This is a genomic window from Burkholderia cenocepacia, from assembly GCF_900446215.1.
GTDB lineage: Bacteria > Pseudomonadota > Gammaproteobacteria > Burkholderiales > Burkholderiaceae > Burkholderia > Burkholderia cenocepacia.
The window spans coordinates 113745-1036490 of record NZ_UAQZ01000001.1; the positions used below are offsets into that span (position 1 = coordinate 113745).

General features: G+C 67.3%; 827 protein-coding genes, 16 tRNA genes, 3 rRNA genes, 1 other RNA gene and 8 pseudogenes (2 of these 855 running past the window's edge). 335 read left to right on the plus strand and 520 right to left on the minus strand.

Going from position 1 to position 922746, the window contains the following annotated elements; genetic code table 11:
- The 12 genes and pseudogenes from DTA15_RS00470 to DTA15_RS00525 form a co-directional block, all read right to left on the minus strand.
- Positions 1-396: the 5' end (the start) of an ABC transporter ATP-binding protein gene (locus tag DTA15_RS00470; RefSeq protein ID WP_006491093.1), read on the minus strand. It extends 1239 nt beyond the left edge of the window; the window shows 396 of its 1635 coding nt (coding positions 1-396); its start codon is at positions 394-396; the stop codon falls past the left edge of the window.
- Positions 396-1499: an ABC transporter permease gene (locus DTA15_RS00475; protein WP_006491079.1), complete on the minus strand. Its 1104-nt coding sequence runs from the start codon at positions 1497-1499 to the stop codon at positions 396-398. The genes DTA15_RS00470 and DTA15_RS00475 overlap by 1 nt, the downstream gene beginning before the upstream one ends.
- Positions 1453-2505: a microcin C ABC transporter permease YejB gene (locus tag DTA15_RS00480; protein WP_012492634.1), complete on the minus strand. Its 1053-nt coding sequence runs from the start codon at positions 2503-2505 to the stop codon at positions 1453-1455. Before DTA15_RS00480 ends, DTA15_RS00475 begins: the two co-directional genes overlap by 47 nt.
- Positions 2506-2517: 12 nt before the next feature.
- Positions 2518-4392, minus strand: a complete 1875-nt coding sequence (locus tag DTA15_RS00485; RefSeq protein WP_012492635.1) for an extracellular solute-binding protein — start codon at positions 4390-4392, stop codon at positions 2518-2520.
- A gap of 240 nt (positions 4393-4632) precedes the next feature.
- Positions 4633-7458: pseudogene (locus DTA15_RS00490) on the minus strand (TonB-dependent receptor).
- 351 nt (positions 7459-7809) lie between these two features.
- A complete protein-coding gene (locus DTA15_RS00495) occupies positions 7810-8385 on the minus strand; it encodes a helix-turn-helix domain-containing protein (protein ID WP_006491080.1) in 576 nt (191 codons plus the stop codon).
- Positions 8386-8687: 302 nt separating this feature from the next.
- Positions 8688-9878: a tetratricopeptide repeat protein gene (locus DTA15_RS00500; RefSeq protein ID WP_012492636.1), complete on the minus strand. Its 1191-nt coding sequence runs from the start codon at positions 9876-9878 to the stop codon at positions 8688-8690.
- Positions 9879-9893: 15 nt separating this feature from the next.
- The gene (locus DTA15_RS00505; RefSeq protein ID WP_006491083.1) at positions 9894-10325 is read right to left on the minus strand and encodes an ExbD/TolR family protein; all 432 of its coding nucleotides are present in this window, start codon (positions 10323-10325) and stop codon (positions 9894-9896) included.
- Positions 10326-10423: 98 nt separating this feature from the next.
- Positions 10424-10846, minus strand: a complete 423-nt coding sequence (locus tag DTA15_RS00510; protein ID WP_006491085.1) for an ExbD/TolR family protein — start codon at positions 10844-10846, stop codon at positions 10424-10426.
- A gap of 20 nt (positions 10847-10866) precedes the next feature.
- Positions 10867-11772: a MotA/TolQ/ExbB proton channel family protein gene (locus tag DTA15_RS00515; RefSeq protein ID WP_006497223.1), complete on the minus strand. Its 906-nt coding sequence runs from the start codon at positions 11770-11772 to the stop codon at positions 10867-10869.
- Positions 11773-11858: 86 nt separating this feature from the next.
- On the minus strand, positions 11859-12560 hold the full coding sequence (locus DTA15_RS00520) for an energy transducer TonB (RefSeq protein WP_006481523.1): 702 nt from the start codon (positions 12558-12560) through the stop codon (positions 11859-11861).
- An 851-nt stretch (positions 12561-13411) separates the two neighbouring features.
- The gene (locus tag DTA15_RS00525) at positions 13412-13900 is read right to left on the minus strand and encodes an aminoacyl-tRNA deacylase (RefSeq protein WP_006475975.1); all 489 of its coding nucleotides are present in this window, start codon (positions 13898-13900) and stop codon (positions 13412-13414) included.
- Positions 13901-14357: 457 nt separating this feature from the next.
- Between DTA15_RS00525 and DTA15_RS00530 the strand changes: the two genes are divergently transcribed.
- Positions 14358-14651 (plus strand): YciI-like protein, encoded by a 294-nt coding sequence (locus DTA15_RS00530; RefSeq protein ID WP_006481522.1) that lies wholly within the window; start codon positions 14358-14360, stop codon positions 14649-14651.
- 7 nt (positions 14652-14658) lie between these two features.
- Here DTA15_RS00530 and corA read toward each other — a convergent pair whose 3' ends face one another.
- Positions 14659-15636 carry a magnesium/cobalt transporter CorA gene (gene corA / locus DTA15_RS00535; protein ID WP_006475972.1) on the minus strand — a complete coding sequence of 326 codons (978 nt, stop codon included), beginning with the start codon at positions 15634-15636 and terminating at the stop codon, positions 14659-14661.
- A 110-nt stretch (positions 15637-15746) separates the two neighbouring features.
- On the opposite strand from corA, the gene cydX reads away from it, so the two are divergent.
- Both cydX and DTA15_RS00545 read left to right on the plus strand, forming a co-directional pair.
- Positions 15747-15983 carry a cytochrome bd-I oxidase subunit CydX gene (cydX, locus tag DTA15_RS39515; protein WP_500976567.1) on the plus strand — a complete coding sequence of 79 codons (237 nt, stop codon included), beginning with the start codon at positions 15747-15749 and terminating at the stop codon, positions 15981-15983.
- On the plus strand, positions 15980-16597 hold the full coding sequence (locus tag DTA15_RS00545; RefSeq protein ID WP_006481525.1) for a P-loop nucleotide/nucleoside kinase family protein: 618 nt from the start codon (positions 15980-15982) through the stop codon (positions 16595-16597). The genes cydX and DTA15_RS00545 overlap by 4 nt, the downstream gene beginning before the upstream one ends.
- Before the next feature lie 117 nt (positions 16598-16714).
- On the opposite strand, the gene DTA15_RS00550 is transcribed toward DTA15_RS00545, so the two are convergent.
- Complete coding sequence (locus DTA15_RS00550) at positions 16715-17815, minus strand: saccharopine dehydrogenase family protein (protein WP_006481527.1); 1101 nt, start codon at positions 17813-17815, stop codon at positions 16715-16717.
- A gap of 497 nt (positions 17816-18312) precedes the next feature.
- The gene (locus DTA15_RS00555) at positions 18313-18777 is read right to left on the minus strand and encodes an Lrp/AsnC family transcriptional regulator (RefSeq protein ID WP_006481526.1); all 465 of its coding nucleotides are present in this window, start codon (positions 18775-18777) and stop codon (positions 18313-18315) included.
- Positions 18778-19027: 250 nt separating this feature from the next.
- On the opposite strand from DTA15_RS00555, the gene DTA15_RS00560 reads away from it, so the two are divergent.
- Both DTA15_RS00560 and DTA15_RS00565 read left to right on the plus strand, forming a co-directional pair.
- Entirely contained in the window at positions 19028-19591 is a 564-nt protein-coding gene (locus DTA15_RS00560) for a Spy/CpxP family protein refolding chaperone (RefSeq protein WP_006493179.1), read from the plus strand.
- 135 nt (positions 19592-19726) lie between these two features.
- Positions 19727-20158, plus strand: coding sequence for a PGDYG domain-containing protein (locus DTA15_RS00565; RefSeq protein ID WP_006491182.1), 432 nt, complete (start codon positions 19727-19729; stop codon positions 20156-20158).
- A gap of 33 nt (positions 20159-20191) precedes the next feature.
- Here DTA15_RS00565 and DTA15_RS00570 read toward each other — a convergent pair whose 3' ends face one another.
- The 8 genes from DTA15_RS00570 to DTA15_RS00605 all read right to left on the minus strand — a co-directional run bounded on the left by DTA15_RS00570 (position 20192) and on the right by DTA15_RS00605 (position 27994).
- Positions 20192-20554, minus strand: coding sequence for a DUF3022 domain-containing protein (locus DTA15_RS00570; RefSeq protein ID WP_006491177.1), 363 nt, complete (start codon positions 20552-20554; stop codon positions 20192-20194).
- A gap of 13 nt (positions 20555-20567) precedes the next feature.
- A complete protein-coding gene (locus DTA15_RS00575) occupies positions 20568-21356 on the minus strand; it encodes a YhfC family intramembrane metalloprotease (protein ID WP_006491183.1) in 789 nt (262 codons plus the stop codon).
- 55 nt (positions 21357-21411) lie between these two features.
- Positions 21412-22455, minus strand: coding sequence for a LacI family DNA-binding transcriptional regulator (locus DTA15_RS00580; RefSeq protein WP_006491185.1), 1044 nt, complete (start codon positions 22453-22455; stop codon positions 21412-21414).
- Positions 22456-22787: 332 nt separating this feature from the next.
- Complete coding sequence (locus DTA15_RS00585; protein ID WP_006491176.1) at positions 22788-23753, minus strand: bifunctional glyoxylate/hydroxypyruvate reductase B; 966 nt, start codon at positions 23751-23753, stop codon at positions 22788-22790.
- 4 nt (positions 23754-23757) lie between these two features.
- The gene (locus DTA15_RS00590; protein WP_006493476.1) at positions 23758-25038 is read right to left on the minus strand and encodes an MFS transporter; all 1281 of its coding nucleotides are present in this window, start codon (positions 25036-25038) and stop codon (positions 23758-23760) included.
- A 115-nt stretch (positions 25039-25153) separates the two neighbouring features.
- Positions 25154-26146: a sugar kinase gene (locus DTA15_RS00595; RefSeq protein WP_006491178.1), complete on the minus strand. Its 993-nt coding sequence runs from the start codon at positions 26144-26146 to the stop codon at positions 25154-25156.
- A gap of 28 nt (positions 26147-26174) precedes the next feature.
- Complete coding sequence (locus tag DTA15_RS00600; protein ID WP_006491175.1) at positions 26175-26939, minus strand: sugar phosphate isomerase/epimerase family protein; 765 nt, start codon at positions 26937-26939, stop codon at positions 26175-26177.
- Between the two features lie 161 nt (positions 26940-27100).
- Positions 27101-27994 carry a LysR family transcriptional regulator gene (locus DTA15_RS00605; protein ID WP_006491186.1) on the minus strand — a complete coding sequence of 298 codons (894 nt, stop codon included), beginning with the start codon at positions 27992-27994 and terminating at the stop codon, positions 27101-27103.
- A gap of 112 nt (positions 27995-28106) precedes the next feature.
- Between DTA15_RS00605 and DTA15_RS00610 the strand changes: the two genes are divergently transcribed.
- Complete coding sequence (locus DTA15_RS00610) at positions 28107-29183, plus strand: YeiH family protein (protein ID WP_012492639.1); 1077 nt, start codon at positions 28107-28109, stop codon at positions 29181-29183.
- A 103-nt stretch (positions 29184-29286) separates the two neighbouring features.
- A complete protein-coding gene (locus tag DTA15_RS00620; RefSeq protein WP_006491181.1) occupies positions 29287-31020 on the plus strand; it encodes a ClcB-like voltage-gated chloride channel protein in 1734 nt (577 codons plus the stop codon).
- 36 nt (positions 31021-31056) lie between these two features.
- Here the strand turns inward: DTA15_RS00620 and DTA15_RS00625 are convergent, their stop codons facing one another.
- A complete protein-coding gene (locus DTA15_RS00625; RefSeq protein WP_006491184.1) occupies positions 31057-31677 on the minus strand; it encodes a TetR/AcrR family transcriptional regulator in 621 nt (206 codons plus the stop codon).
- 189 nt (positions 31678-31866) lie between these two features.
- On the opposite strand from DTA15_RS00625, the gene DTA15_RS00630 reads away from it, so the two are divergent.
- The 4 genes from DTA15_RS00630 to DTA15_RS00645 all read left to right on the plus strand — a co-directional run bounded on the left by DTA15_RS00630 (position 31867) and on the right by DTA15_RS00645 (position 38840).
- Positions 31867-32976: an efflux RND transporter periplasmic adaptor subunit gene (locus DTA15_RS00630; RefSeq protein ID WP_006493475.1), complete on the plus strand. Its 1110-nt coding sequence runs from the start codon at positions 31867-31869 to the stop codon at positions 32974-32976.
- Positions 32973-36119 (plus strand): efflux RND transporter permease subunit, encoded by a 3147-nt coding sequence (locus DTA15_RS00635; RefSeq protein ID WP_006489712.1) that lies wholly within the window; start codon positions 32973-32975, stop codon positions 36117-36119. The genes DTA15_RS00630 and DTA15_RS00635 overlap by 4 nt, the downstream gene beginning before the upstream one ends.
- Positions 36120-36121: 2 nt before the next feature.
- The gene (locus DTA15_RS00640) at positions 36122-37687 is read left to right on the plus strand and encodes an efflux transporter outer membrane subunit (RefSeq protein ID WP_012492641.1); all 1566 of its coding nucleotides are present in this window, start codon (positions 36122-36124) and stop codon (positions 37685-37687) included.
- Between the two features lie 124 nt (positions 37688-37811).
- Positions 37812-38840 carry a MerR family transcriptional regulator gene (locus DTA15_RS00645; protein ID WP_006488148.1) on the plus strand — a complete coding sequence of 343 codons (1029 nt, stop codon included), beginning with the start codon at positions 37812-37814 and terminating at the stop codon, positions 38838-38840.
- A 48-nt stretch (positions 38841-38888) separates the two neighbouring features.
- Here the strand turns inward: DTA15_RS00645 and DTA15_RS00650 are convergent, their stop codons facing one another.
- From DTA15_RS00650 to DTA15_RS00665, 4 genes are all read right to left on the minus strand, one after another.
- The gene (locus DTA15_RS00650; protein ID WP_227743221.1) at positions 38889-39491 is read right to left on the minus strand and encodes a hypothetical protein; all 603 of its coding nucleotides are present in this window, start codon (positions 39489-39491) and stop codon (positions 38889-38891) included.
- Positions 39492-39561: 70 nt separating this feature from the next.
- Positions 39562-39786, minus strand: coding sequence for a helix-turn-helix domain-containing protein (locus DTA15_RS00655; RefSeq protein WP_006488139.1), 225 nt, complete (start codon positions 39784-39786; stop codon positions 39562-39564).
- A gap of 8 nt (positions 39787-39794) precedes the next feature.
- Entirely contained in the window at positions 39795-40355 is a 561-nt protein-coding gene (locus DTA15_RS00660; RefSeq protein WP_006488126.1) for a DUF2975 domain-containing protein, read from the minus strand.
- A 230-nt stretch (positions 40356-40585) separates the two neighbouring features.
- Positions 40586-41968, minus strand: coding sequence for a sigma-54 interaction domain-containing protein (locus tag DTA15_RS00665; RefSeq protein ID WP_006488122.1), 1383 nt, complete (start codon positions 41966-41968; stop codon positions 40586-40588).
- A gap of 253 nt (positions 41969-42221) precedes the next feature.
- Between DTA15_RS00665 and DTA15_RS00670 the strand changes: the two genes are divergently transcribed.
- The 3 genes from DTA15_RS00670 to DTA15_RS00680 are packed head-to-tail and all read left to right on the plus strand — an operon-like array spanning position 42222 to position 45630.
- Positions 42222-43106, plus strand: coding sequence for an MBL fold metallo-hydrolase (locus tag DTA15_RS00670; RefSeq protein WP_006488157.1), 885 nt, complete (start codon positions 42222-42224; stop codon positions 43104-43106).
- 28 nt (positions 43107-43134) lie between these two features.
- Positions 43135-44805, plus strand: a complete 1671-nt coding sequence (locus DTA15_RS00675; RefSeq protein WP_006488155.1) for a bifunctional protein tyrosine phosphatase family protein/NAD(P)/FAD-dependent oxidoreductase — start codon at positions 43135-43137, stop codon at positions 44803-44805.
- Between the two features lie 18 nt (positions 44806-44823).
- Positions 44824-45630: a sulfite exporter TauE/SafE family protein gene (locus DTA15_RS00680; protein ID WP_006488114.1), complete on the plus strand. Its 807-nt coding sequence runs from the start codon at positions 44824-44826 to the stop codon at positions 45628-45630.
- Positions 45631-45722: 92 nt separating this feature from the next.
- Here the strand turns inward: DTA15_RS00680 and DTA15_RS00685 are convergent, their stop codons facing one another.
- From DTA15_RS00685 to DTA15_RS00700, 4 genes are all read right to left on the minus strand, one after another.
- Positions 45723-46544, minus strand: a complete 822-nt coding sequence (locus DTA15_RS00685; protein WP_006488141.1) for an ABC transporter permease subunit — start codon at positions 46542-46544, stop codon at positions 45723-45725.
- Positions 46541-47467 (minus strand): ABC transporter permease subunit, encoded by a 927-nt coding sequence (locus DTA15_RS00690; RefSeq protein WP_006488137.1) that lies wholly within the window; start codon positions 47465-47467, stop codon positions 46541-46543. Before DTA15_RS00690 ends, DTA15_RS00685 begins: the two co-directional genes overlap by 4 nt.
- On the minus strand, positions 47464-48624 hold the full coding sequence (locus DTA15_RS00695; RefSeq protein WP_006488129.1) for an ABC transporter ATP-binding protein: 1161 nt from the start codon (positions 48622-48624) through the stop codon (positions 47464-47466). The genes DTA15_RS00690 and DTA15_RS00695 overlap by 4 nt, the downstream gene beginning before the upstream one ends.
- Before the next feature lie 86 nt (positions 48625-48710).
- Entirely contained in the window at positions 48711-49805 is a 1095-nt protein-coding gene (locus DTA15_RS00700) for a polyamine ABC transporter substrate-binding protein (protein ID WP_006497200.1), read from the minus strand.
- Between the two features lie 419 nt (positions 49806-50224).
- On the opposite strand from DTA15_RS00700, the gene DTA15_RS00705 reads away from it, so the two are divergent.
- The 4 genes from DTA15_RS00705 to DTA15_RS00720 all read left to right on the plus strand — a co-directional run bounded on the left by DTA15_RS00705 (position 50225) and on the right by DTA15_RS00720 (position 55024).
- The gene (locus tag DTA15_RS00705; RefSeq protein WP_006493160.1) at positions 50225-50428 is read left to right on the plus strand and encodes a DUF1289 domain-containing protein; all 204 of its coding nucleotides are present in this window, start codon (positions 50225-50227) and stop codon (positions 50426-50428) included.
- A gap of 590 nt (positions 50429-51018) precedes the next feature.
- A complete protein-coding gene (locus DTA15_RS00710; protein WP_006488135.1) occupies positions 51019-51699 on the plus strand; it encodes a DUF1120 domain-containing protein in 681 nt (226 codons plus the stop codon).
- 114 nt (positions 51700-51813) lie between these two features.
- The gene (locus DTA15_RS00715; RefSeq protein ID WP_006488154.1) at positions 51814-52551 is read left to right on the plus strand and encodes a fimbria/pilus chaperone family protein; all 738 of its coding nucleotides are present in this window, start codon (positions 51814-51816) and stop codon (positions 52549-52551) included.
- Positions 52552-52579: 28 nt separating this feature from the next.
- A complete protein-coding gene (locus DTA15_RS00720) occupies positions 52580-55024 on the plus strand; it encodes a fimbria/pilus outer membrane usher protein (protein WP_006488118.1) in 2445 nt (814 codons plus the stop codon).
- 60 nt (positions 55025-55084) lie between these two features.
- Here DTA15_RS00720 and DTA15_RS00725 read toward each other — a convergent pair whose 3' ends face one another.
- The 3 genes from DTA15_RS00725 to DTA15_RS00735 all read right to left on the minus strand — a co-directional run bounded on the left by DTA15_RS00725 (position 55085) and on the right by DTA15_RS00735 (position 58539).
- Positions 55085-55723, minus strand: coding sequence for an OmpW/AlkL family protein (locus DTA15_RS00725; protein ID WP_006488120.1), 639 nt, complete (start codon positions 55721-55723; stop codon positions 55085-55087).
- Positions 55724-55788: 65 nt separating this feature from the next.
- Entirely contained in the window at positions 55789-56979 is a 1191-nt protein-coding gene (locus DTA15_RS00730; protein WP_006488150.1) for an NAD(P)H-dependent flavin oxidoreductase, read from the minus strand.
- A 123-nt stretch (positions 56980-57102) separates the two neighbouring features.
- Positions 57103-58539, minus strand: coding sequence for an aldehyde dehydrogenase family protein (locus DTA15_RS00735; RefSeq protein ID WP_006488133.1), 1437 nt, complete (start codon positions 58537-58539; stop codon positions 57103-57105).
- A 284-nt stretch (positions 58540-58823) separates the two neighbouring features.
- Here DTA15_RS00735 and DTA15_RS00740 point away from each other — a divergent pair, with 284 nt between their 5' ends.
- The gene (locus DTA15_RS00740; RefSeq protein ID WP_006488152.1) at positions 58824-59189 is read left to right on the plus strand and encodes a hypothetical protein; all 366 of its coding nucleotides are present in this window, start codon (positions 58824-58826) and stop codon (positions 59187-59189) included.
- Between the two features lie 145 nt (positions 59190-59334).
- Here DTA15_RS00740 and DTA15_RS00745 read toward each other — a convergent pair whose 3' ends face one another.
- Positions 59335-59823 (minus strand): YjjA family protein, encoded by a 489-nt coding sequence (locus DTA15_RS00745; RefSeq protein WP_006493163.1) that lies wholly within the window; start codon positions 59821-59823, stop codon positions 59335-59337.
- Between the two features lie 239 nt (positions 59824-60062).
- On the opposite strand from DTA15_RS00745, the gene DTA15_RS00750 reads away from it, so the two are divergent.
- Both DTA15_RS00750 and DTA15_RS00755 read left to right on the plus strand, forming a co-directional pair.
- The gene (locus DTA15_RS00750; RefSeq protein WP_006485230.1) at positions 60063-60626 is read left to right on the plus strand and encodes a hypothetical protein; all 564 of its coding nucleotides are present in this window, start codon (positions 60063-60065) and stop codon (positions 60624-60626) included.
- Positions 60627-60642: 16 nt separating this feature from the next.
- Positions 60643-61239, plus strand: a complete 597-nt coding sequence (locus DTA15_RS00755; protein ID WP_006485231.1) for a polysaccharide deacetylase family protein — start codon at positions 60643-60645, stop codon at positions 61237-61239.
- On the opposite strand, the gene DTA15_RS00760 is transcribed toward DTA15_RS00755, so the two are convergent.
- Positions 61236-62204: a phosphotransferase gene (locus DTA15_RS00760; protein ID WP_021033352.1), complete on the minus strand. Its 969-nt coding sequence runs from the start codon at positions 62202-62204 to the stop codon at positions 61236-61238. The genes DTA15_RS00755 and DTA15_RS00760 overlap by 4 nt on opposite strands.
- A gap of 25 nt (positions 62205-62229) precedes the next feature.
- Here DTA15_RS00760 and DTA15_RS00765 point away from each other — a divergent pair, with 25 nt between their 5' ends.
- Complete coding sequence (locus DTA15_RS00765; RefSeq protein ID WP_012492647.1) at positions 62230-62919, plus strand: cephalosporin hydroxylase family protein; 690 nt, start codon at positions 62230-62232, stop codon at positions 62917-62919.
- On the opposite strand, the gene DTA15_RS00770 is transcribed toward DTA15_RS00765, so the two are convergent.
- The 6 genes from DTA15_RS00770 to DTA15_RS00795 all read right to left on the minus strand — a co-directional run bounded on the left by DTA15_RS00770 (position 62876) and on the right by DTA15_RS00795 (position 69612).
- On the minus strand, positions 62876-64084 hold the full coding sequence (locus tag DTA15_RS00770) for a glycosyltransferase (RefSeq protein WP_006484271.1): 1209 nt from the start codon (positions 64082-64084) through the stop codon (positions 62876-62878). The two genes, DTA15_RS00765 and DTA15_RS00770, sit on opposite strands and share 44 nt — an antisense overlap.
- 7 nt (positions 64085-64091) lie before the next feature.
- Positions 64092-65162 carry an asparagine synthase-related protein gene (locus DTA15_RS00775; RefSeq protein WP_006491799.1) on the minus strand — a complete coding sequence of 357 codons (1071 nt, stop codon included), beginning with the start codon at positions 65160-65162 and terminating at the stop codon, positions 64092-64094.
- The gene (locus DTA15_RS00780) at positions 65159-66037 is read right to left on the minus strand and encodes a GTP 3',8-cyclase MoaA family protein (RefSeq protein WP_006485247.1); all 879 of its coding nucleotides are present in this window, start codon (positions 66035-66037) and stop codon (positions 65159-65161) included. The genes DTA15_RS00775 and DTA15_RS00780 overlap by 4 nt, the downstream gene beginning before the upstream one ends.
- A gap of 1 nt (position 66038) precedes the next feature.
- Complete coding sequence (locus DTA15_RS00785; RefSeq protein WP_006485259.1) at positions 66039-67037, minus strand: phosphotransferase enzyme family protein; 999 nt, start codon at positions 67035-67037, stop codon at positions 66039-66041.
- Positions 67038-67787: an FkbM family methyltransferase gene (locus DTA15_RS00790; protein ID WP_006485254.1), complete on the minus strand. Its 750-nt coding sequence runs from the start codon at positions 67785-67787 to the stop codon at positions 67038-67040.
- Between the two features lie 232 nt (positions 67788-68019).
- Positions 68020-69612, minus strand: a complete 1593-nt coding sequence (locus DTA15_RS00795) for an ABC-F family ATPase (RefSeq protein WP_006485248.1) — start codon at positions 69610-69612, stop codon at positions 68020-68022.
- Between the two features lie 168 nt (positions 69613-69780).
- Here DTA15_RS00795 and DTA15_RS00800 point away from each other — a divergent pair, with 168 nt between their 5' ends.
- Positions 69781-70233 carry a lipocalin-like domain-containing protein gene (locus DTA15_RS00800; RefSeq protein WP_006485264.1) on the plus strand — a complete coding sequence of 151 codons (453 nt, stop codon included), beginning with the start codon at positions 69781-69783 and terminating at the stop codon, positions 70231-70233.
- A 93-nt stretch (positions 70234-70326) separates the two neighbouring features.
- On the opposite strand, the gene DTA15_RS00805 is transcribed toward DTA15_RS00800, so the two are convergent.
- Entirely contained in the window at positions 70327-72639 is a 2313-nt protein-coding gene (locus tag DTA15_RS00805; protein WP_006485251.1) for an AsmA family protein, read from the minus strand.
- Positions 72640-72791: 152 nt separating this feature from the next.
- On the opposite strand from DTA15_RS00805, the gene DTA15_RS00810 reads away from it, so the two are divergent.
- On the plus strand, positions 72792-73493 hold the full coding sequence (locus DTA15_RS00810; protein ID WP_006485269.1) for an ABC transporter ATP-binding protein: 702 nt from the start codon (positions 72792-72794) through the stop codon (positions 73491-73493).
- Positions 73490-74293: an ABC transporter permease gene (locus tag DTA15_RS00815; protein ID WP_006485250.1), complete on the plus strand. Its 804-nt coding sequence runs from the start codon at positions 73490-73492 to the stop codon at positions 74291-74293. The genes DTA15_RS00810 and DTA15_RS00815 overlap by 4 nt, the downstream gene beginning before the upstream one ends.
- 36 nt (positions 74294-74329) lie before the next feature.
- Here DTA15_RS00815 and DTA15_RS00820 read toward each other — a convergent pair whose 3' ends face one another.
- The 3 genes from DTA15_RS00820 to DTA15_RS00830 all read right to left on the minus strand — a co-directional run bounded on the left by DTA15_RS00820 (position 74330) and on the right by DTA15_RS00830 (position 76753).
- Entirely contained in the window at positions 74330-74803 is a 474-nt protein-coding gene (locus DTA15_RS00820; RefSeq protein ID WP_012492648.1) for a PliI family lysozyme inhibitor of I-type lysozyme, read from the minus strand.
- 223 nt (positions 74804-75026) lie between these two features.
- Positions 75027-75578, minus strand: coding sequence for a DUF6013 family protein (locus DTA15_RS00825; RefSeq protein WP_034178470.1), 552 nt, complete (start codon positions 75576-75578; stop codon positions 75027-75029).
- A gap of 158 nt (positions 75579-75736) precedes the next feature.
- Positions 75737-76753, minus strand: coding sequence for a zinc-binding alcohol dehydrogenase family protein (locus DTA15_RS00830; RefSeq protein ID WP_006485272.1), 1017 nt, complete (start codon positions 76751-76753; stop codon positions 75737-75739).
- A 124-nt stretch (positions 76754-76877) separates the two neighbouring features.
- Between DTA15_RS00830 and DTA15_RS00835 the strand changes: the two genes are divergently transcribed.
- Together DTA15_RS00835 and serB are read left to right on the plus strand one after the other, a co-directional pair.
- Positions 76878-77816 carry a LysR family transcriptional regulator gene (locus DTA15_RS00835; protein WP_006485262.1) on the plus strand — a complete coding sequence of 313 codons (939 nt, stop codon included), beginning with the start codon at positions 76878-76880 and terminating at the stop codon, positions 77814-77816.
- 166 nt (positions 77817-77982) lie between these two features.
- Complete coding sequence (gene serB, locus DTA15_RS00840; protein ID WP_012492650.1) at positions 77983-78828, plus strand: phosphoserine phosphatase SerB; 846 nt, start codon at positions 77983-77985, stop codon at positions 78826-78828.
- Positions 78829-78915: 87 nt separating this feature from the next.
- Here the strand turns inward: serB and DTA15_RS00845 are convergent, their stop codons facing one another.
- From DTA15_RS00845 to rimO, 4 genes are all read right to left on the minus strand, one after another.
- Entirely contained in the window at positions 78916-80097 is a 1182-nt protein-coding gene (locus DTA15_RS00845) for a cystathionine beta-lyase (protein ID WP_006485263.1), read from the minus strand.
- 113 nt (positions 80098-80210) lie between these two features.
- The gene (locus DTA15_RS00850) at positions 80211-80750 is read right to left on the minus strand and encodes a hypothetical protein (RefSeq protein ID WP_006485258.1); all 540 of its coding nucleotides are present in this window, start codon (positions 80748-80750) and stop codon (positions 80211-80213) included.
- 118 nt (positions 80751-80868) lie between these two features.
- Complete coding sequence (locus DTA15_RS00855; RefSeq protein WP_006485268.1) at positions 80869-81795, minus strand: sugar kinase; 927 nt, start codon at positions 81793-81795, stop codon at positions 80869-80871.
- 3 nt (positions 81796-81798) lie between these two features.
- Entirely contained in the window at positions 81799-83160 is a 1362-nt protein-coding gene (gene rimO, locus DTA15_RS00860; RefSeq protein WP_006485253.1) for a 30S ribosomal protein S12 methylthiotransferase RimO, read from the minus strand.
- A gap of 564 nt (positions 83161-83724) precedes the next feature.
- Between rimO and DTA15_RS00865 the strand changes: the two genes are divergently transcribed.
- Entirely contained in the window at positions 83725-83985 is a 261-nt protein-coding gene (locus DTA15_RS00865; protein WP_006485271.1) for a transporter suffix domain-containing protein, read from the plus strand.
- Between the two features lie 144 nt (positions 83986-84129).
- Positions 84130-84384: a hypothetical protein gene (locus tag DTA15_RS00870; RefSeq protein ID WP_012328614.1), complete on the plus strand. Its 255-nt coding sequence runs from the start codon at positions 84130-84132 to the stop codon at positions 84382-84384.
- A gap of 84 nt (positions 84385-84468) precedes the next feature.
- On the opposite strand, the gene DTA15_RS00875 is transcribed toward DTA15_RS00870, so the two are convergent.
- The 8 genes from DTA15_RS00875 to DTA15_RS00910 form a co-directional block, all read right to left on the minus strand.
- The gene (locus tag DTA15_RS00875; protein ID WP_227743220.1) at positions 84469-85077 is read right to left on the minus strand and encodes a dihydrofolate reductase family protein; all 609 of its coding nucleotides are present in this window, start codon (positions 85075-85077) and stop codon (positions 84469-84471) included.
- A 40-nt stretch (positions 85078-85117) separates the two neighbouring features.
- Positions 85118-85252 carry a hypothetical protein gene (locus DTA15_RS00880; RefSeq protein WP_006485266.1) on the minus strand — a complete coding sequence of 45 codons (135 nt, stop codon included), beginning with the start codon at positions 85250-85252 and terminating at the stop codon, positions 85118-85120.
- 406 nt (positions 85253-85658) lie between these two features.
- The gene (phaR, locus tag DTA15_RS00885; RefSeq protein ID WP_006485265.1) at positions 85659-86225 is read right to left on the minus strand and encodes a polyhydroxyalkanoate synthesis repressor PhaR; all 567 of its coding nucleotides are present in this window, start codon (positions 86223-86225) and stop codon (positions 85659-85661) included.
- Positions 86226-86344: 119 nt separating this feature from the next.
- The gene (locus DTA15_RS00890) at positions 86345-87085 is read right to left on the minus strand and encodes a 3-ketoacyl-ACP reductase (protein ID WP_006491801.1); all 741 of its coding nucleotides are present in this window, start codon (positions 87083-87085) and stop codon (positions 86345-86347) included.
- 121 nt (positions 87086-87206) lie between these two features.
- Positions 87207-88388, minus strand: a complete 1182-nt coding sequence (locus tag DTA15_RS00895) for an acetyl-CoA C-acetyltransferase (RefSeq protein ID WP_006485256.1) — start codon at positions 88386-88388, stop codon at positions 87207-87209.
- A 99-nt stretch (positions 88389-88487) separates the two neighbouring features.
- Positions 88488-90353 (minus strand): class I poly(R)-hydroxyalkanoic acid synthase, encoded by a 1866-nt coding sequence (phaC, locus tag DTA15_RS00900; RefSeq protein WP_006485252.1) that lies wholly within the window; start codon positions 90351-90353, stop codon positions 88488-88490.
- Between the two features lie 360 nt (positions 90354-90713).
- A complete protein-coding gene (pgeF, locus tag DTA15_RS00905) occupies positions 90714-91553 on the minus strand; it encodes a peptidoglycan editing factor PgeF (RefSeq protein ID WP_012492651.1) in 840 nt (279 codons plus the stop codon).
- A 6-nt stretch (positions 91554-91559) separates the two neighbouring features.
- A complete protein-coding gene (locus DTA15_RS00910; RefSeq protein ID WP_034178468.1) occupies positions 91560-92771 on the minus strand; it encodes an RluA family pseudouridine synthase in 1212 nt (403 codons plus the stop codon).
- 41 nt (positions 92772-92812) lie between these two features.
- Here DTA15_RS00910 and DTA15_RS00915 point away from each other — a divergent pair, with 41 nt between their 5' ends.
- On the plus strand, positions 92813-93637 hold the full coding sequence (locus tag DTA15_RS00915; RefSeq protein ID WP_006484415.1) for an outer membrane protein assembly factor BamD: 825 nt from the start codon (positions 92813-92815) through the stop codon (positions 93635-93637).
- A gap of 122 nt (positions 93638-93759) precedes the next feature.
- On the opposite strand, the gene yoaA is transcribed toward DTA15_RS00915, so the two are convergent.
- From yoaA to DTA15_RS00930, 3 genes are all read right to left on the minus strand, one after another.
- Positions 93760-96009 carry a DNA repair helicase YoaA gene (gene yoaA / locus DTA15_RS00920; protein WP_006493492.1) on the minus strand — a complete coding sequence of 750 codons (2250 nt, stop codon included), beginning with the start codon at positions 96007-96009 and terminating at the stop codon, positions 93760-93762.
- A 55-nt stretch (positions 96010-96064) separates the two neighbouring features.
- Positions 96065-96280: an HP1242/YdcH family protein gene (locus DTA15_RS00925; protein WP_006478692.1), complete on the minus strand. Its 216-nt coding sequence runs from the start codon at positions 96278-96280 to the stop codon at positions 96065-96067.
- A 76-nt stretch (positions 96281-96356) separates the two neighbouring features.
- On the minus strand, positions 96357-97109 hold the full coding sequence (locus tag DTA15_RS00930) for a hypothetical protein (protein ID WP_006485898.1): 753 nt from the start codon (positions 97107-97109) through the stop codon (positions 96357-96359).
- A gap of 164 nt (positions 97110-97273) precedes the next feature.
- Between DTA15_RS00930 and DTA15_RS00935 the strand changes: the two genes are divergently transcribed.
- On the plus strand, positions 97274-99598 hold the full coding sequence (locus DTA15_RS00935; RefSeq protein ID WP_006485902.1) for a Tex family protein: 2325 nt from the start codon (positions 97274-97276) through the stop codon (positions 99596-99598).
- Between the two features lie 108 nt (positions 99599-99706).
- Here DTA15_RS00935 and DTA15_RS00940 read toward each other — a convergent pair whose 3' ends face one another.
- From DTA15_RS00940 to ndk, 17 genes are all read right to left on the minus strand, one after another.
- Positions 99707-101623, minus strand: coding sequence for a potassium transporter Kup (locus DTA15_RS00940; RefSeq protein ID WP_006485906.1), 1917 nt, complete (start codon positions 101621-101623; stop codon positions 99707-99709).
- A 274-nt stretch (positions 101624-101897) separates the two neighbouring features.
- Positions 101898-102494 carry a phosphoribosyltransferase gene (locus DTA15_RS00950; protein ID WP_006485899.1) on the minus strand — a complete coding sequence of 199 codons (597 nt, stop codon included), beginning with the start codon at positions 102492-102494 and terminating at the stop codon, positions 101898-101900.
- Between the two features lie 7 nt (positions 102495-102501).
- The gene (locus DTA15_RS00955) at positions 102502-103848 is read right to left on the minus strand and encodes an adenylosuccinate synthase (RefSeq protein WP_006485901.1); all 1347 of its coding nucleotides are present in this window, start codon (positions 103846-103848) and stop codon (positions 102502-102504) included.
- A 113-nt stretch (positions 103849-103961) separates the two neighbouring features.
- Positions 103962-105110 carry an ATP phosphoribosyltransferase regulatory subunit gene (locus tag DTA15_RS00960; RefSeq protein WP_006485900.1) on the minus strand — a complete coding sequence of 383 codons (1149 nt, stop codon included), beginning with the start codon at positions 105108-105110 and terminating at the stop codon, positions 103962-103964.
- 113 nt (positions 105111-105223) lie between these two features.
- On the minus strand, positions 105224-105415 hold the full coding sequence (locus DTA15_RS00965; RefSeq protein WP_006478685.1) for a DUF2065 domain-containing protein: 192 nt from the start codon (positions 105413-105415) through the stop codon (positions 105224-105226).
- Positions 105416-105451: 36 nt separating this feature from the next.
- On the minus strand, positions 105452-106351 hold the full coding sequence (gene hflC, locus DTA15_RS00970) for a protease modulator HflC (RefSeq protein WP_006485903.1): 900 nt from the start codon (positions 106349-106351) through the stop codon (positions 105452-105454).
- A gap of 15 nt (positions 106352-106366) precedes the next feature.
- The gene (gene hflK, locus DTA15_RS00975) at positions 106367-107713 is read right to left on the minus strand and encodes an FtsH protease activity modulator HflK (RefSeq protein ID WP_006493684.1); all 1347 of its coding nucleotides are present in this window, start codon (positions 107711-107713) and stop codon (positions 106367-106369) included.
- A 47-nt stretch (positions 107714-107760) separates the two neighbouring features.
- Positions 107761-108933, minus strand: a complete 1173-nt coding sequence (hflX, locus tag DTA15_RS00980) for a GTPase HflX (RefSeq protein WP_006483315.1) — start codon at positions 108931-108933, stop codon at positions 107761-107763.
- 72 nt (positions 108934-109005) lie between these two features.
- Positions 109006-109245 carry an RNA chaperone Hfq gene (gene hfq / locus DTA15_RS00985; RefSeq protein ID WP_006399927.1) on the minus strand — a complete coding sequence of 80 codons (240 nt, stop codon included), beginning with the start codon at positions 109243-109245 and terminating at the stop codon, positions 109006-109008.
- 141 nt (positions 109246-109386) lie between these two features.
- Positions 109387-110724, minus strand: a complete 1338-nt coding sequence (gene der, locus DTA15_RS00990) for a ribosome biogenesis GTPase Der (RefSeq protein ID WP_012492655.1) — start codon at positions 110722-110724, stop codon at positions 109387-109389.
- 246 nt (positions 110725-110970) lie between these two features.
- Positions 110971-112116 (minus strand): outer membrane protein assembly factor BamB, encoded by a 1146-nt coding sequence (gene bamB / locus DTA15_RS00995; protein WP_006483316.1) that lies wholly within the window; start codon positions 112114-112116, stop codon positions 110971-110973.
- 41 nt (positions 112117-112157) lie between these two features.
- Positions 112158-112787, minus strand: a complete 630-nt coding sequence (locus tag DTA15_RS01000) for a tetratricopeptide repeat protein (RefSeq protein ID WP_006478678.1) — start codon at positions 112785-112787, stop codon at positions 112158-112160.
- Positions 112788-112842: 55 nt separating this feature from the next.
- Positions 112843-114183, minus strand: a complete 1341-nt coding sequence (gene hisS, locus DTA15_RS01005) for a histidine--tRNA ligase (protein WP_006483311.1) — start codon at positions 114181-114183, stop codon at positions 112843-112845.
- A gap of 20 nt (positions 114184-114203) precedes the next feature.
- Positions 114204-115508 (minus strand): flavodoxin-dependent (E)-4-hydroxy-3-methylbut-2-enyl-diphosphate synthase, encoded by a 1305-nt coding sequence (gene ispG, locus DTA15_RS01010; protein ID WP_006483314.1) that lies wholly within the window; start codon positions 115506-115508, stop codon positions 114204-114206.
- Positions 115509-115620: 112 nt separating this feature from the next.
- Positions 115621-116637: a helix-turn-helix domain-containing protein gene (locus tag DTA15_RS01015; RefSeq protein WP_012492656.1), complete on the minus strand. Its 1017-nt coding sequence runs from the start codon at positions 116635-116637 to the stop codon at positions 115621-115623.
- Positions 116638-116800: 163 nt separating this feature from the next.
- Entirely contained in the window at positions 116801-117940 is a 1140-nt protein-coding gene (rlmN, locus tag DTA15_RS01020) for a dual-specificity RNA methyltransferase RlmN (protein ID WP_006484457.1), read from the minus strand.
- A gap of 55 nt (positions 117941-117995) precedes the next feature.
- Positions 117996-118421, minus strand: coding sequence for a nucleoside-diphosphate kinase (gene ndk / locus DTA15_RS01025; RefSeq protein WP_006478674.1), 426 nt, complete (start codon positions 118419-118421; stop codon positions 117996-117998).
- A 249-nt stretch (positions 118422-118670) separates the two neighbouring features.
- On the opposite strand from ndk, the gene DTA15_RS01030 reads away from it, so the two are divergent.
- A complete protein-coding gene (locus DTA15_RS01030) occupies positions 118671-119369 on the plus strand; it encodes a Bax inhibitor-1/YccA family protein (protein ID WP_006484459.1) in 699 nt (232 codons plus the stop codon).
- 63 nt (positions 119370-119432) lie between these two features.
- Here DTA15_RS01030 and rlmD read toward each other — a convergent pair whose 3' ends face one another.
- The gene (gene rlmD / locus DTA15_RS01035; protein WP_369718879.1) at positions 119433-120833 is read right to left on the minus strand and encodes a 23S rRNA (uracil(1939)-C(5))-methyltransferase RlmD; all 1401 of its coding nucleotides are present in this window, start codon (positions 120831-120833) and stop codon (positions 119433-119435) included.
- A 227-nt stretch (positions 120834-121060) separates the two neighbouring features.
- Between rlmD and DTA15_RS01040 the strand changes: the two genes are divergently transcribed.
- Positions 121061-121915, plus strand: a complete 855-nt coding sequence (locus DTA15_RS01040; protein WP_006484455.1) for an endonuclease/exonuclease/phosphatase family protein — start codon at positions 121061-121063, stop codon at positions 121913-121915.
- A 30-nt stretch (positions 121916-121945) separates the two neighbouring features.
- On the opposite strand, the gene DTA15_RS01045 is transcribed toward DTA15_RS01040, so the two are convergent.
- The 10 genes from DTA15_RS01045 to ffs form a co-directional block, all read right to left on the minus strand.
- A complete protein-coding gene (locus tag DTA15_RS01045; RefSeq protein WP_006484453.1) occupies positions 121946-122722 on the minus strand; it encodes a 3'-5' exonuclease in 777 nt (258 codons plus the stop codon).
- A 3-nt stretch (positions 122723-122725) separates the two neighbouring features.
- Entirely contained in the window at positions 122726-123814 is a 1089-nt protein-coding gene (gene rpoS, locus DTA15_RS01050) for an RNA polymerase sigma factor RpoS (protein ID WP_006484452.1), read from the minus strand.
- Positions 123815-123825: 11 nt separating this feature from the next.
- On the minus strand, positions 123826-124716 hold the full coding sequence (locus DTA15_RS01055; protein ID WP_034195698.1) for a peptidoglycan DD-metalloendopeptidase family protein: 891 nt from the start codon (positions 124714-124716) through the stop codon (positions 123826-123828).
- 5 nt (positions 124717-124721) lie between these two features.
- Positions 124722-125654 (minus strand): protein-L-isoaspartate(D-aspartate) O-methyltransferase, encoded by a 933-nt coding sequence (locus DTA15_RS01060; protein ID WP_006482129.1) that lies wholly within the window; start codon positions 125652-125654, stop codon positions 124722-124724.
- On the minus strand, positions 125651-126412 hold the full coding sequence (surE, locus tag DTA15_RS01065; protein ID WP_006482126.1) for a 5'/3'-nucleotidase SurE: 762 nt from the start codon (positions 126410-126412) through the stop codon (positions 125651-125653). Before surE ends, DTA15_RS01060 begins: the two co-directional genes overlap by 4 nt.
- A 221-nt stretch (positions 126413-126633) precedes the next feature.
- The gene (locus tag DTA15_RS01070; protein ID WP_006482127.1) at positions 126634-127839 is read right to left on the minus strand and encodes a CaiB/BaiF CoA transferase family protein; all 1206 of its coding nucleotides are present in this window, start codon (positions 127837-127839) and stop codon (positions 126634-126636) included.
- A 48-nt stretch (positions 127840-127887) separates the two neighbouring features.
- Positions 127888-128484, minus strand: a complete 597-nt coding sequence (gene recR, locus DTA15_RS01075; protein WP_006478665.1) for a recombination mediator RecR — start codon at positions 128482-128484, stop codon at positions 127888-127890.
- 31 nt (positions 128485-128515) lie between these two features.
- The gene (locus DTA15_RS01080) at positions 128516-128842 is read right to left on the minus strand and encodes a YbaB/EbfC family nucleoid-associated protein (protein WP_006482124.1); all 327 of its coding nucleotides are present in this window, start codon (positions 128840-128842) and stop codon (positions 128516-128518) included.
- A 95-nt stretch (positions 128843-128937) separates the two neighbouring features.
- Positions 128938-131301, minus strand: coding sequence for a DNA polymerase III subunit gamma/tau (locus tag DTA15_RS01085; RefSeq protein WP_012492658.1), 2364 nt, complete (start codon positions 131299-131301; stop codon positions 128938-128940).
- Between the two features lie 127 nt (positions 131302-131428).
- An RNA gene (gene ffs / locus DTA15_RS01090) (signal recognition particle sRNA small type) lies at positions 131429-131527 on the minus strand.
- 391 nt (positions 131528-131918) lie between these two features.
- On the opposite strand from ffs, the gene trxA reads away from it, so the two are divergent.
- From trxA to DTA15_RS01130, 8 genes are all read left to right on the plus strand, one after another.
- Positions 131919-132245: a thioredoxin TrxA gene (gene trxA, locus DTA15_RS01095; protein WP_006402348.1), complete on the plus strand. Its 327-nt coding sequence runs from the start codon at positions 131919-131921 to the stop codon at positions 132243-132245.
- A gap of 195 nt (positions 132246-132440) precedes the next feature.
- Positions 132441-133703, plus strand: coding sequence for a transcription termination factor Rho (gene rho / locus DTA15_RS01100; RefSeq protein WP_006478662.1), 1263 nt, complete (start codon positions 132441-132443; stop codon positions 133701-133703).
- A gap of 129 nt (positions 133704-133832) precedes the next feature.
- Positions 133833-134333 (plus strand): MerR family transcriptional regulator, encoded by a 501-nt coding sequence (locus DTA15_RS01105; protein ID WP_006485074.1) that lies wholly within the window; start codon positions 133833-133835, stop codon positions 134331-134333.
- Entirely contained in the window at positions 134330-135886 is a 1557-nt protein-coding gene (locus DTA15_RS01110) for an MFS transporter (RefSeq protein ID WP_006485079.1), read from the plus strand. Before DTA15_RS01105 ends, DTA15_RS01110 begins: the two co-directional genes overlap by 4 nt.
- 38 nt (positions 135887-135924) lie before the next feature.
- Positions 135925-136758, plus strand: a complete 834-nt coding sequence (locus tag DTA15_RS01115; RefSeq protein ID WP_006485076.1) for a M90 family metallopeptidase — start codon at positions 135925-135927, stop codon at positions 136756-136758.
- A 156-nt stretch (positions 136759-136914) separates the two neighbouring features.
- Positions 136915-137175 (plus strand): type B 50S ribosomal protein L31, encoded by a 261-nt coding sequence (locus tag DTA15_RS01120; RefSeq protein ID WP_006485080.1) that lies wholly within the window; start codon positions 136915-136917, stop codon positions 137173-137175.
- A 130-nt stretch (positions 137176-137305) separates the two neighbouring features.
- A complete protein-coding gene (locus DTA15_RS01125) occupies positions 137306-139138 on the plus strand; it encodes an ArnT family glycosyltransferase (RefSeq protein WP_006485070.1) in 1833 nt (610 codons plus the stop codon).
- Between the two features lie 2 nt (positions 139139-139140).
- Positions 139141-140496, plus strand: coding sequence for an MATE family efflux transporter (locus DTA15_RS01130; protein ID WP_006485071.1), 1356 nt, complete (start codon positions 139141-139143; stop codon positions 140494-140496).
- Between the two features lie 4 nt (positions 140497-140500).
- Here the strand turns inward: DTA15_RS01130 and lipA are convergent, their stop codons facing one another.
- The 6 genes from lipA to DTA15_RS01160 all read right to left on the minus strand — a co-directional run bounded on the left by lipA (position 140501) and on the right by DTA15_RS01160 (position 146603).
- Positions 140501-141466, minus strand: a complete 966-nt coding sequence (gene lipA / locus DTA15_RS01135; RefSeq protein WP_006485081.1) for a lipoyl synthase — start codon at positions 141464-141466, stop codon at positions 140501-140503.
- Between the two features lie 2 nt (positions 141467-141468).
- Positions 141469-142584, minus strand: coding sequence for an acetoin dehydrogenase dihydrolipoyllysine-residue acetyltransferase subunit (locus DTA15_RS01140; protein ID WP_006485078.1), 1116 nt, complete (start codon positions 142582-142584; stop codon positions 141469-141471).
- Between the two features lie 4 nt (positions 142585-142588).
- On the minus strand, positions 142589-143593 hold the full coding sequence (locus DTA15_RS01145) for an alpha-ketoacid dehydrogenase subunit beta (protein WP_006485069.1): 1005 nt from the start codon (positions 143591-143593) through the stop codon (positions 142589-142591).
- Positions 143594-143647: 54 nt separating this feature from the next.
- Complete coding sequence (locus tag DTA15_RS01150; protein WP_006485077.1) at positions 143648-144631, minus strand: thiamine pyrophosphate-dependent dehydrogenase E1 component subunit alpha; 984 nt, start codon at positions 144629-144631, stop codon at positions 143648-143650.
- A gap of 77 nt (positions 144632-144708) precedes the next feature.
- Positions 144709-145485, minus strand: a complete 777-nt coding sequence (locus DTA15_RS01155; protein WP_006485075.1) for an SDR family NAD(P)-dependent oxidoreductase — start codon at positions 145483-145485, stop codon at positions 144709-144711.
- Between the two features lie 59 nt (positions 145486-145544).
- Entirely contained in the window at positions 145545-146603 is a 1059-nt protein-coding gene (locus DTA15_RS01160; protein ID WP_006485073.1) for an ATP-NAD kinase family protein, read from the minus strand.
- 536 nt (positions 146604-147139) lie between these two features.
- On the opposite strand from DTA15_RS01160, the gene DTA15_RS01165 reads away from it, so the two are divergent.
- On the plus strand, positions 147140-149059 hold the full coding sequence (locus DTA15_RS01165) for a sigma-54-dependent Fis family transcriptional regulator (RefSeq protein ID WP_012492664.1): 1920 nt from the start codon (positions 147140-147142) through the stop codon (positions 149057-149059).
- 19 nt (positions 149060-149078) lie between these two features.
- On the opposite strand, the gene DTA15_RS01170 is transcribed toward DTA15_RS01165, so the two are convergent.
- On the minus strand, positions 149079-149513 hold the full coding sequence (locus tag DTA15_RS01170) for a carboxymuconolactone decarboxylase family protein (protein WP_006484056.1): 435 nt from the start codon (positions 149511-149513) through the stop codon (positions 149079-149081).
- Positions 149497-149958, minus strand: coding sequence for a MerR family transcriptional regulator (locus DTA15_RS01175; protein WP_006484054.1), 462 nt, complete (start codon positions 149956-149958; stop codon positions 149497-149499). Before DTA15_RS01175 ends, DTA15_RS01170 begins: the two co-directional genes overlap by 17 nt.
- A 287-nt stretch (positions 149959-150245) precedes the next feature.
- Here DTA15_RS01175 and DTA15_RS01180 point away from each other — a divergent pair, with 287 nt between their 5' ends.
- Positions 150246-150854: a ComEA family DNA-binding protein gene (locus DTA15_RS01180; RefSeq protein ID WP_006484057.1), complete on the plus strand. Its 609-nt coding sequence runs from the start codon at positions 150246-150248 to the stop codon at positions 150852-150854.
- An 88-nt stretch (positions 150855-150942) separates the two neighbouring features.
- On the plus strand, positions 150943-151374 hold the full coding sequence (locus DTA15_RS01185) for a YidB family protein (RefSeq protein ID WP_006484058.1): 432 nt from the start codon (positions 150943-150945) through the stop codon (positions 151372-151374).
- A 129-nt stretch (positions 151375-151503) separates the two neighbouring features.
- Here the strand turns inward: DTA15_RS01185 and clpB are convergent, their stop codons facing one another.
- Together clpB and DTA15_RS01195 are read right to left on the minus strand one after the other, a co-directional pair.
- Positions 151504-154101 carry an ATP-dependent chaperone ClpB gene (gene clpB, locus DTA15_RS01190; RefSeq protein WP_006484060.1) on the minus strand — a complete coding sequence of 866 codons (2598 nt, stop codon included), beginning with the start codon at positions 154099-154101 and terminating at the stop codon, positions 151504-151506.
- A gap of 145 nt (positions 154102-154246) precedes the next feature.
- Positions 154247-154765, minus strand: coding sequence for an Rrf2 family transcriptional regulator (locus tag DTA15_RS01195; protein ID WP_006484059.1), 519 nt, complete (start codon positions 154763-154765; stop codon positions 154247-154249).
- Between the two features lie 253 nt (positions 154766-155018).
- On the opposite strand from DTA15_RS01195, the gene DTA15_RS01200 reads away from it, so the two are divergent.
- Complete coding sequence (locus DTA15_RS01200; RefSeq protein ID WP_006496390.1) at positions 155019-155579, plus strand: group III truncated hemoglobin; 561 nt, start codon at positions 155019-155021, stop codon at positions 155577-155579.
- 62 nt (positions 155580-155641) lie between these two features.
- Here DTA15_RS01200 and DTA15_RS01205 read toward each other — a convergent pair whose 3' ends face one another.
- From DTA15_RS01205 to DTA15_RS01230, 6 genes are all read right to left on the minus strand, one after another.
- The gene (locus DTA15_RS01205) at positions 155642-156118 is read right to left on the minus strand and encodes a molybdenum cofactor biosynthesis protein MoaE (protein ID WP_006482862.1); all 477 of its coding nucleotides are present in this window, start codon (positions 156116-156118) and stop codon (positions 155642-155644) included.
- Positions 156119-156128: 10 nt separating this feature from the next.
- Entirely contained in the window at positions 156129-156386 is a 258-nt protein-coding gene (gene moaD / locus DTA15_RS01210) for a molybdopterin converting factor subunit 1 (protein ID WP_006482857.1), read from the minus strand.
- Between the two features lie 19 nt (positions 156387-156405).
- Positions 156406-157653, minus strand: coding sequence for a molybdopterin molybdotransferase MoeA (locus DTA15_RS01215; RefSeq protein WP_012492667.1), 1248 nt, complete (start codon positions 157651-157653; stop codon positions 156406-156408).
- Between the two features lie 247 nt (positions 157654-157900).
- Positions 157901-159352: a threonine synthase gene (gene thrC, locus DTA15_RS01220; RefSeq protein WP_006482856.1), complete on the minus strand. Its 1452-nt coding sequence runs from the start codon at positions 159350-159352 to the stop codon at positions 157901-157903.
- A 12-nt stretch (positions 159353-159364) separates the two neighbouring features.
- Positions 159365-160693, minus strand: a complete 1329-nt coding sequence (locus DTA15_RS01225) for a homoserine dehydrogenase (RefSeq protein ID WP_006482858.1) — start codon at positions 160691-160693, stop codon at positions 159365-159367.
- Between the two features lie 53 nt (positions 160694-160746).
- Positions 160747-161985, minus strand: coding sequence for a pyridoxal phosphate-dependent aminotransferase (locus tag DTA15_RS01230; RefSeq protein ID WP_006482871.1), 1239 nt, complete (start codon positions 161983-161985; stop codon positions 160747-160749).
- A gap of 316 nt (positions 161986-162301) precedes the next feature.
- On the opposite strand from DTA15_RS01230, the gene DTA15_RS01235 reads away from it, so the two are divergent.
- The 9 genes from DTA15_RS01235 (at position 162302) to DTA15_RS01275 (ending at position 170665) form a co-directional block, all read left to right on the plus strand.
- A complete protein-coding gene (locus DTA15_RS01235; RefSeq protein ID WP_006482859.1) occupies positions 162302-162676 on the plus strand; it encodes an Mth938-like domain-containing protein in 375 nt (124 codons plus the stop codon).
- Between the two features lie 123 nt (positions 162677-162799).
- Positions 162800-164476 (plus strand): glycosyltransferase family 39 protein, encoded by a 1677-nt coding sequence (locus DTA15_RS01240; RefSeq protein ID WP_006482861.1) that lies wholly within the window; start codon positions 162800-162802, stop codon positions 164474-164476.
- 13 nt (positions 164477-164489) lie between these two features.
- The gene (locus DTA15_RS01245; protein ID WP_006482863.1) at positions 164490-164861 is read left to right on the plus strand and encodes an EamA family transporter; all 372 of its coding nucleotides are present in this window, start codon (positions 164490-164492) and stop codon (positions 164859-164861) included.
- Positions 164862-164991: 130 nt separating this feature from the next.
- Positions 164992-166143 carry a DegT/DnrJ/EryC1/StrS family aminotransferase gene (locus DTA15_RS01250; RefSeq protein ID WP_006482866.1) on the plus strand — a complete coding sequence of 384 codons (1152 nt, stop codon included), beginning with the start codon at positions 164992-164994 and terminating at the stop codon, positions 166141-166143.
- Between the two features lie 6 nt (positions 166144-166149).
- Entirely contained in the window at positions 166150-167187 is a 1038-nt protein-coding gene (locus tag DTA15_RS01255) for a glycosyltransferase (protein ID WP_006482860.1), read from the plus strand.
- The gene (locus DTA15_RS01260; RefSeq protein WP_006482868.1) at positions 167184-168131 is read left to right on the plus strand and encodes a formyltransferase; all 948 of its coding nucleotides are present in this window, start codon (positions 167184-167186) and stop codon (positions 168129-168131) included. The genes DTA15_RS01255 and DTA15_RS01260 overlap by 4 nt, the downstream gene beginning before the upstream one ends.
- Entirely contained in the window at positions 168128-169183 is a 1056-nt protein-coding gene (locus tag DTA15_RS01265; RefSeq protein WP_006482864.1) for a bifunctional UDP-4-keto-pentose/UDP-xylose synthase, read from the plus strand. The genes DTA15_RS01260 and DTA15_RS01265 overlap by 4 nt, the downstream gene beginning before the upstream one ends.
- Before the next feature lie 13 nt (positions 169184-169196).
- Positions 169197-170093 (plus strand): polysaccharide deacetylase family protein, encoded by an 897-nt coding sequence (locus DTA15_RS01270; protein ID WP_006482870.1) that lies wholly within the window; start codon positions 169197-169199, stop codon positions 170091-170093.
- A 110-nt stretch (positions 170094-170203) separates the two neighbouring features.
- Complete coding sequence (locus DTA15_RS01275) at positions 170204-170665, plus strand: peroxiredoxin (protein ID WP_006482867.1); 462 nt, start codon at positions 170204-170206, stop codon at positions 170663-170665.
- A gap of 198 nt (positions 170666-170863) precedes the next feature.
- On the opposite strand, the pseudogene DTA15_RS38915 reads toward DTA15_RS01275, so the two are convergent.
- Positions 170864-171105: pseudogene (locus DTA15_RS38915) on the minus strand (hypothetical protein); the annotation flags it as partial.
- On the opposite strand from DTA15_RS38915, the gene DTA15_RS01285 reads away from it, so the two are divergent.
- Complete coding sequence (locus DTA15_RS01285) at positions 171001-172803, plus strand: PhoH family protein (protein WP_034178519.1); 1803 nt, start codon at positions 171001-171003, stop codon at positions 172801-172803. The pseudogene DTA15_RS38915 and the gene DTA15_RS01285 overlap by 105 nt on opposite strands.
- A 236-nt stretch (positions 172804-173039) precedes the next feature.
- Positions 173040-174125, plus strand: a complete 1086-nt coding sequence (locus DTA15_RS01290; RefSeq protein WP_006486246.1) for an NlpC/P60 family protein — start codon at positions 173040-173042, stop codon at positions 174123-174125.
- 149 nt (positions 174126-174274) lie between these two features.
- Here the strand turns inward: DTA15_RS01290 and DTA15_RS01295 are convergent, their stop codons facing one another.
- The 10 genes from DTA15_RS01295 to DTA15_RS01340 form a co-directional block, all read right to left on the minus strand.
- Positions 174275-175285 carry an inorganic phosphate transporter gene (locus DTA15_RS01295; protein WP_006486254.1) on the minus strand — a complete coding sequence of 337 codons (1011 nt, stop codon included), beginning with the start codon at positions 175283-175285 and terminating at the stop codon, positions 174275-174277.
- Between the two features lie 10 nt (positions 175286-175295).
- Positions 175296-175922: a DUF47 domain-containing protein gene (locus DTA15_RS01300; protein ID WP_006486252.1), complete on the minus strand. Its 627-nt coding sequence runs from the start codon at positions 175920-175922 to the stop codon at positions 175296-175298.
- A gap of 138 nt (positions 175923-176060) precedes the next feature.
- Entirely contained in the window at positions 176061-177443 is a 1383-nt protein-coding gene (locus tag DTA15_RS01305) for a replicative DNA helicase (RefSeq protein ID WP_006486249.1), read from the minus strand.
- A gap of 140 nt (positions 177444-177583) precedes the next feature.
- On the minus strand, positions 177584-178036 hold the full coding sequence (gene rplI / locus DTA15_RS01310) for a 50S ribosomal protein L9 (RefSeq protein ID WP_006486256.1): 453 nt from the start codon (positions 178034-178036) through the stop codon (positions 177584-177586).
- A gap of 27 nt (positions 178037-178063) precedes the next feature.
- A complete protein-coding gene (gene rpsR, locus DTA15_RS01315) occupies positions 178064-178339 on the minus strand; it encodes a 30S ribosomal protein S18 (RefSeq protein WP_006486248.1) in 276 nt (91 codons plus the stop codon).
- Between the two features lie 4 nt (positions 178340-178343).
- A complete protein-coding gene (gene priB / locus DTA15_RS01320; protein WP_006486250.1) occupies positions 178344-178643 on the minus strand; it encodes a primosomal replication protein N in 300 nt (99 codons plus the stop codon).
- Between the two features lie 40 nt (positions 178644-178683).
- Positions 178684-179058, minus strand: coding sequence for a 30S ribosomal protein S6 (rpsF, locus tag DTA15_RS01325; protein ID WP_006486255.1), 375 nt, complete (start codon positions 179056-179058; stop codon positions 178684-178686).
- A 230-nt stretch (positions 179059-179288) separates the two neighbouring features.
- Complete coding sequence (locus DTA15_RS01330; protein WP_012492669.1) at positions 179289-180185, minus strand: anti-sigma factor family protein; 897 nt, start codon at positions 180183-180185, stop codon at positions 179289-179291.
- Positions 180175-180816 carry an RNA polymerase sigma factor gene (locus DTA15_RS01335; RefSeq protein ID WP_012492670.1) on the minus strand — a complete coding sequence of 214 codons (642 nt, stop codon included), beginning with the start codon at positions 180814-180816 and terminating at the stop codon, positions 180175-180177. Before DTA15_RS01335 ends, DTA15_RS01330 begins: the two co-directional genes overlap by 11 nt.
- A gap of 167 nt (positions 180817-180983) precedes the next feature.
- Complete coding sequence (locus DTA15_RS01340) at positions 180984-181895, minus strand: LysR family transcriptional regulator (RefSeq protein WP_006485955.1); 912 nt, start codon at positions 181893-181895, stop codon at positions 180984-180986.
- A 171-nt stretch (positions 181896-182066) separates the two neighbouring features.
- Between DTA15_RS01340 and gcl the strand changes: the two genes are divergently transcribed.
- The 4 genes from gcl (at position 182067) to lysM (ending at position 186560) form a co-directional block, all read left to right on the plus strand.
- On the plus strand, positions 182067-183842 hold the full coding sequence (gcl, locus tag DTA15_RS01345; protein ID WP_006485953.1) for a glyoxylate carboligase: 1776 nt from the start codon (positions 182067-182069) through the stop codon (positions 183840-183842).
- Positions 183843-183885: 43 nt separating this feature from the next.
- On the plus strand, positions 183886-184695 hold the full coding sequence (gene hyi / locus DTA15_RS01350) for a hydroxypyruvate isomerase (RefSeq protein ID WP_006485952.1): 810 nt from the start codon (positions 183886-183888) through the stop codon (positions 184693-184695).
- Positions 184696-184736: 41 nt separating this feature from the next.
- On the plus strand, positions 184737-185630 hold the full coding sequence (locus DTA15_RS01355) for a 2-hydroxy-3-oxopropionate reductase (protein ID WP_006485940.1): 894 nt from the start codon (positions 184737-184739) through the stop codon (positions 185628-185630).
- Positions 185631-186089: 459 nt separating this feature from the next.
- A complete protein-coding gene (gene lysM / locus DTA15_RS01360; protein ID WP_006478617.1) occupies positions 186090-186560 on the plus strand; it encodes a peptidoglycan-binding protein LysM in 471 nt (156 codons plus the stop codon).
- 91 nt (positions 186561-186651) lie between these two features.
- Here the strand turns inward: lysM and DTA15_RS01365 are convergent, their stop codons facing one another.
- Entirely contained in the window at positions 186652-187674 is a 1023-nt protein-coding gene (locus tag DTA15_RS01365; protein ID WP_006485946.1) for an asparaginase, read from the minus strand.
- A gap of 271 nt (positions 187675-187945) precedes the next feature.
- Between DTA15_RS01365 and DTA15_RS01370 the strand changes: the two genes are divergently transcribed.
- From DTA15_RS01370 to DTA15_RS01380, 3 genes are all read left to right on the plus strand, one after another.
- Complete coding sequence (locus tag DTA15_RS01370) at positions 187946-188236, plus strand: PsiF family protein (RefSeq protein ID WP_011549641.1); 291 nt, start codon at positions 187946-187948, stop codon at positions 188234-188236.
- Positions 188237-188495: 259 nt separating this feature from the next.
- On the plus strand, positions 188496-188945 hold the full coding sequence (locus DTA15_RS01375; protein WP_006485938.1) for a membrane protein: 450 nt from the start codon (positions 188496-188498) through the stop codon (positions 188943-188945).
- A 249-nt stretch (positions 188946-189194) separates the two neighbouring features.
- The gene (locus DTA15_RS01380; protein ID WP_006496373.1) at positions 189195-189782 is read left to right on the plus strand and encodes a BPSL1445 family SYLF domain-containing lipoprotein; all 588 of its coding nucleotides are present in this window, start codon (positions 189195-189197) and stop codon (positions 189780-189782) included.
- 130 nt (positions 189783-189912) lie between these two features.
- Here DTA15_RS01380 and DTA15_RS01385 read toward each other — a convergent pair whose 3' ends face one another.
- The 9 genes from DTA15_RS01385 to mltG form a co-directional block, all read right to left on the minus strand.
- Positions 189913-190977, minus strand: a complete 1065-nt coding sequence (locus DTA15_RS01385; RefSeq protein ID WP_006485945.1) for a glycosyltransferase family 4 protein — start codon at positions 190975-190977, stop codon at positions 189913-189915.
- 284 nt (positions 190978-191261) lie between these two features.
- Positions 191262-192437 carry an AAA family ATPase gene (locus tag DTA15_RS01390; RefSeq protein ID WP_006485944.1) on the minus strand — a complete coding sequence of 392 codons (1176 nt, stop codon included), beginning with the start codon at positions 192435-192437 and terminating at the stop codon, positions 191262-191264.
- Between the two features lie 43 nt (positions 192438-192480).
- Positions 192481-193653: a mechanosensitive ion channel family protein gene (locus DTA15_RS01395; protein WP_006485950.1), complete on the minus strand. Its 1173-nt coding sequence runs from the start codon at positions 193651-193653 to the stop codon at positions 192481-192483.
- A gap of 89 nt (positions 193654-193742) precedes the next feature.
- Positions 193743-194099, minus strand: coding sequence for a Rap1a/Tai family immunity protein (locus tag DTA15_RS01400; protein ID WP_006485939.1), 357 nt, complete (start codon positions 194097-194099; stop codon positions 193743-193745).
- A gap of 118 nt (positions 194100-194217) precedes the next feature.
- Positions 194218-194928, minus strand: a complete 711-nt coding sequence (locus tag DTA15_RS01405; RefSeq protein ID WP_006485954.1) for an ankyrin repeat domain-containing protein — start codon at positions 194926-194928, stop codon at positions 194218-194220.
- Between the two features lie 43 nt (positions 194929-194971).
- The gene (locus DTA15_RS01410) at positions 194972-195751 is read right to left on the minus strand and encodes a TatD family hydrolase (protein ID WP_006485949.1); all 780 of its coding nucleotides are present in this window, start codon (positions 195749-195751) and stop codon (positions 194972-194974) included.
- Positions 195752-195892: 141 nt separating this feature from the next.
- Positions 195893-196921, minus strand: a complete 1029-nt coding sequence (locus DTA15_RS01415; RefSeq protein ID WP_006493729.1) for a DNA polymerase III subunit delta' — start codon at positions 196919-196921, stop codon at positions 195893-195895.
- A gap of 18 nt (positions 196922-196939) precedes the next feature.
- On the minus strand, positions 196940-197560 hold the full coding sequence (gene tmk / locus DTA15_RS01420; RefSeq protein WP_006483888.1) for a dTMP kinase: 621 nt from the start codon (positions 197558-197560) through the stop codon (positions 196940-196942).
- The gene (gene mltG, locus DTA15_RS01425) at positions 197560-198579 is read right to left on the minus strand and encodes an endolytic transglycosylase MltG (RefSeq protein WP_006483897.1); all 1020 of its coding nucleotides are present in this window, start codon (positions 198577-198579) and stop codon (positions 197560-197562) included. The genes tmk and mltG overlap by 1 nt, the downstream gene beginning before the upstream one ends.
- A 77-nt stretch (positions 198580-198656) precedes the next feature.
- Here mltG and ygfZ point away from each other — a divergent pair, with 77 nt between their 5' ends.
- Both ygfZ and DTA15_RS01435 read left to right on the plus strand, forming a co-directional pair.
- The gene (gene ygfZ / locus DTA15_RS01430; RefSeq protein WP_006483910.1) at positions 198657-199691 is read left to right on the plus strand and encodes a CAF17-like 4Fe-4S cluster assembly/insertion protein YgfZ; all 1035 of its coding nucleotides are present in this window, start codon (positions 198657-198659) and stop codon (positions 199689-199691) included.
- Between the two features lie 76 nt (positions 199692-199767).
- The gene (locus tag DTA15_RS01435; protein WP_006483912.1) at positions 199768-200613 is read left to right on the plus strand and encodes an NRDE family protein; all 846 of its coding nucleotides are present in this window, start codon (positions 199768-199770) and stop codon (positions 200611-200613) included.
- A 16-nt stretch (positions 200614-200629) separates the two neighbouring features.
- Here DTA15_RS01435 and DTA15_RS01440 read toward each other — a convergent pair whose 3' ends face one another.
- The 6 genes from DTA15_RS01440 to DTA15_RS01465 all read right to left on the minus strand — a co-directional run bounded on the left by DTA15_RS01440 (position 200630) and on the right by DTA15_RS01465 (position 204863).
- Entirely contained in the window at positions 200630-201076 is a 447-nt protein-coding gene (locus tag DTA15_RS01440) for a GNAT family N-acetyltransferase (protein WP_006483905.1), read from the minus strand.
- Between the two features lie 40 nt (positions 201077-201116).
- On the minus strand, positions 201117-202076 hold the full coding sequence (locus DTA15_RS01445) for an alpha/beta hydrolase (protein ID WP_006483909.1): 960 nt from the start codon (positions 202074-202076) through the stop codon (positions 201117-201119).
- Between the two features lie 173 nt (positions 202077-202249).
- Positions 202250-202729: a PaaI family thioesterase gene (locus tag DTA15_RS01450; protein WP_006483907.1), complete on the minus strand. Its 480-nt coding sequence runs from the start codon at positions 202727-202729 to the stop codon at positions 202250-202252.
- On the minus strand, positions 202726-203040 hold the full coding sequence (locus DTA15_RS01455; protein ID WP_006483902.1) for a Dabb family protein: 315 nt from the start codon (positions 203038-203040) through the stop codon (positions 202726-202728). The genes DTA15_RS01450 and DTA15_RS01455 overlap by 4 nt, the downstream gene beginning before the upstream one ends.
- A 560-nt stretch (positions 203041-203600) precedes the next feature.
- Positions 203601-204335, minus strand: coding sequence for a chymotrypsin family serine protease (locus tag DTA15_RS01460; RefSeq protein WP_049021673.1), 735 nt, complete (start codon positions 204333-204335; stop codon positions 203601-203603).
- A 132-nt stretch (positions 204336-204467) separates the two neighbouring features.
- Positions 204468-204863 carry a RidA family protein gene (locus DTA15_RS01465; protein WP_006483900.1) on the minus strand — a complete coding sequence of 132 codons (396 nt, stop codon included), beginning with the start codon at positions 204861-204863 and terminating at the stop codon, positions 204468-204470.
- 703 nt (positions 204864-205566) lie between these two features.
- Between DTA15_RS01465 and DTA15_RS01470 the strand changes: the two genes are divergently transcribed.
- Positions 205567-207708: a glucosidase family protein gene (locus DTA15_RS01470; RefSeq protein ID WP_006483892.1), complete on the plus strand. Its 2142-nt coding sequence runs from the start codon at positions 205567-205569 to the stop codon at positions 207706-207708.
- Between the two features lie 91 nt (positions 207709-207799).
- Here DTA15_RS01470 and DTA15_RS01475 read toward each other — a convergent pair whose 3' ends face one another.
- The 5 genes from DTA15_RS01475 to DTA15_RS01495 form a co-directional block, all read right to left on the minus strand.
- On the minus strand, positions 207800-209200 hold the full coding sequence (locus tag DTA15_RS01475) for a sensor domain-containing diguanylate cyclase (protein WP_006483889.1): 1401 nt from the start codon (positions 209198-209200) through the stop codon (positions 207800-207802).
- Between the two features lie 262 nt (positions 209201-209462).
- A complete protein-coding gene (locus DTA15_RS01480; RefSeq protein WP_006483911.1) occupies positions 209463-210641 on the minus strand; it encodes an acetyl-CoA C-acyltransferase in 1179 nt (392 codons plus the stop codon).
- 50 nt (positions 210642-210691) lie between these two features.
- Positions 210692-211324: a bifunctional nicotinamidase/pyrazinamidase gene (pncA, locus tag DTA15_RS01485; protein WP_006483895.1), complete on the minus strand. Its 633-nt coding sequence runs from the start codon at positions 211322-211324 to the stop codon at positions 210692-210694.
- A gap of 44 nt (positions 211325-211368) precedes the next feature.
- Positions 211369-213453 carry a 3-hydroxyacyl-CoA dehydrogenase NAD-binding domain-containing protein gene (locus tag DTA15_RS01490; RefSeq protein ID WP_006483901.1) on the minus strand — a complete coding sequence of 695 codons (2085 nt, stop codon included), beginning with the start codon at positions 213451-213453 and terminating at the stop codon, positions 211369-211371.
- A gap of 257 nt (positions 213454-213710) precedes the next feature.
- On the minus strand, positions 213711-215354 hold the full coding sequence (locus tag DTA15_RS01495; RefSeq protein ID WP_006483894.1) for a 3-(methylthio)propionyl-CoA ligase: 1644 nt from the start codon (positions 215352-215354) through the stop codon (positions 213711-213713).
- A gap of 178 nt (positions 215355-215532) precedes the next feature.
- Here DTA15_RS01495 and DTA15_RS01500 point away from each other — a divergent pair, with 178 nt between their 5' ends.
- The 5 genes from DTA15_RS01500 (at position 215533) to DTA15_RS01520 (ending at position 219348) form a co-directional block, all read left to right on the plus strand.
- Positions 215533-217101: a protein adenylyltransferase SelO gene (locus DTA15_RS01500; protein WP_006483899.1), complete on the plus strand. Its 1569-nt coding sequence runs from the start codon at positions 215533-215535 to the stop codon at positions 217099-217101.
- Between the two features lie 44 nt (positions 217102-217145).
- Positions 217146-217577, plus strand: coding sequence for a peptide-methionine (R)-S-oxide reductase MsrB (gene msrB / locus DTA15_RS01505; RefSeq protein WP_006483891.1), 432 nt, complete (start codon positions 217146-217148; stop codon positions 217575-217577).
- Positions 217578-217706: 129 nt separating this feature from the next.
- The gene (locus DTA15_RS01510) at positions 217707-218237 is read left to right on the plus strand and encodes a septation protein A (RefSeq protein WP_006483893.1); all 531 of its coding nucleotides are present in this window, start codon (positions 217707-217709) and stop codon (positions 218235-218237) included.
- Position 218238: 1 nt separating this feature from the next.
- On the plus strand, positions 218239-218547 hold the full coding sequence (locus tag DTA15_RS01515) for a BolA family protein (protein ID WP_006483904.1): 309 nt from the start codon (positions 218239-218241) through the stop codon (positions 218545-218547).
- Between the two features lie 18 nt (positions 218548-218565).
- Entirely contained in the window at positions 218566-219348 is a 783-nt protein-coding gene (locus tag DTA15_RS01520) for a peptidylprolyl isomerase (RefSeq protein ID WP_006483903.1), read from the plus strand.
- A 172-nt stretch (positions 219349-219520) separates the two neighbouring features.
- Here DTA15_RS01520 and DTA15_RS01525 read toward each other — a convergent pair whose 3' ends face one another.
- Positions 219521-220066, minus strand: coding sequence for a GNAT family N-acetyltransferase (locus DTA15_RS01525; RefSeq protein ID WP_006491849.1), 546 nt, complete (start codon positions 220064-220066; stop codon positions 219521-219523).
- A 5-nt stretch (positions 220067-220071) separates the two neighbouring features.
- Positions 220072-224136 (minus strand): phosphoribosylformylglycinamidine synthase, encoded by a 4065-nt coding sequence (gene purL / locus DTA15_RS01530; protein ID WP_006483906.1) that lies wholly within the window; start codon positions 224134-224136, stop codon positions 220072-220074.
- A gap of 328 nt (positions 224137-224464) precedes the next feature.
- On the opposite strand from purL, the gene DTA15_RS01535 reads away from it, so the two are divergent.
- The 3 genes from DTA15_RS01535 (at position 224465) to pgi (ending at position 229097) form a co-directional block, all read left to right on the plus strand.
- The gene (locus DTA15_RS01535) at positions 224465-225766 is read left to right on the plus strand and encodes an FAD-dependent oxidoreductase (protein WP_006492783.1); all 1302 of its coding nucleotides are present in this window, start codon (positions 224465-224467) and stop codon (positions 225764-225766) included.
- A 52-nt stretch (positions 225767-225818) separates the two neighbouring features.
- Positions 225819-227363 (plus strand): NAD(P)H-hydrate dehydratase, encoded by a 1545-nt coding sequence (locus DTA15_RS01540; protein WP_012492676.1) that lies wholly within the window; start codon positions 225819-225821, stop codon positions 227361-227363.
- A gap of 111 nt (positions 227364-227474) precedes the next feature.
- The gene (gene pgi / locus DTA15_RS01545; RefSeq protein ID WP_006489351.1) at positions 227475-229097 is read left to right on the plus strand and encodes a glucose-6-phosphate isomerase; all 1623 of its coding nucleotides are present in this window, start codon (positions 227475-227477) and stop codon (positions 229095-229097) included.
- Between the two features lie 68 nt (positions 229098-229165).
- Here pgi and DTA15_RS01550 read toward each other — a convergent pair whose 3' ends face one another.
- Positions 229166-229879: an ABC transporter ATP-binding protein gene (locus DTA15_RS01550; RefSeq protein WP_006489333.1), complete on the minus strand. Its 714-nt coding sequence runs from the start codon at positions 229877-229879 to the stop codon at positions 229166-229168.
- Between DTA15_RS01550 and DTA15_RS01555 the strand changes: the two genes are divergently transcribed.
- On the plus strand, positions 229878-230546 hold the full coding sequence (locus tag DTA15_RS01555) for an arylesterase (RefSeq protein WP_006489343.1): 669 nt from the start codon (positions 229878-229880) through the stop codon (positions 230544-230546). The two genes, DTA15_RS01550 and DTA15_RS01555, sit on opposite strands and share 2 nt — an antisense overlap.
- Positions 230547-230620: 74 nt before the next feature.
- On the opposite strand, the gene DTA15_RS01560 is transcribed toward DTA15_RS01555, so the two are convergent.
- From DTA15_RS01560 to tig, 7 genes are all read right to left on the minus strand, one after another.
- On the minus strand, positions 230621-232555 hold the full coding sequence (locus DTA15_RS01560; RefSeq protein ID WP_006489347.1) for a SurA N-terminal domain-containing protein: 1935 nt from the start codon (positions 232553-232555) through the stop codon (positions 230621-230623).
- A gap of 402 nt (positions 232556-232957) precedes the next feature.
- Positions 232958-233034, minus strand: a tRNA-Asp gene (locus DTA15_RS01565).
- A gap of 23 nt (positions 233035-233057) precedes the next feature.
- A tRNA-Val gene (locus DTA15_RS01570) sits at positions 233058-233133 on the minus strand.
- 206 nt (positions 233134-233339) lie between these two features.
- Positions 233340-235763, minus strand: coding sequence for an endopeptidase La (gene lon / locus DTA15_RS01575; RefSeq protein ID WP_006489349.1), 2424 nt, complete (start codon positions 235761-235763; stop codon positions 233340-233342).
- A gap of 197 nt (positions 235764-235960) precedes the next feature.
- Positions 235961-237232: an ATP-dependent Clp protease ATP-binding subunit ClpX gene (gene clpX / locus DTA15_RS01580; RefSeq protein ID WP_006489345.1), complete on the minus strand. Its 1272-nt coding sequence runs from the start codon at positions 237230-237232 to the stop codon at positions 235961-235963.
- Between the two features lie 163 nt (positions 237233-237395).
- Complete coding sequence (gene clpP, locus DTA15_RS01585) at positions 237396-238049, minus strand: ATP-dependent Clp endopeptidase proteolytic subunit ClpP (RefSeq protein ID WP_006496351.1); 654 nt, start codon at positions 238047-238049, stop codon at positions 237396-237398.
- 140 nt (positions 238050-238189) lie between these two features.
- Positions 238190-239536 carry a trigger factor gene (gene tig, locus DTA15_RS01590; protein WP_006489335.1) on the minus strand — a complete coding sequence of 449 codons (1347 nt, stop codon included), beginning with the start codon at positions 239534-239536 and terminating at the stop codon, positions 238190-238192.
- A gap of 391 nt (positions 239537-239927) precedes the next feature.
- Between tig and DTA15_RS01595 the strand changes: the two genes are divergently transcribed.
- Positions 239928-241073: a glycerate kinase gene (locus DTA15_RS01595; RefSeq protein ID WP_006493210.1), complete on the plus strand. Its 1146-nt coding sequence runs from the start codon at positions 239928-239930 to the stop codon at positions 241071-241073.
- A gap of 62 nt (positions 241074-241135) precedes the next feature.
- A complete protein-coding gene (locus tag DTA15_RS01600) occupies positions 241136-241585 on the plus strand; it encodes a MarR family winged helix-turn-helix transcriptional regulator (protein WP_006478574.1) in 450 nt (149 codons plus the stop codon).
- A gap of 190 nt (positions 241586-241775) precedes the next feature.
- Here the strand turns inward: DTA15_RS01600 and DTA15_RS01605 are convergent, their stop codons facing one another.
- Positions 241776-242774, minus strand: coding sequence for a 2-dehydropantoate 2-reductase (locus tag DTA15_RS01605; protein ID WP_006487983.1), 999 nt, complete (start codon positions 242772-242774; stop codon positions 241776-241778).
- Positions 242775-242881: 107 nt separating this feature from the next.
- Positions 242882-244027, minus strand: coding sequence for a helix-turn-helix transcriptional regulator (locus DTA15_RS01610; protein ID WP_006487985.1), 1146 nt, complete (start codon positions 244025-244027; stop codon positions 242882-242884).
- 132 nt (positions 244028-244159) lie between these two features.
- On the opposite strand from DTA15_RS01610, the gene DTA15_RS01615 reads away from it, so the two are divergent.
- From DTA15_RS01615 to DTA15_RS01635, 5 genes are all read left to right on the plus strand, one after another.
- The gene (locus tag DTA15_RS01615) at positions 244160-244333 is read left to right on the plus strand and encodes a hypothetical protein (RefSeq protein ID WP_006496346.1); all 174 of its coding nucleotides are present in this window, start codon (positions 244160-244162) and stop codon (positions 244331-244333) included.
- On the plus strand, positions 244330-245376 hold the full coding sequence (locus DTA15_RS01620) for a porin (RefSeq protein ID WP_006488024.1): 1047 nt from the start codon (positions 244330-244332) through the stop codon (positions 245374-245376). The genes DTA15_RS01615 and DTA15_RS01620 overlap by 4 nt, the downstream gene beginning before the upstream one ends.
- Before the next feature lie 21 nt (positions 245377-245397).
- Positions 245398-246606: an MFS transporter gene (locus DTA15_RS01625; protein WP_006487993.1), complete on the plus strand. Its 1209-nt coding sequence runs from the start codon at positions 245398-245400 to the stop codon at positions 246604-246606.
- A 14-nt stretch (positions 246607-246620) separates the two neighbouring features.
- Positions 246621-247730 (plus strand): class II histone deacetylase, encoded by a 1110-nt coding sequence (locus DTA15_RS01630; protein ID WP_006488011.1) that lies wholly within the window; start codon positions 246621-246623, stop codon positions 247728-247730.
- Positions 247731-247841: 111 nt separating this feature from the next.
- Entirely contained in the window at positions 247842-248072 is a 231-nt protein-coding gene (locus DTA15_RS01635) for a hypothetical protein (protein ID WP_006487995.1), read from the plus strand.
- A gap of 107 nt (positions 248073-248179) precedes the next feature.
- Here DTA15_RS01635 and DTA15_RS01640 read toward each other — a convergent pair whose 3' ends face one another.
- Positions 248180-248473 (minus strand): hypothetical protein, encoded by a 294-nt coding sequence (locus DTA15_RS01640; protein WP_006488005.1) that lies wholly within the window; start codon positions 248471-248473, stop codon positions 248180-248182.
- Between the two features lie 191 nt (positions 248474-248664).
- Positions 248665-248751, minus strand: a tRNA-Leu gene (locus tag DTA15_RS01645).
- Positions 248752-248986: 235 nt separating this feature from the next.
- On the opposite strand from DTA15_RS01645, the gene hpnD reads away from it, so the two are divergent.
- Complete coding sequence (gene hpnD, locus DTA15_RS01650; protein WP_006488013.1) at positions 248987-249820, plus strand: presqualene diphosphate synthase HpnD; 834 nt, start codon at positions 248987-248989, stop codon at positions 249818-249820.
- A gap of 10 nt (positions 249821-249830) precedes the next feature.
- On the opposite strand, the gene DTA15_RS01655 is transcribed toward hpnD, so the two are convergent.
- The 3 genes from DTA15_RS01655 to DTA15_RS01665 form a co-directional block, all read right to left on the minus strand.
- Positions 249831-251051: a DUF1501 domain-containing protein gene (locus DTA15_RS01655; protein ID WP_006487989.1), complete on the minus strand. Its 1221-nt coding sequence runs from the start codon at positions 251049-251051 to the stop codon at positions 249831-249833.
- Positions 251052-251118: 67 nt separating this feature from the next.
- Positions 251119-252621 (minus strand): DUF1800 domain-containing protein, encoded by a 1503-nt coding sequence (locus tag DTA15_RS01660; protein WP_012492680.1) that lies wholly within the window; start codon positions 252619-252621, stop codon positions 251119-251121.
- Between the two features lie 134 nt (positions 252622-252755).
- Positions 252756-253034 carry a hypothetical protein gene (locus DTA15_RS01665; protein ID WP_012492681.1) on the minus strand — a complete coding sequence of 93 codons (279 nt, stop codon included), beginning with the start codon at positions 253032-253034 and terminating at the stop codon, positions 252756-252758.
- Positions 253035-253292: 258 nt separating this feature from the next.
- Between DTA15_RS01665 and ompR the strand changes: the two genes are divergently transcribed.
- The 4 genes from ompR to DTA15_RS01690 all read left to right on the plus strand — a co-directional run bounded on the left by ompR (position 253293) and on the right by DTA15_RS01690 (position 256772).
- Positions 253293-254027 (plus strand): osmolarity response regulator transcription factor OmpR, encoded by a 735-nt coding sequence (gene ompR, locus DTA15_RS01675; protein ID WP_006478565.1) that lies wholly within the window; start codon positions 253293-253295, stop codon positions 254025-254027.
- 41 nt (positions 254028-254068) lie between these two features.
- Positions 254069-255430 carry an ATP-binding protein gene (locus tag DTA15_RS01680; RefSeq protein WP_006488007.1) on the plus strand — a complete coding sequence of 454 codons (1362 nt, stop codon included), beginning with the start codon at positions 254069-254071 and terminating at the stop codon, positions 255428-255430.
- Between the two features lie 189 nt (positions 255431-255619).
- Positions 255620-256168, plus strand: a complete 549-nt coding sequence (locus DTA15_RS01685; protein ID WP_006478563.1) for a peroxiredoxin — start codon at positions 255620-255622, stop codon at positions 256166-256168.
- Between the two features lie 76 nt (positions 256169-256244).
- Complete coding sequence (locus tag DTA15_RS01690) at positions 256245-256772, plus strand: carboxymuconolactone decarboxylase family protein (RefSeq protein ID WP_006478562.1); 528 nt, start codon at positions 256245-256247, stop codon at positions 256770-256772.
- Between the two features lie 125 nt (positions 256773-256897).
- On the opposite strand, the gene ispF is transcribed toward DTA15_RS01690, so the two are convergent.
- Positions 256898-257383 carry a 2-C-methyl-D-erythritol 2,4-cyclodiphosphate synthase gene (gene ispF / locus DTA15_RS01695; protein ID WP_006488015.1) on the minus strand — a complete coding sequence of 162 codons (486 nt, stop codon included), beginning with the start codon at positions 257381-257383 and terminating at the stop codon, positions 256898-256900.
- A gap of 28 nt (positions 257384-257411) precedes the next feature.
- Complete coding sequence (ispD, locus tag DTA15_RS01700; protein ID WP_006488019.1) at positions 257412-258122, minus strand: 2-C-methyl-D-erythritol 4-phosphate cytidylyltransferase; 711 nt, start codon at positions 258120-258122, stop codon at positions 257412-257414.
- 107 nt (positions 258123-258229) lie between these two features.
- Between ispD and mfd the strand changes: the two genes are divergently transcribed.
- From mfd to DTA15_RS01720, 4 genes are all read left to right on the plus strand, one after another.
- Positions 258230-261700, plus strand: a complete 3471-nt coding sequence (mfd, locus tag DTA15_RS01705) for a transcription-repair coupling factor (protein ID WP_006487997.1) — start codon at positions 258230-258232, stop codon at positions 261698-261700.
- A gap of 104 nt (positions 261701-261804) precedes the next feature.
- Entirely contained in the window at positions 261805-263025 is a 1221-nt protein-coding gene (gene argE / locus DTA15_RS01710; RefSeq protein ID WP_006488001.1) for an acetylornithine deacetylase, read from the plus strand.
- Between the two features lie 60 nt (positions 263026-263085).
- Complete coding sequence (locus tag DTA15_RS01715; RefSeq protein ID WP_006488009.1) at positions 263086-264105, plus strand: threonine/serine dehydratase family protein; 1020 nt, start codon at positions 263086-263088, stop codon at positions 264103-264105.
- Between the two features lie 144 nt (positions 264106-264249).
- Positions 264250-264684 (plus strand): DUF3574 domain-containing protein, encoded by a 435-nt coding sequence (locus DTA15_RS01720; protein WP_006487979.1) that lies wholly within the window; start codon positions 264250-264252, stop codon positions 264682-264684.
- A gap of 84 nt (positions 264685-264768) precedes the next feature.
- On the opposite strand, the gene DTA15_RS01725 is transcribed toward DTA15_RS01720, so the two are convergent.
- Complete coding sequence (locus tag DTA15_RS01725; protein WP_006488026.1) at positions 264769-267291, minus strand: penicillin-binding protein 1A; 2523 nt, start codon at positions 267289-267291, stop codon at positions 264769-264771.
- Positions 267292-267734: 443 nt separating this feature from the next.
- Between DTA15_RS01725 and DTA15_RS01730 the strand changes: the two genes are divergently transcribed.
- The 4 genes from DTA15_RS01730 to DTA15_RS01745 all read left to right on the plus strand — a co-directional run bounded on the left by DTA15_RS01730 (position 267735) and on the right by DTA15_RS01745 (position 271139).
- On the plus strand, positions 267735-268415 hold the full coding sequence (locus DTA15_RS01730) for a PspA/IM30 family protein (protein ID WP_006487987.1): 681 nt from the start codon (positions 267735-267737) through the stop codon (positions 268413-268415).
- A gap of 95 nt (positions 268416-268510) precedes the next feature.
- A complete protein-coding gene (locus DTA15_RS01735) occupies positions 268511-269689 on the plus strand; it encodes a tetratricopeptide repeat protein (RefSeq protein ID WP_006487999.1) in 1179 nt (392 codons plus the stop codon).
- 238 nt (positions 269690-269927) lie between these two features.
- Complete coding sequence (mscL, locus tag DTA15_RS01740; protein ID WP_006487991.1) at positions 269928-270359, plus strand: large conductance mechanosensitive channel protein MscL; 432 nt, start codon at positions 269928-269930, stop codon at positions 270357-270359.
- A gap of 333 nt (positions 270360-270692) precedes the next feature.
- Entirely contained in the window at positions 270693-271139 is a 447-nt protein-coding gene (locus tag DTA15_RS01745) for a hypothetical protein (protein WP_006488003.1), read from the plus strand.
- A gap of 66 nt (positions 271140-271205) precedes the next feature.
- On the opposite strand, the gene DTA15_RS01750 is transcribed toward DTA15_RS01745, so the two are convergent.
- Positions 271206-272099, minus strand: coding sequence for an NAD(P)-dependent oxidoreductase (locus tag DTA15_RS01750; RefSeq protein ID WP_006493213.1), 894 nt, complete (start codon positions 272097-272099; stop codon positions 271206-271208).
- 134 nt (positions 272100-272233) lie between these two features.
- Here DTA15_RS01750 and DTA15_RS01755 point away from each other — a divergent pair, with 134 nt between their 5' ends.
- Together DTA15_RS01755 and DTA15_RS01760 are read left to right on the plus strand one after the other, a co-directional pair.
- Entirely contained in the window at positions 272234-272443 is a 210-nt protein-coding gene (locus DTA15_RS01755; protein ID WP_006493215.1) for a dodecin, read from the plus strand.
- A 221-nt stretch (positions 272444-272664) separates the two neighbouring features.
- Positions 272665-273594, plus strand: a complete 930-nt coding sequence (locus DTA15_RS01760) for a LysR substrate-binding domain-containing protein (protein ID WP_006490213.1) — start codon at positions 272665-272667, stop codon at positions 273592-273594.
- A 95-nt stretch (positions 273595-273689) separates the two neighbouring features.
- Here the strand turns inward: DTA15_RS01760 and DTA15_RS01765 are convergent, their stop codons facing one another.
- On the minus strand, positions 273690-275102 hold the full coding sequence (locus tag DTA15_RS01765) for an 8-oxoguanine deaminase (RefSeq protein WP_006490193.1): 1413 nt from the start codon (positions 275100-275102) through the stop codon (positions 273690-273692).
- A gap of 507 nt (positions 275103-275609) precedes the next feature.
- Here DTA15_RS01765 and uraH point away from each other — a divergent pair.
- A complete protein-coding gene (gene uraH, locus DTA15_RS01775) occupies positions 275610-275963 on the plus strand; it encodes a hydroxyisourate hydrolase (protein WP_006490200.1) in 354 nt (117 codons plus the stop codon).
- A gap of 51 nt (positions 275964-276014) precedes the next feature.
- Positions 276015-277208: a urate hydroxylase PuuD gene (locus tag DTA15_RS01780; protein ID WP_006490217.1), complete on the plus strand. Its 1194-nt coding sequence runs from the start codon at positions 276015-276017 to the stop codon at positions 277206-277208.
- A gap of 102 nt (positions 277209-277310) precedes the next feature.
- On the opposite strand, the gene DTA15_RS01785 is transcribed toward DTA15_RS01780, so the two are convergent.
- Together DTA15_RS01785 and DTA15_RS01790 are read right to left on the minus strand one after the other, a co-directional pair.
- Positions 277311-277721 (minus strand): ACT domain-containing protein, encoded by a 411-nt coding sequence (locus DTA15_RS01785; RefSeq protein WP_006490233.1) that lies wholly within the window; start codon positions 277719-277721, stop codon positions 277311-277313.
- Positions 277722-277781: 60 nt separating this feature from the next.
- Complete coding sequence (locus DTA15_RS01790; RefSeq protein WP_006490229.1) at positions 277782-278702, minus strand: LysR substrate-binding domain-containing protein; 921 nt, start codon at positions 278700-278702, stop codon at positions 277782-277784.
- Between the two features lie 134 nt (positions 278703-278836).
- Between DTA15_RS01790 and DTA15_RS01795 the strand changes: the two genes are divergently transcribed.
- The gene (locus tag DTA15_RS01795) at positions 278837-279652 is read left to right on the plus strand and encodes an aminotransferase class IV family protein (RefSeq protein ID WP_012492683.1); all 816 of its coding nucleotides are present in this window, start codon (positions 278837-278839) and stop codon (positions 279650-279652) included.
- Between the two features lie 33 nt (positions 279653-279685).
- Here the strand turns inward: DTA15_RS01795 and DTA15_RS01800 are convergent, their stop codons facing one another.
- Complete coding sequence (locus tag DTA15_RS01800; protein WP_006490208.1) at positions 279686-280090, minus strand: RidA family protein; 405 nt, start codon at positions 280088-280090, stop codon at positions 279686-279688.
- Between the two features lie 150 nt (positions 280091-280240).
- On the opposite strand from DTA15_RS01800, the gene DTA15_RS01805 reads away from it, so the two are divergent.
- Complete coding sequence (locus tag DTA15_RS01805) at positions 280241-281206, plus strand: LysR family transcriptional regulator (protein WP_006490214.1); 966 nt, start codon at positions 280241-280243, stop codon at positions 281204-281206.
- A gap of 81 nt (positions 281207-281287) precedes the next feature.
- Here the strand turns inward: DTA15_RS01805 and DTA15_RS01810 are convergent, their stop codons facing one another.
- The 11 genes from DTA15_RS01810 to DTA15_RS01860 form a co-directional block, all read right to left on the minus strand.
- On the minus strand, positions 281288-281800 hold the full coding sequence (locus DTA15_RS01810; protein ID WP_006490209.1) for an ureidoglycolate lyase: 513 nt from the start codon (positions 281798-281800) through the stop codon (positions 281288-281290).
- Positions 281797-282810, minus strand: coding sequence for an allantoicase (gene alc, locus DTA15_RS01815; RefSeq protein ID WP_006490198.1), 1014 nt, complete (start codon positions 282808-282810; stop codon positions 281797-281799). Before alc ends, DTA15_RS01810 begins: the two co-directional genes overlap by 4 nt.
- A 62-nt stretch (positions 282811-282872) precedes the next feature.
- A complete protein-coding gene (gene uraD, locus DTA15_RS01820) occupies positions 282873-283394 on the minus strand; it encodes a 2-oxo-4-hydroxy-4-carboxy-5-ureidoimidazoline decarboxylase (RefSeq protein ID WP_006490235.1) in 522 nt (173 codons plus the stop codon).
- A complete protein-coding gene (gene puuE, locus DTA15_RS01825; protein WP_006490231.1) occupies positions 283391-284344 on the minus strand; it encodes an allantoinase PuuE in 954 nt (317 codons plus the stop codon). Before puuE ends, uraD begins: the two co-directional genes overlap by 4 nt.
- Positions 284345-284504: 160 nt before the next feature.
- The gene (locus DTA15_RS01830; RefSeq protein ID WP_006490202.1) at positions 284505-285296 is read right to left on the minus strand and encodes an aspartate/glutamate racemase family protein; all 792 of its coding nucleotides are present in this window, start codon (positions 285294-285296) and stop codon (positions 284505-284507) included.
- A gap of 10 nt (positions 285297-285306) precedes the next feature.
- Entirely contained in the window at positions 285307-286791 is a 1485-nt protein-coding gene (locus DTA15_RS01835; RefSeq protein WP_006490228.1) for an NCS1 family nucleobase:cation symporter-1, read from the minus strand.
- A 149-nt stretch (positions 286792-286940) separates the two neighbouring features.
- A complete protein-coding gene (locus DTA15_RS01840; RefSeq protein ID WP_006490206.1) occupies positions 286941-287645 on the minus strand; it encodes a GntR family transcriptional regulator in 705 nt (234 codons plus the stop codon).
- Positions 287646-287953: 308 nt separating this feature from the next.
- Entirely contained in the window at positions 287954-288892 is a 939-nt protein-coding gene (ldcA, locus tag DTA15_RS01845) for a muramoyltetrapeptide carboxypeptidase (protein WP_006490211.1), read from the minus strand.
- 101 nt (positions 288893-288993) lie between these two features.
- Positions 288994-289590, minus strand: coding sequence for a tRNA adenosine(34) deaminase TadA (tadA, locus tag DTA15_RS01850; RefSeq protein WP_006490196.1), 597 nt, complete (start codon positions 289588-289590; stop codon positions 288994-288996).
- Positions 289587-289988 carry a DnaJ family domain-containing protein gene (locus DTA15_RS01855; protein WP_006490221.1) on the minus strand — a complete coding sequence of 134 codons (402 nt, stop codon included), beginning with the start codon at positions 289986-289988 and terminating at the stop codon, positions 289587-289589. The genes tadA and DTA15_RS01855 overlap by 4 nt, the downstream gene beginning before the upstream one ends.
- A gap of 300 nt (positions 289989-290288) precedes the next feature.
- Positions 290289-291521 carry an MFS transporter gene (locus tag DTA15_RS01860; RefSeq protein ID WP_034195696.1) on the minus strand — a complete coding sequence of 411 codons (1233 nt, stop codon included), beginning with the start codon at positions 291519-291521 and terminating at the stop codon, positions 290289-290291.
- Positions 291522-291837: 316 nt separating this feature from the next.
- On the opposite strand from DTA15_RS01860, the gene DTA15_RS01865 reads away from it, so the two are divergent.
- From DTA15_RS01865 to DTA15_RS01915, 11 genes are all read left to right on the plus strand, one after another.
- On the plus strand, positions 291838-292608 hold the full coding sequence (locus DTA15_RS01865) for a GntR family transcriptional regulator (protein WP_006490849.1): 771 nt from the start codon (positions 291838-291840) through the stop codon (positions 292606-292608).
- Positions 292605-294344, plus strand: a complete 1740-nt coding sequence (locus tag DTA15_RS01870; RefSeq protein ID WP_006490842.1) for a fumarate reductase/succinate dehydrogenase flavoprotein subunit — start codon at positions 292605-292607, stop codon at positions 294342-294344. The genes DTA15_RS01865 and DTA15_RS01870 overlap by 4 nt, the downstream gene beginning before the upstream one ends.
- 11 nt (positions 294345-294355) lie before the next feature.
- Entirely contained in the window at positions 294356-294601 is a 246-nt protein-coding gene (locus DTA15_RS01875) for a 4Fe-4S dicluster domain-containing protein (protein WP_006490846.1), read from the plus strand.
- A 50-nt stretch (positions 294602-294651) separates the two neighbouring features.
- Positions 294652-296076: an ABC transporter substrate-binding protein gene (locus DTA15_RS01880; RefSeq protein WP_012492686.1), complete on the plus strand. Its 1425-nt coding sequence runs from the start codon at positions 294652-294654 to the stop codon at positions 296074-296076.
- A 44-nt stretch (positions 296077-296120) separates the two neighbouring features.
- Positions 296121-296996, plus strand: coding sequence for an ABC transporter permease (locus DTA15_RS01885; RefSeq protein ID WP_006490847.1), 876 nt, complete (start codon positions 296121-296123; stop codon positions 296994-296996).
- Entirely contained in the window at positions 296993-297781 is a 789-nt protein-coding gene (locus DTA15_RS01890) for an ABC transporter ATP-binding protein (RefSeq protein WP_006490845.1), read from the plus strand. The genes DTA15_RS01885 and DTA15_RS01890 overlap by 4 nt, the downstream gene beginning before the upstream one ends.
- A gap of 37 nt (positions 297782-297818) precedes the next feature.
- Positions 297819-298814: a HEAT repeat domain-containing protein gene (locus DTA15_RS01895; RefSeq protein ID WP_006493146.1), complete on the plus strand. Its 996-nt coding sequence runs from the start codon at positions 297819-297821 to the stop codon at positions 298812-298814.
- Positions 298811-299089 (plus strand): gamma-butyrobetaine hydroxylase-like domain-containing protein, encoded by a 279-nt coding sequence (locus tag DTA15_RS01900; RefSeq protein WP_006484790.1) that lies wholly within the window; start codon positions 298811-298813, stop codon positions 299087-299089. The genes DTA15_RS01895 and DTA15_RS01900 overlap by 4 nt, the downstream gene beginning before the upstream one ends.
- Positions 299043-300080 carry an NAD(P)-dependent oxidoreductase gene (locus tag DTA15_RS01905; RefSeq protein ID WP_373925247.1) on the plus strand — a complete coding sequence of 346 codons (1038 nt, stop codon included), beginning with the start codon at positions 299043-299045 and terminating at the stop codon, positions 300078-300080. The genes DTA15_RS01900 and DTA15_RS01905 overlap by 47 nt, the downstream gene beginning before the upstream one ends.
- 49 nt (positions 300081-300129) lie before the next feature.
- The gene (locus DTA15_RS01910) at positions 300130-300618 is read left to right on the plus strand and encodes an NUDIX hydrolase (RefSeq protein ID WP_012492687.1); all 489 of its coding nucleotides are present in this window, start codon (positions 300130-300132) and stop codon (positions 300616-300618) included.
- A gap of 96 nt (positions 300619-300714) precedes the next feature.
- A complete protein-coding gene (locus tag DTA15_RS01915) occupies positions 300715-301164 on the plus strand; it encodes an acetyltransferase (RefSeq protein WP_006484785.1) in 450 nt (149 codons plus the stop codon).
- A gap of 80 nt (positions 301165-301244) precedes the next feature.
- Here the strand turns inward: DTA15_RS01915 and DTA15_RS01920 are convergent, their stop codons facing one another.
- Complete coding sequence (locus tag DTA15_RS01920; protein WP_043033175.1) at positions 301245-301868, minus strand: 2'-5' RNA ligase family protein; 624 nt, start codon at positions 301866-301868, stop codon at positions 301245-301247.
- A gap of 118 nt (positions 301869-301986) precedes the next feature.
- Between DTA15_RS01920 and DTA15_RS01925 the strand changes: the two genes are divergently transcribed.
- On the plus strand, positions 301987-302604 hold the full coding sequence (locus tag DTA15_RS01925) for a 3'-5' exonuclease (protein WP_006484792.1): 618 nt from the start codon (positions 301987-301989) through the stop codon (positions 302602-302604).
- A gap of 208 nt (positions 302605-302812) precedes the next feature.
- Here DTA15_RS01925 and guaA read toward each other — a convergent pair whose 3' ends face one another.
- The 5 genes from guaA to DTA15_RS01950 form a co-directional block, all read right to left on the minus strand.
- Entirely contained in the window at positions 302813-304432 is a 1620-nt protein-coding gene (gene guaA, locus DTA15_RS01930; RefSeq protein WP_006484787.1) for a glutamine-hydrolyzing GMP synthase, read from the minus strand.
- Positions 304433-304539: 107 nt separating this feature from the next.
- On the minus strand, positions 304540-305148 hold the full coding sequence (locus tag DTA15_RS01935) for a hypothetical protein (RefSeq protein ID WP_012492688.1): 609 nt from the start codon (positions 305146-305148) through the stop codon (positions 304540-304542).
- A gap of 6 nt (positions 305149-305154) precedes the next feature.
- On the minus strand, positions 305155-306615 hold the full coding sequence (gene guaB, locus DTA15_RS01940; RefSeq protein WP_006488752.1) for an IMP dehydrogenase: 1461 nt from the start codon (positions 306613-306615) through the stop codon (positions 305155-305157).
- Positions 306616-306895: 280 nt separating this feature from the next.
- The gene (locus DTA15_RS01945; RefSeq protein WP_006493234.1) at positions 306896-307705 is read right to left on the minus strand and encodes a DUF2182 domain-containing protein; all 810 of its coding nucleotides are present in this window, start codon (positions 307703-307705) and stop codon (positions 306896-306898) included.
- A gap of 28 nt (positions 307706-307733) precedes the next feature.
- The gene (locus DTA15_RS01950; protein ID WP_006484794.1) at positions 307734-308498 is read right to left on the minus strand and encodes a DUF899 domain-containing protein; all 765 of its coding nucleotides are present in this window, start codon (positions 308496-308498) and stop codon (positions 307734-307736) included.
- 114 nt (positions 308499-308612) lie between these two features.
- Here DTA15_RS01950 and DTA15_RS01955 point away from each other — a divergent pair.
- From DTA15_RS01955 to DTA15_RS01965, 3 genes and pseudogenes are all read left to right on the plus strand, one after another.
- A pseudogene (locus DTA15_RS01955) lies at positions 308613-309831 on the plus strand (helix-turn-helix domain-containing protein).
- Between the two features lie 31 nt (positions 309832-309862).
- On the plus strand, positions 309863-310549 hold the full coding sequence (locus tag DTA15_RS01960; RefSeq protein WP_034178530.1) for a Vgb family protein: 687 nt from the start codon (positions 309863-309865) through the stop codon (positions 310547-310549).
- A gap of 121 nt (positions 310550-310670) precedes the next feature.
- Positions 310671-311636, plus strand: a complete 966-nt coding sequence (locus tag DTA15_RS01965; RefSeq protein ID WP_006483819.1) for a DMT family transporter — start codon at positions 310671-310673, stop codon at positions 311634-311636.
- Positions 311637-311678: 42 nt separating this feature from the next.
- Here DTA15_RS01965 and DTA15_RS01970 read toward each other — a convergent pair whose 3' ends face one another.
- Positions 311679-312002 carry an RnfH family protein gene (locus tag DTA15_RS01970; RefSeq protein ID WP_006478513.1) on the minus strand — a complete coding sequence of 108 codons (324 nt, stop codon included), beginning with the start codon at positions 312000-312002 and terminating at the stop codon, positions 311679-311681.
- A 4-nt stretch (positions 312003-312006) separates the two neighbouring features.
- Complete coding sequence (locus DTA15_RS01975; protein ID WP_006483809.1) at positions 312007-312444, minus strand: type II toxin-antitoxin system RatA family toxin; 438 nt, start codon at positions 312442-312444, stop codon at positions 312007-312009.
- Positions 312445-312543: 99 nt separating this feature from the next.
- On the opposite strand from DTA15_RS01975, the gene smpB reads away from it, so the two are divergent.
- Positions 312544-312990, plus strand: coding sequence for an SsrA-binding protein SmpB (gene smpB / locus DTA15_RS01980; RefSeq protein WP_006478511.1), 447 nt, complete (start codon positions 312544-312546; stop codon positions 312988-312990).
- A gap of 152 nt (positions 312991-313142) precedes the next feature.
- Here smpB and DTA15_RS01985 read toward each other — a convergent pair whose 3' ends face one another.
- The 3 genes from DTA15_RS01985 to ppsA form a co-directional block, all read right to left on the minus strand.
- A complete protein-coding gene (locus DTA15_RS01985; RefSeq protein WP_006483815.1) occupies positions 313143-314078 on the minus strand; it encodes an SPFH domain-containing protein in 936 nt (311 codons plus the stop codon).
- A gap of 33 nt (positions 314079-314111) precedes the next feature.
- Entirely contained in the window at positions 314112-314546 is a 435-nt protein-coding gene (locus tag DTA15_RS01990; protein WP_034178529.1) for an NfeD family protein, read from the minus strand.
- Positions 314547-314756: 210 nt separating this feature from the next.
- The gene (ppsA, locus tag DTA15_RS01995) at positions 314757-317159 is read right to left on the minus strand and encodes a phosphoenolpyruvate synthase (protein WP_006483823.1); all 2403 of its coding nucleotides are present in this window, start codon (positions 317157-317159) and stop codon (positions 314757-314759) included.
- A gap of 375 nt (positions 317160-317534) precedes the next feature.
- Here ppsA and ppsR point away from each other — a divergent pair, with 375 nt between their 5' ends.
- The gene (gene ppsR, locus DTA15_RS02005; RefSeq protein WP_006483812.1) at positions 317535-318350 is read left to right on the plus strand and encodes a posphoenolpyruvate synthetase regulatory kinase/phosphorylase PpsR; all 816 of its coding nucleotides are present in this window, start codon (positions 317535-317537) and stop codon (positions 318348-318350) included.
- Positions 318351-318447: 97 nt separating this feature from the next.
- Here ppsR and DTA15_RS02010 read toward each other — a convergent pair whose 3' ends face one another.
- The 16 genes from DTA15_RS02010 to rpsB form a co-directional block, all read right to left on the minus strand.
- On the minus strand, positions 318448-319230 hold the full coding sequence (locus DTA15_RS02010) for a TrmH family RNA methyltransferase (RefSeq protein ID WP_006483816.1): 783 nt from the start codon (positions 319228-319230) through the stop codon (positions 318448-318450).
- Positions 319227-319871 (minus strand): ribonuclease HII, encoded by a 645-nt coding sequence (gene rnhB / locus DTA15_RS02015; protein ID WP_006483830.1) that lies wholly within the window; start codon positions 319869-319871, stop codon positions 319227-319229. The genes DTA15_RS02010 and rnhB overlap by 4 nt, the downstream gene beginning before the upstream one ends.
- Positions 319868-321037, minus strand: a complete 1170-nt coding sequence (gene lpxB / locus DTA15_RS02020) for a lipid-A-disaccharide synthase (protein WP_006483810.1) — start codon at positions 321035-321037, stop codon at positions 319868-319870. The genes rnhB and lpxB overlap by 4 nt, the downstream gene beginning before the upstream one ends.
- 3 nt (positions 321038-321040) lie before the next feature.
- Positions 321041-321829 carry an acyl-ACP--UDP-N-acetylglucosamine O-acyltransferase gene (gene lpxA, locus DTA15_RS02025; protein WP_006483825.1) on the minus strand — a complete coding sequence of 263 codons (789 nt, stop codon included), beginning with the start codon at positions 321827-321829 and terminating at the stop codon, positions 321041-321043.
- 67 nt (positions 321830-321896) lie between these two features.
- On the minus strand, positions 321897-322364 hold the full coding sequence (gene fabZ / locus DTA15_RS02030; protein ID WP_006483820.1) for a 3-hydroxyacyl-ACP dehydratase FabZ: 468 nt from the start codon (positions 322362-322364) through the stop codon (positions 321897-321899).
- Positions 322365-322493: 129 nt separating this feature from the next.
- Complete coding sequence (gene lpxD / locus DTA15_RS02035; protein WP_006483817.1) at positions 322494-323573, minus strand: UDP-3-O-(3-hydroxymyristoyl)glucosamine N-acyltransferase; 1080 nt, start codon at positions 323571-323573, stop codon at positions 322494-322496.
- Positions 323574-323589: 16 nt separating this feature from the next.
- Positions 323590-324087 carry an OmpH/Skp family outer membrane protein gene (locus tag DTA15_RS02040; RefSeq protein WP_006495557.1) on the minus strand — a complete coding sequence of 166 codons (498 nt, stop codon included), beginning with the start codon at positions 324085-324087 and terminating at the stop codon, positions 323590-323592.
- Positions 324088-324151: 64 nt separating this feature from the next.
- The gene (gene bamA / locus DTA15_RS02045; protein WP_006493237.1) at positions 324152-326461 is read right to left on the minus strand and encodes an outer membrane protein assembly factor BamA; all 2310 of its coding nucleotides are present in this window, start codon (positions 326459-326461) and stop codon (positions 324152-324154) included.
- Positions 326462-326522: 61 nt separating this feature from the next.
- Positions 326523-327893, minus strand: coding sequence for an RIP metalloprotease RseP (gene rseP, locus DTA15_RS02050; protein ID WP_006483829.1), 1371 nt, complete (start codon positions 327891-327893; stop codon positions 326523-326525).
- Positions 327894-327904: 11 nt separating this feature from the next.
- Positions 327905-329101 carry a 1-deoxy-D-xylulose-5-phosphate reductoisomerase gene (locus DTA15_RS02055; protein WP_006483824.1) on the minus strand — a complete coding sequence of 399 codons (1197 nt, stop codon included), beginning with the start codon at positions 329099-329101 and terminating at the stop codon, positions 327905-327907.
- A 15-nt stretch (positions 329102-329116) separates the two neighbouring features.
- The gene (locus DTA15_RS02060) at positions 329117-329938 is read right to left on the minus strand and encodes a phosphatidate cytidylyltransferase (protein ID WP_006483814.1); all 822 of its coding nucleotides are present in this window, start codon (positions 329936-329938) and stop codon (positions 329117-329119) included.
- On the minus strand, positions 329932-330714 hold the full coding sequence (gene uppS / locus DTA15_RS02065) for a polyprenyl diphosphate synthase (RefSeq protein ID WP_006478494.1): 783 nt from the start codon (positions 330712-330714) through the stop codon (positions 329932-329934). The genes DTA15_RS02060 and uppS overlap by 7 nt, the downstream gene beginning before the upstream one ends.
- Before the next feature lie 49 nt (positions 330715-330763).
- A complete protein-coding gene (gene frr, locus DTA15_RS02070) occupies positions 330764-331324 on the minus strand; it encodes a ribosome recycling factor (protein WP_006483822.1) in 561 nt (186 codons plus the stop codon).
- Between the two features lie 104 nt (positions 331325-331428).
- Positions 331429-332142 (minus strand): UMP kinase, encoded by a 714-nt coding sequence (gene pyrH / locus DTA15_RS02075; RefSeq protein ID WP_006402648.1) that lies wholly within the window; start codon positions 332140-332142, stop codon positions 331429-331431.
- 156 nt (positions 332143-332298) lie between these two features.
- On the minus strand, positions 332299-333180 hold the full coding sequence (gene tsf, locus DTA15_RS02080) for a translation elongation factor Ts (RefSeq protein ID WP_006483826.1): 882 nt from the start codon (positions 333178-333180) through the stop codon (positions 332299-332301).
- A gap of 162 nt (positions 333181-333342) precedes the next feature.
- Positions 333343-334083: a 30S ribosomal protein S2 gene (gene rpsB / locus DTA15_RS02085; RefSeq protein ID WP_006483818.1), complete on the minus strand. Its 741-nt coding sequence runs from the start codon at positions 334081-334083 to the stop codon at positions 333343-333345.
- Positions 334084-334460: 377 nt separating this feature from the next.
- Between rpsB and map the strand changes: the two genes are divergently transcribed.
- Genes map through DTA15_RS02100 form a run of 3 tightly spaced genes read left to right on the plus strand, consistent with a single transcriptional unit; the run spans position 334461 to position 339795 of the window.
- Positions 334461-335276: a type I methionyl aminopeptidase gene (map, locus tag DTA15_RS02090; RefSeq protein WP_006483813.1), complete on the plus strand. Its 816-nt coding sequence runs from the start codon at positions 334461-334463 to the stop codon at positions 335274-335276.
- 48 nt (positions 335277-335324) lie between these two features.
- Positions 335325-337901: a [protein-PII] uridylyltransferase gene (locus DTA15_RS02095; RefSeq protein ID WP_006483828.1), complete on the plus strand. Its 2577-nt coding sequence runs from the start codon at positions 335325-335327 to the stop codon at positions 337899-337901.
- A 16-nt stretch (positions 337902-337917) separates the two neighbouring features.
- Entirely contained in the window at positions 337918-339795 is a 1878-nt protein-coding gene (locus DTA15_RS02100) for a pseudouridine synthase (RefSeq protein ID WP_012492690.1), read from the plus strand.
- 78 nt (positions 339796-339873) lie between these two features.
- On the opposite strand, the gene def is transcribed toward DTA15_RS02100, so the two are convergent.
- The 5 genes from def to DTA15_RS02125 all read right to left on the minus strand — a co-directional run bounded on the left by def (position 339874) and on the right by DTA15_RS02125 (position 348598).
- A complete protein-coding gene (def, locus tag DTA15_RS02105) occupies positions 339874-340407 on the minus strand; it encodes a peptide deformylase (protein WP_006484650.1) in 534 nt (177 codons plus the stop codon).
- Positions 340404-342479, minus strand: coding sequence for an NAD-dependent DNA ligase LigA (ligA, locus tag DTA15_RS02110; RefSeq protein WP_006484653.1), 2076 nt, complete (start codon positions 342477-342479; stop codon positions 340404-340406). Before ligA ends, def begins: the two co-directional genes overlap by 4 nt.
- 166 nt (positions 342480-342645) lie before the next feature.
- Positions 342646-343920, minus strand: a complete 1275-nt coding sequence (locus DTA15_RS02115) for a cell division protein ZipA C-terminal FtsZ-binding domain-containing protein (protein ID WP_006498677.1) — start codon at positions 343918-343920, stop codon at positions 342646-342648.
- 85 nt (positions 343921-344005) lie between these two features.
- Entirely contained in the window at positions 344006-347518 is a 3513-nt protein-coding gene (smc, locus tag DTA15_RS02120; protein WP_006488233.1) for a chromosome segregation protein SMC, read from the minus strand.
- Positions 347519-347656: 138 nt separating this feature from the next.
- Positions 347657-348598, minus strand: a complete 942-nt coding sequence (locus tag DTA15_RS02125) for a DMT family transporter (protein WP_006488241.1) — start codon at positions 348596-348598, stop codon at positions 347657-347659.
- Between the two features lie 159 nt (positions 348599-348757).
- Here DTA15_RS02125 and dapC point away from each other — a divergent pair, with 159 nt between their 5' ends.
- From dapC to cls, 6 genes are all read left to right on the plus strand, one after another.
- Positions 348758-349990 (plus strand): succinyldiaminopimelate transaminase, encoded by a 1233-nt coding sequence (gene dapC / locus DTA15_RS02130; protein ID WP_006488235.1) that lies wholly within the window; start codon positions 348758-348760, stop codon positions 349988-349990.
- Between the two features lie 45 nt (positions 349991-350035).
- Positions 350036-350863, plus strand: a complete 828-nt coding sequence (gene dapD / locus DTA15_RS02135) for a 2,3,4,5-tetrahydropyridine-2,6-dicarboxylate N-succinyltransferase (protein ID WP_006478479.1) — start codon at positions 350036-350038, stop codon at positions 350861-350863.
- Positions 350863-351231: an ArsC family reductase gene (locus DTA15_RS02140; protein WP_006488257.1), complete on the plus strand. Its 369-nt coding sequence runs from the start codon at positions 350863-350865 to the stop codon at positions 351229-351231. The genes dapD and DTA15_RS02140 overlap by 1 nt, the downstream gene beginning before the upstream one ends.
- An 83-nt stretch (positions 351232-351314) precedes the next feature.
- A complete protein-coding gene (gene dapE, locus DTA15_RS02145) occupies positions 351315-352454 on the plus strand; it encodes a succinyl-diaminopimelate desuccinylase (protein WP_006493370.1) in 1140 nt (379 codons plus the stop codon).
- 11 nt (positions 352455-352465) lie between these two features.
- On the plus strand, positions 352466-353374 hold the full coding sequence (prmB, locus tag DTA15_RS02150) for a 50S ribosomal protein L3 N(5)-glutamine methyltransferase (protein WP_006488226.1): 909 nt from the start codon (positions 352466-352468) through the stop codon (positions 353372-353374).
- Between the two features lie 132 nt (positions 353375-353506).
- Complete coding sequence (gene cls / locus DTA15_RS02155) at positions 353507-354946, plus strand: cardiolipin synthase (protein ID WP_006488239.1); 1440 nt, start codon at positions 353507-353509, stop codon at positions 354944-354946.
- A 58-nt stretch (positions 354947-355004) separates the two neighbouring features.
- Here the strand turns inward: cls and DTA15_RS02160 are convergent, their stop codons facing one another.
- Positions 355005-355484 (minus strand): glutathione peroxidase, encoded by a 480-nt coding sequence (locus DTA15_RS02160; protein WP_006488245.1) that lies wholly within the window; start codon positions 355482-355484, stop codon positions 355005-355007.
- Positions 355485-355620: 136 nt separating this feature from the next.
- Here DTA15_RS02160 and DTA15_RS02165 point away from each other — a divergent pair, with 136 nt between their 5' ends.
- A complete protein-coding gene (locus DTA15_RS02165) occupies positions 355621-357552 on the plus strand; it encodes an ATP-binding cassette domain-containing protein (protein WP_006488237.1) in 1932 nt (643 codons plus the stop codon).
- A 190-nt stretch (positions 357553-357742) separates the two neighbouring features.
- Here DTA15_RS02165 and DTA15_RS02170 read toward each other — a convergent pair whose 3' ends face one another.
- The 3 genes from DTA15_RS02170 to alr form a co-directional block, all read right to left on the minus strand.
- Positions 357743-358009: a DUF2866 domain-containing protein gene (locus tag DTA15_RS02170; protein ID WP_006488228.1), complete on the minus strand. Its 267-nt coding sequence runs from the start codon at positions 358007-358009 to the stop codon at positions 357743-357745.
- Between the two features lie 149 nt (positions 358010-358158).
- Entirely contained in the window at positions 358159-359535 is a 1377-nt protein-coding gene (radA, locus tag DTA15_RS02175; RefSeq protein ID WP_006488230.1) for a DNA repair protein RadA, read from the minus strand.
- 11 nt (positions 359536-359546) lie between these two features.
- Complete coding sequence (gene alr, locus DTA15_RS02180) at positions 359547-360617, minus strand: alanine racemase (RefSeq protein ID WP_006488243.1); 1071 nt, start codon at positions 360615-360617, stop codon at positions 359547-359549.
- Positions 360618-360835: 218 nt separating this feature from the next.
- Between alr and lplT the strand changes: the two genes are divergently transcribed.
- Both lplT and thiD read left to right on the plus strand, forming a co-directional pair.
- Entirely contained in the window at positions 360836-362143 is a 1308-nt protein-coding gene (gene lplT / locus DTA15_RS02185; RefSeq protein WP_006488251.1) for a lysophospholipid transporter LplT, read from the plus strand.
- A gap of 58 nt (positions 362144-362201) precedes the next feature.
- The gene (thiD, locus tag DTA15_RS02190) at positions 362202-363011 is read left to right on the plus strand and encodes a bifunctional hydroxymethylpyrimidine kinase/phosphomethylpyrimidine kinase (protein WP_006488249.1); all 810 of its coding nucleotides are present in this window, start codon (positions 362202-362204) and stop codon (positions 363009-363011) included.
- An 18-nt stretch (positions 363012-363029) separates the two neighbouring features.
- Here the strand turns inward: thiD and DTA15_RS02195 are convergent, their stop codons facing one another.
- The 4 genes from DTA15_RS02195 to tsaB are packed head-to-tail and all read right to left on the minus strand — an operon-like array spanning position 363030 to position 366274.
- Positions 363030-363995 (minus strand): DUF1853 family protein, encoded by a 966-nt coding sequence (locus tag DTA15_RS02195; RefSeq protein ID WP_006493369.1) that lies wholly within the window; start codon positions 363993-363995, stop codon positions 363030-363032.
- The gene (locus DTA15_RS02200; RefSeq protein WP_012492692.1) at positions 363992-365023 is read right to left on the minus strand and encodes a uracil-DNA glycosylase; all 1032 of its coding nucleotides are present in this window, start codon (positions 365021-365023) and stop codon (positions 363992-363994) included. The genes DTA15_RS02195 and DTA15_RS02200 overlap by 4 nt, the downstream gene beginning before the upstream one ends.
- Positions 365010-365510 carry a ribosomal protein S18-alanine N-acetyltransferase gene (gene rimI / locus DTA15_RS02205; RefSeq protein WP_006486170.1) on the minus strand — a complete coding sequence of 167 codons (501 nt, stop codon included), beginning with the start codon at positions 365508-365510 and terminating at the stop codon, positions 365010-365012. The genes DTA15_RS02200 and rimI overlap by 14 nt, the downstream gene beginning before the upstream one ends.
- Positions 365507-366274, minus strand: a complete 768-nt coding sequence (gene tsaB / locus DTA15_RS02210) for a tRNA (adenosine(37)-N6)-threonylcarbamoyltransferase complex dimerization subunit type 1 TsaB (protein WP_006486168.1) — start codon at positions 366272-366274, stop codon at positions 365507-365509. The genes rimI and tsaB overlap by 4 nt, the downstream gene beginning before the upstream one ends.
- A gap of 147 nt (positions 366275-366421) precedes the next feature.
- Here tsaB and DTA15_RS02215 point away from each other — a divergent pair, with 147 nt between their 5' ends.
- The 3 genes from DTA15_RS02215 to aceA all read left to right on the plus strand — a co-directional run bounded on the left by DTA15_RS02215 (position 366422) and on the right by aceA (position 370291).
- Positions 366422-366691, plus strand: a complete 270-nt coding sequence (locus DTA15_RS02215) for an acyl-CoA-binding protein (protein ID WP_006478462.1) — start codon at positions 366422-366424, stop codon at positions 366689-366691.
- Between the two features lie 357 nt (positions 366692-367048).
- A complete protein-coding gene (locus DTA15_RS02220) occupies positions 367049-368593 on the plus strand; it encodes a DEAD/DEAH box helicase (RefSeq protein WP_006491421.1) in 1545 nt (514 codons plus the stop codon).
- 390 nt (positions 368594-368983) lie between these two features.
- Positions 368984-370291: an isocitrate lyase gene (gene aceA, locus DTA15_RS02225; RefSeq protein ID WP_006481952.1), complete on the plus strand. Its 1308-nt coding sequence runs from the start codon at positions 368984-368986 to the stop codon at positions 370289-370291.
- 211 nt (positions 370292-370502) lie between these two features.
- Here aceA and DTA15_RS02230 read toward each other — a convergent pair whose 3' ends face one another.
- Entirely contained in the window at positions 370503-370937 is a 435-nt protein-coding gene (locus tag DTA15_RS02230; RefSeq protein WP_006481942.1) for a universal stress protein, read from the minus strand.
- A 165-nt stretch (positions 370938-371102) separates the two neighbouring features.
- Positions 371103-372008, minus strand: a complete 906-nt coding sequence (locus DTA15_RS02235) for a LysR family transcriptional regulator (RefSeq protein ID WP_006481938.1) — start codon at positions 372006-372008, stop codon at positions 371103-371105.
- Positions 372009-372162: 154 nt separating this feature from the next.
- Here DTA15_RS02235 and DTA15_RS02240 point away from each other — a divergent pair, with 154 nt between their 5' ends.
- Positions 372163-372924, plus strand: coding sequence for a haloacid dehalogenase type II (locus tag DTA15_RS02240; RefSeq protein ID WP_006481945.1), 762 nt, complete (start codon positions 372163-372165; stop codon positions 372922-372924).
- Between the two features lie 65 nt (positions 372925-372989).
- On the plus strand, positions 372990-374582 hold the full coding sequence (gene aceB, locus DTA15_RS02245) for a malate synthase A (protein ID WP_006481940.1): 1593 nt from the start codon (positions 372990-372992) through the stop codon (positions 374580-374582).
- A gap of 132 nt (positions 374583-374714) precedes the next feature.
- Here the strand turns inward: aceB and DTA15_RS02250 are convergent, their stop codons facing one another.
- On the minus strand, positions 374715-375128 hold the full coding sequence (locus DTA15_RS02250; RefSeq protein WP_006481949.1) for a gamma-glutamylcyclotransferase family protein: 414 nt from the start codon (positions 375126-375128) through the stop codon (positions 374715-374717).
- A 267-nt stretch (positions 375129-375395) separates the two neighbouring features.
- On the opposite strand from DTA15_RS02250, the gene DTA15_RS02255 reads away from it, so the two are divergent.
- Positions 375396-376280, plus strand: coding sequence for an AraC family transcriptional regulator (locus DTA15_RS02255; protein ID WP_006481946.1), 885 nt, complete (start codon positions 375396-375398; stop codon positions 376278-376280).
- Between the two features lie 25 nt (positions 376281-376305).
- On the opposite strand, the gene DTA15_RS02260 is transcribed toward DTA15_RS02255, so the two are convergent.
- The 9 genes from DTA15_RS02260 to gltX form a co-directional block, all read right to left on the minus strand.
- A complete protein-coding gene (locus DTA15_RS02260; protein WP_006481948.1) occupies positions 376306-376770 on the minus strand; it encodes a GNAT family N-acetyltransferase in 465 nt (154 codons plus the stop codon).
- Between the two features lie 357 nt (positions 376771-377127).
- Positions 377128-377204, minus strand: a tRNA-Asp gene (locus DTA15_RS02265).
- A 73-nt stretch (positions 377205-377277) separates the two neighbouring features.
- Positions 377278-377353 (minus strand) — tRNA-Glu (locus tag DTA15_RS02270).
- Between the two features lie 65 nt (positions 377354-377418).
- Positions 377419-377495 (minus strand) — tRNA-Asp (locus DTA15_RS02275).
- Between the two features lie 79 nt (positions 377496-377574).
- Positions 377575-377650, minus strand: a tRNA-Glu gene (locus DTA15_RS02280).
- A 63-nt stretch (positions 377651-377713) separates the two neighbouring features.
- A tRNA-Asp gene (locus DTA15_RS02285) sits at positions 377714-377790 on the minus strand.
- 78 nt (positions 377791-377868) lie between these two features.
- Positions 377869-377944 (minus strand) — tRNA-Glu (locus DTA15_RS02290).
- Positions 377945-378081: 137 nt separating this feature from the next.
- A tRNA-Ala gene (locus DTA15_RS02295) sits at positions 378082-378157 on the minus strand.
- Positions 378158-378285: 128 nt separating this feature from the next.
- The gene (gene gltX, locus DTA15_RS02300) at positions 378286-379695 is read right to left on the minus strand and encodes a glutamate--tRNA ligase (RefSeq protein ID WP_006481951.1); all 1410 of its coding nucleotides are present in this window, start codon (positions 379693-379695) and stop codon (positions 378286-378288) included.
- Positions 379696-379974: 279 nt separating this feature from the next.
- Between gltX and DTA15_RS02305 the strand changes: the two genes are divergently transcribed.
- A complete protein-coding gene (locus DTA15_RS02305) occupies positions 379975-380892 on the plus strand; it encodes a patatin-like phospholipase family protein (protein ID WP_006481941.1) in 918 nt (305 codons plus the stop codon).
- Positions 380893-381033: 141 nt separating this feature from the next.
- Here DTA15_RS02305 and DTA15_RS02310 read toward each other — a convergent pair whose 3' ends face one another.
- The 6 genes from DTA15_RS02310 to DTA15_RS02335 all read right to left on the minus strand — a co-directional run bounded on the left by DTA15_RS02310 (position 381034) and on the right by DTA15_RS02335 (position 388069).
- Complete coding sequence (locus DTA15_RS02310) at positions 381034-381708, minus strand: C40 family peptidase (RefSeq protein ID WP_006481953.1); 675 nt, start codon at positions 381706-381708, stop codon at positions 381034-381036.
- 128 nt (positions 381709-381836) lie between these two features.
- Positions 381837-383459, minus strand: coding sequence for an ABC transporter ATP-binding protein (locus DTA15_RS02315; protein WP_006481947.1), 1623 nt, complete (start codon positions 383457-383459; stop codon positions 381837-381839).
- Entirely contained in the window at positions 383456-384553 is a 1098-nt protein-coding gene (locus DTA15_RS02320) for an ABC transporter permease (RefSeq protein ID WP_006481943.1), read from the minus strand. Before DTA15_RS02320 ends, DTA15_RS02315 begins: the two co-directional genes overlap by 4 nt.
- A gap of 48 nt (positions 384554-384601) precedes the next feature.
- Positions 384602-385645, minus strand: coding sequence for a microcin C ABC transporter permease YejB (locus tag DTA15_RS02325; RefSeq protein ID WP_006481944.1), 1044 nt, complete (start codon positions 385643-385645; stop codon positions 384602-384604).
- A gap of 52 nt (positions 385646-385697) precedes the next feature.
- The gene (locus DTA15_RS02330; protein WP_020979758.1) at positions 385698-387572 is read right to left on the minus strand and encodes an extracellular solute-binding protein; all 1875 of its coding nucleotides are present in this window, start codon (positions 387570-387572) and stop codon (positions 385698-385700) included.
- Positions 387573-387712: 140 nt separating this feature from the next.
- Positions 387713-388069, minus strand: coding sequence for a hypothetical protein (locus DTA15_RS02335; RefSeq protein ID WP_012328786.1), 357 nt, complete (start codon positions 388067-388069; stop codon positions 387713-387715).
- Between the two features lie 294 nt (positions 388070-388363).
- Between DTA15_RS02335 and DTA15_RS02340 the strand changes: the two genes are divergently transcribed.
- The 4 genes from DTA15_RS02340 (at position 388364) to DTA15_RS02355 (ending at position 394523) form a co-directional block, all read left to right on the plus strand.
- Positions 388364-391582 (plus strand): efflux RND transporter permease subunit, encoded by a 3219-nt coding sequence (locus DTA15_RS02340; protein WP_006490792.1) that lies wholly within the window; start codon positions 388364-388366, stop codon positions 391580-391582.
- Positions 391572-392747, plus strand: a complete 1176-nt coding sequence (locus DTA15_RS02345) for an efflux RND transporter periplasmic adaptor subunit (protein WP_006490793.1) — start codon at positions 391572-391574, stop codon at positions 392745-392747. Before DTA15_RS02340 ends, DTA15_RS02345 begins: the two co-directional genes overlap by 11 nt.
- Complete coding sequence (locus DTA15_RS02350) at positions 392740-394155, plus strand: efflux transporter outer membrane subunit (RefSeq protein WP_006491652.1); 1416 nt, start codon at positions 392740-392742, stop codon at positions 394153-394155. Before DTA15_RS02345 ends, DTA15_RS02350 begins: the two co-directional genes overlap by 8 nt.
- Positions 394156-394265: 110 nt before the next feature.
- Positions 394266-394523, plus strand: a complete 258-nt coding sequence (locus DTA15_RS02355; protein WP_006483980.1) for a DUF4148 domain-containing protein — start codon at positions 394266-394268, stop codon at positions 394521-394523.
- An 82-nt stretch (positions 394524-394605) separates the two neighbouring features.
- Here the strand turns inward: DTA15_RS02355 and DTA15_RS02360 are convergent, their stop codons facing one another.
- Genes DTA15_RS02360 through DTA15_RS02370 form a run of 3 tightly spaced genes read right to left on the minus strand, consistent with a single transcriptional unit; the run spans position 394606 to position 397368 of the window.
- Positions 394606-395271, minus strand: coding sequence for a response regulator transcription factor (locus DTA15_RS02360; RefSeq protein WP_006483996.1), 666 nt, complete (start codon positions 395269-395271; stop codon positions 394606-394608).
- Positions 395272-395290: 19 nt separating this feature from the next.
- Complete coding sequence (locus DTA15_RS02365) at positions 395291-396682, minus strand: sensor histidine kinase (RefSeq protein ID WP_006484004.1); 1392 nt, start codon at positions 396680-396682, stop codon at positions 395291-395293.
- 11 nt (positions 396683-396693) lie between these two features.
- The gene (locus DTA15_RS02370; RefSeq protein WP_006483985.1) at positions 396694-397368 is read right to left on the minus strand and encodes a response regulator transcription factor; all 675 of its coding nucleotides are present in this window, start codon (positions 397366-397368) and stop codon (positions 396694-396696) included.
- Positions 397369-397585: 217 nt separating this feature from the next.
- Between DTA15_RS02370 and DTA15_RS02375 the strand changes: the two genes are divergently transcribed.
- The gene (locus DTA15_RS02375; RefSeq protein ID WP_012492696.1) at positions 397586-397885 is read left to right on the plus strand and encodes a DUF4148 domain-containing protein; all 300 of its coding nucleotides are present in this window, start codon (positions 397586-397588) and stop codon (positions 397883-397885) included.
- A 108-nt stretch (positions 397886-397993) separates the two neighbouring features.
- Here the strand turns inward: DTA15_RS02375 and cyoD are convergent, their stop codons facing one another.
- The 5 genes from cyoD to DTA15_RS02400 form a co-directional block, all read right to left on the minus strand.
- The gene (gene cyoD, locus DTA15_RS02380; RefSeq protein ID WP_006478441.1) at positions 397994-398326 is read right to left on the minus strand and encodes a cytochrome o ubiquinol oxidase subunit IV; all 333 of its coding nucleotides are present in this window, start codon (positions 398324-398326) and stop codon (positions 397994-397996) included.
- The gene (gene cyoC, locus DTA15_RS02385; protein ID WP_006483998.1) at positions 398327-398935 is read right to left on the minus strand and encodes a cytochrome o ubiquinol oxidase subunit III; all 609 of its coding nucleotides are present in this window, start codon (positions 398933-398935) and stop codon (positions 398327-398329) included. It abuts the gene before it with no gap.
- Positions 398935-400941: a cytochrome o ubiquinol oxidase subunit I gene (gene cyoB, locus DTA15_RS02390; protein ID WP_006483983.1), complete on the minus strand. Its 2007-nt coding sequence runs from the start codon at positions 400939-400941 to the stop codon at positions 398935-398937. Before cyoB ends, cyoC begins: the two co-directional genes overlap by 1 nt.
- Positions 400942-400944: 3 nt before the next feature.
- Positions 400945-401832, minus strand: a complete 888-nt coding sequence (cyoA, locus tag DTA15_RS02395) for a ubiquinol oxidase subunit II (RefSeq protein WP_012492697.1) — start codon at positions 401830-401832, stop codon at positions 400945-400947.
- Between the two features lie 273 nt (positions 401833-402105).
- Positions 402106-403635 (minus strand): complex I subunit 4 family protein, encoded by a 1530-nt coding sequence (locus DTA15_RS02400; RefSeq protein WP_006483984.1) that lies wholly within the window; start codon positions 403633-403635, stop codon positions 402106-402108.
- 464 nt (positions 403636-404099) lie between these two features.
- Between DTA15_RS02400 and DTA15_RS38920 the strand changes: the two are divergent.
- Positions 404100-404414 (plus strand): annotated as a pseudogene (locus DTA15_RS38920) (DUF932 domain-containing protein); the annotation flags it as partial.
- A gap of 248 nt (positions 404415-404662) precedes the next feature.
- Here DTA15_RS38920 and DTA15_RS02410 read toward each other — a convergent pair.
- Together DTA15_RS02410 and DTA15_RS02415 are read right to left on the minus strand one after the other, a co-directional pair.
- A tRNA-Ser gene (locus tag DTA15_RS02410) sits at positions 404663-404756 on the minus strand.
- A gap of 110 nt (positions 404757-404866) precedes the next feature.
- Entirely contained in the window at positions 404867-406120 is a 1254-nt protein-coding gene (locus DTA15_RS02415; protein ID WP_012492698.1) for an aspartate kinase, read from the minus strand.
- On the opposite strand from DTA15_RS02415, the pseudogene DTA15_RS39505 reads away from it, so the two are divergent.
- A pseudogene (locus DTA15_RS39505) lies at positions 406103-406340 on the plus strand (hypothetical protein); the annotation flags it as partial. The gene DTA15_RS02415 and the pseudogene DTA15_RS39505 overlap by 18 nt on opposite strands.
- Positions 406341-406462: 122 nt before the next feature.
- Here the strand turns inward: DTA15_RS39505 and tilS are convergent.
- From tilS to cysS, 4 genes are all read right to left on the minus strand, one after another.
- The gene (gene tilS, locus DTA15_RS02420) at positions 406463-407884 is read right to left on the minus strand and encodes a tRNA lysidine(34) synthetase TilS (protein WP_006484002.1); all 1422 of its coding nucleotides are present in this window, start codon (positions 407882-407884) and stop codon (positions 406463-406465) included.
- A 46-nt stretch (positions 407885-407930) separates the two neighbouring features.
- On the minus strand, positions 407931-408902 hold the full coding sequence (locus DTA15_RS02425) for an acetyl-CoA carboxylase carboxyltransferase subunit alpha (protein WP_006478433.1): 972 nt from the start codon (positions 408900-408902) through the stop codon (positions 407931-407933).
- Between the two features lie 103 nt (positions 408903-409005).
- Entirely contained in the window at positions 409006-409833 is an 828-nt protein-coding gene (locus tag DTA15_RS02430) for a DNA-3-methyladenine glycosylase family protein (protein WP_006484005.1), read from the minus strand.
- A gap of 43 nt (positions 409834-409876) precedes the next feature.
- A complete protein-coding gene (gene cysS, locus DTA15_RS02435; RefSeq protein ID WP_006484007.1) occupies positions 409877-411274 on the minus strand; it encodes a cysteine--tRNA ligase in 1398 nt (465 codons plus the stop codon).
- Between the two features lie 234 nt (positions 411275-411508).
- Between cysS and DTA15_RS02445 the strand changes: the two genes are divergently transcribed.
- The 4 genes from DTA15_RS02445 (at position 411509) to DTA15_RS02460 (ending at position 414254) form a co-directional block, all read left to right on the plus strand.
- Complete coding sequence (locus DTA15_RS02445; RefSeq protein ID WP_012492699.1) at positions 411509-412231, plus strand: tetratricopeptide repeat protein; 723 nt, start codon at positions 411509-411511, stop codon at positions 412229-412231.
- Positions 412232-412270: 39 nt separating this feature from the next.
- Positions 412271-412846 carry a peptidylprolyl isomerase gene (locus DTA15_RS02450; protein WP_006484003.1) on the plus strand — a complete coding sequence of 192 codons (576 nt, stop codon included), beginning with the start codon at positions 412271-412273 and terminating at the stop codon, positions 412844-412846.
- 88 nt (positions 412847-412934) lie between these two features.
- Complete coding sequence (locus tag DTA15_RS02455) at positions 412935-413426, plus strand: peptidylprolyl isomerase (protein ID WP_006483987.1); 492 nt, start codon at positions 412935-412937, stop codon at positions 413424-413426.
- Positions 413427-413453: 27 nt separating this feature from the next.
- Positions 413454-414254: a UDP-2,3-diacylglucosamine diphosphatase gene (locus tag DTA15_RS02460; RefSeq protein WP_006483982.1), complete on the plus strand. Its 801-nt coding sequence runs from the start codon at positions 413454-413456 to the stop codon at positions 414252-414254.
- Between the two features lie 58 nt (positions 414255-414312).
- Here DTA15_RS02460 and cysE read toward each other — a convergent pair whose 3' ends face one another.
- Positions 414313-415086, minus strand: a complete 774-nt coding sequence (gene cysE / locus DTA15_RS02465) for a serine O-acetyltransferase (protein WP_012492700.1) — start codon at positions 415084-415086, stop codon at positions 414313-414315.
- Positions 415087-415381: 295 nt separating this feature from the next.
- Positions 415382-416206 carry an RNA methyltransferase gene (locus DTA15_RS02470; RefSeq protein WP_006483995.1) on the minus strand — a complete coding sequence of 275 codons (825 nt, stop codon included), beginning with the start codon at positions 416204-416206 and terminating at the stop codon, positions 415382-415384.
- Positions 416207-416488: 282 nt separating this feature from the next.
- Between DTA15_RS02470 and DTA15_RS02475 the strand changes: the two genes are divergently transcribed.
- Entirely contained in the window at positions 416489-417292 is an 804-nt protein-coding gene (locus tag DTA15_RS02475; RefSeq protein WP_006493635.1) for an inositol monophosphatase family protein, read from the plus strand.
- A 307-nt stretch (positions 417293-417599) separates the two neighbouring features.
- Positions 417600-419222, plus strand: coding sequence for an NAD(P)/FAD-dependent oxidoreductase (locus DTA15_RS02480; protein WP_006483988.1), 1623 nt, complete (start codon positions 417600-417602; stop codon positions 419220-419222).
- 122 nt (positions 419223-419344) lie between these two features.
- Here the strand turns inward: DTA15_RS02480 and DTA15_RS02485 are convergent, their stop codons facing one another.
- Positions 419345-419671 (minus strand): EthD family reductase, encoded by a 327-nt coding sequence (locus DTA15_RS02485; RefSeq protein WP_006484001.1) that lies wholly within the window; start codon positions 419669-419671, stop codon positions 419345-419347.
- 356 nt (positions 419672-420027) lie between these two features.
- On the opposite strand from DTA15_RS02485, the gene mutS reads away from it, so the two are divergent.
- Both mutS and DTA15_RS02500 read left to right on the plus strand, forming a co-directional pair.
- Complete coding sequence (gene mutS / locus DTA15_RS02495) at positions 420028-422685, plus strand: DNA mismatch repair protein MutS (RefSeq protein WP_006493636.1); 2658 nt, start codon at positions 420028-420030, stop codon at positions 422683-422685.
- A 4-nt stretch (positions 422686-422689) separates the two neighbouring features.
- Positions 422690-423937: a hypothetical protein gene (locus DTA15_RS02500; protein ID WP_006493631.1), complete on the plus strand. Its 1248-nt coding sequence runs from the start codon at positions 422690-422692 to the stop codon at positions 423935-423937.
- Here the strand turns inward: DTA15_RS02500 and DTA15_RS02505 are convergent.
- Positions 423917-424459 carry an FKBP-type peptidyl-prolyl cis-trans isomerase gene (locus DTA15_RS02505; RefSeq protein WP_006487062.1) on the minus strand — a complete coding sequence of 181 codons (543 nt, stop codon included), beginning with the start codon at positions 424457-424459 and terminating at the stop codon, positions 423917-423919. The genes DTA15_RS02500 and DTA15_RS02505 overlap by 21 nt on opposite strands.
- Before the next feature lie 32 nt (positions 424460-424491).
- Here DTA15_RS02505 and DTA15_RS02510 point away from each other — a divergent pair, with 32 nt between their 5' ends.
- Together DTA15_RS02510 and DTA15_RS39410 are read left to right on the plus strand one after the other, a co-directional pair.
- On the plus strand, positions 424492-425712 hold the full coding sequence (locus DTA15_RS02510; RefSeq protein ID WP_006487051.1) for a cupin domain-containing protein: 1221 nt from the start codon (positions 424492-424494) through the stop codon (positions 425710-425712).
- A gap of 56 nt (positions 425713-425768) precedes the next feature.
- Positions 425769-426015: pseudogene (locus DTA15_RS39410) on the plus strand (hypothetical protein).
- Here DTA15_RS39410 and DTA15_RS38480 read toward each other — a convergent pair.
- From DTA15_RS38480 to DTA15_RS02570, 11 genes are all read right to left on the minus strand, one after another.
- Positions 426016-426219, minus strand: a complete 204-nt coding sequence (locus tag DTA15_RS38480; protein WP_006487056.1) for a hypothetical protein — start codon at positions 426217-426219, stop codon at positions 426016-426018.
- Positions 426220-426320: 101 nt separating this feature from the next.
- Positions 426321-427097 (minus strand): MBL fold metallo-hydrolase, encoded by a 777-nt coding sequence (locus tag DTA15_RS02525; protein WP_006487060.1) that lies wholly within the window; start codon positions 427095-427097, stop codon positions 426321-426323.
- Between the two features lie 4 nt (positions 427098-427101).
- Positions 427102-428247 carry an NlpB/DapX family lipoprotein gene (gene bamC, locus DTA15_RS02530; RefSeq protein ID WP_006487057.1) on the minus strand — a complete coding sequence of 382 codons (1146 nt, stop codon included), beginning with the start codon at positions 428245-428247 and terminating at the stop codon, positions 427102-427104.
- 111 nt (positions 428248-428358) lie between these two features.
- Positions 428359-429261 (minus strand): 4-hydroxy-tetrahydrodipicolinate synthase, encoded by a 903-nt coding sequence (dapA, locus tag DTA15_RS02535; protein WP_006487058.1) that lies wholly within the window; start codon positions 429259-429261, stop codon positions 428359-428361.
- A 46-nt stretch (positions 429262-429307) separates the two neighbouring features.
- Positions 429308-429910 carry a class I SAM-dependent methyltransferase gene (locus tag DTA15_RS02540; RefSeq protein WP_012492702.1) on the minus strand — a complete coding sequence of 201 codons (603 nt, stop codon included), beginning with the start codon at positions 429908-429910 and terminating at the stop codon, positions 429308-429310.
- A gap of 8 nt (positions 429911-429918) precedes the next feature.
- The gene (locus DTA15_RS02545) at positions 429919-431121 is read right to left on the minus strand and encodes a tryptophan--tRNA ligase (protein WP_006487046.1); all 1203 of its coding nucleotides are present in this window, start codon (positions 431119-431121) and stop codon (positions 429919-429921) included.
- An 8-nt stretch (positions 431122-431129) separates the two neighbouring features.
- On the minus strand, positions 431130-431792 hold the full coding sequence (locus tag DTA15_RS02550) for a site-2 protease family protein (protein WP_006487048.1): 663 nt from the start codon (positions 431790-431792) through the stop codon (positions 431130-431132).
- A gap of 47 nt (positions 431793-431839) precedes the next feature.
- The gene (locus DTA15_RS02555) at positions 431840-432472 is read right to left on the minus strand and encodes an L-threonylcarbamoyladenylate synthase (RefSeq protein ID WP_006487045.1); all 633 of its coding nucleotides are present in this window, start codon (positions 432470-432472) and stop codon (positions 431840-431842) included.
- A gap of 69 nt (positions 432473-432541) precedes the next feature.
- On the minus strand, positions 432542-433372 hold the full coding sequence (locus DTA15_RS02560; RefSeq protein WP_034178618.1) for a 3',5'-nucleoside bisphosphate phosphatase: 831 nt from the start codon (positions 433370-433372) through the stop codon (positions 432542-432544).
- An 81-nt stretch (positions 433373-433453) separates the two neighbouring features.
- Positions 433454-434344 carry an alpha/beta fold hydrolase gene (locus DTA15_RS02565; protein ID WP_020979779.1) on the minus strand — a complete coding sequence of 297 codons (891 nt, stop codon included), beginning with the start codon at positions 434342-434344 and terminating at the stop codon, positions 433454-433456.
- 177 nt (positions 434345-434521) lie between these two features.
- Complete coding sequence (locus tag DTA15_RS02570) at positions 434522-435379, minus strand: ferritin-like domain-containing protein (RefSeq protein ID WP_012492704.1); 858 nt, start codon at positions 435377-435379, stop codon at positions 434522-434524.
- A gap of 143 nt (positions 435380-435522) precedes the next feature.
- Between DTA15_RS02570 and DTA15_RS02575 the strand changes: the two genes are divergently transcribed.
- From DTA15_RS02575 to DTA15_RS02585, 3 genes are all read left to right on the plus strand, one after another.
- Positions 435523-436047: a gamma carbonic anhydrase family protein gene (locus DTA15_RS02575; RefSeq protein WP_006478410.1), complete on the plus strand. Its 525-nt coding sequence runs from the start codon at positions 435523-435525 to the stop codon at positions 436045-436047.
- Positions 436048-436072: 25 nt separating this feature from the next.
- Positions 436073-437023, plus strand: coding sequence for an Hsp33 family molecular chaperone HslO (gene hslO / locus DTA15_RS02580; protein WP_006485303.1), 951 nt, complete (start codon positions 436073-436075; stop codon positions 437021-437023).
- 137 nt (positions 437024-437160) lie between these two features.
- Positions 437161-437526, plus strand: coding sequence for a hypothetical protein (locus tag DTA15_RS02585; RefSeq protein WP_012492705.1), 366 nt, complete (start codon positions 437161-437163; stop codon positions 437524-437526).
- Positions 437527-437618: 92 nt separating this feature from the next.
- Here the strand turns inward: DTA15_RS02585 and ftsB are convergent, their stop codons facing one another.
- The 9 genes from ftsB to DTA15_RS02640 form a co-directional block, all read right to left on the minus strand.
- Positions 437619-438044, minus strand: coding sequence for a cell division protein FtsB (gene ftsB / locus DTA15_RS02590; protein WP_006485304.1), 426 nt, complete (start codon positions 438042-438044; stop codon positions 437619-437621).
- A gap of 81 nt (positions 438045-438125) precedes the next feature.
- Positions 438126-439409, minus strand: coding sequence for a phosphopyruvate hydratase (gene eno, locus DTA15_RS02595; RefSeq protein WP_006478406.1), 1284 nt, complete (start codon positions 439407-439409; stop codon positions 438126-438128).
- A 106-nt stretch (positions 439410-439515) separates the two neighbouring features.
- On the minus strand, positions 439516-440370 hold the full coding sequence (kdsA, locus tag DTA15_RS02600; RefSeq protein WP_006485302.1) for a 3-deoxy-8-phosphooctulonate synthase: 855 nt from the start codon (positions 440368-440370) through the stop codon (positions 439516-439518).
- Complete coding sequence (pyrG, locus tag DTA15_RS02605; RefSeq protein WP_006478404.1) at positions 440367-442025, minus strand: CTP synthase; 1659 nt, start codon at positions 442023-442025, stop codon at positions 440367-440369. The genes kdsA and pyrG overlap by 4 nt, the downstream gene beginning before the upstream one ends.
- 179 nt (positions 442026-442204) lie before the next feature.
- The gene (locus tag DTA15_RS02615; RefSeq protein ID WP_006493957.1) at positions 442205-443050 is read right to left on the minus strand and encodes an alpha/beta fold hydrolase; all 846 of its coding nucleotides are present in this window, start codon (positions 443048-443050) and stop codon (positions 442205-442207) included.
- A 281-nt stretch (positions 443051-443331) separates the two neighbouring features.
- Complete coding sequence (locus DTA15_RS02625) at positions 443332-445812, minus strand: DNA internalization-related competence protein ComEC/Rec2 (RefSeq protein ID WP_020979772.1); 2481 nt, start codon at positions 445810-445812, stop codon at positions 443332-443334.
- Between the two features lie 56 nt (positions 445813-445868).
- The gene (locus DTA15_RS02630; RefSeq protein WP_006482996.1) at positions 445869-446657 is read right to left on the minus strand and encodes a TatD family hydrolase; all 789 of its coding nucleotides are present in this window, start codon (positions 446655-446657) and stop codon (positions 445869-445871) included.
- A 67-nt stretch (positions 446658-446724) separates the two neighbouring features.
- Positions 446725-447483, minus strand: coding sequence for a lipoprotein-releasing ABC transporter ATP-binding protein LolD (gene lolD, locus DTA15_RS02635; protein ID WP_077175848.1), 759 nt, complete (start codon positions 447481-447483; stop codon positions 446725-446727).
- Complete coding sequence (locus DTA15_RS02640; RefSeq protein WP_006483000.1) at positions 447476-448729, minus strand: lipoprotein-releasing ABC transporter permease subunit; 1254 nt, start codon at positions 448727-448729, stop codon at positions 447476-447478. The genes lolD and DTA15_RS02640 overlap by 8 nt, the downstream gene beginning before the upstream one ends.
- A 149-nt stretch (positions 448730-448878) precedes the next feature.
- Between DTA15_RS02640 and DTA15_RS02645 the strand changes: the two genes are divergently transcribed.
- The 5 genes from DTA15_RS02645 (at position 448879) to DTA15_RS02665 (ending at position 455601) form a co-directional block, all read left to right on the plus strand.
- Positions 448879-449955, plus strand: coding sequence for a hypothetical protein (locus DTA15_RS02645; RefSeq protein WP_012492707.1), 1077 nt, complete (start codon positions 448879-448881; stop codon positions 449953-449955).
- 14 nt (positions 449956-449969) lie between these two features.
- Positions 449970-451667 carry a single-stranded-DNA-specific exonuclease RecJ gene (recJ, locus tag DTA15_RS02650; RefSeq protein ID WP_006485976.1) on the plus strand — a complete coding sequence of 566 codons (1698 nt, stop codon included), beginning with the start codon at positions 449970-449972 and terminating at the stop codon, positions 451665-451667.
- Between the two features lie 153 nt (positions 451668-451820).
- A protein-coding gene (gene prfB, locus DTA15_RS02655) for a peptide chain release factor 2 (protein ID WP_012492708.1) occupies positions 451821-452925 on the plus strand; the annotation gives its coding sequence in 2 pieces (ribosomal slippage) (positions 451821-451901 and positions 451903-452925; 1104 coding nt in all).
- A 73-nt stretch (positions 452926-452998) separates the two neighbouring features.
- Entirely contained in the window at positions 452999-454525 is a 1527-nt protein-coding gene (gene lysS / locus DTA15_RS02660; protein WP_006485977.1) for a lysine--tRNA ligase, read from the plus strand.
- A 347-nt stretch (positions 454526-454872) separates the two neighbouring features.
- Positions 454873-455601 (plus strand): glycine zipper 2TM domain-containing protein, encoded by a 729-nt coding sequence (locus DTA15_RS02665; RefSeq protein WP_020979787.1) that lies wholly within the window; start codon positions 454873-454875, stop codon positions 455599-455601.
- 142 nt (positions 455602-455743) lie between these two features.
- On the opposite strand, the gene iscX is transcribed toward DTA15_RS02665, so the two are convergent.
- The 12 genes from iscX to DTA15_RS02725 all read right to left on the minus strand — a co-directional run bounded on the left by iscX (position 455744) and on the right by DTA15_RS02725 (position 464866).
- Positions 455744-455953 carry a Fe-S cluster assembly protein IscX gene (iscX, locus tag DTA15_RS02670; protein ID WP_006478393.1) on the minus strand — a complete coding sequence of 70 codons (210 nt, stop codon included), beginning with the start codon at positions 455951-455953 and terminating at the stop codon, positions 455744-455746.
- Between the two features lie 19 nt (positions 455954-455972).
- Positions 455973-456314 carry an ISC system 2Fe-2S type ferredoxin gene (gene fdx, locus DTA15_RS02675; RefSeq protein ID WP_006478392.1) on the minus strand — a complete coding sequence of 114 codons (342 nt, stop codon included), beginning with the start codon at positions 456312-456314 and terminating at the stop codon, positions 455973-455975.
- A gap of 88 nt (positions 456315-456402) precedes the next feature.
- Positions 456403-458271 (minus strand): Fe-S protein assembly chaperone HscA, encoded by a 1869-nt coding sequence (gene hscA, locus DTA15_RS02680; protein WP_006481972.1) that lies wholly within the window; start codon positions 458269-458271, stop codon positions 456403-456405.
- 54 nt (positions 458272-458325) lie between these two features.
- On the minus strand, positions 458326-458853 hold the full coding sequence (gene hscB / locus DTA15_RS02685) for a Fe-S protein assembly co-chaperone HscB (RefSeq protein ID WP_006491598.1): 528 nt from the start codon (positions 458851-458853) through the stop codon (positions 458326-458328).
- Positions 458854-458949: 96 nt separating this feature from the next.
- Positions 458950-459273, minus strand: coding sequence for an iron-sulfur cluster assembly protein IscA (gene iscA / locus DTA15_RS02690; protein WP_012492710.1), 324 nt, complete (start codon positions 459271-459273; stop codon positions 458950-458952).
- A gap of 65 nt (positions 459274-459338) precedes the next feature.
- Positions 459339-459746 (minus strand): Fe-S cluster assembly scaffold IscU, encoded by a 408-nt coding sequence (gene iscU / locus DTA15_RS02695; protein WP_006481982.1) that lies wholly within the window; start codon positions 459744-459746, stop codon positions 459339-459341.
- Positions 459747-459813: 67 nt separating this feature from the next.
- A complete protein-coding gene (locus tag DTA15_RS02700) occupies positions 459814-461037 on the minus strand; it encodes an IscS subfamily cysteine desulfurase (protein WP_006481979.1) in 1224 nt (407 codons plus the stop codon).
- Positions 461038-461102: 65 nt separating this feature from the next.
- Entirely contained in the window at positions 461103-461642 is a 540-nt protein-coding gene (gene iscR / locus DTA15_RS02705) for a Fe-S cluster assembly transcriptional regulator IscR (RefSeq protein ID WP_006481969.1), read from the minus strand.
- Positions 461643-461756: 114 nt separating this feature from the next.
- Entirely contained in the window at positions 461757-462239 is a 483-nt protein-coding gene (locus tag DTA15_RS02710; RefSeq protein WP_006481978.1) for a low molecular weight protein-tyrosine-phosphatase, read from the minus strand.
- 101 nt (positions 462240-462340) lie between these two features.
- Positions 462341-462568, minus strand: coding sequence for a hypothetical protein (locus tag DTA15_RS02715; RefSeq protein ID WP_006481968.1), 228 nt, complete (start codon positions 462566-462568; stop codon positions 462341-462343).
- Positions 462569-462696: 128 nt separating this feature from the next.
- Positions 462697-464109, minus strand: coding sequence for a lactate utilization protein B (locus DTA15_RS02720; RefSeq protein WP_006481975.1), 1413 nt, complete (start codon positions 464107-464109; stop codon positions 462697-462699).
- A gap of 34 nt (positions 464110-464143) precedes the next feature.
- Positions 464144-464866 carry a (Fe-S)-binding protein gene (locus tag DTA15_RS02725; protein ID WP_006481974.1) on the minus strand — a complete coding sequence of 241 codons (723 nt, stop codon included), beginning with the start codon at positions 464864-464866 and terminating at the stop codon, positions 464144-464146.
- 183 nt (positions 464867-465049) lie between these two features.
- Here DTA15_RS02725 and DTA15_RS02735 point away from each other — a divergent pair, with 183 nt between their 5' ends.
- Positions 465050-465859 carry an IclR family transcriptional regulator gene (locus DTA15_RS02735; protein WP_006478384.1) on the plus strand — a complete coding sequence of 270 codons (810 nt, stop codon included), beginning with the start codon at positions 465050-465052 and terminating at the stop codon, positions 465857-465859.
- A gap of 113 nt (positions 465860-465972) precedes the next feature.
- Here the strand turns inward: DTA15_RS02735 and pbpG are convergent, their stop codons facing one another.
- Together pbpG and DTA15_RS38925 are read right to left on the minus strand one after the other, a co-directional pair.
- Positions 465973-467139 carry a D-alanyl-D-alanine endopeptidase gene (pbpG, locus tag DTA15_RS02740; protein WP_006481981.1) on the minus strand — a complete coding sequence of 389 codons (1167 nt, stop codon included), beginning with the start codon at positions 467137-467139 and terminating at the stop codon, positions 465973-465975.
- A 232-nt stretch (positions 467140-467371) separates the two neighbouring features.
- Positions 467372-467506, minus strand: a complete 135-nt coding sequence (locus DTA15_RS38925) for a hypothetical protein (protein ID WP_006481977.1) — start codon at positions 467504-467506, stop codon at positions 467372-467374.
- A gap of 287 nt (positions 467507-467793) precedes the next feature.
- On the opposite strand from DTA15_RS38925, the gene DTA15_RS02745 reads away from it, so the two are divergent.
- Positions 467794-468360, plus strand: coding sequence for a phasin family protein (locus tag DTA15_RS02745; protein WP_006481973.1), 567 nt, complete (start codon positions 467794-467796; stop codon positions 468358-468360).
- Between the two features lie 198 nt (positions 468361-468558).
- Here the strand turns inward: DTA15_RS02745 and lpdA are convergent, their stop codons facing one another.
- The 3 genes from lpdA to aceE all read right to left on the minus strand — a co-directional run bounded on the left by lpdA (position 468559) and on the right by aceE (position 475014).
- Positions 468559-470328, minus strand: a complete 1770-nt coding sequence (gene lpdA / locus DTA15_RS02750) for a dihydrolipoyl dehydrogenase (protein WP_006481971.1) — start codon at positions 470326-470328, stop codon at positions 468559-468561.
- A gap of 277 nt (positions 470329-470605) precedes the next feature.
- Positions 470606-472249: a dihydrolipoyllysine-residue acetyltransferase gene (gene aceF / locus DTA15_RS02760; protein WP_012492711.1), complete on the minus strand. Its 1644-nt coding sequence runs from the start codon at positions 472247-472249 to the stop codon at positions 470606-470608.
- A 68-nt stretch (positions 472250-472317) separates the two neighbouring features.
- Complete coding sequence (gene aceE, locus DTA15_RS02765; RefSeq protein ID WP_006482558.1) at positions 472318-475014, minus strand: pyruvate dehydrogenase (acetyl-transferring), homodimeric type; 2697 nt, start codon at positions 475012-475014, stop codon at positions 472318-472320.
- Between the two features lie 273 nt (positions 475015-475287).
- Between aceE and fixL the strand changes: the two genes are divergently transcribed.
- The 4 genes from fixL to DTA15_RS02785 all read left to right on the plus strand — a co-directional run bounded on the left by fixL (position 475288) and on the right by DTA15_RS02785 (position 481874).
- The gene (fixL, locus tag DTA15_RS02770; protein ID WP_012492712.1) at positions 475288-477804 is read left to right on the plus strand and encodes an oxygen sensor histidine kinase FixL; all 2517 of its coding nucleotides are present in this window, start codon (positions 475288-475290) and stop codon (positions 477802-477804) included.
- Positions 477801-478439: an oxygen response regulator transcription factor FixJ gene (gene fixJ, locus DTA15_RS02775; protein WP_006482544.1), complete on the plus strand. Its 639-nt coding sequence runs from the start codon at positions 477801-477803 to the stop codon at positions 478437-478439. The genes fixL and fixJ overlap by 4 nt, the downstream gene beginning before the upstream one ends.
- A 242-nt stretch (positions 478440-478681) precedes the next feature.
- Positions 478682-479542, plus strand: a complete 861-nt coding sequence (gene folD / locus DTA15_RS02780) for a bifunctional methylenetetrahydrofolate dehydrogenase/methenyltetrahydrofolate cyclohydrolase FolD (RefSeq protein ID WP_006482550.1) — start codon at positions 478682-478684, stop codon at positions 479540-479542.
- 244 nt (positions 479543-479786) lie between these two features.
- The gene (locus DTA15_RS02785) at positions 479787-481874 is read left to right on the plus strand and encodes a M3 family metallopeptidase (RefSeq protein ID WP_006482545.1); all 2088 of its coding nucleotides are present in this window, start codon (positions 479787-479789) and stop codon (positions 481872-481874) included.
- Between the two features lie 59 nt (positions 481875-481933).
- Here DTA15_RS02785 and dinB read toward each other — a convergent pair whose 3' ends face one another.
- On the minus strand, positions 481934-483109 hold the full coding sequence (gene dinB / locus DTA15_RS02790) for a DNA polymerase IV (RefSeq protein WP_006482551.1): 1176 nt from the start codon (positions 483107-483109) through the stop codon (positions 481934-481936).
- A 151-nt stretch (positions 483110-483260) separates the two neighbouring features.
- Between dinB and DTA15_RS02795 the strand changes: the two genes are divergently transcribed.
- Positions 483261-483953, plus strand: coding sequence for an aspartate/glutamate racemase family protein (locus tag DTA15_RS02795; RefSeq protein ID WP_006482553.1), 693 nt, complete (start codon positions 483261-483263; stop codon positions 483951-483953).
- Positions 483954-484250: 297 nt separating this feature from the next.
- Complete coding sequence (locus DTA15_RS02805; protein ID WP_006482556.1) at positions 484251-484430, plus strand: hypothetical protein; 180 nt, start codon at positions 484251-484253, stop codon at positions 484428-484430.
- A 31-nt stretch (positions 484431-484461) separates the two neighbouring features.
- On the opposite strand, the gene DTA15_RS02810 is transcribed toward DTA15_RS02805, so the two are convergent.
- From DTA15_RS02810 to tnpA, 3 genes are read right to left on the minus strand one after another with little or no spacing between them, the layout of a single operon-like run.
- A complete protein-coding gene (locus DTA15_RS02810; protein ID WP_006482547.1) occupies positions 484462-486033 on the minus strand; it encodes an IS66-like element ISBcen14 family transposase in 1572 nt (523 codons plus the stop codon).
- A 51-nt stretch (positions 486034-486084) separates the two neighbouring features.
- On the minus strand, positions 486085-486432 hold the full coding sequence (gene tnpB, locus DTA15_RS02815) for an IS66 family insertion sequence element accessory protein TnpB (protein ID WP_006481825.1): 348 nt from the start codon (positions 486430-486432) through the stop codon (positions 486085-486087).
- Positions 486429-486815, minus strand: coding sequence for an IS66-like element accessory protein TnpA (tnpA, locus tag DTA15_RS02820; RefSeq protein WP_006481758.1), 387 nt, complete (start codon positions 486813-486815; stop codon positions 486429-486431). Before tnpA ends, tnpB begins: the two co-directional genes overlap by 4 nt.
- Positions 486816-486873: 58 nt before the next feature.
- On the opposite strand from tnpA, the gene DTA15_RS02830 reads away from it, so the two are divergent.
- Positions 486874-487578, plus strand: a complete 705-nt coding sequence (locus tag DTA15_RS02830) for a DUF3472 domain-containing protein (protein ID WP_006482555.1) — start codon at positions 486874-486876, stop codon at positions 487576-487578.
- 97 nt (positions 487579-487675) lie between these two features.
- On the opposite strand, the gene DTA15_RS02835 is transcribed toward DTA15_RS02830, so the two are convergent.
- Positions 487676-487752 (minus strand) — tRNA-Met (locus tag DTA15_RS02835).
- A gap of 184 nt (positions 487753-487936) precedes the next feature.
- Here DTA15_RS02835 and xth point away from each other — a divergent pair.
- Positions 487937-488713: an exodeoxyribonuclease III gene (gene xth / locus DTA15_RS02840; protein WP_006482552.1), complete on the plus strand. Its 777-nt coding sequence runs from the start codon at positions 487937-487939 to the stop codon at positions 488711-488713.
- Positions 488714-488732: 19 nt separating this feature from the next.
- Here xth and DTA15_RS02845 read toward each other — a convergent pair whose 3' ends face one another.
- The 4 genes from DTA15_RS02845 to glnA form a co-directional block, all read right to left on the minus strand.
- Complete coding sequence (locus DTA15_RS02845) at positions 488733-490841, minus strand: prolyl oligopeptidase family serine peptidase (protein ID WP_006482548.1); 2109 nt, start codon at positions 490839-490841, stop codon at positions 488733-488735.
- 88 nt (positions 490842-490929) lie between these two features.
- Positions 490930-492456 carry a nitrogen regulation protein NR(I) gene (gene ntrC / locus DTA15_RS02850; protein ID WP_012492714.1) on the minus strand — a complete coding sequence of 509 codons (1527 nt, stop codon included), beginning with the start codon at positions 492454-492456 and terminating at the stop codon, positions 490930-490932.
- Between the two features lie 37 nt (positions 492457-492493).
- Positions 492494-493636, minus strand: coding sequence for a nitrogen regulation protein NR(II) (glnL, locus tag DTA15_RS02855; protein ID WP_006482511.1), 1143 nt, complete (start codon positions 493634-493636; stop codon positions 492494-492496).
- A gap of 161 nt (positions 493637-493797) precedes the next feature.
- Positions 493798-495213: a type I glutamate--ammonia ligase gene (gene glnA / locus DTA15_RS02860; RefSeq protein ID WP_006482510.1), complete on the minus strand. Its 1416-nt coding sequence runs from the start codon at positions 495211-495213 to the stop codon at positions 493798-493800.
- A gap of 406 nt (positions 495214-495619) precedes the next feature.
- Between glnA and DTA15_RS02865 the strand changes: the two genes are divergently transcribed.
- A complete protein-coding gene (locus DTA15_RS02865) occupies positions 495620-496087 on the plus strand; it encodes a rhodanese-like domain-containing protein (protein ID WP_006482512.1) in 468 nt (155 codons plus the stop codon).
- A 116-nt stretch (positions 496088-496203) separates the two neighbouring features.
- On the opposite strand, the gene DTA15_RS02870 is transcribed toward DTA15_RS02865, so the two are convergent.
- The 5 genes from DTA15_RS02870 to hrpA all read right to left on the minus strand — a co-directional run bounded on the left by DTA15_RS02870 (position 496204) and on the right by hrpA (position 504338).
- Entirely contained in the window at positions 496204-497019 is an 816-nt protein-coding gene (locus DTA15_RS02870) for a competence/damage-inducible protein A (protein WP_006482515.1), read from the minus strand.
- Positions 497016-497843, minus strand: a complete 828-nt coding sequence (locus DTA15_RS02875; protein WP_006478362.1) for an EI24 domain-containing protein — start codon at positions 497841-497843, stop codon at positions 497016-497018. Before DTA15_RS02875 ends, DTA15_RS02870 begins: the two co-directional genes overlap by 4 nt.
- A gap of 116 nt (positions 497844-497959) precedes the next feature.
- Positions 497960-498934: a sterol desaturase family protein gene (locus DTA15_RS02880; protein WP_006482516.1), complete on the minus strand. Its 975-nt coding sequence runs from the start codon at positions 498932-498934 to the stop codon at positions 497960-497962.
- Between the two features lie 16 nt (positions 498935-498950).
- Positions 498951-499940, minus strand: a complete 990-nt coding sequence (locus DTA15_RS02885; protein ID WP_006482513.1) for a YVTN family beta-propeller repeat protein — start codon at positions 499938-499940, stop codon at positions 498951-498953.
- A gap of 189 nt (positions 499941-500129) precedes the next feature.
- Entirely contained in the window at positions 500130-504338 is a 4209-nt protein-coding gene (gene hrpA, locus DTA15_RS02890) for an ATP-dependent RNA helicase HrpA (RefSeq protein ID WP_012492715.1), read from the minus strand.
- A 23-nt stretch (positions 504339-504361) separates the two neighbouring features.
- Here hrpA and argA point away from each other — a divergent pair, with 23 nt between their 5' ends.
- Positions 504362-505741, plus strand: coding sequence for an amino-acid N-acetyltransferase (gene argA / locus DTA15_RS02895; RefSeq protein ID WP_006485509.1), 1380 nt, complete (start codon positions 504362-504364; stop codon positions 505739-505741).
- Between the two features lie 53 nt (positions 505742-505794).
- Complete coding sequence (locus tag DTA15_RS02900) at positions 505795-506070, plus strand: oxidative damage protection protein (RefSeq protein WP_006478357.1); 276 nt, start codon at positions 505795-505797, stop codon at positions 506068-506070.
- Between the two features lie 261 nt (positions 506071-506331).
- On the opposite strand, the gene DTA15_RS02905 is transcribed toward DTA15_RS02900, so the two are convergent.
- The 3 genes from DTA15_RS02905 to DTA15_RS02915 all read right to left on the minus strand — a co-directional run bounded on the left by DTA15_RS02905 (position 506332) and on the right by DTA15_RS02915 (position 510793).
- The gene (locus DTA15_RS02905; protein ID WP_006485508.1) at positions 506332-507744 is read right to left on the minus strand and encodes an MFS transporter; all 1413 of its coding nucleotides are present in this window, start codon (positions 507742-507744) and stop codon (positions 506332-506334) included.
- Positions 507745-507833: 89 nt separating this feature from the next.
- Positions 507834-509045 carry a CaiB/BaiF CoA transferase family protein gene (locus DTA15_RS02910; protein ID WP_006493710.1) on the minus strand — a complete coding sequence of 404 codons (1212 nt, stop codon included), beginning with the start codon at positions 509043-509045 and terminating at the stop codon, positions 507834-507836.
- Entirely contained in the window at positions 509042-510793 is a 1752-nt protein-coding gene (locus DTA15_RS02915) for an acyl-CoA dehydrogenase family protein (protein WP_006488068.1), read from the minus strand. The genes DTA15_RS02910 and DTA15_RS02915 overlap by 4 nt, the downstream gene beginning before the upstream one ends.
- 173 nt (positions 510794-510966) lie before the next feature.
- Between DTA15_RS02915 and DTA15_RS02920 the strand changes: the two genes are divergently transcribed.
- Together DTA15_RS02920 and DTA15_RS02925 are read left to right on the plus strand one after the other, a co-directional pair.
- Positions 510967-511869: a LysR family transcriptional regulator gene (locus tag DTA15_RS02920; RefSeq protein WP_006488085.1), complete on the plus strand. Its 903-nt coding sequence runs from the start codon at positions 510967-510969 to the stop codon at positions 511867-511869.
- A 98-nt stretch (positions 511870-511967) separates the two neighbouring features.
- Positions 511968-512042, plus strand: a tRNA-Val gene (locus DTA15_RS02925).
- Between the two features lie 118 nt (positions 512043-512160).
- On the opposite strand, the gene DTA15_RS02930 is transcribed toward DTA15_RS02925, so the two are convergent.
- The 10 genes from DTA15_RS02930 to hutH all read right to left on the minus strand — a co-directional run bounded on the left by DTA15_RS02930 (position 512161) and on the right by hutH (position 524685).
- Complete coding sequence (locus DTA15_RS02930) at positions 512161-513555, minus strand: aspartate aminotransferase family protein (RefSeq protein WP_006488081.1); 1395 nt, start codon at positions 513553-513555, stop codon at positions 512161-512163.
- Between the two features lie 28 nt (positions 513556-513583).
- On the minus strand, positions 513584-514921 hold the full coding sequence (locus tag DTA15_RS02935) for a glutamine synthetase family protein (RefSeq protein ID WP_006488076.1): 1338 nt from the start codon (positions 514919-514921) through the stop codon (positions 513584-513586).
- 12 nt (positions 514922-514933) lie between these two features.
- Positions 514934-515740, minus strand: coding sequence for a gamma-glutamyl-gamma-aminobutyrate hydrolase family protein (locus tag DTA15_RS02940; protein ID WP_006488099.1), 807 nt, complete (start codon positions 515738-515740; stop codon positions 514934-514936).
- Between the two features lie 721 nt (positions 515741-516461).
- Positions 516462-517259, minus strand: a complete 798-nt coding sequence (hutG, locus tag DTA15_RS02950; RefSeq protein WP_006488072.1) for an N-formylglutamate deformylase — start codon at positions 517257-517259, stop codon at positions 516462-516464.
- A 59-nt stretch (positions 517260-517318) separates the two neighbouring features.
- On the minus strand, positions 517319-518695 hold the full coding sequence (locus DTA15_RS02955) for a formimidoylglutamate deiminase (RefSeq protein WP_006488097.1): 1377 nt from the start codon (positions 518693-518695) through the stop codon (positions 517319-517321).
- Positions 518696-518891: 196 nt separating this feature from the next.
- Positions 518892-520115 carry an imidazolonepropionase gene (gene hutI / locus DTA15_RS02960; RefSeq protein WP_006488078.1) on the minus strand — a complete coding sequence of 408 codons (1224 nt, stop codon included), beginning with the start codon at positions 520113-520115 and terminating at the stop codon, positions 518892-518894.
- Positions 520116-520119: 4 nt separating this feature from the next.
- Positions 520120-520731 (minus strand): HutD/Ves family protein, encoded by a 612-nt coding sequence (locus DTA15_RS02965; protein ID WP_006488093.1) that lies wholly within the window; start codon positions 520729-520731, stop codon positions 520120-520122.
- 2 nt (positions 520732-520733) lie between these two features.
- Positions 520734-522422: a urocanate hydratase gene (gene hutU / locus DTA15_RS02970; RefSeq protein WP_006488101.1), complete on the minus strand. Its 1689-nt coding sequence runs from the start codon at positions 522420-522422 to the stop codon at positions 520734-520736.
- 39 nt (positions 522423-522461) lie between these two features.
- A complete protein-coding gene (gene hutC, locus DTA15_RS02975; RefSeq protein WP_006488107.1) occupies positions 522462-523157 on the minus strand; it encodes a histidine utilization transcriptional repressor HutC in 696 nt (231 codons plus the stop codon).
- Positions 523158-523161: 4 nt separating this feature from the next.
- Entirely contained in the window at positions 523162-524685 is a 1524-nt protein-coding gene (gene hutH, locus DTA15_RS02980; RefSeq protein ID WP_006488089.1) for a histidine ammonia-lyase, read from the minus strand.
- A gap of 213 nt (positions 524686-524898) precedes the next feature.
- On the opposite strand from hutH, the gene DTA15_RS02985 reads away from it, so the two are divergent.
- Entirely contained in the window at positions 524899-525819 is a 921-nt protein-coding gene (locus DTA15_RS02985) for a glutamate/aspartate ABC transporter substrate-binding protein (RefSeq protein ID WP_006488095.1), read from the plus strand.
- Positions 525820-525840: 21 nt separating this feature from the next.
- Here the strand turns inward: DTA15_RS02985 and DTA15_RS02990 are convergent, their stop codons facing one another.
- Together DTA15_RS02990 and DTA15_RS02995 are read right to left on the minus strand one after the other, a co-directional pair.
- Complete coding sequence (locus tag DTA15_RS02990) at positions 525841-526596, minus strand: 4'-phosphopantetheinyl transferase family protein (RefSeq protein WP_006488091.1); 756 nt, start codon at positions 526594-526596, stop codon at positions 525841-525843.
- 127 nt (positions 526597-526723) lie between these two features.
- Positions 526724-527767, minus strand: a complete 1044-nt coding sequence (locus DTA15_RS02995; protein ID WP_006488087.1) for an alpha/beta hydrolase family protein — start codon at positions 527765-527767, stop codon at positions 526724-526726.
- A gap of 233 nt (positions 527768-528000) precedes the next feature.
- Between DTA15_RS02995 and DTA15_RS03000 the strand changes: the two genes are divergently transcribed.
- The 3 genes from DTA15_RS03000 (at position 528001) to DTA15_RS38930 (ending at position 530447) form a co-directional block, all read left to right on the plus strand.
- Complete coding sequence (locus DTA15_RS03000; RefSeq protein ID WP_006488103.1) at positions 528001-528942, plus strand: LysR substrate-binding domain-containing protein; 942 nt, start codon at positions 528001-528003, stop codon at positions 528940-528942.
- Between the two features lie 159 nt (positions 528943-529101).
- On the plus strand, positions 529102-530334 hold the full coding sequence (locus DTA15_RS03005; protein ID WP_006488083.1) for an MFS transporter: 1233 nt from the start codon (positions 529102-529104) through the stop codon (positions 530332-530334).
- Positions 530325-530447, plus strand: a complete 123-nt coding sequence (locus tag DTA15_RS38930; protein ID WP_006488066.1) for a hypothetical protein — start codon at positions 530325-530327, stop codon at positions 530445-530447. Before DTA15_RS03005 ends, DTA15_RS38930 begins: the two co-directional genes overlap by 10 nt.
- A gap of 22 nt (positions 530448-530469) precedes the next feature.
- Here the strand turns inward: DTA15_RS38930 and DTA15_RS03010 are convergent, their stop codons facing one another.
- Positions 530470-531948, minus strand: a complete 1479-nt coding sequence (locus tag DTA15_RS03010; protein WP_020979781.1) for a cryptochrome/photolyase family protein — start codon at positions 531946-531948, stop codon at positions 530470-530472.
- 326 nt (positions 531949-532274) lie between these two features.
- On the opposite strand from DTA15_RS03010, the gene DTA15_RS03015 reads away from it, so the two are divergent.
- Both DTA15_RS03015 and DTA15_RS03020 read left to right on the plus strand, forming a co-directional pair.
- A complete protein-coding gene (locus tag DTA15_RS03015) occupies positions 532275-532754 on the plus strand; it encodes an SRPBCC domain-containing protein (RefSeq protein ID WP_006486060.1) in 480 nt (159 codons plus the stop codon).
- A gap of 13 nt (positions 532755-532767) precedes the next feature.
- Positions 532768-533220: a nuclear transport factor 2 family protein gene (locus tag DTA15_RS03020; protein WP_006486058.1), complete on the plus strand. Its 453-nt coding sequence runs from the start codon at positions 532768-532770 to the stop codon at positions 533218-533220.
- A 74-nt stretch (positions 533221-533294) separates the two neighbouring features.
- Here the strand turns inward: DTA15_RS03020 and DTA15_RS03025 are convergent, their stop codons facing one another.
- The 4 genes from DTA15_RS03025 to DTA15_RS03040 are packed head-to-tail and all read right to left on the minus strand — an operon-like array spanning position 533295 to position 537425.
- The gene (locus DTA15_RS03025) at positions 533295-534275 is read right to left on the minus strand and encodes a hypothetical protein (protein ID WP_006486066.1); all 981 of its coding nucleotides are present in this window, start codon (positions 534273-534275) and stop codon (positions 533295-533297) included.
- Between the two features lie 17 nt (positions 534276-534292).
- Positions 534293-535084 (minus strand): SDR family oxidoreductase, encoded by a 792-nt coding sequence (locus DTA15_RS03030; RefSeq protein ID WP_006486063.1) that lies wholly within the window; start codon positions 535082-535084, stop codon positions 534293-534295.
- Positions 535085-535125: 41 nt separating this feature from the next.
- Entirely contained in the window at positions 535126-536319 is a 1194-nt protein-coding gene (locus DTA15_RS03035; RefSeq protein WP_006486067.1) for a sulfotransferase family protein, read from the minus strand.
- On the minus strand, positions 536316-537425 hold the full coding sequence (locus DTA15_RS03040; RefSeq protein ID WP_006486054.1) for a DUF1214 domain-containing protein: 1110 nt from the start codon (positions 537423-537425) through the stop codon (positions 536316-536318). Before DTA15_RS03040 ends, DTA15_RS03035 begins: the two co-directional genes overlap by 4 nt.
- A gap of 214 nt (positions 537426-537639) precedes the next feature.
- On the opposite strand from DTA15_RS03040, the gene cysD reads away from it, so the two are divergent.
- The 5 genes from cysD (at position 537640) to DTA15_RS03070 (ending at position 544361) form a co-directional block, all read left to right on the plus strand.
- On the plus strand, positions 537640-538536 hold the full coding sequence (gene cysD / locus DTA15_RS03045; RefSeq protein WP_006486056.1) for a sulfate adenylyltransferase subunit CysD: 897 nt from the start codon (positions 537640-537642) through the stop codon (positions 538534-538536).
- On the plus strand, positions 538536-540434 hold the full coding sequence (cysN, locus tag DTA15_RS03050; RefSeq protein ID WP_006486064.1) for a sulfate adenylyltransferase subunit CysN: 1899 nt from the start codon (positions 538536-538538) through the stop codon (positions 540432-540434). The genes cysD and cysN overlap by 1 nt, the downstream gene beginning before the upstream one ends.
- A gap of 106 nt (positions 540435-540540) precedes the next feature.
- Entirely contained in the window at positions 540541-541728 is a 1188-nt protein-coding gene (locus DTA15_RS03055; RefSeq protein ID WP_006486068.1) for a helix-turn-helix transcriptional regulator, read from the plus strand.
- 232 nt (positions 541729-541960) lie between these two features.
- Entirely contained in the window at positions 541961-543328 is a 1368-nt protein-coding gene (locus tag DTA15_RS03065) for an MFS transporter (protein WP_006486057.1), read from the plus strand.
- Positions 543315-544361, plus strand: coding sequence for a lactonase family protein (locus tag DTA15_RS03070; RefSeq protein WP_006486055.1), 1047 nt, complete (start codon positions 543315-543317; stop codon positions 544359-544361). The genes DTA15_RS03065 and DTA15_RS03070 overlap by 14 nt, the downstream gene beginning before the upstream one ends.
- A 66-nt stretch (positions 544362-544427) precedes the next feature.
- Here DTA15_RS03070 and DTA15_RS03075 read toward each other — a convergent pair whose 3' ends face one another.
- The gene (locus tag DTA15_RS03075; protein WP_006486061.1) at positions 544428-545465 is read right to left on the minus strand and encodes an AraC family transcriptional regulator; all 1038 of its coding nucleotides are present in this window, start codon (positions 545463-545465) and stop codon (positions 544428-544430) included.
- A 226-nt stretch (positions 545466-545691) separates the two neighbouring features.
- Here DTA15_RS03075 and DTA15_RS03080 point away from each other — a divergent pair, with 226 nt between their 5' ends.
- A complete protein-coding gene (locus DTA15_RS03080) occupies positions 545692-546801 on the plus strand; it encodes a fatty acid desaturase (protein WP_006486053.1) in 1110 nt (369 codons plus the stop codon).
- Between the two features lie 29 nt (positions 546802-546830).
- On the opposite strand, the gene DTA15_RS03085 is transcribed toward DTA15_RS03080, so the two are convergent.
- The 12 genes from DTA15_RS03085 to DTA15_RS03140 form a co-directional block, all read right to left on the minus strand.
- Entirely contained in the window at positions 546831-547451 is a 621-nt protein-coding gene (locus tag DTA15_RS03085; protein ID WP_006486065.1) for an HAD family hydrolase, read from the minus strand.
- A 123-nt stretch (positions 547452-547574) separates the two neighbouring features.
- Positions 547575-548447, minus strand: a complete 873-nt coding sequence (locus DTA15_RS03090; RefSeq protein ID WP_012492720.1) for a hypothetical protein — start codon at positions 548445-548447, stop codon at positions 547575-547577.
- Positions 548448-548498: 51 nt separating this feature from the next.
- Positions 548499-549155, minus strand: coding sequence for a TerD family protein (locus DTA15_RS03095; protein WP_006482759.1), 657 nt, complete (start codon positions 549153-549155; stop codon positions 548499-548501).
- 99 nt (positions 549156-549254) lie between these two features.
- A complete protein-coding gene (locus DTA15_RS03100) occupies positions 549255-550271 on the minus strand; it encodes a DUF475 domain-containing protein (protein WP_006482747.1) in 1017 nt (338 codons plus the stop codon).
- Between the two features lie 43 nt (positions 550272-550314).
- Complete coding sequence (locus DTA15_RS03105) at positions 550315-551055, minus strand: VWA domain-containing protein (RefSeq protein ID WP_006482762.1); 741 nt, start codon at positions 551053-551055, stop codon at positions 550315-550317.
- Positions 551056-551075: 20 nt separating this feature from the next.
- Positions 551076-552173, minus strand: coding sequence for a toxic anion resistance protein (locus tag DTA15_RS03110; RefSeq protein ID WP_006482744.1), 1098 nt, complete (start codon positions 552171-552173; stop codon positions 551076-551078).
- Between the two features lie 345 nt (positions 552174-552518).
- A complete protein-coding gene (locus DTA15_RS03115; protein ID WP_006482742.1) occupies positions 552519-553880 on the minus strand; it encodes a hypothetical protein in 1362 nt (453 codons plus the stop codon).
- Positions 553881-553902: 22 nt separating this feature from the next.
- Complete coding sequence (locus DTA15_RS03120; protein ID WP_006482760.1) at positions 553903-554166, minus strand: PAAR domain-containing protein; 264 nt, start codon at positions 554164-554166, stop codon at positions 553903-553905.
- Positions 554167-554175: 9 nt separating this feature from the next.
- The gene (locus DTA15_RS03125; protein ID WP_012492724.1) at positions 554176-555510 is read right to left on the minus strand and encodes a hypothetical protein; all 1335 of its coding nucleotides are present in this window, start codon (positions 555508-555510) and stop codon (positions 554176-554178) included.
- Positions 555511-555556: 46 nt separating this feature from the next.
- Entirely contained in the window at positions 555557-555820 is a 264-nt protein-coding gene (locus DTA15_RS03130) for a PAAR domain-containing protein (RefSeq protein ID WP_006482760.1), read from the minus strand.
- A gap of 9 nt (positions 555821-555829) precedes the next feature.
- A complete protein-coding gene (locus tag DTA15_RS03135; RefSeq protein WP_012492725.1) occupies positions 555830-557311 on the minus strand; it encodes a hypothetical protein in 1482 nt (493 codons plus the stop codon).
- Positions 557308-559569, minus strand: a complete 2262-nt coding sequence (locus tag DTA15_RS03140; RefSeq protein WP_006482740.1) for a T6SS effector phospholipase Tle3 domain-containing protein — start codon at positions 559567-559569, stop codon at positions 557308-557310. The genes DTA15_RS03135 and DTA15_RS03140 overlap by 4 nt, the downstream gene beginning before the upstream one ends.
- A gap of 142 nt (positions 559570-559711) precedes the next feature.
- On the opposite strand from DTA15_RS03140, the gene DTA15_RS03145 reads away from it, so the two are divergent.
- Entirely contained in the window at positions 559712-560971 is a 1260-nt protein-coding gene (locus tag DTA15_RS03145) for an IS256-like element IS1356 family transposase (RefSeq protein WP_006482764.1), read from the plus strand.
- On the opposite strand, the gene DTA15_RS03150 is transcribed toward DTA15_RS03145, so the two are convergent.
- Together DTA15_RS03150 and DTA15_RS03155 are read right to left on the minus strand one after the other, a co-directional pair.
- A complete protein-coding gene (locus tag DTA15_RS03150) occupies positions 560941-563733 on the minus strand; it encodes a type VI secretion system Vgr family protein (RefSeq protein ID WP_006482745.1) in 2793 nt (930 codons plus the stop codon). The two genes, DTA15_RS03145 and DTA15_RS03150, sit on opposite strands and share 31 nt — an antisense overlap.
- 417 nt (positions 563734-564150) lie before the next feature.
- Positions 564151-564780 (minus strand): LysE family translocator, encoded by a 630-nt coding sequence (locus tag DTA15_RS03155; protein ID WP_006482752.1) that lies wholly within the window; start codon positions 564778-564780, stop codon positions 564151-564153.
- 347 nt (positions 564781-565127) lie between these two features.
- Here DTA15_RS03155 and DTA15_RS03160 point away from each other — a divergent pair, with 347 nt between their 5' ends.
- On the plus strand, positions 565128-567308 hold the full coding sequence (locus DTA15_RS03160; RefSeq protein ID WP_006482765.1) for a TonB-dependent receptor: 2181 nt from the start codon (positions 565128-565130) through the stop codon (positions 567306-567308).
- Between the two features lie 57 nt (positions 567309-567365).
- Positions 567366-567456, plus strand: a tRNA-Ser gene (locus tag DTA15_RS03165).
- A gap of 75 nt (positions 567457-567531) precedes the next feature.
- Here the strand turns inward: DTA15_RS03165 and DTA15_RS03170 are convergent.
- From DTA15_RS03170 to acs, 3 genes are all read right to left on the minus strand, one after another.
- Positions 567532-569547, minus strand: a complete 2016-nt coding sequence (locus DTA15_RS03170) for a sodium:solute symporter family protein (RefSeq protein ID WP_006482756.1) — start codon at positions 569545-569547, stop codon at positions 567532-567534.
- Positions 569548-569550: 3 nt separating this feature from the next.
- Positions 569551-569895, minus strand: coding sequence for a DUF4212 domain-containing protein (locus DTA15_RS03175; protein WP_006482758.1), 345 nt, complete (start codon positions 569893-569895; stop codon positions 569551-569553).
- An 83-nt stretch (positions 569896-569978) separates the two neighbouring features.
- Positions 569979-571961 (minus strand): acetate--CoA ligase, encoded by a 1983-nt coding sequence (gene acs, locus DTA15_RS03180; protein WP_006482763.1) that lies wholly within the window; start codon positions 571959-571961, stop codon positions 569979-569981.
- A gap of 319 nt (positions 571962-572280) precedes the next feature.
- Here acs and DTA15_RS03190 point away from each other — a divergent pair, with 319 nt between their 5' ends.
- The 9 genes from DTA15_RS03190 to DTA15_RS03230 all read left to right on the plus strand — a co-directional run bounded on the left by DTA15_RS03190 (position 572281) and on the right by DTA15_RS03230 (position 579568).
- On the plus strand, positions 572281-573189 hold the full coding sequence (locus DTA15_RS03190) for a DMT family transporter (protein ID WP_006482741.1): 909 nt from the start codon (positions 572281-572283) through the stop codon (positions 573187-573189).
- Between the two features lie 112 nt (positions 573190-573301).
- Positions 573302-573886, plus strand: a complete 585-nt coding sequence (locus DTA15_RS03195) for a TIGR00645 family protein (protein ID WP_012492727.1) — start codon at positions 573302-573304, stop codon at positions 573884-573886.
- A 44-nt stretch (positions 573887-573930) separates the two neighbouring features.
- A complete protein-coding gene (locus DTA15_RS03200; RefSeq protein ID WP_006482750.1) occupies positions 573931-575454 on the plus strand; it encodes a fumarate hydratase in 1524 nt (507 codons plus the stop codon).
- Between the two features lie 194 nt (positions 575455-575648).
- On the plus strand, positions 575649-576125 hold the full coding sequence (bfr, locus tag DTA15_RS03205) for a bacterioferritin (protein ID WP_006482753.1): 477 nt from the start codon (positions 575649-575651) through the stop codon (positions 576123-576125).
- A gap of 34 nt (positions 576126-576159) precedes the next feature.
- A complete protein-coding gene (gene murI, locus DTA15_RS03210) occupies positions 576160-577017 on the plus strand; it encodes a glutamate racemase (RefSeq protein WP_006482751.1) in 858 nt (285 codons plus the stop codon).
- A gap of 152 nt (positions 577018-577169) precedes the next feature.
- Positions 577170-577406 carry a (2Fe-2S)-binding protein gene (locus tag DTA15_RS03215; protein WP_006482749.1) on the plus strand — a complete coding sequence of 79 codons (237 nt, stop codon included), beginning with the start codon at positions 577170-577172 and terminating at the stop codon, positions 577404-577406.
- A gap of 218 nt (positions 577407-577624) precedes the next feature.
- Positions 577625-578356, plus strand: coding sequence for an energy transducer TonB (locus DTA15_RS03220; protein ID WP_012492728.1), 732 nt, complete (start codon positions 577625-577627; stop codon positions 578354-578356).
- Positions 578357-578391: 35 nt separating this feature from the next.
- A complete protein-coding gene (locus DTA15_RS03225) occupies positions 578392-579126 on the plus strand; it encodes a MotA/TolQ/ExbB proton channel family protein (RefSeq protein WP_006483875.1) in 735 nt (244 codons plus the stop codon).
- A gap of 13 nt (positions 579127-579139) precedes the next feature.
- Positions 579140-579568 carry an ExbD/TolR family protein gene (locus DTA15_RS03230; protein WP_006478310.1) on the plus strand — a complete coding sequence of 143 codons (429 nt, stop codon included), beginning with the start codon at positions 579140-579142 and terminating at the stop codon, positions 579566-579568.
- A gap of 405 nt (positions 579569-579973) precedes the next feature.
- Here the strand turns inward: DTA15_RS03230 and DTA15_RS03235 are convergent, their stop codons facing one another.
- A complete protein-coding gene (locus DTA15_RS03235; protein WP_006483884.1) occupies positions 579974-580948 on the minus strand; it encodes a LysR family transcriptional regulator in 975 nt (324 codons plus the stop codon).
- A gap of 121 nt (positions 580949-581069) precedes the next feature.
- Here DTA15_RS03235 and DTA15_RS03240 point away from each other — a divergent pair, with 121 nt between their 5' ends.
- The 3 genes from DTA15_RS03240 to hemP all read left to right on the plus strand — a co-directional run bounded on the left by DTA15_RS03240 (position 581070) and on the right by hemP (position 582909).
- Positions 581070-581942 (plus strand): pirin family protein, encoded by an 873-nt coding sequence (locus DTA15_RS03240; RefSeq protein ID WP_006493391.1) that lies wholly within the window; start codon positions 581070-581072, stop codon positions 581940-581942.
- Positions 581943-582040: 98 nt separating this feature from the next.
- Positions 582041-582523 carry an SRPBCC family protein gene (locus DTA15_RS03245; RefSeq protein ID WP_006483882.1) on the plus strand — a complete coding sequence of 161 codons (483 nt, stop codon included), beginning with the start codon at positions 582041-582043 and terminating at the stop codon, positions 582521-582523.
- Positions 582524-582663: 140 nt separating this feature from the next.
- Complete coding sequence (gene hemP, locus DTA15_RS03250) at positions 582664-582909, plus strand: hemin uptake protein HemP (protein WP_006483877.1); 246 nt, start codon at positions 582664-582666, stop codon at positions 582907-582909.
- A 276-nt stretch (positions 582910-583185) separates the two neighbouring features.
- On the opposite strand, the gene DTA15_RS03260 is transcribed toward hemP, so the two are convergent.
- From DTA15_RS03260 to uvrB, 5 genes are all read right to left on the minus strand, one after another.
- Positions 583186-584583 carry a 4Fe-4S binding protein gene (locus tag DTA15_RS03260; protein ID WP_006483874.1) on the minus strand — a complete coding sequence of 466 codons (1398 nt, stop codon included), beginning with the start codon at positions 584581-584583 and terminating at the stop codon, positions 583186-583188.
- Positions 584580-585422, minus strand: a complete 843-nt coding sequence (locus tag DTA15_RS03265; RefSeq protein ID WP_006483868.1) for an FTR1 family iron permease — start codon at positions 585420-585422, stop codon at positions 584580-584582. Before DTA15_RS03265 ends, DTA15_RS03260 begins: the two co-directional genes overlap by 4 nt.
- Before the next feature lie 58 nt (positions 585423-585480).
- A complete protein-coding gene (locus DTA15_RS03270; RefSeq protein WP_006483872.1) occupies positions 585481-585813 on the minus strand; it encodes a cupredoxin domain-containing protein in 333 nt (110 codons plus the stop codon).
- Positions 585814-585868: 55 nt separating this feature from the next.
- Positions 585869-586420 (minus strand): iron transporter, encoded by a 552-nt coding sequence (locus tag DTA15_RS03275; protein WP_006483880.1) that lies wholly within the window; start codon positions 586418-586420, stop codon positions 585869-585871.
- Positions 586421-586647: 227 nt separating this feature from the next.
- A complete protein-coding gene (gene uvrB, locus DTA15_RS03280; RefSeq protein ID WP_006483873.1) occupies positions 586648-588738 on the minus strand; it encodes an excinuclease ABC subunit UvrB in 2091 nt (696 codons plus the stop codon).
- A gap of 258 nt (positions 588739-588996) precedes the next feature.
- On the opposite strand from uvrB, the gene DTA15_RS03290 reads away from it, so the two are divergent.
- The gene (locus DTA15_RS03290) at positions 588997-590196 is read left to right on the plus strand and encodes an amino acid aminotransferase (RefSeq protein ID WP_006483879.1); all 1200 of its coding nucleotides are present in this window, start codon (positions 588997-588999) and stop codon (positions 590194-590196) included.
- Between the two features lie 118 nt (positions 590197-590314).
- Here the strand turns inward: DTA15_RS03290 and DTA15_RS03295 are convergent, their stop codons facing one another.
- Positions 590315-591103 carry a 3-hydroxybutyrate dehydrogenase gene (locus tag DTA15_RS03295; protein ID WP_006483876.1) on the minus strand — a complete coding sequence of 263 codons (789 nt, stop codon included), beginning with the start codon at positions 591101-591103 and terminating at the stop codon, positions 590315-590317.
- A 165-nt stretch (positions 591104-591268) separates the two neighbouring features.
- On the opposite strand from DTA15_RS03295, the gene DTA15_RS03300 reads away from it, so the two are divergent.
- Together DTA15_RS03300 and DTA15_RS03305 are read left to right on the plus strand one after the other, a co-directional pair.
- Complete coding sequence (locus DTA15_RS03300) at positions 591269-592240, plus strand: potassium channel beta subunit family protein (RefSeq protein ID WP_006483886.1); 972 nt, start codon at positions 591269-591271, stop codon at positions 592238-592240.
- Positions 592241-592341: 101 nt separating this feature from the next.
- Positions 592342-593187 (plus strand): 23S rRNA (adenine(2030)-N(6))-methyltransferase RlmJ, encoded by an 846-nt coding sequence (locus tag DTA15_RS03305; RefSeq protein WP_006483870.1) that lies wholly within the window; start codon positions 592342-592344, stop codon positions 593185-593187.
- Between the two features lie 15 nt (positions 593188-593202).
- Here DTA15_RS03305 and DTA15_RS03310 read toward each other — a convergent pair whose 3' ends face one another.
- From DTA15_RS03310 to cueR, 3 genes are all read right to left on the minus strand, one after another.
- Positions 593203-593571, minus strand: a complete 369-nt coding sequence (locus DTA15_RS03310) for a hypothetical protein (RefSeq protein ID WP_006483871.1) — start codon at positions 593569-593571, stop codon at positions 593203-593205.
- 113 nt (positions 593572-593684) lie between these two features.
- Entirely contained in the window at positions 593685-593831 is a 147-nt protein-coding gene (locus DTA15_RS03315) for a DUF3563 family protein (RefSeq protein ID WP_006478295.1), read from the minus strand.
- Positions 593832-594046: 215 nt separating this feature from the next.
- On the minus strand, positions 594047-594451 hold the full coding sequence (cueR, locus tag DTA15_RS03320) for a Cu(I)-responsive transcriptional regulator (RefSeq protein WP_006483878.1): 405 nt from the start codon (positions 594449-594451) through the stop codon (positions 594047-594049).
- A gap of 200 nt (positions 594452-594651) precedes the next feature.
- Between cueR and DTA15_RS03330 the strand changes: the two genes are divergently transcribed.
- Positions 594652-595772 (plus strand): IS3-like element IS407 family transposase gene (locus DTA15_RS03330; RefSeq protein ID WP_102896096.1). Its coding sequence is split into 2 segments (ribosomal slippage): positions 594652-594910 and positions 594910-595772, totalling 1122 coding nucleotides; the frame shifts between segments, so codons are not numbered across the junction.
- A gap of 151 nt (positions 595773-595923) precedes the next feature.
- Here the strand turns inward: DTA15_RS03330 and rrf are convergent.
- From rrf to phnS, 12 genes are all read right to left on the minus strand, one after another.
- Positions 595924-596036, minus strand: a 5S ribosomal RNA gene (rrf, locus tag DTA15_RS03335).
- A gap of 155 nt (positions 596037-596191) precedes the next feature.
- Positions 596192-599071: ribosomal RNA gene (locus DTA15_RS03340) — 23S ribosomal RNA — on the minus strand.
- Between the two features lie 276 nt (positions 599072-599347).
- A tRNA-Ala gene (locus DTA15_RS03350) sits at positions 599348-599423 on the minus strand.
- A gap of 38 nt (positions 599424-599461) precedes the next feature.
- Positions 599462-599538: transfer RNA gene (locus DTA15_RS03355), tRNA-Ile, on the minus strand.
- Positions 599539-599601: 63 nt separating this feature from the next.
- Positions 599602-601134: ribosomal RNA gene (locus tag DTA15_RS03360) — 16S ribosomal RNA — on the minus strand.
- The 16S, 23S and 5S rRNA genes sit together here with 2 tRNA genes alongside, the layout of an rRNA operon.
- Before the next feature lie 506 nt (positions 601135-601640).
- Entirely contained in the window at positions 601641-602195 is a 555-nt protein-coding gene (locus tag DTA15_RS03365; RefSeq protein ID WP_006489482.1) for a phosphonate degradation HD-domain oxygenase, read from the minus strand.
- Between the two features lie 4 nt (positions 602196-602199).
- Complete coding sequence (phnY, locus tag DTA15_RS03370) at positions 602200-603654, minus strand: phosphonoacetaldehyde dehydrogenase (protein ID WP_006493412.1); 1455 nt, start codon at positions 603652-603654, stop codon at positions 602200-602202.
- The gene (gene phnA / locus DTA15_RS03375; protein ID WP_006489490.1) at positions 603651-604961 is read right to left on the minus strand and encodes a phosphonoacetate hydrolase; all 1311 of its coding nucleotides are present in this window, start codon (positions 604959-604961) and stop codon (positions 603651-603653) included. The genes phnY and phnA overlap by 4 nt, the downstream gene beginning before the upstream one ends.
- Complete coding sequence (phnV, locus tag DTA15_RS03380) at positions 604958-605818, minus strand: 2-aminoethylphosphonate ABC transport system, membrane component PhnV (protein WP_006489484.1); 861 nt, start codon at positions 605816-605818, stop codon at positions 604958-604960. Before phnV ends, phnA begins: the two co-directional genes overlap by 4 nt.
- A complete protein-coding gene (phnU, locus tag DTA15_RS03385; protein ID WP_006489467.1) occupies positions 605808-606728 on the minus strand; it encodes a 2-aminoethylphosphonate ABC transporter permease subunit in 921 nt (306 codons plus the stop codon). Before phnU ends, phnV begins: the two co-directional genes overlap by 11 nt.
- A complete protein-coding gene (gene phnT / locus DTA15_RS03390) occupies positions 606706-607809 on the minus strand; it encodes a 2-aminoethylphosphonate ABC transport system ATP-binding subunit PhnT (protein WP_006494272.1) in 1104 nt (367 codons plus the stop codon). Before phnT ends, phnU begins: the two co-directional genes overlap by 23 nt.
- 34 nt (positions 607810-607843) lie before the next feature.
- On the minus strand, positions 607844-608935 hold the full coding sequence (phnS, locus tag DTA15_RS03395) for a 2-aminoethylphosphonate ABC transporter substrate-binding protein (RefSeq protein ID WP_006489475.1): 1092 nt from the start codon (positions 608933-608935) through the stop codon (positions 607844-607846).
- Positions 608936-609196: 261 nt separating this feature from the next.
- Between phnS and DTA15_RS03400 the strand changes: the two genes are divergently transcribed.
- Complete coding sequence (locus DTA15_RS03400) at positions 609197-610306, plus strand: 2-aminoethylphosphonate--pyruvate transaminase (RefSeq protein ID WP_006489488.1); 1110 nt, start codon at positions 609197-609199, stop codon at positions 610304-610306.
- Between the two features lie 97 nt (positions 610307-610403).
- On the opposite strand, the gene DTA15_RS03405 is transcribed toward DTA15_RS03400, so the two are convergent.
- From DTA15_RS03405 to aroQ, 3 genes are read right to left on the minus strand one after another with little or no spacing between them, the layout of a single operon-like run.
- Entirely contained in the window at positions 610404-611747 is a 1344-nt protein-coding gene (locus DTA15_RS03405; protein ID WP_006489486.1) for an MFS transporter, read from the minus strand.
- 38 nt (positions 611748-611785) lie between these two features.
- Positions 611786-612640, minus strand: a complete 855-nt coding sequence (locus DTA15_RS03410) for a shikimate dehydrogenase (RefSeq protein WP_006489465.1) — start codon at positions 612638-612640, stop codon at positions 611786-611788.
- Positions 612637-613092, minus strand: coding sequence for a type II 3-dehydroquinate dehydratase (gene aroQ / locus DTA15_RS03415; protein ID WP_006489476.1), 456 nt, complete (start codon positions 613090-613092; stop codon positions 612637-612639). The genes DTA15_RS03410 and aroQ overlap by 4 nt, the downstream gene beginning before the upstream one ends.
- A gap of 257 nt (positions 613093-613349) precedes the next feature.
- Here aroQ and DTA15_RS03420 point away from each other — a divergent pair, with 257 nt between their 5' ends.
- Both DTA15_RS03420 and DTA15_RS03425 read left to right on the plus strand, forming a co-directional pair.
- Entirely contained in the window at positions 613350-615242 is a 1893-nt protein-coding gene (locus DTA15_RS03420; protein WP_006489478.1) for a bifunctional sugar phosphate isomerase/epimerase/4-hydroxyphenylpyruvate dioxygenase family protein, read from the plus strand.
- Between the two features lie 287 nt (positions 615243-615529).
- Complete coding sequence (locus DTA15_RS03425) at positions 615530-615793, plus strand: hypothetical protein (protein WP_006489463.1); 264 nt, start codon at positions 615530-615532, stop codon at positions 615791-615793.
- Positions 615794-615871: 78 nt separating this feature from the next.
- Here DTA15_RS03425 and DTA15_RS03430 read toward each other — a convergent pair whose 3' ends face one another.
- Entirely contained in the window at positions 615872-616666 is a 795-nt protein-coding gene (locus tag DTA15_RS03430; RefSeq protein ID WP_006489480.1) for an AraC family transcriptional regulator, read from the minus strand.
- Positions 616667-617246: 580 nt separating this feature from the next.
- On the opposite strand from DTA15_RS03430, the gene DTA15_RS03440 reads away from it, so the two are divergent.
- Positions 617247-618425, plus strand: coding sequence for a branched-chain amino acid ABC transporter substrate-binding protein (locus DTA15_RS03440; RefSeq protein WP_006489492.1), 1179 nt, complete (start codon positions 617247-617249; stop codon positions 618423-618425).
- Between the two features lie 312 nt (positions 618426-618737).
- On the plus strand, positions 618738-620048 hold the full coding sequence (locus DTA15_RS03445; RefSeq protein ID WP_006494264.1) for an MFS transporter: 1311 nt from the start codon (positions 618738-618740) through the stop codon (positions 620046-620048).
- Between the two features lie 113 nt (positions 620049-620161).
- Here the strand turns inward: DTA15_RS03445 and DTA15_RS03450 are convergent, their stop codons facing one another.
- The 4 genes from DTA15_RS03450 to garD form a co-directional block, all read right to left on the minus strand.
- Entirely contained in the window at positions 620162-620599 is a 438-nt protein-coding gene (locus DTA15_RS03450; RefSeq protein ID WP_006491342.1) for a DoxX family protein, read from the minus strand.
- A gap of 163 nt (positions 620600-620762) precedes the next feature.
- Positions 620763-621218 carry an RbsD/FucU family protein gene (locus DTA15_RS03455; RefSeq protein WP_006491332.1) on the minus strand — a complete coding sequence of 152 codons (456 nt, stop codon included), beginning with the start codon at positions 621216-621218 and terminating at the stop codon, positions 620763-620765.
- A 79-nt stretch (positions 621219-621297) separates the two neighbouring features.
- Positions 621298-621690: a nuclear transport factor 2 family protein gene (locus DTA15_RS03460; protein ID WP_006491341.1), complete on the minus strand. Its 393-nt coding sequence runs from the start codon at positions 621688-621690 to the stop codon at positions 621298-621300.
- A 182-nt stretch (positions 621691-621872) separates the two neighbouring features.
- Positions 621873-623417 (minus strand): galactarate dehydratase, encoded by a 1545-nt coding sequence (garD, locus tag DTA15_RS03465; RefSeq protein WP_006491327.1) that lies wholly within the window; start codon positions 623415-623417, stop codon positions 621873-621875.
- Positions 623418-623646: 229 nt separating this feature from the next.
- Here garD and kdgD point away from each other — a divergent pair, with 229 nt between their 5' ends.
- The gene (gene kdgD, locus DTA15_RS03470) at positions 623647-624561 is read left to right on the plus strand and encodes a 5-dehydro-4-deoxyglucarate dehydratase (protein ID WP_006491348.1); all 915 of its coding nucleotides are present in this window, start codon (positions 623647-623649) and stop codon (positions 624559-624561) included.
- Between the two features lie 87 nt (positions 624562-624648).
- On the opposite strand, the gene DTA15_RS03475 is transcribed toward kdgD, so the two are convergent.
- Together DTA15_RS03475 and DTA15_RS03480 are read right to left on the minus strand one after the other, a co-directional pair.
- Positions 624649-625203, minus strand: coding sequence for a hypothetical protein (locus tag DTA15_RS03475; RefSeq protein WP_006491340.1), 555 nt, complete (start codon positions 625201-625203; stop codon positions 624649-624651).
- A gap of 192 nt (positions 625204-625395) precedes the next feature.
- Positions 625396-626973 carry an aldehyde dehydrogenase (NADP(+)) gene (locus tag DTA15_RS03480; protein ID WP_006491335.1) on the minus strand — a complete coding sequence of 526 codons (1578 nt, stop codon included), beginning with the start codon at positions 626971-626973 and terminating at the stop codon, positions 625396-625398.
- Between the two features lie 247 nt (positions 626974-627220).
- Between DTA15_RS03480 and DTA15_RS03485 the strand changes: the two genes are divergently transcribed.
- The gene (locus DTA15_RS03485) at positions 627221-628597 is read left to right on the plus strand and encodes an MFS transporter (protein ID WP_006491336.1); all 1377 of its coding nucleotides are present in this window, start codon (positions 627221-627223) and stop codon (positions 628595-628597) included.
- 66 nt (positions 628598-628663) lie between these two features.
- Here DTA15_RS03485 and DTA15_RS03490 read toward each other — a convergent pair whose 3' ends face one another.
- Together DTA15_RS03490 and DTA15_RS03495 are read right to left on the minus strand one after the other, a co-directional pair.
- Positions 628664-629389, minus strand: a complete 726-nt coding sequence (locus DTA15_RS03490) for a site-2 protease family protein (protein WP_006491334.1) — start codon at positions 629387-629389, stop codon at positions 628664-628666.
- Positions 629386-630339 carry a DUF2167 domain-containing protein gene (locus DTA15_RS03495; protein ID WP_006491337.1) on the minus strand — a complete coding sequence of 318 codons (954 nt, stop codon included), beginning with the start codon at positions 630337-630339 and terminating at the stop codon, positions 629386-629388. The genes DTA15_RS03490 and DTA15_RS03495 overlap by 4 nt, the downstream gene beginning before the upstream one ends.
- 196 nt (positions 630340-630535) lie before the next feature.
- Between DTA15_RS03495 and DTA15_RS03500 the strand changes: the two genes are divergently transcribed.
- Positions 630536-631384, plus strand: a complete 849-nt coding sequence (locus DTA15_RS03500; protein ID WP_006491328.1) for a helix-turn-helix domain-containing protein — start codon at positions 630536-630538, stop codon at positions 631382-631384.
- 30 nt (positions 631385-631414) lie between these two features.
- Here DTA15_RS03500 and DTA15_RS03505 read toward each other — a convergent pair whose 3' ends face one another.
- On the minus strand, positions 631415-632041 hold the full coding sequence (locus tag DTA15_RS03505) for a LysE family translocator (RefSeq protein ID WP_006491345.1): 627 nt from the start codon (positions 632039-632041) through the stop codon (positions 631415-631417).
- Between the two features lie 168 nt (positions 632042-632209).
- Between DTA15_RS03505 and DTA15_RS03510 the strand changes: the two genes are divergently transcribed.
- Positions 632210-632674: an Lrp/AsnC family transcriptional regulator gene (locus DTA15_RS03510; protein ID WP_006491333.1), complete on the plus strand. Its 465-nt coding sequence runs from the start codon at positions 632210-632212 to the stop codon at positions 632672-632674.
- Here DTA15_RS03510 and DTA15_RS03515 read toward each other — a convergent pair.
- The 11 genes from DTA15_RS03515 to DTA15_RS03565 all read right to left on the minus strand — a co-directional run bounded on the left by DTA15_RS03515 (position 632671) and on the right by DTA15_RS03565 (position 643743).
- Positions 632671-634041, minus strand: coding sequence for a dihydroorotase (locus DTA15_RS03515; RefSeq protein WP_006491330.1), 1371 nt, complete (start codon positions 634039-634041; stop codon positions 632671-632673). The genes DTA15_RS03510 and DTA15_RS03515 overlap by 4 nt on opposite strands.
- A gap of 3 nt (positions 634042-634044) precedes the next feature.
- Positions 634045-634605 carry a gamma carbonic anhydrase family protein gene (locus DTA15_RS03520; protein WP_006491343.1) on the minus strand — a complete coding sequence of 187 codons (561 nt, stop codon included), beginning with the start codon at positions 634603-634605 and terminating at the stop codon, positions 634045-634047.
- Complete coding sequence (locus DTA15_RS03525) at positions 634605-635183, minus strand: 6-pyruvoyl trahydropterin synthase family protein (protein WP_006491331.1); 579 nt, start codon at positions 635181-635183, stop codon at positions 634605-634607. Before DTA15_RS03525 ends, DTA15_RS03520 begins: the two co-directional genes overlap by 1 nt.
- Positions 635177-636097 carry a GTP cyclohydrolase FolE2 gene (folE2, locus tag DTA15_RS03530; protein ID WP_006491344.1) on the minus strand — a complete coding sequence of 307 codons (921 nt, stop codon included), beginning with the start codon at positions 636095-636097 and terminating at the stop codon, positions 635177-635179. Before folE2 ends, DTA15_RS03525 begins: the two co-directional genes overlap by 7 nt.
- A 60-nt stretch (positions 636098-636157) precedes the next feature.
- Positions 636158-637366 carry a zinc metallochaperone GTPase ZigA gene (gene zigA, locus DTA15_RS03535; protein ID WP_012493574.1) on the minus strand — a complete coding sequence of 403 codons (1209 nt, stop codon included), beginning with the start codon at positions 637364-637366 and terminating at the stop codon, positions 636158-636160.
- A 166-nt stretch (positions 637367-637532) separates the two neighbouring features.
- Positions 637533-638744, minus strand: coding sequence for an acyl-CoA dehydrogenase family protein (locus tag DTA15_RS03540; RefSeq protein WP_006491349.1), 1212 nt, complete (start codon positions 638742-638744; stop codon positions 637533-637535).
- Positions 638741-639583, minus strand: coding sequence for a hypothetical protein (locus DTA15_RS03545; RefSeq protein ID WP_006491346.1), 843 nt, complete (start codon positions 639581-639583; stop codon positions 638741-638743). Before DTA15_RS03545 ends, DTA15_RS03540 begins: the two co-directional genes overlap by 4 nt.
- Before the next feature lie 54 nt (positions 639584-639637).
- Positions 639638-640294 (minus strand): methionine ABC transporter permease, encoded by a 657-nt coding sequence (locus DTA15_RS03550; protein WP_006491339.1) that lies wholly within the window; start codon positions 640292-640294, stop codon positions 639638-639640.
- Positions 640287-641471, minus strand: coding sequence for a methionine ABC transporter ATP-binding protein (locus DTA15_RS03555; protein WP_012493575.1), 1185 nt, complete (start codon positions 641469-641471; stop codon positions 640287-640289). The genes DTA15_RS03550 and DTA15_RS03555 overlap by 8 nt, the downstream gene beginning before the upstream one ends.
- Before the next feature lie 18 nt (positions 641472-641489).
- Positions 641490-642902 carry an LLM class flavin-dependent oxidoreductase gene (locus DTA15_RS03560; RefSeq protein WP_006493142.1) on the minus strand — a complete coding sequence of 471 codons (1413 nt, stop codon included), beginning with the start codon at positions 642900-642902 and terminating at the stop codon, positions 641490-641492.
- 10 nt (positions 642903-642912) lie between these two features.
- On the minus strand, positions 642913-643743 hold the full coding sequence (locus DTA15_RS03565) for a MetQ/NlpA family ABC transporter substrate-binding protein (protein ID WP_006493141.1): 831 nt from the start codon (positions 643741-643743) through the stop codon (positions 642913-642915).
- A gap of 442 nt (positions 643744-644185) precedes the next feature.
- Between DTA15_RS03565 and DTA15_RS03570 the strand changes: the two genes are divergently transcribed.
- From DTA15_RS03570 to DTA15_RS03590, 5 genes are all read left to right on the plus strand, one after another.
- Positions 644186-645550: a 2-hydroxycarboxylate transporter family protein gene (locus DTA15_RS03570; protein WP_006481998.1), complete on the plus strand. Its 1365-nt coding sequence runs from the start codon at positions 644186-644188 to the stop codon at positions 645548-645550.
- Positions 645551-645670: 120 nt separating this feature from the next.
- Complete coding sequence (locus DTA15_RS03575) at positions 645671-647584, plus strand: sensor histidine kinase (protein ID WP_012493577.1); 1914 nt, start codon at positions 645671-645673, stop codon at positions 647582-647584.
- Complete coding sequence (locus DTA15_RS03580; protein WP_006484474.1) at positions 647574-648935, plus strand: sigma-54-dependent transcriptional regulator; 1362 nt, start codon at positions 647574-647576, stop codon at positions 648933-648935. Before DTA15_RS03575 ends, DTA15_RS03580 begins: the two co-directional genes overlap by 11 nt.
- A 25-nt stretch (positions 648936-648960) precedes the next feature.
- Positions 648961-649290: a DUF3579 domain-containing protein gene (locus DTA15_RS03585; protein ID WP_006484473.1), complete on the plus strand. Its 330-nt coding sequence runs from the start codon at positions 648961-648963 to the stop codon at positions 649288-649290.
- Positions 649291-649528: 238 nt separating this feature from the next.
- Positions 649529-650380, plus strand: a complete 852-nt coding sequence (locus tag DTA15_RS03590; protein ID WP_006484487.1) for an alpha/beta fold hydrolase — start codon at positions 649529-649531, stop codon at positions 650378-650380.
- Positions 650381-650491: 111 nt separating this feature from the next.
- Here DTA15_RS03590 and DTA15_RS03595 read toward each other — a convergent pair whose 3' ends face one another.
- On the minus strand, positions 650492-650932 hold the full coding sequence (locus DTA15_RS03595; RefSeq protein WP_006484477.1) for a PACE efflux transporter: 441 nt from the start codon (positions 650930-650932) through the stop codon (positions 650492-650494).
- 101 nt (positions 650933-651033) lie between these two features.
- Between DTA15_RS03595 and DTA15_RS03600 the strand changes: the two genes are divergently transcribed.
- Both DTA15_RS03600 and DTA15_RS03605 read left to right on the plus strand, forming a co-directional pair.
- Positions 651034-651924, plus strand: coding sequence for a LysR family transcriptional regulator (locus DTA15_RS03600; protein ID WP_006484483.1), 891 nt, complete (start codon positions 651034-651036; stop codon positions 651922-651924).
- A gap of 143 nt (positions 651925-652067) precedes the next feature.
- Complete coding sequence (locus DTA15_RS03605) at positions 652068-653003, plus strand: helix-turn-helix transcriptional regulator (protein WP_006484498.1); 936 nt, start codon at positions 652068-652070, stop codon at positions 653001-653003.
- Here the strand turns inward: DTA15_RS03605 and DTA15_RS03610 are convergent.
- The 5 genes from DTA15_RS03610 to DTA15_RS03630 form a co-directional block, all read right to left on the minus strand.
- Positions 652966-654486, minus strand: a complete 1521-nt coding sequence (locus tag DTA15_RS03610; RefSeq protein ID WP_006484485.1) for a hypothetical protein — start codon at positions 654484-654486, stop codon at positions 652966-652968. The genes DTA15_RS03605 and DTA15_RS03610 overlap by 38 nt on opposite strands.
- Positions 654487-654502: 16 nt before the next feature.
- Complete coding sequence (locus DTA15_RS03615; RefSeq protein ID WP_006484496.1) at positions 654503-655837, minus strand: DUF6765 family protein; 1335 nt, start codon at positions 655835-655837, stop codon at positions 654503-654505.
- On the minus strand, positions 655837-657471 hold the full coding sequence (locus DTA15_RS03620) for an LVIVD repeat-containing protein (RefSeq protein ID WP_006484478.1): 1635 nt from the start codon (positions 657469-657471) through the stop codon (positions 655837-655839). Before DTA15_RS03620 ends, DTA15_RS03615 begins: the two co-directional genes overlap by 1 nt.
- 46 nt (positions 657472-657517) lie before the next feature.
- Positions 657518-657931 carry a hypothetical protein gene (locus DTA15_RS03625; protein WP_006484488.1) on the minus strand — a complete coding sequence of 138 codons (414 nt, stop codon included), beginning with the start codon at positions 657929-657931 and terminating at the stop codon, positions 657518-657520.
- A gap of 293 nt (positions 657932-658224) precedes the next feature.
- Positions 658225-659193 carry a LysR family transcriptional regulator gene (locus DTA15_RS03630; RefSeq protein ID WP_006484475.1) on the minus strand — a complete coding sequence of 323 codons (969 nt, stop codon included), beginning with the start codon at positions 659191-659193 and terminating at the stop codon, positions 658225-658227.
- Between the two features lie 161 nt (positions 659194-659354).
- On the opposite strand from DTA15_RS03630, the gene DTA15_RS03635 reads away from it, so the two are divergent.
- Entirely contained in the window at positions 659355-660659 is a 1305-nt protein-coding gene (locus DTA15_RS03635) for an MFS transporter (protein ID WP_006484476.1), read from the plus strand.
- Between the two features lie 72 nt (positions 660660-660731).
- Positions 660732-662225, plus strand: coding sequence for a M81 family metallopeptidase (locus DTA15_RS03640; RefSeq protein WP_006484490.1), 1494 nt, complete (start codon positions 660732-660734; stop codon positions 662223-662225).
- A gap of 257 nt (positions 662226-662482) precedes the next feature.
- On the opposite strand, the gene DTA15_RS03645 is transcribed toward DTA15_RS03640, so the two are convergent.
- Entirely contained in the window at positions 662483-662896 is a 414-nt protein-coding gene (locus DTA15_RS03645) for a hypothetical protein (protein WP_012493579.1), read from the minus strand.
- A gap of 408 nt (positions 662897-663304) precedes the next feature.
- Positions 663305-663751, minus strand: coding sequence for a VOC family protein (locus DTA15_RS03650; protein WP_006484486.1), 447 nt, complete (start codon positions 663749-663751; stop codon positions 663305-663307).
- Positions 663752-663867: 116 nt separating this feature from the next.
- On the opposite strand from DTA15_RS03650, the gene DTA15_RS03655 reads away from it, so the two are divergent.
- Positions 663868-664458, plus strand: coding sequence for a TetR/AcrR family transcriptional regulator (locus tag DTA15_RS03655; protein ID WP_012493580.1), 591 nt, complete (start codon positions 663868-663870; stop codon positions 664456-664458).
- A 188-nt stretch (positions 664459-664646) separates the two neighbouring features.
- Here DTA15_RS03655 and opcM read toward each other — a convergent pair whose 3' ends face one another.
- From opcM to DTA15_RS03675, 4 genes are read right to left on the minus strand one after another with little or no spacing between them, the layout of a single operon-like run.
- Positions 664647-666188 (minus strand): multidrug efflux transporter outer membrane subunit OpcM, encoded by a 1542-nt coding sequence (gene opcM, locus DTA15_RS03660; protein WP_006484479.1) that lies wholly within the window; start codon positions 666186-666188, stop codon positions 664647-664649.
- 10 nt (positions 666189-666198) lie between these two features.
- Positions 666199-669399, minus strand: a complete 3201-nt coding sequence (gene ceoB, locus DTA15_RS03665) for a multidrug efflux RND transporter permease subunit CeoB (RefSeq protein WP_006484500.1) — start codon at positions 669397-669399, stop codon at positions 666199-666201.
- A 45-nt stretch (positions 669400-669444) separates the two neighbouring features.
- Entirely contained in the window at positions 669445-670662 is a 1218-nt protein-coding gene (gene ceoA, locus DTA15_RS03670) for a multidrug efflux RND transporter periplasmic adaptor subunit CeoA (RefSeq protein ID WP_006484484.1), read from the minus strand.
- 32 nt (positions 670663-670694) lie between these two features.
- Positions 670695-671555 carry an alpha/beta hydrolase gene (locus DTA15_RS03675; RefSeq protein WP_006484499.1) on the minus strand — a complete coding sequence of 287 codons (861 nt, stop codon included), beginning with the start codon at positions 671553-671555 and terminating at the stop codon, positions 670695-670697.
- A 174-nt stretch (positions 671556-671729) separates the two neighbouring features.
- Between DTA15_RS03675 and ceoR the strand changes: the two genes are divergently transcribed.
- The gene (ceoR, locus tag DTA15_RS03680; protein WP_006484497.1) at positions 671730-672734 is read left to right on the plus strand and encodes a putative multidrug efflux transcriptional regulator CeoR; all 1005 of its coding nucleotides are present in this window, start codon (positions 671730-671732) and stop codon (positions 672732-672734) included.
- Positions 672735-673150: 416 nt separating this feature from the next.
- A complete protein-coding gene (locus tag DTA15_RS03685) occupies positions 673151-673444 on the plus strand; it encodes a DUF4148 domain-containing protein (protein ID WP_006491979.1) in 294 nt (97 codons plus the stop codon).
- Between the two features lie 218 nt (positions 673445-673662).
- On the opposite strand, the gene DTA15_RS03690 is transcribed toward DTA15_RS03685, so the two are convergent.
- The 3 genes from DTA15_RS03690 to selD all read right to left on the minus strand — a co-directional run bounded on the left by DTA15_RS03690 (position 673663) and on the right by selD (position 676712).
- Positions 673663-674742, minus strand: a complete 1080-nt coding sequence (locus DTA15_RS03690) for a purine-nucleoside phosphorylase (RefSeq protein WP_006484480.1) — start codon at positions 674740-674742, stop codon at positions 673663-673665.
- 230 nt (positions 674743-674972) lie between these two features.
- Entirely contained in the window at positions 674973-675566 is a 594-nt protein-coding gene (locus DTA15_RS03695) for a LysE family translocator (RefSeq protein WP_006484492.1), read from the minus strand.
- Positions 675567-675647: 81 nt separating this feature from the next.
- Positions 675648-676712 carry a selenide, water dikinase SelD gene (gene selD / locus DTA15_RS03700; protein ID WP_006484482.1) on the minus strand — a complete coding sequence of 355 codons (1065 nt, stop codon included), beginning with the start codon at positions 676710-676712 and terminating at the stop codon, positions 675648-675650.
- A 115-nt stretch (positions 676713-676827) separates the two neighbouring features.
- On the opposite strand from selD, the gene DTA15_RS03705 reads away from it, so the two are divergent.
- Complete coding sequence (locus DTA15_RS03705) at positions 676828-677664, plus strand: EamA family transporter (RefSeq protein ID WP_006484481.1); 837 nt, start codon at positions 676828-676830, stop codon at positions 677662-677664.
- Positions 677665-677824: 160 nt separating this feature from the next.
- Here the strand turns inward: DTA15_RS03705 and pdxR are convergent, their stop codons facing one another.
- Positions 677825-679333, minus strand: coding sequence for a MocR-like pyridoxine biosynthesis transcription factor PdxR (gene pdxR, locus DTA15_RS03710; RefSeq protein WP_006491984.1), 1509 nt, complete (start codon positions 679331-679333; stop codon positions 677825-677827).
- 126 nt (positions 679334-679459) lie between these two features.
- Between pdxR and DTA15_RS03715 the strand changes: the two genes are divergently transcribed.
- Together DTA15_RS03715 and gabD are read left to right on the plus strand one after the other, a co-directional pair.
- On the plus strand, positions 679460-680743 hold the full coding sequence (locus DTA15_RS03715) for a 4-aminobutyrate--2-oxoglutarate transaminase (RefSeq protein WP_006483657.1): 1284 nt from the start codon (positions 679460-679462) through the stop codon (positions 680741-680743).
- A 90-nt stretch (positions 680744-680833) separates the two neighbouring features.
- Entirely contained in the window at positions 680834-682303 is a 1470-nt protein-coding gene (gene gabD, locus DTA15_RS03720; RefSeq protein ID WP_012493582.1) for an NADP-dependent succinate-semialdehyde dehydrogenase, read from the plus strand.
- A 116-nt stretch (positions 682304-682419) separates the two neighbouring features.
- On the opposite strand, the gene DTA15_RS03725 is transcribed toward gabD, so the two are convergent.
- Together DTA15_RS03725 and DTA15_RS03730 are read right to left on the minus strand one after the other, a co-directional pair.
- Positions 682420-683964 carry a methyl-accepting chemotaxis protein gene (locus DTA15_RS03725; protein ID WP_006494226.1) on the minus strand — a complete coding sequence of 515 codons (1545 nt, stop codon included), beginning with the start codon at positions 683962-683964 and terminating at the stop codon, positions 682420-682422.
- Positions 683965-684375: 411 nt separating this feature from the next.
- Positions 684376-685920: a methyl-accepting chemotaxis protein gene (locus tag DTA15_RS03730; RefSeq protein WP_012493584.1), complete on the minus strand. Its 1545-nt coding sequence runs from the start codon at positions 685918-685920 to the stop codon at positions 684376-684378.
- 311 nt (positions 685921-686231) lie between these two features.
- Here DTA15_RS03730 and DTA15_RS03735 point away from each other — a divergent pair, with 311 nt between their 5' ends.
- From DTA15_RS03735 to DTA15_RS03745, 3 genes are all read left to right on the plus strand, one after another.
- Positions 686232-687089 (plus strand): class I SAM-dependent methyltransferase, encoded by an 858-nt coding sequence (locus DTA15_RS03735; protein WP_006493383.1) that lies wholly within the window; start codon positions 686232-686234, stop codon positions 687087-687089.
- A complete protein-coding gene (locus DTA15_RS03740) occupies positions 687086-687646 on the plus strand; it encodes a GNAT family N-acetyltransferase (RefSeq protein ID WP_006482619.1) in 561 nt (186 codons plus the stop codon). Before DTA15_RS03735 ends, DTA15_RS03740 begins: the two co-directional genes overlap by 4 nt.
- 122 nt (positions 687647-687768) lie before the next feature.
- A complete protein-coding gene (locus DTA15_RS03745) occupies positions 687769-688248 on the plus strand; it encodes a 2-thiouracil desulfurase family protein (protein ID WP_425127181.1) in 480 nt (159 codons plus the stop codon).
- 111 nt (positions 688249-688359) lie between these two features.
- On the opposite strand, the gene pcaF is transcribed toward DTA15_RS03745, so the two are convergent.
- Positions 688360-689562 (minus strand): 3-oxoadipyl-CoA thiolase, encoded by a 1203-nt coding sequence (gene pcaF, locus DTA15_RS03750; protein WP_006482586.1) that lies wholly within the window; start codon positions 689560-689562, stop codon positions 688360-688362.
- 227 nt (positions 689563-689789) lie between these two features.
- Between pcaF and DTA15_RS03755 the strand changes: the two genes are divergently transcribed.
- On the plus strand, positions 689790-690578 hold the full coding sequence (locus DTA15_RS03755) for an IclR family transcriptional regulator (RefSeq protein WP_006482577.1): 789 nt from the start codon (positions 689790-689792) through the stop codon (positions 690576-690578).
- A gap of 211 nt (positions 690579-690789) precedes the next feature.
- On the opposite strand, the gene DTA15_RS03760 is transcribed toward DTA15_RS03755, so the two are convergent.
- Together DTA15_RS03760 and DTA15_RS03765 are read right to left on the minus strand one after the other, a co-directional pair.
- The gene (locus tag DTA15_RS03760; protein WP_006482613.1) at positions 690790-691905 is read right to left on the minus strand and encodes a succinylglutamate desuccinylase/aspartoacylase family protein; all 1116 of its coding nucleotides are present in this window, start codon (positions 691903-691905) and stop codon (positions 690790-690792) included.
- Between the two features lie 55 nt (positions 691906-691960).
- Positions 691961-692734, minus strand: coding sequence for a transporter substrate-binding domain-containing protein (locus DTA15_RS03765; protein ID WP_006482624.1), 774 nt, complete (start codon positions 692732-692734; stop codon positions 691961-691963).
- 136 nt (positions 692735-692870) lie between these two features.
- Here DTA15_RS03765 and DTA15_RS03770 point away from each other — a divergent pair, with 136 nt between their 5' ends.
- Positions 692871-693791: a LysR family transcriptional regulator gene (locus DTA15_RS03770; protein WP_006482592.1), complete on the plus strand. Its 921-nt coding sequence runs from the start codon at positions 692871-692873 to the stop codon at positions 693789-693791.
- 41 nt (positions 693792-693832) lie between these two features.
- Here the strand turns inward: DTA15_RS03770 and DTA15_RS03775 are convergent, their stop codons facing one another.
- From DTA15_RS03775 to DTA15_RS03785, 3 genes are all read right to left on the minus strand, one after another.
- The gene (locus tag DTA15_RS03775; RefSeq protein ID WP_006482620.1) at positions 693833-695164 is read right to left on the minus strand and encodes an MFS transporter; all 1332 of its coding nucleotides are present in this window, start codon (positions 695162-695164) and stop codon (positions 693833-693835) included.
- 56 nt (positions 695165-695220) lie between these two features.
- Positions 695221-696411, minus strand: a complete 1191-nt coding sequence (locus DTA15_RS03780; protein WP_006482607.1) for a M20 aminoacylase family protein — start codon at positions 696409-696411, stop codon at positions 695221-695223.
- Positions 696412-696650: 239 nt separating this feature from the next.
- A complete protein-coding gene (locus DTA15_RS03785) occupies positions 696651-697559 on the minus strand; it encodes a LysR family transcriptional regulator (RefSeq protein ID WP_006493382.1) in 909 nt (302 codons plus the stop codon).
- Positions 697560-697680: 121 nt separating this feature from the next.
- On the opposite strand from DTA15_RS03785, the gene DTA15_RS03790 reads away from it, so the two are divergent.
- From DTA15_RS03790 to DTA15_RS03800, 3 genes are all read left to right on the plus strand, one after another.
- Positions 697681-698394, plus strand: coding sequence for a type 1 glutamine amidotransferase domain-containing protein (locus tag DTA15_RS03790; RefSeq protein WP_006482622.1), 714 nt, complete (start codon positions 697681-697683; stop codon positions 698392-698394).
- Between the two features lie 9 nt (positions 698395-698403).
- Positions 698404-699258: a type 1 glutamine amidotransferase domain-containing protein gene (locus tag DTA15_RS03795; protein WP_006482608.1), complete on the plus strand. Its 855-nt coding sequence runs from the start codon at positions 698404-698406 to the stop codon at positions 699256-699258.
- Between the two features lie 61 nt (positions 699259-699319).
- The gene (locus DTA15_RS03800) at positions 699320-700114 is read left to right on the plus strand and encodes an SDR family NAD(P)-dependent oxidoreductase (protein ID WP_006482610.1); all 795 of its coding nucleotides are present in this window, start codon (positions 699320-699322) and stop codon (positions 700112-700114) included.
- 191 nt (positions 700115-700305) lie between these two features.
- Here the strand turns inward: DTA15_RS03800 and DTA15_RS03805 are convergent, their stop codons facing one another.
- The 10 genes from DTA15_RS03805 to DTA15_RS03850 all read right to left on the minus strand — a co-directional run bounded on the left by DTA15_RS03805 (position 700306) and on the right by DTA15_RS03850 (position 711419).
- Positions 700306-701238, minus strand: coding sequence for an amidohydrolase family protein (locus DTA15_RS03805; protein WP_006482584.1), 933 nt, complete (start codon positions 701236-701238; stop codon positions 700306-700308).
- 2 nt (positions 701239-701240) lie between these two features.
- A complete protein-coding gene (locus DTA15_RS03810) occupies positions 701241-702563 on the minus strand; it encodes an MFS transporter (protein ID WP_006482588.1) in 1323 nt (440 codons plus the stop codon).
- Positions 702564-702574: 11 nt separating this feature from the next.
- Complete coding sequence (locus DTA15_RS03815) at positions 702575-703813, minus strand: MFS transporter (protein ID WP_006482572.1); 1239 nt, start codon at positions 703811-703813, stop codon at positions 702575-702577.
- Positions 703810-705090: an MFS transporter gene (locus DTA15_RS03820; protein WP_006482621.1), complete on the minus strand. Its 1281-nt coding sequence runs from the start codon at positions 705088-705090 to the stop codon at positions 703810-703812. The genes DTA15_RS03815 and DTA15_RS03820 overlap by 4 nt, the downstream gene beginning before the upstream one ends.
- A complete protein-coding gene (locus tag DTA15_RS03825; RefSeq protein ID WP_006482578.1) occupies positions 705087-706133 on the minus strand; it encodes an amidohydrolase family protein in 1047 nt (348 codons plus the stop codon). The genes DTA15_RS03820 and DTA15_RS03825 overlap by 4 nt, the downstream gene beginning before the upstream one ends.
- 10 nt (positions 706134-706143) lie before the next feature.
- Positions 706144-707295 carry a porin gene (locus tag DTA15_RS03830; protein WP_006482579.1) on the minus strand — a complete coding sequence of 384 codons (1152 nt, stop codon included), beginning with the start codon at positions 707293-707295 and terminating at the stop codon, positions 706144-706146.
- Positions 707296-707344: 49 nt separating this feature from the next.
- A complete protein-coding gene (locus DTA15_RS03835; protein ID WP_006482580.1) occupies positions 707345-708724 on the minus strand; it encodes an MFS transporter in 1380 nt (459 codons plus the stop codon).
- Positions 708725-708810: 86 nt separating this feature from the next.
- Positions 708811-709752 (minus strand): SMP-30/gluconolactonase/LRE family protein, encoded by a 942-nt coding sequence (locus tag DTA15_RS03840; protein WP_006482598.1) that lies wholly within the window; start codon positions 709750-709752, stop codon positions 708811-708813.
- 21 nt (positions 709753-709773) lie between these two features.
- On the minus strand, positions 709774-710721 hold the full coding sequence (locus DTA15_RS03845; RefSeq protein WP_006482587.1) for an NAD(P)-dependent oxidoreductase: 948 nt from the start codon (positions 710719-710721) through the stop codon (positions 709774-709776).
- Positions 710721-711419 carry an RraA family protein gene (locus DTA15_RS03850; protein WP_006482575.1) on the minus strand — a complete coding sequence of 233 codons (699 nt, stop codon included), beginning with the start codon at positions 711417-711419 and terminating at the stop codon, positions 710721-710723. Before DTA15_RS03850 ends, DTA15_RS03845 begins: the two co-directional genes overlap by 1 nt.
- Before the next feature lie 165 nt (positions 711420-711584).
- On the opposite strand from DTA15_RS03850, the gene DTA15_RS03855 reads away from it, so the two are divergent.
- The gene (locus tag DTA15_RS03855; RefSeq protein WP_006482615.1) at positions 711585-712295 is read left to right on the plus strand and encodes an IclR family transcriptional regulator; all 711 of its coding nucleotides are present in this window, start codon (positions 711585-711587) and stop codon (positions 712293-712295) included.
- A 17-nt stretch (positions 712296-712312) separates the two neighbouring features.
- Here DTA15_RS03855 and DTA15_RS38935 read toward each other — a convergent pair.
- The 3 genes and pseudogenes from DTA15_RS38935 to DTA15_RS03870 all read right to left on the minus strand — a co-directional run.
- Positions 712313-712451: pseudogene (locus DTA15_RS38935) on the minus strand (short-chain dehydrogenase/reductase); the annotation flags it as partial.
- A gap of 78 nt (positions 712452-712529) precedes the next feature.
- Positions 712530-713864 carry an MFS transporter gene (locus DTA15_RS03865; RefSeq protein ID WP_006482599.1) on the minus strand — a complete coding sequence of 445 codons (1335 nt, stop codon included), beginning with the start codon at positions 713862-713864 and terminating at the stop codon, positions 712530-712532.
- Between the two features lie 66 nt (positions 713865-713930).
- Complete coding sequence (locus tag DTA15_RS03870; protein ID WP_006482617.1) at positions 713931-716276, minus strand: cytochrome P450/oxidoreductase; 2346 nt, start codon at positions 716274-716276, stop codon at positions 713931-713933.
- Positions 716277-716389: 113 nt separating this feature from the next.
- On the opposite strand from DTA15_RS03870, the gene DTA15_RS03875 reads away from it, so the two are divergent.
- The 4 genes from DTA15_RS03875 to DTA15_RS03890 all read left to right on the plus strand — a co-directional run bounded on the left by DTA15_RS03875 (position 716390) and on the right by DTA15_RS03890 (position 719574).
- Positions 716390-717205: an IclR family transcriptional regulator gene (locus DTA15_RS03875; RefSeq protein WP_006482582.1), complete on the plus strand. Its 816-nt coding sequence runs from the start codon at positions 716390-716392 to the stop codon at positions 717203-717205.
- Positions 717206-717294: 89 nt separating this feature from the next.
- Positions 717295-717933 (plus strand): acrylate utilization transcriptional regulator AcuR, encoded by a 639-nt coding sequence (acuR, locus tag DTA15_RS03880; protein ID WP_006482603.1) that lies wholly within the window; start codon positions 717295-717297, stop codon positions 717931-717933.
- Between the two features lie 45 nt (positions 717934-717978).
- On the plus strand, positions 717979-718962 hold the full coding sequence (gene acuI / locus DTA15_RS03885) for an acrylyl-CoA reductase (NADPH) (RefSeq protein ID WP_006482573.1): 984 nt from the start codon (positions 717979-717981) through the stop codon (positions 718960-718962).
- Between the two features lie 33 nt (positions 718963-718995).
- Complete coding sequence (locus tag DTA15_RS03890; RefSeq protein ID WP_006482604.1) at positions 718996-719574, plus strand: peroxidase-related enzyme; 579 nt, start codon at positions 718996-718998, stop codon at positions 719572-719574.
- 118 nt (positions 719575-719692) lie between these two features.
- Here the strand turns inward: DTA15_RS03890 and DTA15_RS03895 are convergent, their stop codons facing one another.
- Positions 719693-721036, minus strand: a complete 1344-nt coding sequence (locus DTA15_RS03895; protein ID WP_006482601.1) for a serine hydrolase domain-containing protein — start codon at positions 721034-721036, stop codon at positions 719693-719695.
- A gap of 236 nt (positions 721037-721272) precedes the next feature.
- On the opposite strand from DTA15_RS03895, the gene DTA15_RS03900 reads away from it, so the two are divergent.
- Positions 721273-722184, plus strand: a complete 912-nt coding sequence (locus DTA15_RS03900; protein WP_006482585.1) for a LysR family transcriptional regulator — start codon at positions 721273-721275, stop codon at positions 722182-722184.
- A 28-nt stretch (positions 722185-722212) separates the two neighbouring features.
- Here DTA15_RS03900 and DTA15_RS03905 read toward each other — a convergent pair whose 3' ends face one another.
- The gene (locus DTA15_RS03905) at positions 722213-723088 is read right to left on the minus strand and encodes an SDR family NAD(P)-dependent oxidoreductase (protein WP_006482581.1); all 876 of its coding nucleotides are present in this window, start codon (positions 723086-723088) and stop codon (positions 722213-722215) included.
- A gap of 153 nt (positions 723089-723241) precedes the next feature.
- The gene (locus tag DTA15_RS03910; protein ID WP_006482593.1) at positions 723242-723820 is read right to left on the minus strand and encodes a TetR/AcrR family transcriptional regulator; all 579 of its coding nucleotides are present in this window, start codon (positions 723818-723820) and stop codon (positions 723242-723244) included.
- A 202-nt stretch (positions 723821-724022) separates the two neighbouring features.
- Between DTA15_RS03910 and zwf the strand changes: the two genes are divergently transcribed.
- The gene (gene zwf / locus DTA15_RS03915) at positions 724023-725498 is read left to right on the plus strand and encodes a glucose-6-phosphate dehydrogenase (RefSeq protein ID WP_006482600.1); all 1476 of its coding nucleotides are present in this window, start codon (positions 724023-724025) and stop codon (positions 725496-725498) included.
- A gap of 69 nt (positions 725499-725567) precedes the next feature.
- Here the strand turns inward: zwf and DTA15_RS03920 are convergent, their stop codons facing one another.
- Entirely contained in the window at positions 725568-726509 is a 942-nt protein-coding gene (locus tag DTA15_RS03920) for a LysR family transcriptional regulator (RefSeq protein WP_006482606.1), read from the minus strand.
- Positions 726510-726610: 101 nt separating this feature from the next.
- Between DTA15_RS03920 and DTA15_RS03925 the strand changes: the two genes are divergently transcribed.
- The 4 genes from DTA15_RS03925 (at position 726611) to dkgB (ending at position 730091) form a co-directional block, all read left to right on the plus strand.
- On the plus strand, positions 726611-727813 hold the full coding sequence (locus tag DTA15_RS03925) for an MFS transporter (protein ID WP_006482611.1): 1203 nt from the start codon (positions 726611-726613) through the stop codon (positions 727811-727813).
- A 29-nt stretch (positions 727814-727842) separates the two neighbouring features.
- Positions 727843-728166: a MoaF-related domain-containing protein gene (locus tag DTA15_RS03930; protein ID WP_006482596.1), complete on the plus strand. Its 324-nt coding sequence runs from the start codon at positions 727843-727845 to the stop codon at positions 728164-728166.
- Positions 728167-728182: 16 nt separating this feature from the next.
- The gene (locus tag DTA15_RS03935) at positions 728183-729133 is read left to right on the plus strand and encodes an LLM class oxidoreductase (protein WP_006482591.1); all 951 of its coding nucleotides are present in this window, start codon (positions 728183-728185) and stop codon (positions 729131-729133) included.
- Positions 729134-729284: 151 nt separating this feature from the next.
- Positions 729285-730091: a 2,5-didehydrogluconate reductase DkgB gene (dkgB, locus tag DTA15_RS03940; protein ID WP_034178340.1), complete on the plus strand. Its 807-nt coding sequence runs from the start codon at positions 729285-729287 to the stop codon at positions 730089-730091.
- A 16-nt stretch (positions 730092-730107) separates the two neighbouring features.
- On the opposite strand, the gene DTA15_RS03945 is transcribed toward dkgB, so the two are convergent.
- Positions 730108-731073 (minus strand): IS110-like element ISBcen8 family transposase, encoded by a 966-nt coding sequence (locus DTA15_RS03945; protein WP_006476181.1) that lies wholly within the window; start codon positions 731071-731073, stop codon positions 730108-730110.
- Positions 731074-731340: 267 nt separating this feature from the next.
- On the opposite strand from DTA15_RS03945, the gene DTA15_RS03950 reads away from it, so the two are divergent.
- The 3 genes from DTA15_RS03950 to DTA15_RS03960 all read left to right on the plus strand — a co-directional run bounded on the left by DTA15_RS03950 (position 731341) and on the right by DTA15_RS03960 (position 734093).
- Positions 731341-732456 carry an alkene reductase gene (locus tag DTA15_RS03950; RefSeq protein WP_006482589.1) on the plus strand — a complete coding sequence of 372 codons (1116 nt, stop codon included), beginning with the start codon at positions 731341-731343 and terminating at the stop codon, positions 732454-732456.
- A 19-nt stretch (positions 732457-732475) separates the two neighbouring features.
- Complete coding sequence (locus tag DTA15_RS03955; RefSeq protein ID WP_006482595.1) at positions 732476-733438, plus strand: cyclase family protein; 963 nt, start codon at positions 732476-732478, stop codon at positions 733436-733438.
- A 136-nt stretch (positions 733439-733574) separates the two neighbouring features.
- Complete coding sequence (locus DTA15_RS03960; protein WP_012493588.1) at positions 733575-734093, plus strand: DUF3455 domain-containing protein; 519 nt, start codon at positions 733575-733577, stop codon at positions 734091-734093.
- A 122-nt stretch (positions 734094-734215) separates the two neighbouring features.
- On the opposite strand, the gene DTA15_RS03965 is transcribed toward DTA15_RS03960, so the two are convergent.
- Positions 734216-734881: an O-methyltransferase gene (locus tag DTA15_RS03965; RefSeq protein ID WP_006482616.1), complete on the minus strand. Its 666-nt coding sequence runs from the start codon at positions 734879-734881 to the stop codon at positions 734216-734218.
- Between the two features lie 48 nt (positions 734882-734929).
- Here DTA15_RS03965 and DTA15_RS03970 point away from each other — a divergent pair, with 48 nt between their 5' ends.
- From DTA15_RS03970 to DTA15_RS03980, 3 genes are all read left to right on the plus strand, one after another.
- Positions 734930-735607 (plus strand): TetR/AcrR family transcriptional regulator, encoded by a 678-nt coding sequence (locus DTA15_RS03970; RefSeq protein ID WP_006482583.1) that lies wholly within the window; start codon positions 734930-734932, stop codon positions 735605-735607.
- Between the two features lie 530 nt (positions 735608-736137).
- A complete protein-coding gene (locus DTA15_RS03975) occupies positions 736138-737526 on the plus strand; it encodes an NCS2 family permease (protein WP_006494183.1) in 1389 nt (462 codons plus the stop codon).
- Between the two features lie 213 nt (positions 737527-737739).
- A complete protein-coding gene (locus DTA15_RS03980; RefSeq protein WP_006482602.1) occupies positions 737740-738333 on the plus strand; it encodes a hypothetical protein in 594 nt (197 codons plus the stop codon).
- Positions 738334-738342: 9 nt separating this feature from the next.
- Here DTA15_RS03980 and DTA15_RS03985 read toward each other — a convergent pair whose 3' ends face one another.
- Entirely contained in the window at positions 738343-738744 is a 402-nt protein-coding gene (locus tag DTA15_RS03985) for a CopD family protein (protein WP_006482605.1), read from the minus strand.
- Positions 738741-739049, minus strand: coding sequence for a DUF3817 domain-containing protein (locus DTA15_RS03990; RefSeq protein ID WP_006482618.1), 309 nt, complete (start codon positions 739047-739049; stop codon positions 738741-738743). Before DTA15_RS03990 ends, DTA15_RS03985 begins: the two co-directional genes overlap by 4 nt.
- A 106-nt stretch (positions 739050-739155) precedes the next feature.
- On the opposite strand from DTA15_RS03990, the gene DTA15_RS03995 reads away from it, so the two are divergent.
- The 4 genes from DTA15_RS03995 (at position 739156) to DTA15_RS04010 (ending at position 743441) form a co-directional block, all read left to right on the plus strand.
- Positions 739156-740103, plus strand: coding sequence for a GlxA family transcriptional regulator (locus tag DTA15_RS03995; protein WP_006491810.1), 948 nt, complete (start codon positions 739156-739158; stop codon positions 740101-740103).
- A 66-nt stretch (positions 740104-740169) separates the two neighbouring features.
- On the plus strand, positions 740170-741090 hold the full coding sequence (locus DTA15_RS04000) for a LysR substrate-binding domain-containing protein (RefSeq protein ID WP_006489204.1): 921 nt from the start codon (positions 740170-740172) through the stop codon (positions 741088-741090).
- 226 nt (positions 741091-741316) lie between these two features.
- On the plus strand, positions 741317-742099 hold the full coding sequence (locus tag DTA15_RS04005; protein ID WP_006489206.1) for an ABC transporter substrate-binding protein: 783 nt from the start codon (positions 741317-741319) through the stop codon (positions 742097-742099).
- 226 nt (positions 742100-742325) lie between these two features.
- Positions 742326-743441, plus strand: coding sequence for a succinylglutamate desuccinylase/aspartoacylase family protein (locus DTA15_RS04010; RefSeq protein ID WP_006489202.1), 1116 nt, complete (start codon positions 742326-742328; stop codon positions 743439-743441).
- A gap of 154 nt (positions 743442-743595) precedes the next feature.
- Here the strand turns inward: DTA15_RS04010 and DTA15_RS04015 are convergent, their stop codons facing one another.
- Positions 743596-744402, minus strand: a complete 807-nt coding sequence (locus DTA15_RS04015; RefSeq protein ID WP_006489221.1) for a MetQ/NlpA family ABC transporter substrate-binding protein — start codon at positions 744400-744402, stop codon at positions 743596-743598.
- Positions 744403-744995: 593 nt separating this feature from the next.
- On the opposite strand from DTA15_RS04015, the pseudogene DTA15_RS04025 reads away from it, so the two are divergent.
- The 9 genes and pseudogenes from DTA15_RS04025 to DTA15_RS04065 all read left to right on the plus strand — a co-directional run bounded on the left by DTA15_RS04025 (position 744996) and on the right by DTA15_RS04065 (position 754047).
- Positions 744996-746147: pseudogene (locus tag DTA15_RS04025) on the plus strand (porin).
- Positions 746148-746365: 218 nt separating this feature from the next.
- Positions 746366-746626 (plus strand): DUF2866 domain-containing protein, encoded by a 261-nt coding sequence (locus DTA15_RS04030; RefSeq protein ID WP_011548992.1) that lies wholly within the window; start codon positions 746366-746368, stop codon positions 746624-746626.
- A 124-nt stretch (positions 746627-746750) separates the two neighbouring features.
- The gene (locus tag DTA15_RS04035; RefSeq protein ID WP_012493589.1) at positions 746751-747134 is read left to right on the plus strand and encodes a DUF6232 family protein; all 384 of its coding nucleotides are present in this window, start codon (positions 746751-746753) and stop codon (positions 747132-747134) included.
- A 187-nt stretch (positions 747135-747321) separates the two neighbouring features.
- On the plus strand, positions 747322-747549 hold the full coding sequence (locus tag DTA15_RS04040) for a hypothetical protein (protein WP_006489213.1): 228 nt from the start codon (positions 747322-747324) through the stop codon (positions 747547-747549).
- Between the two features lie 224 nt (positions 747550-747773).
- Entirely contained in the window at positions 747774-750047 is a 2274-nt protein-coding gene (locus DTA15_RS04045; RefSeq protein ID WP_006489211.1) for a TonB-dependent hemoglobin/transferrin/lactoferrin family receptor, read from the plus strand.
- Positions 750048-750096: 49 nt separating this feature from the next.
- On the plus strand, positions 750097-751188 hold the full coding sequence (locus tag DTA15_RS04050) for a hemin-degrading factor (protein WP_006491808.1): 1092 nt from the start codon (positions 750097-750099) through the stop codon (positions 751186-751188).
- On the plus strand, positions 751185-752102 hold the full coding sequence (locus tag DTA15_RS04055; protein WP_012493590.1) for a heme/hemin ABC transporter substrate-binding protein: 918 nt from the start codon (positions 751185-751187) through the stop codon (positions 752100-752102). The genes DTA15_RS04050 and DTA15_RS04055 overlap by 4 nt, the downstream gene beginning before the upstream one ends.
- A 15-nt stretch (positions 752103-752117) precedes the next feature.
- Positions 752118-753206 (plus strand): FecCD family ABC transporter permease, encoded by a 1089-nt coding sequence (locus DTA15_RS04060; RefSeq protein WP_012493591.1) that lies wholly within the window; start codon positions 752118-752120, stop codon positions 753204-753206.
- A 19-nt stretch (positions 753207-753225) separates the two neighbouring features.
- A complete protein-coding gene (locus DTA15_RS04065; RefSeq protein ID WP_006485871.1) occupies positions 753226-754047 on the plus strand; it encodes a heme ABC transporter ATP-binding protein in 822 nt (273 codons plus the stop codon).
- Between the two features lie 52 nt (positions 754048-754099).
- Here the strand turns inward: DTA15_RS04065 and DTA15_RS04070 are convergent, their stop codons facing one another.
- Positions 754100-754711, minus strand: coding sequence for a trimeric intracellular cation channel family protein (locus DTA15_RS04070; RefSeq protein ID WP_006485872.1), 612 nt, complete (start codon positions 754709-754711; stop codon positions 754100-754102).
- Between the two features lie 8 nt (positions 754712-754719).
- Positions 754720-756849, minus strand: coding sequence for a penicillin-binding protein 1A (locus DTA15_RS04075; RefSeq protein ID WP_006491648.1), 2130 nt, complete (start codon positions 756847-756849; stop codon positions 754720-754722).
- A gap of 244 nt (positions 756850-757093) precedes the next feature.
- Here DTA15_RS04075 and DTA15_RS04080 point away from each other — a divergent pair, with 244 nt between their 5' ends.
- On the plus strand, positions 757094-757888 hold the full coding sequence (locus tag DTA15_RS04080) for an aminoglycoside phosphotransferase family protein (protein WP_006487079.1): 795 nt from the start codon (positions 757094-757096) through the stop codon (positions 757886-757888).
- Between the two features lie 154 nt (positions 757889-758042).
- On the plus strand, positions 758043-758555 hold the full coding sequence (locus DTA15_RS04085) for a chloramphenicol phosphotransferase CPT family protein (RefSeq protein ID WP_012493593.1): 513 nt from the start codon (positions 758043-758045) through the stop codon (positions 758553-758555).
- A gap of 335 nt (positions 758556-758890) precedes the next feature.
- On the opposite strand, the gene DTA15_RS04090 is transcribed toward DTA15_RS04085, so the two are convergent.
- From DTA15_RS04090 to DTA15_RS04115, 7 genes are all read right to left on the minus strand, one after another.
- Positions 758891-759124 (minus strand): hypothetical protein, encoded by a 234-nt coding sequence (locus DTA15_RS04090; RefSeq protein ID WP_006487081.1) that lies wholly within the window; start codon positions 759122-759124, stop codon positions 758891-758893.
- Between the two features lie 329 nt (positions 759125-759453).
- Positions 759454-760814 (minus strand): IS3-like element ISBcen9 family transposase gene (locus DTA15_RS04095; RefSeq protein WP_085964362.1). Its coding sequence is split into 2 segments (ribosomal slippage): positions 759454-760349 and positions 760349-760814, totalling 1362 coding nucleotides; the frame shifts between segments, so codons are not numbered across the junction.
- Between the two features lie 85 nt (positions 760815-760899).
- Positions 760900-761736 carry a bifunctional allantoicase/(S)-ureidoglycine aminohydrolase gene (locus DTA15_RS04100; protein WP_006487082.1) on the minus strand — a complete coding sequence of 279 codons (837 nt, stop codon included), beginning with the start codon at positions 761734-761736 and terminating at the stop codon, positions 760900-760902.
- 841 nt (positions 761737-762577) lie between these two features.
- Entirely contained in the window at positions 762578-763015 is a 438-nt protein-coding gene (locus DTA15_RS04105; protein WP_006496212.1) for a hypothetical protein, read from the minus strand.
- A 377-nt stretch (positions 763016-763392) separates the two neighbouring features.
- Positions 763393-764052, minus strand: a complete 660-nt coding sequence (locus DTA15_RS04110; RefSeq protein ID WP_006485759.1) for a methyltransferase family protein — start codon at positions 764050-764052, stop codon at positions 763393-763395.
- Positions 764053-764215: 163 nt separating this feature from the next.
- A complete protein-coding gene (locus DTA15_RS38485) occupies positions 764216-764386 on the minus strand; it encodes a hypothetical protein (protein ID WP_006485756.1) in 171 nt (56 codons plus the stop codon).
- A 253-nt stretch (positions 764387-764639) separates the two neighbouring features.
- Complete coding sequence (locus DTA15_RS04115) at positions 764640-765059, minus strand: HIT family protein (protein ID WP_006485763.1); 420 nt, start codon at positions 765057-765059, stop codon at positions 764640-764642.
- A gap of 242 nt (positions 765060-765301) precedes the next feature.
- Here DTA15_RS04115 and DTA15_RS04120 point away from each other — a divergent pair, with 242 nt between their 5' ends.
- Positions 765302-766723, plus strand: a complete 1422-nt coding sequence (locus tag DTA15_RS04120; RefSeq protein WP_006485765.1) for a serine hydrolase domain-containing protein — start codon at positions 765302-765304, stop codon at positions 766721-766723.
- A gap of 78 nt (positions 766724-766801) precedes the next feature.
- On the opposite strand, the gene DTA15_RS04125 is transcribed toward DTA15_RS04120, so the two are convergent.
- The 6 genes from DTA15_RS04125 to DTA15_RS04150 all read right to left on the minus strand — a co-directional run bounded on the left by DTA15_RS04125 (position 766802) and on the right by DTA15_RS04150 (position 772365).
- Positions 766802-767425: a glutathione S-transferase family protein gene (locus DTA15_RS04125; protein ID WP_006485757.1), complete on the minus strand. Its 624-nt coding sequence runs from the start codon at positions 767423-767425 to the stop codon at positions 766802-766804.
- Between the two features lie 72 nt (positions 767426-767497).
- Positions 767498-768997 (minus strand): TIGR01777 family oxidoreductase, encoded by a 1500-nt coding sequence (locus DTA15_RS04130; protein WP_006485764.1) that lies wholly within the window; start codon positions 768995-768997, stop codon positions 767498-767500.
- Positions 768994-769863, minus strand: a complete 870-nt coding sequence (locus DTA15_RS04135) for a thiol-disulfide oxidoreductase DCC family protein (RefSeq protein WP_041494538.1) — start codon at positions 769861-769863, stop codon at positions 768994-768996. The genes DTA15_RS04130 and DTA15_RS04135 overlap by 4 nt, the downstream gene beginning before the upstream one ends.
- 93 nt (positions 769864-769956) lie before the next feature.
- Positions 769957-770427, minus strand: a complete 471-nt coding sequence (locus DTA15_RS04140) for a DUF2269 family protein (protein WP_006485758.1) — start codon at positions 770425-770427, stop codon at positions 769957-769959.
- Positions 770424-771743, minus strand: coding sequence for an SDR family oxidoreductase (locus DTA15_RS04145; RefSeq protein WP_006491856.1), 1320 nt, complete (start codon positions 771741-771743; stop codon positions 770424-770426). The genes DTA15_RS04140 and DTA15_RS04145 overlap by 4 nt, the downstream gene beginning before the upstream one ends.
- Before the next feature lie 88 nt (positions 771744-771831).
- The gene (locus DTA15_RS04150) at positions 771832-772365 is read right to left on the minus strand and encodes a GbsR/MarR family transcriptional regulator (protein WP_006480371.1); all 534 of its coding nucleotides are present in this window, start codon (positions 772363-772365) and stop codon (positions 771832-771834) included.
- Positions 772366-772532: 167 nt separating this feature from the next.
- Here DTA15_RS04150 and fabV point away from each other — a divergent pair, with 167 nt between their 5' ends.
- Positions 772533-773735, plus strand: a complete 1203-nt coding sequence (fabV, locus tag DTA15_RS04155) for an enoyl-ACP reductase FabV (protein WP_006483953.1) — start codon at positions 772533-772535, stop codon at positions 773733-773735.
- Positions 773736-773795: 60 nt separating this feature from the next.
- Here fabV and DTA15_RS04160 read toward each other — a convergent pair whose 3' ends face one another.
- Positions 773796-774500, minus strand: coding sequence for an SDR family oxidoreductase (locus DTA15_RS04160; protein WP_012493598.1), 705 nt, complete (start codon positions 774498-774500; stop codon positions 773796-773798).
- Positions 774501-774815: 315 nt separating this feature from the next.
- Between DTA15_RS04160 and DTA15_RS04165 the strand changes: the two genes are divergently transcribed.
- Entirely contained in the window at positions 774816-775400 is a 585-nt protein-coding gene (locus tag DTA15_RS04165) for a TetR/AcrR family transcriptional regulator (RefSeq protein ID WP_006483950.1), read from the plus strand.
- Positions 775401-775439: 39 nt separating this feature from the next.
- Here DTA15_RS04165 and DTA15_RS04170 read toward each other — a convergent pair whose 3' ends face one another.
- Positions 775440-776018, minus strand: a complete 579-nt coding sequence (locus DTA15_RS04170) for a hypothetical protein (protein WP_006491855.1) — start codon at positions 776016-776018, stop codon at positions 775440-775442.
- 162 nt (positions 776019-776180) lie between these two features.
- The gene (locus tag DTA15_RS04175; RefSeq protein WP_006488807.1) at positions 776181-776711 is read right to left on the minus strand and encodes a GNAT family N-acetyltransferase; all 531 of its coding nucleotides are present in this window, start codon (positions 776709-776711) and stop codon (positions 776181-776183) included.
- A 204-nt stretch (positions 776712-776915) separates the two neighbouring features.
- Here DTA15_RS04175 and DTA15_RS04180 point away from each other — a divergent pair, with 204 nt between their 5' ends.
- The 3 genes from DTA15_RS04180 to DTA15_RS04190 all read left to right on the plus strand — a co-directional run bounded on the left by DTA15_RS04180 (position 776916) and on the right by DTA15_RS04190 (position 778334).
- On the plus strand, positions 776916-777281 hold the full coding sequence (locus tag DTA15_RS04180; RefSeq protein ID WP_006488804.1) for an ArsR/SmtB family transcription factor: 366 nt from the start codon (positions 776916-776918) through the stop codon (positions 777279-777281).
- A complete protein-coding gene (locus DTA15_RS04185; RefSeq protein WP_006488809.1) occupies positions 777253-777738 on the plus strand; it encodes an SRPBCC family protein in 486 nt (161 codons plus the stop codon). Before DTA15_RS04180 ends, DTA15_RS04185 begins: the two co-directional genes overlap by 29 nt.
- 119 nt (positions 777739-777857) lie before the next feature.
- Positions 777858-778334, plus strand: a complete 477-nt coding sequence (locus DTA15_RS04190) for an SRPBCC family protein (RefSeq protein ID WP_006488803.1) — start codon at positions 777858-777860, stop codon at positions 778332-778334.
- Between the two features lie 15 nt (positions 778335-778349).
- On the opposite strand, the gene DTA15_RS04195 is transcribed toward DTA15_RS04190, so the two are convergent.
- The 4 genes from DTA15_RS04195 to DTA15_RS04210 form a co-directional block, all read right to left on the minus strand.
- The gene (locus tag DTA15_RS04195; RefSeq protein WP_006488802.1) at positions 778350-779465 is read right to left on the minus strand and encodes an amidohydrolase family protein; all 1116 of its coding nucleotides are present in this window, start codon (positions 779463-779465) and stop codon (positions 778350-778352) included.
- A 1-nt stretch (position 779466) separates the two neighbouring features.
- Positions 779467-780774: an MFS transporter gene (locus DTA15_RS04200; RefSeq protein WP_006488806.1), complete on the minus strand. Its 1308-nt coding sequence runs from the start codon at positions 780772-780774 to the stop codon at positions 779467-779469.
- Between the two features lie 82 nt (positions 780775-780856).
- Complete coding sequence (locus DTA15_RS04205) at positions 780857-782149, minus strand: CaiB/BaiF CoA transferase family protein (RefSeq protein ID WP_012493599.1); 1293 nt, start codon at positions 782147-782149, stop codon at positions 780857-780859.
- Positions 782146-783132, minus strand: coding sequence for a hydroxymethylglutaryl-CoA lyase (locus DTA15_RS04210; protein WP_006490809.1), 987 nt, complete (start codon positions 783130-783132; stop codon positions 782146-782148). Before DTA15_RS04210 ends, DTA15_RS04205 begins: the two co-directional genes overlap by 4 nt.
- Positions 783133-783304: 172 nt before the next feature.
- Here DTA15_RS04210 and DTA15_RS04215 point away from each other — a divergent pair, with 172 nt between their 5' ends.
- Both DTA15_RS04215 and DTA15_RS04220 read left to right on the plus strand, forming a co-directional pair.
- Complete coding sequence (locus DTA15_RS04215) at positions 783305-784123, plus strand: IclR family transcriptional regulator (RefSeq protein WP_006490799.1); 819 nt, start codon at positions 783305-783307, stop codon at positions 784121-784123.
- 146 nt (positions 784124-784269) lie between these two features.
- Positions 784270-784908 (plus strand): 2-hydroxychromene-2-carboxylate isomerase, encoded by a 639-nt coding sequence (locus DTA15_RS04220; protein WP_006490810.1) that lies wholly within the window; start codon positions 784270-784272, stop codon positions 784906-784908.
- A gap of 30 nt (positions 784909-784938) precedes the next feature.
- On the opposite strand, the gene DTA15_RS04225 is transcribed toward DTA15_RS04220, so the two are convergent.
- Complete coding sequence (locus DTA15_RS04225; RefSeq protein WP_012493600.1) at positions 784939-785922, minus strand: LysR family transcriptional regulator; 984 nt, start codon at positions 785920-785922, stop codon at positions 784939-784941.
- 101 nt (positions 785923-786023) lie between these two features.
- Here DTA15_RS04225 and DTA15_RS04230 point away from each other — a divergent pair, with 101 nt between their 5' ends.
- A complete protein-coding gene (locus tag DTA15_RS04230) occupies positions 786024-787256 on the plus strand; it encodes an MFS transporter (protein ID WP_012493601.1) in 1233 nt (410 codons plus the stop codon).
- Between the two features lie 427 nt (positions 787257-787683).
- A complete protein-coding gene (locus tag DTA15_RS04235; RefSeq protein ID WP_006490805.1) occupies positions 787684-788376 on the plus strand; it encodes a phosphatase PAP2 family protein in 693 nt (230 codons plus the stop codon).
- A 99-nt stretch (positions 788377-788475) separates the two neighbouring features.
- Here DTA15_RS04235 and DTA15_RS04240 read toward each other — a convergent pair whose 3' ends face one another.
- Both DTA15_RS04240 and DTA15_RS04245 read right to left on the minus strand, forming a co-directional pair.
- Complete coding sequence (locus DTA15_RS04240) at positions 788476-789135, minus strand: glutathione S-transferase family protein (protein ID WP_006490804.1); 660 nt, start codon at positions 789133-789135, stop codon at positions 788476-788478.
- Positions 789136-789260: 125 nt separating this feature from the next.
- Positions 789261-790331, minus strand: a complete 1071-nt coding sequence (locus tag DTA15_RS04245) for an MBL fold metallo-hydrolase (protein ID WP_006490807.1) — start codon at positions 790329-790331, stop codon at positions 789261-789263.
- Positions 790332-790611: 280 nt separating this feature from the next.
- Here DTA15_RS04245 and DTA15_RS04250 point away from each other — a divergent pair, with 280 nt between their 5' ends.
- Positions 790612-791517 (plus strand): HTH-type transcriptional regulator ArgP, encoded by a 906-nt coding sequence (locus tag DTA15_RS04250; protein WP_006490811.1) that lies wholly within the window; start codon positions 790612-790614, stop codon positions 791515-791517.
- A 163-nt stretch (positions 791518-791680) separates the two neighbouring features.
- The gene (locus DTA15_RS04255) at positions 791681-791893 is read left to right on the plus strand and encodes a DUF1059 domain-containing protein (protein WP_006480352.1); all 213 of its coding nucleotides are present in this window, start codon (positions 791681-791683) and stop codon (positions 791891-791893) included.
- Positions 791894-791997: 104 nt separating this feature from the next.
- Here the strand turns inward: DTA15_RS04255 and ltaE are convergent, their stop codons facing one another.
- From ltaE to DTA15_RS04270, 3 genes are all read right to left on the minus strand, one after another.
- Positions 791998-793011, minus strand: a complete 1014-nt coding sequence (gene ltaE, locus DTA15_RS04260; RefSeq protein ID WP_006490800.1) for a low-specificity L-threonine aldolase — start codon at positions 793009-793011, stop codon at positions 791998-792000.
- Positions 793012-793128: 117 nt separating this feature from the next.
- Positions 793129-793680: a YMGG-like glycine zipper-containing protein gene (locus DTA15_RS04265; RefSeq protein WP_012493603.1), complete on the minus strand. Its 552-nt coding sequence runs from the start codon at positions 793678-793680 to the stop codon at positions 793129-793131.
- 13 nt (positions 793681-793693) lie between these two features.
- Positions 793694-794017: a hypothetical protein gene (locus DTA15_RS04270; protein WP_006487960.1), complete on the minus strand. Its 324-nt coding sequence runs from the start codon at positions 794015-794017 to the stop codon at positions 793694-793696.
- A gap of 469 nt (positions 794018-794486) precedes the next feature.
- Between DTA15_RS04270 and DTA15_RS04275 the strand changes: the two genes are divergently transcribed.
- From DTA15_RS04275 to DTA15_RS04285, 3 genes are read left to right on the plus strand one after another with little or no spacing between them, the layout of a single operon-like run.
- A complete protein-coding gene (locus DTA15_RS04275; RefSeq protein WP_006487971.1) occupies positions 794487-795899 on the plus strand; it encodes a cytochrome ubiquinol oxidase subunit I in 1413 nt (470 codons plus the stop codon).
- Between the two features lie 29 nt (positions 795900-795928).
- Entirely contained in the window at positions 795929-796936 is a 1008-nt protein-coding gene (gene cydB / locus DTA15_RS04280; RefSeq protein ID WP_006487969.1) for a cytochrome d ubiquinol oxidase subunit II, read from the plus strand.
- Entirely contained in the window at positions 796908-797087 is a 180-nt protein-coding gene (locus tag DTA15_RS04285; RefSeq protein ID WP_012493604.1) for a hypothetical protein, read from the plus strand. The genes cydB and DTA15_RS04285 overlap by 29 nt, the downstream gene beginning before the upstream one ends.
- Positions 797088-797282: 195 nt before the next feature.
- Here the strand turns inward: DTA15_RS04285 and DTA15_RS04290 are convergent, their stop codons facing one another.
- Together DTA15_RS04290 and DTA15_RS04295 are read right to left on the minus strand one after the other, a co-directional pair.
- Positions 797283-797477, minus strand: coding sequence for a YqaE/Pmp3 family membrane protein (locus DTA15_RS04290; RefSeq protein ID WP_006487958.1), 195 nt, complete (start codon positions 797475-797477; stop codon positions 797283-797285).
- A 179-nt stretch (positions 797478-797656) separates the two neighbouring features.
- Complete coding sequence (locus DTA15_RS04295) at positions 797657-799333, minus strand: alkaline phosphatase family protein (protein ID WP_006487965.1); 1677 nt, start codon at positions 799331-799333, stop codon at positions 797657-797659.
- Positions 799334-799584: 251 nt separating this feature from the next.
- Between DTA15_RS04295 and DTA15_RS04300 the strand changes: the two genes are divergently transcribed.
- On the plus strand, positions 799585-799806 hold the full coding sequence (locus tag DTA15_RS04300; RefSeq protein ID WP_034178311.1) for a hypothetical protein: 222 nt from the start codon (positions 799585-799587) through the stop codon (positions 799804-799806).
- Positions 799807-799874: 68 nt separating this feature from the next.
- Here DTA15_RS04300 and DTA15_RS04305 read toward each other — a convergent pair whose 3' ends face one another.
- Positions 799875-803699, minus strand: coding sequence for a DUF748 domain-containing protein (locus DTA15_RS04305; RefSeq protein WP_012493607.1), 3825 nt, complete (start codon positions 803697-803699; stop codon positions 799875-799877).
- A 151-nt stretch (positions 803700-803850) separates the two neighbouring features.
- Entirely contained in the window at positions 803851-805287 is a 1437-nt protein-coding gene (locus tag DTA15_RS04310; RefSeq protein WP_006486342.1) for a DUF1254 domain-containing protein, read from the minus strand.
- 447 nt (positions 805288-805734) lie between these two features.
- On the opposite strand from DTA15_RS04310, the gene DTA15_RS04320 reads away from it, so the two are divergent.
- Positions 805735-806058: a type II toxin-antitoxin system HicB family antitoxin gene (locus DTA15_RS04320; RefSeq protein WP_006486343.1), complete on the plus strand. Its 324-nt coding sequence runs from the start codon at positions 805735-805737 to the stop codon at positions 806056-806058.
- 189 nt (positions 806059-806247) lie between these two features.
- Entirely contained in the window at positions 806248-809310 is a 3063-nt protein-coding gene (locus tag DTA15_RS04325) for a heavy metal translocating P-type ATPase (protein WP_006491390.1), read from the plus strand.
- A 134-nt stretch (positions 809311-809444) separates the two neighbouring features.
- Here the strand turns inward: DTA15_RS04325 and DTA15_RS04330 are convergent, their stop codons facing one another.
- The 4 genes from DTA15_RS04330 to DTA15_RS04340 all read right to left on the minus strand — a co-directional run bounded on the left by DTA15_RS04330 (position 809445) and on the right by DTA15_RS04340 (position 812548).
- Entirely contained in the window at positions 809445-809924 is a 480-nt protein-coding gene (locus tag DTA15_RS04330) for a GNAT family N-acetyltransferase (protein ID WP_006481655.1), read from the minus strand.
- 158 nt (positions 809925-810082) lie between these two features.
- The gene (locus DTA15_RS38490; RefSeq protein WP_006481665.1) at positions 810083-810238 is read right to left on the minus strand and encodes a hypothetical protein; all 156 of its coding nucleotides are present in this window, start codon (positions 810236-810238) and stop codon (positions 810083-810085) included.
- Between the two features lie 175 nt (positions 810239-810413).
- A complete protein-coding gene (locus DTA15_RS04335; RefSeq protein WP_020979597.1) occupies positions 810414-811757 on the minus strand; it encodes a hypothetical protein in 1344 nt (447 codons plus the stop codon).
- Between the two features lie 92 nt (positions 811758-811849).
- Positions 811850-812548 (minus strand): MgtC/SapB family protein, encoded by a 699-nt coding sequence (locus DTA15_RS04340; RefSeq protein WP_006481660.1) that lies wholly within the window; start codon positions 812546-812548, stop codon positions 811850-811852.
- Positions 812549-812663: 115 nt separating this feature from the next.
- Between DTA15_RS04340 and DTA15_RS04345 the strand changes: the two genes are divergently transcribed.
- Positions 812664-813773, plus strand: a complete 1110-nt coding sequence (locus DTA15_RS04345; RefSeq protein WP_012493609.1) for an AGE family epimerase/isomerase — start codon at positions 812664-812666, stop codon at positions 813771-813773.
- On the opposite strand, the gene DTA15_RS04350 is transcribed toward DTA15_RS04345, so the two are convergent.
- Positions 813746-815365: a methyl-accepting chemotaxis protein gene (locus tag DTA15_RS04350; RefSeq protein ID WP_006481657.1), complete on the minus strand. Its 1620-nt coding sequence runs from the start codon at positions 815363-815365 to the stop codon at positions 813746-813748. The two genes, DTA15_RS04345 and DTA15_RS04350, sit on opposite strands and share 28 nt — an antisense overlap.
- Positions 815366-815646: 281 nt before the next feature.
- Here DTA15_RS04350 and DTA15_RS04355 point away from each other — a divergent pair, with 281 nt between their 5' ends.
- Entirely contained in the window at positions 815647-816090 is a 444-nt protein-coding gene (locus DTA15_RS04355; RefSeq protein WP_006480333.1) for a PaaI family thioesterase, read from the plus strand.
- Between the two features lie 58 nt (positions 816091-816148).
- On the opposite strand, the gene DTA15_RS04360 is transcribed toward DTA15_RS04355, so the two are convergent.
- Both DTA15_RS04360 and DTA15_RS04365 read right to left on the minus strand, forming a co-directional pair.
- A complete protein-coding gene (locus DTA15_RS04360; RefSeq protein ID WP_006481654.1) occupies positions 816149-817201 on the minus strand; it encodes a CaiB/BaiF CoA transferase family protein in 1053 nt (350 codons plus the stop codon).
- 125 nt (positions 817202-817326) lie between these two features.
- A complete protein-coding gene (locus DTA15_RS04365; protein WP_012493610.1) occupies positions 817327-818076 on the minus strand; it encodes an IclR family transcriptional regulator in 750 nt (249 codons plus the stop codon).
- 134 nt (positions 818077-818210) lie between these two features.
- Between DTA15_RS04365 and DTA15_RS04370 the strand changes: the two genes are divergently transcribed.
- From DTA15_RS04370 to DTA15_RS04400, 7 genes are all read left to right on the plus strand, one after another.
- Positions 818211-818993 carry a crotonase/enoyl-CoA hydratase family protein gene (locus DTA15_RS04370; protein WP_006481671.1) on the plus strand — a complete coding sequence of 261 codons (783 nt, stop codon included), beginning with the start codon at positions 818211-818213 and terminating at the stop codon, positions 818991-818993.
- Positions 818994-819073: 80 nt separating this feature from the next.
- The gene (locus DTA15_RS04375) at positions 819074-820294 is read left to right on the plus strand and encodes a CaiB/BaiF CoA transferase family protein (protein WP_006481673.1); all 1221 of its coding nucleotides are present in this window, start codon (positions 819074-819076) and stop codon (positions 820292-820294) included.
- The gene (locus DTA15_RS04380) at positions 820291-821088 is read left to right on the plus strand and encodes an enoyl-CoA hydratase/isomerase family protein (protein WP_006481661.1); all 798 of its coding nucleotides are present in this window, start codon (positions 820291-820293) and stop codon (positions 821086-821088) included. Before DTA15_RS04375 ends, DTA15_RS04380 begins: the two co-directional genes overlap by 4 nt.
- A gap of 81 nt (positions 821089-821169) precedes the next feature.
- Positions 821170-822222 carry a porin gene (locus DTA15_RS04385; protein ID WP_006481652.1) on the plus strand — a complete coding sequence of 351 codons (1053 nt, stop codon included), beginning with the start codon at positions 821170-821172 and terminating at the stop codon, positions 822220-822222.
- Between the two features lie 10 nt (positions 822223-822232).
- Positions 822233-823555: an MFS transporter gene (locus DTA15_RS04390; protein WP_006481669.1), complete on the plus strand. Its 1323-nt coding sequence runs from the start codon at positions 822233-822235 to the stop codon at positions 823553-823555.
- 38 nt (positions 823556-823593) lie between these two features.
- Positions 823594-824748, plus strand: a complete 1155-nt coding sequence (locus DTA15_RS04395; RefSeq protein WP_006481666.1) for an acyl-CoA dehydrogenase family protein — start codon at positions 823594-823596, stop codon at positions 824746-824748.
- Positions 824749-824786: 38 nt separating this feature from the next.
- Complete coding sequence (locus DTA15_RS04400) at positions 824787-825725, plus strand: alpha/beta hydrolase (protein WP_006481650.1); 939 nt, start codon at positions 824787-824789, stop codon at positions 825723-825725.
- A gap of 58 nt (positions 825726-825783) precedes the next feature.
- Here the strand turns inward: DTA15_RS04400 and prpF are convergent, their stop codons facing one another.
- From prpF to prpB, 4 genes are all read right to left on the minus strand, one after another.
- A complete protein-coding gene (gene prpF, locus DTA15_RS04405) occupies positions 825784-826974 on the minus strand; it encodes a 2-methylaconitate cis-trans isomerase PrpF (protein ID WP_006481659.1) in 1191 nt (396 codons plus the stop codon).
- Positions 826975-826998: 24 nt separating this feature from the next.
- Positions 826999-829593 (minus strand): Fe/S-dependent 2-methylisocitrate dehydratase AcnD, encoded by a 2595-nt coding sequence (acnD, locus tag DTA15_RS04410; RefSeq protein WP_006481668.1) that lies wholly within the window; start codon positions 829591-829593, stop codon positions 826999-827001.
- 85 nt (positions 829594-829678) lie between these two features.
- Complete coding sequence (gene prpC, locus DTA15_RS04415) at positions 829679-830851, minus strand: bifunctional 2-methylcitrate synthase/citrate synthase (protein ID WP_006491569.1); 1173 nt, start codon at positions 830849-830851, stop codon at positions 829679-829681.
- A 40-nt stretch (positions 830852-830891) separates the two neighbouring features.
- Positions 830892-831785 carry a methylisocitrate lyase gene (prpB, locus tag DTA15_RS04420; protein WP_006481649.1) on the minus strand — a complete coding sequence of 298 codons (894 nt, stop codon included), beginning with the start codon at positions 831783-831785 and terminating at the stop codon, positions 830892-830894.
- Between the two features lie 170 nt (positions 831786-831955).
- On the opposite strand from prpB, the gene prpR reads away from it, so the two are divergent.
- The gene (gene prpR / locus DTA15_RS04425; protein ID WP_006481672.1) at positions 831956-833944 is read left to right on the plus strand and encodes a propionate catabolism operon regulatory protein PrpR; all 1989 of its coding nucleotides are present in this window, start codon (positions 831956-831958) and stop codon (positions 833942-833944) included.
- Positions 833945-833959: 15 nt separating this feature from the next.
- On the opposite strand, the gene DTA15_RS04430 is transcribed toward prpR, so the two are convergent.
- A complete protein-coding gene (locus DTA15_RS04430) occupies positions 833960-834589 on the minus strand; it encodes a CGNR zinc finger domain-containing protein (RefSeq protein ID WP_006481670.1) in 630 nt (209 codons plus the stop codon).
- 123 nt (positions 834590-834712) lie between these two features.
- On the opposite strand from DTA15_RS04430, the gene DTA15_RS38940 reads away from it, so the two are divergent.
- Together DTA15_RS38940 and DTA15_RS04435 are read left to right on the plus strand one after the other, a co-directional pair.
- Positions 834713-834838, plus strand: coding sequence for a hypothetical protein (locus DTA15_RS38940; protein WP_006494357.1), 126 nt, complete (start codon positions 834713-834715; stop codon positions 834836-834838).
- Positions 834839-834867: 29 nt separating this feature from the next.
- On the plus strand, positions 834868-835251 hold the full coding sequence (locus DTA15_RS04435; RefSeq protein WP_006481651.1) for a VOC family protein: 384 nt from the start codon (positions 834868-834870) through the stop codon (positions 835249-835251).
- 187 nt (positions 835252-835438) lie between these two features.
- Here the strand turns inward: DTA15_RS04435 and DTA15_RS04440 are convergent, their stop codons facing one another.
- A complete protein-coding gene (locus DTA15_RS04440; protein ID WP_006481667.1) occupies positions 835439-836287 on the minus strand; it encodes an ureidoglycolate lyase in 849 nt (282 codons plus the stop codon).
- Positions 836288-836943: 656 nt separating this feature from the next.
- On the opposite strand from DTA15_RS04440, the gene DTA15_RS04450 reads away from it, so the two are divergent.
- Both DTA15_RS04450 and DTA15_RS04455 read left to right on the plus strand, forming a co-directional pair.
- Positions 836944-837765 (plus strand): IclR family transcriptional regulator, encoded by an 822-nt coding sequence (locus tag DTA15_RS04450; RefSeq protein WP_006490143.1) that lies wholly within the window; start codon positions 836944-836946, stop codon positions 837763-837765.
- 176 nt (positions 837766-837941) lie between these two features.
- A complete protein-coding gene (locus DTA15_RS04455; RefSeq protein WP_034178622.1) occupies positions 837942-838493 on the plus strand; it encodes a hypothetical protein in 552 nt (183 codons plus the stop codon).
- Positions 838494-839148: 655 nt separating this feature from the next.
- On the opposite strand, the gene DTA15_RS04460 is transcribed toward DTA15_RS04455, so the two are convergent.
- The 6 genes from DTA15_RS04460 to DTA15_RS04485 all read right to left on the minus strand — a co-directional run bounded on the left by DTA15_RS04460 (position 839149) and on the right by DTA15_RS04485 (position 846326).
- Entirely contained in the window at positions 839149-841506 is a 2358-nt protein-coding gene (locus tag DTA15_RS04460; protein ID WP_006490150.1) for a GNAT family N-acetyltransferase, read from the minus strand.
- A gap of 581 nt (positions 841507-842087) precedes the next feature.
- The gene (locus DTA15_RS04465) at positions 842088-842393 is read right to left on the minus strand and encodes an H-NS histone family protein (protein ID WP_006490176.1); all 306 of its coding nucleotides are present in this window, start codon (positions 842391-842393) and stop codon (positions 842088-842090) included.
- A gap of 103 nt (positions 842394-842496) precedes the next feature.
- Positions 842497-842769: a hypothetical protein gene (locus DTA15_RS04470; protein ID WP_012493616.1), complete on the minus strand. Its 273-nt coding sequence runs from the start codon at positions 842767-842769 to the stop codon at positions 842497-842499.
- Between the two features lie 61 nt (positions 842770-842830).
- Entirely contained in the window at positions 842831-843358 is a 528-nt protein-coding gene (locus DTA15_RS04475; RefSeq protein ID WP_006490158.1) for a BON domain-containing protein, read from the minus strand.
- A gap of 286 nt (positions 843359-843644) precedes the next feature.
- On the minus strand, positions 843645-844664 hold the full coding sequence (locus DTA15_RS04480; RefSeq protein WP_012493617.1) for an IS110-like element ISBcen5 family transposase: 1020 nt from the start codon (positions 844662-844664) through the stop codon (positions 843645-843647).
- Positions 844665-844838: 174 nt separating this feature from the next.
- Positions 844839-846326 carry a sigma-54 interaction domain-containing protein gene (locus DTA15_RS04485; protein ID WP_006490161.1) on the minus strand — a complete coding sequence of 496 codons (1488 nt, stop codon included), beginning with the start codon at positions 846324-846326 and terminating at the stop codon, positions 844839-844841.
- Between the two features lie 316 nt (positions 846327-846642).
- On the opposite strand from DTA15_RS04485, the gene DTA15_RS04490 reads away from it, so the two are divergent.
- Together DTA15_RS04490 and DTA15_RS04495 are read left to right on the plus strand one after the other, a co-directional pair.
- The gene (locus DTA15_RS04490) at positions 846643-848046 is read left to right on the plus strand and encodes a GntP family permease (RefSeq protein WP_006490148.1); all 1404 of its coding nucleotides are present in this window, start codon (positions 846643-846645) and stop codon (positions 848044-848046) included.
- A 345-nt stretch (positions 848047-848391) separates the two neighbouring features.
- On the plus strand, positions 848392-848643 hold the full coding sequence (locus tag DTA15_RS04495; RefSeq protein WP_006490126.1) for a DUF4148 domain-containing protein: 252 nt from the start codon (positions 848392-848394) through the stop codon (positions 848641-848643).
- Positions 848644-848682: 39 nt separating this feature from the next.
- Here DTA15_RS04495 and DTA15_RS04500 read toward each other — a convergent pair whose 3' ends face one another.
- Together DTA15_RS04500 and DTA15_RS04505 are read right to left on the minus strand one after the other, a co-directional pair.
- The gene (locus DTA15_RS04500) at positions 848683-850278 is read right to left on the minus strand and encodes a thioredoxin family protein (RefSeq protein WP_012493618.1); all 1596 of its coding nucleotides are present in this window, start codon (positions 850276-850278) and stop codon (positions 848683-848685) included.
- A gap of 259 nt (positions 850279-850537) precedes the next feature.
- Complete coding sequence (locus DTA15_RS04505) at positions 850538-851038, minus strand: GNAT family N-acetyltransferase (RefSeq protein ID WP_006490146.1); 501 nt, start codon at positions 851036-851038, stop codon at positions 850538-850540.
- A 580-nt stretch (positions 851039-851618) separates the two neighbouring features.
- Here DTA15_RS04505 and DTA15_RS04515 point away from each other — a divergent pair.
- The 3 genes from DTA15_RS04515 to DTA15_RS04525 all read left to right on the plus strand — a co-directional run bounded on the left by DTA15_RS04515 (position 851619) and on the right by DTA15_RS04525 (position 855651).
- Positions 851619-853958: a phosphocholine-specific phospholipase C gene (locus DTA15_RS04515; protein WP_006490133.1), complete on the plus strand. Its 2340-nt coding sequence runs from the start codon at positions 851619-851621 to the stop codon at positions 853956-853958.
- 276 nt (positions 853959-854234) lie between these two features.
- The gene (locus DTA15_RS04520; protein ID WP_012493620.1) at positions 854235-854504 is read left to right on the plus strand and encodes a hypothetical protein; all 270 of its coding nucleotides are present in this window, start codon (positions 854235-854237) and stop codon (positions 854502-854504) included.
- 154 nt (positions 854505-854658) lie between these two features.
- On the plus strand, positions 854659-855651 hold the full coding sequence (locus DTA15_RS04525) for a DedA family protein/thiosulfate sulfurtransferase GlpE (RefSeq protein WP_006490157.1): 993 nt from the start codon (positions 854659-854661) through the stop codon (positions 855649-855651).
- Between the two features lie 61 nt (positions 855652-855712).
- Here DTA15_RS04525 and DTA15_RS04530 read toward each other — a convergent pair whose 3' ends face one another.
- From DTA15_RS04530 to DTA15_RS04565, 7 genes are all read right to left on the minus strand, one after another.
- A complete protein-coding gene (locus DTA15_RS04530; RefSeq protein ID WP_034178623.1) occupies positions 855713-857179 on the minus strand; it encodes an OprD family porin in 1467 nt (488 codons plus the stop codon).
- A 165-nt stretch (positions 857180-857344) separates the two neighbouring features.
- Entirely contained in the window at positions 857345-858364 is a 1020-nt protein-coding gene (locus DTA15_RS04535) for an ABC transporter ATP-binding protein (protein ID WP_006490168.1), read from the minus strand.
- Positions 858361-859353 (minus strand): ABC transporter ATP-binding protein, encoded by a 993-nt coding sequence (locus DTA15_RS04540; RefSeq protein ID WP_006490178.1) that lies wholly within the window; start codon positions 859351-859353, stop codon positions 858361-858363. The genes DTA15_RS04535 and DTA15_RS04540 overlap by 4 nt, the downstream gene beginning before the upstream one ends.
- Before the next feature lie 2 nt (positions 859354-859355).
- The gene (locus tag DTA15_RS04545; RefSeq protein ID WP_006490122.1) at positions 859356-860258 is read right to left on the minus strand and encodes an ABC transporter permease; all 903 of its coding nucleotides are present in this window, start codon (positions 860256-860258) and stop codon (positions 859356-859358) included.
- A 3-nt stretch (positions 860259-860261) separates the two neighbouring features.
- Positions 860262-861200 (minus strand): ABC transporter permease subunit, encoded by a 939-nt coding sequence (locus tag DTA15_RS04550; RefSeq protein ID WP_006490137.1) that lies wholly within the window; start codon positions 861198-861200, stop codon positions 860262-860264.
- A gap of 11 nt (positions 861201-861211) precedes the next feature.
- A complete protein-coding gene (locus DTA15_RS04555; RefSeq protein WP_012493623.1) occupies positions 861212-862825 on the minus strand; it encodes a peptide ABC transporter substrate-binding protein in 1614 nt (537 codons plus the stop codon).
- A 179-nt stretch (positions 862826-863004) separates the two neighbouring features.
- Positions 863005-863583 (minus strand): cupin domain-containing protein, encoded by a 579-nt coding sequence (locus tag DTA15_RS04565; RefSeq protein ID WP_006490124.1) that lies wholly within the window; start codon positions 863581-863583, stop codon positions 863005-863007.
- Between the two features lie 496 nt (positions 863584-864079).
- Between DTA15_RS04565 and DTA15_RS04575 the strand changes: the two genes are divergently transcribed.
- Positions 864080-865600, plus strand: a complete 1521-nt coding sequence (locus DTA15_RS04575; RefSeq protein ID WP_006490183.1) for a peptide MFS transporter — start codon at positions 864080-864082, stop codon at positions 865598-865600.
- A 120-nt stretch (positions 865601-865720) separates the two neighbouring features.
- Positions 865721-865927 (plus strand): hypothetical protein, encoded by a 207-nt coding sequence (locus tag DTA15_RS04580; protein WP_006490170.1) that lies wholly within the window; start codon positions 865721-865723, stop codon positions 865925-865927.
- Positions 865928-865969: 42 nt separating this feature from the next.
- On the opposite strand, the gene DTA15_RS04585 is transcribed toward DTA15_RS04580, so the two are convergent.
- The 3 genes from DTA15_RS04585 to DTA15_RS04595 form a co-directional block, all read right to left on the minus strand.
- Positions 865970-867094 (minus strand): OpgC domain-containing protein, encoded by a 1125-nt coding sequence (locus DTA15_RS04585; protein ID WP_006490174.1) that lies wholly within the window; start codon positions 867092-867094, stop codon positions 865970-865972.
- Between the two features lie 408 nt (positions 867095-867502).
- A complete protein-coding gene (gene rarD, locus DTA15_RS04590) occupies positions 867503-868402 on the minus strand; it encodes an EamA family transporter RarD (RefSeq protein WP_012493625.1) in 900 nt (299 codons plus the stop codon).
- Between the two features lie 16 nt (positions 868403-868418).
- Positions 868419-868715, minus strand: a complete 297-nt coding sequence (locus DTA15_RS04595) for an acylphosphatase (RefSeq protein WP_006480292.1) — start codon at positions 868713-868715, stop codon at positions 868419-868421.
- 152 nt (positions 868716-868867) lie between these two features.
- Here DTA15_RS04595 and hpnA point away from each other — a divergent pair, with 152 nt between their 5' ends.
- Both hpnA and DTA15_RS04605 read left to right on the plus strand, forming a co-directional pair.
- The gene (hpnA, locus tag DTA15_RS04600) at positions 868868-869875 is read left to right on the plus strand and encodes a hopanoid-associated sugar epimerase (RefSeq protein WP_006483842.1); all 1008 of its coding nucleotides are present in this window, start codon (positions 868868-868870) and stop codon (positions 869873-869875) included.
- Between the two features lie 108 nt (positions 869876-869983).
- The gene (locus tag DTA15_RS04605; RefSeq protein ID WP_012493626.1) at positions 869984-871399 is read left to right on the plus strand and encodes a hypothetical protein; all 1416 of its coding nucleotides are present in this window, start codon (positions 869984-869986) and stop codon (positions 871397-871399) included.
- Positions 871400-871507: 108 nt separating this feature from the next.
- On the opposite strand, the gene DTA15_RS04610 is transcribed toward DTA15_RS04605, so the two are convergent.
- Positions 871508-872695 carry a glycosyltransferase gene (locus tag DTA15_RS04610; protein ID WP_012493627.1) on the minus strand — a complete coding sequence of 396 codons (1188 nt, stop codon included), beginning with the start codon at positions 872693-872695 and terminating at the stop codon, positions 871508-871510.
- A gap of 402 nt (positions 872696-873097) precedes the next feature.
- On the opposite strand from DTA15_RS04610, the gene ispH reads away from it, so the two are divergent.
- Together ispH and hpnH are read left to right on the plus strand one after the other, a co-directional pair.
- Positions 873098-874039: a 4-hydroxy-3-methylbut-2-enyl diphosphate reductase gene (ispH, locus tag DTA15_RS04620; protein ID WP_006485062.1), complete on the plus strand. Its 942-nt coding sequence runs from the start codon at positions 873098-873100 to the stop codon at positions 874037-874039.
- A gap of 12 nt (positions 874040-874051) precedes the next feature.
- Positions 874052-875212, plus strand: coding sequence for an adenosyl-hopene transferase HpnH (gene hpnH / locus DTA15_RS04625; protein ID WP_006480287.1), 1161 nt, complete (start codon positions 874052-874054; stop codon positions 875210-875212).
- Between the two features lie 157 nt (positions 875213-875369).
- On the opposite strand, the gene DTA15_RS04630 is transcribed toward hpnH, so the two are convergent.
- The 3 genes from DTA15_RS04630 to DTA15_RS04645 form a co-directional block, all read right to left on the minus strand.
- Positions 875370-875630 carry a hypothetical protein gene (locus DTA15_RS04630; RefSeq protein WP_006485063.1) on the minus strand — a complete coding sequence of 87 codons (261 nt, stop codon included), beginning with the start codon at positions 875628-875630 and terminating at the stop codon, positions 875370-875372.
- 166 nt (positions 875631-875796) lie between these two features.
- Positions 875797-876276, minus strand: coding sequence for a hypothetical protein (locus DTA15_RS04635; RefSeq protein ID WP_006485040.1), 480 nt, complete (start codon positions 876274-876276; stop codon positions 875797-875799).
- A 223-nt stretch (positions 876277-876499) separates the two neighbouring features.
- The gene (locus DTA15_RS04645; protein WP_006485009.1) at positions 876500-876877 is read right to left on the minus strand and encodes a hypothetical protein; all 378 of its coding nucleotides are present in this window, start codon (positions 876875-876877) and stop codon (positions 876500-876502) included.
- A 489-nt stretch (positions 876878-877366) separates the two neighbouring features.
- On the opposite strand from DTA15_RS04645, the gene DTA15_RS04650 reads away from it, so the two are divergent.
- Positions 877367-877720 (plus strand): DOPA 4,5-dioxygenase family protein, encoded by a 354-nt coding sequence (locus DTA15_RS04650; RefSeq protein WP_006485027.1) that lies wholly within the window; start codon positions 877367-877369, stop codon positions 877718-877720.
- A gap of 118 nt (positions 877721-877838) precedes the next feature.
- Complete coding sequence (locus DTA15_RS04655) at positions 877839-878264, plus strand: nuclear transport factor 2 family protein (protein WP_006485036.1); 426 nt, start codon at positions 877839-877841, stop codon at positions 878262-878264.
- Positions 878265-878324: 60 nt separating this feature from the next.
- Here DTA15_RS04655 and trhA read toward each other — a convergent pair whose 3' ends face one another.
- The 3 genes from trhA to DTA15_RS04670 all read right to left on the minus strand — a co-directional run bounded on the left by trhA (position 878325) and on the right by DTA15_RS04670 (position 881451).
- Entirely contained in the window at positions 878325-878945 is a 621-nt protein-coding gene (trhA, locus tag DTA15_RS04660; RefSeq protein ID WP_006485015.1) for a PAQR family membrane homeostasis protein TrhA, read from the minus strand.
- Between the two features lie 208 nt (positions 878946-879153).
- The gene (locus DTA15_RS04665) at positions 879154-879360 is read right to left on the minus strand and encodes a YbdD/YjiX family protein (protein ID WP_006480280.1); all 207 of its coding nucleotides are present in this window, start codon (positions 879358-879360) and stop codon (positions 879154-879156) included.
- Between the two features lie 12 nt (positions 879361-879372).
- Positions 879373-881451 carry a carbon starvation CstA family protein gene (locus DTA15_RS04670; protein WP_006485014.1) on the minus strand — a complete coding sequence of 693 codons (2079 nt, stop codon included), beginning with the start codon at positions 881449-881451 and terminating at the stop codon, positions 879373-879375.
- A gap of 268 nt (positions 881452-881719) precedes the next feature.
- On the opposite strand from DTA15_RS04670, the gene dapF reads away from it, so the two are divergent.
- From dapF to DTA15_RS04710, 8 genes are all read left to right on the plus strand, one after another.
- Positions 881720-882532 (plus strand): diaminopimelate epimerase, encoded by an 813-nt coding sequence (dapF, locus tag DTA15_RS04675; RefSeq protein ID WP_006485041.1) that lies wholly within the window; start codon positions 881720-881722, stop codon positions 882530-882532.
- Positions 882529-883413 carry an RNA polymerase sigma-70 factor gene (locus DTA15_RS04680; protein WP_006485031.1) on the plus strand — a complete coding sequence of 295 codons (885 nt, stop codon included), beginning with the start codon at positions 882529-882531 and terminating at the stop codon, positions 883411-883413. Before dapF ends, DTA15_RS04680 begins: the two co-directional genes overlap by 4 nt.
- A gap of 194 nt (positions 883414-883607) precedes the next feature.
- Positions 883608-884087: a carboxymuconolactone decarboxylase family protein gene (locus DTA15_RS04685; protein ID WP_006485066.1), complete on the plus strand. Its 480-nt coding sequence runs from the start codon at positions 883608-883610 to the stop codon at positions 884085-884087.
- A gap of 76 nt (positions 884088-884163) precedes the next feature.
- Entirely contained in the window at positions 884164-884568 is a 405-nt protein-coding gene (locus DTA15_RS04690; RefSeq protein WP_006485044.1) for a cupin domain-containing protein, read from the plus strand.
- Between the two features lie 111 nt (positions 884569-884679).
- Positions 884680-885684 carry a LysR family transcriptional regulator gene (locus DTA15_RS04695; RefSeq protein WP_006485021.1) on the plus strand — a complete coding sequence of 335 codons (1005 nt, stop codon included), beginning with the start codon at positions 884680-884682 and terminating at the stop codon, positions 885682-885684.
- Positions 885685-885889: 205 nt separating this feature from the next.
- Positions 885890-886645 (plus strand): SDR family oxidoreductase, encoded by a 756-nt coding sequence (locus tag DTA15_RS04700; protein ID WP_012493629.1) that lies wholly within the window; start codon positions 885890-885892, stop codon positions 886643-886645.
- A gap of 25 nt (positions 886646-886670) precedes the next feature.
- Positions 886671-887186: an Ohr family peroxiredoxin gene (locus DTA15_RS04705; protein ID WP_006485024.1), complete on the plus strand. Its 516-nt coding sequence runs from the start codon at positions 886671-886673 to the stop codon at positions 887184-887186.
- A 40-nt stretch (positions 887187-887226) separates the two neighbouring features.
- Complete coding sequence (locus tag DTA15_RS04710) at positions 887227-887979, plus strand: SDR family NAD(P)-dependent oxidoreductase (protein WP_006485028.1); 753 nt, start codon at positions 887227-887229, stop codon at positions 887977-887979.
- 56 nt (positions 887980-888035) lie between these two features.
- Here DTA15_RS04710 and DTA15_RS04715 read toward each other — a convergent pair whose 3' ends face one another.
- Entirely contained in the window at positions 888036-888464 is a 429-nt protein-coding gene (locus DTA15_RS04715; protein WP_006485034.1) for a PRC-barrel domain-containing protein, read from the minus strand.
- Between the two features lie 297 nt (positions 888465-888761).
- The gene (cblR, locus tag DTA15_RS04720) at positions 888762-889478 is read right to left on the minus strand and encodes a cable pilus system response regulator transcription factor CblR (RefSeq protein ID WP_012493630.1); all 717 of its coding nucleotides are present in this window, start codon (positions 889476-889478) and stop codon (positions 888762-888764) included.
- A 380-nt stretch (positions 889479-889858) separates the two neighbouring features.
- Here cblR and cblT point away from each other — a divergent pair, with 380 nt between their 5' ends.
- On the plus strand, positions 889859-892393 hold the full coding sequence (gene cblT, locus DTA15_RS04725) for a cable pilus system hybrid histidine kinase CblT (protein WP_006485030.1): 2535 nt from the start codon (positions 889859-889861) through the stop codon (positions 892391-892393).
- Positions 892394-892432: 39 nt separating this feature from the next.
- On the opposite strand, the gene cblS is transcribed toward cblT, so the two are convergent.
- The 7 genes from cblS to DTA15_RS04760 all read right to left on the minus strand — a co-directional run bounded on the left by cblS (position 892433) and on the right by DTA15_RS04760 (position 903273).
- Positions 892433-894586 (minus strand): cable pilus system hybrid histidine kinase CblS, encoded by a 2154-nt coding sequence (cblS, locus tag DTA15_RS04730; protein WP_006485049.1) that lies wholly within the window; start codon positions 894584-894586, stop codon positions 892433-892435.
- 56 nt (positions 894587-894642) lie between these two features.
- Entirely contained in the window at positions 894643-895806 is a 1164-nt protein-coding gene (gene cblD / locus DTA15_RS04735; protein WP_006485017.1) for a cable pilus minor pilin CblD, read from the minus strand.
- A gap of 75 nt (positions 895807-895881) precedes the next feature.
- Entirely contained in the window at positions 895882-898584 is a 2703-nt protein-coding gene (gene cblC, locus DTA15_RS04740; RefSeq protein WP_006485012.1) for a cable pilus usher protein CblC, read from the minus strand.
- A gap of 85 nt (positions 898585-898669) precedes the next feature.
- Complete coding sequence (gene cblA / locus DTA15_RS04745) at positions 898670-899170, minus strand: cable pilus major pilin CblA (protein WP_006485048.1); 501 nt, start codon at positions 899168-899170, stop codon at positions 898670-898672.
- A 3-nt stretch (positions 899171-899173) separates the two neighbouring features.
- Positions 899174-899995: a cable pilus chaperone CblB gene (cblB, locus tag DTA15_RS04750; RefSeq protein ID WP_006485025.1), complete on the minus strand. Its 822-nt coding sequence runs from the start codon at positions 899993-899995 to the stop codon at positions 899174-899176.
- Between the two features lie 638 nt (positions 899996-900633).
- The gene (locus tag DTA15_RS04755; RefSeq protein ID WP_006485052.1) at positions 900634-901764 is read right to left on the minus strand and encodes a 3-deoxy-7-phosphoheptulonate synthase; all 1131 of its coding nucleotides are present in this window, start codon (positions 901762-901764) and stop codon (positions 900634-900636) included.
- A 192-nt stretch (positions 901765-901956) separates the two neighbouring features.
- Positions 901957-903273: a lipase family protein gene (locus tag DTA15_RS04760; protein ID WP_012493632.1), complete on the minus strand. Its 1317-nt coding sequence runs from the start codon at positions 903271-903273 to the stop codon at positions 901957-901959.
- A 403-nt stretch (positions 903274-903676) separates the two neighbouring features.
- On the opposite strand from DTA15_RS04760, the gene DTA15_RS04765 reads away from it, so the two are divergent.
- Positions 903677-904231, plus strand: a complete 555-nt coding sequence (locus tag DTA15_RS04765; RefSeq protein WP_006485023.1) for a hypothetical protein — start codon at positions 903677-903679, stop codon at positions 904229-904231.
- Between the two features lie 55 nt (positions 904232-904286).
- Positions 904287-905552 carry a hypothetical protein gene (locus DTA15_RS04770; protein WP_006485053.1) on the plus strand — a complete coding sequence of 422 codons (1266 nt, stop codon included), beginning with the start codon at positions 904287-904289 and terminating at the stop codon, positions 905550-905552.
- A 43-nt stretch (positions 905553-905595) separates the two neighbouring features.
- On the opposite strand, the gene DTA15_RS04775 is transcribed toward DTA15_RS04770, so the two are convergent.
- Positions 905596-906306 carry a YceH family protein gene (locus DTA15_RS04775; RefSeq protein ID WP_012493633.1) on the minus strand — a complete coding sequence of 237 codons (711 nt, stop codon included), beginning with the start codon at positions 906304-906306 and terminating at the stop codon, positions 905596-905598.
- Positions 906307-906712: 406 nt separating this feature from the next.
- On the opposite strand from DTA15_RS04775, the gene DTA15_RS04780 reads away from it, so the two are divergent.
- Complete coding sequence (locus tag DTA15_RS04780; protein WP_020979491.1) at positions 906713-907474, plus strand: SDR family oxidoreductase; 762 nt, start codon at positions 906713-906715, stop codon at positions 907472-907474.
- Positions 907475-907491: 17 nt separating this feature from the next.
- Here the strand turns inward: DTA15_RS04780 and DTA15_RS04785 are convergent, their stop codons facing one another.
- The 3 genes from DTA15_RS04785 to DTA15_RS04795 are packed head-to-tail and all read right to left on the minus strand — an operon-like array spanning position 907492 to position 909922.
- Positions 907492-908196, minus strand: coding sequence for an MOSC domain-containing protein (locus DTA15_RS04785; protein WP_006485065.1), 705 nt, complete (start codon positions 908194-908196; stop codon positions 907492-907494).
- Positions 908193-909089: a dihydrodipicolinate synthase family protein gene (locus DTA15_RS04790; RefSeq protein WP_012493634.1), complete on the minus strand. Its 897-nt coding sequence runs from the start codon at positions 909087-909089 to the stop codon at positions 908193-908195. The genes DTA15_RS04785 and DTA15_RS04790 overlap by 4 nt, the downstream gene beginning before the upstream one ends.
- 50 nt (positions 909090-909139) lie before the next feature.
- On the minus strand, positions 909140-909922 hold the full coding sequence (locus DTA15_RS04795) for an aldolase (RefSeq protein ID WP_006485038.1): 783 nt from the start codon (positions 909920-909922) through the stop codon (positions 909140-909142).
- 134 nt (positions 909923-910056) lie between these two features.
- Here DTA15_RS04795 and DTA15_RS04800 point away from each other — a divergent pair, with 134 nt between their 5' ends.
- Together DTA15_RS04800 and hutC (DTA15_RS04805) are read left to right on the plus strand one after the other, a co-directional pair.
- On the plus strand, positions 910057-910599 hold the full coding sequence (locus DTA15_RS04800) for a helix-turn-helix domain-containing protein (protein WP_006485051.1): 543 nt from the start codon (positions 910057-910059) through the stop codon (positions 910597-910599).
- Positions 910600-910630: 31 nt separating this feature from the next.
- Complete coding sequence (gene hutC / locus DTA15_RS04805) at positions 910631-911368, plus strand: histidine utilization transcriptional repressor HutC (protein WP_006485039.1); 738 nt, start codon at positions 910631-910633, stop codon at positions 911366-911368.
- A 77-nt stretch (positions 911369-911445) separates the two neighbouring features.
- Here hutC (DTA15_RS04805) and DTA15_RS04810 read toward each other — a convergent pair whose 3' ends face one another.
- Both DTA15_RS04810 and DTA15_RS04815 read right to left on the minus strand, forming a co-directional pair.
- Positions 911446-912294, minus strand: coding sequence for a phytanoyl-CoA dioxygenase family protein (locus tag DTA15_RS04810; RefSeq protein WP_006485056.1), 849 nt, complete (start codon positions 912292-912294; stop codon positions 911446-911448).
- A gap of 31 nt (positions 912295-912325) precedes the next feature.
- The gene (locus tag DTA15_RS04815) at positions 912326-913129 is read right to left on the minus strand and encodes an ABC transporter substrate-binding protein (protein ID WP_006485061.1); all 804 of its coding nucleotides are present in this window, start codon (positions 913127-913129) and stop codon (positions 912326-912328) included.
- Between the two features lie 524 nt (positions 913130-913653).
- On the opposite strand from DTA15_RS04815, the gene DTA15_RS04820 reads away from it, so the two are divergent.
- A complete protein-coding gene (locus tag DTA15_RS04820) occupies positions 913654-914517 on the plus strand; it encodes a LysR family transcriptional regulator (protein WP_006485037.1) in 864 nt (287 codons plus the stop codon).
- A gap of 63 nt (positions 914518-914580) precedes the next feature.
- On the opposite strand, the gene DTA15_RS04825 is transcribed toward DTA15_RS04820, so the two are convergent.
- The 3 genes from DTA15_RS04825 to DTA15_RS04835 all read right to left on the minus strand — a co-directional run bounded on the left by DTA15_RS04825 (position 914581) and on the right by DTA15_RS04835 (position 917562).
- Complete coding sequence (locus DTA15_RS04825; RefSeq protein WP_034178492.1) at positions 914581-915054, minus strand: nuclear transport factor 2 family protein; 474 nt, start codon at positions 915052-915054, stop codon at positions 914581-914583.
- A gap of 56 nt (positions 915055-915110) precedes the next feature.
- Positions 915111-916295 (minus strand): amidohydrolase family protein, encoded by a 1185-nt coding sequence (locus DTA15_RS04830; protein WP_006485045.1) that lies wholly within the window; start codon positions 916293-916295, stop codon positions 915111-915113.
- Positions 916296-916362: 67 nt separating this feature from the next.
- Positions 916363-917562, minus strand: coding sequence for an amidohydrolase family protein (locus tag DTA15_RS04835; protein ID WP_006485033.1), 1200 nt, complete (start codon positions 917560-917562; stop codon positions 916363-916365).
- A gap of 453 nt (positions 917563-918015) precedes the next feature.
- On the opposite strand from DTA15_RS04835, the gene DTA15_RS04845 reads away from it, so the two are divergent.
- Positions 918016-918624, plus strand: a complete 609-nt coding sequence (locus DTA15_RS04845) for an outer membrane lipoprotein (RefSeq protein WP_006485016.1) — start codon at positions 918016-918018, stop codon at positions 918622-918624.
- Positions 918625-918837: 213 nt separating this feature from the next.
- A complete protein-coding gene (locus tag DTA15_RS04850) occupies positions 918838-919347 on the plus strand; it encodes a GNAT family N-acetyltransferase (protein ID WP_006485055.1) in 510 nt (169 codons plus the stop codon).
- 72 nt (positions 919348-919419) lie between these two features.
- On the opposite strand, the gene DTA15_RS04855 is transcribed toward DTA15_RS04850, so the two are convergent.
- Positions 919420-921417 (minus strand): glycoside hydrolase family 28 protein, encoded by a 1998-nt coding sequence (locus DTA15_RS04855; protein ID WP_006485020.1) that lies wholly within the window; start codon positions 921415-921417, stop codon positions 919420-919422.
- A 364-nt stretch (positions 921418-921781) separates the two neighbouring features.
- Here DTA15_RS04855 and DTA15_RS04860 point away from each other — a divergent pair, with 364 nt between their 5' ends.
- Positions 921782-922746: the 5' portion of an aspartate aminotransferase family protein gene (locus DTA15_RS04860; RefSeq protein WP_006485067.1), read on the plus strand. Its footprint extends 394 nt past the window's final position; only the first 965 of its 1359 coding nucleotides appear in the window; it begins with the start codon at positions 921782-921784; the stop codon falls past the right edge of the window.

The following is a 922746-nucleotide window of genomic DNA, read 5'->3' on the forward strand; positions in this document are numbered from 1 at the left end:
CCGCAGCAGCGCGATCCCCCGCTCCCGCGCATCGCCCGGCCGCAGCCCCTCGTGCAGCCGCAGGCTCTCGGCGATCTGCTTGCCGATCGTATACAGCGGATTCAGCGCCGTCATCGGTTCCTGGAACACCATCGCGATGTCGGCGCCGCGAATCCCGCGCATCTGCCGTTCGGTCTTCGCGAGCAGGTCCTCACCGTCGAACAGCATCCGTCCCGACAGCGTCGCCTGCTGCGCGAGGCGCAGGATCGACAGCGCCGTCACGCTCTTGCCCGACCCCGATTCGCCGACGAGCGCCACCCGCTCGCCGCGGCCGACCGACAGGCTCAGGTCCTGCACGGCCGCCTTCGTACCGAAGCGCGCCGAAAACCCGTCGATCTGAAGCAACGCATTCGCCATCATCGCTCCCCGCCGAATGCCGAGCCGCGCGAGCGCGTGTCGAGTGCGTTGCGCAGCGCGTCGCCCATGAAGGTCAGCAGCAGCAGCGTGATGACGAGCGCCGCGAACGCGGAGATCGAGATCCACCACGCGTCGAGGTAGTTCTTGCCTTCCTGCAGCAGTTCGCCGAGGCTCGGCGTTGGCGGCTGCACGCCGAGGCCAAGGAAGTCGAGGCTCGTCAGCGACAAGATCGCCGCGCTCATCCGGAACGGCAGGAACGTGATCACCGGCGTCAGGCTGTTCGGCAGCACGTGCCGCCACATGATCTGCCAGTTCGACAGCCCCATCGTGCGTGCGGCCTTCACGTAGTCGAGCGCGCGGTTGCGCAGGAACTCCGCGCGCACGTAATCAGACAGCACGAGCCAGCCGAACATCGACAGCAAGATGAACAGCAACCACAGCGAAGGCGTGAAGATCGATGCGAAGATGATCAACAGGTACAGGTCCGGCAACGCACTCCAGATCTCGATCAGGCGCTGCCCGATCAGGTCGGTGCGGCCGCCGTAGAAGCCCTGCAGCGCGCCGGTCAGCACGCCGACCAGCACCCCTGACACGGTCAGCGCGAACGCCATCAGCACCGACAGCCGGAACCCGTACAGCAGTCGCGCGAACACGTCCCGCCCGAACTGGTCGGTGCCGAGCCAGTTGCTCGCCGACGGCGGCGCGGGATACGGCCGCGATGCGAAATAGTCGATCGTGTCGTAGCGGTAGCGATTCGGCGGATAGATCGCGAAATTGCCGCTTGCCTCGATCTTCGCGCGAATGTACGGGTCGAGATAGTTGGTCTTCGCCGGAAAGTCGCCGCCGAACTCGGTCTCCGGATAGTCCTTCACAATCGGAAAGTAATAGTGCCCGTCGTAGCGCACGAGCAGCGGCCGATCGTTGGACAGACCGTCGGCACACAGGCTGAGCACGAACAGCGTCGCGAAGATCGCGAGGCTTGCATAGCCGAGCGGCTGCGCACGAAAGCGCTGCCACGTGCGCCGCCACGGCGACGGCGACGGCGCGCACGCTGGATCAGTGGTCCAGGCGGCTGAACTGGATACGGGGGTCGACGAGGACATAGCAGATATCCGCGATAAGCTTGGTCAGCAGACCGATCAGGGTGAACAGGAACAGCGAGCCGAGCACGACCGGATAGTCGCGGCGGATCACCGAGTCGTACGACAGTTGCCCCATCCCGTCGAGCGAGAACAGCGTCTCGATCAGCAGGTTGCCGTTCAGGAATGCCCCGACGAACGCGGCCGGCAACCCGGTGAGCAGCGGGATCGCCGCATTGCGCAGCACGTGCTTCCACAGCACGTCGCGCTCCAGCGCCCCTTTCGCGCGCGCGGTCAGCACGTATTGCCGGCCGATTTCGTCGAGGAACGTGTTCTTCGTCAGGATCGTGACGATCGCGAAATTGCCGATCACCGACGCGGTGACCGGCATCACCATGTGCCACAGATAGTCGAGCGTCTGGCCGATCAGCGTCAGGTCGTCGAAGTTGTCCGACGTGAGCCCGCGCATTGGGAATACCTGCCAGAACGTGCCGCCGCCGAACAGCATCAGCAGCAGCACGCCGAGCACGAAGCCCGGCACGGCGTAGCCGGTCAGCACCAGCACGCTCGTCACGGTGTCGAACCGCGAACCGTTGCGCACCGCCTTCGCGATGCCGAGCGGCACCGACACGAGATACGTGAGGATCACCGTCCAAAGCCCGAGCGTGATCGACACCGGCAGCTTCGAGCGGATTACCGCCCACACGCTGCGGTGCGCGAAGTAGGACTGGCCGAGGTCGAACGTCGCATAGCTTTTCAGCATCAGCACGTAGCGTTCGAGCGGCGGCTTGTCGAAGCCGAACTGCTTGCGGATCTGCTCGATCTGCTGCGGGTCGACACCCTGGCTGCCGTGGTAGCCGCCCCCACCTCCGCTCGCCTCCCCGCCGCGTGTGCTGCCGTGGCGCAATTGCGCGAGCACCTGCTCGACCGGGCCGCCCGGCACGAACTGCGTGACGGCGAACGTGATCGTCACGACGCCGATCAGCGTCGGGACCATCAACAGCAGGCGCCTGAGTATGTATGCCAGCATGGTTGTTCTCCGTCAGGCCGCCGGAGCGGGTTGGACCGCCGGCCGCTTCCCGTACCAGTAGTCGACGATCCAGTCCTCGTACTGATAGGAAGCCGGCACGACCGCCGGATGGCCGAGCGTCGTCTTGTACGCGATCCGCGCGTTCGGCATGTAGTACTGCGGGACCAGTACGTACAGGTTGATCAGCACGCGATCAAGGGCGTGCGTGGCCGTCTCGAGATCGTCGAGCGTATTCGCCGCGAGCGCCGCGCGGATCAGCGCATCGACGGCCTTCGACTTCACGCCCGGATAGTTCTCCGAGCCGGGCTGCGACGCGGCCTCGCTGCCGAAACGGCGTGTCAGCTCCGCGCCGGGGATCGTCACCGGCGGGTAGATATACGTCGTCATGTCGTACTCGAAATTGTCGAGCCGCTTCTGGTAGAGCGCACTGTCGATCTCGTGCAGGTACGCATGGATGCCGAGCGTCGCGAGCGCTTGCGTGTACGGCAGGATCAGGCGATCCATGCCGGGCTGGTCGTCGATGATCTCGATCGTCATCGGCGTGCCGTTCGCGTCGCGCAGCGCGCCGTCGCGATAGTGCCAGCCGGCCTGCGCGAGCAAGTCGCGCGCTTGCCTGAGGTTCGCGCGCAGCGAGCCCGGCGGCAGCGTCGACGGCTGCTTGACCATCGGCCCGAACACCTCCGGCGGCAGCGTCGAGCGGTACGGTTCGAGCAGCGCGAGCTCCTTCGCGCTCGGCATGCCGGACGCGGCGAACGGGCTCGCGTCCCAGAAGCTGTTGGTGCGGCGGTACTGCCCGTAGAACATCATCCGGCTCATCCAGTCGAAGTCGAACGCCAGCGCGAGCGCATGCCGCACGCGCACGTCCTGGAACATCGGTTTGCGCAGGTTCATCAGGAAGCCCTGCATCTGCGCGGGGCCGTCCGGGAATTCCCCCTTCTTCAGCATGCCGTTGCTGAAATTCTTGCCGACGTACTTGCGCGCCCACTGCGTCGAGCTGTACTCCATCCGCGCGTCGACATCGCCGGCCTTGAACGCCTCGAGCGCCGTGTACTGGTCGAGGTACAGCTTGAACGACACGCGCGCGAAACGGAACATCCCGCGCCGCGACGGCAGATTCGCGGCCCAGTAGTGCGGGTTGCGCACGTACGTGATCTGCTTGTCGTTCCTGCGCTGCTCGATCAGGTACGCGCCGCTCGCGATCGGCGGCTCGTTCGCGATCTGGTCGAACGCCGGCCGCGTACCGTCCGCGCGCTGCCCCCACTTCGGCGAGAACACCGGCAGGTCGCCTGCGATCAGCGCGGCGTCGCGCTCCGCGTGCTTGAATTCGAAGCGGATCGTGTGGCTGTCGACGACCACTGCGCGCTTGATGATCGAGAACTGCGCGTTGTAGAGCGGCGATACCTGCGGGCTCGTCAGCGTATCGAACGAATACTTGACGTCAGCCGCGGTGATTGCGTCGCCGTTCGAAAAGCGCGCGGCCGGATTGATGTGGAACGTGGCCGAGAGCCCGTCGGGCGCCACCTCGACGTCGTCGGCGATCAGCGCGTATTCGGACGCGAGTTCATCCCAGCTGCGCTGCATCAGCGTGTCGAACATCAGGTTCTTGATGTCCGGCGCGGGCGAGCCGCGGGTCAGAAACGGGTTCAGCGAGTCGTAGCTCTGTGCTTCGTCGTAGTTTTCGAAGTTGAGCGTGCCGTCATTCGGCGCGTCGGGATCGGCATAATCGAAATGCGTAAAATTGGCCAGGTACTTGGGCTGGTCGTATTGCGCGATCGCCGACACCGCGAGCGCCGCACGTGGCATGGCGCTACCCGACACGAGCAGCACGGCGCACGCGAACAGCGCCGCGCGCGGCACGCCTGCCCATCGCCATTTCAACAGTTTCATGGTCGGTCTGTCCGAAAGCGTGCGGGCGCGATGCCTGCCCGCGGTAGATTCCTGTGCAGGATGCCGGGTGCCACCTGCATCCCACTGGTTGTTCGTGCTGGAAACGATCCTGCAAACTGCATCGCCGCATGTCCCGGTTGAGGGCCGCCGTGGCGCCAGGCGAAAAAGGGCCGCTCCAAAAAATGGGGAGGTGGACGTGGAGCGGCCGGTCTAAAACCTGTCAGCGCATCGCAATCGCCATCAGAACTTGTAGGTCGCGCCCACCTGCGCGAATCGACCGACATACGTGTACAGCGACGTGTCGTAGCCCGTTTGGTAGCTCGCGTTCATATAAACCGGGTCGAACGGCGGCGCACGATTGAAGATGTTGTCGATGCCCGCGTAGATCGTCCAGTGCTTGAAGCCGGTGTAGCTGACCATCAGGTTGAACTGACTGTACGAAGCCACGCTGTCCTGCATGTTCGGATATTGGCCCGGCGACAGGATGGCCTGGCTGTACGGCCCCGTGAACATCCACGTCAACGTCGCGTTCCATTGGTTGTGGTAGTTCCAGTTCAGACTCGTGTTGCCCTTCCAGCGCGGGAAACTGCCGCCGAACGGCTCGTTCAGCGACCCGTTGTTGCCCGCGAAGTCGGTCGACTCTCCGCCCACCGGCATCTTGAAGTGCTACACGTAGGCCCAGTCACCCGACAGCGTGAAAGTGCCGATCTTGGTCGACACCGATTGGCGGAAGGTGGTCTCGAAGCCATCCGTATCGAGCGACGAGAGGTTCATATATGGCAGCAGCACATATGCGATCGTGCCGTTCGGGTTACGGATCACCTTCGACGGATCATTCTGGTCGATCACCGTCTGGATGTCTTCCGTGCCAATCACGTTGTCGATGTGGATCTTGTACCAGTCGAAGCCGAAATCGGTATTGCGGGTGGGCGACAGCTGGAAGCCGATGTTGTAGTTCTTGGTCCGCTCCGGCTGCAGCTTGCTGTTACCGGTCTGCACTTCCTCAACGAGGTTGTATGCGTTCGGGTTGTTAGGATCGTTCGAATCGACCGCGCCCTGCGCGCCGTAGGTCCTCGACGAGGTATTTTCGATCAGCGTCGGTGCGCGGAAGCCACGGTTGTACGAACCGTACATCGTCAGCTCGCGGATCGGCTGGAAGCGCAACGCGAAGCGCGGCGAGAACGCTCCGCCGAAGTCACTGTAGTGGTCGTAGCGCCCCGACTGGCTGAACGTCAAGTTCTTCAGGATAGGAATGTCGATCTGGTAGTAGACCGCCGCGACGTTGCGCTCGCCGTTGACCGATTGCAGCGACGGCTGGATGAGCGTGCCGTTCGCGTAGTCCGCGCCCGTACCGATGTACTGGCTCTGGTGCGTGAATTGCGTACCGAGACCCAGGCCGACGTTGCCCGTGGGCAACGTAAACAGGTTCGGCGTAGACAGCGTCGCGTCGACAGCGTCGAGCTTCGTGATGGCCTGTGTCGACGTGCTTCCGTACAACCCGTTCAACCCGTTCGGGGTCGACGATGGATCGGCGAAGTTGAACACGCCGTTCTGGACAATATTTTCCAGTGCGGCCGCGTTGATCAGGTTCGAATAATTGTTCGAAACCGTGTTCTGCGAATGCGTGTAGGACGCTGTCCAATCCCAATCACCCACGCGTGGCGTGCTGAACGAGCCTTTCACACCCGTCGCGGCACGCCAGAAGTTGGAGCTCGTATGCACGGCCTGCGTGGCCGGGAATGCGTAGACCAGCTTGGCCGGCACGCCAAACGGGTTATACGGGTTGCTGCCCGGCACCAGGTTCGAAATCGGGGTGAGACCGCCCGTCGCCGGATCATAGGTCTGCGTGCTGTTGCCGAGGCGGCCGACGAAGTTGTTCGTGACCGTCGTATTGTTGCTTTCCCAGAGATCGGCGAACGCCTGCATCGCGTCGGTGATCTTGAAGTCGGCATGCACCTTCGCGCTCAGGCGTTCAGTCCACGGCGACAGCGACGATGCGTACGCGGTGTTGTTTGCGCAGACCGTGCCGGGACCGTTGACCTGCGCAACCGAGGTGCCCGGCACGGCCTGGCCTCCGTTCGGACACGGGCTCAGCGGCACCTTCGCGCCGGTGGCCGGATTGCGCCAGTACGATACGCTCTGGTTCGACAGGCCGCCCGGGAAATTGGAGAAGTTCTGGTTCTGCGTCGTGTCGCGATCGGCGATCGAGATGCCGTTCGACTTGTAGTAGCTAAGCGCGGCGGTCACGTTGAAACGGTCGGCGTTCAGGTCGCCGAAGCCGCCCAGGATGCTGAACTTCGTCGTGCCCTGGCCGCCTTCGCCGTTCGTCGCACCACCGTAGCTGCCCCCCAATTCGAGACCCTGAAAATTTTTCTTCGTGATGATGTTCACCACGCCCGCGATTGCGTCGGAACCATACTGAGACACCGCGCCTGTCTTGACAATTTCGATACGGTCGATGATGTTGAGCGGCAGCGTGTTCAGGTCGAAGAACTGATCGCTGCCATTCACTGCGAACGCATACGGCGACACCCGCATGCCGTCGATCAGCACCAGCGTGTATTTCTCGCTAAGACCGCGCAGCGCGATACCTGCGCCGCCCGGTGCGAAGCTGTTCGTCGAACCTTCGCTCCAGCTACTTGCCGAGTTCGCCGAGGTGCTGCGCAGGTAGTCAGCGACGCTGGTCTGACCGCTGTTCTCGATGTCCTTGCTCGTGACGGTCTGAACCTGGTTGAAGCCCACCTTGTCGGCCTGCCGGATCAGCGAACCCGTCACTTCGAACCGCTTGATCTGCGTGACCTTGCCCTGTCCGTTGGCGCCGGGCGCGGCAGGCGTCGCCTCGGCTGCCGCACCGGATGCCGAGGCACCCGTGGCAGCGACAGCGCGCGCCGCACCGTCCGCCTGTGCAACGGTCATCGGGGCGCCGTTCGCGACCGCATCCGCAATCGATGTGGCGCCCGGCGCCGGCTGGCTCTGGGCGAACGCCGGCGGCACCAGCGCGGCCGTCAGCGCCAGTTCCGCCCAGACCATCCTCTTGATGGCCAACGCCAAAACTCTCTGCTTCATCTTCTTCCCTCTCGCTCGTAGTAAGACCCCGTCTGCTGCGCGCCGGTACCTTGTGAATTCCTTGCGTGTCCTGGGTTCCCGTGTAACGGAACCCGCGATAGCCACTCTTCCGACTGCCATGACTCGAACGGATCGGCCTCGGGTCACCCGTGCCACTCGGCATCACCGTCTTTCCATATTTAATTCGTCATACTTACTACATGTAATGAACGCACTTTCTGCTGCTTCCGATTCGATGGATGACGAGTCCAGCCCTGCGGCAACGAAACTGTTCGCGCGACGTACTATGTGCTGCCGTCCATCGGCCGGGTAATTCTCTGGCATCGCGGCGTGCGGTATCTGCCGCCTCCGCTAGAACAGCCTCGGCGTGCCGACCCAGACGATCACCGCCTCTTCATCGGCCGTGTTGTGCCATGCATGCGGCGTCGTCGATTCGTAGTGCGCGGTATCGCCCTCGTTCAGCGTGAACGTGCAATCCTCGAGCGTCAGTGCGACTTGCCCGCGCATCACATAAACGAACTCCTCGCCCGCGTGTGTCGTTATCTCGGACGGCGACTGCCCCGTCGGCATCCTGACGAGAATCGCGTCGAGCTTGCGACCATCCACCAGGTTCGTCAGCCTGGCGAACAGGCTGGCCGAGTTCGCGAACTGGAAGTACTGCATCGCGTTCCTGCGGCACACCGAACGCGCTTCCGTCGGCGTGTCGATGAAGTACTGCATCGTCACGCCCAGCGCTTGCGCGATCCGGACCAGTGACGTGATCGACGGCGTCGCGCGCCCACGCTCTACCTGAGACAGGAACGGCTTCGAAATGCCCGCGATCCCGGCCGTCTCGTCAAGCGTGAGCTTCAGGCGCTGGCGCAGCGCCCGGATCTTGTTGCCTAGCGATACGGCGACCAGAACCGACTCATCAGGGGGCACAGTCATGGAAGTGCGGAGCCTCGCAGTCGAAACCGGTTTGATGTCGGCGATCCTTGGCCGATGCGATGACGCGACCGGCACGACGTGATACCCGGCCGCGCACTGCCGCTGCGTGCAGCCGGCGCGCGGTGCGGCTCGGTGCCGCCGCCCCATGGCCGGACGACCTTTGCATATTTCATTCGGTTTACTAATTAACAAAATTGCCCCTCTTTCTCTTCATGCCTGACCGTCAAGCACTTGTATTTCCGCCGCGTCACGCTGCTTGTCGATCGCGTGCGCGTCACACGCCGTCGCGCTCTTGCGTTGCGCTACCGCGACGCGACGACCATCCAGAGCTTCGCCAGATCCCCCGATCCGTCGGCGCCTTTCACCGTCCGCAGCACCTGGACCGCATGCGCCTTCTGGCCCGCCACGTAGTACGCCTCGCCGAGCCGCAGCTGCGCCACATCGGGATGCTCGAGCCCGCCCTTCGCGATCACCTGCTCCATCATCGACAGTCCCTGCGCCGCGTGGCCCGCGAACACCAGATTCATGCCGGCGTCGATCGGCGCCACCGGATCGGCAGCGTCCGCGCCCGACTGCGCGCGCTTGTCGGCCAGCGCCCGCAGTCGTTTCTCTCGGTCCGCCTGCGCATCCTTGCCCAGCACGCCGGACGCGAACCCCTGGTCGATTACCTGCCTGCCTTCGGCCGGCGTGCCCGCCACCAGCGCGAGCTGCGTCATCTCCATATAGGCGTCGGCCGTCGTCAGCGCGCCCGTCGCCCTGCGCAACCGGTAGATGTCGAGGTCGAGCGACGACAGGTAACCGGGACTGCCGCGAATCGCCGAGACCATTTCCTCCCAGTACGCGGGGCTCGGGTGATAAGCCACCAGCATGGCGAGCGCGCTGCGATAGGCGCGGGCATCCTTGCTCTTTTGCGCGCAGGTCGCCAGCATCTGCAACCGCCCTTCGTCCGGTGCGCGGCCGGCCTTCACCTGTGCGTCCGCGCTTGCCTTCAACTGGCTCACGACCTGGCCGCAATCGTTCGACAGGTAATACGACTGCGTAAGCAGCGTGCGCATTTCCGGGTCCGTGCCGCCCGCCTTCAGGTAGCGCTGCGCGACGCGGATCGCCTGCGGATAGTTCTTCTGCTGGAAGTAGATTCCCGCGAGCGCCGCCGTCGTCCGCTGCTCGTCCTCGCCCGACAGGCGCCCCGAGTTCAGGACGGTTTCGTAGGCCTGCGCGGCCACGCCGGTATCGCCGGCCGCCATCGCCGCCGCGCCGCGCGTCGCCTCCACCATGTAGGTTTCATACGGCGTGCGATTGGGCACGGCGGCCGCCTGCGCGATCTTGCCGAGCGCGTCGCGATACTTGTGGGCGCGATACAGGTCCTGCGCCGCCGCCAGCGGCTTCGCCACATCGGGCCGCAACGCGTCGGCCGCCCACGCCGGTCGGCCGAGCGCGCAGGCCGCACCGAGCGCCGTCAGCGCCACCATCCGTTTCCATCGTCGCTGGTTCATCGGTTGGTCTGCCCGTCATTGCATGAACTGCTCGTTGCCGACCAGGCCGATCTTCGTCGCGCCCACGCGCTGCGCGGACGCCAGGACGGCGGCCACGTCCTTGTACGGCGCCAGCTTGTTCGGCCGCAGATGGATCTCCGCCTGCACGGGCTCGTGCGCGACTTCCGTCAGCTTCGCCTCGAGTGCCGCGCGATCCGGCACCGGAGCGCCGTCCCACGTCGTCGTGCCGTCGAAGTCGATATCGATCTGCACGACTTCCGGCGGTGCGGTGGGTGGCGGCGGGTTCCCCACCGGCAGGTCCATCTTCACCGAATGCATCTGGATCGGGATCGTGATGATCAGCATGATCAGCAGCACCAGCATCACGTCGATCAGCGGCGTGGTGTTGATGTCGACCATCACGTCCGGCTCGCTGCTGCTCCCGCCCGAAGGCACGTTCATTCCCATCATCTGCTCCTGTCGATCTGAGTTAGCGCTTTAGTGCTTACTCAGATCCCTGCTCCACCATCAATCAGAACCGGCGCGTGTGCCGCTCCCATGCGCCGCTAACCACCACGCACCGGCGGTTCCGTGATGAACGACACCTTCGCGATACCCGCCCGCTCGCACATCGTGATGACCCGGCCGATGAACTCGTAGCGCGTGTTCTGGTCGCCCCGCACGTGCACGCTCGGCTGTGGCTTCTGCTGCGACACACCTTTCAGCTTCGCGAGCAACGTCGATGCGTCCACCAATTGCTCACCCCAGAAGAAATCGCCGTCGCGGTTCACCGCGATCTCGACGCTCTTTGGCGTGGTCTGCAGCGGCTGCACGACCTCCTTCGGCAACTGCAGCTGGATCGTGTGCGTGACGACCGGAATCGTGATCAGGAAGATGATCAGCAACACCAGCATCACGTCGACGAGCGGCGTCGTGTTGATGTTCGCGATCACCTCGTCGCTTTCGTCCTGTCCGACGTTCATGCCCATCGCGCGCCTCCGTCAGCCGGTCAGTTCACGAGCGACGCGGCGGGCGACGGCACGCGAGCGGGACGCTTGCTGCCGGCCAGCAGCACGGTATGCAGCTGGGCGCCGAAGTTGCGGACCCGCTCCATCACCGACTTGTTGCGCCGGACCAGGAAGTTGTAGCCGAGTACGGCCGGCACCGCGACCGCCAGGCCGATCGCCGTCATGATGAGCGCCTCGCCCACCGGGCCCGCGACCTTGTCGATCGACGCCTGGCCCGCGATCCCGATCGCCGTCAGCGCGTGATAGATCCCCCAGACCGTGCCGAACAGCCCGACGAACGGCGCGGTCGAGCCGACCGTCGCGAGGAACGCGAGCCCGTCCTGCATGCGGTTCGACACGTTCGTGATCGAGCGCTCGACGGACACGTCGATCCACGTGTTGCGGTCCACGGCTTCGAGCAGCGCCTCGTCGTGATGCTCGCCCGCCTCGATCGCCGTTTCTGCGATGAAGCGGAACGGCGACGCCTCGTCGAGCAGCTTCGCGCCCTCGGCCAGCGACGGCGCGCTCCAGAGCTGCGCGTCGGCGAGTTTCGCACGGCGGTTCGCGCGCAACTGTTCGACGAACTTCGTGATCATGATGTACCAGCTGCCCATCGACATGATCACGAGCAGGATCAGCACGAAGCGCGCGACGAAGTCGCCGTTCTTCCAGAGCGCGCCGAGCCCATACGGATTCTCGACCGCTTCGGTCGTGGCCGGCGCCGGCGGTGGGGCCGGCTCGGCGGCAGCGGGCGCCTGCGTCGGCGCCGCGGCCGGCGTCGACGCGTCGGATGTCGCCGCGGTTCCGCTTGCTTGCGCGTAAGTGAGTTGCGGTGCAACGAGCCCGTCGATTGCGGCGACGGACATCAACAGGCTTGCCGCCAGCGCGGCCAGAGAACGCTTCGTCATACCCCACTCCAATTCTTTCGTTGAACTTACTATTTAGGTTCAAGCCGGTTTTCACCGGTCCGGCTCCCGCCGGACCGCCCACTGCATCAATTCAGGTTGAACGAGAACGGCACCTGCACCCGTACCGCCTGGCCTTGCGCCACGCATTTGAACCGCTTCACGGTGTTGTAGGCCGCACGATCGAGCACGGGGTCGGCCGACTGGGCCACGCGTTCGTTCGTGATGTTTCCTTCCGCATCCACGACGAACTCGATCGTCACGTCACCCGTGATGTTGTTTTCCTGCGCTTCCTTCGGGTACTGCATCGACGCGCGCATCGAGTCCGAATTCGGGCAGACGACACCCACTTCGTGACTGACCGGCTTGGCCGGCGCGGGCGGGGCGACGACCGGCGCCTGTACGGCCGGCGCGGACGGCACCGGTGCCGACTGGTGCGTGATGGTCGCCTGCTGCGGCGGTGCCTGCACCGGCACTTCGGGCGGCGGCACGAACGGCGGCGGCGGCGGCGCGAACTTCGGCGGCGGAAGCTTGACGACCGGCATCGGCGGGGGCGGCGGCGGCTTCACCGGCTCGATGATGCGGGTTTCGATCGGATGCTGGATCACCTGCACGACTTTGGTCGCGAGGCCATTGAGCAATGCGTAGATCAGCACTGCATGCAACAGGAGGACGACTGCGATGCCGCCGAAACGGCGCACCGGATTCTGCTGCTTCTTGCCGAATTCCCGCGGACGGCCCAGCGTGGCCAGTCCGCTGTTCGAAGCAACCAGATGCTCTTCGACTTTCATGCCCACTATCCTTCCCCCAAGCGAATCGCCCAGTTTCGCGATGATGGCCGGCTCCGGAACCGGGTCGGTTCCGTCTCCGTCTCACCCCGAAATTTCATTTTTAATTCAATTGGCAATCCGAATTGAAAACATCGACTTCGGATACCGATTTATTCAATTTCAAGGAATCGTTTCAACCGCAACGGGATAGCCGCCCTATCCGGCGTCCATCCGCACCAGCGTGGTCAGGCAATTGCCAGTCGCGTCGACACAGGCACATTTCTCGTATGACGATTGGATCTTCGTTACACGCTGATGTCAGCCAGGCCGTTCGTCTTGGGTGCAGAAGATAGCAAGGAAAAAATCCGGGCGTCAAACTTTATTTGATACTTGAATACAAAGTTTGGAGGCCTCACTCGAATAACGAGTTAGTAAACTTCGCCAATCATTTCCCATTAATTCAGTAATTTTTTTGTATGGTTATCGCACTAATTCAGTGCTTATCCAAAATAATCACCAATTTAGTGCCAGCACACCGAATCGGTGCACTCCGGAATGAGCAATGCCGGATGCGCTTCATTGTCCGATGCATGAATTGAAGCCGATTGACCGTTTTCATGCAGGCGGGTCCTGTTCAGGCGGCATCCGTACGGTCGATCTTCGTTACTTTTAATAGGATTGCAAATCAATATATGGAAACATTCGCTAACTATTCAATTCTCACGATGATCTGCACAACGAACGTATCATCCGGCGACGGATAAAGCTGGGGGCACGGGAGCCCGCCCCTCTTCACGCACGGGCATCGCCACCTCACCGAGCCCGGTGGGAAAATGCCCGCGCATGCTTCATCGACACACGACCCGCATCGCTCAGGACAACATCATCCCCTGCATCCGGTGCGAGAAATGCGCGCGCTCGGCCGTCTCCATCAGCATCAGGAATTCGTCCTGCATCATGTGAATCAGCGCTTGATGGTCGCCGGCCTCGAAATAGACTTCCGGCTGCTGCGCGAGGTGTTCCTCGAGAAACGTCTTCATCCCGTACGCCATGCAGACCGGCGGCAGCGCGCCCATGTCGCAATCCTTGAACAATTCGCGCAACTCGACCTCCCGGGCGAGCACGAGATGGCGCCCCGTCTTCACCCAGAGATCCGACAGGCGCACGGCGTGCGTCGTCGGCAATACAGCCGCGACGTAGCCTTCGGCGTCCTCGAGAAGCACGGTTTTCGCGAGGCGATCGCCGGGAATATGCGCGGCGGCGGCCGTCTCCATGCTCGTATGACTATAGGGGTGGTACACGACTTCGTACCGCGATGACTTCTGGCGCAGGCAATCCTGCAGGGTGGCTGAGACCGGCATGGCGCACCTCGTCTGGGCGAATCGGACGAAAAGGGCGAACGGCGTTCGCTCCCGGTTCGTTCAGCATAGGTCGCATTCCGGGCCAATGGAAATGCCCTCGTGCAGCGCCCGCCCACATGGCCCGGCTCGCTTTCAAGGCCTTCGTCCGCCCTCGCCGGCATGCGGAATCCGGCCCCGGAATACGCTTGGCCGACCCTCATTTCTGCAGGCAGATTTCAGGCAGTGCGAAGGAAAAATGCGGTCGTGCCCGCCAATTTGCCCAGGTTGAGAAACTTGACCGTTAGTTGCGTTTTAAGAAGGACATCGGGATACCGCCCGGAATGCGTCGTTCAAAAAACGAACCCGCGAATGCCCGTCGTCACAACCGGCAAACCCACGCCGCCCACGGCTTTCCCGCTGCCCTATACTGATCCCGCCGCTCACCCTCCCGCGGCAGAAACCGACTCCTGGAGCGATCATGCATTACCAGTTGATCTACGAACTCGTCGACGATTACCTGTCGCGGCGCGAACCGTTCCGCGCCCAGCATCTCGCGCTCGCGCAAGCGGCGACCGAGCGCGGCGAACTGGTGCTCGCCGGTGCGCTGGCGGACCCGGCCGACCAGGCCGTGCTCGTGTTCGAAGGCGATTCGCCGGAAGCGGCCGAATCGTTCGCGCGCGCCGATCCGTACGTGCAGAACGGCCTCGTGAAATCGTGGCGCGTGCGGCCGTGGCGCGTCGTGATCGGCAAGCACGCGCCGCGTCCGGCCTGAAGCCGGACTACAGCCACCCCGCCCGCTTGAAACGCCACCACAGCGCGAGGTCGGCGATGGCCATCACCGCGATGCAGCCGTAGAACCCGTATTTCAGGTGCAGCTCGGGCATGTTCGCGAAGTTCATCCCGTAGATGCCGGCGATCATCGTCGGTATCGCGAACAGCGCGGCGAACGAGCCAAGCCGCTTGGTCACCTCGTTCTCCGCGAGCGAAATCATCCCGAGGTTGACCTGGATCGCCGTGACGACCATCTCGCGACGCCCTTCGATCGTCTTCACGATCCGCTGCAGATGGTCGTACACGTCGCGGAAGTAAGCCGCCATCCCGCTGCAGACCTGCGGCACGCGCCCGCCGGTGAGCTTCGCGAGCGGCTCCATCAGCGGCGCCGTGTGCTGGTACAGCAGCACGAGCCGGCGCTTCAGCGAATAGAGATCCTCGATGATCGCGCGCGACGACGCCGGCGTCGCCTTCGCGAAGATGCGGTCCTCGAGTTCCTCGAGTTCCGCTCCGAGCGTTTCGAGGATCGGGAAATACCGGTCGACGACCTGGTCCATCAACGCGTAGAACACGAACGCCGAACCCTCCCGCAACAAGTGCGGCTCGCGCTCGCAACGCTTGCGCACGTCGCGGAAATCGTGCTCGGTATGGTTGCGGATCGACAGCACGTAATTCGGGCCGACGAATACGTTCAATTCGCCGACCTTGAATTCGTCGTCCTCGTCGAGTTCGACCGTGTGAAGCACCGCGAACAGCGAATCGCCGTATTCCTCGATCTTCGGCCGCTGATGGCCCTTGCGGGCATCCTCGAGCGCCAGTTCGTGCAAGCCGAACTCCTCGCCCATCAGGTCGATTTCCTCGGGCGTCGGGTCCTTCAGCGCGACCCACACGAAGCATTCGGGCTTCGACACGTAATCGCTGATGGCGTCGATGTCGATATCGGCCAGCTTGCGGCCGTCCTGGTAAGCAGCACAGTTGATCAGCATGGTATTCGTGACGTTGCGGTTTGCGCATCAGTTTACCGGTTTGCTGCACGAACGGCCCGGCTTGCGCGGCACGCCGATATTGGTCATGATCGGGCTGCGTGCGCCGCAGCATGCGCGTCGACGCGCTTCCACAGGCCCGCCGGGCCTGCGTTGCGCGATGCACAACGGCCGTGCGGCCCAATCGTCAAGGAGACAGACCTATGTGGTATTTCTCGTGGATACTCGGCATCGGCGTGGCGCTCGGCTTCGGCATCATCAACGCGATGTGGCTGGAAGCGGAAGTATTCTCGCGCGGCGACAAGCGCAGCGATACGTCGGGCCAGCGGTCGGGGAGCCGGTATTCGTGACGCATCTGGTGTTTTTCTGCGGTCACGCCGGCACCGGCAAGACCACGCTCGCGAAGCGGCTCATCGGGCCGCTGATGCGCGCGACCGGCGAGGCGTTCTGCCTGCTCGACAAGGACACGCTGTACGGCCGCTACAGCGCGGCCGCGATGGGCGCGCTCACGGACGATCCGAACGATCGCGACAGCCCGCTCTATTTGAAACATCTTCGCGATCCCGAATACCAGGGGCTGCTCGACACGGCGCGCGAAAATCTCTCGCTCGGCATCGGCGCGATCGTCGTCGGCCCGCTGTCGCGTGAAGTGCGCGACCGGCGCATCCTGGATCGCGCGTGGCTCGGCATCGCACCGGACGTCACGCTGACGGTCGTCTGGGTCCATACGTCGGAAGACGTCGCGCACCAGCGGATCGTCGCGCGCGCCAATCCGAACGATGCGTACAAGCTCGCGCACTGGGACGAATACCGGCAGCGCCGCTTCGTGCCGACCGGCCACGAATGCGACGGCATCGTGATGTTCGACAACACCGCGCCGTCGGACGCGGACGTCGACGCACTGCTGTACCGCATCGTGCCGCCGCCGCAACCGGCGACGATCGTCCCGCCGCTGCCGGCCTGATCGCGCCGCCCGGCACCCTTTCCCTTCCCGCAAAAAACAACGCCGGAAGCGTTGCTGCGCTCCCGGCGTCGTACGGCCCTCGTGCCAGAGGCTGGCGGAATGGTCTGGCAACCGCGGTCAGGCAACCGCGTGCACGCGCTCCATCGTGCCGCCGTCGTACAGCTTGCCGAAGCGGTTCGACAGGAACGCCTTCAGCGACACCTTCTCTTGCGGGATGAAACCGCTCTGCGGCAGCTTCTTTTCGCGGAACAGATCCAGCACCGCGCACATCGCGCCGGCCGTCGTGATCTGGATCGCGCTCATGTGCATCCCGCACACGTCCTTCGCGAAGATCTTGCGGGTGAACACGTCCTGCACCAGCTGGCCGTCCTTCACGCCCGTCACCGTGACGAACACGAGCACGACGTCCTGCTTGGTCGACGGCACCGCGCGGCGCATGATCGACTTCAGCGTGTCGCGATCGGTCGACAGGCGCAGGTCTTCCAGCAGGAACTGAACGAGCTCGCGGTGACCCGGGTAGCGCACCGACTTGTAGTCGAGCGTCTCGACCTTGCCCGACAGCGTTTCGCACAGCGTGCCGAGGCCGCCCGACGTGTTGAACGCTTCGTATTCGGTGCCGTCGAGCGAGAAGTGCTCGAGGCCTTCGAGCGGCTGCACCCACTGCTTGCGGCCGTCGCGGATCGCTTCGCACGGCTGGCAGTACTCGTTGATCAGGCCGTCGACGCTCCACGTCAGGTTGTACTTCAGCGCGTTGGTCGGATACTCGGGCAGCGCGCCGACGCGCATCTTCACGTCGCGCACTTCGCTGAAGCCGTTCACGAGCTCGTGCGCGGCGATGCCGATGAAGCCCGGCGCGAGGCCGCACTGCGGCATGAACGCGCGGTCGGAGCCGTCGGCCAGTTCGCGGATCGCGTGGGTCGCACGCACGTCTTCGGTCAGGTCGAAGTAGTGAACGCCGGCAGCCTTCGCGGCGGCGGCCACGTTGACCGCGAGGTAGTAAGGCAGCGCGTTGACGAGCGCATCGAAGCCCTTCACTGCTTCGCGAATCGCATTCGCGTCGGCCGAATCGACCCGTTGCGTCGCGATGCCTTCGCGCGACAGCTTCGCGAGCGCATCCGCATCGCGGTCGAACGCGACGACTTCGTAGTCGCCCGTTTCGCGCAGCATGTGAGCAATGGTGTGGCCGATCAGACCTGCGCCGACAATGGCGATTTTCATGCGCTTATCTCCTGATGATGGGTTTGATGTTGGTGTACGGCGTCGAGCCATGAACACAGTTTAGGGACGCTCAAAATCAGTTCCAAGACGAAGAATGATGCGAAACGACCGATAGTTTCGACGCTATGACGACATATTTGGTCGAAACGACCAAATCATCTAAAAATCGTGTAGCGACGCGATCGCAAACCGGCCGTTGGCGGTTGCATATTGCAAGGATGAAGACGCGGACACAACGCGTGACATCGGGCGCACGAACGGCCCGTGCGTCCGATGCGGCACGTCGGTCGAAGCGGAATACGAACGGAGATTCGGGAGAGACGCGCGCGATGCGCGAAGGGTCGACCACGGTCGCCCGTGCCGATCATGAAGTACAGCAAAGGCCAATACGCATGCGAGCGGACGGGTACCCGACGTCAAGCCGCGCATCCGTGACGCAACGCGCCCCGCGCGATGCAGGGACTTGCGCCGTCATGCGCGGCGACGCGCGCAACAGGTCAGCCGCCGATCGTCCCGCGATCGATCTTGCGCGACAGGATGATCGACGTCGTCGTGCGCTCGACGCCTTCGAGCGTGCCGATCTGGTCAAGCAGGTCGTTGAGCCGCTCCGGCGAGTCGGCGCGCAGCCACGCAACGTAGTCGTACTCGCCGCTCACCGCGCACAGCAACTGGACTTCCGGCATCCGGTCGAGCTTGCGCAAGACGTCCTTGCCGAACTTCGGCGTGAGGATGATGCCGACGTACGCATAGATGCTCGCGTCGAGCACGTCCTGCCCGAGTCGCACGCTGTATCCGGCGATCACGTTGGTGCGTTCGAGCCGCGCGATGCGTGCGACGACCGTCGTGCGCGCCACGTCGAGCTGGCGTGCGAGATCGGCGACGCTGGCGCGCGCATCGGCTTGCAGCAGCGCGACGAGTTGCCGGTCGAGATCGTCGAGTTGGTCGAGGCGGGGTGGACGCATGACGCTGGGCCGGCACGCGATGCGCCGGCGGAGTGGAAAGTGACGCGATGATAGCGCCGAACGCCGGCGCACCCAACCGGCATCGCCCGGCGGCGAACCTTTCAATTTCGATTCGTATCGGATGTAAGCAAGTGTCGCATTCCCTGCCGCGCTGCATGCAACGTGCTACTAATAGCGGGCGACGCGAGCGGCGCGCTGGCGGCAATGGCCGCCGCGCCCGCTCGCCAGACACCACCTCGGAGAGCCCACCATGAAGAAAATCTCGCTCACCCTCGCTACGCTCGTCGTTGCAGCCAGCGCATTCGCGCAAACCCCGGCGCAGCCGCAAGCGAGCGCCCAGGCGCCGGCCACGACGGCCGCCACGCCCGCCGCGGCGTCGGCCCCGAGTGCCGAGCAGCGCGCGGCACGCCACGAAGCGCGCATCGAGCAGCGCATCAAGTACCTGCACGATCAATTGAAGATCACGTCGGCGCAGGAGCCGCAATGGAAGACGTTCGCCGACACGATGCGCGACAACGGCGCAACGATGGGCCGCCTCTACAGCGAACGGATGGCCAAGCACGACGTGTCCGCGCTCGACGACATGAAACAGTACGCGGAACTGTCGCAGGCGAACGCCGACGGCGCGAAGAAGCTCGCCGACGCGTTCGCGCCGCTCTACGAGAGCTTCCCGGCCGAGCAGAAGGCGCTGGCCGACACGACGTTCCGCAGCTGGCTGCACCACGGCGGCGAGCACCGCGGCAAGGGCAAGACGAAGGGCAAGGAAGGCAAGGCCGCCGCCGCGCCGGCCGCGAGCGCACCCGCGCAGCCCTGACGCCCTCCCCACCGGCGCCGTGCCGGCCCGCCCGGGCCGAACGGCGCCGCGTCGCGATCGGCGACCGGTGCGCCACACGGCGCGCCGAATTCGGGATAAGCTCCCGGCTTTCCCGCTTTCCCGCCCTTCCCCGCCATGCTCGAACTCAAGCAACTCGATCTGCGTACCGATCCGCAGGCCCGTCGCGTCGTCAAGGACGAAACCGTCGCCGTGTCGTTCGCGGACGCCGACGGCGAACTGATGAGCCTCGAAGGCCCGAACCGCTATGTCGCGGGCGACGCGTTGATCACCGGCTCGACCGGCGACCGCTGGGTCGTATCGCGCGCGCGCTTCGACGCCAAATACCTGCCCGCCGATCCGGCGCTCGCGCACGGCACGCCGGGCGCCTATCGCAACCGGCCGGCCGTCGTGCTCGCGCGGCGGATGGACGAACCGTTTACGATCGCCCGCTCGGAAAACGGCGACACGCTGCGCGGCGTCGCCGGCGACTGGGTCATGCAATACGCGCCCGGCGACTACGGCGTCGTGCAGGCGCAGCGCTTCGCGCAGGTCTACCGCGACGCGTAATACACTGCGCCGGCACGAGGCCGGCGCGGTCGCTCACGCAAAGTCTTCGTCGAGTTCGAGTTCCGCGTCGCGCTCGACGGCCTCGCCGGCCGCGTGCCGCTCCTCGAGCGAACCCAGCATCGCTTCCGTATACGCATGCAGCACCGCATGGCTGCGCGCGCGCTGCATCGGCTTGAGCGCCAGGTAGCGCGCGAGCGCGGCCGGCACGATCCGGATGTCGAGCGTCATCCGCTTCGGCGTTGCGCCGAACCGCATCGCCAGCCACTGCACGGACAGGAATCGCCCGCGCGCGTCGCTGTTTTCGACAAAGCGCGTCTGCTCCGGAAAGAGATCGCAGATCACGCGCGCGAGCGCGTCGAATTCCGCGCTCTGGCATTCGATCAGATAGTCGTCCATTGCGTCTTCCCCGTCATGCCGCCGCGCGCGACGGCCGGCACGTCTTCACCAGCACGATCACCAGGATCGCGGCCAGCGCGAAATACGCGGCCTCGACCCACGCGGCCGGCAGCACGCGCACCTGGTACAGCAGCGTCGGCGTCGCCGCGAGCGCATGCAGCACGATCGCAAGCGGCAACACGGCCAGTCGGCCGGCACGCACGCCGCGCCACACCAGCACCGACAACGCCAGTTGCACCGCGAACGCCGCGCAGCGTTCGAGCAGCAACAGCAGGATCGACTGGGCCGACAGCGTCGCGAGCATCATGTGCAGCCGCACCACGGTGTCGACCGGCAGGTCCGACAACTGCGTCTCGAGCTGGCCGCGGCTCGCGAGCCACGCGAGATACGACCACTGGCCCCACACGAGCACGCCGACGAACCACGCTTCGGCGCCGCCATGGCCGATTCCGTAGCCGATCCCGCGGCCATCGCCGGCCGATGCGCCATAGCGACGGTTCAGGACGCGCATCCCGAGATAGCGGCCGACTTCCTCGAATACGGCGGTCGCGAGCGCGCTGTACGCGACGAACGCGAGCGGCTGCGTCAGCCAGCCGTCCTCGGGCGTGCGGCTCAGCACGAGCCCGTGGAACGCGCGCTCGAGAATCATCGCGAACAGCGTGAAGACGGCGACACCGACGATCGTGTCGCGGCGGTTGAGCGCAAGCGGCTTGCGCAGGATGCGGTAGAGGGCGAGCGGCAGCAGCGCGATGATCAGCGTGGCGGCGATCAGCGCCGCCAGCGTGACGGGAGCGACAGTCATGGAGTTCCTTGGTTCGAAGCAGCGCGCCTGAAGCGCCGCGTGCCCCGAATGATACTCAGCTTGCGGTCGACGCGCGTGCAATCAGCTCGCCGGGCAGCATCGCGACGCGCACGTCGCCCGCCGCGCCGTCGATCCGCTCGTGCACGAATTCGACGGCCTTGTAGCCGATTTCGTAGGTCGGCTGACGGATCGTCGTGATGCCGATCAGCTCGGCCCATTCCGGGTCGTCGATCGACAGCAGCGCCGCCTTCTGTTGCCACGCGGCGCCGAAGCGCGCGCGCAGGTGGCGCGCGATCGCCAGCGCGACCGGCGCATTCGCGGCGAACAGCGCCGCGCGCACGCCGCGCCGGGCCGCGTCGTCGACGCGGGCATCGACGTCGGCGAGGGCCGCCGCGGCCGCGTCGGGTTCGTTCAGGTCGAGCACGACCGTCGGCGGCACCGCCAGCCCGCGCGCGGCCAGCGCCGCGCGGAACGCGGCCTCGCGCACGCGCCGCGAGCTGACCTGCTCGAACGGTTGCACGACGAAGTGGATCGCGTCGAAACCGCGCTCGACCAGGTGCGCGAGCGCCGTCTCGATCGCGTCGGTGTTGTCGAGACCGATCAGGTCGGCCTCGAAGCCCTCGACTGTGCGGTCGACGAGCACGGCCGGAATGCCCGCGCCGCGCAGCGGCCGCAGCACGTCTTCCTCGGCGCCGAGCGCGTTGACGATCAGCCCTTCGACGCGGTAAGTCGTGAGCAACTGCAGGAAGCGGCGCTCCATCTCGACTTCGTTCGCCGCGTGACAGATGAGCGGCATGTAGCCGAGCGCATGGCACGCGGCCTCGACGCCCTGCAGCACTTCGACGGTGTAAGGATTGGTCAGGTCGGCCGCGAGCATGCCGAGCAGCCGGTTGCGGCCGCGCTTGAGCCCGCGCGCCATCTGGTTCGGCCGGTAGTTGAGCCGCGCGATGGCCGCCTCGATCCGCTGGCGCAGATCGACGGACAGCACATGCGTCTCGCCGTTCAGGTAGCGCGAAACGCTGGTCTTGCCCGTGCCGGCCTCGCGCGCGACGTCGCTGATCGTCGCCGGACGCGTCGTGGAAGGTTGCGAATCGGTCACTGTCGTGCCTCGCGACGTACGATCCGCGCCGCTTCGTGAGCAGACGGACCTTTGTTGTTGGAAACGTAAGCCAACCGGCGGCCTTCCCTGTCCCGGCGCGTCGGCGCCTGCGCTGGCCCGGTGCTGCGCGGTCGATCAGCGCCCGCCCATCGCGTGCTACAGCAGTCGGCCGCACCGGACCTGGCGCGGATGCCCGCCGCGCGACGCCGCCGGCCGCGTGGCCGGTCGTCGATGCGACGAGAGCGGGCGATCATAACGCAGCCAGCCCTCCGGCACCAAGATCATCGACTCTAACGGCGCCGGCCCCCTGCCGGCCCGTTGCCGGACGCGGTTCAGGCGTGCGCCAGCGCATCCGGATTGACGAGATTCGTGCACAGCGTGCCGGCCAGCGCGCCGACCAGGTTTTCCGCGGCGCAGCGCGCCATCGCATGGCGCGTCTCGTGCGTCGCCGAGCCGATATGCGGCAGCGCGACGACGTTCTTCATCTGCAGCAACGGCGAATCGGCCGGCAGCGGCTCCTTCTCGAACACGTCGAGCCCCGCGGCGCGGATCGTCCCCGCGCGCAGCGCGTCGACCAGCGCGGCTTCGTCGACGACGGGCCCGCGCGATGCGTTGATCAGGATCGCGCTGCGCTTCATCTTCGCGAATTCGGGTGCGCCGATCAGGTGGCGCGTATCGGGCGACAGCGGCACCTGCAGGCACACGAAATCCGACTGCGCGAGCAGCGCGTCGAGCGTCACGCGCCGTGCGCCGTACTGCGTTTCGGCCTCGGCATGCGCGGACCGGTTCGCGTACAGCACCTGCATCCGGAAACCGAGCGCCGCGCGGCGCGCGACCGCGCCGCCGATCCGCCCGAGCCCGACGATGCCGAGCGTCTTGCCCTGCACGTCGGTGCCGTACAGGTCCGGACCGATGCTGCGATGCCAGTTGCCGGCCTTCACCCATTCGGCCAGTTCGACCACGCGCCGCGCGGAGGCCAGGATCAGCGAAAACACCGTATCGGCCGTCGACTCGGTCAGCACGTCGGGCGTATGCGCGAGCACGATGCCGCGCCGCGTGAAATCGGCGACGTCGAAGTTGTCGTAGCCGACCGAGATCGTCGACCACGCCTTCAGCCGCGGCGCCCGATCGAGCATCTGCGGCGTGACCTTCAGGCTCGCGCCGATCGCGCCGTCCGCGTCGCCGAGCGCGGCGGCGAGCGCGTCGGCGCCGTCGGCCTGCGCGACGTCCGCATGCTCGCGCAGGTACGCGAGAACGTCATCGGGCAGCGGCTTGTACGCGACGATACGGGGCTTCATCGTTTCATTTTCCTTGCAGCGGCGCGGCGAGCGGATGCGCATCGCGCGCCTGGGGTTTGACGGACAGCGTGAGGATCACCGCGGCGACGAGCGCGGCGCTCATGAATGCATACGACGCGACGGGCGACCCGGTCGCACCGTTCAGGTAGCCGACGAAGTACGAACCGACGAACGAGCCGAGCGCGCCCATGCTGTTGATCAGCGCCATCGCGCCGCCGGCGACGTTCTTCGGCAGCAGTTCCGGCACGATCGCGAAGAACGGGCCGTACGGCGCATACATCGCGGCGCCCGCGACGACCAGCAGCGCGTACGAAATCCAGAAATGCGACGAACCGAGCGCATACGACGCGGCGAACGCGGCCGCGCCGACCAGCAGGAACGGCCACACGAAACCGCGGCGCGAGCCGACCTTGTCGGACGCCCACGACGCGGCGAGCATCGCGATCGTCGCCGCGAGGTACGGCAGCGCGGACAGCCAGCCGGTCGCGACCATCCCGAGGTCGGAACCGTTCTTCACGATCGACGGCAGCCACAGCACGAAGCCGTACACGCCGATGCTCCAGCAGAAATATTGCGCGCACAGCTTGATCACGGCCGGCGAACGGAACGCCTCGCCATAGTTGCGCACCGGCTTGATCGCCGCCTGCTCGGCCGCGAGCGCGGCGTCGAGGTCGCGCTTTTCCTGCGCGCTGAGCCACGGCGAATCGGCCGGCTTGTCCTGCACGAGGCACCACCAGCACACGGCCCAGATGACGGCCGGCACGCCTTCGGCGATGAACATGTGACGCCAGCCGAACTCGTGCACGAGATAACCCGACACGATCGACATCCACAGCACGGTGACCGGGTTGCCGAGGATCAGGAACGTGTTCGCCCGCGAGCGCTCGTTCTTCGTGAACCAGTTGCTGATGTAGATCAGCATCGCCGGCATCACGGCCGCCTCGACGACGCCGAGCACGAAGCGGATCGCCATCAGCGACGGGATGTTGCTGACCACGCCGGTCAGGGCCGCGCACGCGCCCCACAGCACGAGGCTGACGAACACGAGCTTCTTCACGCTGCGGCGTTCCGCGTAGATCGCGCCGGGAATCTGGAAGAAGAAGTAGCCGAGGAAGAACAGCGCGCCGATCAGCGACGACAGGCCCTTGCTGATCCCGAGATCCTGGTTGATGCCGGCCGCCGCCGCGAACCCGTAGTTCGCGCGGTCGAGGTAAGCGAGGCTGTACGTGATGAAGACGATCGGCATGATCGTCCACCACCGGCGCGCTGCGAGATTGGCTGCCATGAGAGTGTCTCCGTATATGGACCGGAGTGGGCGCACTGGCGCCGGCCCGGCCTCGAACAAAATGACTGTGCGTCGCGCACGAAATGGATCCGCGGATTGTGCCGTGTCCGGCCTCTCATTGCGCGGTGACGGTTTCCTCTAAGCGATCGGCGCGATTGCTGACGTTTTCGAGCCGGTCGAGCGCGTCGCGCGTCGGCAGTCCTTCCGAATCGCCGATCACCTGGATCGCGAGCGCGCCGATCCGGTTGCCCCGCGCGACCGCCTGCTCGATGCCGCGCCCTTCGAGCAGCGCGCTGACCACGCCGACCGCGAAGCCGTCGCCGGCGCCGACCGTATCGACGACCCGCTCGACGCGCTCGCCGGCGACCGTGCCCTCGCGGCCGTCGGCCGTGCGGAAATACGCGCCCTGCTCGCCGAGCTTGATCACGACGCCGCGCGCGCCCTGCGCGAGATAGAAGCCCGCGATGTCGGCCGGCGTGTCGTGCCCGGTGAGTTGCCGCCCTTCGGCGAGGCCCGGCAGCACCCAGTCGGCGAGCGTCGCGAGCGCGTTCAGCGTCTTCGCCATCACGTCGGCGGACGGCCACAACGTCGGGCGCAGGTTCGGGTCGAACGAAATCGTCTTGCCGGCCGCCCGCATCTCGCGCGCGAGCTGGAACGCGAGTTCGCACGAGGTCGCGGAGATCGCCGGCGCGACGCCCGTCAGATGCAGGTGGCGCGCGCCGAGCACGTAGTCGGCCACGTAGTCGTCGCACGACAGGTGGCTCGCCGCCGAGCCCTTGCGGAAGTATTCGACGGTCGGGTCGCTGCCGTCGTCGTTGCGCGACTTCAGCTGGAAACCGGTCGGGTAACGCGGGTCGACGGTCACGCACGACGCGTCGATGCCCTCGCGCGCCAGCGTGTCGAGCACGTAGCGGCCGAACGAATCGCGGCCGACCCGGCTCATCCAGCCGACCCGGAAGCCGAGCCGCGACAGGCCGATCGCGACATTCAGGTCGGCGCCGGCGATCCGCTTCGCGAATTGCCCGGCGTGCGCGAGGTGGCCCGGCTCCGTCGCGACGAACATCGCCATCGCTTCGCCGTAGGTCACGACATCGAGTGCTGCTTTCATGACTGAACTCCTCAGGATCCTGCTGCCGTCACGCGGTCGCGAGCCACGCGACGCGCCGGCAGGCATCGCCGGCCAGGTCGGCCGCGTCGAACGGAAACTCGATGCCGCGCGGCGCATGCTGCGGCAGCGCCGCGAGCACGCCGGTCACGAGCGGATCGTTCGGCGCCGGCGCGGCGGCGAAACGACGCGCGCCCTCGCCTTCGATGGCCTTGCAATGAATGTATTCCACATGCGGCGCGAGCACCTGCGCGCAGTCGAGCGGCGCTTCGCCGCGCCACTGCCAGTTGCCGATGTCGAACGTCATGCCGAGCGCGTCGGGCATGCCGGCGTCGGCCAGCGCGTCGAACAGCCCGCGGAACTGCGCGAACGCGCCGCCGACCTCGAGCTGGCCGTTCTCGACCACCACGCGGGCCCGCGCGCCGCGCGACAGCGCGACGATTTCGGCCGCGTGCGCGTCGCCGGCGAAGCCGCCGAGCTGGAATTTGACGAAGCGCGCGCCGAGCGCGTCGGCTTGCGCGAGCGCGTCGCGCAATGCGTCTGCGTCGAGCGCACCGGTGTCCGTATACAGCGAGTCCGGTGTCGAATAGACCGACCACAGCCCGTGGCCGCTGATCAGCGCGCCGAGCGCGGCCAGCGCGCCGGGCGCCGTGTCGTCGTCCGACGCGAACAGTTCACGCCGCACCTCGAAACCGGTCGCACCGGATGCCGCCACGGTCGCGATGAATGCACTGTGGCTCTCCTGGCGCACCCGGTCCATCCCGAATGCGCTCGCCACGATCACGATGTCTGCCATTTTGCCCTTTTTAAACCGGAATGGAACCGGTTCCATTTGCTTGAGACGGATGGTGCGCTTCGCGTCAGGCCCACGCCATAGAGGAAATCCCTAAGACCGCGCACCGCGCGAATCCGCGCCGCACGGCGCGCAACGCCCGTTCCCGGCGCGGCGTCGGCCGTCTACGCGAGATCCTGCGCGAGACTCATTTCGAGGAATTGCGCGGCGACCCGCGACGGGGCGCCGCCATGCGGCACGAGAATGGAGAAATGCCGCGTGAGCGGCGCGGGCGCGAGCGAGCGCAGCACGAGCGCCGCATCCTGGTGACGCAGCGACATCGCGGACACGAAGCCGACGCCCATCCCCGCGCGCACGGCCTCCTTCACGGCCTCGACCCCGGCGATCTCGAACGCGACGCGCATCGGCGCGCCGCCATGCGCGAACGCGCGCTCGACGAGTTGCCGCACCGCGGAGCCCGCCTCGCGCAGCACGAGCGGATGCGCGGCCAGCGCGTCGAGCGTCACGCCCGCGTCGTAGCCGGACGCCGCGAGCGGATGGCCGGCCGGCACGATCGCGACGATCTCGTCCTCGTGCCACGCGTGCACGGCGGTGCCCGGCGGCAGCGCCTCGCCGGGCGGCCCTTCGATCAGCGCGATGTCAAGCGACGGCAGCGCCGCGACCACGTCGGCCGTATTGCCGCTCATCGTCTGGATCGACACGCGCGGCGCGCGCGGCTGGAACGCCGCGATCAGGTACGGCAGCAGATAGCTCGCGGGCGTCGTGCTCGCGCCGATCCGCAGCGTGCCGGCTTCCAGTCCGCGCACCGCATCGCGAAACGCACGCGCCTGCGCGAACGTGTCGCGCTGCGCCTTCGCGTACTGCGCGAGTTGCTCGCCGACCGGCGTCAGGCGGATGCCGCGGCCGTCGCGCTGGTACAGCGGCTCGCCGAATTCGTCCTGCAGCAGCCGCAACTGGCCCGACACGGCCGGCTGCGACAGGTGCAGCGCCACGGCGGCGTGGCTGATGTTCAGATGCTCGGCGACGGCGGCGAACGTTATCAGTTGATCCGGGGTCATGGGGATAAATTATCGGCTTTCCGGATAGTTTACGTCACAAATCACAATTTTTCATATCGATATAACAAAATTAGGATTGCAGCATCGCAACACGCTCCATCACGGTGCTTCCATGTCCACTGCTCCGACTCCCCATCTCAGCCATGCCGCGCCGTCGATGCGCGGCCAGTTGAACGGCGTGCTGTTCGTCGCGCTGTTCGCCGCCGCCATCACGAGCCTGTCCCAGCTTCCCGCGATCGCGGGACTCGGCCTGTCGCCGCTCATCGTCGGCATCGTCGCCGGTGCGCTGTACGGCAACGGCCTGCGCGACGGCATGCCGGCCAGCTGGGCGGCCGGCGTCAATTTCTCCGCACGCAAGCTGCTGCGCATCGCGGTCGCGTTCTTCGGCTTGCGCGTGAGCCTGCAGGAAATCGCGCAGGTCGGGCTGCCGGGCCTCACGGTCTCGGTGCTGGTCGTCGTCAGCACGCTCGTGATCGGCACCTGGGCCGGCATGAAGCTGATGAAGCTCGACCGCGACGCCGCGCTGCTGACCGCCGCCGGCAGCGCGATCTGCGGCGCGGCCGCCGTGCTCGCGTTCGAGTCGACGCTGCAGTCGAAGCCGCACCAGAGCGCGATGGCCGTAGGCAGCGTCGTGCTGTTCGGCACGCTGTCGATGTTCCTGTATCCGCTCGCCTATCACGCCGGGCTGCTGAACCTCGATCCGGCCGGCCTCGGCCTGTTCTTCGGCGGCACGATCCACGAAGTCGCGCAGGTGGTCGGCGCGGCGAGCGACATCAGCCCGGAGGTCGCGCACGTCGCGACGATCGTGAAGATGACGCGCGTGATGCTGCTGGTCCCGGTGCTGCTCGCGCTCGGCTGGTGGCTCGCCCGCTCGGCCCGCGCGGGTCACGACGCGGCCGGCGGCGCGCAAGGCAAGCGCAAGGTGGCGGTGCCGTGGTTCGCGCTCGGCTTCCTCGGCTTCGTGATCGTCAATTCGCTGAACGTGCTGCCCACGGACGTCACGCATACGCTGAACGTGCTCGACACCTTCGCGCTCACGATGGCCATGACCGCGCTCGGCATCGAGACCCGCGTCGCGCAGATCCGCGCGGCCGGCCCGCGGGCGCTGATGACCGGCCTGATCCTGTACGTGTGGCTGATCGCCGGCGGCTACGGGATCACCTGGGCCGTGCAGCACTGGCTTGGCTGAGCCGCATGTCCGTGACGGTTCGCGCGCCGCGCCCGCCGGGGAGGTCCCGCGGGCGCGGCGCAGTGCTATGCTTCGCGTCGTTTTCCATCGCCCCCTTTCAGCCGTGCTCTCGTTCCTGCTGAAGCTGCGCACTCGCGCCCAAACGCTGTTCCGCCTGTCGGACGCCCATACGATGCTGATCTGGTCGGCCATCGTCGGCGTCGGCGGCGCCTTTGCCACGATGGCGTTCCGCGAAGGCATCGACCTGATGCAGCGCCTGATCTCGGGGCACAGCGGCAGCTTCGTGCAGATGGCGAAGAGCCTGCCGTGGTACGTGCGGTTCTGGATGCCGGCCGCGGGCGGTTTCCTCGCCGGCTGCGTGCTGCTGCTTGCGACGCGCGGCGACAAGCAGGCCGCCAAGACCGACTACATGGAATCGGTCGCGCTCGGCAACGGCGTCGTGCCGGTGCGGCAGAGCCTGTGGCGCAGCGTGTCATCGCTGCTGACGATCGGCAGCGGCGGCTCGATCGGCCGCGAAGGCCCGATGGTGCAGCTCGCGGCGCTCGCCGCGTCGCTCGTCGGCCGCTTCGCGCACTTCGACCCGCCGCGCCTGCGCCTGCTGGTCGCGTGCGGCGCGGCGGCCGGTATCACGTCCGCGTACAACGCGCCGATCGCCGGCGCCTTTTTCGTGTCGGAGATCGTGCTCGGCACGATCGCGATGGAAAGCTTCGGGCCGATGGTGGTCGCGTCGGTCGTCGCGAACATCGTGATGCGCGAATTCGCCGGCTACCGGCCGCCGTACGAAATGCCGGTGTTTCCGGCCGTGACCGGCCCCGAGGTGCTGCTGTTCGTCGTGCTCGGCGCGCTGTGCGGGGTGCTCGCGCCGCAGTTCCTGCACCTGCTCGACGCGTCGAAGACGCAGTTCAAGCGGCTGCCGGTGCCGTTGCCCGTGCGGCTCGCGCTCGGCGGCCTCGTCGTCGGGGTGATCTCGGTGTGGATTCCGGACGTGTGGGGCAACGGCTACAGCGTCGTGAACCACATCCTCCATGCGCCGTGGACCTGGCAAGCGCTCGTCGCGGTCCTCGTGTTCAAGGTGATCGCGACCGCCGCGACCGCCGGCTCGGGCGCGATCGGCGGCGTGTTCACGCCGACGCTGTTCGTCGGCGCCGTGTTCGGCTCGCTATTCGGGCTCGCGATGGACGCGCTGTGGCCCGGCCATACGTCCGCGTATTTCGCGTACGCGATCGTCGGGATGGGCGCGTTCATGGCGGGCGCCACGCAGGCGCCGCTGATGGCGATCCTGATGATCTTCGAGATGACGCTGAGCTATCAGGTCGTGCTGCCGCTGCTGGTGTCGTGCGTGTTCGCGTATTTCGTCGCGCGCGCGACCGGCACGACGTCGATGTACGAAATCACGCAGCACCACTACCAGGACGCGCAGGAGCGACAGCGGCTGCGCACCACGCAGATGCGCGAGCTGATCCAGCCCGCGCAGACGGTCGTGCCGCTCACCGCGAGCGTCGCCGACATGACCCGCGTGTTTCTCGAATATCCGGTGAAGTACCTGTACGTGACCGACGACGCCGGGCGCTTCCGCGGCGCGGTCGCGCTGAAGGACATCACGTCGGACCTGCTCGACAAGCGCGACACGACCGACAAGACGGCCGCGCACTACGCGCACACGCCGTTTCCGCTGCTCACGCCGGACATGCCGCTCGCGACCGCGCTCGAACGCTTCATGGCGTTCCAGGGCGAACGCCTGCCGGTGATCGAAAGCGAAGCCGAGCCGACGCTCGCGGGCGTCGTCTACAAGACGTCGCTGCTCGACGCGTACCGGCGGATGACCGGCGAACGCTGACGCGCGCCGCCAAACCGCCCGCCCCGCCCGCGCCGGTCAGTCCGGCGCACGCCCCAGCACGACCCGTGCGAAGAACCCCGCGAGCACCGATTCGGCCACGTCGGCCGACACGTGCTGCGGATCGGCCGTGTAATACGACTGCACGCCGTCGCACAGGCACATCAACCCGAACGCGAGCGTGTCGGCCGGCAACAGCAGCGGCGTACCCGCGCGCTCGGCGAAGCGCTGGATGAATTCGGCCATCTGCACGCGCTTGCCGTGCAGGAACTGGTTGAAGCGCACGCGGAACTTCGCGTCGCGCGCCGCCTGCAGCTTCGCCTCGCCCCACAGCAGCGAGTACTCGTCGTCGCGAAACAGCGTCCGGTAATACGCGAGCGCCATCGATTCCATCTGCTCGCGCGTGCCGCCGCCTTCGAAAATCACCTCGAAGTCGGCCCGCACCGCCGCGTGATCGCGCTCCAGCAGCTCCAGCAACAAATCGGACTTGCTGCGGAAGTTCGAGTAGAACGCGCCACGCGTATAGCCGGCCGCCGCGGCAATGTCCTCGACGCTCGCGGCCACATAGCCTTTCTTCATAAAGATGCGATGCGCGGCTTTCAGCAGACGTTCGCGCGTCTGGTCCCTGCTCTGCTCACGAGTTAAGCGCTGTGGTTTCATGGCGCGCAGTCTAGCATCCTTTCCCTTTCGGATTCATTTTTGCATTCAGATACAGGTATGTATTAGAATCCGCCACAGTTTCTCAAAATGTTGTCCGTCTGTCCGCGTGCGCCGATGCCGGCGCCGTTCTGGGGCAAGCGCCCGCCGCGCTTGCCGGCCTCGTTCCGCTCCACCTCACCTGGGGGTTTCGTGAATCGCTCCGGTTCCCGCGCCGCGCTGCTGATCGGCGCCGCGCTCGTCCTTGCCGCCTGTCATCCAAAAGAATCCGCGCCGCCCGCCCCGCGCCCCGTCGTCGCGCTGCCCGCGCGGGCCGACACCGCCGCGGCCGCGCGCACGTTGCCCGGCGACATCCAGCCGCGCTACGCGACTCCGCTGTCGTTCCGCATCGCCGGCAAGATCATCGAGCGCCGGGTGCGGCTCGGCGATACGGTGAAAGTCGGCCAGGTCGTCGCGCTGCTCGATCCGTCCGACGTCGAGAAGAACGCCGCGAGTGCGCAGGCGCAACTCGATGCCGCGACGCACAGCCTCGCGTTCGCGAAGCAGCAGCTCGACCGCGATCGCGCGCAAGCCCGCGAAAACCTGATCGCGACCGCGCAGCTCGAACAGACGCAGAACAGCTACACGTCGGCGCTCGCGCAGCGCGACCAGGCGCAGCAGCAGCTCGCGCTCGCGAAGAACCAGCTCCGCTACGCGACGCTCGCCGCCGACCATGCGGGCACCATCACCGCCGAACAGGCCGATACCGGCCAGAACGTGTCGGCGGGCCAGCCGGTCTACCAGCTCGCGTGGTCGGGCGACGTCGATGTGGTCAGCGACGTGCCCGAAGCCGCGCTCGCGTCGCTCGCACCCGGCCACACGGCCAGCGTCACGCTGCCGTCGCTGCCGGGCCGCCAGTTCGCCGCGAAGGTGCGCGAAATCGCGCCGGCCGCCGATCCGCAAAGCCGCACCTACCGCGTGAAGCTCACGCTCGGCACGCCTGATCCGGCGATCCGGCTCGGGATGACCGCGGACGTCGCGTTCGACGGCGCACCGGTCGCCGGCGACGCGCAGCCGATCACGCTGCCCGCGACCGCGCTGTTCCACGACGGCGCGCAACCGGCCGTGTGGGTCGTACGCACGAAGGACGACACGCTCGAGTTGCGCCGCGTCGACGTCGCGCGCTTCAACGAGCGCACCGTTACCGTGTCGCATGGGTTGCAGCCGGGCGAGCGCGTCGTGCTGCAGGGCGTGCATACGGTCAGCGCAGGCGAAAAGGTGCGCGCGATCGCGCCGCTGCATCCGGAGGACTTCGCATCGTGAGCGTCTCCCACGAAGAAGGCCGCTTCAACCTGTCCGCATGGGCGCTGCGCCACCAGGCGCTGGTCGTCTACCTGATCGCGCTCGCGACGCTCGCGGGCATCCTCGCCTATACGCGGCTCGCGCAATCCGAAGACCCGCCGTTCACGTTCCGCGTGATGGTGATCCGGACCTTCTGGCCCGGCGCGAGCGCGCGGCAGGTGCAGGAACAGGTGACCGACCGGATCGGCCGCAAGCTGCAGGAAACGCCGGCCATCGACTTCCTGCGCAGCTATTCGCGTCCCGGCGAATCGCTGATTTTCTTCACGATGAAGGATTCGGCGCCCGTGAAGGACGTGCCCGACACCTGGTACCAGATCCGCAAGAAGGTGGGCGACATCGGCTACACGCTGCCGCCCGGCGTGCAGGGCCCGTTCTTCAACGACGAATTCGGCGACGTCTACACCAACATCTGGACGCTCGAGGGCGACGGCTTCACGCCCGCGCAACTGCACGACTACGCGGACCAGTTGCGCACCGTGCTGCTGCGCGTGCCGGGCGTCGGCAAGGTCGACTATTTCGGCGACCCCGACCAGCGGATCTTCATCGAGGTCAACAACGCGCAGCTCACGCGCCTCGGCATCTCGCCGCAGCAGCTCGGGCAGGCGATCAACGCGCAGAACGACATCTCGTCGACCGGCGTGCTGACGACCGCCGACGATCGCGTGTTCGTGCGGCCGAGCGGCCAGTTCGACAACGTCGCCGCGATCGCCGACACGCTGATCCGCATCAACGGCCGCACGTTCCGGCTCGGCGATCTCGCGACCGTGAAACGCGGCTACGACGATCCGCAGGTTACACAGATGCGAACGAACGGCCATGCCGTGCTCGGCATCGGCGTGACGATGCAGCCGGGCGGCGACGTGATCCGGCTCGGCAAGGCGCTCGACGCCGAATCGAAGGACTTGCAGGCGCAACTGCCGGCCGGCCTGAAGCTGACGCTGGTGTCGAGCATGCCGCACGCGGTCGCGCATTCGGTCGACGACTTCCTCGAAGCCGTCGCCGAAGCGGTCGCGATCGTGCTGGTGGTGAGCCTCGTGTCGCTCGGGCTGCGTACCGGGATGGTCGTCGTGATCTCGATTCCGGTCGTGCTCGCGGTCACCGCGCTGTTCATGTACCTGTTCGACATCGGGTTGCACAAGGTGTCGCTCGGCACGCTCGTGCTGGCGCTCGGACTGCTCGTCGACGACGCGATCATCGCGGTCGAGATGATGGCCGTGAAGCTCGAACAGGGCTACAGCCGCGCGCGCGCCGCCGCGTTCGCGTACACCAGCACCGCGTTCCCGATGCTGACGGGCACGCTCGTCACGGTGTCGGGCTTCCTGCCGATCGCGCTCGCGAAATCGAGCACCGGCGAATACACGCGCTCGATCTTCGAGGTGTCGGCGATCGCGCTGATCGCATCGTGGTTCGCGGCCGTCGTGCTGATCCCGCTGCTGGGCTATCACATGCTGCCCGAGCGCAAGCGCCACGCGCACGAGGCGCACCTGCCCGACGATCACGAGCACGACATCTACGACACCCGCTTCTACCGGCGGCTGCGCGGCTGGATCGACTGGTGCATCGAGCGGCGCTTCGTCGTGCTGCTGATCACGGGCGCGCTGTTCGTCGCCGCGCTGATGGGCTTCTCGCTGGTGCCGCAGCAGTTCTTCCCGAGCTCCGACCGGCCCGAGCTGCTGGTCGACCTGCGGCTGCCCGAAGGTGCGTCGTTCGCGGCGACGCTGCGCGAGACGGAGCGCCTGGAAAAAGTGATCGACAAGCGTCCCGAGATCGACCATGCGGTGAACTTCGTCGGCAGCGGCGCGCCGCGCTTCTACCTGCCGCTCGACCAGCAGTTGCAACTGCCGAACTTCGCGCAGTTCGTGATCACCGCGAAATCGGTCGAGGATCGCGAGAAGCTCGCGACCTGGCTCGAAACCACGCTGCGCGACACGTTCCCGGCCGTGCGCTGGCGCCTGTCGCGGCTCGAGAACGGCCCGCCGGTCGGCTATCCGGTGCAGTTCCGCGTGAGCGGCGACAGCATCGCGACGGTCCGCTCGATCGCCGAGAAGGTCGCGGCGACGATGCGCGGCGATGCGCGCACGGTCAACGTGCAGTTCGACTGGGACGAACCGGCCGAACGCTCGGTGCGCTTCGCGCTCGACCAGAAGAAGGCGCGCGAGCTGAACGTCACGTCGCAGGACGTGTCGAGCTTCCTCGCGATGACGCTGTCCGGCACGACGGTCACGCAGTATCGCGAGCGCGACAAGCTGATCGCCGTCGACCTGCGCGCGCCGCGGGCCGACCGCGTCGATCCGGCGAAACTCGCGGGCCTCGCGCTGCCGACGCCGAACGGCCCCGTGCCGCTCGGCTCCCTCGGCCGCTTCACGCCGACGCTCGAATACGGCGTCGTGTGGGAGCGCGACCGCCAGCCGACCATCACCGTGCAGTCGGACGTGCGCGCCGGCGCGCAGGGCATCGACGTCACGCATGCGGTCGACGCGAAGCTGAATGCGCTGCGCGCGCAGCTGCCGGTCGGCTATCAGATCAACATCGGCGGCTCGGTCGAGGAAAGCGCGAAGGCGCAGAAGTCGATCAACGCGCAGATGCCGCTGATGGCGATCGCCGTGTTCACGCTGCTGATGATCCAGCTGCAGAGCTTCTCGCGCGTGCTGATGGTCGTGCTGACCGCGCCGCTCGGGCTGATCGGCGTGGTCGCGACGCTGCTGCTGTTCGGCCAGCCGTTCGGCTTCGTCGCGATGCTCGGCGTGATCGCGATGTTCGGGATCATCATGCGCAACTCGGTGATCCTGGTCGACCAGATCGAGCAGGACATCGCGGTCGGCCACGGTCGCGTCGACGCGATCATCGGCGCGACCGTGCGGCGCTTCCGGCCGATCACGCTCACGGCCGCGGCCGCGGTGCTCGCGCTGATCCCGCTGCTGCGCTCGAACTTCTTCGGGCCGATGGCGACCGCGCTGATGGGCGGCATCACGAGCGCGACCGTGCTGACACTGTTCTACCTGCCTGCGCTGTACGCGACGTGGTTCCGCGTGAAGCGCGACGAACGCGACCCGCAGGACGGCCCGCCGCCAGGCGGCACGCCTGCCGCGCCGTCGGGAGCCTGACCATGGATCGATCGATGACCCTGAAAACGAAAGCCGCGCGCGCGCTCGCGCTGGCGAGCATCGCCGCCCCGCTCGCGGGCTGCGCATGGTTCGCGCCGAGCGGCGAGCCGCCCGCGATGCCGGCGCCCGCGCACTACGGCGCCGCGCCGCAAGTCCAGCAGACCGTGTCCGCGCACGGCGTCGCGCAGCAGTTCGAGGTCGGCGCGCAGCCGGTGCCGGACTGGTGGAAACAGTACCGTTCCGACGCGCTGAACGCGCTCGTCGACGAAGGGCTGCGCAACAGCCCGACGCTGAGCGCGGCGTCGCATTCGCTGGATGCCGCGCGCGAACAGTTGCGCGGGCAGATCGGCAGCTCGATGCTGCCGTCGATCGACGCGGGCGGCCAGGCCACGCGCCAGCGCGCGCTCGGCGTGCCGATTCCCGCGCTCGGCGCGCCGACGCTGCTGTACGACACGTTCGTCGGGCAATTGCAGGCGAGCTATACGGTCGACCTGTTCGGCGTGTCGCGCTTCGCGAACCGCGCGCTCGCGAAACGCGTCGACGTCAGCGCGTTCCAGCTCGAATCCGCGCGGCGCGCGCTGGCCGCGAACATCGTCACCGCGTCGATCACCGTGTCGGTGCTCAATGCGCAGATCGACACGACCAAGCGGCTCGTCGCGCTCGCGAACGACCAGGCGCACGACGCCGAGCGCCGCCACGCGCTCGGTTCGGCCTCGCGCGGCGACGCGCTGAACGCCCGGCAAAGCGCCGACACGTTCGCGGCGAGCCTGCCCGCGCTGCGCCAGCAGCGCGACTCGGCCCGCCATGCGCTCGCGGTGCTGGTCGGCCGCACGCCCGACCGGCCGCCGGCCGATCTCGCGCTCACCGATCTGCACCTGCCCGAGCAGGTGCCCGTCGTCGTGCCGTCGGACCTGCTGCGAAGCCGCCCGGACATCCAGGCCGCCGACGCGGGGCTGAAGGCCGCCGCCGCCGAAGTGGGCCTCGCGACCGCGCAGATGTTTCCGCAACTGTCGCTGTCGGCGGCGATGGGCAAAGGCGGCTTCAGCTGGCCGACGATGCTGTCGGGCGCCGGCGCGATCTGGAACGTCGGCGCGTCGCTGAGCCAGCCGATCTTTCACGGCGGCGCGCTGCTCGCCCAGCGCCGCGCGGCGAAGGCGACCTACGAGGCCGCGGTCGACCAGTACAAGCAGGCGGTGCTCGGCGCGTTCCAGAACGTCGCCGATTCGCTCGCGGCGCTCGAGCACGACGCGGAGGCGCTCGATGCGTCGTCGCGCGCCGCGCTGTCCGCGCGGGGCGCGTACGACGACGCGGCGGCTCGCGTGCGGCTCGGCGCGCTGCCGCCGTCGGCCGCGCGCGCGAGCGAGTTGCAGTACCGCAATGCGCGGCTCGACGAGATTCGGGCGACCGGCGCCCGGTTCGCGGATACCGCGCGGCTGTACCAGGCGATGGGCACGCCGCCGGCCGACACCGGCGACAAGTCCGCTGAAACCGGCCACGCGGCCGGCGACGGCACGGCCGACACGCAGGCACGCGCCGCCACGCCCGCAGCCGCCCCTTCGGCGCAATAACCGGCCCCTTCGATCGGACGCGCGTACGGATTCCCGACACGCGCGTCCGATCGCCGATCTTCCGCTTGACCCTCACGTAGCGTAACGTTCGAGACTCCAGTGTGCGCACCGAACGGAGGAACGAATGCGGCTGAAAGTGGGAGAACTGGCGAAACGCAGCGGGCTGACCGTCCGCACGCTTCATCACTATCACGCAATCGGCCTGCTGACGCCTTCGGCGCGCGCCGACAACGGCTACCGGCTGTACGACCGCGACGACATCGCCCGGCTCCACCAGATCCAGGCCCTGCGTCGCTTCGGACTGTCGCTCGCCGAAATCGGCGACTACCTGAACCGGCCCGGCACCCCGCTCGTCGATGTCGTCGCGAAGCAGATCGCGTCGCTCGACCGCCAGCTCGCGCAAACCGCGCAGCTGCGCGAACGGCTCGTGAGCCTGCATGCGCAGCTCACGGCGGGCACCGAGCCGGAACTGGCCGATTGGCTCACCACACTGGAGTTGATGACCGTGTACGACAAATATTTTTCCGAGGAAGAACTCGCGCGCCTGCCGATGTACCAGAAGAGCCAGGCGGGCGACGCGGAATGGATCGCGCTCGTTGCCGACGTGCGTGCGCTGCACGAGGCGGGCGTGCCCGCCGAGGACGAGCGCGTCCGTGCGCTCGCCGCGCGCTGGATGGCGCTGCTGGTGCGCGACACGAACAACGATCCGCGCTTGCTCGCGAAGCTGAACCTGATGCACGAGCACGAACCGTCGATGCAGTCGAAGATCGGCATTTCGACCGCGTTGCGCGACTATGTGCTGCGGGCTTCGTCGGAAACGAAGATGCGGCTCTTCGAGAAATACCTCACGCCGGACGAGATCCGCTTCATGCGCGCGCACTACGCCGAACGCGCGATGGAATGGCCGCAGCTGATGGCCGACGTGCGCGACGCGATCGATGCGGGCACGCGGCCCGATTCGCCGCACGGCCGCGCGCTTGCGCAGCGCTGGCTCGAGCTGTTCTGCAGCTACGCGGGCCACGATCCGGCCACGCATGCGAAATTCCGCCACGCGCTGATGAACGAGCCGGCGCTGACGAAGGATTCGTGGACCGACGACACGCTGCTCGGTTTCGTGCGCGAAGCGATGGCGCAGCTGGCGCCGGCGCGCTGATCGCATGATTCGCATGGGCGGCACATGGATTCCCGTATGCCGCCCGTTTCACCATTGGCAGCCGGTATCGCGAACCGCGTCCAGCGCGAGCATCGGCAACGCGAGCAGGCCTGCACCCGCGTACGCATGCCGGCAATCGGCACGACGCGCGCCCGATATCCCGTCGGCCAGCTGTGCATCGACGGTGCGACGACGCGGCGCCGCGCCGCCCGACGATGCGCCCAACGCGCCGACCGCCGCCTGCGCCGGACTGCGCGCCGCGCGTTGCCGTGCACCGATCGCGTCCAGATCGCGACGCCAGTCGAGATCGGCGCTTGCAGCGGGGGCCGGACGGCCATCGTGTGCGGCCGCGCTTGGGCCGGCGCGGGTTTCGCTTGGCCTGCGCGACGTACCCGGCGCATCCGGAAACGAACGCGCCGCCCTACGCGCATCCGCCACCGCCGCGGAACGTTTCGCCGATTGTCCGGTGCCGCGCCTGCCCGGGCTCGGGCCGGCCCGCCCGGTCTCGCGTGCGATCACCTCGGGCGCCGGTCGCGCGGGAATCCACTCGACACGCAGCGCGATCCGCGGCTTCTCGCCGGTGTTCGGGCCGGCCGGCCGCGGCGCCCATTGCAGCACGAACCATCCGGCCACGTGGATCGATACGGACACCGCGACGGCCAGCGCAACCACGCGCGACCGACGGCGCCCGCCCGCATCGACACGCCGCGTGCGCGCTGCGTCAGTCGGGCTCGCCGCCGCCGTCATCGCTGAACGCGAGCAGGTCGCCCGGCTGGCAGTCGAGATAACGGCAGATCGCCTCGAGCGTCGCGAAGCGGATGCCCTTGACCTTCCCCTGCTTGAGCAGCGACAGATTCTGTTCGGTGATGCCGACGGCTGCCGCCAGATCCTTCGAGCGGACCTTGCGCGTCGCGAGCATCACGTCGAGCTTGACTACGATCGTCATCGCGCGCCTCAGACGAATTGCCGATGCTCGGCGTCGAGCTCGCTCGCCTGCCGGAGAATGTGCGCGATGACCGCAATGCACGCGGCGGTGAACAACGCGACCACGTACGGCAGGGTGAAACCGACGCTGACCACCCGATGGCCGACCGGTTCGCGCAGCGTCGCCCACACGCTCAGCAGCGGCTCGCACAGCAGGCTCAGCACCACCCACAGGCCGATCGCCCGCCCCGTCTTGCCGAGGTGACCAGCCGCCTGTGCGGAGAAATAGTCGCGCCGCGCATAGGTGCGGAACAGCGCGCGCAGATGCCGCAGGCCGTTTGCAAGCGCGACGAGCGGCACGCTCGACAGCACGATGCCGACCGCCTTCTGCCACCACGGGAACGCGGCGACATCCACATGCAGGTTGGAGAGCACCGAATCCGTGAGGCCGAAGACGAAGCCGGGCCCCGAGGCCGCGCTCAGCGACGGAAACAGCCAGCACGCGGCGTTGAGCACCAGCATGCAGAAGATGAATCCCAGCGTGACGGTGGCCATCCGCTGGCTAATACGGGCGATGCGATCGGAATGCATGACGTGTCCTCGACGACGAATGAACGAGCGTCGATTGTACGTCGATAATTATCGTAAAACGATAATTAATTGTTGTTCCGTTGTGATTTTTTATCGCGAAGCGTGTTTGACTCGTACCGCCCCGCCCGTATCGCGCGCAACGGACCGAGCGTCGGCCCGGTCGTAGCGCACCGTCCAGTCGGGGTGGGGCAAGGCCGCGTGCCGCTGCCCGCCGCGCGCGACCTGCCCGTTCAGCGCTCGCGCGTGCCGAGGCCGAGCGCCTTCATCCGCCGGTACAGCGTCCGTTCGCTCAATCCGAGCTGCTCGGCCAGCGCCTTGCGCGTGCCGGCGAACGTGCGCGCAATACGGACCAGCTCCGCATCCGACACGCCGCGCGCGTCCGCCGCCTGCGCCTGCGGCGCCGCCGCTGCCGCGACGAGCTCGGCCGGCAGATGCTCGACGCGGATCGTCCCGTCATCGGCGAACAGGCACGCGCGTTCCAGCACGTTGCGCAGCTCGCGGATGTTGCCGGGCCATGCATATGCGTCGAGGCACGCACGGGCGCGCTCGGTCAGCACGAACGGCCGCGCATGTGCGTCGCCCGCGTTGCCGCGCGCGTTCGCGATCCGCCGCAGGATCGATTCGGCCAGCAGCGCGACGTCGCCCCGCCGTTCGCGCAGTGCCGGCAGCGGAATCGGAAACGCGTTGATCCGGTAATAGAGGTCCTGCCGGAACCGGCCGTCGTCGATCATCTCGCGCAGCGGCTTGTGCGTGGCCGCGACGAGCCGGAAATCGGCGCGCAGCGCCTCGACCCCGCCGACGCGCCGGAACGTGCCCGATTCGATCAGCCGCAGCAGCTTCACCTGCATCGGCAACGGCACGTCGCCGATCTCGTCGAGAAACAGCGTGCCGCCCTGCGCGGTTTCGACGAGGCCCGGCTTGCGCTGGTTCGCGCCCGTGAACGCGCCCTTCTCGTAGCCGAACAGCTCGCTCTCGAACAGCGTCTCGACGATCCCGGAGCAATCGACGACGACGAACGGCCCCATCGCGCGATCGCTCGCCTCGTGCAGCGCGCGTGCGAACAGCTCCTTGCCGGTGCCCGATTCGCCGAGCAGCAGCACCGGCAGCGTCGACGGCGCGACGCGCTGCAGCGCGCCGAGCGCCGCGTTGAACGCGTCCGCGCCGCCGACGAGCCCTTCCGCGCTCGGCTGCGCGGACGCGCTGCGCACCGTCGTCAGCCGCTCCACGTACGCGATCACGTCGCCGTCCGCGTCGAAGATCGGCCGCAGCTCGACGTCGACGTGTTCGGGGCCGCGCGGCGTGTGATGGATGTGCAGCACGCGGTTCAGCCCGCGCAACTCGAGCGCCTGCTTCATCGGGCAATGCTCGCCGGCCTGGTCGCACGGCACGTCATAGTGATGCGACACCTGGAAGCAATGCCGGCCGACGTGCTCGACGCCGGCTACACCGAACTGGCGCCGGTACGCATCGTTCGCCGCGAGGATGCGGTAGTCGGGATCGACCACGATCATCGGCTGCGGGTCCTGCTCGAGATACGCGACGAGCGCGCGGACGTCCGGCATCGCGTCGCGGCGCGGTGCGGGAACGATCGGAATGGTGTCGTGCGGAGGCATGCGGAAGCTCGCTCGGCGAAGGGATGCCCGGACGGACTGCCAGGCTGACCGCCAATTCTGCCACGACACTGCCAGTTATGGCAGTCCTGGTCTGCCACCAGATGCCGCCGTTTCGTCCACCGGGCCGCCACCGCGCCGAAAAACCGAGCCGAATCAAGTCCCTGCCACATCGGCCGGCGCCGCGCGGCCGGCTGGCACGCTTCTTGAGGTAAAGATCGCGATTGCAGATGCAGAACCCGATCGAGGACACCCCGTGAGCAACGCCCCCGCCCTGTCGGTCGAAGGCTTTTTCGACCCGGCCACCCACACCGTCAGCTATCTCCTGCTCGATACGGCGAGCCGCGCGTGCGCGCTGATCGACAGCGTGCTCGACTACGATCCGAAATCCGGCCGCACGCGCACCGCCAACGCCGACCGGCTGATCGCGCGCGTCGCCGAACTCGGCGCGACCGTGCACTGGCTGCTGGAGACGCACGTGCATGCCGACCATCTGTCGGCCGCGCCGTACCTGAAAGCACAGGTCGGCGGCCAGATCGCGATCGGTTCGCACGTGCGCCGCGTGCAGCACGTGTTCGGCACGCTGTTCAACGCGGGGCCGGGCTTCGCGCAAGACGGTCGCCAGTTCGACCGGCTCGTCGACGACGGCGACACGCTCGCGCTCGGCGCCCTGACGATCCGCGCGCTGCACACGCCGGGCCACACGCCCGCCTGCATGACCTACTGCGTCGACGACGCGACGCAGCGCGCGGCGTTCGTCGGCGACACGCTGTTCATGCCCGACTACGGCACCGCGCGCTGCGACTTCCCCGGCGGCGACGCGCGCACGCTGTACCGCTCGATCGCACGCGTGCTCGCGCTGCCGCCCGACACGCGCCTGTATCTGTGCCACGACTACCAGCCGGGCGGGCGCGACGTGCAGTTCGTGACGACCGTCGCCGAGCAGCGCCGCGCGAACGTGCACGTGAAGGACGGCGTGAGCGAGGACGATTTCGTCGCGATGCGCACCGCGCGCGACGCGACGCTCGACATGCCCGTGCTGATGCTGCCGTCGGTGCAGGTCAACATGCGCGCCGGCCACCTGCCCGAGCCCGAGAACAACGGCGTGCGCTATCTGAAGATTCCGCTCGACGCGATCTGAGCGCCCGCACCCCACCGAGAACTCCGACATGACCAACATCCGCAAGCTGACCGACGCGCTGTCGGTCTCGCCGCAGATCGCGGCGGCCGACCTGCCCGCGCTTCACGCGGTGGGCATCCGCGCGATCATCTGCAACCGGCCCGACGGCGAAGGCGCCGACCAGCCGACCGTCACCGAGATCCGCGCGGCCGCCGCGCCGCTCGGCATCGACGTGCATTACCTGCCCGTCGATACCGGCAAGGTGACCGACGACCAGGCCGCGCAATTCGGCGCGCTGGTCGCGTCGCTCGACGGGCCCGTGCTCGCGTACTGCCGCAGCGGCACGCGCTCGGCCACGCTGTGGGCGCTGTCGCAGGCGGGGCTGCGCCCACTGGACGACCTCGTCGCCACCGCCGGCGCGGCCGGCTACGACCTGAGCGCCCTTGCATCGCGTATCGCGCAGGACAGCCGCCAGAGCACGCCCGCCGTGGACGCACGGCACGACATCGTGATCGTCGGCGCGGGTGCCGCCGGCATCGCGGTCGCGTCGAGCCTGCTCGCGCGCGACGCGTCGCTCGACATCGCGGTGATCGATCCCGCCGACGTCCACTATTACCAGCCCGGCTGGACGATGGTCGGCGCGGGCGTGTTCCAGCCCGGGACCACCGCGCGGCCGATGACCGATGTGCTGCCGCGCGGCGTGCAGCGCATCCGCGCCGCGGTCGCGGGCTTCGAGCCCGACGCGCACGCGGTCGTGCTCGACGGCTGCCGGCGCATCGGCTATCGCAAGCTCGTCGTGTGCCCGGGGCTCAAGCTCGACTGGCACGCGATCGACGGCCTCGCCGACACGCTCGGCCGCAACGGCGTCACGTCGAACTACCGCTACGATCTCGCGCCGTACACGTGGGAACTCGTGCGCGCGTTCCGCGGCGGCAATGCGCTGTTCACGCAGCCGCCGATGCCGATCAAGTGCGCGGGCGCGCCGCAAAAGGCGATGTACCTGTCGTGCGATCACTGGCGGCGCACGGGGCGCCTCGACGCCGCGAACGTCGAATTCCTGAATGCGGGTGGCGCGCTGTTCGGCGTCGCCGACTACGTACCCGCGCTGATGGAGTACGTGAAAAGCTACGACATCGCGCTGTCGTTCGGCCACAACCTCGTCGCGATCGACGGGCCCGCGCGCCGCGCGACGTTCTCGCGCGCGCTGCCGGACGGCGGCAAGGAAACCGTCGAGCGGTCGTTCGACATGATCCACGTGGTGCCGCCGCAGAAGGCGCCCGACTTCGTGCGCGCGAGCCCGCTCGCCGACGCGGCCGGCTGGATCGACGTCGATCCGGCGACGCTGCGGCACAAGCAGTTTGCCGACATCTATGCGCTCGGCGACGTCACCAACACGACCAATGCGAAAACCGCCGCGGCCGCCCGCAAGCAGGCGCCCGTCGTCGCGCACAATCTGCTCGCGTCGCTCGGCCGCGCGCATGGCGACGCCGCCTACGACGGCTACGGCTCGTGCCCGCTCACCGTCGAGCGCGGCAAGATCGTGCTCGCCGAATTCCTGTACGGCGGCAAGGTCGCGCCGACCTTCCCCGCCTGGCTGATCGACGGCAAGCGCCCGTCGCGGCTCGCGTGGCTGCTCAAGGAGCGCGTGCTGCCGCCGCTCTACTGGAAGGCGATGCTCAAGGGCCGCGAATGGCTCGCGAAGCCCGCGATCGCAGGTTGACCGGAGCGCGATGACGTCATGCTGATTTCCCTCGTACTCGGCGGCTTCGTGGGCGCCGTGCTCGGCCTGACCGGCGCCGGCGGCGGCATTCTCGCGGTGCCCGCGCTCGTCGTCGGGATGAGCTGGCCGATGCAGCAGGCCACGCCCGTCGCGCTCGTCGCGGTGGCCGGCAGCGCCGCGCTCGGCGCGCTCGAAGGCTTTCGCCGCGGGCTCGTGCGCTACCGCGCGGCGCTGCTGATGGCCGTGGCCGGCGTGCCGCTGACCACCCTCGGCGTGCGGCTCGCGCACGTGCTGCCGCAGCGCCTGCTGCTCACGCTGTTCGCGCTGACGATGCTGGTCGTCGCCGGCCGCCTGCTGCGACAGGCGCTGCGGCGGGTCGCGGCGGATGCCGACGCGTCACCGCTGTGCGTCGGCCGCATCAACCCCGACACCGGCCGGCTCGTGTGGTCGTGGCCCGTGGGCATCGCGCTGGCATCGACCGGCGCGGTCACCGGCCTGATGACGGGGTTGCTCGGCGTCGGCGGCGGCTTCGTGATCGTGCCGATGCTGCGCAAGTTCACGAACGTGTCGATGCACGGGGTGGTCGCGACGTCGCTGATGGTGATCGCGCTGGTCGGCACGGGCGGCGTGCTCGCGACGCTCGTGTCCGGCACGCGCGCGCCGCTCGACGTAACGCTGTGGTTCACCGTCGCGACCGCGCTCGGCATGGCCGCCGGCCGCGGCGCGTCGCGCCACCTCGCCGCGCGGCACGTGCAGGCCGGCTTCGCGGCCGTGCTCGTGTGCGTCGCGCTCGGGCTGCTGGCCAAGGCTGCGTTCGGCGGATAAACCCAGGCGACGTCACGCGCCGCCAAAACGAAACGCCCGGGCCGACTCGTCGTCGGCACCGGGCGTTTTTCATGACGGCCGCAATCGGCGCGTCAGGCCGCGAACCCCGCCAGCCGCTTGCGTTCCTGGCGCAGCATCACGAAGTTCGCGATCACGACGCCGGCCGTCACCGCGATGATGAACAGCGTCGCGAGCGCGTTCATCTCCGGGTTCAGCCCGAGGCGCACGCGCGAGAACACGACGAGCGGCAACGTCGTCGAGCCGGGGCCCGACAGGAACGCCGACAGCACGAGGTCGTCGATCGACAGCGTGAACGACAGCAGCCAGCCGGCGATCAGCGCCTGCGAGATCAGCGGCAGCGTGATCGTGAAGAACACCTTCAGCGGCGTCGCGCCGAGATCGAGCGCGGCCTCTTCCAGCGACGGGTTCAGCTCGCGCACGCGCGACTGCACGATGATCGCGACGTACGAGATGCACAGCATCACGTGGCCGAGCCAGATCGTGAACACGCCGCGCTCGGCCGGCCAGCCGATCCACTTCGCGAGCTCGATGAACAGCAGCAGCAGCGAGATCCCCTGGATCACCTCGGGGATCACGAGCGGCGCGTTGATCATCCCGCTGAACAGCGCGAAGCCGCGAAAGCGCCCCATCCGCGCGAGCACGAAGCCGGCCCATGTGCCGATGAACACCGATGCGAACGCGGTCAGCACGCCGATCTTCAGCGACAGCCACGCGGCCGTCAGCAGCTCGTCGTCCTCGGCGAGCGCCGCGTACCAGCGGAACGAGAAGCCCGACCACACGGTGACGAGCTTCGACTCGTTGAACGAATAGACGATCAGGCTGATGATCGGGACGTACAGGAACGCAAAGCCGACGAACAGCGCCGCGAACTGCAGGTAGCGATTCGGCTTCATCGACGCCCCCCCTGTTCCTTCGCCTGGAAGTGCTGGAACATCGCCATCGGCACGAGCAGCAGCAACACCATCGCACAGGTCACGGCCGACGCCATCGGCCAGTCCGCGTTGTTGAAGAACTCGTTCCACATCACGCGGCCGATCATCAGCGTATTCGCGCCGCCAAGCAGCTCCGGAATCACGTATTCGCCGACCGCCGGGATGAACACCAGCAGGCAACCCGCGATGATCCCGTTCTTCGACAGCGGCAGCGTGATCTGCACGAACGCCTTCCACGGTTTCGCGCCGAGGTCGTACGCGGCTTCGAGCAGGCGCAGGTCCATCTTCACGAGGTGCGCGTAGAGCGGCATCACGAGGAACGGCAGGTACGAATACACCATCCCGATGTATACGGCGTAGTTGGTGCGGTACAGCTCGATCGGCGTATGCGTGAGCCCGATCCACATCAGGAAGTTGTTCAGCAGGCCGTTGTTCTTCAGGATGCCGATCCACGCATACACGCGGATCAGGAACGACGTCCAGAACGGCAGCATCACGCCCATCATCAGCAGGTTGCGGGTGGCCGGGTTCGAGCGCGCGATGTAGTACGCCATCGGATAGCCGAGCAGCAGGCACAGCAGCGTCGTGATCGCGGCGACCCACACCGAGTTCACGTAGGTCGCGAAATACAGGCTGTCCGTGAACAGGAACGCGTAGTGCGACAGGTTCAGCGCGATGTGCACGACGCCGTCCGCGTACGACGCAAGCTCCGTATACGGCGGGATGCCGAGCTGCAGCTCCGCGAAGCTGATCTTCACGACCAGCACGAACGGCACGAGGAAGAACAGCACGAGCCACGTGAACGGCCCGGCGACGACCGCCGTCGCGCCCGTCAGGTTGAAGCGCCGCACCGGCCACTCGAGCAGGGACTTGAACGCGTTCATGACGTCAGCACCACGCCGGCGGTCGCGCTCCAGCGCACGTAGATCTCGTCGCCGAGCGCCGGCGTGTCGAGTTCCGAAATCGCGAGGCTCGACACGTTCGCGATCACCGTCTTGCCGCCATCGAGCTTCACGTGATACAGCGAATAGCCGCCCATGTACGCGACGTTGCTGATCCGGCCGCGCGCCCAGTTGAACGCGCCTTCGGGCGGCTTGCGCGTGAGCGCGATCCGCTCGGGGCGCACCGACACCGTGACCGGCATCCCGAGCGGGCCGGAGATGCCATGGCTCACGTACAGCCGACTCGGCAGTTCCGGCGATTCGATGTACACGTGATCGGGTTCGTCCTCGACCGTCACGCCGTCGAACAGGTTCGTCGAGCCGATGAATTCGGCCGAGAAGCGGCTGTTCGGGTATTCGTACACTTCGTTCGGCGAGCCGATCTGCACGATCTGGCCTTCGCTCATCACCGCGAGGCGGTTCGCCATCGTCATCGCCTCTTCCTGATCGTGCGTGACCATGATGCAGGTGACGCCGACCTTGTTCAGGATGTTGACGAGCTCGATCTGCGTGCGCTGGCGGATCTGCTTGTCGAGCGCGGACATCGGCTCGTCGAGCAGCAGCAGCTTCGGGCGCTTGACCAGCGAACGCGCGAGCGCGACGCGCTGCTGCTGGCCGCCGGAGAGTTGATGCGGCTTGCGCTTCGCATACTTGCCCATCTGCACGAGTTCGAGCGCGGACGCGACGCGCGCCTTCAGCTCGGCCTTCGGCGTGCCTTCCTGCTTCAGCCCGAACGCGACGTTCGACTCGACCGACATGTGCGGGAACAGCGCATACGACTGGAACATCATGTTCACGGGCCGCTTGTACGGCGGCATCTGCGCGAGGTCCTCGCCGTCGATCAGGATCTTGCCCGACGTGACCGTCTCGAGGCCCGCGAGCATCCGCAGCAACGTCGACTTGCCGCAGCCCGAGCTGCCGAGCAGCGCGAACAGCTCGCCCTGGCGCACGGTCAGGTTGACGCTGCGCACGGCTTCGGTGTCGCCGAATTTCTTGACGACGTCGACGATCTGGACAAAGTTCTCGGCGCGCGCATCGGCGCCGGAGGAGGAAACGGAGAACGGCGCGCCCGCGACCGGCGCGCCCGACTGGCTATTCATGATGTGCTGCTTCTCTCCTGCGTTAGACGAACAAAGCCCCCGGGGGCACCAGGGGCTTCATGACTGCTGATTCACTTCGGCTCGCGTCAGCGGCCCGACTTCAGCTCGGTCCACAGACGCGTCTGCAGACGCTGGATTTCAGGCGGCAGCGGCTTGAGCAGGAACAGCGTCTTCACGACGTCGGCCGGCGGGTAGACGGCCGGGTCGTTCGCGACGTCGGGCCGCACGTACTTGCGTGCCTCGGCATTGGCGCTCGGGTAGTACACCGCGTTGGTGATCGCCGCGTGCACCTTCGGATCCTCGATGTAGTTGATCCACTGCAGCGCGGCTTCCTTGTTCTTCGCATCCTTCGGGATCGCCATCACGTCGAACCACACCGGCGCGCCGCCCTTCGGAATGTAGTACTCGACCTTGTACGGCTTCTTCGCCTCGATCGCGCGATGCTTCGCGATCACGACGTCGCCCGACCAGCCGAACGCGAAGCAGATGTCGCCGCCGACCAGGTCGTTGATGTAGCCCGACGAGTTGAATTGCGTGATGTACGGACGGATCTTCTTCAGCACGTCCATCGCGGCCTTGTAGTCGGCCGGGTTCGTGCTCATCGGATCCTTGCCGATGTAGTGCAGCGTCGCCGCGAACATCTGGTCGGGCGCGTCGAGCACCGACACGCCGCAGGTCTTCAGCTTCGCGAGGTTTTCCGGCTTGAACAGGATGTCCCAGTTGTCGAGCGGCACCTTGCCGAGCGCCTGCTGCGCCTTCGTCAGGTTGTATGCGAGGCCGGTCGTACCGTACGCCCAGGGCACCGAGTACTTGTTGCCCGGGTCCGCGCCGGCGACGAGCGCCATCAGTTGCGGATCGAGGTACTTGAGGTTCGGCAGCTTCGACTTGTCGAGCGGCGCGAAGATGCCGGCGGCGATCTGCTTGCCCGCGTAGTTGCTGGTCGGCACGACGATGTCGTAGCCCGAGCTGCCGGTCAGCAGCTTCGCCTGCAGCGTGTCGTCGCTGTCGTAGTTGTCGTAGCGGACCTTGACGCCCGTCTGCTTCTCGAAGTTCGGGATCGTGTCCTTCGCAATGTAGTCCGACCAGTTATAGACATTGAGCTGCGTATCCTTCGCCGCTGCCGCCGATGCACCCACGCACAGCGCGAGCGCTGCGAACCGGCCCACTACCTTTGCTTTCATCCCGTTCTCCCTCCGGCCGGACGCACTGCCCGGCTGCCGTCTGCCTCGTCATGGCGGCGCATTCGGGCGCGCCGCCCCTCGAAAACCCCGAAAACTACCATCATTCGCGCCCCGTCACAAAAAAATCATGCCGGTGTCGCGCAAACGGAACAGATTACCGCCGCCGGCCCGTCGGGCCGCCCGCGCGGCGGGGCGTTCCGGGGGAATTCTATCGGGTAATCGACGGCTGTCCACCCGGAAAAACGGACAGCGGCGAACCCGCGTTCGCATGCCCGGCGTGCCCGCCCGGCGCCCGCAGGCAACGCCCGGCCGTACTGTCCCGCTGCCGCGCCGGGACAGCATGCCGGCGCGAGCGTCCGGCCGGGCCGCCGCGATGCATTAAAATGGCGGCTGACGATTCAACTGCGCGAACCCTCCCGATGGCCTCCAATCTTCACGACCTCCCCGACAGCCCCTGCATCGGCGTGTGCTCGACGCTCTTCGACGAAGTCTGCAAGGGCTGCGGCCGCACGGCCGCCGAAGTGTCGAACTGGGTGTTCCTGAGCGACGACGAAAAGCGCGCGGTGTGGGAACGCATCACGCGCGAAGGCACCGCGATGCGCTTCCAGTACGACAAGCTGTAAAGCGTCCCGCGTCGGCGCAGGCCGACGCGATGCGAACGATCGGGCAGCGCCGTCCGCTCACACGCCGCTCGCTCGGCCCCCGGCCGACTTCATCCGGCCAGCCTCCCTGCCCGCCTTCGCTGTTACACCGCCGCGCACCGACGCGACGCCTTCCCTCTCTCCCCGCTCTTCCCGCTGCCGACGTACGCGATGGCCGCAATGACGTCACGCGTCCGCCGTCCCGAGCCGCCAATGCCGACCGCTCGGTGCGAACCGTTGGGCACTTCGTTCGTCAACATCGTCGGCGCACGCCGATTCCATATCGCTTCATCGTCGCCGAAGTTTAAAAATATCTGATCTGACATTCTTAACAATTAAAACACCGGTTTTCCGCGCGAGAATCGAATTCCCTTCCCGACCAAAACCAGAAATCTCATAAAAAATATCCTCGAAAATTTGTACAAGTCCGATTTCTTTTCGGAAATCGAGTTGATAAATTTCCTCCGCTCATCGGAAATAACCGCGAGCAAGTTTCATTTCATTAATCCAGACAAACCCGGATCGCCGAATCCATTTTCGGCATTCCGGATTGCCACCAGGAATACGTCCAGATGAAATTCGTTAAGATGACGAACCAGGCCTCGCGCCTCGTGATTGCAGGCCTGCTCGCATGGGGCACCACCGCGGCTTTCGCCGACACGTTCGACGTCAAGGTCACCGGCACGGTGAAGCCCGGCGCGTGCACGCCGACGCTGGCCGGCGGCGGCACGTTCGATTACGGGCTGATCGGCTCGGCCCAACTCAGCCCGACCGCGCCCACGCTGCTCGCGATCCTGTCGGATTCGATCACGATCACCTGCGACGCCGCCGCGCGCGTCGCATTGACGGCGCAGGATAATCGCGCCGGCACCGGCGCCCTTTCCGGCAATATCAATTTCTTCGGCATGTCGAAATCGGATAATGTTCAATTCGGCCTCGGCACGGCCAGCGGCAAGAATATCGGCGGCTTTGCATTCCGTTTCCGGAAGAATTCGTTCCAGGCCGACGGCGCGGCCGTCGATTCGATTTATTCGAGCACCAAGGGCACCACCTGGACGGCTTCCGACGGCGTGGTCGACAACACCGGCGGCTACGAGTCGTGGGCCAAGAAAGGCCAGACCGTGCCGGTCGCGGCGAAGGTGTTCTCCGGCACGCTCGACGTGCAGGCCGCGATCGACAAGACGTCGAATCTCGACCTCAGCCAGGAAATCAATCTCGACGGCCTCGCCACCGTGTCCCTCGTGTACCTGTAATGCCGGTACGCGTCGTGCCATTGATTGACTCGATCGCCTGACAGGCGTCGACCGCGCCGCCGCTTCGCGAAGCGGCGGCGCGACACACGCTTGCGCCAACTGCCAGCCGGTTCCATGACCCTCCCAGCCCTCCATTTCCCGCGGTTTTTCCCGCTCGCCCTGCTCGCCGGTTGCCTGCTCGGCCCGGCCGCCGTTCACGCGATGGGCGTCGTGCCCGAAACGTCGGTCGTGATCGTCGACGAAGCCGACGGCGAAGGCACGATCTCGGTCAAGAACACCGACGATCACCCGACGCTGCTGCATACGACGATCGAACCGATTCCCGAAGACGACGCCGTGCTCGTGGTCGTGACCCCGCCGATCGCGCGAGTCGAAGGCGGTGCGGTGCAGCTCGTCCGGTTCGTCCTCGCCAGCGACGCACCGCTCGCCACGCAGCGCCTCGCCCGCGCGTCGTTCTCGGGCATTCCGCCGCAGCGTCCGGGCCGCAACGAGATCCGGACGATCATCCGCCAGAACCTGCCCGTGCTGATCCAGCCGCGCGATCTCGCGCGCAACGACGCACCGTGGACGTTGTTGAAGTGGTCGGTCGAAGGCGGCGAACTGGTCGTGCGCAACGACAGTCGCTACGTGGTACGCCTCGAACAGAAAGTGCAGCTGCTTCCGACCCGGCAGATCGTGTCGCTGCCGGCGCCGTACGTGCTGGCCGGGCAAACCCGCCGGATCGCGCTCGCCGAGCGTCCCGCAACGCTCGAACAGGTACGAATCTTCCCGGCCACCGTCTATGGCTACTCGGTCGATCACTACGACGCGGCGCTCGCGCCCCGTGCGGCCGATGCGGCCTCGCACCGGTAGACCGCACGGCATCGTTTTCGGACCGTCCATGTCGCGCACCGCTCATCGCCGAAACGCACTGCTCGCGCTCGGGCTGTACGTCGGCGCGGGCAGCGCGCCGTGCGCCGCGCCGGCCGGCCCCGCACACCCGTCGACCGACGCGCTCGAATTCGACGCAGGCGCGTTGCGCGAGCACGGTATCGACGCCACGACCAGCCGCTATTTCGCGCACGCACCGCGCTTCATGCCGGGTCTCTCGGCCGTCCGGCTGACGGTCAACGGCCGGCGCGCCGGCCGTGCCGATGCGCGTTTCGACACCGACGGCAACCTGTGCGTCACGCCCGAGCTGTTGCGTGCGGCCGGCCTCATCGCGCCCGACACGTTCCGCGACGCGACCGCCTGCCACGATTACCGGCGCGCGTATCCGCAGGCGATCGTCACGTTGCGCCCGGCCGACGGCGCGATCGATTTCGTCGTACCGGCCGACGCCCTCGATACGCGCCCGCGCACGCCGGATACGTTCGCACGCGGCGGTCTCGCCGGCCTGGTCAACTACGACGTGCTTGCGATGACGACACGCAATCAGGCCGGCACGTCGCAGTACTGGCAGGCCTCGACCGAGGCCGGATTCAACGCATCGGACTGGATCGTGCGCAGCAGCCAGATCGTCACATCGGTGGACGGCCGCGTGGGCGTCGAGCATCAGGCGGCTTACGCGCAGCGCACCTTCGCCGCGCGCGGCACGACGCTGCAGGCCGGGCAGATCGTTCCGCAATCGACGCTGTTCACGGTGGGCCGGATGTTCGGCGTGCAGGCGTTTCCCGACGAAGCGCTGGCCGCCGCGCCCGGCGCCGCTGCCCGGGTGACCGGGATCGCCCGGACGCAGGCACGCGTGGAGGTGCGCCAGCTCGGCGTGCTGATCCACGCGTCGCAGGTGCCGCCCGGACCGTTTTCGCTGGGCGACCTGCCGCTCGTCAGCGGCGCCGCGGATCTCGACGTGACGGTGGTCGAGGCAACCGGCGGCGTTCAGCACTTCGTCGTGCCGGGCGCGTCGCTGCCCGGCGCCGGGCTCGCGGCGGCGCAAGGGCTGGCGATCGCCGTCGGCCGCCTGCAGAACGACGGATACGCGCAAGCGCCGTGGCTCGCGACCGCCACGCGCGGCTGGCAGATCCGGCAGCGTGCGCGGCTGAGCGCCGGCATCCTCGCGTCGTCGCCGTTGCAGTCGGGCGCCGCGCGCGTCGAATTCGCGCCGCTTGCCGGGCTCGGTGCGGCCGTCGGCATCGACGTCAGCCGCACCGCCGCCCGACGCGGCACCCAGGCCCGCATCGCATTGGCGAACACGCTCGACACGGCGCTGCGCGCCAGTCTGTCGTTCGTGCGACGCACGCCCGGATACCGGGAGCTGACCGACGCCGTCCGGTCGCTGGACGCCTTCACGCCACCCTCGCATACCCAGTTCGCGACCACACTCGGCTGGCACGATCGCGCACTCGGCGCGCTGTCGTTCGACTACACGCGCGTCGGGCTGTTCGACGGCCCCGCGCTGCAGCGCGTGTCCGGCACGTGGACGCGTCCGTTCGGACGCGCATCGGTCGCGCTGAACGTGAACCGCACGCTCGGCAGCCGCGGCGCGGGCGGCACCCAGGTCTACGTGAACATGAGCGTGCCGATCGGCCGTCGCAACGTCGGCACCTATGCGAACCTCGACGGCCATGCGGTGCGTTCCGGCGCACGCTACGCCGACACGTTCGGCCGTACCGGCCACTACAGCGTCGCGGCCGACTACGACACCGCGAGCCGGTCGCCGTCGATCCGCGCGAGCGTCAGCGCGACGCCGAACCATGCGCGCGCCACCGTCAACGTGGGCGTGTTCGGCGCCGGCCGCTCGATGCTCAGCGTCAACCTGCGCGGCGCGCTCGCGTGGATCGATGGCGCCGGCATGCTGTCGCCGTATGCGATTCGCGACACGTTCGCGCTCGCGCGCGTCGGCGAACAGCCGGGCATCGAACTCGCGACGCCGTCCGGCCCGGTCTGGACCGATCGGCGCGGCCGGGCCGTCATCGCGTCGCTGCCCGCATACGCGCAAACCTTCATCCGGATCAGGACGAAAGACCTGCCGCGCAATATCGATCTGAAGAACGGCATGCAGACCGTCGAAGCAGGTCGCGGCTCGGTGAGCCGTGTCGAATTCGCCGTCGAGACGACGCGGCGCGTGTTGCTGACCGTGACGCAAGCGAACGGCGCGGCGTTGCCGGTGCTGTCGACCGTCATCGACGACGACGACCGGTTCGTGACCGTATCCGCGAGCGCGGGCAAGCTGCTGCTCGCGGGCGCGCAGTTGAGCATGCCGCTGCGCGTCGTGCTGCCGGACGGCCAGCACTGTCGGCTGACGATCGCACTGCCGGACCGGCCGCCCGTCACGACGCGCTACTACGAGCGGGCCGACGCGCGCTGCGAGCCGGAACCCGATACCGCCCGCGACGCCCGCACATAAAAAAAGCGGCATGCCGACCGCCATGCCGCCAACCCCAACTCTGTTCTTGTTCCGTCGCGTCTAGAACTTCATCCCGACGCCCACGCCGACGATCAGCGGATCGATGTGCAGCGTGCCGATGCCCTTGTCGCCCAGCGTCGCATCGGTGCTCATCCAGATCTTCTTCACGTCGACGTTCATGAACACCTTCTTCGTCAACTGCACGTCCACGCCGAACTGCAGCGCGGGGCCGAAGCTGCTCTTGTTGATCGACACGCCCTCACCGCCGACGTTGAGCCCGTTGTTGTAGAAATACGTGTAGTTCAACCCGGCGCCGACGTACGGGCGCACCTTGCCCGCATGGTTGAAGTGATACTGCAGCAGCAGTGTCGGCGGCAGCACGCCCACGCCGCCGAGATTGCCGAGACTCGACGTCAACTGATGCCGCGACGTGCCGAGGATCAGCTCGACGCCGAGGTAGTCGCGGATCATGTACGTGAAGTCGAGCTCGGGCACGATCGCGTTGTTCACGCCCGTGTTGATCGCGCCGAGCGTGTCGCTCGCGCGCTCGTTCGGCTGGATGCTGATCGCGCGAAGCCGAACCAGTACGTCACCCTGATGGATGCCGTCGCCCGGCGACGCCGCGTGCGACAGCGACGGCATCGCGATGGTGGCCGCGACGGCGGCAGCGGTGACACAAGTTCGAATCGTTTTATGCATGGTACGGACCCCCAAAGAATGGTTTCCATTCTCCCTGTAGGGTCTTTTCGTCATCTTGATATTGGTCAAGCCAGCGTAAACGTGGGACGGTTTGCCGCAGGCTCGGTCGCACTGCCCGTCAGCAGCAGGTCGAGCAGATCGCGCACGCTGCGGATCGCGCGGCCGAACGGCAACGCCTCCCGGCCGCGGAAGAACAGACCGTTCGCGACATCGCCGCGCAACGCGGCCGCGAGCCGCGTATCGATGCAGAAGTGGCCGAATTTCTCGATGCCGTCACGCAGGCCGCATACGCTCAGGCATTCGAGCGCGGTCGGGCAGCGCTGCTTCAGCGCGCCGAGCTTGGTGCGAATGCGTGTCTCGTTGCGCAGGTAACGATCGAGCCACGGCGTCTTCACCGCGCGTGCCGGCAGCCCCGTCACGCTGACGAATTCGACGATGTCGTCAGGCGTCGCATCGGCGAGCACGCGCTTGAAATGCGGATGCGCATCGCCTTCCTCGGTCACCGCGAACGGCGTCCCGACCTGCACGCCGTCCGCGCCAGCCGCGAACGCCGCGCGCACCGTATCGTGACTGTTGATCCCGCCGGCCACGATCAGCGGGATCGTGTCGCGGGCGATGCCGAGCGACGCCATCACCTGCGCGGTCTCGTCGAGCACGCGCGCGAAATCGAAACGGGCGTCGTGCATGTCGTCGATCTGCGTGACGCCGAGGTGGCCGCCCGCGTGCGCCGGATGCTCGATCACGATCGCGTCGGGCAGGCGCCCCTTCTTCATCCACTTCTTCAGCACCAGCGCGATCCCGCGGCTGTCCGACAGGATCGGGATCAGCGCGATGTCGTGCCCGTGCGTGAGGTCGGGCAAGTCGAGCGGCAGACCCGCGCCCATCACGATCGCGTCGGCGCCCTCGTCGCACGCGACCCGCACGTAGTCCGCATGCGCGCTCACCGCCTTCATCACGTTGACCGCGATCATCCCGCGCCCTTCGCTGTACGTTTTCGCGAGACGGATCTCGCGCGCGAGCGCGTCGAGGTTCGCCGCTTCGAGCGTCGCGCGATCGGGTTGCGCGCGGCAACGCTCGAGCAAATCCGCGTGATGGTGGCGCAGGTCGATGCTCGCGATCGTGCCGACCGCGCCTTCGCGCGCGACGCTGCCCGCCAGCCGGTGCGCGGAGATGCCGACGCCCATGCCGCCCTGCACGACGGGCAGCAAGGTGCGGCCGCGAATCGTCAGCGGCGGAAAGGAAGTGCGTACGGTCATCTGAAACCTCGTCGGAACATCGGAACCGCGATGATCGACGATCCACCGCCGCGCACCTTGACGGCCGTCAATAAAAAAACGGCACGCGAACGTGCCGTCTCCGGTTCGGGCCGCGCGCGGCGCTCAGGCCGGCTTGGCCGGCTTCAACTGCATCGACTTGTATTCGAGATACTCTTCGAGCCCGTACACGCCGTTCTCGCGGCCGTGCCCGGACTGCTTGAAGCCGCCGAACGGCGCGGCGCCGTTCCACGTGCCGCCGTTGATGTCGACCTGCCCGGTGCGGATGCGGCGCGCAACGCGCATCGCGCGTTCGTCGCTGCCGGCCCACACCGCGCCGCCGAGCCCGTACGGCGAATCGTTCGCGATCCGCACGGCTTCGTCTTCATCGCGATACGTGATGATCGACAGCACCGGCCCGAAGATCTCTTCCTGCGCGATCGTCGATTTCGGATCGACGCGGCCGAACACGGTCGGCTTCACGAAGAAGCCCTTCGCGAGCCCTTCCGGCAACCCGGTGCCGCCCGTCACGAGTTCCGCGCCTTCGTCGATCCCGCGCTGGATGTAGGCCTGCACGCGCTGCTGCTGCACGGCCGACGCCAGCGCGCCGAGGCGCGTCGCCTCCTGCCGCGGGTCGCCCGCGACGTACGTTTCGGCCACGGCCTTCGCGATCTCGCGCGCTTCGTCGTAGCGAGCTTCCGGCACCAGCATCCGCGTATGCGCGGAGCAGGTCTGGCCGGCGTTCAGGTAGCACGCGTTGACGGTGCCCTTCACCGCCGTCGCGAAATCGGCGTCGTCGAGGATCACCGATGCCGACTTGCCGCCGAGCTCCAGCGCGACGCGCTTGACGCCCGCGGCCGCCAGTTCGGCCACGCGCTTGCCCGCGCGCGTCGAGCCGGTGAACGACACCATGTCGACGTCCGGGTCGGTCGCCAACACCTCGCCGACGACCGGGCCATACCCGCACACGAGGTTGAACACGCCGGCCGGCAGCCCGGCCTCGTGGATCGCTTCGGCGAGCATGAACGCGTTGAGCGGCGCGACTTCGGACGGCTTCAGCACCACCGTGCAGCCGGCCGCGAGCGCCGGCGCGACCTTCAGCGTGATCTGGTTGAGCGGGTAGTTCCACGGCGTGATCGCCGCGACGACGCCGACCGGCTCGCGCACCACCAGCGAATTGCCGACCCGGGCCTCGAATTCGAACGATTCGGCGAGCTTCGCGTACGCCTTCCAGTTGTAGATCGGGCCGCCGACCTGGATCGCGCGCGACAGCTTGATCGGCATGCCGACTTCGCCGGTGATCGACTGCGCGAGTTCCTCGCTGCGCGCCTGCAGATGCTCGACGATCTTGCGCAGATAACCCGCGCGCGTCGCGGCCGGCGTGGCCGCCCACGCGTCGAAGGCCGCGCGCGCCGCGCGGATCGCGTCCTGTGCGTCGGACGCGACGCCCTCGGGAATCCGGCCGATCACGGCTTCGGTGCCCGAGTCGATCACGTCGATCGTGCCGGTGCCGGCCGGTTTGCGCCATGCGCCGTCGATGTAGAACTGGTCGTAGATTTTCATCGTGTTCCGCCTCCAGGGAAGCCGCCATTCTAGCGAGCGTTTCGGTGACGGGTGTGACGAATGACAGCGATTCGAAAGGACCGGCGCCCCGTCGCCCCGTCGCCCCGTCGCGCCGGTGCTCCGCCGCCCGCCGCACACGGCCGGCGCGGCATCCGTCGGGTCGCCGCCACGTCAGCATCCGCCCGGATGCGCGGCCGGGCCCGCATCGTGCTATGTTTTTAATATCGGCATCGGCCCGTTGCGGCCGGCGCCGCCCGGAATCGACGCACTTCGTGAGCGCTGCCATGTCCGACGCATCCCATACCCTCGGCTCGCAAGACCGCCTGGAGCTGCTTTGCTGGCTCACCTGCGGCAACCTCGGCGCGTTTTACCTCAACGAATCATGGCCGGACGCCGCGTTCCAGGTGCAGGCCGCGCACCGCTGGCTCGACCGCCATCACCGCCAAGCCGACTGGCTGTCGGTCGCCAGGCTCGCGGCGCTCGCGCAGGATATCGCGAAGCGGCATGCGGGGTTCGTCGACGCGTCGTGGGCGCGCGACGCGGTCGAGGAAATCGTCGATACCGACGATCTCGACTATCGGGCCAAACTCGTGCAATGGGTGTACGAAGACTGCTGCAAGGCGCTCGCGGACAAGCGGCTGGCGGATTGAGCCGCGCGGACCGCGCCCGGGCCGCGGCATCGCCTGACGGGATACGCGCTGTTCGCCGTGACGAACGTCACGGCCTGAATGACTGCCGGGGCACGGCGCATGTGCGCCGCCCCGGCGCCGGCACGCGCAACGCGTGCCGATGCGTTTACAGCAGCGACTTGGCCTGCGTGAGCACCTTGTCGCAGATCTGCTTGGTCACCTGCTGCTTCAGGCCGCCGCCGCTCAGGTCGAGCTTGCTGCCGTTGCCTGCGTCGAGAATCCCGCTCGCACCGCTCGTATAGCCACTGTCGGACGACGCGGACGCGTTGCCGCCGAGCTTGCCGATCAGCGCGTCCTTCACCGACGCCGCGCCGCCGCCGGTCGCGCCGCCGAGATAGTTGTTCTGGATGCAGAACTGCAGCAGGCCCGCGACGTTGCCCGTGCTGCCCGGCATCAGCGACGCACCGCCGCCGCCCGTCAGCGCGCCGCCGAGGCCGCCGAGGTTGCCGAGCGCCCCGCCCGCGCTGCCGCCGGAATCACCGCCCCCGCCGACCTGTTTCAGGACGTCGCCCAGTTGCGCGTGGGCGACCGAAAACGGCGCGAGCAATCCGATCAGCGCGCCGGCAACGGTCGCGCGGTAAAGACGTGCATTCATGTAAAGCCTCCCGGTTGTGATTGCGTGAGTACCGCGAATCGCATCCAAGGATACTCAATCGACCGTGGCATGACAGCCTTCGACGCCGCGTGAAACGTCAGGCATCGTGATATCGCGGCGATTTGACAATGCTTGACGGGCGTTTCCGTGTCGCAGGCCCGCGCGAAGCGTCATAGAATCGTCGTCGGCCGCCTGACCGCTGCGATCCGACATCCACCTCGAACATGAATGACCCTCGCGTGGCGCTTGCCCATCGATTTTTGCTGATCGCCGGCGCATCGGCCGCACTCATGGCCGGCGCCGGTGCCACCGATGTCGCCGCTGCGGCGCCCGTAGCCACGACGGCTTCGGCCTGCACGTCGCCTTCGTTCGACCGTTATCCGGCACCGGCCGCCGCCCGTGCGCCGCGCAAGCCGGCTGCCACGCCTCGGCTCACCAGCAAGGAAGCGCGCCTGTACCGCACTGTCATTCGCGACGAATTCGCGCAACCGGCCAATTTTGCCGGTCACTACCGCGTCGCGATCTGGGGTTGCGGAACGGATTGCCGAAATTTCGCGATCGTCGACAAGGACACGGGCGCGACGTACACGATGCCCGGCGTGAAATCCATCTCGGGCGTGATGGGCAATGACGACGAACGTGTCGACTTCCGTGCCGGCAGCACGCTGCTGATCGTCGCCGGCTGCTTCAACGATGCGTGCGACGACGGCTACGCGAAAGCGGCCCGGTTCTTCTACGAATGGACCGGCTCGCGGCTGCGTCCGGTCGGCCGGTGTCCGCTGGCCATCGAGCCGGTTCAATAAGCGGCCCGGGCCAGCCATGACGACCATTCACCTCAGTTTCGACGACGGCCCCGGCCCCTCGACGCCTGCGCTGCTCGACGTGCTGCACGACGCATCGTGCACGGCGACCTTCTTCGTGCTCGGCAAGCATCTCGCGGGCGCGCTCGACGTCGCAACGAGAATCGCGCGCGACGGCCACCGGCTCGGTAACCATACGTATTCGCACGCGAAACCGGGCGCGCTCGCCGACGCCGCGCTGATCGACGAGATCGACACGACCGACGCGCTGATTCGCGACGTGTACCGTCGCGCCGGCCTTGCCGCGCCGGACACGATCCCGCTGCGCCTTCCATACGGGTTGATGCCGCAGGACGGTCGCGCGGCCGTGCTCGCGCGCGCGCAACGCGAACACACGGGCTGGACCGCGATACTGGACGACTGGCAACGGCCGGCGCCGTCGCCGCACGCGCTGTTCGACGCGATGTGCGCGCATGCCGATGCCTGCGCGGCGCAGCATCGCGACGTGCTGTTCTGCCTGCACGACGGATCGCGGCACGGCGACGCGCGGCCCCACACGGTCGAAGCGGTGCGGCTGTTCCTGAACCGGCAGCGCGCTGCCGCCACGCCCCGTTAGCCCGCGGGCACCGCCCCATCCAGCAACTGCCGCCAGCCGCCGAGAAATCCGATGCCGGGCCCGGGCATCCACAACCCGCGCTGCGCGGCTTCGAGATGGATCAGCGTCTGGTCCGCGCAGAACAGCGTCGTCAGCGCGTCGTAGTGGTCGCGCAGCCAAGCCGGCGCCGCATCCGGGCGCGTCGCCGCATAAGCGTCGAGACTGGCCCCCCATCGCCCGCGGTCGAACACGAAGCCATCGTCCCGGTCCGCATCGCGCGACAGCGCGAACGACGCAAAGGCCGCCTCGAGCCATGGCGCGCCCTGGCCCACGTCGTCAAAATCCAGCACGCCGTTCACCGCGTTGCCGACGTACAGCAGGTTGCCCGCGTGATAGTCGCCGTGCAGCCAATGCGCCGGCCCCGTCAGCCACGCCGCCGCCGCGTCGAGATGCGCGCCGATCCGGCGGATCACCGTGTCGTAGGCATCGTTCAAATCGCCCGGCAGCGACAGCATCGCGCGCGCCGCGACGCGCGCATGCCGCGCGGACAGCCACGCCAGCGGCGCCGCTTCGCTCGCGGGTATCGCGGCCAGTGCCGTATGCAGATGCGCGAGCGTGCGCATCGCATCGGTCGCCCCCGCGTGCGGGTCGTCCGGCAGGCCGGGACGGCCGTCGATATGCTCGAACAGATGCAGCCAGCGTCCGTCGGGCAGCCGCACGCCGGTTCGCGCGTCGACGGTCGGCTGCAGCCGCGGCAGCGCGGGCAGCCGCGGCGCCGTCGTGCGTGCCGCGCCGAGACGGCCGAGGATCGACGCCTCGCGCTGCATCTGCCCGAGCGGCTTGCCGGCCCACGACACGCGCAGCACCGCGCGCCCCGCATCGCCCTCGACGAGATACGTTTTGTTAGTATGGCCCGACGCCAGCGCCTGCAGGCGCGCCGGCCCGATGTTCCAGTACCGGTGAAGCCACGGTTCCAGCGTTTTCACGTCACTCCTACTCGTTGCATTGACCATGTCAGAGCGTCCTTCGGCCCGCATGCGGGACATCAACATCGAATGGCTGACGCGCGCCGCCGAATTCGGCCACCTGTTCCAGACCCACTGGCTCGGCGAGCGCTTCTTCCATCTGCCCGGCGACATGCTCGCGCTGCAGGAACTGATCTGGCGCGAGCGCCCCGACTGCATCGTTCAGACCGGCATCGCGGCGGGCGGCGGCGTGGTGTTCACCGCGTCGATGCTGGAACTCGCGGGCAATCACGGCCGCGTCGTCGCAATCGAGCCGCGCCTGCGCGACGAGGTCCGCCAGCGCCTGCAATCGCACCGCCTCGCCGATCGCATGGTGCTGATCGAAGGCGAATCGTGCGCGCCCGACACGCTTGCATCGGTACGTACGCAAATCGACGACGGCGCGCGCGTGATGGCGATCCTCGATCTCACGCATACGCACGCGCACGTGCTGCGCGAACTCGAATGCTATGCGCCATTCGTGACGCGCGGCTGCTACGCGATCGTGATGGACACCATCATGGAGTATCTGCCCGAGTCGATGTTCGACGGCAAGCCGTACGGCCGCGGCAACAACCCGGCCACGGCCACACGCGAATTCCTCGCCCGCGACGATCGCTTCGAAGTCGACCACGACATCGAGGACCGCGTGCTCATGACGCTGTCGCCAGGCGGGTTCCTGAAGCGAGTGCGCTGATCAAGCGGGCCGCTTGCGCGGAGCCGTCGCGCGCCGCATAGCTGTCGCGGATCCGCGCCGCGTGTTCGCGCAACGGTCCGGCGCGTAACAGGCGTTCGAGCGCATCGGTAATGTCCGCGACACCCGCCTGCTGCAGATCGAGCACGCAGCCCGCACCGGCCCGCTCGACGAAGTGCGCCGAATGGAACTGGTCGTTGCAGAACGGCGACAGCAGCATCGGCACGCCGCACGCGAGCGACTCCATCACCGAATTCGCGCCGCCGTGGCTGACGAACGCGTGCGTGCGCCGCAGCAGCGCCAGTTGCGGCGCGTAACGTACCGCGATCACGCGTGCGTCACCGGCCGGCAGCAGATCCGAATCGACCAGTTCACCCACCGACAGCACCAGTTGCGCGGACGTCGCGCGCGTCGCGTCGATCACCTTCGCGAACAGGTCCGGATGGTAGTAAAGCTGGCTGCCGAGCGACATGTAGACGAGCGGCCGATCCGCGTCGAGGCGCGCCCACGGGAACGCCGTCTCGTCGCCGCGCGGGCCCGACGGCATCGCAGGGCCGACCAGTTCGACACCCGCGGGCGGCGCACCGACCAGCGCGTCGGTCGTGAACGCGAGCGTCAGGTGCGGCGACAGCACGTCGCAGCCGCGAAAGCGTGCGTCGAGGCCGTAGCGCGCGAACAGGCGCGTGCGTTCCGGTGCGAGCCATCGCACCGTGCGCAGCAGCTCCGAATCGAGATCGTCCGGCAGCACCGGATTCAGCGAATTCGACATCGACACCCACGGCAGCCCTTCCAGTTCCGCGGCAATCGCCGCCGCATAGAGCAGCGGATCGATCACGACCACGTCGGGCTGCCATTCGCGCAGCACCGCGCGGATGCCGTCCACCTGCGCGGGCGCGAGGTCGATCAGCAGCGTGCGGATCCAGTGCCGCAGCCAGTCGGCGTCGCGAATGTTCGCGGCGAAGCTTGCGCCGCGCGACAGGTCGTGGCGCTCGGGCGTCTCGCGCGGCCCGACGAACGCGAAACCGCCGGCGCCGTCGAGCTGGTCGCTGATGTCGGCCGGCGCATAGAACGCGACGTCGCAACCGGCGGCGCGCAGATGCTGGGCCGGGCCGATGCACGGATTGACGTGGCCCTTCTCGGGCACCACGCAGAACAGGATGCGTTTCATGAACGGCTCAGGTGGGGCGATGCACGGCATCGGGATGAAGGCGATCGAGATGATCGAGGATCAGGGTCAGCGTCGTCCACAGCACGCGTTCGGTATCCGTCTGCAAAGCGGGCGCGGCCACGCCGAGCGTGTCGGCCAGCGCATGCGTGCGGTCGCGATCGAGCAGCGTCGCGAGATCCATCGCCGGCGCGAGCCGCCCGCGCTTGGGACCGTGCACGAGACGGTCCGGCAGGTTCAGGCGCGCCCCGAGATCGCGCAGGCACTGCTTGTTCGGATCGGGCGCGATGCTCGTCAGATGCGCGACGACGGCGGCATCGACGAACGGCGGATGCAGATCCACCGACGCGGCGTCGAACAATGCGTGACACAGCGGCAGATAGTTGGCCGACCGGTCGCGGCGCAATACCTGATCCGCACCGTCGCCGGTTATCGCGACCTCGACGCCGTCCGCTGCCATCGCCTCGGCCAGCAGCAGCTTCGCGACCGGATGCAGGTTGAACATCGGCTCCTCGACCGCATGGGTCGTTCTCGGCAGCGCCGCGATGAAATCGGCCTCGGTCGCGCGCACGATCTTCACGTTCGCCTGCATCTGCGTGGCGAGTTCGAGCGCCGCGTCGCGTTCGCAGTAATCGGGCATGTCGGTCACGAGGATGTAGGCCGTCACGTGCCGCAATGCGCCGAGCTCGCGCAGCAACGCGAGCAGCAGCGCCGAATCGAGCCCGCCGCTCAGCGCCAGCGCGACCCGCTTGCCGCTGTCGAGCGCGCGCTGCAGCGACGCGCGCAGCGCGGTGCCCAGATCGGCGGGCTGCGGCCGCTCGGGCGCCGGCTGCACCGTCAGCCCCTGCGGCGACCGGATCAGTGCATGGCCGGGCGGCACCGCGAGCACGTCGCGCAGCACGGTGCGGCCGACGAGGCGCTCGCCGCTCAGGTAGCCCGCGATGGCGGCCGCGTCCGGCGCGCCGGCCGGTTGTTGCCCCGACGCCCGCAATACGGCGCGGATACCCGACGCCGACACGCCGCTGCGCGGATGGTAGTGCAGACGATCGAAACCGAACGGGTCGCGCGTGCCGACGATCATGGATAACGAGCCTTCAAGGTGTCCACTTCAATGCGTTTGAGGATGCGATGCGGCGCCACCGGCGCGCTGCCGCCCTGACAATGCAGGCACGCTTCGAGCGGCGTCTCGCGTTGCAGATAGGCGAGCATCGCGTCGAGCATGCCCGCATCGTCGCGCAGCGGCAGGCCATCGGCCTGAAAATCCTTCTCGCCCTGGTACAGCGTATGGAAATGCGCGGGGCGCGTGCACGTGTAGAACATGCCGTCGCGAATCATATGGCAGCGCTCGCGAATCCAGCAATCGTGATACAGGCGCTGGGCTTCGTCGCGATCCGTGCCCGGCTGGGCGCGGTTCATCGTCGTGAACACGTCCTGCACCTTCCAGTTCAGGCGCACGTCGAAGCGCGCGGCCTGGCGCTCGACATGCGCGACCAGGTCGGCGGAAAGCGCGGGCTTCGGATAGCGCGAGATCGTCAGCGCATCCACCGCTTGCCAGAACGCGTCGGGCATCTCGCCGAGTTTCAGGCCGTTGGTCGTGACCGAGATCACGGGCGCGATGCCGGTCGCGCGTACGCGCTCGATCATTTCGACGAGCGCCGGATGCAGCAACGGCTCGCCGCCGACCAGCTTGAACATGCGCGGGCGCAACACCTTCGCGGCCTTGCGCAGATCGGCTTCGATCGATGCGGGGCTCGCGTACCACTCGGGCAACAGCGGCGACAGCGAGCAGCATTCCGCGCAGGTCAGGTTGCAGTGATCGACGATATGCGCTTCCAGCGAGCGCGTCTGCACGCGCCCGTCCTCGACGCGGTAATCGCGATCCAGCGGCGGCGGAAACACGTGTTGCCGCTCGCCGGAGCGCGGCGGATTCGGGATCTGGTTCGGATTCGCACTCACATCAGCTTCCTGCTTCCACGCAACGGGAAAAGAAATCGATCAGATGGCCACGCGCGTCCACCATCGCGGACGCCATCGTCACCGCGCCGTTCAGGTGCGACGCGAAACGCGACGGATCGTCGAGCCAGCCTTGCACGATCCACAGCTTGAGCGCGTGCTGCACGCACGCGGCATCGACCGCCCACGCGATGTGCGCCGGGTTCACCGGCCGCACCCGCTGGTAAGCACGCACGAATGCTTGCGCGAGGTGCGGCGCTTCCAGCGGCAAATGATTCAGGCAGCGCACCAGCTCGTATTCGCGCGGCGCGCCGATCGACGCTTCCCAGTCGACGATCAGCGGCGGCAGCGTGCCCGTGAACAGATAGTTGAACTGGTTGTAGTCGTTGTGGATCGGGTGCTGAGAATCGTCGGCCGGAAACGCTTCGATGCTGCCCGGATAGTAGCGGTCGAGCATGCGCAGCGCGAGATCGACGTAGCGGCGCAGGTTCGTCGCGTCGGCGGCGTTCGCATCGGCTCGATCGAGTGCATCCAGCAGGTTCCGGCGTACCGCATCCGCGTCGATCGACGTCAGTCGCGCACGGATCGTATCGAGCGACGGCAGATGCAGTCGTTCGAGGCTCACGTGCAACGCGGCCAGACTCGCGCCGAGCGCATCCCATTCGGCTGGCGAGAACGTATCGTAGGTCTTGAATTGCCCGGCTTCCCAGCGCGTCAGCATCGCGTGCGCATGTTGCCCTGACCACAGCGATGCGCCGGACGTCGTGCGCTCGAGCGTCTGCACATGAAAACGGAGGTCGTCATGCGTTTCCAGATGCGCGAGCACGGCGGTTTCCTTGACTGCGCGCGCATGGTGTTCGAGCGCATAGAGTTTCACTGCCACGCCCGCGCCGCCGCTGGTCGGCAGATGCCACACCCGTTCGCTCACTTGCGTCGGCGGCCCGCCGCGACCGAGGTCGTACGCGCCGCGAATCTCGTCGAAGGTGACGGCGAGCGAATCCATTCAGATGTGCTCGGCCGGCCCGTGCCGATACGGATGACCGGTCAGGAACGTGTTGTGTCCGACGTAGCGCAGCTTGTACATCGCCGGCCGGAACAACACCGACGGATCGTTGTTCGCGATGCCGAGCAGCGGGTACAGGTCGTGTCGCACGAAGAATGCGTTGTTGCCCATGTCGTCGCAACAGACGAGTTCATAGCCTTTATCGCGGCCGAGATGCACGAGCGATTCGAGGCTCGCGCCGTAATAGGTCGAGCCGTCCCATTCGTGGTCCGGATTGAAGCACATGACCCACCGCTCGGGCGGCGTGTAGTACGGGTTGTATTCGATCACGACGATGCGCGGCTCAAACGCTTGCAGCCCGCGCCACACCCAGTAATCGTTGCCGTCGATGTCGATCGACAGCAGGTCGAAGTCGGCCGGTACGTTCGCGTCGGTGAGCAGTCGGTCGACCGTGTCGGGCTGGACGCGATCGTGATGCAGGCGGACGCGCTCCACGCCCGCGTAGTGGGCGGTGAGCTTGCCGAACCGGTATGCGCTGCCTTCCACGAGTACGCCGGCCCAATCGTGTTCACGCAGCAACCGCGCCGTGTTGCTGTTGCGCAGGCCGTCGCTCGCGCCGATATCGACACAGAAACGGTTGGTCGGCGCGATCCGCTCCATCAGGCGCGCCAGGATGCCCTCCTCGGTGCCCTGCGCGTACAGGCTGGGCGCAAGGCCGGACAGATCGAGCGGGCGAGGATGGTCCTGCATCGAGGGCGGCTCCGGGGTGAAATGGGGAATGATGGGGCGTTGGGTGGGTAATTTACCTGAAGTCGATTACGCGGAGGAAACTCGGATGCACGATGCGGTCGCGTTTTACCGCAGTGGATATGAAAAAACCCGCATCGACATTACTGTCGATGCGGGCTTGTAGCGGTTCCGGCGATTCGCTCCGTGCGGTAGGCCTAACGTGCTCCCACGACCGGAGAAAACCTCAGGACACTTACTCCTGCCCCTGACTCGTCAGGAACTCCTCGTAATTCCCGCCGAAGTCGAACAGCGTGCCATCCGTCTTCACTTCGATGATCCGGTTCGCCAGCCCGCTCACGAACTCACGGTCGTGCGACACGAAAATCAGCGTGCCTTCGAACTGCTCGAGCGCGATCTGCAGCGACTCGATCGATTCCATGTCCATGTGGTTGGTCGGCTCGTCCATCAGCAGCACGTTGTGGCGGCCGAGCATCAGCTTGCCCCAGATCATGCGGCCCTTCTCGCCGCCCGACAGCACCTTCACCGACTTCTTGATGTCGTCCGACGAGAACAGCAGGCGGCCCAGCGTGCCGCGCACCATCGTTTCGTCGTCGCCGTCCTTGCGGTACTGGTCGATCCAGTCCATCAGCGTGATGTCGTTCGGGAACTCCTCGTACGTGTCCTGCGGCATGTAGCCGACGTTCGCGTTCTCCGACCACTTCACCGTGCCGTGATCGAGCGGCAGCGCGCCGAGCAGCGAGCGCAGCAGCGTCGTCTTGCCCGCGCCGTTCTCGCCGATGATCGCGATGCGCTCGCCCGGCTGCACCGACAGGTTGAAGTTCTGGAAGATCGTGCGCTCGTACTTCTTCGTGATCTCTTCGGCGACCACCGCGACGTTGTGCAGCTTCTTCTCGAACTCGAAGCGGATGAACGGGTTCTGGCGCGACGACGGCTTGAATTCCTCGATCTTGATCTTGTCGATCTGCTTCGCGCGGCTGGTGGCCTGGCGCGCCTTCGACTTGTTCGCCGAGAAGCGGCGCACGAAGTCCTGCAGTTCGGCCACGCGCTCCTTCGCACGCGCGTTCGCCGCAGCCTGACGCTCGCGCGCCTGGGCCGACGCGAGCATGTAGTCGTCGTAGTTGCCCGGCCAGACCTTCAGCGTGCCGAAATCCATGTCGGCCATGTGCGTGCACACCGAGTTCAGGAAGTGACGATCGTGCGAGATGATGATCATCGTCGAGTTGTACTCGTTGAGCGTGTGCTCGAGCCAACGGATCGAGTTGATGTCGAGGTTGTTGGTCGGTTCGTCGAGCAGCAGCACGTCCGGCTTCGAGAACAGCGCCTGCGCGAGCAGCACGCGCAGCTTCCAGCCCGGCGCGACGTCGGCCATCGTGCCGTTGTGGAACTTCTCCTCGATGCCGATGCCGAGCAGCAGCGCGCCCGCGCGCGCTTCGGCGTCGTAGCCGCCGTATTCGGCGAACTTGCCCTCGAGCTCGGCCGCGTGCATGTAGTCGTCGTCGGTGGCTTCCGGGTTCGCGTAGATCGCGTCACGCTCGGTCATCGCGGCCCACATCTCGGTGTGGCCCATCATCACGACGTCGAGCACGCGCACGTCTTCGTACGCGAACTGGTCCTGGCGCAGCTTGCCCAGGCGGACGTTCGGCTCCAGCGCGACGTTGCCGGCGCTCGGCTCGAGGTCGCCGCCGAGGATCTTCATGAAGGTCGACTTGCCACAGCCGTTCGCGCCGATCAGACCGTAGCGGTTGCCCTCGCCGAATTTGACCGAGATATTCTCGAACAAGGGCTTCGGCCCGAATTGCATCGTGATGTTGGCAGTAGAAAGCACGGCAGGTCCCGTTAAGAGAGAAATCGACGGAAAACCGTGTATTTTAGCAGGTGTCGGAGAAACTGCCGACCGCACCGTCCCGGCGGCGTATTCCCGGCCTCAGGCCCGGCGCCGGCGGCCCGTCAATACGACGGCACGCGCTGCACCGCCGTCTCACCGGAATCCCGCATGCTCGCCAGCCAGCTTCGCGAACAACTCGTCGGCGCATGGCGCCTCGTGTCCTACGAAATCCGCCCACGCGACGGCAGCACCGTCACCTATCCGCTCGGCCGCGACGCGCGCGGCTGGATCCTGTACACGCCCGACGGCTACATGTCCGCGCAGCTGATGGCGGCCGGCCGCCCGCCCTACGCGGACGGCGACCTGCAGGGCGGCAGCGTCGAGGAGCGCGCGGCCGCGGCGCGCGGCTACATCGCGTATTCAGGCCCCTTTAATGTCGACGACGACGGCATGTTGACCCATGAAATGGACGTCAGCCTGTATCCGAACTGGATCGGTAACGTCCAGCAGCGTGTCGTCAGCCTGGACGGCAACCGGCTGCAGCTCAGCACGGCCAGACCGGTTCGGATCGACGGCCGGGAGGTCGAGCCGGTGATCGTCTGGGCACGCGCCGGCCGCTGAGCGTGCCTGGGGCGCAGCACGGCCGCCGCGCGGCCGGCCGCGGCCATGATACCGATGCCGCACCGTGGCGCATGCCGCTCCCGCGGCTGCGCGTCACTTGCCGGCCTTCTTGGCCGCTTGCTGCGCCGCCTTCGCCTTCATCTGCCCGAACAGTTCGGAGCACGGCACGTCGCGGTTGTTGCTCGGCGCGATCAGCGGGATCAGCGCCGCGAACGGGTTGATCAGCCCGAGGCCGACCATCGCGCCGGCGCGCAGGGCAAGCGCGCCCGCATCGACGCCGACCTTCGGGTTCTTGAACGTGCCCTTCGCATACAACGGCGAGCGCAGCGAGAAGATCCGGAAGCCCTTCGTGTGCGGATGGATCTTCAGGTCGAGCGATTCGTCGCGCAGGTTGATCGGGCCGTCGACGTTGATGAGCGCATCGTCGGTATCGAGCGCGAACACCTTCGGGTCGAGCATGCCGTCGGTCGCCGCGAAATCGATCGCCGCGCAGTTGATGTTGACGTCGCGGTTGCCGAACAGCTTCTCGTAGACCACGTTCGCAACGTTCAACCCCGCGGCCTCCATCAGCAAGCGGCTGATGCGGCCGTTGGTGATGAGCGCCTTCACTTCGCCGGTCGACGTCGCCGCGAGCGCGGCCGGCGAATTGCCCGTTGCCGACAGCGACGCGTCGCCGTTGATTTCGCCGAGCGCCGTCTGCATCACCTTCTGCGTCGGGAACAGCTGCTTGAGCTTCAGATGCCGCGCGGCCAGCGTGAAGCGGCCCTTGAGCGGCGTGCGGCTGCCGTCGAGATGCGCGTTGGTCGCGAGCGTGCCGCCCGCGACGCCGAACTGCAGCGGCTCGAGCGACAGCACGCCGTCCTGCAGCAGGATGTGCGTGTACAGGTTGGTGATCGGCAACTGCGGGCTCTTGATCAGCTTGCGGCCGGTGAACTTCACGTCCGCGTCGATCGCGCTCCAGCGTTCGGTACGGAACGTCGCCACCGGCAGCACGCGGTCGGGCGGCTGACGCGTCGTGTCGCCGCGCTTGGCCTTGCTCGCGGCCGTATCGGCGCCGATCACCGGTGCGAGATCGGAGAACTGCAGCAGGTTCGACACGAGTTCGCCCGACAGCTTCGGACGCGGTTCGCGCTGCGCCCAGGTGAGCGTGCCGCCGAGATCGCTGCCGCCGACGCGACCGTTGAAGTTCTCGTAGCGGAAGGTGCTCGCATGCGGCTTGAAGTTGCCGATCAAGCGCCCTTCGGTCGCGTACGGCGGCGTATCGGGCAGCGTGATGCCGGTGAGCTGGTAAAGGTGCGACATCGACGTGCCCTGCAGCCACAGCCGCAAGTCGAGCGCGGCGAGATGCATCGGGTCGGTCAGCGTGCCGACGATCGCGAGCCGCGTATCGCCGGCCTTCACGTCGGCCTGCAGCGGGAACGGCCGCGACGTATCCTGGATCGCGAGCACGCCGCCGACCTTGCCGGTACCGTTGATCGGCACGTTCTTGTAGCGGCCGTCGACCTTCAGCCCGAATGCATAGGTCGGACCGGACGGTTTCGCGGGCGCCGCGGCCCCGCTCGCGCCGGACGCGGCAGTCGCCGTCGATGCGGAACGCGCGGACGCGGCGGACGCACCCGACGCAGCCGACGCACCCGATGAACCCGCCGAACCGGCAGCAGCCGAAGCAGCCGACGCCCCCGACGACGCAGCCGCGCTCGGAGCCGACGCGCTCGACGCGGCCTGCGCATCGGCCTTCGCACCCAGTTGCGCGGCGCCGTGCTTGCCGACGCGCTGCGCCGACGCCGCACGCGACGTCTGCTCCTGCTCCTTCAGCACGTCGCCGAGCGGGATCGGCTGGCCGAGCGTATCGATCGCGATGGTCAGGTCGGCCTTCGTGATCGCGTCGCGATACGTGACGGTGCCCTTCGCGAACCCGAAGCTGTCGAGCCGCACCTTCCACCGCGAAGGCTGCGACGATTGCTTGAACTGGAAGGTCCACGTATTGGTGCCGTCCGCGCGCCGCTCGAGATCGACGGCAGGATTCACGACGTCGATCGACGGGATGACGATTTCATGTGCCAGCAGCGGCAGGATCGCGAGATCGAAGTGCGCGGCATCGAGCGTGACGAACTTGGGCGCCTTCGCCCAGTCGGGATTGCCGATCTCGAGCTGGGTGGCCGAGAAGCTCGGCCAGGGCACCCATGCGCGCCAGCCGGTCTCGCCATCGGGGCGACGCCAGCCGACCTTGAGGTCGCCGTTGATCGCGAACGGGCGGCCGAGTGCGGCACTCACCTGTTCGTTGACCCACGGTTTCGCCCGGTTCCAGTCGAACGTGAAGAGAAAAACGCCGGCCGCCGCGATCAGCACCGCGACGATACCGACGATCCATGCAGCCGATTTGCCGATGGCTCGGGTTAGCGTCATGGCGGTTCCGTTGTTGTTCTGAAGCGTTGCCGCACGATGCCGGGCCGCTTGCGTGGACGAACGGCGCACGACAACTGCGGCTTTTCAATCGGTATTATGACGCACGACGTGGCGGCCTTTCGGCGCCATTAACGCTTTTTTTCATTTGTGACATGACCTCCCCCACCGGCCTCATCGATGCGCGGCACATCACGCGGCGCGACGCCAGCAGCGGCAAGACCTTGCTGGCCCCGACCGATTTCAGTCTCGCCTCGGGATCGCGAATTGCTATCACGGGACCGTCCGGGTCGGGCAAGAGCGTGCTGCTGCGCGCGCTCGCGCTGCTCGATCCGCTCGATGGCGGCCAGCTCCTGTGGCGTGGCCGCCGGATCCGGCGCGGTGCGATTCCGCGCTACCGGCGCAGCGTCGCCTATGTCCGCCAGCGCCCCGCGCAGATGGACGGCACCGTCGAGTCGCAATTGCGCTATCCGTATTCGCTCGCGATCTATCGCGACGTCGCGTTCGATCGCGCGCGCGCCGAAGCGCTCGCCGCGCAGGCCGGTCGCGGCGCCGACTTTCTCGACAAACGCGCGAGCGACCTGTCCGGCGGCGAAGCGCAGATTACCGCGCTGCTGCGCGTGCTGCAGCTCGATCCCGACGTGCTGCTGCTCGACGAGCCGACCTCCGCGCTCGACCCCGAGTCGGCACGCGCGATCGAAGCGCTCGTCGGCGCGTGGTTCGACGCGGCGCCCGATGCGCGGGCCTACATGTGGATCTCGCACGATCCCGCGCAGGCCGCGCGGATCGGCACGATGCGGCTCGTGATGCAGGCCGGCGTGCTGCACGCGGCCAACCCGACGGAGGCTGCGCAATGAGCCCGGCACTGCAGGACCTGAGCCTCGTCGACGTCGGCATCGCGGCCGCGCTCGTCGCGGTCAACGGCGCGATCTCGGCGGCGCTGTCGCTCGGCCTCGGCCGCAAGCTCGCGCTCGCGGCCGTGCGCACCGTCGTGCAGTTGCTCGCGATCGGCTACGTGCTCGGCTGGGTGTTCGGCCATCCGCACTGGTACGTCGTGCTGCCGCTCACCGCGCTGATGACGCTGATCGCCGGTTTCGCCGGTGCGGGGCGCGGCAAGCGCACGTACCGCGGCCAGCGCCTCGACAGCATCGCATCGATCTGGTTCAGCAGCTGGTTCGTCGCGGCGGTCGGGCTGTTCGTCGTGATCCGCATCCATCCGTGGTTCGCGCCGCAATACGCGATCCCGATCCTCGGGATGATCCTCGGCAATACGCTGACGGGCGTATCGCTCGGCGTCGAGCGAATGATGGAAGAGCTCACCGCGCGCCGCGATCGCGTCGAAACCGCGCTCGCGCTCGGTGCGACGCGCTGGGAAGCCGCGCAGGACGCCGCGCGCCAGGCCGTGCGCGCGGGCATGCTGCCGACGCTGAACCAGATGGCGGTGGTCGGCGTCGTGAGCCTGCCGGGGATGATGACGGGCCAGGTGCTGGCCGGCCAGTCGCCGCTGCAGGCCGTGCGCTACCAGATCGTGATCATGTTCCTAATCGCCGCGGCGTCCGCGCTCGGCACGGTCGGCGCGGTGCTGATGACCTATCGCCGGCTGTTCTCGGCCGATCACCGCTTTCTCGCATCGCGACTCGAAGAGCGCACGCATTGACGCGTCGCTGCAGCGCGCGAGGCGCGGCCAGCGCGGTCAATGCGTGCTGCGTCGCTTGCCGATCGCCTGCCGGAGTGCGGCCGAGATATCCACATCGGGCGCGAGCCCGTCGACCGAAGCGATCAGTCGCACCGCGCGCGACGTCGTCACATACGCCTGCGCGCCGACATAGCCGCCGCTGCCGGCCGAGCGCGTGGTCACGACGAGCGCCTGCGGCGCGCGGGCGCCGAGGTCGGCCGTGTACGCATCGACGATCGTGCCGTCGCGCGCATGCAGCGTGCCCGTCACGTAATCGTCGGTATCGAAGCCCGGGGCGGCATGCGCGGTCGAATACACGCGCACCGCGTAGCTGCCGGTCGAGCACGGTTCGAGTGCGCCGCTCGATATCACCGCCACCTGCTGCCGCGACGGCAGCTCGACCTTCTTCACGAAACCGCATTCGTCGGCCGCGTGAGCGTGCGCGGCAACGAACGCAATGGCAGACAGCAGCGCGTGCATTCGAAGTTTCATCGGGAAATAGTGACCGGAAGGAGAGGATGCGGGCGAGCATAACGTGACATCCACATGACGTCACGCCTCGCCATTGCACGATCGCGGCACCGTTCCGCGAAGCAGGCGGCCAAACGCATGGCGACGACGGCACGGCACGACCCGCTCGCGTGCGGCCCTGCTCGCTCCGCCATCGAACCGGTTGCGCGCGCACCGACAGAAATGCCGGCCCGCGCGTGCCCGCTCAATGCTTGATCGACACCGTCACCTTGGTACCGTCGCTCATCGTCACGGACTTCGACCCGCCGTTGGTCGAGATCGACACCCACTTCACCTGGCTCACCGACACGACATCGGGGCACTGCAGCGACTTGCCGCCGGCCGTCACGCTGCGCGTGCCCTTCGGCGCGGCCGCCTGGAAGCTCAACTGCACGTTGGCGACGCCCTTCGCATCGACCGACGGCGCGAGCCGCACCTGGGTCTGCCGCACCATCGCGCCGTTCGCGTCGCGCGGCAGGTTGTCGGCGTTCGGGCAGCCGTCCGGCATCGCGACCGCGCCGCTCGGCGGCACCGACTTCCAGTTGAAGTCGTCCGTCTCGCCCGAACGGATCTTGCGGGTCTCCTGCGTATTGCCGAAGGTCTTCGAGTCGACCTTGACGGTGTATTCGAGCTGTCCCGTACCGCCGCCCTTCAGGCTGCCCTTGACCGGCGGCGCCGCGAATACGCTCGCGCTGACGCACGCCGCCGCGAACACGACCGACCACGATGCGGCGACTGACAAGCTGCGTTGGCTCATGCTGACCTCCTTGTAATGCGGCGGCACGCGCGTGCCGCGCGGTTTTCGATGCATGATGCGTTGCCAGTCTACCGCCAAGCGCGTTGCAATGCGCCGCAAACGCATCGGGTGTTACCCCGCTTGCGTTCGCGGCGCCGCAACCTTACGCGCGCTGCCGCTCAGAAGCCGCTCAGCACGAGCTTGCCGATCGCGCGTCCGGCCTCGAGCATCCGGTGCGCGCGCCGCACGTTCTCGGCATTGATCGTGCCGAGCTGTTCGCCGAGCGTCGTACGCAGCGTGCCGCCATCGACGAGCCGCGCGACTTCGCCGAGGATCCGGTGCTGCTCGATCATGTCCGGCGTCTCGAACATCGCCCGCGTGAACATGAATTCCCAGTGAAACGCGGCGCTCTTCGCCTTCAGCAATTCGACCGGCACGGGCTTCCCGTTCTCGACGATCGTGCAGATGCCGCCCTGCGGCCGAATGACTTCCGCCGCGGCCGGGAAATGATGGTCGGTATCGTTGAGGATCAGCACGTAGTCGACGCTCGGATGGCCGGCCTCGCGCAACTGCGCCGGCAGGTCGCCGAAATGGTCGACCACCGCATCCGCACCGAGCGAGCGCACCCAGTCGGCCGACGCCGGCCGCGACGCGGTCGCGATCACGTGCAGCTTGCCGAGCGTCTTCGCGAGCTGGATCGCGATCGAGCCCACGCCGCCCGCGCCGCCGATGATCAGCACCGACTTGCCGGCGTCCGCGCCCTGCGGCGACACGCGCAACCGGTCGAACAGCGCTTCCCACGCGGTGAGCGCGGTGAGCGGCAGCGCGGCCGCCGCCGCGAAATCGAGCGTGCGCGGCTTCAGCGCGGCGATCCGTTCGTCGACCGCGTGGAATTCGCTGTTCGCGCCGGGCCGCGTGATGCTGCCCGCGTAGAACACTTCGTCGCCGGGCCGGAACAGCGTGACGTCGGCGCCGACCGCGACGACCGTGCCGGCCGCGTCCCAGCCGAGCACGCGCGGCGTCTCCTCGACCTGCGGCTTCGGCGCCCGCACCTTGGTGTCGACCGGGTTCACGGAAATCGCCTCGACCTTCACGAGCAGATCGCGCGGGCCCGGCACGGGTTGTGGCAGTTCGACGTCGAGCAACGCTTGCGGGTCGTCGATCGGCAGATAACGGGTGAGTCCAACGGCTTTCATCTCGATACTCCTTTCAGGGAATCCGGCAGGCTGCGGCGCAACCTCCATGCGTGCCATCGTAGGCAACCCGATCCTTCGAGAAAACCGCTATATTTCCTGAAACATTTTCAGGAATTTCAGAATAATGACGTCCGATCCGATTCCAGCGCCCGACAAGCCGCTCGACCTGCTCGACGTTGCGCTGTTCGTCCGCGCGGCGCTGCTGTCGAACGTCAGCGCGGCCGGGCGCGAATTCGGCGTGTCGGCCGCCGTTGCCAGCGCACGCATCGCGCAGCTCGAACGCCAGCTCGGCGCCCGGCTGCTGCACCGCACCACGCGCCGCATCAGCCTCACGCAGGACGGCGAAGTCTTCATGGCGCGCGCCGACGCGCTGCTGGCGGCCGCCGACGCCGCACGCGCGTCGGTGGGTCGCGGCCGCAGCGAGCCGTACGGGCGCTTGAAGGTGTCGATGTCGTCGTCGTTCGGCCGCCAGCACGTCGCGCCGGTGATTCCGGCGTTCCTGCGCCGCTACCCGTCCGTGTCGCTCGATCTGCGGCTGTCCGACGAGATCGTCGACCTGGTCGACGACGGCTACGACGTCGCGATCCGCCTCGGCGCGCTGAAGGATTCGACGCTCGTCGCGCGCAAGCTCGCCACGAACCGCCGCGTGCTGTGCTGCTCGCCCGCCTATCTCGCCGAACGCGGCACGCCGCGCCATCCGGCCGACCTGACGCAGCACGAGTGCGTGATCCTCGGCGACCAGCGCGACTGGTCGTTCGCGACGCCGCAGGGGCCGCTCACGGTGCGGGTCGGCGGCCGGCTGGTGGCGAGCAACGGCGAGGCGATCCGTGAAGCGCTCGTCGACGGCTTCGGGATCGCGATCAAGTCGACCTGGGACGTCGGCCCGCTGCTCGCGAGCGGCGCGCTCGTCAGCGTGCTCGACGACTATCCGTTCGCGGAAGACGTCGCGATCTGGGCCGTCTATCCGAGCCGCGCGCACGTGCCGCTGAAAACGCTCGCGTTCATCGCGTTCCTGGCCGAGCATTTCGGCGATCCGCCGTACTGGGATCGCGCGAACGGGTGACCCCGCTGCCGCGCACGGTTTCGTGCCGGCCCCGGCCGCCATGCGCGGCCAACCGGCTACAATGGCGCGTTCGCGACGCAATGGCCCGCCGCCGCACCGGGCCCGCGCTCGCAGGCGGCCGCCCGTGGGCCGCGCACGTCATTCATTCGTCTCCCAACCACTCGTCATGACCCACAATCTCGTCATCCAGAGTCTTGCGCCGCTGTCGGACGCCCATCACAAACCGCTGCTCGCGCTGTCGCGCGGCACCCGCATCGTGCAGACCGACGATCACGCGCTGCGCATCGAAAACGCGAGCCCGGCGCAGCGCCTCGACATCGACGCGTACTGCGGCACGCATGCGCTCGACTTCGGCTTCGTCGAGGCCGGCCGCACGCTCGGCGATTTCGGGCTCGCCGTGATGGACATGGATTCGACGCTGATCACGATCGAATGCATCGACGAAATCGCCGATTTCTGCGGGCTGAAAACGCAGGTCGCGGAGATCACCGAAGCGTCGATGCGCGGCGAGATCCGCGACTTCAACGAAAGCCTCACGCGCCGCGTCGCGCTGCTGGCCGGACTCGACGCGCACGCGCTCGAGCGCGTGTACGAAGAACGGCTGCAACTGTCACCGGGCGCCGAGACGATGCTGGCCGGCGTGAAGGCCGCCGGCATGAAGACGCTGCTCGTGTCGGGCGGCTTCACGTTCTTCACCGAGCGGCTGAAGGCCCGCCTCGGCCTCGACTACGCACATGCGAACACGCTCGAGATCGTCGACGGCAAGCTCACCGGCAAGGTGCTCGGCGAGATCGTCAACGCCGACGTGAAAGCCCGCCTGCTGCGCGAGACGTGCGCGTCGCTCGGCCTCGAACCGCACCGCGCGATCGCGATGGGCGACGGCTCGAACGACCTGAAGATGATGGCCGAAGCCGGGCTGTCGGTCGCGTTCCACGCGAAGCCCGTCGTGCGCGATGCGGCGACGGTCGCGTTCGACCATGTCGGCCTCGACGGGCTGCTGCGACTGTTCTGATTTCGCGGCACCGTCAATGAAAAACGCCGGCGCGACAGAGCATCGCGCCGGCGTTTCGTTTTTGTGCCGGACGTGGCCGCCCTGCGATCAACCCAGTGCGGCCTGCATCGCACGCTCAATGTCCGCGCGCAGATCGCCTTCGTCTTCCAGACCGACGTAGAAACGCACCAGCGTGCCGCGATGCGGCCAGTCCGGACGCATCGACGCGACGTCGTAAGGCATCGCGAGGCTGCACGCGCCGCCCCAGCTCCAGCCGATCGCGAACAGCTCGAGCGACTCGACGAAACGGTCGACCTGCTCCGCGCTGTAGCGTTCGTCGAACACCACCGAGAACAGCCCGCCCGCGCCCGTGAAATCGCGCATGAACGACGCGTGCCCCGGGCAGTCGGCGATCTGCGGATGCAGCACCGTCGCAATCTCCGGCCGCGCCTTCAGCCATTGCGCGAGCGCGAGCGCGCTCTTGCTGTGCGCGTCGAAGCGCACCTGCATGCTCGGCAGGCTGCGCAGCACGAGCGAGCAATCGTCGACCGACACGCCGATCCCGCAGCGCATCCGTGCGAGCTTCAGCTTCGCATGCAGCTCCGCGTTCGCGGTGATCGTCGCCCCCATCAGCACGTCGCTGCCGCCCGACTGGTACTTGGTCAGCGCCTGCACCGAAATGTCCACGCCGTGCTCGAACGGCTTGAACGCGAGGCCCGCCGAAAAGGTGTTGTCGATCGCGGTGACGATGCCGCGCGCCTGCGCGGCCGCCGTGATCGCCTGCACGTCGGGCACTTCCATCGTCACCGAGCCGGGCGCCTCGATCCAGATCAGCCGCGTGTTCGGCTGGACCAGCTCGGCAATGCCGGCGCCGATCAGCGGATCGTAGAAGCGCGCGGTGATGCCGAAGTCCTTCGCGAGCCAGTTGCCGAAATCGGCGTTCGGGCCGTACACGTTATGCGGAATCAGCACGTCGTCGCCCGCTTTCACGATCCCGAAGTAGACGTTCATGATCGCCGCGAGGCCCGACGGCTGCAGCAGCGCGTGCGTGCCGCCCTCGATCTCGGCGAGCCGCTGCGCGAGCGCGAGTGACGTCGGCGTCGCGTGCAGCCCGTAGCGCCACTGGTTATCGTTGTGCCAGACCAGCGCGCGCATCGTCGCGAGATCGGGGAACACGACCGTCGACGCGCGCGCAACCGGCGGCACGAACGAACGGAAGCCTTCCGGAATGACGTCGTCGGGTTGAACGATGCGGGTTTGCAGCGCGCGCTTGGGAGTGGATGCAGTCATGACGGGGAGCCGGGCACGAGGCCGTTCGGTTGCGGAATATGTCGTTAGAGTAGCCAAAATCGGCGCGCTTGGCCCGGTACAATGCGCGCCGCGCACACCGAGCCAGCGCGTGCTCAGTCGTCGGTACGCAGGTTGACGACGCCGCCTACCGTCTCGATTTCGTGCACGCGACCGTCGCGCACCTGCAGCGCCGCGCGCTTGCCCGGCGCCAGGCGCAGCACGACCGGCTGCGGGTCCGATTCGTCCGAGTTCATCCGGTCGGCCTTCAGGTCGCCCGTCGCGTCGAAGCGGCCGATCCACACGCCGGTGATGTTGGTGCCGTCGTTCGATTCCTCGATCTCCAGCGTATCGCCGTCGCGGTCGCCCGCGAGCAGCACGACCTCGCCCGTGTCGGCGAACTGGTATTCGCCGTGCACGCCTTCCTCGTCCGTCTTCGGGCCGAGATGCACGACGATCGGCCGGTCGCCGAGCGTGCCTTCGTAGCGCGGCAGGCGGGCGAACTCGGGATTCGGTTTCAGCGGCCGCGCCGGCGCCGGTTCATCCTGCTGCACGCCCGGCGCGACTGCCTGCGCGGCGACGCTCCCCGGCATCGCGATACCTGCGACCAGCGCGCCGGCGACGAGCGCCCGTTGCCATTCCGAATATCGACCCACGTTGTGTTGCTCCTTGCTTCAGATTCGCCCGACATCGCGGACGGCACCGGGTCGAAACCCGGTTCCTGCGTGACCGCGCAAGCCTGCGCGGCAAATGCGCCGGCCTGCGCGTGTCGCGTCAGCCCTGCATCAGGCGTTCCACCGCATCGCGACGCGGAATCGGCGCGACCGCGCCGTAACCGGTCGTCGACAGCGCCGCCGCCGCGTTCGCATAACGCGCGGCCGCGAACGGATCGTCGCCCGCGACGATCCGCGCGACGAATGCGCCGCCGAAGCAGTCGCCCGCACCGGTCGCGTCGACGGCCTCGACCGCGAAGCCCGGCACGACGCGCCGCTCGTTCGGCGTCGCGACATACGCGCCTTCCTTGCCGAGTTTCAGCGCGACGACCTGCGGCCCGTGTTCGAGCATCGCGTCGACGATCGCGTCGCGATCGTTCGCGCCCGTGAGCGCCGTGACGTCGTCCCAGCTCGGCAGGCAGATGTCGGTCTGGCGCAGCGCCTCGCGCATCACCGCGCGAGCGCGCGGCAGCGGCCACAGCTTCAGGCGCAGGTTCGTGTCGAAGCTGACCTTCGCGCCGTGGCGACGCGCATGGTCGATCGCCGCGAACGCCGCATCGCACGCGGCCGTGCTGATCGCAAGACTGATCCCCGACAGGTGCACGGCCTTCGCGGCCGCCAGCGCGTCGAGCGGCAAGTCGCCTGTCGCATAGCGGCTCGCAGCCGATCCCGCGCGCAGATAGTCGAACTGGTGGCCGTCGGCGCCGTGCGTGACGAAATACACGCCGGTCGGCGCCGCGCGGTCGATTCGCACGTACGTCGTGTCGACCTGCTCCGACGCCCACATGTCGGCGAGCAGGCGGCCGAACGGATCGTCGCCGATCGCCGACACGAAGCCCGTCGATGCACCCTGGCGCGCCGCCGCGATGCAGAAGTTCGACGTGTCGCCGCCGAAGCCCTGCAGGAATTCAGGGCGTCCCGGCTGCGACTGGTTGAATTCGATCATCGCCTCGCCGAGCGCGAGGATCTCCGGAAATACCGCGGCCATCGCTTACACCTCGCCCCACAGATCGTGGCCGTCGGCGCCCGTGATCTTCACGGACACGAAATCGCCGACCTTGTAGCGCTTCGATGCCTTCGCCGCCGGCTCGACGTAGACGACACCGTCGATCTCCGGCGCATCGGCTGCCGTACGGCCGATGCCGCCTTCCTCGCCGACTTCGTCGATCAGCACCTTGAGCGTCTTGCCGACCTTGCGCTGCATGCGGTGCGCCGACACTTCCTCGGCGACTTCCATGAAGCGTGCACGGCGTTCCTCGCGCACCTCGTCCGGCAGCGCGCCGTCCAGGTCGTTCGCGGTCGCGCCTTCGACCGGCGAATACGCGAAACAGCCGACGCGATCGAGTTCCGCTTCGCGGACGAAGTCGAGCAGCGTCTCGAACTGTTCTTCCGTCTCGCCGGGGAAACCCGCGATGAACGTGCTGCGGATCGTCAGGTCCGGGCAGATCTCGCGCCATTTCTGCACGCGCTCGAGCACCTTCTCCGCGTTCGCGGGGCGCTTCATGCGCTTCAGCACCTCGGGGTGCGCGTGCTGGAACGGCACGTCGAGATACGGCAGTACGTGGCCCTTGAACGGACCTTCCGCCATCAGCGGAATCACTTCGTCGACGCTCGGATACGGATACACGTAGTGCAGACGCACCCACGCACCGTACTGCGCGGCGAGTTCGCCGAGCGCGGCGACCAGGTCGGTCATGCGCGTCTTGATCGGCTTGCCGTTCCAGAAGCCCGTGCGGTACTTCACGTCGACGCCGTACGCGCTCGTGTCCTGCGAGATCACGAGCAGTTCCTTCACGCCCGACTTGAACAGGTTCTCGGCTTCCAGCATCACTTCGGCGACCGGGCGCGACACGAGGTCGCCGCGCATCGACGGGATGATGCAGAACGTGCAACGGTGATTGCAGCCTTCGGAGATCTTCAGGTATGCGTAGTGACGCGGCGTGAGCTTGATGCCGGCCGCAGGGACGAGGTCGACGAACGGATCGTGCGGCTTCGGCAGGTGCGAATGCACGGCCTGCATCACTTCGCCCACCGCGTGCGGGCCGGTGACCGCGAGCACCTTCGGGTGGACTTCCTCGATCAGGTTCGAGCCGCTCGCGCTCGACTTCGCGCCGAGGCAGCCGGTGACGATCACCTTGCCGTTCTCGGTCAGCGCCTCGCCGATCGCGTCGAGGCTTTCCTGCACGGCTTCGTCGATGAAGCCGCAGGTGTTCACGACGACGAGGTCGGCGCCGTCGTAGGTGCCGGAGATTTCATAACCTTCGGCGCGCAGTTGCGTGATGATTTGTTCGGAATCGACGAGCGCTTTCGGGCAGCCGAGGGATACGAACCCTACTTTGGGGGATTGGGACATCTGGAGTGTGGGGGCGTGGCAGCAAAAGCGTGAGTTTACAGGGATTTAGGGGTGGCGAGGCAAAATGAGCGACCGGGAAAGATCGTCGCGTGCCGGATTGGCTGAAGCGCCACATCGGCAGTGCCGGACGGTGCGATCGACACATGCGGGTGCCTTCTGCTCGGCAACGGGTATCGCCATGCGGTTTCGAAGCTGCGCTGCAGAAAAAACAGGGCCAAGGTGCGGTTTTTCGTTGCGCCGCCCGAGCACGGTCCATACCGAGCCACCCCCGATGTACGCCGGCAGCCCGCGACAACGGTATGCCGCCGCGCCGCCTTCCTGGCCAAGCTTGCCGCTCGCGTCCCGACTCCTGTGCGTCGGACGCGCATGTTTCCGCTCGTCCGGCGATCGAAATTGACGCCGCGCAGCATCTCGCCTCATAATGAGACGAATTACTCCGTTTATTAATTTTCGCGCAGCGAACCGAAGCATCTGCCAGCAGCGAGATGACCGCCCGGCGGGACTTCCGGTCGCGCAACGCCCGCGCAAACAAACCCTGCTCGATCCCCGTCAGAAGGACATGCGATGCCCCAATCGAAATCGAACATCAGAAAGAAAACCGGCCTGGCCCTACTGGGCGTCGTGCTGTTGTACTGGATCGCGGTGCCGATCCTTCCGTTTACGTCCATCCCGAACAAGGCGTTCGTGATCCCGGCGCTGGTCGTGATCGGCGAGATCGTGTTCGTGGCCGCCGTCGCGCTGCTGGGAAAGGAATACTGGGCCCAAATAAAAGGATGGGTGACTCGGCGCTTCTGCAGGAAAAACGCGAGCGGCATCGGGAAGTAACGCTCTGTCGCCGGCGGCCGGCGGTCTGGGAAGACATGCCACGCGGTCGGTCAAGCCCATCGCACGAGAATCGGCATGGACTCGCGAAGCCGCTATGCGAAAATCGCGGCATCCGCTCTCTTCAATCGACCCAACGGGGCTCGCATGACTACCCACCTCACGATCGAATTCACCGAACACGCCGCAGAAGCCATCGGCGAACAGACCAGTACCAGCTTTTCCTACGATCAGGGCGCCCATGTCCCGCAACCGGGCGACTTCGTCGAACTCGAAAACTCCCGGCAGACGTTTCTGGTGATCGGCCGCGTGTTCTCGCTGAAGGCCAACTACAGCGCCGTCAAGCTCGTGCTCGACCTGCCGCCGTCGGACGACGATCAGGATTTCGGCCCGGCGCACTGAGTCACGACGAAACGCGTCACGCCAGTCAAAGCCAACGCGCATGCAACGCCGGCCGCGGCGCTGCATGCGTCACCGCCATACGCGTCACTCCTGCGTGACGGGCACATACATGGCCTGCATCAGCCCGCTCGGCAACCGCTTCGTATCGTCGAGCCGCAGCACCGTTTGCGGCAGGTCAGCACCGAACAGCGGAATCCCCGTGCCGAGCACGATCGGCACCCAGCTCAGCGTGATGCGATCGACGACGCCGGCCTTGAGGCCTTCTCGCACGGTCAAGCCGCCGTCCAGATAAACGTGACGATGGCCTTGCTTCGCCAGCTGCTCGAGCAGCGCCGCAAGCGTGCCGTCGAACGGTTCTTCGCCGTGGCGCGACGCCAGTTCGCGGCGCGTCATGACGACCATCCGCTTGCCGGCATACGGCCACGGGTCGAAGTTGATCACCGTGTCGTACGTATTGCGCCCCATCACGATCACGTCGATGTCGTTCATGAGCGCCGTGTAACCGGTGTCATCCGGCGAATCCGATGAAAACGGCTCCAGCCATGACAGATCGCCATTGTCGCCGGCGATGAATCCATCGAGACTGAGCGCGAGAAACACACTGACGCGAGGGCGCATACGAAGCATCCTTTCATGAATGCAAGGATGGCGAGTATAGCGGCGATCCGCGTACCCTGCCGCTGCTTGCGCCACGTCGACAGAGCGGCGTCGCTCGGCTCGATCGCCGGCCGGATCACGCTTCCATGGTCGCCTTCGCCGCCAAGCGACCGAGCCACGGCGCCAGAATCACGCCGGGGTGCGCGACCACCGCATACACGCCTGCGACGCCGGGCAGAAAGCCATTGAGCGGCACGCCGTCGCTCGTCATCGGACGAAGCGCCGACCTCGCGGACAACGGCGCGAGTGTCGCCCGCCCCGCATCGGCGCGGCATCGTACCGCTCGCCGTGCGCGGGAACCGCTCGCGCGTTTCGCGCCTCGCCGTGCAGCGCCGCTTATGGTACGACAGGCGAGCACGAGCCCACACAATCAGGCGCGGCGCGTCCCGGCTTTCGTTCGTATGGACTGGATCTCGATCGACTGGACAACGGCGATGCCCGCGCAGACGAAGCACGGGCATTCGATGCCGACGATCCTGGACGACCGTCGGCGATTTTTTCCGCAGGCGGCAGCCGCGCATCGTCGTGCCCGAATGCACGACCGCGAGCGGCCGCCCTGCTTCGCGGCGCCGACGTCCGACGGCTCGCGCCGCCGCGGCCGGCCTGCCGCGAAACCGTTACTTCTTTTCGGGCTCCGATGCGCCCGGCTGCTTGAACGGGAACGTGCTGAACATCGACTTCGCCTGGTTCTGCATCTGTTCCTGCATCTGCACGAACATGTTCTTCGACTGCTCGATGTAGCTCGTCATCATCCCTTGCATCATCGGCGCCTGCATGTTCATGAACTGCGACCAGACTTCCGGATTCATCGCGTTACCTTCGTAGAGGTTCTTCGATTGATCCGCGAGCTTGTTCTGGATGTCGATGAATGCCTGGATGTTCTTTTCCAGGTACGTGCCCATCATGCCCTGCATCGCATGACCGTAGAAACGGATGATCTGCGACAGCATCGACGACGAGAACATCGGCACGCCACCGCTTTCCTCTTCGAGGATGATCTGCAGGAGAATGCTGCGCGTCAGGTCTTCGTTGGATTTCGCATCGACGACCTTGAAATCCTCCTGCTCGAGCACGAGCTGCTTCACGTCGGTCAGCGTAATGTACGTGCTTGTCTCGGTATCGTAGAGCCGGCGGTTCGGGTACTTCTTGATGAGCCGTTCGGCCGTCTTCTTTGTAGTAGTCATGTAACGCCTTTGAGTGCAGCGTAGCGCAAGTGACGAATCCCCGCCGCCCGAATCCGGGAGGCGGGGGCCTTCGGAAAACGCCCGGCTGCGCGGCCACCCGGCCCGCGCAGCCAGGACGCTCAGCCCATGTGCAGGCCGCCGTTCAGCGAGAAGTCGGCGCCCGTCGCGAAGCCGGAATCGTTCGACGCGAGCCACGCGACGATCGAGCCGATTTCCTCGGGGCCGCCGAGACGCCGCACCGGGATCGTCGCAACGATCTTCTCGAGCACGTCGGGGCGGATCGCCTTCACCATGTCGGTGCCGATGTAGCCCGGCGACACGGTGTTGACCGTCACGCCCTTCGTCGCGACTTCCTGCGCGAGCGACATCGTGAAGCCGTGAATGCCGGCCTTCGCGGTCGAGTAGTTCGTCTGGCCGAATTGCCCCTTCTGGCCGTTCACCGACGAAATGTTGATGATGCGGCCCCAGCCACGTTCGACCATCCCGTCGATCACCTGCTTCGTGACGTTGAACAGGCTCGTCAGGTTGGTGTCGATCACGGCGGTCCAGTCTTCATGCGTCATCTTGCGGAACACGACGTCGCGCGTGATGCCCGCGTTGTTGACCAGCACGTCGATCTCGCCGACTTCGGCCTTGACCTTGTCGAACGCTTCCTTGGTCGAGTCCCAGTCGCCGACGTTGCCTTCCGACGCGATGAAGTCGTACCCGAGCGCCTTCTGGTCCTCGAGCCATTTCACCCGGCGCGGCGAGTTCGGGCCACAACCTGCGACCACCTTGAAGCCGTCTTTCGACAGACGCTGGCAGATGCTGGTGCCGATGCCGCCCATCCCGCCCGTTACGTACGCAATTCGCTGAGACATAAATCTCACTCCATTTTTTGGTTTCGAGAGCTGCCGGAGGCCCCCTCTGACTTCACGTGACGCCGGCCGAAGCCGCAATCGGCCGGCGCACGGATTCGGTACGCCGGTGACGAACGGCCGGTTACGGACGCTCGACCGCGAGCGCGACGCCCATCCCGCCGCCGATGCACAGCGACGCCAGCCCGCGCTTCGCGTCGCGCTTGACCATCTCGTGCAGCAGCGTCACCAGGATCCGGCAGCCCGACGCGCCGATCGGGTGGCCGATCGCGATCGCCCCGCCGTTCACGTTCACCTTCGACGTGTCCCAGCCCATCTGCTTGTGCACCGCCAGCGCCTGCGCCGCGAACGCCTCGTTGATTTCCATCAGGTCCAGGTCGCCCGGCGTCCAGCCCGCGCGCTCCAGCGCACGGCGCGACGCCGGCACCGGGCCCATGCCCATCACGCTCGGGTCCACGCCCGCGTTCGCATACGCCTTGATCCGCGCCAGCGGCGTCAGGCCCAAGGCGGCTGCCTTCTGCGCCGACATCACCAGCACCGCCGCCGCCCCATCGTTCAGCCCCGACGCGTTCGCCGCCGTCACCGAGCCGTCCTTCGCGAACGCCGGCTTCAGCCCCGCCAGCGACTCCGCCGTCACGCCGTGACGCACGAACTCGTCGGTCGCGAACTGCAGCGGCTCGCCCTTGCGTTGCGGAATCGACACCGGCACGATCTCGTCGTTGAAACGCCCGGCCTTCTGCGCGGCTTCCGCCTTGTTCTGCGACAGCGCCGCGAACGCGTCCTGCTCTTCGCGCGTGATCCCGTATTCCTTCGCGACGTTCTCCGCCGTGATCCCCATGTGGTACTGGTTGTACACGTCCCACAGCCCGTCGACGATCATCGTGTCGACCAGCTTCGCGTCGCCCATCCGGAACCCGTCACGCGAGCCCGGCAGCACGTGCGGCGACGCGCTCATGTTCTCCTGGCCACCCGCGATCACGATCTCCGCGTCGCCCGCGACGATCGCGTTCGCCGCCAGCATCACGGCCTTCAGGCCCGAGCCGCACACCTTGTTGATCGTCATCCCCGGCACGGCGTTCGGCAGCCCCGCCTTGATCAGCGACTGCCGCGCCGGGTTCTGCCCGGAGCCGGCCGTCAGCACCTGGCCCATGATCACTTCGCTGACCTGCTCGGGCTTCACGCCCGCACGCTCCAGCACTGCGCGGATCACCGTCGCGCCCAGTTCGGGCGCCGCAACCTTCGCCAGCGAGCCGCCGAATTTGCCGACCGCGGTCCGCGCGGCCGATACGATCACTACATCCGTCATTTCCCTTTCCTCCAGGCCCGCACGACACGGCGCGTCGTTACCGGCCCTGTTAAAAAAACTGCGGTGCACCGGACAGCGTGCGCCGCTGTCCGGTTTTCGTCAATCGCGCTGCAACACGTAGCGCCCGGGCGCCGGCTCGATCACCGGGAATTGCGCGGAACCCGGCTGGGCCGGCGGCGCGACCTTGCGACCGCCGTACGCGTCGAGCCACTCGACCCACGTCGTCCACCAGCTTCCCGGCTGCTCGGTCGCCGCGGCAAACCAGTCGTCCGCGGATTCGGGCAGGTCGCCCTCGTTGACCCAGTAGCTGCGTTTCTTCTTCGCCGGCGGATTGATCACGCCCGCGATGTGTCCCGACGCGCCGAGCACGAACTTCAGCGGGCCCGACAGGATCGACGTCGATGCGTAGGCCGTCTGCCACGGCACGATGTGATCCTCGCGCGAACCGTAGATGAAGGTCGGCACGTCGATCAGCGACAGGTCGACCGATTCGCCGCACACGGTCAGCGCACCCGGCTCGCGCAGCTTGTTTTCCAGATAGGTATGGCGCAGATACCACGCGTACATCGGGCCCGGCAGGCTCGTCGAATCGCTGTTCCAGTACAGCAGGTCGAACGGCGCGGGCGTGCGGCCCTTCAGGTAGTTGTCGACGACGTAGTTCCACACGAGATCGTTCGGCCGCAGGAACGAGAACGTGTTCGCGAACTCGACGCCGCGCATCAGCCCCGGCTGCGCACCGTTCTTGCCGCCGATGGTCTGCTCGCGCATCTGCACGTGCGCCTCGTCGACGAACACGTCGAGGATGCCCGTATCGGTGAAGTCGAGCATCGCGGTGAGCAGCGTCATCGACGCGGCCGGATGTTCGCCACGCGCGGCGAGCACCGCGAGCGCGGTCGCGAGCATCGTGCCGCCGACGCAGAAGCCGAGCGTGTTGATCTGCTCGCGGCCGCTGATCTGCTGCACCGCGTCGATCGCCGCGAGCAGCCCTTCGTTCATGTAGTCGTCCCACGTCTTGTGCGCGACCGATGCATCCGCGTTGCGCCACGACACGAGGAACACCTGATGACCGTTCGACAGCGCGTGCGCGACGAGCGAATTCTCCGGCTGCAGGTCGAGGATGTAGAACTTGTTGATGCACGGCGGGACGATCAGCAACGGCCGCTCGAACACCTTGTCCGTCTTCGGCGTGTACTGGATCAGCTGGATCAGGTCGTTCTCGTACACGACCGAGCCTTCGGTACATCCGAGGTTCTTGCCGACCACGAACTGCGATTCGTCGGTCTGCGAAATCTTGCCGCGCTGCAGGTCGCCGAGCAGGTTCATCATCCCCTGCCGCAGGCTTTCGCCCTGCGTCTCGAGGATCGATTTCTGTGCGTCGGGATTGAGTGCGAGGAAGTTGCTCGGCGCGGCGGCGGCCGTCCATTGCTGGACCGTGAAACGGATGCGCTCACGCGTCTTCGGATCGGTCTGAAGCGCGTCGGCCAGCTCCTGCAGATAGCGCGCGTTGAGCAGATACCAGGCGGCCGCGAACGCATGCGCGGGGGACGCCTTCCATGCGTCGCCGCTGAAGCGGCGGTCCTTCAGCTCCGGCGACTCGAGCTTCGCGGCGGCCGCCTGCTGCATCAGCGTCATGCAATCGCGTGCGTAGTCGGCCTGCAATGCCTGGAGCCGTTCGGGCGGAATCGCGGCAACCGGCAGCTTCAGCCCCGCGAACGGCGACGCCATCGCGCCGAAGTCGGGCATCGACGGCATCTGGAACGGAAACGACGTCGGGAACTGGAATGTCGCGAACGGATTGACGGAGGCCGATGCCGTCGCGGCGCGCGCCGGATCTGCAAAACCGCGCCACGCGTTCAACCACGACTCGAACATCTGCTGCATCGGCTGGGCGGCCGGATCGAAACCGGTGCTGCCCGCGGAAGTGCCCGCATGCGCGGACGTCGACGAATTTTTCGATGCTGTCATTACCTGCCTTACCGGTGATTCGTGAGCGTCAATCGTGAAATCCTGCTCGCGCGCGGCGTGCCGGCTGCGAGCCGGGCCGTCATGCTCTGGAGAGGCGTCTCCAGATTCTGCCGCAGTGCGGTATTTTTATCATTATCGTTTTCCCCATGTGAAGCGCCCCGTCAAACCACTGAACATTTCGGCACGGAGATAATCCGCGCACAACAGACGGGACAAGGGTTCCGGCGAAACATAAAACATTTTGTTTAGCTTGACGTCGGGATTTTTCATTCAGTCGCGCATGCAACGCCGTATTGCCGCCTCAATATCGAGATAACTCGATTTCGCGGCGCAACAAAGCCGGCGCGCATGCGCATGCAATCAATCGGCCAGCCAGATTGCCGCGGCCATGCGCCCCGTCACGCGGTCGCGCCGGTACGAATAGAAGCGCGCACGCTCGGCGACCGTGCACGCCGTCCCGCCGCTCACGTGCGCCACACCCGCACGCGCGAGTCGCAGGCGCGCGAGCGCGTAGAGGTCGGCCAGGAACTTGCCGGGCGCGCCGTCGATCGCGACGAACGCATGACGGGTTTCATCATGCTCCGACTGCGGAGCCGTGTCGAGAAACGCATCGCGCACATCGGCGCCGACCTCGAACGCCTGCGGGCCGATCGCCGGACCGAGATACGCATGCAGCGCGTCCGTCGCGCCGCCCGCAAGCGCCGCGACGCGCGCCGCCGTCTGCTCGACGATGCCGGCCGCGAGCCCGCGCCAGCCCGCATGCGCGGCGCCGACCGCGCGGCCCTGCGCGTCGCACAGCAGCACGGGCAGGCAATCGGCCACCATCACCACGCAGACGGCGCCTGCCTGATCGGTCACGCTCGCGTCGGCTTGCACCGGCGCCGTGGCACCAGGCGCGGCGGCGATCACCGCGTCCGCCTGCACGATCTGCGCGCCGTGAACCTGCTCGAGCCATGCGGCGCCCGACTGGCCAGCGAGGGCCAGCACGCGCGCGCGGTTGGCGGCGACATGGCCGGGATCGTCACCGGTATGCAGGCCGAGATTCATCCCGCCCGGCAGCGCGGCGCCGTCCTGCCAGCGCCCGTACGGGCCTTCGCTCACACCGCCGTCGCGGGTCGTGATCAGCGCGCGCACGCGCGGCGACACCTGCCAGTCGGGCCGCACGCAGTCCTGCCACGTCAACGGCGCCAGGTTCGTCATCGGCACTCACTCCTCCTCATCGTCGTCCAGATACGGCTCGTCGTCGTGATACTCGCCGCCGAAATCGTCATCGTCGTAGACACCGTCGTCGTCGTCGAATTCCTCGTCGCCCTGCCCGAAGCCGAGCGCGGCGACCAGTGCGTTCATGTCGTCCGGCAGCGGGCAGCGCCACTGCATCGCCTTGCCCGTGACCGGATGCACGAGGCCGAGCCGCCACGCATGCAGCGCCTGTCGCGCGAACCCGTCCGGCAGCGGCGTGACCGAGCGCTTGCCGCGCGCGCGCCCGTAGACCGGATCGCCGAGCAGCGGATGTCCGGCATGCGCGCAATGCACACGGATCTGGTGCGTACGGCCGGTTTCGAGATCGCACTGAATCGCCGAAACCGGCTGACGTTGCCACAGGCATGTGTCAACCGTGCGGAAATGCGTGCGCGCGGGCTTGCCCGACGCGCCGGTGACGACGGCCATGCGCGTGCGCTCGCGCGGATCGCGGCCGATCGGCGCGTCGATCGTGCCCGCCTCGGGCATCGTGCCCCACACCAGCGCGAAATAGCGGCGCTTCACCGTGCGGGCCTGCAGCTGGCGCACGAGGTCCGTCTGCGCGGCCAGCGTGCGGGCGACCACCATCAGGCCGGAGGTTTCCTTGTCGAGCCGGTGGACGATCCCCGCGCGCGGCAGGCCGGCCGCCGCGTCGCCGTAGCGATGCAGGAGGCCGTTGAGGATCGTGCCGCTCCAGTTGCCGGCGGCCGGATGCACGACGAGGCCGGCCGGCTTGTTGATGACGACGAGCGCGTCGTCCTCGTAAATCACGTCGAGCGGCACGGGCTCCGGCGTGAACGCGAGTTGCTCGGGCAGCAGATCGGGCACGAGCGCGATCTTCGCGCCGAGCGGCACCGGCTGGCGGATCTTCGCCGGCGCGCCGTCGACGAGCACGCGCTGCGCCTCGATCCAGCTCTGCAGGCGGCTGCGCGAGAATTCGGGGAACAGTTGGGCAAGCGCCTTGTCGAGCCGTTCGCCGGCGAGCGACAGCGGCACTTCGACGATACGCGGCGCGTCATCGCCCGCCACGGACGGCACGACGGGCGGCTGCATCGCGTCGCCGGCCAGATCGTCATCGAGGGAATCCCCCGAGGCAGCGTCGGCGGGCCGATCGCTTGGGCTATAATCTTCGCGATTTGGTGTGCCCGGCTGGGCATTCTGCGAACTTGAACGGGTCATTTAGACTGGGTCACCGAGACTTGAAGCTAGGACATGCGAGCATGATGAATTCGACCAAACGCACGGCCAGAACCGTCGCCGCCCGGGCTGCGGCGGTAGCGGCCGCGGCCCTCATCGCCGGCTGCCACGGCTTGCCGCAGAAGCAGGACGAGACGGCTACCTGGTCGAACAACAAATTATACTCAGAGGCCCAGGACGCACTGTCCGGCGGCGACTGGGGCAAGTGCGCGAAATATTTCGAATCGCTGCAAGGCCGCGATCCGTTCGGCCATTTCGCACAGCAGGCGCAGATCAACGTCGCGTACTGCAACTGGAAGGACAACGAACCGGCAGCCGCCGACCAGGCCGTCGACCGCTTCATCCAGCTCCACCCGGATCATCCGGATATCCCGTACGCGTACTACCTGAAGGGGATGATCCACTTCAACGACGATCTCGGCCTGTTCGGGCGCTTCTCCGGCCAGGACATGAGCGAACGCGATCCGCAGGCGCTGCGCGAATCGTACGATGCGTTCAAGGTCGTCGTCGATCGCTTCCCGAAGAGCAAGTACGCGCCCGACGCGGCCGCACGGATGCGCTACATCGTCAACGCGCTCGCGTCGCACGAAGTGCACGCGGCCGACTACTACTACCGTCGTGGCGCGTATGTCGCGGCCATCAACCGCGCCCAGCTCGCGATCAAGGACTACAAGGGCGCGCCGGCGATCGAGGATGCGCTGCACATCATGATCCTGTCGTACGGCAAGCTGAACCAGCCGGAACTCGCCGAGGACACCAAGCGCGTGCTCGCGGGCACGTTCCCCGACAGCCCGTATGTGACGGGCCATTCGCGCCCCGGTGCGAAGAAGTCGTGGTGGCAGTTCTGAAGCACGGCGCGATGTAACATCCGTTGTGCACACAAAAAACCCGGCCATCGAGCCGGGTTTTTTTATTGGCGCCGCATGCAAGCGGCACCGGGACAATCAAGCGACAAGTGCCGCGCGCGCGATCAAGCGCGCTTGTCCGAGCGGTGCTCGTCGAAGAAATCCTGCACGACCGCGATCTCGCGCGTGCGCTTGAACGGCGGCAGGCTTTGCCAGATCCGGCGCCCGTACGGCTTGTCGACGAGTCGCGTGTCGCAGATCATCAGCACGCCGCGATCCGTCTCCGCACGAATCAGCCGGCCCGCGCCCTGCTTCAGCGTGATCACGGCCTGCGGCAGCTGATGCACCGCGAACGGGCTCAGCCCCTTCTTCGTCAACGCATCGAGCCGCGCGGCCAGCACCGGATCGTCCGGCGGCGCGAACGGCAGCTTGTCGATCACGACCAGCGACAACGCATCGCCGCGCACGTCGACGCCCTCCCAGAAACTCTGGCTACCGACCAGGATCGCATTGCCGTACGCGCGGAAGCGGTCGAGCAGCTCGGTACGGCTTGCGTCGCCCTGCACGAGCAGCGGCGTGTTCCAGCCGCGCGCCTCGATCACGTCGCGCAGCTTCGAGGCGATCCGGTCGACCGCGCGCAGCGTCGTGCACAGCATGAACACGCCACCGCCGGACGCCTCGATCGCCGGCAACGCGGCATCGAAGACGGCATCGGTAAACGCCGGCGAAGACGGTTGCGGCAGGTTGCGCGGCACGTACAGCAACCCCTGCGACTGGTAATCGAACGGGCTGGCGAGCGTCATCGAACGACGCGAGCTGAGGCCCATCTGCGCCGCGTAGTGCGTGAAATCGCCGCGCACCGACAACGTGGCCGACGTGAACACCCACGCACGCGGCACACCCGCACGCTGCTTCGCGAAAATCGGCGCGACCGACAGCGGCGTTTCGTGCAGTTGCACGGTATGCGCGAACACCTCGACCCAGCGCACCTTCTCGTTCGGATCGCCGTCAGTGGCCGCGTTGTCGCCCGCCACGGCCGCATCGGCCCGCGCGGCCGCTTCCGCCGCGCCGGGCGCGACCCAGCCGGCCAGCAGGTCCTGCAGCTCGCGGGCGCGCCGCAGACACGCGCCGAGCGATTCCGCACGCTCGGCCTGGCTCGCGAGTGCCGACGCGAGCGCATCGAGCGCAGCGTCGAGCGCATCGAGCGCACCGAACATCGGGTGATCGTCGCCGAGCTGCGCGAGCGACATGCGCACGATCTGGTCGTTCGCGAACGCGAGACGCAAGTCGCGCGCCGCGCGCTCGAGATCGCCGCCGAGCTTCACCCACTCGACCGCGTCGCGTGCATGGCTCAGGCCTTCGGCCACCGTGTCGCGCGCGAGCTCGAGGATCTGCGTCGTCGACAGCGTCTCGCCGAAGAACAGCGTCGCCGTCTCCGGCAGCTGATGCGCTTCGTCGAAGATGATCGTGTTCGCGTTCGGCAGCAACTCGGCCATCCCCGTGTCGCGCAGCATGATGTCCGCGAAGAACAGGTGATGGTTGACGACGACGATGTCAGCCTGCTGGGCCTCGCGCCGCGCCTGCATCACGAAGCATTCCTTGTAGTGCGGGCATTCCTGGCCGAGGCAGTTGTCGCGCGTCGACGTGACCATCGACCACACGGGCGCGTTTTCCGGCACGCTTGCGAGTTCGGCCTTGTCGCCGCTCTTCGTGATCTTCGCGAAGCGGACGATTTCCTGCAGATAGGCCGTGTCCTGCCGCGACGGCAGCCGGCCGTTGTCGGCCGTGCGTTGCAGGTAGTAGTGGCACAGATAGTTGGCGCGGCCCTTGAGCATCGCGACCGACACCGGCACCGCGAGCGCGTTGCGCACGGTCGGGATGTCACGCTGGAACAGCTGGTCCTGCAGGTGCTTCGTGCCGGTCGACACGATCACCTTGCCGCCCCACAGCATCGCGGGCACCAGATACGCGTAGGTCTTGCCGGTACCCGTGCCGGCTTCGACGATCAGCGTGTTGTCGCCCGCGTCGTTGTCCGATTCGGCTGCCGCGGCATCGTCCGCAGCCGGCCCGGCCGTCTTGTCGCCGTCGCCGAGACGGCGTGCCGGCCGCTTGCGGGTTTCGAAGATCTCGGGTTCGGGCATCCGGCGCGCGGACGCTTCCATCGCGGACGCGACCGCGCGCGCCATCTCGATCTGCGACGTACGCGGCCGATAACCGTCGAGCGCGCGCGCCAGCAACCCGCCTTCGCCGAAGATCGTGTCGAGCTCGTCGACACGCTTGCGGCTCAGCTCGAAAGTGCCTTCGGGCGCACGAACGCGCCCGGCGGACGTCGTGTCACGCCGGGCATCGGGGGTGGCTTCAAGCGGTGAATTCAAGGCAAGCGTTCCTGTGTCCAGCGCCCGGGCGGCGCCGGCGCTTGCCAGGCCGCGCTCAGGCGCGCTTATCCGGTTCGAGCTGCGATTGCAGCAAAATGATTTTGTCCTTGGCCGCCAGCTTTTCCTTCTTCAGCCGGTGCAGCGTGATGTCGTCGATGTCGGAGTGTCCTTCCTTCAGCTCGATCTCCCGAGCGAGCTGCTGGTGCTGCTCCTGCAATGCAGCCAAACGGTTGTGCAATTCCTGCTGCTGTTCCGTGTGACGGTTTTGCATAGTTGCCTCCTCATCGAAGCAGCGCGACGGCCGGCGTGCCGACGCGCCCGAGACTGATCCCGATCAATTCAACACGTTACTGCCCCTGCTGCTGTTGCTGCTTGGCCTTCTCGGCCGCTTCCTGCTGACGCCGCTCGACATCGGCCTTGTGCTGCGCGGCTTCCTTCTGCTTCTGCTCGTAGCGCGTGGCGTTGTCCGCCCGTTCCTGCGCCTTCTGCGCCGCCTGCTGGTGCGCCTGGTCGAGCTTGCGCTGGAAATCCGCCTGCTTCTGGTCGTATGCCTGCTTGCTCGCCGCGCGTTGCGGTCCTTCCGCGCCGCGCTGCGCCTGTTTCAGTGCATTCTGCTCCTGCTTGTCGCGGAATGCAGCCGCGTTCGCCGCTTCGTTCGCCGCCCGCTGCGGCGCTTCCGCCGCGTTCCGGGCCTGCTTCAGCGCCTGCTGCTGGTCGCGCTGCTGCGCGCGCACCGCACGCTGCTCGTCGTTGAGCGCGAGCTGCTCCTGGCGAATGCTCGCCCGTTCCTCGCGCATCTGGTCGCGCGCCTTGCCGAGACAGTGATTGACGAAGAACTTGCTGTAACAATCGTGCTCCGCCACCGCATAACGATAATCGTTTTCCGCGGAGCGTTGATTGAGCACTTTTTGACGGGCGTCGAAATCCGGGACGGCGGAGGCGGCAACGGGCGCGGACGCGACGGCGTCCGGCGCGCTGGCGTCAGCGGCCTGCGCGAATGCGCCGGAAGGCCCGGCAGACAAAGCCGCGGCGAGCGCTGCGCCGAGCGCGACGAGAGAAATGCGGGAAGTTGGCAACGTCGTAGGAAAGCTGCGGGACATGTGTCAAATTCTATCACCCCCGGCTGGACGCTCCGCCATTTATGGCAAAATGCCCCGCTTCATTCATCCGCGGCCTCTGGCCCGTCGGGCCCGCCGGGCAGCCCGCCGCTCCGGGCCTGCCGGCCCGCGCCGCGATTTCAGCAGGCAGACAGACCATCCACGACATGACGGAAACCGTAGCACTCAAGATCGTACAGCGCATCGCCACCGAACTGTCCGTCCAGCCGCGCCAGGTCGCGGCGGCCGTGCAACTCCTCGACGAAGGCTCGACCGTTCCGTTCATTGCCCGGTACCGCAAGGAAGTGACCGGCAACCTGGACGACACGCAGCTGCGCCAGCTCGAGGAACGCCTCCTGTACCTGCGCGAGCTCGAGGATCGCCGCGCCACGATCCTGTCGAGCATCGACGAACAAGGCAAGCTGACCGACGAGCTGCGTGCCGCGATCGACGCGGCCGACAGCAAGCAGGTGCTCGAAGACCTTTATCTGCCGTACAAGCCGAAGCGCCGCACGCGTGCGCAGATCGCCCGCGAAGCCGGCCTCGAACCGCTCGCGCAGGCGCTGCTCGCGAACCCGCTGCTCGACCCGCAGGCCGAGGCGGCCGCGTACGTCGACGCCGACAAGGGCGTCGCCGACGTGAAGGCCGCGCTCGACGGCGCGCGCGACATTCTGTCCGAACAGTTCGGCGAGACGGCGGAGCTGCTCGGCAAGCTGCGCGACTACCTGCACAACCAGGGCGTCGTGTCGTCGGCCGTCGTCGAGGGCAAGGAAAACGAGGAAGGCGAGAAATTCCGCGACTATTACGACTACGCGGAAACCATCAAGACCGTGCCGTCGCACCGCGCGCTCGCGCTGTTCCGCGGCCGCAACGCCGGCGTGCTGACGATCAAGCTCGGTCTGGGCGAAGAGCTCGACGCGCAAGTGCCGCATCCCGGCGAGGCGATGATCGCGCGCCATTTCGGCATCGCGAACCAGAATCGCCCGGCCGACAAATGGCTGTCCGACGTCTGCCGCTGGTGCTGGCGCGTGAAGGTGCAGCCGCATATCGAAAACGAACTGCTCACGCAGTTGCGCGAAACGGCCGAAACCGAAGCGATCCGCGTGTTCGCGCGCAACCTGAACGACCTGCTGCTGGCCGCGCCGGCCGGCCCGAAGGCCGTGATCGGCCTCGACCCCGGCCTGCGCACCGGCGTGAAGGTCGCGGTCGTCGACCGCACCGGCAAGGTGCTCGCGACCGACACGATCTACCCGCACGAGCCGCGCCGCGACTGGGACGGTTCGATCGCGAAACTCGCGCGCATCGCCGCGCAGACGCAGGCCGAACTGATCAGCATCGGCAACGGCACCGCGTCGCGTGAAACCGACAAGCTCGCGAGCGAACTGATCGCGAAACATCCGGAGCTGCGCCTGCAGAAGATCGTCGTGTCGGAAGCCGGCGCGTCGGTCTACTCGGCGTCCGAGCTCGCCGCGAAGGAATTCCCGGAACTCGACGTATCGCTGCGCGGCGCCGTGTCGATCGCCCGCCGCCTGCAGGACCCGCTTGCCGAACTCGTGAAGATCGAGCCGAAGGCGATCGGCGTCGGTCAGTACCAGCACGACGTGAACCAGCGCGAACTCGCCCGCTCGCTCGACGCGGTCGTCGAGGATTGCGTGAACGCGGTCGGCGTCGACGCGAACACCGCGTCGGCCCCGCTGCTCGCCCGTGTGTCGGGCCTGAACGCGACGCTCGCGCGCAACATCGTCGACTATCGCGATGCGAACGGCCCGTTCCCGTCGCGCGAGCACCTGCGCAAGGTGCCGCGCCTCGGCGACAAGACCTTCGAGCAGGCCGCCGGCTTCCTGCGCATCAACGGCGGCGAGAACCCGCTCGACCGCTCGTCGGTGCACCCGGAAGCGTATCCGGTCGTCGAACGGATACTCGCGAAGATCAACAAGCGCATCGACGACGTGCTCGGAAACCGCGAAGCGCTGTCCGGCCTGTCGCCGATGGAATTTGTTGACGAACGTTTCGGCCTGCCGACCGTACGCGACATCCTGGCCGAACTGGAAAAGCCGGGTCGCGATCCGCGTCCGGAATTCAAGACGGCCACGTTCCGCGAAGGCGTCGAGAAGGTCTCGGATCTCGTACCGGGCATGACGCTGGAAGGCGTCGTGACGAACGTCGCCGCGTTCGGCGCGTTCGTGGATATCGGCGTGCACCAGGACGGCCTCGTCCACGTGTCCGCGATGTCGACGAAATTCATCAAGGACCCGCACGAGGTCGTGAAGGCCGGCCAGGTCGTCAAGGTGAAGGTGCTCGACGTCGACGTGAAGCGCCAGCGCATTGCGCTGACGATGCGCCTCGACGACGACGCGGCAGCGCCCGGCATGTCGTCGCGCGGCGGCCAGGATCGCGGCAACGCAGGGCGCGGCGCCGCCCGCCCGCAGCGTTCGCGCGAGCCGGAGCCGGCCGGCGCGATGGCCGCGGCGTTCGCGAAGCTCAAGCGCTGAACAAGCGAATAGACCCGCCGTCGCCGTACGAAAAAGCCCGCCGAAAGGCGGGCTTTTTCATTATCCGGGTACCTATGACGCGGCCGGACGGCCCGCGCGCCGGGCCCGTCAGATCTCGATCTTCGTCCCGAGCTCGACGACGCGGTTCGCCGGAATCGCGAAGAAATCGGTCGGCTTCGCGGCGTTCTGGTGCATCCATGCGAACACCCGCTCGCGCCAGATCGACATCCCTGGCAGATGCGTCGGCACGACCGTTTCGCGCGCGAGGAAGAACGACGTGTCCATCAGCTCGAACGTCATGTCGTGCGTGCGGCCGAATTCCTCGAGCACGGCCTTCACGTCCGGCGTCTCGTTGAAGCCGTACTCGGCCTTGACGATGTACAGCCCGCCGCCCGCATCGCGCGCGCTCTGGCGCTTGTCGTCGCGCACGTACGGAATGTCGCGCGTGACGAACGTCAGGAAAATGGTCCGTTCGTGCAGCACCTTGTTGTGCTTCAGGTTGTGCAGCAGGCTGACGGGCACGAGCTTGTCGTTGCCGGTCAGGTAGATCGCGGTGCCCGACACGCGATGCGGCGGATGGGCGAGCAGGCCCTGCAGGAACGGCTCCAGCGGAATACCGTCGGCCGCCGTGCGCTCCTTGACGATGTGACGCCCCTTGTACCAGGTCATCAGCAGGAAGAACAGCAACGCGCCGATACCGAGCGGCAGCCAGCCGCCCTGCGCGACCTTCAGCAGGTTCGCGCCGAAAAAGCCGAGGTCGATCGCGAGGAACACCGCGATGATCGCGCCGACCAGCAGCCGGTTCCAGTTCCACACCTTCACCATCACGACGCACGCGAGCACGGTCGTGATCACCATCGTCGCCGTCACCGCGATGCCGTACGCGGCCGCGAGATTGTCCGAGCTCTTGAAGCCGACGACGATACAGAGGATCACGGCCAGCAGCAGCCAGTTCACGACCGGCACGTAGATCTGGCCGATCGCGAGCTCGGACGTATGCAGCACCTTCATGCGCGGCACGTAGCCGAGCTGGATCGCCTGCGACGTCAGCGAATACGCGCCCGAGATCACGGCCTGGGACGCGATCACGGTCGCGACCGTCGACAGCACGACGAGCGGCAGCAGCCCCCATTCGGGCGCCAGCAGGAAGAACGGGTTTTCGATCGCTTTCGGGTTCTGGATCAGCAGCGCGCCCTGCCCGAAGTAGTTCAGCACGAGCGACGGCATCACGAGCCCGTACGCGGCGTACCGGATCGGCTTGGCACCGAAGTGGCCCATGTCCGCGTAGAGCGCTTCCGCGCCGGTCAGCACCAGCACGACCGAGCCGAGCACGACGTAGGCCTGCAGCAGGTGGTCGGCCATGAACGATGCCGCGTAATACGGATTGATTGCCGCGATGATGCCCGGCACGCGAACGATGTGGTACACGCCGAGCGCCGCGATCACGACGAACCACAGCACCATGATCGGGCCGAACAGCTTGCCGACCAGCGCGGTACCGTGCCGCTGGATCCAGAACAGCGCGATCAGGATCACGATCGTGATCGGCAACACGAGATGGGACAGGTGCGGCGTCGCGATCTCGAGACCTTCGACGGCCGACATCACGGAAATCGCCGGCGTGATCACCGCGTCCCCGTAGAACATGCAGGCGCCGAATATCCCGAGCGCCATCAGCGCGCCCGCGACCCGGGTCTTGGAGTCGAGCGGGCGCAGCGACAGCGCCATCAGCGCGAGCACGCCGCCCTCGCCGTTGTTGTCCGCCCGCATCACGAACAGCAGGTACTTGACGCCGACCACCAGGATGATCGCCCAGAACAGCAGCGAGATCACGCCGAGAATCGAGCCTTCGGTCAGCGGAATGCCGTGCGCGGGGCTGAACGCCTCCTTGAGCGAATACAGCGGGCTGGTGCCGATGTCGCCGAACACGACGCCGATGGCTGCTATCGCTAGCGCCCGCATCGAGTGTTGTTGCGTCGAATGCGGCGCGTGTGCGGCGTCGGTCGCGTGAGTCGTGTCGTTCATATGAAGCGTAATAATCGGGTCCGGGTCGGACAAAACGAGCGCTATTCTACTCGCGCCCCCGTGAAACGCCGTCCTGCCGTGTTGCCGTGGAACCACGTGATCCACGCCGCGCATGCAATCCGGCGCGACCTGTGGCAGGGCTGCCATCATAGCCGGGGCCGCGCCGCCTGCCTATCGGGTCCGCCGCACACGCCGCCCGGCGCCACCCGCGCGCCAATGAAAAACGGCGCCGCAAGCGGCGCCGTACAAGGCTTTCCTTCGATCGGCCGGACGCTTACGCGCCCGAACCGTCGCGCTGTGCGCGACCGCGCTTGATCCACGCCTCGAGGTTGTGCGGACGAACCGTGTCCCACTCCTCGAACGGCTGATGAATCCACGGATTCGTCGGCAGGAACTGCGTGTGATAGTCGGGCTTGACCTTCGAGCACCCCTTGTACCAGAGCACGGCCGAACGCACGGCCGTCACGGACGGATAGCGTTCCTTCAGGTGCTCCTGCACGCGTGCGAGCGTGACGCCGGAATCGACGAGATCGTCGACCAGCAGGACGTTGCCCGCCAGGTTGCCGCGCGTCATCGTGATGTACTGCGCGATGTCGAGCTCGCCCTGCTCGGTGCCGGCTGCTTCCCGGTACGAGCTCGTCGCGAGGATCGCGAGCGGCACGTCGTAGATGCGCGACAGCTGGTCGCCGACGCGCAGGCCGCCGCGCGCGAGGCACAGGATCTGGTCGAACTTCCAGCCCGAGGCGTGCACCTGGAGCGCGAGCAGCTCGATCAGCCGGTGATACTCGTCCCAGCCTACCCACAGGTTCTTGTCGTCGTTGCGCGGATCGGTCATCAAGTCTGCCGCCGTCATCGTGATTTGCTGCGTCATCTGGGAATTACACCTTGAACGGATGGCGGAGCAGGATCGTTTCGTCGCGGTCCGGGCCCGTCGACACCATGTCGACCGGCACGCCAGCCACTTCCTGGACACGGGACAGGTATGCCTGTGCATTCACCGGCAGCGCGTCCCACGTCTTGATGCCGACCGTGCTTTCCTTCCAGCCGGAGAACGTTTCGTACACGGGCTCGCAACGCGCGACGTCGACCGCGCCACGCGGCAGGATGTCCACGTCCTTGCCGTCGACCTTGTAGCCGACGCACAGCTTGACTTCGTCGAGGCCGTCGAGCACGTCGAGCTTCGTCATGCACAGGCCCGACACGCCGTTGATCTGGATCGAACGGCGCAGCGCAGCCGCGTCGAGCCAGCCGGTGCGGCGCGGACGGCCCGTGACCGAACCGAATTCCTTGCCGACGTTCGCGAGCGTGACGCCGACCTGGTCCTGGCGCTGCGGGTTGTCCGCATCGTACAGCTCGCTCGGGAACGGGCCCGAGCCGACGCGTGTGCAATACGCCTTCGTGATGCCGAGGATGTAGTTGAGCTTCTGCGGACCGACGCCCGCGCCTGCCGACGCCGCACCCGCGACGCAGTTGCTCGACGTGACGAACGGATAGGTGCCGTGGTCGATGTCGAGCAGCGTGCCTTGCGCGCCTTCGAACAGCAGGTTCTGGCCCGCGTTGTTCGCGTCGTACAGGCGGCGCGACACGTCGGCCACCATCGGCTTCAGGCGGTCGGCATAGCCGAGCATCGTGTCGAGCGTGGCCTGGAAGTCGACGGCCGCACCGCCCAGATACTGGGTCAGCACGAAGTTGTGGTAATCGAGATTTTCGCGCAGGCGATCGGCGAAGGTCTTCGCGTCGAACAGGTCCTGCACGCGCAGCGCGCGGCGGCCGACCTTGTCTTCGTACGCGGGGCCGATGCCGCGGCCCGTCGTGCCGATCTTGCCCACGCCCTTGCGCGCTTCGCGCGCCTGGTCGATCGCGATGTGGTACGGCAGGATCAGCGTCGTGGCTTCGGAGATGAACAGACGGTCGCGTACGTTCACGCCGGCCTCTTCGAGCTCGCCGATTTCCTTGAACAGTGCTTCGGGGGACAGAACGACGCCGTTGCCGATGTAGCAGGCGACGCCTTCACGCATGATGCCCGACGGAATGAGGCGCAAGATCGTTTTCTTGCCGCCGATGATGAGGGTGTGGCCGGCGTTGTGACCGCCCTGGAAACGCACGACGCCTTGAGCGTGGTCCGTCAGCCAGTCGACGATCTTGCCCTTGCCTTCATCACCCCATTGCGTTCCCACGACGACGACATTGCGCCCGGGAGTCACGTTCACTGCGCTGGCAGACATGTTGATTCGTTAGCTGGTTAAAAACGTATTCTACCTATGTTCGCGGGCGATTCCGAATTTTTCCGTTTCGCTTCAACGATATGCACGCCGAAGCGCAGCCCGCGAACGCCTGTTTATCGGGGTTCGACCACCCATGCGCCGTTGCGCTCGACGAGCGAACGATCGCAGGCGAATTCGTCGAGCACGTGGTCGTGGCCCGGCAGCGCCTGGATCACGACCTCGCCCGCATCGCGCAGCGCCGCGACCGCCGCGCCGAGCGCGTCGTCCTGCGCCCACGGCGCGAGAATCGCGGTGCCGCGCGCCTCGACCGGCGAAATCCGCGCGAGTTCGCGCAGGTCGAGCGAAAAGCCGGTTGCCGGGCGGGCCCGGCCATAGGCCTGCCCCACGTGGTCGTAACGACCGCCGCGCGCGATCGCGTTCGGCACGCCGTCGATGTAGGCGCTGAACATCGCGCCGCTGTGATACGCGTAACCGCGCAAATCGGCGAGATCGATCGCGACTTCGACGCCCTTCGGCTGCGACGCAAGCTGCGCGAGATCGTCGAGCGCCCGCGTGATTTCGGGCAGCACCGGCAGGCGCGTGCGCGCCTCGGCGAGCACGCTCGCGTCGCCGTAAAGGTTCGGCAGCGCACGCAGCGCGGCGCGCGTATCGGCGCCGAGATCGTCGGTCAGCTCGTTCAGCAGCGGCACGTCCTTGCCCGACAGCGCGTCGTACAGCGACTCGCCGCGCTCCGCGGCCTGCGCGTCGCGCGCCAGCAGCGCCGCGAGCACGCCCGCGTGACCGAGGTCGAGGCGGATCCGCGACAGGCCCGCGAGATGCAGCGCGTCGAGCATCAGCTGCTGGATCTCGAGATCGGCTTCCAGCCCGGCGTGGCCGTAGATTTCCGCGCCGATCTGGATCTGTTCGCGCGTCGCGTGCAGCCCGCGCGGACGCGTATGCATCACGTGGCCCGCATAGCAGAGGCGCGTCACGCCCTGACGGTTCAACAGGTGCGCGTCGATCCGCGCGACCTGCGGCGTGATGTCCGCGCGCAGGCCGAGCGTCCGGCCCGACAACTGGTCGACCAGCTTGAAGGTGCGCAGGCGCAGATCGGCGCCCCCGCTCGTCAGCAGCGACTCGAGATACTCGAGCAGCGGCGGCATCACCATTTCGTAGCCGTACGAACGGAAGCGGTCGAGCAGCCTGCGGCGCAGCTCCTCGATCTTGCGCGCTTCCGACGGCAGCACGTCGGCGATATTCTCGGGAAGTAACCAGGTCGACATCGGTACGGTCCTACGACGGGAAACGGCGCGCGACACGCGCGCCGCGAGTTGAATCGGAACTTCGAAATCGGGCGGAACGAACGGCGGATGCGCCGTCCGGATCGGGGCTCCGGTCAGGTCGCGAGCAGCAGCAGCACGAGCCCGAGCACCATCACGATCAGCCCGCCGATCCGGATATGATGCGGCGGCCGCTCGGCTATTCTACGAAACGTGTCGCGCCAGGCGACGGGAAACACGAAGGGGAACGCCCCCTCGATGATCAGCATCAGCGCTACTGCGAGCAACAACGAGCCAGCCAGGTCCATGCGAGCGACGGCGCCGCTCGACGCGGCGCCCCAAGGTCAATGTTTGCGGGGAGCAGGCGCCGCCGGTGCGGCGCCGCCCGTCGGGCTGCGCATGAAGCGGAAGAACTCGCTGTCGGGATCGACGACGATGATGTCGTTGCGCTTGAACGTATTCCGGTAGGCCTGCAGGCTCGCGTAGAACTGATAGAACTGCGGATCGCGGCCGAACGCGTCTGCGGCGATCGTCGCGGCCTTCGCATCGCCCTCGCCCTTGATCGTCTGCGCGGACTTGTACGCGTTCGCGAGCACGGCCTGCTGCTCGCGTTCGGCGTCGGCCTTGATCTGCTCGACGTCGGCCGCGCCTTGCGCGCGCACTTGCGCCGCCTGATCGCGCAACGCACCGATCATCCGTTGATAGACGGCATCCGTCTGCGCGGCCGGCAGGTCGACGCGCGTCAGCTGGACGTCGACCACGTCGACGCCGAAACCGGTCGCATTCGCCTTCGTCGCATCGCGCGCCGCATCGGCGATCGCACGTTGACCGCCGAGGGCATCGTCGAGCGCCCGCTTGCCGAATGCGTCGCCGAGCGCGCTCTTCAGCGCGCCGGACAGCCGTTCGGCCGCCGCCGCCGGGTCGCCGCCCGTCGCCGTGAAATATTTCATCGGATCGCTGATCCGGTACTTCACCGCATACGCGACGAGCAGGTCGTGCTTGTCTTCGGTTGCCAGTTGCAGCGGATCGGACGACTCGAGCGACTGCAGGCGCGTGTCGATCAGCGTGGCCGTCTGCAGCGGCGGCGGCAGCTTGAAGTGGACGCCGGGGCCCGCGAGCTCGGGCTGCGTGCCGTCGCGGCCCGACAACACGGCCGCATGGCGCGGATCGACGGTGAGGACCGTCGACGATGCCGCGAAGGCGACGATCACGATTGCGACGACGAGCGCAATGATTCGGTTCATGTTCTGCGCTCCCCGTTACTTCGTATCGTCTTCACGCGACCGGCTGCGAAACGCTTCGCGCGATCGCAGCACGTCGACGCCCGACGCGGTGGCGGCCGGTGCGGCGCTCGCCGGCGCGGCAGCGGCTGCCGACGGCACGGTTGCCGCCGGTGCGGACGCCGCATCGGCGGCGGATGCGCCGGTCGACGCCGCGGCGTTTTGCCGCCCCTGCTCGACGAGCTTGTCGAGCGGCAGATACACGACGCTGTTGCCGCCCTTGTTGCCGACGAATACCTTCGTCGCGTTCGAATAGATTTCCTGCATCGTCTCGAGGTACATCCGCTCGCGGATGACCGCCGGCGCCTTCGAGTACTGCGCGTAGACCTGCTTGAAGCGGTCCGCGTCGCCTTCGGCTTCGGTGACCACGCGGTCGGCATACGCCTTCGCTTCGTCGACGAGCTTCGCCGCATCGCCCTGCGCCTTCGGCAGCAGGTCGCTCGCATACGCCTGCGCGGCGCGCTTCGCGGCCTCGCGCTCGTCGCGCGCCTTCGCGACTTCGGCGTACGCGGCCTGGGTCTGGTCGGGCGCCGCGACGCTCTGCATCGTGACGGCCGTGACCTCGAGCCCCGACTGGTAGCGGTCGAGATCGCGCTGAATCGCGGTGGACAGCTGCTCGCGCAGCGCATCGCGGTCCTGGTTCAGCATGTCGGCCGCGCTGCGCGTGCCGACGATCGCGCGCACCGCGGCCTGCGCGGCCTGCGACACGCTGCGCTCGGGATCGACGCTGCGGAACAGGTAATCGGTGGCGGAACGAATCCGGTACTGGACGATGAAGCGCACGTCGACGATGTCGGCATCGCGCGTCAGCATCGCGGCTTCTTTCACGTTCGCGAGACGCACGACGTTGTTGCGGCCGATCTCGATCGAACGGACCTGCGACGTGTCGACGATCTCGTGCGATGCGAACGGATACGGCGCGCGCCAGTGCACGCCCTGGCCGACCGTGCCCGACAGCTTGCCGAGCTGCAGCACGACGCCCGTCTGGCCTTCCTGCACGACGAACAGCCCGCTGCCCGCATACACCGCGACCAGCACGCCGATCACGATGCCGACGCCGACCCGTGCGGCCCGGCCGTTGTCGGGACGGAAGCCGTTGCCGCCCTTGCCGCCGAACAGGCCGCTCAGGCGCCGGTTGAAGTTGCGCCACATCTCGTCGAGATCGGGCGGACCGTCGCCGTCGCCGCCTTGCGGACGCTTCGATTCGTTCGCGCGGGGGCGGGATCCGTCCTTGCCATTGCCTTCGCCGCGTCCCCAGCGGGGATCGTTGATCGACAGCAAGGCGCGCATCCGCCGCCAGGTACTCCGCTCGTTGTATTCGTTCACCAGAGTTTGTTCACCAGATTAGACGCCGGCGAACCGGCCGGGACCGGTTAGCGCCCGTGTTCGGAAATCGTGTGGTCTTCGTGCGGTTCAGCGGACGTGCCATCGAGCGCGTCGGGTAACGTCGCGCTGGAAAGGTGTTCCGCGGAGGCGATTTCGGCGATGGCGGCACGCAACGTATCGAGACCCTGACCGGTGCGCGCGCTCAAAAAGACGCGCGAAATATTACCATACTCGTCCCGCTCGACCGCGTCGCCGCGGGCCGCCAGCTCGGGCACGGCGTCGATCTTGTTGAAGACCAGCACCTGCCGGATCGTGTCCGCGCCGATCTCGTGCAGCACGCCGTTGACCTGCTCGATCTGCTCGAGCCGGACCGCGCTCGACGCATCGACCACATGCAGCAGCAGATCCGCATGGATCGTTTCCTCGAGGGTCGCGCGAAACGCCGCGACGAGCTGGTGAGGCAGCTCGCGGATGAACCCGACCGTATCGGACACGACGATCTGCCCGACCTCGTCGCCGAGGTACACGCGCCGCGACGTCGTATCGAGCGTCGCGAACAGCTGGTCGGCCGCGTAGGCCTGCGCTTTCGTCAGCGCATTGAACAGCGTCGACTTGCCCGCGTTCGTATAGCCGACGAGCGACACCGACATCGTGCCGCTGCGCGCGCGCTGCCGGCGCTGCGTGCTGTGCTGGCGACGCAGCCGGTCGAGCCGCGACTTCAGCATCTTGATGCGTTCGCCGATCAGCCGGCGGTCGGTTTCGAGCTGGGTTTCACCCGGGCCGCGCAGGCCGATACCGCCCTTTTGCCGCTCCAGGTGGGTCCACGCGCGAATCAGCCGGGTCGACAGGTATTGAAGCTGCGCGAGCTCGACCTGCAGCTTGCCTTCGTGGCTGCGGGCACGCTGCGCGAAGATGTCGAGGATGAGGCTCGTGCGATCGACCACGCGCCTGTTAAGTGCCTGCTCCAGATTGCGTTGCTGGGCGGGCGCCAAGGCGTGGTTGAAGATGACGATTTCGACGTTGTGCGCATCGCAGGCGAGCCGCAATTCTTCGGCTTTGCCGCTGCCGATGAACATCTTGGCATCGGGACTGGCGCGTCGACCCGTGAGGGTGACGGCGGGACGGGCCCCCGCACTGGAGGCGAGAAGACTGAGTTCTTCGAGACTGGCTTCGAAATCGGTCTTGCCGAAATCGATGCCGACGAGCGCTGCGTTGATCAAATTATCGGGTGTCAAGATAAGGCGGCTGGCATCGGTCGCTCGCGGCGACCGGATGCCGGCCGCTGCGATAGGTTAGGACGAGGCTTCCGCGTCCGGGTGGAAATTCACCGGGCGCGCCGGCACGACCGTCGAGATGGCGTGCTTGTAAACCATCTGGGTCACCGTATTACGGAGCAACACGACGTACTGGTCGAACGATTCAATGTTCCCTTGAAGCTTGATGCCGTTGACGAGGTAAATCGAAACGGGAACGTGCTCTTTGCGCAGTGCGTTCAAAAACGGGTCTTGTAACAATTGCCCTTTGTTGCTCATGGCGTACTCCATCTTTTTTTGCAGGTTGATCTGGATTGGCGGCGAAGAAAAAGAGATCCGGCGCCAATCGCTACACTATAGCTGATTTTGCCTGCCCCGCCCGGGCGTAGGCCATGCGGCCTAGCCCTTGCGGGACGTGCTTCAGCCCTTGTCCGCGTACGGGTTGTTCGACGAACGGAACTCTATGCGCAATGGAGTCCCGGTCAGCGAGAAAGTTTCGCGGAACCGGTTTTCGAGGTAGCGCTTGTAGGTTTCCGTCACCGCGTCGAGCGCGTTGCCGTGGATCACGATGATCGGCGGATTCTGGCCGCCCTGGTGCGCGTAGCGCAGTTTCGGACGCACCGGGCCGCGACGGCGCGGCTGCTGGAATTCGACCGCCTCGATCAGCGCGCGGGTGAGCTTCGGCGTCGGCAGCTTCGACATCGCGGCCGCGTAGGCATCGTCGACCGAGCGCATCAGCGCGCCGATGCCCGTCTTCTTCGCGGCCGAAATGAAATGCGATTTCGCGAAGTCGAGGAATTTCAGCTTGCGGGTCAAATCCGCTTTCGCGCGGTCGCGCGCGTGGTCGTCGAAGCCGTCCCACTTGTTCACGCCGATCACGAGCGCGCGGCCCTGCTCGACGACGAAGCCGGCGATGTGCGCGTCCTGGTCGGAAATGTCCTGCTGCGCATCCAGCAGAAGAATGACGACGTTCGCGTCGGAGATCGACTGCAGCGTCTTCACGACCGAGAACTTCTCGATCGCCTCGAACACCTTGCCGCGGCGCCGCAGGCCGGCCGTGTCGATCAGCGTGTATTTCTTGCCGTTACGCTCGAAGTCGACGTAGATCGAATCGCGCGTCGTGCCCGGCATGTCGAACGCGATCACACGGTCTTCGCCGATCAGCGCGTTGACGAGCGTCGACTTGCCGACGTTCGGACGGCCGACGATCGCGATCTTGATGCCGCGCGACGGATCATCCTCCTCCGCTTCCTCGGGCTGGCCGGCGTACGCGACTTCGAGCGCCTCGTTGATCATGTCGGTCACGCCGTCGCCATGCGCGGCCGAGATCGCGCGCGGATCGCCGAGCCCGAGCTCGTAGAAGTCGGTCGCGACCGCCGTGTACTTCATCCCCTCGGCCTTGTTGACGACCAGGAAGATCGGCCGGCCGGTCTTGCGCAGGTAGTCGGCGATCGACTTGTCCTGCGGCGCGAGTCCGTTACGGCCGTCGACGATGAACACGACGACGTCGGCCTCCTCGACGGCCTGCCGCGTCTGGCGCGCCATTTCGTGCAGGATGCCGTCCTTCGCGACGGGTTCGAAGCCGCCCGTATCGACGACCAGGTAAGGCCGTTCGCCGACGCGCCCTTCGCCGTAATGGCGATCGCGCGTCAGGCCCGGCAAGTCGGCGACCAGCGCATCGCGCGAGCGCGTGAGCCGGTTGAACAGCGTGGATTTCCCCACATTGGGGCGCCCAACGAGGGCAATGACCGGTTTCATCTGTGTTTTCTACGGTGAAGCGCAGCAGCGGGAGGCCCGCTGCTGCGGGCGGCTGCGCTGAATGAAAATATCACGAATTCGCGCCGCGCCGGATGCGCGCGCCCGGCGCGCGCGCGCGCCGTCGTCTTTCGTCTCGAACTGCCTTTCAAATACCGAGCGGCCGGGAACGCCGGCCGCCTTCAAGTCGCGCGGCCGCGGCGCGCGGGACCTGCCCGCCGCGCCACGGCCACGCCTGTTTCGTGCGCGTCAGCGCGGACGGAACCCGTACAGGCCACCGTCCTTCGTCTGCACGACGAGCGTATTGCCCGCGAGGACCGGCGCCGCCGTGATCGCGCTGCCGTCGGTCTTCATCCGCGCGATGAAGCTGCCATCCTCGCGCGACAGGAAGTGCACGAAGCCCTTGTAATCGCCCATCACGACCGCGTGCCCGAGCAGGTACGGCACGCCGACGTCACGGCTCTTCAGCTTGTCGTTGCGCCAGAGCTGGTTGCCCGTGGCCGCGTCGTACGCGGTGACGACCGACCAGTCGTCGCCGCCGGCGACCACCGAATCGTCCTGCGCGAGGCCGCTGCGGCTCGAGAACGGCTTTTCCCACAGTGGCCGGCCCGAGTTCGCATCGAAGCAACCGAGCTGACCCTGGAACGTCACTGCGCAGGTTTCCGCGCCCACGAGCGTCGGCGGACCGCTGACGTCGTTGATGCGCTCGACCTCGGTCACGCCCTTCGGGAACGACACCGGGGTCTGCCAGAACGGCTCGCCCGTCTGCAGGTTGATCGCGACGAGACCACCGCCCGGGAAGCCCGCGAGCACGGCCGCGTCGCCCGCAAACGTCATGCCCGCCGACACGCGCAGGTTCAGCGGCACCGCACGATTGCGGTAGTTCCACTTCTGCTCGCCCGTCTGCGCGTTGAACGCGATCACCTGGCCGTCGATCGTGCGGACGACCACGAGGCCGTTGCCGACGAGCGGCGGCGAGAAGATCTCGCCCTGCACGCTGGTCTTCCACAGCTGCTTGCCGTCCGGGCCCAGCACGAACACGCCGCCCTTCAACGCACCGACCGCGGTCAGGTTGCCGTCGCTGCCGACTCCGGCCGACAGGTCCGAACCGACCTTCGAGCGCCACAGCGTCTGGCCCGTCTTCGCGTCGATCTTCTCGACCGAACCGTTTTCGCCCGCCGCATAGACGGCGTCGCCCACGGCCACCGGCGAGAACAGGTAGCGCCCGCCCTTGCCGACGCTCGCCTTCCAGACCTGTTGCACGTCCATGACGGGCTTGAACTCGGTGAGCGGCGTCGGCACGCGGCGCGCGTCCTTCGACGACGAGCAAGCCGCCAAAGCGAGGACAGCCGCCGCGCAGGCAACGGGCACAGCGTAACGTTTCAGCAAATTCATCGGTTAGCGAAGCAGAGTTAAGAGGTTGAGGGGACCGGAATTCAGCCGCCGAGCGCGTCCAGCTTGAACTGCACGAGCTGGCGCGCGGACTGGTCGTCCTTCGACAGGCCGTCGAGCGCGAGCTTGTAAGCGGCGCGCGCGTCGTCGGTCTTGCCTTGCGCGGCAAGCAGATCGCCGCGCCGATCGGCCACGAGGCCCTTGAATGCATCGACCGGCGTACCCGACAGCAGCGCGAGGCCCGCGTCGTACGCCTTCTCGTCGAGCAGCAGCGACGCGAGACGCAGCTTCGCGATCTGCTTGTACTCGTCGTCCTTGGCGTGATCGACGGCCCATTGCAGCTGTGCCTTCGCGCCGGCCGCGTCGCCGGCCGCATACAGCGTCTTCGCGGCCGCGAGCGCCGTCATCTGCGCATACGGCGTACTGCCGAACTTGTCTTCCATGTCGGCAGCCGCGCGGGCCATCGTTGCCTTGTCGTTCGCGGCGGCAGCCTTCTGGACCTGCTCGTACAGCCCGGACGCCTCGGCAGCCTGACGGCGCTGCCAGTAGTTCCAGCCGTTGAAACCGGCCGCGACGACGAGCGCCGCGAGCACGATCCACGTGGTGAGGTTGCCCCAGCGGGCCCACCACGCCTTCAGACTTTCAATCGATTCTTGTTCGTCGTGATAACTCATCGGCGAGCGATTCCTTCCTGTTCAGGCTTTTCTTGTCGAGCGGATGCCAGCGCGATCAGTCGTCGCCGTCTTCGGCGGATGCAACCATCGCATTGATTAGGAATTCGGTCAAGCTTTCGACCGGTACGGTCTGCTGAACGTTCTTTTCCCCTTCCGCACCCGCGCCGCGCAACGCTTTCACGCCCACCGTGCCGTTCGCGACCTCTTCTTCGCCGAAGATCACCGCGAACGCGGCGCCGCTTGCGTCGGCCCGCTTCATCTGCGACTTGAAGCTCGCCGGCGCGCCGTCGGCGCTGCAGTGGAAGATCACGTCGAGGCCCGTGTCGCGCAGACGCTCGGCCGCGATGAACGCCTGTTCGCGCGCGGTTTCGCCCTGGTGCACGACGTACACGTCGACGCCTTCCTGCTCGGGCGCGAGATCCTCTTCCTTCAGCAGCTCGAGGATGCGCTCGATGCCCATCGCCCAGCCGCACGCGGCGGTCGGCTTGCCGCCGAGCTGCTCGATCAGCGGATCGTAGCGGCCGCCGGCCGCGACCGTGCCCTGCGCGCCAAGCTTGTCGGTCACCCACTCGAACACGGTCAGGTTGTAGTAATCGAGCCCGCGCACGAGACGCGGGTTGATCTTGAACGGAATGTTGTTCGCGAGCAGCAGGCGCTGCAGCCCTTCGAAGTGCGCGCGCGATTCGTCGCCGAGGAAGTCGATCAGCTTCGGTGCGTTCTGCGCGATGTCCTGCAGTGCCGGATTCTTCGTGTCGAGCACGCGCAGCGGGTTCGTATACAGGCGACGCTTCGCGTCCTCGTCGAGCACGTCGGCGAACTGCTCGAGGTACTTGATCAGTTCGACGCGGTGCGCGGCGCGCTCTTCGGCGAGGCCGAGCGAGTTGATCTCGAGCTTGATGCCGGTCAGGCCGAGGTCGTCCCACAGGCGCTGGCACATCATGATGATCTCGGCATCCGCATCGGGACCCGCGAAGCCGAGCGCCTCGACGCCGACCTGGTGGAACTGCCGATAGCGGCCGCGCTGCGGACGCTCGTGACGGAACATCGGGCCGATGTACCACAGGCGCTTCGGGCCGTCGTACAGCATGTTGTGCTCGATCGACGCACGCACGACGGCCGCGGTGTTTTCCGGGCGCATCGTCAGGTTCTCGCCGTTCAGCGCGTCGGTGAAGCTGTACATCTCCTTCTCGACGATGTCGGTGACTTCGCCGATGCCGCGCGTGAAGAGCTGCGTATGTTCGACGATCGGCGTGCGGATGTTCTGGTAGCCGTACGCGCGCAGCAGCGATTTCACGGTAGCTTCGAAGAATTCCCACAGGCCGGCATCCTGCGGAAGGATGTCGTTCATGCCCTTGACGCCGGTGAGCTTCTCGATCTTGCGTTTCTGTTCAGTCATCGTTCGTGTGTGTGGACGAATTAGTTCAGGGCCTCGGTGCGGCCGTAATTGCGTGCGACGTAGTCGCTGACGATCTGCTGGAATTCCTCGGCGATCCGCTCGCCGCGCAGCGTCTTGACCTTCTCGCCGTCGATGAAGACGGGTGCGGCCGGGTTCTCGCCCGAACCCGGCAGGCTGATGCCGATGTTCGCGTGCTTCGATTCGCCCGGGCCGTTGACGATGCAGCCCATCACCGCGACGTTCATCTTCTCGACGCCCGGATATTCCTTGCGCCAGACCGGCATCTGCTCGCGCAGGTAGGTCTGGATCTGCATCGCGAGTTCCTGGAACAGCGTGCTCGTCGTACGGCCGCAGCCCGGGCACGCGATCACCATCGGCGCGAACGAGCGCAGGCCCATCGTCTGGAGGATTTCCTGGCCGACGATCACTTCGCCCGTGCGCGACGCGCCCGGTTCCGGCGTCAGCGAGATGCGGATCGTGTCGCCGATCCCTTCCTGCAGCAGCACGCCGAGCGCCGCCGTCGACGCGACGATGCCCTTCGAACCCATGCCGGCCTCGGTCAGTCCGAGGTGCAGCGCGAAGCCGCAGCGGCGGCCGAGTTCGCGGTACACGGCGATCAGGTCCTGCACGCCGCTGACCTTGCACGACAGCACGATGCGGTCACGGCCCAGGCCGAGCTCCACCGCGCGTTCGGCCGAGCCGATCGCCGACTGGATCAGCGCCTCGTACATCACGCTCTGCGCGTCCCACGGCTGCGCCCGCGCGCCGTTCTCGTCCATCATGCGCGCGAGCAGGTCCTGGTCGAGACTGCCCCAGTTCACGCCGATCCGCACCGGCTTGTCGTACTTCGCCGCGGCCTCGATCATCTGCGCGAACTGCGTGTCGCGCTTCGCGCCCTGACCGACGTTGCCGGGGTTGATCCGGTACTTCGACAGCGATTCCGCGCAGCCCGGGTAGTCGCGCAGCAGCAGGTGGCCGTTGTAGTGGAAATCGCCGACGAGCGGCACGGTCACGCCCATCCGGTCGAGCTGCTCGCGAATCGCCGGCACGGCGGCCGCGGCTTCGGGCGTGTTGACCGTGATGCGCACCAGTTCGGAGCCCGCATTCGCGAGTTCCTTGATCTGGATCGCCGTGCCGATCGCGTCGGCCGTGTCGGTATTCGTCATCGACTGCACGCGCACCGGCGCGTCGCCGCCGATCGTCACGAGTTGCCCGCCCCAGCGGACATCCACCGCATGCGATACGCGGCGCGGCTGATGCCCGCCGAACACCGGCTCGGTTGAACAAATCTGACTGCTGCGTGGGGATTGAGCTTCGGATTGCATCGATAGATCCATTTACGCGGAATGCGCCGCGACGCGGCGCATGAATTGAAAAAGCGCCGTGCCCTCACGGCCTGCCGAGATCGACGACAGGCCTTCGCCACGGCGCTTGACGTCAGGGCAACGTGAACCGCGCCACGTTACCCCGCGCTGCCGAATATTTTGCCGGATCGACCGGTTTTCCGTCGAACGCAACCGCGTCGAGGCCGGCCTTGTTGCCGATCGTGACCTTGAACGGCCCGTCACCGGCCACCTGCTTCGTTTCGCCGGCGCGCACCAGCGCCGAGAACAGCTCCTTGCCGTTCTTGTCGCGCACGCTGAACCAGCAATCCTGCTTGACCTTCAGTTCGACCATCGACTGACCGGCCGCCACCACGACGCTGGCCGGCTGGGCCGGCGCGGCCGTGCTTGCCGCCGCCGTGGCCGCCACGGGCTGCGACGCAGCGGCAGTCGCGACCGGCGCCGCGGGCGCCGGAACAGCCGACGCGATCGCCTGCGCCGGGGCAGCCGATGCAGCAGCCGGGGCCGGAACCGCATTCGTCACCGCGCCCGACGCGGCGTTCGTGGCCGCTTCTTCAGCAGCCGACGATGCCGTCGCCGCGCTCGCGGCCGACGCATGCTCGGCGTCGCCGCCCTTGAAGCGTGCGAGCAGGCTCGACGAATCGCCGCCAGTGTGCCACATCAGTACGGCGACCACCGCGACGATGACGATCCCCGTCCCCCACAGCCACGGATGGTGACGCGACGAGCCGCCGAGCGGAATCGACACGCGGCCGCGCGGCAGATCCGTGCCCGACGACGCCGGCATCGACAGGTCGACTTCCGGCACCCCGCGCTCGCGGCGCAGCGCCTGCGCGAACGGTTCCGGATCGACGCCGAGCATCTTCGCATAGCTGCGCACGACCCCGAGCGCGAACGTCACGCCGGGCAAATGGCTGATGTCGCCGGCCTCGAGCGCCCGGAGCTTTTGCGGTGCGACCTTGAGTCGCGCCGACACGTCGTCGACCGACCAGCCCTTCGTCTCCCGAAGCTGCGCCAGCCGGCTGCCGACCGCCGCCAGCGATTCCAGTCCCGCCGGTGCCGGCTTCGCGGCATTCGTCTCTGCGCCGTTAGACGGCTGCGGCTCACTCATCCTTGTCCTCGCGTCGATTCTTCTTCACTGGCGGCCGCCGCCGACTCCCGCCGGCCGGCACCCGCAACTGTTCATACCCTGCGCGGCGCCGAGGCGCCGCGACCGATCGCTATTCGCGTGTTGCACCGCCAAAGGGTTCGGGCACCCCGGCCAGGTGCCCCCGTCAAACTGCCCGAACTTCGATGATTTTTCCTGCTGCGCCCGTTCGTTCCGCGAGGCGCGTGCGATCCTTCACCGCGCCGGCCAGCTGCCCGCACGCGGCGTCGATGTCGTCGCCGCGCGTCTTGCGCACGGTCGTGACGACACCCGCGTCGATGAGAACCTGCGCGAAGCGCTTGATCTGCTCCGGCTTCGAGCGGATGAGGCCCGATTCCGGAAACGGATTGAACGGGATCAGGTTGAACTTGCACGGCACGTCGCGCGTGACGGCCAGCAGTTCGCGCGCATGCGCTTCGGTGTCGTTGACGCCGTCGAGCATGCAGTATTCGAAAGTGATGAAGTCGCGCGGCGCGACCTTGAGATAACGCTGGCACGCGGCCATCAGCTCGCGAAGCGGGTACTTCTTGTTGAGCGGCACCAGCTCGTCGCGCAGCGCATCGTTCGGCGCGTGCAGCGAAACGGCCAGCGCGACCGGCAACTCGGCGCCGAGGCGGTCCATCATCGGCACCACGCCGGACGTCGACAGCGTGACGCGGCGGCGCGACAGGCCGTACGCGTTGTCGTCGAGCATCAGTCGCATCGCGGGGACGACCGCGCTGTAATTCAGGAGCGGCTCGCCCATGCCCATCATCACCACGTTGGTGACGACCCGTTCGGCCTTGCCGTTCGGGCCGGGCGCGCGGCCCAGCGACGCGCGCAATGCAAATTCGGCCATCCGGAGCTGGCCGATGATTTCAGCTGTCGACAGGTTGCGGGAGAAACCCTGCTTGCCCGTCGAACAGAAGCGGCAGTTCACCGCGCACCCGGCCTGCGACGACACGCACAGCGTGCCGCGCGTCTCTTCCGGGATGAACACGGTTTCGACCGCATTGCCGTTTCCGACGTCGATCAGCCACTTGCGCGTGCCGTCGGTGGAAACGTGATCGCTGGCGATCTCCGGCATCACGATCGACGCGCGGCCCTTGAGTTTTTCCCTCAGGGACTTCGCGAGATCGGTCATGCCGTCGAAATCGCCGGCGTTGTACTGGTGGATCCAGCGCTGCAATTGCTTGGCGCGGAACGGCTTCTCGCCCAGGCTGCCGCAGTACGCGACAAGACCCTCGGCATCGAAGTCGAGAAGATTGACGGAAGTTTCGCTCGTCATGATGTGCTGCCTTGCCGCGTGCGCTGAATCCTGCCTACTTGCTGTCAGCCAGGGCTTAACGCGAGTAAACGTTCATTTCCGGGAAGAAGAACGCGATTTCGACCGCTGCCGTTTCCGCAGCGTCCGAGCCGTGGACGGCGTTCGCGTCGATGCTGTCGGCGAAGTCGGCGCGGATCGTGCCCTTTTCCGCCTTCTTCGGATCCGTTGCGCCCATCAGGTCGCGGTTCTTCAGGATCGCGCCTTCACCTTCCAGAACCTGGATCATCACCGGGCCCGAGATCATGAAGTCGACGAGGTCCTTGAAGAACGGACGCGCTGCGTGAACTGCATAGAACTTCTCTGCGTCAGCACGCGACAGGTGTGCCATGCGCGATGCGACGATCTTCAGGCCGGCGCCTTCGAAACGGCTGTAGATCTGGCCGATCACGTTCTTTGCCACCGCATCCGGCTTGATGATCGACAGGGTGCGCTCGATTGCCATAAAAACTCCAAAAAATTAAGAAGTTACAGGTTCAAATGAATCCGCTATTGTAGCACGATCCCGTGTATCATTGCGATTGAACCCTTACACGAATGAAAGGTTCAGAATCCATATGTTTTGTGCCGCCGGGCCATTGAAACCTCCCGGCACGGAACGTATCTTAGCCATAGCTGCCCCGGTTTGCTGCGCCGCACATCGCGCGCGCCGAACCGGCCCCGGACGCCCACGCGTTCAATGTTAGGAGAAACCATGAACGACTATCCGTACAATTTCGGCCGCGGCGGTTCCGTCAGCACCGCCGAGGTTCGCAACCGCGTGCTGCGGAACACGTACTGGCTGCTCGCGCTGTCGATGGTGCCGACCGTGCTGGGCGCCTGGGTCGGCGTCGCGACGGGCTTCTCGCTATTCGCGGCCACGAGCCCGATGATGAGCCTGCTCGCGTTCTTCGCGATCGCGTTCGGCTTCATGTTCGCGATCGAGCGGACGAAAAACAGCGCGGCCGGCGTGTTCGTGCTGCTGGGCTTCACGTTCTTCATGGGCCTGATGCTGTCGCGGCTGCTGAGCTTCATCCTCGGCTTCTCGAACGGCCCGTCGCTGATCATGCTCGCGTTCGGCGGCACCGGCATCATCTTCGCCACGATGGCGACGATCGCCACCGTCAGCAAGCGCGACTTCTCCGGGCTCGGCAAGTGGCTGTTCATGGGCGTGATCGTGATCCTGCTCGCGTCGGTCGCGAACATCTTCCTGCAACTGCCGGCGCTGATGCTCACCGTATCGGTGCTCGCGATCGCGATTTTCTCGGCGTACATGCTGTTCGACGTCCAGCGCGTCGTGAACGGCGGCGAGACGAACTACATCTCGGCCACGCTCGCGATCTACCTCGACCTGTACAACGTGTTCACGAACCTGCTCGCGCTGCTCGGCATCTTCGGCGGCAACCGCAACTGACGTTCGCTGCGCACCACGAAAAAACCGGCCCGCGGGCCGGTTTTTTTACGTCCGCCGCCCGGCTCAATCGCGCTCGAACAGCGCGATCGATTCGACGTGCGACGTATTCGGGAACATGTTCACGACACCGGCGCCCTTCAGCCGGTAGCCGGCCTCGTGCACGAGCAGGCCTGCATCGCGCGCGAGCGTCGACGGGTTGCACGACACGTACACGATGCGCTTCGGCAGCGGACCTTCGCCGCTCTGCGCGATCTCGGCCAGCGCCTTCGACACCGCGAGCGCGCCTTCGCGCGGCGGGTCGATCAGGAACTTGTCGAATGCGCCGAGCGCGCGGAGGTCGTCGCCGGTCACTTCGAACAGGTTCCGGCACGCGAACGTCGTATGGCCGTCGACCCCGTTCTCGCGTGCGTTCGCCAGCGCGCGCGTGGTCAGCGTGTCGCTGCCCTCGATGCCCATCACTTCGCGCGACAGCCGCGCGAGCGGCAGCGTGAAGTTGCCGATCCCGCAGAACAGGTCGAGCACGCGATCGTCGCGCGACGGCGCGAGCAGGCGCAGCGCGCGGCCCACCAGCACGCGGTTGATCTGGTGATTGACCTGCGTGAAGTCGGTCGGCTTGAACGGCATGCGGATGCCGAATTCCGGCAGCGTGTAGTCGAGCGACACGTCGAGCGGATAGAACGGCGTCACCGTGTCCGGCCCCTTCGGCTGCAACCAGAACTGCACGTTGTGCTCGTCCGCGAACGCGCGCAGCAGCGCTTCGTCGTCCGCATTGATCGGCTCCAGCACGCGCAGCACGAGCGCGGTGACGGTCGAGCCGACCGCGAGTTCGATCTGCGGCATCCGGTCGCGAATCGACAGTCCCTCGACGAGCCGGCGCAGCGGCACGAGCATCGCCGACACGTGCGGCGGCAGCACTTCGCAGCTCGTCATGTCGGCGACGTAGCTGCTCTTCTTCTCGTGGAACCCGACCAGCACGCCGCCCTTCTTCGCGACGTTGCGCACGGTCAGGCGCGCCCGGTAGCGGTAGCCCCACGACGGGCCGTGGATCGGCGCGAACATCGTTTCCGCGCGCAGCTTCGCGAGATGCCACAGGTTGTCTTCGAGCACGCGTTGCTTGACCGCCACCTGCGCGCGCATGTCGAGATGCTGCATTGAGCAGCCGCCGCAGGTGCCGAAGAATTTGCACTTCGGCTGCGTGCGCAATACGCTCGGGCGCAGAATGTCGACGACCGTCGCCTGCTCGTAGCTCGGCTTGCGGCGGTAGCTCGAATAAGTCACGCGCTCGCCCGGCAGCGCGCCTTCGACGAAGATCACCTTGCCCGGCCCGCCGTCCTCGGTCACCGTGCGGCCGACACCGCGCGCTTCCATGTCGAGCGATTCGATCTCGAGAACCGGGGCGGGCCCGGGCGCGACGGGCGCATTTTTCGATTTGCGCGCAGAAGTGGGGACGGCTTCGGACACCAGCTTTTCCTGACAAACGTTGAAGAAGGCGAGATTGTAGACGACGAAAGCCTCCGTCGCGCGCTTTGGATGAGGCAGGCGTCGAACTTGCGCACGGACAGCCCGTGGCGCGACCGGGCGGCCATGCAATGCGGCTGCGGGATGCGCCTGCGGCAATGCCCGGCCGCAAATCAGCCGGGGCAACGCCCGAGGCCCAAGGCCCGACATTTCGCCCGACAGGAGATTCGACCATGCGATTGATCGACTGGAACATCCAATGGGGTCGGGACGCGGACGGCGTCGTCGATCTTCCCCGCACCGTCGCGGCCATTCGCGAGCTCGGCGATTTCGACGTGCTGTGCCTGCAGGAAGTCACGCGCGGCTTCGACGCACTGCCCGGCCGGCCGGGCCCCGACCAGTTCGGCGAACTCGCCGCGCTGCTGCCCGGCTATACGGTCGTCGACGCGATCGGCGCCGACCTGCCGGCCATCCGGCCGGGCGCACCGCGCCGCCAGTTCGGCAACGCCATCGCGACAAGGCTGCCGGTCGGGCGCGTGCTGCGCCAGTCGCTGCCGTGGCCGGCCGACGCCGGCGCGCCGTCGATGCCGCGCGTCGCGCTCGACATCGAGTTGCAGGCGCCGTTCGGGCCGTTGCGCGTGGTCACCACGCATCTGGAGTATTACTCGGCGCGCCAGCGGCTCGCGCAGGTCGACGCGCTGCGCGACCGGCATCGCGAGGCCTGTGCGCACGCGACCCACCCGGCCCGCGCCGAAACCGCCGAGGGGCCGTTCAGCGCGACCGGACAGCCACGCGATGCGATCGTCTGCGGCGATTTCAACAGTGCATTCGGCAGCGACGCATACCGGCGCTTCCTGGCGCCGCTTGCCGACGCGCCGGATTTCATCGACGCGTGGGTTGCGCGGCACCCCGGCCGCACGCCGCCGCCGACGGCCGGCGTCTACGATACGGTGCAATGGTCGGACGGGCCGCTCGCGTGCGATTTCGTGTTCGTGACCGACACGCTGTTGCCGCGCGTCACCCGCTGCGAGATCGACGGTAACGTGCGCGCGTCCGATCACCAGCCGGTGCTGCTCGACCTCGGCTGATCGGGCTGGCCGCGGCGCGGCCTGTCCGCGCTACGCGTCGAAGCCGGCCAGGTATTCGACCCAGTGTGGCGCCGGTTCCAGCGCAAGCGCGTTCTTCACGAGCAGGATCTCGTCCGCGTACTCGCTCGGCGTCAGGCCGCCGCGCATCAACTGGAACCGGCAATACAGCAGGTAGGTATTGACGACGTCGGTTTCGCAGTAGTTGCGGATTTCCTCGATTCGCCCGTCCTGGAACGCCGGCCATACCTGGCTGCCGTCCATCCCGAGCTTGCCCGGAAAGCCGCACAGCTTCGCGAGCGCGTCGAGCGGCGCATTGGCGCGCGCCTGATACATCGCGAGCACGTCCATCAGGTCGGTATGCCGCGAGTGATAGCGCGAGATGTAGTTGTTCCACTTGAACTCGCGGTCGTCCTCGCCGAGATCCCAGTAGCGGGTGGCGGGAATGCCGTGCACGAGCGCGCGGTAATGGAGCACCGGCAGATCGAAGCCACCGCCGTTCCACGACACGAGCTGCGGCGTGTATTTCTCGATTACGCGGTAGAACGACTGGATCAGCGTGGCTTCGTTGTCCTGCGGCGTGCCGAGCGAGCGCACGCGAAAACCGTTGTTGTCGCGGAACACGCACGAAATCGCCGCGATCCGCTGCAGGTGATGCGGCAGGAAATCACTGCCGGTCTTCTCGCGGCGTGCGGCGAATGCATGCTCGGCCACCGCGGCATCGTCGAGCGTCGCGGGCAGGTCTTCCAGACGGCGAATGCCGTCGACATCGGGAATCGTCTCGATGTCAAAAACGAGAATCGGAGTCATCAGTTACAGAACGGCGTCCTTGCGCACGCCGTTGGAGGCAAAGAACCGCTTGAGGCGCACCAGCGCTTCCTGCTGGATCTGCCGCACGCGCTCGCGCGTGAGCCCCATCTCGTCGGCGAGCTCCTCGAGCGTCGCCGGTTCGATGTGGTTCAGGCCGAAGCGGCGCTCGATCACGTGCCGGTGCTTGTCGGACAGCCGCGACAGCCACGCGCGCGTCAGCGTTTCGAGCTCGCGGTGCTGCACCTCGGCGTCGGGCGACTGGCTCTGGTCGTCGGGCAGCAGGTCGAGCAGGCTGCTCGCGGGATCGAGGTCGAGCGGCGCGTCGAGCGACGCCGTGTGTTCGTTGAGCGCGAGGATATCGGTGACTTCCTCGGCGGTCTTGCCGGTGAGATAGGCGATGTCGTCGATGCTGGCTTCGCGGCGTTCGGCCGCCTCGCCCGTCGACATCGAATTCTTTTCGAGGTGGCGCTTCGCGCGCAGCACCTGGTTCAGTTCGCGGATCACGTGCACGGGCAGGCGCACCGTGCGGGCCTGGTTCATGATCGCCCGCTCGATGCTCTGCCGGATCCACCACGTCGCGTAGGTCGAGAAGCGAAAACCGCGCGTCGGGTCGAATTTCTCGATCGCGTGCATCAGGCCGAGGTTGCCTTCCTCGATCAGGTCGAGCAGCGGCACGCCGCGGTTCAGGTACCCCTTCGCGATACTGACGACGAGACGCAGGTTGCGCTCGATCATCACCTGCCGCGCCTCGAATTCGCCGGCCTTCGCAAGACGCGAATAGCGCTGCTCTTCCTCGACGGTCAGCAGCGGCTTCACGCTGATGCGGTTCAGGTAATGCTGGATCGTGTCGGCCGTGAGTTCGGCCTGCAGCAGCGTGCGGAAATCGTCGACGTCGGGTGCGGCTTCCTGACGGCCTTCGCGCTCGTCGTCGCCACCTTCGGCCTCGGCGTCGCGTGCCTCGAGATCACGTTCGTTTTCCGCGACGTCGTCTTCGTCGTCCGTCGAAGCACCCACTCGCCCCACCGATGCTTGCGTGGCACGACTGATCTTCTCAGACTCGGCTTGCGGCTCGTGGCGCTTCGATTTCGGCATGGTCGTCTCGGTTATTGAGGCGGCAAATACTTCAGCGGATCGACAGGCTTACCCTGCCGGCGAACCTCGAAATGCAGCATCACGCGGTCGGCATCGCTGTTACCCATCTCGGCGATCTTCTGCCCCTTCGTTACCGCGTCCCCCTCTTTTACCATCAAAGCGCGATTGTGTGCATACGCCGTGAGGTAAGTTGCATCGTGCTTGATGATAATGAGGTTGCCGTAACCACGCAGACCGTTGCCGGAGTAAACGACGCGGCCGTCCGCCGCCGCCTTCACGGCCTCGCCGGCCGTCCCGCCGATATTGACACCCTTGTTCTTCGCGTCGTCGAACCCGTTCAGCACGGGGCCGCGCGCGGGCCACGCGAACGTCACGGGGCCGCTCGGCGCCGCGGCCGTATCGCTCGACCCGGTTGCCGCAGCCGGCGGCGTGGCGGCCAGCGCCGACGACGTGCCGGCAGCCGGCGCGGCCGGACCGCTGCTCAGCGGCGCCGTCGCGACCGCGCCACCGACGATCGGCGCGGCGGCCGGCGCACCCGCGACCGCGGCGCCGCCCGGCGGCGCCACGCGCAGCAGCTGGTCGACTTCGATCTGGTTCGGGTTCGCCAGGTTGTTCCACGACGCGATGTCGCGATAGTTCTGCCCGTTCTCGAGCGCAATCCGGTACAGCGTGTCGCCCGGCTTCACACGATAGAAGCCAGGCGGCGGCGGGCCGAGCGGCACCGCGGGCTGCGCGGTGGCGGTCGTGCCGAGCGACCCGGAGCGGTCGACGACGGGCGCGTTGTCGAGCCGCGTCGCACAGGCGGCCAGTAGCGTGGAGAACGCAGCCACACAGATCGCGCGCTGGGCGAGCGTGAGCGGTTCCCGGGATCGGTTGTTTTGCATCGCGCGCAACATACTCATCGGTTTCAAATCACTCCGGATTTTAAAGGGACAAAGAAAACGCGATCAAGCCGGGACTCTCGCCATTGCGCGTGCGCGACGCGCTCGACGAGCGTGAGCACCTGGTGCTGCCCGCTCTGCGCGCCGACCGGCGCGACGAGCCGCCCGCCGATCGCGAGCTGCTCGAGCAGCGCCTGCGGCACGTCGAGCCCCGCCGCCGCGATCACGATCGCGTCGAACGGGGCCGCGGACGGCAGGCCGACACGCCCGTCGCCATAGTGCAGACGGATGTTCGGCACGCGCAGCGGCCGCAGGTTCAGCTTCGCGCGCTCATACAGCGGCTTGATGCGTTCAATCGAATACACGTCGCGTGCCACGTGGCTCAGCACGGCGGCCTGATAGCCGCAGCCCGTGCCGATCTCGAGCACGCGCTCGAGTGTGCGGCCGGCCATCGCGAGCTCGATCATGCGCGCGACGACCGACGGCTTTGAAATGGTTTGCTGATGGCCGATCGGCAGCGCCGAATCCTCGTAGGCCTGCGTCGCGAGCCCCGGATCTACGAACAGGTGGCGCGGCACCGCGGCCATCGCGTCCAGCACGCGCGTATCGGTCACGCCGTTCGCGCGCAGGCGTTCGACCATCCGCTCGCGCACACGTTCCGACGTGAGGGCGAACGCGCCGGCCGGCGCGATCGTGGGCGCAGCCGGCTTCGGCAGCGCTGGCTTGAGCACGGTCGGCTTCGGCGCGGTCGCCGGTTTCGCGGCGCCGATACCCGGCAGCGGCGCCCGCACGGCGGCCGGCTTCACCGCAACCGGTTTCAGCACGGCTGCGGGTTTGTCGGCGGCCTTCGGCACCGCGCCCGCCGCCTGGCGTTCACCGGCCCGACCGTCCGACTTGCGTGGCGCTCGCTTGAGATCTTCGAGCGCGAGCGGGAACCGCTTCGCGCGCTCGCCGCTCATGAAGCCCGCCCTCCGGCGCGCACCCATTCGCGCGTCGCGGGCAGCATCTGCGTATGCGTGAGATCGAGCTGCAGCGGCGTGATCGACACGAAACCGTTTGCGACGGCGTGAAAATCGGTGCCCTCGCTGGCGTCCAGCGCGTCGCCCGCGGCACCGATCCAGTAGATCGGCTCGCCGCGCGGGTCGGTCTGGCGGATCACCGGCTGCGACGGATGACGCTTGCCGAGGCGCGTAACCTTCCAGCCCTTCAGCTCGTCGTACGGCAGGTTCGGAATATTGACGTTCAACAGCGGGTTGCCCGGCAGCGGGTGCGCGAGGTAATGCGCGACGATTTCCGCGGCGACGCGCGCGGCGTCCGGCAGCTGGGCCCAGCCCTTGTCGACCAGCGAGAACGCAATCGCCGGCACACCGAACATGATGCCCTCGGTGGCGGCTGCAACTGTCCCCGAATAGAGCGTGTCTTCGCCCATGTTCTGGCCGTTGTTGATGCCGGATACGACGATGTCGGGCCTCTCATCGGCCATCCCCGTCAGCGCGACGTGCACCGAATCGGTCGGCGTGCCGTTCACGTAGAAGAAACCCGTACCCGCTGCGCGCTGCACCGACAGCGGCCGCGACAACGTGAGGGAGTTCGACGCGCCGCTGCAGTTCTGCTCGGGCGCGATCACCGTGAGCTCGGCCAGCGGCTGCAGCGCTTCGCTGAGCGCGGCGAGACCGGGGGCGAGATAGCCGTCGTCGTTGCTGAGTAGGATTCGCATCCGGCGATTGTAACCGAGGAAAGATGGCGCGAGAGCGACAGTCCGGCGGCCGCGGACGGGTGGGTAGACGCATGGGCGCACGATGCGCCGCCGCATCGTGCGGCGGCATTCCATGCGCCGGGGAAAACACCGGGTCGCCGGGGTTTTTCGCCCCGACGAACGACTCGTCGGAAAAGGCGTCCGTCGGGCGGCCCGGTGCAAGGCGCCAGGCCGCGGGGCACTCAGATCGCGCCCGCCTCGCGCAGCGCGGCAATCGCCTGCGCGTCGTAGCCGAGGCCGCGCAGCACCTCGTCGGTGTGCTCGCCGAGCTCGGGCCCGAGCCAGCGCGTTTCGCCCGGCGTGTCCGACAGCTTCGGCGTGATGTTCGGCAGCGGAATGTCGGTGCCGTCGGCCAGCTTGAAACGCTGGATCATCTGGCGCGCGACGAACTGCGGATCGGTGAACATGTCGGCGGCGCTGTAGATGCGCCCGGCCGGCACGTCGGCCGCATTCAGCACGGCGAGCGCCTCTTCGATCGTGCGCGGCGCGAGCCACGCGGCGATCGCGTCGTCGATTTCCTGCGTGCGCGGCACGCGCCCGTCGTTTTGCGCGAGCGCGGGATCGTCGGCGAGGTCGTCGCGCTCGATCGCCTTCATCAGCCGCTTGAAGATCGGATCGCTGTTGCCGCCGATCACGATGCTGCCGTCGCGGCATGCATACGTATTCGACGGCACGATACCCGGCAGCGACGCGCCGGTGCGCTCGCGCACCATCCCGTACACGCCGTACTCGGGCACCACGCTTTCCATCATGTTGAAGACGGCTTCATACAGTGCAACGTCGACCACCTGCCCCGCGCCGCCGTTGACCTTGCGGTGATGGAGCGCCATCAGCGCGCCGATCACGCCGTGCAGCGCGGCGATCGAGTCGCCGATCGAGATGCCGATGCGCGGCGGCGGCAGATCCGGATAGCCGGTGATGTGGCGCAGCCCGCCCATCGATTCGGCGATCGCGCCGAAGCCGGGCCGGTCGCGGTACGGGCCCGTCTGCCCGTAGCCGGACAGGCGCACCATCACGAGGCCCGGATTGTCGGCCGACAGCACGTCGTAGCCGAGCCCGAGCTTTTCGAGCAGGCCCGGGCGGAAGTTCTCGATCACGATGTCGGCCTCGCTTGCGAGCTGCCGCGCGATCGCCTTGCCGGCGTCGGCCTTCAGGTTCAGCGTGACCGATTTCTTGTTGCGCGCCTGCACGGACCACCACAGCGACGTGCCGCCCTGCTCCGGATGGAGCTTGCGCCACTTGCGCAGCGGGTCGCCGCCGTTCGGATCCTCGATCTTGATCACTTCCGCGCCGAATTCGGCGAACAGCCGCGACGCGAACGGCCCCGCGATCAGCGTTCCGAATTCGAGCACTTTGACGCCCGCGAGCGGGCCCTGGCTGGTGCTCATGTGTCTCCCTGGCATGAGGAACGGCGCCGCCCGCAGGCGGCGCCCGGCTTACATCGTGCGGCGGTCGAGCATCGCGCGGGCGATGGTGCCCGCGTCGACGTACTCGAGCTCGCCGCCCACCGGCACGCCGCGCGCGAGGCGCGTGACCGCCAGCCCGCGCGCCTTGAGCGTCTGGCCGAGGTAGTGGGCGGTGGCTTCGCCTTCGTTCGTGAAGTTGGTCGCGAGCACGACTTCCTTGACGACGCCGTCGGACGCGCGCCGCACGAGGCGGTCGAAATGGATTTCCTTCGGGCCGATCCCGTCGAGCGGGCTCAGTCGCCCCATCAGCACGAAATACAACCCGCGGTAGGTCATCGTCTGCTCGAGCATGATCTGGTCGGCAGGCGTCTCGACGACGCACAGCAGCGTCGGATCACGCTCCTCGTCGCTGCAGACCTCGCAGATCTGCGCTTCGGTGAACGTGTTGCACTTCTCGCAGTGCTGCAGGTGCTCGGTCGCGAACAGCAGCGACCGGCCGAGCCGCTCCGCGCCCTCACGGTCGTGCTGCATCAGGTGAACCGCCATGCGCTGCGCGGATTTCGGCCCGACGCCGGGCAGCACGCGCAACGCTTCGACGAGGGCGGACAGGGCGGACGGCTGTTTCATACGGCGGCAAACAGTGGCAAGGACGCCGCGTTCAGAACGGCAGCTTGAAGCCCGGGGGCAGCGGCAGGCCCGACGTCATGCCGCTCATCTTTTCCTGCGACGTGGCTTCGGCCTTGCGCACCGCGTCGTTGAACGCAGCGGCGACGAGATCCTCGAGCATGTCCTTGTCGTCCGCGAGCAGGCTCGGGTCGATCGACACGCGGCGCACTTCGTTGCGGCACGTCATCGTCACCTTGACGAGGCCGGCGCCCGACTGCCCTTCGACTTCGATGAGCGCAAGCTGCTCCTGCATCTTCTTCATGTTTTCCTGCATTTGCTGCGCTTGCTTCATCAGTCCGGCGAGGTTGCCTTTCAACATGGGAATACTCCTTCTTGATCGTGTGAAAACCGGCACGCGGCGCGTGCCGGCCAATGTGTGCGGGGCGTGATTGTGCCTGTCGCGGGGCGCTCAGTTCAATGCAGCGTCGGCGGCGCGCCGTCCGGCGCCGAATCGGCGAGCGGGCGCACCGACCCTTCGACGATGCGTGCACCGAACTCGCGCACGAGCTGCTGGACGAACGGATCGCCGTGAATCTCCTGCTCGGCTTCGCGCTGGCGCGCCGCGCGCGCGGCCGCATCGAGCGCCGCCGCAGTGCGCCGCGCGGGCCCGACCTCGACGGTCACCTCGACCGGCTTGCCGAGCGCATCGGCCAGTGCGGCCTTCAGCTTCGCCACCTGTGCGGCGTCCGCATACTGCGGCACCGGCACGGACAATTTCAATGCGGTTGCGTCGACGGCCGTCAGCTCGCTGTTGAACGCGAGCTGGTACGCGACACCCTTCAGCGGCAACCGCGCGGCCAGCGCCGGCCATTCGCCGTCGAAACCGATCGGATCGAGCGCGATCGCGGGCGGCAGCGGACGCGTGTCGATCGGCGCGGCCGGACGCGCGTCCGCCGGCTTCGGCGTCACGCGCACGTCGTCGGGACCGCTGTCGAACACCGGCACGAAGCCGTCGTCGGACCCGCCGAACATTTCGTCGGCGCTGAGCGGCACGTAGTCGTCGGGCGGGATGTCTTCCCACGGCGGCGACGGCTGGCGCGAATCGGCTGCTTGCGGCGCACGGGCGGCAGCACGCGGCGTCGGCACCTGGACGGCCGGACGCGGCGCGACCGGCTTTTCAGCAGCCGGCTGGGCCGCAGCCGGCTTGGCGGCAGCGCCTGCGCGCCCGCGGTCCGACGACACGCGCATCCCCGCATTGCGCAGCACGTCGAGTGCGGCGGCGGCACCGCCCGCGCGCGCCGCCGGCCGTGCGGCGGCCGGCTCGGGCGATGCGACGCGCGGCGCCGGTTCCGCCTGCGGAGCCGGTTCGTCGTTTCGCTGCACGACGGCAACGGCGGGCGGCTCAGGTTCCTTGCGCGCGGGAGGCGGCGTGTCGCCGGCGGGCGCTGCCTTCGTTTCCGGCTGAGGAGGCTCGACAGCTTGCACGTCAGCCGCGACCGGTTCCGGCGCTGCTTCTGCCGGTGACTGAACGGCAGCCGGCTTGGCGGTCGGCCGTTCGGCTTCATCGCTCGATTGCACCGGCGCCGAACGGGCGACCGGCGCAGCCGGCGTCGCGGCTGGCGGGCGCGCTGCGCTTGCCGGCGCGGCCGATACCGGCTTCGCCGCGGCAGCGGCCGGTGCCGCCGTAGCACGCGGGGCCGGCACCGCACGCGGCGGCACGGACGGCTGACCGCCCGGTGCGCTGCCGGCGCCGACGGCCGGCTCGAACGCGAGCATCCGCAGCAGCGTCATCGTGAAACCGGCGTATTCGTCCGGCGCCAGGCCGAGTTCGGCGCGCCCGACCGTCGCGATCTGATAGAACAACTGCACCTGCTCGGGGCTCAGCGTCTCAGCAAACCGGCGCAGGTCGGCCGCTTCCGGCCATTCGTCGAGCACCGAGCCCGGCGCGAACTGCGCCCACGCGATCCGGTGCAGCAGGCTCGCGAGATCCTGCAGCGCGGTCGAGAACGACAGGCTGCGCAGCGACATCTCGTCGGCAATCGCGAGGATTTCCGGGCCGTTGCCGGCCGCGAGCGCGTCGAGCAGGCGCACCATGTAGGTCTGGTCGAGCGCGCCGAGCATGCCCGACACCGCCGACTCGGTCACCTCGTTCGCCGAATAGGCGATCGCCTGGTCGGTCAGCGACAGCGCGTCGCGCATGCTGCCCTGCGCGGCCCGCGCGAGCAGGCGCAGCGCCTGCGGCTCGAACGTGATCCGTTCTTCGCCGAGGATCCGCTCGAGATGCGACACGATGTGCCCGGCCGGCATCTGCTTCAGGTTGAACTGCAGACAGCGCGACAGCACGGTGACGGGGATTTTCTGCGGATCGGTCGTCGCGAGGATGAACTTGACGTGCGGCGGCGGCTCTTCCAGCGTCTTCAGCATCGCGTTGAACGCGTGATTCGTCAGCATGTGCACTTCGTCGATCATGTAGACCTTGAAGCGCGCATCGACGGGCGCGTACACCGCGCGCTCGAGCAGCGCGGCCATTTCGTCGACGCCGCGGTTGCTCGCCGCGTCCATCTCGACGTAATCGACGAAACGACCCTCGTCGATCTCGCGACACGCGCGACACACGCCGCACGGCTGCGACGTGACGCCGGTTTCACAGTTGAGCGCCTTCGCGAAGATCCGCGACAGCGTCGTCTTGCCGACACCGCGGGTTCCGGTAAACAGATAGGCGTGATGGAGACGCCCGCCGTCGAGCGCGTGCGTGAGCGCCCTGACGACGTGCTCCTGGCCGACGAGCGAAGCGAAATCCTTCGGACGCCACTTGCGTGCGAGAACTTGATAGGTCATCGGGAAATTGTATCAGTAACGCTGCGTCGCGCCGACACGCGAAACGGTGCGGAACACGGGCAAGGTGGAGGTCGAACGGAGTGTGACGCAGAAATAAAAAACGCCCTGCGAACGGGGCGAGAAGGAAGGTGACGAGCCCAACCCTCGGCACTGGCGGAAAACGATTGTGGCTGCTTCGTTCCCGACCTGACCAGGTTCACCGCCCCACCATGCGAGGAGGCCCGTCACGGCATATTCTATCACCGCTTCCGGACGAATGCGACCGTTTGTTCGCATCAAAGCGAATATCGCCGGGCAAACCCGCGCATCGCCCGTTCGCGCGCACCGCATGCGGCCCACCCCCTTGTAATTTGCGGACCGGCCTCCACCTGCGTGGCACGACGGTCGAACGTCGCGTCGTACCCCTACTCGCGTAGCGGCTACTATCGCCGCCCGCAGCAGATAGCAATTTAGGCTAATATGACGCCCGAACGACCCGCGAGCCGCGGCATGCAGCGCTTACGCCCCCTCCCTTCCGGAAGGCGGAGTGACCTGCCGCAGCGGCCGGCAGCCTACGGCGGCCGGTACGCCGCAACGCGCAAGCAGGCAGTCCCCGAACCGTAAGAGGTATTGACCCAATGAGCGAACAGATCAAACACATCAGCGACGCATCGTTCGAACAGGACGTCGTCAAGTCCGACAAGCCCGTCCTCGTCGATTTCTGGGCCGAATGGTGCGGCCCGTGCAAGATGATCGCCCCGATCCTCGACGAAGTCGCGAAGGACTACGGCGACAAGCTGCAGATCGCGAAGATCAACGTCGACGACAACCAGGCCACGCCCGCGAAGTTCGGCGTGCGCGGCATCCCGACGCTGATCCTGTTCAAGAACGGCGCGGCCGCCGCGCAGAAGGTCGGCGCGCTGTCGAAGTCGCAGCTCACCGCCTTCCTGGACAGCCACCTGTAATACCGGCAGTTCCACGGACGTGTTGTCAGTCGGCAACACGTCCGTCGTCAAGCCGCCGATCGCTCGCTCAAGCGCGAATCGGCCTATGCTAGAATTAAAAAACGTCGACAAGACGCATTTAAGTCTCTGAGCGCCTCCGCTCGCCCTCCTCCCTTATTTTCTTTCGTCGCTTCTCCTCCCTGGCGGGTTCTCCGTATGCATTTATCCGAGCTCAAGTCTCTGCACGTGTCCGAACTGATCGAAATGGCCAACGGCCTGGAGATCGAAAACGCGAACCGCCTGCGCAAGCAGGAGTTGATGTTTGCCATTCTCAAAAAGCGCGCCAAGACGGGAGAGACGATCTTCGGCGACGGTACGCTCGAAGTGCTGCCGGACGGCTTCGGCTTCCTGCGCTCGCCGGAAATGTCGTACCTCGCGAGCACCGACGACATCTACATCAGCCCGTCGCAGATCCGCCGCTTCAACCTGCACACCGGCGACACCATCGAAGGTGAAGTCCGCACGCCGAAGGACGGCGAGCGCTACTTCGCGCTGGTGAAGGTCGACAAAGTCAACGGGCAGCCGCCCGAGGCCTCGAAACACAAGATCATGTTCGAGAACCTCACGCCGCTGCACCCGAACAAGCCGCTGTCGCTCGAACGCGAAATGCGCGGCGAGGAAAACGTCACGGGCCGCATCATCGACATGATCGCGCCGATCGGCAAGGGCCAGCGCGGCCTGCTCGTCGCGTCGCCGAAGTCCGGCAAGACCGTGATGCTCCAGCACATCGCGCATGCGATCAAGCAGAACCACCCGGACGTGATCCTGTTCGTGCTGCTGATCGACGAGCGCCCGGAAGAAGTGACCGAAATGCAGCGCTCGGTCGCCGGCGAAGTGATCGCGTCGACGTTCGACGAACCGGCCACGCGCCACGTGCAGGTCGCCGAAATGGTGATCGAGAAGGCCAAGCGCCTCGTCGAAATGAAGCACGACGTCGTGATTCTGCTCGACTCGATCACGCGTCTCGCGCGTGCGTACAACACCGTGATCCCGGCATCGGGCAAGGTGCTGACGGGCGGTGTCGACGCGAACGCGCTGCAGCGTCCGAAGCGCTTCTTCGGCGCGGCGCGCAACATCGAGGAAGGCGGCTCGCTGACGATCATCGGCACCGCGCTGATCGAAACCGGCAGCCGCATGGACGACGTGATCTACGAAGAGTTCAAGGGCACCGGCAACATGGAAGTGCACCTCGAGCGCCGTCTCGCGGAAAAGCGCGTGTATCCGTCGATCAACCTGAACAAGTCGGGCACGCGTCGCGAGGAAATGCTGATCAAGCCCGAGATCCTTCAGAAGATCTGGGTGCTGCGCAAGTTCATCCACGACATGGACGAAGTCGAGGCAATGGAATTCCTGCTCGACAAGATCCGCCAGACGAAGAGCAACTCCGAGTTCTTCGACCTGATGCGCCGCGGCGGCTGATCGCCCCCGCCCCGCGACACGGCCGCCCGCGCATCCTGCCCGGCGGCCGTTTTTTCGGCCCCAACCTGAACGTGAACGTACAGGTTGATCTATAATCGCGTCATTGCCCCGCCGAATCCCCGATACCCGATGCCGACCGACGCCTCCACCCCGCTATTGACCGTCAGCGACGCCGCGTCGCGGCTCGGCGTCACGCCGCGCACGCTCAAATATTACGAAGAGCGCGGCCTCGTCACGCCGTCGCGCAGCGAAGGCCGCTACCGTCTCTACGACGAAGCCGACCTCGAGCGTTTCGCGCGCATCCTGCGGCTGCGCGCGCTCGGCTTCTCGCTGCACGGCATCACCGAAATGCTGAAGCGTCCGCTGGAAGAAACGGGCGACGGCCGGCGCCGCTATTCGGATGCGTCGCTGCGCGACATCCGCGCCGGCCTCGCCGAGCAGATCGACACGCTCGACCGGCGAATCGCGGCCGTCCAGCGCGAACTGAAGGAAGCCGTCGCGCTACGCAAGGAGTTGCAGCACGACATCGACTACGTCGAGCGGCGCCTCGCCGGTGAAAACGCCGATGAACTGATCGCGCAGCGGCGGGCCGAAATCGGCGCGCGGCGCGCCCGCAAGGACCGCGAATGAACGCCGTGCCGGGCCGGCCGCCGCTATGGAGCCGCGCGAACCTGCGCGCGGACCTGTTTCCATGGGCGCTCGCGCTCGTCACCGGCATCGACTACTTCGACAACGCCGTCTTCTCGTTCTTCGCGAGCTACATCGCGGGCGGCATCAACGCGTCGCCCGACGAACTCGTGTGGTCGTCGAGCGCCTACGCGGTCACGGCCGTGCTCGGTATCCTGCAGCAGCAATGGTGGGTCGACCGGCTCGGCCATCGCCGCTACGTCGCGGGCTGCATGCTGATGTTCTCGCTCGGCGCGATCGCGGCGGCGCTGGCCGACACGTCGCTGGAGCTCGCGTTCGCGCGCGGCTTCCAGGGCTATTTCATCGGCCCGATGATGGGCGCGTGCCGGATCCTGATCCAGATCAGCTTCAAGCCGCAGGAGCGGCCGCCCGCGACACGCGCGTTCCTGATCATGATCCTGCTCGGCAGCGCGCTCGCGCCGATCGTCGGCGGGCTGCTGGTCGCGCATTCGACGTGGCGCGCCCTGTTCGCGTGCACGGCGCCGGCCGGCATCGCGTTCGCCATCCTCGCGTTGCTCACGCTGCCCGATTCGGGCCGCACGCCGGACGACGAACGCGGCTCCGGACACTTCTGGCCGTACGTCGTGTTCGCGCTCGCGCAAGGGGCGCTGCAGATCGTGCTGCAGCAGGTGCATTACCAGCTCTACAGCGGCTCGCCGATGCTGATCATGCTGACGTTTGCCGGGCTCGGCGCGCTCGCGTGGTTCGCGTATCACCAGTGGAACCATCCGACGCCGCTCGTGCGGCTGCATGCGTTCCGCGAGCGCACTTTTCAGGTCGGGCTGCTGCTCTACATGTTCTATTACTACGAGACGACGGGCTTCAGTTACCTGACGTCGCGATTTCTCGAGGGCGGGCTCGGCTATCCGGTCGAGAATGCCGGGCGCCTGGTCGGCACGATGTCGCTGATCTCCGCCACCGCGCTGTTCGCGTACCTGCGCTACGCGAAATTCGTCACGCACAAGAAGTGGTTCGTCGTGCCCGGGTTCGCGATCGCCGTCACGGCCGCGCTGTGGATGACGCGGATGACGCCGCAGGTCGGCGAAGCCGCGCTGATCGTCCCGCTGCTGCTGCGCGGATTGCTGCTGCTGTTCATCGTGCTGCCGGTCGCGAACCTCACGTTCCGGATCTTCGCGATCGACGAATACACGCACGGCTACCGGCTGAAGAACATCGTGCGGCAACTGACGATCTCGTTCGCGACGTCGTCGGTGATCATCGTCGAGCAGCATCGCGTCGCCGTGCACCAGACGCGGCTCGTCGAGCGCGCGAACCTGTTCGACCCGCTGTTCCAGCAGACCGTCGACGCGCTGACGCGCAGCTACGCGGCAGCCGGCCACGCGCTGAACGACGCGCATGGCCTCGCGATCGCGTCGATCGCGCGAATGGTCGCGCAACAGGCGTCGTTCCTCGCGTCGCTCGACGGCTTTTACTTCCTCGCGGGCGTGGCGCTCGTCGGCGGCCTCTTCGCGGCATGGCAAAAACAGATCGATTGAGTTAAAAGACAGGCTTTGGATTTTCGTCCGCAGCCTCCATGCTTTCGAAACTGACCCGCTGGTTCGACGACCGCCGCCGCGACCGCGCGCTGCGCAGCCATCCGATTCCCGATTCGCTGTGGCAGGAAACCGTCGAACGCCTGCCGTTCCTCGCCGCCCTGCCGCCCGACGCGCTCGGGCGGCTGCGCGAGCTGACGAGCCTGTTCGTCGCGAAAAAATCGTTTTCGACCGCGCACGGGCTCGAACTGACCGACGCGATGATCGTCGCGATCGCCGCGCAGGCCTGCCTGCCGGTGCTGAATCTGGACCTGTCGCTGTACGACGGCTGGGTCGGCGTCGTCGTGTACCCGGGCGAATTCGTGATCCGCAAGACCGTGCAGGACGAGGACGGCGTCGTCCACGAAGTCGAGCAGGATGCGAGCGGCGAGGCCTGGGAAGGCGGCCCGGTGATCCTGTCGTGGGAAGACGCGCAGATGACGGACGGCCGGGACGCGTACAACGTCGTGATCCACGAGTTCGCGCACAAGATCGACATGGTCAACGGCGCGGCCGACGGCTATCCGCCCCTGTTTCGCCGCTGGCATGCGCCGCACCTCGACGCGCAGGCGTGGGCCGACGTGTTCGAACATGCGTACGACCAGTTCTGCGCGCGCGTCGACGCGGTGCCGGATCGCGCATGGGCGCGCTTCGAGCGGGATTCGCTGATCGATCCCTATGCGGCCGATCACCCGTCGGAATTCTTCGCGGTATGCAGCGAGGCGCTGTTCGTGCGACCGAAAGCGTTCGAGTCCGAATTTCCGGAGCTGTACCGGCTCCTCGCGCGCTACTACCGACAGGATCCGGCCGGCACCGGCGCGCTCGACGCACCGTGAAAATTATTCGTCAACCGTCTGATTTTCTGGCATAATCGCCGTTTTTCGACCTTAGGCAAGTGGCTCGCGCCGGGCTTGACGTCAGCCGAATCGCTCCATCGGGGCGGCTCGACACGGCAAGCGGCGGGTTGGCTACCGCTATCACCAAGGAAAATCATGAAACCTGGCATTCACCCGGACTACCGCGAAGTCGTCTTCCAAGACATGTCGAACGGCTTCAAGTTCATCACGCGCTCGACGATCCAGACGCGCGAAAACATCGAACTCGACGGCAAGACCTACCCGCTCGCCAAGATCGAAGTGTCGTCGGAATCGCACTCGTTCTACACGGGTCAGCAAAAGATCATGGACACGGCAGGCCGTGTCGAGAAGTTCAAGAACAAGTTCGGCGTACGCGCCAACGGCAAGGCGAAGTAAGCTTCGCACCGTATCCGGTGGTTGCAACGTACCGGTATCGCACAAAAGGGCAGCCCAGGCTGCCCTTTTTTGTCTCTGCTCGCCCGGCGCCCGGGCAACGACCTGACGCACAACAGCGGGCGCGACTACAATGCCGGATGCTCGAAACCGGCTCGACCGCGCGCAACCGCGCTGGCCGCCCGCCCATAACAAATCGCTCATCTGCATGAAGCCTGTCGTCCGTCTCACCGCCTCCGCCACGCGTGCGCTGCCGCGCTGGCTGCTGCTCACGCTCTGCCTCGTCTACGCGGCGTTCGGCCTGTTCGGCCGCGACCCGTGGAAAAACGAGGACGCGGCAGGCTTCGGCGTGATGTGGACGATGGCCAAGGGCGGCTGGCACGACTGGCTGCTGCCGAACCTGGTCGGCAAGTTCATCACGACCGACGGGCCGCTCGGCTACTGGCTCGGCGCGCTGTCGATCCGCGGCCTCGGCCCGTGGGTCGACGCGAGCAACGCGTCGCGCGTCGCGACCGGCGTGCTGTTCTGCGTCGCGTGCGCGTTCGTCTGGTATGCGGCCTACCTGCTCGGCCGGCGCGCCGAGGTCCAACCATTCAAGTACGCGTTCGGCGGCGAGCCCGAGCCGCGCGACTACGGCCGCACGCTCGCGGACGGTGCGCTGCTGGTGCTCGTCGCCTGCTTCGGCCTCGCGGAACGCGGGCACGAAACGACGCCGCAGCTCGCGCAGTTCGCGTGGATCGCGATGCTCGTGTACGGGATCGTGCGCGGCATCGACAAGCCGCTGCAGGGCGCCCTGTGGTGGGGCCTCGCGATCGGCCTCGTCGCGCTGTCCGGCAACCCGGTGCTGGTCGTCGCGCTGCTCGCGGGCACGGCCGCGCTGTGGCTCGTCACGCCCGAGATGCGCAACCTGCACCTGCCGCTGCTCGGCGTGCCGCTCGCGGCCGCGATCTTCGCGCTGTGGCCGCTCGCCGCCATCGTCGCGGCGCCCGACGACGCCGCGTGGTTCTTCAACCAGTGGATCCACGGCAGCCTGATGCGCTTTTCGGGCCCGCCGACGGCCGTGCTCGGCTATGCGGCGAAAAACCTGCCGCTGTTCACGTGGCCCGCGTGGCCGCTCGCGATCTGGGCGTGGTGGAGCTGGGCCGGCATGCGCCGTCGCGCGCACATCGCGATTCCGCTGTCGGTCGCCGTACCGCTCGTCGCGCTCGTGATCCTGCAAAGCCAGCAGTCGAACCGCATGTACATGCTGCTGCTGCCGCCGCTCGCGGTGCTCGCGACGTTCGCGCTGCCGACCCTCAAGCGCGGCGCGATCAACGCGATCGACTGGTTCGCGGTGCTGAGCTTCACGATCCTCGGCACCTTCGTGTGGCTCGTGTGGCTCGCGTCGCTCACCGGCTTCCCGCATCCGCTCGCGCGCAACCTCGCGCGCCTCGTGCCCGGCTACGAGCCGCATTTCAAGATCCTGTCGTTCATCTGCGCGGTGATCGTCACCGTGTGCTGGTGCTTCCTCGTGCGCTGGCGTGTGTCGCGCCAGCCGAAGGTGCTGTGGCGCAGCGTCGTGCTGTCGAGCGCGGGCACCACGTTGATGTGGGTGCTGCTGATGACGCTGTGGCTGCCGATCGTCAACTACGGCCGGACCTATCGCGATGTCGCGCAACAGATCGCCGTGCACCTGCCGTCCGACTACGAGTGCATCTCGCCCGTGCGGCTCGGCGACGCGCAGATCGCGACCTTCGCGTACTTCGGCGACATGCACTTCGATTTCTCCGGCGACTGCGACGTGATCCTGCGCCAGGACCGCGCCGACTTCGGCGAGCCGAGCGCGATGTCGCAATACGTGTGGCGTCTCGTCTGGGAAGGCCGGCGCGTCGCCGACCGCGACGAGCGCTTCCGCCTGTACGAGCGCATCGAACGGCCGAAAGCGCCCGTCAAGCGGCGTCCGCCGCGCCGCCCGACGGCCGATTGACGATGCTCGGCGACATCCGCCGGATCGTCGGTCTCGCGTGGCCGGTGCTGGTCGGCCAGCTCGCGATCATCGCGTTCGGCGTGATCGACACCGCGATGGTCGGCCGCTACTCGGCCGTCGATCTCGCCGCGCTCGGGCTCGGCTCGTCGATCTACGTATCGATCTACATCGGCCTGACGGGCATCCTGTCCGCGCTGCAGCCGATCACCGGGCAACTGTACGGCGCGCGGCGCTATGCGGAGATCGGCGAGGAAGTGCGCCAGGCGCTGTGGCTCGCGCTGCTGCTCGCGATTCCCGGCTTCCTGCTGTTGCATTTTCCCGAGCCGCTGCTGCGCGTCGCGCATGCGCCCGCCGCGCTGCACGATCGCACCGTCGACTACCTGCGCATCCTGTCGTACGGGCTGCCCGCCAGCCTCGTATTCCGCATCTACAACGCGCTGACCAACGCGGCCGGCAAGCCGCGGCTCGCGATGATCCTGCAGATCGGCGCGCTGCTGCTCAAGTTCCCGCTGAACGTGTGGTTCATCTTCGGCGGCTTCGGCGTACCGCCGCTCGGTGGCCCCGGCTGCGGGCTGGCCAGCACGCTGATCAACTGGGCGCTCGCGCTGATCGGCTACACGCTGCTCGCAAAGCTCGACGTGTTCGCGCCGCTCGCGATCTTCTCGCGCTTCTGCTGGCCCGTCTGGGAACGCCAGAAGGCGATCCTGAAGCTCGGCGTGCCGATGGGCCTGTCGTACCTGATCGAGGTCACGTCGTACACGTGCATGGCGCTGTTCATCGCGCAGTTCGGCACGACGACGCTCGCCGGCCACCAGATCGCCGGCAACATCGGCGCCGTGCTGTACATGACGCCGCTGTCGATCGGCGTGGCGGCGTCGACGCTGGTCGCGCGCGCGCTCGGCGCCGGACGCGCCGAGGAAGCCCGGCTGCTCGGCCGACACAGCGTGATCTTCGCGTGCGGCGTGGCGGCCGCCTACGGCCTGCTCGTGTTCGCGCTGCGCCCGCTCATCATCGGCGGCTACACGCCGAACCCCGCCGTCGCCGCGGCCGCGATGCCGCTCGTCGCGATCGTCGCGTGTTATCACGTGTTCGATGCGCTGCAGGTCACGTCGGCGTTCGTGCTGCGCGCGTACAAGGTGGCGGTCGTGCCGACCGTGATCTATGCGGTCGCGCTGTGGGGCGTCGGACTCAGCGGCGGCTACGTGCTCGGCTTCGACGTCGGCGGCATCGCGCCCGCATGGCTGACCGGCGCGCGCGGCTTCTGGTTCGCGAACACGGTCAGCCTGATGCTGGCGGGCGCGGGGCTCGTGCTGTACCTGCGCCGCATCGGTCGCGCGCACGCCACCGCGGCTGCGTGATGCGCTACGCGTCCTCCAGCACGTCGGCCGCGTGATATGACGAGCGCACGAGCGGGCCGGCGACGACTTCCCTGAAACCGAGCGCAAGCGCCTCGTCGTGCCACGCGGCGAACGCTTCCGGACTCACGTAGCGCCGCACCGGCAAATGATGCGCGGACGGCGCGAGATACTGGCCGAGCGTCAGCACGTCGACCTCGTGCGCGCGCAGGTCGCGCAGCGTGTCGCGCACCTCGTCGTCGCGCTCGCCCAACCCGAGCATCAACCCCGATTTCGTCACGAGCGTCGGCCGCGCGGCCTTCGCCTGCGCGAGCAGCTCGAGCGAGCCGCGATAGTCGGCGCCCGGCCGCGCCGCCCGGTACAGCGACGGCACCGTCTCGATGTTGTGGTTGAACACGTCGGGCCACGCCGACGACAGCGCGTCGAGCGCGCGGGCCGCGCGGCCGCGAAAGTCCGGCGTCAGCACCTCGACCCCGATGCCCGGCACGCTCGCGCGCACCGCCGCGATGCATGCGGCGAAATGCGCGGCGCCGCCGTCGCGCAGATCGTCGCGGTCGACCGACGTGATCACGACGTAGCGCAACCCGAGCGCCGCGGCCGCGTCGGCCAGCCGCGCCGGCTCGTCGGGATCGAGCGGTTCGGGACGGCCGTGCGCGACATCGCAGAACGGGCAACGCCGCGTACACAGCCCGCCCATGATCATGAAGGTCGCGGTGCGCTGCGCGAAGCATTCGCCGATGTTCGGACACATTGCCTCCTCGCAGACGGAATGCAGCCGATGCTCGCGCAGCACGGCGGCCATGTCGGCCACCGCCGCGCTCATCATCGGCCGCGCGCGCAGCCACGGCGGCTTCGGCAGTGCCGTGCCGGCCGCGGGCTCGACGCGCACCGGAATGCGCGCGAGCTTGTCGCGACTTCTGGCGCCGGGCTGGCCGAGCGCCGTGAGGCTGGGTCGTTCGAGCGCGGCGGCCATCGTCAGTCTCCGAGGAACGCGACGATCAGGCGGTTCACATCGGCGGCCGCCTCCATCTGCACCATGTGCCCGCTGCCGGCGATCACCTCGGCACGCACGCCGTCCGGCAAACCCTGCGCATGCTGCGCGGGAATCACCTCGTCGCGCTCACCCCAGATCACCAGCGTGCGCGGCGCAAGCGTCGCGAGCCGGTCGCGGAACACGCGCCGCTGTGCGGCGCCGTCGAACGCGGCATCCGCGATCTTCTCCAGTGCGGCCTGCACGCCTTCGAGCCGCTTGTACTTGACGAGATCCTCGACGAGCTGCCGCGTGACCAGCGCGTGGTCCGCGAACAGCGCGCCGAGGTGCGGCTTCAGCGTGTTGCGGCTGTTGCCGGCGACGAAGCCGTCGATGTACGCGCGATTGATGTCGGTGCCAAGCCCCGCGCTCGCGATCAGCGTGAGCGACGCGACGCATTGCGGCGCGCGCTCGGCCACCGTCATCGCGACCGCGCCGCCCATCGAATGGCCGATCAGGTGCGCGCGCTCGATGTGCTGCGCATCGAGCAGCGCGAGCACCGCGTCGGCCAGTTCGTCGAGGCTGCCGTTCTCGACCGCCTTGCCCGATTCGCCGTGGCCCGGCAGATCGAGCGCCCACACCGGCCGGTGCGCGGCGAGCTCCGCGTGATTGAACAGCCAGTTGTTCAGGTCGCCGCCGAAGCCGTGGATCAGCACGGCCGGCGTGCCCGAACCGTCGCCCAGCTTCAGGAAGCGGATCGTGCGTCCGCCGATCTGCGCCTTCTCGGGCTGCGGGCCGGCCGCCTCGTCGGACGCCGCGCTCGGCACGAAATCGCGCTGGAAGTCGGCGATCGCCGCGTCGATGTCGGCATCGCTTGCATCGGCCGCCGCGACCACACCGAGCAGCGCGCCGACCGGCAGCGTCTCGCCCTCCTGCGCGACCTGCCGGCGCAGCGTGCCGTCGAACGCGCATTCGACGCCCGACGAGATCTTGTCGGTCTCGACGTCGAGCACCTCGTCGCCCTTCGTCACGCGCTCGCCGACTGCCTTCAGCCAGCCGTTGACCTGCCCCTGCTCCATCGACAGCCCCCACTTGGGCATCGTGATCATGTGAATCGACATCGTGTCAGCTCCTCGTCTTCAGGACCGCCTGCGCAATCGCATCGGCGGACGGGATATACAGGTCTTCCAGCACGCCGGCGAACGGCGCGGGCGTATGCGGCGCGGTGACGAGCTCGATCGGCGCCTTCAGCGACCGGAATGCGCGCTGCGCGACAAGCGCGGCGATGTCGGTCGCGATCGAGCAGCGCGGATTCGCTTCGTCGACGACCACCACGCGCCCGGTACGCTCGGCGCTGTCGAGGATCGTTTCCTCGTCGAGCGGCGACGTCGTGCGCAGGTCGATCACCTCGCACTGGATGCCGTCCTTCGCGAGCTTGGCGGCCGCGTCCATCGCGAGATGCACCATCCGGCCGTACGTGACGATCGTCGCGTCGTCGCCGTCGCGCATCACGTTCGCCTCGCCGAACGGAATCGCATAGGATTCCTCCGGGACGTCGCCCTCGCGCGTGTAGAGCAGCTTGTGTTCGAGGAAGATCACGGGATCGTTGTCGCGGATCGCCTGGATCAGGAGCCCCTTCGCGTCGTACGGCGTCGACGGGCACACGACCTTCAGCCCCGGAATGTGCGTGAACAACGACGTGAGCATCTGCGAGTGCTGCGCGGCCGCGCGCAGACCGGCGCCGTACATCGCGCGGATCACGACCGGCGTCACGGCCTTGCCGCCGAACATGTAGCGGAATTTCGCGGCCTGGTTGAAGATCTGGTCGAAGCACACACCCATGAAATCGATGAACATCAGTTCCGCGACCGGCCGCATCCCGCACGCGGCCGCGCCGACCGCCGCACCGATGTAGCCGCCCTCCGACAGCGGCGTATCGAGCACGCGGCCCGGAAACTTGTGGAACAGCCCCTTCGTCACGCCGAGCACGCCGCCCCATGCGTCGTCCTCGCCCGGCGCGCCCGCGCCGCCCGCGTTGTCCTCGCCCATCACGATCACGCTGTCGTCGCGCGCCATTTCCTGCGCGAGCGCCTCGTTGATCGCCTGCGAATAAGTGATCTTCCTTGCCATGTCTGTCTCCTGGAATGTTCGGTTCGCCGTGCCGGCTGCTGGGTCAGGCCGCGCTCACGGATACGACACGTAGACGTCGGCCAGCAGGTCGGCGGCATCCGGCAGCGGCGCCGCCTTCGCCTGCGCGACCGCGTCGTCGATCAGCGCCTTCACCTGTGCGTCGACCGCGCGCAGGTCGTCGGTCGTCAGCGCTTCGGCGCGCACGACGCGCGTTTCGAAATGCTTCAGGCAATCCTTCTCGTCGCGCAGCTTCTGCACTTCGCCCGGCGCCCGGTAGGTTTGCGCATCGCCCTCGAAGTGGCCGAAATAGCGCGTGAACTTCACCTCGACGAGCGTCGGGCCGCCGCCGTTGCGCGCACGCTCGACGGCCTCGCCGAGCGCCTCGTGCACCGCGAAGAAGTCGAAGCCGTCGACGATCACGCCCGGCATCCCGAACCCGTTCGCGCGATCGGCGATGTTGTCGGTCGCGACCGACCAGCTCGACGACGTCGCTTCCGCATAGCCGTTGTTTTCGGCGACGAAGATCGCGGGCAGCCGCCACACCGACGCGAGGTTCATCGATTCGAAGATCACGCCCTGGTTCGACGCGCCGTCGCCGAAGAAGCACACGCCGACGCCGCCCGTCTTCTTGTGCTTGGCCGCGAGCGCCGCGCCGCACACGAGCGGGCCGCCCGCGCCGACGATCCCGTTCGCGCCGAGCATCCCCATCGACAGGTCGGCGATGTGCATCGAGCCGCCCTTGCCGTGGCAGACGCCGGTCTTCTTGCCGTAGATCTCGGCCATCATCCCGTGCACGTCGACGCCCTTCGCGATGCAATGGCCGTGGCCGCGGTGCGTGGTGGCCACGTAGTCGTCGAGGCCGAGATGCAGCATCGTGCCGACGGCGGACGCCTCCTCGCCCGCATACAGGTGAACGAAGCCGGGTATCTCGCCGGTCGCGAATTCGACGTGCAGGCGCTCCTCGAATTCGCGGATCGTGCGCATCAGCCGATAGGCGTCCAGCAGCGTGTCCCTGCTGAGCTGTGTCGAAGCGGTCATGTGTGTCTCCTGGGTGGGTCTGACTGCGAATGCCGCCCCGGCCATGCCGTGGCAGCGGATTGCACGGCCTGCGGCCGTCAGTGGAACGTGAAGCCGCCGTCGACGTTCACGGCCTGGCCCGTCACGTTGTCCATCGTCGCGAAGAACAGCGCGAGCCGGCCCATGTCCTCCGGCGTCTGCGCTCGGCCCTGCGGAATCAGCGTCAACTGGTGCCGCTGCCACGACTGCTCGACCGATTCGCCGTCGGTCTTCCATTCGTCGGACAGCCGGTCCCACATGTAGGTACGGACGATGCCGGGGCAGATCGCGTTGACGGTCACGCCGTCGCGCGCGAGTTCCTTCGCCAGCGCGTTGGTGAAGCCCACGACCGCGAATTTCGATGCGCTGTAATGCGCGAGATTCGGAAAGCCTTCCTTGCCCGCGATCGACGCGACGTTGATGATCCGGCCGCGCCCCTGCGCCTTCAGGTGGGCAAGCGCCGCCCGGCAGCCGAGGAACGTGCCCTTCGCGTTCACGTTCATCACGAAATCCCAGTCGCGCTCGGTCAGCTCGGCGACCGGATGAATGCTGATCACGCCCGCGCAGTTCACGAGGATGTCGAGCCCGCCGAGGTCGGCGAGCGCCTGCGCGACCATCGCGTCGACCTGCGCGGCCTGCGTGACGTCGACCTTCGCGATCGCCGCGCGGCGGCCGAGCGCACGCACCTCGCGCGCGGTGGCGTCGAGCGCGTCGTCGAGCAGGTCGGCCAGCAGGATGTTGGCGCCGGCGCCGGCGAGCGTCAGCGCGATGCCACGGCCGATGCCGCGCGCGCCGCCGGTGACGATGGCGACCTGTCCTTCGAGAGGGGCTGTCATGGCGATGTCTCCTTGTTGATCGTGATGGATGGCGAAATGCCGTTGCGTACCGCGAAGCGTCAGTCGTGCCATGCACCGGCGTCGCGCAGCAGTTGCCGCGACGATGCGTAGCGCAGCGTGCGGCCGACGTCGACCGTCAACGGTCCGCGCCAGTCGAGCGCAATCTCGTAGCGATCGCCGCGCGCGACCTCGATCTCGCGCTCGCCGTCGAACGCGAGCGTGCCGCGCTCGAACGGAATCGCGTGCCACGAACCCGGTTCGAGCCGCTCGCAACTGCGCATCACGACGCGGTCGACGCGCCCCGGCGCGATCGGCGCGACGAGCGGCGTGCCGGCCGTCTTGCCGGCTTCCGCGAAGCGCATCGCGAGCCCGTGCGGCGCGCTGCGTTCAAGCGGCGCCCATGCGCCGCCGAGCGCGGACAGGCCGATGCCGTCCGGTTCCGCGAACGTCAGGTAGAGCGAATCGATGTCGTCGGAGCCGGAAATCGCGCGTGCGCCGATGAAGCGTTGCCGCGCGGCGCACACGTCGACGAGCGCGATCTCCTCGCGCCCCGGCTGCGCGCCCGCGACGCAGCGCACGACGAGCCGCTTGTTGCGCACGAACGCGACCTCGGCCGGCACGGCGCCGGTTGCAGCAAGCCCGGCCGCGACGCCGGCGACGGTCGCCTCGCGATGTTCGGGAAACGCGTTGTTGGTGCCGGTGGACAGCGCGACGAGCGGCGTCGCGCCGCAATGCGCGGCCACCGCGCGATGGGTGCCGTCGCCGCCGAGCACGACGATCAGCGACACTTCCATCCGGTGCAGATAGGCCGCGCCGGCTTGCGTGTCGGCGACGGTATCGGTGATCGGCAGGTCGACGAATTCGACCTCGGGCCAGCGCTCGTGCGGCGCGACCGCGCGATGCGTGTCGATCGCGCGCAGCAGCAGCGTCGCGATGCCCGTGCGGTCGCGCAGCGTCAGCACGCGCTCGACGCCCATCGCGCCAAGGCCGGCCAGGAGGCGCACGATCATGTTCGCCTTCTCCGCGGTCGGGAACACGGATGCATGCGTCGTGAGGCGGCGGATGTCGCGCCCCGATGCGGGGTTCGCGATCACACCGACGGTAACGGGCGTCGTCACGGGTTTGTCTCCATCCAGTCGGCGGGGCCGGCGCATTGGCGCGTGCGTCGGCTCCACCTGTTTCGTCCGCTGCCATCGACGGGCGGCGGATCGTCGTCGCCGACACGATCGCGCCGGCTTGCCCGTGATCTCTGCAAGCGGCGTGCCATCGTGCGTGCGATAGCCGTGAAACCCGCGTGCACGCTGGCGTGGCGGGTGAGTGCGTGTTCCGGATGGGCGGCCGGGACGACGCCGCGCGCGGCGAATTCATCGGTGCGTCTCACGTCGTCGATACGTCGACGCGATCGTCGCGGCCCCCGCGCAAGCCCGGCGTTCCGCCCGCAAACCCCTGCATTTGCGCGGCGTCACGCAGGCGATGCGTGGCCGGACCAGCGCCGCACGCCGCGCACGCGGCCGTCTCAACTGCGCGAGACATGGCGCGGTACCGGTGAGACGACCGTCTCACGCGCGCCGCGTGCTGCGATGCAATGTGATCTGCCGGAACGGATGTGCTACAAGAACAGCGACATTCCCGCCGTACGGAACCGGAGCCGACCATGCCCTACGCCGTCCCCCAGGCCCAGCACGCCGACCGTGTCCTCGGCGCGCTCGCCGGGCGCCTGCCCGCGCCGGCCGATTCCGCGCGCCTCGTGTCGTCGTGGCAACGATCGCTGGAGCGCTACCGTCTCGACCCCGCTTCGTCGATCGGCCCGCGCGTGCTGACCGCGGCCGAACTGCGCGAAGTGCGCGACAAGGAGGAAGCCTTCCTGCGCGCGTCGGGCCAGTGCCTGACGCGGCTGCACGACATGATCCGCGTCGCCGACTACTGCGTGATGCTGACCGACGCGCACGGCGTGACGATCGACTACCGGATCGACCGCGAACGCCGCAACGACTTCCGTCACGCGGGGCTGCACATCGGCTCGTGCTGGTCGGAAAGCGAGGAAGGAACCTGCGGCGTCGCGAGCGTGCTGACCGATCTCGCGCCGATCACCGTGCACAAGACCGATCACTTTCGCGCGGCGTTCACGACGCTCACGTGCAGCGCGGCGCCGATCTTCTCGCCGGGCGGCGAACTGATCGGCGTGCTCGACGCGTCGGCCGTGCATTCGCCCGACGGCCGCGACAGCCAGCGCCTCGTCTACCAGCTCGTACGACAGAGCGCGGCGTTGATCGAGGACGGCTACTTCGTGCACAGCACCGCGCAGCACTGGATATTGTTCGGGCATCCGAATCGTCACTACGTCGAGGCGCAACCGGAGTGGCTGATCGCGTTCGACGAATGCGGCAACATCGTCGCCGCGAACCGGCACGCGCGCGACGCGCTGCCGGCGCTGCGCGAGCCGCGTCATATCGACGAGATCTTCGACGCGACCGAGATGCCGCTGCGCGACGCCGCGCGGCTCGATGCGATCGTCGCGCTGCGGCTGCGCGCGACCGGCGCGCCGCTCTACGCGCGGCTGCGTGCGCCGCTACGGCGCACCGGCCGCGAGCCCGGCGCGGCATCGCGCCGCCCGGGCAGCGCCGCGCCGCGTCACGTCGGCGCGCTGACGCCGTTCCTGCACAGCAGCGACCCGCGCATCGCGCAACAGGCCGAACTCGCGCTGCGCGTCGCGAGCAAGCGGCTGCCGATTCTCGTGCTCGGCGAGACCGGCGCCGGCAAGGAAGTATTCGCGCGCGCGATCCATGACGCCGGCGCGCGGCGCGCGCGGCCGTTCGTCGCCGTCAACTGCGGCGCGCTGCCCGAAGCGCTGATCGAGAGCGAACTGTTCGGTTACGCGGCCGGCGCATTCACCGGCGCACGCAAGCACGGCGCGCGCGGCAAGATCGCGCTCGCCGACGGCGGCACGCTGTTTCTCGATGAAATCGGCGACATGCCGCTCGCGCTGCAGACGCGCCTGTTGCGCGTGCTGGCCGACGGCGAGGTCGTGCCGCTCGGCAGCGATACGCCCGTGCGCGTCGATCTCGACGTGATCTGCGCGACGCACCGCGATCTCGCGCGGATGGTGGCCGACGGCACGTTCCGCGAGGATCTGTACTACCGGTTGAGCGGCGCGACGTTCGACCTGCCGCCGCTGCGCGAACGCGCGGACGTGCGCGACGTGATCGCCGCCGTGTTCGCCGAGGAAGCGCAGGCGACCGGCCACGTGCTCACGCTCGACGCGACGCTCGCCGAACAGCTCGCCGCCTACCCATGGCCGGGCAACGTGCGGCAACTGCGCAACGTGCTGCGCTATGCGTGCGCGGTGTGCGACGCCGCGCGCGTGACGCGGCGCGACCTGCCGGCCGACCTCGCCGCGCAACTCGGCGGCGCGCCGGCAGGCGCGCTGCCCGACGATGAACGCAGCCGCATCGTCGCCGCGCTCACCGCGCATCACTGGCGGCCCGACGCGGCCGCCCGGGCGCTCGGCATCTCGCGCGCGACGCTGTACCGGCGCATCGCGAAGCACCGGATCGTCGCGCCGCACCGCGCGTGACGCACCGGCGCACGCGCCGTCATGCGGGCTGCCCGGCCGCTTCGTTCGCGTCGTCCGCCACGCCGGCCGCTGCGTCGCGCCGCGTGAACACCTCGTGCGCGGCGAACAGCGCGTTGAGCGCAGCCGGCATCCCCGCATACACGGCCATCTGCATGAACACCTCGACGATCTCGTCGCGCGTGCAGCCGACGTTCAGCGCGGCCTCGATATGCACCTTCAGTTGCGGCTGTGCGTTGCCGAGCGCGGCCAGCGCCGCGATCGTCGCGATTTCGCGCGCCTTCAGGTCGAGCTGCGGCCGGCTGTAGATGTCGCCGAAGCTGAATTCGACCAGCAGCCGCCCGAAGTCCGGTGCGATCGGCGCAAGCGCCGCGATCACGCGCTCGCCCGCTTCGCCGTCGATTTCCTTCAGCTTGTTCCAGCCGCGCGTGTAGCGATCCTCAACGAGTCGTTCCATCGTGTCCGTCCTGTTCCGGTAAAGAGTGAGAAGGATTCGCCCGTCGTTCCATTTCCCGTTCCTGCGCCTCGTAGTACGCGATCTTGTCGCCGATCGCGTCGAGGCTCGCCTGCAGCTCCGCGATATGCGCGCGCACCGCGTCGCGATGCGCGACCAGCAAGTCGCGCCGCGCGCCGAACGTCGACTCGCCCTGCTCGCGCAGCACCGCGAACGCCTGCATCTGCGCGATCGGCATGCCGGTCGCCTTCAGGCGCATCACGAAAGCCAGCCAGTCAAGGTCGGCCGGCGCATAGAGCCGGTGCCCGGCCGCCGTGCGCGAGATCGCGCGCAGCAGCCCGGCCTGCTCGTAATACCGCAACGTATGCGTCGACACGCCCGTCAGTTCGGCGACTTGCCCGATCGTCAGCGGACCGGCGGCGGAGGGTTGGGATACGGTTTTCGACATGGCAGGAACGAGGTTAGGAGTTAGAGTTCACTCTAAGTCAAGCCCTGTCTGACGGCCAGCGCGACGTTCTCCCGGGACACACCCTCGGACACCGTAAAGAATGGTCAAAATCGGCCCCCGGCACCGGTTTCGGCCTTTACAGCACCGCAAGCCTTCAGCAAGATTCGGTCAGCCTGTCTTAAAAAGGGCACGCATTTGTCCTATGCTTAACGGCGACGCCCGGCCACCTCGCGCGTCGTCATCCGTTGCAACAGCCATTCATCCGTCAGAACCAGGGAGCCTTTGCCATGCTGAAAAAGCTGCTGATGCTGTTCGTCGCGCTATCGCTGTCGCTCGCCGCCGGCCTTGCCGCGGCCGTCGAAGTCAACACGGCTGACCAGGCCGCGCTCGAATCCGTGAAGGGGCTCGGGCCCGTGAAGTCGAAGGCGATCATCGACGAACGCACCAAGAACGGCCCGTTCAAGGACGCCGACGATCTCGCGAACCGCGTGAAGGGCCTCGGCACGAAGTCGGTCGGGCATCTCGAGGAAAACGGCCTGACGATCGGCGGCGCATCGACGCCGCCGAAGGGCGTGAAGCTGTCGAAGCCGGCCGCGACGACGTCCGCGACCACGTCGACCACGACGTCGGCAGGCACCGCGTCGACGTCCACGACCGCGACGGCCGGCACGACGACCGCGGCGCCGGCGCCGACGGCAAGCGCACCGGAAGCGGCCGCCAAGCCGGCCAAGACCAAGCGTGCGTCGAAGAAGGAAAAAGCGGCAGCGGCGGCGGCATCCGCCGACGCGGGTGCGAGCGCACCGGCGGCCGCGTCGTCCACGAAGGCGACGAAGGGTTCGAAGAAGAAGAGCAAGAAGGACAAGGCAGCCTCCGCCGCCGCGGCGTCGGGCGCCTGATGTGCGCCGCGCGCGCGACGGCGTGCGCGCGGCATTCGTTCAACGGGCGCCGTCGTCACGGCGCCCTTTTCAGTGAAGGTGAAGAACCATGGGTCTCCTCGACATCGTTGGCGGTCTGATCGGCGGCCAGGCCGGCGGCAACTCCCAAAGCGCGCTGATCACGACCGCGCTCGAATTCATCAACAACCAGCCGGGCGGCCTGAACGGGCTGATCGAGAAGTTCAAGGCCGGCGGCGCCGGCGAGATCATCGGTTCGTGGGTCGGCACCGGCGAAAACCAGCCGATCTCGGCCGATACGCTGCAGAACGTGCTCGGCTCGGACGTCGTCGGCTCGCTCGCGAGCAAGGTCGGCATCGATCCGTCGCAGGCGTCGTCGATCCTCGCGCAGGTGCTGCCGCACGTCGTCAACGGCGCGACGCCGAACGGCGAAGTGCCGGCCGGCGGCCAGGTCGACACGTCGAACGTGCTCGGCACGCTCACGCAACTCGCCGGCATGTTCGGCGGCAACAAGCAGGCGTAAGCCCGCCGCGCAGCGCGCCGACATCCCGCGCAGCGGTTTCGGTCGCTCCATATGCAAACACCCCGCCGAGGCGGGGTGTTTGTTTTTGCGCGCCCGGCGCGAACCGGGCACGCTGCCGATGGCAGGCGATCAGTGCACGACGCGGTCGAACACGAACTGGCCGTCGTTGACGTCGACCGGGATCACGTCCTTCGGACCGAAGCGGCCGGCGAGGATCAGCTTCGCGACCGGGTTCTCGATCTCCTGCTGGATCGCGCGCTTCAGCGGCCGCGCACCGAACACCGGATCGTAGCCGACCTTCGCGATCTGTTCGAGCGCAGCGGGCGACACGTCGAGCGCCATGTCCAGCTTCGCAAGCCGGTCGTGCAGGCGCGCCAGCTGGATCTTCGCGATCGACTCGATGTTGCTGCGGTCGAGCGCATGGAACACGACGACGTCGTCGATCCGGTTCAGGAACTCGGGGCGGAAATGCTGCTTCACCTCGAGCCACACGGCGTCCTTGATCTCGTCCTGCGGCGAGCCGGTCATGGCCTGGATCACCTGCGAGCCGAGATTCGACGTCATCACGATGACCGTGTTCTTGAAGTCGACCGTGCGCCCCTGCCCGTCCGTCATGCGGCCGTCGTCGAGCACCTGCAGCAGCACGTTGAACACGTCCGGATTCGCCTTCTCGATCTCGTCGAGCAGGATCACGCTGTACGGCTTGCGGCGCACGGCTTCCGTCAGGTAGCCGCCTTCCTCGTAGCCGACATAGCCGGGCGGCGCGCCGATCAGCCGCGCGACGCTGTGCTTCTCCATGAACTCGCTCATGTCGATGCGGATCAGGTGCTCTTCCGAATCGAACAGGAACGACGCCAGCGCCTTGCACAGCTCGGTCTTGCCGACCCCCGTCGGGCCGAGGAACAGGAACGAGCCGTACGGACGGTTCGGATCGGCGAGACCCGCGCGCGACCGACGGATCGCATCGGCCACCGCGCTGATCGCCTCGTCCTGGCCGACCACGCGCTCATGCAGCTTTTCCTCGATGTGCAGCAGCTTCTCGCGTTCGCCCTGCATCATCCGCGACACGGGAATCCCCGTCGAACGCGACACGACTTCCGCGATTTCCTCGGCGCCGACCTGCGTGCGCAGCAGGCGCGGGCGCGTCGGGTTGTGCTGCTCCTGCTCTTCGGCCTGCGTGACCTGCTTCAGTTGCGACTCGAGCTGCGGCAGCTTGCCGTACTGCAGCTCGGCGACCTTCTCGAGCTTGCCTTCACGCTGCAGGCGCGCGATGTCCGCCCGCACCTTCTCGATCTCTTCCTTGAGCTGCGCGCTGCCCTGCACCGCGGCCTTCTCGGCGGTCCAGATCTCTTCCAGGTCCGCATATTCGCGGCCGAGGCGTTCGATCTCTTCCTCGATCAGCTGCAGGCGCTTCTGCGACGCTTCGTCCTGCTCCTTCTTCACGGCTTCGCGCTCGATCTTCAGCTGAATCAGACGACGGTCGAGCTTGTCCATCTCTTCGGGCTTCGAATCGATTTCCATCTTGATCTTCGAAGCGGCTTCGTCGATCAGGTCGATCGCCTTGTCGGGCAGGAAGCGGTCGGTGATGTAGCGGTGCGACAGCTCGGCCGCGGCGACGATCGCCGGGTCGGTGATGTCGACGCCGTGGTGCAGTTCGTACTTCTCCTGCAGCCCGCGCAGGATCGCGATCGTCGCCTCGACGCTCGGCTCGTCGACGAGCACCTTCTGGAAGCGGCGCTCGAGCGCGGCGTCCTTCTCGATGTACTTGCGGTATTCGTCGAGCGTGGTCGCGCCGATGCAGTGCAGCTCGCCGCGCGACAGCGCCGGCTTCAGCATGTTGCCCGCGTCCATCGCGCCTTCGGCCTTGCCCGCGCCGACCATCGTGTGGATCTCGTCGATGAAGACGATCGTCTGGCCTTCGTCCTTCGCGATGTCGTTGAGCACCGCCTTCAGGCGCTCCTCGAACTCGCCGCGATACTTCGCGCCGGCGAGCAGCGCGGCCATGTCGAGCGACAGCACGCGCTTGCCCTTCAGCGTCTCGGGCACTTCGCCGTTGACGATCCGCTGCGCGAGCCCTTCGACGATCGCCGTCTTGCCGACGCCCGGCTCGCCGATCAGCACCGGGTTGTTCTTGGTGCGGCGCTGCAGGATCTGGATCGAGCGGCGGATTTCGTCGTCGCGGCCGATCACCGGATCGAGCTTGCCCGCGCGGGCGCGCTCGGTCAGGTCGACCGTGTATTTCTTCAGCGCCTCGCGCTGGCTTTCCGCATCCTGGCTGTGCACCTGCGAGCCGCCGCGCACCGCGGCGATCGCGGCTTCCAGCGCCTTGCGCGTGAGGCCGTGCTGGCGCGCGAGCTTGCCGGCATCGCCTTTGTCGTCCGACACCGCGAGCAGGAACATCTCGCTCGCGATGAACGTGTCGTTGAGCTTCTGCGCTTCCTTGTCGGCCTGGTTCAGCAGCCCGGCCAACTCACGGCCGATCTGGATGTCGCCGCCCGTGCCCGTCACCTGCGGCAGGCGCGAGATGGCTTCGTTCAGCGCGCCTTGCAGCGCCTGCACGTGCACGCCCGCACGCGACATCAGCGAGCGGGCCGAGCCGTCCTGTTGCGCGACCAGCGCCGCGAGGACGTGAACGGGTTCGATGTATTGATTGTCGCGGCCTGCCGCGAGGCTTTGCGCGTCCGCGAGTGCTTCCTGGAACTTGGTGGTGAGCTTGTCGATTCTCATTTAGTCGAGACCTCCAATTTTCGATTAACACCAAGATGAGGATGGTTATGCGGCTTTCAAGCGAAATTCGGGTTGATTCAGCGCAAAAAATGCCGGATCGCCTGAAAACGGCCGGCCGCGTGACGGGATGGGCGGCGCCCGCGTGTCAGTGGGCCTTGGACGACGGCTCGGCGGCCGCCGACACCTCGTCCGGCTCCGGCGCCGCACGCACGAGCGCGACCGGGCGAATGCCGAGCAGCGCCACGAGCGGCGACGCAGGCTCGGCCAGTTCGCCGATCGTGTGACGATCGAGCTCCGCGAAGAAGGCATCGCGCGCGGCCGCGAGCACGCCCTTCAGCCGGCACTGCGGCTCGATCACGCAGCCGCGCGACTCGCTGTCGTCGGGCGAAAAGCAACCGACCAGCGCGAAGTCGTTTTCGGTCGCCCGCACGACCTGGCCGACCGTCAGTTGCAGCGAATCGGCGAACAGCCGCAGCCCGCCGTTACGGCCGCGAACGGTGTCGACCCAGCCCAGCTCGCCGAGCTGCTGCACCACTTTCATCAGATGGTTCTTCGAGATGCCGTAGGCGTCCGAGATCTCCTGGATCGTCGCGAGCCCCTCGCCGCGCACGGCCAGGTACAGCATCACGCGCAGCGAATAGTCGGTGTAGTCGGTGAGTCTCATGAGCGAATACGGAAAAGATCGATCGTGCCCCGATTACCTGAACCGAGCCGATCGCGATGCGTGCAGGGGCCGATCGATGGTGCCGTTGCGCGGCCCCGGGTTGCCGGGATCGCGTGCGCGCAATAAGATGCGTGACATCTACACGTTTTCCAGGGGTTATTGGACGCTATTTTGCGTCAAAATCCGGCCGGCGTCCTGCTCGTCACCCGTGCCGCCGCGCCGTCGCTGCCCCGATCCACCGGCCATTTTCGTCATGACTGCCCTGCCCGCCTCGCCCGAATCCGCACCGGCCCGCCCCCGCGACGCCGAGCCGACCGAAGACAACATCCGCGATCTCGTCTACGCGTTCTACGACCGCGTGCGCGCCGATCCGCTGCTCGGACCCGTGTTCGACGCGAAGCTGGCCGGCCGCTGGGACGATCATCTGCCGAAGATGGTGACGTTCTGGTCGAGCCTCGTGCTCGGCACCAAGGGCTATCGCGGCAACGTGCAGCAGGCGCACCAGCCGCTCGACGGGATCGAGCCGGCCCACTTCAGCCGCTGGCTGTCGCTGTTCCTGAAAACCGTCGAAGCGCGCTACGCGCCGCCGGCGGCGCTCCGTTTCATGGAGCCCGCGCTGCGGATCGCGCAGAGCCTGCAGTTGAGCCGGTTCGGCTGGGATTACCAGATTCCGCCCGAGCAGCAGGCGCTGCTCGACGCGATCGCGCCGCGCCGTCGCGACGCGGGCGACGATCCGCACGCGTTGCCGTCGCGGGCCCGCGGCGAGCCGTTTCCGACCAAGATCATCGGGCGCAGCGTCGACCCGGACGCGTAACGCCCGTCACCCGCGGCGCTCGCGCGCATGCGGCACATCGCCGCATCGTTCGCGCGCCGCGCTCAGCGCCGCGTGTTGCCCGACTCGACGCCCCAGCGCGCGAGCGCGGCGTCGTCGGTGCTGCGCGCATCGACCCAGCGCTCGCCGTCGGGCGTCGTTTCCTTCTTCCAGAACGGCGCTTCGGTCTTCAGGTAATCCATCACGAATTCGCACGATGCAAACGCATCGCCGCGGTGCGACGCGACCGTCGCGACCATCACGATCTGGTCGAGCGGCAACAGCCTGCCGACGCGATGCACGATCGCGACGTCGATGCCCGGCCAGCGCCGGCCGGCCTCGGCCGCGATTTTCTCGAGCGCCTTCTCGGTCATTCCGGGATAGTGCTCGAGCTCCATCGCGGCGACCGACTCGCCTTCGTTCAGGTCGCGCACCGTGCCGACGAAGCACGCGACCGCACCGATCTTCGGGTTGCGCGCCCGCAATGCCGCGACTTCGGCATTCAGATCGAAATCGTCGGTCTGGACTCGTACCGTTGCCATCGCCCGGCCCTCAACCGCCCGTCACCGGCGGAAAGAACGCGACCTCGCAGCCTTCGGTGAGCCGCGTGTCGGGATCGGTCATCTCGTGGTTGCACGCCATGCGCAACGCGCGCCCTTCGGCGAGCGTGTCGGCCCACGCGCCGCCGCGCACGCGCAGCCACGCCCGCACGTCGCCGACGGTCGTCACGCCGTCCGGTACGGTGGCTTCTTCATCGGCGACGCCCAGCGCTTCGCGCACGCTTGCAAAAAATTTCAGCTGAATCTTCATGGTTCGGGAAGCCGTCGCGTTACGACAGCAGTTCGGAAAACGGAATGAAACGCACGGTCTCGCCGGCGCTGATCGCATGCTGCGGCGGATTGTCGATCAGGCCGTCGCCCCAGACCGTCGACGTGAGCACGGCCGAGCTCTGGTTCGGGAACAGGTCGAGGCCGCCGGCCGCATTCACGCGCGCACGCAGGAATTCGTTGCGCCGGTCGCCCTTGCTCTGCGAAAAATCGGCACGCAGCGACAACGCGCGCGGCGCGACGTCGCGCACGCCGGACAGGCGCAGCAGGAACGGCCGCACGAACAGCAGGAACGTGACGAAGCTCGAGACCGGGTTGCCGGGCAGCCCGATGAAATGCGCGTCGGCGCGCTCGTCGCCGCGGCGCACGGCACCATACGCGAGCGGCTTGCCGGGCTTCATCGCGATCTGCCACAGCGCGAGCCGCCCTTCCGCCTCGACGGCCGGCTTCACGTGATCCTCGTCGCCGACCGACACGCCGCCGCTCGTCAGGATCACGTCGTGATCGCGGGCGGCCTCCCGCAGCGTGTCGCGGGTCGCGGCCAGCGAGTCAGGCACGATGCCGTAGTCGGTCACGTGACAGCCCAGCCGCTCCAGCAGCCCGCGCAGCGTGAAGCGGTTCGAGTTGTAGATCGCGCCGGGTTTCAGCGGCTCGCCGGGCATCGTCAGTTCATCGCCGGTGAAGAACACCGCCACGCGAATCCGCCGCGCGACCGACAGCTGCGCGCAGCCGACCGATGCGGCGAGACCCAGCGCCTGCGGCGTGAGCCGCGTGCCGGCCGGCAGGATCACCGCCCCCTGGCGGATGTCCGCGCCCTGCGCGGTGATCCATTCACCGGCCTTCGGCGTGTGCAGGATCTCGACCGCGTCGCCGTCGGCCGACGCCTGCTCCTGCATCACGACCGCGTCGGCGCCGGGCGGCACCGTCGCGCCGGTGAAGATCCGCGCGGCCGTGCCGGCCGCGAGCGGTTGCGCCGGATGGCCAGCCGGAATGCGCTGCGACACCGGCAACCGCCGATCGCCGTGCAGCAGGTCGGCGACGCGCACCGCATAGCCGTCCATCGCGCTCGTGTGCATTGGCGGCACGTCGAGCGGCGAGCTGACGTCGGCCGCCAGCACGCGGCCGAGCGCGTCGAGCGTGGCGACGGTTTCGGCGCCGGGCAGCGGCTTCGCGGCATCGAGCAGCGCGGCGAGCGCCTCGGCGGTCGACAGCATCGGCGCGCGCGGCGCCGCGGGATTCGGGTTCGACATCGATGGAATCGGGGATCGTTGGAATCGAACCGTCATTGTAGCGACGCCGTCACGCGCACGCGCGATATGGCGAGCATGCGAAGACTGTGATCGGCGCGAACGCGCGGGTCTGGCACTTGTTTCGCGGGGAGAACGATGCCCGGATGCCGAGCCCGCGAACCAAACGAAACGGCCGGAACCCCGATCCGTTCGACGAATCGGGGTTCCGGCCGTCCTGCGCTGCCGGGCCTGCGGGCCCGGCCGTGCGTCATGCGCCCGTATGGGCGGCGATGAAGTCCTTCACCTGCTGCGCGTCGGCCTTCACGACCTCGAAGCGCTGCGGCAGCGCCTCGAGCCCGTCGAATGCGGCCGGCCGCTCGGCTTCGCGGTCGAGCGCTTCGCGGATCGTCTCGCCGAACTTGATCGGCTGCGCCGTCTCGAGCACGACCATCGGCACGCCGGCTTCCAGGTGCTCGCGCGCGACCTTCACGCCGTCGGCCGTATGTGTGTCGATCATCGTGTCGTAGCGCGAGAACACGTCGCGGATCGTCGCGATGCGGTCGGTGTGGCTGCTGCGGCCCGACACGAAACCGAATTCGGCGACGCGCGCGAAATCGCCGCTCGCCGCGAGATCGAAGCCGCCCTTCTCCTCGACGTCGCGGAACAGCTGCATCACGCGGGCCGGATCGCGGCCGAGCAGGTCGAACACGAAGCGCTCGAAGTTCGACGCCTTCGAGATGTCCATGCTCGGGCTGCTCGTGTGATAGGTGTTCTCGGCGCTGCGCACGCGATACGCGCCCGTGCGGAAGAACTCGTCGAGCACGTCGTTTTCGTTGGTCGCGACCACCAGCTTCGCGATCGGCAGCCCCATCATCCGCGCGATGTGGCCCGCGCAGACGTTGCCGAAGTTGCCCGACGGCACCGTGAACGACACGCGCTCGTCGTTGGACTGCGTCGCCGCGAAGTAGCCCTTGAAGTAGTAGACGACCTGCGCGACGACACGCGCCCAGTTGATCGAGTTGACGGTGCCGATCTTCTGCTGCGCCTTGAATGCATGATCGTTCGACACGGCCTTCACGATGTCCTGGCAATCGTCGAACACGCCTTCGACCGCGAGGTTGAAGATGTTCGGATCCTGCAGGCTGAACATCTGCGCCGTCTGGAACGCGCTCATCTTCTTGTGCGGCGACAGCATGAACACGCGCACGCCGGCCTTGCCGCGCATCGCATACTCGGCCGCGCTGCCGGTGTCGCCCGACGTCGCGCCGAGGATGTTCAGCGCTTCACCGTGCTTCGCGAGCGTGTACTCGAACAGGTTGCCGAGCAGCTGCATCGCCATGTCCTTGAACGCGAGCGTCGGGCCGTTCGACAGTTCGAGCAGCGACAGCGCCGCGCCGTGCTCGGTGCCGAGCGTCTTCAGCGGCGTGATGTCGGACGCGTTCTCGCCGTGGCGCGTGTTGCTGTACACGGCGGCCGTGTACGTGCGGCGCGTGATCGCGCGCAGGTCGTCGGCCGGCACGTCGTCGCAGAACTTCGACAGGATCTCGAACGCGAGATCCGCGTACGACAGCGTACGCCAGCGCGCGAGCTCGTCGGCCGACACCTTCGGATACTCGGCAGGCAGGTAGAGCCCGCCGTCCTTCGCGAGACCGCCGAGCAGGATGTCGGAGAACGTATGGCGCTCGCCGATGCCGGCGCCGCGCGTGGAAATGTAGTTCATGTCGTCCTCGGCTCAGTTCAGCGCTTCCATGCGCAGCTTCGTGACCTTCGAGACCACCGTCGCCAGGCTCTCGATCTGCGCGATCGCCGCGTTGACGTTCTTCTCGACCGTCTCGTGCGTGATCAGGATGATGTCGGTCTCGCCATTCGCGCCGTCGATCTGCTCCGATTCCTTCTGCAGCAGCGCGTCGATCGAGATGCCCGATTCGGCGAGGATGCGCGTAATCGCGGCGAGCACGCCGGTCTGGTCGGCGACGCGCAGGCGCAGGTAGTAGCCGCTCGTCACTTCCTCGATCGGCAAGATCGGCGTGTTCGACAGGCTGTCGGGCTGGAACGCGAGATGCGGCACGCGATGCTCGGGGTCGGCCGTGTGCAGGCGCGTGACGTCGACGAGATCCGCGACGACGGCCGACGCGGTCGGCTCCGCGCCCGCGCCCTTGCCGTAGTACAGCGTCGTGCCGACTGCGTCGCCGTGCACGACGACCGCGTTCATCGCGCCCTCGACGTTCGCGAGCAGGCGCTTTTCCGGAATCAGCGTCGGGTGCACGCGCAGCTCGATGCCGTTTTCGGCGCGGCGCGTGATGCCGAGCAGCTTGATCCGGTAGCCGAGCTCTTCCGCGTAGCGGATGTCGGTCGCGTCGAGCTTGCTGATGCCTTCGACGTACGCACGGTCGAACTGCACCGGCACGCCGAACGCGATCGCGCTCATGATCGTCGCCTTGTGCGCGGCGTCGACGCCTTCGATGTCGAAGGTCGGATCGGCTTCCGCGTAGCCGAGCTCCTGCGCGGCCTTCAGCGCGGTCGCGAAGTCGAGCCCGCGGTCGCGCATTTCCGACAGGATGTAGTTGGTCGTGCCGTTGATGATGCCGGCGATGTACTGGATGCGGTTCGCGGTCAGGCCTTCGCGCAGCGCCTTGATGATCGGGATGCCGCCGGCGACGGCCGCCTCGAACGCGACCATCACGCCCTTCTCGCGCGCGGCTTCGAAGATCTCGGTGCCGTGCACCGCGAGCAGCGCCTTGTTCGCCGTCACGACGTGCTTGCCGTTCGCGATCGCGCGCAGCACGAGCTCGCGCGCGATACCCGTGCCGCCGATCATCTCGGCGATGATCGCGATCGACGGATCGTCGACGACCGCGTTGAAATCGTCGGTGATCTGCGCGGCGGCGGCGTCACCGCCGAGCGCAGCCTGCGCCTTGGCCGGGTTGCGCACGGCAATGCGCGCCACCTCGATGCCGCGCCCCGCGCGTCGCTTGATTTCTTCCTGGTTGCGGCGCAGCACCGTGAAGGTGCCGCTGCCCACCGTGCCGAAGCCCAACAGGCCAACTTTGATCGGTTCCATGCTGCGTGTGATCGATGAGTAAGAAGTAGTGAGTTCCGTGTGGTCCTGCCCGCTCAGACCGAATGGCGCTTGCGGTAGCCGTCGAGGAAGCGTGCGATCCGGTTGATCGAATCGGTCAGGTCGTCGAGGTTCGGCAGGAAGACCACGCGGAAGTGGTCGGGCGTCGTCCAGTTGAAACCCGTGCCCTGGACGAGCAGCACGCGCTCCTCGAGCAACAGGTCGAGAATGAACTGCTGGTCGTTCTGGATCGGATAGAGCTTCGGGTCGAGGCGCGGGAACATGTACAGCGCGGCCTGCGGTTTCACGCAGGTCACGCCCGGGATCGACGTCAGCATGTCATACGCGAGTTCGCGCTGCTTGTACAGGCGCCCGCTCGGCACGATCAGCTCGTTGATGCTCTGGTAGCCGCCGAGCGCCGTCTGGATCGCGAACTGGCCGGGCACGTTCGCGCACAGGCGCATCGACGACAGGATGCCGAGCCCCTCGAGGTAATCCTTCGCGCGCCGGCGGTTGTCGCCGCCGAGGCCCGACACGGCCATCCAGCCCGCGCGGTAGCCGCACGAGCGATAGCTCTTCGACAGGCTGTTGAACGTGACGGTGATCACGTCCTCCGACAGCGCACCCAGCGCCGTGTGCTCGAGGCCGTCGTAGACGATCTTGTCGTAGACCTCGTCGGCGAACACGATCAGCCCGTGCTGGCGCGCGATCTCGAGCAGCTCCAGCAGCAATTCGTCGGAATAAAGCGCGCCGGTCGGATTGTTCGGGTTGATCACGACGATCGCCTTCGTGTTCGGCGTGATCTTGCGGCGGATGTCGTCGAGATCGGGCATCCACGCGTTCTGCTCGTCGCACACGTAGTGCACCGGCGTGCCGCCCGACAGGCTCACGGCCGCCGTCCACAGCGGGTAGTCGGGCGCGGGCAGCAGCACTTCGTCGCCGTCGTTCAGGAGCGCCTGGGTCGCCATCACGATCAGCTCGGACGCGCCGTTGCCGATGTAGATGTCGTCGAGGCCGACGCCGACGACACCCTTTTCCTGCGTGTAGTGCATCACGGCCTTGCGCGCCGAGAACACGCCCTTCGAATCCGAATAGCCGGACGACGCCGGCAGGTTGCGGATCATGTCCTGGATGATCTCGTCGGGCGCGTCGAAACCGAACGGCGCGAGGTTGCCGATGTTCAGCTTGATGATGCGGTGGCCTTCTTCCTCGAGGCGCTTCGCGTGCTCGAGCACCGGGCCACGGATGTCGTAGCAGACGTTGAGCAGCTTGTTCGACTTCTGAATCGGTTTCACGACGACACGGTTCCTGGGTTGGCCTTGCGGCCGGGGGGACGGGATCAAAACTGGAAAGCGGCCGGTCTGTGCGCGCTGTCTAGACTGGGAAAAAGCGGCGGTCGGACGCGGCTTGTGGCGACGCACGACGCAAGTGGCGCCCGGGGGCGACCAAAAAGTTATAATTTAGCGGATTTTGGCCGACTTTCGCAATGCACCATAGCCGCGCCGGGCCCGCGCCGTCAGGCGTCCCCGCGTGCCCGGGCGCGCGAAACCGGCCAGCCGGGCCCGCACGGCCCGGCCAATCCATTCCCCTACGGAACCGCGGAATACCGATTTGAAACTGCACCAGGACGCGAGCGGCGCGCTCAACACCGTCACCGGCTACGGCCCCGATTATGTCGACGTCAATCTCGAACGCCACGAAACGAGCGTCATCGTGCTGCCCGGCGCGCCGGTCCAGGCCTGGCCCGTGTCGTCGTTCGACGCGCTCGCGCCCGAGCATTTCGCGATGCTGCTCGAGCCGACGCCCGAGCTCGTGATCTTCGGCAGCGGCGCGCGGCTGCGCTTCCCGCACCCGCGGCTCGTCGCGGCGCTCACCGCGCAGCGGATCGGCGTCGAAACGATGGATTTCCAGGCCGCCTGCCGCACCTACAACATCCTGATGGCCGAGGGCCGCAAAGTCGCCGCCGCGCTCTTAATTGAACGTTAATCCCCGATGCGGTAAAACTCGGGCCGGCGCAGCGGGTCGATCCCCCGATCGGCCCGGCCAGGCCGCCCGCCCCCGGCGCCACCCGCCGGCGGCCCGTCACAACAACCAACAGGCTGAAAACCCATGAACGATACGCCGTCGAGGCTACCGCTCAATCGCATCACGCTCGTCCTCCTGCTCGTCGCGCTCGCGATCGTCTGGTTCGCGCCGCTCGGGCTGCGCCACCTGATCCCGAGCGACGAAGGCCGCTACGCGGAAATGGCGCGCGAGATGTTCGTCACCGGCGACTGGATCACGCCGCGCTACAACGGTTACAAGTACTTCGAGAAGCCGCCGCTGCAGACCTGGCTGAACGCGCTGACGTTCGCGTGGTTCGGCATCGGCGAATGGCAGGCGCGCCTCTATACCGCCGTGGCGAGCTTCGCCGGCGTGCTGCTCGTCGGCTACACCGGCGCGCGCCTGTTCAACCCGCTGTCGGGCTTCCTCGCCGCCGTCGTGCTGGCCAGCTCGCCGTACTGGAACCTGATGGGCCACTTCAACGCGCTCGACATGGGGCTCGCGTTCTGGATGGCGCTGTCGCTCTGCTCGCTGCTGCTCGCGCAGCGGCCCGGGCTACGCCCGGCCGCGGTGCGCGGCTGGATGTGGGCGTGCTGGGCCGCGATGGCGTTCGCGGTGCTGTCCAAGGGCCTCGTCGGCCTGATCCTGCCGGGCGCCGTGCTCGTGCTGTACACGCTGGTCGCGCGCGACTGGGCGCTGTGGAAGCGCCTGTACCTGGTCAGCGGCCTCGTGATCTTCTTCGCGATCGTCACGCCGTGGTTCGTGCTCGTCCAGCAGCGCAACCCCGAGTTCTTCAACTTCTTCTTCATCGTCCAGCAGTTCCGCCGGTACCTGACCCCGGAACAGAACCGCCCGGGTCCGCTGTACTACTTCGTGCCCGTGCTGCTGGTCGGCTTCCTGCCGTGGCTGTCGGTCGCGTGGCAGAGCATCCGCCATGCGGTGCGGATGCCGCGCCAGCCGAACGGCTTCGCGCCGATGCTCGTGCTGCTGATCTGGAGCGCGTTCATCTTCCTGTTCTTCAGCGCGTCGCATTCGAAGCTGATCTCGTACGTGCTGCCGGTCGCGCCGGCGCTCGCGCTGATCATCGGCGCGTACCTGCCGCTGATGACGGCCGACCGCTTCCGTCGCCACCTGCTCGGCTACCTCGTGTTTTTCGTCGCCGCGGCGTTCGGGATCGTCTTCCTCGCGTACCAGGGCGACGCCCGCACGCCGAACGCGCTGTACCGGGCGTTCCAGATGTGGCTGTACGCCGGCCTCGCGGTCGCGGCCGCGCTGACGCTCGTGGCCGCGTGGCTGAACCGTCGCGCGGGCGTGGCCGCCGCGCTCGCCACGTTCGGCGCCGCATGGCTCGTGTTCGGCACGATCGGCGGCACCGGGCACGACGAGTTCGGCCGCTACAGCTCGGGCGCGCTGCTCGCGCCGGCCGTGCGCGCCGAACTGGCGAAGCTGCCGCCCGACACGCCGTTCTACTCGATCGAAATGCTCGACCACACGTTCCCGTTCTACATGGGTCACACGACGATCATGGTGCAGCGCCAGGACGAGCTCGCGTTCGGGATCTCGGTCGAGCCGAACAAGTGGATTCCGACCATCGGCGAATGGATCACGCGCTGGAAGCAGGAAACCCACGCGCTCGCGATCATGCCGCCCGGCCAGTACGACGCGCTGGTCAAGGAAGGCGTGCCGATGCGCGTGATCGCGCGCGACAACCGGCGCGTGATCGTCGAGAAACCGCAATCGTAAGGACGCCTCCCGCATGAACCCCGTTTCGTTCGTCTGCATCGTCACCGGCGTGATGCTCAACGCCTGTGCGCAACTTCTGCTGAAAGCCGGCGTCAACGCCGTTGGACACTTCGAATTCAGCCGTGCGAACATCATCCCGGTCGGCCTGAAGATCGCGACCCAGTTGCCGATCATCGGCGGCCTCGGCTGCTACGTGCTGAGCGTCGTCGTGTGGATCGTCGGGCTGTCGCGGGTCGACGTGTCGATCGCGTACCCGATGCTGTCGCTCGGCTACGTCGTCAACGCGTTCGCGGCGTGGTACCTGTTCGGCGAGGTGCTGTCGGTCCAGCGGCTCGTCGGCATCGGCATCATCCTGATCGGTGTGCTCGTGCTCGCGCGCAGCTGAGCACGGCGCGCGGCGTTAAGCGTCCGCCTACAAAAAATCACGGTACGAATCCGCCAACCGGTGTTTAATGCCGGTTTTGGGCGGATCGCCCGACCCTTTTATTACACGCCATTACAGGCCAAACGCGTTCATGAGCCAGACTACCGCCCCGTTTCTGCCGTTCACCCGCCCCGAGATCGACGAGGAAACCATCCAGGGCGTCGTCGAGGTGCTGCGCTCGGGCTGGATCACCACCGGCCCGCAGTGCCAGAAATTCGAGGCGGCACTGTCCGAGTACTGCGGCGGCCGTCCGGTCCGCGTATTCAATTCGGGCACCTGCACGCTCGAGATCGGCCTGCGCATCGCGGGCGTCGGCCCCGGCGACGAGGTGATCACGACGCCGGCGTCGTGGGTCTCGACCAGCAACGTGATCATCGAAACGGGCGCGACGCCCGTGTTCGCGGACATCGATCCCGTCACGCGCAACATCGACCTCGACAAGCTCGAGCAGGCGATCACGCCGCGCACGAAGGCGATCATCCCCGTGTTCCTGTCCGGCCTGCCGGTCGACATGGACCGCCTGTACGCGATCGCCCGCGCGCACAAGCTGCGCGTGATCGAGGATGCCGCGCAGGCGTTCGGCTCGACGTGGCACGGCAAGCGCATCGGCGCGATCGGCGACCTCGTGTCGTTCAGCTTCCACGCGAACAAGAACCTGACGACGATCGAAGGCGGCGCGCTCGTGCTGAACAACGAGGACGAAGCGGTGCTCGCGCAGAAGTACCGGCTGCAGGGCATCACGCGCACCGGCTTCGACGGAATGGACTGCGACGTGCTCGGCGGCAAGTACAACCTGACCGACGTCGCCGCGCGCGTCGGCCTCGGCCAGCTGCCGCACCTCGAGCGCTTCACCGCGCAGCGCCGCGCACTCGCGCGCGCGTATTTCGCCGCGTTCGACGGCGGCGCGGCCGCGAAGCTCGGCGTCGGCCTGCCCGTCGCCGAATTCGAGAACGGCAACTGGCACATGTTCCTGGTCACGCTGCCGCTCGAGCGGCTGACGATCACGCGCGCCGAATTCATGGCGCAGATGAAGGAACGCGGCATCGGCACGGGCATCCACTACCCGGCGATCCATCTTTTCACGCTGTACCGTGCGCGCGGGTTCAAGGAGGGCATGTTCCCCCACGCCGAACGGTACGGCGCGTCGACCGTCACGCTGCCGCTGTTTACGCAGATGACGGAAGGCGACGTGCGTCGCGTCGTCGACGCCGTCAATCAGATTTGCGAACAATACGGAAAATAAGCGTACATGAGTCACCTTGAAGCACGCGCCGGACATCCGGGCGCCGCGCATCTGGACACCGGCCGGCCCGAAGTCTCGGTCATCATCCCCGTGTACAACGAGGAAGACGGTCTCGCCGCGCTGTTCGCGCGGCTGTATCCGGCGCTCGACGCCCTCGACACGTCGTACGAAGTGATCCTGATCAACGACGGCAGCCGCGACCGCTCGGCCGCGATGCTCGCCGATCAGTTCCACGTCCGGCCCGACACGACGCGCGTCGTGCTGCTCAACGGCAACTACGGCCAGCACATGGCGATCCTCGCGGGCTTCGCGCAGTCGCGCGGCGAGATCGTCATCACGCTCGACGCGGACCTGCAGAACCCGCCCGAGGAAATCGGCAAGCTGATCGCGAAGATGCGCGAGGGCTACGACTACGTCGGCTCGATCCGCAAGCAGCGCCAGGACAGCCTGTGGCGGCGCAAGGCGTCGCAGATGATGAACCGGCTGCGCGAGCGCATCACGCGCATCAAGATGACCGACCAGGGCTGCATGCTGCGCGCGTACAGCCGCCGCATCATCGACACGATCAACGTGTGCGGCGAAGTCAACACGTTCATCCCCGCGCTCGCGTACACGTTCGCGCAGAACCCGACCGAAATCGAGGTCGCGCACGAGGAACGCTTCGCGGGCGAATCGAAGTACTCGCTGTACAGCCTGATCCGGCTGAACTTCGACCTCGTGACGGGCTTCTCGGTCGTGCCGCTGCAGTGGCTGTCGTTCATCGGCGTGATCCTGTCGCTCGGCTCCGCCGCGCTGTTCGTGCTGCTGCTCGTGCGCCGCTTCATCGTCGGCGCGGAAGTGCAAGGCGTGTTCACGCTGTTCGCGATCACGTTCTTCCTGCTCGGCGTGATCATCTTCGCGCTCGGCCTGCTCGGCGAATACGTCGGCCGCATCTACCAGCAGGTGCGCGCGCGTCCCCGCTACCTGATCCAGGCCGTGCTCGAGCAGCACGACGGCATGCCGCCGGTGCCGGCCGCCGCGACCCGCCCGGGAGCCGCGCAATGAAGCCGCGCGCGGTCGTCTTCGCATATCACAACGTCGGCGTGCGGTGCCTGCAGGTGCTGCTCGCGCGCGGCGTCGACGTCGCGCTGGTCGTCACGCACGAGGACAACCCGAACGAGAACATCTGGTTCGGCAGCGTCGCGTCCGTCGCGGCCGAGCACGGCATTCCGGTCGTCACGCCGGCCGACCCGGCCGATCCGGCGCTGCGCCGCGCGGTGGCCGACGCGCAGCCCGATTTCATCTTCTCGTTCTACTACCGCCACATGCTGCCGGTGGACCTGCTCGCGATCGCGCCGCGCGGCGCGTACAACATGCACGGTTCGCTGCTGCCGAAATACCGGGGTCGGGTACCGACCAACTGGGCCGTGCTGAACGGCGAGACCGAAACCGGCGCGACGCTGCACGAGATGGCCGCCAAGCCGGACGCGGGCGCGATCATCGGCCAGACCGCGGTGCCGATCCTGCCGGACGACACGGCCGCGCAGGTGTTCGACAAGGTCACGGTGGCCGCCGAGCAGACGCTGTGGCGCGTGCTGCCCGCGCTGCTCGCGGGCGAGGCGTCGCACCTGCCGAACGATCTCGCGACCGGCAGCTACTACGGCGGGCGCAAGCCCGAGGACGGCCGCGTCGACTGGTCGAAGCCGGCCGCGCAGGTCTACAACCTGGTGCGCGCGGTCGCGCCCCCGTATCCGGGCGCATTCACGGACATCCACGGCGCCCGGTTCGTGATCGCGCGCGCGCGCCTCGCGGCGCCCGGCAGCGCGGCAGCGGCCGCCGCGGCAGATTTGCCGCCCGGCCTGCACGTAAGCGATAATGCGCTATTCGGCGTCTGCGGCGACAGCCGCGCCCTATCCATTCTCGAGCTCCGGCAGCAGCGCGACGGCAGCGAAACCGTCGTGACGCCCGCGGAATTCGCGCAGTTCATTCATTCTTCCCGTCATTCATGAAAGCAAAAAAAGTCCTGATCCTGGGTGTGAACGGCTTCATCGGCCATCACCTGTCGAAGCGCATTCTTGAAACCACCGATTGGGAAGTGTTCGGCATGGACATGCAGACCGACCGGCTGGGCGACCTCGTCAACCACGAGCGGATGCATTTCTTCGAAGGCGACATCACGATCAACAAGGAGTGGGTCGAGTATCACGTGAAGAAGTGCGACGTGATCCTGCCGCTCGTCGCGATCGCCACGCCGGCCACCTACGTCCAGCAGCCGCTGCGCGTGTTCGAGCTCGACTTCGAGGCGAACCTGCCGATCGTCCGCTCGGCCGTCAAGTACGGCAAGCACCTCGTGTTCCCGTCGACCTCCGAGGTCTACGGGATGTGCTCGGACGAGCAGTTCGACCCGGATGCGTCGGCGCTCACCTACGGCCCGATCAACAAGCCGCGCTGGATCTACGCGTGCTCGAAGCAGCTGATGGACCGCGTGATCTGGGGCTACGGGATGGAAGGCCTGAACTTCACGCTGTTCCGCCCGTTCAACTGGATCGGCCCGGGCCTCGACTCGATCTACACGCCGAAGGAAGGCAGCTCGCGCGTGGTCACGCAGTTCCTCGGCCACATCGTGCGCGGCGAGAACATCAGCCTCGTCGACGGCGGCTCGCAAAAGCGCGCGTTCACCGATATCGGCGACGGCATCAGCGCGCTGATGAAGATCATCGAGAACAAGGACGGCGTCGCGTCGGGCAAGATCTACAACATCGGGAATCCGAAGAACAACTTCTCGGTTCGCGAGCTCGCGCACAAGATGCTCGAACTGGCCGCGGAATTCCCCGAGTACGCCGATTCGGCCAAGCAGGTGAAGCTCGTCGAAACGACGTCCGGCGCCTACTACGGCAACGGCTACCAGGACGTGCAGAACCGCGTGCCGAAGATCGACAACACGATGCAGGAGCTCGGCTGGGCGCCGCAGGCGACGTTCGACGACGCGTTGCGCAACATCTTCGAAGCGTATCGCGGCCACGTCGCCGACGCGCGCGCGCTCGTCGAACAGCAAGGCTGACCGGGACGTTCGCTTGGCTCGTATCGTCCTCAAGATCGACGTCGACACGCTGCGCGGCACGCGCGAAGGCGTGCCGAACCTCGCGCGCATCTTCGACCGCTTCAATGCGCGCGCGACCTTCCTCTTCAGCCTCGGGCCGGATCACACCGGCTGGGCGTTGCGGCGCGTGTTCCGCCCGGGCTTCCTGAAGAAGGTGTCGCGCACGTCGGTGGTCGAGCACTACGGCGTGAAGCAGCTGATGTACGGCGTGCTGCTGCCCGGCCCGGACATCGGCCGCCGTGCGATCGCCGACATGCGCGCGATTCACGAGGCCGGCTTCGAATGCGGGATCCACACGTGGGATCACGTGTACTGGCAGGACAACGTGCGCGTCCGCGATCGCGACTGGACCGCGCGTGAAATGCAGAAGAGTCACGCGCGCTTCGGCGAGATCTTCGGCGCGCCGCCCGTCACGCACGGCGCGGCCGGCTGGCAGATGAACGATGCCGCGTTCGAGCAGATCGATGCATGGGGGATGCGCTACGCGTCCGACGGTCGCGGCCATTCGCCGTACCTGCCCGTCGTCGGCGGCCGCACGCTGTCGCACGTGCAGATGCCGACCACGCTGCCCACGCTCGACGAAGTGCTCGGCATCGACGGCGTCGACACGCACAACGTCGCCGCGCACATCCTCAAGTTCACCGAAACCAATCCGCACGACCAGGTGTTCACGCTGCATGCGGAACTGGAAGGGCAGAAACTCGCGCCCGTGTTCGAACAGCTGCTCGCCGGCTGGCGTGCGCAAGGCCACACGTTTGCGACGATGGGCGACTACCACGCGGCGCTGGACCGCGACTCGCTGCCATCGTACCCTGTCACGTGGGGCGAAATCCCCGGCCGCTCCGGCGAACTGATCGTCCAGCCCGACTGAAGTTCGCACGCGAGCCGGCGTCGCCGCTCCGCCCCCGCGGCGCGCTGCCGCGACGCCCCGCCGAACCGCGCCGCCGCAGCGGCGCCCTTCCATAACAACAGGAGAAACACGTGTCTGTCGAAGTTGACCGTCAAGTTCCCGATTTCACCGCACCGGCCACGGGCGGCGACATTTCGCTGTCCGACCTGAAGGGCAAGAAGCTCGTGCTGTACTTCTATCCGAAGGACAACACGCCGGGCTGCACGACCGAAGGGCTGCAGTTCCGCGATCTCTATCCGAAGTTCAAGAAGGCCGGTGCGGAAGTCATCGGCGTGTCGCGCGACAGCCTGCGCTCGCACGACAATTTCAAGGCCAAGCTCGAACTGCCGTTCCCGCTGATCTCCGATGCCGACGAAGCGCTGTGCGCGTTGTTCGATGTCATCAAGATGAAGAAAATGTATGGCAAGGAAGTGCGCGGAATCGAGCGTTCGACGTTCCTGCTCGACGCCGACGGCGTGCTTCGCCAGGCATGGCGCGGCATCAAGGTGCCGGGTCACGTGGACGACGTGCTAAAGGCTGTACAAGCGCTTTGAGGCGCGTTATATTGGGCCGCAATGAATGCCAGTTCGCCCCATATTTCTCGTAGCTGCGCCGGTGCCCGTTGCAATGCTTCCCGGCACCTGACGCGCATCACGACGGCATCAGCCGAGCCGCATGTCCCTGTCGACGGGGCAGCGGCTTTTTTTATGGAACGCGCGCCGGCCCTCCCCGGTCCGGCCCTTACCGCATCGAGGAGCTGATCGACACTTAGGCGAACCGGCTAGACGAAATTCCTGTGCGCCACCGCGCGCAAACTGCATGCGTCTACGTCACGCAGGATGCGATCAGCGGCGCACGCCATGCGACACGATTCCTCCCGAGGGACACCATGCCTTTGCCTACTCCCCCCAGCAAGCTCGGCAGCCTGCTGCCGCCCGACGAATACAAGGCGAAAGCGCGGCCCGCGAAAGCCGCGAAGAAATCCGCCGAAGGGGACGCATCCACAGCCGGTGACTATGGTCCGGCCAGCGTGGCCCAACCGATGATCGAAGCCGCGAACACGGCCGCGCCGCTGCGTGCCGTCGCGTCTTCGGCGCCCGACGCCGCGAGCGCACCCGCGCGCGGCCGCAAGACCAAACAGACGGCCGCGCTGCTGCAGCCGATGCCGGCGCCCGCCGAACCCGCGGCGCCGGTCGTGGCACGCCACGACAAGCCGGCCGCCGGGAAACCGGCCACGGCGCCCGCGCGCGATGCCGGCGCCGCGACGAAGTCGCGCAGCCGCAAGCCCGCCGAAGCCGAACTGCAGAAACTGTTCGTGCTCGACACCAACGTGTTGATGCACGACCCGAGCAGCCTCTTCCGCTTCGAGGAACACGACGTCTATCTGCCGATGATGACGCTCGAGGAACTCGACAACCACAAGAAGGGGATGTCCGAAGTCGCGCGTAACGCTCGCCAGGTCAGCCGCACGCTCGACGCGCTCGTCGCCGACGGCGGCCCGATCTCGGACGGCATCCCGCTGTCGCGCCTCGGCAGCCGCGAGGCGCTCGGCCGCCTGTACTTCCAGACGAAGCTCGCCGACATCGCGCCGGTCGAAGGCTTGCCCGAGGGCAAGGCCGACAACCAGATCCTCGGCGTCGTGCGCGCGCTGCAGCGCGACCGGCCCGACCGCCAGGTCGTGCTGGTGTCGAAAGACATCAACATGCGGATCAAGGCGCATGCGCTCGGCCTGCCCGCGGAAGACTACTTCAACGACCAGGTGCTCGAGGACAAGGATCTCCTCTACACCGGCGTGCGCGAACTGCCGCAGGACTTCTGGACCAAGCACGCGAAGGGCATGGAGAGCTGGCAGGACACGAAGACGGGCACCACGTACTACCGCGTGACCGGCCCGCTCGTCGCGTCGATGCTCGTCAACGAGTTCGTCTATCTCGAGCCGCAGAACGGCGAGCCGACGTTCCACGCGATCGTCCGCGAGCTGAACGGCAAGACGGCGCTGCTGCAGACGCTGCGCGACTACAGCCACCACAAGAACAACGTGTGGGGCATCACCGCGCGCAACCGCGAACAGAACTTCGCGCTGAACCTGCTGATGAACCCCGAGATCGACTTCGTCACGCTGCTCGGCCAGGCCGGCACCGGCAAGACGCTCGTCGCGCTCGCGGCCGGCCTCGCGCAGGTACTCGACGACAAGCGCTACAACGAGATCATCGTGACGCGCGCGACCGTGCCCGTCGGCGAGGACATCGGTTTCCTGCCCGGCACCGAGGAAGAGAAGATGCAGCCGTGGATGGGCGCATTCGACGACAACCTCGAAGTGCTGCAGAAGACCGACGATGCCGCCGGCGAATGGGGCCGTGCCGCAACGCAGGAGCTGATCCGTTCGCGCCTGAAGGTGAAGAGCATGAACTTCATGCGCGGCCGCACGTTCGTCGACAAGTATCTGATCATCGACGAGGCGCAGAACCTGACGCCGAAGCAGATGAAGACGCTCGTCACGCGCGCGGGCCCCGGCACGAAGATCGTGTGCCTCGGCAACATCGCACAGATCGACACGCCTTACCTGACCGAAGGCAGCTCGGGCCTGACCTACGTCGTCGACCGCTTCAAGGGCTGGGGCCACAGCGGCCACGTGACCCTCGCGCGCGGCGAACGCTCGCGGCTCGCCGATTACGCGTCGGACATTCTGTAACGCGCAGGCCGGCCGAGCGGCCGGCTTTCGACGCCACGCGGCGCTCCGTTTCCGGAGCGCCGTTTTTATTTGGGGTCGAAGACAAAGATAACGCTTCGTCACGCAACAACGCAGTTTACGCGCGAAACTTCAAGTAAATTCTCAAGAATGGTTGCTTAAGCCCCGCCGGAGCGTCTACCATCGGGTCTGTCTGTTGTCATACGATTCGCGAGCGCGCCGCGCTCGCCCGCCTTGCCATGCTTCGAATCTGGGTTCCCGTCGCCGTCGTCTCCCTGCTTGCGGCCTGCTCCAGCGTGCCGCCGCAGTCGGCATCGCGCTCCGCTTCGGGGATGAAGATCACGACGCCGCGCGCCTTCCCGGCGCCGGCCAATTTCCCGAAATTCGTCGACCACAGCGTCGGCCAGGAAGAAATCTCGATCCAGGCGATGAGCCTCGTCGGCGTCCCGTATCGCTGGGGCGGCAATACGCCGACGAGCGGCTTCGACTGCAGCGGGCTCGTGCGCTACGTGATCGGCCGCGCGGCCGACGTGAACCTGCCGCGCACGACCGCCGACATGAGCGGCCGCGGCGTGTCGATCGAACCCGACCAGATCGCGCCGGGCGACCTGATTTTCTTCAATACGACCGGGCGGCCGCATTCGCACGTCGGCATCTACGTCGGCAAGCTGCGCTTCGTCAACGCACCGTCGACAGGCGGTACCGTGCGGCTCGACTACCTGACGAACCCGTACTGGGCCAAGCGTTTCGACGGCATTCGCCGCGTCGCGCCGCCGCGCTCGGCCCCGACGCCGTTCGATGCGCCGACCTACGAGGCCAAGCGCGACGAGCCGCGCAACCCGACCGCGGTCGCGGCCGCTCCGGTGGTCATGACGGCCGCCGCCGCGCCGCGACAGCCGACGTATGCGCCGTCGCAAGCAAGCGTGACGCAGGCGCAGGCCATTCCGACCACGCCGGTCGTGACGACGGCCGCAGCGGCACCGCCGGCAACGGCCGCCGATCCGTACGAACCGCCGCCCCCGCGGATGCAGGCGGCGCAACAGCAAGCGACGTCGGCGAATGGCGCCGTGCCCGCGATGACGGCCAATGCAGCACCGGCCGCCCCGGCCGAGGTCGGTACGCAGATTCCGACGACCGCACTGACGGCCGCCCAGGCCGCCGCCTTCGATGCGGAGCCGCCGCCCGCCACCGCGTCGACGCCGACACGCAGTATCGAGCCCGCGCCCGTGCAGGTATTGCGTGCGTCGACGCAATCCGCACCCGTCAGCCCGCGCACCAGTACCGCGGACGATCCGATCGCGCGGTTTGCGACCGGCAGTTACTGACCCGTTGCTCGACCCCGACCGTCACGACGTGGGCGGCATTTGCCACCCGCCACCGCTTCGCCGCCCCCCTCTCCCGCGCCCCCAAAAGAAAATACGCCGCAGCCTTTCGGCTTGCGGCGCATTTCGTGTCAACCGGAAAGCGTCGACGATCAGAAGATCTGGTGCCCGAGCCACCACCCGCCGGCCGCGAACAGCGCGGCCGCCGGCAGCGTCAGCACCCACGCCCACACGATATTGCCGGCGACGCCCCAGCGCACGGCCGACAACTTCTGCGTCGCGCCGACACCGACGATCGCGCCGGTAATCGTGTGCGTGGTCGACACGGGAATGCCGAGGAACGACGCGACGAACAGCGTGATCGCACCGCCGCTTTCCGCGCAGAAGCCGCCGACCGGCTTGAGCTTCGTGATCTTCTGGCCCATCGTGCGCACGATGCGCCAGCCGCCGAACAGCGTGCCGAGGCCCATCGACAGGTAGCACGCGCCGATCACCCATGCCGGCGGCGCATCGGCGGTGGCCGACGCGTAGCCGCTCGCGATCAGCAGCATCCAGATGATGCCGATCGTCTTCTGTGCATCGTTGCCGCCGTGGCCCAGGCTGTACAGGCCGGCGGACAGCAGTTGCAGCCGGCGGAAGCGCCGGTCGACCTTGCTGGGCGCGGTACGGAAATACAGCCACGACACGCCGAGCATGAACAGCGAACCGAGGATGAAACCGAGCAGCGGCGAAATGAAGATGAACGCGATCGTCTTCAGCAGCCCGTCGACGTTCAGCGAACTCCAGCCCGATTTCGCGAGCGCCGCGCCGACGAGACCGCCGATCAGCGCGTGCGACGAGCTCGACGGAATCCCGTAGTACCACGTGATCACGTTCCAGCCGATCGCGCCGACCAGCGCGCCGAACACGACGTAGTGGTCGACGATTTCGGGATCGATCGTGCCTTTACCGACGGTCTGCGCGACTTTCAGGTGGAAGATGAAGTACGCGATCACGTTGAACGCGGCCGCGAACACCACGGCCTGCTGGGGCTTCAGCACCCCGGTCGACACGACGGTGGCGATCGAGTTCGCCGCGTCGTGAAAGCCGTTCATGAAGTCGAATACGAGCGCGACGAGCACCAGCGTCGCGACCATCCATAGGGCGAGTTGTATCGAATGCATCGTGGTCCGCTCAGGCGTTTTCCAGCACGATGCCTTCGATGATGTTCGCGACGTCTTCGCACTTGTCGGTGATCTCTTCGAGCAGCTCGTAGATCGCCTTCAGCTTGATGAGCGTCTTCACGTCGTCTTCCTCGCGGAACAGCTTCGACATCGCCGCACGCAGCACGCGGTCGGCTTCCGATTCCCAGCGGTCGATTTCCTCGCATTGCTTGAGGATCTGCGCCGATTGTTTCATGTCGGACAGCAATCCGACGGCCTGCTGCACGTGCTGCGCCGACTGGGTGACGATGTGCGCGAGCTGGCTCGCCTCGGACGTGACGGACTGCACGTCGTACAGCGACACGGCCGTCGCGACGTCTTCCATCAGGTCGAGGATGTCGTCCATCGTCGTGATCAGCTTGTGGATCTCGTCGCGATCGAGCGGCGTGATGAAGGTCTTGTGCAGCAGATCGATCGCCTCGTGCGTGAGCTTGTCGGCGGCCTTCTCGGCGATTTGCACGTTTTGCTTGTGAATCTCGGCGTCGGCGAGATTGTCGATCAGCAGTTCGAGCTCGCGGCCACCGGAAACGATGTGCTTCGCGTGCGAGTTGAAGAGTTCAAAGAACTTGCCCTCGGTGGGCATGAATCGACCGAACATGGGATTCCTGAGAGATTGTCAAACTACTGTCACGAAAACGGGCGACATTGTACCGGTTCCGGTCGCGACGCGACGTGCACATATGCGCACGCCGGGATTGGATACAACATTTGGCGAAATAGGTGTTTACAACCGGCTTTACTCGCCGTAGAAGGTCTGCGCCCCGGCAAAATTGTCGAACTTCGTGTATTGCCCCAGGAACGTGAGCCGAACGGGCCCGATCGGGCCATTACGCTGCTTGCCGATGATGATTTCGGCCGTCCCCTTGTCAGGGCTGTCGGGATTGTAGACCTCATCGCGGTAAATGAACAGGATCACGTCCGCATCCTGTTCGATTGCGCCCGATTCGCGCAAATCCGACATCACCGGACGCTTGTTGGGGCGCTGTTCGAGGCCGCGGTTCAGCTGCGACAGCGCGATCACCGGCACGTCGAGCTCCTTCGCGAGGCTCTTCAGCGATCGCGAAATTTCCGAAATTTCGGTTGCCCGGTTCTCGCCCTGCGACGAACCCGACATCAGCTGCAGGTAGTCGACGATGATCAGGCCGAGCTTGCCGCATTGCCGCGCCAGACGCCGCGCGCGCGAGCGCAATTCCATCGGATTCAGGCCGCCCGTCTCGTCGATGAAGAGCTGCGCCTCGCTCATCTTCTGCACCGCGTGCGTCAGTTTCGGCCAGTCCTCGTCCGTCAGGCGGCCCGTACGCATCCGGTGCTGGTCGAGCCGGCCGATCGAGCCGAGCATACGCATCACGAGCTGGGTGCCCGGCATTTCCATCGAGAACACCGCGACCGGCAACCCGTACTCGACCGCGACGTATTCGCCGATGTTCATCGAGAACGCGGTCTTACCCATCGACGGGCGCCCCGCGACGATGATCAGCTCGCCGCCGTGCATCCCGGACGTCATCCGGTCGAGGTCGACGAAGCCGGTCGGCGTGCCGGTGACGTCGCTCGGGTTCGCGGTGTGGTACAGCGTGTCGATGCGCTCGACCACCTGCGTGAGCAGCGGGCCGATCTCGAGGAAGCCCTGGTTGCCGCGCGCGCCCTCCTCGGCGATCGAGAACACCTTCGATTCGGCTTCGTCGAGCAGTTGGCGGACTTCCTTGCCCTGCGGATTGAACGCGTCGGCCGAGATCTCGTCAGCGACCGACACGAGCCGGCGCAGCACCGCGCGGTCACGCACGATTTCCGCATAGCGGCGGATGTTCGCCGCGCTCGGCGTGTTCTGCGCGAGCGCGTTCAGGTATGCGAGCCCGCCGACGTCGTCGGCCTTGCCGGACGTGGTCAGCGCTTCGTACACGGTCACGACGTCGGCCGGGCGCGTCGACGCGATCAGGCGGCCGATGTGCTCGTAGATGATCCGGTGGTCGTAGCGGTAGAAGTCGCCCTGCGACAGGAAATCGGCAATCCGGTCCCATGCCGCGTTGTCGAGCAACAGGCCGCCGAGCACCGACTGTTCGGCTTCGACCGAATGCGGCGGGACTTTCAGCGATTCGATTTGGGGATCTTGCGGCGCGTTCATGGGTTGGGATTATCGCGAATAGATGGCGGCAGCGCTACCACCGCTTGCCCGCGATCGGGCAATAAAAAAGGCAGGCCCCGGTTGCCCGGGCGCCTGCCCTTGTCCGGACGGCGGAAGCCGCCCGGCAAGCTTGCATACGCTTACGCGTGGTCGCCGATCACGTTGATCGTGACGTCGACGACGACGTCCGTGTGCAGCGCGACCTGGACGTTGTGCTCGCCGATCATCTTCAGCGGGCCTTCCGGCATGCGCACTTGCAGCTTCTCGACTTCGTAGCCTGCCTTCTTCAGCAGTTCCGCGACGTCGCCGTTCGTGACCGAGCCGAACAGACGGCCGTCCACGCCCGACTTCTGCGTGATTTCGAACGACTGGCCGTTCAGCTTCTCGCCGACTGCCTGCGATGCGGCCAGCTTTTCAGCGGCGATCTTTTCGAGTTCAGCGCGGCGCACTTCGAATTCGGCGATCGCTTCCTTCGTTGCACGGCGAGCCTTGCGGTTCGGGATCAGGAAGTTGCGAGCGTAACCGTCCTTGACCTTGACGATATCGCCGAGGTTACCCAGATTGGCGACTTTTTCCAACAGAATGATTTGCATTCGAATTCTCCTTATTGCGTCGCCTGATTACGCCTTGTGCTGATCGGTGTACGGCAGCAGCGCGAGGAAACGCGCACGCTTGATGGCCGTATCCAGCTGACGCTGATAGTGCGCCTTCGTACCCGTCAGACGAGCCGGCGTGATCTTGCCGTTTTCGCCGATGAAGTCCTTCAGCGTTTCCGTGTCCTTGTAGTCGATCTGCTCGACGCCTGCAGCCGTGAAACGGCAGAACTTCTTGCGCTTGAAGAGCGGGTTTTGTTGCTGACGACGCTTGTCGAATTTCTTACCAGTCGGGCGGGGCATGATTTCAGTCCTTTCCAATGTCCTGCAATGCTGTGATGTGAAACACCAAGGTTCTCGCGTTGCGGCTTTTCTTGGCCAGGAAGCCCGTGAACAGCGTTTCGACGCCCATTTCACGGCTTTCCAGCTTGCCGCTCGCCTCACCGGCCGCCACCGCCTCGATCGTCATTTCGACCTGACGGGGAATGCCTGCTTCGACGACTTCCGTGCGGTGATGCAACGTGGCGCTTGCGATCGGAACACCTGCCGGCGTATATCGCACCGGTGCGCGTTCGACGACGCTCGCCGTCAATTGCAACCTGTTCACGTGAGTGGCGCGCTCCTTGATGGCTTAATGAGTGACGAACTTAAGCCTGCGCTTCGGCCGGCTGAGCTGCAGCCGCCTTCTTGGCTTCTTCGCGCTGAACTTCCTTCATCATCGGCGACGGGCCGGTTTCGGCCTTCTTCATCTTGACGATGAGGTGGCGCAGCACGGCGTCGTTGAACTTGAACGCGTGTTCGAGTTCGTCGAGCGTCGTCTGGTCGCACTCGATGTTCATGCAGACGTAGTGAGCCTTCGCGAGTTTCTCGATCATGTAGGCCAGTTGGCGACGGCCCCAGTCTTCGACACGGTGGATCTGGCCGCCGTGCGACGTGATCGTGGACTTGTAACGCTCGATCATCGCGGGCACTTGCTCGCTTTGATCGGGGTGCACGATGAATACGATTTCGTAATGACGCATTACACACTCCTTGTGGATTAAAGCCACCCGGGCGTCTGAACCGGTGTGGCAAGTGAGAAGCCGAAGATTCTAACCCGGTTACGGGACGCATGCAAGGCCAATCGACGATGCGCGGACGGATTCGGCCGTATTTTCAAAGACTTGAGCGCGTATGTCGGGCAAGCGGCCGCGCTCGGCCCTTCTGCAGTCGGGGTCGGAGCGGAAGCGCGCCGGCCCCGCGGCCGCAACGGTCACTCGTTATGCGTGCCGGCAAGTCGCGCGTCGAGCGCCGTCCGGAATGCCGCCAGCGCCGACGGCTCGGCGTCGGTCACGGCCCACCACGTCATCCCGGCCGCGTTCCAGCGGTCGAGCGCATAGCCCTGCGACACGGTCGTGTACGGGGCCGCCGGCCGCTCCCCGGCCGGCTGCACGTAGACGTCGACCACGTGCTGCCGGTGGCGGTAGACGAGCACCGCGACGCGGCGCCGCCCGACGTAGTCGAGCCGGCCGCCGACCAGCGCGAAGCCGCTCGCCGCGAGATCCTCGACCGGCGGCGCATAGTCGAGCCGGCCGTTGAACCACGGCTTGACCGTGTGCCGGTCGGTCGAGATCACGTCGATGTCGCGCGCCGAGAGGTCGGCCCGCACGTGGCTCGCGACCAGTTCGTCGACCGTTCGGTCGGTGTCGGCGTGGCGGGCCGACCATGCCATTCCGCCCGCCGCCGCGAGCGCCATCAGCAACGCGACGCCCCAGCCGAGGCCCGGCAGCGCGGCCACGCGCGGGCCGGTGCCGGTCGATACCGGGCGTGCCGCCCCGCCCCGCCCGGTCAGCCACGCGAACCAGTCGCGCCCGCGCGGCCGCCGGGGCGGCGGTGACGGGGACTCCGGCCGCGGCTCGGCCCGCGACGGCGCATCGGCACGCGCGTCGGCCGCTGCCGGCAGGCTCGCGAGGAGGCTTGCGCGCAGCGCGTCCGGCGCGCGGTGATAATCGGCCTGCCGCACGGCCTGCACCAGCGTGACGATCCGCGCGCGTTCGCGGCGGCACGCATCGCACCCGTCGACATGCTGCTGGACCCGCAACGCATCGGGCGCCGACAGCTCGCGGTCGACGTCCGCGTCCAGCAACGCTCGCGCTTCGTTACAGTCCATCGATAGCCTCCGATGCGGTTCCGCCCGCCGGCGCACGGCCCGGCCGGCCTTCGGTCGCCGGCGCGGGCGCGCCGCCCAGCAGCGCGGCGAGCTTGCGCCGGCCGCGCGCGAGCCGCGACATCACCGTGCCGACCGGCACGTCCACGATCGCCGCGATCTCGCGGTAGCTCAGGTCCTCCATCTCGCGCAGCACGAGCACCTCGCGGTATTCGGCCGGCAGCTTCGCGAGCGCCGCATTCACGAGCCGCACGTTCTCGCCGCGCAGCAGGTGCGCGAGCGGGTCCTCCGTCGCCGGCTGCCAGTCGTCCGGGACGTCGGCGTCGTCGAGCGTGTCGGGCAGCGCGACCTCGTGCGCCTGCGTGCGCCGCCGCCACTCGGTGTACCAGGTGTGGCGCACGATCGTCAGCAGCCACGGCCGCGCGTTGTCGCCGCGACACGAATCGACGAAGCGCAGCGCGCGCATGCACGCGTCCTGCACGACGTCGTCCGCATCGCCGGCGCTGCCGCTCAGCCAGCGCGCGAGGTTGTACGCGGCGTCGAGATGCGGCAGCACGAGCGCGCGAAACCGCTCGCCGCGCGCGCGCGCATCGTCCGCCGCCCGGTCATCGACCGCCTGTCCGGCTTGCCCCACATGGCCTCCCTGGTCCCGGCGGCCGACGCCGCGCCCGTTCCGCGCACGGCACCCGGACAGACCGGCAACGTGCGCGCTCGATGACCTTACCGCTGCTGCGTCGAGTTTATTCCCGCGCCGTGCGCATGAAGCGTAAAAAATCGCCGGACGGCCCAGCCGGCCGCCCGTTACGGCGTGGTGCTCCAGTAACCGGGGCGCGCGTACGCGGCGCGCAGATAGTCGATGAAATAGCGCACGCGCGCCGGCACGTAGCGCTGCTGCGGGTAGACCGCGAGGATGTCGTAGTCGGGCAGCGCGTATTCGTCGAGTACGGTCTCGAGCTCGCCCGTTTCGAGCTGCGCGGCGATTTCCCACGTCGAACGCCAGCCGAGCCCGAGCCCCTCGGCCACCCAGCGGTGCAGCAGCTCGCCGTCGTTGCAGTCGAGATTGCCGGTCACGCGCATCGTCGCGATCTTGCCGTGACGCTGGAAGTACCAGCCGCGGTTCTGCCCGCCCTGCAGGTTGAACGCCAGGCAGTTGTGCTTCAGCAGGTCGTCGAGCGACTTCGGCCGCCCGTGCTTGCGGAAATAGTCGGGCGTGCCGCACACGACGCGCCGGTTCGACGCGAGCTTCACCGCGACGAAGTTCGGATCGACCGCGCCGCCGATCCGGATCGACAGGTCGTAGCCTTCGCGCACGAGATCGACGACGCGGTCGGTCAGGTTGAACGACAGCTGCATCTCCGGCTTGTCGGACAGGAAGCCGGGCGCGTGCGGCGCGACGTGCTTGCGCCCGAACGCGGCCGGCGCCGACACGATCAGGTGCCCGCTGACCGCGCGCCGGCCGGCGGCCAGCTCGTTCTCGGCCTGATCCCATTCGGACAGCAGCCCGCGGCAGCGCTCGAGGAACGCGGCGCCCTCCTCGCTGACGACCAGCCGCCGCGTCGAGCGGTACATCAGCTTCACGCCGAGGCGTTTCTCCAGCGCGTCGATGCGCCGCCCGAGCACCACCGGCGACACGCCCTCCTCGAGCGCCGCCGCCGCGAGGCTGCCCGCGTCCGCGACCCGCACGAACGTCTCGATCTGCTTGAAGCGATCCATCTCCCGTCTCCGTCTCCGTTCCGACACCGGCGGGAAGCCCCGTCCGGCCGTCATTCCATACTTTTAGTTTCGAAATAAGCGACTTCGGCTGATCTTATCAAACCTTTCCTGCATCCCTAAAGTGTCCTCAACAGACCGATTCGCAAGATTCCACTATCCAAGGAGACATTCATGGCCAAGATGAGAGCCGTCGACGCAGCCGTACTCGTGCTCGAGAAGGAAGGCATCCAGACCGCGTTCGGCGTGCCGGGCGCAGCGATCAACCCGTTCTACTCGGCCATGCGCAAGTCGGGCGGCATCAGCCACGTGCTGGCGCGCCACGTTGAAGGCGCGTCGCACATGGCCGAAGGCTTCACGCGTGCGGCGCCGGGCAACATCGGCGTGTGCATCGGCACGTCGGGCCCCGCCGGCACCGACATGATCACCGGCCTCTACTCCGCGTCCGCCGACTCGATTCCGATCCTCGCGATCACCGGCCAGGCACCGCGCGCGCGTCTCTACAAGGAAGACTTCCAGGCCGTCGACATCGAATCGATCGCGAAGCCGGTCACGAAGTGGGCCGTCACCGTGCGCGAACCGGCGCTCGTGCCGCGCGTGTTCCAGCAGGCATTCCACCTGATGCGCTCGGGCCGTCCGGGCCCGGTGCTGGTCGACCTGCCGATCGACGTGCAGCTCGCCGAAATTGAATTCGACATCGACACGTACGAACCGCTGCCGGTCTACAAGCCCGCGGCCACCCGCGCGCAGATCGAGAAGGCGCTCACGATGCTCAACGACGCGGACAAGCCGCTGATCGTGTCGGGCGGCGGCGTGCTCAACGCGGCGGCCGAAGACCTGCTCGTGCAGTTCGCCGAAACGGTCGGCGTGCCGGTGATCCCGACGCTGATGTCGTGGGGCGCGATTGCCGACGACCACCCGCTGATGGCGGGCATGGTCGGCCTGCAGACGTCGCACCGCTACGGCAACGCGACGATGCTCGCATCGGATTTCGTGCTCGGCATCGGCAACCGCTGGGCGAACCGCCACACGGGCAGCGTCGAGGTCTACACGAAGGGCCGCAAGTTCGTGCACGTCGACATCGAACCGACGCAGATCGGCCGCGTGTTCGGCCCGGATCTCGGCATCGTGTCCGACGCGAAGGCCGCACTCGAGCTGTTCGTCGCGGTCGCGCAGGAATGGAAGGCCGCCGGCAAGCTGAAGGACCGCAGCGCGTGGGTCGCCGACTGCCAGGAACGCAAGCGCACGCTGCAGCGCAAGACGCACTTCGACAACGTGCCGGTCAAGCCGCAGCGCGTGTACGAAGAGATGAACAAGGTGTTCGGCCGCGATACCTGCTACGTCAGCACGATCGGCCTGTCGCAGATCGCCGCCGCGCAGTTCCTGCACGTGTTCAAGGCACGCAACTGGATCAACTGCGGCCAGGCCGGCCCGCTCGGCTGGACGATCCCCGCCGCGCTCGGCGTGCGTGCGGCCGATCCGAGCCGCCCGATCGTCGCGCTGTCCGGCGACTACGACTTCCAGTTCATGATCGAGGAACTGGCGGCCGGCGCGCAATTCAAGCTGCCGTACGTGCACGTGGTCGTGAACAACTCGTACCTCGGGCTGATCCGCCAGGCGCAGCGCGCGTTCGACATGGACTACTGCGTGCAGCTCGCGTTCGACAACGTGAACGCGCCGGAACTGAACGGTTATGGCGTCGACCACGTGGCCGTCGCGGAAGGCCTCGGCTGCAAGGCGCTGCGCGTGTTCAAGCCGGAAGAGATCGAGCCGGCGCTGCGCCAGGCGCAGACGCTCGCGGAAGAGTTCAGCGTGCCGGTGGTCGTCGAAGTGATCCTCGAGCGCGTGACGAACATCTCGATGGGCACCGAAATCGATGCGATCAACGAATTCGAGGATCTCGCCGAAAAGGCCGAGCATGCCCCGACCGCGATCTCGATGCTCGACTGACCTGCAAGACTTTTTTGACTGACCGACCGAAGAGGCTTAGCTCATGCCGAAGTTTGCTGCAAACCTGACCATGCTGTTCAACGAAGTGCCGTTCCTCGACCGCTTCAAGGCGGCCGCGGACGCGGGCTTCGACGCCGTCGAGTTCCTGTTCCCGTACCCGTATGCGAAAGAGGAACTCGCCGAACGGCTCGAGACCAACCGTCTGCGCCTCGTGCTGCACAACCTGCCCGCCGGCAACTGGGATCAGGGCGAGCGCGGCATCGCGTGCCTGCCCGATCGCGTCGGCGAATTCCAGGAAGGCGTCGGCCGCGCGATCGAGTATGCGAAGGCGCTGAAGGTGCCGCAGCTGAACTGCCTCGTCGGCATCCCGTCGGCGAGCACGGCGCGCGACAAGACGTTCGTCACGATCGTCGACAACCTGCGCTTCGCGGCCGACGCGCTCAAGCGCGAAGGCATCCGCCTGCTCGTCGAGCCGTGCAACAGCTTCGACATCCCGGGCTTCGCGCTGAACCGCTCGTCGGAAGGGCTCGACGTGATCCGCGCGGTCGGCTCGGACAACCTGTTCCTGCAGTACGACATCTATCACATGCAACGCATGGAAGGCGAACTGGCCGCGACGATCGAACGCAACCTCGCATCGATCGGCCACGTCCAGCTCGCGGACAACCCGGGCCGCAACGAGCCGGGCACCGGCGAGATCAACTATGCGTTCCTGTTCGCGCTGCTCGACCGGCTCGGCTATGCCGGCTACGTCGGCTGCGAATACAAGCCCCGTACCACCACGACGGAAGGCCTCGGCTGGCTGCAAAGCGTAGCCGGCTGCGCACCGGCCTCGGCGCGTCGCGCCGCCTGAGTCGCGCCCTTTCCGTTTTCAGCCCTATAGGAGACTTTCACATGGCAACCATCGGTTTCATCGGCCTCGGCATCATGGGCGCGCACATGGCGCGCAACCTGCTCAAGGGCGATCATCAACTCGTCGTGAACGGCGCGTTCCCGATCCCGGACGACCTGCGCGGCAGCGCGAAGGTCGTCGCGAACTCGACCGAAGTCGCGCAGCACGCCGACATCATCATCTCGATGGTGCCGGACACGCCGGACGTACGTAACGTGCTGTTCGCCGACGACGGCGTCGCGAAGGGCCTGACGGCCGGCAAGCTCGTGATCGACATGAGCTCGATCTCGCCGCTCGACACGCAGGCATTCGCGAAGCAGATTAACGCGCTCGGCTGCGACTACCTCGACGCGCCGGTGTCCGGCGGCGAAGTCGGCGCACGCGAAGCGACGCTGACGATCATGGTCGGCGGACCGGAGAAGGCATTCGAGCGCGCGAAGCCGCTGTTCGAGAAGATGGGCAAGAACATCACGCTCGTCGGCGACAACGGCGCGGGCCAGACCTGCAAGGTCGCGAACCAGATCATCGTCGCGCTGAACATCGAGGCGGTCGGCGAGGCGCTGCTGTTCGCCGCCCGTTCGGGCGCCGATCCGGAGCGCGTGCGCCAGGCGCTGATGGGCGGCTTCGCCGCGTCGCGCATCCTCGAAGTGCACGGTGCGCGCATGACCAAGCGCACGTTCGATCCGGGCTTCCGCATCGAGCTGCACCAGAAGGACCTGAACCTCGCGCTCGACGGCGCGCGCAAGCTCGGCCTCGCGCTGCCGCACACCGCGAGCGCGCAGCAGCTGTTCAGCGTGTGCGCGTCGCACGGCGGCAAGGCATGGGATCACTCGGCACTCGTGCGCGCGCTCGAGATCATGTCGAACTTCGAGATCGGCCAGACGCCGGCCGCGTAACGCGGATGCCGCAACGCGCGTTTGTGCTGCGATGGCGCAGGCGCGCGACGAATACACGTGACTCGGCCGCGGCCGGTCGCATCGATGCGCGCCGCACGCGCGCATCACGGTGGGGCGCCCCGCCCTGCATCGCCAACGGCATGCGGGACGGGGCGAAAAACGCCGCTCTGGGCTGAGAGCGGCGTGGTGGGGTCCGCAGCGGCACCCGGCGGCGCCGGGGAAGCCTTGGTCGGTCAGACGTCGTCGTCGGGTGTCCGCCTGTCGGATTTCGCGTATTACATTTCTTTACGTTCGAGCGTGCGATTTTTCATGCAATCGTCGCGTTGAACGCCTACACTTTCGCCACGCCTTTCGAGAAAACCGCCGCGCTTGCGCGCCCTTCCGGGCCCGCCCCCAGCGCGGTGTTTTTTTCGCCACTTCACGGCGCGTTTTCTTTTCAACCACCTAAGGAGTGCAACGATGGGTCTTCTTTCGTTTATCAAGGAGGCGGGTGAAAAACTGCTGGGTCACGCCGATGCACAGGCAGCGGAAGATCCGAATGCCGCGAACCAGACCGCGGCCGATGCCATCAAGAACTACATCAGCTCGCAAGGCCTCGACACGTCGAACCTGACCGTCGCGTTCGACGGCGCATCGCGCACCGTCACGCTGTCGGGCAGCGTCGCCGATCTCGACACGAAGGCGAAGGTCAAGGTCGCGGCCGGCAACGTGCAGGGTGTCGCGGGCGTCAACGACGACGATCTGCAGCCGGACGATCCGGAAGTGCAGTACCACGACGTGAAGCCGGGCGACACGCTGTCGGCGATCGCCAAGGAAGTGTATGGCGACGCGAACAAGTATCCGGTGATCTTCGAAGCGAACAAGCCGATGCTGTCGAGCCCGGACCGGATCTACCCGGGCCAGAAGCTCGTGATTCCGCCGCAGTCCTGAGCGTTCGCGCAGCACTGACGCAAAAAATGGCAGGCCATTGGCCTGCCATTTTTTTATGCACGCTGCACGACGTCCGCGCGGCGACCGTCGGTCACAGCGTATCGAACGCGCGCTGCAGGGCGTCGCGATCGTGGATGCCGTTCGCGAGCGCGAGCATCAGCAGCACGCGCGCCTTGAACGGGTGCAGCGAGCCCGCGCTCACGAAACCGAGCGCATCGTCGCTCGCGGCGCCGTTGCGCATCACGTGCCCCGAACCCACGCGCGACGCGCGGACCACCGCCACGCCCGCCTTCACCGCATCGGCGAGCGCCGACTGCAGCGTCGCATGGATCGAGCCATTGCCGGTACCCGCGACGACGAGGCCGCGCACGCCGGCCGCGACGAGCGCGTCGACGGCCGTGCGCGTCACGCCCGCATAGCTCGCGACGACTTCGACCAGCGGCCAGCTCGCCGCGATCGCCAGTTGCGTGTCGCGGGTACGCGTGACGCGGCGCGCGAATTCGACGCGGCCGTCCTGCACCCAGCCGAGCGCACCGAGCTCCGGCGACTGGAACGCGTCGACTGCATAAGTGCTCGTCTTGACGACGTCGCGCGCGCCGTGGATCCGGTTGTTGAACGCGACCAGCACGCCCTGCCCGTGCGCGGCCGGATGGGCGGCCACTGTCACCGCGTTCAGCAGGTTCAGCGGGCCGTCGGACGACAGCGCGGTTGCCGGCCGCATCGCGGCCGTCAGCACGACCGGCTTGTCGCCTTTCACGACCAGATGCAGCGCATACGCGGTCTCCTCGAGCGTATCGGTGCCGTGGGTGATCACGATGCCGTCGATCGCCGGGTCGGCCATCAGCGCGTCGATCCGTGCGGCGAGCGTGTTCCACAGCGGCAGCGCGAGATCCTTGCTGTCGATGCTGGCGACCTGCTCCGCGTCGATGCGCGCGACGGACGCGAGCGCCGGCACGGCGTCGACCAGGAAACTGACGCCGAGCGCGCCGGCCTGGTAGCCGGCCGTGCTGGCCGCGTCGGGCGCGGCGCCGGCGATCGTGCCGCCGGTGGCGAGGACGGCGATGCGCGGCAGCGCCGGCGCGGACGAAGGGGATGCGGTGTTCGGTGTATTCATGGCCGCGATTGTAATGGCTCGCGGCCGCGAGCCGGCGGGTTCCGGCGCGGCAGCCGGCCGTTGCCGGCGCGCGTCATGGTTTGTCCCGATCCCCGCGCCGCACGCGCCGTCAACGGCCGTGGCGTCCGCAACGTTATAGGAAGTGCCGTTTTGGTGTTTTCACATTGATTTGCCATAATCGGAACGCGTGGTGCGATGTGGCCCTGTCCTCATCGCGTCGTGCGTCGTGACGGCGTCGATCACGCGCAATTCACCCCATGGGAGTGTCGAAATGAAAATCCAATCGCTCGTAGCCGCAGTGCTTCTCGGCGGCATGCTGGCTTCCCCCGCATTCGCGGCGAACAGCCAGCAGGACAAGATGAAGGCCTGTAACACGCAGGCAGCCGGCAAGACGGGCGACGAACGCAAGGCGTTCATGAAGGACTGCCTGTCGGCAAAGCCCGCAAAGGCAATGACGCAGCAGGAGAAGATGAAGGCATGCAACACGCAGGCCACCGGCAAGAAGGGTGACGATCGCAAGGCGTTCATGAAGAGCTGCCTGAGCAACCAGCCGGCCGCCTGAGTCCCGGCGCTCCCGTCCCGAATGCCGCGCCCCGCTTCGGCGGGCGCGGCATTTTCGTTTTCGTTGCACGCGCATCGACGTGCGCCATTCGGCCTTTCCCGCCCCGTTTTTCCGGCCCGCCGTCACGACGCCGCCACATGGTGCGGCAATTCGCCGCGTTTTCTTCTATGATGGCTGCAACGCGGCCCACCCAAGACCAAGAAGCGCCATCGGGCCGCCCTCGAGACGGACGCGCACGCGCGTCAAACGGAGGCTTTGGATGGCATGGAGACAACACCGCTGGTTCCGCCGCTGGCTGATCGTGATCGTGTTCTGGGCGGTGCCCGTCGCGATCATCGCCGTGCGCGAGATCCGCGAGGAAATGGCCTACAACAAGGCGGACCTGCAGCTCGCGCTGACCACCTGGCAGCTCACCGATGCGCAGCAGGCCGCCGGCGCCGCCGCGAAGTGCCACGGGGATCCTGACGACGCGCGCGCGGCCGGCTGCCCGGCCGACGTGCTCGCCGCCAACGCACCGCGCCAGCAGGCGGCCCGCGACGAATACGTGGTGCGCCGCAATACGCTCGCCGGCTACCTGTGGCATGCGTTCGTCGGCTACTGGGTCGTCCCGGCCGCGTTCCTGTTCGCCTGCGGCGTCGTGATCGCGCTGATCCGCCGCGCGCTGCGCCGCCCGCCGATCAAGCCGCCCGTTCCGCCTGTCACGCACTGACACCGACACGCGCCGCGGGCGCCGCCGCCCCCCGCTCGACCACTGCGTTCCCCGCATGCCGCCCCCGCGCGAAGCGCGCCTGGCGCTCGGGCGCCGCTCCGTCCGTTGGCGCGCCGCGACACCCTCGCGCGATTTGACGCTTTTTCACGTGGCAACGAAAAGAGGCCGTAATCCGCTGTGATATAACTGCCGACGTGATCCGCTCCTTGAGCGAGACTCACTCCGAACATCATCCGATGGAGAACAACGATGCAAAAACGGAATCTTGTGCTGAAAGCCGCCGCTGCGCTCATCGTCGGTAGCCTCGCGCTCACCGGTTGCACCACCACCCCGGACAAGCCGGACAACGCCGCGACCAACGCGTCGAAGCGTCAGTCGATCGACGCGAGCGTCGACGCGACGCTGTCGCGCATGTACTCCACGGTCAAGGGCTCGCGCGAGCTCGTCGCGAAATCGCGCGGCGTGCTGGTATTCCCCGAGGTGATCCAGGCCGGCTTCATCGTCGGCGGCCAGTCCGGCAATGGCGCGCTGCGCGTCGGCGGCAGCACGGTCGGCTACTACAACACGTCGTCGCTGTCGGTCGGCCTGCAGGCCGGCGCGCAGTCGAAGGCGATCGTGTTCCTGTTCATGACGCAGCAGGCGCTCGACGAATTCCGCGGCTCGGACGGCTGGGCAGCCGGCGCCGGCGCATCGGTCGCGCTCGTGAAGATGGGCGCGAACGGCGCGGTCGACTCCAACACGGCTACCGCGCCGATCCAGGTCGTCGTGCTGACCAACGCCGGCCTGATGGGCGACGTGTCGATCAACGGCACCAAGGTCACCAAGCTCAAGATCTGACGTTGACGCACTGCCCGCGCGTGCCGCGCGCGGGTCATGCGCAAACGGCGATGTCCTTGCGGGCATCGCCGTTTTTTTATCCGCCGGCGCGGCGCCGGGTCGGTCGGACTGCTCGGGCCGTTCAGGCCGCTCAGGTCGTCGAATCGATCACCTTGAAGCGCGAGCGCTTCTGCGCGCGGATCACCGACTGGTACACGTCGACGTACTGCTGCGCCATCCGGCGCGACGTGAAGCGCTCCTCGAAACGCTGCCGCACGCGCGCACGCGGCAGCAGGTGCAGCCGGTTCACGGCGGCCACCGCGCTGATTTCGTCCTCGACGATGAAACCGGACACGCCCTCGTCCACCACTTCGGGCACCGCGCCGCGGTTGAACGCGATCACCGGCGTGCCGCACGACATCGCCTCGATCATCACCAGGCCGAACGGCTCCGGCCAGTCGATCGGAAACAGCAGCGCATGCGCACCCGACAGGAATTCGGCCTTCTCGTGATCGGCGATCTCGCCGATGTATTCGACGTGCGGCAACGCGAAAAGCGGCTTGATCTCGCGGTCGAAGTATTCCTGGTCAGCCGCGTCGATCTTCGCGGCGATCCGGATCGGCAACCCGCACTGGCGGGCGATGCGGATCGCGGTATCGACGCGTTTTTCCGGCGAGATGCGGCCGAGGAACGCGAGATAGCGCGGCTCGACGGGCTGCGGCATGTACAGCGTATCGGGCAGCCCGTGATAGACGGTCGTCAGCCATTTCGCCTGCGGCAACGGCTGGCGCTGCGAATTGGAAATCGAGATCACCGGCGCCGTGTTGAACGTGTCGAACACCGGTTGCTGCTCGGGCAGGTCGAGCCGGCCGTGCAGCGTCGTCACGTAAGGCGTTTCCTGCCGGTTGAAGACCGAGAACGAGTAGTAGTCCATGTGGAAATGGAGCACGTCGAAATCCTTCGCGCGGCGCGCGACCGTCTCCATCAGCAGCATGTGCGGCGCGACCCGGTCGCGGATCGACGAATCGAGCCGCAGCGCGCGCGGCCACACGGGCTCGAGCTTCGCCCGCGTCGTCGAATCGCCGCTCGCGAACAGCGTCACGTCGTGGCCGAGGTCGACGAGCGCCTCGGTGATGTAGGACACGACGCGCTCCGTGCCGCCGTACAGCTTCGGCGGCACGGATTCGGTCAGCGGGGCGATCTGGGCAATTCTCATGGTCCACGTCTCCTGTGTCCTGTCCGTTGCGGTACGGCCGGCGGAGTCCGCGCTTGCGCGCGCCCCGCCCTGCGTCCATGCCGCGCCGGCCGGCATGGCGCCAGCCGGATATCTCATTATTATTCGCGATCCCGATGAGCGGAACCGCAGGTCTTGCATTTTTTGGGCGTTGTTACAGACCGGATACATTCGACCGATCGGGCTCGCCGCGTCGCTCGGGGCCGGCTGGCGCGGATTCGGCGCGGCCGGGCGTCGAACACATGCCAACGATCGCGATCAGGCCGTCAACGCGACGGCCACTTCCATGCCGGCAGGTGGCGCGAGTCGGCATCGACGAGCGCGGTCGCGCCGAGCTGCTTGTCGAGCACCAGCGATTCGCAGCCCGCCTCGCGCTCGAGCGTCGCGATGAGCCGCGCCGCGTGCGACACGACCAGCACCTGCGAGCGCCGGGCGGCCTGCGCGATCAGGCGGCCGAGCGCCGGCAGCAGATCGGGATGCAGGCTCGTCTCCGGTTCGTTCAGCACCATCAGCGCCGGCGGCCGAGGCGTCAGCAGCGCGGCCGCGAGCAGCAGGTAGCGCAGCGTGCCGTCGGACAGCTCGGCCGCCGCCAGCGGCCGCAGCAGCCCCGGCTGGCGCATCAGCACGTCGAAGCGGCCACGGCCGCCCGGGTTGTCGATCTCCACCGACGCGCCGGGAAACGCGTCGTCGATCGCCGCGTCGAGCGCCGCCGCGTCGCCGATTTCGCGGATCGTCTGCAGCGCGGCGGCGAGGTCGGCCCCGTCGTCCGCGAGCACCGGCGTATGGGTGCCGATGTGCGACTGGCGCGCCGGCGCCTGCGCATCGGTCCGGAAATGGTCGTAAAAGCGCCACGAGCGGATCCGTTCGCGTACCGCGATCATCTCGGGCGCGCCGGTCGGATCGGCGAACTCGGTCATCATGCTGTCGAAGCTCGCGACCGGCTGCGGAATCGTCTGCCAGTCGCCCGATGCGGTACGCACGCGGATCTGCGCGCCCTGCCGGTCGACCAGCAGCGTGGACGGGCGCAGCAACGCGCCGCCCCAGACGCATTCGCGCTTGACCACCGGATCGAGCGCAAACTGCGAACTGCTCGGCAGCGGCAGGCCCAGATCGATCGAGTAGCCGAAATCGTCGCACGCAAAGCCGAGCTTCAGGCTCACCGGGCCCTTGCGCACCGTGCCCGTCACCGGCACGTCGCCGGCCAGCATCGCGCGCGAGAAACGCTCGGGGCCGGCCCACAACGTCGACGGCAAGCCACCCTCGCGGGCGAGCGACGGGATCACGCGGCCCTGCGCGGTGTCGGCGAGCAGCCGCAGCGCGCGGTACACGCTCGACTTGCCGCTGCCGTTCGGCCCCGTGACGACGTTGAGCGCCGCGAGCGGCACGATCAGCTCGCGCAGCGAGCGGTAATTGGCGATGGCGAGCGTCTTCAGCGCGGTCATGGAATTGGGCGACGGGGAATGGCAGGCAGGCGCCGGGCCGCGTTCAGCGGCCGTCGACGGCCTGCGGATCGGCCGCGGTGTTGGCCGCCGTGCTGGCCGCAGGCGACCGCGCGTGCGGCCGCTCGGGATTCGGCGCATCGGGCGCGGATTCGTGCGGATACAGCTCCATCCGGCTGCGCGGCAGGCATTGCGGATAACGGTCCTGCAGATAGGCGATCAATCCTTCGCGCACGCGGCAGCGCAGGTCCCAGCACGACGACGAATCGGCCGCGCTGACGAGCGCGCGCAACTGCATCGTGCGCTCCGTCGCGTCGGTCACCTGCAGCACCTGCACGCGGCCGTCCCATTCCGGCGCCGCGTGGACGAGCCGCGCGAGCTCCTCGCGCAGCGGCGCGAGCGGCGTACGGTAATCGACCGACAGGTAGACCGTGCCGATGATCTCCGCGCTGCTGCGCGTCCAGTTCGTGAACGGGTTCTCGATGATCCACTGCAGCGGCACGACGAGGCGCCGCTGGTCCCACAGCCGCACCGACACGAACGAACCGGTGATTTCCTCGATGCGCCCCCACTCGCCCTGGATCACGACCACGTCGTCGAGCCGGATCGGCTGCGTGAGCGCGATCTGCAACCCGGCAATCAGGTTGCCCAGCACCGGCCGCGCGGCGATACCGGCGACCAGCCCCGCGACACCGGCCGATGCCAGCAGGCTCGCGCCGATCTGGCGCACGTTCGGAAACGTCATCAGCGCGGCGCCGGTACCGATGATCACGATCAGCACCATCACGGTCCGTACGAGCACCTTGGCCTGCGTATGGACGCGTCGCGCGTGGAGGTTGTCGGCCGTATCGATCGGATGGGCCTGGATGATCGCGTCGCCGACGCCGGCCGCGAGCCGCACCAGCAGCCACGTGAGCGACACGATCGAGCCGACCGCCGCCGCGGTGCGCATGCCGCGCACGAACGACATGCCGTCGTCGGCCTGGACCCACACGAATTCGAGCGCCAGCAACGCCAGCACGACGAGCGACGGCTTGTCGATGTAGCGCAGGATCGCGCTCATCAGCGGATACGGCTGCGCGATGCGCTTGACGATGCGTGCGCCGAGGCGGTGCACGACCGTGACGACCAGTATCACGATGACCGACACGACCAGCGTGCCGAGCCACGAATGCAACGGCGCATCGGCGATGCGCTGCAGTTCCTCGATTGAAATCATCGGCGCCCTCGAGTGATGAAGCGCGCAGGCTTCGTCCTGGATGCGTCGGCGACGTCCGGGCCACGCACGCGCCCGGACACGGCGTCAGATCAGTTGCCGCTCCTGCAGGGAAACGCCTTGCCGAGACCGAGCGACACCGCGGTGCTCGCGTTGTAGTCGGCCAGCTTCGGATTTTCGGCGATGTACTTGCGCACCGCGTCCGTCATCTGTTGCGCCCGGATGTCGGGCGGCAGGCAGAAGTACTGGCCGACGCGCGGCCCCGTGGTGCCGCCGATCGCATCGATCGTGTTGTAGACGCCGTCGGCGGCGCCTTCGATATAGGCCGCGCACGACGCCCGCGACTTGACGTCCGTCTTCGCGCACAGCCGGTCGAGATCCGCGCCCGTGAAAGCCGCCGCCGACAACGGCACGGCAAACGCCGCGGCACAAAACATTGCGCGCAACATGGTGTTCCTTATGTCAATGCGGCCGGTGACCGCCTGCTGCGTTGGCCGGTGCGGCGCCGGCTGCCCTGCCGCGGCCGGAAGCCGGCCGGGCGGACAGGCGGCGCCGCACCAAAAACCGTTATTTTGCACTCTTTTGTGCATCTGCCGGCGTCGACGCACCGATACGCGTCGTCCGCTTGCTCAGGATCTCGATCGCGTCCGGCGCGTTGTAGTGCTTCGCGAACTCGAGCGCGGTGATGCCGAGCTGGTTCTTCACCTGCGGATCGGCGCCCTGGTCGAGCAGCAGCGTGACCGTCGACGCATGGTTGCCGCGCGCGGCCATCATCAGCGGCGTCGTGCCGTTCGGCGATGCGGTATCGATGTACGCGTCGTGGTCGAGCAGTACCTTGACGACCGCGTCCTGGCCGTTGGTCGCCGCGTAGTGCAGCGGCGCCCAGCCCTTCTTGCTGACTTCCGCGCCCTTGTCGATCAGCAGCTTGACGAGGCCGAGGTCGCCGTTCAGCGACGCGAGCATCAGCGCGTTTTCGCCGGCCTTGTCTTCCTTTTCGAGATCGACGTTCGGCGTCGTCGCGATCGCGGCCGCGACCTTGTCGGACTTCTCGCGCGCGGCGATCACGAGGATCGGGTCGCCGTTCGGCGCGAGCGTGTTCGGATCGAGCTTGCCGCTCTTGAGCTGCTTGCCGATATCGGCGATGTCGTCGAACTTGACGGCCTTGACGATCGCGTCGAGCGACTCGGCATGCGCGCCGGCGGCGGCGAACAGCCCGCTCGCGACGAATGCGGCCGCAACGAGTGCGCGTTTGGGCAGATGGTTGGTCGGCTTCGTCATTGTTGTGGGCTCCTTCCCTGGGTTGTCGGCTGCGCGCCCGTCGTTAGCGGGCGATCTTGAACAGCCGGAAAAAGTTCTGCGTCGTCGCATCCGCGAGCGCCTCGACGGCGATCCCGCGCTCGGATGCGATAAAGCGTCCGACATGGCTGACGTACGCAGGTTCATTCGGCTTGCCGCGATACGGCACCGGCGCGAGGTACGGCGAGTCGGTCTCGATCAGCAGCCGGTCGAGCGGCACGCGCCGCGCGACGTCCTGCACGTCGGTCGCGTTCTTGAACGTGACAATGCCCGACAGCGAGATATGGAAGTTCTGCGCGAGCGCCTGCTCGGCGACCGGCCACGGCTCGGTGAAGCAGTGCATCACGCCGCCCGGCACGTCCGCGCGCTCCTCGGCCATGATCCGCAGCGTGTCTTCCGACGACGAACGCGTATGGATGATCAGCGGCTTCATCGTCGCGGTCGCCGCGCGGATGTGCGTGCGAAAGCGGTCGCGCTGCCATTCCATGTCGGCGATCGAGCGGCCTTCGAGACGGTAATAGTCGAGGCCGGTTTCGCCGATCGCGACGACCTTCGGGTGCGCGGCCAGCTCGACGAGCTCCGCGAGCGTCGGCTCGCGCATGTCCTCGTGATCGGGATGCACGCCGACCGACGCGTACACGTTGTCGTGCGCTTCGGCGATCGCGAGCACGTCGGGCAGCGTCTCCAAATCGACCGACACGCACAGCGCGTGGGTGACGTCGTGCTCGCGCATGTTCTCGAGAACGGCCGGCAGGCGGTCGGCCAGGCCCTTGAAATTGATGTGGCAGTGAGAGTCGACGAACATCGTGTTTCCTGAATACGTGAGACGGACGCTCATGCGCCCGCCGGCATGCCGCAGCGGGCGACGTGGGCGGGCCGGCCGGCCACGGTCGCGCCGTCGCGTGATCCGTTCATCGTTTCGCAACCCATCGGAAACAATGCCGGATCAAGCAAACATTTCCCGATAGTCGAGAAACAATTCCTCGAATACGAGCCGCGCGTTGAGCGGATGGTTCTCGACGGTCCGCTGCCGCGTCACGGCTTTCATGAAGCGGGCGAATGCGTTCGCGTCGACCGCTTCCGCGCAGCGCGCCAGGGCCGCCGCGTGCATCGGGAAGTAGCGCGGCGCGCCCGCCATCCGCTGCGCGAGCACATCGTACAGCCAGCGTTGCAGCCAGCCGAGCACCAGCGGCACCGGCAGCTTCTGCAGCGTCTCGCCGCACGCGAACGGGTCGCAGGCCGCCCCGGCGGCCAGTTGCCCCAACGTGTAGTCGCGCAGCGGACGATTCTCGTCGCTCGCGAGCGCCAGCGCGGCGAGCGGCGCGCCGCCGGCTTCCGCGAGCAGCGCGCTGGCCTGGTCGACGCCCTGCGCCGCCAGCCACGCGGCGGCGGCCTCCGGTGCCGGCACGGTCACCGGCCACTGGCGGCAGCGGCTGATGATGGTCGGCAACAGGCGGTCGATACGCGCCGACACGAGCAGGAACACGACGCCGGGCGGCGGCTCCTCCAGCGTTTTCAGCAGCGCGTTCGACGCGGCGACGTTGAGCGCTTCCGCCGGATACAGCACGACGACGCGCGCGCCGCCGCGGTGCGAGCCGACCCCGCAGAAGTCGAGCAGCGCGCGCACCTGCTCGATCTTGATTTCCTTGCTCGGCGCCCGGGTCTTCTTGCCGCCTTCGTCCGCGTCGGCCGGCTTCGCGTCGTCCGCGGCGCCCGGCGCCTCGCCCGCCAGCGCCTCGGGCAGCACGATCCGGTAGTCCGGGTGGTTGCCCTGCGAGAACCAGTTGCAGGCCGCGCAGGCGCCGCACGGCTCGCCGTTCGGCTGCGGCGATTCGCACAGGAAACCCTGCGCGAGATGCTGCGCGAACTGCAGCTTGCCGATCCCGGCCTGACCGTGCAGCAGCAGCGCATGCGGCCATTGCGCGCGCAGTTGCTGCAGGCGGTTCCAGTCGTCGGTTTGCCACGGATAGATCATGGGGTGCGTCCTTGCGGGTTACAGCGCGGCGAGCACGCGTTCGAGCTGCTGGCGAATCTCGGGAATCGATCGCGTCGCATCGACGATCGCGAAGCGGTGCGGCGCCTCTTCCGCGCGCCGCAGGTATTCGGCACGCGTACGCGAGAAGAACGCGTCGGACTCGCTTTCGAACTTGTCCGGCATGCGCGCGGCCCCGCGACGCTCGCTCGCGACCTGCGGCGCGACGTCGAACAGCACCGTGAGGTCGGGCTGGAAACCGCCCTGCACCCAGCGCTCGAGCGTCTCGAGCTTGTCGCGCGGCAGCCCGCGGCCGCCGCCCTGGTACGCGAAGGTCGCGTCGGTGAAGCGGTCGGACACGACCCAGTCGCCGCGCGCGAGCGCCGGCTCGATCACGAGCGCGAGGTGCTCGCGCCGCGCGGCGAACATCAGCAGCGCTTCCGTCTCGAGATCCATCGGCTGGTTCAGCAGGATCTCGCGCAGTTTCTCGCCGAGCTGCGTGCCGCCCGGCTCGCGGGTCACGACGACCTGCCGGCCGGCCGCAGCCAGCCGGCCCTGAAGGCGTTCGCAGAACCATGCCAGGTGGGTGGTCTTGCCCGCCCCGTCGATGCCCTCGAACGTGATGAATTTACCGCTCGCCATTATTGACCTCGTATGTATTTGTCCACGGCCTTGTTGTGGTCGCCGAGCGTGTCCGAGAACACGCTCGTGCCGTCGCCCTTCGCGACGAAATAGAGCGCGCTCGTCGGGGCCGGATTGATCGCCGCCTGCAGTGCGGCGACGCCCGGCAACGCGATCGGCGTGGGCGGCAGCCCGCGTCGGGTGTAGGTATTGTAAGGAGTGTCGGCCTGCAGGTCGCGCTTGCGCAGCCGGCCGTCGTACGCGTCGCCGAGCCCGTAGATCACGGACGGATCGGTCTGCAGCGGCATGCCGATGCGCAGCCGGTTCGCGAACACGGCCGCGACGAACGCGCGGTCGGCCGCGTGGCCGGTTTCTTTCTCGACGATCGACGCGATCGTCAGCATCTCGTAAGGCGTCTTGTACGGCAGCCCCGGCGTGCGCGCGGCCCATGCCTCGTCGATGCGCGTCTGCATCAGGCGATAGGCGCGCCGGTAGATGTTCAGGTCGCTCGTGCCCTTGTCGAACAGGTAGGTATCGGGGAAGAACAGCCCCTCGCCGCTGCCGCGCTGCACCACGCCGTCCGGCGCGCCGATCGCGCGCAGCAGCTCGGCGTCGCTCATGCCGGCCGTCGCGTGCGCCAGATCGGGGTTCGCGTCGAGCTCCGCGCGCATCCGCTTGAAGGTCCAGCCCTCGATGACCGTCGCGACGTATTCGTTCACGTCGCCGCGCGCGATCTTCTGCAGCACGTCGTACGGCGTGATGCCGGTCTTGAATTCGTAATTGCCCGATTTGAGCCGGCCCGACAGCCCGAGCACGCGCGTCATCGCGACGAACGCGAACGGCTCGACCGGCACGCCGCCGCGCTTGAGCTGCAGCGCGACGCTCTTCACGCTGCTGCGCGGCTTGATCGTGACGTCGAGCGATGCCGAGCCCAGCAACAGCGGCCGGGTCGCCCAGTAATACCCGCCGCCCGCGCCGGCAGCGGCCACAACGACGGCCAGCGCCACGATCGTCGCGGCGCATTTCTTCAGTAGGGACATGGAAACGTGACTCAGGTAAGACCCATATAATACTTGCTCGCCTTCGTCAAAGTCAGGGTTGACTGTTCCCTCATTCCATGAGCACACCGTTCGCTTCACCGGCTACCCAGGCCGCATCTGCCTCGCTCCCCGTTTTCCCCCGCCCGTCCGCCGCCGATTTCGATGCGCCGGGCGCCTGCATGCCGCTGCCGCAGTTCGGCGTGATCGACGTGGCCGGCGACGACGCCGCGACGTTCCTGCACAGCCAGCTCACCAACGACATCGAGCATCTCGATGCCGGCAGCGCGCGGCTGTCCGGGTACTGCTCGCCGAAGGGCCGCCTGCTCGCGTCGTTCCTCACGTGGCGCGCCGGCCACGGTGTGCGCCTGCTCGTGTCGAAGGACGTGCAGCCTGCCGTGCAGAAGCGGCTGTCGATGTTCGTGCTGCGCGCGAAGGCGAAGCTGACGGATGCGAACGACACGCTCGCGGTGGCCGGTTTCGCTGGCGACGTGCGCGACGCGCTGTCGGGCATCTTCGATGCGCTGCCCGATGGCGTACACGTGAAGGTCGACGGCCCGGCCGGCACGCTGATCCGCGTGCCGGATGCGGCCGGCCGCAAGCGCTATCTGTGGATCGGCCCGCGCGCCGAGGTCGACGCGCGCCTTGCCGCGCTCGCCGGCACGCTGCCGGTCGTGTCGCCTGCCGTGTGGGACTGGCTCGACGTGCGCGCGGGCGAGCCGCGCATCACGCAGCCGGCCGTCGAACAGTTCGTACCGCAAATGGTCAACTTCGACGTGATCGGCGCCGTTAACTTCAGGAAAGGGTGCTACCCGGGCCAGGAAGTGGTGGCGCGCAGCCAGTACCGCGGCACGATCAAGCGCCGCACCGCGCTCGCGCACGTCGCCGGCGAGACCGATACCGTGCATGCCGGCGTCGAGCTGTTCCACAGCGACGACCCGGGCCAGCCGTGCGGGATGATCGTCAACGCGGCGGCCGCGCCGGCGGGCGGCGTCGACGCACTGGTCGAGATCAAGCTCGCCGCGCTCGACAGCGGCACGGTGCACCTCGGTTCGGCCGACGGCCCGGCGCTCGCGTTCGACGCGCTGCCGTACGCGTGGCCGACCGAAGCGTGATGCACTGACAACCCGTTCGCGCGCCGGCTCGCGAGTCGCAGCCGGCGCCCGATGTTTCCTGCGAGAGATTCGCCCGATGTGTCTGATTGCCTTCGACTGGCAGCCTGATGCCGCCGCCGGTCCCGTCTTTACCCTCGCCGCCAATCGCGACGAGTTCTTCCGCCGGACCAGCGCGCCGCTCTCGTGGTGGGAGGACGTGCCGGGCGTACTGGCCGGCCGCGATCTCGAAGCCGGCGGCACGTGGCTCGGCGTATCGCGCGACGGCCGCTTCGCCGCGCTGACCAACTACCGCGCGCCGTTCGACATCCGCGCGGGCGCGCCGACCCGCGGCAAGCTGGTATCCGACTTTCTCGGCGGACCATCGGTCGCACCGCTCGACTATCTCGCGCAGCTGGCCGAGCATGCAGCCGTGTACAACGGCTTCAACCTGCTCGTCGGCGACTGGCGCCGGCGCGAACTCGCGTGGTTCTGCAACCGCGCGCCCGAGGGCGAAAGCCGTGTCGCCGCACCCGTCGCGATCGCGCCGGGCGTGCATGCGCTGTCGAATGCGCGGCTCGACACGCCCTGGCCCAAAGTGGTGCGCAAGCGCGCGGAGCTCGGCACGCTGCTCACCGACAATCCGGCCCCGTCGCTCGACGAACTGATCGCGCTGATGCGCGACCCGCACGTCGCGGACGACGACGCGCTGCCGCACACGGGCATTCCGATCGAGCGCGAGCGCGCGCTGTCGGCCGCCTTCATCGAGACGCCCGAATACGGCACACGCGGCACCACCGCGCTGCGCGTGACGATGAAGGAAGGCGTGCGGCTGACGGTGGAGGTCAAGGAGCGCAGCGACGACGACGGCTCGCACCGCACCGTCCGGCCGGGCGCGTTCGAGCGCGCGTTCACATTCGATATCGACGCGACGCGGCCGCGCTGAACGCACGCGTTGCGCGCTACGGCGCGCGCGCCATCTCGACGTGCGGCACGCCGGCTTCGACGAACGGTTCGCCGACCGCCGCGAAGCCGTGCCGCAGATAGAACGACACCGCCGAATCCTGCGCGTACAGCCGCACGACGGCTTGGCCGCGGCGCCGCGCGGCATCCAGCAGCGCATTCAGCACGGCGGACCCGACGCCCTGCCCGCGCATGTCGGCCAGTACCGCGACGCGGCCGATCGTGCCGGACGGCAGCAACCGCCCCGTCGCGACCGCGCGGCGCAACCCGGTCGCCGCGTCGGTCCGGTACGCGACCGCATGCAGCGACAGCGGATCGTCGTCGTCGAGCGCCCATTCCGGCGGAATCTGCTGCTCGCGCACGAATACCGCGTCGCGGATCCTGGCTGCGTCGCCGCCCAGTACCGTCCAGTCGCCCGTTTCCACTCCGCCCACGCCGTTCGTCATCGCAGTCCTCCCACGGCATGCGGCCTTCGGCCGCCCGCCGTCAAACCTCGTCGAATGCAGCCTTCAGCGCCGCGACCGCATCGGCATGCGCGGCCCGCACCTCCGGCACGTAGCCGCCCATCTTGAAGAATTCGTGGATCATCCCCGGATAGCGGACCAGCGTGACCGCGTTGCCGGCCGCACGCAACTTGTCCGCGTACGCGGCGCCCTCGTCGCTCAGCGGATCGTATTCGGCCGTCGCGATCCACGCCGGCGCAACGCCCGCGAACGACGGTGCATCGCGCGTGCCGTCGAGCGGCGCGAACCGCCAGTCGTCGCGATCCGCCCGATCGCGCACGTATTGCGCGAAGAACCACTGGATCGTGCCCTGCGTCAGCAGGTAGCCGTTGGCGAGCCGCGCGTGCGATTCGGTGTCCTGGTAGCCCGTCACGCCCGGATAGATCAGCATCTGCAGCGCAAGGCGAATGCCCGCGTCGCGCGCGAGCACCGCGCAGACCGTCGCGAGCGTCCCGCCCGCACTGTCGCCGCCGACCGCCAGCCGCGCGGCGTCGATGCCGAATGCGGCGGCCTCGCGATGCAGCCATTGCAACGCGTCGTCCGCATCGTTCACCGCGGTCGGAAATTGGTGTTCGGGCGCGAGCCGGTAGTCGACCGACAGCACCGCGCATTGCGCATCGTGCGCGAACATCCGGCACAGCGCATCGTGCGTGTCGACGCTGCCGACCGTGAAGCCGCCGCCGTGGTAGTACACGAGCGCGGGCAGCGGTTCCGCCAGGCTCGGCGCGACCGGTAAATACAGCCGCGCACCGATCGTGCGGCCGTCGCGCGTCGGCACGACGCACGCCTCCACCGAATGCATCGGCGCCGGCGCGACGTCGAGGATCGGCGCGCTCTTCTCGTACGCGGCGCGCGCCTGCTGCGGCGTCTGATGGTGATACGACGGACGTTTCGCGCGCTCGATCATGTCGAGCACCTGGGCGATCTTCGGATTCAGCGGCATCGGTATGGACGGCGCCGGCGTGGCGCCGTGAACGGACAAAGCGGACAAGCGTGACATGATGCCACGCGGCGGCCGGACCGGCGTACGCGCCGCGCCGTGTGCCGCCATCCCGTGCTGCCAAACAAAACGGCCCTGCCTCATCGAAGAGACAGGGCCGTGCATGGCCGGTGCGTTTACGCGTCGCTCGGGCCCGGCTGGGCGTCCGGCGCGGTGCGCGAACGTTGCCGCTTGATGTCGCGGCCGACCGCGAGCCGCCGCATGTACTTGAACGTACCGAGCGCCTTCGCGACGAAATTGCCGTCGCTGTCGCGCACTTCGCCTTCGCAGTAGGCCATCGTCGTCGAGCGGTGCATCACGCGCCCGTAGGCGCGCAGTTCGCCGCGCCCCGGCTGCATGAAGTTCACCTTCATTTCGACCGTGACGACGCCGACGCCGTCGTCGGTCAGGCTGCGCGCCGCCATCGCGAGCGCGATATCGGCGAGCGTCATCGTCACGCCGCCGTGCGCGATGCTCCACGTGTTCATGTGGCGCTCCTCGAGCGGCAGCACGATCTCGCTCGCGCCATCCTTCGCGGACACCAGTTGCACGCCGAGCAGATCGACGAACGGGCTTTCGATCGACGGGCCTTCCGTCGGGGTTGCCGCGTCGCTCATCGTGCGTTGTCGACGATGTAGTCGACACATTCGCGCGATTCGGCCACCGCGACGACGAATTTCTTCACTTCCTGGTGAACCGGATGCACCTGGTACGCGTCGAGCGCGGCCTTGTCGGCGAAATCGGAGACGAGCACGATGTCGGCGGTCGCATCGAGGCCGGGCGTCGCCACGCCGACGTCGATCTGCAGGGTGCCCGGCACGAGGTCGCGGCAGCCTTCGAGCTTTTCCTTCAGCTTCAGCGCGTTCTGCGCACGCGTCGCGCCTTCGGCCGATTCCTTCAACTTCCACATGACGATATGTCTGATCACTTCGGTTGCTCCTGTTCGTGTTGATTCGGCGATTGGCCTGTCATCCTTGGCAGTCGGGCACTTTACACCTTTCCACCGTTCGCCCACGGTTACCCTGTCCGGCCTCGAGCGCCGACAAGCTCGCGCAGGCGAGAAGCCTATCAAACTTGCCGACGTCAATGGACTGTATCTCGAAGTCGGCGTGTCCGCTGCCAGGCTCTGGCGCCAAACGTGTGCACCGTTCCCGCCCCGGTCCACAGCAGCATTGACGTTGCAACAAGGCCGAATAGAAGTACGCGATCCGCCGTCACGTTTCTTTTCCGAAACACATCTCGACAGAAATCGCCTCGCAGTTCAAAACGGGTTTCGATTGCCTGCTCGAGCGCCAAGCGGCGGATGGGAATTTGCCCCTGAAACCGGCGTCCTTGGTACAACGACGGGGAGAGTCTGGACCGTGCCCCGCCGACCCCGAGTACGCTCCCGCGCTGGTCGACCCGGTTCACGTTTCGGCGCCCCAATGCAACAGCCCCGAGCGCTCTCGCACCCAGGGCTTTGACAGCGTCACATCCGATCACGCCGGACTAGTCCCAAAACAGGTTCTCGAATGGCGTGAACCACCCGTACGTATCTGCGCCGACCACGACTTTCCCGCCGTACACACCGTAGCAGACGTCCTTGCCACCCACTTTCCCCACCACGGGCGCGCCACTGTCACCTGGTTGGGTCCGAGCCTCTCCGTCCAGGTTGAGCAGGACGACATTCTTGACTTGATCGTTGGTGTCCGGCACCGTGATATCGACATCTGTCCCGGCAACCGAGCAATTCACGAGGCCAGAGAACGCACCCTGCAACCACAAACGCTGGTCCTTCGTGGGACGCACGTCTGAACCGAACGCCACCTGTTTTATACCGCTGTCCGTCCATATCTCGTTGGGTGTTGCGTCGACTCCCGACGATACCTTCACGATGGCGATATCCTGGTTGTCCTCCAGGAAGTTTTCAAGCAGGTCACCCACCGGGTTTGCGTCATCGGGCTGCCCCACCCTCGCATCTCCCTTTCCGAACACATGGCCCGCCGTCACAAAGCACATGTTGCCGTTGTATTTCACGACCAAACCTAAAGTGCCAATCTTGCTGCGGGTCACAATTTTGATCCCGCCGACCAAAGGACGAACTTTGAGATTGTTTGCAGGCATCACGGGCTCCACCAACGAGTGAAAAAAGCGATCGATAATTGCCGGATGACTATCAAGAACGTTGAAACGCGACGCTCGTGAACCCTGAAACAGGAGCCTGGGGCGCCAAAGGCGGATCATGGGCAACAACCGCAGGTGTCTCGCTCGAGACCAGGCTGATGCAACCTGGTTTCACAACGCAACTGGTGGCCGATAAAGAAAAAGGCACGTAGCGAGCGTGCCGGCGATGCAATGGCTGCGACTGCCGAACGATCAATCGACGACCGCGATCGCATCCACTTCGATCAGATAACCGGGCGACAGCGCGGCCACGCCGAGCACCACGTCCGCGGGCTTGTGATCGCCGAACAGCGCCACCCTGGCGCTTTCGATGATCGGCAAGCATGCATCGCGCTCGTAGTTCACGACGTAGATGGTGATCCTCGCGACCTGCTCGGGCCGCGCACCGGCAGCGGCAAGGGCGCGACCGAGATTGCCGAATACCTGACGCGCCTGGGCCGCGAGATCACCGTGGCCCACCAGCTTGCCGTCGATGTCCTCGGGCTCCTGGCCCGAGATGAATACCATCCTGCTTCCCGTCGCAACGACGACCTGCGTGTACGTTTGCGGTGTGGGCAGATCCTTGGGATTGATGCATTCGAGCGTCATTGACGAGTCTCCTGCGATGATCAGATGCCAGCATCCCGACAGGCTTGTCGGAACCATCCGATGCTAGCAGACGTCGCAGTTCTTTCCGCTTTCGTCAGCGATCCGTCGTCGTGGAAAGCATGCGCAGGAACGCGGCTTGCTCGGCTTCGTGCGCGCCGTTTCAGCATGTCGGCATGTCACGGCATTGACCGACACCACGCGGCGATTCGTTCGCTGTCCGGCAACAATCGCCGGCGTGGCACGCCATTGCCGATTGTTTCGCCCTCGAATAGCTGCAGCACATTAATCGGCATCCGTTAAATCGCACATTTTACCGGGGCGGCGGGTAATAATTGCGACCACTTTTCAATTCAATATTCAAAAACCAAAACATTATTGACTTCGGCTTTCCCGCAAATTTAGAATCGCCTACGACGGCTTACGCATCATTTTCTGCGCCGCCCCGGATTCGCCACCACCCGCGCGAAGGCCCGTCGCATAGCCTTTCCCGCGGGACATCGACGCGCACCCCTGTGGTTTTCAGCTTTCGGCATTATCGGCCACTCGGTTATTTGCCAACCCATTTTCCTTTCGACGAATCGCAACGCCTCGATTAATTCCCGCCATTCGCCAGAATGAATACAAGACGGGATCAAACGGACCCAAGATCCGCCGATTAGAACATCCGGATAAAAAATCGCCAGTCATCAGGAGGGACATCAACATGCATCGCCTTGCGAAGTCGCTGTGTCTCGGGCTCGTCTGTGCCGGCCTGCTGTCGGCCTGCAACGACGACGACGTCCAGTCGAACACCCCGCCATCGAACACCGCCGCGTTGTCGTTCCGCATGGATACCGGCGGCCAGATCAACGCGTTCTACCGGCAGGACAAGGTCGCCGCGCACCTGCTGGTGCGCTCGTCGACGAAGCCGCGCCTGCTGGTGGTCTTCCCCGCCGGCAACAGCGGCACCGGACTATGGTTCGACGACACCGCGCAGCCGGTGAACTGGAGCCTCGACACGCCGCCGTCCGCGCTGTCGGCCCCTGATGCGCATGGCCGCCCGCTGTACGGCATCGGCGCCGACGTGTCGGTCGACACCACGTCGCTGACGATCCGCCAGGGCGTGCTCAGCAACGTGCGCTTCCTGCGCGACTTCAACGGCGGCGCCACGATTCCGCCGCAGATCCTCACCGCGCCGACGGTCCAGGGCAGCACCGCGCAATGGCAACGTGACCGCATCGACGGCGCACCGGGCTATGCGCTGCGCATCACGCTGCGCGACGGCGGCAGCATCGCGCCGGCTGCGGGCGGCAAGCTGGTGCTGAACGCGCCGGCGGGCGCACGCACGCTGAAGCTGCACATCGATGCGCTGTCCGGCGAGACGCCGCTGTCGCCGATCACGCACGCCGACCTGTTCGCGCCGTCCGTGAATCCCGACCCGGTCAGCCAGAACGTGCTCGAATTCCTGAGCTTCAACGACAAGCTGCTGGCCGGTTCGTGGCAATACGACACATACTTCGGCCGCGACACGCTGATTTCGGTCCGCATGCTGATGCCCGTGCTCGAACCCGCGGCGATCGAGGCCGGCCTGTCGTCGGTGCTCAGCCGGCTGTCGGCGGACGGCAAGGTCGCGCACGAGGAAGGCATCGGCGAATTCGCGCTGATCGACAACCAGAAGAACGGGCGGCCGAACGATGCGACGCCGACCTACGACTACAAGATGATCGACAGCGACTACCTGCTCGCGCCGATCGCGGCCGCTTGGCTGATCGACGATACGCGCGGCCAGGCCCGCGCGGCCGCGTATCTGGCGCAGCGCGGCAGCGACGGGCAGACCAACGGCAGCCGCCTCGTCGTCAATCTGCTGCACGTCGCGACGACCGCGCAGCCGTTCGCGCAGCAGCCGTCGGTCGCGAACCTGATCCACCTGCGGCCCGGTGAAATCGTCGGCAACTGGCGCGACAGCACCGATGGCCTCGGCGGCGGCGTCTACCCGTACGACGTGAACGCGGTGCTCGTGCCGGCCGCGCTGCGCGCGGCGAACGCGTTCCTCGCCCGCGGCCTGCTCGATCCGTACCTCGATGCCGGGCAGCGTGCGACGCTCGCCAACACGGCGAATCAGGCGGCCACCTGGGAAACGCAGGCGCCGCCGCTGTTCCAGGTCAGTGTGCCGGCCGCACTGGCGGCCACCGACGTGTCGGCCTATGCACCGTCTGCCGGCGTGCCGGCCGGCGCCGCGCCCAACGCCCCGCTGGCCTTCTACGCGCTGTCGCTCGATCAGCAGGGCAACCCGATTCCGGTGATGAATTCGGACGGCGGCTTCGCGCTGCTGTTCGGCACGCCGCCGGACGATCAGCTCCAGCGGATCGTCAGCGACGTCACGCGGCCGTTCCCGACCGGGCTCGTGACCGATGCCGGGATGCTGATCGCGAACCCCGCGTATGCAAGCCAGACGCTGTGGCCGAAGTTCACGAGCTCCGCGTATCACGGCACGGTGATCTGGTCGTGGCAGCAGGCGATGTGGGTGGCCGGGCTCGATCGCCAGCTCGCGCGTCAGGACCTGTCGGCCACGACCCGCACGCTGCTCACGCAAGCGCGGCAGACGATCTGGCAGGTGATCTCGAACGGGCGCGACATGCGCACGTCGGAAATGTGGACGTGGTCGTACGTGAACGGCAAGTACCAGACCGACGCATTCGGCACGCGCAGCGCCGATGCGACCGAAGCCAACGCGGCGCAGCTCTGGAGTACGACGTATCTCGCGATCCGTGATCCGCAGCAGCGCGCGGGCAAGTACTGGTGGCAAGCGTCGCAGCCGACGCAGGACGCACAGCCGAAACAGGCGACGGCGGTGGCGGCGCGCTAGCGCGTCGCCGCACGCATACCGACGGGCAACGGCATCGGCATGCAAAAAACCCGGCGGCACGCCCGCCGCCGGGACGTCGAAGGAATCCGGATCACCGCGACACCACGCGATTCCGCCCTTCCCGCTTCGCCTGATACAGCCGCTCGTCGACCACCCGCAGCAGCGTATCGACCGTGCTGCCGTCGACCCCGTACTGCGCGACGCCGACGCTGACCGTCACCTGCACGCGCTTGAAGTCGAGCCCGAACGGCGAACTCGAGATCGACGAACGCACGCGCTCGGCCGTCATCCGCGCACCTTCGAGCGGCATCTCGGGCAACAGCGCCATGAACTCCTCGCCGCCGACCCGCGCGAGCGCGCCCGCCGGCCGAATTGCCTCGAGGCACTGGCGCACGACGCCGCGCAGCACCTCGTCGCCGATCTGGTGCCCGTACGCATCGTTGATGTTCTTGAAATTGTCGAGATCGAGCGCGAGCAGGCAGAACGGCGTGCCGTCGCGCTCGGCCCGCACGATCTCGCGCTCGACTTGCGCGATGAACTGCCGGCGGTTCGACGCGCCCGTCATCGGATCGGTCGCGGCCATGTATTCGAGCTTCTGGTTCGTGCGCCGCAGCTCCTGCAGCGCGCTTTCGGTGCGCGCCATCGATTCCGACAGCCGGCTCATCAGGTCTTCCTGGCTGTAGATCGCCGAGAACGAGCGCGTCGTCTGCAGCGCCTGCACGACGCCGTAACTGAGCAGGAAGAATCCGCCCGCGAAGATCGCATGCGCGAGCCACCACATGTGATTCCACGGCTTGCCGAGGATGAACGCGAGCGACGACAGCGCGAACGCCATGATCGACACGCCGTAGATCACCATCAGCGGCGAGCGGATCCGCCGCGCGAGCAGCAGGCACACGTTCAGCAGCGAAAACACCAGCGCGCCGCCTTCCATCGACAGCCGCGTGCCCGGCGCGCCGGCGACCGGCGAATAGGCGATGTACGCGACCGCCACGTTGACGATCAGGAAGAACACGATCCACGGCAGCCAGGTGCGCACGCTCGTGCGCTTGTCGAGCCGGTCGGGCGGCCGCGAATACGACAGCAGGCCCGTGAGCAGCAGCGCCGACATCACGAACCGCGACGCGGGCCCGTACAGCAGGAACAGCCAGATATTGTGGTGCGCCATCCCGGTGAACGCCCCGTGCAGCGCATAGATCATCGCGAAGCCGAGGAAGCCGAGCGTGAGCCAGCGCAACAGCGGCTCGCCGGACGACCGGTAGCACACCCACGTCACGTAGGTGACGAACGCGCCTTCGACCGTCGCCGCCGCGATCGCGATTTCATGGAAAGCGTGGCTCTCGAACACGACGCCCGGGTCGCTGAAGAACCACAGATAGGCAATCAGATAGGCGGGCAGCAACGCGAATCCGACCAGCAGGCATTTCGCGTAGAGCCTCGCGGCCGCGCTGACGACGCGCGGCGGTTCCCCGGCTGCATAGGTCGTACTCATTCGGTCCCCGGTCGGTCTGCTGCGTTGGTTCGATTCTTCGCGGCACGGATCGCACGACGCACGATCTGGCCCATCGTGCCGAAAGGCAAATGTCAGAGCAAGTATAGGTGGGGCAATTCGTTTGACAAGTCAGGGGAAACGGCATTGCCGGGTGCATGCCTTTTACTTCCCGATCGTTGCGAATGGCGCGTGCGCCGCGCCTATTCACCACGGCGGCGGGCGGTGACGCGAAAGCGCAACCACGGCCGCCGCCGGTCAAAGATCAGAGGATTTCGAACAGGCCGGCCGCGCCCTGCCCGCCGCCGATGCACATCGTGACGACCACGTACTTGACGCCGCGCCGCTTGCCTTCGATCAGCGCATGGCCCGTCAGGCGTGCGCCCGACACGCCGTACGGGTGGCCGACCGCGATCGCGCCGCCGTTCACGTTCAGGCGATCCTCAGGGATCCCGAGCGTGTCGCGGCAATACAGCACCTGCACCGCGAACGCCTCGTTCAGCTCCCACAGGCCGATGTCGTCGACCTTCAGCCCCGCCTGCTTCAGGAGCTTGGGCACCGCGAACACCGGGCCGATGCCCATTTCGTCCGGTTCGCAGCCGGCCACCGCGAAGCCGCGGAACGCACCCAGCGGCTGCAGCCCTTCGCGCTGCGCGGCCTCGGCGCTCATCACGACGCACGCCGACGCGCCGTCCGAGAACTGGCTCGCGTTGCCCGCGGTGATCACGCCGCCCGGCACCGCCGAACGGATCTTCGACACGCCTTCGAGCGTCGTGTCGGGCCGGATGCCTTCGTCGGCCGACACCGTCACTTCCTGCGTGAACAGGCGGCCCGTCGCCTTGTCGGCGATGCCCGCGAGCACGGTGATCGGTACGATCTCGTCGAGGAACAGCCCGGCTTCCTGCGCGGCCGCCGCGCGCAGTTGCGACTGCACGCCGTACGCGTCCTGCCGCTCCTTCGAGATGCCGTAGCGCTTCGCGACGTTCTCGGCGGTCTGCAGCATGTTCCAGTAGATCTCGGGCTTGTGCTGGACGAGCCAGCCTTCCTGGATCATGTGCCGGTTCATCTCGTTCTGCACGCACGAGATCGACTCGACGCCGCCGGCCACATAGATCTCGCCTTCGCCCGCGATGATCCGCTGCGCGGCCAGCGCGATGGTCTGCAGCCCTGACGAACAGAAGCGGTTCACCGTCATCCCCGGCACGCTCACCGGCAAGCCGGCGCGCAACGCGATCTGCCGCGCGATGTTCGCGCCCGTCGCGCCTTCGGGGTTCGCGCAGCCCATGATCACGTCCTCGACGCGGGCGGGGTCGAGCTTCGCGCGCTCGAGCGCGGCCGCGACCACGTGGCCGCCGAGCGTCGCGCCGTGCGTCATGTTGAATGCACCGCGCCAGGATTTCGCCAGCGGCGTGCGTGCGGTCGATACGATTACGGCTTCGGTCATGCGAGTCTCCTTCGGTCCTGCTTCATGTCCTGAATCGGATGGGAAATGCGCTACGCCGCCGGGCGCGCGCCCGCGGACGTCGCATGCGCGACACCCGCTGCCTGCATCTGCTGCCATGCGTGCGCGAGCGACCCGTTCAGGTCGATCGCACGGCATGCATCGTTGATCACCGCGGCTTCGAAGCCTGCCGCGCGCGCATCGAGCGCCGACCACGCGACGCAATAGTCGGTCGCGAGCCCGCAGCACCACACGCGCTTCGCGCCGAGTTCGCGCAGATAGCCCGCGAGCCCGGTACGCGTCGTGCGGTCGGCTTCGACGAACGCGGAATAGCTGTCGACCTGCGCGTCGCCGCCCTTGCGGATCACGAGCCGCGCGTGCGGAATGTCGAGGTCGCGATGCAGCGCCGCGCCGTCGGTGTCCTGCACGCAGTGCACGGGCCACAGCACCTGCTCGCCGTACGGCAGCGCGAGCGTCGAGAACGGCTCGCGGCCCGGATGGTTCGCCGCGAACGACACGTGTTCGCGCGGATGCCAGTCCTGCGTGAGCACGACCTGGTCGAAGCGTTGCGCCAGTGCGTTGATCACCGGCACGACCGCATCGCCGTCGGGCACCGCGAGCGCGCCGCCCGGCATGAAGTCGTATTGCACGTCGATCACGAGCAGGACGTCGTCGGTGCGTTTCATTGCGTGTCTCCAGACAGGATCGGTCGCGCCGCGATACGGCGGCGTCAGCCGTTGAACCCGCGGCCGGCCTTCGCCAGTTCCGCGATCGACGGCGCGAGTTGCCATGCGTCGCCGTTCGGCGCGGCCGCATAACGGCGAATCGCGCGCTCGACGTTGTAGAGACCGACCGTATCCGCGTACAGCATCGGGCCGCCGCGCCACAGCGGGAAGCCATACCCGGTCAGGTAGACCATGTCGATGTCGGACGCCTTCGACGCGATCTTCTCTTCGAGGATCTTCGCGCCTTCGTTGACGAGCGCGAACACGAGCCGCTCGACGATCTCGTCGTCGCCGATCTTGCGCCGCTCGACGCCGCGCTCCTTCGAGTACGCGACGACCATCTCGTCGACGAGCGACGACGGCTTCGCCTTGCGGTCGCCCGGCACGTAGTCGTACCAGCCGGCGCCCGTCTTCTGGCCGAAACGGCCCTGTTCGCACAGACGGTCGGCGATCTTCGAATACTGCAGGCCGGGCTGCTCGACGTAGCGCCGCTTGCGGATCGCCCAGCCGATGTCGTTGCCGGCGAGGTCGCTCATCCGGAACGGCCCCATCGCGAAGCCGAATTTCTCGATCGCGCGATCGACCTGCGCGGGCAGCGCGCCTTCCTCGAGCATGAACAGTGCCTGGCGGATGTACTGCTCGATCATCCGGTTGCCGATGAAGCCGTCGCACACGCCCGACACGACCGCCGTCTTGCGGATCTTCTTCGCCACCGCCATCACGGTCGCGAGCACGTCCTTCGCGGTTTGCGCGCCGCGCACGACCTCGAGCAGCTTCATCACGTTCGCCGGGCTGAAGAAGTGCATGCCGACGACGTCCTGCGGACGCTTCGTAAACGCGGCGATCTTGTCGACGTCGAGCGTCGACGTGTTCGACGCGAGGATCGCGCCGGGCTTCGCGACTTCGTCGAGCTTCTTGAACACCTGCTCCTTCACGCCGAGTTCCTCGAACACGGCTTCGACGATCAGGTCGGCGTCCTTCAGGTCGTCGTAGGACAGCGTCGGCGTGATCAGCGCCATGCGCGCATCGAGCTTCTCCTGCGTGAGCTTGCCCTTCTTCACCTGTGCGTCGTAGTTCTTGCGGATCGTCGCGAGGCCGCGCTCCAGCGCGTCCTGCTTCGTCTCGAGCAGCGTGACGGGCAGCCCGGCGTTGATGAAGTTCATCGCGATCCCGCCGCCCATCGTGCCCGCGCCGATCACGCCGACCCGGCGGATCTCGCGCAGCGGCGTGTCGGCCGGCACGTCGGGAATCTTGCTCGCCGCCCGCTCGCCGAAGAATGCGTGGCGCAGCGCGCGGCTTTCCGGCGTCATCATCAGCGCGACGAAACCCTCGCGCTCGGCGACGCTGCCCTTGTCGAAACCGTTCAGCACGCCGGCCTCGATCGCGTCGATGCACTTGTGCGGCGCGGGGTAGTTCGGCGCGGCGGCTCGCGCGGAATTGCGCGCGAACTGGATGAAGCCGGCCGCGTTGTCGTGGACGATCTTGCGATCGCGCACGCGCGGATGCGGCCCCTTCTGCGCGCCGACCTTGCGGGCGAACGCCACGGCCGCGTCGAGCAGGTCGCCGTCGGCCATTTCGTCGAACAGCCCGCTCTTCGCGAGCTGCTCCGACGGCACCGGCGCACCCGACACGATCATGTTCAGCGCGGTTTCGAGCCCGACCGCGCGCGGCAGGCGTTGCGTGCCGCCCGCGCCCGGCAGCAGCCCGAGCTTCACCTCGGGCAGCGCGACCTGCGCGCCCGGCGCCGCGACGCGGTAATGCGCGCCGAGCGCGAGCTCGAGGCCGCCGCCCATCACGACGCTGTGCAGCGCCGCGACGACCGGCTTCGCGCTCGCCTCCACCGCGCGGATCACGGTGTGCAGCGTCGGCTCCTGCAGCGCCTTCGGCGTATTGAATTCGGTGATGTCGGCACCGCCCGAGAACGCGCGGCCCGCGCCGGTCAGCACGATGGCCGTGACCGACGGGTCCTGCGCGGCGCGATCGAGCGCGTCCATGACGCCCTGGCGGGTCGACAGGCCGAGCCCGTTGACGGGCGGATTGTTGAGCGTGATGACGGCCACGCCGTCGCGAGTCGAGTAATCCACTGCCATCTGCCTGCCTCCATGCATCGCGCGCCGGATTGGCTGCGCTTCATTGTGCGCGGTCGAACAGCCGCATGTCCGGATGAACGGAGGCAGCATACAACGAAAAAGCACGGTCGTTCAATTTGAATTTTGTTCCCGATCCGGGGACGGATCGGGCGACCGGCAGCGGGCGACCGGCAGCGGGCGACCGGCAGCGGGCGACCGGCAGCGGGCGACCGGCGTCGGGCGACCGTTCGCGGGCCGGCGCCGGCCCGACTCGGGGCTTACGGCTCGCACACCGCCGTCGGCAACACGTAGTCGCGGAACGTCTCGCGCAGCTTCAGCTTCTGCAGCTTGCCGGTCGCGGTGTGCGGCAGCGATTCGACGAACACGACGTCGTCGGGAATCCACCATTTCGCGACCTTGCCCTCGTAGAACGCGAGCAGCGTGTCGCGGCTCAGGTTCGCGCCTTCGCGCGGCACCACGACGAGCAGCGGCCGCTCGGTCCATTTCGGATGCGCGCAGGCGATGCAGGCGGCCTCGGCCACGCCCGGATGCGCGATCGCGACGTTCTCGATGTCGATCGAGCTGATCCACTCGCCGCCCGACTTGATCACGTCCTTGCTGCGGTCGGTGATCTGCAAGAAGCCGTCGGGGTCGATCGTCGCGACGTCACCGGTCGGGAACCAGCCGTCCGCGAGCGGCGACGCGTCGCCGCGAAAGTAGTGGTCGATCACCCACGGCCCGCGCACCTGCAGTTCGCCGAACGCGACGCCGTCCCACGGCAGCTCGCGGCCATCGTCGCCGACGATGCGCATGTCGACGCCGCAGATCACGCGCCCCTGCTTCTCGAGCAGCCGGCGCTGCGCGTCGAGCGGCCGCTGCGACTGCGCCCAGTTGAGCTTCGCGAGCGTACCGAGCGGCGACAGTTCGGTCATCCCCCACGCATGAATCACGCGTACGCCGTATTCGTCCTCGAACGTGCGCAGCATCGCGGGCGGGCACGCGGAGCCGCCGATCACCGTGCGGTTCAGCGTCGAGAAACGGACACCGGCTTCGCGCATGTAGTTCAGCAGCCCGAGCCACACGGTCGGCACGCCCGCGGAAAACGTCACGCGCTCGGCCTCCATCAGCTCGTACAGCGATTTCCCGTCGAGATCCTTGCCCGGCAGCACCAGCTTGCCGCCCGTCAGCGGCACCGCGTACGGCAGCCCCCATGCGTTGACGTGGAACATCGGCACGACGGGCAGCACGGCGTCCATCGCGGACAGGTTCATCGCGTCGGGCAGCGCGGCGCCGTACGCATGCAGCACGGTCGAACGATTCGAATACAGCACGCCCTTCGGGTTGCCTGTCGTGCCGGACGTGTAGCAGAGCCCCGACGCCTGCTGCTCGTCGAGGCGCGGCCAGTCGTAGTGGCCGTCTTCCGCTTCGACGAGCGTTTCGTAGCAGAGCAGCGGCGTGGCGGCGGACGGCAGGTGCGCGGCGTCCGTCATCGCGATCCAGCCCTTCACGTGCGGGCATTGCGGCGCGATCGCGTCGACCAGCGGCGCGAAATTGATGTCGAACAGCACGTAGCGGTCTTCCGCGTGATTGACGATGTACGCGATCTGTTCGGGAAACAGGCGCGGATTGATCGTGTGGCACACGGCGCCCATCCCGCCGATCCCGTAATACGCTTCCAGATGCCGGTAGCCGTTCCACGCCAGCGTGCCGACGCGGTCGCCGGTTTCGACGCCGAGCCGCGCCAGCGCCTGCGCCAGCTGCTTCGCGCGGCGTTCGCAATCGCGGTACGTGTAGCGATGCAGGTCGCCTTCCACGCGCTTCGACACGATCTCCGTGTCGCCGGCGTGCCGCGCGGCATGCGAAATCAGCGACGACACGAGCAACGGCACATCCATCATCTGGCCCAGCAACGGCTTACCCATCGTCTTGTTCTCCCTGAGGATGCGAATCGGTGACCAGCCTGGGGGCTGTTTCCGTAGCGAAGCAGCCCTGGTATGCGCCCGTCAGCGGCCCCGGACGGGCGTGGCGCACGGTGCGCGGGCCGCCATGCGGGCGGCGCGGCGCCGCCTTACAATATCGGCTTACCCAGAGGCGCTCAACATGTCGTTTTCCCGAAGCGCAGCCGATGCGGCTGACACCCTGCCCGACCTCGCCGCGACGCTCGGCACGCCCGCCGAGGGCGCGTTCGTCACGCTCGGCGACGCGTTTCATACGCGGCTGCCGGCCGCGCCGCTTGCCGCGCCGTACGTCGTCGGCTTTTCCGACGAAGTCGCGCAACTGCTCGATCTGCCGCCCACGCTCGCCGCGCAGCCCGGCTTCGCCGAGCTGTTCACCGGCAACCCGACGCGCGACTGGCCCGCGAACGCGATGCCGTATGCGTCGGTCTATTCCGGCCACCAGTTCGGCGTGTGGGCCGGCCAGCTCGGCGACGGCCGCGCGCTGACGATCGGCGAATTGCCCGGAACCGACGGCCGGCGCTACGAACTGCAGCTCAAGGGCGGCGGCCGCACGCCGTATTCGCGGATGGGCGACGGCCGCGCGGTGCTGCGCTCGTCGATCCGAGAATTCCTGTGCTCGGAAGCGATGCATCACCTCGGCATCCCGACCACGCGCGCGCTGACGGTGATCGGCTCCGACCAGCCGGTGGTGCGCGAGGAGATCGAGACGGCGGCCGTCGTCACGCGCGTGTCGGAAAGCTTCGTGCGCTTCGGCCACTTCGAGCACTTCTTCTCGAACGATCGCCCCGACCTGCTGCGCCAGCTTGCCGATCACGTGATCGACCGCTTCCATCCGGCCTGCCGCGACGCGGACGATCCGTACCTCGCGCTGCTCGAGGCCGCGACGCTGCGCACGGCCGACCTCGTCGCGCAATGGCAGGCCGTCGGTTTCTGCCACGGCGTGATGAACACCGACAACATGTCGATCCTCGGCGTGACGATCGACTACGGTCCGTTCGGCTTCGTCGACGCGTTCGATGCGAACCATATCTGCAACCACTCCGATACCGGCGGCCGCTATGCGTACCGGATGCAGCCGCGCATCGCGCACTGGAACTGCTACTGCCTCGCGCAGGCGCTGCTGCCGCTGATCGGGCTGCAGCACGGCATCGCCGACGACGATGCGCGCGCCGAGCGCGCGGTGGACGACGCCCAGGCCGTACTCGCGAAGTTTCCGGAGCGCTTCGGCCCCGCGCTCGAACGCGCGATGCGCGCGAAGCTCGGCCTCGCGCTCGAGCGCGAGGGCGACGCCGAACTCGCGAACAAGCTGCTCGAGACGATGCATGCGAGCCACGCGGATTTCACGCTGACGTTCCGCCGGCTCGCGCAGATCTCGAAGCACGACGCGAGCCGCGACGCGCCCGTGCGCGACCTCTTCATCGACCGTGAAGCGTTCGACGCATGGGCGAACCTCTATCGCGCGCGGCTGTCCGAGGAAACGCGCGACGACGCGGCACGCGCGGTTGCAATGAACCGCGCGAACCCCAAATACGTGCTTCGCAACCATCTGGCCGAAGTCGCGATCCGGCGCGCGAAGGAAAAGGATTTTTCGGAAGTCGAGCGGCTCGCGCAGATCCTGCGCCGCCCGTTCGACGAACAACCGGAGCATGAAGCGTATGCGGCGTTGCCGCCCGACTGGGCCGGCTCGCTCGAAGTGAGCTGCTCGTCCTGAGCCCGCAACCCGCGCATCTCGACCGACCGATCAGGAGAACCCCCATGTCCCACGATTCCGACGACAAGACCTTCCCGTACCAGAAAGACGACGCCGAGCTGCGCCGCCGGCTCACGCCGATGCAGTACGAGGTCACGCAGCACGCGGCGACCGAGCGCGCGTTCACCGGCGAATACACCGACACCGAGGATGCCGGCATCTACAAGTGCGTCGTCTGCAGCACGCCGCTGTTCGAATCCGGCGCCAAGTTCCACTCGGGCTGCGGCTGGCCCAGCTACTTCAAGCCGCTCAACGGCGAGGTGATCGACGAGAAGATCGACTACTCGCACGGAATGGTGCGCGTCGAGGTGCGCTGCAACCACTGCGGCGCGCATCTGGGCCACGTCTTCGAGGACGGCCCGCGCGACAAGACCGGTTTGCGGTACTGCATCAATTCGGCTGCGTTAAACTTCGAGTCCCGACCCGAAAACGAATGAGCGGCGCCGGGCGGATCGCCGCGGCAGCCAGCCCCGGGCTGGCCGCCCCGATCCGCGACGGCGATGCCTGGCGGGTCCCTACAACGGTGACAGGCCGCGCCCGCGGCCCGTCACGCAGCTGCGAGCGCCATGAAATTCCTGTTCGATCTGTTTCCGATCATCCTGTTTTTTGTCGCCTTCAAGGTCTGGGGCATCTTTACCGCCACCGCCGTCGCGATCGTCGCGACGCTGGCCCAGGTCGCATGGGTCGCCTTCCGGCACCGGAAGGTCGACACGATGCTGTGGGTCAGCCTCGGCGTGATCGTCGTGTTCGGTGGCGCCACCCTCGTCCTGCATGACGAGAAATTCATTCAATGGAAACCGACTGTGCTGTACTGGCTGTTTGCGATCGGGTTGCTCGCCGCGCGTTATGCGTTCAGCAAGAACCTGATCGAGAAGATGATGGGCAAGCAGCTCACGCTGCCGTCCCCCGTGTGGGACAAGCTGAACCTCGCATGGGCGCTGTTCTTCGCGGTGCTCGGCGTCGCGAACCTGTACGTGGTGCACAACTTCACCGAATCGCAATGGGTGAACTTCAAGCTGTTCGGGACGACGGGCGCGATGGTCGTATTCATCATCCTGCAGAGCCTGTGGCTCACGAAGTACCTGAAGGACGAGTGACATGACCGACGCCTTTCTCCACGCCTCCGCCGACGAACGCATCGCGCTGATCGAAGCGCGCCTCACCGCGTCGCTCGCGCCGCTGTCGCTCACCGTGCGCGACGACAGCGCGCAGCACGCAGGCCACGCCGGCGCGGCCGCCGGCGGCCACTTCACGGTCACGATCGTGTCGTCCGCGTTCGCGGGCAAGCCGCGCGTCGCGCGGCACCGGCTGGTGTATGATGCGCTCGCTGATGCGATGCAGCGCGGCATTCACGCGCTCGCGATCGTGGCTTACACGCCCGAAGAATTCAACGAATCTTCAATCTAGTCTCATTAGGAATTCCCGATGATCCTGACATCCCCCCGCCTGTGGGTCGCGGCGGCTGCATTTGCAGCAGCACCGGCATTCGCCCAGAACATCGCCGTCGTCAACGGCACGCCGATTCCGAAGTCGCGCGCCGACGCGATGGTCGCGCAGCTGGTCCAGCAAGGCCAGACCGACGGCCCGCAACTGCAGCAGGCCGTGCGCCAGGAGCTCGTGAACCGCGAAATCCTGATGCAGGAAGCGATTCGCGAAGGCATCCCGAACCGTCCGGACGTAAAGGCGCAAGTCGCCGTCGCGCAGCAGACCGTCGTGCTGCGCTCGATGATCGAGGGCTTCCTGAAGAAGAACCAGCCGACCGACGCCGAAGTGAAGGCGCGCTACGACGAGCTCGTCAAGGGCGTGGGCGGCAACCGCGAGTATCACCTGCACCACATCCTCGTCGACAACGAGCAGCAGGCGAAGGACCTGATCGCGAAGATCAAGGGCGGCGCGAAGTTCGAGGATCTCGCGAAGCAATACTCGAAGGATCCGGGCTCGGGCAAGAACGGCGGCGATCTCGACTGGTCCGATCCGAAGGCGTACGTGCCGGAATTCGCGGCGGCCGCGCAGAAGCTGCAGAAAGGCCAGATGACCGACACGCCGGTGAAGACGCAGTTCGGCTGGCACATCATTCGCGTCGACGACATCCGCGACATCGCGCCGCCGCCGTTCGACCAGGTGAAGGCGCAGATCGCGCAGCAGCTCGTGCAGCAGAAGCTGCAGGCGTTCGAGGAAGGTCTGCGCCAGCAGGCCAAGATCCAGTAACGCCGGCGCGCGTCACACGCGCATCGATCAGCCGCTCTTCGGAGCGGCTTTTTCTTTTGGCGCGCACGAACAGGGGTGCCGCGATGCGATGGGGCTTAGCCGACGCACAATAAAAAACCGCTCCGAGGAGCGGTTTTTTATTGTGCCAGGCGTCACCCGCCCGCAGCGTTCGCTACGCGGGATAAAACACGTCGTGGTAACGCACGTCGCCTGCCGGCAGCGGCGCGGAATCATCGAGCGACAGCGCGAGGAAATACTCGGCCGGCACGCCCGCAAACACGATGTCGCCGTGCGGTTCGAATCCGAAACGCGCGTAATACGCCGGCTCGCCGAGCACCACGCAGCCACGCGCGCCGAGCCGGCGCAATGCGTCGAGCCCCGTGCGCACGAGCCCCGCGCCGATGCTCTGCCGCTGGCAATCGGGCCGCACCGCGAGCGGCGCGAGCCCGTACCACTGCTGACTGCCGGCCGGCTCGCCGCCGATCGCGACCGGCGAGAACGCGACGTACCCGACGATGCGCCCGTCGCGCTCCGCGACGAGCGATACGCTCAGCGCACCGTCCGCGCGCAGCGTGTCGACGATGCGCTGCTCGAACGCGCCGCCCTGCGGCTCGCCCGCGAACGCCGCACGGATCACGCGGCCGATCGCGTCGGCCTCGCTCGCACGCTCGTCACGCAGCGTGACGACCTCGACCGGCGCGTTCGGGTCGAACATCATCCGGATCAGCCGATCCAGCGACGTGCGTTGCGGAACACCCGCATCCACGGGCTCGCGTCACCCCAGCCTTCCGGGTGCCAGCTCATCGTCACCGTACGATGCACGCGCTCCATGTGCGGCATCAGCACCGAGAAGCGGCCGTCAGCCGTCGTGACCGACGTGATGCCGGCGGGCGACCCGTTCGGGTTGAACGGATAGCGCTCGGTCGCTTCGCCGCGGTGGTCGACGTAACGCATCGCGACCGCGACACGGTCGATGTCGCCTTGCTGCGAGAAGTCCGCATAGCCTTCGCCGTGCGCGACCGCGACCGGAATCCGCGAGCCTTCCATTCCCGCGAAGAAGATCGACGGCGATTTCTCCACTTCGACGAACGAGAAACGCGCCTCGAACTGCTCGGACTTGTTGCGCGTGAACTTCGGCCACGCTTGCGCGCCCGGGATCATCGACGCGATGCTCGACAGCATCTGGCAGCCATTGCAGATACCGAGGGCGAACGTATCGGAACGCGCAAAGAAGGCCGAGAACATGTCGGCGAGGTTCGCGTTGAAACGGATCGTCTTCGCCCAGCCTTCGCCCGCGCCCAGCACGTCGCCGTACGAGAAGCCGCCGCACGCGACCGCACCCGCGAAATCGGCCAGCGTCGCGCGGCCCGCGAGCAGGTCGCTCATGTGCACGTCGTGCGCATCGAAGCCGGCGCGGTCGAACGCATACGCCGTTTCCAGATGCGAATTCACGCCCTGCTCGCGCAGGATCGCGACGCGCGGCCGTGCGCCCGTCGCGATGAACGGCGCGGCGATGTCGTCGGCCGGATCGAACGTGAGCACCGGCGAGAGGCCCGGGTCGGCCGCGTCGAGCAGCGCGTCGTATTCGGCATCCGCGCAGGCGGGGTTGTCACGCAGGCGCGCGATGCGCCAGCTCACTTCGCTCCAGGCGCGATGGAGCTCGGTACGCGGCGCGTCGAAGATCTTCTTCGCGTCACGGTACACCTCGATCACGTCGCGATCGTTGACCGAGCCGATCACGTGCGAGCACGTCGACAGGCCGAATTCGCGCAGCGCGCCGAGCACCGCGTCGCGGTCGGACGCGCGCACCTGCACGACGGCGCCAAGCTCTTCGGAGAACAGCGCGCGCAGCGTGCGGTCGTCGCGACGGCCGCTCGTCTGCTTCGCCCAGTCCTTCGCGTCGCCGTAGTCGGATTCGTGGTTCGGGTCGAGCGTCAGCATGTCGACGTTCAGCGATACGCCCGCGTGGCCCGCGAACGCCATTTCGCACACGGTCGCCCACAGGCCGCCGTCCGAGCGGTCGTGGTACGCGAGCAGCTTGTCCTGCGCATTGAGCGACTGGATCGCGTTGAAGAAGCGCTTCAGGTCTTCCGCGTCGTCGACGTCCGGCGTCGTGTCGCCGACCTGCTGCGTGACCTGCGCGAAGATGCTGCCGCCCATCCGGTTCTTGCCGCGGCCGAGGTCGATCGCGATCAGCACGCTGTCGCCCGCATCCGCCACGCGGCGCAGTTGCGGCGTGAGATGGCGGCGCACGTCCTCGACCGGCGCGAACGCGGAGATGATCAGCGACACCGGCGACACCACTTCCTTCGCGACGCCCTGCTCGTCCCACTTCGTCTTCATCGACAGCGAATCCTTGCCGACCGGGATGCCGATCCCGAGCGCCGGGCACAGCTCCATGCCGATCGCCTTGACCGTGTCGAACAGCGCGGCGTCTTCGCCGGCCGTGCCGCACGCGGCCATCCAGTTCGCGGACAGCTTCAACTTGTCGAGCGACGCGATCGGCGCGCTCGCGATGTTCGTGATCGCTTCGCCGACGGCCATGCGGCCCGATGCCGGTGCATCGATCACGGCGAGCGGCGTGCGCTCGGCCATCGTCATCGCCTCGCCCTTGAAGCCCGCGTAGTCGAGCGCGGTGATCGCGCAGTCGGCGACCGGCACCTGCCACGGGCCGACCATCTGGTCGCGCACCGACGTACCGCCGACCGAACGGTCGCCGATCGTGATCAGAAACGACTTGCTGCCGACCGTCGGGTGCTTCAGCACGTCGAGCGCGACCGCCGACAGCGCGATGCCGGTCACGTCGACCGGCGCACGCTCGGTGTTCACGCGCGTGACGTCGCGGTGCATGCGCGGCGGCTTGCCGAGCAGCACTTCCATCGGCATGTCGACCGGGTATTCGTCGGCGCCCGTCGCTTCGTCGTCGACGAGCTTCAGCTGGCGTTCGTCGGTCGCGACACCGACCACCGCGAACGGGCAGCGCTCGCGCGCGCAGATCGCCTCGAAGCGCGGCAGGTCGGCCGGCGCGATCGCCAGCACGTAGCGCTCCTGCGCCTCGTTCGACCAGATTTCGCGCGGCGACAGGCCCGATTCCTCGAGCGCGACCTTGCGCAGTTCGAAGCGCGCGCCCTTGCCCGCGCCGTCGACGATTTCGGGGAATGCGTTCGACAGGCCGCCCGCGCCGACGTCGTGGATGCTCAGGATCGGGTTTTCCGCGCCGAGCTGCCAGCAGCCGTTGATCACTTCCTGCGCGCGCCGCTCGATTTCCGGGTTGCCGCGCTGCACCGAGTCGAAGTCGAGTTCGGCCGTGTTCGCGCCGGTCGCCATCGAGCTCGCGGCACCGCCGCCCATGCCGATCCGCATGCCGGGGCCGCCGATCTGGATCAGCAGCGAGCCCGCCGGCACGTCGTGCTTGTGCGTGTGCTGATCCGCGATGTTGCCGAGGCCGCCCGCGATCATGATCGGCTTGTGATAGCCGTGCACCGTGCCGCCGACGTTCTGCTCGTACACGCGGAAGTAGCCGCCGAGGTTCGGGCGGCCGAATTCGTTGTTGAAGGCGGCGCCGCCGAGCGGCCCGTCGATCATGATCTGCAGCGGCGACGCGATGCGGTCCGGGCGGCCGTACGGGCCGTGCTGCTCGTTCGGGTTGCGCTCGGCCACCGGCTGCGCGGCGTCGCGCGCGTTTTCCCACGGCTGGCGGGCGTCCGGCAGGTCGAGGTTCGACACGGTGAAGCCCGTGAGGCCGGCCTTCGGGCGCGCACCGCGGCCCGTCGCGCCTTCGTCGCGAATCTCGCCGCCCGCGCCGGTCGCCGCCCCCGGGAACGGCGAAATCGCCGTCGGGTGGTTGTGCGTCTCGACCTTCATCAGCGTGTGCGTGAGTTCGGTGTGGCGGCCGTAGCGCTCGCCCGGCTCGCCGGGCGCACCGGCCTTGCGCGGGAACCAGCGCTCGGCCTCGGCGCCGACCATGATCGACGAGTTGTCCGAATACGCGACGATCGTGCCCTGCGGGCTCAGCTTCTCGGTGTTGCGGATCATCGCGAACAGCGACATGTCCTGCGCTTCGCCGTCGATCGTCCACTGCGCGTTGAAGATCTTGTGGCGGCAGTGCTCGCTGTTCGCCTGCGCGAACATCATCAGTTCGACGTCGGTCGGGTTGCGTTCGAGCTTGCGGAACGCGTCGACCAGATAGTCGATCTCGTCGTCGGCGAGCGCGAGGCCCAGCTCGACGTTCGCGCGCTCCAGCGCGCCGCGGCCGACGCCCAGCACGTCGACGGTCGACAGCGGCTTGGCCGGCAGTTCGTCGAACAGGTGCTTCGCGTCGTCGCGCGCCGCGATCACGCTTTCGGTCATCCGGTCATGCAGCGCGGCCGCGACGGCCGCGCGCGCGTCGTCCGACAGCGCCTTCTTGCCGCCGAGCAGGCCCGACTTCAGCGTGACCGTGAATTCGACGCCGCGCTCGATGCGGCGCACCTGCGTGAGGCCGCAGTGCTGCGCGATGTCGGTCGCCTTGCTCGCCCACGGCGAGACCGTGCCGAAGCGCGGCAGCACGACGAAGGTCTCGGTCGTGCCCTTCTCGCCCGCCGGCTGGAACGGCTCGCCGTAGTGCATCAGCGCATCGATGCGCGCGCTGTCGTCGGCCGACAGCGGCTCGGCCGCATTGACGAAGTGCAGGAACTGGCCGCGCACCGCGACGATGTTGGCGTCGATTTGCCTGAGCGTATCGAGCAGACGGGTTTGACGGAAATCGGAGAGGGCCGAAGCGCCGGGAAAACACGAGAAGTGAGCCATGGGCTGGACTGACGTCGATGAGTCGCGCGAGGTGGCGACGTGGGGCGAAAGGAAGGCCGTAATTATACCCGGAAGTCGGCCGCCCAAGACCGGCCGATCGGTAGTCCGCATGCACCGCGACGGTGCCGGGACGCGTGGCGCGCACGGCCGCCCGCCGGGCCGGCCTGCGCGGGCCCAGGATGCCCGCCGCCGTGGCCCGACCGCACGACCCATGCTCGGCCGGCGCCGGCTCGCGCACTTTTGGCGCTATCATTCCGGGTTCACCGGGCCCGGCCCTCAGCGAATTCTCACCGGGCGGCGTGCGCGCCGCCCGTCATCGAAGCACTCCATGGATGTCATCGTCATCGGCGGCGGAATCAGCGGCGTCGCCACCGCCTACCAGCTGCGCGCGGCCGGCCATCGCGTGTGCGTGGTCGAACGCCACGCGACCGTCGCGCAAGGTGCGACCTACGGCGACGGCGGCGCGCTGCTGCCGAGCCCGCTCGACGTCTGGTTCGGCCCGACTTTCATGCGCCAGCGCCAGCCGCGCGACAGCGGCATCGTCTACAAGCCGGGCTTCAACGGCGGCGTGCGCCGCTTCGTCAAGCAGCTCGGCACGCTGCGCGAGCCCGACGCGTTCGCCGCGCAGTACGCACGGCTGCGTCCGCTGATCGACGCGTCGCGCGACGCGCTCGCCGATATCGACGCGCGTCTCGAGCTCGAATTCGAACAGAAACCCGGCATCCTGCACGTCGTGCGCGATCCGCGCGACTGGGATGCGCTGCAACCGGCGCTCGACCTGCTGCGCACGCTCGACCAGCCGTACCGCACCCTCACCGCCGACGAATGTGCGGCGCTCGAACCGTCGGTGCCGGCCGAACCCGGCTTTGCCGGCGGCGTGCTGCTCGAAACCGAGCGCACCGGCAATTGCCCGCTGTTCGCGAAACTGATCAAGCAGACGCTGGACGAGCACGGCGTGCAGTTCCGGTTCGGCGCGGACGTCGCCGCGATCCGCGTCGACAGTGGCCGCGCCGCGGTCGAGCTCGTGCCGCCGGGCAACCGGCGCGCGGCGCAGGCGCGCGAGGTCGACGTGATTTCCGCGGACGCGATCGTGGTCGCCGCCGGCGCGGGCAGCCTCCCGCTGCTCGAACGGCTCGGCTGGCGCCTGCCGCTGCACCCCGCGCGCGTCCATACGCTCACCGCACCGGTCGCGTACGAAGAACACTCGCCGCACCTTTGCGTCGTCGATTCGATCAAGCGGATCTCGATCACGCGCACCCACCAGCGGCTGCGCGTCGGCGGCGCCGCCGTGCTGCAGAGCGTCGCCGATACCGCGAAACCGCTTGCCGAGCCGTTGTCCGAGGCCGCGCTCGCGCTGCTCGGCCAGGCCGTCCATGACTGGGTGCCGGGCGCCGCCAAGATCTCCGCCGCCCTGCCGTGGCGGGGCATGCAACTGCTGTCGCCGGACGGCCTGCCCGTCGTGGGTCCGACCCCGCACCCACGCGTGTTCGTCAATTTCGGCCATGGCCCGGCCGGCTGGGGCCTCGCGTGCGGGTCTGCTAAAGTGGTGACCGACTATCTGGGCGGCAACGTCCAGCACTGGCCCGCCGACACGCTCGCCGCGCTGAGCGCCGGCCGCTTCACGACCTGACCGCCGCGGGCCGACCCGTGGCGGCCTCCTTGCCCGCCGCCACGATCCCGCGATGACCGTTACCCGCCCGCTTCCCGATTCCGATCCGATCGCACTGCTGCGCGTCGCCGACCTGCGCGCGGCCGAAGCCGACGCCGCCGCCGCGCTGCCGCCGCACACGCTGATGGGCCGCGCCGGCGCCGGCGCCGCGCACTGGCTGTCCGAACGCGTCGCCGGCGACGATCGCCCCGTCTGGTTCGCGGTCGGCCCCGGCAACAACGGCGGCGACGCGCTGGTGGCCGCCGCGCAGCTCCAGCAGCTCGGTGTCGCCACGCATGCGTGGATGCCGGTGCCGGTCAAGCCGGACGACGCGCAATGGGCGCTGGGCCTCGCGCGCACCGCCGGCGTGCCGTTGTCGGCCACCGCGCCCGCGTCGCTGGAGGGCTACGCGTGGGTCGTCGACGGGCTGTTCGGCATCGGTCTCGGCCGTGCGCTCGACGGCGCGTTCGCGGAGCAGGCCGCACGCATCGCCGCCCATGCGCGCAGCGGCGGCCGCGTACTCGCGCTCGACGTGCCGAGCGGGCTCGACAGCGATACGGGCCGGATCGTCGGCGCGGGCGTCGCCGTCGCGGCCACCCACACGCTCACCTTCATCGGCGCGAAGCCCGGCCTCTACACGGGCGACGGCCGCGATCTCGCCGGCGAGATCCACGTCGCGTCGCTCGACGTCGCGCCGCCCGCCGCGCCGGCCATCGTGCTGAATGCGCCCGCGCGGTTCGCCGCGGCGCTGCCCGCGCGCGCCTTCGCGTCCCACAAGGGCACGTACGGCAGCCTCGCGGTGCTCGGCGGCGACACGGGCATGTGCGGCGCGCCGATCCTCGCCGCCCGCGCCGCGCTGTTCGCGGGCGCCGGCAAGGTGCACGTCGGCTTCCTTGGCGCGGGCACGCCGCCGTACGACCCGCCGTTCCCCGAACTGATGCTGCATCCGGCCGACACGCTCGACCTCGGCGCGATGACCGCGATCGCGGCCGGTTGCGGGCTCGGCACGCGCGAGGCCGCGGCGACGCTCGTGCGCGACGTGCTCGCGCACGACCTCCCGACGCTGCTCGATGCCGACGCGCTGAACCTCGTCGCGACGCACGCGGACCTCGCGGCCGCCGTCGCCGCGCGCGGCGCACGCGGCAAGCCGTGCGTGCTGACGCCGCATCCGCTCGAAGCCGCGCGCCTGCACGGCAGCGACACGGCCGCGGTGCAGCGCGATCGCGTCGCGGCCGCGCAGACGCTCGCCGCCCGTTACGCCGGCATCGTCGTGCTGAAAGGCTCGGGCACGGTGATCGCCGCGCCCGACGGACGCGTAGCGATCAACCCGACCGGCAACGCGGCGCTCGCCACCGGCGGCACCGGCGACGTGCTCGGCGGCCTGATCGGCGCGCTGCTCGCGCAACGGGTCGCGCCATACGAAGCCGCGCTGGCCGGCGTCTACCTGCACGGCCTCGCGGCCGACACGCTGACCGCGAACGGCACCGGCCCGGCCGGGCTCACCGCGGGCGAGCTCGCGCCGATGGTGCGCACGCTGATCAATCGCCTTTTTTATCCGTCGCCGCGCGCCGACACGTAACGCCGCTATACTGACTGCCCCGCCGCACGGCGGGCCTTCTCGTCCGCTGGCTTTCCGATCCCGATGAGCCGGCGCGGCATTCCTCCCGATTCACGCTTCACTCGAACCGTCATGACGCTGAAATCGCTCCCCGCCTGGACTGCCCTTCAATCCCACTTCGAACAGATCCGCCACGCGCGGCTGCGCGACTGGTTCGCGCCGGAAAACGACCGCGCGCCGACCCGCGCCGAACGCTTCACGATTCCGGGCGGCGGTCTTGCGGCCGATTTCTCGAAGAACCGCATCGACGACGAAACGGTGCGCCTGCTCGTGCAACTCGCGCGCGACGCGGGCGTCGAAGCGCGCCGCGACGCGATGTTCGCGGGCGAGATCGTCAACCCGACCGAAGGCCGCGCCGCGCTGCACACCGCGCTGCGCGCGACCGACCCGCAAGCGCCGTTCCACGCGCAGGTGAGCGCCGAGCGCGCGAAGATGGCGACGTTCGCGCGCGCCGTGCGCAGCGGCACGTGGACGGGCTATACGGGCAAGCGGATCCGCCACGTGATCAACATCGGCATCGGCGGCTCGGATCTCGGGCCGAAGATGGTCGTGCATGCGCTGCACCACGTCGCAACGCCCGAGATCTCGACCCACTTCGTGTCGAACGTCGACGGCGCCGATCTCGCGCGCGTGCTCGAACAGGTCGATCCCGAGGAAACGCTCGCGATCATCGTGTCGAAGACCTTCACGACGCTCGAGACGATGACGAACGCACGCTCGCTGCGCGACTGGTTCGTCGCGCGCGGCTGCCCCGAGGACGCGCTCGCGAAGCACTTCGTCGGCGTGTCGGCGAACCCGGCCGAAGTCGTGAAGTTCGGCATCGCCGCGGACAACGTGTTCGAAATGTGGGATTGGGTCGGCGGCCGCTATTCGCTGTGGTCGGCGGTCGGCCTGTCGATCATGATCGCGGTCGGCCCGGAGCAGTTCGACGAGCTGCTGGCCGGCGCGAACGACATGGACCGCCACTTCCGCGAAGCGCCGCTCGAGCGCAACCTGCCGGTGCTGCTCGGCCTGATCGGCATCTGGTACCGGAATTTCTTCGGCTCGCAGAGCTATCTCGTCGCGCCGTATTCGGAAGCGCTGCACTACCTGCCGTCGTACCTGCAGCAGCTCGAAATGGAGAGCAACGGCAAATCCGCGCGGCTGGACGGCACCTTCGTCGACTATCCGACGTCGGCCGTCACGTGGGGCGAGCCGGGCACCAACGGCCAGCATGCGTTCTTCCAGATGTTGCACCAGGGGCCGACGATCGTGCCGATCGACTTCATCGCGGTGCTGACGCCCGAGCATCCGCTCGCCAGCCACCATCCGAAGCTGCTCGCGAACTGCTTCGCGCAGAGCGAGGCGCTGATGCTCGGCCGCACGCTCGAAGAAGCGCGCAAGGTCGCCGGGCCCGGCAAGGAAGCGCTCGCGCCGCACCTGACGTTCCCCGGCAACCGCCCGACCACGACGCTGCTCGTCGATGCGCTGACGCCGCGCGCGCTCGGTGCGCTGATTGCGCTCTACGAGCACAAGGTGCTGGTGCAGGCGACGGTGTGGGACATCAATCCGTTCGACCAGTGGGGCGTCGAACTCGGCAAGATTCTCGGCAAGGTCGTCGAAGCCGACCTGTCCGCCGAATCGGTCGACCCGGCGAAGCACGACTCGTCGACCACCGCGCTGATCGAGCGCGCCCGTGCGGCGCTCAAGCGTTGAAGCACTGACGCATCAACGCCCATGCCCGTGCGGGCCGCGCCACTCAGTTGCGCGGCCCGCACGACCCTTCACGCGTTGCGCGATGCCGCGTGCGGCGCGACGATGCGCCCCGCGTCGATCGTCACCGTCGTCGCACAGCGGCGTGCGAGTTCGGCATCGTGTGTGACGAGCACGAGTGTCGCGCCGTGCGTGCGGTTCAGTTCGAACATCAGGTCGATGACCGCGTGGCCGGTGGCCGCGTCGAGGCTGCCGGTCGGCTCGTCGGCGAACAGGATCGCCGGACGCGTGACGAACGCGCGTGCGAGTGCGACGCGCTGCTGTTCGCCGCCCGACAGCAGCTTCGGATAATGCGTGGTGCGTTCGCCCAGACCGACCTGCACGAGCAGCGCCCGGGCACGCTCGGCCGCCTCGCGCGCGCTGATGCCGCCCTGCAGTTCGAGCGGCAGCATCACGTTCTCGAGCGCCGTCAGGTGCGGCATCAACTGGAACGACTGGAACACGAATCCGACCGCGCCGTTGCGCAGCGCCGCGCGCTCGTCCTCGTCGAGCTGGTCGAGCGCGCGGCCGAGCAGGCGAACCGTGCCGCTCGTCGCGCTGTCCAACCCCGCAAGCAGGCCGAGCAGCGTCGATTTGCCCGACCCCGACGCGCCGACGATCGCGAGGCTGCTGCCCGGTTGCACGGCGAGCGTGATGCCGTCGAGGATCGTCAGCTCGCCCGTTGCATCGGCAACCCGCTTGCACACGTCATGGACTTCGATGATCGGATCGGTAATCTTGAACATGGACACGACATTTCGCTGGAAAAGACGCGCGGCGGCCGCCGCGCTGCTGGGCACCCTGCTGGCCGTCACCGTACCTGCGCGCGCCGCGACGGCGTCGGCATCGAGCCAGCCCGTGATCGTCGTGCTCGGCGACAGTCTCTCGGCCGAATACGGACTGCCGCGCGACACAGGCTGGGTTGCACTGCTGCGGCAACGGCTCACGACCGAGCGAATCGATTATAGCGTCGCGAACGCCAGCGTCAGCGGCGACACCACGAGCGGCGGCCGTGCACGGTTGCCCGCGGTGCTGCAGCGACTCAAGCCGTCGATCGTCGTCGTCGAACTCGGTTCGAACGATGCGCTGCGCGGCGTGCCGCTCGCGACGACCGAGCAGAACCTGCGCGACATCATCGCCAGTGCGCAGCGTGCGCGGGCGAAGGTCGTGCTGGTCGGCATGTACGTGCCGCCCAATTACGGCCCCGACTACACGCAGAAGTTCCACGCGGTCTATACGCGGCTGTCGAAGGACCTCGCCGTGCCGCTCGTACCGTTCCTGCTGGCCGGTATCGAGAACAAGCCGGAGATGTTCCAGGCCGACCAGATGCATCCCGCGCAGCAAGCCCAGGGCATTCTGCTCGACAACGTGTGGCCGGCGCTGAAACCGTTGCTCGGCAAGCCGCACGGATGACCGCAGCCGCGCACCGGAAAACAAAAAGCCCCGCTTCGAGCGGGGCTTTTTGATGGTTGCGGGCGAAACGACGTTCAGTTGTCGCCGTCTTGCTGCTGGCTGGCCGTCGTGCCGTACAGCTTCACCTTCGAGCGATCGCGTAGCGCGGCGAGATACGCCTCGCCTTCGCTTTGCGCGTCGACCTGCGCCATCTGCTGCTGCGCGGCCGCCAGTTGCTGCGGATCGACCGCCGAACCCGGGATCACCGCGTTCACGCGATAGATCGCATAACCGTCCGCACCAAGATCGACCCCGACGTACGCCGGCAGCGTCTTCGCATCGACCTTGTAGACGGCGCTCAGCGCAGCCGGCGTCAGGCCCTGCGATTGCGTGCGCGACACCTTCTGCGCGGCCGCGAAGCCGTCGGTCGACTTCGACTTCTGCAGCTCGGCCAGCTTCGCCGCCCCATCCTTCTTCGCGAGTTCCGCGGCCTGCTCGGCGATGACCTTCTGGCGCACGACGTCCTTGATCGCATCGAGTGCGGGCACGGCAGCCGGCTTGTAGTCGGTCACGCGCGCGGAGATCAACGTATTGTTGCCGACGTCGATCGCCTGCGTGTTGTTCTGGTTCTTCACCGAGTCGTTCGCGAACACGGCGGCGAGGAATTTCGCGTTGTTCAGCGGGCTCGTCGGCGGCAGTTGCGGATTCGGCGTCGGCGTGACGGTGGCCGTCTGGATCGTCAGCTTGTACTTGTCCGCGGCCGGCTGCAGCGTCTTCGCCTTTTCGTAGACGGTCGACGTGAACCCTTCCGCGTTGTCCGAGAACGCCTTCGATGCGTACTGCTGCTTCAGGTCGATCGCGATCTGGTCCTTCACTTCCGCGAACGGTTTGACGACCGCCGGCTTCACTTCGGTCGCCTTCAGGATGTGGAAACCGAGGTCCGACTGCACGATACCGCTCACGTCGCCCTGCTTGAGCGAGAACGCGGCATCGTCGAACGCCTTGCCGCCCGCGGTCGAGCCGCGCGTGATGAAGCCGAGGTCGCCGCCCTTCGCCGCCGACGGCGCGTCCTGCGAGCTCTTCTGCGCGATCTGCGCGAACTGGTCCGGATGCGCCTTCACGTCGGCGAGCAATTGCTCGGCCTTCGCTTTCGCGGCCGCCTTGTCGGCCGCGCTGGCGCTGCCCGGCGCGGCGATGAAGATGTGGCTCACGCGCACCTGCGCTTCGGTACGGAAGTGCGTCGGATTGTCGTCGTAGAACTTCTTGATGTCCGCTTCGGTCGGCTGCGCGCTCGCGGCCGCTGCGGCCGGCGAATAGACGAGGTACTGGATCGTCGCGGTTTCCGGCGTCGCGAAGCTCTGCTTGTGTGCGTCGTAGTACGCGGTGAGCTGCGCGTCGGTCGGCTGCACCTTCGCTGCGAAGTCGCTCGTCTTCAGCACGAGCGCCTGCACTTCACGCTGTTGCGCGGCGAGTTCGGACAGGCGTTGCGCGAGGCTCTTCGGCGTGAACGCACTCGACACGATGCTCGCCGGAATCTGCTGCAGCGCGAGGCTGTAACGCACACGCTCCTGGTACTGCTCGGGCGTCATTCCCTGGAACGACAGCAGCTGTGCATAGCGTTCGACGTCGATCGATCCGTCGGGCTTCTTCAGCGACGCGATCATCGGGTCGCTCATCAGCGCGTCGCGTACGGCGTTGTCGGAGGCGGTCAGGTGCAGACGTTGCGTCTCGTCGGCCAGCACGCGTTGCTGGATCAGGCCGTCGAGCACCTGCTTGCGATGCTCGGGCGTGTCGAACATCTTGATGTCGAACTGCCCGCCGAGCGCCTGGCGCGCCTGGTCGATCTGCTGGCGAAACGCGCCGTCGAATTCGACCCGCGTGATCTTGTGCCCGTTGACTGCCGCGACGTTCGCACTGTCGTCGAAGAAGCCGCGGAAGCCTTGGATCCCGACGAAACCCAGCCCCGGCAACACGATCAGGAGCAGGAGCGCCATCATCAGGCGCTGGTGATTACGGAAGAAATCGAGCATGCGTGACGGGAAAATTGGACAAAACGTCCGATATTACAACATACGGGGTGGGACGGGAAAAAACGCAGACGTACCGTGCGCGAGCGGGATGCGACAACGGGACACGAGAAATGAAAAAGCCGGCACGAGAGACGGGCTTCTTCACGCACCCGCCAGCGGGCGCAAAACCGAATGCACAAACAACAATGCCCGCACGAGGCGGGCATTGTTGTTTGTTTGGCGGAGCGGACGAGACTCGCCTGCATCCCGCAGGCCGCGGATGCGCGTACACGCGCATCCCTTCTCGTCCCGCCGCAAGCCGCGCAGGCGGCTTCCTCCGCCCCGCCGTCACACTGCCCGCAAGCGGGCACGACGAACGATGCAAATGAAAAAAGCCCGCACGAGGCGGGCTTCTTCATTTTCTGGCGGAGCGGACGGGACTCGAACCCGCGACCCCCGGCGTGACAGGCCGGTATTCTAACCGACTGAACTACCGCTCCTTGGTCTGGCTGAATCGGGAAACTGGTGGGTGCTGAGGGGTTCGAACCCCCGACCTACGCCTTGTAAGGGCGCCGCTCTACCAGCTGAGCTAAGCACCCGTTTCCGATTCGTTCTGACTGCGATCTGCGTTTCCGCATCAACAATCAGCGAGCCCGCAAGTTTAATTCATCCCCGATCATTTTGCCAAGCCTGCACGCGAATTTTTTTAACGCGCGCGCGCACGATTCCGATACGCATAAAAAAAACCCGCGGACAGCGCCGCGGGTTTCGTGAACGACCGTCAGCAACGACGGCGTTCAGGGCTTCAGTGCTTGACCACTTCGGTCGAGCCGGCATCCTTCGCCGCCTCACCGACCGGCGCTGCTGCCTTCGCTTCTTCTTCCGGCGGCAGTGGCGTCGGCGAACGCTCGAGCGCGAGCTCCAGCACCTTGTCGATCCAGCGGACCGGCACGATCTCGATCGCGTTCTTCACGTTGTCCGGAATGTCCGCGAGATCCTTCACGTTTTCTTCCGGGATCAGCACGAGCTTGATGCCGCCGCGATGCGCAGCCAGCAGCTTTTCCTTCAGCCCGCCGATCGGCAGCACTTCGCCACGCAACGTGATTTCACCCGTCATCGCGACATCGGCACGCACGGGGATACCCGTCAGCACCGATACCAGCGCGGTCGTCATCGCACCGCCGGCGGACGGACCGTCCTTCGGCGTCGCGCCTTCCGGCACGTGGATGTGGATGTCCTGCTTCTCGAACGCTTCGTCCTTGATGCCCAGACGGCGCGAACGCGAGCGCACGACCGAACGTGCGGCCTCGACCGACTCCTTCATCACGTCGCCGAGCGAACCCGTACGAATCACGTTGCCCTTGCCGGGCATCACCGCGGCTTCGATCGTCAGCAGATCGCCGCCGACTTCCGTCCACGCGAGGCCCGTCACCTGACCGACCTGGTTTTCCTTCGCCGCGAGGCCGAAGTCGTACTTGCGCACGCCGAGGAACGTGTCGAGATTTTCGCCATCGACCTTGATCGCGCCCGATGCCTTCTTCAGCAGCAGCATCTTCACGACCTTGCGGCAGATCTTCGACACTTCCCGCTCGAGCGAACGCACACCGGCTTCGCGCGTGTAGTAGCGGATGATGTCGCGGATCGCCTGCTCGGTGACGTCGATCTCGCCTTCCTTCAGCCCGTTGTTCTTCTTCTGCTTCGGCAGCAGGTAACGCTGGGCAATGCTGACCTTCTCGTCTTCCGTGTAGCCCGACAGACGGATCACTTCCATCCGGTCGAGCAGCGGCGGCGGGATGTTCAGCGAGTTCGACGTCGCGACGAACATCACGTCCGACAGATCGAAGTCGACCTCGATGTAGTGGTCGGCGAACGTGTGGTTCTGTTCCGGATCGAGCACTTCGAGCAGCGCCGACGACGGATCGCCGCGGAAATCCATGCCCATCTTGTCGACTTCGTCGAGCAGGAAGAGCGGATTGCGCACGCCGACCTTCGCGAGGCTTTGCAGGATCTTGCCCGGCATCGAACCGATATACGTGCGGCGGTGGCCGCGGATCTCGGCTTCGTCACGCACGCCGCCGAGCGCCATCCTGACGAACTTGCGGTTCGTCGCACGGGCGATCGACTGGCCGAGCGAGGTCTTGCCGACGCCCGGAGGCCCGACGAGGCACAGGATCGGCGCCTTGACCTTGTCCACGCGCTGTTGCACCGCGAGGTACTCGAGGATCCGTTCCTTGACCTTCTCGAGGCCGAAGTGATCCTCGTCGAGCACCTGCTCGGCGTTCGACAGGTCGTTGTTGACCTTGCTCTTCTTGCGCCACGGCAGGCCGATCAGCGTGTCGATGTAGTTGCGCACGACGGTGGCTTCCGCCGACATCGGCGACATCAGCTTCAGCTTCTTCAGCTCGGCGTCGGCCTTCTTCTTGGCTTCCTTCGGCATGCGCGCGGCGTTGATGCGCTTCTCGAGCTCCTCGAGATCCGCGCCTTCTTCGCCTTCGCCCAGTTCCTTCTGGATCGCCTTGACCTGTTCGTTCAGGTAGTACTCGCGCTGGCTCTTTTCCATCTGGCGCTTCACGCGCCCGCGGATGCGCTTTTCGACCTGCAGGATGTCGATCTCGGCTTCGAGTTGCGCGAGCAGGTGCTCGAGGCGCTCGATGACCGGGAACATCTCGAGGATGTGCTGCTTCTGGTCGAGCTTCAGCGGCAGGCGCTCGGCGATCATGTCGGCGAGGCGGCCTGCTTCGTCGATGCCCGACAGCGACGTGAGAATCTCCGGCGGGATCTTCTTGTTCAGCTTCACGTACTGATCGAACTGCGACACGATCGCACGGCGCAGCGCTTCCGTTTCGGCGCTGTCGGCGTGATCGGGCTCGAGCGGCATCACTTCGCAGGAGAATTGGGTCTCCTGTTCTTCGATGGACAATGCCTTCGCACGCTGCAGGCCCTCGACGAGCACCTTCACGGTGCCGTCCGGCAGCTTCAGCATCTGCAGGATGTTGGCGATACAACCGACCTCGTACATGTCCTTTTCGGTCGGTTCGTCCTTGGCCGCGGTTTTCTGGGCGACGAGCATGATGTGCTTGCCGCCTTCCATCGCTGCTTCGAGGGCCTTGATCGATTTCGGCCGGCCCACGAAGAGCGGAATGACCATGTGCGGGAAAACGACGACGTCCCGCAGCGGCAGCAGCGGGAGCGTGATGCGTTCCGGCGGGAGAAGTTGGGTGCCTGACATTTCATTTCCCCATGAGTGGAATCAATTGTTCGGTAATTGAGGCCGCCACAACGAATTGCAAGCCTTCAAGTGCGGGAAATATTCGGTAAGAAAGTAACCACCGCGTGTCGAGTCAGAGTTACCCACAAGATAAACGAAAAAAAGCCGCCCACGGACTCATGAACGGCCTTTTTCGCTGAACATCGTCGGCAAGCCGGTCAGTTCGAACCCGCCACCTTCGGCGTGTCCTCGTAGATCAGCAAGGGCTTGCCGTCCCCATCGATGACGTTCTCGTCGATGATGACCTTGCTGACCCCTTTCATCGTCGGCAGCTCGTACATCACGTCGAGCAACGCCTGTTCGATGATCGAACGCAAACCGCGCGCGCCGGTCTTGCGGCGAATCGCCTTGCGGGCGACTGCCTGCAACGCGCCCGGCCGGATTTCCAGCTCGACACGCTCCATCGCGAACAGCTTGTGATACTGCTTGACGAGCGCATTCTTCGGCTCGACCAGGATCTTCATCAGCGCGGCTTCGTCCAGCTTGCCAAGCGTCGCGACCACCGGCAGGCGGCCGATCAATTCGGGGATCAGACCGAATTTGATCAGGTCTTCCGGTTCCGTTTCGCGCAGCACTTCGCCCGCGTCGCGTTCCTGCTTGCTCTTGACCGTCGCGCCGAAGCCGATGCCGGTCTTCTCGGTGCGATCGGTGATCACCTTTTCGAGACCGTCGAACGCGCCGCCGCAGATGAACAGGATGTTGGTCGTGTCGACCTGGATGAAATCCTGGTTCGGGTGCTTGCGGCCGCCCTGCGGCGGCACCGACGCCATCGTGCCCTCGACGAGCTTCAGCAGCGCCTGCTGGACGCCCTCGCCCGACACGTCGCGCGTGATCGACGGGTTGTCCGACTTGCGGCTGATCTTGTCGATTTCGTCGATGTAGACGATCCCGCGCTGAGCCTTGTCGACCTCGTAGTTGCAGTTCTGCAACAGCTTCTGGATGATGTTCTCGACGTCCTCGCCGACGTAGCCGGCTTCGGTCAGCGTCGTCGCATCGGCAATCACGAACGGCACGTTGAGCAACCGCGCGAGCGTCTGCGCGAGCAGCGTCTTGCCGGAGCCCGTCGGGCCGATCAGCAGGATGTTGCTCTTCGACAGCTCGACGTCGTCCTTCTTGTCGAGATGCTTCAGGCGCTTGTAGTGGTTGTACACGGCCACCGCGAGGATTTTCTTCGCGCGCTCCTGGCCGATCACGTACTGATCGAGGATGTCGCGAATTTCCTGCGGGCTCGGCAGATCCGACCGGGACAGGCTGGCCTCGACGCCGGCGGCAGCCGCCTCGTCGCGAATGATTTCGTTGCAGAGGTCGATACATTCATCGCAGATGAACACCGACGGGCCCGCGATGAGTTTTTTCACCTCATGCTGGCTCTTCCCGCAAAACGAGCAATACAACAGCTTCTCGCTGTTCGAACCTTTTTTGTCCGCCATGAATGTAGAGCCTCCGGACAGGTAAATGACATGATACGCCGATTGCTCCGAACGCCGCGCCTAGGGCGCGACCGGAGCCGGCTGGATGCGCTTGCCGCAGATCCTCAGGGCACTCGGGACGTTGCGGGGCGCCGCGCGAATCGGGGCGGCACCCCGTTTAAGCTCACGGGCGCTTCAGCAGCACCTGATCGATCAGCCCGTACGCCTTCGCGTCCTCGCTCGACATGAAGTTATCACGGTCGGTGTCGCGCGCGATGCGCTCGACGTCCTGGCCCGTGTGCTGCGCGAGCAGGTTGTTCAACCGTTCCTTCAGGTAGAGGATCTCGCGTGCCTGGATCTCGATGTCGGATGCCTGGCCGCGCGCGCCGCCCAGCGGCTGGTGAATCATCACACGCGAATTCGGCAGCGCGAAGCGCTTGCCCTTCGCGCCCGACGCGAGCAGGAACGCGCCCATGCTGGCCGCGAGGCCCATGCACAGGGTCGACACGTCCGGCTTGATGAACTGCATCGTGTCGTAGATCGCCATCCCGGCCGACACCGAGCCGCCCGGGCTGTTGATGTAGAGGCTGATGTCCTTGTCGGGATTCTCGCTCTCGAGGAACAGCAATTGCGCGACCACGAGATTGGCGGTCTGGTCGTTCACTTCGCCGACCATGAACACCAGGCGCTCCTTCAGGAGACGCGAATAGATATCGTACGAACGCTCGCCGCGGCCGCTCGTTTCGACGACGATCGGCACCAGCCCCAGCGCTTGCGCCTCGAAACCCTGCGGCGCGTTCGAAGCAAGCATGTCCAGCAATTCAGCGCGAGTGATCATTCAATGAACCTTGTTCGAATGGAAAATTGAACGGAAGGAAGCCGCCCGCTCAATCGCCATATTAATGGCAACCGTGCGCTTGACGTAAAAACGGCGTGCGGGCCGTCGCTCCGACAGCCGGCACGCCGCTAGAGCAACACTTACGCTTGCGCCGATGCGCTCGCGAGTGCCTCGAAGCTCACTTCCTTGTCCGTCACCTTTGCCTTGCCCAGCACGAAGTCGACGACGTTGCTTTCAACGACGAACGCTTCCATCTCGGCGAGGCGCTGCTGGTTGGAATAATACCAGCGGACCACTTCCTTCGGGTCTTCGTAGCTCTTCGCGAACTCGTCGACTTCCGCGCGGATCTGTTCCGGCTTCGCTTCGAGGCCGTTCGCCTTCACGAGTTCAGCCAGCACGAGACCCAGCTTCACGCGGCGCTCGGCCTGCTCGGCGAACATCTCGGCCGGGATCGGTGCGTCCTTCGCGTTCGGCACGCCGCGCTGCGCCAGATCCTGGCGAGCCATTTCGACGAGACGTTGCTGGTCCTGCTCGATCAGCGCCTTCGGCACGTCGAGTTCGGAAATCTTCAGCAGCGCGTCCATCACCTGGTTCTTGACGATCGACTGCGTGCGACGCTTCGCTTCGCGCTCGAGGTTTTCCTTGATCTCGGCGCGCATCTTCGTGAGGTCGCCGTCTTCGATGCCGAGCGACTTCGCGAATTCAGCGTCGATTTCCGGCAGGTGCGGCCACTCGATCTTCTTCATCGTGACCGTGAACTGTGCCGTTTTGCCGGCGACGTCCTTGCCGTGGTAATCATCCGGGAACTTGAGGTCGAACGTACGCTGTTCGCCGACCTTCAGGCCCAGCGCCGCCGTTTCGAATTCCGGCAGCATGCGGCCTTCGCCGAGCACGAACGGGAAATCTTCGGCCGTGCCGCCCTGGAACGCGACATCGTCGATCTTGCCGACGAAGTCGACCGTCACGCGATCGCCGTTCTTCGCTGCGGTGTCCGCGCCGCCGTCGCCGTGCTCGCCGGCTTCGCCGCGTGCGTGGAAGTGCACGCGCTGCTTGCGCAGGATGTCCAGCGTGCGGTCGATTTCGGCGTCGCCGATCGTCGTCGTCGAGCGCTCGACTTCAGCCGTCGCCAGATCGCCGATCTTCACTTCCGGGTAAACCTCGAATGTCGCGTCGAACGCGTATGCATCTTCAGCCTGCTCCTGCTTCGGCTCGAAGCTCGGCTGGCCGGCGACGCGCAGGTTTTCCGCGCGGCTGATCGTGAAGAATTCCTGGCCGATCTTGTCGCTCAGCACTTCCGCTTCGACCTGGCCCGAGTACTGTTGCGCGACCATCTTGAGCGGCACCTTGCCCGGGCGGAAACCCGGCATGCGCACGTTCTTCGCGAGTTTCTGGATACGGGCGTCGATTTCCTTCTGCACGGTGTCTTTCGGCAGGGAAATCGTCACGCGGCGTTCAAGCTTGCCGAGGTTCTCAACAACGTTAGCCATGGCTTCAATCGTCCTAAAATTATTCGAGCGAATCGGGTTTTCCTTGCCGTGCCTGCCTGCAGCGTGCGGTGCGTCGCACTCGCACGCCGCGCCGGAGCGCCACGCCATCCCTGCACGCGCCGGATGGCTAGCGCAAGCGGCTCGGAGCACGGCTTTGGCCGGAAGAATCGACTATTCTAGCAAACAATTTTCCTCGTACCGCCAGATCAGCGCGACACGCGTGTGTCCCCGCCACGTCGACGGCCCGTTGCACGGCGATGCATGCAGATCGCCGCTATGCCGAACGGCGTATCCACCACGGGCCCGCCATCCTGTAAGCTCCGATTGCGTGTGAGCCCGCTCGTCGCCTCACCGTGCATTCTTCACACCAATCACGCCTTCCGGAGACACCATGCCGCAACACCCGTCCGCGCCTGTCGTCGTCATCGCGCCCGATTCGTTCAAAGGCTCGCTTTCCGCCGAGCAGGTCGCGGACGCGATCGCCACCGGCATCCGCCGCGCCCAGCCCGACGCCGTGGTGCGCTGCTGCCCGATGGCCGACGGCGGCGAAGGCACGCTCGACGCGATGCTGGCGGGTGGCGGTACGCGGCGCACGCTGCGGGTGGCCGGCGCGTCGCTGGCGGCACGCGACGCGGCGGTCGGCGTGATCGATGCGCGCACCGCGATCGTCGAAACGGCCGAGATCGTCGGCATTACCGATCCGGTCGGCATGAGCGTGCCGGTCGACGCGCGCAGCACGCGCGGAATGGGCGAGGCGATCCGCGCGCTGCTCGACGACGGCGTGCGCCGCTTCTTCGTCGCGCTCGGCGGCAGCAGCACCAACGACGCGGGCGCCGGGCTGCTCGCGGGCCTCGGCCTGCAATGCTTCGACGCGAGCGGCCAGCCGGTCGAGCCCGTGCCGTCGCGGCTCGCCGACATCGCGCGCATCGACGCGTCGGGGCTCGATGCGCGCCTGGAGGAAACGGAATTCGTCGGCATGTCCGACGTCGACAACCCGCTGACGGGCGCCCACGGCGCCACTGCCGTGTTCGGTCCGCAAAAGGGTGTGACGGCCGCGCAGGTTGCGACCCTCGATGCCGCGCTCGGCCACTTCGCCGATCTGCTCGAAGCCGCGCTCGACCGCCGCAGCCGCGATCTGCCCGGCGCGGGCGCCGCCGGCGGCCTGGGTTTCGCGCTGCACATGCTCGGCGCGCGGTTCGAGGCCGGCGCCGAAGTCGTCGCGCGCCAGGTCGGGCTCGACGCCGCGCTCGCCGGCGCCGACTGGCTGATCACCGGCGAAGGCCGCTCCGACGTTCAGACGCTGCACGGCAAGGCGCCGTTCATCGCGTGCCGGCACGCGCAGGCCGCTGGCGTCCCCGCCTCGCTGCTGTCGGGCGCGGTCGACCCGGCCGCGCTGCCGCGCCTGTCCGAGCATTTCTCCGGCTGCTTTTCGCCGGCCCCCGGGCCGATCACGCTCGACGTCGCGATCCGCGATGCGGCCGATCTGCTCGCGAACGAAGCGGAACAGTTGACACGCCTGAAGTACGGTGCACACTGACCGTTGACCCGAGCGCGCGATACAGGAACAATCGGGCCCGCCCTTTTTCTTCAGGATTCGACATGAAAGGCCGTCAAGCCGGGCTCGATCAGTTTCTGACCTATCGCCTCCATGCGCTCACGAAGCGCTCCGACCGCGGGATCGGCGAGGTGTACCGGCACAAGCTCGACATCTCGCTGCCCGAGGCGCGCGTGATCGCCGCCGTCGGCGCATTCGGCCCGTTCTCGATCATGGATCTCGCGCGCCACACCAACCTCGACAAGAGCCAGGCGAGCCGCGCGGCCGAAGCACTGCTGCGCCAGGGGCTGCTCGAGCGCAGCGCGAGCGACGAGGACGGCCGGATCGTGCTGATCGCGCTGACCACCGACGGCCGGGCGCTGCATCGCAAGATCATGCCGATCGTGCGCAAGTGGAACGACGGCTTGCTCGCGTGCCTGTCCGACAGCGAGCGCCAGACGTTCGAGCGGCTGCTCGACAAGGTCGTCGCGCACGCGACCGAACGCGACGACTGAGCCGCGCGCCGGCCCGGCATCGCGCGATGGCCGGGTGCTGCGCGCAGCATTGATCCGACGAATCAGACAGGCCGCCCGGGTCGCGTCACGCGCAATCCGGGCGGCCCGTTTTGCATCATGCGGCGGCATCGCGTGAAGCGCGTGTTGCCACGTTACCGGCGGCGGCCGCGCATTCAGCGGCCTCGTCGCGCTACAACCCGCTGTTCGTCGCGCGCTGGCGCAACAACCCCAGCACCGCGTCGCAATACGGCGTCGGCACGCCAAGCTTGCGGCCGAGCTCCGGAAACACGCCGAGGATCGGCCCGATCTCGAGCGAGCGCCCCGCCTCGAAATCCTGGAGCATCGACGTCTTGAACGCGCCGAGCTTGCGCGTGACCGCGATCCGCTCGGGGCCGCTCATCCCGGTGGACAGGCCGAGCTTCGCACCGATCGCGGCCGCCTCCTCCATCATCCGCAGCGCGAGATCCTGCGTGAACGGATCGTCGAGCAACTGCTCGGCCGTCGACCCGGTCAGCGCGCTCAACGGGTTCATGTTCATGTTGCCCCACAGCTTCGTCCAGATCTCGGTCCGGATCGCGCGCGTCGACTCGACGTCGAAACCGCCCGCCGCGAGCGCCGCGGCGAACCGCGCCGTGGCCATGTCGAGCCGCGGATCGGGCGTGCCGACGATCAGCCGGTTGCCGCGCCCGCGACGCACGACGCCGGGCGCGTCGGTACTCGACGACAGGTGCACGACGCAGCCGATCGCCTGCGCCGGCGGCAACGCGGCCGACACCGCGCCGGCCGGATCGACCGCATCGAGCGGCACGCCGTCGATCGCGCCTCCGAGCCCGTGCGTGAACCACCATGGCAGCCCGTTCATCGCCGCGACGATCACGGTGTCCGGCCCGACCAGCGGCGCAATGCGCCCGGCCAGCGCGGGCAGCGCCTGCGCCTTCAGCGCGATCACCACGTAGTCCTGCACGCCGAGCGCGGCCGCATCGTCGCTGGCGCGCACCGGCACCGACGAGATTGCGCCCGCCTCGTCGATCACGCGCACGCCGTGCGTATTCAGCGCATCGAGCGTCGCGCCGCGCGCATACGCGCTCACGGTCATGCCGGCTCGCGACAGCGCGGCCGCGAGCAGACCGCCGATCGCGCCGACGCCGACCACCGCCGCGCGCACCGACCCTGAATTCGTGTCGTTCATGATGGCATTCCGTCTCCTGGAAGCTGACGAGCATAACGCTCAATGGTTGCGGGCACAACCATTCGGGCAGCATACCGCGCACCACGCGGCCCACGCGTTCGTTCGCCTCAGCGCGGCACGCCGCCGGCTTCCACCGCCTCGTCGTCGGTTGCGCCGCCCGTCGCGCCCAGCACGCCGGCGATCTGGCTCTTGTCATGCATCCCGAGCTTGCGGTACGCGCAGCGCAGGTAGTGACGCACGGTCGTCGGCGAGATCGCCATCTGCTGCGCGACCTCCTTGTGCGAACGCCCGGCGCCGTAATAGCGGATCGCCGCGAGTTCGCGCGGGCTCAGCCGGTCGAGCAGCGAGCGCGGCCGCGCCTCGATCTGGAACAGCCCCGCGACCGGCACACATTGGATACGCAGCGCGTCGCCGACGAACGGCTGGCCCGGCTGGCGCCGCAGGTGCGCGACGAGCGGCGCCGGCACGCGCGCGCCGGCCCAGGCCGGCCATTCGGTGCGCAGCACGTCGTCGAAACCGTGATCGGCATGGTGCAGCACCCCGAAGTTGTCGCACAGCGCACGCGCTGCCGGCGCGACCGTGTCGGCGCGCTCGCGCGTGAGTTGGGCCGCGCGATTGATCGTCAGCGCGGCGGCCAGATGCGGGATCACTTCCTCGAAACGTCGCGCGTCGTCGTCGCTGAACGGCCGGTTCAGGCCCTGGCGGTAGATCGACATGAACGTCGTCAGGCCGAAGCGGCGATCGAGCGTACACACGCACATCAGCTGCGCGAGCCCGTACTTCACGCACCAGTCGCGAAACCGCGCATCGAGCCCCGGCTCGACGACCGTCAGCCGCACCGCGCGGCCGTGCGCGCCATGCAACGTGCGGTGCGCCAGCGGGTCGCAATCGCGCACGCGCTTCCAGTCGGTGAAGAACGCATGCGGCAACCGGTACAAAAAGCTGTTGTGCATCACCGGGCCGGTCGGCACATGGGTCGCGACGCCCGTCCACGCCGCATCGAACGGCATGAGCGCCTGCAGCAGCGAAAAGAACCGGCATTCGAATTCGCCGATGCCGGACTGCGCGGCCACCGCGTACAGGTCGAGCAGCATCAGCCCGAGTTCGCGCTGCGCTGCGTCGCCGCGCGTGACGCCGTCGAAGTCGGCGCGCCGGGACGGCAGCGGCGGCCACGCGAACTCGTCGAGGACGATGGCGGCCGGCACGTCGCGCAGCGCGTCGAGATCCTGCCCGATATCCGTCGTGATCCTCACCTTCCGCTCCCCTGCCCGGTCGGGCTGCTGATGTGCGCAACGACACCGGCCGATTATAGCCAGCGGCTTTTTTGGCGGGCCACGGCGCCGGAACGCGCGCCAGCCCCATCCATTTGAACGGTGCGCCGCCCGTTGCTGCTGCGCAGCACGGCGCGCGACGGCATCGCGCGGCGCACATGCCGTGCACCGCGGGTTTTCCGCACCGTTCATCTGGACGACTGTTCGACCGTTTTCCCGCTGCGGACACTGCGTCGCGACAACACCAACGACAAACCGATGCAGCACGGTATGGAGAACCCCACGTGACGACACCCCGCTTCATCCGCACGGCCGCGGCCGCCGCGACGCTGGCCGCCTGCAACGCCGCCGCGCACGCGCAGTCCGCCCTCACGCTGTACGGCGCGCTCGACGCCGGCGTGCAATACCTGACGCACGCCGACGGGCATCGTTCGGCCGTGCGGTTGCAGAACTACGGCATCCTGCCTTCGCAGGTCGGGATCAAGGGCCACGAGGAGCTCGGCGGCGGCTGGCGCGCGCTGTTCAAGCTCGAACAGGGCCTCAACCTCAACGACGGCACCGCGACCGTGCCCGGCTACGCGTTCTTCCGCGGCGCATACGTGGGCCTCGCGGGGCCGGTCGGCACCGTCGCGCTCGGCCGCCAGTTCAGCGTGCTGTTCGACAAGACGCTGTTCTACGACCCGCTCTGGTACGGGTCGTACAGCGGCCAGGGCGTGCTCGTGCCGATGTACGCGAACTTCATCGATCACTCGGTCAAATACCAGTCGCCGACGTTCGCCGGCTTCGACGTCGAAGCGCTCGCCGCGACCTCCGGCGTCGCCGGCAATACGCGCGCCGGACGCGTGCTCGAGCTCGGCGGGCAGTACACGAGCAATGGCCTGTCGGTCAGCGCGGTGCTGCACCAGGCGCACGGCGAGGTATCGGCAGCCGACGACGCGTCCGCGCGGCGTCGCGAACTCGGCACGCTCGCCGCGCGTTATGCGTTCGCCACGCTGCCGCTCACCGTCTATGCCGGCGTCGAACGCCTGACCGGCGACCTCGACGCGGCGCGCACGATCGTCTGGGGCGGCGCGCGCTACCTGGCGTCGAACGGGATCGGCCTGAACGCGGGCGTGTACCACACCGATTCGCGCACGCCGGCGATCGGCCACCCGACGCTGTTCATCGCGAGCACCACCTACGCGCTGTCGAAACGCACCGTCGCGTACGTGAACCTCGGCTATGCGCGCAACAGCGGCCAGAGCTCGCAGACCGTCTACGAATACGACCCGACACCGCTTGCCGGCGCGTCGCAGTTCGGCGCGATGGTCGGCATGTACCACCTGTTCTGATTCCCTCCACGAGACCCCGCCATGAAGACCTTGTCCCCGGATGCCGCCCTCTCGCCCGACGGCCACGCGTCGCCGTTCGCGCGCTCGACGCTCGTCGCGCTCGTCGTGTTCGCGGCCATCACACCGTTGTTGCTGCTCGTGGCGCCCGCCGTCGCCGGTCAGCTCGCGACGCAGCTCGGCTTGTCCGCGTCGCAGATCGGCACCTACTTCTTCGTCGAACTCGGCGCGTTCAGCCTCGCGACCGTGCCGTCGTACCTGTGGCTCGGCCGTGTCGACGCGCGCCGCGTCGCGGCGCTCGCCATCGCGCTGTTCGGCGCGGGCAACCTGCTGACCGCGCTGTGGATGCCGGGCTTTGCCGTGCTGCTCGCGCTGCGCGCCGTCACCGCGCTCGGCGGCGGCTCGCTGATGGTGCTCTGCATGACGAGCGCCGCGACGAGCAGCAACAGCGACCGCGTGTACGGCCTGTGGGTCGTCGGCCAGCTGATCGCGGGCGCGATCGGCCTGTTCGTGTTGCCGCACGTGTTCGCCGCGTTCGGGCTGCGTGCGCTGTACGTCGCGCTCGCCGGGCTCGCGCTGCTCGCGGCGCCGCTGTCGCGCGGCTTTTCGCCGTCGCTCGGCACGCGAGCCGCGGCTGCGACCAGCGCACGCGGCGACGCGCCGCAAACGCCGCGACACTTCGTCGTGCTCGCCATCGGCGCGGTGCTGACGTTCTATCTCGCGATCGGCAGCGTATGGACGTTCGCGAGCCGCGCTGCGGCCGAGGCCGGGCTCGATCCGCAGTCGACCGGCAACGTGCTCGCGATCGCGAGCGTGATGGGGATCGCCGGCGCGGCGCTTGCCTCGTGCGCGGGCGGCCGGCTTGCGCGCCGCGCGATGCTGGCGGCCGGCTACGCACTGCTCGCGGCGGCGCTCGTCGCACTCGCCGCGATGCGTCATACCGGTGGCTACAGCGCGGCGATCTTCGCGTTCAAGTTTGCATGGACCTTCGTGCTGCCGTTCATTCTCGCGACGGTCGCGCAGATCGACACGTCGGGCCGCCTCGTCGCGACGCTCAATTTCGTGATCGGCGCGGGTCTCGCCGCCGGCCCGCTGCTGGCCGGCCTGATGCTCGACGCCGGCGGCACGATGCGCACGCTGTTCGTGGCCGCGACGGCCGTCGCGATCGTGTCGTTCGCCGCGCTGCGCCACATCGATCGCCGCGCACGCCCTTCCGTTTCCTCCCAACCGTGACAGGTCACGCCTCCATGAATCGCACTGCCTTTTTCACCGACGAACGCACTTTCTGGCATACCGGCGGCACGCACGCGCTGTTCTTCCCGGTCGGCGGCTGGGTCCAGCCGCCGTCTAGCGCCGGCTACGCGGAATCGCCCGATTCGAAGCGCCGCTTCCTGTCGCTCGTACAGGCGTCGGGCCTCGCCGCGCAGCTCGACCTGCGCGGCGCCGCGCCCGCGACGACGGCCGACCTGCTGCGCATTCATCCGGCGCACTATCTCGACGCGTTCCGCGCCCTCAGCGACGCGAACGGCGGCGACCTCGGCGATCTCGCGCCATTCGGCAAGGGCAGCTACGAGATCGCCGCGCTGTCGGCCGGCCTCGCGATCGCGGCGGTCGATGCGGTGGTCGGCGAGCGCGCGGCGAATGCGTTCTCGCTGTCGCGCCCCCCCGGCCATCACTGCCTGCGCGACCGCCCGATGGGCTTTTGCATGCTGGCGAACATCCCGATCGCGATCGAGGCCGCACGCGCGAAGCACGGCATCGAGCGTGTCGCGGTGATCGACTGGGACGTGCATCACGGCAACGGCACGCAGTCGATCTACTACGACGATCCGGATACGCTGACGATCTCGCTGCACCAGGACCGCTGTTTCCCGCCCGGCTACAGCGGCGCGGACGATCGCGGCGAAGGCGCGGGCATCGGCGCGAACCTGAACGTGCCGCTGCTCGCCGGCAGCGGCGACGACGCGTACCGGTATGCGTTCGAGCGGATCGTGCTGCCGGCGCTCGCGCGCTTCCGCCCCGAGCTGATCGTCATCGCGAGCGGCCTCGACGCGAGCGCGGTCGATCCGCTCGCGCGCATGCAGCTGCATACCGACAGCTACCGGTTCATGACGCGCGCGGTGAAGGAAGCCGCGCAGCGCCATTGCGGCGGGCGGCTCGTGATCGTTCACGAAGGCGGTTATTCGGAGGCGTACGTGCCGTTCTGCGGGCTCGCGATCGTCGAGGAACTGGCAGGCGTGCGCACCGAGGTCGCCGATCCGATGCTCGACCTGGCGATCGCGCAGCAACCGGGCGAGCGGTTCGTCGCGTTCCAGCGCGAACTGCTCGACGAACTGGCCGCGTCGTTCGGGTTGTAACGCGCGGGAACGGGCGTGACGGGGCCGGCCCGCGCCGGCCCTTGCGCGATCCGTGCGGATGGGGTTTCCTGTGGCTTTACCCCTGTTCCGGCCCGAGGCCACACTCTTCCGATGAAATCGTCCCCGCGCGATAACAACGACAACGCCAAAACGCGCCGCCAGCCGTCGAAGCTGGCCCTGAACATCGCCGCCGTGACGGTCGGCCTCATCACGTTCGCAATCGGTGCGGCGTGGGTGATCTATAGCTGGGTCGTCGATCGCGAAGCGCAGTATTTCGCGATTCCGCTGGTGTTCTCGGTACCGGTGATCGTGGCCGTCGCGATCCGCAGCTTCTGGGAATAGGCGCGCCGGAAACGACGAAGCGCAGCGGTCGTGCGACGCGCGGGGAGGTTTGTCGAGCCGGGCACGTCAGTTGAAGCGGTGCGCCCGGCGATTCGACTGCACGCGCGTCACAGGCCCGGACGCTGGCACGGATTGGGGACTGCGCCCTGATATCCGCCGGCGACGGCGCCCAGCGCGGCGCCGGCCAGCGACGTGCCGAGCGCTTTGAGCACACCCTCCGTCGACAGCGGCTCGCCACTCGACATCGCCCGTCCCGAGTACGCCGTGCACGCCGACGACGATGCGACCGTCTTCACCGGTTTGGCGCTCCAGACGACATTGTCGGCGGGCGTATTGGCGAAGGCCGGCGCGGCGAACATCAGCGCCAGAACGGAAATCGGAATGCGGACGGTGCGTTTCATCGGCGACCCCTCGGTGTCGTGGTGCTTCTTGTATGAAAAGTGAGCACGATATTACACGCGGCCGTTTTTTCGGGCGAATGCGGACGCCTGGCGAGGAAACCGGCATCAATGGACGATAAAAAAGCGCTGCGGTCAGCCGACCGGCAGCGCTTTTTCGCGAACGAGACCCTGACGGGGGCTCGTTCGACTTCTGGTGCGTGAGGCCGGACTCGAACCGGCACACCCTTGCGGGCGTCAGGACCTAAACCTGGTGCGTCTACCAATTTCGCCACTCACGCGCATTTCCGTCGCCTGACCGCGCGGGACGCAAGATGCGTGCTCCACGCGCCCGGGACTTCACGCCGGCCCAAAAACCGGCACGCCCGATCAGGCGAGCGCGAGATTCTACCCGATCCGTGCGGCCTTGTCTCGCCCTGCCGGCACCGGTCGTGCCGCGGTGCTAGAATGCCGCGCTCGACGTTTCGGCAGCGCGCCGCCGCGCGTCCCCCGAACCCGCCCCACACGATTTCGCCCGTGAACTTCGACGACTACTGTCAGCAAAAGGCCGCCCCCGCAGGCTCCAGCGTCTACTACGCGCTGCGCCAGGCGCCGCTCGCCACGCAGCCGCGCCTGACCGCGCTGTTTGCGCTGCGCCGCGAACTCGAGGAAACCGTCAAGGAAACCAGCGATCCGACCGTCGGACACACGAAACTCGCGTGGTGGCACAAGGAACTCGCGGCACTCGCCGACGGGCAACCGTCGCACCCGGTCACGAAGGCGCTCGCACAGCATCACCCGGCGATCGCCGCCGAGGCCGATGCGCTGCGCACGCTCGTCAACGGTTACGGGATGGACCTCGAACAGGCGCGCTACCTCGACTTCGCGAACCTGCAGCGCTATATCGCGCAGGTCGGCGGCACCTTCGCGTCGCTGGTTGCGCGCGCCAGCTCGGCGGACCCGACCGACCCGCAGCCGTGGGCCGAGGACGTCGGCCGCGCGCTGATGCTCGCGCAATTCGTGCAGGAACTCGGCAACGACGCACGCCACGGCCGCATCTATCTGCCGATCGACGAACTGCAGCGCTACAACGTGACCGCCGCCGATCTGCTGAACCGTCGCTATAGCCCGGCCTTCACCGAATTGCTGCAATTCCAGACGACCCGCGCGCGCGACGCGCTCGCGGCGGCCGGTGCGGCGATTCCCGCCGCCGAACGCCGTGCACAGCGCACGCTGCGCGCGCAGATCGCGCTGGCCGGCGCGCTGCTCGACGAAATCGCGCGCGACGGCTACCAGGTGCTGCACCAGCGCATTGCGCTGACGCCGATCCGCAAGCTGTGGATCGCGTGGCGCGCCGCGCGCCGCCGCTGAGCCGCGCGCATCACGCCTTCAGCAACGGCAGCGTGTCGAAACGCTGCTGCAGCACGCGCGTCGCATCGAGCCCCCACCACGGCCCAAGCACGGTCGCATAAAGCTGGCGGAAATCGACCGCGACCGGCAGGTTGCCGTTGCCGTCGAGCCGCCCGAGCGCCGGCGGCGCACCGTACAGGCCGCCCGCCACGCGGCCGCCCATCACGAAATGCGGCGCGGCCGTGCCGTGATCGGTGCCGTTGCTCTGATTCTCGCGCACGCGCCGCCCGAATTCCGCATAGGTCATCACGAGCGTCTCGTTCCAGCGCCCGAGTTCGACCAACGCCGCGCGCATCGCGCTCATCCCTTGCGCGAACTGCTTGAGCAGCGCGGCCTGCTGCCCTGGCTGGTTCTGGTGCGTGTCGAAGCCGTTGAGCGTCAGGCGCAGCACCGCGACCCCATCCTGCGCGCCGGGCCCGGACGCTTCGCACGCGGCCAGCACCTGCATCGCGGTCTTGACCGACGTGCCGAACGCGCCGGCCGGAAAGGCCGTCCTGAATTCGCGCATCCCGCCGCGCGGGCGCAGCCGGTCGGCCGCCTTCACGATGTCGTTCTCGACGTCGATGATGTGCGCGAGCGCCGGGTTCTGCTCGCGCAGCGACGACGGCTCGGCGAGCCGGGCCGCCCGGATGAACTGCGCGGGATTGACGAGCGCGATCGCGCGCGCGCCGTTCGACAGCGGCCCCATCTCGGCGCTGCCGAGCACGACGCCGTCCGCCGCGAAACCGGGCGGGACCGGCGCCTGCGCGAAGGTGCGCGTGAGCCAGCCTTCGTGGAGGTACTGATCCGAGCGCGATGCGGTGTCCCAGATCTCGATCGAGCGGAAATGCGACAGGTTCGGCTGCGGATAGCCGACGCCCTGCACGACCGCGACCTGCCCGTCGCGCCACAGCGGCATCAACGGCGCGAGCGACGGGTGCAGCCCCGTCTGCGCGTCGAGCTGCAGCACCTGGTCGCGCTTGATGCCGATGCTGCGCCGGAACTGGTAGTACAGCGGATCGGCATACGGCACCACCGTGTTGAGGCCGTCGTTGCCGCCCTTCAGCTCGACGAGGACCAGCACGTTCGCATACCCGGCCGCCGGCTTTCGCCCGGCCTGCGGCACGGTGGCCGCCATCGCGGGGGCTTGCCACATCGACACGCCGGCCGCCGCAGCAGCGCCGGTCAGCGTCAGAAAATCACGTCGGTTCATCGCACATCCTTTGGTTCGCCGCCGGGCACCTTTGCCGCGGCGGCTGCCCGCTTCGTCGTCGTTCGCATCATTTCAGTTGATAGGCGGGATCCATCAGCAGCGCCTCGAGATACGCGCTGCCGGTCGAATCCGTATCGATCGCCGCGACCGGCGAGAGTTGCAGCACCGCATGCTGCAACTGCAGCTCGGTCGACAATCCCGCGATCGCCTGCGGCCGCGCACGATACTGGGCCAGCCAGCGCTCGAGGTCGAAGCGCAGGCCGCCGCGCGCCGGCTTCGCGGGCGTGTCCCGCAGGCCGGCGGCGGACGCCGCATCGGTCACCGGCATCGCATGCGCCCGCGCGTTCGGCGGCGGCGCGATCGCGCGAGCCGGCGGCCGCATGCCGACCGTTTCGGTCGCGCGGAACAACTGCTCGACGAACTGCTTGCGCGACAGCAGCGTGGTGCTGTTGATCCACAGCGCGCCGCCCGGCCAGCCCTTCACGTTCGGCGGATAGAACAGGTTCTGCCCGAGCGTGCGCACGGTGTTCGCGAGCAGCTGCGGATCGCCGTACGCGACGTCGAACAGCCGCACCGACCCGACGACGAATTCCGCCGGCGACTTCACGAGCACGCCGCGGTTGCGCGGATCCCAGAACGCGTCGGTCGACCACAGCGCGGCGAGCGCCGCGCGAATGTCGTAGCCGCTCGCGCGAAACCGCTCGGCCACCGCATCGACTGCGCCCGGTTCCGGCGTATCGGACACGAACTCGCGCCACAGCTTGCCGGCGATGAAGCGCGCGGTGCCCGGCCGCTTCAGCAGGATGTCGAGAAAGCCGTCGCCGTCGAACGGCCCGGTTTCGCCGAGGATCGTCTTGTCGCCGGTATCGTGCCACTCGGGCCGCACCGTGAAGCGCAACGTGTCGGGATCGACCGTCCAGCCGGTCATCGCGCGCGCGGCTTCGGTCACGTCGGATTGCGTGTAGTGCCCTTCGCCGAGCGTGAACAGCTCCATCACCTCGCGCGCGAAATTCTCGTTCGGCCGCCCCTTGCGATTGCTCGCGCCGTCGAGATACTGGAGCATCGCCGGATCCTTCGCGACCGCGTGCAGCAGCGTGCCGAAGTTGCCGAGCGCCTCGCGGCGAAACAGCGCGTTCTGCGCGGCCATCGTCTGCGGGTACGGCACCTTGTCCTGCCCGGACGTGAAATGCCCGTGCCAGAACAGCGTCATGCGCTCGGTGAGCGGCGACGGCGTCGCGACCATCTCGTGGACCCAGGCCGCGCGCAACGCATCGTAGCGGCGATTGCGCTCGCGCTGCTCGTCGCGCCGCATGTCGGGCGTCAGCGCCTGGCGCTGCGCGCGCGTCGGCGGCAACTCGCCGAGCCAGTCGGGCCACGTCGTGACGGGTTCGTGTCGCGCATTGCCGAGCGTGTCGGCCACGACCTGCGCGCGCGTCATGCCGACGATGCGCGCGACCTCGGCGGGCGCGGGAGAAAAACCGGTGCGACTGAGGAAAAACAGCGCGTCGTCGGCATCGAGCGTCGCCTGCATCGCAGGCGACGGCGCCGGTGCGGCAGCGTTCGCTTTCATCGTCATGGACTCCCGGAACGCACCGGCGGTGCGGATGCCCGTACAACGGCATTCGGCGCCTGAAAGTTGACGGCAAAAGTGCTACGAATTTTTTCCGCGCGGAGATTTCCGCGCAAGACGAACGACGACACGCGTCAGCGCTTGTACAGCTCGCGAACGGCGTCTTCGATGTGCTGGCGCAACAGGTGCCGCTCTTCGGGCGTCATGTGCCCGTCGCGGCGGCGCTGTTCGAGATCGGGAGGCACGGCGGAACGGACCGTCATATCGGCGGCACGATCGGACTGCGGCGCTTTGCCGCGCGGCAGCTTGCGCGACGATGCGCCCTGCTCGGGGCGCTGCGCATACGCGAAGTTCGACGCATATGGACCGGCAAGCGCGATCGTCAGCATCAGTGCAATCCGGGCAGATCGCATGACCGTCCTCGCTTCTTTGGTCGATTTGTTCCCTTCGTCACGCGGCAACCGGCTACCTCTGGTACTTGAAAAACCCTGCGGAATTCGGGTGTGCAAAGATGAAAGATGGAGTGCAGGGGAGTATCTACCGAATTTCGGCTTCGAGTAAAGGAATCTCTATAGCCTGCCTTTACTCGGCGCGACACTACGGGTAAATTTTGTAACCGACTGTAACGCACGAAAATACGCGCCCGTGCGTCAATTCCCATTCGCGATAAGATGCCGATCATGGAAACGAAAAACCCCTCCAAGATTCTCGTCGTCGACGACGACCCTCGCCTGCGCGATCTGCTGCGCCGTTACCTCGGCGAACAGGGTTTCAACGTCTATGTCGCGGAAAACGCGACCGCGATGAACAAGCTCTGGGTACGCGAGCGTTTCGACCTGCTCGTGCTCGACCTGATGCTGCCCGGCGAAGACGGCCTGTCGATCTGCCGCCGGCTGCGCGGCAGCAACGACCGCACGCCGATCATCATGCTCACCGCGAAGGGCGAGGACGTCGATCGCATCGTCGGCCTCGAGATGGGCGCCGACGATTACCTGCCGAAGCCGTTCAACCCGCGCGAGCTGGTCGCGCGCATTCATGCGGTGCTGCGTCGCCAGGCGCCGGCCGAACTGCCGGGCGCCCCGTCCGAAACCACCGAGGTGTTCGAGTTCGGTGAATTCTCGCTGAATCTCGCCACGCGCACGCTGACGAAGTCCGGCCAGGAAATTCCGCTGACCACCGGCGAATTCTCGGTGCTGAAAGTATTCGCGCGTCATCCGCGCCAGCCGCTGTCGCGTGAAAAGCTGATGGAACTCGCACGCGGCCGCGAATACGAAGTGTTCGACCGCAGCCTCGACGTGCAGATCTCGCGCCTGCGCAAGCTGATCGAACCCGATCCGGGCAGCCCGCGCTTCATCCAGACGGTCTGGGGCCTCGGCTACGTGTTCATCCCGGACGGCGCCGCCTGAGCTTTTTCCTTCCCGGTTTCGCCCCGTCCACGGCCCGTCCCATGCGTATCGACCGGCGCCTTCTGCAGCTCGCGTTCGGCGGGCTGTTCTGGCGCACCTTCCTGCTGATCGCGCTGCTGATCTCGGTCAGTCTCGCCGCGTGGTTCCAGAGCTTTCGCGTGATCGAGCGCGAGCCGCGTGCGCAGCGCGTCGCACTCCAGCTCGTCGCGGTCGTGAAGCTCACGCGCACCGCCCTGCTCTATTCCGATCCCGATTTGCGGCGCGCGCTGCTGCAGGATCTCGAGAGCAACGAGGGCGTGCGTGTGTACCCGCGCGAGAAAACCGACAAATTCAAGCTGCAGCCCGACGAATCGCTGAACCGCCTGATCGAACACGACATCCGCAGCCGCCTCGGCGACGATACCGTGATCGCGCAGTCGGTCAACGACATTCCCGGCGTGTGGATCAGCTTCAAGATCGACGACGACGATTACTGGGTCGCGCTCGACCGCGATCAGCTCGACAACGTCACGGGCCTGCAGTGGGCCGGCTGGGGGCTGTTCGCGCTCGCGCTGTCGCTGTTCGGCTCCGCGTTCATCACGAGTCTCGTGAACCGGCCGTTCTCGCGGCTCGCGCTCGCCGCGCGCCAGGTCGGTTCGGGCCAGGCGCCCGAGCCGCTGCCCGAGCGCGGGATGGGCGTCGCGGCCGAGACCAACCGCAGCTTCAACCAGATGGTGCGCGACCTCGAACAGCTCGAAGCCGACCGCGCGCTGATGCTCGCGGGCATTTCGCACGACCTGCGCACGCCGCTCGCGCGGTTGCGGCTCGAAACCGAGATGAGCCCGTCCGACCAGGCGACCAAGGACGCGATGGTCGACGACATCGAACAGATGGACCGCATCATCGCGGCCTTCATCGACTACGCGCGCCCGTCGCAGCGCAAGCCGGAACCCGTCGACCTGTCGTCGATCGCGCACGAAGTCGCCGCGCGCGTGTCGGGCGAGGACGGCGTCGAGATCCGCACGCGGCTCGCGCCGAGCGCGATCATCGAAGCCGACGAGACCGACATGCGCCGCGTGATCGGCAACCTCGTCGAGAACGCGCGCAAGTACGGCCAGAGCAAGCAGGACGGCATCTCGCGCATCACGCTCGAGACGCGCGTGTCGCATGCGCGCGTCGAGCTGTCGGTGAGCGACGAAGGCCCCGGCATCCCCGAGGATCAACTGCCGCTCGTGATGCGGCCGTTCTACCGCGTCGACACCGCGCGCACCAAGGCCGACGGCACGGGCCTCGGGATGGCGATCGTGCTGCGGCTCGTCGGCCGCTACCGCGGCGCGCTGCGCCTGCGCAATCGCCAGCCGGAAGCCGGCCTCGAAGTCACGCTCGAATTCCCCGGCGCCGGCAAGGCGCGTGCGACCGCGTGACACGCGCACGCACGCATCTTGCGCGTCACACTATCGAGGCGGTTGACAAAAGCTATGAGGATGGTTAGTTAAAATCTATTGAAGCGTCTTGCTAATAGTGTTATAGTTTTGCCCATGCTGTCACATCATCGTTGCAGCACCGAGGTAGCTTGACTCAGTCTTCTTCCCAACTCACACAGGAGTATCCGCATGAAAACCGTGGGCGATAAACTCGAAGCTTTCACCGTCGTAGCCGCGAAGCCGGGCTTCAACAATCACGAGGAAAACGGCCAGTCGGCGTTCGAGACCGTCACCGAAGCGTCGTTCCCGGGCAAGTGGAAGATCATCTACTTCTATCCGAAGGATTTCACGTTCGTGTGCCCGACGGAAATCGTCGAATTCGCGAAGCTCACGAAGCAGTTCGAAGAGCGCGACGCCGTCCTGCTCGGCGGCAGCTCGGACAACGAATTCGTCAAGCTCGCATGGCGCCGTGAGCACAAGGACCTGGACAAGCTGAACCACTACTCGTTCGGCGACGTCAAGGGCGAACTGATCGACCAGCTCGGCGTGCGCGACAAGGAAGCCGGCGTGGCCCTGCGTGCAACGTTCATCGTCGATCCGGACAACACGATCCAGCACGTTTCGGTGAACAACCTGAACGTCGGCCGCAGCCCGGAAGAAGTCCTGCGCATTCTGGACGGCCTGCAAACGGACGAACTCTGCCCGTGCAACCGCGCAGTCGGCGGCGCAACGCTGTAAGCGCAGCAATGCACGAAGCCCGCGGCGCGCGTTCTGCCTGCGGGCTTTTTTAACGGCCAACCCATAGGAGATATCAATGGAATTCATCGACTCGATTAAGGCACGTATCCCCGACTACGCGAAGGACATTCGCCTGAACCTCGACGGCACGATCTCGCGCTCGTCGCTCGAAGGCACGGACGCGGTCGGCGTGGCGCTGGCGGCGGCCATCGCGGCGAAGAGCACGGTGCTCGTCAAGACGATTCGCGAAGCCGGCGTCCTGTCGCCCGAAGAGACGAACGCCGTGCTGACGGCGGCCGCGCTGATGGGGATGAACAACACCTGGTATCCGTATGTCGAGATGGCCGACGACGCCGACCTGAAGACGCAGCGCGCCGAATTGCGGATGGGCGCGTACGCGACGCACGGCGGCGTCGACAAGCGCAAGTTCGAGATGTACGCGCTGGCCGCATCGATCGTCGGCAAGTGCCACTTCTGCGTGAAGTCGCACTATGCGCTGCTGAAGAACGAGCAAGGGATGACCGTCACGCAACTGCGCGACGTGGGCCGCATCGCGTCGGTGATCAACGCCGCCGCGCAGGTGATCGCCGCCGAAGGCGAATGAGCGAGCCGGCCGCGCGGCCATGAGCCGCGCGGCGGCTGCAAACGAAAATGCCACGCATTCGCGTGGCATTTTTCATTCCGGCGGCGCGGCGCGCGGCACGAACCGTACGCCGCAACGGCCGGACGTCAGCCGCCCTGCTTCACCAGCAGCGCGGCGGCCTGCGCCTCGATCCCCTCGCCGCGGCCGAGATAGCCGAGCTTCTCGTTGGTCTTCGCCTTCACGTTCACGCGCTCGAGCGGCAACCCGAGATCCGCCGCGATGTTCGCGCGCATCCCGTCGATATGCGGCGCGAGCTTCGGCGCCTGCGCGATCACGGTGCTGTCGACGTTCTGGATCGTGAAACCGGCCGCCTTGACGCGCTCCGCGCACGCGCGCAGCAGCACGCGGCTGTCCGCACCCTTGAACGCCGCGTCCGTGTCGGAGAAATGGCGGCCGATGTCGCCGAGCGCCGCCGCGCCGAACAGCGCGTCGGTGATCGCATGCAGCAGCACGTCCGCGTCCGAGTGGCCGAGCAGGCCGCGCTCGTACGGAATCGTCACGCCGCCGATGATGAGAGGGCGCCCTTCGACGAGCTGGTGCACGTCGTAGCCTTGTCCGATTCTGAAATCCATGCGTGTTCCGATTGAGATGGGGTGAAAGTCAGGAAGCGTTCGCGGGACGCGCGAGGATCGCCTCCGCGAGCGCGAAATCTTCCGGGTACGTGACCTTGAAGTTGCGCAGGCTGCCCTGCACGACGCGCGGCGTATGGCCGGCCCATTCGATCGCGCTCGCTTCGTCGGTCAGGTCGTGCCCTTCGCGCTGCGCGCGCAGGATCGCCTCGCGCAACATGCCGATGCGGAACATCTGCGGCGTCTGCGCCTGCCACAGCGCGTCGCGCGATTCCGTGCGCGCGATCGCGTCGCCGCCGGCCGGCACGCGCTTGAGCGTGTCGGCCACCGGCAGCGCGACGATGCCGCCGACCGGGTCGTCCTTCAGCGTCGCGACGAGCGTGCGGATCAACTCCGGCGTGATGCCCGGGCGCGCGGCGTCGTGCACCAGCACCCAGTCGTGGTCGGTCGCGCCGAATTCGGCCAGTTCCAGCAACCCGTTCAGCACCGACGCCTGCCGCGAGCCGCCGCCGCAGCGGCGCACCGCGAAACGCAGGCCAGCGAAACGGCGGGCGTCGAAATGGGAATCGTCGGGCGCGAGCACGACGAGCGTCTGCGCGAACTCGGTGCACGCGTCGAACGCGGCGAGCGTGTAGTGCAGCAGCGCGCGGCCGGCCAGCGTCCGGTATTGCTTCGGCACGGCCGAGCCGGAACGGCTGCCCGTGCCGGCACAGGGAATCAGGGCGAAAAGTCGGGGAGTCACGAAGGGAAACGCCGGAAAGGTGAAATCGAGAAGCGGATTTTATAATAGGTCTTTCGTCTCGACCGGCGCACCGCGCTGCGCCCGTGCACGCCACCCCTGTCGTCCCTATGCCAGATAACGCTTCCACCCCGTCCGCTTCACCCGTTGCCCGCGTCAAGCCCGGCCAGCGTTTCGCCTTCGACGGCGCGCACGGCTCCGCCGACGCGCTCGCCATCGCCCGTTATCTCGCCGACAACCGCCAGGACGTGCCGCTCCTCGCGGTGATCTGCGCGAACGCGGTCGATGCACAGCGGCTGTCGCAGGAAATCCGCTACTTTTCGCCCGATGCGCGCGTGCGCCTGCTGCCCGACTGGGAAACGCTGCCGTACGACACCTTCTCGCCGCATCAGGACCTGGTGTCCGAGCGGCTCGCGACGCTGCACGACCTCGGCGAGGGCCGCTGCGACATCCTGCTCGTGCCCGCGACCACCGCGCTGTACCGGATGCCGCCCGCGTCGTTCATGGCCGCGTACACGTTCGCGTTCGCGCAGGGCGAGCGGCTCGACGAGGCGAAGCTGAAGGCGCAACTCACGCTGGCCGGCTACGAGCACGTGAGCCAGGTCGTGCGGCCCGGCGAATACTGCGTGCGCGGCTCGCTGATCGACCTGTACCCGATGGGCTCGCCGCTGCCGTACCGGATCGACCTGTTCGACGACCAGGTCGATTCGATCCGCGCGTTCGATCCCGATACGCAGCGCAGCCTCTACCCGGTGCGCGACGTGCGGCTGCTGCCCGGCCGCGAGTTTCCGTTCGACGAAGCCGCGCGCACGGCGTTTCGCAGCCGCTGGCGCGAAACCTTCGAAGGCGACCCGAGCCGCGCGCCGATCTACAAGGACATCGGCAACGGCGTGCCGTCGGCCGGCATCGAGTATTACCTGCCGCTGTTCTTCGACGAGACGGCCACGCTGTTCCACTACCTGCCGCAGGACGCGCACCTCGTGTTCACCGGCGACCTCGAGGCGTCGATCCGCCGCTTCACGGCCGACACGAAGCAGCGTCACGCGTTCCTCGCGCACGATCGCGAGCGGCCGATCCTCGAGCCGCAGCGGCTGTTCCTGTCCGACGAGGATTTCTTCGCGTTCGCGAAGCCGTTCGCGCGCGTCGTGCTGCCCGCGCAGCCGGCCGGCGGCTGGGCGACCGCCCTGCCCGAGCTCACCGTCGACCGCCATGCGGACGATCCGCTCGCGTCGCTGCGCACGTTCGTCGAATCGTCGGGCAAGCGTGTGCTGCTGACGGTCGAATCGGCCGGCCGCCGCGAGACGATCCTGCAACTGCTGGCCGAACACCACCTGCGCCCCGCGTCGAACGACGACTTCGCGAGCTGGCTTGCAAGCGACGAACGCTTCGCGCTCGGCGTCGCGCCGCTCGCGAACGGCTTCGCGGTGCCGGGCGAAGGCTATGCGATCGTCACCGAGACCGAGCTGTACGGCGCGCTCGGCCGCCGCGCGGGCCGTCGTCGGCAGGAGCAGGCAAGCAACGTCGACGCAATGGTGCGCGACCTGTCCGAGCTGAAGGTCGGCGACCCGGTCGTCCACGCGCAGCACGGCATCGGCCGCTACATGGGCCTCGTGTCGATGGATCTCGGCGAAGGCGAAACCGAATTCCTGCATCTCGAATACTCGGGCGACAGCAAGCTCTACGTGCCGGTCGCGCAACTGCACGTGATCTCGCGCTACAGCGGCGCCGATCCCGACAGCGCGCCGCTGCATGCGCTCGGCTCCGGCCAGTGGGAGCGCGCGAAGCGCAAGGCCGCCCAGCAGATCCGCGATACGGCCGCCGAGCTGCTGAACCTGTACGCGCGCCGCGCGGCCCGCGAAGGCCACGCGTTCTCGCTCGACCCGCGCGACTACGTGAAATTCGCGGAAAGCTTCGGCTTCGAGGAAACGCCCGACCAGGCCGCGGCGATCGCGGCCGTGATCGGCGACATGACGAGCGGCAAGCCGATGGACCGCCTCGTGTGCGGCGACGTCGGCTTCGGCAAGACCGAGGTCGCGCTGCGCGCGGCGTTCATCGCGGTGCTGGGCGGCAAGCAGGTCGCGCTGCTGTCGCCGACCACGCTGCTCGCCGAGCAGCACACGCAGACCTTCGCCGACCGCTTCGCGGACTGGCCGGTGCGCATCGTCGAGCTGTCGCGCTTCAAGACCGCGAAGGAAGTGAATGCGGCGATCGCGCAGATCAACGAAGGCAGCGTCGACATCGTGATCGGCACGCACAAGCTGCTGTCGTCGGACGTGCAGTTCAAGCGTCTCGGCCTCGTGATCATCGACGAGGAACACCGCTTCGGCGTGCGCCAGAAGGAAGCGCTGAAGGCGCTGCGCGCGGAAGTCGACGTGCTGACGCTCACCGCGACGCCGATCCCGCGTACGCTCGGGATGGCGCTCGAAGGGCTGCGCGATTTCTCGGTGATCGCGACCGCACCGCAGAAGCGGCTCGCGATCAAGACCTTCGTGCGCCGCGAGGAGGAAAGCGTGATCCGCGAGGCGATGCTGCGCGAGCTCAAGCGCGGCGGCCAGGTGTACTTCCTGCACAACGAAGTCGAGACGATCGAGAACCGCAAGGCGATGCTCGAGGCGCTCGTGCCCGAGGCGCGCATCGTGATCGCGCACGGCCAGATGCACGAGCGCGAGCTCGAACGCGTGATGCGCGATTTCGTCGCGCAGCGCGCGAACGTGCTGCTGTGCACGACCATCATCGAGACCGGCATCGACGTGCCGAGCGCGAACACGATCATCATGCACCGCGCGGACAAGTTCGGCCTCGCGCAGCTTCACCAGTTGCGCGGCCGCGTCGGCCGCTCGCACCACCAGGCCTACGCGTACCTGCTGGTCCACGATCCGCAGTCGCTGACCAAGCAGGCGCAGCGCCGCCTGGAAGCGATCCAGCAGATGGAGGAACTCGGCTCGGGCTTCTATCTCGCGATGCACGACCTCGAGATCCGCGGCACCGGCGAAGTGCTCGGCGACAAGCAGTCGGGCGAAATCCACGAGATCGGCTTCCAGCTCTATACGGACATGCTGAACGACGCGGTGAAGGCGCTGAAGAACGGCAAGGAGCCCGACCTCACCGCCCCGCTCGCCGCGACGACCGAAATCAACCTGCATGCGCCCGCGATCCTGCCGGCCGACTACTGCGCGGACGTGCAGGAGCGGCTGTCGCTGTACAAGCGGCTCGCGAACTGCGAGCACGGCGACGCGATCGACGGCATCCAGGAAGAGCTGATCGACCGCTTCGGCAAGCTGCCGCCGCAGGCGCACGCGCTCGTCGAGACGCACCGGCTGCGGATCGCCGCGAAGCCGCTCGGCATCGTGAAGATCGATGCGAGCGAGGTCGCGATCGGGCTGCAGTTCGAGCCGAATCCGCCGATCGATCCGATGCGGATCATCGAGATGGTGCAGAAGCATCGCCACATCAAGCTCGCGGGCCAGGACAAGCTGCGCATCGAGACGCGCTCGCCCGATCTCGCGATCCGCGTGTCGACGATCAAGGAAACGCTGCGCGCGCTCGGCCCGAAACAGGGGGCGGCCGTCGCGGCCCGCTGATGCAATCCTGACGGGCGCGACGTTGCTGCACCGCATCGCGCCCGACGAAGGCGGGCGCGCGCGTTTTTGAGTATGATTTCCCATTCATCAGACGGAGTTTTGCCATGTCCACTCTCGACGCGCCGGCGCCGTCCGCCGCAACCGAAGGCGACGCATCGCTCGTCAGCCTGCCCTGGGTCAAGCAACTCGTGTCGATGGACACGACGAGCCGCGTGCCGAACCTCGGCCTGATCGAAACGGTGCGCGACGCGCTCGCCGCGAAGGGCATCGTGTCGACGATCACGCACGATCCGCGCGACGGCTGGGCGAACCTGTTCGCCACCGTGCCCGCGCACGACGGCTCGACGAACGGCGGCATCGTGCTGTCGGGCCACACCGACGTCGTGCCGGTCGACGGCCAGCAGTGGGACAGCAACCCGTTCGCGCCGGAAATCCGCGACGGCCGCCTGTACGGCCGCGGCACCTGCGACATGAAGGGCTTCATCGGCGCGGCGCTCGCGCTGCTGCCCGAGATGCAGGCGACGAAGCTCGCGAAGCCGATCCATTTCGCGCTGTCCTACGACGAGGAAATCGGCTGCGCGGGCGCGCCGTTGATGATCGCCGATCTCGTGAAGCGCGGCGTGCAACCGTCGGGCTGCATCGTCGGCGAACCGACCAGCATGCGGCCGATCATCGCGCACAAGGGCATCAACGCGTACCGCTGCTGCGTGCGCGGCCACGCGGCGCATTCGTCGCTGACGCCGAAGGGGCTCAACGCGATCGAGTATGCGGCGCGCCTCATCTGCCACATCCGCGACATCGCCGAGCGCTTCCGCGCCGAAGGCCCGTTCGACGAACTGTACGACGTGCCGTTCACCACCGCGCAGACGAGCACGATCCAGGGCGGCAACGCGATCAACACGGTGCCGGCCGAGTGCCGCTTCGACTTCGAATTCCGCAACCTGCCGACCCTCGATCCCGAGCAGATCTTCACGCGCATCGAAGCGTATGCGCAGGAAACGCTGCTGCCGCAGATGCTGCGCGAGCATCCGAACGCCGCGATCGAGTTCTCGAAGATCGCCGCGGCGCCCGGCCTCGACGCGACCGAGCAAGCCGCGATCACGCAGCTCGTGCGCGCGCTGACGGCCGACCAGGACAAGCGCAAGGTCGCGTACGGCACCGAGGCCGGGCTGTTCGCCCGCGCGGGCATCCCGAGCATCGTGTGCGGGCCCGGCAACATCGAGCAGGCGCACAAACCGAACGAATATGTCGAGCTCGCGCAGCTCGCCGGCTGCGAGCAGTTCCTGCGCAAGTTCATCCGCAGCATGTCGGTCGACGCGCACTGACTGCCTCCCGCCACGCCGGCCCGCGTGTGCGGGTCGGCCCACTCCGCCACCCGCCACGTCATGTCGACTGAACAACAGGGCACTGCCCATACGACGATCGACGGCGAGCCGATTCCGACGCTCGACGAAATCGCCGCGCAGCATTTCGCGTTGTCGCCGTGGGTCGCGCGCACGCCCGTGTTCGAGCGCGCCGACCTGCCCTCCCTCGAAGGCACGCACGTCAATTTCAAGTTCGAGCTGCTGCAGGCGAGCGGCAGCTTCAAGGCGCGCGGCGCGTTCACGCACCTGCTCGCGCTCGACGAAGCCCGCAAGAACGCCGGCGTCACCTGCGTGTCGGCCGGCAATCATGCGGCGGCCGTCGCGTATGCGGCGATGCGGCTCGGCAGCAGCGCGAAGGTCGTGATGTTCCATACCGCGAGCCCGACGCGCATCGCGCAATGCAAGCAGTACCGCGCGGAAGTCGTGCTGGCGGGCAGCGCATCGCAGGCATTCGACCTCGTGCGGCGCATCGAGGCCGAGGAAGGCCGCTTCTTCATTCATCCATTCAACGGCTATCACACGATCCTCGGCACCGCGACGCTCGGCTACGAATGGGCGACGCAGACGCCCGACCTCGACGCGGTGATCGTGCCGATCGGCGGCGGCGGGCTCGCGGCCGGCATGGCGACCGCGCTGCGGCTCGCGAATCCGCGCGTGCACGTGTACGGCGTCGAGCCGGACGGCGCCGACGCGATGAGCCGCAGCTTCGCGGCCAATCACACGATCAAGATGAGCGCGATGCAGACGATCGCCGATTCGCTGATGGCGCCGCATACCGAGGAATACAGCTACCAGCTGTGCCGGCGCCACCTCGACCGCATCGTCACCGTCTCCGACGATGCGCTGCGCGCCGCGATGCTGTTCCTGTTCTCGCACCTGAAACTGTCGGTCGAGCCGGCCTGCGCGGCCGCGCTCGCCGCGCTGCTCGGCCCGCTGCGCGAAACGCTGCAGGGCAAGCGCGTCGGCGTGCTGCTGTCGGGCACGAATACCGACCCCGCCACGCTCGGCATGCATCTCGCGCACGCAAAACTGCAGCACTGATCCCGACTCGGCGCGTGCAAGCCAACCTAGGGTTATCCCCAGATTATGTTGACAGCCCTGTTGATAACCCGCCGGACCCGCACGCAAGTGGTTGAGCGCGCAGCGTTTTGCGCGCGCGAAGGTCGATCGTCACGAAATGGGCAGATGCGGCGGCTGGCCGCATGCACGGCGGTGCTCGCGCTGCTCGCCGGTTGCGCGGCGCCGGCCTCGTCCACCGCCGGCGCGCAATCCGCGTCCTGCACGCAACCGGGTGAAAGCCGCATGCTGCAGGCCGACCTGCTGTTCGGGCGCGACGTCGCCGGGCGCGGCCCCGTCACCGATGCCGAACGCGCGGCCTTCCTCGCCGACACGGTCACGCCGCGCTTCCCCGACGGCCTCACCTACTGGGACACGCACGGCCAGTGGCGCGACCGCTCGACCGACAGGATCACGCACGAAGACAGCTTCGTGATCCGCATCATCGCCGACGATACGCCCGACACGCGCGCACGGCTCGCCGCGATCCGGCAGGCATACGTCCAGCGGTTCCATCAGCAATCGGTCGGCATCACCATCGTGCCGGCCTGCGCGTCGTTCTGATTCACCGCGCTCCACTGCCGGCCGCGCACGACAAAACGGGCGCCCGAAGGCGCCCGTCGGCATGTCTGAAGCACGGCGTACCGCTTACCTGTTCTCGAACATGTCCATGATCTGCTGCTTCTCCTGCGGCGTGACGGGCGGCGGCGCCAGCCCGGCCGCGCCGGCCGAACCCAGTGCGTCGTTCGCGCTGATCGCGTTCTCCGCCGGGTTGATGTCGACGTTCGCGACGAAGCCGTTGCCCGGCGTGCGATCAGCATAGTACAGCTCCCCGTCGATCGTGGTCAGGCCGTCCGGCATCGGCATCTGCTGCTCGGGCACGCCGTTCAGCGCGGTGCGCATGTAGTTCACCCAGATCGGCAACGCGAGCTGCGCACCGAATTCGCGGCTACCGAGGCTCTTCGGCTGGTCGAAGCCCATCCACGCGACCGCGACGAGCGACTGCTGGTAGCCGGCGAACCAGCCGTCCTTCGCATCGTTCGTGGTACCCGTCTTGCCCTGCAGGTCGTTGCGGCCCAGCGCGTTGGTGCCCGCGCCCGTGCCGGCCGTCGCGACCGAATGCAGCAGGCTGTTCATCACGTACGCGTTGCGGCCTTCGATCGTGCGCGGCGCCGTGCCGCCCGCGACCACCGGCTGCGACTTCTGCAGCGGCTGACCGCGTGCGTCGTCGACTTCGGCGATCAGGTACGGGTCGACCTTGTACCCGCCGTTCGCGAACACCGCGTAGCCGGTCGCGAGCTGCAGCGGCGTCACGAGGCCCGCGCCGAGCGCCATCGGCAGGTACGGCGGCGTCTTCGCCGGATCGAAGCCGAAGCGCTGTGTCACGTACTGCTGCGCATACTGCGTGCCGATCGACGCGAGGATCCGGATCGACACGAGATTCTTCGAACGCTGCAGGCCGGTGCGCATCGTCATCGGGCCGTCCGGCTGGTCGTCGTCCTTCGGCTCCCATGCGGTGCCACCCGGCACGCTCGGCGGGAAGTACAGCGGCGCGTCGTTGATCATCGTCGCCGGCCCGAGCCCCTTGTCGAGCGACGCCGAATAGATGAACGGCTTGAACGACGAGCCCGGCTGCCGCCACGCCTGCGTCACGTGGTTGAACTTGCTCTTGTTGAAGTCGAAGCCGCCGACGAGCGAGCGGATCGCACCGTCCTGCGGCGCAATCGCGACGAGCGCGCCTTCGACCTGCGGCAGCTGCACGACCTGCCAGCCCGTCTTGCCGTCCTTCAGCACGCGCACGACCGAGCCCGGCTTGATGCGCAGCGTGTTGTTCGCACGGGCGCCCAGCGCGGCCGCGACGAAACGCAGCCCGGCCGGGCCGATCGTCGTGGTCGCCCCGCCGACGAACTGCACCTCGACCGCGTTCGGCGACGCCGACAGCACGACCGCCGACTGCAGGTCGCCGTTGTCCGGGTGATCGGCGAGCGCATCGTCGATCGCCTCGTCGCGTTCGTCGCCGGCCGCGGGCAGGTTGATCGATGCCTCGGGGCCGCGATAGCCGTGGCGGCGCTCGTAGTCGAGAATGCCGCGACGCACGGCCTGGTACGCGGCTTCCTGGTCGGCCGAGTTGATCGTCGTCGTGACGGTCAGCCCGCGCGTATAGGTTTCGTCCTTGTACTGCTGGTACATCATCTGCCGCACCATCTCGGCGACGTACTCGCCGTGCACCGCGTACTGGTTGCCCGGCGTGCGCACGTGGATCTCTTCCTTGATCGCTTCGTCGTACTGCGGCTGCGTGATGTAGCCGATGTCGAGCATGCGCTTCAGGATGTATTCCTGACGCACCTTCGCGCGCTTCGGATTGACGACCGGGTTATAGGCGGACGGCGCCTTCGGCAGCCCCGCGAGCATCGCCGCTTCCGCGAGCGTGATGTCCTTCAGGTCCTTGCCGAAGTACACGCGCGCCGCGGCCGCGAAACCGTACGATCGCTGGCCGAGATAGATCTGGTTCATGTACAGCTCGAGGATCTGGTCCTTCGTCAGGGCCTTCTCGATCTTGTACGCGAGCAGCATTTCGTAGATCTTGCGCGTGTAGGTCTTCTCGCTCGACAGGAAGAAGTTGCGCGCGACCTGCATCGTGATCGTGCTCGCGCCCTGGCGCGCGCCGCCGTGCATCAGGTCGGCCACGCCCGCGCGCAGGATGCCGACGAAATCGACGCCGCCGTGCTCGTAGAAGCGGTAGTCCTCGATCGCGAGCACGGCCTTCTTCATCACGTCGGGAATATCCTGGAAGCGCACGAGGCTGCGGCGCTCCTCGCCGAACTCGCCGATCAGCACGTGGTCGGCGGTGAACACGCGCAGCGGCACCTTCGGCTGGTAGTTCGTCAGCGCGTCGAGCGACGGCAGTTGCGGCGCCATCACGACCAGCGCGTAGCCGACGATCAGCGCGCCGACCACCGCCAGGGTCGCGAACAAGCCGACGAACCACAGCGCGACGCGCGAGCCGAACGTGCGGCGGCGCCCTCCGCCACCGCCGCTGCGCTGCTGCGCGCGGCGGCCGTCGTCGCGATCGTCGTCATCGGGGTAATAGGCTCCGGACGGCGAACGGCGCAGCGTGTAGTGGGGCTCGTTCCTGTCGGAAGAAGAAGGCGGTCGTTTGATAATTGGCATGTCGGAATGGCGGGCGTACGTGGCGCCCTCGGACGCATGCGGAAATGCAAGCGGATGAATCAGAGTGGGTGCATCGAGATGCGGCTGTCACGTCGACAGACCCCGCCGCGCGGCGATCCGTTCCCGCGACGTGACAGCGCATTTTAATGAAATCGCCCGGGGGCCTTCGCGATTTTTTGTAAAAATTCCCGCAATGCCGTGATTTGCGGAACGTATTGTCGGCATCCTCGGCCTATGATGGACACGCGATACGGCGTGCGCGGGCATTTTTCTTTCAGTCGCGAAAGGTTTGGCGTCCTGATGCGTGCGCCGCTTGAACTCGCGCGTTTAAGCCGTATTTAAGTGAACCGGTGGTGTAATATCCGCCGGCTCACGCGGGCCGGAACCGGCTCGCGACGGGCATTGCCGCGGTCACGCGGCGCCTTTCAACCACGGAGGATTTCATGTCGCTTTTCGACTCTATTTCGCGCACGATCAAAGGCCTGCTGAACGATGCGGCCGATTCGGTACAGGATCCGTCGCGCGACGCACGGCAGATCGTGCGGGAGCTCGACGACAGCATCGGCCGTGCCGAGAATTCGCTGATCGAGATCGAGGCACAGGTCGCGACCCAGCGCAGCAAGCGCGATGCGGCCGACGACAAGGTCAGGAAGTACGAGGACGGCGCGAAGCGCGCGCTGCAGGGCGGCGACGAAGCGCTCGCGCGCGAGGCGCTCGCGGCGCAGTCGAACGCGGAAGCCGAGCGCGATGCGCTCGCGGCCGAACTGACGACGCTCGAGCCGTCGGTCGACAAGCTGAAGGGGCAGATCGCCGACATGCGCCAGCGCCGCAACGACCTGAATGCGCGCTCGAACATCCTGCAGGCCAAGCAGGAAATCGCGCAGGCGAAGGACGTGGCCGCCAGCGCGCTGGGCGGCATCGGCGGCAAGAACCTGTCCGAGGACTTCCAGAAGCTCGAGGACAAGGTCGCGTTGCAGAACGCGCGCTCGGACGCGCGCCTCAATTCGGCCGACACGTCGAGCGGCAAGGCGCTCGACGACAAGCTCGCCGCGCTGAACAAGGGCCCGTCGGTGGAAGATCGCCTCGCCGCGCTGAAGAAGCAGCTCGATACGCCCGCGCAGTAACCGCCATCGCGGGCCACCGCGCCGCGCCGCGCCCCGGCCCGGGCGCGCGGCGCGAACCGACCGTCAGGAGACGGGCGCCTGCGCCCGGTTCGACCATGAAGAAATCTCTCGCCGCACTCGGCCTCTCGCTGATGTTGCTGTCGTCCGCCGCGTTCGCGGTACCGTCGCTGCAGCAGGTCGAGCAGTCGATCGCGCAGCGTGACTGGCAACGCGCCGACACGCAGCTGTCGCAAGTCATCGACGCCCATCCGAACAACGCGCACGCGCGCTACCTGTATGCGCAGGTGCTGGACCGCGAAGGCCGCGCGTCCGACGCGCTCGTGCAACTGCAGCGCGCGAAATCGCTCGATCCGCAACTGCGCTTCACCGACGCGTCGCGTTTCGCGCAAACGGAGTCGCGCATTCGCGCCGACGCCGCGCGCGTGAGCGGCAACACGCCGTCGGCCACGCAGGCCGGCACGCTGCAGCCGGGGCTCGCCCCCGCCGTCGCGCCGGCTGAAAAACACGGCCCGTCGACCGGCATGTGGATCGGCCTCGGGCTGATCGTCGCCGTGATCGCGCTGGTGCTGCGCTGGACGCTGCGGCGCGCGCGCACGGCCGACAACGGCCGCGCCGACGACGAACGCCGCACGCAGCTCAAGCGCGCGACCGACGTGCTGAACGACATCCGGCCGCTCAAGCTCGATGCGAAGCTGTCGACGGCGCCGGGCGCCGCGGCGCTGACCGGCGAACTCGAAGCGATCGAGAACGACGCGCGTACGCTCGTCGAAACGCTGTCGAACGGCAAGAATCCGGTGCCGCCGTATCGCGTCGACGAACTCGAACAGCGTCACGCCAGCGTGAAGGCGCGCGTCGAGGGCCGCCCCGACCCGGCCGCGCAGCCCGCGGCGCCGACGAACGGCAGCGGCTCCGTGTACGCGCAGGAAGCCGATCGCGTGACGGGCGCCCAGGGCCAGCCCTATCAGCAGCAGCCCTACCCGCCGCAACAACCCTATCCGCAACAGCAGCCGCCCGTCGTGATCCAGCAAGGCGGCGGTTTCGGCGGCGGGATGGGCGGACTGCTGACCGGCGTGCTGCTCGGCCAGGCGATGTCCGGCGGCCGCGATCGCGTGGTCGAACACGACGTGATCGTCGACGGCGAGCACCGCCGGCAGGAAGCCGACCCGGGCTTCGACCTCGGCCGCGGCGACGATTCGAACTGGAGCGACGGCAACGGCGGTGGCGGGATGGACCTCGGCAGCAACGACGACGGCTGGACCGACGACAACACCTGAGCCCCTGGCCACCGGGCGTCGACGTGCATGTCGACGCCCTGACACGCACGCCACGCCCCGTTGCATGACCGGCCGCGCCGACGCGCGGATTTGTCAATCATTTCAAGATGGACTACCGGCAATGGGGCACGTTCGCTATCATGCGGCCATCGGCGTGCCACCGACCCTGATTCGACGCAAAGCAATCCTGCGCGTCGCGGCACGCCTCCTCTCGCCCCCAACCAGGAGAAAGCCGCTCATGAGCATCATCAAGGAATTCAAGGAGTTCGCCGTCAAGGGCAACGTGATGGATCTCGCCGTCGGCGTGATCATCGGCGGCGCGTTCTCGAAAATCGTCGACTCGGTCGTGAAAGACCTCATCATGCCGGTCATCGGTGTGCTGACCGGCGGTCTGGATTTCTCGAACAAGTTCGTTCTGCTCGGCACCATCCCCCCGACGTTCAAGGGTAATCCCGACTCGTTCAAGGACCTGCAGGCCGCAGGCGTCGCCGCATTCGGCTACGGCTCGTTCATCACCGTGGCGATCAATTTCGTTATCCTCGCGTTCATCATTTTCCTGATGGTGAAATTCATCAACAAGCTGCGCAAGCCGGAAGAAGCCGCGCCGGCCGCGACGCCGGAAGACACCGTGCTGCTGCGCGAGATCCGCGATTCGCTCAAGCAGCGCTGATCGCCACGCGCTCCGCCCGCCAGGCCCGCCTCGTGCGGGCCTTTTTATTGCGTACACGATGCACCGCCGCATGCGGCCCATCTCATTTTTTTGTGACGAGCGAATGCACGCGCGGGAAAAGCAGGTCTATGATGGAGACTAAACGACAGTACGGGCGCCAAGACGCTGGCTGTGTCGATCATGGCGAGCAGGTCGACGGGAGACATTGATCGTCGTACTGCACGAATGCAGCATTTTCGTGTGCTATAAAGGATCGACATGCGGCGTACATAGCCGGGAGTGGGTCGCATGAAAGTGCCGCATTTCTTGCAATTGTTTTTGAGGCGAGTGTTTATGTCCTTCCCGAAAAAACGTCGGCGTGCGCCGCAGGATGGCCAGGAGTCGTTCCTCGCGGTCCTGCGTCACTCGAAACCGTTTGCCCAGCTCGACACCAAGATTGCCCGCGCCCGCGCGCAGGACGAACCCGTCCTCTATGCGCATGTGCTGCCCGGCCTCGACGTGCTCCTGTGCAGCGTGCGCGGCGCACAGCCGCCTTATCCGGCCATCGCCGAATTGCGCAAGCGCTGCATCGAATCGATCGCCAACGCGCTCGAGCAGCCGCTCGACGGCCTCGAGAACGGCGGATACTGGTACGAAGCAAACGGCTTCGGCTTCCTCGTCTTCGCGAGCCGCGCCCGTGCGCGCATCCTGCCCGAGTTTGGTGCAGGCACGAAAGCGAGCCTGCGCGGCGGTCTCGGCCGCCAGAACGCGGGCGACACGACACCCCGCTCGCTCGGCTGATCCGCCAGTCATTCGATGGGCCGCCTTTGGGCGGCCCATCTGCCATTCACACGCTCCGCTTGCCCGTCACGACACCTGTTGACGGCCGTTGTTCGGCCGCACGATGTCGATGAACGCGGCGAAATCGGCGCCGGCGAGCCCCTGTGCCGCGCCGAGCCTCAGCACCTGCTGCACGGTGGCCGACACGGGCATCACCGCGCCCGTGTCGCGCGCGGCGTCGGCGATGGCATCGACATCCTTCTGGAACGTCGCGAGCGCGCCGATCGACGGATGCCCGCCCGACGTCATGCGCGGCACGAACGTCTGCAGCAGCACCGAATCGGCCCAGCCGCCGGCCAGCGCCTCGGCCAGACGCGCGGCGTCGATGCCGCTCGCCTGCGCGAGGCCGACCGCCTCGGCGATCGCGGTGACCGTCGCGGTCACGATCGCCTGATTGCACAGCTTCGCCGTCTGGCCCGCGCCCGCGTCGCCCATGTGCGTGATGCGCGACGCGTACGTATCGATCAGCGGGCGCACCGCGTCGAGATCGGCCGCGCGGCCGCCGGCCATCACCGCGAGCGTGCCGGCCTGCGCGCCCGGCACGCCGCCGGACACCGGCGCATCGACCCAGCCGACCCCGAGCGCGGCCGCGCGCGCCGCGTAGTCGCGCGTGGCGGCAGGCGGAATGCTCGAATGATCGACGATGCGCTGCAGGCGACGCGCATTCGCGCCACCGGAAAGCAGCCCGTGCTCGCCGAACACGACGTCGCCGACCGCACGACCGTCGAGCACGCACACGAATACCGTATCGACGCGCTCGGCCAGCTCGCGCGGCGTGCCGACTACCTGCGCGCCGTCCTTCACGAGCGCCTCGGCCTTCTCGCGCGAGCGATTCCACACGCTGACGCGATGCCCGGCCGCCAGCAAATGCCGAATCATCGGCGCGCCCATCAATCCCGGTCCGCAAAATCCGACTTCCACGATGTTCCTCGTCTCCGATATGGGTTGCACTTGCCGCCCATCATACCTATCACTCAAGAAGCCGGGCACGCACGGCGCCGTTGCGGGCGCGCGCCTTGCACCGGCCCATCATGCGAACGTCCCAGGGAGGCATCATGAGCGACCACGTGTACAAGATGATCGAACTGACCGGCTCGTCGCGGCAATCGAGCGACGACGCGATTCGCAACGCGATCTCGAAAGCCGGCAAGACGCTGCACAACCTGCACTGGTTCCAGGTGACCGAAACGCGCGGTCACATCGAAGGCGACCAGGTCGTGCACTGGCAGGTCACGCTGAAGGTCGGCATGCGCATCGACGACTGACGCGCGCACCGCCGCACCCGCCGCGCCGCGATCCGGATCCGCGCAAGGCGGAGCCGTGCGGCGCCGCGCGCCCCGCATTGCATCCCGTTCGGGCCCCTTGTCGCGGCCCGGCCGCCGCGTGCCTGCGGGTATCCATCTCTTGACGCTGATTTTCGTTCATATTAAAAACGATATACCCCACCCGCCCCTCGATCAGCCCAGCCATATAAACCGGAGATAACATGAGTCAGCAACGCGAGGCGATCGACACGTACCTCTTGCGCGTCTTGCACACCTTGTTGATGGAGCGCAGCGTCACGCGCGCGGCCGTCAAACTGAACCAGTCGCAACCGGCGATCAGCGCCGCGCTGCGGCGCCTGCGCGACATCACCGGCGACCCGCTGCTGGTGCGCGGCAAATCCGGCATGGTGCCGACCGAATACGGGCTGCGCCTGCTCGAGCCCGTGCAGAACGCGCTGCGTGAAATCGAGCGCATCAAGTTCCAGCAGCACAACTTCGATCCGGCCACGTCGATCCGCTGTTACCGGATCGGCTGCCCCGACTACCTGAACGTGCTGTTCGTCCCGACCGTCGTCGAACGCTTCCGCCAGGCCGCGCCGAATGCGACGCTCGAGTTCCATTCGCTCGGCCCCGCGTTCGACTACGAGCTCGCGCTGGAAGACGGCAAGCTCGACATCGTCGTCGGCAACTGGCCCGAGCCGCCCGAGCAACTGCACCTGTCGAACCTGTTCGTCGACGAAATCGTCTGCCTGATGAGCAATACGCACCCGTTCGCGAAGCGCGGCGGGCTCACGCTCGACCAGTACCTGAACGCACCGCACCTCGCGCCGACGCCGTACTCGGTCGGCCAGCGCGGCGCGATCGACGTGCATCTCGCGCGCGAGAGGCTCAAGCGCCACGTGGTCGTCACGCTGCCGTACTTCAACCTCGCGCCGTACGTGCTCGTGAAGTCGGACCTGATCTTCACGACCACGCGGCTGTTCGCCGATCACTACGCGAAGTTCCTGCCGCTGTCCGTCGTGCCGGCGCCGCTCGACTTCCCGCCGATGCAGTACTACCAGCTGTGGCACGAACGCTGCCATTACTCCGACGAAGTGCGCTGGCTGCGCAGCCTCGTCGCCGAAGCCACCCGCACGCTGATCGAGCCGTAACGGCCTGCACGCGCCCGCGCTTTCACGGCGCGGGGCGACGATGGCCGGGGGCGGCGCGCCCGGCCTGGCCGCCGCCGCGCGGCTTCAGCGCTGCTTCAGCGCGATGCCTCGACGAGTGCGTGCGCGAGCGCATTGTGACGCTCGATCACGGGCGGCAGATCGAGCGTCGCCAGCCGCCCTTCCCGCACCACCACCTTCCCGTTCACCACCGTGTATGCCGTCTGCGACGGCGCGCAGAACACGAGCGCCGCGACCGGATCGTGCAACGCGCCCGCGAACAGCGGCTGCCGCAGGTCGAACGCGGCGAAATCCGCGGCCATGCCGGGTTTCAGCGCGCCGATGTCGTCGCGGTTCAGCACCTTCGCGCCGCCGAGCGTTGCGATCTCGAGCGCTTCGCGCGCGGTCATCGCGTCGGGCCCGAAGCCGACCCGCTGCAGCAGCAGCGCCTGGCGCACTTCCGCCACCATCTGCGCGCCGTCGTTCGACGCGGAACCGTCGACGCCAAGCCCGACCGGCACGCCCGCGAGCCGCATCTTCTTCACCGGCGCGATGCCGGACGCGAGCCGCATGTTCGAACACGGACAGTGCGCGACGCCCGTGCCGGTACGCGCGAACAGGCCGATGCCCGCATCGTCGAGCTGCACGCAGTGCGCATGCCACACGTCGTGGCCGACCCAGCCGAGATCTTCCGCATATTCGGCAGGCGTCATCCCGAACTTCTCGCGGCTGTACGCGATGTCGTTGACGTTCTCCGCGAGGTGCGTGTGCAGCGACACGCCGTATTCGCGCGCCAGCACGGCCGCGTCGCGCATCAGCTCGCGGCTCACCGAGAACGGCGAGCACGGCGCGACCACCACGCGCAGCATCGCGTAGCGGCCTTCGTCGTGATAGGTCTCGATCAGGCGCTGCGCGTCGCGCAGGATGTCAGGTTCGCGCTCGACGACCGAATCGGGCGGCAGCCCGCCGTCGCGCTGGCCGACGCTCATCGCGCCGCGGCTCGCGTGAAAGCGCATGCCGATCCGCTGCGCGGCGCCGATGCTGTCGTCGAGCCGGCTGCCGTTCGGGTAGATGTACAGATGGTCGCTCGACGTCGTGCAGCCCGACTGCAGCAGCTCGGCCATCGCGGTGAGCGTCGACACCTCGATCATCTCGGGCGTCAGGTGCGCCCAGATCCGGTACAGGTTCGTGAGCCAGCCGAACAGCTCGGCGTTCTGCGCGGCCGGCACCGCGCGCGTGAGGCTCTGGTACATGTGGTGGTGCGTGTTCACGAGCCCCGGGATCACGAGGTGGCCGCGCAGGTCGAGCACTTCGTCGGCCGTGTCCGGCAGCTCGGCGCTCGGGCCGACCGCGACGATCCGGTTGTCTTCGATGTAGAGCCCTGCGTCGCGCAGCTCGCGACGCGTGTCGTCCATGGTCACGAGCACGTCGGCGTGCTTGACCAGCAGGGTCGTCGGGCGGGATGAGGAGGGGTTCGGCGCGCGTGCGCCAGCGTGCTGCTCGAGATTCATGCGTTCTCCGCGTCGGTCTGCCTCCAGGGGCTGTCCTGGAGGCGGTCACACAGCCGTTCGAACGCTGAATCGCGGCACGCCCCGGTGCCTGCGTCCGTTCGAACGCCCTGGCCCGGTTACCCGGCGTGCTCGCCGTCTTCGGGGTACGCGCGGGCCACGGGCCGACGCGCACGGCGGGAGGATCGCCCAAGCGCGCGCCGCGCACAATGCGCGATCCGGAATACCGCCCTTCAGGGATTCGGTATGGTACGCCGCCCGCCGCCCTGCCGGGCGCCCGCAACCGCCGCTCGAAGCCCTATCCGGCGGGCCGTCGACAGCCGCTCATGCGCGGCGCATTATCTTTGATATCGCGCCCGTATTTGCGTGGGGAACCTTTTTACAATGCCTGCACGGCGCTCGCTTCACTCTCGCCGACGGGTATGTAGCCACGTGACGTGGAGCCTCGATCCGCCGCACAGTCATGGATCGAGCCGCCGCCGAACCTCGCATTCACACAAGGAACAACGAATGGGAAAGCTCACTACCCACGTACTCGATACGGCGCACGGCCGTCCCGGCGCCGCCATCAAGGTGGACCTCTACGCGCTGGACGGCGAATCGCGCCGCGCGATCAAGACCGTGCTGACCAATAGCGACGGCCGCTGCGACGAACCCCTGCTCGAAGGCGCGGCGCTCGCCGCCGGCGAATACGAACTCGTATTCCATGCCGGCGACTACTTCGCGGCGCTCGGCGTGAAGGTGCCCGAACCCCGCTTCGTCGACCGCGTCGTGCTCCGCTTCGGCATCGCCGACACCGCATCGCACTACCACGTGCCGCTGCTCGTGTCGCCGTGGTCGTACAGCACCTATCGCGGCAGCTGACATACGCATCAGCGCCCGCATCAAGACAAAATCTGAGTCTGGAGGAGTTTCATGGAAGGCTTCATCACCGACTGGCTGAACCTCGCGCTGCGATGGCTGCACGTCATCGTCGCGATTGCGTGGATCGGCGAGTCGTTCTATTTCGTCGCGCTCGACAACAGCCTGAAACCGCCGACCGACCCGAACCAGCGCAAGCGCGGCGTGTTCGGCGAGCTGTGGCACGTCCACGGCGGCGGCTTCTACAACATGCAGAAGTACACGGTCGCCCCGCCGGAAATGCCGGATGACCTGCACTGGTCGAAGTGGCCGTCGTACACGACGTGGCTGTCGGGCTTCACGCTGTTCTTCGTGCTGTACCTGCTCGCCCCGAACACGTACCTGATCGACAAGAACGTGCTCGACATGGGCCCGGTCGTCGCCGTCGCGTCCGCGCTCGGCTTCCTCGCCGCCGGCTGGATCGTCTACGACTCGCTGTGCCGCATCCTCGGCACCAACGACCGCGTGCTGGGCATCTGCGTCGGCCTGTACGTCGTCGTCGCGGCGTACCTCGCGTGCCACATCTTCTCGGGCCGTGCCGCCTACCTGATCGTCGGCGCGATGCTCGCGACGATCATGTCGGCGAACGTGTTCTTCGTGATCATCCCCGGCCAGCGCAAGATGGTCGACAAGATGCTCAAGGGCGAAGAGCCGAACCCGATCTACGGCAAGCGCGGCAAGCAGCGTTCGGTGCACAACACGTACTTCACGCTGCCGGTCGTGTTCGCGATGCTGTCGAACCACTATGCGATGACGTACACGAACAAGTTCAACTGGGTCGTGCTCGTGCTGATCATGCTGGCCGGCGCCCTGATTCGCCAGTTCTTCGTGATGCGTCACCGCGGCAAGCAGCTGTGGTACCTGCCGATCGGCGGCGTCGCGCTGCTGTCGGGCGCGCTGGTGTGGACGATGCCGAAGCCGGTCGCACCGGAAGCGCAAGCGGCCAACGCACCGAAGATCGTGATCAACGACATCATGCCGATCCTGCAGCAGCGCTGCGTCGAGTGCCACTCGGCCAAGCCGACGCTGATGGGCAGCGCGCCCGCGGGCGTGATGTTCGATACGCCGGACGAAGTGTCGAAGAACGCGCAGCGCATCTACGACCAGGCCGTGCGCCTGAAGGCGATGCCGATCGGCAACGTCACGCACATGACCGACGACGAGCGGACCAAGCTCGCCGCCTGGTTCGAGGGCGGCGCGGTCAAGTAAGCCGCCCGGCGCCGGCACGGTCATGCGCCGGCGCCATCCTCTCCGTTCGCGGGCCCGGTCACGGGCCCGTTTTTTTTGCCCGCTCAGAATGCCCTGCGCGCGTCAGCCGCGCATCGCGTCGCGCTGCAGTGCGACGAGTGCATCGCGGGCGCGCGGGCCGTCGTCGAACGGCACGAAGATGTGATCGTGGTACGCGGCGGCCATCACGTTGCAACTGATGCCGGCCGCACCGAGCGCGCGTGCGAATGCGGCCGTGAGGCCGACGGCCGCGAGGTCGGAATGCACGGTGAGCGTGATCCAGGCGGCGCGGAACAGCACCGGCCAGCCGCGCCGGGCGGCCGTCTGCTCGTCGACCACGACCGTCAGCCCTTCCGCTTCGCGGAACGTCGCGATCACGTCGGATACCGATACGTCGGCGTCGTGCGGCAGCGCGATGAACGCGAGCGCGCCCGGATGCAGTTCGGGCCGCATCGTGCGCAGCAGGACCGCGAGGTCGTTTTCAGGCTGGCTCATCGGAAGATCGCGCCCGGAAGCGGGCGTCGTGCAGTGGCGCTGCGGGCACGATAGCACGCGCTACACGCGCACCGTCGCGACTTCGTCCGCGAGCCAGCCGCGCAACGCGACGATGCGCGGATCATCCTGCAGGTGCGCCGGATATACGACGTGATACGCGAGCGCCGGCGCCACGTCGACGCTCACGTCGAACAGCCGCACGAGGCGCCCGTCCGCGAGATCGCGCACGATCATGTGCGGCTCGGCCAGCCCGACCGCCGCGCCGTCCGCCACGGCCTGCACGACGTGGCTGGAATCCGGAAACGCGACGCACCGGCTGTCGTCGAAACCTGCGACCCCGGCTGCCGTCATCCATGCCGACCAGCGCGGCCAGCGCACGCCGTCGACTTCGCAGTCGGCGTGGCACAGCGTGTAGCGCAGCAGGTCGCGCGGCACGCGCGGCGGCTGCCCGGCCGACAGCAGCGCCGGGCTGCAGACCGCGACGACCGACGTGCCGAACAGGCGCTGCGCACCTGCATCGCGGTAACGCCCGGTGCCGAAGCGGATCGCGACGTCCACATCGTCGTCGGCGAAATCGCGCAGGCGATCGGTGATGTCGAACGTGAGTTCGAGCGCGGGATGGGCGGCCCTGAAACGCGGCAGGCGCGGCAGCAGCCAGTGCGTCGCGAAGCGTGCGCCGACCGACACGCGCAGTTCGGTCTGCTCGCGCGCGAGGCGGCGCGCCCGTGCGGTCGCACGTTGCAGGCCCGCCAGCGCGTCGGCGGCCGCGCCGGCCAGCACGACGCCGGCGGGCGTCAGCCGGATGCTGCGGCTCGTACGGACGAACAGGTCCATGCCGAGTTGCGCTTCGATTTCCTTGATCTGGTGACTGACGGCGGCCGGCGTCAACCCGACCTCGTCGGCCGCCCGCGAGAAATTCAGGTGCCGCGCCGCTGCATCGAACGTCCTCAGCGCGCGCGTACCGGGCCACATGCGTTCCATCGATCTTCAAAAGGAATTTGATGACCGTCCGAAAACTACTCGTTTTTCATGACGCCATCAATGAGCAAACAATAGCCGTTCTTGAAGATGCCGCGCGCCGCCCCGTGCCCGCGGCCGAACCCGGAGATTTGCCGATGACCGCCGTATCGTTCCCGTCCGTCACTCAACTCAACGGCACGACCGCCGCGCCGGATGCACTCGCCGCGCTGGCCTTCGCGGGCCACGCGCATTTCACCGCGATGCAGGTCCGCGACGGGCGCGTGCGCGGCCTCGACCTGCATCTCGCCCGGCTGCGCGAAGCATCGAATGCACTGTTCGGGCAGGCGCTGCCCGACGCACGAATGCGCACGTTCCTGCACGCCGCGCTCGAGCACGCGCCATCGGCGCTGTCGCTGACCGCGACCGTTCATGCGACGAGCGGCGAATTCGTCGCGCCGCGCGCCGATGAAACGCTCGACGTGCTGGTGCGCACCGCGGCGCCGTCGTCGGGGCCCGCAGGCCCACTCGATCTCGCGCTGTTCGACTACGAGCGCGTGCTGCCGGCGATCAAGCACGTCGGCGAAGTCGCGAAAACGCACTTTCTGCGCCGCGCGGTCTCACGGGGTTTCGACGATGCGGCGTTCATCGATCGCCACGGGCGCATCAGCGAAGGCTCGATCTGGAATCTGGCGTTCTGGACCGGCGACGCGGTCGTGTGGCCGGTGGCCGGCATGCTCGGCGGTGTCACGATGGGCATCCTGCGGCGGCAACTGGCACGCCTCGGCGTCGCGCAGCACGACCGTGAAGTCAGGCCGGCCGACCTGCCGTCACTGGCCGGCGCCGTCGTGATGAATTCATGGACGCCGGCCATCGCGGTGCGCCGGCTCGGCACGGCGACGCTGCCCGATTCGTCGTCGTTCGTCGCGCTGCTGCATCGCGCGTATGAACACGAGCCGGCCGTCGCGCCGTGATGCACGCCAAGCTGAAACCCAGGCGCCGAATGCTCATGCGTCGCCCGTCTCCGGCAACCGCGCAATCACCTTGATCTCGAACTGAAACCCATACAGCCACGTCGCGCCGACGGCGGTCAGCGTCGGATGCGGTGCGTCGCCCCAGTATTCGGGCACGATCGCCCAGACCCGCTCGAACGTCGCTTCGGGATCGACGAGGAACACCATCACGTCGACGACGTCGTCGAACGTGCAGCCGGCCGCGCGCAGCACCGCATTCAGGTTGTCGAACGCACGGCGCACCTGCGCGCCCAGTTCCGGCTCGGGCGAGCCGTCCTCGCGGCTGCCCACCTGCCCGGATACGAACAGGAAGCCGTTCGCGCGCAGCGCCGGCGAATAACGGTTGCGGTCGTACAGCGCCTGGCGACCCGGCGGAAAAACTGCGCTACGCTTTGCCATTCGACACCTCCATCGGTCTTGGGCGGCATGCCCGTGCATCAACGATGAAGGCACTTTAAGGACCGTTGCGCGGCGGATAAACCGGCAACCCTGTCCAACACTGTTTGCACATCCCAAACAATCCTGCGACCGACGCGGAGCCCCGACCCGATGGATCGATTCGACGCAATGCAGGCGTTCGCCCGCGTGGTGGAAGCCGGCAGCTTCACGAAGGCAGCCGACACGCTGCACATGAGCCGCACCACCGTCACGCAACTGGTGCAGCAGCTCGAAGCGCGGCTGCGCGTGAAGCTGTTCAACCGCACGACCCGCAAGGTCGTCGTCACGGCCGACGGCGCCGCGTACTACGAACGTGTCGTGCGGCTGCTGGCCGACATGGACGATGCCGAAACGAGCCTGTCCGCGGCGTCGGCGTCGCCGCGCGGGCGGCTGCGGGTGGACGTGCCGAGCCCGTTCGCGCGCCTGATCCTGATCCCCGCGCTACCCGCGTTTCATGCGCGCCATCCGGACATCCAGCTCGACATGGGCGTGAGCGACCGCGTGGTCGACGTGATCGGCGAGAACGTCGATTGCGTCGTGCGCGGCGGCGAGCCGACCGACCGCTCGCTGGTCGCGCGCCACATCGGCGACCTGCGGCTCGGCGTGTACGCATCGCCCGCCTATCTCGCGCGCGCCGGTACGCCGTCGCATCCGGCCGAACTGGACGACGCGCATCATCGCGTCGTCGGCTTTCTGTGGGCGCGCACCGGCAAGACGCTGCCGTTCGCGATGGCATGCGACGGCGAGCAGGTCCACGTGCGTGGGCGCTACGTGCTCGCGGTCGACGACGGCAATGCGTACCTCGCAGCCGGCCTCGCAGGGCTCGGCATCCTGTGGCTGCCCGACTACATGGCCGCCGCGTATCGCGCGAACGGCGAACTGGTGCCGCTGTTCGCGCAATGGCAACTCGAACCGATGCCGATGTACGTCGCCTTCCCGCCGAACCGGCACGTCAGCGCGAAGCTGCGCGTGTTCGTCGACTGGGTGGCCGAGCTGATGACGCAGCATGCGCCGGTCGCCACCCGGCGGCGCGGCGGCCAGGGTTCGCGCGCGATGCGCCAATCCTCGTCCATCTGATTCGCGCGCAGGCGAGCGTCCATGAAAAAACCCGCGCAGGCCGCGCGGGTTTCGACGGGAGGACGATCGGATCGGCCTGACTCAGGCCGTCACCGCATCCAGTGCATCCTCGGTGAGCCACAGCGATTCCTGCAGATCCTGCTCGTTCAGGTTCAAGCCGTCGCCGCCGCGATCGACGACGATGAAGTCGCTGACGCCGCCGAGCGCGATCAGCGGGTGATGCCACACGCCCTTCGCGTAGTTGACGCCCTGCCAGCCGCTCGTCACGAACGCACGGATCTTCGCCGGGTCGAGATCGCCCGCGGGCGCGACGACGACGAGATACGGCTGGTCGTTCAGCGGCACGAACGCCTGGCTGCCGAGCGGGTGCCGCTCCAGCATCTTCACTTCGAACGGCAGCGTGCGCGGCTGGCCGCGGAACAGGTTGACGAGCGTGCGGCCGCCTTCATCGGTCACGTCGACTTTCGCGAGATCGTGAAAGCGGATCGTCGTGCCGAGGTTGATCGGGATCTGCTTCGCCCCTTCCGTTTCGATCACGTCGCCGAACGGCGCGAAGGCTTCCTTGGTCAGCGGTTCGATGGCAAGCGTCTTCATTTGTCGAGCGTCCCCCACAGACGCAGGCGCGACACGCCGCCGTCCGGAATGATGTTCAGTCGCACGTGCGTGACGGGGCCGAGCGACGCGATGTCCTGTTCGAAGTAGTGCTGCTTGTCCATCTGCAGCTTCTGTTCGCCGAGCAGCACCGGCCAGAACATCGACTGCGTGATCAGCGAGCTGTCCGTGCCGCCCGACACGTACGCGGCCTGGATCGAGCAGCGATCCGGATAGTTGCCCTTGAAGAACGCGGTATCGACTTCGATCTTGCGGATCACGCCCGGCTGCGCGAGCGCGATGATCGCCCAGTCGTTGCCCGGCTCGCGGCGGCGGCGGGTTTCCCAGCCGTCGCCCATGTTCACGCCGCGGCCCGGCAGCAGCAGGTTCGACGCGACGCCGAAGTGCTGGTTGTTCGCGGCCACCACGTAACCGCCGTTTTCCATCGCCGCGAGGTCGAACTGCTCGGTCGCGCTCGCGCCGGCCCAGTCGAGCTGCGGCTGGCCGTACACGCGCAGGCGCGCGATGCCGCCGTCCGGGTAGATGTTTACGCGCAGATGCGTGAACGCCCGTGCGTCGTGCGCTTCGACGTAGTGATGGCTGTTGCCCTGCAGCGTCGTCGACGGCACGATCTCGACCCACTCGGTCGCATGCGTCGGCGCGCCGTCGGCCACGAACGCGGCCTCGATCGACGCGGCCGGCGGGAAGTTGCCGGTGAAATGGCTCGTGTCGATGTCGAAGCCCTTGATCACGCCCGGGCGCGCGAGCTTGACGATGCACCAGTCGTAGCCGGTCGTACGCTTGCGGCGCGTTTCCCAGCCGTCCATCCACTTGCCGTGGTCGTCGTACTTGCCGGGAATGAAGACGGCCGGCTCGGGGTTCAGCATCCGGTCCTTCGGCGCGAAGAAGTCGTCGCTGGCCTCGAGCGCCTGCGCACCGAGACGCGGGTCGGCAAGATTCACGTAGCGCCGCGTGAAATCGGGTGCGTTCGGATCGAGAAGCGGAACAGCCATGATGTTTCCTTGTTTCAGTGAGGCGATCAGGCCGCTGCGACGCAGCAGGCCGTATTGCGGTGTCAGGCGTCGATCAGGTCGTCGAGGCGGAAGCGCGCGATCCGGTAGATCTGGTCGAGGCTCGTGCGCAGTTCCTCGGTGCGCGAATGATTCACGCGCGACTCGAAATTCGCGATGATGCCGTGGCGATCATAACCGCGCACTGCGAGGATGAACGGGAAGCCGAACTTCTCGCGATACGTGCGGTTCAGCGTCAGCAGCTTGTCGAATTCTTCCTGCGTGCACTGGTCGAGGCCTGCGCCGCTCTGTTCGCGGGTCGACTCGGCCGTCAGCTCGCCGCGCACGGCGGCCTTGCCGGCCAGCTCCGGGTGAGCGTTGATCAGCGCGAGCTGGCGCACTTCGCCGCCGTTTTCCACCGCGCCCGACATCGTCTTGTGCAGCGCGTCGATGCTCGCGAACGGCCGCTCGCCCGCGGCGACTTCGGCCACCCACGGCGAATGTTCGAAAATCCCCGACAGCGCCGCGACAAATGCGCTCGGCGCCATCGTGTTCAGTTGCTCCAACGTGTAGCGCATCGCCTTCATGCTTTCCCTTCGTTTCGATGATTGGGCTGATACGGATGATGTTCACGCCAGTGACGCGCGATATCGACACGGCGCGTCACCCATACGCGATCGTGCTTCTCGATGTGATCGAGGAAACGCTGCAGCCCGCGGAACCGGCCCGGCCGGCCGAGCAGTCGGCAGTGCATGCCGATCGACAGCATCTTCGGCGCCTCGTCGCCTTCCGCGTACAGCACGTCGAATGCGTCGCGCAGGTAGTCGAAGAAGTGGTCGCCGGTGTTGAAGCCCTGCGGCGTCGCGAAACGCATGTCGTTCGTGTCGAGCGTGTACGGCACGATCAGCTGCGGCGACGTGCGGCCGCCCGACACTTCGACGTCCATCCAGAACGGCAGGTCGTCGCCGTAGTTGTCGGAGTCGTACAGGAAGCCGCCGTATTCGGCGACCAGGCGGTGCGTATTGGGGCTGTCGCGGCCGGTATACCAGCCGAGCGGGCGCTCGCCCGTCACGCGCTCGATCGCCTCCATGCCGAGGCGCATGTGCTCGGCTTCGAGCTCCGGCGCCATGCTCTGGTAGTGGATCCAGCGCCAGCCGTGGCATGCGATCTCATGGCCGAGCTCGACGAAGGCGCGCGCGAGTTCCGGATGCCGCTCGATCGCCATGCCGACGCCGAATACCGTCAGCGGCAACCCGCGCTTCTCGAATTCGCGCAGGATGCGCCACACGCCGGCCCGCGACCCGTATTCGTAGATCGACTCCATGCTCATGTGGCGGTCCGGATACGCGGCCGCGCCGACGATTTCGGACAGGAACTGCTCGGAGCCCGGATCGCCGTGCAGCACGCAGTTCTCGCCGCCCTCCTCGTAGTTCAGCACGAATTGCACGGCGACGCGGGCGCGCCCCGGCCAGTTCGCCTGAACGGGATGGCGGCCGTAGCCGATCAGGTCGCGAGGATAGTTGGGATCGAGTGACATGGTTCGAAGTGCAACGAAAACGGGCTGAATGAGCGGGCTGAAATAATGGGTTCGCATCGACCGCGCGGTGCCGGAGGCCGGCCGCACAAGCCGATGCGATGACGGCCCAGTGTAGCGAAAAGGTTCATACGCGCCCATACAGCGGCGCAGATAGTGCGTGTCAGACGGTGTGTATGTGCGGTTGCGGCAAATTCGGGACCGGTTCCGCCGCATCCCCGTCCGACGGGCTGAAGCGGGCGAACGCGCCGTCGTAGCGCTTCGGCAGCGGCCGCGCGTAGTCGCCGCGTTTCGCGGTGGCGAGACGCAGCGCGACCAGCGCCTCGGCCCACTTCACGGCCGCCGTGACGCCCTCGACCACCGGCGCGCCGATCTGCTGCTCGATCTCGTGCGCGAATTCGGCCATCCCCGCGCAGCCGAGCACGATCGCGTCGGCGCCGTCCTCGTCGAGCGCGCGCCGGCATTCGTCGACGATGATCCGGCGCGCGGCCGAGCCGGGCCGGTCGAGTTCGAGCACCGCGACGTCGGTCGCGCGCACGTTGCGGCAGAACCGCTTCATCCCGTAGCGCTCCGCGAGGTGCCACGCCATCCCGCAGGTGCGCGCGAGCGTCGTGACGACCGAGAAGCCCGGCGCGAGCACGCTCGCCGCATGCATCGCGGCCTCGGCGATGCCGATCACCGGCCCGCGCGCGAGCTCGCGCGCGGCGTACAGGCCCGGATCGCCGAAACACGCGATCACGTATGCGTCGCAGCCGTCGCGCTCGCCCTGCGCGATCTCCGCGAGGAGGCCCGGCGTCGCGAGCGCCTCGTCGTAATATCCTTCGATCGACGGCGGCCCCATCGGCGGGCTCACGGCGACGATCTCCGTGCCGGCGGCCGCGACCTCGCGCGCGCAGCGGCCCATCGCGTCGGTCATCCGCTGCGTCGTGTTCGGATTGATCAGTCGGATCTTCATCGCACGCTCCTTACGCCTTCGCGCTCACGAGCAGCCGGTAGAACACGAAGCCGAGCCCCGCGCCGATGAACCACGAGAAATTCGCGACACCCTGCCAGCCCGGCACCATCACGCAGGCCACCGCGATCACCGCGGCCGGCAACAGCGCGGCGAGCGCGCGGCGGTTCACGCCGCCCGTGTACCAGTAGCTGCCGCTTTCCGACATCGTGTACAGGTCGTCGCGCACGAGGCGGCCGCGCTTGACGAGGTAGAAGTCGGCGATCAGCACGCCGTACAGCGGGCCGATGAACGCGCCGAGCACGTCGAGCGTGTAGTGGATCACGGCCGGGTTGTTGAACAGGTTCCACGGCGTGATGAAGATCGACGCGACGGCCGCGAGCATCCCGCCCGCGCGCCAACTGATCAGGCGCGGCGCGACGTTCGAGAAATCGAACGCGGGCGACACGAAGTTCGCGACGATGTTGATGCCGATCGTCGCGATCGTGAACGTCAGCGCGCCGAGGATCACCGCGGTCGGATGATCGATGCGGCCGACCGTCTCGACCGGGTCGGTGATCAGTTCGCCGAACACCGGCAGCGTCGCGGCCGTCGTGATCACCGTGACCAGCGAGAACGCGAGGAAGTTGACCGGCAGCCCCCAGAAATTGCCGCGCTTCACTTCGCCGAACGAGCGGCAGTAGCGCGAGAAATCGCCGAAGTTCAGCATCGGCCCGGAGAAGTACGACACGACGAGCGACACGGCGGTAATCATCACCGGAATCACTTCCGCGCCGTGATACTTGACGCCGCCGAGGTTGATGCCGATGTTGCGCCAGCCTGCGCGCCACACCATGTAGCCGGCCAGGATGAACATCACGACATAGACGGCCGGGCCCGCGAAGTCGATGAACTTCTTGATCGTCTCCATCCCGTTCCAGAACACGAACGCCTGCAGCACCCACAACAGCATGAAGCCGGCCCAGCCGACCGCCGACAGCCCGAGGAAGCCGTAGCGATGGACGTCCGCATACGGCAGCCATTGCGGGAAGAATTTCAGCACGACGATCACGAGCGCGCTCGACGCAAGATAAGTCTGGATGCCGTACCACGCGATCGCGATCAGCCCGCGGATCACGGCCGGCACGTTCGCGCCGAGCACGCCGAACGTCGCGCGGCATGCGACCGGATACGGCACGCCGATCTGCTGGCTCGGCCGCGCGATCAGGTTGCACAGCGCGTTCACGAGGCCGATGCCGACGATCAGCGCGATCAGCACCTGCCAGCTCGTCAGCCCGAGCGCGAACAGGCTGCCCGCGAACACGTAGCCGCCGACGCTGTGCACGTCCGACATCCAGAACGCGAAGATGTTGTACGAGCCCCATGTCTGATTTTTAAGGGGTGCCAAATCTTCGTTGTACAGACGTTCGCTGTAACCATCAGGCAACGCCGGACCGCCGCCCTCGCCGCCTTCTTCCGCCGGATAGGCGCTGTCGTGCGCCACACTGAACTGAGCCATGACTTCTCCTTGACGCGGCCGGAAGGCCGCTCCACCGTCATCGATATCGCTCCGGATCGTCGCCCGGAGTCGGACCAGCGGCCCGCGGCAAACACCGCGGGCCCGCATTTCGCTCGTTCTGTGGCGCGCGGCCGGGTTCGCGTCGCCGCTCAGGCGCCGCCGAACACTTCGCGCAAATCGACCTGCCCTTGCGCGGGCCGGTCCAGCATCTTCAGTTCGACATGCTGCAGGTGGCGCGCCATCAGCGTCACCGCCTGCTTCGGATCGCCCGCCTCCAGCGCGGCGAGGATCTCGTCGTGGTCGTCGCACGAGCATGGGCTGCGCCCGTGCGATTCGTACAGCGCCGACATCAGCGTCGAGCGTGCGACGAGCCCTTCGAGGCACTCGCTGAGCGTCGCATTGCCCATCAGCGTCGCGAGCGCCGTATGGAATTCACCCGACAGCCGGATCCACGCGGCGAAGTCGTGCCGCTCGAACGCCTTGCGTTCCTTGTCGATCAGCGCGGCGACGCCCTTCAAGCGCCTGGCGCCGGGGCCGGTCGCGAGCCGCTCGACCACGGCCAGCTCGATGATCCGGCGCATCTCGAACACTTCGTGCACGTCCTGCAGCGTCGGGCTCGCGACGAACGCCCCGCGGTTCGGCTCGAGGTCGACCAGCTTGTCGGTCGCGAGCTGCGCGAGCGCCTGGCGGATCGTCCCGCGCTTCACGCCGAACACGTCGCAGAGCTGCGCCTCCGTCAGCTTCGCGCCGGGCGCGAGCCGATGCTCGAGGATCGCCGTGCGGATGCGCTCGGCGATCGCTTCGGGACCGGCTGCACCGGACGGAGAGGAATCGGGCTCGTTCATGATCTGCATCGTGTGATGGTCCTCATCCTAGGGCGGACATAAAGATTGTCAACAATTCTTTTGCAGGATTCCGCACAATCGGCGTGCGCCGGCATGTCTCCATTCGGTGCAGTGCGCACGAATTCCATGCACGACAAGCCTGACAGGCAATACGGAGGCCCTTCTCGTCGTATACCCGCCCGGCCATTTTGTTGACAAAAATGGTGCACGGACGGGCGAAAGTTGCGTGGACGTCGACGAAAAATATGGACCGTTAGTTGCGCGTTTACATGAAGAAAAAGGCGGGAAAACCCGCCTTTCGATCGATCGCGCCGGCATCAGCCGAGATGCGGATAGTCCGACACCGTGAGCCGGAACCCGTGCGCATTCGCGACCAGTTGCGCCTGCGCGCCGAACGGCAGCGTCAGCAGGTCGGGCACGTGGCCGAACTGGAGCCCCGTGACGACCGGAATCCCGACCACCGCGCGCACCTGGTCGATCATCGCCTGCATGTCGTAGCCGTTGTCGTACTCGAACGGCCGCGCGCCGGTGAACTGGCCGAGCACGAGCGCCTGCTGGCGTGCGAGCAGCCCCGACAGATGCAGCTGATAGATCATCCGCTCGATCCGGAACGGCTGCTCGTTGACGTCCTCGATGAACAGGATGCCGCCCTCGATGTCGGGCATGTACGGCGTGCCGACCAGCGACGTGAGGATCGCGAGGTTGCCGCCCCACAGCGTGCCGGTCACGTTCACCGCCTGCACCTGCGGTGCGTCGGCGACGATCGTCGTGCTCGGCTGCGTCAGCGTCTGCCAGAAATGCCGCATCGTGAAGTCGCTCGGCGTTTCGGCGCCGAAGTCGGCCGACAGCATCGGGCCGCCGAACGTCTTGATGCGCGCCTTCGCGTACAGCGCCAGCTGGATCGCCGTGAAGTCGCTGTGACCGACGAGCGCGACCGGCTGGTCGCGCAGCCGGCGCTCGAGGCCGCGATAGTCGAGCCCGTGCAGAATGCGTGCGGCGCCGTAGCCGCCGCGCACCGCGAGCGCGATGTCCGGCAGCGGCCGCTCGGGATCCGCGAGGCGGTTCAGGTCGCCTGCGCGCTCGCCGTCGGTGCCGCCGAAGCGCTGGAAGCGCCGCTGCGTCGCCTCGATGTTCTCGATGCGCTGCTGCGCGGTGCTGAGGCGCTCGAGCGCGCGATTGATCGCGTCGGGGTCGTGCGGATAGCCGGACGGCGCCAGCAGGCGGATGGTGTAGGACGCGGCGGGCTGGAAGGACATGGCGAAAGGTATCGGGATCGTCAAACCTGCTTAGAGGGTCCGAACCGGGTCCGGTTCACGGAAACCGTGCGCGCCCGGAACGACGGGCGCGGCGGCGGCGACTATGACGCGCCGGATTCGGCGTCGCGGGCGAGCCGTGCCTCGCGCAACGCGCGACGGCGCTCGGCGAAGAACGACTTCAGCGCGGCGCCGCATTCGTCGGCGAGCACGCCGCCCGTCACTTCGGTGTGGTGGTTCAGCTGCGGATTCGCGAATGCGTCGATCACGCTGCCGCACGCGCCCGTCTTCGGGTCGGCCGCGCCATAGACGACCCGCGCGATGCGGGCGTGCATGATCGCGCCGGCGCACATCAGGCACGGCTCGAGCGTCACGTACAGCTCGCAGCCCGGCATCCGGTAATTCTGCAACTGCTGCGCGGCCATGCGCAGCGCGGCCATTTCGGCATGCGCGGACGGGTCGTGCCCGCCGATCGGATGGTTGAAGCCGCGTGCGATCACTTCGTCGCCGCGCACGAGCACCGCGCCGACCGGCACTTCGCCGGCCGCACGCGCCTCTTCGGCGGCGGCTTGCGCAAGACGCATGAAATGGAGGTCGCGCGCCGAGATGGGCGCGGCTTCGTGAACGGGAGAATCGGCGACGGGTTCAGCGGCCGGGGCGGCTGCCGCGCGGGCTGCGTCGTGCAGCGCGTCGGACGTCACATCGTCCCCGCTTCGGCGGACGCATCGTCGAGCCCGCGCTCGCACAGGCGTTCCGCGATGCGCCGGCAGTAGTCGCGCGGCATCACCATCGGGCCGCCGCGCAGCGATTCCAGCGCCATGTCGAGCGCGAGGATCTTCGCCTGCAGCCGGCAACGCGCGGCACGGTCGCTGACCGCCTGCACTTCGTCGTGCAGATTGCGCAGCGCGCGCAGTTGCTCGACGGCCGGCGGCACGAAGCCCGCGTTTTTCAGGATACGGTTGGCCACCCGCACCTCCTCGGGCACGAGCAGGTCGTCATCCAGCGCCTGCGGCGCGCCGGTACCCGGCAAATCGTCGAACTCGCCCCGCGCGGCGGCGGCGGCAATACGTTGTTCGACCAGGGCGTCAAGCAATCTCATCAGTCAATCGGAACAATGCGGCAGGCCGAATTCTAGCAGGGTGACGCCGGTATGACAGGCCCTTCGAATATATGCTCGATATTGCGTTTTTTAGGGGCCGAATCGCTGCGCATGCGCGCCGATCGCCGTCAGTTGCCGCTCTGCTGCGCCGCAGCAGGCTGAGCGCCGTTCGCACGCTTCCAAACGCATGCGCTGCCCGGACCCATTTTTTAATTCGCGACGAGACGATCGACCCCTGTCGACCCGGCGAAAACACCCGCCGCCGCCACTTCCGCCGTCGCATCCGATGGCATGGCCCGATTACGCAGTCACCGTTTCCGGCCGCGCTTTCGCGAACGGGCGGAACATCGTCGCGATCAGGAACGCGCCGATCCCGATCGCGAACGACCCGAGGTACAGCCAGCCGTAGCTGCCGAACGCATCGACGATCAGCCCGCCCGCGACCGGGCCCGTGGCCATCCCGAGGCTGCCCGCCATCGCGCAGCCGCCGATCACGGTGCCCATCATCCGCAGCGGGAAATTCTCGCGCGCGAGCACCGAATACAGCGGCATCACGCCTGCATAGATGAAGCCGAACAGCGTCGCGACCGCGTAGAAGCCGTCGAGCGTGCGCACGAAGTAGTAGCCGAGCGCGCCGAGCGCCTGCGCGAGCAGCCCCGCCACCAGCATGCGCTTCGCGCCGAGGCGATCGCCGAGCAGCCCGAACGCGATCCGGCCGCCCATCCCCGCCAGCCCTTCGACGCTGTAGATCGACACCGCGACGATCAGCGGAATCCCGCAGGTCACCGCGTAGCTGACCGTATGGAAGATCGGGCCCGAATGCGTCGCGCAGCAGAAGAAATTGGTCAGCAGCAGCACCATGAACTGCGGCGAGCGCAACGCATCCGCGACCGACATCGCGGCGGGCGCGCCGCCGGCCGCAGGCGCCGCGTGCGCGGGGGCCGCGTGCGCGGGGGCCGCGTCGAGCGCGGGCGCCCGGCGCACCAGCAGCGACACCGGAATCATCACGGCGGCCGCCAGCGCGGCAATCAGCAGCATCGACGTGCGCCAGTCGCGCACCGACACGAGCCAGGCGGCGAGCGGCGCCATCGTCATCGGCGCCATCCCCATGCCGGCCGACACCAGCGACACCGCGAGGCTGCGGTGCGTGTCGAACCAGCCGGTCACGCACGCCATCATCGGCGCGAATATCGCGGCCGTCGCGCTGCCGACGGCCAGGCCGAAGGTCAACTGGAACACGAGCAACGACGGCGCGCGGCTCGCCAGCGCCAGGCTCGCCGACAGCAGCACGGCGCCCGCGATCACGACCGGCCGCGTGCCGACGCGGTCCGACAGGCTGCCCCACGCCATGCTCGCAAACGCCATCGCGATGAAACCAAGCGTCATCGCGGCGGAAATGCCGGTCATCGACCAGCCCGTATCGCGCGCAATGGATCGCAGGAACACCGGTAACGAAAACATCGCGCCGATCGCGACGCAGCCCATCAGGCCGCCCGCGGCGACGATCACCCAGCGGTATCGGGAATCCGGCATGTGGCGTGTCATGGGGTCTCTCCTCGTTCGTTGCGCCAATCGCGGAAGCCGGGTGGCGGCCGCCTGGCGCGGCGCACTGCCCGGTCGATATCGATACGACGGGCGACGCAGCGGGAAATCGACACGCGCGGCGCACGAAACCGCGCTTTTTTATTGTCGACGATGCCGCACGGCTCGCAAGGGCCGGATCACCCGCCCGCCGCGCCGCCTGCCGCCCCGCTTTTCCGCAACCGGAAATTCGAAATCACAAATAGTTGGTTGGGGCGCGCCATCGCGCTGGCTACACTCGTCCCATCTTGTCATAACAAGTTGACCGATGCCCCCACCCAACGTCGTGCCGCTGTCCGCGGCCCCGCTCTACGTGCAGATCAAGGACACGCTGCGCGCGCGCATCCTCGACGGCACCTACGCGCCGCACAGCCGGATGCCGTCCGAGCACGAGCTCTGCGCGATGTTCGACGTCAGCCGCATCACGGTGCGCCAGGCGCTCGGCGACCTGCAGAAGGAAGGCCTGCTGTTCAAGCTGCACGGCAAGGGCACGTTCGTGTCGAAGCCGAAGGCGTTCCAGAACGTGACGTCGCTGCAGGGGTTCGCCGAGGCGATGTCGTCGATGGGTTACGAGATCGTCAACCAGTTGCGCAGCCTGCGCACGGTGAAGGCCGATCGCCATCTCGCGACGAAGCTGAACGTGCCCGAAGGCGCGCCGCTCGTCGAGATCCATCGCGTGCGGCTGCTGAACCGCGAACCCGTGTCGCTCGAACAGACCTGGGTGCCGGAAGCGCTCGGCAAGCGCCTCGCCGGCGCCGATCTCGCGACCCGCGACATCTTCCTGATCCTGGAGAACGACTGCGGCATCCCGCTCGGCCATGCCGACGTGTCGATCGACGCGATCCTCGCGGACGACGAAATCGTCGACGCGCTGCACGTCGAGGAAAGCAGCCCCGTGCTGCGCATCGAACGCCTCACGCACGACGCGTCGGGCGCGCCGATCGACTACGAATACCTCTACTTCCGCGGCGACGCCTTCCAGTACCGGTTGCGCGTCGACCGGCAGAAGGCGCGCAAACCTGCAAGGAACCCGCGATGAATACCCATGTGCATGAATACGACATCGTCGTGGTCGGCGGCGGCACGGCCGGCCCGATGGCGGCCATCAAGGCGAAGGAGCGCGATCCGTCGCTGCGCGTGCTGCTGCTCGAGAAGGCCAACGTGAAACGCAGCGGCGCGATCTCGATGGGGATGGACGGCCTGAACAACGCGGTGATCCCCGGTCATGCGACGCCCGAGCAATACACGCGCGAGATCACGATCGCCAACGACGGGATCGTCGATCAAGAGGCCGTGTACGCATACGCGACGCACAGCTTCACGACGATCGAGCAGCTCGACCGCTGGGGCGTGAAGTTCGAGAAGGACGGCACCGGCGATTACGCGGTGAAGAAGGTTCACCACATGGGCTCGTACGTGCTGCCGATGCCGGAAGGCCACGACATCAAGAAGGTGCTGTACCGGCAACTGAAGCGCGCCCGCATCGCGATCACGAACCGGATCGTCGCGACGCGCGTGCTGACCGACGCGCAGGGCCGCGCGAGCGGCGTGCTCGGCTTCGACTGCCGCACCGCCGACTTCCACGTGATCCGCGCGAAGGCGGTGATCCTCTGCTGCGGCGCAGCCGGCCGCCTCGGCCTGCCGGCATCGGGCTACCTGATGGGCACGTACGAGAACCCGACCAACGCGGGCGACGGCTATGCGATGGCCTATCACGCGGGCGCCGCGCTCGCGAACCTCGAATGCTTCCAGATCAATCCGCTGATCAAGGATTACAACGGCCCGGCCTGCGCGTACGTGACCGGCCCGCTCGGCGGCTTCACCGCGAACGGCAAGGGCGAGCGCTTCATCGAATGCGACTACTGGAGCGGCCAGATGATGTGGGAGTTCTACCAGGAACTGCAGAGCGGCAACGGCCCCGTGTTCCTGAAGCTCGACCATCTCGCGGAAGAAACGATCCAAACCATCGAGCAGATCCTGCATACCAACGAACGGCCGAGCCGTGGACGCTTCCATGCCGGGCGCGGCACCGACTACCGCAGCCAGATGGTCGAGATGCACATCTCCGAAATCGGCTTCTGCAGCGGCCACAGCGCATCGGGCGTGTACGTGAACGCACGCGCGGAGACGACCGTGCCGGGGTTGTACGCAGCCGGCGACATGGCGGCCGTCCCGCACAACTACATGCTCGGCGCATTCACGTACGGCTGGTTCGCCGGACAAAACGCGGCCGATGACGTGGCCGGCCGCGACCACGCGCCGGTGGACGACCAACAGGTCGATGCCGAGCGCACCCGCGTGCTCGCGCCGCTGCTGCGCGAGCGCGGGCTGGCGCCGGCGCAGGTCGAGTACAAGCTGCGCCGCATGGTGAACGACTACCTGCAACCACCGAAGGTGACGCGCAAGATGGAAATCGGGCTGCAACGTTTTGACGGAATTATTGAGGATATCGAAGAAATAAAGGCCGACAACCCGCACGAACTGATGCGCGCGGCCGAAGTGCGCGCGATCCGCGACTGCGCGGAAATGGCCGCACGTGCGTCGTTGTTCCGCACCGAAAGCCGCTGGGGGCTGTACCACCACCGCGTCGATTTTCCGCACCGCAACGATGCCGAATGGTTCTGCCACACGTGGCTGCGCAAGGACGCCGCGGGCGCGATGCGCAGCGAGAAGCGGCCGGTCGAACCGTACGTCGTGCCGCTCGCCGACGACGAACGCGGCGCCTACGCGCAGTTGCGCATCCGCGAACCGGCCCCGCTCGCGGCCGCCCTTTGAGGAACCTTGCCATGCCCCATACCCCGCACGACATCTTCCAGCGCAGCAGCGCGCCCGTGACGATCGACGAGTCGCTGTGCATCGCCGACAAGGGCTGCACCGTGTGCGTCGACGTGTGTCCGCTCGACCTGCTCGCGATCGACGTCACCAAGGGCAAGGCCTATATGCAGTTCGACGAATGCTGGTACTGCATGCCGTGCGAACGCGACTGCCCGACCGGCGCGGTCAAGGTCGACATCCCTTACCTGCTGCGCTGACACGGCGCGCCGACCCGCGCCCCGCTTCCCCCCTACCGGACTCACGACACATGAACACCACGCTACGGATGTTTCGCCTGCTCGCCGCGTCGCTCGCGGTCGCGACCGCCGGTTTCGCGCATGCGGAGACGATCCGCGTCGCGATCGGCACGCAGGACACGACGATCAACTGCGCGACCGGCGGCCTGTTGATCCGCGAACTGCATCTGCTCGACAAGTACCTGCCGCGCACCGGCAAGTACCAGGACGTGAAGTACGACGTGCAGTGGAAGGACTTCACGTCCGGCGCGCCGCTGACCAACGAGATGGTCGCCGGCAAGCTCGACTTCGGCGCGATGGCCGATTTCCCCGGCGCGCTGAACGGCGCGGCGTTTCGCAAGGCCGGCCGCAAGAGCGTGTTCATCACGGTGCTCGACGGCAGCATCGACGGCAGCGGCAACGGGATCGTCGTGCCGACGAATTCGACGGTGCGCGGGCTGGCCGACCTGAAGGGCAAGACGATCTCGGTGCCGTTCGCGTCGACCGCGCACGGCATGCTGCTGCGCGCGATCAAGGCCCAGGGCTGGAACCCCGACACCGACGTGAACATCGTCACGCAGGCGCCGGAAGTGGCCGGCAGCGCGCTGAAGGCGAACAAGATCGACGCGCATGCGGATTTCGTGCCGTTCGCCGACCTGTTCCCGTACCGCGGCATCGCGCGCAAGGTCTACGACGGCGCGCAGACCCACGCGCCGACTTTCCATGGCGCGCTCGTCGACGCGGATTACGCGCAGCGCTATCCAGAAATCGTCGTGGCCTATCTGCGCGCCGCGATCGAAGCGAACCGCCTGCTCGCGCAGAATCCCGAAAAGTACAGCCTGCTGATCGAGAAAGTCACCGGCATCGAGGCGCCGGTCGACTACCTGTATCACGGGCCGCTCGGCATCCAGACCCGCGACCTGACGTGGAAGCCCGAATACCGGAAAGCGGTCGCGACGGCGGTCGATACGCTGAAGCTGCTGAAGAAGACCGACTCCGCGCCCGACCCCGCGACGTTCGTCGACGATCGCTATATCCGCGCGGCGTTCAAGGCGTCCGGGCTCGACTACGACGCGGCGCTGAAACACTACGGCAAGCAGCCGCTCGTCGCGAACGATGCGTCGACCGGCAAGCCGATCCGCGATTTCAACGACGTCGCACAGGTCTGGCTCGCCGGCGACGAAGCCGTGCGCCACTATGCGAGCCCCGCGGCCGCCTTTGCGGCGCTCGGCAAGCTCGGCCCGTCCGCGAAGGTGCGCGCGGTGTTCGTGCACGACCACGGCAGCGGCCTGAAGCTGTTCGCCGACCAGGCGTGGTACGTGAAGGACGCACACGGCGTGCTGACCGCGTTCCTGCTGAAGTCGGGCGCCGATGCGTACGCGCAGCAGGTATCGGGCGCGGTGGTCGACTACGCGGCCGCGAAGACCGTCACCGCACAGGCGCTCGCCGCGCGCTGAGCATCGCGCCCTTCTCTTTCCATTCGTCGACACCGGACTTCCGCATGGCTGCCACCCTCGACCTCGTCAAACGCCGTCACGCCGACGCACCGCGCGCCGCCGACGCCCGCTCGCCGCATTCCGCCGCGCGCCGCCGCCCGACACCGATGCGCCGCCGCGTGTGGCGCATCGCATCGCTCGCCGCCTGCATCGCGCTGTGGCAGGCGGCCGTCCACTGGCGGCTGTCGCTCGGCATCGTCACGTTCGCGAACGTGCCCGCGCCGGCCGACGTGGGCCCCGCGCTGGCCTCGTTCCTGCAATCGCCGAAGCTGCCGATGCATCTGTTCGCGAGCATCACGCGCGTGCTGGCCGGCTTCGTCGCGGCGGCGTTCGCCGGCATCGGCCTCGGGCTCGCGATCGGCCGCTATCGCGCGCTCGAGGACACGCTGCTGCCGCCGCTCGAGATGCTGCGGCCGATTCCGGCCGTCGCGTGGATTCCGCTCGCGATCCTGATGTTTCCATCGTCCGAGCTGAGCATGATGTTCATCACGTTCGTCGGCGCGCTGTTCCCGATCCTGCTCAATACCGTGCACGGCGCCGAAGCCGTCGACCCGCGGCTCGTCGCGACCGCGCGCAGCCTCGGCACGCGCGGCCTCGCGCTCTATGCGGAAGTGATCCTGCCCGGCGCCGCGCCGTCGATCTTCACCGGCCTGTCGATCGGGATGGGCACCGCGTGGTTCTGCCTGGTCACGGCCGAGATGATCGCGGGCCAGTACGGCATCGGCTATTTCACATGGGAGTCCTATACGCTGCAGAACTACCCGGACATCGTGGTCGGCATGGCGCTGATCGGCCTGCTCGGGATGGGCAGCAGCCTGCTCGTCAAGCGGATCGGCGCGGTGCTCACGCCGTGGTACGCGCCGCGTGGAGGCCGGTCATGAGCACCGCCGAGATTACCGCACCCGCTCCCGGCCGTGTCGGCGTGCGTGCGCTGACGATCGAACTCGGCCCGCCTCATGCGCGCTTCGCGGCGCTCGATGCGCTCGACGTCGATATCGCGCCCGGCGAATTCGTCTGCGTGCTCGGGCCGTCCGGCTGCGGAAAATCGACGCTGCTCGGCGCGCTCGCCGGCCACGTCGCGGCCACGCACGGCGAGATCGTCGTCGATGGCGAACCGGTCGACCGCCCGCATCCCGATCGCGGGCTCGTGTTCCAGCAGCACACGTTGTTTCCGTGGAAGCGCGTGATCGACAACGTCGCGTTCGGCCTGAAGATGAAGGGCGTGCCCGCGCACGAGCGCCGCCGCGAGGCGGCCGAGCTGCTCGAACTCGTCGGGCTCGGCGGCTTCGGCGCGCACTACCCTTCGCAGTTGTCCGGCGGCATGCAGCAGCGCGTCGAGATCGCCCGCGTGCTGATCAACCGGCCGCGCGTGCTGCTGATGGACGAACCGTTCGGTGCGCTCGACGCGCAGACGCGCCGGATGATGCAGACGCTGCTGCTCGATATCTGGTCGCGCATCGGCACGACCGTGCTGTTCGTCACGCACGACATCGAGGAAGCGCTGTTTCTCGGCGACCGCATCCTGATGCTGTCGCCGCGGCCCGCACGCATCGTCGCCGACATCCGCGTGCCGCTCGCGCGGCCCCGCACCGACGACAGCACGACCGAGCCCGCGTTCGTCGAGATCAAGCGCCGCTGCCTCGCGCTGCTGCGCGACGCCGCCTGAGCCCGTGCCTGCCCATTCACCGTACCGACTTTTTTCCATGACCGCTTCTTCTTCCGCTTTCCCGCTGCCCGGCGTGCCGGCCGCCGATCATGCCGCGCTCGTCGCGCGCCTCGCCGCAGGCGACGCATCGGTGCGCCGCATCGCGCTGCTCGAACTCGCCGATCTCGAGGCGCCCGAACTCGTGCCGTCGTTCGTCGCGGCGCTGCGTGACGACCCGTCCGCCGACGTGCGCAGCGAGGCCGCGCGCGTGCTCGACGCGTGGGAGCAGCCCGATGTCGTCGACGCGCTGTGCCACGCGCTGCTCGATCCGGACGACAGCGTGCGCGCGACGGCCGCGCAAAGCCTGTCCGAACTGAAGGACGCGGCATCGGGCGCCGTGCTGTGCCGATGGGCCGACCGGCCCGAGCCGTTCGTACGCGGCGCCGTGCTGCGCGGCTTGCGCGAGTTGCGCGACCCCGGCGCGTTCGCGCCCGCGCTGCGTGCGCTCGACGCGTGCACCGCGGCCGTACGCGCCGAGGCGGTCGTCGTGCTCGGCTGGCTCAAGGACGGCCGCGCGCTGGCGCCGCTCGCCCGCATCGCGACCACGGACGCCGATGCGAACGTGCGGCGCGCCGCGGTCGGCGCAATTGGGTTTGCGGCGCCGGGCGACGCCGCCGTCGTCACCGCGTTGCTCGCGGCGCTGCGTGACGCCGAATGGCAGGTGCGCGAGGAAGCGGCGACCACGCTCGGCAAGCTGCGCATCGCGACCGCACGCGAGCCGCTCGTCGCCGCGCTCGACGACGACTACTGGCAGGTGCGCCTGCGCGCCGCGCGCGCACTCGGGCAATTGCGCGATGCGGCTGCGGCGCCGGCCGTCGTCGCGCTGCTCTCGCATGCGATCAGCAACCTGCGCAAGGAAGCCGCGCTTGCGCTCGGCGAACTGCGCGACCGTGCAACGCTGCCCGCGCTGAGCGCTGCGCTCGACGATCGCGACCCCGAAGTCCGCAAGGCCGTGCGGATAGCGATCGGCCAGATCGACGAGGCGTCGCGATGATCGCGCCGATCGAAATCGCACTCGATCACCCGGCGCGCACACTGACGCTGCGCTGGTCCGACGGCGCGTCGCAACGTATCGACTATGCGCAATTGCGCGGCGGTTGCCCATGCGCGGAATGCCGAAAGATCCGGCTCGACGGCGGCCACGTCGACGCGCGGCCCGACCTGACGCTCGACGGCGTGGAAGCGCTCGGCTACGGTATCCGCTTCCTGTTCGGCGACGGCCATGCCCGCGGCATTTATCCGTGGCCGTACCTGGCGGACCTCGCGTAGCGACGACGACGCGGCTTGCGCGCTCGCGCGAGCCGGATGGCAGGCATGCGAAAACGCTGCGATACTGACGCCCACGATCGTCGCCACCTACCGTGGGAGCCGCACCATGCAAACCGCAGTCGGATTCATCGGCCTTGGCGTGATGGGCACGCCGATGGCGCTCAATCTCGCGCGGGCCGGCACGCCGCTCGTCGTGTGGAGCCGTTCGCACGGCAGCGACGATGCGCTGCGCGACGCCGGCGCACGCGTGGCCGACGACATCGACGACGTATTCGCATCCTGCCGCACCGTGATCCTGATGCTCGCGAACGATGCGGCAATCGATGCCGCCCTCGCACGCGGCACGCGCGCTTTTGCCGCCCGGGTCGGCGCGCACACGATCGTCAACATGGGCACGAATGCGCCGGACTATTCCCGCGCGCTCGCCGACGAAATCGCCGCCGCGTCCGGCCGCTACGTCGAGGCGCCCGTATCGGGCTCGCGCAAGCCGGCCGAAGCCGGTCAGCTCGTCGTGATGCTGGCCGGCGCGCCGGACGACGTCGAGGCCGTCCGCGCGCTCGTGAAGCCGCTGTGCCGCGACAGCTTCGTGTGCGGCGACGTACCGTCGGCGCTGACGATGAAGCTCGCCGTCAACCTGTTCCTGATCACGATGGTCACCGGTCTCACCGAAGCCACGCACTTCGCGCAACGCCACGGTATCGATCTCGCGCGCTTCGCCGACGTGCTGAATGCCGGCCCGATGGCGAGCGACGTGTCGCGCGTGAAGCTCGGCAAGCTCGTCGCGGCAGATTTCTCGGTGCAGGCCGCGATCACCGACGTGCTGAAGAATGCGCGCCTCGTCGCCGAATCCGCGCGCGGCATCGGCATCGCGTCGCCGCTGCTCGACATTTGCCACGCACTGTACGGCGAAACCGAGCGGGCCGGACACGGCGCGGCCGACATGGTCGCCGTGATCCGCGCGATCGAACAGCGTACTAGGGACGTGCGATGAGCCGCGTACACGCCCCCGCGTTCGTTTGCGCCGACGAGTAGGCACGGCCATGTCCGCCACCGCCACCTCCGCCACCGGCAACGCTACACCCTTGCGCCCCGTCCCGGCCGTGATCGGCATCGTGCTGCGCGAACGCGACGTGTTGCTCGTGCGCCGCGCGAATCCCCCCGATGCAGGCTGCTGGGGCTTCCCCGGCGGCAAGATCGAGCCGGGCGAGCCGCTTGCGGATGCGGTCGTGCGCGAGATCGCGGAAGAGACGACGATCGATGTGGAAGCGCTCGACGCCTTTACCGCGCTGGACGCGTTCGATTACGATGCACACGGCGCCGTGCGCCAGCATTTCATCATGGTCGCGGTGCTGTGCCGATGGTTGCGCGGCACGCCCGCCGCCGGCGACGATGCGCTCGACGCACGCTGGTTCGACGTCGACGCACTCGACCGCGACGATTTGCCGATGAGCGCCGGTGTGCGCGACGTCGCGCGACGGGCGATCGAGCGGGCGGCGGCGCTGGACGACGCGCGTCCGCCATCCGCCTGACACACCGCTGTCGCTTGCGCATCACCGTGCGCGCGACGCGTTCGATTCACCACGGCGCCGGCTACCGGTCGAGCACCGGATCATCACATATCAAACATGATCAGCATTCGACAATCCACCAAGGCCGACGGCACACGCGTGCTGGATATCTGGCGCCATGCCGTCGATGCCACGCATCACTTCCTGAGCGACGACGATCGTCGTTCGATCGAATCCGAAGTCGTCGCGTTCCTGCCCGGCGCGCCGCTCGATCTGGCCGTCGACGAGACCGATCGCCCGATCGGCTTCATGCTGCTCGACGGCAGCCACATGGAAGCGCTATTCGTCGATCCTGGCCACCATGGTGCGGGAGTCGGGCGATGGCTGGTCGAAGAAGCGCTCAAGCGCCATCCCGACCTGTCGACCGACGTCAACGAACAGAACCAAGCGGCAGCGGGATTTTATGAGCGCCTCGGATTCGAGCGCTGCGGGCGATCGGAACTCGATGGACAGGGGCGGCCTTATCCGCTGCTTCATCTTCGTTATCGCGGGGGTGGTCGGGACTGAGCTGGAGTCCGGGCGAGCACGGAACGCGGCACCGCCCGGTCCGGATGCGCTGAAACGGCACCGCCCTTACGACATCGCGATCACCCCGGGGAGCGGCCGGTTGCCAGCGGCCAGCGCCCCAACACGTCGTAGTGCGACTTGCCGAGCCAGCTATCGACCAGGACGAAGTCGAACACGGTCCAGGTAATCGGCTCGATCCGATACTCATCGGGCCGCTGCGGGCCATACAGCAGCGTCACGTGCGGGGTGAAACCCGAGGGAAAAACAGGTACGCCTACCCGTTTCAATGCATCTCGCAACTGCCGTCGAAAGTCGATCAAGTCTTCCAGACCGTTCCGCCCCGTCAGCACCAGCGGCTGATGACCGGGCCGCCCGTTGAAGCTGATGATCTTGTCGAACCTCACGGAGAAAGACGGCCCATCCACGCGGTCCGCGACCGTGCGGGCCCGTGCAAGCGCAGCGTCCGGCACGTAAGCGAAGTCGCCTAGCGAGCCCAGCGTGATGTGCAGACGCTCGGTGCTCACCGGGCGGTCCTTCTTCTGCTGCATGCTTTTGGCTATGCCGGCAATGCGTGCGGCCGTGGCCGTATCCGGCATCACGGCGAAAAAGAAGCGGTGCACGGGAACCGGCGGCGGCGCATCGAATCCGGGTAGCGTCAGTTGAGTCACGGCAACATGTCCGACTGGCCTGGAGCGAGATTTCATTATCGTCAATCGGCAGCCGGCCCGCTCGCCGCTCCACGAATCCGCCGTTCGCACGCCCGAAGATGCTACCCTCTCGGGCCAAACTCGACACCCTCTGATGACGCCCCCGAATTCAATCATGCAAACCGTCGCGGTACTGGACTTCGAAACCACCGGCCTGTCGCCGAATCTGGGCGACCGTGCGACCGAAATTGCCGTCATCCTGCTGCGCGACGGGGAAGTCGTCGACCGTTTCCAGAGTTTGATGAATGCCGGCCGACGCATCCCGTCCGATGTCGTTGCGCTCACCGGCATCACGAACGACATGATCGCGGCGGCGCCACCCGCGTCCGAAGTCATGAAGGAAGCGGCCGCGTTCGTCGGCAAGCATGCGGTCGTGGCCCACAACGCCGGTTTCGACAAGCGCTTCTGGCAGTCGGAACTGGGGCTGCTCGGCATGTCGGCCGACCATGCGTTTGCGTGCACGATGCTGGTGGCGAGACGGATCTACCCGGACGCCCGGAGTCACCGCCTGTCGAGCCTGATCGAGATGCTGCGGCTGCCGCAATCGGGCCGTGCGCACCGTGCGATGGTCGATGCCGAGATGGCTGGGCATCTGTGGTGCCGGTTGCAGCAGGATATTTCCCGGACTTATGGGCTGGATCGGATCGATCACGCGCTGATGTCGCGGGTTCAGGCGACGACCAAGGCGAAGGTGCCGATGTACTTGCGGTCGCTCGGGCGGGCGTGTGCGTGATGAATCCGGTCCGGGACTGCGAACACGGCGCTTCTTGACCGACTTCGCGCGTTAACGCAAAACGGCCTGGCAATCGCCAGGCCGCTTCTTGCCCACGCGTGAACCGGGGCAGCACGCCAACCGAACCGGCAGCCCGCTTGCGAATTATCGCGACATCAAACGACGCGCAACAACGCAGGCGAGACCGATGCCGCTTCGGCCGGAAAGCTTATTCCCACTCGATCGTCGCCGGCGGCTTCCCCGAGATGTCGTACACCACACGATTGATCCCGCGCACTTCGTTGATGATCCGGTTCGACGCGCGGCCGAGCAGCGCGTACGGCAGGTGCGCCCAGTGTGCGGTCATGAAGTCGGTCGTCTGCACCGCACGCAGCGACGTCACATAGTCGTACGTCCGGCCATCGCCCATCACGCCGACCGACTTGACCGGCAGAAACACCGCGAACGCCTGGCTCGTCAGGTCGTACCAGCTCTTGCCGACGTCGGCCTCGCCGCACAGGCCGGCAGCCGCATCCTGCGCGGTTGCCGTCGTGCCGCGCAGTTCCTCGATGAAGATCGCGTCCGCGCGGCGCAGCAGGTCCGCGTACTCGCGCTTCACTTCGCCGAGAATCCGCACGCCGAGGCCCGGGCCCGGGAACGGATGGCGGTATACCATCTCCGGCGGCAGGCCGAGCGCGACGCCCAGCTCGCGCACTTCGTCCTTGAACAGGTCGCGCAGCGGCTCGAGCAGCTTCAAGCCGAGCGTTTCCGGCAGGCCGCCGACGTTGTGGTGGCTCTTGATCGTCGTCGCCTTCTTCGTCTTGGTGCCGCCCGATTCGACCACATCCGGGTAGATCGTGCCCTGCGCGAGCCACTTCGCCTTCGACAGCTTCTTCGCCTCGGCCTGGAACACCTCGACGAACTCGCGGCCGATGATCTTGCGCTTCGCTTCCGGATCGGTCACGCCGGCCAGATGGCCGAGGAACTGGTCGGATGCATCGACGTGCACGACCTTCGCATGCAGGCGGCCCTCGAACATGTCGAGCACCATCTTGCCTTCGTTCAGGCGCAGCAGGCCGTGGTCGACGAACACGCAGGTCAGCTGATCGCCGATCGCGCGATGGATCAGCGCGGCCGCGACGCTCGAATCGACGCCGCCCGACAGGCCGAGAATCACTTCCTCGTCACCGACCTGCTCGCGAATCTTCGCGACGGCTTCCTCGATGTGGTTCTTCATGATCCAGTCGGGCTTCGCGCCGGCGATCTGCAGCACGAAGCGTTCGATGATCTGGCGGCCCTTCACGGTGTGCGTGACTTCCGGGTGGAACTGCACCGCGTAGTAGCCGCGCGCCTCGTCGGCCATGCCGGCGATCGGGCAGCTCGGCGTCGACGCCATCAGCGCGAAGCCCGGCGGCAGCTCGGCAACCTTGTCGCCGTGGCTCATCCAGACTTTCAGCATCCCGTGGCCTTCGGCCGTCGTGAAATCCTCGATGTCGTCGAGCAGGCGCGTATGGCCGTGCGCACGCATTTCCGCATAGCCGAATTCGCGATGGTCGCTCCACTCGACCTTGCCGCCGAGCTGCACGGCCATCGTCTGCATGCCGTAGCAGATGCCGAGCACCGGCACGCCGAGATCCCATACGGCCTGCGGCGCGCGCAGTTGGTGGTCTTCGTACGTGCTCGCGTGGCTGCCCGACAAGATCACCGCCTTCGGCGCGAACTCGCGGACGAAGTCGTCGGACACGTCGTTCGGATGGATTTCGCAGTAGACGTGCGCTTCACGCACGCGCCGTGCAATCAGTTGGGTGACTTGCGAACCGAAGTCGAGAATCAGGATTTTGTCGTGCATGGCTGCGGACGGGATGAAGAGAATAAGAAAAGCAGCGCATCGAGCGCTGCGTCAAAAGCATGGACAGCGGCGTCGGGCGGCAGGCGGCACGCGCGACGCATCGCCGGTCAATCCTGCATCGGCGGGCGTTCGTCGAGGGCGACGCCGCCGCCCGACGATGCGCGGGAACCGGACGAGGCCGGCGACGATCCGGCCGGCGCCACGGGGCGGCCGACGACCGGCTCGACACGCTGCGCGGCAGGCGCCGACGCCGGCGCCATCGCCGGTTCGGCCGGCCGCTGCGCCGGTGCGCGCGCCTCGAGCGCCTGCGCTTTCTCGCGCCGGCGCACGGCCGATGCGAGCCGCACGCCGCCGAGGCCCAGCACGATCAGCGCGACCCCGGCCACGGCCGACAGCACCCGGCCGGCGGCCGCGAGCGCGGGCCCGTTGCCGGTGCCGATCGACCACACGACCGTCAGCACGCCGGTCAACCAGTACACATGGCCGACCGAGCGCGCGACGGGTGCCGTGAGGTCACCGTTGAACGCCGCATGAAACGCGAGCCACGCGAGCCCGAGCAGCGCGATGCCGAACGCCTGGCCGAGCATCGCCGGCTGGATGTTCGCCAGTTGCAGCGCATTGAACAGCGCCTGCCAGGGCGTCAGCACGAACAGCACGCCGAACGCCAGCAGCAGCACGGCGTCGACGATCAGCACGGCTCGCAGCAGCGGTTTCATCGGCGCTCAGTCCACGTGGTAGTTCGGCGCTTCCTTCGTGATCTGCACGTCGTGCACGTGCGACTCGCGCATGCCCGCCGCGGTGATCTGGACGAATTCGGCCTTCTCGTGCAGCTCGTCGATCGTCTTGCAACCGCAGTAGCCCATGCTCGCGCGCACGCCGCCGACCAGCTGGAACAGGATCGCGTTGACCGAACCCTTGTACGCGACGCGGCCTTCGATGCCTTCCGGCACGAGCTTGTCGATGTTCGCCGAATTGTCCTGGAAGTAGCGGTCAGCCGCGCCGTCCTTCATCGCACCGACCGAACCCATGCCGCGGTACGACTTGTACTGGCGGCCCTGGTACAGGAACACGTCGCCCGGCGCCTCTTCGGTGCCCGCGAACATGCTGCCCATCATCACCGCATTCGCGCCGGCCGCGAGGGCCTTCGACACGTCGCCCGAGAAGCGCACGCCGCCGTCGGCGATGCACGGCACGCCGGTACCCTTCAGCGCTTCCGCGACGTTCGCGATCGCGCTGATCTGCGGCACGCCGACACCCGCGACGATCCGCGTCGTGCAGATCGAACCCGGGCCGATACCGACCTTGACCGCGTCCGCGCCGTATTCGACCAGCGCCTTCGCGGCGGCGGCCGTCGCGATGTTGCCGCCGATCACCTCGACGTGCGGGAAGTTCTGCTTGACCCAGCGCACGCGCTCGAGCACGCCCTTGCTGTGGCCGTGCGCGGTATCGACGACGATCACGTCGACACCGGCCTGCACCAGCAGCTCGACACGCTCTTCGTTGTCCGGACCGACGCCGACCGCCGCGCCTGCGCGCAGCTTGCCGTGTTCGTCCTTGCACGCGTCCGGGTGTTCGGTCTGCTTCGTGATGTCCTTGACGGTCATCAGGCCGCGCAGTTCGAACGCGTCGTTGACGACCAGCACGCGCTCGAGGCGGTGGCTGTGCATCAGCGCCTTCGCTTCGGCGAGCGGCGTGCCTTCCTTGACCGTGACGAGGCGCTCGCGCGGCGTCATGATCGACTTGACCGGCTCGTCGAGGCGCGTTTCGAAACGCAGGTCGCGGTTCGTGACGATGCCGACCAGTTGCGGGCCTTCGACGACCGGGAAGCCCGAGATGCCATGCTGGCGCGACAGCGCGATCACGTCGCGCACCTTCATTTGCGGCGGCACCGTGATCGGGTCGCGGACGACGCCCGACTCGAAACGCTTGACCTTCGCGACTTCGCGGGCCTGTTCGGCCGGCGTGAGATTCTTGTGGACGATACCGACGCCACCCTGCTGCGCCATCGCGATCGCGAGGCGACCTTCGGTGACCGTGTCCATCGCGGCGGACACGAGCGGCATGTTCAGGGAGATGTTGCGGGTCAGCTTGGTCTTGAGGCTGGTGTCGCGCGGGAGAACGTCGGAGAAGGCGGGAACGAGGAGCACGTCATCGAAAGTGAGTGCTTTTTGGATCAGACGCATGGCAAATCCTATGGGCGCAAAAGCGAATTATACGCGAAGCGCCGCGAATTTTCACAACACGAACAACGGCTTAGCCGGTTTCGGCCGTTCGGGGGCCGAATCGTTCGGATCGCCGTTCGGTTCGTTTTCGATCGCCTTTCGTTTCACCGCCGCATCGCGCCATTCGCGCAACCGGCCGCCGGGCGGCGAGTGTCCGTGTCGCGGCGGGGCCACACGGCCGCGACGGCGGCGGCCGCGCGCACGGCCCGGCGCCCCGCCGAAGCGGCTTGCCTGCCCTGCCTCACGCCAGCCCGGCCGCACGGGCGATCATCGCCATGCCGCCCGCCACCACCCCGCAACCGACGATCCGCGCGACGCGCCCGCCGATCGACGCAGCGCGTTCGGCGGCGATTGCGACCGTCACGACGGCCATCACGCGCAGATCCATCATGCCGGCCGCCAGCGCGACGGCCATCAGGTTCCCGCAACACGCGCCGCACCGGATCGCGGCGCGCACGCCGTACCGCCACGCCGTGACGACCGCCACCCGCGACGGGTGCACGCCATGTGCCGCCGCGTGCCGGCAACCCGCCAGCCGGCGCGCCTTCCACGCGGAGAATTGCAACGCACCCGCGGCCAGCACGACGACGCCCGCCGCGACCGGCATCGCACGGGCAAGCGCCGGCAGCCGAACGGCGGCCGTCGTCAGCACCGCGCCGGCCGGAAACACGAGTGCCCCGAGCGCCATCCAGACCGAGAAATACCCCGCGCCCGCGACGACGACGAGCCAGGCCGACCGCGCCGCCGCCGCCGGACCGATGCGCTGGCGGTAGCACCAGAGCATCGGCGCGAGCACGGGCAGCATCATCGTCACCGTCATCGCGCCCCACATTCCGGCGAACGCCGCGAATGCGCGCCCGGCGCTCTGGCCGCACGGCCGCAACCAGGCGGCCGAGGCCATCCAGCCGCCGGTCATCGGCTCGCCGCCCATCGCCGCCATCGACGTGTGCTGGGCCAGCGTCGCCGCCGCGGCGACCGCGAACACGGCCGCGACCGCCGCGCCGAATGCGCGCGGATCGGCGGCCGCCTCACCGGTGGTCGTTCGTATCATCGCGCGCGCCCGTCCGTGGCCGGCCCGCTCAGCCGCGCGCGTACTCATCGTGACGACGCCACCACGGGCCGGCCTCGTTGCGTCCGCGCGGCGCGCGGTCGAGCCACTGGTACATCCCCCACAGCCCGTCGAGGCCGCGCGCGTAGGTCGAATACGTGTGATAGATCGCGCCATCCTCGCGCACGAACGCGCTCATCCCCGGCCGGTCGAGCGAATACGTGACCGCGTCGGTGCCGCACGTGGCCGCGAACTGCACGACGGGCGCCGGCGGCGGATCCATGTCCATCGCGTGACCGGCCCGCGCGTAGTTGTATTCGACGTCGCCCGCGCGCTGCTGCGTTTCGGTGAACGACACGTTGAAGTCGAAGTTGAAATCGCTGCCGACCGACGACGCCCACGGGAACGTCCACCCCATCCGCTGCCGGTACGCGAGCAGTTTCGCGAGCGGCGCGCGCGACACGGCCGCGAGCGTCACGTCGTGGTGCGCCAGATGCACGGCGAAGCCGTCGAAGCCGTCGGCGAGCGCCGAGCACGACGGGCAGCCGGCCTTGTAGTCGGGGCCGAACATGAAGTGATAGACCAGCAGTTGCGAACGGCCGCGAAACAGGTCGTCGAGCGTCGCCTGCCCTGCCTCGGTATCGAACCGGTAAGTCTTGTCGACGCGCACCCACGGCAGCGCCTGGCGCCGCCGCGCGAGTTCGTCGCTTTGCCGCGTCAGCGCCTTTTCCGCGTCGAGCAGCGCGCGGCGTTCGACCAGCCATTCGTCGCGGGTTCCGGTGAGATGGGTCGTCATTGCGGGTTCCTCCTTCCGATGGGTATCCGGGCACGGCGTACGGGGCCGTGTGCGTGGTGCTAGATTAGTGCCGGGCATCGGACCGGAGGGAGTGACAACTGTGTCGGGATTCGGATGGATTCGCTGATCACGGCGGCCGCGCGCGCGCTCGCGGCCGGTGACGCGCTCGGTGCGCTGAACCGCGTCGCGCTGCGCGACGATGCGCCGGCGCTCGCACTGCGCGGGATCGCGCTCGCGCAGCTCGGCGATTTCGAACGCGCGCGCGCTCGTCCGCGGCGCCGCGCGTGCGTTCGGTGCGAAGGAAGCGGTTGCACGGGCGCGCTGCGTCGTCGCGGAAGCCGACATCGCGCTCGCGTCGCGCGACCTGCGCTGGCCGACGCGTGCGCTCGAGGCGGCCTGCGCGACGCTCGACGCACACGGCGACCGCGCGAACGCCGCGCATGCCCGCTATCTCGGGGTACGCCGGTTGCTGCTGATCGGCCATCTGGACGAGGCCGAGCAGCTGCTGGCGCATCTCGATCCCGCACCGCTGCCGCCCGCGTCGCGCGCCGCCCATGAATTGATCGCGGCCGGCATCGCGATGCGCCGCATCCGCACGCACGCAGCCCGTGCGGCGCTTGCCCGTGCCCGCGCGGCCGCCCGCGCCGCCGGCATTGCCGCGCTGACGGCCGAGGTCGACACCGCGGCGCGCGTGCTCGACGCACCGGCCGCCCGGCTCATCGCACGCGGCACGTCGCGGCTCGTGCCGCTCGACGAAGTGGAGACGCTGTTCGAATCGAATGCGCTCGTCGTCGACGCGTGCCGCCACACGGTGCGCGATGCGCGCACGACCGTGTCGCTCGCGCGCCGCCCGGTGCTGTTCGTGCTCGCCCGTGCGCTCGGCGAGGCGTGGCCGGCCGACGTGTCGAGAAACGCGCTCGTCGCCGCCGCGTTCCGCGCGAAACAGGCGGACGAATCGCATCGCGCGCGGCTGCGCGTCGAGATCGGCCGGCTGCGGGCGGTGCTGCGCCCGCTCGCGAACGTCGTCGCGACGCCGCGCGGCTTCGCGCTCGAACCGCTCGGCGTGCGCGAAACCGTCGTCCTCGCGCGCCCGGTCGACGATCGCCATGCGGCCGTGCTCGCGCTCCTCGCCGACGGCGAAGCGTGGTCGAGTTCCGCGCTGGCGCTTGCGCTCGGCGCCAGCCAGCGCACGGTGCAGCGCGCGCTCGATTCGCTCGCGGAAACCGGCAAGGTCCAGGCGCTCGGCCGCGCACGCGCGCGCCGCTGGCTGACGCCGCCGCTGCCCGGATTCGCGACGACCTTGTTACTCCCGGTTGCGCTGCCGGGAGATTAGGATGGCCGCATCGAACGACGAGGTGACGAACATGAAACGCTCCACTGCAGACATCCTTCACGAGTACGGTCCGTTTCCGGGCGTCGACGGCGTGCACGGCGTCACGTTCGACGGGCAGCACGTGTGGTACGCGTCCGGCGACAAGCTGAACGCGCTCGACCCCGAGCGCGGCACGACGGTCCGTTCGCTCGACGTCGCCGCGCACGCGGGCACCGCGTTCGACGGTCGCCACCTGTTCCAGATCGTCGAGGACCGCATCGAGAAGATCGACCCCGAATCGGGTCGCGTGCTCGCGACGATCCCGGCGCCCGGCGGCGGCGCCGATTCGGGGCTCGCGTGGGCGGAAGGCACGCTGTGGGTCGGCCAGTACCGCGAACGCAAGATTCATCAGGTGGATCCGCAATCGGGCGCCGTGCTGCGCACGATCGAATCGAACCGCTTCGTCACCGGCGTGACGTGGGTCGACGGCGAGCTGTGGCATGGCACGTGGGAAGGCGACCAGAGCGACCTGCGGCGCATCGACCCGCGCACGGGCCAGGTGCTCGAGCAGATCGACATGCCGGCCGGCGTCGGCGTCTCGGGGCTCGAATCCGACGGTCACGACCGCTTCTACTGCGGCGGCGGCAACAGCGGCAAGCTGCGCGCCGTGCGCCGCCCGGCGCGCACGCATGCCGACGGCGACGGCACGGCGGCGACACCCGATCCGGCAGACGGCTGATCCACCGCGCGCCCACGCTGCCAGGACGCGCCGCCCTGCGCCGAGTGCAGGAATGAACAAGACGCCGCCGCGACGGCATCGCTAAGATGCGCGCACGTCAATCATTTGTTCGGAGCGGTCGATGCAGCGCGGCGTGGTGTACGGTGTCCTGGCAGGCGCCCTGTGGGGCATGGTGTTTCTCGTGCCGCGGCTGCTGACCGATTTTTCGCCGCTGCTGCTGAGCGCCGGCCGCTATACGATGTACGGACTCGTGTCGCTCGCGGCCGCGTTGCCGGCCGCCCGCTCGCTGCTCGCGCGGCTGACCCGCGAGGATCTCGTCGCACTGGTGAAGCTCGCCGTCGTCGGCAACGTCGCGTATTACATGCTGCTGTCCGGCGCCGTGCACCTGATCGGCATCGCGCCCAGCTCCCTGATCGTCGGCGTACTGCCCGTGACCGTCACGCTCGCGGGCCTCGGCGACCACGGCGCCGTGCCGCTGCGGCGGCTCGCCGCCCCGCTCGCGCTGGTGATCGCGGGCATCGTCTGCATCAACGTCGACCTGTTCACGTCCGAAGCCGCGCACGCCACGACGCTCGCCCAGAAGCTCGCGGGCATCGCCTGCGCGGCGGGCGCGCTCGCGAGCTGGACCTGGTATGCGGTGGCGAACGCGCGCTACCTGCAGCGCCATCATCGCTTCGGCGGCAACGAATGGTCGGTGCTGTGGGGTGTCGTGACGGGTTTGATCGGCGGGCTCTGCTGGCTCGCGATCCTCGCAGTGCCCGCCGGCACGGTGCAGGCGGCCGTCCCGGCATCGCGCTGGCAATTGTTCTGGCTGCTGAATCTCGTGCTCGCGATCGGCGCGTCGTGGCTCGGCAACGGGCTGTGGAATGCCGCGTCGAAGCGGCTGCCGCTCACGCTGTCGGGCCAGTTGATCGTGTTCGAAACCGTGTTCGCGATGCTGTACGCGTTCGTGTACGACCAGCGGATGCCGCACGCGCTCGAGATCGCCGCGCTCGTACTGCTGCTCGCCGGCGTGTACGGCTCGGTGCGACGGCACGGCGACACGCCGGGCAGCGCATCGACAAATGCAAACGCCGCGGCGCACTGAGCGCCGCGGCGTTTGATCAGACCAATCCGAGCGAACCGCGCGTCAGCGCGCGTCCTTGTGCATCCACTTGCGGCCCTCGATCGAGCCGGCGCGGCGGGATTTGTCGACGCGCCGCTGGCGCGCGAGCTTCGGATCGACGATCAGCGGGCGGTAGATCTCGACGCGATCGTGATCGACGAGCGGCGCATCGAGCGGCGCGAGCTTGCCGTAGACACCCGTCTTCGCGTGCGCGAGATCGATCTCCGGATGCAGCGCGAGCACGCCGCTCGCATCGATGGCCGAGCGCACGGTCGCCCCTTCGGGCAGCGACAGCGGAATCAGTGTCTGGCGGTCCGGCAGTGCGTAGCAGACTTCGATCGACAGCATCGCGTCACCCCTTCCCGTAGCGTTGATCGGCGCGCTTCACGAACGAATCGACGAACGTGTTCGCGATGTGGCTGAACACCGGCCCGATGATCTTCTCGAGCAGGATGCTCGAAAACTCGTAGTGCAGCGCGAATTCGATCTTGCACGCATCGGCACGCAGCGGGATGAAGCGCCATGAACCCGTGAACTTCTTGAACGGCCCGTCCGCGAACTCCATGTCGATCCGGGTCGGACGCTGCTGCGTGTTGCGCGTCGCGAAATGCTGCTTGATGCCCTTGAAGTTGATGTCGATGCGCGCTTCCATCCCGCTCTCGTCCTGACGGCGAATCTCGACACCGCCGCACCAGGGCAGGAAATTGGGGTAGTCGGCCACGTCGGTGACGAGGTCGAACATCTGTTCCGCCGAGTGGCGGATCAATACGGTTTTCTGGACATCTGCCATAAATCGCGCGGCATCGCTTAAAGTGGGAACGCCAAGCCGGGCGATTCCCGCCCTGCTTTGCTAAAATCGTGATTTTAAACGAGTTGGCCCGATCCTTTCATGAGCATCATCGACAACAGGAAAGCGCACTTCGATTATCACATCGAGGAACGCTACGAGGCGGGGCTCGTGCTGGAGGGCTGGGAAGTCAAGGCGCTGCGCGCCGGGCGCGGCCAGATCAAGGAGGGCTACGTCGTGGTGAAGAACGCCGAGATCTTCCTGATCGGTACCCATATCAGCCCGCTGCCCGAAGCCTCCACGCACATCAAGCCCGACCCGGTGCGCACGCGCAAGCTGCTGCTGCACCGCGAGGAAATCAAGAAGCTGATCGGCAAGGTCGAGCAGCGCGGCTACACGCTCGTGCCGCTGAACTTCCACTACAAGGGCGGCCGCGTGAAGTGCGACATCGCGCTCGCGAAGGGCAAGAAGCTGCACGACAAGCGTGAAACCGAGAAGAAACGCGACTGGGAACGCGAGAAGGCACGCATCATGCGCGCCGGCACCTGACACACCCCGCGCGCATCGCAAACGACACGGCCCGCTCGAAGCGGGCCGTGTTGCTTTGAACTGCCTGAATCGCGCGGCGGGTCGCCCGGCTGCGCGACGATTCGCCGCACGACGATGCGTGCGCGGCAACCGCGCGCGCATCGATTTCGGGCTCAGCCCTTCGCGACCGACGCCGCGCCCGCGCTCTTGACGATCGTCAGCGCCGACGAAATTGCGGTGCCGAGATCCGACAGGTTCGACGGCACGATCAGCGTGTTGCCCTGCTTCGCGAGATTCGAGAACGCGCCGACATACTGCTCGGCGACCTTCAGGTTCACCGCATCCATCCCGCCTTGCGACTGGATCGCGCTCGCGATCTTCTGGATCGCCTGCGCGTTCGCCTCGGCCACCGCCAGAATCGCGGCGGCTTCGCCCTGCGCCTGATTGATCGCGGCCTGCCGCTCGCCTTCCGACTTCTGGATCGCGGCTTCGCGCGCACCCGACGCGAGGTTGATCTGCTCCTGCTTGCGACCTTCGGATGCGGCGATCAGCGCGCGCTTTTCGCGCTCCGCGGTGATCTGCGCCTGCATCGCGTGCAGGATCTCCTTCGGCGGCGTCAGGTCCTTGATCTCGTAGCGCAGCACTTTCACGCCCCAGTTCGCCGCGGCCTGGTCGAGCGCCGACACGATGTTGTGGTTGATGAAATCGCGTTCCTCGAACGTCTTGTCGAGTTCGAGCTTGCCGACCACCGAGCGCAACGTCGTTTGCGCGAGCTGCGTGATCGCCAGCACGAAGTTGCTCGATCCATACGATGCCTTCATCGGATCGGTCACCTGGAAGTACAGCACGCCGTCCACCTGCAACTGCGTGTTGTCGCGCGTGATGCAGACCTGGCTCGGCACGTCGAGCGGAATTTCCTTCAGCACGTGCCGGTACGCGATGCGATCGACGAACGGCAGCACGATATTGAGGCCGGGCGACAACGTCGCGTGGTAGCGCCCGAAGCGCTCGAGCACCCATGCATGCTGCTGCGGCACGATCTTCACCGTCTTCGACACGATCACGATCGCGATGACGAGCAGGACAACCCAGATGATCAGCGAATCCATGAAATATTCCCTCCTTGTTGTATCAGCGGACGATCAGCCCGCGGGTTTCGCCACGACCACGAGGCAATTGCCGCGCACGGCGCTCACCTGGTACACGTGCACATCGTCGCGCTCGCCGGCCGCGAGTTCGACGTCCCAGTCGGCGCCGCGATACTGCACGCGTGCGCGGCCGTCACGCCACGCGTCGACCGTGACGGTCGAGCCGATATCGAGATTGACGTCGGGATTCGTCGACGTGTCGCGCTTCTGCTTGCGACCGAGCCCCGAGCGGCGCAGCACGATCATCGCGACGATCGCGACCGCGGCCGCCGCGCCGAACTGCACGTGCGGCGCGAAACCGGCCAGTTGCAACAGCCCGCCGGCGAGAAAGCCGAGCGCGATCATCAGCAGATAGAACGTACCGGTCAGCAATTCGGCCACGACCAGCACGCCGCCCCCGACCCACCAGAACAGATGCCCCGACATCATTGTGGTCTCCAGAAAAACGTCCCCGATGCTCACTATATTCGTTGCGCTCGCAGCTGTGCGAAGCGGTCGGCACGCTTGGGACAGCCCGGCGAGTACCGACGAAAAAAAACACCCCGGTGCTTACCGGGGTGTTTATAGCACGAACCTTGCATTTTGCCTTCAACGAAAGTGCGGCGGACCGCCCTTTCGCCGAAGTTGCATCACGAATCGTTACTTGCGGTTGGCGGCGAGCGCCTGCCACGTATCGATGATCGTGTCGGGGTTCAGCGAGATCGACACGATGCCTTCGTCCGTCAGCCATTGCGCGAAGTCCGGGTGATCGGACGGGCCCTGGCCGCAGATCCCGACGTACTTGCCCATCTTGCGGCAGGTATCGATCGCCCGCTTCAGCAGGAACTTGACGGCCGGGTCGCGTTCGTCGAAGTCGACGGCCAGCAGCTCCATGCCCGAATCGCGGTCGAGGCCCAGCGTGAGCTGCGTGAGGTCGTTCGAGCCGATCGAGAAACCGTCGAAGTGTTGCAGGAACTCCTCGGCGAGGATCGCGTTGGTCGGGACTTCGCACATCATCACGAGGCGCAGGCCGTTTTCGCCGCGCTTCAGGCCGAACTTCTCGAGCAGGCCGACGACGCGCTCCGCCTGCTTCACGGTCCGCACGAACGGCACCATGATCTCGACGTTGGTCAGGCCCATCTCGTCACGCACGCGCTTCAGTGCACGGCATTCCATCTCGAACGCCTGCGCGAAGTCCTCGGCGATGTAGCGCGACGCGCCGCGGAAGCCCAGCATCGGGTTTTCCTCGTCCGGCTCGTAACGCGAACCGCCGATCAGCTTCTTGTACTCGTTCGACTTGAAGTCGGACAGACGCACGATCACGGGCTTCGGATAGAACGCCGCCGCGATCGTCGCGACGCCTTCCGTCAGCTTGTCGACGTAGAACTGGCGCGGCGACGCGTGACCGCGCGCAACGCTCTCGACCGCCTTCTTCAGGTCCTGGTCGATGTTCGGGTACTCGAGGATCGCCTTCGGGTGCACGCCGATGTTGTTGTTGATGATGAACTCGAGACGCGCGAGGCCAACACCACCGTTCGGCAGTTGCGAGAAGTCGAACGCGAGCTGCGGGTTGCCGACGTTCATCATGATCTTGACCGGGATTTCCGGCAGTTCGCCGCGCTGCACTTCCGTGACTTCCGTCTCGAGCAGCCCGTCGTAGATCTTGCCTTCGTCGCCTTCCGCGCACGACACGGTGACGAGCGCGCCGTCCTTCAGGATGTCGGTCGCATCGCCGCAGCCGACGACGGCCGGCACGCCGAGTTCACGCGCGATGATCGCCGCGTGGCAGGTGCGGCCGCCACGGTTCGTGACGATCGCCGCCGCACGCTTCATCACCGGCTCCCAGTTCGGGTCGGTCATGTCGGCCACCAGCACGTCGCCCGGCTGCACGCGTTCCATTTCCGACGGGTCCTGGATCACGCGCACGGGGCCCGCGCCGATCTTCTGGCCGATCGCGCGACCCGTCGCGAGCACCTGCGACTGGCCCTTCAGCTTGAAGCGCTGCTCGGCCTTGCCGGTTGCCTGGCTCTTCACCGTTTCCGGACGCGCCTGCAGGATGAAGATCTTGCCGTCGCGGCCGTCCTTGCCCCACTCGATGTCCATCGGACGCTGGTAGTGCTTCTCGATGATGACCGCGTACTTCGCCAGCTCGATCACGTCTTCATCCGTGATCGAGTAGCGGTTGCGCTGCTCGTGCGGCACGTCGACCGTCTTCACGCGGCCCGGTTCGCCCGGCTGCGTGAATTCCATCTTGATCAGCTTCGAGCCGATCGAGCGGCGGATGATCGGGTACTTGTCCTGCGCGAGCGTCGTCTTGAACACGTAGAACTCGTCCGGGTTCACCGCGCCCTGCACGACGGTTTCGCCCAGGCCGTAGCTCGACGTGATGAACACGGCGTCCTTGAAACCCGATTCGGTATCGATCGTGAACATCACGCCGGCGGCGCCGACGTCCGAGCGGACCATGCGCTGCACGCCGGCCGACAGCGCGACTTCGGCGTGCGTGAAGCCCTTGTGCACGCGATACGAGATCGCGCGGTCGTTGTACAGCGACGCGAACACGTGCTTCATGCGGTCGAGCACGTCCTCGATGCCGACGACGTTCAGGTACGACTCCTGCTGGCCGGCGAACGATGCGTCGGGCAGGTCTTCCGCGGTCGCGGACGAGCGCACGGCGAACGACAGCTCGCTCGGCGAGCCGTTCTTCAGCACTTCGAACTGCGCGCGGATTTCCTGCTCGAGGCGCGGCTGCAGCGGTGCGTCGACGATCCACTTGCGGATTTCGGCGCCGGCTTCGGCGAGCGCCTTCACGTCGTCGATGTCGAGCGACTCGAGACGCTTGGCGATGCGATCGGTGAGGTCGTTGTGCTTGAGGAAATCGCGGAACGCGAGCGCGGTCGTGGCGAAACCGGTGGGTACGCGAACGCCTGCTTCGGAAAGCTGGCTGATCATCTCGCCGAGCGACGCATTCTTGCCGCCCACGATCTCCACATCGGTCATCCGCAACTGCTCGAACGGAATTACATACGCCTGGTCCTTTGCGACGTTTGCTGCGTTAGTCATACAAGCCCCTAAGTGTGAAAAAAATGCTCGATCGCGCAAGTGGGCTCGAACGCGGGCGCTTGCAAAAAGGCGCGGCGCGTCTTGCGCAACCTGTTAGATAAACACTCGCAGCGGCGAAAATCTTTCGACCCGATTTGCAAAAATCCCGGCAGAAGGGCGATATTTGCAGACAAATCGCCAGACTTGCCGGGAATTCTGGAATCGCGCGGCCCAGCCACGGGCGCCGTTCGCGCCCCGCCCCCGCAATTGCTTATCCAACAGGTTGCCGCTATTCTACCGTGCCGGCTGCCGGATGTGGCGCGACCTTGTCACTGGGTCTGGAGGCGAACCTCCAGCCGCCCGCGCAACCGCCCTTCACGCTCGACGCCCAGATTCATGCTGCCTACCGTATTCATCGTCTCCGACGGCACCGGGATCACTGCCGAAACCTTCGCGCATTCGATCCTCTCCCAGTTCGACCAGAAATTCCGCCTCGTGCGCGTGCCGTTCGTCGACTCGCTCGACAAGGCCTATGCGACCGTCGAGAAGATCAACGAGGCCGCCGTGCACGACGGCCGTCGCGCGATCGTATTCACGACGCTCGTCGACAGCGAGTCGAACGACATCGTCAAACGCTCGAACGCGCTCGTGCTCGACATGTTCCAGCGCTTCGTCGAACCGCTCGAGCAGGAACTGGAGCTCAAGTCGAGCCATGCAATGGGCCGCGGCCACCAGAACGCGGACACCGAGGAATACAAGACGCGGATCGAGGCGATCAATTTCTCGCTCGCGCACGACGACGGCCAGTCGAACCGCAACCTGTCGGAAGCCGACGTGATCCTCGTCGGCGTGTCGCGCAGCGGCAAGACGCCGACGAGCCTGTACCTCGCGATGCAGTACGGCGTGAAGGCGGCCAACTATCCGCTGATTCCGGAAGATTTCGAGCGCGGCAAGCTGCCGTCGGCGCTGTCGCCGTACAGCGAGAAGCTGTTCGGGCTGTCGATCGACCCGCAGCGCCTGTCGGAGATCCGCAACGAGCGCCGGCCAGGCAGCAAGTACGCGGCGCCCGAGAACTGCCGCTATGAGATCAACGAGGCCGAAGCGATGATGCGTCGCGAAGGGATCAAGTGGCTGTCGTCCACGCACAAGTCGATCGAGGAAATCGCGACGACGATCCTGCAGGAAATCCGTCTCGACCGGCAGTCGTACTGAGCGTCGGTGCGCTGGCGGCCGTCTGGCCGCCGCCCAAAGCAAAAAGGCCGCGTTGAACGCGGCCTTTTTCGTATTACGGCACCTGCCGCATGCGGCGTCACGCCGGCCGCTGCTGCCGCACCTGCTCGAACAGACACACCGCTGCTGCCGCGGCAACGTTCAGCGACTCCATTCCGCCCGGCTGCGGAATCGTCACGCGATGCGTGGCCGCATCGCACCAGAAGGCTGACACGCCGGCGCCTTCGTTGCCGAACACCCATGCGACGGGCGCCGACAGGTCGCAGTCGTAGACGGCCTGCGCGCCGTGCGAGTCGGTCAGCGCAATCGGTACGGCGAGGCGTCCGGAGAGCTCGCCGGCATCGACGTCTTCATGGATCGACAGCAGGAAATGCGCGCCCATGCCCGAGCGCAGCACCTTCGACGACCACGCGTAGGCCGTCCCCGGCGCGCAGAAAACGTGACGCACGCCGGCCGCCGCCGCACTGCGCAGGATCGAGCCGACATTGCCGGCGTCCTGCACGCCGTCGAGCACGACCGACGTCTCCGTCACGCGCGCGGGCAGCGGGTGCGCCGGCCGATCGACCAGCAGCAGGAAGCCGACGCCGTTGACGACGTTCGACAACTGTCCGAACAACGCGTCCGGCAGCGTGACGATCCGCTGCGCGTCGATACGCGCGACGATCGCCTGCGCCTCGGCATGGCCAAGCGCACCTTCGGTCGTGACGCACAGCTCGGGCGTCGCGCCCGTGTCGAGATACGCGCTCGCGAGATGGAAACCTTCGAGCAGCGCCTGGCCGCTGCGGCGCTGCTGGGGCGTCGAACCCGCGAGCGCCTTCAGGCGCTTGTACAGCGGGTTGTCGCGGGAAGTGATGCTTTTCATCGAATCAGATCAAGCGCCGCACGAACCGGCGCGAACGAGCGCCGGTGCGCTTCGCACGGGCCATGTTCGCGCAATGCGGCGAGGTGTTTCGCGGTGCCGTAGCCCGCATGCACGTTGAAGCCGTACACCGGGAAACGTTCGTGCAGGTCGACCAGCATGCGATCGCGCGTGACTTTCGCGAGGATCGAGGCGGCCGAGATGCTCGGCACGAGCGCGTCGCCGCTGACGATCGCCTCGGCACGCACGCTCAGCGTCGGGCAGCGGTTGCCGTCGATCTGCGCGAGCGTCGGCAGCACCGACAGCCCTTCCACGGCCCGCTTCATCGCGAGCATCGTCGCGTGCAGGATGTTCAGCGTATCGATCTCGTCGACGCTCGCCGACGCGACGCAATACGCGTGCGAACGCGCGACGATCAGGTCGTACAGCAGGTCGCGCTTCTTCGCGGAGAGCACCTTCGAATCGTCGAGCCCGTCGATCGGCCGCGCCGGATCGAGGATCACCGCGGCGGCCACCACCGGCCCTGCGAGCGGGCCGCGGCCCGCTTCGTCGACGCCGCACACGATCTCGTCCGGGCGGCTGAAATCGAAACCGCCCTGCCCGTCGCTCGGCGCGCGGCGGCGCGGTGCACGGACGGCGGTCATGCGCGCCCCTTGCGTTGCTCGAGCACGCGCACGACGGCCTCGGCCGCCTTCGCGGCCGTGTTCTGCCGCAGCGAAAGATGCATTTCGGTAAACACTTCGGTCAGCGTACGGCGATTCGCGTCGTCGCGCAGCTGCGTGAGCGTCGCATCGGCGAGCGCCTCGGGCGTCGCGAAATGCTGCAGCAGCTCGGGCACGACGAAGCGCCCCGCCAGGATGTTCGGCAAGCCGACATACGGCAGGTAGCCCTGCCGGCGCATGATCTGCCCGGTCAGCCAGGGCACCTTGTACGAGATCACCATCGGCTTCTTCAGCAGCGCGGCTTCCAGCGTGACGGTGCCACTCTTCACGAGGATCGCGTCGGCGGCCGTCATCGCGACCTGTGAGCGGCCGTCGGTGATCGTCAATGCGAGTTGCGGATGGGCGTCGACGAGCGGCTGCAGCAGCTCGCGCAGCGCGGGCGTCGCCGCCGGCATCACGAACCGCACGCCGGGCTCGCGCTGCTGCATCAGCGCCATCGCCGCGAAGAACGTCGGGCCGATCAGCGCGATCTCCGAGCGCCGGCTGCCCGGCAGCACCGCGATCACGGGGCCGTCGGCCGGCAGACCCAGCGCGATGCGCGCGCCGTGCGTGTCGGGTTCGAGCGGGATGTCGTCGGCCAGCGGGTGGCCGACGTAGGTCGAGGCGACGCCGGCCTTGTCGAGAATCGCCGGTTCGAACGGAAACAGGCACAGCATGTGATCGACGGACTTCGCGATCTTCTTGATCCGGCCGCCGCGCCACGCCCAGATCGACGGGCACACGAAGTGGATCGACGGGATGCCCGCGTCGCGCGCGGCCTGTTCGACGCTGAAGTTGAAATCGGGGGCGTCGACGCCGATGAACGCGTCCGGCCGCTCGGCGAGCAGCTGGCGCTTGAGTTCGCCGCGAATCCGCAGGATCTCGGGAATCTGGCCCAGCGCCTCGACATAGCCGCGCACGGTCAGCTTGTCCATCTGCCAGTGCGAGTCGAAGCCCTGCGCGATCATGCGCTGCCCGCCGATCCCGTAATACTGGGCCGATTCGGGCAGCCGCTCGCGCAGCCCGCCGAGCAGCGACGCCGCGAGCAGGTCGCCCGACGGCTCGCCAGCCACCATCGCGAGCCGGAGCTGATTAGTCGGGAGCGGCATCGCTTAGCGGATGATGCCGCGTTGCGACGCGTCGATGAACTCGACGAGCGCCTTCACCGGTGCATCGCCGTCGCCGCCCGCTCCCGCGAGCTCGCGCAGTTGCACCTTCGCCTCCTCGAGCGACAGGCCGTTCTTGTACAGCACGCGGTACGCGCTGCGCAGCGCCGAGATCGCATCGGCCGAGAAGCCGCGCCGGCGCAGCCCTTCGACGTTGATCCCGTGCGGCTCGGCCTTGTTGCCCGCCGCGATCACGAACGGCGGGATGTCCTGCACGAGCGCCGACGCGCCGCCCAGCATCGAGTGCGCGCCAATGCGCACGAACTGGTGCACGCCCGACATCCCGCCGATGATCGCGAAGTCGCCGATCTCGACGTGACCGGCCATCTGCGCGTTGCTCGACAGGATCACGTTGTTGCCGACGCGGCAGTCATGGCCGATGTGCACGTAGGCCATGATCCAGTTGTCGTCGCCGAGCGTCGTCACGCCGACGTCCTGCACGGTGCCCGTGTGGATCGTCGTGAATTCGCGGATCGTGTTGCGGTTGCCGATCACGAGCTTCGTCGGCTCGTCCTTGTACTTCATGTCCTGCGGACGGCCGCCGACCGACGCGTAGTGGCCGATGCGGTTGTCCTCGCCGAGCGTCGTATGGCCTTCGATCACGCTGTGCGAGCCGATCGTCGTGCGCGCGCCGATCGTGACGTGCGGGCCGACGATCGCGTACGGGCCGATCTCGACCGATTCGTCGATCTGCGCGCCCGGCTCGACGATCGCGGTAGGATGAATCCTGGTCATGCGCCGTTGCCTCTCGATATGATGTGTCGCGTTGCTCGCGTTACGTTATCCATGCGTGCCGCGTCGCTCAGGGCGCCGCGTCGGCCGTCTTGACCGTGCACATCAGTTCGGCTTCCGCCGCCACCTTGCCGCCCACTTCCGCCACCGCCTTGAACTTCCAGATGCCGCGGATGTAGCGCTCGAACGTCACGTTCAGAATCAGCTGGTCGCCCGGTTCGACCACGCGCTTGAAGCGCGCGCCGTCGATCCCGACGAAGTAATACAGCGTGTTCTCCGGATCCTTCGGCTGCTCTTCCGCGAACGTCAGCAGCGCCGCGGCCTGCGCGAGCGCCTCGAGGATCAGCACGCCCGGCATCACCGGCCGCTTCGGGAAATGCCCCTGGAAGAACGGCTCGTTGATCGACACGTTCTTCAGCGCTTTGATCCCTTTGTGCGGTTCGAGTTCGAGCACGCGATCGACGAGCAGAATCGGGTAGCGATGCGGCAGCAGCGTGAGGATCTTGTGGATGTCGAGGTTGATTTTTTCAGTGCTCATGATGGTTCGTCTCACGCAGAGGCTGCGCGGTGGTGATGCAAAGGCTGAAGCGGGCCGCCGCGCGGCCCAGTCTGGCAAACCGGGCCGGTTGCGCTGGCCGTGCCCGGTTCGTGGTCTCGCATGATGCGCTCAGGCGTGGGTGCCGCCCTGGGCGGCGAGCGCGGCTTCGAGCGCCTTGATGCGCTCGCGCAGCTTGTCGAGGTTGCGCACGAGCGCGGCGCTCTTGTTCCATTCGCCGTGGTCGACGGCCGGGAACGCGCTGGTGTAGATGCCGGCTTTCGGCAGCGACTTCGATACGCCCGACTTCGCGGTGATGATCACGTAGTCGCCGAGCGTCACGTGGCCGGCGATCCCGGCCGCGCCACCGATCATGCAGTGGCGGCCGATCGTCGTGCTGCCCGCGATGCCGGCGCTGCCGGCGATCACGGTGTACGCGCCGATCCGGCAGTTGTGGCCGATCTGGACCTGGTTGTCGATCTTCACGCATTCCTCGATGACGGTATCCGCCATCGCGCCGCGATCGATCGTCGTGTTCGCGCCGATTTCGACGTCCGGGCCGATCGTCACGCCACCGACCTGCGGGATCTTGACCCAGCTGCCGGTGCGCGCGTCGCCGTCGCCGACGAAATCCGGTGCGAAGCCGAAGCCGTCGGAGCCGATCACGGCGCCCGCATGGACGATCGCGCGCGGGCCGATCTTGCAGCCGTGGTACACCGATGCATTCGGATAGAAATGAGAGCCGGCGCCGATCGTCGTGCCGCGGCCGACGAATACGTTCGCGTCGAGCTGCACGCCGTCTTCGATCACCGCACCGGCCTCGATCGTCACGTGCGGGCCGATCACCGCGGTCGCGGCGACCGTCGCGGCCGGATCGATCGTCGCGCTCGGATGCACGCCGGCCGCGCGCGGCGGCGTGGCCAGATCGATGAACATCTGCGCGACGCGCGCGAAGTACGCGTACGGATTCGGCGTCACGATGAAATTGCGACCGGCGGCGGCCGCGCCCAGCTTTTCCAGATCCTTCGGTGCGATCAGGACCGCACCGGCACGGGTCGATTCGACCTGCGACAGGTACTTCGGGTTCGCGAGGAACGCGAGCTGTTGAGGGCCCGCCTGGTCGAGCGGTGCGAGCCCGCCCACCTTGCACTGTGCATCGCCGGCGATCTCGCCGCCGAACCGTTTTACGAGTTCCTCAAGCGTCAATGCCATTCGTCGTCTGCTCCGTTCAGTTCGTCGAGCCGGACGCGAGCGCCTTGAGCACCTTGTCGGTGATGTCGATGCGCGGGCTGACGTACACGGCTTCCTGCACGATCAGGTCGTAATTCTGCTGCTCGGCGATCTGCTTGATGACCTTGTTCGCCTTGTCCAGCACGGCCGCCAATTCTTCGTTGCGACGCTGGTTCAGGTCTTCGCGAAATTCGCGCTGCTTGCGCTGGAAGTCGGTATCGAGCTGCGCCAGATCACGCTGCTTCTGCGCGCGATCGGCCGCCGACAGCGACGTGCCGTTCTTGTCCAGCGAATCGGACATCGACTTCAGACGTGCCGCCAAGTCCTGCAGATCCTTGTCACGCTTCGCGAACTCGGCTTCGAGCTTCGTCTGCGCCGCCTTCGCGGGTGCCGACTCGCGCAGGATCCGATCCGAATTGACCGCCGCGATGCGGGCGACGTCCTGTGCGTGCACCGTTGCCGCGCCCAGGGCCAGCGCAACGGTCAGCGCGCACATCACTCGTTTCGAAAACTTACCGGTTAGCAAAATTACCCTCTCGTTGCTGTTGTCATGCGTTCGTTCAGAACGCCGTCCCGATCTGGAACTGGAATTTCTGGTACTGGTCGCCTTCGTGCTTCTGCAGCGGGAAGCCGAGGCTCAGCTTCAGCGGGCCGATCGGCGAGATCCACGCGAGACCCACACCGTAGCCGTAGCGCAGGCCGTTGGCGCCCGTACTCGTGCCGCCCGGCGCGTTGCCCCACACGTTACCGCCGTCGAGGAACGTGAACACGCGCAGCGTGCGGTCGTAACCGGTGCCCGGCAGCGGGAACGTCAGCTCGATGTTGCCGACCAGCATCTTCGAACCGCCGATCGGGTCGTTCGTCTTCGTGTCGCGCGGGCCCAGCGAGCTCGGCTCGTAACCCCGCACGGAGCCGATACCACCCGCGTAGTAGTTCTTGAAGATCGGGTACGGGTTGCCGATACCGTTACCGTAGCCGCCTTGCAGGTTCAGGCCCAGGATGAAGCCGCGCGAGAACGAATAGTAGTACTGCGCCTGCAGGTCGGCCTTGTAGTACTGGATCTTGCCGACCGGCACGCCGTATTCGATGTTCGCCTGCGTGAAGTAGCCGCGGCTCGGAATCAGCGCGCTGTCCCGCGCGTCGCGCGACCAAGCCACCGTCAGCGGCACCGTGTTCGACACGCGGCCGAACTCGTTCACGTAGTCCTGGTAGCTCTGCGGCGTGTTCGAATCGACGTCGAGGCGGTTCTGCTCGAAGCCCGCGCCGAAGTACACGGTGTCGACTTCCGAGAACGGAATGCCGAACTTCAGGTTGCCGCCCGCGCTGATGATCCGGAAGCTCGAGCTCGTCGAGTAGTAAAGCGGCTGGTACGTGCGGTAGTAGACGTCCGTGATCCGCTTGATGCCGTCGACCGTGAAGTACGGGTCGACCTGCGTGACGGTCAGCGTGCGGTAGCTCTTCGCGGTGTTGACGTTCACCGACAGGCTCGTGCCCGAACCGAACACGTTGTCCTGCGACACGCCGGCCGACAGCACGACCTTGTCCGTCGACGAGAAACCGGCACCCAGCGTGATCGCGCCGGTCGGCTTTTCGTCGACCTTCACGTTCACGTCGACCTGGTCGTTCGTGCCGTCGACCGGCACCGTCGTCACGTCGACGTTGGTGAAGTAGCCGAGGCGGTTCACGCGGTCCTTCGACAGCGCGAGGCGGTTCGAGTCGAACCACGAGCTTTCGAGCTGGCGCATTTCGCGGCGCACCACTTCGTCGCGCGTGCGCGTGTTGCCGACCACGTTGATGCGGCGCACGTACACGCGGCGGCTCGGATCGACGACGAGGTTCAGGTTGACCTTGTGGTTCGCCTGGTCGATGTCCGGCTGCGCGTTGACGGTCGCGAATGCGTAGCCGTATTCACCGAGCTTGTCGACGATCGACTTGGTGGTCTGCTGCAGCTTTTCGGCCGAGAAACGGTCGCCCGGCTTGATCTTGATCAGCTTGTTGAGTTCGGCCTCGCGATCGAGCAGATTGCCCGACAGCTTGATGCCCGACACCGTGTACGGCTCGCCTTCGTGCAGCGTGACCGTCAGATACATGTCCTTCTTGTCCGGCGAGATCGACACCTGGGTCGACTCGATGTTGAACTCGAGGTAACCGCGGTTCAGGTAGTACGAGCGCACCGCTTCGAGGTCGCCCGTGAGCTTTTCCTTCGAGTACAGGTCGTTCTTCGTGTACCAGGAGAACCAGTTCGGCGTCGACAGCTGCATCTCGTCGCGCAGCGTGCTGGTGCTGAACGCCTTGTTGCCGATGAAGTTGATCTGGCGGATCTTCGCGCTCGGGCCTTCGGCCACCGCGAACAGGATCGACACGCGGTTCGCGTCGACCGGCGTGATCGTCGTCTTGACCTCGGCCGCATAGAAGCCGCGCGTCAGGTACTGGCGCTTGAGCTCCTGCTCCGCCTTGTCGACGAGCGCCTTGTCGTAGTAGCGGCCATCGGCGAGGCCGACCGCGCGCAGCGCCTTCGTCAGGTTGTCCTTGTCGAATTCCTTCGTGCCGGTGAAGTCGATCGACGCGATGGCCGGACGCTCCTGCACCTGCACGATCACGACGTTGCCCTGCGTGGCGATGCGCACGTCGTTGAAAAAGCCCGTCGCGTACAACGCGCGGATTGCTTCGGATGCCTTGTCGTCCGTGAAGGTATCGCCCTGCTTGATCGGCAGATAGGCGAACACCGAACCCGCTTCGACGCGCTGCAGCCCCTCGATCTTGATGTCTTGCACCACGAACGGTGCCGCTGCATGCGCCGCGAGGCCGTGCGCGGCGAGCGCGGCCGCTGCAACTGTCTTAGGTACAAAGCGATGAGGTTTGAACAACATGCATCCCCAATATTTAGCTGCATCAAATCGGGCGGCTGGCCAGCGGCCGCCGCCTGACGCTTCAGAAATGGATTAACCGAGCCAGATCGTTGAACAGCGCGATCGCCGACAATGCGACGATGCAGATCAACCCGGCTCTTTGCAGAATCAGCTGCCAGCGCTCCGAGACGGCTTTCCCGGTCGCGGCTTCAACCGCATAATATAACAGATGCCCCCCGTCCAAAACGGGAATCGGCAACAAGTTCAGGACGCCAAGGCTAATGCTGACAAGGGCGAGGAACGACAGGAACGCCGACGGGCCGAGCCGCGCGCTCTTGCCTGCGTAGTCGGCGATCGTCACCGGGCCGGACAGGTTCTTCAGCGACGCGTTGCCCGTGATCATCCGCCCGAACATCTTCAGCGAATACACGGAAATGTCCCACGTGCGGTGCGCGCCGAGCCGCAGGCTCTCGATCGGCCCGTAGCGCACGTCCACCGACGGCGCGTGCATCGACAGCGCCGCGCCGATGCGGCCGACCTGCTGCCCCGATTCGTCGTCGCGCTGCATCTGCGGCACGATCGCGACCGTCTGCGCGGCGCCGTTGCGTTCGATCTGCAGGTCGAGCGGCTTGCCCGCATGGTGCTTCACCGTGTCGATGAAGCGCGACGCGCCGCCGATCGGCTTGCCGTCGAGCGCGACCAGCTTGTCGCCGACCTTCAGGCCGGCCTGTTCCGCCGCGCTGCCCGGCTGCACCGACGCGACCGACAACGTGCCGCCGCCGGCCTCGAAGCCCAGATGGGCCATGAAGTCGTCGTCGAGCTGGCTGTCGGGTACGTTGCGGAGATCGACGCGGAAATCGAACGTCGCATTGCCGTCGCGCGCGCCGAGCACGACCTCGCGATGGTCGAACGCGGCCGACAGCAGCTTCCAGCGCAGGTCCGACCACGATCGCACCGGTTCGGACTCGCCGCCCTGCGCATTGCGGATCGACACGATCGTCTCGCTGCCGTCGAAGCCCGCGCGGGCCGCCGCGGTGCCGGCGGCCGGCGGCGCGACGATCGCGGTCGGTTCGGTCACGCCGGTGGCGAATACGAGGGAGAACAGCGCGATTGCCAGCAGGAAGTTCGCAATCGGCCCGGCCGCGACGATCGCGATGCGCTTGTAGACCGACTGGCGGTTGAATGCCTGGCCGAGCACCTCGGGCGGAATGCCGGGGCCCGGATCGCGCTCGTCGAGCATTTTCACGTAGCCGCCGAGCGGCAGCGCGGACAGGGTCCACTCGGTGCCCGTTCGGCGGCTGACCCAGCGCGCGACGGGCTGGCCGAAGCCGATCGAGAAACGCAGCACCTTCACGCCGCACCAGCGCGCGACGCGATAATGTCCGTACTCATGCACGACGACCAGTACCCCGATCGCCACCGCAAACGCGACCAGTTCGACCAGCACGTTCATGAGCACCCCATTCAGACAGTACGCTCCACGCGTGGCGCAGGCGCTTTCGCAATGATCGCGGCGGCGAGGCGGCGAGCCTCGGCATCCGCCGCGAGGACGTCGTCGAGCCCGTCGGGCGCGCGGTTCGGCAGCGTGTTGAGCACGGCGTCGACCGTCGCCGCGATCGCCATGAAGCCGATCCGGCGCTCGAGAAATGCTTCGACCGCGACTTCGTTCGCCGCGTTCAATGCGGCGCTCGCGATACCGCCTTCCTCGAGCGCCTTCAGCGCGAGCGCGAGGCACGGGAAGCGCGCGTAATCGGGCTTCTCGAACGACAGCTGGGCGATCTGCGCGAGGTCGAGCTGGTCGACGCCCGCGTCGACGCGCTCGGGAAACGCGAGCGCGTGCGCGATCGGCGTGCGCATGTCGGGGTTGCCGAGCTGCGCGAGCACCGAGCCGTCGCGGTACGACACGAGCGAATGGATCACGCTCTGCGGATGGATCAGCACGTCGATCCGGTCGCCCGGCAACCCGAAGATCCAGTGCGCCTCGATCACCTCGAGGCCCTTGTTCATCATCGTCGCGGAATCGACCGAGATCTTGCGGCCCATCACCCAGTTCGGGTGCTTGCACGCTTCGTCCGGCGTGACGTCGACCAGCGTGGCCGGTTCGCGCGTACGGAACGGGCCGCCCGACGCGGTCAGGATGATCTTCGAGATCCCGCCGTGCTCGGCCGCGTCGCGCGGCATGCACTGGAAGATCGCGTTGTGTTCGCTGTCGACCGGCAGCAGGATCGCGCCATGGTCGCGTACGGCGTCCATGAAGATCGCGCCCGACATCACGAGCGCTTCCTTGTTCGCGAGCAGGATCCGCTTGCCGGCGCGTGCGGCCGCCAGGCTCGGCGCGAGGCCGGCCGCGCCGACGATCGCCGCGACCACCGTGTCGCAGCCGTCGCTCTTCGACACGTCGACGAGCGCCTGCGGCCCGTGCAGCACGACCGTCTTGCTGCCGGCCGCGCGCAGTTTGGCGTCGACGTGCGCGGCCGTCGCGGCATCGCCGACCACCGCCACTTCAGGCGCGAAGCGCAGACACTGCTCGACGAGCTTGTCGCCGTTGCGGTGCGCGGTCAGCGCATAGACCGAGAAGCGCTCGGGATGGCGCGCGACCACGTCGAGCGTGCTGTCTCCGATCGAGCCTGTGGAACCGAGCAATGTCAGACGTTTTTGCATAACAGGAATAATGGTTTAACCAAGCAGCAGCATCGCGAGCGGCAGCACCGGCAGCAGCGCGTCGACACGATCGAGCACGCCGCCGTGGCCCGGCAGCAGTCCGCTCGAATCCTTCACGCCCGCCTGCCGCTTCAGCAGCGACTCGAACAGGTCGCCGATCACGCTGTACGCGACCAGCAGCGTCAGCGCGGCCCACGCGCCGGGCATCCCGTAGCGCATGGCGAATGCAGAAAACAGGGTCGGTTCGAACGCATGCACGGCCATCGCGACACCGGCGACGACCATCACCGCGAACCAGCCGCCGATCGCACCCTCCCAGCTCTTGCCGGGGCTGATCGTGATGGCCAGTTTACGCTTTCCGAAGGCCTTGCCCGCGAAGTATGCGCCGATATCGGCCAGCCAGACGACCAGAAGCAGCGACAGCACGAACGGCACGCCCTGCGCGCGGGCTGCCACGAGCGCATGCCAGCAGGCGGCGAACACGACGAGGCCGGCGGCCAGCAGGAACGGCCGCCACACGCCGCCCGCGAGTTCGGGCTTGCGCCGCAGCGCGAACGGGCCGACCAGCAGCCAGAACACGCCGGCCGCCATGAAAAGGGGACGGGACGATGCCGCATCGACGCCGAGCGGCGCGGTGGCCGCGAGCGCGAGCGCCGCGACGAGCGCATAGACGACCGGGCCGGCGCCGCCGAGCTTGAGCAGGCGCGCCCACTCCCACGCGGCGAACACGAGCACGACGCCGATCAGCGCACCGAACCCGGCGAGCGGCGCGAACAGCGTCACCGGCAGCAGCACTGCCAGCATCACGATCGCCGTGATCACACGGGTTTTCAGCATGAAAGGGAGTCGGCGTTCTGCGATTGCGGTTCGAGCTGCGCACTCGTGCGCCCGAAACGGCGCTCGCGCTCGGTATACGACGCCATCGCGTCGGCCAGTGCCGCGCCGTCGAAATCCGGCCAGTACTTGTCGGTGAAATAGAATTCGGCGTACGCGAGCTGCCACAGCAGGAAGTTGCTGACGCGCTGCTCGCCACCGGTGCGGATGAAGAGATCGGGCTCCGGCGCATAGGCCATCGCCAGGTGCGGCGCGAATGCATCCTCGGTCACTTCGACCTCGCGACCTTCGCGCACGGCCTGCTCGACGAGCTTCTTCGTCGCCTGCAGGATGTCCCACCGGCCGCCGTAGTTGGCCGCGATGGTGAGCGTCAAACGGGTATTGCGCGCCGTCTTGGTTTCGGCGCGGCGAATCAGTTCGCGGATGCGCGGCTCGAAACGGTCGAGATCGCCGACGACACGCAGGCGGATCCCGTTCGCATGCAGCTTGCCCACTTCGCGCTCGAGCGCGGTGATGAACAGCCGCATCAGGAACGACACTTCGTCGTTCGGCCGGCGCCAGTTTTCCGAACTGAACGCGAACAGCGTCAGGTACTCGACGCCGGCGCGCGCGCAGCCTTCGACCACCGCCCGCACGGCATCGACGCCGCGGGTGTGCCCCGCGACGCGCGGCAAGCGGCGTTCGGTCGCCCAACGGCCGTTGCCGTCCATGATGATCGCGATGTGACGCGGCACGACGCCGACGTCAGGCACGCGAACGGTAGAGCTGGTATAGGTCATGGCCGTTGAGACAGTAATGCGGGAAGAAGGCGGCGCGCGAGGACGGTCGTCAGACCGTCATGATCTCGGCTTCCTTGGTCTGCACGAGCTTGTCGACTTCGGCAACGTGCTTGTCGGTCAGCTTCTGCACGTCGTCGCTCGCACGGCGCTCGTCGTCTTCCGAGATTTCCTTGTCCTTCACGAGCTTCTTCAGCGCTTCGTTCGCGTCGCGGCGCAGGTTGCGGATCGCGACCTTGGCCGTTTCGCCTTCGCTCTTCACGACCTTGGTCAGCTCGCGGCGGCGCTCTTCCGTCAGCGCGGGCATCGGCACGCGGATCAGGTCGCCGGCCGTTGCCGGGTTCAGGCCCAGATCGGCTTCGCGGATGGCCTTCTCGACCTTCGCGACCATGTTCTTTTCCCACGGCTGCACGCCGATCGTGCGCGCGTCGACGAGCGTCAGGTTCGCGACCTGCGAGATCGGCACCATCGAGCCGTAGTAGTCGACCTGCACGTGATCGAGCAGACCGGTGTGCGCACGGCCCGTACGGATCTTGGCCAGATCGTTCTTGAACGCTTCGATCGAGCGCTGCATCTTTTGCTCGACGCCCTTCTTCACATCAGCGACACTCATTTCAACCTCCGAACCTTCAAACCTTCAAAGAACGCGGGCCCCGCCCGGCGCATGTCGCGCGCCGCGGCCGGCAACCCGCGCCGGTCGCCCGCATCCGCGGGAGTTTACACGTGGACGAGCGTACCTTCGTCCTCGCCCAGCACGATGCGCTTGAGCGCGCCCGGCTTGTTGATCGAAAACACGCGAATCGGCAGCTTCTGGTCGCGGCACAGCGCAAACGCCGTCGCGTCCATCACCTGCAGGTTGCGGCTGATCGCCTCGTCGAAGCTGATCGTCGTGTAGCGCGTGGCCGACGGATCCTTCTTCGGATCGGCAGAATATACGCCATCGACCTTGGTCGCCTTCAGCACGACTTCGGCGCCCACTTCCGAGCCGCGCAGCGCGGCGGCGGTATCCGTCGTGAAGAACGGGTTGCCGGTGCCGGCCGCGAAGATCACGACGCGGCCTTCCTCGAGCTGACGGATCGCGCGGGGCCGGATGTACGGCTCGACGACCTGGTCCATGCGCAGCGCGGACTGCACGCGCGCCTCGATGCCCGCGTGGCGCATCGCGTCCTGCAGCGCCAATGCGTTCATCATCGTCGCCAGCATCCCCATGTAGTCGGCCGTCGCGCGGTCCATGCCGGCCGCGCCGCCCGCGACACCGCGGAAAATATTACCGCCACCGATCACGACCGCGAGCTGCGTGCCGAGACGCACGACTTCGGCGATATCGGCCACCATCCGTTCGATCGTCGCGCGATTGATGCCGAAGGCATCGTCGCCCATCAGCGCTTCGCCGGAGAGTTTGAGGAGGACGCGTTTATAGGCATTGGACATAGGGGCTTCCGAGCGACGAGAGGATGACAACCACGAACTGTAGGGGCGAAATACTGATTCGGGCAAGCGCCGCCGACCGGACCGGGGTTCCCGGCCGGCCGGCGACGCCGCCGGCCGCGGCGGAGCGGACGCCCGCCGCGGATACTGCCTGACTGCTTACTGCTGCTTTGCTGCTGCGACTTGCGCGGCCACTTCGGCGGCGAAGTCGTCCTGGCGCTTCTCGATGCCTTCGCCGACGACGAACAGCGCGAACTTCTGCACCGCCGCATTCGCTGCCTTCAGCATCTGCTCGATCGTCTGCTTGTCGTTCTTCACGAACGTCTGGTTCAGCAGCGACACTTCCTTCAGGTACTTCTGGACGCTACCGTCGACCATCTTCGCGACGATTTCGGCCGGCTTGCCCGATTCCGCGGCCTTCTGCTCGGCCACGCGGCGTTCCGTCTCGATCAGTTCCGCCGGCACGTCGGCCGACGACAGCGCGACCGGCTTCATCGCCGCGATGTGCATCGCGACGTCCTTGCCGACCTGCTCGTCCGCGCCCGTGTACTCGACGATCACGCCGATACGCGCGCCGTGCAGGTACGTCGCGATCTTGTTGGCGGTTTCGAAACGGACGAAACGGCGGATCGACACGTTCTCGCCGATCTTGCCGATCAGCGCGAGGCGGACTGCGTCGACGGTCGAGCCGTCGAGCGGCAGCGCCGACAGCGCGGCCACGTCGGCCGGGTTCTGCGTCGCGACGAGTTCCGCGACCGTCTTCGAGAATGCGAGGAAGTCGTCGTTCTTCGCGACGAAGTCGGTTTCGCAGTTCAGCTCGACCAGCGCGCCCGCGTTGCCGCCGACGAACGAGGCGACGACGCCTTCAGCCGTCACGCGCGATGCGGCCTTGCTCGCCTTGTTGCCGAGCTTGACGCGCAGCAGTTCTTCAGCCTTGGCCAGATCGCCGTCGGCTTCCGTCAGCGCCTTCTTGCACTCCATCATCGGTGCGTCGGTCTTCGCGCGCAGTTCTGCCACCATGCTTGCGGTAATTGCCGCCATCATTCGCTCCTTGAGTCTGTATTCACAACGCCGCCCGCTTGGACGCGAACGGCCGAGATTCGTTTCCGGACCCGCGCCGATTCGGCGCGATCAGGTCCGGCGCACAAGCTTAAAAAAAGGGGGCCTGTTGAGAGCCCCCTTTTTGCGCCGGCTCGGGGCCAGTTACGCGTTTTCCTCGACGTACTCGTCGTCGCCGCGTGCGGCCTGGACCACTTCGTTGACCGCGTTCGCACGGCCTTCGAGGATCGCGTCGGCCACGCCTTCGGCGTACAGCGCGACTGCCTTGCTCGAGTCGTCGTTACCCGGGATCACGTAATCCACACCTTCCGGCGAGTGGTTCGTATCGACCACGGCGATGACCGGCACGCCCAGCTTGTTCGCTTCCGTGACGGCGATCTTGTGGTAGCCGACGTCGACAACGAAGATCGCGTCCGGAATGCCGCCCATGTCCTTCACGCCGCCGATCGACTTCTGCAGCTTGGCGATTTCGCGTTCGAACAGCAGCGCTTCCTTCTTGCTCATCTTCTCGAGCTCGCCCGCCTCGACTGCCGCTTCCATGTCCTTCAGGCGCTTGATCGACACCTTCAGCGTCTTGAAGTTGGTCATCATGCCGCCGAGCCAGCGTGCGTTGACGTACGGCATGCCCGCACGTTGCGCTTCCTGGGCGATCGTGTCACGCGACTGGCGCTTCGTGCCGACGAACAGGATCGTGCCGCGGTTCGCTGCCAGCTGGCGCACGTACTTCTGTGCGTCCGTGAACATCGGCAGCGTCTTTTCGAGGTTGATGATGTGAATCTTGTTGCGGTGACCGAAAATGAACGGAGCCATCTTCGGGTTCCAGAAGCGCGTCTGGTGACCGAAGTGGACACCCGCTTCCAGCATTTGGCGCATCGTAACTGCCATGTAAATTCTCCACGAGGGTTGGGTCTTAAGCCGGCTGCCGTACCGCCGCGCGAACCCGCCACGAAGGCGTGAATTCCGCACGGACGGCACCCTGGTTGCGCCGGCTTGCGATTCGGCACGCGCAAAACGCCCGTGCCGCAAGCCTTTCACCGCGATGCCGCCCCAACTTGGGGCAAATTCGGCATTTGGATATCGACTTAGCCAAAGAGTATAGCACGCGGATTTGTCCGCTCTCAAGTCGCTCGGCACTTTCGCTTGCCGCGCGGCAGCGGGCCGGGCAATCCGCGAAAACCCGCATCCGCGCGGCCCGCAGGGGCTGCGAGGCCCGCCATAAGGTGCGATAATCCGTCAATTCACCGCATTCCAGGCATACCTCGATGGCTATTACGCTCAAAAACGAACACGATATCGCGGAGATGCGCGTCGCCTGCCGTCTCGCGAGCGAAGTGCTCGACTTCATCACGCCGCACGTCGTCGCGGGCGTCACGACCGCCGAACTCGACCGCCTCTGCCACGAGTTCATGCTCAACGAGCAAGGCACGATCCCCGCGCCGCTGAACTACCAGCCGCCCGGCTATCCGCCGTACCCGAAGGCCACCTGCATTTCGGTCAACGACGTGATCTGCCACGGCATTCCCGGCGAGAAGGTGCTCAAGAACGGCGACGCGCTGAACATCGACATCACCGTGATCAAGAACGGCTATTTCGGCGACACCAGCCGGATGTTCATCGTCGGCGAGGGCTCGATCCTCGCGAAGCGCCTCGTGCAGACCACCTACGAATGCATGTGGCTCGGCATCGACCAGGTCAAGCCCGGCGCGCATCTCGGCGACATCGGCCATGCGATCCAGAAGCACGCGGAGGCGCAGGGCTACAGCGTCGTGCGCGAATATTGCGGCCACGGCATCGGTACGGTGTTCCACGAGGATCCGCAGGTCGTCCACTACGGCCGTCCGGGCACCGGCATCGAACTGAAGGCCGGGATGATCTTCACGATCGAGCCGATGATCAACGCCGGCAAGCGCGACATCCGCACGATGCCCGACCAGTGGACGGTCAAGACCCGCGACCGCAGCCTGTCCGCGCAGTGGGAGCACACGGTGCTCGTCACCGAAACCGGCTACGAAGTGCTGACCGTGTCTGCCGGCACGCCGGCGCGCCCGGTGTTCGCACAGCCGGCCGCCGCCGTCTGAGCGCCGTCGCGCCCCGCCCGCCCCACTTTCGCACCTGAACGGCCGCCCATGAGCGCTCACGCTGCCCCCTCGCCCGAAGCGCTGTCGCGGCGCGCCGAATTCAAGGCCGCCAAGACGGAGATGCTCGAGCGCTTTCGCCGCGCGGCGAACGTCGCGTCGCTGATGCACGCGCTGTCGAAACTCACCGACGATGCATTGAAACGCGTGTGGGACGACTGCGGACTGCCCGCGACGCTCGCGCTCGTCGCCGTCGGCGGGTACGGGCGCGGCGAGCTCGCGCCCTATTCCGACGTCGACATCCTCGTGCTGCTGCCGGATGCGCACGACGCGGCGCTCGACGCGCGCATCGAGCGCTTCATCGGCATGGCGTGGGATCTCGGCCTCGAGATCGGCAGCAGCGTGCGCACGGTCGCGCAGTGCATCGAGGAGGCGTCGCAGGACGTCACGGTGCAGACCTCGCTGCTGGAAGCGCGCCGCATCGTCGGCAGCACCGCGCTGTTCGAGCGCTTCACCGTGCGCTACCACGAAGCGCTCGACGCCCGCGCGTTCTTCACCGCGAAGGTGCTGGAGATGCGCCAGCGCCACGCGAAGTTCCAGGACACGCCGTACAGCCTCGAACCGAACGTGAAGGAAAGCCCGGGCGGGCTGCGCGACCTGCAGACGATCCTGTGGATCGCACGCGCGGCCGGCTTCGGCAGCAGCTGGCGCGAACTCGACACGCGCGGCCTGATCACCGACCGCGAAGCGCGCGAGCTGCGCCGCAACGAAGGGTTCCTGAAGACGCTGCGCGCGCGGCTGCACGTGATCGCCGGGCGTCGCCAGGACATGCTCGTGTTCGACCTGCAGACGCAGGCCGCCGAAAGCTTCGGCTACCAGCCGACGCAGGCCAAGCGGGCGAGCGAGCAGCTGATGCGTCGCTACTACTGGGCCGCGAAAGCGGTCACGCAGCTCGCGACGATCCTGATCCAGAACATCGAGGCGCAGCTGTTCCCCGCGACGAGCGGCATCACGCGCGTGCTGTCGGCCGATCGCTTCGTCGAGAAACAGGGGATGCTCGAGATCGTCGACGACGGCGTGTTCGAGCGCCATCCCGACGCGATCCTCGAAGCCTTCCTGCTGTACGAAACGACGCGTGGCGTGAAAGGCCTGTCCGCCCGCACGCTGCGCGCGCTGTACAACTCGCGCGAGATCATGAACAACGCGTGGCGCCGCGATCCGCGCAACCGCGACACGTTCATGCGGATCCTGCAGCAGCCCGAAGGCATCACGCACGCGTTCCGGCTGATGAACCAGACGAGCGTGCTCGGCCGCTACCTGCTGAATTTCCGCCGCATCGTCGGGCAGATGCAGCACGACCTGTACCACGTGTACACGGTCGACCAGCACATCCTGATGGTGCTGCGCAACATCCGCCGCTTCGCGGTAGCCGAGCATGCGCACGAATACCCGTTCTGCAGCCAGCTGATCGGCAACTTCGAGCGCCCGTGGGTGCTGTATGTCGCGGCACTGTTCCACGACATCGCGAAGGGCCGCGGCGGCGACCACTCGACGCTCGGGATGGCCGACGCGCGGCGCTTCTGCCGCGAGCACGGCATCGCCGGCGACGATGCGGCGCTGATCGTGTGGCTCGTCCAGCATCACCTGACGATGAGCCAGGTCGCGCAGAAACAGGACACGAGCGACCCCGAAGTCATCAAGCGCTTCGCCGAGGTCGTCGGCAACGAGCGCTATCTCACCGCGCTCTACCTGCTGACCGTCGCCGATATCCGCGGCACGAGCCCGAAGGTGTGGAACACGTGGAAGGGCAAGCTGCTCGAGGATCTGTACCGCATCACGCTCGCGGTGCTCGGCGGCGCGAACCCCGACGCGCATTCGGAGCTGAAGTCGAGACAGGAGCAGGCGCTCGCGCTGCTGCGCCTGGAAACCGTGCCGGACGATGCGCACCGCGCGTTGTGGGATCAGCTCGACGTCGGCTTCTTCCTGCGTCACGACGCGGCCGACATCGCATGGCAGACGCGTGTGCTGTACCGGCACGTGAACGCCGAAACCGCGATCGTCCGCGCGCGGCCGTCGCCGATCGGCGACGCGCTGCAGGTGCTCGTGTACGTGAAGGACCGCCCCGACCTGTTCGCGGGCATCTGCGCGTATTTCGACCGCAACGGGCTGTCGGTGCTCGATGCGCGCGTCAGCACGACGCGGCACGGGTATGCGCTCGACAACTTCATCGTCACGCAGACCGAGCGCGACGTGCGCTACCGCGACATCGCGAACCTCGTCGAGCAGCAGCTCGCGGCGCGGCTCGCCGAAACCGCCCCGCTGCCGGAACCGTCGAAGGGCCGCCTGTCGAGGCTGTCCCGGACGTTTCCGATCACGCCGCGCGTCGACCTGCGGGCCGACGAGCGCGGTCAGTACTACATCCTGTCCGTGTCGGCCAACGACCGGCCGGGCCTTCTCTATTCGATCGCGCGCGTCCTCGCCGAACATCGGATCGGCGTCCATGCGGCGCGGATCAATACGCTCGGCGAGCGCGTCGAAGACATCTTCCTGCTCGCGGGCGCCGGCCTGTCCGATAACCGCCTGCAGATCCAGCTCGAAACCGAATTGCTGCGTGCGATCGCAGTCTGAATGAATCCCAGCGTTTATGCGCACCAAATTAACCGTCAAGAATCCGAAGCCGGCGTCGCCGACTCGCGCCCCTGTCCGCTCCGGCAGCCTCGTCGCCCGCAAGGCGGTGCGTCCCGCCGCGCCACCCGCAGGCGACAAGCCGGCCCGCCCGAAGAAGGCGCCCGCGACCGCCGCCACCGGCGAGCGCTCGTTCAAGCCGCGCGGCGCCGCCGGCGCCGAACGCCCGGGCGCGGATCGCGCGCCGGCCAAGCGCGCGCCGCGTGACGGCGGTGCCGAGCGCGGCACGCGCGCGCCGTACCGCGACAATGCAGCCGGTGAAGGCGCGAAGCGCAGTTTCGGCGACCGTCGCACGTCGTCGGATCGCCCGCCGCGCCGCGATGACGATGCTCGTCCGCGTCGCGCGGGTGGCGACGAAGGCAAGCGCCCGTCCTATCGCGACAACGCATCCGGTGAAGGCGCGAAGCGCGGCTTCGGCGAGCGTCGCACGTCTTCCGATCGACCGCCGCGCCGTGATGACGACGCACGTCCGCGCCGCGCGGGCGGCGACGAAGGCAAGCGCCCGTCCTATCGCGACAACGTATCCGGTGAAGGCGCGAAGCGCAGCTTCGGCGAGCGTCGCACGTCTTCCGATCGACCGCCGCGCCGTGATGACGACGCACGTCCGCGCCGCGCAGCAGGCGGTGACGACAGCAAGCGCCCGTCGTACCGCGACAAAGCCACCGGCGAAGGCGCGAAGCGCAGCTATGGCGACCGCCGTACGTCGTCCGATCGCCCGCCGCGCCGCAGCGACGACGATACGCGTCCGCGCCGTGCAGCGGGTGGTGACGACAGCAAGCGCCCGTCGTACCGCGACAAGGCCGCCGGCGAAGGCGCGAAGCGCGGCTTCGGCGACCGCCGCACGTCGTCCGATCGCCCGCCGCGCCGTGATGACGACGCACGTCCGCGCCGCGCAGCAGGCGCCGACGACAGCAAGCGTCCGTCCTACCGCGACAAGGCCGCCAGCGAAGGCGCGAAGCGCAGCTTCGGCGACCGCCCCGCCCGCCCGGCACGCGACGGCGACCGCCGTTCGTTCGGCGCGGTGAAGACCGCGCAACCCGTCAAGCGCGCGGCGGCCGACGTCGACTACGGCGACGAAACGGGCCTGATGCGCCTGTCGAAGCGGATGTCCGAACTCGGCATGTGCTCGCGCCGCGAAGCCGACGAATGGATCGAAAAGGGCTGGGTGCTCGTCGACGGCGAACGCATCGACACGCTCGGCACCAAGGTGCGCGCCGACCAGAAGATCGAGATCGACGAGCGTGCGAGCGCCGCGCAGGCCGCGCAAGTGACGATCCTGCTGCACAAGCCGGTCGGCTACGTGTCGGGCCAGGCGGAAGACGGCTACGAGCCGGCGGCCGTGCTGATCACGCGCGCGAACCGCTGGAGCGGCGATCATTCGCCGGTGCGCTTCTCGCCGCAACACCTGCATGCGCTTGCGCCGGCCGGCCGTCTCGACATCGACTCCACCGGCCTGCTGGTGCTGACGCAGAACGGCGTGATCGCGAAGCAGCTGATCGGCGAGCAGTCGGACATCGACAAGGAATACCTGGTGCGCGTGCGCTTCGGCGAACGACTGATCGACATCGACCAGCACTTTCCGGCGGAATCGCTCGCGAAGCTGCGCCACGGCCTCGAACTCGACGGCGTCGCGCTGAAGCCCGCGATGGTGAGCTGGCAGAACGGCGAGCAGCTGCGCTTCGTGCTGCGCGAAGGCAAGAAGCGCCAGATCCGCCGCATGTGCGAACTGGTCGGCCTCGACGTGATCGGCCTCAAGCGCGTGCGGATGGGCCGCGTGATGCTCGGCGCGCTGCCGCAGGGCCAATGGCGCTACCTGTCGGCCGACGAGACGTTCTGACCGCAAGCACCCGGTACGCCATCCAATGAAAAAGCCCGCTCGAGCGGGCTTTTTTCTTGTCTGCCGGAAACGGGCCGATCAGTCGTCGTCGGCCGGATCGAGCCCCGGGAACAGCACCTCGGTGAAGCCGAAGCGCGTGAAATCGGTGATCCGCATCGGATACAGCTTGCCGATCAGGTGATCGTATTCGTGCTGGACCACGCGCGCGTGGAACCCCTCGGCGACACGATCGATCTTCTGGCCGAACTGGTCGAAGCCACTGTAGCGCACCTTCGCGTAGCGGCTGACGACGCCGCGCATCCCCGGCACCGACAGGCAGCCTTCCCAGCCCTCTTCCATGTCCGGCGGCATGTACTCGATCTTCGGGTTGATCAGCACGGTTTCGGGCACCGGCGGCGCATCCGGGTAGCGGTTGTTGTTGCCGAAGCCGAAGATGATGATCTGCAGCCCGATGCCGATCTGCGGCGCGGCCAGCCCGGCGCCGTTCGCGTGGTGCATCGTCTCGAACATGTCCGCGACGATCTCGTGCAGCTCGGGTGTATCGAACCGCTCGACCGGTTGGGCGACTTCGAGCAGGCGCGGATCGCCCATCTTCAGGATCTCGCGAATCATGGCGTATTACCCTCCAGGAGTTGGTGCAGACCGTCTTCGTCCAGCACGGGGATGCCGAGTTCCTCGGCCTTCGCGAGCTTGCTGCCGGCTTCGGCGCCCGCGACCACGTAATCCGTCTTCTTCGATACCGAGCCGGCCACCTTGGCGCCCGCCGCTTCGAGCATTTCCTTCGCCGCATCGCGCGTCAGATTCGGCAGCGTGCCGGTCAGCACGACCGTCTTGCCGGCTAGCACGCCCTGCGGCGCTTTCGGCGCGGGCGGCCCTTCCGGCCACGTGACCTTGCCCGGCGCGCGCAACTGCTCGATCACCGTCCGGTTGTGCTCTTCCGCGAAGAACTGGTGAATCGACTCGGCGACGATCGGTCCGACGTCGTTCACTTCGAGCAGTTCCTCGATCGACGCGTCCATGATCGGCGTCAGAGAGCCGAAATGCTTCGCGAGATCCTTCGCGGTCGATTCGCCGACATGGCGGATGCCGAGCCCGTAGATGAAGCGCGCGAGCGTCGTGTGCTTCGCCTTCTCGAGCGAATCGAGCAGATTCTGCGCGGACTTCTCCGCGAACCGGTCGAGTTCGGCCAGCGTCGCGAACCCGAGATTGAACAGGTCGGCCGGCGTGCGCACCAGATTCAGTTCGACGAGCTGATCGATGATCTTCTCGCCGAGACCGTCGATGTCGAGCGCGCGGCGTTGCGCGAAATGCCACAGCGCCTGCTTGCGCTGCGCCGGGCAGAACAGCCCGCCGGTGCAGCGCGCGATCGCCTCGTCCGGCAGGCGCTCGATCTTCGAGCCGCACACCGGGCATTCGGTCGGCATCACGAATTCGGCCGCGTCTGCCGGGCGCCGGTCGAGCAGCGCGCCGACCACTTCCGGAATCACGTCGCCCGCGCGGCGCACGATCACGGTGTCGCCGATCCGGATGTCCTTGCGGCGCACTTCGTCCTCGTTGTGCAGCGTCGCGTTGGTCACGGTCGCCCCGCCGACGAACACCGGCTCGAGGCGCGCGACCGGCGTGATCGCGCCGGTGCGGCCGACCTGCACGTCGATCGCGACGAGCTTCGTCAGCGCTTCCTGCGCGGGGAACTTGTGCGCGAGCGCGAAGCGCGGCGCACGCGACACGAAGCCGAGCCGCTCCTGCTCGTCGCGCCGGTTGACCTTGTAGACGACGCCGTCGATGTCGTATGGCAGCGACTCGCGCTTCTCGCCGACCTTGCGGAAGAAGTCGAGCAAACCTTCGGCGCCGTGCACGACCGCGCGCTCGCGGTTCACCGGCAGGCCGAACGCCTCGTACCAGTCGAGCAGCGCGGTGTGCGTGTCGGGCATCGGCATCCCGTCGAGCACGCCGATCCCGTACGCGAAGAACGACAGCGGCCGCTGCGCGGTGATCTTCGAGTCGAGCTGGCGCAGGCTGCCGGCCGCCGCGTTGCGCGGGTTCGCGAATTCGCGCTGCTCGGCCGCGCGCTGGCGTTCGTTCAGGCGTGCGAAATCGCGCTTGAACATCAGCACCTCGCCGCGCACGTCGAGCACGGCCGGCACGTGCTTGCCCTTCAGTTTCAGCGGAATCGAGCGGATCGTGCGCACGTTCTCGGTCACGTCCTCGCCCGTCGTCCCGTCGCCGCGCGTCGCGGCCTGCACGAACACGCCGTTCTCGTAGCGCAGCGAAATCGCCAGGCCATCGAACTTCAGTTCGCACGCGTATTCCACGGGGTCGGTCACCGAGCCGGCGAGATCGGTCGCCTTGGCGAGCGCATCAGCGACGCGCTTGTCGAACGCGACGATGTCCTCGTCGGCGAAGCCGTTGTTCAGCGACAGCATCGGCGCATCGTGGACGACCGGCGTGAAGCCGCCGGCCGCTTCGCCGCCGACGCGCTGCGTCGGCGAATCGGGCGTCACGAGTTCGGGATGGTCGGTTTCGAGCTGCTGCAGCTCACGGAACAGCCGGTCGTATTCGGCGTCGGGCAGATCCGGCTGGTCGAGCACGTAATAGGCGTAGTTCGCCCGCTCGAGTTGGTCGCGCAGCCACGCGGCGCGCGCGTCGGGCTGGCTTGCTGGCGGTTCGGCTTGGGTTCGGGCCATGCTGGCGGCAGAGTCGTTCTGAAAAAAATCGGATGCCCGATTATCTCAGTTTGACGCCTCAGCGGGGCACGCAATGCGGGCCGGATGACGTGCTGCAGCGCACATGAAACGTGCTCGCCGCAGCGACGAACGACGGTGTCGAATACCGCCGTCCGCGCCCGGCGCGTTACTGGCTGAAGAGGCGGCGCGTGACCGGCGAACCGGCCGGGATGCCCGCTTCCTCGAGCTTCGCGTACAGCTTCATCAGTTGCTGCTCGATCGCGAGCAGCGTCGACTCCGGCAGCGGCCGGCGCGAGTCGTCGACGACGCGTGCGCCGATCCGCTCGGACAGCGACTTCGCGTAATCGCACATCAGCCGGAACGGCAGGATGTCCTCTTCGGCCACCGGCACGTCGAGCACCAGCGTGATCATGTTGCCGCCCTTGTACGTCAGGTCGTCGCGCAGGAAGTTCGTATCGCCGAACTGCAGCATGAACACCGGGTTCTGCTTGGCGTCGAGCTTCACGAAGCGCGTGCCGTCGCGCGACAGCAGCAGCCCGTCCTGCGACGCGACCGCCTGTACGTAGTTCGCGGACCACGGCGCACCGTCCGACATCACGTTGATCGACAGTTGCGCGTCGCACTGCGCGGCAAACGCGTCGAGCTCGCGCGCCATCGCGACCGTTTCCATCATGTCCGGGAATTCCGGCGCGCCGTCGATCGCGTCGGCGAACTGCTGGACGCCCGTCACGAATTCGGAGAATTCGAGCTCGTTCAGTGCGCCGCTGCGGTTCGCAAGCTGCGCGGCCGCGCGCAGCTCTTCGTAGCGCACGCCGTTCTGCAGCAGCTCCCACTGGCCGCCTTCCGGCTTGCCTTCGATGTGCACGGGCTTGCTGCCCGCGCGGCGCAGCCGCTGCGCGACCGGCAGGATCTTGTCGCCCGGCAGCGGGCCGGTGAGGCGGATCGGCACGATGCAGTCGATCCGGCGATCGACGATCGCGGGCGGCGCCGACGAGACCGTCGTCGCGGCCGGCATCACCGGTTCGGTCGGCTCGGCCGGTTCGGCCGCCGCGTCATGCGTGGCGGCGGGCACGGCCTCTTCGCCGGCAGCCGGTTCGCTCGATTCGGCCGACGTGTCGACGCCCGTCGCCTCGGCCTGCAGGTCGGCCGGCGTATCGGCCGGCGCGGCCCCGCCGAACGTCGGCTCGACGCGCGCGGTTTCGGCCGCCGCCGTCGCCGCCGCGACCGGCGCCGCGGGCTCGCGGCGCACCGGCTGACGCACCGGCTCGATGAACGGCAACTCTTCGTCGCGCTCGGGGCGGTTCATCGCCTCGGCCGCTTCTTCCGGCATCGGGCGCGGCATCCTGCGCCGCACTTTCGCGCCCTGCCATGCGTTGTAGACCACGACGCCGCCCACCACGACGGCGCCCGCGCCGATCAAACCGAGTGTCAACTCGTCCATGCACGCTCCATCAGCAATTCTTTTTCGTCGGGACCGCGAACGGGCGCCCATGCGCCGCGCGAACGCGGTCTGGTTTCGTCAAACGTCAATTCTGGGCAAAACCCGCGGCGGTTTCCATGTCCACCGCAACGATCCGCGACACGCCCTGTTCCTGCATCGTCACGCCGATCAGTTGCTGCGCCATTTCCATCGCGATCTTGTTGTGCGAGATGAACAGGAACTGCGTCTTGTCGGACATCGCGCGCACGAGATTCGCGAACCGCTCGGTGTTCGCGTCGTCGAGCGGCGCGTCGACCTCGTCGAGCAGACAGAACGGCGCCGGGTTCAGCTGGAACATCGCGAACACCAGCGCGGTCGCGGTCAGCGCCTTTTCGCCGCCCGACAGCAGGTGAATCGTCGCGTTCTTCTTGCCGGGCGGCTGCGCCATCACCTGCACGCCGGCATCGAGGATCTCGTCGCCCGTCATGATCAGCTTCGCCTGGCCGCCGCCGAACAGGCGCGGGAACAGGTCGCTGAAATGACGATTGACCTCGTCGAAGGTACCCTGCAGCAGCGTGCGGGTTTCCTGGTCGATCTTGTGGATCGCATCCTCGAGCGTCGTGATCGCGTCGATCAGGTCGGCCGATTGCGCGTCGAGGAATACCTTGCGCTCGCTCGCGGCCTTCAGCTCGTCGAGCGCGGCCATGTTCACCGGGCCGAGCGCGTTGATCGCGTTGTTCAGGCGCGTGACTTCGCCCTGCAGGTACGACGGCTTCAGATCCGGCGTGAGCTTCGCGGCCAGCGCGGCCTCGTCGACCTCGGCGGTCGCGAGCTGCTCGGCGAACTGCTCGACGGACAGACGCGCGGCCTGCTCCTTCAATTGCAGCTCGGTGATGCGGTCGCGCAGCGGCTGCAGCGAACGCTCGGCGACGAGCCGCTGCTCGTCCGACGCGCGCAGCTTCGCGGTCAGGTCGTCGAGCTCGATCCGCGCGGCCTGCAGCGCCTCTTCCTTCACCGCGCGAATCTCGAGCGCGTCCTGCAGGCCGGTGTGCGCGGTCTGCTCGTTGATCGTCTCGAGTTCGGCGCGCGCGTCTTCCAGCGACGCGGCGACGCGCTCGCTCTGTTCGTGCGCCACCTGGATCGTGCGCTTGAGCTCGTCGATCCGGGTCACCGCATTGCGGGCGGCGAAGCGCGCGTCGTTCGCGCCGCGCTCCAGGTCGCGCGCTTCCTGACGCGCCTGCGTCAGCGATTCGTCGAGCGACTCGAACGCGAGCTGGTTGTCCTCGAAACGCGCCTGCAGTTCGGCGAGCTCGCCGTCGAAGCGCTCGAAATTCGCTTCCGACTCCGCGCGCAGCGCACGCTGCTCTTCGATCTGCGCGCCGATTTCCTCGAGCTCCTCGCGGATCTGCGTGCTGCGCTGCGTATAGCGTTCATGCGCCTGCGCGAGCTTCAGCACGTCCATCTGCAGCGCATGCACGCGCTGCGTCGCCCGTTCGGCCTGGGCCCGGACGTCGCCGAGCGCCTGCGTGGCCTGCGTGTGCGCGGCTTCCGCCCGCACGGCGGCCGTGCGCGCCTCGTCGGCGAGCAGCGCCTGCGCCCGCACCTGGCGCGCCAGGTTCTCGATTTCCTGCTGGCGGGCCAGCATCCCGGCCTGCTCCGAATCGGCGGCGTACAGCTGCACGCCGACACGCGTGACGATATGGCCGGCCTTGACGACGAACGCGCCGCCTGCCGGCAGCTGCGTGCGCGTCGCGAGCGCCTGCGCGACGTCGTCGGCGACATAGACGTTGCCGAGCCAGTCGTTCAGCACCGCGCGGATGCCCGCGTCGTCGATGCGCACGAGCGACAGCACCGGCCGCAGCCCGGCCACCGCGGCAGGCGGCTCACCGGCCGCGGGCGGCGCGTAGAACGCGAGCTTCGCGGGCGGCGCATCGCTCGCGAAGGCCTTCACCCAGTCGAGATTCGATACTTCGAGCGCGGCGAGACGCTCGCGCAGCACGGCCTCGAGCGCCGCTTCCCAGCCGGCCTCGACGTGCAGCTTCTTCCACAGACGCGGCAGCGCGCCGAGCTCGTGCTTGTCGAGCCACGGCTGCACCTTGCCTTCGGTCTGCACGTTCTCCTGCAGTTGCTTCAGCGCGGCGAGGCGCGCTTCGAGCTGGTGGATCTGCGCGGCTTCAGCCTGCACGCGCTCCTGCGCGGCGCGGCGTTCACCGTCGAGACGCGGCACCGTTTCCTGCGCGTCCGCCAGGCGCGCCTGGGCTTCCGCGAGGATCTCTTCCTGTTCGGCCAGCTGCATGCGCAGCTCTTCGAGTTGCGTCTCGTCCGGCGCGTCGAGCCCGCCCGCTTCGCTCTTCAGGCGCTCGTGGCGCTGCTGAAGCTGCTGGAGCTGCTGGTCGGCGTTGCGCTGATGCGCGGCTTCGAGCTTCAGCGACTGCTCGGTCTGCGCGATCCGCGCGCGCTCGTCGTTGAGCTGCGCCTGCGCGTCGCGCCACTTCGCTTCGAGCGCCGGCAGCGCATCGTGCTTCGCGGCCGCGTTGTCCTCGGCGAGCGCGGCCTTTTCGTCGGCCATCGCGCGCGCCTCTTCGGCTTCCTCGAGCTCGTCCTGCGACTTCTCGGCCTGCGCGCGCCACTGCTCGCGCTGCGCGTTGAGGGCGGCGATCTGCGCCTGCACGCGGTTGCGCGATTCGACGATGAACTTGATCTCGGCTTCGAGGCGGCTCACCTCGGCATTCGCCTCGTAGAGCGCACCCTGCGCGCCCTGCATCGCGTCGCTCGCCGAGTAATGCGCGACGCGCAGCGTCTCGAGCTGCGCCTCGACTTCGCGCAGCTTCGCCGTCTGCGCCTCGAGGTCGATCTGCGCCTGTTCGATCGCGCGCTGCTGCTTCTGCTGCTCGCCGGCCGCCTCGTTCTTGCGCAGCAGCCACAAGAGGCGCTGCTTCTCCTCGCCGTCGGCGACGAGTTCCTTGTACTTGGTCGCGACCACCGCCTGCGCCTCGAGCTTCTCGAGGTTCGCGCCGAGTTCGCGCACGATGTCCTCGACGCGCGTCAGGTTCTCGCGCGTGTCGTGCAGGCGGTTCTCGGTTTCGCGGCGGCGTTCCTTGTACTTCGACACGCCGGCGGCCTCCTCGAGGAACACGCGCAGCTCTTCGGGCTTCGCCTCGATGATCCGCGCGATCATGCCCTGCCCGATGATCGCGTACGCACGCGGGCCGAGGCCGGTGCCGAGGAAGATGTCCTGGATGTCGCGGCGGCGCGCCGGCAGGTTGTTGATGTAGTAGCTCGACGTGCCGTCGCGCGTCAGCACGCGCTTGACGGCGATCTCGCCGTACTGGCCCCACTGCCCGGCCGCGCGGCCGTCGGAGTTGTCGAAGATCAGTTCGACGCTGGCCCGGCTGCCGGGCTTGCGGGCGGTCGAACCGTTGAAGATCACGTCCTGCATCGATTCGCCGCGCAGCTCGGACGCGCGCGACTCGCCGAGCACCCAGCGCACGGCATCGATGATGTTGGACTTGCCGCATCCGTTCGGGCCGACCACGCCGACGAGCTGGCCCGGAACCTGGAAATGCGTGGGATCGACGAAGGATTTGAAGCCAGCGAGTTTGATCGAGCTCAGACGCACGGCGGTATCGGATGTGAAGAAGGTGTGAAACGGACGGGGCCGCACGGCGCGGGGCCGGAGAGCCCCTGCGCGCCACGCGCCCCGGAATTCAAAAACGGGGCCGCGCGCATCCCGCGTTGGCCCCGCAAACGGCTTCCATCATACCATCGCGCGTGCGCCGTCCCGACCGTCGCCGGGTTTGCCCGGTGCCGGCGCGGCACGATGGACCCGGCTCGACAGCAGCGTCGCCAGCACGATGCACGCGCCGCCCGCCCACTCGCGCGCGGTCGGCAACTCGTTCGCGAACACCCACGCCGACAGCGCGGTGATCACGATCTCGAACAGCATGATGATCGACGCGCGGTTCGCCGGCACGCGCGCGAGGCCGTACTGGACGAGCAGGTTGTTCGACGCCATCGTCACGCCGATCGCGGCGATGATCAGCGCGGCCACGCCGAGCTGGCCGCTCGCCGGCACGGCCGGCAGCCCTTCGAACAGCGACGCGATCGCGCCGAACACCGCCGCGCCGCCGAACAGCGTCGCGGTGCGCATTTCCGCGCGCATCTCGGGGAGCTCGCGGCTCGCCTTGATCACGAGCACGTTGCTCATCGCGAAGCTCAGCCCGGCGGCGAGACCGGCCCATTCGGCCGGGTTGGCCGGCAGCGGCAAGCCGAGCTTCGGCGACCACAGCATCAGCATCGCGCCGCCGATCGACAGCGCCGCCAGCCCCGCGCCGGCCCAGGTCAGCCGTTCGCGCAGCAGGAAGTGCGCGTAGATCGCGGTCCAGGCCGGGGTCAGGTAGAACAGCAGCATCACCCGCAGCACCTCGCCGTGGATCGTGCCCCATACGAACCCGAGGTTCGTCACGCCGGCCGTCACCGCGATGCCCGGCAGCACCCAGTGCCAGCGCAGCGTCGCGATCGTGCGGTGGCGCGCGACGATCACGAACAGGAACGCGACGAGGCTCGTCAGCGCGCTCGCCAGCGTGCCCGTCACGCCGAGCGACGCGAGGATCCGCAGCGGATACCAGATCAGGCCCCATACCGACGCGCCGATCAGGATGGCCAGCGTCGGCAGACTGCCGCGTACCGCGTTGTTCATTTGGTTCGATACCCTTTATTCGACCGGCCCGGCCGCCGTTCCGGCAGGCCGTGACCGCATTCCGTCACGCTATAATCGTCCGCTGCGACCCGCGCGCCCGACGCGCCCGTTCGCAGCCGCGCGGCGCGCCCGCCGCTTCTTTCGCTCCAACCGGCCGCGATGGCCGCTTCGCCCGTGAACCCTCGACTCGACTCGCTCCAGCCCTATCCCTTCGAAAAGCTGCGCGCCCTGTTCAAGGACGTGACGCCTTCCGGCGACCTCAAACCGATCAGCTTCGGCATCGGCGAGCCCAAACACGCGACGCCGGCGCTGATCCGCGACGCCGTGGTGGCCGCGCTCGACGGCCTCGCGTCGTACCCGGCCACCGCCGGCTCGGACGCGCTGCGCACGTCGATCGCGCACTGGCTCGAGCGCCGCTACGGGCTGCCGGCGGTCGATCCGGCCACGCAGGTGCTGCCGGTGTCGGGCTCCCGAGAGGCGCTGTTCTCGCTCGCGCAGACGGTGATCGACGCGCGCCCGGCCGCGGACGGCAAGAAGGCGATCGTACTCTGTCCGAATCCTTTCTATCAAATTTACGAAGGCGCGGCGCTGCTGGCCGGCGCCGAACCCTATTTCGCGAACAGCGACCCGGCCCGCAACTTCGCGTGCGACTACGCGGCCGTGCCCGATGAAGTCTGGGCGCGCACGCAGCTGCTGTACGTGTGCTCGCCCGGCAACCCGACGGGCGCCGTGCTGACGCTCGACGACTGGCGCGAGCTGTTCGCGCTGTCCGACCGCCACGGTTTCGTGATCGCGTCCGACGAGTGCTATTCGGAAATCTATTTCGATGAAGCGGCGCCGCCGCTCGGCGGCCTCGAGGCCGCGCACCGCCTCGGCCGCGGCTTCGAGCGGCTCGTGATGCTGTCGAGCCTGTCGAAGCGCTCGAACGTGCCGGGCATGCGTTCGGGCTTCGTCGCCGGCGACGCCGCGCTGCTGAAGCAATTCCTGCTGTACCGCACGTACCACGGCGCCGCGCTGTCGCCGGTCTGGCAGCACGCGAGCATCGCCGCGTGGAACGACGAGGCGCACGTGCGCGAGAACCGCGCGCTGTACCTGCAGAAATTCAATACGGTCACACCGATGCTCGCCGACGTGATCGACGTGAAGCTGCCCGACGCCGCGTTCTACCTGTGGGCCAACGTGTCGCGCACCGGCCTGTCGGACACCGAGTTCGCCCGCCGCCTGTACGCCGACTATAATGTGACGGTTCTGCCCGGCTCGTACCTGGCGCGCGATGCGCACGGCACGAACCCGGGCCGCGATTTCATCCGGATCGCGCTCGTCGCGGGCACCCCCGAATGCGTCGAGGGCGCGCAACGCATCGTCGATTTCTGCCGCGCTCTCGCGCGGTAAGACGTCCATCCCGATCAATTCCATCCATCTCCTGCGAAAACGAACATGTCGCAACAACTTCAGCAAATCATCGATACCGCCTGGGAAAACCGCGCCGAGCTGTCGCCGAAGGCCGCGCCCGCCGACGTCCGCGAAGCCGTCGCTCACGCGATCGAGCAGCTCGACAAGGGCGCCCTGCGCGTCGCCGAGAAAATCGACGGCAACTGGACGGTCCACCAGTGGCTGAAGAAGGCCGTGCTGCTGTCGTTCCGCCTGGAGGACAACGCGCCGATGCCGGCCGGCGGCTACTCGCAGTTCTACGACAAGGTGCCGTCGAAGTTCGCGAACTACACGGCCGAAGACTTCGCCGCGGGCGGCTTCCGCGTCGTCCCGCCGGCCATCGCGCGCCGCGGCTCGTTCATCGCGAAGAACGTCGTGCTGATGCCGTCGTACACCAACATCGGCGCGTACGTCGACGAAGGCACGATGGTCGACACGTGGGCCACGGTCGGTTCGTGCGCGCAGATCGGCAAGAACGTGCACCTGTCGGGCGGCGTCGGCATCGGCGGCGTGCTCGAGCCGCTGCAGGCGAACCCGGTCATCATCGAGGACAACTGCTTCATCGGCGCGCGCTCGGAAGTCGTCGAAGGCGTGATCGTCGAGGAAAACTCGGTGATCTCGATGGGCGTGTACCTCGGCCAGAGCACGAAGATCTACGATCGCGAGACGGGCGAAGTCAGCTACGGCCGCATCCCGGCCGGCTCGGTCGTCGTCGCCGGCAACCTGCCGTCGAAGGACGGCTCGCACAGCCTGTACTGCGCGGTGATCGTCAAGAAGGTCGACGCGAAGACGCGTGCGAAGGTCGGCCTGAACGAGCTGCTGCGAGGCGACTGATGGCGAAGCCGCACACCGTGGTCGTCTACGGCATTCCGAACTGCGACACCGTGAAGAAGGCCCGCGTGTGGCTCGACGATCACGGCGTCGAATTCGAGTTCCACGATTTCAAGAAGCTCGGCGTCAGCGCACCGCTGATCGAAGACTGGCTGAAGGACGTGTCGCTCGACGCGCTCGTGAACAAGCGCGGCACCACGTGGCGCGGCCTGGACGACGCGATGAAGGCGGCTGCCGAAACGAAGACCGGCGCGGTCGCACTGATGATCCACAAGCCGTCGGTCATCAAGCGCCCCGTGCTCGTCGTCAACGGCCGCGTGAAATCGCTCGGCTTCGTGGCCGATCAATACGCGGCGCTGTTTACCGCATAGGGTTGCCCGCGCTGCGCCCACGGGCGCCGCCCTGTCGCTGCCGGCCACCGCGCCGGCATTTTTTATCGAAAGTGGTCCGAACCATGTCCGCCACCCTAGCCCTTACCGAACAGCTGATCGCCCGCGCGTCCGTGACGCCCGACGACCAGCACTGCCAGCAGATCATGACCGAGCGCCTCGCCGCGCTCGGCTTCGAATGCGAGACCATCGCGTCGCACGGCGTGACCAACCTGTGGGCCGTCAAGCGCGGCACCGATGGCCGCGACGGCAAGCTGCTCGCGTTCGCGGGCCACACCGACGTCGTGCCGACCGGCCCGCTCGAACAGTGGACCTCGCCGCCGTTCATCCCCGCCCATCGCGACGGCAAGCTGTACGGCCGCGGCGCGGCCGACATGAAGACGTCGCTCGCGGCGTTCGTCGTCGCGTCCGAGGAATTCGTCGCGGCCCATCCCGACCATCGCGGCGCGATCGCGTTCCTGATCACGAGCGACGAGGAAGGCCCGGCCACCGACGGCACCGTGAAGGTCGTCGAACTGCTGCAGGCACGCGGCGAACGCCTCGACTACTGCATCGTCGGCGAGCCGACGTCGACCACCGAGCTCGGCGACGTCGTCAAGAACGGCCGCCGCGGGTCGATGTCCGGCGAACTGGTCGTCAAGGGCGTGCAGGGCCACATCGCGTATCCGCACCTCGCGAAGAACCCGATCCACCTGCTCGCGCCGGCGCTCGCCGAGCTCGCCGCCGAGCAATGGGACGCCGGCAACGAATACTTCCCGCCGACCACCTGGCAGGTGTCGAACCTGCACGCCGGCACCGGCGCGACCAACGTGATCCCCGGCCACGCCGACCTGCTGTTCAACTTCCGCTTCTCGACCGCGAGCACCGTCGAAGGCCTGCAGGCCCGCGTGCACGCGATCCTCGACAAGCACGGCCTCGAATACACGCTGAAGTGGTCGGTGAGCGGCCTGCCGTTCCTCACGCCGCGCGGCGAACTGTCGGGCGCGCTGGAACACGCGATCCGCACCGAAACCGGCATCACGACCGAGCTGTCGACGACGGGCGGTACGTCGGACGGCCGCTTCATCGCGCGCATCTGCCCGCAGGTGATCGAATTCGGCCCGCCGAACGGCAGCATCCACAAGATCGACGAGCACATCGAGGTGCGCTTCGTCGACCCGCTGAAGAACGTGTACCGACGCGTGCTCGAACAACTGATCGCCTGACGGAGCCTCGCATGACGACACCTTTTGCCACAGTCCGCGACCTGCTGCGCTACGCGGTCACGCGCTTCTCGAAAGCGAAGCTCGCGTTCGGCCACGGTTCCGACAACGCGTACGACGAAGCGGCCTACCTCGTGCTGCATACGCTCGATTTGCCGCTCGACACGCTCGAGCCGTTCCTCGACGCGCGCCTGTTGCCCGACGAAATCGCGGCCGTGCTCGCGGTGATCGAACGACGCGCGACCGACCGCGTGCCGGCCGCGTACCTCACGCATGAAGCGTGGATGCACGGCCACCGCTTCTATGTCGACGAACGCGTGATCGTGCCGCGCTCGTTCATCGGTGAACTGCTCGACGACGGACTGCAACCGTATGTCGCCGACCCCGAGCAGGTCGGCGCGGTGCTCGAACTGTGCACCGGCTCCGGCTGCCTCGCGATCCTCGCGGCGAGCGCGTTCCCGAACGCCGAGATCGACGCGGTCGACCTGTCGGACAAGGCGCTCGAAGTCGCGGCGATCAACGTGCGCGACTACGGCCTCGAAGATCGCATCGGGCTGCACCGCGGCGACCTGTACGCACCGTTGCCCGCGTTCCGCACCGACCCCGACTCGCGCTACGACGTGATCCTGACGAACCCGCCATACGTGAACGCCGCGTCGATGGCCGCGCTGCCGCCCGAATACCGGCACGAGCCGGAGATGGCGCTCGCCGGCGGCGACGACGGGATGGACATCGTGCGACGTATCGTCGCCGAAGCGCACCGCTGGCTGCATGACGACGGCGTGCTCGTCGTCGAGATCGGCAACGAGCGCGAGCACGTCGAAGCGGCATTCGGCGGCCTCGAGCTCACGTGGCTGCCCACCAGCGCGGGCGACGACGCCGTGTTCCTGATCCAGGCGTCGGACCTGCCGCGCAAGGCCTGAGCGTTCCCCGCCCGCCCGCCGTGCGGCGCACCACTGCGTTGCACGGTTGGGTAAGATGCGCGTAGGCGGCCGCCCGGCCGCACGACCTGCGGAATCCCCTCGGGAGTCCGCTCGGGAGTCCTTTACGCGCCCATGACCCTCGACTGGCTACATCTCGGCACCCTGATCCTGACCGTCCACGTGCTCGGGATCGTCGCGGCGTGCCACGCAATCATGAACACGCGTACGTCGCAAGGCGCGATCGCGTGGGCCGTCTCGCTCACGGCCATGCCGTACCTGACGCTCGTCCCGTACCTGTTCCTCGGCCGCAGCAAATTCTCCGGCTACGTCGACGCCCGGCGCCACGAGCTGGAAATGTTGCGCACGCACACACCGCGCTCGCCGTGGCGCACCACCGACGCGACCGACGGGCCCGCCGCCGACGCACTCGGCCAAGCTGCCGTACTCGCGCTCACGCGGCTCGGCGGCATGCCGTTCCTCGGGGGCAATTCGGTGCGCACGCTCGTGAACGGCGACGCGACGTTCTCCGCCATCCTGTCGGCGATCGACGCCGCGCGCGACTACGTGCTCGTCCAGTTCTTCATCGTGCGCGACGATGCGCTCGGCCGGATGATGCGCGATGCGCTGCTTGCTCGCGCGGCGGCCGGCGTGCGCTGCTGCCTGCTGTACGACAGCATCGGCAGCTTCGACCTGCCGCACAGCTACGTCGACGCATTGCGCCGGGGCGGCGTCGAGGTCCATCCGTTCGCGACCAACCGGAAATTCGTCAACCGCTTCCAGCTGAACTTCCGCAACCATCGCAAGATCGTCGTCGTCGACGGCAATCGCGCGTTCGTCGGCGGCCACAACGTCGGCGTCGAATATCTCGGCGCGAAGCCGCGCCTGTCGCCATGGCGCGACACCCACATCGAGATACGCGGCCCCGTGGTGGCGAGCATCCAGTACGTGTTCGCCGAAGACTGGCACTGGGCGACGCAGAAGCTGCCGCCCATCGCGCTACCGCCGCCTGCGCAGCCCGGCGACGGCATGCACTGCCTCGCGGTGCCGATGGGACCGGCCGACAAGCAGGAAACCGGCTCGCTGTTCTTCGTCGAATCGATCAATGCCGCCCGCGAGCGGGTCTGGATCACCACCCCGTACCTGGTTCCGGACGAAGCCGTGGTTTCCGCGCTGAAGCTCGCCGTGATGCGCGGCGTCGACGTGCGCATCCTGATCCCGAGCCGGCGCGATCACTACGTCGTGTTCGAGGCGTCGAAGCTCTACGCGCGCGATCTCGTCGATGCCGGCGTGAAGGTGTTCCGCTACCGGCCCGGCTTCCTGCACCAGAAAGTCGTGCTGATCGACCGCATCGCGGCGGCGATCGGCAGCGCGAATCTCGACAACCGCTCGTTCCGCCTCAATTTCGAGGTCATGGTCATGACCGTCGACCGCGCGTTCGCCCACGAAGTGGAGGCGATGCTCGATGCCGACTTCGCGCAGGCCTACGAGGTCGATGCGGACGAATACCGGCACTCGCCCGCCTGGCGGCGCATCGCGATACACGTCGCGCGGCTGTTCGCGCCGATCCTTTGACGGCCAGCGCGAGCCGCCCCCGCACGATCCGCACCGGCGCGGCGCACGCCCCGCGCCGTCACAGCAGCTTGTCGATGTCCGCGGCGATTTCGTCGGGCTTGGTGGACGGCGCGTAGCGCTTGACGATCCGCCCTTCGCGGTCGATCAGGAATTTCGTGAAATTCCACTTGATCGCCTTGAGGCCGAGAATGCCGGGCGCCGCGTCGGTCAGATAACGATACAGCGGATGCGCATGGTCGCCCTTCACGTCGATCTTCGCGAACATCGGAAACGTGACGCCGTAGTTGCGTTCGCAGAACGCGCCGATCTGCGCGGCGTCCCCCGGCTCCTGCTTGCCGAACTGGTTGCACGGAAAGCCGAGCACGAAGAAACCGCGCGCCGCGTACAGGTCGTACAGCTTCTGCAGACCCGCGTACTGCGGCGTGAAACCGCACTCGCTCGCGGTATTGACGATCAGCAGCACCTTGCCGCGATACGCGTCGAGCGATACCGGCGCACCGGCGAGCGTCTCTGCGCTGAACGAATACAGGGTGGACATCGGGCACTCCTTTTACGAAACCGGATCGACGTGGAGTCTAGGCGAAATTGCGCCGTTGCGGCATCCGCCGGACGGCCGATGCCCGGCGCGACCGGCGCGCGGTCTAGAATAGCGGTTTTGGCCAGCCATTTCCGCCGTGATCCGTTTCAATCAGTTCAGCCTTGCGCGCGGCACGAAGCCGCTGTTCGAGTCGACCTCGTTCGTGCTCAATCCCGGCGAGAAAGCCGGCCTGATCGGCGCGAACGGCGCCGGCAAGTCGACGCTGTTTTCCGTCCTGCGCGGCGAGCTGCACTCGGACGCCGGCGATTTCTCGATGCCGCCGTCGTGGCGGATCGCCCACGTGTCGCAGGAAACGCCCGCGGTCGACCGCTCGGCGCTCGACTACACGCTCGACGGCGATACCGCGCTGCGCGAGATCGAGGCCCGCATCGCCGCCGCATCGGCCGCGCATGACGGCGCCGCCGAAGCCGACGCGCACGCGGCGTTCGCCGATGCCGACGGCTACACCGCGCCGGCCCGCGCCGAAGCGCTGCTGCTCGGCCTCGGCTTCACGCTCGCGCAGACGCGCGAATCCGTCGCGAGCTTCTCCGGCGGCTGGCGCATGCGGCTGAACCTCGCGCAGGCGCTGATGTGCCGCTCCGACCTGCTGCTGCTCGACGAACCGACGAACCACCTCGACCTCGACGCGATCGTCTGGCTCGAAGACTGGCTGCATCGCTACCCCGGCACGCTCGTCGTGATTTCACACGACCGCGAATTCCTCGATTCGATCTGCAACGTCACGCTGCATCTGGAAAACCGCCAGGTGAAGCGCTACGGCGGCAACTACTCGCAGTTCGAAGTGCTGCGCGCGCAGCAACTGGCGCTGCAGCAAAGCGCGTACGAAAAGCAGCAGAAGACGATCGAGCACCTGCAGAGCTTCGTCGACCGCTTCAAGGCCAAGGCGACCAAGGCCAAGCAGGCGCAAAGCCGGATGAAGGCGCTCGAGAAGATGGAGCTGATCGCGCCCGCGCACATCGCGTCGCCGTTCACGTTCGAATTCCGCACGCCCGATGCCGCGCCGAACCCGATGATGGTGATGGAGGACGTCCGCTGCGGCTACCATGCCGACGACGGAACGGACATCCCGATAGTCGAGCGCGTCGCGCTGTCGATCCAGAACGGCCAGCGCATCGGCCTGTTGGGCGCGAACGGCCAGGGCAAGTCGACGCTGATCAAGACGCTGGCCGGCACGCTCGCACCGCTGTCGGGGCGCGTGCGCGACGGCAAGGGGCTGACGATCGGCTATTTCGCGCAGCACCAGCTCGAAACGCTGCGCGAGGACGACTCGCCGCTCGCGCATCTGGCGCGGCTCGCGCCCGACACGCGCGAGCAGGAATTGCGCGACTTCCTCGGCGGCTTCAATTTCTCGGGCGACATGGCGACCAGCCCGGTCGGGCCGTTCTCGGGCGGCGAAAAAGCCCGCCTCGCGCTGGCGCTGATCATCTGGCAGAAGCCGAACCTGCTGCTGCTCGACGAACCGACGAACCACCTCGACCTCGAAACGCGCCACGCGCTGACGATGGCGCTCGCGCAGTTCGAAGGCACGCTGATCCTCGTGTCGCACGATCGCCACCTGCTGCGCGCGACGACCGACCAGTTCATGCTGGTCGCGAAGCACCGGCTGCAGCCGTTCGACGGCGACCTCGACGACTACCGCGACTGGCTGCTGCAGCACGCGGCCGAGCAGCGCGCGGCCGCCAAGGCCGACAGCGCGGCCGCCGCGGGCGCCGATCCGGGCGTCAACCGCAAGGATCAGAAACGCCAGGCGGCCGAGGAACGCCAGCGGCTGTCGCAGCTGAAGAAGCCGCTGCAGAACCGCATCACGAAGCTCGAAAAGGAAATGGAAACGCTGCACGCGGAGAAGGCGCGCCTCGATGCGTTCGTCGCCGATCCGGCCAGCTACGAGGCCGCGCGCAAGACGGAGCTGACCGAGGCAATCCGCAAGCTCGGCGAGGTCAACACCCGGCTCGAGACGGTCGAGGCGGACTGGCTCGCCGTGCAGGAAGAACTCGAGCAGATCGGCTGAGCGCGGCCGCCGGCGCGCCATCAGCCGATGATCGCTTCATCGGTGGTGCAGCGCGTCGGGGCGTCACCGCCCCACGAATCCGCCCGGCCGCGCCGCATCCGGAAACGATGAGGCCGGGCGCGCTGGCCCGGCCTCGTTTTCATTGCGTTTGACGTAGTTGCCCGGCCCGTCGGCCGGCCGCGCGAGCCGCTCAGCGGCGCGGCAGCGTGTCGCGCGGCATCTGCTCGTCGTCGCCCATCAGGTGCCGGCGCCCTTTGATCGGCCGGCGGATCGCCGCGGCGACTTCCGCTTCCGTCACATCCTCGGATACGACCTTGCGCGCCAGGCGCCCTTCTTCGTCGATCCATTCGACGATCCGGCATCCGCCGCCCCACGGCTGGCGAATCGGCTCCGACACGCGGCAGCCGCGCAGGTTGTAAAGGCGTCCGCCAGGCGCTTCCCCGTACGATTTCAACATAGGTTCCTTTCGCATTGCGCGGTTCGACAATCCGGCAAAGGATAGGGAAAAGCGATGTCCGGCGGGTTACAGCAGCCTACATATTCTTTACAGCGAATTACGCGACAGATCGCCGGGCGATGTACGATCCGCGCGCGGGCCCGCGCCGCTCATTCAAGATCGCGCACGCGGTCGATCGCCTGCTCGAGCCGCTCGACGGCCATCACGTTCAGCCCTTCGATCGGCTGTTTCGGCGCATTCGCCTTCGGAATCAGCGCGGACGTGAAGCCGAGCTTCGCCGCTTCGCGCAGCCGTTCCTGCCCGCGCGGGGACGGCCGGATCTCGCCCGCCAGCCCCACCTCGCCGAACACGATCAGCCCTTTCGGCAGCGCCTTGTTGCGCATCGACGAGTGAATCGCGAGCAGCACCGCGAGGTCGGCGGCCGGCTCGGTGATCTTCACGCCGCCCACCGCATTGAGGAACACATCCTGATCGAAGGCCGCGATGCCCGCGTGGCGGTGCAGCACCGCGAGCAGCATCGCGAGCCGGTTCTGTTCGAGGCCGACCGCGAGCCGGCGCGGGTTCGGCACGTGCGCGGTATCGACCAGCGCCTGGATTTCGACGAGCAGCGGGCGCGTGCCTTCCTGCGTGACGAGCACGCACGACCCGGGTACGACCTGCTCGTGCTGCGACAGGAACAGCGCGGACGGGTTGGCTACGCCGCGCAGCCCGCGCTCGGTCATCGCGAACACGCCGAGCTCGTTGACCGCGCCGAAGCGGTTCTTGAACGCGCGCACGAGCCGGAACGACGAGTGCGTGTCGCCTTCGAAGTACAGCACCGTGTCGACGATGTGCTCGAGCACGCGCGGGCCGGCCAGGTTGCCCTCCTTCGTCACGTGCCCGACCATGATGATCGCGGTGCCCGACTGTTTCGCGATGCGCGTGAGCTGCGCCGCGCATTCGCGCACCTGCGCGACCGAGCCGGGCGCCGACGTGAGCGCGTCCGAATAGACGGTCTGGATCGAGTCGATGACGGCCACGTCCGGCCGCTCCGTATCGATCGCGGCCTGGATCTTCTCGAGCTGGATCTCGGCGAGCAGCTTCAGTTCGGCCGCCGGTGCGCCGCCGTCGAGCAATGCGAGCCGTTGCGCGCGCAATGCGATCTGCGCGGCCGATTCCTCGCCACTGATATACAGCGCGCGCCGCTCGCTCGCGATATCCGCGAGCGACTGCAGCAGCAGCGTCGACTTGCCGATGCCCGGATCGCCGCCGATCAGCACGACGCCGCCCGGCACCAGCCCGCCGCCCAGCACGCGGTCGAATTCGCCGATGCCGGTGGAGAAGCGCGGTACGTCGGCGGCCTCGATGTCGGCGAGGCGCTGCACCGGCGCCCGCTTCGCGAGCGACTGGAAGCGATGGGCGGCCGGCGACTCGGCGACCGATTCGACGAGGGTGTTCCAGGCCTGGCACGACGGGCACTGCCCCTGCCACTTCGGGGTCTGTCCGCCGCACTCGCTGCAGACGTAAACGGTTTTCTGTTTGGCCACGCGCGACGCCCTTATTCCGCTCGCACCGGCACGCGGCCGGCGACCGCGCACATCAGCTCGTAGCCGATCGTCCCGCAATGGCGCGCGACGTCGTCGATCGGCAGCGCGTTGCCCCACAGTTCGACCCGCGCGCCGACGCCGGCCTGCGGGCACGGCGTCAGGTCGACGGTGATCATGTCCATCGACACGCGACCGACGATCCGCGTACGGATGCCATCGACGATCACGGGCGTGCCTTCCGGCGCAACGCGCGGATAGCCGTCCGCGTAACCGCACGCGACCACGCCGATCCGCATCGGCGCCTGCGCGGAAAACGTCGAGCCATAGCCGATCGCCTGGCCCTTCGCGATCGTCTGCACCGCGATCAGCTCGGACGCGAGCGTCATCGCCGGCTTCAGCCCGGTATCCGCGATATCGGACGACAGCCCGGACGGCGACGCGCCATACAGGACGATCCCCGGCCGCACCCAGTCGAAGTGCGTATCCGGATGCCACAGCACGGCCGCCGAATTCGCGAGGCTGCGCGCGCCGGCGATGTTTTCCGCGCCGCGCTCGAACGTCGCGAGCTGCTCGGCGACGCCGCGCTCGTTGTCCGCGTCCGAAAAATGGGTCATCAACGTGATCTGGCCGATGCCGGGGCACGCGCGGGCGCGCTCCCACGCGGCGCGGTATTTCTCCGGCACGTAACCGAGCCGGTTCATCCCGCTGTTCATCTTGAGCTGCACGTTGACGGGCTTCGACAGCCGCGCCGTTTCCAGCATCCGCATCTGCTCGTCGTTGTGGACGGTCGTGGTCAGGCTGTAGCGGTCGATCACGTCGATGTCGGTCGAGCGGAAGAAGCCTTCGAGCAGCAGGATCGGGCCGGCCCAGCCGAGCTCGCGCAGCTTCACGGCCTCGTCGAGGTCGAGCAGGCCGAAGCCGTCGGTGCCGCGCAGGCCCGGAAACACGCGGGCGAGACCGTGGCCGTACGCGTTGGCCTTGACGACCGCCCAGACCTTGGACGGGCCGGCAAAGCGGCGGACGACGGAGAGATTGTTCGCGAGAGCGGCGGTGTGGATGGTGGCGGAGATCGGGCGCGGCATGGGAAATTTACGTAAAGACGCTTGCGAATCATCAGCTTACCGCGCCTTTTGAGCACCGAAGCCGACAATTTGCGGAACGATCGGGGAATCTTGCTAGTCCGAATTCGCGTATTTTCATGTTATAAAGCCGTGCGCACAACCCATTTCGAACGGAATAAGCCGATCGCATACCAGGCGGCCTACGCGGCCCTGCCGCAGCGACGAAAGCATCGCATCAGATGAAAAAAGGTTTTTACACCATCATGGCCGCGCAGTTTTTTTCGTCGCTGGCCGACAATGCGCTTCTCATCGCCGCCATCGCCCTGCTGAAAGACCTCCACGCCCCCAACTGGATGACACCGCTGCTGAAGCTGTTCTTCGTGTTGTCGTATGTGGTGTTGGCGGCGTATGTCGGTGCCTTCGCGGATTCGCGCCCGAAGGGCCGCGTGATGTTCATCACCAACTCGATCAAGGTGATCGGCTGCCTGATCATGCTGTTCGGCGCCCACCCGCTGATCGCGTACGGGATCGTCGGGTTCGGCGCGGCGGCCTACTCGCCCGCCAAATACGGAATTCTCACCGAGCTGCTGCCGGCCGACCGGCTGGTCGCCGCGAACGGCTGGATCGAAGGCACGACCGTCAGCTCGATCATCCTCGGCACCGTGCTCGGCGGCGCGCTGATCAGCCCGCACATCGCGTCGCACGTGATCGCGCACACGCCCGCCTGGATCGGCACGCCGGCCGAAGCCGCGATGGCGATCATCATGGCCATCTACGTGGTCGCCGCGCTGTTCAACCTGCGCATTCCCGACACCGGCGCCCGCTACCCGAAGCAGGAACGCGGCCCGGTCAAGCTGCTCACCGATTTCGCCGACTGCTTCATGGTGCTCTGGCGCGACAAGCTCGGCCAGATTTCGCTGGCGGTCACCACGCTGTTCTGGGGCGCGGGTGCGACGCTGCAGTTCATCGTGCTGAAGTGGGCCGAGGTGTCGCTCAACATGTCGCTGTCCGAAGGCGCGATCCTGCAGGCCGTGGTCGCGGTCGGCGTCGCGGCCGGCGCGATCGCCGCGGCCGCCCGGATTCCGCTGAAGAAGTCGCTGACCGTGCTGCCCGTCGGCATCGTCATGGGCATCGCGGTGATGCTGATGGCGTTCTACACGCGCGACCTGTTTCCGTCGCACTGGGCCGTGCACTTCGGCCATCTGCGCCTGCCGTTCTACCTGATCGTCGCCTACATCTTCCTGATCGGCGTCGGCGCGCTGTCCGGCTACTTCGTCGTGCCGATGAACGCGCTGCTGCAGCATCGCGGCCACGTGCTGCTGTCGGCCGGCCACTCGATCGCGGTGCAGAACTTCAACGAGAACCTGTCGGTGCTCGTGATGCTGTGCCTGTACGCGGTGCTCGTGTGGCTCGACGTGCCGGTCGGCGTCGTGATCGTGCTGTTCGGCACGTTCGTGTGCCTGACGATGTGGCTCGTGATGCGCCGCCACCAGGCGAACCAGCGTCAGTTCGACTCGGTCGCGCTGATCGGCGAATCGCGGCACTGACGCTACACTGTCCGTTTCCGTCTGCCGGCGCCGGGCCTCGAACCGGCGCGTTGCCCTCATGACGCACCCGATACCCAACATCCTGACGATCGCCGGCTCCGATTCGGGCGGCGGCGCAGGCATTCAGGCCGACCTGAAGACGTTCTCCGCGCTCGGCGCGTACGGCGCGAGCGTGATCACCGCGCTGACCGCGCAGAACACGCGCGGCGTGACGGGCGTGCATGCGCCGGACGCCGCCTTCGTGACCGCGCAGCTCGACGCGGTGTTCGGCGACATCCGCATCGATGCGGTCAAGATCGGGATGCTCGCCAACGCGGCGATCGTGCAGGCGGTGGCCGACGCGCTGCGCCGTTACGCGCCGCGCTTCGTCGTGCTCGACACGGTGATGATCTCGAAAAGCGCGCACGCGCTGCTCGCACCCGATGCCGTCGACGCGCTGCGCGACACGCTGCTGCCGCTCGCGACGGTCGTCACGCCGAACCTGCCCGAAGCGGCCGCGCTGCTGAACGACGCACCCGCCACCACCGAAGACGAGATGGTGCGGCAAGGCCGCGCGTTGCTGCAGACGGGCGCCCGCGCGGTGCTGATGAAGGGCGGCCACCTGCCCGACGCGTCCGCGAGCCCCGACTGGCTCGTCGAAGCGACGCGCACCGTGCGGCTCGACGGCGCGCGCGTACCGGTCAGCAATACGCACGGCACCGGCTGCACGCTGTCGTCGGCGATCGCCGCGCTGCTGCCGCAGCAGCCCGACCTCGAAAGCGCGGTACGCGAAGCAAAGACCTACCTGACCGGCGCAATTGCCGCGAGCGGGCACCTCGACGTCGGTCACGGCGTCGGCCCGGTCCATCACTTTCATCGCTGGTGGTGAGCGCCCGCTGACGCGGGGTCAGTGATCCTGCGCCGCGAACGCCTGCGCGCGCACCGGCCAGTCGTCGGGCACGACGAAACCGCGCGCCGTCTCGCGCCACGTGCCGTCACTACCCTTTTCATGGACCGCGATCAGATCAGGCGCCTGGCGCGTCGCCAGCACGGGCGGCAACGCCAGCGCGCTCGCCAGCGGCTCGGGCGCGAAACCCGCGTCGGCGGCAGCCCGCCGCGGCGCCAGCCACGCTAGTCTCGGCAACACGCTCCATGCCGCGCCGTCCCGCTGCGCGGCCGCCCACGCCGGCCACTGCGCGTGCGTCAGCCAGAAACCGCGCGGGTGATCCGGCGCGATTTCGGCGGACACCGGGGGCACCGGCGCACCGTGCGGATGGAACAGCCAGCCCTTGATGAACATCTGCGCATCGGACGGCGCGCCGTAGCCGAGTCGGGCAAAGCCGTCGTGTTCGCCGAGCCGCAACTGATGGTCGAGCAGCCGGCTGCGCTTGCGATCGAACCGGTCGACGAGATTGGGGCCGACGAAATCGGCGAGCGACGCGCCGTCGCGGACCGGCGCGCACAGATAGCACTTCACCGCGAGTTCCCAGTGCAGGCGCCGGCCGTCCGGCGCATCGACGAGAAAATCGACTTCGCCGAGCGTGCGGCCGTTGCTGCGCAGTGGCAGATTGGCCGCGACGAGCCGCAGCGACGGCCCGTGCGTCAGGAAGTACTCGAGCAGGCATTCGGCGTAGCGGCCGAGCCGGGTGGGCCGAAATCCGTCGAGCGCGCGATGCAGCGGCCCCGGCTGCGCATCGAGCGCGGCGAGCCACGCCTCGACGGCCGCTTGGCCCGCCGCATCCGGCCATGGGCACGCGAGCGGCGCGCCCGGTACCGCGGTGAGCAGGCTCGGGCTGGCCAGCAGCCAGCCCAGATCGCGCACCGCGACGTCATGCAGCGTGTCGACGAATGCGAACGCCGCGTCGCTCGTCATTGCCCGGCCGGGCCGTTCGCGTCGGCGCCTTCCGCACGCCGGAACGTATTGCGCGCGAGGCACAGGTCGGCCCACGCCTTCGACTTGTCTTGCAGGCTGCGCAACAGATAGGCCGGGTGGTAAGTGACGATCACCGGCACGCCTTCGTACGCATGCACGCGGCCGCGCAGCGACGCGATGCTCGCGTCCGTCTTCAGCAGCGTCTGCGCCGCGAAACGGCCGAGCGCGACGATCAGCTTCGGCTTCACGAGCGCGACCTGGCGCTGCAGATACGGCTCGCAACTCGCGACTTCGTCCGGCTCCGGGTTGCGGTTGCCGGGCGGCCGGCACTTGATCACGTTCGCGATGTAGACGTTGTCGCCGCGCTTGAGCGACAGCGACTGCAGCATGTTGTCGAGCAGCTTGCCGGCCTGGCCGACGAACGGCTCGCCCTGCTTGTCCTCGTTCTCGCCCGGCGCTTCGCCGATCAGCATCCAGTCCGCTTCGCGATCGCCGACGCCGAACACGGTGTTGGTCCGCTTCTCGCACAGACGGCACAGCGTGCAGTCGGCCACGCGCGCGGCCAGCGCATCCCAGTCGAGTGCGGCGACCGGTGTGCCGGCGGGGCGCGATTCGGCGGCCGGCACGGGCACGGATTCGCCCGGCGGCGCCGCGTCGAACCACGCGAAATCGTCGTCTGCCGCCGGCGGCGCATCGCCCGTCGGCGGCATCGTATCGGTCGATGCGGGCGATGCAGCCTGCGCGCGCGGACGATCGCCGTCGACGACACCGTGCGCCGGCGCCCGCGACTCGCGCGCCGGCAAGCCCTCGGCAGCGCCACGCGGGACCGCCGTCGGCGCATCGCCCTGCACCGGCGCACGCGCTGCACGCACCGGCCGCTCGACCGCGACGGCCGAACCGTCGTCGGCCGCCGCGGTTGGTGCGACGGCAGGCGCTTCGGCTGCCGCGCCTTCATCCGCGCCCTGCCCGCGCCGCACCCAGATCTGCGCGAGGCCCAGTTCCTCGAGCGCCGCTTCAGCCCATGCCATGCGCGTCCCCCTCGTCCTTGTTCAGCGTCAGACGCATCACGATCGCGTCCTCCCGGCTGCGATGCTTCGCCGGATAGTAGTTCTTGCGCCGGCCGATCGTCACGAAGCCGAAGCGCTCGTACAGATGAATCGCGCGCGGATTGGACGGCCGCACTTCGAGCAGCACGCCATCGAGCCCCTCCGCGCGCGAAATGCGCACGGCCTCGCGCAGCAGCGCGAGGCCCGCGCCCGCATGCTGCGCGGCCGGCGCGACGCACAGGTTCAGCAGATGCATCTCGTCGATCACGGGCATCAGCACGCAATAGCCGACGAGCGACCCCGTCACGTGCCGCAGGCATACGCCCAGATAGCCGTTGCGCAACGAATCCTCGAAGTTGCCGCGGCTCCACGGGAACTCGTACGCGACGTGCTCGATCGCGACGACCTCGTCGAGATCGGCGTCCGTCATCGGCGCCAGATAGCGGTCGCTCAGCAGGACGCCCGTCATCCCTTCGCTCCGCCCGTCTGCGCGGCCCGTGCCGCGATGCGCTCGGCAGTCGTCTGCGCGACCTTGTCGCGCACGTACTCGGGCGCGGCCTGGTCGGCCGGCACCGCACGTCCGGCACGGAACGCGCGCAGCGCCGCATGCGCGACCGCCAGTGCGTGCGGCATCGCGTCGCCGTCGATCGCGGCCGCCCGTGCGGCGGCCGGCAACTGCGCGCCGAACGCGGCAGCCGCATTGCCGGCGAGCGTGAACGGCACGTCGGGTACGCCGACGGCGCCCGGTGCGTCGAGCGACGCCGGCTGCAGCGTGCGCCAGTCGCCGACGCTGTCGTCCCACGCGAAATCCGCCCAGTACGCTTCATCCATCCGCGCGTCGAGCGCGGCGAGCACGCGGGTCGTGCCGGGTGTGCGCAGGCGCGCATGCTCGGCGCACGCGAGCAGCGTGCCGATCGGCACGACCGGCAGCCCGGCCCCGAACGCGAGGCCCTGGGTAATGCCCGTCGCGGTCCGCAGGCCGGTGAACGAGCCGGGGCCCGCGCCGAACGCGATCGCGTCGCAATCGGCGAGCGTCAGCCCGGATTCGGCGAAGAGTTCCTGGATCGCCGGCAGCACGCGCGTGCTCGACACGGCGCCCGTCGGCTCGTGACGGACCCAGGTTTGCGGGGTGGAAACGGCGTCATCGGCGTGGGCCGAGCGCAGCAGCGCGACCGAGCAGTATTCGGTCGACGTATCGATGGCGAGGAGCACTGTTTGCGTCATGGCCGACATTGTAATGCGCCGCCCCGCTCCCACGGGCGATCGGGCCCGATCTGTGCGCACGGGCGGCGCCGGCGGCGGTTTGGAAGGATCGCTCGACCCCGCGCGACGGTCCGCTTGTTAAGATCGGCCGATCTGAAACCCTTACGGAGACACCCGATGAGCGAACTCACCGCCCAATTCGACCAGGCCCAGATCGACGTCAAGCAACTGACGGAACGGCCGGGCAACCTGACCCTGCTGCGCCTGTACGCGCTCTTCAAGCAGGCGACCGACGGCGACGCGCACGGCGACAAGCCGGGTTTCACCGACATCGTCGGCAAATACAAGTACGATGCCTGGGAAGCGCTGAAGGGCACGTCGCAGGATGCGGCGAAGCAGCAGTACATCGAACTCGTCGAATCGCTGAAAAACGGCACGGCGTCCTGACGGAATCGACGCCGCCGCAATCGGCAATCAAATCAGTGGCGCAGCGCAGCAAATTTCTTTATAATGCGGCCTGCGTCACCTCCCGCGCTCGGCTCGCAAGCCGTTCCGGCCCGACGCCTCGTAGCGTTAAGCTCCAATCCGGTTTAGAACCTGTCCCCTCCTGCTTCGACCCTTGCGGTCGTCAACTAGGCTGGCGGCCCCGCTCCTGAAGCGCGCCGCACCCAAAACAGCTTCTAATGCCTCATCCGCCGACGGTTCGGCGGATTGCACCCGTTTCCCGATTTGCTCGCTGAATCCGACGACTTGGGTATGCGCGATTGGCGCCGACGTTTCACCCACTGTGTTTCAAGGATTGTTATGACTTCGAGCATCAACTCCAGCCCGCTCAACGCGATCGCCGACCAGGCGCTCGGTCTCGACGACGCCGCCGCACCGGCCGCGGTCGAACCGGCGTCGGACGAGCCGAGCTTCGCGTCGCTCGGGTTGTCGCCGGAGATCGTCTCCGCGCTGCAGGCCGCCGGCTACGTGAAGCCGACGCCGGTCCAGCAGCGCGCGATTCCGGTCGGCATCGCCGGCCGCGACCTGCTGGTGTCGAGCCCGACCGGTTCGGGCAAGACCGCCGCATTCATGCTGCCCGCGATCGAAACTTTCGCGCAGCTCCAGAAGACGCAGGCGCAGCAACCGCGCGCGCCGCGTGAACCGAACCAGGGCGACCGCCGCGCGCGCCGCCCGCAACCCGTCGCGCGCCCGGGCCTGCTCGTGCTGACGCCGACCCGCGAACTCGCGATGCAGGTCACGACGGCCGCCTCGACGTACGGCAAGCACCTGAAGCGCCTGCGCACGGTCAGCATCCTCGGCGGCGTCGCGTACGGCCAGCAGCTGATGCTGCTCGCGAAGAACCCGGAAATCCTGGTTGCCACGCCGGGCCGCCTGCTCGATCACCTCGAGCGCGGCCGCATCGACCTGTCCGAACTGAAGATGCTCGTGCTCGACGAAGCCGACCGCATGCTCGACATGGGCTTCATCGAAGACATCGAAACGATCGTCGACGCCACGCCGGACACGCGCCAGACGATGCTGTTCTCGGCCACGCTCGACGGCAAGATCGGTTCGCTGACGAGCCGCCTGCTGAAGGACCCCGAGCGCATCGAGATCCAGCAGCGCCTGGAATCGCGCGCGAACATCGCGCAGACCGTCCATTACGTCGACGACCGCGATCACAAGGATCGCCTGCTCGATCACCTGCTGCGCGACGACGCGCTCGACCAGGCGATCATCTTCACGGCGACCAAGATCGATGCCGACCAGCTCGCCGGCCGTCTTGCCGACGCAGGTTTCGAATCGGCCGCGCTGCACGGCGACCTGCCGCAGGGCGCGCGTAACCGCACGATCCGTGCGCTGCGCGAGCGCCGCGTGCGCGTGCTGGTGGCCACCGACGTCGCGGCACGCGGCATCGACATCCCGGGCATCACGCACGTGTTCAACTACGACCTGCCGAAGTTCGCGGAAGACTACGTGCACCGTATCGGCCGTACCGGTCGCGCGGGCCGTTCGGGTATCGCGGTGAGCCTCGTGCACCACGCCGAGCAAGGCGCGCTCAAGCGCATCGAGCGCTTCGTGCGCTCGCCGCTGCCGGTCAACGTGATCGAAGGTTTCGAGCCGCGCAAGGCGCCCCCGCGTAACGGCGGCAACGGCGGCCGCGGCCGTCCGGGCGGCGGTAACGGCGGTCGTCGTTTCGGCGGCAAGCCGGGCGGCGGTTATGGCGGCAACGGCAACGGCCGCAGCTACGGCGGCGGCAATGGCGGCGGCTGGAGCGGCAAGCCGGGCGGCAGCCGTGACGGCGGCCCGCGTCGCGACGGTCAGCGCAGCGGCGGCCCGCGCCGCAGCAATTCGGCATCGTAAGCACACCCGGGCGGCCCTGCGGCCGCCCCGCGGATCGGCGCCCTGCCCATCCAGCCAACCGGCGCATCCGCGCCGGTTTTTTTTCGCCTTGTCGAAATTTCACGATACGGGAAATTTTTTTGTGTCGTAAAAAATCATGCTGCACGGCACAACCCGTGCGATTGCGGGATAGGAAAATGCATTTCTTATCTCGAAATGACGCAAGCAAACCATTGATTAAAAACAACTAAAAAAATCCACACTTCCCGCGATAGCCCCTGTTTCGCTCCCGACGATTTGCCTAGACTCTTATACAAGACCTCGCGGAACGGAACGCCTCGCTTCCCTCGCGAACAGCATCACCCCGTCGGATTCGGATCGTCACGCATACCTCGCATCAAGGAGCTCATCATGTCGCGTCAGCAACAGGCACAGGAACTGCAGCAGCAATGGGAAACCGATCCGCGCTGGAAGGGCATCAAGCGCGGCTACTTGGCCGAGGACGTGGTCCGCCTGCGCGGCTCGATCCCGATCGAGCACACGCTGGCCAAGCGCGGCGCGGAAAAACTGTGGAACCTCATCAACAACGAGCCGTTCGTCAACGCACTCGGCGCGCTGACCGGCAACCAGGCGATGCAGCAGGTCAAGGCCGGCCTGAAGGCCATCTACCTGTCCGGCTGGCAAGTCGCCGGCGACGCGAACGTCGCGGGCGAAATGTACCCGGACCAGTCGCTGTACCCGGCGAACTCGGTGCCGCTCGTCGTCAAGCGCATCAACAACACGCTCACGCGCGCCGACCAGATCCAGTGGTCGGAAGGCAAGAATCCGGGCGACGAAGGCTACGTCGATTTCTTCGCGCCGATCGTCGCCGATGCGGAAGCCGGTTTCGGCGGCGTGCTCAACGCGTTCGAACTGATGAAGGCGATGATCGAGGCCGGTGCGTCGGGCGTTCACTTCGAGGACCAGCTCGCGTCGGTGAAGAAGTGCGGCCACATGGGCGGCAAGGTGCTCGTGCCGACGCGCGAAGCCGTCGCGAAGCTGTCGGCCGCGCGTCTCGCGGCTGACGTGATGGGTACGCCAACCGTGCTGGTGGCCCGCACCGACGCGGAAGCCGCCGACCTGATCACGTCCGACGTCGACGACAACGACAAGCCGTTCCTGACCGGCGAGCGCACGGTCGAAGGCTTCTTCCGCACGAAGCCGGGCCTCGAACAGGCGATCTCGCGCGGCCTCGCGTACGCACCGTACGCCGACCTGATCTGGTGCGAAACCGGCAAGCCGGATCTCGAGTACGCGAAGAAGTTCGCGGAAGCGATCCACAAGCAGTTCCCGGGCAAGCTGCTGTCGTACAACTGCTCGCCGTCGTTCAACTGGAAGAAGAACCTCGACGACGCGACGATCGCGAAGTTCCAGAAGGAGCTCGGCGCGATGGGCTACAAGTTCCAGTTCATCACGCTGGCCGGCTTCCATGCGCTGAACTACTCGATGTTCAACCTCGCGCACAGCTATGCCCGCACGCAGATGAGCGCATTCGTCGAACTGCAGCAGGCCGAGTTCGCGGCCGCCGACAAGGGCTTCACGGCCGTCAAGCACCAGCGCGAGGTCGGCACGGGCTACTTCGACGCGGTCACGCAGACGGTCGAACGCGAAGCGTCGACGACCGCGCTGCACGGGTCGACCGAGGACGAACAGTTCTTCGACGGCAAGAAGGTCGCGTAACACGCCCAGGCGTGACGCCGATGCCTGCCGCGTCTCGCGACGCCGCGGCATCGGCCACCGGAACAACAATCAGGGAGGAGACGGCAGGCGCGCGATACCCATCGCGCGACCGGCCGCGCGGCCTGCGGGCCGCCAGCAACGATGCGCGCCGGCTTCGTCCGGCGCGCCCTTTTTCTACGGTGCAGCCCGCCTGGCCACGGCCGGCGCTGCCCTACCGATAGACGATCACCGGAATTTTCGTATGGGTCAGCACGCGCTGCGTCTCGCTGCCGATCAACAGGCTGCCGAGCCCGCGGCGTCCGTGGGACGCCATGAAGATCACGTCGCACCCCCCGCGTTCGGCCGCCTCGATGATGCCGAGATAGGGCGACGGGTGCACGCTCGTCCACGTGTCGCACTCGACCCCGGCCGCCTGCGCGGCCGCTTCCACCTCGTCGAGATGCGCACGCGCCTCGCGCTCGCTGCGCGCGCGGAAATCGGCGGGCGGCTCGATGATCACTTCCGAAAACGGCGAGTACGGATATTGCGGCAGGCACGCGTAGGCCGTCACGCGCGCGCTGACCGCACGAGCCAGGTCGATCGCACCGTCGATCGCCTTCTGCGACAGTTCGGAACCGTCGGTTGGAACGAGGATGTGCCGGAACATCGCGCCCTCCTTCGTCAATCGCACGCCGCGCGCCGCGGCTCCAGCCGAGCCGGCCGCGACACGACGCGCATGCCTCTTACGATTGTAGTGTGCGAAATCGCGCCAGCCGCACCGCCAGCGGGTTCGCCCTCATATCGGAAACACGCGGGCGCGCGCCGCCCCCGCCTATTCGCCCCAATAGCCGGGCCGCTCGTACGTGTGCTTCAGGTAATCGAGAAACAGGCGCACCCGCAGCGGCAGATGCCGGCGCTGCGGAAACACCGCGTGGATGCCGATCGGCGGCGCGGCGAACGCGTCGAGCACGCTGACGAGCCGCCCGGCCGCGATGTCCTCGCCGACTTCCCACCACGAGCGCCACGCGAGGCCATGGCCTGCGAGGCACCACTCGTGCAGCACCGCGCCGTCCGAGCATTCCATCGTGCCGTTCACGCGGATCGACACGACCTTGTCGTCCTCCTGGAACGCCCAGCCGCGCTGCTGGTTCGCGTTCGCCGCCAGGGCCAGGCAGTTGTGCCGCGCCAGTTCCGCGAGCGTGACCGGCGTGCCGCGCCGCGCGAGATATGCGGGAGACGCGACACACACGCGGCGATTCTCGCCGAGCTTCAGCGACACCAGCGACGAGTCGGGCAGCTCGCCGAGCCGCACCGCGCAATCGAACCCTTCGTTGACGAGATCGACCATCCGGTCGGACAGGTCGAGCGTGACCGACACGTCGGGGTGCCCGACGCTGAATTCGGGCACGAGCGGCGCGACGTGCCGGCGGCCGAAGCCGGCCGGCGCGGAAATCCGCAGGTGGCCGCTCGCCTTGACGCCGCCGGCGGACACGCTCGCTTCCGCGTTCTGCATGTCGTTGATGATGCGCTGGCAATCCTCGAGGAATGCCGAGCCCTCGAACGTCAGCGTGAGCTTGCGCGTCGTGCGCACCAGCAGCTTGACGCCGAGCCGCTCCTCGAGCGCGTCGAGGCGGCGCCCGATGATCGCCGGCGCGACGCCTTCCGCATGCGCCGCCGCCGACAGGCTGCCTTTCGCCGCGACCGCGGCGAACGTTTCGATCTGTTTGAACCGGTCCATGACTCTCGGCGACGGCATCGCCGCCCTTCAAATAGCGTGAGCCGCTCAAGATTAGGTATATAAAAGTAAAAGATCAAGTGATGATTAGCGTCTTTTTTAGCACCTTCGATCACGAATAGAATCGACCCGACCTCTGAAACTGGAGCGCAAGGCTATGTCGGCCACAACGACACTCTCCTCTCCCGACGCCATTCTCTTCGACGCTTTCGGCACGTTGTTCGACGTGCGTGCCGTGCTGGCCGCGGCAGAGCAGATGTTTCCCGGTCACGGGGAACGGTTGTCGCAGCTGTGGCGACGCAAGCAGATCGAATACTCGCAGTTGCGCACGCTCGCCGATCCGGCCGGCGCCCGCTACCGCCCGTTCCGGGACATCACGCTCGATGCGCTGCGGTTCGCCGCGCGCCGGCTCGGGCTCGCGCTGAACAGCGCGGCCGAGAAGCGCTTGATGGACGAATACGCGTGCCTGTCGACCTATCCCGACACGGTGCCCGCGTTGCGCAAGCTGCGCGCGCTCGAACCGCGCCCGCCGCTCGCGATCCTGTCCAACGGCACCCCGCAGATGCTCGACATCGCGATCAAGAGCGCCGGCATGTCCGGGCTGTTCGATCGCGTGCTGTCGGCCGACACCGTGCGCGCGTACAAGCCGAGCCCGGCCGCCTACGCGCTCGGCACCGCCGCGTTCGGGGCGAACCGGCGCGGCATCGTGTTCGTGTCGTCGAACGCGTGGGACGTCGCCGGCGCCACCTGGTTCGGCTACACGACGTTCTGGCTCAACCGCACGGGCGCGCCCGCCGAGGAACTCGGCGCGCCGCCCGACGGCACGGGCACCGGCATGGCCGACCTGCTCGCCTTCCTCGCCACCCCGGCTCCGTCCGGCAGACCAGCGAACCGCACGCGCCCCGGCCCGGGTGCATGACGCTCGCAGCTGCCGCCTTCCCCCTTCACCGAAACCGCAACTGACCGACCAAGGAGATGAGACTCATGAGCACCCCGATCACGCTGCCGCAAGGCATGACGATCACCGGCGAAATCAAGCCGGGTTACGAAGCCATCCTGACGCCCGACGCGCTGGCACTCGTCGCGGCGCTGCACCGCACGTTCGAGCCGCGCCGCCAGGCGCTGCTGCAGGCGCGCGTCGAGCGGACGAAACGCCTCGACGCAGGCGAGCGCCCCGACTTCCTGGCCGAGACGAAGGCGATTCGCGAAGGCGACTGGAAGGTCGCGCCGCTGCCGGCCGACCTGCAATGCCGCCGGGTCGAGATCACGGGCCCCGTCGAGCGCAAGATGATCATCAACGCGCTGAACTCGGGCGCCGATTCGTACATGACGGACTTCGAGGATTCGAACGCGCCGAGCTGGACGAACCAGATCGACGGCCAGATCAACCTGAAGGACGCGGTCCGCCGCACGATCTCGCTCGAACAGAACGGCAAGTCGTACAAGCTGAACGACAAGGTCGCGACGCTGATCGTGCGTCCGCGCGGCTGGCACCTCGACGAAAAGCACGTGACGGTCGACGGCCAGCGCGTGTCCGGCGGCATCTTCGATTTCGCGCTGTTCCTGTTCCACAACGCGAAGGAACTGCTCGCGCGCGGGTCGGGCCCGTACTTCTACCTGCCGAAGATGGAAAGCCATCTCGAGGCGCGCCTGTGGAACGACATCTTCGTCGCCGCGCAGGAAGCGGTCGGCGTGCCGCGCGGCACGATCCGCGCGACGGTGCTGATCGAGACGATCCTCGCCGCGTTCGAGATGGACGAGATCCTGTACGAACTGCGCGAACACAGCTCGGGCCTGAACGCCGGCCGCTGGGACTACATCTTCTCGGCGATCAAGAAGTTCAAGAACGACCGCGACTTCTGCCTGGCCGACCGCTCGAAGATCACGATGACGGTGCCGTTCATGCGGGCGTACGCGCTGCTGCTGCTGAAGACCTGCCACAAGCGCAACGCGCCGGCGATCGGCGGGATGAGCGCGCTGATCCCGATCAAGAACGATCCGGAAGCGAACGACAAGGCGATGGGCGGCGTGCGCTCGGACAAGCAGCGCGACGCGACCGACGGCTACGACGGCGGCTGGGTCGCGCACCCGGGCCTCGTGCCGATCGCGATGGAAGAGTTCGTCAAGGTGCTCGGCGACAAGCCGAACCAGATCGCGAAGCAGCGCGACGACGTGCAGGTCGAAGGCAAGAACCTGCTCGACTTCCAGCCGGAAGCGCCGATCACCGAAGCCGGCCTGCGCAACAACATCAACGTCGGGATTCACTACCTCGGCGCATGGCTCGACGGCAACGGCTGCGTGCCGATCCACAACCTGATGGAAGATGCGGCGACGGCCGAGATTTCCCGCTCGCAGGTGTGGCAGTGGATCCGCTCGCCGAAGGGCGTGCTCGACGACGGCCGCAAGGTCACGGCCGAACTCGTGCGTGAATTCGCGAAGATCGAGCTCGACAACGTGAAGCGCGCGGTCGGCGGCAACACGCAGCCGTACGAACGCGCCGCGGCGATCTTCGAGCAGATGTCGACGTCGGAAGGCTTCACCGAATTCCTGACGCTGCCGCTGTACGAGGAAATCTGACGCGCCTGTCCGATGCGCTCGACGGCCGGCCCACGCCGTGCCGCCGCTCGCATGCGGTGACGGCATGAAAAAAGCGCCCCGCGGGGCGCTTTTTTCTTGTGTGGCGAATTCAACCGCCGCCGGCAGGCGCGCTCAGGCGGCTTCCTGCTCGCGCCGGTGCTGAACCCAGTCGCCCGACGCGATGCGCGGACGCCCGGCTGCCGCATGTGCGGCGACCGGATAATACAGGCAGGCATATTGCCGGCCGCCGAGCTCGACGATCACCTCTTCCGGCTTGAACAGCGAGTCGACGCCCGGATACACGCGCTCGATCTCGTCGAGCACCGGGACGAGCTGCTCGTCGACCTCGTAGACGTCGCCCCACACCAGCGACTTGCCGGCCGGCCCGGCGATCATGCCCGGATACGTGCCGAAATCGTACAGTTCGCCCGGCAGCGCGGCCGCGCCCAGCAGCGTCGGCGCGGCGATGCCGTGGCGGGCGGCCGCATGGCCGATGTCGTTGGCCTGTCCGGCTCTCAAGGTGCCATAGACGAATACGTGGCGCATCGTGGTTCTCCTCTTCGATTCGTGTGTTGCCGTATTTGCGTGCGATCGGCGCGCAATGGGCCCGACATGGCGCACGCATCGATAGACCCCGATACCGGCCCGATGGTTCGAACCGTCGGCGCGCGCCGACGTGGGGAGCCGCCCCGCATGCGCCAAGGCCCACACAAAGTTCATTTGCACCCGGCATGATGGCCCGAAAACCGCCGCATGCGCTTGCGCTGCGCCTTCTAAAATAACGGCATCGCCGCCGCGCCGCCCGAACCGTTCATGAATCCGCCCGCCCCAGCCGACGTATCGAAACCGTACGACGTCATCGACATCCCGCCGGAATTCGCGCCGACCGCCGTCCATCCGATGCGTGTGCGCGCGCGGCAGGTCGATGCCGGCCGCCGCATCCCGCTGCACACGCATGCGTGGGCGCAGCTCGCATACGCGTCGCGCGGCGTGCTGCGCGTCGCGACGACCGGCACGACCTGGATGGTGCCGCCGTCCCGCGCGATCTGGGTGCCGCCGCACGTGACGCACGAGGTCGTGATCGTCGAAGAGGCCTATTTGCGCACGCTGTATATCGACGAGTCGATCGTGCCGGACGGGCTCGATGCATGCCGCGTCGTCGAGGTGACGGGGTTGCTGCGCGAACTGATCGTCGCACTCGACGCACGCGACCTGAGCACCGCGCGCGAGCGCCTGCTGTGCGGGCTCGTGCTCGACGAACTGAGTCATGCCGAGCCGCTGCCGCTCGCGGTGCCGATGCCCGACGAGAAACGGCTGCGCCTGCTGTGCGAATCGGTACTCGCGCATCCCGCGCATGCGGAGTCGCTCGAACACTGGGCGAGCGAGGTCGGCGCGAGCACGCGCACGATATCGCGGCTCTTCAAGCAGGAACTGGGCGTGAGCTTTTCGCAGTGGCGCCAGCAGGCGCTGCTGGCGCGGGCGATTCCGCTGCTGAACCAGGGGCGTCCGCTGTCGCATATCGCGCGCGAGCTCGGCTACCAGAGCCAGAGCGCGTTCTCGGCCATGTTCCGCCGGGCCTTCGGCGAAAGCCCGCGCGCGTTCATGCTGCGCGGCTACGAGCATCGCGGCCCGGAAGGCAGCGTCGCGGATAACGAGACGCCGGACGACGACGACGGCGCGCTCGACACGATGCGCTGAATGCGCGCCGTGGCGTGCCGGATCGTCAGACCGGCCGCACCATATGACGGATCGAGCCGAGCTGCGCGAGCCGCGGCCCGGTGACCTGGTAGCCCATGCGCAGGTACAGACGCGCGGCAGGGTTGTCGACGAATACGCGCAACTGCAGTTCATGCAGACCGCGCGCCCGTGCCCAACGATGCGACATCTCGAGCATGTAGGTGCCGGCGCCCTGGCCGCGATGGCCGGCCGCGATCTGCACGTCGCGGATGTGCAGCGAATCGCCCTCCTCGGTCACGCGCAGCACGCCGATGCGCTCACCGTCGGCCTCGAGGATGAAGTTCTCGGATTCGCGCCAGCTCGCATAGAACAGGTCGCTGCGCCACACGAGCCCATGGCGCTTGTAGTAGCCGCCCATGTTGCCGTGCGTCAACGCTTCGGCATACGGAAAATCGCCGGGCTCCGCGGGCCGGAGCTGATACAGGAGTCGCAGGTCGGTCGGATCGAGCATCGCGCAGGAGTCAGAAACGCATCCCGCCACGATAGCGCAGTCGCGTGCGGATGCAATCGCGAATTTCTCGTAGGACGCGGTGCGCGATGTAGCACGCGTGGTGAGGGGCGAACGGAAGGCACGACGCACGATGCAAATGAAAAAGCCCGCACGAGGCGGGCTTCTTCATTTTCTGGCGGAGCGGACGAGACTCGCCTACATTCCGCAGGCCGCGGCTGCGCTTGCAAGCGCAGCCCTTCGAGTCCCGCCGGAAGCCGCGCAGGCGGCTTCCTCCGCCCCGCCGTCACACTGCCCGCAAGCGGGCACGACGCACGATGCAAATGAAAAAGCCCGCACAAGGCGGGCTTCTTCATTTTCTGGCGGAGCGGACGGGACTCGAACCCGCGACCCCCGGCGTGACAGGCCGGTATTCTAACCGACTGAACTACCGCTCCAGTCTTGCTGCTTGCCTGGCAGGCGTCGGTTACTTCCTGCCGGCGCGTCGTTTGTTCGAACGACGCCGAAATCTGGCGTCCCCTAGGGGATTCGAACCCCTGTACTCACCGTGAAAGGGTGATGTCCTAGGCCTCTAGACGAAGGGGACAACGTACTGCTTACATCTTTAACGAGAAAGCCCGTTCAAAAACGCTTTTTGAACGGGCTTCGTTCTGGCGGAGCGGACGGGGCTCGAACCCGCGCCCCCCGGCGTGACAGGCCGGTATTCTAACCAACTGAACTACCGCTCCAGCTTTCTGCACCACCGCCTGCAGGATCTCGTCACGTTCCTGCACGCGTTGCGACACTTCTACGAAACGCCGCTGAATCTGGCGTCCCCTAGGGGATTCGAACCCCTGTACTCACCGTGAAAGGGTGATGTCCTAGGCCTCTAGACGAAGGGGACAACGTACTGCTTACATCTTTAATACAAAAGCCCGCTCAAAAACGTCTTGAACGGGCTTCGTTCTGGCGGAGCGGACGGGACTCGAACCCGCGACCCCCGGCGTGACAGGCCGGTATTCTAACCGACTGAACTACCGCTCCAGCTTTCTTACCCAACCTGCAGGACGTCGGTTACGTTCCTGCAAGCCTCGCGACACTTCTACGAAACGCCGCTGAATCTGGCGTCCCCTAGGGGATTCGAACCCCTGTACTCACCGTGAAAGGGTGATGTCCTAGGCCTCTAGACGAAGGGGACAAAATCTTTTCAGATTTGTCTGACTTTCGCTATTCACTTCTGGTCAACAGCGAAGGCCGAAATTCTAACTGCTTTGAATCATTTTGTGAAGCATTTATTACTACCGCTGCTTCGCCAATCAATTCGGTTTGTTCTGTTGGTGGAGGTAAGCGGGATCGAACCGCTGACCTCTTGCATGCCATGCAAGCGCTCTCCCAGCTGAGCTATACCCCCTTGCAGAACAGAAATGAGATTATATGGGCCGATTTCGAACTTGTAAATACCCTTTTTACGATTCGCACGAAATTTTTTGCGAAGCCGCCGCGCGCGCATGCGCGGACGGCTTCGCGCACGCACGAACGTCAGGCCAGCGCGGCCTCGATGCGCGACACCACGACGTCGCGACCGAACAGCACGAGCACCGCGTCGATCGACGGCGTGTGCGTCGTGCCCGCCACCAGCAGGCGCACCGGCATCGCGAGCTGCGGCATCTTCAGCTTGTGTGCGGCGAGCGTCGCCTTCAACGCCGCAGATACTGCTTCCTTCGTCCAGTCGGCCGCCTTCAGCGCGGCGACGAGATCGGCCAGCGCCGGGCGCACCGCATCGGTCACGTGCTGCGCGAGCGCATCGGCCTCGGGCGCCGGCACGCGGTAGAACATCGTCGCGCCTTCCGCGATCTCCTTGACCGTCGTCGCACGATCCTTCATCAGGCCGACCACCGCGTCGAGCGCGGGGCCCGTCGCGATCGCCGCGTCATCGATGCCGAGTGCGTCGAGGAACGGCTTCGCGAGTTCGGCAAGGCGCGCGTTGTCGGCTTCCTTGATGTAATGCGCGTTCAGCCAGCTCAGCTTGCTGTGGTCGTACTGCGCGGGCGACTTGCCGAGATGCTCGAGATCGAACCATTCGACGAACTGCTCGCGCGAGAAGATCTCGGCGTCACCGTGCGACCAGCCGAGACGCGCGAGATAGTTGACGACGGCTTCCGGCAGGAAGCCCGCGTCGCGGTACGCCATCACGCTCATCGCGCCATGCCGCTTGCTCATCTTCTCGCCCTGCTCGTTCAGCACGGTCGGCAGGTGCGCATAGACGGGCGGCTCGCCGCCGAGCGCATTCAGGATGTTGATCTGGCGCGGCGTGTTGTTCACGTGGTCGTCGCCACGGATCACGTGCGTGATGCCCATGTCCATGTCGTCCACCACCACGCAGAAGTTGTAGATCGGCGTGCCGTCCGGGCGCGCGATCACGAGGTCGTCGAGTTCCTCGTTCGAGATCTCGACACGCCCCTTCACCGCGTCGTCCCACACGACCGTGCCCGTCAGCGGATTGCGGAAGCGCAGCACCGGCTTCACGCCGGCCGGCGGCTCCGGCAGCACCTTGCCGGGCTCCGGACGCCACGTGCCGTCGTAGCGCGGCTTCAGGCCGGCTTCGCGCTGGCGTTCGCGCAGCGCATCGAGTTCCTCGGCCGACATGTAGCACGGATAGGCGAGACCCTTCTCGAGCATCTGCGCGAGCACTTCGCGATAGCGATCCATCCGCTGCATCTGGTAGATCGGGCCTTCGTCGAAATCCAGCCCGAGCCATTGCATCCCTTCGAGGATCGCATCGACCGCTTCCTGCGACGAGCGCTCGACGTCGGTATCCTCGATGCGCAGCACGAACGTGCCTTTCATCTTGCGGGCGAACGCCCACGGATAGAGTGCGGAGCGGATGTTGCCGAGGTGGATGAAGCCGGTGGGACTCGGCGCGAAGCGGGTACGGACAGGACGGGTCATAAACGGTAACTCGAACGCCTGGGGCGCATGAATGATTCGACGCGGGACGACGACGGCAGCCCGGACAGCAACGGAGCCGGCGGCGCCCGGAACGGGAAAGAAGCCGGAATTATACTCGCGCCGGACATCGCGCCAAGCGCACCGCTTGCTTTATGATGTGCGCGCCGCGGCCGCCAGCCGGCGCGGCGCCGGCCGCACGGAACCTCCTGCGCGGCCGCTCGGAACCTATCGCCGCCGCGGGCCGTGTAACCCGCCGCCAAGCCGCCGGAGAACCATTCGATGTCGTCCCCTCGCCTGTCGCGCCGCCACTTCACGATCGCGTGCGCGTCCGCCAGCCTCGCCGCCTGTACGTCCTTCGGCGACAAGTCCCGCCCCGGCACGGCACCGCCGCAGGAGAAACCCGTCAAGATCGGCATCGCGCTCGGCGGCGGCGCCGCGCGCGGCTTCTCGCACATCGGCGTGCTGAAGGCGCTCGAGGCGCGCGGCATCCCGATCGAGCTCGTCGCCGGGACGAGCGCGGGCTCGGTGGTCGGCGCGCTCTACGCGTCCGGCATGAACGCGCTGCAGATCAACAAGATCGCGCTCGACATGGATCAGGCGTCGATCAGCGACTGGGCGCTGCCGTTTCGCTCGCGCGGCCTGCTGCAAGGCGTCGCGCTGCAGAACTTCCTGAACAAGACGCTCAACAACCGACCGATCGAGAAGATGGCGAAGCCGCTCGGCATCGTCGCGACGGACCTGCAAAGCGGCCAGCCGATCCTGTTCCAGCAGGGCAACACCGGGCTCGCGGTGCGCGCGTCGTGCAGCGTGCCGTCGGTGTTCGAGCCGGTGAAGATCGGCAATCGCGAATATGTGGACGGCGGGCTGGTGAGCCCGGTGCCGGCGTCGTTTGCGCGCAAGATGGGCGCGAGCTTCGTGATCGCGGTCGACATCTCGGCCCGGCCGGACGGCGCGGCGACCAACAACCCGATCGAGATGCTGCTGCAGACCTTCACGATCATGGGCCAGACGATCAAGACCTACGAGCTCGACAAGTACGCGGACGTCGTGATTCGCCCGAACCTCGCGGCGATGGGCGGCAGCGACTTCAACCAGCGCAACGCGGCGATCCTCGCGGGCGAGGAAGCGGTCGCGCGCATCATGCCGGAACTGCAGCGCAAGCTCGCGGCGGCGCGCGGCGTGACGGCCGCCGCGTAAGCCACGATGGGCGGGCGGCCGCGGCCCGGCCGCCGACGGAACGGCTTCGGCTTCGTCGCCAACGCCCGCCCCAAAGCAAAAAACCCTGCCGCCTTTCGGTGACAGGGTTTTTTATCGTCCGGCCCGACCGACCGGCAAACGTCAGTTGTTGCCGTTCGCCGAATCGTCGCCGATCGTCGCGCGCACGCGCTGACGCAGGTCTTCGGGCTTCATCGGGAATTCCGATTCGATCCGGCGCGCGCCGGTGAAACGCTTTTCCCAGTAGCCGCTGTCGAGATCGTCGACGCGCACCGTGCTGCCCGTCGAGGGCGAGTGCACGAACTTGTTGTCGCCGATGTAGATGCCGACGTGCGAGAACGTGCGGCGCATCGTGTTGAAGAACACGAGATCGCCCGGCTTCAGGTTGCTCATGCTCACCTTCTCGCCGACGCGGCTCATTTCTTCCGCGCGACGCGGCAGCGACATGCCGAGCGTGTCCTGGAACACGTAGCGCACGAAGCCGCTGCAGTCGAGGCCCGAATCCGGCGAGTTGCCGCCCCAGCGATACCGCACGCCGATCATGTTCAGCGCGCCGACCACCACGTCGCCGGCCTTGCCCGCCATGCCGGCAAGGAACGACTTCGCGCCGCCGCTCGACGGCTGCGCGCTGGTCTGCTGGAGGGAGGAACCCGACCCGATCTGAGTCGAATTGGTGACATTCTGGTTAAAACTGCTGACTTCGTCGGCGAACGCGCCGGGAGCTGCTGCGAACAGGGCGCCGATGAACAGCCCGGCGATGGTGCGCGCGCATGCCTGGGTCAGGGATCGATGCTGCATTGGTCGATGGAATTTGCTTAAAAATCAGCTGATTGGCGGAAAATTTCGGTCGATACTAGCCAGCGCGTAATCGTTTGTCAAAACAAATTAAAAAATACAATCGAGATGGTCAGACCATTGGACGCCTATCACGCTTTCCAGACCGCTTTCAACAGCTTTTGTGTGTAAGGATGTGACGGTCTGGTGAAGACGTCGGACACCTCCCCCGACTCGACGACCGCGCCGTCCTGCATCACCGCGACGCGGTGCGCCATCGCGCCGATCACCTCCAGGTCGTGGCTGATGAACACGTAGCCGAGGTTGTATTTCTGTTGCAAATTCGCGAGCAGCTTCAGCACCTGCTGCTGGATCGACACGTCGAGCGCCGACGTCGGCTCGTCGAGGATCAGGATGCGCGGCTCCAGCACCAGCGCGCGCGCGATCGCGATCCGCTGGCGCTGCCCCCCCGAGAATTCGTGCGGATAACGGTGCAGCACCGTGCGGTCGAGGCCGACTTCGCGCAGCACCGCGAGCGACTTCGCGCGGCGCGCGTCGGGCGTCATGTCCGGGCGATGCAGCTCGAGCCCCTCGCCGACGATCCGCTCGATCGTGTGACGCGGCGAAAGCGAACTGAATGGATCCTGAAAGACCACCTGCATGTTCGAGCGCAGCGCGGTCTGTTCGCGGCCGCGATAGGTCGACAGCGCGCGCCCCTGGAATTCGATCTCGCCGCCGGCCGTCTTCTGCAGCCCGAGCAACGCCATCGCGAGCGTCGACTTTCCCGAGCCCGATTCGCCGACGATGCCGAGCGTTTCGCCCTGCCGCACCGACACCGACACGTCGGCCACGGCCGTCACCGGCACCGTGCCGAACCAGCCGGCGAAGCCCGGCCGCTTGCGCGCGAACTGCACGCTCACGTGGCGCGCGTCGAGCACCACGGGTGCGATCGGCATCACCGGCGTGACCGCGCGTTGCGGCCGGCTGTTCAGCAGCCGCTGCGTATACGGATGCTCGGGCGCCGTGAAGATCCGCTCGACCGGCCCGCTCTCGACGAGCCGGCCGTGCTCCATCACCGCGACCCGCTGCGCGAAGTGCCGCACGAGATTCAGGTCGTGCGTGATCAACAGGATCGCCATCCCGCGCTTTTCCGCCTCCTCCCGCTGCAGCTCCAGCAGCAGGTCGACGATCTGCGCACGGATCGTCACGTCGAGCGCGGTGGTCGGCTCGTCGGCCAGCAGCAGGCGCGGCCGGCACGCGAGCGCCATCGCGATCATCGCGCGCTGTCGCTGGCCGCCCGACAACTGGTGCGGGTAACTGTCGACGCGCTTCTCCGGTTCCGCGATACCGGTGCGCGCGAGCAGCGCGATCGCGCGCTTGCGCGCCTCCACGGCCGAGACGCCGTCGTGCAGCACGATCGTCTCGCCGATCTGCACGCCGATCGTATACAGCGGGTTGAGCGCCGTCATCGGCTCCTGGAAGATCATCGCGATGTCCGAGCCGCGCAGCCCGCGCATCTCGCGCTCGCTCTTGGCGACCAGATCCTGCCCGGCGAAGCAGATCGCGCCGCTCACTTCGGCGTCGCGCAGCAGCCGCAGGATCGACAGCGCGGTCACGCTCTTGCCGGACCCCGACTCGCCGACGAGCGCGACCCGCTCGCCGCGCCCGATCGCGAGCGTCACGTCGTCCACCGCGACCGTGTCGCCGAAGCGTACGTGCAGACGCTCGAGCGACAGCAGCGGCTCGTGCTGCGTCGATACGGTCGATGTGCTCATCGCTGGCCTCCCGCGGCGCGCACCGAGTCGGCGATCCGCGTGTCGAGCGCGTTGCGCAGCGCGTCGCCCATGAAGGTCAGCAGCAGCAGCGTCGCGACCAGCACGCCGAAGGTCGACAGCGAGATCCACCATGCGTCGAGGTTGCCCTTGCCCTGCGCGAGCAGTTCGCCGAGGCTCGGCGTCGGCGGCGGCACGCCGAGCCCGAGGAAATCGAGGCTCGTCAGCGCGAGGATCGACCCGCTCATCCGGAACGGCAGGAACGTGATCACCGGCGTGAGACTGTTCGGCAGGACGTGGCGCCAGATGATCTGCCAGTTCGTCAGCCCCATCGCGCGCGCCGCGCGCACGTAGTCCTGGGTGCGGTTGCGCAGGAATTCCGCGCGTACGTAGTCGGCGAGCCCGATCCAGCCGAACAGCGACAGCAGCACGATCAGCAGCAGGAAGCTCGGCTCGAAGATCGACGCGAAGATGATCAGCAGGTACAGCTCCGGCAGCGAGCTCCAGATCTCGATCAGCCGCTGCCCGACGATGTCGATGCGTCCGCCGAAGAAGCCCTGCACGGCGCCCGCGGCGATCCCGAGCAGCGTGCCGATCACGGTCAGGATCAGCCCGAACTCGACCGACACGCGGAACCCGTACACGAGCCGCGCGAGCAGGTCGCGGCCCTGCGCGTCGGTGCCGAGCCAGTTCTCGCGCGACGGCGGCGCCGGGTTCGGTACGTTCGAGAAGTAGTTCAGCGTGTCGTAGTAATAGCGGTTCGGCGGATAGACGACGAAGTTGCCGGGCGCCTCGAGCCGCTTGCGCACATACGGATCGAGATAGTCGGCCGGCGTCGGGAAATCGCCGCCGAAGGTCGTCTCCGGGTACGCATGGAACATCGGGAAATAGGTCTGGCCGTCGTAGCGCACGACGAGCGGCTTGTCGTTCGACCACAGCGGCGCCGCGAGGCTCGCGGCAAAGGCCACGACGAAGATCACGAAGCTCCAGTAGCCGACGCGCTGCTGCCTGAAGCGCTGCCACACGCGGCGGGCGGGCGACGGCGACACGCGCGCCCGCGCGGCGTCGAGACGGGAAGAGGCGACGGCCCGGTTCATCGCGCTCCTCGCCCGCTGGCGCCGGGCATGCGCATGGCTCGTTTCATGTCAGCGCTCCAGGTTGTCGAATTGAATGCGCGGATCGACCCACACATAGCAGAGATCGGAGATCAGCTTGGTCGCGAGCCCGATCAGCGTGAACAGGTACAGCGTGCCGAGCACGACCGGATAGTCGCGCCGCACGACCGATTCGTACGACAGCAGCCCGAGGCCGTCGAGCGAGAACAGCGTCTCGATCAGCAGGCTGCCGGTGAAGAACGCACCGATGAACGCGGCCGGGAAACCGACGATCAGCGGCAGCATCGCGTTGCGGAACACGTGCTTCCACAGCACGCTGCGCTCGGAGAGCCCCTTCGCGCGCGCGGTCAGCACGTATTGCCGGCGGATCTGGTCGAGGAACGCGTTCTTCGTGAGCATCGTGACGACCGCGAAGCTGCCGACGACCGACGCGGTGATCGGCAGCGCGATGTGCCACAGGTAGTCGAGCACCTTGCCGACGAGCGACAGCTGCGCGAAGTTGTCCGACGTGAGGCCGCGCAGCGGGAAGAGCTGCCAGAACGAGCCGCCGCCGAACAGCACGAGCAGCAGCACGCCCAGCACGAAGCCTGGAATCGCATAGCCGACGAGCACGACGAGGCTCGTCGCGACGTCGAACGGCGAACCGTTGCGCACCGCCTTCGCGATGCCGAGCGGCACCGAGATCAGGTACGTGAGGAAGAACGTCCACAGCCCGATGCTGATCGACACGGGCAGCTTCTGCACGACCAGCGACCACACGCTCTGGTGGCGGAAATAGCTGTCGCCGAGATCGAAGCGCGCGAAGCGCTTCAGCATCAGCCAGTAGCGTTCGAGCGGCGGCTTGTCGAAGCCGTACAGCGCCTTCAACTGCGCGAGCTGCTGCGCGTCGACGCCGGTGTGTGCGCGCATCCCGAACGGCGTCGCGCCCTGCTCCGTCGCGCCCTTGCGCAACTCCTGCACGGCCTGCTCGACCGGGCCGCCCGGCACGAACTGGATCACCGCGAACGTGAGCGTCAGCACGCCGACGAGCGTCGGGATCATCAGCAGCAGGCGTTTGAGGATGTAGCTCCACATAGGGCGTCGACTCGTGATCGGGTGGCGGGGTTGAACAGAGGGCCGGCGCGGGTCAGTGATCGGGCTTCGCCCACCAGGTCGACACGACCCAGCCCTCGGCCGAATAGTACAGCGGCAGCGTCTGCGGATAGGCGAGCGTGCGCTTGTACGCGATGCGATGCGTCGTGCTGTACCACTGCGGGACCGCATAGTAGCCATGCATCAGCACGCGGTCGAGCGCGTGCGTCGCGTCGAGCAGTTCCTCGCGCGTCTGCGCGGTGCCGAGCGCACGCAGCAACGCGTCGACGGCCGGCGATTTCAATCCGATGAAGTTGTCGGAGCCCGGCTCGTCGGCGAACTTGCTCGCGTAACGCGAGTATTGCTCGGCGCCCGGCACCTGCACGCCCGGCAGGCGGATCGTCGTCATGTCGTAGTCGAATGCATCGAGGCGCTTTTGCAGCAGTGCGTAGTCGGCCGTGCGGAACCGCACGGCGATGCCGAGCTTCGCGAGGTTGCGCTGGTAGGCGGTCACGACGCCTTCCATCGCGCCGCCTGCATCGTCGAGGATCTCGAACGCGAACGGCTCGCCCTTCGCATTGCGCAACGCGCCGTCGCGATAGGTCCAGCCGGCCTGCGCGAGCAGCGCGCGCGCCTTCAGCAGGTTCGCACGCAGCGAGCCCGGCGGATGGGTGTCCGGCTGCGTGACCATCGGGCCGAACACGGCCGGATCGAGCTGCGCGCGCAGCGGCTCCAGCAGCTTCAGCTCGCCCTCGCCCGGCGTACCGGTCGCCTGCAGGTCGGTGTCGGCGAAGTAACTGTTGAGGCGCGTATACGCGCTGTAGAACAGCTGGCGGTTCAGCCATTCGAAGTCGAACGCGAGGTCGAGCGCCTGGCGCACGCGCACGTCGCGAAACAGCGGCCGGCGCAAGTTCATGAAGAAGCCCTGCATGCCGGCGCCGTTATGTTGGCGGAATTCGCGCTTGACGAGCTCGCCGCTATCGAAACGCTTGCCGACGTCGCGCCGCGTCCAGTTGCGCGCGATGTACTCGACGAGCACGTCGTATTCGCCGGCCTTGAACGCCTCGAGCCGCGCGACGCCGTCGCCGTACAGCTTGTACACGATCCGCTCGAAGTTGTTGGTGCCGACCCGTACCGGCAAGTCGGCGCCCCAGTACGCGGGGTTGCGCCGATAGGTGATCGTGCGGCCGTTGTCGTAACGCTCGATCAGGTACGGGCCGCTGCCGATCGGCTGCTCGAACGCGAGCTGGTCGAACGGGATGCGCGAACCGTCCGCGCGCAATCCCCACTTGCGCGAAAACACCGGCACGCCGCCGGCGATCAGCGGCAACTCGCGATTCGCGCTGCGGAACTCGAAGCGCACGGTCGCCGGATCGACGACCACGGCCTTCGCGATCTCCGCGAAATACGCGCCGAACTGCGGCGCGGCCTGCTTGCTCTTCAGCGTGTCGAACGAAAACTTGACGTCGTCGGCCGTGACGCGATCGCCGTTCGAAAAGCGTGCGCGCGGATTCAGGTGGAACGTGACCGAACGGCGGTCGGGCGCCACGGCGATGTCGTCGGCCAGCAGCCCGTACGCGGACGCCGGTTCGTCGGAGCTGCCGGTCGCGAGGCTCTCGAACAGCATGTCGATGCCGGGCGCGGCGTTGCCGCGCATCGTGAACGGATTGAACTTGTCGAACGACGTCAGCCGGTTCGGGTTCGCGAGCACCAGCGTGCCGCCCTTCGGCGCGTCGGGGTTCACATAGTCGAAATGCTTGAAGCCCGGCGGATACTTCGGCTCGCCGTACTGCGCAATGGCGTAGGCCGCGTGCGCGGCCGGCACGGCCAGCGCCGCGTGCAGCGCCAGCACCGCGGCCACGCGGCCGGCGGCCCGCAGCACGCCGAGGCGGGCGCGCGCGGCGGCGGCCCGGGGCGAACCCTTCGTCATAGAGGCCCTGTCGGTCGAATGAGGGTAGTAACGTGAACGATTCTACCCATTCAATCCGTCGAGCCAAAAGAAAACCGCCACGCGGGCGGTTTCCTCACGAGCGATCGTCGCGCGCGCATCACGCACGCGCGACCGGTCGATCAACGCCAGCCGTTGTGGCGGCCGTGATCCCAGTGACCGCGATCGCCGCCCCAGCCGCGGCCATGGCGGCGGTACCACTCGTCGCGGCCCCAGTAGCGGCGGCCGTCCCAGTAGCGGTCGCCGTGCCAGCCGATCACGATCGCCGGCGCCGGCGCGTACACGGGCGCCGGTGCATAGACAGGCGCCGGCTGGTAGACGACCGGCGGAGGCGGCGGCGCATACACGGGCGCGGGCGCGACGTAGACCGGTGCCGGCACGCCGACGTTGATCCCGACATTGACTCCCGCCATTGCTGCGCCCGACACGAGCAAGGCCGTCATACCGGTCAGGAGCGAGGCAACACGCAAAGTCTTCATGGATTCCTCTTCTGGTTGTGTCATGTGTGATTCGACTATAACGGCAAGCACCGTCCCCGCATATTTCAAGTTTGTAAGAACTGATGCGCGGCATCGCAACGGGAAGCCCGCGCTAACGTCTTGTAACAATCGACGCCGATTGCCCGTCCATACCCTTTCCTAAAACATCTTTCATGCTGCGTCGCGCCCGGCGTTAAGCGGCGCCCCGCACACTGCGCGAGCCGAATCGGGCTCCCGCCGCGCTTCGGCACCTCGCTGACAGGCCGGCGCGTCGCGCCGGCGGAGACCTCGCCGATGCTGAAACTCGTCCGACTCGCGCTCGCGCGCCCCTATACGTTCATCGTCCTCGCACTGCTGATCCTGATCGCCGGGCCGCTCGCGGCGCTGCGCACGCCGACCGACATCTTCCCCGACATCCGGATTCCGGTCATCAGCGTCGTCTGGAACTACGCGGGCCTGCAGCCGGCCGACATGTCCGGGCGCATCGTCACCTACTACGAGCGCACGCTCGGCACGACGGTCAACGACGTCGCGCACATCGAGTCGCAGTCGTTCCGCAGCTTCGGGATCGTCAAGATCTTCTTCCAGCCGAGCGTCGACATCCGCACCGCGACCGCGCAGGTCACGTCGATCTCGCAGACCGTGCTCAAACAGATGCCGCCCGGCACCACGCCGCCGCAGATCCTCAACTACAACGCGTCGACCGTGCCCGTGCTGCAGCTCGCGCTCACCAGCGACACGCTGAACGAACAGCAGCTCGGCGACTACGCGACCAACGTGATCCGGCCGCAGTTGCTGTCCGTCGCCGGTGTCGCGATTCCGTCGCCGTACGGCGGCAAGGTGCGCCAGGTGCAGATCGACCTCGATCCGCAGGCGCTGCAGGCCAAGGGGTTGTCCGCGCAGGACGTCGCGACCGCGCTCGCGCAGCAGAACCAGATCATCCCGGCCGGCACGCAGAAGATCGGCGGCTTCGAGTACAACATCCGCCTCAACAACAGCCCGTTGACCATCGACCAGCTCAATGCGCTGCCGATCCGCACCGTGAACGGCGCGGTGATCTTCATGCGCGACGTCGCGCACGTGCGCGACGGCTTTCCGCCGCAGGGCAACATCGTGCGCGTCGACGGCCGCCGCGCGGTGCTGATGAGCGTGCTGAAGAGCGGCTCGGCGTCGACGCTCGACATCATCGCGGGCGTCAAGGCGCAGCTGCCGCGCATCGAGGCGACGCTGCCGCCGTCGCTGCGGCTCGTCGTGATGGGCGACCAGTCGGTATTCGTGAAGGGCGCCGTGAGCGGCGTGGCGCGCGAAGGGCTGATCGCCGCCGCGCTCACGTCCGCGATGATCCTGCTGTTCCTCGGCAGCTGGCGCTCGACGCTGATCATCGCCGCGTCCATCCCGCTCGCGGTGCTGGCGGCGATCGCCGCGCTCGCGGCCGCGGGCGAGACGCTCAACGTGATGACGCTCGGCGGCCTCGCGCTCGCGGTCGGCATTCTGGTCGACGATGCGACCGTCACGATCGAGAACGTCAACTGGCATCTCGAACAGGGCAAGGACGTGCGCAGCGCGATCCTCGACGGCGCGTCGCAGATCGTCGCGCCGGCCTTCGTGTCGCTGCTGTGCATCTGCATCGTGTTCGTGCCGATGCTGCTGCTCGACGGCGTCGCCCGCTTCCTGTTCGTGCCGATGGCCGAAGCGGTGATCTTCGCGATGATCGCGTCGTTCGTGCTGTCCCGCACGTTCGTGCCGATGATGGCGCACTACCTGCTGAAGGCGCATGCCGCGCATCCGGAAGCCGTGCTCGCGCCGCACGGCGCACCGTTCGCGCCGCCGCGCGCGCGCAATCCGCTGGTGGCGTTCCAGCAAGGGTTCGAGCGCCGCTTCGCGGCGCTGCGCGCGGGCTACCGCGTCGTGCTCGGCCTCGCCCTCGTCCACCGCGCCCGCTTCGTCGCGCTGTTCCTCGCCGCGGTGGCGGTGTCGTTCGCGCTGGTGCCGTGGCTCGGCCGCAATTTCTTCCCGTCGGTCGACGCCGGCGAAATCGCGATTCACGTGCGCGCGCCGATCGGCACGCGCATCGAGGAAACGGCCGCATTGTTCGATCGCGTCGAGCGCACGGTGCGCGGCGTCGTGCCGCCGCATGCGCTCGCGAGCATCGTCGACAACATGGGCTTGCCGAACAGCGGGATCAACCTCACGTACAGCAACAGCGGCACGATCGGCCCGCAGGACGGCGACATCCTCGTGTCGCTCACCGGCGACCACGCGCCGACGGCACGCTACGTGAAGCAGTTGCGCACCGTATTGCCGCGCGCGTTTCCGGGCGTGACGTTTTCGTTCCTGCCCGCCGACATCGTGAGCCAGATTCTCAATTTCGGCGCGCCCGCGCCGATCGACGTGCAGGTGACGGGCCCCGACCGCGCGGCCAACCGCGCGTATGCGACCGAGCTGTTGAGGCGCATCCGCACGGTGCCCGGCGTCGCCGACCCGCGCGTGCAGCAGGCGTCGACCTATCCGCAATTCACGGTGTCGGTCGATCGGGCCCGCGCCGCGCAGCTCGGCGTCACCGAGCAGGACGTCACCAATGCGGTGGTCGCGAGCCTGTCCGGCACGAGCCAGGTGTCGCCGACCTACTGGCTCGATCCACACAACGGCGTGTCCTATCCGATCGTCGCGCAGACCCCGCAGTACCGGATGACGTCACTGTCGGACCTGCGTGCGCTGCCCGTCACCGGCCGCGCGGGCGCGCCGCAACTGCTCGGCGGCCTCGCGACGATCGTGCGCGGACAGACCGATGCGGTCGTGTCGCACTACGACATCGCGCCGCTGTACGACATCTTCGCGACGACGCAGGACCGCGATCTCGGCGCGGTCAGCGCCGACATCGAACGCGTGCTGCACGCGAGCGCGGCGGACCTGCCGAAAGGCTCGCGCGTGACGATGCGCGGCCAGGTGCAGACGATGAACAGCGCGTTCGGCGGCCTGCTTGCCGGCCTGGCCGGCGCGGTACTGCTGATCTACCTGTTGATCGTCGTGAACTTCCATTCGTGGCGCGACGCGTTCGTGATCGTGAGCGGGCTGCCCGCCGCGCTCGCCGGCATCGTCTGGATGCTGTTCGTCACGCGCACGCCGCTGTCGGTGCCGGCGTTGACGGGCGCGATCCTGTGCATGGGCGTCGCGACCGCGAACAGCATCCTCGTCGTCACCTTCGCGCGCGAACGGCTCGCGCATACCGCCGATGCGGCCGTCGCCGCGCTCGAGGCCGGCTTCACGCGATTTCGGCCCGTGATGATGACGGCGCTCGCGATGATCATCGGCATGGCGCCGATGGCCCTCGGTCTCGGCGACGGCGGCGAACAGAACGCGCCGCTCGGCCGGGCGGTCATCGGCGGCCTGCTGTGCGCGACCGCCGCGACGCTGGTGTTCGTGCCCGTCGTGTTCAGCCTCGTTCACCGGCGCGATCGCGCGCCCCGCTCCGAATCCCTTTCCGTCACTCCGGGAGAACAGCATGTCCACTGAATTCGAAGTCCGTCCCCCCGGCACGCCGCGTTACCTGAAACCACTCGCGATCGCGGGCGCCGTGGTCGCACTCGTCGCCGCGGCCGCCGGTGTGTTTGCCCGCCAGCACGATGCGCACGCGGTCGCCGCGTGGACCGTGCAACAGGCGGTCCCGACCGTCGCGACGGTCGCGCCGCAGGCGGCCGCGGCCGACGCGCTCGTGCTGCCGGGCCGCCTCGACGCGTATGTCGACGCGCCGATCTATGCACGCGTGCCGGGCTACCTGCATGCGTGGTACGCGGACATCGGCGCGCACGTGAAGGCCGGTCAGTTGCTGGCGTCGATCGACACGCCCGATCTCGACCAGCAGTTGCAGCAGGCGCGAGCCGACCTGCAGAGCGCGAACGCGAACGAGCGGCTCGCGGCCGTCACGGCCGCCCGCTGGGCCGAGATGCTCGCACAGGATTCCGTGTCGCAGCAGGAAGCCGACGAGAAACGCAGCGACCTCGACGCGAAGCGCGCGGCCGTCGCGGCGAGCACCGCCAACCTGCGGCGGCTCGAAGCGCTCGAATCGTTCAAGCGGCTCACCGCGCCGTTCGACGGCGTCGTGACCGCCCGCAAGACCGATGTCGGCGCGCTGATCGACGCGGGCAGCGGCAACGGCGCCGAACTCTTCACCGTATCGGACGCGCGGCGTCTGCGCCTGTACATCCACGTGCCGCAAGACGACGCGGCCGCGATCCGCGCGGGCATGCATGTCGCGCTGACCGTGCCCGAGCGCCCCGGCATGACGTTCGACGCCGTGCTCGCGGATTCCGCGCAGTCGATCGATCCCGCTTCCGGCACGCTGCTCGCGCAGTTTTCGATCGCCAATCCGGCCGGCACACTGTTTCCCGGCGAATACGCGCAGGTGCGGATCGCGATGCCCGGCGCCGCGCATGGGCTGACGATTCCGGCCAGCACGCTGATCTTTCGTCACGACGGGTTGCAGGTCGCCGTGCTCGATGCGCACGGGCACGCGCGGCTGCGCAACGTGTCGATCGGGACCGACCTCGGCACGCGCGTCGAGATCGCGTCGGGGCTCGCGGCGGGCGATCGCGTGATCGACAATCCGCCCGATTCGCTCGCCGACGGCGACCCCGTGCGCGTCGCCGGCGCGGCCACGACGGAGCACGCGCATGGCTGACCGTCTTCTCGCCGCGTTGCTGGGCAGCGCCGCACTGCTGGCCGGCTGTTCGCTGGCGCCGACGTATCGCGCGCCCGACGTTCCGGTGCCGGCCGCGTTTCGTGAAACGGGCCCGTGGATCGACGCCGCGCCGGCCGACCGCCTGCCGCGCGACGGCTGGTGGCGCGTGTACGGCGACGCGGCGCTCGACCGGCTCGAACCGCTCGTCGCGCGCGCGAATCCCGATCTCGCCGCCGCCGTCGCGCGGCACGACGAAGCCGCCGCGCTGTTCGACGAGGCCCATGCGGCGCTGCTGCCGACCGTGGGCATCGGGGCCGAGACCGACCGCGACCGGCAGTCGGCGCGCCGGCCGTTGCGCGGCAGCGGTCAGCCTGACGTCTACGAATCGAACACGCTCGCGGCCGGCATCGGCTACGACGTCGATCTGTGGGGCAAGGTCCGCAATACGGTCGCGGCCGGCCGCGACGACGCGCAGGCGGCCGCCGACGATCTCGCGTCGGTCCAGCTGAGCCTGCAGGCCGGCGTCGCGAGTACCTACTTCGATCTCGCGGGTCTCGACCGCGAAGCCGACACGCTCACGCAAACCATCGACACGTACCGCCGCGCGTGGCAACTGACCGTCAGCCGCCATCGCGGCGGCCTCGCTTCGGGGCTCGACGTGGCGCGTGCGCAGACGCAACTCGCGCTCGCCCAGGCCCGCGCGTCCGACATCGCCGCCCGCCGCGCGCTCGACGAGCACGCGATCGCGGCGCTCGTCGGGGCGTCGGCATCGACGTTCACGCTGCCGTCCGCCGCGGCACTGCCCGGCGTGCCACCGATCCCGACGGGACTTGCCTCGACGCTGCTCGAACGCCGGCCGGACGTCGCCGCCGCCGAGCGCCGCGTCGCGGCCGCGAACGCGCGAATCGGCGTCGCGCGCGCGGCTTTTTTCCCGGACCTGTCGCTCGGCCTCGACGCGGGCTTCCAGAGCGATACGTTCTCGCCGTGGCTCGCCGCGCCGAACGAGATCTGGTCGGTCGGGCCGCGTCTCGCGATGACGCTGTTCGACGGCGGCCTGCGCGCGGCCGGCGTGCGCCACGCCCGTGCGCAGTTCGCCGAACAGGGGGCGCGCTACCGGTCCGTCGTGCTGCTGGCGTTCCGCGAAGTCGAGGACGATCTCGCGCTGCTGCACCGCCTCGGCGACGAAGCCGACCAGGACGACGCGGCGCTCGTCGCGGCGCGGCAGTCGCTGGCGCTCGCGATGTCGCGCTATCGCGACGGCGCGGTCAGCTATCTCGACGTGGTCACCGCGCAGACGACCGAACTCGATACGCAGATCGCGGCGCTCGATGTCGACGCGCGGCGCCTGCAGGCGTCCGTCGGGCTCGTACGCGCGCTCGGCGGCGGCTGGCGCGGCGCGCGTTCATGAACGTTTCTTCATCGGCACGCCCGGCGTCCGTCGGGGTGTGCCCGATAACGTGTGTCATGCCGGCATCGCCATCGCGGCGACGGCCCCTGTCACCTGAAAAGGATCACGCCATGAAAACCTTGATGTTCGCCACCCTCCTCTCGGCGCTCTGCGTCGCCCTGCCCGGCCAGGCCAGCGCAACGCAAGCCGACGCGGCAATTGCCCCGCAGACGCTCGCATCGTCGACGCCCGCACCGGTGTCGCAGCAATCGGCATGGAATGCGCCGCCGGCCGCCCCGCTGACGCGCGCGCAGGTCTATCGCGAACTGGTCCACGCCGAGCGCGATGGCCAGCTCGAGCGGCTCAATCGCGAGCTCTATTCGCATTGAGTGGCCCCGCCTCACGTGACCGGGCATGCCGCGCGACGTGCGGCATGCCTGTCTTGACGAAACGGGGCGCGGCACCTCTCCGTCAGCCGCCCGTGTCGAACCGGAAGCCGTATCGCGCCACCGTTTCGATCCGCGCGGAGAACGCATGCGCGACCAGCTTGCGCCGCAACCGTACGACGAGCGCATTGACCGTTTCGGGTTCGATGTCGGCGTCGCCCCACGCATAGCGCAGCACCGCGTCGCGGCCGACCGGCCGCCCCGCTTCGCGCAGCAGGCATTCGACCACGCGAAACTCCCGTGCGCTGAGCGCGAGCCGCCGGCCCCGCTCCTCGAGTGCGCGCGTCGCCGTGTCGAGCCGGATCGAGTCACGCATCGCGATCACGCCCGCACGGCGCCACAGCGCGCGCAACCGCTCGTGCAATTCGACGAACGAGCATGGATGGGCCAGGCATACGTCGCAGCCCGCCTTCAGCATCTGCGCGCGCTGGGCGGACGTGGCGCCGGCAACGATCGCGGCGATCGTCGCGCTGCCGGCCGATGCGGCGAGCAGCGGCAAGCCATCGAGAACCGCCGGCGCGGCCGCGCCATCGGTGGCGACGATCACGATCGCGTCGAACCGGTCCTGCGTCGCCGCGAAACAGCCATCGCGCCATTCGTCGACGCGCTCGACGCCGTGCATGCTTTCCCGAAACGCCTTGTCGAGCCGCGACACGTCCGGATTCGGCGGAGCAATCAGCAGGATGCGCATCGATCGGTCTCCTGCGCGCTCATGCGAGCGAACGCGGCCAGCATTCGACCGTGATCGCCGCGCCGGCCGGCTGCGCATCGCCGATCCGCAGCGCGAAACCATGTACGCGCATCACCGCCGACACGATACTTAATCCAAGCCCCGAACCGTTCACGTGGCGGGTGCGCTCGCCGCGATAGAAGCGTTCGAGCACCGCATTGCGCTCACCGGGCGGAATGCCGGGCCCGGTGTCCTCGAACCGGACGAGCGGACCATGCGGCGTCGTCTGGAGCACGACGCGCACGTGACCGCCCGGCGGTGTGAACTTGATCGCGTTGTCCGCGAGATTGCTGAACGCCTCGAACAGCAACGCACGATCTCCATGGATGCCGTCGACCGTGGCCGCCTCGAGCTCGAACGACACGTCGACGGCCTCGGCCAGCGGCTCGTACAGCTCGCACACGTCGCGCAGCAAGACGGCGACGTCGACCGCGGCAAAGCCGCCGCGCCGGCTCAGCGTGCCGATCTCGGAGATGCGCAGCATCGCGCGAAAACGTTCGAGCAGCCGGTCGGTCTCGTCGCGCGCCGAAGCCAGCAGCGCCGCCGACGCGGGATCGTGGGCGCAGACCGGCTGGTCGGCGAGCCGCGCCAGCATCGTATGCACGCGAGCGAGCGGCGTGCGCAGGTCGTGCGCGATCCCGTCGCAGGCATGGCGCACCTCGCCCATCAGCCGCTCGACTTCGTCGAGCATGTGGTTCACGAGATGCGCGAGCAGATCGAGTTCGTCGTAGCGGCCGACCGGCAGCCGCTTGCCGAGATCGCCTTCGGCGATCTGCCGCGTGACGCGCCGGATCGCGGCGACGCGGCGCATCTGCCGCATGCCGAGCATGCTGCCGCCCGCGATGCCGGCGATCAGGATCATCACGCCGCCGACCACGAGCCCGCGGATCGCGACGTCGCGGATCTGGATGAAATGCGACAGGTCGCGCGCGACGACCAGCGTCATCCCGTTGTCGCGGCGCACGGCCATCGCGCGCGCGATCGGCGACGATTGGCCGTCGAGCGGCGCAAGCGTGCGGTTCAGCGTCCGGCCGTGGCGATCGGTGCGCAGCGCCGGCGGCGTCGCGATGTCACCGGCCACGCGGCGCCCGCTCGCATCGAACAGCCCGTAGAAATTCGTGTGCATGTGCTCGTGCTCGAGCCGCCGATGGATCGCGAGCGGCAGCTCGGCATCGGGAATCGAATCGAAATAGATCAGTTGCCACGCGAGCACGTCGTCGGTGTCGCGTGTCATCGTGTGCGTCGCGGCGACGCTGATCACGCCCGCGAGCAGCAGCAGCGACACCGAGAAGATCGCCGCGTACGCGCACAGCCAGCGAAACGTCGTCGTATGCCAGCGGCGCGTGAAATTCGCCGCGCGAGCTGCGTCCATCCGTGCCTCCGTCAAGCGAGCATGTAGCCCGATCCGCGCACCGTCTGGATCATCGGGTTCGCGCCAGGCGGATCGATCTTCTTGCGCAGCCGGCCCATGTGGACGTCGATCAGGTTCGTGCCGGGATCGAAGTGATAGCCCCACACGGCCTCGAACAGCATCGTGCGCGTGATCGTCTGGCCCGCGTTGCGCATCATGAATTCGAGCACGCGGAACTCGGTCGGCAGCAGCGGAATCTCGTCGGCGCCGCGACGCGCGCAGCGCGAAATGAGGTCGAGCTCGAGCGCGCCGACCTTCAGCAGCGTCTGCTGCGGCACGCCCGAGGCTTGCCGGCGGCGCAGCAGCACTTCGATGCGCGCGCTCAGTTCGCCCGAATCGAACGGCTTCGTCAGGTAATCGTCGCCGCCCGCGCGCAGCCCGCGAATCCGCTCGTCGACGTCGCCGAGCGCGCTCAGCATCAGCACCGGCGTGTCGATGCCGACCGTGCGCATCGCGGTCAGGATCGCGAGGCCGTCCGCGCCCGGCAGCATCCGGTCGAGCGTGATCGCGTCGTACGAGGCGCTCATCGCCCGCATCATCCCTTCGCGACCGTTGTCGATCCAGTCGACCTCGAATCCGCGCGCGGTCAGTTCGCCGACGATTTCGTTCGCGGTCACCGCATCGTCCTCGACCGTCAGTACTCGCATGATTGCCCTCGCAATGAACCTCAAGACGGGCGCGCACGACGCGCCCGACGCTATCGTAAGCGCCGCGAGCGCCGTGCGGCGCCAGATGAAAATAGCTTCATCCGGCCGCGCGGCCGCACGCGTGAAACATGTTTCATCCAGGCGTCGCCCGCCCCGCGGCCGGTGCCGCCTACGCTCACGTCATGCGGCATCGGGCCGCGAAACCAGGAGCTACCGGATGAAACCGTCGACCACCCTCGCCTGCATGCTGCTCGCCTGCGCCAGCACCGCCGCGTTCGCGGGGCCGCACCTCACCCCGCAGGAATGCAATGCGTACCCGTTCGTGCACACGGGCCACGACGTCACGCGCGCGGACCTCGTGCGCGAGCTGACCGAGCTCGAACAGGTCGGCTACGACCCCGCCCATGCGAGCCCGTATTACCCGGACGATCTCGACGGCGCGAAGCATCGGCTCGCCGCCGAGTACCGCGCCGACTGCACGCATGCGTTGACCGCCGACGCGGGCACGCCGCACTGACCGTACGGTCCGGCGCGACGCAGCCGGAAAAGCAAAAAGGCGGCACCTGCGTGCCGCCTTTTCTTCATGAACACGCATGGATACGAACCCGATGCGCGACGCTGCCGCTCACCGCGACATCATGTTCATGCTGACGTTGTGCATCACCCACAGCGTGCCGACGATCACGATCGCGGCGGTCAGCACCGTATAGCTGAACGCCATCACGTTCCAGCGCTGGCCCGACGAGCCGTTCATGTGCAGGAAGTACACGAGGTGCACGACGATCTGCACGAACGCGAGCACGGCCAGCCCGATCAGCGACGCATGCGGCGACAGCACGCCGCCCATCACCAGGCCGAACGACGCGGCCGTGAGCAGCACCGACAGGATGAAACCGGCGACGTAGCCGCCGACACTGCCGTGCCCTTCTTCGAGTTGAGACGAATGCGAATGGGCCATTTAGATCACGCTCGCGAGATAGACAAAGGAAAACACGCAGATCCACACGATGTCGAGGAAGTGCCAGAACAGGCTCAGGCACGTCAGGCGCCGCAGGTCGCGATCGGTCAGGTCGCCGCCACGGAACACGATCTGCGCGGCCAGCACGAGCATCCACAGCAGGCCGGCCGTCACGTGCAGCCCGTGCGTGCCGACCAGCGTGAAGAACGCCGACAGGAACGCGCTGCGCTGCGGGCCCGCGCCTTCCGCGATCAGGTGCGAGAACTCGCGCAGTTCCATCGCGAGAAACGCCGCGCCGAGCACGAACGTCACCGCGAGCCACGCGAGCAGCGCGCCGCGTTGCTGCTTGTATGCCGCGAGCATCGCGAAACCGTACGTGATGCTCGACAGCAGCAGCGCGGCGGTTTCGACCGCGACGCCCGGAATGTCGAACAGCTCTTTGGCGGTCTGCCCGCCCGCGTACTGGTGACCGAGCACCGCGAACGTCGCGAACAGCGCCGCGAAGATCACGCAGTCGGTCATCAGGTACAGCCAGAACCCGAACACCGAATGCGACGGCGGATGGTCGTCGTGCTCGAGCAGGGTCGCGCTCAAGGTTTTCTGCAACATCAGTTGGCCTCCAGTTCCACGTCGTCGACGCGCGCGGCCGTGCGCTGCGTCGGCTGCTTGTCTTCGGTCTTGCGCACCGTCGACGCAGGGATGTAATAGCCGTCGTTATCGCGCGAGCTGTAGATCACGAGCGTCGCGATGATTCCGACGAGCCCGCCGATCGCCATCCACCAGATGTGCCACACCAGCGCGAAGCCGAGCACCAGGCTGAAGATCGCGATCACGAGGCCCGCGCAGGTATTCGACGGCATGTGGATGTCGCGAATCGCCGCCGGGTTCGGCCGGCCTTCGCCGCGCGCCTTCATGTCCGCGTACGCGTCGAGCGTGCGCACCTGCGGGATCACCGCGAAGTTGTAGTCGGCCGGCGGCGACGACGTCGCCCATTCCAGCGTGCGGCCGCCCCACGGATCGCCCGTGGTGTCGCGGTATTCCGGCAGGTGACGGTTGCGGATGCTGACGACCAGTTGCAGCAGCTGGCATGCGATGCCGATCGCGATCAGCACGGCGCCGAACGCGGCGACCAGCAGCCACGGATGCCAGGCCGGGTTGTCGTAGTGGTTCAGGCGGCGCGTCATGCCCATGAAGCCGAGCACGTACAGCGGCACGAACGCGACGTAGAAGCCGACCTGCCAGAACCAGAACGCCGCCTTGCCGAGCTTCTCGTTCAGCTTGAAGCCGAACGCCTTCGGGAACCAGTAGTTGAAGCCCGCGAGATAGCCGAACAGCACGCCGCCGATGATCACGTTGTGGAAGTGCGCGATCAGGAACAGGCTGTTGTGCAGCACGAAGTCCGCGCCGGGGATCGCCATCATCACGCCGGTCATGCCGCCGAGCGTGAACGTGACCATGAAGCCGATCGTCCACAGCACGGGCGTCGTGAACTCGATCCGGCCGCGGTACATCGTGAACAGCCAGTTGAACACCTTCACGCCGGTCGGAATCGCGATGATCATCGTCATGATCCCGAAGAACGCGTTCACGTTCGCGCCCGAGCCCATCGTGAAGAAGTGATGCAGCCACACGAGGAACGACAGCACCATGATCGCGCAGGTCGCGTACACCATCGTCTTGTAGCCGAACAGCGGCTTCTTCGCGAACGTCGCGATGACTTCCGAGAAGATCCCGAACGCCGGCAGGATCAGGATGTACACCTCCGGATGGCCCCACGCCCAGATCAGGTTCAGGTACAGCATCGCGTTGCCGCCGGCTTCGTTCGTGAAGAAATGCATGCCGAGGTAACGGTCGAGGCCGAGCAGCGCGAGCGTCGCGGTCAGGATCGGGAACGACGCCATGATCAGCACGTTCGTGCAGAGCGCCGTCCACGTGAACACCGGCATCTTCATCAGCGTCATGCCCGGCGCGCGCATCTTGATGATCGTCACGAAGAAGTTCACGCCGGTCAGCAGCGTGCCGACCCCGGAGATCTGCAGCGCCCACAGGTAGTAGTCGACCCCTACCCCCGGACTGAACTGCAGCTCCGACAGCGGCGGGTACGCGAGCCAGCCCGTCTGCGCGAATTCGCCGATCACGAGCGACACGTTGATCAGGATCGCGCTGACCGCCGTCATCCAGAACGACAGCGAGTTGATGAACGGGAACGCGACGTCGCGCGCGCCGATCTGCAGCGGCACGACCAGGTTCATCAGGCCGACCATGAACACCATCGCCATGAAGAAGATCATGATCACGCCGTGTGCCGTGAAGATCTGGTCATAGTGGTGCGGCGGCAGGTAGCCGGGCGCGTTGTACGCGAGCGCGAGCTGCATGCGCATCATGATCGCGTCGGCGAAGCCGCGCAGCAGCATGATCAGCGCGACGATGATGTACATCACGCCGAGTCTCTTGTGGTCGACCGTGGTCAGCCATTCCGTCCACAGCCATTTCCAGCGGCCGGTGATCGTCAGCGCGGCGAGAATGCCCAGCACGACCAGCCCCATGAAGGCGCCGGCCCCCATGATGATGGGCTGATCGAACGGGATCGCCGAAAGTGTGAGTTTGCCGAACATGCGTTACCCCTTCGTGCCGCAGGCGGCGTCCTTCAGGTCGAGGACGTGGCCATCGTTGTATTTCGCGATGATGTTGTGGAAGAGCCGCGGATCGACCGACGAGAAGTAGCGCACCGGCGCCTTCTCGCTCGGCTGCGCGACGCTGCCGTACAAGGTCGCGTCGAGCCGGTCCGGCGACGCCTTCACCTTCTGCACCCACGCATCGAACTGCTCGCGCGGCTCGGCGAGCGTGCGGAACTTCATGTCGGAGAAACCGCGGCCGCTGAAGTTGGCGGACGTGCCCGCGTAGTTGCCGGGCTCGTCGGCGATCAGGTGCAGGCGCGTCTGCATGCCGGCCATCGCGTAGACCTGGCCGCCGAGCTGCGGGATGAAGAACGAGTTCATCACCGAATCCGACGTGATGCGGAAGTTCACCGGCGTGCCGACCGGAATCGCGAGCTGGTTCACCGACGCGATACCGAGTTCCGGATAGATGAACAGCCACTTCCAGTCGAGCGCGACCACCTCGACGTCGAGCGGCTTCACCGCCGATTCGAGCGGCTTGTACGGATCGAGTTCGTGGGTGGTCTTCCACGTGAGCACCCCGAGGAACAGGATGATCAGCGTCGGTACGGTCCAGATCACGACCTCGATCGCGGTCGAGTGCGACCAGTTCGGCGCATAGGCGGCGTTGCGGTTCGACGCGCGGTAACGCCACGCGAACCATAGCGTGAGCAGGATCACCGGCACGACGACGATCAGCATCGCCCAGGTGGACGTCGCGATCAGCGCCTTTTCGGCCGCACCCACGCTTCCTTTCGGATTTAGTACATCTAAATTACAACCTGACAGGCTCAATGCCGCGCCCATGGACATCAGCGCCGACCAGCCTCTTGAAGCTCTTCTTTTCATCACACAGCCCGAGGGTCATTGAATCCGTTTGCGTACGCCCGATGCGCATTCGATTCACGAAATTGGCCGAATCATACGTCGCGCGAGTGCGATGAAAAACCGGTGCATGCGGCAAATCATCATTGCAAAATCTGCCGTGAGTCACATTGTCGCGGGGCAATTTCACGCAGCCGGAAGCGAGCCTGGCACGCGCCGTGCCGGACCGCGATCGATGCGCGCGCAACGACGCGCGCCGCGTGAGGCGGCGCGCTTGCGCGGCTCGACGTGCCGGGATCAGTCGTGCGTCGACGCCATGTACGACGGCAGCGCCGGCGTGGGGCCATCCCCTGCCGGCACCTTCGAATGGCTCGCTTCCTGGATCAGCCTGCCGACGGTCGGATCGATCGCATCGGTGAACGGTTTCGGATCGATGCCGACCGCGAGCACGATCAGCGCGAGCGACGCGAACATCACGATCTCGCGACGGTTCAGGTCGGCGAGCTTCGCGATCCGCTGGCTCGCGACCTTGCCGAACACGACGCGCTTGAGCATCCACAGCGTGTACGACGCGCTGAGGATCAGCGTGAGCGCCGCGATCGCGCCGATCCAGAAGTTGAAGCGGATCGCGCCCATGATCACCATGAACTCGCCGACGAACCCCGACGTGCCCGGCAGGCCGACGTTGGCCATCGCGAACAGCAGCGTGAAGGTCGCGAAACGCGGCATCACGCCCGCCACGCCGCCGTACGCGGCGATCTCGCGCTGCTTGGTGCGATCCACGAGCACGTTCACGCACAACAGCATTGCGCCCGCCACGAAGCCGTACGACACGAGCTGCACGATCGCGCCTTCGACGCCGATCCGATTGAACAGGAACAGGCCGAGCGTGACGATCCCCATGTGCGCGACCGTCGAATACGCCAGCAGCTTGCCGAGGTCGGTCTGCGCGAGCGCGACGAGGCTCGCGTAGACGATCGCGAACAGCGACAGCGCGATCACGGCCGGCGCGAAGAAGTGACTCGCGTCCGGCGTGATCGGCAGCGCGAAGCGCAGGAACCCGTAGCCGCCGAGCTTGAGCATCGCGAGCATCAGCGCGGCGCCCGTCGGGCCGTCCGTGTAGACGTCGCTCAGCCACGTGTGGACCGGCCACATCGGCACCTTGACCGCGAACGCGGCGAAGAAGCCGAGGAACACCAGCAACTGCGGCGCGAAACCGAGCTGCAGCGTGCGCCACACGGCCATGTCGAACGTATGCGACTGCGCGTACAGGTACAGCATCGCCATCAGCAGCAACAGCGAGCCGGCGAACGAGATGAAGAAGAACTTCACGGCCGCATACACGCGTCGCTCGCGCCCCCACGTGCCGATCAGCAAGTACAGCGGGATCAGCGTCGCCTCGAAGAAGATGAAGAACAGCAGCCCGTCCTGCGCGACGAACACGCCGACCATCAGCCCCGACAGGATCAGGAATGACGCGTAGTACTGCGCGACGCGCACCGTGACCGACTCCCACGACGCCACCACCACCACGAGTGTCGTGAATGCGGTCAGCACGACGAGCCAGAGCGACGCGCCGTCGATGCCGACCCGCCACCCGGAATTGAATGCCGCCAGCCAGTCGCGTCTTTCGACGAACTGCATCGCGGCCGAATGCGCATCGAAGCCGGCAACGAGCGGAACCACGGCCGCCAGCCCGGCAATCGCGCCGACCAGCGCGATCAGTCGTATCCGGCGTGCCTGCTGGTCGGAACCGGCGCGCAGCAGGCCCGCGCCGAACAGTATCGGAACCCAGATGGCCAGGCTCAGGAAGGGGAAATCATGCATGTCAACAGGGCCTTGAGGAGGTCGCGCCCTGCATCGGGGAAAGGCGCGACGAAAGGAACGAAATCAAATCGACAGGTAGATTTCGTGAATCGCCAATGTTGGCAAAATGTAAAGCGGCATCACCGGAAAACTTGACGCCGCTCAAATGCGATCGGGTTAACCAGCATAAGACGATTGATTATTTTCTGCAGCGCAGCAGAGCATCGATTTTCGGCGGCAGCGTAGTTCACTGATTTGTTTGAGTAATTTTTCGTATTGCTTGATGCCGTGCGCGATGAAAATCGACGCAGCGCCGCATTTTTGATGTCAACCGGTCATTTCGGAGGGCCGGAACAGCATGATCGGTGTTCGGCTGTGCCCCGGTCGCTCGGCGCCTCGCTCCTTACAAATAACCTTTCATTGTTATTTCATTTCGTGCCGCACGCATTTGAGCGAGGATCGGCCGGGCAAGCACGATCCGGCGCCGGCTCGAAGTCTGGAAGCGTGCCGCCGGCATGAACGGGCGGATCGAACAAGCCGAAGTGCGCTTCGTCGCCGCTGGCAATCGCAGCCTCGGTTCGATTCACGCGTTTCACGAACGGAAGGCCCTCTATCGTTCGGATACCGAAGCACTGCTGTCGGTTTGTCTCTGCGCGCTATCAGGTCATGCAATCAGAGGAGATCGGGCGTGTTATCGAGACCTTGCGGAGATCGGCGGCTTACCGCTTGAGACCGCAGCTGTGCTACGGCAGGGCCACCCGCTCCGGGCGCTTGCCCGCAGAGGCCAGTCCGGCATGCTTGGGACGCTCAGCAGCCGCATCCGCCGCTTCAGGCGCGTTCCGAAGCATCTCGGATGGGTCTTTTCCCCGGCGTGCCCGGACGAGCAATCGTCAAGCGCTGCCCTCGCGCGCGACGGCAGCGCGCAATACCACGCGGCGCCAACCGGTACCCACCTACGTCCAGCGCATTCTTGCTGATGGGCCCGCTGAGGACTGAAAAAGAAAAAGCCCCGCAAGTCCGAGAACTTGCGGGGCTTTGTCACCGCTTTTGGCGGAGACGGAGGGATTCGAACCCTCGATCCAGGTTTTGGCCCAGATGCTCCCTTAGCAGGGGAGTGCCTTCGACCTCTCGGCCACGTCTCCCAAACTTTCGCTCGCACCAGGGAGGCAGTGCGACGAGAACGAAATAATATAGGGTTTCGAACCGCCCGTCAATTTCCGTGATGCATTTTCTTCAATGCATCACGAAAAATTCACGATGCCTGGTCGAGTTCGAATGCCTTGTGCAGCGCGCGGACGGCCAGCTCCATGTATTTCTCGTCGATCAGCACCGAAATCTTGATTTCGGACGTCGAGATCATCTGGATGTTGATGCCCTCTTCCGACAACGTGCGGAACATCTTGCTCGCGACGCCCACGTGCGACCGCATGCCGACGCCGACGACCGACACCTTCGACACCTTCGGGTCACCCTGCACGCGCTCGGCGCTCACATGGCCCTGCACCTGGTTGGTGAGGATATCCATCGCCTTCTGGTAGTCGCCGCGACCGACCGTAAACGTGAAGTCGGTTTTGCCTTCGACGCTCTGGTTCTGGATGATCATGTCGACGTCGACGTTCGCATCGGCCACCGGGCCGAGGATCTGATATGCGATGCCCGGCTTGTCGGGCACGCCCATCACAGCAATGCGTGCTTCGTCGCGCTGGAACGCGATGCCGGAAATGACTGCCTTTTCCATGGTCTCGTCTTCTTCAAAAGTAATCAGGGTGCCCGAGCGCATTTCTTCGTCGAGCGCAATCAGCGGATCGGTCAGGCTCGACAGCACACGCGTCTTCACCTGGTATTTGCCGGCGAATTCGACCGAGCGGATCTGCAGGACCTTCGAGCCGAGGCTGGCCATTTCCAGCATTTCCTCGAACGTCACGCGATCGAGGCGGCGCGCCTCTTCGACGACACGCGGATCGGTCGTGTAGACGCCGTCGACGTCGGTATAGATCAGGCACTCTTCGGCACCCAGCGCAGCCGCCACCGCCACCGCCGACGTGTCAGAGCCGCCCCGGCCCAGCGTCGTGATGTGACCGTCCGGATCGACGCCCTGGAAGCCCGTGATGATCACGACCTTGCCCGCGTTCAGATCGTCCTTCACGCGCTCGTCGTCGATCGAGTGAATGCGTGCTTTCGTAAACGCGCTGTCGGTCTTGATCGGCACTTGCCAGCCGGCATAGCTCACGGCCTCGACGCCGATTTCCTGCAGCGCGATCGACAGCAGGCCGACGCTGACCTGCTCGCCGGTCGACGCGATCATGTCGAGCTCACGCGGGCTCGGCTGGCTCGAAATCTCTTTCGCGAGACCGAGCAGACGGTTGGTTTCGCCGGACATCGCCGACGGCACGACCACCATCTGGTGCCCGGCCTGATGCCATTTTGCGACGCGTTTCGCGACGTTCTTGATGCGCTCGACCGAGCCCATCGAAGTGCCGCCGTATTTGTGTACGATGAGTGCCATTGTCGTTCTGAACTGGAGGAGAAACCGCACGGGCGCGCTGGGCAGGCCGCGTAGCCGTTCGGTCACGCGGCTTGTGGCTGTGGACGGACGACGAGGGGGACGGCTGGGACGCAACACGCAAGCGTGACGGATTTTGCCCGGAAGGCCGATCAGGCCGCGCAAACCGGGTACGTCACGCGGAAAACCTGCACAAAACGCTCAAAAATCGAGCCGAGCAAACGACCGAGCGTACCCGATAGAAGCCCGCTTGACAAGCCGCGCGCCGTGTCGGCGGCCGTTCCGGCGCTGTTTACCAAATGGTGAAAACGGGCACGCCATCGCGCCGCCGGCAGGCTGCCGCCGCTACGCGATCAGCAGGTCGGGACGCCATTCGATCCGGCGCCATGCGGCGGCGCCGGACGTCGCGCCGTCAGGCACGTCGATGTCGCGATTGACGCCCAGCCGCGGCACGTAGATCAGCCGGTCGCCCGCGAACAGCAGCGGCACGTCGCGCTGCCAGGCCGGCACGCCGCGCTCCTGGAACAGGTTCTTCAGCGTCCGGCCCGGCCCGCCCGGCGACGTACGCATCCGTTCGCCGCCCGCCCGGGCGCGCGCAGCCAGCCGCGCACCGCGCAGCAGCGCCTCCGGTACCGCATCGGCGCTCCCCGCGTCGGCCGGCGCGAACACGAACGTGCCGCGCCATCCCGGCAGATGCCACACTTCCTGCCCGTCCCATGCAAGCGCCGCCTCCGGGTGCGGCGTACCGGTGCCGTCGTCGGCCGGTTCGCTGCTGTCGCCCGCTTCCCAGTACACGACATCGCGATAGAGCCTCAGGCACTGCCCCGCGTGATCGACGCGCAGCGCATGCGCGTCGTGCGCGGCACGCAGTTGCCGCATCATGTTGGCGAGCCGCGCAGCCGACGCGCCCGGCAAACCGAGCCGGCGCATCCAGAAGCGCAGCAGATTCGCACCGCGCGTATCGTCGAATCCGACCAGCGCGTCGCGCGACAGCGCTCGCCCGTCGTCGCGCGCGGCGACGGCGAAATCCAGCTCGGCCAGATCGTCGAGCAGCCGCTGCGCGGCGGCCGCATGCTGGGCCGCGCGACCGAGCGCATCGCGAAAACCCGGAAAATGCACGGCCAGCGCCGGCAGCACATCGAGGCGCAGCGCATTGCGTGCATAGCGCGTATCGCCGTTCGATTCGTCATCGATCCAGGTCAGCGCATGCTGCTCCGCATAGCGCTCGAGTTGTGCGCGCAACAGTCGCAGCAACGGGCGCACACGCTCGATACTCACGCCGTCGGGGCGATAACGCGGCGCCATCGCGGCAAGCCCCGCGATTCCCGCCCCGCGCAACAGCTGCAGCAGCACCGTCTCGGCCTGATCGTCCGCATGTTGCGCGAGCCACAGCGTCGCCACGCCGTGGCGTTCGCCCATCGCGTCGAGCGCCGCGTAGCGACGCTCGCGCGCGGTCGCCTCGATGCCGAGCCCGCTGTCGCGCGGCACGTCGACGCGCATCGATTCGAATGCGACACCGAGTCGCGCCGCTTCCGCTTCGGCATGCGCGACCCAGGCGTCCGCGTTCGCGCTCAGGCCGTGATGCACGTGCAGCGCAACGCAGCGCGAGGCGCCCGCGACGCGCACGGCCGCGTCGAGCAGCACGGTCGAATCGAGGCCGCCGCTGTAGGCGATCGCGATGCGCGCATCAGGCGGCAGGCCGGAAAGCGCAACGCCGACCGCGTCGAGTACAGCGCGGTCGGCGGAGAATTCGGTGGGCGGGATCACGAGCGTGACACGCGCGCAACGGCGCGCGAATTGAATACGCAGCCGGTCATGCGCCCGGCGTGGTTTCCTTGAACTTGCCGTAGGCCATCAGGCGCTCGAAGCGACGCTCGCGCAGCGCGTCGATGCTCATGCCCTGGAACTGGCGCAGCGAATCGGCCAGCGCACGGCGCAGCAGCGCGGCCATGCCCTTCGGATCGCGATGCGCGCCGCCGAGCGGCTCGTTGATGATCTTGTCGATCAGGCCAAGCGCCTTCAGACGGTGCGCGGTCAGGCCGAGCGCTTCCGCAGCTTCCGGCGCCTTCGCGGCGCTCTTCCACAGGATCGACGCACAGCCTTCCGGCGAGATCACCGAGTAGGTCGAGAACTGCAGCATCATCACGGTGTCGGCCACCGCGATCGCCAGCGCACCGCCCGAGCCGCCCTCGCCGATCACCGTCGTGATGATTGGCGTCTTCAGCTCGGCCATCACGTACAGGTTGCGGCCGATCGCCTCCGACTGGCCGCGCTCTTCCGCGCCGATACCCGGGTACGCACCCGGCGTGTCGACGAACGTGAAGATCGGCAGCCCGAACTTCTCGGCCAGACGCATCAGCCGTTCGGCCTTGCGATAGCCTTCCGGGCGCGGCATCCCGAAGTTGCGCGCGGCGCGCTCCTTCGTGTCGCGGCCCTTCTGGTGACCGATCACCATGCACGGATGGCCGCCGAAGCGCGCGAGACCGCCGACGATCGACAGGTCGTCCGCGAACGCGCGGTCGCCATGCAGCTCGTGAAAATCGGTAAACAGTTCCGCAACGTAATCGAGCGTGTACGGACGCTGCGGATGCCGCGCGATCTGCGAAACCTGCCATGGCGACAGGTTCGCGTAGAGGTCTTTCGTCAGTTGCTGGCTTTTCTTCGACAGCCGCTCGATTTCTTCCGAAATATCGACAGCCGAGTCGTCCTGCACGAATCGCAGCTCTTCGATCTTGGCCTCGAGTTCGGCGATCGGCTGTTCGAAATCCAGAAACGTGGTCTTCATGTGTTCGAATCCTTGGGTCTTGCGGCAGCGCGTATTCTACCCGCGCGGGCGACGCTCAAAACCGGCTCTCAACTATTGATGTTTAAAACCCGATAGCCGACACTCAGGCGTCGGCGTCGGGCGCATCGAGGCTGCGCCACATGTACCAGGTCGCGACGGTGCGCCACGGCTCCCAGTTGGCCGCAACCTCGCGCGCCTCGCTGCGCGTGACGGGTTCCCCGCTGAAGTAATTGACGCTGATCGCACGGATCAGGCCCGGGTCGTCGAGCGGCAGCACGTCCGGCCGCGACAGGTTGAAGATCAGGAACATCTCGGCCGTCCAGCGGCTGATGCCGCGGATCTGCGTGAGTTCCGCGATCACGTCCTCGTCGTCCATCGACATCCATTTGTCGACGTGCAGCGCCCCCGACACGAAATGCTGCGCGAGATCGAGGATGTATTCCGTCTTGCGCTTCGACAACCCGCACGCGATCAGCTTGTCCGCGCCGAGCCGGATCACCGGCTGCGGTGCGAGTTTCGGACAGGCGTCCTCGATGCGCGCCCACAGCGACTGCGCGGACGGCACCGAAATCTGCTGACCGACGACCGAGCGCGCGAGCGTGACGAACGGGTCGCCGCGCTTCACGAGATGCGCGGGACCGAACTTCGGAATCAGTTTCTTCAGGATCCGGTCGCGCTTGACGAGGTCCGCGCATGCCTTGTCCCAATAGGCAGGACGCACGACGACCTCCTCGCCGTCCGCTTCGGACGCACGTGTCTTGCGGGCCGCGTCGGCGGCCGGCAGCGCGGCCGCCGGCTGCGCATGACCGTTCAGCGCGCCGTTCGGCACGGCGCGCGTCGCGTCCGACTTCGCCGCCGGTACACGCTTGGCTGCCGGACGCGCGGCGACCGGGGTCGCGCGCCTGACCGGCGCTTTTCTGGCCGTTGCCATCTTGCCTCCTACCTGACGGATCGGTCAGTGGAACGCACCGCGCTCATACGCGACGCCATTCGGTCGATCCGCCCGGTTTGTCTTCAAGTGCGATACCGGCTTCGAGCAATTCCGCCCGGATCCGGTCCGCTTCGGCATAGTCCTTCGCTTGCTTCGCCGCGACGCGCGCGGCGATCTTCGCTTCGATCTCGTCGGCCGCGAGCCCGCCCGCCTGCGCGGCGCCCGACGCCTGCTGCAGGAACGCGCGCGGTTCGCGGCCCAGCAGGCCCAGCAGGCCCGCCAGCTGTTTCAGTTGCCGCGCGAGCGACGCGTCGCGCGTGCGATTGACTTCGCCCGCCAGCTCGAACAGCGTCGCCACCGCGACCGGCGTGTTGAAATCGTCGTTCATCGCGGCCGCGAAACGCTGCGCGTGCGGCTCGTTCCAGTCGAGCGCGAGCGTATCGGCGTCGACGTCCTTCAGCGCCGTGTACAGACGCGTGAGCGACGCGCGCGCATCGTCGAGATGCACGTCGCTGTAATTGAGCGGCGAACGATAGTGCGTGCGCACGATGAAGAAGCGCATGACTTCCGCGTCGTAACGCTCGAGCACCTCGCGGATCGTGAAGAAGTTGCCGAGCGATTTCGACATCTTCTCGTTGTCGACCTGCACGAAGCCGTTGTGCATCCAGTAATTGACGAACGTCTCGCCGGTCGCGCCCTCGCTCTGCGCGATCTCGTTCTCGTGGTGCGGGAATTGCAGATCCTGCCCGCCGCCGTGGATGTCGAAATGATTGCCGAGCAGCGAGCAGCCCATCGCCGAGCACTCGATGTGCCAGCCCGGGCGACCCATCCCGTACTTCGACGCCCACGACGCGCCTTCCGGATCTTCCGGCTTCGCACGCTTCCACAGCACGAAATCGAGCGGATCTTCCTTCGCGTCGTTCGCGGCGACGCGCTCGCCCGCGCGCAGATCGTCGAGCGACTTGCCCGACAGCTTCCCGTAGTTCGTGAACTTGCGCACCGAGTAATTGACGTCGCCGTCGCTCGCCTGGTACGCGTAGCCGTTCGTCTCGAGCGTCTCGATCATGCCGAGCATCTGCGGGATGAACTGCGTCGCGCGCGGCTCGATGTCGGGCCGCTGGATGCCCAGCGCGCTTTCGTCCTCGTGCATCGCGCCGATGAAGCGGTCGGTCAGCGACTTGATCGTCTCGCCGTTCTCGACCGCGCGGCGGATGATCTTGTCGTCGATGTCGGTGATGTTGCGCACATACGTGACCCGATAGCCGATCGCACGCAACCAGCGCTGGACGAGGTCGAACACGACCAGCATGCGCGCGTGGCCCACGTGACAATAGTCGTAGACGGTGATCCCGCATACGTACATCCGCACTTCGCCGGACTGGCGCGGCACGAAAACTTGCTTGTCACGCGCGAGCGTGTTGTAGATGCGCAGTGATTCCATAGAGATGAACCGTGAGCCGAAGGAAACCGCCCTGGCGAAGCTCGCCCAGCATGTGAAACGGACGGACCATCTGCTGCGGCGCCAGGCCGCGCGTCCTCGATATCACATGGGGCGGTCAGGCTGCAAGCACAGCGGTGACGGCCACGAGAGGCTAAGAAAGACTGTCTGCCGCTCGCCGGAACGCGCAGACGTTTTGTTAGAATGGCTCGGAGTATAACATTCCGATTTACGCCTATGAAACCTCATCGCGGCCGCGCGCCGAGCGCTGCGACCCTCGTTGCGACCACCGTCATGGGCGTCGCGCTGACGCTTTTCACGGCTCCCGCGGCGCATGCGCAGAAGGCCCCGGCGGTCGCCGACGGCACCCCCGAAATCGACGCGTCGATCGCCGGCAAGCAGTGGAAGCAGGCGCTCGCGCAGCTCGACGCGCGCATCGCGTCGAATCCGCACGACGTGCAGGCGCAGTTCAAGCGCGGCACCGTGCTGGCCCGCCTGAACCGCGACGACGACGCGATCCAGCAGTTCGTCGCGATCACGCAGGCGTACCCCGAACTGCCCGAGCCGTACAACAACCTCGCGGCGCTCTACGCGAAGCACGGCCGCTATGACGAAGCGCGCACCGCGCTCGTCACCGCGACGCAATCGAACCCGAGCTACTCGCTCGCGTACGAGAACCTCGGCGACCTCTACCTGCGGCTCGCTTCCGAATCGTACAAGCGCGCGCAATCGCTCGGCCGCACGAGCGGCGCGACCGCGCAGCGCCTCGCCGATCTCCAGAAGATCGTGTCGCCGCCGAAAGCCGCGCCGAACGCCCGCGCGACGACGCCGGCCACGCGCGCCTACACCGACCGCGCCGCCGCGAACGTGAGCACCACCACGCTGCCGATGTCGCCGACGTTCCAGTTCAACGGTCCGTCGGGCGCACTGGCGGCACCGTACGTCGCGCCGTCGCAATAAGCGGCGCGCCCTTCCTTCCCTCCCAACCTGAGGATCGCAATGAAACGTCTGTTGCTGGCGCTTGGCGGCGCCGCCCTTCTCGCGACCGCGCCCGCGTTCGCGCAAACGGCCACCGCGCACCCCGTCGTGCAGCTGAAGACCTCGCAGGGCGACATCCGCGTCGAGCTCTATCCGGAGAAGGCGCCGAAATCCGTCGCCAACTTCCTCGATTACGTGAAGGCCGGCCAGTACAACGGCACGATCTTCCATCGCGTGATCAAGGGCTTCATGATCCAGGGCGGCGGCTACAAGACCAACTTCGAGGAAAAGCCGACCCGCGCGCCGATCCCGCTGGAAAGCCGCAATGGTCTGAAGAACCTGACCGGCACGATCGCGATGGCGCGCACGAGCGATCCGAATTCGGCCACCGCGCAGTTCTTCATCAATACGGTCGACAACAGCGGCCTCGACTATCCGAACCCGGACGGCAACGGCTACGCGGTGTTCGGCAAGGTCGTGTCGGGCCTCGACGTCGTGAAGAAGATCGAAGGCGTGGCGACGACCTCGCGCGGCCCGATGCAGGACGTGCCGGCGCAACCGGTCGTGATCGAATCGGCGAGCATCGTCTCGAAGTAAGCACCTGCCGGCACGTCCGGCGCCACACGCGGCCGCGTCGCACGACCGGCCGCGTGCCATTTAAACCGCCTCACCGAAGGAATTCATCATGGTTGAACTGCATACGAACCACGGCGTGATCAAGCTCGAACTCGACGCCGCGAAGGCACCGAAGACGGTCGAAAACTTCCTGAACTACGTGAAGAAGGGCCATTACGACGGCACCGTGTTCCACCGCGTGATCAACGGCTTCATGATCCAGGGCGGCGGCTTCGAGCCGGGCCTGAAGCAGAAGCCGACCGACGCGCCGATCGACAACGAGGCGAACAACGGCCTGAAGAACGACAACTACACGATCGCGATGGCGCGCACGAACGATCCGCACTCGGCGACCGCCCAGTTCTTCATCAACGTGAACGACAACGACTTCCTGAACCACTCGTCGCCGACGCCGCAGGGCTGGGGTTACGCGGTGTTCGGCAAGGTCGTCGAGGGCCAGGACGTGGTCGACAAGATCAAGGGCGTCAAGACGGGCAACGCGGGCTTCCATCAGGACGTGCCGACCGACGACGTCGTGATCGAAAAGGCCGTGGTGGTCTGACGCACCAGCCGTTACGGAGGCACTTCGATGTTGCAGGAGAGTCCGCCGCGAAGCGTCTCCGCGGGCGTGCCGGGCGAGCGCGAGTACGCGCAAGCCGCACGCCCGTTCCTGTTTCTCTCCGATCTGCACCTGAGCGAAGCGATTCCGAAGACGGTCGCCGCGTTCGAGCATTTCGTGAAATACACCGCCGACAGCGCCGATTCGGTGTTCATCCTCGGCGACCTGTTCGAATACTGGATCGGCGACGACATCCTCGACGACGATCCGTTCGCCGCGCGCATGGCCGCGCTGATGCACACGTTCTCGGAGCGCGGCATCGCGCTCTACGTGATGCACGGCAACCGCGATTTCCTGCTCGGCCGGCGCTTCATGAAGGCGGCCGGTGCGATGCTGCTGCCCGACCCCTCGCTGATCATGGCGTTCGGCCAGCGCATCGTGCTCGCGCACGGCGACGCGCAATGCACGGCCGATCGCGGCTATCAGTTGTTCCGGCGCGTCGCGCGCAACCGCGTCGCGCAATGGCTGTTTCTCGCGTGGCCGTTCCGCTGGCGCCGCGCGCTCGCGCAGCGCATGCGCTCGAACAGCGAAGCCGGCCGCATGCGCCCCGTGTCAGCAATCTACGACGTCACGCGGGAAGGCGTGGCCGCGCTGTTCCGGAAAAGTCGCGCAAGCGTGATCATTCACGGCCACACGCACCGCCCCGCGCGCCACGCGGAACCGGGCGGAATCCGCTGGGTACTGCCCGACTGGGATCTCGATCACGGCACGCCGCGCGGCGGCTATCTGCGCGTCGACGCGGAAGGCATCCACGCGATGCCGCTCGACTGACGCCACCGCTGCCGCTGTCGTCGCATCGACCGGCAGCCGTGGGCGCCCTGCTCGTTCGTTACATCTGGCGTTCGACCGTCTTGCCTTCCAGCACCGCGGACAGCCTGCGCAGGTCGAGGCGCGCCGCATCGGCGCCCTGCAGCGTTTCCAGATGCGTACCGAGCCGTTCGAGCGCCGCGACGATCTCGTCGACGCGACGGCTTTCCTTCGCCGCGTGATCGATCAGCCCGTGAATCGCAAGCGACATCGGATCGTCGGCGTTCGGCGTGATCCCGTACGCGCAGAATGCCGCGCGCTCGGGTTGCGGCTTCGGCTGCGCCGGCATCACGATGCGCGCCGGGTTGCCGACCGCCGTGCCGCCGGGCGGCACCGGCTTGACGACCACCGCGTTCGAGCCGATCTTCGCGCCCGCGCCCACCGTGAAACCGCCGAGCACCTTCGCGCCAGCGCCGACGATCACGCCGGCCTCGAGCGTCGGATGGCGCTTCGCGCCGCGCGTGAGCGACGTGCCGCCCAGCGTCACGCCCTGATAGATCGTGCAGTCGTCGCCGATGATCGCCGTCTCGCCGATCACGACACCCATGCCGTGATCGATGAACACGCGCCGGCCGATCGTCGCGCCGGGGTGGATCTCGATCCCGGTCAGGAACCGGCCGGCCTGCGACGCGAACCGCGCGAGCCAGTAGCGCTTCGCGCGCCAGCAGGCGTGCGCGAAACGGTGCAGCACGAGCGCATGCAGCCCCGGATAACAGGTCAGCACTTCCCACGCACTGCGAGCGGCGGGATCCCGCTCGCGAATCGTTGCAACGTCTTCGCGCAGTCTCGTGAACATGATGTGATCTGGGAAAAGGCCGGCGCGCATCGCCGGCAATGCCGGCCGTTATCGCGCCGGGTAATTTGCTTATGACGTCCGGCGATTGTAGGGCCAGTCGCGCGCCGCCGCACGCGGTCGCGCGTTCACCCCGCCACCGGCGCGGGTATTCGGCCGGGACGGGTTTCCGGGGAGGCCCGTCGGGCGAAACTGCAGGGTTCGTCGCTTCCGGCGGATCACCGCATGGCCTGCCCGCCACCCACCACCCGCCGCATCCGTCGGACGCCCCGCACCCCGCGATCAGCGCGCCGGCCGCTTACGCGTCGCCGCCCGGTTTGCCCGACTTCAGCAGGATGTGCTTCGCGACGCCGCGCAGGATGTTGACCTCCTCGCGCTCGAGGCCCGTGCGCGCGAACAGCCGCCGCAGCCGCGGCATCAGCTTCTTCGGGTTGCGCGGATCGAGGAAGTCGAGCGCGATCAGCGCATGCTCGAGGTGCACGTACATCCGCTCGATCTCGTCGCTCTGCGCGAGCGTGCCGGCTTCGGCCGGCGGTTGCGCCGACGGCTCGCTCGCCTGCTCGAGAAACGCGACGCGCAACTCGTACGCGAGCACCTGCACGGCCTGCGCGAGGTTCAGCGAACTGTAGGCCGGATTCGCCGGAATGTGCGCGAGCGCGCTGCACTGCTCGACATGCTCGTTCGCGAGACCCGTACGCTCGTTGCCGAACACGAGCGCGATGTCGCCCGTGCCGACCTGCGCGCTCGCCTGCGCGGCGGCCGCGCGCGGCGCGAGCCGCGGCGGCCCGTATTCGCGCGTACGCGCGGTCAGCGCGATCGACCAGTGCACGCCGGACAGCGCTTCGCCGAGCGTCGACACGACATGCGCGGACGCGAGGACGTCGTCCGCGCCGCTGGCCATCGCGATCGCCTCCGGATCGCTCTGCACGTGCGGCACGCGCGGTGCGACCAGCACGAGGCGCGAGAAGCCCATCGTCTTCAGCGCGCGGGCGGCCGCCCCGACGTTGCCGGGATGGCTCGGCTCGACGAGCACGAAGCGGGTGGACGTGAAGCCGCCGGACGGCGGCGGGGACGAGGCCGCGCCCGATTCGGACGGCGCGGCGGTGTTCTGCGGGGTTTCCACTACGAGACGACTCGGTTCATCAGAATGGCCGTATGGTATCGCCATCGCTCCCGCAAACCCACTCGTCCGGATGGCCAGTGGGGGTTTCCCCGCATTCCGGTCGCCTGAAACCACCAAAAATCGGGTAAAATCATGCCTTTACGCGTTGCGCCGCGGCGCAGCGCGGGTCGTACCCCGCTCTTTGTCAATTCGCGTCTCACCTCGCCCCGGCACGCTTGCGCCGTTCCGGGCGGTTGTCCCACTTCGTGGCGGCCCGTGCCGCCGGCTACAGGATCCAGGCTCATGCATCCCATGCTCAACATTGCTGTCAAGGCTGCGCGCCGCGCCGGACAGATCATCAATCGCGCGTCCCTCGATCTCGACCTGATCGAGATCCGCAAGAAGCAGCAGAACGACTTCGTCACCGAAGTGGACAAGGCCGCCGAAGACGCGATCATCGAGACGCTGAAGACCGCCTACCCCGACCACGCGATCCTCGCGGAGGAATCGGGCGAATCCGACAACGAATCCGAATTCAAGTGGATCATCGATCCGCTCGACGGCACGACCAACTTCATCCACGGCTTCCCGTATTACTGCGTATCGATCGCGCTCGAGCACAAGGGCGTCGTCACGCAGGCCGTCGTCTACGATCCGAACAAGAACGACCTGTTCACGGCCACCCGCGGCCGCGGCGCATACCTGAACGACCGCCGCATCCGCGTCGGCCGCCGCGACCGCCTGGCAGACGCACTGGTCGGCACGGGCTTCCCGTTCCGCGAGAAGGACGGCCTCGACGCCTACGCGCGCCTCTTCACCGAAATGACGCAGGCCTGCACGGGCCTGCGCCGTCCGGGCGCGGCGGCGCTCGATCTCGCGAACGTCGCGGCCGGCCGCCTCGACGCGTTCTTCGAGCAAGGCATCAACGTGTGGGACATGGCAGCGGGCAGCCTGCTGATCACCGAGGCCGGCGGCCTCGTCGGGAACTACACGGGCGACGCCGATTTCCTGCATCGCCACGAGATCGTCGCCGCGAACCCGAAGATCTACGCGCAGATGATCCCGATCCTGAACCGCTACAGCCGCGTGCATCCGGCAGCGGAGTAAGCCCGGGCCGCGCCCGCGTGGCGCGGCTTTCGCGCAAACCGCTCGCAGGCATCGTCACGCTGGCGCGCCGATCGCCCCGGAACGCGGGACAATCTTCCGTGCACACGGGTCGCTTCGTGCGCCTATCCTGAAGTTGCCCGAGTTGCCTGGGGCCGGCCGGCGTATCGCCGCCCGCGCCGCTGGTCGCGCAATGCCAGCGAAGGGTTTGCGTCCGGCATGCCCGCGCGGCGACAACGCCGCCGCCGGCATGCCGGCCCCGCCTGTATCAACACCGCCACGGCGCCGTGGCAATCGCATCCGAGTCCTCATGTTACGGCTAAGCGAAATTAAACTCCCCCTCGACCACCCCGAGAGCGCGCTCGAGGCCGCGATTCGCGCGCGCCTCGCGGAGCTTGGCGTGGCGGCAGACGGGCTGCTCCGTTACACCGTGTTCCGCCGCGCGCACGACGCGCGCAAGCGCGCGGACATCAAGCTCACGTACATCGTCGATGTCGAAGTCAAGGACGAAGCGGCCGCGCTCAAGCGCATCGCCGGCAAGCCGCATTGCGGCGTGACGCCCGACATGGCGTACCACTTCGTCACGAAGGCGCCCGAACACGCCGATTTCCTGCGCCCGGTCGTGATCGGCATGGGGCCGTGCGGCCTGTTCGCGGGGCTGATCCTCGCGCAGATGGGGTTCCGTCCCATCATCCTCGAACGCGGCAAGGCCGTGCGCGAACGCACCAAGGACACGTTCGGCCTGTGGCGCAAGAGCGTGCTCAATCCCGAATCCAACGTGCAGTTCGGCGAAGGCGGCGCAGGGACGTTTTCCGACGGCAAGCTGTACAGCCAGATCAAGGATCCGAACCACTATGGCCGCAAGGTGCTCGACGAATTCGTCAAGGCCGGCGCGCCCGAGGACATCCTGTACCTGAGCCGCCCGCACATCGGCACGTTCCGCCTCGTCAGCATGGTGGAAAAAATGCGCGCGTCGATCCACGAACTCGGCGGCGAAGTGCGCTTCGAAACCCGTGTCGACGACATCGAAATCGACCAGGGCAAGGTGCGCGCGCTCAAGCTGTCGAACGGGGAAACGCTGCGGTGCGACCGCGTGGTGCTGGCCGTGGGCCACAGCGCGCGCGACACGTTCCAGATGCTGCACGACCGCGGCGTCTATATCGAAGCGAAACCGTTCTCGCTCGGTTTCCGCATCGAGCATCCGCAGGGGTTGATCGACCGCAGCCGCTTCGGCAAGTTCGCGGGTCACAAGCAGCTCGGCGCGGCCGACTACAAGGTGGTCCACCACTGCAGCAACGGGCGCGCGGTCTACAGCTTCTGCATGTGCCCGGGCGGCACGGTGGTCGCCGCGACCTCGGAGCCGGGCCGCGTGGTTACCAACGGGATGAGCCAGTATTCCCGTGCCGAGCGCAATGCGAATGCGGGCATCGTCGTCGGCATCACGCCGGACGACTATCCGGGCGGCCCGCTCGCCGGCATCGCGTTCCAGCGCAAATGGGAGGAACGCGCGTTCGAACTCGGCGGCGGCGATTACCGCGCGCCGGGCCAGCTGGTCGGCGATTTCATCGCGGGCCGGCCGTCGACGTCGCTGGGCTCCGTGGAGCCGTCGTACAAGCCCGGCGTGAATCCGACCGACCTCAGCACCGCGCTGCCGGACTACGTGATCGAAGCGATCCGCGAGGCGCTGCCCGAGATCGACAAGAAGATCGCCGGCTTCGCGATGCACGACGCCGTGCTCACCGGCGTGGAGACACGCACGTCATCGCCGATCCGGATTCGCCGGAAGGACGACTACCAGAGCATGAACGTCGAAGGCCTGTATCCGGCCGGCGAAGGCGCCGGCTATGCGGGCGGCATCTATTCGGCCGCGATCGACGGTATCGAAGTCGCGCAAGCGGTGGCGCTCAGCCTGATGTCGGGACACGCGTCCTGAACTGCGGGACAGGGCCGGCGCACGCAGGTCGGTGACCTGGGCGCGGCCGGCCTGCCTGCGCCGCGACAGCCCGGGCGCCACGCCATACGCGGGTGCGGTGCCGGGCGATAGCCGAGCCTCGGTCAGTCTTCCGAACGCTCCACGACCACCTCGCTGATTTGCAGCACCGGTTGTATATCCGTGTAATTGGCGATGTCGGCCATGATCTCCTGCGCGTGCGGGTCGCGGGCTGCCTGGAAAGCTTCGACGGACGTACAGACGAAGTCACACTTGGCCACGTAAACCGGGTCGGCGCCAGGCGCACCGCCTGCGATGCCCTTGTCCACCGTGTAGTACAGACATGCCGCGCCGAGTCGCTGTTTCACCATCGGCATATGCGTCTCGCGGTAGTACGCATGGTCGAATCGCGCGCCTGCGGTGTACGGATACATGACACTGACTTTGATCATCGGATTGGTTCTCCTGTTGCGGCACGGTAATCGAGGCGCCGCCGCCCGCGAGACGAGGCCGAGGTCGCCGATACAGGCATGGCCGGCCGACCTTTGCTCCGGAATCGGTGTACTCGTTCTTGCGATTGTAAGCACCGGTGAACCCGTCTTGCCAGTTCGGTGGCAACGGGTGCCCCATGATGCCGCAGCGGCTCGGCGCTGTCAGATGCTTTGTAGGTCGGTAGCCGGGAGAAGCCGTCTTTCAAATCGCGACTGCCCGGCACCACCGGCAATCGGCCGAATGGCCAACTTCGCACGTTCACGTCGACGCCACTGGTAAACTCGGGCAACCCAAGCAACAACTTCATGCCTGACCTATGACCACGCTGTCGCCCGAGGCCTTTGCCGGCCACACCCCGATGATGCAGCAGTACCTGCGCATCAAGGCCGATCATCCGGACACGCTCGTCTTCTACCGGATGGGCGACTTCTACGAGTTGTTCTTCGAGGATGCGGAAAAAGCGGCGCGCCTGCTCGACCTGACCCTCACGCAGCGCGGCGCGTCGGCCGGCACACCGATCAAGATGGCCGGCGTCCCGCATCACGCGGTCGAGCAATACCTGGCGAAGCTCGTGAAGATGGGCGAATCGGTCGCGATCTGCGAGCAGATCGGCGATCCGGCCACGTCGAAGGGCCCGGTCGAACGCAAGGTCGTGCGCGTCGTCACGCCCGGCACGCTGACCGATGCCGCGCTGCTGTCCGACAAGAACGACGTCTACCTGCTCGCGATGTGCACCGGCCACAACAAGCGTGGCGTCGCGGTCAATATCGGCCTCGCATGGCTGAACCTCGCGAGCGGCGCATTGCGGCTCGCCGAAATCGAGTCCGAGCAGCTTGCCGCCGCGCTCGAACGCATCCGGCCGGCCGAAATCCTGACGCCGGACGGTGCAACCGACGCCATTCCGGCCGGCGCGGGCGCCAGCAAGCGCGTGCCGGCCTGGCACTTCGACATCGCGTCGGGCACGCAGCGCCTGTGCGACCAGCTCGATGTCGCGAGCCTCGACGGATTCGGCGCGCATTCGCTGACGAGCGCGTGCGGCGCGGCCGGCGCGCTGCTGCTCTATGCCGCGGCCACGCAAGGCCAGCAACTGCGGCACGTGCGCAGCCTGAAGGTCGAGAACGAAACCGAATACATCGGGCTCGACCCGGCCACGCGCCGCAACCTCGAATTGACCGAGACGCTGCGCGGCACCGAGTCGCCCACGCTGTATTCGCTGCTCGACACCTGCTGCACGACGATGGGCAGCCGTCTGCTGCGTCACTGGCTGCATCACCCGCCGCGTGCGTCGGTCGCCGCGCAGTCGCGCCAGCAGGCGATCGGCGCGCTGCTCGACGCGCCGGCCAACGCGAGCCTCGATGCGCTGCGCAGCGCGCTGCGCCAGATCGCCGACGTCGAACGGATCACCGGGCGGCTCGCGCTGCTGTCCGCGCGCCCGCGCGACCTGTCGAGCCTGCGCGACACGTTCGCCGCGCTGCCGGCGCTGCGCGAGCGCATCAGCGCGATCGTCGCGAACGCCGATGCGCTCGCGCGCGTCGACGCGGCGCTCGCGCCGCCCGCCGAATGCCTCGACCTGCTGACGAGCGCGATCGCCACCGAGCCGGCCGCGATGGTGCGCGACGGCGGCGTGATCGCGCGCGGCTACGATGCCGAGCTCGACGAGCTGCGCGACATTTCGGAGAACTGCGGTCAGTTCCTGATCGATCTCGAAGCGCGCGAGCGCGCGCGCACCGGCATCGCGAACCTGCGTGTCGAATACAACAAGGTGCACGGCTTCTACATCGAGGTCACGCGCGGCCAGACCGACAAGGTGCCCGACGATTACCGCCGCCGCCAGACGCTGAAGAACGCCGAGCGCTACATCACGCCGGAACTGAAGACCTTCGAGGACAAGGCGCTGTCCGCGCAGGAACGCGCGTTGGCGCGCGAGCGCGCGCTGTACGACTCGGTGCTGCAGGCGCTGCTGCCGTTCATCCCCGAATGCCAGCGCGTCGCCTCGGCCCTCGCCGAGCTCGACCTGCTCGCCGCCTTCGCCGAACGCGCACGCGCGCTCGACTGGGTCGCGCCGACCTTCACCGACGAGATCGGCATCGAAATCGAACAGGGTCGCCATCCGGTCGTCGAAGCGCAGGTCGAGCAGTTCATCGCGAACGACTGCCGGTTCGGTCCCGAACGCAAGCTGCTGTTGATCACCGGGCCGAACATGGGTGGTAAGTCGACGTTCATGCGGCAGACCGCGCTGATCGCGCTGATGGCGTACGTCGGCAGCTACGTGCCGGCGAAGTCGGCCTGCTTCGGCCCGATCGACCGGATCTTCACGCGCATCGGCGCGGCCGACGATCTCGCGGGCGGCCGCTCGACCTTCATGGTCGAGATGACCGAAGCCGCGGCGATCCTCAACGACGCGACGCCGCAAAGCCTCGTGCTGATGGACGAGATCGGCCGCGGCACGTCGACCTTCGACGGCCTTGCGCTCGCCTGGGCCATCGCGCGCCACCTGCTGGCGCACAACGCGTGCTACACGCTGTTCGCGACGCACTACTTCGAGCTGACGCAACTGCCGGCCGAGTTCCCGCAAGCGGCGAACGTCCATCTGTCGGCCGTCGAGCACGGCCACGGCATCGTGTTCCTGCACGCGGTGAACGAGGGCCCGGCGAACCAGAGCTACGGCCTTCAGGTCGCGCAGCTCGCGGGCGTCCCGGCACCGGTGATCCGCGCCGCGCGCAAGCACCTCGCGTATCTCGAACAGCAGTCGGCGTCCCAGCACACGCCGCAACTCGACCTGTTCAGCGCGCCGCCGGCGGCAATCGACGACCTCGAATGCGCGGACGCGCCGGCGCTGCCCGACACGCCACATCCGGCGCTCGAAAAGCTGCGCGACATCGATCCCGACGATCTCAAGCCGCGCGAGGCGCTCGACCTGCTGTACGAGCTGCGCACGCTGGTCCGGTCGCACGATGCCGACGGGCACGCGTAAGCGCATGCCGCGGGGCCTGCCAGCCCGCGCCGCCGCCGCGCTCGTCACGGCGGCGCTTGCCTTCGCGCAGGCGGATGCGCTGGCCGCGCCACCCAAGCGCAGCGCGGCACCCTACTCGTTCGCCGTCGTGTCGGGCGTCATCAACGTCCCGGCCGACGAGCCGGCCGCGCAGCGGCTGCTCGATGCGATCGCACGCGAACGCAACCTCGCGTTCGTCGTCTACGCGGGCGATCTCAAAGGCTCGAAGGAAGCATGCCGCGACGCGCTGTATTCGCAGCGCGGCGCGATCCTGGATTCAGCACGCGTGCCGCTCGTGTTCATTCCCGGCCACGACGACTGGATCGCCTGCAACACGGCGGCCGGCGGCGGCTACGACCCGGTCGAGCGGCTCGATTTCCTGCGACAGACGCTGCTCGCCGATTCGGCGCTGCCCGACCCCGGTGCGCTGCAGATCACGCGCGAGAGCGAAGTCGCGCGGTTCCGGCCGTATCGCGAGAACGCACGCTGGATGCGCGACGACATCGTCTACGTCGCCCTCAATGCACCGGCGCCGAACAATCATTATTTGACGGCGGGCGGCCGCAACGGCGAATTCGAGGATCGCATCATCGCGAACGGCTTCTGGATCGACCACGCAGCCGAATATGCGAAGCGGCGCGAGGCGCGCGCGATGGTGGTGATTTTCGAAGGCGATCCACAGTTCGAACGCTATGAACGCGCGGAGCGCTTCGCGTGGCTGCGTTTCAACCGGCCGCGCGTGCGCGACGGCTTCCGTGAGCTGAAACGAACGCTGGTGAAGGCGGCGGCGACATTCCGCGGCCCGATCCTGGTGATGCATGCGAGCGGCGAACCGCTGGCGAACGGCTTTCTGATCGATCGTCCGCTGCATGCCGACGACGGTGAACTGGTAGGAAACGTGACGCGCGTCGCGATCGGACCGCGCCATCCGGCGAATCAGTGGGTGAAGGTGAGCGTCTCGCCGGCGCGGCAGACGATCTTCAACGTGAGCCTCCAGGAGGTGCCGAAGAACCTGCCGTTGCCGCCCACGCTGCCGCTCGTGCCGCGCGACGACGTGCCGCTGCCGCAGATGCCGGAAATTCCTGCGCTGCCGGCGCTGCCCGACTCGTCGTCGGTCGCGCCGCCGCTGCAGGGCGACGGCGCCGCACCGGGCGGCGCGTCGTGGCCGGCACCGCCTCCCGCATCGGGGCCGGCGCCGGGCCTGCCGGCAAGCTCAGTGCAGGGTACGCCCTGACGGCGCTTCGCCGTCTTCGTCGTCGTCCTCGTCGATGATCTCGAGCCCTTCCGCGCCATGCGCGTGCTCGTGCTCGATTTCGTCTTCGGTGGCTTCGCGGACGTCCTTCACGGTCAGCGCGAAACGCAGCGCCATGCCGGCCAGCGGGTGATTGCCGTCGAGCACGACCTTGTCTTCGGCGATATCGGTGACCGTGTAGATCAGCGAGTCGACTTCCTCGTCACCGTCTTCCGGCGTGCCTTCGAACTGCATGCCGACCTCGAGGGGCTCGGGAAAACGGTCGCGCGGCTCGATCTTCACGAGTTCGGGATCGTAGTCGCCGAACGCGTCCTGCGGCTCGAGCTGAACCTGTGCTTGATAGCCCGCCTCGTGGCCGTCGAGCTGTTCCTCGATCTTGGGGAACGTGCCATGATAGCCGCCGTGCAGATAGACCATCGGCTCGTCGCTTTCCTCGATCAGATTGCCCTGTGCGTCCGACAGCTTGTAAGTGACCGACACGACGGTGTTTTTTGCGATTTTCATCCAATTCTCCCAAATACAAGTCTCATTATACGATGCGCAACCGGTCTCAAGCCGAACCGCGGGATGCCGCTGCCGCCCCGCTCGGCGCGCCGCCTTCCGATCTTCCCACGCCGCTGCTCGGCGGCCTCACGCCGGCGCAATTCATGCGCGGCTACTGGCAAAAGAAGCCGCTGCTGATCCGCCAGGCGATCCCCGGCGTCACGTCGCCGGTCACGCGCGATGCATTATTCGAGCTCGCCGCCGACTATGACGCGGAATCGCGATTGATCACCCATTTTCGTAACAAGTGGCAACTGGCGCACGGTCCGTTCGAGCCCGATTCGCTGCCTTCGGTCACGCGCAAATCCTGGACCCTGCTCGTGCAGGGGCTCGACCTGCACGTCGACGCCGCGCGCGCGTTGCTCGACCGCTTCCGTTTCATCCCCGACGCGCGGCTGGACGACCTGATGATCTCGTATGCGACCGACGGCGGCGGCGTCGGCCCGCACTTCGATTCGTATGACGTATTCCTGCTGCAGGTCGAAGGCCGGCGCCGCTGGCGGGTCGGCGCGCAGAAGGATCTGTCGCTGCAGCCGGACGTGCCGCTGAAGATCCTCGAAAACTTCGAGCCGAGCGACGAATGGGTGCTGGAACCCGGCGACATGCTGTACCTGCCGCCGCACATCGCGCACGATGGCGTCGCCGAAGGCGAATGCATGACCTGCTCGATCGGCTTCCGGGCCCCGTCCGTCGGCGAGCTGGGCGCCCAGTTCCTGTACTACCTCGCGGAGCGCGGCGGCCTGCGCGACGCGAACGGGGACGACCTCTACCGCGATCCGAAGCAGCCGGCCGTCGACGCGCCCGCGCAACTGCCGCCGGCCATGGTCGAACGTGTCGCCGAGATCGTCGATGCGATCCGCTGGCGCAAGCGCGACGTCGCCGAATTCCTCGGCTGCTACCTGAGCGAGCCCAAATCCAACGTCGTTTTCGACCCGCCCGAGCGTCCGCTGTCCGAAGCCGCGTTCGTCACGCAAGCGTCACGCCGTGGCGTGTGTCTCGACAGAAGGGCCGCATTGATGTATAACGCGCGCTCGTACTTCATTAATGGCGAGGAAGGACCGCTCGAGCAAGCCGGTGAATGGCTGCCCGAACTGGCCAATCAACGCCAGATGGAGGCGAAACGGTTTGTAACACTATCCCGGGTTCCTTCAATGACAGCCTTGTTGCACGAGTGGTATCGTGCGGGCTGGATACGGGTCGGAAACCGGAATTAGTGTGAGTCGCCCCGTATGCCCGTACAGATCAAATTCTGTATGGGAAAGACAACGTATTGACCCCGCATTTGTCGACGGTCGATAGGAAAGTGCATATAATTTCCGCCCAAGCCGTAGGGAAGATTCACGCTCTAAGAAGTGCATCTCCACCAGCGGCCCAGGTCGGTGTTGGAGCACATTACCGGTATTGTTTCGCGCTGTTGCTTACCTTTAACCATAAAAGGACGTGATCATGAAGAAATCCCTCCTCGTAGCTTCCCTGTTGGCTGCTGTTGCACTGGCTGCTTGCAACAAGAGCGCTGATCAAGCTGCTTCGTCGGCTGCAAGCGACGCGGCTGCTGCTGCTTCGTCGGCTGCTTCGGCAGTTGCTGGTGCTGCGAGCGACGCTTCGGCTGCTGCTTCGTCGGCAACGGCTGCTGCGAGCGACGCTGCTGCTGCAGTGGCGTCGGCTGCTTCGGCAGCGACGGCTGCTCCGGCTTCGGGCGCAAGCCAGTAAGCCTTCAGCATCAGCTGAAAAAAACCGGCCCGAGGGCCGGTTTTTTTACGTCTGCCGCTTTCGAATCGAGCACCCGGCAGCCGTGTCGAGCCGCCGCGGCGGCCCTCCCCCGCTATCCGAGCATCAGCCAGTCGAAGCCCGCGTCCTGCGAGGCCACGATCACGTCTTCCCCGTCCGTCCCGAGCACACCGCCAAACGCCTGGCGGGCCAGTTCTGGCAGGTTGTTCTGCTGGCTCAGATGGGCCGCCACCAGGTGCTGGAGACGGCTGCGTTCGAGCGACGCGAGAATCTCGGCCGCCGCGTCGTTGCTCAGGTGGCCGTGGTTGCCGCCGATCCGCGCCTTCAGCGACTGCGGATAGCGGCTGGCGGCCAGCATCGCGGTATCGTGGTTGGATTCGAGCACCAGCGCGTCACAGCCGCTCAGGACGGCCGTGATGTGCGGCGTGGCCATCCCGACGTCCGTCAGCACGCCGAGCCGGCGGTTTCCGTCCATGAAGACGAACTGGAGCGGCTCCCGCGCGTCGTGGGGGACCGTATAGGGCATCACGGCCAGATCGCGTATCGCGGCCGTCTCGTCGCCCCACAGCACGTGAAGATCGACATCGGCCTCGTCCGCGCCGACCGCGCGGGCGGTGCCCCAGCTCATGTAGAGCGGCAGCGACGCGCGGCGCGCGAGCGTCAGCGCGCTGCCGACGTGGTCGCTGTGTTCATGGGTAATGAGGATCGCGTCGAGATCGGCGACGCCGAGATTCAGTCGGCCGAGCCGGCGCTCGACCTCCTTGGCGGAAAAGCCGCAGTCGAGCAGCACACGGGTGGTCGTCGTGCCGCTCGAGGCCTCGACGACCAGCGCGTTGCCTTCGCTGCCGCTTCCGAGGCTGGCGAATCGCACGCGCTCAGTTCAGCTGCGCGTGCAGCAGCGAAATGAGCCGCTGCGCGTCCGACGAGTTGTCGATCTGGCCATTCGCGCCGACCACCGCGACCTGCGTGCCGCCATTGCCCTGTGCACGCACGTTGATCAGATATTCCTTGCCGGGCTTGGCTGCCGACGGGCCGCCGTAGAACAGCTTGCCGAACAGGCCGTCACGCTTGAGCTCTTCCATCGAATTCGCGTAGCGCACGGTGTACACGCCCTTCTCGCGATCGCGATTGTCGACCGTGAAGTTGGTCCGGTCGAGCGCCAGGCCCACGCGCAGCCACGCGCGGTCGAACGACTCGGCCAGCTGCAGCGTCGCCGCGCCGCCGCTCGTATCGCTGACCTGCGCCGGCGCCGTCGCGGGACGCGCATCGGTCAACAGCTGCTTCGCCTGCGCGTCGGTCAGGCCGAACTTCTGCATCAGCTTCGACAGGAACACGGCTTCGAGCACCGGATTGCGCGGACGCTCTTCCCAGCGCGACGACGTGCCGCCCTGCGGGCCGACCATCATTTCTTCCATCGCGCTGTGCGTGATCGAGATGTCGGTGTTGCCGTCCGACGTGCGGTTCACGAGCGTGCGGAAGCGGTCGCGCGTGCCCGACGAATACGCGAAATCGATGACCCGGCCGATCGTGCGGCGGAACCAGTCGTCCGGAATGTTCGCGCGGTTCTCGGCCCAGTCGGTGGCCATGATGCCCGTCGACGGCGCATCGGTCTTCAGCGAGAAGCCGTTCTCCTGCCAGAATTCCTTCAGGATCGGCCACAGCTGCTCGGGCGTGCGGCCGTCGACGACGAGCCAGCGGCGATCGCCGTCGCGCTCGATATGCATGCCAAGCGGATCCTGCGCGCTCGGGATGCCGTCGGTCGCATTGCCTGCTTGCGTCGTGGCCCGCGGCGGCAGCGTGCCGAGCCCGGCGTTGGTCGGCGGCGCGACGAACTGCTGCGTCGTCGGGACCGGCTTCAGGTCGCTCGGCACCGCGAGCGGCGGCGCCGACCCGGTGTTCTTGTAGTTGACCCGGTCAGGAGCCAGGTAGTCGTTCAGCGTATCGCAGCCAGCGAGCGCGCCCAGCGCCAGCGCCACCACCGACAGCTGGATGGCGCGAGAGGAAAAGGCGAAACGTTTCATGAAATCCTTCGTCTTGCTAGAACGCTCGTCAGGAGCGGCGCCGGACGGAGCCGGCCGGTGCGGGTTGATCAGGGGTCGAGCCGGCGGCCGCAGGACGCGGCCGCCTCGGCATCAGAGGACGCCGGCCTCGACGAGGGCCGAACGCACGGCATCGTGGCAGCGCTCGTCGAGCGCCGTGAGCGGCAGCCGGATGCCGCCCTGCATCTTGCCCATCGCCTGCAGCGCCCACTTCACCGGGATCGGGTTCGCTTCGATGAACAGGTTCTTGTGCAGCGACAGCAGCTTCATGTGCAGCGCGCGGGCTGTCTGCACGTCGCCGGCCAGCGCCGCGCGGCACAGCTCGCTCATCGCGCGCGGCGCGACGTTCGCGGTCACCGAGATGTTGCCGTGGCCGCCGAGCAGCATCAGCGCGATCGCGGTCGGATCGTCGCCGCTGTAGATCGCGAAGTGCTTCGGCGCAGCCTTGATCAGGTGCGCGGCACGATCGATGTTGCCGGTCGCTTCCTTCACGCCGATGATGCCCGGCACGTCAGCGAGGCGCAGCGTCGTCTCGTGCGCCATGTCCGCGACCGTCCGGCCCGGCACGTTGTACAGGATCACCGGCAGGTCGACCGCTTCGGCGATCGTCCGGAAGTGGCGGTACATGCCTTCCTGCGTCGGCTTGTTGTAGTACGGCACGACCTGCAGCGTCGCGTCCGCGCCGACGGCCTTCGCATGCTTCGTCAGCTCGATCGCCTCGGCGGTCGAATTGCCGCCCGCGCCCGCGATGATCGGGATGCGTTTCGCCGCATGCTCGACCGCCGTGCGGATCATCAGGATGTGCTCTTCGACGTTGAGCGTTGCCGATTCGCCGCTCGTACCGACGACGACCAGCGCATCGGTGCCTTCCGCGATGTGCCAGTCGATCAGTTTGCGAAACGCCGGCAGGTCGAGACTGCCGTCTTCGAGCATCGGGGTGACGATCGCGGGGATGCTGCCGCGGATTTGAATGCCGTCTTGGGTGCCGTTAGCCATGAAACGCGATTGATTGTGTACCGGTAAACGTTGAGATTGTAGCGGATTAGCCGGGCAGTTCGTAACGTGGAATTCCCGCCCCCGCCTTCGGGGTCGCGCCCTCGCGCACTGCGCTCAGACGCTGGACGAACGCCTCGCGCGGCGCGGCGATGAAACCGTCCTCGTACGCGACCACCCGCAGGTGGCCGTGCACGGCGTCCAGCAGCTCGCCCGGGGCGAGCAGGAACGCGGGGTTGGACGGTTTTCCGACCGTTTCGTTTCCTTGCGCGAAAGTTTCGTAAATCAGCACGCCGCCCGGCGCCACGGCATCGCGCAGATGGGGCCAGAGCGGGCGATGCAGATAGTTCGTGACGATCACGGCCGCGAACCGCTCGCCGGCCGGCAGCGGCCATGGCGCGCCTTCGAGATCGGCCTCGCGGGCGTCGACGCCGGGAATCGCGCGCAACGCGGCGAGCGCGGCCGGATCGCGGTCGAGCGCGACGACCGGATGCCCGCGCGACGCGAACCAGCGCGCATGGCGGCCGCCGCCCGCGGCGACGTCGAGCACCGCGCCGCCGGCCGGCACGAGCCGCGCCCATTGCGCGACCCAGCGCGACGGCCCGGCCTGGCCGACGTGACCGCCCGCGGCGGCGATGACGGATTCGCTCATGCGCCGGATCAGTTGTACGACAGGCCCATCGCGTCGCGCACGTCGCGCATCGTTTCCGTCGCGTACTTGCGCGCCTTGTCGCAACCGTCCGCGACGATCGCGCGCAGCAGCGACGGATCGTCCATGTACTTCTGCGCACGCTCGAGCATCGGCTGCTGTTCGCGCAGGATGCCTTCGACGACCGGCTGCTTGCAGTCGAGGCAGCCGATACCCGCCGAGCGACAGCCCTTCTGCACCCACTCGTGCGTCGCTTCGTCCGTGTAGACCTGGTGAAGCTGCCACACCGGGCACTTGTCGGGATCGCCCGGATCGGTGCGGCGCACGCGCGCGGGATCGGTCGGCATCGTGCGGACCTTCTTCGTGATCGTCTCGGCGTCTTCGCGCAGGCCAATCGTGTTGCCGTACGACTTGGACATCTTCTGCCCGTCGAGGCCCGGCATCCGCGACGCTTCGGTCAGCAGCGCCTGCGGCTCGACCAAGATGATCTTGCGCGCGCCTTCGAGATAGCCGAACAGGCGCTCGCGGTCGCTCATCGACAGGCTTTGCGACTCCTGCAGCATCGCGCGCGCCTGTTCGAGCGCCTCGTCATCGCCCTCCTGCTGGTACGCATTGCGCAGTTCGTGATAGAGCTTCGCGCGCTTGCCGCCGAGCTTCTTCGCGGCTTCGAGCGCCTTCTCCTCGAAACCGGGCTCGCGGCCGTACAGGTAGTTGAAGCGGCGCGCGATCTCGCGCGTCATCTCGACGTGCGGCACCTGGTCCTCGCCGACCGGCACGAGCGAGCCGCGATACAGCAGGATGTCGGCGGCCATCAGCACCGGGTAGCCGAGGAAGCCGTAGGTGGACAGGTCCTTGTCCTTCAGCTTCTCCATCTGCTCCTTGTAGGTCGGCACGCGTTCGAGCCAGCCGAGCGGCGTGCTCATGCCGAGCAGCAGTGCGAGTTCCGCGTGCTCGGGCACCTTGCTCTGGATGAACAGCGTCGCCTGCGCCGGATCGATGCCGGACGCGAGCCAGTCGATCAGCACGTCCCACACGTTCTTCTCGATGACCTCGGGCGTCTCGTAGTGCGTCGTCAGCGCGTGCCAGTCGACGACGCAGAAGAAGCACGGGTACTCGGACTGCAGCTTCACCCAGTTTTTCAGCACGCCGTGGTAATGACCGAGGTGCAGCGACCCGGTGGGTCGCATGCCGGAGAAAATACGTTCTGGGAACATGATTGTCGTTAGAAAAGCGAGGCGAAGGGAGACAGGATGGCGCTCAGGACGGCGTAGCCGACATTGACGAGCGGACGCAGCCAGAAGTTCGTCAGCACGCCCGTCGTGACGAGCACGAGGACGATGATGAAACCGTACGGCTCGATGCGCGACAGCGCGATCGATTGCCTGGTCGGCAGCAGCGCCGCCAGGATGCGGCCGCCGTCGAGCGGCGGCAGCGGAAACAGGTTCAGCACGCCGAGCACGAGGTTCGCGCTGACGCCGGCGAGCGCCATCCGCGTGAAGAACGGCTCGTCGACACCCACGGCCGGCAGCACGAGGGTCAGCAGGCCCCAGACGAGCGCCTGCACGAAGTTGCACGCGGGCCCAGCGAGCGCGACCCACAAACTGCCCCAGCGCGGATTGCGCAGGTTGCCGAACGACACCGGCACCGGCTTCGCATAGCCGAACAGGAACGCGCCGCCGGTCAGGAAGTACATCGCGAGCGGAATCGCGATCGTGCCGAGCGGGTCGATGTGGCGCATCGGATTGAACGACACGCGCCCCATCACGTAGGCGGTATTGTCGCCGAGCAGGCGCGCGGCGTAGCCATGCGCGGCCTCGTGCAGCGTGATCGCGAAGATCACGGGCAGCGCGTAGACGGCGATGGTCTGTATCAGGGAAGCATCCATATCGCGTTATTGTAACAAGCGCACTCGCGCAAAAATGGCACCGCGCGTCATGCGGCCGAGAGTCCGAACGGTTCGAGTGCCCCGCGCCCCGCGCGGATGAGTTCGGGCGCGTCGCCGGTCAGGTCGATCACCGTCGACGGTTCGCGCGGGCACGCGCCGCCGTCGATCACGAGGTCGACCTGTTTCTCGAGCCGCGTGCGGATTTCCTCGGGATCGTTCAGCGGTTCGTCGTCCGGCGGCAGGATCAGCGTCGTGCCGAGCAGCGGCTGGCCGAGCGACTCCAGCAGCGCGAGCGTGATCGCGTGATCGGGCACGCGCAGCCCGATCGTCTTGCGCGACGGATGCGACAGCCGGCGCGGCACTTCCTTCGTCGCCTGCAGGATGAACACGTACGGGCCCGGCGTCACCGACTTGATCTGCCGGTACTGGCGGTTGTCGACCATCGCGAAGTTGGCGAGCTCCGACAGGTCGCGCACCAGCAGCGACAGGTGCTGCTTCTCGTCGAGGCCGCGAATCCGGCGCACGCGCTCGACCGCGTCCTTGTCGTCGAGATGGCACGCGAGCGCATAGCTCGAATCGGTCGGCATCGCGATCACGCCGCCCTTGCTGACGATCTCCACCGCCTGCTTGATCAGGCGCGGCTGCGGATTATCCGGATGAATCCTGAAGAACTGGGACATGGGGACACGTAAAGAGGGAGAAGTCGGATGCGCGCATCGGCAACGCGGGCGGCCCGAAGCCGCCCGGCGTCAGAGCCAGCGCTCCCAGACCGGTGTCAGGTCGGGCGGCAACGGCGGCAGGCTGCCGAGCTCGATGCGGCCCTCGCCGGGCGCATGGAAATCCGAGCCGCGCGACACTTCGAAGCCGAAGCGGCGCGCCACGTCCGCGTATTCGCGGTACTGGTCGGGCGTGTGGCTGCCCGTGATGACCTCGATCGCGCGGCCGCCGAGATCGATGAACTCGCCGAAGAACGCGTCGAATTCGACCGGCGTATAGCGATAGCGGCCCGGGTGCGCGACCACCGCTTCGCCGCCCGCCGCGCGGATCCAGCCGACCGCGTCGGACAGGGACGCCCAGCGATGCGGGACGAAGCCGGGCTTGCCGTCGCCGAGCAGGCGGTCGAATACGTCCGACGTCGATTCGGCATGGCCGTTTTCAACGAGAAAGCGCGCGAAGTGCGTGCGCGAAATCAGGTCGGGATTCGATACGTATTTCAGCGCGCCTTCGTACGCGCCGGGAATGCCGAGCGTCGCGAGCTGCTCCGCGATCGCCAGCGCGCGCGCCGCGCGGCCGTGGCGCGTGCGGTACAGGCCGTCGACCAGCGCCGGATGGGCGGGATCGATGTGCAGGCCGACGATGTGCACGGTGCGCGATGCCCACGTGACCGAGATCTCGACGCCGCTCAGGTAGCGCATGCCGAGCGCTTCCGCCTCGCTGCGCGCCGCCGCCTGGCCGCCGATCTCGTCGTGGTCGGTCAGCGCCCACAGGGTCACGCCGCCCGCATGCGCGCGGCGCGCGACGTCGGCAGGCGACAGCAACCCGTCGGAAACATTGGAATGGCAGTGGAGATCGGCGTTCATTGTCGGCATGGCAGGTAAGGCCTCATTCTACTGCAACGCGGCAATTGCGCCGCCTGCCTGGCCTGCCGCGGCGCCGCGCGCCTACGCGCAGAACGCCTCGATCAACGCCGCGATCTGCTCGGGCTGGTCGTGATGCACCATGTGGCCGGCATCCTCGACGAGCTTCTCGCGCCAGTCGGGGAATGCGTCGAAGCGCGCCTTGAATTCGGGTAGCGGGATGTCGCCGGCGAGATGCGCGAGCGTCGGCGAATTGACCGCCTCGACGTGCAGTACCTTCGCGCGCACCTGCTTCCAGATCGCCATCACTTCGTCGAGCCGGTACAGCAGCGGGCCCGGCATCTTGTGCGCCGGATCGGCCAGCAAGTGGTAGAGGCCGTCGTCGCCGCGTCTCGACCAGTGCGCGGCGAGAAACGCGGCGCGGCGCGGGTCGAGCCGCGGATTGGTCTTGATCAGGCGCGCCGCCACGTCGTCGAGGGACGCATACGGCCGCAGCGCGGGCGGCTCGCGCAGCTCGTCCAGCCAGCCGCGCAGCCGGCGCGGCGCCTGTTCGGCGCGGGCCGGCGCGAGCCCGAACCCTTCGAGGTCGACCACCCGGCGCACGCGTTCCGGCCGGGCGCCGGCGTACAGGCACACGACGTTCGCACCCATGCTGTGTCCGACTAGGTTGACCTCGCCGGTCGGCGCGTAGCGGTCGACGAGCGCATCGAGATCACCGAGGTATTCGTGGAACCAGTAGTGGCCGCCGCCCTGCCGCGCGACCGGCCAGTCGGACAGCCCGAAGCCGCGCGCATCGGGCGCGATCACCTGCCAGTCGCCCGCGAGCGCATCGACGACGAACTGGAACGACGCCGCGACGTCCATCCAGCCGTGCAGCATGAACAGCGTCGGCGCATCGGGCCGGCCCCAGCGCCGCACATGCAGCTGGACGCCGCGCACCGTGACGAAATCGGAAACAGAACTCGAGGCACTCATCGCAGCCGCCAAAAAAAGAATGGTCGTTCGATTATAGCGGCGGCGCCCCGGTTCCGGCGGCCGGCAATCGAGGTACCGCTCTAGCGGCGAGGTCTTACGGAGCCTGGCAGGAAGGCGCCATGGGCCGGCTGCGCAAGCCGGCCGGCGGCCAACCCGGCCCAGCCGGACGGGATCCGGCTAATGCGCGGCGCGCCCGTCCGCCGCGTCCTGCGCGGCCAGTTCGTCGAGTTCGGCCTGCTCGAAGCCGGCATCGCGCCGCGCATCGAAATTGAACGGGCCGCGCAGCCGTGGCGCGTGGTATTGCTCGGCGAGCTGCCGATAGGTCGGCACGGGGTCGCGGCCGGCAGCATCGCACAAATGGCGGAACCAGCGGTTGCCGATCGCGACATGGCCGATTTCGTCGCGCAGGATCACGTCGAGGATCGCGGCCGACGCATCGTCGCCCGCCTGCACGAGCCGCGCGCGGATCGGCGGCGACGCGTCGAGCCCGCGGGCCTCGAGCGTCCGCGGCACGAGCGCCATTCGCGCGAGCACATCGCCCCTGGTTCGCTCGCACATCTCCCACAGCCCGTTGTGCGCGGGAAAATCGCCGTATGCGTGCCCGAATGCCGCGAGCCGGTCGGACAGCAGCGTGAAATGATAGGCCTCCTCGGCCGCAACCTTCAGCCAGTCTGCATAGAACGCGTCGGGCATGCCCGCGAAGCGCCAGACGGCGTCGAGCGCCAGGTTGATCGCATTGAATTCAATATGGGCGAGCGCGTGCAACAGCACGGCGCGCCCTTCGGGCGAGCGCATGCTGCGCCGCTCGAGCTGGCGCGGCTCGACGAGCGGCGGCCGCGCCGGGCGCCCGGGCAGATCGGCCGGTTCGCGCAGTTGCAGCGACGGCGCGATCGCGGCCTGCCCGGCCCGCAGCGCATCGTGCAGCGCGCGCACCCGCGCGGCCTTGGCCGCCGGCTCGGCAATACGCAGCGCGTCGAGCGCGACGCGACGCACACAGGCCGGCGCCTGGCCGAAAGAGGAAGACTCCATGCTCATAAACGGGGACACCTTGCGTACGCATCGCGGGAGCATCGGCACGCGACGGTTTACAATATGCGTTTGTTCCGCGGCGCCAGGCGCCGGGCAAACCGGACGCGCCATTCTACCGGCGCCCATCATCGAAGAGACAAGGAGACTCCGTGACGATCTACAAGCTGGGCGAGACGGCCCCGACGATCCACGAAAGCGTATTCGTCGCCGACACGGCGGCCATCATCGGCAAGGTCGTGCTCGAGGAAAACGCGAGCGTGTGGTTCGGCGCGACGATTCGCGGCGACAACGAGACGATTACGGTCGGCGCGGGCAGCAACGTCCAGGAAGGCGCGGTCCTGCATACCGACCCGGGCTTTCCGCTGACGATTGCCGAGAACGTGACGATCGGGCACCAGGCCATGCTGCACGGCTGCACGATCGGCGAAGGTTCGCTGATCGGGATTCAGGCGGTGGTCTTGAATGGCGCGGTCATCGGCCGCAACTGTCTGGTCGGTGCCGGCGCGGTCGTGACGGAAGGCAAGACGTTCCCGGACAACTCGCTGATTCTCGGCGCACCGGCAAAAGTCGTGCGCGAGCTGTCGGCGGAAGACGTCGCGCGGCTGCGCGCCAACGCAAAGACCTATGTCGAGCGACGCGCGCATTTCAAGGAGCAACTCGTGCGGATCGGGTGATTCGCACGGATTTCAAGGAAGAAGAGTGAGCGACCAGTTACAGAAATTCATGTTCAATGCGGCGCCCGTGCGTGGCGAGATCGTTTCGCTGCGCAACACGTGGCAGGAAGTGCTCGCCCGCCGCGACTACCCTGCCCCGGTGCGCACGGTGCTCGGCGAGATGATGGCCGCGTGCGCGCTGCTGTCCGCGAACCTGAAATTTCACGGCACCCTGATCATGCAGATCTTCGGCGACGGGCCGGTCCAGATGCTGGTCGTCCAGTGCGGGTCCGATCTGTCGATGCGGGCCACCGCGAAGTTCTCCGGCGACGCCGCGCAGACGATCGGCGACGACACGAGCTTCGCGGCGCTCGTCAACGCAAGCGGCCACGGCCGCTGCGTGATCACGCTCGATCCGGCCGACAAGCTGCCGGGCCAGCAGCCGTACCAGGGCATCGTGCCGCTGAACGGCGTCGACGGCCCGCTCGAATCGGTGTCGCAGGTACTCGAGCACTACATGCACCACTCGGAGCAGCTCGACACGCGGCTGTGGCTCGCGGCCGATCGCGACCGCGCGGTCGGCATGCTGCTGCAGAAGCTGCCTGGCGACGGCGGCATCGTGCCGCGCAACGCCGAAACCGATATCGACACGTGGGAACGCGTGTGCACGCTCGGCGGCACGCTGTCCGCGAAGGAGCTGCTCGAGGTCGAACCGGAAGTCGTGTTCCGCCGGCTGTTCTGGCAGGAAAACGTGCAGCACTTCGAACCGGCCGGCACGCGTTTCCAGTGTTCGTGCTCGCGCGAGAAGGTCGGCGCGATGCTGCGCATGCTCGGTCGTGAGGAAGTCGACAGCGTGATCGTCGAGCGCGGCCACGTCGAGATCCACTGCGAGTTCTGCAACCAGCGCTACGAATTCGATCCGGTCGACGTCGCGCAGCTGTTCGCGGCGCCCGGTGTCGAGACCGGCATCGCGCCCGCGACCGACCAGCGTCACTGAGCCGCGCGCCCGTGCCCGCCGCCGGCGCGGCACGGGCGCATAATGACGCACGAGCGCCGCACGCGCGGCTCCGGCGCCGGAGGCCCGACCTTCGGCACGAGCCGTTTTCCACGGCCGGCGCGCTGCAGGAGAAACACATGAGTCACCTCCGCCCCTTTGGCACCCTCCGCACCATCGCCCTGGCGAGCATGGCCGCCGGCACGCTCGCGCTTGCCGGCTGCGCGATGCTGCCGCCGACTTCCACGATCCTGAGCCGCCTGCCCGAGCCGGGCGCGTCGGGCGGCCAGCCGCCCGTGCTGTCGAGCGCCGAACGCAAGCGCTACGACGAGATCGACCAGCAGGTCCTGCGCGAGCAGAACAGCGCAATGGCAGCCGAAGCGGCCGCGCGCGCGTGGGCCTATTACTCGCCGCCGCCCGTGACGGTCTACGGCGGGTACTACGGCGGATGGGGCAATCGCTGGGGCACGGGCGTCAGTTACGGCTACCCGGGCTGGTGGTGGTGAGCAGCAGGCGTCGCCCGATCGATTGACGACTCGCAGGAAATAAAAAAGCGCGGCATTTCCCGCGCTTTTTCAATGGGTTCGAGGTATCGCGCTCAGTGATGCGCCGCCTTGCCCTTGTCGCCGCCGTGATGCCGCGACGGCTTCGCGATCGACTGCGGATTCGGCACGACCCGCACCGGCGCCGCGGACACAGCGCCGCGCGTCGACGTATTCGACGGCGTGTTGTTCACCGGCCCCGCAGGCGCATTCGGCGACACGAACTGCACGAACACTTCGCCGTCCTTCACCATGCCCATCTCGTAGCGCGCACGCTCCTCGATCGCCGCGGTGCCGCTCTGCAGATCCTGCACTTCGCCGGCCGTGCGCTCGTTGCGCAGCTTCTCGTCCGCGTTCTTCTGCAGTTGGTCGTCGAGCTGCTGACGCAATTCATGCACCCGCAGCCAGCCGCCGTGTCCCCACCATAGGGGGTACTGAATGAGCGCCAGCAAGGCAATCAGGACGACAGTGACAAGCCGCATGTAAGAGACGCAGATATAAGAAGCGCCGCTCCGCGCACAGGCACAGAGCGGCGTCGAGATGACGAACCCGATAGTAGCGCGTTAGCGCAGGTTATAGAAAGCCGATTTGCCCGGGTAGCTCGCGATGTCGCCGAGATCTTCCTCGATGCGCAGCAGCTGGTTGTACTTCGAGATACGGTCGCTGCGCGACAGCGAACCCGTCTTGATCTGACCGGCGTTCAGGCCGACCGCGATGTCCGCGATCGTCGAATCTTCCGTTTCGCCCGAACGGTGCGAGATCACGGCCGTGTAACCCGCGCGCTTCGCCATTTCGATTGCCGCGAACGTTTCGGTCAGCGTACCGATCTGGTTGATCTTGATGAGGATCGAGTTCGCGATGCCCTTCTCGATGCCTTCCTTCAGGATGCGCGTGTTCGTGACGAACAGGTCGTCGCCGACCAGCTGTACCTTCTTGCCGAGGCGGTCGGTCAGCAGCTTCCAGCCGTCCCAGTCGCTTTCGTGCATGCCGTCCTCGATCGACACGATCGGGAACTTGTCGGCGAGCGTCGCGAGGTAGTCGGTGAATTCGGCCGACGACAGTTGCAGGCCTTCGCCCGCGAGCTGGTACTTGCCGTCGTGGTAGAACTCGGATGCCGCGCAGTCGAGCGCGAGCAGCACGTCTTCGCCCGCACGGTAGCCGGCCTTCTCGATCGCCTGCAGGATCGTCGACAGGCATTCGTCGTTGCTGCCGAAGTTCGGTGCGAAACCGCCTTCGTCGCCGACGGCCGTGCTCATGCCGCGATCGCTCAGGATCTTCTTCAGCGCGTGGAACACTTCCGCGCCGCAACGCAGCGCTTCACGGAACGTCGGCTGGCTGACCGGGACGATCATGAATTCCTGGATGTCCAGGCTGTTGTTCGCGTGCGCGCCGCCGTTGACGATGTTCATCATCGGCACCGGCAGTTGCATCGCGCCCGAACCGCCGAAGTAGCGGTACAGCGGCAGGCCGGCCTCTTCGGCGGCCGCCTTCGCGACGGCCATCGACACGGCCAGCATCGCGTTCGCGCCCAGGCGCGACTTGTTGTCGGTGCCGTCCAGCTCGAGCAGCGTCTTGTCGAGGAACGCCTGTTCCGACGCGTCGAGGCCCATGATGGCTTCGGAGATTTCGGTGTTGATGTGCTCGACTGCCTTCAGCACGCCCTTGCCGTTGTAGCGGCCGGCTTCGCCGTCGCGCAGTTCGATCGCTTCACGCGAGCCGGTGGACGCGCCCGACGGCACCGCCGCGCGGCCCATCGTGCCCGATTCGAGCAGCACGTCGCATTCGACGGTGGGGTTGCCGCGCGAATCCAGAATCTCGCGGCCGATGATATCTACGATTGCACTCATGGGTTTCCTCTGAGAATGACGATGGATTCTTCAAACTGCGACGGCGTGCGTGCCGGAACCGCTTTCGCTACAGACGCGCGAAGCCGTCGCAAGGTTCATTCGATCTTTAATTGAAATCGTTTTCCAGGAACGGATTGCGCTTCACCGCCTGGTCGAGCGTGACGAGGGTCTCCAGCAACGCGCCCATCCGGTTCAGCGGCACCGCATTCGGGCCGTCCGACTTCGCCTCGGCCGGATTCGGATGCGTTTCCATGAAGAGGCCCGCGACGCCCGTCGCGACCGCCGCACGGGCGAGCACCGGCACGAATTCGCGTTGGCCGCCCGAGCTCGTGCCCTGCCCGCCCGGCAATTGCACCGAGTGGGTCGCATCGAACACGACCGGCGCGTTCGTCTCGCGCATGATCGCGAGCGAACGCATGTCCGACACGAGATTGTTGTAGCCGAACGAGACGCCGCGCTCGCACGCCATGAAACGGTCTTCCGACAGACCGGCTTCACGTGCGGCGTCGCGCGCCTTGTCGATCACGTTCTTCATGTCGTGCGGCGCGAGGAACTGGCCCTTCTTGATGTTGACCGGCTTGCCCGAGCGCGCGCACGCATGGATGAAGTCGGTCTGGCGGCACAGGAACGCCGGCGTCTGCAGCACGTCGACGACCGACGCGACCTGCTCGATCTCGTCGATCGAATGCACGTCGGTCAGCACCGGCAGGCCGAGCTGGCGCTTCACCTCGGACAGGATCCGCAGGCCCTCGTCCATTCCGAGGCCGCGAAACGACTTGCCCGAGCTGCGGTTTGCCTTGTCGTAGGACGACTTGTAGATGAACGGAACGTTCAGCTTCTCGCAGATCTCCTTCAGGCGGCCCGCCGTGTCGATCGTCATTTGCTCCGATTCGACGACGCAGGTACCCGCGATCAGGAAGAAAGGCTGGTCGAGACCGACCTCGAAATCGCACAGCTTCATGCTTGGACTCCGCGCGCTTGCTTGTTGGCAAGCGCCGCTTCGACGAACGACTTGAACAGAGGATGACCGTCACGCGGCGTGGACGTGAATTCCGGGTGGAACTGGACGCCGACGAACCACGGGTGCATCGAACGCGGCAGCTCCATCATTTCCGGCAGATCCTCGCTCGGGGTACGGGCGCTGATGATAAGGCCGCCGGCTTCGAGCTGGGGCACGAAGCGGTTATTGACTTCATAACGGTGGCGATGGCGCTCGTTCACGTCCTTGCCGTAGATTTCTTCCGCCATCGTGCCCGGCTTGATCGGGCAGCGCTGCGAACCGAGGCGCATCGTGCCGCCGAGGTCGGATTCCTCGGTGCGCGTCTCGACCTTGCCTTCGCGGTCGTACCATTCGGTGATCAGCGCGACCACGCGCTCCGGCGTGTCCGGATCGAATTCCGTGCTGTTCGCCTGCTTCAGGCCGACGACATCGCGCGCGAATTCGATCACCGCGAGCTGCATGCCGAGGCAGATGCCGAGGTACGGCACCTTCGACTCGCGCGCGTAGCGAACCGCGGCGATCTTGCCTTCCGTGCCGCGACGGCCGAAACCGCCCGGCACCAACACGGCGTCGAGATGCTTCAGGCTGTCGACGCCGTTCGTCTCGAGCTCTTCCGAGTCGATGTATTCGATGTTGACCTTGGTCGACGTGTGGATCGACGCATGACGCAGCGCCTCGATCAGCGACTTGTACGACTCGGTCAGGTCGACGTACTTGCCGACCATGCCGATCGTCACTTCCTGCTTCGGGTTCTCGAGCTTCTCGACGAGCGCCGACCACATGCTCAGGTCGGCGTCCTTCGGCGACAGCTTCAGCTCTTCGCAGATGATCCGGTCGAGGCCCTGGTCGTGCAGCATCTGCGGAATCTTGTAGATGCTGTCGGCGTCCCACACCGAGATCACGGCGTCTTCGGGCACGTTCGAGAACATCGAGATCTTCTTCGATTCGTCGTCGGGGATGCGGCGATCCGCACGGCACAGCAGCACGTGCGGCAGGATGCCGATCTCGCGCAGCTTCTGCACGCTGTGCTGGGTCGGCTTCGTCTTCAGCTCGCCGGCCGTCGCGACGTACGGCACGAGCGTCAGGTGCACGAAGCACGCGCTGTTGCGGCCGAGGCGCAGGCTCATCTGGCGCGCGGCCTCGAGGAACGGCAGCGACTCGATGTCGCCGACCGTGCCGCCGATCTCGACGATCGCGACGTCCGGCTCGCCGCAGGTGGCCGATGCCGCCCCGCGCTCGATGAACGCCTGGATTTCGTTCGTGATGTGCGGAATCACCTGCACGGTCTTGCCGAGATAGTCGCCGCGGCGTTCCTTGCGGATCACCGATTCGTAGATCTGGCCGGTCGTGAAGTTGTTGGCCTTGCGCATCTTCGTGCTGATGAAGCGCTCATAGTGGCCGAGGTCGAGGTCGGTCTCCGCTCCGTCTTCCGTCACGAACACTTCGCCGTGCTGGAACGGGCTCATCGTGCCGGGGTCGACGTTGATGTAGGGATCGAGTTTGAGGAGGGTGACTTTCAGACCGCGCGATTCGAGGATCGCGGCGAGGGAAGCGGCGGCAATACCCTTGCCAAGGGAAGAAACTACGCCGCCGGTGACGAAAACATATTTGGTCATCGCTGGATGCTCGCGGGAAAAACGGATTATACCGTAAAGCCCGCCCTTCTCTCAGCAATTGACGTGATGATCGCGCCCTTTCGTGCCGACCCGCGCCGGCCGTGCGCGGCGGCGCGAACCGGCCGCCCGGTCGCGCCGCGCGCATGCGCCGACAAGCGTTCCGGCCGGCCGACGAAGCGTCACGCGCGCTTCGCGAGCGGCGCGCCGGCCTGCGAAACGCCGCCCTCGTCCGCCTTCAGCGAATTCAGCATCCGCTGCAATGCGCGGGCGGTCTCGATCGGCCGCTCCATCGGGAACAGGTGGCTGCCCTCGAGCCATTCGATGCGCCCCCGCGTCGCGCGGCGCGTCGCATCGAGCCCGACCTGCCGCACCTCGCGCGAGCGCGTGCCCGCGAGAAAGCCGAGCGGCACCGGCGCGCCGTGCGCGAGCCGCGGGCCGAGCGTGTGCGGCAGCGTCCGGTAGATCAGGTATTCGACCTGCCGGTCGAACGCGAGCGCGCGCTCGCCGTCGGCGCCGGCCTGCGGGATTCCGTAGTCGATATAGTCGGCCAGCATCCGCTCGTCCCAGCGCGCGAACGCGGGCTTCTCGCGGAAATGCCGCCAGACTTCGTCGCGGCTCGTCCAGCGCGTGCGCCGGTTGCGCGTCGCCGCGGCCGGCGACAGCCGCTCGTCGAGCCCCGCCCACTGGCTCGCGCGCAGCGCGCCGGCACGCCAGCCCGCGATGATCGGCGAATCGATCATCACGACGCCGCGCACCCACTGCGGCTTCTTCAGCGCGGCCATCAGCGACAGGTAGCCGCCGAGCGAATGGCCGACGAGCCAGACCGGGCGCTCGTAGCGGCGGCCGATGTCGTCGAGCAGTTGTTCGACGAGATGCGGCCAGTCGCGCGTCACCGGGTAGCGGCGATCGTGGCCGATCCGTTCGATGTAGCGCAGCTCGTAGTCGTCGGCCAGTTCGGCGAAGATCGTCCGGTACGTCGACGCCGGGAAGCCGTTCGCATGCGAGAAGTGGAGGATGTCCTTCAAACGCCGATGTCTCCTTTGTCGACGGGAGTTAGCGCTTTAGCGGTTACTCCCGTCCCATGCTTCGCGGTCGGTGGGAGTTGGTGCTTCAGCACTTGCTCCCACCCCATGCTTCGCGGACGACGGGAGTCGGGCTTCAGCACTTGCTCCCGTCTTATGCTTCGTGGTCGACTGGCGTTGGCGCCTCGGCTCTCACGCCAGTCCCATGCTTCGTATTCCGTCGGCACCACGCACGGCACGCCGGCCCCGAGTTCTCTATCCTGATACGCCGGCCTTCGCCGCGCTCACCGGTCCATCCAGTAGCGGCGCCGCTCGTCGCGATAGCGCGCGAATCCGAACCCGCCGCCGGCCGGCGCGACGTCGAACCGCACGGCGCCGTCGCGATCGGTACGCGGCAGCGGAATCCCGCGCGCCTCGTAGCGGGCCAGCACGGTCCGGTGCGGATGACCGAAACGATTGCGATAGCCTACAGGAAATACCGCGACGCGCGGCCCGACCGAATCGAGGAAAGGCTCCATCGACGACGTGCGACTGCCGTGGTGCGGAACGACCAGGATCTGCGCGGCCAGCGCATCGCGCGCATCGGCCACCAGCCGGCGCTCGGCGCCGGCCTCGATGTCGCCCGTCAGCAGTGCCGACGTGCCGCCCGCGTCGATGCGCAGCACGCACGACTGCCCGTTCGACGAACCCGCGCTCCGGCCGCCCGGCGGCCACAACATCGTGAAGGCGACGCCGTCCCAGGTCCAGCGCTGCCCGGCCGCGCACGGCAGCCGATCGGCCACGCCGGCGGCCTGCGCGTCGCGCCACAGCCGGCTCTTCGGCGCAATGCCGGCCAGCAACTGGCGCACGTCGGCCGCCGCATAAACGGCCGCCGCGCCGCCCGCATGATCGGCATCCGCATGACTGAGCACGAGCGAATCGATCGTCGAGATGCCGCGCGCCCGCAACGCCGGCGCGACGATCCGCGTACCGGCGTGGGACGATTCCGCACCCGGGCCCGCATCGAACAGCAAGGTCCGCCGCGCGGTTTCGACCAGCACCGCCGCGCCCTGCCCCACGTCGAGCACGGTCATCCGGAAGCCGCCGGGCGGTGGCGCATCGGGCGCAGGCGCGACGAGCGGTAGCCACGTGAGCGGCGCCGCCCAGCGCAACGGCCAGCCGCGCGGCATCAGCACCCACGCGACGCCCACGCATGCGAGCGCCAGCACCGGCCAGTCGGGCATGCGCAGCCAGAACACGCCGGCCGGCCAGTCGGCCAGGTGCCCGAGCAGCGTCATCATCGGTTCGAGCGCCGCATGCGCAAGCCGGAAGGCCGCCGCATCGAGCGGCGGCGGCAACGCGATGCCGGCCAGCACGACCGGCGTCACGACCGAGCTGACCCACGGAATCGCGAACGCATTGCCGAACGGGCCCGACAGCGAAACCTGCGCGAACCACGCGGCGGTGAGCGGCGCGAGCCCGATCGTCACCGCGTACTGCACGCGCGTCGCGTCGGCGAGGCGGCGTCCGCAGCGCGTCGTCCACGCGCGCAACCGGCTCCGCCAATCGGCCGCGCCGCCTTCCATGCCGGCTTCGTCGGCTTCACGCACCGCGCGCCAGCCGGCGACGGCCAGCAGGATCACGGCGACCGCGCCGAACGACAGCCAGAAGCCGGCCGACAGCACGGCCCACGGATCGGCGAGCAGCACGCCGCCGAGCGCCGCGCACAGCACCGCGGACGTCGGCACGCTGCGGCCGGCCAGATACGCGATGCCGCCGCCGGCGATCATCCACCACGCGCGCTGCGCCGGCACGTTGAAACCGGCGAGCGCCGCGTAGCCCGCCGCGGCGACCAACGCGGCGAGCGCGGCCGCATACGGCGCCGGCAGCACGAGCGTCGCGGCCCGCCCGCGCCAGCACACGCGGCGCCAGAGCATCGACACGAGCCAGCCGGCGATCGCGCCGACCAGCCCGACATGGAGACCGGAAATCGCGACCAGGTGGCTCGTGCCCGTATTGCGCAGGACGCGCCAGTCGTCGTCGCCGATGCCCGACTGGTCGCCGATCGCCAGCGCGGCGACGATGCCGCGGTGCGCCGCCTCGGCACCGAGCACGTCGCCGATGCGTGCCCGCAGCGTGTCGCGCACCCGATCGATCGATGCACGCCATCCGGATGCGCGCGCATCGAGCAATACCGCCCGGCGCGGCGCACTGACATAGCCGATCGCACGAATGCCCGCGGCGAGCCATGCCGCCTCGCTGTCGCGCACGCCGGGATTGGCCTCGGCATGCGGACGCTTGAGACGCACGACGAACCGCCAGCGTTGGGCCGCCCGCAAATCGGGAAGCGCGTCGCGTGTCGCGGCTGCGCCATACGCGCGCCACGACAACCGGATCAATGGCGGAAAACGGGTGAGCCCCGCATCGTTCGATTCGACCGCGAACAGCAGCCGCGCGCCTGTCTCGTCGACGACGGGCAACCCGCGGATCACCCCCGTGACGACGATGTCGCGCCCTTCCCATTCCGCCGGCAGGTTGTCGCCCAGGCGCCATTCGGCTCGCGCGGCCGCATAGCCGAACCCCGCGACGCAGGCCGCGAGCGCCCACAGCATCCATCCGCATGCAACGACCGCACGCGTGCGCCTTCGACGCACGCACCACGCGCCCAGCACCGCGCAGCCCGCGAGCACGGCTGCTCCGACCGTCCATGCGACCGCCCCCGGCAACGCCGCCTGCCGCTGCAGCACGACGACGCCGAGCGCGAACGCGATCCACCCCACGCGCATTCCGCCTCCTCGTCGACCCGGCGCCACCCTGCCAACAAGGTGCCTTCCGGCAACGATTATGCGGACGAAAGTGCGAGTCGCGGCAGCGCGGCGAGCGCGTTAGCCGAAGTGCAGACGGCCAATTCGCCAGTATCGAGGCCGCGCAATTCGGCGAGCACGACGCCGATGCGCGGCACCTGGTCGGGCGTATTGCGGGATTTGTATGCCCATTCGGGCGCGATGTCGGGCGCGTCGGTCTCGACGACGAGCGCGTCGAGCGGCAACTCGGTGGCGAGCCGGCGAATCTGCAGCGCGCGCGTGAAGGTCACGTTGCCGCCGAAGCCGAGATGCAGTCCCTGCGCCAGATACGCTTCGGCCTGCTGGAAACTGCCGTTGAACGCATGCGCGATGCCACGCCGCACGCCGAAACGGCGCAGCCCGGCCAGCACGCGGTCCTGCGACTTGCGCACGTGGCACAACACCGGCAAGTCGAATTCCCGCGCCAGCCTGAGCTGGCCCTGGTAGAAGAACTGCTGCCGGTCTTCGTCGAGCCCCGGCACGAAATAGTCGAGCCCGATCTCGCCGATCGCGACGAAACGCGGATCGTCGAGGCTCGCCTCGATCTCCATGCGCAGTCGATCGAGGTCGGCATCGCGCGCCTGCGGCGTGTACATCGGATGAATGCCGAGCGCATAGACGGCGCCCGGCGTGCGCTGCGCGAGTTCGCGCACCGTCGTGAAGTTGTCGCGCCCGATGCTCGGGATCACGATGCGCGACACGCCGGCCGCGCGCGCAGCCTGCGCGACCGCGTCGCGGTCGGCGTCGAACTCGGCGGCATCGAGATGGCAGTGCGTGTCGATCCACATGGCAGCAGTCCCGCGCCCTTGCGCCGTGCCGGACGAACCGGCGGCCGGCCCAAAAGGCGCTGCTTTTTTACACCGGCAGCGCCGGCTCCTCGTGCAGCACGCCGTCGCGCAACCGCATGATGCGGTCGCAGCGCGCGGCGAGATCGGGATCGTGCGTGACGATCACGAAACTCGTTTCGAGCGTCTCGGACAGTTCGAGCATCAGGTTGAACACCGTGTCGGCCGTCGTGCCGTCGAGGTTGCCGGTCGGCTCGTCGGCGAGCACGCACGCGGGCTTCGTGACCAGCGCGCGCGCGATCGCGACGCGCTGCCGCTCGCCGCCCGACAGCTCGCCCGGCCGGTGCTTCGCACGCGGGCCGAGACCGACGCGTTCGAGCATCGCCTGTGCCTGCGCGCGCGCGTCCTCGGTCGTCATCCGGCGGATGCGCAGCGGCATCGCGACGTTGTCCAGCGCGGTGAACTCGGGCAGCAGGTGATGGAACTGGTAGACGAAGCCGAGCGCGCGGTTGCGCAGCTCGTTGCGCTCGCGCTCGGCGAGCTGCGTAAACGGCTTGCCGAGCAGCGACACTTCGCCGGCGCTCGGCTCGTCGAGCCCGCCCAGCACGTGCAGCAGCGTGCTCTTGCCGGAGCCCGACGCGCCGACGACCGCGAGCTTCTCGCCGCGCCGCACCGTCAGCTCGGTGTTGTTGAGCACCTGCACGTTGAAGCCGCCCTGCACGAACGCCTTCGTGATCCCGCGCGCCTGAAGCACGTATTCCTGCATACCTGCCGAATCCTGTCTGTTGTGTTGTCGTGAATCCGCGAATGCGGTCGCGCGGTCATTCATAGCGGAGCGCCTCCGCCGGCTTCACCTTCGCGCCGCGCCAGCTCGGATAGAGCGTCGCGACGGCCGACAGCGCGAACGCGATCAGCCCGATCCGGATCACGTCGCTCGCGACGAGTTCGGACGGCAGCTCGCTGATGAAGTACACCGACGGCGGCAGGAACTGCACGCCGAACAGGTGCTCGATCATCGGAATCAGCCACGGGATGCTCCACGCGATCAGGCAACCGAGCGCGACGCCGGACGCCGTGCCGACGAAGCCGATCGTCACGCCCTGCACGACGAAGATCTTCATGATCGACCCCGGCTGCGCGCCGAGCGTGCGCAGGATCGCGATGTCGGCCTGCTTGTTGGTCACGGTCATCACGAGCGACGACACGAGGTTGAACGCGGCCACCGCGATGATCAGCGTGAGGATGATGAACATCATCCGCTTCTCGATCTGCACGGCCGAGAACCACGTCTTGTTCTGCTGGGTCCAGTCGCGGATGTACAGGCTGCCCGACAGCGTATGCGACAGCTCGACCGCGACCTGCGGCGCCTTCTGCATGTCGGTGAGCCGCAGCCGCACGCCGGTCGGCGCGCTCATCCGGAACAGCGCCTCGGCGTCGCGGATGTTGATCATCGCGAGCGTGCTGTCGTATTCGTAGTGGCCCGATTCGAACACGCCGACCACCGTGAACTGCTTCAGCCGCGGCATCATGCCGGCCGGCGTGATCGAGCCTTCGGGCGCGACGAGCGTGACCTTGTCGCCGACCGTCACGCCGAGGTTGCCGGCGAGCGCGTCGCCGAGCACGATGCCGAACTGGCCCGGCACGAGCGCGCCGAGCTGGCCGGCCTTCATGTCCTTGCCGATGTCGGACACCTGCGGCTCGAGCGACGGCTCGACGCCGCGCAGCATCACGCCGCTCACCGCGTCCTGGCGCGTGAGCAGCGCCTGCGCGTCGACGTACGGCGCCGCGCCGATCACCGACGGATTGCGGCGCGCTTCCTGCGCGGTCAGTTGCCAGTCGGGCATCGAGCCCGTCGGCGAGAACACCTCGACGTGCGCGAGCACCGACAGCATGCGGTCGCGCACTTCCTTCTGGAAGCCGTTCATCACCGACAGCACGACGATCAGCGCCGCGACGCCGAGCGCGATCCCGAGCATCGAGACGAGCGCGATGAAGGAAATGAAGCCGTTGCCGGTCGTGCGTTTGCCGGCGCGCGTGTAGCGCCAGCCGATCTGCCATTCGTACGGAAGTTTCAAGCGAATCCTTTCTGCTGGTTACGGCGGGAGGCGCGCCGCGGCCGGACCGCCGCCGGGTGGCGGCCGGCAGCCCGGGCACGGTCGAAAAACGGCCGCCGGACGCGATCGGGCCGTCAGCCGGCCCGATCACGCGCGCAGTTTGCCATACAATGCGCACCATCATGCACGACCGACGCCTCCATTTTCTCGTTCCGTTCGCGCTGCCGTCGGCGGCCGATGCGGCCTCGTCCCTGCACACGCTGGACAGCCCCGCGCTTCAGAAGTTGCTCGCCCGCGCGAGCCTCGTCGAGCGCGTGGCCGGCGAGGACTTCCAGCGCACGCTGCCGCACGAGCGCTGGCTGGCGAGCCGGTTCGGCGCCACCCACGGCAACGCCGCGGACGAGGCGCCGCTCGCGCCCTACATGCTGCTGGCCGACGGTGGCGATCCCGGCACGCACGCATGGGCGTGCGTCGAGCCCGTGCACGTCGAAATCGCGCACGATCACCTGGTGCTCGTCGATCCGGCCGCCCTCGCGCTCGACGACGGCGACGCGGCCGCGCTGCTCGCGGTCGCGCGGCCGCTGATCGAGGAGCTCGGCGTGCGGCTCGAAGCGCCGAACCCGGCGCGCTGGTATCTGTCGAGCGACCAGCTCGCGCGCCTCGCCGGCGCCGCGCCGCTGCGCGCCAGCGGCCGCAACATCGAGATCTGGCTGCCGCACGAGGCGCATACGGGCGAGCGCTCGCGGATGTGGATGAAACTGCAGAACGAAGTGCAGATGGCGTGGTTCCAGCATCCGGTCAACGAAGCCCGCGAGGCGCGTGGGCTGCCGGCCGTCAATTCGATCTGGTTCCATGCGCAAGGCACGCTGAAGCCGGTCGGCAAGCCGTTCGCGCGCGTGCTGTCCGCGTCGCCCGCCGCGCTCGGCCTCGCACGCGCCGCGCAAACCGAAGCCGCCCGCCCGCCCGCGACGTTCGGCGCGCTGCCGGCCACTGATGGCGCGACGCTCGTCGAGCTGCCGGCGCTGACCACCCCGTTCATCGAGCAGGACTGGGCGCGCTGGCACGACGGGCTCGCCGCGCTCGAGCGCGACTGGTTCGCGCCGGCGCTCGCCGCGCTGCGGAACGGCGAGCTGGCGGCCGTCGATGTCACGCTGTGCGGCGACACGAGCTCCGTGACGCTGCACGCGACGCGCGGCGACCTGCGCAAGTTCTGGCGCCGCCGCGCGCTCGCCTCCCTGTTCGAATAACCAGCAGACCCCGAATGACCCGGATCGTTACCCGCCCCGTCGCGCCCGCCGACGCCGAAGCGCTTGCGCGCCACGGTCTGCACCCCGTCCTCGCGCGCCTGTACGCGTCGCGCGGCGTGCAGTCGCCCGTCGACATCGAGACCGCGCTCGCGCGCCTCGTTCCGCCCACCGAGCTGAAAGGCTGCGCCGATGCGGCGGTGCTGCTCGCCGACGCGATCGCCGACAAGCGGCGCCTGCTGGTCGTCGCCGACTACGACTGCGACGGCGCGACCGCCTGCGCGGTCGCGGTGCGCGGCCTGCGGATGTTCGGCGCGCAGATCGACTACCTGGTGCCGAACCGCTTCGAATACGGCTACGGCCTCACGCCCGAGATCGTCGAACTCGCGGCCGCGCGCCAACCCGACCTGCTGATCACCGTCGACAACGGGATCGCGAGCGTCGCCGGCGTCGAAGCCGCGAACGCGCGCGGCATCGACGTGCTCGTGACCGACCACCACCTGCCCGGCGACGCGCTGCCCGCCGCGCGCGCGATCGTCAACCCGAATCAGCCCGGCTGCGCGTTCCCGAGCAAGCACCTCGCCGGCGTCGGCGTAATGTTCTACGTGCTGCTCGCGCTGCGCGCCGAGCTGCGCCGCCGCGGCGCGTTCGCGAGCAAGGAAGCCGAGCCGCGCCTCGACGGCCTGCTCGACCTCGTCGCGCTCGGCACCGTCGCCGACGTCGTGCGGCTCGACGGCAACAACCGCGTGCTGGTCGCGCAGGGGCTGCAGCGCATCCGCAACGGCCGCATGCAGCCGGGCATCGCCGCGCTGTTCCGCGCCGCCGGGCGCGAAGCGCGCACCGCGTCGGGCTTCGACCTCGGCTTCGGCCTCGGCCCGCGCCTGAACGCCGCCGGGCGGCTATCCGACATGTCGCTCGGCATCGAATGCCTGATCACCGACGACATCGGCCGCGCGTGGGATCTCGCGCAACAGCTCGACGTGATGAACCGCGAGCGCCGCGAAATCGAGGCCGGCATGCAGCAGCAGGCGCTCGCCGATCTCGCCGACGTCGATCCGGCCGACGCATGCACGATCACGCTGTTCAATCCCGCGTGGCACCAGGGCGTGATCGGCATCGTCGCCGGCCGGCTCAAGGAGAAATTCCACCGCCCGTCGTTCACGTTCGCGCACGCCGACGACGAAGGCCGGCGGGTCAAGGGGTCGGGACGGTCGATCGCCGGCTTCCACCTGCGCGACGCGCTCGACCTCGTGTCGAAACGCGAACCGGACCTGATCGTCGCGTTCGGCGGCCACGCGATGGCGGCCGGTCTCACGCTCGACACCGACAACGTGCCGCGCTTCGCGGCCGCGTTCGAGGCCGTCGCGCGCGAATGGCTGTCCGACGACGCGCTCGCCCGCGTGATCGAGACCGACGGCGAACTCGAGGACGCGTACTTCACGCCGCAGTTCGTCGGCCTGCTCGACGAAGCCGTGTGGGGGCAAGGGTTTCCGGCCCCGCTTTTCTCGGGCGAATTCGACGTCGTGTCGCAGTCGCTCGTGAAGGAAAAGCACCTGAAGCTGCAGCTGGCGCGCGGCCGTCAGCGCTTCAACGCGATCTGGTTCAACCACACCGAGCCGCTGCCGGCGAGCGCGCTGGTCGCGTACCGGCTCGTCGCCGATACGTGGAACGGCGTCACGCGCGTGCAGCTGATCGTCGAACACGCGGCCGGCTGAGCGGGCCGACCGTCCGCCACCGCGCCGCCGCACGCGTGCGCGCCGCGCCGGACGGGGCCGTCGACACGCGTGCGAGCACCGTTTGCGTCACCGGGCAACCCCGCCGATCGGCTATAATTCCGCTTTTTTACGAAGCCGGAACAGCGAACGATCATGGAAGCGGAACGTCTCAACGCGATCGAAAGCTCCCTGCTCGACCTGCGCAATCGCGCGGGCGAGCTTCGGGGGTATCTTTGACTACGACGCCAAAGCTGCGCGTCTGACCGAAGTCAACAAGGAACTCGAAGACCCGAACGTCTGGAACGATTCGAAGAACGCCCAGGCGCTCGGCCGCGAGAAGAAGCTGCTCGAAGGCGTCGTCACGACGCTCACCGCGCTCGATAGCGACCTGCGCGACGCGCTCGACCTGTTCGAGCTGGCGCGCGAGGAAGGCGACGAGGACACGCTTCTCGCGTCGGAAGAAGACGCCGCGAAGCTCGAAGCACGCGTCGGCGACATCGAGTTCCGCCGGATGTTCTCGAACCCGGCCGATCCGAACAACTGCTTCATCGATATCCAGGCCGGCGCCGGCGGCACCGAGGCATGCGACTGGGCGTCGATGCTGCTGCGCCAGTACCTGCGCTACTGCGAGCGCAAGGGCTTCAAGGCCGAAGTGCTCGAAGAGTCCGACGGCGACGTCGCCGGCATCAAGAACGCGACGGTCAAGGTCACGGGCGAATACGCGTACGGCTTCCTGCGCACCGAAACGGGCATCCACCGCCTCGTGCGCAAGTCGCCGTTCGACTCGTCGGGCGGTCGCCACACGTCGTTCTCGTCGGTGTTCGTCTATCCGGAAATCGACGACTCGATCGAAGTCGAGATCAACCCGGCCGACCTGCGCATCGACACGTACCGCGCGTCGGGCGCGGGTGGCCAGCACATCAACAAGACCGACTCCGCGGTGCGGATCACGCACATGCCGACCGGCATCGTCGTGCAGTGCCAGAACGACCGCTCGCAGCACCGCAACCGCGCCGAAGCGATGGCGATGCTGAAATCGCGCCTGTACGAAGTCGAAATGCGCAAGCGCCAGGCCGAGCAGGACAAGCTCGAATCGAGCAAGACCGATGTGGGCTGGGGCCACCAGATCCGCTCGTACGTGCTCGACCAGAGCCGCGTGAAGGACCTGCGCACGAACGTCGAAATGAGCAACACGCGGGCGGTGCTCGACGGCGATCTCGACGACTTCATCAGCGCGAGCCTCAAACAGGGCGTGTAAGCGCCGCGGCGCGGCCGGCCCGCGCCGCCCTTTCCGTTTGCGTTGCCGCACCCCACTCCGAATTCCGACCATCATGACCGAACCGACCCAAACGCAGCCCGCCGTCACGGCGGACGAAAACCAGATCATCGCCGAGCGCCGCGAGAAGCTGCGCGCGTTGCGCGAGCAAGGCGTCGCCTACCCGAACGACTTCCGCCCCGAGCACCACGCAGCCGACCTGCAGGCGAAATTCGCCGATTCGGACAAGGCCGCGCTCGAAGCGAACCCGGTCGAGGTGTCGGTCGCCGGCCGCATGATGCTCAAGCGCGTGATGGGCAAGGCGAGCTTCGCGACGGTGCAGGACGGCTCGGGCCAGATCCAGTTCTTCGTGACGCCGAACGACGTCGGCGCCGAGACCTACGACGCGTTCAAGAAGTGGGACCTCGGCGACATCGTCGCCGCGCGCGGCGTGCTGTTCCGCACCAACAAGGGCGAGCTGTCGGTCCAGTGCAAGGAGCTGCGCCTGCTGTCGAAGGCGCTGCGGCCGCTGCCGGACAAGTTCCACGGCCTGTCCGACCAGGAAATGCGCTATCGCCAGCGCTACGTCGACCTGATCGTCACGCCGGAAACGCGCGACACGTTCCGCGCCCGCACGAAGACGATCGCGTCGATCCGCAAGTTCATGGACAACGCCGACTTCATGGAAGTCGAGACGCCGATGCTGCACCCGATCCCGGGCGGCGCGGCCGCGAAGCCGTTCGTCACGCATCACAATGCGCTCGACATGCAGATGTTCCTGCGTATCGCGCCGGAGCTGTACCTGAAGCGCCTGATCGTCGGCGGCTTCGAGCGTGTGTTCGAGATCAACCGCAATTTCCGGAATGAAGGCGTGTCGCCGCGTCACAACCCGGAATTCACGATGATGGAGTTCTACGCCGCGTACACCGACTACCGCTGGCTGATGGACTTCACCGAGCAACTGATCCGCCAGGCGGCGATCGATGCGCTCGGCACCGCGACGATCCAGTACCAGGGCCGCGAGCTCGACCTCGCGAAGCCGTTCCATCGCCTGACGATCACGCAGGCGATCCAGAAGTACGCACCGGACTACACCGACGGCCAGCTGTCGGACGACGCGTTCCTGCGCACCGAGCTGAAGCGCTTCGGCGTCGACGTGTCGCAGCCGGCGTTCCTGAACGCCGGCATCGGCGCGCTGCAACTCGCGCTGTTCGAGGAAACGGCCGAAGCGCAGCTGTGGGAACCGACGTTCATCATCGACTACCCGGTCGAGGTGTCGCCGCTCGCACGCGCATCGGATACGGTGCCGGGCATCACCGAGCGTTTCGAGCTGTTCATGACCGGCCGCGAGATCGCGAACGGCTTCTCGGAGCTGAACGATCCGGAAGACCAGGCCGCGCGCTTCAAGAAGCAGGTCGAGCAGAAGGATGCGGGCGACGAGGAAGCGATGTTCTTCGACGCCGACTACATCCGCGCGCTCGAATACGGGATGCCCCCGACCGGCGGCTGCGGGATCGGCATCGACCGTCTCGTGATGCTGCTGACCGACAGCCCGACGATCCGCGACGTGCTGCTGTTCCCGCATCTGCGCCGCGAAGACTGATGGCCGCGACCGCGTGTGCGCCGCGCCCCGTGGCGCGCACGCGTCGGCTTTGTAACGACGCGTAAATCCCGCCAGCCGGCGTCTGTCGGCCCTCGATCCTTCCCCGTTTTATTCCCTCGTCGCGACGCGCTTCTCCGGGTTTTCCCGGAAACGGCCGCCAATGCCCCGCTGCAATTCGTTACACCTTGATACGGCGCGCCGTCTGGCGGTGGACGACACTCCTTTTGCGTCACCACGCATGACCACGGGACCAGAACGAGGCGCAGGAACGCCAAGTCTGCTCGCTCCCGAGCGTGGGATCCTGCTCCGGCGCAGCGCGCCGATCCGGATCGACCTTGGAGAAGAAAATGGACAACCAGACTCAGACCACGCCGCAAAAGCAACGCCTCCACCCGCTCATCGCCACCGCGGCGGGCGCCGTCATCGTCGCCAGCCTCGCGGCGACGGCAGCGATCACGGGCGTCTTCCCGAAAGCCACCAGCAGCAACGAACAGAACGGCCAGACCCAGGCCGCGCTGATCGCGTCGCAGCCGGCCGTCGATACGGCCGCGGCCGCCAGCGCCGCGCTGGCCGCGCAAGCGCAGCGGCAGGCCGCGGAGCAAGCCGCCGCGCAGCAGAAGGCCGCCGTCGCGCAGGCCGAGCCGAAGCCCGCGCCGCGCCCGGCTGCGCCGCACCGCCGTCACACGACCGCCCCGCAACCGCCGCAATACGCGCAGCAGCCGTCGGCGCCTGCGCAAACCTACTGCCAGAGTTGCGGCACGGTCGTGTCGATCACGCAAACGCGCACGCCGGGCCAGAGCTCGGGGATCGGCGCCGTGGGCGGCGCGGCGGCCGGCGGCCTGCTCGGCAACCAGTTCGGCCACGGCAACGGCCGCACCGCGATGACGATCATCGGCGCGCTGGGCGGTGGACTCGCCGGCAACCAGGTCGAGAAGCAGGTTCGCGCGGAAACCGACTATCAGGTGCAAGTGCAGATGGAAAGCGGCGCGACCCGCACGTTCACGTACCGCAACCCGCCGCCGTTCGGCCAGGGTCAGCGCGTGCGGATCGAGAACGGCACGCTGGTCGGCGCTTGAAGCGGATCATGTAGTGCCGGCGCCCCTGCCCGCTTGTCGTGTGCGGGCTCGCCGAAAACGCAAACGGCTCGTGAGCAAACGCTCACGAGCCGTTTTTCATGGGCGCGGCGTAACCGTTGCCGCGCACGCGCTGGCCGGTCGGTCAGTCCTCGTCGTCGAAATCCGATTCGTCGATCCAGTGTGCCTGGATCGCCTCGAGGATCTTCTCGCCCGAGTGCGTCGGATCGTCGTCGAAGCCGTCGAGCTCGAGCACCCACTGGCGCAGGTCGACGAAGTTGATCCGCTGCGGGTCGATGTCGGGGTGCTTGTCCGCCAGCGCAATGGCTATTTCACGCGAATCGGTCCATTTCATCGCCTGCCTCCGGTTTCGGTCAGTGGTTTTCCTTCGCGTGGTTGATCGAGTACTTCGGGATCTCGACCACCAGGTCCGAATCTTCCTTCACGATCGCCTGGCACGACAGGCGCGACGTCGGCTCGAGGCCCCACGCCTTGTCCAGCAGATCGTCCTCGTCCTCCTCGGACGGCGTCAGATCGTTGAAGCCCTCGCGGATCACCACGTGGCACGTCGTGCATGCGCACGACTTCTCGCATGCATGCTCGATCTCGATCCCGTGATCGAGCAGGTTGTCGCAGATACTCTTGCCGGGCGTCGCGTCGATCACTGCGCCATCCGGGCACAGTTCGACGTGAGGCAGCACCACCAGTTGAGGCATGTCCGTTCCGTCAGTCAGGGTGCGGCGCGACGCGCCGCACGGTTCATCATCGCGCAGGCCGTTGCCGGCCGATGCGCGGTTCGTGGATTCAGATCTCGTCGAGCCGGCGGCCCGACAGCGCGCGCTTGATGCTCTTGTCCATCCGGCGCGCCGCGAATTCGTCGGTGCCGTCGGCCAGCGCCTTGGTCGCCGCTTCGATCGCATTCGTATCGTCGCCCTGCGCGACCGCGCGCAAGGCATCGGCCAGCGCGTCGACCTGCGCGCGCTCGTCGGCATCGAGCAGTTCGCCGTCGGCCGCCAGCGCGGCCTGCGTCGCCTCGAGCATCCGCTGGGCTTCGACCTGCGCTTCGCGCAGCGCGCGGGCGCGCATGTCGATTTCGGCGGTCTTGAAGCTGTCTTCCAGCATCTTGGCGATGTCGTCATCGGCGAGGCCGTACGACGGCTTCACGACGACCGATGCCTCGACGCCCGACTGCTGCTCGCGTGCAAATACCGACAACAGGCCGTCCGCGTCGACCTGATAGGTCACGCGAATGCGCGCGGCGCCCGCCGTCATCGGCGGAATGCCGCGCAGCTCGAAGCGCGCGAGCGACCGGCAGTCGGCCACGAGCTCGCGCTCGCCCTGCACGACGTGGATCGCCATCGCGGTCTGGCCGTCCTTGAAGGTCGTGAATTCCTGCGCACGCGCGATCGGAATCGTCGAGTTGCGCGGAATGATCTTCTCGACGAGGCCGCCCATCGTCTCGACCCCGAGCGACAGCGGAATCACGTCGAGCAGCAACCAGTCGTCGCCGGTGCCGCGATTGCCCGCGAGCAGATCGGCCTGGATCGCCGCGCCGAGCGCGACGACCTGGTCCGGATCGAGGTTCACGAGCGGCGGCTGACCGAAATACTTCGCGACCGCGTCGCGGATCACCGGCATGCGCGTCGCGCCGCCGACGAGCACGACGCCCTTGATGTCGGCCGGCGTGACCTGCGCATCGCGCAGCGCCTTGCGGGTCGGCGTGAGCGTGCGCTGCACGAGCGGCTCGACGAGCGATGCGAACGTGTCGTGCGAAATCGTCGGCGCCAGGTGCGCGCCGCTCGACAGCGTCACGTCGAGCGCCGCTTCGGGCGCCGACGACAGCGCTTCCTTCAGCACGCGCACGCGATCGAGCAGCAGGCGCACGTCTTCGGGCGCGAGCGTCTTCGCGTCGATACCGGCCTGCGCGAGCACATGGTCGAACAGCGCGTGGTCGAAATCGTCGCCGCCGAGCGCGGAATCGCCGCCCGCGGCCAGCACCTCGAACACGCCCTTCGTCAGCTTCAGGATCGACAGGTCGAACGTGCCGCCGCCGAGATCGTATACCGCGTAAAGACCTTCGGCCGCGTTGTCGAGACCGTAGGCGATCGCCGCGGCAGTCGGTTCGTTCAGCAGGCGCAGCACGTTGAGGCCCGCGAGACGCGCGGCATCCTTGGTCGCCTGGCGCTGCGCATCGTCGAAATACGCGGGCACCGTGATCACCGCACCGACCAGCTCGTCGCCGAGCGTGTCTTCCGCGCGATAACGCAGCGTCGCGAGAATCTCGGCCGACACCTCCACCGGGCTCTTCACGCCGTCGATCGTGCGGATCTGCACCATGCCCGGCGCATCGACGAATTCGTACGGCGCGTTCGCCGCGCCTTCGACCTCGGCCTTGCCGCGGCCCATGAAGCGCTTGACCGACACGATCGTGTTGCGCGGATCGGTCGCGGCTTGCTCCTTCGCTTCGTGGCCGATGCGGCGGCCGCCCTTCTCGAGATAACGGACCACGGACGGCAGCAGCACGCGGCCCGCTTCGTCCGGCAGTACTTCAGGCACGCTGTTGCGCACGGCGGCGACGAGCGAGTTCGTCGTGCCGAGATCGATCCCGACGGCGAGTCGCCGCTGGTGCGGCGCCGGCGCCATGCCCGGTTCGGAAATTTGCAGTAAAGCCATCTTGGTTCGTTCGGGCGCTCGGCCCGTTTGCTGCGCGTGCCGCAAGGCACGCGGTTAAGTTTCGAGGCGCTCGATCTGTGCGCCCACTTCCGACGCGACCCGTTCGATGAACATCAGCTGACGCACGGCTTCCGCGGCGGCCTGGTCGGCGCCGCTGTCGAGCAGCGTGCCGAGGCGCTCGACGCGCACGCGCTTCTCGTCGCGCAACTCGGCGAGCAACGCATCGAGCGCGTCGACGTTGCGGGCGGCCGCGGCATCCTCGATGCCCTCGCGCCACTCCATCTGCTGCATCAGGAACGCAGGCTCCATCGCCGTGTTGTTTTCCGCGCCGATGTCGACGCCGCGCAGCGACAGCAGATAGGACGCGCGCTTCAGCGGATCGCGCAGCGTGCGGTACGCCTCGTTCGCGCGGGTGGCCCATTGCATCGCGATACGCTTTTGCGCGTCGCCGGCCGCCGCGAAGCGGTCCGGATGCACCTGCGTCTGCACCGTCCGGTAGGCGGCGTCGAGCGCCGTCTCGTCGAGCGCGAATTGCGCCGGCAGGTGAAACAGGTCGAAATGGCTGTCTTTCAGCGAAACCATCGTCGCGTTCAATTCCGGTTCGTCGCGCGGCAAACGCCGCACATTAAAAAGGCGGCCCGTGCCGCCTCTTGCCCGCATCGCGCGGAGCGCGCCGCGTCACACGCGGAACGATTCCCCGCACCCGCACTCGTCCTTCACGTTCGGGTTGTTGAACTTGAACCCTTCGTTCAGGCCTTCGCGGGCGAAGTCGAGCTCGGTGCCGTCAATATAGGCGAGGCTCTTCGGGTCAACGATGACCTTCACGCCATGGCTCTCGAACACCTGATCCTCGGGCGCCAGCTCGTCGACATACTCGAGCTTGTACGCGAGTCCCGAGCACCCGGTCGTGCGAACGCCAAGCCGCAGGCCCATACCCTTACCGCGACGGACGAGGTATTTCTGCACGTGCTGTGCTGCTTTTTCGGTCAGTGTAATTGCCATGATGTCCTTGCCGCGGCGCCCCACCCGGAGGCACCGCGTTTCCTTCCCTAGCCGCTCGGTGCCGCTCAGGCTGCTGCCTGATCGCCTTCCTTGGTGTCGTGGCGCTTCTTGTAGTCGGCCACGGCTGCCTTGATCGCGTCTTCCGCGAGGATCGAGCAGTGAATCTTCACCGGCGGCAGCGCGAGTTCCTCGGCGATCTGCGTGTTCTTGATCGACAGTGCCTCGTCGAGCGTCTTGCCCTTCACCCATTCGGTGACGAGCGAGCTCGATGCGATCGCCGAACCGCAACCGTAAGTCTTGAACTTCGCGTCTTCGATCACGCCGTCCGCGCCGACGCGGATCTGCAGCTTCATCACGTCGCCGCAAGCCGGCGCGCCGACCATGCCCGTGCCGACCGTGTCGTCGTCCTTCGCGAACGAACCGACGTTGCGCGGGTTTTCGTAGTGATCCAGAACCTTGTTGCTGTAAGACATGACTCAGACTCCTTGACTCGTTACGTCTGCGTGCGTCAATCCGCCCGCGGTTGCATTCAATGCGGTATCAGTGTGCGGCCCATTCGATCGTCGACAGATCGATGCCTTCCTGGTGCATTTCCCAGAGCGGCGACAGTTCGCGCAGCTTCGCGATCTTGCTGTTCAGCAGATCGATCACGAAGTCGACTTCCTGCTCCGTCGTGAAGCGGCCGACCGTGAAGCGGATCGAGCTGTGCGCGAGTTCGTCGTTGCGGCCGAGCGCCCGCAGCACGTACGACGGCTCCAGCGACGCCGACGTGCACGCGGAGCCCGACGACACCGCGACGTCCTTGATCGCCATGATCAGCGACTCGCCTTCGACGAAGTTGAAGCTGATGTTCAGGTTGTGCGGGACACGGTGATCCATGTCGCCGTTCACGTAGGTTTCCTCGATCTGCGACAGGCCGCGCAGCAGCTTGTCGCGCAGCATGCGGATGCGCTCGTTCTCGGTCGCCATTTCCTCGCGGGCGATACGGAACGCTTCGCCCATGCCGACGATCTGGTGCGTCGGCAGCGTGCCCGAACGCATGCCGCGTTCGTGGCCGCCGCCGTGCATCTGCGCCTCGATGCGCACGCGCGGCTTGCGACGCACGTACAGCGCACCGATGCCCTTCGGGCCGTAGGTCTTGTGGGCCGAGAACGACATCAGGTCGACCTTCAGCTTCGCGAGATCGATCGCAACCTTGCCGGTCGACTGCGCGGCATCGACGTGGAACACGATGCCCTTCTCGCGGCAGATCTCGCCGATCGTCTCGATGTCCTGGATCACGCCGATCTCGTTGTTCACGTGCATCACCGACACGAGGATCGTGTCCGGGCGCAGCGCGGCCTTGAACACGTCGAGATCGATCAGGCCGTCATCCTTCACGTCGAGGTAGGTGACTTCGAAACCGTCGCGCTCGAGCTCGCGGCACGTATCGAGCACGGCCTTGTGCTCGGTCTTCACCGTGATGATGTGCTTGCCCTTGCCCTTGTAGAAGTTCGCGGCGCCCTTGATCGCGAGGTTGTCCGACTCGGTGGCGCCGGACGTCCAGATGATCTCGCGCGGATCCGCGTTCACGAGCGCGGCCACTTGCTCGCGTGCTTCCTCGACCGCACGCTCCGCGTCCCAGCCATAGGCGTGGCTGCGCGACGCCGGGTTGCCGAACTGCTCGCGCAGGTACGGCACCATCTTGTCGACCACGCGCGGATCGACCGGCGTCGTCGCGCTGTAATCCATATAGATGGGCAGGTGGAGAGTCTCTTGGGTCATCTGTCGCTCCGGGTATTCTGTGCAGGGACTATGTGCGTTATGGGGTATGGCGGGCGCCTTCGCGCTCACGAACTCGCGATGTTGAACACCGAATTGGGGCCGAGCGGCATCGTGCGCGCGGGCTCGGCCGGTGCGGCGACGGGCTCGGGCGCGCGACGATCGCGCAGCACCGCGGGGGCGCCCTCGCGTGCGCGCTGCTGATCGACGAGATCCTGCAGCGACACCGAATCGAGGTATTCGACCATCTTCTGGTTCAGCGTCGACCACAGCTCGTGCGTCATGCAATGGCCGTCGGGCTGCTTCGAGCCGTCGCACGTGCCTTTGCCGCCGCACTGCGTGGCGTCGAGCGGTTCATCGACCGCGATGATGATGTCGGCAACGGTGACGTCCTGCGCGCGACGCGCGAGGTTGTAGCCGCCGCCCGGGCCGCGCACGGATTCGACGATTTCATGCCTGCGCAGCTTGCCGAACAGCTGTTCGAGATACGAGAGCGAAATCCGCTGGCGCTGGCTGATGCCTGCAAGCGTCACCGGGCCCTGCTCCTGGCGCAGTGCCAAGTCAATCATCGCCGTGACGGCGAAACGGCCTTTGGTGGTGAGTCTCATGGTGTCTAGGGGACTGCAATCTTGACGATTTTGGTCAAGTATAAATATTTGACGTTTTTAGTCAAGTATCCATGTCTTTGAAAGGGTATTCGCAGACCGCTGAATACCGTGCGATCAGCGCGCCGTGCGGGCCCGGAGCGTCTCCAGCAGGCCCGCGCACGCGCGCTCGACCTGGTCGAGCACCTGTTCGAAGCCCTGCGCACCGCCGAAATACGGATCGGCCACTTCGGTTTCGGTCGCGCCCGGCGCGAACTCCATCAGCAGACGCACCTTGTCGCGATGCTGCGGCGGGCAACGGCGGCGCAGTTCGGCGAGATTCGCCTCGTCCATCGCGAGCAGCAGATCGAACCGCTCGAAATCCGCCGCGCTCACCTGCCGCGCGCGCAGCGCCGACAGATCGTAGCCGCGGCTCCGGGCGGCCGCCTGCGCGCGCGTATCGGGCGGCTCGCCCACGTGCCAGTCGCCGGTGCCGGCCGAATCGATCGCGATCCGGTCGGCCAGCGCGGCCGCGTCGACCTGGTGGCGCATCACCCCTTCCGCGGTGGGCGAACGGCAGATGTTGCCGAGACAGACGAAACAGATCGCAACGCGGGTCATCGCACTATCGGAAAGCCGCGGCGGACCGCGTGGGAGAAGAACACGCCATTATACAAAGGCGACCGGAATCGCGCCGCCGCGCCAAGCGACGGCGCCATGCCTTACAGCGCCTTCGGCGCAGCGAGCGCAATCTCGCCGGATGCCGCCGGCAGCGGCGTCGCCGCGTCGCCGACCAGCCCGAACGACACCGCGCGCGCCAGTTCGGCGGACGCCTGGTGAACCGCGAGCGGGCCGCGCGACGGCGCACCGGCCGTCGCATGCAGATAGGCAACCGCTGCCAGCGGGACCACGATTGCCAGCGGCCAGTACATCGATATTGTCTTTTTCATGATGCGGACCTCCTTGACCTCGTACCCCGAAACCCAATTCCGGGGACTACAGACGAGATTCTATAGACCGCATCTATCGAGATAAATATACAAATAGCGAACGCACTGTTGCTGCCCGCTGAACAGTGTCAGCCGAGGTGACTTTGCGACGCCGCGTACAGCTCGCGGAACGTGCGCCCGGTCGGCGTCGGCATGTCGCGCGTGTCCATCCAGCCGCCCATCATCGGCAGGCGCCGCAACGTGCCGCCGTTGCCGCCCAGCCGTTCGAGGATGCGCACGGCGAGCTTGGTCGTCAGCGCATACAGCATCGGCCGCCGGGCGAAGAAACCCCACGCGGCGAGCGCCGCCCGCTCGCGCCACGGCCGCAGATGGCGCTCGACCTGCTTCTCGCGCAGCGTGCGCAGCAGGTGCGACAACGGAATCCCGGCCGGACAGACGCTGTCGCATTCGCCGCACAGCGTCGCGGCCTGCGGCAGGTCGAGCGTGCGGTCGAGCCCGACGTAGCTCGGCGTCAGCACCGAGCCCATCGGCCCCGGATAGACCCAGCCGTACGCATGACCGCCGACCTTCTGGTACACCGGGCAATGGTTCATGCACGCGCCGCAGCGGATGCAGCGCAGCATCTCCTGGAATTCGCCGCCGATCAGGCCGGTGCGGCCGCCGTCGACGAGCACCACGTAGTTGTGCTCGGGGCCGTCCTCGTCGCCCGGCCCGCGCGGCCCGGTCAGCAGCGAGAAGTAGTTCGACGTCTTCTGCCCGGTTGCGGAGCGCGGCAGCAGCCGCATCGCGGTCGCGAGATCCTCGAGCGTCGGCAGCACCTTCTCGATGCCCGTCACCGCAACATGCACGCGCGGCATGACCGTGCACATGCCCTCGTTCCCTTCGTTCGTCACGATCGCGACCGAGCCCGTCTCCGCGATCACGAAATTGCCGCCCGTCACGCCCATGTCGGCCGACATGAAATGCGGGCGCAGCACCTCGCGCGCCTCGCGCGTCATGTCCGGAATCTCGGTGAGCCGCTCACGCCGGTGCGTGCGCGCGAACAGGTCGGCGATCTCGTCCTTGTCCTTGTGCACGACGGGCGCAATGATGTGGCTCGGCGGCTCGTTGTCGTTGATCTGCAGGATGTATTCGCCGAGGTCCGTCTCGATCGACTGCACGCCCATCTCCGCGAGCACCGCGTTCAGGCGCATTTCCTCGGACACCATCGACTTGGTCTTGATGACCTTCTTCACGTCGTGCCGGCGCGCGATGTCGGCCACGAGCCGCGCGGCGTCCGCGGTCGTCTCGGCGAACAGGACCGTCGTGCCGCGCCGCGTCGCCTCGCGCTCGAATGCCTCGAGCCACACGTCGAGATGCTCCAGCGCGCGGTTGCGGCGCGCCTTGAGCGCGGCGCGCGTGGCCGGGAAGTCGATCAGGGTCATCGCGTCGGCGCGGGCGGACACGAACTTCGTCGACAGCTTCTTCAGGTTCTGCTGCAGGCGCTGGTCGGCCAGCTTCTGGCCGGCGCGCGCCTTGAAATGCATCGATTGGACTTGCATCGCGGTATCGGGGAAAAGTGAGCGGAACCGGGCGTCAGACGTCGCCCGCCAGCACCTGCGCGACGTGCAGCACGCGCGTGTCGCGGTCGCCGGTGCGGCGCAACCGCCCTTCGATGTTCAGCATGCAGCCGAGATCGCCGAGCACGACGGTGCCCGCGCCCGACGCGCGCACGTTCGCGCATTTCTCGTCCGCGATGGCCGCCGAGATGTCGCCGTACTTGACCGCGAACGTGCCGCCGAAGCCGCAACAGTGCTCGCAATCCTTCATCTCGGTCACCGCGACGCCGCGCTGCGCGAGCAGCGCGCGCGGCTGCGCCTTCACGCCGAGCTCGCGCAGGCCCGAGCATGAATCGTGATAGGTGACCGGCCCGGCGAATTCGCCCGGCGCGAGCGACACCTTCGCGACGTTCGCGAGGAAATCGGTCAGTTCGTGGACTTTCTGCTGGAATCGCGTGTAGCGCCCCATCAGTTCGGGGTCGTCGCGGAACAGGTCGCCGTAGTGCGCGCGGATCATCCCGCCGCACGAACCCGACGGCGCGACGACGTAATCGAACTGCTCGAACTCGCGCAGCGTCTTTTCCGCGAGATCGCGCGCGAGCGCACGGTCGCCCGAGTTGTAGGCCGGCTGGCCGCAGCAGGTCTGCGCGGGCGGCACGATCACCTCGTAGCCGGCGTCGCGAATCAGCTTGAGCGCCGAAAAGCCGATTTCGGGGCGCATCAGGTCGACCAGGCAGGTGACGAACAAACCGACTCGCATACGTGCTCCTTCGAGAAAACGGCTCTCATTATCCGACGTTTGGCCAGCAAGACCAACGCCGGCCCGCGCGCAAGCCCGCACTGCGCGAAACGAGGACTTCCTCGAACGGCGTTCGCTTTTTTCACAATACGAGATACAATCGTTGCAACACCGCTTGACGCGTCAACCGATTCCTCCCCCGACATGAGCCAACCCACCCCGGATTCAAAAACGTCGATCCAGGTGATCGAACGCATGATGCGGTTGCTGGACGCGCTCGCCGCGCACAGTGACCCGGTCAGCCTGAAGGAACTTGCGCAGCGCACGGAGCTGCACCCGTCGACCGCGCACCGCATCCTCAACGACATGGTGACCTGCCGCCTGGTCGACCGCTCCGATCCCGGCACCTACCGCCTCGGCATGCGGCTGCTCGAGCTCGGCAATCTCGTGAAGGCGCGCCTGTCGGTGCGCGATGCGGCGCTGATGCCGATGCGCGAGTTGCACCGCCTCACCGGGCAGACCGTGAACCTGTCGGTGCGCCAGGGCGACGAGATCGTCTATATCGAGCGCGCGTACTCCGAGCGCTCGGGCATGCAGGTCGTCCGCGCGATCGGCGGCCGCGCGCCGCTGCACCTCACGTCGGTCGGCAAGCTGTTCCTCGCGGCCGACGAAACGTCGCGCGTGCGTGCCTATGCGACGCGCACGGGGCTGTCCGGCCATACGCAGAACAGCATCACCGACATCGCGAAGCTCGAGCGCGAGCTGACGATCGTCCGCCAGCAATCGTGCGCGCGCGACAACGAGGAGCTCGAGCTCGGCGTGCGCTGTATCGCGGCCGGCATCTACGACGATTCGGGCAAGCTCGTCGCGGGCCTGTCGCTGTCGGCGCCGGCCGACCGCCTGCAGGACGCGTGGCTCGGCCAGTTGAGCCGCACGGCGCTCACCATCTCGGAATCGCTCGGCTACCGGCCGGCGCCCGAGAAGGACGTGGACGGGTTGCAACGGCAGGCGTAAGCCGCGCCGTCGGCCCGGTTCCCGCTCCGGTGTGTCGCCGGACGAAAAAAGCCCCGCGATTGCGGGGCTTTTTCGTTGCGGCGATCGATACGGCGGCGAACCGCCGCACACGATCAGGTGCCGCCGCTCGGCGTGTTAGCCGCCGTCAGGCGTTCGCCGCCGCCGGCATCGAGCCAGTTGCGCAGGCGCGACGCGTCGGCGAAGCGCGAGTACTTGCCGAACGAATCGAGCAGCACCATCACCATCGGCCGGCCGTGGATCGTCGCCTGCATCACCAGGCATTCGCCCGCTTCGTTGATGAAGCCCGTCTTCTGCAGGCCGATGTCCCACGAGCCGTTGCCGCGGATCAGCGCGTTGGTGCTGTTGTAGACCAGGTTGCGCTTGCCCGTGTACACCTCATAGGTGCGATCGGTCGAGAACTGGCGGATCATCGGATACTGGTACGCCGCATTGACCATCTTCACGAGATCGCGCGCGCTCGACACGTTCGAGCTCGACAGGCCGGTCGAATTCTCGAAGTGCGTATCGGTCATGCCGAGCGACTTCGCCTTCGCGTTCATCGCCGCGATGAACGCCGGACGGCCGCCCGGGTAATAACGCGACAGCGCGGCGGCCGCGCGGTTTTCCGACGCCATCAGCGCGATGTGCAGCATGTCCTCGCGCGACAGCACCGAGCCGACCGACAGGCGCGAGCCCGTGCCCTTCTCGTAGTCGCGGTCTTCGTCGGTGACTTCGAGCTGGTCGGTCATCGGCGACTTCGAGTCGAGCACGACCATCGCCGTCATCAGCTTCGAGATCGACGCGATCGGCACGACCGCGTGCGAATTCTTGTCGAACAGCGGCTCGCCGGAATTCTGGTCGACGACGTACGCGACGCTGGAGCGCAGCGCGAGCGCGTCGGGCGTGTCGTGCAGGCCGAACGCCTGGCCGACCGTCGGACGGCGCGGCTGGAACGCGACCTTGCGCACCGCGCCGCGATGGCCGCCGTGCACGTTGTTCGCCGCGAGCGTCACGCGCTTTCGCGACGCTTTCGCGCGCGGCGCATCGGCCGCGGCGACCTTGGCGGATTTATCGGGGGTCGCCTTGGCCGACTTCTTCTTCGCTGACGAAGCAGGAGCGACGGCTTTTTTCTTGGCGGCTTGGGTCTTCGCAGTGGCGGCGAAGGCATCGGCAGGCGTGACGGACGCGGTGGTCGCCAGCAACGCGACTGCGACCGACACAGCCGTGCCGAGCGTCATGCTCTGCAACAATCTGCGCGGTGAAAACGATTCGGCTTTCATTGGGGTCTGGACAAAGCGGGCGGGAGGTTTCCGCAAGTGTAGTTAAAGCTGAAAAAAAGAGCAATATTAGGCACTTACCGATCGTCGTTAAACCGGAATGTAAGGGTCGGCCAACCTCCGGCCAATCGACCCTTCCGCTCCCATCGAAAAAATCCATGGGATGCACTGCCCGACAGCGCCCGTCTCCCGATTACCACACGGTTAATTGAGATAACGTCACTTCGGAGGCAATTTAAAGCGGGGAAAGTACGTATCCGGCGCTCGGCGTGCCAAAGGCGCCGGCCTCGACCGTGGCGGCGGCACGTCGCCACGGCACGCGCATCGAAACGGCGCGCTTTTCGACAGGAACAGAAGGATAACGTTCCATGGGCCTGTCAGGTTTACCTGTGCGTGATCATGGTGCAGCGCGCTTGCCCCGCCGTCGTGCGCACCATCTGGGAACAAGCCTGAAACCGATTCCGAACCGCTACGATAACTCGTTGTTTTATCGATAATTTGTCGCGATTGTGCAACGCACAAAAAATACTTGACATCCGTTTTCTCTGCCCTAAAATAGGCCTCATTGCTGCGTTGCACAAAGCACGCATCGCCGAAGTTCCCCAGCGTAGTGCCCTTTACCCTGCGATCGACGCGATCGCTTTTCAGGAGCTTGACATGTCCTTGCTGACCCCCGAGCAAATCGCCGCCGCCCAGAAAGCCAACCTCGAAAGCCTGTTCGGTCTGACGACCAAGGCGTTCGAAGGCGTCGAAAAGCTGATCGAACTCAACCTGCAGGTCGTGAAGTCGACGCTGGCCGAGGGCCAGGAAAACGCGCAGCGTCTGCTGTCGGTGAAGGACGCGCAGGAACTGATCGCGCTGCAGGCGAGCCTGTCGCAGCCGGTCGCGGAAAAGGTGCTGTCGTACGGCCGTCACCTGTACGAAATCGCATCGTCGACGCAAGCCGAGTTCGCGAAGGTTGCCGAAGCGCAATTCGAAGAGCAGAACAAGAAGGTCCAGGCGCTCGTCGACAACGTCGCGAAGAACGCCCCGGCCGGTTCGGAAACGGCTGTCGCCGCACTGAAGTCGGCACTGAACGCTGCGAACACCACGTACGAAACGGTTCAGAAGGCCACGAAGCAAGCGGTCGAAATCGCTGAAACGAACTTCAACGCCGCTGCTGCCGTCGCAACGAAGGCTGCCACCGCCGCTGCCGCACGTCGTTCGAGCAAGCCGGCCGCGTAAGCGTCCCCTGCTCCTGAAAGAGCCGCGCCCAGCGCGGCTTTTTCGTTTCTGGCGCCGGAACATGGGGGCGTGGGCGAGCGGCAACGGCGCTCCGCCTTCTAGCCTGTCGCGCGCACACCAAAGAAAACGCCGCCGCCCGGATGATCCGGGCGGCGGCGTTTTTTCCGGGCCGGCACGTGGCCGGCCGCGCCGTTCGCGTTACTTCTTGCGCTGCGGCGGCAGGTCCGTACAGACGCCTTCGTACAGCTCGGCGGCCATGCCGACAGATTCGCCGAGCGTCGGGTGCGGATGGATCGTCTTGCCGATGTCTTCCGCGTCCGCGCCCATCTCGACCGCGAGGCACACTTCGCTGATCAGGTCGCCCGCGTTCAGGCCGACGATCGCGCCGCCGATCACGCGATGGGTTTCCTCGTCGAAGATCAGTTTCGTGAAGCCTTCGTCGCGGCCGTTCGCGATCGCACGGCCCGAAGCGGCCCACGGGAACACGGCCTTGCCGTACTTGATGCCTTCGGCCTTGCACTGGTCTTCCGTCTTGCCGGCCCACGCCACTTCCGGATCGGTGTAGGCCACCGACGGAATCTGCAGCGCGTCGAAGTACGCCTTCTCGCCGTGCGCGGCTTCCGCGGCAACGTGGCCTTCGTGCACGGCCTTGTGCGCGAGCATCGGCTGGCCGACGATATCGCCGATCGCGAAGATGTGCGGCACGTTCGTGCGCATCTGCTTGTCGACCTCGATGAAGCCGCGATCCGTGACCGCGACGCCGGCCTTGTCGGCACCGATCTTCTTGCCGTTCGGGCTGCGGCCCACCGCGACGAGCACGAGGTCGTAGCGCTGCGCTTCCGCCGGCGCCTTCTCGCCCTCGAACTTCACGTAGATGCCGTCTTCCTTCGCTTCCGCGCCGACCGTCTTGGTCTTCAGCATCACGTTGCCGAAGCGCTTCGCGTTGTACTTTTCCCAGACCTTCACGAGATCGCGGTCGGCGCCCATCATCAGGCCGTCCATCATTTCGACGACGTCGATCTCGGCGCCGAGCGTCGAGTACACCGTGGCCATTTCGAGGCCGATGATGCCGCCGCCGATCACGAGCATGCGCTTGGGCAGCTGGCGCAGTTCGAGCGCGCCCGTCGAATCGACGACGCGCGGGTCTTCCGGCATGAACGGCAGCTTCACGGCCTGCGAGCCCGCGGCGATGATCGCCTGCTTGAACTTGACGACCTTCTTGCCGTTTTCGCCCTGCACTTCCATGTGGAACGGATCGACGAACGCGCCGACGCCGGTCACCACTTCGACCTTGCGTGCCTTCGCCATGCCGGCGAGGCCCGTCGTCAGCTTCTTGACGACGCCGCCCTTGAAGTCGCGCAGCTTGTCGAGATCGACTTGCGGCTTGCCGAACGTGATGCCGTGCGACGCGAGCGCCGCGGCTTCCTCGACGACGAGCGACGTATGCAGCAGTGCCTTCGACGGGATGCAACCGACGTTCAGGCACACGCCGCCGAGCGTCGAGTAGCGTTCGACGAGCACGGTCTTCATGCCGAGGTCGGCCGCGCGGAACGCGGCCGAGTAACCGCCGGGGCCGGCGCCGAGCACGAGCATGTCGCACTCGATGTCGGCCGCGCCGCTGTAGCTGCCGGCTTGCGGCGCGGGTGCCGGCGCGGCGGCCGGGGCCGGTGCAGCTGCTGCGGCCTTCGGCGCTTCGGGTGCTTTCGCGGGTGCGGGCGCGGCTGCGCCTGCCGATGCTTCGACGATGGCGATGACGGTGCCTTGCGAGACTTTCTCGCCGGCTTTGACCTTGACTTCCTTGACGGTGCCGGCGACGTCGCTGGGCACTTCCATGGAGGCTTTATCGGATTCGAGCGTGATGAGCGTTTGCTCTTTTTCGATCACGTCGCCGGGTTTCACGTTGACTTCGATGACATCGACGCCGCTGAAATCGCCGATATCCGGAACCTTGACTTCGATGAGACTCATGACTGTCCCCTTCTTGATTGACTGCAGACAGAGGGGGAGGAACCCGCGAAAGAACCTGACTACGGCCGGGCAAAAACCACAACCCTGGGCATGACCACCTTTGCCGTCCGCCCAAGGACGCGCCTTTCTTGTGGTTACTTTTCTTTGGAAGACAAAGAAAAGTGACCGCCGCCCCGCGCAGGGGCGACGCTAGCAGACCGTTAGCGCAACAGGTTCAACGAAAGGGCGTAGAGAACCAAAAACAAACCCACGCCCCCGCGAGCCACCTCCCCGCTCATCAAAGAATGATGCGACGGAAATCGCCGAGCAACGCGCCGAGATACGCATTGAACCGCGCGGCTTCCGCGCCATCGATCACGCGATGGTCATACGACAGCGACAGCGGCAGCATGAGACGCGGCACGAACTGCTTGCCGTCCCACACCGGCTTCATCTGGCCGCGCGACAACCCGAGGATCGCCACTTCCGGCGCGTTGATGATCGGCGTGAAGTTCGTCCCGCCGATCCCGCCGAGCGACGAGATCGAGAAGCAGCCGCCCTGCATCTGGTCCGGCTTCAGCTTGCCTTCGCGCGCGGCCTTCGACAGGTCGCTCATTTCCTTCGCGATGTCGACGAGGCCCTTCTTGTCCGCATCGCGGATCACCGGCACGACGAGGCCGTTCGGCGTATCGGCCGCGAAACCGACGTGGAAGTACTGCTTGAACACGAGGTTGTCGCCGTCGAGGCTCGCGTTGAAGGTCGGGAATTTCTTCAGCGCGGCGACGACTGCCTTGATCACGAACGCGAGCATCGTGAACTTCACGCCCGCCTTTTCGTGCTCCTTGTTCAGCTGGACGCGCAGCGCCTCGAGCTCGGTGATGTCCGCTTCGTCGTTGTTCGTGACGTGCGGGATCATCACCCAGTTGCGATGCAGGTTCGCGCCCGAGATCTTCTTGATGCGCGACAGCGGCTTCGCCTCGAACGGGCCGAACTTCGAGAAGTCGACCTTCGGCCACGGCAGCAGGTTCAGCTCGCCGCCGCCTGCCGGCGCGGCTGCCGCGCCCGGCGCCGCACGCTGGCCCGTCATCACGCCCTTCACGAAGCCCGTGACGTCTTCCTTCGTAATGCGGCCCTTCGGACCCGAACCCTGCACGCGTGCGACGTCGACGCCGAGTTCGCGTGCGAACTTGCGGACCGACGGCGATGCGTGGCTGGCGCGGTATTCGCCCGACGGCGCGGCGGCCGGGGCGGCGGCTGCCGGTGCCGGCGCAGCCTTCGCAGGCGCGGGCGCCGGTGCAGCGGCAGGCGCGGGCGCGGCAGCGGCCGGAGCCGGTGCGCTGGCCTGCGGTGCGGCAGCCGGTGCGCCGGCGGCTTCGAGCAGCACGATCAGCGTGCCTTCCGACACCGAATCGCCCACCTTGACCTTGATGTCCTTCACGACGCCGGCGGCCGGGCTCGGCACGTCCATCGTCGCCTTGTCCGATTCGAGCGTGACGAGCGACTGTTCCTTCTCGACCGTGTCGCCGACCTTCACGCCGATCTCGATCACCGGAACGTCCTTGTAGTCGCCGATGTCGGGCACCTTCACTTCGAGCGTGCCGCCGGATGCTGCCGGGGCGGCAGCGGGCGCAGCAGCGGCCGGCGCCGCTGCGGGAGCCGGCGCTGCTGCCGGCGCGGCCGCGCCGTTCGCCTGGGCGCCTGCGCCGCCTTCGAGCAGGACGATCAGCGAGCCTTCCGACACGGAATCGCCGACCTTGACCTTGATTTCCTTCACGACGCCGCCGACCGGGCTCGGCACGTCCATCGTCGCCTTGTCCGACTCGAGCGTGACGAGCGACTGCTCGGGCTCGACCGTATCGCCCACCTTCACGCCGATCTCGATGACCGGCACGTCCTTGTAATCGCCGATATCCGGCACCTTCACTTCGATCGCTTGACTCATCTGTTTCTGTCTCCATGGCCGCGCGCGCTCCTCGCGGGAGCGGCGCGCGGCATCACACGGCGTGTGCGTTAAACGGTCATCGGGTTGGGCTTGGACGGATCGAGGTTGTACTTGGCGATCGCGTCCGCGACCACCTTGCGCTCGATCGTGCCTTCGTCGGCCAGCGCGTTGAGCGCGGCGACGGTGACCCAGTGACGGTCGACCTCGAAGAAGTGACGCAGCTTCTCGCGGGTATCCGAACGGCCGAAGCCGTCGGTGCCCAGCACGACGAAGCGGCGATCGATCTGGCCACGGATCTGGTCGACCAGCGCACGGACGTAGTCGGTCGATGCGATGACCGGGCCCTGCGTGTCCTTCAGGCACTTCTGCACGTGCGACAGGCGACGCTCCTCGGTCGGATGGAGCAGGTTCCAGCGCTCGACCTCATGGCCTTCGCGCGCGAGTTCCGTGAAGCTCGGCACGCTCCACAGGTCGGCGGCGACGCCCCAGTCGTTCTTCAGCAGGTCGGCGGCGGCGATCACTTCGTTGAAGATCGTGCCCGCGCCGAGCAGCTGGACGCGCGGCGCCTTCTTGTCGGCGTCGGCCTTCTTGAACGCGTACATGCCCTTGATGATGTCGGCCGCCACGTGCTCGCCCTGCGGAATCGCCGGGTGCTCGTAGTTTTCGTTCATCACCGTGATGTAGTAGTACACGTCTTCCTGCTCCTGCACCATGCGGCGCAGGCCGTCCTGGATGATCACCGCGAGTTCGTAGCCGAACGTCGGGTCGTAGCTCACGCAGTTCGGCACCGAGGCCGCCCACAGCAGCGAGTGACCGTCTTCGTGCTGCAGGCCTTCGCCGTTCAGCGTCGTCCGGCCCGCCGTGCCGCCCAGCAGGAAGCCGCGCGAACGCATGTCGCCCGCGGCCCACGCGAGGTCGCCGATCCGCTGGAAGCCGAACATCGAGTAGAAGATGTAGAACGGCACCATGATCTCACCGTGCGTCGAATACGACGTCGCCGCCGCGATCCAGTCGCACATGCCGCCCGCTTCGTTGATGCCTTCCTGCAGGATCTGGCCGGTCTGCGATTCCTTGTAGAACATCAGCTGGTCGGAATCTTCCGGCACGTACTTCTGGCCTTCCTGGTTCCAAATACCGATCTGGCGGAACAGGCCTTCCATGCCGAACGTACGCGATTCGTCCGGGACGATCGGCACGACGCGCTTGCCGAGCGCCTTGTCCTTCAGCAGGATGTTCAGGATCCGCACGAACGCCATCGTCGTCGAGATCTCGCGGCCTTCGCCCGTGCCCTTCAAGAGCGGCTCGAACGCGTCGAGCGCCGGCACCGGCAGCGACGTCGCCTTCTCGCGGCGGTGCGGCAGGTAGCCGCCGAGGTCCATGCGCTTCTGGCGCATGTATTCGAGTTCCTTCGAACCTTCCTCGAACTTGAGGTACGGCACGTCGGCGATCTGCTCGTCGGTGATCGGCAGGCGGAACTGGTCACGGAACTTCTTCAGTTGCTCGACCGGCAGCTTCTTCTGCTGGTGCGTGATGTTCATCGCCTGGCCCGACTCGCCCATCCCGTAGCCCTTGATGGTCTTCGCGAGGATGACGGTCGGCGCGCCCTTCGTGTTCGTGGCTTCGTGGAACGCCGCGTAGATCTTGTGCGGATCGTGACCGCCGCGGTTCAGCGCCCAGATGTCGTCGTCCGACCAGTCGGCGACCAGCGCCTTCAGTTCAGGCGTGTTGAAGAAGTGCTCGCGCACGTACGCGCCCGACTCCGACTTGTACGTCTGGTATTCGCCGTCGACGCACTCCATCATGCGGCGCATCAGCGCGCCCGACTTGTCGCGCGCGAACAGCGCATCCCAGCGGCTGCCCCAGATGACCTTGATCACGTTCCAGCCGGCGCCGCGGAATTCCGATTCGAGTTCCTGGATGATCTTGCCGTTGCCGCGCACCGGGCCGTCGAGACGCTGCAGGTTGCAGTTGATCACGAACACGAGGTTGTCGAGCTTCTCGCGGCTCGCCATGCCGATCGCGCCGAGCGATTCCGGCTCGTCCGTCTCGCCGTCGCCGAGGAACGCCCACACCTTGCGGCCTTCCGTCTTCGCGATGCCGCGCGACTCCAGGTACTTCATGAAGCGCGCCTGGTAGATCGCCATGATCGGGCCGAGACCCATCGACACGGTCGGGAACTGCCAGAAATCCGGCATCAGCCACGGGTGCGGGTACGACGAGATGCCCTTGCCGTCGACTTCCTGGCGGAAGTTGTCGAGCTGCTCTTCCGACAGACGGCCGAGCAGGAACGCGCGCGAGTACACGCCCGGCGACGAGTGGCCCTGCACGAACACGAGATCGCCGCCGTGCTGGTCGGACGCTGCGTGCCAGAAGTGGTTGTAGCCGACGTCGTAGAGCGTCGCGGCCGACGCGAACGACGCGATGTGGCCGCCGACGTTCGTGTCCTTGCCTGCGCGCAGCACCATCGCCAGCGCGTTCCAGCGCGTGTACGAACGGATGCGGTGCTCGATGTCCTGGTCGCCCGGAATCTTCGCCTGGGCTTCGACCGGAATCGTGTTGATGTACGGGGTATTGGCGGAGAACGGCAGGTGTTCGCCGTGCATGCGGGCGAATTCGATCTGCTTTTCGATCAGGTAATGCGCACGGCCAGTGCCCACGGAGGAGATCACGCCATCGAGCGACTCCAGCCACTCGACGGTTTCTTGCGGGTCGTCGTCACGTTCGGCGGCGACATATTTCATCACTTCGTTCGGTACAGCGGACATTCTCGTCTCCTGGGTCCTGGAATGTGAGGATCGCTCTCGTGCAGACGACGCGACGCGGCCGGCTGCGGGCAAGCTCCAGCGGATTGTAATGAGCGTGGACGGGCCCGCGCAACAAAATTTTCGAATTGTGAGATCTTTTCTCGTAATACGGAATATTGCTGCGCTGCACCCATATTTCGGGGCTCTCCGGCACGTCGCGTCGGAACAAAACCGTTTCCGTTCAACATATCCGGTATAGGTTTTCCATGTATTGCGCTGCGCTACAATCCTGCCATGTTGACCGATCGGCTTTTCGCACGCTCGGCGCGACCGCCGGGCCCGCCGGCGGAGTCGCAGCCGTCCCGTTGGCACCACGGACCGTGGTGGTCCAATTCCTATTTGCTGACGCCGCTGCTGTCGATCCTGGTGTTCCTCGTGGTGATGAGCCTCATCCTGTGGAGCCTGAACCGGCGCGAACAGCAGCAGCAGGAAGACACCCTCTTTCGCAACGTCGCGTGGGCCCAGCAGCAGATCCGCCTGTCGATGACGGGCGCGCAGGAACAGTTGCAGGCGCTGTCGCGCGATCTCGCGTCCGGCCGTCTCGACCAGAATGCATTCCAGATGGCCGTCGCGGACGTGATGCAGACGCATCCGGAAATCCTTTACCTGAACTGGTATACGGCGCCCGGCGTGCAACGCTGGCCCACCGTGCATCCGCCGCTGCTCGGCCAGCGCCTCGCGAAGCCCGGCGACGCACAGATGCAGGACGCCGTGCGCGGCGCGTACGACGAGGCGCGCAGCACGCGCCGCCAGGCCTATTCGCCGCTGATCTACGACGACTTCGGTAACGGCTTCATCACGTTGCAGACGCCCGTGATGCGCGGCGACCGCGACTATCTCGGCTCGATCGCCGCGGTGTTCTCGGTCGAGGGCATCCTGAAGCATGACATCCCGCAGGAACTGTCGTCGAAATACAAGATCTCGATCACCGATTCGAACAACCGCGAACTGTCGTCCACGTCGACACGCCCGCGCCTGCCGCGCGACTCCCACTACGATCTGCCGCTCGACCCGCCCGGCCAGGGGCTGACGGTGCGCGTGTATGCGTTCCCGCAGCTCACCAACCTGACCAACAACACACTCGTGTGGCTCGTCGCCGGCCTGTCGTGCTTCGTGCTGTGGAGCCTCTGGAGCCTGTGGAAGCACACGCGCCAGCGCTTCGAGGCACAGCAGGCGCTGTACGCGGAAGCGTTCTTCCGCCGCGCGATGGAAAACTCGGTGCTGATCGGCATGCGCGTGCTCGACATGCACGGCCGCATCACGCACGTGAACCCTGCCTTCTGCCGGATGACGGGCTGGGACGAAACCGATCTCGTCGGCAAGGTCGCACCGTTCCCGTACTGGCCGCGCGACGCGTACCCGGAAATGCAGCGCCAGCTCGACATGACGCTGCGCGGCAAGGCGCCGAGCTCGGGCTTCGAGCTGCGCGTGCGGCGCAAGAACGGCACGCTGTTCCATGCGCGCCTGTACGTGTCGCCGCTGATCGACAGCTCGGGCCGCCAGACCGGCTGGATGTCGTCGATGACCGACATCACCGAGCCGAAGCGCGCACGCGAGGAACTCGCCGCCGCGCACGAACGCTTCACGACGGTGCTCGAAAGCCTCGACGCCGCGGTGTCGGTGCTCGCCGCCGACGAAGCCGAGCTGCTGTTCGCGAACCGCTACTACCGCCACCTGTTCGGCATTCGTCCGGACGGCCACCTGGAGCTGTCGGGCGGCGGCTTCGACCGCGCGCAGGCGTCGTCCGACTCGATCGACATGGTCGACGCGTTCGCGGGGCTGCCGGCCGCCGCGCTGACGAGCAGCACCGCCGATGCGCAGGAGGTGTACGTCGAGAGCATCCAGAAGTGGTTCGAGGTGCGCCGCCAGTACATCCAGTGGGTGGACGGCCACCTCGCGCAGATGCAGATCGCGACCGACATCACGACCCGCAAGAAAGCGCAGGAGCTCGCGCATCAGCAGGAAGAAAAGCTGCAGTTCACGAGCCGATTGATGACGATGGGCGAAATGGCGTCATCGATTGCTCACGAATTGAATCAGCCGCTCGCCGCGATCAACAACTACTGCTCGGGTACGCTCGCGCTCGTGAAGAGCGGCCGCGGCACGCCCGAGACGCTGCAGCCCGCGCTGGAAAAGACCGCGCAGCAGGCGCTGCGCGCGGGGATGATCGTCAAGCGGATCCGCGAATTCGTGAAGCGCAGCGAGCCGAAGCGCCAGCCGGCACGGGTCGCGGACATCGTCGCCGATGCGGTCGGGCTGGCCGAAATCGAGGCCAGAAAGCGCAGGATCCGGATCGTCACGGAAATCCTCGCAAGAATGCCTATTATTTATGTCGACCCCGTGCTGATCGAACAGGTGCTGATGAACCTGATGAAGAACGCAGCCGAGGCGATGGCCGACGTGAAGCCGGCGTCGGCGGACGGCGTGATCCGCGTCGTCGCCGATATCGATGCGGGCTTCGTCGACATCCGTGTGATCGACCAGGGCCCGGGCGTCGACGAAGCGACCGCCGAGCGCCTGTTCGAACCGTTTTACAGCACCAAGTCCGATGGCATGGGCATGGGGCTGAACATCTGCCGTTCGATCATCGAATCGCATCGGGGGCGTCTGTGGGTGGTCAACAACGTCGAGCCGGATGGCCGCATTTCCGGCGCGACGTTCCACTGCAGCCTGCCCATTGGGGAACCCGCTGATCTCGGCCAAGGGGGGCGCGAGGCATCGGCATCACATACCGTTACGGGAGAACTATGAATAGCCCTGTCACCACCACTCAGGAAACCGTCTTTGTCGTCGACGACGACGAGGCCGTACGGGACTCGCTGCGCTGGCTGCTGGAGGCGAACGGCTATCGCGTGCAATGCTTCTCGAGCGCCGAGCAGTTCCTCGATGCCTACCAGCCGGCGCAGCAGGCCGGCCAGATCGCGTGCCTGATCCTCGACGTGCGGATGTCGGGCATGAGCGGCCTCGAATTGCAGGAACGCCTGATCGCCGACAATGCCGCGCTGCCGATCATCTTCGTCACGGGTCACGGCGACGTGCCGATGGCCGTGTCGACGATGAAAAAGGGTGCGATGGACTTTATCGAGAAACCGTTCGACGAAGCCGAGCTGCGCAAGCTCGTCGAGCGGATGCTCGACAAGGCCCGAAGCGAAAGCAAGAGCGTCCAGGAACAGCGTGCCGCGAGCGAACGCCTGTCGAAGCTGACCGCGCGCGAGCAGCAGGTGCTGGAGCGGATCATCGCCGGCCGCCTGAACAAGCAGATCGCCGACGACCTCGGCATCAGCATCAAGACGGTCGAGGCGCACCGCGCGAACATCATGGAAAAGCTCAACGTCAACACGGTGGCCGACGTGCTGCGCCTCGCGCTGTCGAAAAAGCAGGCCTGAGCGGGTTCTCCGGCCGCGGCGGCACGGCCCGCCCGGCCCGCAACCGGTATTTGCCGCCCCGCGCGATGCGGCCCACTCGCGCGGCGGCGGCCGTTCCTCCCGGCGCGCACGCGCCGCGGCCATGACGCTTCCCGTTGATTCGCTGTCGGACGGCAGCAGGCGAACGGTATAATTACGTGCTTTGCTACGGCGCTTCGCGCGTCGTACGCCCGCATTCCAACTTCCCGGCAGGACCCACCACCATGACAGCCCTCCTCATCGACGGCAACGCCCTCTCGAAGACCCTGCGCGGTCAGGCCGCCGAGCGCGCCGCCGCACTGACCGCCCGCGGCCACCAGCCCGGTCTCGCGGTGATCCTCGTCGGCGAAAATCCGGCGAGCGAAGTCTACGTGCGCAACAAGATCAAGGCCTGCGAGGACAACGGTTTCTTCTCGCTGAAGGATGCGTACCCGGCCACGCTGTCGGAAGCCGACCTGCTCGCGCGCATCGACGAACTGAACCGCGACCCGAAGATCCACGGCATCCTCGTCCAGCTGCCGCTGCCCGCGCACATCGACAGCCACAAGGTGATCGAGGCGATCGCGCCGGAAAAGGACGTCGACGGCTTTCACGTCGCGAACGCCGGCGCGCTGATGACCGGCAAGCCGCTGTTCCGCCCGTGCACGCCGTACGGCGTGATGAAGATGTTCGAAGCGCACGGCATTGCGCTGCAGGGCGCGAACGCGGTCGTGATCGGCCGCTCGAACATCGTCGGCAAGCCGATGGCGATGATGCTGCTCGACGCCGGGGCGACCGTGACGATTTGCCACAGCAAGACGCGCGACCTCGCCGCGCATACGCGCGAGGCCGACATCGTGGTCGCCGCGGTCGGCAAGCGCAACATCCTGACCGCCGACATGGTGAAGCCGGGCGCGACGGTGATCGACGTCGGCATGAACCGTGACGACGCAGGCAAGCTGTGCGGCGACGTCGATTTCGCGGGCGTGAAGGAAGTCGCCGGCTACATCACGCCGGTGCCGGGCGGCGTCGGTCCGATGACCATCACGATGCTGCTGATCAACACGATCGAATCCGCCGAACGCGCCGCGGCCGCCGCGGCCTGACGCGCCACCCGCCCAGCCGGCGCGCGCTTCCGTGCGCCGGTGTCTCGCCAGCCGCAATCGCCCGGCTGCATCGCGCCAGCCGGCGCGCCTCGCTGCGCATCCGACCCTGCGTCAATCGCGTCATTAGAAACTAACGATTGGAAAGCGCACGATGCACCCCAATAATGTCGGTATCGGGCGCGTTCGCGCGCCGCCGCCGTTACCCTTTTCATCCCGGTTCATCCGGCAACAGACAGGGAGTCTTATGTCCGCCAGCGCCAACACCAATCCGCTCCTCGACTTCTCCGGCCTGCCCCGTTTCGGCGAGATCCGCCCGGAACACGTGACGCCCGCGCTCGATACGCTGCTCGATGCCGCCAGCCGCGCGGTCGAAGCCGCGAGCGCGAGCGACACGCCGTCGACGTGGGCCGCCGTCGTTGAGACGGTCGAGCGGGCCACGGAGCCGCTCGGCCGCGCATGGGGCATCGTCGGCCACCTGAATGCGGTCGCCGACACGCCCGAACTGCGGGCTGCGTACGGTGAAAACCTGCCGCGCGTGACCGAATTCTGGTCGAGCGTCGGCCAGAATCTCGCGCTGTACGAAAAGTACAAGGCGATCGCCGCGAGCGCCGAATACGCGACGCTGTCGGCCGAGCGCAAGAAGATCCTCGACAATGCGCTGCGCGACTTCCGCCTGTCGGGCGCCGAGCTGCCGGAGGACCAGAAGCCGCGCTTCGCGGAACTGCAGGAACAGCAGGCCGCGCTGTCGAAGGCGTTCTCCGATCACGTGCTCGACGCGACCAACGCGTACGCGTACTTCGCCCACGACGAAGCCGAGCTGGCCGGCCTGCCCGGCGACGCGATCGAGGCCGCCCGCGAAGCCGCGCAAAAGGACGGCAAGGAAGGCTGGAAATTCACGCTGCATTTCCCGTCGTACTTCCCGGTGCTGCAGTACGCGGACAACCGCGCGCTGCGCGAGACGCTCTACCGCGCCTATGCGACGCGCGCGTCGGAGCTCGGGCCGCAATACGGCGACGGCAAGGCCGAATGGGACAACACGGCGATCGTCGCCGACGAGCTGAAGCTGCGCCGTGAAGAAGCGCAGATGCTCGGCTACCGCAATTTCGCCGAAGTGTCGCTCGCGCCGAAGATGGCCGAATCGCCGCAGCAGGTGATCGCATTCCTCGAGGATCTCGCGACGCGCGCCCGCCCGCACGCGGACAAGGACTGGGACGAACTGCGCACGTTCGCCGCGAAGGAGCTCGGCCTCACCGAGCTCGCCCCGTGGGACGTCGCGTACGCGGCCGAAAAACTCCGCCAGCAGCGCTATGCGTTCTCGGAAAACGAGGTCAAGCAGTACTTCCCGGAACCGGCCGCGCTGAAGGGCCTGTTCACCGTCACCGAAACGCTGTTCGGCGTGCGGATCAAGCCGGACGACGCGCCGGTGTGGCACAAGGACGTGCGCTTCTTCCGCGTCGAGAACCGCGACGGCTCGCTCGTCGCGCAGTTCTACCTCGACCTGTACGCACGCGAAGGCAAGCGCGGCGGCGCGTGGATGGACGACGCGCGGTCGCGCGCGAAGCGCGGCGGCGACGTGCAGACGCCCGTTGCGTACCTGACCTGCAACTTCTCCGCGCCGGTCGGCGGCAAACCCGCGTGCTTCACGCACGATGAAGTCATCACGCTGTTCCATGAATTCGGCCACGGGCTGCACCACATGCTCACGCGCGTCGACGAGCTCGGCGTGTCGGGCATCAACGGCGTCGAATGGGATGCGGTCGAACTGCCGTCGCAGTTCATGGAAAACTTCTGCTGGGAATGGGACGTGCTGTCGTCGATGTCGTCGCACGTCGACACGGGTGCGTCGCTGCCGCGCGAACTATTCGACAAGATGATCGCCGCGAAGAACTTCCAGAGCGGGCTCGGCACGCTGCGCCAGATCGTGTTCTCGATGTTCGACATGCTGCTGCACGTCGACTTCGACCCGGCCGGCACCACCGGCGTGACCGCGTTCGCACGCGAGATCAACGAGCGCTATCACGTGATCCCGCAGGCGCCGTTCTCGCGCTGGCCGAACACGTTCAGCCACATCTTCGCGGGCGGCTATGCGGCCGGCTACTACAGCTACAAGTGGGCCGAAGTGCTGTCGGCCGATGCGTACGCGGCGTTCGAGGAAGCGGCCGCCGCCAGCGGCAGCGTGCTCGACGCGGCAACCGGCACGCGCTATCGCCGCGAAATCCTCGAGGTCGGCGGCAGCCGTCCGGCGATGGAATCGTTCAAGGCGTTCCGCGGCCGCGAGCCGCAGATCGACGCGCTGCTGCGCCACAACGGGATGGCCGCGTCCGCGCACTGAGCGCGCGTAGCCCGGCTCGTCCGGCCGCATCGACAGGCACCGCTTCGGCGGTGCCTTTTTCATGGCGCGGACGTGCCGTCGCCCACTTCGTCGTCGAACAGCAGGAATTGCCCGTGGCGCTCGGCCGTGTCCTCGTCGATGCGCACGCCGACGCCCAGCAGCCGAACCGGCTGCGCGCGCCGCAGCAACCCCTTCGCGAGCAGCGTGACGGCCGTCTCGGCGTTGGTCGCATCGGCCACGCACTCGACCGTCGTGCGCTGGAAATCGGCGAAGCGGATCTTCACGTACAGCTTGCGGATCGACCGCACGGCGCCCGCGCGCTCGATCCGCGCGTCGAGTTGCACGACGAGGCGGCGGATTTCGTCCGCGCATTGCTCGAGCGTCGTCAGGTCGGTCACGTAGGTCGTCTCGACGCTGACCGACTTGCGCTCCTGGTCGGCCTGCACCGGCCGCTCGTCGATCCCGCGCGACAGCTGGTACAACCGCCGCCCGAACGCGCCGAACTCGCGGTGCAGGTCGATCAGCGGCCAGTCGCGCAACTGCGCGCAGGTCTGGATGCCGAGCCGGTCGAGCCGCGTGGCCGTCACCTTGCCGACGCCGTGCAGCTTGCGCACCGGCAGCGCCGCGACGAACGCATCGATCTCGTGCGGCCGCACGACGAACAGCCCGTCGGGCTTGTTCCAGTCGGACGCGATCTTCGCGATGAACTTGTTCGGCGCAACGCCCGCCGACACGGTTACGCCGACCGTCTCGCGCACCCGCTCGCGGATCTCGCGCGCAATCAGCGTCGCACTGCCCTGACAACGTTCGGACCCGCTGACGTCGAGATAGGCTTCGTCGAGCGACAGCGGCTCGACGTCCGGCGTGTAGTCGCGATAGATCGCCATGATCTGCCGCGACGCCGCGCGATACTTGTCCATCGCGGACGGCAGGATCAGCAGGTCCGGACACTTGCGCATCGCCAGCGCCGACGACATCGCCGAATGCACGCCGTAGCGCCGCGCCTCGTAGTTGCAGGTCGCGATCACGCCGCGCTGGTCGGGACGGCCACCGACCGCGAGCGGCCGGTTGCGCAGCGACGGGTCGTCGCGCATCTCGACCGACGCGTAGAAGCAGTCGCAGTCGCAATGAATGATCTTGCGCATGCGCGGCGGCGCGTCGCCGGGCGGCGGCGCGTGCGGATCGGCAGGCGGAATGGTGGTCGGGCTCACGGTGCCGATACTGTACAAAAACACAGTGCCGGTTTCAACTGCCGCGTGCGGCCGGAGCCGGCCACGCGCAACCGGCTGCGCCGTACCGGCCCGGTTTGTGCGGATCGTACCGGCCGGGCACGGGCAGCGACACCTATACTCGTCTGCCGCGAGACACGAAACGCAAAGGTGACGGATGAAGACGATCGGACTGATCGGCGGCATGAGCTGGGAATCATCGGCCGAGTACTACCGGATGATCAACCGGCACTCGAAGGCATTGCACGGCGGGCATCACAACGCGAAGAGCGTGCTGGTCACGGTCGACTTCGCCGACATCGAAGCGCTGCAACGCACGCACGACTGGGCCGCGCTCGGCGAGCGGATGGCCGACGCCGCGCGGCAACTCGAAGCAGCGGGCGCCGACCTCGTCGTCCTGACGACCAATACGATGCATCGGGTGCACGACGCGATCGAGGCCGCGGTGACACTGCCGTTCCTGCACATCGCCGATCCGACCGGCAGCGCGCTGCGCGCCGCGGGCGTCGAGCGCGTCGCGCTGCTCGGCACGCGCTACACGATGGAGTTGCCGTTCTACGCGGCGCGGCTGCGCGAGAAGTTCGGGCTCGACGTGCTGGTGCCGGACGAACCCGGGCGCGACGACGTGCACCGGATCATCTACGACGAGCTGTGCCACGGCGTCATCTCGGCGCAATCGCGCGCGACGTACGTGTCGATCATCGACGCACTGGCCACGCGCGGCGCACAGGCGGTGATCCTCGGCTGCACGGAAATCACGCTGCTGATCGGTGCGGACGACTCGCCGCTGCCGGTATTCGATACGACCGCGCTGCATGCGAAAGCGGCCGTCGAGTGGGCGGCGCGCTGAACGACACACGCCGTCGCGTACCGACACGCGTCGCCGAATGGCGTCGCCGCATTGTTTCGTGCGCCGGGATTCACTCTCCCGACGTACGCGTCGCGGCTCGCCCGACGCCCCGCTCTCGCCCGTCACACGGGGCCCGGCACGAACGACCCGCGCATCACGCGCCCGGTTCACACGGACGCGTCGACACGACGGCTTGTCCCTTGGTAATAAAGTGACTGCAAATTGGTACGCGAGCAGCGCCACCGCAATCGACGCTGCTCGTCGCGGTCTCTTTTTCCACCAACGGGAAACAGGAACATGAAAAGACTCAGCACCGTATTCGGCGCGCTGCTTGCCGTGTCGGCCACGCTCAACGCGCATGCCGACCCGAATATCGCCGCATCGGCCGCCACGACGCCCAGCGACGGCTTCGATCGCATGACGTGGGACATCACGCCTGAAGTCGTGCCGACCGTAAGCGCCCGAGCAGTACCGTAGTGCAGGTTGTTGACCGCGGAGCTCCGCGACGCTATCGGATGGGCTCGACGCGAGCAGTAGGCGGCAGCGATGGTGCGACGTTCCACGGGAGCAGTTCGTCGACCCGGTTGGCCGGATGGTCGGCGATGCGCTCGAGCACGTAGGCGAGATACGCCTCGGGATCGAGGCCGTTCAGACGTGCCGTGCCGATCAGGCTGTACATCGCGGCGGCACGTTCGCCGCCAGAGTCGGCGCCGGCGAACAGATAGTTCCGCCGTCCGAGAGCGACGCCTCGCAATGCTCGCTCGGCGATCAGGTTGTCGATCTCCGTACACCCATCGCTGCAGTAGTAGACGAGCGCCGGCCAGCGATTCAGCGCGTACCGAATCGCCTTGGTCGTGTCAGATTTTGCAGAGAGCGTGGCAAGCGTCGCTTCGAACCAGCGCTTCATGTCGTCGAGTAGCGGCACCGCCCGCGCTTGGCGCACACTGCGCCGTTCGTCGGGCGGCTTGCCGCGGATCTGCTCTTCGATCTTGTAGAGCGCACCGATCCGCCGCAGCGCCTCCTCCGTCACGGCGTTGGGGCGCACCGCATGCAGGTCGTGGATCTTCCGGCGCGCGTGAGCCATACATGCGGCTTCCTGGACGCGGCCGTCGAGATACAGCTCGGCATAGCCAGCGAACGCGTCAGCCTGCAGCACGCCGGCGAAGTCAGCGAGATGTCGCTGCGGATGCTCACCACGGCGATCAGGCGTGTAGGCGAACCAGGCCGCCGGCGGTTCGTCGGAGCCACTCTGCCGATCATCGCGCACGTAGACCCAGAGGCGTCCTGTCTTCGTACGACCGTTGCCCGGCACCAGCACCGGTAGCGGAGTGTCGTCCGCATGCACCTTACCGCAGGCCAACGTGTAGCGGCGCACGGCGTCGACCAACGGTGCGAGCAGCGCCGTGATGCTACCCATCCAGTAGCCCATCGCGCCGGGATCGATCTCGACGCCGTCACGCGCGTACATCACCGCCTGGCGGTGCAGCGGGAGGTGGTATGCGAACTTCGACACGGCGATGTGGGCGAGCAGCGCCGGACCCGGGATGCCCCGATCGATTGGGCGGCTCGGCGCCGCGGCCTGCACGATGCGGTCACAGCGCGCGCAGGCCAGCTTCGGGCGGCGATGACGGATCACACGGAAGTGCGCACGCACGTATTCGAGTTGCTCCGCGATGTCTTCGCCCAACGGCTTGAGCTGCCCACCGCAATCGGGGCAGTCATCATCGGCGGGCAGATGGACGCGCTCTTCGCGTTCAAGATGTCCGGGTAGCGGCTTGCGGCTCGCACCTTCGCGGCGCGGCCGCTTTGCCTCGGGAGCGGCAGACGCATCGGCGGCGCCTTCGTCAGCCTGCAGATCCTCCAGCCGCAATTCGAGCTGTTCGATCTGGAGATCTAGTTTCTCCGATTTCCGGCCGAACTGCATTCGGCGCAGTTTCGCGATCGTGAGCTTCAGATGCTCGATTTCGAGAGCCCGCGACGAGAGCTGCTTTCGCAGCTCAGCTACCTGAGCATCACGCTCAAGCAGCAACGCTCTCAGAGCGTTGATGTCGTCGGGCAGCGCGGTCGAGGTTGATTCCATGAGGACAGTTTACGACTGCCCGCGATCACGCGAACGCCAGTTAACAATGGTTTACAGCGCGCTACGTGGACGCACGGCTTCGACCGGCTGTCGCCAATCGAAGCCCTCGAGCAACAACGACAGCTGCGCGGTTGTCAGCGCGACCACACCAGAGTCGGCACGGGGCCAAGCAAAGCGTCCTTTTTCGAGCCGCTTCGCCAATAAACATAGCCCGCCGTCGCTCCAATACAAGCACTTCAGCAGGTCACCGCGCTTGCCCCGGAACACGAACACGTGTCCAGAGAACGGATCTTTCTCCAGCACCGTCTGTACCTTCGCGGCCAACGAATTGAAGCCGCATCGCATATCGGTGACGCCCGCCGCGATCCAGATCCGCGTGTTTTGAGGCAGACCGATCATCGTAGAATGCGATCGAGAACAGAACGCAGCACGTCGGGGTCCGGCGCGCCTTCGATGCGAATCGACGTCTTGCCATGCTGAATCTGGATCGAGCCGGACGGTATGTTGTCGGTCTCAGTCGGCACCTCGAGCGCCATCGACGGCTGAGACGGTTCGTTGACGACAACCGGCAGCATTGCGTCTGGAATCGCATCGTCCGTTAGCAGGCCTTGCGCATGGAGGCGGCGCCATGCCCACACCTGATTGGCATTGATGCCGTTCTCGCGAGCAACACGGGCGACCGACGCGCCGGGCTCGAATGTCAGCGCGACGATGGTCCGCTTCCATTCCGTCGGATGTCGGCGAGTTTGCCGTTTCGGCGGGATCTCGACTGTCTGAGTCACTCTGTCCACAACTCCTATCGTGGACACGACCGGTCATTCGTGTCCTTCACAGGACATCATGGCACTCGTCACCGAGCGTTCACAGACGGTACTGGTCTCGTGCTTACTGCCGACCGAGGTCAACGCCAGCTACTACTGGGCCAACCAGTTGTCGTCGCAACATGGCGGGCACGCGATGTACACCGGCATCCAGCCGCGCACCCGCGGCACCAACGTGGTGATCTTCAGCGCGTTCGGCACCGGCACGGCGCCGCTGTCGGCGAATTGCCGCGGCGGCGCCGACGGCGGTTCCGGCACGTCGTGCTCGATCGCCTACCCGTGGAAAACCGGCCATGCCTATCGGCTGCAGGTCACCGTGACGCAGGCCAATCGCAGCGACGGGCGCTCGACCGTCGACGGCTTCATCACGGACGTCGCCACCGGCGCCACGACGCCGACCGGCAGCATCGCGGTGCCGGCGGACTGGGGCGGCCTGTCGAGTTCGGCTTATCTGTTCGACGAATACTTTCCGTTCAATGCTGCGTCGAAGGACCCGATGCAGCGGCCATGCGTGCCGTACGCGCGCTACATGACGTCACTGCCGCATTTCTACCTGAAGGATGTGGACTACCCGACGACCGAGCGGTCGATCCGGCTGAATACGGGGAAGGACAAGTGCGCGGTGCTGTCGGGCACACCGAACGCGCGGGCCACGCTGGTCAACACGACGACCTATCAGCTCGAGAACGGCTTCCTGCCCGGGAGCCCGGGCGCGCCGAAATAACAGGCGGACGCGGAAAACAAAAAACCCGGCACAGAGCCGGGTTTTTCGTGGACGAAGTGCGCATCGGTCAATTGCGCCGCACATCGTCTGGTGTGCTTGGTTGCGGGGACAGGATTTGAACCTGTGACCTTCGGGTTATGAGCCCGACGAGCTGCCAGACTGCTCCACCCCGCGTCAGAGAAATAAATTATAGGGTGAGGAAGTACTCACGTCAATACTTTTGTCACAATTTCCGGTTCTGCTGCCCGAGCGGCGATGCGTGACACATGCGCGAGCCTGCATGACCTTGTGCGTTCGCACCCCATGCTCGCGGTAAGATGGCGGCCTTCGCATTCACGCCGCACGCACCCTCCCGTTCATGAAAATCGCCACCTGGAACGTCAACTCGCTCAACGTCCGCAAACAGCACGTGCTCGACTGGCTCGCGCAAAGCGGCACCGACGTACTGTGCCTGCAGGAGCTGAAGCTGCCGGACGAGAAATTCCCGCGCGCCGATCTCGAGGCGGCCGGCTACCGCAGCTGGTTCACGGGCCAGAAGACCTACAACGGTGTCGCGATCCTCGCGCGCGACACGCTCGTCGTCGACGAATCGGACGTCGTGCGCAACATCCCCGGCTTCGACGATCCGCAGCAGCGCGTGATCGCCGCGACGGTCGACGGCGTGCGCATCGTGTCCGCCTACTTCCCGAACGGCCAGGCGCTCGACTCCGACAAGTTCGTCTACAAGATGCAGTGGCTCGACGCGCTGCAGGCGTGGCTGCGCACCGAGCTGCAACGCTACCCGAAGCTCGCGCTGCTCGGCGACTACAACATCGCGCCGGAAGACCGCGACGTGCACGATCCGGCGAAATGGGAAGGCCAGAACCTCGTGTCGCCGCAGGAGCGTGCGCACTTCGCGCAGCTGATCGAACTCGGCTTCGTCGATGCGTTCCGCCGCTTCGAGCAGCCCGAGAAAACCTTCACGTGGTGGGACTACCGGATGATGGCATTCCGCCGCAACGCGGGGCTGCGCATCGACCACATCCTGCTGTCGCCGGAACTCGCGGCGACCTGCGCGTCGTGCGAAGTCGATCGCACGCCGCGCACGTGGGAGCAGCCGTCCGACCACACGCCCGTCGTCGCGATCGTCGGCTGATCTTCGGGCCCGCGCGCGATCAGCGCCGCGCGGGCGCCGGCCCGAGATGGGCCCACAGGAAGCCGAATTCGGCCGCATCGGCTTCCGCGCGTTCGAGATCGTCCGCGCTGCCGTGGCCGCCGTCGGTGTTCTCCCAGTACCACACCCGTTCGTGACCGAGCGCCTGCATGCGCGCCGCCATCTTGCGCGCATGCGCGGGATGCACGCGGTCGTCGCGGGTCGACGTCGTCAGCAACAACGGCGGATACACGACCCCTTCGCGCACCCGGTGATACGGCGAATACGCGGCCAGCGCCGCGCCTTCGCGCGGATCGTCCGGGTCGCCGTATTCGTCGAGCCATGCGGCGCCCGCGTGCAGCTTCGGATAGCGCTGCATGTCCAGCAGCGGCACGCGGCACAGCACCGCGCCGAACAGCTCCGGCCGCTGCATCATGCACGCGGCGACCAGCAGCCCGCCGTTGCTGCCGCCCTCGATCCCGAGCTGGGCGGCACTCGTCACGCCGGTCGCGGCCAGATCCTCGGCGACCGCGATGAAATCGTCGAACGAACGCTGACGATGTTCACGCTGCGCGTCGGTGTGCCAGCGCGGCCCGAATTCGCCGCCGCCGCGGATGTGCGCGAACGCCATCACGCCGCCGCGTTCGAGCCATCCGATGCCGAACGCATCGCTGTAGCCCGGCAGGTTCGGGATCGCAAAACCGCCATAGCCCGACAGCAGGCATGGCCGGGCGACGCGCGCCCCGCCCGGCGGTGCGTCGAGCGCATCGCGCGGCCCGATCAGCGTGTACGGCACCACCGTGCCGTCCCGCGAACGCGCGCTCGCGCGGCGGACGACCAGCCCGGCCGCGTCGAACTGCACCGGCGGCCGGTCGAGCAGCACGCGGCGCGACGGCGCATCGTCCGCGCGATCGGCCAGATCGGCCAGCCAGCATTCGGGCGGATCGAGGTAGGTGTCGACGTCGACGTACACCTCGTCGTTCAGCGTCGACTCGACGGGCTCGACGTCGATCTGCGCATCGCCCGGCCAGTCGAACGGCCGCGCATCCCACGTCCACGACCCGTCGTCGGCCTGCCGCGGCTGCCACAGCATCGTACGGTTGTGCACGTCGTCGAGCCAGCTCGCGATCAGCGTCGTGCGCGTGTGCGTCCACGTACAGGCGGACGTGGTCGGCCGCGGTGCGAACAGCGTCGTGAATTCGCGCGCGCCGGCGAGGAACGCCTGCTCGCGAATCGCCAGCAGCGAGCCGCCCGCGTGGCGCACACCGTCGCAATCCCAGTCGAGGCGCGGCTCCAGCACGAGCCAGCCTTCCCAGAACCCGACCTCGACATGCGTCGGCACGTCGTAGCGCGCCCATTCGCCCGCGTCGGTCAGCCGGTACGCGTGCGCGTCGAAGAAATCGACGCTGCGCCACGCAACGTGGCGGCGGTCGATCGGGTCGTACCATGCACCCGCGCTGATGTCGTCCGGCTCGCCGCTGAACACGACGGGCGCGTCGGCGAGCGCCGTGCCGCGCACCCAGCGCCGCGCTTCATACGGATAACCGGCCGCGGTCGCATGCGCTTCGCCGCGATCCCAGCTCACGTACACGGTGTCGCGGTCGATCCAGCCGACCGTATGATGGCCCGGCGCGTCGATCGTGAAGCCGCCGTCCACGAACCGGCGCTCGACGAGATCGAATTCGCGCACGACGACCGCATCGGCGCCGCCCGGCGACAGCGACAGCAGCACGCGATCGCCGTCCGGATACAGGATCGCCTCCTGCTCGAACACCCACGACTCGCCCTCTTCGGCGCCGAGCGCGTCGACGTCGAGCAGCGTCTCCCACGCAGGTTGGCCGGCACGCCAGTCGGCCCAGCGCGTGCGGCGCCACAGTCCCTTCGGATGAAGATCGTCCTGCCACAGGTCGTACGCCCAGTCGCGCCAGCGGGTCGGAATCACCGGGCGTTCACGCGGCAGATACGCTTTCGCGAGACGCGCGGTCAGCGCGCGATAGGCATCGTCGTCGCGCAGCGCGGCGCGCGTACGCGCATTCTGCTCGTCGACCCACGTGCGGGCGCGCTTGCTGTCGAGCGCTTCGAGGAAACGGAACGGGTCGGCCCCGGCGGGCCAGCGGAAGGATTCGGACATGGAGGATCGGCGGAATGGCAAGCTGCATGCAAACCGCGATTATGTCCGATCGCGGCAGGCGCGGGCCCGCGCCTGCCGCGAATCGTGCTCAGGGCTCCAGATGGAGCTCCTGGATCTTGCGCGTGATCGTGTTGCGGCCGATGCCGAGCCGCTCCGCGGCCTCGACCTTGCGGCCGCGCGTGAAGTCGAGCGCCTCGCGAATCACGGCCGCCTCGAAGCGGCGCGCGAGTTCGTCCATCACGTCGGCCGAGTTCTCGCGCAACAGCCGCGCGACTTCGGTGCGCAGCCCGTGCTCCCACAACGGGTAGCCGGCCGGCACGCTGCCGTTCGGCGCGCTCGCGGCGGGCGCGGCGGCCAGCGGCGTCGCGCCGATCGCGGCAGGCACCGCTGCAACATGGCCGCCGCTGCCGTGCGCGTCCGCACCGTCGCCCGTCGCGACGACGGGCGCCACGGGCGCGCCGGCCGGCACGAGGTCGGGCGGCAGATCCTTGATCTCGACCGTCTGCGCGGGCGCCATCACGGTCAGCCAGTTCGCGAGGTTCTCGAGCTGCCGCACGTTGCCGGGAAACGGCAGCGACGTCAGGTACGCGAGCGCGTCGTCGGACACGCGCTTCGGCTCGACGCCGAGATCGCGCGCGCTCTTCTGCAGGAAGTGGCGCGTGAGCAGCGCGATGTCCTCGCTGCGTTCGCGCAGCGGCGGCAAGCGCAGCCGGATCACGTTGAGCCGGTGGTAAAGGTCCTCGCGGAACAACCCCTGCCGCACGCGCGACTCGAGATTCTGGTGTGTCGCGGCGATCACGCGCACGTTCGCGCGCAGCGGGTTGTGCCCGCCGACGCGATAGAACTGCCCGTCCGACAGCACACGCAACAGGCGCGTCTGCAGGTCGAACGGCATGTCGCCGATTTCGTCGAGGAACAGCGTGCCGTTCTCGGCCTGCTCGAAGCGGCCCTGCCGCGTCGTCTGCGCGCCGGTGAACGCGCCGCGCTCATGGCCGAACAGCTCGGATTCGAGCAGGTCCTTCGGAATCGCCGCCGTGTTCAGCGCGATGAACGGGCCGTTCGCGCGCGGGCTGTGACGGTGCAGCGCCCGGGCGACCAGCTCCTTGCCGGTGCCCGATTCGCCGGTGATCAGCACGGTCGCGGCCGAATGCGACAGGCGGCCGATCGCGCGGAACATGTCCTGCATCGCGGGCGCCTGGCCGAGCATCTCGGGCGCCTCGGCCACGCGCTCGTCCTGCGGCGCGCCGCCGCGCAGGCTTTCTTCCACCGCGCGGCGAATCAGCTCGACCGCCTTGTCGACGTCGAACGGCTTCGCGAGGTATTCGAACGCGCCGCCCTGGAACGCCGCGACGGCGCTGTCGAGATCGGAGAACGCCGTCATGATGATGACGGGCAGGCCCGGCAGCCGCTCGTGCATCGCCTGCAGCAACTCGAGGCCCGAGCCGCCCGGCATCCGGATGTCGGACACGAGCACTTGCGGCGTCTCGTGGTCGAGCGCGGCCAGCGCATCGCGCACGTTCGCGAAGCTCTTCGTCGCGAAGCTGTCCCGGGCGAGTGCCTTTTCAAGCACCCAGCGGATCGATTGGTCGTCGTCTACTATCCAGATCGGCTTCATAGGTCGGTCAGATATGGGTGAATCGCAATGTCGCCGCTCAATGGTCGAGCGGCAGCAGGATCTGAAATTCGGTACGTCCGGGCCGGCTTTCGACCTCGATCATCCCGTCGTGCTGCTGTACGAACGTCTGCGCGAGCGTGAGGCCGAGGCCGCTGCCGTCTTCGCGTCCGGACACGAGCGGGTAGAAGATCCGGTCGCGGATCTCTTCCGGAATGCCGGGCCCGTTGTCGATCACGTGCAAGTCCAGTGCCAGCCGGTACAGGCGCTTGGCGATCGTCACCTTGCGCGCGATGCGCGTGCGCAGCTCGATCTTCGCGTCGCCCTGCGCGATCCGTTCGCGCAGCGCCTGCGCGGCGTTGCGCACGATGTTGAGCAGCGCCTGGATCAACTGCTCCTTGTCGCCGCGCAGGTCCGGCACGCTCACGTCGTAGTCGCGCTCGATCGTGAGCCCGCGCGGGAACTCCGCGAGCATCACCGCGCGCACGCGTTCGCACACTTCATGAATGTTCACGTCGCCGACGATGTGCGGATGCCGGTGCGGCTCCAGCAACCGGTCGACGAGCGTCTGCAGGCGGTCGGACTCCTTGATGATCACCTGCGTGTATTCGCGCAACTCGCCGCGCTCGCGCTCGCCCAGCTCGAATTCGAGCAGCTGGGCTGCGCCGCGAATGCCGCCGAGCGGGTTCTTGATCTCGTGCGCGAGGTTGCGGATCAGTTGCTTGTTGACCGCGGTCAGGTCGTGGATGCGCTCTTCCCGATCGGTGCGCGACTGCCGTTCGTTCTCGAACAGCTCGACGAGCACGAAATCGGGCGCGTTCTCGAGGAAGCCGACGATCGCATGCACGTGCAGCGGTTCGCGGCCGGGCCGGTCGAGCACGGTATCGAGATGCGTCGCGTGAAAGCGTTCCTCGCCGATCGCGGTGATCGTCGAGGCCAGCTCGTTCGCGTTCGGAAAAATCTCGCCCCACGGCCGCTGCGCGAGCTGCCGCCGCGAGATGTCGAGCATCGCCTCCGCGGACGGGTTCGCGAACGCGATCCGCAGCGTCTTGCGGTCGAGCACGATCACGACCGTCGGCAGCGCTTCGAGCCCCGCCAGCAGACCCGAGCGCGAGAGCCGCTCGTCGTCCGTCAGTCGTTCGGGCTGCCCCGTTTTCGCCTTGATCAGATTCTTCAGAACCATCTGCGTGCTTGTCGCGCCTCAACGGGCCAGAAAATGAAAATCGTCGGAACAAAAAAGGGACGGCTGGACGCCGTCCCCTTTCAGACTCCGCCGCTCCCGCCGCAAGCCGCGCGGCGGGAACGAACCGGCATGACGGCGCTGAATCGAAGCGCCATCGCCGATTAGAGCGAGTAGTACATCTCGAACTCGATCGGGTGCGTCGTCATGCGGAACTTCGCCAGCTCCTGCTCCTTCAGCGCGAGGTATGCGTCGAGCATGCTGTCCGTGAACACGCCGCCACGGGTCAGGAACTCGCGATCCTTGTCGAGTGCTTCGAGCGCCTGGTCGAGGCCCGCGCACACGGTCGGGATCTTTGCATCTTCTTCCGGCGGCAGGTCGTACAGGTTCTTGTCCGCTGCTTCGCCCGGATGGATCTTGTTCTGGATCCCGTCGAGGCCGGCCATCATCAGCGCCGAGAACAACAGGTACGGGTTCGCCATCGGATCCGGGAAGCGCGTTTCGATGCGGCGGCCCTTCGGGTTCGACACGTGCGGAATGCGGATCGATGCCGAACGGTTGCGCGCCGAGTAGGCGAGCTTGACCGGCGCTTCGAAGTGCGGGACCAGACGCTTGTACGAGTTCGTCGTCGGGTTCGTGATCGCGTTCAGCGCGCGAGCGTGCTTGATGATGCCGCCGATGTAGAACAGCGCCAGTTCCGACAGGCCGGCGTAGCCGTTGCCCGCGAACAGGTTCTGGCCGTCCTTCCAGATCGACTGGTGAACGTGCATGCCCGAACCGTTGTCGCCGACGACCGGCTTCGGCATGAACGTCGCCGTCTTGCCGTACGAGTGCGCGACGTTGTGGATGATGTACTTCGACCACTGCGTCCAGTCGGCGCGCTCGACCAGCGTCGAGAACTTCGTGCCGATTTCGTTCTGGCCCTGGCCCGCCACTTCGTGGTGGTGCACTTCGACCGGGATGCCGAGCTGTTCGAGCAGCAGGCACATTTCCGAACGCATGTCCTGGAACGTGTCGACCGGTGCGACCGGGAAGTAGCCGCCCTTCGTGCCCGGACGGTGGCCCGTGTTGCCGCCTTCGAATTCCTTGCCGGCCGACCACGGTGCTTCTTCCGAGTTGATCTTCACGAAGCAGCCCGACATGTCCGTGTTCCACTGGACCGAGTCGAAAATGAAGAATTCCGGTTCCGGACCGAAGTAGGCCGTGTCGCCGATGCCCGTGCTCTTCAGGTACGCTTCCGCGCGCTTCGCGAGCGAACGCGGATCGCGCTCGTAGCCCTTGCCGTCGGCCGGCTCGACCACGTCGCAGGTCAGCACGAGGGTCGACTCTTCATAGAACGGGTCGATGAAGGCAGCGTTCGGGTCCGGCATGAGCAGCATGTCCGACGCCTCGATGCCCTTCCAGCCCGCGATCGACGAACCGTCGAATGCATGGCCGCTTTCGAACTTGTCTTCGTCAAACGCCGAAACCGGCACCGACACGTGCTGTTCCTTGCCGCGCGTATCCGTGAAGCGGAAATCGACAAACTTGACGTCCTCGTCCTTCACGAGCTGCATGACGTCGGCGACGGTTTTACTCATAACCTCTTCTCCTGATTGAACAATTCCGGCGGACTGGGAACCGCCTCGTTTATCGAGCTGACCGGGGTCTTGCTTTTGGCGCAGCGCGCCCCGATTCGACCGAATTCTATATAGCAGCTTCCGTGCCAACCATCGCAAAACCGACGCGGATCGCGCCGTCCCGCGCCGCAGCGGGGCTCGCCTGCGCAATTGCAGGGCTCGGGGTCGCACCGACGCCGACGACATCGCACCGCCTTGGTGCAATCGGCGAGATGCGGCGGCGCGTCCGAATCATTCTGGTGCATGCGCGCCATTCTGCACCCTTTTGGTGAACCCGTGGCCCGCGCGTGCGCCGCAGGCCGCGCGGACGTCCGTGCCGTGCCGCCGCGCTAGAATGATCGTTTGACCGATACGGAGACTCCCTGCCATGAGTACGCTCGACCAGCTTTACGCGAAGGCCGACGAACGCCGCGCACAAGGCGCGCTCAACTACGCCGGCGCGCTGCTGCCGGTCGAGGCATTCGAACTGCTGCAGCTCGACCCGTCAGCGCGCCTCGTCGACGTGCGCACGCGCGCCGAGCTGGACTGGATCGGCCGCCCGCTCGTCGGCGACGGCCAGTACCTGCACCTCGAATGGACGCGCTACCCGGGCGGCGTGCCGAATGCCGAATTCGTCAACGAACTGAAGGCGGCCCTCCCGGCCGCCGATACGCCGATCCTGTTCCTGTGCCGCAGCGCCGCGCGCTCGAAGCTCGCCGCGGTCGCGTCCGCGCAGGCCGGCTACACGAAGGCGTTCGACCTGCTCGAAGGCTTCGAGGGCACGAAGGACGCCGAAGGCCACCGCAAGACGGTCGACGGCTGGTGCTTCCGCAAACTGCCGTGGATCGGCGCCTGAGCGCGCGCCGCACCCGCCGGTTGCGACAGCCTCATCGTCGAGCCGGGCGATGACATGCCGATGACGGGCCGCGTTGCGCGGCCCGTTGCTTTTGGCATTGCCGCGTTGCAGGCCGCTCAGGGGCGCGGCGTGTCGGGCTCGACGACGTCGCCGCCGAGCAGATGCACGCCTTCGCGCAGCTTCACGAACGCGGCCGCGACCGCTTCCGGCTCGCCCTTCACGCCGAGATCGATGTGCCGGCGCGCGTAGATGCCGCCGCGCTCCGCGTCGCCCACGCTCGGCAGGCTGAACACGCGCACGCCCGGGAAATCGCGCTCGATCTTCTCCATCAGCGGCGTGAGTGTCGATTCCGGCAGTTCGAACACGTATAGCGAGCGCTCCGCATGCGGCGTCGCGTGATGCAGATGCGCGTACTTCGTATCGAGCACCCATTCGATCATCGGCCACGCCATCACCGGGAAGCCCGGCACGAAATGGAGATCGCCGACCGAGAAGCCGGGAATCCGGTTGTAGCCGTTCGGGATGATCGTCGCGCCCGCCGGGAACACGCCCATGTTGAAGCGATGCTGGTTCTCCGGCGACTCGAAGTCGACCGGCGTGGCCGGATCGGTGTGCGTTTCGCGAATCCGCTCCGAAATCAGCTCCTTCGCTTCCGGATGCAGCGCGAGCGGCACGCCGAGCGCGGCGGCCGCGCACTGGCGCGTATGGTCGTCCGGCGTCGCGCCGATGCCGCCCGTCGAGAACACGATGTCGCCCGACGCGATCGCGCGCGCGAGCGTCGCGGTGATGCGCGCCGGATCGTCGCCGACGTATTCCGCCCAGTCGAGCGCGAGGCCGCGCGCGCCGAGCAACTCGATGACCTTCGCCAGATGCTTGTCCTGCCGGCGGCCCGAAAGGATTTCGTCGCCGATGATGATGATGCCGATGCTCATGCCTGCCCCATGTCGATTGCGGTGGCGCGCGCGCTGGCGCGCAGGTCTTCCAGCGCGCGCAGGCAGTAGTGCCCGAACCACAGCGCCGAGAAGACGAGGATGAAAGCGTAAACCCAGATCATGGCGGCCGCGACGAACGGAAACAGCACCATCATCCAGACCGACGAGACCCACACGAAGGTCGGCACGGTGCCGAGCAGCCCGGTCGCGACGCCGATGCCGATCAGCGGCCAGCGGTGCCGGCGCACCAGCGCGCGGCGCTCGTCGCGGCTCGCGTGCAGCGCGAGCGCGTCGTAGGTCATCACGCGGTACGTGAGCCAGCCCCAGATCACCGGCGGCAGCAGCGCGAAGAACGGCGGAATCAGCCACAGCGGGATCGTGACGACGAGCAGTACGACGCCGACGATCGCCGCGCCGAGCGAATTGACTACGCTGCCGAAGAAGGTGCCGCCCCGCTTCGCTTCGAGTGCCGCGAACTGGCGATTCGAAAGGTGCTTGATCACGACCGGCATCGAGATCGTCGCGATCAGCAGCAGCACGGTCAGCACGATCAGCGGGATCGCGAGCGACACGACCACGAACGGCGCGACGACCGCATGCAGCTGCGACATGCCGATCGCGTCGAACGCGCGATACAGCATGGCCGTCAGCACGAAGCCGTCGAGCGCGCCGCGCGCGAGGTCCAGCAGCGTCTGCCACGAGAACCACAGCACGGCGCCCCACAGCAGCGCGGAGACGACGAACGGCATCAGGGTGAGCCACAGCATGCGCGGGTGCAGCGCGCTGGCGAGCGCCCGGACGAAGGAACGCAGCAAGTCGTTCATGCGGACCTGTATCGATGGAGAAAAACGGGGAAAGGATAAACCACGCGGCCCGCATGCGCCAAAGCGCATGCGGGCCGCGTGGGAAAGTCGTTCAACGGGAGAACGGCCGGATCGGGTCAGGCCGACGCCGCGCCGCGCTTGGCGGGGAACAGGCGCCGGAAGATCCGCACGAACGCCAGGCCGTGCTGCGACCAGAAGCCGTCGCCATAGGACACGCCCTCGACCTGCTCGCGGATGCCGGTCGGCTCGACCGTGCGGTTCCACGACGCGGTGCCGAACATCATGTCCCACCACGGGAACAGCACGCCGAAGTTGCAGCCGTACTTGGTGCCTTCGTGGCCGTAGCCGACCGCATGGTGGCGGCGATGGAAGATCGGGCTGACGAGCAGGCGCTCGCCGATGCGGCCGTACGACAGCCGCGCATTCGTGTGCTGAATGCTCTGCAGGAAGTTCGTGACCGCGGTCAGCACGACGAACTGCGACGGCGTCACGCCGATCACGAGCGCGATCGCCGCGAAGAAGCACGACTGCAGTACGTCGTCGAGCAGGTGGTTGCGGTCGTCGCACCACAGCGACATCTGCCGCTGGCTGTGATGGACCGCGTGCAGCTCCCACCAGATACCGAACTTGTGCTGCCAGCGGTGATACCAGTAGCCGGCGAAATCGAGCACGACGAGGTAGATCGCGAACGCGACGATCGGTTGCGACGTCACGCCCGGCCACAGATAGTCGAGGTTGACGTTCGCGACGCCGTGCAGGCGCAGCCACGCCTGGAAGCTGTCGAACACCGGCTGCAGCGCGAAGAAGAAGAACAGCGTGTAGATGCCGAGCTTCGAGATCGCCGTGTAGATCACGTCGACCCGCACCGCGCGGCGGTTCTTCCAGCGCTCGACCGGCAGCAGCGCCTCGAGCGGGCGCAGCAGCGCGAACATCAGCACCATCTGCAGCGCGCCGATGATTACCCAGTACAGCGCGTCGTAGGTGTCCTCGTCATAGTCCATCAGGTTGAACTTGAAGAGGAGCGGCTGCACGACATCGACGTACAGCCAGGTCTGGATGTCCGACACGAACGCATCGATCAGGTGCAGCATCGTTCGCCTCCGCCCGTCACGCGCCGTTCGCGGCCTTCCACGGCGCGCGGTCGTAGAAGTAGATGCCGTGCGGCGAGCGGCCGACGGCGATCGTCTGCACCAGCTTGCGCGACGCCAGGTCGATGATCCCGACCTTCTTCGCGAAACGGAACGTCACCCACAGCGTCTTCTTGTCGGCGGACAGCTCCATGTCGTCCGGGCCCGGCAGCAGGCCGGTGATGTCGCCGACGTTGGTGAGCGTGTTCTCGTCGATGATGCTGATCGTGTTCGCGACGCGGTTGGTCACCGCGACGTGCGTGCCGTCGGCGAGCGAACGGAAGTTGTGCGCGCCCTTGCCCGTGTAGATCTGCTTGACGACCTTCTGGTTGCGCCAGTCGACGACCGCGACGTAATCCGCGCCGGTCATCCCGACGAGCAGGAACTTGTCGTCCGGCGTGAGCCACAGGCCGGCCGGCACCTTGCCGACCTTCATCTTCCATTTGACCGTCTGCGTAGGCAGGTCGATCGCCGCGATCTCGCCGGACACCTGCAGCGACACGAGCAGCGTCTTGCTGTCCTTCGTGAACGCGAGGTGGCTCGGCATCACCGCGAGCGGCACGCGCTTCACGAGCTTCAGGTCGCGGCCGTCGTAGCCGTAGATGTCGACGCGGTCGAGCCGCAGGCCGGCCGCCGCGAACCACTTGCGATCGGGCGAGAAGCCGAGCTGGTAGGGATCGTCGATCCCTTCGACGGTGCGCTGCAGCTTGCCCGTCTTCGGATCGAGGAACATCAGGCTGTTCGAGACCGAATTTGCAACGATCAGCGACGCATTGTCGGGCGTCGCCATCAAATGGTGCGGTTCCTTGCCGGTCGGCATCGTGGAAACGACTTCGCGGGTCTGCTGGTCGATCAGGGAAAGCGTCGCTTCGGCCGAGTTGAGAACGATCACGTTATTCGCGTGGGCGGCGGGCGCCAGTACGGCGGCGGCCAGCGCGAGCGTGCGGCCGAGGGAAAGGAAAGTGCGCATGAAGACTCACGTCGTGGAACAGCAGTCATTGTAGAACGTTCGGCGGGCCCCTCCGGTTGACCCATGCCGGTATTGCGCCGCTTCGCCGCACGCCCCGCCTGCCGGACGCGCCGCCGCGGCAGGCGCCGTGCGGCCGGCCGGGGCAGCCAGGGCCAGCCGCCGGGGCGGACGCGGTCAACCGATGCCGCGCTAGCGCTGCATCGACTCCCAGACCTTGTGCAGACGCTTGACAGAGACCGGCATCGGCGTGCGCAGTTCCTGCGCGAACAACGAAATCCGCAATTCCTCGAGCAGCCAGCGGAATTCCGCGAGCCGCGCATCGGCGACGCCGCCGCGCTGCGACACCGCGCGCTGGTACTGCTGGGCGAGCGGCAGCAGCTCGGCCGACTGCTTCGCGTCGCGTGCCGGATCGGCCTTCAGCTTGTCGATGCGCAGCGCGATGCCCTTCAGGTAGCGCGGGAAATGCGCAAGCTGCGCGTAAGGCGTGTCGATCACGAAGCGCTTGCCGACCAGCGCAGCCAGTTGCTGCTGCAGATCCGCATGCGCCTGCGCGAACGGCTTCGCCTGCGCGAGCTTCTTCACGAGCCCCGCGTATTCGGCCAGGATCTGCCCGACGAGCCGCGCGATTTCCTGCGCGAGCAGGTTCAGGCGGCTGCGGCCCTCGTCGCGGCGCGCGTGGAAGCTCGCGTCGTCGTCGGGCAGCGGATCCTGCAGGCACGCGCGGTCGAGCGCCGTGTCGATCAGCTGGTCGCGCAGTTCGTCCTGCGTGCCGAGCGACATGTACTGCATCGCCATCTCGCGCAGGCCCGGCAGATTCTTCTCTAGGAACTTGATCGGCTCCTTCAGCTGCAGCGCGAACAGCCGCCGCAAGCCGGCCCGGTGAATGCGCGCGGCCTCCTCCGGCGAATCGAACACCTCGACGTCGCAGTGCGTGCCGCGGTCGACGAGCGCCGGATAGCCGTACAGCGTCTGGCCGCGCCGGCGGATTTCCAGCAACTCGGGCAGCTTGCCGAAATTCCACGTCGTCAGGTTTTCGTACAGCGCGGTCGCGCCGGTTTCCGCCGGGACGGCCGTCTGCGGCGCGGCGCCCTTGCCGGCCTTCGCGCCGCGAGCGGCAACCGCGGGCGTGGCAGCCGACGCGGACGCGTGGCCGAGCGCGTGACCGGCGTCGGCGTCGCCGCCGGTCGCGATCGTCGACGCCGCCGCGATCTTCTGGAACTGCTGCTGCGCCTGCGCGCCCAGCTCCTGGCGCAGCTGCGCGAGATTGCGCCCCATCGCGAGCTGGCGGCCGTGCTCGTCGATCACCTTGAAGTTCATGAACAGGTGCGCGGGCAGCGTCTCGAGCTTGAAGTCGGCCGTTTTCATCGCGACCTGCGTCTCGCCGCGCACGTCGGCGATCAGCGCCTCGACGAGCCCGCCCGCACCGAAGCGCTCGCGGCCCATCCGCTCGACGAAGCCGGCCGCGTATTCGGGCAGCGGCACGCAGTGCCGGCGCAGCTTCTGCGGCAGCGACTTCAGCAGCAACTGGACCTTTTCCTTCAGCATCCCCGGCACGAGCCACTCGCAGCGGCGCGCGTCGACCTGGTTCAGCGCGAAGAGCGGCACCGCGAGCGTCACGCCGTCGCGCGGCGTGCCCGGCTCGAAGTGATAGGTGAGCGCCATTTCGACACCCGCCATCGTCGCGCGCTTCGGGAACAGGTCGGTCGTGACGCCGGCCGCCTCGTGACGCATCAGGTCGTCGCGCGACAGGTACAGCAGCCGCTGCTTGTCCTCCGCCTGGCCGCCCTTCTTCACCTCGTCGCGATACCAGCGCTCGAACGCGGCGCCCGTGTGGATGCCTTCCGGAATCGCATGGTCGTAGTACGCGTAGATCAGTTCGTCGTCGACCAGCACGTCCTGACGGCGCGACTTGTGCTCGAGCTGCTCGATGTCGGCGAGCAGCTTGCGGTTGTGCGCGAAGAACGGCAGCTTCGTGTCGAATTCGCCTTCGACCAGCGCGCCGCGGATGAACAGCTCGCGGGCGCGCGCCGGGTCCTGCTTGCCGAACGCGACGCGCCGCCGGTGGTAGATCGGCAGCCCGTACAGCGTCGCGCGCTCGAATGCGCTGACCTGCGCCGGACGCTTTTCCCAGTGCGGCTCCGACAGCGATTTCTTCAGCAGGTGCGCGCCGATCTTCTCGACCCACTCGGGCTCGATCTTCGCGAGGCAGCGCGCGTACAGCCGGCTCGTCTCGACGAGTTCGGCCGCCATCACCCAGCGGCCGGCCTTCTTCGCGAGCGCGGAGCCCGGCCACAGGTAGAACTTGATGCCGCGCGCGCCGAGGTAATGCGGATCGTCGTCGGCCTTCATCCCGAGGTTGCCGAGCAGGCCCGTCAACAGGGCCAGATGAATCTGCTCGTAGGTGGCCTCGACTTCGTTGAGCCGCCAGCCGTGCTCGCGCACGACCGTCAGCAGCTGCGAATGGACGTCGCGCCACTCGCGCAGCCGCAGGTGCGACAGGAAGTTCTGCCGGCATGCATCGATCAGCTGGCGATTCGATTTCTTGTGCGCGACGGCCTCTTCGAACCACGCCCAGATCTTCAGCCACTGCAGGAATTCGGAGCGCTCGTCGGCGAACCGGCGGTGCGCCTGGTCGGCCTGCTCCTGCGCTTCGATCGGGCGGTCGCGCGGGTCCTGCACGGACAGCGCGCTCGCGATGATCAGCACCTCGCGCAGCGACTGCTGGTCGCGCGCGGCGAGAATCATCCGGCCGACGCGCGGGTCGAGCGGCAGGCGCGCGAGCTCGCGGCCGAGCGGCGTCAGCGCGTTGTCGTCGTCGACCGCGCCGAGTTCGTTCAGCAGTTGATAACCGTCCGCGATCGCGCGGCCGGGCGGCGGCTCGAGGAACGGGAACGATTCGATCGCGGTCAGGTGCAGCGACTTCATCCGCAGGATCACCGACGCGAGCGACGAGCGCAGGATTTCCGGGTCGGTGAAGCGCGCGCGCGCCTGGTAGTCGCTTTCCTCGTACAAGCGGATGCAGACGCCGTCGGCCACGCGGCCGCAGCGGCCCGCGCGCTGGTTCGCGGCCGCCTGCGAGATCGACTCGACCTGCAGCTGCTCGACCTTGTTCCGGTACGAATAGCGCTTCACGCGCGCGAGGCCGGTATCGACCACGTAGCGGATGCCGGGCACCGTCAGCGAGGTTTCAGCCACGTTGGTCGCGAGCACGATGCGGCGCGCGTTCGACGCCTTGAACACCTTGTCCTGGTCGGCCGCCGAGAGCCGCGCGAACAGCGGCAGGATCTCGGTATGCGGCGGATGGTGCTTGCGCAGCGCCTCGGCCGCCTCGCGGATCTCGCGCTCGCCGGGCAGGAACACCAGCACGTCGCCGGGGCCTTCGCGGCACAGCTCGTCGACCGCGTCGACGATCGCGTCCATCAGGTCGCGCTCGGCTTCGCGCGCGGTCTTCACGCGGTCGCGGCCGCCCGTGCCTTCGGCGTTCTTCACGGCCGGGCGATCCTCGGCCACCGGGCGGTAGCGCATCTCGACCGGATACAGCCGCCCGCTCACCTCGATCACGGGCGCGGGGCGCGCGTCGGTGCCGAAATGGCGCGCGAAGCGATCGGCGTCGATCGTCGCGGACGTGACGATCAGCTTCAGGTCCGGCCGCCTCGGCAGGATTTCCTTCAGGTAGCCGAGCAGGAAGTCGATGTTCAGGCTGCGCTCGTGCGCCTCGTCGATGATCAGCATGTCGTACGCCTTCAGCAACGGGTCGGTCTGCGTCTCCGCGAGCAGGATGCCGTCCGTCATCAGCTTGACGGACGCGCCCGGCGCGAGATTGTCGGTAAAGCGCACCTTGTAGCCGACCACCTCGCCGAACGGCGTGCCGAGTTCCTCGGCGATCCGGCGGCCGGTCGACGAGGCGGCCAGGCGCCGCGGCTGCGTATGGCCGATCAGGCCCGTGCCGCCGGCGCCGAAGCCGCGGCCGAGATCGAGACAGATCTTCGGCAACTGGGTGGTCTTGCCCGAGCCGGTTTCGCCGCAGACGATCACGACCTGATGATCGGCGATCGCGCGCGCGATCTCGTCGCGCTTGCCCGAGACGGGCAGGCTTTCCGGGTACGTGATCGGCGGAACGGGATTCGGTGCGACCGGGGCGCGCGGCGGACGCTCGCGGCGCGGGGCGCGCTCGCCCGTTGCCTGCGGCGCGCCCTTCGCGGCCGGCTGGCGCGCGCCGCCGCGCCGTTCGTCGCCGCGCGGCCCGCGCGGTGCGGGTGCCGCCGTGCCCGCCGGCTTGTCCTGCTGCTGGCGGGGCGGCTGGCCCTGCTGCTGGCGCGCATCGGCCGCACCATCCGGGTGCTGCGCCGACGGCGTATTGGCCCGCGTCGGCGCGGGACTTTTAGAAACATTCGACATGGGGGCGCATTATAATCCCGCCCATGAATTCCCAAACCGACCTCCCTCCCGCCCAGACCGGCGCCGCGACGCCGCCGGCCGCCGACGATTCGGCCGCCAGCCACGCGCAGTTCGTCGACTGGATGCGCTCCGTCGCGCCCTATATCCACAAGTTCCGCAACAGCACGTTCGTCGTGGGGTTCGGCGGCGAGGTGGTGCAGCAGGGGCTGCTGAATGCGCTCGTGTCCGACATCGCGCTGTTGCAGGCGATGGGCATCCAGATCGTGCTGGTGCACGGCTCGCGCCCGCAGGTCGAGGAGCAGCTGAGCCTGCACGGTGTCGAATCCGAGTTTTCGCACGGGCTGCGCATCACCGATGCGCGCGCGCTCGAATCCGCGAAGGAAGCGGCCGGCGAAGTGCGTCTCGACATCGAGGCCGCGATCAGCCAGGGTCTGCCGAACTCGCCGATGGCGCACGCGCACATCAGCGTCGTATCCGGCAACTTCGTGACCGCGCGGCCGGTGGGGATTCTCGACGGGGTCGATTTCGCGCACACGGGCATCGTGCGCAAGATCGACGCCGAATCGATCCGTCATTCGCTCGCGAGCCGCAAGCTCGTGCTGCTGTCGCCGCTCGGTTTCTCGCCGACCGGCGAAGCGTTCAACCTGTCGATGGAAGACGTCGCGTCGGCGGCCGCGATCGCGCTGCGCGCCGACAAGATCATCTTCCTGACCGAAGGGCCCGGCATCGTCGACGACGAAGGCGAGCTGGTCCGCGAAATGTCGCTCGACGCCGCGGCCGAGCTGCTCGATTCCGGCAACATCCAGGGCGACGACGCGTTCTTCCTGAAGCATTCGATCCGCGCGTGCCGCGGCGGCGTGACCCGCGCGCACCTGATCCCGCAGTCGCTCGATGGCAGCATGCTGCTCGAACTGTTCCTGCACGACGGCGTCGGCACGATGATCTCGTACGAGAATCTCGAGAGCCTGCGCGAGGCGACGCCGGACGACGTCGGCGGCATCCTGTCGCTGATCGAGCCGCTCGAGTCGGACGGCACGCTGGTGCGGCGCGGCCGCCACCAGATCGAACGCGACATCGACCACTTCTCGGTGATCGAGCACGACGGCGTGCTGTTCGGCTGCGCGGCGCTGTACCCGTACCAGCAGGAGAAGATCGGCGAGATGGCGTGCCTGACGGTCGCGCCGGAAGCGCAGGGCTCGGGCGACGGCGAGCGCCTGCTCAAGCGCATCGAGCAGCGTGCCCGCGCGCGCGGCCTCACGCACATCTTCGTGCTCACGACGCGCACCGAGCACTGGTTCCTCAAGCGCGGCTTCGTCAAGGTCAGCGTCGACGACCTGCCGGAAGACCGTCGCAAACTCTATAACTGGCAGCGCAAGTCGCTCGTGCTGATGAAGCAGCTCTGAGCACCGGCACGACTGCCCTTCCCCCCAGACACCGATTACAGGAGAAGTACACGATGGCTCGAATGATCCAATGCGCGAAGCTCGGCAAGGAAGCCGAAGGCCTCGATTTCCCGCCGCTGCCGGGCGAACTCGGCAAGCGCATTTACGAGAGCGTCTCGAAGGAAGCGTGGCAAGGCTGGCTCAAGCAGCAGACGATGCTGATCAACGAAAACCGCCTGAACATGGCCGATCCGCGCGCGCGCCAGTACCTGATGAAGCAGACCGAGAAGTACTTCTTCGGCGACGGCGCGGACCAGGCGTCCGGCTACGTGCCGCCGACGGAAGGCTGAAGCGACGCGACTTGCGACGGCAGGCCGCGCCGGCCTCGTCGCGACGTGAAGCCAACGCCCAGGCAAACGGCACCGTGTCTCGCACGGTGCCGTTTGCTTTTGGGAAGCGTGATCCGGTGCGAGCCGACGCCGCGCGACGCACGCTCGGTCCGGCACGCGATGCCGCCGGAGCGCCGAATTACCGCGCGACCGCGCCGGCGGATTGCCGCCTCACCGAATTACCGCGTCGCCAGCGTGCCGAATCGCGCCGGCCTCCCCGCGTCACCCCGCCGGTTTCAACGTGCCGCGATCGTCGGGCTGCGCCGGCGCGCCGGCTGGACAATCGGCCCCCGCGCCTTCGGTGCCCCACTCGGCCGCATCGCTGCGCTCGGCGCTCGACAACTCGTCGGCGCGATACCCGGTGCGGTTCAGCAGCGCCAGCATGCACGCCAGCGACACGAGCGCGTACAGCCCCGACGCGATCGCGACGCCGACGATGCTGCCCGTCGCATTGAGAATCGCCTGCGCGAGCACCGGCGTGCCGCCGCCGACGACCAGCGCGCTCAACTGATACGCGAGCGACAGGCCCGTATAGCGGATGTTCGCCGGGAACACGCGGGCGAGCACGCCGCCGACCGCCCCGTAGAACATCGCCGACGGAATCGTCGAGATGCACATGCCCGCGACGGCGACCCAGTAAGAACGCGTCGCGAGCGCGTGGAACATCACGGGCATCAGCACGATTTCCGGGATCAGGATCCAGCCCATCGCGCGCCGCATGTCGACCTTCGACACGAACCACGCACCGACCGGCTGCATCAGGAACTGCACGACGAGCGAGATCGACAGGATGCCGAGGAACGTGCCCTGCGCGTAGCCGAGTTCCTTCGTCGCCCACGACAGCGCGAACGTGCTGCGGAAATACGTGACGTTGATCACCGGCAGCGTGCCGGCCGCGAGCAGCACGACGACCCAGTGGTCGCGCACGACGTCGCGCAGCGGCAGCTTCACCGTGCGCTTGCGCGCGAGCACGCGCTGCATGTCGATCGACTCCTCGAGCCGCAGCCGGATCACCATCCCGATGACCACGAGCACGGCCGACAGCAGGAACGGAATGCGCCAGCCCCACATCAGGAACGACGGGGTCGGCAGCGCGCTCAGCGCGAAGAATGCCGCCGTGGCCAACAGGTTGCCGGTGGGCGAGCCTTGCTGCGCGAACGCCGCATACAGGATGCTGCGATGCTTCGGCGCATTCTCGCTCGCGATCAGCACCGCGCCGCCCCACTCGCCGCCGACCGCGATGCCCTGCAGCACGCGCAGCACGACGAGGCCCGCCGGCGCCCACACGCCGATCGACGCGTAACCGGGCAGCAGGCCGATGCCGGTCGTCGCGAGCCCCATCATCACCAGCGTGATCACGAGCGCGGTCTTGCGGCCGACGCGATCGCCGAGATGCCCGAACACGATGCCGCCGAGCGGCCGCGCGGCGAAGCCGGCCCAGAACGTGACGAACGCGAGCAGCGTCGCGACGCCGGGATCCATCGTGCCGGAAAAGAACACCTTGCCGAACACGAGCGCCGCGGCCGTGCCGTAGATGTAGAAGTCGTACCACTCGATCGTGGTGCCGACGAACGCCGCGAGGGCGGCGCGGCCGGGCCGCGGTTGTGCGGCGGGCGGGGATTGAGGACGGCTCATCGATGTCTCCATATTGGGGTGATCGGGGGCGCGACTCGCGCGCGCCTTTCCCGGTGGCCGGCATCACGCCGCCGGCCAGCGGCGTCGTGTCAGTCGGGCGGCGATTCGCCGGCCGCCGTCTTCAGCACGCCGGCATCGAGCAGTTGCTGCTGAAGCGCGCGATCGACGCCGAGCCGGTCGAGCACCGCGCGCGTGTCGCGGCCGAGCGCGGGCGGCGCCGACCGGTAGGTGGCCGGCGTGCGCGACAGCTTCACCGGCGACGCGGTGCCGCGATACGCGCCGATCTCGACGAACAGGTTGCGGTGCAGCGCATGCGGATCGTGCGCGACGTCGGCCACCGTGCGCACCGGCCCGCACGGCACGCCGGCCGCCATCAGGTCACGCGCGAGCGGCTCGCATGCGTGCGCGGCGAGCCGCGCTTCCAGCTCGGCCTTCAGCGCGGGCCGGTGCGCGCAGCGGCTGCGGTTGTCGACGAAGCGCGGATCGCCGGCGAGCGCCGGCGCGCCGAGATGCGCGACGAGCCGCGCGAACTGCCGGTCGTTGCCGACCGCGAGGAAAATCGGCACGGTGGCCGTGCGGTAGCTGTCGTACGGCGCGATGTTCGGGTGCGCGTTGCCGCTGCGCTCCGGCACGCGACCCGAGCCGAAGAAATTCGGCAGGTGCGGATGCAGCAGCGACACGCCGCAGTCGTACAGCGCGACGTCGATCGACTGCCCGCGCCCGCTCTTCTCGCGCTCCGCGAGCGCCAGCAGGATGCCGGCGAGCGCGTTGAGCCCCGTGACCATGTCGACGATCGGCAGGCCGATGCGGGTCGCGTCGCCGTCGCGTTCGCCGTTCACGCTCATCAGCCCGGCCATCGCCTGGATCACCGCGTCGTAGCCCGGCAGCCCGCCGAGCGGGCCGTCGTCGCCGAAGCCCGTCACCGCGCAGTGGATCAGGCGCGGAAAGCGCGGCTGCAGGTCGCGTGCGTAGTCCATCCCCCAGCGCGCGAGCGTACCCGGCTTGAAATTCTCGACGAGCACGTCGGCTTCCTCGAGCAGGCGCCACAGGATCGCGCGCCCTTCGTCGCGCGACAGGTCGAGCGCGAGCCCTTCCTTGTTGCGGTTCACGCCCATGAAATACCAGGCCGTGTCGCCGAGGAACGGCGGCCCCCAGCCGCGCGTCTCGTCGCCGGCGGGCGGCTCGATCTTGACCACCGTCGCGCCGTGGTCGGCGAGCGCCTGCGTGCAGTACGGGCCGCCGAGCACCCGGCTCAGGTCGACGACCTTCAGGCCGTCCAGTGCGCCACGCGTCGCGCTCATCGCTCGACCTCCGGCAGCAGGTCGAGCGCCGTGTCGAGCGCGACCGGCAGACCGCGCAGCAGCGCGTCGGACGCGGCCGATTCGTCGTCGCGCGGAGCCGGCGCGAGCGGATCGACCGGCAGCAGCTTGTGACGCACGATCAGGTGCGCCAGCGCGAGACGGCGGAAATCCGGCGCGAGCCGCGCGCCCTCGCAGGCCATCAATACGGCCGCGCTCGCGTAATACAGCGCGGACGCGGCTTGCCGCACGCGCGCGTCGTCGCCTTCGTCAGCGACCCGCGCGAGCCCGTCGCACGCCCGCGCCAGAATGCGCCGCAACGCCGTGCGGCTCGCCTCGGGCAGCGGCGCCGCGCCCAGGCGATCGCCGAGGAACGTGCGCAGCGCGTCGAGCGCATGCTCGCGCTGCGCGGCGCGCGCGACGTCGAGCGCGACGATGTTGCTGGTGCCCTCCCAGATCGAGCCGAGATGCGCGTCGCGCACGAGCCGCGCATCGCTCCATTCCTCGATATAGCCGGTGCCGCCGCGCACTTCCATCGCGTCGCCCGTCACGCGGCGCGCGTCGCGGCACGCGCGGAACTTGATCAGCGGCGTCAGGATCCGCACGCAGCGCGCGGCCTGCTCGTCGCCCGCGTCGGCCTGCGGCAGCAGCAGCGCGATCTGCATGAACATCGCGCGCGCGGCCTCGGCCGGCAGCAGCATCTTCATCAGCTGGCGCTGCATCAGCGGCATCTCGATCAGCTTGCGGCCGAACGCCTCGCGATGCGCGGCCACGTGCAGCGCTTCGTTCAGCGCGCGCCGCATCAGCCCCGCCGCGCGCACGCCGTTCGACAGCCGCGACATGTTGATCATGTCGGCCATCTGGTGAAAGCCGCGGCCGATCTCGCCGATCAGGTACGCCTGCGCGCCTTCGAGCGCGATCTCGCCGCTCGCCATCGAACGGCTGCCGAGCTTGTCCTTCAGCCGCACGATCCGGTAGCGGTTGCGCGTGCCGTCCGGCAGCGTCTTCGGCAGCAGGAACAGCGCGAGGCCCTTGATGCCGTCCGGCGCGCCGTCGGGCCGCGCGAGCACCATCGCGAGATCGGCGTCCGCGTTCGAGCAGAACCACTTGTCGCCGGTCAGTCGCCAGACGGTCTCGCCGTGCACGTCGGTTTCGCAGGTCGCGCGCGTCGCGATCCGGCCGACGTCGGAGCCGGCCGCCTGCTCGGTCATGAACATCGCGCCCTGGTACAGCGTGTCGAAGTCGCGCGACGCGAGCATCGGCAGGTAGCGCGCGACCAGCGCGGGATCGCCGAAGCGGCGCAGCGTGCGCGTCAGCGAATCGGTCATGCTGACCGGGCAGCACAGCCCGAATTCCGCCTGCACGAACAGGAACGTCAGCGCGTACTTGACGAGCGGCGGCACGGTTTCGGCTCCGTGGCTCAGCGACGCGAGCCCCAGCTCCGCATACGCGACGCGTTCGAGCGCGACGTACGCCGGGTCCTTGTCGATCCGCTGCACGGCCTCGCCGCGCCGGTTGCGATGCTCGAGCACGGGCGGATGCTTGTCCGCGCGCGACGCCCATTCGTCGAGTTCGCCCGACACGCGCGCGCCGAGCGCGTGCAGCCGCGGCTCGAGTTCGGCATAGCGCGCATCGCCGAGATGCAGCTTCAGCAATGCGCCGAAATCGGGGTCGACGGTGAAGAAATTGATGCCCCGGCTGTCGGGGATATTGGATGCGCCGGTGTCGGGCGTGCGAGCGGTGTCGTTCATGCATGCGTCTCCTGGGTTGCCTGCGCGGCGACCGGGCCGCGCGCCGCGGCGTCCGGCCGATCCTGCGTAAAGCCTCCCGCAGAGCGTAGGCGCGCGATCGATAAGCGTCCAATACAGGATTTGTCCGGTACGATAGATATTGCTTATCGATGCCGACGCCGGGAGGAGACACCATGGAACTGAGGCAGTTGCGCTACTTCGTGGCGGTCGCCGAGGAGCTGCATTTCGGGCGCGCGGCGAAGCGCCTGTTCATCTCGCAGCCGGCGCTGAGCTTCGACATCCGCAAGTTCGAGGACGCGCTCGGCGTGCAGTTGTTCTCGCGCACCAACAAGACGGTCGCGCTGACCAACGCGGGCGAGGTACTGCTCGGCGAAGCGCGCCGGCTGCTGCTGCAGGCGGCCGAAGCCGAGCGCCTGACGGTGCGCTCCGCATCGGGGCTCGCGGGTCGGCTGCGGATCGGCTTCGTCCACTCGATGCTGTATCGCGGGCTGCCCGACGCCGTGCGGCGCTTCGAGGCCGACTATCCGGGCGTCGAGGTCGTGCTGAGCGAGATGAACACGCACGCGCAGGTGCAGGCGATCCAGCGTGGCCAGATCGATCTCGGCTATGCGCACTGGGGCCACTTCCCGCCCGAGGTGGAATCGGTGCCCGTCTATGCGGAGCCGTTCGTGTGCTGCCTGCCGGCCGCGCATCCACTGGCGCGGCGCAGGCAGGTCGCGCTCGCCACGCTCGCGACCGAACCGTTCATCCTGTTTCCGCGCGACGCCGCACCGCACTATCACGACCTGATCATCGCGCAGTGCGTGAACGCGGGATTCAGTCCGCTGATCCGTCACGAGGCGCGGCTGTGGCAGACGGTCCTGTCGATGATCGAATTCGGGATGGGCATCGCGCTGGTGCCGCGCGTGCTGCAGCAGGCGAAAAGCGACCGGCTTGCGTTCCTGCCGCTGAAGGATGCGTCGCTCGAATCGCGCACGCTCGCGCTGAAACGCAGCGGCACCGCCGAACCGGTGGCGCTGCGCTTTGCCGGCTACGTACGCGCGTCGATCGATGCGCTGCCCGCGCTCGCGGGCTGAGCGCGCGACTCGCGAACCGGTGCTTGCGGCTATTTGAAAAAATTTGCAGAAAGGGCTTTACGAGCCCCAAAATCTCTGACATAATTTGATTCTTCTTTGGGCGGTTAGCTCAGCGGTAGAGCACTGCCTTCACACGGCAGGGGTCACTGGTTCGATCCCAGTACCGCCCACCAAAGAATTCAAGGGCCTGCGTCTCACGACGCAGGCCCTTTTCGTTTTCGGCGTCGCGCGTGCCCCGAGCGACGCGGGCGCCACGTCATACGCCGCCCACGTCCGCACGCAGCTACCGGCTTACCGTGCGCGCCCCACCCGCTCCGCCGTCGCGTCGAACGCGCGCTTCGCCTTGTCGACGATCTCGTCGACCTCCGCCTCGCGAATCACGAGCGGCGGCGACAGCAGCATCCGGTCGCCGGTCGCGCGCATGATCAGGTTGCCGTTAAAGCAGAAGTCGCGGCAGATCGTGCCGATATCGACGTCCGCGCCGAAGCGCTCGCGCCGGCTCCGGTCGCGCGCCAGCTGAACGCCGGCGACGAGTCCCGCTCCCGCGATCTCCCCGACGATCGGGTGGTCGCCCAGCGCGTCGCGCAGCCGGCGCTGGAAATACGGCCCGATGTCGGTCTTCACGCGCTCGACGATGCCCTCGTCGCGCAGCAGCTTCAGGTTCGCGACCGCGACGGCGGCTGCCACCGGGTGACCGGAATACGTGAGGCCGTGATTGAATTCGCCGTTGTCGATGATCGGGCGCGCGACGCGCTCGTGAATGCCCACCGCGCCCATCGGCACGTAACCCGACGTGAGGCCCTTGGCCATCGTGATCAGGTCCGGCTCGAAGCCGAAGTGCTGGTGCGCGAACCATTCGCCGGTGCGCCCGAAGCCGCCGATCACTTCGTCGGCGACCAGCAGGATGTCGTACTTGCGGCAGATCCGCTGGATTTCCGGCCAGTACGTCGACGGCGGGAAGATCACGCCGCCCGCACCCTGGAACGGCTCGCCGATGAAAGCCGCGACGTTCTCCGCGCCGAGTTCGAGAATCTTCGCTTCGAGCTGCTGCGCGCGCGCGAGGCCGAATGCTTCGGGCGTTTCGCCGGCTGCCGCTTCGCCGAAGAAGTACGGCTGGTCGATGTGCACGATGTGCTCGACCTTCGACGGCATCTGCTCGTGCATGTAGCCCATCCCGCCGAGCGTGCCGCCCGCGATCGTCGAGCCGTGATAGCCGTTCTCGCGCGAGATCACGTATTTCTTCTGCGGCTTGCCCTGCACGCGCCAGTACTGGTGCACGAGACGCAGCACGGTGTCGTTGCCTTCCGAGCCGCTGTTGCAATAGAAGAAGTAGTTGAAGCCGGCCGGCGTCACTTCCGCGAGCATCGCGGAAAGCTCGATCACCGGCGGGTGCGTGGTCTTGAAGAACGTGTTGTAGAACGGCAGCTCCTGGATCTGGCGATACGCGGCGTCGGCGAGTTCCTTGCGCCCGTAGCCGACGTTCACGCACCACAGGCCGGCCATCCCGTCGATCACCTTGTTGCCGTCCGAGTCCCACAGGTAGACGCCGTCGGCCTTCACGATCACGCGGCTGCCGGCACGATTGAGCGCGCCCATGTCCGAGAACGGATGGATGTGGTGCGCGGCGTCGAGCGCGCGAAAATCGGCGGTCGAGCGCGGCGAAAAAGCTTCGTTTCGATCGGTCATGTCTTCTCCGTCAAACAGCGTCGCACGCTCACACGTGCAGCAGCAGATGCCTGCGTTCCCACGAGCTGATCACGCGGAAGAACGCTTCGTATTCGGTTTCCTTCAACGCCAGGTAGGCCTTCACGAACTTGTCGCCGAGAATGCCGGCGAGCGGCTCGCATGCGGCCATCAGCGAGATGCCCTCCTCGAGATTGCGCGGCAGCTGATACGGCAGGTCGTAGCCGTCCGATGCGATCGGCTCGGTCGGCGCAAGCTGTTGCGTCATGCCGAGATAGCCGGCGGCAAGCGTTGCCGCGAATGCCAGATACGGATTGCAGTCGACGCCCGGAATCCGGTTCTCGATGCGTCGCGCGACGGGGCTCGACTGCGGAATGCGAAAGCCCACCGTGCGGTTGTCGTAGCCCCACTGCACGTTGATCGGCGCGGCCATGAAGCGCGACAGGCGGCGGTACGAATTGATGTACGGCGCGAAGATCGGCATCAGCGCCGGCGTGTACTTCTGCAGTCCCGCCAGGTAGCTGTGGAACAGCGGCGACACGGCGCCGCCTTCGTCGGCGAACAAATTGCGCCCGGTGCGCGCATCGGCCAGGCTCTGGTGAATGTGCATCGCGGAGCCCGGCTCGCCTTCCATCGGCTTGGCCATGAACGTCGCGTACATGTTGTGACGCAGCGCGGCCTCGCGCACCGTGCGCTTGAACAGGAACACCTGGTCGGCGAGCGGCAGCGCGTCGCCGTGCACGAAGTTGATCTCCATTTGCGCGGCGCCGACTTCGTGAATCAGCGTCTCGATGTCGAGGCCCTGCATTTCGCAGTATTCGTAGATGTCCTCGAACAGCGGATCGAACTCGTTGACGGCCTCGATCGAATACGACTGGCGGCCGGTTTCCGCCCGCCCGGTGCGGCCGACGGGCGGACGCAGCGGCAGGTCGGGATCGGCGTTCATGTCGACCAGGTAGAACTCCAGCTCGGGCGCGACGACCGGCTTCCAGCCCTTCGCCTTGTACAGGTCGAGCACGCGGCGCAGCACGTAGCGCGGCGAGATCTCGACCGGCGAGCCGTCGAAGTGCACGCAGTCGTGGATCACCTGCGCGGTCGGGTCGACCGCCCACGGGATCAGGCAGATCGTCGACGGATCGGGCACGCACACCATGTCGGGATCGGTCACGCCGGTCAGCGTGCCGTCCTCCGGATAGTCGCCGGTGACGGTCTGCACCATCACGGCCTGCGGCAGGCGCATCGATTCGCCGGATTCGAACTTGTTGCGTGGAATGATCTTGCCGCGCGCGATGCCGGCCATGTCGGGAATGATGGCCTCGACTTCGGTGATGCGGTGCTGTCGCAGGAATTCGCTCAGTTCGGGTTGCATGATCGGCCTCGTTCAGTCGATGTCGGATGCGGCCGGCGACGGCATCGCGCCGCCGGTCGCATGAATGCGATGTGTCATGTGCGCGCGGCACGCCGCGCCGAATGCCGCGAAGATGTCGCGCGACAGCGGCTGCTCTGCGTAGCGCCATTCGGGATGCCACTGCACGCCCAGCGCGAACGCACGCGCGCCGCGCACGCTGACGGCCTCGATCAGCCCGTCGGGTGCGCTCGCTTCGACGGCGAGCCCCGCGCCCAGACGCGCGATGCCCTGGTCGTGCAGCGAGTTGACCGTCGCCTCGTGCGCACCGCGCGCGACCCGCTGCAGCAGACCGCCGGGCGCGAGTTGCACCACGTGCGCGGGACCGTACTGCCGCTCGAGCGGATCGGCCGGGCGTTCGCGATGATCGTCGAAGCCGGTCGTCGCGTGCAGCCGCTGATGCAGCGTGCCGCCGTACGCGACGTTCAGCTCCTGCATGCCGCGGCAGATCGCGAGCACCGGCACGCCCGCGTCGATCGCCGCGCGGATCAGCGGCAACGCGGTCGCATCGCGCGCCGGATCGTGCAGCGTGTCGGGCGCGCTCGCGGCGCCGCCGTAATGATGCGGTTCGACGTTCGAATAGCTGCCGGTCAACAGCAGCCCGTCGATTGCCGCGACGATCGCGTCGGCCGGCTGCCGCGCGCCGAGCGCGGGCAGCACGAACGCCAGCGCGCCGGCGCCGTCGACGACGGCGGCGAGGTACTTCTCGCCCGCCGTGTGGTTTGGATGGGCGCCGCGCAGGATGCGGTCGGCGGTGACGGCTACGATCGGTCGTGCGCGCATCGGCGTCTCTCCGGTAATGGCGCGCGACATGCTTGCGCGCGCAACGAGGCGGGTTCGCGGGTACGCCGCACGCGCGTGCCATCCCGCCGCGCAGGCGCGATCCTGCCGCGCGGATGCCGCGGCAACAGGCGGTACGGCCCGGGACGGAAGCGGAAAGGGACGCTAGGGCAACAACGATGCGCTGCCGTCGCACTGCACCGCGCTGCACAGGTGCGCGGTCACGAGATTGAAGCGGCGCGGGCCGCGATGAGAAATGGCGAAGAAGCGAGGCTCGCGTAACGGGGCGGCGCGCGTGCCGCGATCAGCATGCCGGTTCGGCCCGGCCTGAGGCGGCGCGCCCGCCGACGGACTTCGGGTCCGGCGTATCGAAGGGCTGGCGGCTTTCACGATCGTACTCGACTGACTGATGGAGACAGGACACGTGTCGCAATGCCGCGTGGCGACACGTCAGCAAGATGTCTCGCAGCGGATTCGGCGTAGCACGGCCATCGTCGAGGGCCTCGCCGCCGGTGCGCGCGTGACGACTTCCTGACATTCAGCTTATATCACCTAAAAATTGCGTCAACTTTTCGGGGGCGGACGACGATATCGATCAGACGAAAAAAACGGCATCGATCGCGCGGATCGATGCCGTTTTGTGCGTTGCATCGGCTTGCCTGCTACGTGCCGGCGGGGCGGCACGCATTGTCGCGCCGCGCCGCCGCATGGACGCGGCCCGTGCTCAACGATGCGCGAGTGCGGTTTCGACGAGCGTCTGCAATAGCGGCGCGATCCGCGCTGCACGCGCTTCGTCGTACGCGTACGGACGCGTCTCCTCCATGTAGGTGATCTGCGACAGTTCGAGTTGCACGGCCTCGACGCCGGTATCGGGCACGCCATAGTGTCGCGTGATGTAGCCGCCCTTGAAGCGCCCGTTCGCGACGGCCGTATAGCCGCCGTGCGCGAGCACGCGCGCGGCCAGTGCCTCCGCGAGGCCCGGCGCCGCACTCGCGCCGCTCGACGTGCCGAAGTTGAAGTCCGGCAGGCGGCCGTCGAAGAAACGCGGCACGTGCGAGCGGATCGAATGCGCTTCCCACACGAGCACGCGGCCGTGTTCGCCCTTCAGCCGCGCGATCTCGCGTTGCAGCGCGTCGTGATACGGCACCCAGTAGCGGTCGCGGCGACGCATGATCTCGTCGTTGCCGGGCAGCGCGTTCGCCGGATACAGCGGCGCCTTGTCGAACGTATCGACCGGCACGAGCCCCGTCGTGTCCTGCCCCGGATACAGGTTCTCGTTGTCGGGCGGACGGTTCAGGTCGACGACGTAACGCGCGTGCGACGGCACGAGGATCGACGCGCCGAGATCGGCCGCGAACCCGTACAGCCGCTCGAGATGCCAGTCGCAATCGTCGACGAAGCGCGCGTCGGGCGTCATCGTCGCGGCGATGTCGTCGGGGATGTGCGTACCTGCGTGCGGAATCGAGATCAGCAGCGGCAACGTGCCCTGCTTCAGCGTGAATACAGCCGGTTGTTCAGTCATGTCGCCTCACCGTAAGAGTCGGCCGGCGCACGCATGCGGCGTGCGCCGGTTGCCGCGCGTCAGCGCAGCAGTTGCGCCAGCGCGGCGCGGTAGTCGGCATACGCGGCGGCTTCGTCGCGATGGCGGCGGCCGCTCACGACGCGCTCGCCGCCCGTGTAGACGTCGAGCACCGGCGTCTCGCCGTGCTCGGCGAACACGATGCCCGACAGCCATGCCGCGCTGCCGTGTTCGGCGATCGCCGGGTGATCGGGATCGAGCACGAGCCAGTCGGCGCGACAACCTTCGCGCAGCGCGCCGATGCGTCGCCCGCTCGCCTGCGCGCCGCCCGCGAGCGACGCATCGAACAGGCGATCGGCGACGTGCGCCTGCGTGTCGCTTGCCAGCACGTTGCGCGCGCGGTGCACGAGCCGCTGCCCGTATTCGAGCAGGCGCAGCTCCGAGCGCCAGTCGACCGACGCGTGGCTGTCCGAGCCGATGCCGATCACGCCGCCTTGCGCGAGATAGTCGACGGCCGGGAACACGCCGTCGCCGAGGTTCGCTTCGGTCGTCAGGCAAAGCCCGGCGACCGCGCGGCGCTTCGCGAGCGCCGCCGTCTCGGCCGCGTCGACGTGCGTCGCGTGCACGAGACACCAGCGCGCATCGACGTCGAAGCGATCGAGCAGCCATTGTACGGGGCGTGCGCCGTACGCGCGAACGCAGTCGTCGACTTCGGCCGTCTGCTCGGCGATATGGATATGCACCGGCGCATCGTCGGGCAATCCTTCGAGCAGCGCACGCAACCCGTTTTCGGATACCGCGCGCAGCGAATGCGGCGCGACGCCGTAGCGCAGCCCGCCATGCTCGGGCGCCGCGCGACGCATCGCATCGAGCAGTTCGAGCACGCCGTCGGGCGTGTTGATGAAGCGGCGCTGGTCGTCGCGCGGCGGCTTGTTGCCGAAGCCGGCGAACTGGTACGACACGGGCAGCATCGTGATGCCGACGCCGGCCGAGCGCGCGGCATCGATCACGCGCGTGCCGAGCTCCGCGATCTGCGGATAGCGCGAGCCGTCCTGCGCGTGATGCACGTAGTGGAATTCGCACACCGACGTGTAGCCGCACTTGAGCATCTCGACATACAGCCAGCGTGCAATCGCCGCGAGCGCGTCGGGCGTGATCTTCAGCGCGAAGCGGTACATCAGGTCGCGCCAGCTCCAGAAGCTGTCGGCGGGATTCGCGCGGTATTCGGTGAGCCCCGCCATCGCGCGCTGGAACGCGTGCGAATGCAGGTTCGGCATGCCGGGCAGCACCGGCCCGGCCGCGCGTGCGACGCCTGCCGGCGCGTCGGTGTCGGGCGTGACGTCGGTCAGCGTGCCGCTCGCGTCCCAGCGCAGCAGCACGTTGCGGCGCCAGCCATCGGGCAGGTAGGCATGGTCCGCGAACAACAGGGTGTCGGTCATTGCGAGTCCTTATCGACCGGTTCAGGCGCGTCAGCGTCTCGTCCGGTCCGGTGCCGCGGCCGGCAGGCGTGAGCGCGTCGCGCTTGCCCCTGCCTCGCGGCGATCGACCGGAGTGCGCCGTTGCGCCGGGTCCGGTCCCATGCAAAACGTCGGCCGGACCGGGTCCGTCACGACCCGGCCCGATCCGTCGCCAAACTTATCCGTTCATCCGGCGAAACACGGTCGTGCCGCCGCGTACGACCTGCTCGCACAGCGGCCGGCCGATCCAGTACGCCAGCTCGGCCAGCGAGCCGACCGACCAGACGGCGAAGTCGGCCTGGCGACCGACCTCGAGCGCGCCGTGGCGATCCGCGCGGCCGAGCGCCGCGGCCGCATGGCGCGTGACGCCCTGCAGCACCTCGGGCACCGTCATGCGGAACAGCGTGCAGCCCATGTTCAACGTCAGCAGCAGCGATTCGAGCGGCGACGTGCCCGGGTTGTGATCGGTCGCGAGCGCGATCGGCACGCCGTGCTTGCGCAGCAGCTCGATCGGCGGCAGTTGCGTTTCGCGGATGAAGTAGTACGCGCCGGGCAGCAGCACGGCGACCGTGCCGGCCGCCTTCATCGCCTCGATGCCGGCTTCGTCGAGAAATTCGAGGTGATCGGCGGACAGCGCGCGGTAACGCGCGGCGAGCGCCGTCCCGCCCGCATTCGACAGTTGCTCCGCATGCAGCTTCACCGGCAGCCCCCGTCGCGTCGCGGCCTCGAACACGCGCTCGGTTTGCGCGAGCGAAAAGCCGATGCGTTCGCAGAACACGTCGACCGCGTCGACGAGCCCTTCGTCGGCCAGCGTCGGCAGCATGCGGTCGCACACTTCGTCGATGTACGCATCCGCGCGCCCCGCATATTCGGGCGGCAATGCGTGCGCGCCGAGGAAGGTCGTATGGACGGTGACCGGGAAGCGTTCGCCGAGCTGGCGCGCGACGCGCAGCATCTTGCGCTCGCTCGCGAGGTCGAGCCCGTAGCCGGACTTGATCTCGATCGCGGTCACGCCTTCGGCGAGCAGCGGCTGCAGGCGCGCGGCGGCCTGCACGAACAGCGTCGTCTCGTCGGCCGCGCGCGTCGCGCGCACCGTCGACACGATCCCGCCGCCCTGCCGCGCGATTTCCTCGTAGCTGACGCCCGCGAGGCGCTGCGCGAACTCGTCGGCACGCGTGCCGCCGTACACGAGATGCGTATGGCAGTCGACGAGGCCCGGCGTCACCCACGCGCCGTGCAGGTCCTCGCGCCGCCAGTGCGCATAACCGTGCGGCAGCGCGGACAGCGCGCCGAGCCACGCGATCGTGCCGGTTTCGTCGACGGCGATCGCCGCGTCGTCGATCGTCTCGTCGGGATGGCCGTGCGGACACAGCCTCAGGTGATGCCAGACAGTCGGTTTCATGCGTTCAGTCTCGTTCGCCGACGGCAAGCGAGACGGCGAGCAGCGCGCCGCCTCCGCTCACGACGACGTCAAACGCACGCCGCGGCCCGTCGAGCCGCAACGTGTCCATGTCTTCCAGCGCGTAGTGCGTGCCGTCGAGGTCGACGCCCACCGCACCGGCCGCGCAAAACAGCAGCACGGTATCGGCCGGCGCAAGGCGGTGAGCCCCCGCGCGCCACACGTCGAGCGTGCCACGCGCGGCCGAACGGCGCGTCATCAGGTTGAAGTCGCGCGTCGCGCCGTCGTGCAGCGTCGCGTCGATCGCCGTCTCGCCCGCGAAATCCGCACGGGCCAGCGGTGCGTCGAGCACGTGCCGCGGGCCGCCCGCCTCGGCGAGCGTCATGCCCGCGCCGGACAGCAGCACGAGCGTGCGGTCGATCCCGTCGAAACGCGAGAACGGGCCGGCCGTGCCGACGTCCGCGACGCTCACGCGCCACGCGAACGCATCGAGTGCCGCGCCGGGCGGAAACGCGCCGATCTCGCGCGTCACGCCGCCGCCGTTCTTCCACGGCGACGCAACGAGATCCGCCGCGCGGATCATCGTTGCGTGCAGCGGCGCCTGGTCGAGCGCCGTCATGCTCAGCGGCCGAGCATCGGCAGCTTCAGGCCGGCTTCGCGAGCCGTCTGCTGCGCGAGTTCGTAGCCGGCATCCGCATGGCGCATCACGCCCGTGGCCGGATCGTTCAGCAGCACGCGGCCGAGACGCTCGTGCGCGTCGGCGGTGCCGTCGGCGACGATCACGACGCCCGAGTGCTGCGAGAAGCCCATTCCGACGCCGCCGCCATGGTGCAGCGACACCCACGATGCACCGCCCGCGGTATTCAGCAGCGCGTTCAGCAACGGCCAGTCGCTGACGGCGTCCGAACCGTCCTTCATCGATTCCGTCTCGCGGTTCGGGCTCGCGACCGAACCGGTGTCGAGGTGGTCGCGGCCGATCACGATCGGCGCCTTCAGTTCGCCGTTCTTCACCATCTCGTTGAACGCCTGGCCGAGGCGGTAGCGATCCTTCACGCCGACCCAGCAGATCCGCGCCGGCAGGCCCTGGAACGCGATGCGCTCACGCGCCATGTCGAGCCAGTTGTGCAGGTGCGGATCGTCGGGGATCAGCTCCTTCACCTTCTGGTCGGTCTTGTAGATGTCTTCCGGATCGCCGGACAGCGCGACCCAGCGGAACGGGCCCTTGCCCTCGCAGAACAGTGGGCGGATGTACGCCGGCACGAAGCCCGGGAAGTCGAACGCGTTCTCGACGCCCATTTCCAGCGCCATCTGGCGGATGTTGTTGCCGTAGTCGAGCGTCGCCGCGCCGCGTTCCTGCAGCGCCAGCATCGCGCGCACCTGGACGGCCATCGACTGCTTCGCAACCTTCACGATGCTCTGCGGATCGACCTTCTGCGCTTCGCGCCATTGCGCGACGGTCCAGCCTTGCGGCAGGTAGCCGTTGATCGGGTCGTGCGCGCTCGTCTGGTCGGTCACGCAGTCCGGCGTGATGCCGCGCTTGACGAGTTCCGGGAACACGTCGGCCGCGTTGCCGAGCAGGCCGATCGACACCGGCTTGCCGGTGCGCTTCGCTTCGTCGATCATGGCGAGCGCTTCGTCGAGCGTCGTCGCCTTCTTGTCGACGTAGCGGGTCTTCAGGCGGAAGTCGATGCGCGTCTCGTCGCATTCGACCGCGATCATCGAGAAGCCGGCCATCGTCGCGGCGAGCGGCTGCGCGCCGCCCATCCCGCCCAGGCCGCCCGTCAGGATCCAGCGGCCCGACGGATCGCCGTTGAAGTGCTGGTTCGCGACCGAGAAGAAGGTTTCATAGGTGCCCTGCACGATGCCCTGGCTGCCGATGTAGATCCAGCTGCCGGCCGTCATCTGGCCGTACATCATCAGGCCCTTGCGGTCGAGCTCGTGGAAGTGATCCCAGTTCGCCCAGTGCGGCACCAGGTTCGAGTTCGCGAGCAGCACGCGCGGCGCATCCTTGTGGGTGCGGAACACGCCGACCGGCTTGCCCGACTGGATCAGCAGCGTTTCGTTTTCCTCGAGATCCTTCAGCGACGCGAGGATCTGGTCGTAGCATTCCCAGTTGCGCGCAGCACGCCCGATGCCGCCGTACACGACGAGCGCATGCGGATGCTCGGCGACTTCCGGGTCGAGGTTGTTCTGGATCATCCGGTAGGCCGCTTCGGCCAGCCAGGTCTTGCAGGTCTTCTCGCTGCCGCGCGGCGCGCGGATCGTGCGCGTCGGATCGAGACGGGGATCGATGTGTTTCGGATGGTTCATGACGACTGCTCCCGAAGGAAAATGACTATCAAATAGGAATCAGAAATGCCCGGTGAAGCGATAACGGCTGCCGGGATGCCACAGATTCGCCACCGAGGCGACGACGCCCTGCGACCAGGTGCGCCGATGTAAAACCAGACACGGCTCGACGTCGTCCATCCGCAGCTGCTCGCGCCGCTCCGGCGCCGGGGCAGCCGCTTCGATCCGGTACTCGACGCGCTGCAGCGGCGCCGCGCGCATCAGGTACAGGTTCGGCGTCGTGTTCGTGAAATCCTGCTCGGCGTAATCCGGCGCGACCGCCGGATTCACCCATCGTTCTTCGAGCTGCACCGGCTCGTCGTTCTCGAAGTGCAGCACCTGCGAATGAAACAGCTTGGTGCGCACGGCCACCTGCATCTCGTCGGCGAGGGCATCGTCGGCGCGGATCGTGTCGAGCCCGAGCACGCTGGCGCGGTACGCATGCCCGCGCGCGCCGACTTCCTCGGAGATGCTGCGGATCGCGACCAGCGTCGACTCGTACTTCGGCCGCGCGACGTAGGTGCCCGCGCCCTTCATGCGCGTGAGCACCTGCTCGGCCGTCAACTCGCGCAGCGCGCGGTTGACGGTCATGCGCGCCACCTTGAACTCGCGCGCCAGCTCGTTCTCGGACGGCACCTGGTCGCCCTCCTCCCACTCGCCGGCATGGATGCGGGCCAGGATGAAATCCTTGATCTCCTGGTAGACCGGCGCACTCATCGGCTTACTGTTCCGATGCGAACGAGAACGGCGCGACCTTCGCGAACGCGCGCTCGCCGACCAGCTTCGCGATCACCGCGATGTCCGGTGCGAAATAGTGGTCGAGTTCGTAGTGCGCGACCTGGCTGCGGATCGTCTCCATCACCGGCGCGAGCTTCGGGCTCGTGTGGTACGGCGCGCGCAGGTCGACGCCCTGCGCGGCGGCCAGCAGTTCGATCGCGAGGATGTGCTTCGTGTTGTCCGCGATGTCGGCGAGCTTGCGCGCGGCGAACGTCGCCATCGACACGTGGTCTTCCTGGTTCGCCGAGGTCGGCAGCGAGTCGACCGACGCCGGGTGCGCGAGCGTCTTGTTTTCCGATGCGAGCGCGGCTGCCGTCACGTGAGCGATCATGAAGCCGGAGTTCACGCCGCCGTCCTTCACGAGGAACGGGGGCAGGCCCGACAGCGTCGCGTCGATCAGCAGCGCGATGCGGCGTTCGGCCAGCGCACCGATTTCCGATGCGGCGAGCGCGAGGTTGTCGGCCGCGAACGCGACGGGCTCCGCGTGGAAGTTGCCGCCCGACAGCACTTCGCCGGTGTCCGGGAAGATCAGCGGGTTGTCCGACACGGCATTCGCTTCGACCAGCAGCACGTCGGCCGCATGACGCATCTGGTCCAGGCACGCGCCCATCACCTGCGGCTGGCAGCGCAGGCTGTACGGGTCCTGCACCTTGTCGCAGTCGCGGTGCGACTGGTTGATCGGCGAGCCTTCGAGCAGTTCGCGGTACGACGCGGCCGCGTCGATCTGGCCTTGATGGCCGCGCAGTTCATGGATGCGTGCGTCGAACGGCTTCACCGAGCCGGCTGCCGCGTCGACCGACAGCGCACCGGCGACGAGCGCGGTGCGGTACAGGTCTTCGATCGCGAACATGTTGTCGAGCGCCAGCGCGGTCGACGCCTGCGTGCCGTTCAGGAGCGCCAGGCCTTCCTTCGCCTGCAGCGTCAGCGGCGCGAGGCCCGCGACGCGCAGGCCGTCGAGGGCGCTCGCCCGTTCGCCGCGGATGAACACTTCGCCGACGCCGAGCAGCACGGCCGACATGTGCGCGAGCGGTGCGAGGTCGCCCGACGCGCCGACCGAGCCCTTCACCGGGATCAGCGGCAGCACGTCGGCGTTGAACAGCGTGATCAGCGCGTCCATTACTTCGCGACGGATGCCCGAGTGGCCGCGGCCGAGGCTCGACAGCTTCAGCGCCATCAGCAGGCGCACCGACGAACGCGCCATCGGCTCGCCGACGCCGACCGCGTGCGACAGCACGAGGTTCTTCTGCAGCAGTTCAAGCTGGTCGTGCGGGATGTGGGTGCTGGCCAGGCGGCCGAAGCCCGTGTTGATGCCGTAGGCCGGCTCGCCCTTCGCGGCGATGTCGGCGACGGCCTTCGCGCCGGCGTCGATCTTCGCGAAGCTCGCCGGATCGAGCTTCAGTTGCACGGATTCGCGTGCGATCTGGCGCAGTTGCGGGAGGGTCAGATGGCCGGGGGTCAACGTAATCATGTGAGCAATCCTGTCTAGACAAGTTCGGAATGGATTGAAGTGTAGCTACGTCAACTTGTCTAGACAACCCGTTTTTCACCGAATTCGACTCGGGAGTTTCCCTGATGTCCGGCGCGGCCCGCCCGGCCGGCCGGCGACGCACGGGGCTTAACATGTGTTGCAATTATTTTGTTTTTGGCAACATACGGATCACCATTTGCCCCGGAGACCGTCATGCCCTTCCCGTCCCGCTTCGCCGCCCGCCTCGGCCGCTCCCTGCTCGTCGCCGCATGCGTGCTCGCGTGCGGCGCATCCGTCGCCGCGGAACCGCTGTCCGGCACGCTCGAGAAGATCCGGCAGGCCAACCTGATTTCGATCGGTCATCGCGAAACGTCGGTGCCGTTCTCCTACGTCGATGCGAGCGGCAAGGTCATCGGCTTCTCGCAGGACCTGTGCGAGCGCGTGATCGCCGCGGTGAAGGCGCGCACCGGCAAGCCCGACCTGCAGGTGCGCTTCATTCCGGTCACGTCGCAGAACCGCATTCCGCTCGTGCAGAACGGCACCGTCGATCTCGAATGCGGCGTGACGACCAACCTCGCCGCACGCCATGCGCAAGTCGCGTTCTCGACCACCTTCTTCGTCGCGACGACGCGCCTGCTCACCCGCACCACGTCGGGCATCCGCGACTTCCCCGATCTGGCCGGCAAGACGGTCGTGACGAACCAGGGCACGACGTCCGAACGCCTGCTGCGCAAGATGAACGAGGAAAAGAAGATGAACATGCAGATCATCAGCGCGAAGGACTACGGCGAAGGGCGCCTCACGCTCGAATCGGGCCGCGCGGCCGCGTACATGATGGACGACGTGCTGCTCGCGGGCGTGCGCCAGCTCGCCGCGAAACCGGCCGACTGGCGGCTCGTCGGCACGCCGCAATCGTCGGAAGCCTACGGGTTCATGCTGCGCAAGGACGATCCGCAGTTCAAGGCGCTCGTCGACGGCGTGCTCGTGCAGTTGATGAAAAGCGGCGAGATCGACGCGCTGTACGACAAATGGTTCATGAAGCCGGTGCCGCCGAAGGGGCTGTCGTTCGACTTCCCGATGAGCGACGTGATCAAGGCGCGCTATGCGGCGCCGAACGACGCGCCGCTCGAGTAAGCGCCGCGCGTCGACCCCGGCTTACGCGCGCGTCCACGCGACGCATGCCGCGTAGTCGGGCGCCGCGTCGAGCCACGCCGCGTCGAACGCCGCGACGCCGGCAGCAGGCGCGGCCGGCTCGACGATCGTCGTCACGGGCGTCGTGGCGTCGCGCGGCGGCACGACCGCGAACGCGCGCAGCCCGCCGACGATGCCGGTGCCGAGCGCCTTGAGCAGCGCCTCCTTCGCGGACCACACCCGCATGAATTCGCGCTCGCGCGTGCCGCCCGGCAGGCTGTCGAGATACGCGACCTCCGCGGGGGCGCACACTTCGCGCGTCAGCGCGCGCCAGTCGGCCGCGCGGTTGCAGCCCTCGATATCGACGCCGACGCGGCCTGCCGGCGCCCACGCGATCAGCGCATGATCGCCTGCGTGCGATACGTTGAAGTCGAGCGACGCGCGATGCGCGCGGTCCAGCGACGGCCGCCCCGATGCGTCGACGACGATCGCGACCGCTCGTGGTGCGATGCCGAGCGCCGCGCCGAGCACGTCGCGCAATGCGGCGCGCGTCGCGGCGCTGCGTACCGCATCCTCGTGCCGCAGGAAGCGCGCGGCGCGTGCGCGCTCGTCGCCGCTCAGCGCCGCATACGCGGGCGACGCGAGCGGCACGCGCCAGTCGAAATCGACGCGCGCGATCCGCACGCCGGCGCGCGCCGCGGCGGGCGGCACGTCGAGTGCGTGCACGCGCCACGCGCGGGGCGCTTCAACGGGAGAAGCGGAATCGGACGGAATGGACATCGGCGCGCGGCAGCCTGTGCTGTGAAACGAAACGTCCGATGTTAATCGATCGCGGCCGCCCGAGGCCGCCGCGACACGATCGGGAATTGAACGGGGGCGGCGTGACGCGTTCGTGTCTGCCCCCCGATCACCCGTTCGCGGCCCTACCCGGCACGCCGCTCCCCGTCACTCGTCCACGCGAAGCCGGATGCAGCGCATGCACGGCGCCCGGCGCGTCGGCGGGCAGCACGCCGTGTTGCAGCCAGTACAGCGCGACGGGCCACAGCGTATCGGTGAAGCGGCTGTGGAAAAACGCGAAATGGCCGATCGCGTCGACGCCGATGTCGGCCGGCGCGATCCGCAGATGCGTGACGTTGCTGCCCGTGTAGTAGCCGACCAGCCGCTCGATCGCGTCGACCGTGCCGAACGCGTCGTCGTCGAGGCCGATCGCGAGCATCGGCGCCGACAGCCCCGCGAAGCGGGCCGGCAACGCAGCGCGGCTCGCGCCGCTGTCGTCGAGCTCGCGGCCGATGTAGCCGTCCTCGAAACGCGGCTGCGAACGCGCCCACGACAGCGCGATACCGCGCGGCGTGTCCTCCATCCAGCCGAGCCGCTTCGCGGGCACGTAGCCGAACACGGCCGCGAGCGCCGGCATCGCGACATGCCACTTCCACCACATGCGGCGCCGCTCGGCCGGCAGGTAATCGCGCCAGTACGCATACTGCGCGCCGACGGTCACCGCATGCCGCACATGCACGTTCGATGGCGCGAGGCCGAGCACGCAGCCGCCGATGCTGTGCGCGACCACATCGAGCGGCTGGCCCGGAAACGCGTCGCGCGCGTAGTGCAGCGCGGCCTCGCAATCGAGCCGCCCCCAGTCGAGCCAGTTCGCGCGCAGCTTCGCAAGCTGCGCCGGGCGCGACCCGCCGATGCCGCGATAGTCGTAGACGAGCACGTCGCGCCCTTGCGCGAACAGCCAGGCCGCGAAGCGGAAGTAGTAGTCGCAGCGCACCGACGTCGCGCAATTGATCACCGTGACCGGCCGCACGGCGCCGCCGCCGCGATGGCGCCAGACGTGGCCGCGCAATGCGTAACCGTCGGCTGCGCGCAGCGTCACGGGCTCGGGCGGCAACGCCCCCGCCGCGCGACTGCCCTGCGCCGCCACCCCGCCTGCTTCGTTCGAAATCGTCATCGTGTCTCCTGTCGACCTCAGTTAGCGCTTTGGCGCTTACTGAAGTCCCATGCATGGCTGTCGGTCCGAGTGAGCGCTTCAGCGCCGATTCGGACCCGATGCATCGCGGTCGGCCCGGTGGGCGCTTCGGCGCCTGCTCGGCCCCTTCATCCGCGATCAACCGGCCTCCATTGAACTTGACGCGTGCCGCGTTCTCAACCAATCTTGCTGCTCCGTTCGCATGAGTCACGCGCATGTCAACGCCACTCGTCCGTCTCCCGTCGCTCGATCTCGTCCGCGGTTTCGTCGCCGTCGGCCGCCGCATGAGCATCACGCTCGCCGCGCAGGACCTGTGCGTCACGCAGTCGGCGGTCAGCCGTCAGATCCATGCGCTCGAAGGGCATCTCGGCGTCGCGCTGCTGCAGCGCGGCTACCGGAAGATCGCGTTCACGCCGGAAGGCGAGCGACTGTTCCGCGTCGCCGATGCCGCGCTGCACGGTCTGCAGGACACCGTCGCGTCGCTCGCCGCCGCGCGCGAGCGTCAGCCCGTGACGATCACCGCCAGCATCGGCGTCACCGCGCTGTGGCTGCTGCCGCGGCTCGGGCGACTGCAGGCGCGGCTGCCCGGGATCGACCTGCGCGTCGCCGCGAACGACAAGGTACTCGATTTGCGCGCCGAAGGCATCGACCTCGGCATCCGCTACTGCCCGCGCGAGCGAGCGCCGGCCGGCGCGCTGCGCCTGTTCGACGAGATCGTCGTGCCGGTCGCGCACCCCGCGCTCGCCGCGCGGCCGGTCACGAGCGCGGCCGCGATCGCCGATCACGTGCTGCTCGAATTCGACGGGCCGCCGCAACCGCAACTGCAGTGGCACGCGCATCTGCATGCGGCCGGGCTCGACGACGCGCGCCCGAAAGGCGTGCTGCGCTTCAACCAGTACGACCAGGTGATCCAGGCCGCGATCGCCGGCCAGGGCATCGCGCTCGGGCGGCTCGCGCTGGTCGCGCCGATGCTCGCCGACGGCCGGCTCGCGGTGCTCGGGCCGCACACGCAGACGCTGTCGGAAACGTACGGCTACTGGCTGTTCCAGCACGATCCGGCCCCGCGCCGCGAAGTCGCCGACGTGCGCGACTGGATGCTCGCCGAAGCGGCCGAATGCGACGCGGCGATGCACGCGCACGATACGACGTCGGCCTGAGCCGGCCGCGCGGAGACCCGTGCGGGCAGGCAAGCGCGCCCTCGCATTCCCGCTGCGCATGCGAACCTGACCGAATGATCGCTTGAGCGACGGCAGCCGCGATCGTCTAATCGGATCGAGCGCGGCCGTTTCGCCGCGCGCCTTCATCCGGAGACACGCATGACCCCGATCGAGCAGGAAGTCCGGCGCCGCTGGCTGCCCGTGCTGGCAGGCGGCCTGATCATGGGCGCCGCGCTCGGCATCCGTCACGTGCAGGGGCTGTTCCTCGCGCCCGTCTCGCTCGACCACGGCTGGTCGCGCGAAGCGTTCGGGCTGGCGCTGGCGCTGCAGAACCTGATCTGGGGCGTCGCGCAGCCGTTCACCGGGATGGTGGCCGACCGCTTCGGCTCGGTGCGCGTGATCGTCGCCGGCATGCTGCTGTACGCGGCCGGGCTCGTCACGATGGCGCACGCGGCCACGACCGGCCTGTTCACGGTCGGCGCCGGCCTCGTGATCGGCATCGCGCTGTCGGGTTCGGCGTTCGCGTCGATCTACGGCGCGCTGAGCCGCCTGTTTCCACCCGACCGGCGCGGCTGGGCGCTCGGTGTCGCCGGCGCGATCGGCGGGCTCGGCCAGTTCTGCATGGTGCCCGTCGCGCAGGCACTGATCGGCGGCATCGGCTGGCGCCACGCGTTCATCGCGCTGGCGCTCGTCGCCGCGCTGCTCGCGCCGCTCGCGGTGCTGCTGCGCGACCGGCCCGCGCAGGTGGCCAGCGGCGCCGCCGGCCCCGACCAGTCGATCGGCGAAGCGGTGCGCGAGGCGTTCGCGCATCGCGGCTTCTGGCTGCTGAACGCGGGCTTCTTCGCGTGCGGCTTCCAGCTCGCGTTCATCGCGACGCACCTGCCCGCGTACCTGCTCGACCACGGGCTGCCGGCGCGCCACGCGAGCGTCGCGCTCGCGCTGATCGCGCTGACCAACGTGGCCGGCACCTACGCGTGCGGCCATCTCGGCGGGCTGCTGCGGCGCAAGTACGTGCTGTCGGTGCTGTATCTCGTGCGCGCGCTCGCGATGGCCGCGTTCGTCGCCGCCCCGCTGTCGCCCGCGAGCGTCTACGTGTTCGCGGCCGTGATGGGGTTCACATGGCTCGGCACGGTGCCGCTGACGAACGGCGTGATCTCGCAGGTGTTCGGCGTGCGCTACATCGCGACGCTGTTCGGCTTCGTGTTCTTCGGGCACCAGCTCGGCAGCTTCTTCGGCGTGTGGCTCGGCGCGCTCGTGTACGACGCGACGCATTCGTACCTGCCGCTGTGGCTCGGCTCGATCGCGCTCGGCGTGCTCGCGGCGCTGCTGCACCTGCCGATCGACGACGCGCGCGTCGCCCGCCCGGCGTCGGGCCGCGCGGCATGGGCCTGATCCGTGCGGCCCTGACCGCCGGCACGCTCGCGTTCGTCGCGTGGTGCGGCGCGGCCTACTTCGGTTCCGACGTCGCCTACGCGCTGCTCGAGCACGTCGCGTTCTGCAATTGAGGCGGCGAACCGCGGCGTACGGTCAGCGGCGCTTCGGCAACGCGGCCAGCGCGTCGAGCGCACGGGCACGCGCGGCCGCGTGTTCGACGAGCGGCGCCGGATAGTCGATGCCGAGCCGGATGCCGGCCGCTTCGAGCGCCAGCGGCGACGCTTCCCACGGCGCATGGATCGACGCATCGTCGAGGCCGGCAAGCTCGGGCACCCAGCGCCGTACGTACGCGCCGTCCGGATCGAACTTCTGCCCCTGCGCGACCGGATTGAAGATGCGGAAATACGGCGCGGCATCGGCGCCGCAGCCAGCCACCCATTGCCAGCTCGCCGCGTTGTTCGCGGGATCGGCGTCGACCAGCGTATCGCGGAACCATGCTTCGCCCGCGCGCCAGTCGATCAGCAGGTGCTTGATCAGGAACGACGCGACGACCATCCGCACGCGGTTGTGCATCCAGCCGGTCGTCCACAGCTCGCGCAGGCCCGCATCGACGAGCGGGTAGCCGGTCCGGCCGCGCTGCCACGCACGTAACGCGGCGGGATCGTCGCGCCACGGCATCGCATCGAATTGCGCGCGGAAGTTGTCGGTCGCGAGCGTCGGGAAGTGATACAGCAGCGTGTAGCTGAATTCGCGCCAGCCGAGCTCGCTCAGGAACTTGTCGGCATCGGCCGCGTATGCCGCGCCGCCCGCGCTCGCCGCGCCCTGCACCGCATGCCACACCTGCCTGGGCGACACGTTGCCGAAGCGCAGGAACGGCGACAGCCGGCTCGTCGCCGGGCGGTCGGGCCGGTCGCGCGCATCCGCATAGCCGGCGAGCGATGTCGTGAGAAACGCATCGAGCTGTGCATGCGCACCGGCTTCGTCGGGCGCCGGCCACGCATCGCGCAGTCCGCCGGCCCAGTCCGGCGCATGCGGACGCAACGCGAGCGCGTCGAGCGCCAGCGCGCGGTCGCGCACGGCCTTCGGCCACGAATGAAACACGATCTGCCCGGGTGCCGGCAGCGGCGCGGCGACCGCGCGATCGCGGCGTGCCGCGCGCCAGTACGCGGTGAATACCTGATACGGGCCGCCGCTGCCCGTCAGCACCTCCCACGGCTCGTTCAGCAGGCTGCCGTTGCTGCTCTCGACCGCCACGCCGCGCGCCTTGAGCGACGTCTTCAGCGCCGCGTCGGCGTCGCGCTGCGGCTGCGCATAGCGGCGGTTCCAGTACACGGCCGCCGCGCCCGTGTCGCGAACGAGTCGCTCGATCTCGCGCTGCGCGTCGCCGCGCAACAGCAGCAGGCGCCCGCCATGCCGCGCGAGCGCGGCGTCGAGCCCCGCCAGCGACCCGTGCAGCCACCAGCGCGCCGCCCCGCCGAGCGCGGGCCCGGCGCCGGCGCCCGTGTCGTCGACGAAGACGCACACGAGCGGCCGGCCGGATTCGACCGCAAGCGTCAGCGCGGGCTGATCGGTCACGCGCAGATCGTCGCGGAACCAGACGATCGCGGGAGCAACGGACGACTGGGCGGGCACGGGCACCTCGATGACGAAAGCGAAAAGAGATGCGTATTGTCGCGGCTGCGCGGCGCGGTGTCGACGCCGCCGACGGTCGGGCCAATCCTGCCGCCCCGCCGCGCCCGGTGAAACGCCTTAGTCCGTTCCGACGATTCTTCACCGTGCGCGCCGGCCTACGCTCGATGTCGGGTGCGCCGCGCGGCGCCGCACGTCGCCGGCCGCGACCGGCCCCGCCTGCTCCGCGCCGCACCCGTCGCGCGCGCCGGCCGATACCGGCGCGATTCCTTCCGACCGCTGCACCGCCTGAAGCCACGCGGGCGCGCAGCCTGATCCGATCCGCCGCCATGACCAAACCCTCGAATCTCGTCACCTCGATCACCGTCGACATCGATGCGCCGGCCGCCGTCGTCTGGGAAGTGCTGACCGACTTCCCGCGCTACGGCGAATGGAACACGTTCTGCATCGGCTTCGAAACGACCGGCAAACTCGGCGATTTCGTGCACATGCAGATTCGCATTCCGGGCACGGAGACCGTGATTCCCGTCGACGAAATCCTCGTCGCATACGAGCCCGAACGCCTGCTGTCGTGGGAGCAACGCCCGACCGACGACAACAAGGACGCCGCGCGCCGCGACCAGTACATCGACGCGACGGGCGCGGAGCGCTGCCGCTACTTCACGACCGACCAGTTCCTCGGCGTCAACGCGGACACGATCATGCAGCACCACGGCGCGTGGGTGAAACAGGGTTTCGATCAGTGCGCGCGCGACGTGAAGCGGCGCGCCGAAGCGCTGCATGCGGCACGCACGCGCAAAAGCAGCTGAGCGGGAGCGGTCGATGCCCGATCTGCACACGCTGTCCGATCATCACGACATCCGCGAGCGGGTCGTCCCGTATTCGAGCGCGATCGACTCGTGCGACTTCGATGCGCTCGACACGGTATTCACGCCCGACGCGGCGATCGACTGTCGCGCAATGGGCGGCATCGCCGGTCGCTATCCGGACGTGAAAGCGTGGCTGCGCACCGTGCTGCCGCGATTTCCGCGGTATCAGCATCTGGTCGGCAACCTGTCGATCCGGCTCGACGGCGACACCGCGCGCGGCCGCACGATCTGCTTCAATCCGATGGAAGTCGCGCTGCCGGACGGCGGCACGCAGGTGATGTTTCTCGGGCTGTGGTACGTCGACCGGTTCGTGCGTACCGCGCACGGCTCGCGCATCGCCGAGCGCGTCGAGGCGCGCTGCTACGGCCACAACGTGCCGGCCGCGCTCGCCGGGACGATCGGCTGATCCGGTCATGCTACGCGCGCCGTGCGATGGCTGCGCGACGCGCGCAGCGTCGATGCATTGCGTCGATCGCGGCGTCAGTCGAGCCGGAACGCGGCCTCGAAACGCTCGGCGAATGCGTCGAACTCGGCTTCCGGCAGATGGTTGATGCCGCCCGCGCGCTTGCGCCCGCCGCCCGTCGCGAAGCCGCGGCAGAACTCGTCCGCGCCGATCGGCCGGCCGTCGGGCACGCGCACGCTGACGACCAACCCGCCGTCCGCGCGCGGCGACAGCACCGCGAGCGCCGCATGCGGCGCATTGCGCATCCGCTCGTTCGCGAGCATGCCGGTCGCACGCCGCGCCCACGGGTGGTCGGGCATCCGGACCAGCGTCGCGCCCGGCACCTCGCGCAGCGGCGCGAGTGCACACGCGCGCGCCATGTCGTCGCGGTAGCCGTCGCGCAACGCGGCGAACACGGCCGTCTCGCGCACGAACTCGAGCGGATCGGTGCACGGCAGCATCGCGTCCGCGAGCGCCGCCGGATCGAAATGCAGATCGCCGACGCACTCGCCGTACGCGTTGTAGTTCAGGTAGAGCCCGAGCTCGGCCAGCACGCAACGCTCGGCTTCGTCGACCCCATGCTCGCGCGCGAGTGCGTCGCCGAGCGCCGGCAGTTCGTCGCCGAACGCCGCGACGATCGCCCAGCGCACGTACCGGCCGCCGAGATAGCGATTCACGATCGCGCTCGTGCAGACGTCGGCTGCCGTGTCGATATGCGCGTCGAAGCGCGGATCGTCGGGCAGCGCGCCCGCGAAGTGATGGTCGAAATAACGGACCGTCGCGCCGTCACGCAGCAATCGCGCGCACGCGTCGCGGTTCTGGTCGTGCGATACGTCGAGCACGGTGACGAGGTCGCCCACGCGCGCGTCGATGCGCTCGAGCAGCCGGATGTCGCGCTTCACGCCGGTCACGAGCGTGCCGTGCACGCGTTCCGCGAGCCGCAGTTGCTGAAGCGCGCACAGGCCGTCCGCGTCGCCGTTGAACGCGAAGACGTGCCGCGCGTACTGGTTGTCCTGCATGATCCGTGGCTCCATCGTCAAGGCATGAAATCGCCGCCGTTCGCGTCGAGCGTCGCGCCCGTCACCGCGTTCGCGTAGTCGGACGCGAGGAACAGCGCCGCACGCGCGCAATCGTCGTCGGTCGGCAGCTTCGCGAGCGCGATGTTCGACGCGATCGGCGCAACGATCTGCGCCTCCGTCATCCCGTAGTCGGCGGCCGCCTGCCGGAAATAGGTCTGCGTCGGCACGCCCCACATCCAGCCCATGTGGATGCTGTTCGCGCGAATGCCGTGCACGCCGAGTTCGCGCGCCAGGTATTTTGCCGCAACCGCGAGCGCGCCCTTCGATACAGCGTAGCCGCCCTCCCCTGCAAACGGCTTGCGGGTCGCCTGCGTGTTGATCATCACGATCGCGCCGCGCTGCTGCCGTTTCATGTGCGGCACGACTTCCTGCGTGAGCGCCATCGTACCGAACACGTTGGTCTCGAACACCGCGCGCCAGCCGTCGAGGTCGGCTTGCTCCACCGGCTCCGGAAACGTCCCATGCACGAACGCGCTGTTCACGAGCGCGTCGATCCGGCCGAAGCGCTCGACGGCCCGCGTCGCGAGCTGCCGGCATTGTGCCCGATCGGTGATGTCGGTCTGCACCTTCAGCACCGCGCAATCGACATCGAGTGCACGGATTCGCGCGTCGGCGTCGTCGAGCTTTTCCATCGTGCGCGCCGCGACCACCACGCCGCGTGCGCCCTCGCGCGCGGCTTCGACCGCGAGCTTCACGCCGAGTCCCGGCCCGATTCCGGAAATCACGACGATCTTGTCCTTCAGCAACATGGGTTGTCTCCTGGTTGTCGTTCGTCTTGCGTACGCGGCCGTCAGACGGCGGCCTGCAGGTGCCGCGCGCGATACGCGGCGAAGTCGTGCGCGAGTTGCGCGTCGGTGAAGCCGAAGCGGGCGATCGAATAGTCGTGCGCGGCGCGCTTGTCGCGGCCGTTGCGCGCGATCCAGTCGGCCATCGCCGCACGCTGCCGCGCATCGACCGACATGCCGGCGAACGCATACACGGCGTGCGCCACCCCCAGCGGATTCGACACGGTGTCCTCGAACCGCACGTCGAGAAACCGGTGGGCCGGCAGCGCATCGCGCGCCGCCATCGCCGCACCGATCGCGCGCGCCATCCCTGCGTTCCACTGCGCGCCGACGGCGAGCGGATCGGGATCGTCCGCGTACAGTTGCCACAGCGTGTGCGCCATGCTCGCCATCGACGGAATCGTCTGCGCCGGATCGCGGTGCGTGAGCACGACCTGCGCACGCGGAAACACGCGGCACAGCACGTCAAGCGCATGCAGGTGCTGCGGCGTTTTCAGCAGCCAGCGCTCGGCCGGCGCGACGCCGCGCCGCGCCTTCTGCCACTGCAGGAACTGCAGCATCCGTTTCAGGTACGTGTAGACCGGCGTGAGATCCTGCCGCGCGAGCCAGGCCGTATAGCGCGGCACGTTCGCGTACGAATCCATCGCGCACACGAACGAATGCTCCATCAGCATGAATTCCTCGTCGGCGAGCATCGCGTCGAGCGGATGGATCGTCAGGATCTGCGGGATGCAGTCGATCATCGTCGCGACCTCGGCCTGCGCGCGCGCGATGCGCACGGCCGGCGCGTCGAGCGTCTCGCCGGCAAGCGGCGCCGGGTAGCGCGTTTCCCACCACGCGGCCGAATGAAAGCGCGGGTCGACGGCCAGTAGCCGCTGCAGCAGCGTCGTGCCCGTACGCGGCAGGCCGACGATCACGAGCGGATCGTCGATTGCAATGTCCGCGATCTCCGGATGGCGCCGGAAGTAATCCTCGACGACGAGCCGGTTCACGAGCTGGCCGACGAGCTTTTCGCGCATCATCGCCGCGCCGCGCGCGGACAGCGCCGCTTCGTCGATCAGCGACGCGCACATCACGTCGAGCGCGTCGCGATACGGCCCGTCGCCGAACGCGGTGAGCCCGCCCGTGCGCGACACGGCCTCGGCCATCAAGCCGTCGGGGGCGAGCAGCGTGCGAGCCTGGTCGAGCGGCGCGTTCATGCGGCCTCCTTCAGCGCGGCGAGCTTCACGACGCGCGTGCGCGGATGCACCGGTTGCGCGGCGCCCACCCAGCGCCAGCAGATCGTGCCGGTGCGATGCCCGGCGGTATCGAGCCAGTTCGCGCTGCCCGGCCGCGTGGCCGCGACGATCACCGTCACCCCGCCGTCCGCATTGGGCCGAGCGCTGTGCTTGTTCACGCAGATGTCGAAGTGCCGATAGTCGAGCGACTCCATCCAGTAGTTGTTGAGCTGCACGTTCCAGAAATCGCAGTCCGGCACGGTATCGACGTCGATCACGAGCGCCTCGTCGGCGGCGAGCGACCAGCACGAGTGGTAGTAGTAGATGTTCGGATCGCCGCCGACCGACTGGCACAGCGCCTGGTCGGCGGGCGGCAGCGCGTTCACGTGCGGGCGATAGCTCGCGGCCCAGTCCGCGAACAGCTTCGACGTCTGCTCGACGAACTGCGCGGCGCGCATCAGGCCGCCCTGCAGCGCGAGCGGATCGAGCGGCGCGGGGCGCGCCTGCGCATCGATGCGTTCGATCTTCAGTTGCGCGGGCGTCTCCGTGCGCCGGTCGAGGAAGGTCTGGCGCACCAGCAGCGCGTTGGTGTCCGGCTCCATCCGCACCCAGTTGCCCGCGCGCGGCGTCGCGCTCAACACGATCTCGACGCTGCCGTCCGGCGCGATCTCGAGCTGCTTCGCGTCGAGAAAGCCTGTCTGCAGCATCTTGCCGTCGGTCTCGTAGCCGCCCTTCTGTGTGCCGAAGCTCAGGTATGCGACCGTGCCGCGCCGTCCCGTCACGCGGTATTCGCAGCGGCCGTCGACGCGCGCGTACTGGTACAGGTTGTCGGGGTTGTCGGCGCCGATCTTCGCGGTCTCGTGGGACGGCGAGAAGAAGCCCGGCCACGCGCCGTCCGCGAACTCGACGTGCATTTCCAGCGCGATGCGCATCAGTCGGCTCAGGTAGCGGAAGCCTTCCGCACGCGTGAGCGGATCGTCCGGCGCGTCGGTGCGCAGGATCTGTTCTCCGCTGCGTTTCAGGGTGTCGCAGAAATCGGCCCAGGTCTGGCCCGAAAGCAATTGCGTGGCGCGTGTGTCATCCGTCATGTGTCGTCTCCGCCGATGGTCGAGCGCTCACCTTAAGCGGCGCCGCCGTGCGCCACTTCGTCCGGGTGGACTAAGGAAAGATCCGCTCCACGGCCGCGTGCCGGTTTAGTCCACCCGGACGAAGAGCGGCATGCCGCCCGCTCGATACCGTTGGCGTCATGCCCGCAACGCCGCACATGTCGCGCGGCGCCGGCATGAAACAAGGAGACGAACGATGTTGACCCACCTGGAGCGGCTGGAGGCCGAAAGCATCCACATCATGCGCGAGGTCGTGGCCGAGAGCGAGAACCCGGTGATGCTGTATTCGATCGGCAAGGACAGCTCGGTCATGCTGCATCTCGCGATGAAGGCGTTCTACCCGGCGAAGCCGCCCTTTCCGCTACTGCACGTCGATACGACGTGGAAATTCCGCGAGATGATCGCGTTTCGCGACGAGACGGCCGCGCGCCTCGGCCTCGACCTGCGCGTGCACGTCAACCCCGACGGCATCGCGAACGGCATCAATCCGTTCACGCACGGCTCGGCCGTGCACACCGACGTGTGGAAGACGCAAGGGCTCAAGCAGGCGCTCGATCACTACGGTTTCGACGCCGCGTTCGGCGGCGCACGCCGCGACGAGGAGAAATCGCGCGCGAAGGAGCGCATCGTGTCGCTGCGTTCGGACCAGCACCGCTGGGACCCGAAGCGCCAGCGCCCCGAGCTCTGGTCGCTGTACAACGCGCGCAAGCGCAAGGGCGAAAGCCTGCGCGTGTTCCCGATCTCGAACTGGACCGAGCTCGATATCTGGCAGTACATCCGGCTTCACGACATCCCGATCGTGCCGCTCTACTTCGCGAAGGAACGGCCCGTCGTCGAACGCGACGGCGCGCTGATCATGGTCGACGACGAACGCCTGCCGCTGCGTGACGGCGAAGTGCCGCGGATGCGCAACGTGCGCTTTCGCACGCTCGGTTGCTATCCGCTCACGGGCGCGATCGACAGCGACGCGACGACGCTCGACGACATCCTGCGGGAGATGCGCGACACGCGGACGTCCGAACGCCAGGGACGGCTGATCGACAGCGATTCGGCCGGTTCGATGGAAAGGAAGAAACAGGAGGGATATTTCTGATGGCACACGTACTCGCCGCGCCCGAGGCGCCCCCTATCCACGCCGACGAGACGCGAACGAAGGACCTGCTGCGTTTCATCACCTGCGGCAGCGTCGACGACGGCAAGAGCACGCTGATCGGCCGCCTGCTCTACGAATCGAACATGCTGTTCGACGACCAGCTCACGCAGCTCGAAGCCGATTCGAAGAAGGTCGGCACGCAGGGCGGCGAACTCGATTTCGCGCTGCTCGTCGACGGCCTGTCGGCCGAACGCGAGCAAGGCATCACGATCGACGTCGCGTACCGCTTCTTCGCGACCGCGCGGCGCAAGTTCATCGTCGCCGATACGCCCGGCCACGAACAGTACACGCGCAACATGATCACCGGCGCGTCGACCGCCGATCTCGCGGTGATCCTGATCGACGCGCGCAAGGGCGTGCTCACGCAGACGCGCCGTCACAGCCATCTCGTCGCGCTGATCGGCATCAAGCGCGTCGTGCTCGCGATCAACAAGATGGACCTCGTCGACTACGACCGGGCCGTGTTCGAGCGTATCGATGCGGACTACCGCGCGTTCGCGGCCGAGCTCGGGTTCGCCGAGATCGTCAGCATTCCGATGTCCGCGCTGCGCGGCGACAATGTGATCGCGCCGAGCGCACGGATGCCGTGGTACGCGGGCCCGCCGCTGATGCAGCATCTCGACCGCCTGCCGCTCGCCGCGCGCGTGACGCACGACGAACCGTTCCGGCTGCCGGTGCAATGGGTCAACCGTCCGCACCTGAATTTCCGCGGCTACGCGGGCAGCATCGCGTCGGGCGAGATTCGCGTCGGCGAACGCGTGCGCGTGCTGCCGTCCGGCAAGGAAAGCCGCGTCGCGTCGGTGATCACGCCGGCCGGCGAAGCCGGCATCGCCCGCGCCGGCGAAGCGGTGACGCTCACGCTCGCCGACGAAATCGACATCAGCCGCGGCGACCTGATCGCGCGTGCGGACGCGCCGCCGGAAGTCGCCGACCAGTTCGAGGCGACGCTCGTGTGGATGCACGACGAGCCGCTGCTGCCCGGCCGCCCGTATCTCGTGAAGCTCGGCACGCAGACGGTCGGCGCGACCTGCGCGACGCCGAAGTACAAGATCGACGTGAACACGCGCGAGCATCTCGCCGCGCGCACGCTCGCGCTGAACGAGATCGGCGTGTGCAACCTGAGCTTCGACCGGCCCGTCGCGTTCGATCCGTACGACCGGAACCGTCATACGGGCGGCTTCATCGTGATCGACCGCTTCAGCAACGACACGGTCGGCGCCGGGATGCTGCACTTCGCGCTGCGCCGCGCGCACAACGTGCACTGGCAGGCCGTCGACGTCGATCGCGACGCGCGCGCGCGGCAGAAGGCGCAGACGCCGCGCATCGTGTGGCTGACGGGGCTGTCGGGCGCCGGCAAGTCGACGATCGCGAACCTCGTCGAGCAACGGCTGCACGCGCTCGGCAAGCATACGTACCTGCTCGACGGCGACAACGTGCGGCACGGCCTCAACCGCGATCTCGGCTTCACCGAGGCCGACCGCGTGGAGAACATCCGGCGCGTCGCCGAAGTCGCGCGGCTGATGCTCGACGCGGGGCTCATCACGCTCGTGTCGTTCATCTCGCCGTTCCGCGCCGAGCGCGACATGGCGCGCGCGCTGGCGGGCCCGGACGAATTCGTCGAAGTGTTCGTCGACACGCCGCTCGCGGTCGCGGAGGAGCGCGATCCGAAGGGCTTGTACAAGAAGGCGCGGCGCGGCGAGCTGAAGCACTTCACCGGCATCGATTCGCCGTACGAGCCGCCCGTGCAGCCGGAGTTGCGTGTCGACACGGTGACCGAGTCGCCGGAGGTCGCGGCGGATCGCATCGTCACGTACCTGCTGCGCGAACGCGCGGCGTAAGCGGCGCCCGCCTGCCCGCGTCGCCTACTCCGTTCGGATGACGCGCGCGGCAGGCGGGCCGCTATGCTGGTTCGGAATCCTTCATCCGGACCAGGAGAACACGAGCATGCGGATCGCGCTGGCGCCCGGCGACACGGCCGCGCACGATGGTTTCGACGACGCGGCATGGAGCGCGCGCGAGCTCAGCGCATGGCTCGGGCTCGTCTATCAGGGTCCGTCTGAAACCACGCCGTGGGCCGGCTTTCTCGAAGCGGTTCGCGTGCGACTCGATGCGAGCTTCACGACGCTCGTGCTGCGCAATCCGGGCGGCGCGCGACACGGGCTGATCATCAACGCGTCCGCACACGGCCCGCTGCTGCCCGGCGAACCGTCGTACAGCGAGCAGTTCTATGCGCTGTGCCCGTTTCTCGACCACCCGCCCGGCCAGGTGTTCACGGCCGACCGCCTGTTCGGCGACGCCGCGTGGCGCGCGCACGATTTCTACCGGCAATACCTGCAGCCGCTCGACCTGCGCTACATCCTCGGCGCGAACCTGCGCGGCGAACGCGGCGTCGAGTGCGCGTTCTTCGTGAGCCGCCCGCACGGCGGCCGCGATTTCGACGCGACCGAGCGCGCGCAGGTCGCGACGCTGCTGCCGCACCTGCAACGCGCGGTCGAGCTGCACGCGGCGCTCGACGTCCTCGATGCCGAACGCGCGCTGTATGCGGGCACCGTCGACCGGCTCGACGTCGGCACCGCGATCGTCGACGAGGACGGCCGCGTGATCAAGCGCAACCGCATCGCCGAACGGCTGATCGACCAGCAGGACGGGCTGTGCGTGCGGCAGGAGCGGCTTCACGCGTCGTGCCCGCTCGACGAGCGCCGGCTGCAGAAGGCGCTGCAGGCCGCGCTCGAGCATTTCCGCGCCGGGGCGCTCACGCGCATCGAGGCCACCACGCTGTCGCGTCCCGGCGGCGCGATGCCGTTGAGCGTGCTGCTGCGCCCGCTCGCGCCCTATCGCGGCGCCGAGGACCGCCAGCATCGGCCGGCCGTCGCGGTGTTCGTCCGCGATCCGGCCGCGTCGCCGCAGACATCACGCGACATGCTGCACCGGCTGTTCCGGCTCACGCCGATGGAAACCGAAATCGCGCTGCTGCTGGTCGACGGGCTGACGCTCGACGAAGCGGCGGCCGCGACCGGCATCACGAAGAACACTGCCCGCGCGCACCTGCGCGGCATTTTCGCGAAAACGGGTGCGACGCGGCAGGCCGTGCTCGTGAAGACGCTGCTCAACAGCGTGGTGTCGATGGCGTAGCGCGCCGTGCCGGCACTCGGCACGATCTCATTTCACGTCATACGTCATCAGACGTTGTCGAATGACGCGTCGATCACCGGCATTCGCCAAATTTTAGGAAATTTCCGGGTAAACCCGCGACGTCATCGTCGATGCTCCGGCGTACCATGTCATACGACGACATACTACATCGACCGCCAACCAGACGCCGACGCGGGCTGCCGCCCCGTCCGCCGCCCGACCGGAGACACCCTTGAACCCGCCCTCGTCCGCCCTGCCCGGCCGCGACCCGCTCGCGTCGGCCGTCTCGAAAGTGAAGTGGCACGTGCTGCCGCTCGTGCTGATCATGTTCATCGCGAACTACATCGACCGCGTGAACGTCGGCTTCGTCGATCGCCATCTCGAAGCGTCGATCGGCATCGGCGCGGCCGCGTACGGGCTCGGCGCCGGGCTGTTCTTCGTCGGCTATGCGCTGTTCGAAGTGCCGTCGAACCTGCTGATGCAGCGCTACGGCGCGCGCGTCTGGCTGGCACGGATCATGGCGACGTGGGGCATCGTCGCGGCCGCGATGGCGTTCGTGTGGAACGACACGTCGTTCTACACGCTGCGCTTCCTGCTCGGCGCGGCCGAGGCCGGCTTCTTCCCCGGCGTCGTGCTGTACCTGTCGCAATGGCTGCCGCCGCAGGAACGTGGCAAGGCGATGGCGATCTTCCTCGGCGGCTCCGCGTTCGCGTCGGTGCTGTCCGGGCCCGTGACCGGCGCGCTGCTGTCGATCCGCGGCTTCGGCCTGCAGGGCTGGCAATGGATGTTCCTGATCGAAGGGCTGTTCTCGGTCGCGCTGTGCGGCGCGAGCTGGCTGCTGCTGAAATCGCATATCCGCGACGCGACGTGGCTCACGGCCGAGGAACGCACGGCGCTCCAGCACGCGCTCGACGCGGAACGTGCGACGCGCGACGTCCGCTCGAACGTGCCGGTGCGCGCCACCGCGCTGCTGCGCGATCCGCAGATCATGCTGTTCTGCTTCCTGTATTTCGCGATCCAGCTGACGATCTACGCGGCCACGTTCTGGCTGCCGACCATCATCCGCAGGATGGGCGGCCTCACCGATTTCCAGGTCGGCCTGTACAACACGATTCCGTGGATGATCGCGATCGGCGCGATGTACGGCTTCGCGGTGCTGTCGTCGAAGTGGAAGCATCCGCAGCGCTGGCTCGCGTTCTCGCTCGTGCTCGCCGCGTGCGGGCTGTTCGCGTCGACGTCGCCCAGTCCGGTGTGGTCGTTCGCGTCGATCTGCTTCGCCGCGCTCGGTTTCAAAGCCGCGGCGTCGCTGTTCTGGCCGATCCCGCAGGGCTATCTCGACACGCGCGTGGCCGCCGCCGTGATTGCGCTGATCAACTCGGTCGGCAACCTCGGCGGCTTCGTCGCGCCGACGGCCTTCGGCTATCTGAAGCAACATACGGGTTCGATCACGGGCGGGCTGTATGCGCTCGCGATCGCTTCGCTCGTCGCCGCGGTCGCCGCGCTGTTCGCGCGCACGCACCGGCGCAGCGAGCCGCCGCGCGGCCAGCCGGCCGACGAATCCTTCACGCACGCTCCGATGCTCCGCCATGCCGAACACTGACCGCCTGACCGTCGTCGTCTCGAATGCCGTCGACGGCGACCTCGCCACGTTCTCCCTCGCAGGCGACGGCACGCTCGCGCCGCTCGCCCGCTATCCCGCCGCCGACGTCGCGATGCCGATCGCCGTGCAGGCCGACCGCACGCGGCTCTACGTCGCGACCCGCGGCGAACAGCCGACGATCGTCGCGTTCCGCGTCGCGGCCACGGGCGCGCTCGCGCGCATCGGCACGACCGCGATCGACGCGAGTCATGCGTACCTGTCGCTCGACCGCGGCGGCCGCTGGCTGCTCGGTGCGTCGTACGGCGGCCATTCGCTGAGCCTTTACGACGCCGCGCGCGTGCGCGACGGCGACGGTACGCCGCTGCAGGTCGCGGGCGGCATCGCGAACGCGCACGCGGTGATCGTGTCGCCGGACAACCGCTTCGCGTACGTCAGCTCGCTCGGCTCGGACCGCGTGTTCGGCTTCGCGCTCGTCGAGGGCGCCGCCGGGTTGCGCGCGGTCGAACACGGCGAAACGCGCGTGCCGGCCGGCTTCGGTCCGCGTCACCTGCGATTCGCTGACGACGGCCGCACGCTCGTCGTCGTCAGCGAATTCCAGGCCACGCTCGCCACCTTCGCCCGCGACACCGCCACCGGCCGGCTCGGCGACGCACACGTGAGCGCGCGTCATCCGGCCGTCGCCGCGCTCGCGCAAGGCCATGCGCGCCCGCCCGCTCCTGTCGAGCCGTCCGTGTGGGCCGCGGACCTGCACCTGACGCCCGACGAGCGCTTCGCGTACGTCAGCGAACGCACGTCGAGCCGGTTGCTCGGCTATCGCCGCAACGACGACGGGTCGTTCGCCCCCGCGCACGCGACGGCCACCGAAGCGCAGCCGCGCGGGTTCGCGATCGATCCGTCGGGACACTGGCTGATCGCCTGCGGCGAGCAGTCCGAACACGTCGCGGTGTATGCGATCGCGCCGGACGACGGCACGCTGTCGCTGCACGCGCGCGTGCCGGGCGGCCGCGGCGCGAACTGGGTCGCGATCGTCTGAAGTCGGGCGGTCTGAAGAAGAAACGGCGCCCGTACGGGAACCTGCACGCCGATGCGGGTGCGGCGTTCAGCGCCGCTCGCTCGGCGCGACGCCCGTCCAGCGCTTGAATGCGCGCGTGAAATTGGCGCGATCGGTATAGCCGACGCGCGCCGCGATCTCGTCGACCGGCAGCCGCGTGCCTTCGAGCAGCCGCAGCGCGTCGCGCAGCCGGATCTCGTCGAGCAGCGCCGAATAGGTCGCGCCGTATTCGGCGAGCTTGCGCTTGAGCGTGCGCGCCGACACATGCAGCTCGCGCGCGACGTCGTCGACCGACGGATAGCCGCCTTCGCCGCAGATCAGCAGGTTGCGCACGCGCTCGACGATGCTCTCCGCATAGCCGAGCCGCGCGAGTTCAGCCTCGCACTGCTGGACGATCATCTGCGCGGTCTGCGCGTTCGCGGTGCCGATCGGCTCGTCGAGCAGCGCGGCGTCGCAGCGGATGCGGTTCGCGCTCGCATCGAAATGGCAGCGCGGCAGCCGCGCGCGATAACGCTCGAACCACGGCGGCTCGGGCCATTCGAAATGGAGTTCGGCACGCGACTGGAGCGTGCGGCCCGGCGTCGGATACAGCAGCGAATTGAACAGGATCGCGGTTTCGACCAGAAAGTTTTCCACCGCGAACTGGCGCAGCCGGCCGAGCGGAAACGCTTCGAGCACGTCGATGTCGACGATGCCGTCGAGCTGCGCGAGCCGCACCGAGAAAAACGGCACGCGCGTCGGCAGGTAGCGGATGCCGAGCGCGATCGCCTCGCCGAGCGTCGCGCAGCTCATCAGCCCGAAGCCGATCAGTCCCGCTTTCGTGAGGCTGCTGCGCAGGCCGATCTCGATCGCGATCGACGGATCGTCGGTCGCGTCGAGCAGGTTGAACACGATCGCCGCCTGCTGCAGCGGCGTGATGCGCGCATCGGGCTGCGCGAGCCGGTCGCGCTCGACGCCCGAGCCGGCGAGAATGCGACCGCCGTCGATGCCGCGCTCCTCGGCCAGCATCAGCATGAACAGCGCATACGCGGACGACACCGTCGCCTTGTTCAACTGGCGCGCGGCATCCGGAACGGACAGGGCCATGCGGCTAACTCCGGAGCGGTTTCGGCGGATTGTAGCGTCGCTGGCCCGCAATGACACCGCGGCGGCACTCTAGCCATGCGACGGCGCATCGACCGCCGGACCGCCGGACAATGTGGCCCGAAATGACACCACCATTGGCACCGACGGCCCTCGCATGCGCGCCGGCACGCGCCTATGCTTGTCACATCGGCATTGCGCCCCACTCTTTCCGCACGGATTCCGGTCGATGAGCCAACCCGCACGAACCGCCTTTCGCCACGACGCCGACAAGGTCGCGTACGTCCGCCGCGAAGTGAACGCCGCGAGCGACGCGATCCGCGCACGCTTTCCGCTGCTCGACAACCAGAACCTCGTCGGCGCGACCGTGATGGCCGTGTCGGTGAGCGCGATGCTCGCGATCGCGTGGCTGTATGCGCGCGGCGCGATCGCGTGGTACGTCGCGCTGCCGCTCGCCGCGTTCGTCACGTCGCTGATCCACGAGCTCGAGCACGACCTGATCCACCTGATGTACTTCAAGAAGACGCCGTGGGCCTATCACCTGATGATGGCGCTGTGCTGGCTCACGCGGCCCGGCACGATCAACCCGTGGACGCGCCGGCGCATGCACCTGCATCACCACAAGGTGTCGGGCGGCGAATCGGATCTCGAGGAATTCGGCATCACCAACGGCGAGCGCTGGGGCGTGAAGCGCCTGCTGATGATCGCGGACGGCATGCTCGCCGTCGTGCTGCGGCCGGCCGCGATGCGCCGCAAGGTGAAGCAGTACGTGGCCGCGCAGCCGGTGCAGGATCCGTCCGAGCGCCTGCAGTTGCGCATCGAGCAGGTGTCGTCGTACATGCCGGTCGGTCACCTGTACTACACGCTGTGGCACGCGTTCATCGTCTATCACGTCGGCCTGTTCGCGCTGCATGCGTTCGGTTACGCGGTGACGGTGCCGGCCGTCGTCGAACGCGCGATGAGCGTCGTCGATTTCCTGGCGGTGGTGTGGCTCGGGCCGAACTTCGTGCGCAGCTTCTGCATCAACTTCGTCAGCTCGAACATGCACTATTTCGGCGACATCGACTCGCGCAACGTGATCCAGCAGACGCAAGTGCTGAACCCGTGGTGGATGCTGCCGTTCCAGCTGTTCTGCTTCAATTTCGGCAGCACGCACGCGATCCATCACTTCGTGGTGCGCGATCCGTTCTACATCCGGCAACTGACCGCCCGCACCGCGCACGCGGCGCTGCGCGAAGTCGGCGTGCGCTTCAACGACGTCGGCACGTTCGCCCGTGCGAATCGCTGGGGCGGCTATCGCCCGTCTCGCGGCACGCACCACGCGCAGGCCGACGCGTAACGCCGGCGGCGCGCGGCATCAGCGCCTCGTCACTCGCCGATCGGCGGCATCGGCCCCTGCCCGCGGATCCACGACCAGTTCGCGAGTTCGGCCATTTCCTTGTCGCCGCGGCTGTCGCCGTACGCGAACAACTGCTTCGGCGGCCGGTTGCCCCACCATCCGCGCAGCCGCACGACCTTCTGCGGCCCCCAGCAGTTCTCGCCGTCGAGCCGGCCGGCGAAGACGCCGCGCTCGAACGCGAGCCGCGTCGCGAGCACGGCGTCGAAGCCGGCCGTCTTCGCCCACTTCTCCAGATACAGCGACGGCGACGCGCTGACCAGCACGACTTCATGCCCGCGCGCCCGATGCTCGCGGACACGCTCGAGCATTTCCGGACGCACGAGGTTCGGCAGATAGCTATCGACGAACCGGCGCGCCTGCGCATCGAGCACGTCCTCGCGGATCGGCCCGAACGCGAACGACGCGAACTTCGCCTTCGCGTCGCCGCGCGACAGCAGCCCGGCCTTCATCGCGACGATCCACGGCAGCGCGCGCAGCCCCGCCCACGCGAAACGCGGCGTGCCGACCGCCTGGCGGACGAAATGGCGAAAGCTGTCGGTGGTCGTGATGGTGCCGTCGAAATCGAAGGCGGCGACGATGCGGTCGGTCATGGAGAATCGGCGGGAAAGCGATGAGATGCCCGGGAAGATAGCAGACTCGCGGCCGCCCGCGCGAAACCGTCGCGCCCGACACGCGACTGCGCGCGCCGCAGCGCGTGCGGTCGCATCGTTCGCTCAGCGCGACGGCCGCGCGGCCAGCGCCGCCGGCAGCACGACGTTCATCAGGTGATCAGCACGCGACAGCAGGTCGGTCACGCGCTCGTCGAGCCCGCGCAGTTGCGCCGGCTGCATCCGGATCTGCTGGACGGCCTGTCCGACGATGTTGCGGCGGTCGAACAGCGTGCGCTCGACGCCCGCATCGTCCGGCGCGCGCACGACGTCCGACACCGCGCTCAGCGCGGCGAGCACGACCACGAGGTTTTCCTCCGCATGGCGGACCTTGGCGGCGAGTTCCTCGGTACGGCGCGGGAAAAAGCCGAGCGACTGCTTGAGCGCACCGAGCGCCGCGCGATAGTCGACATGGCCGGACGCCGCCCCGAACCAGCGTTCGAACATGCCGGCCTTGCGCGTCGCTTGCGCGAGCATCCCGGCCATCATGTCGGCCGCGCCGAGTTCGTTGAATTCGCGCGTCGTCGCCGCGACGGCTTCGACGAGGTTGCCGGCCGTCTCCAGCGCGCCGTCGCCGATCGTCGCGACCGTCGCGAGCTTCAGCGGCACCAGTTGCCGGATATGCCGCTCGATGCGCGGCGCGTAGTCGGGATAGAGATTCGGAAAGCTGGCCTGCGCGGCGCGGAAGCACGCTTCGAGCTGCGGATGGTTCGATGCGCCGAACAGCGCACGGCCGATTGCGTCGGCGGGCGCCGCACGCACGGCGTGATCGGACGCGGGCGCCGGCCCGAACTCGAGCGCCTGCGGGGCGGGCCGCGCCGGCGCACGCGCGACCGGCGCAGCGGGCGCGGCCGGCGCGTCGAACGCAAGACGCCCGGGCGTACGCTCGGGCGTCGTATCGAACTCGAGCCGCTTCGGCTCGTCGGACGGATTCGTCATCGCTGCTTCCTGCCCGGCGCGGCGGTGCTCCGCGCGCCGGGCTGCCGCCAGTCAGACCGCGCCGCCGTACGCGCGGACGAAATCGCCGAGGCCACGGTTGTAGCCCGCGCCGACCGCCTTGAACATGAAGTGGCCGTCGCGGCGATAGAAGCTGCCGACCTGCACCGACGTCTCCATCGAGAAGTCTTCCTCGAGCGCATACTTCGCGATCACCGCGCCCGACACCTCGTCGGCGATCTGGATGTAGCTGTTGCGAACCTGCCCGAAATTCTGCCGGCGCGCTTCGGCCTGGTCGATCGTCACGACCACCGAGATTTCCTCGACGTCGGCCGCGAGCTTCGTCATGTCGATGAAGATCACTTCATCGTCGCCGTCGCCGCTGCCCGTGCGGTTGTCGCCGCTATGCACGACGCCCAGGCACTTCGACGAAGGCATCCCGCGCTTCGGGAAGTCGTCGCCGGGCTGGATGAAGGTTTCCTTTCGCTCCATCGTGCGCACTTCGCTGTTGTAGAACACGAAATGCTGATCCGAGATCAGCTTCGGATTGCTCTGCGCGTCGTACTTGCACAGGAACACCGACACGTCGAGATCGAAATCCGTGCCGGTGTCCGTCGCGTTCGCGTCCCAACCGAGACCGATGCGGAATTTCTGCGTGCCGGGCGCTTCCTTCGACAGGTTGACGCGACCGCCTTTCGACAAATTGATCATCTGAACCTCTCCTGCTGGAACCGCCGTAGCGCCGGCGGCGATGCCGGGCCGCACACGGCGGCCCCTTCGTTGATGGTGTTCGCGCCGCGTGACGCGCGCTTACTTGCCCGCCACCGCCGCGCGGTCTTCCTTGCGCTGCACGACGATCGACGACCACACGGCCGCTGCGATCATCGCCGCGCCGATCAGGCCCGTGACGACCTCCGGCACCTCGAACTTCACGCCCAGGAACATGATCGTCGCGAGCGCGCCGATCGCCCAGAACGCGCCGTGCTCGAGAAAGCGATACTGCGCGAGCGTGCCCTTCTTCAGCAGCACGAGCGTCATCTCCCGGATGTAGGCCGCGCCGACGCCGAGGCCGAGCGCGATCAGGAAAATGTTGTTCGACAGCGCGAACGCGCCGATCACGCCGTCGAAGCTGAACGACGAATCGAGCACTTCCAGATACATGAACCCCGCGACGCCTTCGCGCACCACGCGCGTGCCCGTGTCCTCGCCGCCGACCAGGTCGCCCACGCCGTGCGCGATCACGAAGCCGATCACGCCGAACGCACCCGCGAGCAGAAAGCTGACCTGCTCGGTCGCCGGCACGTAGAACGACGCGACGATCACGATCGCCAGCGTCAGCGCCACTTCCAGTGCGGTGATGCGGCCGAGATGGCGCATCGGGCCTTCGAGGAAGCCGATCCAGTGCTCGTCCTTCTCGGTATCGAGCATGAACTTGAAGAACACCATCAGCAGGAACGCGCCGCCGAACGCCGATACCTCGTGATGCGCGGACGTCAGCACCGCCGCGTACTTGTCCGGCGATTCGATCGCGAGCGTCAGCGCGTCCCACAGACCGATATGGCCGATCACCGCGACGATCAGCAGCGGAAACACGAGCCGCATGCCGAACACCGCGACCGGCAGGCCGAACACCATGAAGCGGTTGCGCCACTTCTCCGACCAGTTCTTCAGCACCGACGCGTTGACGACCGCGTTGTCGAGCGACAGCGAAATTTCGAGCACGCACAGGACCGCGACGATCAGCATGTCCTTCACGCCGCCGAGGAGATAGGCCGCGATCAGCGCGAGCGCCGTGAGCGACAACGGGATCTTGAAGTCTTTCAACATGATGGGGTAATCGAGTTCAGAAAAATGGGCAGGCGGGCCGCGCTTACTTCGCGCGCACCCAGTCGCAGAATTCCTGCGTGATCAGCTGTTCGTAGATCTGTTCGTCGCTGAGGTCGAGCGATTCGAGATGCAGGAAGCCGACGTTCGGCATTTCGTCCGCGACTTCCGCGAGGAAGTCGAATTCGCTCGGATCGCCGACGCCGACGAGCGACCAGTACAGCGGGAAATGTTGCGATTCGGTCAGCAACTGGCGCACGCGCTTGCGGTCGTTCTTCGGGTTCTGGCCGTCGGTGACGAACAGCACCCATGCGGGCAGATGGCCGTTCACGGGCGCGGAGGCGGCCGGCGCGGACGGGTCGTCCGCACCGCCGAACAGCCGGCTCAGGAAGCCGCGCTTTTCTTCGCGCTTCGGCTCCGGCGCGCGGAAGAAGAAATCGACGATGTCGTTCATCACCGGCGCGTACTGCGTGCCGCCCCACTTGTCGATCCGCGCGTTGAGCACATGATCGGAAATGTACGAGCCGTAGTTGTCCGGCGTCGCGGTCGGCAGCCGGTCGTAGCCTTCGGTGAAGGTCCACGTGTCGACTTCGCCGTTGTCGTCGAACTTCAGTGCAATGCCGAGAATCCGGTCGTGCGTCTCCTGGATCACGCCCGACTGGTACAGCGGCTTCGCGGAGCCCGAGATGTCGAGCGCCGCGCCGACGCGCACGACCGGCGGCTTCAGGATCTGACGTTTTTCGAGGACGATCGCGACCTTCGCCGCGCGTTTCTCAAGCGTAATCATGCGGTGTTCTCTCAGTTCTCTTAGTTGTGCTTCGGAGCGAATCGGGTGATCAGGTCCTGTTCGAGCTGGCGCAGGCGCGGCGCGTCCTGCTCGCGCTGGCGGCGGCCGTCGGCAATGATCTGCGTGATGTCGTCGAACGCGCCGAACAGCTGCTGCTGCGCGTATTCGAACGTGTCGGTCGAGATCACCGGGCGCTGGCCGAGCTTCGCGACTTCCTGCGCGTTCTGGCGATTCAGGTCGGCCTGCGCGCGGATCGCCTCGTCGGCGGCGTCGTACGTCGCGTTCGCGAGCGCCGCCGCGCGCTTGGTGCTGAGCTGCTCGAGGTAGAGCGCGAACGCATTGGTCCACGCGGGAATCAGCACGGTCTTGATCGTCATGAACTTCGACGTCAGCGTGCGTTTCTGGTCCTGCTCCATCCGGATCTGCGGCGCGAGCTGCTTCGACATCAGCATCGCGCGGTCGAGGTCGTCGAGCTTGCTTTCGAGCGCGTCGACCTTGCGCTTCACGTCGAGCAGGCGCTGTGCGGCGAACGCATCGTCCGCCGGCTGCTGGCCGGCCGCGAGATGCGCGCGCAGCGCCGCGAGCGCCGTTTCGCCGTGCGCCTTCGACTGCGCGAGCTCCTGGTGCAGCGCGTAGTTGTCGTTGTACATCCGCTCGAGCTCGTCGATGCCGGCCTTCTGGCGCTGCGCATGGTTTTCGAGCTCGACGACGAGCGTATCCATCCGCTTGCTCACCGACTCGTATTGCGACAGCAGCTTCTCCTTGGTCGAGCGGAACAGCCGCGTGACCTGCGTGAGCAGCCCGCCCTTGTCGGCGCCGCGCGGGTCGAGCCCCTTCGCGGTCGCGATCAGCTCGTTGAGCTTGTCGCCGAACTGGTCGGCGTCCGACGCCCGGACGCTTGCGAGAATCTGCTGGGAGAAGGCGGCGATCCGCGTGCCCTGCGTCGCGCCGAGCTGGTCGATCTCGTCGACGGTGATCAGGCGCGCGTGTTCCGTCGGCTGCGCTGCCGGCACGACGACGTTGGCGACGGCGGCTGGCCCGGCGACGGGCGACAAGGACGGCATGGAAGGACGATCGCTGACCGCATCGGATTTGTTGTCGTCGAATAGCGGCTTCATGTGGCTACCACGTTCCTTTTCTGCTTTTTGCTACGTGTGTTGTCGTGCGCGCAACGCGCGCTTCCGCGATTGCCGCCGTGCTCTCTCACGGGCGGCAGACGGACAATAAATGGCGACGGTGCGGCGCGTCAAGCCAGGCAAGTCTTTCAATTTCCATACGCTTTGTAATATATACGACGGCCATCTCGATACTGCTTCCGGCAATGTAAGGACATATGCGTTGATGGAGCATGAATCCGGAATTCTCGGCACACGCCGACGGAGAGAAATGGAAAGTATTTTGAAAGAATTGGCCTGTCGCTATTCCGCTGATTGTTACAGATTGCTTAACGCGGGCGTCGCGCCCTAGTCCGAGTAGCCTTGCGACGCCGGGCGCGCGTCGTGGCGGCGGCCCCACCACGGCAAGTACGCGTTGTTCTCCCCGCGTGCGCGGAACCAGTCCTTGCCGGGATCGATCGGCGTCAGCTTCGACGGTGCGACCACCACCACGGCCGTCGGATGTTCGGTGTCCGTCGTGCCCGCCACAAGCACGTTGCCGCCGAGATGATTTGCGCGGCCGATCGCGAGCGCCACATCGGTCAGCGCCGCGCCGGCCCCCATGTCACCGAGCAGTGCCGACGTATTGAAGGTTTCGCCGCGAAGATCGCTTTCCGGCACGGCTTCGGCGAGCCCTTGCGACAGAGACGCGGCCCTTGACGACGCGGCCGCGCTGCCCTTGCCCGCATCGGGGATAACGTAGTTCAGCGACGAGACCGCGACGCCCGCATTGGCTGCCGCCGCGTCGATCGTCGACTTCCATGCCTGCACCGCGCGGCCCTCGCCTTGCTTCGCGTCGAAATCCTGGACGCTGCCTTGCGCCGCCTTGCCGATCCAGGCCAGCGGTTCGCGCTCGGTCTTCAGATCCGGGCCGGCGAGGAACAACACCACCATGTTCTCGTTGATCTGTTCATCCTGCGGCGGAAAGCTTGGCGCGTCCCAGTTCATCACCCACACGCTTTTGTCGGGATGCGCGGCCAGGTAGTCCAGCGCGGCGTTCAGTGACGTGAAGCCGGCATTGCCGTGGCCCGACGTCACGTGCACGTCGGGCGGTATGTCGCGGATCCATAGATTTTTTGCGGAGGGGTTGCCGATTTCATACATATTTACCATCTCGTCGCGCAAGAACGCTCCGGCGCCTTCCGGGTCGAGACGGCCGGCAGGAAGTGCGAGTTCGACATGCACCCCCGCCAGTTCACGCCACTCCCGCTTGTACTTCGAGCCGATGGTGTAAAAATAATCGGGGTTCATCACGTAGCGCGTCCGAAACAACACGAGAAGTTCGCGCACATATTTCTTGTAAAAACCCGCGAACGACTCACGCCCCCGCCGCCCGTCCGCGACGATGGAAACCGCCTGCAAGGTCGAGTATTTTTTGGGGTTTGTGCGCACCATGTCGTCGTTGGCGTTCGGCTTCACCAACCCGAGCGTCCACAGCAATTGCCACTCCGTCGGATAGTCACGACGCTGCAGCGGATTGAGCCATTCAAGTCCGACAACTTGGGCAACAAACGGCGCGGCAGACGCACCTTCGACGGATTGCGTCGATGCGGCGCGCGTCTCAGCCCGCAATGGCGGGCTCGACAAGAATGTCGCCATCACGATCGAGACGCACCCGATACGTCTGGCAAGAGTGAAGCAGTGCATGAATACCCCGATCGAACCGGCCATCCCCGCGCGCCGGTCCGGCAATTCATTCCCGCCCGGACGATGCCAGGCTCGAAATCAGCGTCGCACCACACGACGTCTTGTGTCCATCGAATGCAGCCGGTTTCCCGTCGACAATGACCTGCGGATCGCCTTCGGCGATAAAGCAGGCCTGATGGCCCGCGATCGGACAGATACACGTATCGCCGAGCCGGGCGACCGGCCGCCCCATCACTTCGCTGACCGCGCTGCCGGTCACGACCTGACCGCCGTGGCTCGTTGCGTCGCCGACTCGAATGATTCCGCGCATGCGTGTTCCTTATTCCGAATAGCCTTGCGACGCAGGGCGCGCGTCGTGACGGCGCCCCCACCACGGCAAGTACGCGTTGTTCTCACCGCGTGCGCGGAACCAGTCCTTGCCGGCGTCGATCGGCGTCAGCTTCGACGGCGCGACGACGACGACTGCCGTCGGATGCTCGGGGTCCGTCGTTCCGGCTACGAGCACATTTCCACCGAGGTGATTCGCTCGGCCGATCGCCAGCGCCACATCGGTCAGCGCCGCGCCGGCGCCCATGTCACCGAGCAGTGCCGACGTATTGAAGGTCTGCGTACGGAAATCGTATTCCGGCAGTACTTCCGTCAGCGTCTGCGACAGCGATGCAATTCTTGTCGATGCAGCATCGCTGCCCTTGCCCGCGTCGTGCACGATGTAATTCAATGACGATACCGGCACGCCTGCATTAGTCGCCGCCGTATCGATCGTCGACTTCCATGCCTGCACCGCGCGACTCGCGCCTTGCTTTGCGTCGAAATCCTTGACGTTGCTTCGAGCGGCTTTACCGATCCACGCCAGCGGCTCGCGCTCGGTCTTCAGATCCGGGCCGGCAAGGAACAGCACCACCATGTTCTCGTTGATCTGTTCGTCGTTCGGCGGGAAACTCGGCGCATCCCAGTTCATCACCCACGCGCTTTTGTCGGGGTGGGCGGCCAGATAGTCCAGCGCCGCATTCAACGACGTGAAGCCGGCATTCCCCTGCCCTGATGTCACGTGCACATCCGGCGGTGTGTCGTGGCTCCACAGATCTTTTGCCGATGAATTTCCGATCTCGAACGTGCTGATTATTTGATCACGCAAATATGCCTTTGCCTTGATGGGATCAAGACGACCAGAAATTGCCAGTTCAACATGCACGCCAGCCAGCTCACGCCATCTACTTCTGTCACCAGGTTTCACGGTATAGAAATAGTTGGAATCGGTAAAATATCTAGTACGGAACAATACGAGCAACTCGTCGATATATTTCTCGTAAAATCCACCAAATGATTCACGTCCAGAGCTGCCATCCGCAATGATTGAGATCGCTTGAACGGCAGAGTACTTTTTAGGGTTGGCGCGCACCATATCGTCATTCTTGTTCGCAGAAGCCAAGCCCAACGTCCACAGCAATTGCCACTCCGTCGGATAGTCACGACGCTGCAGCGGATTGAGCCATTCAAGTCCGACAACTTGGGCAACAAACGGCGCGGCAGACGCACCTTCGACGGATTGCGTCGATGCGGCGCGCGTCTCAGCCCGCAATGGTGGGCTCGACAAGAATGTCGCCATCACGATCGAGACGCACCCGATACGTCTGGCAAGAGTGAAGCAGTGCATGAATACCCCGATCGAACCGGCCACCCCCGCGCGCCGGTCCGGCAATTCATTCCCGCCCGGACGACGCCAGGCTCGAAATCAGCGTCGCACCGCACGACGTCTTGTGTCCATCGAATGCAGCCGGTTTCCCGTCGACAATGACCTGCGGATCGCCTTCGGCGATAAAGCAGGCCTGATGGCCCGCGATCGGACAGATACACGTATCACCGAGCCGGGCGACCGGCCGCCCCATCACTTCGCTGACCGCGCTGCCGGTCACGACCTGACCGCCGTGGCTCGTTGCGTCGCCGACTCGAATGATTCCGCGCATGCGTGTTCCTTATTTTGAATAGCCTTGAGTCGTAGGGCTCGCATCGTGACGACGTCCCCACCAAGGTAGATAGGCGTTGTTTCCGCCGCGTGCGCGAAACCAGTTCTTAGTTGCATCGATCGGCGTCAGTTTCGAAGGCGCGACCACCACCACCGCTGTCGGGTGCTCGGCGTCGGTCGTTCCGGCTACGAGTACATTTCCCCCGAGGTGATTCGCTCGCCCGATCGCCAGCACCACATCGGTCAGCGCTGCGCCGGCCCCCATGTCACCGAGCAACGCCGATGTATTGAAGGTCTGCGTACGGAAATCGTATTCGGGCAGTACTTCCGTCAACGTCTGCGACAGGGACGCAATGCGTGTCGACGCAGCATCACTGCCCTTGCCCGCATCGTGCACGATGTAATTCACCGACGACACCGGCACGCCAGCATTACTCGCCGCCGTATCGATTGTCGACTTCCATGCCTGCACCGCGCGACTCGCGCCTTGCTTTGCGTCGAAATCCTTGACGTTGCTTCGAGCGGCTTTACCGATCCACGCCAGCGGCTCGCGCTCGGTCTTCAGATCCGGGCCTGCAAGGAACAGCACCACCATGTTCTCGTTGATCTGTTCGTCGTTCGGCGGGAAGCTCGGTGCATCCCAGTTCATCACCCACGCGCTTTTGTCAGGATGCGTAGCCAGATAGTCCAGCGCGGCGTTCAGCGATGTGAAGCCGGCATTGCCGTGGCCCGTCGTCACGTGCACATCCGGCGGTGTGTCGCGACTCCATAGATTCTTTGCGGACGGGTTGCCGATTTCGAATATATTGACAATGCGATTACGCAGATATGACGCAGCCGATGCAGGCTCAATTCGTTCGGAAGGAATAGCCAACTCCACATGCACGCCAGCCAGCTCACGCCACTTTCTTTTGTCATCCGAGCTCACGGTGTAAAAATAATCTTCACCCGTAAAATATGGAGCTCGGAAGAGCAACAATAGTTTATCGACATATTTCTCATAAAATCCAGCAAAAGATTCACCTCCTCCATTACCATCCGCGACAATGGAAATTGCCTGCAACGTCGAATATTTCTTCGGATTCGTTCTAACCATATCATCGTTGACATTTGGCTTGACCAGACCAAGCGTCCACAATATTTGCCACTCGGTAGGGTAGTCCCTGCGCTGGAGGGGATTCATCCATCCAAGGCCTACAACCTGCGCAACGAAAGGCTTGGATGAACTGGCCCCAGCGATCGGGACTGCCTTATCGGCCGATGAGGCGGCCATCGCGCGAGGAGCAGCAATCACTGTTGCGAACGCAAACACCATGATTGCCACGAGCCCCGGGACCAACACCAATCGTTTCAACAGATTACCCATACCCAATAACTCCCCTGCCGGCTTGCCAGACGAAATCAATATCAAAAACGACGCCCCTAAAGCAAAAAACAACGCAAGGCTCGCAACTCCGACTCGACGCGGCCAGGTGGCAATGACCGCCTTCATAAAATACCTCCCAACTTCATGAAAAAGCCACCATCTCGCTCGTCATGTATTTTCCCCGGCATTGCGGCACTTTCGTCTTTTTTAACCCAGTCAGGCAAAAATAGGTCGCCGTGCTTGCCGGTATTTATATAATCCATCAAATGAAAATTAGGATCACCCTTCTTGGAATCACTGGCAAATCTCCAATCAGCCTGGATTCTGAGATATTTGAAATCATCTTCAGTTAAATAACAAAGCCCAATTGCCACATCATAAGCCAACGCCCTTTCAGCATGATCCTTGTTGGTCATGATGGTCGAATGGTTAGTGGGGTTATTCTTGTCCCCGCCGTTCAGAATCTGGAATATCTCGTTGTTCCGCCATTCGGTATAGTCAGCACTCGCTGCCTCCGGATTGTCCTCCCCGATCACATTCCCTTCCTTGTCGACCCAGCGGCGATTTCCGGACCTTCTCGCTTCCATCCGAAGAATGGAATGATCCTCATACCGCTGCGCAGCCTCGGACGCCGCGTCCCCCTGCGCCTTCAGCGCATCACCCTCGGTCTTGAATTTTTCCGACTTCGCGTCGAAGTTGTCGTATGGATCGTCATCACGCTTGTTCTCCTTGTTGGCGTCACGCCCAGCCGACGGCGGATCGTAACCCTCGTTGAAGCGCCCTTCCTCAATCGGTTTCCCTTGCGCATCGCAAGCGCCCGACGGCTTACCGTAGCGCAACGCCTGCGGGAGGAAGCGCGTTTCCTTGTCGAGCATCGGTGCCGTAATCGGGATTTCCCAATTTTTCGGTGGCTCGGCATTGACTGCCATGTCCGTCAAATTGAACAGGTAGAAGACCGGACTCGTTGCAAGCGTGAAAATCTTCGCGATCCACCCTTCATTGGAATGCATACCTCGTCCAAGACCATACCGCGCCGGTGGTGATGGCGGATACCAGAAACCTTCCTTCTGGTTCTTGTCCTTGCGCCAGTCATCCTGCCAGTACCGATAGAGCTTGCTCTCTCCGCCCACCTCGAAATTCGACGCGAACACGCGTTGCGAAAAAACGCCCCACGCGTTCGTCGCACTGATTTCATCGATACTCATCCCGCGCCAGCCGATTCCCTGAACGGTCAGGGCGGAAATGACCTGATCGTGCGGGCAGCAGTACAGCGTCACTCTTCCGTAGGTGTTTTTCTGGTACAGCCCATGCGCCTCCCGGTCCTTGGCTGCGCTATACGGTTTGCCTCCGTCCTTCGACGGTCTCGCGCTTTCCATCGCGCGATCGAGATCCTCCGCAGGCATCTCGAGCTCGGCCCGGGCACGCAGGATATCGAAGTACGCCCTCAACGTCTCCTTGCGCGCGACATAGGTCTCGCGCCCCACGTGACCGTTCTTGTCGCGCACTCCGCGCTGGGCCCATGAGTCGGTCATGTTGGCCTCGACGAGACTGTACGGAGGATTGGCGAGCACATAAGTGTCGGCGACGCAGCGCCCTTTCTTGCCCCACTGATCCGTCACCTCGGGCAACCGGTCGCCGAGGAATGCGGCGGCAAGGCCGATCATGTTTCCCTGGCTGTGGCACACGATCGTGATCGGCGCGTCGGCCTGTCGTTTGCGGATCGACTCGACCAGGCGTGCCAGCCGCAGCGCGCCAAGTACGCCGTAAGTGCGCGGCGGCGTGGAGTAGATTTTTCGATTGCCGATGCTGTTCATGTGCTGAACGGTCAGCCACAGAAAGAGCCGATCGTTCAACCCGTCGTTCCACAGATCCGGCAGACTCGAACACCCGCCCGCGAACGGACCACCGCCCCAGTAATTCTTCTCGTTGAGCATGATCTTGTCGCCATACTCCTTCAGCTCCTGCGCATTCGCGGCATAGCCCCACCGAAAGTGGATGACGGGCGAAAACGACGGATCGGGCTTGATGTACGTCTTCGACGACATTTCCGGATTCAGGAAGCCGTCCGGCGTCAGGCTTTCGATATAGCTGACCGGCGTCATCTGCCCGGCCACCGGCCCCCAATGGAACAGCTGATCGTCATAACGCCCCATGCGCCGGTTCAACCCGGCACACAGCCCCTTCTCGGCCTCCTGGAACCATTCCCCTTCCGAATTCACCCCGTGCACGAAAATGACGACGCCCGGCAGCGGCATCTGCATCACGCACTCGAGGTCGTTGCGGTTGAACAGCGTCGTCCCCAGTCCACCACCCACCGGAGTCTGCGACGGGTCGTCCGTCGACGGTTGCCCGCCCGGGTTCTGCGCAAAGTTGTAGTTGAACATGTTGTTTTTCTTGAAGACTCGGCTCAGGTTCTCGACTTGAAGAAGCGAACCGCCAATTGTTCGAACTGGTCGCTGCTGACCGGCGCGAGCCTATCCGAACTTTTGTGTGTGAGGCATAAACTGATGGCCAAGGAGCCACGTTATGCCACGCAAACGCAAGGAAGAAGTGCCGGTAGAACCGGGCAAGGGCTTGAACCTGGACCCGGAACTCATCAAGCAACTGGTGCCCGGAACGCTGGATCGGGCTTCGATCAACGAGCAATTCGCGGCCCTGAAGAAGGCGATATTCGAGCGCGCGCTGGGCGGCGAACTGACCCACCACCTGGGCTACGAGAAGGGCGATGCCAAGCCGGCGGGCCGCACGAACCATCGCAACGGCACCAGCCGTAAGCGCATCGCGACCGACGATGATCTGCTCGACATCGAGATTCCGCGCGACCGCGAAGGCACGTTCGATCCGGTGCTGATTGCCAAGGGCGAGCGACGCTTCACGGGCTTCGACGACAAGATCATTGCGATGTACGCACGCGGCATGAGCGTGCGGGAGATTCAGGGTTTCTTGCTGGAGATGTACGGCATCGAGGTGTCGCCGGAATTCATCAGCACGGTGACCGACGCCGTGATCGACGAAGTGCGCGAGTGGCAGCAGCGGCCGCTTGAGCCGATGTACCCGGTCGTGTTCTTCGACGCCTTGCGAGTCAAGATCCGCGACGAAGGCGTCGTGCGCAACAAGGCGATCTACCTGGCGCTGGGCGTGCGCCGCGACGGCACACGCGACGTGCTGGGCCTCTGGATCGAGCAGACCGAGGGCGCCAAGTTCTGGCTGCGGGTGGTCAACGAGCTGAAGCTGCGCGGCGTGCAGGACATTCTGATCGCCGTGGTCGACGGCCTGAAGGGCTTCCCGGAAGCGATCAACACGGTGTTCCCGGAAACGACGGTCCAGACCTGCATCGTGCATCTGATCCGGAACTCGCTGGACTTCGCCAGTTGGAAGGACCGGAAATCGGTCGCGGCGGCGCTCAAGGAAGTCTATCGGGCACCGTCGGCCGAAGCGGCCGCCGTGGCGCTGGACGCGTTCGATACGAGCCCGTGGGGTACGAAATACCCTCCGATTGCCGCGCTCTGGCGCCGGGCCTGGGATCAGGTGATTCCGTTCTACGCCTTCGCGCCCGACATCCGGAAAATTGTATATACGACCAACGCGATCGAGTCGCTGCATATGCAGCTTCGAAAGATCATCAAGGCGCGCGGCCACTTCCCGTCGGACGAGGCCGCGCTCAAACTGATCTGGCTGGCGCTGCGCAACGTCGTGGCCAAGTGGACCGGCTCTCGGCACGATTGGAAGAGCGCGATGACCCAGTTCGCGCTGCTTTACCCCGAACGATTCAACATTGGAATCTGAATCTCAACCCGCCTCACACACGGAATTCCGGATACCTCCACCGGCGCCAGCTTGCCTTGCGCGTCGGTCTTCCCCTTGATCAATTCGCCCGACGCCTTTCGCACCTCGGCTTCCATGCCCTCGACCGGCTGTCCGTCGGTGGCCCGGACCAGCTTCGGCACCCGCCCCAGCGAGCCCTGGTCGAACTTCGGAAAGTCGGCGCTCATGCTCGCCGGCCCGGCCCACGTATGCGACGCCGACTTGACGGTGAAACTCCCCGGACACCCGAGCTCGATATCGCCGCCCTGCAGCTTCAGGTACGCGCCGCCCGACGTCACGAACACGACCTGCTCGCTGGCCATGCCCGCGAGCTTGCCGCCGCCCGCCGTCATCTGGATGTTCTTCGCCGAATCGATCTGCGTGTCGTCGTTCTGGCTCTGCAGCGCCACTTTCCCCTGGTTGGCGATCGCCGACACGCCCTCGCTGTGCGCGAACATCGCCACGCCATGCCCGGCCTGCAGGTTGATCCGCTGCCCGCTCGTGTACTGCAGGTGGTTCTGCGCGACGACATCGACGTTGCCGCCCGCATGGGTCGTCACGGTCTTCGGCGTCGCCATGCTGATGCCGGCCGGCGCGGTGATGCCGATCGCGGCCATCGACGCGCCTGACGACTCACCGCCGTCGGACGCCTTGCCATTCGGCCAGCCTTTCACCGTGGTCATGAGCGCATCGTGCGGCTGCGTATCCGGCGCCACGCCCTGATGCTGGCCCGCATAGTCGCCGAGACTCTTGAACAATTCGACGCATTCCTGCATCAGTTGCAGATACTCGTCGCGCGCGAGGTGGCCGTCGCTCGCGCGCAGCCGCTCCCAGGCCGAAATCAGCATCGCCTTGCCGCTGCGAATCGCCACATGCGCATCGCTGCGCAACTCCGCGCCTTCGCCGCGCGCCGTACCCTGCCCGTTGTCGCGCGGCTGCGTCAGATAGCCGAGGTTCAGCTGACTGTACGCATGCTCGCTCGCCAGCTGGCTGCTGATCTGCCCGGGCGTATCGTCGAAGCGGATCTGGTTGTAGCGCTGCCCCTTGATTTCCTTCGTCTTCGTGCCGGAAAGATAGCGGTTGCCCGGCAGTGCGCCGGTATGGCTGAAGGTCGCCGGCATGTTCGGCCCGTTGGCCAGCACGCCCATCACGACCAGCCGGTCCGGATCGCCGCCGATATGGCCGATCAGCACTTCCATGCCGACGCGCGGCAACGTATTCGCGCCGAAGCTCGGCCCGGCGAGCGCGCAGGCGACGCGCACCGGCGCGCTGTCGGACGGCGTGCCGCTCGTGCCGGCGCCCTGCGCGTGCGCATGATCGTCCGCGCTGAGCCCCTGGATTCGCACCCGGATGCGGCCCATTTCATCGCAGAACACCTCCTCGCCCTCCGGCCCGACGACGACCGCCGTCATCGGATGAACCGGCGGCAGGTCGACGTGGGGATCGTAGGCCGGCGTCAGCGGCACGCCGCGCCGCACGCACGAGAACGTATTCTCGTAGCGCCTGTCGCTTTCGTCGCCCGGCTTGCCGCTCAGGTCGGCCGGCACCGCGTTGAACAGCACGCGGCTTGCCGCGAACAGCGATTGCGCGCGCTCGTTCAGTTCCTTCGGCAGGTTATTGCGCACGCAATGATGAAGCGACGTGACGACGAACTGCCGCTGTTCGGCCGGCAACGTATCGAGTTGCGGATGCTCGGCGAGCGCAAACCAGTGACCGACGGCAAGATCACGCACATTGCTCACGCCGTCGACGGATTCGGCACGCAGTTCATGCGCCAGCATCCGGTCCTTGCCGATCCGGTCGAGATCGGACGACGAATCCCCGGCATGCGGGATATCGATGACGACGTCGGCCAGCAAATGCCCGAGGTCGTTGCCGCCGTCACCCTGATCGACGATCGTCGCCTGCTCGGTTTGCGACATCCGGCCGCTCTTGTAGTCCCACGTCGGCCGGACGACCTTGCCCGGGATCAATCGGCGGCTCGTCGCCCACAGCGTGATCGAGTCGCGCGCCTCGGTGGCGGCGTCGCGATGGTATCGGATCGTGCCGGCGACCGTCTCCGGCAACTTCATCGAGTCATCGGCAAAGACGAGCGTATGCACCGGCGTGTCGTGCGCTTGGCCGCTCGCCCGCTCGCCTGCCTTGCCCGCCTTGACGAATACGGTCGCCCCGTCCCGTCGCAACAGCCGCCGGATGAAGTGCGCGTCCGACTCGTTGACCTGCCGCGTGAGTTCACGCGCGGGGTAACGCGCGGCTTGCAGACCGGACAGGTCGAACTCGAATGCGCCCGCGAGCGCCGAGCTGCGCTGGCGCCATTCCTGAAGCAACACACCGAGGATGTCGGGCAGGCTCTTGGACCGAAACAACCGCGAATTGGTCCGCCGCTCCATCACGGACAGCACGTCGCGAATCGTCAGCTGGTAGCAGGTCAACGAACCGTCCGACTGCCCGGTGCGGACGTCGGTGACGATGCCGTTGATGGGATGAAGACGCCCGCGATCGGTCGTCATCTCGACGGAAACCGGCAGTCCGATGAAGCTGCGGATCGGCAGATCGGCCCGTGCCGACACGCAGGTCAGATGCCCCTCGATACCCGTCATCAGCCCTTCCCGGATATCGGCATACTGGAGCGCAAGCACTTGCTCGAGCGTTTTCTGGGCAGGCCCCCAGTTCATGCGAACCGGTCGATTGTTCTGATCGACCACCCCCGACGCAAACGTGCGTAGTAATTCGGCTGTATTCACAGCGTAACTCTCAGGATTTTGTTTGACTTCGTTGTTCGGCGAGCAATCACGCCCGCTGGTCCGTCCTGGGAGTGCCGCCCGTCTGGTTTTCGGCGAGCATAGCAAATTTGTCAGGTTGGTGACGGCTTTTTGACAGGATTTAGAATCCTTTTTGCACGGCGCGCAACGGGCTCAACCGTTCACTTTCTTTCGAAGTCGGCCGATCCCGTCCCGCGCCCCTCGAGCGTCGTCCCGGTGTCGGTCCCATCCGCGCCGCATTCCCGATACGGGCCGGACGAACTGCACCGCCAAGTCACGAATCGTGAAACCCATCGTCCGTCGATACCGGCGAAGGTCGCGCCGAAATGCCGATCCTCGGCCGACGTCATCTCGTCCGGATGGCACGACGCTACGTCGCTTCCCCGCTGCGCCGCCGCGTCAATGCACGGCCTTGCGATACAGCGCAACGTACCCCGCGAGCATCAGCAGCAACGACCCGCTGACCCGGTTCAGCCACTTCTCCCCCGCGGCCTTCCATACGCGGACCGAATGCACGCCCAGCAGCGCGTAACCGGTCATCCCGATCACGTCGATCGCGACGATCGTCGCCGCAAGAATCGCGTACTGCGGCGCGATCGCATGCGACCGGTCGACGAACTGCGGCAGCAGCGCCGACATGAACAGGTAGTACTTCGGGTTGCTCATCGCGACGAAGAAGCTCTTCAGAAAGGCGCTCCGGCGATCGGGCGTCGCAGGCACGCAAGGCTGCGCAGCCGCGGCCCCGCCGCTCGACATCAGCATCCGGATGCCGACATACGCGAGCCACGCCGCGCCGAGCAGCTTCAGCGTCACGAACGCCGTTTCCGACGCGTCGAGCAGCACGCCGAGGCCGAACCCGACCAGCGCGACGAGCACGACGTCGGCGGTGACGGCGCCGAGCATGCCGACCATCGCGTGACGCAATCCGTAGCGCGAACCGTTGCTCATCGCGAGCAACACCGTCGGGCCCGGCGTCGCGACACCGACGGACAAGATCAGCGCAAAGGCGAGCAAGGCGGAGAGCGACATGGCGTGGCGTTCCTTTTGAAGAGTGCGGTGCGGACGGACTGCATCGTCGTCGTGATCGGGCCACCCGGCCGCAACCGGTGCGCACGGTTTGTTACGACGAATGCGGTCTTCGCATGATCGCATGCTCGGCCCGACGCCCGCTCGGCGGTTGTGCACCGTCGCCGGTGAACCGCTCCCAGTTATCTCAAATAGTGGGCTGCCCCCTCCGTAAACGACAATGATTCTCGTTTACGTTAGACTCCGCCGCTCGATAAAAATACGTCCGCGACAGCACGGACGCGTCACGCCGCCCGGATTCCGACTTGCCGCCCTGGGATGGATCACCGACCACACCCGATTTGCGTCCCATGTCGACACTTTCGTTACCCGTCCTGCGTCTCACGCCGATTGCCTTCGGCATTGCGCTCGCCTGCACCTTCCCGGCCGCCGCCGGGGCCAAGCAGGCCACTTCCGCCGCCAACGCCGCGCCCGACGCCACCGTGCTGCCGTCGATCAACGTGACCGGCGCCGCCGAGCCGCTGCCCGGCGACCTCGCGCCGACCTACGCCGGCGGCCAGGTGGCGCGCGGCGCGGATTTCGGCGTGCTCGGCCGGCAAAAGGCGAGCGACGTGCCGTTCAGCATGACCACCTATACGTCGAAACTGATCGAGGACCAGCAGGCGCGCACGCTCGCCGACGTACTCGACAACGATCCGGCCGTGCGCAGCGCATCGGGCTACGGCAACTTCTCGCAGGTGTTCGTCATCCGCGGTTTCGCGCTCGCCGGCGACGACGTGTCGCTGAACGGCCTGTACGGCGTCACGCCGCGGCAGCTCGTCCAGACCGATGCGGTCGAGCGTGTCGACGTGTTCAAGGGCGCGAATGCATTCCTGAACGGTGCATCGCCGAACGGCTCGGCGGTCGGCGGCGGCGTGAACCTGCAATTGAAGCACGCGGACGACAAGCCGCTCACGCGCGTCACCGTCGACGGCGCGACATCCGGCTCGCTCGGCACGCATGTCGACCTCGGCCGCCGCTTCGGCAGCGAAGGCCAGTTCGGCGTGCGCGTGAACCAGTCGATCAGCGGCGGCGACACCGCCGTCGACGACGAGCGCCGCCGCAGCAACGTGACCGCCGTGTCGCTGGACTGGCGCGGCGACACATTGCGTCTGTCCGGCGACTTCCTGTATCAGCGGCAGCGGATCGACAACGGCCGCCCGATCGTGCTGGTCAGCGGCAGCCCGTTGCCCGCCGTGCCGTCCGCGACGCACAACTATGCGCAGCCGTGGAGCTTCAGCGAACTCGAGGACACGGTCGGCATCGTGCGCGCCGAGTACGACTTCCTGCCCGCGTGGACGGCCTACGTATCGGCCGGCGCACGCCATACGAACGAGCACGGCGACTACTACACGCCGACCTACTCGTCGTCCGGCACGACGGGCTCGCGCCTGAGCGTGCCGCACAAGGAAGATGCGCAGTCCGCCGAGGCCGGCGTGCGCGGCCGCTTCACGACCGGCCCCGTGTCGCACTTCGTGACCGCCGGCGCGTCGTTCATCCGCATCGACAGCCAGTCCGCTTACACGATGTCGAACGCGTTCCCGACGACGCTCTACGATCCGGCGCCGGTCGCGTCGCCGCCCACCGCCTACGCGGGCGGCGACATGAACGATCCGGGCACGGTCACGAAGACCTGGCTGCGCAGCATCGCGGTGTCCGATACGCTCGGCTTCCTCGACGACCGCGTGCTGTTCACGATCGGCGCGCGGCGCCAGTCGATCTCGGTCGACAACTTCGACTACACGGGCGCGGTCACCAACACCTACAGCAACGCGATCACGACGCCGGTATTCGGTCTCGTCGTGAAGCCGTGGCGCAACGTGTCGATCTTCGCGAACCGCAGCGAAGCGCTCGCGCAGGGCGAGATCGCGCCCAACACCGCGCGCAACGCGGGCCAGGCGCTGTCGCCGTACCGGTCGAAGCAATATGAAGCCGGCGTCCGCTACGACACCGACCAGTACGGCGCGTCGCTCGCGCTGTTCCAGATCGAGAAGCCGATGGCGTACACCGATCCGGCGACGAACCTGTTCGGCGCCGACGGCACGCAGCGGCACCGCGGCATCGAGACGGCCGTGTACGGCGAGCCGTGGAAAGGCGTGCGGCTGATCGCCGGCGCCACGTACCTCGACGCGACGCTGCAGAACACGGCCGGCGGCACGAACGACGGCCACCGGCCGATCGGCGTGCCGTCGTTCCTGCTCAACGCGGGCGCCGAATACGACGTGCCGATGCTGCGCGGGCTCACGCTGACCGCGCGCTGGATCCACACCGGGCCGCAGTACCTGGACGTCGCGAATACGATGTCGATCCAGGCGTGGGACCGCTTCGACCTCGGTGCGCGCTACGCGACGGACGTGTTCGGCAAGAAGACGACGTTCCGCGCGACCGTGCGCAGCGTCGCGAACAAGTCGTACTGGTCGTCGACGATCGGCGGATACCTGACGCAGGGCGACCCGCGCTCGGTGTGGCTGTCGATGACGACGGATTTCTGACGGGCGCCGAAGGGAGTGGCGGGCTGCCGCCAGAGTTTGCTATACTCTCGGTCTTCCGGAGAGATGGATGAGTGGTTTAAGTCGCACGCCTGGAAAGCGTGTATAGGTTAATCGCCTATCGGGGGTTCGAATCCCCCTCTCTCCGCCAGGATTCAAATGCCCGCGCCAGCGGGCATTTTCGTTTCCGGACGCACGTCGATACGCGCTCCCCCCGCCCCGCTGATCACGGGTGCCGAATGTAATCCACCAGCGCCCGCGTGTATTCATCCGGCCGCTTGTCGCACAGACTCACCGCGATCGCCACCGCAAACCCCGCCGGCACGCCGAACACGCCTGAACTGATCGGCTCGATCCCGAACCACGGGCGCCCGGCGAACCCGGTCAGTTGCGTGAAGAACGGATAAGTCGACACGATGTAGTACACGCACACCGCCAACCCCGTCACCATCCCGGCAATCGCGCCGCGCGTCGTGGTGCGCTTCCAGAACACCCCCAGCACCAGCACCGGAAAGAAGCTCGACGCCGCCAGCGAAAACGCGGCGCCGACGAGAAACAGGATCTTCCCGGTATTGAGCGACGCGACATACGACGCGAACAGCGCCACCCCCAGCAGCAGCACCTTCGAAATCGTCACGCGCCGCTGGCTCGACGCATCGGGCGCGACCATGCAGTAATAGACGTCGTGCGACAGCGCGTTCGCGATCGTCAGCAGCAGCCCGTCCGCGGTCGACAGCGCCGCGGCCAGCGCACCGGCCGCGATCAGCCCCGACACCACGTACGGCAGCCCCGCGATCTCCGGCGCGGCCAGGACCACCATGTCCGGCTGCATCTGGATTTCCGACCAGTGCACGATGCCGTCCCGGATCACCTCGACGACACTGATCAGGTCGGGTTCGAAGTGATGCCACTGCGTAACCCACGCCGGCAATTCGGCGAACGGCCGCCCGACGAGATTCGCGAGGATCTCGTACTTGATCAGCACCGCGAGCACCGGCACGCTCAGGTAGAACAGCGCGATGAAGAACAGCGTCCAGCCGACCGAGCGCCGTGCCGACGCGACCGACGTGGTCGTGTTGTAGCGCGTCAGGATGTGCGGCAGGCTCGCGGTGCCGAGCGACAGGCACAGCAGCAGCGCGAGGAAGTTCCGCTCGCGCGGCTTGCGTTCATCCTCGCTCGCGGCCGGAAACGGCTCGTGCATCGGCACGGGCGGCTCGGCCCGCGCGAGCAGGTCGTCACGCACCTGCGTCCACGCCACGCGCGCCGCCGCCGGATCGCGCGGGAAATCGGCCAACTCGCGCTCGCGCAGGCTGATCTCGCGCAGCGGCCCGTTGTGGCGCCGCAGATCCGCGAGCTGGTCGACGAGATGCCGGCGCGCATCCGCGTACGACGCCGGCAACCGGTCGAGCCGCGTCTGGATATCCGCGGCCTGCCGGCGGTATGCATCACGCACCTGCTGCTCGTCGCGCGCGTCGCGCACCTGCGCCTCGCGCGCCGCGACGCGCTCCATCAGCGTGCCGTAATTGAACTGCGGCACGGGGCCGAGCCCGTTCTTCATCGCGATCAGCGAGACCGGAATCAGGATCGCGCTGATCAGGATGATGTACTGCGCGACCTGGGTCCACGTGACCGCGCGCATTCCGCCGAGAAACGAGCACACGAGAATGCCCGCGAGCCCGCAGAAGATCCCGATCGCGAAATCGACGCCGATGAAACGCGTCGCGATCAGGCCGATCCCCTGGATCTGCGCGACGAGGTACACGAACGAACACAGGATCGCCGCGCCGGCCGCGAGCGCGCGCACGGCCGTGCTCGAAAAACGCGTGCCGAGAAAATCCGGAATCGTGTAGCGCGCGAGCTTGCGCACATACGGCGCGAGCAGGAACGCGACGAGGCAGAATCCGCCCGTCCAGCCCATCACGTACGCGAGCGCGTCGTAACCGGTGGCGTAGAGCGAGCCGGCCAGGCCGATGAAGGACGCGGCCGACAGCCAGTCGGCCGCCGTCGCCATCCCGTTGAACGCGGACGGCACGCGCCGCCCGGCCACGTAGTACTCGACGAGATCGGACGTGCGCGACAACAACCCGATCACCGCGTACACGGCGATCGGCACGAACAGGAACACGTAGCCGATCCAGACGCCCGAGCCGGTCGCGCGCTCGATCCGCCACATCAGCAGCACGAAGCCGAGAAACCCGAGCGTATAAAGCGCGTATGCGCGTATCAGTCGACGCGTCAACATGAATCAGCGCCCGCCGTTCGGATGGCCGGCGCGTGCCGCATGCTCGTCGTACGCGCGGCGCAGCGTGCGGTCCGCGCGCTGCATCAGCCCGATGTAGACGACGATCAGCACGAGGTAGACGAGAATCGCGCCCTGCGCGCCGACATAGAACGGCAGGCTGAAGCCGGCGAAGCGAATCCCGGCGAGCGCGGGCCCGAAGAACGGCACGATGAACGACACCGCGAAGCCGATCACCATCAGCACCGCGATCAGCGCGACGTTGAAGCGCCAGTAGCGCGCATGCGCACGCGCGAGCGGCTCGGGAACGGGAGGTGGCGCGGCGGGCGCCGAACGGGTCGGAACGGTCATGCCGTTATGTAGCAAAAAGCCCCTGCGCGGGCAATCGGGATTGCCGCGCAGGGGCTCGCGCGTGACGCGCGACCGGCAGGTGCTCAGCGCACTTCGGTGAGCTGCTCGAGGATGGCCGGGTTCTCGAGCGTGGACGTGTCCTGCGTGATCGCCTCGCCCTTCGCGAGCGAGCGCAGCAGGCGCCGCATGATCTTGCCCGAGCGCGTCTTCGGCAGGTTGTCGCCGAAGCGGATGTCCTTCGGCTTCGCGATCGGTCCGATCTGCTTGCCGACCCAGTCGCGCAGCGTCTTCGCGAGCGCCGCCGCTTCGTCGCCTTCCGGGCGCGAACGCTTCAGCACCACGAACGCCACGACCGCCTCGCCCGTCGTATCGTCCGGACGGCCGACCACCGCCGCCTCGGCCACGAGTTCATGCGACACCAGCGCCGACTCGATCTCCATCGTGCCGAGCCGGTGGCCCGACACGTTCAGCACGTCGTCGATCCGGCCCATGATCGTGAAGTAGCCGGTCTCCTTGTCGCGCACCGTGCCGTCGCCGGCCAGATAGAGCGTGCCGCCGAGCTCTTCCGGGTAGTAACTCTTCTTGAAACGCTCCGGGTCGCCCCAGATCGTGCGGATCATCGCGGGCCACGGGCGCTTGACGACCAGAATGCCGCCTTGCCCGTTCGGCACGTCCTGCCCCGTCTCGTCGACCACCGCGGCCGTGATGCCCGGCAGCGGCAGCGTGCACGAACCCGGCACGGTCGGCGTGGCGCCCGGCAGCGGCGTGATCATGTGGCCGCCGGTCTCGGTCTGCCACCACGTATCGACGATCGGGCAGCGCTCGTGGCCGACGTGCTTGTGGTACCACATCCACGCTTCCGGATTGATCGGTTCGCCGACCGTGCCGATGATGCGCAGGCTCGACAGGTCATAGCTCTTCGGATGCACCTTGTCGTCGGCTTCGGCCGCCTTGATCAGCGAACGGATCGCGGTCGGCGCGGTGTAGAACACGGTGACCTTGTGATCGCCGATCATCTTCCAGAAGCGGCCGGCGTCCGGATACGTCGGCACGCCTTCGAACACGACCTGCGTGCCGCCGCATGCGAGCGGGCCGTAGGTGATGTACGTGTGGCCCGTGACCCAGCCGATGTCGGCCGTGCACCAGAACACGTCGTCGGGTTTCCAGTCGAAGGTCCACTTCATCGTCTGCGCGGCCCACAGCAGGTAGCCGCCCGTGCTGTGCTGCACGCCCTTCGGCTTGCCGGTCGAGCCCGACGTATACAGGATGAACAGCGGATGCTCGGCGCCGACCCAGGTCGGCTCGCAGCGGTCGGATTCGCCGTCCACCAACTCGTGCATCCACAGGTCGCGGTCTGCATGCCAGTCGATCTTGCCGCCGGTGCGGCGATAGACGATCACGCTCTTGACCGCTTCGCAGCCGCCCAGCGCGATCGCCTCGTCGGCGATGCTCTTGAGCGGCAGCGTCTTGCCGCCGCGCGCCTGCTCGTCGGCGGTGATCAGCGCGACCGCGCCGACGTCGACGAGCCGCTCGTTCAGCGATTTCGCGGAGAAGCCGCCGAACACGACCGAGTGGGTCGCGCCGATGCGCGCGCAGGCCTGCATCGCGACGATGCCTTCGATCGACATCGGAATGTAGATGACGACGCGATCGCCCTTGCCGATCCCGCGTTTCTTCAGCGCATTCGCGAAACGCGACACGCGCGCGAGGAGATCGGCATAGGTGACGCGGGTGACGGTGCCGTCGTCGGCCTCGAAGATCACCGCGACGCGCTCGCCGTGGCCGGCTTCGACGTGACGATCGAGACAGTTGTACGACGCGTTCAGCTCGCCGTCGTCGAACCAGGTGTAGAACGGCGCGTTGCGCTCGTCGAGCACCTTCGTGAACGGCTTGTGCCACGTGAGGCCTTCGCGCGCGAGACGCGCCCAGAAGCCTTCGTAATCCTGCTCGGCCTCGGCGACGAGCGCGCGGTAGGCCGGCATGCCGGAAATGGCCGCCGTCTTCTCGAGCGCCGCGGGCGGCGCGAACTGACGGGTTTCGTGAAGAACCGATTCAATCGCAGACATCGACTACCCCTTGGTGAACATGAATCCTCTGCATGGCGGCGCGATCGTGCGCGCCGCGCGTCGTCTTGGCCGGCGCCTGCGCGCCGCTGTCTCCCACCACCCGCACGCGACCGCGAAGGCCTGCGCACGATGCTGCACCGCACCACATCACGCGAACGTGACCCGCGGCTCGGCGGTTTCCACGATAAGCGCTCCAACTTACCCGTCACTTACGCGGCATGGCCGTTTCGTGCACCGGGCGGCGCGCATCGAGGTCAGCTTTACGCTGTTACAACCGCGACCCTACAATCCTAACTGAACTCGCCTTCCGGATTCCAGCTTGAATCGCTACGCCCTCTTCCTCATCCTGTCGATGCTGTTCGTCGGCAGCAACGTCGGTATCGGTAAATCCATCGTTGCATTCGTTCCCGTCGCCATCCTCGCCACGCTGCGCTTCGTGATCGCGATCGCCGTGCTGTGGCCGCTGTTCAGCCCCGTGAAGATGCGTGCGGTCAAGCGCGGCGAATGGCTGAACCTGTTCCTGCAGGCCTTCTTCGGCACCTTCATGTTCACGCTGCTGATGCTCAACGGCGTGCAGCGCACGAGCGCGGTGGCCGCGGGCGTCATCACGAGCACGATCCCGGCGATCGTCGCGCTGTTCGCATGGCTGATCCTGCGTGAAAAACCGAACGGCCGTGCGCTCGTGTCGATCGCGCTCGCGATCGTCGGCGTCGTGACGATCAATCTCGCCAACGGCAGCGCATCCGGTCACGGCACGCCAGGCGACGCGTCCGGCTCGCTCACCGGCAACCTGCTGATCCTCGGCGCGGTGTGCTGCGAATCGATCTACGTGATCCTGTCGCGCCGGCTCACGCAGACGCTCGCACCGATCGACATCTGCGCGTACACGCACCTGTTCGGCCTGTTCCTGATGCTGCCGCTCGGCGCGACCGCGCTGTGGCACTTCGATTACGCGAGCGTGCCGGCCGGCACCTGGGCGCTCGTCGTCTGGTACGGACTATCGGCCAGCATCTTCTCGTTCTGGCTGTGGATGAAGGGCATCCGGCACGTGCCGGGCAGCCTCGCCGGCGTGTTCAGCGCGGTGCTGCCGATCGCCGCGGCCGCGTACGGCATCGCGTTCCTCGGGGAGCGCCCGACGCTCGCGCACGGCGTCGCGCTCGCGTGCGTCGTCGCCGGCATCGTGCTCGCGAGCCTGCGCGTGAAACGCGTGCCGGCCGCGGCCTCCTGATCCGTCCCCGGGCGTGCCGGCGCGTCGCTGCAGTCGCGCCGGCCGACGCGTTACAATAGCGCGCCTTTTCAAGATTACCCCCGATACCTGCGCACCGCGCCCGTACCCCGACATGTCCGCCCCGCACTCGCCCGGCCATCCCGGCCGTCGCCCGCTTCGCCCCCTCCCCGCGCTGATTTTCATGAGCCGCTGGCTCCAGGTTCCGCTCTATCTGGGCCTGATCGTCGCGCAGGCCGTCTACGTGTTCCTGTTCCTGAAAGAAGTGTGGCACCTGCTGTCGCATGCGACGGGCCTCGACGAAATCAGCGTGATGCTCGCCGTGCTCGGCCTGATCGACGTGGTGATGATCTCGAACCTGCTGATCATGGTGATCGTCGGCGGGTATGAAACGTTCGTGTCGCGGCTCGGCATCGAGGGCCATCCCGACGAGCCCGAATGGCTCGACCACGTGAACGCGGGCGTGCTGAAGGTCAAGCTGTCGATGGCGCTGATCAGCATTTCGTCGATCCATCTGCTGAAGACCTTCATCAACCCCGACCAGCACACGACGCACGCGATCATGTGGCAGGTGATCATCCACGTGTCGTTCCTCGTGTCGGCGCTCGTGATGGCGTGGGTCGATCGCCTGACGACGCACACGCACCCGGCCCATTTCCACGAGGCGCACGCACCCGCGGCGTCCCGACCGGCGGCCTGAACCGTCGGCAACATATTCCCCACTGTCCCCACAGAGTCTCAGCCATGACCGTCATCAAACAGGAAGACCTGATCCAGAGCATCGCGGATTCGCTGCAGTACATCAGCTACTACCACCCGCTCGACTACATCCAGGCCCTCGGCCGCGCGTACGAGCTGGAAGAGAGTCCGGCGGCGAAGGACGCGATCGCGCAGATCCTCACGAACAGCCGCATGTGCGCGGAAGGCCGCCGCCCGATCTGCCAGGACACCGGCATCGTCACGATCTTCGTGAAGGTCGGCATGGACGTGCGCTGGGACGGCGCGACGATGGGCCTCACCGACATGATCAACGAAGGTGTGCGCCGCGGCTACACGCACCCGGACAACGTGCTGCGCGCGTCGATCGTCAATCCGCCGGAAGGCGCCCGCAAGAACACCAAGGACAACACGCCGGCCGTGATCCACTACGAGATCGTGCCGGGCGACAAGGTCGACGTGCAGGTCGCCGCGAAGGGCGGCGGCTCGGAGAACAAGTCGAAGTTCGTGATGCTGAACCCGTCCGATTCGATCGTCGACTGGGTGCTGAAGACGGTCCCGACGATGGGCGCCGGCTGGTGCCCGCCGGGCATGCTCGGGATCGGCATCGGCGGCACCGCCGAGAAGGCGATGCTGATGGCGAAGGAATCGCTGATGGAGCCGATCGACATCCAGGAAATCATCGCGCGCGGCCCGAAGGACTGGATCGAGGAACTGCGTGTCGAACTGCACGAGAAGGTCAACGCGCTCGGCATCGGCGCGCAGGGCCTCGGCGGCCTCGCGACCGTGCTCGACGTGAAGATCATGGCGGCGCCGACGCACGCGGCCTCGAAGCCGGTCGCACTGATCCCGAATTGCGCGGCCACGCGCCACGCGCACTTCGTGCTCGACGGCTCGGGCCCGGCCAAGCTGGAAGCGCCGTCGCTCGACGCTTGGCCGAAGGTGCAGTGGGAACCGAACACGGAAACCAGCAAGCGCGTCGACCTGAACACGCTGACGCCGGAAGAAGTCGCGAGCTGGACGCCGGGCCAGACGCTGCTGCTGTCGGGCAAGATGCTCACCGGCCGCGACGCCGCGCACAAGCGCATCGCCGACATGCTCGCGAAGGGCGAGAAGCTGCCGGTCGACTTCACGAACCGCGTGATCTACTACGTCGGCCCGGTCGATCCGGTGCGTGACGAAGTGGTCGGCCCGGCCGGCCCGACGACGGCCACGCGCATGGACAAGTTCACCGAGACGATGCTCGCTCAGACGGGTCTGATCTCGATGGTCGGCAAGGCCGAACGCGGCCCGGTCGCGATCGACGCGATCAAGAAGCACAAGGCGGCCTACCTGATGGCGGTCGGCGGCGCGGCCTACCTCGTGTCGAAGGCGATCCGCGGCGCGAAGGTGCTCGCGTTCGAAGACCTCGGCATGGAAGCGATCTACGAGTTCGACGTGCAGGACATGCCGGTGACGGTCGCCGTCGATTCGTCGGGCACGTCGGTGCACCAGACGGGTCCGAAGGAATGGCAGGCGAAGATCGGCAAGATCCCGGTCGCCACCGCTTAAGCGCGATCGAACGAAAGGCCGGACGGGAGTCCGGCCTTTTTACTTCTCATTCTCATTATTGTGTTCGGCCGGTTATTCGAGGCTGATTCTCATTACACGCAAAAGGCAGGCCCGACAAGGCTTCGAGGCTTGGCTTTTCTCGTTCGAGCGATTATCGTTCGGTTTCTGAAGCCCCACTGAACAAGGAAACAGCCATGCAAGGCGACAAGAAAGTCATCGAATATCTGAACGCCCAACTGAAGAATGAACTCACGGCGATCAACCAGTACTTCCTGCATGCGCGCATGTACAAGCACTGGGGCCTCGACAAGCTCGGCAAGCACGAATACGACGAGTCGATCGGCGAAATGAAGCACGCCGACTGGCTGATCGAGCGCGTGTTCATGCTCGACGGCCTGCCGAACCTGCAGGACCTGCACAAGCTGCTCGTCGGCGAGGAAACCGAAGAGATCCTGAAGTGCGACCTGAAGCTCGAGCAGATCTCGCAGTCCACCTGCAAGGAAGCGATCGCCTACTGCGAATCGGTGCGCGACTACGTGTCGCGCGAGATCTTCGAAAAGATCCTCGACGACACCGAAGAGCACATCGACTGGCTCGAAACGCAGATCGACCTGATCGGCAAGGTCGGCCTGCAGAACTATCAGCAAACGATGATGGGTTCGCCCGAGTAATCGCGCCGCCTGCCAGCCTGCCGCCCGCCTGACGATGACGAACCCGTCCGACGCTACCGCGCTGCGCGCCGCCGCCCCTGTCGGCATCTTCGACTCGGGGCTCGGCGGCCTGTCGGTGCTGCGCGCCGCGCGCGCGCACCTGCCCGACGAATCGTTCGTCTACGTCGCCGACTCGCACCACGCGCCGTACGGCCCGCGCGACGAAGCCTTCATTACGGAACGCACGCTGGCCATCGGCGAGTGGCTCGCCCGCGAAGGCGCGAAAGCGCTCGTCATCGCATGCAACACGGCAACGGCCCGGGCGATCGCGGCCATCCGCGAACGCCTGTCGATCCCGCTCGTCGGTGTCGAGCCGGGCATCAAGCCGGCCGCCGCGCTGTCCGCGACCGGCGTCGCGGGCGTCCTCGCCACGCAATCGACGTTGAACAGCCCGCGCTTCCAGGCGCTGCTCGACCGCTACGGCGCCGGCCGCCGCTTCATCTGCCAACCCGGCCACGGGCTCGTCGAAGCGATCGAACGCGGCGACACGAACTCGCCCGCGTTGCGCGCGCTGCTCGAGCGTTACATCCAGCCGATGCTCGACGACGGCGCCGATACGCTGGTACTCGGCTGCACGCACTACCCGTTCTTCACAGAAACGATTCGTGACCTTGTTGGCGAGCGCCTGACGATCGTCGACACGAGCGACGCCATCGCCCGCCAGCTTGCGCGGGTCCTCGACGAACGCGGGCTGCGCGCCCCGGCCGGCACGCACGCCGCGCCGCCGCGTTTCTGCTCGACCAGCGACGGTCTGCAGCTACGCGCGCTCGCCTCGACGCTGCTCGGCCTCGACGCGCCGGTCGAATCCGTCACCATTTCCTCGCCGAACGCGCGCGCCTGCGCGACCGCCTGACACGGGGGCCGGCACGCCGGACGCTCTCGGCGGCCTGACCGCCCCGCCGTTTCAAGGGTCCGATGACCTTAAAAAAAGCCCGACCCAGGCTTGTCAACACCCGCAAAATTAATGATAATAATTCGCATTAACGTTAGCTATCGCAACTCATCATGATCGTCTGCGTGTGCAAGTCTGTTTCCGATCGCAAGATTCGCGCGTCCCTCGCCGAGGGCGTGAACTCTTTCGATGAACTCCAGTTCGAGCTCGGCGTGGCCACGTGCTGCGGCAAGTGCGAGGAGTCCGTACGCGACCTCATGGCCGAGCAAGGCGTCTGCGCGAGCCGGTGCGGCGTCGAGCATCATGCGCATCCGATCCCGGTCACGTTCTACGACCGCAAGGCGGCCTGAGCGGCGCCGAGCGTGCGCATGCGGCCCAGGCCGCATTTTTTGTTTTGACCGTCAGCAAGCCACCGTCCGCGCGAGCCAACGGCTTACCTGTCAAGGAGCCTGTGATGGAATTGCTGATCGGATTCGTAACCACCGTTTGCATCTCGCTGCTGATTTTCCGCAAGTGATGCCGATTCACCCGCCGCGCCCCGGGTGCGACGTCGTTCTTTCAAGCTAACATGCAGGCTTCGCATCTCGCTCCTGCCGGCGCCATGCCGGCTGCACCACGTATGAATCCCCGAGTGATCGTCGTCGCGGTCGGTGTGCTTGCCGCACACGCGATCATGCTGACGGCCGCGTGGCTCCATCGCAACGCGCCGCCGCCGAAATCGGTCGAGGTCCAGACGATCACCGCGCAGCTCATCACGCCCGCGCCGATCGCGCAGCAGGTCGCGGCCGAGTCGATCCCGCAGCCCGCGCCGCCGAAGCCGGTGCCGCGCGTGAAGCCGAAGGTCGAACCGAAGCCGGTGCAGAAGGCGGCGAAGCCGACCCCGCAGCCGGTTGCGCCCTCGCCCGCCCCGTCGCCTACACCCGCTCCCGCCGCCGATCCGACACCGGCGCCCGCCGCGCCCGCTCCCGCCGCACCGGCCGCCACGCCGGGCCCGGCGCGCGAAACGATGCAGGTCAGCGCGCCGAAGAACGTGCCGACGCTCCAATGCAACTTCGTGAAGCCCGACTATCCGTCGATGTCGCGCCGCCGCGGCGAATCGGGCACCGCCTATGTTCACTTCGTCGTCGGCGTGACCGGCAAGATCGAAAGCATCGATCTGCAGAAGAGCAGCGGCTATCCGCGCCTCGACGATGCCGCACTCGACGCGATGCGCTCGACCACCTGCCGTCCGTACATCGAGAACGGCCAGGCGATCCGCGCCGCCCGCACACAGCCCTACAGCTTCGGGCTCACCGACTAACCTGCCTCATCCGGAAGATTCAAAGGAAACAAAAAATGCAAAGCTACGGTATCGCGCACGTCTGGGCGCAAGGTGATTTCGTCACGCGCGCCATTGCGATCACGCTGCTCGTGATGTCGGTCCTGTCGTGGATCGTGATCGTCATCAAGGGCTGGAACGTGATCCGCCTGAACCGCCTCACGAAGAACGCCGAACAGGCTTTCTGGCATTCCGACAATTTCGACGACGGCATCAAGAAGCTCGGCCTCGCCGCATCGACGCCGAACGACAACCCGTTCCTCGCGCTCGCGCTGTCGGGCAAGGAAGCCGCCGACCATCACCACCAGACGCAACCGCACCTGCACGATCGCATGGACGTGTCGGACTGGGTCACGCGCTGCCTGAAGGACACGATGGACGAAGGCATCTCGCGCATGCAGAGCGGCCTCGCGATCCTCGCATCGGTCGGCAGCACCGCGCCGTTCGTCGGCCTGTTCGGCACGGTGTGGGGCATCTATCACGCGCTGCTCGCGATCGGCGCCACCGGCCAGACGTCGATCGACCAGGTCGCGGGCCCGGTCGGCGAATCGCTGATCATGACGGCCTTCGGCCTGTTCGTCGCGATTCCGGCGGTGCTCGGCTACAACGCGCTGACCCGTGCGAACAAGGGTGTCGTCAGCAAGCTGCGCCGCTTCGCGCACGGTCTGCACGCGTACTTCGTGACGGGCGCGAGCCTCGCGTCGTCGTCGACGCGCGACGGCCTGCGTCTCGCCTCGCGCGCCGCCAGCTGAGACGAGGTGAACCATGGCCATGAACACCGGTTTCAGCGACGATGACGACGATGCCGTGATGAGCGAGATCAACATGACGCCGCTCGTCGACGTCATGCTCGTACTCCTGATCATTTTCCTCGTGACGATCCCGGCGATGCAGCATGCGGTGAAGATCGACCTGCCGCACGCCAGCAGCCAGCCCGTCGACGAAAAGCCGCAGACCGTCGACGTCGCGATCCAGGGCGACGGCACGATCCTGTGGGATGACCACACGGTCACGCGCGAACAACTGCAGGCACGGATCGCGGAAGCCGCGAAACGCACGCCGCAGCCCGAGTTGCACCTGCGCGCCGACCGCAAGGTCGCGTACGAGCACGTCGCGGAAGTGATGTCGGATGCGCAGGCAGGCGGCTTGACGAAGCTCGGCTTCGTGACGGAGCCGGGCGCAAAAGCGAAGTAACGCGCGCACGCCCCGCAGTTGCCGGCAGCAACGGCGCACTTGGCCGGCCGCACCTAGCCGGCCGCACCTAACCGGCCGTACACAAAGTAAAAGGCCTTCATCGCCAGATGAAGGCCTTTTTTCATGCGCACGCGGGCGCCTTCGGGCGGCGGGCTCTTTGGCGGTATCGGTTGCGCCTCGAGCAACGCAAATGCGACTCTGCCGTGGTCTGCACGGACTGCGCGTTCTGCCCTATCTGGCTCGCAATATATGCGGCCACCTGATTTCGCTCAGAACTTCCTTCACGAAATGGGATTTCAATATAGGCCCGCCCGCGCACGCATTCAAGGTTCCGGCGATTGAAACTTGCGATTGCAGGCGACGCTTCAATGACAAAACAAATTTGCGTCGTCGTACACGCCGTGTTCAGGTCGCCGAAACATCGACCGCCGCTTCCTTCTTCGCGCGCTCAGGGCAGCCGGGCTCCTTGTACGCGCCGTGGTCGAGCTTCTCGACCAGGTAATCGACGAACGCACGTACCGCGGGCGGCATCCCTTGGCGCGACACGAACACCGCATACAACTGCGGCACCGGCAGCGTCCAGCCCGGCATCACGGGCGACAGTTGCCCCGCGCGCAGCGCGTTGCCGTACATCATCTCCGGCAGCGCGGCGATGCCGAGGCCGTCGAGCACGGCCTCGCGGATCGTCATCAGGTCGGCCGTCACGAGCCGCGGATCATGCTCGTGCACGTGGCGCGTCCCGTCCGGCGCGATCAGGTTGAATACGTGCCGGCCGTCGACGCTCGGCGTATCGAGCGTCTCGAAGCCGGTCAGATCGTCCGGCGCCAGCGGCGGCGCATTCTGGCTCAGCAGGCTCGGCGCACCGACCAGCATCTGCTCGGTGCGCCACAGCGGCCGCACGACGATGTTGGCGTTCTGCGGCGGCTCCGAGCGCACGCGCAACGCGACGTCGATCGAATCCTCGAACAGGTCGATCACGCGATTCGTCACGCGGACATGCACCTTGACCTCGGGATAGCGGCGCAGGAATTCGGGCAGGATGCGCGACAGCATCGTCTGCGACAGCGTCACCGGCACGCTGACGCGCACCGAGCCGCGCGGCGACGCGCGCAGCTGCTGCACCGCGTTCATCGCGGCCTGCGCTTCGGCGAGCATCGCCTGGCAGTGCTGGTAGAACAGCTCCCCCGCCTCGGTCAGCGCGAGCTTGCGCGTCGAACGCTGCAGCAGGCGCACGCCGAGCGCGGCCTCCAGCTCGGTCAGGCGCCGCGACAGACGCGATTTCGAGATGCCCAGCACGCGCTCGGCGGCCGAGAAGCCGCCATGTTCGACGACCTGCGAGAAGTACATCAGGTCGTTCAGGTTATGTGCATCGATATTCATCTCATCGTTCCAATTTCAGAACAATCCATTGCGAACGGCCGCAAATCGGACGGTAAAACGCCCAATATAATAGCGCTATGTTTCAAAAATAACGCTATTCCGATGATTTCGAGGGCTTCCCATGACCACCGCTCGCTCGCTTGATCGTACCTACCCCGCGCTTCGCACCACCGAAGGCGGCGGTTTCGTGGTTCACCGTCCGTTCCCGACACGGCTGCTGATGGACTTCGATCCGTTCCTGCTGCTCGATGAAATGGGCCCGGTCGACTACGCGCCCGGCGAAGCCGTGGGCGCGCCCGACCATCCGCATCGCGGCTTCGAGACCGTGACCTACGCGCTGGACGGACGCTTCCGCCATCGCGACTCGTCCGGCCATGCCGGCACGCTCGGCCCCGGCGACGTGCAATGGATGACGGCCGGCGCCGGCGTCGTGCACAGCGAGATGCCGGACCCGGCGTTCGTGCAGGCAGGCGGACGTTCCCACGGCTTCCAGCTGTGGGTCAACCTGCCGCGGCGCGACAAGATGATCGCACCGCGCTACCAGGAGATCCCGGCCGCCCGCATTCCGACCGCGACGTCGCCGGACGGGCGCGCACGCGTGCGCGTCATCGCCGGCGAAGCATTCGGCGTCCAGGCCGCGATCGAGACGCGCACACCGATCCTCTACCAGCATTTCACACTGGAGCCCGGCGCAACGGTCACGCAGCCCGTGCCGGCCGGTTATCGCGTGTTCGCCTATCCGATCGACGGAACGGGCCTCTACGGGCCCGACAGGCAGGCTGTGGACGCACGGCACATGGTCGTCTACGGCGACGACGGCGACACCGTCACGTTCGCTGCCGGCGACACGTCGCTCGACCTGTTGCTGATCGGCGGCGTGCCGCTCAACGAACCGATCGTCCGTTACGGCCCGTTCGTGATGAATACCGAGGAGGAGATCCGGCAGGCCGTCGTCGAATACCAGACCGGTCGCATGGGTCGCATCGAAGCGTGAACCGGATCGGGGTCGCAGGTGCCGCGAAGCCGGTGGTTTTGCGTCACAATAAGTTCTTGAACCATGTGGCCACCCGCCACCAGAAGGAACCCGTCCCCTTGAACTTCGAACATCTGATCCAGATCAACTCCGACGATCCGGGCGTGCCGACCCTCACCCGCGACCAGCTCTGGGAAGGCCTCGTGCTGCGTGCGGAGCAGCCGCAACTGTTCGTGATCGGCCTCGACAGCTGCGTCATTCACGAACGCACCGACACGACGCTCGAACGCGAACTGCATTACGGTCACGCGACCGTGCGCGACCACGTGACGTTCACGCCGAATCAGCAGGTCCGCTACGACATCCGCGCGGCCGACGGCGAGATCGGCGGCTCGCTGACGATGACGATCGAAGAGCGCGACGACCGCGAACTGTTCCTGCGTTTCGAGTACCGCACGACGCTGACGGTCACGGACGACAGCGAAGAAGCGCGGCAGACGCACGGGATCGTCAAGGAGGCATACCGCACGTCGGACATCGACACCGTTCGCCTGATCCGCGAATACGCGCAGGGGCGCAAGGACCCGGATCCGCTGCACTGAACCCGGCGGCGGCCTGCGGGCCGCCGCTTTTGATTCAAGCTATCAGCCTCGGTATTTCGATCGATAAAGAGTTTTTGTAAATGGGAATAGTTATCATTTAGAATTCATTCCATCGTATCGACAGTCACCGATCAAACCGAATGACCGACACCATGCGCCCGACCACGCTGACCCTGCGCCGCACGACCGGCACCGCAGCCAGCAGCCGTCAGAAGACGGCAGCGGTCACCACGCCGGCGAAACCCGCCGGCAACCGCGATGCAGGCACGCGGGTCGTCAACAGCGATACGCTGCTGCAAGGCCAGAGCCACATCAGCATCGCGCATAACGGAGAGACTTATCAGTTGCGCGCCACGCGGCTCGGCAAACTGATCCTGACGAAGTAACGACCGAGTATTGTGGGGACCACCTCCCTGAGAGGTGTTGGGCAGTAGCCAGCGTAACGGCTTGCACGCGAGATCTAGACCCCTTCGTGCAAACACACTCAAGCAGCCGTTGCAGCAAGCCAAGCCACTTTTTTGGTTCTCGCACAAGGAAAAAAAAGCGACACGTCCAACGACGTGTCGCTTTTTTGTTCGAGCCGCGAATGGGCCCGGCATGCGGCCCGCGTGTATGTGGCCGCACAACGCACGACGGCCGAAGAAAGCGGCATGCAAGTCGCTTCAGAATCCCCAGAACATCAACCACCATGCGCTGTCGACGACGGCCAGCCCGACGGCGAACCACGCGAATGCCGCGAGCCGGCGCGGCCATGCCGCATAGCGCCCCGTCACCTTCCACGCGAGCCACGCGCTCCACACGTTGGCACCGACCAGAATCGCGATGCGCACATCGGTTGCCCAGCCGAGCGGCACATGCTCGGCGCGCAGCAACGACAGCGTCGTGGCCGACAGTCCGAGGAACACGCCCGCACCCGCGATCGGGATCAGCGCCTGGGCGAGGTGATGCAAACGCACGCGATCGAAGCGGCCGAGCATCAGCGTTGCGCCGGCCAGCAACACCAGCAACGCCGTGCCGTACACGAGCCCGGTACCGACGATATAGCTGACGACCAGCCCGCCATCGAGCCAGGAGAAGACGTCGTTGCGATCCGGGTAGTGCGTGAGCAGGAACCACGGCGCATTGGTCTCGAGCGGCCACGTGATGTCGTGGTCGATCAGCCAGCCCGCGAGCCATTGCTTGATCTGCACGAACCACGGGCTGACGGTCCAGTGGAACGCGCCGATCGCCACGCCGAGCAGGCCGTAGAGAATCAGTGCGGTGTCCCACGGGTTGGCCTGCTCCGCACCGAGGTTCACGACCTCGTCGGACGGCGAGCGCAGCGACAGCGAAATCGCGTCGCGATGCCCGCTGCAACGACCGCACATATGGCAGGCCGCCGCACCCTTCATGTTGCGCAACGGCACGAGCGGTGCGCAGTTGATCGGAATCACGCGATGGCCGTGCTCGCCGTTCTTGTACGAACGGCGCCACGCATCCTCGTCGACCTTGTAGCGCATCGGCGCGAGCCGCGCGAGCAGCCCGAACACGCCGTTGACCGGGCACAGGTACTTGCACCACACGCGTTTTTCGCGACCGTACAGCACGCCGATCACGATCGCGCCGACGGTCGAGCCGCCGAGCACGAACAGCACCGCGAGCGGGTACTGGTACACGCTCACCATCTGTCCGTAGATCGTCGTGATGCCGAACGCGACGAACGGCCAGCCGCCCCACCGGATCCAGCGCGGAATCGGGCCGCCGCGGCCGAACTTGCTCGCGTATTCGGTGAGCGCGCCCTCCGGACACAGCACGCCGCACCAGACGCGTCCGAGCATCACCATCGACAGCAGCACGAACGGCCACCAGATGCCCCAGAACGCGAATTGCGCGATGAGCGTGAGGTTGTTCCACAGATGCGCGGAATCGTCCGGCAGCGGCAACACGGCCGGCACGATGATCAGGAACGCGTAGACGGCGACGACGATCCACTGGATACCGCGGATCAGCGCACCGTGGCGCTGCATCCACTGGCCGGCCTGCGCGAGCCAGCCTGGCTTGACGGCGGCGACAACGCTCATGCCGCGCGACCCGCAGCAACGGCCGGACGGCGGCTCGCGCGCTTCATCAGCAGCCAGACGACCGCCCAGTAGACCGCATAGGCCACCAGGTTGGTCAGCGCCGGGTGTGCGCGATAGCCGGTCAGCGTCGCGACGAGCGAGCCGAACGTGCCCGAATCATCGAGGATCGCGGACGTATCCCACACCTGCGAAATGCCGAGCGGCAGGATTTCCTTGTCGATCAGCTTGTCGACGCCGGTCTGGAACAGGCCCGCACCGAGGAACAGCAGCATCACTTCGGTGACGCGGAAGAAATGCCGCCACGAGAAGTACTTGCCGCCGAGCTGCAGCAGATAGAACGTGAGGAACGCGAGACCGAGACCGATCACGACCGCGAGCATCTGGCTGCCGTCGACGTGGCCCGACTGGCCGAAACCGAGGCCGTACAGGAAGATCACCGTCTCGCTGCCTTCGCGCGCGATCGCGAGCGCGACCAGCACGGCGACGCCCCACCAGTTCGAATCGCGCGTGCTTTGCTGCAGCGATTGCTCCATGTCGCGCTTCAGCGTGCGCCCGTGCCGGCGCATCCACAGCACCATCTGCACGATCAGCACGCACGCGATCAGCACCATCGCCGTCTGGAAATAGTCCTGCGCGTCGCCGGACAACACTTCGGTGAACCCGACCAGCGCGGCGCCGAGGCCGACGGCCATCAGCAGGCCGACAGCGACGCCGGCCCAGAGGAAAGGCAGGCCGCGGCGCGCGTCGTCGTCGCCGTTTTTCAGCCATGCATAGAGAATGCCGACGACGAGCAGCGCTTCGACGCTCTCCCGCCAGACGATGAACAAGATCTGACCCATCGATACCTCCTGACGCGCGGGGCAAGGGACTGGCGCGCCCGCGCGCAGATAAAACGCGTTACTTCGCGACGATCACGCCCTGAGCCTGCTGGTGGAAATCGTCGAAAAACTTGTATTCGCCCGGCGACAGCGGGGCGACGACCACGAATGAATCGGCGCCCGGCGCGAGCACCTTCTCCTTGCGCAACTGCACGCTCTCGAATTCGGCGGCGCCCTTGCCGGTGTTCCTGATCTCGATCTTGAAACGCTGGCCGGCCGGCACTTCGATGCGGGCGGGCGTCAGTTTGCCATCCGTCATCTCGAGCTTGAACGTCGGCAGATCGGCCGCATGCGCCGCGCCGGCAAGCCACAGCGCAGCGGCTGCGGTAACGATTTTCTGGGGAATTTTCATTCTGGGTTCTCTACGCCGACGGCGCGCCGAAGCGCGCCGTTCGTGATGCCACCGATCAGTAACCGCCCTTCTTGCCGATACCGGCGAACGGGAAGTCGTACTCGAGCGTGATGGGCTTGAACCACGGGCCCACGCCCGTTTCCTTGTCGACGTGGCGACCGAACGCCATGTGGCCCGACTGCATCGGCGGCTTGACGACCATCGTCAGGTGATACTTGCCGGGGCCGGCGAGCTTCACGTTGTCGCCGTAGTGCGGGCCGTCGCTCGCGACCATGCCCATCAGGTCGCCTTCGGCCTTCCACTTCGTGTCGCCCTGCTTCGTCAGCTTGTACGTGACCTGCAGGTACGGCATCCAGTCGCCTTCCGCGAAACCGGTCGGGTTGTTCTTGACCGCATGGATGTCGGCCTCGAGGTGAATGTCGGAATCCGACGCCTTGCGCATCATGCCTTCCGGGTCCATCGTGATCGGCTGCAGGTACACCGCGCCGATTTCCATGCCGCCCTGGATCTGCTGCTTGCCGATCGGATACTCGGCCGCCGAGGCCGACATCGCGGCAAGCGCCGCCGCTACCGCAACCGTCGTGCGGATGAACGAAGAACCCAACATGGACACTCCTTGTTATTTGTCTGACTATCTTGACGACATGCGAGCGACCGCCGGGGCCACCCGCTGGAAACACTAACGCGACGAAGAACGTTAATGCGAACTATTCTCAATACATGTGGAGTTTAGCACCGAACCCGTTTCGGAACAAACGGAGAGCGCTGTAAACCCCTGATCCGACAAGGCTTACAGGCGCTTTACCAAAAGGATTCAGTGACGCTTGGAAAGATTTACCGACCGCCGCTGATGTGGTCGCCGACGTTCGCGCCGAACACGCGTTCGCGCAGCACGGCAAGCTGGTCGCGGGTGGCGGCGGCTTTCTCGAATTCGAGGTTCTTCGCGTAGTCGGCCATCTGCTTCTCGAGACGCTTGATTTCCTTCGCGAGTTGCTTTTCCGACATGTCCTCGAATTTCGCGCGCTGCTGTGCTTCCTTCAACTCCGCACGCGCGTCGTCGGCGTTGTAGACGCCGTCGATGATGTCCTTGATGCGCTTCACGACGCCGCGCGGCGTGATGCCCATCTTTTCGTTGTAGGCGATCTGCTTCGCGCGGCGCCGCTCGGTTTCGCCGATCGCGCGCTTCATCGACTCGGTCATGTTGTCCGCGTAGAGGATCGCCTTGCCGTTCACGTTCCGCGCGGCGCGGCCGATCGTCTGGATCAGCGAGCGCTCGGCGCGCAGGAAGCCTTCCTTGTCCGCGTCGAGGATCGCGACGAGCGACACTTCGGGAATGTCCAGACCCTCGCGCAGCAGGTTGATCCCGACCAGCACGTCGAACGTGCCGAGCCGCAGGTCGCGGATGATCTCGACGCGCTCGACCGTGTCGATGTCGCTGTGCAGGTAACGCACCTTGACGCCATGGTCGGCCAGGAACTCGGTCAATTGTTCGGCCATGCGCTTCGTCAGCACGGTGATCAGCACGCGCTCGCCGGCCTTCACGCGGGCGTTGATCTCGGTCAGCACGTCGTCGACCTGCGAGCTCGCCGGGCGCACTTCGATTTCCGGATCGACGAGGCCCGTGGGTCGCACGACCTGCTCGGCGATCTGCCCCGTCACGCGCTTCTCGTAATCGGCCGGCGTGGCCGACACGAACACGACCTGGCGCATCTTGCGTTCGAACTCGTGGAACTTCAGCGGCCGGTTGTCGAGCGCCGACGGCAGGCGGAAGCCGTAATTGACGAGGTTTTCCTTGCGCGCGCGGTCGCCGTTGTACATCCCGTTGAGCTGGCCGATCAGCACGTGCGATTCGTCGAGCAGCATCAGCGCATCGGGCGGCAGGTAGTCGACGAGCGTCGGCGGCGGATCGCCGGGCGCCGCGCCCGAGAAATGCCGCGAATAGTTCTCGATGCCCTTGCAGAAGCCGAGCTCCTGCAGCATCTCGAGATCGAAGCGCGTGCGCTGCTCGAGGCGCTGCGCCTCGACGAGCTTGCCCTCGCGATGGAAGAACTCGAGCCGTTCGCGCAGTTCGTCCTTGATCGTCTCGACCGCGCGCATCACGGTGTCGCGCGGCGTCACGTAGTGCGACGACGGATACACGGTGAAGCGCGGAATCTTCTGCCGCACGCGCCCGGTCAGCGGATCGAACAGCTGCAGCGTCTCGACTTCGTCGTCGAACAGTTCGACGCGCACGGCCATTTCCGCATGTTCGGCCGGGAAGATGTCGATCGTGTCGCCGCGCACGCGGAACGTGCCGCGCTGGAAATCCTGCTCGTTGCGCGTGTATTGCATCGCGATCAGCCGCGCGATCACGTCGCGCTGGCCGAGCTTGTCGCCCGTGCGCAGCGTCAGGATCATCTGGTGGTATTCGGACGGGTTGCCGATACCGTAGATCGCCGACACGGTCGCAACGATCACCACGTCGCGACGCTCCATCAGGCTCTTCGTCGCCGACAGCCGCATCTGTTCGATGTGCTCGTTGATCGACGAATCCTTCTCGATGAACAGGTCGCGCTGCGGCACGTAGGCCTCAGGCTGGTAGTAGTCGTAGTACGACACGAAGTACTCGACCGCGTTGCGCGGGAAGAACTCGCGGAACTCCGCGTAAAGCTGGGCCGCGAGCGTCTTGTTCGGCGCGAACACGATCGCCGGGCGGCCGAGCCGCGCGATCGTGTTGGCCATCGTGAAGGTCTTGCCCGAACCGGTCACGCCGAGCAGCGTCTGGAAGGCAAGGCCATCGCCGACGCCTTCGACGAGCGTGTCGATCGCGGTCGGCTGGTCGCCCGCGGGCGGATACGGCTGGTAAAGCTGGAACGGCGACCCTTCGAAAGTGACGAATTTGGATTCGTCGAGCGCGTCGCCGACTTCGGCATGATGTTCGGACATGGAATGCGGCCGGAGCAAGGGCAAAAAAAGCATTCTAGCGCTTCGCGGCCGCGCGAACTGCTGTCGGCTCCTGACGCGCGACGGCCGCCCGAAATCGCGATTCGCCGCCGAAACGCGACGGAATCACCGCCCCCGCCAGCGCGAATTCGCTACAATATCAGGCTGCTGCGCTTTCCGGCGTCGCGCCGTGGGCGCGGTCCGCTGCGCCCGTCCCGCCGGCTGAAAGCCTGACCCTCTTTTCACTACTGCCGAATCATCATGTCGCTCTTCTCCGCTGTCCAGCTTGCTCCCCGCGACCCGATCCTGGGCCTGAACGAAGCCTTCAACGCCGATGCGCGTCCGACCAAGGTCAACCTCGGCGTTGGCGTGTACACGAACGAAGACGGCAAGATTCCGCTGCTGCGCGCGGTGCGCGAAGCGGAGAAGGCACGTGTCGAGGCCGGCCTGCCGCGCGGCTACCTGCCGATCGACGGGATCGCCGCCTACGATGCGGCCGTGCAGAAGCTGCTGCTCGGCAACGATTCGCCGCTGATCGCGGCGGGCCGCGTGGTCACGGCCCAGGCACTGGGCGGCACGGGCGCGCTGAAGATCGGCGCCGATTTCCTGCGCACCGTGAATCCGAACGTGAAGGTCGCGATCAGCGATCCGAGCTGGGAAAACCACCGTGCGCTGTTCGAAGCGGCCGGCTTCGAAGTCGTCGCCTACCCGTATTACGACGCGGCCACCAACGGCGTGAACTTCGAAGGCATGCTGTCGGCGCTGAACGGCTACGCGGCAGGCACGGTCGTCGTGCTGCACGCGTGCTGCCACAACCCGACCGGCGTGGACCTGACCGAAGCGCAATGGCAACAGATCGTCGACGTCGTGAAGGCACGCAACCTCGTGCCGTTCCTCGACATGGCCTACCAGGGCTTCGGCGAGAACATCGACGCCGATGCCGCTGCCGTGCGCCTGTTTGCCGCGGCCGACCTGAACGCATTCGTGTCGTCGTCGTTCTCGAAGTCGTTCTCGCTGTACGGCGAGCGCGTCGGCGCGCTGTCGATCATCACGTCGAGCAAGGAAGAAGCCACGCGCGTGCTGTCGCAACTGAAGCGCGTGATCCGCACGAACTACTCGAACCCGCCGACCCACGGCGGCGCGGTGGTCGCAGCGGTGCTCGCGTCGCCGGAACTGCACGCTTCGTGGGTGCAGGAACTCGGCGAAATGCGCGATCGCATCCGCGCGATGCGCAATGGTCTCGTCGAGCGCCTGAAGGCAAGCGGCGTCGATCGCGATTTCAGCTTCATCAACGCACAGCGCGGGATGTTCTCGTATTCGGGCCTGACCTCGGCGCAAGTCGATCGCCTGCGCGACGAGTTCGGCATCTATGCGGTCGGCACGGGCCGGATTTGCGTCGCCGCACTGAACACGCGCAACCTCGACGCGGTCGCCAATGCGGTCGCAGCAGTCCTGAAGTAAAGCCGCGTCGGGCGGCAACCGTCACCAGGCCCGCCCTGCCGACATGAAAAACGCGCTCCACGGAGCGCGTTTTTTTGTACCGTTCGGCGCGGTGGGCGGCTATGCCGCCTGCCCTGCGTTACTGCATGAACCAGCCGTGGCTGACGACCACCGACTGGCCCGTGAGCGCGGCGCTCGGAAACGCCGACAGGAACAGCACCGTCTGCGCGACGTCCTGCACCGTCGTGAACACGCCGTCGACCGTGTTGCCGAGCATCACCTTCTTGATCACTTCCTCTTCGCTGATGCCGAGCTCCTTCGCCTGCTCCGGAATCTGCTTGTCGACCAGCGGCGTGCGCACGAAGCCCGGACACACGACGTGCGAGCGCACATTGTGCTTCGCGCCTTCCTTCGCCAGCACGCGCGCCAGGCCGAGCAGACCGTGCTTGGCCGTCACGTACGCCGACTTCAGCGGCGACGCTTCGTGCGAGTGCACCGAACCCATGTAGATCACGACGCCGCCGCGATCGTCCTTGTACATGTGCTTGAGCGCGGCCTTCGTCGTCAGGAACGCGCCGTCCACGTGGATCGCCTGCATCTTCTTCCAGTCGGCGAACGAGTAGTTCTCGATCGGGTTGACGATCTGGATGCCCGCATTCGACACGAGGATGTCGACCGAGCCGAACGCTTCGGCCACCTTGTCGATGCCGGTGTTTACGGCTTCCTCGTTGGTCACGTCCATCGCGACGCCGATCGCCTTGCCGCCTGCCTTGTTGATCTCGTCGGCGACCGCGTTCGCGCCGTCCTGGTTCAGGTCGGCGATCGCGACGGCCGCGCCTGCCTTGGCGAGCTCCAGTGCGATTTCCTTGCCGATGCCGCTCGCGGCGCCCGTGACGACTGCGGTCTTGCCGCTCAGATCTGCTGCCATATCCGTCTCCTCCCGTTATCGGATCGAATAAAACACGCGCCCGCCGCATCCGCGCTCATCGCGAAATCGTGGCGGCGTGCCAAGCGTCATTGTGCACGATCGGCCCCGCCGTTCGCGTGCAAAACGTCTAAGCTTAAGGTCGGTTCCGTTCAGCAGGAGATTCTCATGCACTATCGACGGCTAGGCCGCTCCGGCCTGCAAATCAGCGAGCTTTCCCTCGGGTCGTGGGTGACATACGGCAACCAGGTCGATCAGCGGGTCGCGCGCGAATGCCTCGCCGCGGCACGCGATGCGGGCGTCAATTTCTTCGATAACGCCGAGGTCTACGCCGGTGGCAAATCCGAGGAAATCATGGGCCACGCGCTCAAGTCGCTCGACTGGCCGCGCGTCAGCTATATCGTGTCCACGAAGTTCTTCTGGGGGCTCGCGGAAGCCCCGAACCAGTATCACACGCTGAACCGAAAATACCTGCTGAATGCGATCGACGGCTCGCTGCGCCGGCTGCAGCTCGACTATGTGGACCTCGTCTATTGCCATCGTCCCGATCCCCATACGCCGATCGAGGAAACCGTCTGGGCGATGAGCGACATGATCGTGCGCGGCAAGGCGCTGTACTGGGGCACGTCGGAATGGAGCGCCGACGAGATCCGCGCGGCATGCGAGATCGCCGAGCGGCATCATCTGCACAAGCCGGTCGTCGAACAGCCGCAGTACAACCTGTTCCACCGCACCCGGGTCGAGCAGGAATATGCGCGGCTCTACGACGATTACGGCCTCGGCCTCACGACCTGGAGCCCGCTGGCGTCGGGGCTGCTCACCGGCAAGTACCGCAACGGCGTGCCGGCCGGCAGCCGCGCGCAGTTGCAGGGCTACGACTGGATGCGCGAACGGCTGACCGATCGGGCCGCCAACGACATCGTCGAGCGGCTCGGCGAGATCGCCGCCGAACTCGGCTGCAGCACCGGCCAGTTGGCGATCGCGTGGGTACTGTCGAATCCGCGCGTGAGTTCGGTCATCACGGGTGCATCGCGGATCGACCAGATCGGCGACAACATGCGCGCGCTCGAGGTTGCCGCGAAGCTGACGCCGGATGTGAAGCAACGCATCGAGGCGGTGGTCGGCGACGCATACGAGTGAGGCGACTCGCGTACAATACGCGGCCGCATCGGCGCGCGGCCTCACGGCCGCGCACGATCGCCCGCTTTCATCGATTCACCCTTCGTTTCAGGCAGCCAGCCATGCTCAGTTATCGTCACGGTTTTCACGCAGGCAACCACGCGGACGTGCTCAAGCACGCCGTCGTCGTCCAACTGCTGCGCTACCTGAACAAGAAAGACAAATCGTACTGGTACATCGATACGCACGCGGGCGCCGGCGTGTACTCGCTGCGCGACGGTTATGCAGCGAAGACGTCGGAATTCGATACCGGCATCGGCCAACTGTGGAACGAAAAGAACCTGCCGGAGGCGCTCGGCGACTATGTGGATGAAGTCCGCGCGCTGAACGACGACGGCGAACTGCACTTCTACCCGGGTTCACCGTACATCGCATGGCGATCGATGCGCGAGCAGGATCGTATGCGCCTGTTCGAAATGCACACGACGGAAATCGATGTGCTGCGCCACAATTTCCGCGATGCGGGGCGACGCGCGATGATCTTCGCCGGTGACGGCTTCGAAGGTATCAAGGCGCTGCTGCCGCCGCCGCCGCGACGTGCACTCGTGCTGATCGATCCGTCCTACGAGGACAAGAAGGACTACGCGCGCACGGTGAGCTGCGTGACGGAATGCCTGAAGCGTTTCGCGACCGGCTGCTATGCCATCTGGTATCCGCAGGTCACGCGGACGGAATCGCAACGCTTTCCCGAGCAGTTGAAGCGCCTGCAGCCGAACAACTGGCTGCACCTGACGCTGACGGTGTCGAATCCGCCGACCGACGGGCTGGGCCTCTACGGCAGCGGGATGTTCATCCTCAATCCGCCGTATACGCTCGCCCAGAGCATGAACGAGGTTCTGCCCTACCTGGTCGAGATGCTGGGACAGGATAGCGGCGCTCGCTGCCAGATCGAGCACCGCGGCAACTGATCCGGCGACCGGCCGTTACGGCTGCGGTCGCGGCGCGAGCCTCGGCTGATAGGCGGGTTGCCCGTCCCACGCGGGAACATTGATATACGGGGCGACGAACAATGGAACCGACGTGTTCGGCGCCTGCCCGGCCGGAGCGCGCATGCCTGCCGGCTCGGCGATCGGCTGCGACGACAGCGGTGCCGTCTGCAGCACCCATCCGCCCTTGCCGTCCTGGATACCGCGCTGCGTATCGAGCACCAGCGGTTTGGACGATGTCGCGGCACCAGCCGCGAGGCCATGGACGAGCACAGCCGCGCCCAAAACGAGACGCGCGCGGGCACTGCGAGGCACATCGACACCCAAACGCATGATCGTGTCCTTCAGGATGAAAAGCAGGTCCATACCATAGCGCTGCACCGACGATTTCGCCAGATCCGACGCACAAAAAACAAAGCCCCGTCAATACGGGGCTTGCTTATCGTTCGGCGCCGCTCGGCACCTGACGGGGACTGCGATTACAGCGAGTAGCCGTTGGTTTCGAGCGAGCGGATGCGGCTCTCGAGCTGGACGATGTCCGACGACGTGGCGAGGTAGGCCTCACGGCGCTCACGTTCTGCGGATTCGAACCAGTTGCTCAGCTTTTCGACGATGTAGGCGATCATGACGTTCTCCAAGGAAGAGGGACCCCTGGTGAATCGAGATTCAGGGATTTCCCGTATAGGGTTATCCCGAATTATAGCGACGCCGCACCAAGATGCTAGTGAAATACTTGCATGGCAACCATTCCCATTTGGAATGGACTGAGGCAAACATCACATAACCCATTGATTTTGATGGATATTGCTCCAGGGCTTGTTTTTAGGCTCGAGAACACGCACTAATTTGGTTCATCGACCGGGTCGGCGAGGCGCGCCAAAATCGGGCATTCAGGTCGTCCGTCACCATGGCAGTGCGCGGCGAGGTCGGCCAGTGTGTCGCGCATGTCGCTTAGCTCCGCGATGCGTTTGTCGAGTTCGGCCACATGCTCGAGAGCGATCGATTTCACTTCGGCGCTGGCGCGTGAGCGATCCTGCCAGAGCATCAGCAGCTTGCGAATGTCCTCGACGAGAAAGCCGAGCCGTCGTGCCTGACGGATGAACCGCAGGGTATGGACTTCGTCCGCACCGTAGATCCGGTAGCCGGCATCGGTGCGCTTGCTCGGCGCAAGAAGGCCGACTTGTTCGTAGTACCGGATCATTTTTGCGCTGACCCCGGATTCGCGCGACGCGTCGCCGATATTCATTCCCCGCCCTCTGCCCTCAAAACCTGGTTTCGAACACGAACGTCGGCGGATGCCATCGTCGACGACAGTTCGATCGTATCAAATCGCGGGACTTTATTCGGGGGATGGCTTGGTGGCGGGAGCCGGAGGATCTGACCTGCCCCCTGCAAACAGGGCCAGCCGGAGTCTAGTAAAGTTCGTTTTCGGAGAAGAAGACGAACATGAAGAAGCGCTTTACGGAACAGCAAATCATCGGGTTTCTGAAGGAAGCCGAGGCCGGTATGCCGGTCAAGGAACTGTGCAGGAAGCACGGGTTCAGTGATGCGTCGTTCTACACTTGGCGTGCGAAGTTCGGCGGCATGGAGGTCTCGGAAGCCCGCCGGCTCAAGAACCTCGAGGTGGAGAATGCCCGGCTGAAGAAGCTGCTGGCCGAAGCAATGCTCGATATGGAAGCGTTGAAGGTCGTCGTCAAGGGAAAGCCCTGAGCCCGCAAGCCAAACGCGAAGCAGTATCGGCGATTCGGGGGAAGGTCAACATCTCCGAGCGCCGCGCCTGCCGGCTTGTCGGGCTTTCTCGCAGCGTGCTGCATTACGACGCGAAGCCAGACCACGAGAATGAGGTGCTAGCGGCGCGTCTGGTGGAGTTGGCACACGAACGTCGTCGATTCGGCTACCGCCGATTGCACGCCCTAGTGGAACGCGAAGGCACGCACGCCAATCACAAGCGCATCTATCGCCTGTACCGTGAGGCAGGGCTGGCTGTGCGGCGCCGTCGCAAGCGCCACGGCGTAATGATTGAGCGCGAGCAACTGGCATTGCCGGGCGCCCCCAACGAGGTGTGGTCAATCGATTTCGTGATGGATGCGCTTTCCAACGGCCGGCGCGTGAAGTGCCTGACCGTCGTCGACGACTTCACGAAAGAGGCTGTCGACATCGTTGTCGACCATGGCATCTCAGGTTTGTATGTCGCTCGGGCATTGGACCGCGCAGCTCGCTTCCGTGGCTATCCCAAGGCGGTGCGAACAGACCAGGGCCCCGAATTTACGAGCCGCGCGCTTGACCAGTGGGCGTATGCGAACGGCGTCGCTCTGAAGTTGATTCAGGCGGGCAAGCCAACGCAGAATGCGTACATCGAATCGTTCAACGGCAAGTTCCGCGACGAATGCCTTAACGAGCACTGGTTCACGACGCTCGCGCATGCTCGGGCAGTCATCGCGGCATGGCGTCAGGACTACAACGAGCAAAGGCCGCACAGCGCACTGAACTACCTTGCGCCGTCAGAGTTTGCGGCGAAACATCGGGCAACCGCGGATACTCCTGCCGCTTTCCAGGAGTTGGTTTAAAGGGACTTTGCTAGAAGCCCATTGGCCCTATTGATGGGGGCAGGTCAGATCTGATCTGGCGCGCATACCGTTTCGCGCTTCGCCGCACGATTTTTTTGGCGCACCAATGCAAAAACCCCCGCCTTTCGGGCGGGGGTTTCTGGCTTAGGGAGCCTGACGATTACCTACTTTCACACGGGAATCCGCACTATCATCGGCGTAGAGTCGTTTCACGGTCCTGTTCGGGATGGGAAGGGGTGGGACCGACTCGCTATGGTCATCAGGCAAAGGGGGTTGTTCTGCTGGCGTGGCCAACAGAACCAATCTGGGAAGAAGCAGTAATTTTGAGTTGTGTGTATCACACACGAGAATTCAACATGTCGCTTTGGATCGCGACCGGTGCTTTCGCACGGCGCCGATCTACAAGGCAGACTCGTTATAGGATCAAGCCTTACGGGCAATTAGTATCAGTTAGCTGAACGCATTACTGCGCTTACACACCTGACCTATCAACGTCCTGGTCTCGAACGACCCTTCAAGGGGATCTAGTCCCCAGGGATATCTCATCTTAAGGCGAGTTTCCCGCTTAGATGCTTTCAGCGGTTATCTCTTCCGAACATAGCTACCCGGCGATGCCACTGGCGTGACAACCGGTACACCAGAGGTTCGTCCACTCCGGTCCTCTCGTACTAGGAGCAGCCCCCTTCAAATATCCAACGCCCACGGCAGATAGGGACCAAACTGTCTCACGACGTTTTAAACCCAGCTCACGTACCTCTTTAAATGGCGAACAGCCATACCCTTGGGACCGGCTACAGCCCCAGGATGAGATGAGCCGACATCGAGGTGCCAAACACCGCCGTCGATATGAACTCTTGGGCGGTATCAGCCTGTTATCCCCAGAGTACCTTTTATCCGTTGAGCGATGGCCCTTCCATACAGAACCACCGGATCACTATGACCTGCTTTCGCACCTGCTCGACTTGTCGGTCTCGCAGTTAAGCACGCTTATGCCATTGCACTATCAGCACGATTTCCGACCGTACCTAGCGTACCTTCGTACTCCTCCGTTACGCTTTGGGAGGAGACCGCCCCAGTCAAACTGCCTACCATGCACTGTCCCCGACCCGGATCACGGGCCAAGGTTAGAACCTCAAACAAACCAGGGTGGTATTTCAAGGACGGCTCCACCGAAACTAGCGTTCCGGTTTCATAGCCTCCCACCTATCCTACACAGATCGGTTCAAAGTCCAATGCAAAGCTACAGTAAAGGTTCATGGGGTCTTTCCGTCTAGCCGCGGGTAGATTGCATCATCACAAACACTTCAACTTCGCTGAGTCTCGGGAGGAGACAGTGTGGCCATCGTTACGCCATTCGTGCAGGTCGGAACTTACCCGACAAGGAATTTCGCTACCTTAGGACCGTTATAGTTACGGCCGCCGTTTACCGGGACTTCAATCAAGAGCTTGCACCCCATCATTTAATCTTCCGGCACCGGGCAGGCGTCACACCCTATACGTCCACTTTCGTGTTTGCAGAGTGCTGTGTTTTTATTAAACAGTCGCAGCCACCAGTTTATTGCAACCCCTTCACCCTCCTGGCGCAGGCCAGTCAAGCTACAAGGGCGTACCTTATCCCGAAGTTACGGTACCAATTTGCCGAGTTCCTTCTCCCGAGTTCTCTCAAGCGCCTTAGAATACTCATCTCGCCCACCTGTGTCGGTTTGCGGTACGGTCATCGTTAGACTGAAGCTTAGAGGCTTTTCTTGGAACCACTTCCAATTGCTTCGCTCCCTAAGGAGCTCGCGCCACACCCTTGAATCCTGCGCCCGGATTTGCCTAAGCGCCTTCTCCAATGCAGCGACCGGGACTTCCAACACCCGGACAACCTTCCGCGATCCGTCCCCCCATCGCATCTAACAATGGTGCAGGAATATTGACCTGCTTCCCATCAGCTACGCATTTCTGCCTCGCCTTAGGGGCCGACTCACCCTACGCCGATGAACGTTGCGTAGGAAACCTTGGGCTTACGGCGAGGGGGCCTTTCACCCCCTTTATCGCTACTCATGTCAGCATTCGCACTTCCGATACCTCCAGCACCCTTTACAAGGCACCTTCGCAGGCTTACGGAACGCTCTCCTACCATGCGAGCAAGCTCGCATCCGCAGCTTCGGTATATAGCTTAGCCCCGTTACATCTTCCGCGCAGGACGACTCGATCAGTGAGCTATTACGCTTTCTTTAAAGGGTGGCTGCTTCTAAGCCAACCTCCTGACTGTTTTAGCCTTCCCACTTCGTTTCCCACTTAGCTATATTTGGGGACCTTAGCTGGCGGTCTGGGTTGTTTCCCTCTTGACACCGGACGTTAGCACCCGATGTCTGTCTCCCGTGATTGCACTCTTCGGTATTCGGAGTTTGCTATGGCGGGGTAATCTGCAATAGACCCCCCAACCATGACAGTGCTCTACCCCCGAAGGTGAGACACGAGGCACTACCTAAATAGTTTTCGGAGAGAACCAGCTATTTCCAGGTTTGTTTAGCCTTTCACCCCTATCCACAGCTCATCCCCTAACTTTTCAACGTTAGTGGGTTCGGACCTCCAGTACGTGTTACCGCACCTTCATCCTGGCCATGGATAGATCACCTGGTTTCGGGTCTACGCCCAGCAACTGAACGCCCTATTCGGACTCGCTTTCGCTACGCCTGCCCTATACGGTTAAGCTTGCTACTGAACGTAAGTCGCTGACCCATTATACAAAAGGTACGCCGTCACCCCTTGCGAGGCTCCGACTGTTTGTATGCATGCGGTTTCAGGATCTATTTCACTCCCCTCCCGGGGTTCTTTTCGCCTTTCCCTCACGGTACTGGTTCACTATCGGTCGATCACGAGTATTTAGCCTTGGAGGATGGTCCCCCCATCTTCAGACAGGATTTCACGTGTCCCGCCCTACTTGTCGCACACCTAGTTCTTTCATACTGTTTTCGCCTACAGGGCTATCACCTGCTATGGCCGCACTTTCCAGAGCGTTCGGCTAACAATACAAATAAAGAGTGCAAGGCTCATCCCATTTCGCTCGCCACTACTTTGGGAATCTCGGTTGATTTCTTTTCCTGCGGTTACTTAGATGTTTCAGTTCACCGCGTTCGCTTCGCATGGCCTATGTATTCAGCCATGGATACTCCAAAAGGGTGGGTTTCCCCATTCGGACATCTACGGATCAAAGCTTGTTTGCCAGCTCCCCGTAGCTTTTCGCAGGCTACCGCGTCCTTCATCGCCTGTGATCGCCAAGGCATCCACCACATGCACTTGTTCGCTTGACCCTATAACGAGTCTGTCTCGTTACAGGTTGAGTTCTCGCGTTGTGCCGTATTCCAATTGAGTCGAACATAGAGTTCGAATCATCTTGAGATACATCGATACAATCACAACCCGGATAGTTTCCACGTCCATCTCAAGACGCTTCCGCTATCCAAATTACTTACTTCTTCCAGATTGTTAAAGAACGACAGCCGATATCTGTTGATATCCTCTGACTGGCTCAATCGCCAATGACAAAGACTCGAACAATCGTCATTCGAATGTTTGTCATTGAGGATTGGTGGAGGCAGACGGGATCGAACCGACGACCCCCTGCTTGCAAAGCAGGTGCTCTCCCAGCTGAGCTATGCCCCCATGTACAGATTTGCCTCAGGTGTGTTACCGCCAGACAATGGTGGGTCTGGTTGGATTCGAACCAACGACCCCCGCCTTATCAAGACGGTGCTCTAACCGACTGAGCTACAGACCCCTGAGTCTGTCTTTAATTTACAGCCGATAAGCGTGAGCGCTCAACTTCGCGAGATAGCTCTGGAAAGGAGGTGATCCAGCCGCACCTTCCGATACGGCTACCTTGTTACGACTTCACCCCAGTCATGAATCCTACCGTGGTGACCGTCCTCCTTGCGGTTAGACTAGCCACTTCTGGTAAAACCCACTCCCATGGTGTGACGGGCGGTGTGTACAAGACCCGGGAACGTATTCACCGCGGCATGCTGATCCGCGATTACTAGCGATTCCAGCTTCATGCACTCGAGTTGCAGAGTGCAATCCGGACTACGATCGGTTTTCTGGGATTAGCTCCCCCTCGCGGGTTGGCAACCCTCTGTTCCGACCATTGTATGACGTGTGAAGCCCTACCCATAAGGGCCATGAGGACTTGACGTCATCCCCACCTTCCTCCGGTTTGTCACCGGCAGTCTCCTTAGAGTGCTCTTGCGTAGCAACTAAGGACAAGGGTTGCGCTCGTTGCGGGACTTAACCCAACATCTCACGACACGAGCTGACGACAGCCATGCAGCACCTGTGCGCCGGTTCTCTTTCGAGCACTCCCACCTCTCAGCGGGATTCCGACCATGTCAAGGGTAGGTAAGGTTTTTCGCGTTGCATCGAATTAATCCACATCATCCACCGCTTGTGCGGGTCCCCGTCAATTCCTTTGAGTTTTAATCTTGCGACCGTACTCCCCAGGCGGTCAACTTCACGCGTTAGCTACGTTACTAAGGAAATGAATCCCCAACAACTAGTTGACATCGTTTAGGGCGTGGACTACCAGGGTATCTAATCCTGTTTGCTCCCCACGCTTTCGTGCATGAGCGTCAGTATTGGCCCAGGGGGCTGCCTTCGCCATCGGTATTCCTCCACATCTCTACGCATTTCACTGCTACACGTGGAATTCTACCCCCCTCTGCCATACTCTAGCCTGCCAGTCACCAATGCAGTTCCCAGGTTGAGCCCGGGGATTTCACATCGGTCTTAGCAAACCGCCTGCGCACGCTTTACGCCCAGTAATTCCGATTAACGCTTGCACCCTACGTATTACCGCGGCTGCTGGCACGTAGTTAGCCGGTGCTTATTCTTCCGGTACCGTCATCCCCCGACTGTATTAGAGCCAAGGATTTCTTTCCGGACAAAAGTGCTTTACAACCCGAAGGCCTTCTTCACACACGCGGCATTGCTGGATCAGGCTTTCGCCCATTGTCCAAAATTCCCCACTGCTGCCTCCCGTAGGAGTCTGGGCCGTGTCTCAGTCCCAGTGTGGCTGGTCGTCCTCTCAGACCAGCTACTGATCGTCGCCTTGGTAGGCCTTTACCCCACCAACTAGCTAATCAGCCATCGGCCAACCCTATAGCGCGAGGCCCGAAGGTCCCCCGCTTTCATCCGTGGATCGTATGCGGTATTAATCCGGCTTTCGCCGGGCTATCCCCCACTACAGGACATGTTCCGATGTATTACTCACCCGTTCGCCACTCGCCACCAGGTGCAAGCACCCGTGCTGCCGTTCGACTTGCATGTGTAAGGCATGCCGCCAGCGTTCAATCTGAGCCAGGATCAAACTCTTCAGTTCAAACCTGTTACTGTTTTCGGTTCTTTCGAACCGGTCGCTCACTCAAAGCTGACAGGAATATGAATCACTTCATAAACCTGACTTACTTTAGTGTGAGACTCTTGATACTTTTGCTATCTGATCCGAGGATCAGCTCGCTGTCATCAAGCGCCCACACTTATCGGCTGTTAATTTTTAAAGAGCATGTCTGCGAGAGATCTTGAATCCCTCAGCAGCGCTGCGTTTTCAGCAGCAGAGAAGCGAGATTATGAACCGTGTTTCGCAATTCGTCAACAACTTTCTGAACGACTTCGTTGCGACTGCGGGGCTCAACTTCCGTACCGCCGAGGCTCGCTACCTTCCGAACTCCAACGGCACTGCTTCCCTTCCTCCCGCGCCGCGTTTCCGTTAGCGCGAAAGAGGCGTGATTCTATGCAGCTCACGGCGATCGCGCAAGGGGTTTCGCAAAAAATATAAGGCGCCGCACGCTGCCGCGTGCGGCGCCTTATATAGAAGCAACCGAACCGTCAGGAAGCCACGCGCGCCTGGCGTGCGACGATCGCCATATAGTGATCCAGATCCGGCGTCGCCTTGCCTGGCTCCTTCGCCGTATCGTCCCAGCGGCGCAGGTGCAGCGCGTCCTCCGCGAACGGGCGCTGCAGGAACGCCGCCGCTTCCTCGTCACTGAAGATACCGCCCTGCAACGCCAGGCTGCGCACCGAGTCCGGCGACAGGCTCTCGAAATAGCCGGCGTCCGTGCGGCACAGACAGCGCTTCGCGTCGACGTGCAACCGGATCGGCTCCAGCACCGCGTCGGAAAACAGCGGCCGCAGGAACGGCAGCACGTAATACTGATGCAGATCGTCGATCCCGCGCGCGCTCGGCGTGTCGCCCTGGCGATTCAGCAAATGGCCGAGGTCGTGCAGGAACGCCGCCGCGACCAGCGCTTCGTCCGCCCCGGACGCTTCCGCCAGCAACCCGCTCTGCAATGCATGCTCGAGCTGCGTGACGGGTTCGCCGCTATAGGCCACATGGCCATGCTCGCGATACAGGCCGTGGATCTCTTCCACCGTCAGCGCCATTCGTTTACTCCCAAGGCAGCGAAAACGTCTTCAGGTTCGTGAAACTCTTCATCGCCTCCTGGACGCCTTCCTTGTAACCGAGCCCCGAATCCTTGATCCCGCCGAACGGCGACAGTTCGATCCGGTATCCGGGCACTTCCCATACGTTCACCGTGCCGACGTTCAACTCGTTCACGAACCGTACGACGGCGGCCGTGCTGTCCGTACAGACACCCGACGACAGCCCGAACGCCGTGCCGTTGCTGAGCCGGATCGCGTCGTCGATCGTATCGAATGCGATGACGGGCGACACGGGCCCGAAGGTCTCCTCGCGCACCAGCGTCATCGACGGATCGACGTTGTCGAGCACGGTCGGCGCGTACAACGCGCCGCGCCGCACATTGCCCGTCAGCAGGCGCGCGCCCTGCGCGACCGCCTCGTTCACGCGCGCCTCGAACAGCCGCGCCGCGGCTTCGTCGATCACCGTGCCCATTTCGTTCGAGGGATCGAATGGATCGCCATATTTCCAGGCGCGCGTCTTCTCGACGAGCAATTCGGTGAACGCCGGCACGATGGAGCGCTGCACCAGCATCCGCTTGACGGCCGTGCAGCGCTGGCCCGAATTCCGGTACGAGCCCAACACCGCGAGCGACGCCGCGCGGTCGGGATCGGCATCGGCGAGGACGATCAGCGGATCGTTGCCGCCCAGCTCCAGCACGATGCGCCGGTAGCCGGCCCGCGCCGCAATCGCCTTGCCGATCGCGACGCCGCCCGTGAACGTGATCAGCGACGCATGCGGATGCGTGACGAGCTCGTCCGCGATCTCGGCCGGGTCGCCGGTCAACACCTGCAGCATCGGTTCCGGCAGCCCGGCTTCATACAGCAGGTCGGCCAGATAGAACGCCGACAGCGGCACCTTCTCCGACGGCTTCACGATCACGCGGTTGTTGGTCGCGATCGCCGGCGCGATCTTGTGCGCGACCTGGTTCATCGGATGATTGAACGGCGTAATCGCGACGATCACGCCGTCGAGCGGCTGGCGCTGCGAGAACACGCGCCGCGCCTTGCCGTGGGGCGTCAGGTCGCAAGAGAAACTCTGCGCATCGTCACGCAGCGCCTCGACCGCCGCGAACTTCAGCACGTCGGCCACCCGGCCGATCTCGTAGCGCGAATCCTGTTTCGACAACCCCGACTCGAGCGTGATCAGGTCGGACGCCTCCTCGGTGCGCTCGCGCAGCAGCGCGGCCGCACGTTCGAGAATCTGCGAGCGTTCGTAGCGCGTCAGCGTCGGCCGGTAGGCCATCGCGTAATCGAACGCCGCACGCACGTCGTCGACGCTGGCGAGCGGCGCGGTGCCGACGCGCGTGCCCGTGTACGGGTCCGTGACGTCGAGCGTGCGCTCGCGCATCGCGCGCGTGCCGCACCAACGCAACGCTTCGGCACGAAACGACGGATGATCTTGCCGCGGATGAGCCATCATGTCGCGATCCGGTTCAACACGAAATCGAACACGTCGAAGTTACGCGGGCGACGTGCGGGATCGTCCCGCTCGATACGGCGATTGAACAGCAGCGGCACCTCCTGCTCCGACACGCCGCCATGCGAACGCAGCGGCACCGTGAGGCCCGACAGATCGTGGTCGCGTTCACGCGTACCGAGCGTCATGTCGCGGCGGCCGATCACGACGAGATCGCCGATCCGGTCGGCCGGCAGTTCGAAACGAGCGGCGGCTTCCGCGTTGTCGAGCACGAGCTCGACGCCATCGAGGCCACCGATGCGCCACATCGCTTCGGGCCGATCGACGCCCGGCGCCAGGTAGATCGTCGCGAACGAACCGAGCGCGCCGTGATGCACGACGTACGGATCGGTAATCGGCAAGATCACGCGCGCCGCCTGCGTGCCGTACCAGCCGTCGAAGGCGTCCTGCAGATAGATCACGTTCGGCCGGCCCGTCTCCGGATCGTGCTTCGCGTTCATCCCGTGATCGGCCGTGAGCCCGATCACCCAGCCGAGCGCGTCGAGCTGCGCGAGGTAGCCGTCCATCATCGCGTAGAACGCGTTCGCGCCGGCACTGCCCGGCTCGCATTTGTGCTGCACGTAGTCGGTGGTCGACAGGTACATCAGGTCGACCTGCCGCGTCTGCGCGAGGCGTACGCCGGCCGCGAACACGAATTCGGACAATGCCGCGCTGTACACATCCGGCGACGGCAGGCCGACCCAGTCGAGCACGTCGACGATCCCGTTTTCCGCGAGATTGGCCTGCGCGGCCTTCTCGGCCGAAAAGCAGATGCCGTTCAGCTGCCAGCCGAGCAGCCGGCGCAGCTTGTCCTTCGCGGTCACGACGGCCACCCGCGCACCGGCGTCGGACGCCGCGGCGAGCAGCGTGCCGGCCCGCAGGTAGGCCGGGTCGTTCATCATGACTTCGGCGCCGCGCCCGCCGTCGGCGGCCGGATCCCAGAAGTAGTTGCCGCAGATGCCGTGAACCGACGGCGGCACGCCGCAGACGATCGACAGGTTGTTCGGGTTGGTGAAGGTCGGCACGACGCAATCGGCGCGCCACGCGGTGCCTTGCTCGATCATCCGGCCGATGAACGGCGCGACGCCCGCTGCCACCGCCCGTTCGAGATAGTCGTACTCGCAGCCGTCGACACAGATGACGACGGTCGGCTCGACCGGCAGCCGGTAGCGCCGGCCGTTGACGTCGATCGAGCGTCCCGCGAGATCCGGCGCACCCTTGCCGGCGGCCGGTTGCTCGCCGGGGAGCCGCAACGCGAACGCGGCGTTCATGATGCCGCCCGCTTGCCGCGCGGCACGCGCGCGGCGATCAGCAGCAACGCCGCGAGCGACGCGCCGAGCATCAGCAGCGACAGCGCCGACGCCGGCAGGTAGTAGCCGCGCTCCACCTGCCCGATCACGACGATCGGCACGGTCGCGAAGCCGGGCGGATATACCGTCAGCGTCGCGCCGAGCTCACCGAGCGACAGCGCGAAGCCGAGCGCGAGGCTCGCGCGCAGCGCCGGCACGAGCTGCGGCAGCAGCACGCGGCGCAGCACCATCGCGGGCGGCGCACCGAGGCTCGCGGCAGCTTCGCGCAGCACGGTCAATTCCGGGCGCAGCGCGGCGGCCGCGCAGCGATAGCAGAACGGCAGAATCAGCGCGAGCTGCACCAGCACGACGATCGCCGCCGAGCTGGACAGGTCGAGCGGCTTCCGGTGATACGCGATCAGCACCGCGAGCCCGAGCACGACGCTCGGTACGCCGTTCGGCACCATCACAAGCGCGTCGACGACCGCCCCGAGGCCGCGCCGGTCGCGCCCTTCGAGCGCGAGCGCCAGCCACAGCCCGAGGATCGTGCCGAGCGCCGATACGCCGAAGCCGATTTCGAGGCTCGTCACCAGCGCGTCGTATTCCGGCGAGCCGAGCCGCTCGAACCAGCGCAGGCTGTAGCCGGCCGGCAAGATCGTGCCCGACCACTGCGTCGACACGCTCGACAGCGCGACGACGATCACCGGCAGCACGAACAGCCAGAAGCACGCGAACGCGGCCAATGCGAGCGCGGCGCGCGACGCATGCTTGAGCAACGCGTCGGTCCAGCCGACCTGGTGCCGCGGCACGGCCTGCCCGATACGGAATTCAGCGGACATCGTTCCCTCCCGTCGCACGCCGGTTCACCCGGCGATAAACCGCATACAACGCCAGCGACAGCGTCAACATCACGACCGCGCCGGCCGACGCGGTCGGCAGGTCGAGATCGACGGTCGCGCTGCTGTAGATCGCGACCGGCAACGTGACGAGCCGCGCGCTGCCGAGCACGAGCAGGATGCCGAACTCGTTCAGCGTCAGCAGGAAGCACAGCACGGTGCCGGCGGCGATGCCCGGCCACGCGATCGGCAGCACGACGCGGCGCGCGAGCATCCAGCCGGGCGCGCCGAGGCTGCGCGCGGCTTCGATCAGCCGCAGGTCCAGCGTCGCGAACGACGCGAGCGTCGGCCGCACGACGAACGGCGTGTAGAACACGGTCTGCGCGAGAATCACGCCGCCGATGCCGAACAGGAAATCGAGCGGCGGATGCTCGAGATGGAACAGGTGCTGCAGCGCGATGCTGACCGAGCCCTGCGAGCCGTACAGGAAGATCAGCGTGAACGCGACGAGGAACGACGGAAACGCGACGTACAGCTCCAGGAAGCGCGTGACGAGCGATGCACCCGGGAACGGCTTGAAGAACAGCAGCGCGGCCAGCAGCACGCCGAACACCGATGCGGTGCCGGCGCTCGCGAACAGCACGCCGAGCGTCGTCAGCAGCACGTTGCGCGTGTCGGGATTGCCGAAGAAGGTGCGGTACGCGGCGAAACTCAGCCCGTGATCGCCCGACACGCTCAGCAGCACGAGCCGCACCAGCGGATAGACGACGAGCGGGCCGAGCACGACGATCGCCAGCGCAGCGAGGTGCAAATCGCCCATGCGCCTGCCGCGCCGCGCGGCCGCGGCGTGTGCGGCGGCCGACGCGAGCACGTGCGGCGGCAGGCCGGCTTCAGGGCTCGATAAGGACGACATCGTCTGCCTCGCAATGCAGGGACACGCGCGCACCGCGCTCGGGAGCCGCGCCGCGGCCGCGTTGCATCGTGACGCGCACGGGCTCGTCGGGCGCCGCGTCGATCACGACGGCGATCGACAGGTCCGCGCCCTGCCATTCGACCGACGACACCGTGCCGTGCAGGCCGCCCGCTGCGGGCGGCATCACGGTCAGCCGCTCGGGACGCACGCACGCGACCTTGCCGCGCACCTCGTGGCGCGGATCGCCGAGCGGGAAGATCACATGCGGCGGCAGCAGGTTCGCCGGGCCGAGATAGCGCGCGACGTAGCCGTCGCGCGGCGCGTCGTACAACTGCTGCGGCGTGCCGAGCTGCGCGATGTGACCATCGCGCATCAGCAGCGCGCGGTCGGACAGCACGAGCGCATCGTCGCGGTCGTGCGTCACGCAGACGACGGTCAGGTTCGGCAGGCGCTCGTGCAGCGCCTTCAGTTCGCTGCGCACCGACGCGCGCAGGTTGGCGTCGAGCGCCGACAGCGGCTCGTCGAGGAGCAGCACGTCGGGCTCGATCACCAGCGCGCGGGCCAGCGCGACGCGCTGCTGCATCCCGCCCGACAGTTGCGCGGGCAGATGGTGACCCGCGTCGCCGAGCTGCACGAGCTTCAGCGCATCGGCGACGCGGCGCGTCACTTCCGACGACGCCATGCCACGCGCGCGCAGCCCGAATGCGACGTTCTCGAACACCGACAGGTGCGGGAACAACGCGTAATTCTGGAACAGCAGACCGAGGTTGCGCTTGTGCGGCGGCGCATAGGTCAGGTCGCGTCCGGCAACGGTCAGCGTGCCGGTCAGGCCGTCGGCCTTCACGAACCCGGCGATGAAGCGCAGCAGCGTGGTCTTGCCGCAACCGCTCTTGCCGAGCACGGTCAGAAATTCACCGGCGCCGATCGACAGCGACAGATCCTCCAGCACCGTGCGCGCGCCGTAGCGCACGCTCAGATGCTCGATCTGCACGCCGCCCGGCGCGCCGGACCGCAGCGTCGCGTGCGGTTCGGCGGCGCCGAATGCGCCGGGATGGGTCAGGGTGGTTTCCACCGGGTTCATCCTCTTGCTCGCGAATACAGGCGGCGTGCGCCGATCACTTCGGCTTGACGACGTCGAGCTGCTTGCCCGAGCTGCCGATCACGTCCTTCTTCCAGCGCTCGATCCACACCGGCTTCTTCGCCATCACCTGGGTCCAGTCGACCGGAATCAGCTTCACACCCGCGATCGCCTTCTTGACCGCTTCGCCGTTCTTGCCGGCCAGCGGCACGTCGGTGCGGCCCGGGATGCCGTACATGTCCGGCACCTTCGACTGCACTTCCGTCGACATCAGGTAGTCGATCAGCTTCCGGCCGGCGTCCTGGTTCGGGCCGCTCTTGATCAGGCCGATGCCGTACGGGAGCTGGAACGTGGTCGGCTGGTCGCCGTCCTTCGCGGCCAGGAAGATCGGCTTGATGGACAGCGCGCCGTGTTCGGCATCGTCGAGGTCCATCTGCAGGTCGCCGTTCGCGACGCTGATCTCGTTACGCGACAGCAGCACGTTCAGGTAACCCGTGCCCTTCGTGTGGAACTTCACGCTCTGCGACAGCTTCGCGAGATAGTCGAACGCCTTGTCCTCGCCCATCAGCGACGTCGTCAGGATCAGCACGGCCATCCCGTCGCCGGCCGTGGCCGGGTTCGAGTACGCGACCTTGCCGGCGTAGGCCGGCGCGAGCAGGTCGGCGAACGTCTTCGGCTGGTTCTTCACGACGTCCGGGTTGATCGCGAACGAGAAGTAGTTGTTCACGAACGTCGCCCAGGTGCCGTCCTCGGCCTTCGCGATGGCCGGCACGTTCTTGTAGTTCACGCTCTGGTACGGCTGCAGCAGGCCCATCTGGCCGGCTTGCTGGATGAACGGCGGCAGCGTGACGATCACGTCGGCCTTCGGGGAATTCTTCTCGATGTTCGCGCGGTTCACCACCTCGCCGCTGCCCGCCGTCACGATGTTGACCTTCACGCCTTCCTTCTTCTCGAAAGCCGGCAGCACGTCGCGATAGAGGTTCTCGAGGCCGTCCGCCGTGTACAGCACGACCGCGTTTGCCGCATGCGCCGGCATCGCGGCGCCTTGCAGCAGACCGGCGGCGCAGGCGGCCAGCGCGAGTTTGCGGAACGCGCCGGCGGCGGCGCGCGAGGGTTTCTGCAGTGTCATCTCACTTCTCCGTAGGCGGAACACCAAACGGCCGGGGCACGATCCGGCTCTCCTGTTGTCTTCGGGCGAGCCGCCTGGCGGCCCGCCTCGCTACCGCGCTCAGGCTGGGTGTCGCGCGGCAACCGAAGGATCACAGCGTTCGATGACAAAGCCGTGACGAATGCCACAATTTCCAAAAAATGACACATTTTGCCACTATCATGCAAGTCATTCGGAAATGCCATCCGGTGTTTCGTTCGCCCTTTGCTGGAGACAAAAGCCATGTCCGACCCGATCCTGCTCACGCCCGGCCCGCTCACCACGTCCGCCACAACACGCCACGCAATGCAACATGACTGGGGGTCGTGGGATGCCGCTTTCAACCAGCTGACGGCCAGCGTCTGCGCGGATCTCGTCGCCATCGCGCATGGCGGAGACGAGTACGTATGCGTGCCGATGCAGGGTAGCGGCACGTTCTCGGTCGAAGCCGCGCTCGGCACGCTGGTGCCGCGCGACGGCGTCGTGCTGGTGCCCGAGAACGGCGCGTATTGCGCGCGCATCCTGAAAATTCTCGGCCGGCTCGGTATCGACGCGATCGCGCTGCCGTTCGGCGAAGACGCGGCCGTCGACGCGGCGGCCATTGAGGCTGCGTTCGCGCGCGAGCCGCGCATCACGCACGTCGCGCTCGTGCACCTGGAAACGAGCGCCGGGATCCTGAATCCGCTCGACGCGATCGCGGCCGCGTGCCGGCGGCACGGCAAGCGGCTGGTCGTCGATGCGATGAGTTCGTTCGGCGCGCTGCCGATCGCGCTGGCGGACAGCGGCATCGACGCGCTGATCTCGGCCAGCGGCAAATGTCTCGAAGGCGTGCCGGGAATGGGATTCGCGATCGTGCGGCGCGACGCGCTCGACGCGAGCGAAGGCAACTCGCCCTCGCTCGCGCTCGATCTCCACGACCAGTACGCGTACCTGCGCAGGACGGGGCAATGGCGCTTCACGCCGCCGACGCACGTGATTGCCGCGCTGCGCGCCGCGCTCGACCAGTATCTCGCCGAAGGCGGCCAGCCGGCGCGCGGCGCGCGCTATGCGGACAACTGCCGGACGCTGGTCGAATCGATGCGCGCGCTCGGTTTCGTGCCGTTCCTCGACGCGAGCGTGCAGGCGCCGGTGATCGTCACGTTTCACGCGCCCGACCATCCAGCCTACGATTTCCGCCGTTTCTACGACGCGGTGCGCGACGCGGGCTTCATCCTGTATCCGGGCAAACTGACGCGGCTCGAGACGTTCCGCGTCGGCTGCATCGGCGCGATCGATGCGGGCGATATCCGGCGGGCGGTCGCCGCGATCGCGCAGGCAATCGAATCGCTCGGCATCGCGATGCAGCCCGCATGAAGCGAGGTATGTGCCGACCGGTCGGCACGCGCAAACAAAAAACCCGGCGGCCAACCGGCCGCCGGGCGAACGCACCGAGTGTGCGTGGAGCCGGTGCTTACAGCTCGATCCGCTTGATGTCGCCGACGACGAAGATGTACGACAGCGCACCGACCAGCGCGATCACGCCGATGAACACGAGCGCGCCGACGAACGAGCCGGTCGACGCGACGATGAAGCCGACCACGAGCGGCGTGACGATGCCCGCCAGGTTCGCCGCGAAGTTGAAGATGCCGCCCGTCACGCCGAGCAGGCCGTCCGGCGCGATGTCCGACACGAGCGTCCAGCCGAGCGCGGCCATCCCCTGCGCGAAGAACGCGACCGACATGATCGCGATCACCGCCTCGTTGCTCTGCACGTAGTTCGCGAGAATGATCGTCGACGCGAGCAGCAGGCCCGCGATGATCGGCAGCTTGCGCGCGAGGTTCGCGGACTTGCCGCGGCGCAGCAGCCAGTCGGAGAAGATCCCGCCGAACATCACGCCGACCGACGCGGCGATGAACGGCATCACCGCGAAGAAGCCGATCTTCAGCCAGCCCATGTGGCGCTCGGTTGCCAGATAGGTCGGGAACCAGGTCAGGAAGAATACGAGCGTCGAGTTGCCGGCGAACTGGCCGAGGCAGATGCCCGCGAGCTGGCGCTTCTTCACCAGTTGGCCGACCATCGACCAGCTGAACTTGGCCTGCGCCGGCTTGCCGCTCTTGTCGCCGTCCTTGCGCGCACCGTGCACGAGACCGCCGCCCGCTTCGATATAGGCCAGTTCCGCCGAATTCGCGCCCGGGTGGTTGCGCGGCTCGTGGTAGAACTTCCACCAGACCAGGCCGAACACGATGCCGACCGCACCGACCACCCAGAACAGCGAGCGCCAGCCGAACGCGCCCATCAACGCGAACAGCACCGGGCTGAAGAACGCGAGGCCGATGTACTCGCCGACGGTGTAGGTGCCGGTCGCCATCGCGCGTTCGTTCTGCGGGAACCACGTCGCGACGACGCGGCTGTTGGTCGGGAAGCACGGCGCTTCCGTCACGCCGAGACCGAGCCGGCACGCGAGCAACGTCGCGACGCCCGGCACGAAGCCTTGCAGGAACGTGCACAGCGACCACAGCGTCATCGACCAGTAGTAGGTGATCTTGCTGCCGAAGCGGTCGAGGAACAAGCCGCCGGGCACCTGCATCGCCACGTACGTCCACGAAAACGCGGAGAACATGACGCCCATCACGGCCGCGTTGATGCCGAGCTCCTTGGTGAGCTGCGGCGCCGCCACGCCCAGCACGGTGCGGTCGAGATAGTTGATCATCGTGCCGATCGCGAGCAGCGCGAGGATCTTGTAGCGCGCCGACGTGCGCCGGACCGTGCCGGCCGCCTGCGCCGGCGCGGCGCTCGTGTGGGTGGTGTGTTGCATGGTCGTCTCCTGTCTCTCTTTCTGTGTCTGCAAGGGGGTCAGCGCGCGACGAGCGACTGAAAGTGATCGAACATCCGCTCGGCGTCGGGCGTGCGCCCGGTGAAGAGCTCGAACGCGTCGACGGCCTGGTACACGGCCATCCCGCCGCCCGGCAGCGTCGCGCAGCCGGCCGCGCGCGCGGCGTGGATCAGTTCGGTTTCGAGCGGGAAATACACGATGTCGGCCACCCACATGCCTGCGTGGAGCAGTTCGGCCGGCAGCGGCAGGCCCGGATGCTTGGCCATGCCGGTCGGCGTGCAGTGGATCAGGCCGGTCGTTGCGCGCATCGCGGCCGCGAGATCGCTGCCCGGCGTGACCCGGGCGGCAGGGAAGCGCTGCTGCAATTCGCCCGCCAGCGCGGTGGCGCGCGTGCCGTCGACGTCGAAAATCGTCAGTTCAGCCGCGCCCATCTGCAGCGCGGCGTGCGCGACGGCCGCGCCCGCGCCGCCCGCGCCGAGCTGGACGACGCGGTCGAGCTTCGCGTCCGGCAGCCCGCGGCGGAACGATTTCGCAAAGCCCGACCAGTCGGTGTTGTGGCCGATCCGCTTGCCGTCCTTGAACAGCACGGTGTTCACCGCGCCGAGCGCACGCGCGTCGTCCGACAGCGCGTCGAGGTGCTCGATCACGCGCTGCTTGCACGGATGCGTGATGTTCAGCCCGTTGTAGCCCATCCGCTGCGCGGCCTCGAGCAGTTGCGGCAGTGCGTCGACGGTCACGCCGAGCGCATCGAGATCGATGCGCCGGTACACGTAGCCGAAGCCCTGGCGGAAGCCCTCTTCCTCGTGCATCGCGGGCGACAGCGAACCGCCGATGCCCTGGCCGATCAGGCCGATCAGAAACGACGGGCGGCTCATCGGGCAGCCCCCTGCGCGAACAGCGTCGCCAGGCGCTGCAGCGCGAACACGTAGCCTTCGGTGCCGCAGCCGCAGATCACGGCTTCGGCGATCGCCGAGATATACGAATGGTGGCGAAACGCCTCGCGGCGATGGACGTTCGAGATATGCACCTCGATCACCGGCTTCGCGATCGCGGAAAGCGCGTCGGCCAGCGCGACCGACGTGTGCGTATAGGCGGCCGGGTTGATCACGATGCCGTGCGTGTCGTGACGCGCGGCATGCAGCCAGTCGATCAGCTGGTGCTCGGCGTTCGACTGGCGAAACTCGATTTCCAGCCCGAGCCCTTCCGCCGCCGTGCGGCAGCGCTGCTCGAGATCGGCGAGCGTTTCCGCGCCGTAGATATGGGGCTCGCGGGTGCCCAGCAGATTGAGGTTCGGGCCGTTCAGCACCAGCACCTTGTGCTTGCTCATCGTGTTTCTGCTCCTGAAACAGGGGCAGACCAGGATCGGCGCCGCCCCGAAGACATCGGAATTTGGCGCTAGTGTGCGCCCGTGCACGCGGGCTGTCTTTTCGGGTTTTCGCTAATTTGTACCATCTAGTTAGTTTGTACAATACGCATCACTAACCCAGTAAATTCGGGATATGGCGCGCGTACGGAACTCAACGACTGGTTCATTCAGGGCCAGTTCGACCGGCGCCATGCCCTGTTCATCCGCAGGAAACGCCCATGCAGCGCTCGATCGCCACCGTGTCACTGTCCGGCACGCTCGCCGAGAAGCTCGCCGCCGTCCAGGCCGCGGGCTTCGACGGCGTCGAAATCTTCGAAAACGATCTCGTCTACTTCGACGGATCGCCGGCCGACGTCCGGCGCATGGCCGCCGACCTCGGCCTCGACATCGTGCTGTTCCAGCCGTTTCGCGACTTCGAGGGCGTGAGCGCGGCCCAGCTTGCGCGCAATCTCGACCGGATCAAGCGCAAGTTCGACGTGATGCATGCGCTCGGCACCGACCGCATCCTCGTCTGCAGCAGTGTGGCGGCCGACACGATCGCGGACGACGGGCTGCTCGTCGACCAGCTCGGCGTGCTCGCCGAAGCCGCGCGGCAGGCCGGCGTGGTAGCCGCGTACGAAGCGCTCGCGTGGGGCCGTGTCGTGAAACGGTACGGCCACGCGTGGAAACTCGTGAACGCGGTGAACAGCCCGCACCTCGGCCTGGCGCTCGACAGTTTCCACACGCTGTCGCTCGACGATTCGCCGGACGCGATCGCCGACATCCCCGGCGACCGGATCGCCTTCGTGCAGATCGCCGACGCGCCGAAGCTCGTGATGGACGTGCTCGAATGGAGCCGCCACTACCGCTCGTTCCCGGGCCAGGGCGACTTCGACCTGGCGCGCTTCACCGCGCGCGTGATCGAGTCGGGCTATACGGGGCCGCTGTCGCTCGAGATCTTCAACGACGGCTTCCGCGCGGCGCCGACCGCGCTCACGGCGGCCGACGGCCATCGCTCGCTGCTCTATCTGGAAGACCTGACGCGCGCGCGGCTCGCGCAGGACGGTCGCACGCCGGCCGCCAGCCAGCCGCTGTTCGCCCCGCCCGCGCCGCCCGCGCACGTCGGGTTCCAGTTCATCGAATTCGCGGTCGACGCGCAGGCGGCGGCGACCGTCGGCGAATGGCTCGGCCGGATGCGCTTCCGGCTCGCCGGCCGGCATCGCTCGAAGGACGTGACGCTGTTCCAGCACGGCGCCGCGTCGATCGTGCTGAACGCCGAGCGCGACTCGTTCGCCGATGCGTTCTTCCAGCAGCACGGGCTGTCGCTGTGCGCGTCGGCATTCCGCGTCGACGATGCCAAAGTGGCGTTCGAACGCGCGGCCGGCTTCGGGTACGCGCCGTTCTCCGGCCGGGTCGGGCCGAACGAGCGTGTGCTGCCGAGCGTGAAGGCGCCGGACGGCAGCCTCGAATATTTCGTCGACGAGGCGCCGGATACGCCCACGCTATATGAATCGGACTTCGTGCTGACCGACATCGACGGCCCGAGCGAAGTCGGCCCGCTGACGGGCATCGATCACGTGTGCCTCGCGCTGCCGGCCGACGCGCTCGACACCTGGATCCTGTTCTTCAAGACGGCGTTCGGCTTCGAGGCCGAGCGCAGCTGGCTCGTGCCCGACCCGTACGGGCTGATGCGCAGCCGCGCGGTGCGCAGCGCCGACGGCTCGGTGCGGATCGCGCTGAACGCGTCGGTCGACCGCCATACGGCCGTCGCCGAATCGCTCGACCGCTACCACGGCACCGGGCTGAACCACGTCGCGTTCCGCACCGACGACATCGTGAAGACGGTCGCCGCGTTCGCGGCCGACGGCGTGCCGTTCCTGCGGATTCCGGCCAACTACTACGACGATCTCGCCGCGCGCTACGCGCTGCCGGACGAACTGATCGACACGCTGAGCGCGCATCACCTGCTGTACGACCGCGACGAGCACGGCGGCGAATTCCTGCATGCGTATACGGAGCTGGTCGACAACCGCTTCTCGCTGGAGATCGTCGAGCGGCGCGGCGGATACGACGGCTATGGCGCGGCGAATGCGGCCGTGCGGCTCGCCGCGCAGGCGCAGCGCAGGAAATAAGGAAAGGACGCGAAGCGGAGTTGGGGCCGGACCACGCAAGCGATTCGGCGACCATTCGGGCGGCCCACCTTTCACCCGCACCATCGTGGTGAATCGCACCGCCGAAGGCCCGCCCGCACGGCCGGCCTCGATCAGCGGGGAAGCTACGCGGCGTCTGGCGTTACATCCCGTAACCCGTACCGCAGCGCAGCATTGCGCCGTCCGCCACGGTTTTAAGAATCGCTTAAGTCTTCGACGGCACCATCCGCAACCAGTACCCGATGGTCATCTCGAAAAGGAGGAAAGCGATGAGCGCCGTAGAAGCACCCGCGGGCCGCCCGGCCGCGCCCCCTGCAAAGAAGACGATGCTGCGCCGCCTGCTCAGTCATCATGAAATCGCGACGCTGCTCGTGTTGCTGCATGCACCGATCGGCGCGAACGCCAAACCCGAATTGCCCGCGCTGCAGGAAGCCGGCCTCGTCGAAATGGTCAAGCTCGACCCCGATACGGCCCCGAGCTTCCGGCTGACCGAAGACGGCACGGCCGTCCTGAAAGGGCTCGGCTACCGCTGAGCCGCCGTTTCCCCCCTTCTCCCGCTTCCCCGCCTTACCCCGATCCCCGCAACGCGCCGGCCACGCCGGCGAGTTGCGTCACCCCGCCCGCTCCTGCAGCATCAACCGGTATTCCGTCGGCGTCACGCCGACCGTCGCCTTGAACTGACGCGTGAACGCGCTGTGATCCGTGTAGCCGCACAGTGCGGCGACGTCGGTCACCTTGTCGTGCGTGACGAGCAGCGCGGTGGCCGCGTCGAGCCGCGTCTTCAGCAACACCTGCCGCGGCGTCAAGTGGAACACCTTGTGGAAGTAGCGTTCGAGCTGCGCGACCGACATCCCGGCCATCTGCGCGAGTTGCTTCAGGTTCAGCGGCTGCACGTAATGATCCTGGATGTGCTGGACCACGTCGGCGAGCCGGCTGTAGGCCGGGTGCGATCCCTCGTGCGCCTTCAGGTCGCGCGAGATGCCCGCGAGGCCGACCACCCGGCCCGCGGCGTCGCGCAGCGGCTCCTTGCAGGTCAGGCACCAGCCCGGCTGGCGGCCCGGATACAGGTGCAGCTCGAGCTGGTCCATCAGTTGCTGGCCGGCGTTGATCGTCGCCATGTCCTGCTCGAAATAACTGCGGCCGAAGCGACGCGGAAACACCTCGTCGGCCGTCTTGCCGAGCAGGTCGCGCTTGTCCTTGTAGCCGCAGCGCATCGCCAGCGTGCGATTGACGATCGCGTAGCGGCCGCTCGCATCCTTCACGAAGAACGCGACGTCCGGCAGCGCATCGAACACCGGTTCGAGCAGGCGGAAATGCACGAGCATCGCGCCGAGATCGGCGTTGTCGGGCTGGTAGCGCAACGTGTCGGACAGGCTCATGGGCGGTACGGCAAGCAAGGTCGTCATCCCGGCAACCGCGAAGCGAGTGGCGGATGGCGTCGATTATAGGAGCGCCCCTTCGTTCGCGTCGCGCCGAACGCGGGGCGGGCAAGGCGGCGGCCGGTTGCATCGTGCGTCGCGATCGGCCGCATCGGTCAGCCGCACAGGTTGCGCACACAACTACTGCGAAGCGCGTGCGGCGCCGGCGAAGGTTCCGCTTTCGCCGCGGCCGGCGCAGCACATCGACACACTGCCAGCACGCCCCCGAATCCGCCATCCTAAAAATGCCGGCGACCCGCGTCTTGGCGGGTTTGCGCATTCGCCATGACGATTTCAGCATATATCAGGGTAATCGACGATATGCCGATATCGTCGCCGGTCACGCATCGAACGCGCAAGACGCACGCATTTTCGCTATCTAGACTTCGCTTCACGGTCACGAGACGACATCCCGCCGCTGCCGCAATCGGCACGCACGACCCGTCGCATCCGCCGTCGCGCACGCCGATTCCGGCATAGCGCACGCAGTACGCGGCGAGCACGCATCGCCGCTGCGCACCGGCCTGCGGATCGATACGTCTCGCCCGGTTTACCGGCGCCGGCCCGCATGCCGGCGGCGGCCCAACCACGCCATCAAGGGGAAGTGAAAGTGAAGCTGAAGGTATCGCACGTCGCGCTGGCCGCCGCCTGCGCACTGTCGGGCGCGCACGCCATCGCCGCCGACGTCGTCAAGATCGGTTTCGCCGCACCGCTGACCGGCCCGCAGTCGAATTACGGCACGGACATGCAGAAGGGCGTGCAGCTCGCGATCGCCGATTTCAACGCGACGCATCCGACGATCGGCGGCAAGCCCGTCACGTTCCAGCTCGACTCGCAGGACGACCAGGCCGACCCGCGCACCGGCACCACCGTCGCGCAGCGGCTGATCGACGACAACGTCCGCGGGATCATCGGACACTTCAACTCAGGCACCAGCATTCCGGCGTCCGACCTGTACGATCGCGCGGGGCTGCCGCAGATCTCGATGGCGACGTCGCCGCAATACACGGCGCGCGGCTACAAGACGACCTACCGGCTGCTGACGAGCGACGCGCAGGCGGGCCGCATCGTCGGCACGTACGCGGTGAAGACGCTGCGCTTCAAGCGCATCGCGATCATCGACGACCGCACGGCCTACGGCCAGGGCATCGCGGACGAATTCGCGAAGGCCGTGGAAGCGGCCGGCGGCACGATCGTCAAGCGCGACTTCACGAACGACAAGGCGCTCGATTTCTCCGCGATCCTGACCAACCTGAAGGGCATGAATCCGGACGCGATCTTCTACGGCGGCGGCGATGCGCAATCGTCACCGATGATCCGCAAGATGCGCCAGCTCGGGATGAAGTCGGCCTTCGTGACGGGCGAAATGTCGCGCTCGCCGACGTTCCTGAAGGTCGGCGGCGACGCGGCCGAAGGCGCGATCGTCTACATGGGCGGCCTGCCGAAGGAAAAGATGCCGGGCTTCTCTGGCTACGCGGCCCGCTACAAGGCGCGCTTCAACGAAGACGTGATCACCTACTCGCCGTATTCGTACGACGGCACGATCGCGCTGCTCACCGCGATGAAGGACGCGAACTCGACCGACCCGAAGGTGTACACGCCGTATCTCGGCAAGGTGTCGATCAAGGGTGTGTCGGCCCCGAGCATCGCGTACGACGCGAAGGGCGACCTGAAGGATGCGCCAGTGACGATCTACAAGGTCGAGCGCGGCGCGTTCAAGCCGGTCGATACGATCGCCGGCAACTGATACGCACCCCTTCCCGCGCGGCGCGCCAGCGGCTCACCGGCCGCCCGCGCCGCGCGCTTCGGCCGCCTGGTCCGAAGCCGTCCTCGGCGCGCGCCCGCGCGCAGGCATTTCGCGCTCCTGTAGAATCCCCCCACCCGCTTTGACGCTTCGTCTCCGCCGTGCCCCATCCCGGTGCGGCGACGCGTGTTGCGCGCCCCACCCGGCACGCCGCACGCTTCGACGACGCAAGCCGCGCCTTGTCAGTCCATGCCGAAAAGCGGGCCCTGGAGACGCAGCACCGACAACAACATTCGAATACCGATCGTCCTGACCATGCAAGCTTCCGAATTGAGCGGCGTGCCTCGCGCCGCCGAACGCGCGCTCACGCGCAGCGACTACAAGACCCTTGGCCTTGCCGCACTCGGCGGCGCCCTCGAGTTCTACGACTTCATCATCTTCGTGTTCTTCGCGCCGGCGATAGGGCAGCTGTTCTTCCCGCACGACATTCCCGACTGGCTGCGCCAGTTGCAGACGTTCGGCATCTTCGCGGCCGGCTACCTCGCGCGCCCGCTCGGCGGCGTGATCATGGCGCACTTCGGCGACCTGTTCGGCCGCAAGCGGATGTTCACGCTGAGCGTGCTGATGATGTCGGTGCCGACGCTGCTGATGGGCCTGCTGCCGACCTACGACACGATCGGCATCCTCGCGCCGGTGTTGCTGCTGCTGTTCCGCGTGCTGCAGGGCGCAGCGGTCGGCGGCGAAGTGCCGGGCGCGTGGGTGTTCGTGTCCGAGCACGTGCCGTCGCGCCATATCGGCTATGCGTGCGGCACGCTGACCGCGGGTCTCACGGCCGGCATCCTGCTCGGCTCGCTCGTCGCGGCCGGCATCAACAGCCGCTACTCGACGGCCGAAGTCGGCGCGTTCGCATGGCGCATCCCGTTCCTGCTCGGCGGCGTGTTCGGGCTGTTCTCCGTGTACCTGCGCCGCTGGCTGCATGAAACGCCGGTGTTCGCCGAGATGAAGGCGAAGAAGGCGCTCGCGGCCGAGATTCCGCTGAAGGCGGTGCTGCGCGACCACGGCCGCGCGGTGATCGTGTCGATGCTGCTCACGTGGATGCTGTCGGCCGCGATCGTCGTCGTGATCCTGATGACGCCCGCGCTGCTGCAAAAGCAGTTCCACCTGACGCCCGCGACGACGCTGTTCGCGAACAGCGTCGCGACGCTGTGCCTGACGGCCGGCTGCATCACCGCGGGTTCGCTCGCGGGCTGGATCGGCGCGAAGCGCGTGCTCGGCATCGGCGGGCTCGGGCTGGCCGCGTGCTACTACCTGCTGTTCGCGCAGGTCGCGGCCGATGCGTCGACGCTGCCGCTCTACTACGGGATCGCGGGCTTCATGGTCGGCACGATCGGCGCGGTGCCGTTCGTGATGGTCAAGAGCTTCCCGGCCGTCGTGCGCTTCTCGGGCATCTCGTTCTCGTACAACGTCGCGTATGCGATCTTCGGCGGCCTCACGCCGGTGATCGTGTCGCTGATGATGAAGTCGAATCCGCTCGCGCCGGTCGTGTACGTCGCGGCAATCTGCGTGCTGGGCGCGATCGCCGTGCAGTTCTCGAAGGATGCGAAGGATGTGAAGGACGCACGCTGAACGTCGGCACGCACGCGCCGGCCGGATGAACGAAGGGCCGAATCCCGCGGCGTGTGGGATTCGGCCCTTTTGTTTTGCGTCGGCGCCGGCGTCGCGGCGCGAATTGGCTTAGCTCAACGCAGCACGCCGTACGACGAACTCGGCCGGCGCAGCGCGTCGATGCTCGCGCCGCCTGCGCCCGTGACGAACAGCAGCAGGAACCCGCCGGCGATCGCGACGTTCTTCCAGAAGTGAATCACCATGTCGTGCTGGACGGCCGCGTTCGTCGCGTCCCAGAAATTGTGCCCGACCATCGCGGTCGCGATCGTGTAGACCGCCATCAGCAACGCGAGCGGCCGTACCTTGTAGCCGACGATCAGCAGCAGGCCGCCGAGCCCCTCGATCGCGACGACGATCGGCGCGACGACCTGCTGATAGGGCACGTTCATCCCGTGCAGATACGCGACGAAGTCGCTGTAGCCGAGCAGCTTCATGATGCCGCCCCACAAGAACAACGCCGCCAGCGCCAGGCGTGCGAAAAAAATGACGCCGGAATCGACGGTACGCGTCATGCCTCTCTCCTCGTATGCAATTCGGCCGGCCGCGCGGCCCGGCAGGGCGCGCGGCAAATGGGCCAGCATAGAGGGTCTTTCCGCGGTGTCCAAGAAAAAGGTTGTAGCAAATCTTTACACTGCGGCGGCGACGCCCGCGGCCCGACGCGTGGAAAAAACGCGTTTAGCCCGCGTCGCTCAACAGCACGCCCTTCTTGAAGATGAAGCAGCCGTAGCCGCGCGTTTCGCCGGTGACGATCACCGCATACGCCTGCTGCGCGCGCTCGTAGAACGCGAAACGGTCGATGCCGGCGAGCGGCACCGCGCGCCCTTCCGCGCGGTCGATCTCGGCCTGCACTTCGCGCTGCACGGGCGGCACCGCGGCCGCGTCGCCGACGACTTCCATCCGCCATGCGGGCGTGTCGACGAACGTATCGAGCGGCAGCACGGACAGCACCGCGCGCACGACGCGCGCCGAATCGGCACCGTCGATCCGCAGCGCGCGGCCGACCACCGTGTGCTCCGCGACGGATTCCGCCGGGAAATTCGCATCGCAGATCGCGATTTCGTCACCGTGGCCCATCGCGCGCAGCGTGTGCAGGATGTCGGCGTGCAGCAGCGGGTCGAGATTCTTCAGCATGTCGGCTAGTCTCCGGGATCAGGAACGAATCGCATAACGTTACCCGATCCCGGCGACCGCTGCGCATGTGCCGTTCGCGTCACGACGCCGCGGCCGGCATTTCGTCGATGAAGCCCGTGACCGATGCGAGGCGGCCCGATGCGTCGACGGTGCCGAAGTCCGAGCCCTTCACGATCGCCGCGCCGTCGGGCGACACGAGCGCCCACGAGAACCGCAGATGCTGGCCGAACGCGTCGACGTCAGTCGTGCGGCGGAAGCGGTACGCGGGGAAACGTTGCTGCACGGCGGCGATCATCGTATCGATGCCCGCGTGGCCGTCGCCGGCCATCAGCGGATCGCGATAGGCCGCGTCGCTCGCGTAGGTCGCGTCGATCAGCGCGCGGCGGCGCGCGACGTCGGGTTCGTTCCACGCGTCGAAGTAGCGGTCGACCAGGTCGGCGTGGACGGACGAAGCGGATTGAGCGGTGTTCATGGCGAGGCTCCTTGTGTCGGTGGACGATGTCGCGGACGTTTCGGGTCCGCGTGCCGCTATCGTCGCCGGGCGCGCGCGGACGGTCGATTACGTACGAGGTAAGGAAATCGCGCGTGCGCCGCCCCAAAAGAAAACGGGCGCCCGAAGGCGCCCGCATCGTCTTGCCGTCACCACCTTGCGCGTCAGGTCACCGGCGCCGGATTGAACAGCGTCAGCGCATTCGCGAGCTTCCATTGCTCGGCCCACGTGCGGCGCTTGCCGCTGGCGACGTCGAGCATCAGCCGGAACAATTCCCAGCCCGTGTCCTCGATCGTCGCCGCGCCGGTCGCGATCTGCCCGGCGTCGAGATCCATCAGGTCGTGCCAGCGGCGCGCGAGATCGCTGCGCGTCGCGACCTTGATCACCGGCACCTGCGCGAGGCCGTACGGCGTGCCGCGGCCGGTCGTGAAAATGTGCAGGTTCATCCCCGCCGCGAGCTGCAGCGTGCCGCAGATGAAATCGCTCGCGGGCGTCGCCGCGTACAGCAGCCCCTTCTGCCGCGCCCGATCGCCGGGACGCACGACGCCGGCGATCGGCGCGCTGCCCGACTTCACGATCGACCCCATCGCTTTCTCGACGATGTTCGACAGCCCGCCCTTCTTGTTGCCCGGCGTCGTGTTTGCGCTGCGGTCGACGCGGCCGCGCTGCAGGTAGCGGTCGTACCAGTCCATCTCGCGAATGATCTCGCGGGCGACGTCCTCGTTCGCCGCGCGCGACGTGAGCTGCGCGACGCCGTCGCGCACTTCGGTCACTTCCGAGAACATGATCGTTGCACCCGCACGCACCAGCAGGTCGGCCGCGAAGCCGACCGCCGGGTTCGCGGTGAGCCCCGAGAACGCGTCGCTGCCGCCGCACTGCACGCCGACGACGAGATCCGACGCGGGACACGTCTCGCGACGGCGGCGGTTGAGCCGCTCGAGATGCGATTCGGCCATCTTCATGATCGAGTCGATCATCGAATTGAAGCCGACGTGCGCGGCATCCTGCAGGCACACGACGCCGCCGTTGCCGGTGGCGGTCACCGGGATCGCGCCCGGCGGCAGCAGACGCTCGGGCTGCAGCTTCTCGCAGCCGAGGCTCACGGTCATCACTTCGCCGCCGAAATTCGGATTCAGGCTGATGTTGCGCAGCGTGCGGATCGGGATGTCGGCGTCCGGCGCATCGATCGCGACGCCGCAGCCATACGTATGTTCGAGCCCGACCACGTCGTCGACGTTCGGGTAGCGCGGCAGCAGTTCGTCCTTGATCCGCTTCACCGCATGTTCGACGACGCCCGACACGCATTGCACGGTCGTCGTGATCGCGAGGATGTTGCGCGTGCCGACCGAACCGTCGGCGTTGCGGAAACCCTCGAACGTATAGCCTTCGAGCGGCTCGAGCGGCGGCGCGGCACGCGTCGCGAGCGGCAGGTCGTCGAGGCCCGGCGGCTCGGGCATGCGCATCGTGCGCTCGTTGACCCAGCTGCCGCGGCGCAGGTCGGTCAGCGCATAGCCGATCACCACGTTGTAGCGCACGACCGGGTCGCCGGCCGCGAGGTCGACGAGCGCGACCTTGTGTCCTTGCGGCACGCCTTCGCACAGCGTCAGCCCGTCGGCGAACGTCGCGCCTTCGGGCAAACCGCCGTCGTTGACGACGATCGCGACGTTGTCGTCCGGATGCACGCGGATGTAGAGCGGGGAAGCAGTCATCGGAATTCCTGGAAGCATTCTGCGATATCGTTAGTCATCATACGACATTCAACCTCACTCGACGATGCTGCGTAAACCCTTATCCGGAAAGACCCTACCCTTGACCCGCCAGCAAACCGCTTGCGTCGCTCTTTCTTGCGTTGTACGATGACATACAACGACATCGCCAATTCGGCTCGTATGCCGTTCCCGACGAACCAGCACTCGCGCTAGACGGACGACCCCAACCATGACTTCACCGCAAGAACTCAAACAGATCATCTCCCACGGCCTGCTGTCGTTTCCGCTGACGGATTTCGACGCCGACGGCAGCTTCCGTCCGAGCACCTATGCCGAGCGCCTGGAATGGCTGGCGCCGTACGGGGCGAGCGCGCTGTTCGCGGCCGGCGGCACCGGCGAATTCTTCTCGCTCACGCAGCGCGAGTATTCGGACGTGATCCGCGTCGCGACGGAAACCTGCAAGGGCAAGGTGCCGATCCTCGCCGGCGCGGGCGGCGCGACGCGCGTCGCGATCGAATATGCGCAGGAGGCCGAGCGCCTCGGCGCGAGCGGCGTGCTGCTGATGCCGCACTACCTGACCGAAGCGAGCCAGGAAGGGATCGCCGACCACGTCGAGCAGGTGTGCCGCGCGCTGAAGATCGGCGTCGTGGTGTACAACCGCGCGAATTCGAAGCTGAATGCGGACATGCTCGAGCGCCTCGCCGACCGTTGCCCGAACCTGATCGGCTTCAAGGACGGCGTCGGTGAAATCGAGAGCATGGTCACGATCCGCCGCCGCCTCGGCGATCGCTTTGCGTACCTCGGCGGCCTGCCGACGGCCGAAGTCTATGCCGCCGCGTACAAGGCGCTCGGCGTGCCGGTGTATTCGTCGGCCGTGTTCAACTTCATCCCGAAGACGGCGATGGCGTTCTACGAAGCGATCGCGAAGGACGACCACGCGACGGTCGGCCGCCTGATCGACGAGTTCTTCCTGCCGTACCTGAAGATCCGCAATCGCCGCGCGGGCTACGCGGTCAGCATCGTGAAGGCGGGCGCGAAGCTCGTCGGCCACGATGCGGGCCCGGTGCGCGCACCGCTCGTCGATCTCACCGAAGCCGAAGCGGCCGAGCTCGACGTGCTGATCAGGAAGATGGGCCCGCAGTAAGCGGGTTCGCCGGCGGCGCGGGCGTCCCGCTCCGCCTCCGTCTCACGCGATGGCCGCGCGGCTCGACGAGCCGGCGCGGCCATTGCATTACATCTGCGCGATCGCGCCGATGATCCGCTGACGCACACCGGTGAGCGTGCGCTGCGTCTCGTCGATCCCCTTGCGCGCCGCAAGCGGCCGGCCGCGCGCCGGCGACTCGGCGCCCACGATCTGTTCCAGCACGTCGCGATCGACGACCGCATCGAAGAAGCGCCCGACCGTGAACATCGCGTACTGCTTCGCCGTCGCGAGATGCGTGTTGGCCTGCGTGAGCGCGTCGGCGCGCTGTGCGCCGTTCGGCTCGTCGATGCTGCGGCGGTGCTTCAGCGCGAACACCACCGCCTCCATGTCTTGCTTGAAGCGCTCGACGGCCCTGCCGAAGATCACCGAATGCGGATCGGGGCCCACGACGGGCCGCCCCTGGTTGATCGTCACGTCGAATTCGCTGCCGCCCAGCTCGCGCTGCAGCGCGAACAGCGCGTCGGCCAGCACGCGCCCTTCGCTGGTTTCGCCGATCTGGGTACGGACCGATTTCGCGACGTCGCCGATCGCTTTCCACAATCCGGCCGCGAACAGGTGGTCGCCACGCTTGCTGATATTCATTGGATGGTTCCTTGTTGGTCTTGTGCGTCTCTCAGGCTCGCCCGCGGACCTGACGGTCCGAGGCTTCGCTACTGTAGGAGAAACGGTGCCAACAGGAAAGCCGCGCTGAAAAAAACGGAGACGGCCACCGGCCGCCTCCGTTTTTACCCATCCGGCGAGCGGCCCGGCGTTCGCCGCCGGGCCGCCCCCCCGTCACTCCGCCTTGCCGTCCCGCAGCCGCGGAATCCCGAGCGGGTTGCCTTCCTGCAGCCCTTCCGGCAACAGGTCGTCCGGGAAGTCCTGATAGCACACCGGCCGCAGGAAACGCTCGATCGCCGTCGCACCGACCGACGTGACGGCCGGGTTCGACGTCGCGGGGAACGGCCCGCCGTGCACCATCGCGTCACACACCTCGACGCCGGTCGGGTAGCCGTTGACCAGCAGGCGCCCGGCCTTGCGCTCGAGGATCGGCAGCAGCCGGCGCGCGAGCGGCTTGTCGTCGGCATCCATCTGCAGCGTGGCCGTCAACTGGCCTTCGAGCGCGTCGAGCACGCGTGCGACTTCGTCGAGATCGCGACAGCGCACGATCAGCGACGCCGGCCCGAACACTTCGTGGCTGAACGCCGGCTCGCCCAGGAACGCCTGCGCGCCCACTTCGTACAGCGCGCCGCCCGCCTGGCAGTCGGTCTGCGCCGCCTCGCCCGCGCCGATTTCGCGCACGCCCGACAGTTCGGCCAGCTTGCCGCGACCGTGACGGTACGCATCGGCGATGCCGCGCGTGAGCATCACGCCGGCCGGCTTCTTCGCGAGCGCCTGCGCGGCGACCGTCTCGAAGCGGTCGAGATCGGGGCCGTCGATCGCGAGCACGAGGCCCGGATTGGTACAGAACTGGCCGACGCCGAGTGTCAGCGAATCGACGAAGCCCGCGGCGATCGCGTCGCTGCGCGCGGCCAGCGCGGCCGGGAACAGCACGACCGGGTTGATGCTGCTCATTTCCGCATAGACGGGAATCGGCTGCGGACGCGCGTTCGCGAGCTGCACGAGCGCCATCCCGCCCTGCCGCGAGCCGGTGAAGCCGACGGCCTGGATCGCCGGATGGCTGACCAGCGCCGCCCCGATCACGCGGCCGGGGCCGACCAGCAGCGAGAACACGCCGGCCGGCATGCCGGTTTTCGCGACGGCGGCGCGGATCGCGCGGCCGACCAGCTCGGACGTGCCGAGGTGCGCTTCATGCGCCTTCACGATCACCGGGCAGCCGGCCGCGAGCGCCGACGCGGTATCGCCGCCCGCCACCGAGAACGCGAGCGGGAAATTGCTCGCGCCGAACACGACGACGGGCCCGAGCGCGACTTTCTGCAGCCGCAGGTCCGAACGCGGCAGCGGCGTGCGCGCCGGCTGCGCGGGATCGATCGACGCGGCGAGGAAACGTCCGTCGCGCACGACACGCGCGAACAGCCGGAGCTGGCCGACGGTACGGCCGCGCTCGCCCTGCAGCCGCGCGACGGGCAGGCCCGTTTCGGCGTGCGCGCGCTCGATCAGCACGTCGCCGAGCGCGACGATTTCATCGGCGATCGCTTCGAGAAACGCCGCACGAGCCGCGAGCGGCTGCGTGCGGTACGCATCGAACGCGTCGCGTGCGAGTTCGCACGCGCGGTCGACGTCGGCCTGCGTCGCGACGCCGAACGCCGGGACGTCGATCGACGCGCCCTTCGTCGGGTCGAACGCGCGCAAGGTTCCGGCCGAGCCGGCCACCGCTTCGGCGCCGATCAGCATCTCTCCTGTCAGTTGCATGGGTGTGCTCCGTGGTTCGGGAATGGATTGCCTATTGTAGCTCAACAGATACGATGTCTGCCGACATCCGCGCAGTATCCTGTCCGCGGGCAAAGGCGCCGACGATACACGCGGAAGCCTTTCCCGGCTAGCTTCTCACGACTTTCCCACACTGTGATGACGATCCTCAAAGGGAAAACCCGAGGTTTCTGGATTCGAGCATTCTCAATAAACTTTCGCCTATGTCATACGACGACGTACATTCAAAGTGAGCAATCAACCCTCCCCGCGCGATCTTCCGCTCGACCTCGCGCGCACCGCGCGCCGGACCGCCGTGCGCTACTGGATCCTGGCGATGCTGTTCGTCGTCACGACGCTCAACTATGCGGACCGCGCGACGCTGTCGATTACCGGCACGCCGATCCGCAAGGCGTTCGGCATCGATCCGGTGACGATGGGCTACATCTTCTCGGCGTTCAGCTGGGCGTACGTGCTCGCGCAACTGCCGAGCGGCTGGCTGCTCGACCGCTTCGGCGCGCGGCGCGTGTATGCGGCGAGCATCTTCCTGTGGTCGGCGTTCACGCTGCTGCAGAGCACGATCGGCCTCGGCGGCAGCGCCGCGTTCGCGGTCGCCGCGCTGTTCGCGATGCGCTTCGCGGTCGGCATCGCGGAGGCGCCGGCGTTTCCGGCGAACGCGAAGGTCGTCGCGAGCTGGTTCCCGACGGCCGAGCGCGGCACCGCATCGGCGATCTTCAACGCCGCGCAGTACTTCGCGGCCGTGGTGTTCTCGCCGCTGATGGCCTGGCTCACGCATGCGTACGGCTGGCACCAGGTGTACCTGTGGCTCGGCCTCGCCGGCATCGCGCTCGCATTCCTGTGGCTGCGCGTCGTGAAGGACCCGGCCGACCATCCGGCCGTGAACCGGGCGGAGCTCGACCATATCGAGCAGGGCGGCGGCCTCGTGCGGTCCACCACGCGCGGTAGCGGCGGCGCGTCCGAAGGCAGCCGCGTGGCGGGCTGGTACTACGTGCGCCAGCTGCTGTCGAACCGGATGCTGATCGGCGTGTACCTCGGCCAGTACTGCGTGAACGTGCTCACGTACTTCTTCCTCACGTGGTTTCCGATCTACCTCGTGCAGGCGCGCGGGATGTCGCTGCTGAAGGCCGGCTTCATGACGTCGCTGCCGGCGATCTGCGGGTTCCTCGGCGGCGTGCTCGGCGGGATGCTGTCGGACGCGCTGATCCGCCGCGGCGTTTCGCTGACGCTCGCGCGCAAGATCCCGATCGTCGGCGGGATGCTGCTGTCGATGGTCATCATCGGCTGCAACTACGTCGACAGCGAAGCGCTGGTCATCATGCTGATGGCCGTGTCGTTCTTCGGCAAGGGGATCGGCTCGCTCGGCTGGGCCGTCGTCGCGGATACCGCGCCGAAAGAAGCGATCGGCCTGTCGGGCAGCCTGTTCAACATGTTCGGCAACACGGCGGGCATCGTCGCGCCGATCGCGATCGGCTACCTCGTCGGCGCGAGCGGCTCGTTCAACGGCGCGCTCGTGTTCGTCGGGCTGAACGCGCTCGTCACCGTGTTCAGCTATCTCGTGATCGTGAAGGAGATCAAGCGCGTCGAACTGCGTCATCGCGACGCGTGAGGTTCGACCTTTGAAAAACGGCGGCCGCTTTTTACGCGGCCGCCGTTTTTTTGCATCGGACCGACGTCAGGTCGACGCGTGCACGACGCGCAGCATGTCGTGCACGCCGGACGTCATCAGCGCGAGGAACGCGAGCAGACCGACGTAGCAAAGCGCGTAGGTCGTCTTCGTCTCGATCGACGTCGCGTAGTACACGCGGTTCTCCGGCGCGTCGGGATCGTAGCGCCACGCGCGCTTCAGTTGCGGCAGCGCGAGGATCGCCATCACGATCAGCAGCGGGCTCGGCCGATACGCGAACAGCGCGATCAGCACCGGCACGCCGGCGAACCAGATGCGCGGCGACAGCACCGCGGTGATCCGCCCGCCGTCGAACGGCGACAGCGGAATCATGTTGAACAGATTGAGGAAGAAACCCGTGTACGACAGCGCGAGCAGCAGGTTGCTGTCGGTGTGGCGCGCGGCCGCGTAGCAGGCCAGCGCGCCGAGGGTGCCGACGAACGGCCCGGCGAGGCCGACGTAGGCCTCCGTTTCCGCGTCGTGCGGCATGTCCTTCAACTGGATCCACGCGCCGACGAACGGGATGAAGGTCGGCAGCCCGACGTCGAGCCCGCGCCGCTGCGCGGCGACGTAGTGGCCGGCTTCGTGCACCAGCAGCAACGCGACGAAACCGGCCGCGAAGCGCCAGCCGTAGAACAGCGCGTAGACCGCGATCGACGCGAGCATCGTGCCCGCCGATACGAGCACCTTGCCGAGCTTCAGGCCGCCGAAGATCAGCAGCAACAGCTTCGTCATTCGTTGCGCTCCGTGGCGGCGGCGTCGGATGCATCCGCGATGGCCGGGGCCGCGGCCGCCTTCGGCTTGCGCCCGAAGAAACGCTTGAGCGCCGCGCCGCCGGCCAGCAGCGCGACCGCGCCGATCTTGAAGAACTTCACCGCGAATGCGCCGATCAGCGCGAGCAGGCCGAGCTTCTTCGCGCCGACGCCGACGATCAGCGCCGCGAGCCCGTACTCGGCGACGTGGTCGGTCGACTGGTTGAAGTCGGCATAGCGCTTGCCGTCGTTGAAACGGATGTTCGACAGCAGTTCGTCGGCCGACGCCTTGTACTTCGGCAGGTCGGCGAGCGTCGACGCCATCGTCAGCGACAGGTAGCCGTCGCGGCCGAGCACGAGCGTCCGGTAGTTCACGCCGTCGTTCGCGGCATTCGGCGCCGCGCCCTTGTCGCGGATGATCGCCGACCACACGAGCCGGTGCGTGGCCGCGTCGTACGCGGGCGCCTTGGCCCAGCCGACCACCTCGGTTTCGGGCAGGCCGCGCGCCTTGCGCGCCGGGTTGTTTTCCTCGGTGCCGGCCTGCAGGCTTTTCAGCAGTTCGTCGGGCTTCCAGTCCTTCGCGTCGTCGTCGCGGATGTAGCCGCTCGGCTCGAACGACACGACCGAAATCCAGTCGGCGTCCGGATCGTCGGGCAGCACGAGGCCGACCAGCTTCGCTTCGTCGATCGCGTTGCCCATCGAGCGCAGGTAGCGGCCGGCTTCGGCGGCCGGCACGAACGATTCGCCGGCCTTCAGCTTCAGCACGGCTTCGTGTTTCACGTCGATGTCGGTCGGGCCTTTCACGACCGCTTCGTTGGCGGCCGCGGCGGCGGCCCTCATTTCCACCTGCGCGGCTTCGGTCTGCGCGTGGCCGCTGGTCGCGGCGAGTGCGAGCGTCGCCACGCAGGCGAGCCGGACGGCAAGTTTTTTCATTGTTGGATTCCCCTGGAATGCCTTGTTGTCGATATGCGCGGCGTCCGGCCCATGCGTTGTGGTCGCGGGTCCGGCGCCGCCTCTCAGGTGGCACGGGGGCTATGGTAACGCAGCGACTGCGCGCGACCGCGGCGGCACGCGGCGCTTACCTCGCAGGTAATGCCGAAGCGGCGCGAGATTGCCTATCATTCGCTCCATGAACTCGACCGCCACGCTCCATTCGCCTTCCCCGTCCGCCGGCCGCGCGTCCGGCATCGGCCCGCTGCTGCGCACGTGGCGGCAACGCCGGCGCCTGAGCCAGATGGCGCTCGCGCTCGATGCGGAAGTCTCCGCGCGCCACCTGAGCTTCGTCGAATCGGGCCGCGCGCAGCCGAGCCGCGAGATGGTGCTGCATCTCGCCGAACGCCTCGACGTGCCGCTGCGCGAACGCAACGCGCTGCTCGTCGCGGCCGGCTTCGCGCCGCTGTTTCGCGAACGGCCGTTTTCGGACCCGCAACTGGATGCCGCGCGTCATGCGGTCGAAGCCGTGTTGCGCGGGCACGAGCCTTATCCGGCGCTCGCGGTGGACCGCCACTGGACGCTGCTCGCCGCGAACCGGATGCTCGGCGCGCTGGTCGCGCAGGCCGATCCGGCGCTGCTGCAGCCGCCCGTCAACGTGCTGCGACTGAGCCTGCATCCGGACGGCCTCGCGTCGCAGATCGTTAACTGGCATGAGTGGCGCGCGCACATCCTGCACCGGCTGCAGCGGCAGATCGATGCGAGCGGCGACCGCACGCTGCATGCGCTGCGCGACGAGTTCGCCGCGTATCCGGCGCCGGCCGGGCAGCCCGACGATGCGCACACACGCACCGATTTCGCGGAAATCGCCGTGCCGCTGCGGCTGCGCACGGCGAGCGGCGAGCTGACGTTCTTCAGTACGACGACGGTATTCGGCACGCCGGTCGACGTGACGCTGTCGGAACTCGCGATCGAGGCGTTCTTTCCGGCGAATCCGGAAACGGCGGAGGCGATGCGGGCGCTGGCGGATGCGTTGCCGGCGGAGTAGCCGGCAGGCGCGCCGGTGCCGCGGCCGCGCTCAGCGGCGTTCGAGCGCCAGCTTCACGCCCAGCGCGAGCAAGACTACCCCGCTGACGCGATGCATGCGCGTCAGGATGCGCGGGTTGCGGCGGATCGATGCCGACAGCAGGCCGGCGAACAACGCGACCGGCCCCTTGACGAGAAACGTCAGCCCGGCAAACGTCGCACCCAGCACGAACAGCGACAGCATCGGATGGGGGGCGCCGGCCGGCACGAATTGCGGCAGGAACGCCAGATAGAAAAGCGCGACCTTCGGATTGGATACATTGGACAGCGCGCCTTGCGCGAACGCCCGCAGCCGCGACGCCGGCGCATTGCCGTGGCCCGCGAGCGTCAATTCGCCCGTCGAGCGCAACAGCGTGATGCCGAGGTACAGCAGGTATAGCGCGCCCACCATCTTCAGCGCCGTGAACAGCCATTCGGAGGCCTGAAGAAGGGCGCCCAGCCCGAGCGTCGCGAGCATCGTATGCACGAGCAGCCCGACGCTGACACCCGCGGCGGTCACGAGGCCCGCGCGCGTGCCGCCGGACAGCGTGCGCGACATCACGAGGACCATGTCCTGGCCGGGCGTCAGAATGATCAGAAGGGAGGTGGCCATGAACGGCAACCAGGCGACGTGCGGCATCTGGAAACTCCTGAAAGCGGCGCCGCGGCGCGCGGGGATCGCGCGCTTCGGAGGCCGGGCAGTCGTCAGATTATCGGCAATTTCCCGTGGAGATTGGATGCAAAACCGGCTACTTCCGGCTGTTGATTTGGAGTTATTCTCCAATCTTGAGGTTTTCGGTAGCCAAAGATGCCAATCAAACTGGATGCAATCGACCGACGCATTCTGCGTGCGTTGCAGCAGAATTCGAGCCAGACGAACGCCGACATCGCGCAACAGGCGGGACTGTCGCCCACGCCGTGCCTGCGTCGCGTTCACCTGCTCGAGGAACAGGGCGTGATCGACGCCTACGTCGCGCTGCTGAACCCGGCAGCCGTCGAGCTGCGCTTCACGGCATTCGTGCGCGTCACGCTGGAGCGCCAGGACAAGACGACGGTCGAACGCTTCGCACGCGAGATGGAGCAGGCGCCCGAAGTGCTCGAGTGCCACCTGATGGCCGGCAGCTACGACTATCTGCTGCGCGTGATCGCGAAGGATCTCGACGACTATCAGCGCTTTCAGATGGAAACGCTCACGCAGATCGAAGGCGTGCGCAACGTCGAAACCGAAATCCCGCTGAAGCGCATCAAGCAGACGGTGCGGTTGCCGATCTAGGTGTCGAGAAACGTCACGGCCTCCCCCGCCGGCTGCCCGTTCAGCGCCTCGTCCCGCACGACGACCTGCCCGCGCACGACCGTATGCACGGGCCACCCCGTGACCGCACAGCCGTCGTACGGCGTCCACCCGCTCACGCTCGCGATCCATGCGTCGCGAATGATCCGCCGCGCGCGCAGGTCGACGATGCTGAAATCCGCGTCGTAGCCGGCCGCGATGCGCCCCTTCCCTTCGATGCCGAAAACGCGCGCCGGCCCGGCGCTCGTCAGGTCGACCAGCCGTTCGAGGCTCAGGCGGCCGGCCTGCACGTGATCGAGCATCAACGGCAGCAGCGTCTGCACGCCGGTCATCCCGCTCGGCGACTGCGGATACGGGCGGCGCTTTTCGTCGCGCGTATGCGGCGCGTGATCGCTGCCGATCACGTCGACCACGCCGTCGCGAACCGCCTGCCACAGCGCATCCCGATGATGCCGTTCGCGCACGGGCGGATTCATCTGCGCGAACGTGCCGAGTCGCTCGTAGCAATCCGGTGCATGCAGGCTCAGGTGATGCGGCGTGACTTCGACCGTCACGCGCCGCCGGTGCCGCGCGAGCAACGCCATTTCATCCGCCGTGGACACGTGCAGCACATGCAGCCGGCGGCCCGCTTGCGCGGCCAGCCCGACGATGCGCCGCGTCGCGGCCAGCGCGCTTTCCGCGTCGCGCCAGCGCGGATGGTCGCGCACGTCGCCGCTCGCTTCCGCGATCGCCTTGCGCTCGCGCAGCCGCGCCTCGTCCTCCGCATGCACGGCCATGCGCCGCCGGCCGTTGCGCAGGATCCGGCGCAACACGGTTTCGTCGTCGGCCAGCAGATCGCCGAACGAACTGCCCATGAAGACCTTCACCCCCGCGCAGCCGGGCAACCGTTCGAGCACCGGCAGCCGTTCGGCATTCACGGCCGAGCCGCCGATGTAGAACGCGTAGTTGCACCACGCACGGCCGCGCGCGAGATCGAGCTTGGCGCCCAGATCCTGCTCGTCCAGCGTCAGCGGATGCGTATTGGGCATCTCGAAGATCGTCGTGACGCCGCCGAGCACCGCGCCGCGCATGCCGGCCTCGAGGGTCTCCTTGTGCGTGAGCCCCGGTTCGCGGAAATGCACCTGGCTGTCGACCACGCCCGGCAACACGTGCAAGCCGCGCGCATCGAGCAGCACGTCGGCGCTCCACGCGCCGTGCAGCGCGCCCAGCGCGACGACGCGGCCATCCGCGCACGCGACGTCGATCCGCTCGGCGCCGCCGGGCGTCATCACCGTGCCGCCGTGCACCAGCAGATCGGCGTGCCGCAGCTTCGATCGGTCGCCCGCTTCCTGTCGCAGCCGCGCGTCCATGCGTCAGAACTCGTTCTGGATGTGCTTGTAACCGAGCACCAGCGCATTGTTCGTGCGCGCGACGTCCTCGGAGAAATCGCTCGCGTCGGCCGTCACCTGCGGCAACGCGGCGAGGTCGGTTTCCGGCCCGATGCGTTCGGTCGAGCGCACGTAGAAGCCCGGCGGCAGGTGGCAGCCGTCGACGACCGCGTTGTAGCGCACCACGCAGCCGTCGTCGATCGTGCAGTTGAACAGCACGCTGTTGAAGCCGACGAACACGCCGTCGCCGACCTTGCACGGCCCGTGGACGATCGCGCGATGCGCGATCGACGTGTGCCGGCCGATCGTCACGCTCGCACCCGATTTCGAGTGGATCACGACGCCGTCCTGGATGTTCGAATGCGCGCCGATCACGATCGGCGCGATCTGGCCGTCGGCATCCGTTTCGTCGGCACGGATCACCGCGTACGGGCCGATGAACACGTTCTCCTCGACGATCACGTGCCCGCACAGGATGGCGGTCGGGTCGACGAACGCGTTCGGATGAATCGTCGGCAGATCGCCGCGCGGGTTCTTTCGGATCATCAGGATTCCTGCCTTGAAAGGACATGACTGCGCTTGAGCCGCTCGAACAGGCCCGGATCGCGCCACTGCGCGACGATGGCCGGCGCGAACACGATCGCGTCGAGATCGATGCGGCCCATGCGCGGGTTGAATGCGTCGTCGCGGAAGCACTGCGCGTAGCCGGTCTCGGTCTCGTGAACGATCACCGAATGCAGTCGCACGTCGGCTTCGCCGTTCGACATCGGCGTGCCCGACAGCGCGGCATCGACGAGCCGGAACAGCACGCGCGAGAACTGCTCGGCGCTCGGCGACACCGGCAGCAGCACCCAGCGCTCCGAATGCCGACGCATGCTTTCGACATAGCGCGGATCGTCGTCCGACCACAGCGTCACCGCATGGTCGAACGCGTCGATCAGGTCGCGCACGTCGCCCTTGAGCAGCCCGAAGTCGTAGATCATCTGCCCGTGGTCCAGCGCATGCGCTTCGAGCAGCAACTCGACACGGTACGAATGACCATGGATCGAATGCGAGCAGCGCCGCGTGCTGCAGCCGCGCACGACGTGCGCATTCTCGAAGCGGAACAGCTTGCGGATCAGCATGCGTCGGCCCCCTCGCGCAGCGGAGCGGCCCATGCCACCGCATCGTGCGGATGCAGGCTTTCGAGATGGCGCACGCGCACGCGCGGGCCCGCATGATGGCCTTCCAGCGCGGCCTGCACGCGGCGCGCGGCATCCTCGACGAACATCAGGTTGCCGCCGTTCAGCACCGCGAACGCCTGCTCGTCCGCACGCTTGACGGCCGTCTGCACCGGCGTGCCGAGCGCCTGCTCGACGCGATCGATCAGGCCGATCAGCCCCAGCGTCGCGCCATCGGCGGGCAGCGCCACGCTGACGACGGCTTCGCTGCGCTGGCTGTGCGGCGTGGCGGCCGTCGCATGCTGTTTCAGCCATGCGGCGACCGCTGCCGGGTCCACGCGATCCTCGCGGCCGAACGCCGTCAGGAACGCCTGTTCGATCCAGTGCCGCGACAGCGCGGCCGAACACGGGCACGTCGACGAATAGACGACCGTCACCTGCGCGCGCAACGCGAATGCGTCGCCGGCCAGCGTCGCGTCGACCCGCACCGGATAGGCCTTCCAGCCGCTCAGCCCGTCGGTCACGAGCGCCGTGCGGCGGGCCAGCAGGTCGAAGTGCAGCCGCACGCGTGCGCTGCGCGTATCGCAGTCGCGGTGGCTGTCGACCATCGCGCGCAGCACGCGCTGCAGGCCGGCCGGCGACAGCGCTTCGCCGTCGGCCAGCCAGTCGAGCAGCCAGTACAGCCGCGACATGTGAATGCCTTTCACCTGCGGCGCAGGCAGATCGACCTGCACGTCGGCACGCGCATGCACGTCGCGCCGGCAGCCGGGCTCCGCCACGACGACGGGCAGGTCGATGCCCTGCATGCCGACCCATTCCAGCGGGCGGTGCCCCGGCGCGGCATCGGTCAGGGAAATATCGGGAAGCGCTGCGTTCATGCTTGACATCCGGTGGAGCGCCTTCTCCATCCGGATCGATGCAGGAAGCGCGCGTTCAGGTCAGGGCCAGTCGCGAAACGGGTTGTTCCACGTGGTCCAGTGTTCGGGGCCGGTCGCCATCTCGGCGTCGGTCAGCAGACACGCGTCGAAGCGCGCGCGCAACGCCGGCTCGTCCATGTCCATGCCGATCAGCACGAGTTCCTGCCGGGCGTCGCCGACATGCTCGTCCCAGCGCGCGCGGATCTGCGCGACGGCTTCCGGGTCCTGCGGCCAACGCTCGGGCGGCACGGCCGCCCACCAGTGGCCGGCCGGCCCGTGCCGCGCGACCGCGCCCGCCTGCGACCACGAACCGGCGACGGCCGGATGCGTGGCCAGCCAGAAGAACCCCTTCGAGCGGACGACGCCCGGCCATTCGCTTTCGACGAGATCGAAGAAGCGCTGCGGATGGAACGGCCGCCGCGCGCGATAGACGAAACTGCGGATCCCGTACTCGTCGGTCTCCGGCGTGTGCGTGCCGCGCAGTTCCTGCAGCCAGCCCGGCGCGCGCGACGCCGCGTCGAAGTCGAACAGGCCGGTGTCGAGCACACGTTCGAGCGGCACCTTGCCGAATTCGGCGATCTCGATCCGCGCACGCGGGTTCAGCCCGCGCAGCAGCGCGACCAGCCGCTCGCGTGCGCTGCCGTCGATCAGGTCGATCTTGTTGATCACGAGCACGTCGCAGAACTCGATCTGGTCGATCAGCAGATCGACGACCGTGCGCGCGTCCTCGTCGCCCATCGATTCGCCGCGCGCTTGCAGGCTGTCGCGCGACGCGTAATCGCGCAGGAAATTGAACGCGTCGACCACCGTCACCATCGTGTCGAGCCGCGCGACTTCGCCGAGGCTGCGGCCGTCCTCGCCTTCGAACGTGAACGTCTCGGCCACCGGCAGCGGCTCCGAGATGCCGGTCGATTCGATCACGAGCTGATCGAAGCGCCCTTCGCGCGCGAGCCGGTCAACCTCGATCAGCAGATCGTCGCGCAGCGTGCAGCAAATGCAGCCGTTGCTCATCTCGACCAGCTTCTCGTCGGTGCGCGACAGCCCCGCGCCGCCGTCGCGCACGAGCGCGGCGTCGATGTTGACCTCCGACATGTCGTTGACGATGACCGCGACGCGCCGGCCCTCGCGATTGTTGAGGATGTGGTTGAGCAGCGTCGTCTTGCCGGCGCCGAGAAAGCCGGACAGGACGGTCACGGGAAGCCGCGTGGACGGGTGAAGGGCGGGGCTCATCGGGCGATTCCGGAACAGGACATTGAGGATGAAATGATATATTGTATCGCTACGATATAACATATCATTCCAGGCGTCCAGCAGCCCGGCTCATCGATGCGGCGACAGCGAGGGCGGCACGAAGGCCGCGGTACGCGGGGCCGTGCCGGCAGCGCCCCGCTGCGTATTACGTATAGAGCGACGCCGGCGGCAATGCGTCGGTCAGCGCGAACCGGCCCACGTCGCGCAGCCGGTAGTCGAGCGGATCATGGAGCGTATGCGTGCGGGCGTTCCGCCAGAAGCGGTCGAGGCCGAGCGACGCGGCCGTCGCGCGCGCGCCGCATGCGTCGAACAGCGCCTCGCCGTTGTCGAGCGCCGCGCGCTGCGCGACGATCTTCGCTTCCGACACCGCGAGTGCGACTTCGGCGCGTTCGTCGGCCGTCAGCGCATCCTGCCGCGCCCACGCGTGCTGCAACGCGTGGGCCGCGCGATCGGCCAGCGCCGCCGCGGCGACCGCGCGCACGCGCATGTCGCCGAAGCGCTGCAGCGTGTACGGATCGTCCTCGGCCCGCTCGACGTCCGAGTGAATCCACGGGCGGCCATGCTGCCGCACGTAGTCGCGCGCCTCGGCCAGCGCACCTTCCGCGAGACCGACGAACAGGTTCGTCAGCACGAGCTGCGACACGAGCGTGCGCAGCGTCGCGCGCGGCGTCGGCGGCGCTTCCGACCGATGCAGCACCTCGTCGGCCGCGAGCGTCACGCCGTCGAAGCGCACGCTGCCGCTGTCGGTCTGGCGCTGGCCGACCGGGTCCCAGTCGTCGTTGACGGTGATCCCGGCCCGATCGGTCGGCACCACGCCGAACACGGTGCGGCCGATGGCCGGATCGTGCGCGGATACCGTCATCCGCTGCGAGCCGCGCGTGCCGGAACAGAAGCCCTTCACGCCGTCGAGCCGGTAGCCGCCGTCGGGCGTCGCCGTGGCCACGAGCCGCGTGTCGAGCGGATTGACCGCGTTGCCCCACCACCAGCGCCCGTCGACCGTGCCGCGCAGGTAGCGCTCGCGCTGCGCGGCGTTGCCCCACACGTCGACGCTCACCACCTGCAGGCACTGGAACCCGACGAGATGCGCGAGCGCGCTGTCGACCCGCGCGACCTGCCGGATCACGTCGTAGATCGCGGGCCACGCCGCCTCCTGGCCGCCGAACGCGCGCGGAACCGCGAGCGTCAGCAAACCCGCGTCGGCGAGCCATTGCTTCTCCTGCGCGGCGTGACCGCCCGCGCGGTCGCGCTCGGCGGCGCTCACGCGCAGCGCGTCGATCGCGCGCGCCAGCGCAGCGCGGTCGACGGCCGGTGCATCGGTATCCGGCACCAGCGTCGCCGGGCCGCGGGGATCGTTCATGCGACAGCTTCCTGTTCAACGGTTTCGCCCGACAGCGGGACGAGCGCGCCGAGCTGGCGGCCGGTCAGCCGCGACAGGATCTCGCGCCGCCAGTCGTCGTAGATCGCACGATATTCGGCGATATCCGCGCCGAACACCAGTGCGGTATGCGCGTACTCGTCGTGCAAATAGCCGTCGAGCCGCGCCTGGGTTTCCTCGTCGGCCGCGATCACGCGATCGATCAGTGCGTCGCGCTCGGCGACCGGCAGCGCCTGCAGCGTGTCGAACCACCACTGGACGATCTGCACGCGATGCCACTCCTCGTCCGGCCGGATCCGGTTCTCGCCGTGCTCGCGCATCGCACTGTCGCCGATGCGGCCGGTCTTGCGCTGGATCCATAGCTTCGCGAGGATGTGCAGCTCGTAATGCCATTCGAACGCGAGAAAGCCCGCGACGTCGCGCACCGCGATGTCGCCGATGCGTGCCCAGTGCGCGGCGACCAGCCGGTCGACTTCCGGCAGCGGATCGCGCCCGGTGAGCGCGGTCACGCGTTCGCGGCCGATCACCGCGTGCGCGCCGTCGTCGCCCAACTGGCGCGACAGGATCAACTGGAAATGCGGATCGTCGCGGAACAGCGTGTCGATCGCCTTCGCGACGACCTGCACGATGAACAGGTCGTGCGACGCCATCTTCGTGTAGTAGTCGGCGACGGCGGCCAGTTCGTCGCCGTCGCGCGGCTCGCGCGGCGGGGTCGCCAGCTTGTCGGGGAAGTCCGGACGATGGCGTCGCGCCACCTCCAGAAACAGCGCTTCCTCGAATTGTCCGTTCCATTCGCGCGGCGCGCCGAGGGGCAAGGTCATAGGTTGTCTTCTCTCAGGATCAGGAATGAAGCGAGCGGACGCTCGTGGCGTCGCTCAGGTGCGCCGGGTCACGCGTCGGACCAGGCGGTCGCCCGTGATTTGCACGGCCGAGACGAGCGCGATCAGGATCACGATCACGGTCGCCATGACGGTGGTGTCGAAACGTTGATAGCCGTAGCGGATCGCGAGATCGCCGAGCCCGCCCGCGCCGACGGCGCCCGCCATCGCGGTCGAGCCGATCAGCGCGACGACGGTGATCGTGAAACCGCCGAGCATGCCGGGCAGCGCTTCGGGCAGCAGCACGTGCCACACGATGTGGCGGCGCTTCGCGCCCATCGCGAGCGCGGCCTCGATCAGCCCGCGATCGACTTCGCGCAGGCTCACTTCGGCGATTCGCGCGAAGAACGGGATCGCGGCGATCGACAGCGGCACGACGGCCGCCCACACGCCGATCGTCGTGCCGATCAGCACGCGCGTGAACGGCAGCAGCGCGACCAGCAGGATGATGAACGGCGTCGAGCGGAACACGTTGACGAGCGCGCCGAGCACCGCGTTCACGCCGCGCCGCGCATAGATGCCGCCGGGCGCGGTGGTCACGAGGATCACCGCGAGCGGAATGCCGATCAGCGCCGCGATCGCCGCCGATGCGGCGACCATCGACAGCGTGTCGCGGATCGCGTCAAGCAGTTCGGGCCACCAGAGGTCAAACATAGCCGAGCACCTCCGCGTGATTCGCATGGCGGCGCGCACGTTCGAGCAGCGCGGCGACCGCACCGCCGCGCGCCGCCGACGGGCCGGCGTCGTCCGCCCGCGGCGTCGCGGCGATCACGAGCCGCCCCTGCGCGTGCCCCTGGATGCGTTCGATGCCGCCGTGCAGGAACCGCACGGAGCCGCCGAGCGCCGCCGCGAGCGCACCGACATCCGGCTCGCCGCCGCTCTCGCCCGTATAGCGGACGTCGAGCACGATCTGTGCGCCGTCGGGCAGCGCGGCCTGTTCGGGCAGCGGCCGCACCCGCGCGGCCAGTTCGGCCGGCAAGTCGTGCTGCAGCGTGCTCAGCAGCGCGCGCGTTGCGCCGTGGCGCGGATCGCCGAACACGCGCCACACCGGGCCGGTTTCGACGACTTCGCCCTGTTCGATCACCGCGACGGTGTCGCACACCGCGCGGATCACCTCCATCTCGTGCGTGATCAGCACGATCGTCAGCCCGAGACGACGGTTGATGTCGGCCAGCAGCGCGAGGATCGATTGCGTGGTCTCCGGATCGAGCGCCGACGTCGCTTCGTCGCACAGCAGCACTTCGGGATCGTGCACGAGCGCCCGCGCGATGCCGACCCGCTGCTTCTGCCCGCCCGACAGGCTCGCCGGATACGCGTCGCGCTTCGCGGCGAGCCCGACGAGCTCGAGCAGCGCCTCGACCTTGCGCACGCGCTCGGCCTTCGGCACGCCGGCGATCTTCAGCGGCAGTGCGACGTTCTCGAACACCGTCTTCGCGGACAGCAGGTTGAAATGCTGGAACACCATGCCGGTGCGACGACGCAACGCGACGAGGCCATCCTCGTCGAGCGCGCCGACGTCGACGCCCTGCACGCGCACGCGGCCCGAACTCGGCCGCTCGAGGCCGTTCAGGAGGCGCAGCAACGTCGACTTGCCCGCGCCGCTGCGGCCGATGATCCCGAACACCTCGCCGCGCCGCACGTCGAGCGTCACGTCGCGCAGCGCGGCGGCGTGGCCGCGCGGTGTCGCGAATACCTTGCCGACCTGTTCCAGCGACACGGCCGCGCCGCCGGCCGGCGTCACGGCTTCCTCATGTGCCGCTGCATCGGCACCGGTACCGGCGCGCACGGCCGATGCCTCGATGAAACCCAGCGTATCGAACAATTGCGTCATCGCTTCGCTCCGTCACGTTCAGGCATGCGCGGGGTGCGCGGGTTCGGCTGCGGCCGCCGGCCGGTGCTGCGCACCGGTATGCCACGCGGGCAGGCGCGGCCCCGCGCCGAACAGCTTCTCGCGCAACGTCGGCGCGGGATCGTAGTCTTCCTTGTAGACGCCGCGGTTCTGCAGCTCGGGCACGACCCAGTCGACGAAATCCTCGAACGACTCGGGCATCACGGTGCGCGTCAGGTTGAAGCCGTCGATGCCGGTCTCGTCGATCCACGACTGTAGCTCGTCCGCGACCTGCGACGGCGAGCCGACGATCGGCGCATAGCGGCCGCCGAGCGACATCTGCTCGAGCATGCGGCGCACGGTCCACGTGCCGGTCGTGCTCTTCTTCGAGATCGCGTCGACGGCCGACTGGATCGAATCGGTCTTCACGTACGAGATCGGCTCGTCGAGGCCGTACTTCGAGAAGTCGATGCCGGTCGAGCTCGCGAAATGCGCGAGGCCGGCTTCCGGGCTCGCGTAGCGCCGGTACTCGTCGAATTTCTCGCGGGCGAGCAATTCGGTCTCGGCCGTCACGACGCTCACGCCGGCAAAGATCCTGATCGACGCCGGGTCGCGCCCCTGCCGCGCGGCGGCCGCGCGGATGTCGAGCGCCGCCGCGCGTGCGGCCGCCTTGCTCTGCCCGTTCACGAACACGCATTCCGCGTGGCGCCCCGCAAACTCGACGCCGCGCGCGGACGAGCCGGCCTGGTACAGCACCGGCGTGCGCTGCAGCGACGGTTCGCTCAGGTGAATCGCATCGACCGAATAGAACGGCCCGTCGTGCTTCACGCGCCGCACCTTGCCCGGCTGCGCGAACACGCGCGCCTGCGCGTCGCGGATCACCGCATCGTCGTCCCAGCTCTGCTCCCACAGCTTGTAGACGACGTCCATGTAGTCGTCGGCGCGCTCGTAGCGGTCGTCGTGGCCGATCTGCTGCGCGAGGCCCATCCCGCGCGCGGCGCTGTCGAGGTAGCCGGTGACGATATTCCAGCCCACGCGCCCTTTCGTCAGATGATCGAGCGTCGACATGCGGCGCGCGAACAGGTACGGCGGCTCGTAGGTCAGGTTCGCGGTCACGCCGAAGCCGAGATGCCGCGTGACCTGCGCCATCGCCGGCACGAGCAAGAGCGGATCGTTGACGGGCACCTGCACCGATTCGCGCAGCGCGGCGTCGGGCCCGCCGCCGAACACGTCGTATACGCCGACGATGTCCGCGAGAAAGATCCCGTCGAACTTGCCGCGCTCCAGCGTCCTCGCGAGATCGGCCCAGTAGTCGAGATCGGTGTAATGCGCGGAGCGGTCGCGCGGATGCGTCCACAGCCCGTGGTTGATGTGCCCGACGCAGTTCATGTTGAACGCGTTGAGCAGGATCTTCTTGCGGTTCGCCGTCGTCATGCCGCCTCCGTCACCACGCGATCGCATACAGCGAGCCGAACGCGTTGTCGAGCGCACGGCGCACCGCCGGCGAGTGCTGGTAGATCGCGATGAACTTGCGGATGCGCGGATCGTTCGCGCTCTCGGGCCGCACGACCCACTGGATCGCGAAGTTCTTGTTCTCGGTGCCGTCGAACAGCAGCGCGCTGTTCGGGTCGGTCGTGCCGGCGAGCTTGATGAAGCTCGGGTAACCCTGCGCGAGATCGACGTCGTCGAGCGAACGCGCGAGCTGCGACGCTTCGAGCGGGATGATCTTCAGGTGCTTCGGGTTGGCGACGATGTCGTGCGTGGTCGCGCGGTAGTCGGCGCCCGGCTTCAGCGTGATGAGCCCCGCGCGCTGCAGCAGCAACAGCCCGCGCCCGCCATTGACCGGATCGTTCGCGATCGCGACGCGCGCGCCGTCCTTCAGCTCGGCGAAGCTTTTCACCTTCTTCGAATAGAGACCGATCTTCATGATCGTGCCGGGCGCGATCGAGATGAAGTTGTAGCCGCCCTGCTTCTTCGCGTTCTCGAGAAACGGGATGTGCTGGAAGTAGTTGACGTCGATGTCCTTGTTCGCGAGCGCCGCGTTCGGCGTATTCCAGTCGGTGAATTCGACGATCTTCACGTCGAGCCCCTGCTCCTTCGCCTCCTTCGCGGCGATCTTCAGCGCCTCGATCTGCGGGCTGGTCGAGATTCCGACCTTCAGCGGCGCGGTGTCGGCGCGCGCGCCGTTCAGCAGCACGACGCCGAGCAGCGCGGCCGTCACCAGGCGGGCCAGGCGGCCGGCGGAAAAGCGGGCGGAAAAAACGGGATGCAGCATGGAAACCACTCTCCTGTCCAAAGACGGTATCGACGGATGAGCGACACCGCGGCGAACGCGCGGGCGTTCTCCGGACAGTCGTCATCGCATCGGAAAAGGATCAGCCGATGATAGAGAGCGGCGGGAAGGCGGTCTACGAAGCGATTGTGCGAAGAAAATCGCGCGCGGCGATATGGCCGGCGGTACGGCGGTACGGCGGGCGGCGGGCCTGGCCGCGCGCCCCGGCCGCCGCCAGGCCGAAATCTCGGCCTGAGCGCCGCGCCGATTCCGAAATCTCGGCCAGCTTGCCCGGAAAACCCTTTCCGCAGACGAAACAAATCCCTTATGAATCAATGCATTAAAAATATTCCGGTGGGCCGTCATGTTGGCACGGGGGTTGCGTAATAGACGGCACACGATGCCGCGAAGCGATGCAGGCATTCCAAACATCAGGAGACACGTCTTGCAGACCTCTATCCAAACCCCGTCCCATCCGGAGCCGCTTGCCGCGGCCGGTCCCGCCACGCGCGAACGCTTCTGGCCGGAAGGCTGGTGGAAGCTGATGGAAATCCGCATCGGCATCATCCCGCTGCCGGTCTACGTGATCCTGTTCGGGCTGATCGTCGGCTTCGCGGTCACGGGCAAGGTGCCCGGCGAAATCTCGATGGCGATCGCCGTGCTCGCGTTCTTCGGCTTCACCTGCGCCGAACTCGGCAAGCGCCTGCCGCTCTTGCGCAACATCGGCGCGGCCGCGATCTTCGCGACCTTCGTGCCGTCGGCGCTCACGTACTACCACGTGCTGCCGAAGCCGGTGCTGAACCTCACCGTCGAGTTCACGAAGTCGACCAACTTCCTGTACCTGTTCATCGCGTCGATCATCGTCGGCAGCATCCTGAGCATGGACCGCCGCGTGCTGATCCAGGGCTTCGTGAAGATCTTCATTCCGCTCGCGGCCGGGTCGGTCGCGGCGGCGATCGTCGGCACGGCGGTCGGCACCGCGCTCGGCCTCGGCGCGCGCCACACGCTGCTGTACATCGTCGTACCGATCATGGCGGGCGGCGTCGGCGAAGGCGCGATTCCGCTGTCGATCGGCTATTCGGAACTGATGCACCTGCCGCAGGGCGAGATGTTCGCGATGGTGCTGCCGCCGGTGATGCTCGGCAGCCTGACCGCGATCATCCTGTCGGGCGCGCTCGACATGCTCGGCAAGCGCCTGCCGCACCTGACCGGCAACGGCCGCCTGCAGGTCGGCGAAAGCGGCGACATGACGCCGGAAAGCGAAGAGATCCGCGGCCACGTCGACGTCACGCACATCGCGGGCGCCGGCATCACCGCGATCACGCTGTACCTCGTCGGCCTGATGGCGCACAAGCTGTTCGGCCTGCCCGCGCCGGTCGCGATGCTGTTCCTCGCGGTGCTGGTGAAGCTCGCGCGTGCGGTGTCGCCGCCGCTGCAGGAAGGCGCGTTCGTCGTCTACAAGTTCTTCTCGACCGCCGTCACGTATCCGCTGCTGTTCGCGATCGGCGTCGCGATGACGCCGTGGGACAAGCTGACCGCCGCGTTCACGCTCGTCAACGTGGTCACGATCGTGTCGACCGTCGCGACGTTGATGGGCACCGGTTTCGTGGTCGGCCGCCTGCTGAAGATGTACCCTATCGACACCGCAATCGTGAACGCCTGCCACAGCGGGCAAGGCGGCACCGGCGACGTCGCGATCCTGACCGCCGCGAACCGGATGCAGCTGATGCCGTTCGCGCAGATCGCCACCCGCATCGGCGGCGCGATCGTCGTCACGGTGACGCTGATCCTGGTCGCGCACTTCGGATAACGCGCGGCCGCGCGCCCCGTCGCGCCGGCTGCCTCGCACGCGCCGCCGCCGGCCTTGGCCGGTGCGCGGCGCGCGTCGTTCAACGCGGCCAGGGCCGGTTCACGCCGATAGCGGGCTTCGATGAGGGCGAACGTGCAGAAGAGCTTCAAGGGAATCCCGTGGTGGGGCTGGGCATCGGCCGCGGTGCTGTATGTCGGCGTGGCCGGCGCGGCCGTCGACTTCGCGTGGGAACGCGCGATCGACGCGCTCGAGGAAGCCGGCGCGCACCGGCTCGACCTGTATGCGTCGAGCCTGAAAAGCGAGCTCGGCCGCTTCGAGATCCTGCCCGGGCTGGTCGCGCGGCAGGACGGCGTGCGCGCGATGCTGAAAGCCGCGCCGAACGATGCGCCCGAACGCGTGCATGCGGTGAACACCTACCTCGAAGCCGTGAACCGCGACGCGGGCAGCGGCGCGGTCGACGTGATCGACCTGCAAGGCGACGTGATCGCCGCGAGCAACTGGAACGAGACGATCAGCTTCGTCGGCACCAACGTGTCGTACCGGCCGTACTTCAAGGACGCGCTCGCACGCGGCAGCGGCCGCTTCTTCGGCATCGGCACCAACACCGGCGTGCCGGGCGTCTACTTCGCGAGCGCGGTGCGCAGCGACGGCGTACCGATCGGCGTGGCCGCCGTGAAGATCAGCGTCGATCCGCTCGAATCGGCATGGCGCGCGCCGGGCGTCGCCGCGATGGTCGTCGACAGCAACGGCGTGGTCGTGATCTCGACCGAGCCCGCGTGGAAATTCACCGCGCTGCGCCCGATCACCGCGCAGCAGCAGCGCGACATCCAGGCGTCGCGCCAGTACGCGGGCCGCACCGTCGACGCGCTGCCCTATCGCCGCATCGGCGATCGCAGCTCGGCCGCGTGGTTCGGCACCTTCCCCGATCCGCGCCACGCCGGCCGCACCACGCGCTATCTCGTGATGTCGCGCCCCGCGCCGCAGGCCGGCGATTCGCTGATGGTGCTGCTCGACATCGCGGGCGCGCGACGCCAGCAGCAGACGGCGTTCGTGTTCGTCACCGGCGCGTTCCTGATCGTCGCGCTGCTGGTCGGCTATGCGATCCAGCGCCGCCGGGCGATCCTCGCGCGGCTGAACGCGCAGGATGCGCTGCGCCGCGCGAACGACCGGCTCGAACTGACCGTCGCGCAACGCACCGCCGCGCTGACGGCCGCGAACGAGCGGATGCAGCGCGAGATCGACGAGCGCGAACGCACCGAGCAGCGGCTGCGCGCGTCGCAGCAGGAAGTCGTGCACGCGGGCAAGCTCGCGGTGCTCGGGCAGATGGCCGCCGGCCTCACGCACGAGCTGAACCAGCCGCTCGTCGCGATCCGCACGCTGTGCGACAACGCGCGCACGTTCTTCGAGCGCGGCCAGCCGGCGCCGGCGCTCGCGAATCTCGAGCGGGTCGGCAAGCTGGTCGACGGCATGGCCGTGCTCACCGGCGAGCTGAAGACCTTCGCGCGCAAGCCCGACGTCGAGCGCGTCGCGGTATCGCTGAACGAGGCCGTCGCGCATGCGCGGCTCATCTACGATGCGCGCATTCGCGACGAAGGCGTACGGCTCGACGTGAACATCGCGCCCGGCACGACGGTCTCGGCCGAATCGAGCCAGTTGCAGCAGGTGATCGTGAACCTGCTCGGCAACGCGCTCGACGCGGTGCACGACGCGCCGGTGCGCCGCATCGTCATCGAGGCGGTCGAAGCGGACGAAGCGGACGACGCGGACGAGGCGGACGACGCCGGTCGCGTGCGCCTGACGGTGACCGACAGCGGCGCGGGCATCGCGCCCGACGTGCTGCCGCACCTGTTCGAGCCGTTCGTCACGACCAAGCCGCGCGGCCAGGGCCTCGGGCTCGGCCTCGCGATCACGTCGCGCATCGTCGAGGCGTTCGGCGCGAGGATCACCGCGACGAACCGCGACGAAGGCGGCGCGCAGTTCACCATCGAATTCGCGGCGGCGACGCCGCAACAGAGGACAGAGCATGGAAGATGAGATTCGGGTGCTGGTCGTCGAGGACGATGAAAACGTCCGGATCGGCGTCGAGCAGGCCGTCGCGCTCGCCGGGTTCCCGGTCGACGCGTTCGCGTCCGCCGCCGACGCGCTCGCGCACGTCGCGCCCGGCGCGCCGGTGGTGATCGTGTCGGACGTGCGGATGCCCGGCATCGACGGGCTGCAGCTGCTCGACCGCGTGATGGCCATCGACGCGCAGATCCCGGTCGTGCTGATCAGCGGCCACGCGGACATCTCGACGGCCGTCGGCGCGATGCAGGTCGGCGCGTACGACTTCATCGAGAAGCCGTTTTCGTCGGACGTGATCGCCGGCCGCGTCGCGCGCGCGGTCGAGAAGCGCCGCCTGACGCTCGAGGTGCAGGGGCTGCGCGCGGCGCTGAACAACTGGCAGGGCATCGAGGCGTTCGTGCTCGGCAAGTCGCCCGCGATGGCCGACGTGCGCAAGAAGATCCTGCGCCTCGCCGATACGTCGGTGTCGGTGCTGATCACCGGCGAGACGGGCACCGGCAAGGAGTTGATCGCGCGCAGCCTGCACGACTTCGGCGGCCGCCGCGACGCGCATTTCGTCGCGCTGAACTGCGGCGGCCTGCCCGAGCAGGTGTTCGAGAGCGAGCTGTTCGGCCACGAGGCCGGCGCGTTCACCGGCGCGATCAAGAAGCGCATCGGCAAGATCGAGTGGGCGGACGGCGGCACGCTGTTCCTCGACGAGATCGAGACGATGCCGATCGCGCTGCAGATCAAGATGCTGCGCGTGCTGCAGGAACGCGTGGTCGAGCGGCTCGGCGCGAACGACCTGATTCCGGTCGACTGCCGCGTGGTGGCCGCGTCGAAGGCGGATCTCGCCGAACTCGCGGCCGACGGACGTTTTCGCGCGGATCTGCTGTATCGCCTCAACGTCGCGCAGATCGAGCTGCCGCCGCTGCGCGAACGGCGCGAGGACGTGCCGCTGCTGTTCGAGCATTTCGTGCTCGCGGCCGCGCGGCGCTTCGGGCAGCCGGCGCCGGTCGTCACCGCCGCGCAGGTATCCGAACTGATGACGCACGCGTGGCCCGGCAACGTGCGCGAGCTGCAGAACGTGGCCGACCGCTTCGTGCTCGGGCTGACCGGCGACAGCCTGCTGTCGTCCGGCGGCACGCCGACGGCCGGCAGCACGCTCGCGGAGCAGCTCGCGTATTTCGAGCGGATGCTGATCGAGGACATGCTGCGGCGTCACCACGGCAACGTCGCGGACGCGAGCGAGGCGCTCGGCATGCCGAAGAAAACGCTCTATCACAAGCTGCGCAACCTCCGGATTCCCGCGCGCGGCGACGCCGCGGCCGACGGCGGCGAATGACGCGCACGAGGACACGCACCCCAGCATGGATCGCATCGACATCACCGACCACGGCCGCATCGCCGGCCATTTGATCCGCGGCGTCACGCGCGCGCAGAAAACCTTCCGCCCGAGCGACTGGCCCGAGCGCCTCGCGGGCGTCATCACGCTGTTCGTCGGCGAACGGCGGCCCGGCTATCCGTGCGCGCTGTCGCGGCTCGCGATGCCGGTCGTCGACGGCGGCGTCAAATGCCTGTTCGTGTCCGACGAATTGCGCGCCGTCTGCGCGGACGCATTCGATTTCGCGATGCAGTTCGCCACCGACAACGACCTCCCCGTCGAGCTTCAGACCGCGCCCGCGTTGAGCGTGCGCTGACGCGCCCCCTTCCCCGTTCCGATGCCAGCGCGCGTGCGCGCAGCCCGCGGCACGCCCTTTCATCGGCGAAACGAATCGTCAGACGATTGAAGGCTTCGGTGCATGACCACGCTCCGACAGGGGTTTCCGGCGACGCCATCAAAAAAATTGATCGTCACGATGAAAATTATGCGTTTTCCTTGCAGGTCGCCGTGATGCATAGTTGCGTCGTGTTGACGCACCTTTGAGCCTTTCAGCCATGAACATGCGAATCGAGCCGTCCGTGCTCGCGAACCCCGACCTGCAATTTGCGACGCTTTCGTCAGGCATCAGCCTGCCGTATGTCGAGCGGGGCAGCGGTGCGCCGATGGTGTTCGTGCACGGCTCGCTGTGCGACTACCGCTACTGGGATCCGCAGCTCGCGGCGCTGTCGGCCCACTACCGCTGCATCGCGCCGAGCCTCAGCCATTACTGGCCGGCCGTCGAAGCGGGCATTCAGGACGAGTTCAGTTGGCAGAACCACGTCGACGAGCTCGCCGAATTCATCGATGCGCTCGATCTCGGCCCCGTGCACCTGGTCGGCCATTCGCGCGGCGGTAGCGTCGCGTTCAACGTCGCGCGCCAGCATCCGCACCTCGTCGAGTCGCTGACGCTCGCCGATCCGGGCGGCCCGCTCCAGCAGCCCGGCGTGCGCGAAGCCGCGCTGCCGGCCGCCGCCCTCGCGCTGCGCACGAAGGCCGTGAACCTGATCGGGCAAGGCGACGTCGAAGCCGGTCTCGAGATGTTCGTCGATTCCGTGAGCCTGCCCGGCGCATGGAAGAAGAGCACGGCGCGCTTTCGCACGATGGCGATCGACAATGCGAGCACGCTGCCGAAGCAGCTGCGCGACCCGCTGCCCGCGTATTCGCAGCACACGGCCGGCGACATCGCATGCCGCACGCTGCTGATCGACGGCCAGCGCAGCCCGAAGATGTTCCGTCACAACGTCGACACGCTGTCGCAGTGGATCGGCGATGCGCAACGGCAGACCGTCGCCGGCGCATCGCACGGAATGAACGCGGCGAGCCCCGCGGTGTTCAACCGTTACGTGCACGAGTTCGTCGGCGCGTAACGTCGCGGGCGGCAGGCGCGCCGCCCCTCTTCGCTGCCGTCGTCGCACGGCCTGCTACCGAAACGACACGACGCGTACTGCCCGCATCGAATCGTTTCGCATCCCTCTGCGTCATGCCACCGGCGCCGCCTTGCGCGTCACCGCGTCCGGCAACCCGAACACGCTGTCGAACGCCCAGTTGTACGTGAACGTGAAGATCGGGAAGAACACGATCAGCACCGCGTCGTACAGGAACGCCTGCAGCAGCGACACGTCGAGCCACCACGCGATCAGCGGAATCAGGAACGTCACGAGCGCGATCTGGAATCCGATCGCATGCACGACGCGCCGCCCGACGGTGCGCGTCGTTTCCGCGCGCCGCCGCTCCCACGCCTCGAAGCCGAGGTTGTACAGAAAATTGACGATGACGCCCGTCGTCGAGATCATCACGCCGAGCAGCCCGCTCGTCGCCGCGCTCGCGCCGCTCAACATGCCGAGCACCGACGACGCGACGAGGATGCCGAGCACCTCGAACATCACGACGTAGACTATGCGTCTCTTCCATCCTTGCATGACCGACCACCTTCATATCGAACCAGGTGGCGAGACTACCGCGGGCACGTCGTCCGCCAAAGTCAGGTCCTTTCAATTTTTCTGACAGGAGACGGCCGACCATGCTGACCAGCGATCACATCGACATGCTGCTGACCGTCATCGACAAAGGCTCGTTCTCGGCGGCCGCGCGTGCGCTCGGCCGTACGCCGTCGGCAGTCAGCATGGCGATCGCGAACCTCGAGGCCGAACTCGACCTCGTGCTGTTCGATCGCGGCACGCGCGAGCCGACGCCGACCGCCGCGATGGCCGCGCTGCTGCCCGACGCACGCGCGATCGCCGAACGGCTGCATGCGCTGCGCGCGCATGCGCAGCACTTGTCGGAAGGCGTCGAGGACACGCTGCGGCTCGGGCTCGCGGCCGAAATCGACGGTGCGCCGGTTGCACGCGCGCTGACGGCCGTCGCGGCGCAATATCCGGCGCTCGCGGTCAGCGTCGTCACGGCGCCGCAGGATGTGATCGTCGATGCGCTGCATCGCGGCGCCGTCGATCTTTGCGTCGCGTACGGCGGGCTCGATCTGCATCCGCAGGAACAGATTCACGCGCTGTGGACCGAGACGCTGATCGCGGTCGCCGCGCCCGACCATCCTGCGATTGCCGAAGCCGCGCATCCGGAAGCGATCGAGCGATTGTCGGGATTTCGGCAGATCGTGATCGCCGATCCGGAGCGGCCACTCACCGACGTGCGGCCGCTGATCGGCAACCGCACGTGGAAGGTGACCGACATGGCGACCGCGATCGCGCTCGTGAAGGCCGGTCATGGCTGGGCGAACTTGCCGGAATCGATCATTGGCCGCTATGTGGCCGACGGCGAACTCGCACCGCTCGTGTTCGCGAACATCCGCAACGGGTTGCCGTTGCCCGTGTATTTGCGGCGGCCGAAACATACGGGGCTCGGCAAGGCGGCGAGCGAGCTGGTGCGGGCGCTGCGGGCTGCCGCCGGCAATTCCTGACGGTTGCGGCCCTGGCTCACACACGCCGCCAGGTAAGCAACGAGTAAGTATCGCGGCCTACAGTGGGTTCGCTTGCGCGATGCCATCGAGGCATCGAATCGCATCTCGGGAACCGCTCGCCAGATCAGACGAAAGGAGAACGCGTGATCAGCCGGCCAGCCATGAGGGACGTCTGCGCGATTGCGCCGAACGGAAGCCGCGTCGGTTGGCATCCGCCGCACAAGTGGAAAAGGCAGCCCGTCGCACCATCGTTCGCCGCGGTCTCGATCGAGCACTACATCGCTGGCGCCACGGAAATCGTCGATCTGGAGACGACCGGCCCGATCCTGGGCATGTATCTGCAGGCGCCCACGACACTCGAGCTGCGAACGAACACCGGCCGGTGGGCACCGACCCGCATCCGCGGACCGCTGGCTTATGTTCCGCCCGGCTTCTCGTTTTCCGGCCGATGGTCCGATGAAATCGAGTGGATCAGCGTCCATTTCGAACCGTCATGGCTGTCGCGGACAGGGCTGCAAAGCGACGTCTGGTTCGCGTCGGCCGCGCTCCGGATGGACGTGATCGACGACCTGCTCACACAGATCGTCCGCAGCCTCCATGAAGACGCCGTCGCGGGGATGCCGCAGGGCCCGACCTATGCGGAAGCGCTCGGCTCAGCCGCGCTGCACCGCATGCTGCACCTGGAATCTCGGCCGCAGGCGAAGCAATATGCGCATGCCGGCATGATGCGCAAGGCCGGTGAGTACATCAGGGACCATTTCCGCGGCCCGCTGACGCTGATGATGGTGGCCGATGCGGTCGGCTACCCGGGCGATCTCTATTCGTTCATCCGGAGCTTCAGAAAGGCCAACGGACTGACGCCGCACCAGTACATCATCGAGAACCGCCTTCAAGCCGCCCGCCGCCTGATCGAGCGCGGGGCATACGGCGTGACGGAAGCCGCGATCGACTGCGGCTTCTCGTCGGCGAGCCACTTTTCGGCGACATTCCGCAAGCGGTGGGGCGTGTCGCCCTCCGCACTCAAGCCGCGCGCCGCGACCGCTACGCCAGCGGAAGCGACAGAATCCACAGGCCGCTGATCGTCAATGCGATCGTCAGCACCAGCAGCGGCAACTGGCCGACGGTCGCCGTTGCGGCCGGACGGCCGCTCCGGACGGCAATCGCATGCGTGAGCATCACGCTCACGACGTGCCCGGCGAGAATCAGGAGCACCTGCGCATGCCAGATGTATCCGACGTCGATGAGCGCCTGGGCTGCCGACATCTGATCGGCCGCGGCCGCCACCGGCAGCAGATTCCACCCGAGGCCGAGCGGATCGGACGCGAGCCGGAAGATCTGCCGCCCCTGATCCCAGAACAGCGTGAAGTAATGGCAGACGTTGTAGAAGAACGCGATCGGCAGCAGTACCAGGCAGAACTGCCGCGAGAACGACCCTCCGCCCGACGACGAACGCGAACTGATCGCGCCGAGCGTGCAGCAGCCCCGGAACACCAGGTAATACGCGATGCCGATGATCGCGAACGCCACCCATTGCCAGATCAGCAGGATGTCCGCTGAAAAAGCGTAGTGCCGGCCGAGCGACGGAAACAGATCGACGACGTGCGGATAGATGCTGCGCCAGAAGAATGCGTGCCACGTAGCCGTATCGCGCAAGCCGTCGTAGGCCGTCGACGACAGCATGAACGACAGAACGGCGATGACGCTGGTATCCGCCGGCCCGTCGCGCGACATGTCCGCGACCGGATTTCTCGATTCCACGATCACGTGACGACGCGCTGCCCAACGCCATTTCAGCGGCGACAGCTTCGCGCATAGCCTGCACAGCACGCCGAACGTATCGCCGTGGGCGAGCCAGCGCTCGCGCCCGAAGCAGAACGCACCAATCAGCGCATACGCGGCATACGCGACGAGGAACAGGCCGACGTCTCGGGGGCGCCCCGCGCCGAACAGTTCCAGCGCGATGAGCGCGATATAGCCGCCCAACGCGGGCCACGAGGCGAGATGTTCGGGATAACGATAGCGCCCGCGCTCCAGGACGGGGAAACAGCGCACGGCGATTCGCAACAGAAGCGCAAACGGATTGGTGAATGCATAGACGTCACCCAATATCGCGCTGACATACAAGGCGCCCAGATAGAACCAGATCCAGAAGCCCGGCATCGCCAGGTTCAGGAACGGATTCGTGGTTCCCGCGAGGCCGGCCACGACCAGGAGCGCGACGAATACCGCACTCGCGATTTGCGCGGCGTTCACGAGCGGAACCGGGATTCGCAGCGCTTTCGTCCAGGTTTCGGATCGCCTTCCCGGCTCGGGTGCGCGCATGCCCGACGCAAACGCAAGGATCATGAAGGACACCATCAGCGTGCCCGTTGCGGCATACGCATACAGCCACAACGGCACCGGAAGGTAGTACGGGATATTCCATGCGTGGGCGCTCGCGCCGGTTGGCGTGCACAAGACAATCCATGCGAGCCCGAAGGTCAGCCATCCCTTTCCGTGCAATGCGACGCCTTCGAACTGGCCGCTCGCCCGCGCCGATTGATGCACGATATCGTCACGCATTTCGACGTCTTCCCGATCAGTAGTCGGCCGACGAGATCCATCCCGTCACCTTCCAGCCGATTCCATTGCGCTTCTCCGACACGATCCCCACGGTGTCGTACGGTGCGTCGAGCAGTTTGACGAGTGCAACGGCGCGCGGGTGGCCGGCGCTCGACCACGGTAGCGCAAACACCACGAAAGGCAGGACGGGGGACGGCTTCTCGCCTTCGACGATCAGCGGCAGCACGGCGTCGTTCAATGACCTGAACACCTCGAACGACGTGCGATTGCGCGCAGGTGCGAGCGAATGCGTCGCCGAATGCGGTAACCCTTCGACGGCCAGATAAGCGCCGTGATCCCTCAGTCTCCATCCAACCAGCGCGTTGACCAACGCATCGTCAGGCTTCTGCCCGCGCTCGACCGAAATCGCGGGCAGCCAGCGCTTGTCGACCGGCGACGTCGTGACCCAGTCGCTGAGAAAGCGTGTGTAGAAATCGACGATGTCCTTGTCGACGCCAGCTTGCATCGCCGACGGCAGCGGCGCGGGCAGGTCGCGCCGCCCATGCCATCGGACGGTTTTCCACGCAGGCCCGTCGGGCAGGCTGATACCGTCGAGAAACGACGTATCCGCGATGCCGTTCGCGACGAACCAGTCCGACTTCGCGCGCTTCGTTCGCGCAGCGACGAAGTCGGGAAGCCGTTGCCGGACTTGATCCCAGGGTGCCGCCTGCCGCGCCGCTCCATCGATAGCCGGATACCGGATCATCTGAAGGTAGGTCGCCTGCGCCATCGCTTCCACATCGGCGACCCGACGCCAGGTCAGCTCCGCCGCGTGGCTAGACGATGTGTGTCGATCGAGCGGCGCCGCCATCGCCAGACCGGCATCGCACGCGATGCCGTCGCGGCTCCAGTCCGGAACGGACGGCACACCGCGATGCGCCCACGAATCCTGCCAGCCATGGAGCGCGCGGCCGAATTCGCCGAGCATGAATGCGGCCTTGCCGCCGCCGGCCTTGCCGAGCGCCGCGTCGACGGGCGCGAGCGCAGCCGGCCCACCGGGCACTACGGCTCTTGCCTGCGCATCGACCGGTACGCTGGGCGCGCCCGGATAGTGTCGGGCCTGCGCATCGAGCGCATCGGGGACAAAGCGCGACAGGCACGCGTACTGCAACGGCGATGTCATGTACTCGATCGATCCTGCATCGATGCGTTGATCCGCGAGCGCAATGGCCTCGGCGTCGCGCGGCGCGAAGCCGGCCTGCCGTGCCAGCCAAAGCGTGAGGCCGAAGTGCACGTCGGCCTCGAAACCGGCACACGTCAGCGGCATCGCGAGCGCAATCGCGCAAACCAGCAGGTCACGGCGAAAGCGCATCAATTGCCGATCTCCGTCGCCTTCGTGCTTTCGGGGAACGGCCAACTGTCGTTCTCGAACGACAACACGAGCATGCCGTTGTCCTGGCATGCGGTGGTCAGCAGGTGGCGATCGAAATCGAAATCGAGACGCGACGCACACCAGTCCGGCCCGCCCGCACGGTACTGACCGAACATCAGATGCGCCGAGCCCGCGCCGGGCGACTTCACCGAAGCCGGGTTGTAGTACGCGATCTCCTTCGGCTTCGACGGATCGCGAATGTCGAAGACGCGAATGCCGGAGTTGAAGTAACTGCACGCGAGCGCGGTCGCGTTCTGCCGGTTGTCGACGCTGCAGTAGTGCGCGCCGTACGTGAATGTGGTCAGGCCGGTGATATCGGGAATGACCTGGCTGCAGTTCGCGATCGCGTGCGTTTCGAGCCGGAGCTCCGACACCAGCCGCGGCGCAGCTTCGTTGGACATGTCGTAGATGTGCCCCATCGGGAACGGCGCCACACCGGCATTGCATGCGGCTTTGACCGCCGTTGCGCCCGGATCCTGGAGCCCGCCGCCCCCGCCCTCGTCGACTTCGATCAGATACGGTTTGCCCGCCACGGCGAACGAGATCGTATGTTGCGCGACGCTGCCGTTCCGCACCGGCACGGTCGCGATCCGGTGCATCTGCGCGTTGGGACGCCGGCTCTGCACTTCGCTGGTATCGACGACGAAAAAGCCGTTGTCGCCGGTCGCGTTCGCGTCGTTCAGCGGCGGCGCACTCATGCCGACGGCCGCACCGCCGTTCCCCGACGCGACGAAGTACGCCCGCGTTCCGTCCTGGCTCACCGACAGGCCGTGCGAAAAACTGCCCATGCCCAGATCCGGCAGGCCGATCGCGGAAATCATCTTCGGCCGGGTCGGCACGGTCAGGTCGATCGCGTAGTAGCTTTTCGTGAAGGCGCCGCCGACGTAATAGGTCAGCCCGTCGGGTGAAAATCCGCCTTCGTGGCCGAGCGACCGGGTGGTCGGTACGATACCGCCGTCCGCGCCCGTGCCGACCGGCACGCTCGCCAGCAACTGCGGCCGTGTGCAATCCGAAGCAATGTCGTACAGGTCGATCTCCGGGCCGCCACCGCCGCCCAGGCCGTTGTCGGCGGCGAGGATCCCGCGCGCGACGTTCACGCGCAGCGACTCCCACGGATCGATCATCGACGTGGACGTCAGCGAGCTCACCCGCACCGGCCGCGCCGGGTTGGTGATGTCGATCACCGGCACGCCCGGGTTCACGCGCGGCGGCGCATCGGGATTGTTGAACAGCGCGCTCGCGCCCATCGTCGCGTGATAGAAGCAGGTCTGGCCTTTCCTGTCGGTATACGTAGCGGCCGACCACGACGCGCCTTCGCCCTGAACCTGGCTCACGCGCTTGAGGTTGCAGTTAAAGCCACCGAAGCCGGCCTGTCGAAGTGCGGCCGGCACCTGCCCCTGCAGCGCGGTCTCGGGCGTATCGCCCGGGCTGCAGCTCGGCACCCGCGGCACGACATAGTCGGCCACGGACACGCCGGGCGTGGCCGCCGGCGTGTCATCGGCTTCTCCGCCGCAGCCGGTCAGCACGAACATGCAGAGCGACAGCGCGAACGCTGCGCGAATCGGTGATTGCATCGTTGTCTCCTTCCGTCTTGTTTGTCGTGGTGAAAATGCGCTGCGGTCACGGCCCCGGATAGATTTCGATCACGGCGACCTCGATCGTGTCGCCGGTCCGGCTGTGGAAATGCAGCGAGAAACGCCCGGTGATGCCGACCGGGACAATATCCAGCGACTGCGTGCTGCCGGACGCGCATGCCGCCAACGCCCCCGGTATTTCGTGCGCCATCAGGACGCCGGTTTCCCGCGCATGCACGTCGATATGCACCGGCATGCCTTCGTGAATCGCGATCACGGGTCGCGCCCACGGCGCCCGGTCGCGGTCCACGTCGACGGAAAAATGCCGTTGCTGCGGCAGCGCCGGCGATGCCCGCGACACATGCCTCGCGACGCCGTACGCCAGCAGCAGCGTCAACGCGATCGCGACCCATGCCGACGCCCGCCGGCGTCCTGCCTCGATGCTCGTGCTTCGTTCCATCGACACTCACGCCACGCGAGGTGGCTCCGTCAAACCGCCCGCCCATCGGGTGGATTCGATATCGATGGATGGTAGTGAGCGGTGCCGCGACGAGATATCAACTTATTGCGGACTGTCGAGAAATTGCGTACCGAGTAACCCGAGTAGGCGCGACGAATGAAGCGCCGCGCCGATGTCGTTTCGGCGGGTGGCGGGAAAGGGAACGGGAGCCCGGCGCGACGGCTTGCCGGGAAATCGCATCAACGACACACGACGCGCCGACGCCTGAGCGTCGCCTCCGGCGACAGCGCCCGTCAACGCGCGCGCTTCGCCGCGCGCGGCCGTTTCCCGGTCGGGCCCCGACGCGTCGCCGCTCCCGCGAACATCGTCATGTCGTGCAGCAGGCAGTTCAGCAACGTATCGGCCGCGACGCCGAGCGGCCGCCCCGCCTTCACGAGCAGGCGCGCTTTCGCGGAATCGAACAACGGATGCGCGATCGGCAGCGCGACGAGTTCGCCGCTCTCGAGTTCGCGATACGCGGCGAATGCGCCGATCAACGTAATCCCCTCGTGGCGCTTCACGAAATGGCGCAACACCGCGAGCGAGTTGGTCGTCAGCGTCGGACGGATCGGCAGGTTCTCGGTATACGCCAGCATCTGCGCGACCTGACCGAGGCCGAACGCCGGCGGCATCAGTGCGAGCGGATATTCGCCGAGTTCGTGCGCGCGCACCGCGCCGCCCCGCACCGCGAGCGGATGGCCGGCATGAACGAGCGCCACCACCGGCTGCGACGACGTGGCGAGATACGCGATCTCCGGATGAGCCGGCGGGTTGTACGCGAGCCCGATGTGCGCGCGGCTCTCCGCCACTTCCTGCAGCACGTTGTTGACGGGCAGCACATCGACGATCACGTCGAGCTTCGGGTAACGCATGCAGAAATCGGTCAGCACCTCGTCCATCAGCACGTCGACGTAGCCTTCGCTGGTGACGATGCGCACCTGGCCGGATTGCAGCCGCCGCAACGCCTGCAGGCGTTCCTCGAACAATTCCTGCTGCGAGCGGCAACCGCGCCAGTATTCGAGCAGATGCGCGGCCGCCTCGGTCGGCCGCACGCCGCGCGCCTGCCGTTCGAACAGCTCGACGCCGATCTCCTCCTCGAGCAGGCGAATCTGCCGCGTGATCACGGACGGCGCGGTATTGATGCTGTCGGCCGCGCCGCGGATGGAGCCGTGGGTCAGCACCTCGTGGAAGTAGCGCAAGCGGCGCTGGTTGAGTTCGCGCATGGCGTGTCCGGTCTGTCTGATGTTTGCTGGCGGTTTGCCCGAGTGTTGCCTGTCGAGCAACATTAGATCACTTAAGTTGCTCTTGCTCTGCTTTTTCGGCTCTTCGACGATGCGGCAATCGGAACCCGTCCCGCAACACGCTTACGCCACTGGAGAGCGACATGTCCGCCGTCCCAACCTCCCGCCGTCCGGTCGCGCACGACAGCGCGCCAGTACAGGCGCTGTACCGCAAACTGAACTGGCGCCTGCTGCCGCTGCTGTTGCTCTGCTACACGTTCGCGTATCTGGATCGCGTCAACATCGGCTTCGCGAAACTTCACATGCAAAGCGCGCTCGGCTTCTCCGACGCGGCCTACGGCCTCGGCGCGGGCATTTTCTTCCTCGGCTACGTGCTGTTCGAGATTCCGAGCAACCTGATGCTGCCCCGGATCGGCGCGCGCAAGACCATCAGCCGGATCATGGTGCTGTGGGGGCTCACGTCCGCCGCGATGATGTTCGTGCACGACACCACGTCGTTCTACGTGCTGCGCTTTCTGCTCGGCGTGTTCGAGGCCGGCTTCGCGCCGGGCATGATCTTCTACCTGACCTACTGGTACGGCCCGCGCCGCATGGCCGGCGTGATGGCCGTCGTGATGCTGGCCGGGCCGATCGGCGGCATCGTCGGCTCGCCGCTGTCGACCTGGCTGATGACGGCCCTCGACGGCGCGCACGGGCTGGCCGGCTGGCAGTGGATGTTCGTCGCGGAAGGCTTGCCGTGCGCGGTGCTCGGCCTGCTGGTGCTGAAGGTACTGGCCGATCGCCCGGACGATGCGACGTGGCTGAGCGACCGCGAGAAGAGCCTGCTCGCCACCGAGCTGCAGACGCCCGCGGTCGGCCACCACGCGTTCGGGCAGGCGGCGCGTGACCCGCGCGTCTACCTGCTGGCGTTCGCGTACTTCACGATGATCTGCGGAATTTACGCGGTCAGCTTCTGGCTGCCGTCGATCCTCAAGGCCAACGGCGTGACCGACACGATGCAGATCGGCTTCTATTCGATGATTCCGTACATCGGCGCCGCCTGCGCGATGCTCGTGATCGGCCGGCGCTCGGACCGGCGCGGCGAACGCCGCTGGCACAGCGCGGTGTCGGCGCTCGTCGGCGCGGCCGCGCTGGCCGCCGCGACCTGGGCCGGCGGCAATCTCGCGATCTCGCTCGTCTGCATGACGATCGCCACGGCGCTGTTGTGGGCGGCCTACACCGTGTTCTGGGCCATCCCGTCGCAATACCTGACCGGCAACGCGGCGGCCGGCGGCATCGCGCTCATCAACACGATCGGCCTGTTCGGCGGCTTCCTCAGCCCGACGCTGATCGGCGAGATCCGCACCGCCACCGGCAGCATGCAGGCGGGATTGCTCGTGATCGTCGCGCTGATGGTCGCGGGCGCCGTCGCGCTGATCATGAACCGCCTGCCCGCCGCAGCGCGCTGACCGGCGTGCCGCGACGGCACCGTAGCGCCCCATCGACCCCGCACACCCGCCTGCTTTACTGGACTCAGACACATGACCCGACGCATTCTCGTTGCCGGTTTCCAGCATGAAACCAATACCTTCGCGCCCACCAAGGCCGCCTATGCCAACTTCGAACGCGGCGAAGGATTTCCCGCGCTGGTACGCGGCGCCGACGTGCTCGCGCTACGCGACGTCAACATTCCGGCCGGCGGCTTCATCAACGCGGCCGAGCGGCGCGGCTGGCGCTTGCTGCCGGTGATCTGGGCCGGCGCGAGCCCATCGGCGCACGTCACCGAGGACGCCTTCGAACGCATCGCCGGCGAGATCGTCGAGGCGGCGCGACGCGGCGGCTGCGACGCGGTGTATCTGGACCTGCACGGCGCGATGGTCGCCGAGCACACGGACGACGGCGAAGGCACCCTGCTCGAGCGCGTGCGCGCCGCGGTCGGCCCGGACGTGCCGGTGGTCGCGTCGCTCGATCTGCACGCGAACGTGACCGACCTGATGCTGCGCCACGCCGACGCACTGGTCGCCTTTCGCACGTATCCGCACGTGGACATGGCGGAAACCGGCGAACGCGCGGCCGCGCTGCTCGAACGCCTGCTCGCGGGCCGCGGCCCGCTGCATCGCGCGGCGCGGCGGCTGCCGTTCCTGATTCCGATCAACGGGATGTGCACGCTGCTCGATCCCGCTTGCACGATGTACGCGCGCCTTGCGGCGCTCGAAGCCGGCGGCGTGGTGTCGCTGTCGTTCGCACCGGGCTTCCCGGCCGCGGATTTCCCGGAATGCGGTCCGGTCATCTGGGGCTATGGCGACGCCGACGCGGTAGAGGCCGCCGTACAGACGCTGTACGACACGATGCTGGCCGACGAGGCGCAGTGGCAGGTGCCGTTCCTGTCGCCGGACGACGCCGTGCGCGAGGCGATGCGGCTCGCGGCGGACGCAAGCAAACCGGTCGTGATCGCCGACACGCAGGACAACCCGGGCGCGGGCGGCGATTCGAATACGACGGGCCTGCTTCGCGCGCTGCTGCGTCATGGCGCGCAGGACGCGGCGCTCGGCCTGCTGTGGGATCCGGCGGCGGTGGCCGCGGCGTGGCGCGCGGGAGCCGGCGCGCGCATCGACCTGTCGCTCGGCGGCTCGGGTGTGCCCGGCGACGAGCCGCTTCGCGCGCGCTTCGAGGTCGTCGCGCTGTCCGACGGCATCTGCCGCTACGACGGCCCGATGATGAACGGCATGCAGGCCGACGTCGGGCCGGTCGCGTGCCTGCGGATCGACGGCGTGCGGATCGTCGTGAGCGCCGGCAAGGCGCAGATGCTCGATCGCAATCTGTATCGGGTGGGCGGAATCGAGCCGGAGGCGATGAAGATTCTCGTCAACAAGAGCTCGGTGCACTTCCGCGCCGATTTCCAGGACATCGCGCACGCGGTGCTGGTCGCCAAGGCGCCGGGGCCGATGCAGGCCGACCCGGCGGACCTGCCGTGGACCCGGCTCGCGCGCGGGATGCGGATGAAGCCGATGGGACGCGCGTTCGGCGGCGCGTGATGCGGTGATGTGGTGGCGCGTGACCGGTTCCGCGCGGATGCGGACGCGGCGTCACGCGTTGCCGCTCTGCCCGCACGCTGATCGTCGTCATCCATCGACGGCGCGCGGGGCGGGACGCCGCCGCGCCGTCGGAAGGTGCCGGGCGGAACTGACCGTTAGTTGCGACATGCGGTGCAATGAAAAAGGTTCTTCGTGGATTTCCGTGGACGTCGCCTTCCGTTCCGGCGTGGTCGCTTATCCGCACGTTGCCCGGAAAGTCAGCGGATAAGCTGTCCGAAAACCCGCGCCCACGCCGCCCGAAGGCGTCGCGCGCGGTCTTCGAGGAGATAGGAAGCCGCAAGCGCCAAGAGACCTGAAATTGCCCCCGTCACGATGTGCTCGACATAGGGAATACGGTAATGACTCGTGTGCGAGTAGGCGTCGCCCAGCGTCGTCAGGACGCCAACGACCAGCGCATTGCCGTATCGATGCGCGTAGAGTTTTCCCACCGGCGTGAAAGTCAGGAGTACAGCCAGAAGTCCAGTCAGCAGACCCGTATGAAATGCGATGGTCCAGTGGGGAAGGCTCGTGATGTTTCCCCAGCTCCCCGGCATGCAGGTCATGCACGCACTGGTTGGCTGCCAGAAACGCTGGACGAACAGCCTGACGCGGTGCTTCCACCCGGTTGACATGGTGCGTTCCCATCAATGCCGTTGCAACGGCCGGCGCCGCCACACGTATCGTTGAAGCAGTTTCCCAACGCTTGACGAGCCTGCCACCGTCGTCACGGGATGGTCGGCTGTCCGCCGAAGAGACCCGGCAATCACCTGAACATGGGGAAATACTACTCCACGATCAATTGGCCGCCGTGTCGACCAAGACCGGAATTCGACTCTTGCTTCTATCGGCGCGACCCCGTCCGCGACGCGCATCGAATGATGCCCTTGCACGCGAAGTCGACGGCCGGCATCGCCCAATTCCGGTCCATCAGATTTCGCGAAAGCGGCCGCTCCAGCTCGAAATGGTGTTACTCCGAGAACACGCCACGCGCAGCGCAATCGACGAAACGGGCAGATGCTGCGCGACTCGACCACAGATTGTCAAACGGGCTTATCGCTGCAATGGCTGGTGTAGACGCTGATGCCATTGCCGTCTGGATCCTGCATCGAAAAATAGTGGTGACCGTATAGCTCGCCGTCCGCAATGGCTGACGGTGAATATCCTTTCGTGATCAGGCTGGCCCTGTACGACTCCAGATCCGCTTTTGTATGTCCTCCAATCATCAGGTCAATCTTTTCGCTGCTGAAATCGGGCCTCTGACCACTCCGACTGTCCAGCAAAGTGGCCGTCTGATCATCGCCTTTCTTGAACAGCAGCAGATGCGTGCCACCCCGCATTTCAATGATTGCCATCCCGGGAAAGGCATCGAATGCACGCAGACCTAACCCAGTGTAAAAGCGATAGCTCTCGTCGACATCCTGCACTTTCATGACGAAGTGACTGAGCGCTACAGCAGGCAATTGATCGTCGGTTTCATGTTCGTTCATCACTTCCCTCACGCGTTTGTTGGAAAAAATCTTGCACCGCGTACATCTCTGCACTAATCTGACTGGCCAGTCGGAAACGTTATACGACTGACCAGTCGAAAATGCAAGGGGGTGCCGTGGCACGCAAGAAGGAAATCGATAGGGATCGGGTCCTGGACGCCGCTGGGGCCGTCATCCTTGAATCCGGGGGGCGGAATTTCACGCTCGATGCCGTCGCGGAACGCTCGGGAATCAGTAAGGGCGGTCTTGTGTATACCTTTGCGACCAAGGATCAACTGATACTGGCGACGCTGGAACGCGAAATGTCGCAGTTTCAGGAGGCAGTACGCCGGCGGCTGGGCAGTGGACGGACCGGGCCAGTCGAATTGGCCCTCGCGTATATCGACGAAGCCTTGGACGAGGACGACGCCACGACGCAGAAGGCCGCTTTTCTCGTAACCGCCCTGGTGCATGCGCCGAACATGCTGGAGCCGGTGCGTCACCATTACCGCGCACTACTCGATGCGCTTCGAAAGGAACATGGCGAGAATGCCGAAGTACGTCAGGCGCTACTGGCTGTCGAAGGCATTTTTCTGCTCCGGGGGCTCGGGTTCGTGGAAGTGCCCCCCGACGAGCACAAATCCGTCTTGCGTCACGCACGCAACACCGTCCTCGCGGCGTCGAACAAACCGACATATCGGCCATCCCGAGAAGCAAAGAAACAATGATAAGCACGGCGATCCGCCGATTTTGCGGACAATGTAGCGCGTGTTTACGAGTGTCTCTTCATGGAATCCCCGACGCTCCCCGAAATTCGCGATGAACCATAAAAAAACCCCGGCATGCAGACCTGAGCCTGCATGCCGGGGTTCTTCGCTTCACGGTCGGCAAGCGACGAATCGCCCGCCGTTCGCGCTTACCGCGCAGCTACGTCAGCCTTGCCAGACGCCGCATCACCCACCGCCGTCGGCGCCGGCGCATTCCCCCACCCGCCGCCCAGCGCACGGATCAGATTGACGGTCGACACCGCCTGCGCACCCGTCAACTGGTTCGCCTGCAACTGCGACTGCAGCACCGAGCGCTCGCTGTCGATCACGTCGAGATATGCGACCTCGCCTTCCTGATATTGCGTGCGCGACAACGTCGCCGCCCGGCGCGACGCATTGACGGCCGCCTCCTGCGCGCGGATCTGATCATCGAGCAAACGCAGATCGGCGAGATTGTCCTCGACCTCGCGGAACGCGACGAGCACCTGCTGCCGGTAGTTCGCGACCTGCTCGTCGTACTGCGCGCGCGCCTGCTGCACGCCGGCCGCCCGCCGTCCGCCGTCGAACAGCGGCAACGTCAGCGCGGTACCGGCGAACGGCCCGAGCAGGAACGTACGGCTCGACCACAGGAACAGGTTGCCGAGCGTCGACGCTTCATAGCCGAACGACCCGGTGATATCGAGCTTCGGGAAGTACGCCGACTTCGCGAGCCCGATCCGCGCGTTCGCGGCCGCCATCGCGCGTTCGGCCGCCGACACGTCCGGGCGGCGTTCGAGCAGCGCGGACGGCAGGCCCGGCGGAATCTTCACCGCGACCGGCACGATCGGCGTTTCCTTGAACGCGAAATCCGCGGGCGCCTTGCCGAGCAGGATGGCGAGCGCATGCTCGGACGCCGCGCGCCGGCGCGCGACGCCGACCGCATCGGCCTGCGCGCTCGCCAGTTCGTTCTTCGCGCGCGACACGTCGAGCTCGCTGATGTCGCCTTCGTTGAAGCGGCGCTGCACGAGCTTCAGTGCCTGCTCGCGCAACTCGACCGTGCGGCGGTACAGGTCCTGGTCCGAATCGAGCTGACGCAGTTCGAAGTAGTTCTGCGCGACGTCGGCCTGCAGCGCGAGCTGCACCGAACGGAACAGCGCTTCGCTCTGCGCCTGATCGGCACGCGACGCCTCGACGTTGCGGCCGACGCGGCCGAACAGATCGGCTTCGTACGACACCGTGCCCTGCGCGCGCCACAGCGTCGCGTTGGTCGGGCCGGTGCCCTGCGGCTGGAACTGCGACGCCGACGACAGCCCCTCGCGCGTCGGCCCGAAACCGGCGCCGACCTGCGGGAACCATTGCGAGCGCGCCGAACGCGTCGCCGCCCGCGCTTCCTCGACCCGCGCGGCCGCGGCCTTCAGGTTCTGGTTCGCGGCAAGCGCCTGCGTCTCGAGCGAATCGAGCACCGGGTCGCCGAACACCTTCCACCATTCGCCGCGGTGTTCGCCATCCGACGGCTCGGCCGTCTTCCACGTGCCGGCCTGCTCGCCGGCGGCGAGGGTCGGCGCTTCCTTGAACGCGGCGGGCGCCGCCGCGTCGGGACGCTGGTAGTCGGGGCCGACCGCACACGCGGCGAGCAGCGTCGCGAGCAGGGTGCTCGCGGCCGCCACCTTCGCGAAGCGCATCAGGCCGTTCGTGTTGTGCATGTTGTCCATCTTTCTATCCTCAAGCATCGGAAGCCGACGCACCCGACGGCGACACGCCATAACCCGCCGAGTCCTTGCCGGCGACGTGAATCTTGCCGCCCGCGAGCGTGCGCAGCACGACGTAGAACACCGGCGTCAGCATCAGCCCGAACAGCGTCACGCCGAGCATCCCGAAGAACACCGCGACCCCCATCGCATGACGCATTTCCGAACCCGCGCCGGTCGACGTGACGAGCGGCACCACGCCCATGATGAAAGCGATCGACGTCATCAGGATCGGGCGCAGCCGCAGCCGGCTCGCCTCGATCGCGGCCTCGAGCGGCGTCCTGCCGTCGTGTTCGAGCTCGCGCGCGAATTCGACGATCAGGATCGCGTTCTTCGCCGACAGCCCCACCAGCACCATCAGGCCGATCTGCGTGAAGATGTTGTTGTCGCCCTGCGTGAGCCACACGCCCGTCAGCGCCGACAGAATGCTCATCGGCACGATCAGGATCACCGCGAGCGGCAGCGTCAGGCTTTCATACAGCGCGGCGAGCACGAGGAACACGAGCAGCACGCTGATCGGGAACACCCACATCGCCGAATCGCCCGCGAGGATCTGCTGGTACGTGAGGTCGGTCCACTCGAAGCGCACGCCGCGCGGCAGCGTCTCGTGCGCGATGCGCTCGACCGCGGCCTGCGCCTGCCCCGACGAGAAGCCGGGCGCCGGGCCGCCGTTGATGTCGGCCGCCGTGTAGCCGTTGTAGCGCACGACCATTTCCGGGCCGAACGTCGGCGTCACGGTGACCAGCGACGACAGCGGCACCATCTCGCCCTTGTCGTTGCGCGTCTTCAGTTGCAGGATGTCGTCCGCGCGCTGGCGGAACGGCGCATCGGCCTGCACGCGCACCTGGTACACGCGTCCGAAGCGGTTGAAGTCGTTCACGTACAGCGAACCCAGATACACCTGCATCGTGTTGAACACGTCGGTCACCGGCACGCCGAGCTGCTTCGCCTTCACGCGGTCGAGATCGACGTTGAGCTGCGGCACGTTGATCTGGTAGCTCGTGAACAGCGGGCCGAGTTCAGGCGCCTGCTGCGCGCGCTTGATGAAGTCGTTGGTCGCATCCGACAGCTTCGCGTAGCCGACCGCGCCGCGATCCTCGATCTGCATCTTGAACCCGCCGAGCGTACCGAGGCCGAGCACCGGCGGCGGCGGGAACACCGCGACGAACGAATCCTTCATCGCGCCGTACTTCTGGTTCAGCGCACCCGCGATGGCGCCGGCCGACAGCGCCTTGCCGTGCCGTTCCGCGAACGGCTTGAGCGTGACGAACACGATGCCCGCGCTCGAGCTGTTGGTGAAGCCGTTCACCGACAGCCCCGGGAACGCGACCGCGCTCTCGACGCCCGGCTGCTTCAGCGCGATCGAACCCATGTCGCGGATCACCTTCTCGGTGCGGTCGAGCGACGCACCGTTCGGCAGCTGCGCGAACGCGATCAGGTATTCCTTGTCCTGCGCGGGCACGAAGCCGCCCGGCACGACCTTCGACACGAGCACCGTCGCGCCCACCAGCACGAGATACACGCCGAGCATCAGCGTCTTGCGCGACAGCACGCCGCGCACGCCGCGGCCGTAGTTCTCCGCCCCGCGATGGAACACCTTGTTGAAGCCGCGGAAGAAGCCGCCGAGCACGCGGTTCATCACACGCGTGAGCCAGTCTTCCTTGTCGCCGTGCCCCTTCAGCAGGATCGCGGACAGCGCCGGCGACAGCGTCAGCGAGTTGAACGCCGAGATCACCGTCGAGATCGCGATGGTCATCGCGAACTGCTTGTAGAACTGGCCGGTCAGGCCCGACATGAACGCGAGCGGCACGAACACGGCGACCAGCGTCAGCGCGATCGCGATGATCGGCCCGCTCACTTCCTGCATCGCCTTGTAGGTCGCCTGCCGCGCGTTCATCCCGTTCTCGATGTTGCGCTCGACGTTCTCGACGACGACGATCGCATCGTCGACCACGATCCCGATCGCGAGCACCATCCCGAACAGCGACAACGCGTTGATCGAATACCCGAACGCGAGCAGCAGCGAGAACGTGCCGATGATCGACACCGGCACCGCGATCAGCGGAATCAGCGACGCGCGCCAGGTCTGCAGGAACACGATCACGACGATCACGACCAGCGCGATCGCTTCGAGCAGCGTGTGCACGACGGCCTTGATCGACGAGCGCACGAACTGCGTCGGGTCATAGACGATCTTGTAGTCGACGCCCGCCGGCATGTCCTGCTTCAGTTCGGCCATCGTCTTGCGCACTTCGTCCGAGATCTGCAGCGAGTTCGCGCCCGGCGACTGGTTGATCGCCATCGCGACGGCCGGCTTGTTGTCGAGCAGCGAGCGCAGCCCGTACTCGGACGCGTCGAGCTGGATCCGCGCGATGTCGCGCAGGTGCGTGACGCCGCCATCCGGCGTCGTCTTCACGACGATGTCGCCGAATTCGTCTTCCGTCTGCAGACGGCCGCGCGCGTTCACCGACAGCTGCAGCGGCGTGCCGGGCAGCGACGGCGATGCGCCGATCACGCCGGCCGCGACCTGCACGTTCTGCTCGCGGATCGCCTGCACGACGTCCTCGGCCGACAGCCCGCGCTGCGCGACCTTCTGCGGATCGAGCCACACGCGCATCGCGTAGTCGCCCGAACCCCACAGCTGCACCTGGCCGACGCCCTGGATCCGCGACAGGCGATCCTTCACGTTGATCAGCGCGTAGTTGCGCAGGTAGGTCATGTCGTAGCGGTTGTCCGGCGAGATCAGGTGGACCACCATCGTCAGCGTCGGCGAGCTCTTCACCGTGGTGATGCCGAGCCGCTGCACGTCTTCCGGCAAGCGCGGCAGCGCCTGGTTCACGCGGTTCTGCACGAGCTGCGTGGCCTTGTCCGGATCGGTGCCCAGCTTGAACGTGACGGTGATCGTCATGTTGCCGTCGCTGTTCGCCTGCGACTGCATGTAGAGCATGTCCTCGACGCCGTTGATCTGCTCTTCAAGTGGCGACGCGACCGTCTCGGCGATCACTTTCGGGTTCGCGCCCGGGTACTGCGCCTTCACGATCACCGAAGGCGGCACGACTTCCGGATATTCCGAAATCGGCAGCAGGAACATCGCGATCACCCCGCCGAGCAGGATGATCACCGATAGGACTCCTGCAAAGATCGGCCGGTCGATAAAGAATTTGGAAATGTTCATGGGTTGCTCTGTCTGGTTGAACGCGGATGCGAAGCGGCGCGCCGCTTACGAATCCGCCTTCGCCGGTGCGGCCGGCTTCGCGGTGCTCGCGAGCGGCGCGGACGGCGCATCGCCGCCCGTCATCGGGACCATGTGCGGCTTCACCTGCTCGCCCGGACGCACGCGCTGCGTGCCGTTCACGACCACGCGGTCGCCGGCCGACAGCCCGCTCACGATCACGCGCCGGTTGCCGTGCTGCATCCCTTGCTGCACTTCGCGATACGACACGCGGCCCTGCTGGTCGACGACGAACACGAACTTCTTGTCCTGGTCGGTGTTGATCGCCGCGTCGTCGACGAGCAGCGCCTCGTGCGGCGCGCTGCCGCCCACCTTCACGCGTGCGTAGAGGCCCGGGACCAGGGTGCCGTCCGCGTTGTCGAAGCGGGCGCGCACGCGGATCGTGCCGGACGACGTGTCGAGCCGGTTGTCGACCGAATCGATCTCGCCGCTGCGCGAGTAGCCGGTTTCGTTCGCGAGGCCGAGCTCGACCGGCACCTTGCGGCCGCTGCGCGCGCCGTTGATGTATTGCAGGTAGGTCTGCTCGTCGGCGTCGAACGACGCGTAGATCGGCGACACCGATACCAGCGTCGTCAGCGGCGCGGCCGACGCGCCGGCCGACACGACGTTGCCGAGCGTGATTTCCGCGCGCGACACGCGGCCCGACACCGGCGCGGTGATGCGCGTATAGCCGAGATTGATGCGCGCCGTTTCCAGCGCGGCTTCGGCGGCCTTCAGGTTCGCGTTCGCTTCGCGCGCCGCGTTCTGCTTCTCGTCGTAGTCGCGCTTCGCGATCGCGTTGTCGCCGATCAGCCGCTGCGCGCGCTGCCAGTCGGTCTGCGCGTAGCCGTTGCGGGCCTGCGCGGCCGCGAGCTGCGCGGCGGCGCGGTCGACTTCCGCCTGGTACGGGCGCGGGTCGATCACGAACAGCACGTCGCCCTTCTTCACGAGCGCGCCGTCCTTGAAGTTCACCGCGACGATCGTGCCCGACACCTGCGGGCGCACGTCGACTTTCTCGACCGCCTCGAGGCGGCCCGAATAGCTTTGCCAGTCGGTCACGGTCTGCGGCACGACGGTCGCGACGTCGACTTCGGGCAGCGGCGCCGCCGCTTTCTCGGGGGCGTTCGCGCTCACGCGCATCGCGCCGAACGTGCCGAGGCCGACGACGGCGAGCGTGACGATCGCCGCGGTCGCGATTCGGGAACGGGAGGTGCGTAGGATGGCCATGTGGATCTCCAGTAAGCGTGGATTGGTTCTGGTTATTCGGGACGGTTCGGCTGGCGGGCCTGGAAGCGGCACTGGAAGAAGCGCACGGCTTCCTCGAATGCGGCTTCGTGCGTGGCGAGCGCGGCGTGCGTGATGTCCGGGTAGCGGATCACCTGCGTGAGCACGCCCGACGAGATCAGGCAGCCCGCATAGTTCTCCGCTTCGACGTGCAGCACGTCGTTCTGCGCGGTGACGACGAGCGTCGGCGGCAGCCCCGCGAGGCGCACCGATTCGATCGGCGCCGCGTACGGGTGCATGCGCTGCGCGGCCTGCGGCAGATACGCGCGATAGCAGGCCGCGCATTCGCGCGCGGTGATGTCGGACGCGAGGCGCTCGGCGTCGCCGATGCGCGTCATGCTCGGGTCGAGCATCGGCCCGAACAGCGCCTGCGCGGCGATCGACACTTCGCCGCGGTCACGTGCGATGAAGGCGAGGCAGTTCGCGAGCTGGCCGCCCGCGTCGTGCCCCGCGACCCCGATCTTCTTCGGGTTGCCGCCGAACGCGCGGGCGCGCGTCGCGGCCCACACGGCGGCGCGATACGCATCCTCCGGCGCGGCCGGAAAAGGAAAGGCCGGCGCGAGCGAATAATCGACCGACACTACGAGAGCTGGTAAGCGTTCTGCTAAAAAACGCGCGGCGAAATCCGCGTCTTCGAGCGAACCGCGGACGAAGCCGCCGCCGTGGAAATAAAGCACTACTGGCAACCCGGTCTTGTCCGGGCGGCGGTAGAGACGCAGCACGATGTCCTGCGCGTAGCCGGGAATTTCCACTTCGGCAACCGTCAGCGCCGCGCCCGCTATGGCTTGCGCGGGCAGCGCGGCTTTCAGGAATTTGCTGAATTCAGAAGCGTCCATGACGATGCAGCATCCATTTCGAGATGGAACGAATTCTGGGTCCGGCAGACATTGGGATAAATGCCTATAATCCGGCAACACAATTCAACGCCCCCGAACAATCCGAGGCTGCGTTTACCCACGAGGTAGCGCAGCCTTCTTGTTCCGGCGGCAAATTAAATTGCGGAGGTTGTGATGGACCGGCTTCAGGCCATGCAGGTGTTTACTCGCGTCGTCGATACAAGCAGCTTCACCAAGGCAGCAGAAACGCTCAGCTTGCCGCGAGCGTCCGTCACGACGATCATCCAGAATCTCGAAGCATTCCTCGGCGTGCGGCTGATGCACCGGACCACGCGCCGGCTCTCGCTCACGCCGGACGGCGCCGCGTACTACGAACGATGCGTGCGGATCCTCGCGGACGTCGAGGAAACCGAAGCAAGCTTCCAGGCCAACAACCGGAAGCCGCACGGAAAGTTGCGTATCGACATGCCGGGCTCGATCGGGCGGCTGCTCGTGATTCCGTCGCTGTGCGAATTCCATACGCGCTACCCGGACATCGACCTGCAACTCGGCCTGTCCGATCGGCCGGTCGACCTGCTGCAGGAAGGCGTCGACTGCGTGATCCGCGTCGGTGCGCTGCAGGACTCGTCGCTCGTCGCACGCCGCGTCGGCCTGTTCGAATGCGTGACCGTCGCGTCGCCCGATTATCTCGAGCGCCACGGCGAGCCGCAGACGATCGACGACCTGAACCAGCACAAGGCCGTCAACTACTTCTCGAGCCGCACGGGCCGCACGATCGACTGGACCTTCCTGATCGACGGCAAGGAAGTCGAGATGAAGATGGAGGGCATCGTGTCGGTAAACGACGCGGATGCGTACGTGACGTGCGGAATCGAAGGCTTCGGGCTGATCCAGCCGCCGCTGTTCATGGTGCTGCCGCACCTGCGCGAAGGCCGGCTCAAGGAAGTGCTGCCCGGCGTCAAGCCGCTGCCGATGCCGATTTCGGTCGTGTATCCGCACAGCCGCCATCTGTCGCCGAAGGTGCGCGTGTTCGTCGACTGGGTGGCCGAAGTGTTCGACCGTTGCCCGCTGCTGAGCGGCAAGGGCAGCCTCGACGCGACGTGCAGCAAGCGCACGTTCGAGGAAGCCGAACGCGCGCCGGTGCTCGATACGCCGGTCATCAACGAGTGGGTCGCGTAATCGCCTGACCCCCACGCGCGGGCCGGACGGCCCGCGCGTCATCCCGCCTGAGCGCCGCCCGGCACGTCTGTCAAGCGCGGTGCCCCGATCCTTCCCGAATCCGCAGTAAACCTTTGCGCGACCCGCGGCAATCGGCCGCGTGCGTCGTCGCGGGTCGTTGCGCGTCGCCGCCGCGCATCCCGGCGAAGCCCGCGCCGCGGGGCCCCCGGCCATTTCCGCATAGCCCTGCCGGCGGTGCGGATGACGATTGTTCCACTGACACGACAATTCAATTCGCGTCTGCCGCATTTATCGCACCGGAACAGATACCTAGAGTAAACCCTGTCGCGCACCTCGTTGCGCATCGAACAGATCCCGCCTTGCGGGACCGGAGTCAGCGCTCAAGCGCCAGCTCCGACATCTCTAGGAGTGACGCCATGAACCGCCGCCATCTTCTCTCGGCCCTTGCTCTCGCGCTTGCGGTGTCCGCACCGGCCTTCGCCGATTCGGGTACCCCGCATGCCGGCGACTACGGCAACACGTCGTGGTACTCGCAACACAACGGCCCGCGGACGCGCGCCGAAGTGAGCGCGGAAGTCGTGCAGGCCCGCAAGGACGGCACGCTCGCATACCTGCGCAAGGCGACTTCGTATCCGCAAGGGCTCGAACTCGCACAAAGCCCGTATCGCTCGACGCCGGAAGGCAACCAGCTCGCCGGCGGGGGCCGGTAAACGCGCGACGCCGCGCGGCGGGTTGCCCCGCGCGCGGCGTTTCGAACGACTTTGTCGACGACTCGCTGAGTCAGTTAGTTGCAGGAGCACATGATGAACGATCAACTTCCTTCGCCGCTCGATCACTGGGACGACACCACGCCGGTCTGGACGCCGTTCCGTTCGGCCCCGCAATCGCATTGACTGCGTTGACCGCCGGCTGAGTCATCGTCCGGCCGTCAACGACGCGGCACGCCGTCGCGCCATTCGCCCCAGTGCGTGACGATGTCCTGCACCAGCGGATTGCCCGCGCGGTACAGGTTTTCGGTCGCCGGGGCGAAGCCGCCCTGGTCCGCGTAGTTCAGCAGGTTGTCGGTGCTCGTCTGCCCCGCGTACGGCCGATCGAAATCGGACCCGGTGCGCAGCACGGCCACACGCGACAGGTCGACCCGCTTCACGCTCGCCGCGCGCTTGAGCGCTTCATACGTCGCGTTGTCCTCCTGCGCGGTCATGCAGTAGGTGCCCTTGCCGTCCGTCAGGATCTTGGTCCACTGACGCGCGCGCTCGCCGATCAGCGTGCCCGAGAACCACGTGTTGCCCGACGACGTATCGCACTGGATCACCGTCGGCGGCCGGTTCGCCGGCGCATACGTGAACTTCGCGCGCGCAGCCTGCGCCTGGGCGCTATCGGCGAGCACGACGTTGCGCGACAGCGCGTACGCGGCGTCGGTCAGCTGCGGGTTGAGCTGGAACACTTCGGTGCGATAGTCGAGCGGCGGCTTGTCGTTCGGGCTCTTCGTGTTGATGCCGAGAAAGCCGGTGTTCCACCCGGCCGGAATCTCGCGCGCATCGAGCTCCCACTGCAGGCTGAAATCGACGAGGTATTTCGACCACGCGGCCGATCCGACCGTGCCCTGTGCGGGGTCGACGCCCGCGATGCCCGAGATCAGGAAATAGGTGCGGCGCAGATCGAAGCGTGGCGAGAACGTGAGCGCCATGATCGTCGCCGACGCGTTCGCATAGCCCATCCCGGTCGTGACCACGCACACGTCCTGCTTGTTGCAGTGGACAGCCGGATAGTCGGGCGACAGGCCCGGCACGGTGATGTCGCGCCACGGGCCGAGCCGGTCGAGCCATGCCTGGCCTTCCGGGCCGAACATCGTGATGATCATGACCTTGACCGGGCGGCCATGCGAGCCGGTCTCGGCGAATGCTGCATTGCCTGCATCGTTGCCCTGGTTGTCCTGCGCGATCGACGGCGCGGTCGCACAGGCGGCAAGCGAGAATGCGGCGGCGGAAAGGATGGAGCGAGTCAGCATCGGCGTTCCTTGTTTCGGTGATGTTGGGTGAGAACGGCTCTCGGAGACTGCGCGACGAGTATAGAACGGGCGTACGCGATGCGGAACCCGACTACGAAACGGCTGGCGGTGTTTCGTGCGAACGGAGGCGTGTTGCGCGACGGAAAATCGCGCATTCGTCGCGGCCTTGCAAACATCAGGAATGCTATCGGGTTCGTCGCCGTGCGCGACGTCGGCCGCTTCGCGCCGCGCTACACGCGCATCAGCCCCGCGACGCCGTAGCCGAGCACGACGAGTGCGGCGACCCCATGGCTCGCCGCGAGCCACGCTGGCGATTTCACGAAACGCCCGATCGCGCTGCCGCCGAACGCGAACACGAGCTGCCCGGCGAGACTGCCCGCGAACACGCACGCGGCGCCGAGCAGCCAGTGCCGATGCGCGCCGGCGGCAGCGGTCGCATAGCCGTAGAACAGCAGGATGGTCAGCGGGTTCGCGAGCGTGACGAAGAACATCGACATGAACGGGCGATTGCCCGGCGGCGGCGGGACGTCGCCATCGAGCGTGCGGCGCCGGTCACGCAGCGCCTGCCACAGCATCCGCGCGCCCATCGCGAGCAGCACGCACGCACCGACCATGCGGAACAGCGACAGATGCGACGCGAGCGTGCCCGCGAGCAGCGCGCCGATGGTGAACGCGACGACCGCATAACAGCCGTCGGCAGCGGCCACTCCGATCGCCGCGCGCACGCCGGTCGCCGTGCCGGCGCGCATGCCGTAGTTCGCGATCATCAGCGCGACGGGCCCGACCGACAGCGCGATCATCAGCCCGAACAGGAAGTCGTTCATCGGTCGTCGATGGCATCAATACCGTCGATGGAAGGCATCGATTCCAGCGACGTCGAAACGATACGCGGTATGAATCCGGCGTCAGGCGACGTCGACGCGTGCGGGCCCGTCCGCCATCTCGCCGATCACGGCCGCGCGGTCGAAGCCGTCGGCACGGAAGCACGCGAGCACGTCGTCGACCGCCTCCGGCACGCACGCGACCAGCAGCCCGCCCGACGTCTGCGGATCGGTCAGCAGCGCCTGCGCGACGGGCGGCAGCCCGTCGGCGAGCCGTATGTCAGTGCCGTACGCGGCCCAGTTGCGGCCCGACGCGCCGGTGAACACACCATCGGCAACGAACGTCTCGACGCCCGCGAGCCACGGCAGCGACGCATAGTGCACGCGCGCGGTGAGCTGCGCGCCGCGCGCCAGTTCGAGCGTATGGCCGAGCAACCCGAAGCCGGTGACGTCGGTCAGCGCATGCACGCCCGGCAGCGCGGCGAGCTCGGCGCCCGGCCGGTTCAGCTTGGTGGTCGTCGCGACCATCTGCGCGTAGCCGTCGGCGTCGAGCTGGTTCTTCTTCAGCGCGGCCGACAGCACGCCGACGCCGAGCGGCTTGCCGAGCACGAGCACGTCGCCCGCGCGCGCGGCCGCGTTGCGCTTCACGCGCGACGGATGCACGACGCCGATCGCCGCGAGCCCGTAGATCGGCTCGACCGAATCGATCGAATGACCGCCCGCGACCGGAATGCCGGCATCCGCGCACACCGATTCGCCGCCGCGCAGCACGGCCGCGATCGTCTCGTGCGGCAGCACGTTGATCGGCATGCCGACCAGCGCGAGCGCGAGGATCGGCTTGCCGCCCATCGCATAGACGTCGGACAGCGCGTTGGTGGCCGCGATGCGGCCGAAGTCGAACGGATCGTCGACGATCGGCATGAAGAAATCGGTGGTCGCGACGATCGCCTGCTCGTCGTTGAGCCGGTAGACCGCCGCGTCGTCGGACGTCTCGGTGCCGACCAGCAGATCCGGGAACAGCGCGGGCGGCGTCGCGCGCTTGAGCAGCTCGGACAGCACGCCCGGCGCGATCTTGCAGCCGCAGCCGCCCCCGTGCGACAGGCTCGTGAGGCGCGGAACGGCAGGCTGGGCTTGGGTGGCTTCGGTCATCGTCGGCATCCGGTGAATAACAACGTTCTATTATCGACAATTCCGCGCGAGCGCGCCCGATACCCACATAATTGACGGCGCTGCCCCGCTCCCGCCTTCGTCCGCCCGTTCGTTCATGGATCACTTCTTCATCGGCCTCGTGCTGTGCTCCGCGCTGCTGCACGCCATCTGGAACGCGTTCCTCCACGTCAGCGAAGATCGGCTGGTCCAGCTCGGCACGATGTCGCTGCCGTATCTCGCGTTCGGCATCGCCGGCGCCGTGCTGCTGCCCGCGCCGGCGCCCGCCGCGTGGCCGTACGTCGTCGCGTCCGCCGTGCTCGAGGTCGCGTACTGCTTCACGCTGGCGCGCGCGTACCGCAACGGCGAATTCGGGCAGATCTATCCGATCGCGCGCGGGATATCGCCGCTGCTCGTATCGGTCCTCGCGCTCGCGATGCTGCACGAACGGCCGACGCCGTTCGGCTTCGCGGGCATCGCGCTCGTGTCGTTCGGCATCATGTCGCTCGCGCTGCGGCGCGGCTTGCGGTTCTCCGGCGAAGGCGTGCCGTATGCGCTGCTCACCGGCGTGTTCATCGCCGCGTATTCGATCTGCGACGGGATCGGCTCGCGCGTGTCCGGCAGCGCGCTCGGCTATATCGCGTGGGTGTATCTGCTGTGGAGCGTGCCGCAGCTCGTGCTCGTCTGCGCGGTGCGCGGCGGCCCGCGCGCGGTGCTCGGCTCGCGCACCGCGCTCACGCAGGGCGCGATCGCCGGCACGATCTCGCTCGCCGCATACGGGATCGTGATCCTCGCGTATCGGCACCTGCCGGTCGCGACCGTGTCGGCGCTGCGCGAAACGAGCTCGATCTTCGCGGTCGCGATCGGCTGGTTCGTGATGCGCGAGCGGCCCGGTGCGCAGCGGCTCGCCGCCTGCGCGCTGGTGGTCGCGGGCGCGGCGTTGATCCGGCTTTAAACAGCGGGCCAGCGGCCGCCGCTGACGCTGCCGGACGCGTCGAACCGGCTCCACGCGAATCCGCGCATCGGCGAACGTCTCGCGCGTCGCGGCACACGCCTGTTCCCCGCACCGCGGGCAGCACGATTCGGCCCGCCGGCGGCGCGGCTGTCCGTCCGCCTCACACCGCCGCCGCCACCTTGTCGAACGCCCGCTCGTCGATCGCCTCGGCAAGCGTCGCGAACGCGGTCGCGATCTCGTCTTCCGGCACGCACGCATAGCCGAGCAGCAAACCCGATGCGGCACGCTCGCGATCCGCGTAGTACCCGGACAGCGGCCGCACCACGATGTTGCGTTCGAGCGCGGCCTGCGCGACCGCGCGATCGTCGACGCCGGCCGGCAATTGCGTGACGAGATGCAGCCCGGCGTCGCTGCCGAGCGCGTGCAGCGTATCGCCGTAGCGCCGCGCGACCGCGTCGAGCAGCACCTCGCGGCGTTGTCCGTACAGCGTGCGCATCTTGCGGATGTGCGACACGAAGTGCCCTTCCGCGATGAATTCGGCGAGCACGGCCTGCTGCAGCAGCTGCCCTTCGCGATACAGCTCGGCGCTCGCGGTCGCGAAACTTTCCGCGAGCGGCTCCGGCGCGACCAGATAGCCGACCCGCAGCCCCGGGAACAGCGTCTTGCCGAAACTGCCGACGTAGATCACCTGCCCGGCCGTGTCGAGCCCCTGCAGCGACGCGAGCGGCCGGCTGCCGTAGCGGAATTCGCTGTCGTAGTCGTCCTCGATGATCCAGCAGCCGTGCTGGCGCGCGTATTCGAGCAGCATCCGCCGCCGCGCGAGGCTCATCACCATCCCGAGCGGATACTGGTGCGACGGCGTGACGAGCATCAGCTTCGGCGGCTCGGCGAGATCGGCGGCCGACGGCGCGATGCCTTCGTCGTCGACCGGAATCGGCCGCGTGGTCAGCCCCGACACGTTCAGCACGCTGCGCACGCCCCAGTAGCACGGGTCCTCGGTCCAGATCGCGTCGCCCGGGTCGGTCAGCAGCCGCACCGCGAGGTCGATCGACTGGTGGATGCCGGTCGTGATCACGATCTGCTCGGGCGTGCAGCGCACCGAGCGCGACGTGCGCAGGTAGTCGGCCAGCGACTCGCGCAGCAGCGCGAGCCCGCCGCCCGGCGCATAGGTCAGCAGGTCGGGGCGCAGGCGCCGCCAGTACTTGTTGTGCAGCCGCGTCCACACACGCGCCGGAAATCGCGACACATCGGGCACGCCCGGCATGAACGCGCCGCCCTGGCGCTTCGACACGCCGGCGCCTTCGACGAGCCGCGTGCCGCGCGCGGACAGCCGCCGTACGGACGGCGTCACGACGGCCGGGCCGGCGCCCGCGTCGGGCGGCGCGCCGACGATCTCGTCCGGCGCGCTGTCGGCGACGAACGTGCCGCGCCCCGTCGCCGAGTTCACATAGCCTTCGAGCGCCAGCTGTTCGTAAACCTGCGTGACCGTGTTGCGCGCGATCCCGAGCTCGGCGGCCAGCAGCCGCGACGACGGCACACGCGTGCCGGCCGGCAGTTCGCGCGACAGGATCGCCTGTTGCAGCAGCCGGTGAAGCTGCCGGTAGATCGGCTGTTCGCCGCCGCGCACGAGGCGCTGCGCCAGCCAGTCCGACAACACGCTCGCGCGCATGATTGGCTCCTGAATATTTATTGAAATGGCTCTGATTGCCAGAGCCAAATGTGATTATAGTCGCCTCCATGGGCTGCCAAGGCGCCCGATTTCCTACCCACCGGACAGAACATCAAGGAGATGACCGTGAAGAATGCCGACCTGCAGGCCCGCAAGAACGCCGCCACCCCGCGCGGCGTCGGCGTGATGTGCGATTTCTACGCCGCCCGCGCCGAGAACGCGGAGCTGTGGGATGTCGAAGGCCGCCGCTTCATCGATTTCGCCGCCGGCATCGCGGTGCTGAACACGGGCCACCGCCACCCGAAGATCGTCAAGGCGATCGCGGATCAACTGAACAGCTTCACGCACACCGCTTACCAGATCGTCCCGTACGCGTCGTACGTCGAGCTGGCGGAAAAGATCAACGACCGCGCGCCGGGCGACTTCCCGAAGAAGACCGCGTTCTTCACGACCGGCGCCGAAGCCGTCGAGAACGCGATCAAGATCGCGCGTGCGGCGACCGGCCGTCCGGGCGTGATCGCATTCTCGGGCGGCTTCCACGGCCGCACGATGATGGGCATGGCGCTGACCGGCAAGGTCGCCCCGTACAAGCTGAACTTCGGCCCGTTCCCGGGCGACGTGTTCCACGCGCCGTACCCGAACGCACTGCACGGCGTGACGACGGCCGACTCGATCAAGGCGATCGAGATGCTGTTCAAGGCCGACATCGATCCGAAGCGCGTCGCCGCGATCATCTTCGAACCGGTCCAGGGCGAAGGCGGCTTCAACCCGGCGCCGGCCGAATTCGTGCGCGCGCTGCGCAAGATCTGTAACGAACACGGCATCCTGCTGATCGCCGACGAAGTGCAGACGGGCTTCGCACGTACCGGCAAGCTGTTCGCGATGCAGCACTACGACGTGCTGGCCGACCTGATCACGATGGCGAAGAGCCTCGCGGGCGGCATGCCGCTGTCGGGCGTCGTCGGCCGTGCGGACGTGATGGACGCGGCCGCCCCCGGCGGCCTCGGCGGCACCTACGCGGGCAACCCGCTGGCGGTCGCGTCGGCGCACGCGGTGCTCGAGATCATCGACGAAGAGAAGCTGTGCGAGCGCGCGACGCAACTCGGCGACGTGCTGAAGGCGAAGCTGAACGCGCTGCAGGCCGACGTGCCGCAGATCGCCGACGTGCGCGGCCCGGGCGCGATGATCGCGGTCGAATTCCTGAAGCCGGGTTCGGGCGAGCCGGATGCCGAATTCACGAAGCGCGTGCAGGCGCGTGCGCTCGAGCGCGGCCTGCTGCTGCTCGTGTGCGGCGTGTACTCGAACGTCGTGCGCTTCCTGTTCCCGCTGACGATCCCGCAAGCCGTGTTCGACGAAGCGCTCGTGATCCTCGAGGAAGTGCTGAAGGAAACGGTCGGCGTGCCGGCCTGAGTTCCCGTCCGCTGCAACTGAATGCGCCGCCGCCGTCGTGAAGACGGCGGCGGCCGTTTTCATCCGTCCTTTTCGAAGCAGGTGATTCATATGAGCACTGTTCAGGAAACCCTGGCACTGAAAGATCCGTCGCTGTTCCGCCAGCAGGCGTACGTCAACGGCGAATGGCAAGGCGCGACGAACGGCGAGACGTTCGACGTCCGCAACCCGGCCACCGGCGGCCTGCTCGGCACCGTGCCGGCGATGGGCGCGGCCGAGACACGTCACGCGATCGACGCCGCGAACGCCGCCTGGCCGGCATGGCGCAAGAAGACCGCGAAGGAGCGTGCGGTCATCCTGCGCAAGTGGCACGACCTGATGATGGAAAACGCCGACGACCTCGCGCTGATCCTGACGACCGAGCAAGGCAAGTCGCTGGCCGAAGCGAAGGGCGAGATCGGCTACGCGGCGTCGTTCCTCGAATGGTTCGCCGAGGAAGGCAAGCGCGTGTACGGCGACACGATCCCGACGCCGGCGAGCGACAAGCGCATCGTCGTGACGAAGGAAGCGATCGGCGTATGCGCGGCGATCACGCCGTGGAACTTCCCGGCGGCGATGATCACGCGCAAGGTCGGCCCGGCGCTCGCGGCCGGCTGCCCGATCGTCGTGAAGCCGGCCGAGGCCACGCCGTTCTCCGCGCTCGCGATGGCGGTGCTCGCCGAGCGCGCGGGCGTGCCGGCCGGCGTGTTCAGCGTCGTCACGGGCGACCCGAAGGCGATCGGCGGCGAGCTGACGTCGAACCCGATCGTGCGCAAGCTGTCGTTCACGGGCTCGACGCCGGTCGGCCGCCTGCTGATGGCGCAATGCGCGGCGACGGTCAAGAAGGTGTCGCTGGAGCTCGGCGGCAACGCGCCGTTCATCGTGTTCGACGACGCCGATCTCGATGCGGCCGTGCAGGGCGCGATCGCGTCGAAGTACCGCAACAGCGGCCAGACGTGCGTGTGCACGAACCGCTTCTACGTGCACGAAGCCGTATACGACCAGTTCGCGCAGAAGCTCGCGGCGGCCGTCGGCCAGCTGAAGGTCGGCCGCGGCACGGAGCCGGGCGTCACGCAGGGCCCGCTGATCAACGAAGCGGCCGTGCTGAAGGTCGAGGCGCACATCGAGGACGCGCTCGCGAAGGGCGCGACCGTCGTGACGGGCGGCAAGCGCCATGCGCTCGGCCACGGCTTCTTCGAGCCGACCGTGCTGACGGGCGTCACGCCGGCGATGAAGGTCGCGAAGGAAGAAACGTTCGGGCCGCTCGCGCCGCTGTTCAAGTTCGGCAGCGACGACGAAGTGATCCGCCTCGCGAACGACACCGAGTTCGGCCTCGCCGCGTACTTCTACAGCCGCGACATCGGTCGCGTGTGGAAGGTGGCCGAAGCGCTCGAATACGGGATGGTCGGCGTGAACACGGGCCTGATCTCGAACGAAGTCGCGCCGTTCGGCGGCGTCAAGCAGTCGGGCCTCGGCCGCGAAGGCTCGCACTACGGCATCGACGACTACGTCGTGATCAAGTACCTCTGCCTGGCCGTCTGACGGTTCGGGGCCGGTCGCTTCCCGGCGACAGGCCCTCGCCGCCCGGCCGGAACCGGGCGGCCCGACGCGGGCCGGCGCCTCTCCGTCGCGCCCGCGTCACCCTCCCTTCCCCGCGATCAGCGGAATACGTTCACCGCCTCGACCAGCCGCGTCGCCTGCTGCTTCAGGCTTTCCGACGCCGCCGTGCTCTGTTCGACGAGCGCCGCGTTCTGCTGCGTGATGTTGTCCAGGTGCACGACCGCCTGGTCGACCTGCGCGACACCCGTGCTCTGCTCGGCCGTCGACGAGCTGATCTCCGCAATCAGATCCGACACGCGCTTCACCTGCGTGACGATGTCCTCCATCGTCTTGCCCGCGCCATCGACGATCCGCGCACCCGACTCGACCCGCTCGACACTGGCGCCGATCAGCGTCTTGATCTCCTTCGCCGCGTTCGCGCTGCGCTGCGCGAGCGCCCGCACCTCGCCGGCGACCACCGCGAAACCGCGCCCCTGATCGCCCGCGCGCGCCGCCTCGACCGCCGCATTCAACGCGAGGATGTTGGTCTGGAACGCGATGCCGTCGATCACGCCGATGATGTCCGCGATCTTGCGGGAGCTGTCGGTGATGTCGTTCATCGTCGCGACGACTTCGTTCACCGCCTGCCCGCCGCGCCCGGCCGCCTCGCTCGCGGACACGGACAACTGATTCGCCTGCAGCGCCGTCTCCGCATTGCTCGACACGGTCGCCGTCATCTCGGCCATCGACGCGGCCGTCTGCTGCACGCTGGTCGACGCCTGCTCGGTGCGCGCGCTCAGGTCGTTGTTGCCTTGCGCGATCTCGTTGCTCGCGCGCTGCACGTTCAGCACCTGTTCGCTGACGTCGTCGACGAGCCAGCGGAACATCAACCCGAGCTGGTTGATCGTGCGCAGCGTCATGCCGATCTCGTCGACCCGGTTCATCCGCACGCCGCTGCGGCTCTCGCCGGTCGCCACGCGCAACGCCTCGTCGCGCAACTGTCGAAGCGGCCGCACGATCTGCGCGTCGAGCCACAGCCCGGCCGCCGCCGTCACGCCGATCGCCGCGCCGGCGAACGCCGCGAGCCCGCCGCCGGTCAACCCGCCCGCCCAGCCGGCGCCGATGACCGCCGGCGCGAGCACGCATAGCGTCGACACCAGCCGGGCGCGCACCGACATCGTCTGGAACAGCGACGCGACGCGCATCGCGCCCGTGCGCACGATCAATCCCTTGTGGAACCGGCGGCTGCCGGCCTTGCCTTCGCGGAAATCGCGATACAGCGCCTCGGCGGCCGCGATCTCGTCGCGCGTCGCCTTCGTGCGCACCGACATGTAGCCTTTCGGCTGCCCGTTACGCATCACCGGAATCGCGTTCGCGCGCACCCAGTAGTGATCGCCGTTCTTGCGGCGGTTCTTCACGAGCGCGGTCCACGGCTCGCCGCCCTTGAGCGTCGCCCACATGTCGGCGAACGCCTCCTTCGGCATGTCCGGGTGACGCACCACGTTGTGCGGCTGGCCTTCGATTTCCTCGGGAGAAAAGCCGCTGACCTGGATGAACGCCGCGTTCGCGTACGTGATGTAGCTGTCGGCATCGGTCGTCGACATCAGCGTCGCATCATCGGCAAATTCGAATTCGCGTTGCGTGACGGGCTGGTTGTTGCGCATGGTGTGGAGCTCCGGGTGGCGGATCTTGCGTCCGCTCGTCGATTGATTCGAGACTCCGCGCATGGCGATCGATTCGCATGCGTGTGAGTCGGGCTCCTGCACTTTCGGCACATTCGACGAAAACATTATGCCGTATTCGGGTAAATATGCATTAAATATGAATCAACTTGTTTTTACCGAATAATTTGTTCACGGATAAAACGCAACGCCTTGTCCGACAATGGTTTTCCGGCCATTCGTCTGATTATTGCCCGTCGTGATTTCGGCGTGATTGAATACACGAACAGTCAATTGGAAATAAGAATATTTCTCATTTTTCGCCGTTCGACCCAATCCTCAACCCTGGATAAGCGCTGGGCGCGACATCCGGCATTCATCGATCGAACCCGCACGTCGCGCCCCCTTTCGGCATCATCTGAATACGTTCACCGCATCCACGAGCCGCGTCGCCTGCTGCTTCAGGCTCTCCGACGCCGCCGTGCTCTGTTCGACGAGCGCCGCGTTCTGCTGCGTGATGTTGTCCAGGTGCACGACCGCCTGGTCGACCTGCGCGACACCCGTACTTTGCTCGGCCGTCGACGAGCTGATCTCCGCAATCAGATCCGACACGCGCTTCACCTGCGTGACGATGTCCTCCATCGTCTTGCCCGCGCCATCGACGATCCGCGCACCCGACTCGACCCGCTCGACACTCGCGCCGATCAGCGTCTTGATTTCCTTCGCGGCGTTCGCGCTGCGCTGCGCGAGCGCGCGCACCTCGCCGGCGACCACCGCGAAACCACGACCCTGTTCGCCCGCACGCGCCGCCTCGACCGCCGCGTTCAGCGCGAGGATGTTGGTCTGGAACGCGATGCCGTCGATCACGCCGATGATGTCGGCAATCCTGCGCGAGCTGTCGGTGATCTCGCTCATCGTCGCGACGACCTCGCTGACCGCCTGCCCGCCGCGCTCGGCCGCCTCGCTCGCGGACACGGACAGCTGATTCGCCTGCAGCGCCGTCTCCGCATTGCTCGACACGGTGGCCGTCATCTCGGCCATCGACGCGGCCGTTTCCTGCACGCTCGACGCAGCCTGCTCGGTGCGCGCGCTCAGGTCGTTGTTGCCCTGCGCGATCTCGTTGCTCGCGCGCTGCACGTTGTGCACCTGCTCGCTGACGTCGTCGACGAGCCAGCGGAACATCAGCCCGAGCTGGTTGATCGTGCGCAATGTCATGCCGATCTCGTCGACGCGATTCATCCGCACGCCGCGCCGGCTCTCGCCGGTCGCGACGTTCAGCGCCTGCTCGTGCAGCCGTTTCAGCGGTTGCACGATCTGCGCGTCGAGCCACCAGCCGGCGGCCGCCGCCACGCCGACCGTCACGCCGGCAAACGCCGCGAGCCCGCCGCCGGCCAGCCCGCAGGCCCAGCCCGCGCCGACGACCGCCGGCGCCAGCACGCACAGCGCCGAATGCACGCGTGCGCGCACCGACATCGTCTGCGACAGCGATGCGAGCCGCAGCAGCCCGGTACGGATGACGAGCCCCTTGTGGAACCGGCGCCGGCCGGCCTTGCCTTCGCGAAACGCGCGATACAGCGCTTCCGCGGCCTGGGTCTCGTCGTGCGGCGCCTTCGTGCGCACCGACATGTAGCCTTGCGGCGCGCCGTTGCGCATCACCGGAATCGCGTTCGCGCGCACCCAGTAGTGATCGCCGTTCTTGCGGCGGTTCTTCACGAGCGCGGTCCAGGGCTCACCGCGCCTGAGCGTCGCCCACATGTCGGCGAACGCCTCCTTCGGCATGTCCGGGTGACGCACCACGTTGTGCGGCTGGCCGACGAGCTCTTCGTTCGAGAACCCGCTTACCTGCGCGAACGTCGTGTTTGCGTAGGTGATGATGCTGTCGGCATCGGTGGTCGACATCAGCGTGACGTCGTCGGGAAAATCGAATTCCTGTTGGGTAACGGGCTGGTTGTTGCGCATGCAAGGCTCCGAAAGGCGGATCTGTCGTCCGCGCCGCGCTGAAGTCGCGCTCAGTAGCCGAAAAACGGTTGATCGCTTTACGACACTCTCGTCCTTACTGTCGGCAATTCATCGGAAAACCTTAATCCCGTTGCGCACAAAACAGGCAATTCGGCCATTACCATGATTTCGATCAAATAATCCGGCGATAATCCCGACACGCGTTTATCAACTTGTCACAACGCGCGGCCCGATGCGCCAATGCCAGCATCCGTTGCGCGCGGCGAAACGATTTGACTTATCCTGCTCCATTCCACCTGAATTCGAATTCCATGAAAAAGGCATTGCATGAACTGAATCGGCTGTCCTGGAATACGGCGACGGTCGCGCATAACAGCCATAAAGGCGATCAGGCTGCATTTTTCCGCAATGGCGGCTCGACGCTGTTTCCGGAAGAACGCGAACTGCTCGGCGATCTCACCGGTCTGCGGCTCTTGCACCTGCAATGCAACGCGGGGCAGGACACGCTGAGCCTCGTGCGCGACGGCGCGGATGCAACCGGCGTCGACATCTCCGACGAGGCGATCGACTTCGCGCGGCGACTGTCGGCCGACGCGGGCCTGCCCGCGCGGTTCGAGCGCGCCGACGTACTCGACTGGATGCCCGAAGCCGCCGCGCGCGGCGAGCGCTTCGATCGCGTGTTCACGTCGTACGGCGCGATCTGCTGGCTGTCCGACCTGAGCGCATGGGCGCGCGGGATCGCCTCGCTGCTCGCACCGGGTGGCCGCTTCGCGATGATCGAGTTCCACCCGTTCTCACTGTATTTCGACGAACAGTGGCAACCGCGCTACGACTACTTCAAGAGCGACGCGACCGAGGAACCCGCGGGCGTCGGCGATTACGTCGCGGCGTCCGGCACGGGGCTCGGCGCGCAGCACGACCACCCGGGCATCGTCGATTTCGCGAACCCGCATCCGAGCTACGAGTTCATGTGGGGCATCGGCGACGTGGTGAATGCGCTGATCTCGGCCGGGCTCACGATCGAGCGCCTGAACGAATATCCGTACGCGAACGGCTGGAAGGGCTTCGACGGCATGCGCGAGCTGGAGGGCCGCCGGATGGTGCCGCCCGAAGGCATGCCGCGCCTGCCGTTGATGTACGCAATCGCCGCGCAGCGGGCGGCCGCATGACGCGCCGCACCGCCGCCGAACGCGACGCGCTGTCGGCCCGCCTGCTGGCCCGCGACGACGTGCCGCTCGTGTGGACCATCGACCGCCGCGAAATCATCGAGCACCTGTACGTGCTGCGCGACGGCGCGCTGCATCTCGTGCCCGAGTTCTACGACGTGGCCGGCTGGCCCGACGGCGAAGCCGATCACTACACGCCAATCCTGCTCGACTGCCACGACCGCGGCGGCTGGTTTCTCGGCCGGTTCGACGGCACGCGGCTCGTCGCGGCCGTCGTCGTCGACAGCCGGCCGCTCGGCCCGCGGCGCGACATGCTGCAGCTGAAATTCCTGCATGTGAGCCACGACTGGCGCGGCTGCGGGCTCGGCGTACAGCTCTATCGCGCGGCGCAGGTGCAGGCACGTGCAATGGGCGCCGAGCGCCTGTATGTGTCGGCCACGCCGTCGCGGCACACGATCGACTTCTACCTGCGGCTCGGCTTCACGGTCAGCATGGCGCCCGATCCCGAGCTTTACGCGCTCGAGCCCGAGGACATTCACCTCGAAGGGCCGACGGCCTGACGGCCCGGCACGCGGATGACGCGTAGAATTTTTCGCTCTGCCACAACCCCCATCGACCGTCACGGAGCGCGACATTGAACCACGAGCCGCCACCGCCCGCCCCGCCGAAGATCCTCGTCAGCATGTGCGTGGTCGGCCATCCGGTGCGTTACAACGGCGCGGCGAAGACCGCCGCGCACGAAGCGCTCGAACGCTGGCAACGCGAAGGGCGGCTCGTGGCCGTCTGCCCCGAACTTGCGGGCGGCCTCGGCGTGCCGCGCCCGCCTGCCGAGATCGCCGGCGGCGCATCGGGGCAGCAGGTGCTGTCGGGCCACGCACGTATCGTCGACGTGAACGGCACCGACGTGACGACCCCGTTCGTTGCCGGCGCGCAAACCGCGCTGGCCCTCGCGCTGGCACACGATTGCCGCTTCGCGATCCTCGCCGACGGCAGCCCGTCGTGCGGCAGCACGTTCATTTACGACGGAAGTTTCGAGAACCGGCGCCACGCGGGCGCCGGCGTCACGGCGGCGCTGCTGCGCGCGCATGGCATCGAGGTGTTCGCGGACACCGAGATCGACGCCCTCGACGCGCGGCTCAGGCAAGCGTCGCAGGCCGGTTAACGACGATGGGCGGCACGAGACACCTCGTGCCGCCCATCGTGGCGGAAACGGCGCAGCGGTCAAGCGGCGCGGATCCGGCCGCGCACCGCCCGCATCACCGCATTACGCCGCTCAGACGCGTTCGATCGCGATCGCGATGCCCTGGCCGACGCCGATGCACATCGTGCACAGCGCGAAGCGGCCGTTCGTGCGATGCAACTGGTACATCGCGGTCGTCACGAGGCGCGCGCCCGATGCGCCGAGCGGGTGGCCGAGCGCGATCGCGCCGCCGTTCGGATTCACGCGCGGATCGTCATCGGCGACGCCGAGCATGCGCAGCACCGCGAGACCTTGCGACGCGAACGCTTCGTTCAGCTCGATCACATCGAACTGGTCGATCGTCATCCCGAGCCGCGCGAGCAGCTTCTGCGTAGCCGGCGCCGGGCCGATGCCCATCACGCGCGGCGCGACGCCGGCCGTCGCGATCCCCAGCACGCGGGCGCGCGGCGTCAGGCCGAAGCGCTTCGCGGTTGCCTCGTTCGCCAGCAGCAGCGCGGCGGCGCCGTCATTGACGCCCGACGCGTTGCCGGCCGTCACCGAGCCGTCCGGGCGCACGACGCCCTTCAGCTTCGCGAGCGCTTCGAGCGACGTCTCGCGCGGATGCTCGTCGCGCGACACGATCACCGGATCGCCCTTCTTCTGAGCAATCATGACCGACACGATTTCTTCGGCCAGCGTGCCGTCCTGCTGCGCCCGCGCGGCCTTCTGCTGGCTGCGCAGCGCGAACAGGTCCTGATCCGCGCGGCTGACGTTGTAGTCGACCGCGACGTTCTCGGCGGTTTCCGGCATCGAATCGACGCCGTGCAGCTGTTTCATCAACGGATTGACGAAGCGCCAGCCGATCGTCGTGTCGTAGATGTCGGCCTGGCGCGCGAACGCGCTCGCAGCCTTGCCCATCACGAACGGCGCGCGCGTCATGCTCTCGACGCCGCCCGCGACCATCAGCGCGGCTTCGCCCGACTTGATCGCGCGCGCGGCCACGCCGACCGCGTCCATCCCGGAACCGCACAGGCGGTTGATCGTCGAACCCGGCACGCCCTCCGGCAAGCCCGCCAGCAGCGCCGACATGCGTGCCACGTTACGGTTGTCCTCGCCGGCCTGGTTCGCGCAGCCGTAGATCACGTCGTCGATCGCCGTCCAGTCGACGTCGCGGTTGCGCTCAACGAGCGCCTTGAGCGGCACCGCGCCCAGATCGTCGGCGCGCACGCCGGACAGTGCACCACCGTAACGCCCGATCGGCGTACGGATCGCATCACACAGAAAAGCTTCGGTCATCAGTGTCTCCGGTCCCGTGAAAGGCTGGGAAATGAACAGGGCGCGCCCCTTGCATTGCCCGCCGGGATGCGCTTAAATGTTCTAAATACGAACATAAGATCGTGTATCGAACGTTCAACGCATCATAGGGAGTGCGGGGACGACCTGTCAAGGGCACGGTCGGCCAGGCGGTTGGCGTGTCGGGCCCCATGCGCTATCTTCTCGGCTGCACGACATTCCAGGCGCTCATGACAACCGACGATATTCAGACGAAACCCGGCGACTCCTATGTGCAGTCGTTCGCGCGCGGCCTCGCGGTGATCCGCGCGTTCGACGCGGCACGCCCGGAACAGACGCTCACCGAGGTCGCATCGGCCACCGGCCTCACGCGCGCGGGCGCGCGCCGGATCCTGCTCACGCTGCAGACGCTCGGCTACGTCGAGGCCGACGGCCGGCTGTTCCGGCTCACGCCGAAGATCCTCGAGCTCGGCTTCGCGTATCTCACGTCGATGCCGTTCTGGAATCTCGCCGATCCGGTGATGGAGCAACTGTCCGCGCAGATCCACGAAAGCTGCTCGGCCGCGGTGCTCGACCGCACCGAGATCGTCTACGTACTGCGCGTGCCGACCCGCAAGATCATGACGATCAACCTGTCGATCGGTAGCCGGCTGCCTGCATACTGCACGTCGATGGGCCGCGTGCTGCTGTCCGCGCTCGACGATGCGACGCTCGACGACACGCTCGCGCAGAGCGCCATCCGCGCGCACACGCCGCGCACGATCACCGACATCGGCGAACTGAAGGCGGCGATCGCGCAGGTGCGCCAGCAGGGCTGGGCCGTGGTCGACCAGGAACTCGAAGTGGGGCTGATGTCGCTGTCCGCGCCGATCCGCAACCGGCGCGGGCAGGTCATCGCCGCGATGAACATCAGCGGCAACGCGCAGCGGCATACCGCGAAGCAGATGGTGAAGGAGTTTCTCGGGCCGCTGCAGCAGGCCGCGCAGACGGTATCGGAGCTGGTGGCGCGACGTGGCTGAGCACCCTGCCCGATCGTCGTATCCGTGACACGACAAGTCACCGAACAAAAAAAGACGGGCGGCACAGGCCGCCCGCTCAAACTCTGATCTCTGCAACGTTCTTCTCACGGAACACGGAGCGCACTCCGCGTCGCACAATTTAGTAACGCGCTCGAACACGGTCAATCTGACGAGAACGAAATTGCATCGCGTCGGCAGGCCACCGCCTCGTTCACGCGCCCAGCAGCATCCCCTTTCGCACCGGCACCGTGCCCGTCACGCGGCCGAGCGGCGCGCCGGCCGTCACGAAGCGGATCGCGCGGCGCATGTAGAACACGCCATCGGTCGCGCTCGAGATCGTCGTGACCGCATCCGTCAGCGGATCGACGATGTCGAACAGCGGATCGCCCGCACGGATCGTCGCGCCGATCGCCGCGCGGTGCACGAGGATCCCGCTCACCGGCGCATAAAACTGCTCGCTGCCCGCGAGCGGCGTGGCCGGCGCGGCCAGCGGCGGCAGCGGCGCGCGTTCGCCGTGCACCGCGCCGCACCACACGAGATAGTCGACGAGCGCGCCGGCGTCGCGTTGCGCGTATTCGTACGTCACGTCGCGCTGGCCGCGGCACTCGACCGTCACGGCCACGGTGCCGGCCGCCATCGGCGTGCCGTCCGGCAAATACGCGCGCAACCGTGACCACAGCAGATGATGGGCATCGTCGAACGCATGGCCGCCCGAATCCTCGGCGAGCAGAGACACCTCGGCGCCGAGATAACGCGCGAGCGGCTCGACCTCCGGCCACGCGGTATCGCTCGTGTAGACGTGCATCACCGCTTCGAGCGAGCAATGCAGGTCGATCACGACGTCGGCGTCGTGCGACAGCTTCAGCAGCGCCAGCTGCAGCGCATCGAATTCGGTGCGCGGCGCGATTTCGTCGAGCGCCGCGCCGACGCATTCGCGCACGATCGCGCGATTGCGCGCGCCGTCGTCGCCCAGCCGGTCGCGCGCACGCGCGGCGATCTCCGCGAGCGGCAGGAAGCCGCGATTGAAGTTGCGGCCGCTCGCGAGATCGAACCGGCCGATGAACTGCCCGAGCAGATGATGATTGAGGCCGATCGGGTTCGACACCGGCACGAGCACGATTTCGGCCGCGAGCCGCCCTTCGGCGTCGAGCTGCGCGAGGCGCTGCTTGAGCACGACCGCCGCGAGCATCGCGGGTGTCTCGTCCGCGTGCAGCGCGGCCTGCAGGTAGATCTTGCGGCCGCTGTCGGCCGGCCCGAAATGAAAGCTCGTCAGCGTGCGTTGCGTGCCGATCGACGGCGACAGGAGCGGCGTGGTGCGAATCTGCATCGAGGGTCTCGAATGGATGAAAGCAGGGAATCGGGGCAACGGGCCGGCACGGCGCTCAGTCGCCGTACGGGTTGAAATCGAAATACTGCTTCGCGATCCGGTTGTACGTGCCGTCCTTCAGCATCGACGCGATCGCGCCGTCGATCGACGCCTTCAGCGCGGTATCGGACTGCCGCATGCCGATGCCGACGCCGCGATCGCCCATGTCGAGCGGCGCGCCGACGAATGCGAAACCCTTGCCGCGCGGCTGGCGCAGGAACCCGTAATCGGCTTCCACGGTGCCGAGCAGCGCCGCGTCCAGGCGGCCGTTGACGAGATCGGCGAACACGTCGTCCTGGCTCTTGTACGGCACCACGCCGACGCCGGCCGGCGCCCAGTGCGCGAGCGCCCACGATTCGAATTGCGTGCCGGACTGCACGCCGACGCGCTTGCCGGCCAGCGACGCCGCCGTGCCGTCGAGCCCGCTGCCGGGTCGCGCGACGAGCCGCGACTTGAAGCGGAACAGCTTCGACGAGAACAGGATCTGCTTCTCGCGCTTCGCGGTGATCGCCATCGACGACAGGATCGCGTCGATCTTGCGCGCCTGCAACGCGGGGATCATCCCGGAGAATTCGAGCTCGACCCACTGGCAGCGCAACTGCGCGCGGCGGCAGATTTCGTTGCCGAGATCGACGTCGAAGCCCTTCAGGCTGCCGTCGGGCGCCTTCGCGTCCATCGGCGGATACGTCGGGTCGATGCCGAGTCGCACCACGGGCGCATCGAGCGCGGACGCGGACGTGGCGGCCAGGCCAATGCACAGGGAAACGAGCGGGGCAAGGAAACGTTTCATGGTCGACGATAGGCAGGAAAAGGAACGAACGGCATGAGCCGGACTGCCTGCGATCGTAGAAGCCCGCGGCCAGCGCCGGAACCATCGGCTGACTTATCATGATCGGTATTTCCGATCACCGGCCTCGCTGCTTCCCATGGCGTTCACGCTGTCCCAGCTCCGCATCTTCCAGGCCGTCGTCGAGCACGGCAGCCTGCGCGCGGCCGCCCGCGCGCTCGATCTCGCGCAAAGCGGCGTCACGCAGCAACTGCAGGGCCTCGAGGCGACGCTCGGCGCGACGCTGTTCACGCGTACGAACCGCGGGATCGTGCCGACGGCCGTCGGCCAGCGGCTGCTCGCGCGGTCCGGTGCGATCCTCGGCGAATGCGAGCAGGTCGAGCGGGAAATCCGTCAGTTGAGCGGCGCCTACGAAGGCACCGTCACGCTCGGCCTCGTGACCGAGCCGCTGATCGACGCGTTCGCGCCGGTGCTGACCGCGTTCCGCGCGCGCTTCGACAAGGTGGACGTGCACCTGCGCACCGGCACGTCGCGGATGATGATCGGCTGGCTGCGCGAAAGCGCGGTCGATTTCGCGATCGCGCTGGTCGCGAAGCAGACCGACACGACCGATCTCGCGGTCACGCCGCTGCGCACGTCGGCGCCGGTGGTCGTGTGCCGCAACGGGCACCCGGCGATGCATGCGCAATCGCTCGCCGAGCTGGCCGCCTATGGATGGGTGTCCACGCGCTCGCCGAACCTGAGCGCCGACCCGGTCGTCAACCGGCTGCTTGCGTACTTCGACGCGCACGGCCAGCCGCCGCCGAAGATTCTCGCGACCGTCGAGGGGATGTTCGAGACGCTGCAGATCGTCACGCAGACCGATTCGCTCGCGCTCGAAACCGAAGCGATCACGCGGCACGGGCCGTTCGCCGGCGCGCTCGCGAAGATATCGGTGCGCGAACGGGCCGACGCGCAGGACGTGTGCCTGCTGCAGCGCGCGGCCGTGCCGCTGACGCCGGCCGCGCAGGAACTCGCGACGATGCTCGCGTCGTATCTGAGGGTCGTGCGCGGGCGGTAAGCGCATCGGGCCGCGTCGCGGCCCGCATCGCGCCTCGCACGTCAGTCCAGCGATTCCCGCGCCGTCTCGCGCAGCATCGCGACCGCGACCAGCGACAGCACCACGCACGCGGCCACGTAGCCGGCCGGCGCGAGCTTGCTGCCGGTCGTCTTCACGAGCCAGGTCGCGATCAGCTGCGCGGTGCCGCCGAAGATCGTCACCGCGAGCGCATACGCGATCGAGATCCCCGTCGCGCGCACGTGGCGCGGCAGCGACTCGCACATCAGCGCCATTTCCGATGCGGAGCCGAGCGAATAGAACAGCAGCATCAGCGCGGTCAGCGGCAGGATCACCGACAGCGTCGGATGATGGTTCATCAGCCAGAACGCCGGGAACAGCAGCGCGACCAGCACGCCGCGGCCGACGAAGATCGGCAGGCGGCGGCTGCCGAGCCGGTCCGACAGCCAACCGAACAGCGGGCACGTGACCAGCATCACGCAGCCCGACGCGACGCCGACGAACATCGACAGCTTCATCGGCAGGCCGAGCGTATGGATCGCGTAGGTCGGCATGTAGAAGGTCAGGATGTAGGTCGACACCGTGCCGCCCATCACCGTGAGCATCAGCAGCAACACCGTGCGCGTGTGCTTCGAGAACAGTTCGTGCAGCACGCCGCGCTCGATGCCGTGATGGCGGTCGCCGGGCGCATCGTCCGCGAGCCGGCGGCGCAAAAACATCCCGACTGGCGCGATCAGCACGCCGACGAGAAACGGCAGCCGCCAGCCCCAACCTTCCAGCGCATCCTTCGTCATCGTGTTCGACAGCAGCGCTGCGAAGCCCGAGCCCATCAGCGCGGCGCCGCCCTGCGTCGCGAGCTGCCAGCTCGCGCGGAACCCGCGACGCGACGTGCCGCCCTGTTCGAGCAGCGTCGACGTCGCCGCGCCGAATTCGCCGCCCTGTGAGAAACCCTGCAGCAAGCGCGCGAACACGACGAGCAGCGGCGCGGCGACGCCCACCTGCGCATAGGTCGGCGCGATCGCGATCAGGCCGGTGCCGAGCGCCATCAGCATGATCGTCAGGTTCAGCGCGGCCTTGCGTCCCTTGCGGTCCGCGTAGACGCCGAGCACGACGCTGCCGAGCGGCCGCGTGAAGAAGCCGGCGGCGAACGTCGCGACCGACAGCAGCAGCGACGTGGTCGGGTCGCTCGACGGGAAGAACAGCTTGCCGATCAGCACCGCGAAGAAGCCGTACACGGTGAAATCGAAGAATTCCAGCCAGTTGCCGATCACGGCCGCGGCGATCGCGCCGCGCCGCGTGACGGCAGGCGCGCCCGGCGCGCCGGTGTCGGCGGCGTCCGTCGTCGCGGGGTGCAGCGCGAGATGGTCCTTCTGCATCGCTATCCTCTCCTGTCAATGCGGCCGGAAGCGCCGGCCGCGCGCCGCCGCCGCGATCACTGTCCGAGGTAACGCTCGACGAGGCGCGTCCAGAACGCCGCGCCGATCGGCAGGTTGCGATCGTTGAAGTCGTATTTCGGGTTGTGCACCATGCAGCCGTCCTCGCCTTCGCCGTTGCCGAGCCGCACGAACGAGCCCGGTCGCTGCTGCAGCATGAACGCGAAATCCTCGCTGCCCATCAGCAGGTCGGCCTGCTCGACCACGTGCGCATCGCCGACGAGTTCGCGCGCGACCTGCGCGGCGAAATCCGTTTCGGCATCCGTATTGACGACGACCGGATAGCCTTCGATGTACTCGACGTTGGCAGTCGCACCGTAGCTCGCGGCCTGCGTTTCGGCCAGCTCGGTGATGCGGCGCTTGAGCAGCGCGCGCACGTCGGGGCTGAACGAACGCACGCTGAGCTCGAGGCGCGCACCGTTCGGAATCACGTTGTTCGCGGTGCCCGCGTGCATCGAGCCGACCGTGACGACCGCCGGCTGCGACGGGTCGACGTTGCGCGCGACGATCGTCTGCAGCGCCATCACGATGCTCGCCGCGACGACGACCGGATCGACCGTGAGGTGCGGCCGCGCCGCGTGGCCGCCGACGCCTTCGATCGTGATGATCGCCTTGTCGCCCGCCGACATGAACGGGCCGCGCCGCGTGAGGAATACGCCGGGCGCCGCGCCCGGATGGTTGTGCATGCCGAACACCGCATCGCACGGGAAACGCTCGAACAGGCCGTCGTCGATCATCTTCTTCGCGCCGCTGTCGACGCCGTGCTCTTCCGCCGGCTGGAAATACAGGTGCACGGTGCCCGAGAAGTGGCGCGTCTTCGCGAGATGCTGGGCGGCGCCGAGCAGCATCGTGGTGTGGCCGTCGTGGCCGCATGCGTGCATCTTGCCGTGCGTGCCGCTCGCATACGGCAGGCCGGTCGCCTCGACGATCGGCAGCGCGTCCATGTCCGCGCGAATGCCGATGCTGCGCGTGCCGTCGCCCACCCTCAGCGTGCCGACGACACCCGTCTTGCCGACGCCGCGCGTCACCTGCCAGCCCCATTGCTCGAGCTTGTCCGCGACGAGCGCGGCCGTGTCGTGCTCTTCGTACGCGAGTTCGGGGTGGTGATGGATGTGGTGACGGATCTCGCGCAGCCCGCCGGCGGCGGGCATCAGATCCTCGACTTCGGTGAAGCGGGTATCGGTGGTCATCAAGGGGCTCCTGCCGTTTGTCTGCGCACGCCGCGGATGCGTGCGGGAAAGCGAGCCACTATAGCGAGCCGATATCGGTTCAAGAAGATGCGGAATTTTTCACCGTGATAAGTGTTTTTAATCAGGGTTAATACGGGGCTTCGGTCCGGCTCGCGTCGCTTTCGATGAGATGCGAATACAGGCATCCGATGCAGCACCCGTCACGCCACGCCGAATCTCGCGTCGGCATTGCCGGCACTTCAAGCCTCGGATGCCGACGTGACCAACATGTCGATCAAGTTGCGGGACGCGGCCGACAGGCGGCGATGCGGCGCATAGACGACCGAAAACGGCCGTGTGCGACCGCGCAGATGGGGCAGCACTTCGACGAGATGTCCGGCCTGGATCCGATCCTGAACGATGAAGTCGTAGGTCTGGCATATACCGGCGCCGCTCTGCGCCATCGACACGACACCGAGTACATCGTCGGACACCGCGACGTTCGAAGCCGGCAGCCAATCGATGTCCTGATCGCCGTCGCGGAATACCCAGGGCGCGATACGGCCGCTGCTGGGCAGCATGAACGGCAAACAAAGATGGTGCTCCAGGTCCGCCACATTTCCGGGCGTGCCGGCGTGCGCGACATACTCGGGCGACGCGACCAGGCACAGTGCCGCATCCTCGAGCTTGCGCGCGACCAGACCGCTGTCCGGCAATTCGCCCAGACGGATCGCCAAGTCGAAGCCCTCGGCCACGAGATCCACGTTCCGGTTCGCGATGTTCAACTCCACGCGAACGTGCGGGTGTTCCCGCGTGAACCGCCGAAGCAGCGGCGGCAGACGATAGTGCCCGTACGTCGTGGGTACGCTCAGCCGGACATGGCCGGTCAAGGTACCGCCGTGCCCCTGAATGGCCCGCTCGGCGTCATCGATCAGCAGGAACGCCGCGCGCGATTGTTCCAGATAGAGCCGGCCGTGCTCCGTCAGGCTCAACCGCCGCGTGGAGCGACGCAGCAACTGCGTGCCCAACCGGGCTTCCAGGCGTGTGATGGCCCGGCTCAACACGGAAGGCGTGCTGCCCAATGCCACCGCGCCGGCAGTCATCGAGCCTTTTTCGACCACCGTCACGAATGCTTCCACGTCACCGAGATGGTCGAATTTGCGCGCCATCTTGTCCTCCAAAGAACAAAAGCTTTACTTTTCCGCCAGTTTATCTCCGCGAACGAGCCAAATAAAGTGCGTGCGTCGTGACTGCATCGTCGAGTCACCCATTGAAATCCAGGAGCACAGCATGAATGGCGAACATCGCGACCGGCAGGATCTGTCGGTTCTATTCGTACTCACGAGCCACGCAAGGAAAGGCTCGACCGGCGAGCCGACCGGTTTCTATCTCGGCGAAGTGACGCATCCGCTGGCCGAACTCGACGCGGCCGGCATTCCCGTCGAATTCGCATCGATTCAGGGCGGTGAACCGCCCGTCGACGGGCTCGATCTCGATGACGAAATCAACGCCCGGTATTGGAGCGATGCCGCGTTCCGAGACGCACTGCGCCACACGCAGCGGCTCGGCGACGTCGACGCGTCGAAATATGCGGCGGTCTTCTTTGCCGGCGGTCATGGCGCAATGTGGGATTTTCCCCGCAACGCCGACGTGGAGAAGGTGACGCGCACGATCTATGAAGCGGGTGGCGTGGTTGGTGCCGTATGTCACGGCCCGGCCGCACTGGTCGACGTGAAGTTCGACGACGGTACCTATCTCGTCGCCGGAAAGAATCTGAGCGCATTCACGGACGAAGAAGAACGGGCGGTCCAGCTCGATCGCGTGGTCCCCTTCCTGCTCGCGAGTACGTTGAGGCAGCGTGGCGCACTTCACGATCCCGCACCGAACTGGACCGCGAAGGTCGTCGTCGACGGACGGCTCGTGACCGGCCAGAACCCGCAGTCGGCTTCCGGCGTGGGCGCCGCGATGCGTCATCTGTTGCTCACCCGTTCACGACAAGCCTGAAACTTCCCGATGGAGAAAGCGATGTATTCGATGCGCAAGCTCGCCGTTGCGGCAATCCTCGGCATTGCCGCATACGGCGCCCACGCTGCCAACGTGCTTGTGGTGTTGTCGGATTCCGACCACCTCGACCTGAAGGACGGCAAGGTCTTCGCGACGGGCTTCTACCTGAACGAGCTGATGCAGCCCGTCAAGGCGCTGCTCGATGCCGGCCACCAGGTGACCTTCGCGACGCCGGAGGGCAAGGCGCCGACGCTGGACGTCACGTCGGCCGACAAGATGTACTTCAACGGCGACGAAAACGCGATGCGCGACTACCGCGCGTTGCTCGACCGGCTGCAAATCACGTCGCGCGCGCACTCCCCGGTGATCAGCCTGTCGCGGGTGGAGCAGATCGGTTACGCGCACTTCGATGCCGTCTATGTTCCCGGCGGCCATGCGCCGATGCAGGACCTGTTGACCAGTGCCGCCGTCGGCAGATTGCTGGCCGACTTTCACGCGCGCGGCAAGACCACTGCGCTCGTTTGCCACGGCCCGATTGCGCTGCTGTCGACCCTGCCCGATGCGCCGGGCTTCACGCGAAAGCTCGCGGCGGGAAACGCGGGCGACGGCGACACGAAATGGATCTATGCCGGTTACCGGATGACGGTGATCAGCAACGCGGAAGAAGAGCAAGCCAAAGGGCTGCTCGGCGGCGGCGCGATGAAGTTCTATCCGCAGATCGAATTGCAACGCGCGGGTGGCGTTTATAGCAGCAACGAGGTGCCGTTTACCGCGCACATGGTGACCGATCGCGAATTGATCACCGGACAGAATCCGGCGTCGGCGCTGGACGTCGCCAGCGAAATGCTGAAGCGGCTCAAGTAATGCCGTGCAACGGACCGGCCGTGCTGGTTCCTCGATGAGTAAAGTAAAGGAGAAGCAAACCGTGGATCTGCAACTTGAAGGAAAAACCGCGATCGTCACCGGCGCCACCGCCGGCATCGGGATGGCGATCGCGCGTACATTGGCATCGGAAGGCGTCGCGGTCACGATCACAGGGCGGCAACGAGACAAGCTCGACGCAGCCGTCGCCGAGCTCTCTGCTGCCGCGCCGCGCGGCAGCGTACGCGGAATCGTCGCCGACGTAAGCGGTGAGCGAGGCGTCGCGGCACTGATCGGTGCACAGCCGGACACGGATATTCTCGTGAACAATCTCGGCTACTACGAAGCGAAGCCGTTCGCGGAAATCACCGATGACGACTGGTTGCGAATGATCGACGTCAACGTGATGTCGGGTGTCAGGCTGTCACGGCATTACTTTCCTCGCATGCTTGCGAAGAACTGGGGGCGTGTGATCTTCATGTCCAGCGAAGTCGGTGCGTTCACGCCGCCGGACATGGTGCACTACGGTGTCAGCAAATCGGCCCAACTCGCGGTCTCGCGCGGTATGGCCGAACTGACGAAGGGAACCGGCGTGACCGTCAACAGCGTACTGCCGTCCGCCACGCGATCCGAAGGCATCGTCGCGTATCTTCGGCAAACCGCGCCTCGGCCCGATATGACCGATGCGGAAATCGAATCGCACTTCTTCGGCACGTATCGTCCAAGCTCGCTGATCGCCCGCATGATCGAGGCCGACGAGATTGCCGCGATGGTGGCGCTGCTTGCCAGTCCTTTGGGCGCGGCATCCAATGGCGCCGCGGTGCGCGTCGAGGGCGGCACCTACCGGTCGATTCTCTGAGCCGCAGGCCGCTTGTGGGCGCACATGCCTGCGGCGCCGTCGACGCGCGCGTCTGGCCGGATACCGCGCGACGCGGTCGGCGGTAGCCGCCGCCGAGCAGCCGCTGGCTCCATCCGCCTTCAAACATATCCTCCGATTGCGGACGACATCGTTTCGTCAGCGGCTTCAAGCTTCCCGACCTCCTCCCCGCGCTATGCAAATCCGTACAACTTCGCCGGGTTCGTGACGAATATCCGCTGCTGCCAGTCCGGCCGCCCGATCCAGCCGGCGATCACGTCCAGCAAGCTTGCGTCGTCCGGCTTGTCCGTCTTCTGCGTCGGGTGCGGCCAGTCGGTGCCCCACAGCATGCGTTCCGGCGCCATGTCGATCAGCGCCTTCGCGACCGGCGCGACGTCGTCGTAGGCGGGCGCGCCCGTCCTGCTGTCGACGTACGGCCCCGACAACGTGATCCACGTATGGCCCTTTTCCACGAGGCGTTGCGCGGTACGAAACGCGGCCGACGACAGCCCGCCGGGCTGCGGCACATGCGCGATATGGTCGATGACGAGCGGGCAAGGCAGCGCTGCAAGATGCGGCTCCAGCTCCGGCAGCCGCGCACCCTGCACCACCAGCTCGATGTGCCATCCGAGGTTCGCGATGCGCGCGGCGAGCGGCGCCAGCATGTCGAGTGTCGTCGCACCCGGATAGCTGAGGTTGAAGCGGATCGCACGGATGCCGCCGCGATCGAGCATCCGAAGTTCGTCGTCGCTCACGGTACCGTCGACCACCGCCACGCCACGCGCGTCGGCGCCGAACTGCGCGATCGCCGCCAGCGTGCAGCGATTGTCTGTCCCGTACGTCGACGGCGTCACGACCACGTTGCGCTTCACGCCGATACGCGCCAGCACGCTTCGGTATTGCGCGACGGTCGCATTCGGCGGGCGCAGCGTCGTGCCCGGCGCGACCGGAAACCGGTCGTCGTAGACGTGCATGTGACAGTCGATCGCCCCGTCGGGCAACCGGAACGCCGGCCGTCCGGTGCCGCTCGACCACGTTTCGTCGGCCGCGGCCAGCCTCGGCAATGCAGCCGAAGCCAGCGCGGCGCCGGCGATCCGGAGGAATTCACGTCTCGCGATGCGCGCCATGATCAGATGGTCCCCGTCTTGCCGACCAGCTTGCCGGCCGCATGATTGCGCGTGAGCAGCAGCAGCGTCGCGACGCTCACGAGCGTGAGGATCGCGAGCGGCATCAATGCGAGCGCGTAGCTGCCCGTCGCCGCCTTCACCCACCCGTATACGTTCACCATCAGCCCGCCGCCGAGCAGGTTCGCGATGGCATTGACCGTCGCGAGCCCGGCCGCCACGGTGCTGTTGGACAGCATGTCGGTCGCGAGCGCCCAGAACGGGCCCTTGAACGAATACGCGCCGACCAGCACCGCGCAGAGCATGCAGATCGTGGGCAGCAGCGATCCGCTCAGCGACGTCGCGAACAGGCCCACGCCGATCAGCAGCATCGGCACGACCGTGTGCCAGCGGCGTTCGCCGAGGCGGTCCGAGCGCCGGCCCCAGTAAACCATCAGGATCGAGGCCACCGCGTACGGCACCGAGTTCAGCAGGCCGGTTTCCATGACGGTCAAGCCGAACGACTTCAGCAACTGCGGCTGCCACACGGACAGCGTGCTGCCTGCCGCGGAAGCACACGTGTCGACGAGCGCGAGGCACAGCACATAGCGGTTGCGGAACAGTTGCGCAAGCGGCAACGACGGCACCTTCTTGCGCGTCTTGTGGCCGGCGGCCAGCGCGTTCGAGAGCCACGCGCGCTCGTCGTCGTCGAGCCACCTCGCGTTCTCCGGCTTGTTCGTCAGCATGAACAGGCACGCGATGCCGAGCAGCACCGTGGGAATGCCTTCGAGGATGAACAGCCAGTGCCAGCCGCGCAGGCCCCAGACGCCGTCCATCTGCAACAGCAGCGCGGAGATCGGCGAGCCGATGAAGCTCGCGGCCGGAATCGCGACCATGAACGTCGCGACGATCCGCGCGCGGTACTGCGCGGGAATCCAGTACGACAAATACAGCAGCACGCCCGGGAAGAAGCCGGCCTCGGCCGCGCCCAGCAGGAAACGCAGCACGTAGAACGTCGTCGCGTTGTGCACGAGCGCGGTCGCCGCCGACACGATGCCCCACGTGATCATGATCCGCGCGATCCAGATTCGCGCGCCGTATTTCTGCAGCGCGAGATTGCTCGGCACTTCGAAAAAGAAGTACGAAATGAAGAACAGGCTGCTGCCGAAACCGAAGACCTGCGCCGACATCCCGAGGTCATGGTTCATCTGCAGCGACGCCATCCCCACGTTGCCCCGGTCGATGAAGGCAAGCAGGTAGCAGATCATCAAGAAGGGAATGAGTCGCCAGACGACCTTTCGTATGGTCCGGCGCTCGATCGCGGACGCTTCCATGAAACCGGCTTGCATGTTGTCTCCGTTTATTGTGCGCCTGAGCGCGTTCCTGTGAACCGTTGCCACGCGATGACCGCCACCACGCCGCACGCCAGCACGGCGGCCATGGCGGCGAAGGTGTGTCGCACGCCGAGCGCCTCCGATGCGCTGCCGACGAGCAGGTAACCGAACGGCATCGTGCCGTTGTAGGCCATGCCGTACATCCCGACGAGCCCGCCGCGCACGTGTTCTGGGCACTGCCGCTGAATCGTCGCGTTCGTCGACGTGGCCGCGAACGTGAGGCTGAAGCCGAGCGCGTAGAACGCGGGAATCGATCCTGCCGCATCGGTCGTCGCGGCCAGTACGGCCAGCGCGCCGACTGCCGTCCACGGCGCATACGCGATGAACCGGTGCGACGTGCGCGGCCCGAATGCCGACGACAGCAGCACCGCCGCGCTCAACGAGCCGGCGCCGGCGCACGCGAAGAACACGCCGGTAAAGCGCGCCGCGTCGTGAAAGCCCTGATCCGCGAGCAGCGGCACGAGCGTCTGGTAGCTGCCGGCGAACAGGCCGATGCACGCGAGAATCGGCAGATAGCGGGCCGAGAACGCATCGGACAGCACGTAGCCGACCGCGTCGCGCAGGCCGCTTTCCGTGCGCGACGGGCGGTCCACCGTCGCGGTCCGGATCGACCGCACGCACGCCGCCATGAAGCACAGCGCGAGCGCATAGATCGCGAACGACGTCCGCGGGCCGAGCGTCGGATAGACGAAGCCGGCGATGGTCGGGCCGACCATGCGCCCGACGTTGTAGACCATCGTGTTCATCGCGACCGCGTTGGACGTGTGCGTCGGATCCTGCAAGCTCGTCAGCAGCAGCACCTGCCGCGCCGGCGTTTCCACCGCGCTCGACACGCCGATCGCCAGCGCATGCGCGAGGATCAGCTTCACGCCGAGCAGGCCAAGCAGCGACAACGTGAAGAGGCTGCCCGTCAGCAGCAGCGACGTCGTCAGCACGCAGAGCGTCACGCGGCGCGCGTTGGCCGAGCCGATGCGGGAGCCCGCCACCGGTGCGACGATCAACTGCGGCCCGTACAGCAGGAAGTTGAGCAGCGCGAGGATCGCCGCCGAGCCGGACAGGTGATAGATCAGCAGATTCAGCGTGACGTTCTGCGTCCAGCTGCCGAGCACCGACGCGACCTGCCCGCTCAGGTAGCGCCGCAGCGATGCCTCCGTCAGCGCGGGAAACAGCCTGTTCACCCATCCCGCTTGCGTCGCCACGTTCATGACAGCGCCTTTCCGCGCGTTTCGGGCGCGAACAGCACGACCGCGGCCGCGGCGACGAACGCGACGATCGTCGTCGCGAGTCCGAGCACGAAGCCGCCCGACGTCGACGCCAGCGCACCGATGATCAACGGCGCGATGAAGCCGCCGAGCCGGCCGCCGTTGTATGCGAGACCCATGAAGAAGCCGCGCGATGCCGTGTTGCCGATGATCTCCGCGAGGAACGGGCCGGCACCCGCGAAGATGCCGTTCACGCTGAAGCCGGTCAGAAAGATCGCGGTCATCAGCAGCAACGGATTCGCCGACACGATATACACGCCGACGGCCAGCGCGCCGATCAGCAGGTAGCCCAGGAACATCGGCCGCCGGCCGAGCCGGTCGACCCATGCCGAGAACAGCAGGAACCCGGTGATCGCGCCGAACTGCAACGCCAGCACGAACTTCAGGCTATGCACGAAGTCGAGGTGCTTCACCGTGATCAGGAACGTCGGCGTCCACGTGAATACGCCCCAGTAGAGGTACTGCAGGAAGAAGATGAAGCAGAAGGCGGTGAGCAGGCCGCGCACGTTCGGCTTCTCGCGACTGGTCGGGCCGGGCTTGCGAGCCTGCGACTGCGCGTGCCTGCGTTCGAGCCAGATCGGTGATTCCGGCGTCTTGCGCGCGACCCAGAACAGGATGAAGAACGGCGACGCACCAATCAGGAACAGCAGACGCCAGCCGTCGCCGCCCAATCCGCCCTGCGTGGCGCCGACGATGCCCGAGATCGCGATCGCGAGAATCGCGCCGATCGGCAAGCCCATCTGCATCAGCGCACCGCCCTTGCCGCGCCGGCCCGGATGCCAGGTCTCCGCGATGAGCGCCGCGCCCGCGGTCCAGGTCCCGCCCATGCCGAGCGCGCCGAAAAAGCGCAACGTGGCGAACGCGTGCGCATCGGGCGCAAATGCGATCAGACCGGAAAACAGCGAGTAGATGCCGACGCAGAGCAGCGCGGTGCGCACGCGCCCGATCCGGTCCGACACGAAGCCGAACAGAATGCCGCCGATGATCTGTCCGGCCGCCGTGACGCTCGTGAACATGCCGAGTTGCGCCTTGTTCAGCCCGAACTGCAGCGCGAGCGTCGGCAGCAGCAGCGACAGCAGGAATGAGTCGTAGCTCTCGAACGTCCAGCCGAGCCCCGCGAGCGACAGCGAACGCCACTCGATACCGGTCACGCGCGTGAGCCCTTTTTCCGCGGCGGCGGCATCGATGTCCTGCGTCGCCACGGTTGCAGTCGTCTTCATGGGCTGTCTCCGGGAATCGCGACGCGATACGTCGAGGCGGCCGTCCGGCTGAACAGCGCGGCCTTTTCGTCGACCGACATCGCGGACGTGAGTCGTTTGAAGGCGTTCCACAGCACGCGATAGCCGAACATCCCCTTGTCGACGGGGAAGTTGCTTTCGAACATGCAGCGATCGACGCCGAAAAGCTCGACGCAGGTATCGAAATACGGCTGCCACGCGGCCGCCAGGTCCTGCGACGACGGCGGCAGCGCGCGCGCGGCGAAGTCGAAACCGAACACGGTCATGCCCGCGCCGCCGAGCTTCATGCGCGTGTTCGGCAACGCGGCGAGACGCGCGAGTTGCCGTTTCCACTGCGCATGCACTTCGGCACGCCGGCCGGCATGCGGCCCCACGCCGACGGGGCCGCCAAAATGGTCGATGACGACGACGACGTCCTCGGACGCGCGCGCGAGTTCGTACAGGTCGTCGAGCTGCGTGTGATAGACCCACGCGTCGAGCGACAGCCCGTAGCGGCCGAGCGTCGTCACGCCCTGCCTGAAAGCCTGCTCCGACATCCGGTCGCGCGGCGGCGTCACCGGGCTCGACCGCACGTCGGGGCTCGCATGCCACGCGAGCGGATTGCGGATGCCGCGCAATCGCCCGCCGGACACCTGCAGCATCGTGTCGAGCACCGCATCGAGTTCCGCGCCGAGCGACAGATCGGCGCCGCCGACGATGGCCTCGCAACAGCGCGTGGGGCCGTATGCGCCGCTGTCGAACATCGCGGCGATGCCGCTCGCGAATGCCACTTCGCCCACCGGCTTGAACGCCTCCGGCCCGCTTGCACGCAACATCGAGCGGCACTGCACGTAGACCGTCGACACGATCCGATGCCCGCCGCGCACGTCCGCGCCGAACTCGTCCGCGAGATAGCGCCCGGTCTGGCGGTCCCACAGGTGATGGTGGGCATCGACGATGGCGAGTTCGGGTTCGAGCACCGGCTCGTCGCGCAATGCGAGCCACTCGGGCCTGACCGGCAAATGGAGCGCGTGAACGGTCTGCATCGCACTCGCCTCAGAACTTCTGGCGCATGCCGATCACCACGCCCGTCTGGTTGTGATCGGGCGCGACCGTGCCATAGCCGTTCACGCCGAGCGCGGAGCCGCCCTTGTTGCGCGCGAACCCCGCCGTCGCATAGATATCGGTGCGCTTCGACAGCAGATAATCCGCACACAGCACGGCGAGCCACGGGTCGGCACTCGTCGAATGCACGTCCTGGTAATAGGCCGTCGCCGTGACCACGAACGCCGGCGACACCGCGTATTGCGCGCCGGCCCAGTACAGGTTCGCCGCGCTGGCTTCGGCGCCGTTCGCGACACGGATCGGGTTCGCCGGCAGGAACGCATTCGACGCACGAAGGTAGCGATAACCGGCGAATCCCTTCACCGGCCCGATCGCATACGACGCGGCCGCCGTGGCGCGCCGCTCGGTGCCCGTGTTGGTCGCGACGGTGTTGCTGTTGCGCTGCTCGTACGACACGCTCGCGGCGAGCGGCCCTTGCGAGAAAGTCAGCGCCCCGCTGAAGAAGCGGCCGGTGAGTTGCGCGCCCGGCACCTCGGCGCCGTACCCGGTGTCGTAGCGGGTGCTATACATGGCCTGCGCCGTCAGCGGACCGGACACGCCGGTGTACTTCACCGAGTTGTCGATGCGCGCGGCCGCCGCGTAGTCGACCGACAGCACCGAGTATCGCGACGACGCGCCCATCGGGTCGAAGGCCACGGCCTGTTCGTAAAAGAGCGCGTTCTGGCGGCCGAACGTCAGTTGCTGGCCCCGGTACGCCAGCCCGACCCACGCCTGTCGGCCGAAAATCCGCGACGTCGTGGCGGCGTTCGAACCGAGGCCTTTCGTCGACTGCGCGGTCGTGCCGTCATTGATGTTGAAGCCGTTTTCCAGCTGGAAAATGGCCTTCATGCCGCCGCCGAGATCCTCGACGCCCTTCAGTCCCCAGCGCGAACCGGACAGATTGCCGGACGCTTCGCGCGTCTGCGCGCCGCCGGTATTCGTATTGTTGATGTGCTCGATACCGACGTCGGCAATGCCGTACAGCGTGACGCTGCTTTGCGCATGCGCGGCAGCGCACCACGAGGCCGCGCTCGCGACGGTGACGGCGCCGAGCACGAAGCGGAGTTTCGGGCGGGAATGCTGGCTGGCCTGATTCGACGACATGAAGTCTCCAAACTGTTTTTTGTGGGTGGGTGTTCTGGCGAAAGCAAATTCACGCCTCGCGGACGGCAGGCGCTTCGCCGGCGCCCGAGCCCGGATCGCCGAGCCATGCGATGGTCAACGCGCCGAGCAGCAGCACACCCGACACGGCGATGAGCGGCGCGGTGAAGCCGCCGGAGAATTGCTTGAGCGCACCGATCATTGACGGCCCGACGAAGCCGCCGAGATTGCCGACCGACACGATCAACGCGAGTCCGCCCGCGGCGGCCCGGCCGGTGAGGAATCCCGACGGGATGGCCCAGTAAGTCGCCTGGAACGCGAGGATTCCGCTCACCGTGACGCACAGTGCGATCAGCTTGAAAACCGGCGCATGAATGAAGGTGCTCGCACACAGCGCCACGGCCGCGACGGCCAGCGCACCGGCGACATACGGAATCCGGTTGGCCGCGCGATTGGCGAGACGCGCCCACCAGAGCATCACGCCGGCGCCGATCGCATACGGAATGGCCGTCAGCCAGCCGACCACCGCGTGTTCGACGCCGAACTGCTTGATGATCTGCGGCATCCACAAGCCGACGCCGAGCGAGCCGACGATCCCGCAGAAGTTGACGAACGCGAGCACGAACACACGCCAGTTCGTCATCGCGTCGCGCAGTGTGCTGCCGTGCTTCGCGCCGATGTCGCGCTGCTCGAACGCGAGGCGCTTCGCGAGCGACGCCTTCTCTTCGTCATTGAGCCACGCGGCTTTCTCGGGACGGTCGGCCAGCACGAACAGGCACGCGATGCCGAGCATCACCGCAGGGACGCCTTCGATCAGCAGCAGCCATTGCCAGCTGCGCAGCCCATGCAGGCCGCCGAGTTCGAGTAGCGCGCCCGAAATCGGCGAGCCGATCATGTTCGCGACGGGAATGCCGACGAGGAAGGCGGCCGTCACCTTCGCACGCCACTTGCCGGGAAACCAGTGCGTGAAATACAGGTAGATGCCGGGCGTGAATCCCGCCTCGGCGAGCCCGAGCAGAAAACGCGCGGCCGCAAAGCTCTTCGGTCCGACGACGAACGCCGTCGCCATCGAGAACAGGCCCCACGTGATCATGATTCTCGCGATCCATACGCGCGCCCCGACCTTCTGCATGATCAGGTTGCTCGGAATCTCGAACAGGAAATAGCCGATGAAGAACAGGCCTGCACCGACACCGAACTGCTCGGCCGTCAGACCGAGATCCTTGTTCATCGTGAGCGCCGCGAAACCGACGTTGGTCCTGTCGAGATAGCTGATCACGTAGCAGACGAAGATGAACGGCAGAATGCGCCGGAACGCCCTGGCGAGCGTGCGCTCGCTGGCCGCGTAATCGTCGCCGGCAAGCTGGGCCGAGGACGGTGCGTCGGCGCGCGGTGCGTCGTCGCCGGCACGCAGCGCGTGCGAAATGGTCATGCTTGTCTCCTTCGTCGCGCGGCTGGCGGCGCGATCTTTCGGCATGCGGGCGGGAAGCCGACGCGCGGCTTCCCGGCTCGTGGATCTCAGTCCTGCTTCACTGCCCGTTTCGCGGCCTGTTTCGGCAGCGGGCCGGCAATACTCATGTCCGCTTTCAGGACGGAACCGGACGTCGATTCGGTGATGAAGAGCGTCTTCATGTCCGGGCCGCCGAAGCACACGCTCGTGAGCGACGCCCCTTTCGGTCCGGTCAGGATCTCGACGGGCTCCGCGCAATGGTTGAGCACCCACACGCGGCCAAGCCCCGGATTCGCGACGAACAGGCGGCCTTCGAGATCGACGGTGAGGCCGTCGGGACCGCTCGGTCCGTACGACGTGAAGAACTGGCTGACCTTGCTGACCGACCCGTCGGCCTGCAGCGGCATACGCCACACGGCATTGCCGCGCGTCATCGCGACGAACAGCACCTTCTCGTCGCGCGACAGGACGAGCCCGTTCGGGCTCGGGCAGGTGCCGAGCAGCATGTCGAGCTTGCCGTCGGGCGACAGCCGATACACGCGGCCCGTCGGATCGTGCAGCCCGGTCTGCCCCTGATCGGTGAAATAGAGGTTGCCGGCCGAGTCGAACGTCAGGTCGTTCACGCCCTTGAAGCGCTCGGTGTTGCGGCGCTCGAGATGCGGGCGAATTTCACCTCGCTCGATATCGAGCAGCATCAGGCCGTTCCGGTAGTCGGTGATGATCAGGTGCGATGCGTCGAAGCGCTTCATCCCGTTGGGCTCGCCGTCGTATTCGACGACGAGATCCCAGTCGCCCGACGGCGAAATGCGGAAAATGCGCCCGTGCGGAATGTCGGTGACGAACAGATAGCCGTCCGGGTCCCAGACCGGCCCTTCGAGAAAGGAGTCCGTGACCATGCCGCCGCGATTCGCGCGCGCCCATTCCGTGCGGACGTCCGGCTTGCGAAACTTCTCCGGCATGCGCGTGAACACATCGGCTTCGCGCACGTCGGGACTCGTCAGATAAAACATGCGTACCTCGATGTCCAGGGTTCAAGCCGCGCTGTGCGCGCGTTCGTCGAGCACCGCGAGAACGTTGGCGGCCGCGCCCTTGCCCATGTTCACGTACGCGGCATCGCTCACGCCGCCGACATGCGGAGACAGAATCACGTTGGGGATCTGCTGGAACGGGTGCGGCACCGTCATCGGCTCGACATCGAAGCTGTCGAGGCCGGCCGCGCGCAATTGGCCGCTCGCCAGCGCGTCGGCAAGCGCGGCTCCGTCGATCAAGCCACCGCGTGCGGTATTGACGAGAATCGCGCCGCGCTTGAAACGCGCGAACGTGTCGCGGTTGAGCATCCGGCGGTTGTCGGCCGTCAACGGGCAATGCAGCGACACGACGTCCGACTCCGCGTACAGCGTGTCGAGCGCCACGCGCTTCACACCCGCGGGCGCTTCCTTCGCGAACGGATCGAACGCGAGTACCTTCATGCCGAACGCCGCACCGATCGCGGCCACGCGCCGGCCGATCGCGCCGAGTCCGACGAGGCCGAGCGTGCGCCCGTCGAGTTCGACGGACTTGTGCGTCGCCTTGTCCCAATGGCCCTCGCGCATGCGGATATCGAGCTGCGGAACCGACTTCGCACACGCGAGCAGCAACGCCCATGCGTGCTCGGCGACGGCGGCCGCATTCGCGCCGACCGCGGCGCGCACCGCGATACCGCGTGCGGCAGCCGCGTCCTGATCGATCACGTCGATGCCGCTGCCGTGCTTCGAAATCACCTGCAGGTGCTCGGCGGCGTCCATGATGCGGGCGTTGATCTTGCCGTACCGGACGATGATCGCGACCGGCTTGTGCTCGATGCAGAGCGCTACGATGTCGTCCTCGGTCGGTTGCTTGCCGGCGAACACGACGTCGAACTGCGCAAGCATCTCGAGCGCTTGCGGCGCCAGGTCGGCGGCGGTCACGAGGACCACGGGCTGATGCGAAGCGGTCTGCATCACAGCGCCTCGCCTTCGGCCAGCATGCCGGCCGCGCGCAGTTCCTTCTCGATCCAGCCCGGACGAAGATCGCCCTTGTGGATCGCAGCGATACGCGCGGTTTCGAAGTCGAGCTTTTTCTGCGCGAGATCGACGATGCGCGCGACGTCGGCGCGTGCAATGACGACGACGCCGTCGGCGTCGCCGACCACCAGGTCGCCCGGATTGACCGTCGCGCCGCCCAGCGAGATCGGCGCATTCACGCGCCCCGCGATGCTTTTGGTCGGGCCGCACGGATTGAGGCCGGCCGAGAAGATCGGGTAGTCGCCGTTGGCCAGTTCGTGCGCGTCGCGCACCGCGCCGTCGATGACGATGCCGGCGATGCCGCTCGCCTTCGCCTGCGCCGCCATGATTTCGCCAAGCAGCGCGCACGAGATGTCGCCCTTGCCGTCGACCACGACGACGTCGCCTGGCTTCGCGACGGCGAGCGCCGCATGGATCGCCAGGTTGTCGCCCGGACGGACTTCGACCGTGACTGCGGGGCCGGCGACCTTCATCTTCGGCGACAGCGGCCGCACGCGGCCATGCACCGTGCCGCGGCGGCCCGCGACGTCGGCGAGGATCGCGGCCTGGTAACGCGCGGCCGCCTGAACGAGTTCCGGCGAGATGCGTTCGATGTCGCGATTGATCGGAGAAGTACTGACGGATGGCTTGCTCATGACTCGACCTCGGGTTGTGCGTTGTACTATGTACAACACTGGTGTACATAGTGAAATCACTATAACGAGACAACCCATACCAGGGCACTGGCGTTTACCCTTTTACGTGGTAAACCAGCGTTTTACTCTGTAAAATATCCGTTGTGTGTCGACGGGAGAGAAGGAATGGGAAATGACGGCGTGGTTGCCGTGGAAAAGGCGCTTTCGCTGCTGGACTGCTTCAAGCCGGGCGCCGAATCGCAGTCGCTCGCGACACTGTCGCAAGCCTCCGGCATGCACAAGACGACGGTCTATCGGCTGATGAACTCGCTGGAGCGAATGGGCTATGTCGTGCGCGCGCAGTCCGGCAACTATTCGCTTGGGCACCGCGTGCTGTACCTCGGCAAGCTGTACGAGCAGTCCTTCCATCTGTCCACGGTGGTCGAACCGGCGCTGCATGCGCTGGCCGCGCTGACGAAGGAAAGCGCATCGTACTACGTGCACGACAACGGGCAGCGGCTTTGCCTGTTTCGGGTCGAGCCGTCCGAAGGCCTGCGTGAAACGCGGCTCGCGGGCACGATGCTGCCGCTCGACGACACGGCCATCAGCCAGGTGATCCGTTTCTGGGGGCTCGGCGAACCGATCTATGACAAGCCGCCCGCACTGCCCCTCTTCACCGCGGGTGCACGCGATGTGCACACCGCAGCGTTCGCGGTGCCGGTCTTCGGCGCCGGCGACAAGTTCATGGCGGCGCTGACGCTGTCCGGTCCTGCGTCGCGCCTCAGCGTCGCGCACGAGTCGGGTGAACTGGATCGACCGCAGCTGGATGCGGCCGCCGATCTATCGCGGAAGCTGGGCGCGAGTGTCGCGCTCTGCGAGAACGTCTACGGCATCTGATCGCCGCTTCCGCAACGGCCGAGCAGCAGGCGCAGCGGCACGTCGTCGCGGCGCGACGGGTCGACGATCAGCGCCGCGCGCCGCCTGCGCGACCCATTCGGTACGCATCCCGCCCGGCTCGAGCATGCACACGCGCACGCCGAACGACGCGGCTTCCTACGCGGAATTTTTCACCGTGATAAGCGTTTTTAAACAGGGTTAGTACGAACGCCCGCATGACGCGGGCGGCGTTCCTTACGCATGCGTCGAGCGCGGCCGGTCGTTCGTCAGCACAACCGCATGGCCGGTGGACATCGAACGTGACTGGAAGTCCTCGCCGCGCGATTCGCGCGACGCGATCACCGCGACGAACGCCGGCAGCGCCATCAGGATCGCGTAGCCGGCGACAAAGATCGCCGAACCCGTATAGCTGACGAGCAGCGTGCCGACGATCGGCGCGATCGATCCGCCGAGCACCGATGCAAGCTGATAGCTGGTCGACAGCGCGGTGAAGCGCACGCGCGTCGGAAACAGTTCGGCCATGTACGCGGCCATCGGTCCGAGAATGATCCCGTGGCACGTCAGGCACGCGATCAACGCCAGTTGCAGATGAACGTAGTCGCTGCCTGGCGACAGCGTGAACAGCGAACAACCGGCGATCGCCGCGCCGAGCAGGCCGGCGATCAGCACCGGGCGCCGTCCGATCCGGTCCGACACGTGCGCGGCAATCAGGATGACGACGACCTCGATCGCCGACGCCCACATCAGCGCGGACAGTGCCTGCGGTCTGCTGAAGTGCAGATAGCCGGTCGCGAGTCCGAGCGCGAACGTCGAAAACAGATACAGGAACGTGTTCTCCGCGGCTTTCACGAAGAACGCACGCGCCATTTGCCGCCCGTTGCTCGCGCAGGTGTCGCGCAGCGACGCGCGCTCGACCGTCTGGTGCGCGGCCGACAGCTCGGCGAACGCCGCCGATTCCTCGACGCGCCGGCGCGTCCAGAAGCCGACGATCACGAGCAGCGCGGAAATGAAGAACGGAATCCGCCACGCCCAGTCGACGAATGCGGCATCGCCGTAGAATCGCTGCACCATCCCGATCACGAACGCGGTCAGCACGTTCGCGAGCGGCCCGGCGAACATCGTGAAGCTGGTCCAGAAGCCGCGCTGCGCGCCGGGCATCGACTCGGCGATCATCAGGATCGCGCCGGTCGCTTCGCCGCCGACCGCGATGCCCTGCACGATGCGCAGCAGCACGAGCAGCAGCGGCGCCGCGATGCCGATCGACGCATAGGTCGGCAGCAAGCCGACGCAGAACGTGCTGATGCCCATCATCAGCAGACTGACGACGAGCGTCTTGCGGCGGCCGATGCGGTCGCCGATCATCCCGAACACGATGCCGCCGAGCGGCCGCGCGACGAAGCCGACGGCGAACGTCGCGAGCGCGAGCAGCGTGGCGGCGAGCGGATTGCCGACGACGAAGAACTGCTTGTCGAACACGAGCACCGCACACGCGGCGAACGCGAAAAAGTCGTACCACTCCAGCGTGGTGCCGACGGTACAGGCGAACATCAGGTTGGCACGCTTCTTCATCGCGCATGTCTCCGGTTTTTTTGTGGTTTGCGTGGGGCGAGCGACGCCGCGGCGACGCCCGTGGATTCAGAGTTCGAGCACGAGCCGCTCGCCGCCGCACGCGCGCGAACAGCAGGTCATCATGCGATCGTGCGCGTCGCGTTCGGCGCGCGTCAGCACGCTGTCGCGATGATCGACGCGGCCGGCCAGCACCCGCACTTCGCAGGATCCGCACAGCCCTTCGCGGCAGTCGCTCTGCACGTCGATGTTCGCGTGCTGCAATGCGTCGAGCACCGTCTGGTTCGCCGCGACCGTCAGCGTGATGCCGGAATCCTTCAGTTCGACTTCGAACGGGCGCTCCTTCGATGGGTCGAGGGCCGCACGCGTCGACACGAAATGCTCGACACGCAGCGCATCGCGCGGCCAGTGCGCGCAACTCGCTTCGAGCGCATCGAGCATCCGCGCGGGGCCGCACGCGTAGATGCGCGTGTCGTCGGCCGGCTGGGCGAACAGCGCGCGGAAGTCGTTGCGCGAACCTTCGTCCGACACGTAGACGTGCAGACGCTCGCCGTGCAGCGCCGTGAGCGCGTCGAGCAGCGCCATCGACGCGCGTCGTGCGCCGCTATAGTGGATCTCGTAGTCGATGCCGCGCACCTTCGCTTCGCGCGCCATCGCGCTGATCGGCGTAATGCCGATGCCGCCCGCGACGAAGATCGCCTTGCCGGCGTCGGTCGCGAAACGGAAGTGATTACGCGGCCCGCGGATCTTCAGCACGTCGCCGGCGCGCAGATTCGCATGCACCCATGCCGATCCGCCGCGGCCCTGCGCTTCGTGCAGCACCGCGATCTCGTACGCGTCGCGCTCGGCCGGGTCGCCGCACAGCGAATACTGGCGCGTGATGCCGGTATCGCCGCAGATCACGTCGATATGCGCGCCGGGCGTCCAGCGCGGCAGCATGCGGCCGTCGCCGGACACGAGGCGGACCTGCGCGACGCGATCCGCGCACCTCGACACGCGCTGTACCTTCACCACGCGACTCACCGCGTGCGACGACGGCTCGCCGATGCGCACCGCCGTGCGCGCGCGCAGCGCCGACGGGTCGCGGCGCTCGGGATTCGCCGCCGGATCCCATTCGACATACAGGTGCTCGGGGCCGCGGAACGACGTGTTCGGCACATACGTGAAGCGCTGTTCCGCCAGCTTCATATGCGGCAGACGGCGCGTGAATTCCTCGAGGAAGATCTGCATCTCCATGCGCGCGAGATTCTTGCCCATGCACTGATGCGACCCGTAGCCGAACGTGAGCTGATCGCTCGCATTCTCCCGGCGGATGTCGAACAGGTCCGCATCCGCGAAGCGCGCTTCGTCATGATTCGCGGACGACGTGACGATCAACAGCTTCGAGCCGGCGGGCACCGCGACGCCGCCGATCGTGACGTCCTTCGTCGCGAGCCGTCGCCACGCGGCGACCGAGCCGTTGTGGCGCAGGCACTCCTCGACCGCGTTCGGGATCAGCGACGGGTCGTCGCAGATGTCGCGCCACGCATCGGGATGCTGCAGCAGCAGCTTCATCGCATTGGCCGTCGCGTTCGCGGTCGTCTCGTGCGCGGCGACGATCCCCGCCATCATCATCGAGTGCAGATACGAATCGGTGATCACGTCGGGCAGCGTCTTCTGCTTGCGGATCCCGTACTGCATCCAGCCCGGCCCGGACGGATCCTCGCGCATCTTGTCGAGCACCTTGCCCGCGAACTGCCAGAACTTGCCGACCGCATGCGCGACCGCGACCTGCTCCTCCGGTTTCGGACGGCCCCACGTGTTGATCGTATGGGCGATCGAGTATTCGCGCAGCGTGTCCATGTCCTCTTCCGGCACGCCGAGAAAGTGCAGCGCGACGGTCAGCGGCACCTCCCACAACATCTGGTCGACCAGATCCGCGCGGCCGTCGTCGATGAAGCGGTCCACGTATTCGCGCGCGAGCCGGCGCACCATCGGTTCGTGACGCTTCAGCGCTTCGGGCGTGAACGGGTCCAGCAGCGCACGGCGACGCGGCATGTGCGCGGGCTCGTCCTCGTTGACGAGCGTGCGGTTCAGCGCGAAGCCGTACGACGCGAGCACCGCGTTCGCCTCGGCGCCCGTCGGGGTGATCTTCTCCAGCGCGATCGACGGACTGAACGTGAGGTTGTCGCGAAAGATGGCCTTGATGTCGTCGTAGCGCGTGACGATCCAGTACCCCAGCTTCGGGCTGTAAAACACCGGCTCCCGCTCGCGCGCCCAACGGACGTATTCGGGCGGATCCTGCTGGTAACCGTCGTCGAACGGATCGAACGCGGCCGCGGCCGCGCTGACCGGGCACCCGTTCGGCGCGGTCGCCGCTGCCGGCGCAGGATGAAACGGACATTTCGACGACGCGTGATGCTCGATGGCGGACATGATTGACTCCGATGCGATGATTTAGCGTAAATCTAATACGCATTGCGTAATCGCAGGACTGGGGTAAACCTTGGCGGTCCGCCGTCGGCGGCCGTCGGGCTAGAATCCGCCGTATGAAAAAAATCACCGGAACGAAACAGACCGCACCCGCCGAGCGGGACCGCAGGCAACGCGTTCAATCCGCGTCGACCGGCCTTCTCGTGCTGAAGGAACTGGCGGCATCGGGCGGCCGCGCGACACTGACCGCGCTCGCGGCACGGCTCGACGAGAATCCCGCGAAAGTGCACAGATATCTGGCGAGCCTGATGGAAGCGTCGTTCGTCACGCAGGATCGCGGCACGCAGCAGTACGTGCTCGGACCGCAATGCATCTCGATCGGGCTCGCCGCGATGCGGATGGCCGACCCGATACGACTCGCCGAGCCGTCGCTGGTGCGCCTGCGCGAGCGCCTCGAAGTGACGTGCTTCGTCGCGATCATGGGCAACCGCGGGCCGACGATCATGCGGTTCGAGGAGCCCGGCCTGCCGGTGACGGTCAACGTGCGCGCGGGCTCCGTCATGTCGTTGCTGTGGTCGGCGACGGGCCGGCTGTTCCTCGCGCTGCTCGACGAACCTCGCGTGCGGAAACTCGCGGAAGAAGAGCTTGCATCGGCGCCGGCCGAATTGCGCGCCCAGCTCGACCGACGCGATCCGGTCGGCAAATTGCAGCGCGAGATCCGCGCGGCCGGCCTCGCCAGCGTCCGCGACACGAACCTGAAGGGCATCAGCGCGGTGTCGGCAGCGCTATTCGACGCAAACGGGCATATGTGCGGCGCACTCACCGCGCTGGGCGCCACGGGCGGCTTCGACGCGTCGATCGACGGGCCGGTCGCGACGGCGCTGCGCCACGAGGCCACGCTGATCAGCGCCGAGCTCGGGTACACGGGCTGACCCCGTCGCCGCTACGGCGTCCGCGGATCCGCCCGGACGCCGGCTCGCCCTCCGCTTGATTTTTGAGACGAACGGTCTATTATTCGGCCATGGACACGCGCACCGATCCGCCGCGCCGCCGCGGCCGGCCACCCAAGCAGCACGACGACCTCGTCGCCACGCGCGACATGCTGCTGCGCACCGGGCTCGAGATCCTCACCGAAAAGGGCTTTTCGGCCACCGGGCTCGACGAGATCCTCGGGCGCGCCGGCGTGCCGAAAGGCTCGTTCTATCACTACTTCGACAGCAAGGAAGCGTTCGGCCTCGAACTGATCGACCGCTACGCCGAGTTCTTCGCCCGCAAGCTCGACCGCCATTTCAGCCAGCTGGAACGCTCGCCGCTGGCGCGCGTGCGCGCGTTCGTCGACGACGCCCGCGACGGCATGGCCCGCCATGCGTACCACCGCGGCTGCCTGATCGGCAACCTCGGCCAGGAAATGGGCACGCTGCCCGAGAGCTTCCGCGCGCGTCTGCGCGCGACGTTCGAAGACTGGCAGCGCCGCCTCGCCGAATGCCTGGCCGACGCGCAGCAGGCGGGCGAACTGGCGGATGCCGCCGCCCCCGCCGAGCTGGCCGCATTCTTCTGGATCGGCTGGGAAGGCGCCGTGCTGCGCGCGAAGCTCGAACGCAGCGACCAGCCGCTCGCGCTGTTCGCGCAATTTTTCTTCAATGGATTGCCTCGCCGCTGAATTTTTTTACCATTAACTAGACGATCGGTCTAGAAAGGAGGACGGATGTTCCAGGGCATCGTGATCGACAAGGACGAGACCGGCCAGCACGTGAGGCTGCACACGCTGGACGACGCGCAGTTGCCGGCCGGCAACGTGACGATCCGCGTGGGCTATTCGACGCTGAACTACAAGGACGGGCTGGCGATCACCGGCAAGAGCCCGGTCGTGCGCAAGTTCCCGATGGTGCCGGGCATCGACCTGGTCGGCGAAGTCGAAGCGAGCACGCACCCGGATCACCGTCCGGGCGACCGGGTCGTGCTCAACGGCTGGGGCGTCGGCGAAACGCACTGGGGCGGCCTCGCGCAGAAGGCGCGGGTCGACGGCGACTGGCTGGTGCCGCTGCCGTCCGCGTTTTCGCCGCAACAGGCGATGGCCATCGGCACGGCCGGCTACACCGCGATGCTGTGCGTGATGGCGCTGGAACGGCACGGCGTGCGGCCGGACGACGGCGAGATCGTCGTGACCGGCGCGGCCGGCGGCGTGGGCAGCGTCGCGACGGCCCTTCTCGCGCGACTCGGATACCGGGTCGTCGCCGTGACGGGCCGCCCGGCCGATGCCGACTATCTGCGGCAACTCGGCGCGGCCGAGATCCTGGATCGCGCGTCATTCAGCGTACCCGGCAAGCCGCTCGGCAAGGAACGCTGGGCCGGCGCCGTCGACGTGGCCGGCAGCCACGTCCTCGCCAACGTGTGCGCGACCACGCGCTACCGCGGCGTGGTGACGGCCTGCGGCCTCGCCGCCGGCATGGACTTCCCCGCGACCGTCGCGCCGTTCATCCTGCGCGGCGTCACGCTCGTCGGGATCGACAGCGTGATGTGTCCGCGCGCCGAGCGGCTGGAAGCCTGGCGCCGGCTCGCGTCCGATCTCGACGTCGAGAAGCTGGGCGCCATCGGCCATCAGGTCGGCCTGAGCGACGCCATTCCGCTGGCGGCGGAACTGATCGACGGCAAGGTGCGCGGCCGCATCGTCGTCGACGTCAATGCCTGATCGCCCTTCGTGCCACTTTATCCAGGAGACCTCATGACTGCTCCAGACAACGCCCCCGTCAGCCGCTTTCCCGTGCCGGCGCTCGAAGACCTGCCCGACGACATTCGCGCACGCATCGCGGCCGTCCAGGAAAAATCGGGCTTCGTCCCGAACGTGTTCCTCACCCTCGCGCACCGCCCGGACGAGTTTCGCGCGTTCATGGCGTACCACGACGCGCTGATGGACAAGCCGGGCAACCTCAGCAAGGCCGAACGCGAGATGATCGTCGTGGCCACCAGCGCCGCGAACCAGTGTCAGTACTGCGTGATCGCGCACGGCGCGATCCTGCGCATTCGCGCGAAGGACCCGCTGATCGCCGACCAGGTCGCCACCAACTACCGCAAGGCCGACCTCACCGCGCGCCAGAAGGCGATGCTGGACTTCGCGATGAAGGTGTCGCAGGCCGCGCATCAAGTGGGCGAACCGGACTTCGACGCGCTGAAGACGCACGGCTTCACCGAAGACGACATCTGGGACATCGCGGCGATCTCGGCCTTCTTCGGGATGTCCAACCGCCTCGCGAACGTGACGAACATGCGGCCCAACGCGGAGTTTTACGCGCTGGGCCGCTGACGGCCTCGAGCGCGGCGAGCGCGACCTCGTCGCCACGGAAAGCCGGCGTACGCGCGTCCGGCCTTCCGTGCGTTGCGGCAGGAAATGCGCCGCGGCCGGATGGCCGCGGCACGCGCGCTCAATCCCGCAGTTCCCGCGCGATCGCGCTGTAGAACACCGACGCTTCGAGCGGCAGCGTATCGAACGACGGCTCCGCCTTCGGCCACGTCGACCATTGCACGATCACGAGATGCTCGGCGCGATTGACCATGATGACCTGACCGAAGATGCCGAGCGCCCACAGCGAACCGCGCAACGACGCCGCGGGCGTCGGGTCCGTGCCCTTCGCATCGACCGGCACCGCGTTGTTCCACCACTGGTAGCCGTAGATGCCGTCGGGATGCCCGGCCGACACCGACTGCCGCGCCTGCGTCCAGTCCGACGCCTGGTCGAGCCAGCCGTCCGGCAAAATCCGCGTGCCGTCGGGCAGCTTGCCGCCACCCAGCACGAATTCACCGAAGCGCCCCCAGTCTTCCAGCGTCGCATTGAAGCCGTGCGCGCCGACGTCGTGCCGCCCTGCGCGATACGCGTGCCACACACCGTCGCTCGCCATCCCGTACGGCTTCCAGATCGTCTTTTCGAGATAAGCGGCGAGCGACATGCCGGTCGCGCGCTCGAGCACGTCGCCGAGCAGCCACGCACCGCCGGAACTGTACGACCAGGTCTGCCCGGGCGGATGCGCGCGACCGAGCCCCTTGACCAGCGTGCGCACGCACGCGTACGTGCCGGGCCGCGCCTCGCATTGCGTGAGCTTCGCGAAATCGGAATCCGGATTCGTGTAGCTCTCGTTCCACGCGACGCCGGACGTGTGCTGGATCAACTGCTTCAGCGTCACGCCGTCCCACGCGGTGCCCTTCAGGTCCGGCTCGTAATCGGTCACGCGATCGTCGAGCGACTTGATCTTCCCTTCCCGCAACGCGACACCGACGAGCGTCGACACGACCGACTTGCCGACCGAGCGCGACGTCCACAACGTCGTATCGGTGTTGCCGTCGCCCAGATACTTGTATGCGATCTTGCCGTCCTTCAGCACCAGCAGGCCGGCCACGTCCTGATGCTTCAGGTAGTCCTTCAGCGTGTAGCGCTTGCCGTGCACTTCGTACGACACGTCGGTCAGCATGCGGGCGGCATCGACCAACGGCGTGGCCGCGCGATGGTGGAACACGTCGCCCGGATAGTTGCGATAGTCGTTGCGAAAGCCGATCACGCGATCCGGCTGGCTCCACGTCAGCATCCGCTTCGGGTCGGGCAGCGTCGCGTCGAACGGCGCGGGGCACGTGGCGAGCGCGACGCCGCCGCACGTCGCGGCGGCCGGCGCCGCGGCAGACGACGCGACTTGCGCGAACGACGCCGTCGCCGCGCTGCCCGCGACGACCGCCGCCGCGAGCGCGATGCCGAATGAACGATCGAACCTCGGTTTCATGGGTGTCCTTGTCGACGATGTCCGGTCGCGCCTGCGCAAGAAAGTTTCCGCCGCACGGCCCGAACGTTTCAGAGGGCGGCGCCATCGTCACCGGCGTCCGACGCGCGGCATACGCGCGTCGATCACGCCCACGGCGGCTCCCGCATCGCGCCCTCAAAACCAGTATCGAGTGCGCGCGTCGACGAGGCAAAACGGCACATGTGGGAAAATCCCCCGCATCCGCCGGAAGGGACATCATGGGCGCACTGACTTACTCGCTCGCGCAGATCGAGGCGTTCGCGTGCATTGCCGAACACGGCAGCATCACGAAGGCCGCCGCGCATCTCGGCAAGGACCGCTCGACCGTCAGCGAGCTGCTGGAATTCTTCGAAATCGAACTGGGCTTTGCGCTGTTCGCGCGCAGCGGACGGTCGCTGTCGCTGACGTCGGAGGGCGAGCGCCTGCAACGCCAGGCGCGCCTGCTGCTGCGGCAGGCGCAGGCGTTCGGCGCCGCGGCGAAAGGCGTGCCGTCCGGCATCGCCGACGCGATCCGCATCGCCTACGATCCGTTCGTGCCGCGCACGCTGCTGCATGCGCTGATCGACGATCTCGCCGCGTCGGGCATCGACGTCAGTACCTGGAGCGCGTCGCGCGACGAAGCCGAGGCGGCGCTCGTGTCCGGCGCCGCGCAGGTCGCGATCAGTCTCGCGCGCAACCGGTTCGTCGCGGCCGAGCTCGAATGGCGGGCGGTCGGCGCGATCGAGATCGGCTTTTACGCGTCGGCCGACCTGTTTCCGGCCACCGGGTCGCCGGTCACGGTCCCCGCGCTCGCCGCGAAGCCGCAGGTCGTGATGCACCGCTCGCTGGGCACGCAGTTCGCGCAACTGCTGCAGGTCTCGGACCGGCTCGTGTACGCGAACGAACTCGAAACCGTGCGTCACCTGCTTCAGCACGGCCATGGCTGGGGCTTCCTGCCGACGCATTTCGACGCCGGGCGCTGGCCGTCCGTCACGCGCATCGACACGGAGGTCGGGCACGGCAGCCTTGTCCATTCGATCGTCGCGGTGTGGAAGCCCGGCACGTGGAACCCGTCGCCGATCCTCGAAGCGATCGACGCCGCCGGCGCGGCATGGGAGAAAGCCGCGCAGCGGCAGCACGGCGCGCGCTGAACGCCACGCGCCGTGCTGCCGATCGCCGTTAATCGATCGCCTTCAACGCATCGAGCCCGTCCGGCAGCTTCGCGTCCGGAAACTGCGTCGACAACGTGGCGTCCCGCCACCGCGCCGCCTCTTCCGCGCGCTGCCGCTCCGCCTGCTCGCAGACGAACAGCGCATCGCCGCCGAGCAGCAGGCGCAGCGGCACGTCGTCGCGGCGCGACAGGTCGACGATCAGCGCCGCGATGCGTGCGGGGTCACCGATTTCATGGCCGCCATACGCGCCGAGCAGGTCGAGAATCTTGCCGACCGACGGCTGATAGTCGGGCAGCAGATCGTCGAGGCCGCGCTTCGCCTGCGCGGCCCATTCGGTACGCATCCCGCCCGGTTCGAGCGTGCACACACGCACGCCGAACGGCGCGACTTCCTTCGCGAGCACGTCGCTGAACCCGCCGACCGCCCACTTGGCGGCCTGATACGCGGACAATCCGGGCGTCGACGTGCGCCCGCCGACCGACGACACCTGGAAGATGTGCCCCGCACGCTGTGAGCGCATCGTCGGCAGCACCGCGCGCGTGAGGTTGATCACGCCGAACAGGTTCGTTTCGATCTGGTCGCGGAAAGCGTTGGCGCTCATCTGCTCGAACGGCGCCGTGTGGCCGTAGCCCGCGTTGTTCACCAGCACGTCGATGCGGCCGAACGCCGCGCGTGCCGTCGCGACGGCCTGCGCGGCCGCGGCTTCGTCGGTGACGTCGAGTTCGACCGGCAGCAGCCGGTCGCCATACCGTTCGGCCAGATCGGCCAGTCGCGCCGGATCGCGCGCGCCGGCCACCAGCCGGTCGCCCGCCGCCAGCACCGCTTCCGAGATCGCTCGCCCGAGGCCGCGTGCGGCCCCCGTTACCAACCAGACTTTCGACATTTTTCGCTCCTTGAGCGTGATGAAACGATGAAAATGAATGATTACTCACTCATTAATGTGGGCGATGTGTCGATCATCCATGACTTGCATCGCCCGGCTTGAAACGCGCTACCCGTCGTCGCGCCATGCGCCGCCACGACGACGAACCTCGACTCACACCGCGTGCAACACGGCCCACAATGCGCGAAACCCGGCTTCCCGGTACGCATCGGCCCGCGCCGGATCGCGCGCGATCGACTCCATCGCGGTTTCCGCGATCGACGTAAACAACGCCGCGCAGAACGCATGCGCTTCGTCGCGGTGCAGCGCGCCCGACGCGGCGACCTGCTCGCGCAGCAGCGCACCGATCCCGCCGAAGCCTTCCGAGCCGGCCGCCCGATGCGCGTCGTCGATGCGGCCGCTCACGCCCAACTGCCGCAGCGCGCGCCGGCCGTCCGGATTCGCGACACCCCACGACACATAGCCGTTCCACGCATGCCGCACGGCCTGCTCGGCCGGCGCGTGTTCCGGAAACCCGGTCATCATCGCGTCGCGCAGGTCGGCCTTCAGGCTCAGGTACAGCGCGTTCAGTAACGCATCCTTGGTCTCGAAATAGGTGAACACCGTGCCTTCCGCGACGCCGGCGAGCTTCGCGATGCGCGCGGTCGTCGCGCTCGCGCCGTCCTCGGCGAGCGCGCGCGCGGCCGCGGCGAGGATGGCTTCGTGCTTGTCGGGACTGCGCGGTCGGGCCACGTTCGATTCCTTTAATGAGTGAGCGCTCAATCATAATCAAGCGGCCGACAGGAATGCAAGCCTTGTTACATCTGGGGGGAACGCATACGCAATCCATCAAAACGGTGCACTATTAGCGTTTTGCCGTACCGGCGCCGGCCATCCGGCGCCCGATGCCCTCGACGTTCGTTTCACGTTCACCGTTTCAAACCGCGAACCTCCCATGACGAATCAGCCTTCCCAGACCGCGGCCGACCGGCCCGTCGACATGATCATCTTCGGCGGCGGCGGCGACCTGGCCGCCCGCAAGCTGTTGCCCGCGCTGTACATGGCGCACCTGCACTGCAATCTTCCGCCCGAGACGCGCATCATCGCCGTCGGCCGCCGCGACTGGGGCATCGACGGTTATCGCAAGTTCATGGACGAGCAGTCGCGCCCGTTCATCGACGAGAAGGCGTTCGACGCCGACGCGTGGAGCCGCTTCCTCGACCTGTTCAAGTACGTGCTGATCGACGTGAACGCGCCGGACGACTACCAGCGGCTCGCCGAAGCGGCGCGGAGCGAGGCGGTCCGCGTGTTCTACCTGTCGACGTCGCCGGAGCTGTTCACGACGATCTGCGACAACCTGTCGGCCGCGCACCTCGTCGACGCGCACTCGCGCGTCGTCCTCGAAAAGCCGCTGGGCCACGATCTCGCGTCCGCGAAGGCGATCAACGACGCGGTCGGCAAGCACTTCGAGGAATCGCAGATCTATCGGATCGACCACTATCTCGGCAAGGAAACCGTGCAGAACCTGATGGTGCTGCGCTTCGGCAACCCGATCTTCGGGCCGCTGTGGCAGGCGCCGAACATCCGCAGCGTGCAGATCACGGTGGCGGAGACGGTCGGCGTCGGCAGCCGCGCGGGCTTCTACGACCATACCGGCGCGCTGCGCGACATGGTGCAGAACCACCTGCTGCAACTGCTGTGCATCGTCGCGATGGAGCCGCCCGTGTCGCTCGACCCGGATGCGGTACGCGACGAGAAGCTGAAGGTGCTGCGCTCGCTGCGGCCGATGTCGCTGTCGGACGTCGCGCGCGACACGGTGCGCGGCCAGTACACGGCCGGCGCGGTCGACGGCCAGCCGGTCAAGGGCTATCTCGAGGAGGACAACGTGCCGGCGGACAGCCGCGCGGAAACCTTCGTCGCGCTGCGCGCGCACATCAACAACTGGCGCTGGGCGAACGTGCCGTTCTTCCTGCGCACCGGCAAGCGGCTGCAGCGCCGCCAGTCGGAAATCGTGATCGAGTTCGCGGACATGCCGTTCTCGATCATCCCGACCGGTCCGCGCAATTACGGCAACCGCCTCGTGATCCGGCTCCAGCCGGAAGAGTCGATCCAGTTGCAGATGCTCGCGAAGGAGCCGGGCAGCGGGATGAATATGGTGCCGGTGAGCCTGAACCTCGACCTGCAGCAGGCGATTCCGGAACGGCGCGCGGAAGCGTACGAGCGGCTGCTGATCGACGTGATCCGCGGCCGCCTCACGCACTTCATGCGCCGCGACGAACTCGAAGCCGCGTGGTCGTGGGTCGAGCCGATCCTCGACGGCTGGAAGCAGCTCGGCGACCGGCCGCGCCTGTACACGGCCGGCACGTTCGGGCCCGCGGCTTCGTCGGCGCTGCTCGCGCGCGACGGGATGTCGTGGGCCGAAGAGGCGTAATCGCACGCGACGGCGTGCCGCCGCGCGGCACGCCCGTTCCCGACGGGCAGCCCCACCTGCCCTGTATCGCTACTGCGGCACCATCCACGCGGCCTTGCGCCGCGCCGGCGCATCGCCGCCGCTGCCGCCGCCCAGCACCTCGATCAGGTAGTCGACGAACGACGCGATCCGCGACGAAATCGCGGTATTGCGGTAGTACACCGCGTGAATCGGCTGCTGGACGTCGAGCGTCTGGCGCGCGAGTACCTGCGCGAGCCGCCCCGCCTCGCGATCCCGCGCGGTCACGAAATCGGACAGGCAGACGACGCCCGTGCCCTCCAGCGCCAGCTGCCGCAGCGTTTCGCCGCTCGACGAATACACGTCCGGCTCGATGCGGCACGCTTCGCCGTCCGCGCCGAGGATCGGCCATACGTTCAACGATTCGGGCTGCGTGAAGCCGAGCAGCGTGTGCTTCGCGAGATCCTCGACCTTGCGCGGCTGGCCATGCGCTTCGAGGTACGCGGGGCTCGCGAGCATGCGTACCCGGCTGTTGCCGATCCGCCGGCTGTGCAGCGTCGAATCCTTCAACCGGCCGATCCGGATCGCGACGTCGGTGCGCCGCTCCAGCAGGTCGGTGATGCCCTCGTTGCTGTTCAGTTCCAGTTCGACCTTCGGGAAGCGTTCGCGGTAGCCGCGCACGAGCGGCACGATCACGTGCAGCATGAACGGCGTCGCGGCGTCGACGCGCAGGCGTCCGGACGGCATCTCGCGCCGCGCGAGCATCTGTTCTTCCGCACTCTCGACCGATTCGATGATCGCGCGCGCGTCCTGCAGGAATGCGCGCCCCTCTTCGGTCAGTTCGAGCCGGCGCGTGGTCCGGCGCAGCAGCGTGGTCTTCAGCTTTTCCTCGAGCCGCGCGAGCGTGCGGCTCGTCGCCGACACGGTGAGGTCGAGTTGCTGGGCGGCCGCCGTGATCGAACCGGTGTCGACCACGGCGGTAAAGGCCTGGAGTTCGTCGAGGGTGGTTTTCATTGTTGACTTGAAATCAAAACAATTTGGTTTATAGACCAGTTTTTCAGCAAAAGTAAAGCCGGCACACTGCGATCCATTCCTACTGAAACCCGGATCCCGTCATGCCACTCGCGTTGCTCGCGCTGACCATCAGCGCCTTTGCCATCGGCACCACCGAATTCGTGATCGTCGGGCTGATCCCGACGATCGGCGCCGATCTCGGCGTCAGCCTGCCGTCCGCCGGCCTGCTCGTCAGCCTGTATGCGCTGAGCGTCGCGATCGGCGCGCCGCTCCTCACCGCGCTCACCGGCCGCGTGCCGCGCAAGGCGCTGCTCGCCGGGCTGATGGCGCTCTTCACCGTCGGCAACCTCGTCGCGTGGCAGGCGCCCGGCTACGAATCGCTGATCGTCGCGCGCATCCTCACCGGCCTCGCGCACGGCGTGTTCTTCTCGGTCGGCTCGATCATCGCGACCACGCTCGTGCCGAAGGACAAGGCCGCCAGCGCGATCGCGACGATGTTCAGCGGGATGACCGTCGCGTTCGTCGCCGGCATTCCGCTCGGCACCTTCATCGGCCAGCACTTCGGCTGGCGCGCGACGTTCCTGATCGTCGCGCTGTTCGGGCTGGTCGCGTTCCTCGGTGCGGTCGCCTTCGTGCCGCGCGGGTTGCCGCAGACGCCGCCGGCGCCGCTCGCCCGTCAGCTGCGCGTGCTGGCCCAGCCGCGCCTGCTGCTCGTCTATGCGATGACGGCCGTCGGTTACGGCGGCTCGCTGATCGCATTCACCTATATGGCGCCGCTGCTCGAACAAATCGCCGGCTTCACGCCGTCGCAGGTCAGCCTCGTGCTCGTCGGCTACGGCGTCTCGGTCGCGGTCGGCAACGTGTGGGGCGGCAAGCTCGCGGACGCCGTCGGCCCCGTGAAGGCGCTCAAACGGATCTTCCTGCTGCTCGCGATCGTGCTGCTCGCGCTGACCTTCACGATCCACGTGAAATGGCTCGCGGTGCTGACGATGCTCGCGTGGGGCGCCGTGGCGTTCGGCAACGTGCCGGGGCTGCAGGTGTACGTCGTCAAGCAGGCGCGCCACTTCGCGCCGGATGCCACCGACGTCGCATCGGGCTTCAACATCGCCGCCTTCAACCTCGGCGTGGCCGGCGGCTCGTCGCTCGGCGGCCTGATCGTCGCGAACGTCGGCCTCGGCCACACGCCGTGGATCGCCGCCGTCGTCACGCTCGGCGCCTTTGCGCTCACCGCGCTGAGCGGCCGTCTCGACCGCCGCCACGGGCTGCCGGAACGCACGGCCGAACCGGTCGAACTCGCCCATTGAACGTCACTTTTTTGCAGGAGCTACCCAGCATGAACGCATCGACCCAACGTCCGCCGTTCGCCGGCAAGACCTTCGAAGTCCGTTACGACGGCCTCACCGCGCTCAACGCGTACGACGAGGACGGCCGCCACATGCGCTACGCGATCACCGAAGGCCCGTACGCGGGCGCGAAGGGCGAAGTCGAATACACGTGGCAACGCATCGCCGGCGAGACCTACGCGATCTCGTGGCAGGAAGCCGATCGCGCGACCGTCGTGCATATCGACGACTTCGCCGCCGGCACGTCGCGCTCGTTCTTCACCGCGGCGTCGCTCGACTTCTACCGCCTCGACGGCAGCCTGCGCGCGGTCTGAACGGAGCAACCCGATCATGTCCACCTCCCTCGACAAGCTCGCCGCCGGCGGCTTCAGCATCGGCATCGAACTGCCGCTCGACAACGACTGGACCCCGTCCGGCAACGCCAAACGCCGGCATGACGGCCGCCACGCCGGCGTGCCCGACCTCGGCATCCACGCGGAGCTCGCGCAACTGGCCGACACGCTCGGCTTCCGCGCGCTCTGGGTGCGCGACGTGCCGGTGTACGACCCGTCGTTCGGCGACGCCGCACAGGTGTTCGAAACGTTCTCGTATCTCGGCTACCTCGCCGGCATCACGCACGACATCCTGCTCGGCACCGCGGCCGTCGTGCTGCCGCTGCGCGAACCGCTGCTGACGCTGAAATCGGCCGCGACGATCCAGGAGCTGAGCGGCGGGCGCCTGCTGCTCGGCGTCGCGAGCGGCGACCGGCCGGTCGAATATCCGCTGTTCGGCCGCGACTTCGCGTCGCGCGGCGCGAACTTCCGCGACCAGATCGCGCTGCTGCGCGACGGCGCGCGCGGGCATCTGCCGCCCGGCCTGGAAGTGCTGCCCGCGGCCCGTTCGCCGGTGCCGCTGCTCGTCGCGGGCCTCGCCCAGCAGACGCCCGCGTGGATCGGCGAGCACATGGACGGCTGCCTCGCGTATCCGGGCACGCCGGCCGACCACCTGCAACGCGCCGCGAACTGGCGTGCGGTGGCGGGCGACAAGCCGTACGTGAGCTTCATCCATCTCGACCTCGCGGAAGATCCGCACGAACCGCTGCAGCGGCACCGCTTCGGCGCGCGCGCGGGGCGCATCGCGCTGACGGAGGAACTCGCGGCGATGCGCGATGCGGGCGTGCAGCACATCGGCCTGCATTTTCGCCGCAACCAGCGGCCGCTCGACGAGACGATGGCCGAGATCGCATCGGACGTGCTGCCTGCGTTCCATCCGAAAACGAATCCACGGACGCTCGCCGCATAAGACCGGCGAGCACCTTCAGATAGGCGAATGGCCGATCAATATTTGATTTCAAATCAAATATTTTTGACCTCTAAAGGCGTTTATTTCATCAGTCTCAAGCGCCAGAATGACTTCCATACCGCAATCGTTCCAACTCTTTCAGGAGCACATGATGAGCAAGATTCCCGCATTCGGCCTCGGTACCTTCCGCCTGCAAGGCCAGGTCGTCATCGACTCGGTCCGCAACGGCCTCGACGTCGGCTACCGCGCGATCGACACCGCGCAGATCTACGGCAACGAAGCCGAAGTCGGCGAAGCGATCGCCGCATCGGGCGTACGCCGCGAAGACCTGTTCCTCACGACGAAGATCTGGGTCGACAACTACGCGCCGGAGAAACTGGCGGCCAGCCTCGAGGACAGCCTGCGCAAGCTGCGCACCGACGTCGTCGACCTGACGCTGATCCACTGGCCGGCCCCGGGCAACGGCGTGTCGATCGACGCGTTCATGACCGCGCTGGCGGACGCGAAGGCGAAGGGTCTCACGCGCCAGATCGGCATCTCGAACTTCAACATCGCACTGACGAAGGAAGCGATCGCGGCCGTCGGCAAGGATGCGATCGCGACGAACCAGATCGAACTGAGCCCGTACCTGCAGAACCGCAAGCTGGTCGAGTTCCTGAACGCCGAAGGCATTCACGTGACGTCGTACATGACGCTCGCGTACGGCAAGGTGCTCGGCGACCCGGTGATCGGCGCGATCGCGCAGCGTCACGACGCAACGCCGGCGCAAGTCGCGCTCGCGTGGGCGCTGCAACTCGGCTACTCGGTGATTCCGTCGTCGACCAAGCGCGAGAACCTCGCCAGCAACCTGCTCGCGCAGACGCTGCGCCTGACCGACGAAGACATGGCGCAGATCGCCGCGCTCGAACGCAACGGCCGCGAAGTCGACCCGGCCGGCCTCGCGCCGAAGTGGGACTGAGTAACCGTCTTCCGAGTCAAGCCCGATGAAGTGAATCGTCCCAAGGCGTGTTGGTTTTGACCATGGCATTGAGCATGGTTAGGAGCTTGCGCATGCAGGCAACAAGCGCGACCTTGGACAGTTTGCCGGCGGCCTTCAGGCGTTGATAGAAGGCTCTGATGGCGGGGTTGTAGCGTGTGGCAGTCAATGTAGCCATGTACAGCACGCGACGGATCGCGAAGCGGCCACCTTGAACCCGTCGTCGCCCATTACGTAAGCCGGAATCGCAAGCAATGGGAGCGACGCCAACGAGGGCTGCAATCTGACGGCGATTGAGCCGGCCCAATTCGGGCAGTTCTGCGATCAGGCAGGCGCTGGATACCGGGCCAATTCCATGTGTGGACTGCAACAGGCGGTCGAGTTCACCGAAGTGCTGGCGTACATGAGCGACCATCTGAGCGTCAATGTCATCGAGTTGTGCCTGGATGGCGGCAATGATAGCCAGCAGACTTGAATGCAGACCAACCGGCGTGATCTGGAGCCGCTGTCGCTCCGAAAGGAGCATGGTGAGTAGTTGGCGCCGTCGGGTCACCAGTGCAGCCAGCCACTGCTGCCGCTCGTCGGGAACGGGACGTAGCAAGCGGGACAGATCGTCCCGACGCAGTAGCACGGAAGCCAGTTCGGCAAGCATACGTGCGTCGATGGCATCGGTTTTCGCCAGACGTCCCATCGAGCGGGCAAAATCGCGTGCTTGCCGAGGGTTGACGACAGCGACCGGCAAACCCGCACCTTGCAAGGCGCACGCCAGCTCGGTCTCGTAGCCACCGGTCGCCTCCATCACGACCAACTGCACGTTCAGCGGCTGAAGGGCAACAGCCAGGGCCGAGTGGCCCTCGGCATCGTTGTTGAATCGACGGATGTCCAGATTGGCACCCAGTACGGAAACATCGACGTGAGCTTTTGCGACGTCAATGCCGACCGTTACGGCAGAAGGAGCAGACATGATCTTCGGATCCCATGCTTGTACATGCGCACTCGATGTAAATGGCGCGCGTAACCGTTCGGGCTTCAGGAAGACCAGCACGGCAACCGTGCGTTTTGTACTCAGTCACGGGCTCCAACACCCAAGCGCGGGGCAAACTGCACGGTCTCGTCTGGCTACCACCAGACTTTACCGTACTGGTCAGTACTGAACATACAAGCGCGCCGCGCCTTCATCCGATATGACCCGTCCGCGGCCCGCAGGCCGCGGCACCGACAGGACACCATCATGACCCAGGACCCGCTGTTCCAACCGCTGCAATTCGGTACGCTGACGCTGCCGAACCGCATCGTGATGCCGCCGATGACGCGCTCGCGCGCCAGCCAGCCCGGCGACGAAGCCAACGAACTGATGGCCGCGTACTACGCGCAGCGCGCGAGTGCGGGCCTGATCGTCAGCGAAGGCACCTACATCGCGCCGCTCGGCAAGGGCTACGCATGGACGCCCGGCATTCACACGCCGTCGCAGGTCGCCGGCTGGCGCAAGGTGACGGACGCCGTGCATGCCGCGCACGGCCGCATCTTCGCGCAGCTGTGGCACGTCGGCCGGCTGAGCCATACGAGCCTGCTCGGCGGCCAGCAACCGGTATCGTCGTCGCCGCTCCAGGCGAAGGGCGTGAACGTGTTCGTCGCCGGTGAAGACGGCAGCACGCCGGGCTTCGTGCCGGCGTCCGAGCCGCGCGCACTGTCGATCGACGAGATCCGCGAGATCGTCGACCAGTACCGCGCCGCCGCCCGCCATGCGATCGAAGCGGGCTTCGACGGCGTCGAGCTGCACGGCGCGAACGGCTACCTCGTGAACCAGTTCATCGACTCGAACGCGAACACGCGTACCGATGCGTACGGCGGCTCGCTGGAAAACCGGCTGCGGTTCCTGCGCGAAGTCACGCAGGCGCTGATCGACGGCACCGGCGACGCGTCGCGCGTCGGCATCCGCCTCGCGCCGTTGACCACGCTGAACGGCTGCGTCGATGACGATCCGGAAACCACCTATCTCGCCGCCGCGAAGCTGCTCGGCGAACTCGGCGTCGGCTACCTGCACATCGCGGAAGCCGACTGGGACGACGCGCCGCTGATGCCGGTCGCCTTCAAGCAGCAACTGCGCGCCGCGTTCCCGGGTGTGCTGATCTATGCCGGCGCGTACACCGCCGAGCGCGCCCGCGAAGCGATCGCCGCCGGCTGGGCCGACCTCGTCGCCTTCGGCCGCCCGTTCGTCGCGAACCCCGACCTGCCCGAGCGGCTGCGCACCGGCGCCGCGCTCGCGCCGCACGATCGCAACACGCTGTTCGGCGGGGGCGCCCGAGGCCTGACCGACTATCCGACGCTCGCGCAAGCCGCGGCGTAACACGCTACAGGAATCTGAAATGAAAACAACGCTCGCCCGGCTCGCGCTCGCCGCGATCCTGCCGTTCGCGGCCGCGCAAGCGGCCCACGCCGCCCCGTCCGCTCCGGCGGCCGACTGGTATCCGTCCGTCTATGGCGCGAACGACGAAATCGGCGCGGCCAACCTGCTGACGCCCGACGTCGTCAAGCAGGCGGTCGGCCTCGTGAAGGTCGGCAAGGCCTATCCGTTGGCCGTGCCGGTGGACAAGAACCTGCCGGCGTTCCGTCACCGCAGCTTCCGGCTATACAACGTGCAGGTCGGCCAGCAGGCCGGCAAGAGCCTCGGTCCGAACAAGTTCACGTTCAACGACGAACTCGTCAACGCATGGACCGGCGTCGGCACGCAGCTCAACGGCATCGGCCACATCGGCATCGACAACGTGTACTACAACGGCAACCGCGCGGCCGATTTCGTGACCGTCGACGGCGTGAAGAAGCTCGGCGTCGAGAAGGTGCCGCCGATCGTCACGCGCGGCGTCGTGCTCGACATGACCGCCTACTACGGCAAGCCGATCGTGCCGGGCGGCACCGAATTCACGGTCGCCGACATCCAGGCCGTGCTGAAGAAGCAGGGGCTGACGCTGCGCAAGGGCGACGTCGTGCTGTTCAACACCGGCTGGCTGGAGTTGGTCGGCAAGGACGACAAGCAGTTCCTCGAGGTCGAGCCCGGCATCGGCATGGAAGCCGCGAAATGGCTGGCCGACCAGGGGATCGTCGCGTTCGGCGGCGACACGTGGGCGTCGGAGGTCTATCCGAATCCGCACACGCGGGACGAATTCCCGATCAACCAGTACATGCTCGCGAAGCGCGGCATCTACAACCTGGAACTGATCGACAGCCGCGCGCTGGTGCGCGACAAGGCGTGGGAATTCCTGTTCGTGCTCGGCCAGCCGCTGTACGTCGGCTCCACGCAGGTCAACATCAATCCGGTCGCGATCCGCTGATCGCGTGCGCCCTGCGGCAATCGCGGCGACTATCGCCGCGATTGTCATTTCCGTATTGCAGCCTGTGCGATGGGCGTCTAATGTTGACGGGATCGACGCCGTACGACCGTCACCCGACTTGAAAGGACGCCCCCTCATGCCAAGCCGCTCCCTGACACGCGACATGCTGCTGGCCCTTGTGGCCAGTCTTTCCCTGTCGGCTTTCACCGCGCCCGCACACGCCGACGAGGCCGCCGGCCTCGCGCCGCCAGCACCGGCCACGCCGGTGCTGACGACCACCGCGACCGGCGTGCAGATCTATGCGTGCGAATACGATGCCGACCACCGGCTCGCGTGGGCCTTCAAGCGCCCGGAGGCGATGCTGTTCGATGAAAGCGGCACGCTCGTCGTGCGGCACGGCGCGGGGCCGTCGTGGGAAGCGCTCGACGGCAGCCGCATTACCGGCAAGAAGCTCGCGGAAATGCCGAGCGCAAGCGCGGCCAGCGTTCCGCAGCTGCTGCTCGCGGCGGCGCCGGCCGCAACCGGCACGCTCGCCGGCGTGCGCTTCGTGCAGCGGCTCGACACGGCGGGCGGCACGCCGCCGGCCGCGACGTGCACAACCGAGCATGCGGTCGGCCGCTTCCCGTACTTCGCGCGCTACGTGTTCCTGAAGTGACACGCACGGCGTCGCAAGCGACGGGCATCATCCCGTCGCCTTTCGCCATGTCCCAATTCAATCAGTGATCCTATATTCGATGCGGGGAAGCGTGAAATCGCCGACACCTTCGTTCCATCTGGTCAGCGTGTCCGCATCGACAATTCGACGTCGCCGCCGAACGGCACCGACAGATAGCCGTTTTCCGGTGCGCGCACGTAAGCAAGGTAGTCGGGGCTGTATTCCGCGTTGTCGGCCACGACGAACGCTCCCGCCCTGAGCCGCGGCTCGACCAGCGCGAGAATCTCCGGATACAGCGCCTTCGCTCCGTCGAGCAGCAGCAGATCGACCGCATCCGGCAGATCGTAAGCCAGCGTACGCAGCGCATCGCCTTCGCGAATCTCCACGAGATCAGCCAATCCTGCCGCCGTCAGGTTCGCCTGTGCGCGCACGACCTTCGACGGTTCAAACTCGCTCGTAATCAGCCGCCCGCCGCCGTTGTCGCGCAGCGCGGCCGCGAGATGCAGCGTCGAAATGCCGAACGACGTACCGAATTCGACGATTGCCGTCGCGCCGCCGCTGCGCGCGAGCATGTACAGCAGCATGCCCGTCTCGCGTGACACGGGAAGCGGGTAGTCCTTCAGGCGCGCATACAGATCGGCGTAGTCCGTCTTGCTGCGCATCAGCCGCGCTTGCTCGTCGCGCGACACGTTGGCGAAGGCCGGGCTCGTCGCGGGCGACGACGCGTCGGCTTCGTCGAACAGGCGCGCCAGCAGCGAAGCCAGCGGGTCGAGCATCAGGGTGGTCATGCGATATCTCCGGTAGCGGTTGAGTGCGTCGTTGCACCCGACTAGAATATGACGAACTATTCAGGTTTTACTATTCGCATTGGCAAACCGCTCATGACCGCCCGCCGAAACGCCCCGATCGCCACGCGCAAGCAGCCTCGGCAGGCGCGCTCGACCCGTCTCGTCGAGGACGTCCTGCAGGCGGCTATTCAGGTTTTGGCGAGTGAAGGTGCGCAGCGCTTCACGATGGCGCGCGTGGCCGAGCGGGCCGGCGTGAGCGTCGGCTCGCTGTACCAGTACTTCCCGAACAAGGCGTCCGTGCTGTTCCGGCTCCAGCACGACGAGTGGCGGCAGACGTACGACATGCTGTGCGGGATACTGCAAGACACGCGAAAGACGCCCCCGGAGCGGCTGCGCACCGCCGTCCACGCGTTCATCCGTTCGGAATGCGACGAGGCGCCGATGCGCATCGCCCTCGACGATGCCGCCCCGCTCTATCGCGACGCTCCCGAGGCGCGGGAAGTGAAGGTCGAGGGCAACCGGGCGTTCAGCGCGTTCATGCGCGAAGCGCTGCCCGACGCGCCTGACGCGACGCATGCGCTCGCGTGCGAGCTGATCCTGACGACGCTCACCACGGGCGGCAAGGCGTTCTCCGAAACGGCGCGCACGCCGGCGGAAATCGATGCCTATTCGGCCGCGATGGCCGACATGTTCTGTGCGTATCTCGCGCATCTCGCGCACGATTGAGGCCCGTGCCGACACGGAAACCGCGCACGCGCGCCGGCTGCATCGTCCGGATGCAGGTTGCGCACGGCGATGAACCCCGTCACCCGCCCCGGTTCGCACCGGCTTCCCGGTTCATCCTGAAAGCAGTTCGTAAAATCCAATGCCTCGCCCGCAGGCGCCCCACCCGTCGACCCTGCATTCAAATAGTCGCCTTAACGGATTCGAACTAGGCGTATACACGCGGGTCGACACGACGGAGCCCCGTTGCACGCCGATATAAGCGCTGCGACATGCGCTGCATGCTCTTCGCCCGATGGGACGTGATGGGCGGCTCGCCTAACCTTCGCTACGGCAAAGCACACGTGACGGGGTCGCCCACACCACGCGTCGTCCGACGCGACACCCTCGCGATCGTCTCGATTCGCACGTAACGACACGCATCACGCGTCATGCGTCCCCACGACGTTGCCGAACAATCCCAACTAGATACGAGACACCCTGACGACGGTTCGCTACGGGCCGTTTCAGCATGCTGATAAAGGAGCAAGCTCATGAGTGATACCCCGGTGCAGCCGACGGTCGGCGTCGGCGCGGAAGAAACTGACTTTGGCACCAAGGGAGTCATCGACCGCTACTTCGGCATTGCGTCGCGCGGCAGCACGCAGCGCCGCGAGATCATTGCCGGCGTGACCACCTTCCTCGCGATGGTCTATTCCGTGTTCGTCGTGCCCGGCATGTTCGGCAAGGCCGGCTTCGACACGAGCGCCGTGTTCGTCGCGGTGTGTCTCACCACCGCGTTCGGCTCGCTGCTGATGGGCCTGTGGGCAAAGCTGCCGATCGCGATCGGCTGCGCGATCTCGTTGACCGCGTTCACCGCGTTCGGCCTCGTGCTCGGCAAGGGGCTGCCTCCGACGGTCGCGCTCGGCGCCGTGTTCCTGATGGGCCTCGTGTTCACCGGCATCTCGATCACCGGCGTGCGTTCGTGGATCCTGCGCAACCTGCCCGCGGGCGTCGCGCACGGCACCGGGATCGGCATCGGCCTGTTCCTGCTGCTGATCGCGTCGAACGACGTCGGCCTCGTGATCAAGAACCCGGGCGCCGGCCTGCCGGTCTCGCTCGGCCAGATCACCGCGTTCCCGGTCATCATGTCGGTCATCGGCCTCGCCGCGATCTTCGGCCTCGAAAAACGTCGCGTGCCGGGCGGCATCCTGCTCGTCGTGATCGCGATCTCGGTGTTCGGCCTGATCTTCGATCCGGGCGTGAAATACCGCGGCATCTTCGCGCTGCCGTCGCTGAGCGCGCCGGGCCACGCATCGCTGATCGGCGCGATGGACATCAAGGGCGCGCTGTCGATGGCCGTGCTGCCGAGCGTGCTCGCGCTGGTGATGACCGCCGTGTTCGACGCGACCGGCACGATCCGCGCGGTCGCGGGCCAAGCCGGCCAGCTCGACGAGAACGGCCGCATCATCAACGGCGGCCGTGCGCTGACCGCCGATTCGATCAGCTCGATCTTCTCCGGTTTCCTCGGCGGCGCGCCGGCGGCGGCCTACATCGAGTCGAGCGTCGGCGTGGCCGCCGGCGCGAAGACGGGCCTCGCGGCGGCCGTGGTCGGCCTGCTGTTCCTCGTCGTGATGTTCTTCTCGCCGCTCGCGGGCCTCGTGCCGTCGTACGCCACCGCACCGGCGCTGATGTACGTCGGCCTGCTGATGCTCGGCAGCGTGAGCAAGCTGCACATGGACGACATGGTCGACGCGATGTCGGGCCTCGTGTGCGCGGTGTTCATCGTGCTGACCGCGAACATCGTGACGGGCATCATGCTCGGCTTCTCGACGCTCGTGATCGGCCGCCTCGCCAGCGGCGAATTCCGCAAGCTCAACGTCGGCACCGTGCTCATCGCGGCCGTGCTCGTCACGTTCTATCTCGGCGGCTGGGCCATCTGAGCCCGGGACATGCGCGACGTCGCCTGCAGAAGGGCGGCGCGCATCGGGACGACATCGTCTCCTCCACCATCGTCGTTGATGGTCTCCAGGCCTGGGAACGCGAGTTTCCAGGCTTTTTTTGTCCGTGCGGCGCAGCGTGACGCGCTCCGTGAAAACGGCGCGACGCCCGTTCGCGCCCGGTGCTACGATCGCGTTTTGCCTTCAGGAGTCGCGATGAACACCCTCGGCATCGTCTCCGAATCGAGCACCCGGGCCTCGGCGCGCAAGCCGCCGTTCATTCCGTCGTTCGGCTTCCACGAAGTGCACGAATCGCAGCCGATCGGCGCGCCGCCCGCGCGCATCATCGACGTCGTCGCGTCGCTCGACATGCGCGCCGATCCCGTCATCGACACGCTGCTGACGGTGCGCGAATTCCCGGCGGCCATCGCCGGCGCGCTGCGCAACGTACCGGCCGGCCCCGACCGCGCGCGCTTCGGCTTCGACGCCTTCACGCCGCTTCATCGCGACGACACGTCGCTGTCGCTCGGCTTGATCGGGCGCTTCTGGCGCCCGGCGCCCGACGTGCGCACCATCGCCGATGCCGACGCCTTCGTCCGGCACGACGACCCGCGCGACGCCAAGCTGGTGCTCCGGTTCGAGGTGGTCGGGCTCGCCTCGGGCGCGCACATCCTGCGCACCGAAACCTTCGTCCATTGCCCGAGCGCACGCACGCGCTGCCTGTTCACGCCGTACTGGCTCGCGATCCGGCTGGGAAGCGGCTGGATCCGGCGTCGTACGCTGGCGGCGGTCGAGCTCGCGCTGGCCTGATTCGCCGCGTCAGAACGGCTTGATCACGGCCAGCCCGACGACGAGCGCCATCGCGACGAGCGCCACGCCCGCCGTCTGCCCGAGCCACGGCGCCGGCACGACGACGAGATCGTCGCGCGCCATGCGCCGCAGCGTGCCGGCCAGGATTCCGTGCAGCACCGACAGCGCGACGACGATCGCGAGCTTCACCAACAGCCATGCGGTGCCGAACCAGTGACCGCTCAGCGCGAGCGCGATGCCGGCGATCCACACGATCGCGAGCGCGGGCGCCGTCACCGTGCGATCCCAGCGCCGCACCGCGCGATGCACGGCGAGGTTCGCGATCCGGACCGCGACCGACGACAACAGCAGCCCGCCGACGAACGTGACGACGGCGGCCAGATGCACGGCCTTCAGCACCAGGTAGATCATCGCGCGTGCCGCCTGCGCGCGATCCAGCCGGCGCTCGCCAGCCCCGCAAACGGCACGACGGCCGACAGCACGAGCCGCGCGACCTCGCCCTTGCTCCACAGCCCGCTCGACGCGGTGCCGACCACCGCCCACACGTACATCGCGAACGCGATGCCGTGAATCGGGCCCATGATCGATACCGCGACCGGATAACCGGCCAGATGCTTGAGCGGCACGGCCACGCACACCAGCGCGACGAGGGTGGTCGCCTCCAGCAGCGACAGGTATTGCAGGTTCCGCAACGCGTTGCGATCGTCTTGTGTCATCGGCAGGGCTCCAGGTAGTCCGCGGCGATTGTCGCGTGTAGTGCGGGTTCGAGCCATTGGCTAGAATGACATCTTTCAACGGATTCTGGCCACGGCCACGAATGCCATGCACACGGTCGCCGTGCTTGCTTTGCCCGATGTCGTCCCGTTCGATCTGGGTGTCGCGTGCGACACGTTCGCGCGCGTGCGGGCGCCCAACGTCGCGCAGGCGTACCGTGTCCGCGTGTGCAGCGACCAGCCGCGCGTCGGCGGCGACCTGTTCGAGCTGCGCCCGCCGTTTCGCCTCGATGCGCTGGCCGACGCCGACACGATCATGGTTCCCGGCACCTCCGTGCCGCTCGCGCCGACGTCGCGCCGCGTGCTCGACGCGCTGCGCGCGGCGGCCGCGCGCGGCTGCCGGATCGCGTCGATCTGCAGCGGCGCGTTCGTGCTCGCGGAAGCCGGGCTGCTCGACGGCCTGCGCGCGACGACGCACTGGCTCGCGGCCGCCGAACTCGCGCGCCGCTACCCGAACGTCGACGTCGATCCGAACGTGCTGTTCGTCGACAACGGGCGGATCCTGACGTCGGCCGGCGCGGCGGCCGGCCTCGATCTGTGCCTGCACATGATCCAGGCCGACTATGGCGCGGCGGTCGCCGTCGATGCCGCCCGCAGCGCGGTGGCGCCGCGCGTGCGCGAAGGCGGGCAGGCGCAGTTCATCGCGCCCGAATGGCCGGCCGGCGGCGACGGGCTGCACGACCTGCTGGACTGGCTGCACGCGAACCTGCGCCAGCCGCTGACGCTCGACGCGATCGCGCGCAAGGCGTCGACGAGCGTGCGCACGCTGACGCGGCGCTTCCAGGAGCAGACCGGCACGTCGCCCGGCCAATGGCTGCAGACCGCGCGCGTGCGGCATGCGCAGCAGTTGCTGGAGGTGACCGAGCTGTCGATCGAACATGTGGCGACGGAAGCCGGGTTCGGTTCGGTCACCGCGTTTCGCGAGCGCTTCGCGCGCATCGTCGGCACGTCGCCACAGCGCTATCGGCAGGCGTTCCGCGCGCGCGCCGATGCGTGACGTCGTCCGGATCGCCGCCTGAAGCTTGAACCCGCCGCCCCCTTTCGCGCCAACCGGACCCGACCGATGACCCGCATCCGCAATCCCCTGAACATCGCGCAGCTCCAGGCGTTCGTCTCCGCCGCGCACCTGAAGAGCCTGCGCGCCGCCGCGCGCGAGCTCGGCGTCACGCAGCCGGCGATCACGCATACGATCCGCGAACTCGAAACGGCGCTCAACGCGGAGCTGCTCGCGCGCAGCGTGCGCGGCGTCGAGCTGACCGCCTGCGGCGAGGCGCTGCTGCCGCGCGCCGAGCAGTTGCTCGGCGACGTCCGCCGCACGGTCGAGGCCGTCGAGCAGGTGAAAGGCGAGATGTCGGGCCGCGTCGCGGTCGGCACGATGCCGTCGATCGCGCTGACCGCGCTGCCGCACGCGGTGACGGCGTTCCGCCGGTCGATGCCGAACGTCAGCCTGCATCTGGAGGAAGTGACGGTGCCCGACGCGCTCGCGCAGTTGCGCAACGGCACGCTCGACATCGCTGCAATGCACCATGTGCCCGCGCTCGACCGCGATTTCACGCAATTGCCGCTGCTGTCGACCGAATTCACGATCGTGATGCGCGACGGCCACCCGCTCGCGCACGCGCGCCGGTTAGAGGAACTGCTCGACGCCGAATGGATCGTCACCGTCGGCGCCGAGCAGTTTCCGCACAGCGTGATGGTCGGGATGTTCGAGGCGCACGGGCTGCCGCTGCCGAAACGTCTGCTGCGCTCGCCGATGTCGTTCGCGGTGACGCTCGGGCTCGTCGCGCGCTCGGACGTGATCGGCTGCTTCACGCGCCCGCTCGCCGCGATGGTCGCGCCGCTCGGCATCCGCACGGCCGAACTGGACGAAAGCATGCCACGCTTCGACCTGTCGATCATCGCGCGGCGCGACCTGCTGCCCACGCCCGCCGTGTCGCACTTCGTCACCTGCCTGCAGCGCGCGGTCAACGAAACGCTCGGCTGAATCGTTCCTGTGGATGAAACGGCGGCGCACCCGGCGCGCCGCCGCCGGGCCCGGTATCGGGGCTTGTCCTAGGCGCCCCGCCGGTATTTTGTCTTGATAATCTTGCGCACGTCGCGCGCCCCCATCGGGCGGGCGAAACGGACTGTCCGACGCGAAGCCGCGGCGGGCCGAAGGCTTACGGCGCGGCACAACCGCGCACCCATCGAACAAAACGAGGAGTCACCGAGTGAAAAAGATTCTTGCGGCTGTGACCGTCGCCCTGCTCGCCGTATCGGCCGGCAGCGCGTACGCGAAGGACTGGTCGACCGTGCGGTTCGGCGTCGACGCAAGCTACCCGCCTTTCGAATCGAAAGGCGCCGACGGCAAGGTGGTCGGCTTCGACGTCGATCTCGGCAATGAAATCTGCCGCCGCATGAACGCGAAGTGCGTGTGGATCGAAAACGACTTCGACGGGATGATCCCGGCGCTGAAGGCCCGCAAGTTCGACGGCGTGCTGTCGTCGATGTCGATGACGCCGGCGCGTCAGGAACAGATCGCTTTCTCCGCGAAGCTGTTCAACACGCCGACGCGCCTCGTCACGAAGAAGGGCACGGGCCTGATGCCGACGGCCGAATCGCTGAAGGGCAAGTCGGTCGGCGTCGAGCAGGGCACGATCCAGGAAACCTACGCGAAGACGTACTGGGCCTCGAAGGGCGTGAACGTCGTGCCTTACCAGAACCAGGACCAGGTCTACGCCGACCTGATCTCCGGCCGTCTGGACGGCGCGCTGCAGGACGCGGTGCAAGCCGAGATCGGCTTCCTGAAGACCCCGCGCGGCGCGAACTTCGACTTCGCCGGCAAGGATCTCGACGATCCGAAGACGCTCGGCAACGGCGCCGGTATCGGCCTGCGCAAGGAAGACACCGACCTGAAGGCGAAGATCGACGGCGCGATCGCCGCGATGCGCAAAGATGGCACGTACGACAAGATCGCGAAGAAGTACTTCGATTTCGACGTCTACGGCAAGTAATACGGCCGACGAACGCGCGATTCGGCGCGACGGGAACGGGCTCCGCACGGAGCCCGTTTTTTTTTTGCGCACGACGCGGACGCCGTTATTTTTTCCGCGCCAAGCTGATGATTCTCAACGGAAAACCGCTTGTTCTGGCGCCGGTTTGATGGCGGCGAGGAAGGCAACGTACAATCGTTCTTCCACGCACACGGATCATTCGCGGCTGCGCCGCACTCCCCCCATCATGCAAACGCAGACCCATCCGCTGATTTCCCCCGCCGTCGGCACCGAACGCCAGATCACCAGCTTCCACTACGGCCCGCGCGGCGGCAAGAAGGTCTACATCCAGTCGTCGCTGCACGCGGACGAGTTGCCCGGCATGCTGGTCGCCACGCTGCTGCGCCGCAAGATCGCCGCGCTCGAGACGGCCGGCAAGCTGCGCGGCGAAGTCGTCATCGTGCCCGTGCCCAACCCGATCGGCCTGTCGCAACACGTGTTCGGCGATCATCTCGGCCGCTTCGAGCTCGGCTCGATGCAGAACTTCAACCGTAACTTCTACGATCTCGCGGCGCTCGTGCTGCCGCGCGTCGAAGACCGCCTCACGAACGACGCGCAGCGCAATCTCGCGGTCGTACGCACCGCGATGCGCGAAGCGCTCGACGAACAGAAACCGCGCACCGAACTCGATTCGCAGCGCCTCGCGCTGCAGAAGCTGTCGTTCGACGCCGACATCGTGCTCGACCTGCACTGCGACAGCGATGCGGTGATGCACCTCTACACGAACCCCGACCTCTGGGAAGACGTCGAACCGCTGGCGCGCTACCTCGATGCGCAGGCGTCGCTGCTCGCGCTGAACTCGGTCGGCAATCCATTCGACGAAATCCACAGCTTCTGCTGGTCGGATCTGCGCAGCCGCTTCGGCGACCGCTTCCCGATCCCGAACGGCGCGATTTCCGTCACGGTGGAACTGCGCAGCGAACGCGACGTGTCGTACGAGTTCGCCGAAAAGGATGCCCAGGCGATCATCGAATACCTGACCGAGCGCGGTGTCGTCGAAGGCACGCCGGCGCCGCTGCCGCCGCTCGCGCATCCGGCCACGCCGCTCGCGGGCACCGATCCGCTCGTCGCGCCCGTGTCGGGCGTGATCGTGTTCCGTACGCCGGTCGGCGTGATGATCGAGGCCGGCCAGGCCGTGGCCGACATCGTCGATCCGCTGACCGATCGCGTCGTCACGCTGAAGAGCAGCGTGTCGGGCGTGCTGTACGCGCGCCAGATCGTCCGTTTCGCGACGGCCGGCATGGAAGTCGCGCGCATTGCCGGCGCGACCGCGATCCGCACCGGTTCGCTGCTGTCGGCCTGAGCCTGCACGCCCGGCCCGCGCGCCGGGCCGCGGCGCGCGTCGCCGGCCCTCGCCTGCGTCAAACGAAATCGCCCGCTTGCGCGGGCGATTTGCTTTCCGAAGCGCGCGTCTCGCCGCCGATACCGTGTCGCCGGCCGCTACGCGTGAAGACCGCTCAGAACGCCGGCACGATCGCGCCGCCGAACTTCTGGTCGATGAACTTGCGCACGTCGTCCGATTCATAGGCCGCGACGAGCTTCTTCACCCACGGCTTGTCCTTGTCCTGCGCGCGCACCGCGATCAGGTTCGCGTACGGCCCGCGCAGATCCTCGATCGCGATCGCATCCTTCACCGGCGTGAGCCCGGCCTTGACCGCGTAGTCGGTGTTGATCGACGCGGCGTCGACGTCGGGCAATGCGCGCGGCAGTTGCGCGGCGTCGAGTTCGACGATCTTGATCTTCTTCGGGTTCTCGGCGACGTCGAGCGGCGTCGCGTTCACGCCATTCGTGCCGACGCCCGGCTTCAGCTTGATCACCCCGTATTTCTGCAGCAGCAGCAGCGCGCGGTTGCCGTTCGACGGATCGTTCTGGATCCCGACCTTCGCGCCGACCGGCAAATCCTTCAGCGACTTGAGCTTCTTCGAATAGAAACCCATCGGCGCGGTATAGGTGAGCCCGACGTTGACGATCTTGTAGCCGCGCTGCTTGATCTGGCTGTCGAGGAACGGCTGGTGCTGGAAGCCGTTCGCATCGAGATCGCCGGAATCGAGCGCCGCGTTCGGCTGCACGTAGTCGTTGAATTCGATGACCTTGATCGCGAGGCCTTCGCGCGCGGCGACCTTCGTCACTTCGGTCCAGATCTGCGCGTCGGGGCCGCTCATCGTGCCGATCTTCAGCGTTTGCGGGTCGGCGTGCGCGGCGGGCGCGGCGAATGCCAGCGCGGCGGCGAGTACGCCGAGGCCGGTCAGGATCGAATGTCGCATGGGGTGTCCTCTTGTCCCGTGTCGTTTGTTGGAGCACGGATCGTGGCACGGGGCCCGAGCGCCACCAACCAAGCTTATTTCATGTGCATATTCCTGATCGAGGTCGAACGACAGACAAATTCGGTATAACCCCGGATGTACATCCCGGGCAGAATTTAGGGCCTGCTTGCATAGGGAACGTGCATGCGAATGCCTGAAATCGCTCGCAGGGCCAGGAGTGAGGAGCGCCGTTTGGCCGCGCCAAACAAGCGACGAACGACGCCGCCATGCGGGCGATTTCAGGCATTCCCGTGGATTGAATTTTTAGTTTGGGGTTGCCACGAGAACGGCCGCTCGCCGCGTTGCGCTCCTTGCGAATACGCGAGTATTCGCGGCGTCGCGCGCCTCGCGAGCGGCCGTTCTCGTGGCAACGCATGCACGTTCCCTATGCAAGCAGGCCCTAATGTCGCATCGGCACCACACATTCTTCATATGACAGTCGCTGTCATATTCATTACGTGGCCCGCCGATAAAGTTGCGCCGGTCCGTGAAAGCGCCCGCAGAGAGCGCCGGAACCGCAACTGGACACGCCATTTATTCGCTCGGAGAATCCTTTGAACAAGAAACTGTTGACCATCGCCGCCCTGGCAGCAACGGCCGGCACGGCACACGCACAAAGCAGCGTGACCCTGTACGGCGTCATCGATGCCGGTATCAGCTACGTGAACCACAGCAAGACCGCCAACGGCGGCACGGGCAAGCTGTTCAAGTACGACGACGGCGTGGCCCAGGGCAGCCGTTGAGGCCTGCGCGGCACCGAAGACCTCGGTGGCGGCCTGAAGGCGATCTTCGTGCTCGAAAACGGCTTCAACAGCGGCAACGGCTCGATCGGCCAGGGCGGCGCGATCTTCGGTCGCCAGGCTTACGTCGGCCTGAGCCAGTCGCAATACGGCACGGTCACGTTCGGTCGCCAATACTCGTTCTCGACCGACATCCTCGGTTCGAACTACTCGACGGGTGGCAACACGGTCGCGGGTAACTATGCGTACCACGTGAACGACATCGACCAGCTCACGTCGAGCCGCATCAACAACGCCGTGAAGTTCCAGAGCGCGAACTATTCGGGCTTCACGTTCGGCGCGTTGTACGGCTTCTCGAACTCGACCGACTTCGCAGGCGCACAGGGCACGGGCACCAACAACACCGGCGGTTCGTCGCGCGCATACAGCTTCGGCCTGAACTACGCGAACGGCCCGATCTCGGTCGGCGCGGCGTACACGGACATCCGTTTCCCGAGCCAGTCGACGCCGGCCTTCTCGACGTCGATCGCGAACCTGAGCACCGGCAACGTCCGCGACCTCCGCACGTACGGCGTGGGTGGCCGCTACGTCTGGGGCCCGGCAACGGCATGGCTGCTGTGGACGCGTACGCAGTTCTCGACGGTGTCGGGCTCGGGCGGCACGTTCTACAACGCATACGAAGCGGGCGCGAAGTACGCATTCACGCCGGCACTGTCGGGCGGCCTCGGCTACACGTACACGAACGCGACGCAAAACGGCAACTCGTGGCACTGGAACCAGGTCAACGGTATCGCCGACTACGCCCTCAGCAAGCGTACGGACGTGTACGGCCTGGTCGTGTACCAGCAGGCTTCGGGCCGCGGCGTGCAAGCGCAGATCGGTTCGAGCACGAGCTACTTCAACACGTCGGGCACGGGTTCGAAGAACCAGATCGCCGCACGTATCGGTATCCGTCACAAGTTCTAAAGCATCCGCTTAACTGTCCGCTCAACCTGCGGATCACGACGGCAAGAAGCGCCCCGCTCCACGCGGGGCGCTTTTTTATGGGCTTTTAAGTTTCGCTTAATTCTGGGCTGAGAGGATGCTCTCACCCCCCCTGTTGGCCGCCTGAGCATCGGCGGCTTTTTTTTTAAACGCCGACGGCGCCGCCATCGATTGCCCACAAGACAGGATCGGAGGCCATGATGATCGAAGATACCGTTTTCAGCCATCTGCACGCGATTCTGACGTGCCAACACTCGCTGCCGGTCCAGAGCTGCCGCGTCTCGGTCGAAATGCAGCGCCCCTGGGGCCGCCCGTATCGCCTCGTCGAATGGACGATGCATCTCGACGCCCCCGCGCGGCGCCAGATCGTGCCGGCCGAATCGACCGACGAAGAGATCGCCGAGGTCGTCGCGTCGCACGTGCCGGGCCGGCTTTACGGCGACGGCCGGCTGCAGTTCTGAACGCGTCTGCGCGCCACCCGCTTCCCGTCTTTCGGCCGCGCCGCACGCATCGTGCGGCAGTCGGTCTCGTTTGACGCGGCAACGAAACCTGCTACGCTGCGCGTTTTCGTCCACGCAACACACGATGGAAAACGCATTCAACGAACGTGGCGTCATGGTCACGCGCAACGGCCTGTCGGCCGCGGGGCAGGTATTCGCACTGCGTGACATCCGCCACGTCGACGTCGTCAAGATTCCGAAGAACCGTCTCGTGCCGTCGCTGATCTCGCTGATCGGCGCGGCCATCGCCGTCGCAGGCGGCATCGCCGCATCGAGCGCCGCGCTCGTGGTCGGCGTGATGCTCGCCGTGGTCGGCTACCTCGCGTGGACCACGCAGGACATCACGTATCGGCTGATGGTCGAGATGCCCGACGGCAAGCGCGAAGCGCTGTCGAGCGTCGACGCCGAGTTCGTCGAACGCGTCGCGCAGGTCGTGCGCGACGCGCAGTCCGCCACCGCGGCCGGCTGATTCCGTTCGCCTTCGTGCCCGCGCCGGCTCGCGCGGGCAGGATGCACGCCGCGAATGTCGGTTCGCGGCGTTCGCGTTGAAACGCGCGGCGCCCGCCGCGCGCCGCCACCCCCTCCCCGCCACTGCACGCGCCGACCGCCTAGTATGGAAAGAGCGGCTCGCCGCCGCATCGTCCGAGGAGGCCAGCATGAACGCTCAATCGCTGTCCGGCATGCTTCGCGCGCAGGAACTGCTGATCGTGTCGATGATCCGCGCGCTTCCCCCTGATGCACGCCGTGCGCTCGTCGAGCTCTACACCGAGCAGATCGCGTTCGCCGAACAGGCCGGTATCGAAAGCCACGGCGATCGCGCCACGCACGACGCGTTCATCGCGCATGCGCGCAACCTGCTGATCCGCATCGAAGCGCTGGCCTGAGTTTCTCGAGACTTCCCCCGGCTCGCCCGAGCCGCGCAAGCGAGCGCTCACTCGCATGGGCCGTCTGGCGTCCTTGTATTGATAATAATTCTCATTTACACTGTTAAAGTTGTCAGTTGCCTTTCACATCGCCGTTTGCCGCCTGTCGCGCGCAAACGGGCCAGCCAGGTGAACGCGTCACCCAGCCAGCCTTCGGGCTTGTTATCGTCAATGGGAGACCACCTGTGCATTGCTATACGCTGGCGCGGCGGCCGATCTGTGCCGCACTGTTCGGCGCGTTCGGCCTGTCCGCCGCCCCGGCTCACGCCGATTCGTCGCCGCAAGGCGCCACCCCGCCGTCCGCCGTCCTGACCACCGCCGCCGCCTCCACGCGCGGCGACGCGGCGCTGCTCGATCCCGTCACCGTCACGGCCACCCGCACCGCCACCGCGGCGAGCCGCACGGCAGCGTCCGTGTCGGTGATCACCGACGAGGATCTCGAAGCGCAGCAGGCCACCAACATCAAGGACGCACTGCGCTACGAGCCGGGCATCACGGTGCGCCGCACCGCGTACCGTCCCGGCAGCGCCGCGCTCGGCGGCGGCCGCGACGGCGATTCGAGCATCAACATCCGCGGCCTCGAAGGCAATCGCGTGCTGCTGATGGAAGACGGCATCCGCCTGCCGAACGCGTTCTCGTTCGGGCCGCTCGAAGCGGGCCGCGGCGACTACGCGGATCTCGACACGCTCAAGCGCATCGAGATCCTGCGCGGGCCGGCGTCGGCGCTCTATGGCAGCGACGGCCTGACCGGCGCGGTGAACTTCATCACGAAGGACCCGCGCGACCTGCTGTCGGTCTACAACAAGCCTTACTACTTCTCGTTCCGGCCGAGCTACGACTCGACCGATCGCAGCATCGGCGCGACCGTGTCGGCCGCGGGCGGCAACGATCGCGTCCAGGGGATGATCATCGCCGACGGCCGGCGCGGCCACGAGGTCGACACGCGCGGCGGCAACAACACGGCAAGCACGCTGCGCACGACGTCGAACCCGCAGGACGTATATTCGGAATCGCTGCTCGGCAAGCTCGTGCTGACGCCAACCACGCGCGACACGATCAAGTTCACCGCCGAAACGGTGCAGCGGCGCGTGAGCACCGACGTGCTGTCGGCGATCAATGCGCCGACCACGCTCGGCCTCACGACCCACGACCGGCTCGAACGCAACCGCTTCAGCGTCGACTACGACTTTCGCGACGACGCGCTCCGCTGGTTCCAGACCGCGCACGTGCAGTTCTACTACCAGGACGCGAAGCAGGATCAATACGCGTTCGAGACGCGCGGCAAGCTGCCCTCGCGTTCGCGCGACAACCAGTACAAGGAACGCACGTTCGGCGGCGCCGCGTTCGCCGAGAGCGGCTTCGCGACCGGCCCGCTCGCGCACAAGCTGCTGGTCGGCCTGGACGGCAGCCTGTCGCGCGTGACCAACCTGCGCGACGGCACGGTGCCAGGCGTCGGCGAAGCGTTCCCGAACAAGGCGTTCCCCGACACCGACTACACGCTGTTCGGCGCGTTCGTGCAGGACCAGATCGGCTACGGCCGCCTGCTCGTCACGCCGGGCCTGCGCTTCGACACGTACCGGCTGAGCCCGACCGAGAACGATCCGCTGTTCACCGGCAAGGCCGTGTCGACGAGCGCGAACGAACTGTCGCCGCGCGTCGCCGTGCTCTACGAGATCACGCCCGCGGTCATTCCGTACGTGCAGTACGCGCACGGCTTCCGCGCGCCGACGCCCGACCAGGTGAACAGCAGCTTCTCGAATCCGGTGTACGGCTACACGTCGATCGGCAATCCGAACCTGAAGCCCGAAACCAGCGACACGTTCGAAGCCGGCCTGCGCGGCAAGGCCGGCACCGGCTACGGCATCGTGCGCTACAGCGCGGCCGCGTTCACCGGCCGCTACCGCAACTTCATCTCGCGCACGACGATCGCCGGCAGCGGCCGGCCGGTCGACCCGTTCGTGTTCCAGTACGTGAACTTCGCCGACGCACGCATTCATGGCCTCGAAGGCCGCGCCGAATGGGTGATGCCGAACGGCATCACGCTGAAGACGGCGATGGCGTTCACGAAGGGCTCGACGCAGAACGACGGCGCGGCCAGCCAGCCGCTGAACACCGTGAACCCGTTCTCGGCCGTGTTCGGCGTGCGGTACGAGCCGACCGAACGCTGGTTCGTGCAGACCGACCTGCTGTTCCAGGCCGCCAAACGCGACAAGGACGTCGACAAGTCCGACTGTTCGAACAAGGCGTGCTTCACGCCGCCGTCGTCGTTCGTCGTCGACCTGCGCGGCGGCTACCGCTTCAACAAGCACGTGAGCGCGACGATCGGCATCCGCAACCTGTTCGACCGCAAGTACTGGAACTGGTCGGACGTGCGCGGCATCGCGGCCGATTCGCAGGTGCTCGACGCGTATTCGTCGCCCGGCCGCACGGTCGCCGTCAGCATGAAAGTGGATTTCTGATGCGCGTTGCCCGCGCGCCTACCCCAACCGTTACTCGAAGGAGTCCGACATGATGCAATCCGCCCTTCCCGGTCAATCAGCCACGCCGGCCCGCGCGGCCGCCGCGCTGCGCGACGCGTTCATCAAACTCAAGACCGAGCGTCAGCTGCGCAACCGCGACGTCGCGCAGGCGCTTGGCGTCAGCGAAGGCGAGGCGCTCGCCGCGTTCGTCGGCGAGCACGTCGTGCGGCTCGACGCGCGCTTTCCGGCGATGTTCGAGGAAATGCCGCGCCTCGGCCGCGTGATGGCGCTGACGCGCAACGACACGGCCGTCCACGAAAAGGACGGCGAGTACGCGCAGATGAGCCACGACGGCCCGGTCGGGCTCGCGCTCGGCGACATCGACCTGCGCATCTTCTATCGTCACTGGGTGTCGGCGTTCGCGGTGCGCGACGAGACCGCGCACGGCCCGCTGAAGAGCCTGCAGTTCTTCGACGCGCAAGGTCATGCGATCCACAAGGTCTACCTGCGCGCGCACAGCGATCACGCCGCATACGACGCGTTCGTCGAACGCTGGCGCGCGCCGTCGCAGGAGCCGGGCCTCGAGGTCGCGCCCGCCGCAGCGAAAACGCCCGAGCGCGCCGACACCGAGATCGACGTCGCGGGCTTTCGCGCCGCGTGGGACGCGATGACCGACACGCACCAGTTCTTCGGCATCACGCAACGCTTCGGCGTGAGCCGCATGCAAGCGCTGCGCCTCGCCGATCCGCGCTACGCATATCCGGTCGAAACCGCGCATGCGTTGCGCCACGTGCTCGAACAGGCCGCGAAAAGCGGCCAGCCGATCATGGTGTTCGTCGGCAACGCGGGGATGATCCAGATCCATACGGGCCCCGTCGCGAACGTGCGCGAGGTCGGCGCGTGGATCAACGTGCTCGATCCGGGCTTCAACCTGCATGTGCGCGAAGACCTGATCGCCGCCGCGTGGGTCGTGAAGAAGCCGACGAGCGACGGCATCGTCACGTCGCTCGAACTGTTCGACCGGCAGGGCGACCACGTCGCGCTGCTGTTCGGCGAGCGCAAGCCCGGCAAGGTCGAGCGCGACGACTGGCGCGCGCTCGTCGCGACGCTGCCGGCGGCCGCACGCGGAGCCGCGCGGTGAACGGGCGGCGGTTCGATCCGCGCCGCCGGTCGCTGCTGGCCGGCGCGGCGGCCGGCGCGCTCGCGGGCGTACTGCCCGGCGGCGTGCTCGCGCAGGGCGTGGTCGCCGCGCCGAAACGCGTGATCGTGATCGGCGGCGCGCTCGCGGAAACCGCATTCGCGCTCGGCGGCGCCGAGACGCCGCGTTACCGGCTCGTCGGCGCCGACACGACGTGCACGTATCCCGACGCCGCGAAGCGCCTGCCGAAGGTCGGCTACCAGCGGGCGCTGTCGGCCGAAGGGCTGCTGTCGCTGCGGCCCGATCTCGTGCTGGCCTCGGCGGAAGCCGGCCCGCCGACGGCGATCGCGCAGGTGAAAGGCGCCGGCGTCACGGTGACGACGTTCGACGAGCGCCACGACGTCGAATCGGTGCGCGCGAAGATCACCGGCGTCGCGCAGGCGCTCGACGTGCGCGACGCCGGCGCCGCGCTGCTGCAGCGTTTCGATCGCGACTGGCAGGCCGCGCGCGACGCGGTCGCCGCACGCGTGCCCGGCGGCGCGCAGCCGCCGCGCGTGCTGTTCGTGCTGAACCATACCGGCACCCAGGCGCTCGTCGCCGGCCAGCGCACGGCCGCCGACGCGATGATCCGCTACGCGGGCGCGCGCAACGCGATGCAGGGCTTCGATCACTACAAGCCGCTGACGACCGAGGCGCTCGCGGCGGCCGCGCCCGACGTCGTGCTGATCTCCGACGAAGGGCTGGCGGCCGTCGGCGGCCACGCCGCGCTGCTCGCGACGCCGGGCTTCGGCGCGACGCCGGCCGGCCGCGCGCGGCGCGTCGTGTCGCTCGACGCGCTGTTCCTGCTCGGCTTCGGCCCACGCCTGCCGCTCGCCGTCACGACCCTGCACCGACGCCTGTCGGATGCGCTCGCCTGAATCCGGATCGACCCGATGCCCGCTCACGCCTCGCCCTTCAACGCGCCATCGTCCGCCTCGCGCGCCGGCGCCGCGCGCCTCGGCACGTCGCGCCGCTTCGCGCCGTTCGTCCTGGCCGCGCTCGCCATTCTCATGGGCGCGATGTCCGTCGTCGCGCTGTGCGTCGGCGCGTACCGCATTCCGCTGGCGGAAGCCTGGGCCGCGCTGAGCGGCGACCCGGCCGCGCAGCAGGCGCGCGCGGTGCTGCTCGACATCCGCGCGCCGCGCGTCGTGCTCGCGCTGCTGGTCGGCGGCGGCTTCGGCGCGACCGGCGCCGCGATGCAGGCGCTGTTCCGCAATCCGCTCGCCGATCCCGGGCTCGTCGGCGTATCGAGCGGCGCCGCGCTCGGCGCGACCACGCTGATCGTGCTCGGCCCCGCGCTCTTCGCCGCCCACGCGAGCGCGGCCGCACTGCCCGTGGCCGCGTTCGCGGGCGGGCTCGCGGTCGCGGCGCTCGTCTACCGGCTGGCCGCGTCGCGCGGCCGGCTCGCGCTGCCGCTGCTGCTGCTCGCCGGCATCGCGATCAATGCGCTGGTCGGCGCGGCGATCGGGCTGCTCACGTTCGTCGCCGACGACGCACAGCTGCGCTCGCTGACCTTCTGGAGCCTCGGCAGCCTCGGCGGCGCGCAATGGCCGACGCTGGCGGCCGTCGCGCCGTGCGTCGCGCTCGGCGGCGTGCTGCTCGTGCGCGAGCGCGACGCGCTGAACGCACTGCAGCTCGGCGAAACCGAAGCGCTGCATCTCGGCGTGCCCGTGCAGCGACTGAAGCGGCGCGTGCTCGTCGCGGTCGCGCTCGCGGTCGGCGCGCTCGTGTCGTGCGCGGGCATCATCGGTTTCATCGGGCTCGTCGCGCCGCATTGCGTGCGCCTCGCGTGCGGCCCCGACCAGCGCATCGTGCTGCCCGGCGCCGCATTGCTCGGCGCGTTGCTGACGCTCGCGGCCGATCTCGCCGCGCGCACGGTCGCCGCGCCCGCCGACATTCCGCTCGGCGTGCTGACCGCGCTGCTCGGCGCGCCGTTCTTCCTCGCGTTGCTGTGGAAGAACCGCGGCGCGCTCGGCGGGTAATTCCTTCTTCACGACGACCATGCTGACTGCCCACCACCTCGACGTCGCCCGCCGGCACGGCACGATCCTGCGCGACCTGTCGCTGTCGATCGAACCCGGCCGCGTGACCGCGCTGCTCGGCCGCAACGGCGCGGGCAAGAGCACGCTGCTGAAAACCTTCGCCGGCGAACTCACCGGCAGCGTCGCGCCGCACGGCGTGCGCGTGACGGGCGACGTCACGCTGAACGGCGAACCGCTCGCACGCATCGACGCGCCGCGGCTCGCGTGCCTGCGCGCGGTGCTGCCGCAGGCCGCGCAGCCGGCGTTCCCGTTCAGCGTCGACGAAATCGTGCTGCTCGGCCGCTATCCGCATGCGCGGCGCAGCGGTGCGACGTCGCACCGCGATCGCGACATCGCATGGCGCGCGCTCGAACGCGCGGGCGCCGACGCGCTCGTCGGCCGCGACGTCACGACGCTGTCGGGCGGCGAACTCGCACGCGTGCAGTTCGCCCGCGTCCTCGCGCAGCTGTGGCCCGATCACGACACGACGGAACCCGGCCCGCGTTACCTGCTGCTCGACGAGCCGACCGCCGCGCTCGATCTCGCGCACCAGCACCGCCTGCTCGATACCGTGCGCGCCGTCGCGCGCGAATGGCAGCTCGGCGTGCTCGCGATCGTCCACGATCCCAACCTCGCCGCGCGGCATGCGGATGCGATCGCGATGCTCGCCGACGGCACGATCGTCGCGCATGGCGCACCGCGCGACGTGATGACGCCTGCTCATATCGCGCAGTGCTACGGCTTCGCGGTGAAGATGGTGGAAACCGGCGACGGGACGCCGCCGGTGATGGTGCCCGCGTAGCGCGGGCACGTCTTTCAGCTGATGCGGCCTGACTGAATGCCGGCGCGCGCGCTCAATGCTCGACGTCCGCCGCGCCGAAGCTCCGCATCTTCCAGCCGAGCCGTACGGCGAGCATCCGCATCGAGAAGCCGGCCGCCAGCGCGACGAGCGTCGCGAACCCCGTGTCGATGCCGAGATGCTGCATCCCGACATACAGCGAACCCGTGACGAACGCGACGCTCGCGTACAGCTCCTCGCGCAGGATCAGCGGCATCTCGTTGCAGAGTAAATCGCGCAGCATCCCGCCGCACACGCCCGTGATCGCGCCGGCCAGCACGACGATGATCGGCGCCGTGCCGGTCGACGCGCCGACGTCGCAGCCGATGATCGTGAACGCCGCGAGGCCGATCGCATCGACGGTGACGAACAGCGTCTTCATCCGCGCGACGTGCCGTGCCGCCCACGACGCGACGGTCGCCGCGACGAGCGTGATCACCAGGTATTCGGGATGCGCGATCCAGCCGAGCGGATAGTGGCCGAGCAGCACGTCGCGCACGGTGCCGCCGCCGAGCGCCGTCACCGCGCCGACGAGCGCGAGGCCGAAGCGGTCCATCCCGCGGCGCATGCCCATCAGCGCCCCCGACATCGCTTCCGCGACGATCGCAATCAGATAGAGCGTATGCATGGCGCGCGTCAGTCGTCGGTCCGGAACAGGTCGAGCACGCGTTCGCGCTCGGCCGCATCGACGGCGGCAGGCATCGGCTCGTCGCGCTTGCCGTTGTCGGCCGGCGCGTCGGGCGCATCGATGGCCGCCGCGCCGCCGCACGCGAAGCGGCTGCGGATATACGCCGGCACGTCGGCCGTGCACGTGCCGCGCGTGTATTCCGCGTAGACGAAATCGCCGTCGACGAGCGCGACGTCCTGGGGCGGCATCGCCGCGACCGGCGTGCGCCCGTCGACGGCCGTCTTCATGTAGTCGAGCCAGACCGGCAGCGCGAGCGTCGCGCCGGTCGCGCGCCCCATTGGGCGCGGCGTGTCGTAGCCGAGCCACGCGACCGCGACGATGCCCGACGAATAGCCGGCGAACCATACGTCCTTCGACCCGTTCGACGTGCCCGTCTTGCCGGCCGCGTCGTCACGCCGCAGCGCGAGCGCGCCGCGCGCGGTGCCGGCCCGCACGACGTCGCGCAGCATGCTGTCCATCACGAACGCATTGCGCGCCGATACGACCCGCTCGCCCGCCGGCACGGTCGCCTCGTACATCGCGCCGCCGTGACGCTGCTTCACCGACAGGATCAGGCGCGGCTCCATCCGCGTCCCGCCATTCGCGAACACGCTGTAGGCGCTCGCGAGTTCGAGCGGCGTCACGGCGCCCGCGCCGAGCGCGAGCGGCAGCGACGCCGGATTGCGCTGCGCGTCGAAGCCGAAATGCACCGCGTGCTGCTGCACGTAGCGCGCGTCGGTGGCCTGCATCAGGCTGACCGCGACCAGGTTCTTCGAGCGCACGAGCCCGCGCCGCACCGGGATGAAGCCTTCGTAGCGATTGCCGAAATTGCGCGGACGCCACGGCCGCGCGCCGGTTTCCGCGTGCGTGAGCGTGCGCTGGGTATCGTCGACGAGCACGCCGGGGAAGTAGCCCTTCTCCAGCGCCGCCGAATAGACGAACGGCTTGAAGCTCGACCCCGGCTGGCGATACGCCTGCAGCGCATGGTCGAACACGTTGCGATTGAAATCCGCGCCGCCGACCAGCGCGAGCATGTCGCCGGTGGCCGCATCGAGCGACACGAGCGCGCCTTCGAGCCCGTTGCGCGTCTCGCGCTTCGCGCGCGCCTGGCGGCTCAGCGTGCGCTCGAGCGCGGCTTCGGCCGCGCGCTGGTCGCGCATCGAGATCGTCGTCGTCACGTCGAGGCCGAGCGTGTACGCGTCGTCGTGAAACCGCTCGACCATCATTCGGCGCGCGCGCTCGGCGACGTACGGCGCCGCGACGATGCCGGGCGGCGGCGTGGTCGCCAGCGCGATCGGCGCGTCGACGGCCGCGCGATACGTCGCATCGTCGAGTTGCCCGAGCGCGTGCATCCGGCCGAGCACGTAGTTGCGCCGCGCGGTCGCGCGCGCGGGATTGACGACCGGGTTGAACGCGGACGGCGCCTTCGGCAGCCCCGCGAGCACGGCCGCCTCGCCCGCGCTCAGCGCATCGAGCGGCTTGCCGAAGTACACGTGCGCGGCGGCCGCGAAGCCGTATGCGCGCTCGCCCAGATAGATCTCGTTCATGTACAGCTCGAGCAGCTTGTCCTTGCTGTATTCGCGTTCGAGCTTGGCCGCCATCAGGATCTCGGCGAGCTTGCGGCTCAGCACCTTGTCGCGCGTCAGGTAGAAGTTGCGCGCGACCTGCATCGTGATCGTGCTGCCGCCCTGGCCCGGCTGGCCCGTCACGACGTTCGCGAACGTCGCGCGCGCAAGACCGCCGACATCGACCGGGCCGTGCTCGTAGAATTTCGCGTCCTCCGCCGCGAGCAGCGCGTGCCGCATCAACGGCGGAATGCGTTCGAGCGGCACGAACTCGCGCCGCTCGACGCCGTATTCGGCCAGCAGGTCGCCGTCGCGCGAAAAGATCCGCAGCGGCAGCGCGGGACGATAGACGGCCAGGTGTTCGACGGACGGCAACTGCGTCCAGATGCGATCGATCGTCCATGCGCCGATGCCCGCGCATGCGAGCGTCAGGCCGAGCACCGCGCCCGCGAGCGTGCGCCAGTCGCGGCGGCGGCGCGGCGGTGCGGATGGCGGCGCGGGCGGCGGCGATGGGTTGGCGGTGGGGTCGGTCATGTCGGGGCTCCTTCTTCAGTGCCGCGACGGCCGGCGCGCGAGGGGCGCCGATCGGTCACGAAAGGCGCGCATTGTCGAAGGGATGGCGCGAAACCGGAACATTCTTTAGCCAAAGTTTGGCTGGCTAAATTTTATTTAGGAAAGTGCGCCGGGGGCTTGCTCGCGGCGCGTATGTGGGTCTGCGGCATGTCGTCGCGGCCGGGCAGGCGCGGCGCATGAGCCGGTTCGCCTGTACCATCGCGTGATGTTCGACCGATACCTCGACCTGTGGGGCCTCGTTCCCGACGGTGGCCCGATCCTGACCGCGAGCGGCGGCCTGTTGCCGGTCGTCTGGCACGCGCGGCCCGCGATGCTGAAAGTCGCGACGTGCGACGAGGAACGCCGCGGCAATGCGCTGATGGCCTGGTGGAACGGGCAAGGCGCCGCGCAGGTGTGGCGGCACGACGGCGACGCGATCCTGCTCGAACGCGCGCAGCCGGCGCCGTCGCTCGCCGCATTGTCGGCAGCCGGCCACGACGACGACACGATGCGCATCGCTTGCGACGTCGTCGCGCGGCTGCACGCGCACCGTGCGCCGCAGTGCCCTGCGGTCGTGCCGCTGCACGACTGGCTCTATGCGCTGCTATCGAGCGATGCCGACAACGATGTGCTGCGCCGCTCCGCGGCGATCGCTCGCCAGTTGCTCGCCGAGCCGTCCGTCGACGAAGTCGTGTTGCACGGCGACATCCATCACGACAACATCCTGCATTTCGGCGATCGCGGCTGGCGCGCGATCGACCCGAAAGGGCTGCGCGGCGAGCGCACGTTCGACTACGCGAATCTGTTCTGCAATCCCGCACACGACATCGCGGTCGATCCCGTGCGTTTCGGGCGGCGCGTCGCGGTCGTGGCCGATGCCGCACAACTCGACCGGCGCCGGCTGCTGCAGTGGATTCTCGCGTGGTCGGGACTGTCGGCCGTGTGGTTGATGGAAGACGAGTTGTCGCCCGATACACGGCTGGAGGTTGCGATGCTTGCGGCGGGTGCGCTCGGGCTGTAGCGATACGCATCGCCGATGAAAGCAGACTCGTTACGAGTTACGGGGGAATGCGGGGAGAATCGGCGCCTTTCGGCCATGAACGGACAATCGACTGCGCTGAGAATATCGCCGACAATTGTCAGCACGGATCGACTTAGAGTTGCCGGCGAGACATATGACACAGATCGCGATCGTATTGCACGGACCTACCAGCGCGGGAAAAAGCAGCTTGGCCAAGGCGCTTCAGAATAGCTCGGAAGCGCCGATGTTCCACATATCGCTCGATGCATTCGTCGAAATGTCGCGTAGGCGTGACATGAGATCGGATGAAGAGTTGAATCAGGCGCTCAGGATACATCACCTCAATCTGCAGTCCACCCTGAAGCGCGTAGCTGCAAGTCATTTCGGGATTGTTCTCGATCTTGTGCTGCGAGATACAACCGCCTTCGAAGAATGTATTTCTGCACTCGCGCCTCGCCGCACGTACGTGATAGGTGTTTGTTGCCCATTGGATGTTCTGGAAGAGCGTGAACGCAGCAGGCCGGACCGTGGAGAAGGAATGGCGCGATCCCAATTCGGGCATCCAGCTTACTCAAGGCCCTACTCGATGCGTCTGGATACGTCGACTTGCAGTCCCGAAGAAGGCGCTCAAAGAATCCGCTCATTCCTCAACGCGCAGGCGGAATGATCGCTTTTGCTATCAGCGAATGGCTCAAGGGGGGCGTTCGCGGACGATCCTCAAAAAGGTGAGCGTAGGTTTGCGCGCGAAGCCTTGTCAGATAAGGTGCAGGTACTGCTGCATCATTGGAGTGACGGGTGCAGGGGCTGCGGTGGGGTGCGTGCTCATGTGACCGGGAAAAGTTGCTTTGGCTGCCCGAGCTTATCAGCGGCCCGCACGGGACTGCTCGAAGTTCGCCGTTCGGCCAGTTGCTGGAGATCACGACCGGCGGCTGCCGGCTACGAACGGCCGTTCGACACAGCTTTTTAGATCGTCGACAATCGGTGCGGATAAGGGCGTAGCCTTTAGCGGTTACCGTCGATCAGATCGTTCAGCAGCGCATCGAACGCGGCCTGTGCGTCTTCAAGTTCCTGCAGGGCAGCATCAAAGGTTTGCAGCGCGAACGGCGAAGGCTCGCCGCTGCCTTGCGGCGGAAATTGCTTCTGCATCGAGGCGAACGTACTCTGCACGCGCAGCGTGGCGGCCACCATGCGCTCCATCGCCTCGGTTTCTTCGGCTCGGGCCTGTTCCGGATTCATTCCTCTCTCCTTGGATGGTTTTCTTGAAGACCAGATCGTACACGCTGTGTCCGTTCTTGCCGCCCTTGGCAGAACGACTCCGTTGAAGGTTCCAACGGCACCCTGCGGGAGAAGCGATTTAATCGGGAATGATTCCGCAGTGGCGCCGAGGCCAAGATACTCGTCGAGCGTGGCTATAAAATCCCGCCGCAGGTCGCAACGATTGGCCGCTTTGGATAAATCTGAAGGGCCGTTCCGGGTCGCCACCCGACATCCAAGGAAACCCGCGCGGAACCCGAAAAAAAACCCGCCGGCTTTGAACTGAACCCACGAAGTTGGACGGTTACCGGCTAGGCCGGATGAGGCTGAGTCCTGTATTGCACAGGACTCAGCCCTTTCAGTTTGAGCTTGATGCGCTCGTGATTGTAGTACCGGATGTAGCGCTTCAAGCCGATGCGTAGCTGTTCAATGCTGCTGAAGTGGTTCAAGTAGAAGAACTCGGATTTCAGCGTGCCGAAGAAGCTTTCCATGGCAGCGTTGTCCAAGCAATTGCCTTTACGCGACATGCTTTGCGCCAACGAGCGTTGCTCGAGCATGAGCCGCCAGCCGGGCATTTGATAATGCCAGCCTTGATCAGAGTGCAACATGGGTCTTTCGTCGGGTTGCAGGCGACGCAAAGCCTTGCGCAACATGTCAGTAACCATCTGGAAGGCTGGCCGAGTATGCGTCTGGTACGCGATGATCTCCCCGTTGTACAGATCCAGCACTGGTGACAGATACAGCTTTTGGCCACCTACGCTGAACTCGGTGATGTCGGTAACCCACTTCTCGTTCGGACGGGCGGCATGGAACTGGCGCTGGAGCAGATGCGGGGCCGTCTTGCACGTGTTGCCCCTATACGCACGGTACTTCTTGACCCGCACGCAGGACTTCAACTGCATCTTGCGCATCAGGCGTGCAACCGTCTTGTGGTTAATCATCTGCCCCAGACGGCGCAGCGCCAGCGTGATGCGTCGATAGCCATAGCGCCCCTTGTGCTGCTCGAACAGTGCTCGAATTTTCGCTTTCACACTCGCATGTCGATCGGGAGCGGCCAGCGCCTTGCACTGGTAATAAAACGTGCTGCGAGCCAGTCCGGCCACCCGGAGCAAGCCAGCCAGCGGGAATTGTTGCCTTAGCTCAAGCACTATTTGCGCTTTTTGCGCGGTACAGCCTGCGCCTGAACCAAGGCCCTCAGCTTTTTTAGATACGCGTTCTCCATGCGCAGGTAGTTCAGTTCCTGAAGCAGGTCCTCGCGGGTACGGGTATCCGTGCCATCGGTAGGGTTCAGAGGCTGAGCAGGCGGTGTTTTTGGCATTGCGGTTGGGCGGCGGCCTTTGGGCCTCGGCGCGAGGGCAGTCAAACCACCATCATCATAGCGGCGAGCCCATTCGAGCACCGCGCTCGGATTGCGAATATTGAACCGCGCCGCCGCTTCCTTGCTCGACACGCCATGCTCGCGCATGTGCTGAACAACTTTGAGCCTGAACGCCACATCGTATGAGTTGTACTTCCTACGCACGCCGTCCTTACCATGAGCCTGGTATGTGGCGTACCACTGGGAAACCGTCGAGTGACTCAAGCCATGCGTTCGCGCCACCGCGCGTATGGCTTCCCCCCCGATGCACCGCTTCACTACCGATAGCTTGAACTGCTCGGTATATCTCGCCATGAAAAAAACCCAAAAGTTGGCGTCCAACTTTTGGGGTTCAGTTCACTTCCACCGGCGGGTTTTCATATCCGACTTGCGCGACGCTTCAGCGCGCCGGGTTCAGCGTCAGGTTCATGTGACGGTTCACATCCTTGTACAGCAGATAACGGAACCGGCCAGGCCCACCCGAATAGCAAGCCTGCGGGCAGAACGCGCGCAGCCACATGAAGTCGCCGGCTTCCACCTCGACCCAGTCCTGATTCAGCCGATAAACAGCCTTGCCTTCCAGCACGTACAGGCCATGCTCCATCACGTGCGTTTCAGCGAACGGAATCACGCCGCCCGGCTCGAACGTCACGATGTTCACGTGCATGTCGTGACGCATGTCGCTCATGTCGACGAAGCGCGTCGTCACCCATGCGCCGTTGGTGCCCGGCATCGGGATCGGTTCGACGTCCTGCTCGTTGGTCACGAACGCTTCCGGCAACGGAATGCCGTCGACCGCCTGATAGTGCTTGCGCACCCAGTGGAAACGCACCGCGGCATCGCTGACGTTGTGCAGCGTCCAGTCCGCGCCCGGCGGGATGAACGCATAGCCGCCCGGCTTCAGCGTGTGCTTCTGGCCCTGCAGCGTCAGCTCGGCTTCGCCTTCGACGACGAACAGCACGGCTTCGGCGTTCTTGTCCTGCTCGGGCTTGTCGCTGCCGCCGCCCGGATTCACTTCGACGATGTACTGCGAGAAGGTTTCCGCGAAACCCGACAGCGGGCGCGCGATCACCCACAGGCGCGTGTGCGTCCAGAACGGCAGCCAGCTCGTGACGATGTCGCGCATCACACCCTTCGGGATCACCGCGTACGCCTCGGTGAACATCGCGCGATCGGTCAGCAGATCCGTCTGCGGCGGGTGGCCGCCATGCGGCGCGTAATACGTTGTCTTAGACATATTGCATCCAGGCAATGGGTTGGTCCGGCCCCGGGCGCAAACGGCATCGGGCGGTCCGCATGCGCGTGGGGCACGCATGCGGGGCGGGACATCGTTGCCGGGGTGGCTTGAAGGCGCATGCGCCTTCGGTCGGTCGGCCAGGCTTCGCGTCGGGTCCGTCCGGTTCATCGGACGCGGCGGGCCGGCGGCCGGGCCGCGGCGCTCGCGATCATGCGGCGAGGCGCGGACAGCGGCACGGTTCGACTCCGTACGCGAGCATCGCCGACGATAGCGAAGTCGATCTCGATCGACCAATTAAATGTTGCGATGACATCCATTCGATTTCCCACTACCCGCCGCCGCCCGCGACGCGCGGTCGGGAGGCGTTGCGGGGCATGCCGACCATCAGGGAAATCCTGACGGTTGCGCGGTGCGCGCGATGCGTCCGTACCCGGCAATACGGCGTACCCATGCGCAATTCAACACGTCCCGTTAAGCGGATCGAGGGCGATCGACAAGCGCGCGACAGCGGATCGCTGCAGCAGGGTCGCGGGATACGCTCACGTCAGGCTGGAACGAGCCGACGCGGCGAACGGAAAGCAGAGGACATTCGGCCCATCCCGTCCGGGCACATTCATGCGCGGGACGCGATGTCGTCGACAAACGAAATGGGGAGACGGCGGGAGGAGGATGGCCGGCCCGTCGATCGGGCCCATGGCAGTGGCTGATTGAAGCCGGAGGCGCATCGCCGGTCTGGCCGGCGAAGCGGCCCGGCAGGCTGCCGGGCTGAGGTTCGCGTCGAAGTCCCGACGCCGTCGGCGCGCCGGTGCGCGGATCGCGCACCGTGCCGCGCCAGCGGCGATCAGTCCCAGTCGCGGTGGTGACGGTGCTTGCGGTGACGGTAGCCGCGGTCGCCGTGATCGCGATCGTACGAGCTGCGCGACATGTTGCCGCCGAGCGCCGCGCCAGCGCCGCCGCCGACCGCCGCGCCCAGCAGGCCGCCCGTGCGGCCGCCCATCGCGTTGCCGGCCGCGGTACCCGCGCCGCCGCCGAGGGCGCCGCCGATGATCGCGCCGGTGCGCTCGCGACGGTTCGACGTCACCGCGCCGCCGGCGCCGCCGCCGATCGCGCCGCCGATGACGGAGCCCGTGCTGCCGCCGACCGCGCCGCCGACCGCTGCGCCGGCAACCCCGCCGAGCGCGCCGCCGAGCGCGTTGTTCAAGTCACCGGCCATTGCCGGCAGTGCAGTCGCGCCGGTCAACGCGGCGACGACGAGAGCGGGGGCGATTTTCTTCCACATTCCCGTATTCTTCCTTGTTCGCAATTCTGGTTATCGAGGTCCGCTCGGTACGACGATCTGAATCGATCGACGTCGGGCCAGGCATTGTGCCGAACCGCGGACCAATTCATTTCAATGAGCTTGCGGCGAAGAATAGCACCGGTCCCGCATCCTTGCCGTGGACATTGTGGTAACAAGTTGTTTACGAATCACAGACATTCAACGGGGCCGTCGAATCCGGCTGAAACCCTTGCCGGCATTGGCTCCCGCATCGGTCCGACCCCATGTTGCGGCACACCGGTCATGCACGCGATCGCACGTTCGAGACACACGTGGCAACACATCTGCACACGCCGGTAACGGGCATCTGGGCGACGGTCGGGGAAAAGATGACGGGGTCAGTACACGCCGGGCAGCAACCGCCACGTCCGCGCGCAATACGCGTCGTATTCGGCGCCGAATTGCGAACGCAGCAATGCCTCCTCCGAACGGATTCGCGCGACGAGCGGCACGAGCGTCAGCACGACCAGCAGCACGCCGACGCTCGAGCGGAACACCAGCGCCCAGCCGAGCGAATTGACGACCAGGCCGAGATAGCTCGGATTGCGGATGCGGCTGTAGATGCCACCGGTCACGAGCGTATGGCCCGGCTGGATCGCGACGAGCCCACTGAAGCGCTTGCCGAGCACGAATACGGGCCATATGCGCAGCACGCCGCCCACGAGGTACAGCCCGACGCCGATCCAGCGCACCGTGTCGCCACCGAAGGTCCAGATGTCGAGGCGGTCGGTCAGCGCCGGCAGGTATGCGAGCAGGAAGCCGCTCACCGCGAACGCCGCGAGCACCCAGCGGTTGTCGCGGTTCTCGCGTTCGCCGCTGCTCAGGTTGCCGTCGGTGAACAGGGCGGCGACGGCCATCGCGAGTGTCGCGATCGCCACGACGGTTGACTGAGGATGCGAGAAGAACGCAGCGAACCCGCCGCTGCCGAGTACGGCGAGCCCGAGATAGACGAGCGTGGCGACGCCCGACAGGACGACGACCTTGGGGGTAACTGTCATGACGGCCTCGCGAGGATGCGCTTTCCTGTGAAGTATAGGAACCGCGCACCCCGGGCGCCGTGCGCCCCCTTCATGCGGCGCGCGAATTCGCGCGCATCGTCCGGCTAACGGCAGCCGACCGGGCCGGTGCGGCCGGGGCCCCGAGCCGGGGCCCGAAGCCGGATCAGCGGATGCGGAAGTTGCCGCCGATGCCGACGCTCACCGGCGGCGCGTAATACGCGGGCGCATAGCCGTAACCGTAGTAGGCCGGCGCGGGCGCGTAGCCGTACGGCGGCGCGACGTAGCAGCCGGACAGGCCGCCGATCAGGGCAAGCGTGATGAGAAGTCTGGACATGGCTCGATTCCCGGCGCGAAAGACGCATGGCACCTCGCGAAGGCCGCGCCGCCGCACCACGCGGCGGCCGGCACGAAGAGGCGATCCGCCCTTCCTGTCGCTCGATGAAACAATGCGCGGAGTCTAGCGCCGCGCCTGGCCGGCCGAGTTTCCCGGGCGGTTACACGTGTTACCTCGTGTGACCGCTGAAACAGGCCCGGTCGGCGCAGCGGCCCGCCAGTGGGCGGCCGCCGCGCCGAGGGCGATCACGCTGTTACACGAAGCGGGCCCGGATGCGCTGCGCGAGCGCTTCGAGCGTCGCCGCGTCGGCGACGTCGCGCGCATGCATCCGCAGCTCGGCGCCCTCCCAGCGCGGAATCACGTGGAAATGGACATGCGGGACCGTCTGCCCGGCTGCCGCGCCGTTGAACTGGCCGATGAACACGCCGTCCGGCTCGAGCGCCGCGCGCACCGCCGCCGCGACGCGCTGCGTCATGCGGATGCCGGCCGCGGCCGCGTCGCCGGACAGCTCGAAGATCTGCGCGGCCGGCTCCTTCGGGATCACGAGCACGTGGCCGTCGGCCTGCGGCATCAGGTCCATGATCGCGAGCGTCGCGTCGTCTTCGGCGACCTTCACGCACGGCAGTTCGCCGCGCAGGATTTTGGCGAACGGGTTGTTGTTGTCGTAGGACATGGCGTTTTCCGATCTCGGTTGGACAATGGGACTGGGAGAGCAATGCCGGACGATTATCGGCCGATGGCCGGCCCGATATCAACTCGCCCCGACGCGCGCCGCCGGCCGGCCCGTCGGCACGCGGCAGCGCGCACGCATGCGGCCGTCATCGCGCGTCACGCGGCGGCGATTGCAACGCGTCGCCCGAACCTGCGACACTGCCGGATCGTTGCCGACCGGCACGCCACCGAGGACGCTCGCGCATGACGATCCCCCTCAAGAAACTGATGCTGCGCGGTGTCGCGCTCGCGCTCGTTGCCGCGATCGGCTACACGGCCTACATGCTGTACCGGCTCGCGCCGATCGCGACCGGCTATGCGGCGAAGGCGCTGTGTTCCGGCGTGTTCGTGTCGGGGCGCCCGGCCGCGTCCGTGATCGACGTCGACATCATGGCCGGCGTCCATCCGCTGCTGAAACTGGTGCGCCCGTCGCTCGATCCCGACCATCATCGCGCGGTGGCGACGTTCGCCGGCTTCGCCGAACGCGAAGCCGACTTCCGGCCCGGGCTCGGCTGCACGCTCGCGGTCGGGTCCCCGACCGGCTCGGCGGCGGCCACCTTGCCCGCCGGGTTGCCGCCCCTCCCCGATCCAGCGCCCGCGCAACCCGATCCGCCCGCACCGGCCACACCGCCCGCCGGCATCGACGCACACCTGTTGCAGACCGCCATCGACCGCGCGTTCGACGAACCCGATCCGGCGCGGCCGCGCCGCACGCGCGCGGTCGTCGTGATGTGGCGCGGCCAGGTGATCGCCGAACGCTATGCGCCCGGCTTCACGGCCGACACGCCGCTGCCCGGCTGGTCGATGACGAAGACCGTCACGGCCGCGCTGGTCGGCACGCTGGTCGCGCAGCACAAGCTGTCGCCGGACGCGTCGGCGCTGCTGCCCGAATGGCGCGGCAGCGGCGATCCGCGCGCGGCCATCACGCTCGACGAGCTGCTGCGGATGACGAGCGGCCTGCAATTCAACGAGGACTACGACGACCCGCTGTCCGACGTCGCGGTGATGCTGTTCACGCAGCCCGATACCGCGCGGTTCGCGTCGGCGAAGCCGCTGGTCGCGACGCCCGGCACGCAATGGTCGTACTCGAGCGGCACGAGCGCGATCGTCGCGTGCGTGATGCGCGAGGCGCTGGGCGGCAACGCCGGCGACTACCTCGCGTTGCCGCGCCGCGCGCTGTTCGCGCCGCTCGGGATGCGCAGCGCGGTGTTCGAGCCCGACGCGTCCGGCACGCTCGTCAGCGCGTCGTACATGTATGCGAGCGCACGCGACTGGGCGCGCTTCGGCCAGCTGCTGCTGCAGGACGGCGTGTGGAACGGGCAGCGGCTGCTGCCGGAAGGGTGGGTGGGCTACCTGACGCGCGCGACGCCGCAATCGTCGCGGCAGGAATTCGGCGCGCAGCTGTGGGTCAAGGTGCCGGAGCCGTTCAACGATCGCGATCCGCACGCACGCGCGATGCCGGCCGACGCGTTTCACGCGGTCGGCCACGAAGGCCAGTTCGTGAGCGTGGTGCCGAGCCGTCAGCTGGTGGTCGTGCGGCTCGGGCTGTCGCGGCCGGAAGCCGCGTGGAATCACGAGGCGTTTCTCGCGCGCGTGCTCGACGCGGTGCCGGCGCCCGGTGCGTGACGACGGGCCGGTGCCCGCCGGATTCGATGAAGCGCCGCCCGCGACGGCGCCGCCGCATCACGCGCGACGGGCGCAGCATTACGGATTCGCGCTGCCGCCGTATTGCTTGAAACCTTCGCGCGTCGCGAGACGTTCGATATAGCGCGACACCGCCGGCAATTCGGGATGCTCGAACGGCGTGCCGAACCAGCGGTTCACCGACAGGCCGATCGGGATATCCGCGAGCGTGAAGGTGTTGCCGGCCACGTACGCGCCGGTCTTGTCGAGTTGCGCATTCAGCACGTGCATGTGCTTCGTCCAGCCCGCGATCGACTGCGCGATGCCGTCCGGATCCTGGTGATCGGGCGATTTGCGCACGAGGCCGAGGAAAGCGCCGACCCACGAGCGGTTCAGATCCGCGCCCTGCCAGTCGATCCACTGGTCGACCCGTGCACGCGCCTGCGGCTCGGCCGGATACAGCGCATCGCCGCCGTAGCGGTTCGCGAGGTAGCGGATGATCGTGTTCGATTCCCAGAGCACGAAGTCGTCATCCTTGATGACGGGCACGAGCGCGTTCGGATTCAGCGCGAGATAGGCCGGATCGTGGGTCGTGCGAAAGCCCGCGCCCCAGTCCTCCTGTTCGAACGGCAGGTTCAGTTCGGTGCACAGCCACAGCACCTTGCGGACGTTGATGGACGGAATCTTGCCGAGGATGCGCAGCATGCAGTCTCCTTGTGAGGTCGGGTGCGGAGCATTCGGGGCGCGCGACACGCGCCGAACGCATTCACGCCGAATTTATACACGACCTCGCGGAAAACGGCAGGCCGCGTGCGCGAAATCGGTGTGCGGCCGATTCGTCAGGTCGCGCAGCGCATGCTCGGCCGTCGGGAAGCGGAACATGAATCCGTCCTGATGCAGCCGTGCGGGCACTACGCGCTGCCCGTCCAGCAGCAGCTCGGCCATCTCGCCCATCGCGGCGCGCAGCGGCGCGGCCGGCACGTGCAGCCACGCGCGGCGGCGCAGCACCTTCGACACGATCTGCACGAACGCGCGCTGGGTCAGCGGCACCGGTGCGACCGCGTTGTAGACGCCGTGCATGCCCGCCTGCGACATCGCGCGCGCCACGATCCGCAGCACGTCGTCGCGGTGAATCCAGCTCAGCACTTGCGCGCCGTCGCCGAATCGGCCGCCCAGCCCGAAGTAATGCGGCAGCAGCATCGGGCGCAACGCGCCGCCCGGGCCGAACACGACGCCCAGCCGCAGCACCACCGCACGCACGCCGTGGCGTGCGAGCGGCGCGGCGGCCGCCTCCCACTGCCGGCACAGCGCCGACATGAAGCCGGTGCCGGCGCCGCTACGCTCGTCGAGCCGTTCGTCGCCCGGCCGCACGCCGTAGTAGCCGATCGCGGACGCCTGGATCCACGTGCGCGGCTTGGCCTCGGCGGTTTCGACCCAGCGCATCAGCGCCTGCGTGACGCCGACGCGGCTGGCGAGCAGCAGCGCCTGCCGGCGCTTGCTCCAGCGTGCACCCAGCACCGGCGCGCCGGCGAGATTGATCACCGTGTCGAAGCGCGCGTGCGGCTGCAACTGTTCGACGGACGTCACGCTGCGCACGCGCCCCTGAAACAGGTAGGCGGCGCGCAGCGGATCGCGCGCCAGCAACGTGACCGTATGTCCTGCGTCGAGCAACTGGTTCACCAGCGTTTCGCCGATGAAGCCGGTTCCGCCGGTGACCAGCACGTTGCCGGGCCGCTGCCCGGCGAACGGGTTGGCGGCCGGCGCGCGCGGCGCGACGCGGCACGCGGCGATCCCGTCGCGCACGCCCGACACCGTCACGCCGACGGCAAACAGGCTGAGCAGCCAGCCGCGCCAGCCGGGATCGATCGGCTGCAGCGCGGTCGGCTCGTGCGCCCACGCGGACAGCTGCATCGCGACCATCCCGAACAACGCGCCGCCGTTGACGGCCAGCAGCGTGTGCAGCACGCGCTCGGTCGCCGGCAGCTTGCGGCTCCGGTCCTCGACGACGAAATCCCACAACGTCAGCCCCACTTCGACGAGCACGACCGCCGCGACGGCCGCGACCCACGCGCCGTGAAACGCGACGTTCGCGATCGATGCGAACACGAGCCCGTACAGCACGGACCGCACCGCATGAATCGCCAGCTCGAGCCGCGCACGCGGGCGGTGCGGCAGGTCCTGCGTGAGTTCGTGGTGATAAAGCGTATCGAATGCGCCCATCGCGCCCTGCACGATCAGCAGGTTGAGCGCCCAGTCGAAAGCCGGCAACGTGTTCATGCGGTATCCCTCCTCCACAGCCAGGCCAGCGGCGGCACCATCGCGACGAGCGCGGCAACGTCGATCGCCACGTGACCCCACACCTGCGCCTGCCACGACAACAGCATGTCCTGCGGCGCCCAGATCAACAGGCCGGCCAGCAACCAGCCCCACGCTTCCCGCTTCCGCAAGCGGTTGCCGAGATGGACGAGCGCGAGCATCCAGACCGCCGCGCACTGCACCGTCGCGGCGATCAGCGACAACCACCACACCTGCTGGACACGCGCGGCCTCGGGTGCGGTTCCCGTCCAGAAATGCCGCTCGATCTCCCGGTGATACGCGTCGAGCCACGATGCGCCGGCAATCCACGGCATCACCACGCCGACGAGCAGGTGAACGAGCGCCGCTGCGTACATCCAGCTCACGACGATACGGCGCGGGGTATCGCGCGGCGGGCGATTCGCTGCTGCACCGTCGGGATCCCGGCCGATGCTGCACGCACCGCCTTCGCTGCAGGCTTGCGAGCGATATCCGAGCCAGTGCGACACGGCATGCCGATTGCGCGCCAGGCGGCGATACAGCAACGCGAACCCGGCACGCATCGCCGGCATGCGAAGCAGCCAGACTCGCCCGCGGCGCCCGACCAGCGCATACGCCGCGAGGATGCTGTCGATGCCGGTCAGCATGCGTCCGTCGGGCAGGCGCGCATGCAGTTCGCGATTCAACGCGGGCAGGTCGACGCCGAGCGGCGCCGGATCGAAACCCGGCCCGGCGATATCGACGAACGCCAGCCGGTGTCGCGTGTCGCGAGCGCCGAGACGCCGGATTTCAGCGACACATCGCGGACATCGTCCGTCGAAGTACAGAACCAATTCACTCGAACCCATGCTTTGCACTCCTTCTCGTTATCGCCAGCATCATGAATCGATCGATGGCCTGCTTTCCCGCATACGCCGCCACACAGCGCGACGGCCACGGACCTACATCGGCTTGACCACCATCAGGAAGTAGACGGTCAGCATCGCGAAAAAGGCCGGATAACCGAGCCGTTCCCAGCGCTTCGCATAGCGCCAGTAGCGCTCCGGCAACGCGGCGTCGCCGTTCGCGTGCGCGAGCTTCGCCATCGATGCGAGTTCGAGCTGCAGCCACACGACCGGCAGCCAGCACGCCCCGGCGACCGCGTACAGCACGATCGACGCGAGCAGCCACGGCGCATGCCACGGCCAGCCGGCCGTGTGCGCGAGCCACAGCCCGGACGCCGGCTGGAAGATCACGGCCGGCGTCGTGAACCACCAGTCCGCGCGCACCACGAGCCGCGACACGGCCGCGATCGCGGGCACCGATCGCGTGCGGTTCGCGAAGAACAGGTAGAACGCGGTGCCGAAGCCCGTACCGACCAGCAGCACCGACGACAGGATGTGAAGCGCCTTGACGACGAGATAGGTATTCATGCGTGTTCTTCTTCTGAAAACAGGATCAACAGGATCGCGAGAATCGGCACGTTCTTCAGCACGGGGCCGAACGGTTCGGCCAGCAGGCCGGGCATCGTGACCGCGATGACCGCCGAATACGCGACGATCAGCGCCGCTTGCGCGGCCCACAGGCGCCGCGACGGCGCGACGACGGTCGCGACGCCGAACGCGAAGTCCAGCGCGCTGGCCGCGTAGAGCGCGATCAGCGCGGGCAGCCCCGTGACGTGCGCGGGCGCCAGCAGCGCGAGGCTCGCGTGCAGTGGATGGATGAATGCGCTGGCGATCGCCGTCCAGATCCACACGATCGCGAGCGCGCCGAGCAGCAACGGGCGTCGCCACATCGCGAGCGCGTCGCGGCGCAGCGTGGCGGCATCCGCGCCGATGAAACTGCCGATGCCGCGCGGCGGCCGGCCCAGCACCGCCGCGGTGGCCGCCGGATCGCCGGTGTTGCCGGCGCGCAGCATCGTCCACGTGTCGCGCGTCAGCATCGCCCCCGGCCACGCGCCGGACAGTGCGGCCACCGCGCCGACCAGCGCGCCGGGCAGCGTCACGCGCGCCGCCGGCGGAAATCCGAGCGCGGCACGGTAGCCGGCCAGCATCTCGCGGTATTCGACTTCGTCGCCGCCGACCACGTCGATCACGCGGCTGCCCGTCGCCGGCGAATCGCCCGCCTGCACGACGAGCCGCGCGACGACTTCGGCAAGATCGTCGACATGCACGGGCCGCAACCGCTGATGGCCGCCCGCCGGCAACCCGTGCACGGGCAGGCTCGCGAGCATCCGGAAAAACCGCGCGGACGCACCGGCCGCCCCGTAGACGAGCGCGGGGCGCACGATGCGGAAGTCGATCGGCAGCGTCTGCAGGAAACGGTCGGCCACGTGCTTGCTCGCGAAGTACCGCGTATCGCCGCGCTCGACGCCGAGCGCCGAAATCTGGATCACGCGCCGCACGCCCGCACGGCAACACGCGGTAAAGAGCGCGCACGGCGCGGCGCGATGCACGGCGTCGAGCGTCGCGCCGCGTCGACCGGCCAACATGCCGACCGCGTTGATCACCACGTCGACGCCGTTCAGCCGCGCGAGCCACGCTTGCGGATCGACGTCCCGCGCGAAGTCGATCGCGACGTCGTACGGGCCGGCGGCGTGACGCACGCCGCGCAGTACGCGATGCCCGCCGGCTTCGAGCTGCGCGCACAGAGCCCGACCGATGAAGCCGTTCGCGCCGCAGACGAACACGGTCATGCCCGGTGCGCCGGTGCGCTCGGGCTGACAGGTCGACGGCAAGGCTGCGTTCATATCCATCCTTTATTTACAGTTATTTCTGTACAGACAGAAATAACAACCCCGAAAAAAGCGGGCTGCGTGCCCGCTCTCCCGTTACCGCTTACTTCGACGGCTTGCGCCTGACCGTCTGGCTGATCTTCGCGCCGATGCCCAGCGCCTTCATCAGCGTATCGGGCTTGAGCCGCAACATCTCGTCCGACCAGGTCGTGAGCGTCTCGACGAACTGCAGCGTGTCGCGAATGCGCTGTTCGGTCTCGCGGCTCTCGTTCGCGATCTCCGGATTCGTCAGGCAATCGCGCAGCACCGTGAGCGTCGGCTCGATCTCGCGCTGCCGCCGCCCTTCGACGATCAGCTTGAACAGTTCCCAGATGTCGGTCGACGTCTCGAAGTGGTCGCGGCGATCGCCGAGCACGTGCACGACCTTCGCGAGCCGCCACGCCTGCAGCTCCTTCAGGCTCGTGCTGACGTTGGAGCGCGCGACGTTGAGCGTCTCGGCGATCTCGTCGGCGGCCACCGGCCTTCCGGCCAGGTAGAGCAGCGCGTGAATCTGCGAGACGGTGCGGTTGACGCCCCACCGCGAGCCCATTTCGCCCCAGTGGAGAATGAATCGTTCGGCAATCGGTGTGAGTTCCATGGTGGGGAATTTAGTTTTTTCAGTTATTTCTGTCAAGAGAGAAATATCCGGGCGGTCCGGCACCTTCCGGCCGCGCCCGCCCGCGATCGGCCGCTTCCTTTACAATGCGCGGGATTTTTCCGATTTCAGGCCGTCCCCGCCTTTCCGATAGATAGACAGAGGTTTCCATGATCATCAAACCGCGCGTGCGTGGCTTCATCTGCGTGACGACTCATCCCGTCGGCTGCGAAGCCAACGTCAAGGAACAGATCGACTACGTGACTTCGCACGGCCCGATCGCCAATGGCCCGAAAAAGGTGCTCGTGATCGGCGCGTCGACCGGCTACGGCCTCGCCGCCCGGATCTCGGCCGCATTCGGCTCGGGCGCGGACACGCTCGGCGTGTTCTTCGAGCGTGCCGGCAGCGAGACGAAGCCGGGCACGGCCGGCTGGTACAACAGCGCCGCGTTCGAGAAATTCGCCACGGAAAAGGGGCTGTATGCGCGCAGCATCAACGGCGACGCGTTCTCCGACAAGGTCAAGCAGGTCACGATCGACACCATCAAGCAGGATCTCGGCAAGGTCGATCTGGTCGTCTACAGCCTCGCGGCGCCGCGCCGCACGCATCCGAAGACGGGCGAAACCATCAGCTCGACGCTCAAGCCGGTCGGCAAGGCCGTCACGTTCCGCGGCCTCGACACCGACAAGGAAGTGATCCGCGAAGTCTCGCTCGAACCGGCGACGCAGGAAGAGATCGACGGCACCGTCGCGGTGATGGGCGGCGAGGACTGGCAGATGTGGATCGACGCGCTGGCCGACGCCGGCGTGCTGGCCGACGGCGCGAAGACCACCGCGTTCACGTACCTCGGCGAGCAGATCACGCACGACATCTACTGGAACGGCTCGATCGGCGAAGCGAAGAAGGATCTCGACAAGAAGGTGCTGTCGATCCGCGACAAGCTGGCCGCGCACGGCGGCGATGCGCGCGTGTCGGTGCTGAAGGCCGTCGTCACGCAGGCCAGCTCGGCGATCCCGATGATGCCGCTGTACCTGTCGCTGCTGTTCAAGGTGATGAAGGAAAAGGGCACGCACGAAGGCTGCATCGAGCAGGTGTATGGGCTCCTGAAGGACAGCCTGTACGGCGCGACGCCGCACGTCGACGAAGAAGGCCGCCTGCGCGCGGACTACAAGGAACTCGATCCGCAAGTGCAGAACCAGGTCGTCGCGATGTGGGACAAGGTCACGAACGAGAACCTGTACGAGATGACGGACTTCGCGGGCTACAAGACCGAGTTCCTGCGCCTGTTCGGCTTCGAGATCGCCGGCGTCGACTACGACGCGGACGTGAACCCGGACGTGAAGATCCCGGGCATCATCGACACGACGGTCTGACGCGTCGACCGCCGCCGCCGCGCTCACCGCGCGGGCGGCGGATGCGCATGACCGGCGCCGTCAACGCGGCGCCGGCTCTTCCAGATAGACGCCCGACGACAACGCGGCCTTCACCTGCCGCGTGAACTCGTCGGTCGACACTTCCTCCGCTCCCGCCTCGATGGCGTCGTACGCCTGGCGCACGACGTCGGCCGGCGTGGCCTTCGGCACGTCGAGGCCGGCCGTCAGGTCGGTATCGATGAAACCGGCGTGCAGCCCGACGACCTGTGTGCGCTGCTCGCGCAGCGAGTGGCGCAGCCCGTTGGTCAACGCCCATGCGGCCGATTTCGATACGCCGTAGCCCGACAGGATCGGCCGGTTCACCCAGCTCGCGACCGACAGGATATTGAGGATCGCGCCGCCGCCGTGGGCCGCCAGGGTTCCCGCAAACGCCCGCGACATCGCGAGCATCCCGAACACGTTGGTTTCGAAGTGATCGCGCAGCGCGTCGGGCGCGCCGTCGTCCGTCAGGCTGCCGAGCCGCGCGATGCCGGCGTTGTTGATCAGCAGCGTGACGTCGCGCGCCGCATCGGCCGCCGCCGCGACCGTCGCCGGATCGGTCACGTCGAGCTTCACGGGCACGACGCCCGGCAGCGTCACGGTGGCCGGGTCGCGCGCCGCCGCATAGACCTTGCGCGCGCCCCTGGCGAGCGCCTGCTTCGCGAATTCGAGCCCCAGCCCGCGGTTCGCGCCCGTCACGAAAACGACTGCACCTTCGATCTTCATGATCGTTCCTTTCGCATGATGAATCGCCTGCACGCCGGCTCGCCGCGCGCATGAGATCCGGTGGAAAACGAGGTTGCCATCGCGTACCGAGCCGCTCGCTGCCGGTTGTGTGCCCGCGACGTTAAAGACGCCGACCGATTGCCCTCCGCGCCCCGGCTTGGCTTTGTGTTGCCCGCCAAGTCGGCTACACTCGAATGTCAATGTCGATCACCATTGTCTTTGCGGTGCATTGTGTTCGCGCTACGCGGGCATGTCAATGGCGATCACCATCGTGTTTTTCAATCGACGCGATCGGCAACAATCAGGGAGAGATCGATGGGCGTATCCAGACAACAGGCCGCCGAGAACCGAAGCGCGATCGTCGCGGCCGCCGAACGGTTGTTCCGCGTGCGCGGCGTCGACGCCGTGGGGCTGACGGAGCTGATGAAGGAAGCCGGCTTCACGCAAGGCGGCTTCTACAACCACTTCAAATCGAAAGACGCGCTGGTCGCCGAAGTGATGGAAAAGGCGATGCACGACCGCGCGGATTCGCCGAATGCCGGCAGCCTCGACGCGCAGGTGGCCGCGTATCTGTCACCCGCGCATCGCGACAACCTCGAGGCCGGCTGCCCGCTGTCCGGCTTCGCGGGCGATGCGCCGCGGCTGACCGAGACGGCGCGCGCCTGCTACGCGCACGGGCTCGCCGCGTATCTCGATCGACTGGAACGGATGGTGGCGACCGACGGCGCCACGCCGGAGCAGACGCGTCGCGACGCGCTGGCGGTCTTCAGCCAGATGGTCGGTGCGCTCGTGCTGTCCCGCGCGATCGCCGGCAGCGATCCCGCGCTGGCCGACGAGATCCTCGACGCGGGGCGGGACGCGCTGACCGGCCGACGCGGCGATCCGGTGACGTCGGCGTAACGGCGCACCCTTCGACGCAGCGCGCTCGCTGCTGCCGCGCTATTCGATCGCCCGCGCAGCATCCCACAGCGGCTGCGCACCGCGCGCCGCATTCCACGCGGCAAACTGCGTGCGCCAAGCCTCGAACGGTTGCGCGAGCGGACGGCGCGGATCGTCGCTGAGCGAATACGCCATCCCTTCGATCAGCCAGCGCGGCTTGGTCACGACGGCCAGGTTGCCGAGCACCTCGGCCTGACGGTGATGGATCAGCTCGTGCGCGAGAAAATAGGTCTGCCAGCCGCGCGGTGCGATCACGATGCCGAAATCGCCGAGCGTCAGCGCCGCGCGCGTGCCGAGGCCGAACGCATCGGCGCACGCGCGCGTCGCGCAGAACACGATGCGCGGTGCGGCGCGGAACCCGCCGACGGCCGCCGCCGCGCGGGCGGCGCCGTCGCGATAGAGCTGCTGCGCGGCGCCGAGCTTCGCGGCATCGTCCGTGCAGATGTCGGCACGCGGGCACGACACGCCGGGAACCAGCGCGGGCGCGACGACGCGCAGCGGCTTGACGAGCGCATACGCGGCAATCGGCAGCGCGACGAGCAGGCCCGTGAGGGCGAAAGCGACATGGGAGCGTTTCATCGAGGCGGCGGTTGCGTGGCGTGTTGTCGGCGTCCTTCTGCGAGAACGCGACTATATCGGACCGGGGCTGCCTCCGGTCCTGCTATTCCTGACGGTTGGCTGCCGGGCAAGAAGCGGCTCCCGACACGCCCGGAACGATGCCGCTCAACATGGCGATTGCCCTTACGCGAGCTGCTTGTGGAAAACCGTCGTCGCGCAGAGCGCGCCGTCGGGCATCAGCGCATAGTTCGGCACGACGCCGACACGCTGCCAGCCGGCCCGCTCGTACAGCCGCTCGGCGTCGCCGCCCGTCACCGTGTCGAGCACGAGCACGGTCTTGCCGGCGTCGCGCGCGGCCGCGTCGGCCGCCGCCATCAAGCGCGCGGCGATGCCCTGCCGGCGCGCGTGCCGCGACACGAGCATCTTCGAGATGTCCGCGCGATGCGGCTGGTTCTCGGGCTGCGCGGTCACGACCTGCACGGTGCCGACGATCCGGCCCGATGCATCCTCGGCGACGAGCAGGATGCGCTCGTCGTTCGCAACGCCGTCGGCCACGCGCGTCCAGAACGCGACCGCGGTCGACCGCGCGATCGGCAACATGAAGCTGACGGACGCGCCGCCTTCGACGCAATCGATCAGCACGTCGGCCAGCGCATCGACGCAGGCCATCGCTTCGCTTGCGCCGACGCGGCGGACGGTAACAGGTTCGGTCATGCCATCTCCGGTAATCAGGTGGGCCGCACGCCCGGGTTCGGCATGGGCCGGAATCGGAACGAACGCCGGCCGGGCGTCGAGGCTCGCGCGACGACGGCAGACGTCCGGCGACGCAGCGCCCGGTCGGCGCGCGTTACCGCCCCATCATCGTACGTGACGAAAATTTTCGCTGCAGCGTTTCCCACATCGCCTACACTTAGCCAAATGGATAACTTTCAACCCGGCATCAGCGACGTCTTTCATGCGCTCGCCGATCCGACGCGCTGCGCGATCGTCAGCGCGCTCGGCCAGGGCGAGCGCACGGTCTCCGCGCTGGCCGCGCCGTTCGACATGGCGCTGCCGTCGTTCATGAAGCACGTTGCCGTACTCGAGCGCAGCGGCCTCGTGGAAACCCGCAAAACCGGCCGCTCGCGCACCTGCACGCTGGTCGGCAGCCGGCTGACCGAGGCCGAGGCGTGGCTCGCCGCGCAACGCGCGCAATGGGAAGCGCGATCCGATCGTCTCGTCGAATTCGTCGAACGCCGTCACCAGGAGGAGCAAGATGTCAGCCAGCCACGTCGAACCCGCTGAAGCCCACGACCTCGTCATCACGCGTACGTTGCGCACGCCGCGCCAGGCGCTGTGGCGCGCATGGACCGACCCCGATCTGCTGAAGGAATGGTGGTGCCCGAAACCGTGGACCACCGAGGTGCGCGCGTTCGACCTGCGGCCGGGCGGCGCCTTCCACACGTTCATGCGCGGCCCCGACGGCGGCACGAGCGACAATCCCGGCTGCTTCCTCGAAATCGTGCCGGAATCGCGCATCGCGTTCACGTCGATGCTCACGGGTGGCTGGCGGCCGCAGGCGCCGTGGATGGGCTTCACGGCGATCATCACGATGGCCGACGACGACGCGGGCAGCCGCTACGAGGCGCGCGTGATGCATCCCGACGCGGCGACGCGCGAGCGCCACGAAGCGCTCGGCTTTTTCGAGGGCTGGAACACCTGCATCACGCAGCTCGACGCCTTCGCCGCGACCCTGCGCTGAACGCCGTCTCGCGTGCGGTCATTGCATGCCGCCGCGCCCGCGCCTAGGATTCCTGAAGGAAGCGTGACGACACGCCGGGCGCCGGCGTGCACCGTCGCGCGCGCTTCGCGGGAGGCCACATGTTGCACACGCACACGCATTCGACCCGGGTCAGCCGGCACCTGAACGCCCCGCGCGGGCGCGTCTACCGCGCGCTGCTCGACCCCCACGCGGTCGAACAGTGGAAAGTGCCCGACGGCATGACCTGCCGCGTGCATGCGTACGATGCGCGCGAAGGCGGCGCGCTGCGCGTGTCGCTGAGCTACGACGCGCCCGCGGCCGGCACCGGCAAGACCACCGCACACACCGACACCTATCACGGCCGCTTCGTCACGCTCGTGCCGGACCAGCAGATCGTCGAGATCGACGTATTCGAAACCGACGACCCGATGCTGCGCGGCGCGATGACGATCACGATCACGCTGTCCGACGAAGCGGGCGGCACGCGGGTGGATGCCGTGCACGACGGCGTCCCGCCCGGTGTGCCGGCCGCCGACAACGAGACCGGCTGGCAGATGGCGCTGGCGCGGCTCGCGGCGCTGGTGGAAGCCGGGTGACGCGGCGTACGCGCGTCAGCCGAGCCGGTACGCGTGCGTGACCGTGCCGCGGAACAGTGCGTCGCGCTCGTCCGCGCCGGCCTGCGCGGTCAGACGCTTGAACGCGTTCCAGCCGTTCACGAACGAATACGACCCCTTGTCGACCGGGAAATTGCTCTCGAACATGCAGCGCCCGGGGCCGAACGCGTCGATGCAGGTCATCATCCACGGTTTCCACGCGTCGGCGAGCTGCGCCGAGGACGGCGGCTTCGCGCCTTTCTCGAAATCGAACCCGTTGATGCGCATCCCGAGGCCGCCGACCTTCACGTACACGTTCGGCAATTGCGCGAGCGTGCGCATCGACGCCGACCAGCGCGCGAACACCTCCTCCCGCTTGTCCGCGTAGCTGGCAATCCGCACGACGCCGCCGCAGTGGTTGACGATGATCCGCGTGTCCGGGTTCGCCTTCGCGAGCTCGAACAATTCGGGTAACTGCGGGAAGAACAGCCACGCGTCGTACGACAGCCCGAGCGGCGCGAGCTGCGCGACGCCGGCCCGGTACGCGGGATCGAGCAGCAGCCCGCGCGGCACCGCCGACAGCGGATTGGCGAGCGTCGGATCGGCATCCCACGTGCTCAGGTGCCGCACGCCGCGAAACCGCCCGCGCCCCGCTTCGAGATGCGCTTCCAGCACGTCGCGCACGCGTTCGCCGAGCCGCAGGTCCGCATGGCCGACGATGCCTTTCGCGACCGCCACGGGGCCGTGCTGCAGCGGCTCGGTCACGCCGGCGACATAGGCCGTCTCGCCGACCGGCTTCAGCTCCGCGGGACCCGAATCGCGATAGCGCGTCTGCGCCTGCATGTAGACGGACGCCTGGATGTTGTGGCCCGAGCGCGCATCCTGCAGATAGTCGTCGAGCAGGTAGATCCAGCCCGGCCGTTCATAGAAGTGATGATGCGCGTCGACGATCGGCAGGTCGGGCTCGAGCGCGGGTTCGAGCGCCGACGCGAGCCAGTCGGGGCGGACCGCGAGGTAGTTGCTTTGCGTCATGCGGGAGGCTCCATCAGGGGCCGGCGTGTCGGCGAACGCGGGCAGCGCGAGCGAGGCGGCGGCCGCGCCGATCAACCGGCGCCGTTTGATCGAAAAGGTCATCTCATTCGCTCCGGTCGAACGCGTACAGCGACAGCGTGAGCAGTGTCGTGATCGCCAGCACGATCGCGAGGCCGAGCATCCCGGCGGTGAAGGTGCCGAAACTGTCCTTCAGGTAACCGACGAGATAGGGGCCCGCGAAGCCGCCGAGCGCGCCGATCGAATTGATCAGCGCCAGCCCGCCGGCCGCGGCCTGGCCGGACAGGAAGCGCGACGGCAGCGTGTAGAAGATCGTGCGGCCGGCAATCGTGCCGATCAGCGCGAGCGTGATGCCGACGAGCGCGGGCCCGAGGGTCAGGAAATGGGTCGACACGCCGAGCGCCACCGCGCCGATGCACAAGCCGATCGCCAGGTTCGCGACCGGGCCGCCGCGTCGGTCCACCCGCTTCGCCCACCACAGCAACGCGACCGTCGCGAACAAGTACGGCACCGCGGACAGCCAGCCGGTCTGCATCGTCGACATCCCGTGCGCCTTCAGCATTTGCGGCAACCAGATGCCGATGCCGTACGAGCCCATCGTGAAGCCGAACGAGATCAGTGCGAGCACGTACACGCGCACGTCGCGCAGCGCGACGCCGAAGCGCTTCTTGCGGCCGGCCGCCGCGCCATCGCGCTCGAACGCGCGTTGCAGCGCGGCACGCTCGTCGTCCGACAGCCACGTCGCATGCTCCGGCGAGTCCGACAACAGTTTCAGTACGAGGAAACCGAGCGCGCACGCCGGCAGCCCTTCGACGATGAACATCCACTTCCAGCCGGCGAGCCCGAGCGCGCCGTCGAGCTGCAGCAGCCACGTCGACAGCGGGCCGCCGATCAGCGACGACAGCGGCGTCGACACGGTGAACCACGCCAGCACGCGCGTGCGATAGCTCGCGGGAAACCACACCGCAAGAAAGAAGATCACGCCGGGAAAGAATCCGGCTTCCCCGATGCCGAGCAGCAGCCGGATCGCATAGAAACTCGTCGGCCCGGTGGCGAGCGCGGTCGCGGCCGCCATCAGCCCCCACGTGATCATGATGCGGGCCAGCCAGCGGCGCGCACCGAAACGGTACAGCGCGAGATTGCTCGGCACTTCGAACACGCAATAGCCGGCGAACATGATCCCCGCGCCCCAGCCGAACTGCGTCGCGGTCAGCCCGAGATCGCGGTTCATCGTGAGCGCCGCGAATCCGACGCTCGTGCGATCCAGATAGTTGAAGAAATACGCGAGCGCGAGCAGCGGGATGAAGCGCCACGCGGCCTTGCGCACCGCACGTTGCTCGATCGACGCGTCGGTCTCGCGATCGGCGGCCAGCGTCGGGGAAGCGGATGTCATGGTTGTCTCCGTGAATGCGGCGAGCCTCCCCGCGCGATGCGCGGCCGGGACGCCTTTGTTCGTTCGATGAATCGCGGCTGCGCTACGCGCTCGCCACTTCGTTCGCCGAAGGCGCGCCGCCCGGCGCGTCGCCGTGCGCGGCGGCGGCCGCGCCGTATTGCCCCGCTACGACGCCGGCATCGATCAGCGCACGCGCATCGTCCGGCGTGTAGCCGAGTTCGCCGAGCAGCGCGCACGTATCCTGGCCGAGCGCGGGCGGCGCCGAACGCAGCCGCAGGCGCTCGCCGGCGAGCGTCAGCGGCAGCAACGCGGTGCGCGTGTCGACCGGCCGCCCGGCGCTGCTCGCGTCGGCCGGCAGCGTCACGGCTTCGAGGCCGCCCGTGGCCAGCAGATGGGGATCGTCGAACAGGTCCTGCGGCTTCGTGATCGGTGCGTAAGGCAGGCCGGTCGATTCGAAGATCGCGCCGATTTCCGCGGCCGAATACGGCGCCAGCCGCGAACGCAATTCCGGCAGCAGCCATTCGCGCGCCTGTACGCGCAGGTTGTTGGTCGCGAGGCGCGGATCGTCCTTCAGCGCGGTCAGGCCGAACGCGTCGCAGAACAGCGCCCACTGCGTGTCCGACACGACCGCGAGAAAAATCTGTTCGTCGTCCTTGACGGAGAACACGTCGTAGACGGCCCACGCGGAAATCCGGCTCGGCATCGGCGCCGCGGCCTGCCCCGTCACCGCGAACTGCATCATGTGCTGCGCGACGAGGAACACGTTGTTCTCGAACAGCGAACTCTGCACCTGCTGGCCGCGGCCCGTGCGCTCGCGCTGCGCGAGCGCGGCCATCGCGCCGATCGCGCCGAACATGCCGCCCATGATGTCGTTCACGCTCGCGCCCGCGCGCAGCGGCCGCCCTTCCGGGCCCGTCATGTAGGCCAGCCCGCCCATCATCTGCACGACCTCGTCGAGCGCGGTGCGATGCTCGTACGGCCCCGGCAGGAAACCCTTGTGCGATACGTACACGAGACGCGGATTCAGCGCGTCCAGCGCCGCGTAGCCGAGGCCGAGCCGGTCCATCGTGCCGCTCTTGAAGTTCTCGCTGAAGACGTCCGCCGTCGCGACGAGCCGCCGCACGATCTCCAGCCCGCGCGGATCCTTCACGTCGACCGCGAGACTCTTCTTGTTGCGGTTGAACATCCCGAAGAAGCCCGCGCCGGAGCCGCTCAGCGCCCGCGTGCTGTCGCCCGCGATCGGCTCGATCTTGATCACTTCCGCGCCGAGATCCGCGAGCAGCATCCCGCACGTCGGGCCCATCACCATGTGCGTCATCTCGATCACGCGCACGCCCGCATACGGCAGCGCGGCAGCCTGTTGTCGATCGTTCATCGTGCGACTCCCGCTACGCATCCTTCCGGTTGTGGAGCCGCCGCAGCGCGACCGTCCGCATAGCGGAAACCCTTCGGCAACCCTGCGTCGGGCACGTGGCCATACAGCGCCTCGGACGGCAGCGCCGCATGCAGGATCGCGCGCGCGGCGAGCAACGCGTCGACGTCGACGCCCGTGTCGTAGCCCATCGCCTCGAGCAGGAACACGAGATCCTCGGTGACGATGTTGCCGGTCGCGCCCGGCGCATACGGACAGCCACCGAGGCCGCCCTGGCTCGCGTCGATCGTCGTCACGCCCGCATCGAGCGCCGCGACGACGTTCGCGAGCCCCTGCCCGCGCGTGTTGTGGAAATGCGCGCCGCCGGCCTTGTCGCCGACTTCGCATTGAAGCCGCGTGAACAGCCGGCGCACCTGCGCGGGATTCGCATAACCGCTGGTGTCGGACAGGCCGACTTCGTCGACCCCGCATTCGGCCATCGCCGCCGCCATCGCGATCGTCTCGTCGTCGGAGACCGTGCCCGCGATCGTGCAGCCGAACGCCACCGACACGCCCGCCTCGATCTGCACCGACGGAAACCGCGCGTCGCGCAACGCGACGATCGCGCGCACCTCGTCGATCATCTGCGCGGTCGTCTTGCGAATGTTCGCCAGCGAATGGGCTTCCGTCACCGAGACCGGCAGCGTCAGCTTGTGCACGCCCGCGTCGAACGCGCCCTCGGCGCCGCGCAGGTTCGGCGCGAGCGCGGCGACGTGCAGCCCCGGAATCGCGAGCGCGTGCGCCACGACTTCGCGTACATCGGCCATCTGCGGGAGCAGCCTGGCCGGCACGAACGACCCGACCTCGATCTCGCGCAGGCCGGCCGCGGCCAGCGCGGTGATCCAGCGCAGTTTGGCGGCCGTCGGCATGACGGCCTCGATGCTCTGCAGCCCGTCGCGCGGCCCGACCTCGCTGACCAGCACCTTCGTGTTTTCGGAAACCTTCATTCGACACCTCATCGTTCTATCTGAAAGAACATAGTTCCGTTTGACAGAACTGTAAGCGCACGTCGGACGGGCGATAAGCGGGGTATACCCGTGAAATCGCGTTTTTTTGGAACTTGTGTTCTGCCAGATAGAACGATATAGTCGACCGACCCATCATTCGAAGGAAGCAGTAGTGCCGAGGAATCCAGCAGTTCACGCCGGCGACGCATCCGATCCGGCGACCGAGGAAGCATCCAGCGGCGTCGCCGTGCTCGACCGTGCGTTCGCGATCCTCCGTGCGTTCGGCCAGACCGACGACCGGCTGTCGCTCGCCGAGTTGTCGCGCCGCACCGGGCTGTACAAGAGCACGATCCTGCGCCTGCTCGCCGCGCTCGAGCATGGCGGCTTCATGCGCAAACTCGACGACGGCCAGTACGCGATCGGGCACGAGCCGTTGCGGCTCGCCGCGCTGTACCAGCGTTCGTTCCGTGTCGGCCCGGTAGTCGAGCCGCTCCTCGAGACGCTGAGCCGCGAACTCGGGGAAACGGCATCGTTCTACGTGCGCCAGGGCGACGTGCGCTCCGTGCTCTATCGCGTCGAGCCCGCGCGGGCGGTACGTGTTTCGATCCGCGTCGGCGAGGAGTTTCCGGTCGGCCAGGGCGCCTCGGGGAAGGTGCTGCTGGCCTTCACCGACACGCAGGACGCCCGCTGGCACGACGTGCGCGAACAGCTGTGGGCCGCGTCGTACGGCGAGCGCGACCCGGAGACGGCATCGGCGTCCGTGCCCGTGTTCAACGCGGCCGGCGAATGCGTCGGTGCGTTGACGGTGTCGGGCCCGAAATCGCGGCTCGCCGCCGCGCCGGCGATGACGGCGGCGCTCGCGATGCTGCTGCCGCTCGCGCAGAAGGCGACCGTCGCGCTCGGCGGCGCGGGCGCGCGCTACGACGCACCCGCCGTGCGCGACAGTCTCGCGCGGCTCGCGTCGTCAGCGGACGACACGGTCCGCTCGTAGGGCGTCGTCCGCATCCCGGCAGGTGACGCGGCAGCATGAAAGGCAACCGCATGCGACACTGGCCGCCGATGCACGCAGCGCGTCGTTCACCGGCACCGCGCCGCGCGTGCAACCGTCAACCGGACCCGCATGAGGAGACACCCGCGATGAACGCCGCGCGCACCGCCACCTGGTATTTCGATTTCGTTTCGCCGTTTGCCTACCTGCAACAGGAACAGTTCGACCGGTTGCCGCCCGCCGCCGCGTTCGAGCCGCGGCCGATCGTGCTCGGCGCGCTGCTCGCGCACTGGGGCCAGAAAGCGCCGGCGGAGATCGCGGCCAAGCGCGTGTTCACCTATCGCCACGCGCAATACCGCGCGGACAAGCTCGGCATCGCCTTCCGGATGCCGCCCGCGCACCCGTTCAATCCGATCAAGCCGCTGCGCCTCGCGATCGCGATGGGCAGCTCGCCCGACGCGAACCGGCGGATCTTCCGGCATATCTGGCGCGACGGCCAGGACGTATCGACGCCGGAAGGCTTCGCCGCCCTGTGCGAAGCCGTCGGTTTTCCGGAAGGTGTGACGGCCGTCGACGCCCAGCCGGTCAAGGACGCGCTGCGTGCGAACACGGATCGCGCGATCGCCGACGGCGTGTTCGGCGTCCCGACCTTCGTACTCGACGGCGACCTGTTCTGGGGCGAGGACGCGACCGACATGTTCGTCGACTGCGCGACGTCGCGCGCGTGGCTCGACTCGCCCGAGGTACGCCGCATCAGCGCGCTGCCGGAAGGCATCCGGCGCGGCTGACCGCGAGTCGCCACCGGCGCGCCGCCCGCGTCAGCCGTCGCGCCCTTCGACGAGCGCCGGCACGGCTTCGCGCATCATCGCGACGAACCGCACGAGCCGCGACGGATAGAACTGCGCATGCGGATAGGTCAGGTAGACGGGCAGCGGCGCGGCCTGCCACTCGGGCGCGAGGTGCACGAGATCGCCGCGCGCGAGATCGCCGGCCAGCAACCATGACGATCCGACGCACGCGCCGACGCCCAGCAGCGCCGCGCTGCGCAGTGCATACAGGTTCGCGGTCGTGATACGCGGGCGGATCGCGAGGCGCCGCGTGTCGCCGGTGGCCGCATGCGTCAGCAGGAGTTCGTTGCGGTAGTACGTGCGCAACGCGAGCCACGGCAGTGCGGCCAGCGCGTCCGGGTCGGCCGGCACGTCGGCGCCGTTCAGCACGGACGGCGCGGCGACCACGAAGCGCGGCACCTTGGTCAGCCGGATCGCGACCACGCCCGGATCGGTCGGCTCGCCGACCTGGATCGCGCAATCGATGCCGCTGCCGACGAAATCGCGCACCTCGTCCTGCAGCAGCCACTCGACCGACACGCGCGGATAGTCGCGCAGGAACTGCGCGAGCGGCACGACGAAACGCTCTTGCCCGAACGCGTGCGGCACCGCGACCCGCAGCAGCCCGTCCGGCTCCTCCTGCGCGCCGCGCAAATCGGCCTCGAACGCCGCCCAGCTCGCCAGCAGCTCCTTCGCCCGCTTGAAGCACCGCTCGCCGTCGACGGTCAGCCGCATCGCATGGGTCGTGCGTTGCAGCAGCCGCATGCCGAGCGAACTTTCCAGCGCCTGCAGCCGGCGGCTGATGGTCGGCTGCGTCGTATGCAGTTGCACGGCCGCCGCCGACAGGCTGCCGGCCTCGACTATGCGCACGAAGGTTTCCATCAGCTCGAAACGATAGCCGGCGCCGTCCACCGGCACCGTCTGAATGCGCGGAGACCCGCCAGCAGCGGGAGAGGAGGAGGATTTTTCGGTCATGCGTGCAGCGTATAACAAATCTGCGCAAGGCGGCACTACCGTCGCCGGCCGCGTGCCGCCACACTCGCGTCCATCCCATTCTTCAACCGAGGATGTACGCGATGTCCACCCCTGCCCGTCTCGATACCGCGCCCCGCGTGGCGCACGCTCCGGCCCATCCGGCCGCCCATTCGATGCCCGATCGCCGGCTCGTGCTGCTGCTCGCGGCCGCCGCCGGCCTCGGCGTCGCCCCGCTCTACTACGCGCAGCCGATGCTCGGCGCGCTCGCACCCGATCTCGGCGCGTCGGCGCGCGCGATCGGTTTCGTGCCGACGCTCACGCAGCTCGGCTATGCACTCGGCATCCTGCTGCTCGCGCCGCTCGGCGACCGCTTCGACCGACGCCGCGTGATCGTCACCAAGGCCGCCGCGCTGGTCGTCGCGCTGCTGCTGGCGGCCGTCGCGCCATCGCTCGGGCTGCTGCTCGCGGCGAGCTTCGCGATCGGCCTCGCCGCGACGATGGCGCAGGACGTCGTGCCGGCCGCCGCGACGCTCGCGCACGACGCGCATCGCGGCCGCATCGTCGGCACGGTGATGACCGGGTTGCTGCTCGGCATCCTGCTGTCGCGCGTCGTGGCCGGGTTCATCGCCGAGACGGCCGGCTGGCGCGCGATGTTCGCGCTCGCGGCGGTCAGCGTCGCCGCGATCGGCGCCGTAGCCGCACGCGGGTTGCCGCGTTTCGCGCCGACCACGCAGCTGCCGTATCGCGCGCTGATCGGCTCGCTCGGCGCGTTGTGGCGCGAGCATTCGGCACTGCGCCGCGCCGCCCTCGCGCAGGGGCTGCTGGCCGTCGGCTTCAGCGCGTTCTGGTCGACGCTCGCGGTGATGCTGCACGGTGCGCCGTTCCATCTCGGCAGCGCGGCCGCCGGTGCGTTCGGCCTTGCGGGCGCCGCCGGCGCGCTGGCCGCGCCGATTGCCGGACGGCTGGCCGACCATCACGGCCCCGAACGCGTCACGCGCATCGGGATCGGCATCGCGACGGCGTCGTTCGCGTCGATGGCCGCCGCGCCGCTGATGTCGCCGCATGCGCAGCTCGTCCTGCTCGCGGTCGCGACGATCGGCTTCGATCTCGGCGTGCAGGCGACGCTGATCGCGCACCAGTCGATCGTCTACCGGATCGATCCCGCGTCGCGCAGCCGCCTCAACGCGGTGCTGTTCGTCGGCATGTTCATCGGGATGGCGGCCGGCGCCGCGCTCGGCAGTTCGTTGCTCGCGCAACTGGGCTGGAATGCGGTGACCGCGCTGGCCGTCGCGACGTCGCTGGCCGCGCTCGTCGTGCGGATGTGGCGCAACTGAGATCGGGCGTCGCGTAGCACCGGCGGGCAAGCCCACGAGGCTTGCCCGCTTTTTTTATATTTTTGATCGACGCGCGCATGACGCCGCGCCGCCCGGCAGCTTCGCACCATTCCGGCACGGCAATCGTTCATCCGGCGCAAGGTCCGCACCGGCCGGCCGAATTGTCCAGTTCACCCAAATATTTTTCCGGCGTTCGTGCAGGTCCGCACGCAAACATCGGATGATTCGACCCTGCCGCACCGTACGGCGCGTTGCCATCCGGCCCCACCACCGAGCCCGGTGCATCAGGGGATTCCCGGTATTTTTTCGCATTTTCTTCGAAATAACGGGTGACATACTTGCCCCCCGTTGCGCTCCGTGCGAGCGCGCTTTCCGATCCAGCCGGCCGCCTGTCATGCGCTGCGCGTCCGCCCGGGTCGCACAGGACATGAACGATTTCGACACCACGATCCAGATCTTCCTCACCCACGTGACGTTCGGCCCGTTGATGAATCACGCGATCCGCGTGATCGCGGGCCTCTACACGTTCAAGGGCTTCGTGCTCGTTCCCGTGCTGTGCTGGCTGTGGTTCCAGCCCGGCCCTAACCGCGAACGGCAACGCGAACGGGTCGTCGCCACCGTCGCGAGCGGGCTCGTCGCGCTCGCCGTCGGCCGCGTGCTCGCCCAGGTGCTGCCGTTCCGCGTACGGCCGATCTACAACCCCGACCTGCACCTGCACTTTCCGTCGGCCGGACTGCGCGCGGCGACGCTGCAGACATGGAGTTCGTTTCCGAGCGATCACGCGATGCTGTGGATGGCGATCGCGACCGGCATCTTCATCATCGCGCGCCGCGTCGGCATCGTCGCGCTGCTGTATTCGGTCGTGTTCATCTGCCTGCCGCGCGCGTATCTCGGCTTTCACTATCCGACCGACCTGATCGCGGGCGCGGCGATCGGCATCGCGATCGCGTGGCTGCTGACGCGCGACGCGATCCGGTCGCGCTTCGCGCCGCGGGTGCTGGAGATGATCCGGCGCTTCCCCGCGCCCGCCTATACGCTCGCGTTCCTGCTGTGCTTCGAGCTGATCACGCAGTTCGACGAACTGCTGACGCTCGCGCAGTCGGCCACGCGCACGATGTGACAGGCCGCCGCGCAATGGTGCTGCTGCTGTCGTTCCGTCGCCCCGGCGCGCGATGCCGGCCATGCGCCGCGGCCGCGCGCCGTGCGACGGCCGCACCCGTCAGTCGCGATCGGGTGCACCGAGCGGAAAGAACGAACGATACGGCCGCGCCTCGTCGACCGCCCGCGCAAACGACGGCCGCGCAAGCAGACGCTGGCGGTACGCGATCACGTTCGCGAACGCCGGATCGATCCGGTGCGTCCAGTCCGCGTAGAACAGGAACGGCGCCGCGCCGCAATCGGCGAGGCTGAAATGGTCGCCGGCCGCCCATTCGCGCTCGGCCATCGTCCTGTCGAGCCACGCATACGACGTGTCGAGCATCGCGCGCGCATCGGCCACCCCGCGCGCATCGCGCTCGGCTTCCGGCCGCAGCGCATCGAACACGACCTTCTGCTGCGGCGTCGCCACGTAGTTGTCGAAGAAGCGGTCCATCGTCCGCACCTCGAGCGCGGCGCGCGGATCGTCGGGCAGCAGACGCACCGGGCCCGGATGGTTCAGGCCGAGATATTCGATGATGATCGTCGCCTCGATCACCGTGCGGCCCGCGTCGACGAGCACCGGGAAGCGCTTCAGCGGCCACAGCGCGGCCAGTTCCTGCATCGGCTTCGGGTCGTCGTGCGCGAGCACGCGATAGTCGAACGGCGTGCCGTTCTCGTATAGCGCGGTCAGCACCTTCTGGCAGTAGGACGAAAAGGGATGGGCGTAAAGCGTCGGCATCATCGTGGGGTCTCTCTGGGTTTCGGCGCCGCGTCGTGCGGCGCCACGTGATCGGATACCTTGACGACGAACGGCGCCCGGCCGTTTCGACATCGGTCCGACATTTTTTCGAGGGACTGCCTGGGCCGCTACGATCGGCCGTCCATCACGACACGCCCTTCCGCGCGCCAGCGCAGCATCCCGCCGCCGAGATTCGCGACCGCGTCGAAGCCGGCCTTCCTGAGGATCACGGTCGCCTGCGCGGAGCGCCCGCCAGCCCGGCATACGGTCACGACCGGCCGGTCGCGCGCGATCTCGCCGGTGCGCGCGGCCAGTTCGCCGAGCGGGATCGGCGTCGCGCCCGGCAGATGGCCGAGCGGGCCCGTGAATTCGTCCGGTTCGCGCACGTCGACGACCTGCACGGCCGGCAGATGATCCTCGAGCCATTGCGGATCGATTTCCCAGAAGCCGGCGAACGTATAGACGAGCGGCGCCCAGTCGGCTGCCGCCTGCGCATCGGGCGCGTTCGCGGCGACCCCGCACTGCAGGTTCGCCGGCACCGCGACGTCGATCTGACGCGGATGCGCGAGCCCGAGGTTGCGCATGTAGCCCGCGAAATCGTCCTCGCTGAGATCGCCGCCGAGGCGCGGGTTGAAGCGCCGCTCCTCGCCGACGCTCGTCACCGCGAGCCCGCGATAGTCGTGCGCCGGGTACAGCAGGCACGCGGCCGGCAGCGTGAAGAGCCGCCCGTGCACCGCGCGATACAGCGCGCGCGGGTCGCCCTGCTGGAAGTCGGTGCGGCCGGTGCCGCGGATCAGCAGGCAATCGCCGGTGAACGCCATCGATTCGTCGTCGAGCACGAGGCTGATGCAGCCGCTCGTGTGGCCGGGCGTCGCGCGCACGGTCAGGTAGCGTGAACCGAACGCACAGCGGTCGCCGTCGTTCAGGTAGCGGTCGGCGCCTTGCGCGCCGCTCGCGGCCGAGATCGCGATCGCGCTGCCGGTGCGCTGCTTCAGCAGCCAGGCGCCCGTCACGTGATCGGCATGCACGTGCGTGTCGACGGTCGCGACGAGCCGCAGCCCGAGTTCGTCGAGCAGCGCCGCGTCGCGGCGTACCTGCTCGAACACCGGATCGATCAACAGCGCCTCGCGCGATGCGCCGTCGGCGAGCAGATACGTGTACGTCGACGATTGCGGGTCGAAAAGTTGCCGGAAGATCATGGCTCGGTTGCTCCGTCGCTTGTTCTTCAGTGGAGTGTAGCCGGGCTCGTGTGCCGCCTGTCGTCGTCGGGCACCGGCATCGGCATGACGACATCGCCGCCGCGTTTCGCGCATGCATACAGCGTAGATCAAAATGCCCGCGCCGCCGCGCCCCCATACGCGGCAACCGATTCCAACGACGAATCGCGCATGGCGGGACGATTCGCCGCGCCGGGACGGCGGCCCACGCTGCCTTACACTACGGCCTGTTCTCGTCTCCGCTCACAGGAATGCCCCCGACATGTCGATGACGATCGATCCGAAGCAGGCCGCCGCGCTGCTGGCCGTCGCCGACACCGGCAGCTTCGAGCAGGCGGCCGTGCGCCTGCACGTAACCGCGTCCGCCGTCACGCAGCGGGTCCGCGCGCTGGAAGCGAGCCTCGGCACGCCGCTCGTGCTGCGCACGCGGCCGTGCCGCCCGACGGTGGCCGGACAGCGCGTGCTGCAGCACCTGCGCCGCGTCGCGCTGCTGCAGGCCGACCTGCAGAGCACGCTCGCGACCGAACGCGAATCGCCGATCTCCGTGACGATCGCGCTGAACGCCGACAGCCTCGGCACCTGGTTCCTGCCCGCGCTGACGTCCGTGCTCGCCGGCGAACGGATCCTGTTCGAGCTGATCGTCGAGGATCAGGATCACACGTTCGCGCTGCTGGAAAGCGGAATGGCGGTCGGCTGCGTGACGACCGAGCCGAAGCCGATGCGCGGCTGCATCGCGACGCCGCTCGGCACGATGCGCTACCGGCTGCTCGCGGCCGCCGCGTTCGCGGTGCGCTGGTTTCCGCGCGGGCTGAACCGCACGAGCGCACGCAAGGCCCCCGTCGTCGCGTATTCGCGGCGCGACACGCTGCAATCGTCGTTTCTGAAGGAGAAGTTCGGGCTGCCGGACGGCGCCTACCCGTGCCATTACGTGCCGGGCACTCATGCGCACTTCGCGGCCGTGCGGCACGCGCTCGGCTACGCGATGGTGCCAGAGCCGCTGATCGGCACCGCGCCGCTCGATACGCAGGGGCTCGTCGATCTCGCGCCCGCGCATCCGACCGACGTCACGCTGTACTGGCACGCGTGGACCGTGCAGTCGCCGACGATGGCGTCGCTGTCGGAGCGGGTCGTCGAAGCGGCGCGCCGGTTGCTCGCGCCGCTGCCGTAACGCGCCGGCAGCCGCGCCGGCGATCGATACGGTCGGCCGGCGCGGTACGCACTCCGACGAGAAAGTCGGCCGCGCCGCCTATACTTTTTCCATCGGCCTCGCGAACGCGCCGCGCGGCCGATCGTCCAGGTCCGGCCGTTCCCTTTCATGTGAGGAGAACATCATGTCCCGCCGCTATATCGATTGCCGCGAGTTTCCCAGCGCGATGCATTGCTCGGTCGCGATTTCCGCCGACTCCGACAACGAACTGCTGGAGGCCGCCGTGCAACACGCGGTCTCGGTCCACCAGCACACCGACAGCGCCGAACTGCGCACGCAGCTGAAATCGCTGTTCCACGACGGCACGCCGCCCGCCGACACGCCGCGGCAGGCGTAATCCGCCGGCACGGCAACGATCGACCGACGACGCGCCGCGTCAACCCTCCGCGTCCTGCGTCATGCCACGTCGCGCCGGCCCGTCGCCGGCCGACGCACTCCGCTTCACGCGCGCCGCTGCGAGAAGTACTCGCCGACCGCGCCGAGGAACGTGTCGATGTCCGCGCGCGACACGTCGCAGTGGGTGACGAAGCGCGACGCATACAGCATCTGCGTGAGAATCCCGCGCTCCTTGAGCCATGCCTCGAGCGGCGCGCAATCGGCTTCGGGGAATTGCGCGAACACCATGTTCGTCGCATGCGACAGCACCTTCACCGAGTCGATGCGCGCGAGCCCATCGGCGAGATGCGCGGCATTCGCGTGATCGTCCGCGAGCCGCTCGACGTTGTGATCGAGCGCATACAGGCACGCCGCCGCGAGAATGCCCGACTGCCGCATCCCGCCGCCCAGCACCTTGCGCCAGCGCTGCGCGCGCTCGATCAGCGCACGGCTGCCGACCAGCACCGAGCCGACCGGCGCACCGAGCCCTTTCGAGAAGCAGATCGACACGGTGTCGAACGGCGCGCACAACGCGGCGATCGGGCGACCCGATGCAACCGCCGCATTGCAGACGCGCGCGCCGTCGAGATGCGTGGACAGCCCGCGGCTGCGCGCGAACGCGACGGCTTCCTGCACATAGCCTTCCGGCAAGACCTGGCCGCCGATCGTGTTTTCGAGCGCGAGCAGGCGCGTGCGGGCAAAGTGATTGTCGAGCGGCTTGATCGCCGCAGCGATCTTCGCAAGCGGCAGCGTGCCGTCCGGCGCGTTCTCGATCGGTTGCGGCTGGATGCTGCCGAGCACGGCCGCGCCGCCGCCTTCGTACTTGTAGGTGTGCGCGAGTTGGCCGACGATGTACTCGTCGCCGCGCTCGCAATGCGACATCAGCGCGGCCAGGTTGCTCTGCGTGCCGCTCGGGAAAAACAGGCCGGCTTCCTTGCCGGCCCGCTCGGCCGTCACCGCCTGCAGGCGCAGGACGGTCGGGTCGTCGCCCCAGACGTCGTCGCCGGTTTCGGCGGCGGTCATTGCAGCCAGCATCGCCTGGCTCGGACGTGTCACGGTATCGCTGCGTAAATCGATCATCGCTGTGCCCTGAGAAAACGCGAGCCGGCATCCCTGCGTCCGGCCCTGCCGAAAACGAGACTCAGAGTGTACGCAATTCACGCAGCGCGTGCCGATGGAGGCACGCGATCGCGCGGATCAGTATCGCGGCGGCGGCGGCTGGACGCCCGCCGGCGGCATCGGCGGCGCCGCGCGCGGCGCCGTGCCGTATCCGCTACCGCCATACCCGCCGCCGCTTCCCCCGCTCATGCCGCCCGGCACCGGCACACGGTTGCCGGTCGCATACATGCACTGCAGATACGCATAGTCGTAGCGGCGCTGAACGTCGTAGGCCGAACCCTGCGCGGCGCCCGCACCGACGACGCTGCCCGCGAGCAGCCCCGCGCCCGCGCCGACCGCCGCGCCGGTGCCGCCGTTGAACGCGGCGCCGGCCGCCGCGCCGAGCGCGGTGCCGACGGCCGCGCTGCCGACCGCGCTCGCGGTCGACGCCTGCCCGGCGCTCACGCTGCCCGATTGCTGGAACGCATACTGCCGGCAACTGCCGTCATCCGCGCGGAACTGGTCGAACGACTTGCCGGTGCCCGGCAGCGCCATCACGCTCGGCCCGCTCGGCAGGTAGGCGCACGCGCCGAGCAGCGCGGCCAGCGCCAGAACGGCCGGCACGCGCAGCGGTCGAAATACGGTGTTCATCGTCGCGCCTCCGTCATTGCGGCCGCGCCGGCACCGCGCGCCAGCCCGACTTGCAGGTCTTCACATGCGGGTAGTAATGCTTCGACGCGTCGCAGTAGTACCAGAGGTCCGCGTCGCCGTCGTCCTGCGGCTGCCCCTTCTCGACATACTCGGGCGGCGGCGGAGCGACCGGCACCGCGACGACGGGCGGCGGGTAGTAGTACGGCGCAGGGACGACCGGGGCGTAATACGGGTAGCCGGGGCCGATATAGACCCCGACCCGGGCGGCATGCGCCACGCCGCCCGTCGCGACCGCGAGCGCGGCCGCCGCGCCCAGCGCGAGCTTCAATCCATTCACGTCACGTTCTCCGGCAGGCCGGTTCGGCGATCCGAACCAGGCATCCCGAACGCTACGCCGCACGCGCTCGGGGATCCATTACGGGCCGGCGCGCGAATGTTGCGCGACGTTACCCGTGTGACAGACGCCCCGCCCGTTCGAACGCTCGCGTTACGCGTTTAACGCATCGAAACCGATCGCCGTCCCGGCACACGGTTTTCGTCTGCGCAAAACCGTTCCGATGACGCGACGCGCCATATTGACGCACGTGCGTCAGACCGCCACGCCGCGACCGCGCGCGCCGCGAACGACGTTCTTGATACGAATCAACGATTTATCCCGAAATCGCGCGCGACGGACTGGACATCTGCGACGAGTTGGCGCATTTCGCGGTGCAACATCGCGGCACATACTCCAGCCAACCCCGACGCCTGTCCGCCGGGGTCCGCCGGCACCCGCCGGCGGGTATCGTCAGCCTCGGTCATCTGGTATGGACACCGCACTTTCGGCCCTCGATCTGGCCCGCCTGCAATTCGCGTTCACCGTCTCCTTTCACATCGTCTTTCCGGCGCTGAGCATCGGCCTCGCCAGCTTCATCGCCGTGCTCGAATATCGCTGGCTCAAGACCGGCAAGCAGTACTACAAAACGCTCTGCCTGTTCTGGTCGAAGATCTTCGCGGTCGCGTTCGGGATGGGCGTCGTCTCCGGCGTCGTGATGAGCTATCAGTTCGGCACCAACTGGTCGGGCTTCTCGAGCTTCGCCGGCGCCGTCACCGGCCCGCTGCTGATGTACGAGGTCATGACCGCGTTCTTCCTCGAAGCCGGCTTCCTCGGCATCATGCTGTTCGGCTGGAACCGCGTGAGCCCGCGCGCGCACTTCGGCGCGACGCTGATGGTCGCGATCGGCACGCTGATCTCGACGTTCTGGATCCTCGCATCGAACAGCTGGATGCAGACGCCGCAGGGCTTCGAGATCGTCGACGGCCGCGTCGTGCCGACCGACTGGTTCGCGATCATCTTCAACCCGTCGTTCCCGTACCGCCTGTTCCACATGGCGATCGCCGCGTTCATCGTCGCCGCGCTGGTGGTGGCCGCGACGGGTGCGTGGCACCTGCTGAAGGGTCGCCGCGACAAGGGCGTGAAAAAGATGTTCTCGATGGCGCTGTGGCTGCTGCTCGTGCTCGCGCCGCTGCAGGCCGTGATCGGCGACCAGCACGGCATCAACACGCTGAAGCACCAGCCCGCGAAGATCGCCGCGATCGAAGGGCTGTGGGAAACCGAAAAGGGCGGTACCGCGCTGAACCTGTTCGGCATTCCGGACATGCAGGCGGAAACGACCCGCTACGCGGTGAAGGTGCCGCACCTCGGCAGCCTGATCCTCACGCACAGCTGGGACGGCGAGATCCGCGGTCTGAAGGACTTTCCGCCGGAAGACCGCCCGAATTCGACGGTCGTGTTCTGGAGCTTCCGGATCATGGTCGGCCTCGGCTTCGCGATGATCGGCCTCGCCGCGCTCGCCTGGCTGCTGCGCCGCCGCGGCCGCCTGTATGAATCGAAGGGGTTCCAGCGCTTCGCGCTCGCGATGGGCCCGACCGGTTTCGTGTCGCTGCTCGCGGGCTGGGTGACGACCGAAGCCGGCCGCCAGCCGTGGGTCGTGTATGGCGTGAAGCGCACTGCGGAAGCCGTGTCGCCGCTGTCGGTGCAGCAGGTCAGCCTGTCGATGATGACGTTCGTGATCGTGTACTTCCTCGTGTTCGGCACCGGCGTGTACTACATGCTGAAGCTGATGAAGGCCGGCCCCGCGCTGCCCGACGTCAAGCACGACGACGAACCCGATACGCGCCCCGATCACACCGCGCGCCGCCCGATGTCGGCCGTCGACGAGCTGATCGAGACCGTCTGAGCCCATTCCTTTCGCTTACGAGAAAACCTATGGACGTCACCGTAATCTGGGCCGCGATCATCGCATTGGGGCTTTTCATGTACGTCGTGCTCGACGGCTTCGACCTCGGCATCGGCATCGTCTTCCCGTTCTTCCCGGACGAGAAGGAACGCGACCTGATGATGAACACGGTCGCACCCGTGTGGGACGGCAACGAAACGTGGCTCGTGCTCGGCGGCGCCGGGCTGTTCGCGGTGTTCCCGGTCGTCTATTCGACCGTGCTGTCGGCGCTGTACCTGCCGCTGATCTTCATGCTGGTGTGCCTGATCTTCCGCGGCGTGTCGTTCGAGATCCGCGCGAAGGCGCGCCGCACGAAACAGCTGTGGGATCTCGCGTTCATCGGCGGCTCGGCCGGCGCGACGCTGTTCCAGGGCATCGCGCTCGGCGCGTTCCTGCAGGGCATCGACGTGAGGGACGGCGTGTATGCCGGCGGCGCGTTCGACTGGCTCACGCCGTTCAGCCTGCTGACCGGCCTCGGCCTGATCGTGACCTATGCGCTGCTCGGCTGCTGCTGGCTCGTCGCGAAGACCGAAGGCGACCTGCAGCGCCGCCTGCATCGCGTCGTGTGGCCGCTGACCGTCGTGCTGCTCGGCTTCATCGCGATCGTCAGCCTGTGGACGCCGCTGCAGGACCCGGCCATCGCGCAGCGCTGGTTCGATTCGGGGTTGTTCTGGCGCCTACTGCCGGTGCCGTTCCTGGTCGCCGCGTGCGCGGCGTGGATGCGTCGCGCGGTGCGCGACCGGCACGACATGACGCCGTTCGTGCTCGCGCTGGCGCTGGTGCTGCTCGGCTACGTCGGCCTGCTCGTCACGCTGTTCCCGTATGCGATTCCGCAGACGATGACGATCTGGGAAGCGGCGGCGCCGCGTTCGAGCCAGACCTTCACGCTGGTCGGCGCAGCGGTTATCCTCCCGATCATCATCGCCTACACGACGATGGGTTACTGGGTATTCCGAGGCAAGGTGCGCCATGAAGACCAGCATTACTACCACCACTGATTCCGCCGATCGCCCACCCGAGGCGCCGCGGCCGCGGATGCGCGGCTGGATGTGGTTCGTCGTCCTGTGGGCGGGCGGCGTGATCGGCGCGGTCACGCTCGGCTATGCGTTCAAGATCTTCATGAACCTGATGCTGTTTGCGGTGAAGTAGGTAAAGCGGCCGCCCGGTCGAACGATGGACCGGGCGGCCGCTTTGTCATTGGGCCGCAGCTTCGGCCAGATGCGTCGGGCATCCGCCATTTAGGCAGAAATCTATATAAATCACATCGTCGATGTGAATAAGAAATATAGATTTTTACCGAAATACGAACCACGCGGCTGAATCACCCCACCGCGCATTGCGCGTCTACGGCCGCCCGCGCAGCGCCGCGTCGATCTTGCGATCGGTCTTGTACTGGCTCAGCGCATACACCGACCAGATCGCGGCCGGCAACCAGCCGATGACCGTGAGTTGCAGGAGCAGGCAGATAATCCCGGCGATCGGGCGGCCGATCGTGAAGAACTGGAACCACGGAAGCAGCAGGGCAAGCAGCAGGCGCATGAGCGGTCCTCTCGGTACGTCGTTGAACGGGTGATGCGCGACGAATATGCCGGTGCACGCGCCTGAATTCAAGCCATGCACCGGCATCGCGGCGCCGTGATCCGCCCGGCGCCGCGTTCACCCCACTCAACTTCCGAAACGCCCGCGTCATGCCGCGGACGCACCGCCCTTCCCCACGCTCAACGCCCGATACCGAGCCCCGGCAGCACGCGCGTGTTCTCGGCCACGACCGCCTGCAGCAGGCGCGGGTCGGCGCCGAGCAGCGCGAGGATCGTCGGCGCGACCTGCTTCGTGCCGACGAGGTCGTTCACCGTGCGCGCACGATGAATGCCCGGATACGACACGAGCAGGCCGAGGTGGCTGTCGTCCGGCGCGTTGCCGCCGTGCTCCTCGTCCTTCTTCGTGCTCGACGTGTAGATCACGCCCGGATTCGGCTGGACGACGATGTCCGGCGTGCGGCCGTTGGCCGGATCGCCGAAGCGCTCGGCGAGCGCCGCGCCGTACAGCACGTACGCCTGCGGGCCGTCCGCGCAGATCCCCGGCGCGTTGCAGCCGAGGTTCGCCTTCAGCGTCTGCACGACGGCCGTGCGCTGGCTGCGGTCGCGCAGCCAGATCAGCCCGACGTCGTCAGTCTGCACGAAGCCCGTGCCGACCAGGCCCGAACCGTCGTTCAGGTTGCCCGTCGTCGTGTTGTTCTGGCCGAAGTTGCCGTTCGGGTCGAGGAAGTTGTTCGCTTCGAGCAGCTTCGTCAGCGTGTCGCCGTTCTTCACGAGCTTCGTGTGATCGCTCGGCGACTGGCCGTGCTTCGACGTGACGATCACGGCCGTCGACGAATACAGGTTCGCCTGCTTCAGCGCCGCGACGACATGCCCGATCGCGTCGTCGACATACGTGATCGCGTTCGCGACCTGCCCGTTCGGCGTGAAATCGGCGTCGAGATAGCCGCCGCCCTTCGCGACCGGCGCCTTCTGCGCGACGCTCAGCGTCTGGAAGTTCGCGCCGAACAGCGTCGGCACCGGTGCGGTCTTCGTGCCGGTCGAATCGCGGCCGCCGATCTGGTTGATCAGCGCCTGCACGTGCAGGTTGTCGAAGCGCGCGGTGTGCGAATAGACGTCGGTGTACGCGGTGTTGGTCGCCGGGTCGATCGAATTGATCTCGGTGCGCATCAGGTCGTCGACGCCGGTGCCCGACGGGCCGTTCAGCCAGTCGTAGCCCCACGCGTGCTTGTCGGCCCACGCGGTGCGCGCATTCGGCACGCCGGCCTTCACCGCCTCGAACACCGTGTTGGTCTTCACGTAGTTGTGCGGGTAGACCGGCACGCACTGACCGTTGACCTTCGCATGCGGGATCGCCTGCGGATTGAACGCGCCGCCGCCGTCGAGGTGCACGAGCGCGCCGCCGTTCTGCGCATCGATGCCGGTCGTCTCGTCGAACACGACGTTCCAGCCCTGCTTGCCCGAGCACGTGGTGTCACTCGGCGCGTACAGGTTGCGGTCGTACGACACGTCGTAGAACAGGCCGGCCGTCTTCGGCGAGCCGCCCGTCACGAGCGCGGCGAGGCCCGGGAACGAATCCGACAGGCCCGGCGTATACGCATTCGCATACGTCACACCGCTCTTCGCGAGCACCGCGATGTTCGGGCACGTATTCGCGCCGATGCAACGCGCGAGATCCTGCTCGTGCAGGCCGTCGATGCTCAGCAGCAGCACGTGCTTCACGACGCGGCTCGCCCGGCCGTTGTCCCCGCCCTGAGCGTTGCCGTCCTGCTGCGCCGCATGCACGCCCGCGCTGGCGAGCGCGAGCGCACCCGCCACCATCGCCGCCATTTTCCGTTGCTTGATGAACCTGGAAATCATCACCCCACCTCACCGATTGATGTTGAACCACGTGACCTGCCTTCAGGCGCGCAAAATATCGCCGGATCGTGCGGCGCTCGGATGAAGCGGGGCTTTCTGTTCTCTGTCAAACGTAACCAATCGCAAATGACATCACGCGGTCGCAATCCGCGGCCCTCGCGTGCGCCGGCCCGTGCGGCGGGATTTTTTTTCGGGTTGGCCCGCGACTATTGGCGTGCGATAAAGGGTTTTCCCTGACCCGGAGCACGAGTATGTCGACCCTGGAAGCTCTCCGGTTCGTGCTGGACGATGCACGTACCCCTGAAATCATCCGTCATCACGTCGTCGACGCGCTGCAGTACGCGTTGCGCAACTACGGACCGGTGTTCACCGCGAAGGAAATCGAATGGCTGACGCAGTGGGACGACGCGCGTCTGCCGCTGGCCGCGAGGAAGGAACTGGACAAGCGCGAACCGGCGATCGCCGGCCGCTGAAAAAAAGCCGCCGCGCCCGACGAGTACGGGCGCGGCGGCGGATGCGGGATGACGGACGGCGGTAACGCTTACTGCAGCCCGAAGTCGACGCGGGTCGTCGCGCCCTTGTCCGAGATGCCCTTCGCATCGAGCTTCGGCGCGACGACGAACATGCGGCTCGAATCGATCTTGCCGTCGAGGTACTGGCGCACGGCCTGCGCGCGCTGCTGCGCGAGCGCACGCAGCGCGTTGTCGTCGGCCGGCGCATGATCGGCGAGCGCCTGCTTCATGTCCGCATCGGGCAGCGTCTTCTGCAGGCCCACCAGGTTGCGCGGCTTCTTGAAGTCGGCGGCCTTGTACGCGCGCGTCAGGTACTTCGAGTATTCGGCCTTGTCGACCTTCACCGACATCGGATCGACGCTCTCGCCCTGCCCGACCACGTCCTTCAGCTTCTGCTGGCGCACCAGCCGCTCGACGTACGCGTCACGCAGCCCCGGCGTGTCCTGCGCCGGATCGACGCGGCCGATCAGGTCGAGGCGGATCGACGGCTTCTCGGTCAGCATCTTCACGACCGTGTCGAGCTTCTTCTGCTGCGTGTCGGTCAGCGCATACGATCCCGGCGCGAACTCGACGTAGCCGAGATCCTCGCCGCCGCCCCCGCCGAACGCGTTCGCGAGCAGCGTGAACGGCGACGTGACGGCCTTCGCGATCAGGTTCAGCACCGCATGCCAGATCAGGCCGCCGACGCTGAACTCCGGATTCGACAGCGAGCCCGACACCGGCAGGTTCACGTCGATCTGGCCGCGCGTGTTTTTCAAGAGCGAGATCGCCAGCTTCACCGGCAGCTTCGTCGCGGTGTCGTTTTCAACGTGATCGCCGAACGTGAGCTGGTCGATGAAGATGTGGTTGTTCGCCGACAGCTGGTCGTTCGCGAGCTGGTAGTGCAGGTCGACGTTGAGCTTGCCCTTCGTGATCGGATAGCCGGCGTACTTCGCCGAATACGGCGTGAGGTTGGTCAGCTCGATGTCGTGCGCGGTCGCCGTGAGGTCGAGCGCCGGCTTCTCGATCAGCGGGTTCACCGAGCCCTTGATCGAGATCGGCCCGTTGCCCGCGAGGTTCGCGGCGACGTCGACCGGCGCGGACGTCGTCGAATCCGTGCCGAACGCGCCGACCGTGCCTTTGATCGCGACGAGGTTCGCCGTGTAGTTCGGCTTGATGAAGTTGTCCGTGTACGTGACGCGGCCGTTCTGCAGCACCAGTTCGCCGAAGTGCATCCGCACCGGGTTCTGCGGCTGCGGCGCGGCCTTCACGACCACCGTCGCCGACGCGGCGGCCGGCACGGACGCCTGCTGCGCGGCCGCGGCCGATGCGGCCTGCGCGGCGGCCGGCGGCGTCACGCCCGGCGACAGCGGCACGGGCTCGCCCTTGCTCGCGTCGCGCGTGAGCGACTGCGCGGGGCCCGTCTCCTTCGCGACCACGTCCTTCAGGTTCAGCCGCCCCTGCGCATCGAGCAGCACGCGGCCGTAGAAGTTCGAGAACGTCACGCGCGCGGCGTCGACGTCGGTGCCCTTCTCGTCGTAGTTCGCCTTCAGGTTCGACAGCGCGAGCGAGCGCCAGCCGGCGAACGGGTCGGACGTCGCCTTGTCGAGCATCCGCACGTCGACCAGCGCGACGTCGCCGCGATAGGTCGCGCGCGGCGTGTCCTTCACCTGCGCGAACGTCAGGTTGCCCTGCGCGTTGAGCAGCGCGCTGGCGATCGTCGCGTTCAGCGCGCTGCCGAAGTACGGCTCGAACGCGGCCGCGTCGAGGCGGTTGCCGTTGATCTTCAGGCCGAGCTTCAGCGGCTGCGCGGTCACGTCACCCGTCACGTTCAGCGAGCCCTTGCGGTTCAGCGTCGCCTTCAGTTGCACGGGCAGCGGCTTCGTCAGGTCGTCGCTCACCTTCTGCACCGACAGCTCCAGCGGCTTGATCGCCAGCTTCACCGGACGCGGCGTCGACAGGTCGGTGAAGTTCGCGGACGCCTCCTTCACGTTCAGCGCGTCGATCCGGTAGTGCCACGACGGCGCGGCGGCCTGCGCCTTGCGCGCGACCGTGCGCTTCGGCACCGCCGCCTGCGCGGGTTCGGCGAGCGCCGCGAGATCGATCTTGCCGTCCTTCAGGCGCTTCACGTCGAGCGCGAGCCCGCTTGCGTCGACGCTCGCGATCTCCGCGGTGCGCGCCGCAACGTCGACCTTCGCGATCTTCGCGCTCGCGTCGGGCAGCACGATCGCGGGCGCCTTGTTGTCCGGCGCGGCGATCTTCAGCGACTTCAGGCTGACCGTGCTGTCGGCGACTTCCGCGGCGAGCGGCGTCTTGCCCCAGTCGGTCTTCGCGTTGACGGTCGCGCCGAGCGTGCCGTCGAGCACGCGTGCGCGCGTCGCCTCGCCGAGGTACGGCTGCAGCGCCGGCAGCGCGAGCGCGGCGACCGTCAGCTTCGTGTCGGCCTGCTTCGCGGCGAGATTGAACGCGCCTTCGGCCGTCACGTCGCCGCCGCGCGACAGCGACGTCGACAGCGTGTATTTCGCGGGCGTCTTGCCCTGCAGCGAGAAACCGTCGAGCGTCGCGGCGAGCTTCGTCAGCGACATCGCGGTCGGCGTCGCCGGCACGCGGTCGTCGACGTTGATCGTGCCGCCGTCGATCGCGACATGACGGATCGTCAGATCGAGCGGCGGCGCTTCCTTCGCGGCGGCGCTACGTTCGGCCTTCGCGCCGCTGGCGGCGGCGACGGCGCCGGACGCACCGGATGCGGCGGCGACGGCCGACGCGGCCGGCTTGCCAGCCCCGGCCTCGACCTTCGGCGCGGCGGCCGGTTGCGCGACGAGCTTCTCGACGTTCAGCACGCCCTGCTTGTCGCGCGACAGGTCGATCACCGGCTGGTCGAGCCGGATCTCGTCGAAGTGCATCGCGTTGCGCAGCGGTTCCAGCCCGGCCGCCGCGACGTGCACGCCGCGCGCGGCGAACAGCGGCGCCGACGCGCGGTCGGTCACCTTCGCGTCGTTCAGGTCGACGGTGCCCGACACGCGCAGCGCGGGCGTCTCGCCGCTCATCACGAAATTGACCGTGAGGTTGCTGCTGAGCAGGCCGCTCGTCACGGCCACCGGCAGCTTCGCCGGCACGTACGAGATCAGCTTCGGCACGTCGAGGCGGTCGAACTTCAGCGCGATCTCCGATTCGCGCGACTGCGCGAACGGCTTGGTCTTGCCGTCGATCGAGATCGGGCTGCCGTCGAAGCGCGCGCGCAGCTTCGGCTCGACGAAGATGTCGGTCTTCGAGGCCAGCGTCGCGATGTACGGGATGCCGAGCGTCCAGTTGTCGACCACGTGCTTTTCGTTCAGTAGGCGATCGTCGAAATCGATCCGGCCGTCGTTGACCTGGATGTTCGACACCGAGAATTGCGTCGGCTTGCTGTCGGGCTTCGGCGTCGGCGACGAGAACTTCTCGATCAGGTCGGTGAAATTGAAGCGCTGCGCGTCGTAGCGGACGATGTGAAAGCGCGGCGAGTCGAGTCGGACCTCGTTGACGATCGGCGCGCCGCGGAACAGCGACGACCACGACGGCCGCACGACCAGCTTGCCGATGTCGATGAAATCGCCCTGGCCGCCGCGCTCGCCGAGGTGGATGCCGTCGGCTTCGAGGTTCAGCGTGTACGGGTTCAGCGCGATGCGCTGGATCGTGGCCGGCCGGTCGAGCTGCTTGCTCAACTGCTGTTCGGCGACATGGCGGATCAGCGGCGGCGCCGCGAAGAAGCCGAGCAGTCCGAATAAAACGACGAAGATCAGCACGCCGATGCCGATACGCCGGGTGCGGCGCGAGCGTGCAACGCCGCCGAGGGCATGGAGGGTCGAGGGTACGGTTTCTTTGTCTGCGCTTGCCATGCTTGAATGCCTCGGGAATGGATGCCGGGCCGCACCGGATAACCGGGCGGCCGCGCACGCTATCCCGAAAGTATAGGCTCAGGAGGTGACGGTACGGAGGTCGGGCGCCGCCGCAGCGCCCGCCGGTCGGACAACGGCGACGGTCAACCGTTCATTTCCGGACGATGACGGGCGGCATCCAGGACCCGTCGCTCGCCTGCGGCTTCGGCGCGTACAGGCGCAACGCGAGCGCGAAATCGGTACGCGGCGCCGGCAGCCAGTTGGCCGCATGCGTGCCGCCCGGCGACGCCGACACGACGATGTCGATCGAGCCGTCATGATTGCGGCGCAGCCGGTCGCGATCGCCGAGCGAGCGGCGCGCCGACCCGACGTCGGGCAGCGCGCCGTTGGTCGTGTACGGCGTGAGCGTCCAGAATGCGCGCACCGGCGGCAGCGCACCCGGCGCGAAATGCAATACGTAGCGGTTCGCGCCGTTCAGCGGATGGCCGTCGCTGTCGACGCGGGCGACCGCAAGCGTCTCGTCGTCGCGCGTCGCGGTGCCGAACTGCGTGTAGGCCGCGTACGCGCGCAGTGCGTAGTCCTGGCCGTACTTGCCAGCCGTATCGCCGATCCAGCTCCAGCCGTTCGCGTTCAGCAGGTTCGACGGCGCCGCCGCGAGCCGCGCGCGCGCCTCGGCGACGCCGGCCGTCGCGGCCGTCAGACGGTCGCCCGTCCACAGCACCGGGTAGCCGGCCGTCACGCCGATGTCGGCGAGCGATTCCTGCGCGTGCGCGTCGTCGGCCGGCGCCGGATTGTCCTGCAGCGCCCGCGCGAAGCGCGTGAAGAACGCCTTCGGGTCGAGCGCGGCGACCTGCTCGGCCGGCGTGCCGCCCCCCACCGCCTCGGACGGCGCGCTGCCCGCATGGACCGCGACCGACGCACCGCGCTCGGCGCCGGTGTACACCGACAGCGGCACCACGCGGATCGCGCGCTGCAGCTTCTTCACGTTCGTCAGGTCGCGCCCGCCGCTCGTCTGCAACCGCACTTCGAGCCACGCATTGGCGGACGGCACGTCGACACGCAGCACGCCCTTCGGCAACGTGCCTTGCCAGTCCTTCGCGGCGAAGGCAATCGTTTGCGATCGGCCGGCACCACGGGGGCCGCGTGCGGCGACGCTCGACGACGACCACAGCACGTTGGTCCACATGTCGAGCGCACGCGCGTCCCAGTAGCGGCCGCGCGTGTCGGGCAGCGTGACGATCACGGGTTCGGCGGCGACGTCGAGCCAGCCGGTCGAGTCGAGCGTGTCGACGCCCGGCAGCGGCGGGTTGACCGCGCCGACGGGCGGCAGCGCCTGCGCGTGGCGCAGCGTGTTGAGCGGCGCCTGCCCCGGTTGCGCGCCGTCGCCGCCCGTCGCAGCTTCCTTCGCGACGTCCATCAGCACGAGCGGATACGCATAGATATAGGAGTCGGCAACTTCCGCCCGCATCCAGCCGGTTTTCCGCTGGATCGCGTCCGGTTGCGACGCGCATCCTGCAAGCAACGCCGCAATGGCCAGCGACGCGCACGCGCGTCGCAGAGAAACTGATTCTCGCTGGTTTTCAATCATCGATTACTGGCCGAATATCGTTCTTTTCAGTCAACGCCCTGTTCGTCTCGCGAACGGCTAAAACAGGGCACCCCAGCGTACCCGGATGACCGTTTCGCTACGTTTCGTAACGGTGGGCGCTGATGTCAGGCCGGTATCATAGCGCCTAAGGGCATCCCCCAATATGCCGAATAACGGGTAAAACGGTAGTCGAACTATCAACGAATCTGAAATATTGCACAGGATTCGACAAAAATCTGAAACGGCGCCATCGCGCCGGAATGATGGCTGGACGAGGGCCGTCGACGATGATCGACCAATGGTGTCACTATTGACACCACAGGCTACGCCAAGCGAATGGAAGATCCTCGACCAAATGACGCGCAAACCCGCGAAGGTGCGCTTCATCGATCTGTTCGAGATCTCGCAGGTTCTCGACGCGATCGATCGACTGAAGGAACAGAAATCATGACCCAAGACCACTTTACGTACCGCGTAACGTGGTCCCCGGAGGACGGGGAGCACGTCGGCCTCTGCGCGGAATTCCCGTCTCTTGCGTGGCTCGACGCAACACCGGAAGGCGCGCTGGTCGGAATTCGCCGGCTCGTCGCCGACGTCGTGAGCGAGATGACCGCGAACGGCGAGACGGTGCCCGAACCGATCGCCGACCGAACCTACAGCGGCGAATTCAAGGTCCGCATCCCGCCGCAGGCGCACCGCGCGCTGGTCATCCAGGCCGCCGAGCAAGGCGTCAGCCTCAATCGCCTCGCAAGCGCCAAGCTCTGCGCCTGAGCGCACACACCCCGGCACGCTCGGTCGCCCGGTCGTCCGTCCGGAAGCCGGGCGATCGCTTTTTCCGCGTTGTGACAACCTGTGTGCATCGACCTGCGTCGCATCGTCGCCGGCGCTTGACCTTACCATCATGGGAATGTTGATACTGGAACCATTCGCGGCACGAACCGCGCTTTTGGGGAATCCGACATGACTGAACCACTTGCCTCCGCGGCACGGCAAACGATCGCGCTGAGCGTCGACGGCATGCATTGCGGCGGCTGCACGGGCCGCGTGCAGCGCGCGCTGGCCGCCGTGCCGGGCGTCGTCGATGCGGCGGTCGATCTCGATGCACAGGCGGCGACGGTCACCGCGCAGGACACGGTCGAGCCCGAGCGGCTCGTCGACGCGATCCGTGAGGCCGGCTACCACGCAGCGGTGCGCGAGGCGGCCGTCGAAGCCGGTGTGGCCACGCCGGCGGCGCGCGAAGCAACGTCGCCTGCGCCGGCCGCCGCCGCGACGATCGAACTCGATATCGATGGCATGACCTGCGCGTCATGTGTGTCGCGCGTCGAAAAGGCGCTCGCGAAGGTGCCGGGCGTCACGCGCGCATCGGTCAACCTTGCGACCGAACGCGCGACGGTCGACGCGTCGGCCGGGGTTTCCGCCGCGCAATTGGCAGATGCCGTGAAACAGGCCGGCTATGGCGCGACGCCGACAGCGTCGGATACCAATGCCCCGGCCGCCGCCCCGACCCGCCCCGCTACGCCCGCGAGCATCGAACTCGACATCGACGGGATGACCTGCGCGTCGTGCGTGTCGCGTGTCGAGAAGGCGCTCGCGAAAGTGCCGGGCGTCACGCGCGCCTCGGTCAACCTGGCAACTGAACGCGCGACGGTCGACGCGTCGGCCGACGTATCCGCCGCCCAGCTTGCCGAAGCGGTGAAACACGCCGGCTACGGCGCGACACCGGCGGCCGTCGCCACGCCTGCCGCCCCCGCCACCTCCGCCGCCACTTCCGCGGCCGCCGACGTCGAACTCGACATCGGCGGCATGACCTGCGCGTCCTGCGCCGGCCGCGTCGAAAAAGCGCTGGCCGCCGTGCCGGGCGTCGCGCGCGCGACGGTCAATCTCGCGACCGAGCGCGCGTCGGTGCACGGCGCCGGCGCACTCGACGCCGCCGCGCTGATCGCCGCCGTCACCACGGCCGGCTACCATGCATCGCTTCCCGCCGCGTCACCCGCCGGCGCAACGGCCGGCGCCGACGCGCAACCGGCCGGCCCCGCGCCGGACGCCGACGCACGCAAGCGCCGCGAGGCCATCCGCGAACGCAACCTCGTGATCGGCGCCGCCGTGCTGAGCGCGCCGCTCGTCGCGCCGATGCTCGCCGCGCCGTTCGGCCTCGACCTGATGCTGCCCGGCTGGCTCCAGCTCGTGCTCGCGTCGATCGTGCAGTTCGGCTTCGGCGCACGCTTCTATCGCGCGGCCTGGCATGCGGTGAAGGCGCGCACCGGCAACATGGACCTGCTCGTCGCGCTCGGCACGTCGGCCGCGTACGGGCTGAGCCTGTGGATGCTGCTGCGCGATCCCGCGCATCCGGGCCATCTGTATTTCGAAGCGTCGGCCGTCATCGTCACGCTCGTGCGCTTCGGCAAGTGGCTCGAATCGCGCGCGAAGCGCCAGACCACCGAGGCAATCCGCGCGCTGAACGCGCTGCGCCCCGACCGCGCGCGGGTCGTCGAGCACGGCGTCGAACGCGACGTGCCGCTGTCGCAGGTGCGCGTCGGCACGCACGTCAGCATCCGGCCCGGCGAGCGCGTGCCGGTCGACGGGCGGATCGTGTCGGGCCGCTCGCACATCGACGAATCGCTGATCACCGGCGAAAGCCTGCCCGTGCCGAAGGACGACGGCGACGCCGTCACGGCCGGCTCGATCAACGGCGAAGGCGCGCTCGTCGTCGCAACCACCGCGATCGGCGCGGAGACGACGCTCGCGCGCATCATCCGCCTCGTCGAATCCGCGCAGGCCGAGAAGGCGCCGATCCAGCGGCTCGTCGATCGCGTCAGCGAGGTGTTCGTGCCGGCGATCCTCGGCATCGCCGTGCTGACGCTGGTCGGCTGGCTGATCGCCGGCGCCGGGATGGAAACCGCGATCCTCAACGCGGTCGCGGTGCTCGTGATCGCCTGCCCGTGCGCGCTCGGTCTCGCGACGCCGGCCGCGATCATGGCCGGCACCGGCGTCGCGGCCCGGCACGGCGTGCTGATCAAGGACGCGCAGGCGCTCGAACTCGCGCAGCGCACGACCGTGATCGCGTTCGACAAGACCGGTACGCTGACCGAAGGCAAACCGTCCGTGACGGCGTTCGACGCCGTCGGCGTGCCGCGCGACGAAGCGCTCGCGCTCGCGGCGGCCGTGCAGCGGCAGAGCGACCATCCGCTCGCGCGCGCGGTGGTCGCCGCGCATGACGCCGACGTGGCCGCACAGGGCGGCGTAGCCGCGCCGGTCGTCGCGACCGATGCACGCGCGGTGGCCGGGCGCGGTGTGGAAGCGCACGTCGGCGGGCAACAACTTGCGCTCGGCAGTACGCGCTGGCGCGACGAACTCGGCATCGCGGTACCGCCGGCGCTCGACGCGCGCGCGGCGGAACTCGAACGCGCCGGCAATACGATCTCGTGGTTGATGCGCGTCGATGCGCCGCGCGCGGTGCTCGCGCTGATCGCATTCGGCGACACCGTGAAGCCGGGCGCCCGCGACGCGATCGCGGCGCTGTCGGCGCGCGGCGTCGCGAGCGCACTCGTGACGGGCGACAACCGTGGCAGCGCGGCGGCCGTCGCGGCGGCGCTCGGCATCGGCGAAGTGCACGCGCAGGTGCTGCCCGACGACAAGGCACGCGTCGTCGCCGAGCTGAAGCGCACGCACGGCGGCGTCGTCGCGATGGTCGGCGACGGGATCAACGATGCGCCCGCGCTCGCCGCGGCGGACGTCGGCATCGCGATGGCGACCGGCACCGACGTCGCGATGCACACGGCCGGCATCACGCTGATGCGCGGCGACCCGGCGCTCGTCGCCGACGCGATCGACATCTCGAAGCGCACGTACCGCAAGATCCAGCAGAACCTGTTCTGGGCGTTCGTGTACAACCTCGTCGGCGTGCCGCTCGCGGCGCTCGGCTTGTTGAACCCGGTGATCGCGGGCGCCGCGATGGCGTTTTCCAGCGTCAGCGTCGTAACCAACGCGCTGCTGCTGCGGAGATGGAAAGGCCGCGCGCGTTGAGGCGGCAAGCGATGAATGGCGGACGGCCGAACGGGCCGTTCGGCGTTCGATCGACAGGAAGGGTCGGGAAGATAGCCGGCTACGTAGTGCGCCGAACCGACAGCACGCGACGATGCATCGCGATGCCGGCGGATTCAGTTCGACACGACCGGTTTGATCAACGTCGTGGTGATCGGCGCGAAGCCGCATGCTCGATACAGCGCACGCGCCGCCGCGTTGTGATTGAAGACCGACAGCCCGATCTCGGTAACGCCGTACCGGCGCGCCTCGGCATCGAGCGCATCGAGCGCGCGCGTGGCCCAGCCCTGGCGGCGCCGGGACGGGACGATGTCGAGGTCGTAGATGAACAGCGTGCGGTTCGGCCCTTCGGGGACGATCGCGTACCAGAGGTCGCCCACCGTGTCGCCGCTGGCGCCATCGATGAGTGTGACGAGGGTCTGGCCGGCGGTCAGCAGGCCGTCCGGCAGCAGCGTGTCGAAACAGGCGCGCGCACGGTCGGACGCGTCTTCGACAGCATTTTGTCCGGAAGAAACGAGGTCGCGCGCGTAGCCGTCGATGGCTCGCGTGCGGTACGCGTGGAATTCGCCGGCCGTCATCGGCCGCATCTGCAACATGGCCCGGTCGCCGTGAACGGAATCGGACTTCCAGTGTAGCGGGACACTCGCACCGGCGCGCGATGCGGCGGTGGACACGGGCAGGCGGGTGCGGCGGACGCCGCGCCGAATCAGCGAATCAGCGAATCAGCGAATCAGCGAATCAGCGAATCAGCGAATCAGCGACGGTACAGGACGATCGGCACGAGGTGCGCACGACGCACGCGCTCGGCTTCGGCACGACGCGCGGCGTACGAGTATTCGGCGTCGAGCGGCAGGTGCGGGGACACGAACAGGTCGTCGATCTTTTGCAGTAGGGCGAGGATGAAGCTCATGTGAGACTCCTGACAGATGTGACTAGGGTTTTCCCTTAGATGACCTCCATTCTAAGGGTTTTCCCTTAACTCTGCCAGTGCGCTGCATCGGTTTGCCGCACGCACGCGACAGCCGCGCGTCGGTGCGAAACGGCGATCCTTGCTGCGCCGGGCTTCCAGGATAGGGTCGAAACGATTAACGCGTGCGGCGGACCCGCTTTGCGACGGCCGCCTCGCGGTTCGCGTTGCGTTGCAGCCGGTCGACTTGCGACAGCAGCGCTTCGTGGTGCTCCTCGAGCGTCATCAGCGTGGCCTGCTGCGTCGACAGGTCGGCCGCGAGACGATCGATCCGTTGCTGCTTGGTGGCGACGTCCTGCTTCAGATGCGCGATCTGCCGCGTTTGCAGCACCAGCGCGACGAGCCCCGCCAGCACGACGACGGCCAGCGCGAGCAGCAAGCGGTTGACGCGGCGCATCTCGCGATCGGCCGCGCGGGTCAGGCCGTCGACGTCGGCCTGCAGCGCGGCGAGCCGGTCGGTCAGCGGGCGCAGGTGGGTGTCCGGATCGAAGGCCGGCGCGGCCGGTTGCGTACGCTCGGACGATGGCCTGGTCACGAACGACGCGACGGATGCCACCGGCTGTGCAACCGGCGACTGCGAAGCGTCGGGCTGCGCCGCTGCGTCGCGAGGCTTCGCGAATGGCGTGGCGATGACCGGTTCGGGCGGCTGTGCGGACGGTGCCTGCGTCTGCGGCTCGGCCGGCGCAGCCTGGACCGACGGCGGGTTCGAATCGACGCTCGGCGCAACCGGCACGGCCGGCGTCGCCGCCGCTTCGTTGGCACCGGCAGCCGCCCGGCGTTTGCCGCCCGACGACGCGCGGCGTTCCTTCGCGGCATCACCGGAAGATTTCCCTTCGCGGGATTTGACGACCGCCGCCTCGACTGCAGGCTGCGCGGCTTCGGCGTCTGCTGCTTGCGATTCGACCGTCCGCGCCGCAACGCCATCGGCGGCTTGCAGCTTCGTCGCCGCCTTCGCGGCGCCGTCGATCACGGGACCATCGATCTTCGTGGCGGCGCCAGCGCCCGCGGGCAAATCGGCGGCCTGCGCTGCAAGACGCTCTGCGGATGCGCTGTAGACGTTCGCGGCCGTCCCGCCTTCAGGCGTCGAAACGGCCTCGACCGCCGCAACCGTCGCCGCCGCACTCTCCGCTTCCGCACGCGTTGCCACGGCCGCATCCGCTGGCGGACTGAACCCGTCCAGCATGGCCTGTCGACCGTCGTCGACACCGGCTGCCGCATCGCCCTCCACGCTCGCTTCATCGTGCGCCGCCACCGGCATGCGCTCGCCCGGCTCGAGCACTGGATCGCCGAACAGGTCGAGCGTCCGTTCGTCGCGCGGCGCGTCGCCGGCCGGCGCGCTGCCGGATCGTGCCGTCGCCCGGGCGGACGTGCTGCCTGCGGCAGCGGCCGAGCGCGGGCGCGAACGGGCCGACGAACGGGTGGAACGGGAGCGGGAGCGAGGCGTGGAAACGGATTCGGTCATGGAAATCGGATGGCGGGGCCCGCAGGCGCGGACCCGGATGTCGAACGGAATCGGTGATCGGCCATTGTCGCACGCCCCGCAACCGATTCACGCTATTCGTCGCCCGACAGCCCGTTCCCGCCGTCGAAACGCGTGACGCCCGGAAGCGCGCGCAGCTTGTCGCAGATCGCCTTGTATTCGAGTTCCGACACGCGCGCCAGCGCGATGCGCACCTCGTCCTGCTCGCCCGTGTCGTCCGCGCGCTGCACGATGAACTGCTTCACGCGCGCACTGTCGGGGCCGAGCGCCGCGTGCAGCGAATCGAACGTCAGCGTGCCGCCGGCCACCGTCAACGCGAGCTGGCGCCGCTGGCGCACCGTGAAATAGCGTCGCTCCAGCGGCTTGATGCCGGCCAGGATGATCAGGATGATGATGGTCGCCGAAATGGACGCGACATAGAGCCCGCCGCCCACCGCCAGGCCGATCGCGGCGACCGACCACAGGCTCGCGGCCGTCGTCAGCCCGCGCACGATCTCGCCGCGCAGCAGGATCGAGCCCGCGCCGAGGAAACCGATGCCCGACACGACCTGCGCGGCGATCCGCGACGGATCGAGCACGACGTGGTCGCTGGTGCCGAGCACGTCGGCGAAACCGAACGCCGACACGATCATGATCAGGGTCGAGCCGACGCACACCAGCATGTGCGTGCGCAGGCCGGCCGCCCACGACAGGCGCTCGCGCTCGAAGCCGATGACGCTGCCGAGCGCCGCCGCGAGAACGAGCCGCATCACGAGTTCCAGGTTGCTGAGCATCCTATTTCTCTCCTTTTTTTGGTGCCGGCCGCGCGGAATGTTTTATCCTTGGCCCCGGCCGCGCCGATTCTCCGGGCCGCGCCGACACGTTTCGATCCAAGCGCTCAACCCCGCCATGTCCGTTTCCGACTCCGCTTCCGCCCAGGCCGCCCAGCTGCGTCACCATTTCGCGCACGTCGTCTTGCCGATCTGGCGGGGTTCAGGGTTCGACCCAGCATTGCAACTGCCGTTCGAGGCCGTCGATCCGGCCACCCATGCGCCGCTGCCCGTGACCCGTTATCGCGCAATGGCGTGCGCAAGGCAACTGTTCGTGTTCGCGCAGGCCGGCGACACCGCGCACGCGGCCACGCTGTTCGACGCGCTGTGCCGGCACTTTCGCGACCCGCGCCACGGCGGCTGGATCTACAGCGTCGACGCGCAGGGCGCGCCGCTCGACACGACCAAGGATCTCTATACGCATGCGTTCATCGTGTTCGCATGTGCCGCGTGGCATGCGGCGTCGGGCGACGCCGCCGCGCGCACGGTGGCCGAAGCAACCGCCGCGCTGATCCAGGACCGCTTCGCGCCGCGCCCCGGCGACGCGCTGCTCGATGCCGCGCGCCACGCCGATTTCTCGTCGTCCGGCAGTGGCGCGCTGCAGAATCCGCTGATGCATCTGACCGAAGCGTGGCTCGCGGCCGCCGATGCGTTCGGCGATACCGCGTTCGACGATGCGCTCGCGCGCACCGCGCAGGCCGTCGAACGCACGTTCGTCGATGCGGCGACCGGCTGCGTGGCCGAGCTGCCGCTCGGCGCGGCCGACAACCGTTTCGAGCCCGGCCATCAGTTCGAGTGGTTCTATCTGGTGGATGCGGCCGGTGCGCGGCTCGCGCGGACCGGGCTGCCCGCCGCGCTGTCGCGCGCGTTCGCGTTCGCCGAGCAGTACGGCGTCGATCCGCAGACGGGCGGCGTGTGCGCGGCGCTCGACGCGCACGGCGCATGCATCGACGGCACGCAGCGGATCTGGGCGCAGACCGAATACCTGCGCGCGCTGGCGACGCACGGCGGCACGCCGGCCTCCGCGCCGCTCGCGCGGCAGATCGAGCGGTTCGCCGCGCGCTTCCTGCATCCGCGCGGCTGGTTCGAGTGCAAGACGGCGGACGGGCAGGTGTCGCGCGCCGACATGCCGTCGACGACGCCCTACCACCTCGCGACCGCCTACGCGGCGCTGCCGACCGGCGCGTAACCCGCCGCGGCGAACGACGGCGCCGCGCGCTCGCCATGCGCGGCGCGTCCGTCGCCCAGTTCGAACACCGACACCGCCTGCATCAGGTGCGCGGTCTGGTCGTTCAGCGACGCGGCGGCCGCCGCGACTTCCTCGACCAGCGCCGCGTTCTGCTGCGTGAGCTGGTCCATCTGCGTGACGGCCTGGTTCACCTGCTCGATCCCGACGCTCTGCTCGACCGACGCCGCGGTGATTTCCGACATCGTCTGCACGACCCGCGTGATCGACGCCGACACCGTGCGCATCGCGTCGCCGGCGCGCTCGACGAGCGCCGCGCCGCCGTTGATCTGCGCGACCGAATCCTCGATCAACGCCTTGATCTCCTTCGCCGATTGCGCGCTGCGCTGCGCGAGCGAACGCACTTCGCCCGCGACCACCGCGAAGCCGCGCCCCTGTTCGCCGGCCCGCGCGGCCTCGACCGCCGCGTTCAGCGCGAGGATGTTGGTCTGGAACGCGATGCCGTCGATCACCGAGATGATCTCCGCGATCCGCCCCGAACTCTGCGCGATGCCGCGCATCCGGTCGATCACGCTGTCGACCACGCCGCCGCCGTGGCTCGTCGCTTCGAGCGCCGCGTCGGCCAGCGCGCTCGCCGCGCGCGCGCTGTCGGTGTTCTGCCGGACCGTCGCGGTCAGTTCCTCCATGCTCGCGGCGGTTTCCTCGAGCGACGCGGCCTGTGTGCCCGTGCGCGCCGACAGGTCGGCGTTGCCGCCCGCGATCTCGCCCGCGCCGAGGTGAATCGCGTCGGACGCCTGGCGCACCGTGCGCACGGTGCCCGCGATGCTCGTCTGCATCGCGGCGAGGCCGCGCAGCATCCGGTCGATCTCGAACACGCCGCCCGCCTGCACGGCTTCGTCGAGACGGCCTTGCGCGATCCGCTCGAAATGGCGGCCGGCCTGCTCCAGCGGCGCGACGACCGCGCGCCGCGCGGCCGCGTAGATCGCCGCGCTCGCCGCGAGCATCGCCACCAGCAGCACGATGCCGACCGACTTGAACCACAGCATGCCGCCGTCGATGGTGTCGAGCGCCGCGCGGCTCGACGTGCCGCCATAGTCGGTGAAGCGATGCAGCTCGGCGATGTACGCGTCCTGGAAGCCCTGGGTCGGCTGGTCGAGGAACGCCTGGATGTTGTCGGCGTCGAGGAACTGCACGAGTTCGCCCAGCGCGCCGCGCAGCGCGCGATAGCGCTCGGTGAGCGCCGCGACGCGCGCGCGGTTGGTGTCGTCGACCGCCTGCGCGGCCGTCAGTACGGCGAACGCCTTGTCCGCTTGCGCGAGCGACGTGCCCGCGTGGCGGATGATGTCTTCGGGCTTCGGCCCGCCGCGCACCATCCGCGTGCCGGCACGCGACAGGTTGATGCGCGCGTCGAGCAGTTGCTCGGTCGCCCGGCTGGCCGCGTCGACCTGCGCGATCGCGACATTCGACAGATCGTCGACGCCGCTGCGCGTCGACGTGAGCGCCCAGAAGCCGAGCGCTTCGATCGCGAACAGGAAGAGACAGAACACGGTCAACACGCCGAGCAGACCCGACGCGAGCTTGATTTTTCCGAACATGGGGGATTCCTGGAGAGCGGACGATGAGGCGATGCCCCGGCATTAGCGGCATTTCTTCGTCGGACTTTAGGCGGAATCAGCGGCAACGCAGGTCAAGTGCGCGCTTCGCTCGCGCATTCGCGTCGAATCGCCCGCAAACGCGGAGATCTTGTGTATTCGACGCAATAATCGCGTTGCATCGCGCCGGGATTTGCACGAAACGCGGACGAATTTCCTTGCTTATCCGGAGCCCCCTTCCTAGAGTTCAGCGCAAGCGGGCACTCATTTCGAAGGAAAGTTCGATGACCGACATCACGGACCACGCGCGCGGCGCATTGCGCGCGCAGCCGTTCAGCATGCTGCTGGGCACGGAGCTGATGCACATCGGCGACAACGAAGTGTCGCTGTGCCTGCCCGTGCGCGAGGAATTGCGGCAGCAGCACGGTTTCGTGCACGGCGGCGTCATCAGCTATCTCGCGGACAACGCGCTGACGTTCGCCGGCGCGCTCGTGCTCGGCCCGCGCGTGATCACCGCCGAATACAAGATCAACTATCTGCGGCCGGCCGTGAACGGCACGCTCGTCGCCCGCGCGAAGCTCGTCTACGCTGGCCGGCACCAGGCGACCTGCCAGTGCCATGTGTTCGTCATCGACGGCGATCACGAGCGGCTCGTCGCGATCGCGCAAGGCACGATCAACCGCGTCGGCGACGGCAAGATGCCGGATGCGCCGGTGGAAACGGCGTGAGAACGGCCTGAACGGCCGGCGCCCAATATCGCGGCCGCCTGGCGCCCAAGTCGCGCCGCTAGGCCGCGTCGTCCCCCAACAGCGGCAAAAAACGCGGCGCCACCCGCGCCCGCACGTTCCCGTGCTCATCCGTCCGATAGATCCCGCGCGCCGCGTTGTGCGGGTGCACGGCCGCGTCGGCCACGCTCAGCACCGGCGCGAAACACGCATCGGTGCCTTCGAGCAGCGCGCGCCAGTGCGCGGACGGCTGCCGCGCGAACACGTCTGCGAAACGCGCCTTCAGCGCGGGCCAGCGCGCCCGGTCGTACTGCGACGCGGGATCGACGTCGGTCAGCCCGAGCCGTTCGACCAGCAGCGCATAGAACGGCGGTTCGAGCGCGCCGATCGTCACGCATTCGCCGTCCGCGCAGCGATACACGTCGTAGAACGGCGCGTCGTGGAACAGGCTCGGCTGCGCACCGTCGAGCTGGCCGTTCGCGCGCGCCCACAGCGCGAGCGAACCGAGCATCGACACGATGTCGACGATCGCGCCGTCGACCACCCGCCCCGGCCCGCCGCCGCGCACGTCGAGCAATGCGCAGACGATGCCGAACGCGAGTCCGAGCGCGCCGCCCGCATCGCCGACGACCGTCGGCGGCACGCCGGGCCGACCGTCGCGGGGCGCGGACAGCGACAGCAGCCCGGTCAGCGCGACGTAGTTCAGGTCGTGCCCGGCCGCGGCTGCCAGCGGTCCATCCTGGCCCCAGCCGGTCATGCGCCCGTAGACCAACTTGGGATTGCGGCGCGCGCAAACGTCGGGCCCGAGGCCGAGCCGCTCCATCACGCCGGGCCGCAAGCCCTCGATCAGCGCATCGGCTTGCGCGATCAGATCGAGCGCGGCGTCACGCCCGGCCGGCGCCTTCAGGTCGAGTTCGACGATCGTCTTGCCTTCGCGCAACAGATCGCCGTCGCGAGCCCGCAGCGCGTCCGGCGCGCTGGTTCGGCCGGACGGGCGCGCGATCAGCGTGATGCGCGCGCCCATGCCGGCGAGCATCCAGCCCGCGAGCGGGCCGGGGCCGAGCCCTTCGAATTCGACGATGTGGATGCCGGCAAGCGGCGCGTTCAATGACATGGTGACCTCGCTGAAATGCAGTCGGAACAGGGGCGGCGAAGCTTTCCGATTCTATGCGAATGCCTGCGCCCGCCAGCTTCGCGCGACCAGCGCCTGTTCACACCGATAACGGGCTTGCGCGGGCCCTACGCCCGCTCGGCCAGCGCCGCCTGCATCGCGCGCACGATCGCGTCCCGATGCGGGTCGATCCGCTCGACCGGCCCGGCCACGCCCATCGCCAGCGGCAGCCCGTTCCAGCCATCCGCGATCACCATCGAGATCATCGCGGCGCCCTGCGTCACGGTGTGCGCCGAATACGAATAGCCGAGCCGGCGGGTCTGTTCGACCTTGTCGAGCACGACGTCCTCGTCGATCGTCCTGCCCGACTTCCCGATCCGGCGGATGCTGCGTGACACGAGCCGGCGAATCGTGCTGTCGGGCTGGATGCTCAGCAGCGCCCAGCCAAGGCCCGACATGCAGATCTCGCGACGCGTGCCGATCGGCGCATAGAACTGCACCGGAATCGAATGCGAGCCCTCGACCGCGTCGATGTACTGCACGTACAGGTCGCTCTGCACCGCGATCACGACCGCCTCGTGCGTGCGCGCCGCCAGCCGCTTCGCGACCGCATGCCAGTGCCGCCGGCTGCCGGCCGCCGAATCGACCAGCGCTTCGCCGAGATTGACGAGCCGCGCGGTGGGCGCATACGCATGGGTTGCATCGTCGTAGGCGAGATAGCCGAGCGTCTTCATGCTGGTCAGCAGCGCCGCCGCGCTCGACCCCGGATACCCGCAGCGCGTCGCGATCTCGCGCACGCTCAGCGGCCGCTGCAAGGTGCTGAAGAGTTCCAGCACCTCGAACACGCGCGCCGCGCTCTTGACCACGCTTCCGCTCATCCCGCCCTCTCCGCAGCAACCGGCACGGGCCTTCCACGTATGTGGAACGGAATTTCCCGCCGCCAACCGTCGTGACGATACTAGGCTTCGGCCCGCGGCGTGAAGTCCCGCGGCACAGAACACACGGAGACAACATGGCAGCCTTTTTGATCCGTGAACGGCAGGGCGCGATCCTGACCGTCACGATGAACCGTCCGGACACCCGCAACGCAATTTCGGACACCGATGCGATCGACGCGCTGACCGAATGCTGCGACGAAGCAAACCGTGACGAATCGATCCGCGTGCTGATCCTGACCGGCGCCGGCACGACGTTCTCGTCGGGCGGCAACGTAAAGGCGATGCGCGCGTTCGTGGAAGCGGGCCCGCACGACCCTGCTGCGATCCGCACCAGCTATCGCCGCGGCATCCAGCGGCTCGCGCATGCGTTCGAGCACCTCGAAGTGCCGGCCATCGCAGCGGTCAACGGTCCGGCCATCGGCGCCGGCACCGATCTCGCGTGCATGTGCGACATCCGCATCGCCGCCGAGCGTGCGCGCTTCGCGGAGAGCTTCATCGCGCTCGGTCTCGTGCCGGGCGACGGCGGTGCGTGGTTCCTGCCGCGGATCGTCGGCGCCGCGGTCGCCGCGGAAATGTCGTTCACCGGCGATGCGCTGGACGCGCAGGCCGCGCTGCGCTGCGGACTCGTGTCGCGCGTCGTGCCCGATGGCGACCTCCTCGCGCATGCGCACGAACTGGCCGGCCGCATCGCGCATCACTCGGGCACCGCACTACGCCTGACCAAGCGGCTGCTGCGCGAAGGCCGCCACGCAAGCCTCGACACGCTGCTCGACCTGTCGGCGTCGTACCAGGCGTTCGCGCACGCCAGTCCCGACCATCGCGCGGCCGTCACCGCGCTGTTCGCCGCGCGCGGCTGAACCCGCGACGCATCGCGGCCGTGCGGCCGGCACAGGCCGGCCTGCCGGCCCGTCGAACCCACATCGAAGGAGACATCGTCATGACCAGCAGCAACGAAGGCGCACTCGCAGGGGTGCGCGTGGTGGACCTGAGCCGCGTCTATGCGGGGCCGTTCTGCGCGCAGACGCTCGCGGACCACGGCGCCGACGTCATCAAGATCGAACCGCCGCAGGGCGACGAAACGCGCGACTGGGGCCCCGCGATGCCGAACGGCATCTCCAGCTACTACTGGGGGCTCAACCGCAACAAGCGCAATCTCGCGCTCGACCTGTCGCATCCCGACGGACGCGACGTGCTGTTCCGCGTGCTCGAAACGGCCGACGTGCTGATCGACAACTTCAAGCAGGGCACGCTCGAACGCTGGGGCATCGGCTACGAAGACTGCCTGCGCGCGCGCTTTCCGCGCCTCGTCCACTGCTCGATTTCCGGCTACGGCACCGACGGCCCGCTTGCGCGGTTTCCGGGCTACGACGCGGTCGCGCAGGGTCTCGCCGGCTTCATGTCGATCAACGGCGAACCGGGCGGCATGCCGCTCAAGGTGCCGTTTCCGGTCGTTGATTACGCGGCCGGCCTGAGCGCCGTCTCCACCATTCTGATCGCGCTCGTCGAGCGGACACGCTCCGGCCTCGGGCAGCACGTCGACATCGATTTGTTCAGCACCGCGCTGTCGATGCTGCATCCGGTCAGCACGAGCTGGATGGCAACCGGCGACGTGCCCGTCGCGACCGGCAACGTATACGGCGCGATTGCGCCGTACGGCGTCTATCCGTGCAAGGACAAGCCGGTCGCGACCGGCGCCGGCAACAACCGCACGTTCGCGCGGCTCGTCGACGCGCTGGGCGTGCCCGAGCTGGCGCGCGATCCGCGCTTCGCGACCAATGCACAGCGCGTCGCGCATCGCGATGCGCTCGACTCGCTGCTCGGCCAGCTGACCGCCGAACTGCAGGCGGACGACGTCGTCGAGCGGCTGATGCACGCCGGCGTCGCGACGGGGCCGGTGAACACCGTGGCCGATGCGTTCGGCCATCCGCAGGCGGCGCGCAACGCGATGTTCGTCGACACCGACACGTACATCGGCGCGGGCATCCCCGCCAAGCTGTCCCGCACGCCCGGCGCGATCCGCCGGCCGCCCCAGCCGTTCGCCGCCGACACAGACGCCGTGCTCGACGCATTCGGGATCGACGCGGCGCGCCGCGACGCGCTGCGGCAGGCGGGCGTGCTGCCCGACACGCGGGCAGACGTGGCCGGGAGCGCGTCATGACCGCCCCGCGCTTTTCTTCACCGACGGACGACGATGCGCCGTCGATCCTGCGCGACGACGCCGACGGCGTCGCGTGGCTGACGATGAATCGCCCGCACGTCGCCAATGCGCTGTCCGCCGACGCGATCCGGCGCCTGTGCAACGAACTCGTCACGCTCGACGACAACCCGTCGATTCGCGTCATCGTGATCCGCGGCGCGGGCGAACGCGCGTTCAGCGCGGGCGTCGATCTCGGCGACCCCGAGATCCGCGGGATGCAGCCGATGCGCGGACTCGCGCGCAACGTCCACGAGCTGATCCTGGAACTGCGCAAGCCGACCATCGCGGCCGTCAACGGCCATGCAATCGGCGGCGGCTGCGAAATCGCGCTCGCGTGCGACCTGCGGATCGCCGCCGATAACGCGACCTTCGCGTTGCCCGAAGCGCGGGTCGGCATGGGCGCGAACTTCGCTAGCGTGCTGCTGCCGCGCATGTTGCCGCACGCGATCGCGATGGAGCTGCTGTTCACGGGCCGCCGCTTCGACGCAGACGAAGCGCAACGCGTCGGCCTGCTGAACCGCGTCGTGCCGGGCGCCGCGCTCGACGACACCGTGCGCGAGCTGGCGCAGACGATCGCCGCGAACGCACCGCTCACGATCCGCCGCATCAAGGAAACCGCGACCCGCAGCCAGGGGCTGCCGGTGGCCGCCGCGCTGCGGCTGGACGTCGGCCCCGACGTCTACGCGAGCGAGGACCGGATCGAGGGCGCCCGCGCGTTTCTCGAGAAGCGCAAGCCGGTGTTCAAGGGGCGCTGAGCCCGGCACCGCACCGCGACACCCGCGCGCACCGCTCCCAGAACGCGGGCGCGCCAATAAAACATGGACGGAGACACCTTCATGCAACGAAAAGCATTCCTGGTCAGCGCGTGCGTGCTGTGCGCCACGCCGGCGCACGCGTCGTCGGTCACGCTGTACGGGATCGTCGACAGCTACGTCGAATTCGATCGCGTCGGCAGTTTGTCGAGCATGCGGCAAAGCGGCGGCGGCGCGTCGACGAGCCGCTTCGGCCTGACGGGCGTCGAGGATCTCGGCGGCGGCACGTCGACGAAATTCGTGCTGGAAAGCGGCTTCTCGCCGGCCGACGGATCGTTCCAGGGCGGCACGCTGTTCTACCGGCAGGCATACGTGTCGCTGCAGAACGCGCGCTACGGCGACCTGCGGCTCGGCCGGCAATACACGCCCGCGTTCTACGTCGTGTACGACGGCGATCCGTTCGGACTCAACGAGCGGCTGTCGCCGCTCGCGCTGCTCGCGACGTCGACGGACACGATCACGAGCAACACGACGCCACCGATTCCGCGCTTCAACCAGGCGGCGTCGTACCTGAGCCCCGACTGGAACGGCCTGCGCGTGATGGCCACGTACGGCTTTCCGACGCCGAACGCGCTGTCGACACAGGCTGGACGCAACTACGGCGCCGGGCTGCAGTACCGGATCGGCGGCCTCTATGTCGGCGCCGGCTTCCAGGGCGATACGTCGGCCGGCAACCTGGGACCCGTCGTCGCGCCGTCGACGACCCGCCACTACGTGTTCGCGACAAACTACGCATTCGCGCGGGTCAAGCTGTACGCCGCGTTCCTGTACGGCGTCGGCACGGCGGCGCGCCTGCCCGCGTTCTCGACCGCGAGCGTCGGTGCGTCGATCAACGTCGGCGCGCTCGATCGCGTGCTCGTGTCGGTGGTGCGCCGCGACGTGAAGGGTTCGGCAAACGACGCGACTGCGCTCGGCGTCGGCTACGACCATCCGCTGTCGAAGCGGACTTCGCTCTACGCCCGCTATCTCTACATGAAGAACGGCGGCGACGCCCGCAATACCGTCGTCGCCGGCCTGCAGCCGCAAGCAGGCGGCACCGAGCAAGTGTTCGCGCTCGGCATCGTTCACCGCTTCTGACGGAGTGCCCATGACCCCGACCCTTTCGACCCACCCGGCCGTCGACGACGACGGCGCGACGCAGGCGCTGTATCGCCGGATCTCGCGCCGGCTGCTGCCGTTCCTGATCCTCTGCTACACGCTGTCGTTCATCGACCGGATCAACATCGGCTTCGCACACGCGCAGATGGCCGCCGAGCTGCACTTCTCCGACGCCGTCTACGGGCTCGGTGCGGGCATCTTCTTCATCGGCTACATGGCGTTCGAGATTCCGAGCAACGCGTGGCTCGCGCGGATCGGCGCGCGGCGGACGATTGCCCGGATCATGGTGCTGTGGGGCCTCGGCTCGGCCGCGACGATGTTCGTCACGACGCCCGCGCAGTTCTACGCGTGCCGCTTCCTGCTGGGCGTGTTCGAGGCCGGCTTCTTCCCCGGCATCCTGTTCTATCTCGGCGCGTGGTATCCGCCACGGCAGCGCGCCAAGGCGTTCGCGCTGTTCATGACCGCGCTGTATCTCGCAGGGTTGATCGCCGGCCCCGTGTCGGGCGCGATCCTGTCGTACTTCGACCGCTTGGGCGGCCTGAGCGGCTGGCAATGGCTGTTCGTCGTCGAAGGGCTGCCGAGCAGCGCGCTCGGCCTCGTCGCGCTACGCTTTCTCGACGACCGGCCGGATGACGCACGCTGGCTGTCGGACGCAGACAAGGCCACGCTGCGCGCCGCGCATGCGCAGGCCGAAGCCGATACGCCGGCCGCGAACGCGGCGCGGTCGTTGCTCGCGCACCGCGATTTCTGGCTGCTGTGCGCGGCCAATTTCGCGATCGCGGCCGCCGGCTACGCGCTGGTGTTCTGGATGCCCGTGATCCTGCATCGCGGCGGCTTGCATGGCGCGATGCAGATCGGGCTGATATCCGCGCTGCCGTACCTGTGCGGCATCGTCGGCATGCTCGCGATGGGCTGGCGCACCGAGCGCCGGCGCGAATGGCGCAAGCACGGCGCCGTCGCGATGCTCGCGTGCGCGGCGGCGCTCGCTGGTCTCGCGAGCAGCGCCGGCACGTCGCATCTGATGATCGCGCTGTGCATCGCGGTCGCCACGCACGCCGCGGCGCTGCCCGCGTTCTGGGTGCTGCCGGGGCTCGCGCTGCCGAAGCGCTCGATGGCGGTCGCGATCGCGGCGATCACGATGACCGGCGCGATCGGCGGATTCGCGAGCCCGTTCCTGATGGGCGTGCTCAACACGGCCACCGGATCGATGCGCGGCGGCCTCTATTTCAATGCCGCGCTGCTGGCGGCCGGCGCGCTCGCGTTGCTCGGGACGCTGCGCGCCCGCGCGGCGGCGCGCGCGAACGCCGGCTGACGGCACGGCTTCTTCCTCTCCTGTACGCACCTACCCACATGAATTTCGAACTCGAACTCGAACACCGGATGATCCGGGATCTCGTCGCGCGTTTCGTGAAGGACGAACTGATTCCGCTCGAAGCGGCGGTGATGGCGCGCGAGGCCGACGGCCAGCGCTTCGGGCTGCTCGTCGACGAACGTGCGCACCTCGACGAGCGCTCCCGGCAACTCGGCCTGTGGGGACTCGACGCGCCGCTCGACGTGGGCGGCTCGGATCTGCCGGCCGTCGCGATGGTCGGCGTGAACGAGGCGATCGGCACGACCGTCACCCCGTACATCCTGCCGCCCGACTCGCCGAACCTGCGGATGCTGTGCGATGCGGCCGACGATGCGCAGCGCGCGCGCTATCTCGACCCGTACGCACGCGGCGCCACGCGTGCCGCGATGGCGATCTCCGAGCCGGGCGCCGGCTCCGACCCGGGCGCGCTGTCGACGACCGCCGTGCACGACGGCGACGGCTGGGTGCTGAACGGCCGGAAGATCTGGATCAGCCACGCGGCCGATGCCGACTGGACGATCGTGATGGCGCTGACCGATCGCAGCAAGGGCAAGCGCGGCGGCATGTCGGCGTTCATCGTCGATCGCGACACGCCGGGTTTCATCATCGAACGCCGGATTCCGATGATCGGCGGGCTGTCGACCTACGAAATCGTGCTGGAAGACTGCCGCATTCCCGCCGCGCAACTGCTTGGCCCGGAAGGCGCCGGCTTCACGCCGATGCAGGCCCGGCTCGCGAACCGGCGGCTGGAGATGGCCGCGTGGTGCATCGGCCGCGCCGAGCGCGCGGTCGCGCTGCTGTGCGACCATGCGAAACAGCGCACGACCTTCGGCGTGCCGCTCGCGGAGCGTCAGGCGGTCCAGTGGTGGGTCGCCGACGCGCTCACGCAGATCCACGCATGCCGCCTGATGACCTACGAAGCGGCCGCGCGCGTGGATGCCGGGCAGGATGCCCGCACGCAGATCTCGATGGTCAAGGTGTTCGCGACCGAAATGGCGTGGACCGTGATCGATCATGCGATGCAGACGCTCGGCGCGATGGGCATGACGAAGGAAATGCCGTTGCAGCAGATGGCCAGCGAAGCGCGGCTGATGCGCATCTTCGAAGGCCCGACCGAGGTGCACCGTTGGGTCGTCGCGCGCAGCGTGCTCTGACCGCGGCGCGCCGCCCACTTCCACGATGGAGCCCTGCGTTGAACACCCTGCATCTCGTCGATCCTGAAATCCGCCCGCTGCTCGAGACCTGGCCGACCGTCACGCTCGATGCCGACAACCTCGCGCAGTCGCGCCAGCGCGTGCTGCCGCTGCCGCCGCCCGACCCGACCGGCAGCACGCTCGAACGCCGCACGGTGCCCGGCCCGTCCGGCGCGCCGGACGTCCCGGTCCTCGTCTATCTGCCCGACGGCCACGCGCGCCCGCTACCAGCGATCGTCCACCTGCACGGCGGAGGCTTCGTGCGCGGCGCGGCGAAGGAGCTCGAAGCGGTGCACCGGTTGCTCGTCACACACCTCGGCTGCGCGCTGATCTCGATCGACTATCGCCTCGCGCCGGAAACGGTGTTTCCCGGTGCGATCGAAGACTGCTACGCGGCGCTCGCATGGGTGTTCCGTCACGCCGATACCCTCGGCATCGACGCCGCGCGGATCGGCGTGGCGGGCGAAAGCGCGGGCGGCGGGCTGGCCGCCGCGCTGGCGCTGCTGGCCCGCGACCGCGGCGAATTCCCGCTCGCGTTCCAGCACCTGATCTATCCGATGCTCGACGATCGCACCTGCACGCGCCCGCCGCATCCGCATGCCGGAGAATTCATCTGGCATGCGGCCAACAACCGGTTCGGCTGGACCGCGCTGCTCGGTCACGCCCCGGGCATCGACGGCGTGTCGCCGTACGCGGCGGCCGCGCGCGCCACGCGGCTCGACGGCCTGCCGCCCACGTTCCTGTCGGTCGGCTCGCTCGACCTGTTCCTCGACGAAAATCTCGACTACGCGCAGCGCCTGCTGCGCGCAGGCGTGCCGACCGAACTGCACGTGCTGCCCGGCGGCGTCCATGGATTCGACCTCGTGCCCGGCGCGCGAGTGTCGGAAACGGCGCGCCGCCTGAGCCACGACGCGCTGCGCCGGTTCCTGCACGGCTGACCAAAACAATGCGGGCGGCCGAAGCCGCCCGCATCCGCGCCGATCCCGACGACCACGCTCAGAACGCATCCCCCGGCACCCGCACCCAGCCTTCCATCAACACGCGCGCGCTGCGGCTCATGATCGCCTTCGTGACGGTCCACTCGCCGTTCTCGCGCCGCGCTTCCGCGCCGACGCGCAGCGTGCCCGACGGATGGCCGAAGCGCACCGCGTGGCGTTCGCCGCCGCCCGCCGCGAGATTGACGAGCGTGCCGGGGATCGCCGCGGCCGTGCCGATCGCGACCGCCGCCGTGCCCATCATCGCGTGGTGCAGCTTGCCCATCGACATCGCGCGCACCAGCAGGTCGACGTCGCCCGCGTTCACGCGCTTGCCGCTCGACGCGACGTAGTCGGCCGGCTTCGCCACGAACGCGATCTTCGGCGTGTGCTGCCGCGTCGCGATTTCGTCGAGCGTGTCGATCAGGCCCATCCGCAATGCGCCGTGCGCACGGATCGTCTCGAATTTGTCGAGCGCCTTCGGGTCGCCGTTGATCGCGTCCTGCAGCTCCGTGCCCGTGTAGCCGATCGCTTCCGCGTCGACGAAGATCGTCGGGATGCCTGCGTTGATCATCGTCACCTTCAGCGTGCCGATGCCCGGCACCGCGAGATCGTCGACGAGGTTGCCGGTCGGGAACATCGCGCCGCCCGCGCCTTCTTCCTCCGCGGCCGGATCCATGAATTCGAGCTGCACCTCGGCGGCCGGGAACGTGACGCCGTCCAGCTCGAAGTCGCCCGTCTCCTGCACCGCGCCGTTCGTGATCGGCACATGGGCGATGATCGTCTTGCCGATGTTCGCCTGCCAGATCCGCACGGTCGCGACGCCATCGCGCGGCACGCGCGCCGGATCGACCAGCCCGCCGCTGATCGCGAACGGGCCGACCGCCGCCGACAGGTTGCCGCAGTTGCCGGTCCAGTCGACGAACGCCTTGTCTATCGCGACCTGCCCGAACAGGTAGTCGACGTCGTGCCCCGGCCGCGTGCTCTTCGACACGATCACCGTCTTGCTGGTGGACGACGTCGCGCCGCCCATCCCGTCGATCTGCTTGCCGTACGGATCGGGGCTGCCGATCACGCGCAGCAGCAGCGCGTCGCGCGCGGCACCCGGCGTCTGCGCGGCATCCGGCAGATCCTGCAGCCGGAAGAACACGCCCTTGCTGGTGCCGCCGCGCATGTAGGTCGCGGGAATCCTGATTTGAGGAATATGAGCCATGTCTGTGTTCTCAATGTGCGCCGGTCAGGCTGCCTGCGACGATTCGAGGAAGTCCTGCGCGAACCGCTGCAGCACGCCGCCCGCTTCGTAGATCGACACTTCCTCGGCCGTATCGAGCCGGCATGTCATCGGCACCTCGACGCGTTCGCCGTTCCTGCGATGAATCACGAGCGTGAGATCGGCGCGCGGCGTGCGCTCGCCGATCACGTCGAAGGTCTCGGTGCCGTCGATGCCGAGCGTCGTCCGGTTCGTGCCCGGCTTGAACTCGAGCGGCAGCACGCCCATCCCGATCAGGTTCGTGCGGTGAATCCGCTCGAAGCCTTCGGCGGCGATCGCCTCGACGCCCGCGAGCCGCACGCCCTTCGCGGCCCAGTCGCGCGACGAGCCCTGGCCGTAGTCGGCGCCGGCCACGACGATCAGCGGCTGCTTGCGATTCATGTACGTCTCGATCGCTTCCCACATCCGCATGACCTTGCCTTCCGGCTCGACGCGCGCGAGCGAGCCCTTCTTCACCGCGCCGTCGACGACCGCCATCTCGTTGACGAGCGTCGGGTTCGCGAAGGTCGCGCGCTGCGCGGTCAGGTGGTCTCCCCGGTGCGTCGCGTACGAATTGAAGTCCTCTTCCGGCAGGCCCATCTTCGCGAGGTACTCGCCGGCCGCGCTGTTCGGCAGGATCGCGTTCGACGGCGACAGGTGGTCGGTCGTGATGTTGTCGCCGAGCACCGCGAGCGGGCGCATGCCCTTCAGCGTGCGCTCGCCGGCCAGCGCGCCTTCCCAGTACGGCGGACGGCGGATGTACGTGCTCTGCGCGCGCCAGTCGTACAGCGGCGCCGCGCGCTCGCCCGCATCGGCGCTGCGCGCGAACATCGGTTCGTAGACCTTGCGGAACTGCTCGGGCTTCACGCTCGACGCGACGATCGCGTCGATCTCCTCGTCGGTCGGCCAGATGTCCTTCAGCGTGACGGGCTGGCCGTCCGGATCGTGGCCGAGCACGTCACGCTCGATGTCGAAGCGGATCGTACCGGCGATCGCATACGCGACCACGAGCGGCGGCGATGCGAGGAACGCCTGCTTCGCATACGGGTGAATGCGGCCGTCGAAGTTGCGGTTGCCGGACAGCACGGCCGTCGCGTACAGGTCGCGATCGACGATCTCCTGCTGGATCTTCGGATCGAGCGCGCCCGACATCCCGTTGCAGGTCGTGCACGCGAACGCGACGATGCCGAAGCCAAGCTTCTCGAGTTCGGGCAGCAGGTTCGCTTCTTCCAGATACAGTTCGACCGCCTTCGAGCCGGGCGCGAGCGAGCTCTTCACCCACGGCTTGCGCGTGAGGCCCTTCGCGTTCGCGTTGCGTGCGAGCAAGGCGGCGGCGATCACGTTGCGCGGGTTGCTGGTGTTCGTGCAGCTCGTGATCGCGGCGATGATCACCGCGCCGTCGGGCATCTCGCCCGGCTTCTCTTCCCACTGGCCGGCGATGCCGCGCGCGGCGAGATCCGACGTCGGCAGCCGCTTGTGCGGGTTCGACGGGCCGGCCATGTTGCGCACGACGCTCGACAGGTCGAACGTCAGCGTGCGCTCGTACTGCGCGTTCGCGAGCGTATCGGCCCACAGGCCCGCTGCCTTCGCGTAGGTCTCGACCAGCTTCACCTGCTCGTCGCTGCGGCCGGTGAGGCGCAGGTAGTCGATCGTCTGGCCGTCGATGAAGAACATCGCGGCGGTCGCGCCGTATTCGGGCGCCATGTTCGAGATCGTCGCGCGATCGCCGAGCGTGAGGCTCGCCGCGCCTTCGCCGCGGAATTCCAGGTACGCGCCGACCACTTTTTCCTTGCGCAGGAACTCGGTCAGCGCGAGCACCACGTCGGTCGCGGTGATGCCGGGCTGGCGCTTGCCGGTCAGCTCGACGCCGACGATGTCGGGCAGGCGCATCCACGATGCACGGCCGAGCATCACGTTCTCGGCTTCGAGCCCGCCGACGCCGATCGCGATCACGCCGAGCGCGTCGACGTGCGGCGTGTGGCTGTCGGTGCCGACGCAGGTGTCCGGGAACGCGACGCCATCCTGCGCCTGGATCACCGGCGACATCTTCTCGAGGTTGATCTGGTGCATGATGCCGTTGCCCGGCGGGATCACGTCGACGTTCTCGAACGCCTTCTTCGTCCACTCGATGAAGTGGAAGCGATCCTCGTTGCGGCGATCCTCGATCGCGCGGTTCTTCGCGAACGCGTCCGGATCGAAGCCGCCGCATTCGACGGCGAGCGAGTGGTCGACGATCAGTTGCACCGGCACGACCGGGTTCACCTTCGCCGGGTCGCCGCCGCCGTCCGCGATCGCGTCGCGCAGGCCGGCGAGATCGACGAGCGCCGTCTGCCCGAGGATGTCGTGGCACACCACGCGCGCCGGGAACCACGGGAAATCGCGTTCACGCTTGCGCTCGATGATCTGCTTCAGCGAATCGGCGAGGATCGCCGGATCGCAACGACGCACGAGGTTTTCGGCGAGCACGCGCGACGTGTACGGCAGTGTGTCGTACGCGCCGGGCGCGATCGCGTCGACCGCGGCACGCGCGTCGAAATAGTCCAGCGACGTGCCGGGCAGGGGTTTGCGGTTGGCGGTATTCATGATGTGGGGCGGAAATCTGGGTATGACGTTCCGCGCGCGCCGGCGGCCCGCATCCTCACGGGCGCCGGCACGCGCGGCGGGCGTTTCAGCGCTTCTCGATCGGCACGAACTGCAGGTCTTCCGGGCCCGTGTAGTTCGCGCTCGGGCGGATGATCTTGTTGTCGATGCGTTGCTCGATGATGTGCGCGCTCCAGCCGGACGTACGCGAGATCACGAACAGCGGCGTGAACATCGCGGTCGGCACGCCCATCATGTGATACGACACGGCGCTGAACCAGTCGAGGTTCGGGAACATCTTCTTCGCGTCCCACATCACCGATTCGAGGCGCTCGGCGATGTCGTACAGCTTCAGGTCGCCCGCTTCCTTCGACAGCTTGTGCGCGACGCCCTTGATCACCTTGTTGCGCGGATCGGAGATCGTATAGACCGGGTGACCGAAGCCGATCACCACTTCCTTGTTCTCGACGCGGCGGCGGATGTCGGCTTCGGCGTCGTCAGGCGAGCTGTAGCGGCTCTGGATTTCGTACGCGACTTCGTTCGCGCCGCCGTGCTTCGGCCCGCGCAGCGCGCCGATCGCACCGGTGATCGCCGAGTAGATGTCCGAGCCCGTGCCCGCGATCACGCGCCCCGTGAACGTCGATGCGTTGAATTCGTGCTCCGCGTACAGGATCAGCGACGTGTGCATCGCCTCGACCCACGACTTCGACGGCGTCTTGCCGTGCAGCAGGTGCAGGAAGTGGCCGCCGATCGAATCGTCGTCGGTTTCCGTTTCGATGCGCTTGCCGTTGTGCGAGAAGTGATACCAGTACAGCAGCATCGAGCCGAGCGACGCCATCAGGCGGTCGGCGATGTCGCGCGCGCCCGGCAGGTTGTGGTCGTCCTTCTCCGGCAGCACGGTGCCGAGCACCGACACGCCGGTGCGCATCACGTCCATCGGATGCGCCGACGCCGGAATCTGCTCGAGCGCGGCCTTCAGCGCGCTCGGCAGGCCGCGCAGCGCGCGCAGCTTGGTCTTGTACGCAGCCAGTTCGGTCAGGTTCGGCAGCGTGCCGTGCACCAGCAGGTGCGCGATTTCCTCGAATTCGCACGATTCGGCGACGTCGAGAATGTCGTAGCCGCGATAGTGCAGGTCGTTGCCGGTCTTGCCGACCGTGCACAGCGCGGTGTTGCCGGCCGTCACGCCCGACAGCGCCACCGACTTCTTCGGCTTGAATGCGCCTGCGGCGGCCGGTGCTGCTGCGTCTTTCGTCTCGCTCATGTTTTGTTTCTCCAATGGGTATCGGGGGATGCGGGCCGCGTTACTTCTTGCCCTGCGCGAACAGTTCGTCGAGCTTGCGCTCGTATTCGTGATAGCCGAGGAAGTCGTACAGCTCGGCGCGCGTCTGCATCGTCGGCACGGCCGCCTTCTGCGTGCCGTCGCGGCGCAGCGTTTCGTAGAAGTTCAGCGCGGCCTTGTTCATCGCGCGATACGCGCCGCAGCAGTACAGCGCGATGTCGACGTTCGCCTCGCGCAGCTCGTCGACGGTGAACAGCGGCGTCGAGCCGAATTCGGTCAGGTTCGCGAGGATCGGCACCTTCACGGCAGCCTTGAAGCGGCGGTAGTCGTCGAGCGTCTTCATCGCTTCCGGGAAGATCATGTCCGCGCCGGCTTCGACGTACGCGACCGCGCGCTCGATCGCCGAGTCGATCCCTTCCGCGGCGGCCGCGTCGGTGCGCGCCATGATCACGAACTGGTCGTCGGTACGCGCATCGACCGCGGCCTTCACGCGATCGACCATTTCGTCGATCGGCACGACTTCCTTGCCAGGACGGTGGCCGCAACGCTTCTGGCCGACCTGGTCCTCGAGGTGCACGGCCGCGACGCCGGCGTTGATGAACGAGCGGACCGTGCGCGCGATGTTGAATGCACCGCCCCAGCCCGTGTCGATGTCGACCAGCAGCGGCAGGTCGGTCGCGTTGGTGATCCGGTTCGCGTCGATCAGCACGTCTTCCATCGTGCTGATGCCGAGGTCGGGGATGCCGAGCGAGTTCGCGGCGACGCCGCCGCCCGACAGGTACACGGCCTTGAAGCCGACGGCCTGCGCCATCTTGGCCGCGTACGCGGTGATCGCGCCGACCACCTGCAGCGGCTGCTCGGCCGCGACTGCCGCGCGGAACTTCGCGCCGGCGCTCTGAAGATGCGTATTGCTCATGAACGGCCTCCTGATGGAATGCCCGATAACAGCAAGGACCGGGCCAGCTTGCGAAACGTCGCTAACCCACTGATTCTTAAGCACCCGCCCCGGGCGAGGCGGCGCCGGAAGATTTCAATTCAGCAATTTCGTGTTTCAAAAATGAAATCGCGCGCGCATAATCGGCGGTCATGGACCTCTCTTCGACCAAGCCCGTCGGCCCGGCCGACCGCACGGTGCGTCCGCGCATCTGGGCAATGGGCATCAGCCGCCTGCGCGACCTGTTTCGCGAGATCGCCGGCGAGTTCGACGAACGCGCCGACGTGCGCATCGTGACGCGCGCCTATGAGGATGCGCTCGGCGCGATCGCCGAGGCTGGCACCGCGCGGCCCGACGTGATCGTCGCGGCCGGCTCGAACGGCGGCTTCCTGAAAACGCGTGCGCAGGTGCCGGTGGTGGTCGTGTCGCCGACCGGCTTCGACGTGATGCAGGCGCTCGCTCGCGCGCGACGCGACGCGACGCGGATCGCGCTCGTCAGCGCCGGCGAAACGCCGCCCGAAGTGCGTCGCTTCGTCGCCGCGTACGGCCTCGACGTGCAGTTTGCGTCATATCAGTCCGCGCAGGAAGCGGAAGCCTGCGTGCACGACCTGCGCGATCGCGGCATCGAGACGATCGTCGGCCCCGGCCTCGTCACCGATCTCGCGGCCAGCGCCGGCATGGGTGCGGTGTTCCTCTATTCGCACGCGTCGGTGCGCAAGGCAGTCGAGACGGCGCTCGAAGTCGCGTATGCGACGCACGCCGAGGCATTCCGCCGCCAGCGGCTCGACACGCTGCTGCAGCATCTGCGTGACGGCGTGGTCGCGCTGGACGCGCACGGCCGCGTCGAGGCGATCAACGAACGGCTCGCGTCGGCGCTCGGGGTCGAACCCGCGGCGGCCGTCGGCCGCGCGCTCGTCGACCTGCGGCCCGAACTGCGCACGCTGCGCGGCGAGGACGGCGATGCGCTCGCGACCGTGCGCGGCGTGCGCTACGTCGTGCATCGCGGGCCGCTCGTCGATCGCGGCGTCACGTCGGGCAGCGTGCTGACGTTCCAGGAATCGCGCGCGGTCGAACGGCTCGATCGCGCGCTGCGTTCGCAACCGACCACGCAGCAGTTCGCGGCCCGCTATGCGCTCGACGACGTGGTCGGCGCCTCGGCGCCGATGACGCGCGTACGCGAGCTCGTGCGCCGCTATGCGAAATCCGACGCGACCGTGCTCGTGCTCGGCGAAAGCGGCACCGGCAAGGAAATGATTGCGCAGAGCCTGCATGCGCTGTCCGCGCGGCGCAGCTATCCGTTCGTCGCGGTCAACTGCGGCGCGTTTCCGGAAGCGCTGCTCGAGAGCGAACTGTTCGGCTATGAGGAAGGCGCATTCACCGGCGCGCGACGCGGCGGCAAGACCGGCCTGTTCGAGGCCGCGCATCGCGGCACGCTGTTTCTCGACGAAATCGGCGAGATGCCGCCGTCGCTGCAGAGCCGGCTGCTGCGCGTGCTGCAGGAGCGCGAGGTGATCCGCCTCGGCTCGACCGAGCCGATCCGCATCGACGTGCGCGTGATCGCTGCGACGCACCGGCCGCTGCTCGCGGCCGTCGAGGCCGGCACGTTCCGCGCGGATCTCTATTACCGGCTCAACATCCTGAACGTCGGCCTGCCGCCGCTGCGCGAACGCGCGGCCGACATTCCCGCGCTCGCGGCGACGCTGCTCGTGCAGGCCGCGCGGCGCGAGCCGCGTCTCGCCGAACGCGTGCGCGACACCGACGACGCGCTGCGCGTGCTCGACGCGACGCAAGCGACGCTCGCGCGCTACCGCTGGCCGGGCAACGTGCGCGAGTTGCAGAACGTGGTCGAGCGGATCGCGGTGGAGCTGGCCGAGGACGTCGACGAGAGCGATCCGGACGCCGCGTGTGCGGCGCTCGCCCCCGGCGCGCTGCAGGTGATCGCGCCCGAGCTGTTCGCCGCGCCGCCCGATGCAGGCGGCGCCGACGACGACGATGGACAAACGCTCCACGCACGCCGCCGTCGCGCGGAAGCCGACGAGATCCGCGCGGTACTCGATGCGTGCGGCGGCGACCGCGATCGCGCCTGCGCGATGCTCGGCATCAGCAAGACGACGCTGTGGCGCAAGCTGTCGGCGAAATAGGTTCGGGCCGCCCCGTCATTCCGCCTTGTGATAGTGGCGATACGCCTTCGCGCGATTGCCGCACGACGACATCGAGCACCAGCGTCGGCTGCCGTTCTTGCTGTCGTCGATGAACAGCCACTGGCATGCATCGTTCGCGCAGCGCTTGACCTTCGCGAGCCGCGCGCCGCCGAGCAGGTCGATCGCCGACCACAGCACCGGACTCAGCAGCCCCGCGAGCGTCGCACCTGACGCATCGATCCGCCACGCGTAGCGGCCGTCGACGCGCGCCAGCGCAACGCGCGGCGACGCTTCCGCCAGAAAGCCGCCGAGCAGCGCGAGATCGTCGGGCTGCGGCTCGCACTGCTCCGCCTGCGCGTGAAAGAGCCGGTAGAGCGCCTCGCGCAATGCGAGCGCCTGCGCGAGCATCGGAGGCTCGTCATTCTTCTTCGGGTTCGGATATTGCTCGCGACACGCGTCGACCAGCCCGGCCGGTACGCCGGCCTGCTCGCGGCACCACGCGAGCAGGTCGTCCAGCGCGCCGAAGGTTTCCGTCGGCGGGTCGCTGCCGCGCCAGTACAGCGTGTTCGCGAAATCGAGGCTCAACGTCTCGGGCGGCGCCGGGATCAGGCAGTCGATCGCGACGGAAGGTTGCGTTTTTCTCATGACGCGATCGTATCTAACCACCATGCCGGTTGACAAGCGCCGGAGCGATTTCTAACTTAACCGGCATGGTGGTTAAAAACAGGTTGGCTGCACCGACGCTCCCTTCAATCCAAGGAGACACAGATGATCGATCGCTTTTCGTTCAGCGTTATCCACACCGTCGCCGGCCGCACGTACGAGGCGAGTACGCTCGGCGCGCTTCGCTGCAAGCGGCTGGCATGGTGCCTCCAGGCAGGTTTGCCGTTCTGACGTCCCCCTCAGTTCAAGGAGAACCACAGATGATCGATCACCTTTCATTCGGCGTTGCACACGTTGGCCGCAGCCGCACCTTCTACGACAGCACGCTTGGCGCACTCGGCTACAAGCGTCTGTATAGCGACGACAACGCGATCGGGTACGGCACGACCGAGCCCGAGCTGTGGTTGCAGCACGCGGCTCGCCCGGTCGTCGCCGATCCCGATTCGGGGTTGCACCTGTCGTTCAAGGCCGCGTCGCCGGTCGAGGTCGATGCGTTCTACCGCGCCGCGCTCGAGCACGGCGGCAAGGACAACGGCGGCCCCGGCAAGCGCGAGCACTACGGCCCGGGCTACTACGCGGCGTTCGTCGTCGACCCCGACGGATATCGGCTCGAAGCGCATTGCGAACTGGACAACGTGGTCTGATCCGCTTCGCACCGCCGCGGACATACGACAAGGGCCCGATTCCGCATCGCGCGGAATCGGGCCCCTGGTTCGAGCTGCCTCGTCGTTCGGGGCGCGCCGCTCGCCGCCGGCATTCATGCCGACGTGGCGGGCAGCATGGCCAGCGCGGGGGGCTGCGTCCTCCAGCCGGCCCGCGTCGCTCACGCGCTCATTGCGCGTGGCGCGTGCTCTGCAACTGCTCGCCGAGCCCGTCGATCCCGAGGCGCACCATCTGGCCGGCCTTCAGGAATACCGGCGACGGCTTGATCCCCATGCCGACGCCCGGTGGCGTACCGGTCGTGATCACGTCGCCCGGCTGCAGCGTCATGCAGGTCGACAGATACGCGATCAGCTGCGCGACGGTGAACACCATCGTGCGCGTGTTGCCGTTCTGATAACGGTGGCCGTCGATTTCGAGCCACAGGTCGAGACGCTGCGGATCGGGTACCTCGTCGCGCGTGACGAGCCACGGGCCGATCGGGCCGAACGTGTCGAAACCCTTGCCCTTGTCCCATTGGCCGCCGCGCTCGATCTGCCATTCGCGCTCGGACACGTCGTTGACGACGCAGTAGCCCGCGACGTAATCGAGCGCGCGCGCTTCGTCGACGTCCTTGCACTTCGCGCCGATCACGACGCCCAGCTCGACTTCCCAGTCGGTCTTGACCGACCCCTTCGGGATGTCGATGCCGTCGTTCGGGCCGCAGATCGAGCTCGTCCACTTGCCGAATACGACCGGCTCCTTCGGCACCGGCATGCCGGCTTCGGCTGCATGATCGGCATAGTTCAGGCCGATGCCGATGAACTTGCCGACGTGACCGACGCACGCGCCGATGCGCGGCTCGCCCGACACGAGCGGCAGCGTGGCCGGATCGATCGCGCGCAGCCGCGCGAGACCCGCGTCGGACAGCACCTCGCCGGCAAGATCCGGCACATGCGCGGACAGGTCGCGAATCCGGCCGGCCGCGTCGAGGATGCCGGGCTTTTCCTGGCCGGGCGGGCCATAGCGAAGCAGTTTCATCGTGCTTAACCTCTGTTGTCGAATGGGACAGGATACCGGCCGACGCGGCCTTTCGCAGCCGCGCGCCGGACTGATTGTCGATTGCACGCGTCGGCGCCGCATGCGGGATGCCGTCGACGCGCGAGGGTCGCGCGGGCGCAGCGATCGCGGCGCCGTACGGAAGTACGGCGCGCATCGAACGGGCGGCCGCCGGTCTGCGCATCGGCGACGACGGCCCGGCATCCGCGACGCGTGCCGGTCCATGCCGGCCGGCTGCACGCGCGGCCGCGCCGTCGCTGGCCCGCAAGCCTTTGTACCATCGGCCGCGCGCCGTGAAATGACGCGCGACGGATACCGACTATTGGTGCGCCTGCCGACGCTGCGGCGCAGCACGCGCCGCACCGGCGTCGGTGGAACGACCATCGTTCGCAGTGGCGCCTGCCATCGGTGCATGAATACTGGCTATTCGGGGTGCCCCTGTCATCGGAAACGTTTGCCCATCCGTTCTTGTCCGGTAATGATCGGTAAAAAGACGCTGCATTGCACACTGTATGTTTATTGCTAAGCTCATACGGATGGCTTTCATTGCCATCCGCGGGCCCGCCCTATACGCGTGCAGAACCGGCCAGCGTGCGTCGCCAACCGATCGACGGTAATCCCCCAACCTCACACCGACAATGCAGACAACCAACGACCCGCTTCCCGGCAGCGACGCACGGGAATCGATGGCCGCTATCGACCGCTATCGCGCACCCGCGCTCGACAAGGGCCTCGATATTCTCGAACTCCTGTCCGAGCAGAAGGAAGGACTCACCCGCACCGAAATCACGAAGGAACTCGGCCGTAACGCGAGCGAGATCTACCGGATGCTCGAACGCCTCGTCGCACGCCGCTACGTGATGCGTTCGACCGGCGGCGACCGCTATACGCTCAGCCTCAAGTTGTTCGCGCTTGCGCACCGGCATCCACCGATGAACCGGCTGATCGCCGAAGCGCTGCCGCCGATGCAGCGCTTCGCCGATGCCGCCGAGCAATCGTGCCACCTGTCCGTCTACGATCGCGGCAACCTGCTCGTGATCGCGCAAGTGGACGGGCCTGGCCCGTGGGGCGTGTCGGTCCGGCTCGGCTCGCGCGTCGGGCTCGCCGATACCGCGTCGGGACGCACGCTGCTGGCGTTCCAGGGCCCCGAGCAACGCGCGCACATGCTGGCCGAGCACCGCAAGGTCAAGGGCGAAACGCCGCTGAACGAGCAGGAGCTCGCGAATGCATGCCAGTCGATCCGGCAGTCCGGCTACCTGCGCCAGGACAGCCGCCAGGCCTACGGCGTGACCGACCTGACCGTGCCGATCCTCGGGCCCGCCGGCCATGCGATGGCCGTGCTGACGTGTCCGTACATGCGACGGATCGATGCGCACATGGCGCCGACCGTCGACGTGGTCGTCGACGCACTGCGCGACACGGCCGCCCATCTGTCGATGTGCCGCACCGAGACCTGCTGACGCGCGGGTTCGCCGCCAACGCGCACCGGGCATCGCGCAGCGGCGCCGGGTGCGATTGCGCACGACGCCCGCGCGGTGCCCGATGCGCGATGTCGCATCGGGCAGCCGCGGCGCTACGCTAGAATAGCGGCCCTCTCAAACACTACGGCGGCCGGTTGTCGCGGCCGTCGTGTCCGATGGATGTCATGGCCAAACTTCTGAACGATCAAGAATTCCAGCGTTTCTCCGAACTTCAGCAGAAGCAGGCAAGCTTCACGATCACGCCCGAGGAAGCGGACGAACTGCGCGATATCGTCGCGCGCGCGCAGAAGAAGCGCGACGATCGTGCCGCCGCAATGCAGGCGATCGAGAACTACATCGAGCAGTTCGACATCACGCCTGACGAACTCTTCTCGCCCGAGCAGATCGGCGACGCGGCGCGCACCTACGGGCTGATCACGGCGACCAAGAAGGAACGCACGCTGCCGCCGTCGATCACGTTCAACGGCAAGCCGTACCAGTGGACCAAGACGCTTCCGGACGACGTGCGCGGCGCACTGTTCGACGCGTTCACGTCCGGCGAGTCGGTCAAGCGCTTCATCGCGATGCCGAAAGACGCCGCGCGCTGTGCGCTGACGATCGCCCGCCTCGAGCGCGAAACCGGTGCCGTCTATGCCGATCCACACCTCGAGGAACTCGCGATTTCGCGTGATCAGGTGAACGACGCGGCGTCGAAACTCGCTGCGTGAATGTGATCGTGGGCACGCTTCCTGCGTGCCCACACCCGCGCGTCACGCCGGCATTGGCCGGCGCGGCGCCCGCGGCAGGCGTGCGTTCGCATGCTCCCGAAAAAGCTCACCTCGGCATCCCGCAAGCGCTCACCGCAGCCTCCCGTAAAGTCTCACCGAAGGCTCCTGGAGACGCTTACTGACGCCTCCCGAACATCCTCACCGATCGCTCCCGCAAGTGCTCACCGAGGTGTCCCGGAAAGGCTCACCGGCCTTTCCCGCAGGCGCTCATCGGCCGTTCCCGGGAAAGCTCACCGAACGCTCCCGTATCGGCTCACCGCGCTGTCCCGGAAAAGCTCACTCGCCGCTCCCGAAAAGTCTCACCTTCGTGATGGCTTTGCATGTGCGAAGCCGGAATAGGGCCACGAATGCGTGCAAGCACATCGCTTGAAACGGTTGCGCAGGGCGAATTTCGCAGCACGCTGGCGCGCCTCTGCCGACATGATGCGGGCTTCACGATATCGCCTCGACCGGCAGGTTCGCCACGTCGGCGAGCGCTTCATGCCGGATACTGGTTTCAACTCCTTTGCATTCCTGAGTGACCGTGCGGCATGGCGAGACATTGCAGCATCGACGCCATGCGTTACCTTCGCAACGTGGGACCACAGACTGACGCCTACGGCTGCAACTTCATCCTGAACCCGACGACGCCCGGCTCCTCCGTCGTCGATACCGCAAACCCGCACGATTTCGCGAGCGAAATCATCGCCGTATTCTCGCGCAACGCCTCGCCGACCATCCACGCGGTGCCGCGCGAGCGTGCGTAGTCGATGATGCGCATCATCATCAGCCGGCCGAGCCCCTTGCCCTTTTGGTCGGGCCGTACCGCGATCGCGAACTCCGCCGTCTCGTTGTCGGGATCGGCGACCGCGCGCGCCACCGCGAGCGTGTGGTCGCGCCCCGACACGTCGGTAAACGACACGATGAACGCCATCTCGCGGTCGTAGTCGATCTGCGTCATGCGCGCCACCTGCGAATGATCGAAGCTGCGCACCGCGCCGAAGAAACGCATCCGCAGATCTTCCGGCGTCATCGCACCGAGCAGCTCGTTGTGTGCGGCCTCGTCCTCCGGACGGATCGGACGGATCGTCACCGTCTCGCCATGCCACTCGAGCGTCTGCTCGAGGTGCCGCGGATACGGCATGATCGCGAGCCGGCTGCGCCCTGCAGCCAACGTGATGCGCGGCGCGACGACCCATGCGCGGTCGGACAGCACGCGCAGCGTGACCGACATCGCAACGACTTCGCGCACGTCGCAAACGACCTGCGACAGCGCCGTCAGCGCGTCGAGCGTCGGCTCGACGGGCGTGCTGCGCGCATACGGCGAGCGCTCCATCACCGCGCGGGCGAGCACGGTGTTCAGCGGCGGCAGACCGTAGACGACGAACGGCGCCGATACGCCATCCGCCGGCGGCACGGCGTAGCGAAACACCGGACCGAAGTTCGAATCGTCATACATGTCGACCGTGATATCGACGACCTTCTTGCCGGCCGGCTCGCTGGATTGCTCGCCCCGCAGACCGAAATGGGACAGCCAGCGCAGCGCGGCTTCGCCGGCCAGTTCATGCTGCCCGGCTTCGACCATGCGGCGCGCGTCGGCCTGGGCGGACGCCACGCATTCGGCCGGCTGCGGCGGCGTGCCCTCCGGCGTCTGCATCAGCAGCTGGCGCCCGAGGTTGTAGTCGACGAGACGCGCATACGCACGTGCGAGCCGCTGCGGCGTCGTGTGCACCGGAATACCGTTCGCGTGCAGCGCATCGCGTGTCGCCGCATCGACCGCGCCGAAGAAACACGCGAGGATGCCGCGATGCGCGTACTGCCGCGAATCGATCAGCGTGCGCGCGACCAGGTCGGCCGGCGCACTGTGTGAAGTGGAATGAACGACGAACAGCGTGCCCGTCTGCGGAAACGGGGCGAGCGCCTTGATCGCCGCGGCAAAGTGTTCGGGGCGTGCATCGTCGCCCAGCGTGAGCGGATTGCCCGGCGCCGCGAGATGCGGCAGCGCGGCCGCGACGGCCGACGTGGCCGCGGGCGACCAGTCGGTCAGCACGTCGCGCACCTCGGCCACCGCATCGACCGCGAGTTTCGCCACGCCCGCATCGCTGGTCACGAGCGTCGCCGCCCCCCGTGCGGTGACGCGGCCCACGCCGAGCGTCTCGATTTCGTCGAGCAGGTCGTCGAGCGCATCGACGCGCACCATGCCCGCGCGCTGGAACGCCGCCGTGTAGAGCGCATCGCCGGGATCGGCACGGCCGGTACGTAACGCGAGCACCGGCTTGTTGCGTGCGGCCGCGCGCGCCGCCGACATGAACTTGCGCGCCGCGCGCACGGTATCGAGCTCGAGCAGGATCGCGCGCGTGCCGGGATCGCTCGCCAGATAGTCGAGGACGTCACCCGCATCGACGTCCGATTCGCCGCCGAGCGCGACGACATGCGAAAAGCCGAGGCCCCGCGCATGGGCCCAGCCGAGCACCGCGTTCGTCAGCGCATTCGATTGCGATACCCATGCAACGCCGCCCGATCGCGCCGTATACGCAGGCGCGCCGAAATGCGCATGCCGCGCCGGCGACAACACGCCGAGGCTGCCGGGCCCGACGATACGGAGCACGAACGGCTTCGCCGCCTTCAGCGTGCGATCGACCGCGGCGCGATCGGCATCGGTGCGCGCCTCGCCGACGATCACCGCGACCCGCGTGCCCAGCTCACCGAGCTTGCGCACGATGCCGGCCCAGGTCGCGGGTGGCGTGCAGATCACGGCAACCGACGGCGGCGCGGGCAACCGGTCGACATCCGAGACGACCGCATGCCCGTCCAGCTCGCGATATTTCGGATTGACCGGCCAGACAGGCCCCTGGAACGCGCCGTCGAGCACACGCGACCACACCATCGCGCCGATACTGCCCGCGCGCGACGACGCGCCGACGACCGCAACGGACTTGGGCTGGAACAACGCATCGAGATGGCGAACGGTCACATCGGCTCCCTGCGGTGGCGAAAGACGACACGATCGGCATGCGGCCACGCGGGCCGTGCGCCGATCGACGCGAACCCCAAGCATAGGCGAAGCGCCTGCGACTGCCTATATGCCGAACGGCCGACTATTCGACGGACGTCAACGCTCGCATCATGGATCTGCAACACATGCGGCCCGGCATCGCAGCGCCGCTCGCACGATGCAGGCAACGCGGCACGATGCTGCAGTCGCGCGCTCAAAGGTGAGGTTTTACAGGAGCCATGGTGAGTATCTTCGGGAATCGCACGACATACCGCGCCAACACGCGAAAGGTGATGAAAGTCCGCGTCGCGCATGCACCGCGAAAATGGCGAATGCCAATGCGCGTGCATTGCGCCATTACGCGCCTGTTTACGGAAATTCCCCGCAATATGCAGTCGGATCGCGGCGAATTCGCAAAACGGGATCCGTTCATTGCGCGACATTGCACTTCAATTCGCGACGGAAAATCGCATGGCGACCGCCCAAAAACAAAACGGTGCGAAGGCCGCATGGCCGTTCGCACCGTCAGTCGATACGCGAAAGGTGAGGATTTTCGGGAGTCAGTCCTTGATCAGGAAACGTCCGCGATTCTTGCCGAGCCATGCCGGCGCCCGCCCGCGACCACTCCAGGTTTCGCCCGTCTTCGGGTTCAGGTACTTCGGCGGCAAGGTCCGCTTGGGCTTCGTGGCGGCAGCGGCTGCGCCCGATCCTGCCGGGCGAAAACCGAGTTCTTCCGGCGTAATGTCGTATTCGTCGATTTTCGCGCGGATTTCGGCAATCGCGTCGGCAATCGCCTTTTCACGTTCCTTGTCGATCTTTTGCTGAAGCCGTTCGAGCTGTGCGGACAGTTGCCTGTAGGTCGCCATATGGATGGGACTCCGTGAGTGTTATTCGTGAAAAATAGGTAACACCAAGCAAACAGAAAAGCGCTTCGCCCGATCGTGGTCTCCTCAGCCGGTCATTTCGGGATCAATAACCGCTCTTCTTCTTGCACGCGAAGAGAAGATTTCGCACGGCGTCATCCGTCGATTGCTGGATCACGTCGAAATCTCCGTTGCACATGGCCCGGGCATTGTCCGTGCAATTGCTCCAGTCGCTGCCGGTGCATTGCACCTGAGTGGTCGGGCGCCCGTCCGAAGTGAACAGCGGAGCACCGCCACCGCACCCGCCGAGCCCTGCAACCAGAGCCAACATCACGGCCGCCCGAGGCCACCGACAGACCGACGCAAGCATGTGTTTCATTATGGTTCCCGTCAACCTTTTTTTGAATGTCGCGAGTATGCCATGGGCGGCCCGTCGAGCGTCAGTCCGGCGCGCGGTCGGGTTGTCCGCGCGCCTTGTACGGCAAGCGCTTGCGCGGATCGTCGGTGATGCGAATGAACACCTGCTCGACGTCCGGAATTGCCTCGAATTCACGTTGCAACGCCTGGCGATCGACGCTCGTATCCGCACATCCTTCGACGTAGATGAAACGTCGCTGCACGGTAATCCACAGGCTCGTGCCGCGCAGACGATCGGAGCCCGCGAAGTGCGCCTTCGCCGCATCGGCGATCGACGCGTCGTACATATACGAGTTCGGCTTCGTGCAGCGATGGGCGAGCCAGCAGGTCGTGCCGCGTTCGGCGCGGTAGTGCGCATCGTCCGTCATCTCCGCGCGCGTCATCCACGGGCCGAGCGGCAACGGGCATTCGGCGACGTCCTGCGACAGCGCGACGAACGGGTCGTTGTACCAGTTGCGCCGCGCGTCGGCCGTGTCGGCGTCGCCGGCCTGCGCGAATGCGGAGCTCGCCAGCAACATGGTCAGCCACCCTGCGATGCCGATCCGCTTCATCGTGATCTATATGAACGCGTCCCGTTTGCAACAGTTTTCGTGTGTTCAGACAGACAGGATGGGCTGCAGCTCTATATCCGGCCTTGTTGCAGCCAGTACTGCCGCTGCGGGCCCCTATGAAATTCGCTGACTCGCGCCTCATTCTCCTGGCGAGCTCGAAGCTCTTACCACGATTCAGGTTTAGCGAGTCCCGGTCCTACCTGGCTTGTCATCACACTCGATTCCTGCGCAACCTTTCGACGTTCACCCAGTGTTAAACGTTGATCTTCAACGTGGCATTCACCGATCAGGCCGGCTTCACGCTCACGTAACCCTTTTGGTACGGCCGGTCATGGGCCAGTACAGCCCAGATCGTCCGTGCCATCTTGTTGGCCAGTGCGACGATCACCACATTCGGCGGTCGCCGCTTCTTCATCTGCTCGATCCACTCACCGGGCTCTTTCGCATGCGTCAGCACGCTTCGTGCCCCGTGAATCAGTAGCGTGCGCAGATACATGTCGCCCCTCTTGCTGATCCCGTGTAAGTTCACCTTACCGCCCGAGCCGGTCTGCTTCGGCACTAACCCGGCCCACGCCGCGAACTCTCGTCCCGAGCTGAACGCCTTCGGGTCGCCCATCATTGCTACCGCTGCGGTGGCCGTCAGCAAACCTACGCCCGGTATCTCGCTAATCGCCTTCACCGCCTTGTCTTCCTTCTTCCATTCGCGCATCCGGCGTTCGATTTCCGCGATCTGCTCGTCGAGCTTTGCCAACCCGTTCCATTGCTCGCGCAACGTATCGATTAGCGCCGCTGGCAAGCGCTCCGCGATTCGGCCAAGCACGGCCGGTATTTCCTTGTCCAGCTTCGCCCGCCCCTTGCTCATTACCTCCCCGTATTCCGTCAGCAAACCTCGCAATCCGTTGACCTGCATCGTGCGGAACTTCACCAACTGCTCGCGCATCCGGTGCAGTGCTACCATCGCCTGCTGCATCTCGGTCTTCACCGCCACCGGCTTGCCGGGTTGCTGTACCGCCAGCCAGATCGCCCGTGCGTCCGCCGCATCGTTCTTGTTGCGGATGTTGAACGCCTTCACGAACTCGGCCGGCATCAGCCTGACCTCGTGACCCATCTGCGTCAATTGCCGCGCCCAATGGTGGGCTCCGCCACACGCTTCCATCCCGATAAGACAGGCCGCGCGGTTCGCGAAGAACTCAAGGAATTTCGCCCGCTTGATTGCCTTATTCACGATCCCGCCGGTTTCCCTATCAACGTAGTGCACTTGGAAAACCTGCTTGGCGACGTCGACTCCTACGGCCATACTGTTCATCGTGGATCCTCCGGTTGCCGGGAAATGCGTGCATTTTCCACTTGGGCACATCGATGCCGTTGGCCCGTGAGGGTCCACCCCTTTTTCTGCTCTCACGTTCACGGGTGGGACGCGTTCATTTCAATTCTCCTGTTCGATGCGTTACATCGGGCCGCATCGGCATCGCCGATCGGCCTATCGGTCGATGCCGAGCGCCGCCAGTTTCTTGTACAGCGTCGCGCGACCGATGCCGATGCGCGCGGCCGCTTCGACGACCTTCCCGTCACAGGCCGCGAGTGCGTCGGTCAGGAACTGACGCTCCCACGCCGCCAGCGCATCGGCATACGAGGCGGCCGGCGCACCGGATGCCGTCGACGCATCGTCCGCGTGCTGTTCGGCCGGCACCACGCCACCCTGCTGCGCCGGCGCCGCGCCGTCCGGCGAGATCCGCACCGGCCCGAGAAACGGCGCGAGCGCGCGCGCATCGATCACCGAACGGTCCGACAGCATCAGCGCGCGTTCGAGCGTATTGCGCAACTCGCGCACGTTGCCGGGCCACGGATACGCGCACAGCATCCGCAGCGCATCGTCGGTCAGCTCGCAGTGCGCGGCGCGTCCGTGCTGGGCCGCCAGCTCCTCGAGCGTCGCATAAACCAGCGCCGCGATGTCGGATGCGCGTTCGCGCAGCGGCGGTGCATGGATCGTCAGCACGTTCAGCCGGTAATAGAGATCCGCGCGAAAACGCCCGGCCGTCACCAGCGCCGGCAGGTCGGCCGACGTGGCGGCGATGATGCGCACGTCCGCGCGCACGATCCGGTTCGAGCCGACCGGCTCGAACTCCTTGTCCTGCAGCACGCGCAGCAGCTTGCCCTGCAACGGCAGCGGCATGTCGCCGATCTCGTCGAGAAACAGCGTGCCGCGATCGGCCAGCTCGAACTTGCCGACGCGTCCCTTCCGATCGGCACCGGTGTACGCGCCCGGCGCCGCGCCGAAGAATTCGGTTTCGAGCAGCGTGTCGGGAATCGCGGCGACGTTGACGGTCACGAGCGGCTGGAGCGCACGCGCCGACGCCGCGTGAATCGCATGGGCGAGCAACTCCTTGCCGGTGCCCGTCTCGCCGAGCAGCAGCACCGGCGAATCGACCTGCGCGGCGCGGCGCGCCTGGCGCTTGGTCTCGAGGCTCGCGGCACTCGTGCCGACGAAGCTCGCGAACGTGTATTTCGCGCGGCGCGCCTGGGCGAGCGAGCGCTGCGTCGCGATCAGTTGCTGCTGAAGCTGCGCGTAGCGGGAAAAAATCGGCGTGAGCGTCTTCAACTGGTCGAACAGCGCGAAGCCGATCGCGCCGACCGTCTCGCCGGCTTCGTTCTTCAACGGCAGGCGCGTGACGACGAGCGGCTCGCGGCCCGTCTCCATGATGTCGAGCAGGATCGGCTGCCCGGTCGACACCACCTCCCGCATCAGGCTGTTCGGGATCACGGCCTCGCAGTCGAGGCCGACGGCCTGCTGCGGATCGGCGAAACCGAAGCGCGCCGCGTAACGCTCGTTCATCCACACGACGCGCGCGTCGCGATCGACGACCACCGTGCCCGCACTCGAATCCTCGAAAGTCCGGAACAGCGACTCGGCGGCGCGCCGCAGCACGTCGCCGTAGTTGACGGGCAGGCGCGCCCAGTCGTTCATCATCGTGTCTTCGTCTCCGTGTATCGTCGACCGGATGTCTCCGGAACGAGACGGATTATCTCACTATGGAGACACGTCGCAATGCGTTGTCCGGGAATGCCCTGCACGATTTCGACGGGTGACCGGATGGCCGAAACGTCTCCGGATGGAGACGTTTTATGTAGAATCGTCAGACTTGCGCCGGCGCGGGCCCGCCGGCCGCCGGCGGACCCATGTCCGGCGGCGCAATCCGGCCGATGGCACGAAACCTGCACGAACCTGAGCCGGTCCGCGGCGCGTCGCGCGATCGAACAACAACCAAAGCCATTAGGAGACTCCCTTGTCTTTCGTGATCGTCCTCGCCGCGCTGGCGTTCCTGATGTTCGCCGCGTATCGCGGCTACAGCGTGATCCTGTTCGCGCCGATCGCCGCGCTCGGCGCGGTGCTCCTGACCGAACCCGCCGCCGTCGCACCGGTCTTCTCCGGCATCTTCATGGAGAAGATGGTCGGCTTCGTCAAACTGTACTTCCCGGTCTTCATGCTCGGCGCCGTGTTCGGCAAGGTGATCGAACTGTCCGGGTTCTCCGAATCGATCGTCCATGCGGCGATCCGCTACATCGGCCGCTCGCGCGCGAATGCGGTGATCGTCGCGGTGTGCGCGCTGCTCACCTATGGCGGTGTCTCGCTGTTCGTCGTGGTGTTCGCGGTCTATCCGTTCGCGGCCGAACTCTATCGCCAGAGCAACATCCCGAAACGACTGATGCCCGGCGCGATCGCCCTCGGCGCGTTCTCGTTCACGATGGATTCGCTGCCCGGCACGCCGCAGATCCAGAACATCATCCCGACCACGTTCTTCAAGACGACCGCCTGGGCCGCGCCCGCGCTCGGTACGATCGGCTCGCTGTTCATCATCGTCGTCGGCCTCACGTATCTCGAATGGCGCCGCCGTTCGGCGATGGCGAAGGGCGAAGGCTACGGCACGTCGCTCGTCAACGAGCCGGAACGCGTCGAGGCGAAGGCGCTGCCCCATCCCGCGCTGGCGATCCTGCCGCTGATCCTCGTCGGCGTGTCGAACTTCGCGTTCACGAAGCTGATCCCGCAGTGGTACGGTGCCGCGTCGTACACGGTCGCGCCGGACGTGCTGCCCGGCGTGCACGCGCCGGTCACGACGTCGATCAAGACCGTCGTCGCGATCTGGTCGGTCGAGGCTGCGCTGCTGCTCGGTATCGTGCTGGTCGTGCTGACGGCATTCAAGCGTGTCAGCGACCGCTTCGCGGCCGGCTCCAAGGCCGCCGTCGCCGGCGCGCTGCTCGCCGCGATGAACACCGCGTCGGAATACGGCTTCGGCGGCGTGATCGCCGCGCTGCCGGGCTTCCTCGTCGTCAGCGATGCGTTGAAGAGCATCCCGAACCCGCTCGTCAACGCTGCCGTGTCGGTCAGCTCGCTCGCCGGCATCACGGGCTCGGCGTCCGGCGGCATGAGCATCGCGCTCGCCGCGATGTCGGACCTGTTCATCAAGGGCGCACAGGCGGCCAACATCCCGATGGACGTACTGCACCGGGTCGTCGCGATGGCGAGCGGCGGCATGGACACGCTCCCGCACAACGGCGCGGTCATCACGCTGCTCGCGGTCACGGGCCTCACGCACCGCGAGTCGTATCGCGACATCTTCGCGGTCACCGTCATCAAGACGCTCGCGGTGTTCTTCGTGATCGCCGTCTACTACGCCACGGGGCTCGTGTAAGCCCTGGCATCGAGGCGGCGTTCGTCCGTCGCCGTCCGCATCGCGTTTCAGGATCGGACCGCATGCGCACCGGAACGGATTCCGGAATGCGCATCCGGTCCGATTTCATTTCCCTGCCCGGCCAATCAGGTCCAATCCACGCCACCGTGCCCGCGCGCGCGTGGGGCCGCCCGGCCGCATTGCGCGGCCCCGCCGCCATCCGCCGATTGTTGCCGGGAACAAAACACTGCGTTGGGCGCGATCGCATTTTTCACACCTCCGCCCGGGCCTACACTGGTTTCAATGTCGCCTGGCGCTTCGACGAACGAAGCGCTGCGATTCACCGGAATCGTGGAGGTCCCGATCATGAAGCGCCTGATCCCTGCCGTCGCCATCGCCCTGGCCGTCTCGGCCCCGTTTGCCGCGCAAGCCCAGTCGAACCAGCCGCTCACGCGCGCGCAGGTCCACGCCGAAGTCAAGGCGCTCAAGCAGGCCGGCTTCCAGTCGAGCGACTGGTTCTATCCGGCCAGCATCATGTCCGCCGAAGCGAAGATCGCCCGCCAGCACGACGCCGGATACGGCAGCGACCGCGGCGCGTCGTCGCAGTCGGGCCGGTAACGGAACGTCCGGCCCGCTCGACGATGCGCTCGCGCGTCGTTACGCCTTCACGGGCTGGATCAGCTTCGCGCACGCCGCCGCCTGCGGATCGCCGGCCGGCAGCTTCCCGCACACGCCGTCGAACTGCTTGACGACCGACTTGACCGACGCATCGTGCGCGCCGCTGGCGCGCCAGCGGTTCAGTTGCGTGACGACCTTGGTCAGCGCGCGCAGGTTCGCGCCGTAGAACGCGTCGCGGGTCTTGTCGGCCTGCGCGAGCACACTGGCGGCAATTCCTTCGATGCGCGCCGCATCGTTCGGCGCCAGTTCAACCGCATTCGCGAAGTAAGTCGCGCCCCAGCGCAGCTTCGTCGCCGGCCCGTTCGCCGAGTCGTACGCCTTGCGATACCAGTCGAGTGCCGCCGCCTTGTCGCCGCGCGCCTTCGCGTTCGCGGCCAACCCCGACATGAAATAGTACGGCGTGGACGAACGCGGCAGCTCGGCCTTCAGCAACGCATCCGATTCGTCGTACAAGCCGGCGTCGGTCAGCGTGTCCGCGCCTTCACTGACGAGCGCCTGCCGCTCGTACGCGTTCGCCGCGCCCTGCACCGACGCGGCGATCTGCTTGCGCGCGGTGTCGGCCAGCGCCGGTGCCGCAGCCGGCGTGCCCTTGCGCGCATCGCCGCGCGCGAGCAACACGCGGCCGTGCAGCGCCATCAGCCGGTCGATCGACGACAGCGTGGTGTCGGTCGACAGGCGCGCCAGCGCCGTGTCGTACGCGCCGCGCAATTTCGTGCGCTGCGCGTCGTCGCCGCCGAGATACGCGACCACGCGCGCAGGGGCCGCGACCAGCACGTCCGAATCGGCCCGCGACAGCGCGGCATCGTGCAGCACCGTGCGCAGCGAATCGGCCAGCGCGGCCTTGTCGAGCGCACCGGCCTGCGTCGGGTCGTCCGACGCGGCGACCACCGCCGACTTCAGCGCGAAGCGCGCCGCTTCGGCTTTCGCCCCGGCCGCCCGTGCGCGTTGCGCGAGCGACTGCAGCGTCTGCGCGACACGATCGGCCGGCACCGGCAGCGCACCGTCGGTATCCCATGAATAGTCGGCCAGCAGGCGCCATTCGTCCGGCGTCAGCGACGCGCCGTTCTTCAGCGCCGTCGCGAGCGTCTGCCGCACCGGGTGCGCGGCCGTCATCCCGAGCGACAGCGCCTGCATGTAGCGGTCGAGATCGGCTTCGCCCGGCAGCCGCGTCACTTCGGTGCCGTCGGGGCGGAACAGGATCATCGTCGGATAGCCGTGCACCTTGAAACGCTCGCCGAGCTTCTGCGCGCTCTCGGTATCGCCGTCGAGATACACGGGCACGAAGAACGACGAGCGCGTCTTGAAGGCCTGCTGACTGAAGATCGTCGACTTCACCTGGTTGCACGACGGACACCATACCGCGCCCCAGTACAGCAGCAGCGGCTTGCCCTCGCGCTTCGCGAGCGCGAATGCGGCGTCGACGTCGCCGTGTTGCCACGCGATGCCGGGCGGCAGATGCGCACCGTCGGGCGATGCGTTCGCCACCGGGGCGCCCGCGGGCGCGGCAGCGGCAAGCGCCGCACCGGCGGCGGCGAACAGGCAGGCGGCGGTGAGATTGCGAAGAACGGTTTTCATCGAAGCGGGTTCCGTTGAACAAGACGGTTTCAGGGAGATGCCGCGCACGCAACGAGGGCCGTGAAGCGATGACGACGAGGCCGGCCGACCTGCAGCGCCGCGCATGCATCGATACGGAAAAGCGAAGCCGGCCGCGGCGACCGGCAAATCGTTCGACGATACGACGGGTACAGCCGAAGGAAAACGAACGAATTCTCGATTGAATATGACGCGCGGCATCACGGCCGCGTGTGCCGTCACGTCCGCAGCGGCCGGCCCTTCACGGCCGCGCCTTGAGCCGGGCCATGTGATACACGGACGCATGCACGCCGTCGCGCAACGCGTAATCCGGCGATTCGCCCTCGATGCGGAAACCGTGTTTCTCGTAGAGCGCGATCGCCGCGCGGTTGTCGGTAAACACGGTCAGCTCGAGACGCGTGATGTTCAGCCAGTTCTCCGCGAGATCGATCGCGGCCGCGAGCAACCGGCCGCCGATGCCGCGCCCGTGACGCGCCGCGTCGACCATCATGCCGAGCGCCGCCGCGTGGCGCCGGCGCGGATTCGGCTCGGGATGCAGACCGAGATGGCCGACCACCGTGCCGTCGATTTCGGCGACGAGGCTCACGCCGTGCTCGCGCACGTTGTCGAGCCGCTTCCGCCATTTTTCGAGCGACGGAAACGGCTGCTGCAACGTATTCATGTACACCGCGGGATGCGCGGCGATCTGCCGGATCGCGTCGACGTCGTGCGTCTCGCTGTGCCGGATCGTGATATCGGTCATGGGTGGGCCGGTTCCGAAAAGTCGCGCCGAACGCGCGGACTGCGCAGGCGCGCAGCAACGCATCGAGCTTAGCCGATTTCACGCATTTGAAACACGGGTGTCACGCCGTTGCACGTCAGGTTGCATCCGCAACCAAGCGCGCTCGCGCGATCCGCGCCCATCCGGAAAATTCTGACCGGTCACGCGTGCGGCGATCGGTAATTTCTTACCGTTTTCGATCTCGCATCGCGCTCGAACGAATCGTTGCGCACGCAACGTCACGTGCGCGACATGCGATGTCATTTCTTCATCACGCCTGCGTCATGTCGCGTCCCTAGACTGGGCGCCGCCCCAGCCCGGCATGCGCCGGCCCGGTGTGTGCCGACTCCTGCCCCGCGCACCACGAGCGCACGGCGCGTAGGATCGCGACGGCGGCCGCGGCAGCCGCGCGACGTCGCGCATCGGGCGATGCGCGCACCGCCGCAACAGGCGTCCGATGCGCCCAACGCGCACGCATCGCCGGTCGTTCCGGCGCGAGACGACGCCCGGGCACCGTCAGACGAACGCACGAACGCTCCCACCCTCACAGGATCCGAACGCCATGACGTCACGCCGCAAATTCCTTCAGCAAACCGCCGGTTCCGGCCTCGCCGCCGCCGCGCTGTCCGCGTTTCCGCCAAGCATCCGCCGCGCGCTCGCGATTCCCGCCTTCCACGAAACGGGGACCATCCAGGACGTCAAGCACGTCGTGCTGCTGATGATGGAGAACCGTGCGTTCGACAGCTACTTCGGCACGTTCAAGGGCGTGCGCGGCTACGGCGACCGCTTCGCGGTGCCGTCGCCGAACGGCCGCGACGTGTTCTACCAGGCGTACACGAAGGCGACGCCCGCCGCGACCGTGACGCCGTATCACCTCGACGCGCGCCAGGGCAACGCGCAGCGCGCGGGCGGCACGCCGCACACGTGGGCCGATGCGCAGGCCGCGTGGGACCACGGCCGGATGAACCGCTGGCCCGACGCGAAGACGCCGCTGTCGATGGGCTACTACGACGCGGCCGAGGTGCCGTTCCAGCGCGCGCTCGCCGATGCGTTCACGCTGTGCGACCACTACCACTGCGGGATGCACACGGGCACGATCGCGAACCGCCTGTTCTACTGGAGCGGCACCAACGGCCCGAACGGCATCAGCCCGGCCGACGGCAACCGCGTGAAGATCGCCGCGCTGAACAACCAGTTCAACGGCGGCAACGACATCGGCCCGTCGAGCCAGGGCTGGACCTGGACGACCTATGCCGACCGGCTGCAACAGGCCGGCGTGAACTGGAAGGTCTACCAGAGCCTGATCGACAACTTCGGCTGCAACGAGATGATGAGCTTCCGCCACTGGCGCGCGGCGATCGAGCAGATGCCGGCCGCGCGCCGGCCCACGTACGTCGCGTCGACCGACATCACGCAGCCGGTGACGGCGGCCGGCGCGTTCTACGATCCGGCGATCGACGACCCGCTGAGCCCGCTCGCGAAGGGCTTCGGCAACACGATGCCGTACGGCTTTCTCGAGACGTTCCGCGACGACATCCGCAACGGCAAGCTGCCGGAAGTGTCGTGGATCATCCCGCCGTCCGCGTACAGCGAACACCCGGGGCCGTCGAGCCCCGCGCAGGGCGGCTGGTACGTGCAGGCCGTGCTCGACGCGCTGACGGCGAACCCGGAGGTCTGGAGCAAGACCGTGCTGCTGGTCAACTACGACGAGAACGACGGTTTCTTCGACCACATGCCGTCGCCGGCCGTGCCGTCGCGCAACCCCGACGGCACGCTCGCGGGCGGCCATACGCTGTCGGCCGCCGACGTCGCGGTCGAATACCACGACTTCACGCCGGCCACGTCGAGCCAGCCGGCCGTCGACGGCCGTCCGTACGGCCCGGGCCCGCGCGTGCCGATGTGGATCGTGTCGCCGTGGAGCCGCGGCGGCTGGGTCAACTCGCAGGTGTTCGACCACACGTCGACGCTGCGCTTCCTCGAGAAGCGCTTCGGCGTCGCGGAGCCGCAGATCAGCGCGTACCGCCGCGCGGTGTGCGGCGACCTGACGAGCGCGTTCAACTTCCGCACGCCGAACAACGAGCCGCTGCCGACGCTCGCGGGCCGTACGACGAAAAGCCAGGTCGACGCGCTGAGCGCCGCGCAGCAAACCGCGCCGAAGATCGTGCCGCCCGCCACGCCCGCGCTGCCGACGCAGGCGACCGGCGTGCGCCCGTCGCGCGCGTTGCCGTACGAACTGCACGCGAGCGCGCGCACCGATGCCGGCGCCGGCACGGTCACGCTGAAGTTCGCGAACACCGGCCACGCCGCCGCCGTGTTTCACGTCTACGACAAGCTGCACCTCGACCGGCTGCCGCAGCGCTACGTCGTCGAGCCGGGCAAGACGCTGCACGGCGACTGGGCCGCGCGCGCCGACAATGGCGGCAAATATGACCTGTGGGTGCTCGGCCCGAACGGCTATCACCGCCGCTTCACCGGCGACCTGAGCCGTCTGGCCGGCGCGCGTGCGCCGCACCCCGAAGTGCGCGTCGGCTATGCGGGCGCGAGCGGCAACCTCCATCTGCGGCTGCGCAACGACGGCGGCGGCACGGTGCGCTTCACGGTGAAATCGAACCAGGTCTACGGGCCGCTGTCCGGGCGCGGCGGAAACGACGACCGCGGCAACGGTCATGGCCACGGCACCGACAACGCCACCGGCCACGGCACCGGCACCACCTGGACCGTCACGGTGCGCGCCGGCGACCAGTCCGAGCTGCACTGGAAGCTCGACTCGACCGGCCATTGGTACGACTTCATCGTCACCGCCGACAGCGACGCGAGCTTCTCGCGCCGCGTGGCCGGCCGCGTGGAAACCGGCCGCCACTCGGTGAGCGACCCGGCAATGGGGCTCGCCGACCGCTTCTGACGCCGCCGCGGCGACGCGCGGCGCAGCGCGTGTCGCCACCCGCGCCGGCGTAGCCGCGAACGCCGGTCGGGCACCGGTTTCACCTGGTGCCCGATCCGGCTGAGACGCCCGCCCGGCGCGGCTCAAACATCAGAGGGATCGGTGGTGCAGCCCTCATTTCACCCCCACGAAAATGCTCCGTGTCGCGGCCCGTTCGCGTTAAACTGCGTCAAGCCGTATTCAACAAAGACATCTTTGCCGCTCCGGCATCCACGACACGATACGAGGATAGGTTCGATGCGCACTACCGGCTCATCCGGGGCAATGACCCTGCTCACCGAACACGACCCGGCCGACGGCCGCGAACTGCGCTCGCTCCGGCTCGAAGCGACCGGCGACGGCAAGAGCGTGCTGCTGATCGAGATCGACGAACGCAAGCCCGGCATCCATCGCGAGGTCCGCTACGAGATCACGCCGGCCGAACTGATCGCCGCGATCCGCTCGCACGGCGCCGAGCTGCCCGGCGAAAACCATGGCGCCGCCTCGCTCGCCCGCACGCCTTCCTGATTCCGGACGGTGAGCCGCGTGCCACGCGCCGGCTCACCGACATCCCCCTGCCGCCGTCAGGCGCTTTCCGTCATTCCCGCCGCTGCCTTGAAAAAGGCCGATAATCGGCCCATCTGCATTTCCTGCCCACGCGTTTCCTTTTCGGCCAGCCGTCATGCTCCGTGACCTCGTCGCCCAGTACGGGCCGCTTCTCGTGTTCGCCAACGTGCTCGCGGCGGCCATCGGCCTGCCGGTGCCCGCGATGCCGACGCTCGTGCTGTTCGGCGCGATGTCCGCGATGCATCCGGCGATGATCGGCTCGCAGCTCGTGACGGTCGTGGCGCTGTCCGTGCTCGGCGCGCTGATCGGCGACACGGTCTGGTACGTCGCCGGGCGGCGTTACGGCGGCACGACGCTGAAGACGATCTGCCGGCTGTCGCTGTCGCGCGATACCTGCGTGAAAAAGACCGAGCGCTTCTTCGGCCGCTACGGCGTGCGCGTGCTCGCGGTCGCGCGCTTCATTCCGGGGTTGTCGCTGGTGTCGGTGCCGATGGCCGGTGCGCTCGGCACGCGCTACCGCACGTTCGCCGGCTACGACGCGCTCGGCGCCGCGCTGTGGACGATCGTCGGGCTGATGGCCGGCCTCGTGTTCTACCGGCAGATCGACTGGCTGTTCGCCGGCGCGAGCCGCCTCGGCCGTGCGGTGCTGCTGGTGATCGTCGCGCTGCTCGCCGTCTATGCGGCCGTGCGGTGGATGCGCCGCCGCGCGCTGATCCGCCAGCTCGCGAACGCGCGGATCGGCGTCGACGAGCTCGACGTGCTGCTGCGCGACACTGCCGCCCCGGTGGTGCTCGACGTCCGCTCGCCCGAGCACCGCAAGCTCGACCCGTTCACGATTCCCGGTGCACAGTTCGCCGACGAACGCCAGATCGGCGACATCGTCGCGCGCTATCCGCTCACGCAGAAGTTCGTCGTCTATTGCTCGTGCCCGAACGAAGTGACGGCCGCGCTGATGGCGAAGCGCCTGCTCGATGCAGGCTTCACCGATGCGCTCGCGCTGCGCGGCGGCCTCGACGCATGGCGCGACACGGGCCGCCAGCTCACGTCGCTCGTGGAAGAAACGCCCGCCGCGAACGATGCCGTAGCGGGATGGCACAAGCCGGCCTGATCGCACCGATCGCGGGCCCGCCGCACCGGGTCCGGACAGGGGGCGTTGCGCCCCCTTCGCATCAGAACGCGTGCAGCGGCAGGTTCACGACCAGACGGTATTCCTTGTTGGTCGCGTCCGAGTAGTGGGACGAGCCGTTGTGCCACATCGCGATGAACGTGACCTTCGTGTCCTTCAGCTTGCCGCTCTGGAACGTGTACGACGGGATGAAGCCGAACTCGTGGTGACGGCCCTGCACCGGCGCGCCGTTGCTCCAGTAGATGCTCGACTTGCTCGGGTCGTTCGCCGCACCCGCGCTGCCGTCCGCGCCCCAGCCCGTCACGCCCCACACCATCGCCTTGAAGCCCGGCAGGCCCGCTTCCTTGCCGTAGAACGTGTAACGCAGCTGCAGCGACTTTTCGTGCGGCGCGTTGTAGTCGACGTCCATCGAGTTGGTCAGGAAGATGCCGTTCGTTTCGTTCAGGTAGTCGAAGAACTGGTCGCCGAGCACCTGCTGGAAGCCGAGCAGCAGCTCGTGCGGGCCGTGCTGCGCGGCCACCGACAGGCTGTACGCGTTGTTGTTGATCTTGCCCTGCAGCGCATCGCCCGTGTCGTGCGTCGAGTAGACGTTGCCGAAGCCGGTCCACTTGATCGTCTGCGGGCTGCCGATGCTGTGCTTCACCGACGCGTAGTACTGGTGCCACACGTCGTCGGCCTGGTTCGCGTACAGCGCGACTTCGCCGTTCGGCGAGTAGTCCCACGTGCCGCCGACGTAGGTCAGGCGATTGACGCGCGTGCCGCCGTATTGCGTCGTCAGGTTGGTGAGCGTCGTATGACCGCGCGCGTCGGTCTTCGTGAAGCTGCCGGCCTCGAGCATCACGTTCTTGAATTCATTGCTGACGATCGTCGCGCCGAGGAACGTCGGCGGCAGCGCACGGTTGTCGTGCTGCTCCATGAACGGGTTGTCGACGGCCTGCAGACCGTACTTGACCACCGTGTTCGAGATGCGCGCCTTCACGTCGTAGATGCCCGGGTACGCCCATGCAAGCTGGTTCGACCCGCCGCCGCCCTTCGCCACGTGCACCATGTTGCCCGCGCCCGCGCCGCCGTCGAGTTTCAGGCCCGCGTACAGCGACGCGTCCACGCCGAAGCCGATCAGGCCCGCCGTATAGCCGGACTCGAAGTTCGCCATCACGCCCTGGACCCACGCATGGCGGTGCGGCCCGCCCTTGTTGTCGAGGATGTCCGAATAGTTGCGGAACAGGAAGTCGAGATGGCTGTCGGCGATGAAGCCCTTCGATTTCGACTGCGCCGACGGCTCGTCGGGCGGCGTGACGGCCTGGGTCGCCTCGGCGTTGACAATGGCGTTCTGGGTCGGCGCCTGCGCAACGGCCGTGCCCGTACCGGCGGCCGGTGCGGCCTGCGCGACCGTCAGCGGCACCGCGTCGTCCGCGTGCGCGACACCCGTCAGCGAGACGCCGGCGAGCGCCGGCAGTCCCCATGCAAGCAGCATCTTCGATGCCGTCCCGATCGTCTTCTGCTTTTTCATCATCATTCTCGTCTTGTGTTGATATCGTCCACGCCGGTTGCGATCCGCTTCCAGCCCCCCGGCGAGCCCGGCTAAGGACGCGCCTGTACCCGCAGCGCGAAGATCGTTCGCGCCGCACCTACCCCTGTTGACCTGCCTTGGTTATGTTTGCTGCGTCACTTCACATCACGCCGCGCCCGCGCGGATGCACGCGACGCGCGCCGCCGAGCCGTGCCGTACTTCCGGCAGCGGCACGTCCTGCGCGCACGCGTCGATCGCGACCGGGCAGCGCGTGCGGAACGCGCAGCCGGACGGCGGGTTGAGCGGCGAGGGCATCTCGCCCGCCAGCAGCATCGGACGGCGAGCACGCTCGCGCGCCGGCTCCGGCGTCGGCGCCGCATCGAGCAGCGCCTTCGTGTACGGGTGTTGCGGCACGCCGTACACGTCCTGCCGCGTGCCGAACTCCATCACGCGGCCGAGATACATCACGAGCACGCGCTGGCTGATGGCCTTCACCACCGCCAGGTCGTGCGCGACGAACAGATAGGACAACGACAGTTCACGCTGAAGATCGCGCAGCAGGTTCACGATCTGCGCCTGGATCGACACGTCGAGCGCCGATACGGGTTCGTCGCAGATCACGAGCTTCGGCTCGCCGATCAGCGCACGCGCGATGCCGACGCGCTGGCACTGCCCGCCGGAAAATTCATGCGGATAACGCAGCAGGTGATGCGCGTTCAGGCCGACGCGTTCGAGCATCGTGACCACGCGGCGGCGCACTTCGGTGCGGCCGAGGCCGGCGTGATGCGTGACGAGCGGCTCCGCGACGACCTGCTCGATCGTCATGCGCGGGTCGAGCGACGCGAGCGGATCCTGGAAGATCATCTGCACTTCGCGCCGCATCGCGGTGCCGCGCAGGTGATCGGGCGCGACGGCCTGGCCGCGCCATTTCACGGTGCCGGCCGTCATCGGCACGAGGCCGATCAATGCGCGCGCCAGCGTCGACTTCCCGCAGCCCGACTCGCCGACGAGCCCGACCGTCTCGCCGCGCTTCACGTCGAACGACACACCGTCGACTGCGCGCAGCGTGCCCTTCGGCGACCACGGATAGCCGCCGAGCGGCACGCGGAAATGCACCTTCAAGTTCTCGACGGACAGCAGCGTGTCGTCCGTCGCGCCGGCTGGGCGGCGTTCATCGACGCTCATCGCAGACCTCCCGTCAGATCGGCCACCGGGCGGTGGCACGCGCGCACCGCGCCCGCGGCGCCATAGGTTTCGAGCGCCGGGCGCGCGGCGCCGCAGCGTTCTTCCGCATACGTGCAGCGCTTCGCGAACGCGCAGCCGGCCGGCGCGGTGCCGGGCATCGGCGGGTTGCCGGGAATCGCGACGAGCGGCGCATCGTCCGCATCGGTCAGCCGCGGCAGCGCGTTGAGCAGGCCGATCGTGTACGGATGCGACGGCGCCGCGAAAATGGAGTCGGCCGGCGCGTATTCGACGGTGCGGCCCGCGTACATGACCATCACGTCGTCCGCGAGGCCGGCGACCACGCCCATGTCGTGCGTGATCAGCACGATCGCGGTGCCGCGCTCGCGGTTCAGCTCGCGCAGCAGGTCGATGATCTGCGCCTGCACGGTCACGTCGAGCGCGGTGGTCGGCTCGTCGGCGATCAGGATTTCCGGCTCGGACAGCAGCGCCATCGCGATCATCACGCGCTGCCGCATGCCGCCCGAGAACTCGTGCGGATACATGCGGATGCGGCGCGCCGCGTCGGGAATGCGCACCGATTCGAGCGCGTCGATCGCGCGCTTCGTGGCTTCCTTGCGCGACAGCCTGCGATGCAGCTGCAGCGTCTCGGTCATCTGCCGCTCGATCGTCAGGAACGGATTGAGCGACGTCATCGGATCCTGGAAGATCATCGCGATGCGGTCGCCGCGCACGGCGTTCAATGCGCGCGTATCCATCTCGAGCAGGTTGTCGCCGCGGTAGCGCGCGGTGCCGGTCGTCGTGCCGTTGCCGGCCAGCAGGCCGAGCAGCGCCATCACGGTCTGGCTCTTGCCCGAGCCCGATTCGCCGACGATGCCGAGCGTCTTGCCGGCTTCGAGCGAGAACGACACGCCGTTCACGGCGTCGATCGGCGGCGCATCCTTGCGCGTGAAGCGCACGCCGAGATTTTCCACTTCCAATAGAGCTGCCATCTTCAGCGATCCTTCGGGTCGAGCGCGTCACGCAGGCCGTCGCCGACGAAGTTCACGCAGTAGAGCGTCACGCACAGCATGACGGCCGGGGCCAGCAGCAGCCACGGCATCGATTCCAGTTTCTGCGCGCCGTCCTGGATCAGCACGCCCCAGCTCGTCATCGGTTCCTGCACGCCGAGGCCGAGGAACGACAGCACCGATTCGGTCAGCACGATGTTCGGCACCGAGACCGTCGCGTACACGACGACCACGCCGAGCAGGTTCGGCACGACGTGGCGCAGCACGATCGACCCCGGCGACACGCCGATCGCGCGCGCCGCGTCGACGAACTCGCGATTGCGCAGCGACAGCGTCTGGCCGCGCACGACGCGCGCCATGTCGATCCACGAGAACGCGCTGATGGTCAGCACGACCAGCATGAACGAGCGGCCGAACAGGGTCATCATCAGGATCGCGATCAGCAGGTACGGGATCGCGTACATCATGTCGACGACGCGCATCATCACGGAGTCGACGCGGCCGCCCGCGAAGCCCGCGGTCGCGCCCCACGCGACGCCGAACAGGCCCGACACGAGCGTGCCGAGCAGGCCGACCTCGATCGAGACGCGGCCGCCGATCAGCGTGCGCACGAGCAGGTCGCGGCCGAGCTCGTCGGTGCCGAACCAGTGCTGGTTCGCCCAGGTCGGCGGCAGGCTGATCGCGCCCCAGTCGCTCGCGGCGGGATCGGCCGCGAGCAGCCACGGGCCGACGAAGCACGCGAGCGTGATCAGCGCGAGCAGCACGAGGCTGAACACGGCCGCGCGGTTGTGAAGGAAGCGCGCGAACGCCAGCTCGAGCGGCGAGCGCGAACGCGGCGGCGAATCGGTCTGCACGGGCAGGCCGACGACGGGAGTGGTCGGAGTCATCGCTCAATAACGGATGCGCGGATCGAGCCACGCGTACGCGAGGTCGACCAGCAGGTTGAACAGCACCGCGCAGACGGTCGTCAGCACGACGAGGCCGAGCACCAGCGTGTAGTCGCGGTTGATCGCGCCGTTCACGACGAGCTGCCCGAGGCCCGGCAGCGCGAACACCGATTCGGTGACGACGGCCGCCGTGATCGACGTGATGCAGACCGTGCCGAACAGCGACACGACCGGCATCAGCGCGGGCTTCAGCGCATGACGCAGCACGATCGTCGAGCCCGGCAGGCCCTTCGCCCGCGCGGTGCGGATGTAGTTGCTCGACAGCGTCTCGATCATCGAGCCGCGCATCACGCGCGCGAGCAGCGACACGTTGATGAAGGTCAGCAGCACGATCGGCAGCAGCCGGTATTGCCAGCCGCCGTCGCCCCAGCCACCGGCCGGCAGCCAGCCGTTGCCGGCCGACGTCTTCAGCAGGATCGCGAAGATCCACACGAGCACCGGCCCGAGCACGAACGGCGGCACGACGTTGCCGAAGTTGCCGATCAGCATCACGAAGCGGTCGATCACGCTGTCGCGGCGCACGGCCGCGACGGTGCCGAGCAGCACGCCGAGCACGATCGAGACCGGGATCGACACGCCGCCCACGCCGAGGCTCACCGGCAGCGCCTTCTTCACGAGATCGTTCACCGACCAGTCGACGTAACGGAACGACGGGCCGAGATCGCCGTGCAGCAGCGAGCCGAGATACAGCAGGTACTGCTTCCACAGCGGCTCGTCGAGGTGGTATTTCGCGTTCAGGTTCGCAAGCGTCGCGGCGGACAGCTGCTTCTCCGTATCGAACGGGCCGCCGGGCGTGAAATGCAGCAGCAGGTAGCAGACGGTGATGACCGCGAGGATCGTCGGCACCGCCCACAACGTGCGCCTCAATGCATAGGCCAGCATGATCGCTCCGCTCAGTGCTTGATCAGGTACAGGTCCTGCGAAGCACGCATGTCGATCACGTTCTTCAGCGAATAGCCGCCCACGTAGGGCTTCACGAGACGATCGGCCGAATACTGGAACAGCGGCACCATCGGCGTGTCCTTCATCGCCATGTCGTGCGCCTGCGTGAGCAGCGCGGTGCGCGCCTGGTCGTCGAGCTTCTGGTTGCCTTCGTCGACGAGCGCGTCCATCTGCTTGTTGCAGTAGCCGACGGTGTTCTGCGAGCTGCCGCAGCGGATCAGGTCGAAGAAGGTCATCGCGTCGTTGTAGTCGGCGAACCAGCCGTCGCGCGCGATCTGCACCTTGCCGTCATGCCGCTGCTTCATCAGCACCTTGAACTCGACGTTCTCGAGCTTCGTGGTGATGCCGAGCTTGGTGCGCCATTCCGATGCGGTGAACAGCGCGACCTTCTTGTGCAGGTCGTTGGTGTTGTACGTGAGCGTGAACGACAGCGGCTTCGCGTCCGAGTAGCCAGCCTGCTTCAGCAGGTCCTTCGCGGTCGCGATGCGCTTGGCCATCGGCCACGACGCCCATTCCGGCGTGAACGGCTGCACGCCCTTCGTGCCGTTCGGCATCAGCCCGTACATCGGCTTCTCGCCGGCCTGCGTGAGCTTCGACGTCAGCACGTCGCGATCGATCACCATCGACAGCGCCTGGCGCACGCGCTTGTCCTTCAGCGCCGCGTCGCTGTTGTTCAGGTAGTAGTAGTAGGTCGCGAGTTGCAGGCCCGGGCGCAGTTCGGCGCCGAACTGCTTGCTGACCTGCTGGAAGATGCCCGACGGGATCGAGTAGCTGTAGTCGATCTGGCCGGCCTGGTACATGCGCATCGCGGTTTCGTCGCTTTCGATCGGCAGGTACGTGACCTTGTTGATCACGACCTTCGACGCGTTCCAGTACTTCGCGTCCTTCGTCGCCACGATGCGGTTGTTCGGCTGCCAGTCGACGAGCTGGTACGCGCCGTTGCTGACGATGTTGCCCGGGCGCGTCCATGCGTCGCCGAACTTCGCGACCACGTCCTTGTTCACCGGCGCGAGCGGCGCCATCGCGGTCAGTTCGGGGAAGAACGCGACGGGCACGTCGGTCGTCACCTCGAGCGTGTACGGATCGACGGCGCGCACGCCGAGCGTCGACGGCGCGGCCTTGCCCGCGATGATGTCCTTCGAGTTCTTGATGAACTCGACGAGGATCGTGTATTTCGAGCCCGTCTTCGGATCGACGAGGCGCTGCCACGAATAGACGAAATCGGCGGCCGTCACCGGCTGGCCGTTGCTCCACTTCGCGTCGTGGCGAAGCTTGAAGATCCACGTCTGCGGCGTCTTGCGTTCCCACGACAGCGCGACGCCCGGCACGACCTGGCCGGCCGCATCGATGCGCGCGAGCCCTTCGAACAGGTCGAGGCCGATCGTGTTGCCGGTCCACGATTCGATGTGCGCGGGGTCGAGCGACTCGACTTCGGCGGGCACCTGTCGCGTCAGGTCCTGTTGCGGAGCGAGCGTGACGTTGGACGGAACGGTCACGGCGTGGGCGACGGGCGTCGTCAGGGCGAGCGCGGCCAGCACGGCCGACATGGCATGCAAGGATTTCATCGTGGCAGTCTTGAGAAGGTGTGTTCGGTGAGCGTCGCGCGGCGGATGCCGCGGCTTACGCGTGAGACGCTGACGGGTGCAGCGATTGAGGAGGCCCGTGGTTCTCGTATTGCATGTTAGTATTCCTTACATTTCTTTCGACAGGCATCCCGTCGAAGAAACGAAGGAATACCTGTGCGTTAGAACAGCCTCGGTGTCCCGACCCAGACCACCACCGACTCGATCTTCGCGGTGTTGACCCAGCTGTGCGGGACCGTCGACTGATAGTGCGAACTGTCACCGGCCTGCAGGACGAACGTCTTGCCTTCCAGCGTCAGCGACACTTCCCCTTCAATCACGTACAGGAACTCCTCTCCTGCATGTGTCGTCACCTCGGACCGTTTCTGCCCCGGCGGCATCCTCACGAGGATCGCCTCCAGCTGGCGCCCTTCGGACACGTTCGTCAGCCTCGCGAACAGGTTCGTCGAATCGGCGAACCCGAAGAAGCGCAACTGATCGCCTCGGCAGACCGAGCGTTCTTCACTCGGCGTATCCACGAAGTACTGCACCGTCACACCGAGCGCGTGGGCGATACCGGCCAGCGACGTCAGTGACGGCGACGCGAGCCCGCGCTCGACTTGAGACAGAAACGGCTTCGAAATCCCCGCGGCGGTAGCGGTGTCGTCGAGCGTGCGCTTCAGACGTTGGCGCAACGCGCGAATCTTGCTGCCGAGTGCGACAGCGTCTGCCGATCGCGAGTTTTCAGTGGGGGGAACCATAGCAGGCCGAAAAGTGATCGTCAAAAAATGTTTGATGGAAAGTAACTAAGTTAATTAGAGATAGCTTAATCTTCGGGTTCGTACACGTCTTCGGTGTTGAGCCTGGTGCACTAAACAGGGCACGAAGCGAACGAAACGACGCGCTATCTTGCCAGACTCGCCGGCTTCACAGGCAAGCTGCAAGCGGCTCTCCGGGAATCTTCGGAGGACCTGCGCCAATGCTTACAACTAGATGATGAGACGAATGTTGCTGAAAGCTGCTGCCACATCGGGAGTTTCCCTAGGTAGCGCCCACCTGTCGCACCGGACCGGCACCCGCTACCATGCGCGCGCCGGTCGGGGACCTTCCCCGCCCCATCAGGCGGTGTCCGACCCCGGCCCGGGCTAACCGCCCGACTGTTCCATCGCCTGCACAAGCCTATCCGGCCGATTGTGCACCGGCGCCAGTTCGACCCAAGACGACGCGTGATCCGTGCCGTCCGTTTCAACGAGATTGATGATGCATTCACCTGTTTCCCAAACCCGATCGTTTACGACGGTCTTCCTCATCGAAATGTGGGAGCGCTTCGGCTACTACGGCATGGCCGCGCTCCTGGTCCTCTTCATGGTCGACCGGCTCGGCTTCACCGACAGCCACGCGAACCTGACCTGGGGTGCGTTCACCGCACTCGTCTACGCCGCGCCGTCGATCGGCGGCTGGATCGGCGACAAGGTGCTCGGCGCCCGCCGCACGATGATCATCGGCGCGTCGGTGCTGTGCGCCGGCTACCTGATGCTCGCGGTGCCGAACGATCACCTGACGTACATGTATGCGTCGCTCGGCGTGATCGTCGTCGGCAACGGCCTGTTCAAGGCCAACGCGGCAAACCTCGTGCGCCGCATCTACGAAGGCGACGACGCGCGCATCGACAGCGCGTTCACGATCTACTACATGGCGGTCAACATCGGCTCGACGGTGTCGATGCTCGCGACGCCGTGGATCAAGGATCACTGGGGCTGGCACACCGCGTTCGCGGTCTGCTGCGGCGGCATGCTGCTCGCGATCCTCAACTTCATGCTGATGCACCGCACGCTCGCGCACGTCGGCTCGCAGCCGGACGACGAGCCGATCCGCTGGAAGCGCCTCGGCGCGGTCGCGGCCGGCGGCGTCGGGCTCGCGCTGATCACGCTGTACGTGCTGCAGCACAAGCAGCTCGCGGTCGCGAGCGTGTGGACGGCGGCATTCGCGATCCTCGCGATCTTCGCGTACATGATCGCGAAGTCGGAGCGCTCGGAGCGCGCGGGCCTGATCGCGGCGCTCGTGCTGATCGGCCAGGTGATCCTGTTCTTCATCTTCTACGTGCAGATGTCGACGTCGTTGACGCTGTTCGCGCTGCGCAACGTCGATCCGCGCTTCATGCTGTTCGGCACGACGCTGTTCACGTGGAGCGCCGCGCAGTTCCAAGCGCTGAACCCGATCTGGATCATGCTGCTGAGCCCGGTGCTCGTGTGGGTCTACAACGCCGTCGCGAAGGGCGGCCGCGACCTGCCGGTCGCGGCGAAGTACGCGCTCGGTTTCGGCGCGGTCGCCGCCGGCTACCTGGTGTTCACGATCAGCGGCCGCTACGCGGTCGACGGCCGCGTGTCGTCGTGGTTCATGGTGTGGGGCTACGGCCTGTACTCGCTCGGCGAGCTGCTGGTGAGCGGCCTCGGCCTCGCGATGATCGCCCGCTACGTGCCGGCGCGCATGAGCGGCTTCATGATGGGCGCGTATTTCGTCGCGACGGGCGTGTCGCAGTATCTGGGCAGCGTCGTCGCGAACTTCGCGCAGATGCCGTCGCACGAACTGCCGGCCACCGAATCGCTGCCGCTCTACCTGTCGCTGTTCGAGAAGCTCGGCTGGCTCGCCGCGATCGGCATGCTGCTCGCGCTGCTGCTGCTGCCGCTGATGAACCGCCTGTCGCGCCAGCATCAGCGCTGCACCGACGAGCGCCGCGAAGAAGCGCTGCAGGCGCAGGCCGCCACCGCCGCGCAGTAAGGACTATCCCTCGGCGTGCGGCTCGCACGCCACATTCTCCCGCCAGACACGCGAACGCGTCCTACACTGGTTGCAGGCAACGCATCCGCTTCGCGCGATGCGCACTGGCGGGAGAACACGATGAAAAGCAAGACGACGCGGCTTTTGAGGATTCTGTCGGACATCCGGCACGCGCAGCGCTGCACCGCGATGCGCGCCGCCCGGGCCGCGGCCGAAGCCGATGCGGTCCTCGCGGAGCGCGACGACCCGGCGCAGGACGAACGCGAAGACGCCGAATCCGACGACGCATCCGCCACGCCCCGCTCCCGTATCGGCTCACCTCACTGACGCCGCGCGGCGCCTGCCGCGCCGCCCGCATCCGTCGCGCGCCTACGCCGCCGCGCCGCGCCATCGCGCGATCCACGTTCCCGAACCGGCTACCGCCATCATCAGCCCGACCGCGCATGCGTCGGCCACGAGGCCCACGCCGACATGCCGCAGATCGGCGCTGCGCACGGCCGGATGCAGCAGCGAATCGATCACGAGCGAGATCGCCGCGCCCGCGACGAAGCAGATCAGCCCGCGCTGGCCGACCGCCACGACGGGCCGCACGCCCTGTGCGATCCGCGCGATCCAGCCGAAGCGCACGCAATCGGCCATCAGCCACGCGACGGCCGCGAAGCTCACGACGCGCGGCAGCGCGAGATCGCGCTTGAGCACGCCTTCCGGCACCGGCAGCCCCGAGAACAGCTTGTAGCTCGCGCAGCCGAGCACGATCGCGCATGCGAGCCCGGTCGCCGCGGCGCCCCAGCGGCCGAGCGCGATGCGGCGGTAGAACGGCTGGCAGCGCGCGAGCACGCCGGCGACGAACATCAGTTGCCACGCGAACGGATTGAAGCTCCAGCGGAAACCGTCGGTGTCCAGCAGTTCCGGGCCGAGCCAGCCCGCCGCCAGCCACGACGCGACGCTGAGCGCCACGAGCAGCCACGGATGGCGCCGCGCGAACGGCACCAGCACCGGCGACGCGAGCGCGAACAGCACGTACATCGGCAGCACCGACGCCAGATACGGCTGGCGCTGGAACGTCAGCAGCTCGGCGGCGCCCGTGAGCGGCGACGCGAGCATCACGCTGACGTCGTCGAGCGCGAGGTTCGGCGCATCGATCCCGTAGTGATCGAGCACCACCGACACGACGAGCATCAGCGTCGACGTCGCGAGAAACGCGCGGTAGATCTGCATCGCGCGCCGCACGAAACGCCGCTGCGCGGCGCGCGCGCCGTGCCGCTCGGCGATCGCGCCGTATGCGCTCGCGGTCGCGAAGCCGCCGAGGAACACGAACACCTCGGCCGCGTCGCACAGCGCGAACGCGTGCAGCGTCACGCGCGACAGCACGCTCGCGCCGATGTGATCGACGACGATCATCAACAGCACGAGCCCGCGGAAGAAGTCGATTTCGATCAGGCGGCCGCCGCGCGACGGCTGGACCGTGACGGAAGGCGGCGGGCTCAACGACATGAGCCCACCTGTGCGGCGGCGGTGCGACGCGCACCGTGGAAAGGATCGGGAAAAGGCAGGCGAGCGCGATCGGCGGCGATACGCGTATGCTCGCATCGCGCCAACCCGGCCGGCTTGGCGCGGAGGTGACCGTTCATGGAAAAGCTGCATACGAAGGGAAGTCGGTCAGGCCAGTCTAGTAGCCGATCAGGGGAGACCCTAAGTAACAAAGTGCAACCGAATCTTCTGTTCGATTACAAGCGCGAGCGTTGCGCGGCGAAGCAGGCAGCGTCGCCAGATTCGCGTCAGCGCGTCGCCAGTTGGCGGTCAGGATCGAGGGAGTCGGCGACACAACGCGCGGTGTTCGACGCTCGGATGAAGCGCGACGCGCGGCGCGTTCCGCGCGGCCGGCGCATCGCGACGATGCGGTTAACCGCGCGCGGGCAGGCGCCGCATCAGCATCGCGCTGTGCCAAGCGGTCAGCGCGACGGCGATCCAGATCGGCCCGTACGTCGCGAGCTGCGCGACGCTCAGCGTTTCACCGAGCAGCAGCAGCGACACCACGACGAGCAGCACGGGCTCGACGTAGCCGAGAATCCCGAACAGCGCCATCGGCAGCATCCGGCTCGCCTTCAGGTAGCTCGCCAGCGCGAGCGTGCTGAGGATGCCGAGCCCCGGCAGCAGCACGGCCCACAGCAGCGGATGGCCGGCGACGCGCGTGGTGCTCGTCGCGACCATCGCGAGCGCGATCGGGCACAGCAGCGCGATCTCGATCGCGAACGCGGCCAGCGAATCGGCGTTGATGCGCCGGCGCAGCACGAAATACGGCGGATAGCCGAGCGCGACGACCAGCGTCGGCCATGCGAATGCGCGCGTCGCCCACACCTCGTGCGCGACGCCGAGCGCCGCACAGGCGACCGCCGCCCATTGCAGCGGGTCGAGCCGCTCGTGATAGTAGAAGCGGCCGACGAGCACCATCGTCAGCGGCAGCAGGAAATAGCCGAGCGACACTTCGAGCATGCGGCCGTGCAGCGGCGCCCACAGGAACAGCCACAGCTGCACGCCGAGCAGCGCCGCGCTCACCGGCAGCGCGATCAGCAGGCGCCAGTCGCGCGCGCAGCGCCGCGCCAGCCCGACGAGCGCCGGCCAGCGGCCGCGCAGCGCGATCAGCGCGAGCGCGCCCGGCGCGGTCCACACGACGCGCCACGCGAAGATGTCGAGGCCCGTGAGCGGCGCGAGCAGTTTCGCGTAAGCCGACATCAGCGCGAACAGCGTCGACGCCATCACCGACAGCATGAGGCCGCGCCCCGCCTCCGGATACCCCGTCATGATCGTTGTGCGCCTCTTACTGCTGCTGGAAGCGTTCGAAGCGCTTCTCGGTCCGGCGTTCCTCGAACGTCACCTCGGTCACGCGCGCGGCGGGCGGCCCGTGGCGCAGCCATGCGAGCATCCGGTCGATCTGCGCGCCGGGGCCCTGGATCATCGCCTCGACGGTGCCGTCCTCGAGATTCGCGACCCAGCCGCGCAGCTTCAGCGCATGCGCCTCGCGCACCGTCGCATGACGAAAGCCGACGCCCTGCACGACGCCGCGCACCCGCACGTAGTAGGTCTCGATCCGTTCGTCCAGCTCATTGCGGCTCATTGCGTCGCCCTCCCGTTGCATTCAAGCCCGGCATTGTAGTCGCGTCGGCCGCTTCGCACACGCGCCGGCCGGGCGTCGCCGCGCACGCCGACCACGTACAATCTCGCCGATGCCCAACCGCCGCGCCGCCCGCGCGGCCCTGAAGGAAACGCATGACTGATACCTCCCGCGATCTCGTTCTCGTCACCGGCGCGTCCGGTTTCGTCGGCTCGGCCGTCGCGCGCATCGCGCAGCAGAAAGGCTATGCGGTGCGCGTGCTGGTGCGCCCGACCAGCCCGCGCACGAACGTCGCGGATCTCGACGCCGAGATCGTCACCGGCGACATGCGCGACGAGGCGTCGATGCGCGCCGCGCTGCGCGGCGTGCGCTACCTGCTGCACGTGGCGGCCGACTACCGGCTGTGGGCGCCCGACCCCGACGAGATCGAGCGCGCGAACCTCGAAGGCGCGGTCGCGACGATGCGCGCGGCCCGCGCGGCAGGCGTCGAGCGGATCGTCTACACGAGCAGCGTCGCGACGCTGAAGGTGACGAGCGCCGGCGATCCGTCCGACGAGAACCGGCCGCTCACGGCCGAGCAGGCGATCGGCGTCTACAAGCGCAGCAAGGTGCTCGCGGAGCGCGCGGTCGAACGGATGATCGCCGACGAAGGGCTGCCGGCCGTGATCGTCAACCCGTCGACGCCGATCGGCCCGCGCGACGTGAAGCCGACGCCGACCGGCCGCATCATCGTCGAGGCCGCGCTCGGCAAGATTCCCGCGTTCGTCGATACGGGGCTGAACCTCGTGCACGTCGACGACGTCGCGCACGGCCACTTCCTCGCCCTCGAGCGCGGCCGGATCGGCGAGCGCTACATCCTCGGCGGCGAGAACCTGCCGCTGCAGCAGATGCTCGCGGACATCGCGCAGATGACGGGCCGCAAGGCGCCGACGATCGCGCTGCCGCGCTGGCCGCTGTACCCGCTCGCGGTCGGTGCCGAAGCGGTCGCGAAGTTCACGAAGAAGGAGCCGTTCGTCACCGTCGACGGGCTGCGGATGTCGAAGAACAAGATGTATTTCACGTCGGCGAAGGCCGAGCGCGAGCTCGGCTACCGTGCGCGCCCGTATCGCGAAGGGCTGCGCGATGCGCTGGACTGGTTCGGCTCGGCGGGCTACCTCAAGTAACACAAAGCGGCGCGCCTCGCGCCGCTTTGCGCACTTTGTTACACGTCGCGCGCGGACCGGCATCGGCGCAGCGGTTAAAATCGCGGGTCTTACGCAGAGAAGACACGCATGAACCTGAACGATCAGATCGCTTCGCTCGCCACGGGCGTCGATCAGCTCCTCCACGATCACCACGCCGCGCAGCAGGCGGCACGCAGCGCGGAAGCCTTCGCGCGCGCCGCGGCAGCGGAAGCCCGGGCCGCGGCAGAGCGCCACGCCGCGGCGGAAGCCGACGCGCAGGCCGCCGCGCAGCGCCACACGGCCGCTGCCGCCGATGCCGAAGCCGCGCAGCGGCGCCACGCCGATGCCACCGCCGCCGCCGAAGCGGCCGCCCAACGTCATACGGATGCCGCCGCGCAAGCCGAAGCCGCTTCGCAGCGCCATGCGGAAGCCACCGCGCTGACCGAAGCGCTCGCGCAACGTCACGCGGATGCCGAAGCCGCGTCGCAGCGTCACGCGGCGGCGATCGCCGAAGCCGAGGCCGCCGCGCAGCGTCATCACGCCGCCGCGACCGAAGCCGAAGCGGCCGCGCAACGTCATGCCGCGGCGACCGCCGAAGCGGAAGCCGCCGCGAAGCGCCATGCGGAAGCGACCGCCGAAGCCGAAGCAGCCGCGCAGCGCCACATGGCCGCGATTGCCGAGGCCGAGGCGCTCGCCCAGCGTCACACGCAGGCGCTCGCCGACACGCAGGCCGCCGCCCGGCGTCACGACGAAGCCACCGCGGAGGCGGAAGCCATCACGCAGCGTCACGCCGAAGCGATCGCCCAGGCCGAAGCCGCCGCGCAACGCCACGCCGAAGCGACCGCCGAAGCCGAAGCCCTCACGCAGCGCCACACCGAAGCGATCGCTCAGGCCGAAGCCGCCGCGCAGCACCACGCGAAGGCCATCGCCGACGCCGAGGCGCTGGTCGAGGCCGTCGTCAAGGAAGCCGCGACGAACGCGGTGGCCGCCACGGCGGTGACGGCCGAAGCCGTCGAGCCGGCACCGGCGGATACGCCGGCAGCGGAGCCGGCCGTGCACGCAGTCGCGCCGGTTGCGGCCGAAGCAGCCGAGGTGCCGACCTCAGCCGCCGACGCCGAAACCGCGATCGTCCCGGCGGCGCAAGCCGGCGCCGCGGGCGAAACCGAAACCGACAGCGACACCGTTGCCGCGCCGGCCGACAAGGCGACGCTGCACGTCGCGCGCCCGTCCCAGAACGAACTCACGCTGACCATCAACGGCGAATCGATCACGCTGCATCCGGAGCAACTGGGCCAGCTGATCGAGGAACTCGCGCACGCACGCGCGTCGATGCAGCCGGAGCCGCCGCCCGGCATTCCGGCCGGCTGGCGTTTCGTGACGACGAAGAACCCGATGATGGCCGTGCAGAAGCAGTCGAACGGCGACCGTCTGCTGGTCGCCCGCCACACGGGCTACGGCTGGGTGCCGTTCACGTTCTCGCCGGACGTCGTGGTCCAGATGTACATGATGCTGACCCAGCGGTAAGCGCCGGCATCGGTATACGACACGGCAGAAAATAAAACAGCCCGACCGGTTCACACCGATCGGGCTGTTTGCTGTCCGGCTGCCGGGAGGCATGCCTCCCGGCCCCGTTCAGCGATCCACCGGCGCCTGCACGCGCGCCTTCCACTGGCCGCCCTTGCCGCGCCAGTAACGCCACGCGGACGCGAACGTCGCACCCACATAGAACAGCGCGACGAGCGGCAGCGCGGGCGCCCACAGCGGCGAGCGCCGGTAGTAGCGCAGCATCGGCGCATACGCGGCGCACATCGACGCCCACGCGAGCCACGCCGGCCATGCACGCGCGCCGTAGGCGAGCGCGACGACGGGCGGCACCAGATAGATGATCGTCATCCCGAGCAGCGTGCCGGCCAGCAGCAGCGGCGAATAGTGCAGCTGCGTGAACGCGGTGCGCGCGATCATGTTCCAGATGTCGCGCCAGCTGTCGTACGGGCGCAGCGACACGCTGCGATCGGCGAGATCGAGCCGGATCGGATGGCGGCCGCTGCCGCGGTGCTTGATCTGCGCGGCGAGGCTGCAGTCGTCGATCAGCGCGCCGCGAATCGATTCGATGCCGCCCGCTTCTTCCAGCGCCGTGCGCTTCACGAGCATGCAGCCGCCGGCCGCACCGGCCGTCCGGTTGCGCGGGTTGTTGATCCACGAGAACGGGTACAGCTTCGCGAAGAAGAACACGAACGCCGGAATCAACGCCTTTTCCCAGAACGAGTCGCAGCGCAGCCGCACCATCAGCGACACGAGATCGCGACGCTCGGCCTGCGCACGCGTGACGAGCTGCGCGACGGCGTCGGGCGGATGGCCGATGTCGGCATCCGTCAGCAGCAGGTAGTCGGCCGGCAGGCCGAGCGTCTGCACGGCCGCGATCCCCTGCGACTGCGCCCACACCTTGCCCGACCAACCGGCCGGCAGCGGCTTCGCGGTCAGCACCGTCAGCCGGTCGGCGCGGTTGATCGCGAGCGCGGCCGCGCGGGCCGCGTCGGCGGTGCCGTCGTCGCTGTGGTCGTCGACGATGATCAGATGGAATTCGCCCGGATAGTCCTGCTCGAGCAGCGAAGTCGCCGCGCGAGCGATCACGTCGGCTTCGTTGCGCGCCGGCACCACGGCCACGACGGCCGGCCAGCCCGCCTCGGCCGCCGCGCCGCGAGCCTCGGGCGGCAGCGGCCGCGCGGGCTGCGCGCGCCAGAAGCCGCCGCGCGCGACGAGCAGCACGATCCAGATCACCAGCGACAGGCCGGACACCAGGAAAGCAAGCGCCAGCATCATCGGCCTGCCTCCTGCCGCCCGCCGGCCGGGTAGGAATTAATAGGGGTCAGGAACAAAACGCCCGAAACCGCACGGGCGGAAGGGCAATACGCGTAAGAATCGACGGTCATCGAATGGCCTTGAAATGAGCGCGACGCCGGGCAGCCGGAGCGGCCGCCCGCGAAACCGCGTAGTTTACTGGGTTCCGCGCCCGCCAGCGCCGACGCGGCTCTCCCGCAATTGCAACGGTGCCGACACAGCACCAAAGCACGGACGGCCCGATAGGGTTAAAATGCGCGATTAATTCGGGGTTCCGGGGCCTGGCCGGCCGGTTCGTTCCTGCCTTCATAACATCAAGCCGGGGCGAGCGAGCGAGTGCCAGCTCCTCGAACCCCGGCGTCTGTCGTCGGAGTTCGCTCACCTATGCGAGTCATCCTTGCCCAGCCCCGCGGCTTTTGTGCGGGGGTTGTCCGTGCGATCGAGATCGTCGATCGCGCGCTGCAACAGCACGGTGCGCCGGTCTATGTGCGTCACGAGATCGTGCATAACCGGCATGTCGTCGAAAATCTGCGTAATAAAGGGGCACGATTCGTTGAGGAGCTCGACGAGGTGCCGCACGGCGCTGTCGCGATCTTCAGCGCGCACGGTGTCGCCCAGACGGTCGAGCGCGACGCGCAGACGCGCGGGCTCGACGTGCTCGACGCAACCTGCCCGCTCGTCACGAAAGTGCACGTGCAGGGGCGCCAGTACGTCGCGGCGGGCCGCCGGCTGATCCTGATCGGCCATGCGGGCCACCCGGAAGTCGAGGGCACGATCGGCCAGATTCCGGCCGAGGTGATCCTCGTGCAGAGCGAAGCCGAAGTCGATACGCTGACGCTGCCCGTCGATACGCCGGTCGCGTACATCACGCAGACCACGCTGTCGGTCGACGACACGCGCGGCATCATCGAAGCGCTGCAGCGCCGGTTCACCGACCTCGTCGGCCCGGACACGCGCGACATCTGCTATGCCACGCAGAATCGCCAGGCCGCCGTGCGCGAGCTGAGCGAACAGGTTGACGTGCTGCTCGTCGTCGGTGCGACGAACAGCTCGAACTCGAACCGCCTGCGCGAGATCGGCACCGAAAGCGGTGTGCCGAGCTATCTCGTCGCCGACGGCTCGGAAGTGAAGGCCGAATGGTTCGCGGGCGTGCAGACGGTCGGCCTGACCGCCGGCGCGTCGGCGCCCGAAGAGATGGTCGAGGATGTAATCAGCGCGCTGCGCGCGCTGGGGCCCGTCGATGTCGCGACGATGGCGGGCCGTGAAGAAAAAGTCGAATTCAAGTTGCCGGCGAAGCTCACGCAAGCTGTCGCCCGCGAAGTTTAAGGAGGACATCCCTTGTCTATTCCGCTGCTCCAGCAAGTCCGTGTCGGCGCCTACATCGTGCGCCAGCACCTGTCCGGCAACAAACGCTATCCGCTCGCGCTGATGCTCGAGCCGCTGTTCCGCTGCAACCTCGCGTGCAACGGCTGCGGCAAGATCGATTATCCGGATCCGATCCTGAACCAGCGCCTGTCCGTCGAGGAATGCCTGCAGGCCGTCGACGAGTGCGGCGCGCCCGTCGTGTCGATCGCCGGCGGCGAGCCGCTGCTCCACAAGGAAATGCCGGAAATCGTCAAGGGCATCATGAAGCGCAAGAAGTTCGTGTACCTGTGCACGAACGCGCTCTTGATGGAAAAGAAGATGGACGACTACCAGCCGAGCCCGTATTTCGTCTGGTCGGTCCACCTCGACGGCGACAAGGACATGCACGACCATTCCGTGTCGCAGGAAGGCGTGTACGACAAGGCGGTCGCGGCGATCAAGGAAGCGAAGCGCCGCGGCTTCCGCGTGAACATCAACTGCACGCTGTTCAACGATGCGATCCCCGAGCGCGTCGCGAAGTTCTTCGACACGCTGGGCCCGATCGGCGTCGACGGCATCACCGTGTCGCCGGGCTACGCGTACGAGCGCGCGCCGGATCAGCAGCACTTCCTGAACCGCGACAAGACGAAGAACCTGTTCCGCGAAATCCTGAAGCGCGGCGAAGGCGGCAAGCGCTGGTCGTTCAGCCAGTCGTCGCTGTTCCTCGACTTCCTGGCCGGCAACCAGACGTACAAGTGCACGCCGTGGGGCAATCCGGCGCGTACGGTGTTCGGCTGGCAGAAGCCGTGCTACCTGGTCGGCGAAGGTTACGTGAAGACCTTCAAGGAACTGATGGAAACGACGGAGTGGGACAACTACGGCGTCGGCAACTACGAGAAGTGCGCGGACTGCATGGTCCACTGCGGCTTCGAGGCGACGGCCGTGATGGACACGATCTCGAACCCGCTGAAGGCGCTGCGCGTGAGCCGCAAGGGCATCAAGACCGACGGCCCGTTCGCACCGGACATCTCGATCGCGAAGCAGCGTCCGGCCGAGTACGTGTTCTCGCGCCACGTCGAGATCAAGCTCGAGGAAATCCAGCGCGCCGGCAAGGGCAAGCTGCAGAAGCCGGCGAAGTCGGCAACGGCCGCTTAAGTCGCGCGTTGCGCCGCGAGAAGGTTCGCGCCTTCGCAGCGGCTGGAATCGAAAAAGCGCCACGGAGTTCATTCGCTCCGTGGCGCTTTTTGTTTTGACGGACGCCGTGTGACGCGCAGCGCTTGCGCGCCTGCGTGCGAGGCCGAGCGTCGGTTGCCTAGCTGCGCGACTCCGCCGCGGCGATCAGTTGCCAGGCGGTCGGGCCCGGATCGAGCAGCGGGTCGGACGGCGGATCGAGATCGTGCGGATGCGCTTCCTCGGACGGCAACGTCTGCGCTTTCGCAATGCCGATTTCGTCGCCGCATACGGTGCATCGATAGATGCCCGCCACCGTCACCTTGCTGCCCGGCGGCAGATTCTCGCTGAATGCGCGGCCACTTCCGCACGTGAAGTAGCCGCCGCTCCTGTATAGCGCCATCGCTCCTCCTGACCGAAACGAATGCGTTCGCGCCGACACGCATGCTCGTCGCAAACGCGAGGATGGATCGTCGTCCGGACACGCCGGGTTCCAGTCATGGCATTAGACGGCGCGCGGCCGCGCGATGGAATCGGACGCGTATGAAACACGGCCCGTGGGCAGCCACTCAATGCAGAACGGCCGGCTCCCGCATCTTCGCCGCGGCCTGCGCGACGAGCCCCGGCTGTTCGGCAGAGGCGAACGTGCAGACATGACGCCACAGCTCGGCCAGCCGATGCCGCGTGAGCGTCGCGACGCACGCGTCGTTCGCGGCGAGCACGCGTTCGAGTACCGCGCATTCGTCGTCGTGCAGCGTCCATGCCCCGCTTTGCGCGGCGCGCGCCACGCTCGCGTCCAGCACGCGCTCCGCGTCGACGCACAGGTCGATGGTCGCGTCGGGAGAGACCGCATCGTCGAGCGCGAGGAACACCAGATACACGCTCGTGCGCAGCCGCATCAGCAGCGTTTCGCTCCCGTGCTCGCCGCGCAGCGCGACCAGCGCCATATGGCATTTCAGCGAGATGTCGCGGGCATGCGCGGGCGGCAGCGGCAGCAGCCATTCGCGCGTCAATGGCGGATGGCGACGACCTTTTCGGGCAGCCTTCATGATTCGCCCCCGCTCGCGGACACGTCGCCCTTCGCCGATCCCGGCCACGCGCCACGGCACACGACGGCGCCGCGGCCCGCGTCGCGCAGGGTGTTCGCCCGGCGTCGCATGCCGTGCACATCGGCGCGCCGTCGCGTCGAACCCGCTTCCGGCAGCCTGCGTATCGCCGACACACGCCACACGCCGGACAATCGGTTGGGGCATGCCATGATCGTCTCCTGCATCAAAACGTGTTCTCGCCCTTCAGGTAGTACGCGGTTTTCACGAAGAACGCCTTCACCGGATGGCCGGTCTGCGCGTCGCGGGCCGCCCGCGCTTCCATCGCGGCCTTCTCGTCGCGCCACCGGTCGGGCATCGGGTTGTTCACGCGCGCGAGGGCGCGCTGCATCGCGAGCGGATAGTTCTGGTTGCCGGCCGTCGTCGCGCGATAGCCCGCGCGCGTCATCTGCATCAACTGCACATCGGTCTCGGCACGCGCCGCCGACCAGGTCAACGGCGCGGCATGCGGGGTGTCGCCAGCGCCGATCGACTGCGCAAAACCGACGGCAGGCAGCGCAACCAGTGCGCAGGAAAGAACAGCAACGGGAACGAGGGATCGCATAATGGCCTCCAGATGGTTGTCTCCGCATCGATCCATCATCGATGCGTTGAAATCATCGTATGTCGGGCCGCATCCCGCTTGAATAGCCGAATCCGCAATTGTTATTTTCAGGTGCGGCATTCGGCGTGCGCACCGCGTCATTCGCGAATCCCGCCGGCATGGAATTTCTTTATTTCATTCAATGACCTGATCGGATTTTTACCGACGATCCGGTGGGGCGCTCACGCCGCTCTTTCAATTTTCGAAATGACGTGTTGCCGGTGCGATGCCGGCCAGCGCGCCTGCCCGCAAGGCTCCGGCGTGATATCGCGCACGCGGATCGCGCCGAAACGATTTCAGCGGATCGGCCGATTCTCCTGATGCAGGACAAATCATCCGCATCGACTTGCCGGATCGAGACACGACGCAAGCGGCGAGGACGCGCGATAATCACGCATCGGTCGTTTCGCACGGCATCTCACGCATTCCCCTTTTCAATCGAGTCCCTCCATGGCTGCCCTCGACATTACCGCCATCGACAGCTGGCACGCGCACGTCTATTTCGATGCGGCGAGCCGCGACGCGGCCTGGGCGTTTCGCCAGGTCGTCGACGCGCGGTTCGGCGCGGTCATCGAACTCGGCCGCTTTCACGAACGCCTCGTCGGCCCGCATCCGGCCTGGTCGTACCAGATCGCGTTCGACGCCACCCGATTCGACGACATCGTGCCGTGGCTCGTGCTGAACCACGGCGCGCTCGACATCTTCCTGCATCCGAATACGCACGACGAACTGCGCGACCATCGCGATTGCGCGGTGTGGATCGGCAAGTCGTATGCGCTCAATCTCGACGCGCTGGCCGGCTGAGGGCCGACGTCCGACCGCGTTCGCCGCGGCGCGGCATCCACGTTTCGGGGCGACGTGAAACGTCTCGCGACGGTACGCCCGTACAGTGGTTTCCGTGATCGACTTCCGGAATTCCGCCATGACACCCGCAGACACCGATGCCGACGCCCGGCGCATCCATGAAGACTGGCACGCCGCCGTCATCGCCCGCGACCTCGACGCGCTGATGTCGCTGTATGCCGACGACGCGGTGCTCGAAACCCCGCTCGTCGTCGCCACGCTGCCCGCGCACGGCTCCGGCGTGCTGCACGGCAAGGCCGCGATCGGCGCATTCTTCGCGGCCGGCCTGCGCAATCCGGACAACCCGCTCGGGCGCTGGTACCGGACCGGGCTGTTCTTCTCGAATGGCCGTCAGCTCGTCTGGGAATACCCGCGCGCAACGCCGGACGGCGATCAGGTGGATCTCGTCGAAGTGATGGATCTGCGCGACGGGCTGATCGCGCATCATCGCGTGTACTGGGGATGGGTCGGGTTCAGCGCGCTGCGCGGCGCCGCGCGTCGGTAGCGCCTTACTCCGGCCGACGCGCCACGCACGCGGCGTCACCCGCTCGACGCCCCGTGCCGCTCACGCGACATACATCGCGACACTGACGAACTGGCACAGGCTGCCGGCCAGCACGAAAAGGTGCCAGATGCCGTGGCCGTGGCGAATGCGTTCGTCGTTGATGAAGAAGTAGATCCCCGCGCTGTAGATCAAGCCGCCGGCCACGAGCCATGTGGTGCCGATCGGCGGCAGCGCATGGATCAGCGGACGCACGGCGACAAGCGCGAGCCAGCCCATCAGCACGTACAGGATCATCGACAGCAGGCGCGTGCGGCGCCCGAGCGTCAGTTCCTGCACGATGCCGAACACGGCGAGCCCCCAGCTCACGCCGAACAGCGACCAGCCCCACGGGCCGCGCAGCGTGACCAGCGTGAACGGCGTGTAGCTGCCGGCGATCAGCAGGTAGATCGCCGAATGGTCGCATTTCTGCAGGATCGCCTTCAGGCGCGGGTTGCGCACGCTGTGATACGCGGTCGAGATCGCGTAGAGCAGGATCAGCATCGCGCCGTACACGCTGAAGCTCACCACCTTGTACGGGTCGCCTTCGAGCGCGCCCATCGTCACGAGCGCGACGAGGCCGGCCACCGACAGCACCGCGCCGACGAGATGGGAAATGCTGTTGAAACGCTCACCGGCATGCACGACGTGTTCTCCTGCGGGGCCATCGGGAAAAGAGGGAGCCCTATGATACCGGCGGCCGGATATCGCCGTGCTGCGCCCGGGCAAACGGCTGGCGCGCGCCGTGCGAGGCGCGCCGCCGGCCCGCCAAAGAAAAAGCGCCGCGACATTCGTCGCGGCGCTTCCCTTTCGATCACCGAACCGATTCGTCAGGTGATTGCAACGGCCCGGTTCAGCAACACTTCCCGGCACCCGACCCGTAGCGCGCATTCTGACGCTCGCGGAAGAATTCCTCGTACGTCATCGGCTCGCGGTCCGGATGGGTTTCGCGCATGTGCGCGACGTAGGTATCGTAGTCGGGCAGGCCGACCATCAGCCGCAACGCCTGCCCGAGGTAACGCCCCGCGCTGCGCAGGTCGCTGCCAAGATCGCTGAACATCGCGGCCTTCCCTTAACGTCCGCTGCCGAGCGCCTGCGCGGCCGGCATCGCTTCGTACGGCGTCTCACGCACGGTCGGCTTCGACTCGCGGCGCGCGCGCAGCACGGCGATCACGCCGTACACCGCGATCGCCACGACGACGAAGATGAACAACCCGGCCAGCGCCGCATCGATGTAGTCGTTGAAGATGATCCGCTTCATCTGCGCGATCGACTTCGCCGGCGCGAGGACCTTGCCTTCGTCCACCGCGGCCTGCAGCTTCGCGGCGTGCGCGAGGAAGCTGACCTTCGGGTTCGCGTCGAAAATCTTCTGCCAGCCGGCCGTCAGCGTGCAGATCAGCAGCCAGACGGTCGGCACGATCGTCACCCACGCATAGCGCTCGCGCTTCATCTTGAACAGCACGACGGTGCCGAGCACCAGCGCGATCGCGGCGAGCATCTGGTTCGAGATGCCGAACAGCGGCCACAGCGTGTTGATGCCGCCGAGCGGATCGACCACGCCCTGGTACAGGAAGTAACCCCACGCAGCCACGCACAGCGCGGTGGCGACGAGGTTCGCCGGCAGCGATTCGGTGCGCTTGAGCGCCGGGTGGAACGTGCCGAGCAGATCCTGCAGCATGAAGCGGCCCGCGCGCGTGCCGGCATCGACGGCCGTCAGGATGAACAGTGCCTCGAACAGGATCGCGAAGTGATACCAGAACGCCATCATCGCTTCGCCGCCGATCACCTGGTGCAGGATGTGCGCCATGCCGACGGCCAGCGTCGGTGCGCCGCCCGCCCGCGCGATGATCGTCGTTTCGCCGACGGCCTTCGCGGTCTGCGTCAGCATGTCGGGCGTCAGCACGAAGCCCCATTGCGTGACGGTGTTGGCGACCGCTTCCGGCGTCGAGCCGAGCACGGCGGCCGGCGCGTTCATCGCGAAGTAGATGCCCGGCTCGATCACGCACGCGGCGACCAGCGCCATGATCGCGACGAACGATTCCATCAGCATCGCGCCGTAACCGATGAAGCGCGCGTTGGTTTCGTTGTCGATCAGCTTCGGCGTCGTACCCGACGAGATCAGCGCGTGGAAGCCCGACACCGCGCCGCACGCGATCGTGATGAACAGGAACGGGAACAGGTTGCCCGACCACACCGGGCCCGTGCCGTCGACGAACTTCGTCAGCGCGGGCATCTTCAGTTCCGGTGCGACGACCAGGATGCCGATCGCGAGGCCGAGGATCGTGCCGATCTTCAGGAACGTCGACAGGTAGTCGCGCGGCGCGAGCAGCAGCCACACCGGCAGCACCGACGCGACGAAGCCGTAGCCGATCAGGATCCACGTGAGCTGCGTGCCGCTGAACGTGAACCACGCGGCGAGCGTCGGCGAATCGTGCACCTGCTGGCCGAACGCGATCGACGCCATCAGCAGCACGAAGCCGATGATCGACACTTCGCCGATGCGGCCCGGACGGATGTAGCGCGTGTAGACGCCCATGAACAGCGCGATCGGAATCGTCGCGGCGACGGTGAACGTGCCCCACGGCGAATTGGTCAGCGCCTTCACGACGATCAGCGCGAGCACCGCGAGGATGATCACCATGATCAGGAACGCGCCGAACAGCGCGATCACGCCGGGCACCGTGCCGAGCTCCATCTTGACGAGATCGCCGAGCGAACGGCCGTCGCGGCGCGTCGAGATGAACAGCACGATGAAGTCCTGCACCGCGCCGGCGAACACGACGCCGGCCAGGATCCACAGCATGCCGGGCGTGTAGCCCATCTGCGCGGCGAGCACGGGGCCGACCAGCGGCCCGGCGCCGGCGATCGCGGCGAAGTGATGGCCGAACAGCACGTACTTGTTGGTCGGCACGTAGTCGAGGCCGTCGTTGTACTTGACCGCCGGCGTCATCCGCAGCCCGTCGAGCTGCATGACCTTGCTGGCGATGAAACGGCTGTAGAAGCGATACGCGATCAGATACACGCAGACTGCGGCGATCACGATCCAGAGGGCACTGACGCGCTCGCCGTGCGCGAGTGCGATCGTGCCGAATGCGAACGCGCCGAGTAGCGCGACCGCGATCCAGAGCAGGGTACTGGAAGCCCGATTCATGGCGTCTCCTGGTCTCCAATGTGTTTTTGAGTGGATGCGGCGAGGGCCGAACCCGCGTGACGTCGATGCGTCGTGCCGCAGCCTCGCGGAGACTGCGGCGATGGGCCGTAGTATTCCGCGCGACGGGGGCCGCTTACAAGCGGACAACTACGTATGACGATCTACGTAGAATTACGTAGATCGTTGGCGCGTGCGCGCCATCGGGCGACGATTGCCCGCGACCCGCGAGCCACGTACAGTATTTGTCTGCCTCCATTCCGGAACCGCCATGCCGATCGCATTTCAGAAGATGAACGCGAATGGCGATGACTTCGTCATCGTCGACCTGCGCGGTCGGAAACACGATCGCGCGCATCCCGTCGACGGCGACCTCGTGCAGCGCATGGGCGATCGGCATCGCGGCATCGGCTTCAACCAGCTCGCGGTGATCTCGGACGGCGACGACGCGGCCGCGCGCGTCGCGTTCTGGAACCCCGACGGCTCGGCGCTCGATACCTGCGGCAGCGCGACGCGCGGCGTCGCATGGAAGCTGATGCGGGAAACCGGCGCGGCGTCGATCGTGCTGCGCACGAATCGCGGCCGCCTGCACTGTTCGCAGGATGCGGACGGGCTGATCAAGGTCGAGATGGGCGCGCCGCGGCTCGGCTGGCAGGACATACCCTTCGCCGAAGCCGCCGACACGCTCGCGCTGCCGCTGCCGGGCACGCCGGCCGCCTGCAGCATGGGCAATCCGCACTGCACGTTCTTCGTCGACGATCCCGACACGCTCGACGTCGCCGCACTCGGCCAGGCGATCGAAGCACATCCGCTGTTTCCGCAGAAAACCAACGTCCATTTCGTGCGGGTCATCGATCGCACGCACATTCGCCTGCGCATCTGGGAACGCGGCGGCGGCGTGCCGCTCGGCTCCGGTTCGTGCTCGTGCGGCGCGGTGGTCAACGGCATCCGGCGCGGGCTGCTCGACGATACCGTGCGGGTGACCTGCGACGGCGGCGACGTCGCCGTTCACTGGGACGGCGCCGGCAGCGTGTTCCTGAGCGGGCCCGTGACGGCCGGCTTCAGCGGAGTGTGGCCGTCATGACCGACGACGCACAAACCTTCCACGCGCTGCGCCCGCGCCTGCAGAAGATCGCGTACCGGATGCTCGGCTCCGTCGCGGATGCCGAGGACATCGTGCAGGACGTGTGGCTGCGCTGGCACGACGCGGCGCGCGACAGCATCGAGAACGCCGAGGCGTGGCTCGTCGCGGTCACGACGCGCACGTCGATCGATCGCCTGCGCGCGGCGAAGATCCGGCGCGAGCACTACACGGGTATCTGGCTGCCCGAACCGGAGCTCGGCGAATCGCCCGCGACGCCCGAGGAAATGACGGAGCGCGCGAGCGACGTATCGGTCGCGTACCTGCTGTTGCTCGAACGGTTGACGCCGGAAGCGCGCGCGGCGTTCCTGCTGCACGAAGTCTTCGAATTCGACTACGACCGGATCGCCGACGCGATCGGCAAGACCGAAGCCGCGTGCCGGCAGCTCGTCAGCCGGGCCCGCGCGCGGCTGCGCGACGACACCCCGCCGCGGCATGCGGTGCCGCATGAAACGCATCGCCGGCTGCTGCAGACGTTCACGCATGCGCTCGCGCAAGGCGACTTCCCGTCGATCCAGGCGTTGCTCGCCGAAGACGCGATGCTGATCGGCGACGGCGGCGGCCACGTCCAGAGCTTCCCGAAACCGATGGTCGGCGGCCGGCGCATCGCTCAACTGTTCTATGCGACGTGGTTGCGCTGCGGCAGCGGCGTCGAAATGCGGCCGGTCGTGCTGAACGGCGAGTGGGCGATGCTGCGCTTCATCGACGGACAACTCGAATCGGCGATGTCGTTCGACACCGACGGCACGCGCATCGGCCAGATTCTCGTGCAGCGCAACCCGGAGAAGCTCGCCCGGATCGCGAGCGCCTGCGCCGCCGGCTGACCCGCGCATCGCCGCGCGCCGGCGCCGGCCGCGCTCGCCGCCGAGCCCGGATTGGTGCAGCGCGCGCAACACGATGCGTCCCTGTACGTGGCTACCGCGCCCCGGTGCACACTCCTAAGATGATTTCGCGCGGCGCCCTGCCGCCCACGACGCCCGCGCAACGCGGGCCAGCCTCTTCGTCGCCAGGAGAAATCATGACGCAGCGTCTCAACTACATTCAACAGTCGCCCGAGCTGTTCCGGAAATTCCTCGAACTCAGCAACCTGCTGCGCAACAGCGCGATCGAGGAATCGATCCGCGATCTCGTGTCCGTCCGGGCGTCGCAGATCAACGGCTGCGCGTTCTGCCTCGACATGCACGTGAAGGAGGCGCGCATCCACGGCGAGCGCGAGCTGCGCCTGCATCATCTTGCGACGTGGCGCGAATCGACGCTCTTCTCGCCGCGCGAGCGGGCCGCGCTCGCGTGGACCGAAGCACTGACGACACTGCCCGCGCACGGCGTGCCGGACGACCTCTACGACCGCGTGCGCGGCCAGCTCTCGGAAAAGGAATTGTCGGACCTGACGTTCGAAGTGATGGCGATCAACGGCTGGAACCGCGCGAATGTCGCGTTCCGGACCGTGCCGGGCTCGTCCGACAAGGCCTTCGGTCTCGACAAGGCCAATCTCGCCTGACGGCCGCGCCCGACGGCAGGCCACGCCCCTCCCTCGCTGCCGGCCGTCGGCCGGCGGCCCACCGGAAGCCACCACCATGATTCGCATGAAACACGTGCTCGCGGCCGCGCTCGTCGTCGCGGGCGCCGCGACCGGCGTCGCCCGAGCGGCGCCCTCGGCCATCGTCACGCCGCTGATGACGAAGCCGCTCGACGCGTACCCGGGCAAGGAAGCCCTGATGATCTCGGTCGAGTATCCACCCGGCGCGGTCGACCCGGTCCATCGCCACCACGCCGACGCGTTCGTCTATGTCGTCGAGGGTTCGATCGTGATGCAGGTGAAGGGCGGCGAGCCCGTCACGCTGAAACCGGGCCAGACCTTCTACGAGGGCCCGAACGATCTGCACACGGTCGGACGCAACGCGAGCCGGACGCGGCCCGCGAAGTTCATCGTGCTGCTGTTGAAGGACAAGGGCGCGCCCGTGCTCGTGCCGGAAAAATAACCGGCTCGCACGCCGCCGCGCCCTTTTTTTGAAAAAATGCGGCGGGCGGTGTCACAGGCGGCAGCGCTGAACCGTCTAGTCGCATACGGACACCACGATTCCAGCGCCCCCATGCCCGACACCTCCATTCGCCGCCCCGATGCCGACGATCCGTTCGCGCGCAGCTTCTCGACCTGCTATGCCGGCGTGGTCACGTTCCTCGCCGTCGTCACCGAGGGCAGCTTCGCACGCGCGGCCGATCGCCTCGGCGTCGGCCGCTCGTCGGTCAGCCGCCACGTGCAACGGCTCGAGGACCGGCTCGACGCCCGCCTGTTCCAGCGCACGACCCGCAGCATGTCGCTGACGCGTGAAGGCGAGCTCTTCTACGAAAACTGCCGGCCCGGCATCGAGCACCTGGCGCAGGCGCTCGAGGACATGCGCGAGCTGCGCAGCGGCCCGCCGAGCGGGCACCTGCGCATCGGCTCGACGCCCGGCTTCGGCCGCAAGGTCGTCGCGCCGCTGTTGCGCGATTTCCATGCGCGCTATCCGGACATCACGCTCGACCTGCTGTTGAACGACCGGCCGGCCGATTTCTCCGCCGACCGCATCGACGTCGCGTTTCGCGACGGCCGCATGGAGGACAGCGCGATCGTCGCGCGCCGGCTGATTCCGATGCAGATGATCGTCTGCGCGTCGCCGTCGTACGCGCACCGGCACGGCCTGCCGCGCCACGTCGACGACCTCGCGCGACATCGCTGCATCAACCTGTGCACCGCATCGGGCCGCGTGACGGAATGGGAATTCAGGATCGACGGGCTGACGCAGCAGCGCCAGCTCGCCGCGCATCACACGTTCAACGACATCGATCTCGTCGTGCGCGCGGCGCTCGACGGCCTCGGCATCGCGCAACTGCCCGCGTACCAGGTGTGCGACCTGCTCGCCGACGGCCGGCTGGTGAGCTGTCTCGGCCAGCACGCGCCGGACGACGGCGGCCACTATCTCTGTTACCTGAGCCGCAAGCACCTGCCCACGCGCATCCGCGTGTTCATCGACTACATGATCGAACAGACGCGTGCGCGCGACCTGCAGTGCCTGACGACGATGACGACGATGGCGCCGCTGGAGACCGTCGATTGATGCATGCACGACAACACGGTGAGGGCCTGCCGGACCCTACCGGATCGGGCGGCGCATGCCTACGATGCGGGCTGTTCGACACGCATCCGGATCCGGCAAGGCGCCGTTCGGCGAGGTCCGGGCCCGATCGCGCGAACGCGATGAGCGCCGGTTTCGGCAGATTCAAGCGGCGCGCATGTCGCGCGCCCGTTCAAGGAGAGCAATCGTGAAAATCGTCGTGATTGGTGGTACCGGCCTCATCGGCAGCAAGGTCGTCAGGAACCTGATCGCACGCGGCCACGACGCGGTGGCGGCGGCGCCGTCGACCGGCGTCGATACGATCACCGGGGCGGGACTGGACGACGCGCTGGCCGGCGCGGAGGTCGTGGTCGATCTCGCGAATTCGCCGTCGTTCGAGGAAGCGGCCGTGAAGGCGTTCTTCGAGGCGTCGGGGCGCAACCTGTTCGCCGCGGAGCGCGCGGCCGGCGTGCGCCATCACGTCGCGCTGTCGGTGGTCGGCACCGACCGGCTGCAGCAGAGCGCATATTTCCGCGGCAAGATCATCCAGGAAAACCTGATCCGCGAAGCAGGCGTGCCGTACACGATCGTGCGCTCGACGCAGTTCTTCGAATTCGTCGGCGCGATCGCGCAGGCCGGCGCGCAGGGCGATACGGTCCGGTTGACCACCGCGCACTTCCAGCCGATCGCATCGGACGACGTCGCGGCCGCCGTGACCGACTTCGCGCTCGACGCGCCGCGCAACGGCATCGCCGAAATCGGCGGCCCCGAGCGCGTGCGGATCGCCGATCTGGTCGAGCGTTTCCTGTCGGCGACGCACGACGCGCGCACGGTGACGCGCGACGCCAGCGCCGACTACTTCGGCGCGGTGCTGCAGGACGACACGCTCGTGCCGGCAGCCGGTGCGCGCCTCGGCGCGACGACCTTCGACGCGTGGTTCCGGCAGAACGCGCTCGCGCGCTGAACGCCACCGCCGGATCCTGCACGCCATGACGCCGCTGCGCCCGCCGCCGCTCTCGCTGCTCGACCGGTATCGCGGACGAGAACCGCAGACGCTGTACTCGACGACCGTGACCGTCACGGGCGGCGCGGCGGAGCACGGCCGCGCATCGGGCGTCGCGCGTTCCGACGACGGGCGGCTCGATGTCGAGCTGCGCCTGCCGTCCGCGCTCGGCGGCCCCGGCGACGGCCCCAATCCGGAGCAGTTGTTCGCCGCCAGCTATGCGGCGTGCTTTCATGGCGCGCTGAGCCTGCTGGCCGCACGGGCGGGGGTGTCGATCGCCGGTGCCTCGGTGTCCGCATCGATCGACTTCTGCCGCGATCCGATGGACGGACTGTTCATGCTGAACGCGAACATTCGCGTGCGGCTGCCGGGCGTCGAACGCGCGGTGGCGGAAGAACTCGTCCGCAACACCGAGCGTTTCAGTCCGTATACGAAGATGGCGCACGAAGGGATCAGCCACGTGGTGGCGCTGGCGCCGACGGACGATGCGCACGAACGCTAAACGGCACGCACGTTCAACCCATCATCTTCACGAGAAAGTCATGCAGTCATTCGACAACAAGGTGGTCCTCATTACCGGCGGCGGCGCCGGCATCGGGCTGGCAGCGGCCGTCGCGTTCGCACGCGAAGGTGCGCGCGTCGTCATCACGGGCCGCCGCGAAGATGCGCTGTCCGCCGCCGCGCGCAGCGCGCCCGGTATCGACTACGTGGTCGCGGACGCCGGCGATCCGGCCGATGCCGCGCGCACGATCGACGAAGCGGTCGCACTCGCGGGGCGGCTCGATGTGCTGGTCAACAATGCGGGCGCAGGTGCAATCCTGCCGCTCGGGTCGGCGACCTTCGAAGCGATCAGCGCGATCTTTTCAGTCAATACGCTCGGACCGTCGATGCTCGCGACCGCCGCATTGCCGCATCTGAAAGCAGCCCGCGGCAGCATCGTCAACGTGTCGAGCACGTTCGGACACAAGGCTGCGGCGCTGCTGTCGCACTATGCAGCGAGCAAGGCCGCGCTCGAGCATCTGACGCGCTGCTGGGCGCTCGAGCTCGCATCGGCGGGCGTACGCGTGAACGCCGTCGCGGCGGGCCCGACGGAAACGGACTTCCTGTCGGAACGGATGAAGCTGTCGGCGCCCGACATCGAAGCAATCAAGGCGCAGGAGCGCACGCGCATTCCGCTTGGCCGGCGCGGCGAGCCCGCGGACGTCGCGAACTGGATCGTGTCGCTCGCGTCGCCGCTGGCGGCATGGATGACGGGGCAGGTGATCACGGTCGACGGCGGGCTCGACGCAACCTGACCGTCGCGAGAACGCGCGGCACGCGACGTACGACGCGTGCCGCGCGAAGGGGCAAATCAGTGCTTTTCGTCGAGCTTCTTCGGCTTCGGCGGCGACGGCACCTTCGCGTACTGGAACGCCGGCGTGGCCTTCAGCGCCTCCTTCGTCGCGCCCGGCAGGTAGATGTTGCCGTTGCGCACGTCGAGCGACGCGATCGGCACCGCGACGTCGTGCGCGGCCACGCCGAGGAAGCCGCCGGCCGACACGATCGCGGCCGACACCGAGCCGTCCGGCGCGACGATCAGGTCGCGCACCTTGCCGACTTTCTGGTTTTCGTCGTTGTAGACGGTCTTGCCGAGCACGCTCTTCTTCACGCTCCAGCCTTCGAGCAGCGCCTGCGATTGCTCGACGGTCACGCTGATGGGCTGCGCGCCCGCGATCTGCGCATGCGCGCTGACGCTCGACGCGAGGACGGTTGCTGCGATGAGGGTCTTGTAGAACTTCATATGCGTTGCACTCCGGTTCGGTTGTTGTGGATTCCGGGAACGAAGCGGCGCGGGCGCAACGGCTGATCGGTGAGCACCCGTGCTTCGTCGATGGCGTGGCGGCCGGCCGCGCCGCCGCTGCGTGTGTGCATGACGGGCCGGCGTGGCCGAACCGCAGCGTGCAACACGGCGTTCATGGTAGCGGCATTCGCCGGACCTTGCGTTCAAGGCGCAATGCCGAAGGCGGGTCGGGCCGGATGAAGATCAATGACCGTGCGGATAACGTGGTGGAGAAAGACACCCGCCGCCGTATGTCGATCAGGCCGTGCGACCTTCCTCGATCAGCTTGCGCGACGCGAATAGTTCGGCATCGCTGCGAATGCCGAGCTTGCGAAATGCCGATTGCTTTTGCGCGCTGATCGTCTTGGGGCTGCGGGAGAATTTCGACGCGATGTCGGAGACGGACATGCCGGCGAGAAAGCAGCGCAGCACCTCGTGCTCGCGTGGACTGAGGCGCAGGTCGGCCGACGGCCCCGATTCGGGTGTCAGCGTGCCATCGCCGCCCGCCGCCTTCGTGTCGGCCATCCGCGGGTCGGGCGTCGCACTCGATTCCATCCGCGCGGCCAGTTCGGCGCTGATGTACGGACGGCCGTTCGCCACGACGCGGATCGCGTGGGCGAGTTCGCCGAGATCCTCGCTCTTGCCGAAGAAGCCGAGCGCCCCCGCGCGCATCGTCATGCTGACGGTTGCCGGTGTATCGCTGCTCGACATCATCAAGATCCGGCAATCCGGGAAGCGCGTATTGACGAGCTTGACGAGATTGAGACCGTCGATCTCGCCGGGGCCGAGCGTGTAGTCGAGCAGCACGACGTCCGCGTGATGTGCCTCGAGCCAGCGGATCAGATCGCGCGACTTCGCGAAGCTCGCGGCTACTTCAATCCCGATCTTCTCCGTCAGGTAACTGGCGATCCCGTGCTGGACGACGGCGTGATCGTCCAGGATCACGACACGGATCGGTTGGTGCTCTGGCCTCATTGCTAACCCTTTCTTTATTTCAGGACGGCCGTGACCGGCTGCGCCGCGTTGCTTGCGGCCGCACGCGGCCATCGATGCCATCGCTTATTGGGATTAGCTTACCGATTTTACGGCTAATTTTTAACCCCTTCGGCTAAAAAGGGCCAGATCTTTTCGACTGGTCTCCGGCGCGGCGTTGCGCTTCCGTTGCGCGCGACCTATGATGGCGAGCCCGTTTTTCGGCGGCTCCAGCGTTCGTCGCGCCGATCGATGCCGGCCCGGCCGCCACGCGCCACGAGCGATGGGGACTCCGGCACAGGAGCGGGTCGGCACCGCCGCCGCTCGGGTAACGGGCCGGGCCGGTTGTCACCCGGCCGATAACGGGAGAGTAGGACGTGAACATGGTGAGTCGGAAAGGCCGCGCCGTCCTGATCGGCATGATGATCGGGTTGATGCCGGCGCCCGGTCGGGCGATCGGCGCGCCGCAGTTTACGGCGGAGGAAAAGGCGTGGATCGCTGCGCATCCCGTCGTGCGAACCCGCGCCGATTCGAAATGGCGCCCGTTCGAATTTCGCGAAAATGGCAAGGTGGTCGGGGTGGTGCCGTCGTTTCTTGCGGCGATCTCGCAAATCAGCGGGTTGCGCTTTGAGTATGTCGACGACATCACATGGCGCGATTCGGTGGATGCATTGCGCGCCGGCAGAATCGACATCGTTCCCGACGTGACGTGGCGCAGCGCGTACGATGCACCGAAACAGCCCGCCCCAGGTGCCAAAGCCGATGTGACGGCGAGCGATGACGCCACATCGCTGCTCAGCAACACCATCGTGAGCCGCCCCTATTTCGTCGGCACGGTTCTGGTCGTCGCGCCCGAGCATATGAACCTGTTCGTCGACTCCCGCAATCTGGCCGGCCGGCGTGTCGCGATCAAGGGCGGCGGCGCATTGGAAGCCGCGATCCGCAACGGCGACATTCCGGTGACCTTGCTCACCTACGACGACGAGCGCGACGCGCTCGCGGCCGTCTCCCACGGTGACGCGGACGTCGCCATCGGCCCCGACATGTCGGTCCTGCCGCTGCTGCAGCGGCAATACCGCAACAAGCTGTTCGTGTCGGGCGGCCTGCCGGACAACCCGTATGCGCTTGCGATCGCAACGCGCCGCGACATGCCCGTGCTAGCGTCCATTCTCGACAAGTCGCTCGCGGCAATTTCGGCGCGCGACGCCGAAATCATTGCTCGCCAATGGATCGAATCGACCGATTACGGCAAGCCGTCGCTGCATTCGATCCTCTACTATCGGCGCTGGCAGGTTGCGGCTGCCGCAGCCGGCCTGCTGGCGTTGGCCGCGATCGCATTCGCTTCGTGGCGCTCACGCGCCGTGACGCTACGCAGCGCGCGCGACAAGGCGATGTTCTTCGCGTTCATCAGCCACGAAATCCGCACGCCGATGCACACGATCCTGTCGTCGCTGGAATTACTGCAACGCGCGAAGCTGCCGCCGAAGCAGGCCGGTCGCGCGGACGCGGCGGTAGCCGCTTCGGAATCGCTGCTGACGCTGCTCGACGACATCCTCGACTACTCGCGCCTCGAATCGCGCAACGTGACGCTCGCGCCCGAACCCACTCACGTCGAACCCTGGGTGCAACGCAGCGCCGACATGGTGCGCTGGCGAGTCGACGAGAAGCAGTTGGGCTTCGCGCTCGAACTCGCGTGTCCGCCCGCGCTGTGCGTGCTGATCGACCCGGTGCGCACGCGGCAGATCGTGCTGAATCTGCTCGTCAACGCGATCAAGTTCACGTCGGCCGGCTCGATTGCGCTGCGTGTTGAGTATCTCGACGGCAAGCCGGACCGTGCCGGCTCGCTCGTGCTCGAAGTCCGCGATACCGGCATTGGCATTCCGCCCGAACGCCAGCGCCGCATCTTCGAGCCTTATCAGCGGGTCGAGCAGGCCGGGAACCGCCGCGTCGCCGGTAGCGGGCTGGGATTGTCGATCTGCCGCGAACTGGTCGACCTGATGAAAGGCGTGATTACCGTCAGCAGCAGCGCCGACAAGGGCACCGTCTTCACCGTGATCCTGCCGGCGCGGCGCATCGCACACGCGCCGGCAGCCAGCACGGCCGACGCGCGCGAGGCGACGCCCGAATCGTCGTCGGCAGTGCGCGCGCAGGCGCCGGCGGACGCCGACACGCCGCCGCCGGCCGGCAACGGTCGGATGATCCTGGTCGTCGACGACCACGAAGCGGTTCAACACGCGATCCAGCACCAGCTCGACGCGCTCGCGTGCCGCTCGACCGTTGCCGACACCGGCGAGCAAGCACTCGCGCAGTTCGAGCGTGCGACGTTCGACATGGTGCTGCTCGATTGCAATCTGCCCGACATCGACGGCTATACGGTCGTGCGACGCATGCGCGACAGCGAACGCCAGCGAAAGCAGGCGCGCACGCCCATCATCGCGATCTCGGCGTCGACCGGCGACGCGCATCGCGAACGATGCTTCGACAGCGGCATGGACGGCGTGCTGGGCAAGCCGCTGCGGCTCGATGCGCTGCGCCAGATGATCGACCTGTGGTGTGCGGCCGGCGTCGCGGACGAGATCGCGCCACCGGCGGGGGACACGCAATCGGCGAAAGCCGATTTCCGGGCGATCTATCGGCAGAGCGTCGAAGCCGATCTCGCGGTGCTCGGCGATGCGTTGTCGAATGACGATGCCGAGCGCGCGCGTCATGCGTCGCACCGGATCAAGGGCGCCGCAGCCATTGCCGGCCATGCCGCGACGAGCGAGCTGGCAGCCGAACTCGAGCGCCGGCTGCAGTTGGCATCCGGCGGCATGCCGCCAAGCATCCGTGCGCTCGGTGACGAACTGTTGCGCCGGCATCGCGCCGACATGGCCGGGCCGAACACACGCGAGCGCGAATCGGGCGGCCCCGGCGCATAGACGGCCCACGTTGCCGGAAACCCGACAGCGGGCGCGCGCCTAGGGCACGGTGGACACCTCCAGTGTGTTATCCGCATCGGTCGGATACCACCGCGCGATCGCCTGGCGGAGCGTGTCGAGTCGCAACGGCTTGCCCAGCACGCCGTCCATGCCGCTTTCCAGACAAAGCATCCTGTGCATATCGCCGGACTCCGCCGAAATCGCGATGATCGACACGCGCCGGGCCTTTCGCGCGGCTTCTTCCTGACGGATCATCCGCGCGAGTGCATAACCGTCGATGTCGGGCAGATTGCAATCGAGCAGCACCATGTCGATCCTGCCCTGCGCGAGGTGCCGCAGCGCGTCTTCTCCCGAACCGGCGACGATGCCGACGCAGCCGAGCGCATCGCATTGATCCTGCAGCGCGGCGCGCACCGTCTCGTGATCGTCGACGATCAGGACGCGCGGTGCGCCGCGATACACCGGCGCGGCGGTGGCATCCGCCAGAGCCTGCGCCGCGGCGGCCGACTTTGCCAAGGGCGCGCCGTCCGCTGCCGGGACGGGCAATTGCACCGTGAACACCGTCTCGACGTACGGCGTGCTGTCGACCGTGATCGAGCCGTGCATCAGCTCGACCAGTTCCCGGCAGATCGCGAGCCCGAGCCCGCTGCCGCCGCTGCCTGGTTGCGGCGCACGATCGGCCTGCCAGTACGTTTCGAAGACGTGCCCGAGACGATCCGGAGCGATACCAATGCCGGTGTCGCGCACTTCGAGGCACAGCGTGCCGTTACGGCCGTGGCGGGCCGCCACGTAACGGACGCGCAGCGTAACCGCCCCGGCCGCCGTGAAATTGATCGCGTTGACGAGCAGATTCAGCACGATCTGGCGAACACGCACCGGATCGATCGACACGTGCACCGATGGGGGCCCCGCAACATCGAGCGTCAACGCCAGCGTCTTTCGATCCGCACGCCAGCGCACCAAGTCAACGGTTTGACGGGCCCACACGTCGAGCTCGACCGTTTGCGGCGACAGCGTGACCTTGCGCGACTCGAGACGCGAGTAGTCGAGGATATCGTCGAGCAGCGTCAGCAGCGTTTCGGCAGCCGATGCGGCCGCATCCACCCGGCCGCCCTGCTGCACGGAAAGCCGCGAACGCTGCAGGAATTCGAGCGACGACAGCACCGTCTGCATCGGCGTGCGGATCTCGTGACTGACAAAAGCGAGGAACATCGCCTTGTCGCGCTTGCTGCGGATAGCCGCCGCGCGGGATTTCCACATCAGGTACGCGAGCGCCGCGAACGTCAGCAATGCCAACGCGACCCCGAGCACGACCGGCGCCCGATAGTGCACGATCGAGCGGATCGTCGGCTTGCCGTAGTCGCCCAGCTCGATCGAGTCGCGCGTGATCTCGGCCGTCTCGCTCACCGGAATGGCCGCGAGCGACTTGTCGATGATCGATGCGAGGATCGGCAGGTCGGCGCGCGTGAGCATCGCGAGCGACACCGGGCGGTCGGCCAGCATGCCGGACATGTAAAGCTGGCCGGTGAACTGCCGGCGCATGATCGGCAGGATCGTGACGTCGACGCCGAGCGCGGCGTCGGCTTCGCCGTTCGCGACCGCGGCGAGCGCGAGCTCTTCGCTGTCGAACGTCAGCACATGGAGCGGCACGCCGCTGTGGCGAACGAAGTATTCGACCGCACCGCGCCCCTTGATCGCGATGCGCCGGCCCTTCAGCCGTTGCAGGCCGAAAATCATCGCGGAATTGTTGCGCGTCACGACGGTCAGCCGCCCGACCAGATATGGCGCACTGACCAACGCACCGGCGCCGATGCGGTCCGGAACCAGCTCGCGCCATACCCCCGGCAGCAAGTCGACCTTGCCGGCCGCGAGCGCATCGTACGCGTGCCCCCGTTCGGTGCCGGGCACCGTCTGGAACGAGAGTCCGGTCATCCTGGATATCGCACTCAGATAACCCGCGACGAGTCCCGCGTGCCTGCCGTTGCGCATGTATTCGATTGGGTGCCAGTTCGCCTCGACCGCGATATGGACGACCGGGTGGTCGCCGATCCAGCGGCGCTCCTCGTCGGTGAAGATCGGCTTCCAGCAGGCGGTGGCGGCGCCCGTGCCAACCGAACCGGTCAGCAGCATCGTCGCCAACACGTGGCGAAGCATGCGCCACACGGGGCGATGCGCGGAGAACCTTGCTTCCATGATCGATTCGCTTGGGATAGAAGCGACCGGCACCCGCTTCACGGGTGCCGAACGCGCTAGAGACTGGTGGACGACGGCGTAAACGTGATCGTCAGCTTGTGGCTGTACTTGCCCGGACGCTTCCAGACCGACTGGAATTCCGGCGTCTCGAGTGTCAATGGTGTCGGCGTGCAGATGACCGGCGCCGAAATGCCCGGCAGCGTGACCGAGCGACCGGCGCTGTTGTTCACGCCCTGAAGCCGCACCGTCTCGTTGTTCGGCAGCGCGATCTTCTTGCCTGCGTAGGTCAGGCTCGCGGCGTAGTCGATACGCGATTCGTAGGCGCCGCTCTTGTCCTTGTCGAGCAACGTGGAATACTGACCTTTATCGCGGCGGTCGATCGTAAGACCATCGCTCGCCGACACGTCGAACCACGTACTCTGCGAGTTGTAGCCGTCGTACAGGCACATGTCGACGTTCGACGTGCCCGACATCCGGCTGCCGTTCGGCAGCTTGCGCAGCTTGAGGTCGACGGTGGGCGTCGCACTCGTGAACTCCGGCAGATAGACCTGGATGTTGTTCTTGTCGGTGGTGTCCAGCGTAATCGCCGCCTTGAAGATGGCGAGCGTCGTAGCCGTGCTTGAGGACCACAGTTTCAGGTTCAGCCGCAGGTTCGCCTTCCAGGTTCCACCGGACGGGAGTTTCTTCAACTCCGCGGCGGGGATCTTGACGAAGAGTACACGCCCGTCCCAGCCGACGGTGTCGCAACCGGCGATGGTAGCGCTCTGCGCCATTTCCATCGGTCTTCGGGCAATCGACACGACCCCGGAAATTACACTGCCGGTGCAATCCCGGTGACGTTGATATCCGTTTGCGCCTTCGAGAGTCAGCACGGCCGTCGCCCCGGTATTCTCTTCCTTGAACGAAAGCTTGATGTTGGTCGACGTCCCCGCCTTCTCCCATACCGGAACGGTCGGACATGCACCGGTCGCCGTGTCGGTGGACGATTGGCAAGTCCACGAATTTCGCCCCCATTTGAGGTAGTCGCTCGTATCGTAGCCGCCCGATGCCTTGTCGAAGATCAAGACATCGCCCACTGGCGTACCACGATCACGAATGGCTTGCGCCGTATCGTCGCGCCCCGCCGGCTCTTCCATGACCGCCGATGCATCGAGCGAGAGTACGCCCAGCATGGCCGCCAAGACGATTTCCCGGCAGCGGATTCGATTGATCTGAAGCATATGAATGGTTGTTTCCTTGTGTTTTCGGCATCGCAAGCGGCAACGCGCGGTGCCTGCCGGCACACGTCGTGTGCGTCACTGCGACGAGTCGGTCACGCCCGCGGTCGGCCCCCGCATCGACATCACGTAGCGATGCTCCAGCAGCTTGCGCACGCGGGCCTGCTTTCGCAGCGACTCCGGCAACGCATCCGGCCCGGCCACTTCGCAGCGCACCTTGCCGACCATCATCAGCACGTCCTGCTGGCGCTTCACGTGCAGCGGGCAACGCATCAGCGTCGGACCATCCACGACGAACAATTCGTTTTCCTTATGGTCAAGTTCAGCAATAAAGCCGCCCTGACTGTCGATCAACGGCATCGCGCCGTTGAGAATCACGCTGTCCGAGAGCGGCATGCCGCCTTTCGAGAATGCCTGGCCGACATAGGTGTACGTCACCTTGGCGTCGACGTCGCGCAGCGCGAGTTGCCCCGGCACCATGAACAGCGTGCGCTTGCCGAGCCCCTCGGTCACGCTCGTTGCACCTGCTGAAGCATGCGCGCCCGCGTCGCTCACTTCGGTCGTCACCGGCGTGAAGGCCGACACCGGCAGCAGTGCGCGCTGCCCGAACCCGACCTTGATACGCGCGCTCGAATCGCTGCGCACCTCGGCCGCCATGCCCTTCGCATCGTCGCGCTTGCCCACCCTGACGGCGAAGCCCGCGAGCGGATCCGACTGCGACGCGGACGCGCCGAGGAACACGCCCTGTCGCGCCACCGCGAACGACGACGAATAGCTCGCCGTCACCGACGGATTGTTGCCTCCGCTGTCGCGGCTGTAGCTGTTCGCGACCGACCCAGTGACGTCGCCGTAGCGACCCTTCCAGCGGCCCTGCACGGTTCCCGTCAGGCTGTCGGTTCCATATCCCGACAGGCCGAGCGCGACTTCGCGGTAAGTGTCGCCCTGCCAGTTCCAGTTGCGGTCGAGCGTGTAGTTCGTCGTCGTGCTGTTGCGGTCCGTGCGCACGTCGACGCCCGCCGACGTATACGCGGACGCGCTTCCGGGCCGCATCGCGGGCTCGGCCATCGACAGCGTCACGCCGACATAGCCGCCGTACTCGCTGCGGGCGCCGGTGTTGCGGTTCGCATACGCGCCGATGCGCAGGTTCGCGCTGATCTTGCGCAACGTGACGGATCGCGACAGCGACGCCTGCAGCGCGCGCGACACCTGGTCTCCGTGACGGAACACGGGCGTTGCCCATGGACGGTCCGGTGTGTCGGGCTGCCAGTCCTGCGCGCGCCCGACGCTCTTGTTGTACGTGTAGCCGAGCATTGCCGACCAGCTGCCGAGCGGAAACGACACGGTCGCGTTCAGCATGTCATAACAGCCAATGTCGCGATACGACACGGCCGGGCCATTGCACGCCGCGCCGCGCATCTGGTAGCGGTACACGCTCCACGACACGCCGTCGGCGATCGAAATCTGCTGCGTGTTGCCGCGCGACCCGTCGTTCCCGACGAAGAACGAACCGCCGGCGGACAGCACACCCAGCGGAAACGCATGGCGCCACTCCAGCGCCGTTTCGTTGTACACGTGCTGGCCGACACTCGCGATGCCGCTCGTCAGTGCCATTTCCCGCAACAGCGGAATCCGCACACCGGCTGCCGCGGCCATGCCGTCGGGTGCATCTCGGTCGGACGGTCGGCCTGCCTGCGCGAACCATTGCGCGGTGCGCGAATTGATGCCGCCGCCGGTCTTCGTGAACGGCGTCGTCTGCGTGCGCACCTGCACGCCGTTCTCGAACACGCGCAGCGTCAGCGGATAGGTGCCTTCCGGAAAGCGCGACGTATCGAGCGCATTGACGCCGGCCTTCATGTAGATCGTGCCCAGCAGCTCCTGCCCGCGATACGCATCGATGCGCGAATCGCGCGGCAACAGCAGCGTGACGGGCGTGCCTTGCTGCGCGACTTCCGGATTCACATAAGCCAGCGTCGTACCCACGCGCACACCGTCGAGCGTGCCGACCGGCAGCATCGTGAATCCGAAGTTGCCGCCGAGCGCGCTCGCGAGGTTGCGGTTGTCCATCCGGCCGGCCTGCGCGTAGTGCTCGGTGCCGAGATCGTGGCGGTAATAGAGATCCTGAAGCTGGACATGGCTATCCGATCCCCTCGAATAGCCCGTATGGGAAAAATTCCAGTTCCCGCCGATAAAGCTCTTCGGCGTGATGCCGAGCGCCCCCGTGCCGGACACGGACACGCTTTCGTAGCCGCGCCCGCCCGACAGGTTGATCGTCTGCTGATGGATGAGGGCGTTTTCCGTCAGCGGCGACGGCTCGCGAAACCGCTGGTCGCGTTCTTCGGTGCTCACCCAATCGCGCGACAGGAACAACTCGATGTTCCCTTCGCCTTCGTCGTAGATCACGGCCGCGCTGTCGGTATCGACATACCCGCAACCGTTCACGCCCGCCTGCCCCGCGCAAGCCAGGTTGCCGTTGCGCGCCATCGACTTCGACAGCGCGTCGCCGATCGTAGACGCGTCCGTCGTCGGTTTCACCTGAGAGCCGAGCGCCTGCAACAGCCGCGCGGGATCCTCGAAACGCACCGCGTCAGGCGTCACGAATACGCGAAACAAGCCGAGCGGCTTGCCGAGAAAATTGACGTTGATGCGTTCGTCATGCCCCGTCATGATGTCCTCGAAGCCCGGCGGCACGGCCGAAGCGGCCTGAGCGACGGACGCGATGTCCATCACATACAGAGCGCTCAGGCATGCGACAACGGTCTTCTTGAGGTCGAATGGAATCATGCAGGAATAGGGAATGGTTTTTCAGGAGTGCTACAAAAAACAGGGCGCGCCATTCAGGCGCGCCCCGTCGATACTGCGGAGGGGCTTAGCTACCCGAAGCCGCGCTCTGCGTGACGATCACGCTGACGAGGCCCTGGTAGCTGCCGGACGCCGTGACGGCTTCGACCTTCTTCTGACCGATCGACAGCGCCAGCACGTTCGAACCTTGTGCCAGTTCGCCGGGGAAGAGCTCTGCGGTCTTCAGCGTCGCGGCCGTGGTGGTCAGCTCGGTTTCGCCAAGCTTGACCGACAGCGGAATTTCCGCCGCGCCCGGGCTCGTCTGGTTCTTCAAAGCCGGGGCAGTCGCGAGGCGGATCTGCAGATCCTTTGCCTTGTCGTTCGTGAAGATCTTCGTGTTCACTACAGCTGCCTGAAGACCCGTACCCGGCAGATATTGCATCTGCATGGTCGTCGGCAGTGCCGAGCCGTCCGCCGACAGCATTTCGAGCGTCGTGTCGACGTTGGCGGTGACGGTAATGTCCTTCTGGACGGCGTAAGCCGACATCGACATCAGAGCAGCAGCAGCGATCGGAACGTATTTCAGCATGGGTTAGTCCTTCTGGTTGGTTGAAACAATGGTATGGCCCGTCCGGGTCTCGTTATTCGCGCTCGGCGCGTTCATCGCGTCGACGGAATGCGTGCGCACAACCTTCTGCTGCACATCTGCCATTCCCCCCACTCGATATCGAATTCGCACATAAGGTGCGGAATGCAGCCCCTCCAGCCCGAAGTGCTGGTCCGGGTAGACACTGCGGTCGAATTTCGTCCACTGGCATGACGAATCGTCCTGCGCGGACTGGCAGGTGCCCGCTTCGAGCAAGCCGATCCGCACGTTGCCGGTATTGGTCAGCGTGCCGTTCGACACGTCGAAATCGGGCACGGGCGTCTTCGGCAGCACACGGACAAGCGGGGCCCAGACGAGGCTGAAGTTGACCCTGCCAGACACGTCGTCCGTCGCCGCGGATTCGTCGTCGGACGGCGCCGCCACCGGCTGCAGGTAGACGCGATACAGCACCTCCTTCTGCGGCACGCCGAGCGGAATCACCCGCACGAGCCGCGTGCCGCCGGCCGGCAGCGCGAATTTCGCCGGCGAGATCACGATCGCGTCATCGCCGGAATTCATGCTGGCCTGCTCGCGCTCGTGATCCGTTGCCGGATCGATCACGCGCTTCGCGATTGCCTTCACGTATTGCGTCGCATCGGATTTCGAATAGATGCGCAACTCCGCGGCAGACTCCTTGCCGGCCCCGATCGACGCCGCCATCGGATAGACCAGCATGTTCGCGCTGGCGATGGACGAGGCAAGCGACATCGCGATTGCGGCAAGCGACATCCGGTGAGTACGGTGCTTTCTGTTAAAAATAATTTGCATAACTTATCGATATGGAATCCATTTCACGTGTTCGCGGGCAGTCGCACGTCGCTCGGGTCACATTCCGGGCGACTTCCCAATGGCTGGCGACATGCCTGAAATGGCTTAGCCAGCCACTTCCACCGCGGTTACGGCGCGAGTCACGACGCCCTTCGTCGATGCGGGCTGCACGCTGCAGCCAATCACTCAAGCGCCTGCGGAATCTCCAGCGTTTTGCCTATCCGGTGCACTGCCAAGCACCCCGGCTATCGCAACGCATTGCTTGATTAGGATTTTGACTAATCGATGGGGTTAGGAATATAGGATTCGTCCTAAATTTGACGCTTCTGCGCCAATTACCAGGACTAGTTCGCCGATAAAGGCCTAAACACCCGCGATCCGCATATTGAGAAGAAACACGACGGACTGCAGCCAAAACTCGCTCACGAGAAGTTTCCGCATGGAGCGGCGCACGAGACTCCGGCTGTGGCCACCGGGTAATCGAGGCGGGATGATGCGCGGGCAGGATGCCGGCGCGCGATGTGGTGTCGGAAGCGCGAGCGAGCGCGCATCCGACGTAATGAAACGACCTGTTCGGCACCCATCGTCGTTGGCGTGCCGCACATGACGACGGCGGGCGCTAACCCGCCGCCGTTACCTCACGCATTCCGCGAATACACCCGCCGATGCCGCACCGCCTCCGCCAGCACGTCGAGCACCGGCTCCGTCTGCGTCCAGCTCAGGCATGCATCGGTGATCGACACGCCGTACTGCAGCGGCACGCCCGGCTTCAGATCCTGCCGCCCGGCCTCGAGGTGGCTCTCGACCATGACGCCGACGATCCGGTGCTCGCCCTGCGACAGTTGCCGTGCGAGATCCTGCGCGACGTCGACCTGCCGGTCGTGCGACTTGTTGGAATTCGCATGCGAGCAGTCGACCATCACCTGCTCGCGCAATCCGCTCTTGCGCAGCACCGCGCAGGTCGCCTCGACATGCTCCGCGTCGTAGTTCGGGCCGGTCTTGCCGCCGCGCAGGATCACGTGCGCGTCGTCGTTGCCGCGCGTCTCGAAGATCGCGGCCATCCCCATCTTCGTCATCCCCATGAACGCATGGCTCGCCGCCGCAGCAACGATCGCGTCCGCCGCGACCTGCACGCCGCCGTCGGTGCCGTTCTTGAAGCCGATCGGGCAGCTCAGCCCCGACGCGAGCTGGCGATGGCTCTGGCTCTCGGTGGTGCGCGCGCCGATCGCGCCCCACGCGATCAGGTCGGCGATGTACTGCGGGCTCAGCAGGTCGAGGAATTCGGTCGATGCGGGCAGGCCGAGCGCGTTGATGTCGAGCAGCAGTTGCCGCGCGGCGCGCAGCCCTTCGTTGATGCGGAAGCTGCCATCCAGGCGCGGATCGTTGATGTACCCCTTCCAGCCGACCGTCGTACGCGGCTTCTCGAAGTACACGCGCATCGTGATCAGCAGGTCGTCCTTGAGCGCGTCGGCGGCGACCTTCAGCCGGCGCGCGTAATCGAGCGCCTGGTCGTGATCGTGGATCGAGCACGGGCCGACGACGAGCAGCAGCCGGTCGTCGCGGCCGTGCAGGATGTCGCCGATCGCGCGGCGCGTATCCTCGACGAGCGTCTGCGTGGCGGCCGGCACCGGCAGCTCGTCGAGCAGCAGCGCGGGCGAAATCAGCGGACGCACGGCGCCGATGCGGACGTCGTCGATGCGGGTGGTGTCCTGCGTCGCGTCGGCGCTGCCTACCTCGCGATCGTGGGAAGGATTGTCGAGGTTCTGCATGGTGATTCTCCGGGGGACGTCTGTCTGGAATGATGGGCAGGCTCGATTATGGCACCCGGACGAGGTGGCAGCGGGGTACGGCGACGCAGTGCGGGCGGCGGCCGCCGCAGTCACGCGACCGACGTCAAACGAGACAAAAAAAGGCGATCCGTAAAAGGGTCGCCCGCCGTTCGCCGCGTTGCGCGGCAGCGACTAGTGCAGCGTCTCGGGCGCGAGCGAATTGCTCGGCAGCAGCGACGTCAGCCAGCAATTGTTCGGCGCGGCTTTGCCGTTGAAGCGGTCGTAGAGCCACGGCAGCATGCCCGCCACCCACGGCACGATCGCGCCCACGTGTTCGAGCGGATACTCGGTGTACGTGACCGCCGTGCCGCTGGCGCAGAATTTCTGCGCCAGCGCGCGCACGTCGTACGCGAGCATCACGCCGTCGCCCACCTGGCTGCCGAACGTGCCGTCCAGCGCGCCCGCGGTGCCCTGGCCGATGAACATCGGGATCGTCGGCGACGCGGCCAGCCCCGCATTCACCTTGTTCGCATAGGTGACGTACACCGGAATGCTGTTGATGTCGTTCGCGTATTGCGGCTTGAACAGCGTGCCCCAGCGCAGGCCCGTGTACTTCGGCAGGATGTACGCGAGCGACTGGCTCTGGATATCCTTGAACACGGCGACGCCCGTCTCGCTGAGGTACGGCGTCAGGTCGAAACCGTAGCCACGCGACAGCCCGGACAGCGCGGCCGCGGCGACGCCACCCCACACGATGCTGCCGTCGACGTAACGCAGGTTGTGCGCCGGATCGACCAGCACGCCGCCTACCGCCGCGCCGACGAGTTGCCGGTTGACGTCGGGCGCATAGCTCGGCGCGAGTTGCGCGGCCCAGTTGGTCGCGATCGCGCCGCCGGAATAGCCGATCATCGCAACCTTGCTCGACGGATTCAGCCCGGTCGACGGCGTATTGAGCGCCGCGCGGATCGAATCGAGCGTCGTCATCCCGTATTCGGGGCCGGCCGCGAAGTCGGCCGTCTGGCCCTCGGTATCGGGCACGATGACGTTGTAGCCGAGCAGCAGCAGCGTCGCCAGCGGAATCGATTCCGCGCTGTACAGCAACGTGCCGACGTTGATCACCTTGGTCACGTCGCGGTCGCCGGCGATCACCTGCGACGGTTCGTCGTACGGGTTCAGCGAATCGTAGGCCGACTGGTACGAGATCGCCCGGCCGTTGCTGACCGGGCTGCGGATCACCGACGTCACGTTGACGACCGGCTGGTTCAGCGCGTTGTGGGTGCGATACAGCAGCTGCTGCGCGGTCACCGCGGTCGGCATGCCGGCCACGTGATAGGTGACGTTGCGCGTCTTGACCACGGTGCCCGGTGGAACCGATGCCAGCGGCGTGGTGCCGGTGTATGTGTAGAACGGATCGGAAACGGCCGGTGCGGCGGCGCCGGCCGGCGGTGCGGCGACGGCCAGTGCGGCCGACACCGTGGCCGCGGCCATCATGAAACGTCTGGAGGACATGGGTGGAGGCCCCTGGGATAACCTGCTGCATCGAAGGAAATTCGGCGGTGTTGCAGACCATCTCGATTGCCGCTTCAACGGCGTTTCCGTGCCATCGACTGTCTCCTGTAAGTGAATGATCCGGTTTGTTCCGATTCTGTAGTTTGGTAGGACTGCAAAGCTGATTCATTGAAGCACAACGCGAATGCGTTCGAGATGCGTTTTCGACTGTTTGAAGGTAAACGTCTAAACCGGCTTGCCACGCGAGGCGAGCGCCCCGGCCGTTCGGCCGAATGTTCGCGTTCGAGCGAAGTACCGTACGATCATGGCTGTCCGATAGCGAAGCGGCCCGTCGTGCCACGTCGGCCACCCCGTGCACCGCTTGCCTGTGACCGATCGTTTCCCGCTCAACCGACACGCCACGATGACCGTCTCCGAACTGCTCCGCGCCATCCGCCAACCCTATGCCGACCTGCTCGCGAGAGCGGCCACGCAACCGGCGATCGTCGTCGAACCGGCCTACCGGCGCGCCGACGGCACGCTGGCCACCGAAGGCCCGCTCGCGCTGCCGTGCCGCGCCGACACCATCGCGACCGAGGGCGAGGTGGCCGGCCAGCCCGCGATGGTCGATTCGGCCACGCAGCTGGATTTCGAGCCGTTCGCCTTCGAACTGGAAACGGCGGCCGTGTCGATCCAGCCGTTCGTGTGGGACTGGGCCGCGGTCGAAGCCGACGGTCTCGACGAAAGCACCGCGAACGATGCGTTCAAGACGTGGTTCCTCGCGTGGTTCGACGTGGACGACGAGAACACGCCGGCCGAGGACGGGCTGCACGGCATCGTTCACTACCTGTCGGAACCGGTTCGCACGGAACAGGGCTGGCGCATCCATGCGGATCTCGGTTCCGCGCCGGAGACGGCCGTCGAGGATCTGCTGTTTCGGCTCGTCGACGCGGGCGCGACGCGGATCAGTGTTGGTTGATATGCACCTTCATCGTTCCCCCATCCTCATGAAAACCACCCGGTTATCGCCGTTAATGCGCCCGTTCTTCCGAAGCGCGTGCATCTTGATCGCACTGCACGCGGGCTTTGCGAATGCCGCGCCGCGCACCGTCTATGAAGGAACGCTGCAAGGCGCCGGCACCGTCGTGATGGAACTCGACGATCGCCCGGCCGCGGACGGCACGATCTCGGGCCGCTATTTCTACGCGCAGTTCGGCGTCGATATTCCGCTGCGCGGCAAGCCCGCGCGACTGGTCGAGCCGCTCGTGCGCACGCAATTGCCGGACGATGCGCGCTCCGCGCCGGAATACAGCGACAAGCCCGATTTCGATCATGGGGCGGCCACCTGGCAGGGCACGCGGGACAAGGACGGCTATCGCGGCCGATGGACCGATGCGCGTTCAGGCAAGACACGTACCTTCGCGTTGCGCCGCGTGGCGGCATACGATCCCGACGCGGTTGCGCCCGGCTCGGTCGAAGCCGTCACCGCGCTCGTGGCGGGCGGTGTCGGCAGCGGCATCGCTCGCGGCGCGGACATCGACATGCAGCACGCGCCTTATGCCACGTTGAAGCTCGCCGGGCATGCGCAGCCGGTCGGCCCCGAGGTTGGCGACGGCACGGTTGCGTACCGGATGTGGCGTGACCCGCGCACGGTGCTCGCGTATCCGCGCCTGAGCCGCCATCCCGACCCGGCCGTGATGGCGCGCGTCAACCATCTGCTCGAACAGCGGCACTGGCAAATGAGTCTCGCGGCGCTCGAATGCGCGTCGACCCGCTATACCGACGACGGCCCGGCCGCCGGCACGCTCGGCAGCTACGACGACGAGCGCGTGACGGTCACGTGGCTGTCGCGTGCGGCACTGGGCATCGTGGAAGCCGGCAGCACGTACTGCGGCGGCGCGCACCCGGCCAATCACTACGATCCGGTCACGTTCGACCTGCTGCGCGGTGCGTATCTCGACTGGAATCGCGTGATCGATGCGGCCGCGCCGGCCGACGACCGTGAATCGGCAACGAGCGCCGCGATGGTGAAGTTCATTGCGCGGCTGCGCGACGAAGCCGCACCGGGCAACCAGCCGACGGACGGCGACGGCGATTCGCTGTCGTGCGCCGACGTGTTCCCGCAGTATCTGGCGTTCGAACTCGATGCACCGGGCAAGCTGTCGTTCGTCGTATCCGGCATCGGTCACGCAATGGGTGCCTGTCTCGGCCCGCAGCTCGACGCGCCGTTTGCCGCGCTCAAGCCGATCCTGAGACCGGGCGGCGCGCGCTACCTCGTCCCGGGCGTCAAGCTGAAGTGACGCGGCGGTGCGCGCGCACCGCCGGCACTGCATCAGGAAGCGATCAGGACGCGTTGCCCGGCGTGTCGACGTCGATGCCGAGTTCGCTCGCCATCCGTTGAACCAGCGCATTCAGGCGCGTCACTTCGTCCGCAAGGCGCTTCTGTTCGGCCTTCAGCGCCTCGAATTCGGAAGGCGGCACCGAATCCGCGCCGCCGCCCGCGTCCGCGCTCGCGAAGTCGGCCATGTTCACCTCGCCGCACATCAGGTGCATCCAGCGGTTCTCGCGCGCGCCCGGTGCACGCGGCAGCCGGACGACGAGCGGTTGCGCACGCGCCGCGAGTTCGTCGAGGAACGCCTCGACCGACGAGATATCCGCGAAGCCGTGCAGGCGCGCGCTGTTCAGGCGCAGCTCGGCGGCCGTCTGCGGGCCGCGCAGCAGCAGGATCGTCAGCAGCGCGATCGCCTGGCTCGGGATGCCGAGCACGCGGTTCATGTTGTGCTCGAAACGCGGCACACGGCTGCTGCTGCCCTCCATCACGAGGCTCAGGTGCTTCAGCCCGTCGAGCGCGGTCGTCACTTCGTCCTCGCTCACGTTCATCACCGGCGCGCGCGCGGTTTTCTGGTTGCAGCCCGCGGTCAGCGCGTTCAGCGACAGCGGGTAGGTATCCGGCACCGTGTGCTGTTTCTCGACGAGCACGCCGAGAATGCGGGCCTCGAGGGGTGTGAGTTCGCGAAGGGCGCGGGGCGTGGGCGTATCCGGCGTGGTGTTCATGAGTGACATCGCAGCGTGCAGCAGGTGAAGGGAAACGGTCGCGGCCCGTCCGGCATCGCGCACGGGCGAGCCATATGATAGCTCGCGACGCTCGGCCCGGCGCCCTTGGCGCAGCAGCGTGCGGACTTGCCGCAGCGGGCTTTCGTCGGACGTAGCGGCGCCCGCGATAGCGGGCGGCGCATCGCGGCGATGCGCGTGCGCGGCACCGCAGCGTCATCCTTCGCGCGCGCCGGGCGTTTGCGCGATGCGCATGCCGGCGCTACGATAGACGTTCATCCCGATATCAGCGGCGCCGCACACGACCGCCTTCACACGTCGACACCACGCAGCACCCGCGTTGAATGCGCTGCCGCCGTGCCTGCGCGCCGCTCGTCAAACCCGTTCACCCCCTCACCGGTTCACCACCATGACTGCATCTTCTTCCGCACCCGTGCGCGCCATCGTCACCGGACACACCCGCGGCGTCGGCGCGGCGCTCGCCGAACAACTGCTGCAGGAAGGCGTCGCCGTGCTCGGCGTGTCGCGCAGCCGTCATCCGTCGCTCGCGTCACGGGCCGGCGAGCGCTTGACCGAGGTCGAACTCGATCTGTCCGACTCGAAGACGATCGCGAGCTGGCTGGCCGGCGACACGCTGCGCCGCTTCGTCGACGGCGCGTCGCTCGTGCTGCTGTTCAACAACGCGGGCATCGTCGATCCGATCGGCCCGCTCGCCACGCAGGACCCGGCGATCGTCGCCCGCGCGGTCGGCCTGAACGTCGCCGCGCCGCTGATGCTGTCGGCGGCGCTCGCGCAGGCCGTATCGGCCGCGACCGAATGCCGGATCGTGCACCTGTCGAGCGGCGCGGCTCGCAACGCGTATGCGGGCTGGAGCATCTACTGCGCGACCAAGGCCGCGCTCGATCACCATGCGCGCGCGGTCGCGCTCGACGCGAACGGCGGGGTGCGCATCTGCAGCGTGGCGCCGGGCGTCGTCGATACGGGCATGCAGGCCACGATCCGCGCGACCGACGAAGACAATTTCCCGATGCGCGAGAAATTCGACCAGTTGAAATCGAGCGGCGCGCTCGCGACGCCCGAGGCGACCGCCCGGCAACTGATCGGCTATGCGCTGAGCGACGCATTCGGTACCGAGCCGACGGCCGACGTGCGCAACCTGCCGACGCAGTAAGCGTCGGACGCGGCCCGTCATCCTTCGAGCCGCTTCGTCCAGTCCTCGACCTGCCGCGCCGTCCGGCGTTTTTCCAGCATCGCGCGCCAGCCGGGCGGCAGCAGCGGCACGTCGCACAGCGCATCGAGCGCGGCCATGTCGAGCATGCGGCGATACAGCACGTCGAGCACCGTCGACAGCGGCCACTGCGGGTAGCGGCGCTCGTGCAGCGCCAGCACATCGCCCGCCGCCACCCACCCTTCCTGCAGCACGCGGTAGTACCAGCCGGTCCGGCCGCTGTGCTGCACGAGCGCCGCCATCCGCGGATGGTCGAAGCGTGCGTTGAGCTTCCAGCACGGCTGCCGCGACTGCGAGACCTGGAGCACCGCGCCGCCCAGCGTGAACACGTCGCCGAGACACACGTCGTGCTCGGTGATGCCGCGCGTCGACAGGTTCTCGCCGAACGCGCCCGGCCGGGCGAGCACGTCGCGCGCGCCGATCTGGTCGGCCCACCACGCATAGTGATCGTGCGCGTAGTGGTGAACGGCCTTGTCGGGGCCGCCGTGATGCCGCGCATCGGCCTGCTCGTCGCCGGCAAACCCGAGTGCGCCCAGCCACAGGCGCGCATCCACCGGCTGCTTGTCGATCGCGCTCGCGTGCGGCGTACCGGCGAGCGGCCGGCTCGCGCCGATCCGCACCGCGCCGATGGCCGCCGCGATCGCCGGCCGCGCGTCGCCGCTCATGCCGCCACACCGTCCGGCAGCGCCGCGAGCAGGCGCTCGAGTTCGCGCGTGCGTGCCTCGCCGAGCGGCAGCAGCGGCCGCCTCGGTTCGCCGGCGTCGAAGCCGCGCAGCCTCAGCCCGGCTTTCACGGTCACCGGCAACCCGCCGTTGACGATGAACTGCAGCAACGGCAACTGCGCGTGAAAAACCGATCGGGCGCGCACGAGGTCGCCCGTGCGCATCGCGTCGAACAACGCGAGCGGCAACGCGGCGTTGAGATTCGGCGCGGCCGTGCACCATCCTGCCGCGCCCGCGGCCAGCGCGGCGAGCGCCATCGGATTGCTGCCGTTGTAGAACGGGATCGTCCCGTCGCTCAATTGCGCGAGCCGGTGCATCCGGCCGATGTCGCCGGTGCTCTCCTTGACCATCGTCACGTTGTCGACGGTCCGGCAGATCGTCGCGATCAGCTCGGGCGACATGTCGACGCCGCTCGTCGCCGGGTTGTTGTACAGCATGATCGGGATGCCGATCGCGTCGCCGATCGCACGATAGTGCGCGACGATCTCGTCGTTGCCGAGCTTCCAGTACGACACCGGCAGCACCATCACCGCATCGGCGCCGGCCTGCTCGGCGAAGCGGGCGCGGCGCACCGCGCCCGCCGTGGTGAGATCCGAGATTCCGACGACGGTCGGCACGCGCCGGCGCACCGCGCGAATCGACGCGATGGCGACGGCCTCCCATTCGGCATCGGACAGGTAGGCGCTTTCGCCGGTGCTGCCCAACGGCGCGATCGCATGAACGCCGTCGGCGACCAGGCGTTCGATCAACGCATCGAGCGCGGTCAGGTCGACGCCGCCGTCGGCGGAGAATGGCGTGACCGGGTAGGCAATGATGCCTTTCAGCAGGATGGACACGATATGCATTCCTCAATGATTGTCTGGCGAAGTGGTAACGATGCGCCGATTCACGCGACGCAATCCTGATGCGTACGCAATGCGCGGCGCGCGTAGTAGTCGAACGTCACCGCATCGCGCTTCGGCTTCGAGATCCAGTCGTGCGCTTCACGCGCCAGGGCCGGCGGCACCGGCTTGATCTCGCCGGCCGACATCGCGAGCAGTTGCAGTTTTGCCGCGCGTTCGATCAGCAGCGCGAGGATGCATGCCTCCTCGATCGTCTTGCCGACCACGAGCTGCCCGTGATGCGACAGCAGGATCGCGCGCTTGTCGCCGAGCGCCTTCGAGATGATCTCGCCCTCCTCGTTGCCGACCGGCACGCCCGGCCAGTCCTTCAGGAACGCGCAGTCGTCGTACAGCGGGCAGGCGTCCATGTGCGACACGACGAGCGGCTGCTCGAGCATCGACAGCGCCGCGACATGCGCCGGGTGCGTATGGATGATGCAGTTCACGTCCGGGCGCTCGCGATAGATCCACGTATGGAACCGGTTGGCCGGGTTCGGAATGCCTTCGCCATCGACGACGTCGAGATCCTCGTTGACGCGCAGCAGGTTCGCGGCCGAGATCTCGTCGAAGCCGAGCCCGAGCCGCTGCGTGTAGTACGTGCCGGCCGCATCCGCGCGGCAGGTGATCTGCCCGGCCAGGCCCGAGTCGTGGCCGGCGTCGAACAAGATCCGGCACGTCAGCGCGAGCTTTTGCCGCGCGGACCAGCCGCTGTCGCCCACCGCGTTGTCCAGACGCCGTTCCGCCAGCGCGACCAGCGCTTCCTTCGTCAAATTCAGCGTTTCCGCCATGTTCGCCTCCTGAATGGACCGGGCCTGCCACGCCGTCCGCGGCCGTTTCCCCGGTCACACGTGACACACGATACACCGAATGACACTTTGTGTCATGCGTTACAATCGGTTTTTCGAAGGACACCTGGCGCCCCATGACGATTCGCCTGAAGCTGCTCAGAAAACAGAAGGGCTGGACGCTCGACGTGCTGGCCGACGAGACGGGCCTCACCAAGAGCTACCTGTCGAAGGTCGAACGCGGCCTGAGCGTGCCGTCGATCGCGGTCGCGCTGAAGCTGTCGAAGGCGCTGAACGTCGACGTCGAGCAACTGTTCTCGGAAAGCCGCAACCGCGAGCTGATCACGGTCACGCGCGCCGGCGAGCGCACCGCGATGGGCGCGGCGGCCGACCGCCACGCGCACCGCTTCGAGAGCATCGCGGCCGGCGTCGCGCCGAAGAAGATGCTGCCGTTCGTCGTGCATCCGCCGCACGAATTCGTCGCGTCGACGTTCCGCGAGCACGAAGGCGAGGAATTCCTGTTCGTGCACAAGGGGCGCGTCGAAATCGAATTTCCGAACGAGACGGTGCAACTCAGGGCTGGCGATTCAGTCTATTTCAACGCACTCATCCCGCACCGCACGCGCAGCCTCGGCACCGCGCAGGCGGAGATTCTGGTCATCGTCAGCCACGACGACTAGCCTCGTCACTTCTTCGCGCAAGGATCTTTCGATGGTCACCAAGGCCACCGCACCGTTCCAGCAGATCAAGACGCTCGTTCGCCAGAACGTCGAGTCGGGCGACTGGCGCCCCGGCGACCGCATCCCGTCCGAGCTCGACCTCGCCGCGCAGTTCGGCGTCGCGCGCATGACGGTCAACCGCGCGCTGCGCGAGCTGACCGAGGAAGGCGTGCTGAAGCGCATCGCGGGCGTCGGCACCTTCGTCGCCGAGGTGAAGCCGCAGTCGAACCTGCTGATGATCGCGCACATCCGCGACGAAATCCGCGCACGCGGGCACGAATATCGCTGCCGCGTGCTGAGCCGGTCGAGCGAACCCGCGTCGTTCGACGTCGCCGCCGCGTTCGGCCTGCCGGTCAACACGCCGGTCTTTCACGTGGTGTGCGTGCACGAGGAAAACGGCCGCCCGATCCAGCTCGAGGACCGCTACGTGAACCCGGCCGCCGCGCCCGGCTTCATCGACCAGGATTTCGAGGCCGAGCCGCCGTCCGAGTACCTGTACAACAACGTGTCGCACTACGAACTGGAAATCGAGCACGTCGTCGACGCGTCGCTGCCCACCGGCGAGCAGGCGCGGCTGCTCGACATGCGCGCCGACGAGCCGTGCCTCACGCTCACGCGGCGCACGTGGACGGACGGGCTGCCCGTCACGTTCGTGCACTTCCTGCATCCGGGCAACCGCTACCGGCTCGGCTCGCGCTTCAAGCCGGGCGCGGGGCGCCACCCGACCTGATCCTTCGGCGCACGCACGCCCCCGAACGCACGGCGGCCGTTTCGTCATGAAACGGCCGCCGTGTGGGTGACAGCAGGTCAGATCGCGCCGACCTGCCCTGCGTCGCGCGACCACACGACCGGGAACAGCGGGTGGTCGAGCGGCGCGCCGTCGGCCAGTTGCGCCGCGAGCCCGGGGAAATCGGGCGAGGTTTTCCAGCGGCGCGGCGCGTGACGGACATCGTCGCCGACGAAGCGGATCGAGAACGCGCGCCGGCGGTTCTGCGTGCCGCCCGACGCATGCAGCGTCAGCATCCGGAAGCACACCATGTCGCCGGGTTCGAGCGCCCAGTGGCGAATCGGGAACGCCGCGCGGTCGGCTTCGATGTCGGGCAGGTCGGCGAGGCTGCCTTCCGGAAACCACTTCGCCTCCTTGTCCATGAACGTGCGCGGCATCAGCCATGGCCCGCGATGCGAGCCCGCGACGAATTCCAGCGTCGATTCGAGCGGCACCGGATCGACCGGAATCCACATGCTGACGTTGTCGTCGCCTTCGATGTTGTAGTACGGCTGGTCCTGATGCCACGGCGTGCGCTGCCGCGTGCCGGGCTCCTTCACGAGCAGGTGGTCGTGATGCAGCCGCACGTGGTCGGTGCCCATCAGCGCGGCGGCGACCGACGGCGCCGGCGAGCGCACGATGAAATCACGATACGCGTCGTTGTGCTGCCAGTTGCAGAAATCCTCGAAGAACCAGCCGGGATCGTCGGGCCGGCTCGCGACTTTCGCGCGTTCGCTCGGCTGCGCGAGGTTCGCGTCGATGCCGGCCCGCAGCGCGGCCACTTCGTCAGGCGAAAAAATGCCCTTGATGCAGACCGCGCCTTCCTCTCGGAACGCGGCGATCAGTTCGGGCGTCACGGCTTGCGCGACGCGCTCCTGGATACTCGTCATGGTGTGCCTGTCGATCGAATGAGTCACGGGGTCACGGTGCCGAAGTCAGTTGCTGCTTCGCGCCGTAGATGTCGAAGTCGAAGTATTTCGCGGCGATCTTCTGATAGGTGCCGTTCGCGCGAATCGCGACGATCGCGTCGTTCAGCCGCTTCTTCATGTCGGCGTCGCCCTTGCGGATGCCCATCGCGACGCCGTAGCCGGTGATCCGCGCGTCGGTCACGTCCGGCCCCGCGAACGCGTAGCCCTTGCCGCGCGGCGTCTTCAGGAACGAGTAGCCGGCCTGCGTCTTGTCCTGGAAGGTCGCGTCGAGGCGGCCGTTGACGAGATCCTGATACACCTGGTCCTGGTTCTGGTACGAAACGATCGTCACACCCCTGGTCGCCCATTCGGCCTTCGCGTACGCCTCCTGCGTCGTGCCCTGGTCGATCCCGATGCGCTTGCCGGCGAGCGACGCGGCGGTCGGCAGCAGCTTCGAGCCGACCGGCGCGACGAGCGCGCCCGGCGACGCATACAGCTTGTTCGAGAAGTCGATCTGCTTGAGCCGCTCGTCGGTGGCCGTCATCGCGGACATGATGACGTCGAACTTGCGTGCGCGCAGCGCCGGGATCATCCCGTCGAAGCCCTGCTCGACCCACACGCACTTCGCATGCAGTTGCTCGCAGATCGCATTGCGCAGGTCGATGTCGAAGCCGGCGAGCGAGCCGTCGGGCTGCTTCGCCTCGAACGGCGGATACGTGGGGTCGATACCCCAGCGGATCGTCGACGTGTCCTGCGCGAACGACGCGAGCGGCGCGAACGCCAGCGCGGTAACGAGGAGTTTTGCGGTGCGGTTCATGGCGGGTCCTTGTGAGTCTCGACGCGGCGGGGGATGCCGGCGTACGGTGGAAGCGTCGCGACGGGAGGCCGGCGCGGGGTGCGAAAGACGAGGGACTTCGGTGAAATTGCGATGCAGTCTAGACTGCTTGATTTTTGAGCGCAAGCGGGGGAATCAAGAATAGAAAGGGGCAGAGGCGGCCGCGAACCCGAAGGCCGGCACAGCGCTTGATTTACCGCCATCCAGCCGGGAATTTCGAGCGTTTACCCTACGTGACGCGCATTCGCCACGGAGCGTATTTCCTCGGATATTCGCCGAACGGCGATGTCTATGCAGGCAATCAGCGTAGCGCTTTCCGAATGCGGTTCCCGCCGTTCCCGCAACGCACCCTATACCGCTCGTTGAATATGCGCCAGGTGCCTTCAAACCCCGCAAAACACCGCCCCCAAGTCCGGCGAAACCGCGATTGCCCATGGCGTCCGGCCATGTTAAAAGTCATCGCACGCATTTGAAAATGAAATGCGCGATTCCACAGAAGTGCAGAAATGAATAGACCCCTGTTCGACATCGACCTGCTGCGCGCGCTCGTGATGGTCGCCGACTGCGGCAGCTTCACGACGGCATCCGCGCGCCTGCATTCGACGCAGTCGACGGTCAGCCAGAAGGTGCGCCGGCTCGAGGAAATCGCCGGTCACCGGCTGCTCGACCGCGGCACGCGCGACGTGCGGCCGACCGACGCGGGCGTGACGGTGCTCAGCTATGCGCGGCGCATGCTCGCGCTGAACGACGAGATGCTGGAGGCGCTGTCGGGCGCGACGGTCGCGCTGACGATCCGGCTCGGCGTGCCCGACGATTTCGCGGCGGGCCGCACGACGCACGCGCTCGCGGCATTCAAGCGCGAGCACCCGCAGGTCAAGCTCGAAGTGACGTGCGGGTTGAGCCGCGACATCAGCGCCGCGTACGATCGCGGCGAACTCGACCTCGTGCTGATCAAGCAGCGGCGCGACAGTCGCGAGGCCGTCGTGCGCTGGCCGGAGAAGCTGCGCTGGATCGACAGCGCGAAGCATCCGTCGATCGATCTCGATCCGGTGCCGATCGTCGTGTTCCCGCCGCGCGGGCTCTATCGCGACGACATGATCAAGGCGATCGAGGAGCGCGGCCGCCGCTGGCGGATCAGCTTCACGACGTCGAGCCTGAGCGGCATCCAGGCGGCCGTCGCGGACGGGCTCGGCATCAGCGTGCTGCCCGCGCGCGTGGTGACGGACGAGCATGTGGTGCTGACCGCGAAGCAGGGCTTCGCACCGATCGAGCACATGGACATCGCGATCCTGCACCGGCCGACGGCCGACCCGATGGTCAGCGAGCTGACGAAAGCGCTCGCGGCGATGCTGGAACTCGAAGGGCGGTAAGCGCAGCGGAATGCCAACGGCAGCGGCGCACAAGGGCGCCGCGCACCACACGCGTCAGAACAATCAGAACATCGTGTTGCCGTTCGCGGCCTGCTCGGGCACCGGCTGGTTGACGTCCCAGTGCTCGACGATCTTGCCGTGTTCGAGCCGGAAGACGTCCATGATCGCGCTGCCGCGCGTGCCCGGTTCGCGCACCGCGTGCACGTGCAGGATCACGTAGTCGCCGTCGACGAACGAGCGCTTGATCTCGCTGTGCGACTGCGGATATTTGTCGCGCAGGAACGCGACGAACTTCCGGAAGCCGTCGCGCCCGTCGGCCGCGTTCGGGTTGTGCTGCACGTAGCGATCGCCGACATATGCGAGCGCGGCGTCCGCATCCTTCTCGTTCAGCCCTTTCTCGTAGAACGCCAGCACCGTGCGCCGGTTGGCTTCCTGTTGCGCGTCGGCCGGACCGGCCGCCACCGCCTGCGCGGCCGTCACGGCGAACAGGGCTGCCGCCATCCCTCGTGCGGCCCGTGCCGCGGTCATGCGTCGCATCGTCGTCTCCCCGGAAATCCGGCTGAAAACCGGATCATACCGGGGCGACGTGGCACTCAGACCAGCGCGCCGTCGCGCGCGACGATCTTCCCGGACGATACGACGAGGCGCCGCACCGGCCGCGCGACGACGGCCTCGGCGAACGTCAGCGCATCGACGAGCACGACGTCCGCGCGGCTGCCCGGCTGCAACCCGTAATCCGCGAAACCGCAGCCGCGCGCCGCGCCGTGCGTCACGCAGTCGAGCGCGACTTCGAGCGCATCGTCGCGGCGGAAATCGTTGCGCATGCCGATCAGCATCGCGCGTTCGAGCATGTCGGGCGAACCGTACGGCGTCCACGTGTCGCGCACGCCGTCGTTGCCGCCGATCACGATCACGCCCGCCGCGCGGCACGCGGCCACCGGCGGCACCGGCACCGCCGCCGGCGCGGTCGTGACGATCGCGACGCCGAGCCCGGCCATCCGCGCGAGCAGCGCATCGCGCTCGCGTTCGGCGATGTCGCCGAGACAGAAACCATGGCTGATCGTGACCTTCCCCTGCATGCCGTGCGCGGCCGTGCGCTGCAGGATCAGGTCGAGCGAATACGCGCCCATCGACCCGCGCTCGTGCAGATGGATATCGAGCCCGCACCCGTGGCGATCGGCGATCGCGAACAGCACGTCCACCGCCTCGACCGGATCGCCTTCGATCGCACACGGGTCGAGCCCGCCGAGCAGGTCGGCGCCGGCGCCGAGCGCGTCGGACAGCAGCGCATCGGTGCCCGGCCGCTTGAGCACGCCCGATTGCGGAAACGCAACGATCTGGATCTCGACCTGCCCGCGCAGCGTCTCGCGCGTCGCGAGCACGCCGTGCAGATGACGCAGCCCGGCTTCGGTATCGACGTCGACGTGCGTGCGGATGCGCGTCGTGCCGGCCGCGAGGAACGCACGCGCCAGCGCGAGCGACGCGGTGCCCGCGTCATGGCCGCTCGTCGCGCGATAGTGGCGTTCGTTCTCGATGCGATCGACGAGGCGCGGCCCGACCTGGTTGCGATACCACGGCATCCCCCAGTGAGTCTTGTCGAGGTGCGTGTGGCCTTCGACGAGGCCAGGCAGCGCCAACGCGAGCCCGCCATCCTCGATCGCGCAGCCGGCCGGCGCATCGAGCGACGGGCCGACGCGCGCGATGCGATCGTCTTCGATCAGGATATCGAGCGCGGCGTCGGCGCTCGTGCGGACATTGCGAATCAGCAGGGTCGTCATGTTGGTTCCGGTGCGGTCGGTCAGTGCAAGGCGCGCGCGGCGCGCGCCGTGCCGTCGGTCGGGTGGATCAGCGCGTGAAGCGCAGCGACGGGGCGAACGGCGCGCCCGTATCGCTTTCGCCGCGGCGGAATACCCAGCGTTCGGCCGGCACGCCCGCGACGGCCGCCGCCGCATTCGGCGCGCGCACCGCGACGAAGCTCGCGTCGCAGCCGACCGCGATTCCATAGTTTTCCTTACCGATCGCGCGCGCGCCGGCGTGCGTCGCCATGTCGAGTGCGATGCCGAGCGCTTCGTCGGTGTAGAAGCCCGACCGGTAGCCGACCATCATCGCGCGCTGCAGCATGTCGCCGTTGCCGTACGGCCACCATGCGTCGCGAATGTTGTCGTTGCCCGCGAACACGTGCACGCCCGCGTCGCGCAGCCGTTGCACCGGCGGAAACGCGCAGTCGCCCGGCGCATTCGTCAGGATCGATACCCCGGCGTCGGCCAAGGCCGCCGCGGTGCGCTGCACGTCGTCGTCGCTCACCTGGCCCAGCGCGTACGCGTGGCTCACGTTCACGCGCCCGCCGAGCCCGGCCGCGCGCGTGCGCGCCGCGATCCGCAGCAGTTGCGCGATGCCTGTCTCGCCCGGCTCGTGCAGGTGGATGTCGATTTTCGCGCCGCGCTTCTCGGCGATGCCGAACACGATGTCGAGCTGGCCGTCCGCGTCGCCGTCGAGCGTCGTCGGGTCGATCCCGCCGACCACGTCCGCGCCTTCGCGCACGGCTGCATCGAGGATCTCGGCCGTGCCCGGGCACGTGATCACGCCGGCCTGCGGAAACGCGACCAGTTCGATGTCGACGATGCCACGCCATTGTTCGCGCGCGGCCATCACGGCCTGCAGGTTCGACAGGCCCGTCGTCGCATCGACGTCGACGTGGCTGCGCATCGCGATCGTGCCGAACGCGGCGGCCTGCGCGATCAGCGCGTTCGCACGCTCGACGATCGGCGGCGCCGCCGCGAGCTGGCGCTTCTCGACCGCGAGCCGCTCGCGCAGCGAGCCGGCCGGTTCATGCGGCACCCAGCGATCGCCGACGAAGCTCTTGTCGAGATGAATATGGCCGTCGACGAAACCGGGCAGCACGACGCGACCGTCGAGGTCGATCGTCTGCGCGCCCGGCGCGGCCGCGCAATCGGCGCCGATCGCGGCGAAGCGGCCGTCACGGACGACGAGATTGACGGGCTGGCCGCCGGCGTCGACGGCGTTGATGAAGAATCGTTCGGTCATGGCCTGGAATGTGGGGCGGTCGCGACGCGGCCCGGCGCGGACAGGGGAGGGAACCGCGACCGGCGCGGCGCGACCGTTGGCAGGGAATCCGGCCACGATATCGGACGACGCTGCGCGAGGCCAATTAAATGTCGCGATGCCGCGCATTCGATTTCGCGATGTGCGGCGCGGAGGTCCGCCGGGCCGGCCGCGACGGCAGGTGCGATCACCGTGGAAACAACAGCCTGTCGGCGATCGCGCATCGTCGGCACACGGCGCCCGGAAACCGCGTCGCGCCATCGCCCACCAGCGGGCTTCGACGCCCGCCCCAGCGGCGATTTACGCGGCAACAGACTTTACACGTTGTTACCCGGCCGCACCGGACGCGCATCCGGCCATTCCTTATACTCACGCCGAGTTCGCCACCCGTGACGGGAATCCATCGGCGGACACGTTGCCGATGCAGGAAACATCATGATGCGCATGCCTTCCACGAAGACCGTTCTGTTCGCCTCGCTCGTCGCCGTGGCGGCGCTTCCGCTCACCGCCTGCGTCGCGCCGGGCTACTACGGCGCGCAGCCGGGCTATCCGCAGCAGCAGCAATACGCGACGCCCGGCTATGCGCAGCCCGCGTATTCGCAACCGGGCTACGTGCAGCAGCAACCGGCGTATCCGAACCAGGCGCCGCAACCGTACGACCAATACGGCAATCAGCAACAGCAATACGCGAACCCGTACGGCACGCAGTACGGCACCGTGTCGAACATCCAGCCGGTCAACGGCTCGGTCGGCCCGTCGGGCGTGGCCGGCACCGTTGTCGGGGCGCTGGTCGGCGGCCTCGTGGGCAACCAGTTCGGCCGCGGCCACGGCCGCGATGCGGCGACCGTGATCGGCGCGCTCGGCGGTGCGGTGGCGGGCAACCAGATCGGCCAGCAGATGGGCGCCGCGCAGGGCCCGAGCAGCTACCGGATCGACGTGCAGGTCAGCGACGGCTCGATGCGCTCGTTCGACGTGCAGTCGCCGGGCAACCTGCGTCCGGGCGACCGCGTGCAGATCAACGGCAATCAGCTGTCGCGCTACTGATGCCGCCGGCGTGCGCGTGAGCGGATCGCGCGCGCCCGTCGAACCCGCGACGTCGGCCCCGCACGCGGCGCGGCGTCGAAGTCACACGCGCTCGGCCCCGAGCGCGACGCGCGTCGATCGCGCGGCAGCCGGATTCCTATTAGGATAGACGCGATGCATCCGGCGGCCACAGCGGCGCGCCGGCCTGCACGCCCCTCAACCGGAACGCTGCCGATGACGATCACGATCCGCCTGCTCGACGCGGCCGATGCCGCCTGTTTCCGCGCCGTCCGCCTGCGTGCGGTCGATACCGCGCCCACGTCCTTCCTGCCGACGCTCGACGAAGAATCGCAGGTGCCGGTCGACGAATTCGCGAAGCGCCTCACGCCGACGCAGGTCCAGGCCGTATTCGGCGCGTTCGACGGCGACACGCTCGTCGGCATCACCGGCGTACGCCGCGATGCGCGCACGAAGATCGCGCACAAGGCGACGATCTGGGGCGTGTACGTCGACGCCGCCTATCGCGGGCAGCGCATCGCGCAGGCGCTGCTCGACAGCGCGACCGCGCATGCGGCGAACGCGTGGGGATGCAGCCAGCTGATGCTGTGCGTGAACGAGGTCAACCACGCCGCGGAGCGGTTGTATGCGTCGCAGGGGTTCGTGCGGTTCGGCACGGAGCCGCGCTCGATGTTCGTCGATGGCCGCTTCTACGACGAGCACTACATGATCAAGACGCTGGCGTAACGCATTCGCGTTCGCGCGCGGGCACCGGCCGCGCCGCACGCGAACGTCGTCGCGTGTTTTATCTCCTCTATCTCATCGCTTGTCGGTGATCGTCGTGTTGACGATCTGTCCGGCGATCGTCACGTTCGCCAACGTCATTGCGCTCACGTTGAACGCATAGATCGGCCCTGGCGACGTGACCGTCGGCGTGCCTGACGCCACCGGCGTGCCGAAATCGCAGTTGCTGATCGTCACGCCGGAGATCGGCTGCACGGCCGGCGTCGGCGGCGTGCCGTTGTAGTCGAACGCGACCGGCCCCTGCGCGACGATCGCCTGGAAGCACGACGCGGTCACGCCATTCAGCGTCACGTTGCTCGCCTTCACGTCGGAGATCGTCACGTTCTGCACGACCGGCGCCCGCGTGCGCACCGCATCGTTCGCCGGCTGGTAGTCGCAGTCGAACGTGACGATGCCGCCCTGCGCGGCCGACGGATTGCCGGCCGACGGCGTGACGACGCCGAGCGGCACGCTCGCGTTGATCGGGCTGCCGGCGAGCAGCGCACTGCCGTAGCCGCCGCCCTTCAGCGTCAAGCCGTTCGGCAGCGTGACGCCCTTCACGTGGAAATCCTTCACGTAGCCGCCGCGGTTCATGTTGGTCTTCACGCGGATCGCGATGTTCAGCGGATTGGTCTGCCAGTTCGCGTTCAGCATCGACAGGTTGGACGCATAGATCTGCTCGACGCCGCCGCCCATCTCGCTGCCGAGCGTGATCCCGCCGTGCCCGCTGTTCATCGTGCAGTTGCGGATCAGGTGCCGCTTCGCGGGCCCGTATTCGGTGTCGCGGTCCTTGCCCGACTTGATCGCGATGCAGTCGTCGCCGGTGTTGAACGTGCAGTCCTCGCACAGCACGTCGGTGCATGCGTCCGGATCGAAGCCGTCGTTGTTCGGGCCGATGCTGTTGGTCGTCACGCCGCGGATCACGACGTTGCGGCTCGCGGTCGGATGGTGCTGCCAGAACGGCGTGTTCTGCGTCTGGTAGTTCGCCATCAGCACGTTGGTGCAGCCGATGAATTCGACCATGCACGGCCGCAGGTAGTGACCGAGGCCGAAGATGCGCTTCTCGACCGGCACGCCGGCCTCGGACAGCGCGGGCAGGTAGTTCTGGTCCTGCTGCCACGGCGTGACGGGCGATGTGAGCAGCGCATAGAGCGTGTCGGGAATCGCGGGCGCGACGATCCGCAGGTCGACGTTGTTCGGATTCGCGGTGTTCTGCGCCGGCACCGTCGCGCTCGCGCCGTACGCGCCCGACGAGCCCTTGTAGGTCCACCAGCAGACGCTGTTCGCGCCGCTGCCGGAGAACGGCGTCATCGCCTGTCCGTTGAGCACCGACGTCGGGCCCTCGCCGGTCAACGCGATGTTCGTCGCATTGCGGGCGTAGACAGGTGCGCCGTAGTTCAGGCAATCGTTCGCCTGCCAGCGGCTGTAGTACAGCCGGCCGTTCGCGCCGCAATCGACCGGGCCGTCCTTCGCGTAGTCGGCCGGGTTCGGGCTGAAGTAGATCGTGCAGTTCGCGCTCAGGTGGAACGTGACGTTGCTCTGCAGCACGATCGGCCCCGCGCAGTACCAGTTGCCGGACGGCACGACGACCCGGCCGCCGCCTTCGCGCCGGCACGCGTCGATCGCCGCGAGAAACGCCGGGCGCGAATCGAAGGCGCCGGGCGCGGTCGTCAGGTCGGAACCGGGGCTGACCGGCGATTTCGCCGCCGGGTACGGCGACGTCTGCGCGACCGTCGCGCACGGGCGCGCGCCGTAGTGCGTCACGTCGAAGTCGCGGCCGCGCCGCGCGAGCCGTGATACGTGCGCGAGCGACGCGGCGATGCGCGCCGCCGCGCCGTGCTCGCCCCACACGAGATCGACCGCCGACGCACCGGGCGTCGTGCCTGCCGCCAGCGCCCGGGTGGCCGCCAACGGTCCGCCGAGCATCGCACCGCCGGCGAGTGCACCGGTCCAGCTGATGAAGGCGCGGCGCGATACCCGTTTCGACGGGGACGATCGGACGGATGAAGACGGACGGCGGCGATGAGCGGCCATGGGCACTCCTTCAGGGTAATGGGTATCGATGCGCCGGGTAGCGGATCGCAATTTATACGTCGTCGTACTACATTGCGCAGTCTAGACGCGATTAGCGCAAGGGACGTATTTGTCGTTTACCCTGTTTTTATTGAATATATTCGGCATATGTGTGCGCACACTCACATTGTCGAGCGCGCCTTTAGAGATATGTTGTCGTATGTTTATGCGCAAAAACTACAAATCAATCCTCCGCCGCTAACGCTCTCCATCGGTACGCGCCCCCCTCCCGCCCACTGCCAACCGCCTCGGTAATTCCGCCTCTGGTCAGCCCCGCGCCACCCGCGCTATCGTTTCCCCCATCCCCACAGCCCAGGAGCTGCCTTTGCCTACCCGCCACGGAGTCGACCTCATCCGCGCCCGCGCGCTGTTCGATCGCGAACGCCAGACGTTCACCGAAGCCATGCCGGTTTCCCGCGCGCTGTCCGCGGAAGCGTCCGAGCACTTGCTGTTCGGCGTGCCGTTGCACTGGATGCAGGACTGGTCGACCCCGTTCTCGCTCTACGTGAAGGAAGCCCGCGGCGCGACGTTTACCGACGTCGACGGTCATCGCTACGTCGATTTCTGCCTCGGCGACACCGGCGCGATGTTCGGCCATGCGCCCGAACCCGTCGCCCGCGCGCTCGTCGAACAGGCCACGCGCGGCTACACGACGATGCTGCCGAGCGAGGACGCCGCGTGGGTGTCGCGCGAACTCGCGCGGCGCTTCAAGTTGCCGGTCTGGCAATTCGCGTTGAGCGCGAGCGACGCGAACCGCTTCGTGCTGCGCTGGGCGCGCGCGGCCACCGGCCGCAACACGATCGTCGTGTTCAACGGCTGTTATCACGGCACGGTCGACGACGTGTTCGTCGATCTCGTCGACGGCCGCCCGGTACAGCGCGACAGCCTGCTCGGGCAGTCGTACGACCTGCTCGCGAACACGCGCGTCGTCGAGTTCAACGATCTGGCCGCGCTCGAAGCGGCGCTGCAGGACGGCGATGTCGCGTGCGTGCTCGCGGAGCCCGCGATGACGAACATCGGCATGGTGCTGCCCGACCCGGGTTTCTGGGAAGCCGCGCGCGAACTGACGCGCCGCACCGGCACGCTGCTGGTGATCGACGAGACGCACACGATCAGCAGCGGCCCCGGCGGTTACGCGGTCGCGCACGGTCTCGAACCGGACATGCTGGTGGTCGGCAAGCCGATCGCGGGCGGCGTGCCGTGCGCGGTGTACGGGTTCAGCGCCGAATTCGCGGCGCGCGCCAAGCAGGCGAAGCTGAACGCGCCGCCCGGCCACTCGGGCATCGGCAC

Coding starts and splice junctions, on each gene's coding strand:
- DTA15_RS00475 (WP_006491079.1), bottom strand. CDS start 1,499: ATGTCCTCGTCGACCCCCGTATCCAGTTCAGCCGCCTGGACCACTGAT.
- DTA15_RS00480 (WP_012492634.1), bottom strand. CDS start 2,505: ATGCTGGCATACATACTCAGGCGCCTGCTGTTGATGGTCCCGACGCTG.
- DTA15_RS00485 (WP_012492635.1), bottom strand. CDS start 4,392: ATGAAACTGTTGAAATGGCGATGGGCAGGCGTGCCGCGCGCGGCGCTG.
- DTA15_RS00495 (WP_006491080.1), bottom strand. CDS start 8,385: ATGACTGTGCCCCCTGATGAGTCGGTTCTGGTCGCCGTATCGCTAGGC.
- DTA15_RS00500 (WP_012492636.1), bottom strand. CDS start 9,878: ATGAACCAGCGACGATGGAAACGGATGGTGGCGCTGACGGCGCTCGGT.
- DTA15_RS00505 (WP_006491083.1), bottom strand. CDS start 10,325: ATGGGAATGAACGTGCCTTCGGGCGGGAGCAGCAGCGAGCCGGACGTG.
- DTA15_RS00510 (WP_006491085.1), bottom strand. CDS start 10,846: ATGGGCATGAACGTCGGACAGGACGAAAGCGACGAGGTGATCGCGAAC.
- DTA15_RS00515 (WP_006497223.1), bottom strand. CDS start 11,772: ATGACGAAGCGTTCTCTGGCCGCGCTGGCGGCAAGCCTGTTGATGTCC.
- DTA15_RS00520 (WP_006481523.1), bottom strand. CDS start 12,560: ATGAAAGTCGAAGAGCATCTGGTTGCTTCGAACAGCGGACTGGCCACG.
- DTA15_RS00525 (WP_006475975.1), bottom strand. CDS start 13,900: ATGCCGGTCTCAGCCACCCTGCAGGATTGCCTGCGCCAGAAGTCATCG.
- DTA15_RS00530 (WP_006481522.1), top strand. CDS start 14,358: ATGCATTACCAGTTGATCTACGAACTCGTCGACGATTACCTGTCGCGG.
- corA (WP_006475972.1), bottom strand. CDS start 15,636: ATGCTGATCAACTGTGCTGCTTACCAGGACGGCCGCAAGCTGGCCGAT.
- cydX (WP_500976567.1), top strand. CDS start 15,747: ATGCGCGTCGACGCGCTTCCACAGGCCCGCCGGGCCTGCGTTGCGCGA.
- DTA15_RS00550 (WP_006481527.1), bottom strand. CDS start 17,815: ATGAAAATCGCCATTGTCGGCGCAGGTCTGATCGGCCACACCATTGCT.
- DTA15_RS00555 (WP_006481526.1), bottom strand. CDS start 18,777: ATGCGTCCACCCCGCCTCGACCAACTCGACGATCTCGACCGGCAACTC.
- DTA15_RS00560 (WP_006493179.1), top strand. CDS start 19,028: ATGAAGAAAATCTCGCTCACCCTCGCTACGCTCGTCGTTGCAGCCAGC.
- DTA15_RS00565 (WP_006491182.1), top strand. CDS start 19,727: ATGCTCGAACTCAAGCAACTCGATCTGCGTACCGATCCGCAGGCCCGT.
- DTA15_RS00570 (WP_006491177.1), bottom strand. CDS start 20,554: ATGGACGACTATCTGATCGAATGCCAGAGCGCGGAATTCGACGCGCTC.
- DTA15_RS00575 (WP_006491183.1), bottom strand. CDS start 21,356: ATGACTGTCGCTCCCGTCACGCTGGCGGCGCTGATCGCCGCCACGCTG.
- DTA15_RS00585 (WP_006491176.1), bottom strand. CDS start 23,753: ATGAAGCCCCGTATCGTCGCGTACAAGCCGCTGCCCGATGACGTTCTC.
- DTA15_RS00590 (WP_006493476.1), bottom strand. CDS start 25,038: ATGGCAGCCAATCTCGCAGCGCGCCGGTGGTGGACGATCATGCCGATC.
- DTA15_RS00595 (WP_006491178.1), bottom strand. CDS start 26,146: ATGAAAGCAGCACTCGATGTCGTGACCTACGGCGAAGCGATGGCGATG.
- DTA15_RS00600 (WP_006491175.1), bottom strand. CDS start 26,939: ATGGCAGACATCGTGATCGTGGCGAGCGCATTCGGGATGGACCGGGTG.
- DTA15_RS00605 (WP_006491186.1), bottom strand. CDS start 27,994: ATGACCCCGGATCAACTGATAACGTTCGCCGCCGTCGCCGAGCATCTG.
- DTA15_RS00610 (WP_012492639.1), top strand. CDS start 28,107: ATGTCCACTGCTCCGACTCCCCATCTCAGCCATGCCGCGCCGTCGATG.
- DTA15_RS00625 (WP_006491184.1), bottom strand. CDS start 31,677: ATGAAACCACAGCGCTTAACTCGTGAGCAGAGCAGGGACCAGACGCGC.
- DTA15_RS00640 (WP_012492641.1), top strand. CDS start 36,122: ATGGATCGATCGATGACCCTGAAAACGAAAGCCGCGCGCGCGCTCGCG.
- DTA15_RS00645 (WP_006488148.1), top strand. CDS start 37,812: ATGCGGCTGAAAGTGGGAGAACTGGCGAAACGCAGCGGGCTGACCGTC.
- DTA15_RS00655 (WP_006488139.1), bottom strand. CDS start 39,786: ATGACGATCGTAGTCAAGCTCGACGTGATGCTCGCGACGCGCAAGGTC.
- DTA15_RS00660 (WP_006488126.1), bottom strand. CDS start 40,355: ATGCATTCCGATCGCATCGCCCGTATTAGCCAGCGGATGGCCACCGTC.
- DTA15_RS00665 (WP_006488122.1), bottom strand. CDS start 41,968: ATGCCTCCGCACGACACCATTCCGATCGTTCCCGCACCGCGCCGCGAC.
- DTA15_RS00675 (WP_006488155.1), top strand. CDS start 43,135: ATGACCAACATCCGCAAGCTGACCGACGCGCTGTCGGTCTCGCCGCAG.
- DTA15_RS00680 (WP_006488114.1), top strand. CDS start 44,824: ATGCTGATTTCCCTCGTACTCGGCGGCTTCGTGGGCGCCGTGCTCGGC.
- DTA15_RS00685 (WP_006488141.1), bottom strand. CDS start 46,544: ATGAAGCCGAATCGCTACCTGCAGTTCGCGGCGCTGTTCGTCGGCTTT.
- DTA15_RS00690 (WP_006488137.1), bottom strand. CDS start 47,467: ATGAACGCGTTCAAGTCCCTGCTCGAGTGGCCGGTGCGGCGCTTCAAC.
- DTA15_RS00695 (WP_006488129.1), bottom strand. CDS start 48,624: ATGAATAGCCAGTCGGGCGCGCCGGTCGCGGGCGCGCCGTTCTCCGTT.
- DTA15_RS00700 (WP_006497200.1), bottom strand. CDS start 49,805: ATGAAAGCAAAGGTAGTGGGCCGGTTCGCAGCGCTCGCGCTGTGCGTG.
- DTA15_RS00705 (WP_006493160.1), top strand. CDS start 50,225: ATGGCCTCCAATCTTCACGACCTCCCCGACAGCCCCTGCATCGGCGTG.
- DTA15_RS00710 (WP_006488135.1), top strand. CDS start 51,019: ATGAAATTCGTTAAGATGACGAACCAGGCCTCGCGCCTCGTGATTGCA.
- DTA15_RS00715 (WP_006488154.1), top strand. CDS start 51,814: ATGACCCTCCCAGCCCTCCATTTCCCGCGGTTTTTCCCGCTCGCCCTG.
- DTA15_RS00720 (WP_006488118.1), top strand. CDS start 52,580: ATGTCGCGCACCGCTCATCGCCGAAACGCACTGCTCGCGCTCGGGCTG.
- DTA15_RS00725 (WP_006488120.1), bottom strand. CDS start 55,723: ATGCATAAAACGATTCGAACTTGTGTCACCGCTGCCGCCGTCGCGGCC.
- DTA15_RS00730 (WP_006488150.1), bottom strand. CDS start 56,979: ATGACCGTACGCACTTCCTTTCCGCCGCTGACGATTCGCGGCCGCACC.
- DTA15_RS00735 (WP_006488133.1), bottom strand. CDS start 58,539: ATGAAAATCTACGACCAGTTCTACATCGACGGCGCATGGCGCAAACCG.
- DTA15_RS00740 (WP_006488152.1), top strand. CDS start 58,824: ATGTCCGACGCATCCCATACCCTCGGCTCGCAAGACCGCCTGGAGCTG.
- DTA15_RS00745 (WP_006493163.1), bottom strand. CDS start 59,823: ATGAATGCACGTCTTTACCGCGCGACCGTTGCCGGCGCGCTGATCGGA.
- DTA15_RS00755 (WP_006485231.1), top strand. CDS start 60,643: ATGACGACCATTCACCTCAGTTTCGACGACGGCCCCGGCCCCTCGACG.
- DTA15_RS00765 (WP_012492647.1), top strand. CDS start 62,230: ATGTCAGAGCGTCCTTCGGCCCGCATGCGGGACATCAACATCGAATGG.
- DTA15_RS00770 (WP_006484271.1), bottom strand. CDS start 64,084: ATGAAACGCATCCTGTTCTGCGTGGTGCCCGAGAAGGGCCACGTCAAT.
- DTA15_RS00775 (WP_006491799.1), bottom strand. CDS start 65,162: ATGATCGTCGGCACGCGCGACCCGTTCGGTTTCGATCGTCTGCACTAC.
- DTA15_RS00785 (WP_006485259.1), bottom strand. CDS start 67,037: ATGGATTCGCTCGCCGTCACCTTCGACGAGATTCGCGGCGCGTACGAC.
- DTA15_RS00790 (WP_006485254.1), bottom strand. CDS start 67,787: ATGCAGGACCATCCTCGCCCGCTCGATCTGTCCGGCCTTGCGCCCAGC.
- DTA15_RS00800 (WP_006485264.1), top strand. CDS start 69,781: ATGCTCGCCAGCCAGCTTCGCGAACAACTCGTCGGCGCATGGCGCCTC.
- DTA15_RS00805 (WP_006485251.1), bottom strand. CDS start 72,639: ATGACGCTAACCCGAGCCATCGGCAAATCGGCTGCATGGATCGTCGGT.
- DTA15_RS00810 (WP_006485269.1), top strand. CDS start 72,792: ATGACCTCCCCCACCGGCCTCATCGATGCGCGGCACATCACGCGGCGC.
- DTA15_RS00815 (WP_006485250.1), top strand. CDS start 73,490: ATGAGCCCGGCACTGCAGGACCTGAGCCTCGTCGACGTCGGCATCGCG.
- DTA15_RS00820 (WP_012492648.1), bottom strand. CDS start 74,803: ATGAAACTTCGAATGCACGCGCTGCTGTCTGCCATTGCGTTCGTTGCC.
- DTA15_RS00825 (WP_034178470.1), bottom strand. CDS start 75,578: ATGAGCCAACGCAGCTTGTCAGTCGCCGCATCGTGGTCGGTCGTGTTC.
- DTA15_RS00830 (WP_006485272.1), bottom strand. CDS start 76,753: ATGAAAGCCGTTGGACTCACCCGTTATCTGCCGATCGACGACCCGCAA.
- DTA15_RS00835 (WP_006485262.1), top strand. CDS start 76,878: ATGACGTCCGATCCGATTCCAGCGCCCGACAAGCCGCTCGACCTGCTC.
- serB (WP_012492650.1), top strand. CDS start 77,983: ATGACCCACAATCTCGTCATCCAGAGTCTTGCGCCGCTGTCGGACGCC.
- DTA15_RS00845 (WP_006485263.1), bottom strand. CDS start 80,097: ATGACTGCATCCACTCCCAAGCGCGCGCTGCAAACCCGCATCGTTCAA.
- DTA15_RS00855 (WP_006485268.1), bottom strand. CDS start 81,795: ATGGCCGCGGTATTTCCGGAGATCCTCGCGCTCGGCGAGGCGATGATC.
- rimO (WP_006485253.1), bottom strand. CDS start 83,160: ATGTCCCAATCCCCCAAAGTAGGGTTCGTATCCCTCGGCTGCCCGAAA.
- DTA15_RS00865 (WP_006485271.1), top strand. CDS start 83,725: ATGCCCCAATCGAAATCGAACATCAGAAAGAAAACCGGCCTGGCCCTA.
- DTA15_RS00870 (WP_012328614.1), top strand. CDS start 84,130: ATGACTACCCACCTCACGATCGAATTCACCGAACACGCCGCAGAAGCC.
- DTA15_RS00880 (WP_006485266.1), bottom strand. CDS start 85,252: ATGACGAGCGACGGCGTGCCGCTCAATGGCTTTCTGCCCGGCGTCGCA.
- phaR (WP_006485265.1), bottom strand. CDS start 86,225: ATGACTACTACAAAGAAGACGGCCGAACGGCTCATCAAGAAGTACCCG.
- DTA15_RS00890 (WP_006491801.1), bottom strand. CDS start 87,085: ATGTCTCAGCGAATTGCGTACGTAACGGGCGGGATGGGCGGCATCGGC.
- DTA15_RS00895 (WP_006485256.1), bottom strand. CDS start 88,388: ATGACGGATGTAGTGATCGTATCGGCCGCGCGGACCGCGGTCGGCAAA.
- phaC (WP_006485252.1), bottom strand. CDS start 90,353: ATGACAGCATCGAAAAATTCGTCGACGTCCGCGCATGCGGGCACTTCC.
- pgeF (WP_012492651.1), bottom strand. CDS start 91,553: ATGACGAACCTGGCGCCGTTGACGTGGCAGGACTGCGTGCGGCCCGAC.
- DTA15_RS00910 (WP_034178468.1), bottom strand. CDS start 92,771: ATGACCCGTTCAAGTTCGCAGAATGCCCAGCCGGGCACACCAAATCGC.
- DTA15_RS00915 (WP_006484415.1), top strand. CDS start 92,813: ATGATGAATTCGACCAAACGCACGGCCAGAACCGTCGCCGCCCGGGCT.
- DTA15_RS00925 (WP_006478692.1), bottom strand. CDS start 96,280: ATGCAAAACCGTCACACGGAACAGCAGCAGGAATTGCACAACCGTTTG.
- DTA15_RS00930 (WP_006485898.1), bottom strand. CDS start 97,109: ATGTCCCGCAGCTTTCCTACGACGTTGCCAACTTCCCGCATTTCTCTC.
- DTA15_RS00935 (WP_006485902.1), top strand. CDS start 97,274: ATGACGGAAACCGTAGCACTCAAGATCGTACAGCGCATCGCCACCGAA.
- DTA15_RS00940 (WP_006485906.1), bottom strand. CDS start 101,623: ATGAACGACACGACTCACGCGACCGACGCCGCACACGCGCCGCATTCG.
- DTA15_RS00950 (WP_006485899.1), bottom strand. CDS start 102,494: ATGACGCAGCAAATCACGATGACGGCGGCAGACTTGATGACCGATCCG.
- DTA15_RS00955 (WP_006485901.1), bottom strand. CDS start 103,848: ATGTCTGCCAGCGCAGTGAACGTGACTCCCGGGCGCAATGTCGTCGTC.
- DTA15_RS00960 (WP_006485900.1), bottom strand. CDS start 105,110: ATGTCGACCTGGTTACTTCCCGAGAATATCGCCGACGTGCTGCCGTCG.
- DTA15_RS00965 (WP_006478685.1), bottom strand. CDS start 105,415: ATGGACCTGGCTGGCTCGTTGTTGCTCGCAGTAGCGCTGATGCTGATC.
- hflC (WP_006485903.1), bottom strand. CDS start 106,351: ATGAACCGAATCATTGCGCTCGTCGTCGCAATCGTGATCGTCGCCTTC.
- hfq (WP_006399927.1), bottom strand. CDS start 109,245: ATGAGCAACAAAGGGCAATTGTTACAAGACCCGTTTTTGAACGCACTG.
- der (WP_012492655.1), bottom strand. CDS start 110,724: ATGAAACCGGTCATTGCCCTCGTTGGGCGCCCCAATGTGGGGAAATCC.
- bamB (WP_006483316.1), bottom strand. CDS start 112,116: ATGAATTTGCTGAAACGTTACGCTGTGCCCGTTGCCTGCGCGGCGGCT.
- DTA15_RS01000 (WP_006478678.1), bottom strand. CDS start 112,787: ATGAGTTATCACGACGAACAAGAATCGATTGAAAGTCTGAAGGCGTGG.
- hisS (WP_006483311.1), bottom strand. CDS start 114,183: ATGACTGAACAGAAACGCAAGATCGAGAAGCTCACCGGCGTCAAGGGC.
- ispG (WP_006483314.1), bottom strand. CDS start 115,508: ATGCAATCCGAAGCTCAATCCCCACGCAGCAGTCAGATTTGTTCAACC.
- DTA15_RS01015 (WP_012492656.1), bottom strand. CDS start 116,637: ATGAGTGAGCCGCAGCCGTCTAACGGCGCAGAGACGAATGCCGCGAAG.
- rlmN (WP_006484457.1), bottom strand. CDS start 117,940: ATGACGAGCGAAACTTCCGTCAATCTTCTCGACTTCGATGCCGAGGGT.
- ndk (WP_006478674.1), bottom strand. CDS start 118,421: ATGGCAATCGAGCGCACCCTGTCGATCATCAAGCCGGATGCGGTGGCA.
- DTA15_RS01030 (WP_006484459.1), top strand. CDS start 118,671: ATGAACGACTATCCGTACAATTTCGGCCGCGGCGGTTCCGTCAGCACC.
- DTA15_RS01040 (WP_006484455.1), top strand. CDS start 121,061: ATGCGATTGATCGACTGGAACATCCAATGGGGTCGGGACGCGGACGGC.
- DTA15_RS01045 (WP_006484453.1), bottom strand. CDS start 122,722: ATGACTCCGATTCTCGTTTTTGACATCGAGACGATTCCCGATGTCGAC.
- rpoS (WP_006484452.1), bottom strand. CDS start 123,814: ATGCCGAAATCGAAGCGCCACGAGCCGCAAGCCGAGTCTGAGAAGATC.
- DTA15_RS01055 (WP_034195698.1), bottom strand. CDS start 124,716: ATGAGTATGTTGCGCGCGATGCAAAACAACCGATCCCGGGAACCGCTC.
- DTA15_RS01060 (WP_006482129.1), bottom strand. CDS start 125,654: ATGAGCGGCGAGCGCGCGAAGCGGTTCCCGCTCGCGCTCGAAGATCTC.
- surE (WP_006482126.1), bottom strand. CDS start 126,412: ATGCGAATCCTACTCAGCAACGACGACGGCTATCTCGCCCCCGGTCTC.
- DTA15_RS01070 (WP_006482127.1), bottom strand. CDS start 127,839: ATGAGCACCAGCCAGGGCCCGCTCGCGGGCGTCAAAGTGCTCGAATTC.
- recR (WP_006478665.1), bottom strand. CDS start 128,484: ATGAAACAGCCGTCCGCCCTGTCCGCCCTCGTCGAAGCGTTGCGCGTG.
- DTA15_RS01080 (WP_006482124.1), bottom strand. CDS start 128,842: ATGTTGAAAGGCAACCTCGCCGGACTGATGAAGCAAGCGCAGCAAATG.
- DTA15_RS01085 (WP_012492658.1), bottom strand. CDS start 131,301: ATGACCTATCAAGTTCTCGCACGCAAGTGGCGTCCGAAGGATTTCGCT.
- trxA (WP_006402348.1), top strand. CDS start 131,919: ATGAGCGAACAGATCAAACACATCAGCGACGCATCGTTCGAACAGGAC.
- rho (WP_006478662.1), top strand. CDS start 132,441: ATGCATTTATCCGAGCTCAAGTCTCTGCACGTGTCCGAACTGATCGAA.
- DTA15_RS01105 (WP_006485074.1), top strand. CDS start 133,833: ATGCCGACCGACGCCTCCACCCCGCTATTGACCGTCAGCGACGCCGCG.
- DTA15_RS01110 (WP_006485079.1), top strand. CDS start 134,330: ATGAACGCCGTGCCGGGCCGGCCGCCGCTATGGAGCCGCGCGAACCTG.
- DTA15_RS01115 (WP_006485076.1), top strand. CDS start 135,925: ATGCTTTCGAAACTGACCCGCTGGTTCGACGACCGCCGCCGCGACCGC.
- DTA15_RS01120 (WP_006485080.1), top strand. CDS start 136,915: ATGAAACCTGGCATTCACCCGGACTACCGCGAAGTCGTCTTCCAAGAC.
- DTA15_RS01125 (WP_006485070.1), top strand. CDS start 137,306: ATGCCGGATGCTCGAAACCGGCTCGACCGCGCGCAACCGCGCTGGCCG.
- DTA15_RS01130 (WP_006485071.1), top strand. CDS start 139,141: ATGCTCGGCGACATCCGCCGGATCGTCGGTCTCGCGTGGCCGGTGCTG.
- lipA (WP_006485081.1), bottom strand. CDS start 141,466: ATGGCCGCCGCGCTCGAACGACCCAGCCTCACGGCGCTCGGCCAGCCC.
- DTA15_RS01140 (WP_006485078.1), bottom strand. CDS start 142,584: ATGTCGATTCACATGATCACGATGCCCAAGTGGGGGCTGTCGATGGAG.
- DTA15_RS01145 (WP_006485069.1), bottom strand. CDS start 143,593: ATGGCAAGGAAGATCACTTATTCGCAGGCGATCAACGAGGCGCTCGCG.
- DTA15_RS01150 (WP_006485077.1), bottom strand. CDS start 144,631: ATGACCGCTTCGACACAGCTCAGCAGGGACACGCTGCTGGACGCCTAT.
- DTA15_RS01155 (WP_006485075.1), bottom strand. CDS start 145,485: ATGACAGCCCCTCTCGAAGGACAGGTCGCCATCGTCACCGGCGGCGCG.
- DTA15_RS01165 (WP_012492664.1), top strand. CDS start 147,140: ATGCCCTACGCCGTCCCCCAGGCCCAGCACGCCGACCGTGTCCTCGGC.
- DTA15_RS01170 (WP_006484056.1), bottom strand. CDS start 149,513: ATGGAACGACTCGTTGAGGATCGCTACACGCGCGGCTGGAACAAGCTG.
- DTA15_RS01175 (WP_006484054.1), bottom strand. CDS start 149,958: ATGTCGAAAACCGTATCCCAACCCTCCGCCGCCGGTCCGCTGACGATC.
- DTA15_RS01180 (WP_006484057.1), top strand. CDS start 150,246: ATGCTGAAAAAGCTGCTGATGCTGTTCGTCGCGCTATCGCTGTCGCTC.
- DTA15_RS01185 (WP_006484058.1), top strand. CDS start 150,943: ATGGGTCTCCTCGACATCGTTGGCGGTCTGATCGGCGGCCAGGCCGGC.
- clpB (WP_006484060.1), bottom strand. CDS start 154,101: ATGAGAATCGACAAGCTCACCACCAAGTTCCAGGAAGCACTCGCGGAC.
- DTA15_RS01195 (WP_006484059.1), bottom strand. CDS start 154,765: ATGAGACTCACCGACTACACCGACTATTCGCTGCGCGTGATGCTGTAC.
- DTA15_RS01200 (WP_006496390.1), top strand. CDS start 155,019: ATGACTGCCCTGCCCGCCTCGCCCGAATCCGCACCGGCCCGCCCCCGC.
- DTA15_RS01205 (WP_006482862.1), bottom strand. CDS start 156,118: ATGGCAACGGTACGAGTCCAGACCGACGATTTCGATCTGAATGCCGAA.
- moaD (WP_006482857.1), bottom strand. CDS start 156,386: ATGAAGATTCAGCTGAAATTTTTTGCAAGCGTGCGCGAAGCGCTGGGC.
- DTA15_RS01215 (WP_012492667.1), bottom strand. CDS start 157,653: ATGTCGAACCCGAATCCCGCGGCGCCGCGCGCGCCGATGCTGTCGACC.
- thrC (WP_006482856.1), bottom strand. CDS start 159,352: ATGAACTACATTTCCACGCGCGGCGCCGGCATCGGCGAGCGCCATACG.
- DTA15_RS01225 (WP_006482858.1), bottom strand. CDS start 160,693: ATGGAACCGATCAAAGTTGGCCTGTTGGGCTTCGGCACGGTGGGCAGC.
- DTA15_RS01240 (WP_006482861.1), top strand. CDS start 162,800: ATGAACGATACGCCGTCGAGGCTACCGCTCAATCGCATCACGCTCGTC.
- DTA15_RS01245 (WP_006482863.1), top strand. CDS start 164,490: ATGAACCCCGTTTCGTTCGTCTGCATCGTCACCGGCGTGATGCTCAAC.
- DTA15_RS01250 (WP_006482866.1), top strand. CDS start 164,992: ATGAGCCAGACTACCGCCCCGTTTCTGCCGTTCACCCGCCCCGAGATC.
- DTA15_RS01255 (WP_006482860.1), top strand. CDS start 166,150: ATGAGTCACCTTGAAGCACGCGCCGGACATCCGGGCGCCGCGCATCTG.
- DTA15_RS01260 (WP_006482868.1), top strand. CDS start 167,184: ATGAAGCCGCGCGCGGTCGTCTTCGCATATCACAACGTCGGCGTGCGG.
- DTA15_RS01265 (WP_006482864.1), top strand. CDS start 168,128: ATGAAAGCAAAAAAAGTCCTGATCCTGGGTGTGAACGGCTTCATCGGC.
- DTA15_RS01285 (WP_034178519.1), top strand. CDS start 171,001: ATGCCTTTGCCTACTCCCCCCAGCAAGCTCGGCAGCCTGCTGCCGCCC.
- DTA15_RS01290 (WP_006486246.1), top strand. CDS start 173,040: ATGCTTCGAATCTGGGTTCCCGTCGCCGTCGTCTCCCTGCTTGCGGCC.
- DTA15_RS01295 (WP_006486254.1), bottom strand. CDS start 175,285: ATGCATTCGATACAACTCGCCCTATGGATGGTCGCGACGCTGGTGCTC.
- DTA15_RS01300 (WP_006486252.1), bottom strand. CDS start 175,922: ATGTTCGGTCGATTCATGCCCACCGAGGGCAAGTTCTTTGAACTCTTC.
- DTA15_RS01305 (WP_006486249.1), bottom strand. CDS start 177,443: ATGAACGCGCCGCAAGATCCCCAAATCGAATCGCTGAAAGTCCCGCCG.
- rplI (WP_006486256.1), bottom strand. CDS start 178,036: ATGCAAATCATTCTGTTGGAAAAAGTCGCCAATCTGGGTAACCTCGGC.
- rpsR (WP_006486248.1), bottom strand. CDS start 178,339: ATGCCCCGCCCGACTGGTAAGAAATTCGACAAGCGTCGTCAGCAACAA.
- rpsF (WP_006486255.1), bottom strand. CDS start 179,058: ATGCGTCATTACGAAATCGTATTCATCGTGCACCCCGATCAAAGCGAG.
- DTA15_RS01330 (WP_012492669.1), bottom strand. CDS start 180,185: ATGGACTGTAACGAAGCGCGAGCGTTGCTGGACGCGGACGTCGACCGC.
- DTA15_RS01340 (WP_006485955.1), bottom strand. CDS start 181,895: ATGGATCGCTTCAAGCAGATCGAGACGTTCGTGCGGGTCGCGGACGCG.
- gcl (WP_006485953.1), top strand. CDS start 182,067: ATGGCCAAGATGAGAGCCGTCGACGCAGCCGTACTCGTGCTCGAGAAG.
- hyi (WP_006485952.1), top strand. CDS start 183,886: ATGCCGAAGTTTGCTGCAAACCTGACCATGCTGTTCAACGAAGTGCCG.
- DTA15_RS01355 (WP_006485940.1), top strand. CDS start 184,737: ATGGCAACCATCGGTTTCATCGGCCTCGGCATCATGGGCGCGCACATG.
- lysM (WP_006478617.1), top strand. CDS start 186,090: ATGGGTCTTCTTTCGTTTATCAAGGAGGCGGGTGAAAAACTGCTGGGT.
- DTA15_RS01365 (WP_006485946.1), bottom strand. CDS start 187,674: ATGAATACACCGAACACCGCATCCCCTTCGTCCGCGCCGGCGCTGCCG.
- DTA15_RS01370 (WP_011549641.1), top strand. CDS start 187,946: ATGAAAATCCAATCGCTCGTAGCCGCAGTGCTTCTCGGCGGCATGCTG.
- DTA15_RS01375 (WP_006485938.1), top strand. CDS start 188,496: ATGGCATGGAGACAACACCGCTGGTTCCGCCGCTGGCTGATCGTGATC.
- DTA15_RS01380 (WP_006496373.1), top strand. CDS start 189,195: ATGCAAAAACGGAATCTTGTGCTGAAAGCCGCCGCTGCGCTCATCGTC.
- DTA15_RS01385 (WP_006485945.1), bottom strand. CDS start 190,977: ATGAGAATTGCCCAGATCGCCCCGCTGACCGAATCCGTGCCGCCGAAG.
- DTA15_RS01390 (WP_006485944.1), bottom strand. CDS start 192,437: ATGACCGCGCTGAAGACGCTCGCCATCGCCAATTACCGCTCGCTGCGC.
- DTA15_RS01395 (WP_006485950.1), bottom strand. CDS start 193,653: ATGATTTCAATCGAGGAACTGCAGCGCATCGCCGATGCGCCGTTGCAT.
- DTA15_RS01400 (WP_006485939.1), bottom strand. CDS start 194,099: ATGTTGCGCGCAATGTTTTGTGCCGCGGCGTTTGCCGTGCCGTTGTCG.
- DTA15_RS01405 (WP_006485954.1), bottom strand. CDS start 194,928: ATGACGAAGCCGACCAACCATCTGCCCAAACGCGCACTCGTTGCGGCC.
- DTA15_RS01410 (WP_006485949.1), bottom strand. CDS start 195,751: ATGTTCGTCGACTCTCACTGCCACATCAATTTCAAGGGCCTGGCCGAC.
- DTA15_RS01415 (WP_006493729.1), bottom strand. CDS start 196,921: ATGATCTATCCGTGGCAAACCGACGACTGGAACCGCCTGCAGCAACTG.
- tmk (WP_006483888.1), bottom strand. CDS start 197,560: ATGGCGAGCGGTAAATTCATCACGTTCGAGGGCATCGACGGGGCGGGC.
- mltG (WP_006483897.1), bottom strand. CDS start 198,579: ATGTCCCTACTGAAGAAATGCGCCGCGACGATCGTGGCGCTGGCCGTC.
- ygfZ (WP_006483910.1), top strand. CDS start 198,657: ATGAGCACACCGTTCGCTTCACCGGCTACCCAGGCCGCATCTGCCTCG.
- DTA15_RS01435 (WP_006483912.1), top strand. CDS start 199,768: ATGTGTCTGATTGCCTTCGACTGGCAGCCTGATGCCGCCGCCGGTCCC.
- DTA15_RS01440 (WP_006483905.1), bottom strand. CDS start 201,076: ATGACGAACGGCGTGGGCGGAGTGGAAACGGGCGACTGGACGGTACTG.
- DTA15_RS01445 (WP_006483909.1), bottom strand. CDS start 202,076: ATGCCGCTGAATCCGAAGATCGCCCAGGTGCTCGACATGATCGAGCGC.
- DTA15_RS01450 (WP_006483907.1), bottom strand. CDS start 202,729: ATGAGCGACGCGGCAACCCCGACGGAAGGCCCGTCGATCGAAAGCCCG.
- DTA15_RS01460 (WP_049021673.1), bottom strand. CDS start 204,335: ATGATCCGCCTTTGGCGCCCCAGGCTCCTGTTTCAGGGTTCACGAGCG.
- DTA15_RS01465 (WP_006483900.1), bottom strand. CDS start 204,863: ATGACGCTCGAATGCATCAATCCCAAGGATCTGCCCACACCGCAAACG.
- DTA15_RS01470 (WP_006483892.1), top strand. CDS start 205,567: ATGCATCGCCTTGCGAAGTCGCTGTGTCTCGGGCTCGTCTGTGCCGGC.
- DTA15_RS01475 (WP_006483889.1), bottom strand. CDS start 209,200: ATGAGTACGACCTATGCAGCCGGGGAACCGCCGCGCGTCGTCAGCGCG.
- DTA15_RS01480 (WP_006483911.1), bottom strand. CDS start 210,641: ATGACCGAAGCCGTAATCGTATCGACCGCACGCACGCCGCTGGCGAAA.
- pncA (WP_006483895.1), bottom strand. CDS start 211,324: ATGAAACGCACCGACGACGTCCTGCTCGTGATCGACGTGCAATACGAC.
- DTA15_RS01490 (WP_006483901.1), bottom strand. CDS start 213,453: ATGGCAGTGGATTACTCGACTCGCGACGGCGTGGCCGTCATCACGCTC.
- DTA15_RS01495 (WP_006483894.1), bottom strand. CDS start 215,354: ATGGGTAAGCCGTTGCTGGGCCAGATGATGGATGTGCCGTTGCTCGTG.
- DTA15_RS01500 (WP_006483899.1), top strand. CDS start 215,533: ATGTCGTTTTCCCGAAGCGCAGCCGATGCGGCTGACACCCTGCCCGAC.
- msrB (WP_006483891.1), top strand. CDS start 217,146: ATGTCCCACGATTCCGACGACAAGACCTTCCCGTACCAGAAAGACGAC.
- DTA15_RS01510 (WP_006483893.1), top strand. CDS start 217,707: ATGAAATTCCTGTTCGATCTGTTTCCGATCATCCTGTTTTTTGTCGCC.
- DTA15_RS01515 (WP_006483904.1), top strand. CDS start 218,239: ATGACCGACGCCTTTCTCCACGCCTCCGCCGACGAACGCATCGCGCTG.
- DTA15_RS01520 (WP_006483903.1), top strand. CDS start 218,566: ATGATCCTGACATCCCCCCGCCTGTGGGTCGCGGCGGCTGCATTTGCA.
- DTA15_RS01525 (WP_006491849.1), bottom strand. CDS start 220,066: ATGATGTTCGACCCGAACGCGCCGGTCGAGGTCGTCACGCTGCGTGAC.
- purL (WP_006483906.1), bottom strand. CDS start 224,136: ATGGCTCACTTCTCGTGTTTTCCCGGCGCTTCGGCCCTCTCCGATTTC.
- DTA15_RS01535 (WP_006492783.1), top strand. CDS start 224,465: ATGGATGTCATCGTCATCGGCGGCGGAATCAGCGGCGTCGCCACCGCC.
- DTA15_RS01540 (WP_012492676.1), top strand. CDS start 225,819: ATGACCGTTACCCGCCCGCTTCCCGATTCCGATCCGATCGCACTGCTG.
- pgi (WP_006489351.1), top strand. CDS start 227,475: ATGACGCTGAAATCGCTCCCCGCCTGGACTGCCCTTCAATCCCACTTC.
- DTA15_RS01555 (WP_006489343.1), top strand. CDS start 229,878: ATGGACACGACATTTCGCTGGAAAAGACGCGCGGCGGCCGCCGCGCTG.
- DTA15_RS01550 (WP_006489333.1), bottom strand. CDS start 229,879: ATGTTCAAGATTACCGATCCGATCATCGAAGTCCATGACGTGTGCAAG.
- DTA15_RS01560 (WP_006489347.1), bottom strand. CDS start 232,555: ATGCTCGATTTCTTCCGTAATCACCAGCGCCTGATGATGGCGCTCCTG.
- lon (WP_006489349.1), bottom strand. CDS start 235,763: ATGTCAGGCACCCAACTTCTCCCGCCGGAACGCATCACGCTCCCGCTG.
- clpX (WP_006489345.1), bottom strand. CDS start 237,232: ATGGCGGACAAAAAAGGTTCGAACAGCGAGAAGCTGTTGTATTGCTCG.
- clpP (WP_006496351.1), bottom strand. CDS start 238,049: ATGATCACTCGCGCTGAATTGCTGGACATGCTTGCTTCGAACGCGCCG.
- tig (WP_006489335.1), bottom strand. CDS start 239,536: ATGGCTAACGTTGTTGAGAACCTCGGCAAGCTTGAACGCCGCGTGACG.
- DTA15_RS01595 (WP_006493210.1), top strand. CDS start 239,928: ATGCCGCAACACCCGTCCGCGCCTGTCGTCGTCATCGCGCCCGATTCG.
- DTA15_RS01600 (WP_006478574.1), top strand. CDS start 241,136: ATGAAAGGCCGTCAAGCCGGGCTCGATCAGTTTCTGACCTATCGCCTC.
- DTA15_RS01605 (WP_006487983.1), bottom strand. CDS start 242,774: ATGAACGACACGAATTCAGGGTCGGTGCGCGCGGCGGTGGTCGGCGTC.
- DTA15_RS01625 (WP_006487993.1), top strand. CDS start 245,398: ATGAAGACCTTGTCCCCGGATGCCGCCCTCTCGCCCGACGGCCACGCG.
- DTA15_RS01630 (WP_006488011.1), top strand. CDS start 246,621: ATGAATCGCACTGCCTTTTTCACCGACGAACGCACTTTCTGGCATACC.
- DTA15_RS01635 (WP_006487995.1), top strand. CDS start 247,842: ATGAAATCGTCCCCGCGCGATAACAACGACAACGCCAAAACGCGCCGC.
- DTA15_RS01640 (WP_006488005.1), bottom strand. CDS start 248,473: ATGAAACGCACCGTCCGCATTCCGATTTCCGTTCTGGCGCTGATGTTC.
- DTA15_RS01655 (WP_006487989.1), bottom strand. CDS start 251,051: ATGAACCGACGTGATTTTCTGACGCTGACCGGCGCTGCTGCGGCGGCC.
- DTA15_RS01660 (WP_012492680.1), bottom strand. CDS start 252,621: ATGAAAGCGAACGCTGCCGCACCGGCGCCGTCGCCTGCGATGCAGGCG.
- DTA15_RS01665 (WP_012492681.1), bottom strand. CDS start 253,034: ATGCGATCTGCCCGGATTGCACTGATGCTGACGATCGCGCTTGCCGGT.
- ompR (WP_006478565.1), top strand. CDS start 253,293: ATGCCGATCATGGAAACGAAAAACCCCTCCAAGATTCTCGTCGTCGAC.
- DTA15_RS01680 (WP_006488007.1), top strand. CDS start 254,069: ATGCGTATCGACCGGCGCCTTCTGCAGCTCGCGTTCGGCGGGCTGTTC.
- DTA15_RS01685 (WP_006478563.1), top strand. CDS start 255,620: ATGAAAACCGTGGGCGATAAACTCGAAGCTTTCACCGTCGTAGCCGCG.
- DTA15_RS01690 (WP_006478562.1), top strand. CDS start 256,245: ATGGAATTCATCGACTCGATTAAGGCACGTATCCCCGACTACGCGAAG.
- ispF (WP_006488015.1), bottom strand. CDS start 257,383: ATGGATTTCAGAATCGGACAAGGCTACGACGTGCACCAGCTCGTCGAA.
- mfd (WP_006487997.1), top strand. CDS start 258,230: ATGCCAGATAACGCTTCCACCCCGTCCGCTTCACCCGTTGCCCGCGTC.
- argE (WP_006488001.1), top strand. CDS start 261,805: ATGTCCACTCTCGACGCGCCGGCGCCGTCCGCCGCAACCGAAGGCGAC.
- DTA15_RS01715 (WP_006488009.1), top strand. CDS start 263,086: ATGTCGACTGAACAACAGGGCACTGCCCATACGACGATCGACGGCGAG.
- DTA15_RS01720 (WP_006487979.1), top strand. CDS start 264,250: ATGCGGCGGCTGGCCGCATGCACGGCGGTGCTCGCGCTGCTCGCCGGT.
- DTA15_RS01725 (WP_006488026.1), bottom strand. CDS start 267,291: ATGCCAATTATCAAACGACCGCCTTCTTCTTCCGACAGGAACGAGCCC.
- DTA15_RS01730 (WP_006487987.1), top strand. CDS start 267,735: ATGTCGCTTTTCGACTCTATTTCGCGCACGATCAAAGGCCTGCTGAAC.
- DTA15_RS01735 (WP_006487999.1), top strand. CDS start 268,511: ATGAAGAAATCTCTCGCCGCACTCGGCCTCTCGCTGATGTTGCTGTCG.
- mscL (WP_006487991.1), top strand. CDS start 269,928: ATGAGCATCATCAAGGAATTCAAGGAGTTCGCCGTCAAGGGCAACGTG.
- DTA15_RS01745 (WP_006488003.1), top strand. CDS start 270,693: ATGTCCTTCCCGAAAAAACGTCGGCGTGCGCCGCAGGATGGCCAGGAG.
- DTA15_RS01755 (WP_006493215.1), top strand. CDS start 272,234: ATGAGCGACCACGTGTACAAGATGATCGAACTGACCGGCTCGTCGCGG.
- DTA15_RS01760 (WP_006490213.1), top strand. CDS start 272,665: ATGAGTCAGCAACGCGAGGCGATCGACACGTACCTCTTGCGCGTCTTG.
- DTA15_RS01765 (WP_006490193.1), bottom strand. CDS start 275,102: ATGAATCTCGAGCAGCACGCTGGCGCACGCGCGCCGAACCCCTCCTCA.
- uraH (WP_006490200.1), top strand. CDS start 275,610: ATGGGAAAGCTCACTACCCACGTACTCGATACGGCGCACGGCCGTCCC.
- DTA15_RS01780 (WP_006490217.1), top strand. CDS start 276,015: ATGGAAGGCTTCATCACCGACTGGCTGAACCTCGCGCTGCGATGGCTG.
- DTA15_RS01785 (WP_006490233.1), bottom strand. CDS start 277,721: ATGAGCCAGCCTGAAAACGACCTCGCGGTCCTGCTGCGCACGATGCGG.
- DTA15_RS01790 (WP_006490229.1), bottom strand. CDS start 278,702: ATGGAACGCATGTGGCCCGGTACGCGCGCGCTGAGGACGTTCGATGCA.
- DTA15_RS01795 (WP_012492683.1), top strand. CDS start 278,837: ATGACCGCCGTATCGTTCCCGTCCGTCACTCAACTCAACGGCACGACC.
- DTA15_RS01800 (WP_006490208.1), bottom strand. CDS start 280,090: ATGGCAAAGCGTAGCGCAGTTTTTCCGCCGGGTCGCCAGGCGCTGTAC.
- DTA15_RS01805 (WP_006490214.1), top strand. CDS start 280,241: ATGGATCGATTCGACGCAATGCAGGCGTTCGCCCGCGTGGTGGAAGCC.
- DTA15_RS01810 (WP_006490209.1), bottom strand. CDS start 281,800: ATGAAGACGCTTGCCATCGAACCGCTGACCAAGGAAGCCTTCGCGCCG.
- alc (WP_006490198.1), bottom strand. CDS start 282,810: ATGGCTGTTCCGCTTCTCGATCCGAACGCACCCGATTTCACGCGGCGC.
- uraD (WP_006490235.1), bottom strand. CDS start 283,394: ATGAAGGCGATGCGCTACACGTTGGAGCAACTGAACACGATGGCGCCG.
- puuE (WP_006490231.1), bottom strand. CDS start 284,344: ATGTCACTCGATCCCAACTATCCTCGCGACCTGATCGGCTACGGCCGC.
- DTA15_RS01830 (WP_006490202.1), bottom strand. CDS start 285,296: ATGAAGATCCGACTGATCAATCCGAACACGACGCAGCGGATGACCGAC.
- DTA15_RS01835 (WP_006490228.1), bottom strand. CDS start 286,791: ATGGCTCAGTTCAGTGTGGCGCACGACAGCGCCTATCCGGCGGAAGAA.
- DTA15_RS01840 (WP_006490206.1), bottom strand. CDS start 287,645: ATGCAGATCATGAACGAGCCCGATTCCTCTCCGTCCGGTGCAGCCGGT.
- ldcA (WP_006490211.1), bottom strand. CDS start 288,892: ATGTCCTTCCAGCCCGCCGCGTCCTACACCATCCGCCTGCTGGCGCCG.
- DTA15_RS01855 (WP_006490221.1), bottom strand. CDS start 289,988: ATGAGATTGCTTGACGCCCTGGTCGAACAACGTATTGCCGCCGCCGCC.
- DTA15_RS01860 (WP_034195696.1), bottom strand. CDS start 291,521: ATGCCGGATTCCCGATACCGCTGGGTGATCGTCGCCGCGGGCGGCCTG.
- DTA15_RS01865 (WP_006490849.1), top strand. CDS start 291,838: ATGCCCCCACCCAACGTCGTGCCGCTGTCCGCGGCCCCGCTCTACGTG.
- DTA15_RS01870 (WP_006490842.1), top strand. CDS start 292,605: ATGAATACCCATGTGCATGAATACGACATCGTCGTGGTCGGCGGCGGC.
- DTA15_RS01875 (WP_006490846.1), top strand. CDS start 294,356: ATGCCCCATACCCCGCACGACATCTTCCAGCGCAGCAGCGCGCCCGTG.
- DTA15_RS01880 (WP_012492686.1), top strand. CDS start 294,652: ATGAACACCACGCTACGGATGTTTCGCCTGCTCGCCGCGTCGCTCGCG.
- DTA15_RS01885 (WP_006490847.1), top strand. CDS start 296,121: ATGGCTGCCACCCTCGACCTCGTCAAACGCCGTCACGCCGACGCACCG.
- DTA15_RS01890 (WP_006490845.1), top strand. CDS start 296,993: ATGAGCACCGCCGAGATTACCGCACCCGCTCCCGGCCGTGTCGGCGTG.
- DTA15_RS01895 (WP_006493146.1), top strand. CDS start 297,819: ATGACCGCTTCTTCTTCCGCTTTCCCGCTGCCCGGCGTGCCGGCCGCC.
- DTA15_RS01900 (WP_006484790.1), top strand. CDS start 298,811: ATGATCGCGCCGATCGAAATCGCACTCGATCACCCGGCGCGCACACTG.
- DTA15_RS01905 (WP_373925247.1), top strand. CDS start 299,043: ATGCCCGCGGCATTTATCCGTGGCCGTACCTGGCGGACCTCGCGTAGC.
- DTA15_RS01910 (WP_012492687.1), top strand. CDS start 300,130: ATGTCCGCCACCGCCACCTCCGCCACCGGCAACGCTACACCCTTGCGC.
- DTA15_RS01915 (WP_006484785.1), top strand. CDS start 300,715: ATGATCAGCATTCGACAATCCACCAAGGCCGACGGCACACGCGTGCTG.
- DTA15_RS01920 (WP_043033175.1), bottom strand. CDS start 301,868: ATGAAATCTCGCTCCAGGCCAGTCGGACATGTTGCCGTGACTCAACTG.
- DTA15_RS01925 (WP_006484792.1), top strand. CDS start 301,987: ATGCAAACCGTCGCGGTACTGGACTTCGAAACCACCGGCCTGTCGCCG.
- guaA (WP_006484787.1), bottom strand. CDS start 304,432: ATGCACGACAAAATCCTGATTCTCGACTTCGGTTCGCAAGTCACCCAA.
- DTA15_RS01935 (WP_012492688.1), bottom strand. CDS start 305,148: ATGAAACCGCTGCTGCGAGCCGTGCTGATCGTCGACGCCGTGCTGCTG.
- guaB (WP_006488752.1), bottom strand. CDS start 306,615: ATGCGTCTGATCCAAAAAGCACTCACTTTCGATGACGTGCTCCTCGTT.
- DTA15_RS01945 (WP_006493234.1), bottom strand. CDS start 307,705: ATGATACGAACGACCACCGGTGAGGCGGCCGCCGATCCGCGCGCATTC.
- DTA15_RS01950 (WP_006484794.1), bottom strand. CDS start 308,498: ATGACGACCCATCTCACCGGAACCCGCGACGAATGGCTGGTCGAACGC.
- DTA15_RS01960 (WP_034178530.1), top strand. CDS start 309,863: ATGAAACGCTCCACTGCAGACATCCTTCACGAGTACGGTCCGTTTCCG.
- DTA15_RS01965 (WP_006483819.1), top strand. CDS start 310,671: ATGCAGCGCGGCGTGGTGTACGGTGTCCTGGCAGGCGCCCTGTGGGGC.
- DTA15_RS01970 (WP_006478513.1), bottom strand. CDS start 312,002: ATGCTGTCGATCGAAGTCTGCTACGCACTGCCGGACCGCCAGACACTG.
- DTA15_RS01975 (WP_006483809.1), bottom strand. CDS start 312,444: ATGGCAGATGTCCAGAAAACCGTATTGATCCGCCACTCGGCGGAACAG.
- smpB (WP_006478511.1), top strand. CDS start 312,544: ATGAGCATCATCGACAACAGGAAAGCGCACTTCGATTATCACATCGAG.
- DTA15_RS01985 (WP_006483815.1), bottom strand. CDS start 314,078: ATGGATTCGCTGATCATCTGGGTTGTCCTGCTCGTCATCGCGATCGTG.
- DTA15_RS01990 (WP_034178529.1), bottom strand. CDS start 314,546: ATGATGTCGGGGCATCTGTTCTGGTGGGTCGGGGGCGGCGTGCTGGTC.
- ppsA (WP_006483823.1), bottom strand. CDS start 317,159: ATGACTAACGCAGCAAACGTCGCAAAGGACCAGGCGTATGTAATTCCG.
- ppsR (WP_006483812.1), top strand. CDS start 317,535: ATGCTGCCTACCGTATTCATCGTCTCCGACGGCACCGGGATCACTGCC.
- DTA15_RS02010 (WP_006483816.1), bottom strand. CDS start 319,230: ATGAAAAGCATCACTTCCCGCGACAACCCGCTGTACAAGCGCCTGAAG.
- rnhB (WP_006483830.1), bottom strand. CDS start 319,871: ATGACCGCCGTCCGTGCACCGCGCCGCCGCGCGCCGAGCGACGGGCAG.
- lpxB (WP_006483810.1), bottom strand. CDS start 321,037: ATGCCGCTCCCGACTAATCAGCTCCGGCTCGCGATGGTGGCTGGCGAG.
- lpxA (WP_006483825.1), bottom strand. CDS start 321,829: ATGACCAGGATTCATCCTACCGCGATCGTCGAGCCGGGCGCGCAGATC.
- fabZ (WP_006483820.1), bottom strand. CDS start 322,364: ATGAGCACTGAAAAAATCAACCTCGACATCCACAAGATCCTCACGCTG.
- lpxD (WP_006483817.1), bottom strand. CDS start 323,573: ATGGCATTGACGCTTGAGGAACTCGTAAAACGGTTCGGCGGCGAGATC.
- DTA15_RS02040 (WP_006495557.1), bottom strand. CDS start 324,087: ATGTGCGCGCTGACCGTTGCGCTGGCCCTGGGCGCGGCAACGGTGCAC.
- bamA (WP_006493237.1), bottom strand. CDS start 326,461: ATGTTGTTCAAACCTCATCGCTTTGTACCTAAGACAGTTGCAGCGGCC.
- rseP (WP_006483829.1), bottom strand. CDS start 327,893: ATGAACGTGCTGGTCGAACTGGTCGCGTTTGCGGTGGCGATCGGGGTA.
- DTA15_RS02055 (WP_006483824.1), bottom strand. CDS start 329,101: ATGCAAAAACGTCTGACATTGCTCGGTTCCACAGGCTCGATCGGAGAC.
- DTA15_RS02060 (WP_006483814.1), bottom strand. CDS start 329,938: ATGCTGAAAACCCGTGTGATCACGGCGATCGTGATGCTGGCAGTGCTG.
- uppS (WP_006478494.1), bottom strand. CDS start 330,714: ATGACCTATACCAGCTCTACCGTTCGCGTGCCTGACGTCGGCGTCGTG.
- frr (WP_006483822.1), bottom strand. CDS start 331,324: ATGAGTGTCGCTGATGTGAAGAAGGGCGTCGAGCAAAAGATGCAGCGC.
- pyrH (WP_006402648.1), bottom strand. CDS start 332,142: ATGTCCAATGCCTATAAACGCGTCCTCCTCAAACTCTCCGGCGAAGCG.
- tsf (WP_006483826.1), bottom strand. CDS start 333,180: ATGGCGGCAATTACCGCAAGCATGGTGGCAGAACTGCGCGCGAAGACC.
- rpsB (WP_006483818.1), bottom strand. CDS start 334,083: ATGGCAGTTACGATGCGCCAAATGCTGGAAGCGGGTGTCCACTTCGGT.
- map (WP_006483813.1), top strand. CDS start 334,461: ATGGCTATTACGCTCAAAAACGAACACGATATCGCGGAGATGCGCGTC.
- DTA15_RS02095 (WP_006483828.1), top strand. CDS start 335,325: ATGAGCGCTCACGCTGCCCCCTCGCCCGAAGCGCTGTCGCGGCGCGCC.
- DTA15_RS02100 (WP_012492690.1), top strand. CDS start 337,918: ATGCGCACCAAATTAACCGTCAAGAATCCGAAGCCGGCGTCGCCGACT.
- def (WP_006484650.1), bottom strand. CDS start 340,407: ATGATTCGCGAGATCCTGAAGATGGGCGATCCGCGCCTGCTCGAAGTC.
- ligA (WP_006484653.1), bottom strand. CDS start 342,479: ATGGCCCGAACCCAAGCCGAACCGCCAGCAAGCCAGCCCGACGCGCGC.
- DTA15_RS02115 (WP_006498677.1), bottom strand. CDS start 343,920: ATGGACGAGTTGACACTCGGTTTGATCGGCGCGGGCGCCGTCGTGGTG.
- DTA15_RS02125 (WP_006488241.1), bottom strand. CDS start 348,598: ATGAACAACGCGGTACGCGGCAGTCTGCCGACGCTGGCCATCCTGATC.
- dapC (WP_006488235.1), top strand. CDS start 348,758: ATGGCCGCTTCGCCCGTGAACCCTCGACTCGACTCGCTCCAGCCCTAT.
- dapD (WP_006478479.1), top strand. CDS start 350,036: ATGTCGCAACAACTTCAGCAAATCATCGATACCGCCTGGGAAAACCGC.
- DTA15_RS02140 (WP_006488257.1), top strand. CDS start 350,863: ATGGCGAAGCCGCACACCGTGGTCGTCTACGGCATTCCGAACTGCGAC.
- dapE (WP_006493370.1), top strand. CDS start 351,315: ATGTCCGCCACCCTAGCCCTTACCGAACAGCTGATCGCCCGCGCGTCC.
- prmB (WP_006488226.1), top strand. CDS start 352,466: ATGACGACACCTTTTGCCACAGTCCGCGACCTGCTGCGCTACGCGGTC.
- cls (WP_006488239.1), top strand. CDS start 353,507: ATGACCCTCGACTGGCTACATCTCGGCACCCTGATCCTGACCGTCCAC.
- DTA15_RS02160 (WP_006488245.1), bottom strand. CDS start 355,484: ATGTCCACCCTGTATTCGTTCAGCGCAGAGACGCTCGCCGGTGCGCCG.
- DTA15_RS02170 (WP_006488228.1), bottom strand. CDS start 358,009: ATGTTGAAATCGTACGGGGAAGCGCCTGGCGGACGCCTTTACAACCTG.
- alr (WP_006488243.1), bottom strand. CDS start 360,617: ATGCCGCGCCCGATCTCCGCCACCATCCACACCGCCGCTCTCGCGAAC.
- lplT (WP_006488251.1), top strand. CDS start 360,836: ATGAAAAAAGGTTTTTACACCATCATGGCCGCGCAGTTTTTTTCGTCG.
- thiD (WP_006488249.1), top strand. CDS start 362,202: ATGACGCACCCGATACCCAACATCCTGACGATCGCCGGCTCCGATTCG.
- DTA15_RS02195 (WP_006493369.1), bottom strand. CDS start 363,995: ATGACGAGCGACGCGGCGTTCGCATTCGTCGACACGCTGCATGACGTC.
- DTA15_RS02200 (WP_012492692.1), bottom strand. CDS start 365,023: ATGGCATGGGCTGAAGCGGCGCTCGAGGAACTGGGCCTCGCGCAGATC.
- rimI (WP_006486170.1), bottom strand. CDS start 365,510: ATGACGGGCGTCCTGCTGAGCGACCGCTATCTGGCGCCGATGACGGAC.
- tsaB (WP_006486168.1), bottom strand. CDS start 366,274: ATGTCGGCCATGACGCAAACAGTGCTCCTCGCCATCGATACGTCGACC.
- DTA15_RS02215 (WP_006478462.1), top strand. CDS start 366,422: ATGAGCGAACTCACCGCCCAATTCGACCAGGCCCAGATCGACGTCAAG.
- DTA15_RS02220 (WP_006491421.1), top strand. CDS start 367,049: ATGACTTCGAGCATCAACTCCAGCCCGCTCAACGCGATCGCCGACCAG.
- aceA (WP_006481952.1), top strand. CDS start 368,984: ATGTCGCGTCAGCAACAGGCACAGGAACTGCAGCAGCAATGGGAAACC.
- DTA15_RS02230 (WP_006481942.1), bottom strand. CDS start 370,937: ATGTTCCGGCACATCCTCGTTCCAACCGACGGTTCCGAACTGTCGCAG.
- DTA15_RS02235 (WP_006481938.1), bottom strand. CDS start 372,008: ATGGACCGGTTCAAACAGATCGAAACGTTCGCCGCGGTCGCGGCGAAA.
- DTA15_RS02240 (WP_006481945.1), top strand. CDS start 372,163: ATGTCGGCCACAACGACACTCTCCTCTCCCGACGCCATTCTCTTCGAC.
- aceB (WP_006481940.1), top strand. CDS start 372,990: ATGAGCACCCCGATCACGCTGCCGCAAGGCATGACGATCACCGGCGAA.
- DTA15_RS02250 (WP_006481949.1), bottom strand. CDS start 375,128: ATGCGCCACGTATTCGTCTATGGCACCTTGAGAGCCGGACAGGCCAAC.
- DTA15_RS02255 (WP_006481946.1), top strand. CDS start 375,396: ATGAATCCGCCCGCCCCAGCCGACGTATCGAAACCGTACGACGTCATC.
- DTA15_RS02260 (WP_006481948.1), bottom strand. CDS start 376,770: ATGCTCGATCCGACCGACCTGCGACTCCTGTATCAGCTCCGGCCCGCG.
- gltX (WP_006481951.1), bottom strand. CDS start 379,695: ATGACCCGTCCTGTCCGTACCCGCTTCGCGCCGAGTCCCACCGGCTTC.
- DTA15_RS02305 (WP_006481941.1), top strand. CDS start 379,975: ATGTCGTCCCCTCGCCTGTCGCGCCGCCACTTCACGATCGCGTGCGCG.
- DTA15_RS02310 (WP_006481953.1), bottom strand. CDS start 381,708: ATGCAGCATCGATCCCTGACCCAGGCATGCGCGCGCACCATCGCCGGG.
- DTA15_RS02315 (WP_006481947.1), bottom strand. CDS start 383,459: ATGAGCACATCGACCGTATCGACGCAGCACGAGCCGCTGCTGTCGCTC.
- DTA15_RS02320 (WP_006481943.1), bottom strand. CDS start 384,553: ATGAACCGGGCCGTCGCCTCTTCCCGTCTCGACGCCGCGCGGGCGCGC.
- DTA15_RS02325 (WP_006481944.1), bottom strand. CDS start 385,645: ATGTGGAGCTACATCCTCAAACGCCTGCTGCTGATGATCCCGACGCTC.
- DTA15_RS02330 (WP_020979758.1), bottom strand. CDS start 387,572: ATGACGAAGGGTTCGCCCCGGGCCGCCGCCGCGCGCGCCCGCCTCGGC.
- DTA15_RS02335 (WP_012328786.1), bottom strand. CDS start 388,069: ATGAAGACTTTGCGTGTTGCCTCGCTCCTGACCGGTATGACGGCCTTG.
- DTA15_RS02340 (WP_006490792.1), top strand. CDS start 388,364: ATGCTGAAACTCGTCCGACTCGCGCTCGCGCGCCCCTATACGTTCATC.
- DTA15_RS02345 (WP_006490793.1), top strand. CDS start 391,572: ATGTCCACTGAATTCGAAGTCCGTCCCCCCGGCACGCCGCGTTACCTG.
- DTA15_RS02350 (WP_006491652.1), top strand. CDS start 392,740: ATGGCTGACCGTCTTCTCGCCGCGTTGCTGGGCAGCGCCGCACTGCTG.
- DTA15_RS02355 (WP_006483980.1), top strand. CDS start 394,266: ATGAAAACCTTGATGTTCGCCACCCTCCTCTCGGCGCTCTGCGTCGCC.
- DTA15_RS02360 (WP_006483996.1), bottom strand. CDS start 395,271: ATGCGCATCCTGCTGATTGCTCCGCCGAATCCGGACGTGTCGCGGCTC.
- DTA15_RS02365 (WP_006484004.1), bottom strand. CDS start 396,682: ATGGACGCAGCTCGCGCGGCGAATTTCACGCGCCGCTGGCATACGACG.
- DTA15_RS02370 (WP_006483985.1), bottom strand. CDS start 397,368: ATGCGAGTACTGACGGTCGAGGACGATGCGGTGACCGCGAACGAAATC.
- DTA15_RS02375 (WP_012492696.1), top strand. CDS start 397,586: ATGAAACCGTCGACCACCCTCGCCTGCATGCTGCTCGCCTGCGCCAGC.
- cyoD (WP_006478441.1), bottom strand. CDS start 398,326: ATGGCCCATTCGCATTCGTCTCAACTCGAAGAAGGGCACGGCAGTGTC.
- cyoC (WP_006483998.1), bottom strand. CDS start 398,935: ATGTTGCAGAAAACCTTGAGCGCGACCCTGCTCGAGCACGACGACCAT.
- cyoB (WP_006483983.1), bottom strand. CDS start 400,941: ATGTTCGGCAAACTCACACTTTCGGCGATCCCGTTCGATCAGCCCATC.
- cyoA (WP_012492697.1), bottom strand. CDS start 401,832: ATGAAAAGAAGAGCTTCAAGAGGCTGGTCGGCGCTGATGTCCATGGGC.
- DTA15_RS02400 (WP_006483984.1), bottom strand. CDS start 403,635: ATGCATGATTTCCCCTTCCTGAGCCTGGCCATCTGGGTTCCGATACTG.
- DTA15_RS02415 (WP_012492698.1), bottom strand. CDS start 406,120: ATGGCACTCATCGTACACAAATACGGCGGCACTTCGATGGGCTCGGTC.
- DTA15_RS02425 (WP_006478433.1), bottom strand. CDS start 408,902: ATGAAGACCACGTTTCTGGATTTCGAACAGCCGATCGCCGAACTCGAG.
- DTA15_RS02430 (WP_006484005.1), bottom strand. CDS start 409,833: ATGGCAACGGCCAGAAAAGCGCCGGTCAGGCGCGCGACCCCGGTCGCC.
- cysS (WP_006484007.1), bottom strand. CDS start 411,274: ATGGAATCACTGCGCATCTACAACACGCTCGCGCGTGACAAGCAAGTT.
- DTA15_RS02445 (WP_012492699.1), top strand. CDS start 411,509: ATGAAACCTCATCGCGGCCGCGCGCCGAGCGCTGCGACCCTCGTTGCG.
- DTA15_RS02450 (WP_006484003.1), top strand. CDS start 412,271: ATGAAACGTCTGTTGCTGGCGCTTGGCGGCGCCGCCCTTCTCGCGACC.
- DTA15_RS02455 (WP_006483987.1), top strand. CDS start 412,935: ATGGTTGAACTGCATACGAACCACGGCGTGATCAAGCTCGAACTCGAC.
- DTA15_RS02460 (WP_006483982.1), top strand. CDS start 413,454: ATGTTGCAGGAGAGTCCGCCGCGAAGCGTCTCCGCGGGCGTGCCGGGC.
- cysE (WP_012492700.1), bottom strand. CDS start 415,086: ATGTTCACGAGACTGCGCGAAGACGTTGCAACGATTCGCGAGCGGGAT.
- DTA15_RS02475 (WP_006493635.1), top strand. CDS start 416,489: ATGCATCCCATGCTCAACATTGCTGTCAAGGCTGCGCGCCGCGCCGGA.
- DTA15_RS02480 (WP_006483988.1), top strand. CDS start 417,600: ATGTTACGGCTAAGCGAAATTAAACTCCCCCTCGACCACCCCGAGAGC.
- DTA15_RS02485 (WP_006484001.1), bottom strand. CDS start 419,671: ATGATCAAAGTCAGTGTCATGTATCCGTACACCGCAGGCGCGCGATTC.
- mutS (WP_006493636.1), top strand. CDS start 420,028: ATGACCACGCTGTCGCCCGAGGCCTTTGCCGGCCACACCCCGATGATG.
- DTA15_RS02500 (WP_006493631.1), top strand. CDS start 422,690: ATGCCGCGGGGCCTGCCAGCCCGCGCCGCCGCCGCGCTCGTCACGGCG.
- DTA15_RS02505 (WP_006487062.1), bottom strand. CDS start 424,459: ATGAAAATCGCAAAAAACACCGTCGTGTCGGTCACTTACAAGCTGTCG.
- DTA15_RS02510 (WP_006487051.1), top strand. CDS start 424,492: ATGCGCAACCGGTCTCAAGCCGAACCGCGGGATGCCGCTGCCGCCCCG.
- DTA15_RS38480 (WP_006487056.1), bottom strand. CDS start 426,219: ATGCTGAAGGCTTACTGGCTTGCGCCCGAAGCCGGAGCAGCCGTCGCT.
- bamC (WP_006487057.1), bottom strand. CDS start 428,247: ATGAAACGTTTCGCCTTTTCCTCTCGCGCCATCCAGCTGTCGGTGGTG.
- dapA (WP_006487058.1), bottom strand. CDS start 429,261: ATGGCTAACGGCACCCAAGACGGCATTCAAATCCGCGGCAGCATCCCC.
- DTA15_RS02540 (WP_012492702.1), bottom strand. CDS start 429,910: ATGAGCGAATCCGTCATCGCCGCCGCGGGCGGTCACGTCGGCCAGGCC.
- DTA15_RS02545 (WP_006487046.1), bottom strand. CDS start 431,121: ATGTTCCCAGAACGTATTTTCTCCGGCATGCGACCCACCGGGTCGCTG.
- DTA15_RS02550 (WP_006487048.1), bottom strand. CDS start 431,792: ATGGATGCTTCCCTGATACAGACCATCGCCGTCTACGCGCTGCCCGTG.
- DTA15_RS02555 (WP_006487045.1), bottom strand. CDS start 432,472: ATGTCCCAGTTCTTCAGGATTCATCCGGATAATCCGCAGCCGCGCCTG.
- DTA15_RS02560 (WP_034178618.1), bottom strand. CDS start 433,372: ATGAACGCCGATCTCCACTGCCATTCCAATGTTTCCGACGGGTTGCTG.
- DTA15_RS02565 (WP_020979779.1), bottom strand. CDS start 434,344: ATGAGTGCCTCGAGTTCTGTTTCCGATTTCGTCACGGTGCGCGGCGTC.
- DTA15_RS02570 (WP_012492704.1), bottom strand. CDS start 435,379: ATGAGCATGGAGTCTTCCTCTTTCGGCCAGGCGCCGGCCTGTGTGCGT.
- DTA15_RS02585 (WP_012492705.1), top strand. CDS start 437,161: ATGAGTCACCTCCGCCCCTTTGGCACCCTCCGCACCATCGCCCTGGCG.
- ftsB (WP_006485304.1), bottom strand. CDS start 438,044: ATGCGGCTTGTCACTGTCGTCCTGATTGCCTTGCTGGCGCTCATTCAG.
- eno (WP_006478406.1), bottom strand. CDS start 439,409: ATGAGTGCAATCGTAGATATCATCGGCCGCGAGATTCTGGATTCGCGC.
- kdsA (WP_006485302.1), bottom strand. CDS start 440,370: ATGAAGCTGTGCGATTTCGAGGTCGGTCTCGACCAGCCTTTCTTCCTG.
- pyrG (WP_006478404.1), bottom strand. CDS start 442,025: ATGACCAAATATGTTTTCGTCACCGGCGGCGTAGTTTCTTCCCTTGGC.
- DTA15_RS02625 (WP_020979772.1), bottom strand. CDS start 445,812: ATGCGCGTGGGGTGGATCGCGTTCGCGCTCGGCGTCGTCGTGCTGCAG.
- DTA15_RS02630 (WP_006482996.1), bottom strand. CDS start 446,657: ATGTGGATCGACACGCACTGCCATCTCGATGCCGCCGAGTTCGACGCC.
- lolD (WP_077175848.1), bottom strand. CDS start 447,483: ATGAATGACCGCGCGACCGCATTCGCGGATTCACGACAACACAACAGA.
- DTA15_RS02645 (WP_012492707.1), top strand. CDS start 448,879: ATGCGCACCATCATGCACGACCGACGCCTCCATTTTCTCGTTCCGTTC.
- recJ (WP_006485976.1), top strand. CDS start 449,970: ATGACCCGGATCGTTACCCGCCCCGTCGCGCCCGCCGACGCCGAAGCG.
- lysS (WP_006485977.1), top strand. CDS start 452,999: ATGACCGAACCGACCCAAACGCAGCCCGCCGTCACGGCGGACGAAAAC.
- DTA15_RS02665 (WP_020979787.1), top strand. CDS start 454,873: ATGGACAACCAGACTCAGACCACGCCGCAAAAGCAACGCCTCCACCCG.
- iscX (WP_006478393.1), bottom strand. CDS start 455,953: ATGAAATGGACCGATTCGCGTGAAATAGCCATTGCGCTGGCGGACAAG.
- fdx (WP_006478392.1), bottom strand. CDS start 456,314: ATGCCTCAACTGGTGGTGCTGCCTCACGTCGAACTGTGCCCGGATGGC.
- hscA (WP_006481972.1), bottom strand. CDS start 458,271: ATGGCTTTACTGCAAATTTCCGAACCGGGCATGGCGCCGGCGCCGCAC.
- hscB (WP_006491598.1), bottom strand. CDS start 458,853: ATGGTTTCGCTGAAAGACAGCCATTTCGACCTGTTTCACCTGCCGGCG.
- iscA (WP_012492710.1), bottom strand. CDS start 459,273: ATGGCAATTACACTGACCGAAAAAGCAGCACAGCACGTGCAGAAATAC.
- iscU (WP_006481982.1), bottom strand. CDS start 459,746: ATGTCTTACAGCAACAAGGTTCTGGATCACTACGAAAACCCGCGCAAC.
- DTA15_RS02700 (WP_006481979.1), bottom strand. CDS start 461,037: ATGACCCAAGAGACTCTCCACCTGCCCATCTATATGGATTACAGCGCG.
- iscR (WP_006481969.1), bottom strand. CDS start 461,642: ATGAGACTCACCACCAAAGGCCGTTTCGCCGTCACGGCGATGATTGAC.
- DTA15_RS02710 (WP_006481978.1), bottom strand. CDS start 462,239: ATGACCCGCGTTGCGATCTGTTTCGTCTGTCTCGGCAACATCTGCCGT.
- DTA15_RS02715 (WP_006481968.1), bottom strand. CDS start 462,568: ATGAAAAAGACAATATCGATGTACTGGCCGCTGGCAATCGTGGTCCCG.
- DTA15_RS02720 (WP_006481975.1), bottom strand. CDS start 464,109: ATGCAAGTCCAATCGATGCATTTCAAGGCGCGCGCCGGCCAGAAGCTG.
- DTA15_RS02725 (WP_006481974.1), bottom strand. CDS start 464,866: ATGCGAGTCGGTTTGTTCGTCACCTGCCTGGTCGACCTGATGCGCCCC.
- DTA15_RS02735 (WP_006478384.1), top strand. CDS start 465,050: ATGAGCCAACCCACCCCGGATTCAAAAACGTCGATCCAGGTGATCGAA.
- pbpG (WP_006481981.1), bottom strand. CDS start 467,139: ATGAAAGCCGAATCGTTTTCACCGCGCAGATTGTTGCAGAGCATGACG.
- DTA15_RS38925 (WP_006481977.1), bottom strand. CDS start 467,506: ATGGAACGTTATCCTTCTGTTCCTGTCGAAAAGCGCGCCGTTTCGATG.
- DTA15_RS02745 (WP_006481973.1), top strand. CDS start 467,794: ATGTCCTTGCTGACCCCCGAGCAAATCGCCGCCGCCCAGAAAGCCAAC.
- lpdA (WP_006481971.1), bottom strand. CDS start 470,328: ATGAGTCTCATCGAAGTCAAGGTTCCGGATATCGGCGATTTCAGCGGC.
- aceF (WP_012492711.1), bottom strand. CDS start 472,249: ATGAGTCAAGCGATCGAAGTGAAGGTGCCGGATATCGGCGATTACAAG.
- aceE (WP_006482558.1), bottom strand. CDS start 475,014: ATGTCCGCTGTACCGAACGAAGTGATGAAATATGTCGCCGCCGAACGT.
- fixL (WP_012492712.1), top strand. CDS start 475,288: ATGTTGACCGATCGGCTTTTCGCACGCTCGGCGCGACCGCCGGGCCCG.
- fixJ (WP_006482544.1), top strand. CDS start 477,801: ATGAATAGCCCTGTCACCACCACTCAGGAAACCGTCTTTGTCGTCGAC.
- folD (WP_006482550.1), top strand. CDS start 478,682: ATGACAGCCCTCCTCATCGACGGCAACGCCCTCTCGAAGACCCTGCGC.
- DTA15_RS02785 (WP_006482545.1), top strand. CDS start 479,787: ATGTCCGCCAGCGCCAACACCAATCCGCTCCTCGACTTCTCCGGCCTG.
- DTA15_RS02795 (WP_006482553.1), top strand. CDS start 483,261: ATGAAGACGATCGGACTGATCGGCGGCATGAGCTGGGAATCATCGGCC.
- DTA15_RS02805 (WP_006482556.1), top strand. CDS start 484,251: ATGAAAAGACTCAGCACCGTATTCGGCGCGCTGCTTGCCGTGTCGGCC.
- DTA15_RS02810 (WP_006482547.1), bottom strand. CDS start 486,033: ATGGAATCAACCTCGACCGCGCTGCCCGACGACATCAACGCTCTGAGA.
- tnpB (WP_006481825.1), bottom strand. CDS start 486,432: ATGATCGGTCTGCCTCAAAACACGCGGATCTGGATCGCGGCGGGCGTC.
- DTA15_RS02830 (WP_006482555.1), top strand. CDS start 486,874: ATGGCACTCGTCACCGAGCGTTCACAGACGGTACTGGTCTCGTGCTTA.
- xth (WP_006482552.1), top strand. CDS start 487,937: ATGAAAATCGCCACCTGGAACGTCAACTCGCTCAACGTCCGCAAACAG.
- DTA15_RS02845 (WP_006482548.1), bottom strand. CDS start 490,841: ATGTCCGAATCCTTCCGCTGGCCCGCCGGGGCCGACCCGTTCCGTTTC.
- ntrC (WP_012492714.1), bottom strand. CDS start 492,456: ATGAAGCCGATCTGGATAGTAGACGACGACCAATCGATCCGCTGGGTG.
- glnL (WP_006482511.1), bottom strand. CDS start 493,636: ATGGTTCTGAAGAATCTGATCAAGGCGAAAACGGGGCAGCCCGAACGA.
- glnA (WP_006482510.1), bottom strand. CDS start 495,213: ATGAGTAAAACCGTCGCCGACGTCATGCAGCTCGTGAAGGACGAGGAC.
- DTA15_RS02865 (WP_006482512.1), top strand. CDS start 495,620: ATGAGTACGCTCGACCAGCTTTACGCGAAGGCCGACGAACGCCGCGCA.
- DTA15_RS02870 (WP_006482515.1), bottom strand. CDS start 497,019: ATGAGCATCGGCATCATCATCATCGGCGACGAAATCCTTTCGGGCCGC.
- DTA15_RS02875 (WP_006478362.1), bottom strand. CDS start 497,843: ATGAACGACTTGCTGCGTTCCTTCGTCCGGGCGCTCGCCAGCGCGCTG.
- DTA15_RS02880 (WP_006482516.1), bottom strand. CDS start 498,934: ATGCTGCACCTGATCGATGCGTTCGTGTCGGACATCCAGACCTGGCTG.
- DTA15_RS02885 (WP_006482513.1), bottom strand. CDS start 499,940: ATGCGCACTTTCCTTTCCCTCGGCCGCACGCTCGCGCTGGCCGCCGCC.
- hrpA (WP_012492715.1), bottom strand. CDS start 504,338: ATGTCGAATGTTTCTAAAAGTCCCGCGCCGACGCGGGCCAATACGCCG.
- argA (WP_006485509.1), top strand. CDS start 504,362: ATGAATTCCCAAACCGACCTCCCTCCCGCCCAGACCGGCGCCGCGACG.
- DTA15_RS02900 (WP_006478357.1), top strand. CDS start 505,795: ATGGCTCGAATGATCCAATGCGCGAAGCTCGGCAAGGAAGCCGAAGGC.
- DTA15_RS02905 (WP_006485508.1), bottom strand. CDS start 507,744: ATGAGCCGTCCTCAATCCCCGCCCGCCGCACAACCGCGGCCCGGCCGC.
- DTA15_RS02910 (WP_006493710.1), bottom strand. CDS start 509,045: ATGAGCGCGACGCGTGGCGCACTGGACGGCCTGAAGGTCGTCGACCTG.
- DTA15_RS02915 (WP_006488068.1), bottom strand. CDS start 510,793: ATGAACGACACCGCTCGCACGCCCGACACCGGCGCATCCAATATCCCC.
- DTA15_RS02920 (WP_006488085.1), top strand. CDS start 510,967: ATGGAACTGAGGCAGTTGCGCTACTTCGTGGCGGTCGCCGAGGAGCTG.
- DTA15_RS02930 (WP_006488081.1), bottom strand. CDS start 513,555: ATGACCGATCGAAACGAAGCTTTTTCGCCGCGCTCGACCGCCGATTTT.
- DTA15_RS02935 (WP_006488076.1), bottom strand. CDS start 514,921: ATGCAACCCGAACTGAGCGAATTCCTGCGACAGCACCGCATCACCGAA.
- DTA15_RS02940 (WP_006488099.1), bottom strand. CDS start 515,740: ATGCGCGCACGACCGATCGTAGCCGTCACCGCCGACCGCATCCTGCGC.
- hutG (WP_006488072.1), bottom strand. CDS start 517,259: ATGACTGAACAACCGGCTGTATTCACGCTGAAGCAGGGCACGTTGCCG.
- DTA15_RS02955 (WP_006488097.1), bottom strand. CDS start 518,695: ATGACCGACACCCTGTTGTTCGCGGACCATGCCTACCTGCCCGATGGC.
- hutI (WP_006488078.1), bottom strand. CDS start 520,115: ATGAAACCGACTGTCTGGCATCACCTGAGGCTGTGTCCGCACGGCCAT.
- DTA15_RS02965 (WP_006488093.1), bottom strand. CDS start 520,731: ATGACGGCGCTCGACCAGGCGCCGCTGCACGCAACGATGATCCGCGCG.
- hutU (WP_006488101.1), bottom strand. CDS start 522,422: ATGAACCATCCGAAACACATCGATCCCCGTCTCGATCCGACGCGCACG.
- hutC (WP_006488107.1), bottom strand. CDS start 523,157: ATGAGTGCGCCGGTCTACCAGGAGATCAAGGATTTCATCCTGGCCCGC.
- hutH (WP_006488089.1), bottom strand. CDS start 524,685: ATGATTACGTTGACCCCCGGCCATCTGACCCTCCCGCAACTGCGCCAG.
- DTA15_RS02985 (WP_006488095.1), top strand. CDS start 524,899: ATGCCCTTCCCGTCCCGCTTCGCCGCCCGCCTCGGCCGCTCCCTGCTC.
- DTA15_RS02990 (WP_006488091.1), bottom strand. CDS start 526,596: ATGTCCATTCCGTCCGATTCCGCTTCTCCCGTTGAAGCGCCCCGCGCG.
- DTA15_RS02995 (WP_006488087.1), bottom strand. CDS start 527,767: ATGACGATTTCGAACGAAGCAGGCGGGGTGGCGGCGCAGGGCAGTCGC.
- DTA15_RS03000 (WP_006488103.1), top strand. CDS start 528,001: ATGTCAACGCCACTCGTCCGTCTCCCGTCGCTCGATCTCGTCCGCGGT.
- DTA15_RS03005 (WP_006488083.1), top strand. CDS start 529,102: ATGACCCCGATCGAGCAGGAAGTCCGGCGCCGCTGGCTGCCCGTGCTG.
- DTA15_RS38930 (WP_006488066.1), top strand. CDS start 530,325: ATGGGCCTGATCCGTGCGGCCCTGACCGCCGGCACGCTCGCGTTCGTC.
- DTA15_RS03015 (WP_006486060.1), top strand. CDS start 532,275: ATGACCAAACCCTCGAATCTCGTCACCTCGATCACCGTCGACATCGAT.
- DTA15_RS03020 (WP_006486058.1), top strand. CDS start 532,768: ATGCCCGATCTGCACACGCTGTCCGATCATCACGACATCCGCGAGCGG.
- DTA15_RS03025 (WP_006486066.1), bottom strand. CDS start 534,275: ATGCAGGACAACCAGTACGCGCGGCACGTCTTCGCGTTCAACGGCGAC.
- DTA15_RS03030 (WP_006486063.1), bottom strand. CDS start 535,084: ATGTTGCTGAAGGACAAGATCGTCGTGATTTCCGGAATCGGGCCGGGA.
- DTA15_RS03035 (WP_006486067.1), bottom strand. CDS start 536,319: ATGAACGCGCCGCTCGACCAGGCTCGCACGCTGCTCGCCCCCGACGGC.
- DTA15_RS03040 (WP_006486054.1), bottom strand. CDS start 537,425: ATGACGGATGACACACGCGCCACGCAATTGCTTTCGGGCCAGACCTGG.
- cysD (WP_006486056.1), top strand. CDS start 537,640: ATGTTGACCCACCTGGAGCGGCTGGAGGCCGAAAGCATCCACATCATG.
- cysN (WP_006486064.1), top strand. CDS start 538,536: ATGGCACACGTACTCGCCGCGCCCGAGGCGCCCCCTATCCACGCCGAC.
- DTA15_RS03055 (WP_006486068.1), top strand. CDS start 540,541: ATGCGGATCGCGCTGGCGCCCGGCGACACGGCCGCGCACGATGGTTTC.
- DTA15_RS03070 (WP_006486055.1), top strand. CDS start 543,315: ATGCCGAACACTGACCGCCTGACCGTCGTCGTCTCGAATGCCGTCGAC.
- DTA15_RS03075 (WP_006486061.1), bottom strand. CDS start 545,465: ATGGCCCTGTCCGTTCCGGATGCCGCGCGCCAGTTGAACAAGGCGACG.
- DTA15_RS03080 (WP_006486053.1), top strand. CDS start 545,692: ATGAGCCAACCCGCACGAACCGCCTTTCGCCACGACGCCGACAAGGTC.
- DTA15_RS03085 (WP_006486065.1), bottom strand. CDS start 547,451: ATGACCGACCGCATCGTCGCCGCCTTCGATTTCGACGGCACCATCACG.
- DTA15_RS03090 (WP_012492720.1), bottom strand. CDS start 548,447: ATGACGAATCCGTCCGACGAGCCGAAGCGGCTCGAGTTCGATACGACG.
- DTA15_RS03095 (WP_006482759.1), bottom strand. CDS start 549,155: ATGATCAATTTGTCGAAAGGCGGTCGCGTCAACCTGTCGAAGGAAGCG.
- DTA15_RS03100 (WP_006482747.1), bottom strand. CDS start 550,271: ATGTTGAAAGACTTCAAGATCCCGTTGTCGCTCACGGCGCTCGCGCTG.
- DTA15_RS03105 (WP_006482762.1), bottom strand. CDS start 551,055: ATGATTACGCTTGAGAAACGCGCGGCGAAGGTCGCGATCGTCCTCGAA.
- DTA15_RS03110 (WP_006482744.1), bottom strand. CDS start 552,173: ATGAAGCCGCTATTCGACGACAACAAATCCGATGCGGTCAGCGATCGT.
- DTA15_RS03115 (WP_006482742.1), bottom strand. CDS start 553,880: ATGGCCGGTTCGATCGGGGTATTCATGCACTGCTTCACTCTTGCCAGA.
- DTA15_RS03120 (WP_006482760.1), bottom strand. CDS start 554,166: ATGCGCGGAATCATTCGAGTCGGCGACGCAACGAGCCACGGCGGTCAG.
- DTA15_RS03125 (WP_012492724.1), bottom strand. CDS start 555,510: ATGCACTGCTTCACTCTTGCCAGACGTATCGGGTGCGTCTCGATCGTG.
- DTA15_RS03130 (WP_006482760.1), bottom strand. CDS start 555,820: ATGCGCGGAATCATTCGAGTCGGCGACGCAACGAGCCACGGCGGTCAG.
- DTA15_RS03135 (WP_012492725.1), bottom strand. CDS start 557,311: ATGAAGGCGGTCATTGCCACCTGGCCGCGTCGAGTCGGAGTTGCGAGC.
- DTA15_RS03140 (WP_006482740.1), bottom strand. CDS start 559,569: ATGTTCAACTACAACTTTGCGCAGAACCCGGGCGGGCAACCGTCGACG.
- DTA15_RS03145 (WP_006482764.1), top strand. CDS start 559,712: ATGCCACGCAAACGCAAGGAAGAAGTGCCGGTAGAACCGGGCAAGGGC.
- DTA15_RS03155 (WP_006482752.1), bottom strand. CDS start 564,780: ATGTCGCTCTCCGCCTTGCTCGCCTTTGCGCTGATCTTGTCCGTCGGT.
- DTA15_RS03160 (WP_006482765.1), top strand. CDS start 565,128: ATGTCGACACTTTCGTTACCCGTCCTGCGTCTCACGCCGATTGCCTTC.
- DTA15_RS03170 (WP_006482756.1), bottom strand. CDS start 569,547: ATGTTGACGCGTCGACTGATACGCGCATACGCGCTTTATACGCTCGGG.
- DTA15_RS03175 (WP_006482758.1), bottom strand. CDS start 569,895: ATGACCGTTCCGACCCGTTCGGCGCCCGCCGCGCCACCTCCCGTTCCC.
- acs (WP_006482763.1), bottom strand. CDS start 571,961: ATGTCTGCGATTGAATCGGTTCTTCACGAAACCCGTCAGTTCGCGCCG.
- DTA15_RS03195 (WP_012492727.1), top strand. CDS start 573,302: ATGTCCGCCCCGCACTCGCCCGGCCATCCCGGCCGTCGCCCGCTTCGC.
- DTA15_RS03200 (WP_006482750.1), top strand. CDS start 573,931: ATGACCGTCATCAAACAGGAAGACCTGATCCAGAGCATCGCGGATTCG.
- bfr (WP_006482753.1), top strand. CDS start 575,649: ATGCAAGGCGACAAGAAAGTCATCGAATATCTGAACGCCCAACTGAAG.
- murI (WP_006482751.1), top strand. CDS start 576,160: ATGACGAACCCGTCCGACGCTACCGCGCTGCGCGCCGCCGCCCCTGTC.
- DTA15_RS03215 (WP_006482749.1), top strand. CDS start 577,170: ATGATCGTCTGCGTGTGCAAGTCTGTTTCCGATCGCAAGATTCGCGCG.
- DTA15_RS03220 (WP_012492728.1), top strand. CDS start 577,625: ATGCAGGCTTCGCATCTCGCTCCTGCCGGCGCCATGCCGGCTGCACCA.
- DTA15_RS03225 (WP_006483875.1), top strand. CDS start 578,392: ATGCAAAGCTACGGTATCGCGCACGTCTGGGCGCAAGGTGATTTCGTC.
- DTA15_RS03230 (WP_006478310.1), top strand. CDS start 579,140: ATGGCCATGAACACCGGTTTCAGCGACGATGACGACGATGCCGTGATG.
- DTA15_RS03235 (WP_006483884.1), bottom strand. CDS start 580,948: ATGAATATCGATGCACATAACCTGAACGACCTGATGTACTTCTCGCAG.
- DTA15_RS03240 (WP_006493391.1), top strand. CDS start 581,070: ATGACCACCGCTCGCTCGCTTGATCGTACCTACCCCGCGCTTCGCACC.
- hemP (WP_006483877.1), top strand. CDS start 582,664: ATGACCGACACCATGCGCCCGACCACGCTGACCCTGCGCCGCACGACC.
- DTA15_RS03260 (WP_006483874.1), bottom strand. CDS start 584,583: ATGAGCGTTGTCGCCGCCGTCAAGCCAGGCTGGCTCGCGCAGGCCGGC.
- DTA15_RS03265 (WP_006483868.1), bottom strand. CDS start 585,422: ATGGGTCAGATCTTGTTCATCGTCTGGCGGGAGAGCGTCGAAGCGCTG.
- DTA15_RS03270 (WP_006483872.1), bottom strand. CDS start 585,813: ATGAAAATTCCCCAGAAAATCGTTACCGCAGCCGCTGCGCTGTGGCTT.
- DTA15_RS03275 (WP_006483880.1), bottom strand. CDS start 586,420: ATGTTGGGTTCTTCGTTCATCCGCACGACGGTTGCGGTAGCGGCGGCG.
- uvrB (WP_006483873.1), bottom strand. CDS start 588,738: ATGTCCGAACATCATGCCGAAGTCGGCGACGCGCTCGACGAATCCAAA.
- DTA15_RS03290 (WP_006483879.1), top strand. CDS start 588,997: ATGTCGCTCTTCTCCGCTGTCCAGCTTGCTCCCCGCGACCCGATCCTG.
- DTA15_RS03295 (WP_006483876.1), bottom strand. CDS start 591,103: ATGGCAGCAGATCTGAGCGGCAAGACCGCAGTCGTCACGGGCGCCGCG.
- DTA15_RS03300 (WP_006483886.1), top strand. CDS start 591,269: ATGCACTATCGACGGCTAGGCCGCTCCGGCCTGCAAATCAGCGAGCTT.
- DTA15_RS03305 (WP_006483870.1), top strand. CDS start 592,342: ATGCTCAGTTATCGTCACGGTTTTCACGCAGGCAACCACGCGGACGTG.
- DTA15_RS03310 (WP_006483871.1), bottom strand. CDS start 593,571: ATGGACCTGCTTTTCATCCTGAAGGACACGATCATGCGTTTGGGTGTC.
- DTA15_RS03315 (WP_006478295.1), bottom strand. CDS start 593,831: ATGATCGCCTACATCGTCGAAAAGCTGAGCAACTGGTTCGAATCCGCA.
- cueR (WP_006483878.1), bottom strand. CDS start 594,451: ATGAATATCGGCGACGCGTCGCGCGAATCCGGGGTCAGCGCAAAAATG.
- DTA15_RS03365 (WP_006489482.1), bottom strand. CDS start 602,195: ATGGCGCTGACGGTGGAAGAGATCCACGGCCTGTATCGCGAGCATGGC.
- phnY (WP_006493412.1), bottom strand. CDS start 603,654: ATGATGGCTCATCCGCGGCAAGATCATCCGTCGTTTCGTGCCGAAGCG.
- phnA (WP_006489490.1), bottom strand. CDS start 604,961: ATGAACGCCGCGTTCGCGTTGCGGCTCCCCGGCGAGCAACCGGCCGCC.
- phnV (WP_006489484.1), bottom strand. CDS start 605,818: ATGTCCGCTGAATTCCGTATCGGGCAGGCCGTGCCGCGGCACCAGGTC.
- phnU (WP_006489467.1), bottom strand. CDS start 606,728: ATGTCGTCCTTATCGAGCCCTGAAGCCGGCCTGCCGCCGCACGTGCTC.
- phnT (WP_006494272.1), bottom strand. CDS start 607,809: ATGAACCCGGTGGAAACCACCCTGACCCATCCCGGCGCATTCGGCGCC.
- phnS (WP_006489475.1), bottom strand. CDS start 608,935: ATGACACTGCAGAAACCCTCGCGCGCCGCCGCCGGCGCGTTCCGCAAA.
- DTA15_RS03400 (WP_006489488.1), top strand. CDS start 609,197: ATGTCCGACCCGATCCTGCTCACGCCCGGCCCGCTCACCACGTCCGCC.
- DTA15_RS03405 (WP_006489486.1), bottom strand. CDS start 611,747: ATGCAACACACCACCCACACGAGCGCCGCGCCGGCGCAGGCGGCCGGC.
- DTA15_RS03410 (WP_006489465.1), bottom strand. CDS start 612,640: ATGAGCCGCCCGTCGTTTCTGATCGGCCTGATCGGCCAGGGCATCGGC.
- aroQ (WP_006489476.1), bottom strand. CDS start 613,092: ATGAGCAAGCACAAGGTGCTGGTGCTGAACGGCCCGAACCTCAATCTG.
- DTA15_RS03420 (WP_006489478.1), top strand. CDS start 613,350: ATGCAGCGCTCGATCGCCACCGTGTCACTGTCCGGCACGCTCGCCGAG.
- DTA15_RS03425 (WP_006489463.1), top strand. CDS start 615,530: ATGAGCGCCGTAGAAGCACCCGCGGGCCGCCCGGCCGCGCCCCCTGCA.
- DTA15_RS03430 (WP_006489480.1), bottom strand. CDS start 616,666: ATGACGACCTTGCTTGCCGTACCGCCCATGAGCCTGTCCGACACGTTG.
- DTA15_RS03440 (WP_006489492.1), top strand. CDS start 617,247: ATGCCGGCGGCGGCCCAACCACGCCATCAAGGGGAAGTGAAAGTGAAG.
- DTA15_RS03445 (WP_006494264.1), top strand. CDS start 618,738: ATGCAAGCTTCCGAATTGAGCGGCGTGCCTCGCGCCGCCGAACGCGCG.
- DTA15_RS03450 (WP_006491342.1), bottom strand. CDS start 620,599: ATGACGCGTACCGTCGATTCCGGCGTCATTTTTTTCGCACGCCTGGCG.
- DTA15_RS03455 (WP_006491332.1), bottom strand. CDS start 621,218: ATGCTGAAGAATCTCGACCCGCTGCTGCACGCCGACATCCTGCACACG.
- DTA15_RS03460 (WP_006491341.1), bottom strand. CDS start 621,690: ATGAACACCGCTCAATCCGCTTCGTCCGTCCACGCCGACCTGGTCGAC.
- garD (WP_006491327.1), bottom strand. CDS start 623,417: ATGACTGCTTCCCCGCTCTACATCCGCGTGCATCCGGACGACAACGTC.
- kdgD (WP_006491348.1), top strand. CDS start 623,647: ATGACTTCACCGCAAGAACTCAAACAGATCATCTCCCACGGCCTGCTG.
- DTA15_RS03475 (WP_006491340.1), bottom strand. CDS start 625,203: ATGAATATCAGCAAGCGTGGCGACCACCTGTTCGCGGCCGGATTGTGG.
- DTA15_RS03480 (WP_006491335.1), bottom strand. CDS start 626,973: ATGCAACTGACAGGAGAGATGCTGATCGGCGCCGAAGCGGTGGCCGGC.
- DTA15_RS03490 (WP_006491334.1), bottom strand. CDS start 629,389: ATGACGAAGCTGTTGCTGCTGATCTTCGGCGGCCTGAAGCTCGGCAAG.
- DTA15_RS03495 (WP_006491337.1), bottom strand. CDS start 630,339: ATGAAAAAACTTGCCGTCCGGCTCGCCTGCGTGGCGACGCTCGCACTC.
- DTA15_RS03500 (WP_006491328.1), top strand. CDS start 630,536: ATGAACTCGACCGCCACGCTCCATTCGCCTTCCCCGTCCGCCGGCCGC.
- DTA15_RS03505 (WP_006491345.1), bottom strand. CDS start 632,041: ATGCCGCACGTCGCCTGGTTGCCGTTCATGGCCACCTCCCTTCTGATC.
- DTA15_RS03510 (WP_006491333.1), top strand. CDS start 632,210: ATGCCAATCAAACTGGATGCAATCGACCGACGCATTCTGCGTGCGTTG.
- DTA15_RS03515 (WP_006491330.1), bottom strand. CDS start 634,041: ATGGACGCGCGGCTGCGACAGGAAGCGGGCGACCGATCGAAGCTGCGG.
- DTA15_RS03520 (WP_006491343.1), bottom strand. CDS start 634,605: ATGATCCGAAAGAACCCGCGCGGCGATCTGCCGACGATTCATCCGAAC.
- DTA15_RS03525 (WP_006491331.1), bottom strand. CDS start 635,183: ATGCTGATCCGCAAGCTGTTCCGCTTCGAGAATGCGCACGTCGTGCGC.
- folE2 (WP_006491344.1), bottom strand. CDS start 636,097: ATGAACGCAGCGCTTCCCGATATTTCCCTGACCGATGCCGCGCCGGGG.
- zigA (WP_012493574.1), bottom strand. CDS start 637,366: ATGAGCCCCGCCCTTCACCCGTCCACGCGGCTTCCCGTGACCGTCCTG.
- DTA15_RS03540 (WP_006491349.1), bottom strand. CDS start 638,744: ATGAACGATCCCCGCGGCCCGGCGACGCTGGTGCCGGATACCGATGCA.
- DTA15_RS03545 (WP_006491346.1), bottom strand. CDS start 639,583: ATGACCTTGCCCCTCGGCGCGCCGCGCGAATGGAACGGACAATTCGAG.
- DTA15_RS03550 (WP_006491339.1), bottom strand. CDS start 640,294: ATGTTTGACCTCTGGTGGCCCGAACTGCTTGACGCGATCCGCGACACG.
- DTA15_RS03555 (WP_012493575.1), bottom strand. CDS start 641,471: ATGACGCAATTGTTCGATACGCTGGGTTTCATCGAGGCATCGGCCGTG.
- DTA15_RS03560 (WP_006493142.1), bottom strand. CDS start 642,902: ATGACGACGGCGAACCGCAAGAAGATCCTGCTCAACGCGTTCAACATG.
- DTA15_RS03565 (WP_006493141.1), bottom strand. CDS start 643,743: ATGCTGCATCCCGTTTTTTCCGCCCGCTTTTCCGCCGGCCGCCTGGCC.
- DTA15_RS03575 (WP_012493577.1), top strand. CDS start 645,671: ATGAGGGCGAACGTGCAGAAGAGCTTCAAGGGAATCCCGTGGTGGGGC.
- DTA15_RS03580 (WP_006484474.1), top strand. CDS start 647,574: ATGGAAGATGAGATTCGGGTGCTGGTCGTCGAGGACGATGAAAACGTC.
- DTA15_RS03585 (WP_006484473.1), top strand. CDS start 648,961: ATGGATCGCATCGACATCACCGACCACGGCCGCATCGCCGGCCATTTG.
- DTA15_RS03590 (WP_006484487.1), top strand. CDS start 649,529: ATGAACATGCGAATCGAGCCGTCCGTGCTCGCGAACCCCGACCTGCAA.
- DTA15_RS03595 (WP_006484477.1), bottom strand. CDS start 650,932: ATGCAAGGATGGAAGAGACGCATAGTCTACGTCGTGATGTTCGAGGTG.
- DTA15_RS03600 (WP_006484483.1), top strand. CDS start 651,034: ATGCTGACCAGCGATCACATCGACATGCTGCTGACCGTCATCGACAAA.
- DTA15_RS03610 (WP_006484485.1), bottom strand. CDS start 654,486: ATGCGTGACGATATCGTGCATCAATCGGCGCGGGCGAGCGGCCAGTTC.
- DTA15_RS03615 (WP_006484496.1), bottom strand. CDS start 655,837: ATGCGCTTTCGCCGTGACCTGCTGGTTTGCGCGATTGCGCTCGCGATG.
- DTA15_RS03620 (WP_006484478.1), bottom strand. CDS start 657,471: ATGCAATCACCGATTCGCGCAGCGTTCGCGCTGTCGCTCTGCATGTTC.
- DTA15_RS03625 (WP_006484488.1), bottom strand. CDS start 657,931: ATGGAACGAAGCACGAGCATCGAGGCAGGACGCCGGCGGGCGTCGGCA.
- DTA15_RS03630 (WP_006484475.1), bottom strand. CDS start 659,193: ATGCGCGAACTCAACCAGCGCCGCTTGCGCTACTTCCACGAGGTGCTG.
- DTA15_RS03635 (WP_006484476.1), top strand. CDS start 659,355: ATGTCCGCCGTCCCAACCTCCCGCCGTCCGGTCGCGCACGACAGCGCG.
- DTA15_RS03640 (WP_006484490.1), top strand. CDS start 660,732: ATGACCCGACGCATTCTCGTTGCCGGTTTCCAGCATGAAACCAATACC.
- DTA15_RS03645 (WP_012493579.1), bottom strand. CDS start 662,896: ATGTCAACCGGGTGGAAGCACCGCGTCAGGCTGTTCGTCCAGCGTTTC.
- DTA15_RS03650 (WP_006484486.1), bottom strand. CDS start 663,751: ATGAACGAACATGAAACCGACGATCAATTGCCTGCTGTAGCGCTCAGT.
- opcM (WP_006484479.1), bottom strand. CDS start 666,188: ATGGACAACATGCACAACACGAACGGCCTGATGCGCTTCGCGAAGGTG.
- ceoB (WP_006484500.1), bottom strand. CDS start 669,399: ATGAACATTTCCAAATTCTTTATCGACCGGCCGATCTTTGCAGGAGTC.
- ceoA (WP_006484484.1), bottom strand. CDS start 670,662: ATGGCCATCCTACGCACCTCCCGTTCCCGAATCGCGACCGCGGCGATC.
- DTA15_RS03675 (WP_006484499.1), bottom strand. CDS start 671,555: ATGGACGCTTCTGAATTCAGCAAATTCCTGAAAGCCGCGCTGCCCGCG.
- ceoR (WP_006484497.1), top strand. CDS start 671,730: ATGGACCGGCTTCAGGCCATGCAGGTGTTTACTCGCGTCGTCGATACA.
- DTA15_RS03685 (WP_006491979.1), top strand. CDS start 673,151: ATGAACCGCCGCCATCTTCTCTCGGCCCTTGCTCTCGCGCTTGCGGTG.
- DTA15_RS03690 (WP_006484480.1), bottom strand. CDS start 674,742: ATGCTGACTCGCTCCATCCTTTCCGCCGCCGCATTCTCGCTTGCCGCC.
- DTA15_RS03695 (WP_006484492.1), bottom strand. CDS start 675,566: ATGAACGACTTCCTGTTCGGGCTGATGATCGCGCTGTCGGTCGGGCCC.
- selD (WP_006484482.1), bottom strand. CDS start 676,712: ATGACCGAAGCCACCCAAGCCCAGCCTGCCGTTCCGCGCCTCACGAGC.
- DTA15_RS03705 (WP_006484481.1), top strand. CDS start 676,828: ATGGATCACTTCTTCATCGGCCTCGTGCTGTGCTCCGCGCTGCTGCAC.
- pdxR (WP_006491984.1), bottom strand. CDS start 679,333: ATGCGCGCGAGCGTGTTGTCGGACTGGCTGGCGCAGCGCCTCGTGCGC.
- gabD (WP_012493582.1), top strand. CDS start 680,834: ATGAGCACTGTTCAGGAAACCCTGGCACTGAAAGATCCGTCGCTGTTC.
- DTA15_RS03725 (WP_006494226.1), bottom strand. CDS start 683,964: ATGCGCAACAACCAGCCCGTCACGCAACGCGAATTCGAATTTGCCGAT.
- DTA15_RS03730 (WP_012493584.1), bottom strand. CDS start 685,920: ATGCGCAACAACCAGCCCGTTACCCAACAGGAATTCGATTTTCCCGAC.
- DTA15_RS03735 (WP_006493383.1), top strand. CDS start 686,232: ATGAAAAAGGCATTGCATGAACTGAATCGGCTGTCCTGGAATACGGCG.
- DTA15_RS03740 (WP_006482619.1), top strand. CDS start 687,086: ATGACGCGCCGCACCGCCGCCGAACGCGACGCGCTGTCGGCCCGCCTG.
- DTA15_RS03745 (WP_425127181.1), top strand. CDS start 687,769: ATGTGCGTGGTCGGCCATCCGGTGCGTTACAACGGCGCGGCGAAGACC.
- pcaF (WP_006482586.1), bottom strand. CDS start 689,562: ATGACCGAAGCTTTTCTGTGTGATGCGATCCGTACGCCGATCGGGCGT.
- DTA15_RS03755 (WP_006482577.1), top strand. CDS start 689,790: ATGACAACCGACGATATTCAGACGAAACCCGGCGACTCCTATGTGCAG.
- DTA15_RS03760 (WP_006482613.1), bottom strand. CDS start 691,905: ATGCAGATTCGCACCACGCCGCTCCTGTCGCCGTCGATCGGCACGCAA.
- DTA15_RS03765 (WP_006482624.1), bottom strand. CDS start 692,734: ATGAAACGTTTCCTTGCCCCGCTCGTTTCCCTGTGCATTGGCCTGGCC.
- DTA15_RS03770 (WP_006482592.1), top strand. CDS start 692,871: ATGGCGTTCACGCTGTCCCAGCTCCGCATCTTCCAGGCCGTCGTCGAG.
- DTA15_RS03775 (WP_006482620.1), bottom strand. CDS start 695,164: ATGCAGAAGGACCATCTCGCGCTGCACCCCGCGACGACGGACGCCGCC.
- DTA15_RS03780 (WP_006482607.1), bottom strand. CDS start 696,411: ATGACCACCGATACCCGCTTCACCGAAGTCGAGGATCTGATGCCCGCC.
- DTA15_RS03785 (WP_006493382.1), bottom strand. CDS start 697,559: ATGGCGCGCAAATTCGACCATCTCGGTGACGTGGAAGCATTCGTGACG.
- DTA15_RS03790 (WP_006482622.1), top strand. CDS start 697,681: ATGAATGGCGAACATCGCGACCGGCAGGATCTGTCGGTTCTATTCGTA.
- DTA15_RS03795 (WP_006482608.1), top strand. CDS start 698,404: ATGGAGAAAGCGATGTATTCGATGCGCAAGCTCGCCGTTGCGGCAATC.
- DTA15_RS03805 (WP_006482584.1), bottom strand. CDS start 701,238: ATGGCGCGCATCGCGAGACGTGAATTCCTCCGGATCGCCGGCGCCGCG.
- DTA15_RS03810 (WP_006482588.1), bottom strand. CDS start 702,563: ATGCAAGCCGGTTTCATGGAAGCGTCCGCGATCGAGCGCCGGACCATA.
- DTA15_RS03815 (WP_006482572.1), bottom strand. CDS start 703,813: ATGAACGTGGCGACGCAAGCGGGATGGGTGAACAGGCTGTTTCCCGCG.
- DTA15_RS03820 (WP_006482621.1), bottom strand. CDS start 705,090: ATGAAGACGACTGCAACCGTGGCGACGCAGGACATCGATGCCGCCGCC.
- DTA15_RS03825 (WP_006482578.1), bottom strand. CDS start 706,133: ATGCAGACCGTTCACGCGCTCCATTTGCCGGTCAGGCCCGAGTGGCTC.
- DTA15_RS03830 (WP_006482579.1), bottom strand. CDS start 707,295: ATGTCGTCGAATCAGGCCAGCCAGCATTCCCGCCCGAAACTCCGCTTC.
- DTA15_RS03835 (WP_006482580.1), bottom strand. CDS start 708,724: ATGACCATTTCGCACGCGCTGCGTGCCGGCGACGACGCACCGCGCGCC.
- DTA15_RS03840 (WP_006482598.1), bottom strand. CDS start 709,752: ATGTTTTATCTGACGAGTCCCGACGTGCGCGAAGCCGATGTGTTCACG.
- DTA15_RS03845 (WP_006482587.1), bottom strand. CDS start 710,721: ATGCAGACCGCTTCGCATCAGCCCGTGGTCCTCGTGACCGCCGCCGAC.
- DTA15_RS03850 (WP_006482575.1), bottom strand. CDS start 711,419: ATGAGCAAGCCATCCGTCAGTACTTCTCCGATCAATCGCGACATCGAA.
- DTA15_RS03855 (WP_006482615.1), top strand. CDS start 711,585: ATGGGAAATGACGGCGTGGTTGCCGTGGAAAAGGCGCTTTCGCTGCTG.
- DTA15_RS03865 (WP_006482599.1), bottom strand. CDS start 713,864: ATGAAGAAGCGTGCCAACCTGATGTTCGCCTGTACCGTCGGCACCACG.
- DTA15_RS03870 (WP_006482617.1), bottom strand. CDS start 716,276: ATGTCCGCCATCGAGCATCACGCGTCGTCGAAATGTCCGTTTCATCCT.
- DTA15_RS03875 (WP_006482582.1), top strand. CDS start 716,390: ATGAAAAAAATCACCGGAACGAAACAGACCGCACCCGCCGAGCGGGAC.
- acuR (WP_006482603.1), top strand. CDS start 717,295: ATGGACACGCGCACCGATCCGCCGCGCCGCCGCGGCCGGCCACCCAAG.
- acuI (WP_006482573.1), top strand. CDS start 717,979: ATGTTCCAGGGCATCGTGATCGACAAGGACGAGACCGGCCAGCACGTG.
- DTA15_RS03890 (WP_006482604.1), top strand. CDS start 718,996: ATGACTGCTCCAGACAACGCCCCCGTCAGCCGCTTTCCCGTGCCGGCG.
- DTA15_RS03895 (WP_006482601.1), bottom strand. CDS start 721,036: ATGAAACCGAGGTTCGATCGTTCATTCGGCATCGCGCTCGCGGCGGCG.
- DTA15_RS03900 (WP_006482585.1), top strand. CDS start 721,273: ATGGGCGCACTGACTTACTCGCTCGCGCAGATCGAGGCGTTCGCGTGC.
- DTA15_RS03905 (WP_006482581.1), bottom strand. CDS start 723,088: ATGTCGAAAGTCTGGTTGGTAACGGGGGCCGCACGCGGCCTCGGGCGA.
- zwf (WP_006482600.1), top strand. CDS start 724,023: ATGACGAATCAGCCTTCCCAGACCGCGGCCGACCGGCCCGTCGACATG.
- DTA15_RS03920 (WP_006482606.1), bottom strand. CDS start 726,509: ATGAAAACCACCCTCGACGAACTCCAGGCCTTTACCGCCGTGGTCGAC.
- DTA15_RS03925 (WP_006482611.1), top strand. CDS start 726,611: ATGCCACTCGCGTTGCTCGCGCTGACCATCAGCGCCTTTGCCATCGGC.
- DTA15_RS03930 (WP_006482596.1), top strand. CDS start 727,843: ATGAACGCATCGACCCAACGTCCGCCGTTCGCCGGCAAGACCTTCGAA.
- DTA15_RS03935 (WP_006482591.1), top strand. CDS start 728,183: ATGTCCACCTCCCTCGACAAGCTCGCCGCCGGCGGCTTCAGCATCGGC.
- dkgB (WP_034178340.1), top strand. CDS start 729,285: ATGAGCAAGATTCCCGCATTCGGCCTCGGTACCTTCCGCCTGCAAGGC.
- DTA15_RS03945 (WP_006476181.1), bottom strand. CDS start 731,073: ATGTCTGCTCCTTCTGCCGTAACGGTCGGCATTGACGTCGCAAAAGCT.
- DTA15_RS03950 (WP_006482589.1), top strand. CDS start 731,341: ATGACCCAGGACCCGCTGTTCCAACCGCTGCAATTCGGTACGCTGACG.
- DTA15_RS03955 (WP_006482595.1), top strand. CDS start 732,476: ATGAAAACAACGCTCGCCCGGCTCGCGCTCGCCGCGATCCTGCCGTTC.
- DTA15_RS03960 (WP_012493588.1), top strand. CDS start 733,575: ATGCCAAGCCGCTCCCTGACACGCGACATGCTGCTGGCCCTTGTGGCC.
- DTA15_RS03965 (WP_006482616.1), bottom strand. CDS start 734,881: ATGACCACCCTGATGCTCGACCCGCTGGCTTCGCTGCTGGCGCGCCTG.
- DTA15_RS03970 (WP_006482583.1), top strand. CDS start 734,930: ATGACGAACTATTCAGGTTTTACTATTCGCATTGGCAAACCGCTCATG.
- DTA15_RS03975 (WP_006494183.1), top strand. CDS start 736,138: ATGAGTGATACCCCGGTGCAGCCGACGGTCGGCGTCGGCGCGGAAGAA.
- DTA15_RS03980 (WP_006482602.1), top strand. CDS start 737,740: ATGAACACCCTCGGCATCGTCTCCGAATCGAGCACCCGGGCCTCGGCG.
- DTA15_RS03985 (WP_006482605.1), bottom strand. CDS start 738,744: ATGATCTACCTGGTGCTGAAGGCCGTGCATCTGGCCGCCGTCGTCACG.
- DTA15_RS03990 (WP_006482618.1), bottom strand. CDS start 739,049: ATGACACAAGACGATCGCAACGCGTTGCGGAACCTGCAATACCTGTCG.
- DTA15_RS03995 (WP_006491810.1), top strand. CDS start 739,156: ATGCACACGGTCGCCGTGCTTGCTTTGCCCGATGTCGTCCCGTTCGAT.
- DTA15_RS04000 (WP_006489204.1), top strand. CDS start 740,170: ATGACCCGCATCCGCAATCCCCTGAACATCGCGCAGCTCCAGGCGTTC.
- DTA15_RS04010 (WP_006489202.1), top strand. CDS start 742,326: ATGCAAACGCAGACCCATCCGCTGATTTCCCCCGCCGTCGGCACCGAA.
- DTA15_RS04015 (WP_006489221.1), bottom strand. CDS start 744,402: ATGCGACATTCGATCCTGACCGGCCTCGGCGTACTCGCCGCCGCGCTG.
- DTA15_RS04030 (WP_011548992.1), top strand. CDS start 746,366: ATGATCGAAGATACCGTTTTCAGCCATCTGCACGCGATTCTGACGTGC.
- DTA15_RS04035 (WP_012493589.1), top strand. CDS start 746,751: ATGGAAAACGCATTCAACGAACGTGGCGTCATGGTCACGCGCAACGGC.
- DTA15_RS04040 (WP_006489213.1), top strand. CDS start 747,322: ATGAACGCTCAATCGCTGTCCGGCATGCTTCGCGCGCAGGAACTGCTG.
- DTA15_RS04050 (WP_006491808.1), top strand. CDS start 750,097: ATGATGCAATCCGCCCTTCCCGGTCAATCAGCCACGCCGGCCCGCGCG.
- DTA15_RS04060 (WP_012493591.1), top strand. CDS start 752,118: ATGCCCGCTCACGCCTCGCCCTTCAACGCGCCATCGTCCGCCTCGCGC.
- DTA15_RS04065 (WP_006485871.1), top strand. CDS start 753,226: ATGCTGACTGCCCACCACCTCGACGTCGCCCGCCGGCACGGCACGATC.
- DTA15_RS04070 (WP_006485872.1), bottom strand. CDS start 754,711: ATGCATACGCTCTATCTGATTGCGATCGTCGCGGAAGCGATGTCGGGG.
- DTA15_RS04075 (WP_006491648.1), bottom strand. CDS start 756,849: ATGACCGACCCCACCGCCAACCCATCGCCGCCGCCCGCGCCGCCATCC.
- DTA15_RS04080 (WP_006487079.1), top strand. CDS start 757,094: ATGTTCGACCGATACCTCGACCTGTGGGGCCTCGTTCCCGACGGTGGC.
- DTA15_RS04085 (WP_012493593.1), top strand. CDS start 758,043: ATGACACAGATCGCGATCGTATTGCACGGACCTACCAGCGCGGGAAAA.
- DTA15_RS04090 (WP_006487081.1), bottom strand. CDS start 759,124: ATGAATCCGGAACAGGCCCGAGCCGAAGAAACCGAGGCGATGGAGCGC.
- DTA15_RS04100 (WP_006487082.1), bottom strand. CDS start 761,736: ATGTCTAAGACAACGTATTACGCGCCGCATGGCGGCCACCCGCCGCAG.
- DTA15_RS04105 (WP_006496212.1), bottom strand. CDS start 763,015: ATGTGGAAGAAAATCGCCCCCGCTCTCGTCGTCGCCGCGTTGACCGGC.
- DTA15_RS04110 (WP_006485759.1), bottom strand. CDS start 764,052: ATGACAGTTACCCCCAAGGTCGTCGTCCTGTCGGGCGTCGCCACGCTC.
- DTA15_RS38485 (WP_006485756.1), bottom strand. CDS start 764,386: ATGTCCAGACTTCTCATCACGCTTGCCCTGATCGGCGGCCTGTCCGGC.
- DTA15_RS04115 (WP_006485763.1), bottom strand. CDS start 765,059: ATGTCCTACGACAACAACAACCCGTTCGCCAAAATCCTGCGCGGCGAA.
- DTA15_RS04120 (WP_006485765.1), top strand. CDS start 765,302: ATGACGATCCCCCTCAAGAAACTGATGCTGCGCGGTGTCGCGCTCGCG.
- DTA15_RS04125 (WP_006485757.1), bottom strand. CDS start 767,425: ATGCTGCGCATCCTCGGCAAGATTCCGTCCATCAACGTCCGCAAGGTG.
- DTA15_RS04130 (WP_006485764.1), bottom strand. CDS start 768,997: ATGAACACGTTGCCGGCTTTCGACTGGGCGCTCAACCTGCTGATCGTG.
- DTA15_RS04135 (WP_041494538.1), bottom strand. CDS start 769,863: ATGGGTTCGAGTGAATTGGTTCTGTACTTCGACGGACGATGTCCGCGA.
- DTA15_RS04140 (WP_006485758.1), bottom strand. CDS start 770,427: ATGAATACCTATCTCGTCGTCAAGGCGCTTCACATCCTGTCGTCGGTG.
- DTA15_RS04145 (WP_006491856.1), bottom strand. CDS start 771,743: ATGAACGCAGCCTTGCCGTCGACCTGTCAGCCCGAGCGCACCGGCGCA.
- DTA15_RS04150 (WP_006480371.1), bottom strand. CDS start 772,365: ATGGAACTCACACCGATTGCCGAACGATTCATTCTCCACTGGGGCGAA.
- fabV (WP_006483953.1), top strand. CDS start 772,533: ATGATCATCAAACCGCGCGTGCGTGGCTTCATCTGCGTGACGACTCAT.
- DTA15_RS04160 (WP_012493598.1), bottom strand. CDS start 774,500: ATGAAGATCGAAGGTGCAGTCGTTTTCGTGACGGGCGCGAACCGCGGG.
- DTA15_RS04165 (WP_006483950.1), top strand. CDS start 774,816: ATGGGCGTATCCAGACAACAGGCCGCCGAGAACCGAAGCGCGATCGTC.
- DTA15_RS04170 (WP_006491855.1), bottom strand. CDS start 776,018: ATGAAACGCTCCCATGTCGCTTTCGCCCTCACGGGCCTGCTCGTCGCG.
- DTA15_RS04175 (WP_006488807.1), bottom strand. CDS start 776,711: ATGACCGAACCTGTTACCGTCCGCCGCGTCGGCGCAAGCGAAGCGATG.
- DTA15_RS04180 (WP_006488804.1), top strand. CDS start 776,916: ATGGATAACTTTCAACCCGGCATCAGCGACGTCTTTCATGCGCTCGCC.
- DTA15_RS04185 (WP_006488809.1), top strand. CDS start 777,253: ATGTCAGCCAGCCACGTCGAACCCGCTGAAGCCCACGACCTCGTCATC.
- DTA15_RS04190 (WP_006488803.1), top strand. CDS start 777,858: ATGTTGCACACGCACACGCATTCGACCCGGGTCAGCCGGCACCTGAAC.
- DTA15_RS04195 (WP_006488802.1), bottom strand. CDS start 779,465: ATGACCTTTTCGATCAAACGGCGCCGGTTGATCGGCGCGGCCGCCGCC.
- DTA15_RS04200 (WP_006488806.1), bottom strand. CDS start 780,774: ATGACATCCGCTTCCCCGACGCTGGCCGCCGATCGCGAGACCGACGCG.
- DTA15_RS04205 (WP_012493599.1), bottom strand. CDS start 782,149: ATGAACGATCGACAACAGGCTGCCGCGCTGCCGTATGCGGGCGTGCGC.
- DTA15_RS04210 (WP_006490809.1), bottom strand. CDS start 783,132: ATGAAGGTTTCCGAAAACACGAAGGTGCTGGTCAGCGAGGTCGGGCCG.
- DTA15_RS04220 (WP_006490810.1), top strand. CDS start 784,270: ATGAACGCCGCGCGCACCGCCACCTGGTATTTCGATTTCGTTTCGCCG.
- DTA15_RS04225 (WP_012493600.1), bottom strand. CDS start 785,922: ATGACCGAAAAATCCTCCTCCTCTCCCGCTGCTGGCGGGTCTCCGCGC.
- DTA15_RS04230 (WP_012493601.1), top strand. CDS start 786,024: ATGTCCACCCCTGCCCGTCTCGATACCGCGCCCCGCGTGGCGCACGCT.
- DTA15_RS04235 (WP_006490805.1), top strand. CDS start 787,684: ATGAACGATTTCGACACCACGATCCAGATCTTCCTCACCCACGTGACG.
- DTA15_RS04240 (WP_006490804.1), bottom strand. CDS start 789,135: ATGATGCCGACGCTTTACGCCCATCCCTTTTCGTCCTACTGCCAGAAG.
- DTA15_RS04245 (WP_006490807.1), bottom strand. CDS start 790,331: ATGATCTTCCGGCAACTTTTCGACCCGCAATCGTCGACGTACACGTAT.
- DTA15_RS04250 (WP_006490811.1), top strand. CDS start 790,612: ATGTCGATGACGATCGATCCGAAGCAGGCCGCCGCGCTGCTGGCCGTC.
- DTA15_RS04255 (WP_006480352.1), top strand. CDS start 791,681: ATGTCCCGCCGCTATATCGATTGCCGCGAGTTTCCCAGCGCGATGCAT.
- ltaE (WP_006490800.1), bottom strand. CDS start 793,011: ATGATCGATTTACGCAGCGATACCGTGACACGTCCGAGCCAGGCGATG.
- DTA15_RS04265 (WP_012493603.1), bottom strand. CDS start 793,680: ATGAACACCGTATTTCGACCGCTGCGCGTGCCGGCCGTTCTGGCGCTG.
- DTA15_RS04275 (WP_006487971.1), top strand. CDS start 794,487: ATGGACACCGCACTTTCGGCCCTCGATCTGGCCCGCCTGCAATTCGCG.
- cydB (WP_006487969.1), top strand. CDS start 795,929: ATGGACGTCACCGTAATCTGGGCCGCGATCATCGCATTGGGGCTTTTC.
- DTA15_RS04285 (WP_012493604.1), top strand. CDS start 796,908: ATGAAGACCAGCATTACTACCACCACTGATTCCGCCGATCGCCCACCC.
- DTA15_RS04290 (WP_006487958.1), bottom strand. CDS start 797,477: ATGCGCCTGCTGCTTGCCCTGCTGCTTCCGTGGTTCCAGTTCTTCACG.
- DTA15_RS04295 (WP_006487965.1), bottom strand. CDS start 799,333: ATGATTTCCAGGTTCATCAAGCAACGGAAAATGGCGGCGATGGTGGCG.
- DTA15_RS04300 (WP_034178311.1), top strand. CDS start 799,585: ATGTCGACCCTGGAAGCTCTCCGGTTCGTGCTGGACGATGCACGTACC.
- DTA15_RS04305 (WP_012493607.1), bottom strand. CDS start 803,699: ATGGCAAGCGCAGACAAAGAAACCGTACCCTCGACCCTCCATGCCCTC.
- DTA15_RS04310 (WP_006486342.1), bottom strand. CDS start 805,287: ATGATTGAAAACCAGCGAGAATCAGTTTCTCTGCGACGCGCGTGCGCG.
- DTA15_RS04320 (WP_006486343.1), top strand. CDS start 805,735: ATGACCCAAGACCACTTTACGTACCGCGTAACGTGGTCCCCGGAGGAC.
- DTA15_RS04325 (WP_006491390.1), top strand. CDS start 806,248: ATGACTGAACCACTTGCCTCCGCGGCACGGCAAACGATCGCGCTGAGC.
- DTA15_RS04330 (WP_006481655.1), bottom strand. CDS start 809,924: ATGTTGCAGATGCGGCCGATGACGGCCGGCGAATTCCACGCGTACCGC.
- DTA15_RS38490 (WP_006481665.1), bottom strand. CDS start 810,238: ATGAGCTTCATCCTCGCCCTACTGCAAAAGATCGACGACCTGTTCGTG.
- DTA15_RS04335 (WP_020979597.1), bottom strand. CDS start 811,757: ATGACCGAATCCGTTTCCACGCCTCGCTCCCGCTCCCGTTCCACCCGT.
- DTA15_RS04340 (WP_006481660.1), bottom strand. CDS start 812,548: ATGCTCAGCAACCTGGAACTCGTGATGCGGCTCGTTCTCGCGGCGGCG.
- DTA15_RS04345 (WP_012493609.1), top strand. CDS start 812,664: ATGTCCGTTTCCGACTCCGCTTCCGCCCAGGCCGCCCAGCTGCGTCAC.
- DTA15_RS04350 (WP_006481657.1), bottom strand. CDS start 815,365: ATGTTCGGAAAAATCAAGCTCGCGTCGGGTCTGCTCGGCGTGTTGACC.
- DTA15_RS04355 (WP_006480333.1), top strand. CDS start 815,647: ATGACCGACATCACGGACCACGCGCGCGGCGCATTGCGCGCGCAGCCG.
- DTA15_RS04360 (WP_006481654.1), bottom strand. CDS start 817,201: ATGTCATTGAACGCGCCGCTTGCCGGCATCCACATCGTCGAATTCGAA.
- DTA15_RS04365 (WP_012493610.1), bottom strand. CDS start 818,076: ATGAGCGGAAGCGTGGTCAAGAGCGCGGCGCGCGTGTTCGAGGTGCTG.
- DTA15_RS04370 (WP_006481671.1), top strand. CDS start 818,211: ATGGCAGCCTTTTTGATCCGTGAACGGCAGGGCGCGATCCTGACCGTC.
- DTA15_RS04375 (WP_006481673.1), top strand. CDS start 819,074: ATGACCAGCAGCAACGAAGGCGCACTCGCAGGGGTGCGCGTGGTGGAC.
- DTA15_RS04380 (WP_006481661.1), top strand. CDS start 820,291: ATGACCGCCCCGCGCTTTTCTTCACCGACGGACGACGATGCGCCGTCG.
- DTA15_RS04385 (WP_006481652.1), top strand. CDS start 821,170: ATGCAACGAAAAGCATTCCTGGTCAGCGCGTGCGTGCTGTGCGCCACG.
- DTA15_RS04390 (WP_006481669.1), top strand. CDS start 822,233: ATGACCCCGACCCTTTCGACCCACCCGGCCGTCGACGACGACGGCGCG.
- DTA15_RS04395 (WP_006481666.1), top strand. CDS start 823,594: ATGAATTTCGAACTCGAACTCGAACACCGGATGATCCGGGATCTCGTC.
- prpF (WP_006481659.1), bottom strand. CDS start 826,974: ATGGCTCATATTCCTCAAATCAGGATTCCCGCGACCTACATGCGCGGC.
- acnD (WP_006481668.1), bottom strand. CDS start 829,593: ATGAATACCGCCAACCGCAAACCCCTGCCCGGCACGTCGCTGGACTAT.
- prpC (WP_006491569.1), bottom strand. CDS start 830,851: ATGAGCGAGACGAAAGACGCAGCAGCACCGGCCGCCGCAGGCGCATTC.
- prpB (WP_006481649.1), bottom strand. CDS start 831,785: ATGAGCAATACGCATCTTCAGAGCGCCGGCGCGAAGTTCCGCGCGGCA.
- prpR (WP_006481672.1), top strand. CDS start 831,956: ATGGACCTCTCTTCGACCAAGCCCGTCGGCCCGGCCGACCGCACGGTG.
- DTA15_RS04430 (WP_006481670.1), bottom strand. CDS start 834,589: ATGAGAAAAACGCAACCTTCCGTCGCGATCGACTGCCTGATCCCGGCG.
- DTA15_RS38940 (WP_006494357.1), top strand. CDS start 834,713: ATGATCGATCGCTTTTCGTTCAGCGTTATCCACACCGTCGCCGGCCGC.
- DTA15_RS04435 (WP_006481651.1), top strand. CDS start 834,868: ATGATCGATCACCTTTCATTCGGCGTTGCACACGTTGGCCGCAGCCGC.
- DTA15_RS04440 (WP_006481667.1), bottom strand. CDS start 836,287: ATGAAACTGCTTCGCTATGGCCCGCCCGGCCAGGAAAAGCCCGGCATC.
- DTA15_RS04450 (WP_006490143.1), top strand. CDS start 836,944: ATGCAGACAACCAACGACCCGCTTCCCGGCAGCGACGCACGGGAATCG.
- DTA15_RS04455 (WP_034178622.1), top strand. CDS start 837,942: ATGGATGTCATGGCCAAACTTCTGAACGATCAAGAATTCCAGCGTTTC.
- DTA15_RS04465 (WP_006490176.1), bottom strand. CDS start 842,393: ATGGCGACCTACAGGCAACTGTCCGCACAGCTCGAACGGCTTCAGCAA.
- DTA15_RS04470 (WP_012493616.1), bottom strand. CDS start 842,769: ATGAAACACATGCTTGCGTCGGTCTGTCGGTGGCCTCGGGCGGCCGTG.
- DTA15_RS04475 (WP_006490158.1), bottom strand. CDS start 843,358: ATGAAGCGGATCGGCATCGCAGGGTGGCTGACCATGTTGCTGGCGAGC.
- DTA15_RS04480 (WP_012493617.1), bottom strand. CDS start 844,664: ATGAACAGTATGGCCGTAGGAGTCGACGTCGCCAAGCAGGTTTTCCAA.
- DTA15_RS04485 (WP_006490161.1), bottom strand. CDS start 846,326: ATGATGAACGACTGGGCGCGCCTGCCCGTCAACTACGGCGACGTGCTG.
- DTA15_RS04495 (WP_006490126.1), top strand. CDS start 848,392: ATGAAGCGCCTGATCCCTGCCGTCGCCATCGCCCTGGCCGTCTCGGCC.
- DTA15_RS04500 (WP_012493618.1), bottom strand. CDS start 850,278: ATGAAAACCGTTCTTCGCAATCTCACCGCCGCCTGCCTGTTCGCCGCC.
- DTA15_RS04505 (WP_006490146.1), bottom strand. CDS start 851,038: ATGACCGATATCACGATCCGGCACAGCGAGACGCACGACGTCGACGCG.
- DTA15_RS04515 (WP_006490133.1), top strand. CDS start 851,619: ATGACGTCACGCCGCAAATTCCTTCAGCAAACCGCCGGTTCCGGCCTC.
- DTA15_RS04520 (WP_012493620.1), top strand. CDS start 854,235: ATGCGCACTACCGGCTCATCCGGGGCAATGACCCTGCTCACCGAACAC.
- DTA15_RS04525 (WP_006490157.1), top strand. CDS start 854,659: ATGCTCCGTGACCTCGTCGCCCAGTACGGGCCGCTTCTCGTGTTCGCC.
- DTA15_RS04530 (WP_034178623.1), bottom strand. CDS start 857,179: ATGAAAAAGCAGAAGACGATCGGGACGGCATCGAAGATGCTGCTTGCA.
- DTA15_RS04535 (WP_006490168.1), bottom strand. CDS start 858,364: ATGAGCGTCGATGAACGCCGCCCAGCCGGCGCGACGGACGACACGCTG.
- DTA15_RS04540 (WP_006490178.1), bottom strand. CDS start 859,353: ATGGCAGCTCTATTGGAAGTGGAAAATCTCGGCGTGCGCTTCACGCGC.
- DTA15_RS04545 (WP_006490122.1), bottom strand. CDS start 860,258: ATGACTCCGACCACTCCCGTCGTCGGCCTGCCCGTGCAGACCGATTCG.
- DTA15_RS04550 (WP_006490137.1), bottom strand. CDS start 861,200: ATGCTGGCCTATGCATTGAGGCGCACGTTGTGGGCGGTGCCGACGATC.
- DTA15_RS04555 (WP_012493623.1), bottom strand. CDS start 862,825: ATGAAATCCTTGCATGCCATGTCGGCCGTGCTGGCCGCGCTCGCCCTG.
- DTA15_RS04565 (WP_006490124.1), bottom strand. CDS start 863,583: ATGGTTCCCCCCACTGAAAACTCGCGATCGGCAGACGCTGTCGCACTC.
- DTA15_RS04575 (WP_006490183.1), top strand. CDS start 864,080: ATGATGCATTCACCTGTTTCCCAAACCCGATCGTTTACGACGGTCTTC.
- DTA15_RS04580 (WP_006490170.1), top strand. CDS start 865,721: ATGAAAAGCAAGACGACGCGGCTTTTGAGGATTCTGTCGGACATCCGG.
- DTA15_RS04585 (WP_006490174.1), bottom strand. CDS start 867,094: ATGTCGTTGAGCCCGCCGCCTTCCGTCACGGTCCAGCCGTCGCGCGGC.
- rarD (WP_012493625.1), bottom strand. CDS start 868,402: ATGACGGGGTATCCGGAGGCGGGGCGCGGCCTCATGCTGTCGGTGATG.
- DTA15_RS04595 (WP_006480292.1), bottom strand. CDS start 868,715: ATGAGCCGCAATGAGCTGGACGAACGGATCGAGACCTACTACGTGCGG.
- hpnA (WP_006483842.1), top strand. CDS start 868,868: ATGACTGATACCTCCCGCGATCTCGTTCTCGTCACCGGCGCGTCCGGT.
- DTA15_RS04605 (WP_012493626.1), top strand. CDS start 869,984: ATGAACCTGAACGATCAGATCGCTTCGCTCGCCACGGGCGTCGATCAG.
- DTA15_RS04610 (WP_012493627.1), bottom strand. CDS start 872,695: ATGATGCTGGCGCTTGCTTTCCTGGTGTCCGGCCTGTCGCTGGTGATC.
- ispH (WP_006485062.1), top strand. CDS start 873,098: ATGCGAGTCATCCTTGCCCAGCCCCGCGGCTTTTGTGCGGGGGTTGTC.
- DTA15_RS04630 (WP_006485063.1), bottom strand. CDS start 875,630: ATGGCGCTATACAGGAGCGGCGGCTACTTCACGTGCGGAAGTGGCCGC.
- DTA15_RS04635 (WP_006485040.1), bottom strand. CDS start 876,276: ATGAAGGCTGCCCGAAAAGGTCGTCGCCATCCGCCATTGACGCGCGAA.
- DTA15_RS04645 (WP_006485009.1), bottom strand. CDS start 876,877: ATGCGATCCCTCGTTCCCGTTGCTGTTCTTTCCTGCGCACTGGTTGCG.
- DTA15_RS04650 (WP_006485027.1), top strand. CDS start 877,367: ATGGCTGCCCTCGACATTACCGCCATCGACAGCTGGCACGCGCACGTC.
- DTA15_RS04655 (WP_006485036.1), top strand. CDS start 877,839: ATGACACCCGCAGACACCGATGCCGACGCCCGGCGCATCCATGAAGAC.
- DTA15_RS04665 (WP_006480280.1), bottom strand. CDS start 879,360: ATGTTCAGCGATCTTGGCAGCGACCTGCGCAGCGCGGGGCGTTACCTC.
- DTA15_RS04670 (WP_006485014.1), bottom strand. CDS start 881,451: ATGAATCGGGCTTCCAGTACCCTGCTCTGGATCGCGGTCGCGCTACTC.
- dapF (WP_006485041.1), top strand. CDS start 881,720: ATGCCGATCGCATTTCAGAAGATGAACGCGAATGGCGATGACTTCGTC.
- DTA15_RS04680 (WP_006485031.1), top strand. CDS start 882,529: ATGACCGACGACGCACAAACCTTCCACGCGCTGCGCCCGCGCCTGCAG.
- DTA15_RS04685 (WP_006485066.1), top strand. CDS start 883,608: ATGACGCAGCGTCTCAACTACATTCAACAGTCGCCCGAGCTGTTCCGG.
- DTA15_RS04690 (WP_006485044.1), top strand. CDS start 884,164: ATGATTCGCATGAAACACGTGCTCGCGGCCGCGCTCGTCGTCGCGGGC.
- DTA15_RS04695 (WP_006485021.1), top strand. CDS start 884,680: ATGCCCGACACCTCCATTCGCCGCCCCGATGCCGACGATCCGTTCGCG.
- DTA15_RS04705 (WP_006485024.1), top strand. CDS start 886,671: ATGACGCCGCTGCGCCCGCCGCCGCTCTCGCTGCTCGACCGGTATCGC.
- DTA15_RS04710 (WP_006485028.1), top strand. CDS start 887,227: ATGCAGTCATTCGACAACAAGGTGGTCCTCATTACCGGCGGCGGCGCC.
- DTA15_RS04715 (WP_006485034.1), bottom strand. CDS start 888,464: ATGAAGTTCTACAAGACCCTCATCGCAGCAACCGTCCTCGCGTCGAGC.
- cblR (WP_012493630.1), bottom strand. CDS start 889,478: ATGAGGCCAGAGCACCAACCGATCCGTGTCGTGATCCTGGACGATCAC.
- cblT (WP_006485030.1), top strand. CDS start 889,859: ATGGTGAGTCGGAAAGGCCGCGCCGTCCTGATCGGCATGATGATCGGG.
- cblS (WP_006485049.1), bottom strand. CDS start 894,586: ATGGAAGCAAGGTTCTCCGCGCATCGCCCCGTGTGGCGCATGCTTCGC.
- cblD (WP_006485017.1), bottom strand. CDS start 895,806: ATGCTTCAGATCAATCGAATCCGCTGCCGGGAAATCGTCTTGGCGGCC.
- cblC (WP_006485012.1), bottom strand. CDS start 898,584: ATGATTCCATTCGACCTCAAGAAGACCGTTGTCGCATGCCTGAGCGCT.
- cblA (WP_006485048.1), bottom strand. CDS start 899,170: ATGCTGAAATACGTTCCGATCGCTGCTGCTGCTCTGATGTCGATGTCG.
- cblB (WP_006485025.1), bottom strand. CDS start 899,995: ATGCAAATTATTTTTAACAGAAAGCACCGTACTCACCGGATGTCGCTT.
- DTA15_RS04755 (WP_006485052.1), bottom strand. CDS start 901,764: ATGCAGAACCTCGACAATCCTTCCCACGATCGCGAGGTAGGCAGCGCC.
- DTA15_RS04760 (WP_012493632.1), bottom strand. CDS start 903,273: ATGTCCTCCAGACGTTTCATGATGGCCGCGGCCACGGTGTCGGCCGCA.
- DTA15_RS04765 (WP_006485023.1), top strand. CDS start 903,677: ATGACCGTCTCCGAACTGCTCCGCGCCATCCGCCAACCCTATGCCGAC.
- DTA15_RS04770 (WP_006485053.1), top strand. CDS start 904,287: ATGCGCCCGTTCTTCCGAAGCGCGTGCATCTTGATCGCACTGCACGCG.
- DTA15_RS04775 (WP_012493633.1), bottom strand. CDS start 906,306: ATGAACACCACGCCGGATACGCCCACGCCCCGCGCCCTTCGCGAACTC.
- DTA15_RS04780 (WP_020979491.1), top strand. CDS start 906,713: ATGACTGCATCTTCTTCCGCACCCGTGCGCGCCATCGTCACCGGACAC.
- DTA15_RS04785 (WP_006485065.1), bottom strand. CDS start 908,196: ATGAGCGGCGACGCGCGGCCGGCGATCGCGGCGGCCATCGGCGCGGTG.
- DTA15_RS04795 (WP_006485038.1), bottom strand. CDS start 909,922: ATGGCGGAAACGCTGAATTTGACGAAGGAAGCGCTGGTCGCGCTGGCG.
- DTA15_RS04800 (WP_006485051.1), top strand. CDS start 910,057: ATGACGATTCGCCTGAAGCTGCTCAGAAAACAGAAGGGCTGGACGCTC.
- hutC (WP_006485039.1), top strand. CDS start 910,631: ATGGTCACCAAGGCCACCGCACCGTTCCAGCAGATCAAGACGCTCGTT.
- DTA15_RS04810 (WP_006485056.1), bottom strand. CDS start 912,294: ATGACGAGTATCCAGGAGCGCGTCGCGCAAGCCGTGACGCCCGAACTG.
- DTA15_RS04815 (WP_006485061.1), bottom strand. CDS start 913,129: ATGAACCGCACCGCAAAACTCCTCGTTACCGCGCTGGCGTTCGCGCCG.
- DTA15_RS04820 (WP_006485037.1), top strand. CDS start 913,654: ATGAATAGACCCCTGTTCGACATCGACCTGCTGCGCGCGCTCGTGATG.
- DTA15_RS04825 (WP_034178492.1), bottom strand. CDS start 915,054: ATGCGACGCATGACCGCGGCACGGGCCGCACGAGGGATGGCGGCAGCC.
- DTA15_RS04830 (WP_006485045.1), bottom strand. CDS start 916,295: ATGACGACCCTGCTGATTCGCAATGTCCGCACGAGCGCCGACGCCGCG.
- DTA15_RS04835 (WP_006485033.1), bottom strand. CDS start 917,562: ATGACCGAACGATTCTTCATCAACGCCGTCGACGCCGGCGGCCAGCCC.
- DTA15_RS04845 (WP_006485016.1), top strand. CDS start 918,016: ATGATGCGCATGCCTTCCACGAAGACCGTTCTGTTCGCCTCGCTCGTC.
- DTA15_RS04850 (WP_006485055.1), top strand. CDS start 918,838: ATGACGATCACGATCCGCCTGCTCGACGCGGCCGATGCCGCCTGTTTC.
- DTA15_RS04855 (WP_006485020.1), bottom strand. CDS start 921,417: ATGGCCGCTCATCGCCGCCGTCCGTCTTCATCCGTCCGATCGTCCCCG.